This is a genomic window from Paenarthrobacter sp. E2MeOHC11 (assembly GCF_058744955.1).
The window spans coordinates 3,073,760-3,996,505 of sequence record NZ_CP196673.1 but is presented as its reverse complement, the minus strand read 5'-3'; the positions used below and the strand labels follow the sequence as shown (position 1 = coordinate 3,996,505).

Sequence of the window (922,746 nt, the reverse complement as noted above, 5' to 3'; positions counted from 1 at the left end):
GGTCAGGATGGAGGACTTGTGCGTGAGGTGCTCCAGGAACTCGGACTCGAAGCGGCTGATGTCCTCAACCGGAACGTCGTCCAAGTAACCGTTGGTGCCGGCCCAGATGGACACAACCTGGTTCTCAACCGGGAACGGTGAGTACTGGCCCTGCTTCAGCAGTTCCATCAGGCGTGCGCCACGGGTCAGCTGCTGGCGGGAAGCAGCGTCAAGGTCAGAGGCGAACATGGCGAATGCCTGCATGTCGCGGTACTGGGCCAGGTCCAGCTTCAAAGTACCGGAGACCTTCTTCATGGACTTGACCTGTGCAGCGCCACCAACGCGGGACACGGACACACCAACGTCAACAGCAGGACGCTGGTTGGCGTTGAAGAGGTCCGACTGGAGGAAGATCTGGCCATCGGTAATGGAGATCACGTTGGTCGGGATGTAGGCAGAGACGTCGTTTGCCTTGGTTTCGACGATCGGAAGACCGGTCATCGAACCTGCACCGAGCTCGTCGGAGAGCTTGGCACAACGCTCCAGCAAGCGGGAGTGCAAGTAGAAGACATCGCCCGGGTAAGCTTCGCGTCCCGGCGGACGGCGAAGGAGCAGGGACACGGCGCGGTAAGCTTCGGCCTGCTTGGACAGGTCGTCGAAGATCACCAGAACGTGCTTGCCGCCGTACATCCAGTGCTGGCCAATGGCCGAGCCTGCGTACGGTGCCAGGTACTTGAAGCCAGCGGGGTCGGATGCCGGGGACGCCACAATGGTGGTGTACTCCAGTGCGCCGTGGTCCTCAAGGGTCTGACGGACGGCCGCGATGGTGGAAGCCTTCTGGCCAACACCGACGTAGACGCAGCGAACCTGCTTCTTGACATCGCCCGAAGCCCAGTTGGCCTTCTGGTTGATGATGGTGTCCACGGCAATTGCGGTCTTACCGGTCTGGCGGTCACCAATGATCAGCTGACGCTGGCCACGGCCGATCGGGATCATGGCGTCGATAGCCTTGAGGCCGGTCTGCATCGGTTCGTGAACTGACTTGCGTTCGGTAACGCCCGGAGCCTGGAGTTCCAGTGCGCGGGTGCCCTCGGCCTTGATTTCGCCGAGGTCGTCGATCGGCTGGCCCAGCGGGTCAACAACGCGACCCAGGAAGGCGTCGCCAACCGGAACGGACAGGATCTCACCGGTACGGTGAACTTCCTGGCCTTCTTCGATGCCGGTGAAGTCACCGAGGATAATGACACCGATCTCGCGGACGTCAAGGTTCTGGGCCAGGCCCAGCGTGCCATCTTCGAAGCGAAGCAGCTCGTTCGCCATGACCGAGGGAAGACCCTCAACACGGGCGATGCCGTCACTTGCGGTGGTCACACGACCAACCTCTACGCGCTCTGCGTTACCGGGTTCGTAGGACGCCGCGAACTCGTTCAACGCATTACGGACGTCGTCGGCGTTGATGGTCAATTCGGCCATCTGCAGTCCCTGCTCTCCTGTTTTCGTGATCATCGTTGCTCACGATGACCGGGTTTTATATCAGTTAAGTTGTGCTTTGTCTTCGCTAGCCAGCGAGCTGACGGCGGAGTTCGCTCAAGCGGGCGACAACCGAAGCGTCAAGCACTTCGTCACCCACCTGGACACGGATTCCACCGATCAGGGCGGGGTCAACGTTGAGGTTGACCTTCAGTTCGCGGCCATACAGGGCATCAAGCCCGGCCTGCAGACGGCTGGCCTGCGTTTCCGTCAACGGACGGGTAACGCTGACAGTTGCAATCCAGCGCTGCTGACGCTTGGCTGCAAGCTTGGCGAAGGACTCGACGAGCTTGCTCGGCTTGACACCGCGCGGCTGTGTAACTGCCTGGCTGATGAGAACCTTTGCTTCCTCGCTGCTGCCAGGAACAAGCTTCTCGGCCAGTGCAATCTTTGCCGCAGGGGATCCCTGCGGCTCAGACAGAGCACGTTGTACTTCGTGGCTGGAGGCGACGACCTGGTTGAAGGCAAACAGATCGTTTTCCAGCTCTTCCAGCCCCGTGATACCGGAGGCAGAAACGGCCGACTTGTTTTCAGCTACGGCAATGACAACCGTGGCGGCAAGCGTCTCGAGTGCATCGCCGATATCGCGTGCCGATGCCCAGCGTGAGCTGGCCAGTCCGCCCGCAATTTCAGCAGCATCAGCGGAGACTTTTCCGCCAACGAGCTGCTTGACCAGCGCCGACTTTTCGTCTCCACTACGGGACGGGTCAGTCAGGGCGCGGCGCAAGCCAGCCGAGCTGTCCACCGTTCCCAGGATTCCGAAGAGGTCCTTAGCCAACTGCAGCGAGGCGAAAGGAAGCTTGGCTTCCAACTGCGCCAGTGCTGTGGTCAGCGATTCGCTCGATATACCTGCCATTACTTAGCTGCACCTGCGCTCTGGGTCTCCAGATCTGCAAGGAAGCGGTCCACAACGCGTGCGGCGCGCTGATCGTCAGTGAGTGCTTCACCAACGATGCGGCCGGCCAGCGTGGTGGCCAGGGTGCCTACCTCGGAACGAAGCGAGACAACAGCTGCCTGGCGCTCCGATTCGATGGCAGCGTGCGCCTGCTCGGTGATCCGAGCGGACTCTGCAGCTGCCTTGGCCTTCAGGTCCGCGAGGATCTGGGCGCCTTCGGCGCGTGCTTCTTCGCGGATGCGGTTGGCTTCGGCGCGGGCGTCGGTGAGCTGCTGCTTGTACTCTTCAAGAGCTGCAGAAGCTTCCGCCTGGGCCGCTTCGGCCTTTGCAATGCCACCTTCAATTGCTTCGGCGCGCTCTGCGAAGGTCTTCTCGAACATCGGGACAATGAACTTGACCACGATGTACAGGAGGACCGCAAAGCCGACGAGGACGACGCCCATTTCCCAGACATTGGGAACGAGAGGGTTGGCGGCCTCGCCTTCAGTGGCGGCTGAGATGATCAGCTGATTCATATTTCACCCGTCCTATCTACTCGGTTGCGGAATTCGCTTCGTTCTAAATCCGAAGACTAGAGAACGAACGCGAAGACGAGTCCGAGGATGGCGAGAGCTTCGGTCAGTGCCAGACCAAGGAACGCGATCGGCTGCAGCACGCGCTGAGCTTCCGGCTGACGAGCAACACCGTTGATGTAAGCCGCGAATACGAGACCCACACCGATACCACCGCCGATTGCGGACAGACCGTAACCTACGAGGTTGAGATTGCCTTCCATTTTTTTCCTTTCAAGATGCCACCCATGTGGCAGGTTGTTTGGTTTACTTCAATCCCCATCAGGGGAAGATTTTGTGCCTAGTGGCTGTCGGCGTGCAGGGCGCCTTCGATGTAGATCGCGGTCAGCAAGGTGAACACGTAGGCCTGCAGGGCCATGATCAGCGCCTCGAGCATGTACATGGCGATAGCGCCGACGAGGACCAGAACCGAGGTGCCCTTCAAGAGGACGTTTTCCTGCATGACCAAGTACTCGATGCCGGAACCGGCGAGCATGACGATCAAGTGGCCGGCCAACATGGTCGCGAACAGACGGAGGCTGTGCGTGACGGGGCGGACCAGGAAGTTGGAGATGATTTCGATCGGTACCACGATCGGGAGGATGTACCACGGAACACCTGAAGGAACGGTGGCAAGCTTGAAGTACTTCAGGCCGTTCTTCTTGATGCCGATGATGATCCAGGTGAAGTACACGATGCCGGCCAGCACATAAGCTCCACCGACGTGCGAGAAGCTCGGGAGCTGAATAACGGGAATCGCGCCGTAGATGTTGTTCACCAGAATAAAGAAGAACAAGCTGAACAGCAGCGGGACGTACTTGATGAAGTCCTTGCCGCCGATGATGTCCTTGGCGATGCTGTTGCGGACGAAGCCGTAGGCCATCTCGCCTGCGAACTGCAGCTTGCCGGGAACCAGCTGCTGCTTACGTGCAGCGAGGATGAAGAATGTAGCGATAATGACGACCGAAAGGATTACCAGCAGCATCTGCTTGGAGAATCCGTCGTGCGCACCCCAAGGCAGGATTGCCGGCAGGTGCATTTCGTCGATTCCGGGTGGGGTGAATGACCCCGAATCCTGGGCGGGGAGCGCAAGCGCGATCAACGCGTTTCCTCTCTGCTGTGTCCATCATTGGGCATTGGTTGGAATCCGGTCGCGTTGGACGCATCCGTGTTCCATGTGAAATTATTTGGCATTACTGTCCCCGTCCGTGGACGGACCGCTGTCTGCGTTGCTCTCGCCAGAAGAGGAGCTTTGCCTGGTGAGGCCGTGCATATGGGAAAGATAGAACCCTCCTGCGGCTCCCAGCAGAGCGCCAAGGAGCACAATCCAGCGGGTCCCCCACAGATTATCCAGACCCCAGCCTATCAAACTCCAGACAATGATCCCGCCAACGATGTAGCTGAAGACGGCGATGCCGGCGTTGTATCCGCCGTCGTTTCCGGCTTCCGCGGTCTCACTGGCTTTTCCAGGTTGCTGGGCTTGTGCGGCCGGGCGTGAATATCGCTTACGCGGAGACATCCGGGCCACCCTTCTGATCTTCAGGATCGTTATAGATCTGGAGGCGGGCCTTGCTGAAACCATAGATTTCTGCTGCCTGCCAGAAGACAACGGTGACCACGGCGCCAATCAGGAACCAGCGGTGGTGGAGCCAATCCGGCGCACCGAGCACAAACAGTACTACGGCGAAGCCGACCACTTTGATGAAATATGTAGCAACAAAGAGGCCAACAGCACCGGAAGGGTTGTTGCGGCCCACATAGTGGCCTATCAAAAGGCTGATGCCAAAGAAGAGCATGACCAGCGCGGCACCGAACGCTGCTGAGAGCGCGCCCTGACCGCCGTTCAACACGGCCGCGATCACGCAGGTGACTGCAGTGGCCGCGGCTGCAGCCGAGGCGCTCAGAAGAAGCAACCGCAGCCAGAGGTTCGACGTCTCTCCGGAGACTCCAACACCACGTTTACCGGACGGGCGTCCGGTTTCGGCGTTGGATGTCATGGGGATACCAATCCTCGTGGCACAGGTGCCATATTCTCAAAGTGGGGTTACGGGCGAGTGACTGTCCGCAGAAAGAATTCTACATGAGATAGAACTGTGACGATAACCAGCCGTCACATCTACTCCCCCTGCCGAGTCGAGTTCCGGGTGAAGTAGGGCCACGCCGTCACGGCGGCCATGATGAGCGCTGCGGCGATGATCACGATGAGCACAATTTGCCACGGGAAAACAGCGAAGGCGACACCGCCGAAAGCCAGGATGCACGTCCAGACGTACAGCATGACGACGGCGGTGCGGTGCGAGTAGCCAAGGTCCACCAGCTTGTGGTGGAGGTGCCCGCGGTCAGCGGACCACGGTGATTGGCCCCTGGCTGTCCGTCTGACAACTGCCATCCCCAGATCGAGAAGGGGCAGGGACAGGACGGCGAACGGCAGCAAAATCGGAACGATCGTAGGAATACCGTTGGCGCGGTCGTAGAGGCCGGAACCAATTTGCCCCGTAGCCACCACACCGGCGGAAGCCATGAGCAAGCCAATAAGCATGGCCCCGGAGTCGCCCATGAAGATTTTGGCGGGGAACCAGTTGTGCGGCAGGAACCCGATGCAGCTTCCCACCAGGATGGCCATGAGGAGTGTTGCGAGGTCTGAGTTGTCGGTGGACGGGTTGTTCCGGTGAACCCAGTACGCCGTAAGGAAGAAGGCCCCGCCACCAATGATGGCGACTCCCGCTGCCAGCCCATCCAGGCCGTCAATGAAGTTGACTGCGTTCATGGTGGTGACAATCAGACCAGCCGTGAGCACAATCTGAAGGACTTCAGACTCAAGGAATATCGGTTCCGGGATGAACGGGACCACCGACATCCGCACGCCCCAAATTGCGACGATGAAAGCAGCCGCGCCTTGTCCCAACAGCTTGATCCACCATCGGATGTCCAGGATGTCGTCGGCCACTCCAACGGCGACAATCACTACTGCGCCGGCCAGGATCCCCCACGGAGCATCGTTGTGCCTGAAGATGTCCTTGACGAAGAAAGAGTTGCTGGCAACCACCAAAGCCACGAAGAAGCCGGTAAAGATGCCCAATCCCCCGAGTTTGGAAATCAGTGCCGAATGCATGTCCCTGCTGCGGATCGGACGGTACAGGCGCAGTTTGTTTCCGGCGACGCGGGCACCCCACGTTCCCGCGTAGGACACCACGGCAGCCGTGAGTGCCATCAGCAGATACATGATCATGATGCGGCTCCCGGGAGCGGCCCGCCCGCTGTTCCGGAAACGGTGACCAGCGGACGCAGCCGGCGCGTCGCGTGTAAGCCGGTGGTTTCCGGGCACCTTGAGGGGTGGAATTCTGTCTTTGGATAAATGGAACTACTCCGTCGCCATGCCTGCACCGGCTGTGCCGAATGTTGCGGGATTTCTGTGGACTCTAGTCACGATACTAATGCCAACGGCCGTGACCACCCTGTGACGCAGCCGCAAAGCCCCCGCCTGTTGAGCAGGGCCTAAGCTGCGAAGTTGTCAGCTCACCGGCTCTTTGACGTTCCGCAATGGGTAGATTCCCTCAAGCACCTTCTCGTTGGAACGCGGCGCCTTCAAACTGTGGCGCAGGCCCTTGAAGAGCCCGTCAATCAGCACTTTGCGGTTGGACGATGCCGCGATGGTGCGGGTCCAGTTACGCAATGAGGCGCCGGTAAAGAGTATCTTCTCCCACGGTGCAAGTGCGCTGGAACGGGTGTACACCCAGAGCTTGTTCCGCACTTCGTAGTAAAAGCGCGGTCCGGGATCCGCGCCCGCGTCACCAAATACTTTGGTGTGATGGTTCGCCACCGATGCGTCGGTACTCAGGGCCGTCCCCCGGCGCGAGACCCGGGCGGTGTACTCGAGGTCGTCATTCCAAATGAAGTAGTCCGCAATGGGCAGGCCGTACTTCCGGATCTCTTCGGCACGGATCAGAACCGACACGAACGAAGCACTGCGGATCTGCGTGGCACCAACCCGCGCTGCAGCGTTGCGTGCTTCTTCGGTGGCACCCATCCGGGGCCGCATGCGGTTCATGGGGTGGTCCCGGCCATCGGTCCACACGACGCGGCTCGCGATGAACGCCGGAACATCTCCGGTTTCCTGCAGGTAGGCGTTGGAAACGTCCAACGCTTCGCCCAGCGCCCCCGATTGGGGTTCCGTGTCATCGTCCATGATCCAGACGTGGTCCGCACCGTGGTCCAGTAGGGCCCGCTCCATGCCAACCACAAATCCACCGGCGCCGCCCACGTTGGTATTCAGCGTCACCACGTCGGTGGTCAGCGGCCCTTGGTAGCCCTGCAGGAATTCTGCGGTTCCGTCCGTGGAAGCGTTGTCCACGACGACGACGGCGTCCGGCACCCGGGTGCCGGAGGCGATGCCCGCCAATGTGGTTTGGAGGAGCTCATGCCGGTTATAGGTCACCACGACAGCGACCACGACAGCTTGGGATGTCATTTACTTGCCTTTGGTCTTGGGTGATTGAAAACGGCGCCGAATCAGCAGGCCGGCCAGCTTCCAAGGTTCAACGAAAACTCTGTACGCAACCCGGCCCGGATGAAGGACCAAGCGCCACGCCCATTCAAGCCCTAAACGTCCAAGCCAGCGCGGAGCCAGCTTCTGGATACCCGCGACTTGCTCGATGGCCCCGCCAACGGCGCAATAAGTAGCAGGCGGCAGTTGCCCAAGACGGCGGTTCAAGACGTGTTCCTGAAGCGGCATGCCCAGCCCAAGCAACACCAGCTGGGGCCGGAACGTGCTGAGCCAGCCAACCACGGCATCTTCAAGCGCATCGTCCCAGCCTTCGCCGGGCATGCCGTCTACTGTGGCTCCGGGAAGGATGGAGCGCAGGCGGACGACCGCTTCGGTATTGGCCTCACGTCCGGCACCGATGACAGCAACCCGGTGCAGCCCGGGAACCTTGCCGAGTTCCGGGATCCAGTCCATGGAACCCAAACGGTAGGCCATGGCTCCTTCGCCCAGGGGCGGAAGCTGCCGTTTGCGAGCAAGTCCCCATAACAGTGTCGCCGGGGCTCCGTCCAAGAGGACTATCGAGCTTTCCTCATAGAGTGCCCGAACGTCGGGACATGAATGAAACAACGTGATGCTGTGCAGGTTATGTCCGAGCACAGTGCTCGTGGTCCCGGCAGCAATGAGTCCGCCCATCGCATCAATAAGTTCGTCGACGCGCAACGGAGTAGCGTCGACGTCAAGGACGGGGACGCGCTGGCGGTCCGGAATCATTCGGGCTTGGCTTCTCGTGCAGCCTGCGGTTCCACATGGTCGTCAGGGGTCGACTCACCCTCCGGCGTCGATTCCTCGACGACGGCGGCTTCGGTCACTTCAGCCGTTTCTGCACCAGCATCCTCTTCGAGGGCGACCTCATCTGCTGGAGCCGGCGTCTCTACGGGCACGGTCTCGCCAAAGCCGAGGATTGTCGGAACGATGCTGCGGAGGCTCTCCAGCGAGATGGCTCCTTGGCGCACTACACGGAACGGGGCAGCAGTTGCGTCCACAATCGTGGACGGCAGAGCGGCGGTGCCCTCCACCGGCCGGAATCCACCCTCCAGGTAGACCTCAACGGACTCCGCCAGTTGCATGCGCGCTTCCGAAGCGGTCTGCGCTGCTTCCTGACCTGTGCGGTTGGCCGACGATACGGCCAGCGGCCCCGTGAGCCCGAGGAGCTCCAAAGCAATCTCGTCGTCCGGCATACGGAGTGCAACGGTGCCCTTGGTATCGCCCAGATCCCAATCCAGGGAAGGCTGGGCATGAAGGATCAGAGTCAACCCGCCGGGCCAAAATGCCTGCGCCAGCGCCCGGGCATCGGCCGGCACGTCGGTGGCCAGGCCGTCCAAGGCATTGATTCTGGGAATCAGGACCGGAGGAGGCATCTGCCGGCTGCGGCCCTTGGAGGCCAGCAACATGGTCACAGCCAAGGGAGAGAAGGCGTCGGCGGCAATGCCGTACACAGTGTCCGTCGGCAGCACGATGCACTTCTTTTCACTGATGGCACGCTGTGCGTGCTGAAGTCCTTCAGCCCGTTGGTCATCGGAAGTGCAGTTGTAGGTTGTGGTCACAGCGCTATTCTTTCACTCATCAAGGGCGGTGCTTGCCAGCATCGCGCTGGTGGCACGTTCCTTACCGTTCAGGTCGAAATGCGTGGTGACGTCGTTCCAACGTCCCGTGCGTCGCAGCATCCCGGCGATCCAGCCGGCTTGGACTTCTGCGTGTTCCATCACGAAGTAGCCGCCAGGCTTCAGAAGCCGGGCGGCGGAAGCAGCTGCCGCCGTCGGGAGTTCCATGCCGTCCGCTCCCCCACCGTACAGTGCTTCGGGAGGATCGTGGAGCGCGACTTCCGGTTCTGTGGGTATCGCTTCTGCCGGGATATATGGCGGGTTGGATACGACGACGTCGAAGGTTCCGTTGTGTTCGGGCAGCGCATCCCGGAGGTCGCCCTGAATGAGGACGACGCCGAGTGGCTCAAGGTTCTTCGCAGCCCAGGCATGCGCAAAAGTACTGAATTCCACAGCGTGGACTTCTGCCCCCGGCACCTCATGGGCGATCGAGCCGGCGATGGCACCTGATCCGGTGCCGAGGTCCACCACTTTGGGGTTCGTTATTCCTGCCACGTGGTCAATGACCAGTTGGACCACCGATTCGGTTTCCGGGCGGGGTATGAAGACGCCCGGACCCACGCGCAATTCCAAGTAGCGGAAATATGCGACGCCGGTGATGTGCTGGAGGGGGACGCGGCCCGCCCTCTCCTGGACGAGCTCTTCGTACCCTTCAGGTGCGGGAGCATCACCCAACAGCATGGCCCGCAGGCGTCCGAGCCCCACCCCCAGCAAGTGATCGGCGAGCAATTCCGCGTCCACGCGCGGTGTGGGGACGCCGGCGTCGGCGAGAACGGCAGCAGCCTCGCGAACAGCGTCCGCGAGGCTCTGGCCTTGGTAAAACGTCATGGATCTACTCTGCTGATGGTAGGAGGCAGGAGCTATTCGCCGATGGCGTCCAAGCGCGCCTGCTCGTCCGCCTCAATCGCCGATTGGATGACGGGCTCAAGGTCGCCGTTCATGACGGCGTCAAGGTTGTAGGCCTTATAACCGGTGCGGTGGTCCGCAATACGGTTTTCCGGGAAGTTGTACGTGCGGATACGCTCCGAACGGTCCATGGTTCGGATCTGCGACTTGCGCTGTTCCGAGTTGGCGGCGTCGATTTGTTCCTGCTGGTGGGCCAGGAGGCGGGCACGGAGCACGCGCATGCCGGCTTCGCGGTTCTGCAGCTGCGACTTTTCGTTCTGCATGGCCACCACGATGCCTGTAGGCAAGTGGGTGATACGGACTGCGGAGTCGGTGGTGTTCACGGACTGGCCACCCGGACCTGATGAACGGTAGACGTCGATCTTGAGGTCATTCTGGTTGATCTCAAGTTCTTCGGGCTCGTCCACTTCGGGAAGCACCAGCACGCCGGCAGCCGACGTGTGGATCCGTCCCTGGGATTCCGTCACGGGAACACGCTGCACACGGTGCACGCCACCTTCGAACTTCAACCGCGCGAAGACGCCCTGCGCGGGATCGTTGGAGTTGCCCTTAATAGCCACGGCAACGTCCTTGTAGCCACCAAGATCGGATTCGGTGGCCGAGATCATTTCCGTCTTCCAGCCACGCGATTCGGCGTAACGCATGTACATCCGAAGAAGGTCGCCAGCGAACAAAGCAGCTTCGTCGCCACCTTCGCCACCCTTGACTTCAAGGATGACGTTGCGGGCATCGTCCGGATCACGCGGGATCAGCAAACGGCGCAAGCGCTCCTGCGCCGCAGGAATCTGTTCCTCCAACTGAACAACTTCTGCGGCAAATTCGGGATCCTCATCAGCCATTTCCTTGGCAGCTTCCAGATCGTCATTGAGCCCGCGCCACTTGTTGTACGCCTCCACAATGCCCTGAAGCTGAGCAGACCGCCGCCCCAACTTCCGGGCCGCAGACTGATCGGCATAAACAGCAGGATCGCTCAACTGCGCCTGGATAGCAGCATGCTCATCAAGCAATCCCTGTACGGACTCAAACATTTTCAAACCTCTTTCGACTTCTACAAGTCTAATAACTGCATCGTGGGGTCACGCACAGCCCATCTGGGGCCCACTGGGCCGTTTCTGACCTCACGTGGTGTCGGGCCAAGGATTCCTTAAACAAAGACCGCTCAAAATATGCCGGCCAGGGAGTGGCTTCGGGCCTGCCGGAGCCGGGTAGCTTCCGATCGCAGATCGGAAGCTACCCGGCGTAGGGGCGGGGCCGGCATATTTTGAGCGGTTACAGCACAGCTATTTGTCGTTGTCCGACTTCGCTCCGAGCGTCGTCTTCTGTACCTGCATGAGGAACTCGACGTTGCTTTGCGTCTCCCGGATCTTGTTGGTCAGCAGCTCAAGGCTCTGCTGCTGCTCCAGGCCGGAAAGGACGCGGCGCAGCTTCCACATGATCTTGACTTCTTCAGGCGAGAGCAGGTTCTCTTCACGGCGCGTACCGGACGCGTTGACGTCCACGGCCGGGAAGATGCGCTTGTCTGCCAGCTGGCGGGACAGGCGGAGCTCCATGTTGCCGGTGCCCTTGAACTCTTCGAAAATGACTTCGTCCATCTTGGAGCCGGTCTCAACGAGAGCCGTTGCCAGGATGGTGAGCGAGCCACCGTTTTCGATGTTGCGGGCTGCACCAAAGAACCGCTTGGGCGGGTAAAGGGCCGCGGAGTCCACGCCACCGGACAGAATGCGGCCGGAAGCCGGTGCTGCCAGGTTGTAGGCGCGGCCCAGACGCGTCATGGAGTCCAGGAGGACCACCACGTCCATCCCCATTTCCACGAGGCGCTTGGCGCGTTCGATGGAAAGTTCGGCAACCGTGGTGTGGTCGTCGGCGGGACGGTCGAAGGTGGAGGCGATGACCTCACCCTTGACGGTGCGCTGCATGTCCGTGACTTCTTCGGGACGTTCGTCAACCAGCACCATCATGAGGTGGACCTCAGGGTTGTTGGTGGTGATTGCGTTCGCGATGGACTGCAGGATGAGCGTCTTACCGGCCTTCGGCGGCGAGACGATCAGGCCACGCTGGCCCTTGCCGATCGGAGCCACGAGGTCGATGACACGCGGACCGATCTTCTTGGGGTCCGTCTCGAGGCGCAGGCGCTCGGACGGGTACAGCGGCACAAGCTTGGCGAACTCGACGCGGTCCTTGAGTTCCTCCGGCGTCTTGCCGTTGACGGAAGTGACACGGACCAGTGCGTTGAACTTCTGGCGTGCGGACTGCTGGCTGCGGTCTTCGCCATCACGCGGTGCACGGATGGCACCGACCACGGCGTCGCCCTTGCGGAGGTTGTACTTCTTGACCTGAGCCAGGGAAACGTAAACGTCGTTCGCACCGGGAAGGTAGCCGGACGTACGGATGAACGCGTAGTTCTCCAGGACGTCCAGAATGCCGGCTACGGGAAGCAGGACGTCGTCCTCGGTAACCTCGACGTCGTCGACGTCCGGTCCCTGCGCACGGCCACGACGACGCTCGTTACGGTCACGGAAGCGGTCGCTGCGGGTGTTTCCGTCCCGGCTGTCCTGCCCCCCACGACGGTCGTTCCGGTCGTTCTGGTCGTTGCGGTCGCGACGGTTGCGTCGGTTACGGCGGTTGCCGGTGTCCTCGCCGTCGTTGTTGTCTTCACGGCGTCCGCGGGTGTTGTCGCGGCGTTCGCGCTGGTCGCCCGAATCGGCCTGTTCACGCTGTTCGGTGCGCTCAGCACGCTGCTCACGCTGTTCGGTGCGCTCAGCACGCTGCTCACGCTGTTCGGTGCGCTCAGCACGCTGCTCACGCTGTTCGGTGCGCTCAGCACGCTGCTCACGCTGTTCGGTGCGCTCAGCCCGCTGCTCACGCTGTTCGGTGCGCTCAGCCCGCTGCTCCGCGGCCGGTGCTTCTGCTGCCTCAGCAGGAGCTGCGGCAGCTTCGCCGCGACGGCGGTTGCGGGTGCGCGGCTGGCGGCGCTCGGTGCCGGACTCGCCGGCTTCGGCCGATGCAGGAGCTTCAGCAACCGGGGCAGTCGCGGTTTCAACAGGTGCTGCGGCTGTTTCCGGAGCAGCTACGACACCATCGCTGGTAGCGCGGCGGCTGCGGCCACGACCACGGCCGCGGGGAGCTTCCTGGGCCGGGGCCTCGGACGCTGAATCAGCAACGGAACCGTTGTCGGCGGCTTTTGCTTTCGGCTCCACAGCTGCCTTGGGCTCCGCTGCCGGGGCTTCCTTGGCCGCGGTTGTGGCGCCCTTGGCCGAGGCGGTGGCCTTGGCCGGTGCCTTGGTAGTGGACGTGCCGGCACGGTGGGCGGAAATGGCGGTGACCAAATCCCCCTTGCGCATACGCGATCCCCCGGAGATGCCCAGCTGGCTCGCGAGAGCCTGAAGCTGGGCGAGCTTAAGGCCTGCAAGGCCGCTGCTCTTGGTGGTTGCTGCCGTTGACGGCTCAGCAGCAGAAGATGATGTGTCCACAGCTGAAGCCAGCTCAGTGGTTTCTGTCACGAAGGATCCTTCCCCCTCGACGGCGTCCAGAGCGAGAGCTGGACGCGATGATTTGTTCTGGGCTGCAGTTCAGATCTGCAGCCGGTGATTTCGGCCGTGCCTGATGGATTGTGGCCAACAGGGCCGGTTACTGATCGTCATCACTAAATCCGGTGACCCGGACAGCCGGCTGAAAGTTCAGGGAACAGAGAGAATTCTCGGCACCTGAGACAGGCCGGAAAGAGACGACACCACCAACGTTGGCACAGTTGACGAAAGGTACGGCGAAACCACCGAGATCCAAAATCAGGGAACTGCCCGCGGCTTTACCGGCGGTGCACTTCCACTCTAGCACCTTGAACGTCCACAGCCAGCGTCATCACGCGCCAACCAATGTCGGGTGTGTTGGCCGCCGTGTAGGACCCAATGAAGTCAGCAACCGCCGCGGCTTCGGTTTCCCCGTTGGCGAGCACCATCACGGTGGGACCGGCACCGGAAACAACGGCCGCATGGCCCGCGGACCGAAGCGCTGCGATGAGGTCGGCGCTCGGTCGCATGGCCTGGGCACGGTAGCTCTGGTGCAGGTAGTCCTCGGTGGCAGGCAACAGGAAAGCTGGTTGCGCTGTGAGTGCGTGAATCAGTAGGGCCGCGCGTCCAGAGTTCATTGCTGCCGCGTGATGGCCAACGGAGGCCGGCAATAAACCGCGTGCTGTTTCCGTTGACAACTCGAAGTCCGGCACCGCTACTACCGGGATGACCGAAGGAACGACGTCGGCGTGCGTGCTGCTGTACTGCTCGCTGTCCTGCCAGGACAGCGCCAGTCCGCCGAAAATCGCGGGTGCGACGTTGTCTGGATGGCCTTCGAGCTCGCTGGTCAGCTGCAGTATCCAGTCACGGTCCTGCCGTGACTCCTCCGGCACCAACGCATTGGCGGCAGTGACGGCAGCAACCACGGCCGACGCTGAAGAGCCGAGGCCCCGACCGTGCGGGTTGACGTTGTCTGCGGAGATTTTCAGGCCTGAACGCTGGTAGCCGAGGCGGTCCAGTGCGAGGTCGATGGCACGCACCACCAGATGGCTGGCATCGCGTGGGAGGGTATCGGCGCCCTCACCGGAGAGCTCAAACTCCAGCTCTCCGGTGCTGAGCGTTTCCACAGTCAAGGTGTCGTAAATGGACAGGGCCAAGCCGAGGCTGTCGTAGCCGGGGCCCAGGTTGGCACTCGTACCGGGGACCTTGACTGTCAGCCGCTGGCCTGCCGCGACGAGTGCACGATCGGTCGCGGTGGGCTGCGTTGATTCCACTCTTAGTTTTCTTCCAGTCCCAGTTCTGCGGCGACGGTTACGACGTCGTTTGGCACCTTGACAGGCTGGACATCGCTGCCGTCCTCGGTACGGAGGGCCCACTGCGGGTCCTTAAGTCCGTGCCCGGTAACGGTGATCACGATGGTCTTGCCTGCCGGCACCTCGCCTGCGGCATGTTTCTTGATCAAACCCGCGACGCCGGCAGCTGAGCCGGGCTCGACGAAAACGCCTTCCTTCGCAGACAGCCAGCGGTGGGCGGCCAGGATCTCGTCATCCGTGACTGCTTCGATGAGTCCGCCTGATTCGTCACGCGCTGCAACGGCGGTGTCCCAGGACGCCGGGTTGCCGATGCGGATGGCGGTGGCGATGGTATCGGGCTCCGTGATGGGGTGTCCGGCGACGAACGGCGCAGCACCTGCAGCCTGGAATCCCCACATGATGGGGGTCTTCGTTGAAACGGCAGGAAGCGTTCCGTTAGCGGTCTCGAAGGGCGCGGAGTACTCCTTGTAGCCCTTCCAGTACGCACTGATGTTACCGGCGTTGCCAACGGGCAGCACGTGGATGTCCGGGGCATCGCCCAGCGAGTCCACGACTTCGAAGGCACCGGTCTTCTGCCCCTGGATGCGCGCGGGGTTGACCGAGTTGACCAGGAAGACCGGGTAGGCTTCGCCGAGCTTGCGTGCGATGTCCAGGCAGTTGTCGAAGTTGCCGTCCACCTGGAGCAACGTCGCGCCGTGCGCAATTGCCTGGCTCAGCTTGCCCATGGAGATCTTGCCCTCGGGAACCAGCACAGCGCACTTGAGGCCAGCGGCCGTGGCATAGGCTGCAGCGGAAGCGGACGTGTTGCCCGTGGAGGCGCACACTACGGCCTTTGCACCGGCTTCCACAGCCGCCGTCATGGCCATGGTCATGCCACGGTCCTTGAAGGAACCCGTGGGATTCATGCCTTCAACCTTGAGGTAGACCTCTGAGCCGGTCAACTCGGAGAGCTTCTGCGCGTGGACGAGCGGGGTGCCGCCCTCGCCGAGGGTAATGACCTTCGTGGCTTCCGTTACAGGCAAACGATCAGCGTATTCGCGGATTACTCCGCGCCATTGGTGAGCCACTTAGACCCCTTCTACCCGCAGTACGGATGTCACAGAATTGATGACGTCCAGGCCCTTGACGGCCTCGACGGTTGCTGCGAGTGCAGCTTCGGACGCACGGTGGGTCACGATCTTCAGCTCAGCCGATTCAACGTTCGACTCAGAGTCGCGGTGGATCGTTTGACGCATGATCTCGATCGAGACACCGTTTTCCGCAAAGATGTGTGCGATCCTCGCCAGAACGCCGGCCTGGTCAGCTACGTCCAAACCGATGTAGTAGCTGGTATCGGAGGCGTCGATGGTCAGTGCCGGGACATGCCCCGTGGTGGTTTCCGTTCGACCCGGACCTCCCAGGACCAGGCGCCGTGCCGCGGAGACGAGGTCGCCCATGACGGCAGAGGCCGTCGGTGTTCCGCCTGCGCCCTGGCCGTAGAACATCAGCTCGCCGGCGTTCTCCGCTTCAATGAATACGGCGTTGAACGCACCACGAACTGCGGCCAGCGGGTGTTCGCGCGGCAGGAGCGTGGGGTGGACGCGCACCGAAATGCCGCTTCCGTTCTCTGATGAGTCGATCTTCTCGGCAATCGCGAGCAGCTTGATGACAAAGCCGGCTTCCTTGGCGGACGCGATATCCGCAGCGGAGACCTTGGTGATGCCTTCGCAGTAGACATCGTCCAGGGAGAAGCGGGTGTGGAAGGACAGTGACGCGAGGATGGCGGCCTTCGCCGCGGCGTCATGTCCTTCAACGTCGGCCGTGGGGTCCGCTTCGGCGTATCCAAGGCGCTGGGCTTCGGCAAGGGCGTCGGAGAACTGTGCACCGGTGGTGTCCATCTGGTCAAGGATGAAGTTGGTGGTGCCGTTGACGATTCCCAGGACGCGTGTGATGCGGTCGCCGGACAGGCTGTCGCGGATGGGGCGCAGGATGGGGATGGCACCGGCTACCGCGGCCTCATAGGACAATTGGACACCGGCCTTGTCAGCCTCTTCATAGAGGGTGGGGCCGTCCTGCGCGAGCAGTGCCTTATTGCCCGTGACAACGCACGCGCCGTTCTGGATGGCCGTCAGGATCAGCGACCGGGCGGGCTCTATGCCACCCATAAGCTCGATGACCAGGTCTGCATCCTTGACGAGGGTATCGGCATCCGTGGTGAAAAGTTCACGGGGCAATTCGACATCACGCGGGGTGTCGATGGTGCGGACGGCGATGCCGGACAGCTCAAGGCGGGCGCCGCTGCGGGCAGCAAGGGTCCCGGCGTCGTCAATCAAGATCCGCGCGACCTGGGCCCCCACGTTGCCACAGCCCAGCAGGGCCACCTTCAAGGTTCGCACTTCAGACATTCGCCACTCCCATGTCGCGGTTCAAGAGATCTTCTTCGGTTTCCCCGCGGACAATGAGCCGGGCAGCTCCGTCGCGTACAGCGACAACGCCAGGCCGGGCCAGGTAGTTGTAGTTGCTGGAGAGGGCCCAGCAGTAGGCGCCGGTACCCGGTACTGCGAGCAAATCACCGGCTGCCACGTCCGCGGGCAGATATACATCTCTAACAACTATGTCGCCGCTCTCGCAATGTTTGCCCACTACGCGGGACAGCTGCGGAGCCGCCGAGGAGTCACGGGAAGCCAAAATCGCCGAATAATCCGCGTCGTACAGCACCGGACGGGCGTTGTCGCTCATACCGCCGTCCACCGACACATAGCGGCGCGGATACGTAACGTTCTTCAGTCCTTCTTCACCCTCAGGGGCGTCGACCCGGACGGTTTTGAGGGTGCCGACTTCGTACAGTGTGAACGTGGTGCTGCCTACGATGGCGCGTCCGGGCTCGATGGAGATGCGCGGCGGCGTGATGTCCAGCTCAGCGCACTTGGAACGCACGACGGCGGCCATCGCCTGCGCAATCTCGGCTGGCGGGCGGGGGGTGTCCACCGGGGTGTAGGCGATGCCGTAGCCACCACCCAGGTCCAGTTCCGGCAGGAGAATCGAGTACTTGGCCTGCATGGCGGCAAGGAAGCCCAGGAGCTTCTCTGCTGCCACGGCGAATCCGTCCGGCTCAAAGATCTGCGAACCGATGTGGCAGTGCAGGCCGAGCAACTCGATGCTGGCGTACGAGGTGGCAACTGCCACAGCTTCTTCTGCTGCCGAGAGACCGGCTTCCTCTGTGGAGTCACCTGCCATGGAAAGACCAAACTTCTGGTCCTCGTGGGCAGTGGCAATGAACTCGTGGGTGTGCGCATGCACGCCCGGGGTCAGGCGCAGCATGACCTTGGCAACTTCGCCGCGGCTGGAAGCTATCTTGGCAACACGTTCGAGCTCATCGAGGCTGTCCACCACGATCCTGCCAAGCTTCATGTCCAGGGCGCGGTTGATCTCGGCGTCCGACTTGTTGTTGCCGTGCAACCCAAGGTTGGAGCCTTCGATTCCTGCTCGTGCAGCAACAGCGAGTTCGCCGCCGGAACACGTATCCAGGCGGAGGCCCTCTTCGGCCACCCAGCTGGCCACAGCGGTGCAGAGGAAGGACTTTCCTGCATAGTAGACATCCACTCCCCCGCAGATGTCCGCAAAGGCGGCGTCGAAGGCGTCCTTGAATGCGCGGGCACGGGAGCGGAAGTCTGATTCGCTCATGACGAACAGTGGAGTGCCGAATTGTTCCTTGAGCTCACTGACGGTAATTCCGTCAATGGTGACCTCGCCGGCGTCGTTCTTCCCAACCCCGGCCGCCCACAGGGGCGCCTGCAGGGCATTGAGGTCTTCGGGGACAGCCAACCACCCGGGAGCCAGCGGAGAAGCGTGCGCAGCGTCTGTGTTCATAGCCCTACATCCGTTCCGGCGCCGAGACGCCAAGCAGTTCGAGTCCGTTGGCAAGGACTTGGCTCGTGGCGTCGTTGAGCCAGAGGCGTGTGCGGTTGACGTCCAGGACGGGATCGTCGCCCTGCGGGGACACGCGGCAGGCGTCGTACCAGCGGTGGTACGCGCCGGCGATGACCTCGAGGTGCCGGGCTACGCGGTGCGGCTCGCGCAGTTCGGCCGCCTTCGCCACGATGGACGGGTAGCTGCCCAGGTAGGAGAGCAGCTCGTTTTCCGTGGCGTGGTCAAGAAGTGACGCGTCGAAGGCATCCTGCCCGTCAACCTGGCGCTCGACGCCGGCCTCGGCAGCGTTACGTGCCGTGCCGCGGGACCGTGCATGGGCGTACTGCACATAGAACACCGGGTTCTCATTGCTGTGCTTCTTCAGCAGTTCCGGATCCAGCGTCAACGGCGAGTCGGCCGGGAAACGGGCCAGCGAGTAGCGGACCGCGTCCTTGCCGAGCCAGGAAATAAGGTCCTTGAGCTCGATGATGTTGCCCGCTCGCTTGGACAGTTTTGCGCCATTCACAGACACGAGCTGGCCGATGAGGACCTCGATGTTGACTTCAGGGTCATCGCCCGCGCAAGCCGCAATGGCTTTCAGGCGGTTGATATACCCGTGGTGGTCGGCACCGAGCAGGTAGATCTTTTCGGTGAATCCGCGATCCTTCTTGGAGAGGTAGTAGGCGGCGTCGGCAGCGAAGTAGGTAGGTTCACCGTTGGCGCGGATCATCACACGGTCTTTGTCGTCGCCGAAGTCGGTGGTGCGCAGCCAGACGGCACCACCGTCGTCAAAGACATGACCCTGCTCCCGGAGCCTGGCAACGGCGGATTCGATCGCACCGGCGTCGTGCAGTTCCTTCTCCGAGAAGAAGACGTCAAACTCAACACCGAAGTCTGCCAGCGTGGTCTTGATATCGGCCATCTGTGCCTCGTAGGCAGCGGCGCGGATCACCGGAAGGGCTGCCTCGTCCGTCAGTTCGCGGATGTCAGGGTGGGCCTTCAGGACTTCGTCGCCCAACTCCCGGATGTATTCGCCCGGGTAGCCGCCCTCCGGAACTCCCCGGCCGTGCAGGCGGGAAAGCACGGAGTTGGCAAAGACGTTCATCTGCGAGCCGGCGTCATTGATGTAGTACTCGGCGGTGACGTCAGCTCCCGAGGCACGCAACACCCGGGCGATGGCGTCGCCCAGGGCGGCCCAGCGGGTGTGCCCGATGTGCAGCGGACCAGTGGGGTTGGCGGAAACGAATTCCATGTTGACCACGCGGCCCGCGAGCGCCTGGTTGGTGCCGTAGCCCGCGCCGGCCTCAACAATGGCCTTGGCCAGGGCACCGGCCGTGGCGGCGTCCACGGTGATGTTCAGGAAGCCTGGACCGGCGATTTCCACCCCGGTAACACCGGGAATGCCCTGCAGGTGGTTGCTGAGGATACCGGCGAAGTCGCGGGGATTCATACCGGCTTGCTTGGAGAGTTGCAGGGCGATGTTGGTGGCCCAGTCTCCATGATCCCGGTTCTTGGGTCGCTCCACTCGCACGGCGTCAGGCACGGCAGATTCCGTCAAGGCGATTTCGCCGGTAGAGACGGCGTCCTTAAGGCAAGCGGATATGGCAGCAGAGAGTTCTTCGGGAGTCACGCATCTAGCCTACCGGGGGCCTGCAAAGTCGCGGAATTGAGGGTCGCTTATGTGGATAGTTTGGTCACAGCCAGCGCACAGGAACGGCTGGCGGGTGGCACAGACTGAACCATTACGCTGAATTCAACGTTGTGAACACGTAGGAGGTGGCCGCGTTGGTCATCCCGGGAGAACCAGTCCATTGATCATTTCTTGTCCAGTTGAAACGAGCAGACCCATGACTACGCCACTCCGCAAGAGCCTCTACACCGGCATGGCCGGCCTGTCACTCATCGGTGCCGTGGCCGCCTGCGCACCATCTGCGCAGTCGCAGCCCGCGGAGTCCTCGCCGGCCGGCGAGAACGGTGGCCAGGCGAGCACATCCAGCCCCACCACTTCATCCACCACGTCCGGCTCCACCACCTCGACCACCGCATATAAGGACGGAACCTACAGCGCCGACGGCACCTATACCTCTCCCAATGGTCAGGAGACTGTGGGCGTGGAACTCACCCTCGCGGGTGACACTGTGTCCGCTGTGAACATCACGGTCCATCCCTCCAACCCGAACACCAAGAAGTTCCAGGGCGAGTTCGCCAGCGGTATTTCGGCGCAAATCGTCGGCAAGAGCATCGATGAGCTCAACGTCTCCAAGGTGGCTGGTTCTTCCCTCACCTCGGGCGGATTCAACGACGCCGTGGAGCAGATCAAGTCCCAGGCCAAGTAGCACCATGCCGCATCCGGACTGGAGCAACTTCAGTTTCGAAGGCATAGGCACGCACTGGGAGATTTCGACGCCGGAGCCGCTGGCACCCGCGGTGCGCAACCAGCTGTTGGAAACAGTGGGTGATTATGACCTGACGTACTCGCGGTTCAGGGCAGGTTCCTTGGTGTCCAGCCTGTCCCGGGCACCGGGCAGGATCACGTTGCCAGAGCATGCCAAAGACCTTCATAAGGTCTATGCCGCCTTGTATCGGCTCAGCGATGGCGCCATGACCCCGCTCATCGGCAGCAGCCTCGAACGGCTTGGCTACGATCCCGGATACACGTTGGCTCCGTCCGGAAGCCCCCAGCCTCCGCCCCGGTGGGAAGACGTCCTTGAGTGGACGGATGCGGCCTTGACCGCCACGGAGCCGGTGGTCCTGGATATTGGAGCCGCCGGAAAGGGGCAGCTGGTGGACCTCCTGGGCGAGGTCCTTCGCGCCGCGGACCATGCTGAGTTCCTGGTGGATGGCAGCGGCGACATGGTGCATGCGGGGACGCATCCGGTGATGGTCGCTTTGGAACACCCCTACAACCCTGGCCAGGCCATTGGCACCGTTGAACTCCACAATTCCGCGCTCTGCGCCTCGGCTTCGAACCGTCGGGCCTGGGGTGATGGATTGCACCATGTCCTGGATGGGACCACCGGCAAGCCCGTTAACACCACGGTGGCCACGTGGACCATGGCTTCGAGCGCGTTGTTGGCCGATGCGTTGGCAACGGCATTGTTCATCCTGGAACCGACCCGGTTGCGGGATGAGTTCGATTTCTCCTGGCTCAAGGTTTCCTCCAGTGGTGCCGCCGCGTTTTCGAACCGTTTCGAGGGGAGACTGTTCACATGATTGCCGCTAAGTCCTGGGTGGACACCTGGTTGGGTCGCTTGACGATGTACCGCTTGATTCTGTGGGTGCTGGGTGTGCTGGTGGCCTACAGCATGCTGCTCAACATCCTGGGATGGCTGACATTCGGCCTCCCGGAAATGCTGGTACACCTTGCGCTCTGCCTGGCGGTGACATACGCATCCAACCGATTGCTCGCGTTGGTCTTCCGGGTTAAGCCGCACACGGAGTCCTCCCTGATTACTGGGTTGCTGCTGTATTTCCTGTTCTGGCCGACGTTCGGGCTCACCGACATGACGGGTGTCGCACTGGCCTGCGTGTTGGCTAGCGTGTCCAAGTACGCGCTGGCTTTCCGCGGGCGGCACATCTTCAACCCAGCGGCCGCCGGGGCGTTCATCACCGGCCTGACCGGTTTGAACATCGCGACATGGTGGGCTGCCACCCCGGCAATGCTCTGGCTCTTGGTCCCCGGCGTGCTGGTTGTCCTCTACCGCACGCGAAAGCTGCTGATGGGCACGGTTTTCCTGGCGGCGGCCACCACCATCATTACGGTGGAGCTCCTGAGCCGCAGCATGACGTTCGGGCAGGCCTTGTGGCAATCGCTGGCGCAGCGCCCGTTGCTGTTCTTCGTGGGTTTCATGCTCTCGGAGCCGCTCACCCTGCCTCCCCGCCGCTGGCAGCAGGTGGCGCTTGCCGGCGTCGTGGGTGTTGTCTTCGCGGTTCCCTACAACTTCGGATTCGTCGCCAACTCCCCCGAACTTGCCCTGTTGCTGGGCAACCTCCTGGCTTTCTTCCTGGGCCAGCGGGGCGGCGTTGAGCTGACGTTCAAGGGTTCGCGTGCCCTCACTCCGGGCAGTACGGAGTTCAGGTTCGAGCCGCAGCGGCCTGTGCGGTTTGTGGCCGGTCAGTTCATGGAGCTCAACTTGCCGCATTCCGGTTCCGACGGCAAAGGCCGCCGTCGTGTCTTCAGCATTACCAGCCCGCCCGGTTCGCCGGAGGTGACTTTCGGAGTTGGCACGGCCGAGCCGCTGTCTACGGCAAAAAAGGCGTTGATGGCTTTGAAGCCCGGCGACAAGCTCTCTGCAACTGCCGTAGGTGGAGACTTTCTCTTGCCGAACGACGCCGGGAAGCCGGTCCTGCTGATCGCTGCAGGAATCGGGATCACACCTTTCCTGTCGCAGCTGGCTGCCGACGCCCCGGCGCGCGACAGCGTGGTGGTGTATCTCGCCAAGGGCCGCAATGAGTTGGCCTGCGTAGAGCAGTTGCAAGCGTCAGGGGCGAAGGTCATTGCCCGCCTCGCGGACGGATCAACTCCCCCGGATTTCATGCTCGACGCCGGCGCCTCCAGGATCGATGCCGCACGCCTGGCGGAGTTGGTTCCGGACATCGCGGACCGGGAAGTGTTTGTCTCGGGCTCCCCGCGGAGCGTCGACTCCCTCCGCGCTGCCGCCCGAAGCGCAGGAGCACACCGGGTCCACGTCGACTCGTTCGCCGGGTACTAACCGGGTACTGATTGGCGGGCCCCTGAGCTGGGCCCGCCGCTGCGGTGCCGGGTTTTCATTTGCGGCATAGTGGCTGCTAAGCTCTAGGACGTCCCACCGGCAACGGAGGGAACCCTGGATGCCCTCGTAGCTCAGGGGATAGAGCGTCTGCCTCCGGAGCAGAAGGCCGTAGGTTCGAATCCTATCGAGGGCACATCAAATACCCCGCCAGTCCTGCTGGCGGGGTATTTTTGTCTGCCGGTGCCGCGCTATCAGTTCGGGGCTTGCCGGGCGTACACCGCAATATTGTCTGCGGCTGCTTTTAGGCTGAATCCAGTTGGACTTACCGATAGCCAAAGGGGTTTGCCGTGATGTGCTCGATCGTCCCGCCGTACATGCTTCGCAAGATAGCCGCCCAGCACGAGCCCCGGCTGCGGGCCGTCGCCAGGGCAGCCAAAGAGTCGCTGCTGCATATTAAGGACCTGCAGGCCACCCGCACAGCCCCCGTTCCGGCGGCACCGCCCAGTGCCCGCCAGACCAAGCCGGGACCTCCGAAGCGGACCATATTCGATGCCGAATCCTCGGAAACCCTGCCGGGGCGGGTCGTCCGGAAGGAGGGCGCGGGACCCGTCGGGGACGTAGCTGCAGACGAGGCCTACGAAGGCCTCGGGAGCACGCACCGCCTCTACAGCGATATTTTCGGCAGGGACTCCATCGACGACGCCGGTCTCGCCTTGGACGCGACCGTCCATTACGGGAAGCTCTACGACAACGCCTTCTGGGATGGATCCCAGATGGTCTTTGGCGATGGTGACGGCCAGATTTTTCAGCGCTTCACCAAATCCGTCAGCGTCATAGGGCATGAACTGGCTCATGGTGTCACGCAGTACACAGCCAATCTGGCATACCGCAACCAGGCCGGCGCGCTCAATGAGTCCATGTCGGATGTGTTCGGCGTCCTGGTGGAGCAGTACCTGAAACAGGAGCCGGCAGGGCAGGCCAGCTGGCTGATCGGCGAGGGCCTCTTCACTGACCAGGTGCAAGGTGCTGCCCTGCGCTCCATGAAGGCACCCGGGACCGCTTATGACGACGACGTGCTGGGCAAGGATCCCCAACCGGACTCCATGGATACGTACGTGCGGACAAGTGCTGACAACGGTGGAGTGCATATCAACTCCGGCATCCCGAACAAGGCTTTCTACGTGGTTGCCTCGGAACTCGGTGGCAATGCGTGGGAGGCGCCGGGCCAGATTTGGTACGGCACCCTGACCAGCGGTTCACTCCCCGCGACGTGCACGTTTGGAAAGTTCGCCAAGACCACTGTGGCCACCGCTGGGGAACTCTTCGGTTCCGGTTCAGCTGAACATGACGCCGTCCTCAAGGCGTGGGAGACTGTGAAGGTCAAGGTTTAGTCACAGGGCGGGACCGGACAGTGCTTGTTTGTGGTCCCGCCGGCTGGCTGGCCATGGAATGTCGAACGAGAAGCAGCCGGTCATGAAGATCACCGTCCAACGCAGTGGGGGAATCGCCGCGATGACACGCGTCTGGAGCGTGGAGGCTGTCTCCCCCGATGAGAAGGAACGATGGGTTCCGATTGTTGAGGCCTGCCCGTGGGACGAAGCGAAAAGCCAGCCCCGTTCAGCTAACGAACCGGACCGGTTCATGTACTCCATCAGGGCGGGCCAACGCCGCGCCACCCTCCCCGACCGTGCCGTCACAGGCCCGTGGCAGGAACTGGTGGAGTGCGCCAAGGCTGAGGGCTCGGAGTCCCGTGGTCGCCTCGGGAGCCGGCGCTAACGGTCCCGGTTCCCCTAGACGGCCTCAGCCAGCTGCCCCCGGAAGGCACGCCGGTAACTCTGCGGGCTGGTATCCAGCACCTTGGTGAAATGATGGCGGAGCAGCACCGAATGCCCGAACCCTGCTTCCCTGGCGATCTCGTCAATGTTCAGTTCTGTGGTCTCCAGTAGCTCCTGTGCCCTCAAGACCCGTTGCGAATTGAGCCACGCGGCAGGAGTCGTGCCGGTTTCGGCCCTGAAGCGGCGCGCGAAGGTTCTGGGAGACATGTGGAGACGTGCGGCGAGTTCATTCACGCTGTGTTCCTCGTCCAGGTGTTCCACCATCCAACGCAGGAGCTCCTCCATGGGCGCTGAACCACAGCGCGGCATGGGGCGGTCGATGAACTGGGCCTGGCCGCCGTCGCGATGGGGCGGAACCACCATGTCGCGCGCGATGGCAGCGGCGACGTTTGCTCCCAACTCGACGCGGACGAGGTGGAGGCAGGCATCGATTCCGGCTGCGGTGCCGGCGCTGGTGATGATGGTTCCGTCCTGCACATAGAGGACGTTCTCATCCACGATGATGTCCGGATAGCGGCTGGCCAGGTCTTGCGAATAGTGCCAGTGCGTGGTGCAACGGCGCCCGTCCAGCAGACCGGCACGGGCCAGTGCATAGGCTCCGGAACAGATGGACATCACCCATGCGCCGCGCGCGTGGGCGGCCCGCAAGGCATCCATGACCGACTCGGGGACCTCTTGGTCCCGGCCGAAAGGCGCCATGATGACCAGGTCCGCATCGGCTGCTGCCTCAAGGCCCAGATTCACATGCAGTGAGAGGCCGGACTTCATGCGGATGTCCCCAGGCTCGGGGGCGACCACCCGGAAATCGAAGGCCGGAACTCCGGCGTTTCGGTCCGATCTGTCGATGCCGAAGACCTCGAAGGCCGTCCCGAATTCGAAGATCGAGAAGTTGGGTACAACGATCACCGCCACTGATTTCAACATAACTCCAGTGTGGCAGAAAATTGTCTAAATGGGGCATTTCTGCCACTGTTTCTTGGTCTGCCACAGGAGCAGGCTTGAGGCATGGAAATCTTCGGAATCATCCTCTTCATCGTCCTCATCACCGCCGTCGCAGCTACCATCTCCGCCCTGTTGAAGGATGGTCGCGGACATAACCCGCCCGTCAGCTCCAAGGAACCGTGGAGCGCCTTCGACGCTCCGAGCAGCCCGTACTGGAACCCCCGCATCTACTAGGGGCATGCCAGTCCACTGCAAGGTCCACCACGCCATAACCAACCGACGCCCGTCCGTTCAAGGAATTCTGCAGGATTCCCCCAACGGCGGGCGTCCCTATTTAAGGGCTGCATGTTTCCTGGCTCTCACGCCTCGGACACATGGACTAGATTCACTTGCATGATCCAAACCTCTGCCCGGTTGCTCCAGCTGTTGTCGCTGTTGCAGGTTCGTCGGGAATGGACAGGCCCCGCCCTCGCTGACCGCATGGGCGTTACCGAGCGGACGGTCCGACGCGACATCGATAAGCTTCGGAACCTGGGATACCCCATCCATGCCTCACCCGGCATCGCCGGGGGCTACCAGCTTGGAGCCGGCGCGCAGCTGCCACCCCTCCTCCTGGACGACAACGAAGCATTGGCGGTCGCCTTGGGCTTGAACTCGGTGGCCGCAGGTCCGGTAGCCGGAATCGGCGAAGCTTCGGTCCGCGCCCTGGCAAAGCTGGAACAAGTCCTGCCATCCCGGCTTCGTCCCAAGTTCGCCATGCTGAAAGCCGCTGTCACCACGCTTCCCAGCAACGCGGCGACAGTTGATCCCCAACAGCTGACCGTTGTCTCAGCCGCCATATCAGACCGGCGCCAGATTTCCTTTGACTACGTCAAGTCCGACGGCGAATCTGCTCGGCGGCTTGTGGAACCCTACAGGTTGGTGGACACCGGCCGCCGCTGGTATCTGGTGGCCTGGGATGTGGACCGCGAGGATTGGCGGACCTTCAGGGCTGACAGGTTCGCTACCCTGCCGTCCGAACGCAAGAAATACTTACCACGTCCGCTGCCCGCGGAAGACTTGGCTGCCTACGTGCAGCAGTCGATCACCCGCTCGCCGTACAGGTTCGATGTCGTGGTGCGACTCCGCGCGCCGCTGGCCGAGGTAGCCGCCGTCGTGAATTCCCAATACGCGACGCTGACAGCAGACGGCCAGAGCGCCACCATCCTGAGCTCCGGATGGGACAACCTGGCCGCACCGGCCGCGTATCTGGCCGCGCTGGACATGGACTTCGAGATCCTCGAGCCCGAAGAATTCAGGTCCTTCGCCCGGCACCTGTCCCGCCGGCTCACCGCAGCAGCCGGGACTGTGACGGAAGCAGCGGACGCAGGACCCCGGCCACAGTAGACTGGCAGCAGCCATGACACTTCATATTTCCTACCCCGCAGAGCTGCCCGTCTCCGAGCGCCGCGAGGATCTGATGGCGGCCATCGCCGCAAACCAGGTGACCATCATTGCCGGCGAGACCGGCTCGGGCAAGACCACCCAGATCCCCAAAATGTGCCTCGAGCTTGGCCTTGGAGACAAGCGCCTGATCGGGCACACCCAGCCGCGCCGCCTGGCTGCCCGCACGGTGGCCGAACGCATCGCGTCGGAGCTCGGCGTCGAGATCGGCCAGGAGGTCGGCTTCCAGGTCCGCTTCACCGGCGAGGTGAGCGCGTCCACCAGGATCAAACTGATGACCGACGGCATCCTCCTTGCCGAGATCCAGCGGGACAAACTGCTCCGGAAGTACAGCACCATCATCATCGATGAGGCCCATGAACGCAGCCTCAACATCGACTTCATCCTGGGCTACCTCAAGCGCATCCTCCCCCAGCGCCCGGACCTCAAGGTCATCATCACCTCGGCCACCATCGATCCCCAACGCTTTGCCAAGCACTTCGGAAACGACGAAGAGCCCGCGCCCATCATTGAAGTTTCCGGACGCACTTACCCGGTGGAGATCCGTTACCGTCCGCTGTCCCAGCCAGCCGGCGCGGACGAAGAAAGTTCGGACGACGAACTCGAAGAAGACCGTGATCCCCTGGATGCTGTCTGCGACGCCGTAGACGAACTCGCCAAGGAAGCTCCGGGCGACATCCTCATTTTCTTCTCCGGCGAACGCGAAATCCGTGACGCGGCGGAGGCCATCAATGGCCGCATCCAGACCAACCGCCGCCTAGCCGGGACCGAAGTGCTGCCACTGTTTGCCCGCCTAAGCCTCCAGGAGCAGCACAGGGTCTTCAACCCTGGTGGCAAGCGACGCATCATCCTCGCTACCAACGTGGCGGAGACATCCCTGACCGTCCCGGGCATCAAGTACGTGATCGACACCGGAACGGCCCGCATCTCCCGCTACTCGCACCGGACCAAGGTCCAGCGCCTTCCCATAGAGCGCGTGTCCCAGGCCTCGGCCAACCAGCGCTCCGGTCGTTGCGGCCGTGTGTCCGAAGGCATCGCGATCCGCCTGTACTCCGAGGAAGACTTCGAGTCGCGTCCCCAGTTCACCGACCCGGAAATCCTCCGAACCAACCTTGCTGCCGTCATCCTGCAAATGACGGCCATGGGCGTCGCCCGCGGACCCAAGGATGTGGAGAACTTTCCCTTTGTGGAACCCCCGGATTCCAGGGCCATTAACGACGGCGTCACTCTCCTGCGCGAACTCGGTGCCTTGAGTTCGCCCACGGCGGCAGACGCCGGCAGTAACGGTCGCAGCGGCAGCGGGCTGACCGCCGTCGGGCAGAAGCTTGCCCAGCTGCCTGTGGATCCGCGGCTTGGCCGGATGATCGTGGAAGCCGGCAAGCGCGGCTGCGTCCGGGAAGTCATGATCCTCGCGGCAGCCCTCACCATTCAGGATCCGCGCGAACGGCCAACTGACAAGCAGCAGCTCGCTTCGGAGAAGCACGCGCGGTTCCGCGATGAGATCTCGGACTTTACGGGCTTCCTCAACCTGTGGAACTACATCCAGGAAAAGCAGCGCGAACTGTCTTCCACGCAGTTCCGCAAGCTGTGCCGCAATGAGTTCATCAATTACTTGAGGGTCCGCGAGTGGCAGGACCTGTTCACGCAGCTCAGGCAACTGGCCAAGCCCTTGGGCATCGCGTTGGACAACAAGCGCGAGGCCGATCCCGTAGGGAACTATGAGGGCATCCACATCAGCCTGCTGTCCGGGTTATTGAGCCACATTGGCCTCCTCGATGAGCGCAAGCGTGAATATGCGGGGGCCCGCGGCAGCCGCTTCGCCATCTTCCCCGGCTCAGCCCTGTTCAAGAAGTCTCCTGCGTTTGTCATGGCTGCGGAGTTGGTGGAGACGAGCCGCCTTTGGGCGCGTGTCGCCGCGAAGTTCGATCCCCTGTGGGCCGAGCAGGTAGCCCCGGACCTGGTGAAGCGTTCCTACAGCGAACCCCATTGGTCTTCCCGGCAGGGCGCCGTCATGGCCCATGAGAAAGTCACGCTGTACGGCGTGCCGATCATTCCCAACCGCCGGGTCAATTACGGGCGCGTCGATCCCGAGCTCTCCCGTGAGCTGTTCATCCGCCACGCCCTGGTGGAAGGCGAATGGAAGACGCACCACAAGTTCTTCCACCGCAACCGTGCCTTGCTCCAGGAGATCGAGGAACTCGAGACCCGCATGCGCCGGCGCGACATCCTTGTGGACGACCAGACGCTGTTCGAGTTCTACGATGCACGCGTTGGCCCGGACGTTGTCTCCGAGAGGCACTTCGACAAGTGGTGGAAGGATGCCCGCCACGCGGATCCCAACCTCCTGGACTTCGACCAATCGCTGTTGATGAGCGAAGACGCCGAGGCACTGGACGACTCCGCGTATCCGAAGACCTGGCTGCACAAGGGCTTCGAACTCCCCCTGAGTTACGAGTTCCATCCCGTGGCGCCGGGATCGGCACCCAACCCATCCGATGGTGTCACCGCCGAGGTTCCTGTGTTGTTCCTCAACCAACTCGATGATGCCCCCTTCCGTTGGCAGATTCCGGGGCAACGTGCAGAGCTGGTGACGGCCCTCATCAAATCGTTGCCTAAGCAGGTACGGAAGAACTTCGTCCCTGCCCCTGATGTGGCCCGGCAGGCCACGGCCGCCCTGGAGGCAGACTTCGACCCCGCCGCAGACGACCTCGAAGCGTCATTGGAACTCGTACTCCGCCGGCTCCGTGGGCACGTCATTCCGCCCGGATCATGGAATTGGGATGCAGTACCGTCCCACCTGCGCGTGAGTTTCAAAGTGGTCGACAGCAAAGGCAAGGTGCTGGACGAAGGCAAGGACCTCGCCGAACTCCAGGAGAAGCTGGCTCCTGCCACACGCCGCGCCATAGCGGAGTCGCTCGGCGCCACTCCCGCAACGACGTCGCGCGCCAAGGGTGGCAAGGGAACCGGCAGCGCCAACAGCCAACCGTCGACGGCGGCCGTTACCAACGCAACAGCTGGCAACGGAGCGGTGGCGGAACGCAGCGGAATCACCGAATGGGACTTCGGCACCGTGGAGCGTCAGGTCACACGCACCGTGAAGGGCCATGACGTCACTGGCTTCCCTGCTGTCGTTGATGAAGGCAAGTCGGTCGCCCTTCGGGTATTCCAGACCAGGGCTGAACAGGAAGCCGCCATGCGCGGTGGTGTCATCCGGCTCCTGGCGCTGCGAATTCCGCCCCCGGACCGATACGTGCTGGAGCACCTGAGCAACATGGAAAAACTGACCTTCAGCCAGAACCCGCACGGCTCCGTCAGCGCGCTGATCGCGGATTGCGCCCTTGCTGCCATCGATAAGTTGACGCCGCAGGACTTGCCGTGGGACAGGCCGTCTTTCGATGCGCTGTATGAAGTAGTCCGGGCAGAACTGATCGATACTGTCTTCACGGTGACTGCCGTCGTCGAGCGCATTTTGGCTAGTACGCGCCGCATCCAGAAAGAGCTCAAGTCCAACGCCAGCCTGCCGCTGATCACTGCCCTTAATGACATGAAGAGCCAGCTGGAACAACTGGTCTTCCCCGGCTTCGTGGCACAGACGGGCTACGCACAACTCAGCCAGCTGCCCCGGTACTTGCAGGCTATCGAGAAGCGGCTGGAAAAACTGCCGGGAAACGTCCAGCGTGATGGCCTGAATATGGCGATCGTACAGGCCCTGGAGGACGACTACGACGACGCTGTTTCTGCGCTGCTTCCCGGACGCAGGGCAGGGACGGAGTTAACCCGCGTGCGCTGGATGATTGAGGAACTGCGGGTGAGCCTGTTCGCCGTGGAGCTGGGCACCGCCTATTCGGTGTCGGAAAAGCGCATCCGCACGGTGCTCAACCAGGCCCTGGCCCCCGCCTAGCGGCAGACAAAGGAAAACCCGGCGGAGCTGATTAAGCACCGCCGGGTTAACTAGTCCCGGAGCTCAGTCTTCGGGGACAGCATCTCCGTGTCCGGCCGTCCGGAGTGCGGCACGAAGCTTTACTGCCGTGGCATCCATCACTGCGGGGTCCGGGTTATGGTCTACGTTGTGGACTTCAAAGTCCGCGGTGGAGTAGGCCGGCCACACATGCACATGCAGGTGCTCCACCTCAAACCCCTCCATGAGGACGCCCACGCGCTTGGCGTCGAAGATCTTCTCCTGGACCTTGCCGATGCTCTGGGCGACGTCCATGACTTTGGCCAGGAGTTCCGGGCTGGCATGTGTCCACGAGTCCACTTCTTCGCGCGGCACCACCAAGGTGTGTCCGTGCGTGAGCGGAGCGATGGTGAGGAAGGCGACCACATCCTCGTCCTTCCACACGAAGCGGCCGGGGATCTCGCCATTGATGATCTTGGTGAACAGCGTGCTCATGCGTCTGCCCTTTCCGATGGTTTCTGAAGTGTTGCTGTGTCCAGCACGAAACGGTACTTTACGTCACCGGCAACCATGCGGTCGTAGGCCTCGTTCAGCTGTTCGGCCCCCACGATTTCCACGTCGCTGGTGACTCCGTGTTCCGCGCAGAAGTCCAGCATTTCCTGAGTTTCCGCAATGCCGCCGATCAACGAACCCGCGTAGGCGAGTCGGCGGCGGATGAGCAGGCCCGGGCTGACCGGCGGCATGTCGTCGGCAGGAAGGCCCAGCTGGAACAGCGCCCCATCCAGGCGAAGCGTCCGGAAGTAGGGGTTGAGGTCGTGCGGCGCGGCGACAGTATCAATGATGACGTCGATGCTGCGGTTGGCGGCCTCCATGGCGTCGGCGTCCTTGGAGAGAACCACGTGGTCGGCACCAAGTTCCCTAGCGGCGTCGAACTTGGATTCGGAGGTAGTAAACACAGTGACTTCCGCCCCCATGGCCTTGGCGATCTTGACGGCCATGTGCCCCAGTCCGCCCAACCCCACAACGCCTACGGAGTCGCCTTCTTCGACGTCGAAGTACCGCAGCGGGGAGTAGGTGGTGATTCCTGCGCACAACAACGGCGCTGCCGCAGCGGGGTCGAGGGCTTCTGGAACGCGCAGCACGAAGCGCCTGTCAACCACCACCGACGTCGAATAGCCGCCTTGGGTGACCGCGTCACCGTGACGGGGGTCGGCAGCGCCGTACGTGCCGATGTTGCCCCGCTCGCAGTACTGCTCCAGGCCATCGAGGCAGCTCCCGCATTCGCGGCAGGAGTCCACCATGCAGCCGACACCCACCCGGTCACCCGGCGCAAAGTCCTCCACTGCGGTGCCCACGCGGGTTACCCGGCCAACTATCTCGTGGCCAGGGACCAGCGGGTAGGGGGGAATTCGCCACTCCCCCCGCGTCGCGTGCACGTCGGAGTGGCACAGGCCGCAGAATTCAACCGCGATCTCTACGTCGTCCTCAGCAGGTGCACGGCGGGAGACAGTCAAGGGAACCAGGCCACTATCGGGGGACGTAGCGCCATAGGCTGCAGCAAGGGTTTCCTTACCGGTTACGCTGGTGTCCAGGGTGATGGGTTTGGCAAGGGGCGGGGGCACAGGGCGTCCGGGGGTCATGATCCGACGCTACTCCCGGCAGCTGTGCTTGTGCCACTTGCGCCAGCGTGATCAGGGGCACCCTCAGGGCCCTCGTCAAAAGGATCGCTTCCAACGGCTACGGGATTCGCGGCGTTGTTGGACCATTGCGAGAAGGATCCCGGGAACAATTCCGCCCGGTAACCAGCAATCTCCAGAGCCGCGATCTCGTGGGAAGCCGTCACCCCGGAGCCGCAATACACGGCAATGCGGGCTGACCCATCCACGCCCAGCTCCTCGAAGCGTCGTTTCAGTTCCTCCGCCGGCAAGAAGGTCCCCTCGCCCGTGACGTTTGCCGTGGTCGGTGCGCTCACAGCGCCCGGAATGTGTCCCGCCCGGGGGTCGATCGGCTCCACTTCGCCGCGGTAGCGCTCTCCCGCCCGGGCGTCCAACAGCACGCCGTGGCTGTGCCACTGAGCCGCTTCCTGCTCGGTAATCGCTGGCATGTTGCCCGCGCCCAAGAGGACATCTCCGACGGCGGGAGTCACCTCACCGGATTCCACCGGGTAACCCTCCGCACGCCAGGCCGCCAAACCGCCGTCGAGCAGGTAGACCGAGGAAGCCCCGGCGTTGCGCAGCATCCACCAAACGCGTGCTGCAGCCATGCTGCCGCTGTTGTCGTACGCAACCACGGTGTCGCCGTCGTTGATTCCCCACTTTCGCGCGGTCTCCTGGAAGTGTTCGCGCGACGGCAACGGGTGCCGGCCACGGCCGGGCTGCGCGTGGTCTGCGAGCTCAGTGGGGAGGTCCACGTACACTGCGCCGGGCAGGTGCCCGGCCAGGTATTCACTATGCCCGTCAGTCCGTCCCAACACCCAGCGGACATCCAGGAGCACAGTGCGCTCCCCGGATTGGAGGCGCTCGTGCAGTTGTGACGAACTGATCAGCGTGGACATAAGTTCTCCTTCGTTCCGGCGGCCGGTCTTCCCGCGCAGCTGCTGGTGCTGCCGCCGCCCGGAATCCAGCCTAGGCTTATCCAGTGAGCAATTCGTGCATTCAGGACAGGGCATGGGCCAGCGAGGCCATCCGCAAGATCGAGGCTGAGAACAACCGCTCGGCGGACACGCACCTTTACGCGGTTCCCCTCCCGGAACATTGGGGGGTCCAGCTGTATCTGAAGGATGAGTCGACCCACCGCTCGGGCAGCCTCAAGCACCGCTTGGCGCGATCGTTGTTCCTGTACGGCCTGGTCAACGGATGGATCACGGAGGGCACCACCATCGTGGAAGCCTCCAGCGGCAGTACTGCCGTGTCCGAGGCTTACTTTGCGCGGCTGATTGGCTTGCCCTTCATCGCCGTCATGACCAAAACCACCAGCCCCGAGAAGATCGCCCTGATCGAGGACTTTGGCGGCGCGTGCCTGTTGGTGGACCATGCGTCGGAGGTCTATGCCGTGGCCGAGGAAACCGCCCAAACGTCCGGCGGCTACTACATGGATCAGTTCACATATGCAGAACGCGCCACAGATTGGCGGGGCAACAACAACATCGCGGAGTCGATTTTCGACCAGCTCGCCCTTGAGGAACACCCGATTCCCGACTGGATCGTGGTGGGCGCGGGCACCGGTGGCACCAGCGCGACCATTGGCCGCTACCTGAGGTACAACCGCTACCCCACGCGCCTGGCCGTAGTGGACCCGGAAAACTCCGCCTTCTACCCCGCTTGGCGCGACGGCGACACCGCCGCAGCCACGGGCCTGCCATCACGAATCGAGGGCATCGGCCGTCCAAGGTCTGAACCCAGTTTCGTCCCTGCGGTGATCGACCACATGATCCAGGTGCCCGACGCCGCGTCCGTTGCCGCCATGCGCCATCTCCGCAAGCTCACGGGCCTGCACGCAGGGCCCTCCACCGGGACCAACCTGTGGGGCGTCTGGCAGTTGGTGGCCGGGATGGTGGCTGAGGGGCGTCAAGGCAGCATCGTTTCACTCATGTGCGACAGCGGCGACCGCTATGCAGGCAGTTATAACGACGCCGGCTGGCTGGCGGCCAAGGGCCTGGATCCTTTACCGCACGAAGCAGTCCTGGAGCGGTTCCACAACACGGGGGCTTGGACAGGCTAGACCTCTACTGAGTCGCGCGGCGCAAGGCGTTGGTAGCTGGTCCCGTAGCGGGCGCCGATTCGGGTCACGTGGCCCTCCACGATGCCACGTCCCAGCTCATTGAGCAGTGCGTCATGGACCGGAAACGCCCTGGGAGCGCGGACTGAGATGACGAAGTCCACCACCTCGCCCACCTTGGACCACGGGGCATGGATGGGCACCAGGAGGGTTTTGACGTCAATCCCGTCCGGGACGACGAAGGAGTCCCCCGGGTGGAACACATTTTCGTCCACCAGGTAGCCGATGTTCGCCACCACCGGGATTTGCGCGTGGATTACCGCGTGCTGGCCGCCGAACGTCCGCACGCTGAATCCTGCGGCTTCGAAATCAGAGCCGGGCTCCACGGCGTGCACCCGTTCGGCCACGTCGCCATCTTCCCGCAATGCCGTGGCAATACCTGCAGGAGCATGGACTTCCAACGATGGATTGCTCCGCATGGCTGCCAGAACGGCCGGACGGTCTATGTGGTCATTGTGCTCGTGAGTGACAAGTACGGCGTGGGCCCCGCTCAATGCTTCCTCCGATTCGGAAAACGTTCCAGGATCAATGACCAGGACGTTTCCCTCCTTCTCCAACCGGACACAGGCGTGGGTGTACTTGGTGAGCAGCATGTCCTCAGCCTAGGACCACCGGCTGACAGTTTCCAACCCTGCCCTGCTGGTAAAATTGGGGTTTGCCAGCATCCCCACGGAAGTGAGTCTTTCCATGCCACACGGCACCAATTCCGCCACGACCGGCCCTGCGGCGCCGGCCACCAGCGGTGTCAAGGAGCAGCGTGTCACCAAGCAACGCTTGGCCGTCAGCGCCGCACTGGACGAATTGGATGACTTCGTCAGCACCCAGGAGCTATACCGGTTGCTGCAGAACAAGGGCATTTCCGTGTCGCTGGCCACTGCGTACCGCATCCTTCAGTCGTTGGCCGATGACGGACTTATTGATGTCCTCCGCAATGGCGAAGGAGAAGCGGTCTACAGACGTTGCGCTGTCACGGGACACCACCACCACTTGCTGTGCCGCAACTGTGGGAAGGCAGTGGAAGTGGAAGCACCCGCCGTCGAAACCTGGGCTGCACGAACTGCCGCCGAACACGGTTTCACTGAGGTGGCCCACACCGTCGAAATCTTCGGACTCTGCCCGGAGTGCACCGCGAAAAAGGCTGCCGGCAAGCTCTAGAGTGCGCCCGCGGGCTGGTCCCGTGACACTCGGCCGTTAAGCCCCCTGTTGGTCCGGACCCGTCCAATGACCCGGCACACCACGTAGATCAGGAATGACAAGGTGGTGACGTAGGGGCTGATGGGGATCCGGCTGCCGAGGGCCAGGAGGATGCCTCCCACAGTGGCAGTCATCGCGAATACCACGCTCAGCAGCACCACCAGGCGAGGCGAAGTAGTCACGCGCAGCGCCGCAGCCGCGGGGGTGATAAGCAATGCAAGCACCAGCAGCGCACCGACAATCTGGATGGACAGCGCCACGCTGATGCCCAGCAGCACCATGAACCCGATGGCCAGTCCCCTGACCGGAACGCCCCGGGCTTCAGCCATTTCGGGGTCCACGCTGGCGAAGCTCAGCGGCCGCCAGATAGCAGCCAACGCTGCCATCACCACCACCGCTGTCCCGGCAAGAACCTGTAACTGGACGGTGTCCACGGAAACAATCTGACCGGTCAGCAGGCCGAATTTGTTAGCCGCACGGCCCTCATACAGCGCCAGGAACAAGATGCCCAGGCCCAGGCCGAACGGCATGATCACGCCAATGATCGAGTTCTTGTCCCGCGCCCTCACGCCCATGAAACCAAGCAGTACTGCTGCAGCCACCGAGCCAATCAACGAACCAAAAATGATGTCGGCACCAATCAGCAAAGCGAACGCCGCACCGGCAAAGGACAACTCGGAGATGCCATGGACCGCGAAGGCAAGGTCCCGCTTCATGACGAAAGTGCCAACCAAGCCACCCAGCAACCCCAGTACCGCACCGGCCCAGATGGAGTTCTGGACAAGCACCAGCAACTCGCCATAGTTCTCGAAGTTGAAAATGGTTTGCAGGATGTTGTCGGGATCCACTTAGAATTCCTCCCCGGCATTAGCGTGGGCTTCGTCGTGGAAGTGAGTGGTTGCGTCGGGAAGACCGACGACGACGATCCTTCCGTTGGTGTGGATGACCTCCACATGGCTGTCGTAAAGCTCCGAAAGGACTTCCGTGGTCATGACTTCCTGCGGCGTCCCGACACGGAACTGGCCGCCGGCCAGATAGAGGACGCGGTCAACATAATCCATCACCGGGTTGATCTCATGGGTCACGAAAACCACAGCGCTGTTGCGCTCATGGCACTGCTTGTTGATCAGCGAGCTCACGCCCTGCTGGTGGTGAAGGTCCAGAGAAAGGAGCGGTTCGTCGCACAGGAGAACTTGCGGCTCCGTGGCCAGCGCTTGCGCCACCCTGAGCCGTTGCTGCTCGCCACCGGACAGTTGCCCCACCGGAACCTTTGCGTAGTCCGATGCCCCCACCAACTCCAGCAATTCGTCGACACGCTGGTTGACCTTTCCTGCAGAAAGCCGCATGCCCCAGCGATGCCCATCAATGCCAAGTCCCACCAGGTCCCGGGCGCGCAAAGGCGTATCCGGAGCGAACGACTTTTGCTGCGGGATGTAGCCGATGCGCTTACTGCCGCGCTCCACGGGGTGACCACCGAGAGTCACTGATCCGGAGTGCAGCTCCTGAAGTCCGAGGAGGACTTTCAGGAAGCTTGTCTTGCCACTGCCGTTCGGGCCAAGGACTGCGAAGAACTCTCCCGGATTAATGTCCAGATCAAGATCCCGCCAAAGCGTCCTCTTGCCGAACTGCAGGCTCGCTCCGCGGAGGCTCACTACCGGTGTCAAAAGTTGTCCTCGATCCACGCGCTCCGGGGAACGCATTCTGATGCCGCTCGTGTTCGCGACTGGGTGGTGGCAGCAAAAGGCCCCGCAGCCATCCCTGAATATCTTAGGACGCGGGCGGGGCCCTTCACCGCAATTTGATGCTGGTAACGCTACTTCTTCAATGCTGCAGTGACGGCTTCCACGTTGTCCGTCATCCACTGGACGTAGTCCTTGCCGTCAGGCAGCGTCTCAGTGAAGTTCACCACCGGCACACCCGCAGCCTCGGCGGCCCGCTTGACGGCTTCGGTCTGGGGTCCTTCGGTCTGTTCGTTGTATGCCAGGAACCGCACGGAGTTGGCACTGACCAAGTCCGTGGTTTCCTTCAATACAGCGGCCGGGACATCGGTTTCCTCTTCAATGGCGGCGCTGTAGGCCTCGGGAGTCTTATTCTCCAGGCCCGCCGCTTCCAGCAGATACAGCGGCACGGGCTCAGTGACCGCTACCGGCGCGTGCTCGTTGGCCGCCTTGACGGCGTCGAGTTTTCCAGTGAGGTCAGTGAGCTTGGCTTTGAACGCGTCGGCATTGGCCGTGAACGTCGCGGCCGATCCCGCATCCAGGCTGCCAAGCTTGGCGGCAACTGCGTCGGCCACCTTGCCCATGGTGGCCAGGCTGTACCAGACGTGTTCGTTGAACTCACCGTGATTGTGCGCGTGGTCCGCTTCGCTGTGGGCTTCCTCGCTGTGTCCCTCTCCTTCCGGAGCAAGCCCGGAAATTTCGACTGCGCTGATCATGTTCTCGTGGCCGACCTTGGTTTCATCAGCAATCTTGTGGAGGAACTCGTCATAGCCTCCGCCGTTCTCCACTACGAGCTTTGCCTTGGAGATGACCAACTTGTCCTGGGCAGATGCCTCATAGGAGTGCGGGTCCTGGCTGGTCTTGGTGATGATGGCGCTGACGTTGACTTTATCCCCACCGATTGCTTTCACTACGTCGCCGTAAACATTCGTGGAGGTGACCACCTCGATGGCGCCGGACGATGACGGATTGGTGGCCCCAGCCGTACCGGCACAAGAAGAAAGCAGGAGGGCGGCAATACCTGCGGAAGCGGCCATGGACAGGCGGGCGGCGGAACGACGCACGAGGACCTCGGATCTACTCAAAATGAGAATCAAACACAATTACTGGCAGGTTCCAGTGTAGCCCTAAATAGGAATGATTCCTATTTAGACGAGACTGGCGCCGATCGGTTTCGATCGGCGCCAGTTTGTTCTGTCGTTCCACTACGTTCGTTTATTTCGTTTGCTGGTCTCCGTAGCGGCGGATGCCGGTCGCCTGCGTGGCGTCGCGAATCTCGCCAACCAACTGTTCAATGACGTCCTCGAGGAAGAGGACACCCTGTGTTTCTCCGCCAGTGCCGATAACACGGGCAAGGTGGGAGCCGGTGCGTTGCATGACGGACATTGCCTGCTCGATCTCGTCATCCGGCGCCAGGTTGGCCAGAGAGCGGATGCGCCCTTCGGCGATGGGATGCCTTCTGCCCTCATCCGGGATGGACAGGATGTCCTTCACGTGCAGGTATCCGGCGAGTTCGCCGTCGTCGTCCACCATCGGGAACCGGGAGAAGCCCGTACGGCTGACCGCCTTTTCCAGGTCCACCGGGGTGGAAGCCGTCTTCAGCACCACCAGCTTGTCCAGAGGAACCATGATGTGCGAGGCCGTGTGCTCCGAGAACTCAAGGGCACCACTCAACAAGCCTGCTTCGTCGTCCACCAGGCCATGGCGTGTGGACTCCTGCACGATCGACTGCACTTCCTCCAGCGTGAACGACGAGGACACTTCGTCCTTGGGCTCGATCTTCATCAGCCGCAGGATGTGGTTGGCCAGCCAGTTCAGCGACCAGATGATCGGGTTCACCACGCGTGCAATGAACATCAACGGGGGTGCCAACACAAGCGCAGCTTTGTCCGCCACGGAAACCGAAATGTTCTTGGGAACCATCTCGCCAAAGGTGACATGCAGGAACGTGACGAACAGCAGGGCAATCGCAAACGCGATGACGTCCGCGAGTTCCACCGGAACGCCAACCAGCTCAAGAGGCTCAGCCAACAAATGGTGGATGGCTGGCTCGGCAACCTGAAGGATCAACAGGGAGCAAACAGTGATACCCAACTGGGCACAGGCGAGCATCAGCGAAACGTTTTCCATGGCACGCAGTGTTGTCTGCGCCCGCTTGGACCCGGCTTCAGCCAAGGGCTCGATCTGGCTGCGGCGTGCCGACATGACGGCAAACTCCGCGCCCACGAAGAACGCGTTGCCGATCAGGAGAACGACGAGCCATACGATTCCTACCCAGTCGCTCATACGGCACCCGCTTCATGGCGCGGCTTATCCGCATGCTCTGCTGTGGACTCGTCCAGCGCCACATGATGGAAACAGATCCTGTCAATCCTCCGGCCATCCATCCTGGTCACAGTGAGCGTCCCGCCCACTGTGTCCACGACGTCGCCCGTCTTCGCAATGCGGCCAAGCTGGCTCATGACATACCCGCCCACGGTTTCATAGGCAGACTCGTCAGGAACGATGAGATTGGGGATCTGCTCCGACACTTCGTCCGGCCTCAGCAGCCCCGGGAAGTACCAGTCACCGGACGCGCTCTGCAGCACTCCCGGACGGACCTTGTCGTGCTCGTCAGCGACTTCGCCGACGATCTCCTCCACCAGGTCTTCCAAGGTGGCGATGCCCGCTGTTCCGCCGTATTCGTCCAGCACTACGGCAAGCTGCAGGTTGCCTTCGCGCAGTTCGGACAGCAACGCATCCAGGTGGATCGTCTCAGGAACCTGGAGGACGTCGGTCATGATCGCTCCGGCCTCCAGTTTGGCCCGGCGCTCGGCCGGGACAGCCACGGCCTTCTTGACGTGCACCACACCGCGAATGTCGTCCGTGGAATCACCAATGACAGGGAACCGTGAATATCCGGTTCGCCGCGCGGCGTCGAGGATGTCGGCCACCGGCTGGTCGGCGTCGATCGTTTCCATGCGGATGCGTGGCGTCATGACGTCAGCGGCCGTGCGCCCGGAAAAGTTCAGGGTCCTAGCCACAAAGTTGGCCGTACCGGCATCCAAAGTCCCAAGCTCAGCTGAACGCCTCACCAGGGAAGCGAGTTCAGCGGGGGTCCTTGCCCCGGAGATCTCTTCCTTGGCTTCCAGGCCAAACAGGTTCAGCACCTTGTTCGAGAAACCATTCAGGACAACGATGGCCGGCTTGAAGACGGCCGTAAACATCAACTGAGGGCGGGCCAGCCGTTTCCCCAAGGGAAACGCCAGGGCAATGGCCATGTTCTTGGGAACCAGCTCACCCAATAGCATCGACAGGAGCGTGGCGAACGCCATCGCCACAATCAATGCCACGGAATGAACCACTTCAGCCGGGAGGCCCAGCAGGCCGAGGGGCCCCAGGAGCAACTGCCCAACGGAGGGTTCCATCACGAAACCCGTCAACAGCGTTGTCAGGGTAATGCCAAGCTGGCAACTGGAGAGCTGGGTGGAGAGCGACTTGAGGCACTTCAGCAGCGGGGCGGCAGCGTGGTCGCCGTTGTCAACCGCACGCTGAACGCTCGCCTGATCCAACGCAACCAGGGAAAACTCAACTGCTACAAAGAAGCCGGTGCCCAGAATCAAGGCGAAGCCGGCCAGAAGAAGAATCCATTCCACTTAGCGCATCACTCCATGAGTGGGCGCGTGCAATGGGGGGAACACCTGCGGCGCGGGGAGTCGCCCCGGCGGAGGCTGGTCGGGTCCCGCGGACGCGTGGTCCGTGGAACCACCGGCTGTGAGCGCCGGCGCGTGATGGGCATGTGAACGGGTATTGCCGGCTCGACGGGCACGCTGTGCGGAGTTGCCAGATTGGCTCCCCCGACAGTTCCCAGGCCGGCACCTAGATTTACTGTCCATAAGGGTTTCAGTCTACAGTCCAGCGGCCGGGCGCCTCCAACGGCGGGCTTAACTCCGCGACAAAAAAGAAGAGCTTCTCCACTAAGTCAGCCGCAACATGATTTAGGTCACCACTATTGGCAGTTAACCAACGATCCTAACTAGACTGTCAGGGGTCTGAGTTCGCGGGACCCGGACCCTGTCCCATCGTTGCGGAAAAGCAACTTTGGCCAGCGGGAAAACAACACTCATGGAAGAGGCGTATTTCAAGTGCCAGAGCAGCCCAGCCACCGTCTACCAGAGGAATTTGGCGGAAACGAGTGGCTCGTTGACGAACTGTACGAGCGGTACCAACAGGACAAGAATTCGGTCGACACCAAGTGGTGGCCACTCTTTGAATCCTTTGCTTCTGCTGACGGCACTTCTTCCAACGGAACCTCCGCAGCTGCAACAGCTGCCAATCCCCCTACCCAAGTACTTCCCGTGGTAGCTCCGGCTGCAGCGGCTCCGGCACCGGCGCCGGCCGCTCCTGCAGCGGCGCCCGCCGCGGAACCTGCCGCACCGGCGGCTCCCGCCCCGGCAAAAAAGGCACCGGCAACGGTTGCCCGGGACGGAGCAAAGAAGCCCGCTGCCGGCACCACTGCCCAGCCCATTCCTGCCCAACTGCCCAAGAGCACCAAGGCGCCTACCGCACCCGAGGAAGACGTCGTTTCCGTTCTCCGGGGTCCGGCCAAGGCCATCGCCACCAACATGGTGACCAGCTTGGAAGTACCTACCGCCACAAGCGTCCGGGCAGTTCCCGCCAAGCTGCTCATCGACAACCGGGTGGTCATCAACTCCAACCTTGCCCGGGCCCGCGGCGGCAAGGTCTCCTTTACGCACCTCATCGGATACGCCGTTGTTCGCGCACTTTCCCAGTTCCCGTCGATGAACGTCTACTACGACGAAATCGATGGCAAGCCCAGCGCCGTGCAGCCGGCACACGTCAACTTTGGCATCGCCATTGACATGCCCAAGCCCGACGGCACCCGCCTCCTGATGGTTCCCAACATCAAGAAGGCCGAGACCATGGACTTCGCAGAGTTCTGGCACACCTACGAGGACCTCATCAAGCGTGCCCGCAACGGCAAGCTGACGGCTGATGACCACGCAGGCACCACGGTTTCGCTGACCAACCCCGGCGGCATCGGCACCGTTCACTCGGTGCCGCGCCTCTCCAAGGGGCAGGCTGCCATCATCGGCGTCGGCGCCCTTGACTACCCGGCAGAGTTCCAGGGTGCCAGCGAGAAGATCATCGCGCAGAACGCCATCAGCAAGATCCTCACCTTGACCTCCACCTACGATCACCGCGTGATCCAGGGTGCCGGCAGTGGAGAGTTCCTCAAGCTTGTCCACCAGCTCCTGCTCGGTGCGCAGAACTTCTACGATGAGATCTTCGAAGCCCTGCGTATCCCGTACGAGCCCGTCCGCTGGAGCCCGGACCTCCAAGTGGATCCCGCCGACGAGATCAACAAGGTTGCCCGCATCCAGCAGCTGATCCACTCCTACCGCGTGCGCGGCCACCTGATGGCCGACACCGATCCCCTGGAGTACGTGCAGCGCAAGCACCCCGACCTGGACGTGCTGACCTATGGCCTGACTTTGTGGGACCTGGACCGTGAGTGGCCCACCGGCGGATTCGGCGGCAAGCCGCAGCTCAAGTTCCGCGACATCCTCGGTGTTCTCCGTGACGCTTACTGCCGCACCACGGGCATCGAGTACATGCACATCCAGGAGCCGGCGGAACGCAAATGGTTCCAGGACCAGCTGGAGCACCCTTACTCCAAGCCAAGCCGTGAAGAACAGCTGCGCATCGTCTCCAAGCTCAACGCCGCTGAGGCATTCGAGACGTTCCTGCAGACCAAGTTCGTCGGCCAGAAGCGGTTCTCCCTCGAGGGTGGCGAGTCACTGATTCCGCTGCTCGATGCCGTGATCTCGGACGCAGCAGACGACGGACTGGACGAGGTTGCCATTGGCATGGCACACCGCGGCCGCCTCAACGTGCTCACCAACATCGCCGGCAAGACCTATGCACAGGTCTTCCGCGAGTTCGAGGGCACCCAGGACCCACGCTCCGTCCAGGGCTCGGGCGACGTCAAGTACCACCTCGGTACCGAAGGCACCTTCACCTCGGACAACGGCAAGCAGACCAAGGTCTACCTCGCCGCCAACCCGTCGCACCTGGAAGCCGTGGACTCCGTCCTTGAGGGCATCGTCCGCGCCAAGCAGGACCGGTTGGACCAAGGCGAGTCGTTCCCCGTGCTGCCCATCATGGTCCACGGTGACGCCGCGTTTGCCGGCCAGGGTGTTGTGGCTGAAACCCTCAACCTCTCCCAGCTGCGTGGCTACCGCACCGGCGGTACCATCCACGTGATCGTCAACAACCAGGTTGGCTTCACCACAGCGCCGTCGTCATCGCGTTCGTCCACGTACTCCACGGACGTTGCCAAGATGATCCAGGCTCCGGTGTTCCACGTGAACGGCGACGATCCCGAAGCAGTGGTGCGTGTTGCGCAGCTCGCCTACGAGTTCCGTCAGCGTTTCCACAAGGATGTCGTCATCGACATGGTCTGCTACCGCCGTCGCGGCCACAACGAAGGCGACGACCCCTCGATGACCCAGCCGCTCATGTACAACCTGATCGAAGCCAAGCGCTCCGTCCGGAAGTTGTACACCGAGTCGCTCATCGGCCGTGGCGACATCACCGAGGAAGAAGCAGAGCAGTTGCTCCGCGACTACCAGGAGCGCCTCGAGCGTGTCTTCGCTGAGACGCACGCAGCGCAGACCTCGCCGATCCCGATCATCACTGCGGATTCCGCTGCGGTCTCGGACATCGAGCGTCCCATCGCCCAGCAGGCCGACTTCGGTACCAACTCCCCTGCGTCCACCGCCATTTCCGCTGACACCCTTGCCCGGATCGGCAAGGCGCATCTGGAAATTCCCGATGGCTTCACGGTCCACTCCAAGCTCAAGCAGCTCCTGGAAAAGCGTGAACAGATGTCCCGCGAAGGCGGCATCGACTGGGGCTTCGGCGAAATCGCAGCCTTCGGCTCGCTGATCATGGAGGGCGTGCCTGTTCGTTTGGCCGGCCAGGACTCCCGCCGTGGCACGTTCGTGCAGCGTCACGCAGTCTTCCACGACCGCGCCAACGGCAACGAGTGGCTGCCCCTGGGCAACCTTTCCGATGACCAGGCCAAGCTGTGGATCTACGACTCCTTGCTGTCCGAATACGCAGCCATGGGCTTCGAATACGGCTACTCAGTGGAGCGTCCGGATGCCCTGGTCCTGTGGGAAGCCCAGTTTGGTGACTTCGTCAATGGCGCCCAGACCATCATTGATGAGTTCATTTCCTCGGCAGAACAGAAATGGGGCCAGCGCTCCTCGCTGGTGCTCATGCTCCCGCACGGCTACGAAGGCCAAGGTCCGGACCACTCGTCGGCACGTATCGAGCGCTTCCTGCAGATGTGCGCCGAGGACAACATGATCGTGGCCAACCCCACCACCGCGGCATCGCATTTCCACCTGTTGCGCCGCCAGGCCTACAGCCGTCCGCGCAAGCCGCTGATCATCTTCACGCCGAAGCAGCTGCTCCGGCTCAAGGGCGCCGCGTCCGCCGTCGAAGACTTCACCACGGGCGGCTTCCGGCCGGTCATTGCCGATCCGGAAGTACAGCCGGCTAACGTGGACCGGGTCATCCTGGTCTCGGGTCGCTTGTACTACGACCTTCTGTCCAACCGACAGAAGTCCGGCGACACCTCCACCGCGATTATCCGCGTCGAGCAGCTGTACCCGCTGCCCAAGGCTGAGATTGACGCCGAGCTGGCCAAGTACCCGAACGCTGACATCGTTTGGGCACAGGATGAGCCTGCCAACCAGGGTCCGTGGCCGTTCATGGGCTTGAACCTGGCACCGGAGCTTGACCGCAAGCTGCGCTTGGTCTCGCGCCCGGCTTCAGCCTCCACGGCTGCCGGTTCCATGAAGCGCCACGCCGCTGAGCAGGATGCCCTGATCAAGCAGGCGTTCGAACGCAAGTAAGCGAAACTGCCCGGCCTGAGGAGCGAATGCGCGCCTCAGGCCGGGCAGTTCTGTTTAATGGGACAGGTACCCGGTTCCAGAACCGGCCGATGATCCGGCAAACTGTGCAAGGACCGTAACGAGTGTGAAGAGGTAACCGTGGAAGACAGGAAGCTGCGCATCGCGGCTGTAGGAGATGAACTGCTGGCGGGCCTGGGGGATCCCCGCGCATTGGGTTGGCTCGGACGAGTGCTGGCCCGCACGCCCCAGGACTCCGTCGTGGTGGAAAGTTTCCCGCTCCCCTGCCCCATGGAAGGCACAGAGGGCTTGGCCGCCCGCTGGCAGGATGAAGCCGGTCGACGTTTCAGTGATACCCACGAGAACCGCCTGGTCATCGGGCTCTCCGGGCGGGACCTGGAGTTTGGCCTGTCCACGGCACGAAGCCGCCTGAACCTGGCCAACATCCTCGACGGCGCCTCCCACAGCAGCGTGGAGGTCTTTGTGGTGGGCCCGCCTCCCACACTGGACCCGGCACGGAACAAGCGCCTCGCTGAACTCAACACGGCCTTTGCCGATGTCACTACCAGGCGGAACCACCATTACGTTGACACGTTCTCCCCCTTGCTCAATCATGAGCAGTGGAGGACGGACCTCGCAGCCAATGGGGGAACACCGGGCCAGGCCGGCTACGGATTGATTGCGTGGCTGGTCCTGCACCGCGGCTGGTTCCAATGGCTTAATATCGCCCAACCGGAGTAGCCATGACGCGGAACATGCAGGTTTCTGTCAGAGCAACAGTCGCAGCGGCCGTCGTCGCCGCCGTAGCAGCCACAGTTTCCTGCAGTTCCGGTCCTCCCGCTCCCGCAACGTCCTCCACGGCGCCCGCATCGTCCACACCGCCGTCCGCCGCCACATCTGCCGCAGCATTACTGCCCTTCGACGCGGGAACGTTGCGTGCCGAATTCGAACGCACGGCCAAAGAACTCCTGGTCCCCGGTGCAGTGGTGCTGCTGCAGACTCCCGAGGGATCGCTGACGGCGTCCTACGGCACGGGGACCCGCGGCGCTGACCGTCCAGTTTCTGCCCAGGACCACATCCGGGTAGGTTCCGTCACCAAGACCTGGACCACCACAGTCATTCTGCAACTCGTACAGGACGGCAAGCTTTCTCTGGGCGACCCTGTGTCGAAGTACCGCCCCGACGTCCCCAACGGCGAGTCGATCACCCTCGAACAGATGCTGACCATGCGCAGCGGCCTGTTCAACTACACAGAGACCCTTGAACTCAACACGGCGATGGACCAGGATCCACAAAGAGTCTGGCAGCCGGAAGAGCTCCTTGCCCTGGCATTCGCCCATCCGCCGTATTTCGGGCCGGGCCAAGGCTTTCATTACTCCAACACGAACACGGTTCTTCTGGGCCTGATCGCCGAGAAATTGGAAGGAAAGCCGCTCGGAACCCTGTTCAAGGAGCGGATTTTCGAACCGCTCGGGCTAAAGGGTACGGTCTTTCCCGAGATTTCTTCCAATGCGATTCCGGAGCCCCATCCCCAAGGCTATTTCTACGGCGACAACGTCCTGACCATGACCAATCCGGCCCTTCCCGAGGACATGCAGAAGGAGGCCACGGCCGGCGCTCTGGCGCCGAACGATGTCACCGACGTCAATCCGTCGTGGGCTTGGGCCGCGGGGTCGGGCATATCCACGGCTGAGGACCTCAAGATTTTGGGCGAAGCCCTGGTCAACGGCAAGCTCCTCAAACCGGAACTCCAGCAAAAACGGCTTGAGAGCGTCACCCCCACCAATCCCGACAATACCGGTGGCGCATCCTATGGTTTGGGAATCGCAAAGTTCGGTAACTTGTATGGGCACACCGGCGAGTTGCCGGGCTTCAACACCTTTATGGGTCATGACCCCGCCAATTCAGTCTCGTTGGTGGTGTGGACCAACCTGGCGCCCGCTGCCGACGGGCGGGACCCCGCGACCACCATTGCCCGCACGCTGATTGGCAAGTTGTACCGCCCGGCTGCTTGATTGTCCCCAGGCCCTTGCCCCCAAGGGACTCGCGATATATCGTGAATTGAACAACGCGATATATCGCAACCTGGAGGAATCATGTCTGAGGAACTATGGACCGTGACGGGTCCGCAAACCATCGATGTGGACGACGTCCGCTCCCTCAAGCTGGGAATCGTGAAGGGCCGCTTTGACGTCATGACCCATGACGAACCATACGTCCGCATCGAAATCAGCGAGATCACGGGCGACCCCCTGACGGTGACACTGGTGGACGGACGCTTGGAGGTCCGTCATCAGCTGCAAGGGCCGCAGGGTTGGTTCCGGAACCTGATGGGGACCGTCAATAACACCAGCACCAACTCGGTGGTAGTGGGGATCGCCCTTCCGCCCGGCGTCGACGTCGAAGCTGGAACGGTGAGCGGCGACGGCATGGTCTCCGGGATCAGTGGACGGACGCGCCTGAACACCGTCTCCGGTTCCGTCATGGCCGACGGCACCAGCGGCGAACTGCACGTGAACACCGTCAGCGGGGAGGTCATCGCCAGGAACCACGACGGCGTCCTGACCGCCAAGAGCGTGTCAGGCGAAGTTACCGCTTCGGGAAAGTTCAAGAACGTCCGGGCCAGCACCATTAGTGGCGACCTCAGTTTCGATCTTCAGGACTATACCAACGACTTCGGCGCCAATTCCGTTTCCGGTGACCTGACCATCCGGCTGCCCCATGATGTCGGTCTGGACATCGTGGCAAAATCCGCCAGCGGGACCGTGGTCATCGACGATCAGTTGTACGCCCAGCCCGGCAGCAACGTGCACACGATCGTCGGCCCGGACGAACGGCTCATGCTGGTGCGCACCAATACAGTCTCCGGCAAGACGTACATCATGCACGGGTCGGCGCCGGCCACGGATAATAACCACCACTTCCCCGGCGAAGCGGGCCTCTGATGCCGCCGGTCTTCGCCCACGGAGCGTTGCGCCTCTATCTTCTGGCGTTGCTCGAAACGGGTCCTAAACACGGATATGAACTGATCAAGGCGCTGTGTGACCGCTTCGGCGGCACATATTCCCCCAGCGCGGGAACCATCTATCCACGGCTGGGGAAGCTGGAAGAAGAGGGCCTCGTCGCAACTGAGACTGAGGGCCGCCGTACAAAATACTTCATCACTGATGCGGGCCGCGCCGAGCTTGATGGGCGGCGCGAGGAATTGGCGGACGTGGAAGACACCATCTCGGCCTCGGTCAGGAGGCTCGCGGACAACCTGCGGGACGACATCCGGACCAACATGCGTGGACTGCGGGCGGACCTGGCGGCTACCGCGGAAGCGGCGCGCACCAGCGCGACCTCTGCGACTTTCCGAAGCCGTACCGCGGGCTATACACCCGATGGCCAGCGCATGCTGAAGGAGGCGGAGTTGATGGTCCAGGCATTCAGGGACGATATCCGCATCGAGTTGCGCCAACACGGCGCCTCGCACCCGTTGACGCCAGTGGCACTTGAAACCGTGCGCACAGTGTTGGACCAAGCCCGTATTTCGATCCGGAATTCGTTGGGGAAATGACCTCCTTCCGAACCGGGCCACTGCAACACCAGGCCCGGTTCGCGACGCGGCACCCGGATGTGCGAAACTGGAGGGCAGCTCTATTGAGTATCAATCATTGAAGGAGGCCAGCTATGAGCAAGCGTGCACGTAAGCGTCGTGACCGTAAGCGCGGCGGCGCGAACCACGGCAAGCGTCCCAACACCTAAGCCAGCGGCTTAGTGTCACAGGCTTAAGAGCGAGGGCCCCGGAAACCATGCGGTTTCCGGGGCCCTTGGCGTTGTGGCCGGCTCTGATCAGGCCTCTACCGGCTTGATGGAGTGGATCCTGTCAAGAATCGAGTTCTTCAGGTTCTCCGGTGCCGATTCCGTACACGAGCGCTTGACCATGGTGCGGATAAGGCACTCGAGGTCATACTGCTCAGAGCATTCCTCACAGGTGTCCAAGTGCTGCTTGATCTCAGTGAGGTCCTCGCGGGTCAAAGCGCCGTCGAGGTACTCGTAGATCCGCTGCATTCGCGTATCGTCGCAATCGCCCAATCCCTGGCAGTCGCTCATTTCTCTTTCTCCTGATTGTTGCTTCCGGCCGCGGCCTGATCTTCGGTATGGGCCCTGAAGCCCCGTTCGGTGGCGTAGTCCGCCAGCATGTCCCTCAGCATCTTCCTGCCTCGGTGCAACCGTGACATGACCGTGCCGATCGGGGTGTTCATGATTTCTGAGATTTGCTTGTAGGCATAGCCTTCGACGTCTGCAAAGTAGACGGCCAGACGGAATTCTTCCGGGATCGACTGCAGCGCGTTCTTGACATCGGAGTCCGGCAAGTGATCCAGTGCCTCAGTTTCGGCGGACCTCAGGCCTGCCGACGTGTGCGATTCTGCCTTGGCCAACTGCCAATCCTCGATCGTGTCCGAGTTGGACTGCAAAGGCTCCCGCTGACGCTTACGGTAAAGGTTGATATAGGTGTTGGTCAGGATGCGGTAAAGCCACGCCTTAAGGTTTGTTCCCGGCTTGTACTGGTGGAAAGCCGAGAATGCCTTGGTGTAGGCCTCCTGAACCAGGTCCTCGGCATCCGAGGGGTTGCGGGCCATCCTCATGGCCGCCGAATACAACTGGTCCACGTACTGCATGGCGTCGCGTTCGAAGCGCTCCCGCCGCTGTTCGGTAGTCTCCGTGGCAAGGTCGACGTCGGTCGCGGCCACTGCGTCGTCATTCGCGCCGGCTGCCTGGTCCGTGGCCGCTGCGGCCGGTTCCGTGGTGCTCATCGTTGCCAAGTCTACTGTCAGCTGCCGGGATTCCGGCTGCATGCCGTACCCGGGCTCCGGTAGAACCACCCGGTCCTTAACCAAAGTCAAAAAACCAACTCCGTTCACCAAGGCGGCAACACCTGCCGCAGTCCGGTCTCCACCGCACCACTAGTTCACAACGGCCGCGGCTGGGTAAATATTCCGCAAAGGTGCAAGACTAGAGCAGACTGCACCCCTTGAACACAACACTCATTGACATCGTGTGGCAAGCCACCCAGGAGGCAAGACATGTCTGTTATCCGTTTTCTCGCCCGTCCCATGCTCGCGTCCAGCTTCGTCGTCGCAGGTCTGGACAAGCTCAGGAACGCGGACGACACCGCCAAGCAGCTCTCCCCCGTCCTACGACGCGCCTCCGAATCCCTCCCTTTCAAGGCCGATGAGAAGACCCTCGCGCGCCTCATCGGTGGAGCACAGCTGGGCGCCGGAGCATTGCTTGGACTGGGAAAGCTTTCCCGTTTCGCCGCCACTGTGCTGGCTGTGACGTCGGCTTTGAACTCCTACGTCGAATGGCGTTCGGCCGATATCAGCACCAAGGAGGGCCGGAGCGCCCGTAAGGCACAGCTGTTGAAGAACATTTCCCTGACGGGCGGAGTCCTTCTTGCCTCTGTCGATACCGACGGACGTCCGAGCATCGCCTGGCGCGCAGAGCACTTGGCTGCCGATGCCAAAAAGGTGACGGGCAAGCAGATCAAGCGGGCAGACAAAGCAGTACGCAAGGCCGTAGACAACGCAGTTGGAGCATAAGGAAGCATGACAGGTACCACCGCCGCAAACACAGGATCGACCGAAGCCGCCGCGCTGCCACTCTGGCCGGCCCCGTACGCCAAGGGGCCAGTGGACGCCACGGTGACGGTGCCTGGTTCAAAGTCGCTGACCAACCGGTTCCTGGTGTTGGCGGCTTTGGCGGATGGCCCCTCGAGGTTACGCGCTCCCCTGCATTCCCGTGACTCCGCACTCATGATCCAGGCCCTGCGGCACTTGGGCGCCACCGTCACGGAGGTCCCCGGTGACGGCGACTACGGTCCGGACCTTGAGATAACGCCCATGGATCCCGCAGCCTCGGGCTCGGAAACTGCCATCGACTGCGGCCTGGCTGGAACCGTCATGCGTTTCGTGCCTCCCCTCGCGGCATTGCGCAACGGGCCCACCGTCTTCGATGGAGATCCACATGCCCGCAACCGGCCCATGGGCACCATCATCGAGGCGTTGATCGCCCTCGGCGTTCCCGTGGCAGCGGAAGGCGGCAGGACGCCGTCGGCCCTTCCGTTCACAGTGGAAGGCACCGGCGAGGTCCGCGGCGGCCACTTGGTGATCGACGCCAGCGCCTCGTCCCAGTTCGTCTCCGCCTTGCTGCTGGTGGGCGCACGGTTTACCGAGGGGCTTCACTTGGAGCACGTCGGAAAGCCGGTACCCAGCCTCGACCACATCACCATGACCGTGGAGGTCCTGCGAAGTGTCGGAGTCTCCGTGGACGACTCCGTGCCCAACCATTGGCGGGTCTCCCCCGGCTCCATCAAGGCCTTTGACCAACGGATCGAACAGGATCTTTCAAATGCGGGGCCGTTCCTGGCCGCAGCGTTGGCCACGCAGGGAACCGTCCGCATCCCCAACTGGCCGGCCAGCACCACCCAGGTCGGCGATATGTGGAGGACGATCCTCGCCACTATGGGGGCCGAGGTCACCTTGGCGGACGGGACCCTTACCGTGACCGGCGGGCCGGCGATCCTCGGAGCCGACTTCGACGAAACCAGCGAACTCGCTCCCACTGTTGCGGCCTTGTGCGCTCTTGCCGCAAGCCCCTCGCGGCTGACGGGCATTGCCCATCTCCGTGGTCACGAAACGGACCGGCTTGCTGCGCTTGTCGCTGAGATCAACGCTCTGGGTGGAGACTCCGAAGAAACTGCCGATGGCTTGATTATCCGCCCCGCGGCCTTGCACGGCGGTGTGGTGCACAGCTACGCCGACCACCGCATGGCCACTGCGGGTGCCATCCTCGGACTCGCGGTCGAAGGCGTCCACGTGGAAGATATCGCCACGACGTCAAAGACCATGCCGGAGTTCCCTGAAATCTGGGCAAGTATGCTCGAATCCGCCGGCACGGACGAGGCCAGCAACTGACCATGGGCCGCGATGCACGCTCCTGGGACGAATCCGACGTCCGGATCCGCCCCAACAAAAAAGGATCAAGGCCCCGGACCAAGGACCGGCCAAGCCATGATGACGCCATTATTGGCCGGATCATCACCGTGGACCGCGGGCGCTACAGGGCCATTGTGGACGAAGATTCCGCGGATGAACGCGTCATTATCGCCGCCCGCGCCCGTGAACTGCGGCGGAACCCCGTGGTCCCCGGCGATTTCGTCGCCTTGGTTGGTGATGTCTCCGGCGCCCCGGACACGCTTGCAAGGCTGGTCCGTGTTGAAGAACGCCGCACCCTGCTGCGTCGCAGCGCCGACGACACTGACCCCATCGAACGGGTGGTTGTGGCCAACGCCGATCAGCTGGTGGTGGTTGTTGCTGCCGCCAACCCCGAACCGCGCACCGGGTTCATCGACCGCGCCTTGGTGGCAGCGTACGACGCCGGCATAGAGCCGCTGCTGCTCATCACCAAAGCGGACGTCAAGGATCCGGCGGAATTGCTCGCCAACTACCTCAGCCTGGACTTCCCCGTGATCATCAGCCGCACAGCGGACACTGAAGCCAGCGGTATTGACGCGCGTTCGGATGACGGATTATCAGCACGTTTGGACAGGGACGCCGTGGCCCAGCTGCGCTCCCACCTCGGCGGCAAGGTGACCGTCATGCTCGGCCACTCAGGCGTCGGCAAATCCACCATGGTCAATGCTTTGACAGGGGCGGAACGAGCCACGGGCGGCGTCAATGCCGTGACGGGCCGTGGACGGCATACCTCGTCGTCTGCCTTGGCCCTGAAACTTGCCGATGCCCCGTCCGGCAGCTGGATCATCGACACCCCCGGCATCCGCTCCTTTGGTCTTGCGCACGTGGATCCGGACCGGATCCTGCATTCGTTCCCTGACCTTGAGCCCGGCACGGAAGCCTGCGAGCGTGGCTGCAAGCATGACGCCACAGCCATCAATTGCGGGCTGGATCCCTGGGTGAACGAAGGCCATGCAGGGCCCTCCGGTGTGGCCCGGCTGGCTTCCTTGCGCCGCCTGCTGGGTGCGGACCCCCGGCTTGAAGCCAAAGAGGCCAAGGAACTGGGCACCGTCAACTGATCCTTACGGCGCCACGTCCCCACCGCAGCTAATGATTCAGGATAGTTTGGTGGCATGACCCATCCCGTTTCCACCTACAACGATGACCTGCGCCTTGCCCACGTCCTCGCTGATTCAGTCGACGCCCAGACCATGGACCGCTTCAAGGCACTGGACCTGCAGATCGAAACCAAGCCAGACCTCACACCAGTCACCGATGCCGACAAGGCCGCTGAGGAAGCAATCAGGGGTCAGCTGTCCCGCTCCCGGCCGAGGGACGCCGTCCTGGGCGAGGAGTTTGGCAGCAGCGGCCATGGCTCACGGCGTTGGATCATAGATCCCATTGACGGGACCAAGAACTTCGTCCGCGGCGTGCCGGTCTGGGCAACGTTGATCGCCCTCGTTGACGAGGGAGAACCTGTTGTCGGCGTCGTCAGCGCACCGGCATTGGGCAAGCGCTGGTGGGCGGCCAAGGACATGGGCGCCTACATGGGCCGCTCCCTCGCGTCCGCTACGCGCCTGAAGGTCTCGAACGTTTCCCGGTTGGCCGACGCTTCGATGTCGTATTCAAGCCTGTCCGGGTGGAAGCAGCGAGGAAACCTCGACGAGTTCATGGGGCTCACCGAAGACATCTGGCGAACCCGAGCCTACGGTGACTTCTGGTCCTACTGCCTGGTGGCCGAAGGCGCCGTGGACATCGCCTGCGAGCCGGAGTTGAACCTCTACGACATGGCAGCACTCGTCCCGATCGTTACCGAGGCCGGTGGCCGTTTTACTTCCTTGGAAGGCGAAGACGGCCCCTTCGGCGGCAACGCCCTGGCCACCAACTCGATCCTGCACTCCGAGGTCCTCAAACGGCTCAACCCGGGGCTGGACGACCTCCTCTGAGGCACAGTTGCGGGCGGTCGCGGTCGCGCGCGTTTTCCGAATTTTCGACGGCGGATTCCCCCTTTTGGGGGTGTCCGTCGTTTTTTCTTCGCCGGATGCCCTGATTCTGCCACCGACGTAACAAAGCGCTTAACAATGCGAATCAGCTTTGGAGCGGTCCCGGGCAGTGCCCTAACCTTTTTACAGGTCACGAGTGCCAGCGCTAAACCCCGGTTTGCTGGCCGGCAACCCTCCATTCGCGGTGGGGTGCCCCGGGTGACGACCCGGCCGGTCCGGAACGGATGCGGCAAGCGCGGATCCCCCTATGGGGGTCCCTCTTGAGTGAGGTCCCATGAGCACTGTCACGTTCGACTCAAACATCATTCCTTCTCTTGCCGAAGAAACCCCGGCGCAGGCTGCCGCCGCTTCAAGGCCGCTCTCCGCAGTCACGGGTGCAGAGTTACAGGCTCCGCTGATCCAGGGCGGGCACGTTCGGTACGCCAACCTCGATTACGGAGCATCGGCGCCTGCCCTGACCATCGTTTCTGCATACCTCAACGAAGTCCTGCCGTACTATGCGAGCGTTCACCGCGGTGCGGGTTATGCGTCCCAAATCAGCACGTCTGTCTACGAAAATTCGCGGAACATCGTCCGTGAATTCGTCGGAGGACGCCCCGACGACTCCGTGATCTTCACCCGTAACACCACCGACTCCTTGAATCTTCTCGCGGGATGCCTCCCGCAGGTTGACAGCCTACCGACGGGCGAAGTCCTGTATTTGGACATCGAACACCACGCCAACCTCCTTCCATGGCAGGGTGTCCCGCACCGCAGCGTCGTCGCAGCGTCTACCTTGACAGCAACATTGGACAGGCTCCGCACGGAGTTGGCCCAGGGCGGAGTAAGCCTGCTTGCCGTGACAGGTGCCTCGAACGTCACCGGCGAAATCCTTCCCATCGCGCAACTAGCTTCCCTGGCCCACGAATACGGCGCCCGTATCGTGGTGGACGCGGCCCAGCTCGCACCGCACCGCCGGATCAACATCACCGAGGCGGACGTCGACTACATCGTCTTCTCCGGACACAAGCTGTACGCACCGTTCGGCGCTGGTGTCGTGGTTGGTCGCCCGGATTGGCTCGACGCCGGAACGCCGCACCTGGCCGGCGGCGGGGCCGTCCGTGAAGCCCGCCTGGACTCCGTCAGCTGGGCAACCGGTCCCGCCCGCCACGAGGGTGGCTCGCCCAACGTCCTGGGTGCGGCAACCCTCGCCCGCGCCACGCAGGTCCTCGCCGGACTGGACCAAGAGGCGTGGCACGCCCATGAAGCAGCCATCCGCTCCTACCTGGTGGACGGCCTGGAGGCCATCGATGGCGTGACCGTCCACCGGATCTTCAGCGACTCCGAAGACACCATTGGCGTCGTCAATTTCTCCGTGGAAGGATTCGACGCCGGGTTGGTCGCCGCGTATCTGGCGGCGGAGCACGGCGTTGGTCTCCGGGACGGACGCTTCTGCGCCCACCCCCTGCTCAAGCGGCTCGGCCTGCCCTCAGGCTCCTTGCGTGCCAGCTTTGGCGTCGGCTCCCGGTTGGAGGACGCCACGAGGCTGCTGGCAGGCATCGATGAACTCAAGCGCAACGGGCTGGGTTGGGACTACGTGGTGGACGAGGGCCGCTGGGTACCTGCCAATGACCACCGAACCTACCCGGAATGGGCTCCCAACACACCCGGCACTGCCGGCGCTGCTCCCTGCACCGTGGACTAGAACCCCACCGTGGACCAGGGACGCGGCTAACCCCGAGATCCAAGCTCTCCCGCTGCTGCGGTAAATTCGTAGGGTATATTTTTGGCGACCCTGTGAAGGAGTCTTTGCGTGGCATTGCGTTCTCCGGCTCCATCAAACGGACAGCCCGGCATTCCCGGACCGGCTGGACCGCGCGGTCCGAAACTCCATGCCAAACGTCGGCAAGAACTCGGCCAGAGCTTTCAAGACGGCGGTGAGCACTATGATCGCGTGCGGCCCGGCTACCCCGCAGACTCCCTGACGTGGCTCCTTCCCGATAGAGCAGAGACAGCTGCGGACATTGGAGCAGGTACCGGAAAGTTCACTGCCCTCCTCCTCGAACGCGGACTTGAGGTGGCCGCCGTCGATCCTTCCACTGACATGTTGGAACAACTGCGGAAGAGCTATCCGCAGGTCAGCGCAGTGGAGGGTACGGCCGAGGCAACTGGGCTGGCGGACTCAGCATTCGACGTCGTCAGCGTTGCCCAGGCCTGGCACTGGTGCGACTCCCTCCCCGCCAGCACCGAAATCTCCCGGATCCTGCGCCCGCAGGGAATCCTGGGACTGATCTGGAACCAGTTGGATACGTCGGTTCCGTGGGTCCACAGGCTTTCGCGCATCATGCACGCCGGAGATGTCCACAAACCTGGCTTCCGGCCTGCCATCGGTCCGGAGTTCGCCGGGTTGCAGAGCCACCTCACGGCGTGGGCGGACCCCACCACGCCCGAAGAGATCATGGAGCTGACCAAGTCGCGCAGCTACTACCTCCGGGCCGACGAAGCAACGCGGGCGAAAGTCATGGGAAACCTCGAGTGGTATCTGTACCACCACCTTGCGCACGCGCCAGGGGGGACCGTCCAGTTGCCCTACGTGACGCAAACCTGGCGGGCGGTCAAGGTTCACCGCGCCCTGCCACGGTAGGCTTGGGTTGTGAAGACCAGTACGCCCTCCTCCTCGATCGAGGACTACGTCAAGGTCATCTACTCCTACACGGAGTGGCAAGACAAGCCGATTACGTCCTCCCAGCTTGCCCAGCGCCTGGGTGTGGCCAACTCGTCAGTGTCTGAGATGGTCCGCAAGCTAAAGGACCAAGGCTTGGTGGACCACCAGCCCTACAGCGCCATCAGGTTGACTCCCGAAGGCATGCGCCTTGCCCTCTCCATGGTCCGACGACACCGCCTTATTGAGAGTTACTTGGTGGAAGAACTCGGGTACAGCTGGGACGAGGTCCACGATGAAGCCGAGATGCTGGAGCACGCGGTGTCAGACACCTTCATCGAGCGGATGTCTGCCAAACTTGGCCATCCCACCAGGGACCCGCACGGGGACCCCATTCCTTCGGCAGATGGCTCCGTTGAATTGCCGCACGCCTACCGCATGATCGAACTGGACCAGGGCCACTCCGGCCGTATCACCCGGATCAGCGATGAAAACCCCGATCTCCTCAGGTACCTGGCAGCCGAAGAAATTTCCTTGGACGCTCCGGTTGAAGTCGTCGGACGCAAACCGTTCGGTGGTGCACTCGTAGTCAGGATCGGAACCGGAGCCCAAGGCCGCGAGTTCGATCTCGCCGATGAAGTAGCGTCTGCCCTTTGGGTTCAGAGCGCTGAAGTCCATGAAGGTTGCGTCCTGCCCGCCCTGTGACCGAAGCCCCGCATGAGGTCAGTTGGGTAGCCCGACCGCCCCGCCGTCGTCGGACGCTGCATCCGGTTCGCTGCCAGCGGCCGGCGCCGCCTCCTTTGGAGGGTTCCGGATTCCGACGGCGGATGCCACTGCCCCCAGCACGAACAGTCCCGCCGTTACCACCAGTGCGTTGAAAAGCCCTTGCCGGGTAAAGACCGGGCCCACGATCAGCCCTGCAAAGGCAATGGTGATCAACCCGGCGATGCGCGCCACTGCGTTGTTCACCGCAGACCCGATCCCGGCTTCGTCGGTTGGGACAGCACCAAGAATGGCGGCCGTGAGAGGCGCCACGAGAGTGGCCAAACCCAAGCCGAAGACGATCTGTCCCGGGAGCACCTGGGTCCAATAGTTCAGTGGCTCCTGAACTGAGAGTGACAGCAGGAAGCCCACCGCGCACAGCAGCGGACCCACGGTCATGAACCAGCGGGGGCCGTATTTTCCGGCCAGGCCGCCAAAATACGATGCACTGAGCATGAGGATGACGGTACCCGGGAGCAGGGCGATGCCCGCCATCGTGGCTGCCATGCCGCCAACTTGCTGCAGATAGATTCCCAGTACGAAGAATCCGAGGGAAATTCCACCGTAAATGGCAAGGGTGGCAAGGTTCCCCCAAGCAAAATTGCGGATGGCGAAAAGCCTGAGGGGCAGCATGGGCTCCGCCGTCCGGGCCTCATGGACCAGGAAGAGCGCCATGGCCACAATGCCCACCGCCAGGGGCACCCACACCTGGATGCTTCCCCAGCCCATGCGGCCTTGCTCGATGAAGGCATATACGGGGCCGCCGAGGCCCACCATGGCCAGAAATGCCCCGAGGTAGTCAATGCGCTTGCTCTTGTCCCTCGCTGCGTCGGACGCCCGGAGGCCGGCCAGCATCGGCCAGATGGCGACAGCCGGAACGACGTTGATGAAGAAGATGACACGCCAGGAGAGAAGGTCCACGGCCATCCCGCCGATCAGGGGCCCGACGATGGCTGCAGCACTGGTCCAACCGGACCACTGGCCGATGGCCTTGGATTGCGCAGGTCCGGAGAAGGACGTGATGATCATGGCGAGCGAACTCGGAACCAACAAGGCACCGGCAATTCCCTGAAGCGCCCTCGACACCACCAGAACTTCGCCGGTCCAGGCCAGCCCGCACAACACCGATGTCGCTGCGAAGCCCGCGAGGCCCCATTCGAGGATCCGTGCCCTGCCGAAATGGTCGGACAGCGAACCGGCCACCAGTATCAGTGCACCCAACGTCAGCAGATACGCATCCACCACCCACTGCTGGATGACCAAGCCTCCACCCAGCTCGCGCCCTATGGCGGGGAGTGCGAGATTCACCACAAATCCATCAAGTATGGCGATGAACGAAGCCACAATTGCCACCACCAGCACGCGCCTTTGGAGCGGAGTACTGGGTAGCAGGGCCGCTGCGTCAGTCATGAGCACAGCCTACGCCCGGGAAGTCCCGTATCGTTGAATGGTGATTAGCAGACGTGATGCCGCATTGGCCCTTGATATTTCGATGGAAATGGCCCAACGCCACGGTATTCCGTCCCGGCTTTCAGAGGCCGAACTCCGCGAAATGCAGGACAACCCCCCGGCGTGGCTGGTTCAGTCGCGTGCCAACCGAACCGGCAAACGACCAGTCTGGGTCCATCTGACCTGTGCCGTGTGTGGCTACTCCGAGGCCGTCCGCCCCAAGAAATGGTGGCCTGACTTTTCATTCGTCTACTGCGGCACCCATCGGAACAGCGACCTTCCCAAGCTCTTCCTGGGTGAAGTGCGCAGCGAATACGAAGGTGTGGGCAGCCGCTTCGTCGGCGTCGTCGACGTTCCGGAGAACCAGGCCTAGCCAGGCTTCATTGCTGTTGGCTCATTTCTGAGGGCACTGCGATGATCTGCAGGGCCTTTCCTTCCCTGAGCACTGTCAGCGGAAAGGGTTCGCCGATGGCGTCCTCGAACAATAGCTTCTGAAGGCTCTCGGCGCTCGACACTGCCCGCCCCTGGGCGCGCAACACCAAGTCCCCTGCTCGGAGTCCGGACCACTCCGCTGGGGAGTTGGGAATCACCTCCACCACCCGCAGGCCCTCTTTCTGCCCCGTCCTCACTACGGCACTGGCATCAAGCGGAATCGGAGTGCTCACCAAACCCAGGTAGGCGCGTCGAACACGGCCGTCCCGCAGGAGGGAGGCGACGATGCGCTGCGTTGTCGTGTTGATCGGTACTGCCAGCCCGAGGCCCAGCCCCGCCACAGCGGTGTTGATGCCGACGATACGCCCCTTGGTGTCGGCCAAAGCACCACCGGAGTTCCCGGGATTCAGGGCGGCGTCCGTTTGTATGACATCCTCAATGACACGCCTGTGTTCCCCCGCACGGACAGGGATGGACCGTCCAAGACCGCTGACCACACCCGCGGTCACCGAACCGGCCAAGCCCAAGGGATTGCCCACGGCGATGACCAACTGCCCAACCCGCAGCGTGTCGGCATTGCCCAACAACGCTGGCGGTGGAGTGGACTTCACGCCCCGGACCACGGCGAGGTCTGACAACGGATCTGCCCCAACCAGCTCCACATCGGTGTGCTTGCCATCGGCGAACACGGCCCGCCCGGACCGGATTCCTGCCACTACGTGGACGTTCGTGAGCATGTACCCATCGCCGGTGAAGACAACGGCCGAGCCGCTGCCCATGCGGATTTGTCCCCGTCGTCCGGTGCTGGTCATCTCGATGGCGGCAACATGCGGCGTCACTGACTCGGCCACGCGAATCACGATCCTCGAGTAGGCATCCAGTGCCTGCCCGTCATCAGGGTCGTCCAGTTCGAACTCCGGCTCAGTACTCATCACAAGCCTCCTGCCACCGCTCCACCGTGTTTCGGCGCCTATCCTGTTCAACCGCTGAGCCGGTTCCGGTAGTCCTGGGGTCGGTACGCCCTGGGTGAACGCCTAAGCGCCCCTGGCATTCATCAAGCACCCGGGCAAAAGAAAACCCCCGGATCACGAGGATCCGAGGGCTTTCCGGGGTGGAGATGGGGGGAATTGAACCCCCGTCCGATGTCGTTTTGTCAGGGCTTCTCCGGGCGCAGTTCGCGTCGGATTTTCTCGGCCCCAGCCATCCTGCGAACAGGTGGCTGATCCGGGCCCAGTCATCTAAGAGTCCCGTTTACCTCAATGACGAAGGCAAACAGCAGTGGCTATCTAAATGACGCCAGGAACCGGGGCGATAGCAACCCCGGGCTGACGGACTGTCTTACTGCTTAGGCAGCGAGAGCGAAGTCAGTGCGCTTAGATTCGGCACTTATTGGTTTGCAGACAGCGTTTACGAGATAATTCTGCATCCTCGGCCCGCTTCACCTGTCGCGACTAACATCGTCGAAACCGATCATCCCCGTATTTTGTTACCAAACCCGACCGGCACATCGATCATGTCGAGTTCCCGTCGGACTACCCATCATAACGCATTCATCCGTTGGAACATTCCCCGGACGCGATTGGCGTGGCGCCTACCGGCGGTTGCGTTCCCGCAGCTCACGCAGTGATTCACGCTTGTCCTGTTGCTCACGCAACGTTTGGCGCTTGTCGTAGTCCTTCTTACCCCGGGCGATGGCGATTTCCACCTTGGCCCTGCCGTCAAGGAAGTACAGCTGCAGCGGCACCACAGTGAATCCGGACTCGCGGATCTTTTGCGAGATCTTGTCCAGCTCTTCGCGGTGCAGCAAAAGCTTACGACGCCGGCGTGCTGCATGGTTGGTCCAGCTCCCTTGGTGATACTCAGGGATGTGGATACCCTCCATCCACAACTCGTCGTTGTAGAAGGTGCAGAAGCCGTCCACCATGGAGGCGTGGCCCTCACGGAGGGACTTCACTTCTGTCCCCATGAGCGCGATGCCAGCCTCATAGGTGTCCAGGACATGGTAGTTATGCCGGGCCTTCCGATTGGTGGCCACTACCTTACGGCCACTTTCCTTGGGCACGGTAGAACTCCTTGTTAGTTGCGGATTTCAACTAGTGTACGCCAGCACGACGAGGCCCCCGCGCTGGCCCCACGCTAGAGAAGGTTCATGGGATCCACTGCGGAGCCGTTCAGCCACGTTTCGAAGTGCGCGTGGCAGCCGGTCGAGTTACCGGTGCTTCCCGAGTATGCGATGAGCTGGCCTGCAGAGACCCGCTGGCCATTCGCCACCACGATGCTGCTGTTGTGGTAGTAAATCGTGGTCAGTGAGTTCCCTTGGACAACACCGTGAGACAGCTTTACTCGCCAGCCCCCTCCGTCGGCCGAGTTCCAGCCTGAGTTGAAGACTTCGCCTGCAGCTGCCGCATAGACGGGTGTGCCGCATGCCGCACCGAAGTCGATGCCGGTGTGCATGTAGCCACCAGTACCGTAGAAGTCGATGGTGCCCGGCGGGGTTGCGCGCCAGCCGAATCCAGAGGTGATAGGCACATAGCTTGCGAACGGGTGACGCAATCCAAAGGCAGAGGGCGAACCCGCAGCCGGAGGAACATAGGGCTGCTCCGGAGGCGCAGGCCGCCCCTGTGCTGCCGCTGCGGCCGCAGCGGCAGCAGCAGCTTCTTCGGCAAGACGCCGTTGCTCTGCTTCCCAGGCTTCCCTGAGTTTCCTGTCCCGTTCCACGATCTCGGCAGCAACGGTGTCCTGTTCGGCCTTCACCCTGGCAAGGTTCGCTTCAATGCCGGGCTTGGCCGCCTGAAGTTGCCCGTTGAGGCGGGTGGTGTCTTCGATCAGCTTGTCGACTTCGGCTTTCTTGCTCGCAGCCTCGTCCCTTGCCGATTTTTCGCGTTCCAGCGCAGCATCCGCTTTCGCCTTGAGGTCCTGGATCTCCTCTTCGACAGCTACCAGCCTCGCCTGCGAGTTCACGTTGGTGGCGTTCTGCTGGGTCAGCTTGGTCATCGCTGCGTTCTGGCTCCGCATGGCCTGGTCTGCCAAATCCATGGATTCCGTCAGGTTGCCGGACTCGCTGGACCCGAACAGAAGGGCAATATTGGTCGGGACGCCACCGGATTTATAAGCCTGTGACGCGATCTGGCCGATCAGCTTCTTGGTGTCGGTGATTTTCTGCTTATCACTTTCCAGCTGCTCGGTGATCTTGGCCTTGTTCTGCTGGGCAAGTTCAACCCTCGCCGCCAATGCCTCGACTTCCTTGACCGCACTGGCCACCCTGCCTTGGGCCTCAAGCAGGGCCTGCTGCGCCCCTGGAAGGCGGCCTTGGTAGATCACGAGGTCGCCGGCGGCCTTGGCGATGTTGGCGTCCACAAATTCGAGGGACGCCTGGACGCGGGCAGCTTCTGCTTCGAGTGCAGCCTGTTGGTCTTCAAGGTTGTCGGCCTGCGCCGCGGGAGCGCCCGACAAGAGACTGACAGCCAGACCCACAGCAAGGACTGCACCTAAAATCCGAGCATTGCCCGACGCAAGGCGCCGACGCAGGGATGTCGGGTCCAACGTGGTCATCAGGAGTCCTTTTCCGTCGTGATCATGATTGTCAATCGAGTCAGAGTTTTCATTGCGTTAGACCTTCAGGTAACGCCGGAGCGTCAAAAGCGAGGATATCCCGGCAAGGCCAGCGCCAAGGGCGATCAGCACCGGTGCAATCACCAGCACTTGGGTGGAGGAAATGAACGGTGTGTTGAGGAACTGCGTGGACAAGTCGCCGTTGAGCCAGAAGTGCGCCATCAGCCATAGCGTGACCGAAGCCAACACCGCCCCCACAACAGCTGCGATGACACCTTCCAGGATGAAGGGCAGTTGGATAACCGTCTTGGAGGCGCCCACCAACCGCATGATTCCGGTTTCCCGCCGTCGGCTGAAGGCCGAGAGACGGATGGTGGTGGTGATGAGCAATACCGCGCAGAAGATCATCACCACGGCCACACCCATCGCCGCAACGGACGCCCCGTTCATCCAGGAGAAGATGCGTTCCAGAACCTGCCTCTGGTCGCTGACCGTCTCGACTCCCGGCTGGGAAGAGAACGTCTCGCTGATGATCTGGTATTTCTCAGGGTTCTTCATGTTGATCCGGAAGGATGCCGGCAGTTGGTCCTCAGAGACCGAATCCACAATCGGTGAATTGGAGAACTGTTCCTTGAAGTGGGTGTATGCCTCGGCCTGGGATTCGAACTGGAAATCGTTGATGTATTGCTTGACCGCCGGCGACTCCAGCATCGCCTGAAGGTTGGCTTGCTGTTCCTTGGTGGCCGGACCCGAAGCGCAACCAACCGCCGTCGAACCGTCGTTGCAGAGGAAGACGGCCACCTGGACTTTGTCGTACCAGTAGCCCTTCATCTGGTTGATCTGCATTTGCAGCATTCCGGCGGCACCCACGAAGGTCAGGGAAACGAACGTCACCAGCACCACGGAAATCACCATGGAGAGATTCCTGCGCAGACCGCTGCCGATTTCCCCCAGGATAAACAAAAGCCTCACAGCTGTGCCCCCTGTGCACGGTCGAGTTCCTCACCGCTGGCGTCCCGCAGCCGACGCGATTCGCCAACCACCGGAATCATCGACGTGTATAGGGCCTTGGCTTCGTCTCGAATGACCTTGCCATTCTTGAGCTCCACCACGCGGCGGCGCATTTCATTGACGATGTCGTCGTCGTGGGTTGCCATGACTACCGTGGTGCCGTTCTGGTTGATCTTGTCCAGGACTCCCATGATTCCCATCGACGTAATGGGGTCCAGGTTTCCCGTCGGCTCGTCCGCCAGCAGGATGCCGGGACGGTTTACGACGGCGCGGGCGATCGCCACGCGTTGCTGCTCGCCGCCGGAGAGTTCGTGGGGCATGCGGCGTTCCTTGCCCTCCAAGCCCACAGTTTTCAGGACCTCAGGAACTGTTTCGCGAATGATTGAGCGGCTCTTGCCGATGACCTGCATGGCGAAGGCAACGTTGGCGAACACGTTCTTTTGCGGAAGGAGGCGGAAGTCCTGGAAAACAACCCCGATGCCGCGCCGGAGCTTGGGGACGCGCCAGCTCGAAATGTTGGCAACATTCTGGCCGGCAACATACACGGATCCGGAATAGGCTTTGTCTTCCTTCAGGATCAGTCGCAGAAAGGTTGACTTTCCTGAGCCCGAAGCGCCCACCAGGAAGGTGAATTCGCCGCGGTTGATCTCAAGGCTGACAGAGTCGAGCGCCGGTCGGGCATTCTGCTCGTAGACCTTGGTGACATTCTCAAATCTGATCATGGCCCTTTAGAACCCCGCCGGACATGACATAGTCGCCCAGTCCAACAGCCGGAGCACGGGCTTTCGATGGGGGAAGTGAGAGCACCGGCCACTCGACTATACGCACGGACGGACCGGGTTTCCGGGCCTTTGGGGGGCGTGTCGCAGAATCCCGAGGGTCAGTCCGAACCGGACCCCGCCTTTCGGGGTCTTAGTTGGCAGCAGCGTTACGATTGCCCGTGCGCCAACGGATGCCGGCGTCAATGAAGTCATCGATATCGCCGTCCAGCACTGCCGAGGTGTTGCCCACTTCGTGTTCTGTACGCAGGTCCTTGACCATCTGGTACGGATTAAGAACGTACGACCGCATCTGGTCACCCCAGGACGCCTTGACGTCTCCGGCCAGTGCCTTCTTTTCAGCGTCCTGTTGTTCCTTCTTAACCAGCAGCAACCGGGACTGAAGCACACGCATGGCAGCGGCCCGGTTCTGAAGCTGTGACTTTTCATTCTGCATCGAGACCACGATGCCCGTGGGAATGTGAGTCAACCGCACAGCTGAGTCAGTGGTGTTGACCGACTGGCCGCCGGGGCCCGACGAGCGGAAGACGTCAACGCGGATTTCGTTGTCGGGAATCTCAATTGAATCGGTCTGTTCGATCAGCGGGATAACCTCGACGGCAGCGAAGGATGTCTGCCGGCGTCCTTGGTTGTCGAACGGGCTGATACGGACCAGCCGGTGGGTACCTGCCTCAACACTCAACGTACCGAAGGCATAAGGTGCCTTGACTTCGAAAGTAGCGGACTTCAGGCCTGCTTCTTCCGCATAGGAGGTGTCCATCACGGTGGTGGGGTAGCCATGGCGTTCGGCCCAACGCAGGTACATCCTCATGAGCATCTCGGCGAAATCGGCAGCGTCAACGCCGCCGGCCCCGGCTCGGATGGTAACTACGGCTTCGCGTTCGTCGTACTCACCTGACAACAGTGTGGTGATTTCGAGTTCCGCCAGGGCTTTGCGTATTGACGACAGTTCCTTCGCAGCTTCCGCCATGGAGTCTTCGTCGCCCTCGTCCTGGCCGAGTTCCACCAGGACTTCGAGGTCGTCAATCCTGGAGGCAAGCTTGGAAAGGCGCTCAACTTCCGACTGTCTGTGGGACAGCCGCGACGTGACCACCTGGGCCGAAGCGGGGTCGTCCCAGAGGTCCGGAGCGCCGGCTTGCTCGCTCAGTTCAGCGATCTCCGCCTTGAGGGCATCAACATCAGTGACGTTCTCGATGGAGCTGTAAGTTGCGCGAAGTGCGCGGATTTCTGCGGGAAAATCTATCTCAGCCATGGTCATCCCAGCGTACGCTATTCACCGCGCTCCCCCGACGGCACCCATGTTGCCATGCCGGACCATTACTGGGTCAAGGAAGACCGGGCGACGGACCTGGCCTCAACGAGGATCCCATCGGGCAACAGGAAGCTGACCACCGGAGGATGTGCGACTGCTGCCAGAACAACCACCGCCGTACCGCCGGGTTCGCTTCCTGTACCGGCCGTGAGAACCAGCTGATCATGACGCCCGAAGGCACCGTTGGCTGTGAGGTAGGAGCCTGCTGTCGCCTTGACGCGCTCTTCCATCAGCGAAGTTGCGGGCAAGCTCCCTGCCCCAATATCCCCCACCAGAAAAGAGTCAGCGGCCGCCAGGGCTGCTCCGTCCGCCAATGACAGCAGCTTCTTATGTTCCAAGTAGACCGCCGAAGCAGCCATAACCACGGTGGCCAGAAGAAGCGCCAACACAACGTAGCCAATGACGAGAACACCGATCTGGCCATCTTCGCGTGGTTCACCGACGGGAGGACTGGACCCGCGACGCCGGAGCGATGTCATTGGTAACGCCCCACGACCTGGGTCGACGACGCACTCAGTCGGGCGGCGTTCAAGTGCAGAGAGTCTGCGAACGGCAGCATGGGCAGAGGTACATCCAGGCCCACGGTCACTGTGACGCTTGCTCCTGCCGACAAGCAGTCCGCTCGATCGCATGCGATATCGACGCTGGCTTGGTTCGCTGTATGACCGTAGTCCCGAACGGCCAGGAGGACGGCGCCCTCAGCTGCAGCCCTTGCACCCGTGGCATCCGTGCGGGTCACAAAGACCTTGGCGGCCTGGTCGGCAGCCCCGACCACCGCGAACGACCCGCCTTGGATCTGGCCTACTGTCACTACGAAGTAGACCAGCGGAACCATGAGCAGCACCGCCAGGAAAGTAAACTCCACGACGGCGCTGCCCTTTTGCGCCTGGCAAGTCCGGTTGCGGTCCCCGAACCCGTCGACCACCTCGACAGGCAGGCACAGAGCCTCACTCAGCCTCCGCAGGAAGGCGTCCAGCACTCTCTTGGTTGGCTTATCCGGAGAGTGCTGCATGCCCCTTCACCTCCAGCAATCCACCGGGACCTACGAGCCCGACCACCGGCAGTGGTGCCTTCACCGTCACCTCCAAGGCACGAACGCCGTCTACTGTGACCTCGGAACAGGAAATGTCCTTGGAATAATCGCTGTTCAACGCCGCGTGGATAAGCTGCGCAGTCCGCGCTTGGGCATCCGCCTGGGTGCGGTCCGCCAGCGCTCCGTAGCGCGCGCCGGAAGCTGCGGCATCAATGAGCGTGTTGTTGATATGCAGCACCAGCGTGAGCTGGACGATCGCCATAAAGAAAACGGTCAATAACGCCCCTACCAGGACGAAGTCCACAATGGCTGACCCGCGCTCCTCGGCAGCTCCCTGCCGCTCACCCATGGCGGGCGACGCAACCGCGGTGCTGGTACACCGCATTCCCTACTTGCCTACCTTGCTCATTGCCTGCTCGAACATGCCCCTCAGTGCCGGCGTGGCAAGGGCAAGAAGCCCGGCTACCAGCACGGCCGACATCAGTGTGATCATGACCCAACCTGGGACGTCGCCGCGATCACGGTCTTCGCGACGGGGCATCCCTCTCATATTGATCGTCATGAGCCACGAGCCGCAGCCAAGGATCATGATCGATGAGGTGGACAGTAATCTTGCAATTTGCTTCATGGTTTTCCAATTCGAGTAGTGCGGTCAGCGGATTCATCGTGAGTTGGTCAGATTCTGTTGTGGACGCCCTAAAGACTCATTTCCAAAGCTGCAACGGCCGGGAACGCGGCAAAAACGACCGTGAGTGGCAGCACTCCAAAAACCAGGGGCACCATCATGGCAATCTCTTTTCTGCCGGCGGACTCCATGAGGTCACGCTTTGCGGCATCGCGGACATCTGCAGCCTGTGCCCGGAGGACATCTGCCAGCGGTGTCCCCCGTTCGACGGCGACCACAAGACCGTCAAAGAACCTGACCAAGGGAGGCAACTCCGACCTTGAAGAGAAGGCTTGGAGTGCCTCTGAGAGGGGCTTCCCGGACCGGGTGTCGGCAAGGACGATGTCAAATTCCGCCGAAAGTTCACCGTGGGAACTGCGGCTGACTCTGTCCATGGCGCCCATCGCGCTCTCCCCTGCCGCGACTGCGAGCGCCATCAACTCCGCGAGACTGGGAAACTCGGCCAGCATTGCTGATTCACGCCGTTTGATCCGCTGGCCCAGTAGGTAGTCGCGGAGCAAGTAGCCACCCACGGAACCTGCGACGACTGAAACCAACGCGAATGCAGGGCTGAATTGGCCAGCCGCGGCGCTGACCGCGACGACGAGCACCATGAGCACAAAACCAACACCGGCGCACATCAGCTGCTCGGCCCTGAAATCCAGCGTGGACTTTGTTGAACCGGCGCGGGCCATTCTCTTTACCAGCGCAGCCGACCCCGGATTGAAGCGGGACAAGTACGTGACAGCGTCACCGATGATCGGGCGGAGAATCCGCTCCAGCGGCCCGAACGGCGTGAGATTGGAAGTTGGTTTCCGCAGGAGGCGTGACTCAAGATTGCGGGACTTCAACTGGGGCTCGATACGTTCCGAAAATGTGGTCGCACGCATGAAAGGCAGCCGCACCAGGACGAGCCAACAACCCGACCCCAGAAGCAATCCGCAGAGCACGGCGAAGGCCAACGACGTGCTCATCGAAGAACACGCTCGTCTTCGGGCAATGCACCCACGCGCAGCATCACGGAATAGCAGAAGACCGAGACCAGGAGCCCTCCCAGCAACACCATTGCTCCCACACCAGAGTTATAGGCAAGCATTGCTTCGGGACGGCTGGCCATGACAACCAGCACTATCCAAGGTGCGGCAACAGCCAGTCGCGCGGCGTTAATGGTCCATGACTGCCGCGCCTCAAGCTCACTACGGGTGCGGGCACTGTCCCTGAGGAACTCAGAGAGGATGCCCAACATCCGTCCGAGGTCTGAGCCACCCACTTCGCGGGTCATTCTCAATGCCTCGATAATGCGGTCTGCCACGGGATCAGCCAGTCGATCCTTGAGCCGATTCAGCGCGGCTTCAAAGTGGCCACCAGACCTGTAATCGGCCCCGAAATCCAAGAATAATACCCGAAGCTCTTCGGGCCCCTTATGCCCCAATTGAATGAGCGCCTCCGGCAGTGCCAGACCGGCCCGTATGGCTGAGCGCAGGTGGTCTACGACATCCGGCCACAGCAGCCGAAGTGCTGCCCGGCGCTTTCTTGCACGCCAACGGACTGCAGCAAAGGGAATCCATGAACCGAATATCGCAAAGCACACGGCCACCGGGGGCGATCCAGTGACAACGAAGAACACGAGCAGTGTCAAAAGGCCGAAGCCCGCGCAGGTGAGAAGAAGTCCCCCACCCGTTACCTTCTCAATTCCAGCCGACATGAGCAGCAGGTCCAAGCGTCGGGGCCTTGGCTCTTTGGCTTCCACCGGCGGCTGCACCCATGCGGACCACCACACCAGAAAGACACCAAGACCGAAAAGAATACCGAGAAGTGGCGCCATCAGTTCAACTCCAGAAGCGCGGCGACATCGAAGCCCGCGCGGGAAAACTTCTCCGCGGCAGGCATGGAGTTGGCCCGCGGCTGCAATTGACCGGCGACCATCCCGAACACGCCTGAGGACTCGATGACGCCGTTCTCCACCCTTCGCCCGAGGGAGAGGATTTCGGTCACCTGTCTACGCCCCGTGGAATGGCGGCTGCAGTGCACTACCAGGTCAATGCAGGACGCCACCGTGGGCACCACGAAAGCACTGGAAATATTGGCCCCCGCCAGTAGCGGGAGCGTGCAGATCTTGGTGACCGCGTCATGTGCGGAATTGGCGTGGACAGTGCACATGCCTGGCAAGCCCGAGTTAAGGGCAATGAGCATGTCAAGGCTTTCCGCCTCCCGCACCTCGCCCACTACCAGACGGTCCGGCCGCATTCGAAGGGCCTCCTTGACCAACCGCCTAAGCGGTATTTCACCTTCCCCTTCCAAGTTGGGTTGGCGGCACTGCAACCCGACCACGTCGCGCAGGGGTAGTTGCAGTTCGAAGATTTCCTCCACAGTAATGACTCGTTCACGGGAACCAATGTGGGCGGCAAGGCAGTTCAACATAGTGGTCTTCCCCGCTTGGGTAGCACCCGAGACCAATATGTTGAGCCCGCTGGCCACTGAAGCTCCCAGAAACCGCGCGGCTTGTGGCGTCAAGCTTCCAAGCTCCACCAAGTGCTCAAGTCGGCTCGCCCGTGCGATGAACTTCCTGATGTTGACAGCCCAATGCTTCCGGGTGATGTCAGGTATGGCTACGTGCAGTCTGGAACCGTCCGGAAGCGCGGCGTCAACGAATGGTGAAGACAGGTCAAGCCGGCGCCCGGAGCTCTTGAGCATCCGTTCCACGAGGTCACGAACCTGCTGCTCGTTGAGGCTGATGGCGGTCAGTTCGGATTCACCATTGCGGGCAACGTAGACCTCGTGGGGCGCGTTGATCCACACCTCTTCCACCGCGGCATCATCCAGGAGTGGCTGCAGCGGCCCGAACCCGGCAACGGCATCGAAGATGTGCCTTCTGGCTGCATCAAGGTGCCCCAGGGGAGGAAGCGGTCCCAGGAGCGCCCGTTCGTCGTAGTCGTTGACTGCTGCTTCCACAAGCCGTCTGACATCCGCGGCCTGCTCGAGGGGATCCAGCCCGCGACGTCGAATGAGCTCGCGGACTTCACCTTCGACGATCCTTACAGCATCCACATCTTCCCCAAACGATCCCGAGCCCGTAAACGAGAGGCATATCTCGAGTCATTCACGCTAAGGGAGCCATCACCCGCCCTCAAGTCACCTGGCATGGCATGTGGATAACTTAGGAACACCAGCCACGTGAGCAACCTGGATCCCACTAGTCACTCCAGTTTCAGGATGTTATGGTAAAGCCCGTTAGGAGCTGGCCTTTGGTCTCATGCGCAAGCGCCCGCCCCGGAGCTTGTCCGCAAGCCACCCCATGCGCCGCTGAGCCGCGGTACAGGGCCGGATATGAAGATGAAAAGACGTGCAAGTGCCCCGTTCGGCCGCAGCCTACTGGCCCGGGCAGGCCTGGCGCTAACGACCGCCCTCGTAGCGGGCAGCTGCCTTGGTTCGCCGTCATGGGCAGAGTCCTCCGGACCACGACCGGCCCCATCGCCTGAGGCGCAGGAAACAATTCCAGCGCAGGGACCGCAGCCCGCAGGTGCCGGGCAGCAACAGCCGCTGCCCGCCGTCGAGCCTTCACCCGACATTGCGCCGTTGCCCGCCGATCCCGGTAACGGCTCCGAGGGACAGCTCCCCAAAGCGCAAGCAATGCCCGGCAACGCACCGGACGCGGAAACGATGAAGGCAGCCATGCGGGCAGCCATCCCGGCAGGCGGCGCGGAAATGGGACAACGATCCCCCAGGGTCCTGGCAGCGCAACAAAGCAATGGCACCCCGGCAGCTTCAGGCTCACGGGCCATAGGCAGCGCAGTCAGCTCCGCGGTTTCCATGGCAGCAGATCCGGGCCACTGGCGTCCCACCATCGGCGTCGCCGGACAGGACGTCAGCGCCCACCAACCCAACATCAACTGGCAGAGCCAATGGAACCAAGGATCCCGCTGGGCTTACGTCAAGGCATCCGAGGGCAACTACTACCTCAACGAGCAATACACCCAGCAGTACAACGGCTCCCGCAACGTGGGCATGGTGCGGGGCGCCTATCACTTCGCCATCCCCAATTGGTCATCAGGCGCTGACCAAGCACGGTATTTCGTGGCGAACGGTGGAGGCTGGACGGCCGACGGATACACCCTCCCGCCCGTTCTGGACATCGAGTACAACCCGTACGCCGGACGAACCATCAACGGTTTCTACTTCGGCAACACGTGCTACGACATGTCCAAAGCCCAGTTGGGGCAATGGGCAGCCGACTTTGGCAACACCGTCAAGGCCCTGACCGGCCGCTTCCCTGTCATTTACAGCACCACCGATTGGTGGAACACCTGCGTCGGCAATTCCACCTTCGGAAGCTACCCCTTGTGGATCGCTTCCTACTGGAACAACCCCACAAATTCGCCGGGCTCCATGCCGGCCAGCTGGGGCGACTACACGATGTGGCAGTACAGCAGCACAGGTCCGTTTGAGGGTGATTCAAACATTTTCAATGGCAGTTATGACCAGCTGCGCACGTTTGCCCGCGGGGTCTCCTACCCTTCGAATCCGTCCATCAAGTCTGCTGCCGATGTCCTTGCTACGAGCCCGGGCGGACGATTGGACGCCTTCCCTGCAAACGGTTCGGGTCGAATCACCGGACCTGTCGCCATCGGGTCAGGGTGGTCCGGCGCAAAGTCGCTCTACGTTGTGGACTGGAACCAGGACGGAGTGCAGGACATCCTGTCCCAATGGTCCGATGGGACGCTAAAGGTATTCCGGGGCGCCCCTGGGGGGTCTTTCTACGCACCCATCCAAGTCGGTTCCGGGTGGCAGGAAATGTCCCTGACAGTAGGGTGGTGGAACGCGAAGGATGCCTATCCGGGTGTGATCGGACAGGACTACCTGGGCAATCTGTACCGGTACCCGAACAGCGGCGGTGGAGGACTTGGAAACGGTGTCTTGATTGGCACCGGATTCAGCGGCCACCAACTCAACCAAATCGACTTCGACGGCGACGGCAACCAGGACATTGTCACACGCACTTCGGACGGAACCCTCCGTCTTTTCCGTTCCAATGGCGTCGGCAGCTTCATCAGCGAGCCCGGCAGGGTGATCGGCTCGGGCTGGGGTGGCATGACGGCAGTAAGCTCGGCAATCAACTTCAATGGAGCAGACTCCCAAGGTCTCCACGCCCGTGCAGCGAACGGCGATCTTTACTACTATCCTGCAGGTTCCGGGTCATGGGGCAACCGCAGCCTCATAGGGTTGGGGTGGAACGACGCAAGCCTCATCAGTGGTGCCTCACTGGATGTGGAGACAACCCTTGGCATCGACCAGGAAGATGTCCTGGCGGTCCGTCCGGATGCCAACCTCTACCGTTATCCGGGGACCGGCACCACGGCCCTTTTGCCGGAAGACCTCATCGGAACGGGCTGGGCGGGCTTCAAAGCAGGGTTTGTCACCGACTGGAACGGCGACGGCGCACTGGACATTGTCGCCCAATGGTCTGACGGCCGGTTAAACGTCTACCCGGGCAGGAACGGCAGCGGCTTTGGGACGGCGATAGCGTTGGGCAGCAACTGGAAGGGCTGGACCCTGAGCGTAGGCACCTGGAAAAAGGCAGACGCGCACCCCGGAATTGTCGGCTATGACTCCGCCGGCCGGCTGTACTACTTCAATAACCCCAGCGGCAAGACCCTTTCCGCGGGGGTCTACATCGGCGTCGGATGGGCCGGCCTGGACATTGCCCAAATGGACTTCGACAAGGATTCCAATGCTGATCTCCTCGTCAAAACGGGCACCGGGGACCTAAAGCTGTACCGCACTAACGGTACCGGCAACTTCATTCAGGAAGCTCCAAGCGTTGTGGGTACCGGCTGGAACGTGATTTCCGGATTCGGTGCCGTTCGTGGATTTGCGGGTGCGGGCTCACTCGGCGTCGTTGCACGAACCACCATCGGTGAACTGCGCTACTACCCTGTAGGTTCGAACAAGACCTGGGGAACGCCAACCAGGATCGGCACAGGCTGGAGCAACCTCACAATCCTGGCACCGGCCGCCGGTTAGCAGGACCCCCAAGCTCAGACCACGTCATGAATGAGGGGCCCATCCGCGGAAATCCGTGGGCGGGCCCCTCATTCATCATTGCCCTTAGCCGGGCCAACTCTATGCAAGCAAAGCATTCATGGCATTTACCAGTGTGGTCTCCACGCCATTAGTGCCGGCTTTGAAGTGCGCCAAGTGGCCGTAGACAGTCATCGAACCCCCCGCGATTCCAGGGAAGTCGGGCTCCCATCCACCTTCATAACTGCCCAGAGGCATGAAAGGTGGAAAGAACTCATTGCTTGGTATATAGCAGCAGGATTCATTTGCATATCCACCGACAATAATACCGTTGGTCCCACCATTTCGGCCGCGAAAATAAGCCGCATAGCCGCTGACGAGTTCGCCACCGATCATGGCTATCTTCAGCTCCGGGCTGCCATTGAATTTCCACACCTGGAACGGGGACGGTACAGCCGTTTCAAAACTGTTGCTGTCAATGCGTCCGATCATTACCTGCGCGTGCCGTTGGTACCACTGGGGCTGGCCGTTGGGATTGGCCAGCCTGGCAACGTAGGAAGCACGCACCGCGGCCAGATTTCCGGCTGTCGGAGTGATATCCAACGGCAGTTGGACTTCCTGGTAGCGCGTCACCATGGGACCGCTGAGGGCACGCCCCGCAGATTGCATGTTCGAATGGACCGTGGCACCAAGGGCGTCTCCATGCTGGTCCCGGAGTTCCCAGCTGCGGACTCCCCCGGGGTCTTGATCTCCAGCCGGACCCTGCACGAACATCGCGAAACAATTCGGATTCCGGTTTTCGATGTAATTGCAGGCGCCTGCAGCAAAATCTCCATCAAAGAGCGTGCGCAGACCTGCACTGATGGGATGGCACCCATAGCTAAATATCACGGCAGCCGGCGTACCATTGCCTCGCCTGGCGACGAGAATTAGGACTGCCGTTTCCGTGTATGGCAGTCCCACGCGGTTGGCGGAGAAATTCTGGGTTGAAACTTTGTAGTCGAAAGTCACTGCCGTTTCATCCGCGTCCAAGGCTTCCCGGGCGAGGTCAACGATGGTGTCTTCAAGATCGGCACTGTAAGAACGCACCAAGCCCAAATCCGCCAGCCCGTAAGCCATGAAGGGATGGAGAGTGTCAATCAAGGCGGGCCCATTGTGCGTATGCGTCGCCTGGATCAGGATGTCGCTGCTCGACCAATCCGCGAGCTCGATGATCCTGTCCCGGATCCGCTGGTGCATGGATCGCGGCAATGCCAGGACATCCAGGCTGATGATGATGTGGGGATGGGCGTCTTCCCAGATGAGGATGGCCCGAGCGTACAAGGGCTCGAACGGTGAACTGCTGGTGGCCTCGCGTCCGCCGTCGGTAGAACCATATCCAGCCATATACGGATTGGTGCTCAGCGACGGCGTTATGTCAGCGCTTGCAGTTCCTACTCTAAACGCCATAAAAGATCACTCCTTGATTGTGCGCAACGGGTGATCTTCGTTTGCCCCCAAACAAAGTCAGTTTCCCAAATACGCTGAACAGCCAATACGTGAGACCACCTTCATTAGACCATGTGATCCCGCAGATTTGTGTGGTTGGTAGCGATGAATATCGCCCTGAAATGCGCCGCCCCGGCTTGAAAAATCAGGGCGGAATCTGCGCCTTCTCCGTGTCTAGCCAGGCACTGCAGTCTTGAGCCACCTGGTCAGCAGCGCAGCCTGCGGAGCCAACGGGGCCAACGTCAGTGCGCCCTTCACTACGGGTATCCCGTAGGCCGCGAGTGAGGCTGCCAGTGTCCTGTGATCGGTACGCGTGCACGCCCTGATGATGAGCAGGCACAGAGCCGACGCTTGGCCGGGAGCCGCACCGGCGGCCACGGCCGCGTTGACGGCAGCCGTTTCTTCGGGAGTCAGGATGTGCGGTCCACTTCCGACGTAGGCCACCTGGCAGTCCGTGACGTGCATGTACCGCGTGGATGCCCAGACTTCCTCGAGGCTCGAAAATTTGCCAATCAGGCTGCCGTCTGCCGCAGTACATGTGAATTGGTACCGGATGAGAGGCTCCGGACGCTCAATGGGGACTTTGTCATCATTTGCGATAACAGGCGCCAAATCGAGTGCGGCTGGTTGGGAAGTATCTACTTTGGTTCCTGAACAACCGGCCAAGGCAAGAGTTGCCACACCGAGTTGAAGAACACTGCGCCTGCGCATGTCCACCGAGGGATCCCCACTTCATTCGGATGCTCCCCAGCTCCGCATGCATTGGTTATTCGCCCCAAGCCGTTTCCGGCTGCGTCTTAGTACATCTTCCCCCAAATTCCGCATTTGTCACTAGTAAAGTTTTGGCCGGCCTCAAGCTCGACGTTTTTGCCGGCCTCAGGGACTCCTCCGCTGGCGACGACGGAACCGTCCTGCGCAGCGACGGACCACGTACATTCGCTGGCCAAAGCGCCGGGCTTGACGAGCTGGACTCCGCCGGCTTCCACGGTTTCGCCCACTACATGGCTGCCGTCGCCAACCCTCGTACCTTGAGCCCAGCCAGCGATGATTTTCCCCTGCGGCGCGTCCGGACAAAATGCAGCCGCAGCGAGCAACGTCCCGTGACTTGCCTCCTCGAATCCGCCGGGGCCTGTTTCATCGCTGATGCGCGTGCACAACCGGAGGACATCCTGCATGGCTGCCAGACCATCCTCGGCTACTGCACCCTGCGGCGCGGCCGTGGAAATAGCTTCAGCTTCGCGGGGCGTTGGAACGAATGGTTCTTCACCTGCGTAGGTGACTTCGCAGGAGTCCATACGGGTGTAGTTATTGGCAGCCCAGACCTCCGCGAGGCTCGACAACTGGACTTCCGGCGATGCGTCAAGGCTGGTGCAACGGTAGGAGAAACGACCCGGGTCGTCGTCGCCTGCTGACGGACCGGGGTCGCCAGTTTCGCGGCTTCCGGGAGCGGACGACGACTGGCTGGGCCCTGCGGTAGCAGTGTCACTACTGGGTGCCGGCGTACTGTTCCCAGGAGTTGGCTGTGATGAAGGGGCCGTGCAGGCGACCAACAGCATCACCATCGGCATTGCCATCAGCAACATTCTGCGCATTGTGACCTCCACCTCAATCGTGCGGTGCGGCGGTTGTGTGGTCAAGACGGACTGCTTGACGCCCCTGAATCCGAGGCCATTCAGGAATGCACTAGTGACAAATGTGAAAATTGGTGGAAGATGTACGTAGACGCAGCCGGAAACGGCGTGGGGCGAATAACCAATGCATGCGGAGCTGGGGAGCATCCGAATGAAGTGGGGATCCCTCGGTGGACACGCGCAATCGCAGTGTTCTTCAGCTTGGTTTGGCATGTCTTGCCTTCGCCGGTCGCTCAAGAACCTCTCATAAGACTCCCCGCCGCATTGCACTCAGCAAGGCGGGCGAAGGACGGCAACGCCACAAACTGACGGCAGTTCTGGCCACTGCCAGCCTTGCGACGGCGGCACTCACCGGCGTCCTGACAGCGGGCCCGGCCTTCGCGGACCAAGCACGCCAGACAGTGGCCACAGGTCTGACCAAAGCCGCAGGAACATTGGTGGACCCGGACGGACGCCTGTGGGTTTCCGACGCTCGGGCAGGGTTCTGCCGCGTGACGGAGGCTTCGGGCGCAACCGCGGGGGGCCTCGAAACGGACACCTGCCTCGGTGGAACCCTGACTGGTCACGACAACGGCCCGGCCTTGGCCGGAACGCCCGCCATGATCGATCCGTCCCCTGCCAACCACGGCGATGGTGACGAAGTGGCCTTCATTCCGGATGCCGCCGTCGGAAGTTCCGACGTCGTACGGGCCCTGTGGAATCCTGACAATGGCGTATTCGAGTACAACGGCGCGCTAACCATCTTCGATGGCGACCTGAGGCCAAATGCCGTCAGCGACGGCCCCGACGGCAACATCTACCTGTCGTTTGCCAACGCCCGGTCAATCGTCAAAATCGTGGATCCCACGGCCCTCCATCCGAGCATCGAATCCATCGCTTCGGTCAACTCCAGCTCCCTCAGCCTGGCTGCCACGCACCGCAACAGTGCGGGCAACGTAGTGGTGTATGTCGCAGAAACCACAGGGTTGACGGTGTTTACGGCACCCGAAGACGGTGTACTGACCAACTTCGTCCCAGCGCCGCTCTATAACGTCGGCAAGCCGACAGCCATCTACTACGACTGGCAGTCGCCCCTCGTCCTCTACACAGGAACCGGGGTCGGAACCACCACAGCCGATGCCGGGAAGGACACCATCTCCCGCATCGACCTGAGTACGGACACCGTGGACAACCAGTGGGCCCTGGGCTTCAGCAAGGTCGGCGGCCTGACCATGCGGGACGGCAAACTCCTGGTCATGGAAGACCCGGGACAACTGGATCCTGCCAAGCCCGCTGAGCGCGGAAGGATGCTCACCCTGGGTGGCGTTGTACCTTCCATCGTCAGCGGTCCGACGGCGGCAAATGGAACCCAAGCGGCCAACCCGGCGTTCACCAACGACTCCACGCCAACGTTCACTGTTGCTTCAACGCCGCCGGGCGGCGCCCTTGAGTGCAGCCTCCAGTTGAGCACGGCGACGCCGGTCTGGCAGGTATGCTCCGGCGGCACCTTCACGCCGTCAACGGCTTTGGCCAGCGGCGCTTACACGTTCTCGGTGAGGGCAGCTCCATCAGGCCTTCCCGTATCGCGGACTTTCACAGTCGACCTGGCCGCACCCAGCGCACCGGTGATCACCTCACCCGCGGCGGGAGCAACCGTCAACGGCGCGCCGGTCCTCGGCGTCACCTCCGATCCCGATTCGACGTTGTCCTGCTCAGTCGATTCCACGACAGCGTTTACCGCCTGCGCCAACGGGCACGTTTTCAATCTCACTACCGCGGGGCAACACGTCCTGCGGGTCCGAGCCACGGACATGGCCGGCAACGTCAGCACACTTGCGTCGGTAACCGTGACCGTCGACCTGACCGCGCCCCAGGTATCCATCAGTTCACCCGCGGAAGGCGCAACTGTCGGCATCTCGCCATCCTTCACCTTCACCTCCACCTCCACGGACATTGCAGGATTCAGGTGCAAGCTCGGCTCCAACGCCTACACGGCCTGCACATCTCCCAAGGCCTACACGAACGTTCCAAGTGGTCCTGTCACCTTCACGGTGGAAGCCAGGGACAACGCAGGCAACACTTCCACGGCTGCAAGGAACGTGACTGTCTTCGCTCCTGACACAGCCCCTCCCGTCGTATCCGTGGATCCGGCCGGAGGAACGTACGGTGCCGGCAAGACCATTGCCTTGTCAGTCAATGAAGCGGCCACCATTTACGTCACAACCAATGGCACGACGCCGACTACATCGAGTCCGGTTTATTCGGGCCCGATCCCCTTGACGTCGATGACCCTGAAGTACTTCGCGCGGGACACCGCAGGAAATTCATCGGCAGTGGTCACGCAGACGTACGTGCTGGACAACACGGCTCCGACCCTGACCGTCACTCCCGGGGCAGGGGGCTATGCCTCAGGACAACTGGTCACGATGTCTTCCAGTGAACCGGGAAGCATCTTCTACACAACAGACGGGACAAACCCCGCAACTACCGTTTCGGGAACCACCAAGGCCTACACTGCGGCGTTTGCGTTGACTGCCAACACCACCGTAAAGGCCTTGGCCGTGGACGCTTCCGGAAACGTCTCGGCCGTCACCACGCGCGCCTACACGGTTCTGGATACCACTCCTCCGGTGGTAACTGTGACACCACCCGCTGGCAGCTACCCCGCCAATCAGCAGATCACCCTCACCGCCAACGAGGCTGGATCCAGCATCTACTTCACCACCAACGGAACGAACCCCACCGCCACAGCGGCCAACAAGTACTCCTCAGCGATCACGCTGACGGCAGCCATGACGCTGAAGTATTTCGCGGTGGACACCTCCAACAACAGTTCGGTCATCGTCAGCCAGGCCTACACCGTGACAGCCCCACCGGCGAATACCTGGAAGGACTACACCGGTGATGCAAAGAACGACGTCGTGGCACGCGACAACGGCGGCACGCTGTGGCTGTATCCGGGCAACGGATCCGGGGGTTGGTTGACCCAACGCTCCCTGGGAACCGGCTGGAACTCGCTGAATGCCATCGTTCCCACGAAGGACTTCAACGGGGACGGACGCAGCGACGTCCTGGCCCGGGATGCGAATGGTGTTCTCTGGCTTTACCCGGGCAATGGATCCGGTGGCCTCCAGACACGCGTCCAGGCGGGGACCGGCTGGGCCGGAATGACGCTCATCCTGGCGCCAGGCGACTTCAGCGGTGACGGCAAGGCCGATGTCCTCGCAAGAAACTCGGCAGGCGTCCTGTGGCTCTACCGCGGCAATGGCACAGGCGGCTTCACCTCAAGCGCCCAAGTTGGTACGGGTTGGAATGCCATGAATGCGATCCTGAGTACCGGCGACTTCAACGGCGACAGCAAGACCGATGTCCTGGCCAGGGACACCTCAGGAATCCTCTGGCTGTATCCAGGCAACGGCACGGGTGGTTGGCTTAGCCGGGTCCAGGTTGGGAGCGGCTGGAGCGGGATGACGGCCATCCTCGGACCGGGCGACTTCAACGGTGACGGCAAGAACGATGTCCTCGCCCGTGACGCCGGTGGCAACTTGTTCCTGTACCCCGGCAACGGAACATCCGGATGGCTCTCCCGAAGCCAGGTCGGCTGGGGTTGGGGAGGATTCACTTCCCTTCCATAGGAACATGAAAAAGGGAGGGTCCGGACGCTTGGCGTCCGGACCCTCCCTGTTTTAACTTTCAGGAGATCCTAAGTGCGTTCCTTCATGGGATGCATGGTGGGCCTGTTCGGACTCGCCTGGATATCCAACTGCAGGGATACCAGGAGCATCTGCACGCCCAGGACAAAGGGCACCACAGCCAACATCACCGACCCGGCCGTCGGAGATCCCACGCTTGCCGCGAGGACCCAGATTCCAGCCACAAGGCCCATGACGATGAGGGCAATGCCGGCGATCAGCAAGAGGGCAACAGCGGAGAAGGACCACACCATGTACTTCCACCACACACGGCGCCAGAAACCGCCAAAGAGCATGGCAAGGAGTTCGGGAATGACCTTCCGCAACTTGATGCTGGAGACCTCGTTGCCATAGACCGCAGGAATCGGCACATCCACGATCGGAACATCAAGAATATTGAGGTGGATCAGGAGGTCGTTTTCGAAACTGTAGCGCGCTGCCACTTTATTCATGGGAAGGCGGCGGAGGACCTCGGTGCGGATGGCGGTGTAGCCGTTCTGCGGATCGAAGATGTGCCAGTAGCCGGAGGCAAGCTTGGTCATGAAGGACAACACGATGTTGCCGAAAATGCGGTAGCCGGGCATTCCTGCAAACGACTCTCCCGAGAAGAACCGGTTGGCCTTGGCGAAGCCATAGCCATCTACCACGGGATCAAGAAGTTGGGGAAGGTAGTCGGGATCCATCTGGGCATCGCCTGCCATGACCACGTTGATGTCGGCACCCAGTTCCATGGCTGCTTTGTGGGCCGTCAGGACGGCACCTCCCACGCCCTGGTTGACTTCGTGCCGAATCAAGGTGACGCGACCGTCGTCGGCGCGGCGTGCGGCTCCCGACGTGTCGTCCGGGCTGCAGTCATCAACAATGACGATGTCATCAACAAAATCAGGCATCGTTTCGATGACCTGGGCGATGTGGTTTTCTTCTTTGTAGGCCGGTACTACCGCGGCAATTCGAACGCCTCGATACATCGATTATCCTTCGCTGCTGTTTGGTGTGAGTTTCTGTGTTGGCGTGTCGGTGCCCGACTGGCCATCTAACTGTTCGCTGCCGCTGTTCGGTTGCTTCTTCTGCGGAAAGACCCAGTGCTTGTAAATGAAGTAGTTCCACCCCATGGTCACGATCGTCGCAACCACTTTACCCACTACGTAGCCGGCACCGATGAACTCGAAAAGCTCAACAATGCCCATCACAGCCAGCGTATTGAAAACCAGGAGGCCTGAATACCGAAGCACTCCCCCGAGGGCCGTTCCGCCACCGTTGAAGGCAAAATGGCGCTGCAGGAAGTAGTTGAAGAAGAAGCTGCCCCAGAAGCCTGCACCGGTGGCCAGCCACAGCGGCCAGCCAAAGACCTGGAAGCACAGGGCCAGGAGACCAAGGTCCAGCAGGAAGCTCAAGCCTCCGATGAGCAGGAACTTGAACAAGCTGGATGCCAGGAACTTGGAGATAAATGCCTTCATGATCAGCAGATCCTTCCTAGCGGTGCAATGCCGTCCGGATTCCGGTTTTCAAGAATCCCTGATACGCCGTCAAGCTGCAGACGGTCCTTCGCCGCGGCATCGAATGCCTCCTTGCCACCAGGCAACTGGGACCAGTCGATCCTGTACAGGGCAGCGTTTCCTTCACGCACCACGAGCTGGAGGTATGGAATGGAATCAGGCTGCGTGAGCCCCGCCTTGGGCTCATCCCATGCCCTGATCCTGCCGTCGGCAATGTAGACCCATTCGATGCCCAATTCAGCGGCCGCGTCGCGTACCTGCGGATCCGTTGCAAGTTCAGGGAGCTTTTGGAGGACGAGCAACTGACGGTTTGTCGGAAGAATCTCGAAATGGCGGATCATCGGCATGCGGTTGCCCAGTGCGTACATCCATACCGAACCATCGCATGAGTCGTTCAGCACGGTGGCGTCCGCCGGCACGTACTGGTCGATCTTGCTGAGAAGCCCAACTTCTGATGCACTCAGCGTTGCGCCATCAACCTTGGTATTGATGTTGATCCGCTCGGCGTTCTGCTTGAAGTAGGGGATGGCGGCAATACCACTCACCAAGAGCACGGCCGCAGCTGCCGCAGCAGTCACTACATGGCTGGGCCTGTGGCCGGCGTGAGATCCCTCCGGGGCGGATTTCCCCGACCTGCTGCGTATCTTTGCGACCAACCACGCGATGGCTTCGGCCAACTGCGCCACTCCCAAGCCTGCGAGCGGTACCAGGAGCATTACGAGGATGCCGAAGATACGCCACTGGTCGTCGTAGAACGGAGCCGTCAACGTCATGAATCTAGGGTTGTCGGTACCCATTGTGTAGACCGACAGGAATGCGAAGGCCAACACAGGACCGAAATACCACCACATGCGGATCCTGAGGATCACGGCCAAACAGCCCAGTGCCACGAGGGCGGTCAGGATCGGCATAGCCATCGAACCATGGTTCAGGAACATGATGTTTTGGATGGCTCCGTTGCGATCGGTGTCCGCTGCCCACACCTGCTTGGAAACGCGCTCGGATTCCTTCAGCATCTGGGCGATGATCGGCCAGCCGAGGACCACCGCGAGGACACCTGAGACGGCGAGGTATACCGTAATGCCGAGAATCCTGCCCTTTCGGCGGATCAACGCCGAAAGCAACCAGAAGAGAAGTACGGGAAGTACAACGAAGGCCAGCGAGGGATGGACGGCGATAAGTCCTACTGCCCCGAACGCGATGCCGGGGACCCAGAACTTCTGCCGTTCCACCGCTCCCTTCACTGCCAGCAGAGCGAATGGACCTACCAGCAGCATGCCGGCAAAGAACGGAATCAGCGGGCCACGCCACAGGAGGTCATAAGGGTAGACCGTAAACCAGCCAGCAACGGCCGCAGCCGCAGCCACGGCGATCGGGCGGCGAGTGACCAGCATCGTCAGTGCCATGGTGCTCAAGGGCAGTTGAACTGCCATCATCACCAGGACAAAGACGTTAAGGAACACGGGGATGCTGACACCGCTCATCGGCCAGAACAGCGACAGCACGGCGTGGAAGGCAATCGGGTAGCTCCGGATGGGAGCTTCAGGAATATTGGTGTCGTAGTAGGCGAAGTTGCCCGCGATACTCGGATCCCACTCGTGGTTCACCGAGATCAACCGGATCATGTTGGCGTGCCACGGGATATCCCAGTCCTGATTGATCCCCTGGAGGCCTTCAGTTCCAACAATCCATGAGACAGCGGCTACCGCACCGCCTGCGATCAGTCCTGCAAGGAGTATCCACCAGGAGCCTGCAAACCGATGCTTGCCAAATATCGCCGGTTTGGCCGCGGACCCGAACTTATCCGGGAAATAGCGGCACAATGTGATGCGCAGGGCGAACAGGAGTGCAGAGAGAACCAGCAGGACAGCCGTCACTGGAAGCAGCTGCCAGCTGAGTCCCAGCGCATTTCCCATCACGCCGATCACGGTCAATACGCCCATTCCGAGCAATGGTGCCACCACGGGCAGCAGAACCCGGCGAACGCCCAAGGCTTCCCCCAAGATCCAGCCCGGGCCCCACCACAACACAACGATCAGGAGTACACACAACAGCAGCGGGCCGATACCCATTCCTACGATCGCCTTTCTTAGATGCTTCCACTAGCCATCCGTTGACAGACGACTCTTTGCAATTGACTGCGGTTAGTTGCGTTCCCGCAGCCACGCCACAGCTTGGTCCGCCGGACCCTCGAACTGGACCGTGCCGGAGGACAACACCACTCCCCTGTCGCAAATCCGCGAAATCATGTCAAGGTCGTGGCTGACAACCACCAGGGTGCGGCCTTCGTCGGAGAGTTGCTTGATTTTGGCAAGGCACTTCCTCTGGAAGGGCTCGTCACCCACCGCCAGGATCTCGTCCACGAGGAAAATATCGGGTTGGGTATGGACGGCCACCGCAAAAGCAAGCCGGAGGAACATTCCCGAAGAGTAGAACTTCACCTCAGTATCAATGAACTGTTCGATCTCGGAGAAGGCAACGATGTCGTCGAACTTGTCCTGGATCTCCTGCTCAGTCATCCCAAGGATGGCTGCGTTGAGGTAGACGTTTTCACGCCCGGACAGATCCGGGTGGAACCCGGCTCCCACCTCGATCAAACCTGCAACCCTGCCCTTGGTACGCACGGTGCCTTCGTCGGGCAGGATGACACCCGAGATCAGCTTCAGCAAGGTGGACTTGCCGGAGCCGTTGAAGCCCAGCAATGCCACTGTCTCCCCCGGCTGGATCTCAAAGCTCACGTCATGGAGCGCATCGAACTTCTTGGTGAGGTCCCCTTTTCGCCCTTTGGCGAGCCAAACGAGGGTTTCCTTCATGGAGTGCGAGTGACGGAGGTTGAATGTTTTCTTCAGGCCCTTGACGATTACTGCGGCGCCCATTTAGACCTCCTGCGCAAAGTGGCCCTCGAGCCGTCGGAAGACGATCTGGCCAATAACAAGGAACAGTGCTGCCATGCCGAGGCCTATGAAGCCCGTCACCAAGAGATGCGGAGGCAATTCGACGGGCTGGTCGACCGTCGGATACCAGAAGGCCCAATGGAATAGCTCCACGGCAACGGTGATGGGGTTGAGCTGGTAGATCGTGAGAACCCAGGGCGCTGCCAACCGGCGGATCATCGTCCAGTCATAGAGGACCGGCGAAGTCCACGTCACGATCATCATCAACATATCGACGATGTTCTCGGCGTCCCGGAAGAACACATTGACGGCACCGGCCAACAGGCCGAGGCCGGTTGCCGTGACGGCCACAATGACAAAGCCAAGAAGGGCGCCAAATAACTGCATGACATCCGGATGCCACCCACTCAGCAGGGCCGCGGCCAGCAGAACAATCAATTGCGGAAGGAAGTGGACCGCAGCGACCCAGACGGAGGCTACGGGGAACAGTTCACGCGGAAGATAGATCTTTTTGACCAGTGCCGCGTTCGACACGATCGACCTTGTGGCATTCGAAAATGCTTCGGAGAAGAAGTTGATGACAATGACGCCGGAGAACATGTACAGGGCGTAGTTGGGAATTTGGTCCCCGACGCGCAGAACGATGCCCAAGGCGAAAAACAACACGACGTACTGGACGAGCGGCTTGACGTACGACCATGCCAGACCCAGTACCGAACCGCGGTAGCGGACACGAAGTTCTTTGCGGACAATCAGTTTGAGGAGGTACCGCCGCCGGTACACGTCCAGCAGTCCGGCGCCCACCCCCGGAACAGCATAAGTATCAGTGGAGTTCGACATCGCTACTTGCTGGGCTCCGACGCTTCAAAAGTTTCCCGCCAGGATTCCATGGAAGTGATCTCTGGAAGGGCTTCGCGATACTGGGCCCGCAAGGTCTCCCAGTTGGAGAAGAGCTGGGCGTGCAGTTTTGCCGATTCCACCACGAGCTGGCGGGCCAGCTTGGGGTCACGCAAGTGCCACGACGCTCCCGTTCCATCCGCATTGGAGACGACCGCACTGTCCAGGTGCGCAAGGCTCCACCATTTGCCGTCCTGGTGCGCCACCTGTGCCTCGGGGTTCTCCTTGGCGGAGTCACGCACGGGGGCTAGCGTTTGCTTCAGGACAGTCTTTACGGCCCACGGCAGCAAGCCCAAAGCTCCGGGCTGCTTGTAGGACTGCGGCTTCTTGGGGGGACGCTTCCGGAAGACCTCCGGGAAGGCCCCGGGATCCGTCTTGACCTGTGAGTCCTGGAATTCTTCGCGCATTGCACGGAGTTTAGGCATCGTGGTGGGCAACTGTTGGTGCAGGTTGCCCGGACCCTCAAGGACATCCCGCAGGGCCATGATCCGCGCCTGCTCCGGGTAGTACTGCATGGACACCAAGTGCTTGACGTCCGTGTTCAGGCTTTCGCGCAGGATGCGTCCGCCCTTGGGGAACGGCGAGTGCAGGAGAGTCGCGATAAGCCTGTTGCGCTCGTGGTAGTAGGCCTGCCAGTCAACAGAGTCGTCCTTGTCGGCCCAGGAGACGTGCCAGACTGCCGCCCCGGGAAGAGTGACCGTCGGGAACCCGGCTGCACGGGCGCGCAGTGAATACTCTGCGTCATCCCACTTGATGAAGACGGGCAGGGAAAGGCCGATGGTTTCCACCACGGTCTTGGGGATGAGGCACATCCACCAACCGTTATAGTCGGCATCCCAACGCCTGTGCAGCTGAGGGGTGGACCGCAACCCTGCAGCAGAGAAGTCGTGGTTGCCAAGGCCTTCGACCGGTCCCCACAGGAAGCGGTAGAAGTTGACGACTTCCGAGTAGGCGTGGAGGACAGACTTGTTGTACATGTCAAACATATGTCCGCCGACGATGGTTGGCTTGCGGCAGAGATCAGCGAACGCCACTGCACGCATGACGCCCTCTGTCTCAAGCTCAATATCGTCATCCAACAGCATGACGTAATCGCTCTTGTCGGAAACGACCATCTCGTACATGTTGCGGGCGAAGCCGCCCGAGCCGCCCAGGTTGCCCTGGTTGATAACGCGCAGCTGGTCACCCATCGACTCAGCGACTGCATCAAACCCGGCCTCGTCGGCAACCTTTTTGTTGCCTTGGTCGACGATGATCAACTCCGCGAGGATCTCCCTCAGCCCAGCGTCAGCGTCAATCGACTTGATGGTTTCGAGGCAGTAGTCCGCGCGGTTGAATGTCGTTACCCCGAGCGTGACCCGGCCCTGTGGGCGGCCTTCGTCCGGAACTGCCCAGTGTGCGCCCTTGAGGGTCATGCCATCGCCGCCGGCGATCAGATCGAACCAGTACCAGCCGCCGTCGCCAAACGGCGCAAGGGTCAACTCGAAGTCGTTGCTGGCTGCGCCTTCGACGAGGATGGAATCCACACGCTGTGAGGCGCCACGGGCGTTGGAGCGGTAAACAATGACCGTCCCCTCGCCTTCGGTGTCAAGGTGCAGGACTGTCTTCGTGGCGACGGTCCATTTCCGCCAATAGCTTGCCGGGAAAGCGTTGAAGTACGATCCAAAGGAAAGTCGTTCTCCACGACGAACCTGCACGGAACCCCGGTCCAGGATGTCTTCCGGATGGAGTTTCCGCGCCATGCCAACTGCCTGGACTACGGTGCTGCTTTCGCCATCTTCCTTCTTCACCTTGCTGGTGTCAGGGTCGACGTACAGCGGAAGGGTGTCAAGGTCGCGGTTGGCAGGGAACACCACACGCTGAACGATGCGGAGGTTTTCTTTGGCCGGTGCGTCCGTGGTTGTCATCGCCGTCTTCTGACTTTCGTTTGTAGTAGCCGTCATGCGTCCACTCCCCCGCTTTCAAGCTTGGCGCCGCCAGTGAAGTGCGGCTTGATCTTGTTGTCGTACATGGACAAGGCGGAGCCAATGGCCATGTGCATGTCGAGGTACTTGTACGTGCCCAGGCGACCGCCGAACAGGACAGACTTCTCGTCGCGTGCGAGGTCGCGATAGGCCAGCAGCTTCTGGCGGTCATCAGAGGTATTGACCGGGTAGTACGGCTCGTCGCCTTTTTCGGCAAAGCGTGAGAACTCCCGCATGATAACCGTCGCGTCCTTGGTGTAGTCCCGCTCGGGGTGGAAGTGGCGGAATTCATGGATTCGCGTGTAGGCCGCGTCTTCGTCCGGGTAGTTCATGACGGAACAACCCTGGAAGTCCTCAATGGGGAGGACTTCTTCTTCAAGGTCGATGGTTCGCCACGACAGGTCACCCTCGGCATAGTCGAAGTAACGATCCACCGGGCCTGTGTAGATGACTGGCACCTGACCGAGGACTGATGACCTGCCGAACTCGCCGTCGTCGAAGAAATCCGTGTTCAGGACGACTTCAATGTTCGGGTGATCGGCCATACGCTCAATCCAGGCGGTGTAGCCGTCAACCGGGAGCCCTTCGTAGGTGTCGTTGAAGTACCGGTTGTCATAGTTGTAACGCACGGGAAGCCGCGAAATAATTTCAGCCGGCAGGTCCTTGGGATCCGTCTGCCACTGCTTGCCCGTGTAGTGCTTGATGAAGGCTTCGTACAAGGGGCGGCCAATCAGCTGGATGCCCTTGTCATTGAGGTTCTGCGGATCAGTTCCAGCCAACTCGCCGGCCTGTTCGGCAATAAGTGCCTTCGCCTCCGTTGGGCTCATGGCCGAGCGGAAGAACTGGTTGATGGTGCCCAGGTTGATGGGCATGGGGTAAACCTCGCCCTTGTGGCTGGTGTAAACCTTGTGCTGGTAGTTGGTGAACTTGGTGAAGCGGTTCACATAATCCCAGACGCGTTCATTCGACGTGTGGAAGAGGTGCGCGCCGTAGCGGTGTACCTCGATTCCTGTCTGGGCCTCATTCTCGCTGTAGGCGTTTCCTCCAATATGGTGGCGGCGATCAAGCACCGCGACCTTCAGCCCCAACTCGGTAGCGGCGCGTTCTGCAATGGTCAGGCCAAAGAAACCCGAGCCGACGACGACGAGATCAGCGTTCACAAACTCTCCTGTGTATTGGCGTGCGGGCACAGAAATGCCCACGTCTACTGGTCAAGGCTACCCGACATGACGAGGGTTCCCCGTATCCGGGGCGGCACACGGTGGTGATGGGCGGCGTCGGGAAACGGCAAAGGGAGACTGGCCGGCGGCCAGCCTCCCCTCGGTGCCTTGCTTTATGTGGATGGCTCAGAGAGCGATGACTGAGCCGGATTTTGCCGAAGCCAAAACGGCCTCCGCAACCCGCAGAGTCTCAAGCCCCTCTGCCATGGTGACGATGTTCAGTGACTTTCCGAGAACTGCATCACGGAAGGCCTCATGCTCCATTTTGAGGGGTTCGCGCTTCGCCAGCGCGAAGCGGGTCGAGGATCCCTCGGAAACGCCCCGGAAGGCTGCAACCGAATCCCAGTCCGTCTGGAACGTCCCGTTCTCCACGAACGTAAGGTCGGCGGAAATGGTATCGGCGATGAACGCCCCGCGTTCGCCAAGAACCACCGTAGTGCGTTCCTTCATGGGCGAGAGCCAGTTGACGATGTGGTTTGTCACGACCCCACTCTTGAGATGGCCAATAGCCGTAACCATGTCTTCGTGCTCGCGTCCGCTGCGGGAGGTGGTGTGGGCAACGACGTTGATGAAGTTGCTCTGGGCCAGCCACGCCGTGAGGTCGATGTCATGGGTTGCCAGGTCCTTGACCACGCCTACGTCTGCGATGCGGGCCGGGAACGGTCCTTGCCTTCTCGTGCTGATTTGGTAGACCTCACCCAGGTCGCCGTTCTCCAAACGGTCCCGGAGGCTCTGCAGAGAAGGGTTGAACCGTTCAATGTGCCCGACAGCACCGATAAGTCCTTTGGATTCAAAGGCTTCGGCAATGCGACGGCCGGACTCGGAGTCGTTCGCGATCGGCTTTTCAACGAGGCAGTGCACACCGGCCTCGGCCAGCTGAAGTGCCACTTCTTCGTGCAGGATGGTAGGCACGGCCGCTACGGCCATGTCTATTCCCTGCGCAATGAGCTCCTCGACCGTGTTGAACACTGTCAGGCCGTCGGCAACGTTGTGGGGGTCCCCGAAAGAATCGGCGACGGCGACCAGGTCAACGCCCTCCAGTTCACGGATGACGCGGGCGTGGTGGCGACCCATCATGCCCAGTCCAATAAGGCCGGCGCGCAGATTCGCCACTAGCTGCCTGCCTTGGCAACGGCGTTGACAGCGGCAACAATCCGGTCAAGGTCGTCCTGGCTGAGGGACGGGTGCACCGGGAGCGACAGCACGCTTGCTGCTGCTTCTTCAGTGACGGGGAGGTCATCCGAGGTCTGGAAAGGCGCAAGCCGGTGGTTGGGGATGGGGTAGTAAACGCCGCACCCAACGTTGTACTCCTCGCGGAGGGCCTTCGCAAACCCGTCACGGTCCTCGGCAATGCGAATCGTGTACTGGTGGTAAACGTGCTCGTAGCCTTCGGCGACCTTGGGGGTCACGACACCTTCGATGTTTGCATCAAAGAATGCTGCGTTTTCCTGACGGGTCTTCGTCCAACCATTGACTTTGGTGAGCTGAACGCGGCCGATGGCAGCGTGGATGTTTGTCATGCGGCAGTTGAAACCGACCAGTTCATTTTCGTACTGGCGTTCCATGCCTTGGTTGCGGAGCAGCCTCAGTCGACGTTCAACATCCGCCAGACCAGTGCTGACCATGCCGCCTTCGCCTGACGTCATGTTCTTCGTGGGGTAAAGGCTGAACATAGCGAAGTCGCCGAATGTACCCACCTTGCGCCCGTTGACGGCTGCACCATGAGCTTGGGCCGCGTCTTCGAAAACCTTGACACCGTGCTTAGCGGCGAGTGCACCGATGGCGTCAACATTAAACGGGTGCCCATAAAGGTGGACGGGCATGATGGCAGCGGTGCGATCCGTGATTTTCGCCTCGACCGAGGCCGGGTCCAGCGTGTAGTGGTCCGGGTCCACATCGGCGAAAACAGGAGTGGCACCAGTCAGCGCTACCGAGTTTGCGGTCGCAGCAAACGTGAATGACGGGACGATGACCTCGTCCCCAGCCCCAATGCCCGCTGCCAAAAGGCCCAGGTGCAAACCGGAAGTGCCGGAGTTAACGGCAACGGCTGCCCTGCCATCGAGGAGGACCTGCGAAAACTCCTGCTCAAAGGACGCCACCTCCGAGCCCTGGGCGAGTTGGCCCGAGGCCAGCACGGCATCGACGGCCCTGCGCTCTTCATCGCCGATGATGGGTTTGGCCGGGGGAATGAATTCGGGGCTCATGCCTCTACCTCTCGAAGGGTCTCGTTCTGTTCAACATACGTTGCGCCGGTTTCCGGACATACCCAGTTCTCACCGCTGCGCTGCAGCGGGAAACCAGCTTTGCCGACCCAACCGTGGCGCTTGGCCGGAACTCCGACCATCAGGGCAAAATCAGGGACATCCTTGGCCACGACGGCTCCGGCGGCAACTGTGGCCCACCGACCAATGGTTACTGGAGCGACGCAGACGGCACGGGCACCGATTGATGCACCTTCACGAATAGTGACGCCTACCGGCTCCCAATCGTGAGCGCTCTTCAAGCTGCCATCCGGGCTGACCGCACGGGGGTAGGTGTCGTTTGTCAGCACTACGGCCGGGCCGATGAAAACTCCGGCTTCAAGTACCGCGGGCTCGTAGACAAGTGCATAGTTCTGGACCTTGCAGTTGTCCCCCATCTTGACCCCAGTGCCGATATAGGCACCCCGTCCTACGATGCAATTGACGCCCAATTCGGCCTGCTCGCGGACTTGGGCCAGATGCCAAATCTTTGATCCATCACCAATTACCGCCTTGTCTGAAACATCGGCGCTCTCCGCAACCACTATCACCGGTGAAGGTCCTTCCTCATTGAGCACACGCGACAACGAGATTCATCTTAGCCGAGACACCATGCCCCAGCGTCAAGCTCACCAGCGTTGTGGCCCAGCCCGGGTTGTCCACATACGCCGCACCGGGTGCTGCGGTCCCGGCTCCAAGCCCATAACGTCGGCCGTAGCGTTCAGGCCAGCGAGGGTCAAGACCACCCATTGATGAGGCGGGAGAGGGAAGCAATGACATTGGAGTGCACATTGGTACGCGGCCCCGTTGCCGCGGAGCCCCCCACTCCGGAGGAACTAACCATCGCGGTTCCTGCCGGCACGTCCGGCGCCCATCTTGAATCCATTCTCATGCGCGAACGTGGAACTGGCAGGTTGTTCGTCAAGGGACAGGATCTATCCACCCTTACGGTTGGCATACCGCCCCTGGTGTCAGGCGTTGTCATAGTGGATGGCACCGTGCCGAAGCGCGACTTTGGACCGGAGTGCATGTCTTTGATACTTCTTACCCACTCCGGCCCCAGCGCAGGTAAGGTCTTCCGGATTCAACGCGGCCGGTTCCGATTAGGGAGGGGTCCGGTCGATCTCCCGGTACCAGACCCGGGCATGTCCCGGGAGCACGCCGTCCTGGAGGTATCCAGCACCTCCCTCACTTTAACGGACGTCGAGGCTGCCAACCCGGTCCTCGTGGATGGACAGCCCATCCGCCACATGTCAGTTACCTCCGAATCAACGATCCGGTGCGGCAACTCCACGTTCACAGTCTCCGCCGAAAGCGGTCCACTTCCGGATATTTCAACCAATGCCGGCCGCTCCGTGGAAGAGGCCCTGGAGGTATCGCATGCGGGAAAATCCGGAAACCGTGCGGCCGTGATCCTGACGGCGGGGCTGCCCTTGATTGCCGGGATCGGACTGGCTGTTGCCACGGGGATGTGGATGTACTTGGGTTTCACAGCCATCTCGGCAGTAAGCCTCCTTGTCCCCTTCCTCACTGGCCGCAAAAGCCGACGGGAGTGCAGACTCGCTGTAGCGCGCGCGGCGCGGGAAGATGCTGACCGGCGCCGTCGGTGCTCGCCGTCTGCCGCAGAGCTGGTGCTTGCTGCGCATGGTAGGTCCGGGGCCTTAGGCAGGCAGATTGCTGAAACAGCCCAGGAGCCGGCTGTTTCAGCAGCACTGCTGGGTTCATCATCACAATCAGGAGGTGAGCCGTCAGGGGTATGGATCCGGCTCGGCACAGCGGAAGAGTCGGCGAACATCCGATTGGCTCCCGATGATCCCCTGTTCAGTCCGCCAACAATCGGCTTTGTGCCAGTGACGTTGGATCCACGGCATGCTGAGGTAACTCTGCGGGGGCCGAACAGTCACGTGGACGCCGTGCTCCGTTTCATGGTGATGCAGCTTGCCGCATACCCCTGCGCGGCAGAGTCCGCTGTCATTTTTCTTGGACGCCTCGGGAGGCTGCCCATGAGCGCCAGATTCCTGCCTGAAGTGATTCTTACGACCAATCCTGAGGCCGCTCTCGCTGCCCTTGACCACCTGAAAAACAGCCCGGACGGGCGGCTGATCGTGCTGGACCATCCGGGCTGTCAAGACGACGTCCTTACCGCCGTCGTCAATTCAGCTCGTCTGGCGGGGTGGCAAGTAGTGCGTTGCGGGACATCGGCCGAACGGGCTGGACCCCTCGTCGAAATTTCGCAGTCCGGGACAACGGGCTATTTGGAGTTTGGCGGCGAGCGCCGGACTTTCGTTCCGGATCTGGTCCCTGAGGGAGTCTTCGACGCATTCTGCCGAAATCTGGCGTCGATACCCCGCCCTGACAGTGCCGGCATCGGCCGTAATGTTCCTCTCCGATGCTCCCTGACCGATCTGCTTCCACTCGGACCACGAAGGATCCTCCTTCGTTGGGAACAGACCGCAATGCTGGACGGACTTTCGGCTGTGCTGGGCCAGGGCCCGGGAGGGTGGGTTGGATTTGATTTAAAAGTCGACGGTCCCCACCTATTGGTTGCCGGGACCACCGGATCCGGAAAGTCGGAACTTCTCAGGACGCTCGTCGCTTCAATAGCGCTGAGCTATTCTCCCGCCCATACAACGTTCCTGTTTTTTGATTTCAAAGGCGGTTCAGGGCTGCGGCCACTTTCCGGACTGCCACACTGCGTCGGCCTCCTGACGGACCTCGGCAGGCACCATCTGGATCGTGCGTTGGCTTCCCTTCGCGGAGAGGTCAGGCATCGCGAGGAACTGTTCGCAGCGGCAGGTGTCACGGATCTAACCCAATATCGCCATGCCGCTTCGGACGAGTTTCCTCCCATCCCGCATCTTGTCTTGGTGATCGACGAATTCCGCATGCTGATAGACCAGGCCCCCGGCGCTCTTAGTGAACTCATGAGAGTCGCTGCCATCGGCCGCTCCCTTGGCATTCATCTGGTGATGGCCACGCAAAGGCCCCAAGGAGCCCTGACCGCAGATATCCGGGCAAACGTCACCTCAAGTATCGCCCTTCGAGTGCAATCGGAGACTGAGTCCGTGGACATCATCAATTCCAAGGCCGCTGCCTCGATACGTGCGGACACGCCGGGGCGGGCATACCTGGCACGGGCCTCGGGCAGGCCGGAAGAATTCCAGACTGCGTCCCTGGCCATTTCCAGCGATTCCACGGCACCCGAGGGGCGGGGGGAAATCTCGCGGGATCTTGTCCGTTCGGCCGGGGATGCCCTGCACCGCCGCTCCGAGGCGCAATCGGTGTCAAACCGCCAAAGTGGCCTCTCCGATGCTGGTGTCCAACAGCTCACGGCTGCCGTCCTGGATGCATGGGGTCGGGTGGGCAGCCCCCTCCCGAGACATCCTGTAGCTGTGCCACTGCCCTCGCAGATCCGATGGCATGAGGAGCTTCCAGGCTCGGATGAATCCCCCCAACCAGCCACACTTTGGGCAGTAGGGCCGTTGGCCTTGATTGACAGACCGGCCCGCCAAATCGTGGAGCCTCTGCTGTGGCTGCCGGCCGAGCACGGCCATCTGGCAATGATCGGCAGTCCCTCAGGGGGAATGCACAACTGCTTCAGAGCCGTCTCTGCCATGTTGGCAATACACGGGCCTCAACCACACATGTACATCCTGGATGGGGCCGGGATACTGGGCGACTTCGATGGCTGGGAAGGAGTCGGCGCCAAGGCGGGGCTGCACGAGTTGCCTCTCGCGGTCAGTGTCCTGAGGCGCCTGTCAGAGGAAATGGACCATCGGCGAAGAGCCAATGAAGCCACCCGGACCAAACCACTGGCGTTAATGATCACGGGGTGGTGCTCGTGGGCAACCGCGTTCCGGTCCGGACCTTCAGCGTGGGCAGAGGGTGTCCTGCAGGATATCGTGAGGGACGGCTGCCCCTTGGGCATCACAGTGTTGATTTGTGGCGACCGGGAACTGGTCAGCTCACGGTTTTTTGCGGCGATACAGAGTCGTGCCTATTTCCCTCTCGGGTCCACGGAAGAATCGAGGTTCCACTGGCCGCGCCTTCCGGACGTGGAACCACTTCCGGGCCGCGCCATAACCACGGGCAGCTTCGTCGGAGGAGAGCTCACCGTCACACATTTTCGTGAGGCTCCGGACATAGGAAGTTGGCCGTTCGCGAACATCACGTCATCGGAACCTCCGTTCCGCCTAAGGCCCCTCCCGGGTCGCCTCAGCGAACACGAATTCCGCGACCGGCTGGCGACGTTCGAGGCTCAGCGGATGCGTGCAGGTCAGGGTTCCGCATCGTGGTCCGATCAACGGGGCGCCACAAGCGGGCCGGGCCATCCTGAAGGCAGCTCGGGGGCGCAACTCTGGGTCGGCGTTGGAGGTGACGAAGCCGTCCCTCTGTCGTTGCCCCTCCGTTTACACGCTGTCACCGTTATCCTCGGAAGCCCTCTCTCCGGGAAGAGCTCAACGCTGGCCTCTCTCCACAACCTAAATCCCTCTGTTCCATGGGTCTTCCCAACCGTTGGAACATCCCCTGCCCCGTTTTGGGCGTCAGTCGCACGAAAGGCAGCCGAAGGAGGCCTGAACCCCAACAGCATTCTGCTGGTAGACGACGCTGACTCTTTGGACAAGCAAGGCCGCCAGGCTCTCGCCAGCTTGGTGGAAGGCGTCCGCGGCGTCGTCCTGACGGCCACTCCAGGGCCTGCACTGGTCCAGCAAATTCCACTTGTCCGGGAAGTGCAAACCTCGCGCACGGGTTTGGTCCTGGCACCGCGAACACCCCACGATGGCGAACTCCTTGGTGTCCGTCTTGAAGTCGATCGGACAGCCCACGCTGGTCGCGGCTATCTCGTGAACGGAGCTGATGTGCAACCGTTTCAAGGAGTGCTGGCAACGGGCTTTCCCCCCCAGGTGCAAGCATGATTCGCCAGCGCAGTTGCCTTAGAGGACCCCGGGCGTACCGCCTGTGCGTGATGCGTAAGCAATAACGTCCTTGTGGAAGAGGAAGACGATCGCCGCAATTGCAGGGACGACCATCGCGAGGCCCTGCAGTACCAGCCCGGCGGTCATAGTGGGGAACCCAATGGTTAGGACAAACAGCTGGGCCACCAGCGCCGCCGCCCGCGTCCATCGATATCCGCGGAACAGGAAATGTCCCACTGCGAACAACCACGCCGAGAAAGCCAGGAGGAGCCCCAGAGTAAAGACAGCTCCCCAAAAAGTCAGCACCGGCGCCCCGGTGAGGAGTTCGAACGCGTACCAAGCGGCGGCACCTAGGAGAGCGAGGGCTTCCAACAGGACTACGGCGGAAATCACGAGGACGCCCCGGGGTCGGTGACTGCCGCCCGGGCTGCTGGTTTTGTGGTGCGCCTGCACATCTGAATCGTCCCGAGGCTCCGGTCCGGAGGCGGGTTGGGCAGGGTTTACGGGAGGTCTTGACACACTGGCACACTACCGGACATAGTCGTCTAGCAGTGAGGGCACTGGCGGCTGATGTGATGCATCGCTCACGGATTCCGGGCATTTCGACCACTAACACCCCTTGTTTACAAGGCGTTAACATGAAACGCTTGACTCAGACGACCAAGGGGGCCCATGCGGGCCCCTTTCCTTTGGAGCCTCTCGTGAATGTTTTCACAAAAGGCCTATCTAGTTCTCACGAATGGAGTGACTGATCAGCATGGATTGGCGTAATCGCGCAGCCTGCCTCGACAAGGACCCGGAGCTCTTCTTCCCAGTCGGCAACACCGGACCCGCACTTCTGCAGATCGAGGAAGCCAAAAGCGTCTGCCGCCGCTGCCCCGTCGTGGACACCTGCTTGCAGTGGGCTTTGGAGTCCGGACAAGACGCCGGTGTTTGGGGCGGCATGAGTGAAGACGAACGTCGGGCCCTCAAGCGTCGCGCCGCCCGCGCACGCCGCGCTTCCTAGACCTCAGGATCAAGGAAGGCCGCGGACCATTTCGGTCCGCGGCCTTTCTCTTTAAGCCAAGCGTCAGCTTTTAAGCCAAGCTTCAGTGGTGCGCTCTCCCGGGTAGTTGAGGGACCATCCGAAGTCCTACGCGCGCGCCAGGTTCAAGACGATTTCGACGGCGGTGCCCCCTCCGTCGCGTGGGCTCCACTGAATGGATCCACCGAGCTCGCTTGTCACCAACGTGCGGACGATCTGCAAGCCCAGGCCCTCCGTGTACTGTCCGTCCGGCAGCCCCACGCCGTCGTCGGCGATTGTCACGGTCAGAAATTCGTCGTTGCCGTCGCCATCTGCCCGATCTGCCAACAGCCACACCGTACCCGTACGGCCCTCAAGGCCATGCTCCACGGCGTTGGTAACAAGTTCGTTGATCACCAACGCCAGAGGGGTGGCAAAATCACTGGGCAACTCGCCGAACATCCCCGAGCGCTCGGTTCGCACCTGTTGGGACGGTGACGCGACTTCGGCAGACAGCCGGAACTGACGCCCAATCAGTTCGTCAAAATCGACACTCTGCGTTAGCCCCTGGGAAAGGGTCTCGTGCACCAGCGCGATGGTGGCCACGCGTCGCATCGCTTGTTCCAGACCCTGCTTAGCTTCGTCGCTGACCATGCGCCGCGATTGCATGCGCAGCAGGGCCGCCACAGTTTGAAGATTGTTCTTTACCCTGTGATGGATTTCCCGGATGGTGGCGTCCTTGGTGACGAGCTCCATTTCCCTTCGCCTCAATTCCGAGACGTCACGGCACAAGACAAGGGCACCGAATCGATGCTGCTCATCTCGCAAAGGAATGGCCCGCAGGGAAAGACTGACGCCCCTTGATTCAATCTCGCTGCGCCAAGGCATTCGGCCGGTGACAACCAACGGCAGTGTCTCGTCCACCATGCGGCGGTCCTTGAGGAGGCCAGCTGTCACTTCCGCCAGAGACCGGCCCTCGAGTGACTCAACTTCACCGAGTCGGCGGAAGGCAGAGACGCCATTCGGGCTGGCATACTGGACGATGCCTTCGGCATCGAGCCTGATAAGGCCGTCCCCTACACGCGGCGCTCCTCGCCGAGAACCCGTCGGAGAAGCGAAATCGGGCCACAGCCCGAGGGTTCCCATCCGCAAGAGGTCATACGCGCACTGGCGGTACGTCAGTTCCAGCCTTGAAGGCATGCGGGAGCTGGACAGGTCCATGTGGGACGTGACAACCGCGAGTGTCCTGCCGTTGCGCACCATGGGGACAGCTTCAACCCGAAGCGCCATCTCGCTGCTCCAGCTTGTCTCGCTGGAACGTTCGATGGAACGGCTGTTCCATGCCTTGTCCACCAAGGGGCGGAGGTCAGATCGGATGCCCTCCCCCACGAAGTCCGCGTGGAACACCGTATGGGATGTCGACGGACGAACGTGGGCGAGGGCGATGTACCCAAACTCCGGATGCGGGAACCACAGCGCGAGGTCCGCGAAAGCCAAGTCAGCGACCATCTGCCAGTCACCGACGAGGAGGTGCAGCCATTCGGCATCTCCAGGCCCGAAATCAGCGTGTTCCCTGATGGGGTCTGTAAAGATTGCCACTGCACCTCCATTTGCGACGCCGGGTGTTGCCCTAGCGTCGAACGATTGACCTCAAGAGCCTTAATGCTACCGACAGTGAAGCCATGTCGTCGGCTTCGAGAGCGTTGACCTCATCAAACATGGTCTTGGCACGCCCGAGTTGCTCGGCATTCTGGCCTTCCCAAGCCCTCAGCCGGTCTTCAGCCACGGTGCCGGACTCCGTCGACTCAAGGACCGACGTCGTCATATCCGCCACTGTCGAGTACAAGTCATCCCGAAGTGCTGCCCGAGCCAGCGCCTGCCAACGGTCATCCCGCGGCAATGAACTTATTCGTTCCAGCAGCGAGTCCACGTGGAAGCGGTTGAACACGGTGTAATAGACATGCGCAACATCCTCGACGCTGTCGCCGCCGCCTTGGGCAATCCTGGAGATGTCCAAAAGTGCGTAACTCTCGAAGAGCTCCACCCACCGGTGGGCAAGATGCTCAGGCAGCTCCCAGCCGCGGGCTTTCTCCAGCCAACTAGTAATGCGGACCTTGTCCTCGCCCCGAAGGTAGTCCAGGAGTTTGGCCCTCAAAGGCACCATCATCGGCTTGAATGATTCGACAACCTTGGAAATCGGCTGTGACGCCATCCCTTGTCCCAGCACCCATCGCACTGCCCGGTCGAGCAGTCGACGGATATCCAGGTGGACTTCACTCCAGTGTTCCGTCGGGAAAGATGCAGGGAGTGCGTTCAGCTCCGCCACCATGGGATCGAGGTCATAGATTTCACGCAGCGCCACGAATGCCTTGGCGACTGCTACCTCGTTCGCCGACGTCTCTTCGATCGCCCGGAAAGCAAACGTGATGCCGCCCAGGTTGATGATGTCATTGGCCACTACAGTTGCGATGATCTCGCGCCGCAGGGGGTGGGTGTCCAGCTCGGCGTCGAATTTCTCCCGCAATTGCTGGGGGAAGTAGTTGCGGATGGTGTCCGCAAACCAAGGATCGTCGGCAAGGTTGCTGTCCCGCAACGCAGCGCCGAGCTCGATCTTGGCGTAGGCGGCCAGGACCGCCAGTTCGGGCGACGTCAAACCCTGGCCCTGCTCCAACCTCGCACGAAGGGTATCCGTGGTGGGCAACGCTTCAAGATCACGCTTGAGGTCGGCAGACTTCTCCAGCCAGTCCATCAGGCGCTCGTAACTCGGGCTCCAGTCGGCAACCCGTGTCCGATCGTTCAGGAGCAGGATGTTTTGGTCGATATTGTCCTGCAGGACGAGGCGTCCCACTTCGTCCGTCATGGCCGCCAGGAAAGACGCGCGCTCTGCAGCATCCAGCTTTCCGGCCGCGACCATGCGATCAACGAAGATCTTGATGTTGACCTCGTGGTCGGAGCAGTCCACTCCGGCAGAGTTGTCGATCGCGTCTGTATTAAGGATGACCCCCTGCAAGGCCGCTTCGATACGTCCGCGCTGCGTCAAACCGAGGTTTCCGCCTTCGCCCACGACCTTGACCCGAAGGTCGCGGCCGTCCACACGAATGGCATCATTTGCTTTGTCGCCAACGGCCGCATGTGTTTCCGTGCTGGCCTTGACGTACGTGCCAATGCCGCCGTTGTAGAGAAGGTCTGCCGGAGCCAACAAAATCGCACGAAGAAGTTCGGGCGGACTCAGCTGCGTCGTGCCATCGGGCAAGCCCAGGGCCTTGCGGACTTGGTCGGAAACCGGGATGGTCTTGGCATGGCGCGGGTAAACGCCGCCACCTTCGCTGATGAGCGACCTGTCATAGTCGTCCCAGGACGACCGAGGCAATTCGAACAGTCTCTGCCGTTCCGCAAAGGACGTCGCGGCATCAGGTGCAGGATCAAGGAAGATGTGCCGGTGGTCGAAAGCCGCCAGAAGCCGGATGTGACGGGAAAGCAGCATCCCGTTACCGAAGACGTCACCGGACATGTCGCCAACACCAACTACGGTGAATTCTTCGGTCTGGGTGTCCAGGTCGAGCTCGCTGAAGTGCCTCTTGACTGACTCCCACGCACCACGTGCAGTGATACCCATGGCCTTGTGGTCGTAGCCGACGGATCCGCCGGAGGCAAAGGCATCGCCCAGCCAGAAGCCATAATCGGCAGCCAGCCCGTTGGCGGTGTCAGAGAACGTCGCCGTTCCTTTATCCGCTGCCACCACCAAATAGGAGTCGTCGCCGTCGTGTCGAACGACGTCCGACGGCGGTACAAGCCTCTCGCCATCAGCCGAAGTTACGAGGTTGTCGGTGATGTCGAGCAGACCCCGGATGAAGGTCTTGTAGCTCTCAATTCCTTCAGCCATCCAGGCTGCACGGTCGGTTGCCGGGTTGGGAAGTTTCTTGGCAAAGAACCCACCCTTGGCGCCAGTAGGCACGATGACTGCGTTCTTGACAGTCTGCGCCTTCACGAGGCCGAGGATCTCGGTCCGGAAATCTTCCCTGCGGTCCGACCAGCGAAGGCCGCCGCGGGCCACCTTTCCGAACCTCAGGTGAACGCCCTCTACCCGGGGAGAGTAGACCCAGATCTCGAACATGGGACGTGGGAAGGGCAGCCCGTCAATCGACGTAGGGTCCAGCTTGAAGCTGAGGTATTCCTTGTTCTGGAAATAGTTGGTCCGCAGGGTGGACTCAATCAGGTTCACGAAAGTGCGCAGTACACGGTCCGCATCCAAGGTGGCAACCTGCTCAATGGACTCCGAGAGGGCTGCCCGGGCGGCGGCTTGGCGTTCAGGCCGGAGATCCTCCGCTACCGCAGGATCGAAGCGGGCGGAGAAGAGGGCGTTAAGCCCCCGGGCGACATCGGGGTTGCCCAGAAGCGTGTCGGCTATGAAACCGAACGAGTTGGTGTTGCCCATTTGGCGCATGTACTTGGCGTACGCGCGGAGAACCACCACCTGCCGCCAGTGCATGCCTTCACGCAGCACCAGACGGTCAAAGTTATCCGATTCCACGGCCCCCGTGACGGCAGCTCCAAAGGAATCGGCGAGAAGGTCGCCGGTGGCGATGGGATCGACACCGGCGGGATACTTCAGCCCGAGGTCGTAAAGGAAGAAGTCGCGGTGGTCGGACGTTTCTATTTCGAAAGGCCGTTCGTCCAATACCTCAAGGCCAAGATTATGGAAGTACGGAAGGATCTGGCTCAAGCTCTTGGGCTCCATGAGGTAGAGCTTGACGCGGGCGTCCTCCTCCAAGGCTTCGCCGGCACCGTCGGGAAGGTACACGTGAACACCCGGCTTGACCTGCTTGGTTGCTTCCCCGGCACGCTCGGCCTGCGCTCCGTATTTCTCGAAGCGTTCGATGTCCTCCAGCGCATCCTCAACCTCGTAGTCGACGCGGTAGCCTGCCGGGAATGCCTCGGCCCACAGCGCAGACAGGACATCGGCATTCTCCGCGGGGCGGTGTTCGCGGAGGACCTCGGCAACACCTTCGCTCCAGGATCGGGATGCCCTCATCAGCCGGTGTTCGAGCTCCGCCACGTTGACTTCAGCGAGTTCAGCTGTACGTGGCAGCCTGATCCGGAAGAAGACACGAGCCAAGGCAGACTCGGTTATTCGAGCCTCGTAATCGATGCTCTCAGCTTGGAAGGTTTCCCGTAGTTCTTGCTCGATCCGAAGGCGAACGCTGGTGGTGTAGCGGTCGCGGGGCAGATATACGACTGCAGACATGAAGCGGCCATAGATGTCAGGGCGGAGGAAGAGCTTGGTCCGGCGGCGTTCCTGCAGGCGCTGAATGCCGGTAGCTGTGGCAGCCAGGTCCGCTATTTCGATCTGGAACAGTTCATCACGCGGGTACGTCTCCAGAATGCCGAGGAGATCCTTGCCGGAATGAGAGTCAATCGGGAACCCTGCGTTCCGCAGTACGGCGTCGACCTTGTCGCGAACGATGGGGATGTTCCGGACAGATCCTGTATACGCACTCGTTGCGAATAGCCCGATGAAGCGCCGCTCCCCATTAACGTTGCCCAAAGCGTCAAAGCTCTTGACTCCGATGTAGTCGAGATACGCGGGCCGGTGAACTGTGGACCGGGAGTTCGCCTTGGTGATCACCAGTGCGCGCTTTTCCCGGGCACGCTTACGACCGGCATCGGTCAGATGCTGGACCTGGCGTGTGGTGTCGCCCGCGCGGAGAAGCCCAAGACCGCTGTCATCACGCAGTTGAAGGACGTCCTCACCTTCTTCGTCAACGAGATCGTATTCGCGGTATCCCAAGAACGTGAAGTTACCGTTATCCAGCCACCGCAAGAGATCCTGGGCCTGCCGGAGTTCGGCGACTTGTTCAGGGTGGGATACGCTCCCAAGTGCTTCAGCCAGTTCAAGTGCTTTGCTACGCATCTTTGGCCAGTCCTCGACCGCCGCCTTGACATCACCGAGGACACGTTGCAGTCCTGCGATCAATTCTGCACGGGCTTCGTCGCTGACCCGGTCGATTTCCACAGCGATCCACGACTCCATATGGGAGGCGTTGTCGCCGTCACCGAGAAGATGGGCAATGCTGGGTAAGGCAGCGGTATCGCCGCTGGATATTCCGACGTTGGACGGAACTCTGGAAATATTGCGCAGTTCCCCGGACACCCGATCACGGGTGACCACGAACAAGGGGTGCATTACCAACCTGATGGCGCAGTTCTGGCGAACGAGTTCTGCGTTAACAGAGTCGACAAGGAACGGCATATCGTCCGTGACGATGTAGACGACGCTTCGGTCAGCCTCACTGGCGATCTCGACGACGGCGTTGCCCGGCAAACGGGACTGCGCGACACTTCTGTGATTGGTAGCCCGCGATATCAGAAGCTCAGGAGAGTATGCGCGGGAGTCCTCCTCTGCGAGGTGCTCATAGTAGTCACCAAAGAACCCCTCCCGGACAACTGCTGCATCGGACCGATCCTCTACGCTGGATCCTGACGACATCGACAAACGCCTCCATCACATGTTGATTGCTGCGACTCTGCAGCCCACATGGTGAGCCTAGCGCTTTAGGAAGCGGGAGGCTCTGGTAGTTAGTACAGAAGATTTTGGATTTTGCTGGGCAGGCGCACAGACCAAATTGGCAATGGCGACACGAAGCGCCGATTCTGGTGCAACTTCGAGTAGAACCGATCCGGAAAGCAATGCGGCGTCGCAGGCCACCGGATCAGCCGGCAGGTAGGCATGGATTCCCGTTCCCGGGCCGTAGCGGTCCCAGGCGTCCTCCAATTGCTGTTTTGGCGAATGGCCCACGGTGGAGCGCCTGACCTTGTTCAGCACGATACGTGGGGATGCTTGCGGAACTGCTGCTTCAAGTTCGGCCAGTCCACGAACCAAGCGTGGCACCCCGACCGCATCCGCTGCCCCCACGGCGAACACGACATCTGCTGTTTCCAGGCTGCGGAGGGTTGCAGCGTTTCTCCTCGGTGCCATGGTGTCAAAGCTCAGCTCTTCATCCGATTCGAGGCAGAACCCTGTGTCCACGACCACAACATCCGCCAAGTGCCTGGCTCGTTCGAGTACCAGTGAGAGTGCCGCCGACCTGAGCTCGGTCCAACGGTCAGCGCGTGTAGTACCCGTGAGTACGCGGAATGAGCCACCCTTGGTGAAGACAGGGATAGCCGTCGTCTTAAGGGAGCTGACGTCAAGCATGCCCTGATCTGCGAGCCTGCACGCTTGGGCCAGGCCGGCGGACTCGTCCAAGAGTCCCAGAACCGCAGAGACGCTGGCACCGTAGCTGTCAGCGTCCACAAGAAGGACAGATTGACCATTCAATGCCAATTCCGCTGCGATATTGACCGCGACGAGGGTTCGGCCTGGCGAACCTACAGGCCCCCAGACGGCAATGACCTGGCCTGCGCCCCTTGACACTTCGTCCGCAATTTCGGTTGCCGGCATTAAGACCAAGTCCTCCCCGGCATCTGCGAATCCCACGTCATGCCCCGACCCCAGACGGCCGCGGGTGTGCTCGCGGGCAACAGCCTCGGAGATTCTGGCTGCGAGTGCTGAAGGTTCTATTCCGGAAGCTGCTGCGACAACACCGATTGACCGCAAACGGTGGGTTTCGGCTGGATCGTCCGTCAAGGCTACGATGGAAACTCCAACCGCCCCAAGCCGATCGACCAAAGTTGTCGTCAGTTCCTCGGAGCCCTCAGCCACGACAGCAGCCATCGCAAGGCCGCTTTGGCAGGCAGCCATCAGCTCAGCCAGCTCAGAACAACGACGAACCACCGTCACCGGGCCATGAAGTCGTTCCAGCCCTCCGACTACGGCCTCTTGCGCACTGCCGACAGTAACAATGGGAATACTCATTGGCCTGAGCCTGCTGGGTTCCAGACTACGGAAATATTAGCTTTGTTCGCCTGGGCACCCAACAGTTTGGGTATCTGCTCATCAGTCACCAAGACCTGAACCACGGTGGTCTTCGAGGCGCCCAAGGTATCGGATCCCGAGGCCACATTGGCAATTTCTGCACCTGGCAGCAACAGCTGCGGCTTGTCATACGCATTGTTCGAACCCGGCATGGAAACCCATACGTCCACGCGCGCACCAGGCGTTGCTTGCTCGGGGAGTTCTTCATCCATTGAAATGGCGACTGGCTTCCTGTTCAAGGCGTCGGCCTTGCCCAGGCTCTGCTGGGGAATAAGCTGATTCTTCTCCACCCGCTGCAGAGCGACTTTGCCCGCTGCAAGGCCCTCCTCCACTGTCACGTAACTTGACTCGATGTCACCAAGCCGGACTTTGACGATAGACAAGTCCGCTGCCGTCACCGCCTGGCCCACGGAGATATCTTCCCGGGCCGCATAGACCTGCGTGGTCCTGTCAGCTGTGCCGACCAAGGCTATGACGCCCGCGATGGACGCCAACACCAGTAACACACCAATAAGAAGGCGGGGGTCCTTCCACGATGGCTTCTTCAGTCTCTGGCCGGCAACGATGGCTGCTGAACCCATTTCCCTGCTCCCCCGTCATGAGTAATGGCATGGACTACTGACCCGCCACACCATTCTTTACCGACGACTTCTCATGCACCAAAGCCAATGAGGGCAAATGGCCTGAAACTGTGGATAAGTGCACCAAACGGGGGCATCAGTGGCAAAATGGATCCATGCCCCGATTCCTGACTCTGGCGGACGTCGCCGAACAACTCCAAATCAACTCCCCACAGGCGTATGCCCTTGTCCGAAGCGGAGAATTGAAAGCCATCCAGGTAGGGGGCCGGGGGCAATGGCGTATCGAGGAAACGATGCTTGAGCAGTACATCCAGGAACGTTATGCAGAAGCCAGCCGCATGATCGAAGAGGCTAAGACCAAGTCACCCCAGACCTAGTAGTTGCCGCGGGGCAGATCCTGGCCGCCGGCCGATGACAGTGCTGCCAGCGAGCTGAAAGGGATGGTCAACACTGCCCTCACGTTGCCGACCCGACGCACCTCGCCGTCGGGGACAACCGCGAGATCGAAATGATCGCGACCGACCCTGTCGATGACGCCTTGTACTTTGTAGCCATCCCCCGTCCGAGCACTAAGGTAAACAATCAGTTCGGCACGGTCCCTGGCCAACGCCCTCAAGGCAGCGGAAATCCCCAGCGAACGCTGCATCGGGGACAGAGGCTTTCGGACCGATCTGCCCAGTCCCTCGTATGAGAGCACTGAAGCGCAGGGAACCAGCCATTCCCGAGATCCGTCCACCAGCCCCAACCACTCGCCGCCTACATGTCGCAGGCTTCCGCGGATGATGCTGCCATCAGCCAGGACAATTTTGATCCCGGAACCGGCGACGGCTCGAAGGCGGTCCCCCAGCTCAATCGCAGCAAGTTCGACCCTGGCCCGCTCCGATATCTCGGATTCCCTTTCCAGGGCGCGCTCTGCTGAAAATTGTGCTTCCAAGTCATCGAAGAGAGAGTCCCATCTCATGTGGTCAGACTAGGCTGCAACATGTAGGTACGGCGAATCCCGTTAAAGGCTCGTCAATCCGATTGGACAAGCACTAACAAATGTGCTCAAAATAGTCCAAGCGGTTCAAATGACATCAAAATCGATCAAACGGAGCCTGGGGGCCTGAATGGCACGAGCATTGCGCAATGACACTGCCCTGGCCGTATCGATTCTTGGACTAGGGCTGCTCCTTAGCTATGTGGGCCGCGTGCTCGTGAGTCAGTGGCAGTCCGCGGAGCGCCACGGGCACAGCATGTCGTTTGAACACCTCCTCGGTTTTGTTTCGAGCGCCGTCGGTGCGGGGATAGTAATGTGGTGGATCCTTTCCCTTCTGATCGCCTTCCTCACCTCGCTCTTGCACCGTGGCGGACAGCAGAGAAGAGCTGACTTCATCTCCAAGTTCAGCCCCGGATTCATGGTGCGACTGGCAGTGGCAGTGCTGAGCTTGAATCTGTTTGGTGCATCAGTGGCGCACGCCAGTATGGAAACGCCCGATCCGGGCTGGAAACCGCAAGCCGGTAAATCCGTGCAGGCTGCACCCGCAGTGTGGACGCCGATGTCCTTGGTCGGCTCCGCCTCTGTCCCACAAACGGCCGGCGTCGGAGAAACGGGAACCCCGGTCGATGATCCACGCTGGCAGCCCGGGCCCCTAGTGACTGATCCAGGGCTGCTGAGCCGTCAGTCCTCCCGGCAGGTTGCCACTGCCAACGAAACCGGCGTGGTAGTTGAAGCAGGAGATACCCTCTGGTCGATCGCCGCTTCGAGGCTGGGCCCTTTTGCCACGGACGTCGACATCGCCTTGGCCTGGCCCAAATGGTACGCCGCCAACAGGACCGTCATAGGCGGTGACCCCTCCGTGGTGCTTCCGGGCCAAGTGCTGCGGCCGCCCTTACCCGGCTAGCATCCAGGGTCTCCGCCGCCCTTTCAAATCTTGGACGACACCCGCTCAGGGGCCAGGTCCGCGCGTCAAAGTTAATTCCAGCGTCATCCCAGCAGAAGCCATTCGAGCAGGGCGTCCCCACGCCCGGGCTCAAGTAGTGAATGCCAGAGGGTATGACCATGACCGTTGCAACTGCAAGCCACCCGGCAGGGCGCCGGAGCGCCAAACGTCCTATCGCCGCGAAGGGCTCTAAGGCCCCTGATATCGATGTACGGCTGGTTGCGCGCAGCATCGCCCAGGCAGCGTTGGAGGTTCTGGCCGGCACCCGCCCGGTCAGCCAGCTTTCCAGGTCCTTGGATCCGGAATGCTACCTTTCCCTCCAGCATCGGGCCGCCCTCACGCGCAAGCACGCCGCCAGAATCCGGGCCAATTTGCGGCCACACCGGAGCCCCATGGTCCGTTCCGTCAGGGTTTGTTCCATATCCGCAATTATTTGCGAAGCAAGCATCGTTGTTGCAGAAGAACAAAGATGCCGGGCCATCGCCATGAGGTTGGAGCGCTTCGACGGCATCTGGCGGGTCACCGCTCTGGAAATCGGTTAGCACCACCGCTCCCGGCCACCATGACCACGTACGAAAAGGGTGGACCCCGGACAATGAGTCCGAGGTCCCCCCCTTTACATACCGCGCTTGTCCCGCCCCAGCGGAATGGCTCAGCGACGCTTCTTTTTTGCCGTCTTGCGCTGATCCTGGCTTGCTGCCTTGGCAGGGTTACCCGATCGACCTGAGGCACGGCCCTCGATGCGCGTTTGAGTGGCCCCATCCTCGCCGGGAGCAGTGTACTGCAGCTGTGCCGGCTTCTCTGGCGCCTGCAGGCCGGCCGCCCGGATTTGTGGCTCATGATGTTCGGTGTGCGCTCCAGCGGCAGTGTCGTCAGCCACTACAACATCCTCGGCGGGTGTTACCTCTACCTCAAGGTTGTAGAGGAACCCAATACTTTCTTCGCGAATGGCTTCCATCATGCTCTGGAACATGACAAAGCCTTCGCGCTGGTATTCCACCAAAGGATCGCGCTGGGCCATGGCCCGGAGACCGATTCCCTCCTTGAGATAGTCCATCTCGTAAAGGTGTTCCTGCCATTTGCGCCCCAGCACCGAAAGCACCACCCTGCGTTCAAGCTCACGCATGCTCTCAGACCCGATGGCCTCTTCGCGTGCCTGGTAAACGAGCCGGGCATCTGAGAGGATCTCATCCCTCAGGAAGTCGGCCGTGACCCTGGACCTGCCGCCCGCTTCCTCAATGATTTCCTCAGCGGTAACGGTTGCCGGGTAGAGCGTCTTCAGATTGGCCCAAAGCTGGTTGAAGTCCCAATCGTCCCCAGTTCCCTCGGCAGTGGCGGCATCAATGAGGGCGTTGATGGTGTCTTCCAGGAAGAACTGGACCTTCTCGTGGAGGTCGTCACCCTCGAGGATTCGACGACGGTCCCCATAGATGGCTTCACGCTGGCGGTTGAGGACGTCATCGTACTTGAGGACGTTCTTACGCTGTTCGGCGTTGCGCCCTTCCACCTGCCCTTGGGCGGATGCGATGGCTCTCGAAACAAGCTTGGATTCGAGCGCAACGTCATCCGGAACGGAGCTGTTCATGAGCCTTTCTGCCGCGCCAGAGTTGAACAACCTCATGAGGTCGTCCGTCAGCGAAAGGTAGAAGCGGGACTCACCAGGGTCGCCCTGGCGTCCTGAACGGCCGCGCAGCTGGTTGTCGATCCGGCGCGATTCGTGGCGCTCGGTACCCAGCACGTAAAGTCCACCAAGGTCGAGAACTTCTTCATGTTCGTCCTTGACCGCTTGCTTCGCTGCCGAAAGCGCCTCTGGCCATGCTGCCTCGTACTCTTCCGAGTTCTCTTCAGGGTCAAGCCCGCGCTTTGCAAGCTCTGCGATGGCAGTAAATTCGGCATTGCCGCCCAACATGATGTCAGTTCCGCGGCCCGCCATGTTCGTGGCGACGGTAACAGCCCCTTTTCGTCCGGCCTGGGCCACGATGGAGGCTTCGCGCGCGTGGTTCTTGGCGTTCAGGACTTCGTGCCTGATGCCTTCCTTGGCCAGCAGCTTGGAGAGGTACTCGCTCTTCTCGACACTGGTGGTGCCGACCAGCACCGGCTGTCCGTTCTCGTGCCTTTCGGCAATGTCCTGCACGACGGCGTCGAACTTCACGACTTCGTTCTTATAGACAAGGTCGGACTGGTCAATGCGCTGCATGTCGCGGTTGGTGGGGATGGGAACGACACCCAGCTTGTAGGTGCTCATGAACTCCGCGGCCTCCGTCTCGGCCGTGCCGGTCATGCCGGCAAGCTTCGAGTACATGCGGAAGTAGTTCTGCAAGGTCACTGTGGCGAGAGTCTGGTTCTCGGCCTTGATCTCGACGTTTTCCTTGGCCTCGATGGCTTGGTGCATGCCTTCGTTGTAGCGTCGTCCAGCCAGGATACGCCCGGTGTGTTCGTCAACAATCAGGACCTCGCCGTCGAGGATGACGTAGTCCTTATCCCTCTTGAACAGTTCCTTGGCCTTGATGGCGTTGTTGAGGAAGCCGATCAAAGGCGTGTTGGCCGATTCGTAAAGGTTTTGGATTCCGAGGTAATCCTCCACCTTTTCAATACCGGCTTCGAGCACGCCTACGGTTCGCTTCTTTTCGTCAACCTCGTAGTCGACCTCTGGCTGCAGCCGGAGCACGACCTTGGCGAATTCGCTGTACCACCGGTTGGTGTCGCCCTGCGCCGGCCCGGAAATGATGAGCGGAGTACGTGCTTCATCAATCAGGATGGAGTCGACCTCATCCACGATCGCGAAATTGTGGCCACGCTGGACCAGTTCGCTTGCATCCCACGCCATGTTGTCGCGCAGGTAGTCGAAGCCGAACTCGTTGTTGGTTCCATAGGTGATGTCTGCGGCGTATTGCTGCCGGCGCACTGAGGGGTCCTGGTTGGAAAGGATGCAGCCGCTGGTGAGGCCCAGGAACCTGTAGACGCGGCCCATGAGTTCTGACTGGTACTCAGCGAGGTAGTCGTTGACCGTGACGACGTGGACGCCTTTGCCCGCGAGGGCGTTGAGGTAGGCCGGCGCCGTGGCCACGAGGGTCTTGCCTTCACCGGTTTTCATTTCTGCGATGTTGCCCAGATGAAGTGCGGCACCACCCATAAGCTGTACGTCGAAGTGCCTCATGCCCAAAGTCCGGGAGGAAGCTTCACGAACAGCAGCGAACGCTTCCGGGAGGAGGGCTTCCAGAGTTTCGCCATCTTGGTGGCGGGAACGCAGATGGTCCGTTTCCTCGCGTAGTTCGGCATCCGTGAAGGACTTGAAGGAGTCTTCCAGGGCATTGATGGAATCGGCATAGTTCCGCAGTTGCTTGAGTGTCTTTTTGTCACCCGTGCGGAGAAGTTTTTCGATTAGTGATGCCACGTGAAATTGCTCCCAGTCTCATGCTGCCGAATTCTGGCTGTTTCAGTCTACGGGAGAGACCAGCGCCACGTTGCCGGGTTCCCCTGTGAGCGGACTGCCCGGTTGCCCGTGCTCTTTCGTGCGATCACGGCGGCGTGCCACGGCCTCGGCGAGCACGCCGGCGAGATCTCCAACGGGCCACACCACCACTTCCTGCAACCCAAGCCAGGAGGCCATGAGGTCAAGTTCGGCAGCAAGTTCGACGGCGGTATCCGCCGGTGCACCAACCTCACCGAATGCCGAGCGTACCAAGAGCTGGCCGGACGCCCGATCCGCTTTCAGGTCCACGCGCGCGACGATCCCGTCGCGAAGCAGGAACGGCAAGACGTAGTAGCCGAATCGGCGCTTGGCGGCAGGGGTGTAGATCTCAATCCTGTAATGGAAGCCAAACAGTTCTTCAAGCCGCCGGCGCTCAAAAACCAGGGAATCGAATGGACTCAGCAGCGCCCGCCCTTTGGCTATGCGTGGTGTTCCGGCGCTGACATGCTGATAGATTTCCCTGTCCCAACCACTGACTGACACTCGTTGAAGGCGACCAGCCCTGACCAGCCGCTGAACCGAATCAGCTCCCGCCTTGAGGGGCGTCCGGAAGTAGTCGGAAAAGCAGCGCACAGTACCAATGCCGTGGGCTTGGGCGGCTGCATCCATCAACCGGTCAAGTGACTCCTCAGGGTCGCCTCCGGACAAGGCCAAGTTTGGTACGACCCTTGATGTCAGGGTGTACTTTCGCTCGAATTGAGGGGTCCGGGAAGCAGCCGACACTCTTCCCTCTTCAAACAGATGTTCCAGGACCCGCTTGACGATGTTCCAATTCCACCCCCAGTTGTCACGTTCGGCTGCCTGGGCATGTCCGAGTTCTGCGGTGAGTTCGGACGCGGTCATGGGACGTCCTGCCGTGAGGGCTGCGAGGATGCGATCCTCCATCTCCTGACGGACACCGGGATCCAGGTGGTGGGCTCCCACCCACGCCCGCTTTTGCCACACCAACAGGTCCTGAAAGTGCTCCGGGCGGATAAAGCTGGCCTCGTGTGCCCAGTACTCCATCATCCTGCGTGGCTTCCGGCCAGCCATGGTTTGGAGGATGAGTGGGTCGTAGTTGCCCAGCCGGGAAAAGAACGGAAGGTAGTGGCTTCGGGCCACGACGTTTACGGAATCGATCTGGACAAGCTGGAGTTGGGCAAAGGTCCGGCCCACCACCCGTGCAGTCACGGGGCCGGTGGGCCGGACCTTTGCCAATCCTTGAGCTGCCAATGCGATCCGCCGTGCCTGTGACAGGCTCAGCGAAGCGGTCATGGAAGTCCCTTCATTCAGGAAATATTGCCTTACTTGGCTGTCGAAGCCTGGTCGTCAGAGCGGTAGGCGTGAATCTTCTCTTCCACGGCCTCCTCGCCAGGCTCGCACGTGGAGTCAAGGGTAATCACACCGTACGTCCAACCACTGCGCCGGTACACGACAGACGGCGCATTGGTTTCCTTGTCCAGGAAAAGGTAGAAGTTGTGCCCAACGAGTTCCATGCTGTCCACTGCATCATCCAGGGTCAGTGACGCGGCGGGGAACACCTTCCGGCGGATCAGGACGGGTGAATCGCCAGCCGGAATGTCGTTCTCGATGTCGTAGGGCGAACGCTCTTCTGCCTGCGGCACAGACTCTTGGTGATTGCTGGCTTCAACGTAGAGCGGTTCGCTCGCACTGGCGGGCTCAAGTGTTGCTGTGGCTTCCCGCACTGCCTTAGGCGTGTGGCGGCCGTGGTGCACCTTTTTCCGGTCCTTCGCACGGCGAAGCCTCTCAAGAAGCTTGTTGTACGCGAGATCGAAAGCAGCGAATTTGTCAGCGGCTGTGGCCTCGGCACGGATGACGGGGCCGCGGCCCAGGACTGTCACTTCGACGGTGAGCTGGCCCGGCGTCTGCCGGGGATTGGTTTCCTTGGAAACCTTGGCGTCGACTCGCTGGACCTTATCCCCCAGCGATTCAATCTTTGAGATTTTCTCGCCGGCGTATTCGCGAAAGCGGTCAGAAACTGTGAGATTTCGTCCGCTGATCATGAACTCCATGGTGCCCTCCAAATAACTCAGGTGACACGACAACGACGCTGTTGGGGGCTAGTCTGACGGACAGTCGAGCCCCTTTCCGAGCCGCTATCGACAGGTACATCTGTTCTTGGTACCCACAACCGACGTTAGTTCATCGCCACGCGTTATTCATCCTTTAGCCACTTATTTTTTGATTGAGTCTTAAGGGCTTCACGCGGATAGTCTGCGGTGCTGTTTGAAGCGTAGGCTGGTGGCCTCGTGGCCGCGAGCACGACGGCGCCGCACACCACTCCGCCAGCAGCCCTGACGGCCCGCGCTGCCTCAGCGAGAGTGGCCCCGGTGGTGAGGACATCGTCCACAAGAATGCACCTCATGCCTCTGATCGTGTCCAAACGCCGTCTGCGTACCCTCATGGACCCCCGGACCTTGCTGGCCCGCGCACCCCTCCCCAAGCCCTTTTGGCCGGCTTCGCGGCCTGTCCCGTCCTTATCCGAAACGATCTGGAACATCCGGGCAGTGAGCCCCCGCAAGGAATCTCTGCTGACTGCGTGGACCGGTATTGCCGGCCTCTTCTCAAGTGCGTCAATGATGGGGCATTGCGGCAGGACGCGGCGCATCCGCAGACATCGAAGCAGGAGGTGCAGGGGGCTGAATCCGCGTTTGCGGTATGCCCGGCCGCTCGTGGGAACAGGGACGAGGCAATAGCCTGGCTGTCCTCCAATGGCGGTCTCCACCGCCTTGCCGAGGCAAGGAGCCAAAACACCTGCCAGACGCCACTGGCCAAAGTGCTTGAATGACAGCAGGCATCGTGCCAGTTCATCCCGGTACGGGCCCGCTGCGACCACTTCGAGTTTTGCCGTGCCATCGACGTCAACCAATGCGGGCGATTCCTGCTCCGCACGGTAAGGCTGCCTGCACAGTTGACGGACACGCTTCGCGCAGCCGCCGCACAAAACGGTGTCCTCCACTCCGCAGCAAACGCATTCAACCGGAACCAACAGAGCCATCAGGTCAGCCATGGCTCCCCGCAGTGCGGATATCAGCCGGTCAAAGCGACGCTGTTCCCCACCACGTCGGTGCGCCCTGACAGGATCTGAGGCGTGGAGGTCGGGGTCCCCGCTCACGACCCGCCAACCACGGTGCCCGTTCCTGATGCCTGGGGAAGTCATCCTGCAAGCCTGCCCAGTTACCGGCTCGGCCGGAAGTCGCTGTGAGCCCTATGTGGACAATCGACCCGGCACTTCTGGTGGCAGGTCAGCCCGGGAAGGCTGGCTCCGTAGGCCCCTTCAGCTGGAGCTCCCAGCCATTTCCGACACGTTGGAAAACGCCCGCCTCCGATTGGCCATAAATCTGCTCGGAGCCGTTTCCGGCGCTGAGGCTGGTCAGCCCGTCCCAAGGTGCCAGCTGTTGAGGCTCGCCCGTTGCCAAAGACAAGAGCTCGGGAACCACGGTTGCGGTGGCCGAACTGGACATCACTGCCACCGTCGAGCCGTTGACCCAGACACCTTGGTCAGCCGTGGCAGTGCTCAGCAGGGTGACAGGAGTGGTGAGGTCCTTGGGAACGCCGTCGGGATTCCGGACGATTCCGGTGATCTGCACCGTGGACTTTCCATTCGCCTCGGAAATGACCAGTGCCCTGGTCCCTTCCCTGGAGACCCTGAAGTCCTTGACGGTCCTTCCGGACAACCAGGAGGGAGTCAAGGTGACATTGGGTATGGCCATGCCGGGTGCAACACCGGTGGGCTTGAATGCCACGACCTCGGCGGCCCCGTTGGCACCCGGTCCTGCCGTCCATACCCAGTCGTGCGGACTGAAAGAGGGGCCGGTCAGGGTGCTCCGGGTGGTCAATTGACGTGCGGGTTGCCCGGGTTCGATCGCGTACAGAGTTGTCTTATCACCGTTAAGGAATGCGGCCGTTTGGGACACCGGAGACTCCGCCGGCGAGTGGGGCCCCAATCCAGCTACCGATTGTATGTCCGGCAGCGGAGTGATCCGGTTGTTCTCATAGCGCACCAGGTCACCGTTGTTCACCGCGATTTGGCGGGCGGGAACACTCTTGTCCAGTACTGGGGGCAGTACAGTGCCGTTGTCTTCAACCCGCACAAGGTCCTGGTCCGCACGCAACTGGACGTTGATGACGTCGGGCTGGTCCCGGAAGGTCAAAGCCAACTGGTTTTGCATCCTCTGGCGGTCTTCCGCAGAGGCCTCGAACAGTTCCTTGGCAGACAGGTCCACCTGCGCAGAGCCTGATACGACCGGCACGGATTCCCGTGCAAGCTTCATCCCGGAGGGGAACGCACTGACAACTGCACCTCGAAGGTAGGGAGCCGGACCTGCCAGGAGTGCGCTTGTCATGGATTTGACGGTGTTCTTCTTGATGAACCACCTGTAGTCAGGAACAGCGTAGGTAAACGTGGGGTCATAGAAGTAGATGGGATTTGCCCCATAAATGACCTTGAATGTTTCCTCCGGGATAGCCGTGCCATCCGGCACCTTGGAAATCCGCCACTCCCCTTCCACCTGTTCAAGTGTCAGCGGGATGGTCTCCTTGGTCCCCGGCGGAAATTGGGTAGCAACGCCGTCAGCATCCACCGAATAGGCGAGGTCGAGTTCGTAAAGGTACTCATTCTCAGCGGCGGACTTGACCACCTGCGCCTCACGGAAAACTATGGCGCGCTTGTCAGGCTTCCATGTAACCGACTGCGCTTGGGTCAGATACTGGCGCGCCACAGGATAGTCGTCCTCGTAGCCGCTGCCGGCCATGTAAAAGTCCTCAATGACAGTCTCGGGACTTGAACCGGCGCGTGGGGCCGCAGGAAAGAACACGGGCGCATTGGGATTGCCTGCACCCTCGTCCTTGCTCTTGCCAACTGGACCGGAACGGGGAATCTGCGCACAGGAGGCGAGCAACACCATCAGCACCGCCAGGACGGCCACAACCGCCTTGGAGTTCCGGAGATGCATCATGCTCCCTCCTCGGCGCCATCGTCGGCCACCATGGGCCGGCCGGTTCCAGCCTCGGACTTTTGCGGAGGACTTCCTAATTCTGTCCCAAGTATGAGCATTTGGCGCTCGGTCCCGGCCCCGGGAAACTTAATATCTGTGGGTTCAAGCTGCAGCGGCGATTTCACGATGGTGCCTCCTTGCCTGAGTGGCAATGTCAGCCGGAAATTGGAGCCGGCCCCCTTGCGGCCCCAGGCCTGAAGCCAGCCATTGTGCAACTTGGTATCCTCAGCCGCGATGGAGAGTCCCAGGCCGCTGCCCCCCGTGGTTCGCGCCCGCGCGGGGTCCGCCCGCCAGAAACGGTCGAAGACCCGTGCAGCTTCTGCTTGACTCATCCCAATGCCATGGTCCCGCACTGACACAGCTACGGCATCGTGGTTGGCGGCAACTGATATGTGGATTGGCTTGCCCTCGCCATGTTCCAGGGCGTTGAGCAGCAAGTTGCGGAGAATCCGGTCGATTCTCCTGGAGTCCATTTCCACCACAATGCTCTTTTGCCTGGCATTGAGCCTGACATCGGACCCATATTCCACCGCCACGGGTGCCGCACCCTCAGTGACGTGGGAGATCACTTGGAAGATGTCCTGGGGTTCTGCGTCCAGGACGGCAGCGCCGGCGTCGAAGCGCGAAATCTCCAACAGGTCCGAAAGCAACGACTGGAAGCGTTCCACCTGGTGGTAGAGCAGCTCGGCTGATCTTTTGTTCATGGGGTCGAAGTCCTCACGGGCTTCGAAGAGGACCTCGGCCGCCATGCGGACGGTGGTAAGCGGGGTACGCAGTTCGTGGGACACATCAGAGACAAAGCGCTGCTGCATTTGCGACAAAGTTGCCAACTGGGTGATCTGTTCCTGCAGGCTGGCAGCCATATGGTTGAAGGAGGCACCGAGCCTGGCGACCTCGTCTTCCCCTTTGACCACCATGCGTTCCTGGAGCTGGCCTGCCGCGAGCTTTTCCGAGACTACGGCGGCATGACTGACAGGACTGACCACATTGCGCGTCACGTACCACGCGATGGCCCCGATCATGAGGACAAGGGCTGCGCCGCCTGCCCAGAGGACGTTCTGGATTTCGTCCAGTGTTTGTTGGGCCGTGTTGAGGTCGTAAATCAGGTAGAGCTCGTAGGACGTGCCATTGAACGTCACCAAGTTGCCGACGGCAATGCCGGGGCGGTCCTCATTGCCTACAGGGAATTGGGTGGAAGCCCAGAACTGCTGCTTTCCGCCTTCCTGGACAGCCTTGCGCAACTCCGGCGGTATGACCCTCACCGTCAGTTGATCGGACGCGCGTGACTCGACCCAGCGGTTTCGCGGCTTTGTTTGCTCCGGTTTCGCTTCAAAGACGTATCTGCGCTGGATCACTGAACCCCGGCCCTCCACGGCAGTCAGTGTGTCGTAAACCAACGTGATGACACTGGACTGGTCGGTGACCTGCGCGCCGTCGAACGTGTCCTGGACCTGCTTGACGTTGTAGCGCGACTCGGACTCGGCCTGGGCCAGGCGTTCCTGGAAGAGGTTGTTCGCGATTTGGTTGGACAAGTACGCGCCGACAATCGCAAAGGACGTGACAGCGAGCAGCAACGTGGTGAGGACTGTTCGAAATTCCAGCGATCGCCGCCAACGCCGAAGCAAGGAACGCCAGAGGTATCGAAGTCCCGGCCTGATCTGGCGCACGCCGAAGGACACCAGCCGCGAAACCCGAAGAATCAGGATGAGTCCGCGTCGGGTCCAGATTCGTCCGCGCGACAGCAGCCACGACAGGTTCCGGGTCTTCGGTCCCGACCCCTCCGGGGACTGTTCGGGGTCGGTGGATGGTGCCGGCGTCAAAGGCTGGACACCGGCCGCTTCCGGACCCCTTGGTTCAAGGTCCTCGTCTGTCGTGCCGGCCTTGCCGACCGGGGACTCAGGAACCTGCTTTATATCCGACACCACGCACCGTCAAAACGACCTCGGGCGCCTCCGGATCACGCTCAATCTTGGACCGCAGGCGCTGGACGTGCACATTGACCAGACGCGTATCCGCGGCATGGCGGTAGCCCCAAACCTGTTCAAGGAGCAGCTCGCGGGTAAAGACCTGCCAAGGCTTGCGTGCCAGCGCCACCAGAAGATCGAACTCCAGGGGGGTCAGCGAAATCCGCTCACCGCCGCGCGTGACCAAGTGGCCCGCGACGTCGATGGTCACGTCCGCGATACGCAGCGTTTCGGGGGCCTTTTGGTCGCCCGGCCGGAGCCGCGCACGAACCCGCGCCACGAGTTCAGCCGGCTTGAAAGGCTTGGGCACGTAATCGTCGGCACCCGATTCAAGACCCCGGACGACATCGGACGTATCAGACTTTGCAGTGAGCATGACAATGGGGACGTCCGACTCACCACGGATCTGCCGGCACACTTCAATGCCGTCAGAGCCCGGCAACATAAGATCCAACAGCACCAGGTCCGGCTTGGAAGAGCGGAAGACCTCCAATGCCTGGCCGCCATCTGCGCAGAACACCGGCTCGAAGCCATCATTGCGCAAGACGATGCCAATCATCTCTGCGAGCGCTTCGTCGTCGTCAACTACCAGAATGCGTGCCTTCATAGTTATATATTCCCTTATCACCAAGTCTTTGTCCCGTTGGGCACGGCGCACGGCATGGCGCCCCATGGGCAGTTCCACCGTACTGCACAACAGCGCCACTCCGCCTTTGCCGGCTGGCCGGGCGGCGGGCTATGAGGGACGACGACGGGACTATAGGCTGGGTGCCAAGGTCCGTATGGGGGACGTCGGATGTCGACGGGCCGGGTCTTATGGGGAGGATATCGTGTCACAGCCAGAGCACGGCCAAAATCCATCGCCGGGCAGTCAGCCCGCGCCGGGCAACCAGCCACAGTGGGGCAACCAGCCACAGTGGGGCAACCAGCCACAATGGGGCGGTCAGCCACAATGGGGCGGTCAGCCACAGTGGGGTGGTCCCCCGGCCTGGGCGGCACCGCAAAGCGGTGGTCACCAAGCCCAACCCACCCCTGGATGGCCGCCGGGCCCATCTTATGGACAACCCTTCTATGTTGCTCCTCCCAAACCTGGCGTTATCCCCCTGCGTCCGCTCCAGTTCGGAGAGATTCTGGACGGGTCCTTCCAGACGATTCGCCGCAACGCGGCATCGATGTTCGGTTCGGCCCTGATTGTGCAAGCCCTTGGGGCGGTGTTCGTCGGCATCGTCACGGTGGGGATGTTCCAACTGTCGATGTCTTTTGAATCCGTGACCTCCGAAGCGGAATTCAACGACGCCATGGGCCCCTTCCTCGCCATCATGGCAAGCACCCTGGGCGTCTCGGTGCTGATCGGTTTTCTGGGCTCGGTCCTTCAGGGCGTTCTGGTCGTGCCGGTAGCCCGCTCGGTCCTCAACCGACGGACCGGCTTCAAACAGATGTGGAAGCTCGCTGGCCGACGGATCTGGCCGCTGCTGGGCGTTGCGGCCTTACTGACTTTCGGCGGGATACTCGCAGTCGCGGCCATTGTGGGCGTTTCGGTCCTGTTGTTCACGGCCATGGGACCCGGCGCCTTGCTCGTTGTCCTGCCATTGGGCCTCGGTTCGATAGTGGCCTTTGTCTGGGTCGGACTGAAGCTGATGCTGGCCCCTGCCGCCATTGTGGTTGAGCGGACCGGCGTCTACGACGGACTCCTCAGGTCCTGGCAACTGACAAGGAACAACTGGTGGCGCATCTTCGGGATCACTCTTGTTGTCGCCATCATGGTGGGCATCATCGCCCAGATAGTGCAGATCCCTGCTTCCTTGGCGGCGGCAGCCATTGGTGGTGTGGTTGCCCCCCACCCCGATGCCGAAACCGTTGCTTCCACGCTGGTGGTCACCACAGTGATTTCCTCGGCAATCGGCGCGCTGGTCGGGTCCGTCACTTTCGCCTTCCAGGCCTCCGTCTTCGCCTTGATCTATATGGACCTCCGCATGCGTCGGGATGGTTTGGACGTTGAGCTAATGCGGCTGATGGAAACCGGCGACGATCCGGAAGGCATACCGGGCGGTCCTTCGAGTCGGCCCGCAAGCACATTCCAGCCCCCGAACGGCGGGCAGTTTCCGTCCGTTCCTCCCGGGCCGCGTCCACCGGCATGAGGGTTCCGCCGTGGGATGCGCCCGTCGCCCTGGCAGCCATGGAACCACCCGTGACGCCCGACCGCGACGAGGCGCGTCGTTGGGCCGCCGAAGAACTGTCCAAACCCCAGTACCCTGACGCCCAACCCAGCTGGTTGGACCAACTGTGGCGTGATTTCCTGGACTGGCTGACGTCCTTGGAGGGGGACGGAACAGGCTCCGGACCGGACTTTGCTGCTCCCTTGATAGTCGCGTTGGCCGTTGCGCTCATCATCGTTGCCGTCATTGTGGTCCGCCCCCGTCTGAACGCCCGGCGAAAGGCCGCCCACGCTGACATCTATGGGGACGACAACACCATGGATTCAGAGGGGTACAGGAAACGCGCGGCAACCGCGGCCGACGACGGCGACTGGCCGGCCGCCGTCGTCGACCAATTCCGTGCGCTTGTCCGCTCAGCTGAAGAGCGTGACGTCATTGAAGTCCGAGCCGGAAGAACGGCCGATGAAGCGGCAAGGCAACTAGGGCAGGTCTTCGGTTTCGCACAGGCCCGGCTTGACGCGGCCGCCCGCCTCTTCGACGCTGTGCGCTACGGCGAACAGGGCGCCACTGCATCCGGCTACGAGGCCGTCCGCCAGCTGGATGGTGACCTTCTTGGGGTGAAGCCCGACTTCGCAGGGCAGGCGCACGCCGGATTTGCGGTGCCCCGATGACCACGCACGTGAGGGATGAAGCCCGGGCCCGGGGCCATGCGGCCGACGTCGGACTTCCCCCGGGCCAGGGGTTCGCAACCTGGTTCCGGAAGCACTTGGCGTGGATTGGGATCGGCGGATTGCTGGCTGGCCTTGTTGCTTTTCTTGCCATCTCCAGCGTGTCCGCCTCGAAGGATCCACGGCCGCTGTCCGCACACAATCCAGCGCCCGATGGTGCCATGGCCGTGGCCGAAATACTGGGGCGCCAAGGCGTATCCGTCACGCCGACAAACACCTTTGAAGACACCATGGCGGCCTTGACCAACCAAAACGGCGCCACTGTCCTCGTCCATGATCCGCGGGGGTTCCTTGATCAAACCCAACTGGCAGACCTCATGGCCGGGGCTGATCGGGTAGTCCTGGTCAAGCCACGGCTCAAAACAATAACGGCGGTAAATCAAGGCTTCCGTCCCGGTGGCGTGGTTCCTGAAGCAACAAAGGTCATCGATCCCGGATGTGATCAGGACGACGCCAGGGCGGCAGGCAGGATCTCGGCACAAGGCTCCATCTATTCGGGGCCGGTAGTCTGCTATGCCTTGCCGGGCAATCAGTCAGGCCTCTATGCCGCGTCGGCGGACAGCCGGGTAATAGTCCTTGGCAGCACGGATCTGGTTGACAATCAACACCTCGCATTGGAAGGCAACGCCGCCGTTGCGCTCCGTACCCTTGGCGCCAACGCCAACCTCGTCTGGTACCTACCGGGAATCGAGGACCTCTCGGCGGCTGGATCGGCCCCCACGCTGAACGAGTTGGCGCCGCGTTGGCTGGCTTTCGCCGGACCTTGGCTGGGACTCGTGGTGGTCCTGGCCATCGCTTGGCGTGGCCGACGCCTGGGCCCGCTGGTGTTCGAGCCACTTCCCGTGGTGGTCAAGGCCGCGGAAACTGCAGAAGGCAGGGCACGCCTTTACCAGGACTCGCGGGCTGTGGGGCTTGCCGCGGGCAATCTACGGGCAGGGGCATTGACCCGCTTGGCCAAGCACTTCAGCCTCGGCGCAGACGCAACCAAGGACGCCATTGTGGACGCCTGTGCCCAACACCTGGAGCGGCCTGCAGCGGACATACGGTCCGTCCTGATCGACTTTTTACCGGAAAACGAAGGACAACTGGTGCAGTGGGCACAACAGATCGAACGAATCGAACAGGAGGCGACCGCCCGATGAGCAGCCAGCCGAACAGCTACACGGACAGCAACAGCCAATACACGGGCGGTGCCCCGCAGCAGCAGGGCCTCCCGCAGCAGAGCGTGGCGCCAGGCAATGACGCCCTGGGAAGTAGTCACCGCACTGCAGCTGGGGAGCCGCGGACAACTGATGACCCTGCCCGCCAATCCCTGCTGAATGTCCGGGCCGAAGTGGCGAAGGCGGTTGTCGGGCAGGACCCTACGGTCACTGGCATGCTTATTGCGCTGCTTTGTGGCGGCCACGTGCTCCTGGAGGGCGTCCCCGGCGTAGCAAAAACCCTGCTGGTGAGGGCCTTGTCCACCGCGTTGAGCCTGGACACCAAGCGTGTTCAGTTCACCCCGGACCTCATGCCCGGCGACGTTACGGGCTCCCTCGTCTACGACTCCCATTCTTCCGAATTCACGTTCCGCGAAGGTCCCGTCTTCACCAACATCATGCTCGCGGACGAGATCAACCGTACGCCGCCGAAGACCCAGGCGTCCCTCTTGGAGGCCATGGAAGAGCGTCAAGTATCCGTGGATGGAGTTTCGCGCCGGCTTCCGAATCCGTTCATCGTGGCCGCCACCCAAAACCCGGTGGAGTACGAAGGTACTTATCCCTTGCCTGAAGCCCAGCTGGACCGGTTCCTCCTCAAGCTCACCATGCCGCTGCCTGGAAGGGCCGAGGAGATCGAGGTGATCCGGCGCCATGCCGCCGGTTTCGATCCGCGAAACCTCGCCGCTGCAGGTGTGCGGGCGGTGGCGGGCGCCGTCGAGCTTTCCGCTGCCCAGGCAGCAGTAGCGCATGTAGTTGTCGCTCCCGAGATCCTCGGTTACATCGTTGACGTTGTACGCGCCACGAGGTCCGCGCCTTCCTTCCAGCTGGGAGTCTCGCCCCGTGGTGCGACGGCACTGCTCAATACCTCCAAAGCATGGGCGTGGCTGTCCGGGAGGTCCTTCGTCACTCCGGACGACGTCAAGGCGTTGTCGTTGCCGTGCCTTCGGCACCGGGTTGCCCTCCGTCCGGAAGCACAGATGGATGGAATCCAGGTGGACGATGTCCTGGGCAGCATCCTCGCTTCGGTTCCGGTGCCGAGGTGAGCTCCGGCCGGATCCTGCCCGGGGCGGCCTGAATGGCCATCACGGGTCGTTTCGTGCTGCTTGCCCTGGCCGGATTAGTGCCGTTGGTGTTGTTTCCCGCAGGAAGCACGGTTCTGTTCACTGGCGTCGGGTTACTGATGGTGCTGGTACTTGACGTGCTCCTGGCGGCGTCGCCTGCAAAGCTCGGACTGGACCGCCAACAGCCCGGAAACGTGACCCTGCAGGGCAGGGCGGACTCTGTTGTGACGCTCACCAACCCCACCCGTCGGAAATTGCGGGCCGAGGTAAGGGACGCGTGGCAGCCCTCTGCCGGTGCCGTGCATCCTGTCCAACCGTTGGTGGTCCCCCCGGGCGAGCGGCGTCGCATGAGAGTGGAGCTGGTTCCCAGCCGCCGCGGTGACCTGGAAAGCCCCCACGTCACCATTCGTTCCTTCGGACCACTCGGCATGGCGGCCAGGCAACGGACGCGCATCCTTCCCGGTCAGCTGAGGGTCCTGCCGCCTTTCCACTCGAAGCGCCATCTGCCCTCCAAGCTCCGCAAGCTCCGGGAGCTGGATGGCAGGGCAGCCGTGCAGATTCGCGGGGCCGGAACAGAATTCGATTCCCTCCGCGATTATGTCCGCGGTGATGACGTCCGGTCCATCGATTGGCGCGCCACAGCACGCCGGACATCAGTGGTTGTCCGGACGTGGCGCCCGGAACGCGACCGACGGGTGGTCATTGTCCTGGATACCTCTAGAACAGCCGCCGCCAGGATCGTGGACGAGCCCCGCCTCGATACGGGAATCGAAGCGGCCTTGCTGCTCTCGGTACTTGCCGAACGCGGTGGGGACCGGGTTGACTTCCTTGCTTACGACCGCCGGCTCCGGGCCCGGGTCGAATCGGCGTCCAAAGGCAACCTCCTGGGCCAACTTGTCCAGGCCATGGCTCCTTTGGGAGCGGAACTGATCGAACTGGACTGGCAGCAAATCCCGGCGCAAGTGCGGGCGGTCTCGGCGCACCGCTCGCTGGTGGTGCTGTTGACGGCGCTCGACGGCGGCGCCCCCGAAGAAGGGCTCCTCCCCACTGTGGCGCAATTGTCCCGCCAACACGTGGTGGTGGTTGCTTCGGTACGGGACCCCCTGCTGGCGGCCATGAAGGAAGAACGGACCACAGCAAGCCAAGTGTTTCGTGCCGCCGCCGCCGAACGGGCTTTGTTGGAAAGGGCAGCAGTGACAGCCCAGCTCCGGCAACTGGGGGCCGAGGTGGTCGATGCAGAGCCGCTGGAGGTTCCACCCCTGCTCGCCGACACGTATATCCGGCTCAAAGCCGCCGGAAGGCTCTAGTTCCCATTGTCCGGAAAGGACTGCCATGAACGCCCCGATCTACCAGCTCGCACTTGGCGATGACTTCACCAAGCTGACCCCGGAGCTCCAGGACTACTTCTCGCTGGCCGCCGGTTCCGGTTCCTACGGAATAGGGGAAGGCACCTTTGACGTGGTGGGTTGCCGGCAGAAGTGGCTGCGTCCCCTGCTCGCCCTCACGGGGAGCGAGCAAGCATTCTTCCCGGAGTACGGCGAGGGCATCCGGTTCCGCATCGAGAACCACGCACACATTGATCCTTTTGGACGCCCTGCCCTGACTGCCCGGCGTGAGATCTATTTTCCCTCCGGGACAAGGCTGTTCCACGATACAACGAGCGCGGTCATGCCGGACCACGGCCGGCAGAGCGGACCGGAGCGGGCCCATCTGGTGGACCACGTGGGACGGTATCGGCGGCTGGTGACGGATCTGGATGTCAGTGTCACCACCGAGGGCAGGCTCCGTGGTGTTTCCAAGGCGAGCAGGCTGTTCCTGGGCCCCCTTCGACTTCCTTTGCCGGCAGCGCTGGACGCGCGCGCCTATGCGGAGCAGTGGTGGGACAGTGCCGAGGGCAAACACCGGATCCAGGTCAAGGTGATCCAGCCACAGATCGGATTGGTCCTCGTGTATGCCGGACGCTTCGACTACCGGTTGGCGCCGTACCTGCCCGGAGCAGCACCGGGCACAGCCCTGCCGCGCTACGCAGAACCAGACCGTTGGGAAAAGAGGATCTAGCGCGGCCGCCTACGGCCCTGCGTCACCGTCACCCCTGTGCCAACTTCACCCTTGTGCCAACTGGTCCAGCCCATCGGCTGTCTGGGTCAGTTTCTTCAGCACATCCATGGCCGCTGAAGGCTTGAAGTCCGCGAGGCCCGAGGAGGGTGTGACGCGGATTCCGGCCAGGCCCGAGGCCGGCAGGCCAAGCTGACGCCACGGCTTCCAGATACTCTCAACAACGTCTGAAGTCCGGGGCAGCCGCCCTTGCGGGTCGCTGATGTGCAGCGCCCCGGCCCACACGCGTTTGCCGCTCTCCACAGCGCCCGCGAGCTGTTCCCACTGGCGGGTGGTCAGTGCCCTCAGGGGAACGGCGACGCCGTCGGCTCCTGCAGCAAGAATCCGTTCGATCGGCGCCTCTATCTCTGGAACGGAGACCACAGTCTCGACGACGCCTGCAGCCTTGAGTGCCTCGATCACCAGACGCCATCCCGCCGTGACTTCTTCGCCGGCCACGGACCGGAGCGTGCGGTAGCCACTCGCCGTCGGGATCGTCCCAGCCATAACCGAGGCGATATCCGGTTCGTCCACCTGGACCACGATGCCGGCGCCTGGAACTGCCGCCGAGATCCGACGGACATGATCGGCGACGCCAGCGGCCAGGGACTCCGCGATGTCCCGGCGGGCTCCGTAGTCCAGTAGCGCCCGTTCGCCGTTGTGCAGGTGGAGGTTCGCCGCGAGGCTCAGGGGACCCAACAACTGGATCTTGAGTTCCGCCGCAGAAACGTCTTCGGCGCCCGCAACGTCGGCAAGGATATTGATGTCCGTCGACAAAGCCGAGCGTGCGCGCCGGGCGTCCTTTCCTGGCCTGTCAACCAGGCGCCACCCGTGCGGTTGGACGTCAAGGGCCAGGTCAACAAGCAGGGAGCCGGTCCGCCCAACCGGATCCGAGCCCACTCCGCGGTCCGGCAGCTCGGGCAGGAACGGAAGGTGGGGATCCCCCAATTCGCCCCGGATTATCCGGATTGCCTCCGCAGGATCGCTGCCTGGCCAAGGGCCCAGTGCAGTGGCGCTGGCGCGCTGGTCATTCTCGGACGACATCAACTATGCCTGCAGGCGTGAAATCTGGTGATCCTCTGCTATGGCTTCGTGGTGGCGGATCACTTCGCTGATGATGAAGTTCAGGAATTTCTCCGCGAAGGCGGGATCAAGGTGTGCATCCTCGGCAAGCCGGCGCAGGCGGGCAATCTGGGCAGACTCGCGGCCCGGGTCTCCGGCAGGAAGCTTATGAGTGGCCTTGAGCACCCCTACCTTTTGGGTTGCTTTGAAACGCTCCGCGAGCAGGAATACGAGTGTTGCGTCGATGTTGTCGATGCTTGACCGAATGGACAGCAGCTCATCCATGACGGCACGGTCCACCTGGCCGGCCAAGGAACTCGCTGCCGGATTGAAGGAATCGGCATCATCGGAAAGGGCGTTGTTGTGCTCGGTCATGCATCCCAGTCTATGGTGCCGGGCGGCACCGCCGCGGGTGTTACCTTCGCACGTCGGACCCAACAGGCCAATGCGGCAAAGTCGGTTTCCCCGCGACCGGGATCGGAGCACAATGGCAGCATCACTGCTGGTTTGGCAAAGGAGCTTCCATGAAAATCGCGGTTCTGGGCACGGGTATGGTGGGGCACGCCCTGGCGGGCAAGCTGGTGTCCTTGGGACATGAAGTAACCATGGGATCCCGGGAACCCGGCAATCCGAAGGGAGAGGAATGGGCCCGGCAGGCCGGCACACAGGCCCATGCCGGCTCCTTCGCCGATGCAGCAGGGCAATCCGAGCTGATTGTGAACGCCACGCCGGGCACTGTGAGCCTGGCAGCCCTCGCCGAGGCAGGCGAAGCCAACCTCAAGGGCAAGATCCTGCTGGACGTGTCCAATGCCCTGGACTCTTCGAGTGGCTTTCCCCCATCACTGGCCGTATGCAATACGGACAGCATCGCTGAGACCATCCAGCGGACATATCCGGACGTTCGGGTGGTCAAATCTCTGAATACGGTCAGCGCGCCGGTCATGGTGGAGCCGGCCAGGCTCCCCGGTCCCCATGACATTTTCATGGCTGGCAATGACCAAGGGGCCAAGTCCACTGTCTCCGGGTTGCTGCAGGAATTCGGCTGGGCACCTGAGCACATCAGGGACCTTGGCGGCCTCGACGCTGCCCGCGGATTGGAGATGTGGCTGCCGCTATGGCTCCGGATCTTCATGCAGCAGCCGCAGGGAAAAATGTTCAACATCGGTATCGTTTCCGAATAGCCCGAGCACCTCCAGCACAGGAAAGGCACGCCCCTCGCCATGGGGCGTGCCTTTCATTTACCAGGGCCGGGTCTAGCCGCCCAGCAGCGCGCGGTGGGCTTCCCGCCGTCGTGCCTGTTCGTCAGGGTCCGGTACCGGCAGGGACGCAATGAGCCGCTTGGTGTAGTCGTGCTGAGGCGAGCCCATCACATGGTTCCCGATCCCCTGCTCCACCAGTTGGCCCTTGTAGAGAACCCCCACCCAGTGGGACAACATGTCCACCACAGCGAGGTCGTGGCTGATGAACAGCGCCGCAAAACCGAACTGCTCCTGGATGTCCTTGAACAGGTCCAGGACCTTCGCCTGAACGGAAACGTCCAAGGCGGAGGTGGGTTCGTCGGCGATCAGGAGGCGTGGGTTCAGCGCCAGCGACCTCGCCAAGGAGGCGCGCTGCCGCTGCCCGCCGGACAGCTCGTGCGGGTAGCGTTGCGCGTACGACGCCGGCAGCTGGACTGACTCGAGCAGCTCACCTACCTTTTTCCTCGCCTCAGCCGCGCTCGGCTTGGTGTGGATCATGAGCGGTTCAGCGACGCACTCACCGATGGTGAGGTGCGGATTGAACGAGGCCGCCGGATCCTGGAAGACGAAGCCGATCTCCTTGCGGAGCGGACGGAAAGTACGCTCCTTGAAATCCAGCATTTCGTAGCCCAGCACCTTCAGGCTGCCGCCGGTTGTCCGGTTCAGCCCCGCAATGGCCCGTCCGATGGTCGACTTGCCCGAGCCGGACTCCCCCACCAGGCCAAAGACCTCGTTCTCCGAGACCGTGAAGCTGACGTTGTCCACGGCTTTGAACCCGTGCCTGCCGAACCTGCCCGGGTATTCGATGGTGAGGTTCTTCGCTTCCACCAGGATTTTGCCGTCCTGGTGGAGGCGCCCCCGGGCGCCTTCCGAAGCCGAATGGCGTCCCAGATGCGGCACGGCCGCCAGCAGCTTCTTGGTGTAGTCCTCTTGTGGATCAGCGAAGAGGACCCGGGAAGGAGCTTCCTCCACCACGTCGCCCTGGTACATGACCACTACCCTGTCCGCGAGATCGGCAACCACACCCATGTTGTGGGTGATGAGCACAATCGAGGTCCCGTAGTTGTCCCTCAAATCACGCAGGAGCTGCAGGATTTCTGCTTGAACCGTGACATCTAACGCGGTGGTCGGCTCATCGGCCACGATCAGCCCCGGGTTCAGGGCCAGCGCCGCCGCAATAACCACGCGCTGTTTCTGGCCGCCGGAGAACTGGTGCGGGTAGTAGTTGACCCGGGTTTCAGGGTCGGGGATACCCACCTTGCGCAGTGCCTCGGTTGCCCGTTGCTTTGCCTCCTTGGCGGAGACGCGCTTGCCGTCGGTTGCGTGCGCCCGGATGCCTTCGGCAATTTGCCAGCCAACGGTAAAGACGGGATTCAAAGCCGTGGAAGGTTCCTGGAACACCATGGCCACATCGCGTCCGCGGATCTTGCGGAGCGTGGATTTGCTGACGCTGATCACGTTGTTGCCGTTGATCACCACCGCGCCCGAACTAATGGCTGTTTCCGGGAGCAGGCCAAGGATGGTCTTGGCGGTCACGGTCTTGCCGGATCCCGACTCGCCCACGATCGCAACGACTTCACCAGCCTTCACGTCAAGGCTTACGTCCTTGACGGCGTGCACATCGCCGCCATCGGTGGCGAAGGTGACCTGGAGACGGTCGATGGTGAGAACCGGCTGGCCACTGCCCGCCCGGTCCGACACATTTCCAAGGTTGGTGGTCATGGCTTACCTGCCTCTGCCGGGGTTGACGGCGTTGTTGGTGCTGCCGGAGTCCCTGGCGCGGGTGTTCTGCCCGCGCGCTTGCGTCCACGGATCCGGGGGTCGTTGAGGTCATTGATGCTTTCGCCCACCAATGTCAGGCCCAGGACTGTGAGCACGATCGCAATACCAGGGAAGACTCCCGTCCACCAGATACCGGATGAGGTGTCAGCCAAGGCCTTGTTGAGGTCGAACCCCCATTCAGCAGCGGAAGTGGGCTCGATGCCGAAGCCAAGGAAGCCCAGGCCGGCGAGCGTCAGGATTGCTTCCGAGGCGTTAAGGGTGAACATCAGCGGCAGGGTCCGGGTGGCATTCTTGAAAATGTGGCGTCCGATGATGCGCATGCTGGACGCGCCCAGGACCTTGGCCGACTCGACGAACGGCTCAGCCTTCAGCCGGATGGTCTCGGCGCGGATAACCCGGAAGTACTGCGGGACGAAAACCACGGTTATGGAGAACGCACAGGAGAAGATGCCGCCCCAGAAGCTGGACTGGCCACGGCTGATCACGATGGAGATGACAATGGCCAGGAGGAGGGTGGGGAACGCGTAGATGGCATCCGCGACAACCACCAGGATCCTGTCCAGCCAGCCGCCGAAATAGCCACTCAGCAGGCCGAGGGCCACACCGAGGAACAGGGACATCGCCACTGACACGATGATCACCGTCACAGCGGTCTGCGAGCCCCAAATGACACGCGACAAAACGTCGTAGCCACCCACTGTTGTTCCCAGCAGGTGTTCACCGCTGGGGGCTTGTTGGGTGGGGAACGAACCCGACTCATCGCTGAGCTGGGAGTAGCCGTACGGTGCCAGGAGTGGTGCGAAGATGCTGGTCAGGATGAAAAGCCCGCTGAGGACGACGCCGACGATGAGCATGCCGCGCTGGAGGCCCACGCTCTTCTTAAGGTGCGAAATCACGGGAAGCCGGGAGAACAACGGCTGCTTGGGTGCGGTCAATGCAGGAGTACTCATGGTCAGTACCTCACTCGGGGGTCGATGAGCGCGGCGATGATATCCACGATGAAGTTGGTGACTGCAACGATGATGGCCAGGAGCACCACGATTCCCTGGACGGCGACAAAGTCGCGGGCATTCAGGTATTGCACCAACTGGTAGCCCAGTCCCTTCCATTCAAAGGTGGTTTCGGTCAGGATGGCACCGCCGAGCATGAGGGCAATCTGCAACCCCATGACGGTGATGATGGGAATGAGAGCCGGCTTGTAAGCGTGTTTGGTCACCAGCCGGAACTCACTGACGCCCCTGGAGCGACCGGCCTCGATGTAGTCCTTTCCCAACGTGCCGATGACGTTGGTACGCACCAGCCGCAGGAAAACGCCAGCAGTCAGCAGGCCGAGTGCTATGGCGGGAAGGACGGCATGGGAAGCGATGTCCCCCAATGCCGTGAAGTTTCCGCTCCGTAGTGCGTCCAGCCAGTAGATACCGGATGGCGCCGCCAAGCCGCTCATGGTCAGTTCAGTCCGGGTGGAGGCGCGCCCCGCCACCGGGAACCATCCAAGCCACACGGAAAAGGTCAGCTTGAGCAGCAGGCCGGAGAAGAACACCGGAGTGGCGTAGCAGAGGATCGCGAAGAACCTCAGCAGAGCATCCGGAGTCTTGTCGCGGTGCTGGGCTGCGATGAGCCCGAACGGAATGCCGACTGCCAGCGCCACGATCAGTGCGTTGATGGAAAGCTCAAGCGTGGCTGCACCAAAGGTGGTCAGCACCTCCACCACTGGTCGCCGATCGGTGATGGTGGTTCCGAAATTGCCGGTGATGAGCTGGCCAAGGTACTCGAAGTACTGGACCAGGACCGGCCGGTCATACCCGGCGTCGTGGATGCGCTGGGCCAGGACATCCGGGGGGAGGCGTCCGCCTTGGGATGCGGTGATGGGGTCTCCGATGACCCGCATCAGGAAGAAGACCAGCGTTACCAGGATGAAGACGGTGGGAATGATCAGGAAGAACCTGATCACGATATATCTGCCCAGCCCTCCCCCGCCTTTGGACTTGCTCTTGGGAGCTACGATGCCGGGCTCAGCCTCGGGTACATCTATAAGTGTTGTCATTTGCTACCTGCATTTCCTGCCCGTGGATTACGCGGGGTTGTCTCATGCGTGCCGGCCATGTTGGTGGTCAGCAAAGGAGGCGGGACACCGGATCAGTGTCCCGCCTCCCTTCTCATCACAAAGGTGCGGCTACTTGGAAATTACTCCGAGACGGAACTTGAAGGACGGATCCAGGGTCTTGTCGACGCCGTTCACGCCACTTCCGACCACCGCCACCTGAGCACCCTGGAGCAGGGGCAGGGTGGAGATGTCCTTGGCCAGCGCGTTCTGGACTTCCTTGATGTCCGCTTCGCGCTTGGTCTTGTCTGCTTCAGTGAGCTGCTTGCCGATGAGCTCGTTCACCGTGGCGTTGTTGTAGTGGTTCTTCAGGAAGCCGCCCTCGGGGAAGAACGGAGTGAGGTAGTTATCGGCATCGCTGAAGTCGGGGAACCACCCAAACTGGAACAACGGGTACTCGTCGGCACGGCTGGCCTTGCTGTACGTGACCCATTCGGTGGACTGCAGGTTCACCGTGAAGAGGCCGGACTTCTCCAGCTGCTCCTTGACCATGGCGTATTCGTCTCCGGAGGATCCGCCGTAGTGGTCCGGGTTGTACTGCAGGTTCAGTGCGACGGGTTCCGTAATGCCGGCGTCGGCCAGGACCTTCTTGGCCTTGTCCAGGCTTGGCTTTCCCGCATCGCCGTAAGCATCCTTGAAGGACTCGTTGGCGCCGAGGAAGCCGCTCGGAACGTTGGAGTACAGGGGCAGGTAGGTGCCCTTGTAGACCTGATCGGCAATGGCCTGGCGGTCAACGAGGTTGGCCACGGCCTGGCGAACGGCGAGTGCCTTGGCCGGGTCTGCGCCTGCAGCCTTCGTTCCGTACGGCATGGTGTCGAAGTTGAACGTGATGTAGCGGATTTCGCCACCCGGTCCGGTAAGGACCTTGACCTTCGAGTCCTTGCGGAGGTCGTCGATGTCCGTAGCGCTCAAGCTGCGGAAGGCAACGTCAATTGCTCCTTGCTGGATTTCCAGCTTCAGGTTGGTGGGGCTGGCGTAGTACTTGATGGTGGCTGCCTCGTTCGCGGGCTTGCCAAGAACGCCTTGATAGTCGGCGAAGGCCTTGAAGCTGACAAGTTCGTTCTTCTTGTAGCTGTCAATGGTGTACTGGCCGTAGAACGCGTTCGCCTTGATGATCTCGTCGTCCGAGAGGACCTTGTCGGCCGGGAAGACTTCATCGTCCACGATTGGCGCGGCGGGGCTGCTGAGGATCTGGCTGAACGTTTGGTCGTTTGCGTTCTTCAACTTGAAGACCACAGTGGTGGCGTCGGGGGTGCTCACGCTCTCGATGTTGGTCAGCAACGATGCCGGACCAGCGGGGTCGTTGATGGCCACTTGCCGATCAAACGAGAACTTGACGTCCTTGGAATCCAACGTGTGGCCGTTGGCCCATTTCAGCCCGGACTTGAGCTTGACAGTGTATTCCGAGGGTGCTGTGAACGACGACGATTCCGCGAGGTCCGGTACTGGCTCCGCACCGCCGGGCTTGGAGTTCAAAAGGAAGGAGTAGATCTGGTTCATCACCATGAATGAACCGTTGTCGTAAGATCCGGCCGGGTCCAGGGACGTGACCTTGTCTGTGGTGCCGTAGGCGATGGGGCCCGCGGCAGCCGGGGCAGATGATGAGCCGCCGCCGGAGGGTCCCGTGCATGCCGTCAAAGCGAGCGCGGAGATGCCCGCCAGCGCGATAACGCCGTGCAGGGCCTTCTTGTTCAGTGCCATCTGGTGAACCTTCTGTTCGATGGATTCGGCGCGCCGCCGTGGGATATTTGTGACGGCGCACACTCTTAGTGCCTCGATTCAACCAGACTTCGAAGGATACGAACCCTTGAAATAGTGATTTGAGACACAAAATTTACTTTCCAGTAGCTTCATTCGCCTGTCCAGGGCCATTGTCCCGGTAGGGGTGCGGGAATATCGTTGTCGAAGGGTCTCCACTCACTGAACGACAGCCCAAAGGACAGGCACATGAGCAAGGCAGCACTCTGTGTAGGGATCAACAAGTTCAAGTTCCTACCGCAATCGAGTTGGCTCAACGGCTGCGTCAACGATGCCGAAGACCTCGCCGAAATGTTGGAGAAACACTACGGCTTTGAAAGTTCCGCCATCACGGTGCTGCGCGATGCCAAGGCAGTGAAGAAAACGGTGATGGCCGAACTCAACAAGTTGGTGGACACGGCGGTGGCGGGCACAGCCAACCACATCGTCTTCACTTTCTCCAGCCATGGAACGCAAGTGCCGGACACCAACGGAGACGAGGGCGACCGCCTGGATGAGGCCTTCGCATGCTACGACATCAACAATTCCGGTGATGCCTGGGATCCGGACACCGTGATCTCGGACGACGAGCTGGCAGTGCTGTTCGCCCGGCTCCCCAAAGGTGTGCTCATGGATGTTGTGCTGGACACCTGCCACAGTGGGACCGGGCTCAAGTCTTTGGACCTGATTCCCGGTCGCCGCCCCCGCTTCCTGCCGGCCCCTACGCCCCGCGCAGTCATCGCCAACGAATCCAAGGACACCCGCAGCCTGAGGGACATGGTCAGGACCGCGAAACTCTCGACGCCGGTCTTGATGGCCGCTTGCCGTTCTGACCAGACAGCCGCAGATGCCTTGATCGATGGGCGGTATAACGGTGCGTTCACCTACAACTTCGTGAAGTCCCTGCTGGGCGACAGCACGGTGGGACGGGCTGAGATCCTGAAGCAGGTCAGCAAAGGACTCAAGTCCGGCGGCTTCGACCAAGTCGCCCAATTGGAAGCTTCGACGGCGGCAGGCAAGGCTGCTTGGGGCGCCTGACCCGCGCTGCCCGCTTCATCCCCTCATCAGCTAGTCGCCCGTGCCATGGAACTTGTCCCGGACTCCGGACGAGGCAGCTTCTTCGGCATCATGACGTTGGTCGGAGCCAAATAGCTGTCCTTGGCGCTCCCTGTCCATGACTGGTTTCAGGGCGGCATACACAAGGCGGCCGCCGGCGTCGAAGCGCAGCAGCCCTCCCCCACGGATGTCCACGAAGTCCCTCCGCGTCCTCAGGCCAAGGCGGACGTACGCCTCCCGTCGGCTCATACGGACCGTCTGGATGAACGAGGCCCCTATCTCGGAAATGATGAAACCGTCCGGGGAGACACGCTCAGAGGTGCGTACACGCGTGGAACTCAGGGGCGTCCGCCGTTCAAGCCGCGCCGCCTCCAGGAGCCGGGGATTCTCCCAGACGAAACGTTGCACCTCCTGGGGGTCGGAGCCGAGGGCAGAAAGCCTGATGGGATAACGGAGTCCCTGGTAATTGTCCACGCCGCTGATGTTGTTCATTGACACTCGACGGATACCGATCGCGGAGAACTCGGTTTGGAGTGCCTCGCGATACCCGTAGTTGTCTTCGGGAACCATGTCCACGTCAGCGGCAATGATGCCGCGCAGGAGATCCCGCCACGAGACGTCAACCGGAGGCATATACGAGAGTCCGCGAATCACCATCCGCAAGACCCTGATAGCCACGATCGAACCCGATTCGGCCTTCTGTTGGAGGCTTTGACTGTCCCCGAAGCGGGCGTTCCGTTCCGACCACAGTCGTTGGACGGACCGTAGCACCGCACCCACCACGACGGCGCCGCGCGCATGGGGCTCCGGCATTGCCTGCCAGTCTTCCGGCACGGCGCCGACGAAAGGTTCACGCAAGGGACCGCGGGCAAAAAGGTCGCGTGCGAAGTCGAAGAGGGAACGCATCAGGACGGCATCATCCACAACCTGCCCGGCCTCAAAACCACCGCCTGCCGCTTCGAGTTGCCGGTAGACCACTTCACGGGATGAGAAGACGGAAAGAATGGCTACGATATCGGCCAAGGCTTCGTGCATGGCCAGTTGCTCCATGGTGGCCATCTGGTCGGCCCAGGCCGGCCGGAAACCATCCAGAATCGCGTGCGTCACTTCGTGGGCAACTATGTCGCGATAGAGGGCAGTCGGCACTTTGTAGCCCATTCGGTCCACGGACCCGAAGCGAATGACGTTGGTTCCGCGCTCATAGCCTGTGTCAGTGGCGGTGATCATGTCCCGCGCCTTGAGAACCACCCGGCCCTCAGGATTCCATGGCATGCGCCTGCCGAGCGTGCTTTCAAAAATGTCCAAGGTGCTCATCGCCACGCCATAGACGTGCTGGGCCAGGAAACGGGTGTCATCCAAAAGTTCACGTAAGCCCGTTGGCGGAGGTTCCGAGACCAGCTGCCAAGGATCTCCCTGTTGGGTCAGGGTCACCGGGGACACCGTAGTGCCGCGCCACTTCCGGATGTGGATGGCGTAGCGGTGACCCGTGGGACCACGCCTTAGGCGTTCCACCGGAATGCGAACCTGGGCTGTCAGCGGGGGCGCCCCCGAGGCGCCAATCGGCCCCTCGGCCAGAACGGTCACGGAGACCATCTGCCCGGCTTTGATGTCTCCCGGACTCTTCTTTGGAAATGCCACAGTCATCGCCATCCCGAATGCGGACCCCAAACACCGCAGCGGAAGCGCTGCTTAGCCCAGTATGGAGTCGGTGGAATCCGGTGGCAATAACTACTAGAGCGCTGGAACCTAAAGCGCTACGCGCTGAAGAGAGCGGGCGGCGTCGATGGTCGCCTGGCCCAAGACCCGGCTGCCCTGATAAAGGACCACGGTCTGGCCCGGAGCCACACCGCGGAGCGGATCGGTCAGTGTGACAACGAGCTCGGCCCGCTGAACACCCGATTCGTCGTCGACCAATTCAACGTGTGCCACCGCTGGAACGGGGTCACCGTGGGCCCGCACTTGGGCATGGCAGCCAAAGTCGGCGCCAGTAGCAACCTCGGAGATGGGCAACCCTGCCCACGAAACCTTGATGCCCCTGATTTCGTCGATGGCCAGCAATGCTTCCGGTCCCACAACTACCTTGTTTTCCTTGGGACGGATCTCAAGGACGAAGCGTGGTTTGCCGTCAGCCGCGGGGGTTCCCAGCTTGAGGCCGCGACGCTGTCCCACCGTGAAGGCGTTGGCGCCGGGGTGTTCTCCCACCTTGGCCCCGGTCTCGTCAACGATGTCGCCGGTGGTCATGTCGATCTTTTCGGCGAGCCACCCACGGGTGTCGCCGTCGGAAATGAAGCAGATATCGTGGCTGTCGGGCTTATTGGCCACGGACAGGCCCCGACGTTCCGCTTCGGCGCGCACTTCTGCCTTGGACGGGGTCTCCGCCAGCGGGAACATGGAGTGCTTGAGCTGCTCATGGGTCAGGACGCCGAGGACGTAGCTCTGGTCCTTGGCCCAATCTGCAGCCCGGTGGAGTTCTCGGTTGCCGTCGGCATCTTCGATCACCTTGGCATAGTGCCCGGTGCATACGGCGTCGAAGCCCAGGGCTATGGCTTTCTCCAAGAGGGCAGCGAATTTGATGCGCTCGTTGCACCGCATGCAGGGGTTGGGGGTGCGGCCAGCGGCGTATTCGTCAATGAAGTCCTGGACGACGTCTTCCTTGAAGCGTTCCGAGAAGTCCCACACGTAGTAGGGGATGCCCAGGACGTCGCAAGCACGCCAGGCGTCACGGGAGTCCTCGATGGTGCAGCAGCCCCGGCTTCCGGTGCGCAGGGTGCCGGGCATCCGCGACAACGCGAGGTGGACTCCGACGACGTCGTGTCCGGCCTCTACGGCGCGGGCGGCGGCCACGGCGGAGTCCACTCCGCCGCTCATTGCTGCAAGTACTCGCATGCTGGCTTTCTGTATTTGGGGCTATGGCATCGATTCCGGCTCAGGATAGCCGGGGTGCCCATCTATTCTAGCTTGCCGTGCAAGGGCTGCGCTAAATCCCTTGACCGGTCCGGCATGCGCTTCTAAAGTCAAAACTACTGGTTTTAGAATCGAGCTGACATGGCACACGAACGAATCGTCATCGCCGGCGGTGGGCTTGCCGGCGCCACCGCAGCCCGGACATTGCGGTCCGAAGGCTATTCGGGTCCCATCACACTGATTGGCGCCGAGAACCGGATTCCCTACATCCGTCCGCCGTTGTCCAAGGAATTCCTCGTGGAAAAGGTGGGAGACGATGCCGTTGAGGTGATGCCGGCCGGTTGGTACCAGGACAATGACGTCGAGGTCCTCCTCGCCAGCCCCGTGAGCGGGATCAACCTGGGAGACCATGAGGTCGCCCTGTCCAATGGCCGGGGCCTGGGATACTCCAAGCTGCTTCTGGCAACCGGCGCACAACCGCGGACAGTCCCGATCCCCGGCGCAGACCTGGACGGCGTGATGACGTTCCGGACCTTTGACGACAGTCTGCGGCTCAGATCCCTCCTCAGGGAAGGGGGCCGAAGCGTCGTCATGATCGGGTCAGGCTGGATCGGAATGGAACTGTCAGCGGCCGCGCGCACCTACGGCAACGAGGTCACCCTGCTAGGTCTCGAAGACATTCCCCTGAGCGCGGCAATCGGGCCCAGGCTTGGCAGGTATTTCCAACAAATCCATACCGAACATGGCGTCCACTTCCGGCTTCCCGCCAGCGCCGCAGGGATTGAAGGGAAGCACGGCAAGCCCACAGCGGTCCGGACGAATACCGGGGAAACGCTGGCAGCCGACGTCGTCATCATTGCAGTTGGCGTTCTGCCGAATACAGCACTTGCCGAAGCAGCCGGGCTCGCACTCCGCAACGGAATCCTGGTGGACGCGGGACTCCACACCAGCGCGCCCGACGTCTTCGCAGCTGGAGACGTGGCAAATGCCTTCCACCCCTTCACCGGGGAACATCACCGCAGCGAACACTGGGCCAATGCGCTCAACGGCGGGAAGGTGGCCGCAAAGTCCATGCTTGGCCAGGAAGCCGTTTTGGATGTAGTGCCCTACTTCTATACGGACCAGTTCGATCTCAGCATGGAGTACTCGGGGTTTCCGTCCCTGGCGTCCGGCGTTGAGCCTGTCATCCGCGGCTCACTGGATGACGGCAGCTTCATTGCCTTCTGGTTGCGGGAACAGCAGGTAGTTGCCGGCATGAGCGTCAACCAGCGCCGCGTGCAAAAACCCATCAAAGCGTTGATTTCGACTCGCGTCCGCGCGGACGTCGCTCTGCTTACGGATCCCGGGGTGCCACTGGAGGAACTCTTGCCCAGCGGGCATCGAAGCTAGTTCGGTTCGGCCGCACCCTGCCGGGCTACCGTGGCAGCCGTTTGGATGCTGGATTCGTGACCTGCCATACCGGCCTGCCGCGCCCGGGAGCAAGCCTCGGGGAGTGCCTTGAGGAGCGCGTCCACATCCGCTTCCGTGGAGCTGTGGCCCAACGTGAAGCGCTGGGCTCCGCGTGCGGTGTCCTCATCAAGGCCCATGGCCAACAAGACGTGCGAGGGCCGCGGGACTCCGGCCGTGCATGCAGAACCGGTGGATGATTCAACACCCGCGAGGTCCAGGAGGAACAGCAGCGAATCTCCTTCACACCCCGGAAAAGTGAAGTGGGCATTTCCTGGCAGGCGGCCTGCACCAGCGGCACCACGCAGCACTGCATCCGGAACAGAAGCGCGAACGCCATCGATGAGATGGTCGCGCAGTGCGCTGAGTCGCTCCCCCTCTTGCGCCAGATTCACAGTGACTGCCTCAGCAGCGGCGGCAAAAGCGGCAATCGCCGGCGTGTCCAGTGTTCCCGAGCGAACGTCGCGTTCCTGCCCACCGCCGTGCTGCACAGGCGTCAACTTCACGGACCGTCCCAGGAAGAGCGCACCAACACCTACAGGGCCACCAAGCTTGTGGCCCGACACAGACATGGCAGCGAGGCCGGAGCCGCGGAAATCCAGGGGGACAGAGCCGAAAGCCTGGACGGCATCCGAATGGACCGGGATTCCGTGGGGCTTTGCAAGCTCCACGATGTCCGCCACCGGCTGGATGGTCCCGACCTCGTTGTTGGCCCACATAACTGTCACCAGGGCCACGGATTCGGGGTCCCGCTCAATTTCCCGCTTGACGTCCCCAAGCTGCACCGTGCCGGTCCCATCGACAGGAAGCCACACAACATCCGCGCCCTCCTGCCGCTCCAGCCACTCCACGGTGTCCAGGACCGCATGATGCTCGACGGCGGAGCACAGGATCCGCTTCCGGCGGGAATCCTCGCCGTGGCGGGCCCAGAACAGGCCCTTGACTGCCAGGTTGTCTGCCTCCGTCCCACCCGAGGTGAAGATAACCTCCGAGGGGTGCGCCCCGGCAGCTGCGGCCAATGTTTCGCGGGCGTCCTCAACCGCGCGCCGGGCGCGGCGACCCGCACCATGCAGCGAGGACGGGTTGCCCGTTCGCCCCAACTCACGAGTCATGACGGCGAGCGCCTCGGCCGACAGGGGCGTGGTGGCAGCGTGGTCAAGGTATACAGGCACCTTGCCATTCTACCGACGGGGCTTAGGACACGTTCGTTTCGGCCGCGATGCGGGCGCAACAGTGGCCTGCACCGGAGTCCTGCACCACTGCGCCGGTATCGCGGCCGGAGGCCACTGCGACTCCGGCGAGAAATGATCCGTTCATTGAGCAAACCACCGCATGGTGATCCTGCGACAACCGGTGAAAAGGACAGTTAAGCAGGCGGTATCCGCCTGTGGCATCTTGTGCCGGCTCGTATCCAAGGTCGGCCAAGACTCCAAGGAAGTCACCCGGACGTCCTGCTTTGCGCCCCTTCGCGTCCGCCACGGCCATCAGCACCTCCGCAGCCGGCGTACCTTGATCCGATGAGCCCTCGATGGCCGCGGCCATGAGATCGGCAGCGAGGTCGTACTGGCGTGCCGGGACTGATGCGCCCACCTCGTCCAGCACTGGAGTGTAGAGCTTGGCAGGGCGCCCGGAACCTGGCCCGGCTTTGTCCGGTGTCTTCCTGAACTCCGGCCGCAACAAACCGTCCCGCACCAGCCTGTCCAAATGGAACGACGCCGTGCTGCGCGGAAGTGCCATGGCCCGAGCAGCTTCGTCGCGCCCCACGGCGTGGCCCGCGTTCCTGACATAGGCGTACAACGCCCTTCGGCAGGCATCGTTCAGTGAGGCGATAGCCGAAAGCCGTTGGAGCCACGTGAGGCCTGACACGCTCATGGAGCAACAGTAGCTCTAAAAACAAGACACGTTGCTTTATAGCCCTGACCACACATTGCGGATCAGAGCCAGGGCTATCCCGGCGGCACCACTACGAGCCGGGCCGCCGCTTCTGCGCGTGCCGTGGACAAGGCACCATCATCCGGGCAAGCCAACGACACATACACAGAGGACGCCGGGACGCTGAACAAACGGGCCATCACAACAGCGGCCTTGCCGCCCGACGCCGCAGACGATTCCAACGCGAGGAATTCGACATTGTGAGGCGGTTTGTCCGAATCCTCTCCCCACCGCAGTGTCACCGGCTTCAGGTTGTCCACCGCAATGCCGGGGTCAAGATAGTGGAAGAGCTCCTTCGTTGACGCCGCATCGTCTCCTTGGGCGACCAACGGCCCCTGATTGACACTGACGCGGACAGCCAGCGTGCAGCCGTCATTCTTCCGGTACCGGACTTCGCCCTGGAGTCCGGAATGAACAACAACCCATCCCGGAACCTCTTCCAACCGGGTGGAGACCGTCACGGGATCTCCCGGGGCCAACGTGTTCCCCTCAGTCAAGGGCAAATCCTTCGCCGCCACGGCGGCAGCATCGTGCCCGGGCGTGATGGTGGGCGTCGCCAGGACCGACTCCGAGGGCGACGGCTTTGGTGCCGCTGGATCCGGAATGTTCACGGTGCAGGCTGCCAGCGCGACACCAACGGTTCCCAAGGCAGCAATCCCAGCCACCCGTCGTCGAACCTTACGCGCCACCATCGCTCCTTAGTCACCATGCCAAGCCATCTGCCGCGATCGAGTCTAGCCGCCGGGCTTGCCTAGGCAAGCACGCGCAGACCCCCCGGAACAATGTCGACATCCACAGGCAGGGGGGCGACGCGCTCGCCGTCGGCATATGCCACCACGGCTTCTGCCTCCAGCCGTACCTTCCGCACACGCTTGATCTCCACGGCAGGGTGTCCGGTGTGCTTGCCGGCGAAGACCTTCGGGAAGACAGCAAGGAAGCGGAGCCGGGACAGGGGTCGGACCACAAACAGATCCAGCATGCCGTCCTCGGGCGAAGCATCAGGGGTAATCCGCATGCCGCCGCCAATGAACTGCCCGTTTGCCACCGAAATGAGCAGCGCAGGCTGGTTCCAGGTCACGTCGTCGGCAGTGACCTTGTATTCGATCCGCCGGAAGGAGCCCAGTTCCCTGAGCATGGCAAGGTTGTAGCGGCTTTTTCCACGTGGCCAGCGCCAGGAATTGGCCCTCTCATTGACCGCAGCGTCAAACCCGGCCGAGAGAACGCCGGCAAAGTAGGTTGCCCGCCCCTTCGCTGTGACGCGTCCGACGTCGATCTTCCGGCCGCCTGATGGCATCGCGGCCAGGATCCTCCGGCAGGCGGCCGAGGTGTCATGAAGGGGCAAATCCAACAGTCGGGCAACATCGTTTCCCGTTCCGCTCGGGACGATGCCAAGGGCAATGTCCGTTCCGGCGAGCGCGTTGACCCCCAGATGGACCATGCCGTCACCGCCCACCACCACCAAGGCGTCCACCCTGGTGCCGGCCAGGGTCTGGTCAACAAGCCGCCTCAGGGCGTCGTAACTGTCAGCCGTGAGTACGACGAGGTCCCCGCCGGCGGCACGGAACTTGGCTGCGGCCAGGTCCCCGGCGTTGCGGGTCCGGCCAAAAGAGGCCGCAGGGTTTATTGCCAGTGCGATCGTCCCCGGCACACTGGACGGGATTTCAGTTGCCGGTGGAGTCACAGGCTGAATTATGCCAGCCGGGAACCACCAGCCCCGATGCCGACGTTCACATAGTGGCTGGATAAACTGCCAGTACCGCGTCTCATCGGAGCGCACCGACATTTAGAGAAGGGCCCGTGCTTGGCCGAGGGCAGCAATTCGCACTATCAGGTTCTCCGTGTTTCCGTCACAGCCACGGACAAGGAGATCAAAGTGGCCTACCGGAAGGCTGCCCGGAAGGCACACCCCGATCACGGTGGAGAAGCGGAGACTTTCAGGCGCGTGACGCTCGCCTACGAAACCCTGATCGATCCGCAGCGCAGGGCTGAGTACGACCGGAGGTACGCCAGCGGCGCCTCAGGCCCCAGCCAGCCAAGGCCCGGCGACTACACGGGCACCGCTGCTCCGGGCCCCTTTGCCACAAGCAACGTCAGGCGGCCCCAGGCCCAGCGCAACACTGCCGGTGATCCCGCGGTCTATGTTCCCCCTTTTGACGATCCCAACGAGGTTCCGCTCATTTCTGCGGCGGAAGCAGCCCAACAAGTCCACGGACTCCCCCGCAAACGTGGAATCTTTGGCGCCGAAGCGCGTATCCAGAGGGAGATGCGCACGGTCCAGCTCATCAGCCGCCAGGTACTGCCTGCCATTCCCGCCGCGAGGCTCATCAACGGCCTGCGCTCACCGTCGGACAATAACCACATCGACCACGCTGTCCTCTCCGGCTACCGGCTGGCGTTGGTCGGATCCATGTTGCTGCCCAAAGGCGCCTATGCCTGGGACGGCAATTCCCTGCGCCACGGCGGCCGTTCCGTGGCTCCCCCGCACCTTGCCCACATTGTCCGCCATATGCAGGACATCTTCCCCGAACTCAACGTCACGGGCTGGGTGGTCCTTCACAGTCCCGACGGCAACCTCCATGAACCGGTCATCGACCAGTACGGCAAGGGCCAATCCAGCCACAATGCCGTGGAGGTAGTCAATGGCGCCGGGCTCGTCAGGGGGCTCAAGCAGTTCCTCAGCTCGGGGCCGGCTCCGAATACTGTGGTGGTGCCGGTCCTGGCCCGGCTGCTTCGCGGGATGCACTAGGCCACCGGAACCTCCGAAGACCGGGATGCGGCCGCTCCGGACAGCCTGACTAAGATGGGACGGTGTTCCGCATCCTCTTCCACACCCCAGAAATCCCGGGCAATACGGGCAACGCCATCCGCTTGGCCGCCATCACGGGAGCTGAGCTCCACTTGGTGGAGCCCCTTGGCTTCGACTTTTCCGATGCCAAGCTGCGACGTGCCGGCCTTGACTACCACGATCTTGCAGTAGTCACAGTTCATAAGGATATCGACGCCGCCTGGGCAGCACTGAAGCCCGAGCGCGTCTTCGCCTACACTTCCGACGGCGAGACGTCCTATACCGATATCAGCTATCGCGAAGGCGACGTCCTGATGTTTGGGCCGGAGTCGGTTGGCCTGCCGGACTGGCTGAAGCAGGACCCCCACGTCACCGCACGCGTTCGCCTTCCCATGAAGCCGTCGCTCCGCTCACTCAATCTGGCCAATGCTGCCTCTATCGCCGTGTTCGAAGCCTGGCGGCAGAACGGATTTGCCGGCGCCAAGGTCTAGCCCATCCAACGGCGCCACAGCACCGAATACCTTATGCAGGGACAAGTCCTGCCTTGGACATTCGTTGAGGAGCCTACGTGAGCGCGCTGCAGACCAGGGTGATGACGGTAAAGCACCGCACTGCCGCGTCCGCAACACAACATGGACGTGCTGCCACATTCAAACGGGACGACATATGCTGGACGGTGATGGACATCCCCAACAACCCCGGCCCCCCGGTCTTTGAGGCTACTGGCACTGCAGCAGATTTGAATGCGCAGTTGACTGGTTTGCTCGAGCTCGTGGCCACCGGCGACCAGCAGGCTTTTGCCGAGTTCTACCGCCTGACCTCCAGACGGGTCTTCGGTATGGCCAGGCGCGTCCTGATAGACCCTGACTTGAGCGAGGACGCCACCCAGGAGGTTTTCATCCAGGTGTGGCAAGGAGCGGCGAAGTTTGATCGCGCGGCCGGAACCCCACTGGCCTGGCTCATGACCATTGCGCATCGACGGGCCATAGACCGTGTTCGCACTGTCCAGGCCGCAACGGACCGTGAAGCCAAATACGGTGCAGCGAGCCTGGACCCGGACCGCGACCTGGTCGTCGAAGAGGCTGACACGAACTTGGAAGCCGAAGCCGTCAGCCGATGCCTCGGCACGCTCACGGACACCCAGCGCGAGTCCGTCCGCCTCGCATACTACGGCGGTTTGACGTATCGGGAGGTCGCCGAGCAACTCGGCGCTGCCGTCCCGACCATCAAGTCCCGCATCCGGGATGGACTGCTGCGCCTGAAGACCTGCCTGGGGGTGGGTTGATATGAGTGAGAACACCAGTGGAGGCTTTATCCGCAGAATGTTTGCCAACGACATCGCTACCGACCTCGCCGAGGGCCGCGTCCTTGAACTGGCTGAAATCTATGCTTTGAACGCTGTCAGTGACGAAGAACGGGCCTTGATAGACGACTACATCAAGGATGCTCCAGAAGGTCCGGAGTTCCACGAACGGGTTCGTGAAGCCCGGGAGACTCTGGCGGTCAGCTTCGCGCCGGAGGAAGCGCCCCCTGCAGGCCTGTTCGACAACATCATGGAGCGTATTGCCAACGATCCCTCCGTGAAGCCCGCCGCAGAGCCGGTAAGTCCCGGACCTGAGATCCCTGTCGTCGATGAACTTGCCGCAGCGAGAATGAAGCGCGAGGAGCGCAGCCGGACTGGTGGCGCGCGCCGATGGATCGTTGGGGCAGCCGCTGCAGCCGTCATTGCTCTCGGCGGCATCGGAGTCGGCACCTACGTCTCGGCGCAGAATGACCCAGTCAACCAGGTGCTGCAAGCACAGGATGTCCAGAAGAAGTCCGCGCCGGTTCCCGGCGGCGGTACAGCCACCATCTCCGCGTCATCGGCCAAAGACTCGTTCGTGGTCCTGATGGATGGAGTTGCCCCGGCGCCGGAAGGCAAGGTCTACCAGTTGTGGACCCTTCCCAAGGACGGGTCGGCCCCCGTACCCCAAGGCACCATGGACGCCCAGACGCTCTCCAAGCCCGCCGTTGTGAAGGGCCTGGCATCCGCATCGTCCGTAGCCATCACGGTGGAACCCACAGGCGGATCGAGCGCACCCACCACTGAGCCGGTCCTGGTGGTCGCGCTCAGCGCCTGACCCTCGGGAAGTTAATGCACGACGGCGGCCGTCCCACCTTGGGGACGGCCGCCGTCGTGCGTGTCGGTACCTTCAGCAGCTATAAGACGAGCGATAGAAGCATCACGAACCCGAAACCCACCACGGAGATCAGGGTTTCCATGACCGACCAGGTCTTGAATGTCTGTCCAACGGTGAGCCCGAAGAGTTCTTTGACCAACCAGAATCCGGCGTCGTTCACGTGGGACAGGAACAGCGAGCCTGCGCCAATTGCCAAGGCCAGCAAGGCAGCGTGCGTCGGGCTCAAGCTGCTCGCCAGTGGCGCCACAATTCCCGCGGCCGTTACCGTGGCAACCGTAGCTGAGCCAGTGGCAAGGCGGAGAGCCACAGCCACGATGAAGCCGAGCACCAGGACCGACATGTTGGCACCTTCGGCCCATTTCTTGACGGCATCCCCTACCCCGGCGCCGATCAGCGTCTGCTTGAAACCGCCGCCCGCTCCCACAATGAGGAGGATCGCGGCGATCGGCCCAAGGCTTTCACCCACCTTCGAGGTGATCTTGCTGCCGGTGAAGCCCACGGCGTAACCGAAGGTCACGATTGCAAGGAGCACAGCCAGCGTCATGGCCACCAAAGGCTGGCCCACGAAGTCGAAGAAGATCCGGATGGCTGGTGCCGTTTCGGGGTTTGGCCAGATGATGCCGCCCAGCGCCTTGAGCAGCATCAGGACCACGGGGAAGATGATGGTCAACAGAGTGACCAGGAACGAGGGCTGGCGCTTGACTTCGCTCATGTCTGCCGCGTGCTGGGTGTCGATACCTCCGGCCACGGCGGGCGCGTCAACAGGGACCCACCGGGCCGCCAACCGCGAAAAGAGCGGACCACAGATGATGACCGTGGGAACCGCCACGAGGATGCCCAGACCGAGGGTTGTTCCCAGTTCGGCTTTGACTGCGCTGATCGCAATGAGTGGTCCCGGATGCGGCGGCACGAGCCCGTGAAGCACAGATAGGCCAGCCAACGCCGGAATGGCGATGCGCATCAGCTTCATCTTGGACCGCTGCGTCACCAGGACAATCACCGGAAGCAGCAGGACGAGCCCGATTTCGAAGAACATGGGCAGCCCGATGATGACCGCCACGAGCGTGATCATCCAGACCAACTTGTTGCCGCTGGCTTTTGCCAGCAAAGTGTCCACTACCCGGTTGGCGCCACCGGAATCGGCCAGCAACTTCCCGAGCATGGCTCCCAGGGCAATGAGCAGCCCGACTTCCTTGAGGACACCACCAACCCCGTCTTCGAAGTTGGTGATAACCTTGCCCAGTTCCACGCCGGAGGCCAGGCCAACGAAGGCCGAGCCCAGCACCAGCGCAAGGAACGGATGAAGCTTGAGCTTGGCAATCAACACGACAATCAGGGCAATGCCCAGCGCGGCCACCACAAGAAGTTGGGTGTCGTGCCCGGTCCATTCCTGTACTTGCCTCGCGGTTTCCAGGACCCTCACGAGGCTGTCGCTTCGGGGCCGGCGCCTGCGGGCCGGAGACCGAGCCGTTCAATGACTTCGTCGGCTTCTTCTGCCGGCGAAGCCGAAACGCACAGCGAGATGTGGTTCTCGTCTTCCGTGGGCTCCTCCAAGGCGTCGAACTGCGATTCCAGGAGTGATGGCGGCATGAAGTGGCCGTGCCTGGATGCCAGACGATCGGAGATCTTGTCCTTGCTCCCCTGCAGGAAGACGAACACCACTCCCTCGCCGCGAAGCACGTCGCGGTACTTCTTTTTCAGAGCCGAGCACGTAATGATCGCCGGGGTTCCTGCATCCGCCCGCTCGCGGATCCAGTCCGAAATGATGCCCAGCCAGGGCCAGCGGTCCTCATCGCTGAGGGCCAGCCCCGACTGCATCTTGGCTACATTCGCCTCCGGGTGCAGGTCGTCGCCTTCGGCGAGATCCCACCCCAGCTTGCCGGCAAGAACACCGGCTACAGTCGATTTGCCGGAACCGGAGACTCCCATAATCACCAGTACGGGTTGTTGCGCAGTCTTCGCCATCAAAGTCTGCCTTCCTCGAATAAATATGATTTAACCGAGATCAAGCATATGACACGGGTTACACCACGGCAACGTCAGAAACCTGCGATGGTGCTTGAACCGTTGACGGACACCACGTGGAAGGCCTCAGCACTGGTACCCGCAGTCAGGCCGGCCCGCTCGCCGTTCGCCAACAGCATGCTCCTGACAACGCGCTCCATGCCTTCAATATCGGGATGCTGGCTTGCATGGACACGGATGGCCTCGAGCTTGGCCTCGACGTGTCCTGAGACATCCACAAAGTGGTTCTCCCTGGCTTCGGGGCTGGAGATAAACCACAACCACGGCAGCTTGTAGGCACCCAGACCGGCCTCGGCCAGTTCTGGATAGGCAAAGGGATTCTCCACCGCCGGATAAACCGCCCGGGTTACGGCTTCCCCGGCCGCCAGGTGGTCCGGGTGGCTCTTTTGAAGTCGGTCCCAGTTCCGTTCCGGGTGCATGGTCAGCACGATGTCCGGCCGGATTTCGCGGATCAGCTTCACAACCTGCTTGATGACGCCATGTGTCGGTTCAAGGTAGCCATCGAGCTCGTGGAGGTAATGGATGTCGGTGACACCTACCAGGGCGGCCGCCCGCCTTTGCTCCTCTGCGCGGAGTTCAGTGATCCGATCCCTGTAGGCCGGATCGAAACCGCCGGCGTCACCGTCGGTCATGATGCAGTAGCTGACCTCGACGCCGGCCGCAGTCCACGCTGCAATGGTGCCAGCAGCGCCGAAGTCGATGTCGTCAGGGTGGGCAGTAAAACAAAGCACCCGCTCGACGCGCTCCGTGGAGGCGTCGAACGGGCTCTTTGCTGACATAGCGCCAGGAGGCAAAGGGATCAGCCTTTCCGCTTCTTGATCTCGGCCGTGGCCTGTGGGAGAACCTTGAACAGGTCACCGATGATGCCGTAGTCGGCAATCTCGAACACCGGCGATTCTGCATCCTTGTTGATGGCCACAATGACTTTGGAGGTCTGCATTCCGGCCTTCTGCTGGATTGCGCCTGAGATGCCGGCCGAGATGTACAACTGGGGCGAAACCGTGACACCGGTTTGGCCCACCTGGGCGTCGTGACCGATCCAGCCTGCGTCGGTGGCGGCACGGGAGGCGCCCACCGCAGCGCCCAAGGCATCTGCGAGCTCTTCAACCGGAGCGAAGTCGCCGTCAACGCCGCGGCCGCCGGCTACGACGATCCTCGCTTCGCTGAGGTCCGGGCGGCCGCTGACCGGCTTCTCGGTCCGGGCAGCGATGCGGGCAGAGTTGGCGATCGCGCCCGCCGGTACTTCAATCGTTGCAGTGGCCGGGGCAGCCGCGGCACCAACCGGCGAAGGCTCTACGTTGTTCGCCTTGACCGAAAGAACTGTGACCGGAGTAGTTGCCTTCGCCGTGGTGTTGTACGAGCCGGCAAGAACAGACTTGTGCGCGGTGCCATCGGCTTCAACGCCCACGACGTCAGTGATCACGCCGGCGTTGAGCTTGATACCGAGCCTGCCCGCGATTTCCTTGCCCTCCGGAGAGTTGTCCAGGAGGACTGCCGTGGCTCCCGAGGAGGCCACTGCAGCGGCGAGGTAGGCAGCCTTCGGGCCAACCAGGTAGTTGTCGAGGTCCTCCTCCGACGGCAGGTAGACCGTAGTGGCGCCGTAGGCACCCAAGGTGGCTGCGACGTCGTCGTTCAGCTCACCGGTGAACGCGACGGCGGTCTCCCCCAGCGAGCGGGCGATGGTCAGGAGTTCCAGGCTGCTCTTCTTGAGAGCCGCTCCGGGGTTGTCAATGAAAACAAGTGCATTTGCCATGGTTGGAATCCCCTTTAGAGCAGCTTCTGGGCGGCGAGGAAGTCGACCAGCTTGATGCCGGCGTCGCCGTCGTCGGTGATGATGGTGCCTGCCGTCCGTGGCGGACGCGCCTCTGCGGATTCCACCACTGTCCAAGAACCGGCGAGACCCACCTGCGAGGCATCCACGCCAATGTCCGAGAGCGACAGGGACGCGATCTTCTTCTTCTTGGCGGCCAGGATGCCCTTGAAATTGGGGTAGCGCGGCTCGTTGATCTGGTCGGTGACCGAAACCACGGCAGGGAGCTGCGCTTCCACCGTTTCAGAGAAGGCGCCGGCGTCACGGCGGGCGGTGACCTGATTGCCCGCAACCTCAAGGCTGGACGCGAACGTCACCTGCGGATAGGACAAGCGTTCGGCCAACTGGGCCGGGATCAGCGACGTCTCACCGTCGGTGGACGCCATGCCTGTGAGGACCAGGTCCACCGGGCGGCCATCAGCCGAGATGTGGCGGATAGCGGCGGCGAGGGCCAGCGAGGTGGCAGCTGCATCAGAACCGGCCAAAGCGTCATCGCTGAGGTGAACGCCCGAATAAGCGCCGATCTGCAATGACTTCTTCACCGCGTTGACGGCACCGGAGGGACCCATGCTCAAGGCAATGACCTCGTTGCCGGCCTTCGGGCCGCCGCGTTCCTCGGCCAGCTGCAGCGCTGCCTCAAGGGCGTACTCGTCCAGCTCGGACAAGATGCTCTCATCACGGTCGGTGGTGTTTCCGGGTCCGGTAATGTGCCGGTCGAACTGCGCGTCCGGGACGTGCTTGACCAGAACGACAATCTTCAATGTCTCTTCCACTGTCTTCGAAGCAGCCTTCCATGCTTGTGGACGGCCAACCGCAGCAGCGTGGCCGTGAATTGCCCAGCGCGTGGGCTCGTCCTAGCTAAGCATATTGCCCGCAGAAAGCCACTCCCAGCGTTAACCCCTGTTTCAGCTGCCCGCGTGACTTTCGTTGGGCTGATGCCGTGCCGGGTACGGCAAAACGGCGGGCGACACCCAAAGGTGCCGGCCCGCCGTCGTGCGCTGTTCCCGCTGCCTACTGCTGGGCGGCGTCGAGGGTTACCTCAACCTCCTGGGCCTGGCCGCCGCGTTCAATGGTGACCTTGACCTTGGCACCGGCCGGCTGTTCCCGTACCGCAGCCGTCAGCTGGTTCGGGTCGCTCACCGCGTAGTCGCCGAACTTGGTGACAACGTCGCCTACCTTGAGTCCTGCTTTGGCTGCCGCCGAACCGGTGGTCACTGAGGCAACTTCGGCGCCGACAGAGAAGCCGGAATCACTCCCTGTGGACGACTTCGAACGGACCGACACACCGAACTGGCCGTGGCTGGCTTTGCCGGTGTCGATGATTTCCTGTGCCACGCGCTTGGCATGGTTGATCGGGACACTGAAGCCAACACCGATGTTGCCACTGGACGACTCGGACGTTCCGCTGCCGGCAGACGCGATGGCGACGTTGACGCCGATGACCTCACCCTTGCTGTTCACCAACGCACCACCGGAGTTACCGGGGTTGATGGCGGCGTCTGTCTGGATGACGTTGATGGCAATGGAGCCTTCGTTGGCTGTGGACTGGCTCTGGCCACCGTTTGGAGGCGCGAACTGGAAGCCTTCGTCGCCGCCCTGGCTCTCGTCGGGTGTGCCTTCCGGCACGGCAGACGAGGCAACGCTGATGGTGCGGTTGAGCGTGGAGACGATACCGTCCGTCACCGTACCCGTCAGGCCCAGAGGCGAACCGATGGCGACGGCGGTGTCCCCCACATTGATCTTGGAGGAGTCACCGAGCGTTGCCGGAACCAACCCGGACGCGTCGCTGACTTTGATCACCGCGAGGTCCGAGAGTGGGTCCGTGCCTACAACTGTGGCCTTGAGGACCTTGCCGTCGCTTGTACGTACCTCGATGGCGGCATTGGCCGTGGCACCGTCCAGGGTCACGACATGCGTGTTGGTGAGAATATGGCCCTGGTCATCGAGGATGATGCCTGAACCGGTTCCGCCCTCGTTGCCGCTGGTTGCTTTGATCGTTACAACACTCGGCGATGCCTTGGCGGCTGCCGCAGTGATCACGTTGACGTCATCCTTGTTGTTGACGATGACCGTGCTGGACTGTCCGCTCGTCGATGCTGCCGGAGCCGGCTGGTCCCAGAGCACGTTGCTTCCGGCCACTACACCGCCGCCGATGAGGCCCGCCGCGAGCATGCTGGCTACGAGGGTTCCGACGCCGAACGCGGGCTTGCGCTTGGTGGCGACCGTTGAGTTACCGGGTGCGTGCTGCATTCCAGGGCCGTGCTGTCCCTGGGGGTTTGCGCCCGTGCCGTAGAACGGCTGGTGCTGGGGGTAGTTCGGGCGGTTCGCCGGATCCTGGTGCTGCGGAGCGCCGTAGTACTGCGGCTGCTGCTGGGTGGCATTGGGCTGGCCGGACGGCTGGGCGGGTGCTGCGTGGTGCCCTGGGTGCTGTGCTGTGTATTGCTGGGGCGCCTGCTGGGCAGGGGCTGCGTGCTGACTGGCATGCTGTGCCGGCGCGTTCTCCTGATCCGGCCGGCCAGCCGGGCTTGCAGGCGGCTGGAACGCTGGCAGTGGCGTGGTGGGCTGTGCACCGTTTCCGGCACCTGCCTCCTGCCCTGAAGGCTCGTGCCCTGAAGTCCAGGCAGGCTGCTGCTGGGTGGCGGTGGCATCGGTGTTGTCGCTGGTGGTGTCCCGCGGCTCGGATGGCTCGCGGTCCTCCGGTGCGGTGCCCTGCGCTGGGTTCTCCGTCATGGGTCTTCCTTTCGTCCTCGTCTTCAACAACTATGGACCCAATAACTGGAACAAAAGCGGACGTTCGCTGGGAGCTTCCTGAAAGGCTCAGTAAGACCCTTTCAGCCCCTCCGCAATTGCCCTTAACGCCTGGACAATCCTGCTCTCTCCTATATTTCGCTGGTGGCATATTCACCCCTGTGGACGGGTTAGGGGGTGCACCATAGAATCAAGAGGAATTGCCACAGCGACCTGCGGCTTTACACCATGCGTGGGGGCGCTGAGCATTCTGTGACGATTGGTACGCCTTGTTCCAGTCGCAGACGTGCTGAAGGGTTGCACATGCGGTCAATATTTAAACGCGTACTCGCCGGGATTGGCGTGGCTGGACTGTTGGCCTTCCCGGCCACAGCGGCTTGGGCTGTCGATCCGGTGACCATTCCGTCCGGACAGAACATCGTGGACGACGCCAACGTCCTGGGCAGCCGAAAAGGCGAGGTCCAGGAAGCCATCCAAAAGACTCTCAAGGACCACAAGTACAACCTGTACGTTGTCACCGTGGATTCCTTCACCAACCCCTCGGACCCCAAGGAGTGGACCAAGGCCGTTGCCGATAAGAAGCTCATGGGCAAGCCGGACGCCATTCTGGCAATTTCCACGGCTGGCCAGTACAACTTTGCCCTGAACTCGGGCAGCTCCATCTACTCCAAGCAGTCGGCAATCGCTCAGAACGCCGTTGTTGCCAATCTGGCAGGCGGCAAGAAGGACTACGCCCAAGCAGCCATAGATACGGCTGCTGCCATCGGCGACGCCGCAGGCGGTGGAAGCGGGACAGTGCCCAGCGGCAACGCCGGTGTTGGCGTCCTCGTTGGAGTCGGTGTAGTAGCCGCCGGTGGCGCAGGGACGTACCTGTACTTGCGTAACCGCCGCAAGAAGGGCAGCAGCCAGGCCACCAGCGCTAGCTATGGACCGCAAGGTGAGCAGCTGGACCCTCTCGCGGGGCTGAGCATCCCGGAGCTACGTCAGAAGAGCGGCTCACTGCTGATCGAAGCCGACGACGCCATCAAGTCCAGCGAACAGGAACTCGGCTTCGCACAGGCCCAGTATGGTGATTCCGCGATCGGCAACTTCACCAAAGCCCTTGAAGAAGCAAAGGGCCACATGACGGAGTCCTTCAAGTTGCAGCAGCAGCTTGATGACCACATCCCGGACACCGAAGAACAACAGCGGAGCTGGCTCGGCGAAATCATCCGCAGGTCAGAGGCAGCACTTGCTTCGCTGCGAGACCAGAAGGCCGACTTTGACTCGTTGCGTGAGCTTGAAAAGAACGCCCCGCAGGCCTTGGCGGCAGTGTCCGCCGGAGCCAGGGACGCGGATTCCAAGATCGCCAACACAGAACAGTCGCTGGAGGGCTTGCGCGCAAAGTACGCCGACTCTGCCTTGACGCAGGTCTCCGATAACATCCTGCAGGCAAAAGAGCGCCTCGCATTCGTGCAGAACGCCGTCACCGCAGCCCAGGAGAAGTTGGCGGCCGGCGAGAACAGCCTGGCCGCAGTGGCCGTTCGTGCCGCCGAGGAAAGCCTGCACCAAACCAACGTATTGATCGATGCCATCTCCAAGACGGCCGGCAGCCTGGATGAGGCACGTGCCTCCCTGGAAGGCGCAGTTGCGGAGACCAGCCAGGACCTCGCCCAGGCCAGGGCCATGATCCAATCGGGTGAGCACCCCGAACTTGCTGGCCCCGTAGCCGGTGTGGAAGCCGCCTTGGCACAGGTGAAAACCGAGATCCAGGGCGGAAAGATTGATCCCATCGCTACGCTCAGCCGGGTGGAATCAGCCCATCAAGCCCTGGACCAGTCACTGTCCGGTATTCGCGACCAGCAGGAGCAGGCCCGCCGGGCGCAAGCATCACTGCAGCAGACCATCATGGCTGCCCAGGCCCAGATCAGCGCCACCTCGGACTACATCACTGCCCGACGCGGCGGCGTAGGTACGGAAGCCCGGACCAGGTTGGCCGAGGCTCAGCGCAATCTGGATTACGCGCTGTCCATCTCACGCAATGATCCTGTGACGGCACTGACCTACGCCCAGCAGGCGCACTCACTTGCTGCCCAGGCGGCCCAACTTGCACAGTCCGACGTCGACCAGTTCGGCTACGCAGACCAGGGCCAAGGCTACGGACGCGGTGGCATGTTCGGCGGTGGCGGCGGAGGCGGCGGCCTTGGCGGCGCCATCCTCGGCGGTATCCTCATCAATTCCATCCTGAACGGCGGCGGAGGCGGCTGGGGCGGCAACAACGACGGCGGAGGCGGCGGTGGCTTCTTCGGTGGCGATTCCGGTGGCGGCGGAGACTGGGGCGGCGGCGGAGGCGACTTCGGCGGCGGAGACTCCGGCAGTTTCTAGCCCGACAGACTAGGTGGGGTCCATGCCCCGCATAGAAGCGGTACAACAACTGATCACTGACTTCAGTGGCACCACTGAGCAGGACGAAAGGCAACACCATGGTTAAGCAGTCCATTTTCGGTCGGATCTCGCAGCTCGCCAAGGCAAACATCAATGCCTTGCTGGACCAGGCTGAGGACCCGCAGAAGATGCTGGACCAGATGGTCCGCGACTACACGAACAACATTGCCGAGGCCGAGTCAGCCGTGGCCCAGACCATCGGCAATCTTCGGATGTTGCAGGCGGACTACAACGAGGACATCAAGAACGCCCAGGACTGGGGCAACAAGGCCCTCGCCGCATCCCGCAAGGCCGACGAGTACCGCTCCGCCGGCGATTCCGTCGATGCCCAGAAGTTCGACAACCTTGCCAAGGTGGCCATCCAGCGCCAGATGACTGCGGAGTCAGAGGCAAAGTCGGCTGAGCCGAGCATTGCGTCCCAGACAGAGGTCGTCGACAAGCTCAAGACCGGGCTTGACCAGATGAAGAACAAGCTCAACCAGCTGACCGCCAAGCGCAACGAGCTCGTTGCCCGCTCCAAGACCGCAGCGGCCCAGTCCCAGGTACACGACGCCCTCAAGAGCATCGACATCATGGATCCCACCAGCGAGGTTGGCCGCTTCGAAGAGAAGATCCGCCGCGAAGAAGCCAAGGTCCTGGGCCAGCAGGAGCTTGCCAGCTCCAGCCTCGACGCCCAGTTCAACCAGCTCGAGGACCTCGGTGAGCAGACGGAGATTGAAGCCCGCCTTGCAGCCCTGAAGTCCGGTGGTTCCAAGCCGGCCATCGGCGCCGGAGCTCCTGCTTCAACCGGCGCTACCGTCGACGAAGCCGACTTCGACAAGCTCTAGTAACCATCAGGCGGAGCGCCTGTGACGTACAACTGAACCAAGGCAATGGGCCGGATCCTGCAAGGATCCGGCCCATTGTTGTCTGATGTCTATTTACCCCGCAGGTGATTGCACAACTGAATCCTGCCCGGGACTGACATCCGTTGCCACTTCAGCGCGGATCTCGAAACCCCTGGGATGGAAGTACGTCACCGTACATTCCAGGACCTCCCCGTGAGGGCCCAGCGTCGTCCGCTCCAGTCGCGGCACCATGGCAAAGCCACGGACGTTGAGAGCGTCTGCAAGGTGTTCCGGGGGCTCATGCATCGTGACGGTGATTTCCGCCCGCTGGAGCGGCTTCAGCGTCCTGTCCTGGATGACCTGGTAAATGGAGTTCCGCTCGGCATCCGCCAGGCTGATATGGCGTCCGATCTGCGACGGGATGAAGATCTCTGCAATGGCATAAGGCCAGCCGGCGCTTGAGTACGAACGGCGGATCACCAGGACGAGGTTGTCATCAGAGACCAGCTTGGCCGGTACTGACTTGTCTTTTTCCATCCATTTGTATTCGATGAGGCCCTTGACGGTCTTCATGCCTGCCGCCGTGAACGTCTCCATGAATGGCGCCAGACGGTTCAGCATCTTGACGGGACGCTGGGCCATCACGAATGTCCCCTTGCCCTGCCTGCGGACCAGCAAACCCTTCACCACGAGCGTTTCGATGGCTTTGCGGACGGTAGTACGACTAATGCCGTACTCGTCCATCAAGGACTCTTCGGTCGGTATCCGTGACCCGGGCTCCAAACGGCTGACCTGGTCCGTGAGAACTTCAGCCACCTGCTGATAGACCGCGACAGGGCTGTCCCTCTGAAGGACTTCACGATTGAGGCCGGGGTTGAAGTCTTCGTTGACCATAGCGCCATCCCATCCGTTGTCTAGCCTCAGCAAATCCGGATCCGATGCTAGCACCGGCATTCCGGCTCCCTGCTCAACAGCCAACTGCCTGCTCACCAAAGGAGGACGGCGTTAAACAAGAGATCCGGATCAGTATTTACTGATCCGGACCTCTTCTCCAGTTGCGGGGACAGGATTTGAACCTGTGACCTCTGGGTTATGAGCCCAGCGAGCTACCGAACTGCTCCACCCCGCGTCGCAAGAACAACTCTACCGCACCCCTCAGGGTACTTCTGACCATATGAGGGCAATGGTGCCGCAGATCACTTCCAGCATGCGCGGCTTCCACTGGATCCTCACGGGAAAGGTGATCAGGTTCGTGGCTCCGGGCAATTTCGGGCAAAACAAAAGGTCCGGATCAGTAATTACTGATCCGGACCTTTTCTCCAGTTGCGGGGACAGGATTTGAACCTGTGACCTCTGGGTTATGAGCCCAGCGAGCTACCGAACTGCTCCACCCCGCGTCGCAAGAACAACATTACCGCCCGGTGAATGGGAGACCAAATCCTGGCTACGTGATGTACATCTCCCCCATCGCGAAAGGGCCCGTGCCCGCTCCCGAAGGAAGCGGGCACAGGCCCTCTGCAGTCACTGTCGCCGCTTAGCTGCTCGGCGAAGCCGACGGTGTGGCGCTGGGAGTAGCCTCCGGCGTCGCCGTCGGAGTCGTCGTGGCGCCCAGACGTGTTTCCGCGTCCAGAGCCTTCTTCAAGGCGTCTGAAAGCTTGGTCTGCTGGGCCCCGTAGGCGGCAAAGTCACCCTTGGCCAGGGCAGCCTGGCCATCCTGGATCGCCTTGTTGGCCTCGTCCAATGCTGCCTTGAGGTCAGCCTTGGCATCGGTCGGGCCAGTGGGCGGCGTGGTGGTGCCAGGAGGTGCAGTGGGCGTCTGGCCGTTGTTGTCCGCGTCGCCGGCCGTAGCACCGGAGTTGCCACCGAAAAGTTGATCGAGTGCCTCGTCCAGGGTCGGGGCAAAGCCGATCTTGTCACCGAAGGCCACCAGCACGCGCTGCAACGTCGGGTAGGACGTCTCACCGGTGGACTTCAAGTAGACGGGCTGCACGTAGAGAAGGCCGCCACCTACAGGAAGGGTCAACAGGTTGCCGTTCAAGACGTCCGACGCTCCCTGTCGCAGGAGGTTCAATGCCTGGGACACGGTTGGATCAGAGTTGAACTTGTTCTGCGCTTGTCCAGGACCTGGAACCTGCGTATCGGTGGGAAGCTCCAGGAGCCGCAGCTTTCCGTAGCTCTCCCCCTTGACGCCCTTCACGTTGCCGGCATCAGAGTCAGCAGCGAGGAAGCCGTAGAGGATATTCCTCGCGCTGCCGTTTACCGTCTGCGGGATGAAGGACGACGTCAGCTGGAAGGCCGGCTTTTCCTGGTCAGGCATTTGCAGGGACATGTAGAACGGCGGCTGCTTCACGGCCTCCGATACGGTGGGATCGTTCGGAACGCTCCAAGCATCGTTGTTCTGGTAGAAGCTGTCCGGGTCCGTCACATGGTAGCGGCCGAGCAGTTCACGCTGGACCTTGAAGAGGTCCTCCGGGTACCGGACGTGGCTCATGAGATCCCCGGACATCTCCGAGTAAGGCTTGATGACGGTCGGGAAGACCTTCTGCCAAGCCTTCAGGATGGGGTCCTGATCGTCCCAGGCGTAGAGGTTCACGGAGCCGTCGTAGGCATCCACTGTGGCCTTGACGGAGTTCCGGATGTAGTTGACTGAGCTGTTCGGAAGGGCAACAGTCCGGCCGGCACTTGTCTGCGAGTCAGCAGTCGCGTTCTGCAACTGCTGCGGCTGCGAGTACGGGAAATACTGGCTGGTGGTGTAGCCGTCAACGATCCACTTCACGCGGCCGTCAACGACAGCCGGATAGGCGTTACCGTCAACAGTCAGGTACGGAGCCAGCTTCTCGACGCGTTCGCGGGGGTTGCGTTCATACAGAATCTGGGACTCAGCATTGACGCCATCGGACAGCAAAAGGTCCGAAGACTGGAACTTAATGGAGTACAAAATCCGGTTGAGCCAGTTTCCAACGTTGGGTCCACCGTTGCCACTGAATGTGTACTGGGTCTCTCCACCGCCTTCCCTGCCTGCTGGCCGGTCCTGCTCACGGTTCGGAGCCCCGTCCGGTGCACCCACGATGGAGTACTCGGGCGAGTTCTCACCGAAGTAGATGCGGGGCTCATACGTGGTGTCGTTGCCGAGGACACCATTGGACGGGATGCCCGACTGCAGGAACTCCGGCTTGCCGTCGGCCGTAAACTTGTTGCCCTTGGCTGCGACCACACCATAACCGTGGGTGTACACAATGTGGCGGTTAACCCATGTCTGCTGGTTGGCGCTCAGGCCATCCGGGTTGAGCTCGCGGACAGCAATCACCGTGTCCTGGACCTTGCCATCAACCATGTAACGGTCAACATTCAGGGTCTGCGGGAACTGGTAATACGGGCGGTATTGCTCCAACTGGGCGAACGCGGAAGAAATCAGGTTCGGGTCCAGAAGGCGAATGTTTGCAGTGGTCTGGGCATCTGCAGCGAGTGCACCGGTTGTGGCAGTGGTGGTGGCATTGTAGGCCGATACATCAATCTGGTCCAGGCCATAGGCGGCCCGTGTCATCTTGATGTTGCGGTCTATAAACTCCTTTTCCAAGGTGTTTTCCGAGGGGCGTACCTGGAATTGCTGGATAACCCACGGATAGACGCCACCGGCCAGGATGGCCGTGATGACAAGCATTGCAGTACCGATGACCGGCAGGCGCCAGCGCCCGATGATCGCGGCAATGATGAACAGGATGGCAACGAGGCCGGCAGCAACGGCGAGGATTGCCTTGGTGGGCACCACGGCATTGACGTCTGTGTACAGGGCACCGGCCCAGCGGCCGGAGTTGCTCTGCACCGTGGTGTACCTGTCGAGCCAGAAATTAATACCGAGCAGGATCAGGAAAAGCGCACCTGTCACTGCGATATGGATCTGGGCAGCACGGCTGGTGAAGATGCCGCGTTCCATCAGGCGGATGCTGCCGTAAAGGTAGTGGGTCAGGATGCCCGCGATACCGGCCACAACGGCGATGCTGATGAGGAACCCGGTGACGAAGCCGAGGAACGGCAGCGACATCAGGTAGAAGCTGATGTCGAGGTTGAACAGCGGGTCCGTCTGACCGAAGGGCTCCTGGTTGAAGAACAACAAGGCTTTCTGCCACTGGCTGGCTGCGGCACTGCCGGCAAATAGACCGAACAGGATGGGCAGGCCGATCATGACGACCCTGCGAACAGGCTCAAGCTGGGCCTGGTAGCGATTCAGGTTGTCCCGTGACTCGGCATCCGGAGCATAGACGGGGCGGGAACGGTACGCGATCCTGATGGCAAAGAAAACAGCAGCGAACATCATGGCGAAACCGATCAGGAACGTGATGATCCTGGCCAGGTTTTCGCGTATATAGACTTCGAAGAAACCAAGCTGCTGGTACCAGAGGACGTCAGTCCACACATTGGCGAAGAAAATGAACCCGACGACGGCCACAGCCACGACAATTAGCGTCGGAGTAAGGGCACCTCGTCTCAGCGGTGATCTTCCGGGCGGGTTGGAGCTGGCGGGACGGGACAAACTCTGTACCTCATTGGTGTCAGTGAACAGTCGGTATGCGAGTGGTTGACTTTCTCTGCCGCTGGGATATGGCGGAGGCCGTCATATATGCCACGAGTGGCGGTGAAGCTAAGTTCCACCGCCAGTCTAGTTGTTTGTGCAGGTGGGAAGGCCCGTCGTGTCTTCTCCGGACCCGAGTCGCTCCACGGCGGAGGTAGCGTCTGCCAGCGTTTCCACTTTGACTACCTGCAGTCCGTCCGGCACATGGCCCACCACGTCGGCGCAATTGGCGGCCGGCGCGAGGAACATAGTGGCCCCCTGCTGCCGGGCTCCGATCATCTTCTGGGCAATGCCACCGATGGGTCCCACGGCGCCATCGGCAGTGATGGTGCCCGTACCTGCCACGTGTTTGCCGCCCGTCAGGTCCCCCGGTGTGAGGTTATCGATAATGCCCAGGGCGAACATCATTCCGGCGCTGGGCCCTCCCACGTTCTCCAAGGAAATACTGACGTCGAATGGAAAGATGAAATCACTGGCCAGGAGCACACCCAGAACATAGCGGTCAGCCGCATTCCTGGTGGGAGTGATTGTTGCCGTCACTGGAGTACCGTTCCTTTCCACGACGACGGCGACCGGCGCGCCGGCTCCCGCGGCCAGCTCAGCCTGGATCACGCTCATGGAGGTAATGGCCTTGCCGTTAATGGACTTCAGGAGATCGCCTTGCTGAATTTTCCCAGCCGAAGGTGATGCTTCCGAGAGACCAGCGACGTTCAGCTTTTGCTCGAACGGGATGTCCAGCTCGCGCAATGCGGCAGCAAAGGCGTTCTCCTGGGACGTCTCCATGGCAATCTCGCCCTCTTGCACAGTCTGCTCAGCAGTAGTGCCTTTGGGGTAGATGAGCTCCTCCGGATAAATGGCCTTTGAGCTGTCCAGCCAGGCCCGGAAGACATCGAAAATGGTCGCCGGGCTCTTCGGGCCGCCGGTCATGACGACGGTGGTCAGATCCAGGTTGCCATTGGCAGGGAAGGACTCACGGCCCGAAATGCTGATGACCGGTTTATCGCCGTCCTTGCCCAAGGTATTGAAGGTGGGCCCGGCCGACTCGATAACGTATGGAACCGGCAACGCTGCAGCACCAATGCCGAGGCCCAGGGCCAGCAAGCCTGAGATCACCATGATCATGTACCTGGTGTCGCGGGGAGGTGCCGGAGGCACTGAGGAGGAATCGGCGTCGGGTGTTTGACGCGGGTCCAATGAGCCCTCGGGGCTGGGCGAAGTAAGCATTGAGGCCTCTCTATGCCGGCACTGCTTGACCGGTTCCATGGCTTCTGCCACCGAAGACAACGGCGGCACATACCAAGCATCAACACTACGCGGTCCAACGTTGCGGCACTGCTTTGCCTACAGCGAACGGCGCCGTATCCGGGCAGACAGCATACCGGCTGCGGGGTACGGTGAAAGAGATCACCAGCCAGTTCGACGATCGGCGGCACCATGACATCCAACCCCAACAACCCGTCCAACGAAGACGACGACACCCCCAAGGATCCCCTGGCAGAAATGCTGCAGAACCTGATGGGTGGCCAGGGCATGGGCAGCATCGATCCCGCCGAGCTGGCCAAGGCCGCAGGCCTGCCCAACGATCCCCAGCTGCTCCAGCAAATGTTCGCGCAGGTCCAGGCCATGATGAGCTCGACCTCCGAAGGCCCTGTGAACTGGCAGCTCGCCCACGAAAATGCGCGGCGCGTTGCAGCGACCGGCAGCGATCCCTCCGTCAACGCCATGCAGGCCAAAGAGATCGACGAAGCTCTCAGGCTCGCCGAACTTTGGCTTGACCCCGTGACTGATCTCGCGGCAACAGGCCTCATCGGCCGCGCATGGTCCCGGGCCGAGTGGGTTGAAGCGACACTTGGCACCTGGAAGCGACTCACCGAACCCGTGGCGAACAGCGTCGCCAATGCCTTGTCCAACGCGCTCACCCAGCAGCTGCCCGAGGAAATGAAGTCCATGATGGGCGGCGCCTCGTCCATGCTGCAAAACATGGGCGGCGCCATCTTTGGTATGCAACTGGGTCAGGCAATCGGCGCGCTCTCGGCAGAGGTTGTCAGCTCCACCGACATCGGCGTCCCGTTGGCAGATCTTGAAATGGCACTGCTGCCGGCCAATGTGGCCAAGTTCGGCGAAGGCCTCAGCCTCCCCGAGAACGACGTCCGGCTCTTCCTCGCCGTTCGTGAAGCAGCCCATGCCCGCCTGTTCGTCCAAGTACCGTGGTTGCGCGGACACCTGCTGGGTGCCATTGAGGCTTACGCCCGCGGCATCCACATCGACATGTCCCGCATAGAAGACCTGGCCAGGGATCTTGATCCCAGCAACCCCGAGGGAATCCAGGAAGCACTCTCGCAGGGCGTCTTCACCCCGGAACGCACCCCGGTTCAGACAGCTGCACTGGAGAAGCTCGAAACAGCACTGGCGCTTGTTGAAGGCTGGGTGGACGAACTCACAGCTGAGGCTACCGACAAGGTCCTGCCCTCTGCGACCGCCCTCCGCGAAACCGTACGGCGTCGTCGGGCCACTGGCGGACCTGCCGAGCACGCTTTCTCGTCCCTTGTCGGTCTGGAACTGCGTCCGCGCAGGCTCCGGGAGGCTGCCACGCTGTGGGCAACCCTGAAGGAAGAACGCGGCATCGCCGGTCGCGATGCGATCTGGCACCACCCGGACCTGCTGCCAACCGGTGAAGACCTTGACGATCCCAAGGGGTTCTCCGAACGCCGGAGGCTTGCCGAGGCCAGTGACAGCGAAGTTGATGATGCCCTGCAGAAGCTGTTGAGCGGCGGTTACGATGCTGAAGAAGCCCAGGACAGCACTTCAGAAAAGTCCGATACACAAGGCGATCCCGCCGGGAACGGCCCCGGCAACGAAACTGAAACGGACGACACCGATCCGGAATCCCCAGCCAAATAAGTCCTCGTAAGCAACGGCCGCCATTCCATTGGCGGCCGTTGCTTCGTTAAGCTGCGTTAAGTCGTCGAGTCCGAATCTGCCGGGAGGCCCCTGGCCGTAGCAAAGGCAACGCCCTCCAGGAAGGCCTTCGCACGCTGGGTCTCTGGGTAGGCCTCAACGAGCCGCCAGAAGTCGGCGTTGTGCCCAGCCACCAGTAAGTGCGCGAGCTCGTGCACCAGGACGTAGTCGATGACCCACTGGGGCATGGCCTGAAGCTTGTTCGAGAGCCTGATCGTGCCATCCGCCGGAGTAGCCGAACCCCAGCGCGAGTTCTGGTTGCTGACCCAACGTACCGACGTCGGAACTGCCCGGCCGCCCAAGTACGTCCGGGAGAGGTGGGCGGCGTGCTCAGCCAGTACTTCATCGGTGGCCGGACGGCGCTTGCCCCGGCCGGATCTTTGCTCGCCCTGTTTCTTCAACTTGGCCAGCATCCGGTGGACCCATTCCCGTTCCTGGGATGTGGTGAAGGAGGCCGGGATGGCCACAACGGCCTTGCCGTCTTCCCAAAAGGCTGCAACAGTCCTGCGCCGTCTGACCGAACGACGCACCACTACCGGAGCACCGTCGTCGGTGACCAGTGGAATTTCTGCCGACCCGGCCGGTGGGCGGGGCATCAGAGTTCGCTGCTCTCAGTCAGGACGGCCAGGACTGCTTCGCCATAGCGTTCAAGCTTGGACGGTCCAATTCCGGCAAGGCCGGCCAGTTCTTCAAGGGAGGACGGTTTGGCCTCTGCGATCGCCGTGAGGGTGGCGTCCGTGAAGACGACGTACGCCGGGACATCGGCGGACTTCGCTTCATCCTTGCGCCACTGCCTCAACGCATCGAAAGTTTGTTCCTCGTATGAAGGCGGGCACTGGTTACAGCGCCCGACCTTGCGTTCGGCTCCGCTGGCGAGCATACTCCCGCACACCCTGCATGACGCCGGAGCAGCCGCCTTACGGCGCGTGGGACCTGTCTTGCTGCGGGCGCTGGCCGACGCCACCGAATTAGGGCGAAGTCCGTCAAGGAACCGTGAGGGTTTGCGGTTGGCGCGGCCACCCGGCGTCCGGGCCGTGGACCAAGACAAAGTGAGGTGCTCCCGTGCCCGGGTAATCCCGACGTAGAGCAACCGGCGTTCCTCATCCACGTCCTCAGGAGTGTCCGCAAAGGAAATGGGCATAAGGCCTTCGCTGAGGCCCACGAGGAACACCGCATCCCATTCCAGGCCCTTGGCAGCGTGGAGGGACGCCAAGGTCACGCCCTGGACCGTGGGTGCATGCTGCGCCACCGAGCGTTCCTGGAGTTCATTGACGAATTCGGCCAACGTGAAGGACTCGCCACGGCTGATGGCAAGTTCGTCCGCCAACGCGACCAAGGCAGCCAATGATTCCCAACGCTCCCGGAGGGCTCCCCCGCTGTGCGGTGCGGCATCCGTGTAGCCAAGCGACGCAACGATGTCACGAACAATCTGTCCCAGTGCTTCCTGGGGCCCCTCGGCCACTGCCCGCGTTGCGGCCCTCAGTTGGAGGATGGCGTCGCGGACTTCCTTGCGGGCGAAGAACCGCTCGCCTCCCCGCAACTGGTAGCCGATGCCCGTTGAAGCAAGGGCTTGCTCGTAGGCCTCCGACTGGCCATTCGTGCGGAAAAGGATTGCGATCTCACTGGCTTTGACTCCGGTGTTGAGCAGTTCCTGGATCCGGCCTGCCACCACGGCGGCCTCGGCTTCGTCATCCGGGCATTCCATGAACCGCGGTTCCGGACCGGCTGGCCGCTGCGCGACGAGCTTGAGCGGCGGCGCCCATGCGGCATCCGCCACCGGTCCACCGCTTCGACGGGAACCGAGGAGGTCATTGGCCAACTTCACCACTTGCGGTGTGGACCGGTAGTCGCGAATGAGCTTGACGACGGTTGCCCCAGGGAATTGTGCCTTGAAGCCGAGCAGGTGCTTGGGTGAGGCGCCGGTGAAGGAGTAGATCGTTTGGCTGGCATCGCCCACCACACACAGCTCGTCCCTGCCGCCGAGCCATAAATCCAGGAGCCGCTGTTGCAGCGGCGATACGTCTTGGTACTCGTCCACCACAAAGTGACGGTACTGTTCACGGACGGTTGCAGCGACTTTCGGATCCTCCTGGAGAATACCCACCGTGATCAGGAGGACGTCTTCGAAGTCGATGACGTTGCGATCTGTCTTGATGTCCTCATATGCCTGGAAGACCCTGGACACAGCCGTCAGGTCAAAGCCGCCAGGCGTTCCCCGGTCCTGGGCGTTCTCGAGGTAGTTGGCCGGCGTGAGCATGGACACCTTGGCCCATTCAATTTCGGCAGCCAGGTCCCTGATGGTCGCCCGATCAGTACTGAGCCGGAGCCTGCGGGATGCTTCTGCGATCATGTTGGCTTTATGGTCCAACAGATTCGGCAAGGTACCGCCGATGGCCTGCGGCCAGAAGAACTGCAGCTGCCTCAGGGCAGCGGCATGGAAGGTACGGGCCTGCACGTTGGCCACCCCGAGGTCGCGAAGCCGACTGCGCATCTCGGCCGCCGCCCGCGCCGTAAATGTCACCGCCAGCAGGCGCTGCGGGCTGTAAACGCCGGAATGGACTCCGTAGGCAATGCGGTGGGTAATGGCACGCGTCTTTCCAGTGCCGGCCCCGGCGAGTACGCACATCGGCCCCGTCAGGGTACTTGCTACTTCCCGCTGTTCTTCATCCAAGCCGCCGAGGATGCGTTCCTCAAGTGAACCGCCGGCGTCGAAAATGTCTTCGGTCACGGCTGTAGGTCTTCGATGACGCCGCCGTACCAATGTTCAATCAGTGAACGAGCGATGGACAGGCGAGTCGAGATGGTGATCTCGCCGTTGGAGACGGCGTCCTGGAGCTCTTCGCGGCTGAACCAGCGCGCCCTGGTGACTTCAACGCCATCCGGCCTGGCAACAGTGTCTTCCGTGACGGCGGTGAAGCCCAACATCAGTGAGGCAGGGAACGGCCAGGATTGCGAACCGAGATACTGGCAAGCCGTTACACGGACGCCTACTTCTTCCCCGATTTCACGCACAACGGCCTGCTCCAGCGATTCACCGGGCTCAACAAAGCCGGCGAGCGTGGAATAGTTCCTGGCGTCTGTAGGACCACCGCCACCAAGAAGGATGCGGCCGTCAGGTCCAACAACCGTGACGATAATTGCAGGGTCGGTTCGCGGATAGTGCTCCGAATTGTCCCGGGGACAACGGCGCACCCAGCCCCCGGCCTCGACGTCGGTGGGATTTCCGCACTGAGGGCAGTGAGTGTGCGTGGCGTGCCAGTTGGAGATTGCGCTGGCCTCGATGAACAAGGCGGTGTCATTGGCGTCCAAACGCGCAGCGACGTCCCGGAAGCCGGCCCATTGGGCGTCCGCAGGTACCGTGGCAGTGCCCGGCGCGGGAGGTTCAGCAACCGTGAAAAGCAGAACGGACGTGCCTTCCGCCAAGGAGGAAGGTCCCAGAGTGGTGCCCAGATAAATGGCCGCGGCAGCACCGCCGTCGGCTCCGTTGAGGACGTTCCACAGCGGTGTGGCATCCCCGAACCAGAGCCCATCGGCAGTCACCAGCGCCTTGCGCTGGGAGATCACCATGGCCTTTGCCGTGCCGGACGCGATGAGATCTTCAACCATGCCGGGCTTCATCCGCACCCCGGAGCCGCGATCCACCATGGCAGGGCGCACTGGAAGAACAGTGTCCATCAGGTGGTTGGCCAGCGCCCGCGACTCAATATAACTCATGTATCTACCGTACTGACTCGTACCGACAAAAAACATTTGGAAGGTCCCCGCCCTGTGGATGCGTCCATACCGGACTGCCGGGGAGGCACAATTGCCCTGTTTTGCTGCGGATCTGAAGACTCGCCGCACTGCATCATGGCCACAGGCCACACTCAATCTACCGTGGAGAACGTGAGAAGAACACCGCTCGAACTGGCCGCCATAGCAACCGCGGCGGTGCCTGGCCTGGCGCCGACGGCTACAGCCTTTTCCCCCGACGACGACGCCGATTTCGACTCGGCGCTGCTGCTCGACTCGGAAGGCAAACGCTGGCGCGTCCGTTGCCCACGCCATCCGGAAGCCAGCACGCGGCTGGAGACCGAGTTCATGGTGCTGCGTGCTTTTGCACCGGCCATCCGTGCCGAGCTGCCCTTCCACGTGCCAACCATCGCCGGCACCGTGCGTCAAGGCGCCCTCACCACGTTCGTATACGCCCATCTGCAGGGCTCGACGCTGTCCATAGATGAACTCTCCGCAGGCAGCCTCGCCCTGGCCCAGGAGATCGGGGCAGCCCTGGCAGCCATTCACGACCTCCCGCTGACCCTCGTGACCAACGCGGACCTGCCGAGTTACTCTGCCAATGAGTTCCGGCAGCGCAAGCTCAATGAACTGGACCAAGCGGCAACCACCGGGAAGATTCCGGCCACTCTCCTTCGCCGTTGGGAACACGCCCTCGAAGACGTTGCCCTCTGGCGGTTCAATACATCAGTGGTCCACGGAGACCTCCATGAAGACAACCTCATGGTGCAGGACGACTCCGTAACTGCCTTGACGGGGTGGACCGACCTCAGGATTGGTGACCCTGCCGACGACTTCGCGTGGCTGGTTGCGTCCAATGAAGCCACGTTCGTTGATGCCGTCCTGACCCATTACACCCAGGCACGCCGGGAGACCCCGGATGGCCACCTGCTCCGTCGTGCAGCGCTGCTGGCAGAATTCGCCCTCGCCCAGTACCTGGTCAAGGCCATGGCGGCCGGACACCAGAGCATGACCGCCGAAGCTGAGTCCATGCTCCAAACACTGGCCGATGACATCGAGGAGCAGGCCCGACGCGAAGAAGAAGCAGCGCAAGCGGCTGAGGAAGAGGTCGCTGAGTTGCAGGCACCTGAAACTCCAGCCGGCCAGCAGCCTCCCGTCAGCGTCGCGGCAATTCCCGACGCCGGTCCAACCGTTACGGTAGCGGCCATACCGGCCGCTTCGGCGACTGTTGCAGGGCCTCCCGGGCAGTCTCATCCGCCCGTCCCAGAGGGAAGCGGTGAACCGGTATCAGCCGTAGACACCGGGGAGGATGAAAGGTCTGTGCCCTCGAAGGACAGCGATTCCGCTGACTCGGCAGACCCGGATGACACGTCAACGGCTGCGATCAGCGTGGTCAATGTGACACCGCTCCACCCGGCCGAGAGGTCCTAGCACTACCAGCGGTCCAGCCCCTAGCCGGCGCTTTCCAAAGCCCTCGCCACGATCTGCTCCAGTTCCTCGGCACTGCCCAGATCGTGTGGGCGCACCACTGAGTCCTCCGCCACGTAGTAAAACGCAGCGCTGACGTCGTCAAGTGGCACGCCCTTGAGCCGGGCCCAAGCGAGCCGGTAAACAGCCAGCTGCACCGCCCGGGTCGCCAACTGCTGACCCGCGGGGCGTCGTCCGGTCTTCCAGTCGATGAGCTGCCAACGTCCATCGGCGTCACGGAACACTGCATCTATGCGTCCACGGACTACGACATCCCCGATCCGGGTTTCAACGGGCACTTCGACAAATGCGGGCGCGCGCTGTGCCCACTCGGACTGCTTGAAGGCCGCCACCATGTCATCCAAGCCGTATGCCTCGTCGATGTGGGAGTCCGAGCCTGGCGCCTCATCGAGGTCGAGCATGCCGGTGGTCCCGAAGTACTCCTCAACCCACGCATGGAAGGCCGTACCTTTGCGGGCTGAAATGCCAGGTTCGCGGGGAACAGGCCTGCGGAGTTGGGTGAGGACGGCAGCCGGGTCAGCACCGAGGTCCACGAAAAGCGAGGCCGAAATATGGCTCGGCAGGTGAACATCCTGCACTGACTTACGTTGCTGTTGGCGGTCCAGCAGTAGTTCTGCCTCCTGGGACCATTTACGGGCAGGGCCACCGGGCTCCGGGGAGGGTGCCTGGCCGACGGCATCATCGATGTATGCACGGACCCTTGCCGCCGCCTGGTCCATGGCCAGCCTGCGCCCGGGGACCAACCTGAGGCGGGCGCCGCTCCGGGGATCGGAAGGGCCTTCGAGGGGATCATACGGGAAGCCGGCGACCTCAAGCACTGCGGTCAGCGGGCTCTCTTCCGGGAGTGCATCCTCGGCTACGGATTCCGGGTGGACCACTGCGCAGCCGGGCGTGAGGGGGCGGCTTGAACCGGCCTCGGGGTCGACTCCGGCAAGCGGGGCCAACTCGGAGAGGAAGGCAGAGATACCGGCCATCCCCGAGCGGGAGCCGTTCCAGGCGGCGCTGGAGGCCCACAAGACGAATTTCGCCCGAGTGTAGGCGACATAGGCGAGCCTCCGTTCCTCGGCCTCGCCATGATGTTGGACTTCGGACTTGAATTCCTTCTCCGCGTCCAGCCACCCCTTTTGGTCAGGCTGGTCGAGGTCCCACTGGGGGAGGTCTGCGCGGTCACCCCGCAAAGGCCAAGGCAACGCAGCAGCTCCGCTGCTCCATCGCGAATCCCTGCTGCTGGGGAACGAACCTTCGTTGAGGCCGGGGACGAAGACAACATCCCATTCCAAGCCCTTGGAGGCGTGCACCGTGAGCAACTGCACGGCCTCCCGGTTGGTTTCGACGGGGGCAACGTCCAGGCCGCCCTCCTCGGAGGCCGCAGCCTCAAGCCATGACAAGAATGCCAAGAGATCGATGCGCTGGGACGTCTGAAGGAATCCGGCCGCGGCATCTTGGAAGGCGTCAAGGTTCCGGCGCGCCTGGTGGATGCTGAGTCCAGGCTTGGCCGCTACTTCAATGTCCAGGAGCATGGCACGTTCGACCTCCCCAAGGAGCGTCGTGAGGTCGTCTCCGATGTAGCTCCTCAGGGAACGAAGTTCCGACGCAAGTCTGCTCAGCCGCTCCATGGCGGCGGCACTCAGGCTCCTCCCGTGCCCGGACGTCCAGCCCGGCCGAGGGAGGAAGTCCAAGGCTTCCACGAGGCTGGCGGTATCCGTGATGTCGCTCTCGACCACTACCGCGGCCGGTTGCTCGTTGTCATCTGTGGTTTCGGAGTAGCCGTCCGGAGCTGAACGCCGACGGGCAAGGAAGCGGGACCAGTCGCTGAACGCCATCAAGTCTGCCGGGCCAATCCGCCAACGGGCTCCGGCCAGCAGCCTCATCAAGGCATCGGACCGCCCGGGATCGGCGAGGACACGCAGGGTGGCCACCAGGTCCACAATCTCCGGCGTGTCCAGCAAACCACCAAGTCCCACGATCTCATAGGCAATTCCCTGCAGCTCAAACTCCCGGCGAAGGCACTCCATCTGTGCGCGCCTGCGGCACAGGACCGCCATGGTTGGCTTGACCGGCGTCCCGTCCTTCTCTTGCTCGAAGACGGTGCGCTGATAGCGGCGGACATCGCGGGCTACGACAGCGGCCTCATTCTCATCCGTACCAAAACGGCCGATCACGACGCTTCCGTCGACCGCCGCCGGGCTCGGAACCAACGGAGGCACAGAAACGCTGCCGGCTGTCCCCCTCTCGCCCGCAGGGCCATCCGATGCTGCGGCTTTGTTCAAGGGCGCTGCGATGGTGTTGGCAGCTTCAAGAATGTCCCGACCGTTCCGCCAGGCTGTAGTCAGGTACGACGTTGGAGCCACGGAATAGGCCTCATCATCCCCTGTCGCGTCCATGTTCCTGACGGGGAACTCCTGGACAAAATGGAAGAGCTGTCCGGCCGAAGCACCGCGGAACCCATAAATCGACTGGTTGGGATCTCCCACCGCGGTGACGGCGTGTCCTCGGCCGAAGAGCCGCGAAAAGAGAACCAGCTGGGCATGGGATGTGTCCTGGAATTCGTCCAGGAGCACCACTTTGTAGCGGGCCCTCTCCGTTGACGCCGCGAGGGGAATGTCACTTGCAATCCGGGCAGCGAGAGCCACGAGGTCGCCGAAATCGAGGACTCCGCGTTGCCGCTTTGCCTCTTGGTAGCGAACCACCATGTCTGCCACGCTGGCGCGGGTTCGGAGCATGGCTGCCAGGTCTGCAGCAGCCTGGGTCGGGTTCTTCTTTGCACCGGCCGCGTAGGGAAGCTGGCCAAAGGTCTCGACGCGTTCAAGGACCCAGTCCCGCACGGAAGCAGGATCCTGCAGGTGTTCGGCGCACTCCCCGGCAAGTTGAATGACGGCATTGACGAGGGTGGACTTGGCCGCGGTGAAGTGCTCATAGTCGCCGTCGTACGCCTCGACTACTTCGCTGGCCAGCTGCCAGGATTGTGCCCCACCCAACAGGACGACGTCGCGCTCGATGCCCAACCGCAGACCATAATCAGACACTATGCCGCTGGCGTAGGAGTGGTAGGTGGAGACCTTGGGTTCAAGGTCGTCAGCACCCACGAGTCCGTCGGGGAACCCGATGCTGCCGTCATCCTGCGCTGCAATTCGCTGGAGAGTGGCCAGCTTGTTCCGGATCCGGCTGGCCAGTTCTCCTGCAGCCTTGCGCGTGAAGGTCACACCAAGTACTTCCTCCGGACGTACCCAGCCATTGGCTACGAGCCACACCACCCGGTCTGCCATGGTGGCGGTCTTCCCCGAACCGGCACCGGCAATCACCAAACGCGGTGACAGCGAGGAAGCGATAATGTCCGACTGTTCGGGGGTGGGATGGTTCTTTTCGCCAAGGATGTCAGCAAGGTCGGAGGGTGAAAAGCGGGGCTCCGGAACATCTGCCTCGCCCTGAGTGCCGGATGGAGCGGGGGCAAGGCCGTCCAGGAGCTCAGTTGTCATTCGGTGACCTGCTTTCCTCTGGCGCACAGTGGACAAATATCCGGGAGACGGCAGCCATGGCCGCCATGCCCCCCTTTGCTGGGATCGTGCCGGGCTTCGAACGTTGCTCCGGCCATCAGCGCAGCAGCCTCGTTGACCAGGTTCTCCGCCCAATTGTCGGAAGGGTCCAACGGATCCTGCTGCTGCACTCCCGGACTCTTGGTCTTGGTCCCTAGTTGGGCCAGTACGGCACCCCCGGGGACAACGCCGTTCGGGGTCCCGGCGAGGGGACCGGCGTCGGCCGTTGGTTTACCGGTTCCCGCATCCTGGAAGCCGCCCTTGAGCACGGCCGCCTGATAGGCGCCCAGTTGCGGGTGCTTGGCAACCTCGGCCTTCCCAGGTTGGCGCTTGCCGGTCTTGAGGTCCACGATGACGAGCCTGCCCTCGGGATCGATCTCAAGGCGGTCCACCTGGCCACGGAGGACCGCTCGCCGGGTGGACTCCCCGTCACTTCCATCCGGAGTGGCCGCCTCCACACGGACATCAGGAAGCTGGACTTCAAAGTCGTGCTCTACCGCCAGCAGGCTTCTTCCGTCACCGCGCATGATGAGAACGTACTGGGCCAACTTGCGGACCATCTGCTCCGCGCGTTGGAAGTCAAGCCTCCCTTCCCAGTTGTCCTTCATACCCAATGTGGGCCATCGGCGGACAAGTTCCGCGACGTACTCCGACCCCGAAGCGTCGGGAAATTCCTGGGCAATACTGTGGACCAGCGTTCCCAGGCTCCGTGCAAAATCTGTGGCAGCCTCACCTCCAGCGGCCTGGACAAACCAGTCCAGCGGCGACTTATGGACGGCTTCAACCTTGGAAGGTGAGACCGGGACCGTTCCGCCAGGAGGAACAACTGGCTCCACGGAACTCAAGGGCGCCAAGCCCCACCAAGTGTCCGGGTGGGCGCCGGGAACAGGCGGTTCCGTACTTGCGAGCCGGGCCAGCAACCGCGCCGCCTCGTGCCCGGCGCCCGTGCCGGAATCTTCGGACTGGGCATGTTGCCTCAGTTCCGCGACAAGTGCCCGAAGGGTCATAGGGCGGTCCACGGGCGTGTACTCGCGCCTGTACTCGCCGGAATCCAGTGGTGCCACATAATCCAGGAAGGCGGAGGGTTGCTCATCGTCGGACGAAACGGCCGTACAAATCAGGACCTCACGGGCACGCGACACGGCGGTCGAAAAACTCCTGAGTTCGTCATACCGGATATCCCGGAGCCTGCTCAGAGGTCCACGACGAACGGCATAATCCACTCCATGCTCCACGGCGTCGGCATACAGCGTGCTCCCCAAAAGCTCACCACGTAGACGGGTGTTGGGCCACACACCCTCTTGGAGGCCGGCAACGATCACCACCGGCCATTCCCGGCCCGCTGCACTGGCCGGAGTCATGATCTCCACGCAGGCCTCGAGCTGGGCCCGTGCGGCGAGGGTGTCCATGGGGAGTTCCTGGTTCAACAGATACTCCAGGAACTGTTCAGGACCGGATCCGGGCAACTGGTCGACGAAGCGTTCGGCTGTATGGAACAGGGCCATCATGGCGTCGAGGTCACGATCCGCCCTTGCGCCGGCGTTGCCTCCCTCAAGTGCCATTTCAGCCCACCGGGACGACAATCCGGTGGCTTGCCATAAGGCCCACAGAACAGACTCGGCATTTGCCCCGGGCTCAGCCGCAGCCCCGGATCCAGCCGCTATCATGCGGGCCAGCCGGCGGGCCGAGCTCCCCTCTATTCCCAGCGACGCCAGGGCTCCGGGTTGAAGCAGGGCCTCCACCAGGAGGGCGTCGCTGGATCGGCCACCTCCGCCCAGAAGTTCCTCGCGGCGGAGCGATTGCCTGAGCCTGCGCAATTCGATGGCAGTAGCCCCGCCGACACGCGATGTAAGGAGGGAAACTGCCGTTTCGGGAGTCAACTTAGCTGGGTCCAGGACTATCGCAAAGGTCTCCAACAGGGGACGTACGGCTACTTCGTCGCGGACGGCTGAGTCTGCCACCGGAACGCGTACCGGGATTCCCTGGCCGCTCAGGTACCGCTGCAGCTGCGAGATCTGTCCGCCGTTGCGAACTATCACCGCGATATCGCTGAAGTCCCGGTGTTCCCGTAACTGCGCTTCCAGAATCCTCTGGGCAACGTACCGCATCTCGTGGACGGCGGACGGAAGCACATGCCCCTCCACGCGGCCTTCGCCGGCCGACGCGGGCTCCGCCATTGGTGGTTGCTCCAGCCTCCGGGCCAATTGACCACCGGAACGCTGCGAAATTCGAGCTGCGACACGCGTCCATGCTTCGGCTACCTCGGGCAGGTGACGGTGCGTAACCCACAGCGGACATTCTTGAACTGCCTGCTGCAGGCCTCCCAACAGGGCAGGCAGCTCAGCAACAAGGTCCGGACGTGCACCACGGAAACCCTGCACGACAGTATCCGGGGAGTACGTCACCACAACGTCCTTGGCCTCCGATATGTCGGCGAGCAGCTCAAACACGGCAGGATTGGACTCCTGGGCATCGTCCACCAAAATGAGCTGGAGGCGTTCGCGTTCGGCGGCCAGGAAGGCCGGCGAATCCTGGAAGATCTGCCGCGCCGTGGTGATGATTCCCGCGGGGTCGAAGGCCTCTGGCATGCGCAGGTCCAACACATCCCTGTATTCGCTGTAAAGCTCGGCCGCGGCGATCCAATCGGGACGTCCGCATTCATGGGCAAGACCGAGCAGGTCCTCCGCCGTACGGCCCGATTCAATGATGCGGTCGAACAGCTGACGGATCTCGTGGCGGAAGCCGCGGGTGGGAAGTGCCGCCGCGAGGTCCTCCGCCCAAGGCAACTGGAAACCGGGCCGCGAGTGCCCCTCGAGCAACTCCTTGATGATCAGGTCCTGCTCCGGTCCGGACAGAAGCTTCGGGGGCCTGGCAAGGGGCAGGACGCCTTCGGCTTTCGCCCGCCGGATGACATCGAAAGCGTACGACGCCCAGGTGCGTGCCGGCGTCGTACTAAGGCTGCGGTCAAGCCGCCCCGTAAAAGTATCCCGCAAGGCTGCGGCAGCATGCCGTCCGGGCGCGAGGATCAGTATCCGTTCGGCGTCCAGTCCATCCTCACGAACGCGTCGGACCGCGGATTCGACGAGCACTGTGGACTTACCGGTTCCCGGGCCCCCGGGCACCAGGACCGGACCGCTCCCCTGTCGGAGGGAAACGACTGCTTCTTGGTCCGGGGACAAACCGGGCGACGCGTAGTGGGTTTCGCGCGGAGGCAGCAGACGAAGAGCTGCCGGTACTTGGCGGGTTTTGGTTGGAGTCGCGGTCACACAGTCATTTCATCATCGGGCACCGACAATTTATGGAGTTGACGCTCCAACTGGTCGGAGATCACATCCAGTTGATCGAAGTCGGCGTCCGTAGGCGCCCAACGCGCCGCTGTCAGGTCCACCCGCCAGCGACCTTCGCCCGTTCTCTGGAATGCTTCGTAAGCACCGTGGAGGGGTGTCGATTCATCCAAGTAGTGCCGAAGGGCGTCAGCTTCGTGGCCCGGGGGCGCCTCCCCGCTTGCCCGAAGCACCCTCCACCAAGCCACCGAACTGCCATAGTGGCTCATGACCGCGCCAACTTGCCTGGGTCCACCGGCTCCCAGGAGCTCCGCGACGTCACCATAGGAGACCGCAGAACCCGACGGAACGAGGTCCACAACGGCCAGGACCGCCGTTACATACTCCATCCGCATGTGTTCAGCGTAACGGCAGGAGTGTCGTGCCCAATAGTGTCGGAGCCAGCCGGTAACTTGAAAACATGAGCTCCTGGAACACCCTCTCCCGTGCCGCATTCGACCTCGAGACCACCGGGAAGAACTCGCGGTCGGCGCGGATCGTCACCGCCTCCATCACTGTCGTGGACGCCCGCGGGGAACTGGTGGCGGAGCATGAATGGCTGGCCGATCCCGGCGTCGAAATCCCCCTCGAAGCCAGTGAAGTGCATGGTGTCACCACGGAAAAAGCCCGTGCTGAAGGCCGCCCGGCGGCGGAGGTCACGCGGGAAGTCGCCGCGGCTCTCCAGGAACTTTTCGACGCCGGCACTCCAGTCATCGCTTTCAACGCCAGTTACGACTTCACAGTCCTGGCCGCCGAGTCCGCCCGCTACGGCGTCCCGCAATTGAGCCGTTTCCCGGTTCTGGACCCGTACGTCATGAACAAGCAGGTCGACCGCTACCGCAAAGGCAAGCGCACCCTGACCGCCCTGTGCGAGGAATACGGAGTGGACCTGACCAACGCCCATACGTCTGCTGCGGATGCGCTTGCCACTCTCCGCGTGTTGGATGCCATGGCCGGCAAATTCCCCAAGCTGCAGATGCCTGCGTCCACGCTCCATCAACTGCAAGTAGACTGGGCTGCATCCCAGGCCGCCGATTTTCAGCAGTACTTGCGGCGCAGCAAACCCACGGCAGTCATCGAAGGTGAATGGCCGGTACTTCCGCCCGAGGACGCAAGCCGGGGCGGCTTCTAGGCCGGGAACATTCCCGCGTACGTTACTTTCTGCGACGCAAGTCACAGCAAATTCGGGAACCCCCAACCCGGGCTTGGTCATGCGTGGATTCCATGCGGAGAGCTACTCCCGAAATAGTCCGGAGTCCCGCCGCCGTTCCAAGGGAATTCTGTTCGGCGTAATCGAGTGCTGGCAACCGTTTGTTCGATTCACTATGCGTTGGCGGGCTGGTGACATAATTAAGTTTGGCGGGTTGAAGTCTGCTAGGGCAGCCAACCTTCTTTCGGTTGCCACATTCCCCGCCCACCGCGAAACGTCTCCGTGACCCGATGAAAGTGATTTCTTTATGAAATTCAAAGCCCCTAAGTGGCTGTCTGTTGCCCCCGTGGCCGCAGCCCTGGTGATTTCCCTGGCAGCATGCGGTGGAGGCTCCTCCGAGCCCAGCGGCTCCCCCACCGACGCCCTCGCCGGCAGTGACCAGCAAACGCTGGACAAGTACACCACCGCCGATGTCACTCCCTTGGACAAGATCGATAAGTCCAAGCTCGGCCTCGCGACCGAAGGCACCCTGCGCGTCGGCACGCTCTCGGATGCCCCTCCGAACATCTTCATTGATCCTTCCGGCAAGTTCACCGGCTACGACAATGAGCTGCTCCGCGCCATTGGCGACAAGCTTGGCCTCAAGGTCGAATTCGCATCCACCGATTTCTCGGCGCTGCTCTCCCAGGTCGCCAACAAGCAGTTCGACGTCGGATCGTCCTCGATCTCCACCACGGACGCCCGCCGCAACACCGTAGCGTTCACCAACGGCTACGACTTCGGCTACATGGCTGTCGTGACCAAGAACGACTCGAAGATCAAGGGCTTCGCCGACCTCAAGGAAGGCCTCCGCGTCGGAGTAGTCCAGGGCACCGTCCAGGATGACTACATGACGAACACCCTCAAGATCGAGCCGGTCCGTTTCCCCGACTACAACACGGTCTACGGCAACGTGAAGAACGGCCAGATCGACGCTTGGGTGGCTCCCTCCCAGCAGGCTGAGGGCCAGGTCAAGGAAGGCGATAACACCACCATCGCCGAAAAGGTCGTCAACACCCAGAACTTCACCGCTTACGCCGTGAACAAGGACAACCAGCCGCTGATCGACGCCCTGAACTCCGGTTTGGACGCTGTCATTGCTGACGGCACCTGGACCAAGCTCACTGCCGAGTGGTACAAAGACCGTCCCACTGCCGCAGAGCAGACTCCCCAGGGCTGGACGCCGGGCAGCAAGGCCGTCCAAGTTCCCGCCAAGTAACCCGGACGTTCCATGGATATCCTCAATCAATTAGCTGACGCCTTCCTGGACTGGGAGGCGATGGGCGAAGTCATCCCCAAGATGTTCGCCGTCGGTCTTCCCAATACGCTGATCCTGGCTGTTACGTCGGGCATCATCGGGACAGCCATCGGTATGCTGCTGGCACTGATGGGGATCTCCCGGAACGCCGCAGCCCGGTGGATTGCCCGCATTTACACGGACATCCTCCGCGGCCTGCCGCCAGTGCTGACCATCCTGGTCATCGGATTCGGGTTTGGCCCGATCGTTCGTGAGCTCACGGGTTCCAGCAACCCGTATCCCATGGCCATCACGGCTTTGTCCATGATGTCCGGCGCGTACATCGGTGAAATCTTCCGCTCGGGTATCCAGAGCGTGGACAAGGGCCAACTCGAAGCAACCCGTGCGTTGGGGTTCAGCTACGGCTCTTCGATGCGCCTCGTGGTGGTACCCCAGGGAATCCGCAGGGTCCTTCCGGCCCTGGTCAACCAGTTCATTGCGTTGATCAAGGAATCATCGCTTGTGTTCATGCTCGGCCTGCTGGCCACGGAACGTGAGATCTTCCAGATCGGCAAGGACGCCGCTGCCAACAGCGGAAACCTGTCCCCGTATGTGGCTGCAGCCATCTTCTACCTCGCGCTTACCATCCCGCTCACGCACTTTGTGAACTGGATCGATGCCCGGATGCGCTCCGGCCGCCCGGAAAAGAAGGAACCTGACGAGGCGGCAGCCGTCGTTGGAAAGGGGGCCCAAGCATGAGCGAATTCGCTTCAGGCACATTGACGGCGAAGAACATCCATTTGTCCTTCGGCAGCAACCACGTGTTGCGGGGCATTGACCTGCACGTAGAGAAGGGCACCACGGCTTCCGTGATCGGTCCTTCCGGCTCAGGCAAGTCGACGCTCCTGCGCGTGATGAACCGGCTCATTGAGCCTGACCAGGGCGACATCCTGCTGGATGGGCGTTCAGTGCTCAAAGACAATCCGGACGAACTGCGCCGCCGCATCGGCATGGTCTTTCAGCAGTTCAACCTCTTTCCGCACAAGACGGTGGCTGAGAACATTTCGTTGGCACTCCGCAAGCTCCGTGGCATGTCCAAGGAGCAGGCCCGGGAGGAGGCTTTGGCCCAACTGGACCTGGTGGGCTTGAAGCACAAGGCTGACTCGCGTCCGGCCAACCTTTCAGGTGGCCAACAGCAGCGTGTAGCCATTGCCCGTGCCCTGGCCATGAAGCCCGAGGTGATGTTCTTCGACGAAGCCACCTCGGCTCTGGACCCGGAACTCGTCAAGGGTGTCCTTGCCCTTATGACAGACCTGGCCCAAGGCGGCATGACCATGGTGGTAGTGACCCACGAAATGGGTTTCTCCCGCAACGTCTCAGACGTGGTGACCTTCATGGACGCCGGTGTTGTGGTGGAATCCGGCCCTCCGGAGCAACTGTTCACCAATCCCCAAACGGAACGCCTTCAAGGATTCCTTTCGGACGTCCTCTAGCCAGGGCCAGCAGCAACTGCTCAGAACCCCGCCTTCGCTGCGAAGGCGGGGTTCTTTGCTGTTCTCATTGCCCGGACTTGACCCGAAGAACCGTCAAAGCCGCGGCATCCACTTTTGCCCGGAACGCGGTATCGCTTTGCGCCTTCTTCACCACGGCCTGATGCATTGCTGGAATACTCGCGGGATCAGCGCACACCAGCATGGTTCCGCCTGCGCCAAAGAAGTTCAGGGCTCGATCCGCATCGGACCAGGCTTCCAGCTGCGCGGCACTGCAAAGGTCATCCGAGAGAACGATGCCTTTGAAGCCCGCATCCGCACGCAGCATGGTGTCCATGACCGTCGGTGAGAACGGTGCAATGTTGGCAGGATCGATCCGGTCATAGAACGCATTCGATACCATGACCCATTGCGTGCCCGACTTGATGGCTGCGTGGAACGGCTCCAAGGCAGGATCATCCCGCGTGGTGACGGTGTCCCGGACATCGCTGGTGACGTCCGTGTTGGGAACAACCCTGCCCAAACCGGGGAAGTGCTTCACTACAGGCGCCACTCCGGCGTCCTTCATGCCATCCGCAAAGGCGTTGCCCAGGACGGAAACAGTGCCGGGTTCGTAGCCGTACTCACGTTGAAAGTGGCCGATGGGAGCGTTGGACGGCGCGAACTCCGGGCTCGTGACCGTGTCCAGGACCGGCGCGAGATTGACGTTGACGCCAGCGCTGCGCAGCTCCCTGCCCCATGTTGCAGCATCAGTGCGGAGCTTGGCAGGACCGGAGGATGCCTGCACCAAGGCCGTGGGAATCGTGGAGAATCCAGGGCCCGAAAGAACCTGGACGTACCCGCCCTCCTGGTCGGTGGCCACGTAGAGGGGTATGCCGCCGGTGGTGGCGGCCGAGACCGTTCCCGTCAACGCAGACACAACGCCGGCAGTAGCGGCAGAGCCTGCTTTGCTGCGCCCACTTAGGTAGACGTTGCCCGCGTGATACTGCTTCAACGCTTGCATGGTTCCTGGCTCGGCGCCGGTGGCCTTGGCCGCCACCATAAACAACTGGCCCACGCGCTGCTCAAGGCTTAACGCAGCCAGCTGTTGCTCGGCCACAGTGGGAGAGGTGGTGGCCGGCGCGGCAGAGGGCGAAGGAACCTTTGTCGGCTTCGTTGGCACCGCTGACGCGGTGCTGGGCTTCGGGGTGCCTGACGGCGTGGAAGGGGAGGCCGACGGCGTCCCTTCAGTTGTGGTTTGGGCGGTGCTTCCGCTGCCGGTTGAGCAACCCGACGCCATGGCGAGGATAGCTCCAGCCGCCGCGATGCTCACACCGAGGGATGCAATTCTCTGGATCTTGCGCATGGTAAACCGTTAGTTCGTTGGGGTTGGGTTTCCATCTACGAGCCTACCCCGTAGGGACACCACCATGCCCCGGGCAGCTGCTGCGCGCAGTCGCCCGGGGCATCAGCATGATCAGGCGGACGCGGCAGCCGCAGCTTTTGCAGCCGCCGGCAAGGCATCCACGATGCGGTTCATCGCGGCGTCGTCGTGGGCCGCTGACAGGAACCAGGCCTCGAAGACGGACGGCGGAAGGTAGACCCCGGAGTCCAACATGGAGTGGAAGAACGGCGCATAACGGAACGTCTCCTGGCCCTGCGCATCGGCGTAGTTGTGGACGCCGTGGGCCGAAGTGCCGAACGCAACGGAGAATAGGTTTCCGGCCCTCTGGATGGAGTGGTCCACTCCTGCAGCGTCCAGGGCTGACGACAGCGCCGCCGAGAGTTCCAGGGAACGGGCATCCACAAACGCATAGACCTCGGGGGTGGCGTTTGTCAGCGTTGCTACGCCGGCGGCCATGGCAACAGGATTCCCGGACAGTGTGCCTGCCTGGTAGACCGGGCCTACAGGAGCGAGGTAATCCATGACGTCGGCACGGCCGCCAAGTGCCGCCGTCGGCATTCCGCCGCCGATGACCTTGCCGAAGGTCAGCAGATCCGGCGCCCAGCCTTCCTGGCGGCCCGTCAGCCCCCAATAGCCGGCGTAGCCTGTGCGGAATCCCGTGAGGACTTCGTCAAGGATGAGAAGCGCACCGTGTTCCTTGGTGATGCGGGACAGCCCTGCGTTGAAGCCCTCCCCCGGGGTGACAACGCCCATGTTGGCCGGAGCCGCCTCGGTAATCACAGCGGCGATGTTGCTCCCGTGCGTCGCGAAGGCGGCCTCGACGGCGTCGAGGTCGTTGTAGGGCAGCACCAAAGTTTCAGCTGCCGTAGCTTCCGTGACGCCGGCCGAGCCCGGCAATGCCAGCGTGGCGACGCCGGAGCCTGCGGCGGCAAGCAGCCCATCCAGGTGGCCGTGGTAGCAGCCAGCGAACTTGATGATCAGGTTGCGTCCGGTAAAGCCGCGGGCAAGGCGGACCGCAGTCATGGTCGCTTCTGTGCCAGTGGACACCATCCGCAGGCGCTCGACGGCCGAGACACGCTCTTTGACGATCGCCGCAAGATTGGCTTCATCCGGCGTGGAAGCACCGAAGGACAGCCCACGGTCCACTGCTGCGTGGACGGCGTCGAGTACTGCCGGGTGAGCGTGGCCCAGCAGCGCCGGACCCCAGGAGCACACGAGGTCCACGTATTCCTTGCCATCGGCATCCGTGAGGTAGGCCCCCTTGGCCGAGACCATGAACTTCGGGTTTCCGCCGACGGATCCGAAGGCGCGGACCGGGGAGTTGACCCCGCCGGGCATAAGGGACCGCGCGCGGTCGAAGAGCTGGTCGGAGACAGGGGTGTTTGAAGTCATGGTTCCTATTCTTTCAGTGATTCATCGGCGGCAAGGCCGCAAGCTACGAAGCGCCAGCCAACAGTTCAGCGACGCGAGGGGCCACCTCTGTGCCGTAGAGCTCGATGCAGCGCATCATGGACTGGTGCGGCAACGTTCCGTTGCTGTACTTGAGGTCGAAGCGATCCACTCCAAGGTTGCGCTTCAGGAGGACGATCTTTCGCGCGACGGTCTCCGGAGAGCCTACGTAGAGCGCACCCTCGGGGCCACACATGGCATCGAACTCGCCCCGGTTGCCCGGACCCCAGCCCCGCTCGGCGCCGATCCTGTTGCGCTGCTCAAGCCAATGCGGGAAGAGCTCCTCCCGGGCGGCCTCATCGGTATCGGCGATGAATCCGGGTGAATGGGTTGCGATCTGGCGCATCGGGTGGCCGTACTTGCCCATGGCCTCGCGGTACAGGTTCACCAGAGGGGCAAAGCGGCGGGGCTCTCCCCCAATGATGGCGAAGATGATCGGATACCCGTATTCAGCACAGCGCAGAACGGACTCAGGCGTGCCGCCCACACCGATCCAGGCCGGCAGAAGGTGGTGCTGCAACCGCGGGTAGACCTGGAGTCCACCGACGTTGGGCCGTGTGCGCCCCTCCCAGTGGATGGGTTTCTGGGCGCGCACCTTGTCGAACAGCTCAAGCTTTTCCTCGAAGAGGACCTCGTAGTCCGCCAGGTCCAGGCCAAACAGCGGGAAGGACTCCACGAAAGAGCCTCGCCCCAGCATGACCTCAGCCCTGCCGTTGGCGATGGCATCCACGGTTGCGAACCTTTGGAAGACCCGGATCGGATCATCGGAGCTGAGGACCGTGACGGCCGATCCCAGGCGAATCCTGGACGTCACAGCGGCTGCGGCTGCAAGGAAGACTTCCGGTGCGGAGACAGCAAAGTCCCGCCGGTGGTGTTCGCCCACGCCAAAAGCATGGATCCCGACGGCGTCAGCCAGTTTTGCTTCCTCCAGCAGCTCGCGAAGCACGCTGGCATGCTCCTTGGGGTTGCCTTCGGCGTCCAGCCCCGCGTCGCCGAAGGTGTTCAGGCCCAGCAGGATGCGGTTGGCCGCTACCGGCGCTGTGGGGTCGGAGGGAACGGACGTCATCAGGACTCCTTCAGCCAGCCTGCAAGTTCGGAGGCCCAGTAGGTCAGCACGGTATCGGCCCCGGCACGCTTGATCCCCAGGACGGATTCGGTGATGGCACCGCGCCTGTCGATCCAGCCGTTTGCCGCAGCCGCTTCGATCATGGCGTACTCACCTGAAATTTGGTAGGCCGAGACCGGCACGGGACTCATGGCTGCGACATCGGCCAGGATGTCCAAGTAGCTCATGGCCGGCTTGACCATCACCATGTCGGCGCCCTCTTCGAGGTCCAGTTCAACTTCCAGGATGGCTTCACGGCGGTTGGCCGCGTCCATCTGGTAGGTCCGCCGGTCACCCTTGAGCTGGGAATCGACGGCTTCCCGGAAGGGGCCATAGAAAGCAGAGGCGTATTTGGCGGCGTAAGCCAAGACCGCAGTGTTCTTGTTCCCGGATTCCTCCAGCGCCTGGCGGATCACGGCGATCTGGCCGTCCATCATTCCCGACGGCCCCAGCACATGGGCGCCTGCCTCGGCCTGCGCCACCGCCATCCGGCCGTAGATCTCCAGGGTGGCGTCGTTATCCACATATCCGTCAGCATCCAGCACACCGCAGTGGCCGTGGTCGGTGAATTCGTCCAGGCAAACGTCGCCCATGATCACCAGGTCATCGCCGACTTCCGCTTTGACATCGCGGATGGCCTTGTTCAGGACACCTTCAGGGTCGAGGGACGCAGTACCCTGCGCGTCACGTACCGCCGGCACACCGAACAGCATGATGCCGCCCACGCCCAGCTCCACGGCTTCGGCTGCCGCACGCTTCAAGGAATCGGTGGTGTGCTGGACGACTCCCGGCATGGAGCTGATGGGGCTGGGTTCAGTGAGTCCTTCACGGATGAAAGCCGGCAGGATCAGGTCTGCGGGTGCCAGTCGATTCTCAGCGGTGAGCCTGCGCATGGCGGGAGTTGTGCGCAAGCGGCGGGGACGATGGTTTGGAAAGCTCATTGCGGGTTCCCTTCGTTGGCGAAAACAGATTCCAAGGCGGCCACGATGCCGTCCGGGGTTGGTTCTTTGGCTGTGGCAGCGACGGTGAGGCCGAGGCGGGAAACCTCTGCCGCCGTCGGACGTCCTATCGCGATCAGGCGGCAGGCGCCCAACGATGGGAACATCTCGGCGATGCGCCGTGCGGCACTGGGTGAAGCAGCAACTACAGCGTCCAGCGTCCCGGCCTCGAGCGCTGCCAAGGCGTCTTCCGGGGTGAGGATCGGCACCTGTCCAGTTTCGGAATCAACGACGGCGGCGGGCAGCTGCGCTTCCAGCTTCCGTCCTGTCCGGGCGGGGTAGTCTACGGTCTGGTAGGCAACAACCGTGGCCACTACCGCACCCTTCGTCGCCAAGCCTTCCCGCAGGCCGGGTGCTGCAATATCAGCCTGCGGCAGCAGTACCCGTACGGGGCCCGGTTTCCACGCAGCAAGCAATCCTTCTGCGGATTGGACCTCCGCAGGAGCCAAAGCGACGGTGAGGCCAACGGACTCAAGGACATCCCGGGATGATGGGCCGATGGTCGCCACCTTGGTTTCGGCAGGGACCAGGTCCGCGAGGGACTTTCCATGCCTTGCAGCCTTCTCCAAGAGAACCCGCACGGTGGTGACGCTGCTGAGCACCAGCCAGTCAAAGTCGCCTGCGGCCAGCCGGTCAAGGGCGTCATCGAGGGAGGCCTGGTCCTCAGCCCGTTCAAAATCGATGAGGGGCAGGACCAAAGGTGTGGCGCCCAGGCTTCCAAGGAGTGACGCCAGCGGCCTGGCACGATCGGCGCTCCTGGTAATCAGGACGCGCCGACCGCTCAGCCCTTGTGATGCATGCAGCTCAGGACGCGGCAAGGTCCGCGATCTCCGCGGCGCCGGCAGCAAGCAAGAGCTCCGCCACTTCGATGCCGAGCAACGTGGCTCCAACGTCGGTCAGGCCGTCCGTGGCCTTTTTCTCGCGCACAGTTTTGGTGCCATCCACGGCGCAGACAACGGCTTCCAAATAGAGCATGCTGCCCTTCCGGAAAGCATAGGCGCCGACGGGCGCGGCACAACCGGCTTCAAGCCTGGCCAGTACGGCACGTTCGGCCGTTACGGCCAGGCGGGTGTCGTCGTCGTTCAAGGCTGCCAGTGCCTGCGCCAGCACACCGTTGGAGCCCTCAGTGGTTCCTGCCTGACGTGGAGCCTCCTCCGTGCGGCACTCAATGGCCAGCGCGCCTTGTCCTGGTGCGGGAAGCATGACGTCCGTGGCGAAGAACTCGCTGACAGTATCCAGTCGGTCTATACGTTCCAAGCCGGCAGCAGCCAGCACCACAGCGTCAAGATCGCAGGACTTGCCCGGAACAACCTCCTCAGTGGCATTTCCGGGAAGCCCCGGGACGCGTCCAAGGCGGGTGTCCACGTTTCCGCGGATGTCCAGCACTTCGATGTCAGGCCGGGCGGCCCGGAGTTGTGCTGCCCGACGGGGTGAGCCTGTGCCCACTCTTGCCCCGCACGGAAGCTCCGCAAGGGTCAGCCCATCGCGGGCGCATAGTACGTCCCTGACATCAACGCGCTGGGGTGTCGCAGCAATGCTGAGGCCCACGGCGGCCCCGGTGGGCAGATCCTTGAGGGAGTGCACGGCGACATCGCAGCTGTCAGCCAGCAACGCGTCACGCAACGCTGCAACGAACACGCCTGTTCCGCCCATTTGGGAAAGGGAACCGGTCTTGACGTCGCCTTCGGTCTTGATGTGAACGAGCTCCACCGGGAAGCCGCCAACCGCAGCCAATTTGTCTGCCGTCTGCTGCGTCTGCGTCAGAGCCAGTTTGCTGGCCCTTGTGCCGATGCGAACGGTCACTTTGCTGCCTCCGAAGCCGGGTAGGCATCATGGCCGGTACCGGTGGTAGTGCCAACCTCTGCAATGACGGGCTTGGCGCCTCGGAAGTTCTCGCAGCAATTGGGCCGGCACACGTCGTACCAAGGTCCAAGGTCCGTGACATGGGGACGGTCGGCGATGTTGTTCTCCACTGTCCGTTCGCAGATCAGGTCCACCAGGCCGGATACGAAAGCCGCATGCGTCCCCGGGGTAGGAACGCGAGTGGCTTCGATGTCCAGGTTCTTGCAGGTTTCCAGGGCCTCGGTGTCGAGGTCCCAGGCAACTTCCATGTGATCGCTGACGAAGCCAAGGGGAACAATGACCACACCGCGGACGCCCTGGGGCGCTATTTCCTCAAGGTGGTCGTTGATGTCCGGTTCCAGCCACGGGATGTGCGGCGCACCGGAGCGGGACTGGTACACAAGATCCCAGGCGACGTTCGGCGCCACAACGTCCATGATGGCCTTGGCATTTGCCAGGTGCTGGGCTGCGTATGCGGAGCCTTCTGCGAATTCGCGCGGCTCGTCGTCGGAGCTTCCGGCGGCCTCGGCGTCCCTGGTGGGAATCGAGTGCGTTGCGAACAACACGCGGATCCCGGCGTCAGGGTCGGTTTCGCCAGCTGCGGCCAACTTGCCACGGATCTCTTCAAGACCCGCTGCCGTACCCTCAAGGAAGGGCTGGACTACGCCGGGGTGGTCGAAGTACTGGCGGATCTTGTCCACCTGAAGCTTGCCGTCCAGACCGGTTTCCGTCAGGGCAATGCCGATGTCTTCGCGGTACTGGCGGCAGCTGGAGTAACAGGAGTAGATGCTGGTGGTGAGCATCAGGATCCGGCGGTGTCCGGCGTCGTACGCGTCCTGCAGGACCGGCGCGATGTAGGGATCCCAGTTACGGTTGCCCCACAGAACCGGCAGCTCAATTTCCCGCTTGGCCAGTTCAGCCTCAATGGCGGCCTTCAGCTCACGGTTCTGCTGGTTGATGGGGCTGATCCCGCCAAACGCGCGGTAGTGGTGCGAGACCTCTTCGAGGCGCTCGTCCGGGATGCCCCGGCCACGGGTGACGTTGCGCAGGAAGGGGATGACGTCGTCCTGGCCTTCGGGACCACCAAAGGACGCAAGAAGCACGGCGTCGTAGCGTTTGGCTTCCTGGCGGCCGCGCTCAGTGATGGCGTTGGGTGCTGTGGAAACTACGGGGCCGGTCATGCGAGAACCTCGGCAATCTCGGCCGCCGTGACGCGGCGGCCGGTGTAGAAGGGGATTTCTTCGCGCACGTGGTGGCGTGCCTCGGTGGAGCGCAAGTGGCGCATCAGGTCCACCAGATCCACCAGCTCAGGTGCCTCGAGACCGAGGATCCATTCCCAGTCGCCCAGAGCGAACGAGGAGACGGTGTTGGAAATGACCTGCGGGAATTCGCGGCCCAGCATGCCGTGGTCGCGGAGCATCTTGCCGCGTTCTTCCGTCGGAAGCAGGTACCACTCATAGGAGCGCACGAACGGGTAGACGCAAAGCCAGGTGCTGGGCTCCACGCCGCGGGCGTAGGCGGGCACATGGCTCTTGGAGAACTCGGCTTCGCGGTGCACGCCCATGGCGGACCAAACGATGTCGGTTCCTGCAAAAAGCTTGCTGCGGCGGATGGAGCGGACTGCGGACTGAAGGTCCTCCGGCTTGGGGCCGTGGAGCCACACCATGATGTCAGCATCCGAGCGCATTGCCGAGACGTCGTAGCTACCGCGCAGGATCACGCCGCCGTCGGCGAGCTTCTCCGCAAGGGCTTCGAATTCCTGGGCAGCATCGCCGCTGCGCAGAACGTCGGCCGAGCGCTTGAAGACCGTCCACAGTGTGTAGAACTGTTCTTCGGTTTCAGCAGTTTTAGTGACAGATTCGGCAGAAGTGTGGCTCATGGTTCAAGTTTGCCCCGTGCCAGCCCCTAAGTCGAAACGGATCAGTTCTACAGCGCGTAGAAGTGACACAAATCACAGACGGGAGTGCTTTTGGCCCCATCCCGTCGCCAGCTGCCCCCGGGTGTCCGCCACCACGGCCGCCAAGCCATTTCCGGCCAGCCAGCCGCCCACGACAGTCAAGCCATCCACTTCGGCACACGCTTTGCGCACCTGCGCAACCCGCTGTTTATGACCAACGGCAGCAAAGGGCAGGGCGCCGGACCAGCGCACCACATCCCAATCAACAATGTCCGCACGGGACACCGGAACCGTCAACAATGCTGACGCGTCCTCCAGGGCCGCAGCCAAGAGGGAACCGTCGTCGGTGGCGGATTCCGCTCCCCCACCAGTCTCTTCGCGCCGCCCATAGGAAAGTCGCAGGACATGCGTACCCGGACCGGCTTCTGCTGCCAACCAATCCCACTTGGCAGTCGCGTGCGTCAGTGCCTTGGCTTTGATTCCGGGGGTCTGCGGCGCAACCAGGATGCCTGTGCCCCTGGGCCTTCGATCCAACTCCGGCAAGTCCACCACCATCGTCACCAGGCTGACCAACGGCCCCGGAGCGGGACGCAGGCCGGACAACCCGGGCAGGGACGGCTCCAGCAGCCCGACGGCGGCAGGACCGTCGAGCGCGACGACCAGCCGGCCGGCGTCGTACGCGGAATCGCCCGCGGTAACCAGCCAGCCATCGCGGGTCCTCACGACGGCATCGGCATGTTTGCCGGTCAGCAAATCGACTCCGCGCTTCCGTAGGTCGCCGACCAACGCAGCCACCAGCGTGTTCATGCCACCCTTCAAACCGGCGACGGCGGACCCTGGCTTTGCTGGACTGGAGGCGGAGCCGGTGGCGTGCTTGCGCTGGGCCGCGACAGCGGCAGCAAGCGAACCGTGCTTGCGGATACCTGCCCTGAGCCCGGGTGCAACCATGTCAATGTCCAGGAGGCCGGGATCGGCGGAGTGAACGCCACCCACTACCGGGGACACCAAACGTTCCAGGACCTTCTTGCCCATACGGACACGTACCAATGATGAGACGCTGGTGACCTCGGCAGAGGTTCCGATCGATGCAGGCAGCCAGCGGTCCATGGATGCCCTGATGGCGCCGATCAGCCCCAGGGAACGGCGGACTTCCCGGTCCCAGGGATTGGCGGGAATGCCCAGGACGCCGGTCTTGGGCAGTTCCTGCGGGCCATCCGGCAATTGCACCCAGGCACCTCCAGGGTGTGGGGAAACGATGTTGTCCGCCAAGCCGAGTTCGCGCGCGAGGTCGGCTACGGCCGGAGACCGTGTGGCGAAGGACTCGGCGCCGCTGTCAAGGCGCAGTCCCGCCACGACGTGGCTCCCAACGCAACCTCCCCACTCCTGGCGTGCCTCCAGGACCGTGACAGACATGCCCGCCAAAGCGAGTTCCCGCGCAGCGAGAAGGCCCGAGATCCCTCCACCCACCACCACGGCGGTTTCCTTGGGTGGGTGCGTCTTTGGAGTTGAGTGTCCCCCGCGCATTGGCCCTACTCTGCGGCGATCGAGTGGATGAGCTCCACGACGCGCGTCAGTACCGTGGGGTCCGTCTCCGGAGGAACGCCGTGGCCGAGGTTCAGGACATGGCCCGGCGCGTGCGCGCCCGCCGCGATGACCTCGCGGACGTGTGCTTCAAGGACCTCCCACGGTGCCGAAAGCAGCGCGGGATCGATGTTCCCCTGCAACGGCACTGTTCCACCCAAGCGACGATTGGCCTCGTCGAGGGGCAGGCGGTAGTCAACGCCCACCACGTCCACACCGACATCGCGCATGGCGACCAGGAGCTCGGACGTGCCGGTGCCGAAGTGAATCAGCGGAGCCCCCAAACCGCGGACGTGGTCGAGGGCCCGCGTCGAGGCAGGTGCCACGTACTTGGTGTAGTCGGCCAGACCCAGGGATCCTGCCCAGGAGTCAAAGAGCTGTGCGGCCGAAGCGCCGGCCTCAAGTTGCGCCTGCAGGAACATGCCGGAGGTATCGGCTGCCCAGTTCGCCAAGGCTTCCCACGTTTCAGGATCAGCGTGCATCATGGTCCGCGGGCCGAGGTGGTCACGCGACGGCTTTCCCTCAACCATGTAGGCAGCAAGGGTGAACGGTGCACCGGCGAACCCGATCAGCGGCGTCTTGCCAAGTTCGGCAACGGTCAGGCGGACGGCTTCGCGGATGGGTTCAAGGGCTTCCCAGGTCAGAGTGGGAAGTGCCGCCACGTCCTCAGCCGTGCGCACGGGCTTGTCCAAAACCGGACCCACACCGGGGACGATGTCCACGCCCACCCCGGCAAGCTTCAAGGGGATGACGATGTCGGAGAAGAAGATAGCGGCATCGACGTCGTGGCGGCGGACCGGCTGAAGCGTGATCTCAGCGGCCAGCTCGGGCCTCAGGCATGAGTCAAGCATCGCAACGCCCTCGCGCACCTTCAGGTACTCGGGCAGGGAGCGACCGGCCTGGCGCATGAACCACACGGGCCTGCGGGAGGGCGTGCCACCGCGGTAGGCCGTGATCAACGGGGAGTCCGAGGTGCGGCCGTCCTTCAGCGGGTGGTTGGCGCCGAGGGTTCCCGCCGGGGCGGTGGAGGCCGTACTGTTGGATGCTGCCGCGCTAGAAGTCATGCCTTCGATTGTGCCGAAAATCCGGGGCAAAAGATAACGACAAGCTGTCACGTCGCGCCCCGCCCGGGCCGTTGTGGCCGGGATCACTCGCCTGCGTGTGGATCACCACGGCGCCACATTGTTCTACCGGGCTACGAAAAAGCTATGATTGGGGTGCTGTGGTTCTTTTCTCATTGGTGGCTACACACGCCGACATCGACCTCGAAACTGTCGCTCAGTTGAGCAACGGTTCCTCTGGGCTTGCCTCCGCTGCCCTCATCGATTCCCCTGTGGTTTCCGGAACGGTGGTGTTGGCCACCTGCAACCGCTACGAGGTTTACGGGGAAACAGCCAATGGGGCCGACCTTGAAGCAGCCCGCTCCGCCCTCGTTTCGCAGATCAGTGAGCTGAGCGGCCTCAACGAGCAACTCGTATCCCGCTCCTTCGCCACCCACACTGGAGCCGATGTCACCAGGCACCTCTTCGCCGTGAGCGCGGGCCTGGACTCCGCGGTTGTGGGCGAACGTGAAATCGCCGGCCAGGTACGCCGGGCACTGATTACCGCCCAGCAGGAAGGCACGGCTAGCTCCGGGCTCGTCCGGCTTTTCCAGGCGGCTTCCAAGACCGCCAAGGATGTCGGTGCGCAGACTGCCCTCGGCTCCCGCGGCCTCTCCATCGTCTCCGTTGCATTGGACCTCGCCACTGACCTCGCTGAAAACGATGATTGGTCGACCAAACAGGTAGTCGTCTTCGGTACCGGAGCGTACGCCGGCGCCACAATGTCGCTGCTCAGGGAACGCGGCTGCACTGAGGTCTCCGTCTATTCTTCCTCCGGCCGCGCCGAAGGCTTCGTCGCCACCCGCGGTGGGACCGCGCTCGACGCCGACACGCTCCCCGCTGCTGTTGCCGCAGCTGACGTCATGATTGGCTGCAGCGGTTCCGACAACCGGGTTGAGGCCGCTGAACTTGCCCGCGTCCGGGAAAACTCGGGCAAGCCGTTGATCGCGATCGACCTTGCCCTTACCCATGACTTCGACCCCGCTGTGGGAGAACTCGACGGCGTTGAGCTCCTGACGCTTGAGTCCGTTCGTCTCGCCGCACCCCAGGAACAAGCAGAATCGCTGTCCCAGGCCAGCGCAATCGTCACCGGGGCTGCCGCGTCCTTCGAGTCAGAGCGCGAGGCCCGGTCTGTGGACACGGCCATTGTGGCGCTGCGACGCCACACCATGAATGTCCTGGACGCCGAGATGGAAAAGGTGCGCGCCCGCCACGGTTGCACTGCTGCCGCCGAAGAGGTTGAGTTCGCGCTGCGCCGCATGGTCAAGCAACTCCTCCACATCCCGACGGTCCGTGCGCGCGAACTCGCTTCCAACGGCCAACAAGATGACTATGTAGCCGCCCTTGAGGCCCTCTACGGCATCCAGGTGGAACAGCCGCAGTCAGCAACCCCGGCCGCGGAGTGCCCCGTGGACCACCAGCAACTCCGCTCCGAAAGCGCCTGACGCAACCGCTAGGCGAAAGCGTTCACGCCCGTCATCCCAGCGGAAAGCTCCCACAGTTTCCTTGCCGCGTCCTTGTCGACGGCGTGGGGGTCTACTCCCTGATAACGCGCCAGCGGTGACTCCTTCTCCGTGGGATGCGCTATATCGCAGTCCTCGCAGTAGACACCGCCCTTGCCAGCCAGCGCTTTGGACGTAGCAGCCCACAGCGACGTCGCTGCACCTTGTTCCGGCGTCTTGAAACCCTCACGAAGATTGCCCTCGGCGTCCATCCAGCCTGCGGCCACCATCTCTTCCTTGGGCAAGTGACGTTGCAGCTCGGTCATGATGCCCCCAGGGTGCACCGCGAAGGCACGCACGCCGAAGTCCCGGCCCAGCCGGTCCAACTCGACGGCAAAAAGCGCATTTGCGGTCTTGGCCTGGCCATAGGCTCGCCATTTGTCGTAGCCGGCAGTGAAATTGATGTCGTCGAACCGGATGGAGGACAGCTTGTGGCCGGTGGAGGACAAGGAAACAACGCGGGCGTCACCGGAAGCAGCCAAGGCCGGCCAGAGAACGTTGACCAGCGTGTAGTGCCCCAGATGATTGGTGGCGAACTGCGCTTCCCACCCCGGCCCCACACGCTGCTCTGGACTTGCCATGATGGCGGCGTTGTTGATCAGGATGTCCAGGGTGCTCTGCCCTTCCAGGAAGCGTGCCGCAAAATCCTTCACGCTGCCTTGGTCTGCCAGATCCAGTTGGTCAATCTGTACGTCGTTGGCCAGGCCGGCTTCCGCAAGGACGACTCGGGCGTGCTCCAGCCTGCGGGCCGGAACCGTTACCCGCGCTCCGGCCGAAACCAGGGCACGCACCGTTTCCAGTCCGAGGCCTGAGTATCCGCCGGTCACAATAGCCGTCCTGCCTGAGAGGTCGACTCCCGACACAACGTCCATGGCCGTGGAACCGTGTCCGAATTCCGAACCAAGCGGCTGCTGGGGTGTATCCGTGATTTCGCTCATGGTTGAGCTTCCCAGACGCACCGGCCCGGCAGCAACGAACTAGTAGCTCGGCTTCCCGGGCTCCACGTCGCGGACCCAGGCGAGAATGCCGCCGTCGAGATGCCGGACGCGGCTGTAGCCCGCCTTCTGCGCAGCTTCCAGGACAGCAGCGGAGCGCGTACCGGCCTTGCAATGGAAGATGATGTCCTTGTCCAGCGGCAAGTCCACCCACGCCTCACCGGAGAGGATCCTGCCCTGCGGTATGAGGACGGAACCGTCGATGCTCACGATGCTGTGCTCGCCCGATTCGCGGACATCCACCAGCTCGAAGTCCCTCTCCCCAGACTCCCGCTCAGCCAGCAGTCCGGCGAGTTCCTTGGCGGACACGGTGTGGTCCCGGTCAGTCGGAGCCAAGGGCGTCACACCACAAAAGGCCTCGTAGTCGGTGAGTTCGGTGATGGGGTCGGCTTCCGGATCCTTCGAAACCCTGATCTCGCGCCAGCTGCCGCCCAAGGCGTCAAAGAGCGCGACACGGCCCAGCAATGAACGCCCGACGCCGGTAATCAGCTTCACCGCTTCGGTCACCATGAGCGAGCCAACCGCTGCGCACAACATGCCGAAAACCCCGCCCTCACCACAGGACGGCACGGAGCCGGCGGGTGGCGCTTCGGGATACAGGTCCCGGTAGGTAGGTCCGTGGTCAGCCCAGAAAACACTTACCTGGCCGTCAAAACGGAAGATGGAACCCCATACGTATGGTTTGCCGAGAATGGCTGCGGCGTCGTTCACGAGGTATCGGGTGGCGAAGTTGTCGGCGCCATCCAGTACGAGGTCATACTGCGCAAACAAGTCCAGGGCGTTCGAGGAGTCGAGGCGAACGTTGTGCAGCACCACGCTCACCAACGGATTGAGTTCGGTGATGGCATTGCGTGCGGACTCGATCTTTGGAATGCCCACGTCCTTGACGCCGTGGATGACCTGGCGCTGCAGGTTGCTGAGGTCAACCACGTCATCGTCCACTATGCCGAGCGTGCCAACACCGGCAGCCGCCAAATACAACAGGGCCGGGGAACCAAGTCCCCCTGCGCCTATGACGAGGACTTTCGCATTCTTAAGCCTGCGTTGGCCCACGGCGCCGATTTCCGGAATGATGAGATGCCGGGAGTATCGCTCCACCTCGGCCGGCGTGAGTTCGGCAGCAGGTTCAACGAGGGGCGGCAGGACAGCGGGCGCAGCAGAGTGGGCAGCAACAATTGAGGCCATACCCCAATGTATGCCTGCCGATGCCGCCCGGTCATATTACCCACGAGTAGAGTGGTCATAACTGCAAAGGAAAGGCGGCAGACTGTGGCTGACGGCACACGGGCAAGCGATGGGGCACCAGCCAAGCAGGAACGGGCTGGTTCAACGCGTTCACCAAGGTTGCCGCGGGACGAGCGCCGCGCACAGTTACTGAACGCGGCGTTGGAAGTTTTCGTCTCCAACGGTTTCCATGGCGCTGCCATGGACGAAATCGCAGAGGCTGCCCACGTGAGCAAGCCTGTGCTGTACCAGCACTTCCCCTCCAAGCGAGAGCTCTACATGGCCCTCCTGGACAGCCACTTGGCAACGCTGACGGAACTGATGCTCAGTGCCTTGAACTCCACCACGGACAACAAGGAACGCGTTAAGGCTGTGATGCGCGCCTATTACAGGTTTATCGCTGATGACGACCAAGCCCACCGCCTGGTGTTCGAGTCCGACCTTATTAATGATCCCGATGTCAGCTCCCGTTTGGAGACTTTCAACAAGACGTTCGCCGACGCAGTCGCCCACGTCATTGCGGAAGACACCAAGCTGCCGCCCCTGGAGGCACAACTTCTTGGCCGTGGTCTGGCTGGAATGGCGCAGGTCAGCGCGCGGTACTGGCTTGAAACGGATGGAAACCTGGACCTCGATGTGGCCAGTGATCTGATCTATCGTTTAGCTTGGCGCGGAATCAGTCGATTCCCCAAAGAGTCCTAGGCTACAAATAGAGGACTGACTTAACACTTGATTGGCTTGGAGGCCTTGCTGTGGAAGTAAAGATCGGCATTCAGAACGTTGGCCGTGAAATCGTGCTCGAATCCGCTTTGGATGCCGATGCCGTTGCCAAGATCGTGGCCGAAGCCGTGTCCAAGGGCTCGGAACTGCGCCTGACCGATGAGAAGGGCCGCCAGATCATCGTCCCCGGCAGTGTCCTGGGTTACGTGGAGATTGGCGCCGAGGAAGTCCGCCGCGTCGGTTTCGGCGCCCTCTAGGGCATTGCCCACCTAACGTCGTCCGCTAAGGAGTCTTAATGCTTTCACTCGTGGTGGTGGTTCTGGCCACCGTTGCCACCGGCTTCATCGTGTGGGCCAACGACAAGAGGCACGGCAAGTACGGCATCGCCTTGCCGGCCGGCGTCTCTGCAGCCGTGGGCACCCTGAGCTGGATCGCTTTCATTAGTGCCGGTCTGGGCTACCAGCCAGGCGCAACGTGGATCCCTTGGGTCCTGCCGATCGTTCTGGGGACAGCTGCCGCCGCCGGCGTAGTGGTCTTCCTGGGCCGAACACGCACCCAGCACGATACTGCCGCCCTGACCAAAGCACTGAGGCTCTAACAGCGACAACCAAGCAACAGTGACCATCGCCCCTCGGGTGATGGTCACTGTTGCTTTAACGCTCCGCCAGTCCTGTTCAGGCGCCCCGATAGCGCTCCGGCTGGGCGGCGGCACCAATCCCGGCTGCGGCCTCACTCACGGAAGCCGCGGCGGCGACGTCGCGTTGGGTCACCTGCCCACCCGCATCGTGGGAGACGTAGCGCACGAACACCCGGTTGTAACGCCAGTCAAGATCCGGATGATGGTTTTGTTCTTCGGCGATCCGGCCGATCGCGGCGATAAGAGCCAGGGCAAGGGCCGCCGTCGGGGTTTTATAGACGGTGACGAGGCCATCCTGATATCTCCAGTCCGGAAGGTCCCGAAGAGCGCCTTCGACATCCGCCTGAGTCAGGTGGTCATCGTTGCCCGCCACGACTACTCCTTCCACACAGGAGAACCCTGCATCTAGAGGAACTCCGCCCGGCCCTCCATGGCTGAGGACGCCAAGGCGTGCTCTCGCCGCGGAATCCGGCCTGCTTGCTTGGCCAGCCTACCGGCGATGACGGCGTGTTTGAAGGCTTCGCCCATCTGTACCGGGTTCTGCGCCCTGGTCACTGCGGTGGCCAACAGGACGGCGTCGCAGCCCAACTCCATGGCGAGGGCGGCGTCGGATGCCGTCCCGATTCCAGCATCGAGCACCACCGGAACTGAGGCCCGGGACACGATGAGCTCGATGTTGTGCGGGTTCAGGATGCCGAGGCCCGTCCCAATGGGTGAGCCCAACGGCATGACGGCAGTGGCTCCCAGGTTCTCGAGCCTGAGTGCCAGTACGGGATCATCATTGGTATAGGCGAAAACCTTGAAGCCCCGGTTCACCAGTTGTTCCGTTGCATCCACCAGCTCCACGGCGTCCGGAAGCAGTGTGTGTTCGTCCGCGATGACTTCCAGCTTCACCCAGTCGGTCTCCAGGGCCTCGCGCGCCAGTTCAGCGGTCATCACGGCGTCCTTGGCAGTGAAGCAACCCGCCGTGTTGGGCAGCACGCGGATGCCATGGTCCACAAGGAGTTGGAAGAGCGATCCGGTTTCGGCCGGCGAGTAGCGCCGCATGGCCACAGTGGTGAGCTCGGTCCCGGAGGCCAGGAGTGCGGCGCCCAGACCGTCCAGGCTCGGGGCACCTCCTGTCCCCATGATCAGGCGGGAGCCGAATTCGACGCCCTCGATCACCAGCGCGTCGGTAGGTACGTCCGTGGTGCGGACCTCAGTGTTTGCTGTTGTCATGCTTCAGCCTCCTTGGACTGCGGTAACGAGTTCGAGTTCGTCTCCGGCGGCGAGCGCTGTCGCAGACCATTGGCTGCGCGGCACCACCTCGGAATTGCGCGCGACGGCGACACCCAGCTTGCCGCCGTCGGCTGCCTGTCCGCGGTGGTCCAGGACGCGGCCGGTGACAGCGGTGACGAGTGTGCTGACGGAAGCGTCCTCCGGCACTGCGTGGTCGGATCCGTTGAGTTTGATGTTCATGCTGTTTCCTTACTCGGAACGTGTGCCGGCGTAAGAGCCCGCGATAGGGATGTGTTGGTGGCGAAACGGTCCGGACGGAAGTGCGCCCATCGGGGGTCTGCCGAACCGTTGATCAGGTCGCACACGATCCTGGCGGCCACGGGTGTCAGGAGAACACCGTGACGGAAGAATCCTGTGGCGATCACCAGCCCGTCAACGTCTCCGCTGGTAGTGGCGACGCGGCCAAGAAGCGGTGCATTATCCGGAGTCCCGGGGCGGGCCCGGGCTGTTGCTTCAAGGAGTTCCAATTCCGCCACGGCAGGGACCAGGGTTTGGGCATCCCGCAGAAGTTGATATACGCCGCCGGCTGAGACAGCGTTGGACGACGCAGACAAGCCGTCCTCGCGTTGGGTGGCCCCGATGACCACGGTGCCATCATCCCGGGGAACGATGTACACCGGTACGCCGCGCACCATGCCGCGGACTGTGGAAGTCACCAACGGCCGCAGGTGGTCGGGGACGCGAAGCCTGAGGATGTCGCCGTATACCGGCCTCACAGGAAGGCTGAGACCGTCAGGGAGTCCGGACAACTCCGCGGCCCCCAGACCGTTGGCCACCACGGTTTCACTGGCGTGGACAGTGGCGCCGGAGTCGAGCTCCACTCCTGAGACGCGCCCACCGTCCCACAACAACCGGCGGGCGCCGGCACGGACCCCGTACCCGTCATCCGTTCCGTGCACCCACGTAGCGTCCCGGTGCGAGTGGTTCTCCAGTTCAGTCACCAGGCAGGCCGCCAGCTTCCGGGGATCCACTTGGTGATCGGCCGGGATGTCGAAGGCGCAGGAGATTTGCGGGCTGAGGAGCGGCTCGCGCACCCTCGCGTCGCGAAGGGCCAGCGGTTCAACGGCCAGGCCGGCTCCAAGCTGTACGGCGCGGAGATCGGCGAGCGCCCTGCGGTCGGCGGCGTCGGCACCCACGGCGAGTGTCGGCGTCGCGCGGTATCCAGTGTCAGTACCTTCACGGGAAAGTGCGTCCGCGAAGGACGGCCACAGGTGCGAAGACTCCAGCATCAGTTCCAGGAGGTCTTCCTCCTGGTAGTGCAGTTCGCTGACAGGGGCAAGCATCCCTGCCGCAGCGTAAGTGGCTCCGGTTGCCGGTGCGGGATCGATCAGTGCCACCGAGCGGCCCAGCCGCCGGGCTCCGTGGGCGATGCCAAGGCCAATAATGCCGCCCCCAATGACCGCCACGTCTGCGTGGAGGGGGGTATGGCGGGATTCTGCCATTCGTTTCCTTCCCTACGCCGGTACTAGCCGGATCAGGTCAAGCGGTCGGCGCTGAAGCCCTCTCAGCCGGACGGTCATATAACGAACGTCGCGGCTCCCGCAGTACGTGCCCAGTTTAGAGGAACTACTCTGGTTTCCATGACCCAGCCTGATGCCCTCTCCGCCGCCCGCCTGTACTTGTGCACCGATGCCCGCAAACAGCAAGGCGATTTCGAAGACTTTGTGGACGCCGCTTTCGAGGGCGGCGTGGACATCATCCAACTCCGCGACAAGGCGCTGGAAGCGGCCGAAGAATTGGAAATGCTGGCTGTCCTGCGCAGCGTGGCCCAACGTCATGGAAAGCTTTGGGCAGTGAACGACCGCGCCGATGTTGCCGGTATTTCCGGGGCTCCGGTGTTCCATGTCGGCCAAAAGGACCTCCCTTTGACGGCCGCCCGGACCCTCCTGCCGAACGTCACGGGAATAGGCCTGTCCACGCACACCACTACGCAGATCGATGCCGCAATCGCCGCGTCGTCGAGCCCCACCGGACTGGACTATTTCTGTGTCGGCCCCGTCTGGGCAACACCGACCAAACCCGGTCGGCAAGCCGTCGGTCTGGACCTGGTCACATTTGCCGCGAAAGCGGTCAAACACGCAGAAGTGGATCTCCCCTGGTTCGCCATCGGCGGCATCGACCACAGCAACGTGGAGCAGGTGGTTGCCGCTGGCGCCAGCCGCATCGTCGTCGTCCGGGCCATCACTGAGGCCACGGATCCGACAGCGGCCGCCAAGTCGCTGTTGCAGGCACTGGACACCGTATAGCGGAAGCAAGCGGCCAGGAGGTTACGCAGTCAGGCCGAGGCCTGTCATCCGTCGTGCGTGCTTCTCGGCGAGCTCGCCGGTCAGCCTCTTGACTGCTGCACGGGCGTCGCCACCGCTCCTCAGCGTGGGCCCCAGCTGCGGGTGTTCCGTGCCGACGCGTTGGGCCTGCGTCAGTGCTTCGCCCACCAGGCGTCGGCCCCAGAGGGCCAGACGCGAGGCCAAGCGGGGGTCATCGGCCAGTGCCCGCCTGAGCAGGACACGCAGGACCTCCGTTGCCTGATCGGGAGAAGCCACGCGATCAACGAACTGTTGGGTCGTGGCATCAAGGAATACCGCGACGGCCCTGTAAAAGTCCGATGACACGGTATCGATGACGTAGGCCTTCATGACGGATTCGAACCAGTCCCCTGGCTTGGTGCGTTCATGGAAGTGGTCGAAGGAGCGCTGGAACGGCAGCATGGCCTCTTCGGGATCGATGCCCATCTCGGCCAGCCGATCGTTGAGGAGTGCAAAGTTTCCGTAGGCGCCCACGGCGATTTTTGCCAAGACTGAGCGGTCATGAAGCGTGGGGGCGTAGCGGGAATCGACGGAGAGCCGCCCAAACGCTGACAACTCGCCATATGCCATTGCTCCAAGCAGCTCCGCGGCGAGTTGCCCGGTTGAAGCTGCAGCGTCCGGGGAAGTGCCCATGATCCAAGACTATCCGCCGGATTCGGGCTAACCTGATTTTCGTGTCACATCATCGGATTGCACCCAACGTCGACGATTCGTCGGACCAGCTTGCCGCCGCACTGGCTGCCCTGAGGACCGAGCTGGACCTTCCTGGTGCATATCCGGCAGCGGCCGTAGCAGAAGCACGCCAAGCCGTGGAAACCCTGAAGTTGCCGGACCGGGACATGCGCGAAATCCCCTTCCTGACCATCGACCCTGCCACGTCGACAGACCTGGACCAGGCGTTGTTCATGGACCGCTCCGGTGACGGATACAAGGTTCTCTACGCCATCGCCGACGTGCCGGCCTTCGTGGTCCCCGGCGGCGCCCTGGATGCCGAGACACGGCAGCGCGGGCAGACGTTCTACGCTCCTGACGGGCGGATCCCCCTGCACCCGGAGGTCATCAGCGAGAACGCCGGAAGCCTGCTGGCCGGCCAGGTCTGCAGTGCGTTCGTCTGGGAATTCGAGCTGGATGCGCAAGCGGATGTGGTGGCAGTGTCGATGGCGCGCGCTGTTGTTCGCAGCACTTCCAAGCTGAGCTACACGGGCGCCCAGCAGCAGATCGACGACGGAACAGCCCCACCCGTCCTGCAACTCCTGAAAGAAGTTGGCCTCAAGCGCGTTGAACTCGAACGGCTGCGCGGGGGCGCAAGCCTCAACATGCCGGAACAGGAAATAGTACAAGCGACCGACGGCGGCGGGTACAGGATCGCTGCCGCCCCGTCCTTGCCTGTGGAGGACTGGAATGCCCAGATCTCCCTCATGACCGGCATGGCCGCCGCCCAACTGATGCTTGACGGGAAGGTTGGCATCCTGCGGACCATGCCCGCGCCGGACGACCGTTCGCTGCTCCATTTCAAACGGCAGACCGTCGCACTGGGAAAGCCTTGGGACGGCAAGACCTCCTACGGCGAATACCTCCGGACGCTGGACGCATCCGATCCCAAGCAACTGGCCATCCTGCACTCGGCCGGCACCTTGTTCCGCGGCGCCGGCTACACTCCGTTTGACGGGGAGGTGCCCGCCAATGTGGTTCAGGCAGCCATTGGAGCTCCCTACGCCCACACCACCGCACCGTTGCGGCGGCTCATTGACCGTTTTGTCCTGGTGATCTGCGAAGCCCTGAGCAATAACCACCCGATACCGGCCTGGGCGCGTGATGCCCTGCCCTCCCTGCCCGACATCATGGCGTCCTCGGATCAGCTGGCCGGACGCCTCGAGCGCGCCGCCTTGGACACTGTGGAAGCGGCGCTGGTGGCCAACCACGTCGGGCAGGAGTTTGACGCCGTGGTCATATCCGGGTCCAAGCCTTCAAACGGCAATGCCAACGGAAAAGGCACGGGCAACGGTAACGGCAATGGAAACGGGAGCGGTCCTTACGGCGTCGTCCAGATTGCCGAACCTGCCGTGACTGCCCGCTGCGACGGCGAGTTGGAGTCCGGGACCAACGTTCGGGTACGGCTGGTGAAGGCCGATATTGCCAGCAGGGAGATCCGGTTCCAACTGCTTCCCTGACGGCCTTCCCGGCGGCGATCCGGGCTTTGCCGGCGCCAGAGGATAGACTAAGCCTGTAGTAATGGATGCCCGGTCGTTGATTCAGTGAATTTTTGAACTCAACAAGCCCGCCCCTACGCGATCTTGAGATGTACCAACTGGTCACCAGTGCCAGTACTTAGATAGCCCGCGATCGGCTTCCACTGGATTTGCTTGCGCGCCCGTTCGTGCTCCGGTACGGCTCCGCCGCCCCCGTTGAGCATGCAGCGCCAATGCCCAAATGAATAAGGAAACTCCCTGTGAGTGAATTGCATACCCATGAAGTCCTGACGGACTCCACCGGAACTGAAACCATCGAGCCCGAGGAAACGATCACCTCGGATGAGACGCCCCACGAGATCGAAGAAAAGTCGTTCGCTGACTACAACGTCCGCGCGGACATTGTTGAGTCCTTGGCCGACGCCGGGATCACCCATCCCTTCCCCATCCAGGCAATGACCCTGCCCGTAGCCCTGAGCGGCCACGACATCATCGGCCAGGCCAAGACCGGTACAGGCAAGACACTGGGCTTCGGCATTCCCGCGCTCCAGCGTGTGGTCGGCCGCGACGACGCCGGCTACGAAAAGCTTGCTGTCCCGGGCGCACCCCAGGCCCTGGTGATCGTCCCCACGCGTGAACTCGCGGTGCAGGTTGCCAACGACCTCCAGACTGCTTCACGCAAGCGCAACGCCCGCATCGCGACCATCTACGGCGGCCGTGCCTACGAGCCCCAGATCGATGCCCTGCAGAAGGGCGTCGAAATCGTTGTCGGTACCCCGGGCCGCCTGATCGACCTCTACAAGCAGAAGCACCTGAGCTTGAAGAACGTCAAGATGGTGATTCTTGATGAGGCGGACGAAATGTTGGACCTTGGCTTCCTCCCGGACGTTGAGACCCTGATCGCCGGCACCCCTGCCGTTCGGCAGACGCTGCTCTTCTCGGCCACGATGCCCGGCCCCGTGATCGCGATGGCACGCCGCTACATGACGCAGCCAACCCACATCCGCGCTGCTGATCCGAACGATGAAGGCCTCACCAAGCGCGATATCCGCCAGCTCATCTACCGTGCCCACAGCATGGACAAGACCGAAGTCGTGGCACGTATCCTGCAGTCACGCGGGCGCGGCCGGACCATCATCTTCACCAAGACCAAGCGCACCGCAGCGAAAGTTGCCGAGGAACTCGTCGACCGCGGATTCGCCGCTGCGGCCATCCACGGCGACCTTGGCCAGGGTGCCCGCGAGCAGGCCCTCCGGGCCTTCCGCAACAACAAGGTGGACGTCCTGGTAGCAACCGACGTTGCCGCCCGCGGCATCGACGTCGACGACGTCACGCACGTCATCAACTACCAGTGCGTTGAAGACGAGAAGATTTACTTGCACCGTGTTGGCCGCACCGGCCGCGCAGGCAACAAGGGCACTGCCGTCACGTTCGTGGACTGGGACGACATGCCCCGCTGGGGCCTGATCAACAAGGCCCTGGGACTCAGCGTTCCCGAGCCTGTTGAGACGTACTCCTCCTCACCGCACCTCTACACCGATCTGGACATCCCCGAGGGCACCAAGGGCAGGCTGCCGCGCAACAAGCGCGTCCTCGCCGGCGTAGACGCCGAGGTACTTGAAGACCTTGGCGAGACCGGCAAGAAGAACGCACGCTCCGGCAGTTCCGGCCGGGACGGCGGACGCGATGGCGGCCGTGGCCGCGACGGGGGACGTGGCCGTTCCGGCAAGTCCGGCGACTCCGACTCCAGCGAATCCAAGGGCGATGGTGGACGCAACCGTACGCGCCGCCGTCGTACGTCAGAAGGCGAAGCAGCCCCAGCGGCCGGCGCCTCAGACGCCCGCACGGCCGCATCGGACAGCGCTGAAAAGCCTGCCAGGACGCGTCGTACCCGCACGCGCCGCCGCAACGGCGAAGTGGTCTCCGGTGAGACTGCAGCTGCCCAGTCCGGCAGCGCCGAGGCCTAAAAACCTCAATGACTGAAACTGTTTGGGCGCCGGACGGCGGCAATTTGGTGGTGCACGCGGACAACGCGGAATTCCTCCCTTCGCTGCCGGACGGCGCCTTCACACTCATTTACGTGGACCCGCCCTTCAATACCGGCCGGGTCCAGCGTCGCCAGGAAACCCGCATGGTCCGCAACGCGGACGGCGACGGCGACCGCGTCGGCTTCAAAGGCCGGTCCTACGACACCATCAAGGGCGCCCTCCACAGCTACGACGACGCCTTCAGCGACTACTGGTCCTTCCTGGAACCCAAGCTCGTAGAGGCCTGGCGGCTGTTGGCTGACGACGGCACCTTGTACCTTCACCTCGATTACCGTGAGGTGCACTATGCCAAGGTGATGCTCGACGCCATCTTTGGCCGGGAATGCTTCCTCAACGAGATCATCTGGGCCTACGACTACGGCGCCCGCGCCAAGAACCGTTGGCCAACCAAGCACGACAACATCCTGGTGTACGTCAAGAACCCCACCAAGTACCATTTCGACAACGCCGAAGTGGACAGGGAACCGTACATGGCACCGGGCCTCGTCACGCCCGCAAAGCGAGAGCTCGGAAAATTGCCCACGGATGTCTGGTGGCACACCATTGTTTCGCCCACCGGCCGCGAAAAGACCGGGTATCCCACCCAGAAGCCCGAAGGACTGGTCCGCCGGATCGTCTCAGCATCAAGCCGTGAGGGCGACTGGTGCCTGGATTTCTTTGCAGGCTCCGGAACCCTCGGTGCCGTGGCAGCCAAACTGGGCCGCAGCTTTGTGTGCGTAGACCAGAATGAACAGGCCATCGAGGTCATGCGCAAACGACTGGGCACCAAGGCCGTCTTCCACGAGATCCAGCCCACCAGCCTCTAGAGCGTTCAAACCGGGCTTCAGGCGACGCCTTTGACGAAGGCCGTCACGGAGTCTGCGATCATCTGCACCGCAATCGCGGAGAGCAGCAGGCCGGCGATCCTGGTAACAAGCTCCACGCCGTTCTCGCCCAGCACGCGCTGCACCACACCCGCGAACCGCATCGCCAGGTACAGCGAGGCCAGCACTGCCGCGATGCCAAGTCCCACGGCCAAATATTCGGACAATTCGGTGGACTGCTGGACAAAGACCATGACCGCCACGATCGCGCCGGGACCGGCCATCAAGGGAGTACCCAGAGGCACGAACGCGACGTTCTTGTACTTGGCGGCATTCTCCTCGCCGCTGGTGGAACCAGTCAGGAGCTGCAATGCGATCAGCACCAGCAGCAGGCCACCGGCACCCTGCAAGGCCGCCAGCGAAATATGCATGTAGTTCAGGATGGACTGACCGAAGATCGCGAACACCACGATCACGCCAGTGGCCACCAAGAGCGCCTGGAACGCAGAGCGGTTTCTGTCTTTCGCGGACATCTGGGCCGTCAATGACATGAAAATGGGCACCGTACCGGGTGGATCCATGATCACGAACAACGTAACGATCACCGATGCGAGCAGCTGCAAATCCATCAGCGGACCCCCTTCACCGAATCACCGTGGATCCTGTTGCCAACTCCTCGATCCGTGCCAGGACCTCCGGCGATGTCATGTTCTCGCCCAAGAGGTTGGGTTTGCCCGCTCCGTGATAGTCGGAGGAGCCCGTCATGAGCAGGCCGTGTTCCGCCGCCAACCCCCGCAGGAACCCGCGTCCATCCTCCGGGTTGTCCCGATGCTCGACTTCAAGTCCCAGCAGTCCGGCGTCGATCATCTCCCTGTACGTCCGCTCCCCCACGATGCGTCCCCGCGATGACGCCACCGGGTGGGCGAAGACCGGAACGCCGCCCGCGGCACGGACAAGCTCGACGGCGAACGCCGGGTTGGGCGCGTAGTGCTGCACGAAGTACCGCGAATGTGAGGTGAGGATGGAGGTGAAGGCTTCGGTCCGATCGGCGACGACGCCAGCGGCGACCAAAGCATCGGCAATGTGGGGGCGCCCGACAGTTGCACCTGGGGCGACGTGGTGGATGACGTCGTCCCAGGTCAAGGGATAGTCCTCGGACAACAAGGTGACCATGTGCTCGGCACGGGTGAGCCGGGCATCCTTGGACTTGGTGATCTCCTCCAACAATCCCGGGTGGGCGGGGTCGTGCAGGTAGCTGAGCAAGTGGACGCTGATGCCCTGTTCCGTTCGGCACGAGATCTCCATGCCCGGGACAAAGGAGATGCCATGTTCCAGGGCAGCTGCAGCCGCTGGCTCCCAGCCATCCGTGGAATCGTGGTCAGTCAGAGCGACCGCGTCCAAGCCTGCCGCCACAGCGGAAATAATCACCCCCGCGGGTGTCTCGGTTCCGTCGGAAACGTTGGAGTGCGCATGCAGGTCTATCCTCACTTTCACAGCCTATTGGATGCAGCCCGGCTTGGAGCGCTGCGCCGTTGGCCTCCTCACGGAACTGGTGGGACGATGTAACGGTGAACGATGCCGAAAACACCCAAAACATGGACTCCTCAAATTCCCAGCCGCTGCAAGAGCGCGTCAACAACCGCTCACAGAGGCCCACGTCCGATGCCTTCAAGGCATTCATGGCCAGCAATTGGGCGCCTGCCGCGCAGGTGACCCCTGCGCGTGACGCCGTCGCGGACCATGCCGCCCGCCGCCGTCGTACCCTCTCCGAACTGTTCAAGGGCGAGCGGCTTGTTGTCCCGGCCGGACCGTTGAAGGTCCGCTCCAACGACTGCGACTACCGCTTCCGCCCCCACTCGGGGTTCGCCCACCTCACAGGGTTGGGCCTGGACCACGAGCCCGACGCCGTCCTGATCCTGGAGCCGGCTGCGGAAGGAAAGGGCGACGACGGCGGTCACCACACCGCGACGCTCTACTTCCGTCCGCTGGCAGGCCGCGATACCGAACAGTTCTACGCGGACTCCCGCGCCGGCGAGTTCTGGATCGGCGCCCGTCCCACCCTGGCCGAATTCGAAGCACGGCTGGGCCTGCCCACCGCGCACATCGCCGAACTCGAGATGGCCATCACCAAGAACGTGGGCGCCCCGGAAATCGGTGGCATTTCCATCCGGCTGGTCCGCAAGGTGGATGAGAACATCGATGCCCTGGTGGACACAGCACGCTATAACACCGCCAAGGACCCCGAGACCTTGGACCTCGGCGAACTCGATGCCCTGGACGAAAAGCTCAGCGAAGCACTTTCTGAACTGCGCCTCCTCAAGGACGAGTGGGAAATCGAGCAGATGAAGATCGCCGTCGCGGCTACCGTTGAGGGCTTCGCCGACGTGGTTCGCGCACTCCCCCGTGCCTTGACCCACAAGCGCGGCGAGCGTGTTGTTGAGGGTGCCTTCTTTGCCCGCGCCCGTGAGGAAGGCAACGAACTCGGCTACGACACCATTGCCGCCTCCGGAAACAACGCCACGGTGCTGCACTGGAACCGCAACTCAGGAACCGTGAATGCCGGCGAACTCCTGCTCCTGGACGCCGGAGTGGAAGCCGATTCCTTGTACACGGCCGATGTAACCCGCACCCTTCCTGCCACCGGCACCTTCACCGACGTCCAGCGCAAGGTGTACGAAGCCGTCCTCGACGCCGCCGACGCCGGCTTCGCGGCGGCCCAGCCTGGCGTGAAGTTCCGCGACATCCACACAGCGGCAACAACGGTCCTGGCCGAACGCCTCTCAGAATGGGGGCTCCTCCCTGTCTCCGTCGAGGAAGCGATCAGCCCCGAAGGCCAACAGCACCGCCGTTGGATGCCGCACGGCACCAGCCACCACCTCGGCTTGGACGTCCACGACTGTGCCCAGGCAAAGCGCGAACTCTACCTTGATGGGATCCTCACCGAGGGCATGGTGTTCACCATTGAACCCGGCCTCTACTTCAAGGACGAGGACCTCGCCATTCCGGAGGAATACCGCGGAATCGGTGTCCGGATCGAGGACGACATCCTGATGACCGCCGACGGTCCCGTCAACCTCAGCGCCGCATTGCCGCGGAAGGCCGACGACGTTGAATCCTGGATGGCCGGCATCTACCAGGAGGCGCAGGGCTAAGCCTGACCGCATTTCTTTGCAAAAAGGGAAGGCCACCGGAGATCCGGTGGCCTTCCCTTATTCAGAACTTATTCTTGTCCAGCACTTATCTGCTTCTACTGCTTGGACGAATCTTCGGAGCCGGACTCCCGCCCATCCCCCTGCTGTGCGTTCTGGCCTTCCGTGACGCGCACACCGTACTGCGGTCGGCCGTCGGGCAGGTCCGGGTAACGGACGGCTGCCGGCGCCGGGGTCTGCACAGGCTCCTGGGCGACAGGGGCCGTTGTCCCGGCGGGTGCGTTCTGGCCCTCAGGGACGCCGGCGGTGGGCTCGGGGCCGCGCTGGCCGTAGGGGTCGTTCCACGTGGAAGGACGCTCCGGCGCTTGGCCCGGCTGATGCAGCGGAGGATTCTGGGGGCTGTAGTTTGGCGCCTGGGCCGTGGCTGCCTGCGATGGGTTCATGGGCAGCTGCTGGAGCAACCGCCGGGCTTCGTGCGCTGCCTCCACGGCAACGATGACATCGTAATTGGTGGCCACCACCTGGCTGGTGGAGGTGAAGTCACGCTTCCCGCGTTGCGTGGCGTACGTGACGATTCCGAAGAGCATGAAGAACGCCGCGCCCATCAGCACCGAGGTGATGATGGAGAACGGACCACCCGCAGGTGTGAAGAAGGAGAGCATGACACCGACGAAAAGGCCGAACCACATGCCACTCAAAGCGCCTGACAATGCCACCCTCGGGTAGCTCAGGCGGCCGGTCACGCGCTCCACCATTTTGAGGTCGTTGCCCACGATCGACACCAGCTGAACCGGGAACTGCTGGTCCGCGAGGTAGTCCACCGCCTTCTGGGCATCCAAATACGAGGTGTATGAGCCCACAGTGTCGCCTTGGGGGACGCTGCGGGATTCCTCTACGGCTTTGGGAGCACCAAAAATGTTAGACATAGCCCCATTGTGTCTCATGGACATGTGTAACAGCTGGAATTCAGCTAAAAGAGAGCAGACTCGGTAGCCTGTAAACATGAGCACACATCCTTCACGCGTCTTTGTCGCGCGCCTGCTCGGCTTGGACGTCTTCGACCCCTTGGGCGACCGTCTAGGCCGCCTGCGCGACGTCGTGGTGCTCTCCCGCGGGACCCGTGGAGCCCCCCACGTGGTGGGCATCGTGGTGGAGGTGCCGGGCAAGAAGCGCGTCTTCGTTCCCATGACGCGCATTACGTCCATCGACCAGACGCAGATCATCTGCACCGGTTTGGTCAACCTGCGCCGCTTCGAGCAGCGCGGCGCCGAAACGCTGGTGGTGGCCGAGATGTTCGATCGCCGTGTGACGCTGGCCGACGGCAGTGGAGACGCCACGATCGAGGACATCGCCATGGACCAGCACCGGTCCAAAGACTGGTTTGTCAGCAAGCTCTTCGTCCGCCGCGGACATTCTTTGTCGCCGTTTGGCAGGCTCCGCCGCAACGAGACCCTCATCATCGATTGGGCCGATGCCCAGACCGGTGCCCACAACGAGCCCCAGGCCGCAACCCAGTTCGTTGCCACCCACGAGGACCTCAAGCCCGCGGACTTTGCCGAGGCCCTGCAGGAAATGAGCGACAAAAGGCGTTTTGAGGTGGCCAGCGAGCTTCAGGACGAACGCCTCGCCGATGTCCTCCAAGAGCTACCGGAGGATGACCAGGTGGAGATCCTTTCCGCGCTGGACGTTGAACGCGCCGCAGACGTGCTTGAAGAAATGGATCCTGACGACGCCGCCGACCTCCTCGCCGAGCTTCCGTCCGCGCAAGCAGAAGAGCTGCTTCAACTCATGGAGCCCCAGGAAGCCGAGGATGTCCGCCGCCTCCTGGAGTACGACGAAGACACCGCAGGTGGCTTGATGACCCCTGTCCCGGTCATCCTCCCGCCGGAGGCGACCGTAGCTGAGGCACTGGCCCACGTCCGCCGCGAGGAGCTCTCACCCGCGCTGGCCTCATCCATCTTCATTGCCCGCCCGCCTTTGGAGACACCCACCGGCCGTTTCCTTGGTGTGGTGCACATACAGCAGCTTCTGCGTTTCCCGCCACCGGAACCTCTGGGCAACCTCGTGGACAAAAACCTGGAACCGCTTTCGGACCAGGCCCACATCAGCGAAGTTGCCCGGACCTTGGCCACGTACAACCTGAATTCCCTTCCAGTCGTGGACGACGACGGCCGCCTTGTGGGGGCGGTGACTGTTGATGACGTGCTGGATCACCTGTTGCCGGATGACTGGCGCGCCCACGAGGACGATGCCCCTATAAGGAAACTTGGAGGCCGCATTGGCTGATAACAACGCCACCCGATCCACCAAGTCCACAGGACGCTCCGGCAGCAGCCTGGATACGCCCCTGAGCGGCCGGCAGCGGATACTGCCCAAGTTCTCCCCCAACCCGGACGCCTTCGGCAACGCGACGGAGGGTTTCGCCCGTTTCATGGGTACGCCCACGTTCCTTGTCTATATGACGGTGTTCTGCGTGTTCTGGCTTGCGTGGAACTCCTTCGCGCCCACGGACTGGCAGTTCGACCGGATGGAGTTGGGTTTCACCCTTCTGACCCTGATGCTGTCGCTGCAGGCCTCTTACGCCGCTCCCCTCCTGCTGCTGGCCCAGAACCGGCAGGACGACCGGGACCGTGTCTCCCTTCAGCAGGACCGCCAACGCGCCGAACGCAACCTCTCCGACACCGAGTACCTGACCCGGGAGTTGGCTTCCCTCCGCATCGCCCTGCGCGAAGTGGCCACCCGTGACTATGTCCGGACCGAGCTCAGGAGTCTGCTCGAAGACATCATCGATGCCCAGGAGGAACTCCGCGAGAACGAAGGCTCCGCTGATGGCTCGGAGTCGCCGGGCGAGAAGGTCAAGGAGAAGCTCAAGGAGAAGCGCGATAAGTCGCGTGGTCCCCGCACCCAGCAGATTCCGAAGGTCCGCCCGCCCCGTGCCAGCGGCCCGCAGCACTCCACCGCCAAACCAACTCCCGAAGACCCTGAAAGCCGGACCTGACCGTATGAGCACCACATCCGCCGAGGCTCTTCATGCTGCCCTGGCAACCGTTATTGATCCCGAGCTCCGCCGGCCCATCACGGAACTCGGGATGGTGGAATCGGTGTCTGCCGACGATGCAGGCGCCGTGCACGTAGCTGTCCTGCTGACCATTGCCGGGTGCCCGCTGCGCGAGACCATTACGGAGGACGCCACAGCGGCGTTGTCCAATGTCCCCGGCGTGACAGGCGTGGACGTGGAACTGAAGGTCATGACCCCGGCCCAACGCGAAGCCCTCAAAGAGCAACTCCGCGGACCCGGCGGACAGCGCGGCATACCTTTCACCAAGCCTGGTTCGCTGACCAAGGTCTACGCCGTTGCCAGTGGAAAGGGTGGTGTCGGCAAGTCCTCGGTCACCGTCAACCTCGCCTGTGCACTGGCCGCCCAGGGCTTGCGCGTGGGCATTGTGGACGCCGACGTCCATGGCTTCTCAGTGCCGGCCCTGATGGGGATCACCCAAAAGCCCACCCAAGTGGACGACATGATCCTGCCCCCGGTGGCGTACGGCGTGAAAGTCATCTCGATCGGCATGTTCGTTGCAGGCAACCAGCCGGTCGCCTGGCGTGGACCCATGCTCCACCGCGCCCTTGAACAATTCCTGACGGACGTCTATTTCGGCGACCTCGATGCCCTTTTCCTGGACCTGCCTCCGGGCACGGGCGACATCGCCATATCCGTAGCCCAGTTGTTGCCCAACGCCGAGATCCTGGTAGTGACCACGCCGCAGGCAGCTGCAGCAGACGTCGCTGAACGCGCCGGAACCATCGCCACCCAGACAGGGCAGAAGGTGGCGGGCGTCATCGAGAACATGTCGTTCCTGGAGATGCCCGACGGCGGCCGGATGGAATTGTTCGGAAGTGGTGGAGGTGCCATCCTGGCTGAGCGGTTGAGCGCTGCCGTAGGCAGCGAAGTTCCGCTACTGGGCCAGATTCCGTTGGACATCCGATTGCGTGAGGGCGGCGACGCCGGGAAGCCCGTGGTCCTGGCAGCACCCGAAACGGCCGCTGCCAAGGCGATGCTGGAAGTCGCCGCCGCTTTGGCCTCACGGCCCCGCGGATTGTCGGGGCTGTCACTGGGGATCGAACCCCGCTGACCCTTACCGCTCGCGAGGGCGGCAACATCAGTCGGGTCAGGTTGCCTCGGAATCGAAGGGTGCAGCTTCGCCCTCAGCCAGCCGCTCGATGACCCGGGTGGGGGTCTTGGGCTTGGTCTCCGACGCAGCCGCGCCCGCAGCAGCAGTAGCTGCAACAGCAGGCGCACCGGCGCTGACGGGCTTGGTGTCATCATCAAGGAGTGCATCCTTGATGATGCGCCGGGGATCGTACTGGCGGGGATCGTACTTCTTCCAGTCGACTTCATCGATATCGATGCCGACTTCTTCCTTGATCTGCTCACGCGCACCCGAAGCCATCCGCCGGACTTCCTTGACCAGGTTTGCGAGCTTTTGAGTGTATTCGGGCAAACGGCTGGGACCGATGACGAGTACGCCGATAATCAGAAGGAGTATGAACTCCGGGCCGTTGATTCCAAACACGCTACGAAGATTACCTTGTCTGTGGTGTCGCTCATAAACCGGCGGGCCGGAGAAGGGTCTGGAGCCCGCGCAGCAGTCTCGCATGCCATGCCTCCGACCCTTCGTTGGAAGGCAGAACGGCCATTGACTCCCCAGCCCGGACGATCTCGGGGACGGCGTCATCCGCCGTATCTGCCGGGAGGTCGGACGCATAGCTGATCACGGCCGCAGGCATGGTGTAGACAGCCTTCCACGGGCTACCCTGCGTGACGGAAAGCTGCGCCGAGGTGGATCGTCCGGTGCCGGGCTGACCCGCCGGCAGGTGTTCCTCCACAATGGTGGCGTAGTGCCCATTGCTTTCAAGACGGAGCTCCACAACTGGATGGCCATTGCGCTCGGTTGCCTGGGCGGACACGATGTGGAAGCCCATCGCCGACAGTTCGGGGCATGCCCATCCGTCTTCGCGCAGGCTATCCAACTGTGCATCACTCAAGCTGATGGTGCTGCCGGCGCGGAAAGCGGGTCCCAGTGTGGTTTCTGCCGGGGTTCCCGTCCACGCGCCCGCGAGTGCACCAACCTCGCTGGTTCCCGTAAGCACCTGGGCCTCATTATCGCCTGCTACGACATACGCCGAGACTGCCAGGGCGCCAGCGCTGACCGCCAGGGTGCCCGCGGCGACGCCCGCAATACGTAGGCCACGACGCAGCCCTCCCCTGGATGCCTGGGCTGGGATCAAGTAATCCGGCTCGTTGGCAAGCCGTTCGGTGTGCTGGATGAGCCGGGCAGCGAGATCCTGGCTGGCCTCAGGCACGGAGGCACTCTGAAGACGTTCAAGGTACTGCCGCTCCCGGCGCAGCGCCGTACTGCAGGCAACGCATTCCTGCACGTGTTCCGGGCTTCGCGTATGGCGCAGCGCAGCCAATTTGCGCCGGGACGACCGTCCCGGACGAAGAGGATGTCGGGGCATCGACGTCCTAAAGAATGCTGGCGATGCGCGGCATCTTCAGGCGCGGCTTGCGTGCCTCCGCGGGTCGGGGGTCACGGTGGGCAAGCTTCTCGCGCAGCATGGTCCGGCCGCGGTGAATACGGGACCTGACGGTGCCCAGCTTCACACCCAGCGCCTCTGCAACCTCGTCATAGGAGAGGCCTTCAAGATCGCACAGCACGACGGCGGCGCGGAAGTCCGGCGGCAACTCCTCCAACGCGCGCTGGACGTCCAAATCAAGGTTGTTGTGCTCGAAGCTCTGCTCCGGACCTGGTTCGCGGCCGGGCAAGCGGGACTCGGCGTCCTCTGCAAGGGCATCGAAACGGATACGGCTCTTGCGACGGGCCTGGTCCAGGAACAGGTTGGTGGTGATACGGTGCAGCCAACCATCCAGGGTTCCCGGTTTGAAGTTCTCCAGCGACCGGAACACGCGGACAAACACCTCTTGGGTGAGGTCCTCGGCGTCGAACTTGTTGCCGGTCAGGCGATAGGCGAGGCGGTATACCTTGGCGGAGTGGTTCGCAACCACTTCCTCCCAGCTGGGCATGACCCAGTCGCTTACGGCCTCAAGGCTTTCCGATGTTTGGACTGGCGCAGCATGCGATGCCGGCATCGTCCACTCCCCTCAAACTGTGGTTCACCGAGTCTTCGGCGCCGCCCACCTCATGGATGACCGGAGCAATATCATCCCAAGGTTGTCTGGGAATTTCCTGACTGGCGGGCGTTTTTCCCGCAGGGCTGAATACACTCGCGGACACAGCTTCAGGGCGGCTGCCCAACAGCGGGTATACGGGGGCAGACACAGTAGTCTGGTACAAACACCCCTACCCGCGGAAAGCGAAACCCTTCATGAGTGCCGACAAGTCAAGCAGCTGGTCCTATGCAGAAGATCTGCCTGCTGAGGATGACGTCTTGTTGCGCGCCCGGGAGCGGTCCTTCGAGCTGGGAGTCACGCCCATCAGCCCGGGCGTCGGGGCGGTCCTGACGGTCCTGGCTGCCGCTTCCAAGGCCCAGACCGTGGTTGAAGTGGGTTCCGGCGCCGGAGTTTCCGGCGTCTGCCTGCTGCGGGGCCTGAGCCCCCAGGCAGTCCTGACCACCATCGACGTCGATGTCGAACACCTCAAGGCCGCCAGGGAAGCGTTCCTGGAATCCGGCAGCCCAGCCAACCGCACGCGCACCATATCGGGCCGCGCCGCCGACGTGCTGCCACGCCTGACCGATTCCGCCTACGACCTCGTTTTCATCGACGCCGACAAGCCGAACCTTCCCAAGTACGTGGAACAGGCGATCCGCCTGCTCAAGTCCGGCGGAACGCTGGTGATCAACGACGCCCTGGACAAGGACCGTGTAGCCAACCCGGCAGCGCGCGACTCCACCACCGTGGTCCTGCGCCAGATTGGCAAGGCAATCCGCGACGACGAGCGGCTGGCTTCAGCCATGCTGCCCACCGGCGATGGCCTGCTTGTGGCGGTCAAGAAGTAGCGTGTGCCTGGTCCGAGCGGGCCTAGACAAGAGCCTTAAACAAAAGCAGGGCCCGGCTCCCGCCAGGCCCTGCTTCTAAATCTATTCGGTCACACCTACGAGGCATTCCTTGAGGTTTTCCGCTTCGGCGGCATTGAGTTCGACTACAAGTCGTCCTCCGCCTTCGAGTGGCACACGCATGATCAGGCTGCGTCCCTCTTTGGTAACTTCCATAGGGCCGTCGCCAGTACGTGGTTTCATAGCCGCCATTAGGAAAATCCCCTCCATTTGTCCCAAGTCACGCCCAACCCGGCCGGGCTGGATCCGCGTCGCAATTGCAGCCGGCGGCACCGCTTGGGAGGCCGCCTTGGCCGGGCACTTTTAGGTGCTTTGTCCTTGCTCGTAGTCCATTATCCCGTACTTACCCGTCCGTAGCGAATCAGCGGGCTATTTGTCCGGGCTTTGTACATATTGTGTTTCCCGGGCAAAGCTCCACGTCAGGGCGGATAGTCGCCACCGCCGGGTAACGGAGCCCACGCCCAAAGCCATACCACCCACACGATTTGGAGGAGAACGAACAGGACCACCACAGTCCCCCGATAGGCCCTGGACTTGGACAGCAGCGCCGCACCCAAGGCCAGCGGGAAAAGAGGTAGCAACATCCGGAAGGTACTGGTCTGCGGATGCAGGAATACCAGCAGATAACCCATATAGCAGGCGCACCACAGGCGGAGTTCAGCCCCTAGGGCCCGGACGGGCTTGGAGATCATCACCAACACAAAAAGGGCGGTGAAGACAAAGGGCGCCAGCACACCCAGAACTGGCCCGAACAACATCCGGCCAGTATCAAACCACGGTTTAAAGGGGACAAGATCGTGTCCGCGCCATGCCGTTTCCGTACGGGTGTAGGCCGCAGGGTCCCCAGTCACGGCCCAGGCGATGGCTGGCCATGCCAAGGCTCCCAGGCCAGTCGCGAACACCAGGACGGCCAGTGACACCAAGCTGCGCGTCGACGTCGGATCTGTTGTGGTGCCACCTGTTGCAGTGCTGCCTACTGTTTCCAGCGCTGCTGCCGGCGGCCGCAGCCGGCCCCATAACCGCCACAGGAACAGGAGCCCCAGCATGGCGGCAAACGGGACTCCGGTTGGCCTGGACAAACACATCAGGAGCACAACCGGGATGGCGGCAAGGTAGTGGCGCCGGACGACCAGCAGCAGGGAGGCCGCCAGCAGCAGCAGGTTCAAGGACTCGGCATACGGGACTTGCAGGATCGGGGACACCGGAAAGGTGGAAACGAAGACTACGCCCCACATCGCCGTGCGCCTGCCGGCGAACTCCCGGAAGAGCTTGTAAATGACAAGTGCCGCACCCAGGCCGGCCAGCATCGCAATGGCCGTGAGGGCAGGCAATGCACCCATCCCGGTGATCGCGGACACGCCGCGGGCCAGGAAGGGAAACAGCGCATAGAAGGCCCAGGCATTTTCATTGACCACGCCGTTCGCATCCACGGGCAGTTCCGAGGGATAGCCCTTGTCTGCGGCTTCCTGGTACCAGCGTCCGTCCCAGATGGTAATGAAGTTCCAGTAATCCGGCGCTGGCGGGAACCACGGGTTAGTTCCCTGGTGAATGGCGGCGGCCATGAAGATACAGGCGCTGACCACTCTGGCCGCCACAAAGACCAGGGAAACCTGCAGCCACCACGGCCACGCGCCCATCCGGGCCACCGTGGCCGAGACCGCATGCGAAACCCGGGCCGTAGCGCCTTCGGTCTGGATCGGAGCCGTCCGGCTCACGGTTGTATCCGCTTGGTTTCGCCGTCCTCCAGCCGCGGCTGTGCCAGTGCATTGAGTCTTTCGATCTCACGGTCTTTGGCCAGCAGCTGGTCCCGCAGGTCATCCAGGACCTGGTCTACCTGGTCCATCCGGTACCCTCTCAGCCCCAATGCGAAACGCAGGGAATCGACGTCGGAGGGCTTTGCTTGCGACGGCAGCACCACGGGGGGCAGGTTTGGTACGGGGTCGTCGAGGCCCGCTCCAATCGAGCGCCCCCGGACCATCCCGGCTCCGAGGTACAGCGCAGCGCCGAGAAGGACAATCGCGAGGAACACCAGGAAAAAGCTCACAGGTCCATCGTGCCAGAAAGGAGTGCCTATTCCGGGCGCTGGTTTCCGTTGGGCGTGGGAGGAAGCGGCGCCCCGTGCAAAACGCGGTGCACCGCATCTGCAGGGTCATCAACCAACTGGATCAGGTCAAGGTCCTTTTCGGACACCATGCCCTCCGCAACCAATGTTTCCCTGATCCACTCGATCATCGGACCCCAGAACCGCACGCCCAGGAGGACGATGGGGAACGACGTCACCTTGCGGGTTTGAACCAGCACCATTGCCTCAAAGAGTTCGTCCAGCGTTCCCAGCCCACCAGGAAGGACCACAAAGCCCTGGGCGTACTTGACGAACATCGTCTTGCGGGCGAAGAAGTACCGGAAATTGATGCCCAGATCCACCCACTGGTTGAGGCCCTGTTCGAACGGCAATTCAATGCCGAGACCCACGGAGACTCCATTGCCTTCCACGGCACCTTTGTTTGCCGCTTCCATGGAACCAGGCCCGCCGCCGGTGATCACCGCGACGCCCGCTTCGGCAAGTTTGCGACCAACATCCACGGCCATCTCGTAGTACTCGGTGCCCGGCTTTGTACGTGCGGAACCGAACACGCTGACAGCCGGGCCCAGGTCAGCAAGGGCCCCGAAGCCCTCCACAAATTCGCTCTGAATCCTCAGGACACGCCACGGATCGGTGTGAATGAACTGTCCGGCCCCACTCGTATCCAGCAAATGCTGGTCCGACATGCCCGTATCCGCTTGTTTGCGCCGAAGCTCCAGGGAGCCTTTGTGCTTCGCCGGGGCAATCTCCGAAGGCAGGGGCACATGGGCCGCCTTGACGTGGCCGTTGGCATCGGAGTGGGGTACTGGGTGCTGGCTGATGCTCATTGCCCAAGGCTAGCGCCTATGAGTGCCTGCTCTGTCGCCGCGACCCGCTTCTTGCATTGCAGTCTGGTATATCGCTGTGGGGCAGGTTTCTGTTCAGTCACGATCTTCAGGAAGTTGCCGTGACCGTGGTCATATTTGCTTCTTTGTTCGCTAGATTCGTCGTATGACTACTCAAGCGTCCGGCGATGCCCTCGTCTCCCTGAATGGCGTCAACAAGCACTACGGTCAATTGCACGTCCTCAAGGACATTAACCTTCAGGTCAAGAAGGGTGAAGTGGTGGTGGTCATCGGGCCCTCCGGTTCCGGTAAGTCCACGCTGTGCCGTGCGATCAACCGTTTGGAAACGATCGATGACGGCGATATCGCCATCGACGGGAAGAAGCTTCCCGAAGAAGGCAAGGATCTCGCGCACCTGCGTGCCGACGTCGGAATGGTCTTCCAGTCCTTCAACCTGTTCGCCCACAAGACGATTCTTGAGAACGTCACCCTGGGCCCGATCAAGGTAAAGAAGGTGGCCAAGGGAACCGCTGACAAGGAAGCCATGGCCCTCCTGGAGCGCGTAGGTGTCGGGCACCAGGCTCCCAAGCTTCCCGCCCAGCTCTCCGGTGGCCAGCAGCAGCGTGTGGCTATCGCACGAGCACTGGCCATGAAGCCCAAAGTGATGTTGTTCGACGAGCCCACGTCGGCGTTGGACCCCGAGATGATCAACGAAGTACTGGACGTCATGATCCAGCTGGCCAAGGAGGGCATGACCATGATCGTGGTCACCCACGAGATGGGCTTTGCCCGCAAGGCTGCTGACCGTGTGGTGTTCATGGCTGACGGCCAGATCGTGGAAGACGCAACTCCGGAGGAATTCTTCACCAACCCGAAGAGCACCCGTGCCAAGGACTTCCTGTCCAAGCTTTTGACCCACTAGCTCCTTATCGCCCGCACCCCAGGCCGTAAAGACCTCACCCAGGCCGAACGACGGCCAACCTAAGAAAGGAATGTCATGAAGGCTTTCATTACCCGGAGGAAGTCGCTGCTGGTGGCCGCTTCTGCCGTGCTCGCCCTCTCGCTGAGCGCATGTGGCGGCAGCGGCACCACCTCTACCCCTGTGGCCTCGGCGAGCTTCGAAGCCGGCACCACGATGGAGAAGCTGAACAAAGCCCAGAAGATCACCATCGGCACCAAGTTTGACCAGCCCCTGTTCGGCCAGAAGGGCCTTGACGGCAAGCCTGTCGGTTTCGACGTCGAAATGGGCAAGGCAATCGCCGCCAAGCTGGGTATTCCTGCCGACAAGATCGAATGGGTAGAGACCGTCTCCCAGAACCGTGAATCGTTCATTGAGCAGGGTCGCGTTGATCTGGTCATCGCCACCTACACCATCAACGACGCCCGCAAGGAGAAGGTTGCCTTCGCCGGACCTTACTACGAAGCCGGCCAGGCCCTGCTGGTGAACAAGGACGACAACTCCATCACCAAGCCTGAAGACGTCTCCGGCAAGAAGGTCTGCTCCGTGACGGGCTCCACCCCGGCAAAGACCATCGCAGAGAAGTACGGCGCAGAGGTTGTTCCGGCCGCCACCTACACCGCTTGCCTGGAGCCGCTGCGCAACAAGCAGGTAGTTGCAGTAACCACGGATAACGTGATCCTCGCCGGCTACGTGGACAAGGAACCGGACGCCTTCAAGCTCGCCTCGGACGAGACCTTCACCAAGGAGCCTTACGGCATCGGCCTGAAGAAGGACGACACCGTCTTCCGCAACTGGATCAACGATCAGCTCGAAGCATTCCAGAAGGACGGCGAATACAAGAAGGCTTGGGAAGCCACCGCAGGCAAGGTCATCAAGACCACTCCTGAACTTCCTGCGATCAACCGCTACTAGTCGGGATCCGTTAGCTGCCGCCGCCCCTTCCGGACGGCGGCAGTTGACCACTCCAGGACCCTGTTCCCTGATTAGCTGCAGTCAAAGGAAGCCATGGACGCCGTCATAGCAAGCCTCCCCGAATACTGGGACGGATTTCTCCGAACCCTTTATCTCTCCGTAATTTCAGGAATCATTGCCCTCCTTGTCGGCACACTCCTGGCGGCCATGAGGGTTTCCCCCGTGGCTGCACTCCGCGGTTTCAGCATGTTCTATGTTGAAGTCGCCCGTAACACCCCGTTGACCATCATTTTCTTCTTCGCAGCCATCGTTCTCCCCCGGCTGGGCGTCAAATTCGAGCAATTCGAAGTCGCCGCCATCATCGCGCTGAGCAGCTACACGGCAGCCTTCATCGCCGAAGCAGTCCGTTCCGGTGTCAACAGCGTGCCGGTGGGCCAAGCAGAAGCTGCCCGCAGTATCGGCATGACATTCACCCAGGTCCTGGGCTTCATTGTGCTTCCCCAGGCCGTCCGAACCGTCATACCTCCTTTGATCAATATCCTGATCGCCTTGGTCAAGAACTCTTCGGTAGCCGGCGCGTTCTTCGTCCTCGAGCTGTTCGGCTACGGCCGCCAGCTCTCCAACGACTACGGAGACCAAGTCCTCTGGATCCTGCTCGGGGTGGCCTTCTTCTACCTCCTGATCACGGTGCCCCTGGGTCTTCTGGCGCACTTTGTTGAACGAAAGGTGGCGATTGCCCGATGACTTCGGTCCTGTACGACGTCCCCGGGCCCAAAGCCCGCCTTTACTCGCTCCTGGGATCCGCAGCCGGAATCCTGATCATCCTCGGTGTCCTTGCCATTGCCGTCACAACTCTGGCTCAGCAGGGCATCTTCGACGCAGACCGCTGGGAGATCTTCTACGGCCCCATGGCCCCGGATGTCTGGAGCCTGATCGGCCAAGGCATTCTCTCCACGCTGGCCGCAGCTGCAGTCGCAGCAATCATTGCCTTCCCGTTGGGCATAGCCCTCTGCCTGCTGAGAATCTCCCTGATCGCCTGGATCCGCATTCCAACCCAGGTGGTCCTCGAGTTCCTCCGCGGCATGCCCGTGGTCCTCATGATGTTGTTCGTCCTGCTGGTTTTCGCAACCGGTCAGTTCCAAGCTGTAGTGGTGGGTCTAACGCTCTACAACGCCGCCATCTTCGCCGAAATCCTCCGTGCAGGCATCCAGTCCCTGCCGAAGGGACAACGTGAAGCCGGCCTGGCCATTGGCCTGCGGAGCTTCCAGTCGCGGATGTCCATCGAATTCCCGCAGGCAGTCCGCCGGATGCTGCCGTCGTTGATCGCCCAGCTGGTGGTCCTGCTCAAGGACACTTCCCTCGGGTACATCGTTGGCTACGAGGAACTTCTGAGGAAAATCCAGATCATGGCCGACTTCCTGGGCCCGGACTTCCTGTTCCCGGCCTTCTTCGTCGGTGCTGCGATCTACATCCTGATCAACCTGACCGTTTCACGGATCGCCATCCTGATCGAACGCCGCGGCTCCAAGAAGGCCGCTGGTGGCGTGGCTCCCCCCAGCCTCCGGACAGGGCTCGTGGTGGGCGGTAACGACCCCATCGCCAAGGACTCCGTCGAAGGCCCGAACAAGGCGTAGTCCTGCACCAAGCCAGAAGGTCCGCAGCCACCAGGCTGCGGACCTTCTTCTTTGTCTGCGTACGTCTTAGCCAGCCAGCCAGGTCCGCAGTGCGCGGAGGCACTCACGGATGGCATCGGCGTCGACGTGTTCGTTGTCCTTGTGCGCCAGCAGCGGGTCGCCTGGTCCGAAGTTCACCGCCGGAATGCCAAGTTCACTGAAACGCGCGACGTCGGTCCAACCGTATTTGGGCTTGGGCTCAGCGCCCACTGCGGCAACGAAGGACGCGGCGGCGGGGTGGTTGAGGCCCGGGCGCGCGCCCGCGGCAGCGTCTGTGCGGACGACGTCGAAGCCTTCCAGCAGCTCGCGGACGTGCGCTTCGGCTTGGTCCGGTGTCTTGTCCGGAGCGAAGCGGTAGTTGATCTCCACCACACAGCGGTCCGGGATGACGTTCCCGGCCGTGCCCCCCTTGATTTTCACAGCGTTGAGGCTTTCGCGGTAGTCGAGGCCGTCAACGTTGATGGTCCGGGGTTCGTAGGCGGCCAGCCGGGCAAGGATCGGTGCGGCGGCGTGGATCGCGTTGACGCCCATCCATGCTCGCGCAGAGTGGGCTGTTTCGCCGATGGTGGTGGCTTCGAAACGGCTGGTTCCGTTGCACCCGCCTTCCACCGTGCCGTGCGTAGGTTCCAGGAGGATGGCAAAATCGCCATCCAGCAAGTCGCCGTGATTGCGCACCAACCTGCCAAGGCCGCTCTTCACCGCCTCCACTTCCTCATGGTCGTAGAAGACAAAGGTGACGTCCTTGTCCGGCTCCCGACCGTCGTCGAACAACGTTGCCGCGAGGGCGAGCTGCACCGCGACGCCGCCTTTCATGTCGGTGGTCCCGCGGCCGTAGAGCACACCTTCGCCGGGAACGCCGGACTCCCAGGTGGCCGGTACTGTGCCCAACGATCCGTCAACCGTGGGCAGGGGAACAGTGTCCAAGTGCCCTGCGAGGATGACGCGTTCAGCGCGGCCGAGTTCGGTTCGGGCGATGATGGCGTCACCATCCCGGACCACCGTGTAGGCGGGGATGGCACGCAATGCGGTCTCAACGGCGTCTGCCAGTTCGGTCTCGTTGCCGGAGACACTATTGAAGTCAATGATCGCGGCCGTCAGCAAGGCAACGTCCTGGCGCAGGTCAAGGAGGGCGGGAGCAGGGTTCAGGGTCACCCGTCCAGCCTAATCCCCGGAAACAACCACAAATGCGACTTCTACGGCATGAGACGGGTTTTAACCGACCTCTGCCTGCTGGATAGACTTGGCCCATGACTGAAACTGCTTCCTCTGCTGTGCCCGCAACCGCGCCCGCCAACCCCCGATCGGCTTATGGCTTCGGCCTCGCCACCATCGCCACCTCGGCTTCCGGGGAAGCAACCGTGCTGGACGTCTGGTACCCCGCACCCGCACTTGGTGTGGCGGCAGATACCCTGCGCGATGTTGAGAACGCCGATCCCGCGCTCACTGCACTGGCCAACGACGGCAAGGATGCCGATCGTGGCACGGAGCAGAAAGTGGTCTTCGCGCAGATTGACCTCGACGCCGCACCGGCAGACACTGCCGATGCCTACCTGCGCCTGCACCTGCTGTCCCACCGCCTGGTCACGCCGAACAGCATCAACTTGGATGGCGTCTTCGGCAAGCTTCCCAACGTCGTGTGGACCAACTTTGGCCCGGCCGCCGTTGATGGTTTCGAACTGACCCGCGCCCGCTTGCGTAAGCGCGGCAACGTGGTGGTCTATGGAGTGGACAAGTTCCCGCGCATGGTCGACTACGTTGTCCCCACCGGCGTGCGGATTGCCGACGCCGACCGCGTCCGTTTGGGTGCGCACCTCGCCGAGGGCACCACCGTCATGCACGAAGGCTTCGTGAACTTCAACGCAGGCACCCTGGGCACCTCCATGGTGGAGGGCCGCATCTCGGCCGGCGTCGTTGCCGGCGATGGCACCGACGTTGGCGGTGGAGCCTCCATCATGGGCACGCTCTCCGGCGGCGGCAAGGAAAAGATCGCACTGGGCGAACGTGTACTGCTGGGCGCGAACTCCGGTGTGGGCATCAGCATCGGCGACGACTCAGTAGTAGAGGCCGGCCTCTACGTCACCGCCGGTACCCGCGTGCGCGTCCCCGGACCCAAGGACGAAAATGGCGAGGACACCAGCAAGATCATCAAGGCCGTGGAACTCTCCGGCGTGCCCAACCTGCTCTTCCGCCGTAACTCCACCACAGGCGGCGTGGAAGTCCTTCCCCGCAAGGGCCAGACGGTAGAGCTCAACGAGGCTCTTCACGCCAACTAGCAGGAGGACCTCCGTGCGCCGGTTCCGCCGCGCCATCGTTGCGGTGCTGGCCTTGGCCCTCGTAGCAGGTGCCATCTACGCGATCGTTGCTGTGCTGCAGCGCTCCGAGACCTTGGTCACGGAGCGCTGCGTCGCCGTCGTGGGTTCAGACAGTCATGAGCTGGCCACGGATCAAACAGCGAACGCTTCGCTGATCTCCGCGATCTCCGTCCAACGCGGGCTGCCGCCCCGGGCGGCGAGCATAGCCCTTGCGACCGCCATGCAGGAATCGCGGCTCCGGAACATTAATTATGGCGATGAGGCGGGCCCCGACTCCCGTGGCCTGTTCCAGCAGAGGCCATCACAAGGCTGGGGCACCGAGGCCCAAGTCATGGACCCGGTCTATGCAACGAATGCTTTCTACGACGGCCTGGTCAAAGTTCCCGGTTTCGAGACCATGGAAATCACCCAGGCGGCCCAAGCTGTCCAACGGTCGGCCTTCCCCCGCGCCTACGCCCAGCACGAGGGCATGGGCCGCGCTTTCGCGTCGGCCCTTACAGGGCACTCTGAATCATCGCTGGACTGCGAATTGCGCATGCCCGACGCAGCTGGTGACCCTGCCGCCGTCGTGGATGAAATCACGACGGCGTTCGGCACCCAAGCGGCTACGGTACAGGGCCGTACGGTCCAGCTGGACGTCACGGGCACGCAGGCGTGGGCAGTGGCCCACTGGGCCGTGGCGAATGCCAAGTCGTTGTCCATCACGCAGGTGGACGTAGGCGGACAGACGTGGAACCGCGAGAAGCGGAATGGGTGGCAGGCCGCGGCCGCGCCTTCTGAAACGGTCACCGTTACGGTGTCGGCGCCCACCACCTAAGCACTGCTTCCCCAACGTCCTTCAGGCGAGGATCTCCACCACCGGCTGGACGTAGCTACGGAACACATCGGGCTCTGACAGCAGCCTGTGGCTCATGATCATGGTGCTGGGCTCCAAGTACCACGCACGGGGTTCATTGAGGGGAAGTTCAATGATCGTGAGGTCGAAGTCGCGGGAGCTGCGGCCGACTTCCAGGAGCCGGTCCTCCACCATTTCGTTCAACACCTGCGTCACGCCGTTGGCTTCCCTGGCGGCCTCAAGATCGGCGTACTCGTCAATCCTGTCTGTGGCCCAGCCCAAGGCCGAGCCAAAGTGGGCCTGCAAGACCCGTTGAAGTGCAGGGGAATTGCCGAACGCCTTGAAGCTTGGCGGTGAAAGCTCATGAGCCGGTTGGGGATACGACCTCACCAATTTCTCCCACCAGGCCTCCCATTCAGTCTTGAGGGCCTGGACGCCGCCTACGTCAGAGGTGAGGTGGGTGTGGTCCGCATGCCGGACTTTGGGGGCTGCGTGGGACAGGCTCGGTTTTCCGGCACCGTCCAGTCCAGCTACATCGCGCAAGTACAGGGCGATGAGCATCGGCCCGGACGTGTCCATGGTGATGCGCCATCCCGGGCCGCCTGACTCATGCATCCGAATTCCTCCCTTGGCAGGTTCCCGACAAGTCCCAGTCTATTCCCGTTGAGTCTGGACGGTAGTGGCGGGGCGGCACTGGTTGACGGAAGCACCCGTCCTAGTGCGCCGGCACTGCACCCAGGGATCGCAGGTGCGCGGTGAGGACGTCGCTGCACATTTCCGCCGTCATCCATTCCGGCTGCAGCAGCGCATGCATGCACAGCCCATCCATCGTGGCCAACAGCCGCTCGGCTTCGATGACGAGGGTTTCCTGGACGTCCGCACCCCCAGGGCTCAGGAGCATGATCAAACGCCCGACGACGGCCGCTACGGTGCGGTGGCTGCGCTCGGCTTCGGCCGCCAGGACGGGCTTGATCCGGGCAGCGTGCCTGAACGCCATCCACACGCAGGCATCCACTGCGAGTTCCTCGTCCAACGGCAGGAACTGTCCCAGCAGGTTGAGGACAGCGGCATGCTGTTCCGGGCTGCCACCCGCCTGTTGCTCGACTACTGTCAGCGCTAATTCAAGCCGTCCGGCAATGCGGTCGATCACTGCGCCAAACGAGAAGACCAGGAGGTCGTCGCTGCTGGCAAAGTAGTGCCGGACGGAACCCACGGCCAGTCCTGCCTCGTCCGCTACTTCCCTAAGGGATGCCCGCTCCAGGCCATCGCTGGCAATGATCCGGAATACAGCGTGGACAACATCAAGGCGCCGGGCTTCGGCATCAACTATTTTGGGCACTAATAGTTTTTAGCACGAACGTGCTTCAACACCGCTCAACACAGAGCGGCGTGGCTCCGATTTCCGCTAGCGTAGGAACCATGAAAATTCTTGTCACGGGTGGCACCGGCTACATCGGTTCCCACACCGTTTTGTCCCTTCAGGAAGCCGGCCACGACGTCGTCGTGCTTGATAACCTCGTGAACTCCAGCGAGGAATCCCTCCGCCGGGTTTCGGAGCTCACCGGCAAAACCGCCGCGTTCCACAAGGTGGACCTGGTGGACGAGCCCGCAGTTGAGGCCGTGTTCGACCAGCACCAGATCGACGCCGTCATCCACTTCGCCGGGCTGAAGGCCGTGGGAGAGTCCGTTCAGGAACCCCTGGCTTACTACTACAACAACATCGTGGGCACCTTGAACCTGCTCCGGGCCATGGACAAGCACAATGTGCGCTCCATCGTTTTTAGTTCTTCTGCAACGGTGTATGGCGAGCACAACCCGATCCCCTACATCGAGAAGATGGAAATCGGCGCGAACAACCCGTACGGCCGCACCAAGGAACAGATCGAGGACATCCTCTCGGACCTGGGCAACGCGGACGACCGCTGGCATATCGCACTGCTGCGCTACTTCAACCCGGTGGGCGCGCACCCGTCCGGCCGCATCGGCGAGGACCCCCAAGGCATCCCGAACAACCTCGTTCCATTCATTGCGCAGGTAGCCGTCGGACGCCGCGAAAAGCTGATGGTCTTCGGTGGGGACTACGACACCCCCGATGGCACCGCGCAGCGGGACTACATCCACGTGGTGGACCTGGCGGATGGACACGTAGCAGCCCTGAACTACATCGCAGAGCGCGCCGGCGTGCGCCGCTGGAACCTCGGCTCCGGCCGCGGCTCCTCTGTCCTGGAGGTCCTGCGCTCCTTCGAGAAGGCCGTCGGTCAGCCGATTCCTTATGAGATCACCGGCCGCCGGGCGGGCGATCTTCCCGCCTTCTGGGCCGACGCTTCCTCAGCCCTGGCCGACCTCGGTTGGTCGACCACCAAGACCGTGGACCAGATGTGCGAGGACCACTGGCGCTGGCAGAAGAACAACCCCTTCGGATACAACGCTGCTGCTGCGACTTCCGCAACAAACAACGCCTAGGCGACCAACGCCTCAGTAATTAACGACGGCGGCCGCCCACCTCGCGCGAGGTGGGCGGCCGCCGTCGTTATAAGGCCTGGTACTAGTTGGCCGGGTAGTTGCGCTCCGGCTCCCCTGTGTAGAGCTGCCGCGGGCGGCCGATCTTGGTCTGGGGGTCGTTGATCATTTCGCGCCACTGGGCAATCCAGCCCGGGAGGCGCCCGATGGCGAACAACACGGTGAACATCTTCTCCGGGAAGCCCATGGCCTTGTAGATGAGGCCGGTGTAGAAGTCGACGTTCGGGTAGAGCTTGCGCTGGATGAAGTAGTCGTCAGCCAGGGCCTTCTCTTCGAGGCGCATGGCGATGTCCAGCAGTTCGTCGTTGCCGCCGAGCTTGCCGAGAACTTCGTGGGCCGTTGCCTTGATGATCTTGGCGCGGGGATCGTAGTTCTTGTACACGCGGTGTCCGAAGCCCATGAGGCGGACGCCGTCTTCCTTGTTCTTGACCTTCTCCATGTAATCCTCGGGCTTGATGCCGTCGGCCTGGATCTGGCGGAGCATTTTCAGCACGGCCTCGTTGGCTCCACCGTGGGCGGGTCCGAAGAGTGCGTTGATGCCGGCGGACACCGACGCGAAGAGGTTCGCGTTGGACGAACCCACCAAACGCACGGTGGACGTGGAACAGTTCTGCTCGTGGTCAGCGTGCAGGATGAGCAGCAGGTCCAGCGCCTTGACGACTACCGGATCCATTTCGTACTGCTCAGCCGGGAGGCCGAAGCTCAGACGCAGGAAGTTCTCCACCAGGTTCATGGAGTTGTCCGGGTAGAGCATCGGCTGGCCGATGGACTTCTTGTGGGCGTAAGCGGCAATGACGGGCAGCTTGGCCATGAGGCGGATGGTGGAAACTTCCACGTGCTCCGCGTTGAACGGATCCAGCGAGTCCTGGTAGAACGTGGACAATGCCGAAACAGCCGAGGACAGTACCGGCATGGGGTGTGCGTCGCGCGGGAACCCGCCGAAGAAGCCCTTGAGCTCTTCATGCAGGAGCGTGTGGCGGCGGATGCGCTGATCGAACTCTTCCAGCTCCGTGGGGGTGGGAAGGTTGCCGTAGATCAGCAGGTAGGAAACTTCGAGGAAGCTCGAGTGCTGCGCGAGCTGCTCGATCGGGTAGCCGCGGTAGCGCAGGATGCCTGCGTCGCCGTCGATGTAGGTAATGGCCGAGGTGGTGGCCGCTGTGTTCATGAAGCCGGGGTCATAGGCAACGGCGCCCGTCTGCTTCAGCAGCTTGGAAACGTCGTAGCCTTCGTTTCCTTCTACAACCTGGATGCGCGGCAGTTCGAGTTCGCCGCCGGCATGGCGCAGTGTTGCGCTGGTGGTCTCAGTCATGGAGTCCCCTTCATGAGGCCTTTGGGCCTCTATCGAACGCTTGTCCAACCAACTTCTGGTGCCGCCGCCTTCGGCCCTACTGTTGCAGGGCTCCAACGGCCGAAGTGCTTTCTTAGTGAAGGCCACCATTGATAGTCAGTTAAAAAGCTACCGCCAGTAACCCTACGGAACTAATCCGTGCCGTCCGGTTACTGGCGGAATGACGCTGTTAGTGGTGCAAGTCACAGCATTGTTATGCGCTGGACCCAAGTCGGTCCACAGCGGTGTCGATTCGTTCGTCGCTTCCCGTGAGGGCGACACGGATGAAGCCATTGCCGGCGTCGCCATAGAAAACTCCGGGACCGACCACGATGCCAAGCTCGGCGAAACGAGCCACCGTGTCCCAGGTTGCCTCACCGGCAGTCGACCACAGGTAAAGGCCGGCCTTGGATTCGTGGATCTGCAATCCGAACTTTTCCAGCGCGGGCACGATTCTCTCGCGGCGCCCACGGTACAGATCCTTTTGGGCCAGAACATGGCTCGCATCACCCAAAGCAACGCGCATCGCTTCCTGCACGGGGAAGGGAACAATCATGCCGGCATGCTTGCGGCTGTTGACCAGATTGGCCATGATCGTCGAGTCGCCGGCCACGAAGGCGGCACGGTAGCCGGCCAGGTTGGACTGCTTGCTCAACGAGTACACGCACAACAGGCCGTCGGTGGACCCACCTGTGACGCGGGGATCCAGGATGCTGGGCACAGCTTCTCCCCCGCGCTGGGCGTCCCATTCGCCCCAGCCGAGCTCTGCGTAGCATTCGTCCGAGGCCACCACGGCACCGAGTTCGCGGGCCTGGCTCACGATCCTGCGGAGCGATTCCACGTCCCGGACACTGCCGGTGGGATTGCCCGGCGAGTTGATCCACACCAAGCGGACCTTCGCGCGGGTGGCAGCATCCAGTTCATCCAGGTCGTCGGCAGCCACGGCCGTGGCGCCTGCCAGTGAAGCGCCAATGTCGTACGTCGGGTAAGCAACCGTAGGACGCACAACAACATCCCCGGCGCTGAGGCCGAGCAAGAACGGCAGCCAGGCCACCAGCTCCTTGGAACCCACCGTCGGCATGACGTCCTTGGGGTCCAAGCCCGGGACGCCGCGGCGGCTGGCGAACCAATCCACCACGGCCTGCCGCAGTGCTTCTGTGCCATGAACTGTGGGATAGCCATGGGCGTCCGCAGCGGCGGCAAGGGCATCACGGATCAGCCCCGGGGTGGGGTCCACAGGCGTACCAATGGAAAGATTCACTGCACCGCCCGGGTGCTTGGCGGCCGTGGCGACATACGGCGCCATGGCCTCCCACGGGTAGTCAGGCAGGTTCAGGCCGAAAGCCGGTGCCGCAGAAATCAAAGCAGGTACCGCCCTTAGTGGTCTTGGTTCTGCGGGGGCAGTGCCGAAATGAACGGGTGGTCCTTGCCTGTGTTGCCAATTTTGGCAGCTCCGCCCGGAGAGCCAAGGTCGTCAAAGAACTCGACGTTGGCCTTGTAGTAGTCAGCCCACTCTTCCGGGGTGTCATCCTCGTAGTAAATGGCCTCAACCGGGCACACGGGTTCACAGGCACCACAGTCGACACATTCATCGGGGTGGATGTAGAGGGAACGCTCACCTTCGTAAATGCAGTCGACAGGGCACTCTTCAATACATGCCTTGTCCTTGACATCCACACACGGCTGCGCGATTACGTACGTCACGTCCCAGACCTCTCCACGGTTTGTCCCGGCGATGGCCGGGTAATACTGCCGGCATCATGCCGGACACTCAACTTCCGAGCCTATTATCCAACAGTCCGCTAACGCCAACCTAGCCCGCGTCTTAGTATGAAACGGTGACTCCCCCGCATTTGCCGCCCAGACAGTTCCTCCTCACTGCAGAGCCAGGTATCCGGGTGGTGGTCCGTTACAGGGTCGACGACGGCCTGACGGACGCATTGGGCTACCTTCTGGACACCAGCGAGAACAGTTGCACGGTACGGACCCGCACGTCCGACGTCGAAATTCCCCTGGCGATGGTCATCGCGGCAAAAGAGGTTCCACCGCCACCGCCGCGGCGGCAGGCTGTCCGGCGCGAAGGCGGCTCGCCACCACCAGCATGACCAGTGTCACTGCTGCGATGCCGAAGACCCATACATTGCCCACGGCGTCGCCGAGGACCAACTGTTTGGCCGGTCCCGCGGATGACAGGACGCCGACCGCGGCGTAGCTCACCACGCCGGATACCGCCGTCGGCAGTATCGAGCGCGACCAGGCGGCCAACCACAACTGCACGGAGGCCAACAGCACCAGTGCCGCCACAACGCCCCACGGAACCTCGACGCCGGCCATTGACGCTGCTTGGCGGTGCAGGGCCGTACCTGCCGTGGCAACGAAAAGAGCCGCCAGTACGGCCGCGGCAATGCCACGAACCGTACCGGCGGCTCCTCTCTTCATTCAGCTGTTCCTGACTGTGTCAGTCAGTGCAGGCTAGGACTTGGCGCGGGCGCGGTTGGCCTTGGCGCGCTCGTTGGAGTCCAGGATGACCTTACGGATACGGATGGCATCCGGGGTTACCTCGACGCACTCGTCTTCGCGGGCGAATTCGAGGGACTCTTCGAGGGTGAGATCACGCGGCGGCGTCAGGTTTTCGAAGGTGTCGGAGGAAGCGGCACGCATGTTGGTGAGCTTCTTTTCCTTGGTGATGTTGACGTCCATGTCATCAGCGCGGGAGTTCTCGCCGACAATCATGCCTTCGTAAACCTCGGAGGTGGGCTTCACGAAGAAGGAACCGCGCTCCTGGAGGTTGATCATGGCGAACGGCGTCACAACGCCGGCACGGTCTGCAATCATCGAACCGTTGGTACGGTATTCGATCGGTCCGGCCCACGGCTCGTAGCCCTCGGAGATGGAAGCAGCGATACCGGCGCCACGGGTGTCCGTCAGGAACCGGGTACGGAAACCAATCAGGCCACGCGCAGGGACGATGAACTCCATGCGGCACCAGCCGGTGCCGTGGTTGGCCATGTTGGTCATGCGGCCCTTGCGGGCAGCCATGAGCTGCGTGACGGCGCCCAGGTATTCCTCAGGCACATCGATGGTCATGTGTTCCATCGGCTCGTGCAGCTTGCCGTCGATGGTCTTGGTGACCACCTGCGGCTTGCCGACGGTCAGCTCGAAGCCTTCGCGACGCATCTGCTCAACCAGGATGGCCAGCGCGAGCTCGCCACGGCCCTGGACTTCCCAGGCGTCGGGACGCTCGGTGGGGAGGACCTTGATGGAGACGTTACCGATCAGTTCCTTGTCCAGGCGATCCTTCACCTGGCGGGCCGTGACCTTGGCGCCCTTGACCTTGCCGGCCAGCGGCGAGGTGTTGATACCGATCGTCATGGAGATCGCGGGATCGTCCACGGTGATGAGCGGCAGCGGCTGCGGGTTCTCGGCGTCGGTCAGGGTTTCACCAATGGTGATTTCCTCGATGCCGGCCACAGCGACGATTTCGCCCGGGCCTGCGGATTCGGCAGGAACACGGGTGAGAGCCTTGGTGGCGAGCAGTTCGGTGATCTTGACGTTCTTGAGCTCACCGTTTGCACGAGCCCAAGCAACGGTCTGGCCCTTGCGGAGGGTTCCGTTGTAGATGCGGAGCAGGGCGAGGCGGCCAAGGAACGGCGAAGCGTCCAGGTTGGTCACGTGTGCCTGCAGCACGCCGTCCGGGTTGTAGGTCGGGGCCGGGATGTGCTCAATGATGGTCTTGAAGAGGGGCTCGAGGTCCTCGTTCTCCGGGGCCGAGCCGTTAGCCGGCTGGTCCAGGGACGCACGGCCAACCTTGGCGGCAGCGTAGACGACGGGAACTTCGAGGACCTTATCCAGGTCCAGGTCGGGAACTTCGTCCGCGAGGTCCGAAGCGAGGCCGAGGAGCAGGTCCATGGATTCGTGGACAACCTCATCGATGCGGGCGTCCGGACGGTCGGTCTTGTTGACCAGGAGGATGACCGGGAGGTGCGCGGCAAGTGCCTTGCGAAGCACGAAGCGGGTCTGCGGGAGGGGGCCCTCGGAGGAGTCGACCAGCAGGACGACGCCGTCAACCATGGACAGACCGCGCTCTACCTCGCCACCGAAGTCGGCGTGGCCGGGGGTGTCGATGACGTTGATGGTGATGGTCTCGCCGTTGGACGACGGGCCGTTGTAGGCAACCGTGGTGTTCTTCGCGAGGATGGTGATGCCCTTTTCGCGCTCCAGGTCACCGGAGTCCATGACACGGTCCTCAACCTCACCATGGGAAGCGAAGGAGTTGGTCTGCTTGAGCATGGCGTCGACCAGGGTGGTCTTACCGTGGTCAACGTGTGCGACGATCGCGACGTTGCGCAGATCGCTCCGCGACGCAGTGTTGGTGATGGTTTCAGACATGCGTTAATGACTCGTTTCAGTGGTGAAGTCAGCTGTTTGTATCCGCGCGCATACCTGATCGACTTGATCGGAACACACAGCGAAAAGACCCCGGGACACAGGGCACCTGCATCCAGTCTAAACGCAGTTGCATTTCCCAGCCTAAAAAGCAAGCCATTCGATGCTGCAATGTGGCACTGCTCACATATCGTCACGCTTTAGTAACCGCTACTCCAGATGCTGGATTTTCCCGCCGTCGTGCCCCATGATTGCTGCAGAACCAGTGCCACACGGAGACCAATCGATGCGACAATCTTCGGCCGCGTTCCGCCTGCTCGCACCATTGATCGCCATCGGCGTTCTGTCGGTAGGCTGCGGACCAAGCCCAACCACCCCAGTTCCTGCCCCTTCGCGTTCCGTCGCGCCCGGCCCTGCCCAGACGGCCGCCGCCGCTTCGCCCTTAAGGACGGCCCCGTCACCGAGTGCCCTGGACTTGCCCGTTGGCTCGCTCTACAAAAACCCGGCCAACAACCGCAGCGAGCTGGTGCTGGCTGATGTTCGCCACACTGCCGTGCTGATCGGCGATTCACAGTCGATGCCGAAGGACTCGTGGCCTCAGCAGGGCATCGCGGCCCTCGGATACAAGTTGCACGTGGTGGGCATGGGCGGCACCGGTTTCGTGGCCGCCAACGGTAAAACAGGCAACTACATCGATGCATTGCAGCGCGGCGACTGGATACTGCCGTACGGCGACCCCCCTCTGATTGTGGTGCAAGGGGGCGGCAACGACGCCTCGCAGAAGGCCACCGACGCACAGATCGCCAGTAACGCCGAGCGATTGTTGGCCGCCCTGAAGAAGCGCTACCCCGGCGCTGCCTTGGCGGTGATCGGAACCTTGGCACGCGGCGCAAGCAACGGAGGGGGCCGTCGCACTGAAGTGGACGCCTTATTAGGGCGGATTGCTGCCAAGCACGGAATCCCGTTCGTCAGTACTGGTGATTGGCTCACCCGTTACGACGCAATTGAGGATCTCCAGGACGGCGTGCACATGAAGCCCTCCGGGCACGCCAAGCTTGGCGCGGTCTTGGCCCGTGAGCTCACTGCATTGGGTCTCAAGCCCCGCCCCGACAACGAGGCCCCGGCGAAGACTCCCGCTCCGTAGCGGGCCCCTCAACGGGCAGATAAGACAGCAAGAGCCGGTGGTTTCCTTTCGGGAACCACCGGCTCTGCCGCTATCCAGCGATCAAACGTTCGACGCCGGTCAGGCCACTGCGGGCGGCAGCAGAAGTGAACCACCAGGAATAGCGTCCAGGAGAGCCTGGGTGTAAGCCTCACGGGGGTTGTCGAAGACATCGTCCGTGCTGCCCGTCTCCACCAGCTTGCCTTTTTCCATGACGCAAACGTGGTCCGCGATCTGGCGGACCACCGCGAGGTCGTGCGTAATGAACAAGTACGTCAAGCCCAGGTTGTCCTGGAGGTCAGCCAGCAGGTTCAGCACCTGCGCCTGCACCAGGACGTCCAGCGCCGAGACGGCCTCATCGCAAATGATGACTTCGGGGTCCAGTGCCAGAGCGCGCGCAATGGCAATACGCTGACGTTGGCCACCCGAGAGTTCGTTGGGGTAACGCTGCATCATGGACTGGGGCAAAGCCACCTGGTCCAACAACTCACGGACCTTCTTCTCGCGGCTGGCCGCATTCCCGATCTTGTGCACACGCAGCGGCTCTTCGATGGTCCTGAAGATGTTGTACATCGGGTCCAAGGAACCGTACGGATCCTGGAAGATGGGCTGCACGCGGCGACGGAACTTGAACAGCTCCTTGCCCTTCAACCCCGCGGTATCCACGCCGTCGAAGACGATCTGGCCCTCAGTGGGCTTCTCAAGCTGGAGAACCATCTTGGCAACAGTGGATTTGCCCGAGCCGGACTCGCCCACGATCGCCGTCGTGGTCCCGCGCTTGACGCTGAAGCTGACATCGTCAACAGCAGCGAAATCGGACGTCTGCCCCAGTCCCTGGCGCAGTTTGTAGATCTTGCGCAGGTTCTTGATCTGGAGGACCTCGTCCTGGGCACGGTCCTTCGCAGCCGCCACAGGTGCCAGGAGATCTTCTGCTTCGACACCCTGCTCCTTGGCCACCTGGATACGGCGCGAAGCCAAGGAAGGAGCCGACTCAACCAGGCGACGGGTGTACGGGTGCTGGGGGTTGCGCAGCAGATCCAACGAAGGACCTGCCTCAACAACATTGCCCTGGTACATGACGATGACTTTGTCGGCCCTCTCGGCAGCCAGTCCGAGGTCGTGGGTAATGAGCAGCACGGACGTACCGAGCTCAGTGGTCATCTTGTCCAAGTGGTCCAGGATCCTACGCTGCACCGTGACATCCAGTGCCGACGTCGGCTCATCCGCAATCAGGAGCTTGGGCTGGCAACTCAGGCCGATGGCGATGAGTGCACGCTGGCGCATACCACCGGAGAACTCATGCGGATACTGCTTTGCGCGCCGTGCAGCATCGGGAAGGCCGGCTTCAGCGAGGACACGGGCAACGTCTTCCGGGCCGTCAGGTCGACCGTTCGCCTTCAGGGTTTCCCGAACCTGGTAGCCGATCTTCCATACCGGGTTCAGGTTGGACATCGGATCCTGGGGAACCATGCCAATGTGGCTGCCACGCAGCTCGATCATGCGCTTTTCAGACGCATGGGCAATGTCTTCGCCGTCGAGCAGGATCTGTCCGCCCGAGACGCGACCGTTGTTGGGCAAAAGGCCGATGGCGGCCAGCGCCGTCGTCGACTTTCCTGAACCCGACTCCCCCACAATGGCGACCGTTTCGCCCGGCATGATGGACAAGTGCGCGTTCTTGACCGCTTTGACCTCACCGGATCCGGTCTTGAAGGTAATGGCCAGGTCCTTGATCTCCAGGATGGGCCGTACGGGTGCAGTGGCTTCATCAATTCTGATGTTGGCAGAAGTCATGGTCGCCTCCTTAGCGCTGACGGCTCTTGGGATCAAGAGCATCGCGGACGGCGTCGCCAAGCATGATGAAGCTCAGGACGGTGATGGACAGGGCGGCTGCCGGATAGAGCAGGATTCCGGGGTTGGTGCGGATGGACGCGTTCGCCGCGGAAATGTCGTTACCCCACGACATCACGCTGCCAGGCAGCCCGACACCGAGGAAGGACAACGTGGCCTCCAGGACGATGAAAACGCCCAATTCCAACGTGGCAAGCACAATCACGGGCGCCAGGGCGTTCGGCAAAGCGTGCTTCACCAGTGCGCCAAACTTGGAAACACCCAAGGACCGGGCCGCGGTGACGAAATCCGCGTTGCGCACCTCGATGACGGCACCTCTGGTGATACGCGCCATTTGCGGCCAGGCGAGCAAGGATATGGTCAGGACCACGGTCCAAACGCTCCTGTTCTCCCGGAACAACGGCAACTGGGTGATAACAAGGGCGCCGAGGATGATCGGCAGCGCGAAGAAAATGTCGCCGAGACGTGCAAGGACAGAGTCCAGCCAGCCACCGTAGTAACCAGCCAACGCACCCAGGGTGACACCAATCAGTACGACGGCCAGCACGGACAGGACTCCGACAGACAAGGAAGCCTGCGTACCGTGGATCACGCGGGAATAGACGTCGCAACCCTGGAGGGTGAAGCCCAGAGGGTGGCCGGCAGTGGGCGCACCTTCGGAGTTGGCCAGCTGGCAGTCGTTATTGGGTTCCACGCTGGTGAAGAGTCCCGGGAAGACTGCAACGATCACCAGGAGCAGGATCAACAGCGAGGAGACGATGAACATGGGACGGCGGCGAAGCTTCCGCCAAGCATCGGCCCAAAGGCTCAGAGGCGCCTGATCTGTCTTGACAGCGTCAGTGGCCAGAAGCGGCGTTTCCTCGACGGGGGCCACAAAGTGTTCAGTATTACTGGTCATAGCGGATCCTCGGGTCAAGCCAGGCGTACAGGAGGTCAACCAAGAGGTTGGTGATGACGAAAACAAGGACCAGGACGCTCACGATCGCAACGATGGTGGGGCCCTCGCTTCGCTGGATGGCCTGGAAGAGTTTGTTACCGACACCGGGCACGTTGAAGATGCCCTCGGTGACAATGGCGCCGCCCATGAGCCCGCCGAGGTTGGCACCCAGATAAGTCACCACGGGGATCAACGAGTTCCTGAGAATGTGGGCCATCACGACGCGGGGCCGGGAGAGACCCTTCGCGGTTGCCGTACGAACGTAGTCCGCGTTCATGTTCTCGCTGACGGAGGCGCGTGTCAGTCGGAGGACGTAGGCAAACGACACCAGCCCCAGCACGACCGCCGGGAGGATCAGGTTGCCCCAGTCGGCATTGGCACCCACCGTAGGTTTGGCCCAACCTAGTTGGACGCCGAACACGAGCTGGAAGACGAAGCCCAACACGAAGGTCGGGACGGCGATCACCAGGAGCGACACGACGAGGACGGTGGAGTCGAAGAGCTTGCCCTTCTTGAGGCCAGCGAAGACACCGAAGGCGATGCCGAACACGGCCTGGATAATGAGCGCTTCGATGGCGAGCATTGCCGTGACGGGGAAGGCCCTGGCCAGGGAATCGGCGATGGGCTGCTGGGTAAAGTCAACACCAAGGTTGAAGGTAAACAAGTTCTTGATGAAGAGGCCATATTGAACCCAGAATGGCTGGTCCAGGTTGTACTGGGCCCGGAGGGCGTCGATGACGCTCTGCGGTGGCTGGCGATCCCCGAAGAGGGCAGCAATCGGGTCGCCGGGTAGTGCGAAGACCATGTAGTAGACGAGGAGCGTGGTCCCCAGGAATACCGGGATGACCTGGAGGAGCCTACGGAAAATGAAGCGAACCACGGGTCACCCCTCTCCGGTGGTGGGGCATTGGTGTGTCATGTGTGCCTTCCTGCCAAGCAAGCAAGGGGGGCCCGGCGCTTTGGCCGGACCCCCTTTGCCCTAAGGCAAGTTCAGATCCTGGAGACTACTTGGCCTCGATGTCGAAGTAGCGGACGCCGCCGTTCCAGCCGGTTTCAGCTGAGACAACGTTGTTGCTCCACACGATCGGGGTTGCCCGGTACCACAACGGCAGGCCGGGGAGGTCCTTGAACAGGATCTCCTGCGCCTGGTTGAACTTCTTGTTGGCGTCTTCCGGAGTCTTGGCTGCAAGGCCTTCCTTGAGGAGCTTGTCGAACTCGGGGTTCGAGTACTTCTCGTAGTTGGACGATGCGTTGGTTTGCCACACAGGTCCGAGGAAGTTATAGAGCGACGGGTAGTCACCCTGCCAGCCGGCGCGGGTCAGGCCCGGGAGGGACTGCGACTTGCGGAGGTCCAGAACTTCAGCGAACTTTGCGAACGGCTGGATTTCGGCCTCGATGCCGAGGTTGTTCTTGAAAGCGTTGGCTACGGCGTCGATCCATTCCTTGTTGCCACCGTCAGTGTTGGAGGCGATCAGGAGCGGCTTGGAACCGTCGTACGGCTTGATCTTCTCGGCTTCGGCCCAGAGATCCTTTGCCTTCTGGGCGTCGAACTTCAGCACGTCGCTGCCGGGGATGGCGTCGTTGTAGCCGTCGAGCACGGGAGCTGTGAACTCGGTGGCCGGGGTACGCGTGCCGTTGAAGATGACCTTGGTGATCTCTTCGCGGTTGATGGCGTGAGACAGTGCCTGGCGACGCAGGAGGCCGGCTTCACCCTGGAAGTTCGGGTTGTAGCCCGGGATGTTCAGGGTGGCGTTGTTGGCGTTCGGGCGCGTGGAGTTACGGTCAGGGAAGTCCGTGGTGTAGGTCTTCAACGCGTTCGACGGAACAACGTCCGTGATGTCGAGGTTGTCGGCCTGGAGATCCGTGTACGCGGGGCCCGGATCGGTGTAGAACTTGAAGGTCACGCCACCGTTCTTGGCAGCACGCGGGCCGGTGTAGTCGGCGTTCTTGACCAGGGAGATGGACTGGTCGTGGACCCAGGCACCTTCCTTCTCGAACTTGTAGGGGCCGTTGCCGATCGGGTTCTCGCCGAACTTCTTGGAATCCTTCAGGGCCTCTGACGGAAGCGGGTAGAAGGCGGAGTATCCAAGTCGCAAGGACCAGTCAGCTTCAGGCTGGGTCAGCTTGACCGTAATGGTCTGGTCGTCCGTGGCAGCCAGGCCGGACATGGTCTGTGCCGTGGGGGCCGGCGTCGAGGTCTTCTTGCCGTCGGCGGAGGTGGTCTCGGTGACTGCGCTGACATCGGCGTAGCCTTCGATGGACTCGAAGAAGAAGCCGTTGTTCTGGAGGTTGGTGCTCAGTGCGGCAAAGTTCCAGGAGTCAACGAACGTCTTTGCCGTGACGGGCTCGCCGTTGGTGAACTTGGATCCGGATTTGACCTTGATGGTCCAGTTCTGCGAGTCCGTGGTTTCAATCGACTCCGCAAGTGCGTTAACGGGCTTGCCGTCCGAGTCGTAGGCGCGAAGGCCCTCGAACAGCAGCTCGACGACGCGGCCACCGTACACCTCGTTGGTGTTGGCCGGAAGCAGCGGGTTCTGCGGTTCGTTGCTGTATGCGGAAATGACCTTGTTCGGGTCAGCTGCGGCAGAGCTGTTTGTGCTGGTGCCGCCACCGCCGCCGCAACCGGTCACTGCGAGGGCGATGATCGCCGCTACGCCTAGAGCTTTGGAAGTGCGCGAGAAACGCATTCCGCCTCCTATGAGTCGTGGAGTTGAGCAGGGAAAATTCGTGATTTCCCCCAGGCACAGGCACAGTTTCCTACTGTGACGTTGCCTACATGTGAGTGTAAGCCTACCCACATTGTGTCCGGATGATGGGACATGCTGGCCAAACTGTAACCGTTCCGCAACCTACACATGCCTAAATTGACGCGGATTTCAAGTCAAACGCTACTCGGTGGTAATATTCGCTGTCTGACAGCAGGACAGGACGATTTCTAGGCAAAGAAGGGCCCCGATTCCATGGAACCAGGGCCCTGTCCCACACCTGGGAAAGTCTTTGCCGTAGCGGCTACTGCCGCTCGGCCAAAGTTGCCAATTGTCCTGTCACCAAGCTCCAGCCCTCCTGCAAGCCAAGCTGCTCATGCTGTGCGCGCGACTCCGGATCCCCGTGACGCGCGACGATCCGGTACAAGGTTCCCTCTGTGTGGTCTGTGAAGGTGACCTCTCCCGTGACCGCGACGGGCATGGGTCGGGCGGGCCTAAGGCTGCTGTCTACGGCATTGGTAAACACCAGTCGCTCCCCCTGATCAACAACGAGGAAAGCTGCGTCCATGTGTGGAACGAACGCAGAACCGTCCTCGCTCATGGAAGTTACGAAGCCCCCGCCAGCATGCGGTGCGAACGACTCCAACCTGCACGTGTAAGGCTCGGGAATCCACCACCGCTCGAAAAGTTCAGGCGTTGTCCAAGCGCTCCAAACGGTGGCCCGCGACGCACGAATGACCCTCTCGATAACGAGGTCAAGATCACGATTCATGGTTCTCCTTGAAGTTGCTGGTACTGGAGGCCGCGACGTCCTGACCTATTATGCTGGGCGGATGTCTACTGATGAAGAAAAGGATCCGCCCATCCCGGCTGATGTTGAGGGCAAGATCCCCAAAAAGACACACGACAATCCAGACACTGAACAAGAGCAAAAAGGCACGAAGCCGGTCGATTCTTAACAGGCTCGTTGCTGGACAGCGTTGTAATCCATGCTGGACATCGCTGATCCGGGCAACGGAGAAGGCCGCGGGCGATGAAGTATAGAACTTCATCGCCCGCGGCCTTCTGAGGCGCCACAGATTACTTGGGCCCCGACCGGATCACACGTTGAAGCGGAACTCCACGACATCGCCGTCGGCCATCACGTACTCTTTGCCTTCAATACGGACCTTGCCGCGGGACTTCGCCTCTGACATGGAACCGGCGTCGATCAGGTCGTCGAAGGACACAACTTCGGCCTTGATGAAGCCACGCTGGAAGTCGGAGTGGATCACGCCGGCGGCCTGCGGCGCAGTGTCACCCTGGCGGATGGTCCAGGCCCGGGTTTCTTTGGGGCCGGCCGTCAGGTAGGTCTGCAGGCCAAGAGTGTGGAAACCGACGCGCGCCAACTGGTCCAGGCCGGATTCGGTCTGCCCGTTCATTTCCAGCATCTCGCGGGCTTCTTCCTCGTCCAGTTCAACGAGGTCTGATTCCAGCTTTGCGTCAAGGAAAATGGCGTCAGCAGGGGCAACCAGAGCCCGCAGTTCGTCCTGCTTCGCCGGGTCTCCAAGAATGCCCTCGTCCGCATTGAAGACGTAGATGAAGGGTTTGGCGGTCAGGAGTCCGAGTTCCTTGAGGTGTCCCATCTCCAGCTTGTCGCTCTTGATCGACGAGAAGATCGTGTCACCGCGTTCCAGGACCGCTTGGGCGGCCTTGATGGCTGCAAGCTCGGCAGCTTCGCGCTTCTTGATCTTGACTTCTTTTTCGATACGCGGGATGGCGTTTTCGATGGTCTGAAGATCGGCCAGGATCAGTTCGGTGTTGATGGTCTCCATGTCGGAGCCCGGGTCAACCTTGCCATCCACATGGATCACATCGGGGTCATCGAACACGCGGACGACCTGTGCGATGGCCTCTGCTTCGCGGATGTTGGCGAGGAACTTATTGCCGAGCCCTTCGCCCTCCGAGGCGCCCTTCACGATCCCGGCGATGTCCACAAAGGACACCGGAGCCGGCAGCAACTTCTGCGAACCGAAGATTTCGGCCAGCTTCGCCAGACGCGGATCCGGCAGGTTGACCACACCGACGTTCGGCTCGATCGTCGCGAACGGATAGTTCGCGGCGAGCACCTGATTACGGGTCAGTGCGTTGAAAAGGGTTGATTTGCCGACGTTGGGCAGTCCGACGATGCCAATAGTAAGAGCCACGAGCATAGATTCTACCTGCTGGAACCTTGTCAGTGCTTGTTCGTGCTTGCGGCGGGCGCCCCGGACGGTCCCTTCACTAAAACTGTCGTACCCCTGTGACAGGGTTGCCTCATGGATGGATTTGGATTGGTTTTGGCCCTGCTCATGCTGCTGATCGGCGCCGCCGTGGGTCTGGGGGCTGGCTATGTCGTCTTTCGGCGCCGGGGTGCTGGCCTGGAGGAAGATTTCGACGCCGTTTCGTCGCGCCTCTCGGAGGTGACCGCGCAGCTGGCAGCGGCCGACGCCGAACGCCGGCTTTTGTTCACCCAGAACCGGGAGTTGACTGCTTCGAGGAACGGGGATGGCAGCGTCCTGCGTGCGCTCGCTCCTGTGGCTGAGAAATTGACGGCAGTCCAGCAGCAGGTTTCCCTACTGGAACGCGATCGGGTGGAACAGTACGGACAGCTTGCGCAGCAACTGCAGGACGCCCGTCTGTCAGATGAACAACTCCTGCGGTCGACGCACGCCCTGGCATCCGCCCTTCGCTCCAACAGCGCTCGTGGGCAGTGGGGCGAAGTTCAGCTCCGCCGGGTAGTGGAAGCCTCGGGAATGCTGCGGCACGTGGACTTCCATGAGCAGGTTCATTCCGGCCGAACCGAGAACACGCTGCGCCCTGACCTTGTGGTCCAGCTGCCCGGCGGCAAACAACTGGTAGTGGACGCCAAGGTGCCGCTGGGATCCTACCTCGCAGCCCAGGAACAGCTGCACGGCGACGGGTCCTTTGGTGAATCCGTAGCACCCGCCAGCAACCATGACTCAAAGACGTTGCTGGCGCACCACGCCAAAGCCCTGAAAGCCCATATCGATGCTTTGGCGGGCAAAAAGTACTGGGACATCCCGGGGAACTCACCCGAATTGGTGATCTGCTTCCTTCCGGCAGAATCCATCCTGGCGTCAGCCCTCGAGGCAGACCCGGCCCTGCTGGAATATGCCCTCTCCCGGAATGTCGTATTGGCGTCGCCTGGAACCTTGTTGGCCGTCCTCAAGTCGGTGGCGTTCACCTGGCGCCAGGATGTGCTCACGGACAGCGCCCACGAGCTGTTCGAGCTCGCCAAGCAGCTCTACGAGCGCATGGGGACACTTGGTGAAAATGTCGGCAAGCTGGGTAGCTCGCTGAAGACGTCCGTAGATCGTTACAACGCGATGGTAGGAACCCTTGAAGCCCGTGTCCTCCCGACGGCACGAAAGCTCAACACCATGGACGATGCCGGCCTTGCCGCGCCCATGTCAGTAGAGGCAGTCCCACGGGCCTTGGCAGCCCCTGAACTGCTGGCCGAGGACGCCGAAGAGTCTGCGGCTTAACGCACTGGCCCGCAGTGGGCCGTTTCCCCGGAGGGCAGCGACCACTGCGGGCCAGATTCTTTTTGTCTGTTGTGTGGCGAAGACGTTATGACGTCGAGCGGTTTCCCCGGCCGCCGAGCGCGCGTGTCACGTCGCCGGCTTTCTTCAGGGTGGCCCGCAGCTCCTTGGGAAGGGAGAACAGGAGGTCTTCTTCGGCAGTCACCACTTCCTGCACGTCGCCGTAGCCGTAGTCGGCCAACAGGCGCAGCACATCTTTGACGAGCACTTCCGGAACAGAGGCCCCGGACGTCACACCAACGGTGGCCACTCCTTCGAACCATGCTTCGTCCACTTCATTGGCAAAGTCGACTCGATATGAGCTCTTGGCGCCATATTCGAGGGCAACTTCAACCAGTCGGACCGAGTTGGAAGAGTTGGCTGAACCCACAACGATGACAAGGTCAGCTTGGGGGGCAATCTTTTTGATGGCCACCTGCCGATTGGTGGTGGCGTAGCAAATGTCGTCGCTGGGCGGATCCTGCAGGGTCGGGAACCGATCCTTCAGGAGGCGGACAGTCTCCATTGTTTCGTCCACACTCAGCGTCGTCTGTGACAGCCAGATGGTCTTCTCGGGATCCCGGACCGTGACCTTGTCTACCTCGTGCGGACCGTTGATGATCTGGATGTGCTCCGGGGCCTCACCGGCTGTTCCTTCGACTTCCTCATGACCCTCGTGGCCGATGAGCAGGATGTCGTAGTCTTCCTTGGCGAAGCGGACAGCTTCTTTGTGGACTTTCGTCACCAAAGGGCAAGTGGCGTCGATGGTGCGGAGACCTCGGTCCTCTGCGGACTGGACCACGGCAGGGGAAACTCCGTGCGCAGAGAAGATGACAAGAGCGCCCTCGGGGACCTCGTCTGTTTCCTCGACGAAGATGGCTCCTTGTTCTTCCAGGGAGCTGACCACGTGGACGTTGTGGACGATCTGTTTGCGGACGTAAACCGGGGGCCCATAGTGCTCAAGGGCTTTTTCGACGGCGATGACGGCCCTGTCCACTCCAGCGCAGTACCCGCGCGGGGCGGCTAGCAGAACCTTCTTGGGACCCGTGACGGGGGCCGCTGCCTGTACCTCTTCGGGAGAACGCCGTCTGCGCGGCACCGTGGGCATAGGAATGGAAACTGCTGTGCTGGTCATCCCTCCATGCTACCGGCCCGGCCTTTAGCTCCGGGCCGAACGTGACCCTTGTCGCCCTGACACCACGGAAGCTATGACGCCAACCACCAAGACAGCCCCGGACGTGACAGCGGCGATCAGGACCCACTGGCCAAAACCTGTCCGCGCCGCAGTGAGGAACTCCTGCTTGAACAGCTCTGCCACACCATTGGCGCTGGCAAGGTTTCCGATCATCCCGCCAGCCAGATCCGCCCCTGCCGTCCATAGTGCCGCAAGTGCGAGTCCGCCGAGCCCCAGGAACACCAGGACCAGCGAGCGTCGGCGGGCGGCGACGAAGGCCAGGAGTGCCGCCACTAAGGCGCCGGCAGCGGCTACCCACCACAGGGGTGCGAAGGCAGAAACGCGCTCAACGAGTTGCCGGTGCGAAGGCTCCCCCAGAGAGACAAGGCTCTCAGCGGGAACATCAAGCCTGATCCGCGTAGCCTCGGCAAAATGATCGCGAATCAGCCTCACCAGTGGCCCTATATCCAGGACCAGGGCCGTGGAAGAAGCCGATTCCTCCGCTTGCGTGGCTGCTCCGAAGTTCAGCCTGTGGCTGTTCCGAACCGTTTCCTCCCAGGCTTGGGGGTAGTCGCTCCACGATTGCATGCCCGTGGCCGCATTCCGGAGCGCATCGGCCGCCAGGGACTGGATCGGCCCGGGAAGGTCCACCGAGGATTCGAAGGTGCCTACGGCGGCGGTTGCAAGGCGGCTCTGGAAGTCGGGATCGTTGCCCAACGCTCCCGCGATGCGAACGAAGCCCTCTTCCTTGACGATGTTCTGGTCTACCCACGCTGCTGGCACGGCGACGGCCGTCAGCAGAACGGCGAGGACCACTCCCAATGCTGAAACAAAAGTACGCAAGGTCATCCTCGGGGCTCGGGGGCTGTGCCACCATCCTAGGTCTGTCCACATGATAGGAAAAATGTCGGGGCCCGGCACTAAAGCTATGGATAGAGTTGGAAAGCGGCCGGCACCCAAGGCCGCATCCCTGAGCGAGGACAAAACCATGCTGCAACAATCACGGACACCGGAACAGGCACGGACCGCCAATGTCCGCTGAAGCGACGCCCGAATCCACCTTGCCGGGGACAGCTGCCGAAACCAGCCCTGATAATCCCTGGCCGCTGCAACTCCTGTCCAGGAAGCTCAAGGCGCACATCGAACGGGCGCCTGCGGCATGGATCGAGGGACAGGTCATTGAGCTGAACCGTCGGGGTGGAAACGCATTCCTGACGCTGCGTGACGTTGACGCCGAGATTTCCCTGCCGGCATCCGTGTGGTCCACGGTGCTGGACCGCCAAAAGGTTCCCTTGGAACGCGGGTCCCGCGTGGTCGCCTTGGTCAAGGCGGACTTCTGGGTCAAAACAGGTCGGCTGAACATGTCAGTGAAGGACATCCGTCCAGTTGGCCTGGGTGACCTGCTGGCGCGGATCGAACGGCTGAGGCAGGCGTTGGCTGCCGAGGGACTCTTCGCTGATTCCCGGAAGCGCAAGTTGCCTCTCCTCCCCCACCGCATCGGACTCATCACCGGCCGGGACTCGGACGCCAAGAAGGATGTCCTGCGCAATGCAGCCTTGCGTTGGCCGGCAGTTGAGTTCGACGTCCGCGAAGTTGCCGTCCAAGGCAACACCGCTGTTTCCCAGATCATCGCAGCGCTGAAGAAGCTGGATGCGGATCCCCATGTGGATGTCATTGTCATCGCCCGAGGTGGCGGGGCGCTGGAAGATCTCCTCCCCTTCAGCAACGAGGACCTCATCCGCGCTGTTTCAGCGGCAACAACGCCAATTGTCAGCGCTATCGGCCATGAGGCTGACCGTCCCATCCTGGACGACGTCGCGGACCTCCGCGCTTCCACCCCCACCGATGCCGCCAAACGGATCGTTCCTGATGTCGCAGAAGAATTGGCCATGGTGCGCCAGGCCCGCGATCACCTCCGCCGCAGCATTGGCCGGATGGTGGACAGGGAGACAGACCGGCTCCATGCCTTAAGGTCCCGACCGGTTTTGGCTACCCCGGCTTCGATGGTCGACGCCCGCGCAGACGACATCCACCGGCTGCAACGGCGTTCCCATTCAGCTGTGAGCACTGCGGTCGTCCGCGCCCTGGATCAGGTGCAACACCTGAGGGCACAAGTGCGGGCATTGTCTCCGCAGAAAACACTGGACCGCGGTTATGCCGTGGTCCAAATCGTCGGCGAGGACCAAGCAGGGCACACGGTGGTCAGCAGCCCTGAGGAGGCGCCAGAGGGCACCGCACTTGCCATCCGCGTAGCTGACGGTCGATTCCGCGCAGTATCCAGCGGCCAAGGACAAGTCGCCGAACGCTGACACGGCAGAACCCAACGTCACTCCCAACCACAAAGGACATCATGACTGAAAACACTCCAGCGGACCTTTCACCGGAGTCCCTCGACTCTCTGAGTTACGAAGAAGCCCGTGAGCAACTTGTCAGCGTAGTGGGCCGCTTGGAAGCGGGCGGTGCCAGCTTGGAAGAGTCCTTGGCGCTCTGGGAACGGGGCGAAGCCTTGGCCAAGCGGTGTGAGGACTGGCTTGAGGGCGCACGCAAGCGCCTGGCGACCGCAAGAGATGCTGGCAACGACGCCGGGGCTGCCGCCAGCTCCGGCTAACAGCTGCGGGACGCTACCAGTCGCGGGAGCGAATGGCTTAGGACTCCATGACGAGGGCGCGCTCCTCGGCGACGTCGAAATTTGCCTTGGGCCAGTCCAGCTGCAGCCCCCCGAGGGCATCCAACAGCAGTTGCTGCACTGCGATGCGCGCGTACCACTTCTTGTTGGCAGGTACCACGTGCCACGGAGCAGTTTCCGTTGAGGTCTTCTCGAAGGCCACGCTATAGGCGTCCATATAGTCATCCCAGAAGGCCCGCTCGGCGAGGTCCGTCCGACTGTATTTCCAGTGCTTGGTGGGATCGTCAAGCCTGGCAATGAGTCGCCTCTTTTGCTCGTCCTTGCTGATATTGAGCATGACTTTGACCACGGTGGTTCCCTGCTCGGCAAGACGGGCTTCGAAGTCATTAATCGCGGCATACCGGCGCTCCAACTCGGAAACGTCGGCCCATTCGTGGACGCGATGAATCAGGACGTCCTCGTACTGTGAACGGTCAAAGACTCCCACCATTCCGGCAGCAGGGACTTGCTTCTCGATCCTCCACAGGAAGTCGTGCGACTTTTCCTCGTCAGTTGGGGCCTTGAACGCGGATACTTGAACGCCTTGCACGTCCATGGCGCCCACTACGTGGCTGACAATGCCACCTTTCCCGGCGGTGTCCATGGCTTGGAGTATCAACAGGAGCCGTTTCCCGCTGCCCGCCCTGCCCTCGGCAAAGAGCTTTTCCTGCAGCTCCGCCAGCCGCGCATCCTGTGCCTCCAGCAGCGCTTTGCCATCCGTTTTCCCACCGGTGTAGCCGGGGGTGGATTCAGGATCAACGCCTGCCAGCGAAAACCCAGGCCCCACTCTCAGTACCTCGGCCGGACTTTTGGCGAACTCAACTGCTGCAGCCATTGACGTGCCTTTCTGCCAGGCCGCGCCCCCGTGGCGCGGCCATGGACCTCAGGCTAATTGCCCGGGTACCTCGACAGGAAGTCCGCCATGCGGCCAATTGCCTCTTCGATGTCCTTCACGTTGGGCAATGTCACCATTCGGAAGTGGTCCGGGCGCACCCAGTTGAACGCCCTCCCGTGTGACACCAGGATTTTCTGTTCCTTCAACAGGTCAAGGACAAACTTCTCGTCGTCGCGGATGTGATAGACCTCGGGGTCCAGTTTGGGGAACAGGTACAGTGCTCCCCTGGCCTGCTGGGTGCTGACTCCGGGGATGGCATTCAACAGATCGTAGGCCTTGTTGCGTTGTTCCAGCAGCCTGCCGCCGGGCAGGATGAGGTCGTTGATGCTCTGGTAGCCACCAAGCGCCGTTTGGATGGCGTGCTGGGCAGGAACATTGGCACACAAACGCATGTTGGCCAGCAGGTTGATGCCTTCAAGGTAATCGGCGGCATCCTTCTTGGGCCCCGAGATGGCCATCCAGCCAGCGCGGTAGCCACAGACCCGGTAGGCCTTGGACAGGCCACTGAACGTCAGGCACAGGACATCGTCACCGGTGAGCCCGGCGAGGTTGATGTGAACAGCGTCCTCGTACAGGATTTTCTCGTAGATTTCATCGGCGAAAAGCACCAGGCCGTGTTTTTCGGCGAGGGCGACAATCTTCTTGAGCGTCTCTTCCGGGTACACCGCGCCCGTGGGATTGTTGGGGTTGATCACCACAATTCCCTTGGTCCGGGGCGTGATCTTGGCTTCCATGTCCTCAAGGTCAGGCTGCCAGCCGGAGTCTTCATCACAGAGGTAGTGCACTGGGCGCCCGCCGGCCAAGGCGACCGAAGCCGTCCACAGCGGATAGTCCGGTGTGGGAATCAGGACCTCGTCGCCATCTTCAAGGAGGGCCATGAGGGACATGGTGATGAGCTCGCTGACACCATTGCCAAGGTAAATGTCATCAACGTGGATGTTCTGGATGCCGCGGGTCTGGTAGTACTGCGACACGGCCGTCCGGGCAGAGAAAATACCGCGGGAATCGCTGTAACCCTGGGCATTTGGCAGGTGGCGGATCATGTCCACCAAGATGGCGTCAGGCGCTTCAAAACCAAAAGGGGCCGGGTTTCCGATGTTCAGTTTGAGGATCCGGTGACCCTCCGCCTCCATCTGCTGGGCGGCCTGAAGAATCGGTCCACGGATGTCGTAAAGGACATTATGAAGCTTGGTGGACTGCTTGAATTTCGCCATCCCTCAAATATGCCACACGGGTGATGGACTTCAGCTGAGACTTAACTCACATATACGACGACGGCGGTGACGGTCCCACGCGGGTCCGTCACCGCCGTCGTACGCGGTTTTAGTCAGGCGTTACTTGACGATGCCCTTGTCCTTCAGCCATGCGGCTGCTGCATCCTTGGGTGCCTGCTTCTGGTCGCCGCTGACCGCACGGTTCAGGTTGATCAGGTCATCGGTGGTCAGGATCTTGGAGACGTTGTTGAGCGCTTCCTTGGCCTTGTCCGTCATCTTGGCCTCCTTGACCAGCGGCAGGACCTGCTGGGCCTTGAAGTTGTTCTTCGGGTCTTCAAGGACCACGAGGTCGTTATCTGCGATGGAAGGCGTGGTGGTGTAGATGTCGGCCACCTGGACTTTGTCCTCCAGGAGGGCCTGGAGGGTCAGGTTGCCGCCGCCGTCGCTGAAGGGCTGGAGGCCCTTGAGCTCGCAACCATAGTTGGCCTTCAGCCCCGGGAAGCCGTAGGCACGCGTTTCAAACGTTGCCGGAGCCGCCATGGTGAAGTCCTTGCAGACCTTGGCCAAGTCCTCGATGGACTTGAGCTGGTACTTCTCAGCCGTTGCCTTGGTAACCACCATGGCGTCCTTGGACTCGGCCTTCGCCGGCTCCAGGACGGCGAGTCCCTCCGGAAGCTTGCCTGGGAGGGCTTTATAAACATCCTCCGCGGAAACTTCCTTTGCTTCGGTGTCCACAAAGGAGAGCAGGTTGCCGGAGTAGTCCGGGACGAGGTCGACGGAGCCATCCTGGACGGCCTTGAAGTAGATTTCGCGCGAACCGATATTCGGCTTGGACGTGGCCGTCAGACCTGCGGCGTTGAGAGCGCCGACGTAGATCTCGGCGATGACCTGGCTCTCCGGGAAGTCGGCCGAACCGACAACCAGGGAGCCACCGGCAGCGGAGCCGCTCGGCGCAGAGGTGGAGGGCGTGGCCAACGGGCTGCCGCCACACGCGCTCAATGCGAGGGCTACACCCAGTCCAGCTGCGAGGCCGCCGAGACCACGGCGCGTAAGGGTCATGGGAACGGGGTTTTTCATGGTGTACCTCCTTGAACGGCAGCCCCTGCGGGAGCTGTGGCTGTGAGATCATCGGCCGCCTTCTGGCGGCCGCTTGAGTCGAGGGTCAGGCCGGGCGAGAGGATAAGCCTCTGCACGCCGGCAAGGATAAGGTCCACGGCGATGGCCAGCCCTGCAATGAGCAACGAACCGCCGAGCATTCGGGGGAAATCCTGCAGGACAAGTCCGTCAAACAGGTAACGCCCCAGCCCACCCAGCGGCAGGTAAGCCACCACTGAAACAGTCGCGATGACCTGCAGAACCGCCGTGCGGATGCCGCCGAACATGACTTGGAGGCCATTGGGCAATTCCACCCGGAACAGGATCTGGAGTTCGGTCATGCCCATGGCCCGGGCGGCGTCCACCACGGTGGCATCGACGCTGGAGATGCCGGCGTACGTGCCTGCCAACAGCGGCGGAACCGTAAGAATGACAAGGGCCCACACAGGCGGCATCAAGCCGGTGCCGGCGAGCAAGGCGAAAAGGACCAGCAAACCCAGTGTTGGGAGGGCGCGAAGTGCCCCGGCAACTGCAACAGCGACTACCCGGCCGCGGCCCGTGTGCCCGATGTAGAGACCGATAGGCATTGCGATGGCGGCTGCGATGAGGAGCACCAGCGCGCTGTACTGGAGGTGTTCCAGTATCCGGGTGGGAATTCCGCCGCTCCCTGTCCAGTGGGTGGGATCGGTCAGCCAGGCAATGGTCTCGGCGAAGATGTTCATGCGGATGCCCCCGGATCGGGGCGAAGGGCTGCGTGCTGGGTGGCAGGTCCTGCTTTGGGCTCGGTAACGAGGGTATTGGCATCCGGCCGGTTCGGCTTACCGCCGGCCGCCCGCGTCCAAGGAGTCAGAAGGCGCTCCAGAACCACCAGGACAGCATCCATCAGCAGTGCAAGCACCAGAATCGCGATAATACCCACCACCACTTCGGTGATAAACGTGCGCTGGAGCCCGTCGGTGAACAGGAACCCGAGATTGCCCACCCCGAGCAGCGCAGCGACGCTGACCAGAGAGATGTTGCTGACAGAGACGACCCGCAGGCCTGCAAACATCACGGGCAGCGACAACGGGAGATCCACTTGGAAGAAGCGGGCCAGGGGTTTGAAGCCCATGGCGACGGCAGCGTTGCGGAGATCGTCGTCCACGGAGTCGAAGGCGTCCATGGCCGCACGGACCAGCAAGGCGACAGCATAGATGGTCAACGCCACCACAACGTTCAGCGGATCCAGGATCCGGGTGCCCAGGACGGTGGGGAGAATGATGAACAGTGCCAGGGAGGGAATGGTGTAGAGCAACGACGTGGCCGTGGCCACGACGGACCTGAGCGTGCTGTTGCGCCTGGCCAGCTGGGCCAACGGGATGGAAATCAACAAGCCAAGGATCATGGGAATGAGGGCAAGCACCATGTGCTGGCCCGCCAGGCCCAGGACCATGCCACTGTTATTGAGGAACCACTCCATCAGGTGGCGTCCTCCCTTTGGTGGCGGACTTCTTCAATGAGCGACAGGACTTCCGGCGCCTTCAAGACCCCGGCCACCCGGCCGTCGTCGTCCACTGCAACGCCCAGCCCCGACGGCGACGACAATGCGGCATCCAAAGCACGCCTCAGGGTGTCGCCCTTGCGGAAGAGCGATCCGCCAGGGATCAACCCGGCACCATCACGGGGCGAGGACCACCCGAGCGGACGCGAATCCTCATCCACGACCAAGGCCCACTCGCCCGTTTCCCGGCCCGCGTGACGGCCATCGGAAGGACCGACCATGGTCACCGGGTGCAACGTCACAGCGTCCGCGGGGTTGAAGGCAAGGTGCCTGAAGCCGCGGTCGCGTCCCACGAAAGAGGCAACAAAGTCGTTCGCCGGTGCCCGCAGGATCTCCTCCGGCGCCGCATATTGCGCCAGCTTTCCGCCAACGGCAAAGACGGCAACTTTGTCGCCAAGAACCGTAGCTTCATCGATGTCGTGCGTGACGAAAACGATGGTCTTGGCCAGTTCCCTCTGTAGGCGCAGGAGTTCCTGCTGCAGTTCGTCCCGGACCACGGGATCCACAGCACTGAAGGGTTCATCCATGAGCAGGACAGGCGGATCAGCAGCGAGCGCCCGGGCAACCCCGACGCGCTGCTGCTGACCACCCGAGAGTTGGGACGGGTACCGCTTGCCAAGAACGGAAGCCAGTCCGACGACGTCGAGCAGTTCCGCGGCACGTTTCCGCGCCGCTGCCTTGGGAACGCCGTTAAGCCGCGGGACGGTGGCGATGTTATCCAGCACCGAACGATGCGGCAGCAGGCCCGATGACTGCATGACGTAGCCCATTGAACGGCGGAGCTGCGCTGCAGGCACGTGCGAGACGTCCTCGCCTGCCACTGTGATGGTTCCGCTGGAGGGCTCCACCATCCGGTTGATCATGCGCAGGGATGTGGTCTTGCCACAGCCTGAAGGCCCAACGAACACCGTGATCGAGCCTTTGTCGATGGACATGCTCAGGGCGTCCACCGCCGGCTGCCCGCCCTGGTATTGCTTGGTTACGCTCTGGAACTCAATCATGGCTTCGGCCATACCCGGGCTTACCTATCTGTGGTCGAAAACATCGGTGGTCGAGAACATCGGTAGAGCCACACGATCATATGCACTCTTATTACTTGGCTGCAAAGCAATCTTCACCCAGCGTAGCCAGCCCCACCGGCGATGTCAGCGCCGCCACGTTTTCCGTAATGAATCGGCAATGTTCAGCGTTTCCTTCGTTTGCCGCCTTTCCCGGCCCGTTCCTCAGCTTGATCGTGCCTGTATCGTTCCGCCGCGCGCTGGCCCCTGCTCGCTGAGACGACCTTCTGGTGCCATTCGCGCTGGTAGGCCCGCCGCGCCGCTGCGTCATGTTTCCTGGCAAGGGCTGCCAACTCACGTTGCAATTTCTGGTAGCTTGCCCAGCGCCGGGGATCGAGGGCTTCTTCAGCCAGTGCTTCCTGAACTGCGCACCCGGGTTCGGCTTGGTGGACGCAATCCGCGAAGCGGCAACGGGTGAAGAGTTCCTCCAGGTCCCCGAAGATCTCCTCCATGCCATCGTCTGCATCAAAGAGTCCAAATCCGCGGACGCCTGGGGTGTCCATCAGGACCGCGCCGCCGGACAGGGGCACCAACTCGCGTGATGTTGTGGTGTGCTTGCCTTTGCCGTCGCCAGCGCGGACCGCGCCGGTTTGTTGGACGTCCCGGCCCGCGAGGGCATTGATGAGCGTTGATTTCCCTGCGCCGGAAGGGCCAAGCAGGACCAAAGTAGCGCCAGCGGGAATGTGCTGCATCAGTTCGTCGAGCCCGTCGCCCTGCTCCGCCGACGTGGTGACGACATCCACGCCGGCAGCTTGCAGGATGACTTCACCCACGACGTCGTCTGCCAAGTCGGCAAGGTCCGCTTTGGTAATGACAACAAGAGGCGTGGCACCGGAATCCCATGCCGCCACGAGCGTCCGCTCAAGGCGGTTATGGGTGAGGGGACGGTCCACTGGGACGACCACCGCGACGATATCGATGTTGCTGCCCAGGATTTGTTCCTCCGAGGAAGCTTCGAAGGCGCGTTTGCGGCTGAGTGCGGAATGCCGCGGCAGGACCTCGACGACGGCAGGCTCACCTGCGTTGTTGTGGCCGAGCCATACCCAGTCTCCGGTGGCTGGCACAAGCCCGTGCAGTGGATAGGGCAGGTGCAGGAAACCCTCTGCGGATGCTACTAGCACCCGATTCCGGTCCAGGCGCACTACGCGGCCCGGGCTGGAAGTTTCCTGGGCGGCCGGCGCCGGGTGGGCAGCGAAAAGTCCCACGGTCTTGTCCGTGAAGCCGTACTCCACCGGTCCGTGAAACAGATTTTTGGGAAGTTGCTTGGTGGAGCTGAAGGAAGGGTCGCTTGAAGAAGCGTAAGTATTCAATGAAATGCCTCTGGTGAGGCCCGGCCGCCTAGTTTCGGCAGGCTGATGCCGGGACAGGATTGGTGGGCTGATGACGGCACGCCGCAACTGAGTGCGGGGCGCGCAAGATCTTGGCAATCATCAAAATCCACCTCCTCGGCATCCGGCCGGCAGATGAAGTGCCGGCAACGTTGTTTAGCGTAGCCAAGCGGTGACGCTTTGGCTAGTCTTTCGCGGCGCTTTCTAGCTCAGCTTCCCGTCTGCCGGGCGCTCCCGGTGCATGCGCAGTGCCGTGTCCACCAAGGACACCCGGTTGAGTTTCCCGATGTCCAGCAACGGAATCCACGCGGCGTGGGTGGTGCTGCCATCCACCTCGTGGGTTAGTTCGCCGCCCACCACCGTGGCCTCATAGACCAGGCGGAGGGCTTGGAAGTCCTTCACGGAACCGTCAGGTCTGGCCTCGCCCGGCCAGTGGCCTACATCGATGCCCAGCATGCGTTCGATGCGCGCTTCGTAGCCGGTTTCCTCGAACACCTCTCGCCTGCACCCATCCACCGGGTGTTCGGCCAGATCAAGGCCTCCGCCCGGAAGCGTCCACCCTTCTTTGCCGTCCTGCTTCCAATAGGCCAGCAGGATCTTCTCCTCCTGGACAATCACGGCGTACGCGGCTGGGCGGGTATCGAACTGCAGGCTCATGCAGCCAGCATAAATCCTTGAATCACATCGTTAGGGAAGCTCAGCGGCGGTGATGGGACCTGCTTCTTCGGGACCAAGGTCAGGCGCCTCGCGAAGCTCGACGACGGTGCCCGGCTTACCAAGCTCCAGCACCTTAATGCTGTTGCGGCCGGATTTCAGCAACGGGGCTGGCGCATAGAGGGTGACTTGTGGGCCCTTCTCCCAATACCTGCCCAGGAGGAAACCGTTGAGCCAGATGAAGCCCTTACCGGAATCGGGCAAGGCAATGTAGGTGTCGGCCGGCTCATCTACCTCGAAGTCGGTTCCTGCCAGGGACTCCAGGTCCTCTTGCTTCCAGTCGGCGAGCGCAACGGGAGTCTGTGTCCAATGGAAGGTGTACCGCTGGTTGATGAGGACACCGCCCAGGATGCCCTTGCCCTGGCCTGTCAGGGGTCCGTAGTTGATGCGCCCCAGGTTCTCGACCAGGATGTCCAGCTTGGCTGGAATACCTGTGCCGGTAACCGTCAGGCCTTCCGCTCCAGTGACGTCGTCCAGGACGCCGGCGAAGACGCCATCCACCCAAACATAGGCACGGTCGTTCAGGCCGGTGATCTTTAGCCGGCTCTCCGTAGGAGTATCAGCCCGTCCTGGCAGGATGGCTTCGGAGCTGTACAGCACCAGGCCGGCGTCGAGTCCCAATTCTTCGAAGCTGAGTGGCTTGACGCTGCTGACCACCCCGCCTGCGTTTCCAACGAGCTCCAACAGATCCTGCCCCTCCGTCAATGGCAAGGTCTGCGCCGGAAGCACCGGGGCCCCGGCCAGCAACTCAACAGGGAGTTCGGGCAGCTCTTCAATGCCCTGCGCGCGGAAGAACTCCCGGCGGAAGGCGTGGAACTTCGGCGTGAGTGCACCGTTCTCAGCGATGGGCGCGTCGGAGTCGTAGCTGGTGACGGTCGGCTGAAGCATGGTGCCGTCATGGTTGCTGCCGGAGCTGAGGCCAAAGTTGGTTCCGCCGTGAGCCATGTAGGCGCAGATCGAACCGCCGAGATCGAGCATTTTCCGGGCTTCGAGTGCTGCGTCATCGGCGTCGCGGCGGTGGTGCAGTTCGCCCCAGTGGTCAAACCAACCGCCCCAGAACTCAACGTTGAAGAACGGCTCACCGGGCCGTCGTCGCTGCCAGGTGGCTACGGCCTCGTCGCCGCGGCTTCCCAACGTTGCCGTCGCCCAGGTGCCTTCGATGGAACCGCCGTCGAGGAAGTAGTCGTTGCCACCGTCAGCCGTAAAGAGCATCTCCGTGATACCGCGTTCTTCAAGCACCTGCCGGTTCCAGCGGATGTAATCATGGTCGTCGCCGTAGCTGCCGTACTCATTCTCGATTTGAACCGCCACCACAGGACCACCTGCAGAGCTCTGCCGCGAGGCAATGATGGGAAGGAGGTGATCGAACCACTCCTCGATGGCTGCGGTGAACACTGGGTCCATGCAGCGCAGGCCAAGGCCCGGGATGCCTGTCAGCCAGGCGGGAAAGCCGCCGTTGTCCCATTCAGCACAGATGTACGGCCCGGGACGGACGATGACGTCCAATCCTTCACCAGCTGCGACGTCAATGAACCGTCCCAGGTCGCGCCATCCGCTGAAGTCCGGAGCCTGATCGCGCTTAGGCTGGTGGAAGTTCCAGGCAACGTATGTGTCAACAGTGTTGGCGCCCATTGCCTTGAGCCGGCGCAGCCGGTCCTGCCACAGGTCCGGATGCACGCGGAAGTAGTGGATGGCTCCGGCGAGGATGCGATACGGTTCACCCGAACGGTAAAGGACGGCGTCGTGGTAGCTCAAGAGGGCGTTGTTCACACGGAACAGATTAGCTCAATTTCCAACATTTATGCACAGGTGATGAACACATGACCAATCTTGATACTTCTCCGGCACAAGAAGTGTGCCCGGCAGCTACGGAAGATCAGGGTCCGTGCGTTCAGCTGTGGCCCGAACGTGAGGTTCCCTTGGGTGGGGTTCGTGCCATGAATGTCATGAGGACGCTGCCCCAGCGCGGGCTGCCGACTGTTGGCGCATGGTGCTTCCTGGACAGCTTCGGCCCCGACAGGGTGGCCATGAGCGTCCTTCCCCATCCGCACTGTGGGCTCCAAACGGTCACCTGGCCTTTGGAAGGCGCAGTGCGGCACCGCGACAGCGTGGGCAGCGATGTCGTGGTACGGCCGGGCGAGCTGAACATCATGACAGCAGGCCATGGCATCTCACACTCGGAGTTCTCAGTCCTCCCCTCCACCACCGCGACAGGATCAAGCCCCGAGGCGCAAGGGATTCCCGTTTCGCGTGGGCTCCAACTGTGGGTAGCCCTTCCTGACGAGCACCGCCACCGTCCGCCGTCCTTCGAGCAGGTGAAGGACCTGCCGGTAGCAGTCGGCGAAGGCTTTACGGCCACCGTGATGGTGGGCGAATTCGCCGGCCAACGCTCCCCCGCCACCATGTTCAGCCCCATCGTTGGAGCCGATATCACGGGCTCCGGCCCACTGGAGCTGCCCTTGCGTCCGGACTTTGAACACGCAGTATTGGTGCTGGACGGCCATGTGGTCATCGACGGTCAGGACATAGAGGCCGGCCCGCTGGCCTACCTGGGGGCGGGCCGGACCAACCTTGATGTCGTAGCCGGGCCGGACACGCGGTTCATGCTCCTCGGCGGCGAACCGTTCGGCGAGGATCTGCTCATGTGGTGGAACTTCGTTGGGCGGACCCACGAGGAAGTCGAACAGGCGCGTGAGGAATGGGAAGCAGAGGGACTCCTCGACGACGACGCTGCCACCGCCTCACGCTTCGGCTTCGTCCCCGGCCATGGTCCCGATGCCGGACCGGAGGCCGGCCGCATTCCCGCTCCTCCGCTTCCCGGCGTTAGACTGCGGCCACGAACCCGCGGTTAGGCCGCTGCTAACGGCGCTGCTCGGCCACCAACCGCGGGACGCCGAACACGGGATCCTGCTGAAGTATGCGTACATCAACAATGCCGTCTTCGGCCAGCTTCGCCTTGAATGCTTCCTGCAGCCGGGGAACATTCATGCCAAGTCCGCTTCCCAGGATCACCGGCCCGTCCAGTCGCAACTGCCGAACGGCTTGCCCGGCGAGCTCGGCGAGGTCGCGGCCTGCCTGTTCCACCAAAGCCTTGCTGGTTTCGTCGCCGGCGTCGGCTGCTTCCACCACGAGGCGTGCTTGCTGCGCCCAGTACCGGCGACCCGTGTCCGGTGAGTGGAAAAGGGCGATCAGCTTACCGGGTTCGTCCACGCCGCACGAGTCCAACAGCGCACGGCTAAGCCGGTCCGGCTCCAGGCCTTGGTTCATCCGGCGCAGGCTGTGCCGGACGGCTTCCCGCCCCAGCCAGTAGCCGCTGCCTTCGTCACCCAGAAGGTATCCCCAGCCGCCTGCGCGGGCTTCCTCTCCGGCGTCGTTTTTTCCCCACGCCGCTGAGCCGGTCCCCGCAATGACCGCTACTCCCGTGCTGGCTCCGCCGGCTGCCAGAAGCAAACGTGAGTCGTGAACCACCGTGATGCGGGCGCCGGGGGCATGGGGCGCGATCAGCTCGGCGAGCGCCTGGGCGTCCTGGTCCGTATCGATCCCCCCTGCACCGGCGTACACCTCGTCAACGTGTCCGCCACCGACCTTCGCGAACAATTCAGCGAGGTTGGCCGCGGCCTGCTCCCGGCTGACATTTTGCACGTTGGAACTGCCAGCACTTTCGTCTACGACCGGCAAACCATTTTCAAAGCGCACGCCGCGTGTTTTCGTACCGCCGATGTCGAGCCCGATGACGGTTCCGGGCACGGCTTCCGTATCGGCGGGGGAATGCTGGGCAGAGTCAGGATTGTTCACCGTGACAGACTAGCTTGGAGCGTCCGGAGGAGAAACCGCACATGCCCGATTCCCTGTTTGGTACAGCGTTTATTGCAGCCCCCATGGCCGGGGGAACGTCCACGCCCGCGTTGGTGCAGGCAGTTCATGAGGGCGGCGGTCTGGGTTTCCTCGCCGCAGGCTACAAAAGCCCGGAGGCGATGGTTGCCGAGATCACGGCGACGCGGGCCCTCAACGCCCCCTTTGGCATGAACGTCTTTGTGCCTGATGCCCGCCAACTCGCGCCCAGCCAGGCTGAGCAGGCGCGGCTTCAGGCCTACCGGGCAGAGCTGGAACCCGATGCGGCGCGCTACGGGGTGGCCCTGCCGCCCCTCCGCCTTGACGACGACGATGCCTGGCAGGACAAGATCGATGTTTTGCTGGCCAATCCCGTGGAGTTCGTCAGTTTCGCTTTCGGCCTGCCTGGGAAGCCGGTGGTGGCCGCGCTCCGGAAGGCCGGAACCGCCGTCATTTGCAGCGTCACCAGTGTCCGGGAAGCCCTGGCCGCTGCCGAGGAGGGACCGGACGCCCTCGCCGTCCAGCACAGCTCAGCGGGCGCACACTCAGCGGCCTTCCTGCCGGGCGGTAAGGAATCAGCCGGAACCCCGGCAGCCCGGACGACGGCGGAACTGGTCACCCAAGTGCGTGCCGCCGTCGGGCTTCCGCTGATCGCGGCAGGTGCCATCATGGACGGCCCGGGGTTGCGTGATGTGCTGGACGCCGGCGCGTCAGCCGCGCAAATCGGGACTGCCCTGGTTCGGACCCACGAAAGCGGCGCCCGGCAGCTGCACAAGGATGCTTTGGGTGATCCCGCGTTTACTGAAACGGCCATGACCCGCGCCTTCACCGGACGTTTGGCCCGATCGCTGGTCAACGACTTCGTCCGCGACCATCAGGATGCTCCGGAAGGCTACCCGGCAATCCATCATCTCACGGCACCGGTGCGGGCAGCCTCGTCCGCAGCCGGTGATCCACAGCGCCTGAATCTGTGGGCGGGCACCGGCTGGCGGTTGGCCCGTGAAGGATCGGCGAAAGACGTCGTCAGGGAGTACCTGAGCGGGCTCTGACAAGTTCGGCCAGCAACTCTCCGCCCTCCGAGATGACGAGTTCGCGGAAGAGCCGAACGGCGTCGGGTTCGAAACTTCTCTCCCGCCAGGCGATGCCAATTTGCCGGAACGCCAACTCGGACTCAATCGCCACTTCGACGAGCCCGAGTTCGGCCTTCGGAAGAAATTGGCCGGTACCTGAGCCGGGACCCGCAGGCGGAAGGATGCTGAACCCGAGGCCGGCCGAAACCAGGCCCCTGGCGGAGGTGGACTCCTGGACTTCGAAGGCAATCCTTGGGCGGAAGCCTGCTTCACGCAGGAGTGCTTCCCCCAAGGCCCGCAGCCCAACACCGGCTGGAAGTGTCACGTAGGGATCGTGCCGCAATTCTGAGAGATGCAGGCTGGACCGCCCTGCCAGGGGATGCCGGTAGTGCAGGACCACCCTGAGCGGCTCGCGGTAGAGCGGCAGGGAGTGGATGCCCCTGCCTTCGGGTGCGATCGGCGCAATCAAGGCAAAATCGCTGTCCCCGCTGGCCAATTGTTGCAGGCAGTCGTCGCGGGGACCCTGCCAGAGTTCGAACACCGCATGGGGGTGGCGGCCGCGAAATGCGCTGATGAGCAGGGGAAGAGTCGCCTCACCAAAAGTGTGTTGGAAGGACACTCCGATTCGTCCACGGACTACGTCCGACTCGTGCCTGACCCGGTCAAGGCCGGCTTGGAAGTCCTCCAGCGCGGCTTCTATGTAGGGCAGCAGGGTCCTGGCGGCGGAAGTAAGACGGATCCCCCTGCCCTCGCGCACCAGCAGGTCCATCCCCACAATGGCACTGGCCCGTGCCACCGCCCGGCTGACCGTGGACTGGGGAACTCCAAGGATCTCCGCGGTTTCCGTCATATGTTCCGTGCGGCCAAGTTCAGCCAGAACGGGAAGGAGCGGAAGGAGTTGGATGAGTTGGTGGTGGTCCGGTTCCACGGTCGTCTCCCTTCAGCAGTGATCCCTGCCTGCATATCTCCCACTATTCATGCTCTATTGCATCAATTCTAGACGACTCATGCATTGGAATGTGGTGTCCGGCGAGGCCTAATCTTGCCGGGTGAGTAAAGCAATCGCCTTGGGCAGCGCAGAAACATGGGACGGGCACGCCAAGGGGTCGCGCGGCTACAGCCGGGTGCTCGCCGCTTTGGCGCTTGCCGGCGTTGCCACCTTTGCACAGCTGTATTCCACCCAGGCTGTCCTGCCCCTCATGGCCAGCGACCTCAACATCACAGCAGCCGAAGCCGCCCTCAGTATCTCCCTCGCCACCGTGGGCCTTGCCATCACTGTCCTGCCATGGTCTTTCGTGGCCGACAGGATTGGGCGGGTCCGTGCCATGGCCATAGGCATCGCGGCCGCGACGCTCCTGGGGCTGTTGGTTCCGCTGGCCCCCACTGTGCCGCTGCTGCTGGGCCTCCGAACCTTGGAAGGCATGGCCCTGGGTGGAATTCCTGCCATAGCCATCGCCTACCTCAACGAGGAAGTCACGAAAATACACACCGCGTTGGCGGCTGGAACCTACGTTGCCGGCACCACCTTGGGAGGGCTGGCGGGACGCCTTGTGGCCGGACCCGTGGGCGAGCTCTGGGGCTGGCGGGCCGCGGCCCTGGCAGTGTCCCTGCTGGCCACTGTGTCCGCAGTCCTGTTCCTGGTCCTCATTCCCAAGCAACGCCGCTTCAGCCCGGCCCCGGCACTGGGATTCCGCGGCGCCCTCCGGACCCTGAAGGGACACTCCAGCAACCCCAAGCTGGTGTCGTTGTACTTACAGGCTTTCCTCCTCATGGGCGGCTTCGTGGCCGTGTACAACTACCTGGGCTTTCGCTTGCATGCCGAACCCTTCGGACTTCCCGCCACGGTTGTCAGCCTCATCTTCCTTGCCTACTTGTCCGGAACCGTCAGCTCACGCTGGGCTGCGGCGCTGACCACGAGATTTGGCAGGCGCAACGTCCTGGTGGCCGGGATCGCCGTCATGTCGGCAGGCCTGGCGTTGACGTTGGTGGAGAACCTGGCAGCCACCCTGGCCGGGCTTGTCATCTTCACAGGTGGCTTCTTTGCAGCCCACAGCGTGGGATCTGGCTGGACCGGAGCAATCGCTACTACTGGCCGCGCACAGGCAGCGTCCCTGTACAACCTGTCCTACTACCTGGGTTCGAGCCTTATTGGATGGGCCGGCGGTTTGGCCTTCCAGGCGTTTGGCTGGCCTGCGTTGGCTTTGAGCGTCATCGCCCTCTCATGCACGACGGCGGCCGTCACCTTGATAGTGCACCGGAGGCCCTAACACCCCGGCTGATATCAACGGTCCTGCCCCTACAATCAGAGGCATGACACAGGTCACGAAACCCCGCGAACTGTCGTCACCGGAGCGTTTGCAGGCGTTTACGGATGCCGTGGTGGCGATTGCTTTGACGTTGTTGATCCTTCCGCTGATGGATAGCGTGGGTGAGTTGGCGGACCACGATGGCACTACGGCCCAATGGTTGGCCGAGGAGCAGTACGCCTTACTGGGCTTCGTCCTGAGCTTTGTCCTCATTGCCGTGTTCTGGGTGCACCACCACCGACTGTTCCACAAAGTCCGGCGCATCGACTCCGGACTGTTGTGGTTGACGGTTGCTTGGATGTTCACGATCGTGCTGATGCCCGTCGCTACCTCGCTGTCCACCCAACTGCAATCCGACTGGGCCCAGCCCCTTGTCTACATCGGAACGCTTTTCGCTACCAGCCTTATGCTCCTTCTGGCGCGCGTCCACCTGCGGTCCCACCCGGATCTGCACGACATGGATGCCGCTGAAACGACGTCAGGGATCCGGGCAGGCGGCATAGTGTCCGGGCTATTCCTTGCGGCTCTTGTTGTGGCCTTGGCCGTTCCGACCGCCGGCAACTTCCCCCTGTTGCTGATGCTTCTCAGCGAGCCGCTCCAACGCCTGGCCAACCGGGGAGACCGGCGGGCCCGCCCCAAACGATAGTCACCTGAAGAATTCACCGATTAGGATGGATGAAAGGCAATTTCAGGAGGATCCGTGAGCAACCCCACGAAGAATGTTCGGTCAAGCACCGGCAGCGCAGAGCCGCTGGACGCGATCGACGAACGAATCCTCGCAGCGTTGGTGGACGACGCCCGTATCTCCAACAAGCAGTTGGCGGAGCTGGTCGGTATCGCCCCTTCCACGGCCCTGATGCGGACCAGGGCGCTCTCCGAACGGGGAATCATCGAAGGCTTTGAAGCCGTCTTGAGCCTGCCGGCCATCGGCCGTTCGGTACAGGCCCTCATCGCCGTTCGCCTTCGGGCCCACGACCGCGACCAAATCGACCGCTTTACTGCCCGCGTCCCTAAACTCCCGGCGGTCATCTCCACCTTCCACACCACCGGTTCCGTGGACTACCTGCTCCATATCGCCGTCGCCAACACTGACGACCTCCGAAACTGGCTCCTCGACAACCTCGCCACTGACCCCGTGGTGGGTCACACGGAAACCACCATGGTTTTCCAGCACATACCCGGCAACCGTGGACCGCTGCCCGAATAGGGCCGGGAATCAGGAACGCACTACGCGTCGAAACGAGACGGCCGCAAGGACCATCGCCGCCACGCCGCACAGAACCGTGAAACCCACGACGGCGGCCTGCAGACCGAGCGCCGAGACAGCCAGTCCCAGCCCGATCACCGGAACGGCGCTTCCCAAGTAAGTGATGACATAGACGGTGCTGATGACCTGCGCGTGGCGCGCAGCCTCAACCTTGCCGGCAACTTCATTGAAGACCTGCCGGAACGCAATGCCCTGTCCCACGCCTGCGGTGATGCTGGCTGCCACCAGCAGCCATGGGCTTGACCATGCGGCCGCTGCTCCGATGAGAACCACGGAGGAGCCCAGAACCACCAAGGCCAGGGGAACAACAAAGCGTCCGCGCGTACCCAGCAGCTGGCTCAGCGCGGAAGCACCCAAAGTGACCCCTGCAAGCAAGCCAATGAGGGGCCTCGAATCAGCCTGCACCACGCTGGCGAAGTAGCCCGGCGCCAAGGAAAGGCAGAAGCCGAAGACGGCGAAGCTGAGGAATCCCGTGGCCGCTGCCATCCAGAATGCTCCGCGGGCGTCACGCGAGATGGACGGCCTCCGCGGAGCGAGGACTTTCAGGGGCTTCGGTCCTCCCGCGGGTGCAATGGCTGGCCGCGCCTTCAAAAGCCACAAGGGAACCAGCGCTGCAAGCAACACTGCCGAGTGAACGTAGTAGGGAGTTCGCGTCGAGTCCGGCAGGAGTGATAAGAGGCCGCCGATTGCGGGACCGGCGGCCACGCCTCCGGCAGAGGACAGAAGGGTAAAGCGGGAGGCCCAGTCGGGCCGCTGGGGCAGCAATTCACGCAGGGCTGCGGCGCTGGCTCCTGTCGCAAGTCCAACTGCTGCTCCTTGGAAAGCCCGGCCCAAGGACAATGACACCAAGGTGTCCGCGTTGGCGAAAATCACTCCGCCCACCAAGCCAACCAAGACAGCCAGCACCAGCGCCGCACGGCGTCCGATGTGGTCCGACCAGTGGCCCGCCACCATGAGGACGCCTACCAAGGCAAGGACGTAGCTTGAGAAGGCCACCGTCACGTCAAGCGAGGACAGGCCAAGCCTGGCCTGGAGCAGGGGGTACAAGGGTGTGGCCAGGTTGGCGCCAACCAGGAGCGTAAAGATCACAACCCCCGTCAGGACCAGCCGGGCAGTGGTGGAGGCATCCCATCCCCAGCGTTCGGCGGTGGCCGGACGCATGCGGAGTTCGCTCAAGACAGTCATTTCCATGCCTTCGGGCTCGGTCGCCGGTTTCGGTTTTCCTTGTGGGAAGCGCAGTCCGGCTAAGTAGTGATGGCAATAGAATGCAATAGTGCTGAGCTCAAAGAGCTGCAAAAGTGCAAGGATTGAGCAAAATACTCAAAGTAGTAAGCGACAAATGAGCTGGAGTGACCATTTGAACACCCTCGACCCCATGGACCTGAAGATCCTGCTGGAACTCATTAGGGAACCCCGCATCCAGATCGCTGAGTTGAGCGACGCCCTGGGCATAGCCCGCAATACCGCCCAGAGCCGCGTGAAGCGCCTTCTTCGGACCGGAGTGCTGCAGGCGGCCGGCCGTGAAGTGGACCTCGAAAAGGTGGGGTACGACGTCGTTGCCTTCGTCACGATTGAAGTCACCCACCGGGAACTCGACGGCGTCATTGGCGCCTTACGCCTGATCCCCCAAGTGCTGGAGGTCCACGAGATATCAGGGCGCGGCGATCTGTGGTGCCGGGTGGTGGCAACGGACACGCACAACCTGCAGTCGGCGTTACGCTCGGTCCTGCGCACCAAGGGTGTCATCCGGACAGAAACAGTCCTGGCCCTGCATACGCATATCCCGTACCGCACTGAGCCGCTCATCGAAAGGATGTCCGCAGCCCCAACACGCCCCAGGCAGGAGAGCCAGAGCACCGGCCCGCAGGCCCGAACGGACTAGGATTTCAGGCATGGATTGGCTCTCACACATCTCCCAGATCAACTGGTTCGCTGTACTTCTGGCTTTCGTTTCAAGCATGGTCATCGGCTTCGTCTGGTACATGCCGGCCGTCCTTGGACGCAGGTGGATGCAGGCGATCGGCAAGACCGAAGACGACCTCAAAAACATCGAAGGTGGCGCCGGCATCTGGGTTCCCATGATGGTGGCCGCGGCCCTGACCAGCATTCTCCTGGCTGTCCTCATCAGCGCGCTGGAGCTCAACACTTTCTGGGCCGGCGGTTTCTTCGCGCTGATCGCGGCCTTGGTATTCCGCGCCGGCGGCCATGTCATTCACAACGGCTTCGCCGGGCGCCCCGCCGCTGTGACAGTGATCGATTCCGGCCACGACCTCGTGGCCATGACCGTTGCGGGCGCCATCATCGGAGCCATGCAGTAGCGTTCACCCAGTGACCATCATCGATAACGCCGTATATGTAGACGGCGTCCGCACCGCCACCCCGCACAGCCTCGAGCAAACGTTCGAAACACTGGCCGAACATGGTGGCATGGCCTGGATCGGCCTGTATCGGCCCACGAAGGACGAGATGGCCGCCGTCGCCCAGGAATTCGACCTCCACGAGCTTGCCGTTGAGGACGCTGTTTCTGCACACCAGCGGCCCAAGCTCGAACGGTACGACCACAACCTGTTCACTGTTCTCCGCCCAGCCAGATACCTCGATGAAACCGAGACTGTGGAGTTCGGCGAGTTGCACGTCTTCACCGGACCAAATTTTGTGGTGACCATCCGGCACGCTGAAACCGGTGGAGTCGCCCGGGTCCGCCACCGGCTGGAGACGCGTCCGGATCTGCTCTGCCATGGACCTGAAGCCGTGCTCTACGCCCTCCTGGACCAGGTAGTGGACGACTATGCGCCAGTGGTGGCGGGCCTTGAGAACGACATCGACGAAATCGAAGACCAACTCTTCAGCGGCGACAGCACCGTGTCGCGTCGGATCTACGAGCTCGCCCGTGAAGTGATCCAGTTCCAGCGGGCCATCCAGCCGCTTCCGGACATGATGGCGCTGCTGGAAAAGGGCTTCGAAAAGTATGGCGTGGATATCGAGTTGCAGCGTTCCCTTCGCGACGTCGAGGATCACGTTCAGCGCGTCATCTCACGGGTGAACTCGTTCAGGGATCTGTTGCAGAACGCCCTCACTTTGGATGGCACGCTGACCGCGAACCGGCAGAACGAGGCCAGTGCTGCGCAGAACGAACAGGTCAAGAAGATCTCCTCCTGGGCTGCCATCCTCTTTGCGCCGTCGTTTGTGGCAGGCGTGTACGGCATGAACTTCGACCATATGCCCGAGCTGCATTGGGACTTCGGCTATCCCTTGGCGGTGGGACTCATGGTCGGCGCCGCACTGCTGATGTACGCCATCTTCAAACGCAAAGGGTGGCTGTGACGCCTCTCTTGAGGCCTGCCCCGCGTACGGCGCGGGACATTGCCGGGACTTTGGTGGCCGGCATGGAGCACGACGCCGGGCGGTCGGGTTTCGAACTTGAGCCCAGCCAGCGGAAAGCAGCTGAGCGCTTGGCGGCTTTCGCCGCCCAAGTGACCGGCCGGCGTCGTGCGCTCTCAAGGAGGACGCCGCGAAGCCTCTACCTCCACGGGCCGGTGGGCCGCGGAAAGACCTGGCTGATGGATAGCTTCTACGGACGGCTGGAGGCACGGAAGAGGCGTGTCCATTTCCACGACTTCTTCCGCAAGCTCCACTCCGGGACACACGGCTTCGAGCCCGGCAACGGAACGGCCATCCAGCAGTCGGTGGACTCCCTGCTGGATGACATCGATGTGCTCTTTTTCGATGAGTTCCACGTCCATGACGTCGGCGATGGCATGTTCATTGCCCGGTTGTTACGGTCCGCAGCCCAGCGCCGGATCCCCTTGGTGGTGACCTCGAACTACGCCCCGGACGACCTCCTGCCCAATCCCCTCTGGCATGACCACTTCGTACCCACCATTGAAGCCATCAAGGAGATGATGGACGTCGTGGAGATCAATGGTGCCTCGGATTTCCGCCGCTTTCCTACTCCCGGAACCGGTCCGGCCACAGGATTTGAGGCTTTTCGCGCCGGACGCATCATCTCCCCCGGCACACCAACGCAGTTGGGGCGCCTTGGCCTCTTCCGGCCCCAGCCCTCACAGAGCCGGATCGTCAGCCCCACCACGCAGCCATTGCTTGTCAAAAACTCAGACGCCGACTTGCTCTGGGTCGGTTTTGAGGAGCTTTGCGGCGGGCTGACGTCAACATCGGACTTCCTGGTTTTGGCCGATACCTATAGGACGTGGGTCATTGACGACGTTCCTTCGCCGGAAGATGGTGATTCGGCATCCGCACCGGCATGGCAGCGGTTCAGCAATGTGGTGGATGTGCTCCACGACCAGGACATCACGCTGTTTCTGGTCGGGGCGGGGCCTTTGAACTGGGATATCGATGTCCCGGGCAGTGTCCTGCCCGTTGACTTGGCGCGTATTGCCAGCCGTTTGTCCCTTCTGGGACGTTCAGACCCGGACGATGCTGTGTCAATGGAAGAAGCCCCCGGAAGCTGAGCTTCCGGCGGCCTCCTTGAAAACGTGGGCTGGGTGGATGGCTAGATAACGCCGCCGGCCGCAGACGGGGCACTGGCATCGTTTCCGCCATCGCCTACAGTCTCCCGGGCGACATAGTTCTCGATGTCGAAGAGGTTCTCGGCACGCTCGGTGATGTTCAGCAGCGTGGTCATGGAGGCGACCTCTTCCACCTGTTCCTTCAGGAACCAGAGCATGAACTGCTCGCCCAGGGCATCCCCCTCGGCGCGGGCAACACGGAACATCTCCTCGATGTTCCTGGTGACTTCCTTTTCCTGTTCCAAGGCCAGCGCGATGGGTTCCTTGGCGTTGGTGAAGTTGTTGCGAACCGGGGCAATACCGGGGATCTCCACGTGCACGTTACGGTCCAGCATGTACTGAACCATCATCATGGCGTGGTTCCGCTCCTCAAGGGATTGACGGTAGAAGTGCCGGGCCAACTGCGGCAAGTCCTCGCCGTCAAAGTACACAGCTACTGCGATGTATTGCTGGGAGGCCGCAAACTCATTGGCGACCTGGGCGGACAACAACTCATTGAATGTCTTCTTAGCCATGGCTCGATCCTACAGGCGGGCCATGACACTTTTGAGGGTGAGGTTCACCACTGCTCAAGGCACCAGCAGGCTGATACTTACTCCAGCCGCAGCGGCAAGGACGCTAAGCGCCATTGTGCCCAACCCATTGATGATGGCCAGGGCCGTGCGACCACTTTGAACAAGCCGGATAGTCTCCAGGCTTGCGGTGCTGAAGGTGGTGTAGCCGCCCAGGAATCCGGTACCGAACACCAGCAGGAGGGATTCCGGCGCTTGGCCACGCATCACGAACCCTGCCAGTAGGCCCAGCAGCAGGGAGCCCGAAATGTTGATGGCAACGGTCCCCCAGGGAAAAGCGGTCTTGAGGCGTGCCCGGATAAGCCCGTCCACCACAAACCGCACGGCGGCACCTACCCCGCCCGCCAAGGCAAGAAGGATGACCGTCACGATTGGCGTCCAGTTGCGCGCTGGTGATGGCGGGCCCCCAGCCAGATACCCGCAAGGGTGGCAACAGCGCCGCCCACCAGGCTCGCTGCCAGATAACCCGCAGCTGCAGGAGCCGCTCCAGCGCTGAACAGGTGCACCGCATCCAATGCCAGCGTGCTGTAGGTGGTATACGCGCCAAGGAACCCCGTACCCAGCCCGAGCCGCAGGACCCGGCGATTGCCGGCGTCGGGACCCCTGCGGGAGAGGCCCTCAAGCAAAGCGCCCAGCGCCAAGGCGCCGGAAAGATTGATGACCAAGGTGGGAAGTGGCCATGCACCTGGCGCCGGGATGGCAAGTCCCAGACCATACCGTGCCAGAGCGCCCAGCACACCACCGGCCGCAACAATACCGATAAATCCCCAGTGAAGGTGGACGGGGCGTTTGTCCTCAGTCGTCATCGTCGGTGTGGACCCGGGGATTGACGGGAACAACGAGTACCGGCAGTCCTTGGCAATGGGACAGGTGGCGGGCGACGGAACCGGCCGTCAGTTCCTTCAGGGCGGCTGTCAGTTTGTGCTCCCGCGTGCCCACCACGATCATTGATGCGCCTTCAGCTTCGGCTTCCCGGGCCAAGGCACGGGCCGGTTCCCCTGCCAATGGGACCATCGACCATTCGACGCCGGTGCCGTCCAGTTGCGCGGCGATGGCCTGTCTCAGCGATTCGGGGATTTCGTAAGAATCGTCGTCAACGCCGTCCGGATCGATCGGCGCCGCGGGACCTCCTGTACTGCCGTCCACGGGGTACACCGTAACGTCGGCATACGCGCACACCAGTGGCAGCCCGGCACTGGCGGCCACCTGGACTGCTTGCGCAAGAACCACGGGGTGCTGCCCCGGCATGACACCTACCAGGATGGGGCCGGACATGCCGTTGGAGGCCTCAGAACGCGGAGCGGGGGTCTCTGTCACAGGGCAAGTCTACGACGCGGGCAGGTGGCGCAAGCTTGTTCTCACACGCGACGGCTTCCCGACCACAAGGCGAACAGCAGCGGCACCACGGAAACGATCATCAGCACATTGCCGAGCACCATGTCATCGGCACGGACCACGGCCCCTGAGATAAGCACCGCTCCGAAGATCACTGCGCCGACTGCTCGCCGGACCAACAGGATGAGCCGGGCCATCTGCCGTTCGAGCCTGCGATTTGATACCTGCAGGGAACCGTCCTCCAGTTGAGAGACCAATCCATCCAGCCGTTTTGGCAGGCGCAGGGCTATGGCAGCGGCATCGAACGCCTGGGATGCGACGTCGTTGATGAGGTTTCCACGCTCGTCGCGCAGCAGTTGCGCCGCGTACGGCTCCACGGAGTCCCACAGATTGAAGCGGGCATCCAGTGAGCTGCACACACCCGAGGTCAAGGACATGGCCCTGATGATGAGCAGGAAATTCTCCGGCAACTGGAAGGGCAGGGAGCGAATCACGCTGCCGAACTCAGCCCCGAATTCGCGGAACTCCCGCGGATCAACGTCGCGAAGCTCCGCGAAACCCATCCCGCCGAAGCGCGCGAAGAGCTGTGTCATGGCCCGCTCAAGCTCAGCTGTGTCGGCCGACTGCATCAGCACCCCCACGTCGCTGATCGCGGTCACCAGTCCTTTGCCGTCCCGTGAAGCAGCAGCGATCAGAAGCTTGCGCAGCCCGCTGCGCGTCTTCACGGGAACTTCGCCCATCATGCCGAAGTCAATGAACGTGAGTTTCCAGGGATGTTCACTCGACGGATCGTTGGCCGGCGTGACGAAGATATTGCCGGGGTGGGGATCGGCATGGAAGAAACCGTTGGTGAACAACTGGTCAAACATCACCGAGGCGAAGACTGGAGCCACAGTGGCCGGGTCTATGCCGGCCAGGCGAAGCGACTCCGCGTCCGTGATCTTGATGGCCGTGACATCTTCGAGTGTGAGCACACGGCGGGTGGTTCGCTCCCAGACCACAGCTGGGACAGTTACCCGTGGGTCGTTGGCGAAGTCAGCGGCAAAACGCTCTGAGTTGGCCGCCTCATTCAAGTAATCGATTTCCTCCAAGCTGGTCTGCGCGAACTCCTTGATCAGGGCCGGCACGTCTGCGCGGCTGGAAACGATGCGGATGCGGCTGAGCCAACCTCCCACTTTCCGCAAGGCGGCCAGGTCGACGTCGACGATTTCGGCGATGCCGGGCCGCTGCACCTTGAAGACCACGCTGCTGAGCCCGGTATCCTCGGCATTGCCGGCCAGGAGTTTTGCCCGGTGTGCTTGCCCGAGAGATGCTGCCGCAATGGGCGTCTGCTCGACTGAGGCGAACACCGCCTCCAAGGGGGCACCGAGTTCGGCTTCGGCCAGCGTCCGGATGGCAGGAAAGGGAACGGGCGGCACTTCGTCCTGAAGCCCCTCCAGCTCCGCGGTGATCTCCGGTGGGAGCACGTCCAGCCGGGACGACATGAACTGGCCCACCTTGATCATCAGTCCGCCGAGCTCCACCGCAAGGCCGTGAAACCGCCGGGCAAACTGCCGCATTCTGTTGGCTCGGTTGCGTTCCGTCAGCCGACGAAGGCCTACCTTGGGCAAGAACAGCTCAAACCACCACGTCACCGCCAGATGCCATGCGGCGAATCGCAGGATTCGGCGGTAGCGGGCGCGGGGATCCCCGCTTCCCGGCGTGGGATCTGCCCGATCGCGTCGAACCGACGTCACCCCTTCAGTCCTGGGCGAGGATCGAGTACAGGCGGCGGCGCGCCTCCTCGAGCACCGTCACAGCCTCCTGCACTTGCTTGGGCGTTCCGGTGCGGCCAACCTGCGCGGCGGCCTGAGCCAGTTCCACGCCGGCCTTGGGCAGGGCTGCGAATCCCGGGCTCGACGACGTGCCCAAGGAGTCCCACGGTGCAGACGTTTCAGAACCGGCAACATCCTCCCGGCCGGCTTCAGTCAGGGAGTAGATTTTGCGTCCGCTGGATTCTTCCGCACTGACGAAACCCTCGTCTGCCAGCAATTGCAGGGTGGGATAGACGGAACCGGCGCTCGGCTTCCAGCTGCCCCCACTGCGCTCTTCGATTTCATGGATGATCTGGTAGCCGTGCATGGGGCGCTCGGCAAGCAGGGCGAGGATAGCCGTCCGTAGCTCGCCCCGGCCGGCACGGGTTCCGGAGCGCTTTTCGAACCGGGAGCGAAACTCCTCAACGGCCTGCCACATGCCGTCCAGGTTGTTGCCCATGAATCCGTTTGCAGGGAATGAATTGTGCATCAAGCTCACCTCAGTCAATCGCGAACGATACTAAACGATAGTTAACGATATACCCGAGCGCAGCGCCGTGGAAGCCTCATAGCGCAGGACCGGACAGCACTTCTGGGTGATGCCGTCCGGCCCCGGCCGCGGAACCTTCGGGCAGCTTCGGCAAACGAGGGGGGTCATTGGCCGACGCGTGGGATCCGCTGGCTTCAGTAAAGGCGAACCGGCCACCTAGGCACACGAGTAGTTGGTACTCGTCTTTTCCTGGCGCTGGAAGGGGCGACTACTTGCGGGGCTGGGAACCCTGATGCCAAATGTGGAGCTAAGGAGATTCGAACTCCTGACCTCTTCGATGCGAACGAAGCGCTCTACCAACTGAGCTATAGCCCCTGGGCCAAGCTGTACGGCCTGGCCAGTGTCCCTAGGCTACAAAGTTTCGTCGTGCTTTTCCAACCACGACACGAACGTCTCCGCGCCATCCTTCCGCCCGGGGATCAGGTTGTTGCCGGCACGAAGGAACGACCCCATGGCCCCGGCCAGGGGCAGCTCCACGATCTTGCCTCGCCTCCCTGTGACCGTCTTCCACGACTCCGCCATCTGACGCATGGTGAGGACCTCCGGACCGCCCACAGTTCGTATGCAGTGCCGCTCACTACCCGGGGCTCCGAGACAATCAATGACGACGTCGGCACCTACCAAAGCGGCTGCCAGCCCCTCTCCTGTGGTGACATCGCCCGTAAAGTAAGTTGCGCCGTCGTGACGCTTCGCCGAGCCGGCAGCCGGTACGTGGCGGGAAAAGGCCGTCACCGTAGGCCCCGCAGACAGCGCGAGCCGGACGACGTCCCGACCGACCTACCCGATGCTACCCGCGACGCAGATGCTGTTCATGGAGGTTCTAGGCGCGACGGCGCTGCAGAACGTCGTCCAGGTTGCTGAGCGCGCTCTGCCCCTTGGCAGAAACAGTGGCCGCTGCCTCCGCTTGCTCAGCGCCCTGCTTCAGAACGGGCTTGCCCACAGGCTTGGGAGCCTCAGGGAGGTCCAGGGGCTCGGGAGCCGGCCTTGGAACCTTGGCGGCCTCGACGTACGTGGGCTTGGGAACTGCGACCGGCTCCCAGCTGGAGCCCTTGGAGTCCCCGGCCGTATGGGCGGATTCGTCTCCCGCGGCGACTGCAACGGCCAACGCGGCCTGGCGAAGCTCAACGGCGGACAGGCGCGCAGCTTCACGATTGGTGGCTTCGGCGTCGAAAACGGTGGTTTCCTTCGCTTCCACTGCCGGTTCCTTCGGCAAGTAGCGCGCCGGCGTCGGAATGGGCGCAGCTTGCGCAGCACGGCGCGCCCGGCGTTCGCGAAGATCCCGGAGGGCGAGCTTCCGCAGGGTCACGACGGCGAGCACAGCCCCAATGAAGGAAACCAACGGCAACCAGACGGATGCGGCGCCAAAGGCGAGGAGAACGCCGGACACCACTGACGTCACCAGCAGGGCAAGGCCCGCCAATGCCAGCGTGAGCCGGGCGTAGCGGATGGTGAAGGGAGTGGTGGGGGCTTTTCCAGGGAACGACTCAGCCGCACGGGATTCCTGGGGCGACGCCTGTGCTTTGCTGTGCATGGTCTCCATCGGTTTCTCCTGCTGAGGTGCCAAAGTCAGTACCACCCCTGCCTGCGTTTCGTCTGGTTCGTCGTCGATCGCCCCTGCCGGGACAGTGGCTGTTTGGACTTGTTGGCGTCTGTTCCGCAAAACGTAGGGCGCCACCCAGACCATCCACAGGGCAACAGTGACCACGAGTATCACTGAGCTGCTGAGAGGGAAGTCCACATTCAAAACCGTAGAAGCAAATCGCCGGGCGCGGCGGCATTGCGGCCGGTGTGTCGTCGGCGAGTCCGCAAATGACTGGATATACGGCCAAAAAGGCCTATGACCTGCCCGTTTATCCCCTGAGCCACCGACGTAACAGACCCTCCGGAACTTCCTCGGAGGTCAGCGCGAAGGAGCGGTGGTCAGCCCATTCGCCGTTGATATGCAAGTAGCGTTCGCGATAGCCCTCATCGCGGAATCCGAGCTTTTCGACCACCCGCAGGCTGGGTGCGTTTTCAGGCCTGATATTGATCTCCATGCGATGGAGGCCCAACACCCTGAAACAGTGATCAGTTGCCATGGCGACCGCCGTCGGAGCGATACCAAGCCCGGCACGCTCCTTGTCAACCCAATAACCCAGCGTTGCCATCATGGCCGATCCCCAGACAATGGAGGAAACGGTCAATTGCCCCACGATTCGCGGTTCCCGGAATCCGGGGGTCCGCTCAACGATGAGGAAGGGCAGGGCCGTGGAGTGGCGGGCTTGGTCGTTCAGCGAGCCCACCATCTGCCGATAGCTGGGCAGGCGCCCACCCGGTGCGGGGTTGGACGCCTCCCATGGAGCGAGCCATTCGCTGTTCCGCGAACGGACTTCAGACCACTCCCGCTTGTCGCGGTAACGGATGGGGCGAAGAAGCAGGTTTCCGCTCTCCAGCGTCACCGGCCAGATCGCAGAGCCGTACATCCGGTGTTACTTGGGAAGCGAGGCAGTAAAGGTCGGCAACCACTCACGCAGTTCGGGGCCGAGGTCTTCGCGTTCGCACGCCAGCTCAATGCATGCCTTGAGGTAGCTGAGCTTGTCACCGGTATCGTAGCGGCGGCCGCGGAAAACGACGCCGTATACGCCGTAGCCCTCACCTTCGCCGGCGGCAAGGACTTCAAGGGCATCGGTCAGCTGGATTTCGCCGCCCCGGCCCGGAGCGGTTTTCTCCAGAACATCAAACACTGCCGGGTGCAGCACGTAGCGGCCGATGACGGCGAGGTTGGACGGCGCTTCTTCCGGAGAAGGCTTTTCCACGAGCTGCTTGATGCGGACGTAGCCGTCTTCGCCGATCTCTTCGACGTCGGCGCAACCGTAGGCGCTGATCTTGGAGGGTTCCACTTCGATCAGGGCAACCACGGAACCGCCGGTCTTCTGCTGGACGGCGATCATGTCGCTCAGCAGGTTATCGCGGGCGTCGATCAGGTCATCGCCCAGGAGAACGGCGAAAGGCTCGTGGCCAACGTGCTGCTTTGCACGAAGGACGGCATGGCCCAGGCCGTTCGGGTCGCCTTGGCGGACATAGTGGATGTCGCCGAGGTTGGTGGCGGACTGGATGGCCTCAAGCTTGGCGGTATCGCCCTTCTCAGCCAGGGTCGCTTCCAACGCCGGCACGCGGTCAAAATGATCCTCAAGGGCGCGCTTGCTGCGCCCCGTGATCATCAGGACGTCGTGCAGGCCAACCTTGACGGCTTCTTCGACGACGTACTGGATGGCTGGCTTGTCAACCACAGGCAGCATTTCCTTCGGCATCGCCTTTGTTGCAGGCAGGAACCTGGTGCCAAGACCCGCTGCGGGGATGACGGCCTTACGGACAGCATTGTTATCGAGAGTCACCGGACTAATGTAACGGAAGGAATACATCATCGGCTAAACCCTCGCCGTGCCGGGAACACATTTCGGTGTGCCGCATGGCGGCCTTGGTTGCTGGACCGGCATCAGGCTCACCTCACGATCGGATACGCATGGCATCGAAAGAAGACATCCGCAGCAGCCGCCGCCTGCACAGGCGAGCCCTCTCTCCGGAACAGATCGCGGCGGCCGGCGAGGGGATCGCACATCATGGATCGGCGTGGGCGGCAGCTGCCTCCCCTGCCACCGTCTCCACGTTTGCCGTCTACTTGGGGGTTGCCTTCGAGCCGCCCACCATGCCGCTTATCGAGGCGCTGCACGGGGCCGGCCACCGCGTTCTGCTTCCCGTCTGCGAGCCCGGACGGCAGTTGAGCTGGGTGTATTGGACGCCCTCGACGGCGTTTGTCCGCTCCGCCTACGCCCCCATCGACGAGCCCGAAGGCGAACGACTGGAAAGCCAGGTTGTCGCCGGAAGTGCGGGTATCTTCATGCCTGCCACTGCGGTGGACATGGATGGCAACCGGATCGGCCAGGGGGGCGGCTACTACGATCGACTCCTCCATGGCCTCGACGCTTCCGGCCGGCGGCCGCCCACCATTGCTGTGGTGTACGACGACGACCTGTTGCCAACAGGTTCGATCCCCGCCGAAGCTTTTGACCGCCCCGTGCGGGAGATCCTGACGCCATCCGGCGTCGTCCGTCTCGAAGGCACGGCGGGTATGGCCTGACTGCCGCACCTCCTTGTTGACTCCGGCACTTGGAGATATCCAACACATCCGCTGGCGCACGCCAAGGAGACGGATGATAGAATTGGCACTCAGGCCCTGCGACTGCTAATGCGGAGAGTTATTCCGCCGCCGCTGCACAGGACCTGAACTTTGTCCTGAAGGAGGAATTCAGTGCCCACATACGCATACGCCTGCAAAGACTGTGACCATGCCTTTGACATCGTCCAGTCCTTCTCTGACAGCTCCCTGACGGAGTGCCCCGAGTGCAAGGGCGCCCTTCGCAAGAAGTTCAACAGCGTCGGCGTAGTCTTCAAGGGTTCAGGCTTCTATCGGACTGATTCCCGCGACGCCAAGGGCAGCACCGTTTCGGCCGCAGCACCGGCCCCTGCCGCGGCGTCGCCGGCCCCCGCTGCAGCACCGGCAGCGGCCGCAGCCAGCTAGGTCTCCACCTTTTCCACATAGCGCACCAGAGGGCTGTTTCGCGGCGCTGGCAGCTGGCTAACGTGGCGGCATGCCACATCAGTCACGCAGTGCCTTCCTTGCCCGCGCCGAGCGTTCGGCATCAACCGACGCCACTTGGCCCCCGGTCCCGCGTGCAGGAACGAGGCGATCCAGTGTCTTAAGCGGCATTCCCGCAAGGTTCAATCCGCCACGCTCCCGGGATCGCACTGACCACCGGGGCCACAAGCGAAAATTCGGCTCCTGGATCGGACGAAACCGCAGGCTCACCGTTGCCCTCCTGCTCTGCCTTGCCACCGGTATGGCAGTCCAACAACTGACGCCGGCATCAGAAGCACGCATCAGCGTCCTTGTCGCAGCCCACGATCTTCCAACAGGCACCAGCCTTGCGGAGTCCGACTTCACCAGCCAGGGTGTGCCGCCTGACCTCGCCATCACCGGCGCCCTGACAGATGTTCAGGCCCTGGTTGGCCGCCAACTTGCCTCACCCCTGGGCAGGGGGCAGATCCCTACGGAGTCCAATCTTCTTGGTCCAGGCCTGCTCACCGGCGCACCGACAGGGGCGGCTGCGGTGCCGCTGCGAATGGCAGACCCGTCATCCATCCAGCTTCTCTCCCCCGGCCAGTTGGTGACGGTGGTCCTGACGGCGGCCGGCTCCTATGACGAATCCAGGCAAAGCCAGGTGTTGGCCGGCCCTGTCCCAGTGCTCTGGACTTCAGCTTTGGGCGGCAAGACCGGCGAATGGCTCGGTACCAGCGACACCGAGGGTTTGGTGGTGGTCGCCGCGGATCCCCAACAAGCAGAAAAGCTTGCCGGCGCTTCAACGCAAGGCAAGCTTTTCTTCGTTTTGGTAAGTCCGTGATGCGGGACCCCTCTACGGGCGGCCGATCAGCCCCAATGCGGAGGCCTTTGCTCTTTGAGCCACTGCTCGTGGTCATAGCCGGACTCATCGCCCCAGCGGCGGGGATCGTCTTCCGCAGCTTTAGTAGGAAGTATCCCGCCGGCGCCGGGCCTGGCCGCGGTCGTCGTGGAGACCGAAGCTTCTTCGGCACCGTCGGCCCCCGTTGCGTCGGGTTCGGCCTTGGCCCCGTTTTCCGGACCGGATGCTTGTTCCATCAGTGGTGCTTCTTTCCCATTCTCTGCAAAGCCATGTGCTTCTCCGGCAGCGTCCTCGGGCCCCCCGGCTCCCTGCAGTGCCGCACTCGGCGCAAACGTTGGCTGCCCCTTTTCCACGTTCAATTGTTCAACATCCATGTCCAGGAAGCCATGCTCAGGCGACGTCGACCGTGGGATGTGATTCTCCAGCCCAAGGTAGGACCCAATGCGGTCCGCGCAGGACGAAGGATCAGTAAACACTTCAATGGTCCACAGGGACATGTAGCGCCATCCCATGCGTTCCAGCAACTGCGGACGCAGCCGGCTGCGTTCGCGGACGCTCATCCTCTTGTAGCGTTCTGTGCCATCGGATTCGATTGCGACGGGGGTAGGGATCTCTGCACCCTCACGGCCGATGGTGTGGACTGGATCCGCGGCGGCCGCGATGTCCAGCACGCCATCGTAGAGATGCCAGACACGGGCTCCCCGGGCACGCAGACGCTCGCCAAGGTCGGCCACCAGCGGGTCCTCGCCGAGCGCTTGCTCACTGGCAACAGCGCGGGACGCGGGCGTACCGAGGTTGCTGTTTCCCGAGAGTTCCCGGTCCAACAGTTCGTAGAAGTCCACCGCACCGTGAGCCAAGCGATCAAGGTCGAGGTCCTCGGGTCGGAAACAACTCAGGACGTGCATGGAACGCCGGGCACGGGTCATCGCCAAGGCGAACCGGTTCCTGCCACCTTCCGTGGACAGTGGGCCAAACGAGTGCAGCGCCCGGCCATGAGGTGTGCGGCCATAGCCAAGGGAGAAGATCACGTGGTCCCTCACCAGCCCCTGCGCACGCTCAAGGTCCACCACGCGGAAGGACTCGGCGCCAGCCCCGAAGAACGTGGCCAGCAAGGGATGGTTGGGCAGTTGCAACCTGATGGCCTCGCCGATTCGGGCGGCATGGCGCAGGCTGGCCGTCACTACGGCCAACGACGTGCGGGGCCGGAGCCTGGCATGTTCGAACACCAGGTCCACAACACGGTTGACCTCAGCGGTGACGGACTCGACACCTTCGTGGTCTGCCCCCGGAAGCCCGGTGCCGTCAGGAATGTACTCGACGAGGATGGAACGGTCCAGGCCCGTGACCGAGTTGCCATCAGGCAGGCGCCGCAGGCCACCGTCGTAGTAGTTCTTGCTCAACTGCAGGATCAGGTCTTCGTCCACGGCGCGGTAAACCCAATTCAGCTGCCATGTGGGCAGAACCCTGGCCAAAGCCTTGAACGCACTGTCGACGTTCTCGTGGCTGGCAACACCGGCAACCGGCGGTTCCACGGCCACGCTGAACGTGCGCGCGTTCGCGATCTTCGCATCGCCGAAGGCCACAACCTGCTGCGCCCGGGCAATGGCAGGAAGAACGGCCTGCAGCGACGTGGATTCGGCGTCAATAATCACAACCGCGTCAAACTTCTGCTCAGCTGGAAGAACACCAGTGAGAAGGTAGGGACTGACCGACCAAACAGGGACCAGCAGCGGCACAAGTTCCGGAGCTTGGGCGCTGAGCGCCGGCAGCGTCACCCGGCCGTCCTTCAGCAGTGCGCGAAGCAATTCCGCCTGTCTCGGGTGCTCGAGGAGGCCCTGGCGCCACTTCCCGGCCAACTGCCACCGAAGGCGTGCGGCTCCACTGGCAATGTGCGCCTGGTCGGCAAGACGGTATTCAGCTTCGAGCCGGCGCAACGAATCACCGTCGGACATGGCAAGGTAGTCGTCGCCACTGATCATGGCTTCCAAAGCGGACTGCCACCAGGCCAAGTCCAGTTCGGCGGCCACGGAGGCTGCCGGGACTTCCCTGGCAGCCAAGTCGGAAAGCAACTCGCCGAGACCATGCTCGCGCATTTCCTCGATCAGGAGGGTGCGCTCGGGAAGGGTTTCCAACGTGGCTGTGTCTGCAACAAGCCGTTCCAGCCGCTCCATCAGTTCCAGATACGGCGTACCGTGCAGCGACCCTCCGGCGCTGGTGTGCTTGAGCGCTTCACCGAGGCGACGCAGTTCGCCGTCGAGTTCACGGTAGAGCGCACCAAGATCGGCAAGCCCGGAAGGGACAGCCGGGTGGCGCTGGGTAGTGGCGTAGCCAGCCCAGAGAGCGCGTTGCTCCTGCACCAGAACCAGGGAGCTGTGGAGATCGGCGATGTGGACACCGGGCCGCACGTATTCCTTGGCAACGCGGCGGAGGCGCGAGCGCTGCATGGAGGGCATCTCCAAGTTACGCTCACGGCGCCAAGCGGAGCTGGCGGTAGCGGAAATAAGGTCGTGCACCGGACGGTCGAAGATGTCCGGAGTGAATTTATCCAGGCTTTCGCGGACGGCAATCAGGAGTTCGAGCTGGGCACCCCACTCCGTGAACGTCTCTCCCAACCTGATCTCGGCGTGGTCCGAAAGCTGTTTCATCCGCTCCCGCAGGACGGGCAGCTTCTCCTCTGCCAGGCGGGCGAGCTGCTGCGCTTCCTCGGTCTCCTTGCGGGTGACCAATCGGGCTCCATACCAAGGGCTTGTGGTGGAAGCCCGGCTGAAGCTGCCCAGCTCGGCAGCCCGACGCAAACGGCCAGCGAGTTCCTCACGGTCCTTGATGTTGTCCAGGACACTGCGCTTCAGACGGACCGTCGTGGACGGCGCAGGGTGGATGGACGTCAGCTCAGCGAGCGATTGCATTGCTTGGTACGGCGAGCAACCCCAGCGCTCACGGACGTTGTGCAGTGAGGCAACGTGGTCCATCAGGGCGTGGCGGTGTCCGGTCAGAGTCTGGTGAAGGTTGCCCAGTTGTGGTTCAAGTGCTTTTTCATTGCGCATGATGGCCCGGACCAACTGGCCCTTGAGCTGCTGCGGGGTGGTCCCGTTGCCGGGGCGGAAGAGCATCGAATCCAAGCCAAGGGATTCCAAGTGCGATGAAAGGCCGGCGAGGCTGGACTGCCTGTCCCCCACCACGAGCACCGACTTGCCTTCGCTGACCAGCGCACCGATTGCGTTGATGGCTGTTTGTGTCTGTCCGCTTCCCGGCGGCGTGCTGACGACCAGCGAATCTCCTGCACGAACGGCATCCACCACATACTGCTGATCAGTATCAGCGTCGAGCAAGAGGAGCTCATCCGCCGGATCGCGGAGGTCAAGGCTGGGGAAACGGCCTGCCTTGATTGGTTCGGCCTCAATGTCACCGCCGTTGGCGGCAATGGAGAGCGCCGCAACAGTGGCGTTGTTTGTATTGATCCAAGGATCATCCAGGTTGCCGGAAAGGTCCGCCAGCGTCGTGACCAGTAAGTTGAACTCCACGTCGGCACCGTGAATCGGCTGGACGAGAGTGGACAGGCGATCCAGCACCGGTTGAGGATCAAACCTCGCAGTGTTGTAGGCCATCCTCGCGACGGCGTTGACGTCAAAGACAATCCCGTGGACTGATTTGAGGTGACGCACCAAGGCCGGGTTCATGCGGGCCTGCTCGGTGAGCTGGAGTTCGAAGTCGTCTTCGCCCGGCCTCACCGTCAGAATGATGGACGTGAGCATCACGGGGGCCGATACTCGCTGTGGCTTGCCGCCTACAGCAGAGGTCCAGACCACAGTGCCGGCAGAGAGGTAGCCGGCCTCAATACCGCGATCGTTGCTTAGCTCGAAGATCTTGGACCTGATGTTTCGTGCTGCCCGCGCCGCCACCAAATATTGTTGGCGGTCCCGGATCAGGGTGGACAGGCGCGTCCTGCGGCCTGCCAGCAACTGCGCCAGTCCCGAGGGGTGGGCGTTGCTGAGATCAATGGCGCCTTCGGGCGTCTTGACGAAACGCAGCATCGTGTCTGCCCCGGTGACGGGCTTAAGACCAGACAGCCATTTACGGAGCTCTTCGGAGCCCTCTTCCTGGCCTTGACCTACTGACACAACTTCTGCCTTCTTTTCTGTACTAGCTTTAGACGCCTTGGACCATACCGGCATACCTTCGAGGGTAGCGGGAATACCCTGCCAGCCCGCTCCGCAACGCTGTTCCGACGCGAAATTCGCCGTCATTTCACAGGTGCCCGCCGGTTTCGAAGCGGTGAAGTGCTTACGGATACAAGCAAAGAGGCCGGCCTCCCAGAGGAAGCCGGCCGCTCACATTGCTATTCCCACTCGATGGTTCCCGGTGGCTTGCTGGTCACATCCAGCACCACCCGGTTTACTCCATCCACCTCATTGGTGATGCGGTTGGAAATCCGGGCCAGGAGGTCATAGGGCAAACGCGACCAGTCCGCCGTCATGGCGTCTTCGGAAGTCACCGGGCGCAGCACAATGGGGTGGCCGTAGGTACGGCCGTCGCCCTGGACACCAACGCTGCGAACGTCCGCCAGGAGGACCACGGGCATCTGCCATACGTCGTTGTCCAAGCCTGCGGCCGTCAGTTCTGCGCGGGCAATGGCGTCAGCCTTGCGCAGCAGGTCCAGGCGCTCCTTGGTTACTTCACCCACGATGCGGATTCCCAGGCCGGGACCCGGGAAGGGCTGGCGACCGACGATTTCCTGCGGCAGGCCGAGCTGTGCACCGACGGCACGTACTTCGTCCTTGAACAAGGCCCGCAGGGGCTCGACGAGTTCGAACTGCAGATCCTCAGGAAGCCCCCCCACGTTGTGGTGGCTCTTGATGTTTGCAGCACCCTCGCCGCCACCGGACTCAACGACGTCCGGGTACAGCGTTCCCTGGACCAGGAACTTGATCTTCTCGCCCTCGGCAGCGGCCTGGGCGATGATGGCCCGCTCCGCTTCCTCGAAGGCCCGGATAAATTCGCGGCCGATGATCTTGCGCTTGGTCTCCGGATCGCTGACGCCGGCAAGAGCCGACTGGAAGCGTTCCTGCTCGTTGGCTACGTAGAGGTTGACGCCCGTGGCTGCCACGAAGTCGCGTTCAACCTGCTCGGCTTCACCTTCACGCAGGAGGCCGTGATCCACGAAGACACAGGTCAGCTGGTCACCAACGGCGCGCTGGACCAAAGCGGCAGCTACTGCGGAGTCGACACCACCGGAGAGGCCACAAATGACCTTGGAGTCCCCGATTTGCTGGCGGATACGATCCACCTGCTCTTCGAGGATGTTGCCCGTGGTCCAGTTGGGGCTCAAGCCCGCACCCTTGAAGAGGAAGTTTTCCAGGACGTGCTGGCCGTGGACGGAGTGCTTGACCTCGGGGTGCCACTGCACGCCGTAGAGGCGCTTCTCCTCGTTGGCGAAAGCAGCAACCGGCGCACCGGCCGTCGAGGCGAGCACTTCGAAGCCTTCAGGGGCCTCGTGGACGGAATCGCCGTGGCTCATCCACGTGTTCTGGGAAGAGGGGACGCCGTCCAGGATGGAGCGGGCATCGCCTACAACAAGCGCTTCAGTGGCGCCGTACTCCCGGAGACCCGTCTGGGCCACCTTGCCGCCCAGTGCGTTGGCCATGGCCTGGAAGCCGTAGCAGATGCCAAACACGGGCACCCCGGCTTCGAAGAGGTCCGCGCCGACGCTCGGAGCTCCCTCTGCGTACACGCTGGAGGGCCCTCCGGAGAGAATGATGGCTGCCGGGTTCTTGGCCAGAAGCTGCTCGGTGGTGAAGGTATGCGGAACAATTTCCGAATACACATTCGCTTCGCGGACGCGGCGGGCAATCAGCTGCGCGTACTGGGCACCGTAGTCAACAACCAGCACCGGCTTCTGGGAAGTTTGGGGTGCGGTGGGAGTAGTCACCAGACAAGACTACTTTGCCGGGCCGCCCCGGTGCACGTTGGCGAGGGCGGCCGGGGGCCAAAAACGGCCCTACCGTTAGGCATCTCACATCTGGATGCCGGTACAGCCTAGTAGCGTTTGGTTGCCTGCGGGTTGGCGGCGAGTTCGGCCTCGACCTGGGCGTGGAATTTCTTCTCCACAATGAAGGACAGCAACGGGACAACTCCGCCAAGTGCCAGCAGGACCATTTTGGAGAACGGCCAGCGCATGAGGGACCACAGTCGGAAGTTGGAGACGAGGTAGACCACGTACATCCAACCGTGCACGATCAGCACCGACGTGGAGATATTGAAGCCGCCGATCACACCCTTGGGCTCGGATTCCGCGAAACCGAAGCCAAAGGGCTGGCCTGTGACAGCGCTCGTACCGCCGGCGAAGAGCGAAACGCCAAAGCCGTACCGGGCGATCAGTTCCGCACACAGCAGGAGCAGCATGGCGCCCGTGAGGTATGCCATGACTTTGTAGAACTTCAACGCCGAACGGATCTGGGCTTCCGTTCCGCCGAACCGGCGCTTCTTGGGCTTGGATCCGGATTGTTCGGGCTGGATGGCCGGTTTTGGCTCAATCATTGCTGCACCTTTTGTTCTGGCTCTGGGCTTGTAGGTTCTGTCGTGGCCTCGGCATTGGACGGCTGCTCGGGGTCCACATCATCGAAGTCGTCATCTTCGTACTCGTCCTCTTCGAGGTCGCGACGGTAGTCGTCCTTCACAAGCCGCCACCAGATAAAGATCGAGAATCCCGCAAAGACAACCCATTCGACCGCATAGAAGAGGTTCAGCCAATTGACCTGCTCTGCAGGGGGTTGCGGCGGAATATTGAGGGCCTTGACGTCATCGCCGAGGGGAATCGTCACGCCGCCTGAGACTTCCGATGTCGCAGCGACAAACCCCGGGTAGCTGGATACTTCCCACTGATTGATGAGTTCGGCAACGGACACCGCGGACGCACGGCCTGGACCGGCGTCGACGTTTGGAACGGGTGCTTCAGAAGGAATGAGGCGACCGGTCAAGGTGATGGTTCCCGACGGCGGCGGGCCGGCCTGGGCGGCATCGGCCACCCAGCCGCGCGCAACAGGGATCCACGTTTGGGGCGACGCGGCGACACCGTTCAGCGTCGGCGCGTTGTTGACGGCAAAGGCGGAGACGATCCAGAAACCTTTTTGGTTGTTGTACAGGCGGCCCTCAACGAGGACCTGCTTGCTGGGATCGTACGTTCCCGTGGCAGTCACCATCTGGTCCGAGACCGAACCGGGGAAGAATTGGCCGGGCTGGAGGACGTCCACCAGCGGTTTCACTTCCTCAATGCTGGACGGCGCGGGAGGCTCGTGCTGGGCGGACCGGCTGAGCTGCCACTGGCTGAGCAGCACAAACACCCCGGACAACAGAAGCGCAAAGACCAGTCCTGCGATCCAGCGGGGTTTCAACGCGGTTTTCAACACCCCTTAACCGTACTTCGTCCGGCTGTAGAACAACGAAACGAGGCAAAGCGGATAGCCAGCCCCTCTGCCCTGGAGTGGGGCAGCAGGGTCCCTACGTGGCGACGGAGTCGACACGACAAGCCCTGCCCTAGAGTGGGGCAGCAGGGTCCCTACGTGGCGACGGAGTCGACACCAAAAGCCCTGCCCTAGAGTGGGGCAGCAGGGTCCCTACGTGGCGACGGAGTCGACACGAAAGGGCCTGCCCCAATCTCTAGTGGTCGAAGAACACCAGGCTGGAGTTGATGAGTTCGGAGATGACTTCAGGATCGTGGGCCCGCCGGAGGGACTCGCGGAACGACTCCTTGGACAGGGACCGGGCCAGCGTGGCCAAAACCTCGAGGTGGTCGGAAAAGGAGCTGGCGGGCGTGGCGATCAGAAGAACCAGGGTGGCTGGGCCGTCCGTTGCTCCGAAGTCCAGGGCATGGCCGAACTTGGTCACACCGACGGCAATGGAAATCCTGTCCACGAATTCACTGCGTGCATGGGGAAGGCCAATGCCGCCGGGGAGTCCTGTTGCGAGCTGATGCTCCCGTGAGTGCACTTGCTCCAGGAAGCCCTCGAGGTTGGTGATCCTGCCGGCTGCGTGAAGCTTGTGGGCCAGTTGGGCCGCGGCGTCAATCTTGTCCTCTGCGACAAGTTCAAGGATGACGGTGTCCGGGGTGGTCAGTTCCGCGTCATACCGGTCAAGTGGTTCTGCCAAGTCGTGTTCCCTCCAGTGTGGCCGTCCGGCCGCATTACCTTGGGCTGTTCAGCGAAGGGGAACGATGTCATCCACTCCCATGCGCGCGGCGTCGGCCGATTCGTCGTCGGGCTGCTGCTGACTGAGCCGTTCAGCCTCCACGCGCGCGAGGTAGTGCTTGATTTCGCTTTCGCGCTGAGTCTCGCTCCAGCCAAGGATTTCTCCCATCAGCTTAGCCACTACGGGGAGGGCAGACACACCCCGGTCCCACGATTCGATCGAGATCCGGGTTCGACGCGTCAAAACGTCGTGAACATGCCGGGCTCCTTCATGGGTAGTTGCGTAGACAACTTCCGCCGCGAGGTAGTCATCGGCACCGGGCAAGGGTTCGCCCAACTCCGGACGGTTGGAGATCAGTTCCAGCACTTCGGACGTCATCGATCCGTAGCGGTTCAAGAGGTGCTCAACCCGGGCGACGTGCACCCCGGCCTCCTCCGCCGACCGGGCCCGTCGGTTCCAGGCGGCCTTGAAGCCTTCTGCGCCCAGCAACGGGATGGTTTCGGTGCAACTGGACGGGACGCGTTCATCCATGGCCCTGGTGGCCTCATCCACGGCATCCTTGGCCATGACCCGGTAGGTGGTGTACTTGCCGCCGGCAACCACCACGAGTCCGGGAACGGGATGGGCGACGACATGCTCGCGGGAGAGCTTGGCCGTGGAGTCATTCTCTCCGGCCAGCAGGGGCCGAAGACCGGCGTAGACCCCTTCGACGTCCTCGCGGGTCAGGGGGCGCTTGAGAACCTTGTTGACGTGCTCCAGGACGTAGTCAATGTCCTTGCTGGACGCCGCCGGATGGGCCTTGTCCAGCTTCCAGTCCGTGTCTGTGGTTCCGATGATCCAGTGCCGGCCCCACGGGATCACGAAGAGCACGGACTTCTCCGTGCGCAGGATGAGGCCCACCGTGGACTGGAAGCGGTCGCGTGGCACCACGAGGTGGATGCCCTTGGATGCGCGGACCTTCAGCTGGCCCCTATCAGTGACCATGGCCTGTGTTTCGTCGGTCCATACGCCGGTTGCGTTGACCACTTGCTTGGCCCGGACTTCGAAGACGCTGCCGTCTTCCTGGTTTTCGAGCTTCGCTCCAACCACGCGCTCACCTTCGCGCAGGAAGTCCACCACACGAAGCCGGTTGGCGGCGTGGGCGCCGTAATGGGCCGCCGTCCTGACGACATTCACCACAAGCCGGGCGTCATCCACCTGGGCATCGTAGTAGCGAATGGACCCCACGAAGGCGTCGTCCTTCAAGCTGGGAGCCGCGCGCAGTGTTCCACGCCTGAACAGGTGCTTATGCATGGGAACGCCGCGGCTGTGCCCTGATGTCAGGCCCAAGGTGTCGTAGAGCATGATGCCCGCGCCCACGTATGGCCGCTCCCAGAACCTGCGGGTCAGTGGGTAAAGGAAGGGAACAGGCCGCACCAGGTGGGGTGCGATCTGTTGGATCAGCAGTCCCCGTTCCTGGAGTGCTTCCTGGACCAACCCGAAATCCAGCATCTCCAGGTACCTGAGGCCTCCGTGGATAAGCTTGGAAGACCGCGACGACGTGCCGGACGCCCAGTCCCTGGCCTCCACGATGCTCACCGTGAGGCCACGGGTCACGGCGTCCAGGGCCGCTCCAGCACCCACCACTCCGCCGCCGACAATCAGGATGTCGAGCTCCTTGCCGGCTTCCGCAGTGGCTTTCAGGACTTCGATCGACGCGGCACGCGATTCCGGGCTAAGTGCTCCCGGGGCATTCACTTGCGGACCGCCTGCGACATTGCTCATCGGACCCCTCCTCAAACGCAACAGCTGGTAGTCCCCTACCCTACTTGTTGGCTGCCGCCTTGGGCAGGGCACAGGTCAGAGTGGCCCGAACTGCTTGTTTCCCTGTGGATCGTGCCAGGAGAGGGACAGTGCTTCGAGCTCACGACGAAGTTCCGGATCCGAAGCTATGCGACGCCGAAAATGCTCGCGGGCGTGCTCCGAAAAGTAGGCGGGCGCAGCAAACAGGCAACCCGTTGCCAGCAGCAGGAGGGCGTAGGCCGCAACGAATCCCAGCGCTTGACCGGCCCCCTCGTGAAGCAGTGGATTTACCACGGGGAAGAGGCCCACCCCCAAGATGGCCGAGAGGAATACCGCCAGCCCCACGCCGGAGGAGAACTTGCCAGGCGCGCGGGACGCCATCACTGGACGAACTTTGGGAACTCCCCGAAGCCTGGCACGAAGTCCGGCAGCGACGCAGAATAGGGCCACACCCACACCAGCGAAGGAAATCACCACGCCGGGGCTGCCCCCCAGCACCAGAACCAGGAGCGCGGCGCCCAGCAGGCTGACGGCTGTACCGAGGCACGCCACAGAGAGTCCCAGAAATTGGCCCCTGTTCCACGCCATGTCCCTCAAAACGGAGGGTACGGTGTCCGGGACCATGCGGCCGGAAGAGATCCAATAGTCCAAGGGGAACTGCTGTGGCCATTGTCCGGATGAGGGGAAGTGCTGGCTCATGCGAAGGTCAGGGCCGCCGCGAATTCGCCGAAGGCCTCGCCAGGCGGGACTGGACGGTGCGGCGGGTTGTCTTCGTCCCCAGTGGCAAGAGTCCAGCTACCGTCGGCACCCGCTTTGAGATGGGCTGTGAGCGGGGACCCCTCAGCCCGGTGGTGCTTGATCATGGCCGCGGCGGGAAGCCCGTCCGGACCATCCACCAGGTAGTGGCGGGCAATCTCAATACCGAGGGGCAGCATTCCGGAGCGGGAATCAATCGGTTGAACCTCGTGTACGCCGTAACGGCTGAGGTTGAGGAGAACGGACCCTTGGTCCGAGCCGGCGGTGAACAGCACATGGTCGCTGTTGGGCGTAACCAAGGCCATTTCCAACCATTCATCTGCACTGGAAACAACTGCGGCCACTATGGCGCCCCTGTCAACGGGGACAATGTCCTCACCATCGACTTCTGCCAGGCCGCGCACCAGCAAAGTGGTGATCCCGGCCTGCTCCAGCACCTCTTTGTCCGCGACCCCGGAAAGCCGGAACAGTTCACGGGTCTTCTCGGCTCCGCTGGTTGGGCGCATGGCCAGCAACGCCAAAAGCTCGTGGTCCGTCAGCCGCAGGGTTTCCAGGTTTGCTGTTTCTGTCATGCCGTCCTCATGTTGGTTTGCTGGTTCCACGCTATCTTAGGAAATCCGGTCAACCGCCCAGCCAACCCCACACCTTCTTCGCCCCATCGGCCACAACTTTGGCGCCATCCTCTACGGCACCGGCGACGGCTTTGGCGCCGTCGACCACCATTTCCGAAGTGGACCCGTAGCCGAGCCCTTTCGCAAGGAAGCCCATTCCGGCCCATGCGAGGCTGGCACCGGCAAAGAAGGGTCCCACGACAGGTACGAAGCTTCCGGCCGCCAGAACAGTGGTAATACCTCCGTCGGCCATGGCGTAGCCGTCGCCGCGCATGTAGCCATCCGCAAACTGCGCCACACCCCCGATGACGCTCAGGACACCCGCTGCACGGCCCACCATGGAGAGACCGTTCAGGAGCTGTGTGCCTTTGAGGTACCCAACGCCGGGCATCTGCCCGAATTGGGCACCCAGAAGGCTCCACGGCTGGCGTACCAGGAGATTCGCCTTGGCCATCTTGTTGAGGAGGAGGTCGGCAATGAAGCCCCCACCGGAAGCGGCAAAGTTCAACCCTTGGTAGCCCGTGTTGCCGTTGGCTTCCACCACCGGCGAAAACGGGGTGGTCCCTGGCCCGGACCCCGTCCCGGAACCGGAACCTGAACCCTGCGACGTTCCGCCGGAACCTTGGCTGGCCTGTTCCTGCTCATCTGCCTGGACAAGCAGCGACTTCGCCTGGGTGCGAAGCGATTCGCTGGCCTTGTGCAGCATGGGCCGCATCTTCCCGGACCATTCCGAGCGGAACCGCTCGCCGTCGGCGCCCTTCCAGGCAGTGGACGCGACGATGCCGTTGATGTTGAGCTCCAGGCTGGACAGGGAGTTTCCCGAGGCCCCCATCACTTTGGACAGTGACCTTAGCTGGGCAACATCTGCCCCAAAAATGCCCGGTGCCATTCCCTACCCCCACGTCTCTGCCAGCAAAAGTTCTTCGGCCGCCAGATTACTGGGATCGGTGGATGGCCGCGATGGGGAGAACTTCCCCGGGACACAGGAAGCCCCTATCCCTCCGACAAGTCGGAAGGATAGGGGCTTCCTCAGGGGCCGTGCTGTCAGTTGCCTGCGTACGGCGAGACGACGACGTCAACCCGCTGGAACTCCTTGAGGTCCGAGTAGCCGGTGGTTGCCATGGAACGGCGCAGAGCACCGATCAGGTTTGAGGTTCCGTCCGTGTGGTGGCCAGGTCCGAAGAGGACCTCTTCCAGCGGACCGACCGTGCCAACATTGACGCGGTCGCCACGGGGCGACTCGAGGTGGTGCGCTTCCGGACCCCAGTGCCAGCCGCGGCCAGGTGCCTCTTCCGCGCGTGCCAGCGCGCTGCCGAGCATCACGGCGTCAGCGCCCATGGCAATGGCCTTGACGATGTCGCCGGAGCTGCCCATGCCGCCATCGGCAATGACATGAACGTAACGGCCACCGGACTCATCCATGTAGTCGCGACGTGCCGCAGCGACGTCTGAGATGGCAGAAGCCATGGGCGAATGAATACCCAGGGCTCGTCGCGTCGTGGTGGTGGCACCGCCGCCGAAGCCCACCAGGACGCCGGCAGCACCGGTACGCATGAGGTGCAAGGCAGGCGTGTAGCCGGCCGCTCCGCCTACGATCACAGGGACGTCAAGTTCGTAGATGAACTGCTTGAGGTTCAGCGGTTCGTGGTTCTTGGAGACGTGCTCAGCAGAAACCGTTGTTCCGCGGATGACAAAGATGTCGACGCCGGCAGCCACCACTGTCTTGTAGTGTTCCTGCGTGCGCTGCGGGGTCAGAGAGCCTGCAACGGTGACGCCTGCGGCACGGATCTCTGCAAGGCGGGAGCTGATGAGTTCGGGCTGGACGGGCGCCTGATAGAGGTCCTGCATGCGGCGGGTAACGGCCGGGCTGCTGGTCTCATCGGCCAGGGCGGCGATCTCGTCAAGGACCTTCTGGGGGTCCTCGTAGCGGGTCCAGAGACCTTCAAGGTCCAGAACACCAAGGCCTCCGAGCCGGCCAAAGGCGATTGCAGTGTCCGGAGACATCACCGAGTCCATGGGTGCCGCGATCACGGGGGTGTCGAACTTGTAGGCGTCGATCTGCCAGGAGACAGAGACGTCCTTCGGGTCACGCGTCCGGCGGTTCGGGACGATCGCGATGTCATCCAGGGAGTAGGCACGACGCCCACGCTTGCCACGGCCAATCTCAATCTCATAAGTCACGGCTCTTACTTTACTGGACCCCTCCCAGAACCCCGATTCGGCAAATAAACACTTCACAAAGTGTGCCAATGGACTCCGGGATGGCTTACCTGATCACGCCACTTCCTAAACTGGACTCAGAACCGCTGAGGAGAAGGCAGTAATGACCACCCAGAACGAAGAAGGCCAGGCGTCGGCCATCACCAACCATGAGCTCATTGCTCCCCTAGCCCTGGAGGAAAACCCCTGGTGAGCTACCAGACCGGCCCCACTCCACTTTCCCGCTCTGCCCTCCCCCTGGACTACTGGCTTTCCACGGAGCTCTCCGCCATTACTCCGGCCGGTGCGCGCTCCCGTCTTCGCGAGATCGCTGATGCGAGAGGTTCCTACATGGGCGCTTGGGCCGCCGGCGTTGGCATGGGGGCAGTCCTCATCCTCCTGGGTGTCATCCTCACCATCCGGTTGGGCACGCTGGTGCCGGTTCCCTCCCTCAGCCTTCCCGGCGCGGCACTCGCCGTGCTCTCCTGCGTCTTCTACCTACGGGTACGGGACCGGTTGCCGCGAACCAGCCGGGCGATCGTCAATCGTGGGCCCGGGAGCCTACGGGGCGCGCTTTCATTCGTGGGGTTCATCCTGATCGCCTTCATAGGGCTGTTCGCCCTCATGGCCAAGCCATCGACGTGGCAGGATCCTGCCGCGCTGCTGACGCTGGCTACGGTTCTTGCCTTCATGGTGTGCCTCCTCGTGGTGGGGATCATCGTCCCGGCCACCATCGCGGGCCGTTCGAGGGAGTCCCTTCGCCGCAAGGCTGCAACAGATCCCCATTTCCGGGCGATGCTGGAACAGGACCTCGCCACGTGGCGTGATCCCTACGGCAACGCAGGATACGGCCCGCTCTAATTCTCAGGGGGTGTTCTGGCTGGTTTCGTCCACAGAGAGTTGGGACTCGAACATCCGGAAGTAGCGGCCCCTCAACGCCACCAGCTCCTTGTGAGTCCCCTGCTCCGCAATCCGGCCATCTTCGAGCATGTACACGATGTCGGCCTTCTCGATGGTGGCCAAGCGGTGGCTGATGGCGATGATGGTACTGCTTCGGTCGGCGAAGAGCCTGGTGAAGATACGGTGCTCTGCCAAGGCATCTATGGCTGATGTGGGCTCGTCCATGACCATGAATGAGGCATCCCGGTAGAAGTTGCGCGCCATGGCCAGCCGCTGCCACTGCCCGCCGGACAGCCCACTGCCCTTGCGACCACGCGGGTCCTCCATCCAGTTGCTGACATGGTTTTCCAAGCCGTTGGGCAGTTTGTTGATGAACTCCATGGCTTCGGCGTCAGAGGCCGCCCGCCTGATGCGGTCATCGTTCCGGGGTTGGTCCACGTCGCCGAGGTAGATGTTTTCCGCGGCGGTGGCGAACTCGTACTTCAGGAACTCCTGGCTCAGCACAGCGAGGTGCCTGTGCCAGCTGGTGACGTCGATCCCGGCAAGATCCACGCCGTCGAGCAGTACGTGGCCGGAGTCAGGCCGGTACAGTCCCGCAAGGATACGGATCAGTGTGGACTTTCCCGCGCCGTTTTCGCCGACAATCGCAATGTGCTGGCCCGCCGTGATGGTCATCGAAATGCCCTTGATGACCTCGATGTCGCTTCCGGTATAGCTGAAGCGGATGTCGCGGAGCTCCACGGTGGTGGGCGAAATGGTCAGGGGTTTTTCGTTGCCGCTGGGAACAGGCAGGGCCATGAACAGCTCATAATCCTTGAGGTTGGCGAGGTCCTCGTCGATGGAACTCAGGGAAGAGACAAGACTGTTGGCCGTGGAAAGTGCCCGGCTCACAATCTGCTGTACGTAGAGGAACTGACCCACCGGCTGGGCCCTGGCGATGATCTGCCCGACCACCCAGATCAGGGAAACCACCTCGGCGCCATACTGCAGGGAGTCCGCAGCCAGCTGTTTGGGAATATACCGCTTCTGGAAATCCAAGCGTCGCTTCTCGTCTGCGTCCCGCAGCCGTGATCGCAGGTCCATCAGGTATCCAACAATGCCGTAGAGCCGCATCTCCGCGATGTGCTGCGGACGAAGCAGGTTCTGTTCGATCATCCGGCGTTGCCGGCGCGAATCCACTTGGGTGTTCCAGTGCGCGATCTGCTCACGCGACAGTTTGAACTGCAGATACACACTGGGCACGATGGCCACCAGAACGATGACGGCGATCCACCAACTGACCAGGACCAGCGCACCGATGGCGAGGATCACGGAGACCAGTTGGGTGAAGATTGCGGCAATCCTGTCCAGCACGCGGGCGTAGGAGTCCGAGAACCGCTTCGCGCGGTCGTAAAGGTCCACCGTTTCCTTGTCGTCGTAACGCCAAAACTCCAGCGCCAGGAAACGCTGGTACATCATGTCCCCTACGATCGCGCCCACCTTGAAGCTCATGAGCTGTTGGATGTAGCGGTCAACACTGCTGAAGGCACCCCAAAACAACCCCAGCGCAGCAGTGATGACGACGTACAGGATGGCTTGGGGACCGGCGTTGGGATCCCCCGCATAACCGGCTGCCAAGGCTGTGGTGGTCAGGGCGGCGAAGTAGGTGGTGACCAACGGAAGCGTGGCGGAGATCAACGAGCCAAGCACCTTCATGATCACCGCGACGGGTGAGGCCTTGAAGCTCACCTTCAGGACCTGCCCGACGGCGCGTGCATAGGGACGCAGCGCCAGCTTGCGGGGCGGCGTGTTGTTCAGCCGGATGGACTCCGGGTGCCGCGGTTGTGCGGGCTTTTCAGACATGCCCCCAGCCTATTCTCCCGGGCCGACAATTCCGCTTGCCCGTCAACAGCCGGTCCGTTAAAGAACTGTTCCCCGCGGAGGTCTCCGCGGGGAACAGGCGATTCTTAGCGTGAGCCGTAATTGGGGGCTTCCACTGTCATTTGGATGTCGTGCGGGTGCGATTCCTTGAGCCCGGCAGGGGTGATGCGGACGAACTTGCCGCGGGCCTTGAGCTCGGAGATGGTGGGTGCGCCCGTGTAGAACATGGTCTGGCGGAGGCCGCCAACCAACTGGTAGGCAACGGAAGCCAACGGGCCGCGGAAGGCTACGCGGCCTTCGATGCCCTCGGGGATCAGCTTGTCATCGCCAGAGACGTCGGCCTGGAAGTAACGGTCCTTGGAGTAGGACGTGTTCTTGCCGCGGGACTGCATGGCACCGAGGGAGCCCATTCCGCGGTAGCTCTTGAATTGCTTGCCGTTGACGAAGATGAGTTCGCCCGGCGATTCCTCGCAGCCAGCCAGCAGGGAGCCGAGCATCACGGTGTCGGCACCGGCGACCAGTGCCTTGCCGATGTCGCCGGAGTACTGCAGGCCGCCGTCGGCGATCAGCGGAACTCCGGCCGGGATGGCTGCCTTGGCGGATTCGTAGATAGCGGTGATCTGCGGAACGCCGACACCGGCAACAACGCGGGTGGTGCAGATGGATCCGGGGCCAACGCCTACCTTGATGCCGTCGGCGCCGGCGTCGATCAGCGCCTGGGCGCCTTCACGGGTTGCGGCCTGCCCACCGATGATGTCCACGTGGGCAGCAATCGGATCCGACTTCAGGCGGCGGATCATGTCAAGCACGCCCTGGGAGTGACCGTTGGCGGTGTCCACGAACAAAGCATCCACGCCGGCGTCGATGAGCTTCATGGCGCGCTCCCAGCCGTCGCCGAAGAAGCCGATGGCAGCACCGACGCGCAGGCGGCCTTCGTCGTCCTTGGTGGCCAGCGGGTACTGCTCAGCCTTGGTGAAGTCCTTGGTGGTGATCAGGCCCTTGAGGCGGCCCTGCTCGTCAACGAGCGGGAGCTTCTCGATCTTGTTGGTGGCCAGCTTGTGCGAGGCTTCCTCGCGGCTGATACCCACGTGCCCGGTGATGAGCGGCATCTTGGTCATGGCGTCGCTGACGCTGCGCAGCGGGAATTCCGACTCCGGAATGAAGCGGGTGTCGCGGTTGGTGACGATGCCCAGCAGGCGTCCGTCAGCATCCACGACGGGAAGGCCGGAGACGCGGTAGCGGGAACACAGTTCGTCCAGTTCCTGCAGCGTGGCCTGGGGGCCAATGGTCAGTGGGTTGGTGATCATGCCGGACTCGCTGCGCTTGACGCGGTCAACGTGCTCGGCCTGGTCATCGATGGACAGGTTGCGGTGCACCACGCCCAAACCACCCTGACGGGCCATGGCGATGGCCATGCGGGATTCGGTCACCGTGTCCATGGCAGCGGAGAGCAGCGGGGTCTGCACGGAGATGCGCTTGGAGATGCGGGACGACGTGTCCGCGTCGGACGGAATGACATCGGTGTGGCCCGGGAGCAACAGGACGTCGTCGTACGTCAGGCCGACAAAGCCAAAGGGATTGTGTTCGGGCTGGGTCATGAGTGTGCGCCTCTTACCTGGGTTCTTGGGGGCTTAACTGGTAGGGGTTGCAACTGATGACCAGCCCGTCATTACGGGACTGGCCTGTGCATCGGTACTTCGGCATGGGTACTGCGTGGGAGAAAGTGCTGCCGGGTATTGAATAAATAGTAGAACCTTCGCGCCTATCGCCATATTCCGCGACGCCCCAGTGTGAGCAACAGCACTGGCGGCAGGCCGGCGTCGCGCGTGTCGAAGCCCGGCCGCAGGCCGAACCCAACCGAAGGACGAAACTAGCCGCCGGACCATCCCGTGGCGGCCAGGAGGCGCTCTTCAAACATGGGAATCATGCTCTGCACGTACGTTTTGGTGAGGTGGTTGTCGTCCTTGTAGACATAGACGTTGCCCACCACGGCCGGACATGTCCCCTGCTCGCAGATGAAATCGCTCATGTCCATCAGGTAAAGCCGCTCCACCTTGCCCAGGTAATCGTCCAAGGGCGACGACGCCGCCAAGGACTCCTCGAGCGGGGCATTGCAGTCCGGCGAATCGGGTCCCTTCTTCTGCACGCATTCAGGCATGTTGATGCTGAACCGCGGATTGTCACGGACACCCACAACATCGATGCCGGCATCCGTGAACGGCTGGATTCCCTCGAGGTAACCGGGGACTTCCGTCTCGAAAGGCGCCGTGACGTGCGTCAGGGAAGCAACGGTGAACACGGCATCCGGCTTATGTTCCATGACATAGGCGGCACTGGCCTGGTTGAACTCGTTGCACTCCTGAGTCCGTTCAGGGGACTCTGCCCCGAACCGGCAGCTGCCCTTCAGGAGCGTGACCACTTCCCATCCATGCTGCTTGGCAATCGGGCCCAGGGCAGCCATGTACTGCTGGGCATGCGAATCGCCGAGCACCACGATTTCCTTGGTGACTTCCTCGGGCTCCTCGTTCTGCAGGCACCCTTCCAACAGAGGGTCCGACGGCACATTGTCGCCCGTGCAGAGTCCGTCGATGTCTGCCCACTCGTCCTTCATGGCAGCCGGTGCCGGGATGATCATGGCTTCCTGCGTGGGCGCGCCGACGTACTCCGGGGACAGGGCTGCGGCTCCCGGGGTCAGCTCCTTGGGCTGGTCCGCGATCGCTGCGCCTTCCGCCGCAATGGCGCCCTGCCACGCGGTGACAGGCAGCGCCAGCAGCGCACCGCAGCAGGCAATCACGACGGCGGCACGCCAGGACCGTACGTCGGGCCACTCCCAGCGGCGCATTGGTACTTCCACGTACTTGGTGGTGGCCACGGCCAGCAGCATGGAGGCGGCCATGATGCCCAGGCCCTGGAGGAGGTTGGGTGAAGTTGCCCCGGAAACCAACAGGAAGAAGACAAGGACAGGCCAATGCCAGAGATAGAGGGCATAGGAGTTATCGCCCACCAGGACCAGAGGCCGCGAGCTGAGGAGGCGATCCACGCCGAAACGGCTGCCGCTCTGTCCTGCCACGATGACCGCCGCGGCGGCGAGGGTAGGCCACAGCGCCACGAACCCCGGGAAAGAGCGATCCACGGTCAGGACCAGACCGCAGGCGAGCATGGCGGTGATCCCGGTCCACCCAAGGAAGACGCGGAGCCGGCGTCCAGGCTTCAGGTAAGGCAGGGCCAGCGCCAGCAAAGAGCCCAGGGCGAATTCCCACAGACGTGCGCGGGTATCGAAGTAGGCGTACTCCTGGTTGTTGGCGGTCTGCTCGATGGAGAAAGCAAGCGAGGCCACGAACACTGCCCCGAACGCCAAGAACAGCAATGCCCGGTGGGCAACAGCCTTCCGGCCCGGGAAAAGCCTGGCCAACTGCGGCTGCAACAAAGCAACGGCGGCGAAGACCAGCGGCCACAGAATGAACACCTGGCCTTGGACGGACAGGGACCAGAAATGCTGGAGCGGGCTGGCACCCGAATGATCCTGGGCGTAGTAGTCCACGGCCGTGTCAGCCAACTGCCAGTTCTGCCGGTACAACAGCGACGCCCACGCCTCAGCGAGGACATCCGGCCAGCGGCTCTGGGGGATGAAGGCCCAGGTGGCCGTCAGGACACCCAACAGGACCACGACGACGGCGGGCAGCAGCCGCTTGAAGACGTGGAGCCAGTGCCGCAGGAGCCGTAAGGGCTTATGGCTTTCCAGTTTGCGCGTGAACGACAACGTCAGCAGGAATGCCGAGATCAGCAGAAAGACGTCCACACCGCCGGAGACCCGGCCAAGCCAAATATGGTAGGTCGCCACCATCAGAACAGCCAGTGCGCGCAGTCCTTGGACCTCCGGACGGAAGCCGGCTTTCGACGTCGTGCGTTTCTGTCCGACGGCGGGTGCCGTTTCGGTAGCTTGAGTGTTCATCATCGCTGCCACCCGGTCGCGGCAAACCACCTTTCTTCAAACATCTCGGCCATGCTGGTCACATATGTCCTGGACAGGTGGTTGTCATCCAAGTACACGAACATGTTGCCCACCACGCTCGGACACGTGATGCCATCGCACAGCAGGTCGGTCATGTCCAGGAACGCGGCGCTGCCAAAGCTCCCCTGCACGGCAGCGAACGGGCTTTCCGTGGCGAGGACGTCGGGCTGGTCAGACTTGCAGTCAGCGCTGTCCACGCCCTTGGACAAGGCACATTCGGTGACGTTGTAGTCGTACCGCGGGTTGTCACGGATAGCCACAACCTCAATGCCGAGGTCGTTGAAGTTGGTGACCGTCTGCTCAAAGCCGTACACCAACTGCTCATCGGGCGATGACGGCGATGCCATGGTTCCCACCATGAAAACAGCGTCCGGCGCTTGGGCCGCGGCGTACTTGAAGGCGGCGGCGTTGAAGTCGTTGCAGCCGTCCTCGGCGTCGGGGTTGTCCGGCATGAAATGGCATCCGCCCAGCAAGAGGGCGGTTACCTTCCAGTGTTCGGCCTCGGCAAGGGGGCCAAGTGCGGCCAACCATTGCTGCGAGTGCGAGTCGCCCAGCACCAGGATGTCCTTGACGGCGTCGTCGTCCGCCACGGCGTTCTGCTGGCATTTATCCTGCAGCATCTTTTCGTCCGGTTTCGACCCGCCCTCGCACGGTCCTGCGAGAGTTGCCCAGTCCTCCGGCAATTGCTCAGCCGTGGGAAGGGTCTTCGCACCGTCGCTGACCAGGTCAACGTATCCGGGGACGAGTGCGTGGGCGCCAGGGTTGTCATTGAAAGCCTGCGCCTGGGCCGCTTTGAGGTCCAGGTCCTGCTTGTACTGGAACCCCAAGAGCGGCGCGCACGCCACGGCAAGGCAGGCGGCGATGGCGATGGCAGAGCGGCGGCGCTTGACCTCGGGCCATTTCCATTCACGGAACGGCTTCTCCACATACTTGGTGGTTAGGAAAGCCAACGTGAGCGCCAGCGCGATGATGGCGGTTCCCGACAACCAGCCTGCGTGGTCCTTGCCGCTCCAGGCCAGGGCGATCACCAAAATGGGCCAGTGCCACAGATAGAGGGCATAGGAGTTGTCGCCCAACCGAACCAGGAACTTTGAACTCAGGATCCTGTCCACGCCGAAGCGGCTCCCGGTCTGGCCGGCGGCAATGACGGCGACTGCCGCGAGCGTGGGCCACAGCGCAACGAATCCGGGGAACGCCGTCTGCACCTGGAGCAGGATCCCACACGTGAGCATCGCAACCACACCGATCCACCCCATGACCACTCGCACGGGCTTCGCGAAGTTCAAGCCCGGGATGATCAGTGCAAGCAAGGTACCGAGGGCGAACTCCCAGAGCCGCGCAAAGGTGTCGAAGTAGGCCACAGCCTGGTTGCTGGCAGTAAAGATCACTGAGTACGTGAGGGATATGACGAAAATGATCGCGAAAACGTAAGCGAGAGTGGCCCGGTACCGCAGGCTGAACCTGCGGCAAATAAGCGCAACGGTGGCGAAAATGACGGGCCATAAGATGAAAACCTGGCCTTGGATGGACAGGGACCAGAAGTGCTGCAGAGGACTGGCGAGGCTGTGGTCGGTTGCGTAGTAATTGACCGCCAGGCCTTGGAGGAGCCAGTTTTCGAAGTAGAACAGTGCGGCCCACGCCTGGTGGACCACCTCCACCCAGCGTGTTGGTGGGAGGAAGGCGAAGGTCGCCGCGAGCGTACTCAAGAGGACCACGACGACGGCGGGAAGCAGCCGCCGGAACAGGTGCAGCCAGTGCCGCAAGAGGTCCATGGGGCGGCCCTGCTTGTAGCGTCCGGTGAACTGCAGCGTCATGAGGAACGCTGAGATAAGGAGGAAGACGTCCACGCCTCCGGAAACCCGGCCAATCCAGATGTGGTAGCTCACCACCATGAGGACGGCGAGGGACCGAAGGCCCTGGATTTCGGGGCGGAACTTCGACTTTGCAACGGGTCCGGAAGGCCGCCTGCCGGCACGGGCAGGGGCTGGGATCGTTGGCATAGTCACGTTAGGCAGTTCCTCAAAGCTGTGGCACAAAGCATCAATCATACGCGGATTGGCGGCCCCAACCCAGTCGGGACAGCCTTCTGGACCGGCTTCCGAGGCTTAATTAGCTCAGGTCAGCCTATGGATTTTCCCAGCCCTGCCTGTGCGTGGCCTGTGCCCGGATCACCGCAAACCACACCATGCGGAACTACGCTGGAGCCGGGTCGAAGGAAGGACATCCATGATCGTGCAACTGCGCCTCTGCGTGCCTGCGGACTTGTCCGAGGCCGTGCTTGAATGCTGCTCAGGTCAAACCGGCGCCGCGGAGGTGGCACTTCACAAAGGCGCGTCCGTGGTACCGCCCGGCGACGTGATCACCGTCCAGATCGCCCGGGAATCCGCGGAAGGGCTGATCGGGCGGCTTCATGCCCTCAAGGTTCCGGACCTGGGCTCAATCTCCGTCTCGTCACCCGACTTGGTCTTGTCCAAGCGCGCCGACGACGCCGAGAAGGCAGCGCCCGGCGAATCGGCAGACGCCGTCATTTGGGACGAGGTTTCCAGGCAAACGGGCGAGGACTCAAAACTGACGTGGAGCTTCCTGGCATTCCTGGTGATTGCTACACAGTTGGCAGCGATCGGAATTGTGACCGATTCAACGATCGCAATTGTGGGTGCCATGGTGGTTGGGCCGGAGTTTGGACCCCTTGCCGCGTTGGCGGTGGGACTGGTGGAACGGAAGTGGCGATTGGTACGGGCCTCGCTGCTCGCCCTTGCTGTTGGCTTTCCCCTGTCCATGGTGGTCACCGCAATTGCCGCATGGTTGTCCGTACCCCTTGGGTTGTTTCCGGACGACACGCTCGAGCGCGGATCCGCCGTCGAGTTCATTTACCATCCGGGCCCATACTCGCTGATAGTGGCTGCACTCGCGGGCGGGGCGGGAATGCTCTCCATGATCACGCATCGATCCTCAGCGCTGGTGGGTGTCTTCATTTCCGTCACTACTGTTCCGGCTGCCGGCTATGTTGCCGTCGCCCTGGTGCTGGGTGAATACAGCAAAGCGGCAGGATCAGCCATGCAGCTGGCACTCAACCTGGTAGGAATCGTGTCAGCTGCAGCTGCTGTGTTGCTGTTCTACCGGCTCGTCGGCAAGCGGGTCTCCCTGGCCCGGCGACCATCCGCCTCAGGACGACGCGCTGACATGGGCCGACGCTCCTTCGCCAACCGGCGGGCCAGGTAGCGGGCATCGCGGGCAACTCCGGGAAGTGTTGCCGACGCGGCAGCGAACAGGAACTCCTGGCCGATGAAGTACACGCCTGGAACGTCGTTGGCCACTCCCCTGGTCTGCCTCGGCTCACCTCGATCGTCGAACACCGGCAGCTTCACCCACGAGTAATCCTCGTGATAGCCCGTGCACCAGATAACGTTTGCGGCCTCGACCCGTGTCCCATCATCCAAGACCGGCAAACCGTGTGAAACCCCCTCCAATCTGGGGCCAAGCTGGACTCCGGCGGCCGCCAGGTCCTTGGTCTTTGTCCTGATCAGCGGGGCAGCCATGCTCTTAAAACCCGGAGCTGCCTTTCGTCCGATGGGCGTGTTGAGCGTGAGGACATGGACACCAAGGAATTTGACGACCGGCAAGGCAAAACGCGCCGCTGTCCGGCCGTGGCGCATCGGCATCTCGCCACTGGGCTTGCCGGCAAGCACAGTGTGATGGGATCGCCCGAGCTCAAACGCGATCTCCGCCCCGGAGTTTCCCAGGCCGACCACCAGCACAGTTCCAGCCTGCAGTTGACCCGGGTTCTTGTAGTCCTGTGAATGCAGCTGGACAATCGCTTGATCCAGCTCTCCCGCGAAGGGTGGCTGCTTCGGAATACGGTGTCCGCCCGTGGCAATCACCACGTTGCGGGCGTGCCAGGTGCGGTCCCCTGCCCGGACTGCGAAAACATCGCCGTCGGCTACGATTTCGTCCACACGGGTGCTTGGAACGAAGGGTAGGTCGAAGCGGCGTACATAGTCCTCCAAGTAATCGGCCAACTGATCCTTGGTTGGGAAAGCCAGGCGGTCGCCGGGGAATGGACTGCCCGGAAGGCCGTCATACTTGGCGGGTGTGAAGAGTTTGAGGGAGTCCCACCGCTGCCGCCAGGCCTCCCCCGGCCTCTTGTATTGATCCAGGATCAGGAAGTCCCGCCCTTCCCGGGCCAGCCAGAACCCGAGCGCGAGCCCGGCCTGGCCACCTCCCACGATCACGGTGTCCATTTCTGTGTCCTGATGCGCTTCCATGGCTGTTCCCCTTCCATCTGTGGTGCTGCCTGGGTGCTGATACAGCCAAGATATTGCTGCGGACTCCGCCACCGCGTCGGCCGAATTGCGCATACCAGGAGCCGGGGCATGGGTATTCCTACCCACCAACTGAGGGAAATTCAGCGAATCAGGCCGTGCTCAAAGGCGTAGCTGGTGGCAGCCGCCCTGGACGGCACAGCGAGCTTGGAAAAGATATTGCTCAGGTGCCGGGCCACGGTTTTCTCGCTGAGATACAGCTCGCGTGCAATCGCTTTGTTCGCCAGGCCACCGGCGACGAGCCGCAGGACTTCCACTTCCCGCACCGTCAGTGAGGACGGGTCCTTGGGTTTGTGACCGGCAAGTTCCAAGACTTCGGCCGCTGCCGGGGTTGCCCCCAGATCAGCGAATTCAGCTGTGGCCGCCTCGTACTCCATGGCCGCGGAGTCCACATCGCCCAATGCTGCGCACGCCCGGCCGGCAAGGACCCGGCATCGTGCAGCCTGATAGGGGGCTTCCAAGCTGTACCAAATCCGCCAAGCCCTCCTCGATGCTTGAAGCGAGCCCGCGGGATCGCCCTCGGCAAGCAGCACATGGGCTGAGGCCAGGGAAGCAAACGCCAACTCCAAGGGCCGGCTTTCACTGTGCAACGGTGCAGACAACTCATCTGAGGCGGCCCTTGCGGCGGCCACGTCTCCTGCGGCAAGCTCGATGTCCACGACGGCGGGGAGCAGCCGGCGACGGTTGGCCGGATCCGCGCCGGACAACGCCCGGCGCATGGTGTTTTTCGCCTGTGCCGTTTTGTGCTGGACCAGGTGGAGGTACGCGATTCCCGGGACGGGTTCGAAGCCTGTCTCTGCAGCCTTTGCATAGGCACGACCTGCGTCGTCCAACCACCCCGTCAGACGAAGAACTTCGCCCTGCTGGTACCAGCTGCCGAAGGTGGCATCCGGGTCACCCTTCCTGATCCGCCCCTCGGCCGCCCGTGCAACGGACAGGGCTTCGTCCCAGGCACCATGGAGGATGAGCAACTCTGCACGGTTTGCCTGGCACTGGCCACTGAACATCACCATGTCCGGACGTTCGCCGCACCACCGTTCCAGTGCGGCCGTCCACTCCTGGGCCCTGTGGACGTCCTGGGCCAGGCGGCAACTTCCCAGAACGGCGCAGTAGATGATTCCCGCAGGTATGGGAGAGACTTCTCCGGAAGTCACCGACACCATGACCTCGTCAAGGAGTTCCAGCCCCTCATCCATGCGTCCAAGTGAAACCCGTGAGGTGCCCACTCCGAGCATTCCCATCGCTTGGAGATCGCGGTCATGGAGGAGGGTGCCAATCTCCAATGCCCTGCCGAACACACCGTGCCCGGCTTCAGGGTCGCCCGCCCTCAGCAAACCCAGTCCGGCAGGAATGAGGAGGTAGCCTTCCGCGGAACTGGGGCCGGCCAGGCCCTCAAGCAAATGCTTCGCGCGGGCCAACCATCCTTGTCCGAGTGCCTGCTCGCCCATGTCCATGAGGAACATGACCAACCAAGCGGCGCATCGCGCTGCACTGTTCGCGTCACCCATGGTCAGGTATTCGTCGTGCGCCCGGGTCAGATACTGCACACTCTCCGTGTTCAGTCCGAGCAGCATGGCCACCGAAGCAACCAGCTCAATGTCCTGGGGAGGCAGTCCGCCTTCGGCGTCCGCGCGGACAAGGCAATCAAGGGCATCACTCCAGCGGCGTTCGGAGTATGCCGAGCGTCCCAGGTCCAAGTCTGTATCCGGAGCTGTCATGGCTCACCCTGCGGGTGGTGGCGGCCCGGTTGGTACCCAAGCCGCAGCGTTTAGCGTCAGGTTACCGCCGCCGTCGAACGCCGACAATAGCGTCGCCGCGCCGCAGGTGACGACAAAAAACCCCGGTCACCAACGTGACCGGGGTTCCTTGGACAGGCTGCTAGTGGCTGTGGCCTGCGTGTGCGTCTTCTTCCTCAGCCGGCTTCTCGACAACCAGGGTCTCGGTGGTGAGAACCAAGGCAGCGATGGAAGCGGCGTTGCGGAGAGCGGAACGTGTGACCTTGACGGGGTCGATCACGCCAGCGGCGATCAGGTCCTCGTACTCGCCGGACTTGGCGTTGAAACCGTGGTTGGCTTCCAGCTCGGAAACCTTGGCAACAACCACGAAGCCGTCGAAGCCGGCGTTCTGGGCGATCCAACGCAGCGGCTGGATCAGGGCGCGGCGGACGATGCCCACAGCTGCTGCTGCGTCACCTTCCAGTGCCTTGACGGCCGGGGACTCGTCCAGTGCCTTGAGGGCGTGGATGAGGGCGGAACCGCCGCCGGAGACGATGCCTTCTTCGAGGGCTGCGCGCGTGGAGGAAACAGCGTCCTCGATGCGGTGCTTCTTTTCCTTCAGCTCAACCTCGGTGGCTGCGCCTACCTTGATCACGCCGATGCCGCCGGCCAGCTTGGCCAGGCGTTCCTGCAGCTTTTCCTTGTCCCAGTCGGAGTCCGTCCGGGTGAGCTCAGCACGCAGCTGTGCTACGCGGTCGGCGACGTCCTGGGCCGTACCGGCTCCGTCCACGATGGTGGTGTTGTCCTTGGTTACCGTGATGCGGCGCGCGGTACCGAGTACTTCGAGGCCAACGGTGTCCAGTGTCAGGCCGAGGTCCGGGGAAACAACCTGGGCGCCCGTAAGCGTGGCGATGTCCTGGAGCATGGCCTTGCGGCGGTCGCCGAAGCCCGGAGCCTTGACGGCAACAACATTGAGCGTGCCGCGGATGCGGTTGACGATCAGCGTGGAAAGGGCTTCGCCTTCGATGTCTTCAGCAATGATGAAGAGCGGCTTGTTGGCCTGCAGGGCCTTCTCCAGAAGCGGCAGGAAGTCCTGCAGCGAGGAGATTTTGCCCTGGTTGATCAGGATGAGGGCGTCTTCGAGGACGGCTTCCTGGCGCTCTGCGTCGGTGACGAAGTACGGGGACAGGTAGCCCTTGTCGAACTGCATGCCTTCGGTCAGAACCAGCTCGGTCTGCGTGGTGGAGGACTCTTCAATGGTGATGACACCGTCCTTGCCAACCTTGCCGAACGCTTCGGCGAGGAGCTCGCCGACCTCGTCGCTCTGCGCGGAGATGGCTGCAACGCTGGCAACCTGGGTGCCTTCGACTTCGCGGGCGTTCTCCAGGAGGCGGGCGGCGATGGCTTCAACGGAAACCTCGATGCCGCGCTTGATCTCGCCCGGAGCGGCGCCGGCAGCAACGTTGCGCAGGCCTTCCTTGACCAGGGCCTGGGCAAGCACGGTGGCTGTGGTGGTGCCGTCGCCGGCGACATCGTTGGTCTTGGTGGCTACTTCCTTGGCCAGCTGGGCGCCAAGGTTCTCGTAGGGGTCGTCAAGCTCAACTTCGCGGGCGATGGTGACGCCGTCGTTGGTGATCGTGGGAGCGCCCCACTTCTTGTCCAGCACGACGTTGCGGCCGCGCGGGCCAAGCGTCACCTTGACAGTGTTGGCGAGCTTGTCGATACCGGCCTCAAGAGACCGGCGGGCAGCATCGTTAAAAGCAAGCTGCTTTGCCATGGTTGTGTCCTTTCAAGACAGAAAACCCGCACCGCTGACGGTCGGAATGATTCCAACTCGGCGGCGGTGCGGGGCTCCGGGAAGTTACTTTACGACGATCGCAAGGACGTCGCGGGCGGACAGAACGAGGTACTCGTTGCCGCCGGTCTTGACTTCGGTTCCGCCGTACTTGGAGTAGATGACGACGTCGCCAACAGCTACGTCAACCGGTACGCGGTTGCCGTTGTCATCGAAACGGCCGGGGCCGATTGCAACAACTTCGCCTTCCTGCGGCTTCTCCTGTGCGGAGTCCGGAATTACCAGGCCGGAAGCCGTGGTCTGCTCTGCTTCGAGCGGGCGAACAACAATACGATCCTCAAGAGGCTTAATCGAGACCGACACTCGGACTCTCCTTTTCATGAGCTGATTCATGGACTAAGAACTAGGGTGCCGGAGCGTACAACCGTCGTCGCGGTGCCGGAAGACGCTTGGCGTGATTAGCACCCTCCGGGGGAGAGTGCTAACAAGACTCTATGTAAGTGGTTAGCACTCGGTCAAGGTGAGTGCCAGCATTTCGTCATGGGTGAACGTCCATCAACGGCCGGTGAGGTCGTCCAGATCGTAGTCTTCGCCGTCATCGTCCTCATCAAGCGGTGCATTGCCGCGGTTCAGGTACAGCAGCACGGCAGAAGCAACAGCGACGACGCCGGCAATCACCAGGGTGATAATGCCACCGGTCCGGGCGCCGCTGTAGAGCTCGCGGATGTCGCGTGCCTCGTCGGTGGCGTCGTTGACGCTTTTCCCGGCCACCGAATACGTGGCCGCATTAAACGAATCCAGCGCGAAGATAATGATCAGCAGGCCGATGCAAACCACCGCGATCACGGCCCCCGCGATGAGGGCGGGTCGGGCAAACTTTGTGATGGTGGAGGGTTGCGGGGCTGCGTTGTCGTCCATGAAAACAACCCTATCTGGCTGATTCGCAAGTCACGTTGTCAAGTGCCGCGCCGTTAGGCTTGATCCCATGCCGCACGCACCGCAGGAACAGATCGCACCCTTGCTGACCACCGAAGGATGGGAACTTCTTGCCTCCTTGGGGCCTTACCGGGAGTCCGAGGCATTCAGCGTCAACGCCGATCTCCGGAAGGCAGGCCACTCCCCTGAACTCGTGGCGGCGGTCCTGACCCAATCACGGTTGAGGACCCGTGCGGAAGCCAAGTTTGGCGAGTTCGCGCGCCAGATGCTGTTCACCCAGGCCGGCTTGGAACAGGCCACCCGGTTGAACGTCGCTGCCCGGCACGCCGAACGTTTCGCCAAGGCCGGCATCACCCACGTGGCAGACCTTGGATGCGGGCTCGGTGCCGACTCGATGGCGATGGCCTCCATGGACATTGCAGTCACGGCCGTGGAAATGGATGAAACCACAGCTGCGTGCGCCACCATCAACCTCATGCCTTTCCCACACGCCACCGTGGTGCACTCCGATGCCACGTCCGTGGAACTGGACGGGATCGACGGCGTGTGGCTGGATCCAGCCCGGCGCACCACCTCCACATCGGGGACAAAGCGGATCTGGGACCCGGAGGCGTTCTCCCCGCCGCTGTCGTTCGTGGAGCGCCTGGCGGCCACCGGCCGCGCCATCGGCGTCAAAATGGGTCCGGGCATCCCCCACGACTCCGTGCCATCGGGCTGCGAAGCCCAGTGGGTCTCGGTGGGCGGCGACGTCACCGAAGTCACCTTGTGGTTCAACGCAGTGGCCCGCCCAGGCGTGCGTCGGGCCGCCCTGGTCATTGGCAGCCAGGGCGCAGCCGAAATCACCAGCGGCGAGGATTTCGACGGCGGTCCGGTAGCCGCCGTCGGGCCCGTTGAAGGCTTCTTGTACGAGCCCGATGGTGCGGTGATCCGCGCAGGCCTGGTGGCCGACGTCGCTGAGCGGCTCGGCGGGCACCTGGTGGATGAGCACATCGCCTACATCTGCGCACCCGAACTGCATGACACTCCATTTGCCCGCGCCTACAAGGTGCTCGAAGTGATGCCCTACAACGTCAAGGCCCTCAAAGCCTGGGTGAAAAACAATGGCATCACCGTGCTGGACATCAAGAAGCGCGGCACGGCAGTGACCCCGGAGGAGCTACGGAAGCAGTTGCTCCCCGCCAAGCCATCCAAGGGCAAGGACGCGAAAACAGCCACCCTGGTCCTCACCAGGATCGGCGAGGAGAGAGTGGCTGTTGTGGTGGAGCCGGTCTCGGTCTAGCCCGGGTCAGCGGCGCGAGAACTCCGAAGCTTCGCGGACCTGGGCAGCACTGGGGCGCACGCCTGTGTACAACACGAACTGTTCTTCTGCCTGGATGGCGATGACCTCGGCCCCGGTGATCACCTTCTTGCCGGCGTTCCGGGCCGCAGTGATGAGCGGAGTCTCCGAGGGCAGCGCAACGACGTCGAACACTGCCTGGGCAGCGGCAATCGCAGCGTCGTCGAAGGACTGTGCGGTCTCACCTTCACCTGCCATTCCGAGCGGTGTGACGTTGATGATGAGGTCCGCAGTTGAACCATTGACGTCGTCCTGCCACCCAAATCCGTACAGGTCCGCAAGGGCACGGCCAGTGGTTTCGTTGCGGGCAACGATGGTGACGGCGGTGAATCCCGCGTCACGGAGGGCTGCGGCCATGGCTTTGGCCATGCCGCCGGCACCGCGTAGCAGAACAGTGTGGCTCTGGGGAACCTGGTGGTCCTTCAAAAGCCTTGCGATAGCGATGTAGTCCGTGTTGTAGGCCGTGAGCACGCCGTCATTGTTCACGATGGTGTTCACCGAATCAATGGCCTTGGCCGATGGGTCCATCACGTCAACCAGGGGGATGACGGCCTCCTTGTAGGGCATGGACACCGCGGCGCCCCGAATCGGGAGGCCGCGGATGCCAGCCACTGCGAGCGTGATGTCCGCCGGGGCGAACGCCTTGTAGACAAAGTTCAAGCCGAGCAGATCGTACAAATAGTTGTGGAACCGGGTACCGATGTTGCTCGGCCGGGCCGCGAGCGAAATGCACAGGGACATGTCTTTGTTCAGGATTGGCATTCCCCCATTAAACAACGCCCATTAACCCTGCCGCTTAGCCTTGCCGCGCCTTCATCCGCGGGTTGTTCTTGTTGATCACGAATGTGCGTCCACGACGCCGGACGATCTGTGCCCCGGGAATCTTCTTGAGGGCTCGCAGCGAGTTCCTGACCTTCATGGTGTTTCTCCTTCTATTGGGGTGGGTTGGCGTGTTGGGTTGGCATGGGCTTAGAGGGCGTCGCTGAGCTCCAGGGGGTCGTCCCAGACCTCGAAGCCCAGTTCCATCTCCGCCTCGGTGAGTTGGCAGCCGTCCAGGAGCCCGCGGATCTCCCCCGCGTCGATGTCCTCGCAGCGCCCGGTGATGGCCAGGACCGTGCCGCGGTCGCCATGATGCGGATGCCAGTCCAGGAAAGCGTCGACGTCGGCGCCCGGCTTTCCGGCGTGGGCCTGTCCAGGTGCGGCAGCAGCCGAGTCGGCCAGCCACCTCCCCGTACTTTCGAGCCAGACCCTCGGCCCGATTCCCTGGACCGCGATGCGGGTGGCGGGAGCAGACGCAATCCACAGGCGGCCACGCATCCAATGGGTGCCTACGGCCAGTTGGGGCAGCGCATCACGGAAGCGCCCCGGATGCAACGGACGGCCTGCTTTGTGGAGCACCGTCCGGAAGGAACCTGACGTTTCGCTAACGGGAACACGTACGACGCCGGGCCGGTTACGGGCCGCTGCTTCGGCGTCGTCGAAGCATCCCGGCCGGAAGTCCCCTGCGGAACCAACCACGTTTGCATGGGGGGCCAACTGGCCAAGAAGTTCCAGTCCCAGCAGCCATGCCGCCGACCCCTCGCGCGGTTCCCCGGTCAATACTGCGCCCAAGCCGGGTCGAACCATCACGGTGTCCACCTGCCCAAACTCCCCGATCAGGAATTCGCCGCTGGTGCGCTCATCCTGTGGCATGGAGGTGAACCCGGATTCGAACAGGGTGTGACGGTCCCAGATGTGGTCGTCCAGGTCCACGGGGTCCAAGGCGAGCACGGCGTTGTCTATGACGGCGGGCCGGCTGAGGCCGCGGCGAAGCTCTGCTACGGCCATTCCGGCCGCGACTCCGGGTGGCAAGCCGAGGACCACGTGGTCGAAACCGCACGCGGCGAGGCGTTCCGCCGTCGGGACTACATCCAACCTGACCGTGCAACTGAGGCAGCCATGTTCCAGGACTGTGGTTTCGCGTTCAAACAACTGGCCGCCACGGTAGACCCGCCGCAGGACCAACGAGCCATCCAGGAGGTCATGGAGGACCACGACGGAATTGGCGTGGGTCCGGCCGAGCCGTTCAGTGGTGGCCTCACGGCATTGGCTGTCCAGGGAACTGACGACTGTGAGGTGCATGCGTCGATTCTAATGAGAATCATTATTATTAGCAAATGACGGCTCCTTTGCCCCACCAATCTGCCGATATCACCGGTGTTCCGGCTGCATTAGACTTGATCCGACCGCTGGCGGCCCCGCAGCGGGGAACCGCGCCCGGGTGGGAGAACACAATGAGGGGACTACGTGCAGATTGATTTTGCGCCATCCAGGCAATCGACACTGGGTGTGGAATGGGAGTTGGCGCTCGTCAATGCACGCACCGGGGAACTGGTATCCGTCGCGAACGATGTCCTCAAAGGCGTTTCCGCCAACCACCCCGACCTCAACGAGGACGACGAACACCCCCACATCAAGCGCGAGCTGCTCCTCAACACCGTTGAACTCGTCACGGGGATCTGCGAAACGGTCAAGGACGCCAAGGAAGACCTCAGCCGCTCCCTCGCCGCTGTCCGCGAAGTCACTGACCCCATGGGTGTTGAAGTGTTTTGCGCTGGAAGCCACCCCTTCAGCCCGCCCTTGCTCCAGCCCGTGACGGACAAAGAGCGCTACGCCAAACTGATTGAGCGGACCCAATGGTGGGGCCGCCAAATGGTGATCTACGGCGTTCACGTGCACGTGGGCATCGACCGCCGCGACAAAGTGCTCCCCATTCTGGACGGCCTGGTCAACTACTTCCCCCATTTCCAGGCGTTGTCCGCCTCCAGCCCCTACTGGGCCGGGGAAGAAACCGGCTACGCGTCCCAGCGAGCCCTCATGTTCCAGCAGCTACCCACTGCAGGGCTGCCCTTCCAGTTCGACACGTGGGAGGCATACGAGTCCTACGTCCAGGACATGTTCACCACTGGCGTCATCGACTCCACGTCCGAAATCCGCTGGGACATCCGGCCCGTTTCCAACCTGGGCACCATTGAGATGCGCATCTGCGATGGCCTTGCCACGCTTGAAGAAGTGGGTGCCATTGCTGCGCTGACCCAGTGCCTGGTGGACGAGTTCTCCTCCATCCTGGACGCCGGCGGCACCATCCCCACCATGCCTCCGTGGCATGTGCAGGAGAACAAGTGGCGTGCCGCACGGTACGGCCTGGAAGCCATCATCATCCTCGACGCCGAGGGCAACGAGCAGCTTGTCACGGAGCACCTTGCGGAAACCGTCGAGCGGCTGGGTCCGGTGGCAGCAAAGCTCGGCTGCTCCGAAGAACTGGCCGACGTCTTGAAGATCGTCGAACGCGGAGCCAGCTACCAGCGCCAGCGGCGGGTTGCCGCTGAGCACAACGGAGACCTGCAGGCAGTGGTCATGGACCTCGTCCAGCAAATGCGCAAGGGTCCCGACGCCTAAGTCGCCGGTTGGGTGCCTTCCCGGGCAGGAAAAGCCTGGGCGGGCACCGACACTGTAGTCACCGGCATCGAGGAATCGGGCGCGAAAGAGACACCGCTCGGGCCGATGCCTGCCATGATCAGCTGGGCACCGAGGGCCGCCACCATGGCCCCGTTGTCCGTACAGAGGTCCAGCGGCGGCACATGCAGCGTGATTCCAGCTGAAGTACAGCGCTGCCCGGTCAGTTCCCGGAGCCGCGAGTTGGCTGCCACTCCCCCGCCAAGGAGGACGTCGGTGATGCCGTTTTCCTTGCAGGCCAGGACGGCCTTTGAACTGATGACGTCAACCACGGCTTCCTGGAAAGCCGCTGCGATGTCGGCCACCGGCACTTCCTCGCCACGGGCCTCGAACTGTTCCACGCACCGGGCCACAGCTGTCTTCAAGCCGCTGAACGACCAGTCGTAGCGGTGCGGGCCCTTGTCCTCGGCGGTCCCCATGTACTTGGGCTGGGTAAGGCCGCGCGGGAACCGGATGGATTTGGGATTGCCCTGACGCGCCAGTTTGTCGATGGCGGGCCCACCCGGGTAACCGAGGCCAAGGATGCGGGCAACTTTGTCATAGGCCTCACCGGCGGCATCGTCGATGGTTGAGCCAAGCAGCTCAACGTCGTCAGTGATGCTCCTGATGCGCAGGATTTCGGTATGCCCACCTGATACCAGCAGTGCTCCGAGGTTCCCGGGCAGCTTTCCGGCTCCCAGGCCGGCGGCAGCACCGGCGTCGTGCTGTCCGTCAGTCCTGCGACGCCCGTCCAGCAGCCCCACACCGACATGCGCCACCAAGTGATTAATCGCGTACAACGGTTTGCCCGTAGCCACGGCCAACGCCTTTGCAGCACAAACACCCACCATCAGGGCTCCGGCCAGGCCCGGACCGGAAGTGACGGCAATGGCGTCGATGTCGTCCAAGGTCACTCCCGCTTCGTGGAGCGATTCCTGGAGTGTCGGAACGAAAGCGTCCAGGTGCGCACGCGACGCGATCTCAGGGATGACACCGCCGAATCGCACGTGCTCGTCCATGGATGAGGACACCGTGTTGGTGAGCAGGGTGGTACCCCGCACGATGCCGACGCCGGTCTCGTCGCAGGAAGACTCGATACCGAGCACCAATGGCTGTCGGGGCTGTTCCGGATAAGGCCCGCTCACGCTGTGGCTCCTTCGTGGGGTTTGTTCAATTCAAGCCGCATGATCAGGGCGTCAGTGCCGTCGCGGTAGTAGCGGGGACGGACGTGGATCTGCTCGAACCCGAAGCGCAAGTACAGTTGCTGCGCGCGGGGATTGTCCGCGCGGACTTCCAACAGCACGTCCGCCGCACGGCGGCGCCGCGCTTCATCGATCAATTCGGTCAGGACAGCGGAGCCGATTCCCCTGCCTTCGAATTCAGGCACGACGGCGATCGTCTGGACGTCCGCGATCGGCTCGATGCACATCAACCCGGCGTAGGCCACGATCTCCCCCGCAACCTCGGCCACCACATAGCGACGGGTCCCGGGCTGGGCCAATTCGTCGAAGAACATCTGCAGTGGCCAGGCGTCCACGGGGAACAGCCGACGCTCCAAGGCCTCCACCGCCGGGATGTCGGCCTCCGTCATGTCCCGCAGGGATACCCCGGCGAGCTCAAGCTTGGGTGAGAGTTTCACAGGTTCCGTCCCATCACAGAGCACGCTTCCGGGGCCCGGGAACCTGGGCATCCGATTCCCGCAAGTACAGGGGTGTGGAGTCGAGCAACGCCTGCCCGGCCGTGAGCTTGGCCAAGGCGAACTGGCCCAGCGACGCTGCATCGGGCTGGGTCCGGGCGAAGTCGCCATCCGCCCTGAGGACGTCGGCGTACAAGCCTGCGCCGGCGCCGAATACCGGCAGGTCCGGAAGTCCGGAGGCGAAGCCCACATGCGGGCCGTCCACGAGCACGGGAAGTTGGCTGTCGGCCAGTGTGTATCGCGCCCAGTAAACCTCTTTGCGCCGGGCATCTGTGGCCACCAGGAACTCAGGCGCGGCCGAGGTGGACCCGGCCACCTCAAGGGCGATCGCGTCCAGGCTCATCAGGCCGTACAGCGGCTTGTTCCACACGAAGGCCAACGTTCGCGCCGTTGCAATGCCGGAACGCAGGCCCGTGAAGGGGCCCGGCCCTACCCCCGTGACGATCGCATCAATGTCCGCGCCCGTGACGCCTGCTCCTGCCAGGAGCTTTTCGATGCCGGGGGCCAGGACTTCAGCGTGGCTGCGGGTGTCCTCTGTAGCGAAGGAATCCACCACGCTTTCCATGGCATCGTCCGAGATCAAGGCGGCGCTTGCCACCGCGGAGGTGTCTATGGCCAGGATCAGCATCAGTTGCCTTCCTCTGGTGACATGGTTTCAAGAAGTCGCGGAGCCTCGGCCCAGCGGGGACCATACCCCCGGACAACAAGGGTGCGGGGTTCGTCGTCGTCATCGATATCGAAGTCCAGGACATCGTCCTCTGGCGATGGCATGCCAACTGCCCGGTACAGGTCAATCTCAAGGCGGCTTTCCGAGAGATGCTCCACGCGGTCCCGGCCCCATTCCACAACGGTGACTGAAGTGTCCATCGTGTTCTCCAGATCGATGTCGTCGATCTCTGCCGCCGATTCCAGCCGGTACGCATCCACATGAACCAGGTCCGGGCCGCCGGGCCGCGGACCATCGGCAAGATTGGGGTGGATACGGACCAACACAAAGGTGGGTGAAATGATGCCGGCACGGACTCCCAGACCCTCGCCGAGCCCCTGGGTGAACGTCGTCTTGCCCGCACCCAGCTCCCCGGTCAGGACCAGGAGGTCCCCGGCTTCAAGCACCTCACCCAAAGCGGCTGCGAGCGCGTGGGTCTGTTCCGCCGTCGTGACCTTCAGCGTGCGCTCCCATTGGGGATCGCTCACAGCGCCGCCGCTTCCGGTGCCTGGCGTGCAGCCGTGTGGGCTTCCGGCTGGCCGGGCATCTCGTTGATATAGCTGCGTGGTACGCGGGGACTGATCCGGGTGACGATTTCGTAGTTGTTGGTTCCCGCGGCTGCCGCCCAATCGTCTGCGGTGGGGCCGCCGTCGGCACCGTTGCCGAGCATGACGGCTTCAGCGCCCTTGAAGGCAGCCGCCGCTTCAGTCGTCAGTGGTCCGAGGTCGATGACCATTTGGTCCATCGCGATCCGGCCCACCACCGGGTAATTGACGCCGTTAACGCGGACCGGCCCGCCAGTTGCGATACGGGGAACGCCGTCGGCATATCCCAGTGGAACCAGGCCGAGTGTGCTCTCCTCACTGGTGCGGTAGTTCAGACCGTAGGAGACGCCCTGCCCCTGCGGCACCTTCTTGCAGTTGGACAGAAGTGTTCGGACAGTCATTGCCGGATGCAGGCCAAGCTCGGCGGACGTGGCGCCTTCGAATGGTGAGAGGCCGTAGATGCCGAGTCCGACGCGGACAAGGTCGAAGTGTGAGTCCGGGCGGGACAAGGCGGCGGGCGTGTTGGCAATGTGGCGGACTTCCGTGTCCACGCCGGCGTCCTCAGCCATGGCGATTGCCTCGCGGAAGATTGCGAGCTGCTCATCGGTTTCCGGGCGGTGGGGTTCATCGGCAACAGCGAGGTGCGAGAAAATACCAACCACCCGCAACAGGCCCTGGTCCTGGTATTCCATAGCCTGGCCCAACAGCTGGTCCAGGTCCGCAATGGTGCAACCGTTACGGCCCAGGCCTGTATCCACCTTCAGGTGGACCCGCGCGGGCCGTTCCTGTTCGCGGGCTGCCGCGACCACGGCATCCAGCTCCCAGCCTGAAATTCCGACGTCGATTCCGGCGGCCACCGCCGCTTGGAAGTTGCTTTCACGGGTGTGCAACCAAGCAAGCAAGGGGGCATCCACGCCGGCTGCGCGCAAGGCAAGTGCCTCCGAAATGTGCGCGACGCCGAGCCAGGCGGCTCCGGCGTCGAGGGCTGCCCGGGCCACCTGGACGGCTCCGTGGCCATAGGCGTCCGCCTTCACCACCGCCATGACCGCGGCGGGCGATGCGATGGCGACGAACTGTCGAACATTGTGCCGCACGGCTTCAAGGTCAATCACGGCGGAGCGTTCCAGCACCGCCGACTTTGCTATGGAGGCTTTCGACCCGATACCGATTTCTGCAGCTGCTTCGTAAGTCACCCTAGAGATTCTAGTAGTGCCGGTGAATTCGGGTTAACTGCGGCGCCGGCGCTCCGCTACTGTGCATCCGACAAATGCGCGATCGTTGCCCGGGCGCGTCGTTGGGCCTCCGCAGGGATGTCCTTCACGATCGGTTCCAGGAACGCGAAGCGCCGCAGCCACTGGCTGGACTGGCGTTCCTTTCTCGCGTTCGCCCGTTGCCACCAGTCGGCGATGTCGCCCCACCCGGGCGCAGCCAGGGAGCCACCCACTTCCTGGACTGCAAGCGAGGCGCACAGGTTGGCGAACCGGAGCCGGTCCCCCAGCCTCCATCCCGCCAGGCTCCCCACAATGAACGCTGCCCCGAAGCAGTCGCCCGCACCAGTGGGGTCGTAGGCGGATACAGGCAGGGAAGGCACCCATTCTTCCTCGCCGGTCTCGGAGTCCACGGCCACGGCCCCCTGTGGCCCGAGCGTCACGACGGCTACGGGAACGCGGTCAGCCAAGGAATAGAGTGCAGCCCAGGGGTCCGCCTTACCAGTGAAGGCCATGGCTTCGGGCGCGTTGGGCAGGAAAGCGTGGAAGTTCTCCAGCAAGTCAAGCCGGCGCTCGGACCACTCCCCGGTGGGGTCCCACCCCACCACGCCGAACAGTTTGGTACCGGACTCCTTAGCTGCCAGCATCCACGGCTCCAACTCCTCGCCCAGGTCAGCGACGGCGGCGAGCGCCTTGGGCGGCTGCCCTATCAGCTCGGAGGAACTGATAGGAGCGGGATGACCGTGGGTGACCATGGATCTGTCCTGGTTGACGCACATGGAAACAGTGACCGGCGAGTGCCAGCCCGGAACCGTCCGCGACAACGAGAGATCAACGTGCTCCTGGGTTTCGAGGATCTGCCAGTTGTAGTCCCCGTAGCCATCGTCTCCGAAGGTCGCGGCGAGGTTGGTCCGCAGGCCCAACCGGGCAGCAGCGATGGCTTGGTTGGCCACGCCGCCAGGGCAACTTCCCATGCCCTCGCTCCAGACCTCCGTGCCGGGTTCGGGCGCGTGAGGGAGTCCCGTGAAGATGATGTCCTGGAAAACTGTTCCCGTCAGGAGAAGATCGCAGTGGTTGTCCCCATCAGGGCGCACGGCAGCAAGGGGGTCAAAACGTCGCTGGGGCATAGCGTCCATGCACCGCAGACTACGCTGCACCTGCAGGGCTGCATAGACTTGCGGCGCTGCATAGACTCGGACCATGCGGCTCATGATCGCCGGTGGCGGCGGCTTCCGGGTTCCCCTTGTCTACCGGGCTTTAGGCGCGGGTCCCTTCGCCGGGCTGGTGGACGAACTGGTGCTCTACGACGTGGACGCCTCGCGGCTCTCAGCCATCGAAGCAGTTGTCCGGGACATGCCCGCCACTGATGGTTCCGCTCCCGCCATCGTGGTCTCCACTGACCTTGGGGCGGCCCTCACCGGGACAGACATGGTTTTTGCCGCCATGCGCCCAGGCGGCACTGCCGGGAGGATCGCCGACGAACGCGTGGCACTTGAGCTCGGCCTGCTGGGCCAGGAAACCACGGGCGCCGGCGGGATCGCCTATGCGCTACGAACCATTCCCCGCATGCTTGAACTCGCCGAGGCGATGCGGCGTCACTGCCCCGATGCGTGGCTCATCAATTTCACCAATCCCGCCGGCATGGTGACGGAGGCGCTGGTACCTGTTTTGGGCCGCAAGGTCATCGGCATCTGCGATTCGGCCGGAGGCCTGGTCCAGCGGGCGGCCCGGGCTGTTGGCGCGCCGTTGAAAGAAGGAACTCTCGACGGCGTGGGCTACTTCGGGCTGAACCACCTCGGTTGGCTCTACCGTTTGGCACCGGGCGGCCGGGATCTGTTGCCGGGACTGTTGTCTGACCATGCGGCGCTGGAGTCCATGGAGGAGGGCAGGTTATTTGGGCAGCACACCCTGCTGCAGCTGGGCTGCCTGCCCAACGAATACCTTTACTACTACTACCAAACGGCGCACGCAACGGCTGCCATCCGCCGGCAACCTCAAACCCGTGGGGCGTCAATTCACCAGCAGCAGAGTTCCCTCTACCCGGCATTGGTCCATGCCGCCCACCCGTTTGAGCTGTGGGACGCCGCCCGACGGTCCCGCGAAGAAGGCTACTTGGCCGAGGCACGGACGCATGGAGAGCAACGGGACGAGGAAGACCTGGCCGGAGGCGGTTACGAACGCGTGGCGTTGTCCGTCATGCGTGCACTCTCAGGCGGCGGGGCTGCCCAGCTGATCTTGAATGTGCCCAACGCTCCGGTGTCGACTGCAGGCGGCAGGGCCCCGACGGAAGTGGCCGTACCCGGACTGCCGGGGGACGCCGTCGTCGAGGTTCCGTGCGAAGTGACTCCCGACGGCGCGTTGCCGCTTGCGCAGGAACGGCCGGGCGGGCAGTTCCTCACCCTGATGCAGCACGTCAAGGAGGTGGAGCGGCTGACGATCCGCGCAGTCGCTTCCGGCGAGCGCAACGCCGCCATTGGCGCATTCGCGGCGCACCCGCTGATTGGCTCGGCGGAGTTGGGTGACCAGCTCCTTGCAGGCTATGAGGCGGCTTTTCCGGAACTGGCGCAGTTGTGGGGCCCTACAGCTTCCGGTACATGACGTGCAGGCCGACGTAACCAATCTCCGGGTGGTCAAATGCCTCAGGCACGGTGGCGAGGATCCGGAAGCCCATGGACTGCCATAACCACACCGCGCGGACGTTGCTCTCCACCACCGCGTTGTACTGCATCGCGTAGAACCCGGCGGCTTTGGCCTCGCTGAGGGAGTAGGCGCACAAAGCCCGGGCGATTCCCTGGCCCGAGTTGTTGGCCCCTACCATGTACCCGGCGTTGGCTACGTGGCTCCCTCCACCTGCTTGGTTGGCGTGGAACTCCCCCGTGCCCAGTACCTCGCCCGTGTCCTTGTGGACAGCCACGAATGTCTGACCCGGAGCATCTTTGATCCATTTGCTGCGGGCGACTTCCTCAGTGGTGTCGCGGTCCCAGGTGAAGGTTTCGCCGTCGCGGATTACCGGTTCAAGGATGGACCAGATACCGGGCCAGTCCATACGGGTTGCTGTGCGGATGTCGAAAGTCTGTTCTTGGCTCACAGCGGCCACGCTAGCAGCCTTGGACACTGCGGGGTTGTCCCCAAATGCAGTTGGAGGGCAGGAGTAGTGTTTTCTGCAGGGCAAACATGGTTTTGCTGTTTGCTGTGAATGTCAGGAGGAATGCGGTGCCGTTGATCCGTCGGGTGGCGTTCCTGTCGTTGCATACCTCCCCCATGGAGCAGCCCGGGGCCGGGGATGCCGGCGGGATGAATGTCTACGTTCGGGCATTGGCGATGGCGCTGGCGGAGTCCGGTGTGGAGGTGGAGATCTTCACCCGTTCCACCAAGGCGGGCCAACCCGCCGTCGAGCATCCCGGGCCCGGCGTCTGCGTCCACAACGTCATGGCCGGACCGCGCCGGAAACTGCCCAAGGAAGAACTGCCGGCGCTCCTGCATCAGATGGTGGAGGAAATCGACAGGATCCGCGGCAGCCAGCTGCACGGCCGCTACGATGCCATCCATTCGCACTACTGGGTTTCCGGGGTGGCCGGGCTTGAGTTGTCCGAGCTGTGGGGTGTTCCACTGGTGCACACCATGCACACCATGGCCAAGGTCAAGAACCTCGTCCTCGAATCCGGGGAGCGTCCTGAGCCGCGCCGCCGCGAAGAAGGCGAACAACGGATCGTCGATGGTGCTGCCCGGCTGGTGGCCAACACTCCCGCCGAAGCTGAAGAACTGGTTTCGCACTACGGTGCCGACCTTGACAGGATCGATGTCGCGCCGCCCGGGGTGGACCTCAAAGTATTCACGCCGTCCTTCCGGCGGAAATCGCGTTCCTTGCGGGATGTCAGGCCGGACAGTTTCCATATCCTCTTCGCCGGTCGCATCCAACGACTCAAGGGCCCCCAGGTGTTCGTCAAGGCGGCCGGTATCCTGCGCAAGCGCCGGCCGGACATCGATCTTGAGATGACCATCCTGGGATCACTCAGCGGGGCCAAGGACTTCAACCTCCAGCACATCATCGAAGACGCCGGGCTTGCCGACGTCGTCACGCACCGCCCGCCGGTGGTGGCTCCTGAACTGGCCAGTTGGTTCCGTTCGGCAGACGTCGTGGTGATGCCCTCGTTCAGCGAATCCTTCGGTTTGGTCGCCTTGGAAGCACAGGCGTGCGGCACACCCGTGGTGGCTACAAATGTAGGCGGCCTGTCCCGCGCCATCTCGGACGGAAGGACCGGAATGCTGGTGGACGGTCACGACCCCTCCGACTGGGCAGACGCCCTCGAAGACCTGTATGACGATGCCCAGACGCGGGAAGACATGGGCCGGCTGGCCGCCACCCACGCCGAGTCCTTCGGATGGCAACGGACGGCAGCCATCACTTTGGAGAGCTACCGCGAAGCTGTAGGAGGCTTGCTGGTCCCGCGGCGCTGAGTCTTCGCCCGGATCCCGCTCCTGGGCTGGTAGATTGTCGCGCACAGCGTATGAAAGCCTGCAGCACCATCCACGCTGCAGGGACACTCAGCCGAAGGACAACGATGTCTGAAAAGGTCATGACTGATCTTGAAATTGCCCACAACGCCACCATGCTGCCCATCGAGGACATCGCCGAACGCTCGGGCATCAACGTGGATGCCCTGGAGCTGTACGGGCCATACAAGGCCAAAATCAATCCGGCCAAACTGGTCCTCCCGGCCGGGAAACCGAACGGCAAGGTGGTGCTCGTATCGGCCATGTCGCCCACTCCTGCCGGTGAAGGCAAATCCACCACCACAGTGGGACTTGCGGACTCCCTGGCCCGTGCAGGACACAAGGTGATGATCGCTCTGCGCGAGCCCTCCCTGGGTCCCATCCTGGGAATGAAGGGCGGCGCCACGGGTGGCGGCTACTCCCAGGTGTTGCCCATGGACGACATCAACCTGCATTTCACCGGCGACTTCCACGCCATCACATCTGCGAACAACGCGCTCATGGCGCTGGTGGACAACCACATCTTCCAAGGAAACGAACTTGGAATCGATCCTCGCCGCATGACCTTCAAACGCGTGCTGGACATGAACGACCGCTCACTGCGCGAAGTCGTCATCGGGCTCGGTGGGCCCATGCAGGGAGTACCCCGGCAGGACGGCTTCGACATCACGGTCGCTTCCGAGATCATGGCAGTCTTCTGTCTCGCCACGGACCTCTACGACCTTCGGGCACGTCTTGGACGGATCACTTTCGGGTACACCTATGACCGTGTGCCGGTCACTGTGGCTGACCTTGGTGTCGAGGGTGCCCTGACCATGCTCTTGAAGGACGCCATCAAACCCAACCTCGTCCAGACCATCGCCGGAACGCCGGCGTTGGTGCATGGTGGACCGTTCGCCAATATTGCCCACGGCTGCAATTCCTTGATCGCCACCACCACCGCAATGCAACTGGCCGACATCGTGGTCACCGAGGCCGGGTTCGGAGCCGACCTCGGTGCCGAAAAGTATATGGACATCAAGGCGCGCATCGCCGAGGTGACGCCATCCGCCGTCGTGGTCGTAGCAACCATCCGTGCCCTCAAGATGCAGGGCGGGGTTCCCAAGGACCAACTCAGCCAACCCAACGTCGAGGCCGTGGCCGCGGGGGTGGAGAACCTGAAGAGGCACGTCGGGAACGTCGCCAAGTTCGGCATCACCCCTGTTGTCGCCATCAATAAGTTCGGCACCGACACCCCCGAGGAACTTCAGTGGCTCCTGGCTTGGTGCGCCGCGGAAGGCGTGGAGGCCGCCGTCGCTGATGTTTGGGGCCACGGAGGTGGGGGCGACGGCGGTGACGAGTTGGCCTCCAAGGTCGCAGCGGCCCTGGACTCACCGTCCACCTTCCATCACCTCTACCCCCTGGAACTCAGCATCGAGGACAAGATCCGAACGATTGTGCAGGAGATCTACGGTGCCGAGGGCGTCGAATTCTCGGTTCCGGCCTTGAAACGCCTCGCCGAGATCGACAAGAACGGGTGGTCCAGTCTCCCCGTCTGCATGGCCAAGACACAGTATTCGTTTACGGACGATGCCTCCAGGCTCGGCGCACCCAAGGGATTCAGGGTCCATGTCCGCGAACTGATCCCCAAGACCGGGGCAGGGTTCATTGTCGCGTTGACCGGGGCCGTCATGACGATGCCAGGCCTGCCAAAGGAACCGGCGGCGATGCGCATGGACGTGGACGCTGAAGGACAGCCCACCGGACTCTTCTGACGCTCTCTCACCTTTCAAGCCATTCCACCCGTTCCTCTCTCACTCTCTTGAAGAAAGTGAGAGAGGATGCGCCGACAGGCGAGAGGACGTGAGGGAGCGTCGGGAAACGACAAACGCCCCCGTATCGGATACGGGGGCGTTTGATGTAACAGGGGTTTAGCGCTCGATGTCACCGCGGATGAAGGCCTCAACCTTGTCGCGGGCGAGGTCGTCGTTGAACTGCTCCGGCGGCGACTTCATGAAGTAGCTGGAAGCGGAGAGCAGCGGGCCGCCGATACCGCGGTCCAGGCCGATCTTGGCGGCGCGGATGGCGTCGATGATGACGCCGGCGGAGTTCGGGGAGTCCCACACCTCGAGCTTGTACTCAAGTGACACCGGGGCGTCACCGAAGTTGCGGCCTTCAAGGCGGACGAAAGCCCACTTACGGTCATCGAGCCAGGCAACGTAGTCCGACGGGCCGATGTGGACGTCGTCGGCGTGCAGTTCAGCCTCGACGTTGGAGGTGACGGCCTGGGTCTTGGAGATCTTCTTGGACTCAAGCCGGTCGCGCTCAAGCATGTTCTTGAAGTCCATGTTGCCGCCAACATTAAGCTGGTACGTGCGGTCAAGCGTGACACCGCGGTCTTCGAACAGCTTGGCCATGACACGGTGCGTGATGGTGGCACCGATCTGGCTCTTGATGTCGTCGCCCACGATCGGGACACCGGCTTCGGTGAACTTGTCAGCCCATTCCTTGGTACCGGCAATGAAGACAGGCAGGGCGTTGACGAAAGCCACGCCGGCATCAATGGCGCACTGCGCGTAGAACTTGGCAGCCTTGTCCGAACCGACAGGCAGGTAGCAGACCATGACATCGGCCTTGGCTTCGCGGAGCGCTGCGACGATGTCGACAGCTTCTTCCGGTGCCTCAACGATGGTCTCGCGGTAGTACTTGCCAAGGCCATCCAGCGTGTGGCCACGCTGGACTGTAACGCCCGTTGCGGGAACGTCGGCGATCTTGATGGTGTTGTTTTCGCTGGCGCCGATGGCATCTGCCAGGTCCAGGCCAACCTTCTTGCCGTCAACGTCGAAGGCAGCAACGAACTGTACGTCGTTGACGTGGTACTGGCCGAACTCCACGTGCATCAGACCCGGGATCGTGGCCTTGGGGTCAGCGTCGCGATAGTACTGAACACCTTGGACCAGCGATGCGGCGCAGTTACCTACACCGACAATGGCAACACGAATCGGATGTGAAGACACGGAACTCCTTTTGAGAAAATAACCTCATGCGCCAGGCGCAGCCCTGACTGAGTCCAGGGCACGACTGATTGGCACGGCGCCATTCGGCGCACTCTTGCATTGTAACCAACACAGCAGGGGCCTGCTTTGTTCCCGGCAGGCCCCTGCTGTTTTATCCCGTAACTCCGGAGGCTACTTCTGCGCCCACCGGTTGATGTCAGATTCCACTGCGAACTCGTCAATGGCAGTGAGCTCATCGGTTGTAAACGCCAGGTTGTTGATCGCGCTGAGGGTGTCCTCCAGCTGGGCCACGCTGGACGCACCGACCAGTGCGGACGTCACCGGCGAGCCCTTCGGTTGGTCGCGCAGGATCCAGGCAATGGCCATCTGGGCCAGGGTCTGGCCCCGGCCCTCCGCGATCGCGTTCAGTCCCCGCACACGGTCCAGCTTGTCCTCGGTCAGCTGGGATTCCGACAGGAACCGCTCCTTGGCAGCACGGGAGTCCGCCGGCACCCCGTTGAGGTAGCGGTTGGTGAGCATGCCTTGGGCGAGCGGGGAGAAGGCGATCGAACCGGCGCCCACCTGGTCCAGTGCCTCGTACAGGTTGGGCGAGCCGTCCTCGGTCCACCGGTTCAGCATCGAGTAACTGGGTTGGTGGATGAGCAGTGGGGTGCCGAGTTCTTTCAGGATCCGGGCAGCCTCCAGTGTCTGTTCCGGCGTGTAGGAGGAGATGCCGGCATACAGGGCCTTGCCGGAGCGGACGGCGTAGTCCAGCGCGCCCATGGTCTCTTCAAGCGGCGTCTCCGGGTCCGGGCGGTGGCTGTAGAAAATGTCCACATAGTCCAGGCCCATGCGCTCCAAGGACTGGTCGAGGCTGGAGATCAGGTTCTTCCGGGATCCCCACTCGCCGTACGGGCCGGGCCACATGTAGTAGCCGGCTTTTGTGGAGATCACCAGTTCGTCACGGTACGGCTTGAAGTCGTCCTTCAGGTGGCGGCCGAAGTTCGTTTCGGCTGATCCGTCCGGCGGGCCGTAGTTGTTGGCGAGATCGAAGTGGGTAACGCCCAGGTCAAACGCCCGGCGCAGGATGGCACGCTGTTCATCGAACCGCTTGTCATCGCCAAAGTTGTGCCAGAGGCCCAGCGAGATGGCCGGCAGCTTGAGTCCGCTGCGTCCGACGCGGCGGTAGGGCATGGTTTCGTAGCGGTTTTCCGCAGCCGAATAAGTCATACGTACCATCCTGCCACTGCACAAACCGGGGCGACGGCGCTGTCCGCCATGTGGGCGCCGTCACCCTCGGCGTGGGTCGGGTTTAGTGGAGACGAACGACGGCGGCGCTGGCCCCGGGAAGCGTCAGAGTTCCTTCGTCCAGGGCTGCTTCACGGTCAGTGGCCAGCAGGATGGAGCCGCTCAGGGGTGTTCCGAGTGCTTCGTCGCCAAAGTTGCACACCACACGGACGGTGCCGCGGGACATCTGCAGCCATTGTTCGTCGTCGTCATACTCCACCACCGTGCTGCCGAAGCCGCCCTCCACCAACTCCGGAGTGTTCCGGCGCAGCTGTGCTAAATCCTTGTACAGCTGAAGCAGGCGCGCATGGTCCCCTTCGCTGGCTTCTTCCCACGTGAGTTTGGACCGCAGGAAGGTTTGCGGGTCCTGGGGATCAGGAACAACCGCAGGATCCCATCCCATGCGTTCGAATTCCTTGATCCTTCCCTCGGCCGTAGCTTTGCCGAGCTCGGGCTCCGGGTGGGAGGTGAAGAACTGCCACGGCGTGGACGCACCGAACTCCTCACCCATGAACAGCATGGGCGTGAAGGGGGATGTCATAGTCAGCACGGCGCCAACTGCCAACTTCCCGTAGCCCAGCGAGGCGGTGAGTCGATCTCCGATGGCGCGGTTGCCGATTTGGTCGTGGTTCTGAAGGCAGACCACCAGCGCCGACGGGTGGGCCAGATCCCGCCGAATGGGCCTGCCGTGGTGCCGGCCGCGGAAGCTGGAGTAGCTTCCGTCGTGGAGGAATCCGTGTTCCAGAACCTTCGCCAGGACGGCCAACGAATCGAAGTCCGCGTAGTAGCCGGTGGTTTCCCCGCTGAGGTTGACGTGCACGGCGTGGTGGAAGTCGTCACTCCACTGGCCTTCGAGTCCGTAGCCGTTGTCCTTGCGGGGATAGATAAGCCGCGGATTGTTCAGATCCGACTCCGCGATCAGGGTCTTGGGAATTCCTGTCTCGGCCTCGATCTGATCGCCCAAGGCTCCAAAGTCTTCCAGGATGTGCACTGCCCGTTCGTCGCGCAGGGCATGGACGGCATCGAGGCGGAGTCCGTCCACGTGGTAGTCCCGGAGCCACATCGCCGCGTTTTCCAGGATGTAGCGCCGAACGTCGTCCGAGCCCGGGCCATCCAGGTTTACGGAGTCCCCCCAGGTATTCCCTTCCCCCGATTTCAGGTACGGCCCGAACTTGGGAAGATAGTTTCCACTTGGCCCAAGGTGGTTGTAAACGACATCCTGGATGACACCCAAGCCGGCAGCATGGGCAGCATCGACAAACCGCTGGTAGGCCGCCGGTCCACCGTAGGGCTCGTGGACTGCATACCAAAGGACGCCGTCGTAGCCCCAGTTGTGCACACCGTTGAAACCGTTGACCGGCAGCAACTCGATGAAATCCACGCCAAGGTCCACCAGGTAGTCCAGTTTCTCCGCGGCAGCATCCAAGGTCCCCTCCGGGGTGAACGTACCGAGGTGGAGCTCGTAGATGACCGAACCCTGGAGGGTCCGCCCTTGCCAACCGGAGTCCTGCCATTCATGGGCGGAGGGATCAAAGGTGACGGACAACCCGTGCACACCCTCAGGCTGCCTCCGCGAACGCGGATCCGGGAACGGTCCCTCGCCGTCCACGACGTACCCGTACGGCACATTGTCACCTGACTGGGCCACCGCATCAGCCGGCGCCCGCCACCACCCAGTGGCGGCGCCGTCGTGATGATGTTCCATGGCGTACTCATGCCCGCCGGCAAGCAGCCGGACCGAATCAGCATTCGGCGCCCAGACGTCGTAACGGTTCTTTCCAGCGGCGTGCTCCAGCATCATGCTCCCCTGTACATATTCAAGCGTGCGTTGCAGTGACGGTGAGGGTGGTTCGAAATCAGTCGGTGGGCACCAAAAGGGCCACCGGGTACTGCCCCAGGAGAGTGGCCACCGGGACGGCACCGGCACTGTACGTAGCTCCGGTGAGTTCGTCCCGGACGTTCGTTGCCAGTTCGATGGCCGTACCGCGCCAGCCGCCATCGGCTGCCAGGCGTTTGGGCAGGCGAGTGCCAACGGCCACAGCACCCGGGGCATCCGATCCCCGGTCGAAGGCAACCACGTGGGCCGCCGCTTCGCCATGAACATCCACGGCGCGGTAGCCCCCAAACAATTCGGGGCGGTCGCGGCGTAGCCTCAAGGCCCGGGAGACAACAAGGAGCTTGGCGGCTTCCTCGGTGTAAGCGGGCTTCGCCCCCTTGTCCACATCTGCCAATGCTGCGATGCGGGCCTGGAAATCCACGGGGCGCCGGTTGTCAGGATCGGTCAGCGAACCATCCCTGAATTCAGTGCCTTGGTAAACATCCGGGACACCGGGCATGGTCAGCTGAATGAGCTTGGCGGACAGCGAGTTGGAGGTGCCGTACGGTTCGAGCTCAGCTACGAAGTTCGCGATGGCTGCGGCAACTTCCGGCGCATCAAACGCGGCGTCGACGGCGGCAGCCAGGTGGCGTTCGAACTCCTGGTTGGGGTCGGTCCAGTTGGTGGAATTGCCGGCCTCACGGGCCGCTTTCAACGCGTACGACTGGAGCCGGCTACGATCAGCCGGCCACGCGCCAACGATCGACTGCCACACGAGTGCAGCCAAGGGTCCATCCGGGATAGGGGCCAGCTCCTGGACCGTCCCGAGGAACAATTCCCATTCCGGGACAGCCTCGGAAATGACGGAGATCCGTGCCCGGGCGTCCTCGCTGCGCTTGGTATCGTGCGTGCTCAAGGTAGTCATGGACAGCGGCAGTTCAGCTTGGCGACGCGCCATGCGTTCGTGGAAGTCCTGGGTGGACAAAGCAAACTCGGTGGGGTCTGCACCCACCTCGGTGAGTGTCCCCAGCCGTGTGTAGCGGAAGAACGCCGTGTCCTCCACGCCCTTGGCCATCACCATACCGGACGTCTGCTGGAAACGCCGGGCGAGCTCGCCCTCAGTGTCCAAGAGGTACGGCGTCAGGTCTTCCAGCACCGCCTTCAGGTCTTCGCGGCTCTCCGCCGCACGGTTGATGGACTCCAGAAGGATCTCCTGCCCATACGGGAGATACGTTCGGTAGATGGGGAAGCAGCAGATGACTTCCGCGATGGCGTCAGCTGCCATCTCCGGAGACAATTGGGCGGCCTCCGGCACAAGACGCGCGAGCCGAAGGATTTCCGAGCGCAGGATGCCGTCCGCAATACGGCGCTTGGTCCCATGGATCATGGCTTCGTAGTCCGCCGGAGCCTCCGCATCCCGCAATCTGGCATCCAAGGAGTCGAGGTATTCCTCCGCAGCCGGGTCCACAAACAGGCGGTCCACGTCAGCGAGTGCGTCATAGCCGGTGGTGCCTTCACAGTCGAAGGTATCCGGCAGCGCCTCCCCCGGTTCCAGGATCTTCTCGACAAGAAGGTAGGCCCCACCCGTTGCCTCGCGGAGCCTGGTGAGGTAACCCTCAGGATCCGCCAGGCCGTCCGGGTGGTCGATCCTGAGGCCGTCCACCAGCCCCTCACGGAACCAGCGGACGATCTCTTCATGGGACTCGTCAAAGACCCAGGGGATCTCCACGCGTACGCCGGCCAAGGTGTTCACTGCGAAGAACCGGCGGTAGTTCAGTTCCGCATCGGCCCGGCGCCAACCCACCAACTCGTAGTGCTGCCGCGCATGGACATCCCGTGGGCTCTCCCCGTCGCTGTAAGTGCCCTCGGCCAGCGGGAGCCGGTGATCATAATAGTGCAGCTCACCGTCCACGATTGTGAGCTGGTCAAGGTCGTCGTCGCTGCCCAGGATGGGGATGCGGATTTTCCCGCCCCCGAAGTCCCAGTCGACGTCAAAGGCCTCGGCGTACTTGGACGCGCGCCCCTCCTTCAACAAGTCCCACCACCAGGCGTTCTGCCCGGGAGAGGCAACGCCCATGTGGTTGGGCACTATGTCGGCAAGAATGCCCAGACCCTGCTCACGGGCGGCCTGGGACAGGGCAGCGAGCCCCTCCGGACCGCCGCGTGCGGGATCCACGGTGGAGGGATCGGTGACGTCGTAGCCATGGTCCGAGCCCTCCTCCGCCGTAAGGATCGGCGAGACATAGACCCAGTCAGCTCCAAGGGACCGAAGGTAGCCAGTGACCTCGGCAGCGTCCTGGAGCGTGAAGCTTGGCCGGATCTGGAGCCGGTACGTCGAGACGGGAGTCCTCATGAGTCCGCTTTCTTCGTTGTTCCGGACTCCTCGTCGGCAGGGGCGTCTCCCTTGTAGTCGAAGGGCAGCGACGTCACAGCAGGAGCCGTGATGGACGCCGTTTCCGGAGTGCTCGTCTGGGTCAGCGCAGCCAGCGACGCTGCCACAGAGTGGTCGGGCTCCACTTCGGGTGTGCTGTGCGCACGCAGCACTACCAGGGACTTGGCGCCGACCATGAGGATCTGGTCCGGCTTGACGACACCTGCCTCGGCTCCTTCTCCGGCGGTGTCGATCATGACATCCCATGCGGGTGCGTACTCGTCCGAAGGAATCCGGAAGCCTACCTCGTCCTGATCCGCGTTGAAGTAGAGGAGGAAGTTGACGTCGGTAATGCGCCGGCCCTGGTTATCCCGGCCGTGGATACCGTCGCCGTTGAGGAACACGCCCACCGAACGGCCCAACGCCTCATCCCAGTCGGAAGGACTCATGGTGCTCGCGTCAGCGTCCAACCAAACGATGTCCGGGAGGCGTTCCCCTTCACCACGCAACACCGGACGTCCGTCAAAGAACCGGCTGCGGCGCAAGCTGGGGTGCTTGGCACGCAGGGCGCACACGGCAGCGGTGAACTCGATGAGCGGCTGGTCCACGTTCTCCCAGTTGATCCACGTCAGTTCAGAGTCCTGGCAGTAGCCGTTGTTGTTGCCGCGCTGTGTCCTGCCGAGCTCGTCGCCGTGGAGCAGCATGGGGACGCCTTGCGAGAGGAAAAGCGTGGCGATGAAGTTGCGCTGTTGGCGCGCCCTCAGGCCCAGGACTGTGGGGTCCTCGGTGGGTCCTTCGGTGCCGCAGTTCCAAGAGCGGTTGTGGGATTCGCCGTCGTTGTTGTCTTCGCCGTTGGCCTCATTATGTTTCTCGTTGTAGGAAACGAGGTCAGCCAGGGTGAAGCCATCATGGGCAGTGACGAAGTTGATCGATGCCACCGGTCGGCGGCCCGAGTGCTCATAAAGATCTGCGGAGCCGGTCAACCGTGACGCGAATTCACCCAAGGTGGACGGTTCCCCGCGCCAGAAGTCGCGGACAGTATCGCGGTACTGGCCGTTCCATTCAGTCCACTGCGGCGGGAAGTTCCCCACCTGGTAGCCGCCGGGACCAACGTCCCACGGCTCGGCTATGAGCTTCACCTGGGAAACCACCGGATCCTGCTGGATGAGTTCGAAGAAGGTGGAGAGTTTGTCGACGTCGTAGAACTCGCGGGCCAGCGTGGAAGCGAGGTCAAAGCGGAAACCATCCACGTGCATCTCGGTCACCCAGTAGCGCAGGGAGTCCATGAGCAGTTGAAGGGAGTGCGGGCTCCGGACATTCAGCGAGTTTCCCGTGCCGGTGTAGTCCATGTAGTACTTCTGGTCGTCTTCCACCAGGCGGTAGTACGCAGAGTTGTCGATGCCCTTGAAGGACAACGTGGGTCCCAGGTGGTTGCCCTCTGCCGTGTGGTTGTACACCACGTCCAGGATGACTTCGATGCCCGCGGTGTGCAGCGCGCGCACCATGGCCTTGAAGTCCTGGACCTGCTGGCCGGTATCGCCCTTGGAGCTGTAACTGTTGTGGGGCGCAAAGAAACCAATGGTGTTGTAACCCCAGTAGTTATTCAGGCCCTTGTCCTGCAGGATGCCGTCGTTGACGAATTGGTGGACCGGCATCAGCTCAATGGCAGTAATGCCAAGCTTCTGCAGGTGGGAAATCACCGCAGGATGCGCGACTCCGGCATATGTGCCGCGCTGCTCCTCGGGAACCTCAGGATGCATCTGGGTCAGTCCCTTGACGTGGGCCTCGTAGATAACCGATTTGTGGTACGGAATCCGCAGGAGCTTGTCGCCGTCCCAGTCGAAGAACGGGTTGATGACTACGCCCAGCATCATGTGCGGCGCTGAATCCTCATCATTCCGGGATTCAGGATCGCCCATGTTGTACGAGAACAGGGACGGGTCCCAGTCAATCTGCCGGTGGATGGCCTTGGCGTAAGGATCCAGCAGCAGCTTGTTGGGGTTGAAGCGCTGACCCGCATCGGGGTCGTAGGGGCCATGGACCCTGTAGCCGTACTTCTGCCCCGGCTGGGCTTGCGGGAGGTAGCAATGCCACACGTAACCATCCACCTCGGTGACGTCAACGCGGACTTCCCCGCCGTCGTCGTCGAAGAGGCACAGTTCCACTTTCTCGGCCTTCTCGCTAAACAGCGCAAAGTTGGTGCCGGTGCCGTCAAAGGTGGCACCCAGCGGATAAGCCGATCCAGGCCAGACTTCCATGCGTTCTCCTCTTGATGATGCGAACAACTGCTGCAAGCCTACTCATGACCCATGACACGGACAGTAACCTTACGGTCTTGTACGGTCGCATTCCGCGTTGAGCGAACCAATGACGCGCGGTACCGCGGCCATGATCGCCGACGCTGTAATGGGGCCGCCATCCAATTCTGCGGACGCTGCCGATCCTGCCCGGCCGTGGACGCTCGCGGCAACGGCAGCCAAGGCAGCCCAGCGGTCGGCAACGTCCAAGCCCAAGCGGGCGTACGCGCCGTCGTCGTCCGTGATCGATTCTGCACACTGCGCCAGCAAGGCGCCCACCACGCCGCCCAGAACATCGCCGCTGCCTGCAGTCGCCATCCACGCGGTGCCCTCGGACTGGCTGAAAACAACGCCCGACGGCGAGGCCACCAGGGTGGTTGCGCCCTTCAGGAGCACGGTTGCGCCGGTCTGTTCAGCGGCCTGCCGTACGAAGTGCAACGGCCGGGATTCGACGTCGTCCCGCGTCACGGCCACCTCGCCCGTGGAAGGAAGGGATGCCAGCAAGGTGGCGAGTTCGCCTGCATGTGGGGTCAGGATCCAGTGGGGCGGGCAGCGTTCCGGCAGAAGGCTCAGTGCGCCGGCATCTACCACCACAGGCAAATCAGCCGCGAAAGCCGCCGCAGCGGTGTCCTTGGCGCGTTCCAATTGTTCCTCGCCGTCAACACCGGAGCCCAGCAACCACGCTTGGACGCGGCCAGCCTCAGCGGATTCCCACAACGCTTCCGGGGTTTGGGCCAGCACTAGCTGCGCGACGGTTTGGGGGCCGAGGTACCGCACCATCCCCGCGCCAGCAAGGGCCGCTGCATGGACTCCCAGGACAGCGGCACCGGCGAAACGCACAGAACCTGCCACAACGCCAAGGACACCGCGGGAATACTTGTGGGCACGCCGGCCAGGCATGGGCAGCAGCGCGCCCAACTCCGAGGAAGTGAGGCGGCGCAACTCAGCGTCTTCGGGTGGCAGCGACTCCTCAATACCGATTCGTACGAGTTCGATACGTCCGCAACATCCTTCGCCCGGATCCGTCATCAGCCCGGCCTTGATGCCACCGAAAGTCACCGTGACGTCGGCGTCCAGCACCGGCCAGTGCACTTCTCCGGTGTTGGCATCGAGCCCGCTGGGGACATCGCACGCCACTACCAACCGCGGACGCAGTTCCTGCAGGGACGCAACCAGTTCCGCAGAGGCGCCGCGTAAGCCCCCACGGCCCCCTGTGCCCAGCAACGCATCAATGATCACGTCGTCGCCGGCGCATAGGACGGCGAGCTCTTCAGCGTTCCCGGGTTCCAAGCGCAGTGCCCGACCACCGGACGAAACAAAAGCAGCCAGCGCCTCAGGATGGACCTCGGCAGCGGCGAGTACCGCCGTCGCGCGCATTCCCCGGCCCGCAAGAAAGGCCGCGGCAAAGAGGCCATCCCCACCGTTATTGCCTTTGCCCACAAGGACCGTGACGCCGGCACCGGTGAGCCTGCGCCGGCGCTTGACCTCGCGAACCACGGCTTGGGCAAGGCCATAAGCAGCCCGTTGCATAAGAACAGCGCCCTCACCGGAGTCCAGGAGCGGTTGTTCCGCATCCCTGATCTGTTGTCCGGTGAAGGCGCTGATCATTGCTGTTGAGGGTCCGTTCAGCCCTCGGCGAGGACAGTCGCCGTAGCGATGCCGCCGTCGTGGCTTATGGACAGGTGCCAGCGCTTGACGCCCTTGGCCTCGGCCACGGCAAGCACGGTTCCTTTGACCTGGACCGTAGGGCCATTCTGGTCGAGGCCGATCCAGCAGTCCTGCCAGTTCATGCCCGCTGGAGCGCCCAAAACCTTGGCCACGGCTTCCTTGGCTGCGAATCGGGCGGCCAAGGACCGGGTGTTGAGCTCCCGTTCGGCAGGAACAAACAGGCGGTCCCGGAGTCCGGGCGTCCGTTCCAACTGCCGGCCGAACCGCTCGATGTCTACGACGTCTACGCCAATGCCAACAATCATGGCGTTATTCTACGGTCACGCTCTTGGCGAGGTTACGCGGCTGGTCTACGTCGTAGCCCTTGGCGCCGGCCAGTTCAGCAGCGAAGATCTGCAGCGGAACGGTGGTGAGCAGCGGCATCAGCAGCGTGGGCGTCTCGGGAACGTAGAACACGTGCTCTGCGTAGTCCTTGACCGACTCGTCGCCTTCTTCAGCGATCACCAAGGTACGGGCACCACGTGCACGCACTTCCTGGATGTTGCTGACCACCTTGGAGTGCAGGGAGTCGCGGCCACGCGGGGACGGCACCACGACGAAGACCGGCTGGCCGTCGTCGATCAAGGCGATCGGACCGTGCTTGAGCTCACCGGCGGCGAAGCCTTCAGCGTGGATGTACGCGATTTCCTTGAGCTTCAAGGCGCCTTCGAGGGCAACCGGGTAGCCAACGTGGCGGCCCAGGAACAGCACGGACTTCTCGTCCTTCATGCTGCGGGCGAGCTCACGCAGGGGTCCTGCGTTGTCCAGGATGTGCTGGATCTTGGCCGGGATCTTGTTGAGGTCCGCGAGGACGTCCTTGATCTGGCCGGAGAAGATGTTGCCGCGCAGCTGCGCCAGGTACAGGCCCAGGAGGTAGGCAGCGGTGATCTGCGCCAGGAACGCCTTGGTTGAAGCAACTGCGATTTCCGGGCCGGCGTGCGTGTAGAGCACGGCGTCGGATTCACGCGGGATGGTCGAACCATTGGTGTTGCAGATGGAGATCGTCTTGGCGCCCTGTTCGCGGGCGTAACGGACGGCCATCAGCGTATCCATGGTCTCGCCGGACTGGCTGATGGAAACCACCAGCGTGTTGGAGTCGACGATCGGATCGCGGTAGCGGAACTCGTGCGCGAGTTCCACCTCAGTGGGGATACGGCACCAGTTCTCGATGGCGTACTTGGCAACCAGGCCGGCGTAGGCCGCGGTACCGCAAGCCAGCACGATGATCTTGTCTACCTGCTTGAGGAGCTCCGGGTCGATACGGAGCTCGTCCAGGGTCAGCTTGCCGTCAAGATCCGAGCGGCCCAGGAGGGTCTGCGCAACGGCGTCCGGCTGGTCGTGGATTTCCTTCTCCATGAAGGAGTTGAAGCCACCCTTTTCGGCAGATGCCGGGTCCCAGTCGACGTGGTATTCCTTGCCTTCGGCAGGAGCGCCGAAGAAGTCGGTGATTTCCACGGAGTCCGCGGTGATGGTGACGATCTGGTCCTGGCCCAGTTCCACGGCACGACGGGTGTAGTCAATGAAGCCGGAGACGTCGGAGCCGAGGAAGTTTTCGCCATCGCCCAGGCCCACTACCAGCGGAGAGTTACGGCGGGCAGCAACGACGACGTCGGGCTGGTCTGCGTGCACTGCAAGAAGGGTGAAAGCGCCCTCGAGTCGCTGGCAAGCCAGGCGCATTGCCTCGGTGAGGTTGCCGCCGTCGCCATTGAGCTCGGTGCGGAAGATGTCGCCAACCAGGGCGGCTGCAACTTCGGTGTCGGTTTCGGACTCGAAGGTAACGCCCTTGGCGAGCAGTTCCTGCTTGAGTTCGGCGAAGTTTTCGATGATGCCGTTGTGAATAAGTGCAAGGCGGCCGCCGTCGGAGAGGTGCGGGTGCGCGTTGCGGTCGGTGGGGCCGCCGTGGGTAGCCCAACGGGTATGGCCGATGCCGGTCAGGGATTCAGGGACTGGGTTTGCTTCCAGTTCACTGATCAGGTTGCTCAGCTTGCCGGACTTTTTACGGGACGAGATTGCCCCGTCAGCCACCACTGCGACGCCTGCGGAGTCATAGCCGCGGTACTCAAGACGGCGCAGCCCTTCCACGACGACGTCAAGGGCGCTGTGACCAGCTGCCTTGCGAGACGAATTGCCAACATAGCCTACGATTCCACACATGGGTACAAGCCTAACGGCTAGCGCAAACAACTGACGTGGGACATCCCAGCTCCTCCTCTTGCCAGTATGATGTCCAACCCTCACAATTCACCCTCCCGTCGTCGCGCATTTCCTGATCCGCCGCGTGGAGGGCAGAATCATGAGCGTGACTTTGCAACGCACCGAAGCTAATGGCGACGGCGCTTCCCCGTTTGTAGAGCTGGACCGCCAAACGTGGTCCAGGCTTGCAGCGCAGATGGAGCAGCCCCTCAACGAAGAGGACATCTTCCGTCTCCGCGGCCTCGGCGATCCCCTGGACATGAAGGAAGTCCGGGAGGTCTACCTTCCGCTTTCACGGCTCCTGCACCTGTATGTCCAGGCATCGCACCAGCTCCACGCGGCAACAACCACCTTCCTGGGCGAACAAACCCAACGCACGCCGTTCGTCATCGGCGTCGCAGGCTCCGTCGCTGTCGGCAAATCCACCATCGCCCGCGTGCTCCGGGAAATGCTCCGACGCTGGCCCGGGACCCCCAACGTGGAACTCATCACCACGGATGGCTTCCTCTACCCTTTGGCCGAGCTCAAACGCCGGCACCTGCTCGAACGCAAGGGATTTCCCGAGTCATATGACCGCCGCGGGCTCCTTCGCTTCGTCTCGGAAGTCAAAGGTGGCGCCGAAGAGGTTCGGGCACCTTGGTATTCCCACGTAACGTACGACATTGTTCCGGGCAAGGAAGTGGTGGTTCGGCGTCCCGATGTCCTGATCGTGGAGGGCCTGAACGTCCTCGCCCCCGCCCGCCCCCGCATGGACGGCAAGCAAGGACTGGCTGTCAGCGACTTCTTCGACTTCTCCATTTATGTGGACGCCAAGACCTCCTACATCGAGGAGTGGTACGTGGACCGCTTCCGGAAGCTGCGGACCACAGCCTTCGCGCAGCCGGAGTCCTACTTCCACCGTTATGCCACGCTGTCCGATGACGACGCCGAATCGACCGCCCGCGGCATTTGGAAGCGCATCAACGAACCCAACCTCGAGGAAAACGTGCTGCCTACCCGCGGCCGGGCGCAACTGGTGCTCACCAAGGACGCCGACCACTCCATCCGCCGCATGCTGCTGAGGAAGGTCTAGCGTGGCCGATCCGACGCCGCTGCCCAGCCGACGTACCTTCGCGGCCATGCTGACGGCCGGCGCGGGAATGGCCGCCCTGGCTGCGTGCACGCCCGAGAACGCTGTCCCCTCCCCCGTCGCCGCCAATGCCGCAAGCGGGGCTGCTTCAACCCCGGCTGTGCCCTCTGGGATCGCTTCCAGCGCCTCTACTACGGCTCCGGCGACGGTACCCCCGGACGCTGTTACGCCATCACCCAGTGCCGTGCCATCCAGTTCTGCCCCCTCCAGCGCCGTCGCTCCGCAGCATTCGCTGACGGACCCCACCAGCCCCTGGGTCATTGTCAACAAACACCGCCCCCTCAACCCCCAGGACTTCGTCCCGGCAGATTTGGTCCAGCCAAACATCCGCCTCGCGGTCAGCGGCGAAGCTGCGTTGCTGAACAGCACGACGGCGGCTGCCGCAGAAAAGCTCTTCGCGGCCGCTGCGGCGGGGGGCGTCATCATGACGTTGGCTTCGGGCTACCGCTCCTACTCCACCCAAGTGGCCACTTATGGCGGGTACGTGGCCAGCACGGGTCAAGCGGCAGCAGACCGCGCCTCAGCCCGCCCGGGGCATTCCGAACACCAGACGGGCTGGTCCTTCGACATCGGAGACGGCGGAGGGGCATGCAGCTTCCAGCCATGCTTTGCCGAACAGCCCGCAGCAGTGTGGGCGAAAGCCAACGCGCACAAGTTTGGCTTCGTGGTCCGCTATCCGTGGATGTTCCATGACACCACGGGCTATTTCTATGAGTCCTGGCACCTGCGCTACATCGGTGCGGAGGCTGCCACCGATATGTCGGCGCGCGGCATCGCGACGCTGGAAGAGTACTTCGGGCTCGAAGCGGCACCCGACTACCTTTAGCCCTTAAACGGCTTCGGCCCGCTCCCCGCCTGTAGAGGGGAGCGGGCCGAAGCCATTCTCAGACTTCTTAGACAGCCATCTCGCTGGAAGCGCCCAAACGCTCCTTGACCACTGCAGCAAGACCACTGCAGATTCGCTCAGCCGTCTCCATGTCAGCGGCTTCCACCATGACGCGGACCAATGCCTCGGTACCGGAGGGGCGGAGGAGCACGCGGCCGGTCTCGCCCAATTCGAGTTCCGCTGCAGCCACAGCAGCGGCAACGCCTTCATCAGTACCGGCACGGGCCTTGTCCACGCCCTTGACGTTGATCATCAGCTGCGGGAGTTTAGTCATCGCCGTCGCAAGATCCTTGAGGCTGCGGCCGGTCAGGGCTACCTGGGCTGCGAGCTGCAAACCGGTCAGGACGCCATCGCCTGTGGTTGCGTAGTCGGAGAAGATCACGTGGCCCGACTGTTCGCCGCCGAGGTTGTAGCCGCCGTCGCGCATTTCTTCGAGCACGTAGCGGTCACCCACTCCGGTTTCGCGGATGGTGATACCGGCACCCTTAAGGGCGATCTTGAGCCCGAGGTTGCTCATGACGGTCGCAACAAGGACGCTGTCCTTGAGCTTTCCGGCGTCGTTGAGAGCCAATGCCAGGATGGCCATGATCTGGTCGCCATCCACTTCGTTGCCCTCGTGGTCCACGGCAAGGCAGCGGTCGGCGTCGCCGTCGTGGGCCACGCCAAGGTCTGCGCCGTGCTGAAGCACAGCTTCCTTCAACGGGCCCAAGTGGGTGGAGCCCACGCCCTCGTTGATGTTCAGGCCGTCCGGTTCGGCGCCGATAACGACGACGTCCGCGCCGGCATCCTTGAATACCTGGGGTGAACAACCGCTCGCTGCGCCGTGGGCGCAGTCGAGGACTACCTTCAGGCCATCCAGGCGCTTGGGAAGCGTGCCCAGCAGGTGCACGATGTAGCGGTCTTCAGCGTCGGAGAACCGCTGGATGCGTCCAACGTCCGCTCCAATCGGGCGCTGCGGCTCTTTGCCAAGCTGCGCCTCGATGGCGTCCTCGACGTGGTCCGGGAGCTTCTGGCCGCCCCGGGCGAAGAACTTGATGCCGTTGTCCGGAGCGGGGTTGTGCGAGGCCGACAACATAACGCCGAAATCGGCGTCGAGATCTGCCACCAGGTAGGCGGCCGCAGGCGTGGGAAGAACACCGGCGTCATAGACGTCGATGCCGGAGCTGGAAAGCCCCGCTTCCACGGCGGCGGCAAGGAACTCACCACTCGCCCGGGGGTCCCTGGCGACGACGGCGCGCGGCCGCTTGCCGTTGGTTGTGCGGTCATGGCCGAGTACGACGGCGGCGGCCTGGGCGAGCTGCATAGCCAGCTCTGCGGTGAGCAATCCATTCGCGAGACCGCGCACGCCATCTGTTCCAAATAATCTAGACATCGGCTCAAGTTTAGACGACGACGGGACACCGGCCGTCCAGGGGGCGTGTCGGAGCGTCACATGCGAGCCATTCCCGGCGCTGTTAACCCTCGGCGTTAACGACGAAAGCCCGCCCCGCCGAAACGGCGGAACGGGCTTTCGATACCCCAGCGATCCGGGGTGAAGCGAATTAACGCTTGGAGTACTGCTGAGCCTTGCGAGCCTTCTTGAGACCGGCCTTCTTACGCTCGATGACGCGGGCGTCACGGCTGAGGTAGCCGGCCTTCTTGAGGGTGGCGCGGTTGTTGTCGACGTCGATCTCGTTCAGCGAGCGAGCAACGCCGAGGCGCAGTGCACCGGCCTGGCCGGAGATGCCACCGCCGTGGATACGGGCGATGACGTCGTAGGCGCCTTCAAGATCAAGGATCTTGAAGGGCTCGTTGACATCCTGCTGGTGCAGCTTGTTCGGGAAGTAGTTGTCCAGCGTGCGGCCGTTGATGGTCCACTTGCCGGAACCCGGAACAACGCGAACGCGCGCAACGGCTTCCTTGCGGCGGCCAACAGCTGCGCCTGCAACGGTCAGCGCCGGGCGCTCCTTCTTCGGCGCGTCTTCAGCAGACGTGCTTTCCGAGGTGTAGCTGGTGAGGGTTTCCTCAGCCTCGACGGCTTCGGCGGTCAGTTCTTCGTTCTGAGCCACGGTTCTCCTTGTAATGAAAAGTTGGTTGGTGGCCAGGACTACTGGGCGACCTGGGTGATTTCGAAAGTCTTCGGCTGCTGTGCAGCGTGGGGGTGCTCGGGGCCTGCGTAGACCTTGAGCTTGCCCAGCTGCTGAGCGGCGAGGGAGTTCTTGGGGAGCATGCCCTTGATGGCCTTCTCAACAGCGCGAACCGGGTTGGATTCCAACAGCTCGGCGTAGTTGACGGAGGTCAGGCCGCCCGGGTAACCGGAGTGGCGGTATGCGCGCTTCTGCTCCAGCTTGGCGCCGGTGAGGGCAACCTTTTCAGCGTTGATGATGATGACGAAGTCGCCCATGTCCATGTGGGACGCAAAGGTCGGCTTGTGCTTTCCGCGCAGCAGTGTTGCGGTCTGGCTGGCAAGACGACCAAGGACAACGTCGGTGGCGTCAATGACGTGCCACTGGCGGTTGATATCGCCGGGCTTCGGGGTGTACGTACGCACGGTTTTGCCTCGTTCTTGTTCTGGCGTTCATGTTTTAGGCGACACGCAATAAGGCGTGTACCTACTATGTATGCGCTACCGGAGCAGAGGTGAGGGCTCTATGTACCAGTCATCCCAAGATCTCGAAATGCCTCAGGAGTTAGCGATCCTGCAACTGGATCCCCCGTAAGGCATGTGTCATCGAGATAGGACACGCACAACGACTCTAAACAATACCGTCAACGGGGCGTCCGGGTCAAAATGGGGTATCCGCCCCCGGGGGTCGCGCACTGATTGAGGGAGAGTACATGTCCGACGGGCCCGCCTTTCCGCTCATCGTCGCCCTGGCCGGCCTCCTGCTGAGTCCGGCCGCAGAATGGCTCATCTCGTGGCGGCTGCCGCTATTTGGCGGGCTCCCCTCCCCCAAGGTCCGCATCACGACGGCGGCAGTCACCGCGCTGCTGTTTGGCTTGCTCGCGTGGCGGTTCGGCATCTCTTTGGAACTGCCGGCATTTCTTTTACTGGCACTAATTGGCGTACAGCTTTCGCGGATCGATTTCACGCTGCATCTACTGCCTAATGCCCTTATTGCCGTACTGCTTGGCGGCGGCTTGCTGCTCCTGGCGCTGCCCGCCGTCCTCGCCCCCGGGTGGCCCGAGCTCTTCCGGGCCCTCGCCGCAGGGGCAATCCTCTTCCTTGGCTACCTGATTCTCGGACTTTTTTCGCCTGGCAGCATCGGAATGGGCGACGTGAAGCTCGCAGCACCCGTTGGCATGTACTTGGGGTACTTGGGTTGGCAGCAAGTACTCTTCGGGGGACTACTGGGATTTGTGGTGGGCGGGGTGCTCACGGTAGTGATGTTGCGCCTGCGACGCGCGGAAAAGCCTGCGGAAACGGCCCATGGCCCGGCAATGGTCATCGCCGCCCTTGGCGTCGTCCTGGTCATGAGCTAGTCCGGCTTAGTACGCACTTACCTCCCCCGGCACACGTTCCCCAATTAATAAGGCAGCTTTCGAAACCAAGTAGTTTCGACCCCTTTTTCATCGGAAACCGAGTACTTCCTGCCCTCCGCTCGCGCCGGCGAGTAGCACCCCCCTCCCCAAGTCGAGTACGGCTACGCATTGTCGCAGCCGCTTTCCAGGGTGAATTCTTATCTCATCGAATTCCGGACCGCTAAAGGCACCATGGGGGTAGTTCGGGAGTCGAAGCAAATTCCGATAATTTGCTGGACCTATAACCCAATTCGCAAATGCTTTTTCTGGGAAGGAAATTCCAATGTCTGCACTTATGCTTTCTGTCACTTCGTTCATCGCCGGCGTCAAGACCCGCTTGGTCAAGGAGGAGAAGGGCGCGACGATGGTTGAATACGGCCTCATGGTCTCGTTGATCGCAATTGTCGTGATCGCGGGCCTTCTGATTTTGGGCCCCGCCATCCGCGACCTGTTCATCGGCGTTGCTGGCCAGCTCTAAACCGAAAATTGCGGTTGGCTGCGCTGGCGATCCAGTCGCCGGCGCAGCCAATCCTCCTCTTAACGCCACATTTGCTTCCGCGATTCTGGGCCTGGGAGATGCTCGTGAAAACGAAAGAGAAAGAACGCGGCGCAGTAGCCGTGGAAATGGCAATCATCTTGCCGCTCCTCCTGCTGATTCTGGTAGGGGTCATTGAGTTCGGAAGAGCCCTGAACGTTCAAGTTTCACTGACGCAAGCAGCCCGCGAGGGTGCCCGCTTCGCAGCTGTTCATTACCAGGACGGCGCAGTGGACGTAGCTGGGACTGCGCTCTCGTCCGCACCTTCGCTCGATGGCTTGGGCGTTTCGGTTAGCGACAACGCGTCGAGCTGCGCTCCAGGCGGCAATGTCACCGTGACAACCAGCGTGTCTCTGCCTTCAATGTCCGGATTTCTCGACTCGGGCCTGTTTGGCGCGCCGGGTCTCTTTCCAATGAACATGACCGGAGTAGGGGTAATGAGATGCGGTGGTTAGCTCGCATCCGCCGACGGGCTCGGTTAGGCACTGATCCGCAAGAGTCCGAGAGAGGCGCCGCCACAATCATCGTTGCCGGAATGATGGTTGTCCTTCTCGGCTTCGCAGCACTGGCCGTGGATGTCGGCGCACTCTACGCGGAAAAGGCACAGTTGCAGAATGGCGCTGACGCAGCCGCTCTCGCCATCGCCACGGACTGCGCCGGCGGAAGCTGCGGCAACAGTGCGGCCACGGGGAATCAATTCGCCAACAGCAATGCGAACGACAATGCCAGCGGCGCAACTGTCACCTTCCCGGCTGCAACTACCGTACGAGTGGTCGCCAATGCCAGAGACACGGCCGGACAAAACAGTTTCTCGTTGTTCTTTGCGCGCGCCCTCGGAATCGAATCGGCGACGGTGGATGCAGCAGCTGAGGCGTCCTGGGGTGCTCCATCTTCGGCAACGACTCTCCCCTGGACGGTCAGTGAGTGTGTATTCAAGAAATACCTCTCACCAACGCAACTGGCATCGCTGAACTCAACCGGAAACTTCTCGGGTGATCCGGTACCGACGCACATCTTGCTCAGGTATGACACGAATGCACCGACTGTCCCGGGGTGCGCCGCGCAGAATGGCTACCAGCCGGGGGGATTCGGATGGCTCGTCACCAACGCTGGCTGCTCGACTGACATTAACCTGAACTCAACCGTCAATGGTCAGACCGGCAATCACTTCCCGAATGCGACTGGCTGCAATGCAGCCTTGGCCACCATCATGGATGAGCCCGCGCTCATCCCCCTTTTCAAGACGGCGACTGGTAATGGCAGCAATGCGAAGTACACGCTTATTGGCTTCGCCGCCTTCCAGGTAACCGGCTACAAGTTCAGCGGCTCTGGGGCCGTTGTAGATCCCCTCGCTCCGAGCTGCAACGGAAATTGCCGCGGACTCCAGGGGTATTTCTCCCGCTTCGTTTCGCTCGAAGAGGGCATGCAGGCTACCGAGGGAACCCCCAATTACGGGGCCTCAGTGGTCATGCTCACTGAATAGTCGACTGAAACGCCGCTGTTCTGGAATCCGAAAGAATCAAAGGAGTAGAAAGTGAAAACACGCCTACTGGGAGGCATTGCAGCACTGCTTTTGGCAGTCATAGGCACCGTTTTGCTGGTTACCTATGTACAGGGAGCCGACAAGCGGGCGCAGCAAGGGCTTGATCCCGTCACCGTGCTTGTTGTTAAGGAACGCATTCCTGCCGGTACCAAGGCGGAGGAACTTCAGGCCAAGGTCAAAACCGAAACATTGCCGCAATCGGCAGTCGCGCCGGGAACCATCAGCGCCCTCAGTGACCAGAAGGGCAAAGTAACCTCTGCAGACCTACAACCTGGAGAACAACTGCTGGGTGTCAAGCTGGTGGACCCCAAAGAGCTCGCACCGGGTACTGTGCCCGTTCCCGAGGGGTTGCAGGAAGCAACATTCGTTCTTGCACCTGAGCGAATCCTGGGTGGTCGGATTGAGGCGGGCGACACCGTGACAGTGTTTGCTTCTTTTAAATTGGACGAAGCGGTTCCGGCAGGTGCGAACCTTCCGGCTGGTTTGACCGGATGGAAAGACTTCACAGAACTGCTCTATCACGACATTTTGGTCACCGCAGTCCAGCAAGCGGCACCTGACGCAGAGAAATCAGCAGGAACTGACAAAGGGGTGGCACTTCCCAACGGATCCGCGTACGTCACGGTGGCACTCAGCGACGCCAGCGCTACAAAGATGGTTTTTGGCGCCGAGTTTGGCACCCTTTGGCTATCAAAGCAGACTGACAAGACCGTCAAGAGCGATCCTCCGACGACGACCTTTGGAGGGCTGGTCCAATGAGCCGCTTCGTAGCCATCACCGCCGTACGTGACTTTGAAGGACGCGTACGCCAAGCCATCAGTGGCGCACTGCACGGCGACCTGCAAACGCTGTCTCCGACGGTCCTCCAAGCCGGCACCGACGAAATCTTCAAGCAGCTTACCGGTGCTCCACCCGAGGTCATGATCCTCGGCCCAGGTGTCAATCCTGACGATGCGTTCAAGTTGGCCACAGTGATTGACCTTCAGTACCCGGAGATCAGCCTGCTGATGGTGGCCGAACCCAGTGCCGAGATTGTCCTCAAGGCCATGCACGCGGGCGTCAGGGATGTGGTGGCACCTGAAGCAGAGATCAACGAGCTTCGCGTCCTTTTGGAACGCGCATGCCTGGCCGCAGCGAGCCGGCGGCGAGGAATGCAGCCTGCCGTCGAATCCGGACAGGAGCGCGGACGAGTCATAGCCGTCATGTCACCGAAAGGTGGCGTAGGAAAGACTACTGTTGCCACCAACCTCGCCATTGGTCTGGGGACGCTTGCACCGATGAGTGTGGTGATTGTGGACCTGGACCTGCAGTTCGGCGACGTTGCTTCCGGCCTGTTACTCGAACCGGAGCACTCCATCACCGAGGCGGTCCACGGAGCTGCGGCCCAAGACTCCATGGTCCTCAAGGCGTTTCTTACCGTCCACCCGGCCGGAATCTACGCACTCTGCGCACCGCAGAAGCCATCTGATTCGGACTACATCACAGCTGAACACGTCACTCGGCTCCTGAACCAGTTGGCCACAGAGTTCAAGTACGTTGTGGTGGACACTGCACCAGGTCTCGGCGAACACTGCCTGGCGACCTTGGAGTTGGCCACGGACGGCGTCTGGGTGTGTGGCATGGATGTGCCGAGTATCCGGGGACTCCGGAAGTGCTTCAGTGTCCTTAAGGAACTTCAGCTTTTGCCGCAAGGCCGGCATACCGTCTTGAATTTCGCGGACAGGAAGAGTGGTCTTTCCGTCCAGGATGTCGAAGCTACCATCGGGGTTCCCATCGACACGGTGATTCCCCGGTCCCGCACGCTCCCCTATTCCACGAACCGCGGAATTCCTGTACTTCAGGGGACTGCTCGGGATTCCGCCACCAAGGGACTAAGGAAGCTGGTCCAGCGTTTTGACCCGCGTCTGGAATCCACACCTCAGAACAAACTGCACCGGAGGGTGGTGGTGTCGTGAAACTCTCAGAGAGGCTCTCGAAGAACAATCCCTTTGCTGCCAGCGGGATCATCGAAGCATCGTCCGGATTAGCGGTCGCAGGTGACTCTGCTGTCTCATCGGGTCCTCCCGTATCAGGGCCCTCCGTTCCCATGCTGGGCGGCGCTCCGTCTGTTCCGGTTGTCGACGCCCTCTCAGGGCTGAAGCAACGCGCCGCTTCGGCACTTTTTACTCGAATGGGCTCAAGGATCGGGGATACGTCATCCTCCGAAGAGGACCTTCGGTCTTTCGCGGTGGATGAACTATCAGCGGTTATTGATGAAGAACAAGTCCCGCTTTCTCCCGAAGAACGCCGTAGGTTGATCCGTGAGATTTCCGACGAAGTGATGGGCTACGGGCCGCTTCAGCGCTTGCTGGAAGACCCCTCCGTCACTGAAGTCATGGTGAATCGCTTTGATCAAATCTATGTCGAACGTCACGGCCATCTGGCCCTGACGGAGCTGCAGTTCAGCTCAGATGATCATCTCCGGAAGGTCATTGAACGGATCGTTTCCAAGGTGGGACGTCGCATCGATGAGTCTTCTCCCCTGGTGGATGCCCGTCTGGAAGACGGCTCCCGCGTCAATGCCATTATTCCTCCGCTGGCGGTCAACGGCCCCTCGCTGACGATCAGGAAATTCAGCCATGTTCCTCTCACGGTGGCAAACCTGATCGAGTGGGGATCCATGACCCAGGAAATGGCAGAGTTGCTGAGCGCCTGCGTCCGGGCACGGCTCAACGTCATCGTGTCGGGCGGAACCGGGACAGGCAAAACGACCCTCCTCAACGTATTGTCGTCGTTCATCCCGGCCTCTGACCGCATCGTGACAATTGAAGACGCGGTCGAACTGCAGCTGCAGCAGCACCATGTGGTGCGTTTGGAAAGTCGTCCCCCCAATATCGAGGGCAAGGGTGCAATTACCATCCGAGATCTCGTTCGAAACTCGCTCCGCATGCGGCCTGACCGGATCATCGTGGGTGAGGTACGCGGAGGTGAATCATTGGACATGTTGCAGGCCATGAACACCGGCCATGACGGATCACTTTCCACCGTGCATGCCAATTCTCCCCGAGATGCGATCGCTCGTCTGGAGACCCTGGTGCTCATGGCTGGTATGGACCTTCCCCTCAGGGCCATTCGCGAACAGGTTTCATCAGCTGTGGATCTGATCGTCCAAATCACCCGGTTGCGCGACGGCACACGGCGCGTCACCCACGTAACTGAGGTTCAAGGAATGGAGGGCGACGTCGTGACGCTTCAGGATGCTTTTTTGTTCGACTATTCTGCCGGATTCGATGCTCAAGGCCGCTTTCTGGGGCGTGCCCTTCCGACGGGCATTCGTCCACGCTTCCTGGACCGCTTCACTGAGCTGGGAATCGCCGTTTCCCCGTCAGTTTTCGGCGTAGCTCCTGCTCCCCTCGGAAGGCGGTAGCCGTGGATTCCCCCGTGCTCTTCGTGGTCGCTATCGGGCTGTGCTTTGCCGCTATTGCAGTCTTGGTAGTGATTGTCCTGAAACCGAACAATGGAGCCATTCCGATTGAACGCCGCAGGCTCGGTGCCCCAAGCGATGACTCGGCAGTCGGAAAGGTCTCGCAGTCCGCCGTCCAATTCGTCGACTCGGCAATAGGTCGCTCCGGAGGACCATTCAACCGAGAAATCCTCTACCAAGCAGGCGTGAAGAATGCGCCCGCTGACTTTACGGTCATGGTAGCCATCGCAACAATCGCAGTTGGTGTCCTGGGATCACTGCTTGTCTCGGTGATCATCGGAATCCTGATGGCATTGGCTACTCCGTTCGTGGCCAAACTGGTTTTGGTAGTCAAGACCGACAAGCGCCGGTCCAAGTTTGATTCACAACTGACAGATACTATTCAGATGCTCATCGGTGGCCTCCGGGTGGGACATAGCATCATGCGCTCCCTCGAGGCGGCCGCACAAGAAGCACAAACACCCACGTCCGAGGAGCTGTCCCGAATCGTCAACGAGGTGAGGATCGGTAAGGATCCCCGCCAAGCGCTGGAAGAATGTGCCACCCGGATGGACAGTGAGGACTTTCGATGGATTGGGCAGGCTATTCAGATCAATCGTGAGGTTGGTGGTGACCTGGCAGAGGTCCTGGAGCAAGTTGCAGGAACCATCCGGGAACGCAGCGAGATCAAGGCCCACGTCAAAGCCCTGAGCGCCGAGGGCAAAATGTCTGCTTATATCCTCATGGCACTGCCGGTGGGTGTCGGTCTACTCCTGACGTTGATGAACCCCAAGTACATGTCTGTCTTCGTCAACCACCCTGTTGGGATCGCCATGCTGGTCGCCAGCGCAGTCCTCTTCGTCATTGGCGGCTTCTGGATGAGCCGAACCGTAAAGATCACGTTCTAGGAGGACTGTCATGACGCTCATCCCGTGGTTGATCATTGCAGCGATCATCCTTCCCGTCGCTTACTTCACATGGTCTCTGGCAACGATCGACCGGAAAGGCACCGTAGCCATCCAAAGCAACTTGGGTTCCGGCTTTGCGCATGGAACCGGCGTCGACGTCCGACGTCCACCGCTACTTCTGGGAGTCGCCCGGAAACTCACTCCAGGAAGCTACGAAGCCAAGCTTGACCACTGGCTCGCTTTGGCCGGCCGCCCCAAATCAATGCCACTGACCAAACTCATCGCACTAAAGCCGATCCTTGCGGTGTCAGGAGCCGTTGCAGGTCTGCTGCTTATTCTTGCGAACCCCAGCCCGCTAAGCATCGGGTTGTGTGTCTTCCTCGCAGTCTTTCTCTATTTCATTTCCGACCTTCTCGTGTACAACACAGGGCTCAAACGTCAGGAAGCCATACAAGTAGAGTTCCCCAACACCTTGGACCAGATGCTGATCTCGGTTGAGGCTGGACTTGGCTTCGAATCGGCCATGGAGCGTGCTTCTGCATATGGGGACGGTCCGCTGGCGCATGAACTCATGAGAACTCTTCAGGACATCCAGGTCGGCCGTCCTCGGCAGGAGGCCTACGAAGCACTCGCAGAGCGCTCCACGGTCCCCGACGTTCGCAGCTTTGTCCTTGCGGTGATCCAAGCCGATAAGTACGGAATCGGCATAGCCAATGTGCTCAGGGCGCAGGCCAGGCAAGCACGAGTCAAACGTCGTCAAAACGCTGAAGAGAAGGCGATGAAGTTGCCTGTCAAGGTACTTTTTCCCTTGCTGTTCTCAATCTTCCCTGTGCTGTTCATAGTCCTTCTGGGTCCTGCAGTGATCAAGATATTCGAAGCCTTCTCCTGATCCTGCAGGCGCTCAATAGACCGGCACTTCGCGGATCCCAGACCACGGAGTGCCACAACGGCCCCCTTCCGGTACCCAGAGCCGGGAGGGGGTCCTCCCACGTCCGCACAAGTCGGCGAGACTAAGCCCGCCGCGCCCGCGTCAGCTCAGCGCGGGCCAGCAGCTCGGCATCCGACGGATACGCGACTTCCTCCAGCACCAGCGGGTGCGGTGCAGCGAGCACGGATTTGGCATCCCGCTTCCGCTCCAGGAGGCGCGAGTGGAGCCAGCCCGGAGACTCCAGGCCCTCCCCCACACGCAGTGCAGATCCCACCAAGGACCGCACCATGTTGTGGCAGAAAGCATCAGCCTGCACGATGGCAACAATGACCCCGTCGCTACCTCGTTCAAACGAGAACTTCTGCAGCTCACGGATGGTGGTGGCACCTTCCCGGGGCTTGCAGTAGGAGCGGAAGTCCTGGAGTCCCAGCAAGGAAGACGCACCCTTGTTCATCAAGGAGACATCCAGCGGCGCCTTATGCCACAACGTGATACCCCGCAGCACGGGATCCCACCGTTCGGGACCGTCGGCAATCCGGTAACTGTACCTGCGCCACAACGCTGAAAAGCGGGCGTCGAATCCTTCCGGCGCCAGACCGGCGTCGTGCACTTCCACCGACCCGGTGAGGTCACCGAGTATCCGGCTCAAAGCGCCACGGAGACGCCGCAAGAGCGCGACGCCGGGGTCGAGTTCGTGCCCGCGCGGCAATGAGAGCCACTCAGCTTCCGTCAGGTCCAGGTGAACTACCTGCCCGCGGGCGTGGACGCCGGCATCAGTCCGGCCGGCAACCGTCACGCGGACCGGCCGTTGCAACAGGAGCGCCAGCGCTTCTTCCAATGAACCCTGGACGGTTCGGAGACCAGGCTGAAGAGCCCACCCACTGAACGGGCCGCCGTCGTACGAAAGATCAAGCCGGACACGCAAAAACCCGCCGCCCCCCAAAACGGGGGCAGCGGGTTTTCGTTCGTTCATAGACCTAAGTCTACTGCGAAGAATTCAGTGAATTACTTCTTGTCCTCAGCGGCCGGAGCCTCTTCGGTTTCAGCAGCTTCAGCTTCAGCAGCGTCGGCTTCAGCGGCCGGAGCCTCTTCCGTCTCAGCAGCTTCTGCTTCTACGGCTTCGGTCTCAACGACCTCTTCCTCGGCAGCCGGAGCAGCCTTGGCAGCGGCAGCAGTTGCTTCAGCAACAACGGCCTGCTTTGCCGAAACCGGCTCGAGAACGAGCTCGATGACAGCCATGGGAGCGTTGTCGCCCTTGCGGTTGCCGATCTTGGTGATACGGGTGTAGCCACCATCGCGGTTGGCAACGGCGCCGGCGATGTCGGTGAACAGCTCGTGGACAACGCCCTTGTCGCTGATCAGGCCGAGAACGCGGCGGCGGGAAGCGAGGTCGCCACGCTTGGCGAAGGTGACCAGACGCTCTGCGTACGGCTTAAGGCGCTTGGCCTTGGTGACCGTGGTGGTGATGCGCTTGTGCTCAAACAGAGCAGCTGCCAGGTTCGCGAGCATCAGGCGCTCGTGAGCCGGGCCGCCTCCGAGGCGCGGACCCTTAGTGGGGGTAGGCATAGTTATTTCTCCTGTTATGTAAGCCGGTCAGGTCCATCGCTGGACCCGGCGGCCAAGATCTGCTGTTTAGAGCTCGTCGTCGCTGAACGCGGCGTCGTCCTCTTCGATGGCTGCGGCGCGGGCTGCGAGATCGAAACCGGGAGGGGAGTCCTTGAGGGACAGACCCAGTTCCACGAGCTTTGCCTTGACCTCGTCAATGGACTTCGCACCGAAGTTACGAATGTCCATCAGGTCAGCCTCGGAGCGGGCAACGAGTTCACCCACGGTGTGGATGCCCTCACGCTTGAGGCAGTTGTAGGAACGGACGGTGAGGTCCAGATCCTCGATCGGCAGAGCCATGTCAGCTGCCAGGGCAGCGTCCGTCGGCGACGGGCCAATCTCGATACCTTCAGCTGCGGTGTTCAGCTCACGAGCCAGACCGAACAGTTCCACCAAGGTGGTGCCTGCGGAAGCAACAGCATCGCGCGGGGCGATTGCCTGCTTGGTCTCGACGTCGACAATGAGCTTGTCGAAGTCGGTGCGCTGCTCAACACGGGTAGCTTCCACGCGGAAAGTTACCTTCATGACCGGCGAGTAGATCGAGTCAACCGGAATACGGCCGATCTCGGAGTCGCCGGACTTGTTCTGAGCTGCCGAAACGTAGCCACGGCCGCGCTCGATGGTCAGTTCGAGTTCGAACTTGCCCTTCGAGTTCAGAGTGGCAATGTGCAGATCCGGGTTGTGGAATTCGACGCCGGCCGGCGGAGCGATGTCCGCGGCGGTGACGACTCCGGGGCCCTGCTTGCGCAGGTACGCAACAACCGGCTCATCGTGCTCGGAGGAAACCGAAAGGTTCTTGATGTTCAGGATGATCTCGGTGACATCTTCCTTGACACCCGGAACCGTGGTGAACTCGTGCAGCACGCCATCGATCCGGATGCTGGTTACAGCGGCACCGGGGATGGAGGAGAGCAGGGTACGGCGGAGGGAGTTTCCGAGGGTGTAACCGAAGCCCGGCTCCAGCGGTTCAATGATGAAACGGGAGCGGTTCTCGGATACAACTTCTTCGGACAGGGTGGGGCGCTGTGCAATGAGCACTTAGGTTTCCTTTCGGCGAGCATCCGCTATATGACGCAACACAGGTGGTGGAAATCGGCTTCGGTTTCCAGCCTGACCAGCCGGGCCATGCTGATGGAGGGCAGAACCATCCATAGCAGGCCCGGCCGGTCAGGCAGGGAAGACCTAATTAGACGCGGCGGCGCTTCGGCGGGCGGCAACCGTTGTGGGCGCTGGGGGTGACGTCCTGGATGGAGCCAACCTCGAGGCCAGCGGCCTGAAGCGAACGGATTGCGGTTTCGCGTCCGGATCCCGGGCCCTTGACGAATACGTCAACCTTGCGCAGACCGTGCTCCTGAGCGCGCTTTGCAGCGGCTTCAGCAGCCATCTGGGCGGCGAAGGGAGTGGACTTACGGGAGCCCTTGAAGCCAACCTCACCGGCGGAAGCCCATGAGATGACAGCACCGTTCGGGTCCGTGATGGACACGATGGTGTTGTTAAAGGTGCTCTTGATGTGCGCCTGGCCAAGCGCGATATTCTTCTTATCCTTGCGACGCGGCTTACGAACCGCTCCACGAGTCTTCGGGGGCATTGTTTCTCCTACAGAAAGTTATCGGGGGAAAACCGGATCAATCCCGAGGGATTAACGTCCGGCCTTCTTCTTGCCGGCGACGGTGCGCTTCGGGCCCTTGCGGGTACGAGCGTTGGTCTTCGTACGCTGTCCGCGTACGGGCAGGCCCTTGCGGTGGCGCAGGCCTTCGTAGCTGCCGATTTCTACCTTGCGGCGGATGTCGGCGGCTACCTCGCGGCGAAGGTCACCCTCAACCTTGTAGTTGCCTTCAATGTAGTCACGCAGCTGGACCAGCTCGGCGTCAGTCAGGTCCTTGACGCGAACGTCAGCGCTGATGCCGGTGGCAGCCAGGGTTTCGTGTGCACGGGTCTTGCCCACGCCGTAGATGTAAGTAAGCGCAATTTCCAACCGCTTTTCGCGGGGAATGTCTACGCCAGCGAGACGAGCCATAGTGGCAGTACTCCTTGAATAAACCGGAGGTCGTAGGCAGTACACCCACACGTTCAGTGTGGCCCCAGCCTCCGACCGGGGGTTCGCTGACCAGGCTCTGTAGTGCAGTCCTGGCACAGCTTGTGCTGCCTTTATTTACTTGCGTGGGCTAGCAGCCCAGGTTTGCCCTTGCGGGCGCTGATTCCCTATAGGGGAATTAGCCCTGGCGCTGCTTGTGGCGCGGGTTCTCGCAGATCACCATGACCCGGCCGTTACGGCGGATCACTTTGCACTTGTCGCAGATCTGCTTGACGCTCGGCTTGACCTTCATGGCGTTCCTTTGCGTGTTTTGCAGTTGATCTGCTGGAGCGGCTTAGGCACTATTGCCTTGCCGCCCAGCAATTTACTTGTAGCGGTAGACGATACGACCACGTGTGAGGTCGTATGGGCTCAGCTCCACCACTACCCGGTCCTCGGGGAGGATTCGAATGTAGTGCTGTCGCATCTTCCCAGAGATGTGTGCGAGAACGACGTGCTTATTGGTGAGCTCAACACGAAACATCGCATTGGGCAGCGCCTCAGTCACAACGCCCTCGATCTCAATGACCCCGTCCTTCTTGGCCATATCCTCCGCTAACTGTTGTTTGCCACCGTCCTTCAGTTAGGCACCGAAGATCCAGCGGACGTTTTTTGTTTGCTTGGCTCTCTTGAACCACGACACCAAAAAGGGCGTGGCTGCACAGACAACCAACAAATAACTCTACGCCAATGAGGCCGGAAAGTTAAATCCGTCCATGGTAGCGCAAGCGTCCGCCGCCGTCACTCCCCCGCCGGCCGGAAGGCAGGGAATTCACCGGCCGTTGTGGTGACGCTTTCAGCAGATGTCACACCGTCCAGAATCGCCAGGCGGACCGCTTCCGCCGCGGCGCTTTGCAGCGTGATCAGAGAGACTTGCCGCGCTTGTTCAGTACTGCGGTCAAGCACGACGGCGCCCGTCGCCAACGCGAACACGGTATCGCCGTCGGCCAAAGTATGGGACGGGTCCAAAGCGCGGGCCAATCCGGCATGTCCGGCAGAAGCAGTCCGCTTGCACTCGGCCACATCCAGCACGGCATTCGTCGCAATCACTACGAGCGTTGTATTGAGCCCCTGCGGAGGAACGACCGAACGCGCAGCGGGCCTCAGGTCTACCTGGCCAAACACCGGCGCCCCGAGTGCGTTCACTACCGCCAGCGCACCAACAACCACCCCGCCCTCGAGAGTGATCGACGAGGTACCGATCCCGCCCTTGAACTGCCCGCGCGCTATGACGGCACCAGCGCCGGCCCCGACATTTCCACGCTCGACGGCGGCATGGTCGCCTGAGGCGAACGCTGCGACGGCTGCCTGGTAACCCATGTCGGCGCCGGGCCGAGCTTTGACGTCGCCACCCCGCCCGAGGTCGAAGATGGCCGCAGCGGGAACAATCGGCACCACGGTCCCCGGAACAGCGAACCCCCTGCCCTGCTCCTCACACCACAGTTGGGCCCCGCCAGCCGAGGCCAAGCCAAACGCACTTCCACCCGTCAGCACCACAGCATCAACGGTGGATACGAGCGTGGTTGGATCCAGCGCATCAGTTTCATGGGTCCCGGGGCCTCCCCCGCGTACATCCACAGACCCCACGGTTCCCACCGGAGGAAGGACGACAGTCACCCCGGACAGCCACCCCTCCCCTACCCTCTGCACATGCCCAACCCGGATGCCGGCAACATCGGTGATCGAATTCATGGCTCCATTCTCCACCCGCCGGGAGCCGAACGAACTGGAGGTGCGCCGGGACCCGGCAGCGCGCGTCTAAGGGAGGCACGACCGAGCGCGCCGAGGGTCGCGGCGTGCCGGCAGGCCCGCCGGTGCGCAGACCGAGGCAAAGTGGGAGCCGAGCCTCAAATACGAACAAGCGAGTAACGCCGAGTAAACGGGTTCGGAAGTGTAAGACAACTATCGCTACGGGGCACTGTTTTGGCCCGAACAGGGACATTGGGTGTGGTGAGCTAGGCCTGTCTTTGCCGCCCCGGTCCGGGAGCTGGCACCCCACGTTCGCCCGAAACCGTAAGTGACCCATGACTACCCGACAGATTCACAGCAGCACCGCCCCTGCAGGCATGCCGGACCCCGCGCCGCCGGTCCCGCCAGCCGCGGCAGAACAGCCCCAGCCGGAGAGACGGCGCTGGTCCGGCCGCAGCCGGAAGGACTTCCTGGTCTTCCTTGCCATGGCTTTGCCCAACCTGGTGCTGATCGGCACCTTTACGTATTGGCCGTTGATCAACAACATCTATTACTCCACGTTGGATTGGACGCTGGGTTCGGCCTCGGCCACAGTTGTCGGGCTCCAGAATTACGTCATCTTCTTCACCGGCGAGGATGCGCCAAAGGTTCTGGGGACCACTGCCATCTTCACGCTGGTGACCGTTGGCGGTTCCATGGTGCTCGGCCTGCTGGTTGCCCTGGCGCTGAACTCCAAGGTTCGCGGCACCACGTTCGCGAGGTCTGCAGTGTTCGCGCCATATGTGCTGTCGGGAGTAGGAGTCGGACTGGTGTGGCTCTTCATTTTCGATCCCGGATACGGAGTCCTTGCCTGGATCCTGCGTGGGTTGGGCCAGCAGAGCCCGCAGTGGATCAACGATCCACAGCTCTCCTTGGTGATGGTGATCATTGTGTACATCTGGAAGAACCTCGGCTATTGCGCGGTGGTCTACTTGGCCGGCCTGCAGTCCCTTCCCCGCGACGTCATGGAGGCTGCGGCGCTGGACGGGGCAAACGGAGTACGCCGGTTCCTCAACATCTCCCTGCCGCTGCTATCCCCCACCACGTTCTTCCTGTTGATCACCACCATGCTCAGTTCGCTGCAGGCCTTCGACCTCATCAGGATCATGACTCCGCTGGGCAACGGCACCAGCACGCTGATTTACGAGGCGTATCTTCAAGCCTTCGGCGCCTATAACCGGGCAGGCTACTCGGCTGCGATCTCGGTGATCCTTTTCGCCATCCTGCTGATCATGACGGTTATCCAACTGCGGTTCGTTGAGCGAAAGGTCCACTATTCATGAGCGCACCGTCACCAGCCGCCGTCGTGGTTTCTTCGCAGGAGAGCGAACAGCACGAGCCTCCGCGCCCTTTCTCCAGTGCCAACCTGCTCCAGACCGTGGCCACCAACTACGTCCCGTTGATCATCGCCACGCTGGTGGTGTTCCTGCCCCTGCTCTGGATGTTGCTGAGTTCCTTCAAGCAGCCTGGGGAAATCGTCACCATGGATCTGAAGATTCTGCCGGAGTCCCTGAACCTGGAGAATTACGCAACGGCGATGACCACCGTCCCGTTTGCGCAGTTCTTCGCCAACAGCCTGATCGTCACCGTGGTGGGTTCTTCCATCAAGGTCATCCTGGCCATCCTGACGGCATACGCGTTGGTGTTCGTGCGCTTCCCGTTCAAGAACGTGATCTTCGTGCTGATCCTGGTGGCGCTCATGGTTCCGGCGCAGGTTTCCATCCTTCCCAACTACATCCTCATCGCTGGAATGGGCGGGAAAAACACGTTGTGGGGCATCATCCTCCCGGGCCTCGGCACGGCGTTTGGGACCTTCCTGCTGCGGCAGCACTTCCTTACACTGCCGCCGGCCATCCTTGAAGCGGCCGAAATCGATGGCGCCGGCCATTGGCGGCGCCTGTGGCAGATCATCGTGCCGGTGTCTGTTCCGTCGATTGCCACGGTCGCTTTGGTAACGGTGGTCAGCGAGTGGAACGACTACATTTGGCCGCTCATCATCACGGACCGCCCTGAAACCATGACGCTCCCCGTGGGCCTGACGTTGCTGCAGAACTCCGAGGGCAACGGGGCAGGCTGGGGAATCCTCATGGCCGGAGCCGTTCTGGTGATCGTCCCCATCCTGCTGGTGTTCGCCGCACTCCAGCGTTACATCGTTGCCGGGCTGACCCAGGGCAGCGTCACCGGCTGATTTTCTCCACCCGCACTATTCGCATCGAAGTAACTTATTGAGAGGAAGCACCATGCGTACCAACCTTGACCGCCGCCATTTCCTGGGGCTGGCAGGCCTTGGAGCCGGAGCAGCGGCCATGGCCGCCTGCGGCGGGCCCTCGACGGCGGGCACGGCAGACGCCGTCGACACTGCAACCATCGACTTCACCGGAGTGAAACCCGCTGCGTCCATCGATTTCTGGACGAACCACCCGGGCAAGTCCCAGGACGTTGAGAAGGCGATCATTGAGAAGTTCCACGCCAAGTTCCCGGACATCAAGGTCAACCTCGTCACGGCCGGCGCCAACTACGAGGAAATCGCCCAGAAGTTCCAGACATCCCAGGCAGCCAAGACCGGCCTGCCGGGCCTGGTGGTCCTCTCGGACGTGTGGTGGTTCCGCTACTTCTCCAACGGCAGTATCATCCCCATCGATGGCTTGGTAAAGCAGTTGGACATCAAGATCGACGATTTCCAGAAGTCACTGGTTGACGACTACAAGTACGACGACAAGCAGTGGGCACTCCCCTATGGCCGCTCCACACCGTTGTTCTATTACAACAAGGATCACTTCAAGGCAGCCGGCCTTCCGGATCGTGCGCCCGCAACCTGGCAGGAATTCGCCGACTGGGCCCCGAAGCTGAAGGCCACGTCCGGCGCCCAGTACGCGTACATCTACCCTGCACTTGCGGGCTACGCGGGCTGGACCCTGCAGAACAATCTGTGGGGCTGGGGCGGTGGCTGGTCCAAGGACTGGGACATCACGTGCGATTCCAAAGAGTCCGTTGCGGCCCTCCAATGGGCACAGGATTCCATTTACAAGGATGCCTGGGCAGGTGTTTCCTCCAAGGAAGCAGCCGATGACTTTGCCGCCGGCATCACCTCGTCCACCATCTCCTCAACCGGCTCGCTGCTCGGTGTCCTGAAGGCGGCCACGTTCAATGTGGGCGTTGGCTTCCTTCCGGGCGGTCCCGAGGCGCCCAGCGGAGTCTGCCCCACCGGCGGCGCCGGCCTCGGCATCCCCAGCGGCATCACCAAGGAGGAACAGCTGGCAGCGGCAACGTTCCTGAAATTCATGACGGAGCCGGAGAACACGGCCGCGTTCTCCGCCGCAACTGGATACATGCCAACACGGCTGTCAGCCGATATGTCGGCCGTTCTCGCCGCCACACCGCAGATCAAGACCGCCATGGACCAACTCTCAGTCACCAAGGTCCAGGACAACGCACGCGTGTTCCTGCCGGGCGCCGACCAGGAAATGGCCAAGGCCGCAGCCAAGATCCTGACGCAGCAGGGCGACGTCCAAGCAACCATGACCGAGTTGAAGAAGACCCTCGAGGGCATCTACACCAAGGACGTGAAGCCGAAGCTGAAGGCCTGATTCCTTCGGCAGGTATGGGAAGAGCCGGGCTGCTTCAGCAGCCCGGCTCTTCCCATGCAGGTGTTACGGGACGGGAACAGGCACGACGCCGAGCGGCGCCAACTGCTCGGCGCCTCCATCCGGGGCGGACAGGACCCAGATGCCCTTCTCGTGCACAGCTACCGAGTGTTCCCACTGGCAGGAGCGCTTGCCGTCGGTGGTGACCACTGTCCAGTCGTCGTCGAGTGTCGCTGTCTCGATGCCGCCACGTACCAGCATGGGTTCGATGGCCAGGCACAGGCCGGGGCGGATCTTGGGACCACGGTGGCCGGTCCGGTAGTTCAGGACATCCGGTGCCATGTGCATTTCGGACCCAATACCGTGGCCCACGTAGTCTTCCAGGATGCCCAACGGCTTGCCCTGGACGGAGGACACATAGTCATCGATCGCGTTGCCGATGTCTCCGACGAATTTTCCCTTAGCCAACGCTGCGATTCCGCGCCACATGGCAGCCTCAGTCACATCGGAGAGGCGCTGGTCTTCGGGATCGGCAGTGCCGACGATGACGGTCCGGGCGGAGTCTGAATGCCAACCGTCAACGATGCAGCCTCCATCAATGGAAATAATGTCGCCATCGTTAAGGACTTTGCCCCCGGGGATCCCGTGGACAACTTCCTCGTTGACCGAGGTGCAGATGGTGGCGGGAAAGCCGTGATAGCCCAGGAAGTTCGACTTGGCTCCTGCATCGTTCAGGACTGCGGAGAAGACATCGTCCAAGTCTTTGGTGGTGACGCCCGGCTTGGCCGCCGCAACTGCAGCGTCGAGTGCACGGCTCAGGACAAGCCCGGCCTCCTGCATCTTGCGCATCTGCTCGTTGGTCTTGTATTCAATGCGGGGCTGACCGAACGCCATGTTCTCCTCTGGAAGTTTGCTGTTGGGACCCATCAGGTCCCGTGCTTGAACCATTTTCCCGCATCCGTGACTGTGGTCGAAATTGGCTCGATTCCCAACTCGTGGCGGAGGCGTTCCAAGCTGTAGGTTCTCTGCCGCCCGAGCTGGCTTACGGCATAGCGCGTGAGCCTCGGCGGCCGGCCCGTGGCTGCGGAAAGGGCCTCCGCAACGCCCGCCAACGCCATGGCTACCGGTTCGGGAAGGTAGGTAATCGGAACACCTGAATGACCGGACAGGTCGAGGACTTGGCGAAGTACTCCGCCGAGTTCAACAGGCTCGGCGTCCCCGACGTTCACGGCGCCCCGCACCCCTGACCGGCAGGCGGCCAGCACGGCCCGCGTCAGGTTATCCACGTGCGTCAATTGGTGCTTCACCTGGGGGTGTCCCACGCTCAGCAACCGGCCATGCCGAACATTGCCGATCAGGCGTGGCAACAGCGTCCGATCCCCTGGACCGTAGACACCGTGGGGGCGAAGTGCCACGGCGTTGCCATGTTTCCGGGCTTCGACGTCGGCGAGCGCCTTGCTGCGTCCATAAGCATTCAGGTGTCGCGTGGCTACCTCGTCCTCGCCCCTGTTCACGCATGACTCCCACCATGGATAGACGCTGGAACTTGAGATGTGAACCAACCGGGTTCCTGCGTAGGCCTCGGCCACGGCCCGTGTGCCCAGGACGTTGGCCCGGTGGAAGACGGCAGGGTCTCCCCAATCGGCAACGTGTGCTGCAGCGTGGACGATCGCGTCAACGCCGGGAACCGTCGCCGGCGGAAGTCCGGTCAGGTCCCAGTAGGTCAGCCCTTGCCCTTCGTGCCGCGCGAAACGGACGACTTCCCAGCCTTTGGCCTCGGCGGCCTTGGCCACGGCTCCACCGATGAATCCGGTGGCACCTGTGACCGCGATCCTCACGTCGCCGCCTCTTTTAGCAGGGGGCGGGAGGTGAACTCTTGCCGCAGCGCAGCCCTGTCCGGCTTCCTGTGGCGGCCACTTGACGGTATGGCATCGAGGACTTCAATGCGGTCAGGCAGTGCGGACTCGTCGATGAGCCTCGGGAGTTCCCTCGCAAGCCGGGCCTTCACGGCCGCTGCAGACGTACCTGCATCGGCCACCACCGCCAACCAGACTGCTTCGTCTCCGACCCCGTCCGGGACGCCCACCAGCACGGCTTGCCGTACTCCGGCAACTCCTGCGATGACAGGCTCATACAACGCAGGGTAGATATTCGTTTTACCCCGGATGATCATGTCCTTCTTGCGGCCAATCATCACCAGCCTCGCAGCTCCATCGCGGTGGTCCAACCGCACCAGGTCTCCGGTGGCGTGTTCCACCATCGGATCTTCGCCCAGATAGCCGTGGCACATGTTGGGTCCCCGCACCATGAGTTCGTGGTCTTCCGCTACTCGGATTTCGACGCCGGGCAGCGGCTCCCCGAGGAAGTCGCCTTGGCCGCTGCCATCCGGTGCGGTCACGTGGGCCTCAGCTCCCGAGGCGAAAGCCAGCTTCTCCTGGCCATCTGCAATGGCGACCGGCAGCACTTCCGTCATCCCGTAGATCAGCTTGAAGTCGACGCCAGGCAACAGGTGCATGGCCCGCTTCAGGAAAGGTGCCAGGACCGGCGCGGCGCCAAGCATGACTGTCCTCAGGGTGCGCGGCAGCCTAACGGTACCGTCTTCCACTGCGTCCAGGATCGGCGCCAGCTGCGACGGTACCAGGAAGAGGTGAGTGGCGCCGTCGTACGATGCCTGTTTGCCGGAGACCTGCCCCAACTCGCTTGCCAGCCGAAGCGGATCAATGTGGGCGGAGAGTCCGTACGAGGGCATGGTCCAGTGCGCACCGGCGATGAGGGCCGGCAGGCCCATCATGAGTTGCTCCGAATGGACCCTGTCCCCCTCGCCGAACGTGCAGCGCCGGGTCAGTTGTTCAAAACCGGCTGCAAGGGATCCCCGGGTGTGGACTACGCCCTTTGGCGCGCCCGTAGTACCCGATGTGAAGATGATGACAGCTTCCTGCCCCGCTGCGTTCCCTTCATGGGGGCAAAACTCTCCTCCGGTGGACTTCGCCGCCAACGCCTTCACCGGCCTTGCTCCCCAGGGCACACCCGGGAGCCACGGGCCCGAGTAGTAGTGGCGGACGTCCATGGCCCCGTAGTCCGGGAGCAACAATCCCCGCTTGCGTGCGAGGGGCCGCAACGGGCCCTTGGTGCTCAGTGCGTACAGCAGCGACTCGGATGCTGCCCACCGTGGTGACGCAAGCTCAGTCCGGTCCCGAAAGAGCGACGGTCCGATTCCGGGATCGATGAACACCACCGAACCGCCCGCGCGCACGGCCCCCAGAGCAAGGATGAAGGCAGCCGGACTGGGCCGGACAGAGAACAGCATTCGCTCACCGGAGCCGAACCCGTCTTCCTGGAGAGCCAGCGCTGTGGCTTCTATCCCTTCCACCAGCCCGCGGTAGGTGATGGTCTGCCCAGGCTTTAGCGCTTCGCTGCCGCCGCGTCGTCTGAACCGGCTGGCTTTGCCCGGCGCGGTGATGGCAGGGTTGCCTGGAACCCGCTCCGCCACTGCATACACGGCCGCGATCAGGTCCGTTGTGAACGCACTTTGTTCCGTAGGGTGATCAAACATTGGCAAGCTCCAATTTCCTGTAGGCCGGAATTAGCACGCCCCTGCTGACACGACGCGCCGATATGGCCCAGGGTTGCTGGAGATACCTGTTCAGCAGTAGCTCAAGCGTCGCGTTGATCTCGGCCATCGCCAGCGGCATGCCGATACAGAAGTGCGGGCCTGCCCCGAACCACAGCTGGCGTGCCTGCGACGGCATGGCCTGGCCGGGGTCGAACCCGCCGATACTTTTGGCTGCATGGACGGTGGACAACAGCACACGGTCTCCAGCCCGGACGGCCATCCCGCCGATGGTTCCCGCTTCCACGGCATCCCTCAGCATCATGGGCGATGGCACAGTGAAGCGGAGGGCCTCGTTGATGGCGGCAGGAACGGTTGAGCGGTCGTTTGCCAGCTCCCCAATGTGCCCGCTGTCCGCAAGCAACGCAACCAAGCGCGGAACGAACGAGACCAACGTTTCAGTGCCCACCATCACGAACGCGCTGATGATCCCCATCGCTTCGTCTTCGGACATTCCCAGTTCCCGGAGCCTGCCGGGAAACGTTCCGGGGTCACTTTCGCGATAGGCCGTCCTTGCCGGCCCGGACAGGATCCCGACGGCGGAGCGCCCCTTCGCGATCTGGCGCATAGTCAGTGTGGGACGTCCCAGACGCACCAGGGAAGAGATGGAGGACGCAAGATTGAAAAGTTCTTTGTCGGGAAGCCTTCCCGGTGCATGCTCAGGAACCCCCAGCAGCCGGGAGATCACTCCTCCGGCCAGTCCCTTGACGCAGTCCACCAAGTCCACAGCACGCCCGGCATCCAGTTCCTGGGTGATTCGTGCGTCGAGGGCGGACGCGGCCGGTTCCACGATCCCTGTTACTGATCGCGGAGTGAACAGGTCGCCAAGCCGCTGCCGCAACTCCCTGTGCTCTTCGCCGTCCATGTTGACCAACGCTTTGGGCCCCACTACTGGTGTCCAGAGGGCACCCGAACCCGAAGGGCCGTTCTTAACAAATCTCCGCTGGTCCATGAGCACCTCGCGTACCAGGCCGGCTTCGCTGACCAGCACCCCGAGCCCGGGCAAACGAAGCACCGGGCGCACACTGCCCAAGCCCCGAATGACGGGGTAAAGCACCGGGTGGGCGCCCAGGTGGATACGACGCTCCCATCGCTCAGCAGTGGTCGTGTCCTTGGTCACCGGATGTCCACGTGCTCGGGGCGGTAGCGATGGTCCGCGTACCATGCCAAGGTGTTCTTCAAACCCCAGGCCTTGACGCGGCGGGAGGACCCGTACACCACAACATCGCGGCGCAGGGCGTAGCTCCGCGTTAGTTTTCGGACCTGGTTGGACAGTGCACGGTCCTCATGGAGGTCTTCAATCCTTGACCGGGGGAACCCACCGGAGCGGTGGTACATGTCCGCAGTGATGGCCATGTTGCATCCCGGGAGCATCTGGTAAGGGCCCAGATAGCCCTCGCCCTTGTTGCCGGGACGAATGCGGCCGAAGAATGAGGCAACTTCCACGGCAACCAACATCAGCCGCCGCTCTCCGGCCGTGATCCCCTCATCCAGCCGGGGATTGAGCTGCCCCGCGATCAATTCCAGCCCGTCGGCAAACGCCGCCATGATTCTGGCAGTCCAGTCCGGTGCAGCCAGGCAATCGGAGTCGGTGCGCGCCAGCCAGTGCGCGCCGTGCTCCACTCCAAAGCGCATGCCCGTATCCGCCGCGGCGCCAGTGCCCTTCTGCGCTTCGTGCCGCAGCCGGACGTCCATCCCGGGATGTTCCTGGGCAAACTCCTCCACGATCGCGCAGCTGCCGTCACTGGAACCGTTGTCCACCACCACTACCGTGAAATCACTTAGCTCCTGCGCTGCCAAGGAATCCAGGGTCTGCCGGACCAGCTTCTCCTCATTCAGCATCGGGACGGCGATACACAATGGCCGGGTGGGAGCGATGCTTGCCAATCGTGTCACCGCGGGAAGGGGTTCTGGCATCCCGGCCGTCACAGCCGCACCACTGCCATACCCAGGCTCACGCCACCAGCCAGGCCGACCAACGCCACGAGGTCGCCAGGCCCACCCCGTCCGCTGTCCATGGCCAGTTTCAGTTGCAGCGGCAGGCTGACCGAAGCCAGATTGCCAAAATCTTCTACGGAAGGGACCAGCAGCTCGTTCGGGACCCCCGCACGTGCTGCGAAGATCTCCCTGTAGGGAGCACTGACTTGGTGCACGCAGACCACGGCGAAGTCGGTCCATTTCAGGTCAAGCCGGGCCAGGGTCTGGTCAAGGACATCGCACCCAAGATCCAGGAAGGCGTCTTTGAGCTTTTCACCGTCCATGCTGAAGTAACTGGCTTCCGGATCGCGTGGAAACGCAGAGCCACCGGCCGCGAGCGTCCCCACAGACCAATGGCTGCTCCGGGCCGTGAATGCCATGGACAGGATTCCGGCCGCTGCATCGACCCCAGACTTCGGCGGGTCTGCCGCCTCAAGCAATACTGCAGCGCCGCCGTCGCTCATGGTGTACCCGGGAAAGCTCGACGCAAAAGTCTCGAAGTCCGGAACCCGCCACCGCACGGCCCTGGACGGCGATTCACCCGTGGCCACCAGTACCCGGGCGTAGCGCCCTGTGCCGATCAACGAGTCCGCCACTTCAACGCCGTTCAGGAAGCTGTTGCAAGCATTCTTGACGTCCATGACGGGGCACGAGAGGCCCAGCTTCGCCGCAACCATATGACCGGTGGCGGGCTCCACCATGTCTTGGCTGGCCGAGGCGAAGATCAGGAGGTCCACATCCGGCGCCTGCAGGCCACACTCGGCGAGGACCTTCGCGGCGGCATTGGCAGCAAGGTCGGACGCTTGTTCTGTATCCGCCATGACACTCCGGGACCGGATACCCGTCACGCGGCCGATGAGTCCCTTGGGAACGCGGAAGCCAGGACTACTTTCGGCAATGCGGTGCTCGACGGCGGCAGTGTCCAGTCGCGCGGGCGGCAGGTAGACCTCAAGCCCGGCAATCCGGCTGTGTCCGTTCAAAGCTGTTTTCATGCGGTTCCCCCAACAGTCTGCCGCGAAACGAAAAAGGGTGTGTCCCGCACCAATGGTACGGGACACACCCCTTGGCTCCAGCGCCGGCGAACCGGCTATGTGGAGAACAGGCTAGACAGCCTTGGCCGACTCAATCGCCGTGAGGACACGATCGGTAACTTCATCGATACCGCCGATGCCATCAACCTGGGTGAGGATGCCACGCTCGGCGTACTTGGCAACAACCGCTTCGGTCTGCTCGTGGTAGAGGTCAAGACGGTGACGGATCACGGTCTCGTTGTCGTCCGAGCGGCCGGTCTCCTTGGCACGGCCAAGGAGACGGGTTACCAGTTCTTCGTCGTCGGCGGTCAACTGGAGCACGACGTCGAGCTCCTGCTGGCCTTCGGCGAGGATCTGGTCCAGGTAATCAACCTGCGCCGTGGTGCGCGGGTAGCCATCCAGGAGGAAGCCGTTCTCCACGTCGCTCTGGCTCAGACGGTCCCGAACCATGTCGTTCGTGACGCTGTCCGGAACGAAGTCGCCCGCGTCCATGTACTTCTTGGCTTCAATGCCCAAGGGGGTTTCACCCTTGACGTTGGCACGGAAGATGTCGCCGGTGGAGATGGCGACTACGCCGAGGCGCTCGGAAATCCGCTCAGCCTGCGTACCCTTGCCCGAACCGGGAGGTCCAATGATCAGCATTCTCGTCATCGCAAAAGCCCTTCGTAGTGACGTTGTTGTAGCTGCGCATCAATCTGCTTGACGGTTTCCAGGCCGACACCCACCATGATCAGGATTGACGTGCCACCGAACGGGAAGTTCTGGTTGGCGTTGATCAGGACGAGTGCAACCAGCGGAATCAACGCCACGAAGCCCAGGTAAAGGGCTCCAGGCAGGGTGATCCTGGAAAGCACGTACTGCAGGTAGTCCGCGGTCGGTTTACCCGCCCGGATGCCCGGAATGAACCCGCCGTACTTCTTCATGTTGTCCGACACTTCTTCAGGGTTGAAGGTGATGGCCACGTAGAAGTACGTAAAGAACACGATCATGGCGAAGTAGAGCGCCATGTAGATGGGGTGGTCGCCACGGGTGAGGTTGTTGTTGATCCACTCAACCCATGGGGCCATGGCCTCCCCTGCGGCCGGCTGGTTGAACTGCGCAATCAGACCAGGCAGGTAGAGCATGGAGGATGCGAAGATGACGGGCACGACGCCGGCCATGTTCACCTTGATGGGGATGTAGGTGCTGGTTCCGCCTACCGTGCGGCGCCCGATCATACGCTTGGCGTATTGAACCGGAACGCGGCGCTGGGACTGCTCCACGAAAACCACAAGGGCCACGGTCAGCAAGCCGACAGCCAACACAGTGAAGAAGGTTCCGGGGCCCTTGGTTTCCCAAATGGAACCCAGGGAACCGGGGAAGCTGGCAGCAATGGAAGTGAAGATGAGGAGCGACATGCCGTTGCCAACACCCTTTTCCGTCACCAGCTCGCCCATCCACATGATGAGGCCGGTACCGGCCGTCAACGTGATGATGATGAGGATGGTGGCGATGATGCTCTCATCAGGAATGATGGGCAGGTTGCAGCCCGGAAGCAACTGGCCGGACCGGGCAAGCGACACCAGCGTGGTGGCGTTCAACAGGCCCAGGGCGATAGTGAGGTAACGGGTGTACTGCGTCAACTTTGACTGTCCCGAAGAACCCTCTTCGTAGAGCTGCTGGAACCGGGGAATGACCACCCGAAGCAACTGAACGATGATGCTCGCCGTGATGTAGGGCATGATGCCCAAGGCAAAGACTGATACCTGCAGCAACGCGCCGCCGCTGAACAAGTTCACCAGCTGGTAGATGCCCTGCGAGGTGTCACCGTTGTTCAAGCATTGCTGGACATTCTGGTAGTTCACACCAGGCGAGGGGATGAAAGCTCCCAAGCGGAAGATTGTGATGATTCCCAGCGTGAACAACAACTTGCGTCGCAAATCAGGCGTCCGAAACGCCCGGCCGAATGCGCTTAGCAAGCGTCCTCCTGAGTAGAAAGTACAAGGATGTGGATGGGCTCAATGAAACCCAACAACCGAGTCTAACTGCTTGTGACGCCGTCGTAATAATCGAGAGTCCACAATCACGCAAAAAATCCCGGTACACAGGGCCGAAGCCCCGCGTACCGGGATCTTTTCACAACGGGCATATGCCCCACTGGCTCTTAGAGAGCAGTGGTGCTTCCGCCTGCTGCAGCAATCTTCTCCGTAGCGCTGGCGGAGAATGCGTGGACCGTGACGTCAACCTTGACGGTGATGTCGCCGGTGCCCAGCACCTTGACGGGCTGGTTCTTGCGAACGGCACCCTTCTCAACCAGAGATTCAACGGTGACAGTGCCACCTTCCGGGAACAGCTCGTTGAGCTTCTCCAGGTTTACAACCTGGAACTCAACCCGGAACGGGTTCTTGAAGCCGCGCAGCTTCGGCAGGCGCATGTGCAGCGGCAGCTGGCCGCCGGCAAAGCCAGCCTTTACCTGGTAGCGGGCCTTCGTACCCTTGGTACCGCGACCAGCGGTCTTACCCTTGGAGCCTTCACCACGACCAACACGGGTCTTGGCGGTCTTGGCACCCGGGGCGGGACGCAGGTGGTGGACCTTCAGAGTGTTCTGCTTCTCAGCAGTCTCTGCGGCGGTCTTGTTCTCTGCCATTACTTCGCCTCCTCTACATTCACGAGGTGCGGAACCGTGTTCAGCATGCCAACGGTCACGGCGTCGGCGGTACGGACAACAGTGTGTCCGATGCGCTTCAGGCCGAGGGACCGAAGGGTGGCGATCTGGTTCTGCTTGGCGCCAATGACGCCCTTGATCTGGGTGATCTCCAACTTGGCGTCGGAGGGAGTCAGGTTCTTAGCCATGACTAAACACCTGCCTTCTGGTTCTGGAGCGCGCGCACCAGAGCAGCAGGAGCAACCTCGTCCAGCGGCAGGCCACGGCGGGCAGCCACGGAAGCGGGCTCTTCGAGCTGCTTCAGAGCGGCAACGGTCGCGTGAACGATGTTGATCGCGTTGGAAGAACCGAGCGACTTGGAGAGGATGTCGTGGATACCCACGCACTCCAATACCGCGCGGACCGGACCACCGGCGATAACACCGGTACCGGCGGAAGCCGGACGCAGCAGGACAACGCCTGCAGCAGCCTCACCCTGCACACGGTGCGGGATGGTGTTGCCAACGCGGGGAACGCGGAAGAAGGACTTCTTGGCCTCTTCAACGCCCTTTGCGATAGCAGCGGGAACTTCCTTGGCCTTGCCGTAGCCAACGCCGACCATACCGTTGCCGTCACCGACGACGACGAGAGCGGTGAAGCTGAAGCGACGACCACCCTTGACGACCTTGGCAACGCGGTTGATGGTGACAACGCGCTCTACGAACTGGCTCTTCTCGGCTTCACGACCGCCGTCGCGGCCACCACGGCCACCACGGTCGCCGCGGCCCTGGCCACGATCGCCGCGCTCGCCACGACGTCCGCCGCGGCGGTCATCGGTAGCGGGTGCGGTCTCAGTTGCTTCAGCAGCTACAGCTTCAGTCACCTGAACGTCCTTTTCGTTATTTTCAGCGGTCACAGAGCCAGCCCACCTTCGCGAGCACCGTCAGCGACGGCGGCGATGCGGCCGTGGTACTTGTTACCGCCACGGTCGAAGACAACAGCCTCGACGCCTGCAGCCTTGGCACGCTCGGCAACGAGCTCGCCAACGCGCTTGGCCTTGGCAGTCTTGTCTCCGTCGAATGCACGAAGGTCCGCTTCCAAAGTGGAAGCGAAAGCCACGGTTACACCCTTGCTGTCATCGACAACCTGGACGAACATGTGACGTGCAGAGCGGTTGACGACCATACGAGGACGTACAGCCGTACCAGTGATGCGCTTGCGGATACGAAGCTGGCGACGGCTGCGTGCAGCCGACTTGCTCTTGTTCGTACGCTTCTTGTTAATTGCGATGGCCATGGTTTACTTACCAGCCTTTCCGACCTTGCGGCGGATGACTTCGCCGGCGTAACGGACACCCTTGCCCTTGTAGGGGTCAGGCTTGCGCAGCTTGCGAATGTTGGCAGCAACCTCGCCGACCTGCTGCTTGTTGATACCCGCAACAGAGAGCTTGGTCGGACCCTCTACTACGAAGGTGATGCCTTCGGGTGCAGAGACGTTGACCGGGTGGCTGTAGCCCAGAGCGAACTCCAGGTCAGAACCCTTGGCCTGAACGCGGTAACCAGTACCAACGATTTCAAGCTTCTTCTCGTAGCCCTCGGTAACGCCCTGGATCATGTTGGCGATCAGGGTGCGGGTCAGGCCGTGCAGCGAACGCGAGTTGCGCTCGTCGTTCGGGCGGGTGACCGTGAGAGTGTTTTCTTCCTGGGTAACCTCGATCGGGCTGGCCACAGTGTGGCTCAGCTCGCCCTTGGCACCTTTGACGCTGATGACGGAGCCATCGAGCTTGACCTCAACTCCGGCAGGAACGGTGATGGGGAGACGTCCAATACGTGACATTATTCTCTTCCTTTCCCGTTACCAGACGTACGCGAGGACTTCGCCGCCCACGCCCTTCTTGCCGGCCTGCTTGTCAGTCAGGAGGCCGGAAGAGGTGGACAGGATTGCGATACCCAGGCCACCCAGCACGTGCGGCAGGTTGGTGGACTTCGCGTAAACGCGGAGGCCCGGCTTGGAGATGCGGCGGACGCCAGCGATGGAACGCTCGCGGTTCGGACCGAACTTCAGGTCGATGGTCAGCTTCTTGCCAACCTCGGCGTCTTCTTCCTTCCAGCCGGCAATGTAGCCTTCTGCCTTCAGGATGTCAGCAACGCGTGCCTTCAGTTTGCTGTACGGCATGGACACGGTGTCGTGGTATGCCGAGTTTGCATTGCGCAGACGCGTGAGCATGTCTGCGACAGGATCTGTCATAGTCATTTGGGCTATAGCCCTTCCTCGTACCGGTTTCCGCTGCGCCTGCTCTTAGGAGCCTGCGCGGACGGACCTGTCACGTAGTTAGTTTTCGGTCTTGAACGGGAAACCAAGCGCCTTGAGCAGCGCGCGGCCTTCGTCATCGGTCTTGGCGGTGGTGACGACCGTGATGTCCATACCGCGAACGCGGTCGATGGAATCCTGGTCGATTTCGTGGAACATAACCTGCTCGGTCAGACCGAAGGTGTAGTTACCGTTGCCGTCGAACTGCTTGCCGTTGAGGCCGCGGAAGTCGCGGATACGCGGCAGTGCCAGCGAAACCAAACGGTCCACGAATTCCCACATGCGGTCTCCACGCAGAGTTGCGTGTGCACCGATGGGCATGCCTTCGCGCAGTTTGAACTGTGCGATCGACTTGCGGGCCTTGGTTACCTGCGGCTTCTGGCCGGTGATCAGGGTGAGGTCGCGGACAGCGCCGTCGATCAGCTTGGAGTCCTTGGCGGCATCTCCAACACCCATGTTCACAACAACCTTCACCAGGCGGGGAACCTGGTTCACGTTCGCGTAGCTGAATTCGTCCTGCAGGGACTTCTTGATGGTCTCTGCATACTTGGTCTTCAGACGCGGAACGATCTTTACTGGAGTCTCGAGAGTCTCAGTCATTAGATGTCCTTCCCGGTGGCCTTGGACACGCGGATACGGACGGTCTTGGTAGCGCCATCCTTCTCAACGGTGTCGAGACGGAAACCAACACGGGTCGGCTTCTTGGTGGACGGGTCAACCAGAGCAACGTTGGATACGTGGATCGGGGCCTCAACGACCTCGATGCCACCGGTCTTGGTGCCGCGCTGCGACTGACCGACCTTGCTGTGCTTGGTGACGCGGTTGATTCCCTCTACCAGCACGCGGTTGGTGTCGGTGAATACGCGCAGGACCTTGCCCTGCTTGCCGCGGTCGCCGCCACGTTCCTGCTTGGCGCCGGTGATGACCTGAACGAGGTCACCCTTCTTGATTTTCTTAGCCATGGACTAAAGCACCTCCGGGGCCAGCGAAACGATCTTCATGAACTTCTTGTCGCGAAGTTCACGACCAACCGGGCCGAAGATACGGGTACCGCGGGGGTCACCGTCGTTCTTCAGGATCACAGCTGCGTTTTCGTCAAACTTGATATAGGAACCGTCCGCACGGCGGCGTTCCTTCTTGGTACGAACGATGACAGCCTTGACGACGTCACCCTTCTTTACGTTTCCGCCGGGAATAGCGTCCTTGACGGTAGCGACGATCACGTCGCCAATGCCTGCGTAGCGACGACCAGATCCACCGAGAACGCGAATGGTAAGGATTTCCTTAGCACCCGTGTTGTCGGCGACCTTGAGTCGCGACTCCTGCTGAATCAATTTTTACTCCTTGCGTCGCGCCGGTTCTCAGACCGAAATCATGCATACGGAATGAGCCTTGCGGAACGGTTGATCGGGGTGTCTCTTGACCTGCCTGGATTTTGCCAGAACAGGCCTAAACGCCCGTGCCACAAGCATCAGCTTCCCTTGCAGAAAACTCTGCGCGGGGCAGTATGCAGCGGCACGATTGTTTACGAGGTAGTTGATGACGCACAAGTGGCGCCATACAAACTCAATATCCTAGCACGATTACGGCCTGAAACCGAACCGGCCGGAGAAGCGGAAAGGCCCGCGTTCCGTGAGGAACGCGGGCCTTTCCAGTGAACCCTGCCAGGCGTGCCCGGCGTCGGATTTACTTGGCCTTTTCGAGGATCTCCACCAGACGCCACCGCTTGGTAGCGGAGAGCGGGCGGGTCTCAGAGATGAGAACGAGGTCGCCAATGCCGGCGGTGTTCTCTTCGTCGTGAGCCTTGATCTTCGAGGTGCGGCGAATAACCTTGCCGTACAGAGCGTGCTTCACGCGGTCTTCAACCTGAACAACGATGGTCTTTTCCATCTTGTCAGAGACAACGTAGCCGCGACGCGTCTTACGGTAACCGCGCTGTTCAGCGCTGGCTGCTGCTTCCGTCACAGTTTCCTTCTCGCTCACTTGGCGTCCTCTCCAGCTTCAACCTCGGCCTTTTCAGCCTTGGCAGCCTTCTTGGACTTCTTTTCTTCCTTGGCTTCCACAACCGGTGCGGCAACCTCGGCACGAATGCCCAGCTCGCGCTCACGGAGAACGGTGTAGATGCGTGCGATGTCCTTCTTTACCGCGCGCAGGCGACCGTGGTTCTCCAGCTGTCCGGTGGCGGACTGGAAACGCAGGTTGAACAGCTCTTCCTTGGACTTGCGGAGTTCTTCAACGAGACGCTCGTTGTCGAAACCGTCCAGCTGTGCGGGTGCGAGATCCTTCGACCCTACTGCCATTTCTATTCACCACCTTCGCGACGCACAATGCGTGCCTTCAACGGGAGCTTGTGGATTGCCAGGCGCAGGGCCTCGCGAGCTACCTCTTCATTGACACCGGAGAGTTCGAAGAGAACCCGGCCCGGCTTGACGTTTGCGACCCACCATTCCGGAGAACCCTTACCGGAACCCATGCGGGTTTCAGCAGGCTTCTTCGTCAGCGGACGGTCCGGGTAGATGTTGATCCAGACCTTGCCGCCACGCTTGATGTGGCGGGTCATCGCGATACGAGCGGACTCGATCTGACGGTTGGTTACGTATGCCGGGCTGAGAGCCTGGATACCGTACTCACCGAAGCTGACCTTGGTGCCGCCCGTAGCAGCGCCGGAACGACCCGGGTGGTGCTGCTTACGGTGCTTGACTCGACGTGGGATAAGCATTTAAGCCTGTCCTCCTTCTGCTGCCGGAGCAGCAGCTTCAGCGGCCGGTGCTTCAACGGCAGCGGGTGCTGCCTCAGCTGCCGGACGGTCGTTACGACGACGGCGGTCGCCACCCGGGCGGCCCGGACGGTCTCCTGCGCGGCCACGGGACGGAGCAGCAGCTGCCTGCTGAGCCAGTTCCTTGGCAGTTACGTCACCCTTGTAGATCCAAACCTTCACGCCGATACGGCCGAAGGTGGTCTTGGCTTCGTAGAAGCCGTAGTCGATGTTCGCGCGGAGGGTGTGCAGGGGCACACGGCCTTCGCGGTAGAACTCCGAGCGGGACATTTCTGCGCCACCCAGACGGCCCGAGCAAGCAACACGGATGCCTTTGGCACCCGCACGCTGTGCGGACTGCATTGCCTTCTTCATCGCACGGCGGAAAGCCACGCGGGAAGTCAGCTGCTCAGCGATGCCCTGGGCAACAAGCTGTGCTTCCATCTCGGGGTTCTTGACCTCGAGGATGTTCAGCTGAACCTGCTTGCCCGTGAGCTTTTCGAGCTCGCCGCGGATGCGGTCTGCTTCAGCGCCACGGCGGCCGATAACGATACCCGGGCGTGCCGTGTGGATATCCACGCGGACACGGTCGCGGGTGCGCTCGATCTCGACCTTGGCGATGCCGGCGCGCTCCATGCCGGTGGACATGAGCTGACGGATCTTGATGTCCTCGCGGACGAAGTCCTTGTAGCGCTGTCCGGGCTTGGTGCTGTCAGCGAACCAGTGCGAAACGTGGTCGGTGGTGATGCCGAGTCGGAACCCGTGCGGGTTTACTTTCTGTCCCACTTAGCGAGCCTCCTCTTTCTCCGGGGTTGCGACAACCAGCGTGATGTGGCTGGTCCGCTTCCTAATGCGGTAGGCGCGGCCCTGGGCACGCGGCTGGAACCGCTTCATGGTCGGGCCTTCATCAACAAATGCTTCGGTGATGAAGAGGTCGCTGTCGTCGAATGCAACGCCGTCACGGTCCGCGAGGACACGTGCGTTGGCCATTGCCGACTGAAGTACCTTGAATACCGGCTCCGAAGCTGCCTGGGGGGCAAACTTCAGAATTGCCAGAGCCTCATTCGCTTGCTTACCACGAACAAGGTTGACGACGCGCCGGGCCTTCATAGGCGTTACGCGGATGTGACGCGCAATAGCCTTGGCTTCCATTGCTTTCCTTCTCTCGTCTAAGACGTAAAGTCAGGCGCCTAGCGGCGCTTGCCCTTACGGTCGTCCTTAACATGGCCGCGGAATGTCCGCGTGGGAGCGAATTCGCCGAGCTTGTGCCCGACCATCGACTCAGTGACAAACACCGGGATGTGCTTGCGTCCGTCGTGTACGGCGATCGTGTGCCCGAGCATGTCGGGGATGATCATCGAACGGCGGGACCAGGTCTTGATGACGTTCTTGGTGCCCTTATCGTTTTCCCGTGCGACCTTCACAAAGAGGTGCTGGTCAACGAAAGGACCTTTTTTCAGGCTGCGTGGCATGTGTCCAGGCTCCTATCGCTTGTTCTTGCCAGTACGGCGGCGACGAACAATAAGCTTGTCGCTCTCTTTGTTCGGACGGCGGGTACGGCCCTCGGGCTTGCCGTTCGGGTTAACCGGGTGACGTCCACCGGAAGTCTTACCTTCACCACCACCGTGCGGGTGGTCAACCGGGTTCATGGCTACACCACGGACAGTCGGGCGAACGCCCTTCCAGCGCATACGGCCGGCCTTGCCCCAGTTGATGTTCGACTGCTCGGCGTTGCCGACCTCGCCGACGGTTGCGCGGCAGCGCACGTCAACGTTGCGGATTTCGCCGGAGGGCAGACGCAGCTGTGCGAAGCGGCCTTCCTTGGCAACGAGCTGTACCGAAGCACCTGCGGAACGAGCCATCTTGGCGCCGCCACCCGGACGCAGTTCAACTGCGTGGATTACGGTACCAACCGGGATGTTGCGCAGCGGCAGGTTGTTGCCCGGCTTGATGTCAGCGTCGGGACCAGCCTCGACGAAGTCACCCTGGGACAGCTTGTTAGGAGCGATGATGTAACGCTTGGTGCCATCAACGTAGTGCAGGAGTGCGATACGAGCCGTACGGTTCGGGTCGTACTCGATTTCGGCAACGCGGGCGTTGATGCCGTCCTTGTCGTGACGACGGAAGTCGATCAGACGGTACTGGCGCTTGTGCCCACCACCCTTGTGACGGGTGGTGATCTTACCGGAGTTGTTGCGGCCGCCAGTCTTGTGCAGCGGACGCAGCAACGACTTTTCCGGAGTCGATCGCGTGATTTCAGCAAAGTCGGCTACGCTCGAGCCACGACGGCCCGGGGTAGTCGGCTTGTATTTACGGATTCCCATAATTTATTTCCTCGTTAAAGTGGTCTCCGCTACGCGAGCGGACCGCCGAAGATGTCGATTGTGCCTTCTTTGAGGGTGACAATTGCACGCTTGGTGCTCTTGCGCTGTCCCCAGCCGAATTTGGTGCGCTTGCGCTTACCGGCACGGTTGATGGTGTTGATCGAGTCAACTTTGACCGAGAAGATCTTCTCTACGGCCAGCTTGATCTCGGTCTTGTTCGAGCGAGGGTCCACCAGGAAGGTGTACTTGCCTTCGTCGATCAGACCGTAGCTCTTTTCCGATACGACGGGTGCAAGCACGACGTCGCGCGGGTCCTTGATGGTGGTTACGCTCACTTGGAGGCCTCCTCGTTCTTTGCCTTGTCAGCGACGAACGCCTCGAAAGCAGCCTTGGTGAAGACCACGTCGTCGGAGATAAGCACGTCGTAGGTGTTCAGCTGATCTGCGTACAGAACGTGAACATCCTGGAGGTTGCGCACGGAAAGTGCAGCAACATCGTTGGCGCGCTCGATAACGACGAGCAGGTTCTTGCGCTCTGTGACGGAGCGCAGCGAAGCCAGTGCGTCCTTGGCGGACGGCTTGGTGCCGGCTACCAGTTCAGCGATGACGTGGATGCGGCCGTTGCGGGCGCGGTCAGACAGGGCGCCGCGGAGTGCAGCAGCCTTCATCTTCTTGGGGGTGCGCTGGCTGTAGTCACGAGGGGTCGGACCATGGACAACGCCACCGCCGGTCATGTGAGGAGCACGGATTGAACCCTGACGGGCGCGGCCGGTGCCCTTCTGCTTGAACGGCTTGCGACCTGCACCGGAAACCTCGGCGCGGGTCTTCGTCTTGTGAGTACCCTGGCGTGCAGCAGCGAGCTGTGCGACGACGACCTGGTGCAGCAGCGGCACGTTGGTCTGGACGTCGAAGATCTCTGCAGGCAGGTCTACCTTGACAGTGCTAGTCATTGAACTAGGCTCCCTTCACGGCGGTGCGTACGAGTACGACCTGGCCGCGGGCACCGGGAACGGCACCCTTGATAAGGAGCAGCGACTTCTCAACGTCAACAGCGTGAACCGTGAGGTTCAGCGTGGTGTGACGCTCGGCGCCCATGCGGCCGGCCATTTTCAGGCCCTTGAAGACGCGGCTCGGGGTGGATGCGCCACCGATGGAGCCAGGCTTACGGTGGTTCTTGTGGGCACCGTGGGAAGCGCCAACGCCGTGGAAGCCGTGACGCTTCATAACACCGGCAAAGCCCTTACCCTTGGAAGTGCCGACGACGTCGATCTTCTGGCCGGCTTCGAAGATCTCAACAGAGAGCTCCTGGCCCAGCTCGTAGGATGCGGCGTCTGCGGTACGCAGTTCGACGACGTGGCGGCGAGGAGTTACGCCAGCCTTTTCAAAGTGACCAGCCAGCGGCTTGGTGACCTTGCGGGGGTCGATCTGGCCGTAGCCGATCTGGACGGCGACGTAGCCATCTACCTCTGCGTTGCGCAGCTGCGTGATGACGTTGGAGTCAGCCTGGACGACAGTTACCGGGATGAGCTTGTTGTTCTCGTCCCAGACCTGGGTCATGCCGAGCTTCGTGCCCAGCAGGCCCTTTACGTTACGGGTTGCGGTCATAGTCTCTCAGCACCTCCCTAGAGCTTGATTTCGATGTTCACGTCTGCGGGCAGGTCGAGACGCATAAGCGAGTCAACAGCCTTCGGCGTGGGGTCGATGATGTCGATCAGACGCTTGTGAGTACGCATTTCGAAGTGCTCACGGCTGTCCTTGTACTTGTGAGGAGAGCGAATAACGCAGTAAACGTTCTTCTCCGTGGGCAGCGGCACCGGGCCGACTACCGTTGCGCCTGCGCGCGTGACCGTCTCAACGATCTTCCGCGCTGAAACATCAATGACCTCGTGGTCATATGACTTCAGCCGGATGCGGATTTTTTGTCCCGCCATGTCGCCTGACTCTCTTTCAGCTAGTGCTGCTCTAGTTAGGGCTGCTCTGTTTACTTACCTGTTGTTGTGGCCGCCGAAGCGTTTGAGGTATTACCACCACACGCCGCACAAGCTGAATCCGGATATTCCGGGTTCCTCAACCTGCCGGCGCACCGACCCCCGCGGTCGGGCGTGTCGCGATTTCCACGCAGACTCGACCGCATTCCATGGGGTTCAGGGTTATGTTTGGGCTTCCACCTGGACCCTGACACCCGGCATTATCCGGATCGGGACACGAAGAAGCGCTTGAACAACTCATCCAGTATGGCGGAAATATGAGGCAAAGGCCAATCGGCGCTATAAGGGCCCCGCAGAACCATTGCCCGGTGGCCTGCGCCTGAGGAAGATTGGGACATGACCGTCCAGGATTCAGGCTCCGTGGAAGATCTTGCCGCGCGCCTGCGTCCGGGTTTCACGCTGGGCGTGGCCTCGGCAGCTTTCCAGATTGAAGGGTCGCTGACCTCTGATGGCCGCGGCCCCTCAGGGTGGGATGCCTTCGCGGAAAAGCCAGGAGCAATAGTCGACGGCGGCTCTCCCACTGTAGCGTGCGACCATTACAACCGCTCCGATGAAGACATCGCCTTGATGCAGGAGCTTGGCGTGGACTCATACCGCTTCTCGTTGTCCTGGCCGCGGATCCAACCCGGCGGCAAGGGCTCCATCAATCAACGCGGCCTGGACTTCTACGATCGCCTCATAGACAAACTCCTGGCCGCCGGCATCTCCCCCATGGCCACCCTGTTCCACTGGGACACGCCATTGGAACTGGAGCATGCGGGAGGATGGATGAACCGGGACACGGCCGAGCGCTTCGCCGTTTACTGCGCGGCCGCAGCAGACCGCTTCGGTGACCGCGTTGATCACTGGGTCACGATGAACGAGCCCGTGTCAGTCACCGTGCAGGGGTACTCGTTGGGTGTGCATGCCCCGGGCCGGCAGCTGCTGTTTGATTCGCTGCCTGCCGCACATCATCAATTACTGGGACACGGGATGGCCGTTCGGGTCCTCCGGGACGCCGGCGTCAAAGGACAGATCGGGGTGTCCAACATGCACTGCCCCGTCGAGTCCGCCAGCAACAGTCTTGGCGACCGGCTGATGACGCAGGCGCTGGACCTGATCCTCAACCGCATCTATGCCGACGCGATACTGCTTGGCCGATACCCCAAGCCGCCCTGGCCCATGAAGCCGTGGTTCCGCTCACTTGGCACCATCCACGACGGCGATCTTGAACTGATCGGCCAACCTTTGGACTTCTACGGGCTCAACTACTACTACCCCGTGAAGGTGGCAGCGGGCCCCGGGCCGGCGGAGATCCCCACCGGGAGGTCAACGGAGATGAGCGAAGTTCCTTTCCACTTGGCCGCCTACCAGGAGTATGAAACCACAGGGTTCGGCTGGCCCGTCGCGCCGGATTACCTGGCGTTGCTGCTGCGGCAAATGAAGGACCGGTACGGGGACGCCCTTCCCCCGGTATACATCACCGAAGGCGGGGCAAGTTTTCCGGAACCTGCCCATGTTGACGGGCCCATCCAGGACACCAACCGCATTTCCTACCTGGCTGAGCACCTGGGCCACGCCCTGACAGCAACGGGGCCGGGCGGCATTGCCGAGGACGTGGACCTACGCGGCTACTACGTCTGGACGTTGCTGGACAATTTCGAATGGGCGGCAGGCTATTCCCAGCGCTTCGGGCTGGTCCACGTGGACTTCCATACTTTGGAACGGACCCCCAAGGAATCCTTTTACTGGTTGCGTGCACTGGAACGGGCCCGCACCCACGAGCCTTAGCCCAAGCTTGCTAAAACGACGTTACTTGTTCTTGTTGGCACGCCTGATGCGCTTGGCGCGTTCAATTTCATTCCGAAAGTTCTTGCGGCCCCACAGCACGCCGCCACCGATGGCGGCAATGACTGCCAGGAAAATCAGGAATTCCATGCTGCGCTCCTCTTTGTAGACTGCCAGATTATCGGATTCCGTCCCGGCTGCTGTCCGGACTGACGTCGCTTTCCGGTGCTGGCACCGACCCAGGCAGTTCCGGTTTCCGGTTCAAACGCCACACCGCGAGAATAATCAGCGCCAAGGCGACAAGCGCCAGCATAGCGAAGGCGTACGAGCGCAAGGCCCACATGACGCTCAGCGCGACACCGGCGGCGCCCCACCAGACCAAGACCCTTTCGGCCAGGAACAGCCCTGCGACCAGGAGTACCGCGTGACCCACCAGAACATACAGCTGCTGGGATGTGGTGCCGCCAAAAATGGTCCCCAAGGACGTCAACGACAAGGCGCCTGCGGCGATGCAGAGCCGAAGCAGGCCGTCGCTCCGTTGGCCCCTGATGTAGCGCAGTCCTGCTAAAACAGCGACCGCCAGGACGTACCACTGAGCAACCCAGAACCACTGCGGCCCGGCATCACCGACGAACAGCACTGCACGTTGGAATGCCGCCACGGAGGCCAGCGCCGCAATCTCTCCAGCCAGCCACTTGCTGGACGGCAGCTCCACAACTATCAGCACGCCGGCCGCCACCACCAGGACGAAGCCGACCCACGAGGTCTCATCGCGGACCATTCCAACGGCAGCCGAGGAGACCAGCGCCACCGCCGCGGTACAAACAACTGCATTCCGCCGAAGGGGTTGCCCCACGATGGCCATCCCGCCAAACAGCTTCACCGCATACAGGGCCACTGCTGCACCAACACCGCCCACCAGCCAGGGAGCGTAGTCGCCCCACACTCCCGGGGGCATCCCCCTCAGCAAACCCTCGACGGCGGGCACGGCACCTACCAGCAAGGACGGGGCCGCACCGAGATAGAGGACGGGCAGCTCCTCTACGTGCGAGGCAGCAAACAGGACGCCGGCAAACACCACGACGGCAAGCCCTGTCATGGCAGAGGACACGTCCAGCGACATCAGACCACCAGTCACCACGAAGGCAAGCGCCGCGACGAACCAGAACCAGCGCTCCGTGGAGTGCGGCCCAGTAATCTGCCCGGGACGGACCACATGGCGAACTACCCGTACAACCACGAACAAGGCGGCGAGCCCGAGGAGCAGCGCGGGCACCTGAGCCCTGTCAAGCAGCGGTTGGTGGAGCCACGTGCCGGACGGGAACAGCAAGGACGGGCCCGCTGCGATCACTGCACCGCCCAGGCCAGCGACACCAAAGTACTCGGATCCACGTGCACGCAGGAAACGCCGGACGATCCCAGCGGATGCCACGGCAAGCGCTAACTGGACGATGACCACCCAACGGCCGCCGCCGTCGAAATCGCGCCCCAGCAGGTAGGCCGCTGGCAACAGGAGTTGGGCAGCCAGAGTGCCCCATACCGTGGCCTGTTGGAAGGCGATGTCCAATCCCCGGCTTCGCTGGAGCAAGGTCACCACATGCTGCAGCACGAGGACCACCGTCACGGCCATGGACACGATGGTGCCCGACCCTGAAAGATCCTCGACAAGCACCCCGATGAAAGCCAGCGACAGGACGCGAACTCCCAGCATGTAGCCGCCCCGGACCATCCGGTCCCGTTCCACAGCAACCATGAAAGCGCTGTAGGTCGCGAAGATCCCCAGCAGGATCTCCAGGTCCCGCACATTCCCCAGCCGAAGCGCCAGGAGCAGCACAAAGGCTGCCGGAGCAAAGATCCAAGCTCCTTGGTGGCGGCGCAGGACGACACCGCAGAGAACAGCCGCCAGGGCCGCTCCAATGGCCACCGCCCCCGGCTGCCACCCCTCACGCTGGAACCGCTCTCCCCATGCAGCGGAAACAGTCAGGACCGTGGCTGCCCCTGCCATGAGGATAACTACCGCTCCGGCGTCGACCATGGAGGCGCGGGGGAAACGCCGCTGGCTTTGCACCCGCAGGGGTAGAACCAATTGCAGGCCCGCCGCCAGCGCTACGACCAGCGGAACGGCGGGAAGCTCACCGGCAACGCTGAAGCTCCAGCCATGCCGTATTGCGTCGAAGTAGGCCGATCCGGCCAGCAAGGTACCGACCGCACGCGCCATCCACCAGTAGCTCTGGCGGTGGTATGAAACCGGGATCCGAAGCGCGGTTGCCACAAGGTACGCGACGGCCACCAGGAGGACAACGTTTGCCAGAGCCAACGAGACAACTGCCGCGGCAACCACGCCGGCAACAAGGGCCGTGGCTGGAGCAAGCGATTCCCCCAGGGTTGGCCGCCAGGACACGGAGCCAGCGTTGCGCTGGCGGGCCGACGGGAACAACAGCAGCCCCGACGCCACCCCGGCTGACAGGACCAGGAGCACTCCCGCCAGGACAAACGGGTGTCCCACCGCGTGGTCGACGATGGGCAGGACAAGGAGGCTGGCCATGGCGAGCCCGGCGAATCCAGCAAGGGACGCCTGCGGGGCAAGCAGGCGGATACCCGTGCGATCAAGCCCGGCACTGATGATTAGTTGCACCACGGCCGCTGCGAGGAGGGCCGCCAAGGACAGAGCAATCCGGTCCGGGTTCTCCTCAAAGATGCCGGCCACCATGGCGGGGACGGCCGCCGTTAAGGCAATCCGACCGGCAAGGATCAGCTGTAGACGGAACGATGCCGGGCGGACCGCCGCCAGCAGGAACCAGAACAACCCGGCAGAAGCCAGCAGCGCAGAAACCGGCCATGCTCCCAGAAGACCCATGAACGGGAGACACACTGCGAGAACGACGCCCGCTGCGAACTCCGTGCCGTGGCCCAGCTTCCAGCCCACTACCATGGCCGTGAGCATGGTGACGGAGAGAGGAAGATACGCGGGCAGCTCGTAAGTCCCGAGACCCAACACCACAGTCAGAATGGCTGCCGTGGCCAGCTGCAGGCCCAGGCAGGACACAGCATCGTTCCACCATGTGCGCAGCTTCAGCGCCGCTCCCCCGAAGGCAACTCCCAAAGAATGGACGGCACAGCAAATGACTGCGGCAAACATCACGGTGCTGATGTCCGAGCTAACGTCCCAGACCAACCCCAGCAACGCCAGTGTCAAGGCTGCACGGGCACCATAGAAGTGCTGCAGCCTGTACCGGGCCTGTGGCACGAAGGCCATCACGGCAAAGTAGATGCCACACATCAGCATTACCAGGGGGTACTCGCCCTTGGATAACAGATACGGCGTGAACGTCACCGCAAGCGCCACCAACGGCACCACAAAAGGATGGAGCACCATCAGCGGACGGACATAGAGTGGCGGCAACCATCGCGGACGAATCAACGCCCCCAGCGTGAGGATGATGGCGACCCCGATGAGCGCAGTGAAGTACCAAACCAAAGCACCGCCCAAAACGGAGACCCCTGACCACGCAGTGGAGACAACGAAGCTCAGGGAAAGGAAGGCCAGCACTTTGTTGTCGAGCCGCACCGCAGTGTAGGCGTACACAGCCGTCCCCAGCAGCGAGGTCACCAGCCAGGCCGCAGGACCGTTGGGCAGCACGAAGTTGTACATGGCAAGCCCCGTGACGGGGACGAGCGCCAAGCCCGTACCAACAAAAGCCACAGCGGCCGGACGCAAACGGGGCATTTTGGCGTGAATTACCAAACCTGCCACATAGAACACGGTGGTGATGAAGCATATGCCCGCGAAGCGGAAGAGTTCCGGGAGGCTTGTCCCCACAAACAGGGCTCCGGCCGCTACCAGAAGAAGGCTGGCAACGTAGAGGGTGACGTTGATGTTCTGCTGGTCGCGCTTCGATTTACGGGCTGCAGCGGCCTCTGGCGACTCCCGGACGACCGGGGTGTGCTGGCCCTCGGCCCAACGCTGCTGTGCTACGAGCGGGCGCTGCGGAACTGCGGGAGGTTGGACTCGCGACGGCGGCAAGGGCATGGACGCTGGAAACGGGGTGCCCACGTGTGTTGGAGGATGCACTGGCGGGGAGGCCGGCATCACGGGGCGGCCTGCAGCCGCAGGGGCATATGGGGCAGGCGGGGCAAATGACGCAGGCGGAGCAGATGCAGCAGGCGAAGCAAACGGATGGGGCGCAGGCACCTCCACCGCCCCCTTCTTTGCCTCGGCATCGCGCCAACCCGCCAGGTGCCCCGCCATGTATCCAGCTTGATAGGAATGCTGTTCGGCCATCTCCGTGGAGGCAGCAACCCCCGCAGTATCCCTTCGACCCCGATTCCGACCAATGGAATGGCTGACGGCTCCTGTCACAACAAGGAGTATCAGTACTAGCAGGATTTCCATGGCTACTCCTTGACGTCACAGGGCATGGGACACCCCGCGTTAATCCATTCGATAGATAAATAGTAGCAAAGAAGAACCCCATCGCCGAAGCGACGGGGCCCTTCTTTACGTGACTACCGGCTGGGCCGGAAAGTCAGTGATCTACAAGTAGTGACTACTTGATGATGCTGGTGACACGTCCCGAACCAACGGTGCGGCCGCCTTCGCGGATAGCGAAGCCGAGGCCCTCTTCCATAGCGATCGGCTGGATGAGCGCAACGGTCATCTCAGTGTTGTCGCCGGGCATAACCATTTCCGTGCCTTCCGGCAGGGTGATAACGCCGGTTACGTCCGTGGTACGGAAGTAGAACTGCGGGCGGTAGTTGGAGTAGAACGGGTTGTGACGTCCGCCTTCGTCCTTGGAAAGGATGTAGACGTTAGCCTCGAAGTCGGTGTGCGGGGTGATGGAACCCGGCTTGACGACAACCTGGCCACGCTCGACATCGTCGCGCTTCAGACCGCGGAGCAGGAGGCCACAGTTCTCGCCGGCCCATGCTTCGTCGAGCTGCTTGTGGAACATCTCGATACCGGTAACCGTGGTCTTCTGGATCGGGCGGATGCCAACGATCTCAACCTCGGAGTTGATGGCGAGGGTTCCACGCTCGGCGCGGCCCGTAACAACGGTGCCACGACCGGTGATCGTGAAGACGTCTTCGATCGGCATCAGGAACGGCTTGTCGCGGTCACGTACGGGGTCCGGAACGGACTCGTCGACAGCTGCCATCAGGTCCTGGACGGACTTGACCCAAACCGGGTCGCCTTCCAGAGCCTTGAGGCCGGAAACGCGAACAACCGGAGCCTCATCGCCATCGAAGCCCTGCGAGCTCAGGAGCTCACGAACTTCCATTTCGACGAGGTCGAGGAGTTCTTCGTCATCAACCATGTCGGACTTGTTCAGTGCGACCAGCAGGTAGGGAACACCAACCTGGCGGGCGAGCAGAACGTGCTCACGGGTCTGAGCCATCGGACCATCGGTTGCAGCAACCACGAGGATTGCGCCGTCCATCTGGGCAGCACCGGTGATCATGTTCTTGATGTAGTCAGCGTGACCCGGGGCGTCTACGTGTGCGTAGTGGCGCTTCTCGGTCTGGTACTCCACGTGGGAGATGTTGATGGTAATACCGCGCTGGCGCTCTTCCGGAGCAGAGTCAATCGACGCGAAGTCGCGCTGCTCGTTGAGATCCGGGTACTGGTCGTACAGCACCTTGGAAATGGCGGCAGTCAGCGTCGTCTTACCGTGGTCAACGTGACCAATGGTGCCGATGTTGACGTGCGGCTTAGTCCGCTCGAACTTTGCCTTTGCCACAGGTTCCTCCTAGAACGATTTCAAGTGAAGTGCTCCTCGGCCGCGCTTTTCGCGGCAGAAACTTTAGCAAGTCTACTTGGGGGCTTGGTTTTGGTGAAATTGCAGATTCAGGAACCAATGGTAGTTCCTCGAGCCTGTTTGCGCAGGGGCCGGGCCACGGCTGTCGCCGCAGCCCCGCCTCACACGCTTAGATGCCTTCCCGATACCGGAATTGCATCCGTTACCGGGAGATTACTCGCCGCGGGTTTTCTGGATGATCTCGTCGGCAACTGCCTTCGGGACCTCCGCGTAGCTGTTGAACGTCATGGAGTACACAGCGCGACCCTGGGTCTTGGACCGGAGGTCACCGATGTAGCCGAACATGCCGGACAGCGGAACGTGTGCACGGATAACCTTCACACCTGCTGCGTCTTCCATGGACTGCATCTGGCCACGGCGGGCGTTCAGGTCACCAATAACATCACCCATGTATTCCTCAGGTGTGCGGACCTCAACATCCATCAGCGGTTCAAGCAGAACAGGGTTCGCCTTGCGTGCAGCTTCCTTGAAAGCCATACGGCCGGCGATCTTGAACGCCATTTCCGAGGAGTCAACATCGTGGGACGCGCCGTCAATCAGCGTGGCCTTGATGCCGACTACCGGGTAACCGGCCAGGACGCCGTCGTTCAGTGCATCCTGGATACCAGCGTCAACGGACGGAATGTATTCACGCGGAACGCGGCCACCAGTGACCTTGTTCTCGAATGCGTACAGCTCGCCGGAGGCGGTGTCCATGGGCTCGATCGCGATCTGGATCTTTGCGAACTGACCCGAACCACCGGTCTGCTTCTTGTGCGTGTAGTCATGACGCTCGACTGCGCGCTTGATGGTTTCGCGGTAAGCAACCTGCGGCTTGCCGACGTTTGCCTCGACCTTGAATTCGCGGCGCATGCGGTCCACCAGGATGTCCAGGTGGAGCTCGCCCATGCCGGCGATGATGGTCTGGCCAGTGTCTTCGTTGAGGGAAACCTGGAAGGTCGGGTCCTCAGCGGAGAGCTTCTGGATGGCCGTGGAGAGCTTCTCCTGGTCACCCTTGGTGTTCGGCTCGATGGCAACCGAGATCACGGGCTCCGGGAAGCTCATGGACTCGAGGACGATCTGGTTGTTGGCATCACACAGGGTGTCACCCGTGGTGGTGTCCTTCAGACCGATGGCTGCGTAGATGTGGCCGGCGGTAGCGCCCTCAACGGGCATTTCCTTGTTGGCGTGCATCTGGAACAGCTTGCCGATACGTTCCTTCTTGCCCTTGGTGGAGTTAACCACCTGGGCGCCGGCCTCAACGTGACCGGAGTACACGCGGACGAAGGTCAGCTGACCGAAGAACGGGTGCGCAGCAATCTTGAAGGCGAGGGCCGAGAACGGCTCGTCAGCAGAGGGCTTGCGGGTGAGTTCCTTCTCTTCGTCGCGGGGATCGTGACCGATCATCGGCGGGACGTCGAGCGGGTTCGGCAGGAAGTCAACAACAGCGTCAAGCATCGGCTGGACACCGCGGTTCTTGAAGGCAGAACCACAGAACACCGGGTAGAGCTCGGAGTTGATGGTCATCTTGCGGATGCCGGCCTTCAGTTCCTCAAGGGTGAGTTCTTCACCTTCGAGGTACTTCTCCATGAGTTCTTCGGAAGCCTCGGCCACAGTCTCTACGAGCTGTGCACGGTACTCTTCAGCCTTGGCCTGGAGGTCCGCCGGGATTTCCTGCACTTCGTAGGAAGCGCCCATGGTGACGTCACCCTTTGCGTCGCCAGGCCAAACCAGGGCGCGCATTTCGAGGAGGTCAACAACACCAATGAAGTCGTTCTCAGCGCCGATGGGCAGCTGCATGACCAGCGGCTTGGCACCAAGGCGGGAGATGATGGTGTCTACGGTGAAGTAGAAGTCAGCGCCCAGCTTGTCCATCTTGTTGACGAAGCAGATACGCGGAACGTTGTACTTGTCAGCCTGGCGCCAAACAGTCTCGGACTGCGGCTCCACGCCTTCCTTGCCGTCGAACACTGCGACTGCGCCGTCGAGGACGCGCAAGGAGCGCTCAACCTCAACGGTGAAGTCAACGTGGCCCGGGGTGTCGATGATGTTGATCTGGTTCTTGTCCCAGAAGCAAGTCACGGCGGCAGACGTGATGGTGATGCCGCGTTCCTTTTCCTGTTCCATCCAGTCAGTCGTCGAAGCGCCGTCGTGCGTCTCGCCGATCTTGTGGTTCACACCCGTGTAGAACAGGATGCGCTCGGTAGTGGTGGTCTTGCCGGCATCGATGTGGGCCATGATGCCGATGTTGCGGACCTTATTAAGGTCGGTAAGCACGTCCTGTGCCACGGGGTCTCCCTTTCGGATGGACTACACGTTCGCCGCCGGCTCAGTGAGCCGGCGGCGTCCGGAAAGTTTTTACCAGCGGTAGTGTGCGAAGGCCTTGTTGGACTCGGCCATCTTGTGGGTGTCTTCGCGACGCTTCACAGCGGCACCAAGACCATTGGAGGCATCCAGGATTTCGTTCTGGAGGCGCTCGGTCATGGTCTTCTCGCGGCGGGCCTTGGAGTAGCCCACGAGCCAACGCAGAGCGAGGGCGGTGGAGCGACCCGGCTTGACCTCAACCGGAACCTGGTAGGTGGCGCCACCAACACGGCGTGAACGCACCTCGAGGGAAGGCTTGACGTTGTCCATGGCCTTCTTGAGAGCGGCAACGGGGTCGCCGCCGGACTTGGCACGTGCACCTTCGAGTGCACCGTAAACGATGCGCTCTGCGGTGGACTTCTTGCCGTCAACAAGAACCTTGTTGATCAACTGAGTGACCAACGGGGAGCCGTAAACGGGATCGGAAACTAGCGGCCGCTTCGGGGCCGGACCCTTGCGAGGCATATTACTTCTTCTCCATCTTTGCGCCGTAACGGCTGCGGGCCTGCTTGCGGTTCTTGACACCCTGGGTGTCGAGTGCGCCGCGGACGATCTTGTAGCGGACACCCGGAAGGTCCTTCACGCGACCACCACGGACGAGCACGATGGAGTGCTCCTGGAGGTTGTGGCCAACACCGGGGATGTAGGCGGTAACTTCCACGCCACCGTTGAGGCGCACACGTGCCACCTTACGGAGAGCCGAGTTCGGCTTCTTGGGGGTGGTGGTGTAAACGCGGGTGCAAACACCGCGGCGCATCGGGCTGCCCTTCAGCGCGGGAGCCTTGGTCTTGGAGACCTTCGGCGTGCGGCCCTTACGGACCAGCTGGTTAATCGTAGGCACTTTCGTGTTCTCCGTTGTTTGATCTCTGCCCCCACACACTGGCACCAGCCGGTGTAAACGTGGGAACTTTGGCGTTGCTCGTGCAGCCGGCCGAAACTCCGGTAGGCGTGCAAAAGTGCGGCATTCGTTGCGCATGTTGCCCGCAACCCGGAAACAGGCTCCACCCAGCACCATGAGAACAAAACCAAAATGATGCTGCGGCGGCCTTCATCCACTGCCACACAGAACAATTACCAAAAGTCTAGCACGGCTTGATCTGGCGCCTTAATCGGGTGTATGGAGGCCGACGGCGGCAGCCAGGTGCCGCCGTCGGCCTCCACTCCCCCGGGTCGCCGCGCAAAAGTGCGTTAACGCGGGTCAGGCCCCGCACTCTAGAGTGCGGGGCCTGACCGTCAAAGCGCTGACAACCGTTTTTTAGCGGAAGTCGTTGCCGAGATCGTAGTCATCCAAAGGGATGGCGTGGAACTCGGGAGCGCCGTCGCCACCCAGGGCGTCATAGGAGAAGTCGGTGAAAGCGCTGGGGCCGGTGAACAGGCTTGCCTTTGCTTCCTCCGTCGGCTCCACAGTGACCTCTGTGTAGCGGGGCAGACCCGTACCAGCCGGGATGAGCTTACCGATGATGACATTTTCCTTCAGGCCGAGCAGAGGATCGCTCTTGCCTTCCATGGCCGCCTGCGTCAGGACGCGGGTGGTCTCCTGGAAGGAAGCTGCCGACAGCCAGGACTCGGTAGCCAAGGAAGCCTTGGTGATACCCATGAGTTCCGGACGGCCCGAAGCCGGGGACTTGCCCTCGGATACGACGCGGCGGTTCTCGTCTTCGAAGCGGGCACGCTCTGCAAGCTCACCGGGGAGCAGGTCGGAGTCGCCGGATTCGATGACGGTCACGCGGCGCAGCATCTGGCGGACGATAACCTCGACGTGCTTGTCGTGGATACCAATACCCTGGCTGCGGTAGACGCCCTGAACTTCGTCCACGAGGAACTTCTGTGCAGCACGCGGACCCATGATGCGCAGAACCTGCTTCGGGTCCACGGGACCGTTGATCAGCTTCTGGCCGACGCTGACGTGCTCGCCATCCTCAATGAGGAGACGTGAACGGCGCAGCACCGGGTAGGCAATCTCTTCGGAACCATCGTCCGGAGTGATCACCAGGCGCATCTGGCGCTCGGACTCTTCGATGGTGATACGGCCGGCTGCTTCAGCAATCGGTGCGACACCCTTCGGAGTACGGGCTTCGAAGAGCTCCTGGATACGGGGCAGACCCTGGGTGATGTCGTCGCCACCACCGGCGGATACAGCACCACCGGTGTGGAACGTACGCATGGTCAGCTGGGTACCGGGCTCACCGATGGACTGTGCGGCAATGATGCCCACGGCCTCGCCGATGTCAACGGTCTTGCCAGTGGCCAACGAACGGCCGTAGCACAGTGCACAGGTACCGACCTTGGACTCACAGGTGAGGACCGAGCGGACCTTGACCTCAGTGATGCCTGCAGCCAGCAACTGGTCGATAACGACGTCGCCGCAGTCGGTGCCGCCGGCAGCCAGGACATTGCCCTTGGCGTCAACGACGTCGACAGCCAGCGTACGAGCGTAGGCGCTGTTCTCGACGTTCTCGTCCAGGACGAGCTCACCGTTGGAATCCGGCACGGCGATCGGCGTGAGCAGACCGCGCTCGGTACCACAGTCCTCTTCGCGGACGATGACGTCCTGCGAAACGTCCACCAGACGACGGGTCAGGTAACCCGAGTTGGCGGTACGGAGAGCGGTATCGGCCAGACCCTTACGGGCACCGTGCGTGGCGATGAAGTATTCCAGCACCGACAGGCCCTCGCGGTAGGAGGACTTGATCGGGCGAGGGATAATCTCACCCTTCGGGTTGGCCACAAGACCACGGATACCCGCGATCTGGCGGACCTGCATCCAGTTACCACGTGCACCGGAGGACACCATGCGGTTGATGGTGTTCATCGGAGACAGGCTGTCACGCATCGCCTGGGCGATTTCGTTGGTTGCCTTGTTCCAGATTTCGATCAGTTCCTGGCGACGCTCGTCGTCGTCGATCAGGCCCTTGTCGTACTGGCCCTGGATCTTTGCGGCCATGTTCTCGTAACCGGCCAGGATGGCAGGCTTGGAAGTCGGCACCTCGATGTCGGAGATGGCAACCGTGACACCCGAACGGGTGGCCCAGTAGAAGCCGGCGTCCTTGAGGTTATCCAGCGTTGCCGCCGTAACAACCTTCGGGTAGCGCTCTGCGAGGTCGTTGACGATCCGGGACAGTTCGCCCTTGTCTGCAACAGCCTCAACCCAGGGGTAATCCTCAGGCAGCGTCTGGTTGAAGATGACCTGGCCCAGGGAGGTCTGGACGAGAGCCTGCTGACCGGGCTCCCAACCTTCCGGAGCTTCCCAACCTGCGTAAGGCACGAAGTTGTCCAAACGGATCTTGACCTGAGAGTTCAGGTGCAGATCACGGGCGTCGTAAGCCATGATGGCTTCCGAAACCGAGGAGAAGATGCGGCCTTCGCCGGCAGAACCGACGCGCTTGGTGGTCAGGTGGTACAGGCCGATGATCATATCCTGCGAAGGCAGGGTCACCGGACGGCCATCGGACGGCTTCAGGATGTTGTTCGAGGACAGCATCAGGATGCGTGCTTCGGCCTGGGCTTCCGGGCTCAGCGGCAGGTGGACTGCCATCTGGTCGCCGTCGAAGTCAGCGTTGAAGGCGCCACAAACCAGCGGGTGAAGCTGGATTGCCTTACCTTCCACAAGCTGCGGTTCGAAGGCCTGGATGCCGAGGCGGTGCAGGGTAGGTGCACGGTTGAGCAGCACCGGGTGTTCGGTGATGATCTCTTCCAGCACGTCCCAAACCTGCGGACGGTAACGCTCGACCATGCGCTTTGCCGACTTGATGTTCTGGGCGTGGTTGAGGTCAACCAGGCGCTTCATCACGAACGGCTTGAAGAGCTCCAGGGCCATCTGCTTGGGCAGACCACACTGGTGCAGCTTCAGCTGCGGGCCGACGACGATGACCGAACGGCCGGAGTAGTCAACACGCTTGCCGAGGAGGTTCTGGCGGAAACGACCCTGCTTGCCCTTGAGCATGTCGCTCAGGGACTTCAGCGGACGGTTGCCCGGACCCGTGACCGGACGGCCACGACGACCGTTGTCGAAGAGGCTGTCAACAGCTTCCTGAAGCATGCGCTTCTCGTTGTTGACGATAATCTCCGGAGCACCGAGGTCAAGCAGGCGCTTGAGTCGGTTGTTGCGGTTGATCACACGGCGGTAGAGGTCGTTGAGGTCGGAGGTCGCGAAGCGGCCACCATCCAGCTGGACCATCGGGCGCAGTTCCGGCGGGATCACCGGGACGGCGTCAAGGACCATGCCGAGCGGGCTGTTGTTGGTGGTCAGGAACGCGTTGACAACCTTCAGGCGCTTCAGGGCACGCGTCTTGCGCTGGCCCTTGCCATTCTGGATGGTGTCGCGCAGGGACTCAGCCTCAGCCTGCATGTCGAAGGTCTCAAGACGCTTCTTGATGGCTTCGGCACCCATGGAGCCTTCGAAGTACAGGCCGTAGCGGTCACGCAGTTCGCGGTAAAGGCCCTCGTCGCCTTCAAGGTCGGCGACCTTGAGGTTCTTGAAGCGGTCCCAGACCTGCTCAAGGCGCTCGATGTCGGCGTCGGCGCGCTTGCGGACGTTCGCCATCTGGCGGTCAGCGGAGTCGCGGGCCTTCTTCTTGTCGGCAGCCTTGGCACCCTCGCCTTCAAGACGGGCAAGCTCGTCTTCAAGGTCGCGGGCGATCGTGGCGATGTCGCTGTCGCGGTTGTCCACCATCTGCTTCTTCTCGAGGTCATGCTCAACCTGGAGGTTCGGCAGTTCGGCGTGACGGCTTTCGGTGTCAACGCTGGTGATCATGTAGGCAGCGAAGTAGATGACCTTCTCAAGGTCCTTCGGTGCCAGGTCCAACAGGTAGCCCAAGCGCGAGGGAACGCCCTTGAAGTACCAGATGTGGGTTACAGGCGCAGCCAGTTCGATGTGGCCCATGCGCTCACGGCGCACCTTGGCGCGGGTGACTTCAACGCCACAACGCTCGCAAATGATGCCCTTGAAGCGGACGCGCTTGTACTTGCCGCAGTAGCATTCCCAGTCGCGGGACGGGCCGAAGATCTTCTCGCAGAAGAGGCCGTCCTTCTCGGGCTTGAGCGTGCGGTAGTTGATGGTTTCCGGCTTCTTGACCTCACCGTAAGACCATCCGCGGATGTCTTCCGCGGTGGCGAGGCCGATCTGCATGAGGCCGAAGGAGGATTCGCTGGACATATGGTCCCTGTTCTCTCTTGTTCTCTAAATTCTGAAGTCTTGGTTACGGGAAGAGGGAGTTGTTCCGACGGACAGCTGTTCAGGCGGTCCGTCGGAACAGCTGCTAGACCTCTTCTACGGAACTGGGCTCTGCACGAGACAGATCGATGCCCAGTTCTTCCGCAGCCGTGAAGACTGCGTCATCAGAGTCACGCATTTCGATCGTGGTTCCGTCGGTGGAAAGGACTTCCACGTTCAGGCACAACGACTGCATTTCCTTGATCAAGACCTTGAAGGACTCGGGAACGCCAGGCTCAGGGATGTTCTCGCCCTTGACGATGGCTTCGTAGACCTTCACACGACCATGGATGTCATCCGACTTGATCGTGAGGAGTTCCTGAAGGGTGTAAGCGGCACCGTAAGCTTCGAGCGCCCACACTTCCATTTCACCGAAGCGCTGGCCACCGAACTGAGCCTTACCACCCAGCGGCTGCTGCGTGATCATGGAGTACGGGCCGGTGGAGCGCGCGTGGATCTTGTCGTCCACCAAGTGGTGGAGCTTCAGGATGTACATGTAGCCGACGGAGATCGGGTCCGGGAACGGCTCGCCGGAGCGGCCGTCGAACAGACGGGTCTTGCCGGAGGAATCGATCAGGCGGTCGCCGTCACGGGTCACATTGGTGGAGTCGAGCAGGCCCGTGATTTCCTCTTCGCGGGCGCCATCGAACACCGGGGTGGCAACGGTGGTCTGTCCGGTTTCACGGGGCAGGTTCGGGAGGTTCTTGACCCACTCCGGCTCGCCTTCGATCTTCCAACCGGTCTTGGCAACCCAACCGAGGTGGGTTTCCAGGACCTGGCCAACGTTCATTCGACCCGGAACACCAAGCGGGTTCAGGACGATGTCCACCGGGGTACCGTCTGCAAGGAAGGGCATGTCCTCGATCGGGAGGATCTTGGAGATAACACCCTTGTTGCCGTGACGGCCGGCGAGCTTGTCGCCGTCGGTGATCTTACGCTTGGCTGCTACGTAGACGCGGACCAGCTGGTTCACGCCCGGGGGCAGTTCGTCGTCGTTGTCGCGATCGAAGACGCGCACGCCGATGACCGTACCGGACTCGCCGTGGGGCACCTTCAGGGAGGTGTCGCGGACTTCGCGGGACTTCTCGCCGAAGATAGCGCGGAGAAGGCGCTCTTCCGGGGTCAGTTCGGTTTCACCCTTCGGGGTGACCTTTCCGACCAGGATGTCGCCGGCTTCAACCTCGGCACCAATGTGGATGATGCCGCGCTCGTCCAGGCCTGCAAGGACTTCCTCGGACACGTTGGGGATGTCACGCGTGATTTCCTCGGCACCAAGCTTGGTGTCGCGGGCATCAATTTCGTGCTCCTCGATGTGGATGGAGGAAAGAACATCCTCAGCAACAATGCGCTGCGACAGGATGATGGCGTCCTCGAAGTTGTGGCCTTCCCATGACATGAATGCCACGAGCAGGTTCTTACCGAGGGCGAGCTCACCCTGGTCCGTTGCGGGACCGTCAGCGATGATGCCGCCAACTTCCAGGCGCTGGCCTTCGTTGACCAGGACACGGTGGTTGTAGCAGTTGCCCTGGTTGGAGCGGGCGAACTTGTTGATGCGGTAGTTCGTCTCGGTGCCGTCGTCGTTGATCATGACAACCAGCTCGGCGGAAACCTCGGTGACCACACCTGCCTTCTTCGCGATGACAACGTCACCGGCGTCGACGGCTGCTGCGCGCTCCATGCCGGTGCCCACGAAAGGAGCCTCGGAACGGACCAGCGGCACGGCCTGGCGCTGCATGTTGGCACCCATGAGTGCGCGGTTTGCATCGTCATGCTCAAGGAACGGGATCAGGGCAGTTGCCACGGACACCATCTGGCGCGGGGAAACGTCCATGAACTGGACTTCGCCGGCGGGAACCAGAACGGGCTCGCCTCCACCACCACGGGCACGGACAAGGACGGTCTCTTCGGAGAACTTCTTGTCAGCATCCAGCGGAGCGTTGGCCTGTGCGATCAGGACCTCGGCTTCGTCGTCGGCCGTAAGGTACTGGACCTCGTCGGAAACGACACCTTCGGACACCAGGCGGTACGGCGTCTCGATGAAGCCGAACGGGTTGATGCGGCCGTAGGAAGCCAGCGAACCGATCAGACCAATGTTCGGGCCTTCAGGAGTTTCGATGGGGCACATACGTCCGTAGTGGGACGGGTGAACGTCTCGAACTTCCATGCCTGCACGGTCACGGGACAGACCACCCGGGCCAAGTGCCGACAGGCGGCGCTTGTGGGTCAGACCCGAAAGCGGGTTGTTCTGGTCCATGAACTGCGACAGCTGGGACGTTCCGAAGAACTCCTTGATGGCTGCGACAACGGGACGGATGTTGATCAGCGTCTGCGGCGTGATGGCCTCGACGTCCTGCGTGGTCATGCGTTCGCGGACGACGCGTTCCATGCGGGAAAGACCGGTGCGGACCTGGTTCTCGATCAGTTCGCCCACGGCGCGGATGCGACGGTTGCCGAAGTGGTCGATGTCGTCGACGTCGACGCGAAGTTCGTGGTCTTCGCCGTCGCGCTTGCCCATGAGGGTCTTCTCGCCGGCGTGGAGCGCAACGAGGAACTTGATCATGGCAACGATGTCTTCAACGTGCAGGACCGAAGCTTCCTTGTCGCCAAGGGAGCGGTCGATGCCGAGCTTGCGGTTGATCTTGTAACGGCCAACCTTGGCAAGATCGTAACGCTTGGCGTTGAAGTACAGGTTGTCCAGCAGGGACTGGGCAGCCTCGACTGTGGGCGGCTCGCCCGGACGCAGCTTGCGGTAGATATCCAGAAGCGCGTCTTCGCGGGTCTCGGTGGCGTCCTTCTCCAGCGTCGCACGCATGGAGTCGTACTGGCCGAACTCTTCCAGGATCTGGCCTTCGGTCCAGCCGAGAGCCTTCAGGAGAACCGTTACCGACTGCTTGCGCTTGCGGTCGAGGCGGACGCCGACCTGGTCGCGCTTGTCGATTTCGAGTTCGAACCATGCACCACGGGACGGGATGATCTTCGCAGTGAAGATGTCCTTGTCACTGGTCTTGTCAGCGGTGCGCTCGAAGTAAGCGCCCGGCGAACGGACCAGCTGGGAGACAACGACACGCTCGGTGCCGTTGACGACGAACGTTCCCTTTTCAGTCATGAGGGGGAAGTCGCCCATGAACACGGTCTGCTGCTTGATTTCGCCCGTGTTGTTGTTCATGAACTCGGCCTTGACATACAGCGGTGCCGAGTAAGTGGCGTCACGGTCTTTGCATTCGGCCATGGTGTACTTCGGGTCAGCGAACTCCGGCTCGGAGAAGCTCAGGGACATGGTGCCCTGGAAGTCCTCGATAGGGGAGATCTCTTCGAAGATGTCGGCAAGTCCGGAGGTAGTGGCGACGCTGAGGTCGCCCTCCTCGACAGCCTTCGCTACCCGCGCCTGCCAGCGTTCGTTTCCGACCAGCCAGTCAAAGCTGTCCGTCTGCAGGGCGAGAAGATTCGGAACATCCAAGGGTTCGTGAATCTTTGCGAATGAGAGGCGGCGGGTGGCACCATCGGTGCTTGCCGTGTTAGCGGTTTCGTTATTAGAGGTGCTCGAGGCGACCAAGAGGGATCCTTCCACAGACCTTCAGGCGTTTTCAGATCTCCCCCGTTTGCATCCCGCAGAGTGCTCCGCAGGATACTTATTCCGGTTCCGCTATATGACCCGGACCCAGCTTGCGCATGGTTGTGCACGTTGAGGAACGGCACGTCAATGTCGCAGCTGAGAGGTAAAGCCCACCGCTATATGAAGGCTGAAGGTTAACAGGGAAGACGCAAATATCTACGATACGGCAAAGCAGCCTTCCTGTCTACCCCAGATCGTCCGTGATTGCAAGCACCGTTGCTGCAGGCACCTAAGCGGGTACCCAGGCACGGCTCCGGCGTGGAACCACCCGATGGAATGCGCGGACCGGCACAACCGTTGAATGGGTAGGCTGGCGCATGCCCCGCGATAGCCTTGCAACACCACTCCCGGATCGGAAGAGAGATCATGACCAACTCCGCTGACGACAATGACGTTGTCATCCTTGCCGCTTCCCGTACCCCACAGGGTCGGCTCAACGGTCAATTGGCGGGGTTCACCGCCGTCGACCTCGGCGCGCATGCCATCACCGCAGCCCTGTCAGCCAGCGGCGTCAAAGCAGAACAGGTGGACGCCGTCATCATGGGCCAGGTCCTCCAGGCAGGCGCTGGCCAAAACCCTGCCCGCCAGAGTGCGATTGCAGCGGGCGTTGGCTGGAACATCCCGGCGGTGACCATCAACAAGGTCTGCCTGTCCGGGCTGACGGCCGTCATTGACGCCGCGCGGATGATCCGCAGCGGGGATGCCACCGTGGTTGTTGCCGGCGGCCAGGAATCCATGACCAGGGCTCCCCACATACTGCCGGGCTCCCGTCAGGGTTGGACCTACGGTGCAATCCAGGCCCTGGATGTCGCCGCCCACGACGGCCTCACGGATGCCTTCGATGGACAATCCATGGGCCTGTCCACGGAAACCAAGAACGTCACCCTCGGTATTGACCGCAAGGCCCAGGATGAGGTGGCGGCTGCATCACACCAGCGCGCCGCGGCCGCCATCGCAGACGGAACGTTCGACGTCGAAATCGCTCCGGTGCGCGTCAAACAGCGCAAGGGCGATCCGCTGGTCCTCACCACGGACGAAGGCGTTCGACCCAACACCACAGTGGAAACCCTGGCCCCGCTGAAGGCAGCTTTCGCCACGGACGGCACCATTACCGCCGGAAACTCCTCTCCCCTGTCCGACGGCGCCTCCGCACTGGTGCTGACCAGTCGCCGCTTCGCCAAAGACAATGGGCTGGATTACCTGGCAGTCGTGGGAAAGCCCGGCCAGGTTGCCGGGCCTGATAACTCCCTGCACTCCCAGCCCTCCAACGCGATAGCCCAAGCATTGAAGCGGGCCGGCTGGACCGCAGAGGACTTGGACTTCATCGAGATCAACGAGGCCTTCGGTTCGGTCGCCGTCCAGTCCCTCAAGGACCTGCGCTATCCCTTGGAGAAGTGCAACATCCATGGTGGAGCCATTGCCTTGGGCCACCCCATCGGGGCGTCCGGCGCACGGCTAGCACTGCACGCAGCCCACGAACTCAAGCGCAGGGGAACGGGTAAGGCCGCAGTTTCGCTGTGCGGCGGTGGCGGCCAGGGCGAAGCCCTCCTCCTGTACCGGGACTGACGGGGAACTACCGCGACTGATGGGAAACGACGTGGATGAACCTGTAATGGACGGCGCCGAACGGTTCCTGGCCGACGCCGCCGCCCGCGGACTGGCCGTAGACGTCGTCGAACGTCCTGCAGCCCGCAGCCTGGAAGAGGCTGCGGGCATCCTGGGCATCAGCCCTGCCGACATTGTGAAGTCACTGGTGGTCAAGCACCGCGACGGCAGCTTCCTGTTCGCGCTCATCCCCGGGGACCGCCAGATCTCGTGGCCAAAGCTGCGCGGGTTGGTGGGCGTCAACAAACTCTCGCTCCCCCACGCCGATGTTGCTTTGGCTGCCACCGGCTACGAACGCGGCACCATCACGCCCTTGGGCAGCACCACCCCTTGGCCGGTCTACGCTGACGCCAGCATCACGGGGCGACGCATCTCCATGGGTGCCGGCGCCCACGGCCGCAGTGCCTTCGTGGACGCCGATGCACTCACCGCCGCACTGGGCGCCGTGGTAGCTGACATCAGCGAACCCAACTAAGTAGCGGTTGAGTGCGTAGTGAGCCCTCAAAACGCACTCAACTGCGATCTACTTGGGGGCCGTTAAAGGCAGGAAGCCCCGCCCCGTTCCTTTGCCGGAACGGGGCGGGGCTTCCACAAGCAAGACGAGTTACTTGAGGGTAACCGTTGCGCCAGCTTCTTCAAGCTGAGCCTTTGCCTTCTCTGCGGCTTCCTTGGTGGCGCCTTCGAGAACAGCCTTCGGTGCACCGTCAACCAGGTCCTTGGCTTCCTTGAGGCCGAGGGAGGTGATGGCGCGAACTTCCTTGATCACTGCGATCTTCTTGTCGCCAGCAGCTTCGAGAACGACGTCGAATTCGGTCTTCTCTTCAGCAGCTTCAGCAGCACCGCCGGCAGCGGGGCCAGCAACTGCAACAGCAGCAGCCGTAACTTCGAAGGTCTCTTCGAAGAGCTTGACGAACTCGGAGAGCTCGATGATGGTCAGTTCCTTGAAAGCTTCAATGAGCTCTTCGTTGCTGAGCTTCGCCATGGTGGCGTCCTTCCATTAGTTGGTGCAGATGCGGACCATGCCGCTCCATGCACCAGAGTTTGATTGGGGGGAGAACTTAGTTCTCTTCGGTTGCAGCTTCAGCGGCTTCGGCCGGAGCCGCAACCTCTTCGGCAGCAGCCTCAACAGCAGCTTCTTCGGCCGGAGCTTCTTCAGCGGCCGGTGCAGGTGCGCCGCCCTCTTCTTCAAGCTTGAGGCGCAGAGCGTCGATGATGCGTGCAGCAGCGGATGCGGGAGCCTTGAGGACACCAGCAACACGTGCGAGCTGCAGCTCGCGGGACTCGAGGGCTGCCAGTGCGGCAACTCCTGCTGCGTCCAATGCCTTGCCTTCGAAGACGCCGGTCTTGATAACCAGCTGCTTGTTGGCCTTGGCAAAGTCCGTCAGGCTCTTGGCAGCAGCAACAGCGTCACCCTTGATGAAGGCGATTGCAGTGGGGCCGGCAAGCTGATCGTTGAATGCTTCAACACCAGCTTCCTTGGCTGCAATTGCACTCAGGGTGTTCTTGACGACCGAGAACTTGGTGTCCTGGCCGAGCGCAACACGCAGTTCCTTGAGCTGTGCAACAGTGAGCCCGCGGTATTCGGTCAGGACAGCCGCGTTCGATTCCTTGAAATCGTTGGTGATCTCTGCAACTGCGGAGATCTTGCTAGGCGTTGTCATAACCCTCCTTCCGGGGAATAAAGCCGGTCTTCCGGGTCCCCGCTCACGAGAGCTAAAACTAAAAAACGCCCCGCGCAGATGCACGGGGCTTGGCTCAACACAGTGTGATCCGTGGAGACTTGCTTCGTTCACCTGCGCCGGCCGCCCTACGTTCAGGGTCCTTCGTCAAGGAATTCACTGTGGCCTCAGGGGCGTAGCTGCAGAATTGAGCTGTGCTCGAAAGAGTGGATTCCCATCAACCGACGGTCTTTGGTACTTCAAGGTTACGGGACAGTGTTCCCCAAACCAAATCGAGGGCCGGGCTAGCCAGATGACGTCGTGCCCGTGCTCCGGCCCGGAAGTTCCTTCTGCCACAGTCCCGTGACGCCCGCGGTGGTGAAACCGAGCTGCTTGTTCACAGTCAGGAGGTAGCGGTTTTCAGGAGCGTTCCACGTGTAGATCACCCGGGCATCAGGAAACTGCTCGCTGAGCCGTTCCATGTTCGAGACCTTGATCAGCAGACCGAGCTTGTTGCCACGGTGTTCCTGCAGGACCAGTGTGTCGTCCTGGAAAACCACGTCCTGGCGGTGGGCCAGGACGCTGATGGTGGTCAGGCCCACGAGCCTTCCGCTCTCAACATGCTCGACGGCGGTGACCACCGTGCGTCGGCCCTGCGCCAAGGCCGCGTCTTCCGTTTCGCGAAGGACAGCGGGGTCAAAGACCATTCCGCTGGCCTCCACTTCAGGGGCCTCGTCCTCCCCCTCGTCCCGGACAACTTCACCAGCAGCGTTCTCCAACGCCGCCACGGCCTCGAGCCAGGGTTCCGGGCAGCGGTCAGTCCAGTGGTGCAGTGCGTATCGGCCGCCGTTGGCTTCCTCGGCCTCAAGCTGCAAGTCACCCACGAGCTTGGAATCCAGCGGCAACGCGCAGGAACTGAACTGTTCAATGTGCTGGAGGGTATAGCCGGCGCGCTTGGCGAAGTCCACCTCCCTGCTGCTGACGGGAACAAAGCCCGCGCCGCTGCCGGGAATCAGCTGGTCCTCGGGTACCTCGGTCAGCGATGTTGCCGGATGGTTCGTGTCCACCAGGATCATGGTGCGCCCTTCTGCCCGGGCCAATTGTTCGGCCGCTTCAAGCAATTGGCGCCCCACCCCTTGGCTTTGGAACTCGGGCAGGATGTCCAACGTGAACTCGGCCAGGTCCATGTTGTCTGCCAAAGGCAAGGCAATGTCCACGGTGCCCACAATCGCGCCGTCCACCTTGGCCACCAGGATGATCTGGCGTTCATAGGGGTCTGAGAACTCAAGCAGCTTTTCCAGTGGCGTGTAGGCGAGGTCGTCGCTCCCCCACGTTTCCATACGTACCCGGCGGCCTACTTCCACAGCATCCAGGAAGTCAGTGGCGTCGGGGCTGTCCAGGGTGTCAGGCACCCACAGCTGCTCGACTTGAACGGTCTTCGCCTCGTCTACAGTCATTCCAGCCGTTTCTGCCATTCGCCTTCAAAGCCGGAAGGCTTGAATCCAAGGGCGATATTTATGGCCAGCATATGCCGGTTTTCATTGGCGTTCCACGTCATCACCGACGTGGCGTCAGGCCACAGCTCCTTCGCACGACGAAGATTGGCGATCTTGACCACCATCCCCAGGCGGTGGCCCCGGTGTCCTGGCGCCACCAACGTGTCCTCCTGGTAGATCACGGCAGGCAACGCCCCCCGGTGCGTGAGGACCGTGTAGGCCGCCAGTTCACCCGTGGCATCGTGACGCGCAACCGCCACCACCGAGTCAACACCGCCCGCCGCCCAGGTGGACTCCTCCTGACGGACGCGCACGGCATCCCATTCCTCGCCTTCCCAGCCAAGGCCTGCAATGGGAACCTCGGTGCTCATGAGGCTCTTGAGGCGTGCGAACACGTCGACAAGTTCCTCTGGGCACTTGTCCTGCCAGGCAATGACGCTGTACCCGCCAGCCCGCCGTGTTGCCTCAACATCGAGCACCCGCAGGACTTCCTCCTCGACGGGGAAGGGCAGCGTGCTGTTGGTTTCGACTTGTTCAAGGGAATACCCATGATGAAGGGCGAACTGTGTGGATGCCGAATCCACGGGGACACCGCCTGTTCCTGACTTCGCATCCAATAACGCGGCGCCTTCCAACACCGGCGCGATTGGCTCCTCGCAATACGCGTCAAAGGAGATACGGCCCCGCCCGCGCGCCAACTGTTCCAGCACCCCCAGTATCCTGGACCCGAAGCCGCGCCGCCGAAAAGGTGAGTCGACAAGGACGTCCACGCCCGCCGTCGTCGTGTTTTCGCTCAGTGGCAGGGTCAGCGTTCCGCTGCCCACCACGGCGCCGTCACGATACGCCAGAAAAACCTGCCGCTCTTCGTACGCGTTGCCCTGCCAGAAGTGGACAGCCTCGGCCACGGTGGGGCTGCGGTCCTGATTTCCCCAGAGCTCACGTTGGTGGGCCACGAGCAGCCCGTGAAATACCCGGAAGTCGGATGCATTACCTGCGTCAGGACTTTCGGGGACGGCAATCCGCTTTACCGACAACCCGCCATTGACGGAAGAGTTCGACGACGACACGCACCACAGCCTACGGCGCTCCTTCTCCTGCGAACAGGTCAGGACAAGAAAACCAGGCAAGAAAAAAGGACCGCCCGGCAATGCCGGACGGTCCTTCCCTCAGAGCCAGTGCTCGCGAAGCTTACGCGTCGGTGAGAACCTTGGTGACGTTCGGGTCCACGGTGATGCCCGGGCCGAACGTGGTGGCAACAGTTGCCTTCTGGATGTAGCGGCCCTTGGAAGCGGAAGGCTTCAAACGAAGCACCTCTTCCAGTGCAGCTGCGTAGTTCTCGGCCAGCTTGTTGGCGTCGAAGGAAACCTTGCCGATGATGAAGTGCAGGTTCGAGTGCTTGTCGACGCGGAAGTCGATCTTGCCGCCCTTGATGTCGTTGACAGCCTTGGTGACATCCGGGGTAACCGTACCGGTCTTCGGGTTCGGCATCAGGTTACGCGGGCCGAGGACCTTACCGAGGCGGCCAACCTTGCCCATGAGGTCAGGGGTTGCCACTGCGGCGTCGAAGTCGGTCCAGCCGGCTGCGATCTTTTCGATCAGGTCATCGGAACCAACGAAGTCGGCGCCGGCAGCGATTGCTGCTTCAGCCTTGTCGCCGGTTGCGAAGACGAGGACGCGGGCGGTCTTACCGGTGCCGTGCGGCAGGTTGACGGTGCCACGAACCATCTGGTCGGCCTTACGCGGGTCGACGCCCAGGCGGAAAGCGACCTCAACGGTTGCGTCGAACTTGGAAGGGTTGGTGTCCTTCGCGAGGGTGATGGCTTCGATCGGGGCGTAGACCTTGTCTGCCTCGATCTTGGCTACGGCTGCCTCATATGCTTTGCTGCGCTTTGCCATGCTGCTGTTTCTCCTTGTGCAGTTGTGGTCTGCGGACCGCGCTGGGCCCTGCCACAGTCGTGGATCCGGCAAGGATCCTGCGACATTTCAATGTTTCAGATGCCGGTTGCCCGGCGGGTGAAGGCTGGAATTAGCCTTCTACGGTGATGCCCATGGAGCGGGCGGTGCCTGCGATGATCAGGGCGGCTGCCTTGATGTCGTTGGCGTTAAGGTCTTCCATCTTGGTGGAAGCAATTTCCTCGACCTGTGCCTGGGTCAGCTTGGCAACCTTGACGGTGTGCGGGGTAGCCGAACCCTTGGCAACGCCTGCAGCCTTCTTGATGAGCTCTGCAGCCGGCGGGGTCTTGGTGATGAAGGTGAAGGAACGGTCTTCGTAGACCGTGATTTCGACCGGGATAACGTTTCCGCGCTGGGATTCCGTTGCGGCGTTGTACGCCTTGCAGAATTCCATGATGTTGACACCGTGCTGGCCAAGTGCAGGACCGATCGGCGGAGCCGGGTTAGCGGCACCTGCCTGGATCTGCAGCTTGATGAGGCCGGTGACCTTCTTCTTGGGAGCCAATGTAGGGTCCTTCTCTCAATAGCTTCCTGGGACACAGGAGCGCGTCCCAGGTTTTTGGCCGCCATGGCGAGGCGGCCGGCCGCTCCCGAACTGCTAAGCAGGCAGGACTGGAGCGAAATCTTGGAATCAGCTAGATCTTGGTGACCTGGTTGAATGCGAGCGTCACCGGGGTTTCGCGCTCGAAGATCGAGACCAGGACCACCAGGGTCTGGGACTCGGGCTTGATCTCGGAGATCGTTGCCGGAAGGGTCTCGAACGGACCTTCCTTGACGATGACCGACTCGCCGACCTCGAAGTCGACGGCCACGGGAGCCTGGTTCTGCTTGTTGACCGGCTTGCCCTGCTCTGCCTGCTCTTCTTCGAAGACCGGGGCGAGCATGGAGAAGACCTCGTCAAGGCGCAGCGGGACGGGGTTGTGGGCGTTGCCCACGAAGCCGGTGACGCCCGGGGTGTGGCGGACGGCGCCCCAGGAGGCGTCGGTCAGGTCCATACGGACCAGGACGTAACCGGGAATGCGAACGCGGTTGATCACCTTGCGCTGCGCATTCTTGATCTCGACGACTTCTTCCATGGGGACCTGGATTTCGAAGATGTAATCTTCCATGTCCAAGGTCTGGATACGGGTCTCGAGGTTGGCCTTAACGCGGTTTTCGTAACCGGCGTAGGAGTGGATGACGTACCAGTCACCTTCCTGGCGGCGCAGCTTGGCCTTGAATTCTTCAGCCGGATCAGCCGGCGCTGCAGCAGCAGCGGCTGCCAGGTCGTCGCCGTCGGACTCTTCCGAAGCGTCGTCTTCGTCTGCAACATCGCCGGACGCGTCATCAGACTCATCGTCAACGTCAGCTTCGAAGTCCTCTTCGGAATCGTCGGCGTCGGCAGATTCGGGCGCAGCAGAATCAACCTCGGACTCTTCCGCAGCCTCAACTGCAGCGCCCTCAGTTTCTTCCAGCTCAGTCTCGTTTACCTCGAGCTCCTGCTCAGACACTTGGTCTCCTGCTTCCTCATTGCCTAACATGCCTATTTAAATGGCTCAATTCCGCAAACCCCGCAAAATTCCTGAACTACCGAGGAATTTCGCACAGTTTGCGGACAGATCCGCTTAGCGGTCCGTAGCGCCTGACCCACCGAAGACCCAGCTGACTCCCGTGCCGAAGGCCAGGTCCAGAAGGGTGACGATGAGCATCATGATGGCCACGAACACCAGCACCACGAGCGTGTAATTGATCAGTTCCTTGCGGGTGGGAGCAACGACCTTCTTGAGTTCACCAATGACCTGGCGGACGAAGAGAGCAATACGGGCGAAGAAGCCACGATCGGCTTTCTTGGCGGGACGGCCCTTCGAGCTGCTGGCAGCTGTTTCGGTCACCTGGTCCTCACTCACCTTGCAAAGTCGTTGACCCGACTCTGATCAGAGCCATGGTTGCTGCGCTTGTCCCGGCGTTTCCGCCGGGACAGCTTGCGCAGGGCAGACAGGACTCGAACCTGCAACCTGCGGTTTTGGAGACCGCTGCGCTACCAATTGCGCCACTACCCTATGGATCAAATCCATGTTTCAGGCCGCACTTCAGCCTGTGGTGCTTTTCAACACCGGTGAACCAGTCTACGCAAGAATTTCGCGATAGTCGAACCGGCTCAATTCCGGCCCTCCCAGCGCCAAAAACCTGTGACCAGCATTATCAGTCACAAAGTCCGGCAGTCGCCCGGGAGGTCCGCAGAACAGCATAAGGTAGTTTACGTCGAATCCCATCATCCAGCCCACGAGCTGCCTGCGAAGAACGGTACATAGATGTCTGCCGGAACAACTACCGCCCGCATTTCACAGCGAATCTCCGCCATTGCCGAGTCCGCCACCCTTGCCGTTGACGCCAAGGCCAAGGCACTGAAGGCCGCGGGACGTCCCGTGATCGGTTTCGGTGCCGGGGAACCCGATTTCCCCACCCCGGATTACATCGTCCAGGCTGCCATTGAAGCTGCGGGCCAGCCGAAGTACCACCGCTACTCCCCCGCCGGTGGCCTCCCTGAGCTGAAGAAGGCCATCGCGGAGAAGACCCTGCGGGACTCGGGCTACCAGGTTGACCCCTCCCAGGTCCTGGTGACCAACGGTGGCAAGCAGGCTGTCTACAACACCTTCGCTACTTTGGTGGATCCGGGCGACGAGGTCATCATTCCCACCCCGTTCTGGACCACCTACCCGGAAGCCATCCGCCTCGCCGGCGGCGTGCCCGTTGAGGTCTTCGCCGGCCCGGAACAGGGATACCTGGTGACCGTCGAGCAGCTGGAAGCAGCCGTGACCGACCGGACCAAGATCCTGCTGTTCGTTTCCCCGTCCAACCCCACCGGTGCCGTGTACAGCCCGGAACAGGTAGCTGAGATCGGCAAGTGGGCCGCGTCCAAGGGCCTGTGGGTCGTCACGGACGAAATCTACGAGCACCTGACCTATGACGGCGTGAAGTTCACCTCCATCGCCACCGCCGCACCGGAACTCGGCGACAAGGTTGTCATCCTCAACGGTGTGGCCAAGACCTATGCCATGACCGGTTGGCGTGTGGGCTGGATGATCGGCCCGGCTGACGTCATCAAGGCTGCCACCAACCTGCAGTCCCATGCGACGTCCAACGTCTCCAACATCATGCAGGTCGCCGCCGCCGCTGCCCTCACGGGTCCGCTGACCGCCGTCGACGAGATGAAGGTGGCCTTCGACCGTCGCCGCAAGGCGATCGTTGCCGGCCTCAACGCGATTGAAGGCGTTGAATGCCCGACGCCGACCGGCGCCTTCTACGTGTACGCGGACGTCCGCGGGCTGCTGGGCAAGGAATTTGAGACCTCCAACGGTCCTGTCCGTCCTTCCACCTCTGCTGAACTCGCCACCCTGATCCTCGACGAGGTTGAGGTGGCCGTGGTTCCGGGCGAAGCGTTCGGTCCCTCTGGCTACGTCCGTCTGTCCTACGCATTGGGCGACGAGGACCTCGCCGAAGGTGTCCGCCGCATCCAGGAATTCCTGGGCAAGGCCAAGTAGCAACAAGCGAACGAAAACGCTCTTCCACCGTGACAGGTGGAAGAGCGTTTTCGTTTAAGGCGCGGGAGGTGGGAGAGCGATCGGGAAAACGCGACGGGAGGTGGGAGAGCGTCAGAGGAGGCGGCGCTCGGCCGCCCATTTGGTGAGTTCGTGGCGGCTGGAGAGCTGGAGTTTCCTGAGGACTGCGGAGACGTGCGTTTCCACAGTCTTGATGGAGATGAACAACTCCTTGGCGACTTCCTTGTAGCTGTATCCCCGCGCAATGAGCCGCATGACTTCGAGCTCACGGGCAGAGAGTTTATCCAGCTCATCGTCCGCAATATCTGCCGGAGCGGTGCCAAAGGCGTCCAGCACGAAACCGGCCAACCGGGGCGAGAACACAGCGTCGCCGTCGGCCACCCTGATGACGGCGTCGGAGATCTCCTTGCCGGAAATGGTCTTGGTGACGTAGCCACGTGCACCGGCACGGATCACGGAGACGACGTCCTCGGCCGCGTCAGAGACACTAAGCGCCAGGAAGCTGGTGGTGCCCAGCAGCGCGGCCGAGCCGGCAATGACCTCCCGGCCGCCGCCGCCCAGTCCACCTGGAAGGTGGACATCCAGGAGCACCACCTCCGGACGCGCCTCCGCAATGACGGCAATGGCCTGTTCCACCGTCCCGGCTTCGCCGACCACATTCATGCGGGCATCGAGGTCGGCCTTAAGCCCGGACCGGAAGATCGTATGGTCATCCACGATCACCACACGCACGCTGCGTCCTGGATCACCGTCGGGGTTGGTGTTCATTGCTTCGCTTCTCCATTCCGCGATTCGTTGTTCCGCTGTTCACCGGCGTCGCCATTGGCCGACGGCAGTGCCAGGCGTACTTCAGTGCCGTCGTCGCTGCTGTTGATGGTTGCAGTGCCGCCATGCCGCTTCATACGGCCAATAATCGATTCCTTGACGCCCAGCCTGTCGTCCGGGACAGCTTCGGGATCGAATCCGGGCCCCCGGTCCTTGATGAAGATCTCCGTGCTGCCGGCCGTACTTTCCAAATACACCGACACCGTTCCGCCGCCATGCCGTGCGGCGTTGAGCATCGCTTCCCGCGCCGCCTGCACCATGGCCTCATGCCGGTCCGTCATCTCGGTATCGCCGACAGTCACCACCTCCACAGCATGGCCGTGCAAATCTTCCACCTCTGCTGCGACGGCCTTGATCCGATCGGCCAAGAGGCCCGATTCCTTGGCGGCATCGCTGAAGAGCCAGGCCCGAAGTTCGCGTTCCTGCGCCCTGGCCAGGCGGACCACGTCCTGCTCGGAACCGGCCCTGCGCTGGATCAGTGCCAGGGTCTGGAGAACGGAGTCATGCAAATGCGCCGCGATTTCAGCGCGTTCAGTCTCGCGGATGCGGCCTGCCCGCTCGGTTTCCAGGTCCTTCCAAAACTTGAGGCCCCACGGCAGCAGGACCAGGGCAACGCCGCCAAGGACGGCCACGGACGCCAGCAGTGCCAGCCAGGTCTGCTCCCAGGATCCCGAACCGGACACCATCACCAGAACCCCTGCCACCACCAACGCCAGGCCGGCCGCCAGGCGGACCCATCCGCCGGCTTGGTCGGCTTTGGTCTTGTCCACCAGGCCGGCCCTGCGGGTTTCGTCGAGCTGCATCCAGGCAATCGCGGCACCCCCCAGGATGGCCGCCGCCGGAATGAGGGTACCCAAAGGAACCTCGACGCCGAACTGGCGGGCGATCAGTATGGCCGCCACCAGGAGCAATGCCGCGCCCAGCAGTATTTCCTTGCCGTACTGGATCCGCCGGAAAGAGAACCACGACGCCAACGAATTCTCACCGCCACTGGCGGCCCAGTTCCAGGAGGAGGAAGCGTTGCCAAAAGCTGCAGGCCCAGCGGGAGGAACCGAACCAGGGCCCGGGACGGAACCGCCGCCTTGGACCGGCGCACGGGGAGGGACAAAGCCGCCGCCCGCAACAGAACCACGGACCGGCGGTGGGCCGGCCACCGACGGCGACGTTCCGGCGTCGTACGCTTGCGGCGCCCGACCGCCTCCAACGCTGGGAACCGACACACCAGCGGGCCCACCAATGGGCGCCGATACGGGCGGCAGGCTCACCGCAGGAGCAATGGGCGACGCCGGCCGGCGGGCGTTGCGCTTGGCGTTCTCATCCGCCGTGGGAACCATGGTCCAAAGCCATGCATAAAAGGCCACGCCTGCCCCGCCGGCGAAACAGGCGAGGATCATGCCGAGCCGGACGAACTTGACCGGCCAGCCCAAATGATCGGCCAGACCGCTGCAGACGCCCGCAATCATGCGGTCGCTGCTGCGGACCAGCACTGGGCGTTGTACGGCGGTTGTCATGTACCAATCCAAACACGGATCAGGGTGACCCGGACCGGAAACCAGCGTTGTTCGGGGGTCGCTCAGGGATCATTCAGGGTATCCCCCAGTAGAGGGAAGGGGCGGCCGGGCGGCAGGATCGAAGTATGAACGCGAACAGCATGAATCCAGAGGAACCTGGAACGCCAGGCACGGCCGGCAGCTCCGGCTCCGGCGCCACCACAGGCGCTCCCACCGGCGCCGCCGGTTCCGCTTCCGGGGCACCGGGAGAGCCTACTGCCGGCGCTTCTGCGGGGACTGGTCCCGCGGCCGGCAGCTACCCGCCGGCCGGCGACGAACCGGCCGCCTCCCAGCAGAACTTCTTCGACTGGATCCGCAACCAAGGCATCCGCCGTGGACCGGACCGCTGGATCGGCGGCGTGGCAAGCGGTGTAGCCCACCGCTTCGGCATCGACCCCCTGATCGTCAGGGGCATCTTCGTCGTCCTGGCACTCTTTGCCGGTGTGGGCGTACTGCTCTACGGCATTGCCTGGGCGCTCCTGCCCGAACCGGACGGCCGAATCCACGTCCAGGAAGCTGCCGCGGGCCGCTGGTCCGGAGGCATGACGGGTGCGTTGATCACGTCGATCATCGGACTGCCGAGCCTGGGCCGCGGATTCTGGGGCTGGGGTTGGGATGGTCTTCCCGGCCTGTTCTGGACCCTTTTCTGGATGGGCGGCGTCTTCTACCTCATCTACTTCCTGGTCCAACGCAGCAAAGCCTCGAAGGGAACTCCGCCCGTGAGCCAGCAGAACTATTCCGCGACACCCGGCCAAGCGGCTTACGGGACGCCAACCGCCTACGGGACGCCGACTTCCTACGGGACGCCTACCGCCTACGGCACGCCTACCGCCTACGGGTCTACGGCGACGGCCAACACTGGCGTGCCTGCCTACGGTGCAGCGGCACCCGGCACCAAGCACCAGGGACGGCCCAACCCCACTGGCGGCTACGGTGCCCGGCCGGTTCCGTCGTCGGGACCCTTCAGCCCCTCAGGACCCTCCGGTCCCCGTCCGCCGTACGGCCCCACTCCCCCGCAAGGCTGGCAGCCAAAGCCTGCCGTTCCCAAGCGCAAGGGCCCGGGACCCGCAATCGTGGCAGTCTCTGCCGGCGCAGCATTGCTGGCCGGCGGTACCTTGAAAGCGCTCGACGCCGGCAATGTCATTGACCTGGGTAACTCCGCCAACGCCGTTGTCTGGGCTACCGGTGCGGCCGTCCTGGGCCTGGGCATCCTCGTCGCGGGGTTGCGGGGCCGGACGTCAGGGTTCCTTGGCTTCCTGGCAGTGGTTGCCCTGATCATTGGCGGAATCTTCAACGTCATCCCCAGGGACGGAGACCGGTTCACCTTCCACGACGTGAATTGGGCGCCAACGAGTCTGGAACAAGCACGCCTGGGCATTAACGTCACCGGGGCCAAGGGCTTGGTGGACTTGAGCGAAATGACCATGACGCCCCCCTTGGTTTCCGAAGTCACGATTCCCGTTGATGCCACCGCCAGCAACGTCACGGTCATCATTCCCGACGACGTCCCGGTGGAAGTCAGGGCGGACATGACATTCGGCAACCTCAATGAACGCGGCGCCGACCGCGGCGGCCGGCTACAGGATGAGACCACCCTCTACAACACCGAAAAGCCCGGAGCCAACCTTGTGGTGGAGATCGACGGCACGTTCAGCAACGTGACCATCCAGGAAGGAAACTGACCATGAGCACGAACGAGCCAGGCAAAACGCACGAAACCCAGCCGACAACGCCACTGCCCAGGGAATCGCATCCAACGGAAGCGCTGCCCAGGGAAACCCGTCCCACCGAGGCCTTGCCCAAGCCCAGCCTCCAGCAGATCCCGCTGACGCCGCCCTTGGAGCGCACCTTCCAGGCGGAACATACGGACGACGACGAGCCCCGGCAGGCACGTATCGGCACCGTAGTGTGGGGTCTGATCGTGATTGCACTCGCAGCCTTGATCGTCATCTCGACTCTCGGGTGGGTGACGCTGAACGGCACCTATGTGCTGATTGGCCTCATGATCGGAGCCGGAGCGGCCCTGGTGGTCGGAGGACTCCTGTCGGCCCGCAAAGGTTCCAAGAAAGTGACCACCACGAAGTGACAAAGCAACCACAACAGGGAAGTCTGTAGCCATGGACAAGTTCTTCAGCATCGTCAGGGGCTTCGGCCTGAAGCGTGGACCACAGCGCTGGTTGGGCGGTATCTGCGGAGGAATCGCGGCAAAGCTCCGGGTGGACGTTGCCTACGTCCGCGTGGCCTTCCTGCTCTTCTGCTTGCTGCCAGGGCCGGCGTTCGTGGTCTACATCCTGGGCTGGCTTCTTCTGCCGGACCAGAACAACAAGATCGCGCTCGAGTCGTTCATCAGCCAGCGTTCCCGGTAGTTCCCGGTCATAAAGAGACGTGAAGCGCCCCGCCTGCTGGCGGGGCGTTTCCTTTGTTTTCAGCCACGTTTCCAATACCGCACGCCACGGGTCAAAAGTAACCGTTTGTGTCCCACCCCACATGCCCGTCTACAATCATGGGGAGCTCAGCGTGGCGCTCTGCACGTATTCCTCCAAGCCATGAGTGAGCAAACATGAAAATTGGCATTCTTACCAGCGGTGGCGACTGCCCCGGCCTCAACGCAGTGATCCGGGGAGCAGTCCTCAAAGGCATCGCCATCCACGGCCAGGAGTTTGTTGGCTTCCGTGACGGTTGGCGTGGTGTGGTTGAAGGCGACGTCATCGACATCCCCCGCACCATGGTCCGCGGTATTGCCAAGCAGGGTGGCACCATTCTGGGCACCTCCCGCACCAACCCGTTCGAAAACGGCGGTGGTCCGGATGTCATCAAGGCCCACATGGAACGGCTGGGCATTGACGCCATCATCGCCATCGGCGGCGAGGGAACCCTCGCCGCAGCCAAGCGGCTCACCGACGCGGGCCTGAAAATCGTCGGCGTCCCCAAGACCGTGGACAACGACCTCGACGCCACGGACTACACCTTCGGCTTCGACACGGCGGTCCAGATTGCCACGGAAGCCATCGACCGGCTCCGCACCACCGGCGAGTCCCACCACCGTTGCATGATCGCCGAAGTCATGGGCCGCCACGTCGGCTGGATCGCGCTCCACGCGGGCATGGCGGCGGGCGCGCACGCCATCCTTATCCCCGAGCAGAAGGTCAGCATCGAGGAAATCACCGAATGGGTCCAGGAAGCCCACGACCGTGGCCGTGCTCCGCTGGTGGTGGTTGCTGAAGGCTTCGTTCCCGAACACATGGAATCCCCGCACTCCGAACGCGGCCTGGACACCTTCGGCCGACCCCGCCTGGGTGGCATTGCCGACCAGTTGGCCCCGGAAATCGAGGCACGAACAGGCATCGAAACCCGCGCCACGATTCTCGGCCACATCCAGCGCGGCGGCGTCCCCACCGCCTACGACCGCGTCCTGGCAACCCGCCTGGGCATGGCCGCCATCGACTCCGTAGTGGATGGCCGCTGGGGCACCATGGTGGCCCTGAAAGGCACTGATATCTCCCACGTGGGCTTCGAGGAAGCCCTCGGCAAGCTCAAGACCGTGCCCCAGCACCGCTACGACGAAGCGTCGGTGCTCTTCGGCTAGTCGGCTAGGCTGAATCCATGACTCTCGAGCCCACGTCCGCTGCCATCATCCAGCTGGCGTGGGCTCGCCATTTGGGGCTCGACGACGACGCTTTCGCCACCGCCGCGGCACGGGTCACCGCCTCACCGGCGGACCCGGGCGACCCCGCGCACCGCATCACGCTCGTGGACGACTCTGCGCGGGCCGTGGTCTTCCTGAGGCTCTTCGGGGTTTCGGCATTGGTGGGCCCACAGTGGGCACTGGACGCGGCCGCCGGACTGCCCGACACCGAGCTCGCCCAGCACGTCACGCTGCTGACGTTGACCCGCTCACACGGTGGGCACGGACTTGGATCAACCGCGTTGTTCTTCGCTGACGATTTACCCCTGCAGCAACCTTCGGAAGACCTCACCGTCTCGCGGGGAAACCCCGAGGCGATCAGCCTGGAAGCGCTGTGTCCTCCTGACGACGTCAATGAGGTGGGGCTGCAAGGGCTCGAACACCGTTTCACCATCATGCACCCGGACGAGGAACTGCCCACCCCCGTGGCCTGCGGTGCGTACTCCGAATGGGAAGGCATCCTGGGCAACATGGGCGTCTTGGTGGCACCGCCGTGGCGTCGGCGCGGTCTGGGCACCTTGGCCGCGTCCATTGCAGCGCATGAAGCGTTGGCAGCCGGGCTGACACTCCAGTGGAAGGCCGACGTCAGCAACACCGGAGCGCTCGCGATGGCCCGCAGCCTTGGCTTTGCCACGGGCGGGCTCCACGCGAGCGTGCTCCTCGGCTGACCCCCCCGGAGTTTTTGTACAGATAATGCCCTTTAGGAGCCTTCTTAGGGGCATTAGGTGTACAAAAACCCTAGGTGTTGAGATCAGCTTTGGCGGTTTCCGCAGCGGAGCCGGCATTACCGCCCCACCCGCTGACGGCCTTCGGCTTGCCGAAGAACAGCGCCACAACCGCGCCCAGCAGAATCGCACAGGCGGGCAACAGGATGGCTTGGCTCATCGCCGTCGAGAATCCTGCATGAAGCGCTTCCGGCAGCACGCCGCCCATGGACGCCTCGCCGACAGGAGCGCCGGCGGGAGCTGCGGGCAGTTCCGCTGCCAGCCGCGACTGGATCAGGGCAGCAATGGCCGCCGAACCCAGGACAGCACCGATCTGGCGCGTGGTGTTGAAGACTCCCGAACCTGCCCCGGCTTGGCGCGGTTCCAGGTTGCGGGTGGTCGCATTGGACACCGGTCCCCAGATGAAGGCGTTGGCTACGCCCTGCAGTGCGCTGGGCAGCAGGAACATCCAAATAGGGGTGTCCGGTCCCAGCAACGCCGCCGTCCAGAACAGGGCTCCGGCCATGCACACGAGGCCGAAGGCGGCAAAATACCGCGGGTTGGCTCGATCAATGAGCTTGCCCACGAACGGCGCCAGCGCACCCGAAATAACGGCCATGGGGATCATGAGCAGCGCCGACTGGGTGGGCGTCAGGCCGCGCACGGTCTGGTAATAGAAGATGGTGGGCAGCGGGAAGGCCGTCACCGTGAAGCCGACAGCCATGATGGTGCTGTTTCCCAGGGAGAAGTTGCGGTCCTTGAACAGGCCAAGGGGCAGCAACGGTTCCCCGCCACGGCGTTCGAGCAGCCACTGCCAGACGACAAAGAGCACCAGGACCACAAGCCCGGTGACGATCAGGCCCCAGACCGAAATGAAGCCGGTGACAGTCCCCCACTTGTACGTTTGGCCCTCCTGGATGCCAAAGACCAGCAGGAACATGCCGACGGCGGATAGCACCACGCCAACGACGTCGAACGTGTGGCTGTGCGTGGTCAGTTTCGGCACGAACCGGGTCACCAGAATGAACGCCACAATGCCGATGGGCACGTTGACGAAGAAGATCCACTCCCAGCCCAGGCTGTCCACCAGCACACCGCCGAGGATCGGGCCCACCAGGACAGCCATGCCGGCGGTAGCGCCCCATAGGCCCATGGCAGCACCGCGGCGGTCCGGCGGGAAGATGCGCGTGATGACGGCCATGGTCTGCGGGGTCATCATGGCCGCTCCCAGGCCTTGAACGGCGCGGGCGGCAATGAGCATGGTGACGTCACCGGAGAGGCCGCACCACAACGATGCCAGAGTGAAGACCACAAGGCCGATCAGGTAGAGGTTCTTGGGACCGAACCGGTCCCCCAGCCTGCCGGTGATGAGCAGGGGCACGGCATAGGCCAGCAAGTAGGCACTGGTGACCCAGATGACGGCGTTGATGTCCGTATTGAGGCCCTCCATGATCCGCGGATTCGCGACGGACACGATGGTGGTGTCGATGAGGATCATGAAGAAGCCCACCACGAGTGACCACAGCGCGGGCCACGGCTTAGCTACGTTTTCCAAGGGATTCCTTTGGCTTGTTTGAAAGTTCGGAGGGAGTTGTCAGGGGTTCGTCCCAGGGCAGCTGCCCGTTGCCCAACTCCTCAAGGAGGCCGCGGATCCACGCGATCTCCGTTCGGCGCATTGCTTGTTGGTACGTGATGTCTATCCAGTACTTGCGGTCCAGTCCCTTGGCCGTCACAGCAGCCTCAGCACGGACCAGGAAGTCCAGATCAGCGCCCAGGGCCACCACCCGTTCCGCCAGGAGTTCCATCACCACGTCAGCACGAAGGTGATGCGCCTCGGCAATGGCATGCGGAAAGAGGGGGTATTCGTTGACGGGGGTAGAGAGCATGGCTTGGAGCCGGGCATCGAGCGCTTGGTGCCCGGCGGAGGTGATCCGATACGTGGTCCGTTCCGGGCGGTTTCCTTCCCGTTCGGTTCCGGTTGCCTCAACGAATCCGCTCTCCTCCAGCCGGCCGACGGCGTGGTACAGCGTGCCGGGGCGTACTTTGACCAGCCTGTCTTCGTGGCGGGCCATCAGCACCTGGTACATCTCGTACGGGTGCATGGGTTCTTCTGCCAGGAGCGCAAGGGATGCGACACCGAGGGGCGTCAGGTCGGAAGCTTTGGGCACCGCTCACCCCTTTCCACGTCATATATTCCACCTCAACTATTCCATGTGGAATATATGGGCGCAAGTAAGCCCGGCCGCCTCAGCGGCCGGGCTTACCCGGCGAATGGTGTGCTTAGCCCAGGAGTGCCAGAATCTCTGACCGGGCAAACATGGCCGCGGCATCGCGCGCCGAGGGCGTTCCGGCGTCGGGGTCCGCTCCTGCGTCCAGCAGCACCCGGGCCACGCCCGTGTACCCCTTGAAAACAGCCCCTGCGAGGGGCGTCTGGCCGCGGTCGTTGGCGGCATTGGCATCAGCCCCGTGGTGGAGGATCAGCTGCACGACTTCCTCGTGCCCGTGGTAGGCAGCGAGCATCAGCAGGGAATCACCCGCGGCATTGGTCAGCGTGGCGGGTGCCCCGGCAGCCAAATAGCCGCGCAGCAACTCGGTATTGCCTTCACGGGCGGCATCGAAAAGGGCGTGGGCAAGCGCCAACGTTTCCTCATCGGCGCCTGCATCGGGGCTTGTGGGCTCGGAACCTACAGGCTGGTTCAGTTGGCTCATCGGTGGGGTCCCTTCAGGAATCCGGTCTGGCGCCCGACGACCTGGCCGGCGTCGGGGGCGACGATCACTTCCTGGGCAGCGACGTAAGGCTCCTCGCCGTCCATCACCGTCAGGGTTTCCTCCGCTGAAACGGAACGCTTAACCACGGCCAGAGCCACAGGTCCCATTTCGAAGTGCTGCGCCACCGATGTCAGAGTACCCACCTTGCGTTCCCCGGCAAATACAACACTGCCAACGGCGGGAAGCGTGTGTTGGGAACCGTCCAACTGCAGGAAGACGAGACGGCGCGGCGGGTGCCCGAGGTTGTGCACCCGGGCGATGGTCTCCTGGCCCTTGTAGCACCCCTTGTTCAGGTGCACCGAGGTCCGAAGGAGATCCAGCTCGTGGGGGATGGTCTTCTCGTCCGTCTCGGCACCAAGCCGGGGTCGCCACGCCGCAATCCGCAGGGCATCCGCCGCCAGGGAACCGGCCAACGGAAGACCGTCCACGGCGCTTTCCAGTTCGGCCGTCGGGACCAGGTATTCGAACCACGGACGTTCAAGTCCCGGGTGCGACTCCTCCGCGACGATGCTGTAGGCATAGCCGCCCGGGCTGACATGGGGCCACGGATCCTCCCAGACCAGGCGGGACGTCAGTTGCTCCACCGGCTTGGTCGAGCCGAGCACGGCCCACTGCTCCGAGACATCGGCGATCTCGACACGGAGCATGAACTTCATCCTGTTCAGCCACTCGGCCAAGGGCGCCGCTTCCGCGGTCTCCACGATCAGCCAGGTGGTATCGCCGTCGTCAATCACCCGGGCATCAAACTCAATGCGCCCCTGGACACTCAACAACAACAGCTCGCTGGCTACCCCGGGCTGCAGGTTGGTGAGCTGCTGCGAGGACAAGGTGTTGAGCCAGCTCAGCCGGTCCGGTCCGGACACTGTCACCACACCGCGGTGCGAAAGGTCGACGACGGCGGTGCCGGTCGCCAGGGCGCGCTGCTCACGCAGTGGCTCGCCGTAGTGGGCAGCGACGCCGGCGTCCAAGCCGGTATCCTCGACGGCGCCAGGGCGCGACAACAGAGGGCTCTTGTAAGTCATATGTAGTAGAAGTCCTTGGGGCTCAGCGGTATTCCGCGGGTGGCAATATTTCAGTTCAGCGGTATTCCGGGTTCTCGAAATCAAACCGGGTGCCCGCTTTCCATTCCTCAGGCAGGTTGCCGTAGGACGGAATGCCCCCTGCGTCGCGAAGGAGCTTGGCCATGTGGAGCAGGTTCCACGTCATGAAGGTGGTGTTTCTGTTAGTAAAATCACTCTCCGGGCCGCCGGATCCTTCGTCCAGATAGCTGGGCCCGGGACCTACTGGACCAATCCATCCGGCGTCGGCCTGCGGGGGGATAGTGAATCCAATGTGCTGGAGGCTGTACAGCACATTCATGGAGCAGTGCTTGATGCCGTCCTCGTTGCCCGTGATGAGGCAACCGCCCACCTTTGGGTAAAACGCCCATTGGCCCTTGCTGTTCAGCTCGCCCGAATGGGCATACAGGCGCTCGACGAGTTTCTTGGTCTGGGACGAGTTGTCGCCCAACCAGATCGGTCCCGCGATCACCACGATGTCGGCGTCGCGGACATCCGGATAGATCTCCGGCCATTCGTCGCTCTTCCAGCCGTGCTCGCGCATATCCGGATATACACCACTGGCGATGTCGTGATCGACGGTCCGCACCAGCTTGGTAGTGACACCCTGCTTCTCCATGATGTCACGGCTGATCCTGATCAGGCCATCAGTGTTGCTCAGCTGCGGCGACGGTTTCAGCGTGCCATTGAAGAAGACGGCCTTAAGGCCCTCGTAGCCCTCAGGCTTGAGGTGGTTGTTCACTATCTGCTCCTTTGCTGGTTGCGTACGGAACGAAAAGTGAGGCCTCGAGGTCAGGACACCTTATGGAGGAATGCCGAGGCGTGGGCTTCGAGTGCCTTGCCGCTGGCTGCAACGTCCCAGCGCCACAGGAGGTTGCCGTCCACCAATCCGAAAATCCGGGTGGCAGCGGTGTACTCCTTGGAGTGGCTGCCGCGCATCACCATGTCGGTGCTCAGTTGGATCTGCGGGCCCTTGATCTGGCCGTAGTAGAGCTCGGTGATGCCGCCGGGGTGGGCGATCGACACAGAGATATCGAAGCCGCCGTCCTTGTTGCGGCGCTCCTCAACGTCATCGGCCGTCTTGAGCACCGGAACGATATCGGCCGGGATCAGCCCTGGGCCGCCGTCGCCCTCCTGGAGCTTCCGCTCCAAAGCCCAGAACCCGGTCTCAACCGTCAGCGGTCGCAGCTTTGTACCGGCGTCGTCAGCGAGCCAGGTTTCGGCCCGGTACTGCAGGTACGGAAGACCGTTATGGGTGAAGGAGGCATGCTGGACAAAATGCTCCGAATCCTCGTCACCGCTGCCGAGCCGGCCGCGGCCCTCCCACTCACCAATGAGCCAGGAAAGCGGGACGAGTTCAGGCGTCAGGTCTGTTGGGATCTCAATAGGCACAACGACTACCTTGCGTGGACTGCAGGATCAGAAGGTTTACTTCTGGCCCTGGAAAAGGCGGTAAACGACAAATCCTGCAAACCAGGCCATGGCAACGCTGGCCAGGCCAAGGAGAACGAGGAAGAAGATTTCAAATGCGAGTACAGACATGATGCAATCCTAACCGCTAGTAGATGAGTAGTTTGTCTATGAAGTACGCCAAGGCGCCCACGGCCCAGACAGGGGCCACGCCCATGCCCACGGCTGCAGGAATGTTAAGCCGTCCCCGCCGGAGAGTGGTCATCCGCCGGAAGCACACCAGGACCGAGCCGACCACGACGCCCACCAACGCTGCGGGAAGTACCGCGATATCCGAAAATACCAAGCCAGCCAGCGGACCCATGAGACCAGCCATCACCACGCCCAGGGGAGCAACGATACGGTCCGGCCAACGGATGATCCCCACCAGCAGTGCCACAGCTGCGCTCAGGCCGGCCACCAGGACCATCTCCTTGACTCCGTTGAACCGGGCGCTGGCAATCCAGCCGGCGCCAAGGCAGTTCAGCAGAACGCCTGCACTGCATCCGAGCGTTGATTCCAGTCGTTGGGCCTGGCCCGTGCCCCGCACGAGTTGGACCACGAACACCGCCATCACGCCCAAGGCAACAAAAGCAGGTGTTCCGTCCAGGAATCCGGGAGCAGGCAGGTAGGCGGCTGTGATAGCCGATCCCGCGCCGGCCAGTCCAATGACGGACGCCAACGTCTTTTTGGCCGGGACGCCAAGGAAATGTGGCCAGCCAATGCCTACGGCCGCGGACGCCGCGATGCCAACGCCCACCATGGCCTCCCGGGAAACGAAGGTGCTGGACACGATGGCTGCGAGCGCCACGAGTCCAAATACCCCGATACTCCAAGACTTCACTGTGTGCCGACCTCAATCCGATGTGCCTTACGACCTCTCGACAATCCTGCCTTAAGCCGGCCCAATATGTCGTAATTCCAGCGCCTGCCTGTCACGAATCCATGTGTCGTAAGGCACTGATGGGTATACTCAGACTTCAACAGCGCACTGTGTTCGCCGCGATCCCCGTTACAACGGTAGAGACGGACCATGCGCTGTGACCGACCGGTGAGACTCCGGTTTCGACGCCCGATGATGCGCGTACAGCCCATTGGAGGAACTATGTCGCACATCCTGCTCCTAACGAACAGCACCGGCTCTTCGGTGGACATTTTGCCTGCCTTGGAGTTGTTGAACCACCGTGTGCACATCCTCCCGGCAGAACCCACTGCATTGCTCGAAACCGATCCCACGGACATCGTCTTCCTCGATGCCCGCAAGGATCTGGTGGGCGCCCGCTCACTGACGCAATTGCTGAAGGCCACCGGTCTGAGCGCGCCCCTCATGCTGATCCTCACTGAAGGCGGCATGGCTGCCGTCTCCTCCGCGTGGGCCGTGGATGACATTGTCCTGGACTCCGCCGGTCCTGCAGAGGTGGAAGCGCGCATCCGCCTCGCCATGGCGCGAGCTGTCACCGGGGAAGAAGAGACCCAGACCGAAATCCGGGCCGCCGGCGTCGTGATTGACGAGGCCAGCTACACCGCACGCGTCAACGGCCAGCCACTGAACCTGACGTTCAAGGAATTCGAACTCCTGAAGTACCTGGCACAGCACCCCGGCCGGGTCTTCACCCGCCAGCAGTTGCTGACCGAGGTCTGGGGCTATGACTACTACGGTGGCACCCGGACCGTGGACGTCCACATCCGACGCCTTCGCGCCAAGCTTGGCGTGGACCACGAAAACTTGATCAGCACGGTCCGTAACGTGGGCTACCGGCTCACCCTTGTCCGGCTCCCGGACGATGAACTCTCTGAAGCCTGAGCCCGCGGCTTACGGAAAACAAAGTAGAGGAGGCCGGAATCCACATGGATTCCGGCCTCTTCATTTCTTGGTGGAGGACATACGGGTCGAACGTATCGAGGCCACCCCACTGGTGGATCCCCCCAATGCCCGGCCACGTGGACAAACCATAAGCCGAACGAGATAACGAGACTACCTCCCTTCCGCGGGGACATCAAATCACGGGGCTTGCCTCGGACGTATAGCCTTGCATCATGAGTCACGCGCATCCGGAAAACTGGCCCGTCCTGATCATTGCCGGCGCCTTGGACCCCGAAATCCTCAAAGACGTCAGGACCCTCGCCGCTGCTGCGGAGGAGTCCGACGGGAACCCTCCCTTTTCGGAGCAAACGCTGGTGATGCTGCGCGGCGCCGATGCCGGCGATCACTCCGTCTTGTCTTTCGTCCTCTACGCTCCCGATGAGGACTCGGATCCCGCCACCGGTGAAGACCTGGCCGGAACCGCCGTCGTTATTGAAGACGGGGATGGAAGCGGCGTGCTGGAGCTGGCTGTGCACCCGAGCTACCGCAACCAGGGCGTGGCAGGGAGGCTGCTGGACTCGTTGCGGGGCAAACGCAGCCTGGACGGACTCAGTGCATGGTCGCACGGCAACCACGAAGCCGCTGCCGAACTTGCGAAGCGCTTTGAATACCGGCCTGTACGGGAACTGTGGAAGATGCGGCTGATGTCGTCTGCGTCCTCGCTGCCCGACGCCGGGCTCCCGGACGGCGTCTCGCTCCGCGCCTTCGTGCCGGGCCAGGATGAGCAAGCCTGGCTTGCCGCAAACCGGGCAGCTTTCTCGCACCACCCGGAGCAGGGTTCGATGACCCTTGCGGACCTTGAGGCGCGGAAGACCGAAGAGTGGTTCGATCCCGAGGGCTTCCTGCTGGCCGTCAACGCCGATGGGGAACTGCTGGGGTTCCACTGGACCAAAGTCCATCCCCGCCAGGGGCAGCACCCTGCCATCGGCGAGGTGTACGTGGTAGGCGTCACGCCCGCCGCGCAAGGCCTGGGCCTGGGCAAAGCGCTGACGGTCTCGGGAATCCAGCACCTCCAGGACAAAGGCCTGCATGCTGTGATGCTCTACGTGGACGCCGATAACCATGCCGCAGTAGCCCTTTACCAGAAACTCGGCTTCGTTCGCTGGGACACCGACGTGATGTATGGCCCGATGACCAAAAAATAACCATGTGGGATCACTTGGCCCAAAGCCGGTGACATCTTGGATTCGAGCACTGGAATTGCTTGTAATGTGGGAGGAAACCCCCGTCCTGAGCTTAGGAGAACCCCATGCAGCCGGACCCCGTCGGCACCGCCGGATCCACCTCTAAGGGCGCAACACTGCCCCCGCGCTTCGGGTCCTCGGAAGTGCCGGCCTCGCGGGCCACCCAGGACCGCATCGACATTCCGGAGTTCGCCCCGAGCCTTGTGCCAGAAGGGGATATCTCCCCGGACCGCTTCCTGGACCGCGAACTCAGCTGGCTGGCGTTCAACTCACGTGTGCTGGAGCTCGCTGAAGATCCGGACCTTTTCCTGCTGGAACGCGTCAGCTTCCTGTCGATCTTCGCTTCCAACCTGGACGAGTTCTTCATGGTTCGGGTGGCTGGCCTCAAGCGGCGCATCGCCACGGGTTTGGCCGTACCCTCCCCCGCAGGCCTGAGCCCCATTGAGGTGCTGGAGCAGATCAGCGAGGAAGCCCACAGGCTTCAGGAGCGCCATGCACGGGTCTTCGCCGAGCAGATCCGTCCGGCCCTGGCCTACGAGCACATCCACCTCATGCACTGGCATGAGCTCGATGAGGATGCCCGCCACCGGATCAGCATCATGTTCCAGGAGAAGGTCTTCCCCATCCTGACACCGCTGGCCGTGGACCCTGCGCACCCCTTCCCCTACATCTCGGGGCTGTCCCTGAACCTTGCAGTGATCGTGAGCAACCCGATCAGCGACAAGGAACTCTTCGCCCGTGTAAAGGTTCCGGACCAGCTCCCGCGCCTCATTTCCGTGGATGGACCCCGCGCGGGTGCCATCCCGGGCCGGGTTGCCAGGTTCATTGCGCTGGAAGAAGTCATCGCCGTCCACCTGGACAAGCTCTTCCCCGGGATGGAAGTCCTGGAACACCACACCTTCCGCGTCACCCGCAACGAGGACCTGGAAGTTGAAGAGGACGACGCCGAGAACCTCCTGCAGGCTTTGGAAAAGGAACTGCTGCGCCGGCGCTTCGGTCCTCCCGTGCGGCTTGAAGTCACCACGGACATCAACCCGAACATCAAGGCCCTGCTGATTCGGGAACTTGGCGTCGAGGAGTCCGAGGTCTATTCCGTTCCGGCACCTCTTGACCTCCGTGGGCTGTCGGCGATCAGCGGAATCGACCGCGCCGATCTCCACTACCCCAAGCACGTACCCCACACCTCCCGGTACCTCAACGAGTCTGAGACCTCCAAGGCAGCGAACGTCTTTGCCGCCATGCGCCGCAGGGACATCCTGCTCCACCACCCATACGACTCCTTCTCCACCTCCGTTCAGGCATTCCTGGAACAGGCGGCCGCGGATCCCAAGGTGCAGGCCATCAAGCAGACCCTGTACCGGACCTCCGGCGACTCCCCCATCGTGGATGCCCTGATCGATGCCGCCGAGGCAGGCAAGCAGGTCCTGGCCCTTGTGGAGATCAAGGCGCGCTTTGATGAGCAGGCCAACATTTCCTGGGCCCGCAAACTGGAACAGGCCGGCGTTCACGTGGTGTACGGCATCGTCGGCCTGAAGACCCACTGCAAGTTGTCACTGGTGGTCCGGCAGGAAGTGGACGGCCTGCGCCGCTACTGCCACATCGGCACCGGCAACTACCACCCGCGTACGGCCCGCTACTACGAAGACCTCGGCTTGCTGACGGCGAATGAGCAGGTGGGCGAGGACCTGTCCAAGCTGTTCAACCAGCTCTCCGGCTATGCGCCGAAGTCAACGTTCAAGAGGCTGCTTGTAGCGCCCCGTTCCGTCCGTGCGGGTTTGGTGGACAGGATCGAAGCTGAGATCCGCAATGCACGCGCCGGCATCCCGGGCCTCGTGCAGATCAAGGTCAACTCGATGGTGGACGAAGCCATCATCGACGCCCTCTACCGCGCTTCGCAGGCCGGTGTGAAGGTTGACGTCGTGGTGCGCGGCATCTGCTCGCTGCGGCCGGGAGTCCCGGGACTCAGCGAGAACATCACCGTCCGCTCCATCCTCGGCCGCTTCCTGGAGCACTCACGTGTCTTTGCCTTTGGCAACGGCGGCGAGCCCGTGGTGTACATCGGTTCCGCCGACATGATGCACCGCAACCTGGACCGCCGCGTGGAAGCCCTGGTTCAGTTGGCCAGCAAGGAAGACACCGCAACGGTCATGGACCTCATGCGCCGCTACGTCGATGACGGGACCGCCAGCTGGCACCTGAACGATCACGGACACTGGACCAGGCATCACCAGGACGAGGACGGCAAGCCGTTGCTGGACATGCAGTCCTGGCTCCTGGAGTCGCGTTCACGCCAGCGTGCATCGGCCCGGCGGTAGAGGAAACACTTGAACAGCGATACACCCGTGGCGGATCAATCAGACCACCCCGGCGAGCCGGTGGCCGTGATCGCGGCCGGCGCCATTCCGTGGCGGATCAACAAGGGCACCCTTGAGGTCCTCCTCATCCACAGGCCCCGGTACGACGATTGGTCCTGGCCCAAAGGAAAGCTCGACGCCGGCGAAACAGTTCCGGAGTGCGCGGCACGTGAAGTGTGGGAGGAGATCGGCCTCCAGGCCCCGTTGGGCATACCACTCCCGCCGATTCACTACCACGTTGCGGCCGGCCTGAAAGTGGTGCGGTACTGGGCTGTCAAGGTCAATGGCGCGCAGCTGAGGCCCGACGGCAAAGAAGTGGACAGCGTTATGTGGTGCAGCCCTGACCGGGCTGCCTCATTCCTGAGCAACCCGACGGATGTGGAGCCACTGGAATACCTGGAGAAAGCCCACGTCCGCGGCGAGCTGGACACATGGCCCCTGGTACTGATCCGCCATGCCAAAGCCAAGCCCCGGTCCTCCTGGACCAAGGCCGAGGGCGACCGCCCATTGGCAGCGACGGGCCAGCGTCAGGCAGTTGCCGTCCAGCGCCTTCTGGAGGTCTGGAAACCGCAACGCGTGGTGACAAGCCCGTGGACCCGCTGCGTAGCGACCATTGCCCCCTATGCCAAGGCCAGCGGTGCCAAGGTGAAGTTGGTGGAGGCCCTCACGGAGCACCACCACCAGCGCTCTCCCAAAAAGACTGCTGCAGCCGTTGAGGCCCTGTTCGACAAGCAGGTGCCCATCGCGGTCTGCACACATCGTCCGGCCCTACCCACTGCCTTGAAGCAGTTGGGCCAGCACATGCCGCAGGGCCTGAAGGCGCTCCTTCCTGCCTCAGACCCGTATCTGACGCCCGGCGAAGTGATTGTCTGCCAGGTTGTCCGGGGATCCGAGCGGAAGATCGTCTCCGTGGAACAGGTCAAGCCCTTCGACGACTAGTCGTTTTTGGTGCGCCCCAGGTTTTTGTATCAAATGGTTGATACAATGATCGCACTGTTCGATACAAAGAACTGTTCGATACAAAGACTTGGGGGTCTTCGACGTGTTTATAAGCCTGCCACCGATGTTCTTCCTTGGCCCGGTTGTGGGCGCCGTCATCGTGTATCTGTTCCTTCGGATGCAGGTGTGGTCCACGCCGGACTCCCAATCCGTTGCGTCACACGGGCTATGGGTGGGCATCATTGGTTGGATGGCCAGCTCCTTGCAAGGGGCCATGAACACGGGGATCCTTCGCGTGAACCCCACGGGGGCCAGCGCCCCAACAACTCCCGAGCAAATCTCCGGCGCACTCGCCTGGCCCATTCTCGCCTGTCTCGCCGTCCATGCCTTGGGGCAGCTGAGCTACCCCGCGCCGAAAGCGCCACGCAGGTACGCCGAACTGACCGTCCGCAGGATCAGGGACTTCCTCCCCCGAAAACTCGCTTGGACGACCGCCGCCATTTTTGCATTCGCGGCCCTGGTCATTGCCTGGATCGCCACGCTCCCCGGCCACACCCCGGTGCTGCCTGCTCCACCTAGCCAGGCGACGCCAACCGACAACGGCTATATGGGACAAGGACAAGAAGGCCGGATACCCGGGTGGGAACTGGCCGCGTGGCTGGGCGGGGCGCTGCTGGTTCTCGCCGTCGGGACCCTCCTGGTGCTGGTGTTGATTGCCCGCCGCCGGCAGCTTGAAACACTCGACGGCGACGATAACCGGACGCTCCGGGTGATAGCCACCAACCGTTTGCTCCGGACAGTCGCTACAATCTCGGCCGGCTTGGCGAGCATCGCCGGGAACTTCGCCGCGCAGCCCGCCCCTGGCGCCCTGTGGCAGTCGTCCTGGTTCAATTACGTCGGCATGGTCAACATGGCGGTACTGCTGCTCATGTGGTGGTGGCAGGTTCCCGAGCTGCCATCGCTGCTCAATTCGGTCAAGACCACCAGCACTGCCGCACTCCGCGCCGATCCACGAACCCATGGGGCCGCCCGGCTCAGCATTTCCGTTGGAGCGGCGCTGGGCGTGCTGGGCGTTGTTGCGCTCATTGCCGGCTACGCGATAATCCTGGTGCCTGCCCGAACACCTGAGCCCTGGGCTTTTCCGTCGATGACCGGCGTGGTCGCCGTGATCCTCTTGGCAGCCATCGCCGCGGGCGATCTCATGATCGGCCGCAATTACGGTACAACCGATGCTCCCCTCCAATGGCCGCGGCAGCCCGTCTCCAAGGGCTTGCTCTCTTTTGCCATAGGCAGCGCCCTGGTACTGGCCGTCGCGCTCGTTTTCGCAGTGGCCGGCGAGGTGCAGCCGTTCGGTCCCGGGACGTGGACGGCCGCGGTTCCCGTCTCCTTGGTGGTCGCGTTGGCCGGCACCGCAGCCGTCCTGACGGTGCGCCGGCGTCGAGGTATCCCGGAGACAGACGGCAACGCAGGACTGGACGCCGCCCTTCGCGCCATCAGCATGTACCGGATTGTCAGGACCCTGGCAGCGTATTGCCTGGGGCAGGCCGCCGCGCTGCTGATCAGCGCGGGCAACGCCTGGTACGGAATGTTCCCTCCCGCCGGAAGCCTTGATCCGATCGGCCCCAGCCCCCTCCCCGTGATCGGCATTGTCCTGGCAATCATCGCGGTCATCGTGGCCATCACACCTGTCCGCAGCCTGTTGCGCACCCTCCCCAGGGGGAACTCCACCAAGCCAGGGGAACCCGCACAATGACCGCCGGGATCACAGTCGACCTGGCGGATCCCGTCCCGCCGTACGAGCAGATCCGCCGCCAGCTCAGTTCCCTGATTGCCGTCGGAGTGCTGGAGCCTGGAAGCCGCCTGCCCACGGTCCGCAGCCTGGCAGCGGACCTGGGCATTGCTGCAGGCACCGTGGCCCGTGCCTACAAGGAACTCGAGCAGTCCGGGCTGATTGAATCACGACGGCGGAACGGGACTGTCGTTGTCGGGCCACCCCACGCGCCGGACGGCGCTGTTCGCGCGGACGCGGCGGTGATCTCCGCCGTCGACGGTTTGATCCGGACGGCGCGGGCCGCGGGCATTGGTGACGACACTCTCATTGATCTTCTCCGGGGACGGCTGGCAAGTAAGCTTGAGGAGTGAGCATCCCCACCCCTTATGAAGACCTTCTGCGCGACGTCATGGCCAACGGCACGCACAAGTCGGACCGCACCGGAACCGGAACGCGCAGCGTTTTTGGCCGCCAATTGAGGTTCGACCTTGCCGAAAGCTTCCCGCTCATCACTACCAAGCGGGTCCACTTCAAGTCCGTGGCAGTAGAGCTCCTGTGGTTCCTGCGAGGCGACTCGAACGTGAAGTGGATGCAGGACCAGGGCGTCTCCATCTGGGACGAATGGGCTGACGCCGATGGCGAACTCGGCCCCGTCTATGGGGTGCAGTGGCGCAGTTGGCCTACTCCCGACGGTGGCCACATCGACCAGATCTCCGAGCTCATGGGCAACCTGGCCGCCAACCCCGATTCACGTCGGCACATTGTCTCTGCCTGGAACGTTTCCGAGCTCAAGGACATGGCCCTGCCACCTTGCCATGCCTTCTTCCAGTTCTATGTGGCCGACGGCAAGCTGTCCTGCCAGCTGTACCAGCGCTCCGCGGACACCTTCCTGGGCGTACCGTTCAACATTGCTTCCTACGCGCTGCTGACGCGCATGGTCGCGCAGCAGCTTGGCCTCGAGCCCGGTGAATTCGTCTGGACCGGCGGCGACGTGCACGTCTACGACAACCACGTGGACCAGGTTGCCCAGCAGCTCAGCCGTGAGCCCTACGAATACCCGCAGCTGAAGATCCTTCGAAAGCCCGACTCGATCTTCGACTACACGCTGGACGACTTCGAAGTTGTGGACTACCGCCACCACCCCACCATCAAGGCGCCGATCGCCGTATGAGCACTCCTTCCTCCGGGACTCCTTCCCAGCTGCCCGCCGTCATCTTCACCCAGGAAACCGCTGGCCGCATGACGGGCATTGGGATGGTGTGGGCCCAGGCAAAGTCCGGCGTGATCGGCAAGGACGGCACCATGCCGTGGCACCTGCCCGAAGACCTGAAGCACTTCAGCCAGCTCACTACGGGTCACCCCGTCATCATGGGGCGCAAGACGTGGGAGTCCTTTCCCGAAAAGTACCGTCCGCTCCCGGGCCGTACCAATATCGTGGTGACGCGCAGCGCCGAGTGGGCGTCCACCCCCGAGGCGGAGGGCGCCGTCGTGGTTTCTTCGCTTGACGATGCGTTGCTGGAATCCCAATTTGCGCCCGGCGGCCAGAAGGTCTGGATCATCGGGGGCGGCGAGATCTTTGAGCAGTCCATGGGCATCGCCAACCTTGCGGTCATCACCATCATTGATACCGATGTGGAGGGTGACACCTACGCGCCCCGGCTGGGTGATGATTGGACCTTTGACACCGTGGCGCCGCCCGAGGGCTGGCTCACCGCCAAGAACGGCACAAACTACCGGTTCACAACGTGGCGCCGGACCGAAAGCTAGGAAAGTCCACATGCTGAAGAAACCTGAAACCCTGTTCGTGCTGGGCTATATGCTGCTGCCGCTCTTCGCCCTGATCTCCGCCATTGTGGGACTGACCATGATCCTGGGGGGCAACAAAATTGCCGGGATCATCGTGCTGGTCGTTCTCACGCAGGTGTTCACGTTTGGAGCCTTCTTCGCCCTGCGCAAGCGCAAGGCCCTTTTGCTGCAAGGGCACGACGCCGGCCACTAGCCATTGCGGGCGGCGAGCCAGGCCGCGTCGACGGGTGCCGGCGTCGTGCGTTGCCTGCGTGACGTAACCAACAGCGGCAGTTTGCTCCGAAAGTTTAGACTTGGGGAATGACTACAGCAGCTAATCCGTCCGTTGGACTGGTCGGTTGGCGTGGCATGGTCGGCTCCGTCCTGATGCACCGCATGCAGGAAGAGAACGACTTCGCCAACATCAACCCGGTATTTTTCTCCACCTCGAACGCAGGAGGTGCCGCCCCTTCCTTCGCTGATGGGGCAGGCAAGCTCGAGGACGCGTTCGATATTGAGACCCTGGCCAAGCTGCCGATTATTGTCACCGCCCAGGGCGGCGACTACACCAAGCGGGTCCACGGCGAACTGCGCAACCGCGGCTGGGACGGCCTCTGGATTGACGCTGCCTCCACCTTGCGCATGAACGACGACTCGATCATCGTGCTGGACCCCATCAACCGCGACGTCATCGATGCCGGCCTCTCCGGCGGGGTGAAGGACTTCATCGGCGGAAACTGTACGGTCTCCTGCATGCTCATGGGCCTCGGTGGCCTGTTCAAGAACAACCTCGTGGAGTGGGGCACCTCCATGACGTACCAGGCTGCCTCCGGTGGCGGCGCACGCCACATGCGCGAGCTCCTGAACCAGTTCGGCACCCTCAACAACGAGGTCAGCAGCGAACTGGAGGATCCCGCGTCGGCGATCCTGGAAATCGACCACAAGGTCCTCGCTGCCCAGCGCAACGGTGTTGACGCCACACAGTTCGGCGTTCCGCTGGCCGGGTCCCTGATTCCGTGGATCGATGCCGACCTCGGCAACGGCCAGTCCAAGGAAGAGTGGAAAGCCGGCGTCGAAACCAACAAGATCCTCGGTACCGGCAACGGCACCGCCAGCAAGGACCACATCGCCATGGACGGACTGTGTGTCCGCATTGGCGCCATGCGCTCCCACTCCCAGGCCCTCACGCTCAAGCTGCGCGAAGACCTGTCCGTGACGGAGATCGAGAACCTCCTGGCCAAGGACAACGAGTGGGCCAAGGTTGTTCCCAACACCAAGGAAGCCTCCATGGCCGACCTGACCCCCGTGGCTGCATCCGGCACGCTGGACATCCCCGTGGGACGTATCCGCAAGCTCGAAATGGGTCCGGAATACATCAGTGCCTTCACTGTTGGCGACCAGCTTCTGTGGGGTGCCGCCGAGCCACTGCGCCGCATGCTCAACATTGTCACTGGCAAGCTCTAGCCATTCTTGTTCGAAAACCCGCTGCTCCGTTGCCGCCCAGTCACGGAGCGGCGGGTTTTCCTCGTTTTGGTGGGCATTTCAGCGGGCCGGTTTTCAGCTGTTCATGAACTTCACGTACGCCCTGCCCTGAGCTTGGAACGAACGCTCAGCTGCCGTGCCCAGCTGACCGGCGAACGGTTCCGGAACCACACTCACCGTTTTCCCCGTGACCGGCCTGGCCCACGTTCCCACCACTTCACCCCCGGACACCATGATCCGTTTGAACACACCGTTCTTTCCCGGGACAACACGCTCCGCGAACTCAGGGGCCAGGACCAGGCTCCGGTCCTGGTAACCGAGCAGGAACTCGTCGAACCCGGGAAGTGCCAGCAACGAGCGTGAGCCGGGGACGCCGTCGTCGAGCATTGCTGCTGTCTCCGACGACAACCAATAATTGGTTCCGCCGAGAGGCAACTCGACCAATTGGTCCTGCAGCGTCTTGAGGGCTGCGCGTGCCTCGATGAGCGGCACTTGGCTCCACCACGAGAAATCCTTGATGGTCGCAGGACCGTGGCTCCGGAGGTAGCGGTACAGCAGCTCCGCAATGCCCTCCTCGCGCCCGAGGTCCCGCGACTCCGGAATCCAGTCCTCGAACGGCACGAACAGTTGCTGTACGCCCGCTTTACCGTTTGACGCAGCCATAGGTCCCTGCACCAGCCACGCCCGCTGGCAAAGACTCCCGAGCAAGTGGATTCCCCGCTGCGCCCTGGTGATCTGGCCGGCGTCCTCGAACGCCTGGAAGAGTTGCTCCCGGGTTGCGCCGTGGGCGCCCCCGGCTGACGTGAGGACCTCCATGGTTTTGAAGGCAATGTCGCGGCAATGGCTGATGTCGTCCGGCGTGATCGCCAGTTCACGGTGGCGGCCAGCCACCATATTCATGAGGCGGCCGCTGGTGATGCCCAGGATCCAGCGGAGATCTTCCGGTGCGAGTAGGTGGAGCGTCCCGCGCATGGGCCACGAACGGACCACAGACCCGGCATCGAGGGCTGCCCTGACGTCCGAGGCGCGGCTGCCGGGCACACGCTGGCCGACCGCCCAGAGGGCCGAGCCCAGGTCCTGGGCCTGCATGGCCGTCATCCAACGGACCGCGCCAGCAACCGTTGGAAAGCCGCCGCCCAACAGTCCTTGGCTGGACAGGCGCAATCGGCCCATAACTCGCGGAGTTGGATCGGTGTGGGCTGAAGGCATGCTTCATCCTAAAAGGGCCAACGTGCACAGGGAACCTTGCCGCCTCTCCCAGCCCTCACCCAGCAGCGGATCCTACGATGAATCCATGCTTTTTGGCGATCTTGCTCCGTTCGTGCGGCCGATGAGCCGGTGGTTGGCTACCGCCGGCTGGTTCTGCACGCTCGTCGGGCTTGGCGCCGGACTGATCGTGGCAGTGGGGACGGGCGTGAGCCTTTCCTCATCGATGCAAGCCATCCAGACCGTAAGTCTGGTGGCGACCGCCGCAGCAGCGCTCCTCATCGGTACGGCAGCAGCGACCCAGCCAGTAGCAGACCGCGACGACGATGCCCCCGAGCCATGGTTCTACCCGACCGCCGCCGCGCAGGTCCGCAGCTTCCTGCTGGGAGCCCTCGTCATGTTGCTGGGCTTGGTGGGGTTCGCAACTGCCGGGCTTTTCATGCCCAGCGGGCCATCGCCGCAGAGTATCGCCTTCAGCCAGATCTTCCTGTTGGGCTCGGTCAGCTGCGGGCTCACGTTCCTGCTGCTCAACAAGATCCTGCCGATCGCAGAACGTCGTGCCCGCTAGGAGAGGTCCCGGGCGGACACGCTAGAGACTGACACCGATCAATAACGGTTCCGGGTGCAACTCAATACCAAAACGTTCGACGACGCCGGCCTGCACCTCACGTGCGATGGCCACCATGTCCGCAGCCGACGCAGAACCCCGGTTGGTAATGGCCAGTGTGTGCTTGGTGGACAGGGAGGCCCTGCCACCCGAAACGCTGGACGTCTCGAGTCCGAAGCCCTTCCCGAATCCTGCCTGGTCGATCAGCCACGCAGCGGAGAGCTTCACCATTCCATCCGTTCCCGCGGGGAACTGTGGAGCGTTCTCCGGTAACTCCGCGGCATGCCCGGCGGCCACGATCGGGTTGGTGAAGAAGGAACCGGTCGAATAGGTGTCCCGATCCGCAGCGTCCAAGACCATGCCCTTGGATGCTCGAAGCCGCAGGACTTCCCTCCGGACATCGTTGGAGTAGGCGCGTTTTCCGGCCTCAACGCCCAGCACCCTGGCCAGTTCGGCGTAGCGGATGGGGGCGCTCATCCGTCCCAGCGGCAACTGGAACTCGACCGTCAGCACCACATAGCGGGGCGAGCCCTCCACCGTGGTCTGCTTCAGGATCGAATCGCGGTACCCGAACGTGAGCTCGGAGTTGGTGAAGGTCTGCACCGCATTGCGTTCGCGGTCCCAGGTGCGCACAGCGGCAATGGTTTGTGAAACGTCCGCACCGTAGGCGCCCACGTTCTGTACTGGAGTGGCTCCCGTGGCTCCCGGAATTCCGGATAATGCCTCCAACCCGGACCAAGCGTGCAGCACGGAGTGTTCCACCAGTGCATCCCAGTTGTGGCCCGCCTGCACCACCACCGAAACGCCGCCGCAGCTGTCCTCCGAGTTCACGGTGAAGCCTTCTGACGCGATCTTCAGGACGGTGCCGGGGTAGCCTTCGTCGGAAATCAGGAGGTTGGAGCCGCCTCCGATGATCAGGAGTTTCTCGTCGGCAGCGTCGGCGGACCTGACGGCGTCGATGATTTCAGCCTCGGTGCGGGCCTCAACATAGTTCCCTGCGGGGCCGCCGACGGCGGCTGTGGTCAAGTCGGAAAGCAGTGTTTGGGTCACCATTCAAGCCTAATGGGCTTCGTCCGGCTGGACGGACGTGGCCTTCTGCTGCCCGGACAGCGGAGCCAGGAAGAAACTGACCACCAGCAGCACCAACGGCGCCAGCAATGAATGCAGGATGCCGAAATGTTCGGCCAGCAGTCCCAGGAGTGGCGGACCGCAGAGGAAGGCTCCGTAGCCGATGGTGGAGACCACCGAAACCCGGGCAGCCGCGTGGACGGGGTCATCGGCAGCCGCGGACATCCCCACCGGGAAACCCAGCGAGGCGCCAAGGCCCCAAATCGCCAAGGCAACAAACGCGAGCCACGGAACCGGTGAGAAGACAAAGAGGGCAAGACCCACGACGGCGGTGGCCGAGCACCACCGCATCACCACCACGCGGCCAAAACGGTCCAGGATGGCGGTTCCGGCGAAGCGTCCGATGGTCATGAACGTGACGAACAATGCGTAGCCAACAGCGCCGGCGGCATCGGACTGCCCATGACCGTCGGCCAGTGCCAAAGCCACCCAATCCCCCGCGGCCCCCTCAGCCAAAGCCAAACCGAGGACCAGGACGCCGATCAGGAGGGTTCGGCGATCACGCCATGCAAGTGCCACCAGCCGTTTGTTGTCCAGCGGAGCGGCAGCCTTGCCTTGTTGGGGACCCTGCTCGGGAGAGGCGGCATCGATGATCGGCAGCGGACCGGTGGAGGGGTCCTGGAAAGTGTCCGTCTCATCCGGCCGGTATGTGTGCGTAGCTGCTGCTGTCCTTTCGGCGCGGAACCAGAATCCGGCGGTTACCACGGACGTGGTGACCACGATGCCCGAGATCAGGAAATGCCAGAACACCGGCATGTGCACGGCGGCGGCCCAGGCACCGAACCCGGCGGCGGCCACGGTACCAAGGCTGAACGCTCCATGGAGATGCGGCATGATGTGCCGGTCCATGGCGCGTTCCAGCGCGGCTCCCTCAACATTGGACGCGGTGTTCCAACTTGCCGTGCCGAGACCGAGCACCACCAGGCCTGCTGCCACCACCAGCGGACTCGCTACGATGGACGCGCCGAATCCCACCGTGACCAAGCCGGCGCCCACCATGCAACTGCCGATCCTTGTGGTGAGTTTCGGCCCCAGCCTGAGCACGATCAGCCCCGAGGCCGAGATGGAGATGAAGGAAGCCACTGTCATGCACATCAGCAGAAGGCCAATGCCGCCCGGCGTGAGATTGAGTCCGTCGCGGATGGCCGGCAGGCGGGAGACCCACGTTGCGAAGGCAATGCCGCTGGCCGCGTAGGAAGCAAGAACAGCGGCGCGCCACCGCGACATTTCAGTCGGTGTGGCGCGCCGTTGGAAGGTGTTCAGTTGGTTCAAGAGACCTTCACGACCGCCTGCGACTTCATGAGGACCTTCAGTCCAGCGGCCACTACGGTGAGGTCGATGCGCGCGGTGCGGGCATCGGCGTCGAGCGCTCCCACCACACCGGTGACGTCGATGACAGCGCCGGCCTCATCGGTTCCCGTGGTGTCGGTGACGAGGACGGGCTTGGTGAAACGGGTCTGGTAATCGACGACGGCGGCCGGGTCGCCTGCCCAGTCGCTCACCAACTGCACTGCCGCACCCATGGTGAACATGCCGTGGGCGATGACGCCCGGCAGTTCCACGGAAGTGGCGAAGGCTTCATTCCAGTGGATCGGGTTGAAGTCACCGGAGGCTCCTGCGTACTTGACCAGGTCCTGGCGGGTGACGTCAATGCTGCGGGTGCCGATTTCCTGGCCGACAGTCAGTTCTTCGAATGTGGGGCTCATGGTTACTGTCCCTCTCCGCGGACCAGGATGGATGAGGTGGTGGTGGCGACCTTTTCGCCGTCCACTGTGGAAATCTCGGAGCGGGTGGTGATCATGGCTCCCCCGCCCATGGCACGGACGCCGTCCACATGGAGTTCAGCTACGAGCTTGTCACCGGCGACGATGGCGCGGTGGTGCGTGAACCGCTGGTCAGCGTGGACTACGCGGGAAAAGTCGATCCCCGACTCCGGGTCCTCCACCAGCTGGGCATCGGCACGCTGGGCCACGATGATGGCGAACGTTGGCGGTGCGACGAGGTCGCTGTGGCCCAGGGCCTTGGCTGCCTCAACATCGAAATGTGCGGGGTTGTTGGCTTTCACAGCCTTGGCAAACTCGCGGATCTTTTCGCGCCCGACGTCGTATACCTCTGCGGCAGGGTAGCTTCGGCCCTGCAGGTCCGGATTGATACTCATGCTCCAACCCTATCGGGCTGCGGGAAGGTGGCGCCGCTTTCGCGTGGGCGTTACTTCTTGTAGCTCTTGCGGATCTTCTGTCCGCGGATGACCAGCCCAGTGACGTGCAGCACCAGCCCGACGCCAATGACGGGAAGCGACGCCATGGCCAGCCCTTGGTTGCCGGAGGTGTTCCCCACGATGGACAGGATGAGCCCGACGGCGATCAGCCCCATGGCACTGAAAACGAGCACTTTATAAGACGTAGAGGCCGTAGCCCAAAATTGTTCCAGCACCGTCCAAGTCTACGGGGGCTTGATGGAAGGTGTTGCCGAGGGGTTGGATCTCAACTGAAAGAGGGGCCCTTACTGCCGAGATGTCGCCCCTCGCCGCACAGCAAAAAGGGCGTTAGAAAAGGGAGTCCTGCAACGCCGGGATCTCCGTGGTGTGGGGGCCGAATTCGATCTTGCGGCCTTTCAGCGCGCCCAAGTCAGCCACGAAGCTGCCTTCCACTTCGATACCCGATGCGTCGGGAAGTCCGGCCAAGGCGATCGCCCCGGACAGCGCGCGGACCCGCAAACCGTGCCCGCCGGCGTCGAACGTTGCCGGGTATGGGTGGCGTCGGCCCGCTTCGCCACCAGCGACACAGAGAAGCTCAGACAAGTCCGGCCGGTCCCACTCTTCCTCCACCACGGAGTAGCCGGTCATTGCCAGGCCGTCCAGCAGCTCGCGCACCTGTGCGGCGTGCTGGCGGTTCAAGGCAGAAAGCTCGACGGCGGCACGCGGCTCTACCAGCCCCGCCACTTTGGAAGCGGAGCGGACTTGCTGGACGAGACCGAGTTCGCGGGTCACCAGATCCTCAAGCAATCGGACGATCCGACCGTCCTCGGCATGGGCCACGTACGAAGCATGTACGGCACCTTGCTCGGCAAGCCGGTTCCATTTGCGCTGCGCGGAGGCAGTGCCAACCTTCGTGGCACCGTTGGCGAAGGTAGCCACATAGAGCCAGTGCGGCTGCATCAGGTAAGCACGGAGTCCGGTGGGCACCGAACCGCCCCGGTGGAAATCGTGCATCAGCCGGGAGTGGTCGCGGGCAAAACATGTCCCACACTGTTTGCCCCGCTCGGCCATGGATCCGCTGCGGCACGGAACATGTGTGCGGTCTCCCGGCCCGTGGACCTTGGTATGACCAAGGCACCATAATCCGGGGATAACACGCAGGCCCAGGGCTGAGCCCTGGGCCAACGCAATATCAGTGAACTCCGCGTCCGGCGAGAACAACCTCAACGCCGGTGACGAAGAGTCCCAAACGACTCCGTGGACCAGCATGCCTACAGTGAAGGCTGGACTCCGAAAGCGACTGCGAGCTTCATGATCTTCTCGGCGCGGCCCAAACGCGGGAGGTCGGAACCATCGCGGATCACGCGGCCGTTGGCCTCGAAGTCGTTCATGAAGTCGGTGGCCCAGGCAACGTCAGACGGCGTGGGGCTGATGACCTCGTTGATCACGGTGGTCTGGTCGATGGCCAGGCAGAGCTTGCCGGTCATGCCCATGGTCACCGTGATGCCGGTCTGCTCGCGCAGGATCGGGTGGTTGGTGCCGACGGTGGGTCCATCGATGGGGCCCGGCAGGTTGCCCACGCGGCTGGCGACAACCAGCTTGGCACGCGGGTAGGCCATGGCCTCCGGAGTGGCGGCCATTCCGGTATCGCGGCGGAAGTCGCCGGAGCCGAAGGCAAGGCGGAAAGCTCCCTGCGCACGGGCGATGTGGTTGGCTTCCTCGATGCCGAGGGCGGACTCAACCAGTGCAATCACGGGAGTCTTGCCGTCCATGCGGTGGTAGGACTCGGTGACCTGGTCAGCGGATTCGGTCTTGGCGAGCATCACGCCGAGCAGGCCCGGGGTGCCACGCAGGCCTGCGAGGTCGTCGGCCCAGAACTTGCTGGTTGCGTCGTTGATACGTACCCAGGCCTGGCCACCGGCGGTCAGCCAGTTGACCACATTTTCGCGCGCTGCATCCTTCTGGGAAGGGTCCACGGCGTCTTCGATATCAAGGATGATGGCGTCTGCCCGTGAACCCGCGGATTCGTCAAAAAGCTCCGTTTTCATGGCATTCACAAGGAGCCAGGAACGGGCGATGTCGGCGGGAATGTTGCGGGTAGGCCGAATGGACTCGGCGGCGATGCTAGACGTCATGTATCTACCGTATCCGTCCTGCGGGCCGCAAGGCGAAGAAATGCGCCCGGTTGTGAGGATCAATACGAACTAAACCTCATATGACTGTGGGGTCCAACAGTATGAATGCCCGACGGCGGTACTCGCCAGTCACGGCGGGCCCACCAGTCGCTGTTGTTCATAAGGCTCAACGCGGCGACTTGTGTCCCCCGGTTGCCGGGAATTGCCCAGGATTTCCTCACGTGTCGGGCTGTTTCGCAGCGTTTCCAGGCGTTACCCCGGCGCTTCCCAGCCACCGCCGAAATGGGCTTTCATCGTTCCCAAGCCGTTGCGGAAGTTCCCAAGCCCTTACGTAGACCGGCCCACCCAACACATCACCACTCATCGAAAGTAGCTCCCATGAAACTGCACCTGCCCCTGCTGAGCGTCGCGGCCGCCGTCGTACTAGCGCTGACGGTGAGCGGCTGCGGCGGCGCTGCCGAAGCCGGACAAGCCAATCAGGCAGGCTCCGAAGTCACGGAACTCCGTTACCAGGGCTCGGCCAACAACGTGACTTTCCCGGAACTGGCTGCGGACCTTGGATACCTGGGCGACCTGAAGCTGAACTGGGTTGGCAACACCACCAGCGGGCCCCAGGACATCCAGTCGGCGGCGACCAACCAGACTGACTTCGGCGGCGCATTCTCCGGAGCGGTGGTCAAGCTCATTGAAGCCGGTGCACCCGTCAAGGCTGTGACCAACTACTACGGCTCGGACGAAAAGACGTTCAGCGGATACTACGTCAAAGCAGAGAGCACCATCAAGGAACCACGTGACCTGATCGGCAAGAAGATCGCCGTCAACACGCTGGGCGCCCACCATGAAGCTGTCATCAACACCTGGCTGACCAAGAACGGACTCAGCCAGGACGAGATCAAGCAGGTCCAACTGGTCCCGCTGGCACCGAACGACACCGAGGAAGCCATCCGCCGCGGACAGGTGGACGCCGGAACACTCGGCGGAGTGCTGCAGGACAGGGCCATCGAGGCCGGCGGACTGCGGTCGCTGTTCAGCGATGTGGAGCTGTTCGGAACTTTCGCTGGCGGCCAGATCGTGCTCCGGAACGACTTCATCGAAAAGAACCCGAACACCACCCGCACGTTCACCACGGGCGTGGCCAAGGCGATCAAATGGGCCGCTGAGACCCCCCGCGATGAAGTGATTGCCCGCTTCACCAAGATCATCGAGAGCCGCGGCCGGAATGAGAGCACGGCCAACCTGAAGTTCTGGAAGAGCCCCGGGGTCCCGGACTCGGGCGTGATCAAGGACGAGGACTTCACCCGTTGGGAGGCCTGGCTCAGCTCAGCGGGCATCGTCAAGGACAAGCTCACGCCCTCCAAGTACTACACCAACGAGTTCAACGAGCTCGCAACAGCGAAGGGATAGCCATGACAGCGAAAATCAGCCTCCGGAACGTCACCAAGGAATTCACTGTCCGGGCCGCCAAGACAACCAGCGCCACCCGGCTCACCGCCATCGATTCCCTCAGCCTGGACGTCCGTGACGGCGAGTTCCTCACTTTGGTGGGTCCCAGCGGATCTGGCAAGACCACGCTGCTGGACCTGCTGGCCGGACTCTCCACGCCGACGTCCGGTGAGGTCCTGGTGGATGGCAAAGCCGTCACAGGGCCCGGCAAGGACCGCGCCGTGGTGTTCCAGCAGTACGCGCTGTTCCCGTGGCGGACTGCCTCGGCCAACGTCTCCATCGGACTCGAAGGCGTGGGCCCGGACGGCAAGAAGCTCAACCGGCGCGAACGGGCAGCCAAAGCCAGCGAATACCTGGCGTTGGTGGGGCTCGCGGGTTTTGAGGACCGGTACCCCCATGAGCTCTCAGGCGGTATGAAGCAGCGCGTCGCCATCGCCCGGAGCCTGGCCTACGAGCCTGACGTACTGCTCATGGATGAACCATTCGCCGCCTTGGATGCCCAGACCCGCGAGCAGTTGCAGGATGAGCTCCTCCGGATTTGGAAGGCCACGGGCAAGACGATCGTCTTCATCACGCACGGCATTGACGAGGCCGTCTACCTCGGCGAGCGCGTTGCTGTGCTGAGTGCCCGCCCCGGCCGGCTCAAGGAAATCGTGGACATCACCATCCCGGACCGCGACGGCGACGAGGACATCCGTTCCCATCCGGCCTTCGTGGAGCACCGCCATCAAGTCTGGACGCTCCTGCACGACGAAGTACGCCGCGCCCAGAACGCCGGCCACCGCAAGATCCTCCCGGACGGAAGCGCCCCCGACGAGCCCGCCACCACCATCACTGAAAGGAGCGCGGCCTGATGACCACCACACTCACGCAAACTGAAGAGGCGCCCGCGGCGGGCAATACACCCGAAGCGAGTACCGCCGTCGAACCTTCCGCCGTAGGCCCTTCCGCGGCACGACAGGCAGTTGCAGAGACGACGACGGCGGCACCTGGCATAGTTCGACGCGTCGCCGGAGCCGTCGGGTCGGGTCTGTGGAAGTCCGCAGCGATCCTGGCGTTCCTCGCGCTGTGGGAGCTTGGACCGACGTACTTGGCCAGCCCGTCTACGCGGGTGTTCCTGCCGCCGCTTCACGAAGTGCTCCTCGCCTGGGGCAAGCTGTTCGAGGCTGGAACCATCCAGGGCGACATCGCGGCCAGCCTCACCCGATCCGTGGCAGGATTCGGCGCAGCGCTGGTGGCGGGTGTTTCACTTGGCTTGCTCATCGCTTGGTACGGACGGCTGAACTCGGTCCTGAACCCGCTGCTGGAGTTGTTCCGCAACACTGCTGCACTGGCCTTGCTGCCCGTGTTCACGTTGCTGCTGGGCATTGGCGAGGAGTCAAAGATCAGCATTGTTGCCTACGCTGCGTTCTTCCCGGTCCTCCTGAACACCATTGCCGGCGTGAAGACCGTGGACCCGCTCCTGATCCGGGCTGCGCGCTCGCTGGGCCTCAACAGCTTCCGGCTCTTCCAGAAGGTCATCCTGCCCTCCGCCGTGCCCACCATTTTCACGGGTATCCGTATGGCCGGCACCGCGTCCATCCTGGTGCTGATCGCCGCCGAAATGGTGGGAGCCAAGGCCGGCTTGGGATATCTGATCGTCAACGCGCAGAGCAGCTTCCTGATCCCGGACATGTACGCGGGCATCCTCACGGTGTCCTTGCTGGGGCTCGGCGTGAACTTCCTCCTGGTAGCCCTTGAACGGCACTTCTCCCGCTGGCGCACTGCCGTTGGCGCCGCCGCTTCCTGACCCACCCACGCGGCACCCGCCGCAATCACCATCACAACAAAGTAAGGAACAACGTCATGACCGTCATTACCGAAACCAAACTCGAGTTCGCCAAACTAGGTTCCCGCATCGGCGCCGAAATCCGCGGACTGGACATCAGCGGAGACCTCAGCGAAGACACCGTGGCCCAGATCCGGGCTGCGCTCAACGAGCACAAGGCCCTGGTGTTCCGCGAGGCCAACATCCTCAGCGACGAAGCCCAGGTGAAGTTCGCTTCGCACTTTGGACCACTGACCAAGGCCCACCCAACCGTGGCCTCGGTGGAGGGCGAAGAGAACGTCCTGCCCGTGGACAGCGAAAACGGCTCGGCCAACAATTGGCACACGGACGTCACCTTCGTGGTCAACCCGCCGCAGGCATCCACGCTGCGCAGTATCGATCTCCCGGCCTACGGCGGCGAGACCCTGATTGCGTCCTCGGCCGGCGCTTACCAGGACCTCCCGGAGGAACTGCGCAGCTTCGCGGACAACCTGTGGGCCATCCACACCAATGACTACGACTACTCCGTGCCGAAGAACCTTGAGCACCCGAACGCCGAGGAACGCCGCAAGGAGTTCACGCGCCTGAAGTTCGAGACCGCCCACCCGGTGGTGCGGGTCCACCCGTTGACCGGCGAGCGCGGATTGTTCATTGGGGGCTTCGCGCAGCGGCTCAGGATCGTGGGGCTGTCCAACACCGAATCCAAGGACATCATTCGCCTGCTGCAGGCCTACGTGACACGTCCGGAGAACGTGGTCCGGGTGAGCTGGGAGCCGAACCAGGTGGTCCTGTTCGACAACCGCATCACCCAGCACTACGCACCGGACAACTACGATGGCCAGCCGCGCAAACTCAACCGCGTGACCATCGCCGGCGACGTCCCGCTCAGCATCGACGGCAAGCCCAGCCAGGCAATCCAGGGCGATTCGAGCACGTATTCGGTGGTGGCCCCGATCAGCCACGCATCGTAGGCGCGCCTCATGTGTTGCTGTTGCCGCCCAGCTGAGTCGCAGTTCAGGCCGTATGGAGACGTCTTAACGGCCTCAACTGCGACTCAGTTGGGTTAAAACCAGTGTTAGGGAATGTTGCTGCCCCGTGCTGCCACCCACAGTCCGTACCACTCGGCACGGGACATGGTGCCAGCCACGGATGCGGCATCAGCGCACGCCTGAATGCGTGCGGGGTTCGTGGTTCCCACGACGGGCGAAATCCGTGCAGGGTGCTTCATCAGCCAGCCAAGCAGGATCGCTTCAGGTGTGGTGTCCTTCTCCCCCGCCAGCTGTTCCAACAACGAAGCCGTTGCCGACTCGGCTGGTGACAGATCCCCGGACTTCGCACCCGTGTAGCGTCCCTGGGCCAAAGAACCGTAGGCCTGAAGTTCAATCCCTTTGGCCATGCAATGTTCCAGCGTCCCCTGCGGGAAGCTGTATCCCAGCCCCTCCGCATGGTTGACCAACACTGTGCTCTCCAACCAGTCCCGGCGCAACAGGCTCATCTCCAACTGGTTCGCCACAACAGGCATCGCCAGCTCGTCCTGCAGGAACGCGATCTGCGTGCCGGACATGTTGGACACACCCAGCTGCCGCACTTTGCCTTCCGCCACCAATTGCCCGACGGCGTCCGCTACCTCGCGCGGGTCGACTAAGGGATCGGGACGGTGCAGGAGCAACAGGTCAACGTAGTCTGTTTGGAGCCTTTTCAGGCTCCCATTGACCCGTTCCAGGATGGCTTCTTTGCTGAGATCGTAGTGTGTGTCCAGCCCACGCTCCCCCAGCCTGATCCCGCATTTGGTTTGAAGCTGGATCTTTGCGCGCAAACCCTGCGAACGGGCGAGGACTTCACCGAAGACGGCCTCCGACTTTCCGCTGCGGTAGATATCCGCATGGTCGAAGAGCTCAATGCCGATGCCCCGCGCGGCATCTATCACAGCAGCAGCTTGATCAATCTCGGCCGCACCGTACGACGAGCCGTCCCACGGGCCGCCGAGTCCCATGCAGCCATAGATGAGGCGTCCCCGCCCGTTCGCAATAGTCATACTTACAGTCCTACCCGGCGCCTTAGGCGCTGCGGACAACCCACGCAGTGGTGTCGGAAGGCAGCTTGCCGCCTTCCAGCGGGCCGCTGGTTACCACGACGTCGCCCTCGGGAAGCCCAACAGGATCGCTCCCGAAGTTGGTCACTGTGTGCCAGCCGCCGGGGCGGCTGAAGTGCAGCACGTCCTGGTTGCCGGTTTCCACCCATTCGAGTTCCTCATCGGTCTGGAGTTCGCTGCGCAGGCCCAAGGCCTTGCGGTAGAGCTCAAGAGTGGAGCCCTCCACGCCGTCCTGCGTGGACACTGCGTAGTCCTTGAACCACCCCGGCTGCGGAAGGTGTGCTTCGCCCGCACCAAAGCCGAACGACGAGCCTTCCGCGGTCCATGGCAGCGGCACACGGCAACCATCACGGCCAATCTCCACACCCGGGTTGCGGAAGAAGGACGGATCCTGGCGTTCGGAGTCAGGGATTTCCGACACCTCACGCAAGCCAAGCTCCTCACCCTGGTAGAGATACGCCGAGCCGGGGAGCGCGAGCAGCAAGAGCGTCGCGGCGCGCGCACGACGCAAGCCAAGTTCGACGTCGAGCTCTTCAGCCGGACCGCCGGCCAGCAGCCAGCCCTTGCCGTCCTGGCCCTTGGGCTTGCCCCCGGTGACGTCCTGGGCCGCGTTGGTGCCCTGGGCTACCGAACCGCCCTTGGGCAGGCCGTAGCGGGTGGCGTGGCGGACGACGTCGTGGTTGGAGAAGACCCAGGTGGAAGAAGCACCTGATTCCTTCGCCGCCACCAGGTTGTCCGTGATGATCTTCCGGAACGATGCAGCATCGAAATCGGACTGCAGGAGATCGAAGTTGAACGCCTGGCCCAGTCCTTCGGGGCTGGCATACCGGGCACGGCGGGACTCGTGGACCCAAGCCTCGGCAACAGCGGTGCGGGGCGGGTTGTACTCGTTGAAGAGCTTGCGCCACTCGGCGTAGACCTCGTGGACTTCGTCGCGATCCCAGAACGGGTGGGACCCATCAGTGAAGCCATCGGTACCGTGGGCCTTGGCCTCCAGGTCGGCCTTCATGGGCAGTGGCTCGGAAAGATCCTTGGCCATGCCGTGGGCGACGTCGATGCGGAAACCGTCCACGCCACGATCCGACCAGAAACGGAGGGTCTTCAGGAAGTCCTCACGGATCTCCGGGTTCTCCCAGTTAAAGTCCGGCTGCTCCTTGGCGAAGATGTGCAGGTACCACTGGCCGGGCGTTCCGTCCGGTTCGGTGATGCGATCCCAGATGGGACCACCAAAAACCGAGTCCCAGTCGGACGGCGGCAATTCGCCGTTCTCGCCCTTCCCATCGCGGAAGATATAGCGCTCGCGGGCAGCAGTACCCTTGGGTGAAGCCAAAGCTTCCTTGAACCACTCATGGCGGTCGGAGGAATGGTTGGGGACGATGTCCGCCACAATCTTGATCCCTGCCGCGTGCAGCGCTGCGGCCATCTCGTCGAAGTCCTCAAGCGTCCCCAGCTTCGGGTCCACGTTGCGGTAGTCATCCACGTCGTAGCCGCCGTCTGCGAGGGCCGAGGGGTAGAACGGGCTCAGCCATACGGCATCGATGCCCAGTTCCTTGAGGTAGGGAACCTTCGCGGTGATGCCCCTGATGTCTCCGAGTCCGTCGCCGTTCGCGTCGTGGAAGCTGCGGGGGTAGATCTGGTAGACAGCCGCTTGGCGCCACCAGTTGGGGTCGGCCATGCGGTCTGCGTCGGTACGGTGGGCCTGAGCGGCGGAGGTGCTCACGAAACTCCTTTGATTTAGAATCTAAATTTATATCCCGGACCAGTATGAAACGCCCGGGTGTCGAAGGTCAACAAGGTCAGCCCTTGACGGCTCCCTGGGTCACGCCCGCCATGACCCACCGCTGCGTAAACAGGTAGGCAATGATCGCCGGCGCCATCGCCATCAGGTAGGACGCGAAGGACACATGGTAGTTGTTACTGAACTGAGTCTGGAACAGGTTCTGCCGCACTGGCAGAGTCTGCAGCGCCGGGTCGGAAATGATCAGCGAGGGCATCATGAAGTCGTTCCATGCATAAAGGAACGCGAAGATTCCCACGGTCGCGCTCATGGGCGCCAGCAAGGGGAAGATCAGCTGCCAGAAGGTCTGCCAGGTTGTAGCGCCGTCGATCCTGGCGCTTTCCTCCAGTTCCATGGGAATGGAGCGGAGGAACGCCGTGAACAGGAGAACGCTGAAGCTCAGCTGGAACATGGTGGCCAGCAGGATGACGCCGAATGGGTTGTCGAGGCCAAGGCGGCCTGTGAGCTGGATCTGCGGCAGCGCTACTACCGGGAACGGAATGAACATTGCCCCCAGCAGATAGAAGAACGAGTAGCGGAACAGGCGGCGCTCCCAGTTGCGCACAATCGCGTACGAAGCGAAGGCCGCCAGGATGATCGTGGCAACCACGGTCCCCGCGGTCACCAGCAACGACATTGCTGCGCCCACAGGGAAGTTCGTCAGCGTCCAGGCCTGCACGAACCCGTCGAGGCTGAACGGGGCCGGAAAGGAGAAGGCATTGCCATCCACCGCCTGCCCTTGGGTCTTGAACGCCATGGAAACCGTGACATACAGCGGTAGGAGCACGGTCACCGCGCACAGGACCAGGACGGTTGTCGCCGACCAGTTGACGCGCTCGACTTTGAAGCTGGATTTGTTGGTCATCGATCCGTTCGTCATTACAGTGCATTCCGTCCGCGAGTCAGCGAGAGCTGTACGAGAGAGATAACGATGGCCACCACGAAGAAGATCGTCGCATTGGCCATCTGATAGGCGTAGTCGCCGCCGTTGAAGCCCGAGATGACAGTCATCGCGATGCTACGGGTTGAGGTTCCCGGACCACCGTTGGTCAGGCCAACGATGATGTCGTACGCATTAAGGAAACCCTTGAAACCGAGAATGATGTTGATGACCACATAGCCCGACACCAGGGGAAGAGTAATCTTCAGCAGTTGCTGGAATTTGCTGGCGCCGTCGATTTCCGCTGCCTCATAGACATCCCCGGGCACTGCCACCAGGCCGGCGATGTAGATGAGCAGGGCGCCAGGTACAGCCTGCCAGGCCGTCACCAGCACAATGGCTACCCACGCGAAGTCGGGGTTCGCCAGCAGGCTGCTCTCCAACCAAGGAATACCGGCCGCAGCACCGAGCGACGGCAGCGAGTTCGAGAACAGGAAATTGAAGACGTAGGCGATGATGATTCCGGAAACCACCATTGGAATCACGAAGATGGTCCGCAATGCCGACTTCATCCGGATGCGCGACGTCAGGCCGACGGCGAGGAGGAAGGCGACTACGTTGACCGCGATCACCGTGACGATGGAAAACCCGAAGGTAAACAGATAGCTCTGCAGGATGGCGGGGTCGCTGAAGATCGCGATGTAGTTGGTCAGGCCGACGAACTCCCAGTCACCGATTCCGATGGAATCCGTGAAGCTGAAGAAGATGCCGACGATGCCGGGAATGGTGATCGCCAACGTGAACAGGACAAGGCTCGGCACAAGGAAGAGATAGAAGATCGGTTCGACCCGACGCCTGCTCCCCCGCCCTTGGGGACGCTGTTTCTGGGTTGCTTGCTTTGGGCCGCCGTGCTTTGGGCCGCCCTGCCCGGACGTGGTGGATGTGGTGACGATGGACATGATGTTGACTCCCTGGTTCGGCGCTACTGGCGGAACGCCAGGCGCGCCCAATCTGCGTCGAGCGTGCTGAGGGTGGATGCCGGGTTTGCGCCGAACACGAGCGCTTGGGTGTAGTTCATGATCGGAATGGTGCGCGGCACCAGCACCGACGGGCCCTGGTAGACCTGGGATTTGTCGTAGTACTGCACCATCCCTTCAATCCGGGGATCAGCAACAACGGCCGAATCCTTGGTGGGCGTGAAACCCAACTGCGATTTGTTGTAGGCCTCAATTACTTCCGGCTTGTAGAGGTGCTCGAGGAAATCACGGGCAGCCTCCTTGTGCTTGGACGCCTCCGGTATCCACGCCGCGAGGTCAACGTTGACGCGGACCCGCAAGTCCTGGGGATCCTCGGTCATGGGCAGCGGAAAGGTGCCCAGCTTGAGGTCAGGGGCGGTCTTGGCAATTTCGCTGAAGGCCCACGGGCCCTGCAAGTACATCGCAGCCTTGCCCTGTGAGAATGCCAGGTTGCCGTCACCGTATGCCCGGCTGGCAGCATCCTTGTTCACATAGTTGGTGGCGAGCTTCAGCATCTTGGCTACGGGCTGTTCGAAGTCCTTCTGGAACGAAACCGAGGACCCCGGCCCCACTTCCGTGCCTTCCACAGCCAGCTTGTCGAAGAAGTCGAGGGTGTCCACCTGGCCGCCTACCGAGTAGTCGAACCACCCTTGGGCGATGGTCCAGTCGTCCTTCCACGTGGCGTAGAAGGGCGTCACTCCCGCAGCCTTCAACTTCTCACACGCTGTGATCAGTTCACTCCAGGTGGTGGGCACCTTGATGTTGTTGGCAGCGAAGATCTCCTTGTTGTAGATCACCGATGACGCCATGACCGAATACGGAAGGGCGCTGGTGCGGTCCTGGTACGAACCGTACTGGTCCATCAACGGCTGCAGATCCTCACGGATCCGGGATGCGGCGTCCGTGCCGGACAAGTCGCTCAACACCCCACGCTGAACGAAGCGCGAGGTCTCCATGTTGTAGTTTGCCAGCGCGATGTCCGGCGGATTACCGCGAACGAAACTCGCGGACACCACATCCACACCCGAAGTGTCCAGCACAACCTCGGTGTCGTTCTGCGAAGCGTTGTACTCGGCAACGAGCTTGGTCATGAAGCCAATGGCTTCACGCTTGCTGAACGTAAACCGGATGGTCTCCTTGTCCGGCTCCCCGGTGCAGCCTGAGAGAAGCCCCGCCAACAAAGCCAGGCCCAACCCCATTGCTGCGAAGCGTTTCCTGCGTGTCAGTTTTACGGACACCGTAGACCTTTCGTCTTGCGGACCTCAGTGGCCGCATTCCCATCGCGCGGCGGGTCCTGCTCATCGCCACCCGAACTTTAGATAGGAGCTAAATTTACGACCTATCGCTAACCATGGTGAGTGATGCGCGCCACAGCGTCAAGCTTTGGGTGAAATGCGTCGTCATCTAAATTTATGTACTAAATTTAGAGAGATCGTTCTATCATTCCCGCCGAGCGGCCTGAAGAGTTTGGAGTACCCATTGCAGACCGGTACTGCGCCGTCAACACAGCTGGTCCGCCGCGTCAACGCCAGCGCAATGCTCAAGGCAATGCGCGGCGCCGGCGTCCTCACTGGTACGGAGCTGATGGATTCCACCGGACTCTCGCGTGCCACCGTCATCTCAATCTGCGATGAACTCGTCCGGCTCGGGTGGCTCCAGGAATTGGAAAACCAGCGGGGCACCGGAGACTACGTCAAGGGACGGCCGGCACGCCGCTTTGTTTTCGACGACGGCGCGGCCAGTGTGCTCGGAATAGACATCGGCGCCACCAAGATCACGGCGATCGTGGCCAACATGGCAGGAACGTCACTGTCCAAGGTCACCATGCCGTTCCGTACCTACAATGTCCCGGCCGACGAGCGTGCCGACGTTCTGGACCGCATCGCGGCTGACGCCTTGAAAAAGGCCGGCGTTTCCGCAGATTCCGTTCTGGCCGTGTCCGTGGGCGTGGCCGCTCCTGTCAGCCGTGACGGCGAAGTCCTCACTGCCCAGGAGTTCTGGAAATCCTTCGACGTCCGCCGGATTGTGTCCGAACGGCACGGCTGGCACGTCCTCCTGGAAAACGATGCCAACCTCGCAGCCCTCGCAGAACGCTGGCAGGGCACTGCACAGGGAGTCGACAACCTTGTGGTTATGCTGGCCGGCGACCGGTTGGGTTCGGGCATCCTCGAATCGGGGCGGCTGCTCCACGGGCAGCTTGGTGGCTTTGGGGAATTGGGGTACCTCGAGAACGTGGACGGTGTGGGTGACACCTACGGCATCGCCCATTATGCAGTCCTGTGGGGACGTGAAGCCCTTGACGCCAGCGCGACGACGACGCTGCATGAACTCTGTGGCGGCGACCCGGCAGCCCTGACGTCGGAGATGGTTTTCAACGCCGCGGCTGATGGCGACCGCGCGGCTATCAAGGCCATTGATCGGTTGGCCCACCGCATGGCCCGGGCCATCGGTTCGATCAGTACGCTGGTCAACCCTGAACTGGTGGTTATTGCCGGCGCCGTGGCAGCATCAGCACACGCCCTGATACCCGGAATGGAAAAGCAGATGCCCGAGTTCACCTTTACTCCCCCGCGGCTGGCGACCTCCACGCTGGGCGACGGCATCGTCTCGCTGGGCGCGGTCCGGCACGCACTGGACTATGTCGAAGACCATGCGCTGGACCTCTACCCCGCATCAGTGCCGAAGCCAGTGTCGACCTAGTCCGGCATCGACATCGTGCGCAGTTCCAACTGCCTCAGGACGCGATCGGCCACTTCCGGGTCCGTTCCGAGCTCGTTACGGGCAGCCACCACTTCCTGGCGCGCGGCGTCGAGGGCGATGGTCTGTACGGCGATGGACAGCTCCCGTCCGCGCTTCCGTTTTTCGGCAACGGACTCGTTCTGCAGGGTGCCATCCAGCAACTCCGCGTGAAGCCGGCGCATCTTTTCCTTGACCAGCGCCACCTTCTCTGCCGGAAGTTCCTTCATCAGGTCGTGGTCCTTCAACGCCGCAACTGCAGCAGACTGGGCGCGCTTGGCCAGGACTTTGGCGGCATCCTGTTCGTGCGAACCGTCCTCCGTTGCATTCAGTACGCGCATGAGCCAGGGCAAGGTGAGGCCGGGGAGCACCAACGTTGCCAGGAGGACAGCGCAGGCAATCACCAGGATCTCGTGCCGGGCAGGGAAATCGCTGCCATCAGGCAAGGTCAGCGGAAGTGCCAACGCCAGCGCCAAGGTTGCAAGGCCACGCATGCCGCACCACGTAAGGATCAGCACTTCCTTGGGCGAGGTGGGCTGCAGCAGGTTCCTGCGCTTCCGGGCTGTCAAGGCAAGCAGGCCAAGCCACAGGAACCGGACAACGAAGACCAGGATGCAGATGACCACGGCCATGCCGATCATCCCGAAAATCGCCGTCCCCTCATCCCGGATGACGTGGCGGATCTCCAGCCCTACCAGGCCGAACGCCAAGCCGGTCGCCAGTAGCTCCACCACATCCCAGAACGCGGTCCTGGTGACGCGTTCGGCGGCGTCCTGCGGCCGAGCATGGCGCTGCAATTCCAAGGCAGTCACGACGACGGCCACCACACCTGAGGCATGCAGCTCTTCGGCGAGGATGTAGGCCGCGAACGGGACCACCAGCGTGACAGCACTCCGGGCCACCATTGAGGTGACGAGCTTGGTGATGGCCTTGGTCAGCCAACCCATCGCGATGCCGATCACCACGGCCAAGCCGGCGCCAATAATGAACTGCGGGATGACTTCCGGTCCCACTTCGCTGCCCGAGACCGTGGCAGCAACGGCGGCCTGGAAGATCACGATGGCCGCCGCATCGTTGAAAAGTCCTTCGCTCTGAAGGACCGTAATGAGCCTGCGTGGCATGTGGACACGTCCCGCCACTGACTCAACGGCAACAGGGTCCGGCGGCGCAACCATGGCTCCCAAGGCAATGGCTGCCGGGATTCCGATACCCGGGATCATGAGCCACGCAGCGCCGGCCACCACGGCGGTGGACACCACCACCAACGCCACCGCCAACAGGAGGAGCGTCCGCCATCGCACTCTGAAGACCGCCCAGGAGCTCTTCTGCGCCGTGGCGAACAGCAGTGGTGGAAGGAAGATCGGCAGGATCAGTTCAGGCGAGATCTCAAACTCGGGGAAACCAGGAATGAAGGTGAGTGCAACGGCCAGGAGCAACATCAGGACCGGATACGGCAGCCGGAGCCGGTCTCCCAAACCCACGGCCACTACCGTCGCAAGCAGCAACCCGATGATGAGCGCCAACTGATCCATTTTCCTGCTTCCCCAGATGTTGTACGGCTCTTCCCCCGCCGAAGCCGAAAAAGTTCCCTACCAACATATCCCGGGCTGAAGTCAGTCCCTGGTCAGTCTTGCGTGAGGGCGTCCACGACGTCCTCTGCTCCATCCTTGAACGTGATGGTCCGGCGGATGGTGCCCGGCAGTTCCAGGACTGCCGCGGTGACCAGGGCAACGTTGGCCCGCGAGGTCTGCGTGCCGTCGCCGGGGTTTTCCGGGTCCGTCTGGATCAATCCCGTGGCCGGCTCATCCGTCAGGGTTCCCGGACCCAGGACGGTCCAGTCAAGGCCGGTGCTGCGCAAGTAATCGTCGGCGGCCGCCTTAGCCTCCGCATAGGCGAAGAACGGGTGGTCCGACGGGACGCCGTGGTCTTTGGCGGCGCCGATGTAGGACACCATCACATACCGCCGCACTCCGGCCTGGGCTGCGGCATCCATGGAGCGGATGGCGGCATCCCGATCCACCGCATAGGTCCTGTCCGGATTGCCACCGCCGGCCCCTGCAGACCAGACCACGGCGTTGTGTCCGTTGAGCGCCTGGGCGAGTTCCGCCGTCGTCGAGTTTTCGACATCCAGCACCTCGGCTGTGGCGCCGGTGTCCGTGACATCTGCCACATGATCGGGATTCCGGATGAAGGACGTGACATCGTGACCTTCGCCACTGAGGATGCGGGACAGATGCAGGGCCACTTTCCCGTGGCCGCCAATGATTGCGATTCGACTCATGAACCCATTCTGTCCCACGGAATGAAAAAAGACCCCGCAGGCGAAAGCTGCGGGGTCTTGCTCTGTAGCGGTGGGGAGGCTCGATCTCCCGACCTCACGATTATGAGTCGTGCGCTCTAACCAACTGAGCTACACCGCCACGAATGAGAAAAACCTGTGCCAAGCCGGTCAAAACCGCCTTGACACAGGCCCTCATTCAGAGCCCCCCACCGGAATCGATCCGGTGACCTCGTTCTTACCAAGAACGCGCTCTACCACTGAGCTAGGGGGGCAACGAGTAAATACTCTACCGGACGTTTTCAGAAGCTACAAATCGGCGAAAGACCGCGGAAAAACAGCGCCGACACAATTTGCGAAGACGCTGTTCTGCTGATCTATTTCCTGCTGTTTCGGCACCTGATTTCAGGGCAGCCGGAGCACCTGTCCAGGGTAGATCCGGTCCGGGTTGGGAACGGTATCTGCGTTGGTTGCGATCAGCGCGCCGAGGTCCACCCCGAACTGGGCAGCGATGCCACCCATGGTGTCGCCTTGTTCCACAACTACCTCGGTGACCCGCGGGGCCACAGGTCCTGGCTGGCCGGACCCTGCTGCGGCCTCAGAGGCCGCCTCCTGCGCCTGCGGCCGGACTTCCGGGGCCCCGGGTTCCAGGCCCTCCTGTTCGGCCTCCTGCGCCGCTGCGGCGTCAGCGGCCGCCTGTTGCTGGGCGGCCTGCGCTGCTGCAGCCTCGGCTGCCGTCTTATCCTCAGCTGAAACCTCGACGGCGGCCGCATCCTCCGCTGCCTGGCTTACGGCCGTTTGGTCGTCCGGGGCCGCTTCCGGAGCGGCATGGTCCCTGTGATCCTTTTCACCATGGTCTTTGTTGCCGAAGCCCAGGTTCTTCCTCACGTTGTCCAGCAATCCCATGGAGCACCCTCCTGTTTCCTGCGGCCAGTCAGCCAGCCCCTTGATGGTACGGCGGGGCACCGGCGCATGTAACCCCGTTAAACACGTCGGGGGGCCGGCTCGAAAGCCGACCCCCTGACGGGAACTACTTGGTGTTTACCACCAGGAAGTGTTTACCACTTGCCCTTGCGGTTGAAATCGCGGTGTCCGCCTTCGCCGCCACTGCGGGGCTTGCGGGCGCCGTCACCGTGACCGCCGAAGCGGGACCCGCTGGCCTGGCCGCGGTCGCGGTCGCCGAAGCTGCCTGCGGTGCGCTCGGAGCGGTCGCTGTAGGAGCGGCCACCACGGTCAGCGGAGGTACGCTCGCCACCTTCGGACTTACGGAAGTCCTTCTTGAAGCCACCGTTGCCCTTGAAGTTGCCGCCACCACGGTTCTCGCGGTCGCCATAGCCACCACGTCCACCGGCGCCACCACCGGAGTAACCGCCACGGTCGCCGCTGGGCTTGCGGCCGTTATCCAGTTCGAGGTGGATCAGCTCGCCACCGATGCGGGTGCGGGACAGTGCACGCAGCTGCTCGGGGCTCAGGTCTGCCGGGAGCTCCACCAAGGAGTGGTCCGAGCGGATGTCGATGCCGCCGATCTGTGCCGAGGAGATGCCACCTTCGTTGGCAATGGCGCCAACAATGGAACCCGGCATGACGCGCTGACGGCGTCCGACGGCGATCCGGTAAGTAGCGTTGCCCTCGGTGAGAGCACGGGTCGGGCCACGGGAACCGAAGCCGTCCTTGGAGCGCTCACGCTTCTGGTACTCAGGAGCTGCGGGCAGTTCCTTGACCAGCAGGGGCTGTCCACCCTGGGCCATGACGGCCAAGGCTGCAGCGATCTCCGAAGCCGGAACGTTGTGCTCTTCCTCGTAGGAGGAGATGAGGTCGCGGAATGCTGCAACATCCTCGGACGCGAGGGTCTCCGTGATGCGCTCGGCGAACTTGCCCAGGCGCAGCGTGTTCACGGTCTCAGCGGTGGGCAGGTGCATCTGCTCCACCGGCTGGCGGGTTGCCTTTTCGATGGAACGCAGCAAGTACTTCTCCCGCGGCGTCATGAACAGGATCGCGTCACCGCTGCGGCCTGCACGGCCCGTACGGCCGATGCGGTGCACGTAGGACTCGGTGTCATGCGGGATGTCGTAGTTGATGACGTGGCTGATGCGCTCCACGTCAAGGCCACGGGCAGCGACGTCGGTGGCCACGAGGATGTCGATGCGGCCTTCCTTCAGCGCGTCAACAGTGCGCTCGCGCTGCTGCTGCGGGATGTCGCCGTTGATGGCGGCAGCCTGGAAGCCGCGGGACTTCAGCTTGTCGGCGAGGTCCTCGGTAGCCATTTTGGTGCGCACGAAGGCGATAACGCCGTCGAACTCTTCAACCTCGAGGATGCGGGTCAGGGCGTCCAGCTTGTGCGGGCCCATAACCTGGAGGTAACGCTGCTTGGTGTTGGCACCGGTGGTGGTCTTGGACTTCACCGAGATTTCAGCAGGGTTGTTCAGGTACTGCTTGGACATGCGGCGGATCTGGCCCGGCATGGTGGCAGAGAACAACGCAACCTGACGGGTCTCGGGAGTCTGCTGGAAGATCTGCTCAACGTCATCGGCAAAGCCCATGCGCAGCATCTCGTCAGCTTCGTCCAGAACCAGGTACTGGAGCTCGGAAAGGTCCAGCGAACCCTTGGCGATGTGGTCGATCACACGGCCGGGGGTACCGACAACAACCTGTGCACCGCGGCGCAGGCCGGCCAGCTGCGGGCCGTAGGCCGAGCCACCGTAGACCGGGAGGACGGTGAAGTCGTCAATGTGCTTGGCGTAGGAGGTGAACGCCTCGGCAACCTGGAGGGCAAGTTCGCGCGTCGGGGCCAGGACCAAAGCCTGGGTCTTGCGGGACGGGCCATTGAGGTCGTGGAGCTCAGCCAGGCGGGACAGGGCCGGAACAGCGAATGCTGCGGTCTTGCCGGTACCGGTCTGGGCCAGGCCAACGACGTCGCGGCCTTCAAGCAGCAGCGGGATGGTGGCGGCCTGGATGGGAGACGGCTTTTCGTAGCCGACGTCCTGCAGGGCGGCCAGAACGCGACCGTCGATACCAAGATCGACGAAGCGGACGCCTTCTTCTTCCTCTTCTTCTGCCTTGGGGGCAGGAGCTTCGGTGAAGGCGGGAGCTGCAGACTCGGCTGCAGCATTCTCGACGGGGGCAGCGGCAGCAGCCGGTGCTTCAACTTCGGCGGGCGCGGTGGTCTCCACTGCATCAGCGGACTCTACGGTCTGGGCGTCGAAGTTTTCGTTGAGATTTTCGGTCATAGGGGGAAATTCCTCATCCATAGGGCAGTCGGCGCGGCCCGGTTGGGCTTGGCCGCAGTACTCGTCGCGAAGGCAGGCAAAGTGCCCTGCTCCCGCAAGAAGTCCGGCGCTATCGCAATCCCATGGCAGGACTTCCCGCTGCATCTCTTGGCTGCTATCCCAGCAGTCTGTACAGCGTTTTCTTTAGCCGGCTCTCCCTATGAAAATGCCCGCACACAATTGCGGGCCCCAACACTTACCAGTCCTGCCTCAAGAATTGGGCAGGATAAAGGGATTTCCGGAGTGGGGGATATTTCAAGTGTAGGGCAAGGTGCGGCGTCACCGCGACTTAAGGCCCCATGATGGCCGGTGAGCTTGTTCACACTCGGCTTCCACACCCGCCCCGAGGCCATGAAAAGGCCCTAGAGGCCGTGGCGGCGAAGGACCTTCTCGAACTTTGAGTGGTACTCGTCCTGGAGCCGGATTTCGCCGTCGGCTTCCGCGTCGAGCAGGACCTGGACGATGTCCGGCGTGGGCTCGTTGAACCACTGGCCCACCGTAATGCCGTGCTTGGGGACGAACGTGCGGTGAATGTGGTCTCCCGCCGAAATGGTCCCTGTCCTGATCACCCTCAGGTACGTCCCCACCCGGCCTTCCTGCGTGAAGCGCTTCACCCACTGCGGCTCCCCCAACGCCCTTTGGAACGTGGCGCACGGAACACGGGGAGACGTGACCTCCACTTCCACGTCCAGGCCAATCTTCCATCGTTCGCCGATCACTGCACCCGTGGTCTCGATTCCTGCAACGCGCAGGTTCTCGCCGAAAAGGCCAGCCGTTACCTCGCGCAGCAGCTCACCTGACCAGAAGTCCGCGTCCGCCTGCGAGTAGGCGTACAACGCTTGGTCTTCCCCGCCGTGATCGAGCCGGCTTGCCTGCACATCCCCGTGAAGTCCCAGTTTGTGGACCTTGACGGGACCTTCTACGGGGCGCTTGTCAATGGCCGTGACTCCCACGCTGCCGGAATCGGGCAGCAACTGGTGGACACGGCAGACGGCAACGAGGGAAGCGGTGTTCATGGGACCAGTCTACGGACGGCCCCAGGAAGGTTTAAGGATCAAAACGGTAGCCCATGCCTGCTTCCGTGTGCAGATGGCGCGGCTCCGCCGGATCCCGCTCCAGCTTCCGCCGCAGCTGGGCAATGTACACGCGAAGGTACTGGGTTTCCTTGGCATAGGCCTGTCCCCAGACCTGGGTGAGAATCTGCTGCTGGCTCACCAGTTTCCCCTTGTTCCGGACCAACAGTTCCAGGATGTTCCATTCCGTGGGCGTCAACCTGACTTCCGAGCCATCCTTGACAATCCTCTTGCCGGCCAGGTCCACCATGAAGTCGGCAGTGGCCAGGGTTGGTTCCTCATGTTCGGTGACGACACGGCGGGAGGCGACCCGAAGCCGGGCAAGCAGCTCATCCAACCCGAAAGGCTTGGTCACATAGTCGTCCGCACCGGCGTCGAGCGCTTCCACTTTGTCTTCCGACGCGTGCCGGGCGGACAGCACGATGATGGGCATGCTGCTCCAGCCACGGATGCGGCGGATGATCTCCACGCCGTCCATGTCCGGCAGCCCAAGGTCCAGGACCACGATCTCCACCGGCTGCTTGGCAGCGGCCTGGAGGGCCTCGGCCCCCGTGCCCACCGACAGCGCCTGGTAGCCGTGCGCCTGAAGGGTGATCTGCATGGCGCGGGCAATCCGGGCCTCGTCCTCGACGATCAGAACCAGCGTCATTGCGCGTCACCTGTCCACAGCGGCAGGGTGACCACCATGGTCAGGCCACCACCCGGCGTCGGCTCGGCGGCGAGCCTGCCGCCCATGGCCTCGCTGAACCCTTTAGCCACTGCCAGTCCAAGGCCGATGCCACCGCCGGAGCCGATTCCGCCCGCCGCGGTCTGCGACGGCGAATCACCAAAGCGTTGGAAAGGCTGGAACATGGTGAGGACTTCATCGTGGCCCATCCCCCTGCCGTGATCCACGATCCTCAATTCACTGGCGGGCCGGTCGCCCAACGTGATGCCGGCCCCGGCCCGGGCAGTCAGGACCACATCAGAGTCAGGCGCGTACTTCACGGCGTTCTCAACGATGTTGGCCACCACGCGCTCCAGCATGCCGGCATCAGCCTGCACCGGAGGCAGGTTGGCCGGAAGTTCATTGCGGAGGTGCTCCGGTGGAACACCCCGCAACGCTTGGGGCAGCACCTCGGCCCACACGATGCCGGTCAGCAACGGGTTGACCGCATCGGCCGTAATCCTGGACATGTCCAGAAGATTGTCCACCAAGTGATCCAGGCGGTCTGCGTACTCCTCAATGGTTTCCAGCAGTTCCCGCTCGACCTCCGGCGGAAAGCTCACGTCCTCCTGGCGCAGGCTGCTCACCGCGAGCTTGATGCCCGCCAACGGGGTCCGCAGGTCATGCGACACGGCGCGCAGGATGGACGTCCGCATTTTGTTGCCCTCGGACAGCCGCAGGTTGTCCCGGCGGCTCTTGACCAACTGCTGGCGTTCCCGCACGGCCACGACGAAGGCCCCGAAGGCGGCCAACAGACGCTGGCGTTGAGGCGATAACGGACCGCCGCGCAGCAGCAGCGTGTAATGCGGATCGACGACGGCGGCGTGGTCGGCGGCGGCATGGGTCACCGGCGGATTGTGGCCGGCGCTCGCCAGCACCTGCCACGAGGGAGCCGCACCTGGCATTGCCGGCCCACCCGGTCCCGCGGAGCCCAGCAAGGTCACCGCTTCCATGCCCAGATTGCTGCGGACCTTCTCAAGGAACGTTTCCAGGCTGCCGTCCGAACTCAGGATTCTCAGGGCCAACTCGCTCAGGGCCGTGGCCTCGGCTCCGGAGCGAGCTGCCTCCTGCGCGCGCCGGCTGGCCAGGCCGACTGCCAGTGCCACGCCGCAGGCCACAGCAAGGAAGACCACAAGTGTGAACAACGTGGTGGGGTCGGCGATGGAGAGCGAGCCGACAGGATCTGCCGAGAAATAGTTAAGGAGGAAGCTTCCCAGCACGGCGGCCACCACCGCCGGCCACAAACCACCGATCGCGGCGACGGCAACTGCCACCGCCAGTTGCAGCAGCATGGTGATCGCGAAGTTACGGAAATCGAGGACCGTCACCAGAAGTTCGACGGCGGGCGGCAGCAAAAGCGCCAGGACCAAACCGGTGACCACCCGGCCTTGGCCGATGCCGCGAACCGGCGGCAGCCGCAGCAGCACGCCGTCGTCGCCGTTGCCATGTGCCTCTGGTGCCGCCATGGCTACATCCTTACATGGTTGGCCCGCTGGGTAGTTCTCCCCATTTACGCCCGTCACCGGTGCCGACGCCGCCTGCAAGGACTAGGCTTGCTCTGAGCATTCTGGTCCGGCGTGGCGCCGGACACTTCAACGGTCTATCCAGGGGGATACACATGGGCCCGAAAGACAGCCCTGACGCAGCCGGCAACGACGGCGGCAGCAGGGACAACAACGCCGACTTCGGAGCGGGCAACAATCCGCCCAAGCCCCCACCTTGGCAGGTGCCAAAGCCCGAACTCCACCCCGAGCTGTTCACGCCTGTCGAGGGCGGCCAGGAGCCGGCGAAAAGTACGGGCAAGGGCAAGAAGCGTCCGGTGCCTGCCGGTGCTACCCAGGCCGGGAACGGCGCGCCGCAGCCCGGCCAACCCCTCCCCGTCGTGGACCCGTTCGCCAAGGAACGCGAGCGAGGAGCAGCTGAGGCAGCGAAAAAGAAGAAGCGTTCCCAGCGCCGCACCGTCGTCGTGGGCTTGGGCGTGACTGCCCTGCTGGCTGGAACCATTACCGCGATCGTTGCCAGCAATGAGCAGGAAGCGGACTACGCGCAGGTCTGTTTCAACGAGGAAACCGGCGAACGCGTTGACGACAACGAGTGCAACAACAGCAGTTCGGCCGGCCGCAGCTCCGCGGTCTATGCCTGGTACTTCTACTCCCGGGGAGCCAGTGTGCCCGCGGTGGGGCAAAACCGCAGCTCCTACCCGAGCTACACCAAGAACGTGCCTACGGGAGCAAAATCCTCTACCGGCTACAGCACCAAGGGCGGCACTGTCAGCCGCGGCGGCTTCGGCAGCAGCTCCAAAAGCGGCGGAAGCTCGGGAGGCTAGGCGTGCGTCGACTCTCCTCCGTGCCCAGGCCGGACTGGAAGCAAAAGATCGAAGAACAGGGCCTGGTATTTTCCACCACCACCATGCCCAATGGCCGCAAAATCGAATACTGGAACGAATCGGCCTATTACGAATTCACCATGGACGAGGTGGAAACCCTCGAGAAGACCGCCGAGGATATGCACATCATGTGCCTGGAGGCCGCGAAGTACCTGGCCACCGGAGCCATGGGCGATATCGGCATCGGGCAGCAGGCCCTTGAACTCGCTGGCGAGTCGCTGCTGGCTGCCGACATGGATATCTACGGCCGCTTCGATTTCATCTATGACGGCAAGGGCGGTCCGGCCAAGATGCTGGAGTACAACGCCGACACTCCCACCGGGCTCATCGAAGCCTCCGTTGCCCAGTGGTTCTGGCTCCAGGACGTTTTTCCGGACAAGGACCAGTGGAACGGGATCCATGAGGCCCTGATCCGGCAATGGAAGAAGCTGCAGTTCCGTACCGGCATGAGCACCCTGCACGTGGCCCACTCCGAAGCAGAGGAATCCGGCGAGGACTGGATGACAGCGGCCTACATGCGGGATGTCGCGAGCCAGGGTGGCTGGACCACCATCGGCATCAACATGTCCGACATCGGCTGGGACCCCAACCTGAACCGGTTCGTGGACCTGGACAACTTCATGATCAGCACCATGTTCAAGCTGTACCCGTGGGAACTGATGATGAAGGAGCCCTTCGGGCACCGCCTCCTGCAGCGCGCCCACAACCCGCGCTGGGTTGAACCGGCGTGGAAGATGCTCCTGTCCAACAAGGCACTGCTGGCCGCGCTGTGGCATCTCTACCCGGACCACCCGAACCTGTTGCCTGCCTATCTTGGCGACCCGGGACCCCTGAAGGAATGGGTGGCCAAGCCGCTGCATGGGCGCGAAGGCGACAACATCCGCATCCACGCCCCCGGCATCGAGATCCAGCAACCCGGCGGCTACGGCCGTGAAGGCTGGTGCTTCCAGCAGTACCACTCCCTCCCGGACTTCGACGGCAATCATCCCGTCCTGGGTCTCTGGGTGGTGGATGGCGAATCCGTCGGCTGTGGAATCCGCGAATCCGATGGCCCCATCACGGACTACTTCTGCCGCTTTGTTCCCAACACCATTGACTCCCCCGCGCCTGTCGCGCCCACTGCTACTTCCTACGGAGCCGCACTATGAGCACTGAAACCTCGACGCCGGGTGGCGGCCAAGCGGGCGGCGACCGTACCGCCGTCGTACCTCCCAAAGGCCTCCACGCCGGGATCCTGGACCTTGGCGACTCCGTCATGTTGGGCCTGGCATCCACCGCACCCGTCTATTCGTTGGCCGCGACCCTGGGGCTCATTGTTGCCGTCAACGGCAACTACACGCCGCTGATCCTGATCCTTGGCTTCATCCCGGTCCTGTTCATCGCCTACGCCTTCCGTGAACTCAACAGCGCAATGCCGGACTGTGGCACCACGTTCTTCTGGGCCCGCAAGGCCTTCGGCCCCTGGGCGGGCTGGCTGGGCGGCTGGGGTGTGGCATTGGCTGGCATCGTTGTCCTGGCCAACCTGGCACAGATTGCGGGCAAGTACCTTTGGCTGCTGATCGGCGATGGATCCCTGGCTGAGAACACATGGCTGGTGACGGCAACCGGAGTGCTGTTCATCGTGTTCATGACGTACGTGAACCACCGTGGCATCCGGCTGGGTGAGCACGTCCAGCGCACGCTGACATACATCCAGTACATTTCGCTGGGCATCTTTGCTGTGGCCATCATCGTCCGGATCGCCGGCGGAGCACCCGAAGGCCAGGCCTTCGACTTCGAATGGTTCAACCCTGCCGGCGCGTTTGCCGATCCCGGTGCTGTGGTCCACGGTGTCTTGCTGGCGCTGTTCATTTACTGGGGCTGGGACACGTGCCTGGCGCTCAACGAGGAAACAGAGAACCCGGCCAAGACTCCCGGCCGCGGCGCGGTCATCTCAGCCTCCGTCCTGGTGGCGATCTACGTTTCCGTTGCCCTGCTGGTGATGATGTACGCCACGATTGGTACCGACGGCATCGGCCTGGGCAACGAAGCCAACCAGGACGACGTCTTCCTGGCCATGAAGGACGTAGTGCTGGGCCCATGGGGCTGGCTGATCATTGTGGCTGTGCTGGCATCGGTCCTGTCATCGACGCAAACCACCATTCTTCCCACGGCACGCGGGACATTGTCCATGGGGGTGCACGGTGCGCTTCCGGCGCGGTTCGGTAAGGTCCACGAACGGTTCATGACCCCGGGCTTCTCCACGCAGGTCATGGGTGCGGTGGCCGTTGTGTACTACGTGGCCATGAGCTTCCTCAGCGAAAACCTGCTGTCCGACTCCATCAGCGCCATCAGCTTGTTCATTGCGTTCTACTACGCCCTGACCGGGTTCTCCTGCGTGTGGTTCTTCCGCTCCACGCTCCGGGACTCCGCCCGGAACCTGTGGTTCCGTGGCATCCTGCCGTTCCTGGGTGCGCTGTCCCTGACGGCTGCGTTCTTCATCTCGGCCGTCCAAATGTGGGACCCGGCCTACGGGGACACCCGGATCTTCGGCATCGGCGGGGCTTTTGTCAGTGGCGTGCTGCTGTTGGCCCTGGGCGTTGTGCTGGCTGTGGTGTGCCGCTTCGCGCCGTCAACCCGTGGCTACTTCACAGGTGAGCGTGCCCAGGTTGGCGTAGTAAGCGGCGAGTAGTCTGCGGTCCGCGGGCTTAGCGCTGCCTCAGGGCCCATCGATGGAGGCGGGCAGGCACGTCCACGTCCCGGATGGAATTACGCCTGAAGGCGGCGAACCAGCAAACCAGGATTGCCACAGCGCAGAACACACCCGCGCTGGACGCCATGATCCAAAGCCCGGGTGTCTGGACGTTGAGGTCAGCGGACCCCAGCGCCAGGCCGATGGTCTTGGGCGAAGAGAAGAACACCAGCGTCGATACCGCGAGGACTGCGCCCATCACCATCCGCTGGGTCCTGTAACGGGCAGGCGTTTCCTTGATGGTCCATGCGAATGCCGGCAGGACCACGGCCATCCAGACCCAGTGGTGGGACCATGAGACCGGGCTGATGAGCAACATGGCAAGTGCCGTCGTCGAAATTGCCGTCACGCGTGCGCCTTGGACGCTGGCGGCCCTGATGAGCAACGCAGCCAGGACAATGGTGGCAAGGCTCAAAGCGAGCCAAGGCACGGTCACAGCATCGTGTGGAACACCGAAGTGCAACAGGGCACCCTTGATGGAGAGGTTGTCGACGTACCCCGCGCCGCCAATACGTGATGTGTCGGGGAGGATTTCCAGCCAGAACTGCAGGGATTCTGCGGGTCGCAACAGCCAGCCGAGCAGCACCGTGCCAGCGAAACCGATGGACATGTTCACCAGTCCACGCCAGTCCTTGCGCATCAGGAAGTACAAGCCAAAGACCAGCGGCGTCAGTTTGATGCCGGCGGCGACACCCACCAGGAAGCCGCTGCTCCGGAAGCCGCGGCGTTTGGAGAAACCGCCCAGCAGGTCGATGACCATCAGGCCCATGAGCAGGATGTTGATCTGCCCGAACGCCAGGGTTTCGCGCCACGGCCCCAGGAGCAGGACCGCCAGGAACAAGCCAGCTGCTACCCAGCAGCTCTTGGTGGAGGCGAGCGCGCTGCGCAGGTCAGGCTTGGACGACCAGTACCTGACGATCGTGACAGCTACCCACGCAGCCAGGGCCACACCGGCAATGTTGAACAGCATGAGCGCGGCAGTTTGTGGCAATCGCGCCAGCAACCCGAAGACAAGGGCTGCGAAGGGCGGGTAGGTAAACGGGAGGTGCGGCCCGCCGGCAGAAGCGACGCTGGGACCGTAGAGGTCCGAAGGCGAACCGCCTGCCTGGTTCAGGATGCTCCCGCCGAACCAGTAGACGCTGAAGTCCAGGCCCTGCTTGGCCCAGTCCGCGAGCATCATCCAGACGGGAACCACTACCACGGCCAGTGGCAACAAACTCAGCAATACCGAGGATCGTGGTTCATCTTTGCGCGGCGTTGCGGCATCCGCCGTGGTCCGTAAATCGACGTCAGGCAGTGCCATGCAAATTCCCCCAAGATAACCGAACAGCAACGGGGGAAGTGTGCGACCCCCGCACCCATACTACTGAGGCACTCCCCCGGCCTGCCTGCCATGTGCGACAGCACACATGCCGGCGGCCATAGGATGCTGGCATGAGCGATTCAACGACGAACACCTCCGACGTCCTGGCCCTCGACTCACTGCTGACCGCGGACGAGCTTGAACTCCGCGAAAAGGTCCGCGACTTCACTGCCCACCGCATCCGGCCAAACATCGCCCGCTGGTACGAGGACGCAGTTTTCCCGCGTGATATCGCTCCCGAGTTGGGCGAGCTCGGCGTCCTGGGTATGCATTTGGAGGGTTATGGCTGTCCCGGCCGGACCGCCGTCGAATATGGTGTGGCAGCGATGGAACTGGAGGCCGGCGACTCCGGGATCCGCACCTTCGTTTCCGTGCAGGGCTCACTCGCCATGACAGCTATCCATAAGTGGGGCTCGGAGGCGCAGAAGCGGCAGTGGCTTCCACGCATGGCGGCCAGCGAGCTGATTGGATGCTTTGCCCTGACGGAACCGACAGCGGGTTCGGATCCTTCGTCCATGACGACCTTTGCCCGCGAAACGTCCGACGGTTGGGTCCTGGACGGTGCCAAGCGGTGGATCGGGCTCGCGTCGATTGCTGACGTCATAGTGGTGTGGGCCAACACTGAGGACGGTATCCGCGGCTTCCTGGTTGCCGCTGGAACCCCCGGGGTAGCGGCAACACCGATCGAGCCAAAGCTATCCATGCGCGCGTCCGTTCAGTGCGATGTGACGTTCGACGACGTGCGGCTTGGTCCAGATGCCATCCTCCCGGGTGCCATGGGACTTCGGGGACCATTCTCCTGCCTGAACGAGGCGCGCTACGGAATCGCGTGGGGTGCCATGGGAGCCGCACGCGACTCCTACGAGGCTGCGTTGGACTACGCAGGCAACCGACTCCAGTTCGGACGCCCGTTGGCGGGCTACCAACTGACGCAGGAGAAACTGGTGAACATGCTGGTGGAAATCCAGAAGGGCACCATGCTGGCCCTGCACCTGGGCCGCCTGAAGGATGCCGGACACCTTCAGCCACAGCAGATTTCCCTGGGCAAGCTGAACAACGTCCGCGAGGCCATCAAGATCGCCCGCGAAGCGCGGACCATCCTCGGCGGGAACGGCGTCACCCTCGACTACTCACCCCTGCGGCATGCCAGCAACCTGGAATCCGTGCGGACCTATGAAGGCACGGACGAGGTCCACACCCTGATCCTGGGCCAGCACATCACAGGCATCGGGGCTTTTCGCGGCTAACGCACCCAACCAAGTAGCAGCACATGTCGGTTTGGGCCCCCAACGGGACATGTGCTGTTACCTGGTTGGGTCAGGCCTCGGGGAGGACCAGGAGCTTGAAATAGCCGCGCAGGCCCTTGACCACATCCACGTCGTCGGGAGCCAGCAACCACTGGGTCTGGAGCCCGTCCCACAAGGCAACCAACGACATGGAAGCTTCATCAGGATCAACTCCGGGGCGGAGCCTGCCCTCGGCCGCCAGTTCAGCGAAGCGGCGGCCGTAGCTCCTCCGCAAGCGTTGGTAGCGCTCCGTGAAGTACTCCCGACCCGGGTGGCCATCAGTGACGGACTCGGCGCAGAGCACCGTGTACAGCTCGATGACGCCCGGAATGTCCTCGTTGAAGAGCGCTGTCCGGATCACGGAGTCCACCAGGCCTTCCTCCATGTCATCGGGGAATGAGCCGCCGGTGATTTCATCGCGGCGCTTCAGGACTGCCATGAGGAGGTCGCTCTTGGACGCGAAGTAGTGCAGCAGGCTTGTCTGGCTCAGGCCTACGCGATCGGCAACATCCTGCAGGGATCCCCCGCGGTAACCACGGGCAGCGAACACCGCATGGGCAGCGTCGAGGATGGTCCGACGCCGTTCCTCGGATTTCGCGTACGGGCCCCGCCTCGCTGCGCGGCCCACGTCCTTTGTGGTCATGGCTAGTCAGTGTACATGCGTGTTACATCCTCGAATATGAAATTCGAGTAAGTACTCGAATTTTCTGTTACCGTGGTCACACTTGCCGCTGCCGGGACCCACGAATCCGCGCGCCGGCATAGTCAACCTGACACGAAGAGGTGAAGGCTCATGACCCGTTTCACGCGAAGACAACTCCTGGGCGCAGGCCTGGGTACAGCAGCCATGGGCCTGCTGGCCGGGTGCGCTACTCCAGGAACCCAGTCCGTCAACGCTGCCCCAACCATCCCCGCTGCCGGCGGGCCTGTGCGGCTCACCTACTGGGCTTGGCTCAAGGATTTCCAGAACGTTGCCGACATCTGGAATGCCGCCAACCCGAACATCCAGGTGGACGTGGTGTGGATTCCAGGCGGCAATGCCGGCGGATACCAGAAGCTCTACTCGGCCCTCGCTGCAGGCGGCGGACCGGACCTCGCCCAGGTTGAACTACGCTCCATTCCCGAGTTCATGCTGGTCAACGGGCTGGTGGATCTCTCCCGCTACGGTGCCGACCAGCACGCGCACCTTTACGACCCCACGCTGTGGAAGCAAGTCAGCTACACGGGCGGAATCTACGGCATCCCCCAGGACTCCGGGCCAATGGGCATGTTCTACCAGCCCGCCATCATGGACAAAGTGGGCGCAAGCACCCCGGAAACCTGGGATGAATGGGCCAGCGTTGCCACGGAGCTAAGGGCGGTTGACACCTATCTGGACTGCTTCCCCATCAGCGATGCCTCGCCGTTCGCTTCGTTTGCCGCACAGGCCGGGGCCGCCTGGTTCCGTCCCGAAGAGGACGGCTGGGTCATCAACATGACCGACGACGCCACGCTGAACACCGCGCGTTTCTTCGACAAAGCGATCGACGACGACCTCGTCACCACCGCGTATGGCGCCTTTTCGCCGGGCTGGTTCGCTGCGGCAGGCAAGGGCGGCATTGCCTCGACCATTACCGGAAGCTGGGGCGATGCCCTGGTTCAGGGCGTCAGCGGCTCCGAGGGAAAATGGCGGGTTGCGCCCATGCCCACGTGGGGCGGTACCGGGTTCGGTTCCACCTACCTTGGCGGTTCCACGGCTGCTGTCCTCGCCAACAGCAAGCACCCCAAGGAAGCCCTCGAGTTTGCCGTGTGGCTGACCACATCCAAGGAGGGAATCGACGCCGAGATCAAGAACAGCGGCATCGGATGGTCCCCCAATCCCGACTTCATCGGATCGGACCGCCAACAACCGTCGGCGTTCTTCGGCGCTCAGCGCTACAACGAGGAAGTCTTCGTCCCTGCCACTCAGCAGCAGAACCCTGACTGGTCCTGGTGGCCGGTGACGCAGCAGTCCTTCAACATCCTCAGCGACGGTTTCCGCAAGAAGGCGTTTGGGACCTCGTTGGTGGATTCCATAGCCGCCTCGGAACAGCAGATCATCACCGTTTTCAAGAACAAGGGCCTCACCATCCGGAAGGAAACGGCATGACGACTACCCGCACTGCACCCACTGTGCAGCGTCCCGCTACAGCGGCCCGTAGTGGCAAACGTACGGGTGCTGCCGGACGCGCACCCTGGCTCCTGCTGGCACCGTTCCTGGGGCTCTTCATCCTCACGTTCCTGCTCCCAATTGTTGTGGCCATCATGTCCAGCTTCACCAAGGTGACGCGCAGCGGCCTGTTCGGCGAAGCCGGCGTGACCAGTGAGTTCGCCGGTTTCAGCAACTACGCCCAAGCATTGGCAGACGGCAGCTTCGTCGCCTCGATTGGCCGTATGCTGCTGTTCGGCATCGTCCAGGTGCCCGTCATGATTGTCCTATGCACCGCGTTGGCACTCATGCTGGAATCGGCCTCGGCAAAGTGGCCGGGTTTCTTCCGCGCCGCCTATTTCCTCCCGTACGGTGTGCCCGGCGTCATCGCCACCATCCTGTGGTCCTTCTTGTATGTGCCTGGACTCAGCCCACTGTTCGACGCAGCCAAGATCGTAGGCCTGACGCCCGATTTCCTGGGTGCCAACAGCGTGCTGTGGTCAATCGCCAACATCGTCACGTGGAGCTACACGGGCTACAACATGCTGATCATCGTGGCGCAGCTCAAAGCCATCCCGGTGGAACTCTACGAGGCCGCCAAGGTGGACGGGGCCTCCACGTGGCGCGTGGCCCGCAGCATCCAGCTCCCCCTGATCCGCCCGGCCCTCATGCTCACTACTGTCTTCTCCATCATTGGAACCCTCCAGCTCTTCGCCGAGGCCCAGGTCCTCAAGACTGTAGCCCCTGCCATCGACAGCCAATACACGCCGAACCTCAGCGCCTACACCACGGCCTTCGCCTATAACGACTACAACGTCGCAGCAGCCCAGTCGGTCATCATCGCCGTGGCCGCGTTCGCCCTGTCCTTCGCCTTCCTCGCACTGACGAACAGGAAGTCATCATGACCGTCACAGCCACGAAACCAACCACCGCACCGGTACGCAGCAAGCCTTCTTCCGGTCCGGACCGCTCAGCCGGACGACGACGGTCATCCACCATCATCGTCACCGCACTTTTGGTGGTGGTGGCCCTGTACTTCCTGATTCCCGTGTACTGGGTCTTCGTTGCCTCCACCAAGTCCACGGCGGATCTCTTCTCCACCAACGGCTTTTGGTTCGCGCCAACGTTCTCCTTGTGGGAAAACATCGGCCGGGTAGTCAGTTACGACAACGGCATCTTCGGCCGCTGGTTCCTGAACTCCGCGATCTATGCCGGCGTTGGTGCGCTCCTGGCCACGTATTTCGCTGCCGCTGGAGGCTACGCACTGGCCAAGTACGAATTCCGCGGCCGGAATCTGGTCTTCGGCACCATCCTGGGTGGCGTGCTGGTTCCCGGCACGGCCACGGCGTTGCCCCTCTTCCTGCTGTTCAGCCAGATGGGCCTGGCCAACACATACTGGAGCGTCCTGTTGCCATCGCTGGTCTCGCCGTTCGGCCTGTTCCTGTGCAGGATCTACGCGCAGGCCACCGTGGACACCTCGCTGATCGAGGCCGCCAGGATCGACGGCGCCGGCGAACTCCGCATCTTCCACACCATCGGGCTCAAAGTCCTGACCCCGGCACTGGTGACGGTTTTCCTGTTCCAACTGGTGGGCATCTGGAACAACTACTTCCTGCCGCTGGTCATGCTCTCCGACTCAGAGCTCTACCCCATCACCCTGGGCCTGAATAACTGGCTGAGCCAGGTTGACCGCTTGCCCGAATTCTATGAACTGACCACCGGTGGAGTGTTGCTCTCCATCATTCCGCTCAGCATCGCCATGGTTGTCCTGCAGCGCTTCTGGCGCGGCGGACTGACAGAAGGAGCCGTTAAATAATGTCCGACGCCAGCTACATCACAGACACCGGACCGGGATCCGGGAACCGCCTCCCTGCCCGCTCTTGGCTGCACACAGATGCTCCGACCCTCTCCCTGAATGGACAGTGGCGTTTCCGGCTCCTCCCGGGCGCACCGGGAACCCCGGGCGGCCGCGGTGTCCTCCCTGCGGGCGAGGCAATCGAAGGCATCGCTGAGGAGACCCTGGACGATTCCGCGTGGGACCGGATTCCCGTTCCGGCGCACTGGGTCCTGGAGGGCGACGGTAACTACGGGCGGCCCATCTACACCAACGTCCAATTCCCGTTCCCCACTGATGCTCCCCACGTCCCGGACGATAACCCCACAGGCGACTACCGCCGGAGCTTTGAGGTACCGGAACACTGGAGCGCCGCCGGGAAGACAATCCTGCGCTTTGACGGCGTCGAATCCCGGTACAAAGTGTGGGTCAACGGCCTTGAGATCGGCGTTGGCACGGGCAGCCGGCTGGCACAGGAATTTGATGTCACCGAAGCAATCCGTCCAGGACACAATGTGCTCGCGGTCCGCGTTCACCAGTGGTCAGCCTCCAGCTACGTCGAGGACCAGGACCAGTGGTGGATGCCGGGCATCTTTCGGGACGTCACGCTCCAAGCACGACCGAAAGAGGGCATCGACGACGTCTGGCTGAGGACATCCTTCGCCAATGGCGCGGGCACCATCGACCCCGAAATCACGGCTGATGCAGCCTCCTACCCCATCCGGTTGTCCGTCCCCGAGCTGGACGTCGACGTCGTATGGCCCTCCCCTGCCGACGTCGCCCCGGTGGCGATCACCGCCGTCGAACCCTGGTCCGCGGAGGTTCCGCGTCTGTACAACGCGACGGTGGCAAGCGAAGGCGAGACCATCTCCCTGCGCCTGGGATTCCGCACGGTGGAGATCAAGGGCGACCAGTTCCTGGTGAACGGCCGGCGCGTGGTGTTCCACGGCGTGAACCGCCATGAAACGCATCCGGACCGCGGCAGGGTCTTCGATGAGGACTTCGCCCGGGCCGACCTTGCCCTGATGAAGCAGTTCAACGTCAACGCCATCCGCACCAGCCACTACCCGCCGCACCCCCGCTTGCTGGACATCGCCGACGAGATGGGCTTCTGGGTGATCCTGGAATGCGACTTGGAAACGCATGGCTTCGAACGGCATGGCTGGGTGGGCAATCCCAGCGACGACCCCGCCTGGCGCGAAGCATATGTGGACCGGATGGAGCGCACGATGGAACGGGACAAGAACCACCCGTCCATCGTCATGTGGTCCCTCGGAAACGAGTCCGGCACAGGTTCCAACCTGGCTGCCATGTCCGCATGGGCCCACGCCCGTGACACTGGCCGGCCCGTCCATTACGAAGGCGATTACACCGGCGCTTACACGGATGTCTACTCGCGCATGTACTCCTCCGTTCCTGAGACTGAGGCGATTGGCCGCGACGATTCCGGCTCGCTTTTGCTGGGCTGCTCCGCGGCAGAGTCCGCACGGCAGCGCACCAAACCGTTCATCCTGTGCGAATACGTTCATGCCATGGGCAACGGTCCGGGCGCGATCGACCAATACGAGGACCTGGTGGACCGCTTCCCGCGGCTGCACGGCGGGTTTGTCTGGGAGTGGCGGGACCACGGTATCCGCACCACCACCGCCGATGGCACGGAGTTCTACGCCTACGGCGGCGACTTCGGCGAGGTTGTCCACGACGGCAACTTCGTGATGGACGGCATGGTCCTGTCGGACTCCACGCCGAGCCCGGGGCTCTTTGAGTACAAGCAGATCGTCGCTCCCCTGCGCCTGAACTTCAGTGCGGAGACGCACGACGGCGGCACTCGCCGCTTCGTCTCCGTCGCCAACCTGCGGCACACGGCCGATGCGTCCGACGTCGTGCTGCGCTGGCGCACCGAGGTGGACGGCCTTGTGCAGGTCTCCGGAGAGCTCGACGTCGTCACGTCAGCGGGCACGCCCCTGGCCGCCGGCGATACGACCCTGATCGAACTGCCGGAGTTCGCGGGCGCGGCATCCGGTGAGTACTGGCTCACGGTGGAGGCCGTCCTGGGTAAGGACACTGCGTGGGCCGAGGCCGGGCATGTGATCTCCGCGGCGCAGCTGGATCTGACCGAAACCCGTCCCGGCCTGAGGGGACCCCGCCCCTTGGCATCATCCGAACGTAAAGCCGACATTGCGGAAGGCACCGTCTCGCTGGGCCCCGCCGTCTTCGAGGACGGCCGGTTAGCCTCGCTTGCCGGGCTTTCGGTATCCGGACCGCGGCTGGAAGTGTGGCGGGCACCCACGGATAACGACGCCGGGGCTGGCCGCGGCAGCTACGACCTCGCCGATCCATGGCTCAACAACGGCAACGGAACGCCTGCCCCGTCCATGGAATCAGTGTGGCGTGCTGCCGGCCTGGACCGGATCACCGCCCGGGTCGAGAAGGTTTCCGCCCACGAAACCGGCGTGGTGGTCCACACCCGCTACGCCGCCGCCGACGCCGCCCGTTGGGTCTCTGTGGAGGAGAACTGGCAACTGTCCGGCGGCGAATTGTGGCTTCGTGTGGAGATTGTTCCCAGCACCGGCTGGGACATGATCTGGCCACGCATCGGCGTCCGATTCGACCTGCCGGGCTCCGTGGACGGAGCTTCATGGTTCGGCGCCGGGCCCCGTGAATCGTACCCGGACAGCATGCACGCGACGCTGGTGGGCAGGTATTCGGCAGGCATTGACGAGCTCACGGTGCCCTACGCCAAGCCACAGGAATCGGGTCACCGGAGTGCTGTGCGGTCGCTTGACCTGCAGCAGGCAGGTACTCCTTGGCTGAAACTCGACGCCGCCCCTGACTCCGGTGGCCGCCTGCCGGGCTTCACTCTCGCCCGGCACACGGCACAGGAAATCTCAGCAGCCGGCCACGCGCATGAGTTGGCGGCGAGCCAAGGCAGTTACCTGTACCTCGACGCCGCCCAGCACGGCCTCGGATCCAGGGCTTGCGGACCGGACGTGTGGCCGGACCATGCACTGCGCCCTGAGGCCCGTACCCTGACGTTCCGGATCACCGAAGCGGGCTAGGACTCCCGTTGTGGGGCCCGCTATGCGCGCTTTCAGGCACAAATAGCGCGCAGAGTGGGCCCCGCAACCGGCCCCAGGCAACGTCTCATCAGGCGACCGCGACCGGTTCCTTCTTCGCGGCATCCTTACGAATGGTGGCGCTGATGACTGCGGCCACTGTGCACATGGCTGCCGCTCCGAGCCAGGCGTAGTTGTAGTGCCCGGTGGCGTCGCGAATGAAGCCGGCGGCGAGTGCGGCTGCCGCGGCGCCGAGTTGGTGGGCAGCGAACACCCAGCCGAACACCACGGAACCGTCAGCGCCGAACACTGAGCGGCAGATCGCCGCAGTCGGAGGCACGGTGGCAACCCAGTCGAGCCCGTACACCACTACGAAGATGATCATGCTCGGCTCCACGGATGAGCCCAGCAGCAACGGCAGGACCAGCAGCCCGATCCCACGGAACTGGTAGTACACGGCCAACAGGATCTTGGGGTTGAAGCGGTCGGTCAGCCAACCGGATGCGATGGTCCCCACGATGTCGAAGATTCCGACGACGGCCAGCAAGCCTGCCGCCGTGGTTTCGGGCATTCCGTGATCGTGGGCGGAAGGTATGAAGTGTGTCCCGATAAGCCCGTTGGTGGTGGCTCCACAAATGGCGAAGCCTGCGGCCAATGCCCAGAACGTCCGGACCTTGGCCGCCCGCTTGAGGACCTGCAAGGCACGGATCGCGGCATTGGCGGAGTCCTTCGGAGCAGACGACGCAACCGCAGCGTCAGGCTTGCCTGCCGACGTCGCGGGTGATCCGGCGTCGGCGGCCTTCACCTCGGGTGCCTCGGCGCCGTACGGCAAAACCCCGACGTCGGCCGGTGAGTTCCGCAACCAGCGCAGCACCAGCGGGACAACCGCGAGCGCACCCGCGGCGATAAGCAAGGAGGCGCCCCGCCAGCCCGGGTTCTGGGCCAGGGCGGCAATGAAGGGAAGGAACACCAGCTGCCCGGCGGCACTGCCGGCAGTCAGGATCCCGATCACCAGCCCACGGCTCTTGGCGAACCAGGTGTTGGCGATGGTGGCCGCGAAGACCAGGGCCATGGAGCCCGTACCGAGTCCGATCAGGAGCCCCCAGGTAAGCAGGATCTGCCAGGACTGGTTCACGAAGACAGTGAGGGCCGAGCCCAGGCCGATGAGGCACAACGCGAGCGAGGTGACCTTGCGGATGCCGAAGCGCTCCATGAGGGCCGCCGCGAAGGGTGCGGTCAAGCCGAAGAGGACCAGGTTGATACTGACGGCCAGCGACAACACCGTGGTGGACCAGCCGAACTCCTGCTGCAGCGGGACCATGAGCACGCCGGGCGCTGCACGGAAACCGGCTGCTCCCACGAGGGCAAGGAACGCCACCGCGGCGACAATCCAGGCCGGATGCAGTCGCCGTCGTTTGCCGGTGGGAGCGCCGGTTGTTCCGGGCGGTGTCCCTGTGACGTCGGGAGCGGTCATGCGGAGATCTCCGTTTCGATGGTGCGGGTGTTCTGTGGCGCGACGGCCAACGGCAGCGGATGGTCGCTGCGTTTGAAGCTGTGCCAACTGGTGTTGGCGGCCGTCAGCCGCGTCCCGCAATGGGTGCAGGTGTCTGCCGAGGACGTGGCCTGCCCGCAGTCCGTGTGGATGACCCTCATGTGGGACACCTCGTTGGGTGCATCCAAGTGCTTTTCGGCCCAGATAATGATGGCGTTGAGGACAGGCAACGCGTCCTCGCCTTTGGGCGTGAGGATGTACTCCTGCCGTACGCGGCTGCCGTCCTGGTAGGGGCGCTGGGCCAGGAGGCCGGACTCGAGCAACCATCCCAGCCGCTTGCTGAGGACGTTGTCCGCAACCTCGAGGCGCTTTTTGATCGCGTCGTACCGGCCGTTGCCGAAGAAGATTTCCCGCAGGACCAGGCTCCCCCAGGGATCGCCAAGGACGTCGAGGCCGCGGGCAAGGCTGCACGTACGGGCGGACCAGTCGGAACGAAGAGGCATGCGGTCAACGTAGCTGACTTTTCTAAAGAAAGCTAGGTTGTTTCTGCTTCCCGGCCTTGTTTGACGCCGGGGGACGCTACATCCAAGTAGCGCCCCGGAAAAAGACGAGTATCCCCACAAGGTTCACATCGGCCGGGGAGTTCCTACAATCGAAAGTGTCTGGGGATTCTGAATATCCGTTCCGGCTTTCCTAGCGGATCCATTCCCGCTTGGAGTTCCCATGGCTCTGCAGGGCGATCCACAATTGCACATTCCCCCGGCGTCGGAATCACCCTCCCGCTTCAGGCGGGCAGTGCCGGGCGTCACCCTCAAGGCCCTTGTGGTGGCTGGAACCATGGTTGCGGCCATCGCCATGACCCTGCAGCTCCCGGGCATCGATTTGCCGCAACCTGCCGATCCGTCCGCTGCCAGCGACTCCATGCCCTTCGCGCGCCAGGCTTCACCCGCCGTCGTCAGCCCAACCGTGGAATCGGCCGCACCGGCCCAGCCACCTCCAGCCGCACCGGCCCCACCCGCCGAAGCACCTGAACCGCCACCGGCCGCACCGGCCCCACCCGCCGTCGTGGTTCCCCCCGCAGAGGCGGCCCCGCAACCCCCGGTCAACGAGCCCCAGCCAGGGCAGCCCGGATGGACCATCCATGTAGCCGGTGCCGGAGGACAGGACCTGGTGGATGCCTGCATCGGCCCGGTCCACTTCACGCCCACCGACGCCTACTCGCTTTTCATCACTGAGCACGACTACTGCGGCGGGTGGGCACGGTTCTCGGGCATCACCGTGGGCCAAACAGTCACCCTGGCCGGCTACGGAACGTACACCGTGGACGCGCTTGGGCAGGTCCCGTTGGGCGGCACCACAGATCACGTCTCGGCAGTTTTCGGCGGCTTTCCCAAAGCAGTGCTGCAGACCTGCATCCCTGGCACCAGCCGGATGCTGGTCATCGCGCTGAACTAGCAACGACAAACGGAAAGTGTGATCTACGCGACACACCCCACCGGTTTGCCCTGGTTTCATCGGAGGTTAACTCGGGGTGCCTAAGCTTGCCCGGTCTACTCTGACCACGAAAGGCTCCCTTGAATGTCCTCGAATACTCCTGAAATGGTTAATCGTTCAACCGAATCGACCGGACTCTCGCGCCGCGGTTTCCTCGGCACCGCCGCTGCAGCGACGGCGCTTGCAGCCACCGGGTCACTGCTCCCACCCTCCGTGCAGGCCGCGATGGCCAAGCCGGTGCCGCCGGGAAGCCTGAAGTCCATCAAGCACGTGATCATCCTGATGCAGGAAAACCGCTCGTTCGATCACTACTTCGGATCGCTGCGTGGCGTCCGGGGATACGGCGACAAGGCCGTCACCCGTTTGCCCAACGGCAAGTCCATGTTCGAGCAGCCCCGGGCCACCGGCGAGACCGTCCTGCCATTCTCGCTCCGCAAGGCCGCGGAACTTGCCGGCAGGCCCGGTTCCGATATCCAGTACCTGGGCGATTTGGACCACTCCTTCAACGGAACCACCACGGCCTGGAACAACGGCTGGTGCGACAAGTGGATTCCTGCCAAGAGCGCATCCACCATGACGTTCTACGAGCGCCAGGACATCCCGCTGCAGTACGAACTCGCGGACACCTTCACCATCTGCGATGCCTACCACTGCTCCGTCAACGGGTCCACGAACCCCAACCGCAACTACCTCTGGAGCGGAACCACGGGCACTGAGCCAGCCAGCACCAAGCGTGCCGTCACGAACGCCGCCTACGGCTACGACCACGGAGGCTACGACTGGACCACTTACCCTGAGCGCCTGGAACAGTCGGGGGTCTCGTGGAAGATCTACCAGGACTGGGACAACTTCACGGACAACGCCGTGGAGTACTTCCAGACCTTCAAGGCAATCGGCCGCAAGATGCTCGCATCGGTGGAGGGAAACCTGCGCACCACCGAGGAGTTCTACGACTCGATCAAGGGCAAGGCGCCCGCTGAGCAGGACCGCCTTCTTGCCCAATTGGAGCAGGGTCGCGCCGCCCTCACAGACGCGGAAAGGTCCCTGTTCGATAAAGCCATGTGGCGTGGCCGTCCCGAGACCCTCCTGCAACGCCTCAGCGCAGATATCGAGGATGGCACCTTGCCGCAGGTCAGCTGGCTGGTGCCGTCCGCAGCTGACTCCGAACACCCCGGCGCTTCTACACCGGTGGGCAGCGCGAACTTCGTCTACCGCCTGCTGGACACCGTCGCGAGCAACCCGGACACATGGGACAGCACCGCGATCTTCCTGAACTTCGACGAGAACGACGGCTACTTCGACCACGTCCCGCCGCCTGTCCAGCCGCGTCCGGCATCAGGCGAGTCCACTGACTGGACCACATCCCGGCCCATCGGCCTTGGCCCCCGCGTGCCCATGACGGTGGTCTCGCCCTGGACAGTGGGCGGCTACGTCAGTTCGGAAGTCTTCGACCACACCTCCGTGCTTCGCTTCCTGGAGCGCTGGACCGGCGTTGAGGAACCGAATATTTCTCCATGGCGCCGGGAAGTCTGCGGCGACCTGACCGGAGTGTTCAACTTCGCCTCCCCCGGCACGCCACCGGTTCTCGACCACCCCGCCGCGGTACCCGCCAAAATCAGCCGCTGGCGCCCGAACCCTCCGGCGGTCCAGGTGGCCCCGATCCAGGAAACCGGCAGCCGCCCGGCCCGGCCTCTCCCCTACCGTCCACAAGTCTCGGCTGCAGTAAAACCGGGCAGGATTGCCCTGGCGCTGACCAACAAAGGAACCAGTTCCACCCACTTCACCGTGTACGGCTACGCGGGCGAGGTCACCGAACCCAGGCACGCGGACGTCCTCGGCAGCCAGGAGATGGAACTTCCGCTGGCCTCCGGCGCCTTCGACGTCGTCGTCACCGGCCCCAACCGGTACCACTACGAACTGAAGGGCACGACGGCCGGCGCTGCGTCCGGCGTCGACGTCACCGTTACTGGACGCCGCGGCAAGAAGGCCGTGGAACTGGAGTTGAGCAACAACGGCGCTGCAACGGTCAACGTAAAGCTGGAGTCACTGCAGTACGCGGTCAACAACCAAACCGTGAAGCTCAAGGCGGGCCACACCAGGAAGATCGGCTGGGACACCGTGGAGGGTTGGTACGACCTTCAGCTCACCTCGGCCGATGACGCGTCGTTCAGGCGGCGTCTGACCGGGCGTGAGGAAGACGGCCGGGAGGGCATCTCAGGCTAGGCGCGGCAACAGATCCGGCCCTTGTCCGCACCATGCACCTTATAGCGGTTAGGTGGGCGGACAAGGGCCGGATTCGTTGGCATGATTCGATGCCTAGGGCTTATTTCCTGGTTCGCGAAGGATGATATGCCAGGGCCCAATAGACCAGCATGGCGATCCCGCACACCACGCCAAGGCTGGAAATCATGAGCTGCCACTGGGTCTGCGGATCCTTGCCCCACTCGGCAGCACCGGCCCACACGGCCAGGTTCTTGGGGGTCATGAAGAACGCGACGGTGGAGCACGCCACAATGGCCCAGCCGGCGGTGCGCATCCGACCGGAACGCGAAGGGACCCGATGCATGGCGAACGCCATGCTGGGCAGGGCAACAGCAACCCACACCCAGTGATGGGACCACGAGACAGGGCTGATCAGGAGCATCAGGATGGCGGTGGCTGATACTGCGATGAAGTTCTCGTCAGCGTCCACGGCCCACTTGATGATGAGCCCCGCAAGGATCACCAGCCCCAGGGACAGGACCATCCAGACAACGTTGGTGAGGGAGGAGTCAGGCATGCCAAAGTGCAGCAGCAGCCCCTTGACCGAGAGGTTGTCCACGTACGCGGGTCCACCGATGCGGCCGGTGTCGGGCAGTATCTTGGTCCAGAAATCCACGGAAGCCTGCGGCAGCACAGCCCAAGCCAAGGCAATGGAGCCAAAGAAGCCCACGGCCATCCAGCCCAAGGCCTTGAAGTCGCGGCGAACCAGGAAATACAGCCCAAAGGCCAGCGGAGTGAGTTTCACCCCGGCAGCCAAACCAATCAGGAGGCCTGCGGGCCACCGGATAGCACCTGCCCGAGCCTTACCGTACAGGGCGAAATCCGCCAGGATCACGCCCATCAGGATGATGTTGATCTGCCCAAAGACGAATGTGTCCCGCCAGGGCCCCAGGAGCAAAATCGCCCCGGTTCCCACCAAAGCCGTTGTCCGGAAGCGGTAGTCGGCAAACGCCTCCCGCCAGGTCTTCACACCGAAATAGTGCCTTGCCAGCCACGCGGCCACCACAGCGGCACCCACCAAGGCAACGACGATGAACACCAGGCTGCTGGCGAAGAAGCCCATGGCCGCAAGACCGGTAAAAAGCAGCGCAGCAAAGGGCGGGTAGGTGAACGGCAGGCCCTCCCGCACCGCGTAGAGATCCCCACCCTCCAGGACCTTGCCGCCGCCGTAGAAGTAGACCTCGAAGTCGTTCAAGGCCGGCTGGTAGTCGGTGTAGAGGAACCACACGGCCACAGCGAGGGTCAGTGCACCGGCGATCGTGAGGATCCAGCCCCGCTGCCTGGTGGGGGCCACCGTCTGTGAAGGAGAAGCCACAGTGTCAGCCGTTGCTGATCTTCGCGAAGGCCTGCTCAAGGTCGGCAATCAGGTCCTCGGCTTCCTCGATGCCGCAGGAGAGGCGCAGGAGGTTGACGGGGACGGCAAGCTCGGTGCCTTTGACAGAGGCGTGGGTCATTTCCGACGGGTAGTTCATGAGGGATTCAATGCCGCCCAGGGATTCCGCCAGGGTGAAGACCGAGGTGGACTCTGCAACCGTGCGCGCTGCTGCCTCGCCGCCCTTGAACTGAACGGACACCATCCCGCCGAACTTCTTCATTTGCTTGGCAGCGAGCTCGTGGCCCGGGTGGTCAGGGAGGCCCGGGTACAGCACTGCTTCCACCTCGGGACGCTGCAGCAGCCATTCAGCCACGGCCTGGCCGTTCTCGCTATGGCGATCCATGCGGACACCCAGGGTCTTGAGCCCGCGGGTGGTGAGGAACGCATCCATGGGACCGGAGACCGCACCCACGGCGAACTGGATGAAGCCGATCTTCTCCGCGAGCTCAGCGTCCTTCACCACAATGGCGCCACCCACAACGTCGGAGTGTCCGCCGATGTACTTGGTGGTGGAGTGGACCACCACGTCCGCGCCCAAAGCGAGCGGAGTCTGCAAGTAGGGCGAAGCGAAGGTGTTGTCGACCACCAGGAGGGCACCGGCATCGTGCGCTACGGCGGCGAGTGCCTCGATGTCGGTGATCTTCATCATCGGGTTGGACGGCGTCTCCACCCAGACGATGCGGGTGTTGTTCGCAGCGACTGCGGCAGCCACGGCGTCCAGGTCCGACATGTCCACGGAGGTGTTGCCGATGCCCCAGTCTCCCAGGACACGGTTGATGAGGCGGTAGGTGCCGCCATAGGCGTCGTTGCCCAGGACGATGTGGTCACCGGGACGCGCGATGGCGCGGATCAGCGAATCCTCGGCAGCGAGTCCCGAGCCGAAGGAGAACGCTGCAGTGCCGCCTTCAAGGGCCGCCAGCTGCTCCTGGAGGGCGTCGCGCGTCGGGTTGCCGCCACGGCCGTACTCGTATCCGGAGCGCAGGTTGCCGATGCCGTCCTGGGCGTACGTGGAGCTGAAGTGCAGCGGCGGCACCACAGCGCCGGTCCGCGGTTCGAAGGCCTGTCCGGCGTGGACGGCACGTGTGTTGAACCCGGCGTTGTTGGTGGCAGACATGGATGCTCCTCTTGGTTCATTCAAAGTGGGATCGGTCAACGGTTGGATCGGGCGCCGGCTGGATCGGGCGCCGGCTTGAATGGGGCGCAAGGCGCCTAGTTGCTCAGGTATGCCAGAAGGTCGTGGCGCGTCAGGATGCCCACGGGGGCGCCGGCGAAGGTCACCATGACGGTATCGACGTCGGACAGCAGCTCGCGCGCGGCGGAAATGGTTTCCAGTGAGCCGATTACGGGCAGTCGCTCGCCCATGTGTTCGGAGATTTTGTCCATCAGCTTCGCTTCGCCGCGGAACAGCTTGCTGGTGAGGCTACGCTCGTCCACGGCACCCACGACCTCGCCCATTACGACCGGCGGCTCCTGGGAGAGCACCGGGATGTGGGAGACGCCGAATTCGTTCATGATGTTGATGACGTCACGGACAGACTCGTTCGGGTGGATGTGGACCAGGTCCGGCATCTCCCCCGTCTTGGACTTGAGGACCTCGCCCACCGAAGACTCTTCGCCGCCGGAGAGGAAGCCGTAGGAGCGCATCCACTGGTCATTGAAGATCTTGGCCAGGTAGCCGCGACCGGAATCCGGGAGGATCACCACCATCACAGCGGACTCGTCCAAGTCCTTGGCCGCCTGCAGGGCCGCAACAACAGCCATGCCGGACGAGCCGCCCACCAGGAGGCCTTCCTCGCGGGCAAGCCGGCGCGTCATGGAGAAGGAGTCGGCATCGGACACGGCGATAACGTCGTCAGGCACGGAAGGATCGTAGTTGTCGGGCCACATGTCCTCACCCACGCCCTCAACGAAGTAGGGCCGGCCGCTTCCGCCTGAGTAGACCGAACCTTCCGGGTCCGCACCGATGATCTTGACCCGGCCGCCGTCGGACTCTGCACGGTCAGCCGAGACCTGCTTGAGGTAGCGGCCTGTGCCGGTAATCGTGCCGCCGGTTCCGGCGCCGATGACCACGTGCGTGACCTTGCCGTCGGTGTCCTGCCAGATTTCAGGGCCAGTGGACTCGAAGTGGCTGCCGGGGGCGGCGGGGTTTGAGAACTGGTCCGGCTTGAAGGCGCCCGGGATCTCGCTGACCAGGCGATCGGAAACGCCGTAGTAGCTTTGCGGGCTGTCCGGAGCCACGGACGTGGGTGTGACCACTACCTCGGCACCGTATGCCTGCAGGACGGCGCGCTTGTCCTCTCCCACTTTGTCCGGCACCACGAAAATGCACTTGTAGCCCTTTTGCTGGGCCACCAGCGCCAATCCCACTCCGGTGTTGCCCGACGTCGGCTCAACGATGGTTCCGCCCGGCTTGAGCCGTCCGTCCTTTTCCGCATCCTCGATCATCTTCACGGCGATCCGGTCCTTGATGGATCCGCCAGGATTGACGTATTCGAGCTTGACCAGGACGGTGGCTTTGATCCCGTCCGTTACGTGGTTGAGCTTGATGAGCGGCGTATTGCCGATGAGGTCCAACACGGACTGGGCGTACTTCATAGGTACAAAGTTACCGCCTGCCCGCAGTGGGGCTTGCTTCGTCCCCTACCAGGCGGGCCGGGTCCGGGTGCCCGCAGGGCCGGGCGCGGACTAGGTTCCGGCGGAGGTGTCGGTCTGCCACACCCCCAGGACGTTGCCCTCAGTGTCCTTGAAATAGGCATACCAGCCCATGGTGGGGACGGCGTCCTTGGCCTGGACAACGCTGCCGCCGGCGGACTCCACCTGCTCAAGGGCTGCGTCGATGTCCTCCACGTCGATGGTCAGGATGGGGGTCTTCAGGGCGTCCGTCCGTGGGAACAGGGCGCCGTTGATGGCTCCTGGTTCCTTGGGCGTCCCGGTTTGTTCGTCCGAGGGTGCGGTCAGGGCGATGGTGTAGTCCATCCCCTGCATGGGGCTCAGGTTCCAGCCGAACGTGCTCGCATAGAATGCGTTGGCCCTGTCCTTGTCGTCCGTCGGAATCTCGAAATGCACTATTGCGGCCACGATTCGCGCTCCTTGTACCTGGGATATGGCGCGGCCCACCCACGCCACATCAGGGAGTCTAGCCCTGGCCGGCTGCTGCCGTAAGGGGTTGATTGAGCTCATTGTCAGCCGGGCGTGGGACCATGAAAACATGACCATCGCAGACGCCCCGCCCGTTGTTGCGGCCGCGGCAGATGCAGCCGTCAGGTGGCATCCGGGCGGTTCCTTCCGTTTGGACCAGACCATGTTTCCGCTGATGCGCGGCAACGCGGATCCTTCCTTCGCGGCACACCACAATGGCTTCTGGATGGCTTTCACTGCTCCCTCGGGCCCCGTGACTCTCCGCCTCTCGGCAGGCGGTTTGGGCGCCGATTCCTTCGTGGACGCACAAGCCTGGGGACCCGGAGCAGCGGATGCCATTGCCGGAGTGCCGAGGCTCCTGGGCGCCGATGACGATTGGTCCGCGTTCGACGAGCCCACGTTCCATGCCACCCTCCCGCGCCGTGTCACTGAAGCACGACGCCGGAACCTCGCTCTGCGGCTGCCCTCCACCGGGCGGGTGGTTGATTCACTGGTGCCCACCATTTTGGAGCAAAAGGTCACCACGTTGGAGGCAAGGCGCGGCTACCGGTATCTGATGTACCGCTACGGAACGCCAGGGCCGGGCAGGGCTCCTGCTGGACTCCTCGTTCCTCCCACCGCCAGGCAGTGGCTGGCCATTCCGTCCTGGGAATGGCACAAGGCCGGGGTTGGACCACAGCGTTCGGCCACGGTGATGCGGGCGCTGCAGTCCGCCGTCGCTCTTGAACGGCTGGCCGGGGTGGACTCAGCCCAGGCCGGTGCCAAGCTGCAGACCATTCCTGGAATCGGCATCTGGACAGCTGCCGAAGTTGTCCAGCGGACCCACGGCTGCCCGGACTCGATTTCCGTGGGCGACTACCATTTGGCTTCGTACGTGGGCTATGCATTGACCGGTCAAAAGACCGACGACGCCGGCATGCTCCAACTCCTGGAGCCGTGGCGCGGGCAGAGGCAGCGGCTGGTCAGGATGCTGTATCTGAGCGGCTTCCGGAAACCCACGTTCGGCCCACGAATGACCGTTCAGGATCACCGCCAGCACTGACCTTTTAAAGCAACGCGGGGTCAGATACGGCCCATCCTGGCTCCATCTTTGGGCCGTAAGTGACCCCGGGTTGCTTAGGGCGCACGCAGCTTCGCTTTCTTGATTCTCCCGATCGCTCCAGCAAAGCCATCGGCCAGATCGTCGGCATTGAGCTTGAAGTAGCTCCACCCCGCGCTTAGAAATGCCTCATCCCGCCGATTATCGCGCGATTGTTGCTGCCTCGTCAGGTGGTGCGCTCCGTCGTACTGGACCGCAATCCGGAAACGTCGGTATCCAAGATCGGCCGCAGGTGACATGGGGTCCGTCGGGTTAAGCCGCAATTGCAGTTCCGGTTCGGGCAGTCCGGCGTCCCTCATGGCCAGTCTCAAGAATGTCTCGGGATACGAATCGGCACCCACCTGCATTTCTTCGAGTGCGAGCCTTGCCTTCTCCACCCCCTGAAGATTGGGGTGTTGTCGTATCAGCAGGTGCAGTCCGGAGAGGTGGGCGTAGGGCTCCGTACGAAACTCCAACGACGGGCGTGGCCGCCTGATCAACTGGTCCCCCATGGCAATCACATAATTGAGGGGAAGAACGCGGGCCAGGTCCAGCCACGTCCGGGGACGCACCGATACTGGAATTCCGTCCAAGTCTATAACTTCCCCGGGATGAACACGGACGCGGTGCCCGGTTACTCCGGAACGGCGGACCCTTGGAAGGGTGTGCGGTTTGCTGAGGTGAATGGACTTTCCGCCATCCATCCACGGAGGGAGCCCCAAACCCGTAAGGATTGCCGCAGTTTCGTGGGAAATCCATGCTCCCGGTGTTGCCTCCGTAAGCACCCGGGCGCGTTCAACCAAGTCGAGGGGTCTCCCCTTTGGCACGTGAATCAACCGGCCGCCGTCGGAGAGGTCTTTCGCCCTCAGCCTCTTGGCCGGGATGCCAAGCTCGCGTGATTCGTAGGTGGTGAACGCCCGGTACCGGAGTCCCTCGGGCAGCGGGTTGATACGGACCATGCCTTCAAGTCTGTCGGCGAAGCGCGGCCCTCAAGGCGTTATCCACAGGTTGAGTTCCCAAAGATGCGACGCGGGGTCACTTACGGCCCATTAGCGGCCCCAACATGGGCCGTAAATGACCCCGCGTTGGAGTTATAGGTGCAGGCGGGACACCGCTTCCTGCCTCATGTCCACCTTCCGAACCTTGCCCGAGACCGTCATGGGGAAGCTCTCGCGGACGTCCACATAGCGGGGAATCTTGTAGTGGGCCAGCTTCCCGCGGCAGTATTCGGCTACGTCCACGGCGGTCAGCGGCTCTGCACCTGGTTTGAGGATGATGCACGCCATCAGTTCCTCACCGTATTTTTCGTCCGGAACGCCAATCACCTGGACATCCTGGATGGACGGGTGCAGATACAGGAACTCCTCGATCTCCCGGGGGTAGACGTTCTCCCCACCCCGGATCACCATGTCCTTGATCCGGCCCTCGATCACCAAATAGCCGTCCTGGTCCATGCGGGCCAGGTCACCGGTGTGCATCCAACCCTCAGCGTCGATCGCTTCTGCCGTCTTGTCCGGCTGGCCCCAATAGCCTTGCATCACCGCGTAACCGCGCGTGCAGAGTTCACCGATCACGCCACGCTCCACCACCTCGCCCGAGCCCGGGTCCACGATCCTGCTCTCCAAATGCGGCATGGTCCGGCCCACCGTGGTGGTCCGCTGCTCCAGGGTATCCCCCGCCCGGTTCATGGTGGATACAGGCGAGGTTTCGGTCATGCCATAACAGATGGCCACATCCACCATGTGCATCTCGTCGATGACCCGGCGCATCACTTCGATGGGACACAATGACCCTGCCATGACGCCGGTCCGCAGGGTCGAGAGGTCGTAGGATGCGAATTCCTCCAGCGCCAACTCCGCAATGAACATGGTGGGGACGCCGTAGAGCGAGGTTCCGCCGAAGTCCTGCACCGCTTCCAACGCGGCCGACGGGTTGAAGCCGCGGCCGGGAATGATGGTTGCCGCGCCGAAGCTCAACGCGTTCAGATTGCCGATCACCATGCCGAAGCAGTGATAGAACGGCACCGGAATCACCACACGGTCTTGCTCGGTGTACCGCAGGAGACGCCCGATTGAGTTCCCGTTGTTCAGGATGTTGTGGTGGGTCAGGGTGGCACCCTTCGGGAAGCCTGTGGTTCCAGAGGTGTACTGCAAGTTGATGGGATCGTACGGGTCCAGTTCGGCCATGCGGTCCGCCACTGCTGAAGGCCCGACGCCGTCAGCCCGGGTCAGGAGCTCGGCATAGGTGAGTTCGTGGTTGGCTTCCGGTTCGCCCACGGTCAGCCCGAGGGCAGGGTCTCCCGGGAGGAAGACGATTTCCCGGAGTTCGGGACAGTTGGCGGCCGCGTTTCTGGCCATGCCCACATAGTCGCTGTTTTTGTCCGACGGAGCGGCAACCAGCATCCGCATGCCGTTCTGATTCACCACGAACTCCAGCTCATGGCTCCTATATGCGGGGTTCACATTGACCAGCACCGCGCCGATCTTTGCGGTGGCGTACTGGAGGATGGTCCATTCGGCGCAGTTGGGACTCCAGATGCCGATCCGCTCGCCCTTGGCCACCCCGATGGCGAGCAAGGCCCGGGCGAGGCGATTCACGTCGTCGTTCAGCTTTTGGTAGCTCCAGCGGCGGGCGTCACCGCCAGGCGTCGCGGCCGCTTCAATCAGGGCGTCCCGCAAAGGGAACTGGGCGGCGATGCGCTCAAAATTGGCGCCGATGGTCTCTTCGAGCAGCGGGACGTCAGTGTCTCCGGCAGTGTAGGACAACATGACGGAACGCTACCAAGGGACTGGGCGCAACAGAACCGTAACCACCTCCAGTGGGGCCGTGTCCTGCCGGTAGGGTTGGATCCATGAGTGCACCCATTGACCTGCAGGCCACGTTCATCCCCAACGAAGGCGAGTTCTTCCGTGTGAAGCTCGCTTTGGAAATCGCCATCGACGAGGTCGTGAACGAGCCCGGCTGCATCCGGTACGAGCTGACCGAGGCCACCGAAGAGAAGCTGGTCCTGACCGAGCGTTGGGAATCAGAGGACCTCCTCGAGAAGCACTCCAAGGGTATTGCCGTCCAGGACCTGAACGAGTCCCTCAGCGCGCTTCTTGCCGAGCCCGTCACGCTCGAACGGCTCTAGCCTCTTCCCGCTTCAGCCCGGCGACATCGCCGGAAAGCTGCGATGACGCTCTTAACGCAACGAGGTCGCCGGAATTCTCCGGCGACCTCGTTTGCTTCCGGCGGCTTCGGTGTTTCAAGCAGCCGGGCTGGTCTTTAGTTTTCCTGGGCCTCGGCGCGCGCCTTGGCAACGTGGGCGTGGACTTCTTCCATGTCCAGTCCCTTCACGGCCTCGATGACCTGCTCAAGCTGCGGGCCGTTGAGGGCGCCCGGCTGCGAGAAGACCAGGACCTTTTCACGGAAAGCCATCAGCGTGGGGATGGAGGTGATCCCGGCTTCGGCAGCGAGCTGCTGCTCGGCCTCGGTGTCCACCTTCGCGAACACGACGTCAGTGTGCTTCTCCGATGCAGCCCCGTACGTGGGGGCAAACTGGCGGCAGGGGCTGCACCAGGCAGCCCAAAAATCCACCAGGACAATGTCGTTGTCCTCGATAGTCGATGCGAACTGTTCTCCAGTGATGTCAACTGTAGCCATGCTTCCACGGTACGCGACCATGCCTGCTAAGTCCCGTGGAGCACCACCCTGTTCGCTTCCCGCGTTACAGGGAATAAACAGCTACTTGGCCAACACGTACTTCACTGCGGATGCGTAGAGCGGCGCCACCTTGTTGTGGCCCGTCTGGTTCATATGGGCGCCATCGAGGTAGTCGCCGGCTGCCCCGGCAATGGTTGCGGTGCCGGACATCGAGATGCGCGGCCAACCACGGAGGGCCGCTTCGCGGGTCACGAGCCCGTCCACCCAACGGCGTTGGGCGTGGCTGGCATCGTAGCGGGAAAGGACGCCGTTGATCAGGATGGTGCTGCGGGGATACTTGCGGCGCAGCTCGTCCCAGAGCCGGTTCGCCTGCGAGAGGATGGCCGCGTCCGTCGCGCCGATCCTGGCATCGTTGCCGCCCAGGGTCACCACCACCAGGCCCGGATTTCCTTGCGGCAGGAGGATACGGTCCTGCGCCAGCGCATCAGTCGCGGAGCCACCACCGACGGCGGGACTTCCGGAAACATAGCCGATCCCGCCGATGCTGCGAACTACTTGGCGCGGGTAGCCGGCCGCCCGGGCGCCTTGCTCGCCCCACGAGTCCATGTCCAGCTGTGAGTCGCCAAGGAAAACCGCTGTGGATGCGTCAACGGCCTCGGCCGAGTAGAGCTCCCCGGTGGCATCGCTCCAGATGGTTTCCAACTTCTGGAAGGCCACGTGGGCGCCCCTGCCATCCGTCCAGGTGTCTTTTACCGGCCAACCGAATTCACCCGGGGTGATGGACCAGACTTTGTAGGTGGGGTGGCCAACAATCCGTGCTCCCGTGGCCGGGCCCCACACCAGCCAGCCGTTGGCGAACTGCTGAACGAGTCCACCGGCCCGCGGAAGCTTGTCAGTGAGGGGAAGACCCAACTGACCGGCCGCTCCGCCCAGCGAGTTGTAGCGGTTATGAACATCCCCATGGGTGGTGGAGTGCGCACCCGTTGCCGCCGACCAGTAGACCGTACCGCCTTGGAAGAGCTGGTAGACGAAGTTGTTTTGCCTGACTTCCTCTCCCACTGGATACCCGAGGGCACCGTTTTGGCCCCCCGTGGATGACCAGTAGCTTCGGATGGCCCCGGTCAGGGCCTTGGCGCCAGTGGCCGGTGACCAGATGATGGTTCCGCGCTGGTATTTCTGGGACGAGCCTCCGCTCTTCAGGCCCAAAGCTTCGTCTGTGGCCGGGTATCCCAGCTCGCCTTCCTCCATTCCGGCCCGCCGCCAGCGTTCACGGATGGCACCCATGGATGGATGGGCACCAGTGGCCGGTGACCACACCACAAAGCCGCGTTCGAAGGCTTGCCACGCGCCGCCGTCGCGCAGTCCGGTGCTTTCCCCGGTGACCGGGTAGCCGAGGAAGCCACCTTCGAAGCCGCTGCGGCCCCAAGCCAGATGGATGGATCCGCCAGTACGCTGGGCACCTGTGGCCGGTGAGTATGTGATGGTCCCGCGCTCAAATGACTGCTTGGAACCGCCGTTGCGGAGCCCGCTTGCCGTATCGGTGGCGGGATAGCCGTGGAAGCCGGCCGGGCCGTCGGCGCCCCACCACGATGTGCGGACAGGTCCGTTGACCACCACGCGTGCTCCCGTGCGTGCCGACCAGGCGATGTCGCCACCCGCGAATCGTTGGACGCAGCCGGCGTTGCTTCCACTTCCTGAGCATTCCTCGGCCCCAGTGGGGCGGAGCAGCACGCTTCGTGCCCACGCGCTGGTGTTGTAGAGGTGTCCGATGGCGCCCGTGAGGGCCGGGGTTGAAGCCTGGACTGTGGTGGAAGCCGCATCCGGGACCGCGAACGTTTGGGTTGGCAACGCCGCCCCCAGGGTGCCCGGAACCAGGAGCGCCACCGCCATCGAGCCCAGGAGCCAACGCCGCACGGGCCCCATCGCCGTCTTGGTAAAACCCACTTCGCCAACCCCCAACCTGCTGCCACATCAAAACACTGAGGCAAGTATCTGCGACGCCGGCAGTCCCAACACCGGCGACGCAGCCAATGGTGCCACATCGTTATGTCGCTGCCTCTTGATCAGCATTGAACAACTGTTTAGTCTTTGAAACATGCGTTCAAACGCTGAGGATTTCACCACACGGGCCCGCATCCGCGACGCCGCCATCGGACTTTTCGGCCGGGACGGATTCTCCCGCGCCACAGTGCGCGCAGTCGCCTCGGCGGCCGGCGTCAGCCCAGGTTTGGTCATCCACCATTTCGGCAGCAAGGCAGGGCTCCGTGAGGCCTGCGACCAGCATGTCCTCGCGCAAACAGCCACACAGGGCCGCGAGAAGGCCGACCCCATGTCCACCCGTCTGCTGATCCAGGACTATCTGAACCACCCTGACCAATATGCCCACGAGATCGCCTACATCCGACGCTCCCTGGGCGACGAATCCGACGCCGGCGACGCCTTCTTCGACGCCGTTGTGAAACAGACCCAGGACATCATCCATGCCGGGATCGAAGCCGGCACCATACGGAATTTCCACGATACCCACTCCACTGCCGTCGTCATCGCGTCCAACAGTCTTTCGATGCTCATGCTGGGCAGGCACCTTTCGAGGACTTTGGGGGCCGTTGCTCCGGAGCCGAACGGCATCGGACCTGAGCTGCTGCGGCAACTGACATTGCCTGCCTTGGAGATTTACACCCACGGTTTCTACACGGACTCGCGGTTCCTGGATGCGGCCCGCGATGCCTTGGAGCAAGACACCACCAACCACGGAAGGGAGCATGCCCCGTGACCCAGGCAATCGTCGTCGAGGGGTTACACAAGAGGTTCGGTCCCCGCGAGGTCCTGCACGGCCTGGATTTTGCCGTGGAGCCCGGGACTGTGTTCGGCGTCATCGGACCGAACGGAGCCGGCAAGACCACCACTATGCGGTGCTTGCTGGACATCATCCGGCCGAGTTCGGGTTCCATCTCGGTCCTCGGACAGGATCCGCGTCGTGCCGGCACGGCACTCCGCCGCAGGATCGGCTACCTTCCCGGTGAACTGCATTTGGAGAACCGCACCACGGGACGCCGCATGCTGGAGCACTTCGCCGCCATCAGCGGCCCCGTGGACCCTCACCACGTCAACGACCTCGCTGACCGCCTGAACCTGGATCTGGACCGCCAAACCCGGAAACTCTCCAAAGGCAACAAACAGAAGCTGGGTTTGCTGCAGGCCTTCATGCACCAACCCGAACTCCTGGTCCTCGATGAACCAACCAGCGGCCTGGACCCCCTCGTCCAGCAGGTTTTTCATGCCATGGTCCGCGAGGCCGTGGATGGCGGCGCTACCGTCTTCCTCAGTTCGCATGTCCTGAGCGAAGTCCAGCAGGCAGCTGACGCAGTCGCCATCCTCCGCGACGGCGAAATCGTCACCGTCTCCACGGTGGAAGCCCTGAGGATGGCGGCCGTCCGGCAGCTCCGGTTCAACAGCACCGGCACCGCAGCGAACGACGTCGGAGCGCTGCTGGCCCGGGTGCCAGGCGTCGCCAATGTTGCGGTGCGGGAGCTCCCTGCCGACGGCCACGCCACCGGAACAGTGACGGCTACGGCAACCCTTTCCGGGGACGTCCAGCCCCTGGTCCAGGAGTTGGCACGGCTGAACCTGACGGACCTGGTCCTCGAAGAACCGGACCTGGAAGAAGCTGTGCTGACGCTGTACACAGGGTCTTCCCCGGATTCCGACAATGGCCACAGCAACAGCAGAGGAATTCGAACCGAAGGAGCACATCGTGCCTAGGTTCCTGCCCCTCTTTACCAAAGCGCTTACCGACTCGTGGCGCTCCACCCTTGCCTGGGCCTTGGGGTTGACGGCCGCGATCATGTTGTACTTGCCGTTGTATCCGTCCATCGGCGGAAATTCGCAAATGCAGGACTTGATCAATGCCCTCCCGCCGGAGATGACCAAGGCACTGAACTACGACCAAATCGCCACAGGTCCCGGTTACACCCAGGCAACACTGTTCGGACTGGTCGGGTTCCTGCTGATGTCCATGGCCTCTGTCGGCTGGGGTGCCTCAGCCGTAGGCGGGGACGAAGAATCCGGATTGCTGGAACTGACCCTCGCGCACAGCGTCACCCGCGTGCAGGTGGTGCTGGAGCGCGCCCTCGCAATCCTGGTGCGGATCGCGTTCCTGTCAGTCCTTGTCTTCCTGTTGGTCCTGGCCCTGAACCGGCCCTCCGAACTGAGTATCGACGTCGGACATCTCGCCGGAGCGGCGCTGCTGTTTGCCGCGCTTGCCCTCCTCAGCGGAACCGCAGCTCTCTGTGCCGGGGCTCTGACCGGACGGAAGATTTACGCGATTGCCGCAGGTGCAGCCGTCGCTGTCCTCGGTTACGTGTTCAACGCGGTAGGGAGGCAAAGTCCCGACGTCGAATGGCTGCTGAACCTCTCGCCCTACCACTGGGCGTACGGGAACTCCCCTGTGGCCAATGGTGCTGACTGGGGCGCCGTCGCCGGGCTGCTCGGCATCTCGGCGGCCCTCATCACGCTGGGTGCTGTGGCACTGCAGCGACGCGATGTGGGTGTCTAGCTCCAGACGTGCGGGGCGGGCCGGCGTGCTCCGGGCAGTGCATTGTTTTCACGCCATTCGTGGATCCATTCAGGCAGTTCCAGATCTGCGGGAGGTGCTCCGAACTCGGCGATGATTTCTTCCTGCGTGACCGGCCTGCCCTTGGTCACCAAGCGTGTGGCAATGTGAGCGCGGGCGTAGATTTCGCCTTTCACCACCATCCGCTGTTCAAAGTAGATGGCCTTGGTGTCCAGGCCGATGATGCGGGTTTCGATGGTGTAGCGCTGCCAGAGCTGGAGGGACTTGCGAAAAGCGATGGTTTCGCCGGCAGCAACCGGACTCCACCCTTTCTTACGCATCTTGGTCCAGATGCCGCTACGGACCATGAGATCGAAACGGCCAAGATCCATCAGCGAGAAATACATGCCGTTGTTGACATGCATTGCGATGTCGATATCCGTGGGGAGCACCTTCAGTGGCAGTGAGGATTCTTCCCAGACACCCAGCGGCGACCGCTTGGACGAAGTGAACAGCAGCATGAGGGTACGAAGAAGCAGGTGCATGCCAGACATGTTACCCGCCGGTAACTTTCAGGGAAAGATGGCGACCACGTTGCGGACTGGACCCACGGCACAGCTCCTGTTTATGTCCAACGATTGCACTAACGTTTACCGCTGGTTCATCAAAGCCGTGCACAATATCTGAAACTCATCTTCACGGAATACACAAGGGGGACCCCTTTGAGCACGCTTCAGACCACCAGGCCGCAAGGCGACGTTTGGCCGGAACTCTCCCGCCACCAGAACGTGGTCCTCCAGGACGCCCGCGGCAACCGCATCGAGGGAACCATCGATGGCATGACGAATGACCGCAGCACGCTGTGGATCCAGCTCAAAGGTGGCCTGGGCCGCCAACTGATCCACCACCTGGATGGGTACTGGCTGGAGACGCCCGCCGCCTGATGGGGTTCATCCCGGGCGCAGGAGTCCCAGGTGGCTAGTATTCCCGTATGACTCAAGCGCGATACCGGGACCTGGTGGAATGGCCCCTCATGGCCACGGCCCTGATTTTCCTCACTGCCTATGCGTGGCAGGTCATCGGCCGGGTGAACGGCGCCGATGCGGTGCCATTCGAGATTGTCCTCTGGATTACGTGGGGCATCTTCGCGCTGGACTACTTCGTCAACCTCTGGCTCGCCGAAGACAGGATGCGGTGGTTCCTCTGGAACCTGCACGAACTCCTGATCGTGATACTCCCCTTCTTCCGGCCCCTGCGGCTGCTGCGCCTCGTCACTTTGCTGTCCGTTCTTCAGCGCACCGTAGGCGAAACCCTGCGCGGGCGGGTTGCCACCTACGTGGCAGGTGCAGCCGCGATGCTCATCCTCATCGGCGCACTGGCCGTCCTGGATGTCGAACAGAATGACCCCGGCGCCAAGATCGTCAACTTCGGCGACGCCGCCTGGTGGGCCGTCACCACCATCACCACCGTTGGCTACGGAGACCTGTATCCCGTGACTCCCATCGGGAGGATCGTGGCCGCGGCCCTCATGATGAGCGGCATCGCGGTGCTCGGTATTGTCACAGCATCCATCGCTTCCTGGCTGGTTCAACGGATTGAAGAGAACGCTGAGGGTGTGGCAGCGGCAGCCGAAGTGAAAGCCGCCGCAGCCGAAGAACCCGTTCGGGCAGAAATGGCTGACTTGGTGACCGAAATCGCGGCCCTGAGGATGGAGATCGCCGAGCTCCGGGAAGCCACGACGGTCAGGCAAACCACGGAATTCGGGCGGGAGCGTGAAGTCTAGGCTCGGCGTCCCGCTCGATCCCGTACCGTCACCACCTACATTGAGAGCCCAGATGGCATGACACGCCCTGGATTGCGGCGAGTCGCCTGGAAAGTGCGATCAAAGTGGGTGGTGGCGGTACGGCTGGACCCACGCTCATTCGGTTCCCGCGCCGAGCACGGGCGAACAACTGCGGGATCCTCCGGCAGGACCCGGCGCCGGGAACTCGCTGGGCACACAAAAAATCCCCGGAACCATTGGTTCCGGGGATTTTCCTTGGGTGGCAGATGAGGGATTCGAACCCCCGTAGGCGTTGCCAGCTGATTTACAGTCAGCCCCCTTTGGCCGCTCGGGTAATCTGCCGAACTTCAAAAGAAGATCACTTCCGGAGACCGTTTCTTTTCGATCCGGTAACCGAAGGCAGAGACAACCTTACAGAAGTTTTTGCGAAGAATCTAATCGAGGGCAGACACCCGTGATTTCCGCGTATTTCAGGCTTCCCCGAGGATCCGGCCAGCCAGTTTCGCTTCGAACTTTTCGGCTTGCTCGGGAGTGATCTGGTTGAGCTGCACAGCCCGCAGCAGATCCGCATGCACTCCATCCATGCGGGAAGTGGCATCAGGGACCGGGCTCAGGACAATCGACGCTGCAACCGCCGCTGCTGCCACTGCACTCGCCGCAGCAACCGCGGCCGTACCGATGGAGCCTGCTGCTGCAGAAGCGGATTTGCTGATGGACTGGACGGCCTTGCTGCTCATGCTGATCCTCCGACGATGCGTTCTTCCAACTGGTACAACTCTCAACCCATACCCTCGGTTCCCACCCTGCATGTGCTGTGAGCGAACTGTGAAAGTGCTCCACGGCCCCAAGCCGCGGCTTCCGTACTAGGCTGGATGCCAGACCAACCCGCCCTCACAGGGCCCCCAACCTAAGGAGAGTCATGGCAGGCGAATCCACATTCGACGTCGTCAGCAAGGTAGACAAGCAAGAGGTCGCCAATGCGCTCAACCAGTCCCAGAAGGAAATCGCACAGCGATACGACTTCAAGGGCGTTGGCGCGGAGATCGACTTCAGCGGCGAAAAGATCCTCATGAAGGCCAACTCCGAGGACCGCGTCCTTGCTGTCCTGGATGTTTTCCAGTCCAAGCTGATCAAGCGCGGCATCTCGCTGAAGTCCCTGGATCAGGGCGAGCCCTTCCCCTCCGGCAAGGAATTCCGCCTGGAGTGCACCATCAAGGAAGGCATTGCCCAGGACATCGCCAAGAAGATCAACAAGATCATCCGCGATGAAGCCCCCAAGTCCGTCAAGTCCCAGATCCAGGGCGACGAACTCCGCGTGACCTCCAAGTCCCGTGACGACCTTCAGGAGACCATGAACATCCTCAAGAAGTTCGAAGAGGCCGATCTCCAGTTTGTGAACTTCCGCAGCTAGTCCCAGCACCGTCCGAAAGGCCGGGATGCGAGCCCGTTACAGGGCCTGCGTCCCGGCTTTTTGCTGCCCGAAACTACACCGACTGTCGTAATGGATGCGTGGATTAGCGCACGATTAGTTTGCGTAATAGGCAAGTCAACGTATCCTTCTTCCTTAGGTGAGCCTAAGTACGGCCCCCTTAGCGAAAGTAAATCCATGACCGCCAATTACCTGATCGGCCTGCGCGAAGGCCTTGAGGCATCACTGATCGTGGTCCTCCTGATGGCCTATCTCATTAAGACCGGCAGGCGTCACCTGATCCCCCGGGTATGGATGGGCGTTGCCCTCGCCATCGCTATTTCGCTTGGCTTCGGCGCACTTCTGACGTTCGGCCCCCGCGGCCTCACCTTCGAGGCGCAGGAAGCAATCGGCGGTGGTCTGTCCATTGTGGCCGTGGCCCTGGTGACCTGGATGGTCTTCTGGATGGCCCGCACCGCGCGCAGCCTCGGCGGCGAACTCCGCTCGCAAGTGGATAAAGCGGCCGACGGCGCCGCCTGGGGCCTTGTGGTGGTTGCGGCACTGGCCGTGGGCCGTGAGGGCCTCGAAACGGCCCTCTTCATCTGGGCCGCAGCCCAGGCCACGGGCGAAACCACGCTGCCCCTGCTCGGCGCCCTGCTTGGCCTGCTGACCGCGGCTGGTCTGGGGTACCTGCTGCACAGGGGCGTCCTCAAGGTGAACCTTGGCCGCTTCTTCACCTGGACCGGAGTTGGCCTCATTATCATCGCCGGGGGCGTGCTGGCCTACGGAATCCACGATCTCCAGGAAGCCGGCATACTGCCCGGCCTGAACAACCTGGCCTTCGACGTCTCAGCTGCCATCCCGCCGTCGTCCTGGTACGGCACTTTGCTGAAGGGCACGCTGAACTTCTCCCCCGCCACCACCTGGCTCGAAGCGGCAGCGTGGCTTCTGTATGTCATTCCGGTGCTGTTCCTCTACATGCGGGCCAACCGCTCCGCCCCACCCCAGGCTTCCCGCAAGACTTCCACCACCGCCGTCACGGCACACCCGTAATCCCCAGCCCTGACGCCCACTCCCAAGACAAAGGACACACCCATGTTCCTGCCCGCATCCTCTTCCCCGAAACTTCGGAGGACCCTCGCCGTCATTGGCGCGGCCGCAGCTGTGCCCTTGGTACTTGCCGGCTGCACCGACAACACGAAGACCACGGGCGCCACCGATGGGCCCATCCAGGTCAGCAGCACCGCCAACGAGTGCAAGGTGTCCACGGGAACCGCACCGAGCGGCAACCTCACCTTTGCCGTGAAGAACGAAGGCACTGAGGTGACCGAGTTCTATCTGCTGGCCGAGGACGGTCTGCGGATCCTGGGCGAGGTGGAGAATATCGGCCCCGGTATCACCCGCAACCTGGTGGTCACGGCTCCGGCCGGTAAATACAACACTGCGTGCAAGCCCGGAATGCAGGGCGAGGGTATCCGTGCCTCCTTTGAGGTCACCGAATCCGGCACCAAGCCCAGCGTGGATGCCGACTTCCAGAAGCTCCTGGACAACGGATCCCAGCAGTACGCCGCCTACGTCAAGGACCAGACGGAGCAGCTCATTGTGGGCACCAAGGCCTTCGCTGAAGCCTTCGCCGCCGGTGACGCCGGCAAGGCCCGCGACCTCTACGCCTCCACCCGCATGCACTGGGAGCGGATCGAACCCGTCGCTGAGTCCTTTGGCGACCTGGACCCCAAGTTGGATGCCCGCGAGGCAGACCTTGAACCCGGCCAGGAATGGACCGGCTGGCACCGCGCCGAGAAGGACCTCTTCCCGCCGGCAGAGTACACGGCTATGACCCCGGCGGAGCGCACCGCCATTTCCACGCAGCTGGTGGCCGACACAGAAGACCTGGTCACCCGCACCCGCACGGTGGAACTGACCCCGGACAAGCTGGGCAACGGCGCCAAGGAACTCCTGGATGAAGTTGCTACCGGCAAGGTCACCGGCGAAGAAGAGATCTGGTCCCACACCGATCTCTGGGACTTCCAGGCCAACGTTGACGGCGCCCGCATCGCTTTCGAGAACCTGAGGCCGGCCCTGGAGCAGAAGGACGCAGAGCTCGCCAAGTCCTTGGACGAGAAGTTCACGGCCCTGCAAACCGAGCTCAAGAAGCACGCCAAGGGCGATGGCTTCGTCTACTACAACGAGCTGAGCCAGGAGCAGGTCCAGCAGCTCGCGGCCTTGGTCGATTCGCTGGGTGAGCCCCTCTCCAAGCTCACCGCAGCCGTGGTGTTGTGAGCGGCTGTCCCTTCGGGCACACCGGCGAAAGCGCCGACGCCAACCGCGCAGGTGAGAGTAACGGCGTCGGGCACTCCGGCGAGTCGACCGCCGTCGTGACTCACCAGGAGGCGCACGACGGCGGTGTGGCGACGTCCGCTGCAGAAGGTACCTCCCGCATGTCCCGACGCGGCCTGCTCTCGCTCGCGGGGGTCGGGGGTGCCGGAGCAGTGGCTGGGCTGGCCGCTGGATTTCTCGGCCATGATGTCCTGACGGCGGCGACCGCTTCCGCTGCGGACACCACCGCAGGGGATGCAGCAGTCCCCTTCTTTGGCGATCACCAAGCCGGCATCACCACCCCGGCACAGGACCGCCTGCACATGGCGGCCTTCGATGTCACCACTGAGGACCGCAAGGAACTCATCAAGCTCCTCAAGGACTGGACGGCCGCGGCCGAGGCCATGACAACAGGCCTCCCCACGGGCAGGACCGGCGCCGTCGACGGGCCCTACGACGCCCCTCCGGAAGACACCGGCGAGGCGTTGGACCTGCCCGCGGCAAAGCTCACCCTGACGTTTGGTTTCGGCGCGGGGTTGTTCGAAAAGGACGGCAAGGCCCGCTTCGGACTGGACGGCCGGCGCCCGGAGGCCTTAATCGATCTCCCGCATTTCCCCGGTGACGATCTTCAACCTGCGCGAACCGGTGGCGACATCGTCATCCAAGCCTGCGCGGACGATCCCCAGGTTGCCGTGCATGCCATCCGCAACCTTGCGAGGATCGGGTTCGGCAAGGTGCGTGTCCGTTGGTCGCAGCTGGGGTTTGGACGCACCTCCTCCACGTCCAGGGCGCAGGTGACGCCGCGGAACCTCTTTGGCTTCAAGGACGGCACCAACAACCTCAAGGTCGAAGACAATGCTCTTCTTGAGGAGCACGTATGGGTTGGCGCGGGTGCCGGTCCAGGCGAGCAATGGATGAGGGGCGGCAGCTATCTGGTGGCCCGCAGGATCCAGATGCACATCGAAATCTGGGACCGAACTTCGCTGCGGGAACAGGAAGGGCTGATCGGCCGGACCAAGGGCGTGGGTGCTCCCCTGTCAGGCGGGGAGGAGTTCACTGCTCCAAACTTCGACCTCAAGGGCCGCGATGACGAGCCCCTGATCCCCCTCGATGCGCATGTCCGGCTGGCGCACCCGGACCAGAACGCCGGCGTCAGGATGCTGCGCCGCGGATACAACTTCACGGATGGCTCCGACGGGCTGGGCCACCTCGACGCAGGCCTGTTCTTTATTGCGTTCGTCAAGGACCCGCGGACGCACTACGTGCCCATGCAGCTGGCCTTGGCCAAGGGCGACACGTTGTCTGTGGAGTACCTGAAGCACACGGGCTCGGGGCTCTTTGCCGTGCCTCCGGGCGTCCAAGCCGGCGGCTTCATCGGCGAAGGGCTGTTCGCCTAAACCTGGTAACCCACTTTTTCGTTGTTGGCCAACAACGGAAAAGCGGGTTCACGACGGGTTTGGCGGGGTCCTAGGAAAGTGGCCGCCCGGCCATCCGTTCCAAGCGGCTGATCCGTTCCTTCATGGGCGGGTGCGTGGAGAACATACGCCGCATGCCGCCCCCGCGGAACGGGTTGGCGATCATCAGGTGCGAGGCATTGACGAGCTTCTGGTCCTGCGGCAGGGGCAGCTGGCTGACGCCGGAGTCAATCTTGCGCAGGGCTGAGGCGAGTGCCAGCGGATCGCCCGTGAGCTCGGCACCGTCTTCATCGGCGTCGTACTCGCGGGTTCGGGAAATGGCCATCTGAATGAGTGATGCCGCGAACGGCGCGAGCAGGGCCATGGCAATGGTGGCCAGCGGATTGGCGTTTCGCCGGTCCCCGCTGCCAAATATCAGCAGCATCTGGCCCACGGACGTAATGACACCGGCCACGGCAGCTGCAACGGAGGAGGTCAGGATGTCGCGGTTGTACACGTGCATCAGTTCATGCCCCAGCACGCCCCTGAGTTCGCGGGCATCAAGCAAATGCAGGATCCCCTCGGTGCAGCAAACGGCGGCATTCTTGGGGTTTCGACCCGTAGCGAAGGCGTTGGGCGTCATGGTGGGCGAGAGGTAGATCCGGGGCATGGGCTTGTTGGCACGCACGGACAACTCGCGAACGATCTGGTAGAGCTGCGGAGCCTGTGCCTCGGTGACGGGGTAGGCCGCCATGGAGCGAATGGCGATCTTGTCGCTGTTCCAATATCCGTAAGCAGTAGTACCAACGCCGATGAGGGCCATGATCCAGATAGGCGTCGTGCTGCGGGTCCCTGCCGCGATAATGGCGCCCAAACCCAACAACACCGCCCACAGCACACCGAAGAGCGCGGCAGTCTTGAGTCCATTGTTGTGTTTATGCACGGTTTCCCTGGTCACTTTCGTCAGCTCTTGCGGGGTTCTCTACGGATTAACGCCGACGCCGGTCGCCGTGTTCCGTTGTCAGCCTACGTTGCCGAAGTGGCGGGCCAGGCTAGGGCACAGGATGCTTCGCATCGTAGGCAACGAACCCGGGCTGCAAGCGTGAAGCCAGCCATGCCAGGACAATGCAGAGAACTCCCCCGATGAGCAGCACGCCGCCTTCACTGAGGAACTGCGTGACACCGCCTGCCAGCATGTCCCCCACCCGGGGACCACCGGCCACCACCACGATGAACACCCCTTGCAGCCGCCCACGCAAGTGATCCGGAGTAGCCGACTGGAGGATGGTGGTTCGGAACACGGCGCTGACGGAGTCGGAAATGCCGGCCAGGGCACAGCAGAGGGCGGCCGGTATCAACCAAGGCGTCACGCCATCGCGGCCCGCATCGCCCGCCAGCAACACCACCAGCCCGAAGCCCGCAATCGAGGCTCCCCAACCAACCACGGACCACACCACGGCGCTGCCCTGCATTCGCACACGGCCCAGCGGCCCGGAAAACAGGCCGGCGAGGAACGCTCCCACGGCCGTCGAAGCCAGCAGGACACCCACCGTTGTTTCGCCTCCGCCGATCATGACCGCCCCGATGGCAGGCATCAAAGCACGCGGCTGCGCGCAGATCATGGCGATGAGGTCGATGATGAAGGTCATCCGGACGTTGGGACGGGTGCCCAGGAAACGGAAGCCCTCCACTACGGAGCGGAGCCCTGGCCGCACAGCATCTTTCGACGGCGGCAACGGAGGCAGCTTGAAGAGGCCCCAGAGTGCGAACGTGAAGCTGATGACATCAATGGTGTAGGTCCAGCCGAAGCCTATGGTGGCCACGAGCACTCCGGCCAACAGCGGTCCCGCTGTCATGGACAGGCCAAACGTGAGCATGCTCAGGGCATTGGCAGCGGGAAGCAAATCCTTGCGGACCAGGAGTGGGATGATGGCGCTGCGGGCCGGACCGTTGATACCTTGGGCGCCACTTTGGATAGCCACCAGCGCGTAGAGGATCCAGATGTTGCCGATCTCCAGCCAGGCCTGCAACGCCAGTCCGGCCGTTGTTGCCCAGAGGACCAGCGAGGCGACGAGGGCCACTTTGCGTCGATCGTAGGCATCCGAAACGGATCCCCCGTAGAGCCCTGCGATGACCAAGGGGACCAGCGCGAAGATGCCGAGGAGGCCTACATAGAAGCTCTCTTGGGTGAGCCGATAGACCTCCAGGCTGACAGCCACCAGTGTCAGTTGGGTACCAATGGCGGCCACCGATGCCCCCATCCAGAGCCGCCGAAAAGCCGGACTCTCCTTCAGTGGGGTGATGTCTGCCAGTAGTTTCGCCACCGTCCTACCTTAACGACCATTGCGGTGGCCTCCCGCCGCACCCTTCCACCTCTGTTCTCCCCTCTGTGGTACTCCGCTTGGTAGGCTCACCCGGGGGAAGGAGTTGACAAGGTCATGTCACGACAATTGCTGTATCGTTCGGGCTTTTGGGAGATTGCCCGGCCGCGCCATCCCCTCACCGCCGGTCATGTCCTGATCAGGCTCTCAGATCCCTCCACGGAGTTCGCGCATTCCTCGGCTGCCGACTGGCTTTTCTGCCACACCCTTCTCCGCGCCGCCCTTCACGAGGTCCTTGGCGTGACGCGGTGCGTCGTCATGTTTGCCCACCAATGGCACCCGTTGGGCTCGGCCATTGGAGAGCCTGTGGCGGAGTCGTCAACGCCGACGTTCCACCTTTTCGGACGGTGGGACGGAGAAACCACGACGCCGGGACTCCAGTTATCGCTGCCGGCCCATCGTCGGGCGGGGGTGCCGGAACAGGAACTCGATGGCACCGACGCCGCCCTCCGTGACGCACTGCGGGGAGGCCGACCCGACGCAGCGGCGACGTCCGCCAGTGACCTAAGTGCCGCCGTCGAGCCTGTCAGTGAGTCCGGTCCGCTGGTGCGGACCGTGGACGCCGGACCCCGGCACGCGGTCATTGAGCCGGCCCGTCACCTCGATTCCATCCGGGATATCCAACCAGCGGAGCTCCTGGCGATGGGTGCGGCCTTGGGAGCGCTTCCTTTGCCTGGCGGCGTCAGCGGATTCAGTTGTGTCGCAGTGGAACCCGAAGACGCCGGCGTCCCCTTGCGTGTCCATGCGCTGGGACGATCCGTCGCCGAGGAAGTAAACCCGCTCGAGGCCCTGCTCCGTTCACCGGAAGTTAGCCTTGCCTTATTGTGAACTCCTCAAAATAAGTGTTTCAATGAATGCATGACAGATCACACAGCCGAGCAAGCAGAATGGGCCGCCGCCCTGCATGCCCACGGCCGTCGTGTGACCAAGCAGCGGTTGGCGGTGCTCGCCGCGGTCCAGCACCATCCACACTCCCCGGCAGAAGGCATCCTTGCCGCTGCACGCAAAGAGCTTCCTGAACTGACGGCGCAGTCCGTTTACGTAGTGCTCAGCGACCTCACGGACCTGCAGATGCTGCGCCGCTTCGAACCACCGCACTCCCCGGCACTTTATGAAACCCGGGTGGGCGACAACCACCATCACGCCGTGTGTATCAGCTGCGGCAAGGTGGAGGACGTGGATTGCGCTGTGGGGCACGCACCGTGCCTCACCCCGCACTGGGATGAGAATTCCAAGCCCATGACCATCCAGATCGCCGATGTCCTGTATCAAGGCGTCTGCCAGGACTGCCAGTCCAAACAACAGCTTCCCGTAACTTCCGTAACTCAGAAATAAGAAAAAAGGAGAACAATGACTGCTATTTCAACAACCCAGTCAGGTGCACCCGTTACCTCCGACGCGCACTCGAAGTCCGTCGGCGCTGACGGTGCCATCATCCTCACCGACCACTACCTGGTGGAGAAGCTCGCACAGTTCAACCGCGAGCGGGTCCCGGAGCGTGTAGTGCACGCCAAGGGTGGCGGCGCATTCGGTACGTTCAAGACCACCTCGGACGTCTCGGCCTACACCAAGGCAGCTTTCCTGCAGCCGGGTACCGAGACGGACATGCTGATCCGTTTCTCCTCCGTCGCTGGCGAGAACGGTTCTCCTGACACCTGGCGCGATCCCCGCGGTTTCGCCGTGAAGTTCTACACCTCCGAGGGCAACTACGACCTCGTGGGCAACAACACCCCCGTCTTCTTCATCCGCGACGGCATCAAGTTCCCGGACTTCATCCACTCCCAGAAGCGCCTCCCGGGTACCCACCTGCGTGACGCTGACATGCAGTGGGACTTCTGGACCCTCTCCCCCGAGTCCGCACACCAGGTCACCTGGCTCATGGGCGACCGCGGCCTCCCGGCTTCCTGGCGTGAAATGCAGGGCTACGGCTCGCACACCTACCAGTGGATCAACGCCGCTGGCGAGCGCTTCTGGGTCAAGTACCACTTCAAGTCCAACCAGGGCGTCAAGACCATCACCGGTGACCAGGCTGAAGAACTTGCCGGCTCGGACGCGGACTTCTACATCCGCGACCTGCAGGAAAACATTGCCGATGGCAACTTCCCCTCCTGGGAACTGCACGTCCAGGTCATGCCGTACGAAGACGCCAAGACGTACCGCTTCAACCCGTTCGACCTCACCAAGGTGTGGCCGCACTCTGACTACCCGCTGATCCACGTGGGCACCATGGAGCTGAACAAGAACCCGGAGAACTACTTCGCGCAGATCGAGCAGGCCACCTTCGCGCCGTCGAACTTCGTACCGGGCATCGCTGCTTCCCCGGACAAGATGCTGCAGGCCCGCATCTTCTCCTACGCCGACGCACACCGCTACCGCGTGGGTACCAACCACGCACAGATCCCGGTGAACCAGCCCAAGAACCAGGTCAACAACTACAGCCAGGATGGCCAGGGTCGTTTCCTGTTCAACTCCCCCTCCACCCCGGTGTACGCACCGAACTCTGTTGGTGGCCCGGCTGCTGTTGAGCCCACTTCGCCGGCCGGTGGCTGGGAGAACGACGGCGAGCTCACCCTCTCCGCGCACACCCTGCACGCTGAGGACAGCGACTTCGGCCAGGCCGGTACCCTGTACCGCGAGGTCTACGATGACGCTGCCAAGGCCCGCCTCCTGGACACCATCACCGGTGCCGTGGGCGGCGTGAAGAACGCCGACATCAAGGAACGCGCCATCCAGTACTGGACCAACGTTGACTCCGATCTCGGCGCCAAGCTCCGTGCCAACCTCGGTGCAGGCCAGACCGAGTCCGACGCCGAAGCAGCCAACAAGCTCTAAGCGTCTTCGCGTTACTGCATTTTCCAGGAACACCCCGTTGCGGATCTCCGCAGCGGGGTGTTCTTTTTGTTTTTCCACATAGCTCTTTTGACCTATGGCTGCGCCGGTGGTGGGGTCCATAGGATCCTTTCATGAGCACATTCGAAGGCATCCCTACAGCCGCATTCCGCTTCTATGCCGAACTCGAAGAGAACAACAACCGTGAATGGTGGCTGGAACATAAAACAACATACGACGCCGAGGTCAAGGAGCCGCTGACAGCTCTCCTTTCAGAGCTGGAGCCGCGGTTCGGGCCGGCCAAGATTTTTCGTCCCAACAGGGACATCCGGTTCTCCCAGGACAAGTCGCCATACAAAACTGCCCAAGGTGCCTTTGCCGCCACCCAGGAAGGCGTCGGCTTCTACGTCCAGATCAGTGCGGATGGACTGCTGATCGGTGGTGGTTACCATTCCCACACGCCTGCCCAGCTTGCGCGTTTCCGGGCCGCCGTGGATGCCCCTGACAGTGGATTGGAGCTACAGGAGATCGTTGATTCGATCGCTACGGCCGGGTTTGCCATCGAGGGCGAGAAGCTCAAGACCGTTCCGCGGGGTTTCGACAAAGACCATCCACGCGCTGAGCTGCTCAAGCACAAGTCGTTGTCGGCGGGCGTGGAGGTTGGGCAACCGGACTGGCTTTCAACTCCCGCTGCCAAAGATGAGATCGCTGCCCGTTGGGAGGTACTGAGGCCTTTGGTGGAGTGGGTCAGCGAGCATGCTGCGCCGTAACGCGAAGGCGCCCGGAAACCGATGTTTCCGGGCGCCTTGTAGGGCAAGAGGTGGCAGCTGTCTGACAAGCTGCCGTGATTGGTTTAGACCTTCGTGTAGCTGTCTTCGTCGCCGTCGGCCCGGCGGACTTCGGGAGCACCGTTGACGGAGGCCCTGGCTGCGGCGAACTTCTCGTTGAGCCTGGAGTGGCGCTGTCCGTAGGAGAAGTAGATGACCATGCCGATGACCAGCCAGATCGCGAAGAAGATCCAGGTTTCCACCGCCAGGTTGGTCATGAGGTAGAGGCAGAGCACCGCGGAGACCCACGGCAGGACCTTGCCGAACGGGACCCGGAAGGCGGGCTTGAGGTCAGGGCGCTTCTTGCGCAGCACCAGGATGCCCAGGCTGACCATCACGAAGGCGGACAACGTGCCAATGTTGATCATTTCCTCGAGGAGATCCACATTGGTCAGACCGGCAACCAGTGCCACAGCGGCGCCGCAGATGATCTGGAGCCGGGCAGGGGTGGAGCGTTTCTCGCTGGTCTTGGACAGCGAACGAGGCAACAAGCCATCGCGGCTCATGGCGAGGACCACTCGGGACAGGCCCATGAGGAGCACCATGATCACCGTGGTCAGACCCACCAAGGAACCGAACGCGATGATCTTGGCAGCGTCCGTGTTGCCCACGGCCTCGAAGGCGGTGGTCAGGGTGGGGTTCTTAACCTCGGCCAGCTGTGTGTAGGAGACCATACCAGTCAGCGCGAGGGAGACCAGGATGTAGAGCAGCGTAACCACTGCAAGGCCACCGAAGATGCCGCGGGGAAGTGTCTTCTGCGGGTTCTTGACCTCTTCTGCGGAGGTGGCCACTACGTCGAAGCCGATGAAGGCGAAGAAGACCAGGGCTGCACCGGCGAAGACGCCCAGCGTTCCGTACTGGGCCGGAGCGGCGCCTGTGAGGAAGCCGAAGAAGGACTGCTTCATGACGTCGGCGGCACCGGAATCGGTGGGCTCAGAGGCCGGGACGAAGGGGGTGTAGTTGGAGAACTTCACGTAGCTGAAGCCAACAACGATCACGAACAGCACCACGGCGATCTTGATCAGCGTAAAGACGTTGCCGACGCGGGCGGACAACTTTGTCCCCAACACCAGCAGCACGGTGAAGATCGCGACGATGAGGAAGGCACCCCAATAGAGGTCAACGCCGCCCACCTTGATTGACGGCGGCATGTCTACGCCCATCAGGCCAAAGACGGTACTGAGGTAGATGCCCCAGTACTTGGCGATCACCGCCGCAGCGGTGAAAAGTTCGAGGATGAGGTTCCAGCCAATAATCCACGCAAGGACCTCGCCCATGGTCGCGTAGGTGAAGACGTAGGCGGAGCCGGCTACGGGAATTGCCGTGGCGAATTCTGCGTAGCACATGATGGCCAGCGCGCACGTGACGGCGGCGATCGCAAAGGAGATGGTGACGGCGGGGCCGGCAAAGTTTGCTGCAGCCTTGGCGCCTACCGAGAAGATCCCGGCGCCGACAGCAACGGCGACGCCCATGATCATCAGGTCCCAGGTGCTGAGGCTGCGCTTCAGCTTGCGACCGGGCTCATCGGCATCGGCGATCGACTGCTCGATCGATTTGGTCCTGAAAATGTTCATAAAAATGCCACATTCTGGATGGGAGTGGTATAGGACTCATCAAGAATAGTGTCCGGTCAATGGACGGCCATATTTATCCCAGATAGTGAGACGGCCTGTGGGGCGCGGGGCAGGTGTGGCTGGTGTGACGAAGGCGGGTTGCCCTCATCACACCAGCTTTGGACCTAATTGCTTGGCACGTCCCAGTCCATGAGGGTGGAACGGATCAGGAATCGCTTACCCTCGGGAGACTCCACCGAGAACCCACTGCCGCGGCCGGGGACCACATCCACAGTGAGGTGGGTGTGCGACCAGTAATTGAACTGCTCCTTGGACATCCAGAACTCCAGCGGCTGTGGTTCACTGCCAGCTCCAATGTCGAACCTGCCCAGCAGGACATCGGAATCACCTGTCAGGAACTCCCCTGCCGGGTAGCACATGGGTGCCGAGCCGTCGCAGCAGCCGCCCGACTGATGGAACATGAGCGGTCCGTGCTGGTCCCACAGCTTGCGGAGGAGTTCCACGGACACTACGGTGAGCGCCACCCGGGAAAAGTCCTCCCCGGGCAGCGTCACCGCAGCTTCCAAGCTGGCGGAGTCCATCAGAACTTCAGAACCACTCGGCCATCGATCTTGGCGTGCTTCATCTCGTCAAAGACCGCGTTGACCTCCGAGAGCTCCCGGGTAGAGACCGTTGGCTTGATCTTTCCCTGCGCATAGAACTCCAGCGCCTCTTCAAGGTCCTGCCGCGTGCCCACGATCGACCCCCTGACCGTGAGGCCTTTGAGCACGATCTCGAAGATAGGCGCCGGGAAGTCTCCCGGAGGCAGCCCGTTGAAAACGATCGTTCCACCACGCCGTGCCATGCCGATCGCCTGGCCGAAGGCAGAGGGATGCACCGCCGTGACCAGGACGCCGTGGCAGCCACCGGTTTCACGTTGGATCACTTCCGCCGGGTCCTCATGCAGGGCATTCACTGTCAGTTCCGCGCCGTGCTCGCGGGCCAGGGCCAGCTTGTCATCAGCAATGTCCACCGCTGCCACGCGAAGACCCATGGCCACCGCGTACTGCACTGCGATGTGTCCCAGCCCGCCGATGCCGGAGATGGTGACCCACTGTCCCGGCCTGGCCTCCGTCATCTTCAAGCCCTTGTAGACGGTGACGCCGGCGCACAGCACAGGCGCAACTTCCACAGGGTCCGAGCCTGCAGGGATGCGTGCGGCGAATCTAGTGTCCACCAGCATGTACTCGCCGAACGAGCCGTCCACGCTGTAGCCACCGTTCTGCTGCGACTCACACAGGGTTTCCCAGCCGGTACGGCAGTACTGGCAGTCCCCGCAGGCAGACCAAAGCCAGGCGTTGCCCACCAACTGGCCAATGGCAACGTCCGTGACGCCTTCGCCCAGGGCCACCACTTCTCCCACACCTTCATGGCCGGGAATGAACGGTGGCGTTGGCTTGACCGGCCAGTCGCCTTCAGCGGCGTGCAGGTCCGTATGACATACGCCCGAGGTGATGAGGCGCACCAGCGCCTGGCCGGGACCCGGCGTCGGGCGTTCCACTTCCTTGATCTCGAGGTCGGTTCCAAATTTCGTGACGACTGCAGCGTGCATGGTGGTCATTGACGATCTCCTTTGATCTGTACGAATGATGGGAGTTTTTGTACAGCTGATGCCCCTAAAACCGCTCCATAAGGGCATCTGCTGTACAACAACTCTTAGAAGAAGCCGAGCTTGTTCTCGTTGTAGCTGACCAGGAGGTTCTTGGTCTGCTGGTAGTGGTCCAGCATCATGGCGTGGTTCTCACGGCCAATACCTGAGGACTTGTAGCCACCGAAGGCGGCACCTGCCGGGTAGGCGTGGTAGTTGTTGACCCACACGCGGCCGGCCTGGATTTCCCGGCCTGCGCGGTAGGCGACATTCCCGTTGCGCGACCAGACTCCGGCGCCCAGCCCGTACAGCGTGTCGTTGGCAAGGCCGATTGCGTCGTTGTAGTCGCTGAACTTGGTCACGGACACCACCGGTCCGAAGATCTCCTCCTGGAAGATGCGCATCCGGTTGTGGCCTTCGAAGATGGTGGGCTGCACATAATAGCCGCCGGCCAGGTCACCGGACATCTCGGCCCGAGCACCGCCGGTCAGCACCTTGGCGCCCTCCTGCTTTCCGATGTCTATGTAGGAGAGGATCTTCTCCAGCTGGTCATTAGATGCCTGCGCGCCGATCTGGGTGTCGGTGTCCAGCGGGTTGCCCTGGATGATCTTGTTGGTCCGGGCCACGACATCCGTCATGAAGGAGTCGTAGATCCCTTCCTGGACCAAAGCACGGGACGGGCACGTGCAGACTTCGCCCTGGTTGAAGGCGAAGAGCGTGAAGCCTTCCTGGGCTTTGTCGTAGAAGGCATCGTTCTCGGAGGCAACGTCGTCGAAGAAGATGTTGGGGCTTTTTCCGCCAAGTTCGAGCGTGACGGGAATGAGGTTGTTGGACGCGTACTGGCTGATCAGCCGGCCCGTGGTGGTCTCGCCGGTGAAGGCAATCTTCCGGATGCGGGAGCTCGAGGCGAGGGGCTTGCCGGCCTCCACGCCGAAGCCGTTGACAACGTTCACCACGCCTGCCGGCAGAAGGTCACCGATGAGTTCCATGAGCACAAGGATGGACGTCGGTGTCTGCTCTGCGGGCTTGAGCACCACGGCATTGCCGGCGGCCAGGGCCGGGGCCAGCTTCCAAACAGCCATGAGGATGGGAAAGTTCCACGGGATGATCTGGCCGACAACGCCCAGCGGCTCCTTGAAGTGGTAGGCCGTAGTGTCCTCATCCAGCTGGGAGAGGTGGCCTTCCTGCGCACGGACGGCAGAGGCAAAGTAGCGGAAGTGGTCGGCGGCCAACGGAATGTCGGCGTTGAGGGTCTCGCGGACGGGCTTGCCGTTGTCCCATGTCTCTGCGACCGCGAGGAGCTCAACGTTTTCGTCAATGCGATCGGCGATCTTGTTCAGGATGGCTGCGCGCTCGGTGGCAGAGGTCTTGCCCCAGGAGGGTGCAACCTTGTGCGCGGCGTCGAGGGCAAGCTCAATGTCCTCGGAGGTGCCGCGGGCAACTTCGCAGAAGGCCTTGCCCGTGACGGGGGTGATGTTCTCGAAGTAGGCGCCTTTGACCGGGGCAACCCACTCGCCGCCGATCCAGTTCTCGTAACGGTCCTTGAACGTGACCTTCGAACCCTCGGCACCCGGCTGTGCGTAAACAGTCATTGCTAGCTCCTTTGCTGCGAATCACGGTGGCTGTCGCCATTGATCCGAGCCTAGGAGCGGGGAGGTTGCAGCTACGTTGCAACCTTGTGATTCAGCTCACGCAGACAGTTCGGTGTCGATCCGTTCAAGGTCAGCCACGACGGCGGCCCGCTTGGGTGAGCGCGGCGGCAGCTGCTTGAGGAGTGCAAGGCGGAGGTCGACGTCGTACTTCGCCTCGGGCAGTTCCGCATACTTGAGCAGCGAATCGACGCTGCCATCACTGAGCAGCGCCTCGCGCAGCAGGTGCCCGACACGCTCACGCAACTGCACGACGCCGGGTGCCTCCGATCGCGGCAGGACCGCACCTTTGTAGATTTCCAGGGCAATGCGGTGGGCGCCACGTTGCAGGCAACTGAGAACCTGGCCGGAGTCGGGCAGCAACTCAACGGGGAGGCGGTAGGGCCGGGATTGGGGAACCGCGTCCGGGCTGAGTTCCTGGATCACCTTGCGGAGCCGCACCATCTCGGCCCGCAGCGTCACTGAGGATCCGTCGCCGGGGTACAGCTGCGTGCACAGGTCCTCAGCACTGAGACCGTCAGGGTGGTTGCCGAGGATGGCCAGGATTTCGCTGTGCCGCGCGGAAAGGGACACGGTCCGGCCGTCGATGCTGAGGAGGGCTTGGTCGCGGCCCAACAGCTGCAAGCTGTTGCGATACAGGGTATGGCTGGAAGTGGCAGCCGAGTTCCGGCGGCGTGGTTTGGCCCGCACGCCGGCGGCCAGCTGGAGCCGCTCGATCCGCAGTTGGGCCTGCGCTGCAGCGACCGTTGCCTCCACCAGCGAGAGGGTGTGCGGGGCCACGGCAGTTTCCGTGCCTGTAATGTCCACGACGCCCAGCACGGCGCCGGAATCGGGATCGTGGAAGGGAACGGCGGTACAGCTCCAGGGGTGGACGGATCGTTTGAAGTGCTCGGCGCCGGAGATCTGGATGCTGCGGTCAAGGGCCAGCGCGGTGCCTGGTGCACTGGTGCCCACGGAGGCTTCGGACCAGTCGGCTCCGGCCACGAACATCATGCCTTCGGCGCGGCGCTGCATCACGGGATCGCCGTCAACCCACAGGAGGCGGCCGACGTCGTCGCCCACTGCCACCAACAGGCCGCTGTCATGGCTGGGTTGGACCAGCAGCTTCTTGATCACGGGCATGATGGTGGCCAGCGGATGCTGCCTGCGGTACTCCTCAAGTTCGTCCTGGTCCATCGCGAGGGGCGCCTCGGCGACGTCGGGATTGGCCTGCAGGCTGGCGGAGCGTTGCCAGGATTCACGCACCAAGCGGCGGAGGCCAACGATATCCCCGGGCGCGCCCAGACGCAGGGAGTCCAGGCGTTCGTGGCCAACCAAGGCATGCTTCTGGACCAACTCCGCGGCATCGCTGCCTGGAACCGGCGGATGAATGGGTTTCCTCATCGAACTCCCTGGTAGTCCGCAATGACGGTGCGCTGCGTGTAACGGGCGGCACAGTACCGTGAAGTCTAGTTCGGGTGGAGGAGATTGTCAGCCGCGGGAGATCTGGATCATTTCCTCGCGCGGAACAACCTTGATGCGTTCACGGACCACACCGTTGCCGCTACCTTCGCCACCGGACCAGGAAGTACCCAGGGCGGCCTCGTGGGCATCAAGCCGGTTCCAGCCCTCCCAGGTGGTGTATTCGACGCCGCGTTCTTCGAGGAGGTCGATGATGGCTTGCGGATCCGGGTTCTCGGCCGGGGGCAGGGTGAGCCTGTCCTCGAGGAGGAAGCCTATGGTCTCCAGGGCATCGCCCTTGGTATGGCCAATCAGGCCGACCGGTCCGCGTTTGATCCAGCCCGTTGCGTAGATTCCCGGTACGGGCTTGCCGTCGGCGTCCAGGACGCGACCGCCGTCGTTCGGTATGACGCCTCGGCGGGCATCGTACTCAAGCTCCTCCAGCGGTGAACCGTGGTAGCCGATGGCGCGGTAGACGGACTGGACCGGGTACTCGACGAACTCGCCGGTGCCTTTGGCATTGCCCGTTCCGTCCAGCTGCATGCGCTCGAACTTGATCCCGGAGACCTTCCCCGGTGCCTCTGGCGAGTCCAGGACTTCCACCGGGCTGTGCAGGAAGTGCAAGTGCAGGCGGCGTGAAGAGGGCTGCTCGGATTCGGCGTGCTCTTCCACCAGCCAGTTGGTCATGGTGTTGACCATGGTCTTGATCTGGTTGTTCGTCTTGATGGCTTCATCGGAGGCTTCGTCGAACTCGAAGTCTTCCGGGTACAGGACAATGTCCACGTCCTTGCAGTGGGACAGTTCACGCAGTTCCAACGGCGTGAACTTCACCTGGGCGGGACCGCGTCGGCCGAAAACATGGACGTCGGTGACCGGCGACTTCTTCAGCCCTGCGTAGACGTTGTCCGGGATTTCGGTGACCAGCAATTCCTCGGGGTGCTTGACCAGCATCCGCGCGACATCCAAGGCCACATTGCCGTTGCCAATGACGGCGATCTCCTTGGCCTCCAAGGGCCACTCGCGGGGCACGTCCGGGTGTCCGTCGTACCAGGACACGAAGTCGGCGCCTCCGAAGGAACCCTCGAGTTCGATGCCGGGGATGTTCAGGTCCGCGTCCTTGATGGCACCGGTGGAGAAGATCACGGCGTCGTAGAAAGCGCGGAAATCGTGCAGCGTCAAGTCCCGGCCGTAGGTCACGTTGCCCAGGAAGCGGATGTCACCGCGATCCAACACCTTGTGCAGGGCGTTGACGATGCCCTTGATGCGTGGATGATCCGGGGCCACCCCGTAGCGGATCAGGCCGTACGGCGCCGGGTATGCCTCGAAGAGGTCGATGCTGACCTCCACGTCGCCGTCTTTGACCTCATTGGATTTCGTCAGGATGTCCGCGGCGTACACACCTGCGGGACCTGCGCCGACGATCGCAACGCGTAGCGGACGTTTGGGGGTGGTTGCGGCTGAGTTGGACACCGTAAGCCCTTCCGAAGCAGTGAGCCACGCCATTGTTGGGGCGCGCAGATTCCAATTCTAGATGTCGACCCTACGTCAGGCCGCTTATATGGCAGGAGTCACAGAAATTCCCAAACATTGCGGAATATTGCGTCAGGAGATGGTGTTGCCGACAATGTGTCGACACCGGAACAGATCATCTCAAGCTCTTCTTCAAACCAACCCACGACGGCGGCAGTCGGGGGCGGCGGCAAAGGCACCGGCGGCATCGACAAGCCGGTGAGGAGCGAGTCGACGGCGGGGGTCCTGTTCGGCATCGGCGCCTACGGCCTGTGGGGGCTGCTGCCGCTGTACTTCTTTGTTCTGATGCCGGCAAGTGCCATCGAGATCGTAGCCAACCGGATCGTCTGGTCCTTGCTCTTTTGTGCCTTGCTGATCACTATCACCCGGGCCTGGAAGACTTTCTGGGCTGCGGTGAAAGATCGTTCTGTGTTCGGTCCACTGGCCCTGGCAGCGGGCTTGATCGCCATCAACTGGCTCACCTACACGTTCGGCGTCACCACCGGCCACGCGGTGGAAACCTCCTTGGGCTACTTCATCAACCCTCTGGTATCTGTCCTCCTGGGCGTTTTCGTCCTCAAGGAGAAGCTGCGTCCCCTGCAGTGGGCAGCAGTGGGTATCGGATTCGTTGCAGTGGGCGTCCTGACGTTCTCCTACGGGCAGCTGCCGTGGATTGCGCTGATCCTTGCCTTCAGCTTCGGCCTCTACGGCTTCGTCAAAAAGCGCGTCGGACCCAAGGTTGACGCCCTCACCAGCCTCAGCGTGGAGACCGTGGTGTTGGCCCCCCTCGCCGCCATCACCATGGTGGTCCTTGGTGTCACGGGCGTGGAAACCCTCACCACTTTGGGTGCCGGCCACTTCTGGCTGCTGGTGGCCTCAGGTGTCATCACCGCCGTGCCGTTGCTCTTCTTCGGTGCCTCCGCCCGACGCTTGCCCATGACCACCATCGGCCTGCTGCAGTACTTTGCGCCGGTCCTTCAGTTCATCGTGGCCCTGACTGTGTTCAACGAGACCATGACCATGGCCCGCTGGATCGGCTTCTGCGTCGTGTGGCTGGCCCTGGTCCTGCTCACCATCGACATGCTGCGGACCACGCGGAAGAACTCCGTGTTGAAGAAAAAGGCCCGTCTGGCCGCAGCCCAGTAGTACTGCAACGCGGGGTCACTTACGGCCCATGTGAAGGGAAATTATGGGCCGTAAGTGACCCCGCGTTGCTTTAGTCCAGCACGTCAGGGTTGGGTTCCTTCTCGGACGAGGGCCGGGCCAATGCACTGGTTTCCAGGGCGAAAACAAGCGGCCTGGTACTCGCGTCACCCGCAATGACCATTTCGAACAGCGAGTCCGCGAGCCGCTTGAACGGATGCTCACCGGATCCCAGCAACCGCACGCCGGCGAGCGCCATTCCGGCCGGCAACTGCAGCCGGATCCGCCCCGATACCGGCGCCCGGGTCACTACGGCGTAGACGTCGCCCGTGGCAGAACGGGTGAAGTAGCCCCACCCCGGATAGTCCCAGCCCTCGGCGAAGCCGCACCCGTAGATGGCTTCCCCGTTGACGGAAAGCCACTCCCCCACTTTCGTGGCGATCTCCACCTCGGCCGGTGCCGTGGAACCGTCTCCACGGGGTCCGAAGTTCAGCAGGAAATTGCCGCCAAGGGACGTGCAGTGGGCGATCATGTCCACCACATCCCACGGGTGCTTCAGAGTTGCCTGGGCCCATGGTCCCTGGTGATACCCCCAACTGGCCTGCGGAATGGTCATGCACGCTTCCCAATCCCGCTCAGCCACGCCGTGGTCCCATGGCTCCGGTAATCTGCGTTCGTAGCCGCTTTCGTAATCACCCATGAGTGCTCCGTTGGAATCGACGTGCCGTGCGCCGAAGTCGTCTGCCCGGAGCCTGCTGTTGACCACCACGCCGGGAATCCGTTCCTTCAGCATCCGCTCGACTTCCCAGGTCCACCACCCGTTGGCTTTCACGGACTCGTCCCAGGTGCCGTCGAACCAGAATCCCTTGACCGACGGATACCGCTCGGCGAGTTCCTCCAACTGCTTCATCGCAAAGTCGAGGTAGCGGGCGAAAGCCAGGTTGTCGGCGTCGTCCTCCAGCGTGAAACGCCAGTCCGGGTGCCGCCAGTCCAGCACTGAGTAGTAGAAGTTGACGTCGATTCCCCGGGCCTCGTACGCCGCGACGAGTTCGCCCAGGACATCCCTGCCCGATGGCGTATTGCCCATGTGGAAGTCCGTGTGGGCGCTCGGCCACAAGCAAAAGCCGTCATGATGTTTGGTGGTGATGGTCATGTAGCGGGCACCGAGAGCCACCGCCGTGTCCGCCCACCGTTCGGCGTCGAAGTCAGCCAGGGTGAAGTCCTTCGCCAGCGCTTCCCAGCGCTGCTGCGGAATTTTCGCGACGCGCGGCAGGAACTCGGCCGCGAACTCCACGTCCTTGCCCTCCCATCGGCCAGCCGGCAGTGAGTAGAGGCCCCAGTGGATGAACTGCCCCACCCGGTGGCTCCGGAATCGCTGCATTGCAGCATCCTCACGGGGTTTTTCGCGGGAGGCGCCGTACTTGAGGTCCATCACTTTCCCACCTGCCCGTCCCACGGCACAAACGTCCGCAGGTCAAAAGTCTGCGAAGTGCCGCTCGCCCACGTGACTGACACTTCCGTGCCGGAAACCACGACGGCGGCAGCCGCCTTGAGCGTTTCGGGGGCCGGAGCCTCGTCCCGGGTCAGGGTGTGGAGCGCGATGTGGACCGTTTCCCCGCTGGTGCGCTGCGCGCCCAGAACCGGTACAGCTGAGTGCTCGCCCATGGCGTTGGCTCCCGCATAGCGGGTGGTGTCCGGATCCTGCCACCCGTGGATAGCTGTGACTGCCGCGAACACGTCGCCGTTGCTGACGCATGCCGTGTCTTCGGACCGGCCCGCTTGCACGGGTTGGGCTCCGGCGACGGCATGACCACCTTCCCGGACGGAATACTCCACCGGTCCGCGGACCAGGTGGCAACGAAGCTCATGAATCCCGTTCACTGCAGAGACGGTGGTCACGGCAGTGCCGGGCAAGGTCTTTCCATACAGCTGCGGAATGTGCACGGATCCGCTGACGAGTCCGTCCGTGCGGGTGGCGCGGAGGGCACACCGCCGGCTCGCCACGCCGTCGGACCTCAACAACGCAAGGTGGCCGTCCACATTGTCCTCCCACGCAGCACCCGTGCCCGGGGCCGTGTGCGTGGAATAGGAGAACTTGGCGTAATGCGGATCGTCGGGGTCCGTGCCGCCTCCCACTGGCAAGCCGCAGTGATCGCTGCCGTGATTGGTCAGACGCACCAAGCCGCCGTGGGTGGTCAACGTCCAGCCGGCATCGGGCAAGGACCGCAGCTGAGCCGGACCGTCCGTGGGCTGCGGCTCTTCCACGTCCTGCCACACCCGGTGCTCCGGCGGGAGGGCCAAGCCAAGGAAGCCGATGCCCGCCAAGTACGGCGAGCCGAAACCGCTGTACGCCTGGCAGGATGCCAGGTGTTCGCCGTACCAACCAAGGTTCGGCGGCCCATCCACCCCTACGCCCTTGGCGGTGAAGTTCGCCAGCACACCGGATGCCAAACGTCGGGTTGCGCCCGGTGTCAGCGGGTTCACGCCCCAGATTTCCGCACACCACAGCGCAGCCAGGACAGCCGTGCGGTACGCCAGGGATCGCCCGACGTGCAGCACCGCTCCATCCTTGGCGAACATGAGGCTCTGCGTGCCCACGAACTCACGCAAACGGTCCAGGTGACGGCGGCCCTCAGGGGTGTCCTCCCGGCCGGTCATCTTGTACCAAGCCCACAGATACGGGTGAATGGCCCACGCGTTGTAGTAGTCGATCGCGTGTTCCGGCCCATCCGTGTACCAGCCATCACCCACATACCAGGACTCCACCCGTGCCACGTTCCGCGCCCCAATGCAGCCCGATACGTCCTCACCCACCGAACGCAGGAAACCCTCAGCCATTGCGGGGAACAGCTGCCAGTTGTTGCCCCACACCTCGAGCCGGGCATGGTGCCGCAACCAATCCGCAACCTGCTTCTTCTCCCCCGCCGACAAGGGCTCCCACAGCCACTCTCGGGCAATGTAGAGCGAGAAGGCGATGTTCGCCGCTTCCACGATCGAGTTGGTCACCCCCAGCAAAGGAGACTTGCAGGTGACCCCCAACGGCCAGCGTTCCTCTCCCCCCGGATCAGTGCCGGCAAGCAGCGACTCCCGGTACCAGGCCGCCAAACCCAGCCGATCCTGGCCACATGCACCGGCAATCCGCGGCGCAGCCATCAACAGGCTCCGCCCGATGGTTTCCATGCCCTCCCGGCGCTCGCCGTCGCGGGTCACCGGGCCAGGGAGGCGTGGGCTCGCCTTCAACGGGCTGGAATATTGGCGGATGTGTTCCAGCCAGTGGTCCGCCGTGGCCTCCCAGTGGCTGCGGGTCCAGCCCGTGAATGGGGACTGGGCTTTGTTGGTTTCGGGTAGCCACGGCAAGTTGGGCAGGGACTGTGTCACGGTGTTGGGTCCTTGGGTTCAGGCAAACTGGGGTTGTGAGGACTGGCTACTTGGCCAAGGCCGATTCGTATTCGCCGCGGATGGTGTCTCCGCCGTTCTTCTTCCAGTCCGCCACGGCGCTCTTGAGTGCGTCCATGGTGCCACGTCCGGCGATGACTGCCGTGGCGGCGTCGGACACAGGCTGTCCGAGCTTGGCGCCCTTGCTGGCGTTCGTGGGGCTGAACAGCGTGCCACACGGATCTTCGACGCCCAGCGGAATGAGCTTTGAGTAGGCGTTGTGCATGACGTCCACAATGTCCTTGTTGCTGGGGTCGTAGACAACCTGCTGCGGCGCGGCGAGGTACTTCCACGGCACGGCGTTGTCCAGCAAAGCACGCTCGGTGACCACGGGATTGCCGTTGGCATCCAGGGTGTAGTCTGCTCCTTCCGCTCCGTAGTTGAGCAGCAGGTACTCTTCGCTGCCGAACGGGGCCGCCAGGAAGTTTGCAACCGCCAGGACTTCCTTGAGCTTGGCTTCGTCGGCCTTCTTCAGCATGACAGTGGCGAAGGTGATGTTATCCAACCAGGTCTGTGCCTTGCCGCCGTCGTGGCCTACTGGGATGAACGGCACGGCCTTGTTGGCCTTGTTGGCGGCGGGGATGCTGCGGCCGTAGCCGGTGGGGCCAATGTAAGCGGGGAGGCCGTCGTAGATCATGGCCACCTTGCCGGAGATGAAGGAGTTCACCATCTGCGACTTGGTCCAGCCCTCGGAGCCCGGCACGTAGAGGCCGTCTTTGTAGAGCTTGGCTGCGAACTCGATCGCGGCCATGTATTCGTCCGTTTCGAACGCCCTGGTGAGTTTGCCGCCGTCGTTCTTCCAGACGTTCGGCGTCCGGAACATGTGGTGCAGCATCGTCAGGCCGAACTTGGTACTGCCCAACGCCCACTGGTTCTTGGACGGGTTGGTGAGCTCCTTGGCCACCCGGTAGAAATCGTCCTTGTCCTTGATGTCCTCGGTGGACTTGATGCCCACGTTCTCCAACAGGGTCTGGTTCACGAAGCCGGAGCCACCGGTCAGGTTGCGCGGGATGGGCAGCGAGTAGAGCTTGCCGGCCTGGACTGTTTGCTTCCAGAACACCTCCGGGATGGCGGCCAGGTTGGGGTAATCCTTGATCTTGTCGCCGCCCAGCAACGGCGTCAGGTCCGCGCACTTGGCCTGGAGGAACTCCACGATGTTGGGCACGGCGGCGCCGTCGTTGAGCATGAGGTCGGGCAGCTCGCCGCCGGCAATGATCGTGTTGAACTTGGTGGCGTAGTCATCCGAGGACACCGAGGTGATCTCCACCTGACCGCCCAGGCGTGCTTCGATGGCCTGCCACGCGGGGTTGTCCGCCCGGGCGTTGGGGGCCGTGCCGAACAGGTTGGTGATGGCGGTGACCTTGCCACCCTTGAGCGGTGGGCTCTCCACGCTTCGGAACGGTGCGGGGTACTTGTAGAACGCCGCCGGCACGCCTTCTGCCGTGCCGGCGATGTCCGCCGCAGCCGCCTTGAGGGGCATGTGCGTGGGGAGCAACGCTTCGCTGGCATTCGAGGCGACGCTGGTGGTGCGCTGGCCGCAGCCTACCAAGGCCCCGCCGCTGAACAACGCCAGGGCGCCGATGCCCGTGACGGAAAGGAAGTTCCGGCGGCTGGGGCCGGAAGTCTGGATTGATTTCATGGGATGCCCTTTCACATATGGTTTGACTAGCCTTTGATGGCGCCGGTGAGGACGCCTTTGGTGAAGTACCGCTGAAGGAACGGGAACACGATCACGATGGGGATCAGCGAAATCACGACGACGGCCATCTGGATCGCTTGCGACGGCACCGCGATCTCGGCTACTGCGGAGTCGCCCATGGGCTGGCCCAGCAGGACGTATTGGCGCAGGATCATGGACAGCGGCCACTTGTCGTCGTTCAGGTAGAGCATGGCGTTGAAGAATGCGTTCCAGTACCCCACGGCGTAGAAGAGCCCGACGACCGCCAACACACCACGTGAGAGTGGCAACACCATCTGGACCAGGATGCGGAAGTCGCCGGCGCCGTCGATCTTCGCCGCCTCGAAGAGCTCCTGCGGCAGGTTCATGAAGAAGGACCTCACCACCACCAAGTTGAAGGCACTCATCAAGGTGGGCAGGACCAAGGCCGCGTAACTGTCCAGCAATCCGAGTTCCTTGACCATGAGGAAGCTGGGAATGATGCCCGGGCTGAAGAGCATGGTGAACAGGGCTGTCATGAGGAAGAAGCGGCCGCCCACGAGGTCCCGGCGGGTCAGTCCGTACGCCATCGCGACTGTGACCACCAGTGACAGGGCCGTGCCCACGGTGGTGATCACCAGGGACCGGATCAGCGCATCAGTGACAACGCCACCGGCGAAGATGGTCTGGTACGCGGCGAAAGTGGGCTCCTTGGGGAAGAGCACCAGGCCGTTGTTGTTGGCGATCTCGCTTTGGCTGGACAGGCTCGTGGCGAGGACCGCAAGCAGGGGGTACAGGGCCAGGAAGCAAATGACCACCAGCGCGATGGCCTTGGAGACTTGCACGGCCGGCTTGGGCTTTTCCATCCAGACGGGCCGGGTGTCCTTTGTTTTCGGCCTGTTTTTCGGGCGGCGGCCCAGGCCGGCCACCAGCGTGCTACTTGGATTTGCCATTGGAATAGACACCTTCCTGTCCAAAGAAATGCGCGAGCTTGTTGGCGCCGAGCACCAGGATCAGTCCGACGATCCCCTTGACGAGTCCGACGGCGGCGGCCGGTCCCCACTGCCCGTCCTGAATGCCATGGAAGTAGACGTAGGTATCCAACACTTCGCCTGCACCGGGTCCCACGTTGTCGCGCTGCAGGACGATCTGTTCGAACCCGACGGACAGGATGCTGCCGAGGTTGAGGATGAGCAGCAGGACGATCACCGGCATGATCCCCGGGAGCGTGATGTGCCAGAGCCGGTGACGGGCGTTTGCCCCATCCACGGCGGCGGCTTCGTAGAGCTCCTGGTCCACGTTCATGAGGGCGGCCAGGAAGATGATGGTTCCCCAGCCAGCGTCTTTCCAGATGGACTGGATGGTGACCAGGAAGGGGAAGAACTCCGGCGTGGTCATGGCATCAAAGCGCGGCAGGCCCAGGTTTTCCAGCAGGTGCGGAACGGCCCCGGTAGCGCCGAGGACCTCGGAGAAGACCGCCACGATGATGACCCAACCGATGAAGTGCGGCAGGTAGACAACGCTCTGCACGAACTTCCGGATCTTGTTGGAGACGATGCTGTTGAGCAGCAGGGCCAGGCAGATGGGAACAGGGAAGAAGAGGGCCAGCTGGAGGCCCGTGATCACCAGTGTGTTGCGGAGGGCTTCCCAGAATGCACCGTCCTGGAACATGGCCGCGAAGTTATCCAACCCCACCCAGACGCTGTCCATGAAGCCGAGATACGGCTTGTAGTCCAGGAACGCGATGATGTTGCCGGCAAGCGGGACGTAGTGGAACACCACGAAGTACAAGAAGCCCGGGGCGATCAGCAGCAACATCACTTTGTCGCGTCGGATCCTGGCCATGAGGCTCTTCTTGCGGGCCTGCCCTGGGGCCGCTTCCTTTGGTGGTCGACCCCGACGGCGACCTTCCGCCACCGCAGCCGGCCCACCGACGTCGGGCGTCACGTGGGGCGTGAGTGTCTGGCTGTTGCTGCTCATGTATTTCCTCTGTCTGCGCCGCAAGGACGGATGTGGAGTGGCCCGGCGCCTGGGGAGCGCTCAGTGGCTAGAAATAGTAAGCGTTTACTATGGAGAAGAAGCTACCCAGTTGCACGGTGTGATGTCAATAACATGCACAAAACCATACAAACGTTGATTCTGCGGGATTGACAGGATTTCAACTACCCGCCTAGGGTGACTGGAAATAGCAAGCGCTTTCTATAGTTTTCCATCGACGAACCGGACGGAACCGCAGTGACCACCAACCTCCACCAAGCCGGCACCATCAAGGCTGCGTTCGTGATGGGCCGCAACACCCTGCGCACCCTGTTCAGCCCCGAGGACCTGGCGCGACTCCACGGAATGGTCACCCTGGTGGACTCCGAGCCCATTGCGGACTTTTCCGCGCCGGGAGCTTTGGAGCTGCTGGCAGATGCGGAACTGCTCATCACAGGGTGGGGTGCACCCACCATTGACGCCTTCGTGGTGGACCAGCTGCCCAGGTTGCGGTGCATCGTCCATGCGGCGGGCACCGTCAAGACGTTCCTGTCCCCCGCGGTTTACGAGCGCGGGATAGAGGTGTCATCATCTGCTGCCGCCAACGCCGTGCCAGTGGCGGAGTTTACGTTTGCCGCGATCGTCATGGGCCTCAAGCGCGCCCGCAGGTTCAGCGAACAATTGCGCATCACAGGGGCCTCGCGCAACGCGTCCGGTTTCCCCACCATTGGAACCAACGGCGTGACCATCGGACTCGTGGGGGCCTCCCGCGTCGGCCGCCTGGTGATCGGGCTGCTCAAGAACCTCGATGCCCGGGTGCTGGTCTACGATCCTTACCTCACCGTCGTCGACGCCTCGGAACTTGGCGTTGAAACCGTCGGACTGGACCAGTTGTGCGCGATGTCCGATGTTGTGAGCGTCCACGCTCCGGACATCGCGGAAACGCGGGGCATCATCGGCGCGCAGCAACTTGCCCTCATGAAGGACGGAACGCTGGTCATCAATACGGCCCGCGGCGCCCTCATCGATGCCACCGCCCTGACCGCCGAGCTGGTTTCCGGACGGCTGGACGCGTATCTTGACGTCACAGATCCAGAGCCGCTCCCAGCCAGCTCCGTGCTGCACACACTGCCCAATGTGGTGCTGACACCCCACATTGCGGGGGCGATGGGCAACGAAATCCACCGTTTGGGCAGCCACGCCGTGATGGAAATCCGCCGATTGAGCGAGGGCTTGCCCTTGGCTTATCCGGTATTGGCCGCGGATCTTGCGAGAATCGCTTAGTGACTGAGAAAAGCTCCCCCACAGATCCGATCCACGCCCGCGGCGGCAGCGGCGCCACCATTGCCGACGTTGCGCAGGCGGCAGGCGTGTCGGTGGCCACCGTTTCGAGGGCCTTGAGCGGCAACTACCCGGTGGCAAAAGCCACGCGCGAGCGCATCTTCCGGTCCGTGGCTGATCTTGGCTACGTGGCCAATGCGCATGCCCGTGCCCTCGCCGGTGCCACGACGCGCACCGTCGGAATCATCATCAACGACGTCGCCGATCCCTTCTTCGCCTACATCGCCCGCGGAGTTGAGAGGCAGGCGAGCGCAGAGGGACGCATGTGCCTTATCACCGCGACCCACGGAGACAAGGAACGCGAACTCGCACTGGTGGACCTCATGCGCGAGCAACGTACCGATGCCGTGATCCTGGTGGGTGGGGCCTCGGACGACCCCAGATACAGGAAGCAAATGGCCGACCGTGCCCGTGCACTGGCTGCGGCCGGATCATCCCTGGTTCTCTGCGGACGCCCTTCGTTGGGAGCCGGTGTTCCTACCAAAATGGTCACCTACGACAACGAAGGTGGTGCCTTCGCGATCACCGACTACCTGATCTCCCAGGGACACCGCAGGATCCTTTACGTTGGCGGCCCCCGCGATTTCTCGACGACGGCCTCCCGGCTTGCCGGCTTCTACCGCGCCCTGGATGCCCGCGGCATTGAGCGGGATCCTTCGCTGGTCCACGAGGGCGCATTTGGCCGTGGTTTCGGATACAGCCGCATGCGCGAGCTGCTGGACCAGGAGATCGACTTCACTGCGGTCTTCGGTGCCAACGACCTCGTGGCCGCCGGCATCCTGGAGGCGCTCGAGGAACGCGGAATCCGGGTTCCCCAGGATGTCTCAGTGGTTGGCTACGACGACGTTCCGGTGGCAAGCGAGCTTCGACCGCGCCTCACCACGGTCCGCGTTCCGCTGGAAGAACTGGGTCGTGAAGCCGTGCGGTTGGCCCTGTCCCAGTCACCGCACGACGCCGGCGCCTCCTCTGACAGCACCCTCACGGTCGGCACCCACATAGTCATCCGGGACTCGGTTTCGCCTCCCAACAAGGCCTGAGCAGTTTTGTTCATTTCTGTTGAGGTGGCCGGGAACCGGACATAAAGTTGCGGAAACTTTCACCGCAATGTCCACCCCATCACGCCTGGAACAGTTTTGAACGGAGCAGTTTTGAACTTCAATGGACCCACAATGAGCCGCAGGACCCTATTCCGCGCAGGAGGTGCAGCAGCCCTCGCGGGTGCCCTGCTTTCCCAGGCCGGGCCTTCGTTTGCCGCTTCGGGGCTTCAGGAACTGATCGATCGACGCCGGTTGGTCCTCACCGGAGGCCGGAGCGCCGCAGACATCCCCGAGCTCGCAGCGCAACTTGAAGGCATGGGCGAGACCACCGGGAAATGGTGGACTTCCTTGGACAAGGCCCCGGCGCGGACCTCCCTGTGGAGCGATATACCTTTGACGGGCATCGGACAGTCCACTGCTGCTACAGGCAATATGGGCCTGCACTTCAACCGCCTGTACGACATGGCCTTGGGGTATGCAGTCCCCGGCAATCCTTATGCAGGAAACCCGGAACTGGCCGCCGACATTGTGGCGGGCCTGCAGCTCCTCAATGACACGGCGTACAAACCGTCCACCAAGGCAGCAGGCAACTGGTGGTTCTGGGAGATCGGCGTTCCCCGGAAGACCGTGGACATCCTCACCCTGCTTCATGCCGAAGTTCCCGAAGCCCTGCGGACATCCCTGTTGGCAGCCGTGCGTTGGTTTGCTCCCAACCCGAATTGGCGCGGCCGTGCCACATCCCTGGCGGAGACCGGCGCCAACCGCGTGGACAAGTCGCTGGCCTGCTGCATGCGGGGCATCCTGGACAACAAGCCGGACGAGATCGCCCTGGGCAGGGACGCTTTGAGCGACACCGTCCGCGGCGGGATCAACAGTGTCTTTACCTACGTCACTAGCGGCGACGGCTTTTACGCCGATGGTTCCTATGTCCAACACTCTTACCTGCCCTACGCGGGCACTTACGGCGTGGTGGCCCTGGCCGGCATCGCCGAGATCATCGCGATGCTGGGCGGAAGCACCTGGGCGGTGAACGACCCCAAGCGCTCCGTGCTCCTCGACGCCGTGGAGGAGACCTATGCCCCGTTCGTCTGGGACGGACGGATCATGGACACCATCCGTGGCCGTGCAGTCTCCCGCCAACGCGAACCCGATTACGTCAGCGGTTTTGGACTGATCTCCGCTGTCCTGCTGCTGGCACCGGGTTGCGATGAACCCTACCGTTCACGGTTCCTGGCCTTGGCCAAGGGCTGGTTGGAACGCTGCGCGGACCAGAAACTCGTGGGGCATCCAACGCAGAGCCTGGCAAAGTCCTTGCTCTCGCTCGGCGTCCTGTCAGATACCTCCGTGGTCGCTGTGCCGGCACCCGTCTACAGCCGTATGTTTGCCGACCAAGACCGTTTGGTCCATCACCGCCCGGACTGGGGCTGCACCGTGAACCTCTCCTCCAAGCGCATCGGCCGTTACGAGTGGGGCAACAGTGAGAACAACCTCGGCTGGTACCAGGGCGACGGGATGACCTTCCTGTACACACGGCAGGATCCTTCCCAGTTCAGCGCTGACTTCTGGCCGACAGTTGACCCCTACGCCCTTCCCGGCACCACCGTCAACGATCAAGTAAGGGCGAGCGGCGCTGGCGGGGCAGGGACCGGCATCCCCCGTGCCTTCCAGGCGTTCGCCGGTGGACTCACCGTGGACGGTCGCTGGGGCGTCATCGGCATGGACCACCTCAACCACAACAAAACCCTGTCCGGTCGGAAGTCATGGTTCTTCCTGGACGATGCTGTGGTCTGCCTCGGAGCGGGAATCACCGGTACGGGCGGCGCTGCGGTACAGACCACCATAGAGAACAGGTCGTTCGCGGTTGGGTCCGTACCGTCGGTGCGGACCGACTCCCGGAATCGTCGTATGGCGCCGGGCGACACACCCGTGGTCTTGAAGCGGTCCGCGCACGTTGAAGGGCACGGAGGCTACGTCTTCCTCGATGCGCCTGGCGTTTCCGGGTCTGCTGAAGTTGCGGTGGTTCGCCGGACGGGCAGCTGGTTCGACGTGAATTCAGGGGCGGACACTGGCGGCACCACCGATCCGGTCACCCGGGACTACGTCACCATTACGCATCGGCACGGTAGTGACCCGGCGGCATCCGGCTACGCCTATATGGTCTTGCCCGCTGCCGGCCACTCCACCACGTTCTCCCAGTCCGCCAACCCCGATGTGAAGGTCCTGGCCAACTCTGCCGAAGTCCAGATGGTGGAGGTTGGCAAGGACAAGTTGGTCATGGCCAACTTCTTCGCGGCAGGTTCAGCCGGCGGGTACACAGCGTCCGGGCCGTGCACCGTGTCCGCACACCAGACCGGGGACAAGCTCACCTTGGCCGTGGCGGATCCGTCCCGAACGCAGGCTGCTGTGAGGATCACGCTCGCCGGGTCCGACTGGAGCACGCTGGTGGATTCCGGGCCCGGTGTGGTCTTGGTCAGCGCCAACCCGGTGGTCATTGAGGTCCAGCTTGACGGTCATGGCCACCAGAAGAACCTGACGCTGGGCAGCTAGCGGAAAGCAACGCGGGGTCACTTACGGCCCATCCGAGTGGTAAACATGGGCTGTAAGTGACCCCGCGTTGCTGCTTGAAACGGTGTGAGTTACGCGTGTGCCTTGATGGCTGCGGCGAGGACCTCGAGGCCGTCGATCAGCAGTTCGTCGCTGATGACCAGCGGCGGGAGCAGGCGGATCACGTTGCCGTAGGTGCCGCAGGTCAGGATGATGACGCCTTCCTGGAGGCAAGCGGCGGCAACAGCCTTGGTCAGTTCAGCGTTCGGTTCCTTGGAGCCGGACTGAACGAGTTCGATAGCCAGCATGGCGCCGCGGCCACGGATGTCGCCAACCACGGAAACTTCTTCAGCCAGTTCGCGGAGCTTGCCCAGGGCGAGCTCTTCGATGTGGCGGGCGCGGCCGTTGAGGTCGTGCTGCTCCATGGTGTCGATGGCTGCCAGTGCCGCTGCGCAAGCGACCGGGTTACCACCGTAGGTGCCGCCGAGGCCGCCCGGGTGAACGGCGTCGAGCAGGTCGGCGCGGCCGGTGATCGCGGACAGCGGGAGGCCGCCGGCGATGCCCTTGGCCATGGTGATGATGTCCGGGACAACACCTTCGTGGTCAACGGCGAACCATTCGCCCGTACGGCAGAAGCCGGACTGGACCTCGTCAGCGATGAAGACGATGCCCTTTTCCTTGGCCCAAGCGGACAGTGCCGGGAGGAAACCTTCGGCCGGAACGATGAAGCCGCCCTCGCCCTGGATGGGTTCGATGATGATGGCGGCAACCTGGTCGCCACCGATCTGCTTCTCGATCATGGTGATGGCGCGCTTGGCGGCCTCGGCACCGGTGATCTCCGGGTTCTCTTCGCGGAACGGGTAGCTCATGGGCATGCGGTAGACCTCGGGCGCGAACGGGCCGAAGTTGGTCTTGTACGGCATGGCCTTGGCGGTGAGTGCCATGGTCAGGTTGGTGCGGCCGTGGTAGGCGTGGTCGAAAGCTACGACGGCGTCGCGGCCGGTGGCCAGGCGTGCAACCTTGACAGCGTTCTCAACGGCTTCAGCACCGGAGTTGAACAGCACGGTGCGCTTGGCGTGGTCGCCCGGGGTGAGGCGGTTCAGCTGCTCGGCAACTGCAACGTAGCCCTCGTACGGGGTGACCATGAAGCAGGTGTGCGTGAAGTGCGCAGCTGCTTCCTGGACGGCGGCGACGACGGCGGGGTCGGAAGCGCCGACGCTGGTCACGGCGATGCCGGAGCCGAGGTCGATGAAGGAGTTGCCATCAACGTCGCGGATGATGCCGCCGTCGGCGTCTTCAACGTAGACGGGGACACCCGAGGCGACGCCGGCAGCAACGACGGCGGAGCGGCGCTCAGCCAGGGCCTGCGACTTGGGGCCGGGGAAGGCGCCGTTGATGTTGCGCTTCTGCTCGATGCGGTAAGAGAGTTCGTTCGCGGTGGTAGTCATGGGGTGGTTGCCTTTCTGGGAAATTCGTACGGGTGGGGCGAAGCGCTACGCGTCGAGTGCACTCATCACGTGCTTGATGCGCGTGTAGTCTTCCACGCCGTACATGGAGAGGTCCTTGCCGTAGCCGGACTGCTTGAAGCCGCCATGCGGCATCTCTGCCGTCAGCAGGATGTGGGTGTTGATCCAGACCGCACCGAAGTCCAGGTCGCGGCTCATGCGCATGGCCGTGCCGTGGTCAGTGGTCCAGACGCTGGACGCCAGGGCGTACTCGACGTCGTTGGCCAGGTCGAGTGCTTCGGCTTCAGTGCTGAACTTCTGCACGGTAATGACCGGACCGAAGGTTTCCTTCTGCACGATGTCGTCGGTCTGCTTGGCCCCGGAGATGATGGTGGGCTCGAAGAAGAAGCCCTTCTCACCTGCGCGGTGGCCACCGGTTTCGATCTTGCAGTTGGCCGGGAGGTGCTCCACTACCGAGGTGACGGCGTTGAAGTGGTTCACGTTGTTGAGCGGGCCGAAGTAGTTGTCTTCGTCGTTCTGCGAACCGGTGTGCAGGGTCTTGGTGTGTTCCACCATGGCTGCCACGACGTCGTCGTGAACGGAGTCCTCCACCAACACGCGGGTGATGGCGGTGCAGTCCTGGCCGGCGTTGAAGAAGGCGAACTCGGCGATGGCCGCGGCGCTCTTCTTGATGTCGGCGTCCTTGAAGACAATGGCCGGAGCCTTGCCGCCAAGTTCCAGGTGTGCACGCTTGAGGCCCTTGGCTGCCCCGCTGGCGACTGCGATGCCCGCGCGGACGGAACCGGTGATGGAGACCAGCCCCGGGACCTTGTGGTCAACCATCATGGCGCCGGTCTCACCGGTGCCGAGGACAACGTTCAGGACACCGGCCGGGAAGATCTCGCCGGCGAGGCGTGCCAGGACCAGGGTGGATTCCGGGGTGGTGTCCGACGGCTTGAGGACAACGGTGTTGCCGGCAGCCAGGGCGGGGCCGATCTTCCAGATGGCCATGAGGAACGGGTAGTTCCACGGCGCAACCTGGGCTACGACGCCGATCGGTTCGCGACGTACGTAGGAGGTGTGGCCCTCGAAGTATTCCCCGGCAGACTTGCCTTCCATGATGCGTGCAGCACCGGCGAAGAAGCGGAGCTGGTCGGCGCCGGCGGCAACTTCCTCGGAAGCGATCAGGGAGCGTACCTGTCCGGTGTTGCGGTGCTGGGCGTCAACGAGTTCGTCGCTGTTGGCCTCCACGGCGTCGGCAAGCTTGAGCAACATGAGCTGGCGTTGGCCCGGCGTGACGTGCTTCCACGTCTTGAAGGCGTCGCTGGCAGCGGTCATGGCGGCGTCGACGTCGGCCTGCACCGAAATCGGCGACTTGGCAACGATCTCCCCATTGGTGGGGTTCACGATGTCAAGGAGACCCGTACCTACCGGCGTAACGAATTCGCCGTTGATGAAGTTCTGCAAGGTTTGAACCACGGTGTGCAACCCTCTTTCGGAGTCTGGGCATGGGTTTAGCTGATCAGAGCCTATGCCAGGGAGGGGGTCCAAGGAATAGCCAGCTGCACACACAACAACCCCCCACTTAGTGCGCTTGACCAGTGCAGGGTTACGCTTTAACCATGGCAATGTCCCTCGCTTCACTCGTCGCTGTCCCCTCCCTGAAACTCCGCCAGGCAGGACTTGCCGAAACCACGCTGAACCAAGACATCAGCTGGGTCGCGGTGACGGAGCTGGAGGACCCCCAACGCTTCCTGAGCGGCGGCGAATTGGTCCTCACCACGGGCCTGCGCCTCAAGAGTGCGGCGGATCAGCGGCGCTTCGTCCGTCAAGCCCAGCGCGCGGGAGCCGTGGGGATCGGTTTCGGCATTGGCCTGACCCACGAGTCGGTTCCCGATGCCCTGGTCGCTGAGGCCAACCGCTGGGGCCTGCCCTTGGTGGAGGTCCCTTACGAGATCCCCTTCATCGCCATCGGCAAGCTCGTGGCCGAGTCCCACTCAGCGGACCACTACTCCAACCTGGAACGGCTTCTGGCCGGGCACCAGATCCTTGCCCGCTCCCTGCTCACCGGCGGTGGCCTCAACGAACTCCTCAAGCAGTTGGGCAGCATGCTCCGCACCGATGTTGTGCTCACCCAGTTCAGCGCTCAGCTCTACAACAGCGTGGCCGGCAAGCCCGCGCCGACGGCGGATGGCTGGGCTTCGTATCCGATTCCCACCGGCCGCAGGGACGCCTGCACCTTGTGGTTGCGGCAGCCTTTCGTCGACTCCGGAATCGTCAGCTACGCGCAGAACCTCATCAGCGTGGAACTCAACAACATGGTCAAGCAGCGCCAGTCCCAGCGTGCCATGGCCGGGCAAGTGCTGGACGACGTCATCCACGGCACCCTGGAAACCATCGAGGCCGCCCGCCGCTTGGCCGGCGTCGGCATCAACAGCACGCGTAAGAACGTAGTACTCGTTGCCGAATCCGCGGCACACCACAAGCAACTGGTCAGCATTTCGCTGCCCCAGGCGCTGGAAGCCGGCGTCAGCGCCGTCGTCGGGAAGGACCTTGTCACCGTCATCAGCGATGACGGCAGTTCCGCTACCGCCTTGGCCAAGAGCCTCAGCGACCACCTGCAGGAGGCCGGTATCCACGCCGTGATCGGAATAGGCGGCGCCTACACGAAGCCCAACGGCCTGCGCTGGAGCTACTTTGAAGCGCGCGACGCCGTGGCGCACGGCTTGCCGGTTAACGAGCCGGAGCGCCTCAGCCTGACGTCCCTGCTCCTCGCCAGCGAGGACGTTCCCCTGGCCGATATGGCCAGCGAGTCGCTGACGCCTCTCCGGAAGTTCGACGCCGCTCATGGGGCCGAGTTGGTGGCCACCCTGGAAAGCTACTTGAACCACAACGGGTCTGTTGCCGCCGTCGCCGAAGCCCTGACGTTGCACCGGAATACCGTGCGATACCGTCTGGCGCAGATCACCGAACTGACGGGCTACGACCCTTCGCAGACGCAGGACCGGGTGCAGCTCTGGCTGGCGTTGGCGGTGCAGCGACTGGGTTCACGCAACCCCCGCTAAGGATCCCCGTCCGCGCACAGCCGGAGAGGTTCGCCACATAACTCTAGACATTAGACATCAAACGTCTAACCTTTAGATATGGCCGCGACGACTCCTCTTACCCCCAGCACCGGAAACATCCCTACGATTCCCACCGCCCAGGCTGCTCCTGCCCTTTCGGTCAACGCAGCCGTCCCGAAGACCCGCGTCGTCGCCGTCGTCGGCATTATTGCCGTGGTCCTTATCGGCCTGAACCTGCGGGCGGGCATCACCAGCGCCGCAGCGCTGTTCCATGAGCTGCAGCAGGTGCTGGGCTACGGCGCCCTGGTCGCGTCCATCCTGCCGTCCATCCCCCTGCTGTGCTTTGCTGTCGCAGGCATGGGAACGTCGTGGTTGACCCGTCGCGTGGGTGTCGAGAAAGCCATTGCCATAGCCCTGGCGCTGCTGGCCGGCGGCTTGTTGGTACGCGGTGTTCCAGTGACGGGCGCCCTCCTCGGCGGTACGGTCCTGGCGATGTCCGGACTGGCGGTGTGCAATGTGGCCATGCCGTCCTTCATCCGCGAGCACTACTCCGAGCGCACCTCCATGATGACCGGCCTTTACACCTTCACCATGTCCGGCGGCGCCACCTTCGCCGCAGTCGTCAGCGTTCCGTTGGCGCAGGAACTCGGCTCACCGTCCATGGGCCTGGCCGCCTGGGGCCTGCTGGGTGTCGCAGCCCTCCTCGGCTTCCTGCCGATCGTCCTGCACACGCACCGGAGCGCCACCAAGACTGATCGGCCCCGCGTGTCCATGTGGCCGTTGCTCCGCACCCGGCTGGGCATCCTGATTACAGCGATCTTTACGTTCCAGGCCTTCCTTGCCTACGCCGTGATGAGCTGGTTCGCCTACATCCTGACCTCCCAGGGCCTCAGCGCTTCAGAGAGCGGCCTGCAGTTCGGTGTCATGCAGCTGGTCTCCGTAGCTGCCGGCATGATCCTCCTTGCGTTCGGCTCCCGGCCCGGCATGCTCCGCCCCGCCCTGTACCTCGCCAGCAGCTCCACGTTGCTGGCCATCGCCGCCATGGTCTGGCTGCCGACGTCGCTGGCGGTTGTCCCGGCCGTCTTGTTCGGATTCGGCTTGGGCATCTTCCCGCTGGTTTTGGTGATCATCAGCCGCAGCGGACGGTCGACGGCGGAAACCACCGCGCTCTCCACCATCGCCCAATCGCTGGGATACTTGATTGCGGCCATTGGCCCCTTTGGCATGGGACTGCTCCACAGCGCCACCGGCGGCTGGGTACTGCCCCTGAGCCTGCTGTCCATCGTGGCCGTGGCGCTCATGGTCACCTGCCACCTGCTCACCAGCAAGCGCACTGCCACCAAGACCGGACCGAGGACTGCATGACCCTGACTCCATCGCATCGCCCGGCCCTGGCCGAGGAGGTCACTTCCAAGCTCCGGGACATGATCAAGTCCGGCGAATGGCCACTTCAGGAGCGCATCCCCGCGGAGCCCGAACTCATGTCCACGCTGGGCGTTTCGCGGGGAACCCTGCGCGAAGCCATCAAGGCACTGGCCCACTCCGGAATGCTTGAGGTACGACGCGGCGACGGCACGTATGTGCGGGCCAACAGTGAGATGTCCGGCGCGGCCCAGCGCATGTACCTGGAGCACACCCAGGAACATATCGTTGAAGTCCGGCTCGGCCTGGACACCCAGGCTGCCCGCCTGGCCACCAAGCACGCCACCGCCGAAGACCTGGCCGAAATGCGACGTCTCCTGGCGCTACGCCACGATGCTTGGCAGGCCGAGGACTATCCCACGTGGGCCAGCGCCGACTGGGAATTCCACGAGCGCGTTGCCTTGGCGTCAGGGAATCCCCTGCTGCACCAGTTGTACGTTTCGTTCGGTGGCGTGTTCCACAACGACCTCCTCAGGCAGCAGCGCAAGGGCGGCTTCAACGGCATCCCCCGCGAAGGGCACGACGAATTGGTGGATGCCCTCGAAGCCCACGATCCCGACGCCGCCGTGCGCAGCGTGTACCGGAACCTGGACTACTGTTCGGACCAGGGCCCGCGGTAACTAGGTTGTTTCGATGCCGGCCCCGGCGGCATCCTTGAACCTGGCATTGATGAGCACCACATCCCGCCCGGCCCGGTCCAGCAAGCTGGCGGCAACACTCGCCCTGTAGCCCGTGGCGCAGTGCACCCAAATTCTGTCATCCGGCAGCTCACTGATCCTTGCGAGGAGCTCGTAGACGGGCACGTTCAGCGCACCCTTGATATGGGAAGTCTTGAACTCGCCAGGACGCCGGACGTCCAACACCATGTCCTCCGGCTCCCGGCCCTTGAGGAGAGCTGTCCAGTCCCCATGCGGGTAGCTCGCACGTGGAGACTCCGGTGCCCACTCACCAGGTTGAGGCCCGACGGCGGCATCCGGGTTGTCGATGCCGATCCTCGCCAAGTCGCGGATCGCCTTATGCACCTCGCCGTGTGGGCCCAGCAACGTGAGCGGTTGGTTCCACGGGATGACCCAGCCCAGGTAGCTGGTGAAATTGTCGCCCTTCCCGTACTCGAAACTCACGCTTCCGTGCAGGTGGCTGTCCGCGAACGCGACGCGATGCCGCAGATCCACCACCCACTCCCCAGCTGTGAGACGCCGGTCAAGTTCCTCCGGATCAACGGAGTCCGGCACGTCCAAGTCCGCAGGGCCAACGCCGGCCGCATTGAGTGGGCTCATGTGGGCGTAATACGCGGGATAGGCCGTGATGTTCTCCAGAAGCTGCGCAACGAAGTGGTCCTCGTTGGAATCCGTCAGGGCGTGGTTGGACTCTGCTTGCTCGCCGATCGTCGATGATTCCTGGTGGCTCGCGGGGCCGATGGAGCAGAACGATCCGAAGCCGTGGGTCGGGTAGAGCGCAGCGTCAGGATGCGCCGAGTCCACCAATCGGCGGACCGACGAGTATTGGTCGTGGGCCAGCTTTGCGGTGTCGTGCGGCGATACCAGGTCCGTCCGTCCGACGGAACCGTAGAGCAAGCTGCCGCCGGAAAACACAGCCTCAGGGCCGCCGTCGTGCGTGTCATCCCGGACCACGTAGGAGAGGTGCGTGTGCGTGTGACCCGGGGTTGCCACCACCGAGACACGAAGGCGGCCAACGTGGAGGACCTGGCCGTCAGTGACGGGAACCCTCACAAACGAAACCTCATCGGCCGCGTTCACCAAGTACGCGGCACCGTGCTTCTCCGCCAGAACCAAACCACCAGTGACGTAGTCATTGTGCAGGTGCGTTTCGGCCACATGCGTGATCCGCACGCCGGCTTCACGGGCAGCCTTTTCAACCCGGTCAATGTCCCGTTGGGGGTCTATCACCACCGCCACAGTGCCGTCATGCACCAGGTAGCTGCGGTCCCCCAACTGGGGAGTTTCGATGACCACTACGTCCATGGTTCAGGGTACCGCGGGTGCACGGAACGGAAGCAGAGGAGCTTACTGTGGTGATTCCTGCACCAGGAATCACCACAGTAAGCTCCTCTTGAGTCAGCCCACCCCTTTGTCTCAGGTTATGGAATCATGATTCTCTTCATCGCTCGGGTCTCCTGAGGCCAGAAACCGGTTCCTCGAAATTGCGATGCTCCAAAAAATGAGAATACCGAGAACTGTTGCAGATGCAAGTGAAAACGCCCCCTCTACCAGCCACTGCAAGAAAATTGAATTAGTGCGCTGGCCCAGCTCCGTTTCTGGTTGACCAATAATGATGGCGATAATCATCGTCATGCCCAATGTGATGGTTGCTCCCCAAAGTGGGGCCACCGAGCCATTCGATTTCTGAGGCGAGAAACGGTTGCGGAAAACCCCCATTGTGACTGCACTGAGAATCACTGTTGCGAGATGGTATTCCCACGCGACCCTCGGAACGATGGCTTGAATAGGGTTGCCTGGAAAATCTGTAATAATCCCGTCATGGGCGTTTCGAGTTTGGATCAAAAGGAAACCAAGGGCAAGTATCCAAGCAACTGTAACCATCATCGACCCGAGCGTTCGAACAACACTGGTGCTGGGCACGTTGCCTAGTCCAACCGGTTAAGAACGAACGCACGCTTCGATGTGCTTCGCGGCAGTTCGACCGTGTGAGGCAAGTCTTCGAGGCCTTCAACCAGGAGCAGTCCGCTTGCCCGATTACTCTTAACCGAATCTGCCCGCAGGGACTTCGATGTCGGGTTGGCTTCCAGTTCGACATCAGCGGGCACCAGATAGGCGGTAACTCCCTTCGCGTTAGCGGCTGACTGATCGCCCCAGAGATGGAGTGAAAGACCACTCTCATTGAAGTGGGCCCGTGTCATGCAAGCCGTTCCGATGTTTCCTGCCGGCGCCTCGAGGGATACGACCATGCAGACTTCTGACCGATCAGAGCTCACAGCCGCATAGTAGGACGCGCTATCTGTCTTCTTTAGCAGGCGCATGGAATCTCTCGCCAGGTCAGACAAGGCATGGCTTGCGGTTACAGCTGAAGGGGGCAGGTCCATTGCCCGCTGCTCTTGGCCTAACGCAGGGACCAAAACGTCCGGATCCAGCGAACCCTCTTTAGTGGCGAGGGCCGGGGACGCGAAGATGGCCAACGCTACGCTGGAGATCGCGAGTGTGGCAGCGGCGGTCGAGCGTAAGTGCTTTGATGAAAAAGTCATTTGCTACTCCTGAAGGAAGAGGGAAGGAAAGCCAGGTCTCAAATGCAATACGGCTTATTGTCGTGACCTGGCACAATCAACCCCTGTTGTCCCTTGAATTTGAAGCCCGTAGCCCCACCAGCAGTCGCCGTGCGTCAAAGCGGCAGGCAAGTGCGTAAAACGGGTACGGGCATGATTGGGTACGTCAATACCTCCATAGACATAACCGCTGTTATCCCCGCGAGTTCGGACGTACAACTTGCCGCCAAAAGTGGAATTCATGAATCCCTCACCGCCGACATTCGTTCCACCGTATCCGCTCTCTGCGTGCTGCCCTTGCGCAATTGGTTTCTGCAATGCGTAGTAGATGTCCGAGGCACCATGTGCCGCGGCGGGAATTCCTAGCGGAATCACAACCATCATTGCCATGACAGCAGCGGATTTTAGATTTCCAACCTTCATTGCTCCCCCTGAGAAAGCGGCGACTACGATGTCGCCGTCGTGAGGGAATGTTTACATCTTTCTGATCATTGCACCAGTTAATCATTTTCTGGAGTGTCAATAATCCCGAATTCGAAGAAATATCTGGATTTCCGCGTCACGAAAGAGCAAAAGCCGTTTCGCGCATTGCGATCTGCGTGCTGCATGATGTGGCAGCTCTGGTCCTGGCAACCGACACTGATCCATGCAAAAAAGACCCACCCTAGTTGGTCCAAGCTGGGTCGTCGATTGATGCTGAACGGTTTGGTAGGTGTAGGGAACACATACTTGGGCGGCCTCTACGAACAACTCTTCGGATAACGAACTAGCTCCAGATATAGCTACTCCCCGAAAGGCAGAACTGATTTCTCAGCTCAACTTCCGGGGAGCAGCTAGATGGGGTGACCCCCTCGTAGTTTTAGACCTGTGCGGCTACGCCATCACGGGAGATGTTGACCATGTCCTCGCGCGGCACCACCTTGATGCGCTCGCGCTTGACCTCAACACCGTGGGAAGTACCGGCTTCGGTGGCTGCTGCGCCGAGGGCGAGTTCGTGGGCGTCCAGGGCCAGCCACCCTTCCCAGCTGGTGAACTTCACGCCGCGGGCGTCAAGGAGTTCCACCACTGCGTCAGCTGCGGGAACCTCGGCCAGCGGCAGGTTTTCGCGGTCTTCAAGGAGGTAGGTGACGGTTTCCAGGGCATCGCCCTTGGTGTGACCGATGAGGCCAACCGGACCACGCTTGATCCAGCCCGTTGCGTAGAGGCCCGGCACGTGCTGGCCGTCGGCGTCCAGGACGCGACCGCCGTCGTTGGTGACGACGCCCTTCTTGTGGTCGAACTCGACGTCCGGCAGGGCCGAACCGAAGTAGCCGATGGCGCGGTACACGGCCTGGACCGGGTAGTCGATGAACTCGCCGGTACCGCGGGCGTTGCCCGTGCCGTCCAGTTCGGTGCGCTCGAACTTGATGCCCGCAACCTTGCCCGGGGTTTCGGCGGAGTCCACGATCTCCACCGGGCTGTGCAGGAAGTGCAGGTGCAGGCGACGGGAAGCCTTGAGCTCGGAGAGGTCCTCAGGCTGCTCGGCGATCCAGTTGGTGAGCGTGCCAACCATGGTCTTGATCTGGTTGTTCGTCTGGACCTGGCGGTCGGACTCTTCGTCGAATTCGAAGTCCTCGGCGTAGAGGATGATGTCCACGTCCTTGGAGTGCGAGAGTTCGCGGAGTTCCAACGGGGTGAACTTCACCTGTGCCGGGCCGCGGCGGCCGAAGACGTGCACGTCCGTGACCGGCGAGCTCTTGAGGCCGGCGTAAACGTTGTCCGGGATTTCGGTGACCAGCAGGTCATCAGCGTGCTTGGAGAGTACGCGGGCCACGTCCAGGGCCACGTTGCCGTTGCCGAGAACAGCGATCTCGGTGGCTTCCAGCGGCCATTCACGGGAGACGTCCGGGTGTCCGTCGAACCAGGAGACGAAGTCGGCGCCGCCGAAGGAGCCTTCGAGTTCGATGCCCGGGATGTTCAGGTCCGCGTCCTTGATGGCGCCGGTGGCGAAGATGATGGCGTCGTAGTGCTTGCGGAGGTCCTCGATGGAGATGTCCGTGCCGTAGTCCACGTTGCCGAAGAAGCGGATGTCGCCGCGGTCCAGCACCTTGTGCAGCGCGTTCACGATGCCCTTGATGCGGGGGTGGTCCGGAGCAACACCGTAACGGATGAGGCCGTAGGGAGCCGGGTAACGATCGAAGAGGTCGATGCTGACGTTGAGCTCGCCGCTCTTGACGGCCTCGCTCTTTGTCAGGATGTCCGCTGCGTACACGCCTGCCGGGCCGGAGCCGATGACGGCGACGCGAAGCGGACGGTCCGCAGAACCTACGGGGGTGCTAATTGACACGGCTGTGTTCCTTCTTCTTCTCAGTTACTGCGGACGCGGGGACGATTGGGGGTGATAGTGCTGTAGTCAGCGGTCTTGAAATGCTGCGGTGCAAACGGGCTGACACGGACCACATCGCCGATCACAATGACCGCCGGGTTGGCCACGCCGACGGCTTCCGCCTGGTCCGCGATGGTACCCAGAGTGCCGATGGTGACGCGCTGGTCCGGCAAATACCCGTTCTCTACGATACCTACTGGTGTGTCCAAAGGCAGACCCGAGCCTGCCAGCTCAGCCGCGGAATCACGCAACTGCGCCACTCCCATGAGCAACACCACAGTGTGATCGGGGCGTGCGGGGACTTCGGACAACTCTTCGTGTCCGGTCACCACGCTGAAGCCCTTGGCCAGGCCACGGTGCGTCACCGGGATACCGGCAGCGGCCGGAACCGAGATTGCCGACGTCACGCCGGACACCACTTCAACCTCGACGCCGTTCTGGCGGCAGAACTCTGCTTCCTCGCCGCCGCGGCCCAGGACGTAGGGGTCGCCGCCTTTGAGGCGGACCACGCGGTTGCCCTTCAGTGCTTCGTCCACCAGGATGCGGTTGATCTCCAGCTGCGGAACCGGGTGGTGGCCGGGCGTCTTGCCGACCTCGATCACGCGGACATCCGGGGCAAGCTCTTTGAGCAGCTCCCGCGGGCCAAGTCGGTCGGCAACCACGACGTCGGCCTGGCCCAGCAGGCGCCTGCCGCGGACCGTGATAAGTCCCGAGTCGCCAGGACCACCACCGACGAGGGCGACGGAGCCGGCGGGCGTCTTACCGGCGGCGTCCGGCTTGCGGTGACGGCGGAGCGGAAGGTCACCGGTTTCCAGGGCGGTGGCAACGGCGTTGCGGAGGGCCATGGCTCGGCGCGGGTCTCCCCCGGCATTGATGGCGATCTTGACGTCGTCCACCACGGCCACGGCGGGTGTCCACGCGGCCGATGCTTCATGGTCCGAGGCGTTGACGCACCAGATGCGCTGCGCTTCGGCGTCGGCCGCTACCTGGGTGTCCACGGCGGATGCGCCAGTGGCGGTCTGAACGAACCAGACGCCGTCGAGGTCTGACGTTCGGTACTCCCGCGGCTCCCAGGTGAGGAGTCCGGATGCGGCGAGTTCGCGAAGGTTCGCGGTGGCAACGGGAGCGACGACGGTGACTTTAGCCCCGGCGTCGAGCAGCCCCTTGGCGCGGCGCTCCGCGACGGGTCCGCCGCCCACAACCAGCACCGGTCGGCCGAGCAGCCGCAGCGCGGTGGGGTAAATGTCCTGTATTGCCATGAAAAAACTGTAGGGCGGCTCCGTAACATGCTTCAAAGGCTTGGAAACACCCGGTAACGCTGGGTAATCCAACGTCACATACTGCCCCGCTAGTTCGGGGAAACCCTGTCTTTAAGCGTCAGGTAGTGGGCCCGCTGCTCCTTGCCAAGATGCTCGATGGCGTAACGAAGCGTGGTGCGCGGCATGGTGGCTGCGTGTTCGTCGAGGAACGCCAGGAGTCGTTCGCGGCTGCTCCGGCCAGCGTCGCGTACCCAGCCGCCCACGGCCTTGTGGATCAGATCCTCTTGGTCTGCGAGCAGGATCTGGGCGATGGCGAAAGTGTCATCCAATTGGCCCTCGCGGATAAACGCCGACGTGGCGACGATGGCTGTCCGGCGCTCCCACATGTCCTCCGAGCGCGCCAGTTCATACAGCGGGTCCCGTGGCTTGTCCATAAGCCACCCACCCACCACGCGCCCCGCCCCCAGGTCCACCAGGTCCCAGTTGTTGATGCGGTCGTGCCGTCGCAGGTACAGCTCGTAGAGGCTTTGGCGTACCGCTTCCGTGGTCTTCTTCTTCTGCGCTTGGAGCGACATGATCTTCACGGCTCCAGCCCGCGCCTCGTGGATGTCTTCCTCCAGCAGCTGCTCGATCTCGTCCAGCGGCATGACCGCGAACTCTTTGGCAAGCGTGAATACCTCACCCATGCGCACGCCCATGAAGAAGTCACCCTCGGCATAGTCACCTTGGCCGGTCTTGAAGTACCGCTGGTATTTGGCTTGCTCGACGTCGGACTGCCGCATCTTCAGGCGCTCCAGGAACCCGACGGCGGTGGGCTGGGTTCCCGGCGCCAGCGCGGCAGGCTTTCCGGAGTTTCCCGCCTTGGGCGCCTTCCCGGTTATAGGTGTCTTTCCAACCTTGGGGGTCATCCCTCAATAATGCGCCTAAAAGACGGACCAGCCAGTACGGGTAGTGAATTCGTCCAGCGCGGCCACGCCAGCCACGGAATTCCCGGAGCGCCCCAGGCCAGGACTCCACACGCTGATGGAGCACTTGTTGGGGACCACTGCGACGATGCCGCCGCCGACGCCGCTCTTGCCGGGAAGGCCCACCCTGTAGGCGAATTCACCCGCGGCGTCATACGTTCCACAGGTGAGCATCACGGCGTTGATCCTCTTGGTCTGCGCCGGAGACAACAGCAGGCTTCCTGCGGCTCCGAGGCCGTTGGACGCGAGGAACCGGGTTGCGAGCGCGAGGTCTTCGCAGGTCATGGCCAGGGCGCATTGCTTGGCATACGAGTCCAGGACCTCATCCACGGGGTTCTCCAAGTTGCCGCAGCTTGCCAGGAAGTGGGCCAACGACGCGTTGCGGTGGCCGTTCCCCAGTTCGGAGGACGCCACAACGTGGTCCGTGTCGACGTCTGCATTGCCGGTCTCTCGCCGCATCAGGTCCCTCACGGCGTGGGCAGCGTTGCCCGTCAGGCTCAGGAGCCGGTCGGTCACCACGATGGCACCGGCGTTGATGAACGGATTTCGGGGTATGCCTTCCTCACTCTCCAACTGGACCAGCGAGTTGAAGGGGTTGCCCGAGGGTTCCCGGAAAACGCGCTTCCAGATGCGGTCCCCGTCAGAAGCCAGCACCAAGGCGAGGGCGAAGACTTTGGAAATGCTCTGAATGGAGAACTCCACGTGAGCATCTCCGGCCGAGAAGACTTCGCCGTCCCGCGTGACTACGGAGATCCCGAACTGGTGCGGGTCCACTGCTCCGAGTTGCGGGATGTAGTCGGCCACTTTTCCTTGACCGACGTGCGGTTGAACTGCTCCCACGATGTCATCGAGGAGATTCTGGATATCCATATTTCTAGCCCCTGGTCCCTGTGTAGGTCCAAAGCCTGATCTGGAGGTGTGCCAGCAGGCGTTCATCCGCGGATTGCAGGTCCAGGCCAGCCACCTCGCAGGCGCGGCGGAGCCTGTAGTGAACGGTGTTGCGGTGGACAGCCAATTCCTCGGCGCATCTGTTCACGTCGCCAAAGAACTCCAGATAAGTCAGGAGTGTCAGCGCGAATTCCGGATAACGGCTGCACAGCCGAGTGATTCCTGCATGGCGCAGGGTGGTCCGCGATTCCATCAAATCCAACAATTCCCTGGTCAGGACTGTTGTTTCCACGTCGCTGTACGAGGCCACGCGCACGTCCGGTGTTGCTTCCATGACTTTGAGGACGCTGCGCACGTGGTCAAGGGTGGCGTGCAGGGCGTCAAGGCGCGGAACGATGGGACCAACTGCTGCCTGCACCTGGAAATGAAGGTGGGTGGTGGCATCACGAACAATGGTGTTGACCAGGCGATTGATGGCGGGGAGGGATTTCAGCGGGTCCACATCGGGCAGGATGATGGCCGTTTCCATCCCCAACGCCCCCACGACGGCGCCTGGTCGATAGGCTGCCGCGTGGATTGATGCCACTTTGGAGAGCTCTCCCCTGCGGAGCTGAAGCCCCGCCGCGCTCTGGCTAAGCCCGCCCGCCGAGATCAGTATCAAAGCCGCTGGCTTCGACGGGTCGATGCCTGCCGATTGGGCCTGCGAATGGACTTGTGCCGTTCCACTGAGCAGGCCGGACACACGGTCCTCGCGCATCGACTGGGACTGCTCATTGCGGTGGCGTACCAATTCGATGGCCGCATGCCGGGCTGCACCCACCATGATGCGGTCCGTGTTGGCCGCCAAGGGTTCAGCACCTTCCTGCAACCAGATGTATCCCATGACACGGCTGCCCGCGTGAATGCCGATTGCCACACGTTCACGAAGACCCGCATCAAGGTTGGCTTCCACATGGACAGGCGCTTCAGTGGCCTGCAGGTGCTTGTAGACTCCTGATTCCTTCAGGAGTTTTTGGTACTTTTCAGGGCCACGCCTCGCCAGGATGGATAGCCGGCGGAGCTCGTCAACGTCATTGGATGCCGGGGAGTAGGCAAGAACCCGGTTGCCCGGATCTTCGATCACCACGTGCCCGTTGGTCAGTGTGGCCGTGGTTTGGGCGATTGCGAACAAGTCCCGGTGAACTGACATGGGGGTTTCCCCTGGCACATCGTTCTCACGGACCCGGTCCAGCGCGATGCTCTCGAACTTATCCCAACGGAGTCCCGGGGCAACCGCCACCAGCCCAATGCCGGTCGGTTGGAGCAACTCGGCCGCGGATTCCAACTCGGGCTCGCTGCCCTTGACCGCAACTGCCGTGGGACGGCCCCCCATGATGCGGCGGAGTGCAGGGAGCGCCGCACGCCCGCGAACGCCGATCAACATGACCAGGGCGCCTGGGCGGATCTCGTCGTCGTCTTCAGCATCAACAATGACAGTTTCGCGGACGGTTCTGTTGTCCTCTGCCGGGGCCAGCAGCAACCGGGCGTTGCCGACACCCAGGTCTTCCAGGACATCGCTCAATAAGGTGACGACTCCGTCGTCGTCAATTTCCAGGGCTTTCAACGAAGCTATCGCTTCCTCTCCACATCAGTTTCTTCAGCAGTACGCTTCCTCGCCATTGAGGGCGCCGCCGGTACATGTGCGCAGGCACGCACAGCGAGAAACATTACCGGCCCTTCAGAACAGCAGTGTTGTCCTCCCGGCACAAGAGCCGGGCCCTGAATTTGGTTCGCCAGCCAATTTGTTGTCGACGGCAGCGACCTAGAGTTGGTGACTGTCCCACACACCACAAAGACTGCCTGCAGTGCGGCCAATTTCAGGCGCAATTGCCAAGCAGTCAGCCCCACGTTGTGGAGTATTGAGCCACCTGAGGTGGCAACGGAGTCAAAGGAGACCCCCGAAGTGATACCCACCCCTGCGTCCACACAAACCCTTCCCTCCCCAACAGACCTGGCCGCCAGTCCGCCGTCGAACGCTTTCGCCCAAGAGGAAACCGGCTACCGCAAGACCCTCAAGCCCCGGCAAATCCAGATGATCGCCATCGGCGGCGCAATCGGTACCGGGCTGTTCATGGGCGCCGGAGGACGTCTCAACGGATCCGGACCTGCGCTGGTCCTGGTCTATGCCGTCTGCGGATTCTTCGCGTTCCTGATCCTCCGGGCACTGGGCGAGTTGGTGCTGTACCGCCCCACGTCGGGCTCTTTTGTTTCTTATGCCCGCGAGTTTTACGGCGAGAAAATGGCCTACACCGCCGGCTGGCTGTACTTCCTGAACTGGGCCATGACCTCGATTGTGGACGTCACCGCCGTTGCCCTCTACGTGAAGTTCTGGGGCCAGTATTGGGCGCCCATCAATGACGTCCCGCAGTGGTTGATCGCGTTGATCGCTTTGGTAGTGGTGCTCTCCCTGAACCTGGTGTCCGTGAAGATCTTTGGCGAGATGGAGTTCTGGTTCGCCATGATCAAGGTGGGCGCCCTGGTGACGTTCCTCGTGGTGGGAATCTGCTTCATTGTTTTCGGCGGCCGGACGGACGTGGGCATTCCGGGCTTCAACGTCATCGCCGAGAACGGCGGCATGTTCCCCATGGGCTCCGTGGCGCCGCTCCTGGCGATCAGCGGTGTGGTGTTTGCCTACGCTGCGGTGGAACTCGTGGGCACCGCGGCCGGCGAAACGGCCGAACCCCACAAGGTAATGCCAAAAGCGGTAAATACCGTAGTGATCCGCATCGGAGTCTTCTACGTCGGCTCCGTCCTGCTGCTCTCGCTGCTGCTTCCCTTCACGTCCTACAAGGCCGGCGAATCCCCCTTTGTCACCTTCTTCTCGCACCTCGGCGATCCGCAGGCCGGTGCCATCTCCGCATCCGTGATGAACTTCGTGGTCCTCACGGCGGCGCTCTCCAGCCTCAACGCCGGGCTGTACTCCACCGGCCGCATCCTCCGCTCCATGGCAGTGAACGGCTCGGCTCCGCAGTTCACCGGACGGATCAGCGCGTCCGGAGTGCCTTACGGCGGCATCCTGCTCACGGCCGTCATCACCTTGGTGGGCGTTGCATTGAACGCCGTTGTCCCTTCGCAGGTCTTTGAGATCGTGCTGGAAATCTCAGCGGTGGGCATCATCGGCGGCTGGGCCACCATCATGCTCTGCCACATCAAGCTCCAGAGCTGGGTTCGCAGCGGCAAGGTTGCCCGGCCAGCGTTCCGGCTGTTCGGCGCCCCCTTCACCTCTTACCTCACGCTCGGTTTCCTGGCCTTTGTCCTGGTCACCATGGGGTTCTCGGAAACAGGTCGCTGGGTGCTGGCCTCGCTGCTGGTCCTGGTGCCGCTGCTGATCGCCGGCTGGTACGCGTATCGCGGCCGCATCCGCACCGCCCTGACGTCCTAGACCCCTTTTCAGTTTGAAAGTGAAACACATGAGCACCCCTTCCCCGTCCCCCAAAATCGGCACCCCCAGCAGGGCCTGGCGGTCCCGTGCCGACGCTTGGGAGTTTTTGGGATACGCCCTCAGGCAGCTCGCCTCGGCCCGGCACCAGGAGTCCGGTTTGCTGTCCCAGATCGATAGGACCTTTGCCCTCCTGGCAGCGGTGGAACCGTATTGGGCAGAGCCTGGAGTCAACGCTGTGGCCCAGTTGCGCCAGTTAATCGACGACGGCGAACCCCAGGCCGCGCTCCAGCTTCTGGGCGGTTTGTCCCACCTCCCGCTCGCCTCTGCCGGGGAAACAGCTGCGGTGCCGCGCGCTGAGCTCCCGGACGAGGAAGTTGTTGACCAGTCCGAGCCGGCTGACCGGCCACGCTTCGAGGTCCTGGTGGTGGATACCATTGAGCCCGAAGAATCCGAAGCGCTCAAGAACACCATGGCTGCGCAGCGCCGCCCTTCGGATGCGTTCACCTACACTGTCACCGTGGTTCCCAGCTATGAGGATGCCTTGGTGGCCATCATGCTGAACCCTGATATCCAGTCTGTTGTCCTTCGCCCGGGCTTCTCCCTCCGCAGCTCCCATCTCTTGGGCAGCGACCTCCAACGGTTCCTGGTCCGGCACACCTCCGCAGACTTGCAGGACTCACGGCCTATCGAGCGAATCCTTGCCCTGGCCGAGGCTGTCTCCGGGCTTCGGCCGGAGCTTGATGTCTACCTGGTGGCAGGGGTTTCCATCGAGTCGCTGGCTGGATCCCTGACGCGAAAGTTCCGGCGGATTTTCCGGCGACAGGACCATTTGGACCTGCATCTGTCACTGCTGTCCGGGGTGGCCGAACGCTACGAAACGCCGTTCTTCACGGCGTTGCAGGACTACAGCCGCCGCCCGGCCAGTGTCTTCCATGCCCTGCCAATTTCCCGGGGCGCGTCGGTAGGGACGTCACCGTGGATCCGGGACATGGCCGATTTTTACGGGACAAACCTGCTGTTGGCCGAAACGTCCGCCACCTCGGGCGGTCTGGACTCTTTGCTGGATCCCCACGGCTCCATCAAACGCGCGCAGGAACTCGCCGCCCGCGCCTTTGGGGCGCAACGAACCTACTTTGTCACCAACGGCACATCCACGGCCAACAAAATCGTGCACCAGTCACTGCTTGCCCCGGGCGATGTTGTGCTGGTGGACCGCAACTGCCACAAATCCCACCACTACGCCTTTGTGCTTGCCGGTGCCCGTGTGTCCTACTTGGATGCCTATCCCCTGGACAAGTACGCGTTTTATGGTGCTGTCCCTCTGGCCAGCCTGAAGCGCAGGCTCCTGGAGTACCGGCGGGCAGGCCGGCTCCACGAGGTGAAGATGGTGACCCTCACCAACTGCACGTTTGATGGAGTCGTCTACGACGTCGAAAGGGTCATGGAGGAATGCCTGGCCATCAAACCGGATCTGGTTTTCCTGTGGGACGAGGCGTGGTTTGCCTTCGCCCGCTCCCATCCGGTGTACCGCCGTCGAACCGGCATGGCGGCAGCAGCCGCTCTGGAAGCTTCCTTCAGCGATCCTGCCTACGCCGCCCGGTACGCGGAACAGGCCGCTGCCCTTCATGACCCGGCCACCGGCGAACCCCTTGATGACGACGCCTGGCTCACCACCAGGCTGATTCCGGATCCTGCCAAGGCACGCCTGCGGGTCTACGCAACGCAGTCAACCCACAAAACGTTGACCTCGCTGCGGCAGGGTTCCATGATCCACGTGTATGACCAGGACTTCGCCGGCTCCAACCGGGAGTCCTTCCGCGAGGCGTACATGACCCACACGTCCACCTCCCCCAACTACCAAATTCTGGCTTCCCTGGACATTGGCAGACGACAGGTGGAACTGGAAGGTTTCGGCCTGGTGCAACGGCAATCGGACCTTGCCGTGTCCGTGGCCCAAGCCGTGGCCCGGCATCCCCTGCTGAAGAAGTACTTCCGTGTGCTGACCTCGCGGGACCTCATCGGTCCGCGCTATAGGGAAACCGGCTCCAGCATGCCGCTGCGGGATGGGCTGGCCGAGCTGGAGGATGCCTGGCAGCGGGACGAGTTCGTCATCGATCCCAGCCGCCTGACGCTGGACATCAGCAAGACAGGGATCGACGGCGACACTTTCCGCCACAGCTACCTCATGGACGATCACGGCATCCAGGTGAACAAGACGTCACGGAACACGGTGCTGTTCATGACCAACATCGGCACGTCCCGAAGCTCCGTGGCGTACCTGATCGAGGTCCTGGTGAAACTCGCTGAGGGCTTTGAGAATCCACATCCATCGTCGCGGGCTCGGACGCTACCTGCCTCATCCGATGCTCCGCGTCCCACTCCCCCGCTCCCGGACTTCAGCACCTTTGCCGCGCGCTTCCGTACGGATGATTCCTGCGAGGACGGTGATATCCGGGCCGCCTACTTTGAGAGTTACAAGCCCGATTCCACGGTGTACCTGTCCGCGGCTGAGGTGGCTGCGGCGGTGGCCGCGGGACAGGAAGTGGTCTCGGCAGGGTTCGTTACGCCGTATCCGCCCGGGTTCCCCATCCTGGTCCCGGGGCAGGTGATTACCCGGCAAACCCTCGAATTCATGGCCGCCTTGGATACGCGTGAAATCCATGGGTTCGATCACGAACGGGGGTACCGGGTGTTCGTGGAGCCTGCTTCTTCTTCTGTTCTCGAGCTGGTGGCTGTGGCGTCCTAGGCTTTCGCGCTCCAACCGAAGGCAGGGGCGACGTGCTTGGCGGCGTTGCCCAGCAGCTTGGCGTTGTAGTCGACGCCAAGCTGGTTGGGCACCGTGAGAAGGACCGTGTCGGCTGCTTGCACGGCTGCGTCCTTCGCAAGTTCGTCCGCCACTTGATCCGGCTCGCCGATGTAGCTTTTCCCGAAGCGGGACAAGGCGCCGTCGAGAATTCCCACTTGGTCTTGGCTGTCCGCTTGGGCTCGGAGACCGAAGTAGTGGTTGTCGACGTCGTCCACGATGGGGATCACGCTGCGGCTGACGGAAATCCTTGGTTCAAAGTCGTGCCCTGCGGCGGCCCAGGCTTCGCGGAACATTCGGATCTGCTCGGCTTGCAGTTCATCGAAAGGCACTCCCGTGTCCTCAGTGAGGAGGGTTGAGCTCATGAGGTTCATGCCTTGCTCTGCTGCCCAGACTGCAGTCTTCCGGGTTCCGGCGCCCCACCAGATTCTCTGCGGGAGGCCGGGTGACTGGGGTTGGATGGGCAGCAGACCTGTGGCCCCGCCGGAGTAATGTGGGTCCGCTTCGGCCACCCCGTGCCCGGCGATGGCTTTGCGGAACAATGCAGTGTGGCGGCGGGCCATGTCGCCACCGTCCTCACCGTCCTCGGGGACGTAGCCGAAGTTGGATGCTCCGTTCCGTGCGGGTTCGGGTGAACCACGGCTCACTCCGAGCTGCAGCCGCCCATCACTGATGAGGTCCGTGGCTGCTGCTTCCTCGGCCATGTAGAGGCTGTTTTCGTACCTCATGTCGATGACGCCGGTCCCCATTTCGATCCGGCTGGTCCGTGCCGCAATAGCGCTCAGCAGTGGAAAGGGCGATGCTTGCTGCCGGGCGAAGTGGTGCACCCGGAAGAAGGCTCCGTCGATGCCCAGTTCCTCAGCAGCCACAGCGAGTTCGATCCCCTGTTTCAGGGCCTCCCCAGCCGTTGGCACGAGGGAACCGGGGACGCGGGCCCAGTGACCGAAGGAGAGGAAACCGATCCGTTTGTTGTGCATGTTCGGGACAACTCCGCGAGGGCCCGGAGAATTCCACGGAGCCCCTCGTCCGCCTCTCAGCGTCTTCCGAAAGTGATTCAGAATCCGTCGAGTGCATTAGGTATAGTGGAGCCGTCGGCGGTTTATCTATTTGATGGAGTAAAGTGAATTTCGACACGGGGGTTGCCGATCGTCTGATCGGTGCATGTCGAGACGCAGCCCGTACGCTGCAGGATCAACGCGGCGGACGGGAGTCGATCTCAACGGCTGCCCTTACGGAATTCCGGGGCGTGTTCGCTGACTGTTTCCGGGAGAACGTTGCCGCTGAACGGGCGGCCCGTTCGGAGCTGGTCCATATGTTGGAAGATGTTGCCCGTCAGGTCCAGGATGCGAAGAGCGCCGCGGAGGTTGAGCAGCGTCGCTTGGATGACGTGACGGAGTGGGTGCTTGCCTCCGGCTGGGTGCGTGCTGGCGGGGGTGTTGGAGTGAATGTGGGGCCGCGCCCGTCGATGGAGGAGACTGACCGTCCGGTGGTGAGCGTGAACACTGTGCGGCAGGGGTTGCGTGTCTGGGCGAGTGGAAGCACTGCTGGGGCGAGTTCCGCTGATCCGGACACCTTGGAATCCGCAGTGTCAACCTTCAGGATCCAGGACGGCTCAGACCGAGGCGCGGCCAACAGAGTCAGTGCAGCTATGTCCGAGTTCGAGGACAGGTGCTCCTGGGCGCACTCTGATCTCGACGCTGTCCGTGGCGGGCTGCGACGGTTCCTGGAAGACAACCATCAGGACGCGACCCGGCTTTCCGACATCGCGTCCACGTTCCGCGCTGCCGGTGGGAGCGGTGACCTCGGGCAGATAACGGTATCGAACGGCGTTCTTGTGCTTGCAACGGCGCCGATGACCTTATCGGGCTCGGCGCTGCTGGGCTACTTGTCCACTGCATCCGAGGCTGACGTGAAGGCATTGGCCACAATACCCGGATGGCAGCAGACCCTGCGAGGCTTGGACCCATCGAAGATCGGGACTTGGTGGGCGGGCATGAACGCGGGAGCCCACCCTGCAGCGAACGAGTCCGGGCTCACGCAGGTGCAGGAGCTCCTGCTGGCTGCGGCTCCGGCCATGTTCGGCGCTTTGGACGGGATGCCCGCACTGGCTAGGGTCCGGGCTAACCAGTTGAACGCGCCAAGCCTGCTCCGCGCGGCGGAGAAAGACCTGGAAACAGCCCGGAAGTTGTCGGGGATCGGGCAAGCACACCACGACCCGAACCGAACAAAGATGCTGGAAAATGAGGTGGCCTACCTGAAGCAGGTGGAAGCCGGGGACGTACGGCTTTACCTCTATGACCGGGACCAGTCCCGGATTGTGCAAATGATCGGCACCCCAGACCCCAACACACGGCATGTGATCACCTACGTCCCGGGAACGTTCACCGGACTGAACATCTTCTACGAAGGCGGCGTACAGCAGGTCTCGAAATACCTCAATAACAACGTGCCGGGGACGGTGGCTTTCGTCTATAAGGATGGGCGGTTCCCCGGAGAGGCGGACACCGCAGGAGGTCCCAACCTGGCGAGAATTGGTGAGGCGAACGACGAGAACCTTGCACGCACCTCGGGGCAGCAACTGGCAGGTTTCGAGACCGGGATGCGCACTGACCCCTACCTGAACGGTGCCGAGCAAACTGGCATCGGGCACAGCTGGGGCCTGGCGAACCTCACCAGTTCCGAGGTCGCCGGAGCCCGATATGACAAGGTGATTTCCCTCGCCGGGGCCGGAATGCTCCCGGACTGGAAACCACAGCCAACCACGGAATACTCGAACCTGTACTACTATGATCTGCTCGTCCATGGTCAGGGAGTTCCCAACCTCATCACGAAGAGAGGGGTGGTGTGGGATGGAAATAACCCCATTCATCGGGATGAGTTCGAACAGCACTATTACCGCGGCCCCCACGACGACCAACTTAGGGCGATTAACACCGTCGAAGAAGGGAACATCCTCATGGAAAACCACAACCTCATCGCCTCCGACAGCAAAGACAACAAGAAAGCGCTCAAAGACATGCTTGGAATTGTGACTCGATGATAGGGCGACGCGGCACCATGGCGTTGTTGCTGGCGGGCCTCATGGGGCTTACGGGTTGCGCCGGAACCCCAAATACGAGTTCGACAGAGTCAACTGTGCCAAGCGCCACCAAAACACAGGAGGAACCGGTGAAAGTTGAACTGACATGGCAGGATGCCAAAGCTCATACCCAAGCTCTGGAACTGGAGATCGCCGCCCAAGTCCCTGAAGACGCCGTTATCTCGATCGATCAGAAGACGAAGGGCATGCTTCTGTCCTGCAACCGAACCAAACACAGCTGGAATGGTTCAACGACAATCACGGTCACCGAAGGAACCAAAATCGAGCCGATCCTGAAAGAAATCAAAACCCACTATCAGAGTGGACAATACGTCGTCGAGGACAGGCTTGATATCAGAGGATCATACGAAGTCCAGATAAGCCCTCACAATACGAGCGATGAAAACTACATTGTCGCCGAAGGGTTAGCCCCAAACCAGATCCGCATTGATTCGGGCTCTGAGTGTTTCACGTTGCCAGAAGGTATTTACCCGGGCGGGAATTTTTAGATCCTCATGAAAAACCAGAACCTCCTCGCCTCGTACAGCGAGGACAACGTGCACGTGCCCAAGTGCATGCTGGGAAGTGCAATTCGGTGAGGATTCGGAGCGGCGCCGTGGCGTTGATGCTGGTCGTTTCAATCGGGCTTGCCGGCTGCGCCGGAAACCCAAGCGCGAGTTCGACGGAGTCAACCGTGCCAACTGCCAGTGATACACAGGAGGAACCGTTGATAGCCGAACTGACCTGGCAGGAAGCTAAAGCAAGCACGGCAAAGGAAGCGCTGGAGATCGCGGCCTTGATCCCAAAGGACAAGATTACTTCCATAGTCCAGAAAGAGACGGGCGTTCTCCTATCCTGCAGCAATACCGAACACAACTGGAACGGTTCGACTTCGATCACGCTGACTGAGGGAAGCGAAGCTGAATCTGTCGTGAAAGAACTTGAGACGGCTGCTCGGGCACACTACACGGATCATCGTTTTGAGGTCTCAAGCGACCGGACCATACAAGGCACCTTTCGTGTTGAGATAAGCGATCCGGCCACCTCGGAAATGTATCTCATCAGGGAGGACGATCCCGGCGTCATTCGCATTGCATCAGGTTCGCCTTGCTTCACTTTGCCCGAGGGCATCTACCCGGGTGGGGATTTCTAGATCCTCATGAGCAACCAGAACCTCATCGCCTCCACAAGCGAAGACAAGCAAGCAAGTACTCAAAGACAGGCTTGGCATTGTGGCTCGATGAGGGCGCGTCGCGGTGCCATGGCGTTGTTGCTCGCGGCAGGTTCGATCGGGCTTGCCGGTTGCGCCGGGCCACCCACCGGGAGTTCGACGGAGTCGACTGTGCCAACTGCGGCCAAAACACAGGAGGCAACGATGAATGCTGAGCTGACATGGCAGCAAGCGAAAGCTCATACACAAGCAATGGAACTGGAGATTGCCGCCCTGATCCCAAAAAATGCTGATTACTCCATTGATCAGAAAAAGAAGGGCATGCTTCTGTCCTGCAACAGCACCCAACACAAATGGAAAGGTTCCACTACCATCACGGTCGTTGGAGGAACCAACATCGAGCCGATCGTGAAGGACATCGAAGCCCACTACCGGGCGAAAGGAACGAAAGTATCCGCCGACAGGAATGTCGACGAAGACTATCGAATCCAAATCGATCTGGGAGGCGGGGAGAACTACATCGTCGCAGAAGGCTTGGCCCCAAATGAAATCCGTATCGCCTCGGGATCTGAGTGTTTCATTTTGCCCGAGGGCATCTACCCGGGCGGGGATTTTTAGGTCCTCATGAACAACCACAACCTCATCGACTCAAACAACGAAAACAACGAGCAAGTACTCAAAGACATGCTTGGAATTGTGGCTAGATGAGGGCGCGTCGCCGTGCCATGGCGTTGTGGCTGGTGGCAGGTTCGATCGGGCTCGCCGCTTGTGCTGGAAACCCCAACACGGGTTCAATCCAGTCGACCGTGCCAACGCCTGTTAAAACACAAGAGGAACCGATGAAAGCTGAACTGACCTGGCAGGAAGCAAAGACCCAGGCCCAAGCCATGGAAGTGAAGCTCGCCGCCCTAATCCCAAAAGACGCTGTTATCTCGATCGATCAGAAGAAGAAGGGCATGCTTCTGTCTTGCAACAAAACCCAACACAAATGGAAGAGTTCAACCACCATCACGATTGCCGCAGGAACGAACATTGAGCCGGTGGTGAAGGACATCGAAGCCCACTATCAGAGCAGCCTCTTTGGAGTCAGGAACAGGCTTGACATCAGGGGTTCCTATGAAGTTCAAATGATCGCTCTCAGCGGAAGCGGGGAGAGCTATATTGTTGCCGAAGGCCTGGCCCCAAATCAGATAGACATCGATTCAGGTTCGCCTTGCTTCACACTGCCCGAGGGCATCTACCCGGGTGGGGACTTCTGAAGCGCAGTTCCGCGTGGAGTGGTACAAACTTCACGTCGTCCGGTGCCTGCTCCTTCCTCATTCAGCCCGGCGATAATGCATCGCCACCGCTCCGTTACTGAGCGGCTCGGCCGAGATCAGTTCAAGGCGCCGGGTGCTGGGCAGTCCGCCTTGGTAAAGGGTGGGTCCGTGGCCTGTGATCATGGGGTGGATGAGGAATTTGTACTCGTCGATCAGGCCCAATCGGTCCAGCTCTGTTGCTAGTTTCCCGCTGCCGACAAGCACCCCCTTGGGAGTCCTGTCCTTGAGTTCCTGAACGGCCGTACCCAGTTCGCCGACCAGCCGGTGGCTGTTCGTCCAGGGGAAGTCGCTCCGCGTTGTGGAAACGACGTACTTGGGTTTTCCCTCCAAGGTGATCGCCCACTCGCGTAGGGCTGGCGGCGCTTCTACTTCGCCGCGAGCAACCAGGGGCCAGTAGACCTCCATCATTTCGTAGGTAGTCCGGCCCCAGAGCATTGCGCCGCTCTGATCCAGGAGACGCGTGAAGTGGGCGTGCGTCTCGTCGTCGGCGATGCCCTCCTGATGGTCCACGCAACCATCAAGCGTGACGTTGATGCTGAACGTTAGAAGGCCCATTCGACGATTCTAGGCCGCGAATCGCAACAGCGCACCGGACAACGGAGGAATGCATAGGGCCAGGAGTGCCAACAATAACGCATCCCTCTCAGATACCCTATGGGGGTATACTGTCACCACTGGAAGTGGACGAAGGTGGTGAAGCATCATGAGCAAGCAGCTGTCCCCTCAACCTCGTGCCGCCCTCCTCGGGCGGGCGTTGCTTCTACTTCTGGTAACGGCCGTCATTGCAGGCATATTCGGAATGCACATCATCAGCGGTTCCCATGGGGCAGGTGGATCGCATGGGACTCATGCGGCATCGCCTGTAGTGGGCACCCCATCGTCCCACCATGCGCACGGCTCTTCTCTTGAGGTGAGCGGTGCCCCGGCTGGCGACGATCACGGCACGGAATTTGGAACCTGCTCCTGCACTCAGGCTGCCAGTTGCATCCCATCCCTCACAACAGCTTCCCTGAGCGCTCCCCCACCCACGACAGGCGAAGTCACCCCTGCATCGTGGGAACTGCCCACCATTTTTCCGTCCTGGTCCTACCAACCCCACGGTCCTACACCCGGGCAACTCTGCATCAGCCGTACGTAAGCACTGGATGGCCCGATAACAACCGGGACCGCACATCCATTCACCATCTGCTGACTACCGGCCGGCTGACTATCCACGCCGCCCGAAATGCAAAGGACTTTTACTCATGAACAGAACTCACTTCACTGTGACCGGAGCGGCTCTCGCAGGTCTGCTTGCCCTGGCTGGTTGCGCTTCGAACCCTGGCTCCGGTTCCATGCCAGGCATGGACCATGGAAGTTCCGGCACCTCCATCAGCCCCTCTGCGAACAGCGGCGACGCCGGGCACAACGCAGCGGACACCATGTTCGCCCAGATGATGATCCCCCATCACTCCCAAGCGGTGGAGATGTCCGATGCCATGCTGGCGAAGGCTGACATCCCGGCCTCGATTACCAACTTGGCCGTGAAGATCAAAGACGCGCAGGCACCCGAAATAGAGAAGATGACGGGGTGGCTGAACAGCTGGAACGTGCCTGTCATGGGATCCTCGGGTCATGGCGGCCACGGCATGGACGGCATGCTGAGCGAGGCGGACCTGCAGAAGCTTAGAGATGCCCAGGGTGTGGACGCGACCAAGCTCTTCCTCACGCAGATGATCGCGCATCACGAAGGTGCTGTGACCATGGCCAAAACCGAGATAGCCCAGGGCAAGAACCCGGAGGCTGTCCAGCTAGGCAAGGACATCGTCACCGCGCAGGAAGCAGAGATTCGGGAAATGCGGGATCTGCTGACCGGACTCTAACCTCACCGTCTGGTGACGCAAGGGCTCGACGGCGGGAGGTCGCCGTCGAGCCTTTGCGCGCCGTCCGGAAGTCGACTGTTATGCAGCGGCCGACGCGAAGTGCCGAGCGCCTAAAGCGTGTCTGGATCAACAATTGTCGTCGGGTAAGGCTTGCCCGGATTTTCAGGGGCGATACTGCTGATCTTCCACGCGTCGCCGGTCCTCTCAAGCTCAACGGTTTGGTCGTATACGTACCCCTCGCCGGGGCCTTGCACGCCGTTCACCGGACCGTGTTCCAGCTGTGTCTGCTCCGAGATCTCAACCTTGGCGCCGGTGTTGGTGATGGTGAATTTCTTGATGGTGATCTCCGAGCCGGTGTCCGTCAAAAGGACGCCATAGGGAGCAAACGCGTCCCTGCGTTGGTGGAGTTTTCGGTACTCAAGCTCTACACGCTCAACTGCCGCCGGGACGAAATCCATACTGATCTCCTCCTTGGTGGAGGAGAACCCTGTGACAACTTGATGATTCCTACGGTCGATGGCCCGCTCGATAAGAGACTGAACAGTGGCCTTCGCTTCCGCGTCGGGCTGTGGGGCCGGCGCTGCACACGACGTCACGGAAAGCAGTGCAGCTACAGCAACCGACACCAGTGTTCTTTGCTGCATGATCATGAGCTGTCACCGTCCACACGATTCCCGGAATCGCCTCCCCCATATGCAAAGGCTCGTGGCAACGTAGCATGTGGTCCGGGTCGAAACCAGATCCGGCCGGTAAGGGCGAGTTTTTGTACACGTAATGCCCCTAAGAAGCGCTCTTAAGGGCATTAAGTGTACAAAAACTCCAATGGTTAGCGGCTGCTGCCCGCCAGCAAACCCCGGCGCTGCAGCAAACGCTTCTCGATCGGCCCGAACACCAGGAGCTCGATCAGGATGCCCACGAACAGGATCAGCAGGATCGCGGACATCACGATGGTCATATCGGAGAGCAGTCGACCCTGATCCAGCAGCGAGCCCAAGCCGAAGCCGATGGTCCCGCCCACTGCGATGATTTCGGCGGCCATGAGGGAGCGCCAAGAGAAAGCCCAGCCCTGCTTCAAACCACCGATGTAGCCCGGAAGCGCGGCCGGCAGGACGATCTGCAAGGCCATCTGGAGCCGGTTCGCGCCAAGCACGGTGCCCACACTGCGGTACTGCGGCGGGATCTGGTCCACACCCGAGATCAGCCCGTTGATGATGGACGGAATAGCGCCCATGAACACCACGAAGTAGACAGTTGCGTCGGTCAGTCCGAACCAGATGATCGCGGCAGGAACCCACGCCACGGAAGGGAGCACCTGCAGCCCGGAAATCAGCGGCCCGAACGCACGACGCAAGGGAGCCACCTGAGCCAGAATCAACCCCACGGGGGTGGCGATGACTACGGAGATCAGGAAGCCGATCACGCCACGCTGCAGCGAGGTCCACACAGCTTCCTGGACTTTTCCTTCGCCCCACATCGTCACGAACTGGGTGAGGACATCCAACGGCCCGGGAACCAGGTCACGGCGCTTGAACCCCAACGAAACGTAGAACTGCCACGCGAGGATAAGCACCACAAGCGCGGCAACGGGCAGCAGCACACGCTTCCATTCGATACCGCGCTTACGGGCTGTGTCGGACTGCAGGTTGTCCAGACCGGCTTCAAGGTCCCGGAGCTCCGAGGCGTTGCCCTTCAACGACGGCGAAGTGATGTGCTCTTTGGATTCTGTCACGGGAAGGGTCCGCTCTTCGGTGGTGATGGGGTTACTTGGCATGGCGGCGGATCTCCTCGCGAAGACGGCGGGTAATGACACCAGTCAGCTCCCCGGCACGGCCGGCATCGGTACGGTGTTCCTCAGTGACATCCCACTCGGCAACGACACGGCCGGGACGCGAGGACAACAGCAGCACGCGCTGACCCAGGCGGACGGCCTCGCGGACGTTGTGGGTGACGAACACGATGGTCCGGCCCGTTTCCTTCCAGATCCGTTCAAGCTCGTCGTGGAGAAGATCGCGGGTGATCGCATCCAGGGCAGCAAACGGCTCGTCCATCAGCAGCAACTGCCGGTCCTGCGCCAGCGAACGGGCCAACGCAACACGCTGCCTCATGCCGCCGGACAGTTCGTGCGGACGCTTATCCCCCGCGCCGCCCAGGTGCACCAGTTCCAACAGCTCGGTGGCACGGGCACGCCGGCTCGCCTTCGTGCTGGACTTGTCTGCCAGCTGCAACGCCAACTCAATGTTGCCGCGTGCCGTCAGCCACGGGAACAGGGCCGCGTCCTGGAACATGAAGGCCGCGCCGTCGCTGGGTACTTCAAGAGCGCCCGACGTCGGCGGTTCCAGTCCCGCCATGATGTTCAGCAAGGTGGACTTACCGCAGCCGGACGCACCGAGGAGGGCGACGAACTCGCCTTGAGCGATGGTGGCGTTGACGTCGTCCAGCACCGGGGCGCCGTCGCCGAAGCGTTTGCCCAGGTTCTCGAGTACGACTGGCATGGTCCCGTCCTTCATGTTGATTGGTAGAGCTGATGCGGCCAAAAGCCGGCCCGCTCCCCCATGATTCGGAGGGGAAGCGGACCAGCCCGTTACTGCTTAGTCCTGGCCAAGACCTGCGGCTGAGGTCTTCTTGCCTTCAACCTCGTTCAAGGTGCGGAGATCGAAGATGCCGTTGATGTCGGCCTGCTGGGTGGTCCCGGCCTTGACACCGTCCTCCAACAGCTTGTTGTACGTCCCGGCCAGCGGGTCGGTAGTGAACTTGATGTTCTGGAGCGCACGCTCAATCACGTTGGCCGGCAGCGGCTTGCCTGCCGTGTCCTTGAGGACCGCGTTGATGGTGGTCGCCTTCTCCGAAGCGGAAGCCGAATTGAGCCAGTTCACGGATTCCACGTGGCCCTTCAGGAGGGCCTTCACGGTTTCCGGGTGTTCGGCAGCGAACTTCTTGTTCACGATCAGGATGGTGGTGGTGAAGTCACCGTTTTCCCACAGGTCCTTCTCGTCAACCAGGACCTTCGCTCCTGCTTCGAGCACCAGGCGGGAGGCCCACGGCTCAGGCAACCACGCGCCGTCGAGCTTTCCGTCCTGGAAGAGCTTCAGCGACTGGGCGTTTTCGGTCGGGTTGATGTTGACGTCGCCGCTGCCATCAGTGTTGGTCTTGAAACCCTGGCCACCAAGCCAGGCGCGGAGCGCCACGTCCTGGGTTCCTCCGAGCTGCGGGGAGCTGAGGATCTTGCCCTTGAGATCGGCCGCGGAGTTGATCTCCGGCTTGACCACCAACTGCGCACCGCCGGACGCTGCACCGGCGATGATGCTGATGGACTCGCCCTTGCTCTTGACGAAGGAGTTGATGGCCGGGTTCGGGCCGATATACGTGGCGTCGATGGCGCCGGCGTTCAAGGCTTCGATCGCGGCCGGGCCGGCGTTGAAGACCTGGGTGCTGAGTTTGGTGTCGCCGAGTTCCTTGGCGATCAGGCCCTTGCTGGTACCTACCAGCGCCGGGCCGTGGGTGACGTTGCTGAAGTAACCGAGCTTCAGCTCAGCAGCCGGCGACGTGGTGGGGGCCGGGGCGGCCTGGTTGTTCTGCGAAACAGCGGAAGCAACGGCGGCGCCTGCACCGATCAGCAGCACCAGGCCGACGGCCAGGCCGATTTCCAGGGTGCGGCGGCGCTTCGGCTTGGATGCGGTCTCACCGGCGACGATGCGGGTGGTACCGGAATCGGGTTTCTGTGACTCGGGAGTGTTCGACATGAGGGTGGGTCCTTTGGAGATGTGGGATGCGAGCGGGGCGAAGATCAGGCCCCGTGACATCGCCCGTCGAGGGCAAGCAAGGACCATTCCGGAGAGGTCATGCCTTCACAGTAGGGACTGTCATATTTCGGCTTCAATCCCGTAGAAATCAAGGTTCACGCAGGTTCACGTGGCGTCATATTCGCCGCGATGCTTGCCGACCGATTCTGCTGGATCCGACCGGCTTTCCCCACAAGAGACATCCTCGGGGCCGGACCTCTTGCAAGACTCCCGAACGATCGAACTCAACGAGGTTTCACCACCGAGAATCCCCAGCGTCATGAAACTTCCAGTCCGCCACTTAAATGTCAGGGGCTCCGTGGAGGCTTTGGAAAACGACAACAGAGGAGAATTAGATGTTCGTATGTGACTGTGGGCGCACTCCACCTGAAGGTTATGAATATTGCGGTTGTGGACAGCGGGTACCTCAGATTGAAGGCGGCCGGGCCTCGACAAATGCGACGCGAATGGGGGACAACCACGATGGCATCCAGGCCGGGCGCGATGTCATTGCCGACCAAATCGTGTTTGGAAAAGATCCTTCAGACCCATTCGACATCCGGATGCCTATTGATCGAGCTTCGAAGAAGAAAAGTATCTTGCCTGACAATTGGGTAGGTGCAGCCGGGGCGGTTTGCACAATCCTCTCGTTTCTAACAACGGCAGTCTTACCTGCCTCCGTCCGGAGCGGCTGGATCCTTCCCCTGACCGTGCTCGGATTGCTGGGTGCTTTTGTACTCCTTGTTTGGTGCTATTTCCGCTTCCTTTTGGCCCCTGGGCAAATTGTGGTGACGGGCTTGGGGATCTATGAGAAAAGCCGCAGTGGGGTCGTTTACCAAACCCGAGTCGAGGGCGAGTGCCCATGGTGTGCTTCCAACGGCCGGCAATCCAGCATGCCGCTGCGATACGTCGACAAGAAACCACTCTGGGTGTGCACTGACTTTCCCGGTCATCACACCGCAGGCTTCGATCCGTCGTCCGTTGCACCAATCGAAACGTAACTCGCGAGGGCTTCAATGTCGCGCGGAGTTGTGCGGCAGCAGCCACCTATGAGATGGGCGCCCCGGTCCTGCCAAACAGCTGCGTTGCCGGCCAAGGTTCCGGTGCCTTGAACGCCCTTCGACGGACCCCACTTCTTGGTCACGGCATCGTACGTCTCCCCCGAATTCGGGTAGGCCACCAGCGGCTTGTCGGAGGACTGCTGCAGGGTGCCCAGCGCGTCCGTCACCAGTTCCAGCGGCACACAATTGACCCCGACGGCGGCCACCCGCGGTTCCGCGCGCAGCAGCGCAGCGACGTCCGCAAGGGGCGTTCCATCACTGATGTGGCTGCTGTCCCGCAGCGTAAACGTAAACCAGGATTCGACGTCGAACTCCGCCACGAGCGCCAACAGCGCCTCCGCTTCGGCGTACGACGGCAGGGTCTCGCACGCCAGGAAATCGGCCCCGGCCTCCACCAGCGCCGCAATACGGGGGCGGTGAAAATCCTGGAATTCTGCGGCGGAAAGCGTGTAGTCCCCACGGTATTCGGAGCCATCGGCGAGGTAAGCGCCGTAGGGTCCAACGGATCCGGCCACCAACAAAGGGCCGCTCGCAGACCCCTCCGCCAAGGCTTCCTGGCGGGCTTCGTCGGCCAGCCGGACGCTCAATGCCACCAACTCCAACGACTCGTCAACGGACAACCCGCGCCGCGCAAAGCCCTGCGGAGTGGCCTGGTAGCTGGCCGTGATGGCTACGGAGGCACCGGCGTCGAAGTAGTCGCGGTGGACTTGCTTGATCAGGTGCGGCTGCTCCAGCAGGACCTTGGCAGACCACAACGCGTCTTCCAGGTCGCAGCCGTGGGCCTCCAATTCCGTGGCTAACGCACCGTCCAGGACCAGGTCCTTGCCGGCGTTGAGGAGAGTGCTGAGCGAGGTGTTCTGTGGCATGGGTCCTTCCCCAAAAAAAGAAAACCGCAGCCTGTTCGAAATTCCCGCCGTACAACGTGAGGAGTCGCGAACAAGCTGCGGTTTTGTGACTACGTGTGACCCTAGATGACGTAACGTTCGTCTTCGTGGTCGCCTGGGTGGTCCTTGACCAAGCCGGCGGCAAGGGTGTTGCCGTCGATGGGGTCGATCACCAGGAAAGCGCCGGTGCGGCGGTGGTGCAGGTAGTTCTCCAGCGGCAGCGGAGCAGACAGTCGCAGCTGCGCGTGGCCGATGTCGTTGAGCTCCAGGTTGGACGCCGGCTCCACGTTGAATGTGGCCAGGTCCAGCTTGCCGGTGACGTTGCGGACCAGTGCCTGGACCGTGCGCGTACCGTGCTTCACCAGGACCTTTTGGCCTTCACGCAAAGGCTTCGGCGAGAGCCATGCCAGTGACGCGTACAGGTCAGCGGTGCTTTCGCGGACGGTGCCTGCAGCAGCGATGGTGTCGCCGCGGGCGATGTCGATCTCATCGGCCAAACGAACGGCCACCGATTGCGGAGCTGCAGCCTCGTCCAGCGATTGGCCGGCAAAGTCGATGCCAACCACCGTGGTGGTGCGAGGTTCGTGGCCCGGGCTGATGACGGAAACTTCGTCACCAACCTTCACCGAGCCCTCGGTGATCTGGCCTGCATAGGCACGGTAATCGCGGTACGCCTCCACATCGAGCCCGCCAGCAACAGCATCCGGAGCCAAAGCACCCTGCGGACGGATCACCAGCTGGACCGGGAAACGGAAGCTCTCCAGCTCAGCCTCAAGCTCGTCAGCAGCCGGGAGGGTTTCGAGGACCTCCAGGAGTGCCGGACCGGTGTACCAAGGGGTGCGCTCGGAGCGGTCCACCACGTTGTCGCCGTCCAGCGCCGAAACGGGAACCACCAGCAAGTCGGCCACACCATCAGACCCAAGGCCAAGCTCGCGGGCAACCTTCTGCACGTCCGCTTCGATGTCGCGGAACACCTGCTCGCTGAAGTCCACCAGGTCGATCTTGTTCACGGCCACAATCACGTGGGCAACGCGCAGCAGCTGCAGCACGGACAGGTGCCGGCGGGTCTGCTCCAGCACACCCTTACGGGCGTCAATAAGTACGACGACGGCATCCGCAGTGGACGCGCCGGTCACCGTGTTCTTGGTGTACTGAACGTGGCCGGGGCAGTCCGCCAGGATGAAGCTGCGGCGGTCCGTAGCGAAGTAGCGGTAGGCCACGTCGATGGTGATGCCCTGTTCGCGCTCGGCACGCAGGCCGTCGGTCAGGAGGGCGAGGTCGATCCCGCCCTTTTCGCCACCGAAGCCGCGGTCCGCAGAGGTACGGGCAACGGCGTCGAGCGTGTCAGCAAGAATCGCCTTCGAATCGTGAAGGAGGCGGCCCACCAAAGTGGACTTGCCGTCGTCCACCGATCCGGCAGTAGCGAAACGGAACAGGGTTGTGGGCAGGGCTGTTTCGAGCCCGGCAGCCAAAGTTTCGGTGCTCATTTAGAAGTAGCCGTCCTTCTTGCGGTCTTCCATGGCGGCCTCGGAGATGCGGTCATCTGCTCGGGTGGCGCCACGTTCGGTCAGGGTGGAGGCAGCGACTTCAACAACGACGTCGGCCACGGTGCGTGCATCGGACTCAACAGCACCGGTGCAGGACATGTCGCCTACCGTGCGGTACCGGACCAGCTTGGTGATGACGTCCTCGTGCGGCAGCGGCTGGGAAACCTCGCCCACTGCCCGCCACATGCCGTCGCGGGCGAAAACTTCGCGCTCGTGGGCGTAGTAGAGGCCCGGGAGCTCGATGTTCTCTCGCTCGATGTAGCGCCAAATGTCCAGCTCGGTCCAGTTGCTGATGGGGAACGCACGGACATGCTGGCCCACCGTGTGGCGGCCGTTGTACAGGTTCCACAGCTCGGGGCGCTGGTTGCGCGGATCCCACTGGCCGAATTCGTCACGGAGGCTCAAGATGCGCTCCTTGGCGCGGGCCTTGTCCTCATCACGGCGGCCGCCGCCAAAGACGGCGTCGAACTTGTTTTTCTGGATCGCATCAAGCAAGGGAACAGTCTGCAGCGGATTGCGGGTGCCATCGGCACGCTCGGCCAGCTCGCCGCTGTCAATGAACTCCTGGACCGAGCCGACAACCAGCTTCAGGCCCAGGCGCTCCACCGTACGGTCCCGGAAGTCAATGACCTCGGGGAAGTTATGCCCCGTGTCCACGTGCAGGACGGGGAACGGAACCTTGCCCGGCCAGAACGCCTTCGTGGCAAGGTGCAGCATGACCACGGAGTCCTTGCCGCCGGAGAACAGCAGCGCGGGCTTCTCGAACTCGGCGACAACCTCGCGGATGATATGAATCGCTTCGGACTCGAGGGTGTCCAGGCTGCTCAAACGCTCGGCTGAAGGGGCGTCGACTGCCGCTGCAACTTCCACCGTGGACTCCTCTGTTGTGTACGTGCTCATGTGTGTAGTCCGCATTCTGTCTTGTCGGATCCTGCCCAGCGGCCGGCACGGGGGTCTTCGCCCGGGGCCACTTTGCGGGTGCAGGGCTGGCAGCCGATGGACGGGTAGCCCTGGCTCAAGAGGGGGTTGACCGGAAGGATGTTGTCCTCGGAGTACTCGATCAGCTGATCGAAGGTCCAATCGACCATCGGGTTCACCTTGACCAGGCCGAAACCCTCATCCCAGGTGACCACCGGCGTGTTGGTTCGTGTAGGTCCCTCGTCGCGTCGGACCCCGGTGAACCACACTTCATAACCGGCCAGCGAACGGCGCAGGGGCTGGACTTTGCGCAGCGCACAGCACTGGGCGGGGTCGCGGGCGAACAGGTCCTTGCCAAGCAGGCGGTCCTGCTGCTCCACGGTGCTTTCCGGAAGAACGTCCACGACGTTGACGCGGAGGTTTGCTGCGACTTCGTCGCGTGTCTCGTACGTTTCCTTGAAGTGGTAGCCGGTCTCCAGGAACAAGACGTCGACGCCGGGAAGCTGGTCAGCGACCAGGGCCGGCAGGACGGCGTCGGCCATGGAGCAGGCCACCGTCACTGTGGGCAGTTCGAAGTTGCGGGCCACCCAGGCGATGACGTCCCGGGCAGGGGCGTTCCAGCCGAGTTCAGCGGCTCCGGCTTCAGCCAGGGCCTTGAGCTCTTCGTGGGAACGCAGCGCCGGCCGGGCTGCTGCACTGGCGAGGTTGGTAATAGTGACGGGATCTGTCATTGGAGATCTCCTTCGTCGGCGGAGTGTGCCCACTCAGCGAAGGTCTGGCCCTCGGCGCCAACGGCGACGAACTTACGGACCACGCGCTCCACGTAATCGGGCAGGTCTTCCACCGTGACCTTCAGGCCACGGACGGTACGTCCCAAACCGGCTTCCTCGCGCTCGTTGTTCGCCAGCCCGCCACCCAAGTGGACCTGGAAACCCGGGGTGGGGTCGCCGTCGGGCGTTGGCAGCATCATGCCCTTCAGGCCGATATCGGCCGTCTGGATACGAGCGCAGGAGTTCGGGCAGCCGTTGATGTGGAGGGACAGTGCCGAGGGCAGCTGCTTGGTCTCCACGAGGTCGGCCAGGCGGCGTTCGAGTTCAGCGATGGCCGTTGCGGCTGTGACCTTGGTTTCCACGATGGCCAGCTTGCAGAACTCGATGCCCGTGCAGGCAATGGTGCCGCGGCGGAACACGGACGGACGGGCGGAGAGGCCCAACGTGTCCAGTTCAGCGATCAGGGGCTCAACCTGTTCCTTCGCAACGTCAAGGATGACCAGCTTCTGGTGCGGCGTAGTGCGCAGGCGGTAGCTGCCATGCTTCTCCAAGGTGTCCGCCAGCGTGACAAGTGCCTCGCCGGAGGTCCGGCCCACAGTCGGGGTCACACCGATGAAGAACTTGCCGTCCTTCTGCTCGTGGACGCCGATGTGGTCTCCGGGAGCCGTGGGCTTCGGAGCGGCAGGGCCGTCCGGAAGCTTGAAGCCGAGGTATTCGTCTTCAAGGATCTGGCGGAACTTCGCCGGACCCCAGTCGTTCATGAGGAACTTCAGGCGGGCCTTGGTGCGCATGCGGCGGTAACCGTAATCGCGGAAGATGCTGGTGACGCCAAGCCATACTTCAGCTGCAACATCGGCGGAGACGAACACACCGAGGCGTTCGGCCAGGCGCGGGTTGGTGGACAGGCCGCCGCCAACCCAGAGGTCGTAACCGGCACCGTGCTCGGGGTGGACCACGCCTACCAGGGCGAAGTCGTTGATCTCGTGCACCACGTCCTGGGACGGGTGGCCCGTGATGGCGGTCTTGTATTTGCGGGGCAGGTTGGCCAGCTCCGGGTCACCGATGAACCGTTCGGCGAGCTCGTGGATGAGCGGCGTCGGATCAATGATCTCGTCCTTGGCAATGCCCGCAACCGGGGAACCGAGGATGACGCGCGGAACATCGCCGCAGGCCTCGGTGGTGGACAGACCGATGGACTCAAGGCGGCGCCAGATCTCCGGCACGTCCTCAACGCGGATCCAGTGCAGCTGGATGTTCTGGCGGTCCGTGAGGTCGGCCGAGCCGCGGGCGAAGTCCACGGAGATCTGGCCAATGACGCGCAACTGCTCAGTGGTGAGCGCACCGCCGTCGATACGCACGCGCAGCATGAAGTACTTGTCCTCGAGCTCGTGCGGTTCAAGGGTTGCCGTCTTGCCGCCGTCGATCCCGGGCTTGCGCTGGGTGTAGAGGCCCCACCAGCGGAAGCGGCCGTGAAGGTCCGTGCCGTCGATCGAGTCGAAGCCTTCTTTGGAGTAGACAGACTCAATCCGCTCACGGACGTTGAGTCCGCTGTCTTCCTGCTTCCAGGTTTCGTTGGCGTTCAGGGGCGCGGTGCCGTCAACCTTCCACTGGCCGTGTGGCTTGGCGGCAGGGCGGGTGCGTGCTGGGCGCGAGGGAACTGCGGTGTCCGCGGACGCACCGGCTACAGCTGTATCTGTCATATCTCGACTGTAGGTCTGGCCAGTTTTCGCCAGCAAAGGTCCGGAAACGCTAAGTCACCTAGGGAAACATTTCGTCACGAAGGGGTTCCGGACCTTGTTCAAGGACGCTACTTATGCAGGTTCCCGCCGGGTTTAGCCACCCCTTGCTTGCGCGTCAGGAAGGGTTGCCAACTACGGCGTCGTAGCGTTCCAAGGCGATCTCAGCGAGCACCTGCGACGGCAGCAGCGGTGCCGTAACAATGTCTGCTCCGGCCTTGGCCAGCTGGTCGTGGAAGTAACCGGTAGCCAGCAGGTAGGAGGAGATGAAGACCCTTCCTGTCCCACCATCAGAGGCGAGTTCCGCACGCAAGGAGGCGACGCCGTCGGGCACTGTTGGCTGGGCGCTGGCGCCATAGGCCACCCGCACCTTGTTCGGCAGCAGCTCGGCGAGCAACCGTGCTTGCTCTTCCGAGTCCACGGAGCCGTCAGGGAGGGACGATCCCGCGGCAGCCAGCAGCACGCCGTCGTCGTCATTCAGTCCAGCGGCGCGCAGGTGGGTGGCGAGCAGCTCGGCAAGCCGCGCATCGGGGCCGAGCGGCCGGGCAGCCACAACTTCGGGCCGGCTCTTGATCGCCTTGGGCACGTCCACCTTGACGTGGAAGCCAGTGGACAGCAAAAGCGGTACGACGACGGCGGCAGTCCCCCCGGGCATGTTTTCCACCACACCGGACAACTCGGGTTCCTGCACGTCAACGTATGCCTCCAGAACCTGCAATCCGGGACGGAGGGCTTCGATTTCAGCCATGACCCGGCGGATGGCTGCCTGGCCTTCGGCGTTGCGGGTTCCGTGGGCACACGCGATCAAAACGGGGCTGTTCATGGGAGCTAGCGTAACGTTGAGCCAGCATCTGTTGAGAGCCGTACCCAGAAAGAACCCGTCCACTTGATTTCCATCGACATCGTCCTTCTCTGGCTTGACCTGGTAGGCGTGTTCTTCTTCGCGGTCTCCGGGTCCCTGTTGGCCGCCCGCAAACAATTCGACATCGTAGGCTCAGTGCTCCTCGGCTCCATCGTCGCCCTGGGTGGCGGCGTGATCCGCGACATCGTCATCAACGCCGGTCCCCCGATCGCCTTCACAAACCCTGCGTATCTTGCTCCCCCGCTGCTGGCTGCGATGCTGGTCTACTTCCTGTTTTCTTCGGTCCAGCGCTTCACATCCCTGCTGACGCTGTTCGACGCCGGCGGGCTGGCTCTGTTCTGCATCACGGGGACGTTGAAGGCGCTGGGTGCCGGAATGAACCCGGTGGCCGCCATCCTGCTGGGTGTCACGACTGCTGTGGGCGGCGGGCTCCTCCGCGACATTACAGCCAATGAAATCCCTACCCTGTTCAATGCCCGCGACCTCTATGCCTTGCCGGCCTTTGTGGGGGCTGGACTCACCACGTTGTTGTGGCATCTGGGCATCTTCAGCGGTCTCTCTGCCTGCATCGTGGCAGCTGTTGTTTTCGCTTTCCGTGTCATCGCGTGGCGACGCAGCTGGCACGTGCCGTTGGCCGTCCGTGGATGGCACCGCCCAGGCAGTGGAACAGGCGCAATTTCAGGTGTCCGGGATTAGCTAGGATAAGAGCATGACTGACATGTTCCTCGAGAAGTTCCGTGCGCTGGTCCCAAAGTATCTCGAGGATGAATGGCAGGAAGAAGACGGCCTCACGCCTGACGAACTGGATGACGCCCTCGCCGATCACTCCTTCACCATCCCGCTGGTTCTGCGCGAGTTCTACCTGGCAATCGGCGGTTGTGAGGACCTCATGGAGGCATACCACTACTTCTGGGACCCCGAGGAACTCGAGGTCGATGACGAAGGTTTCCTCATGTTCCTCGAAGACGAAGAGGAACAGTTCACCTGGGGCTTCCGAACTGCCGATCTCGGCATCCCGGACCCCATCGTCTGGCGCCGCAACAACGCCCGCGGCCAGTGGAAGAGCGAAGAGGGCACCTTCTCCGAGTTCGCGTTCGACATGTTCGAGTGGGCATTCAACGACGAAGACTAAGTTTCCGCAAAAAACAGCCCCTTTCCTGACTTCCTGGTCGGGAAAGGGGCTATTTTGTTGTGACCCGTGTGCCTCCAGCACCCACTTTCATGTCGAAGCTGCCCTGGCACGCCGTTCAGGTGGTGTGTCGCCGGAGAATTGCCGTCAAAGTGGGTGATGGCGGTACATGGGAGACGCAAACTCACGACGACGGCGGAACCCACCCAGGTGCGTACCGTGCCGGTGCGTAGCGGCCAACTTCCCTGTTGCGCAGGACTGCCTTGACCTCGGCAACCATCCTCTCCGGGTGATGAACGACATCCGCGTAGTAGTAGCGAAGGCTCAATAGCCCCATCCGCATGGCTGCGTTGTTCCTGTATTGGTCCTTCTTGACCTGTTTTCCCTCAAGGTGTGTGCCGCCGTCGAGTTCAACGATCAGGCATTCGTTGACCAGACAGTCCACTTCACCTACTTCCGGGACGTCCGCGTGCATCTGGACCCCAAGTCCAGCCCTGGTGAAGTGGGTGTGCGCCAACACCTCCAACAGGGAGTCGGACCGGGGCAGAACCGCATCCAAGGTTGCGCGAACCCGGCCGTTCCTGTTGCCCGGAAGCCTTGACTTCAGGAAGTCCGTCGAGAGGAGCGCCAGGCTGACCGCACTCTGCACCAAGACGAGTGCATCCAATTCAGGCAAACATCGGAGCGCGTGGATCAGGACATCGGCCACCCCGGCAACCGGCAGGTACGGATGGTCGGGGTGCTGGCGGGCCCCGTGGTGCGCAACACGGCGCCTCGCCAGGCCGGTGCTGCAGCTCAAATGGAGTTCCTCTGCACTCTCAAGAGTCCACAGACCATAGAACCGGGCGGCCGAGATACAGGTAAGTACGCCATCGGCCCGGAAGGCGGCAACGACGTCGGGATCGGCGTCGCCCGAGGTATAGACGCCACGGTGTAAGCGAGCAGCTGTCCCATCACTGACAGCCTTCGCCAGTGCCCGCTGAGTAAAGCCGGCCTTCCTGAGGGTTTCCGTTCTGGCTGCTCCGCGCCGGCTGCGGAGGAATTCGTTGATATCCATGCAGCCATGCTGGGTTCGGCGAGGACCCCGCGGCTGGCGGGAAGTTCCCTATGTGGACAACTACGGGTACCTCCACCACCTGGTTTGCGGGCCTGCAATGTAGCGACACACCCCCTGTACGGCGAGTCCCCCCGCTCCGTGATCCAAAGTAGGTGATGGAGGTTCGGCGCTTCGCTGTAAATCGCACGGCATAGAGGAAAAAATCGTTGACCCAAAAAGTTGCATATGTGACAGGGTTGTCATAAACTTTTCACGGATCCACTAAATGCCTCCGGTGGTTCTGATGCGAACGGAGATTGTGGTCCCGGTTCGGTGCAGCGTATGACTCGTAACGTTGCAACGAGCCGGGGCCATTCCGTTTTTCCGGAACTTCAAGTTTGGCCGCGTACGGCCACCACCCACGTTGATTCCACCAGCAGCCCAACACGCCGTAACCACAGGCGAGTCGCCACGCTCGAACACTCAAAGTAGGTGGTGACGGTACAGGTTTCACGACGACGACGGGCCTGCATCCGAAATCCGGACAACAAAAAACAGGCGTCCGGCCTACATGAGACCGGACGCCTGCGAAAGCAAAGGAAAAAAATTAGCTGCTGCGGTCCACCACTGCATGCGCGAAGTTGGTCAGCGATGCCTTCACAACGCCCTCGGGCAGCGGGGCCAGGGCAGCGACGGCCTCGGCGGACCACTGGCGGGCGATCTTCCACGACTCGTTGGTGACGGGATGCTCGCGCAAGCCGGCTACGGCCTCGGCCAGGGCCGAGTCGGAGGACAGGTCACCGTCGATCAATTCCAGGAGCGCAGCAGCAGAGGCATCCCCGGCGGCAGCATCGCGGCGCAGCAGCAACACGGGCAGCGTGGGCACGCCTTCGCGAAGGTCGGTGCCCGGGGACTTGCCGGACTTGACCTTCACACCAGTGACATCAATGACGTCGTCGGCAAGCTGGAAGGCAACGCCCACCTTCTCGCCGTACTCAACCAGCAGGTCCTCGTAGGCTTCGTCTGCGCCTGCGAAGATCGCGCCGAGTTGCCCGGACGCCGCAACCAGGGAGCCGGTCTTGTCAGCGATGACGGACAGGTAGTGCTCCACGGGATCTTCGTCTTCGCGCGGTCCCACGGTTTCGTGGAGCTGGCCAAGGCACAGGCGTTCGAAGGTCCGGGCCTGGATGCCCAAGGCGCGGGAGCCGAGCTCGGAGACCAAGATGGATGCTCGGGCGAAGATGAGGTCACCGGTGAGGATGGCCACGGAGTTGCCCCACACTTCATGTGCCGTGGGTGCACCGCGGCGGAAGGGAGCAGAGTCCATCACGTCGTCGTGGTACAGCGTGGCGAGGTGCGTGAGTTCAACAACCACGGCCGCCTGGACAACCTCGGGGCGTGAAGCATCGCCGAGGTGCGCACATAGCAGAGTGAGGAGCGGACGGATGCGCTTGCCACCGGCTTCCACCAGGTGACGCGACGTCGCGTCAGCCAGGGGGTCCGAGTTGGAGATGGCTTCGCGGAGCTTCTTCTCAACCCGGGCAAGGTTGGTGGTGATAGCGGGGCCGAGCTCGGCGTCGCCGGCGATGGCGGCAAAACCGGCGGGCAACTGGAGTCCCGTGGCAATCGCGGTGGTGTTGGGAGCAGGCTCAACGGTGTCCGGCAGGCCGTGCCCGGCATGCGTCCAGCTGTGTTCGGCAGAGTTCGTCACGGAATAACCCTAACTAGTTGTTGCGGAAACCGCGGTGTCGGTGCCTGCCGGCGTAAGGGCGCGGGCAGCGGAAGTGTTGGACGTGGCCGGAACCAGCATCTCGAGGACGCGGATCACGCGGTCTTCGAAGCCCTTCGCGGCAGGGTCGGTGAGGTTGGCGAGCATGCGGACCACAAAACGCATCAGCACTGGAATGGGCATGCCTGTGCGCAACGCCAGTTTCATCACGGCAGGCTTGCCAATCAACGCAGCAAACGCACGTCCCAGCGTGAAATGCGATCCCCACTGGTCCCGCACGTAGTCCGCGTACCGCGAAAGGTGGGCATCGGCGTCGTCGGCGGTCCAGCCTGCTGAGCGCGAACGCGCGGCGCCGTCAATCAAGAACTCTGCGGCGAACCGGGCTGATTCCATCGCGTAGGAGATGCCCTCGCCGTTGAACGGGGACACCATTCCACCGGCGTCGCCCAGCAGGAGCAGGCCGGGTGAGTAGTGCGGCGTGCGGTTGAAGCCCATGGGCAGCGCGGCGCCACGGATCTCCCCCACCTGGTTCTCAGGGGTAAAGCCCCACTCAGGAGGCATGCCGGCCGTCCATTCGCGAAGGACCTGCTTGTAGTCGAGCTTGCCGAATTCCTTGGACGAATTCAGGATGCCGAGGCCAACGTTGGAGGTGCCATCGCCGACACCGAATACCCAGCCGTAGCCGGGAAGCGGTTTGCCTGACTTGCCGGGAAGTTCCAGCCAGCCTTCCATCCAGTCGTCCTCGTGCCGCGGCGAGGTGAAATAAGTGCGCACGGCGACACCCAGCGGTCGGTCGTCGCGCTTGTGCATACCTAGCGACACGGCGGTTCGCGTCGAGTTTCCATCGGCGGCTAGTACGACGTCGGCATGGAAGTCGCGCGTTTCGCCCGTCTTGCGTCCGGACTCGTCGAGAACTGACGCCCGCGCGCCGATGACGCGACCGTCGTCGGCGGTCAAAGCCGAGGTGACGCTGTGGCGTTCCAGCACGACGGCGCCGGCGGCCTGGGCGTGCCTGGCCAAGTCTTCGTCGAACCCGAGACGGGTGCGGATCAGGCCGTAGGTGGGAAAGTCGGAGACCTCGGGCCAGGCCAGCTCGATGGTGCGCCCACCGGCAATCAGGCGCAGCCCCTTGTTCCGGCGCCACCCTTCCTCAACAGCGTGCGGCAGTCCGAGCTTCTGGATTTCGCGGACAGCGCGGGGAGTCAGGCCGTCGCCGCACACCTTTTCACGCGGAAAGGAGGTCTTTTCCAGCACCGTGACGTCGATGCCCGCCTGGGCGAGGTAATACGCGGCGGTGGACCCTGCAGGGCCCGCGCCAACTATCAGTACTTTCACGTCGTCCTAAATCAGCAGGCAGTACGAAGTCAGCCGGCCTGGTGGCGCGGCTTGATCTGGCGGCGAAGCTTGGCTACGGGGACACTTTCGCGGTGCTCGGCGGGCTTCTGTGCACGGTGGACGGCGACGATGCCGCCGCTGAGGTTGCGGTAAGTGATGTCCGTCCAGCCAGCGTCACTGAGCCACTGGGCCAAGTGGTCCTGGTCCGGCCAGGCGCGGATGGACTCGGCGAGGTACACGTAGGCATCCGGGTTGGAGGACACCTTGGTGGCGATAGCCGGCAGCGCACGCATGAGGTACTCGGTGTAGAGGTTGCGCCAGAGCGGCACTACGGGGTGGGAGAACTCGGCGATGACCAGGCGACCACCGGGCTTGGTGACGCGGAGCATTTCCTCAAGGGCCTTGCGGGGCTCCACCACGTTGCGGAGTCCGAAGGAAATGGTGGAAGCGTCGAAGCTGTTGTCAGCAAACGGGAGGTTGGTGGCGTCACCGGCGATGAAGTCGATGTCCGGCCGGCGTCGCTTGCCAACTTTGAGCATGCCCAATGAGAAGTCGCAGGCCACGACGTCCACGCCAGCGTCTGCATAGGGTTCGCTGGAGGTTCCCGTTCCGGCTGCGAGGTCCAGGACCTTCTGGCCCACCTTCACGTCCATGGCATCAACCACGATCCGGCGCCAACGCCGGGTCTGCCCCATGGACAGGACATCATTGACGACGTCGTATTTTGGGGCGACATCATCAAACATCGTCGCAACTTCGTCCGGACGCTTTTCCAAGGATGCTCGGTTCACCCTGTAATTGTCTCAGACATTCAACCGACTTTGCTGCGCTGTAGAAGTCGGCTCAGATTCTGGTTACGCGCGGGAGTACTGTTGTTCCATCATGACGAGCACGCTCCGCACCTTGACAGTCCCCCTCGATGTTGACTCATCCTCCGGGGGGCTGCCGTCGTTTCTGGTGCGGGACGACGTCCTGTGCTGGTCCCGCCGCGAGGCCGGCCTGGTTGGCTACGGCGAACTGACCCGCTTCAATGCCACCGGCCCGGAGCGTTTCCTTGAGGCCGATATCTGGTGGCGGCACCTCATTCTTGAGGCCGAAATCACGGACCACGTAGACCTTCCGGGCACCGGTCCCGTCGCTTTTGGCTCGTTCGCTTTCTCCAAAACGTCCCCGCACGTCTCACGTTTGATCCTCCCCGAACTGGTGGTTGGCATCCGCGATGGCCGTGCCTGGGCTACCCAGCTAACGTTCGACGACGGTCCCCTCACCGAGGCCGGCGTCCTCGCCTCCGTGACTCGCTGGCTGACTGAGCCGGAACCGAACGGCGAGGATTCAGCGGCGGGAGGATCCGACGTCGCCCCCTCACCTGAGGCTGTTGCCGCGGACGGTTCGAGCGGTCACCTCAGCCACGGTTCCCTTAGCGAGTCCGCGTGGATGCAGGCCGTTTCCAATGGTGTCGACGAGATCCGCGCCGGGAAACTGGAGAAACTCGTGTTGGCGCGCGACGTCGTCGCGACCCTTCCGGACGGCGTCAACGCTGCGGAGGTACTTCGCCAGCTGGCCGCAAGGTACCGCGAATGCTGGACGTACGGCGTGGACGGACTGGTCGGTGCGACGCCCGAGATGCTGATCCAGGTGGAGGGCCGCACTGCACAAGCCCGCGTGCTGGCTGGTACCTTGGACCGCCGCGACGCCGATGGCTTGGACGGCTCCCCCATGGCGTACGCCGAACGCGTCCTGGCTGGATCCGAGAAGCAGCGGCACGAGCACGAGATCGCCATAGATTCACTGACCCGGCAGCTCGCTCCCTTCTCCGAGGCGATGAATTCCCACAGCGAGCCGTTCATTCTTGAGCTGCCCAACGTGTGGCATCTGGCCTCGGACGTGAAGGCGGAGTTGGCGGACATTGAGGGACACGTGCCCACCTGCCTGGCCCTCATCAACGCCCTGCATCCCACGGCTGCAGTGTGCGGAACCCCGACGCTGGTGGCCGGAGCGTTGATTCGCAAGCTCGAGCATTTGGACCGCGGACCGTACGCCGGACCGGTCGGTTGGCTCGACGCCGCCGGCAACGGCGAATGGGGTATCGCGCTCCGTGGCGCGGTCATCGAAGACGCCAACACGGTGCGCCTATTCGCGGGCTGCGGCATTGTGGAGGGCTCGCAGCCGGAGGCCGAACTGGCCGAGACGTGGGCCAAGTTCAGGCCGATGCTTGAGGCGCTGGGCATCCGCCGCTGAATCCGGGATCCCAGACAGACCTTCTGCTGGGGTGGTTGATAAGTGGGTAAACTTGTTATCCAATAGTGAAACTTCGTTTCCTGTGATGCACATCTCACGTTCGGCGCTACACTAAAACCGACTCAGTTCAGCATCCACCGCAACAAAAGGTAAACAACATGCAGATCTCCCGTTCGGTTCTGTCCGGCACCAAGATTGCCGCCGTGCTCGCAGCCGGCGCACTGGCCCTCACCGCTTGTGGCGGCTCGTCCACCCCTGCGGCTACGGATGCCTCGGGCCTCAAGCTCATCAATGCCGGCAAGCTCACGGTGTGCTCGGACGTTCCCTACGAGCCCTTCGAATTCCAGAAGGACGGCAAGATTGTCGGCTTCGACATGGACATCGCCGCTGAGATCGCCAAGGACGCCAAGGCAGAACTCAACGTGGTGGACAGCTCCTTCGAAGCCATCGAGACCGGCACCGCCCTGACCGGCTGCGACGTTTCCATCTCCTCGATCTCCATCACGGACGTCCGCAAGAGCGTCATGGACTTCTCCACCCCCTACTTGGATGACGACCTGACCCTCGTGGCCACCTCGTCCTCCGGCATCAGCAACCTTGATGGCGCCAAGGGCAAGAAGGTGGGCGTCCAGCAGGCCACCACCGGCGCCCAGTACGCCAAGGACAAGGGAATCGACGCCCAGCAGTTCGAGGACTCCGGCCTCCTGGTCCAGGCCCTCAAGGCCGGCACCATCGACGCCGCAGTCGGCAACCAGTCCGTCCTGGGCTACGCCATCAAGGACGACTCCAACCTGAAGCGTGTCGAAGACTACGCAACGGGCGAGAAGCTGGGCATCTCCATCAAGAAGGGCAACACCGCCATGGCGGATGCCGTGAACGCCACACTGAAGCGCATCACCGACGACGGTTCACTGAAGAAGTTCGAGACCACCTGGTTCGGCGAAGCCACCAAGTAGTCCGAGCCCCGGCTCCCGAGATCCACGCAGGCGGGCCCCGAAACGATACGTTGTTTCGGGGCCCCACCTGCGCAACATGAATGTGAGAACACCATGGCAATGACTGCACGTCAACGAGCCAAAGTCAGTTTGTACGTCCAGGCCGGAATCTTTGTTGTGGTCCTGGCCGCAGTGATCCTTGCCGTGGACTGGAAGACGATCGGCACCAGCGTCTTCAACTTCGCCAAGATCGGCCCGATGTTCCCGGACATCTTCCTGGTTGGCCTCAAGAACACCCTCATCTACACGGCGCTGGCCTTCGTGGTGGGCTTGTCCGGCGGCCTCCTGCTTGCCCTGATGAAGCTCTCCACCTTCCCTCTCTACCGGTGGCTGGCCACGGGCTACATCGAGTTCTTCCGCGGCGTTCCTGCACTGTTGGTCTTCATCGCCTTCGGCTACGGCGTTCCGCTCGCCTTCGGTGTCCAGTGGGACGTCAACATCGTGGTCATGGTTTCGCTGGGCATGGTGGCCTCGGCCTACATCGCTGAAACCCTCCGCGCGGGCCTCCAGGCTGTGCCCAAGGGCCAGATGGAAGCCGCCCGTTCACTGGGCATGCCGCAGTGGCGGGCCATGGTTTCCATCGTCATCCCCCAGGCTTTCAAGATCGTCCTTCCGCCGCTGACCAACGAGATCATCCTGCTCACCAAGGACTCCTCGCTGATCTACGTCCTGGGCCTCACCGCGTCCCAGTACGAGCTCACCAAGTTCGGCCGTGACGGCATCTCCAGCCTCGGAGCCGGCCTGACGCCGCTTCTCGTGGCCGGCGCTTTCTACCTGGTCATCACCATCCCCTTGAGCCTCCTGGCACGGAAGTTCGAAAGCCGCTCCGCGCGGACGAAGCGATAGGCAGGACAGTCATGAATAACTCCACTGGGAGCACGTCCAACGTTCGCGCTGCGGGCGTCGACATCAAGGATCTGCGCAAGTCCTACGGCAGCAACGAGGTCCTCAAAGGTATCTCGCTGACCGTTGAACCGGGCCAGGTAGTTTGCCTGATCGGGCCCTCGGGCTCCGGCAAGTCCACCCTCCTGCGCTGCGTCAATCTGCTGGAGCAGCCCAATGCGGGCACCATCAACGTGGGCAAGTTCGAGGCCACAGACCCTGACGTGGACCTCAACAAAATGCGCCAGAGCGTTGGAATGGTGTTCCAGCACTTCAACCTGTTCCCGCACCTGAGCGTGTTGGACAACTGCACCATCTCCCAGATGAAGGTCCTCAAGCGCTCCAAGTCCGAGGCAGCCGGCGTGGCCCGCCACAACCTGGAGCGCGTTGGCTTGGGACACCTCGCCGACCGATTCCCGGACCAGCTCTCCGGTGGCCAGCAGCAGCGCGTGGCTATTGCCCGTGCCCTGTCCATGGACCCGCAGCTCATGCTTTTCGATGAGCCCACGTCAGCTTTGGACCCTGAGACCGTGGGAGACGTCCTTGCCGTCATGCGCAAGCTGGCCCAGGAAGGCATGACCATGCTGGTGGTCACGCACGAGATGGGCTTCGCCCGTGAAGTCGCCGACCGCGTGGTCTTCATGGACGCCGGTGTCGTGGTGGAAGAAGGGCCGGCGGAGAACGTCATCAGTGCCCCCACCCAGCCACGAACCAAGGAATTCCTGCGCCGTGTCCTGGACCCGACGCACATCGGTGTCGAGGAAGCCTGACGCCACGCAGATTCGCTAGCGCCACGGAACCAGGAGGGCGACACCCATAGGTGGGTGTCGCCCTCCTGTTTCTGTGTCACCGGCGAGCCTGGGCTTAGCCCGCCGTGAGGACCTGGCCCACCGCAGCGTTGATGGCTTCCTTGATCCGAGCATGGAGCACCCGCAGGCCTGCCCGGTCGACGCGCACCTCCACGATGGTGCGCCCCTTGAGCGGCAGCTTGAGTGCGTCGGCGAGTTCCGCCGTCGTACTTACCGCTTGATGTCCGACGCCGTACGCGGCCGCGAGTGCCGCAATGTCCACTGAGTGCGGGGTACCAAAGAGGCGTTCGACGGCAGTGCCGTAGGCGCCTGAGTCCTCGACGGCGCCGTGCTCGAGCAGGCTGAAGATGGCACCGCCGGCGTCGTTGAGCACCACGATGCGCAGGTCCGGCACAGGTTCACCGTGGCCGAGAAGCAACCCCCCAGCGTCGTGGAGGAAGGTGACATCGCCCAGGAGAACCGTGGTTTCGCGTCCGCTGCCCAGGGCGATGCCGGTGGCTGTGGCGATGGTGCCGTCGATGCCGGCGAGGCCGCGGTTGGCGTGCACGGTAGCGATGGGTTCGGTGTGGGGTTGACCAGCGAGGTCGACGTCGCGGATGCCGTTGGAGGAGCCGAGGACCAGCTGACCGCGGGAGTGTTCCCAAACGGTTGCACCAACGGAGGGACCGTTGGCGAGGGTCTCCCCCGCGAGCACTCCGTCAAGGCTGTGTTGGGCTGCTGCGCCTGCGAGGAGCCAGGAATCCAGCCATTCCGCAGATCCCCGGCCAGCGAAATCGGCCAATTCGGGGAGGGTTTCGATGGGTGTTTCGCGGCGTCGGCCCGCCTCATACCAAGCGACTGGAACAGGCTGGTAGATGGCTGTGCCTACGGACTCGCGGGCCAGCAAGGATGCCACGGGACGGGACAGGGTTGCCCGGCCAAAAAGGACCACCCTTTCGATCGGAGCGGGCGACTCGGGGCCGAAGTGCTCCAACAACACCCGGTACGGCCCAACTGCGTTAGGCCCGAAACGTGCGTTGGAGGACGGTTCCGCGAGCAACGGAAGGCCGTGGGCCCGCGCGAATGCTTCAGCCACAGGGCCTGCATCGTGGCCTGCGAGGACCACGGTGCGTCGCTCGGCGAGTTCGCTGGATGCTGCCGGAAGATCCAAAACCTGGGGGCCGGCGTCGTAATGGAACACTCCGTGTCCGGTGGTTTCGGGCAGGGCGTCGCCGGCCGCGGGAACCAGCGGATCGCGGAACGCGAGGTTCACTTGGACAGGGCCGGGCGGGGTGTCTTCAAGTGCGCCGGTGGCGGCATACAACGCGGTGGCAACAGCCTTCTGCGGATGGTCACCGGCAGGGATGTCGACGGCGAATCGTACGTGGTCGCCGAAGAGGTCCAGCTGGATGGTTGTCTGGTTGGCCCCGGTTCCGTGGAGTTCCTCCGGCCGGTCCGCGGAAATGACCACCAAAGGCACTGCTGAGTGGTTGGCCTCCATGACGGACGGAAGAAGGTTGCCAACCGCCGTGCCTGAAGTGGTTACCACAGCCACCGGCGCCTCGGTGGAAAGTGCCAGGCCCAGGGCTGTGAACCCGGCATCGCGTTCGTCAATGCGGACGTGCAGCCGGACGCGGCCGGCAGCTTCTGCTTCCGCGAGGGCGTAGGCCAGGGGCGCCGACCGTGAACCAGGGGCCACCACCACGTGCCGCACCCCGCCGTCCAGCAGTGCCGTCACGGCGATCCGGGCGGCGGCGATGGATGTCAGAGAGTCCTGGGAAGTCACCCGTCCAGTCTATTGGCGCGTGTGGACGCTCATCACACCCCAATCAGGCGAGCGAGAGGAAGAGCTTTTCCAGTTCTTTTCGATCCATCGTTTCGTCTTTTTGGGTGATGCACTGCTCAAGGCCAGTGGCGATGATGGCGAACCCGGCGCGATCGAGAGCTTTCGACACCGCTGCAAGCTGGGTGACCACATCCTTGCAGTCCCGCCCTTCTTCAAGCATTCGCGTGACGGCCGCGAGCTGGCCTTGGGCGCGCTTGAGCCGGTTGATAACGGGTGTGAGTTCTGCCGGGTTGAGTTCCATGAGCTTCTCCAAGGTGTCGGGAATCTCCCACTACTATATACCCCCTGGGGTGTTTGACTACCCCCCGGGGTATCTGGAATACTCGGCGGGGTATCCGCTACCGCCTATTCGAGAGGCTCTCCATGACGTCGCCCACCAAGGCATCCGCCATCACCACGCTCGCCCCGGAAACACTGCACAACTGGATTGCCGAACACCGCGATCTGATGGTGATCGATGTGCGCTCAGCTGCCGAGTTCGAATCCATGCACATCCGCGGGTCCTATAACGTGCCCCTGCCTTTGCTTTCGGAACATACCGATGAACTGGCTGCCAGACTGGGCTCCCGCGTGGTTCTGGTGTGCCAGTCAGGCGCACGCGCCGAGCAGGCCCGTCAGCGGCTCGGCGCGTCTGGCATTGAAGGTGCGTACGTTCTGACCGGAGGGGTCCCCGGGTTCGTCGCCGCCGGTGGCGACGTTGTGAGGGGCAAGGACCGCTGGGACCTGGAGCGCCAGGTCCGCCTCGCTGCCGGCTCCTTGGTGGTGCTGGGCATGGTGGGCGGCAAGTTCATCTCACCCAAAATCCGCGTGCTAGCCGGGGCCATCGGCACAGGGCTGACCTTCTCGGCCGCCACCAACACCTGCGCAATGGGGAAAGTCCTCTCAGCCATGCCGTGGAACAAGGCCGCCAAGGAGCCCACCCGCGAAAGCGCCATCCTCCAGCTTCCGGCACCAGAAGCGGGCATTGCGGCATGATCCCGGCCCTGGCCCTGGGACTCATTGTCGGGATCGTCCTGGGAGTGGTGGGTGGCGGTGGGTCAATCATCGCCGTCCCCGCCCTTGTCTACGGCGTGGGCATGAGTCCTACCCAGGCCATCCCGACGTCCCTGTTGGTGGTAGGAGTATCGTCTTTGGCGGCACTACTTCCGAGGGTCCGGGACGGCCTGAACTGGCCGGTCGTCGCGTTGATCGGTCTTGCAGGCATCCCGGCAGCCTGGGGTGGTGCAGCCGTAGGCCGACTGCTGGATCCAAACATCCTGATGCTGGCATTTGCGGTGATCATGGTGGCCGCAGGGATCCGAATGCTCGCCAAGCCCCGCGAGTCCGATGGATCCTGCAGCACGGGCCCCAACAGGGCCTTCCGATCCTGCGCTCCAAAGGCAGTGGGGGTAGGGCTGCTGGTGGGATTTCTGACCGGACTGCTGGGGGTTGGCGGCGGCTTCCTCATCACCCCCGCCTTGACCATCCTTCTGGGCCTGCGCCTGAAGCAGGCTGTCGGAACGTCCTTGGCCATCATCGTGATCAACTCCGCCGCAGGGTTCAGCGCGCACGCTGCCGGGTACACCATCGACTGGGCAACCACACTGGCATTCGCCGTCCCGGCCATCCTGGGCTCGCTGGTCGCCGCCCGGGTGGCCCGCCGCCTGAAGGACAAATACGTCCGCATCTCGTTCGCAGTACTCATCTTCGCCGTCGCGGCGTGGGTGACCACCGGGGCCGTAACTGCCTAACCAAGGAAGAAGGAGAACACTATGGGACTCATGGATACCGTCAGAAAGGCCTTCGGTAAGCCCTATAAAACGATCGACGTCGCCAGGGCCAAGGAACTCCTGGACTCCGGCGCCACGCTGATCGATGTCCGATCAGCGCAGGAGTGGCGAACCGGCCGCGCCACGCAGGCCAAGCATATTCCTTTGGACCGACTGCAGACCAGCACCTCCGGCATCCAGAAATCCCGGCCCGTCATCGCCGTGTGCGCTTCAGGGGTACGGTCCGCTTCGGCGGCCCGGCTGCTAGCCACAAAAGGGTATGACGCCTACTCGCTACGCGGCGGCATGGCAGCCTGGCGTCGCGCCGGCGAACCTGTCCGTTAGCGACTGTCACTATCTTTCGAAGGAGAATCCAATGGCCGAAATCACTGTCACCGAAGCAGAGCAGCGGCGCTCCACCGTCTGCATCCTCGACGTCCGCGAGGACTTTGAGGTCGCCGAAGGCATGATTCCCGGAGCCCTCCACATTCCCATGGGTCAGTTGCAGGCACGCCTGTCCGAACTGGACCACAAAGTCCCGGTCATTGCCGTATGTCGAAGCGGCAACCGTTCAGCCCGCGTCGCTGACGCCCTCAATGGCGCCGGCTTTTCTGCGGACACGATGGCCGGGGGCATGATCGCCTGGATCCGGGCCGGTCTTGCCACCACCTGAACGAAAACGCGGCAGAGCGGCACCCTGACATCACTTTCACCAAAGTGGACACCGCACGTACGCACCAAAACTGCTGGCCGAACTCCCCTTGGAATATACCCCCATGGGTATTCGTTTCAATTACGTCATCTACTCCACGAAGGAGAGCACACCATGCTTATCGAGCGCATTTACGATGAAGACCTCGCCCATGCCAGCTACCTGATCGGCTGCCAAGCCAAGGGAGAAGCCATTGTTGTCGATGGCCGGCGTGACATCGCCGTCTATCAGGATCTCGCCGCGAAGAACGGCATGAAGATCGTGGCCGTAACCGAGACACATATCCATGCCGACTACCTTTCCGGCACTCGTGAACTTGCCGCCGTCACCGGAGCAAAAATATATGTTTCCGGCGAGGGCGGCCCCGAATGGCAGTACGAATTCGACGGCGAGCGGTTGCATGACGGTGACAGGATCGCCTTGGGCAACATCAGCATCCAAGCAGTGCATACCCCGGGCCACACTCCTGAACACCTTTCCTTCCTGGTCACCGACGGCGCGTTCAGCGACCAGCCAGGCTACTTGCTCTCCGGGGACTTCGTTTTCTCCGGCGACTTGGGTCGACCGGACTTGCTCGATGAGGCCGCGGGCGGAATCGACACCCGTTTCGAGGGCGCCAAGCAACTCTTTGCCAGCCTCCGGGACAAATTCCTGACCCTTCCCGACTACGTCCAGGTCCACCCGGCCCACGGTGCCGGCAGCGCCTGCGGCAAGGCCCTCGGGGCCATACCCTCGTCAACCGTGGGCTATGAGCGCCTGTACGCCTGGTGGGGACCCTACCTGGCAGCGAACGACGAGCAAGGATTCGTTGACGAACTCCTGGACGGGCAACCCGACGCCCATGCTTACTTCGGACGGATGAAGCGGGAAAACCGTGAAGGGCCCGCCGTCTTGGGCGCACGCCTGCCTCTTCAGGAGCTGGACGCCGCGGAGGTGTCCCAGGACCTGGCATTGGACAAGGTCACGTTCATCGACACCCGCCCGCACACTGAGGTCCACCACAGCACAGTAATCCGGTCGCTCAACGTTCCCGCGGGCAAGTCGGTAGCCAGTTACGGAGCCTGGGTGATCAACCCGGAAACGGACAAAAACCCGCTGGTTCTCTTGGCACCGGACCAGGGCGCAGCCCAGGACATGTGGGATCACTTGGTACGTGTCGGCATCGACAACATCGCCGGATTCCTCACCAGCATCGACGGCCTGCCAATGTTCACGCCTAAGCTCATCCAGCCGGAGGAACTCGACGGCTTCAACGCTGCCATGGTCCTGGATGTCCGTAACAAGACAGAGCACAATTCCGGCCATATCCCGGGTTCCCACCAGCTCAGCGGTGGCCGCGTCATGTGGCATCTTGACGAACTACCCGCCGAAGGCACCATCGTGAGCTATTGCCAGTCCGGCGTTCGGAACTCAGTTGCGGCCAGCGCCCTTCGCCGGGCCGGATACGACGTCGTCGAACTCGACGGCAGCTACGCAGCATGGTCCGCCCAGCAGAATTCACTGGCCACCGCCTAAAGCCTAGGGCCCTCCCGCCCGTCAGTTACCGCGGGTGAGAGGGCCTTCGTTCAACGATCAGGGGCAGGCGTTACTTGCGGAAGACCTGCACGATCGACGGACGCGGGGCGCGAACGGCACCGGCGGCAGGAGTGGCCCCGGCCGGCACGTAATCCGGGAAGAAGGAGTTCTGCGCTGCGAACGAGCCCTCTTCACCCGGGTGCTGGACGGCGACGAACACTGTTCGCTCTTCGTCGTGGATGATCGGACCACAGGTCTCGGCATCACGGGGCACTGCAAGGAACTGCTCCACCTTGCCGCGCTCACGACCCTCAAGGGTGACCTTGAAGAGGCCATCGGCGTACCCGATGCTGGACGGTGCACCATCGGTGGAGATCCAAAGATTGCCCACGGAGTCGAACGCCACGTTGTCCGGGCAGGAGATCGGCGAAACCTTGTCCGTGGGGAATCCGGAGAAGTAGGTGGAGGTGTTCTTGGCAGGGTCGCCGGCAACCAGCAGGAGGTTCCAGTTGAACTTGGTCCCCGTCTGCTCGCGCCCTTCGGTGATTTCCACGATGTGTCCATCGCGGTTCAACGTCCGCGGGTTGACCTCCGTGGCGCCTTCCTTGCCGGCCTTGCCGCGGTCGGAGTTGTTAGTGCAGGCTACGTAGACCTTGCCGGTGAGCGGGTTCGGCTGGACGTCTTCGCAGCGGTCCATCTTGGTGGGGCCAACCTTGTCGGCGGCGAGGCGGGTGTAGACCAGTACTTCGGGGACAGACATGCCCGGAACGGCGGACTTTCCGTCGACAACCAGCGGCAGCCACTCGCCGCTGCCATCGAAGGCACCGTCCGCAGGGAGCTTTCCTGAGCCATCGATCTCGGCAACCGGCGAATCACCCGTGAACTTGGCAACGTAGAGGTCGCCCTCGGAGAGCAGACCCATGTTGTTCCTGCGGGCTTCCTTGGAGACGCCGGCCTTGTACTTGCCCTTGGAGACGAACTTGTAGAGGTAGTCGAAGCGCTCGTCGTCGCCCATGTAAGCCACGACCTTGCCGGATGGGGCAACAATGACGTTGGCGCCTTCGTGCTTGAAGCGGCCCATGGCGGAGTGCTTCTTGGGCGTGGAGGTGGGGTCGAACGGGTCAACTTCCACGATCCAGCCGAAGCGGTTGGTCTCGTTGGCGTAGCCGGAGTTGCGGGTATCGAAGCGCGGCTCGTCGAGTTCCCACTTACGCGAGGTGGGGTTGGCCGTGATGCCGTACCGTTTGTCGCCATCGCTCGTGCCCGGTGCGGCGAAGTAGCCGTTGAAGTTCTCTTCGCCGGAGAGGATGGTGCCCCACGGGGTGGTGCCGCCGGAGCAGTTACCCAGCGTGCCCTTGATCCAGCGGCCTGCGGGGTCATCGATGGTCTTGACCAGGTTGGTGCCTGCTGCGGCGCCGGTCAGTTCGTAGACGGTGTCCGTGAGGAAGCGTCGGTTCAGGGGTGCGCCCTGGACGTAGTTCCACGGCTTGTTCTTGTTCTTGCGTTCGAGCTCAACCACTGCCAGGCCGTGCCCGGCCCGACCAATGGCACGTGCCTCGGCGGGGTCAAAGCCCACGGGCAGCATGATGTTCTCGTTGGTGTACTCGTGGTTGGTGAACAGTACCGCACGGCGATCCTTGGAACCGGGGATGGGCAGGATGTCCGTGTAGTCGTTGTTGTAGCCGAACTGTCGGGCCTGGGCTGCGGCGGTCTGCGCGTTGAGGTCGAAGGCCGGCGAATCGGCGAACAGGGGGTCGCCCCAGCGGATGATCGGCTTCCAGTCGAAGCCTTCGGGCACGGTGAAGGCGTCCACAGCGGCATCGACCGGCTTGATCGCGGAGAACTTGAGCTTGGACTTCTCGAAGCCCTTCTTCGCAGCCTCGGAGAGTCCGTTGCCGGAGTCGGCCACCGCGGTATCGGCACCGCTTACAGCACCACCGAGTACGACGGCGAGCGCACCGGCGGCGCCGAGGCCAAGAGCGGCGCGGCGGGACATTGCCGTTGAGGCGATGTCGCGGAAGTAGCCGTTGGCGCTGGTGTTGCAGACATCGCCCGAGCAGGCGTTATCGCACTTCAGGGCACACGTCACGGGGCTGCGCTTGCCCTTGGTGTGGCCGAGCATGGGGAGCAGCGCAAACGTGCGTCCGGTGGTTTCAGACATGGGGGAAGACCTTCCAGAGGATGTATCAGGTTCCCGTTGAGCCTTTCAGCGGAATCCGAATCTGAGAGGTCTCTCTGGTTAAGGATCGGTGAACAAGCCGTGCTGGTTTCCCTCCAGCACTGAGTGCACCCGCCGTAGACGGTCCAGCCACCAGTCCCGACGCTCCCCAGATGCTGCGTACTGCTCAAGCAGCCCCGGATCGGCGACGCTTTCGCGCAACGTGATGGCGCCGTCGTCGGACACCAGTGGGTCCAGGGTGATATCAGAGGCGAACAGCGAAACGGTTCCCAACCCACAGGCGTACGGAAGGGACGGTAGGGCCGCTGCCAGTGCGAGCCCGGCGCTGATGCCCACGGAGGTATCCAGCGCAGAACTGACGACGGCGGGCAGCCCGGCTTGGTGCACGATGTCCAAGGCCCGCCGGACTCCCCCGAGTGGGGCGACCTTGACCACAATGAGGTCCGCGGCACCGGCTCTGGCTACCCGAAGGGGATCGTCTTCCTTGCGAACGCTCTCGTCGGCGGCGATGAGGACAGGTGTCCCCGCAGCAGCGAGGCGACGGCGCACCTCGGCCAGACCCTCAATGGTGGGGACGGGCTGCTCGGCATACTCAAGGCCAACAGCGGACAGCTTGCCCAGGGCCTCCACTGCTTGCTCTACGTCCCAGCCTCCATTCGCATCCACCCGCAGGGCAGCGTCTGGAAGTGCCCTACGTACTGCATTCACCCGGGCGACGTCGTCTGCCAGGGCCTGACCACGTTCGGCAACCTTGATCTTGACCGCATCCACACGGCCGAAGCGAGCCAACACGTCAGGTACACGTTCGGCAGGGACAGCAGGAACTGTGGCGTTGACCGGGATGGTGTCCCTCAGCGCCGGGGGAAACCCAAGCCAGCCCGCTTCCAGGGCCGCGGCCAGCCAACGGGAGGCTTCGTCGTCGTCGTATTCAGGGAAAGGGCAGAACTCGCCCCAGCCCAGCGGCCCCCGTAGGAGGAGCGTCTCGCGCTCCATGATGCCGCGGAATTTCACGCGCATGGGCAGCGATACTACGTGGGCGGAGTCGCGGAGTTCTTCAAGGGAGGGCAGAGCAGGCATGGTGCCACTGTACCGGCGGCCCTCCGCCTCAATGGAAGGCGAATTGGGCTATGTGGAAATCTACGGCGACCAGTAGTTCCGCACCCGTCCCAGGGCGTCGTCGAACTGGTCACCGGCCAGGACAAGCGAACTTTCAGGCATTCCCAGCTCATCCCAGCGTGCCACCAGCTGCGCATCCCCTTCTACGGGCAGCGGCCACAACCAGTACCGCGCGGAGCCATCCACTTGCTCGTCACTTCCGCCGGTACCACCGCCGCCTTGATGAGTGAGCACGGGGCCCACCATGTCTTCGGAACCTTCAAACATGGACGGGGTGGGATGCGCGGCGACGGCCTTCCTGCCGTCGGGGAACGCCACGCCCATCATGATGCCGGGCAGGCCCGGCCGGCTGAAGCTCTGCTCCATGACGTCGCGCCATTCCTGGTCTGATTCGTTTTCGCGCCGGACACACCACACCGTGTCCAGCAGGCACCCTGTGGAGTAAACCTCCACCGACTTCAATGCCACCACCATCCTGGGGCTGCTGTAGAGAAACTCACCAACAGGCACGATGCCCGGCAGCTCGTCCGTCGGCGGACCGAACCATCCTGGCCGCACCGGCTGCGGTTGTCGTGGCCGCGCAGGGGGTTCGGGGAGGTCGTCGAAGAAGCTCATAATCCACTCATACACCACCACACAGACACTGGGGAGGGGTACCTGACAACCGAGAGACCTCAATCGCGATATTCTCGGAATACGACTCAATGTGGGGGAGATATGACGCAATCAATGCCCGGTTCCACGACGCCTCCCGGCTGGTACCCGGACCCTTCGGACCCGCGGTTCGTCCGCTGGTGGGACGGACATGCCTGGACAGCCCACCAGGCCCCTCAGCAGGTGCAGTATCAGCAGGCGTTCAAGGCTCCGCGAACCCGGCTCAGCGACCAGACACCGATCTACAACCCCTTCATCTGGGCCATCACCCTGCTGCCCTTGGTGTCTGTATTGTTCATGCTCACCTGGCAGCCGGAATTCCGCATCATCACCACACGGCAGGGCGTCACAACCGTTGACCCCCTCTCGATCTACACACCAGGCTATTTCCTGCTCATGGCATCGAGCTTCGTCATCTACGGACTCTCGGTGTTCTTTGCCTACCTGGACCAGCAGCGGTTGGCGAGGGCCGGCGTCGTACGTCCTTTCCACTGGGCCTGGGCGTTCCTGAACTCGGCGGTTTATGTCATTGGCCGTTCGGTGATCGTCAACAAGGTGGCGCCCAAACGCGGGCTGTTGCCGGTGTGGATCACCATCGCCGTGTTCGTGATCAGCATGGTGGTGGCCGGCATCTGGACGTCGAACATGATGCAGACCATGATGTCGTCCTTCGGATACTCCATCTCTACCTGACACGGAGGAAACCTCACACGCGTTAGGTAGACTGCTGACAGAAGACGGAAGGACTCTCCCGATGAACCGCAAGGCCACTGCACTGGACGTCGCCAAGAGGGCGGGTGTCTCCAGGAGCGCGGTCTCCTTGGTTCTGAACGGCCGCGGCGACGGGAATGTGGCCAAGGAGAGCCAGGACCGGATCCGCGCGGCGGCGTTGGAGCTGAACTACTCCCCCAATGCGATCGCGCTGAGCCTGCGCAACCAGCGTTCCAGGGTTATCGGGATCCTGTCGGACGAAGTGGTGGTCAGCCCGTTCGACGGCAACATCATCGGCGGCGCGGATGACATTGCGCGCAGCCGCGGCTTTGTCACGGTTGTCATGGACACCGAGCGGGATAGCGCCCGGGATGCCGGCGCCATTGAGACCCTCCTGGACCGGCAAGTCGATGGGCTCATGTACGTCACAGTGGGCTTGAAACCGATCGACGTTCCGCAGGGCATGCTCCGCGTTCCGTCCGTGTTGGCCAACTGCTACGACGCCCTCCCCGAACCGCAACTGCACCACGTGATTCCTGATGAGGTCACCGGCGGACGCGAAGCCACCGAGCACCTTTTGCAGCTGGGGCACCGGGACATCGCGCTGCTGGCAGGATATGAAGACTCGCCGGCCGCGCCACTCCGCGTTCAGGGGTACCGGGATGCGCATGCAGCGGCCAACGTTCCGCTACGGAGCGACCGGATTGTCATGGCCGGATGGGACATTGATGCCGGCTATCGCGGCGCCATGAAACTGCTCGACGACGTGTCCCCGGCTGATCGGCCCACGGCCATCATGTGCGCGAACGACCGTCTCGCCGTCGGAGTGACACTTGCGGCTGCCCGGCTTGGGCTCAGCGTCCCCGGGGACCTGTCCGTGATGGGCTACGACGATGAGACCCGGATCGCGGACACCATGGTCCCGGCGCTCACCACCATGGCATTGCCGCTGCGGGAGATCGGCCGCGCCGCGATGACCACGCTGCTGGACACCATCGAGGGAACCAACACCACAGGGAAGGGGACCACCGTGGAAACGATGGTCCCCTGCCGCCTTGTCATCCGGGAATCGACCGGCCCCGCGCCCACGCGCTAGGCCGTTGACGTCGCAAATACCAGAACAGCGCACGACGCCGGCCTGCCGCCTACGCGGGCAGCGTCAACTTCCACACGTCGGCAGTCGCGCCAGCGGGCAACGTAAGCTGCCATTCCTCTCCCGGAGCAGGGTAGGCCCGAAGGGTGGCGGCGACGGAACCGGAACGGTAGACCTCCACGAGGGATGCGTCGATGAAAATCCGCAACTCCTCCCCCTCGGCCACGGATCCCGAGTAAACCACCTGAGCGTCGGCCCCCGAACCAAGCACCAGCTCCACAGAGCCGGAACCAGAACCGGAAGAACCACCGCGAACCAGCACCTCGGCAAACGCAGGCACAGCAACGGCACCGGAGCCGACAGCGCCCTCAGCCACAGCAGCACCCCGGTACGCCTCAATCTCAGGCGCAGGAGTGACAGCCAGCGCCCCGTCAACCACGGACAAAACGCGCGGATGCGTCAGGACACCCGACCACCCGGCGTCGTCGATTTCTTCCTGGGTGCGGCCCCGGCGACCGTCGCGTCCGGGACCTTCGTTGGCCCACCCCCACAGCAACGCTGCAGGCGCGGAGTCAGCAGAGCCATAGGAGAGCTGCACAATCTGCGGCGCGTAGAAGTCGCGGCCAAGATCCGCCTTCCCACCCGAAACGGGAGCAAACACAGGCAAGCCCGTGGCAGGATCCGCGGACAGGGAGCCGGTCAGGTACCCCACCCCATTGGCGTGCTCGTGATCGTCCCCGGAGAGCCATAGCGAGAACATCACGACCCAGGTGGAGCCACCAGAAACGAGGGGTACCTCGACCAGTTGCGGGCACTCCCAGATCTCGGCCGGGGTGTGGACAGCAGCCACCGGATCAGCAGTGGTCAGCCAGATGCCTTGGTACTCCCAGACGTCAAGGGAGTCCACTGTGTACAGCAGCAAAGCGGCGCGCCCGTCGGAAAGCCCTGCACCCTGCATGGCGTAGCGGGCACCGTTGAAGTGGAAGATGAAGGGATCCCGCACAGCGGTTACCAATGGATCTTCGGGCATGGACGCAGCAACGTGCCCGTCCTGCTCCCAGGAAACAAGATCGGCGGAGCCACGGGCTATGACTACCTGTGAGTGCCCGCCGTGGTCCTGGATACCCGAATAACAAGCGGTGGGCACTCCATCATCCAACGTCACTACGCCGGTCCAGCATCCGGCGGAGTCGGGCCCGCCTGCCTGGGGCGAAAGCGCTACGGGGTGTTCTTCCCAACGCACTAGATCACCAGAGCTCACATGCCCCCAGTTGATCTGAGAGTGCCGCGCGGACGACGGGTTGTACTGGAAGAACACGTGGTACCGGCCATTGATGGAGCTGATGCCGTTGGGATCGTTGATCCAGCCTTGCGCCGGGCGCGGGTGGAAGCGCGGGAAGGCGGGATCCGGGTGCGTTGCCGCCATGGAAAGCGAGGAGGAGAGTGCAAGGTCCGTCAACGGAACCCCTTTCAGAAAGACGACGAGAGAATTACTTGCCCGTACCGGCGGTGAGCCCGTCCTGCAGCGCGCGCTGGCCGAACATGAACACCACCAGAGCGGGAATCATGGAGAGGACAACACCGGCCAGGACCACTGAGATGCTTCCGGTGCCGAGGTTGCCTTGAAGGGAGACCAAGCCCAGCGGGAGGGTGAAGTTCTGCTCGGAGATGGTCATGATGAGTGGCCTGAAGAACTCGTTCCAGTGGAAGTTGAACGCCAGGATGCCCACGATCGCCAGGCCCGGCATGGCCAGCGGCGCATACACGGAGCGGAACGTCCGCCACGGCGAGGCGCCGTCGATCGCGGCCGCTTCAGCGAGCTCACCCGGCAACCCCATGAAGTACTGGCGCATCAGGAAGGTGCCGAACGCCGTCGGGATGGCCGGAATGATCAGCGCCAGAAGCGTGTCCGAGAGGCCAACACCGCGGATCAGCATGAAGACAGGCACGATCGTGACCTGTGCGGGCACCATCATGGTGGCCAGCACGATCGAGAACAGCGCGCCCCGCCCCCGGAACTTGAGGTGCGCAAACGCGTAGCCGGCCAGCGCGGCGGTGAGCATCTGCCCCACCGCGATCAAACCGGTCACCAACGCACTGTTCACTACCAGGGCCACGATGTTGAGCTGCTTGAACACTTGCTCGTAGGAGGTCAGGTCCGGGTTCAGCGGTAGGAAGGCGGGCGGCAGCTGGAAGGATTCCGACGGCGGCCGCAGGGAGGTGGACAGCGTCCACAACACGGGCCCCAGGACAAAGACGGACGCGATCAGCAAGACGATGACGCGGACGGCCACTGACCAGTCGCGCTTCTTCCGCGTAACTACAGGCGCCGTGGTGGTGACACGTTCTTGAATGGTGGTCATGACGGGCCTTACTGGTAGAAGACGAATCGTTTGCTGAGCCGGAATTGCGCGGCGGTGATGGCCATGATGATGAGCGTCAGGATCACGCCGATCGCCGAAGCCTGACCGAATTCGAGGCGTTGGAACGCGGACTCGAAGATGACCATCACGGCCGTGCGTGTTGAGTCACCGGGCCCGCCGCGGGTCAGGACATAGGGCTGGTCGAACACTTGGAGGGCGTTGATGATCGCCATGACCGAGGCCACCAGCGTGGTGGGGCTCAGCAGCGGCAGGGTCACGAACCAATGCTTGCGCCAACCGGTGGCGCCGTCGATGGACGCGGCCTCGTAGGTCTCCACCGGAATGGAGGCCAGCCCGCCGATGAAGAGCAGGAACGAGAACCCGAAGTTCTGCCACGCATAGACAAGAATCACGACGGCGGCAGATCCACCTGGCGTCGTCAGCCACGGGACCGCTGGGATGCCGACGATGGACAGCATCCAGTTCACTACGCCGAACTGTTCGTTGAAGAGGTAGCGCATGAAGATGGACACCGAAGCCGCTGACAGGATCAACGGGAAGAAGAACGCGGAGCGGAAGAAGACCCTCAGCCACGCCGGAAGCTTCTCCTGCACCATGATCGCCAAGCCCAGTGCCAGTCCAAGCTGGAGTGCCACGGCCACCACAACAAACACGATGGTGTTCAGGAATGAGACCCGGACGGTGGGGTCCTGGACTACCTCGGCAAAGTTGTCGAAGCCCACGAACGTCGGCGCGGAGATAATGTCCCAGCGGAAGAACGCGAGCGCGATTGATGCCACGATCGGCAGCAGGGTGAAGATGCCCATGCCCGCGATGGTGGGCGCCAGGAAGGCCCACGGCAGCCAGCGTTGCTGCGCGCGGCCGCGTTTGGAGCCATGGCCGTTCTTGTGGGCGGCCTGGCGACGGCCCGGATCGCTCCCCGTGCCCGTAGGCGTACTGGTTGCGGTGCTCATGGTTGCCTCCTCAGGGCAAGTTCGAGGTCACGCTGCATGGAGTTCAGGGCGTCTTTGAGTTGACGCTCATCTCCGCTAACAGCCAGGCTCACGTTTTTCATGAGGGCAGTTTCGACGGCGGCCTGCTGGGGTGGCGCTGGAATGGGACCTGTGGTGGGGAACCTGTCCAGGGTGTCGTAGAAGACTTTCCAGTTCCGTGGACCGGTTCCTGCGTAGAGCTGCTCATTGACCATGGACCGCCGGGCCGGTGTGGTGTTCGGGGTAGGGAACACGATCTGCATGGCCTCAAGACTGGAGCTGAACTTCACCCATTCCCAGGCGGCGTCCTTGTCTTTGGCGGTCTTCATGATCGCGTACCCGGCCGTGCCGAACTGGTGGCGCTGGGTCCGCCATTTCGGGAAGAACTGGACGTCGAATCCGTCCTCAGTCATCCCCGCTTCATGGAGGCCTTGCACCCAATAGCCGCCCGCCGGCGTCGTACCTATCCTGTTGGAGGCGAAGAGGCCGATCAGCGCGCTGCCGCCGCCTTCCTCGGGCCGGACACCCAGCCCGTCCTTCACCAGACCGCGGAGGTAGTCGAAGGATTCGAAGACCCGGGGATCGTCAGCGTTGGGTTCCAGCCACTGGTAGCCGCCGGAGCGAAGGCTGCGGGAGGGGTCGTTGGCGTAGAAACTGTCCCAGAGCCATTCGCCGCCCGGGGACTTGGTCTCCTTGAGGAAGCTTGTCTCGTTGGCGTAGAGCCACGGCACCACTCCGCCGAAGAGACGGTTGGTCCAGTAGTACGGCGTGAAGTCCTTGGGGTTGGCCTTCTTCATTGCCGCGAGTGTGCTGCGGAAGTCTGTGTGCGTCCAGTCATCGGCGGGCCGCTCCAGGCCTGCCGAACGAAGTGACGCGGTGTTGTAGTACATATTGGCCGCGTTCCAGTCGATGGGGAGCTGGAAGAGGCTGCCTTTGTACATGAACGCTTCCACCAGGCTGGGGTGGACGTCCTCGAAGTACTCCTTCATGTCCGCTGCGTCGCGGCGCAGGTACTCGTCCAGCGGGTGGGCCAGTTTTTCGGCGAAGAGCTGGGCACCTTCCGTGGCTACGTACACGACGTCCGGAGGGGTGCCCGCGGCCACCATGGTGAGGATCTTGGTGAAGAAGTCCTTCCAGTCCACGGCCTGGATCGCCTGGACCTTGACCTTGATTTCGGGGTGGACTTTGGCAAAGGCGTCGATGACCTTTTGGCGGGCCGCTGCGTCCGCCGCGGTGCCCATGATGGCGATACTGAGGCTGTTGTCTCCCCGGCCTGGAATGTCCGTCCCGGTCAAGCGCGGCCACGACGCCGCGGTCACTCCAACAATCCCGGCGCCGAGGGCTGTGAGGGCACTTCTGCGTGTGAATTGACGCAAAGCCCCATTGGTTCCCGACATGTAGATTCCCTTCCCTAACACGTGTTAGGAAGCTTAAACCCGCCACCTAACACGTGTCAACCGTCACAGGAATGTTGCAGGCATCTCACTGAGCCCCGCCACGCGAAGGCAGTACTCACATGGGCCATCCAGAGAACTGTGGCACCCTAGACAGAATGAGTTCCCAGCAATTCCGCACCAGCGGGAGGTCGAGCAAACGGCCGCTTCAGCAGCGCAACGCAGGCGTTGGAACAGGATTCCTCTTCATCCTGGCCACGATCGCCAGCGTGGTGGGCCTTGCCGCGACCTACTACTTCTTTGTTCGCACCACCATGGGCCAGTTCATCGACGAGTCAGCACTGGTTGAAGCCACGGTGTTGGGCGGAACAGCCGGCAGGGCCTCCACGGAATTCCTGGACATGCTCCCCATGCTTTCACTGGCGATCGCCGCCATTATGGTGCTCTTCGTGACCATCGCACGCCGCCGCTGGAAGGCTGCCGGCATCGCTGTCGCAGCCTGCGTCGCAGCCAACGTGGCCACCCAGATCCTCAAGTTCCTCATTCCGGACAGGCCCGACCGCGGTGTGCAAACCCTGGAACTGAACTCACTCCCCTCCGGACACACCACGCTGGCCGCCTCCGCCGCTGCCGCAGTGTTCCTCATGGTTTCGCCGCGCTGGCGCCCCTTGGCTGGCTTCCTCGGAAGCTCCTTCGCCGTAGCCACCGGGGTCTCCACGCTCATCAACCAATGGCACCGCCCGGCCGACGTCGTGGCAGCCTTCCTGCTCGTTGGAGCTGTCATGCTCCCCGCAGGGTGGCTCATCCTGCGCACCGGCAGCAGCTGGAATGTCTGGAAGGGATACGGCGAGCACTGGGCAGCATCCCGACTATGGGTATGGCTCACAGTGATCGCCCTGGTGATCGCCGGCATTGTTGCCGCATACTCCCTGCTTCAGGTCATGCCCGGCCTCAGCACCGACAGCACCATCGACTACTTCTGGGCAGGCACGGCGTTCATCGTGATCGCCGGATACCTATCAGCCCTCGGCGGCACCTGGCTCTTCGGCCTGGCGGCACGCAAGAGCTAAACGCGCTCAACGCTCGACGGCGGCGTACCACTTCGGCGCCGATCGCACCCGAGCCTATGGTGCGATTCGCGCTACCCGGCGCGCCTGGCCTGATCCCGGATGAAATGCCGGTCCTCATCAGTGAGCTGCGTCCCACCGTGGGCGTCCACGGTGTCGCTCTCCCCCGTCTCGCCATTGATGATCGCCGTGACGGTTCGGGGCACAATCATGGTTCCCGGGTTGTCGATGAGCCACTGCTGTGTGTCCGATGAGAGCTGGTCCCAGAATTCTTTGATGTGCACAACAATCAGCACTGCCCTTCATTGGTGGGGTGTGGATTCATGGAATGCGCCATTTGCGCCAGAGTGGTTCTCGGGTGATCGGGGGTGCAGGCCCTTCTTAAGGCTACGCCCGGCGCTACCTATCTTGACCCGAATGCGTCCGGGTTTCTGCGTGTGACGTCGACGGGGTGCAATCCATGGGTTACAGTTAATCCACTCGATGGATAAACAACGGCTAATCCCAGGAGCCCCCATGTCTTCCACCCTCAGCCCCGGCTTGAGCCCCACTGCCGGTCGCACTGCTACCGTTCCGGCCTCCCGCGATCTCGTGGTGGACTTCATCCGCGTCGCTTGCATGTTTGCCGTAGTGGCCGTCCACCTGCTCATGATGGGCATCAGCGTGGACTCCTCCGGCGTCGGAGTAGGGAATCCCCTGACCTCCCTGAGCTGGTTTGCGCAGGGAACGTGGTTTGGCCAGGTCATGCCGCTCTTCTTCGTGGTGGGCGGGTTCGCGTCGCTCACCTCATGGCGCAGCCTGCAGCGGAAGGGCGGCGACGCAGGTGACTACCTCCGGAACAGGGTGCTCCGACTGGTCCGCCCCACGGTCGCCTTGTACGCGTTCCTCGCCATTGCGTTGTGGAGTGCGACGGCGGCTGGCGTCCCGGGCGAGCTGCTGGCGGTTATCGCTGCGGGCGCTGGAGTCCAGCTGTGGTTCCTCGCTGCGTACCTGATCTGCCAAGCCATGGTGCCAACGATGGCCAAGCTCCATGGCCTGGCACCGTACCGGACCCTCGCAGCGCTGGCCGCGGGCGCCGTCGTCGTCGATGTCCTTCGCCTGGGCCTGGAGCGCAACCCGTGGGGCTTCGACTCGAACCCGATCGGCCTGTTGAATATGGTGTTCGTGTGGGGCTTGCTGCAGCAGCTGGGCTTCTTCTATGCCGACGGATTCTTTGACAGGTTCTCCCGTTGGAAGCTCATCGTGGCTGCCGCTGCTTGCTACCTTGTTATGGTTCCACTCACTCATTCCGGCCCGTATCCCGTGGATATGCTGACCAGCCAGAACCCGCCGATGTTCCCGCTCATCCTGGTGGGCTTGGCACATGTGTTGCTGGTGAAGGCCGTGTACCCCGTTCTGCAGCGGTTCGTGCACGTTGGCTGGGTGCAGAAGGTGATGTTCGTTGTGGGCAGCCGGGCGATGACCATTTACCTGTGGCACCTGCCGTTGATCATCGCAATGTTCGGCCTCGCTTTGATCCTGAGGCTGCCGTTCCCGGAGCCGGCCAGCACCGAGTGGTGGCTCACCCGGCCTCTGTTCTACGTTGCGGCTTGGGCCTTGGTGCTGCTCGTCTCAACCCCACTGGTCCGCTTGGAGCTCGCCACCACGGCCCTGGCTTCGGGTGCTTTTAGGCCCGCGATGTGGCGCATCGCTGCAGGGACTGTCCTGGCCATCATCCCGCCGTTCGTAGTGATGAGGACGGCCTTGGATGCGGCAAATGCGACGTGGGGCTTGGTGCTGCTGGTGATCGCGGTGGCCCTTGTTACCGGCAAAGTCCCGGACCGGGCGTGGAAGACGCCGCGGTTGGTGGATCGCACCTAAACCTGAGCCACGCAAAAAAGCAAGGCTTCACCAGCGGACTCCTGCAGGGTAGATTCTGCGCTACCGCACCCGGCCACCCAACTACCGGGTCCCCACAGGGAGATGCATGAGATGCATACAAAGCACAAACCACGCATTGGAAACCGAACCTCGGCTCTCGCGGCAGGAGTGGCAACAGTCGCCATTCTTGCCGTTGCAATAACGCCACCCGCCCTGGCTGCGAAGGCGACGGACACTCAGGCCCTCCGCGATGCAGTGACCGCGGGCGCCATCATCGACCACCTCGAAGAACTCCAAGCGATCGCGGATGCCAACGGCGGCACCCGATCAGCCGGCACCACGGGCCACGTGGCATCCGCGGAGTATATCGAGAACCAGCTTGAAGCCGCAGGCTTCGTCACCCAACGCCAGTACTTCGAATACCTCAAGTTCAACCTGGCCAGTGAAGCCTTCGAGCGGCTCACGCCAACGCCGCGAACGTACACCGAAGACGATTTCGGCGCGATGTCCTACTCCGGTTTCGGTGACGTCTCGGCCACTGTGATGCCGGTGGATATCAACCTCACCGGTGACCGGGCCTCAACGAGTGGCTGTGAGGCTGCCGACTTCACCGGCTTCGTGGCCGGCAACATCGCGCTCATCCAGCGCGGCACCTGCCCCTTCAACACCAAGGCCGCGAACGCGCAGGCTGCCGGCGCAGCGGGTGTGATCATCTTCAACCAGGGCGACGCCGATGACAGGCTGGCCAGGGTGGACGGAACCCTCGGAGCCCCCACCGCCGACAACCCTGCAGTAACCGTACCGACCGTTGGCGCTAGCTTTGCCGTGGGCGAGGAGCTGGCCGGCCTCCCTGGAGCCACTGTTCGCATCGAGGTTGAGGGCGATACCCAACCGATTGAAACCTTCAACGTCCTGGCGGATACTGCGGGACGTGCAGACCGCACGGTGGTAGTGGGCGCGCATCTTGACTCCGTAGCCGAAGGCCCAGGCATCAACGACAACGGTTCCGGCTCCGCAGCCATCCTTGAAACCGCCCTGCAGTTCGCGGCGCTCGGTATTTCCCCGGAAAACCGCGTCCGGTTCGCGTGGTGGAGCGGCGAGGAGGACGGCCTGATCGGCTCGGACTACTACGTCTCCCAGCTGAGCAAGAATGACCTGAAGGACCATGCCCTCAATCTCAACTTCGACATGGTGGCCTCTCCCAACCCGGTCAGGTTCATCTACGACGGTGATGGCAAACCGCTCGGAACTGCTGGGCCCAATGGCTCGGCCGCGATCGAGAAGGTCTTCCTTGACTACTTTGCCTCGCAGGGCCTGGCCACAGAGCCCACAGAGTTCGATGGGCGCTCCGATTACTTCGGATTCATCGAAAACGGCATTCCCGCAGGAGGCCTGTTCACCGGCGCCGAAGAGATCAAGACGGCGGAGCAGGCGGCAGTCTACGGCGGCACGGCAGGCGTTGCCTACGATCCCTGCTACCACCAGGCCTGCGATGACATCGACAACATCGATGCAGCGGTCCTGGAACAGATGGCCGACGCGATCGCCCACTCCACGCTGGTCTTCGCGGAAACACTGTCCGCGGTGAACGGCACAGCGAAGGGCTCGGGCAACCTGAAGCTTGAGTTCAAGGGCAACCACGCAGTCCGCTAGCAGTACAGGTCGGTGAATGCACAACGGCCGCAGAACAACCTGATGGGGTTGCTCTGCGGCCGTTGTTGGTCCAAACAAGGTCAGGAAGCAGCAGCTCCCGAAGCCTTATGGCATGCGGTAGAGGAAGGCGGCCATCGCGTCACGGTTAATGGGTGACAAAGCCCGGTAGGTGTAGAAGCCGTCAGCCTCCAGCCAGCCCGAGGAGATCTTCTTGTCGGCCATCCACGCCATCTCTTTGTAGAACTGCTGATAGGTGTACACGTCCTGGAAAGGGGACGTCGCGGGAGCCTCGAAGTCCGGGCTGTTGGCCAGACGGTAGAGGAAGGCCGCCATGGCGTCGCGGTTGATGGGCGTCAGCGGCTTGTACGTGCGTGAACCGTCGCTTTCCGTCCAACCGGACGAAATGCCCGCGTCAGCAAGCCAGGACATCTCCTTGTAGAACTGCTGCGTGGTCAGTACGTCCTTGAACGGGGACGTCGCCGGAGGGGTGTAATCCGGCGATCCGGCCATGCGATAGAGGAAAGCGGCCATGGCATCACGGTTGATGGGCGTCACAGGCCGGTAAGTCACTGACCTGTCCGCTTCAACCCAACCCGTGGAGATCTTCCGGTCAGCCAACCAGGACATCTCCTTATAGAACTGCTGGGTCGTCAGCACATCCTTGAAAGGCGACGTGGTGGGTGCGGTGAAATCAGGTCCCTTCGCACTGAGGTACGCCGACCAGCCGGCAGTGGCGCCTGCCTTCAGGAGGTACCCGGACTTAGCTATGGCTGAAACCTTCACCTGCCCTCGGGCCGGGTAGGTACCCGCCGCGACGGTTTTTCCGCCCAGCTGATACTCCACGCCCGTGGACTCGGGAATGGTGTACGTGTCGTCACCCATGTAGGCCTGGTCCTTGAAGACCACCGGTGCGGGCGTCGCCGCCTTGTCGGCTCCAAGCACGTTAATGGTCGGGGCGCTCGTACTCGACGCCGGCGCGTAGGCCGTCTTGGTCCCTGACACGGTTACCCGCAGCGGCTTGCCCTCGTCTGCTTCCGTTACCTCGTAGTCGGCGGCGGTGGCACCTTCGATCGGGTTATCGGCACGGCTCCATTGGTAGGTCAACTCAACCGGAGCCGGCTCCCACGTCCCTGCCTGTGCTTTCAGCACGCTTCCCACGTATGCGGGACCATCGATGACGGGAACACTGGCACTTATGGTCCCCGGTCCCACTTTGGCCGTGGGCGCCGAGGTCGCAGATACTTCGTCAAAGTGGATTTTGTTTGCCGAGACTTTCACCGTCATGCCGGCGTTCAGGTCCTCCGGGACCAATGTGTAGGAAGCGCTCCAAGCATCTGGAATGGGTACGCCGTCCCGATACCACTGGTACCCCCAACGGACAACTTCAGAAGCGTCGGGTCCCCAGTTGCCTGGGAGCGCATACAAGGCCGAGCCCACCTTCAGATCACCGCTGATGATGGGAGGGACAGCAACCAAAGGGGTTGCATCCCACGCGGTTTCCCTCAGAGCCAATCTGGCGTCAACCACGTTCACCCGGCAGCTGAAGTAGGTGCATCCGAGGCCTTGGGCGGTCTTGATGAGTCGTCGTTCAATATCTGCGGGGGTGGAGGCCGGCATCCGCGCCAGCATGAGGGCAGCGACGCCCGACACATGGGGAGCCGCCATGGATGTGCCTTCTTTGAGGTAATAATCCTCGACGCCGGGCCGGTCCGTTCCGTTGTTAAGCGTGGACACGATGCCATCTACCGCTGCCTTGCTCATCTCGCCACCGGGAGCATAAATATCCACGGATCCGAAGTTCGAGTAATCGGCTTTGGCATGCGTCCGTGTGCTGGCGGCTACGGTAATCACGTTTTGGCAGTTAGCCGGGCTGACCTGGGCGGCGTCCACATTTTCGTTGCCGGCGGCGGCAACCACTACCGCTCCCTTGCTGCGGGCAAAGTTCACGGCGTTCTGGTAAGTAGCGGAGCACGTGGCCATTCCGCCCAGGCTCAAGTTGACCACCCGGGCCGGGTTGGCGTTCGCCGGCACCCCGGTCACGGTTCCACCGACGGCCCACCGGATGCCGTCCGCGATGTCGGAGGTGTATCCGCCGCATGTTCCAATAGCCCGGATGGGGACTACCTTCGATTTCGGGGCGACGCCGGCAACACCCTTCGCGTTGTCAGCAACAGCGGCGATGATGCCGGCGACGTGCGTTCCGTGCCATGAGGACTTTGTCCCAGGCTCCCCAGCAGCGCACTGGCCATCAAAGGTTGTGTCACCCTCGTCTTGGGGGTTGGAGTCCCGGCCATCGCCGTCACGGGAAGTGTCGAGGTCCGCGATCATGTCATAACCCGGAAGGATGTTGGCATCGAGATCGGTGTGCTTGAGGATGCCGCTATCAATGACAGCAACCACACTGCCTTCACCTTCGCTGTAGTCCCAGGCACCAAGGATGTCGATTCCAGCGGTCCCGTCGCCAAGCGCCCACTGCATGTCGTAGTACGTGTCGTCCGGTGCGCTGGCGAATGACCTCATGATGACGTCCGGTTCGGCGTACTCCACGCTTGGATCCGATTCCAGGGTTTCAATGACGTCACCGACTTCGTCAGCAGTCAGCTTCCGGTCAGCCTTGATGACCTGCTCGCCTGCAGCGGTGGTTCGAACACTTTCAACCTGTCCGCCCAGGTCATCGGCGATACGGTCCAGGGAATTGCGGCGATCAGCAGATTGAATTCCTGCCCGTTCGTTGAATTTCACGATGAACTGATCGGTCGGATCCGCCTCGGTGATCGTGGACTTCGACAGCGGTGCAGCACTGGGCACGGGCTCATCGTCTGCAGAAGCAGGGAGGGCCGGCAGCACGGCGCCGGCCATCGCGATTACGACCATCAGTAGTACTCGAGAGCGCGCGCTGGCTCTCCGTCGGTTCTGCATAAACAGCGCCCTCTGCTCAAACGCCCCCAAGAGCGCGAAAAAATTGGCCGCGAGTCTACGGCCAGCATGAGTTTAGCCAGAGAGTTGAGATTCCTGCGAATTACCTGTGAGTCGAGTCTCGGATGCTGGGCAACGCCGAGGGCCGGCTGCAGAAGAGTCTGCAACCGGCCCCGGTTGATTCGTACTTTGGTGTCGCTACGGCATCCGGTAAAGGAAGGCTGCCATGGCGTCGCGGTTGATAGGCGACAGCGGGCGGTATGTACGGCTACCGTTGGCATCGGTCCACCCCGAAGAAATTTTCATTTCTGAAAGCCACGCCATTTCCCCATAGAACTGCTGGTGGACACTCACATCCCCAAAGGGAGAATAATAAGGTGCCACATATTCGGGTGAACCAGCGAGCCGGTAGAGAAACGCCGCCATGGCATCTCGACTGATTGGTGTCAGCGGTCGGTACGTCTTTGACCCATCAGTTTCTGTCCATCCGGACGAGATGCCCGTTTGAGCCAACCAAGCCATTTCCTTATAGAACTGCTGGGTGGTTGTCACGTCCTTGAACGGTGACTTGGCTGGCGGCGTGTAGGCAGGCGAGCCCGCCATTCGGTACAGGAACGCAGCCATTGCATCACGGTTGATAGGTGTCACGGGACGGTAGGTCACGGAGTTGTCCGCTTCTACCCAACCCGTGGAGATCTTCCGGTCGGCCACCCACGCCAATTCCTTGTAGAACTGTTGGGTAGTCAGCACATCCTTGAACGGGGATTTGGCTGGGGCCGTGTAAGCGGGTCCCTTCGTGCTGAAAAAGGCGGACCACTCCGCTTTGGCCCCGGGTGCAATCAGATACTCCGCTTTAGCTATAGCTGTTATTTTGACCTGGCCTCGTGCGGCATAAGTTCCAGCTTTAACGGTTATGCCAGCAATTTGGTAGTCCACGCCGGTACTTACAGGGACGGTGTATTTGTCGTCGATCATATAAGGTGCCTCGACGAGGATTACCGGCGATGGGGTCACGACATGATCAGCAGGCATGACCTTGGGGGTTGCCCCGCTCTCAGCCGTGGTCTGCACATAAAGGGGCTTCGTAGCTGTCACTGAAAAGGAAATCGCCTTTCCAGCATCGGCCTCCACCAGTGTGTAGGTGAGGGCGGTCGCGCCCGGGATTCCTTGCCCATCCCTCAGCCACTGGTACGTCAGACTATCTGGCACGGGCCACCACTCTCCACCGGAACCAGTCAGAGTCATTCCCACAAAGGCCTCTCCCTGCAAAGACGCAGGCGTATAGTTCGACATGCTGCCGAGTTCCACCTGAGGCGTGGGCGCTGACGTGACTGTAACTGTCTCGAAGTGATTCTTCTTGGCTGTTACTTTGAGGGATATCCGTGTGCCCAAGTCGTCACCCTGCAGGACGTACACGGTATCGGTTGCACCTGAAATCGGAGTCCCGTTGCGAAGCCACTGGTAGCTCCAATCAATTCGAGGAACGTCTGCCCAAGAGCCACCGACATAAGACCTGAGTTCGGCGCCTACACCTGTCCCGCCCGTAATCGAAACCTCGCCTGTCCCGATGGGAGCGGCGTCGGCAGCTACATCCCGTAGGACCCGTTCAGCGTTAAGGAGGCCTCCGCCGCAGCCACCCGCACATAAATAGAGTGACTGCGCCGTGGCTTTAATTCTCGTCTCCACATCATCCGGGGTAAGGATCGGGAAGGCGGAGAACATCATGGCTAGCGTGGCCGCGACGTGAGGGGCTGCCATCGAGGTACCCTCCATGAATGCGTAGCCCTCAGTGCTGGGCGCGCTCGAACCCGCGTTGTACGTTGAAATGATTCCTTGATAGGGCTCCACCGTCATATCACCGCCTGGTGCAACGATGTCAACGCTGGTTCCGTAGTTCGAGTAGTAGGCCTTGGATTGCTTACTGTCACTCGCACCCACGGTAATGACGTTCTTGCAGTTGGCAGGGCTGAACTTTGATGCATCCGCGCTCTCGTTGCCGGCTGCTACAACCACCGCGGCGCCACGGCTTCGGGCGTAATCTACAGCGTTTTGATACGCAACAGAGCAGGTAGCCTTTCCACCGAGGCTAAGGTTTATGACCCGCGCGGGATTTGCGTTGGTTGGAATGTTGGAAACTGTGCCACCGGCAGCCCATACGATCGCGTCGACGATGTCTGATGTGTAGCCTCCGCACACTCCCAACGCTCTGACCGGGACTACCTTGGCCTTGGGTGCTACACCCGCCATCCCTTGGCTGTTATTCGGGATGGCGGCCACGATTCCAGCAACGTGTGTCCCATGCCACGACGAAGGGTAAGCCGGCTCAGCGGCGGCACATTGACCCGCAGAGCTGGCGTCTCCCTTGTCGTGAGGATCGGGATCGCGACCGTTCCCATCACGGGCAGCCGCAGCAGAGCTGATCATGTCGTATCCAGGCAAGATGTTGGCGTTCAAATCACTGTGGTCTGTGATCCCGGTGTCGATGACAGCTACATTGATTCCTTCTCCCTGGCTGACGTTCCAGGCGCCTACTGCGCCTATTCCTCCCCCTCCACCACCAATGGCCAAGTTCCACTGGTAGTACGTTAGGGGGTCATTCGGTGTAACGAATTCCAACGGCCGCATGATGGTGTCCGGTTCGGCATATTCCACAGTGGGATCCGCCGCCAGCGTGGCAGCGAGCTCACCTGCTTCTTCGGCCCCAAGCTTTCGGTCGGTCTTGACGACCTCCTCGCCCGTTGCGGTGCTGCGAACGGCTTGGACAGGGACGCCTGCTGCACCGGCAGCCTGGCGAAGAGAGGACTGCCGATCAGCCGATTGGATGCCCGCTCGTTCTTTGAACTTCACGATGAACTGATCGGTCGGTATCACCGACGATTGGGTGGCCGTCGACAGCGGTGCCGCGCTCGGCGCCGGCACGGGCACGTCATCCGCCACTGCCGGCAACGCTGGCAAACCAGCTCCGACCAACGCGATAACGCCTACAAGTAGTACTTGAGAGCGCACGCTGGCTCTCCGTCGGTTCTGCATAGACAGCGCCCTCTGCTCAAACGCCCCCAAGAGCGCGAAAAAATGGCCGCGAGTCTACGGCCAGCATGAGTTTAGCCACTATCTGGAGTTTCCTGCGAATTTCCTGTGAGTCTTCTCCGGCAGCCGCCCGGGGTTAATGACCGAGGTTCCCTCCGCAGAAACCGAATCCCAACCTATTGGGGTTTCAGAACGCCCTCGATGGAATGAAAAGGGTCAGGAATCCACGCAGAGAAAGCTCAATAGTTACGCCGGTGTTTTAGCCGCGGAATTGCGACGGCGAACACCGCTGCCGCCGCGAAGCCCAGTACGCCTGTGGCCCAAATGCCGGCGGACAGTGAAATGGCGGCCGTCAGCCCGGAAAGGAGCACCGGTCCCCCGGTGGCACCCGAATCGGCGATGAAGCGCCAAATGCCCAGGAAGTGACTCCTACCGTTGTCCGGTGAGAAGTCGGCGCCGAGCGTCATGATGAGTCCGGAGCTGATGCCGTTGCCGAAGCCGATCAGCAGGGCAACCAGCAGCAAGGGCACGAACCCGCCAGTGAACGGGATCAGGATCAGGGCGGACCCCATGATCACCGTGGACGGGATGGCCACCCACTGCCGCCCCTTCCTGTCCATGAGCTTTCCAGCAGGGTAGAACACCAGCATGTCGATCGCTCCGGAAAGGCCGAAGAGCAGGGAAGCATGGGTGGCGTCGAGGCCCAGGTGATCCGCCCACAACGGTATGACCACCTGTCGCGAGGCACGCAAAGCACTGAGCAGCAGGATCCCGAAACCGACGGACAGGAACACCCCGGCATGGGACACCGCAACGCTCCGCAACGTGGACGCCGGAGGGCGAGGACCGCCGTCGGACGCGTCTGGGGCCACCAGGTCCGGGATGGTCAGCGACAAAGCCGCAGCCGCCATCATGCCCGCAAAGCCCACCCAGTAGGCCCCGCTGATTCCGGCGAACTGCATGACGCCGGCACCAACGAACGGCCCAATGAAGATGCCGATCCTGGTCACGCCGCCCAGCGTGGACAGTGCCCGTGCGCGGTATAGAACGGGGACTGCTTCCGTCAGGAACTTTTGCCGGGCAAGGTTGAAGACGCTGGCTGACATGCCCACCAGAGTCATGGAGGCTGCCAGCAACCAGAGCCCGTGCTCCATTTGTGGTGCGAAGGCCGCGGCACCTAGCGCGATTGCGCCCAGGGCTCCGGCACCGACTATCGACCATCGTTCGCCGAACTTCTCCGTGATGATCGACGCCGGAATGTTGAAGATCCAGGATCCCAGTCCGATCAGGGTCACGATCAACGCCGAAACGGCCACAGAGGCCCCGAGGTCACGTGCCGAGAGCGCGATGACCGGAAGGACCGCCCCTTCGCCGATACAGAACAGCAGTGCGGGCCCGAAGGCCGGCAATGCCACGCTGCGAAGGCTGAACGCTTGATTCGTCTGGGTCCTTGTCATCCCTTTCATCCTAGGACTGCGGTAGCTGCGGTCGGGGCCAGCATTACGTTGTGCAATGCGCACCGGCGCACTAGTGGGGTTCGCAGTTGTTGCGGCTCCGGGATCCGGAGCCGCAACAACTACAACTACATGCGAAGCGGGTTTGCCTGCCGCGGACTACCGGCGGTTGGTTGCTGCCTTCCGGCGGCTACCTGCCGCCAGGAGCAGGCCCATCAAAAGCATGGCTCCTGCCCAGAGGACGAAGCTGCCGTTCAGTCCCGTGTTGGCCAGCTCGCTTGAACTCCCGACGGCGGTGGAGGCTGCCGCGGTCATCGCGCCCTTTGTGGAAGCAAGGGCTACAACGGTGCCGGCTTGAGTGCCGGCTCCCGCACTGATGCCAGCAGCGGGAGTGTTGCCGCCAGCAGGCGGGTTGATAGTCGGCGGGTTCACCACGGGAGGCGCAACGACCGGAGGCGTAACGACCGGCGGGTTCAGGACCGGAGGCGCAACAACCGGCGGGTTCACCACGGGAGGCACAACAACCGGCGGGTTAACCACCGGAGGCGCAACAACCGGCGGCGTGACAGTGCCAACCGAACCGCCGCCGACGCCCACTGACGTGGACCCAACGGTTACAGGAGCAGTAATTGGAATGACCAACTGCGTGCCTGAGAGCAGCCCGCCGTTGCCGGAAGTAGTGCTGCCGCCCGGGGTGCCAGCCGGAGCAGTCCCACCCGCAGTACCGGTGTTGGTAGCGGAGGAATCCCCCAGCACACCAGCCGAGGTAGCGTCGAGGTTCACCGGAGCCGTAATCGGAGCAACAACCTGCGTGCCCGAACCAATACCATCCGAACCACTCGTCGAAGCACCCGAAGCGCTGCCAGCCGGAGCAGTGCCACCCGCAGTACCGGCGGTACCGGACGTGGCCGAGGAATCCCCAGCCACACCCACGGCAGTGGCCCCGATGTTAACAGGGACCGATATCGGAGCCACTACCTGAGCGCCGGATGCGATTGACTCTCCCCCCGACGTTGTTGCCTGCGCCGGCGCTTGAGCCGGCGCAGGAGTTGATGTTGCTGGCGTTGAGGTGGCAGATGAGTCACCCAGAACGCCCGCCGACGTCGACCCCACCGTGATGGGAACCGTCACCGGCGCGACCACTTGGGTTCCCGAGGCGATGCCGCCGGAACCGCTGGTCCCGGCTGCCGGCGTCGAACTTGTTGCCGCTGCTGGTGCGGCAGGTGTGGCTGGGCTCGCCACAGTGGAGCCCCCCAGCAGACCCACTGACGACGAGCCCAGGTTTATGGGCACCGAAACCGGGGCGACTACTTGTGTCCCGGAAGCGATGCTGTCGGAGCCGCTGGTTGTGGCAGCAGGCGCTGTGCCCGAACCTCCAGCAGTTGTCGGCGCGGACGCCGTAGCTGCTGAATCCCCCAACAGTCCCAGTGATGTGGCGCCGGTGGTGATCGGCGCTGTAACAGGCGCTACTACTTGGGTTCCGGAAAGGAGCCCGTCCTTGCCGCTGGTGGTATCCGCGGCATGTGCCGCGGTTGCGCTGAGGACAATCATGCCCCCGGCAAAGCATGTGCCGATGAGGCACTTGCGTAGGGTCGTGTTCATTGTGATCTTCTCCTGAAGGTCTTGTTCCCAGAGACGTCCGTTGACGGATCGCCTGAAATACCGTCTGCTGCGGGCTGATACGCAGCTGGGCTGGGGAACTAGTCAGGAGAGGAGCCGGGATCAAAACAGACCGGCTTTGGATGTTGTTCATCGCTGACCATCACAAGGTCAGTAAGGGAATCTGCGGGAATGATCAGTCCGCCGTGCAGGTAGGCTGCCGCCGGGCTGGGAGGGCCATTTTGGGAGTTCCCGGATCCAGCGCCAGCCAGGCCAGCCGGCACAGCATTGCGGTCCGCAGGCGATTCTGATGGTCCCTTGGGAGTTCCGGTTGAAGCTGCTCCAGCGGCCGCCGCAGTGCCTGACGAGCCGAGCACGCGGGTTATGGGAAGCACTGGCGCAGCAGCCGCGAGTGCTGGCTGCTCGACTTGTCCGGGAGTTGATTCTTGCAGAACAGTTCCGGCAGAGCCCTCACCCTCCCGTGAACCCACGACGCCGGAACTTGGGATAGTGCCGAAGCTCGGGGCCTTGTCTCCAGGCACAACGGATGGAGTGCCGGAGGTGACCGGCGGTAGGACGCTATCAACTACATCGACGATCGGCTGAACAATGGGGTTGGTGACGTCGGTGACGGGTTCCAGGGCAACGGGCGCCAAGGCATCGTTGAGCGGGGGAACAACGGCTTCCAAGGTCTGGTCAACGCTTCCAGTTATGGGTGCCACCACTGTGTCCGCAACAGTTTCGACAGTGTCGCCCGGAACCACGTTGTTGACGACAGGAACGGTCCCCACAAGGGTGTCCACCGAACCGCCAATCTGCTCCACGATGGGCGTCACCACCGGAACGTGGACAGTTATCGGTTTCGCGGGCACTACAGCTTTGACGGGAGCAGGCAGCGGGACGTTCGGGACGGGGATGCTGATGGTAGGAGCCGTCGTCTGTGGCACAGCAGCTTTTGCGACGGACCCAACGGCGTCTGTTGACGAGGAGACAGCGGCGGAGACGTTAGCCGTTACTCCACCAAGAAGTGCGTGGTTATCCGAAGCTCCGGTGTCGGCACTCGCGGCAGTTGCGGAGAGTGCCATCCAGATTGCCGTTCCGGCTCCAGCGATCATGACAGAGCGGAGAATGTTGGTAGCACGCGGGAATACGCGTGTGCCCTTCATCTCGACACCCCCAGGTAGTCGCGAACCGAATGGTCGCCTTCATCCTAGGACTGGAGCTACCCATTAGTCCATGGCTGGGAGTAAATAGGATTTCACAACGTGATTCAGGGAGGGCATTCTTCTCGCGGAATCCCTGCAGCCTGCACCGCGTGGACAATTCATGGTTGGTCCCAGCCATGGGCGTCGAACCAAGGAACAAGAAAAGAACTCTTTACCCGATTCGGCAGATCTATTGTTTTAGCCTATTTCCGGACGGTACCGTGAGCACCACCGTAAGCACTCTTACGAGATCGTGTACGACATTCTGGGGAGAAATACATGAAACGTTCGCATGTTGCTTTAGTGGGGGCACTAACTCTTGCGCTTGCCGGGTCGGCTACACCGGCACTTGCTGCAACCACGCCAGCGCAGGTAACCACCGGATTCTCGGGTACCGCGTATGGTTCCTACATTTTCAATACGGATAAGACATTAACTTCTGGTCCTACGGCGAGTTCAAGCATCAGTTGCACCGGTGTCACCGGAAAGACTTCGACTAACACCGCAGCGGCACTGACAGTTCCTGCCGTCGGCAATGTCGGCGCAGCAACGACCAGTGTCAAAACCCTGCTGACCACCACGGGTAAACGGATCGAAAGCAAGTCAACGATCAACGGAACCAGCCTCTTGGGTGGGCTGATCACAGCCGGTGCCATCACCTCCGAAAGTTCTGCGGATAAAAACACGGCGGGCGCCTTTTCTGGCGCCAACAAGACGACCATTGCTGATTTGAAGGTTTTGGGTGTCTCGGTCGGGGCCAACCCGGGTGCCAACACGGTGCTCGATCTCGCCATACCGTTGGTGGGTTCGGTTGGCAAGATCACCTTGAACGGCCAGGAGAAGCGCCTGGTTAACGGGGCCTACCAGGTATCGACCACGGCGCTACGTGTCGAAGTTCTGAAGGCCGGTCTGCCTGGCCTCAAGATTGGTACCGATATCCGTTTGGGTGTCAGCACCGCCAATCTGCCAGCCCCACAGTCGGGCTACCTTTTGGGCACTGGTTTCAGCACCAGGGCTCTGCTGGCTTCGGGGCTGCTCAATTCCGGGCCGACAGCTGTCGCCTACCTCTGGTGCGGGGGTGGGACCACAACCGCAAACGTGGCCGGAACCACCATCCCGGGTCTTCTAACCGTCGGAGCATCCTCTACGAAGGCCAGCGGCGTCCTCGCACCGCAACCAAAGAGTATCGTTACCAATTCCCTGGCAGGACTCAATGTGCTCAACGGACTGATTCAAGCCGATGCCATCAAGGCTGAGACGAGCGCAACCCTAGCTGCTGGTGCCACCACGGCTACACTGACGGACACCTCCACCTTCACTAACCTCAGGATTGCGGGGCTGCCGGCAATCAACGCTTCTGTCGCTCCCAACACCGTGGTGCAAGTGGCGGGCCTCGGCCAAGTAACCCTGCACAAGGTCAGCAAGTCATCCACCGCGATCATCGTCACCATGATCGATGTCGTGCTGAATCAGCCACTCGGCGCGCTGCCCACGGGATCAAGAATCCAGATCGGTTACTCCAGCACAGGGGTCACACTCTAGCTGGCAGCTGTAGGCCAAGGTTCTCATTATTGGTCAAAACATGAACGGTCCGTCACCAACATATCGGTGACGGACCGTTCGTCTGCTTCGTTGGCTGGATTCAGCAGCTTGATTTAGGAAGGGTAGGTACCCGTTTTTCCTGCTCCGAAGTCTGGCGTGGCAAGCGAGGCACGGCCTTGGGCGTTGGTTTCCTGGAGTCGCTTGATGAACCAGCGGGACTGCTCCGGGCCATAGGGCAGCACCGGAATAGCCTTGGTTGCATCGGAAGGCATGTCCCGGATGCTCTGCGTTGCTTGGCGGACTGCCGTGCTCATGGTGTCGGCCATGGTTTTGACGAACTCGTCGCTGGCGGGCTTTCCATGACCGGGGACCAGGAACTCGTAACGGTGGCGGAGGGCCGAGATGTGCCGCAGAGCATCTGCCCACTCCTCGGGGTATGAATCCTCGAACGATGGATGTGCTCCCTGCTCTACCAAGTCGCCTACATACAGCGTGGAGCTGGTGCCTACCAGGAGGTCGCCGTCAGTGTGTGCACGTCCAAGATAGAAGAGCGTTGCTGTGATTCCGCCGAGATCCACAAGGACCGGCTGATCGTGGACCAGCGCGTTGGGAACAACGATGTCGACGGCGTCCCCCTCCCCTGCTGCCATCTCCGGTTCGTTGGTGGCCACGAAGCGGCGCTGGATGTCGGCGTCCTTTTCGACGGCCGCCGCACAGTTGGCGTGCGCCCAAAACTCCGTAACGCCGTCGTCGGCAAAAATTGCGTTGCCGAAGAAGTGGTCATAGTGCGCATGCGTGTTCACCACGACCAGCGGCAGCTGGGTCTTTTCGCGGACTGCAGCGAGGATCTCCCGGCCTTGGCGGGGGCCGCAGCCGGTGTCGATGACCATGGCAAGCTCAGAGCCCACCACGAGCCCGGTGTTCAGTAAAGATCCCTCGGTTTCCAAGACGTAGTTGTCCGGTCCGAGTTCGAGCCAAGCTGACAATGAGTTCTCCGTATCCAGTGCAATCCGGCGATGTTCAGGCCTCTACTCTACCCACCAAATCCGAGGGGAAGCTGGAAGACTGGCGGGTCAGACCCGGAGCAACTTCAGGCGTCGTGCCACACGTACAACAAGGGAGGTCTCGAGGGAGCGGAGCTGATTTTGGAGCTCATTGGATTCGGCCGCAGCTGCCGACAATTTCCCGGATGAGTCCTCCAGGGCAAGCCGCAGCTTCTCGTGCTCCGCTTCCACTGCGGCAAGAGTGCCCGTGGTGTCTTCCAGTGCATGGGTCAGCCGATACAACTCCACAGACTGGTGACCAATGTGCGACTCGTTGTTGGCCGTGAGTTTGGCGGCCGCAGGGTGCTCCCCAGAGTGCAGTTCAGGGAAGGCCGGTTCCGGAGTGCTGAGTACCGGCGCGGCCGGGGTGGCGCCTTTAAGGGTTTCGACGACGGCGTCCCACCACGCGCTTTGGAAGGAGCTTTGCGTGGGGCTCAACTTCTCCAAGTACGCCCGAATGTCGGTCCGGCGGTTCCAGAGGAGGTCCACATAATCGTCAAACCCGGGGGTTACAACATGCCGCAATGACCGCAAAGTGTGGCCGAGGCCCCAGTTGGCCAGGGCACCGCCCAGCCGGACTTCTCCGTAGTAGTCAACGGCGATGCCGAGGCACGGAACACCAGCCGCCAGAGCGAAGACAATGGGGTGGTACCGGCTGGCAACCACGAATTCGGCCCGCATCGTCAGGGAGGCAGCCTGTTCCGCAGTGAACTGACCGCAGACAGTGACGTTCTCGGAACGCATGCGGCGTCGGATATCCTCGTGCATCTCCATATCCATGTCACGGTTCCCCGGACGGGACATGTGCGGAACCATCACGACGTCCACCTGGCCGGCGTCGGCAATTCTGTCCAGCAGGTCAGCTACACCCTGGTTGAAGTCATCCCTGTCCATCGCCCCCGTGCCGGGTGCGAAGCTCGCCACAATGTATGGTCGTTCGGGGCTCGGCTGGTACGCAGGAACGGCCGATGAATAGATTGCGTCGGCAGGGCCCTCTTTGAGGAAGCTGGCGTCATCCAAGGTCAACCCGGCCGGGACGTCTGCCTCACGCATCAGCTCGAAGGACGTTTGCTCGCGAACACTGGAAAGCGCTGCCGAGCGGAAGAGCTCCACAGCGGCGTCGTAGTCGGGTCCTGTTAGTACTGGACCCACGGTCTGTCCGGAGATGACCAACGGCTTGTCGAGTGCGTTCGCAATGGCGCCCACGGCCGCCCGTTCATACAGCAGCCAGCCATACGGGGAGTTCATGTTGCCGCCGCCTGCAATGACCACGCCATCAGAAGACTTGATTGTCTCGATAAGCGCGTGGACCTGATCCGTGGCAGGAAGGGCATCCATGTCACCCGCGAGAATGGACTGAATTTCTTTCAGGTACGTCTCGCGGCGGTTGGGAGGCCAAGGGAACTTCAAGGTCTTTACTGCGGCCGTGCCATACAGTTTGCTGCTCTGTTCAGGGTTCCGGGACAGGAGCACGATGTCCGTGATTCCGCGGGCCTGGAGTTCGTCCACTACGGCATGGGTCATCGCTTCGTCACCCACGTGATAAATGGATTGACCAATGTCTCCAAGAACTACAACTCGCACGGTACCTCGGTTTTAGAACGTCAAAAAGCAGCTTCCAGCCTACCGGGTCGGGCTGTGAGGACCGGACAGCGGTTTCTTGGCTGTGGAAAAGTACGACGCCGATGGTCGGGTTAGGGCGACCCGGAACCCAGCACGAGATAGGGACCACGATCCGGAAATCGTGGTCCCTGCTGTATTTGAGTTACGAACGCCGACATTACATATCCGCGAGCGCTCCACCCGGGTTCTCGATTGCGTCAGCCACGTACCGCAGGAAGCCTGCGGCCGTCTCTCCGTCGCACACGCGGTGGTCGAAGGCGAGGGTGAGTTCGGTGACCTTGCGGACGGCCAGCTCGCCGTTGACCACCCAGGGCTTGTCGATGATGCGACCTACGCCGAGCATCGCAACCTCCGGGTAGTTGATGATCGCGGCCGAGCCGTCCACGCCGAACACACCGTAGTTGTTGAGCGTGAAGGTGCCCGAGCCCAGTTCGGTTGGAGTCGCTTTACCTTCACGGGCGACGGCGGTGAGCCGACGGATCTCCGCGTCCAACTCGCGGGCACTCAACTCGTGGGCGTTGCGGACCGATGGGACGACAAGCCCGCGATCGGTCTGGGCAGCGAATCCAAGGTTGATTCCGCCGAAGCCGACGATCTCCTGGGACCCATCGGAAGTTGTTTCAAAGCGTGTGTTCAAGGCTGGATACTTTTTTAACCCAGCCGTGACAAAACGAGCGATGAAGGCCAAAAGACCAGGGGTATCGTGCGGACTGCGCTTCTTGAGTTCTGCCCGCATGTCCAGCAAAGCCGTGGCGTCGACATCCACCCATACGGTCGCTTCGGGAATTTCCGAGCGGCTGCGGGTCATGTTCGCTGCAACAGCCTTGCGGACGCCACGGACGGGGGTCCGGGCCGATACGGCCAAGCCCGTCCGACTGTCAACGGAACCTTCGGCAGCGGCGGGCACCTCTGCCTTGGACGGAGCAACGGCAGGAGCTGCAGGAGCCTCCGGCGTAGAAATGGCTGCCTCCACATCCCTGCGCATGATCAGACCGCTGGCGCCCGACCCCTCGATGCCGTCGAGGGAAACACCGTGGTCGCGGGCCATCTTCCGGACCAGCGGCGAGATGACAGCACTCAACTTGCCGGGGATACGGGTCCCGGCAACCGCGGGTTCCATGACAGGTTCAGCAGCGGGCTCAGCAACGCGATCCACGACGGCGACACTCGCCTTGCGCGGCCGGGTTCTTCCACCGGTCGCTCCGCCAGGGGTGCCATAGCCGATCAGAACATTGCCGGAACCGGCCTTCTCCTCCGTGCGATACGTCTCCGCGGCAGCATCAACGGCGGGCGAAGCCTCGATTCCCGAGGAAACGGCGGTGGGAGCGGCAGACTCGGCGGCGACAGCGGGAGCAGCCGCCGCCGAACCAACGCGAGCGATCGAGATCAGCGGCTTGCCGACGTCGAGCGTTTCACCGGCCTGGCCGTGTAGCTCGGCGACGGTGCCGGCGTAGGGCGAGGGCACTTCCACCATGGACTTGGCGGTTTCGACCTCGGCGATGGGCTGGTCAACCCTGACCTCGTCGCCCACGGCGACAAGCCAGTTCACCAGTTCAGCCTCGGTGAGGCCCTCTCCCAGGTCGGGCAGTTTGAAGACCTGCATATCTGAACTCATGGTCAGTCCTCCCATTGAAGGTCGTCGACGGCGTCGAGGATTCGGTCGACGCTCGGCAGGTAGTAGTGCTCCAACTTGGGAGACGGGAAGGGGACGTCGAAGCCGGTCACCCGGAGAATCGGCGCGGCCAGGTAGTGGAACGCACGTTCCTGAACGCGGGCCACGATCTCGGAGGACACGGACGCGAAGCCATGTGCCTCGGCAATCACGACGGCGCGCCCCGTCTTGCGCACGGACGCGCAGACGGTCTCATCGTCGAAGGGGACGAGGGTGCGGACGTCGATGACCTCGAGCGAGCGGCCTTCTTCGGCAGCCGCCGCAGCCGCGGCGAGTGCGGTGGGGACGGACGGGCCGTAGGCGATGAGCGTCGCGTCGGTGCCGGGACGGGCAATAGCTGCGCGGCCCTCGGTGGAGGTGCCGGCGTCGTGCTCTGCTCGCAAGGCGCCCAAGTCCACCTGGTCCTTGGACCAGTAGAGCTTCTTGGGCTCCATGAACATGACGGGGTCATCGGAGTCGATGGCTTCGCGCAGCATGCGGTAGCCGTCGGCCACGGTGGCCGGCGTGTAAACCTTCAGGCCGGCAGTGTGGGCGTAGTAGGACTCGGACGAGTCGCAGTGGTGCTCCACTCCCCCGATGCCACCGGCGTAGGGAACGCGGATGACCATGGGCATTTTGAGCTTGCCCTTGGTGCGGTTGTGCATTTTGGCTACGTGGCTAACGATCTGTTCGAAGGCCGGGTAGGCGAAGGCGTCGAACTGCATTTCGATGACGGGACGCATGCCGTTGATGGCCATGCCCACTGCCATCCCGACGATGCCGGATTCCGCCAGCGGAGTGTCGAAGCAGCGCTGTTCGCCGAATTCGGCCATGAGTCCGTCGGTGATGCGGAAGACGCCGCCCAGCATGCCGACATCCTCACCAAAGACCAGGACCGACGGGTCATTACGCATGGCATCAGCCATGGCGGTGTTGAGCGCTTTGGCCATGGTGAGGCTCTGCGGGCCAGTTGCCTCTGCGGTGGCCGCGGCCGAAGCGGCGGCGCTGGCAGTGGCTGCGCTGACGTTGGCTGTGGTGGTGCCGCTGGCAGCGGTGGTGACGGTCATTTTGCGCTCTCCTCTCGTGCGAGTTCGCTGGCGAGCAGTTCGGACTGTTCCTTCAGCTGTGGGGTGGGCTTGGCGAAGACGTACTTGAAGAGGTCCAGCGGCTGAACCGGAACATCCTCGCCCAGGCCCTCACGAAGCTGGGTGGCGACGGCTTCGGCGTGCTCAGCGATCCTGTTGCCGGCCTCGTCATCGAGGAGACCCTTGTCCGTGAGGTACGACTTCATGCGCGCCAGCGGATCCTTGGCCTGCCATTCGGCGACTTCGCTGTCCGGACGGTAGCGGGTGGCGTCGTCGGCGTTGGTGTGGGCCTGCATACGGTAAGTGTGGGCCTCAATCAGCAGCGGCCCGGAGCCTTCGCGTGCCAGCTTCACGGCCCGGTCCATCACGGCGAGCAGTGCGACAAGGTCGTTGCCGTCAACGCGCTCACCGGCCATGCCGTAGCCAACAGCCTTATGGGCCAGCGACGGCGCCACGGACTGGTGACTGAGCGGTACTGAGATGGCGTACTTATTGTTCTGCACGAAGAAGATCACGGGCAGGTGGAAAACGGCAGCGAAGTTCAGGGCTTCATGGAAGTCACCTTCGCTGGTAGCACCGTCGCCGCACATGGCCATCACTACAGTGTCTTCGCCGCGCAGCTTGGCCGCGTGGGCAACGCCGACGGCGTGCAGCAGCTGCGTGGTCAGTGGGGTGCACTGGATGCCGACGTTGTGCTCTTTGGGGTCGTACCCGCCGTGCCAGTCGCCGCGGAAGATGGTCATCACCTCTACGGGGTCCACCCCACGGGTCATGACGGCGACGGCGTCGCGGTAGGTGGGGAACAGCCAGTCGCCTTCGCTGAGGCACATGGCGGCTGCAACCTGGCAGGCTTCCTGCCCGTGGCTTGAGGGGTAGACGGCCATGCGGCCCTGCCTGACCAGCGCAGAGTTCTGGTCGTTGACCCTCCGGCCCACTACCAGTTGCTCGTAGGCGGCCATCAGTTCGGCATTGCCGGGTGTGGGGTATTCGTGGCCGGGTTCGGTGCCTTGCTCGTCATGGGAGCGGAGGGAACCGTCCGGATTCACCATCTGGATCTGGTGCCGGGCGGGGAGCATGTAATCCTCAACGCTGATGCCGAATTTTGTCCGAACATCAGCAGCGTGGTCCTCTACAGCCGTTTCCGGCGCAGAGTGGTCTGCGTGGATCGTCATTGGTCCGTCCTTCTCTAGCCACTATGTGCTTCCAGTATGTTCCCCGGCGATGTTTCGTATCCAGCTTTCCGCAGAATCATGGAAGAGCTTGTGAGAAGTGGCTATCCTGAAAGACAAATTGCAATTGTGAGCTGGGTAACGCGCCCGTGCTGTAGACGATTTGGAGTGCCATGAGTGAGAGTGAGGCGGAACAGACCGCCGTTCCCCTGGACAGAGTGGACCGGGACATCATCCGCGAGCTGACCACCGACGGGCGCATGTCCATCACCCAGGTGGCTGAGAACGTGCATATCAGCCGCGCTCACGCCTACTCGCGGATTGCCCGGCTCACCGGAGAGGGGGTGCTGACGAAGTTCACTGCCCTGGTTGACCCCATCAAGGCAGGCCTACGGTCCTCCGCCTATGTGACGTTGAAGGTTCAGCAGCACTCCTGGCGCGAGCTCAAGGAACAACTCCGCGCGATTCCGGAGGTTCACCACATCGCACTGGTGGGCGGCGACTTCGACGTCATTCTCCTGGTCCGCGCCACAGACAACATCCACCTTCGCCGTGTGATCTTCGACCAATTGCAGTCCATGGATGGAGTGCTGGATACCCAGACTTTCCTTGTATTTGAGGACGTTGATACCCGCTAGGCGCTCCCGGCGGCTCCGGGCTGGGAGGGAGCACCCATTTCCGAACCTTAGACTGGCCCCGTGCCCCTCAAAATTGCCCCCGCCACGCGTGTCATTGGCGTTGTTGTAGGGGCATGTTTTTTGGCGGGACTGCTGTGGCTGATCGCAGCATTTCAATTCTTCTATGACCCCCCGCAAGCAACCCCTCACCGCACGGACGCGATCGTTGTCCTGGGCGGCATGAGCAAGGAGCGGCTGCCGGTGGCCCAAAACCTGCAGCAAGAGCTGGATATCCCCGTCCTGGTGGTCTCAACGACGGGCCTGGCCGGCAACGTGGAGGGCGATGCGCTCTGTCAGGAGGAGGCGGGCGAAGGCGATCCTGATCTTGTTTGCTTCCGTCCATCTCCGCTGAATACGAGGGGTGAAGCTGAAGCTCTTCGGGCCTTAATTGCGGAACATGGGTGGAAGTCTGTGACTGTGGTGACGTCCGAGTATCACGTGATGCGCGCAGGCACCCTGATTGGCCAATGCACTACCGCGGAGGTCCAAATGTTTGGGTCCCAGCCGGACCTTTCCGCGGGTGCATGGATGGACCGGTTTGTGATCGAAACCGGCGGATTAATCGACACTTGGGTGCGACCGGAGTGCTCTCCCACGTAATTGAGCGAAACGACTGCAGCGTCCCGTCGCGGTATGACAACTGCGGTAAAACCGTGTCGATTCAGCGAGAAGAATTGTCAAAGCGTTGGAAGTAGTTTGCAATCTTTTTGGGCCACTTGAAGATTCGCGTCAAGCTATTGAGTTTTGGGGACTCAGCAAGCCATTCTTTTCCCATAGGTCCAAGGTCTCACCCTACGAGCCCAAGGATCCATCGTGGAAAAATTCAGATCTGAGTCCTCCACCCCCAAAACTACTCGTGCAAGGCATTTCACAGCCAGCCTGCTCGCCGCCTTCGTCCTGGTTATTGGCTTCGTTCACGGACCCATGGCCCAAGCGGCACCAGCCCCGGTATATCCCATTAGCGGATACTTCATATTTGGCAGCACCAATGACGCTGCCAATCTTCAAAAACTAACGGACATGAAGTCCGTCGGAGCCGATACCGTCATCACCTTTGGCTCGACTCTTAAGCCTGCAACGGCGGCAGCGGTTCCCGCGGACTGCGTCATATCCGGCGTCAACTGTGTAACAGCAGCAACGTCGGGCGTTAAGGTAAATCGATACTTTACTTACTCGGATGGCAACACCTGGGGGACGCCCTCCCTTGCCTGCCCGCGAGACAAGACCGCCACAAGCGGCAGCACCGTTTACACGATCATGGTGATCCCCACCCAAGGCACGGGGTGCAATTCGTCCACCAACTCCTATGACGTAGTGGTCATTAGCAGCGGTGCTGCTTCCATCTCAGTCTCCGTCGCGAAGGCAGCAACAACTCTGGGAATGAAGTTCTATGCGGGGATGCCGGCACCGTCCAAGGACACGACTATTACCTACGTTCCCGACCTGACCTTTGCATCCACCTTCACGGCCTTCACAGCCCGGTTCCTCCAGTTTCAGGCCAAAGTGAACAACGTTTCTGGCTTGGCAGGGTTCTACCATCACACGGAGATGCCGGTAGGCGGTGGGACCGTTTGGGAAGCAACACGAAAGGTCTATTCAATTCAAAACTTGGCAATTAAGACGTACATGCCCACGCGGTCCGCAATGGTTAGTCCCTACATGGACACCCGAACCGCCTATTCCGCACACATCACCGTTGACATGGCGAGGGAGGGCATACGGAAGATTGCCGCGACAGCCAATGGCGTTAAATTGGCTATCGCAGTCCAAGACGGCATGGGTACCGGCAAGGCGGGATCATTCTTCAGCAGTGACAGCGGGACCATGGTCGACCCGTATGCCGCCTCGATCGTAGGCAGCGGCACTTGGGGTAACAGATATGTCGCTCCGAATCGCGACTATTTCTGGGCCATGGCAGAAGGAGTTGAAGGAACCGGCGCCGAACTCTGGGGCAACATGGAGGGCATGGCTCCTGCGACGAGCCAGAACCAGTGCGACGGCAACTACCGCGGACAGAGCACGAAGGCGAGGCACGACAAGCAGTTGCAGCAGATGGGAAACTCGCCCGTGAAAATCATTTCGTACATGTGGGATCCGTTCTACACATGCCGCGGAACCTGGGCCCCGATGCTGGACCAGATGAGGGCGGGCAACATGACACCTGTCATTACGGATTCCATTTTCTATTCAAGTGGAGATGTTTTGGTCACCGGACAGAATCTCAGTGGAGGCACCATACAGGTGAAGTGGACGGACAAATCAGGTCGCACTTTCGATAAGACCGTTACCGCGACAAACTTCAATGCGAACTACGGCAAACAGCTCGGTATCAATCCTCTGCTGGAATCAGTGACGGCCAAGCTAGGCAGTACCTCGCTTGGCTCAGGCAAATACGTCTACATCAACGTCATAAACGGCTCCGGAGTAAGAAACGACGCGACATACTCCGACCGCGGTTAGTTCATGGAGGAAGGGCGGTTTGCACCGGGAGGTGCGGACCGCCCTTCCCTTATGCCCTCCCTGAGATGCCCGAGGCCTGAGGGTGCATGCGGGCCCCGGACGAAGCCGGCACAGAGCTCGAAATATTGCCGGGAAGACTTCAGGTGCAAGAATTGGGCGTGGCCATGTTCCGTCTGGACGCACCTAAGGAGTGAAAAGTGACAGATACTGTCGGACAACCGGTGGTGCTCTCGCCCTCCCCACGACACATGCGCAAACGGCGATTCCTGGGTGACGTACCGCCGTCCCAAATGCCAGGACATCGCACAGTGCCGAAGCCCGCGCCTAAGTCAGGCCCCGTCGAGGAGGCTGCGGGCAGGCCGCGGCAACCAACCGCCACCCCAAAGGCGCCGACGCCGAAGCCGGCCAAGGAACCAGGTCTAAGACCCAAAAAAGCATCCCTGGGGCAAAAAAGGCTCATCGCACTAGTAGTTGTGATCCTCATCTCTATCAGCATCCCGCTACTGGTGCTGACCTTGGTGTTTGCTGGCTGATCGGCTTACTGCGTCATACACAATTGATCACCTCGATTGACTGTGCGATAGCATCGGCTGGTCAGCCACTGCCTTTCCCGGGGGAATCCATGCCCAGCGTCATGCCTATTTTCGGTACTCGTCCGGAAGCCATCAAAATGGCTCCGATTGTGACCGCCCTTCAGCAGTCAGCCGACTTCGACTGCGTCGTGACTGTCACGGGTCAGCACCGAGAGATGCTCGACCAAGTCAACGAACTGTTCGGCATCGTTCCCGATCACGACCTCAATATCCTGCAGCAGCGGCAGTCACTCTCCGCGATCATGACAAGGACCATCGACGGTCTGGACAAACTCTTCACGGAGAACAAACCTGACGCAGTGGTCGTTCAAGGTGACACCACCACGTCCACCGCCGGCGCAATCGCTGCCTTCTATCACGGCATCCCCGTCGTCCATGTGGAGGCCGGGCTTCGGAGTGGAAATCTACTCTCACCGTTCCCAGAAGAAGCAAACCGCAAGATCACCAGTCAAATTGCCAGCCTCCATCTCGCGCCGACAAGCACAAGCAAAGCTAACCTCTTGGCCGAAGGCATCGCGGAGAGCGACATTGTTATCACAGGCAACACGGTTATCGACGCCTTACTTACGACGGTTGATAAGAATGTTCCGTTCTCCGATCCCCAGCTTGAAGAGCTGGCCGCCAGTGGTCGCAGAATCCTCCTGGTAACCACCCACCGCCGTGAGAACCAAGGCGACGCAATGCGCGGTGTCGGACGAGCATTGGCCCGGATTGCTGACGCGGAACCCGATCTCGTCATTGTGCTCCCGGCACACAAGAATCCGGTTGTACGCGAAGCAGTGTTGCCTGCGATCGACGGAAAGCCGAATGTAATCGTCACTGAGCCGTTGGCGTACGGAGAATTCACGCGAATGCTCTCCATGGCCCACATTGTGCTCACCGACTCCGGAGGAGTTCAGGAAGAGGCTCCCAGCTTGGGCAAGCCCGTTCTCGTCATGCGAGAGAATACGGAACGCCCTGAGGCTGTACACGCCGGAACCGTGACGCTCATCGGCACCGATGAGGAAAAGATCGTCAAGGAAGTCGACCGCCTCCTGAACCAACAGGACGCCTTCGACGCCATGGCCAACGCTGTAAACCCTTATGGCGATGGCAAAGCGGCGGAACGCACGGTAGCCGCAGTGGCCGAACTTCTGGGAATTGGACTCCGGGTTCCCGAATTCATAAGTGAGATTCAACCAGCACGCTAAGAGCCCAGGTACCACGCCCCGTTACCTGCGCCACCAGTAAGGTCACTCCCCCTAACTCAGAAAATGGAGTCCAGCGTTGCTACGCAAACTCTTTGATCGCCCGGAACAAGTGCACAGTATTTGGACCGGCGAGGAGACAGCACAACCACGCACCGAGATCATGCTCGACTCGGCCAGCCCATCTTCAGCACATGTGATGCTACGCAAGAAGCCTCACGAAGTACGGCTACAGGTCGTCCCAGGCTCTGAGGTAACTATCGGTCTCCAAACGATCAGTAATCCTGATCAGCACGGCACAAAAGCTGGCATCGTTTGGGTCAAATTCCTCGACAAAAATGGGCTGGAAGTAGCAAGCAGGGGCCGAATAAGTAAGGGCCGCCAAGGCCACTACGTGTACATCACACCAGATGCCTTGGGTTCAACGGGCCTGACCCTCTATGTGCCGCATGAATGCACCGAGGTGGTTTTGGGTTTCGCCCTCTGGAAGGCTTATGCCGGAAGTTTGTCGCTGGGAAATGCGATGACCGTAGAACACGGCCTCCTGCCCCCCTTCGCCGCAGCTCCGATACAAGGCGACAAAGAGCCGAGGCGCCAACGTCTTTCAATTTCCCCCAACCACATTCCAGACTCAGAAGTTGACCTCCGAAAAGAGCCTCTTTGGCTGAATCTATCGACGCTCGACGCTAAGCACCTCTTATTCCAGGGTCTGTTCCGCGGTTCAGAAACGTCGGGGCTCCGGGACGCGGTGGCTATGTTCCGGTTCTTGGATCGGAACGGGGCAGAGGTGGGAAGTCTCACTGACATCCCGCGAGGGCCAGTTGGCGAATACATGTACTTAGTGCCCGACTCTTCCGGTGCTTTCTCCTTTGAGGTACATGCCCCTGCGGACTGCGCCAGCGTGAGCATCGGTATCGCAGCATGGCACGCCGCTCCAGGCAGGCTCAAGCTGATTAATGGTCTCGACATCAACGAACTGGCTCCTGACTCGGCCAATGAGCTGCGTCCGGGCTACGGGCCACCCCAACTTGCACCCAAGGCATTTCAATTCGATCGCCTACATGACGCTGGAAGCAACATCCCTGTCAGTGCAAGGGCCCGTTGGGCTCGTATCCCTCTCGCGCATATCAAGAGCTCCAAGCTGCAAGTTCGATTCTCCGTAACACCCCGCGCTGAGGGGATGTCAAAGAAGAGCGCTCTAGCCCTTATTGACTTCGCTGATAGCGATGGTGGTAGCATCCCGCCGTTCGAGCTTTCGACGTCTGAACACCACGGAGCCTACAAATATATAGATGGCCGCAGCCCGAATGAAGTGTCCCTCTCTCTGGCTATTCCTCGAAACGCCACAGAGATCCGCGTAGGCACAATGCTCTGGGCTGCCTCCGCAGACCAGCTTCTGGTCAGCAACCAGATCTGGGTGGAAGCGGTCGAGCAGTCAAAGCCCGCATTGGCAAAAAAGGATGCTGTTTCCAGACCCGGTGCGCCACAACGGATCATCGGCAATGGAGAAACTACTGAAGGCATTAGACGCGCCAAAGACCTTAGGGTAGCTCTAATAGCTGATGAGTTCACCTACAACTGCTTCAAATACGAGTTCACTCCAATCATCATTGAGCCTCAGAACTGGCGCGAACGGTTCGAAGAAACTCGCCCAGACATGTTCATCTGCGAATCTGCTTGGTCGGGCGTCGACAGTGATCGTCGACCCTGGAAAGGCCGCGTCTACACAAGTTCAAACTTTGCTCGCGAAAACCGTACAGAGTTGCTGGAAATTCTCCAGTGGTGCAATCGTGAGAACATCCCGACTGTGTTCTGGAACAAAGAAGATCCCACTCACTTTGACGACAAAGTCCATAACTTCATCGACACTGCGATTCGGTTCGATCATGTCTTTACCACCGATCTAACATGCGTGGCTGGGTACAAAGAGCAGTACGGGCACACCAGCGTCCATTGCCTTCCGTTTGCGACTCAGCCCAAACTGTTCAATCCTATCGAGACATCGCCGAGGGCCGAGGGTGTATCTTTCGCCGGAAGCTGGTATGCCAATCACCTTGAGCGGTCAAAAGAGATGGAAGTCATCTTCGATCAGATACTCGATGCTGAAATGGAACTTCGAATCTTCGATCGATTCTGGGGCTCCGACGATGAACTGCACCACTTCCCTGAGCAGTACCGGCATTTGACTGAACCGGCCATACCTCATTCGAAAATAGCCGACGCCTACAAGTCAACATCTCTTGGGCTCAACATAAATACCGTCACATCATCGCCAACAATGTTCGCGCGTCGTATTTTTGAGCTCATGTCATGCAACACGCTTGTCGTCTCCAATTATTCTCAAGGAGTCGAAGATTTCTTTGAAGGCCGTATCCTTTTTGCAGGCCAGGGCTACTCGGATATCAAGGATCTCAACGCGCAAACTACGGCCGAAATACGCCGGGCAGCACTTCATGACGTGCTGGCGAATCACACATATCAGCGCAGGTTCGAGCAGATCCTGGACGCAATTGGCTTCACGTACGTGAAATCAGATCACATGGTGACCTTGGTTTGCCCAGTGGAGAATGAGCTAGAGCTAAGGCAGGCGATTGCACGTCAGGCTGAGTTCGTAGACATTGCAGATCGCTTGGTCATCATTCTTGGCCGAACGTTCCAGAAGAGCGACGTTGCCCACCTTCAGGCAAAGTATGGTCGATTTGGTGTTGTCATTATCTCGTGGGCTTGGGCCAACGATGAGACCCTGGATCCGGAAACATATATCAAGGGTGAAATATTCGCGCTAATTGCACCTAATTCCGAGGCCAATGCAAGGCAGATTTACGAGGCTAGCTTGCATCGGACGTATGTCGACGGTCCGATCGCCATGGGATCCGGTGAGCTATACCAATTCACCACTGAAAATGTGGTTCAAGACGTTGTTGCCGGTCATCAATTCTTCCACAAAGCCGTCAAGAATTATGGTCAAAACGTTGCAGATAACTTCTACCTCGTCTAGCCGATGAACCAACCATTGCAAGAACATGAGGATTCTCCACTTATGAAACTCAGCATTGTCGTCCCTTGTTATAACGCCGAAACAAAAATCGGCCCATGCTTGGAGTCCTTGGAGAAGATCGACCTTCCGCAGGAATCCTTCGAAGTTCTCTTCGTCGACGACTCTTCAACAGACGGCACGCTTGCACTCCTCGAGCAACGAACCGCAAGCCACCCAAACTGGCGCGTCGTGGCGCTGACAGCAAACAGCGGCTCTCCCTCCCGGCCACGCAACGTCGGAACGTCAAAAGCAGTAGGAGAATACGTCTTCTTCCTGGACTGCGACGACGAGATACTCCCGGAGGCTCTTCGCCTGCAGCTTGAGCTTGCTGCCAACGAAGATGCCGACATCGTTCGCGCATCCCTCTACACCGTCGAACGCGGCAAGAAGCCACAATTGTTGAACCGTGTCTCAGACTTCAAGTCCTCGGACTCGCGGACCGATAAGATTGCAAAGATTATTCGCGATCAAAGCACGACAAACTCGTCTCTGATCCGCCGGAGCCTTCTCATAGAAAACGGAATCATCTGGCCGGAACACCTGCACATGGGCGAAGACACTGTGTTTCTGAACAACGTGTTGTCCGTTGCCCTGAATATCTCCTATCTTGACGAACCGGCCATCATCTATCACAAGTCGATAGGTTTCATCCGCTCCACTACACAACAGTACGGGGCACGAGAACTGGCCTCCCACCTAGAGGTTTGGGAGAGCGCGGAGCTGACACTATCGCAAGTAGGCCTTAGCTACATGGCCATTCGCGGTCATGTAGCCCTCCGAATGGCCCTCGAATCCATCTACCGGTTCAACCGCGGAGATATCGACGCTGGATTGTTCTCGAAGCTCTCGCGTCTCGTTCACAACAATTGGGATTCAGTAGGCGAACGAGTATTTCGTCCACGTATCCGCGAGACCCTCGAAATCATCAACTCTGGTGACTATGAGCAGTTCCAGCAAAACATCAAGCAGCGCCTCCTAATCGCTGGTATGGATCTGAAATTTATCGCTCCTGCCATACCATCCCTCCGCGAGCACTATGACGTGAGGCTCGACGAATGGACCGGTCACGACGCTCATGATGAAGGACGGAGCCGCGAGTTACTGGAGTGGGCCGACGTAATCTTCTGCGAATGGTTGTTAGGCAACGCCGTATGGTACGCCAACCATAAGAAAGCACACCAGCGACTGATTGTGCGGATGCATCGCTTTGAACTGAATGCCAGGTTTGGTCACGAGGTTGATCAGTCGAGAGTCGACTGCTTCATTTCCGTTTCACTACACACGAGCGAAGACATGATCCGAACATTCGGCATGGATCGCACAAAGGTGCGCATTGTGCCTAATTACCTCGATGTGAAGAACTACAAGACAAGCAGTGACCCCACTAAGACACAAAAACTAGCAATGGTGGGCATGCTGCCGAAGTTGAAAGGTTACCACCGGGCACTTGAACTGCTGCACTACCTGAATATTCACGGTGACTATTCATTGACAGTTTTCGGTAAGGGACCTCTGGACCTTCCTTGGGTCTACAAGAACCCTGTGGAGCGGGCCTACTACGAGTCCTGCGAGCAGTACATCCTGGATCACAACCTGTCTGAGAAGGTAACTTTCTCCGGCTGGGTCGACACGAAGGAAGCCTTGGCCGATTTTGGTTTCGTTCTTTCACTTTCGGATCTGGAAAGCTTCCACGTCGCACCCGCAGAGGGCTTTGCCTCAGGTAACCAAGGTGTTTTCCTGCCTTGGCACGGGGTCGACTACATCTACCCCGAAGAGTACATTTTCGAGGACATCTTCGGGATTCGTGACTACATCCTGGACAATCAAGATCTGGATGTGTTTGAAGAGAATGCAAGACTAGGTCAGGACTTTGTCCGGGAGAGGTACTCGCTCGAAACTTTCATATCCCTGGTTCAGGAAGCGCTCGAAGAAGTCTAGGGTATGAAGCTCTAAGGTCGAACATCCCTACAGGAGGATATCGGCCGACTTTGGGCAAGTCGGGCCGGTCGGGGAAATGTCGGCTTCGCTTAGCTCCGTGCCGTTGTGGCCGGCATGCCGGCACGTTGCCGAAACGGCACCGCGGCGGTCCCGAAGGCTCCAGTACTCTCTACTCCATTCGCGACTACGTACACTTGGGATCGAAACACTTCCCGATCAATAAAGGCGCGGCGACGTACACATGGCCAGGAACAAGCCATAATCGGCGCAGATGTTCGAGCTCCACCAAGGACGCTTGCCTGCCGATCTAGATACTGCACGCTGCATCAGCTCGCAATTGGGCGGCCCGCTCGGCTGTGCCGTGATCTTCGCAAGATGAACATCCAGATGGCCTCTCTGGAGGGGCCTGTGGGACGGACAAAGCGACCGTGGGACACACCAATGCCGCCACTTAGGCGGCATTGGAGTTGCCGAGCCTTAGTCAGCGAGCAAAATCCGCAACTGATCTGCAAGCCAAACGCTGAAAAGATCATGGCCGTCATCATTCAGATGGAGCTCGTCATAGAAGGTCGACGGCTTGTCCAGAAACTCAGTATCAGCGTCTATGAATTTGACCCCGCTGGTGGCAACAAACTGACGTACAGCGACGCGAATGTCCTCCCGCCGTTGGATCAGCGAATCGTGCTGGTCCTGCGATATCCGGCGCTCCAAATAGGCATCGCTTTGCCGGGAAGCATTCCGGTGGGGGGACGTTACAAGAACCAGGTCAATGTCGAACTCTTGGGCGGCCCAAACGGCCAGCCCCAGAATTGCCGTCAGTGCACCGGACCCCTTCGGGAGTTCTCTAGCAATTGGCTCGACGGGCGGCAGTAGCGGAGCGTACCGGTCTGTTGGATACCAGTAGCTATGAGGCCGGAAGTAGATCGGCAAATCGGATTGCGGCAGGAAGAAAACGACTCGACCTCCACGACCCACCAGAGGCACTACTTTGTTGAGGAAAACATTGAACAGCTGCAATGTTGTCGCCCCCGAATAACCGCCATTTAGGCAGCGAAAACTGAACCCACGAGTTGCAAGGTTCCGCTCCACCTGCGACACAAAGCGGACATGCTCCGGGGTAAAGGTCGCCTCAACAAATGAGTCTCCAAGAAAGACCAAAGGCTGGGCGTCAGAGGGCATTTCATTGCCGGTCATGATGAAGCCGTGCTCGTCTGTTCGGACCCGCCACGGCCCCTCACCGACTGTCCCGTCAGTTGCTTCAAAGTAACCGTTAGGACGCTCCCGCATCCCATCAAGGTTGGGGGTGGATTCCTTCAGCCGAATGAAACGGCGATCTGACACTGTGGACTCCCCAACGGTACGACGAACGGCAACCTATTGATCTTATCCTCTGTGCCCCGCAGCTTCGTAATCATGTTCAGGTTTCAGCCGCTGGATCATTCCATGCGGCCCATCACAGGCGTGAGTGGTGACATTAGTGGACCCTGCCCAACTTGCGAAGTGCACCCCAGGAGCTCCGCTTCACCTCTCGATGGCCTATGGACAGCCGTTCATCAAGCAGACTTCGATTCAACTGCATCAAGACGGGCCCTAAGCAGGCCAACTAACGACTCCAGTTCTTCGACTCGTTGTGACAGCCCTAGTAGGGCATCGGCAGCCGCCTGGCCCGCTTTGGTCGGGGCAGCAAGGGACTCCTGAACATCGCTGATTGATTTCAGGTCGCTGGTAACCAAGCCCACGCGGTAGTACAAATCTCGCGTCGCCCAGTGAGTACTTGTGATGACACCAGCAGCCCGACGCTCGATATTGGCGCGTTCCAAGGCAGTCCGGGAAGGAGCTAGGACGTAAGTCGGTGTCGCGTTGAACCGCGATATGAATGAATAGCCTATTTCAGAAACAAGATACTCAAGCTCAGCCTGCTGAAGAGCGGTAGCCGCCTCACAAGCAATGATCGGCCTGTCCCGCTCAATGAGGCGTACGGCACCCTTCAAGACAGAGATATCCATGCCTTCAGCGTCAACTTTGATCAGCGACACTCGTTTTTGGACGTCTTCCACGTCCAGAGTGGACACCTCAAAATCGCCATCTGGAGACAAGGCGAAAGCCGTCGCGCCCACGTTGGAGAGGTCAAGCTTTTCAAGTCGAGCCGTTGTAGGGTTCTCGCCCAGTGCTTTACGGCGGACTTCCACCTTATGTTGGAGTGAATTGCCCAGAACGTTGCGCTGGAGAATGTCTGCGGCTAAGGGCAGGGGCTCGAACGAGATGACATTTGCCCCGCACACGGCTGCGAAAAAGAGGCTGTGGTTGCCAATGTTGGCCCCTACGTCCACCACCAGATCTCCAGGCGCCAAGTACTCCGCCAAAGTTCCAAGGAACTGCCATTCATAGAACTTCTTCGTGGCCGCAATCGTGGCAGCGATGTGGTCACCCGCGACGGCTTCTATCACAACGTGCTTGTCGCCGTGATCAATAGCTACCGACGTTGTTGCGATCGATTCAGTCGAACTGTCCATGGCTTCTCTCGTCTATGAAAACGTGTCTCGCGTTCTTGCTGGATTCTCTCACAATCCATCGACTCTTCCAGATCCAGCGCAGGGGTGTGCTAACCCGAAAGCGGCTAGGACAGCGATGGTCTCACATCGAGAGTAACCCGGGGCACCACGACCCAAAAGGACTGCCGGCCCCGGGCCGTTCGCATGCTTCGATGCGTAGGAATCGAGTTTGACTGGCTATTTCGCGTTTGCGCTAAGGAGATCCTCGGAAGCGCGATCACGCCAGATACCCCGCGTATCGATGACAGTCTTGCCCACGAGGGATTCGCGCGCAACTGACTTGAATTCGTCATGATCCACGAGGACAACCACGATATCGGCTTCCGCGATTGCCTCCGACGTGGGGGTGAGCTGCACGTTGCTGTGACCCTTCAGCGCTGCCGGCAACGCTTCGACGTGCGGCTCAGCAACGAGAATGCTGGCATCAGGCAGCCTGTCCGCCAGTGCAGCTGCAATGCCAATGGCAGGTGACTCACGCAGGTCGTCGATGTTGGCCTTGAACGCCAATCCGAGAGCCGCGATCTTGGGTTCGTTTCCGATGGACTCCGCAGCTTCGCGAACCTTGTTGATTACCCATTCGGGCTTGGAGTCATTGACTTCTCGTGCCGTCCTGATCAACTTCGACTCGTCCGGGGAAGCAGCAACGATAAACCACGGATCGACTGCTATACAGTGCCCGCCAACACCAGGGCCGGGCTGAAGGATGTTTACTCGCGGGTGATGATTGGCCAAACGAATGAGTTCCCATACATCAATCCCGAGCTTGTCGCTGATGACCGAGAGCTCATTGGCGAAGGCGATATTTACATCTCGATAAGAATTCTCGACGAGCTTTGCCATTTCAGCAGTCACGTCATCTGTCACAAGGATTTCACCTTGGCAGAACACGCCGTAGAGGTCCTTGGCCAGAGCAGCCGCCTCAGCAGTGATGCCGCCTACGATGCGGTCGTTAGTCACCAATTCGATCATGACACGGCCGGGTAGTACTCGCTCGGGGCAATGAGCAAAGTGAATGACAGGTGCCCCGTTAGCGCCGTCAAGAGACAGATCCGGGCGTAGTGCCAAGATGTAGTCAGCCAAATGACGCGTCGCACGTGGAGGAGAAGTGGACTCAAGAATAACCAGCTCGTCGCCAGTCAGCTGAGGGGCGATGCCACGCGCCGCCGCCTCAATGTAGCTGAGGTCCGCGGAACGATCCGCCAGGAAGGGAGTAGGCACCGCGACAATGTACGCCTTGGCCGAAGGAGTCTCAGTAGTAGCGCTCAAGTTGCCCTGGCTAACGGCGCCTGCAACGTGGACACCGAGATCCGGTTCAACGAACGGAACTTCTCCGCGATTAACAGCATCCACGGTCTTCTGGTTGACATCCACACCGGTGACATTGATGCCATTAGTGGCCAGAATCGCAGCAGTTGGCAGTCCGATATAGCCTAGTCCGATGACAGCGACGGTATCTATGGTGTTCAATTTCTTCCCCTTTTATACGGTGATGTGTTCTTTGGGATCTCCAAAGAACTTAATTTCGCCGGACGCGGCCAGCTCTTCGTCCGTGGCGTTCCACGTGTGTCCGTCTGCCTGACGCATCTGGCAGAAGTTGAATCTGTCCGCTGCGTAGATAGAACCGCCGGCCATGGAAACTGCCTTTAAGAAGGCAGTATCTTCACCCCTGTTGAGTGCTTCAAACGGGTGGGCCTCAAAGACCTGCCTGCGGGCGGTGATAGTTGGACCCATGACGAAGCGGCTGAATCTATGTTCCTTGTGTGGCATTCTCAACACGGTCATTTGGCTGGAGCCAAAGTGCATATGATGCGCGTGCTTTCCAACAACGTCAGCTTTGGAGTAGTCAAGGGCATGCAGAAGGTCGGCAACGTAGTGTGGGCCGTAATAGTCGTCGTCGTCCATTTTGGTAAGCACTGCGCCCGACGAAGCCTCGACACACAAATTCAGACACTCCCCCAGAGATACGTCTCTAGGCTGCGACAAAAGCTTGAAATTCCGTACGCCGTACTGTTCAGCCCACGCTTGCGCCTGGGCTAAAGTGATCTCGAATCCGTGCGTCAGCAGCACGAGTTCGATATCCACGCCTTCCTGGCTCCCTACAGTCGCAAAAACATGCTCTAACTGAGATGGCCTCATCGAAGGGACCAGCGCACTTACCCCTGGCAACTCAACTGCGCGACTGCGATGCGGCAGGACGGAAGACACTACGGCTTCGGCCCGGTGGGCATAGGTGTTCTCAGACCAGATCCGACGTTGTCCCCGATGAACCACTCGATCATTAAGCTCAGCACTGCGCGCGAGCATTCGGATCTGGTATGCCCCCTGATCCCGCGACTCCGCAACGAAGACCTCATCGGGCGCAAAAAACTGTCCGATGGCAGCACTCGAAGTAGACACCACCGGGGTGCCGCAGGCCGTGATCTCAAAGATTCTTCGAGCACACATACTGGGAGAATCAACGACGGAGTTCACATTCAAGAACACCTTGTAGGCCCTATAGGCCGTGAGCATCCGCGGGTAGTCCAAGCTTCCCACGACGTTTTCGTTGAAAGGCACTGGAAACTGATAGTTGGAATCTCCACCGAGTTGACGAGAGAAGATTTCCAATCTCGGGCCTGACTGAGTCGCAGCGTCTCTAGCAGCATTGAGCAGCAGGTCCATCTGTTGACGGCGCTCCGGATATTTGTGCGCAAAGTACATCCCAGCGAAAGCTACTCCGCGGGCGTGCCTGTCACGTTCTACCCGGATGGGATTATGAATAGCTGGCTGAGCCGCGAACGGCAACGCTGCAATCCGGTCGTGACCGAGATCCTCACGGTAGGAAGGGATACGGTCTGAATCGCTTGTGAAGACCGTGTCGAATAGGCCTGCAGCCGGAAGAAAGTCTAGGTAGTGTGGAGGGTCTTCTTTGTTCCAAAAGACGGTGGGAATCGAACGTTCACGACACCACTCCATGAGCGCCAGGAATTCGGGCTTTGGACCGGATGCACCCATGAGCTGGTACTTCCAAGAGCCACCATTTCCGTTCCACGCAGATTCGACGAAAAGAAAATCAATGGGGCTTTCGGCCACCTGGCTCAGCCACTGATCCTTAAGGAGATGGACCAACTTCCACTCGAAGGAGAACGCAGCACTGGAGAAGTCGTCCAGAATGACTCCCACCGTAAGGTCCGAGCGCCGCGGCTCTCGGTCAGGAACCCGAAACGGCCCAAAAGTGGCCGGACCATACTCTTCCAAGCCATTTGACCTTGAAAGTGCAGTCCAATCACCAATGCCTTTCTCAATTTTCCGTCGCCGAAGCCACTCGCCGAGTTGTTTGAGTCCGCCACGGCGCAGGTGCCACGCTGCTCTGCGCGCGTCTGCAATGAACGCCATATCAGCGCCCTTCAATACGGCGACCACTGGCACGCTCTAGAACTTGAGTCGCAACAAGATTCGCTCTCGCTTGATCTTTGATCTTGGCAGCGCTGATGTTGTTTCCCTTCGACAGGTGCGACGAAAATTCGTGGTAGAGCTGGGTCGTTTCTTGAGTGTCGCCGTCCATAATCAATTCGCCCTTGTCGAGCCAAATTACGCGGCTGCACATGCTGCGGATGGTGTCCAAGCTGTGGCTCACGATGAAGACACAACCGGCTTGTGCCCTTAGCTCATCCATCCGAGCCTTGCTGCGATTGTTGAATTGTGCATCGCCAGTGTTCAAGGCTTCATCTACCAGAAGGATCTCCGGATTGACCGAAGCGGCAATCGCGAAGCGAAGACGTGAGGCCATACCTGATGAGTAGGACTTCATCGGCAAATATATGGCGGAATCCAGACCAGACACTTCGACAATACTGTCGAACCTCTCGTCGATCTGCTCCATGTCCATCCCCATGGCGAGACAACCAAGGACGACATTTTGGTCGCCCGACAGATCAGGCACGAGTGCCGCGTGGACCCCAAGAAGGACGGGCATGCTGGAGGCGAAAACCGCGCCATGAGTCGGAGCGACTTGACCACTTATCAGCTTCATCATGGTGCTCTTGCCGGACCCATTTCGGCCGATGATCCCAACCGACTCCCCCCGTTCTACGACGAGAGAGATCTCCTTCAGGGCACTTACAGTGACAAGGTTCGTCTGGCGAAGAACTTTTCGCAGCGTTCCTCTAACGCCCCGCCGGCTCGCGGTTGTGCGTCCGTCTGAGGATGGAACTTTGTAGCTCATCCGGACCTTATCGACGACTACACACGGTGGCCCATCGACAAATACGGTCTGATCAGTCTCGACCATAAGTTTCTTCACCCCTCCAGAAGAAGATGAACCCGATCAGCAACGCGGCAAACGCAACGACGGCTAGGCTCGCCCATGACTCCCACGCTGGAACGGTGTCATAGAGGACGCAGTTCCGGACTATGTCGATCACATTGAATAGCGGGTTGTACTTCATAACTGCCAACAGAGCGGGTTCGTGAATGAATCTCTCATACGAATAAAAGACGGCGGACGCGTACATCCAGGCACGTATGGCGAACGGAAGTAGGTGTGTGGCGTCATGGACTATGGAAATGATTCGCGCCAGGATCATGCCCACGCCAAGGTTGAAGACACCCTGAAGGACGACGGCTGGAACGATCAGCAACCACAGCCAGCTGATCTTTTCGGCGGGGGGTATCAATACGATCAAAAGCAGCATCCCGAGAATCAGGGGCACCGAGGAAAGAACCTCCCTGATGTTGGCGCCGATAGGCAAAGCTGCCCGTGGGAAATTGAAAGCCTGCACCACAGACTTGCCGTTACGTATGGAACGTGCACCCTCAGTGATCGCGCCAGCACTGAATTGGAACATGAAGATGCCCACAATCAGGTACCCGATGAAGTTTTCGATTCCGCCACTGGTGTTTAGAAGAAGTCCGAAAATGAAGTAGTAGGTGAGTCCGTTGAAAACCGGGTTGAGAAGTAGCCATGCGCTGCCCAACCGGTCCTTCCTCGTGCCTGTCTGCACCCGGGCACGGGCATCGTAGAAGATGAACTGCCGGTAGTCCCACAGCCGAACCAGATAATCAAGAAATCCGGGCCGAGAGCCGACTCGAGACAGCTTGCGCATATCCACAGACATCGGCTGGACGGCCGCGGGCGGCGGAAGCTTTGCCTTTTTCGCCGACATCAACTGACCCTCCTCGTATAGTTAGACGCCAATGTTTCATAAGCTTGGCCGTACGCACGGGCGTTGGCCTGCCACGTCCTCGTGGCTAATACATACTCCCTGCCGGCGGCGCCTAACCGTCGGCGCAACCCTTCATCCTGTAGCAGGTCCAGCAGGACTCTCGCCAGTCCCTCCGGGTCCTCGGCTTTTGCTACCCTGCCGGTTACGCCGTCGTGCACTATTTCCCGGAGGGCACCCAAGTCACTGGCCACAACAGGCCGACCCGAGGCGAGTGCCTCCACCGGCTTCAGCGGCGTCACTGCCTGAGTCACGGCCGAATCCTTACGGGGCACGACGAAAACGTCCAACGCCAAGTGATAAAGCCGTGCCTGCTCAGGGCGGACCCGTCCAGTGAAGATGGTTCGCTCTGACAGCCCTAAACGCTGCACTTGCTCCCGGAGTCCTGGAGCGGCGGTGCCATCCCCTACCAAGACCAGCTTCAACTTTGGCAGCCTTGGCGCAAGGAGCGCAAATGATGTGACGAGGTCGTCTAGGCCCTCATAGCCGACAAGGCTACTGACGGTTCCTACATACAGGTCGGTAGGATCAAGCCCAAGAGCCTGCCGCGCGGCTCGGTGATCCAGCGGCGTTTCCAGATAGGCACCCCCAACAGCATTAGGGCTGATCAGGATTCTTTGCTCCGGAACACCCATGGCGGTGATGTTCCGTTTCATGGACTCACCGAGGGTCACAACCAAGTCGGCTGTTCGCATGACGTCCGCTTCACGGGCAGTAAAGAGCCCGTACCGTTCGCTGCTGCGCGCGGCCTCGTCGCGGCTGGATGCCCACGTATCTGCCAACTGGCCGCGGACTTCGTAGACCCACGGAACATCCAAAGCATTGGCCACTTCCCGGGCCACAAGTCCATTCACGAAATGGGTTGTGGTGTGAATAATCGACGGTCGGAATTCACGGGCTATGGCTAGGAGCTCCGTCGTCTGCTGCTGTAGGCGGCCGTCCATGGTCGTAGCCATGTAGTCAGGAAGAATTCGCTCGTAACGGACGCCATCCACGACGTCCCGCTTTCTGGCAGTCAGCGCTCCTACCTGAACGGGGTATCCCAAACGGGTGACGGCCAGAGTCTCCCATCCCGCTTCCTGCTGTGCAGTCAGGATTGAGTGGGTGCGCCGCGCATATCCACTGCCTGTGTGAGGGACCGAGTTTGTCAGTAGGTGGAGCACACGGCGGGGTTCTCCAGCAAGCGGCATCGACTGCACTGCTGGGTTCCAGCCACTGAAGACTTTCAATTCCGATTCGAGTCTCAGCCGTTGCTTCGACATGCTGCCGGTTAGGCCTTGAAGAACGTTGATAGCTCCGCTCATGTCGCCGTCGTACCACTTGCGTCTTGCCATCGTGGCCGGTGTCCGCGAAGTGCTCCCAGCAAGCCCAAGGAGAGTGTCAGCCCATTGAGGCTGCCCTGCAGCAACAGCAACCTCGGCAGCTTTCCGTGCGGGCTCTCCTTCGACGCTTGCAGCCTGCAAGCTTTCAAAGCGTCGGATCAGCACTGCCTCCTGCCCCGAGGCAAGGCTGGCCAACAGGAAGATAGGTCGGCCAGACAAAGGCGCCATAGTCGAGACTAAGCGTGCAACTGGCCGTACGAGGCCAGGCGGCAGTTTCCTCAAGATTTGAAGCACCAAGACAAACGGAGCCTCGGTTACATGCTCAGAAATGGTTCCAGCGGTGAGCCTAATATTGCGAAGGAATTGGATCACGAGGTGTGCTCCCGGTTTGCTACGTGGTCCGGACGCACGAGCGCAGAGATTGTGTCCATGTACTTGACCGCCAGTTGGGCGTAATCAGCGTTATCTCGGACCCACTCACGTCCGCTGGCTCCAGACGCCAATCGGCGACGGTCAGCGGAGAGCTCACGCCACAGTTGCGCCACAGCCTCAGGGTTGGCCGCCACGACGTCGCCCCCTCGAGCCTCAAGAATGATCCGTTCAGCTTCGCCCCGCACGATGGCAGTGACGTGCCTGCCGATCGCAAGAACTTCGTACGTCTTGGACGGCACAGTCGTTTCAAAGGACTTCCAGTCGTCGCGGAGGGACACGATACACGTGTCAGCTTCGCGGTATTTGTCAACGACCTCTGGCCCCTGGAGTGAGGGAAAGAAGGTGACGGGGGCGTTCAGTTCACGAGCCAGCTTCACTAGCTGGGGGCGGGTGGTGCCGTGCCCCACAAGAGTCAGATGGAAGGCATCGCCTAAGAGTGCACTCGCGCGGATGAGAATGTCCAAGCGTTGGCTCTTGCCATGGTTGCCAAGGTAAAGGGCGCGGAAGACTTCACGTTTGAGATCCGGCGGTTGCAGGAAAGGAATCGAATTCAGGTCAAGCCCGTTGCTTACGGTGACGACATTTTTCAAGCCGCGTTGCCTCAAAGTATCCGCGAAGCCCTCCGTGACGGTCACCACCAGATCTGCGCGCTGCTGAACGAATTCCACAACCCGTTCCACCACGCTCTTTACACTGCCTTGGACAATTCGAGCATCCCTCGCGAGGTCGGGCCAGGCATCTCGCATCTCCACGATGAACGGCACTCTTCGAAGCCTGGAAAGAACGTATCCCGTTGCCAACGTCGGGAGGCTGGGCGCAGTCGCAAGAACTGCATCCGGTTTCTTGCCGCTCAGACCTATGGGAACCGACATGACCGCGGAAAAAAGCTGATCAACGAAACGTGCCAATGACGAAGTTCCAAGATGACGCAAGTACGGCACCCTGCGGATTGTCTCGCCGTGCGGGCCCGTCTGATGCGAAAAAGCGAAACCTGCCTCTTTGCGAGGAAGATTACGTCGGCCGTTGGGATAGTGCGCTACAGGGGAAACAACGTCGACATCCCAACCTGCCCGGCGGAATTCCCGGGTCAGGGACTGCCACCTGCGTTGCGGGGGGCTGTGCTCAGGCCAGTACGAGTGTGTGAGGAGCATGAGGCGCATCGGCGATGCAGGATTTTCGGCGGCCGTGCCCCCTTGGGGGGAGTTACCCATGGGCCTACTTGCCGTTGAGGCGGGGTCCGGGGACCCCCTTGGAACGCAGAGCCCGGAAGTAGGCGACACCCAACAGAATAAGAACTAGGACAGTGACGCCTTGGAGTATGGGGTTGTTGTCGGCTACCGGTGCCAGGGCTACCTTCAGGGGGCCCGCGATGTCCGCGCTGGCAACTGCTGGAGCAGCAGTCTTGGTGGCAACAGGAGTGGACGTAGGAGTCGGCGTGGGCTCGGCGGGGGCTGACGTCGTGATTTCCGTCGAAACCTCAGGTTCTACGACATATTCTTGGAAGCTTTCCTCCGAAGGCCCGACCGGCGCTGGAACCTGCTGAGCCGGAACCACCGGAGCTACGGGGTCGGCTGCCGGCGGAGCCACGGGTTCGGTGACAGGGGGAACAGCTGGTGGGGTCTCTGCTGGTGGCACAACGGGCGCTGGGGAAGGTACAGGATCCAGGGGTGTCAGGGGCGGTGCTGGCTCAAGAATCGGGGGGACCACCACTGGAGGAGTGACTGGTTCTGTTGGCGTTCCCGGATCGACCGGTACACCGGTTTCGGTCCCCGGTCCGGGGCCTGTTTCGGTGGCGATGGCAGGCTGGGTTCCTAGGAACCCGAGAATGACCAGCATCAAAACCACAAGTGCGGCTTGAACACGTTTGATTCCGGTGCCCAACTTTCCCCCCGTTGTATAAATTTCAGAACGCTGTCAGTGTCCTGTCGAACGCAACCGCCTGAGACTTGGCGGCGCACGGACGTCCACCATCGGAGGGCGACCCGCATTAGTTTATCGTATGGATTAGCGTTGGCCCGTCGGCAGGGTGTCCCAGCCCCCGCTCGCTGACGGCGGGACCAGCAGTTTCCAGGTTCGTGTCCGTCGGCTCCCTTGCTAGAGTCATAGCTGCCCACGCCGAGCCCAAGGAAGACATGCCGTTCCGGAAATTGCCCAAGCGTGAAGGGCCTCTCAAAAGGTCATTCATGAAGCGTTTCCCTATGGGATCCAAGCGCTTAACAGCAGGCCTCTTGGCGCTATTTGTCGTAGCTTCGGTAACGTCCGGACTCAGTTCGGTCCAGAGTATGGGCGCAGAGGTCAACACGACTGCAACTCCCGCCCTTGGGGCCACTAGCCAACCCAGCCCGAAAGCAAGCGCAGCGTCCTACCCCATAAGCGGATACTTCATCTCCGCCAGCGCTCGGGACACCACGAACTACAAGAAGTTGGCCGACATAAAGGCTTTCGGCGGCGACACCGTCATCACTTTCGGAACGTCGCTCCAACCTGCCACCCTGGAATCACTTCCCGGCGACTGCGCAATCGACGGGAAGTCTTGTGCCCGCGTTGCCGCCGGCCCTCTTAGCGTCGACCGCTACTTCACATTCTTGGACGGAAGCAAGTGGGGCAACTCAGCCCTCAAATGCCCGAATGACCGGAGCGTCACCAATAACGGTCAGTCCTACTCCGTGTTTGTTCTCCCGAAAGTGGGACAGGGTTGCACGTCCTCCGATGGGAAGTACGACGTCGTGGTGGTCGGAGGCGGCAGTTCGTCGGCAGTAGATCCTTCTCATTCTCTGGCCACCGCTGCCACAAAGCTAGGCATGAAATTCTATGCCGGATTGCCCGCCCCCGCGAAGAGGGCTGACGTTCCATATCTGCCCGACGTTTCGTACTTGGGAACGCTCGCCCAGTTCACTGAACGCTTTCTTTCCTACCAGCGCTCAGCCAACGATGTCCTTGGTTTGGCAGGGTTTTACCACCACACCGAGATGCCTCTCACGGATAGCGGTACGTTCGACTCAATCCTCGCCCTGTACACAAGCCAAAACCGTGCCATCCATCGCGTTTTGCCGACCCGCCAAGCGATTGTCAGCCCCTATATCGACGCTCGCGTCGCCAAAACAGGAATCAGTCTGCAGAAGGCGCAAAACGGAATCCGCAGAATCGCGCAGACGGCGGAAGGCCTGGTGTTAAACATTGCAATCCAGGACGGCATGGGAACGGGCAAGGGCGCGGCTTTCAGCGGTAGCGAAGCAAACTCCACCGTTGATCCGTTCGCCGCGTCCATCGTTGGGAAGGGAACATGGAGCAACAAATATCTAGCGCCCAACAAGGACTACTTCTCTGCGCAGCGGCTGGAATCGCGGGGACCGGCGCCGTGCTATGGGCCAATTTGGAAGGAATGGCACCGGCTACAGCCTCGAACTCCTGCGCGGACAGCCTTCGCGGACAGACCACAAAAGCGCGGTTGGACAGACAACTTCAACAGATGGCTAATGCCAAGAAAGTCATCTCCTTCATGTGGGATTCTTACTTCACGTGCAAAGGAAACGGCACTTCGCTAAAGAATCAGATACAAGCGGGGCTCTCAACGCCCATCATCACTGAGACGACCTTTCGCCCGGCATCCGGTCAGGTCCAGGTTGCTGGTTTCAACCTGAAAGGAAGTACGGCCACGGTGGAGTGGACAGACCATAAGGGACAGCAACTCAAGAAAACTGTGAGGGCAAGCGGCATCAACTCCGACTACGGAGAGCAGTATGGTTTGAACCCCCAACTCGAAATGATCACGCTCAACGTTGGTATGACAACGATCAAGAACCCCGGAAACTACTACGTAAAAGTGACCAATGTGTGGGGCAACAAATCCGCAGTATTTCATTCCGGACTCGGCTAGTGGCCCTCGGGTTCAACCGAAACTGACGGCTCTCTGTGCTCACGGCTTTTGCATCTTGATAGAATCATCACTGCTGACGCCAACACCAAGGAACACATGACGCTCCCGACAGATACTGAAACTCCCTCTGCAGAGTCCCGTCCTCGACGTCAGAAAAAGGGCAGGAAAACCGCCCGCAACGTGCTCCTGAGCTTCGCAGCCGCCGTGCTCGTTGCTGGCCTCATTGGGGGTGCCTACATCGTCAACTTGGCACAGACTTTTAACTCAGGCACAACCAAGATCGAAACGGCCTTCCCGGAAGAGTCGACCCGCCCACAGAAGACGGAGCCCGTCAACGGCACCGCGCCGATGAACATTCTGGTGATGGGCAGCGATACCCGCGGATCTGCTGAACTCGATGTCGACACCCCGGTGTCCACTGATCAACGGGCGGACACGTTGATGCTCGTTCATATTCCTGCGGACCGTAAGAACGTGTACGCAGTGTCTCTCATGCGTGACCTCTGGGTGAATATCCCCGGGAAGGGAGAGTCGAAGATTAACTCTGCGTTGGCTCTTGGCGGCGTGCCTCTGATGGTCCAGACTGTTGAATCCCTGTTCCAGCAGCGCATAGATCATGTCGCGATGGTCGACTTTGAGGGATTCAAGGGCCTCACCGATGCTCTGGGCGGCGTGGAAGTGGACGTGAAGATTCCGTTTGCGCCAGCCAAGGGCCCCATGAAGGGGCACTACTATGAGGCCGGTAAGCAGACGTTGAACGGCGACGAGGCTCTGGCTTTTGTTCGTGAACGCATGTCCTTCAGTGACGGGGACTACCAGCGAGTCCGCAACCAGCAGGCCTATATGAAAGCGATTATCAGCAAGACCATCGCCCGGGAAACGCTGACCAATCCAGTGACTGTCAACAGCATGGTCAGTGCAGTCTCACCTTTCATCAGCGTCGACAAGAGTTTCGATGCCGGGGCTATCGGTAGCCTCGCGCTGGGAATGAAGGACCTTCGAGCGAACGACACCGTCATGTTTACTCTGCCAACTCTCGGCACGGGCACTTCGACTGACGGTCAGTCGATCGTCGTCGCAGACACCACAGCCATCTCGGAGATTGCTGCTGCACTGTCAACGGACCAGTTGGGCGCATACATCACGGCGCATGCTCTCGAAAAGGGCAACTGACCGCTGGCGTTGCGTGACCTGACAACGGGTCGAGGAGCCGCAGGGGATTCGTTGATGTACGCTGAATCGGTGCCATCTGTCTTCATTTACGGGAGCTGCGTATCCCGAGATCCGTTTGAGAACCCCAGCGACTTCGAACTCGAAGGATACTTCGCTAGGTCATCCGTGGGTAGCGCATTCCGGCAACCGCCCGAATCTGGCACAGAGCTACCCGATGTCGATGCCCTGGAGAGCCGCTTCCAGAAAAGAATGGTCCAGGCCGACATCAATAAGTCCCTACCTGGAGCCCTAGCTAACGGCTCTTTCGATGTACTCGTTGTCGATTTTATCGATGAGCGCATGAGCACGATAGAAATCGGTGGAACCACCATCACCGAATCGGAGGAGCTCAAGGCAACCGGATATTCATATGACCCGTCCCTTTGCCAAGAACCGTGGAGCGATTCTGGCTTGGCACGCCGTGTTGAAGGGATCAGGGCGCTCACGAAATTGGTTGATCCCCTCAAAATAATTGTGAATCGTGTCTTCTGGGCGACGGTTGATACCGACGGAGTGCCTTTCCCTCGGTCGAGGTGGTTCGACCGCAATAATAGGCTGCTCTACGACCTTTACAAAGAGATTGAGAAGACGCCGGGCATCAGATTCATCGACTACCCGGGCGGCGCACCCTTGGCCGCAGTAGGACACAAGTGGGGACGGCAGCCTTTCCACTTCAGCGAAGGGGCAAACGCTCACTTCCTCAGTGAACTGTCGCGTCTTACCAATGGATAGCTGAGCCAAGAGCCTTCCAATAGTCGGGCTGCCCGTACTCACAGCTATTCCCTGACACGTAAGTCAACCGATTCTGCCTCTCCTATAGAATCCACACATCGAAGTGTTTCAGCGTGGCGGGTTTTGGGGGATTCTATGGGTGCTCTTCTGTATGCATCGCGCGTGATCGGGAGGATGAAAGTTCGACGCCGTCGCCGAGCTATTGCCCTTTCAGTCATTCTGGGAGTGACACTAGCGGCGCTGATGGGTAGCCCGGTTTCACCAGCGAATGCCGATACGGTGACGGACGATTTTCGTGTAGGACATGGGCCGACGAGCATTGCAGTGAACCCAAAGACGGATACGGTGTACGTCACCACTCAAGAGGGAGTGTATGTGCACGGCGGTCCTACTGGAGGCCGCCATCTTCTGGTTTTCTATACCACGGATGTCGCCGTTAACTCCGCGACAAATAAAGTCTATGTAAGCACCAACTATGACTACGTTGCTGTGGTGGACGGCGCTACCCACGGCGAGCCCGAGCGGATTCCCGCGAAAGGGAGAATTCTGGCCGTCAACGAAAAGAACAATAAGGTCTACCTCGGCAGCGACAGCGCCCTCACGATCATCGACGGCGCCACGCAGACCACCACGATTTTGCCAATCACTGGCGGCGTGGAGGACATCGTTGTGAATCCAACCACAAACAAGGTCTACGTTATGGGTGGCGGCACGATAACTGTCATCGACGCCGACACCGTCAGCTCATCGATCAATATCGGCGCCGGTGGCATCCTGGCCATAGCGCTCAACCCGCTCACCAATACGATCTACTTCACGACATCCAGCATGTACGGCGCCGGTATACGGGTCATTGACGGCAAAACTGACACAGTCACGAGCTCCATTCCGTCGGCCCATCCGGTAGGAAAGCTGGCGATAAACGCGACGTCCAAAAGGATCTATGTAGAACTGGAACGCAGCTCCACGGATAGATACATCCAAGTCGTGGACGCGGGAAATCAGATGCAGGTGGCTGAATTTAGAACCCCCGGGAAAATCACCGACTTGGTTGTCAATGAAAGCAACAACAAGGTATATGCCCCGACGTCGGGCAATGGAATCACTATCTTCAATGGTTCAAACAACAGCACATCATTCGTTGATACTCTAGGCCAGGGTGGCGACGCGGCAGTCAACGCCGTTACGAACCGGGTCTACGTCCTCGACGATGCGGGATGGAACATGGCAATCATTGATGGTTCCGTTTCTTCTCCAGTGAAAAACGACTTCAACGGCGACGGTAAGTCCGATGTCCTGGCCCGAGACTCTGCGGGTGCGCTCTGGCTTTACCCAGGCAACGGCTCCGGGGGATGGCTACCCCGCAGCCAGGTGGGGCAAGGCTGGAACGTCATGACGGCCTTGGTTTCCACCGGCGACTTCAATGGCGACGGTAAATCCGACGTCTTGGCTCGTGATGGCGGCGGAGCGCTTTGGCTTTACCCAGGCAACGGCGCCGGTGGATGGCTGCCACGCAGCCAAGTGGGGCAAGGCTGGAATGTCATGACTGCGATGGTGGGAGTGGGTGATCTCAACGGAGACGGCCCCCCGGATATCGCAGCTCGTGATAGTGGCGGCACCTTATGGTTGTACAGGGCCGATGGACGGGGCGGATGGCTGGCCCGTCATTGGTACACCTCTGGCTGGAACAACTATTCTCAGATTATCGGCGTAGGCGATTATGACGGTGATGGAGCGTCTGATGTGGCCGCCCGTGATGGCGCCGGGGCGCTGTGGTGGCTCTACCCGCGAGCGGGCGCTGGTACGCTGCCCAAGCACATAATCGGCCAGGGGTGGAATGTAGTGAACTCCTTGGCTTGGCCAGGCGACTTCAACAGCGACGGATGGCCCGACATCCTCGCCCGAAACTCGGCAGGCGAGCTTTGGATGTATTCGGGGCACGGAGGGTTCTCCTGGCCAACGGCGAGCAAAATCGGCGTCGGCTGGAACGGCATGACGGCCATTCTCTGAGCCATTCGCTCTGCGGAGGAAGCAATGCGGCTAGCCCTTGAACCATCAAGGGCTAGCCGCCCCGCACGTCACCCAAAAACCCCGTCACATCCCCCGCCACCCGCTCCGGGCACTCCCACAGCACCAAGTGCCCGGTCTCCTCGTAGACCTTGAGCCGGGACCCCGGTATGCGCCGCGACAGGGTCTCCTGATGGTGCCGAGGCACCAGATGGTCGTGGGCACCCCAGAGAACCAAAGTGGGGGCTGAAATGGTCCCGGCTTCCGTGGGTGGAACGGCTTCGTAATAGCCTCGCAGCGACGATTTCCAGACGGCAGCCGGCATGGCCATGCCGTCCTGCACGCGGTCCTGGATATACGAGGCGGGAACCGTATGCAGCAGCCGATACCAGGACAACGACCCGCGCACCCACTCCTCTGAAATCGGGTCAGTGAGGGAATCCACTTCGGCGGCGAACGCCGGCTTCCCACGGAGACTCAAAGGCGCACCCACCAGAATCAGAGATGCCACCAGATCGGGTCGTGTCACCGCCAGTTGCTGCGCCACATATCCCCCGCTGGATGAACCCAGCACGTGCGCACGGACAAGACCCAGGACATCAAACAAGGCCACGACGTCTTCGGCTACCTCCACCAGCGAATAACCGCCCGAAGGTTTGTCAGCAAGACCGTGCCCACGCAGATCCGGTGCCACCACAACCACATCCGGAAGTGCGGCAATCAGCCGCTCAAAGCTCCGCCAGGATTCACCCCAGGCGTGCAACAGGACCAACGGCGCGCCGCCGTCGTCGAGCGTTTGCTCAAGGTGACCTTGGACAAAGCAGGGAACGCTGATGCCGGTTCGCAGGGCGACAGTCCTGACCTCGGACTCCATGGACCCAGAGTACGCCCGCCACGCCGGAGTCACGAGGTGACAAGGCTCCTGACGGAACCCATCCCGCCTGTAGCATCCCATGATGTATGCGCTGCTCAGAGCGCTCTAATCGAATATGGGGAACCCAGATGCCCAAGGCTCTTTCGTGGTTGGCGATCCTATCGCTGACCGCGTCGGCGGCTGTCTTTTTGCCGCAAACCGCGACTGCTTCGGACAAAGCAAGCGTCGCTGCCCTTCTCTCATCCTTGACCGTCTCCGCGGAATCAAACACCGGCTACAACCGCGACCTGTTCCAGCATTGGGTGGACGCCGACAGCGACAGCTGCGACACCCGGTCCGAAGTCCTTCAACAGGAATCGCTGACACCCGTGACGTTCAGCTCCGGCTGCACAGTGGCCACAGGTAAGTGGACGTCCTGGTACGACGGCGGGACGTGGACAAACGCGTCCGACGTCGACATTGACCACTTGGTCCCCCTCGCCGAAGCATGGGGTTCCGGCGCAAGCGCCTGGACGGCCGAACAGCGCCGCGACTACGCCAACGACCTCACCTTGGACGTGGCCCTCGAAGCTGTGACCGACAACGTGAACCAGTCCAAGAGCGACCGCGACCCGGCCGAATGGATGCCGCCGCTGGCAGGAACCGCCTGCCGGTACGCAACGGACTGGGTACTGGTGAAATACCGTTGGCAACTGGCCATCGACCAAGCCGAGTCGGCGGCCATCTCGTCGGCCATCCAGGGCTCCTGTGCAACCACGCAGGTCGCTGTTCCAACGATCGCCGTGGACGCTCCGCCCACAGAACCGATCACGTTCAGCGACGTCAACAGCTCCACGCAGTTCAACGCAGAGATCTCCTGGCTCGCATCGCAAGGGATCTCAACAGGCTGGGTGGAAGCGAACGGGACGCGCACCTACCGTCCGCTCAGCCCCGTAAACCGTGACGCCATGGCAGCGTTCCTCTACCGCCTGGCCGGCAAACCTGCGTTCACACCGCCGGCGACGTCGCCGTTTACTGACGTGACGCCGTCGAGCCAGTTCTACAAGGAAATCACCTGGCTGGCCACGAGTGGCATCTCAACGGGTTGGACCGAAGCGAACGGTTCCAAGACCTTCCGCCCGCTCACACCCGTCAACCGTGACGCCATGGCAGCCTTCCTGTACCGCTTCGGCGGCAACCCGGACTTCGCCGAGCCCGGCACTTCCCCGTTCGAGGACGTCCCGGTGGGAACCCAGTTCTACAAACAGATCACCTGGCTTGCAGCGCAGGGCATCTCCACCGGTTGGGACATCGGCTACGGCTGCCGCGCGTACAACCCGCTCCAGCCCGTGGCACGTGACGCCATGGCAGCGTTCATGTACCGCTTCGTCAATGGCGGCACCGGAGGAATCACAGGCAACACGTGCTCTCCTCCCCCGCCGCCCGTGACGCCGACGCCGCAGCCACCTGTGACGCCGCCAGTTACGCCGCAGCCGCCGGCGAACCCGGGCAACAGCAAGAACTGCACGGACTTTGCCACATGGCGCCAGGCCCAGGACTGGTTCGACTACTACTTCCCGTGGTACGGCGATGTAGCCGGTCTTGACAGCGACGGCGACCGCATCGCCTGCGAGAGCCGCCCCGGTCACCCCTAGCGGAAAGCACGACGGCGGACCCTGCCTTTGGGGGCAGGGTCCGCCGTTGCAGGGGCCTGACACGAGCAAAAAGTATCGGCACCCGGTCAATTACCAGCTAGCACCATTAGAGTTGAAGTGTCCCGCCTGATCCCCCATCAGGCGGGACACTTTCGTTCCAGCTGTTCTCAGATGACCGGCCTGTCGGTCCCCCAGTCGCGGAACCCGCTGGCGATCTCTGCCGCATGGGTGTGATGGAGGTAGTGCTCCCCCGGAAGGGGCACCACGGTACCGTCCGCAACGCTCGCCGCCTGCCTTTGGTGCAACCCCAGCCATTCCGGATTCTTCGCATTCTCCGAAACGACGAAAAGCAGCAGCGGCAGGTCCTTGGGGAACCCGGTCCCGAGTGCGCGCTCGAAGTTGGTGCGAATGTGGGTCATCTCGTTGAGATAGGTCGGGCTGATGGAGTTCCGGTTGGTCAGCATCTTCATCTGCTCACGGGAGTGAGCGGAGTATGCGTCGCTGTAGCTTTCGCCGGCAGCGGCCGCGAGGCGGAGAAGGCCGAGGTTCTTCGCAGCGGACAGGAGTCCTGTGGGGAACTGTGCGTCCATGCCAGGTTGTCCGGGAACGCTGGAGTCGATGCCCACGAACGCCGTCACTTCTTCCCGATAGCGGGCGGCGTACTCAATCCCATAGATCCCCGCGATGGAGTGTCCCATCAGGATGTAGCGGTCAACGTCGAGTTTCGCGAGTGCCTGATGGACCTCCTGCACGATGTTCTCCGTGGTCCTCTCCCGATCCGTACCATCGCTCAAACCGTATCCAAACGGTTCCACCACAATCACGCGATGATCCGTGGCGAGGTCCCGGACCAGTGGCGCGAAATCTAGGACGGGGGAAGAGGTACCAAATCCCGGCAAGAGCACGATTGTCTCCCCGGCTCCGCTGACGAAGACGTTCATCTGGCCGCCGTCAATGTCCACCCGCTGGCCGTAGGATTCGATCCGATGACTCTCGGACTCACTCGCGACCACATCCACCACAGTGGTGGTAGCCAGTCCCACCGCGAGCACGGCTCCGACGGCAGTCACCGCCACGAGCAATTTCTTAACTGACCTCTTCAACCATGCCTCTCCAGAGCACACGGTGTGCTCTCCATCCAGCCTCGCCTTTTGCAGCGCCGGACGCGTCACCCCCAGGTGTTCACTTGCGTACTACTTTCGTGGTACGTGGGTATCGTGTCCTAGTCAGCGGGGAAGAAATTGGCGTGTTGAACTGTGGGAGCCAGCGCCGAGGACGCTGGAGCCCTTGGCACCAGAACCCTATCCACCCAAACTCGAGGAGCCCTGTGATCACTGACATTCCTTGGAACCGAGGCGAATGGACCAACCAGCCAGCCGCCGTCGTCGAGCAGGAAGGTGACCTTCTGGTGACTGCAGCCGAAAGCAGTGACGCCTGGCGCATCACGTCCTACGGCTTCATTCACGACACCGAACATGCGCTGCTTGCCCCGTTCCCACAGGACAGCGCCATGGAGGTTGAGTTCACTGCCGCGTTCTCCCAACAGTTCGACCAAGCAGGCATCTTCGTCCGCATCAGCGCCGAGCATTGGGTCAAGGCGGGCGTGGAATTTGCCGACGGCGCCGCTCAACTGGGCGCGGTGGTCACGGACGGCTTCTCGGACTGGTCCCTGGCGCCTGTCCCGGAATGGACCGGCGGACGGGTCCGAATCCGGATCAGTCGCCAAGGCGACGCCCTCACCATCCGGGCCGCTTCAGGCCGCAACGAACTCCAACTAGTGCGGGTCGTCCCGTTGGCGCCTGGGTTGGCCGCAGCCGCCGGACCGTTCACCTGCGCACCAACTCGCGGAGGGTTGACCGTCCCCTTTCACTCCTGGCGGGCTACGCCAGCGGACAGCCAACTGCACTGAGATGGGATGCGGGCAAAGCGCTCCGTCCTACCCCGCACAGTCCAGCCCCGGCGGTACTCATGTAATCTAGTAAGTAAGCTGACTACTTTGGGAAAGCTGGGGTGCCTCAATGCCTGACATGGACCGATGGCCAACCAGCCGGTTGCTGTCCACTGCGGCGCGGCTCGTGGAGCTGGCATGGAATGAGAAGCTGCGACCCCTGGGGCTGACGTACCCGGCAGTACTCACCCTTGATACGGTGGCAACCGCAGGGCCCATCACGCCGGGGAAGCTTGCGGAAAGCGTACGCGTCCAAGCCCAAACCATGGGACCACTGCTGTCCAGACTTGAATCCCGAGGCTACATTCTCCGCCAGCCCAACCGCTTCGACCGCCGCAGCCAACTGGTGTCGATTACCGAAGTGGGGCTGGCGCTGCTCGAACAGTCCCACCGTTTGGAGAGCATTGTGCTGTCAGCCATCAATCTGGACTCCGGCATTCTCCGCGAGGAGCTCCTGGCGATCGTGCGTCACTCACGGTAGGGTTGCTGGGTTTCGAGCCGTCCGGGCCGGGCCCCTTACGTGCCGCAGAAGGTCCGGTAGGGACCGAAGCTCTCCGGCGCTGGCTCAGCATATCTTTCCAATCCCGGGCGTTCGTTGAACGGATCGGACACCGCCGCCAGCAACCGCTCCGCCGGTGCGGTGTCCCCCTCTGTTGCGGCGGACAGGGCCTCCTCCACCAGATGGTTGCGCGGGATATAGATCGGGTTGACCCTGTCCATGGCATCGGCATCAGGCGCCAGGGCACGCCAACGTTCCAGCCAGGCATCGAACGCTGCCACGTCCAGAATCATGCCGCGGGAGGGTTCACCCTGCCCGCGGGCCGCCTCGCCGAGGCTGCGGAAGAACGAGGTGTAATCCGCGCGCGACTCCTGGACCAGCTCAAGAAGGTCATCCACCAGAGGTGAGGCAACGCCGTCGTCAATTCCCTCAGGCAGCCCAAGTTTGGCCAGCATGCCGCTGAACCATGTGGCGCTGTACTGCTGGCGGAACGCGTTCAGCGCCTCAACAGCAAGGGCCACCGCCTGCTCCTCGTCCTCGTGGATCAGCGGCGCGAGCGACTCGGCGAAACGGGCAAGGTTCCACTCCGCAACCAATGGCTGGTTGCGGTAGGCGTAGCGTCCCTGTTCATCAATGGAGCTGTAAACCGCCCCGGGATCAAAGCCATCCATGAAGGCGCACGGGCCGTAGTCGATGGTTTCGCCGGAAACTGTCATGTTGTCGGTGTTCATGACGCCGTGCACGAATCCGACCAGCATCCATTGGGCCACAAGTTTCGCTTGGACCGATATGACGCTCTTGAGAAGTCCAAGGTACCGGTTGCTTTCCCCGGCCGACGACGGGTGGTGTCGTTCGATTGCGTGATCAGCAAGGCGGCGGAGCAGATCCACGTCGTTAGTGGCCCTGGCATATTGGAAACTACCTACGCGCAGGTGGCTGCTGGCCACCCGGGTCAGAACAGCCCCCGGCAGGAGAGTTTCACGCTGAACCTGATGCCCCGTCCCGACGACGGCAAGGCTTCTGGTGGTGGGAATGTTCAGGGCATGCATCGATTCACTCACGATGTACTCGCGCAGCATCGGGCCGACCGCTGCCAGTCCATCACCATTCCGGGCAAACGGCGTGCGCCCCGAGCCCTTGAGATGGATATCGCGGAGCTTCCCGTCGTCGCCGGCGATTTCACCCAGCAGCAGGGCACGCCCATCCCCCAACCGGGGTGAGTACCAGCCGAACTGGTGACCCGAGTAGGCCTGGGCTACTGGGGTTGCTTCCTCCGGTAGGGCATTACCGATCAGCAGCCGAATGCCCTCGGGGCTCCGGAGAAAATCAGGATCAAAACCGAGTTCGACGGCGAGTGGCTGGTTAAGTGCCAGAAGCTGCGGGTCGGCTGCCTCCTCCGCCCGCCACGGAATGGCCAACTCCGGGAAGTCCCGGGCGAAAAACCCCTCGAAGGCGATGGTGGAACGTGCAACGTCACTCATCGCTTAATGATACCGATGCGTTTCAGGGTTGCCCGGTCGCAGCTTCGGGCATCACCGCAAAGAGATACGACGACGGCGGTCGGTTCCGCCGCGGAGGTCCCGGTTAAGCCTGCGGTCGCCGTGGTAGAGAATCGATTCCCAGTCCACTTCCTCCGCGGTCTTTGGCACTACGAGGGACTCCGGCTTGGCCTTGGACTTGGGAGTCACGTAAAGCCAGTTGATGGCACCGAGAAAGACGTCCACCGCAGAATTCCAGATGCCGATGTATGCCTGGATGCAGGTCATGGCCAGGACGGCATTCAACGACGCGAAGGCTACGTTTCCCCAATTACCCTGTTGGGCGTCCCTCCAGATTGTCAGGATTGAGAACGCGACGATTGCGTACGGAATCAACACATAGATGGCCGGCGCAGCGGTCCGGTTCTTCACCTTGGGTGTACGGACAAAGGGGATCTTGTCCCCCGTCAGCCCCTGTTGGAGAGACTTCAAAACTCCGGCCAGGTTGACCGGGAGCAGGATGAGGTTGAAGCCGTAGATCCGGAAAATGTCGCTGAACCGGTGCCCGCAGTCGCGAAGGTCCGAACCCATGCACAGGAAGTACGGGAGGGCGGCGATGAAGACGGCCGGACTGAGCAGCCTGCTGTCGTAGGGGTAGGCCAACAGGAAGAGGAGTCCAAAGCTGGCCCACGTTATGGACGCCATATAGTTCACCCGCAGCAGCACTTCGCGGATGAGTATCCGTTGCCGTTGGCTGCGCCTATGGGACAGCTGGTTCCACAGCTTGGGAAGGATCAGCAAGCCGCCGTTGGCCCATCGCCGCCGTTGCACCACAAGTGAGCCGAAGTCAGGTGGTGTGGCGCTGTAACTCAGGCGCTCCGGATAATTCACGAGTTTCCAGCCATGGGTTCCCAGATCGATGCTGGACTCGGTGTCCTCAATGACCGTGCGGTCCTGAATGTAGGTACGGATTTCGAACCCGCCCACTGTCTCCACTTCCACGATGTCTTCAAGCGCGCACTTGCGGATGATCGCGTTGGCTCCCACCCAGAACGTGGCACCGTAATAGGTCATGCCTTGGTGGAGAATGTGCTGGATGTCCGTTGTGGCGCCTGCGATTCTCTCGATCCTGGTGGGGGCGCCGCGGAACGATGAATACGGCGTTTGCGTCACCGCCACACGTTCATTGCCGGCAGACTCAAGGAAATAGACCAACCGCAGGCAATAGTCCCGCAGGAGCAGGGAGTCCGCGTCCAAAGTCAGCAAATATGTGCTGTCCGGAACCAGGAGGTCGTCCTCACGCGGAACCAGCGAAGGCCGCAGCACCACGCTTCCGGCAGTTTCTTCCCGGCGCCACCTTTTGCCCATGAGGGAGATGTAGGCATTGAGGTTCATGGCTTTGTTGGCCTCATGGGAGAGGCTGGCGTACTTCTTGCGCTCAAACGTCTCCGTGCGGACATTGAAAATCCAGGTGAGGCGAAGATAAAGCTGCTCCATGCGTTCCGGGCTGGGGGCAGCATTCTGGGCAGTGGCTGCTTTGAGCGCCAATAACACCAGGCGAAGTTCGCGCGCCAGTCCCATAATGACCAGGTCCACGAAGAATTCATCCACGTGGTCCTCAACCGTCTCGGCCTCAGCCATCGTCTCCAACCACTCAACGGCTGCCTCATACTCGCCGATCAGCAGCTGGAGTTCCCCGGTCTCATTGGCGCCTGAACCTTGCCTCTCCCTGAAGGCTGCAAGGGCTTTGTTGACCCGCCCTGCCGGAGCCGACATCGCGTCTTCGATGTGACCTGCCAACGCACGGGTTTGGTCAAGGCGTTGAATCTTCTCCGGCTCAGTGGGGTTGGGAGGGTCATCGAGCAACAACACCACTCGCAGATCCGGGAATTCCTGAAGAGCGGCCGACCACAGCGTTCCCCTCACAACCTGTGGTTCTTCGGCATAGGACGGCACCAAAACCGTCACGGCCTCGCTGTAATGGGCAAAATGGTTATCCAGCTCTCCGCGGGGTACCCGCCGGTGTTCCTTAAACCGATAGAGGGCTCCTTGCCGCGCCATGAGGTACATGAGGGCTGAGAAGGTCAGGAAAGTGACCACAATGAGGTAGGAAATCGATTCGAACCCAAACCGGAACCCGGAGTTTGGGTTGTCAACGAACTGCCGAATGATGGTGGAGACAACGTAATAAATCCACGCTCCCACCGTCACCAAAATAGCCAGCCTGCCGAGCACGATCTTTCGTGAAGAGGGCGTTGGATGAACAATTGCCAAGGGCTCGGAGCGACGCTCGGATCCCCACTGACGCTTACGTACGGCATTTTCCAGGCGCTCAGGGGGAAGCAAACCGGAATCCCGCGCAAGTTCAGGTGAAACAACCAACTGGTCCGTCATAGTTCCCCATCAGACTGTGACCGGGCCAAAAAGCCCGATGTCCGGTGAACGTCCGCCTTTTCGTAGCAAAAGCGTCGCCGATTGCCCTTATAGTAATCGATAACAGGTACCTTATGATTCGCGTGCAATCGACGGAAATCATTTGGACACTTTTAGGCTTTGTCAAGAGGCTAATAACATCCAGTCGCTCGCATTTCCAGTGTCAACGTTGGGGGATTTATGTCGAAACACTTTCCTGGGCGAAAGTTGTCCTGGATTCGGCTCTCCGTTCTTGTCGCTGTGATTGCGGCAGTGGTGGGCGCCGGCGTCGTTTCCTGGCGCACCTACACAGACACCCGGGCGGCCGCAGCCTCACCATCGGTCTTCACCGGATACGTTGATGTAACCGCGACCCCACGGTACGCATTCGAGCAACCAGCCACAGAAAACACCAAGTCAGTGGCGTTGGCTTTCATCGTCGCCGATGCGAAGGATGGGTGCACACCTTCCTGGGGATCCTTCTACAGCCTTGAAGCGGCCGCCACGGAACTGGACCTGGACCGGCGCATCGCCCGGCTCCGGCAAACCGGTGGAGACATCGCAGTCTCCTTCGGCGGGCTATCAAACCGGGAACTTTCCACCGCCTGCACTGATGACGCACGGCTGCAGCAGGCCTATTCGGCCGTGGTGGACCGCTACGACCTGTCCACCATCGACCTGGACATCGAAGGCACCGCCCTGGCTGACAAGGCTGCCATTGCGCGGCAGGCCAAAGCCATCACAGCTCTGCAGAAAGACCGGCAAGCGGAGGACAAGAACCTGTCCGTCTGGCTCACGCTCCCCGTGGCCCCAGCCGGGCTGACCGCTGACGGGACTGCCGCCGTCGCGCAAATGCTTGCCGCCGGAGTGGAACTTGCCGGCGTCAACATCATGACCATGGACTATGGCGAAAGCCGGGTTGCCGGGCAGTCCATGCTGCAGGCCTCCATCGCGGCGGCGGAAGCTACCCATGCCCAATTGGGTGATATCTACTCAGCCGCGCAACAGAACCTGGGTGCACAGACGCTGTGGCGCAGGATCGGCCTCACGCCCATGATCGGCCAGAACGACATTGTGGCCGACGTGTTCACCCTGGCCGACGCCCAAGGCCTTCACGACTTCGCGCAGGGCAAAGGCATCGGCAGGATGTCCATGTGGTCCTTGAACCGGGACGCCGAATGCGGGCCGAACTATCCCACCCTCACAGTAGTGTCCGACGCTTGCAGTGGTGTGGCGCAAGGCAGCACCCGGTTCTCCGACGTCCTGGGAGCCGACATCGACTCCAAGGTCACTGACGCCCCCAGCTCCGCGTTGCCCATCGGCACAACCACTGCCACGGCGGTAGTGGACGACCCCGCCACCAGTCCCTATCCGATCTGGTCCCCCGTGGCCACCTACGTGCAATCAGACAGGATCGTCTGGCAGGGCAACGTTTACGAGGCCAAGTGGTGGACAAAGGATGACGTGCCCAATGACCCGGTCCACGACGGCGCCGCGGCGCCGTGGAAGCTGATCGGTCCAGTTCTTCCCGGTGACCGCCCAGCACCCGAAGTCACCGTTCCCGCCGGAACCTACCCGGCTTGGTCGGCCACCACCGTTTACCACAAGGGTGACCGGGTGATGCTTGACCAGCACGTCTTCGAAGCCAAATGGTGGGTCCAAACGCAGAGCCCTGAGGCGGCCCTGCAGGGTTCCTCCGACTCAGCGTGGATGAAACTCTCCAACGAGGAGATGGCCAAGTTGCTGGCGGGAGGAACGGCTAAGTAGCCGTCGGCAGGCTGTATTCTCTACTTGAGCCACGCCCAGCTGGCCCTTTTTTGGTTTGGAACCACACCCTCCAGGTGCTGAACCTTTCCGTTCCTGGGGGAACCATGAATTCTTCAGCGCCTGCGCTGACAACCCGACTGAAGTCTGTGGGACTGGCCATCACGGCGGTAGGGGCAGCATTTCTGCTGTCCTCGTGCACTTTCCTCACGCCTCAAGCTGCGCCTGCCACAAGCACGCCAGCACCAACCGTGGCTCCGGTTGAGCGAAGCACGGAAACCGCGACGGCGGCATGGGAAGTTGCGCTCGATCCCATCGGTCAGCCTGTGGTGGCCGACGGTGTTGCGCTGGTTTACGCCAAGAGCGCGGCAGGCGTTGCGGCCCATGCCATCTCTGTTGCAGACGGCAAAGAGCTGTGGACGCAGCCCGTTCATCCCGGGTACGAAGCACCTGGTGTCCCGCTGGAACCGGTTGTGACCAGGACTTCCACTGGCAAGAGCGCCGCGATCTTCCTGCAGGCGGCAACACCACCAGCCAATGACGGCGGCGTGGCATGGTGGACAGCCCCCGTAGCCTTTGACCTTGGAACAGGAAAGGAAATCTATCGCGGCAGGGAAGAGCTGGTCAGCACTCGTCCCTTCGCCTGCGACGATATCCAAGACATGTGCTTCATCGCCTTCGATGAATCAGCCCACACTGTGGAACATTGGGTGGACTTGGAATCCGGCGAGGAATCGGGTGGTCCCGACATCAACCCCCTCATCGGGAACTTCCGACCAGTGGGCAAAGAACTTTACTCGGTGGTGACGGACGGCGTCGAAAAGCTGGCCCACATCTCCTACGGCGAGGTGCTCTGGGAAGTCGGGATAGAAGAAATCTTTGGCAAAGGGGCCAACACCGGCATGGGCTGGCACTTCATCTACTCCGAAAAGCTGGACCTCTACGTTGGCTCCGTTGGAATGAACCCCACGGATCTCGCACCCGAAAAATTCTCCGAGCAAACCTTCTCACTGAACCTGCGCGAATCCACTAAGACCGTAGGCTTCCGGGCTTCAAGCGCCCGGGTTCTCTGGACATCGGAAGGATCGCAAGTTGAGTGCGCCAAGACAATTGGAACCACAGCCACCAAGTTGGAAGGGGGCGAGGCATTCCCTGTTCGGTGCGAGTACACCGAGGGCCACATTGAATTCCCCTCTGGAAAATATCGTGGTGGTCTATCAAAGTTGGTCGGCTACGATCCCCTCACCGGCAACGCCGCTTGGGAAACCAAGGCGGTAGAAGTCCGGAGCTGGGGCGACTACGGCCTTTTGCCGTCATTGACCCCTGGAGACAGGGTTATTGCAGGCACCTTTTGGAGCGCAAACCTTTGGGACACCGCCGCCGGGAAATACCGTGGCACATCGTTCGAGGACGTGTTCGTCTGCCTCAAGGAGACGACGTACACCATGCCCCCTCGTGGCCCATACCAGGATGCTCCCGGCGCAGGCTCTTTCTCAGCGTTCCCGTGTATCAAGGGCGGCACGGCCGTCCCAGCATTCACTTACGGTGCCCTCACCGACGTGAATACAACGGCCAATGGCGTGGCCGTCATCTCCTTGGAAGGAAAAGTGGCCGGCTACAAGCTCCTGAACGGCTTTGTGTAGGGAATGCCCGGGCAGCCCCTCAGCTTGGGCGGGACCGGCCGCGCCTAGCCCTTGAAAACCGGCGCGCGCTTCTCCTGGAAAGCCCGGAAGCCCTCGGCGTAGTCGTCGGTCTTGCACAGCCGGGCCTGCTCGGCGTTCTCCTCGGCCATGGATGCCCACAGGCCCAGGCGCTGGTCACGGATGTGGGCCACGAGTTCCTTGGATGCATTGAATGCTTCGGTTGCCCCGACAGCTACCCGCGAAACGATCTCCCGGGTCTCGTCAAGCAGGACATCGGCAGGCATCGCCCTGCTGAACATCCCCTGGGCCACTGCTTCGGCCCCGGAGATGAGGTCGGCCGTGTAGATCAGGTCCAGGGTGCGGTGCATTCCGAGCCGCTCCGTAAAGTACCAGTGTCCGCCCGAGTCCAGCGTTGCCCCCAGCTTCGCAAAGGGAGAACCAAACTTGGCGTTCTCCGCCACGTACACAACGTCAGTGGCCAGCAACAACCCCAGCCCGACTCCCAGGCAAGCGCCGTGGGCGGCAGCGAATGTCGGTGTCGGGAAGGCGGCCATCTTCTTCAGCAGCGGCTCCACGAGGCCACCGAGGTAAGCCTGTGCGTCGTCGGTTTCCGGAGTCACAGCGGCAATGTCGCGGCCGGCACAGAAGGCGCGTCCCTCTCCGCGAAGGAGCAGCGCCCGCACCTCGCCACGTGAGGCGGCGGCAGCAGCGTCGTCGTACGCCTTATCCAGTTCGGCCAGCGCGTCCTCGTTGAGCGAGTTCAGCTTTTCGGGGGAATTGAGGACAATTTCGGCAATGCCGTTGGCAATGGAGAGCTCGATCATGGGACTCCTTAGACGTCGAAGTCGACGGTAACTTCTTCGCTGGTGGGGTGAGACTGGCAGGTGAGGACATAGCCTTTGTCCAGCTCGTCCTGTTCAAGGGCGTAGTTCTCGTCCATGGTCACCGTACCGGTGATCAACTTGGCGCGGCAGGTGCCGCAGACGCCACCGGCACACGCGAAGGGAACGTCCGGGCGAACACGAAGGGCCGCGTTGAGGATGGATTCGCGGGCATGGGTGGGGCTGGCGACGTCGCCGGTGAGGCCATCCAGTGTGAAGGTGATCTTGTACGTGTCCTGCGACTCGTCCGCCACAACAGGTCGGCCCGCGTTGCCCTCGGGACGATCCGGGCGGCCGGTGGTGAACAGCTCGAAGCGGACATGCTCAGGTTCCACGCCGCGGGCTGCGAGAGTGTCGCGGCACAGCTGGACCAGTTCGAACGGTCCGCACAGGAACCACTCGTCCACATCCTCGGCACGGATGGCACTGCTGAGCAGTGCCTGCAGCTTCTCGGAATCAATACGCCCGGTCATCAGCGGCGCAATGCGCTGTTCGCGGGACAGCACATGGTGCAGCGCCAGGCGCGACGGGTACTTGTCCTTCAGGTCCGCCAGCTCCTCGAGGAACATGACGTCCATGGCTGCTTTGTTGGCGTAAACGAGGTCGAACGTGGTTTCCGGGTTGGCGGCCAGCAGCGTCCGCGCAATCGCGATCACCGGCGTGATGCCCGAACCGGCAGCGATGGCCACGAAGCTGCCGGGCTCCCCTGCCAGCTCCTCCGGGTGGTTCATGGAATTCATGACGTTGTGCTGGACGGACGAGCCGTCCTTGCCGTGGCGCGAAATGAACGCACCCTGCGGGCTCATGACATCCAGGACGTCGCCGGCCTTCAGTTCGGCGTTGGCCCACGTGGAGAAGATGCCGCCAAGGTCCTTCTTGATGGCCACCCGGATCTCGCTGCTGCCGTCCGCGAAGCTGCGCGGCTCTGCGCAAATCGAGTAGCTGCGGCGGACCTCGTGCGGCTCCCCGGCTTCGTCGGGAAGCGTGGTGCGCAATGCCACGTACTGGCCCGGAAGGTAGTCGTACTGGCCGGCCAGCTCGGCGGGAACACCGAACGTGACCTCAATGGCATCGTCCGTGAGGCGCCGGACTTCCGCGACGGTCAGGTTGTGGAAAGACGCACGACGGCGGCTGGCCGTCTGTGTTTCGGTGGTCATGGCTGCTTCCTTAGAGGACTTTGAAGTAGTCGAACGGTTCCTTGCAGTCCTGGCAGACGAACAACGCCTTGCAGGATGTGGAACCAAAGCGGGTGAGTTCCTTAGTGTTCAATGACGAACACTGCGGGCATTTCACGGCAAGGCTCAAGCGGACAGGACCGGAGTGGCCACCGGCCGCAGCCATGCCGGTGGGCGGGGCAATCCCGTACTCCTCCAGCTTGGCTTTCCCGGAATCCGTCATCCAGTCCGTGGTCCACGCCGGCGACAACACCAGGTTGATGTGCACGCTCGCGTAGCCTTCCTTCTCGAAGGCTGTCCGCAGATCGTCGCCAATGGCGTCCATCGCGGGGCACCCGGAGTAGGTGGGCGTGATGGTGACCTCGACGGCGGTACGTGAGGTGCCGCCGTCGTGCTTGGCCGTTGCTTCAGCCGGGGCTACCCGCACACCGCGCAGGATCCCCAGGTCCTCGATGGTGAGGACCGGGATCTCCGGATCGCAGACCGTGGACGCAATGTCCCAGGCCCGCTGCTCAGCGGTACGTTCCTGCGTCCGTGACTGCGTCGTCATGCTGGTCACCAGCTCGCGCCGGGGTGTTCGCGGGCAAGGACCTGCATTTCGGCAAGGATGTAGCCCAGGAATTCGGAGTGCTTGCCACGGCGGCCACCGCCCAGGGACTGCGGGACGCCGGGGATTTCCAGCTCGGCCTCGGCCATGATTTCCCCGGTGAGGCGGTCGAAACCAGCGCGGAGGCTGGAAGGCTGCACCGCGACGCCGGCCTCAGCCAGGCGGGTGGTGAGCTCGTCGTCCTCGAAGAGTTCGTCCACGTATGGCCAGACGAGCTTGAAGCCCTGGATGATGCGTTCGCGGGACTCCTCCGTGCCGCCGGCCAGGCGAAGTACCCACTGGGCGCTGTGGTCGCGGTGGTAATCCACTTCCTTGACGGCCTTCGCCGAGATGGCAGCGAGGGTGGCGTCGGTGGACTCCATGAGCTTTGTGTAGAGCTCGTACTGGTAGAAGCTCACGATGAACTGGCGGGCAATGGTGACTGCGAAGTCGCCGTTGGGCTGCTCAAAGAGGTGAGCGGAGCGGAACTCGTGCTCGCGGCGGAAGTAGGCGAGGTCGTCCTCCGACTTGCCCCAAGCGGCGCCGGCGTAGGTCAGGAACGACCTCGCGTGGCCCAACTGGTCCAGGGCAATGTTGCCCAGCGCGATGTCTTCCTCCAGCTCGGGAGCACGGGAAATCCAGTGGCCCAGGCGCTGGGCGAGGATCAGGCCGTCGTCGCCGATGCGCAGCGCAAACTCTGCAACGTCCTCGCTGGGCTTGACCTGCCCGCGGCTGATTTCGAGGGCGATGTCTTCGGGACGCAGCGCATTGCCCGGTGTGATGCGGGTGGCGCTGGCGGAACCGTCGCCCGAAGCGCCGGCTCCGTGGACGCCCACGGAAATGTCCCCGTGGCCTTCGATGGCGAAGTCAGTGTCTTTGGTAGTCACAGGTGCTTCACGCCTTCGCTCATGGTGTAGTACGTTGCGTGGCGGTAGTCCTTGCCCTGCGGGGACTCGAAGAAGGAGCCCTTGGAATCAGGATCGCTGGAGGAAATCGCCTCGGCCGGGACAACCCAGATGGACACGCCCTCGTTGCGGCGGGTGTAGAGGTCGCGGGCGTTCCGGAGAGCCATGGCGGCGTCCGGAGCGTGCAGAGAACCGGCGTGTACGTGGGACAGGCCTCGGCTGGAACGCACGAAGACCTCCCACAGGGACCATGGGGATTCCTGGTGCTCTTCAGCGGTGGCCGCAACCTTTGGGGCTTCGCGGTTGATTTCGCTGGAGGCGCTGCCCGGTGCTTCCGGGTTACCGTGTGGGCTCATGCTGCGTGTTCCTTCTGTGCTTGCTTGCGGGCGTATGCCACTGCGGCTTCGCGAACCCAGGCACCGTTTTCGTGTGCCTCGCGGCGGCGCTCTACGCGCTGCGAGTTGCAGGGGCCGCGGCCGGCCAGGACTTCCTTGAACTCGTTCCAGTCCAAGGGTCCGTGCTCCCACTTCTTGGTTTCTTCGTTGAAACGGATGTCCTCGTCAGGCAGGGTCAGGCCGAGGACCCGGACCTGCTCCACCATCATTCCGACGAACCGGCTGCGCAGCTCGTCATTGCTGAAGCGCTTGATGTTCCAGGCCATGGACTGCTTGGAGTTGGGTGAATCGTCATCCGGCGGGCCGAACATCATCAGCGACGGCGCATACCAACGGTTCACTGCGTCCTGGGCCATCTGCTTCTGAGCAGGCGTGCCGTTGGCGAGTTCCAGCAGGATCTCGAAACCCTGGCGCTGGTGGAACGATTCTTCCTTGCAGATGCGCACCATCGCGCGACCGTAAGGACCGTACGAGGCACGGCACAGGGGCACCTGGTTGCAGATGGCGGCGCCATCAACGAGCCAGCCGATCGCCCCCATGTCTGCCCAGGAAATCGTGGGGTAGTTGAAGATGGACGAGTACCTGGCCTTGCCGGCAATCAGGTCTTCCATCATCTGGTCCCGGGACTGTCCCAGGGTCTCGGCGGCCGAGTAAAGGTAGAGACCGTGGCCGGCCTCGTCCTGGACCTTGGCCATGAGGATGGACTTGCGCTTCAAGCTCGGCGCCCTGGTGATCCAGTTGGCTTCCGGCTGCATGCCGATGATTTCCGAGTGTGCGTGCTGCGAGATCTGGCGCAGCAAAGTCTTGCGGTAAGCCGCCGGCATCCAGTCGCGCGGTTCGATGCGCGAGTCCTCCGAAATGATGCGATCAAAATACGCCTGACCGGCTGCCTCCCGCTCCTGCTCCTCCGGGGACAGCTCAGCGGGCACTGACTGCAGATTCTGCGATGCCATGGTTGCTCCTAATAAATTACCGACCGTTCGTTCAGAATATGCGGAGCGGGTGTTTTCAGTCAAGGTCCCGACGAGACTCATGAATAGTGCTCGCGAAACGGGGTGCATGCCTCATTTGAGAAACGCTCGCGAAATCATGGGCCGCTGCGGGCACGGCGGTGACGATGAGGGATGGACCTGTCGATGGCAACGCGTAGGGAAATCACGAAGAAGTACGCAGCCGGTTATGCGAAGTCGTCGAAGAATGCCAAGGGATTGGTTCTGGACGAGCTGGTCGCCGTCACGGGCTGGTCCAGGGCCAATGCCCGGCGGGCGCTTTCCACAGCGCGCAAGCGCAAGGGCCCTGCGAGGGTGGCGGTACGGAAGCCTCGGGGACGAACCTATGGCTATGACACGCTTAAAGTCCTGATCGGTGTGTGGCGGCTGGCGGGGATGCCCTCGGGCAAATATCTGGCCGCGACCATGGACCTGTGGCTACCGAAGCTCGAAGCGTTTGGTGAACTCGACACCAAGAGACTGACACCGGCTGTCAGAGTGCAGTTGATGCAGGTCTCCGGGGCCACGATCGACCGGCTCCTCAAACCCACCAAGGACGCGGACAAACCCAAAGGGCTCTCCGCGACGAAGGCCGGGCCACTGCTGCGTAATTCGATCACGGTCCGTAAGGCCGGCGACGAGCACGAACAGCTCCCGGGTTTCATCGAGGCGGACCTGGTCGTCCATTGCGGCCCCACCCTGACTGGGGAATTCGCACGAACCCTGACCGCCACGGACGTGTTCACCGGCTGGACCGAGAACGTGGCCGTCCGAAACGGGGCGCACGTCTGGGTCCTTGCGGCCATGGATGAGGTCGTGGCACGACTACCGTTTCCCTTGGTGGGGCTTGATACCGACAACGGCGGGGAATTCATCAACTACGCCATGATCGAGTGGGCCGGGAAGAAGGACATCTACTTCACCCGTGCACGGCCGTATAAGTCCAACGACAATGCTCACGTCGAGCAGAAAAACGGTGACGTCGTGCGCCGGCACGCCTTCCACTACCGGTACGACACGGCGGCCGAACTGAAGCTCCTCAACGCCCTCTACGCCTTGGTCCGGATCCGCCTCAACCTCTTTACCGCGACCACCAAAGCCATCGGCTGGCGCTCAAACAAACACGGCAAAAAGACCCGGATCTATGACAAACCACGGACCCCATACCACCGCGTCATCGACTCCGGGATCCTCACCGAGGCCAAAGCGACCGAACTTGCCGAACTAATGGAGACCACCAACCCGGCCGAACTCACCCGCGGCATCACCAGAATCCAAACCCAGCTCATCGCCCTCGCCGCCGCGAAAACACAGGCTCTAGAAGCCTCAATCACGCGAGCAGAAATAACTGAGGCACGCACAACACTTTCGCGAGCATCTTGACATGAGTCATCACGGGTCCGGGTTCCTTTACCTCAACCTCACTTTCCGTTCATGGGCGCTCACAACAGTGGACGGCATGACTGACCTCACGCGCCGCACCCTCGTCAAGACGTCCCTCGCCGGCCTGGCCCTGACCGGCCTCGCCACCAGCGCCGCCCCCGCCTCCGCCGCCCCTGGATCCGCGGCTTCTGGATCCGCGGCCCCCTCCGCCATTCCCTTGGTCCGCAAGCGGCTCACGCTTCCCACCGGGATCGCCACCGGCGACGTCACCGCCGACTCCGCCGTCCTGTGGTCCCGCGCTTCCGGGCCCGGCCGGCTCACTGCTCTGTTGCAGGCAGTGGACGAATCAGGCGAGATCCTTCGCGGCCGCTACGGCTTCAGCCGCACCATCCGCGGTCCTTTGGCCAACGAAGCCAGCGACTTCACCGCCAAGATCCATGCCAAAGGACTCCCCGCAGGCACCCGCTTCGCGTTGGAACTGAACTTCGAAGACGGCAACGGTCCTGGCGAAGCAATTCGCGGCACCTTCCGCACGGCACCTGGCACTTCCATGGGAAAGCACGACGGCGGTACTGACGTCGCGCGCGGAGGCGGCAGGTCGTCGTCGTACTCGCAGTCCTTCGTCTGGACCGGCGATACCGCCGGCCAGGGCTGGGGCATCAACGAGGACCTGGGCGGCATGCGCGGCTACAAGGCCATGCACGCCACCAAACCGGACTTCTTCATCCACTCCGGCGACACCATCTACGCCGACGGCCCCATCGCCGCCACTGTGACCGAAAAGGACGGCCAGGTGTGGCGGAACATCGTCACGGAGGAAGTCTCCAAAGTGGCAGAAACCCTCAAGGAGTACCGCGGACGCCACCGTTACAACTCACTGGACGCCAACATGCGCGCCATGTTCGCTGACGTCCCGGTGATCGCTCAGTGGGACGACCACGAGACCACCAACAACTGGTACCCCGGCGAAATCCTGGACGACCCCCGCTATACCGAACGGAACGTCAATGTCCTCGCTGCCCGGGGCCGCCAGGCGTGGCAGGAAAACATGCCGATCGCCGACGCCGCGGCGCTCTGGCGCCCGGGGTCGTACGACGCCGGCCAGTACCAGCCGGCGCGCATCTACCGGAAGATCCCACGCGGCCCGCAGCTGGACATCTTCTGCCTGGACATGAGGACGTTCAAATCCCCCAACACCGACGGCAAGGAACCCTACGCCACCAACATCCTGGGCCAGGAGCAAGTGGACTGGCTGATCAAGGAAGTCCGGAAGTCCAAAGCGACATGGAAGGTGATCGCCGCCGACCTGCCACTGGGCATCATCGTTCCTGACGGCGCCGTCAACCAGGAAAGCCTGGCCAACCGGGACCATGGAGCTCCTTTGGGCCGCGAGTTGGAGATCGCGGGAGTGCTGAGCGCGTTCAAGAAGCACGGGGTCAAGAACACCGTGTGGCTGACCGCGGATGTGCACTACTGCGCCGCGCACCACTACTCCCCCGAACGCGCAGCCTTCACCGACTTCGATCCCTTCTGGGAGTTCGTGGCCGGGCCCATCAATGCAGGTTCCTTCGGGCCCAGCGAGATGGATGGGACGTTCGGCCCGGAGGTTCTGTTCGCCAAGGCGGGGCGTTTCGCGGGCGAGTCACCGCGCGACGGTGAGAACCAGTACTTCGGGCACGTGGACCTCGCCTCCGACGGCGTGTTTACGGTGAGCCTGCGCAACGCCTTGGGCTCCGTGATCTACTCAAAGGCCCTCATCCCCGAGCTCTGACCCAAGTAAGTAGCAGATCAGGCCGTTCTGATTCAGCGTCATCAAAACGGCCTGATCTGCTACTCAGGAGGGGATTTCGGCGTATGCTCTCCTCAGCGCAGAGGCAAGACGCGTTGTTCGCTTTTGGTGGGGCCACTTTTGAAGGCAGGGGTTCAGTGGCAGGAGTGAAGCACGAGGTTCTTCCGGTGCGCTCGTCGGCACGACATGGTTGGCCGATCTTTTTAATACCGGTTGGGGTCTGTTTGGTATTGCTGGTTTTCGGGCTGGCAAGCGGAACAGGAACGACGACGGCGCAACTCGCCGGTGACCTGGCGATCCTTCTCGCTGCCCTCACCGCGCTGACCACCCACACCCTCGCTGCCCGGAAACGACAGGACAACACGGCCGGCCGATGGTTCATCGTGGCAGGCTTGGCCGTATGGTGCGCCGGGCAAATCGTGTGGACCATCAACGGCATCACGCTCGACCACCATTACCCCTTCCCTTCCTTCGCTGACATCGGTTTCGTCTGGTATGCGCTGCCCACGTCCATTGGACTTGTGCTGCTGTTGAGGGGCCAGGGGCTGCGCACTTCACTGCGCCGCACCATCCTGGACGCCGGCGTGGTGGCAAGCTCCATGTTCTTCATCGCATGGAGCTCCGTCCTCGGATCCTTGGCAGCAACCACCGACCAAGACGCTTTTGCCCAGGCAACGCAGATGGCCTATCCCATTGCTGATGTGTTCATGGTCTCTGTGGTGATCGTCCTGACGATGCGCGCGGCCCGCGGCCGCCGGCTTCCCTGGCTGAGCCTGGGAATTGGCTTCTGGATCCTTGCCATTACAGACCTGGCCTATATGAACTTCACGCTCCAGGGCATCACGGGTGTCACGGGCTCCCCCCTGGCGCTGGGGTGGGTGTTCGCCTTCCTGCTGGTGGGGCTCAGCCCGTTGCTCCCGGAAGCGGACAGCACGCGCAATGATGGACGGGCCTACGCTGCCGCCCTTGAACTGCTCCCCTACCTCCCTGTGTTCAGCGCCGTGTTCTTCTCGCGCAGCCGTCCCATCGGGGAGGACCGCATCCTGCTGGTCACCGGACTGGTGGTGATTGTCTTCGTCATCGTCCGGCAGGTTCTGATCGTCGTCGAGAATGTGACGCTGACCCGCGACCTCGAGTCCAAGGTGGCCGAACGCACTGCCGAGCTGGAGGGGCTCGGGGCAATCGTCAACTCCTCCGGCGACGCCATCATCGGCGAAACACCCGACGGCGTGATCACCAGTTGGAACCCAGGGGCGGAGCGCATCTTCGGGTACCCGGCGTCGGAGGCAATCGGCAGGAAGGGCGACTTCTTCGTCCCCGCCGAGTTGATGGAGAAGGAACGAGGGGCGTTGGAAGCCACTGCCCAAAGTGGTGATGTTCAGAATTACGAGACACTGCGTAAGCGCGGAGACGGTGACGTTATTCCGGTGTCAGTGACGCTGTCTCCCGTCCGGGGCGAATCCGGCATCCGCGGCGTCGCAACCATCTCCCGGGACATCACCGAACGCAGGGCGGCCGAGAAGGAACTCCTCGCCGCACGTGAAGCAGCACTGGAAGCTAGCCGGCTCAAATCCGAATTCCTGGCCACCATGAGCCACGAGATCCGGACTCCGCTCAACGCGGTAATCGGCCTGACGTCGCTCATGATGGACACGCCCCTGAGCGAGGGCCAGAGGCAGTACGCCCAGGGCGTCAAGGGCGCCGGTGAGGTCCTCCTGACCCTGATCAACGACATCCTGGACTTCTCCAAACTGGAAGCCGGGAAAGTGGACCTGGACGTCAACGCCTTCGACCCCAGGGCATTGGTGGATGAGGTGGCCGGGCTGGTTGCCGAAGCAGCGCAGGGCAAAAACCTGGAACTCATCTCCTACTGCCACCCCGACGTTCCGGAACGCCTGATGGGCGACGCCGGTCGGATCCGCCAAATCCTCCTGAACCTTTCCTCCAACGCAGTGAAGTTCACCCCGGCCGGCGAAGTCGAAATCCAGGTCTCTGTGGTCAGTCGGGACACAGAGAACGCCGCACTGCGATTTGAAGTCCGGGACACAGGCATCGGAATCAGCGCCGAAGACCATCACCGGTTGTTCGAATCCTTCGCCCAGGCCGATGCTTCCACCACGCGGCGGTATGGCGGCACTGGCCTGGGTTTGGCCATCTCACGTCGCCTCACCGAAGTCATGGGCGGCAGGATCGGACTTGAGAGCGAGCCGGGAACCGGCAGCAAATTCTGGTTCGTCCTGGAACTTCCCGTTGGCCCGGCCGCCTCGGACACGGGAACTTTGCCTGCCACGCTCGCCGGCCGCAGGGTGCTGGTGGTGGACGACAATGCAACCAACCGCCTGGTGCTGGAAAAGCAACTGGCCAGTTGGGGCATGCAGCCAGTGGCCGTTGCCGACGCCGCCTCAGCAATGGATGAATACCGCACAGCCGTGCTGACAAGCCACCCCTACGACATCGCCGTGGTGGACATGTGCATGCCCGATACCGACGGTCTTGAACTGGCACGCCAAATCAAGAGTGAAAACCAAGGTTCCGGAACGCCTGGGATCATCCTGCTGACCTCCACAATGCAGGTTGAAAGGGGCGACCTCGTCAGCGCGGGCATCCGGGAATACCTCACCAAACCCGTCCGAAGCTCAGAGTTCTACAACCGTCTCCTGCGCCTCATGGCCACCAGGACGGTGGGCTCCGCTGCCCCGACTGCTTCCTCCGAGATTTTTGCGACGGCCGAACCCGTACGGCGGCTGGGAAAACTGCTGGTTGCCGAAGACAACGAGGTCAACCAGTTGGTAGCCCGTGGCATGGCAAACAGGCTGGGCTACGACGTGGACATTGTGGATGACGGCGCCAAAGCCGTTACAGCAGCGCTGTCCGGGACATACGCAGCGGTGCTCATGGACTGCCACATGCCCGTCATGGACGGCTTCGACGCGACCCGGGCCATCCGGGCCCGCAACGGCCACTCGGCCCGGATTCCCATCATCGCCATGACGGCAGGGGCACTGAACGAGGACCGCGAGCGCTGCTTCGCTGCCGGCATGGACGACTACATCAGCAAGCCTGTGGACCTGGCCAAACTCGGGGAAGTTCTCATCCGTTGGGTCCCGGAGGTTGATGAAACGTCGACGGCGGTTGGCGGGTCGGCAGCGCAGGCTGCGGTGGGCGTCGCGCAAGAACCGCCGGAAGCACCGGCGTCGAGCGCTGTTATTCAGGATGCTGGTGTTCAGGACGCTGTTATTCAGGATGCTGGTGTCCAGGACGCTGCAGTCTTGGACGCCGCGAGGCTGCAGATCCTGCGCGAACTTGGACCCGCCGACGGCTTTGGCCTCCTGCCGGAGGCTATCCGGGCGTTCCGGGAGGATGCGCAGATGGCCGTTGAAACGCTGCGGTCTGCGCTGGCTGGCGAACAAGCCAGCGCTTTGGAAGCGGCCGCACACAAACTCGCCGGTGCTGCGTCCAACATCGGGGCCGCGGGCGCTGCAGCCCTGTGCAAGGATTTGGAACGGTTCGGTCGCGAAGCGGGGCCTGATCTGGCTACCCTCGGCACACCGGTATTGGGGCAGTTGCAGGCTGAACTCTCACGGGTGGACCTTGCCCTCGAACGCACTCTCCAAGGAGCTTCATGAAAGTCCTGATCGCCGACGACGACCAGATCTCCCGGATGATCACCAAGGCCGCCGTCGAGCAGTCCGGCCACGAGTGCATCGTGGCAGTGGACGGCGATTCGGCATGGCAGCTCTACCAGGATCACAGCCCCGAGGCCGTGGTGACCGATCTGATGATGCCCGGCCTCAATGGGCTGGACCTTTGCCGTGCTATCCGGGCAGCAGAGGAAGATACCTACACGTACATCATCCTGGTGACCTCCCATGGGTCGCGGAAAGACGTCCTGGCCGGCATGGAAGCCGGAGCCGACGACTATGTCACCAAGCCCCTGGACCCCTTCAGCCTGCACATCCGGCTCCTCGCTGCCCAGCGGATCACGTCGCTGCACGCGGACCTGGCCCGGTACCGCTCGGCGCTCACTGAGCAAGCCCGCACGGACCCCCTGACCAAGCTGAACAACCGGCTGAAACTCACGGAAGACCTTGGCCAGTTGCGCAGCCGCGAAGACCACGACTACTGCCTGGCCATGGTGGATGTGGACAACTTCAAGAGCTATAACGATATCTACGGCCACCAGGCCGGGGACGCCGCTCTGGTAGCGATCGCAACAACCCTCGCCCGCGAGGTGCGCAAGGCCGACGCCGTTTATCGCTTTGGCGGCGAAGAGTTCCTGCTGGTCCTCCGCGACGAATCGGTCTTGGGTGCCCGAACCGTCATGGAACGCGTTCGTTCCGCAGTGCACGACTTGCGCATCGAGCACTCCGGAGACCCCGATGGCGTCCTGACCATCAGCGCTGGCGTCTCCGCCTTCACGGATGGGCACCGCGCCGGTACCGAGCAACTCCTGCGGGAAGCCGACCTTGCCCTCTACGCAGCCAAGGCCTCTGGCAGGAACCGGGTGACCTTGGCCAGCGCCCTCCGCTCGGAGTGATCTGGACGAGCTGGTTCCAATGTGCCAGGAGCGCCCGACTCATGATACGAGCCCAGCTTGGGTCAGCATGCCGTGCTCAGAGTGTTACGCGCGTTGACATTCCCGGTACCGGCCGGAAGCCGGTAATCACCTGAGTTGCATGCCGTGTTGTCCGTCATGGTCACGTAAGTCACCGGTCGCTCGAAGTCGACTGCCCCGCCGGTTGTTTTGATGTCGTTGTTCTTAAAGGTGTTCCCTACAACCTGAATGTGATGGATTTGCTTTGTGCCGTCGTAGTAGGCGTCGTGCAGCCCCCGAGGTGAACCCCAGACAGTGTTACCGGTGAGATTAATGTTGTAAACAACCCCGGATCCCCCAGCAAGGTCTATCCCGGCACCGTGCCGGCCTCCGCGAACAGTGTTATCCGCAATTCTGATGTCGTGAACGTCCTCATTGCCGTACGTGTGAACAGCGATACCATCGTCGCCGTCCGTGCCCTTGCGCTGGTCCACGACGTTGCCCACAATGTCGCCGTTAGCCGTATTCATTGCATGGATGCCGTCCAGTTCCACGTACTTACCGTTCGTTGCGGACTGGGTGCTGCTGTCCCTAACACACCACTTCAATCCGCCGACGAACGCGATTGAGTACGTAAACGGATTTTTCGTATGTACGCCTTGGACCAGGGAATTGGACGACTCACGCACGTCAATCACGTACTCATTGAGGCGGCCCGTGACGTTGCCGTTCAATGTGTCACCTGACTGGTCCGCTGTGAAGTTCGACAGGGTGGTATTGTCGGCGCCCGCCGTCGTCACGATGGGATATCCCCCAGCAGGTCCGGTGTTACCCGTAAATGAAGGACCCGCTTTCAGAATCGTTGCCGGCCCCGCACCTTCCAGCTTCACATTGCCCGCCATGCGAAGCTTGCCATTGATGACGAACGTGCCTGCAGGTAGTTTTACGATTCCGCCGCCAGCATTCCCGGCCGCATTGATCCTGCCTTGAATACTTGCCGTGTCATCGATGGCGTCATTTGGCGTCGCCGTGACGCTGTAAACGCTCGTCGCGCTGCTACCAGTGGCAAGGCTAAGGGAACAGGCAGACCCTGTGACACTGAGAGGCACCGCATTCTGAGCGGCCACAGCAACGTTGGCATGGGCGGCGGTAGGGGTCACGGCGCACATGACCAGTAATGCTGCCCCTGTGGCCTTGAGGAGGCGAACGCCGCGTCCATGACGCCACCCAACGCGTGTCGGTAAAGATACTGGGGTTGGAATTGAACCTGTACCAACAGGTGAGAACGAATCGAATTCAGCAGGACCACTGTCTTTGGACACGCGCATAGTCTCCTATCAGATCTTCGGACTGGCCTCGTGGAGCCGTCCATTGAATGAGTACACGCAGTCTTGCGAACGTGACGTTACCGGTGAATGCCTTCAATAACTTCTTTATACTCTTCAAGAGCAAATCCGCTTCCCGCACGGTCGTCATCTTCAAAGAGGTTTTCTTCGAAGCCGAACAAGAACATCGCCATCCCGCATTCGACCGCATACCGCGGAGCAGTTCCCATCTGTTCAGCAAGGCTGTGCGACTCGGGCGAGCCGCCGGTGAACGGTGAATCGGGCGGTCCGGGGTTCTCCCCCACCAAACCGAGTCCTGCCCGCCGGGCCAGGGCGCTCGTATACCTGTGTGATGACCACGAGGAGACATCTCCCAGCAGCACAAAGTCATCGTCGCCCGGCTGACATTGGTCTTGCGGCGGAACAGCAGCCCGCGCCCGGACGTCCGACACATCGTCCAGTCCGGTGAAATCCACGTCCACCCCCGTCAACGTTGCCAGGACCGCGAACTGTGCAGCATAGTCCAACCCACGTTCCTGAGCGCCGTCAGGGTTGGCCCGCCCGTCCAAGCGACCTTTGACGGCTTCCGCTTTGTCAGCCGGCAGCACTCCACGGCCCGCGACCGGAACATGCACGCGCCCCTGAAATCCGAGCGTCCGCAACTCGCCCACCTGCCATGCCACCGCGTTAACAACAGATCCGGCGTACCAGTCCCACCACCTCTGCACCTGTTCGTCAGTGACGGATTTGCCGTGCCATGAACGGGAGCCCGGAACCCATCCCGGCATAGGAGACGGCGCCACCCCCTCAGCCAAACCAATACCGAACTGGGGAGCGTCACCAAACGCCCAGAATTCCTCGTCGCTGCCGCCGTCTTCGTTGCCACCGTCTTCGCTGCCACCGTCACCGTCACCGTGCCCCGGGTACCCCAGCTCACCGGTGGCGTTCGTACCGACACGGATGGCTGTGATGCCCTCGAAGCCCAGGTCCGATGCGACGCGGGCCAGGTACTTCCGTGCCGCGTCCCGCACCTCTGCACTGAAGACGAGCTCTGCCCCGGCATCCTTCGGCACGTCTCCGCCGCTGCCCTTCAGAACGCCCCCAGTAAGATCCCCTACCCAATCAGGAGGGTAGTGCAGCCCGGGAGACAGAATCACGCCCATGCCGGCTTGGCGGCAATCGTTCAGTCGCGCCCGCACCTCGTCAACATAGTCACGGTTCTCCTGTCCAGCTTCCGGCTGGTACCGATCCCAGGCCACCGGTAACTCCACCACAGAAACGCCGGCCTCATGGAGCGCTGCCAGCCGTTCTGGAGTACAGGTGCTCCCCAGGACTCCGAAAGTCATAGGCTCAGCTGCGTGATCGGGCTCCACGCTGCATCCCGCGATCACAGTGGTCAGGACGATGGAAAGCAAGAGAGTCGGAAGCAGGTGTCTCATGGATACCCACCCGTTACAGGAGGGAGTGTCAGGCCTCCGGCGACAGCGGCCTCCAGCCTTGCCCGGTCCAACATCCACACAACAGTGTCACCGGACGTTGGACCAGTGAATGTGAAAACTGGTTGGGCGTTGTCCTGCAGCCATCCCAAGAACTCCGGCGAAGCGAAACCGTACCCCTCACTCAGCGGTCTGCCCTGCGTCAAAACGTACTCGGCGCCTCCGTCCCGCAGGGATTGCAGCGAAGGCAGCACCTCCCAATTCTCATGTGGCTGTAAAGCGAACTCTCCGGTGACCGATGTCAGAGCCACCTTTGAGGAAAGGGGCAGCTCGGCATTCATCCAGTCACGTGCACGCATCAGGCCGTCATCCACTACGGACCTTGCTTGAATACCGAGAAGAAGACTAAGTACGGCAACGATCGCAGCGAAAGCAATGACTGCCCCTCGAAGGCGTGGCCGCCATTTCACCACCATCACAGCGGCTATGGGTGTTGAAACCAGGGCGGCCAGCACCACACAGTAACCAAACTGTTCCTCTGCCGCCCCGAAAAACACGGAGTAGACGCCAACCAAACCGGTAATGATCGAAAACAGACCCATGACCCGCCGTCCCACCGACGGAGAAGCGGCGGCCACAACACCAGCCACAACGGAGAGCCCCAGAAGCATGTAGCTGGTACCGAACCGGCCGGCCATATCCATAAGTCGATCGGTCAGGCTGACACCCGGGACTGAATTGAAGCCAGTCATCTGAACAGCCCCAACCATTCTGAGGATGCCCACCGATTTTTGGTCCATGAACTGCGGAAACAGACCGGTGACAGCGATCAAGCCCAGATAGACCAGATACGGAACGATTGAACACGCGAGGATACGCAAAGCTGTTTGCAGGGGAACTGTTCTGCGCCAGACCACCGCGGCCAGCAGAGGGACCACCGTGAACACTGCCGTCATGTCCTTCATGACGACGGCTAGTCCGAAGACCAACCCGGCACTGACTTCGATCCGCAGGCGCGCGCGTCCCCGCTCCCTGTTGAGTGCAATAAGGACCAGCAGCCACCCTGACAGCGCGGCCAAGCCCGCAGGGGTTTCCATCATCAGCCGCCCGTCCATGCGCAGGACAAATGGATCACTTGCCAGAATGACGCCAGCCAATGCTGCAGGTCCCACTCCCACCAGACGGCGCACCAACAGGAAGCAGACAACCGCAGTCATTGCTCCCAGGACGGAGTTGACCCAGCGCAACTGCAAAGCCAAATCCATGGCGTGACCTTCAAGGCCCAGCACTCGAATGACCAGGGCGTTGAGTGCATACGAACCGGGAGGGTGCAGGAAGAAGGGAGCGCCCGAGCTTGATGGCATGTGCCCATCAGCTACTTGTCGTGCGATGTCCGCGTAGGTTACCTCGTCAATAAACAGGTCGTTGGCCCGTTGAACACCGAACACCCGGAACACCAGGGCCAGTAGCCCCACCAGCAGCGCAACCCACCGGCTGCGCCGCAGGGCCCTCTGAGCCCTGCGGGCGGAACTCCGCGTGCGGCCCTCCGTCGGAAGTACTTCCAGCAGGTGAAGCGAGTTCATGACTCCCCGTATTTCGAGGCAGGCGCTGCACTTCCGGGCACATAATAGATTTCCGGCTGCAGCGGAATCTCTCCGGCGGGGAACAATGCGTCAGCCTGCGACGCATATTGCCTGATCCGACCGGGTTTGGCGTCGAGTCCTGAGTCCCAAGTCCACGGCACAAATCCCATCTTCGCCATGTGCGTTTCATCGGGCCCGGCCACAAGGTCATAAGGAAAATCCGAGTACATCACCAAGCTCTCCGGATGGCCTTTGCCAACCTCCCGGGTGATGAGGTGGTCCACATGCTTCCCCACTCCCGCAGGGCAGAAGAGAAGATCCGCTTTGGTCTGCGCCATGAGCACGGCAATGTTGCTCCGGAGTTGGCGGATAAGCCCCTGGTCACCCCGGGAAACCCTGCCCAACGCGATGTCGAACCGGTAAGTGGGGTAACGATGGGTGAGTTCCGGCAGGAGTCTTTCCCACGCGCTGCTGCCTAACATCGCCGGCTTGCGCCGGCGTCGGAAAAGCGCGTCCACTTCGCCGAGGTGAATTGACTGGACTCCCATGTCCTCCAGCACAGCCCGGTCCTCCGACTGCCTGGCCACGAAGAGTTCCCCTGCGTCCGGTATGGCGCATTGGCGCATGAAGGACCGTGCCGCGCGCGTGTGGGGTGACGGCATGGCCTCCGTGAACAGCGTGGCCACGATGATCTCGCGCCCCTGTGCTTGAGCTTCGATCAGCGCCCCGCAGGACAGCACTGCATCATCCAGATGGGGTGATAGGAAGAGCCACGGCGCGTCGCCTGCCATGGACCGCTCAACGCGTGATTCGAGCAGCATTTCAAGCCCTTTCCGGGCGGAGGGCCCATTGCCGTTTGGGTCGGGGTTCATTCAGTTCGCCGAGAGCTGTGTTGTAAGCCCCTGCCTGGAAGTCGGCGAGCGCATCCCAGTTGTAGTCCGCGGCAAACTCCCGTCCCCGTGCGGCGACGTGTTCCAGCCCCTCCTGCTGGTACCTTCGGACAATTTCCTCTTCCAAGGCTTTGACGTCGAAGGGCTCCACGAGCCACCCGGTTCCCCGTGGGACGACCTCCCGCAGGCAGGGAATGTCGAAGGCAATTACCGGTGTGCCTGCGGCCAGGGCGTCGATGGCTACCAACCCGAACGTCTCGTGCCGGGATGGCACCACCATCAGCCGGGCGTCACTGATGGCACCAAATTTCTTGTCCCCTGAAAGCCACCCAAGAAACTGCACGCGCTCAGAGAGGCCGGCATCCTGAATGGACGCACGCACCCTTTTTTCGTCTGGGCCCTTCCCCGCAATCAACAGGTTGCCATCTACTCGGCGGCACGCTTTGGCCCAGGCTTCCAGCAGAAGGTCCAAACCCTTGTATTCGTACTCCAGGCGCCCGACAAACAGCACATCATTCCCGTGCCGGGGTTGGGTGTTCCATATACCGGGATCCACTCCATTGCCGATGATGTCCACATGAAGGGCTGGGTTCAGTTCCTTCAATCGATCGCTGATTCCCTGCGAAACAGAAATGAGCCTGCGGTGCCTCCGGACGCCCAACCGCTCTATCCAGTGCAGCGGTAGTTTGTACTGCCGTGCTTTGTCCTTGGCATGGAGCCATTGGACCACTCCGATGGTTGGACGCTTGGTCCAGAGTGGTGCGGCCATGGTGGAAAACGGAGCGAAGAAATCCTCCACAACCAGCTCAGTAGCTGCCCGGCGCTTATGGACTTCAAAGGGCAGTCGGACAACATAGGCCACCAGCCTGGTCAGACGGTTGCCGCCTGTTCCGAAGCCAATCGGCACATAGTGCACACCGTCCTCCACGCGTTCCTTCCAGCCCGGGTATCGGGTGGTCAGCACGGTGATGTGGAAGTCTTTGGCAGCCAGGCGGCGGTTGATCTCGTGGGTCCGCACAGATCCTCCGCCCGCCCCAGGCATACGCGGATCTTCAAAGCCCAAATGTAAAACTCTCATCGTTGTCTTTCCGTCTCAAAATCTGTTGAGGGCGAACTGCTGCTGGTCACTGCACCCGTTTCCCCGCACCAGGCACGGCGGGGGCGGCCCCGGGGCGTTCAGGCAGGTGACGTGGGCGGTGCTGTCGACGGCCCGAACTCCTGCTTCGGTTGCGGGGCCGGCGTCGTCGGGAGATCCTGAAGTCGTTCCTGTACGGCAGCAGGCCGCGCTGGTGGGCAAGAACTGTGAAGCCGCTGATGGTGGCAAGGACCAACCAGGCCAGGGGCTGAACCAACGCAGCGACTGCGAGGACCACGATGAGGGCGAAAGCAAGATTCAGGAACCTCCCCGCTCCCCTTCCCGGGTGGGCTGCCATCAGTACAGGTCGCGCGAGGACTGTCAGGACCAACCCGGCCGTCACAGCCCCGACGGCGGAACCCACAGCCATTCCCGTGACCGCGTCCAGCTGCCAGCCCGCCCAAAGCCCGCCAACCACCAGAAGGCATGCACAGGCGAGACCGATTTGGCAGCGACGGTATGCGCGCAGGGCGAGAAGGACGGTGGAAAGCACCATCAGGACGGCATAGCCAAGGCCTGAGGCCCCCAGCCATGGCAGGAGGTTCAGGGAGCCGTGGTACTTCGGTGGAACAATCAGGCCGGACATCAGGGGCGGTGCGGTAGCGATAATGGCGAAAGCCACCACCACGAGTTGCCCGAACGAAGCAAAGGAGGCGCCAAGCACCTCGCCAACCTTTACGCCAGGGGTGCGAAGCAGGGGAAACGCCACCAACGCCGTTCCGGCTGCCACATACACGGGCCCTTTCGCGATCGTGGCCAGCGCCTGGAATCCTGCGGCGGCCGCCGAGCCGTTATCGAGGAAGCCGACCACCACGACGTCGATGCCCACCAGCACCGAAACCACGCACAGAACCGACGCGATATCGCTGGTCTCAGCCCATCGCCATTTCTCACGCAATACCCGCGGACGCCAGCGAAGATCCCGGTAAAAAGACCACGGGACAACCAACGGCGCCATGCACCCCGCGACGAAGCCAAGCACTGCTCCACCGGCTCCCCACGCCATCGCGATCACCAGCAGGCTGAAAATCAACCTGAGGACCACCTCACCGATCGTGGACAGTGCGTACCAGGTGAAGCGGAGCTCGCCCTGCAGCCATCCGGCGGGTGCATTGACGACGAAGATGACAAAGGCCGCCAACGCCACCACTGTTGCCAGGGCTGGAGTAGCCAGCGCGAGCGTGACGCTGCCGGTTATGACGGCCGCAGCAATTCCCGCCATGCACGATACGAAGACAGAGAAAGCCATACCGTTCCGGCGCTCTTCGGATCCTTCCGGGTGCACCGCAACAACGTGTGACAAGGGAAGCGGAACCAGCGCGTTGGCGACGATTCCCACAACCCCAAGAATCATCGCGGCGGCGGCGAATTGTGTGTAGTCCGCCGTCCCCAACATGTTGGCCATGAGCAGCGTGCAGGCGTAGCTGACCACGCCCACTACTCCCGCAGACACAGCGAGGAAACCACTGTTTTGGGCTATGTTGACGTCCTGGTCTGGAGTCCTTTCCCTGTATTCAGCTCTGGGCCTCAAGGTCACCTCTGTGGTCATGGTCTGTTCGGATACATCCACGGACCAACTGCCACTACTGACCGTCAAAGGCATCGGCCGGAGCGACGGCACTTCCGGGCCCAGCAAGGAGTGTGTCGCGTCCTGCGTGACGGAGTTCCGCTGCTGGCACGCCAATTTTCTGTACGGCCGCGAATGCCTCGAATTCGTCGCGGCCGTTCATCAGGACCGCGACATGTCCGTCGTTCATCAAGGCAACTTCGTCGGTGGGTCGCAGGATGGAGCGCAAATCGGCCCCTTCGGGCAGTTCGAAGCGCACCAGGGTGGACAGGTCCGAGTGGCGTGAGCGGGGGTCACCGCCCTCACGGCGCAACGCCTCCTCCTCCAAAAGCACGCCAGTGAGCAGCCTGGTACTGCGATCCCAGGTGAAGCAGCTGGCCCATTCCCGGCAGTCCGCCGAGACGTCCTTGGCTGCGTCCGGTTCACGCATTGCTGTCAGGGCCTCAACCATGGCGGTCCCAAATTTCCTGGGGGTCTCCACCAACCAACCTGTCCTGCCGTCCACAACGGAGTCCCGAATGCCTGGAACCCGCAATGCCAGGCAAGGCACGCCCCACGCCGCGGCCTCGATCACTGAGCAGCCCCAGCCCTCCGAAGCCGAGGTGGATGCCGTGAGCCAGGCCCGGCTCAGCAACTCGTCACGCACGTTGTTGGGCTGGTAGCCGTGGAACGTTACTGCGTGGTCAAGGCCCAGATCCATGGCCAGCTGCTGGAGTCTGGCCCGCTCCGGGCCGTCCCCAATGATGTCCATTCTTAGTTTGGGAACACGGCGCGCCGCCACGGCGAACTGGCCCAGGAGCAGATCCAATCGTTTATGGGGCACCAGCCGGCTGACGACGGCGATGGTTGGGTTAGGGGCTCGTGTCGCCACAGCCTGCGGAATGTCCATTGTGCCGTTCGGCACCACGTGGATAGGACCCGCAAAGCCGAGCTTTCGAAGTTCCAGGCGTGTCGAGGGTGACACCGCCACTATTGAGCGCTGCCCGTACACCGTTTTGGCTCCCGAGCTTTCCAGGAATCGGCCTACTGCGGCCATGGGCGGCGAGAACCTGGTACGGAACTGCTCCTGGTGGACGTGGTGGATCAGTTGGACGATCGGAATGTCCCCTGACAGGAACAAAGGCGAAAAGAACGGAATCCCGTTTTGGCAGTCCACAACGGCATCAAACCGGCCACTGCTCCGCAGAAGGCGAAGGGCAGCGTGTCCATAGATGGATAGAACCCCGCCTCCGCGCAGTATATGGATGCCGTCAATGACGTCCTCGGCAGCCTGGCCGACATCGCGCCCTGTGAACCACGTGACCTGAACCCCGTTGTGCACCCATCGCTTGGAAATTTCATGCATGTACTGCTCCGCGCCGCCGGCTTGTGAATGCCTGACGTCGCGCCAGTTGAGGACCAGCACGTGCTTTCCTGCGAGTCGGGATGGGGAGTTCAGGTCAGGAAGGGCATACGTCACGGGGTTGCCTTCTGAAGTTGGAACACCGAGGCGAAGCTGGCGATTCCGTCCTGGAAGGGGCGGAATGTTGATTCAGCTCCGTTAGTCCAGGCCACAGGCAGTTCGATAATGCTGGCGTCGTTGTCCTGAAGCCGAAGAAGAAGCTCCACGTCAAAGGCGAATCCGGTGCTTCGGCATTGCACCATCGCCGCGGTGAGGGCATCCCGTTCAAAGAACTTGAAGCCACACTGGGTATCCTGGATGCCTTTGACCTTGGACCTTGTCAGGACCCGGAAAGCCGTTCCGCCCACTCTTCGCCCCAGATGTTGGGGACGGACGAACGTGGAGCCAGGGGCATGGCGGGATGCGATGACCGCTGATGCGCCATCGGAGAGATACGACATGGCTGCGGAGAGGGTGTCCAAAGGGGTGGCAAGGTCAGCATCGAAGAAGCCCGTGAACCTCGACGTTCCACTAAGAAGACCGCGGCGCACTGCTGCGCCCTTTCCACGCTGGGAACACCCCACCACAGAGATGGGGACCACGCCCCCGTTTTCACGGGCTATCCCACGGACAACCGCCGCGGTCTCGTCCACGCTGCCGTTGTCCACCACCACGATGCGCGATGACCATGGTTGGCTGGCCAGGAAGTCGACAGTCTGCCTCAGCGTGCTGGGAATCCTCGCGGCCTCGTTATAGGCCGGGATGATGACCTCAAGATCCACTTGGGATCGGCGCAAGGAGTCTGAATGTCGGCGCGCCTGAAGTACCCCCCTCCTGCCAATGTGCACACTGTGGGATTGCAGCAGAACCATCTGAGCCTCCAAATATCCGGGAACGGGACGAAAAACGTGCCCGCAATATATGGAGTGGCGGCACCCGCCAAGACATGACGCGAATCCCACGTTGTGGCCCAAGTCATGGCTCCCTATCACTACCGCGGACAGGCGCCCGGCGCTCTGAGCGAAATCGCTGGTTCCATGTCGGAGCCCGTCTATAGAGTGGCCACATGAGCCACGTATCTTCGGTCCCTGCCAGCGCCCCGGAAACAGCGGTCGCGCCTCCTGTCGCCAAGCGCATCCCCACCCGCCGCGAACACCACGGCGACGTCTTCGTGGACAACTACGAGTGGCTCAGGGACAAGGAGTCCGCCGAAGTAGTGGACCATTTGAAGGCCGAGAACACGTACCAGGAAGCGGTCACGGCGCACCAGGAACCGTTGCGCGAGGCGATGTTCCAGGAGATCAAGGGCCGTACCCAAGAGACGGACCTGTCCGTGCCCAGCCGCAAGGACGGCTGGTGGTACTACAGCCGGTCGGTGGAGGGCAGGGAGTACAGCATCCAGTGCCGCGTCCTGGCCTCGAACACCGGGGATCCAGTAGCCGATTGGACTCCCCCGTCGGTGGAGCCCGGCGTCGACATCGACGGTGAGCAGGTGCTTCTGGACGGCAACGTTGAAGCCGAGGGCCAACCGTTCTTCAGCGTGGGCGGCGCCGCCGTCACGGTGGACGGAAATCTCTACGCCTACGCCGTGGACAACTCAGGCGACGAACGTTTCACCCTCCGGATCAAGGATCTCCGTACCGGCGAACTCCTCCCGGACGTCATCGAGGACATTTTCTATGGGGTGGCCTTTTCCCCCGATGGCACCCGACTTTTCTACACCGTTGTGGATGATTCGTGGCGGCCCTACCAGGTGAAGGCACACGTCCTGGGCACTCCGGTCACGGAGGATGAGGTTCTCTACCAGGAGGACGACGTCGCAATGTGGCTTGGGTTCGATCTTTCCTCGGACCGCCGCCACCTGGTGCTCAGCATCGGCTGTTCCGAGTTCAGCGAGACGCAACTCCTCCGCTTCGACCAGTACGCAGCCGGCCTGAGCACCGTTATCTCCCGCGACCACCACATTCTTTACGAGGCCGAGCCCTTCCTCCTGGAGGGCAAAGAGACCTTGCTCCTGACCCATAACAAGGACGCCATCAACTCGATGGTGAGCCTGGTGGACCCGGCAGAACTCGCCAAGCCGGTGGCAGAGCAGGACTGGCGTACCGTCGTCGCACATTCGGACGCCGTACGCGTCAACGGCGCCGGCGTCACGTCCACGCACCTGGTGTTGTCCGTCCGCAAGGACACCATCGAGCGCGTTCAGGTACTGCCCTTGGAAGGCCTGGGCACCACGGCGCAGGGTGCCCCTGTGGAGCCTGCCTTTGACGAAGAGCTCTACACCGCCGGGGTCTCCGGGTCCGACTACGAAGCTCCTGTCATCCGCATGGGCTACACCTCCTATTTCACTCCGTCGCGCGTCTACGACTTCGTCTTGCCCACCGCGGAACTTCCGGCCGGCCAGCTGCTGCTGCGCAAGGAGAGCCCGGTCCTTGGCGGCTACTCCGCGGCGGATTACGTCGCCACCCGTGAATGGGCAACGGCCGACGACGGCACACGCGTCCCGTTGTCCGTGCTGCGTCACGCTTCGGTTCAGCAGGATGGCACTGCCCCTGGACTGGTGTACGGCTACGGCTCGTACGAGATGAGCATGGATCCGGGCTTCGGCATAGCCCGGTTGTCGCTGCTGGATCGCGGAATCGTCATGGTGATTGCCCATATCCGGGGCGGCGGTGAACTCGGCCGGCAGTGGTACGAGGATGGCAAGAAGCTCACCAAGAAGAACACTTTCACGGACTTCATTGCGGCCACTGACTGGTTGGCAGGGTCACGCTGGGCGGACCACGCGCGAATCGCTGCCATGGGCGGGTCCGCCGGCGGCTTGCTCATGGGTGCCATAGCCAACATGGCCCCGGAAAAGTATGTTGCGGTGGTGGCACAGGTGCCGTTCGTCGACGCATTGACCACCATCCTGGATCCGGAGCTTCCCCTGTCCGCCCTGGAATGGGAGGAATGGGGCAACCCGATCACGGACCCCGAAGCCTACGCCTACATGAAGTCCTACACTCCGTACGAGAATGTGGGGGCCGTGGCCTACCCCAAAATCGCTGCGGTGACGTCCTTCAACGACACCCGGGTGCTGTACGTCGAACCAGCCAAATGGGTCCAGGCACTGCGCTCCGTTTCCACCGGTTCCGAGCCAATCGTCATGAAGATCGAGATGGACGGTGGGCACGGCGGCGCATCAGGCCGGTATGTCCAGTGGCGTGAACGCGCTTGGGACTACGCGTTTGTTGCCGACTCCGTAGGCGCAACCGAATTGCTGCCGGGAGCCGGCCTGAAATAAGTGTTCGTCAGTTTCGGCGCGCCCGCAGCAGTGCGAAGTAGCCCGGGATCACGTCCGGGGCCGACGGGTTGCTGAGCGGGCGCGTCTCGATGCTCGCCGAGCCTTCCTCCACCAGGGACCAGTCCGCCGTCGGGAAGGCCTTTGCGCGTTGCGCGGCCCCGAAACGGCCCGGCATTGGCAGTCCGCGAATGGCCCACTCAAGAGGCGCCGGAATGGAATCCCGGGTGGCCCCGAGGTGGCTGACGTAGTCCACCGGCGTTCCGGGAAAATTGGTTTCTGCCAGGAACACGCCTCCGCGCGTCCCGACGACAGGCAGCAGGTTCGCTGCCAACGCTGACCGGCCGTTCCGGTCCAGTACGTGCAGGACTCCGCGAATGAAGACATTCGCGTCCCCGGCCCAGCCTGCAGCTTCGAGTGCCGTTGCGACTGTTTGCCCAGCGTCAGGTGCCGTCATGTCGCACACGGCGAATGACGCCGTCGTAATCCCCGCCGACTCCAGCCGTGCGCGATCCACGGCGTTGGCGGAGTAGTCGAGTCCCAGCGCATGCGGGAAGCGCTGCGCCAACAGCCGGGTGAAGCTGCCGTTGCCACAGCCAACGTCCACCACGGGCAGGGCGGGGTCCAACCCGGCCAATGTGGGGAGGTAGCCCAGGAGTTCGTGGTCGCTGCCCGAGTCCCACAGGACATCGCCCGTGGCGCCGGTTGAGCGGATGTCGCCCCAGAACTGATCCCAGGCCGTACGGGCGTCCTTGGGCGCGGCGGAAGAGAGCCTGATGAGGCGTGGGATCAGCAGGTACTTCCTGAGGGCGGAGAACATTCTCCAAATATAGGTGGCACTAGGCCTCCACCAGCCACTCCAATGCCTCTGTTTCAGATGTGAAGAACTTGGTAGGGCACGGGGGTTTCATGATGCCCAGGAAAAAGTTGGCAATGACCCTGTCCACCGGTGACGAGCCCCAGAGTGCGATGCGGTTGGCCTGGCAAGGCTTGGCAAACACAGAGCGCGCACCGCGGGTGACGTCGTCGGTGGTTGCCATGTCCACAATCATCGGATGGCGGTCCGGGCCGCACAGCTCGTTGACCCGGTCCATGGCACGTTGGGCATCCGCTTCCTGGATCCTGGCCCCGCGCGGCCATGTCAAGCGAAGGATGCCCGGTTCCTCGAGCTCCAATTCAAACGACACCTGTTGATGATCCTGCGGTGTTGCTGGGTGGTCCACAGTGCTCCTTGCGCGATTGGTGGTGCTGCAGGGGAGGCGGGCGTGGCTCCCCTGCTGACACCCTCAAGGCTGACGAATCCGGAACACAAAGTAAAGGTGTGCCCTGCGACTCATCCCGGCCATTTGACGCACGGCCGCCTTTGTCCTCAAAGCCGCTGATAGGGTGTTGCCACATCAAGAAATACCGTGAATGGAACGTTGGAACGGAAGGGGCTCAGTGGGCGAGACCGTTGCCGACGTACAGCATGTCCGGTCGGCCGTAGTGGCGGATTCAGACAGTGGCAGGTTGGCCGCGACCTCGGCCGCGCTTTCCTCAGCGGGATTCGAGGTCTTCCCTGCCCCGGACGCTGACTCCCTGGCCTCGCAAATCCAGCAGCACAACCCCTCTGTAGTGGTGGCTCAGAGCGCCCTTGCGCACGGCTTGCGCAGCCCGGGAGTCCCGATGCTGCTGGTCCTCGCCGCAGAGGAAATGGTGGACCTTGAGGAAGTGGAGGCCTGGCGGGTAGCTGACTACGTCATCAGCCCGGTGCAGTCGGGGGAAATTGTCCACCGTGTTAAAACCCTGATCGGCCGGGCCGCCGAACGCGCGCGTTCCCGCGGCGAAATCGAAGCGCTCCGCGAAAGCCTCCGCAATGTCTCCTCGGCCATCCGGGAGACCAACGATCCCCAGTTGATCGCCGACCACGTGGTCCGCGGCTTCGGCGAGGCCCTGCGTGTTGACCACGTCTGGTTCGCTACGTTCCGGGACGAACGCGTCCCCAGTATCCGGGCTCAGTGGAACCGTCCCGGCCTTTCGCTGCTGCCCGCGCGCCTGGGCGAGAGCGAGAACGCCATTATCGAGACGACCAACAGGCTTTGGGCCGAGGCGGACGTCCTCGCCGTCACGGACCACCGGGAGGACCCCGACTCAAAGATCGCCAAGGCGCTGCGGGAATGGTCTTGTGACCTCAACCCCGTGTCCACTGTCCTTCTCCCCGTGGGTGAAGGCGCCTCGGCCATGGGCATCATCCTGCTGTCCACCGTGGAGGAACGGCACGACTGGACCCGACCCGAGATTGCCTTGATGCAGCATGTGGCTGGAAATGTGGCCCACGGCCTCATCCAGGGCCATCTCATCAGCGCCCAGCAGCGCGTCCTCCACCAACTCAGGCAGTTGGATAAGGCCAAGACAGATTTCCTGGCCACCGTAAACCACGAGCTCCGGACACCCTTGACCTCCATCACCGCATATCTGGACATGATCCAGGACGGCTCCGGCGGGCCCGTCCCCGAAGGCATCAGCAAGATGCTGGACGTCATTGCCCGGAACTCCACACGCCTCCGCAGGCTCATCGAGGACATGCTCACAGTGTCCATGCAGGATGGCAGCAACCTGGACCTCAAGCCGGTGGATATCGCCAAGCTCCTCCAAGTGGTGGTTGCAACGCTGCGGCCACTGGCAGAGTCCAGGCACGTCTCAGTGTCCTTTACCGAAGGGACTGAGGACATCGAAGTCACGGCCGACGAAGCAAAGCTGGAACAGGTATTCACCAACATCGTGGCCAACGCCATCAAGTTCACTCCCGAGGGTGGACGGGTGGGCATCACCAGCTCAGTCTCGGCCTCTGAGAACGGCGGACTCGCGCTGGTCCGGATCGCAGACAACGGTTTGGGCATCCCGGAACACGATCTCCCACACATCTTCACCCGCTTCTACCGGGCCTCCAACGCCACTTCCGCGGCAGTGCCGGGCAGCGGGCTCGGTTTGGCAATCGCCCACGACATCATCAGCCGCCATATGGGGCGCCTGCTCCTGGATTCCACGCTGGGCTCCGGGACCACGGTGTCCGTGGAGTTGCCGGTTGGCGGGCCGTAGCGGATCTTCCGTGTCGGATCGGCGCACTTGGTCAGGAACCGGTGCTGCTTGATTTCATGAGGCGCGCCCGGCCTCAGCAGTGCCCAGGAACCCTCTCTATCCGGCGCCCGGTGTGACAGCCGTGTCAACGTGGGCTCCGCACATGCGCGTGATGGTCACTAATGCTCGACATACTCCGAAACAAAATTGATGCCCCGGGCAGCAGCCCGGGGCATCAATTGACGTCATATGGCCTTGAGAGGCGCTCCCCCAATGTTTAGTTCGGCCACCAACCGATGCTGGTGGTGTTCGTCTTCGTGGTGGTGAAGCTGTTAGGCCACCAGCCGATTGCCGTGCTGTCCTGCGTAGGCTCGGCATTAGCCGGGGCAGCGAAACCCGTTACTGCCAGAACCGCCGCCATGAGCAGGGTTGCCGCAAATTTTTTCATCCGCTATGCCCTTTCGTACTGATGCGAATTTGTTGTCTGTGACTTGAATAAAGTCACGGTGCAAACTATACGAGCTTTTCTTCCGCAATGACATGGATAATGGGCACATGCAAAGTCCGCACCTCGCTTCCCACCTCGTCGCCGGTCTTTCGGCACGCGCCAAGTGGAAGGAACGGGACTTCGACGAGGCCTATCGGCTTGCAGGCGACGCTGCCGGACTGGCAACCGTCGCCGGCGATGACGAATCGTGGTGGAACATGCGGTACCTGCAGGCCGAGTGCCTTCGGGACCAGGGGCGCATTGAAGAGTTCCTCACCCTGGCCATGGAACTCAATGGCCACAACCTGACCTCCTCATCACCGGAACTCGGGGCCAAAGCAGGCACCATGGTTGCCGTGGCATTCCAAGGTTTGGGCCGGCTTCCCGAAGCAGCAACCATGGCGGCCGATGCGGCGAAACTAGCAGCCAGGGACGCCGAGTTGGTGTACGTCCAGATCCTTGCCCAGCGCGCCCTGATCGCTGCTCTGGCGGAGAGCCGCATGCTGGACGATGCCTGGCGGGAATGCTTGGTGCTGGAAACACTACTGACCGACGACGTGGATGAAGACACCGCCGGAAAAGGTTATTGGGTTATCGGCAATGTCGCTTTCCTTGCCGACCGCGTTGCTGACGGCGGGCGATATCACGATCTTGCTGCCGAACGGCTGTCACCGTCAAAGGACGTTGACTTGTGGGCTCGTTTCAACAGGGCTTCCGCGGAAATGCGGCTTCAAGCAAAGCTCAGCGACGCAGCAACCCTGCGTTGCATTGAAAGGGCTGAGCTGGCCACGGACATTGTTGGCGGCTCAGAACGGGACCATCTTGAAATGTCCCTGGTCCGCGCCCATTGGTATTTCCTCAGCGGCGATATGCAGCAGGCCACCGCAATCCTTGAGCCGCTCTGCACCCGATCCTCCATTCTGGCCACCCAAACCTCCGCCGAGGCACATTTCCTTTTGGCCCGGACTTTGCTGGAATCCGGTAGGCGTGGAGATGCTCTGACTACGTTCGATGAGGCCGCAGCACTGTTCGAACAGGCGGCGCTGCCCGAACGCAGCGCTGCAGTCAGGGAGTATCTTCGCCATAGCGATGAGCAACGAGGCGAGCCACACAGGGGGTGAGCATGTCCGAAGGAAAAATGTACTCCGGCAACGACCCTCGCTTGGGACTGCTCCTGGAAGGCATCGTCAGGCTTGCCGCCGGGGACCTCAACACCCGGATCGAAGTCTCGGATGCGCGCGATGAAATCGATGCCGTGATCATGGGTACCAACCTCCTTGCAGAAGACCTTCAGATCGTTTATGAAGAACTTGAGCAGAGGGTGCAGGCCCGGACGCAGCAGCTCAACGAGGCCCATCTTGCGATGCAGCATATGGCCATGACCGACGCCCTTACAGGGCTGAACAACCGCTCAGCGTTTGCCACCGCCCTCAGCGAAGCCCAGGTCAGCGGGGCCGAAAGCGGCCGACGGGCTGCGATCCTCCTGCTGGACATGGACGGATTCAAAGCGATCAATGACTCCCTGGGCCACACCATCGGGGACAAGGTCCTGGAAACGGTGGCCAACAGGATCTCAGGGGCTGTCCGCGACCAGGACATGGTCGCCCGCATGGGCGGCGACGAATTCGCCGTGCTGATTCCCGAAGTCACCCCTGCGATAGCCGCCTCCATCGGCAACCGGATTCTCGCTGCAGTTGTGAGCCTCATGGAGATTGAGGACCAGCACCTCCGTTGCGGTGCCAGCATGGGCCTTCGAATGGCTGACCCCGGCCATAGCGCGGAGGAACTGATGATGGAAGCGGACATTGCCATGTACGAGTCCAAGGCTGATGGGCGTGGCAAGCTCAAGGTCTTTGAGCCGGCAATGCTGCATGCCCGCCAGATGCGGAACCAATTGGTGGGTGAACTGAAAGAGGCGATCACCGGTTCGCAGTTGGTGCTCTTCTACCAGCCGATCATCAGGCTGGATACCCGCGAAATCGAAGGCGTGGAGGCCTTGGTCCGCTGGAACCATCCCAGCCGAGGCCTCATCATGCCGGACGAGTTCATTCCCATCGCCGAGGAAACCGGGATGATCTCGGACCTGGGCGGCTGGGTGCTCCGCACCGCCGTCGAACAGCTGAAGCAATGGCGCACCGACCCCCTCACGTCGAGCCACGACTTCAGCATGCGCATCAACGTTTCGGCGGCCGACCTGCAACGGCTCGAGTTCATCGAGGACGTCCGGGAGGCTTTAGCCTCCGCGGACCTGGACCCCTCGCTCCTGGTCCTGGAACTGACCGAGAGCGCGGTCATTCAAGGCAACGATCTGGACCGCTACACACTCAACAGCCTGCGCCGCTTGGGCGTGGGGCTGGAAATCGACGACTTCGGCACCGGTTATTCTTCCATCAGCTACCTCCGCCAGCTCCCTGTGGACACCGTCAAAGTGGACCGGACCCTGCTGTCAGCCCTGGGCAGCGACCCGGCGCAACCGGCCCTTCTTGCGGCCGTGCTGCAACTGATCCGGGCCTGTGGATTGGCCGCCGTGTGGGAGGGCGTGGAAACCGCCGATCAGGCCGAGTACCTCCTCAGCATCGGTTGCACCAGTGGCCAGGGTTACTACTTCAGCCGGCCCTTGCCTGAGGCGCAGTTGACCGAACAGTTGAAGCACAACAAGAGCTGGCCAGTCAGCTGATGGTCCGGGTCCACGGATGGTGCCGCGTGCGCCACTCAGAGTCCAGGATCGCGTAGATGTTTTCAGTGGCCCATTGGCCCTTGTAGTGCCAGTTGTCCACCAATGTTGCTTCGAGCCGCATGCCCAGGCGCTTGCAGATGCCCGCCGAGCCAGCGTTGAGCGCGTCCAACTTCGCATCGATCCGGTGGAACGCCAGTTTCTCGAAGGCCAGCTTCATGACAGCCTCTGCCGCCTCGGTTGCAATCCCGTGTCCTCGAGCTTCGGGGTGCAATATCCAGCCCAGCTCCCCCTGTCCGGTGCCCTCCAGCCATTTCAGGACCACTTCGCCCATCAAACCAGGCTGGTCCTTGCGCTCGATGGCAAGGCAGATCCAGTCTCCTTCCTGGTTGAATTCGAAGTTCGCGTACCGTCCCAGGACTTCCATTGACTTGGTCCTGGTCAGCTCGTTGCGCAGCAGGAACCGGGCGGTTTCAGGAAGTGATTGGTAACCGTGGAAGCGTTCGAGGTCCTCAGCTTCGAAGCGCCGCAGGATGAGTCGGTCAGTGATGATGGGAAGCTCAATTTCGGGCATGTGTTCGAGGCTACTAGGTGCAGGCGAATACTGGTCCAGTCTTGACACGTGACGCGATCTGGGATTACCTAATGAACATTCGGTAAATAAAGCTGGAGGCAATGACGCATGGTTGAAACAACCCTCTCCGGTGCATCGCACCACATCCTGACAAACGACTACGCGTCCGAATGGATGGGCATTGAGGTCCTCAAGCTCGACGACGGCCACGCCACCATCCGGATGCACCTCCGCCAGGAGATGCTCAACGGATTCGGCATGGCCCACGGCGGAATGATCTTCGCCTTCGGTGACACAGCCTTCGCGCTGGCCTGCAACCCGGCCAACCCGACGCCCAAGCAAGCCGCCAACATCACGGTGGCGTCCGGCGTCGACATTAACTTCATCAAGCCGGCGTTCCAGGGCCAGGTGATCACCGCCGTCGCAAACCGCCGCGCCAGCACCGGCCGAAGCGGCCTGTACGACATCCAGATCTACGCCGCTACCCCTGACGACAACGCCGCCCCTGACACCGAGCCCGGCGAACTCATTGCTGAGTTCCGTGGCCGTAGCCGCACCATCTCCAAGAAGTAGGAAACCGATGACCCAGAACACCGTGGCCGCACCAGCCGCTACCACCGCCAAGGCCAGTGCCCCTGTGCTGGACCGTGAAGAAACCATCTCCCGCGACGAACTTGAGGCACTGCAGCTCACCCGCCTCCAGCACACGGTCGCCTACGCCTACGATCGCGTCCCGCTGTACAAGCGCAAGTTCGACGAAACCGGAGTCCACCCTTCGGATCTGAAGGAACTCAGCGACCTCGGCAAGTTCCCCTACACCACCAAGGAAGACCTCCGACTGGAGTACCCCTTCGGCATGTTCGCTGTCCCCCAGGACCAGGTGGCGCGTATCCATGCAAGCTCCGGCACCACCGGCCGACCCACCGTGGTTGGCTACACCAAGAACGACCTCGCCAACTGGGCAACCCTCGTTGCGCGCTCCTTCCGCGCCTCGGGCGTCCGCCCCGGCATGAAGGTCCACAACGCCTACGGTTACGGCCTGTTTACCGGAGGACTCGGCGCACACGCCGGCGCTGAAGCGCTCGGCTGCACCGTCATCCCCATCTCCGGCGGCCAGACCGAACGCCAGATCCAGCTCATCCAGGACTTCAAGCCGGATGCCATCCTGGCAACGCCAACGTACCTGCTCACCATCGCCGATGCCATGCAACACCAAGGCATCGACCCCACGTCCACTTCCCTGAAGTACGCCGTTTTGGGTGCGGAACCGTGGACCGAAGAGATGCGCCACGAGCTCGAAGTCACCATGAACATCAAGGCCTCCGACATCTACGGACTCTCCGAAGTCATGGGGCCCGGCGTCGCGGGCGAGGCCGTGGAAACACAGGACGGTTGCCACATCTGGGAAGACCACTTCCGCCCGGAAATCATCGACCCCTTTGACCACTCCACGGTCCTGGGCGACGGCGAACCCGGCGAACTCGTCTTCACGTCCTTGACCAAAGAAGCATTGCCAATCATCCGGTACCGAACCAAAGACCTCACCCGCCTGCTTCCGGGCACCGCCCGCCCCGCGCACCGCCGCATGGGCCGCATCACCGGCCGCAGCGACGACATGATCATCCTCCGCGGCGTGAACCTGTTCCCGTCGCAGATTGAGGAAATCGCCCTGCGGATCCCGGAGCTCAGCCCGCACTTCCAGCTCGAGATCACCCGCCCCGAAGGCAAGCGAATGGATTCGCTGACGGTCAAGATTGAGCGCCGGGAAAACGTTCCATCCGAGGCCGGCACGACGGCGGCACACACCTTGCGTGAGCAGATCAAGATTCACGTCGGGTCATCTTGCGTGGTTGACGTTGTGGAGCCAGGTTCCCTGGAGCGTTCCAACGGGAAGCTTCGCCGGATCTACGACATGCGCCCGAAGGGCTGAACGCCCGCCCCGTAGAGATCGTGAGAAAATGCCAGCATGCCTACTGAGACCACCACCAAGCGCGGACGGCCCGGTTACGACCAGCAGTCGGTGCTCCGCATCGCCGTCGACGTCTTCAACCGCCACGGGTACGACGCTACGTCCATGGGCATCCTGGCCGAGAACCTCGGGATCTCAAAATCGGCCATCTACCACCACGTGCCGTCCAAGGGCGATCTCCTGAAGCTCGCCCTTGACCACGCGTTGGGCGGTTTGGAGGCCATCCTGGAGGAGCCGTCTGCCAGCACCGGCCCCGCCGACGCACGGCTTGAGTTCGTGCTCCGGCAGACCATCGCGGTGCTGGTGGACCGGCTGCCCTTCGTAACCCTGCTGCTGCGTCTACGCGGCAACACGGAGATCGAGCGGGACGCACTGGAACGCCGCCGCGCTTTCGACCACAAGGTAGCTGCCCTGATTTCCGCGGCCCGGGAAGATGGTTCGCTGCGCCAGGACATCGATCCCCGCACGGTCACGCGCCTGCTGTTCGGCACCATCAACTCGATCGTGGAGTGGTACAAGCCGGGCGGCTCGCTGTCCCCCGAGAAGCTCGCCGATGACGTCATCACCATGGCCTTCGACGGGCTCCACACAGCCGCCTGACCACCTCCGTGGCCAACGGTCGCCTAGGGAACTGTGGGTACGAAGTGCTTGACACCGACCGGGCGGCTGCTATTTTTGTGCCCATCGGGTTCGTGTTCCACCCTTGTCGGATTCCTCCCGCACGGCGCGCACCCTGAAAGCAGGACGCCGTGGAGATTGACCAATGACCGCGTCACTGGCGTTCAGCATCCTCACCTATCTTCTCGCTTTGGGACTGGGCGGCTTCGCAGTCATCCACTACGCCCGCAAACGTAAACCGGTGCTGCGCAGCATGGGGTTGACCCTCAATCGATGGCTGCCGATCGACATCGCCGTTGGGCTTGCGATCACGTTCGTTGCGATCGGGCTGGTCTTCGTCGTCGAACTCCTCCTGGGTGTAGTCGCGGTCCAGCCGGGAACGCTCACCTGGTCCTCGTTCGCCAGCGAAGTGCTGGTTCCGCTGATTCAGGCCGCGGCCCTGGAAGAGTTCCTCTTCCGCGTCCTTCTCCTCAGCGGCGTGGCCATCCTGCTCTCGCGACTGACACACGGTCGGTGGATCGCTGTGCTCCTGACTGCAGCGCTCTTCGGGGCCGGCCACTTGGGCAACGACGGTGCCACAGCGGTCTCTGCCTTCGGCACAGGCCTTGGCGGCGTGATCTACGCCGTTGCGTTCCTCGCAACCCGCAGCGTGTGGTTGCCGTTCGGCCTTCACCTCGGCTGGAACATGACCCAGGGGCTGTTCGGCTTCCCGATCAGCGGCAACATCGTTCCCGGATGGTTTTCAACAGCCTCTACCGGCCCCGAACTTCTCAACGGCGGCGCTTACGGCCCCGAAGGCGGCATCCCCGGAATGCTCGCCCGCGTGTTGATCATCGCCATGGTGTTCGCCTACGTGAAGACCCGCTGGCCGGACGGCAGTATCGCCACCCTGCGGTTCGCGCCAGCCCCGGAGAAACGCGGCGCCGTTCTCCAACCAACAACCTGAAAGGAATCGCCATGCGGATAGCACCCAAGGTTTGGATCGGCCTCGCTATTTGGATCGGCTACGTGGTGGTCGTGACCGCCATCCAACTACTCTCCGGCATCCCCTATCCAGAGCTCAGTGCCAGCGCCTCAAACGTATGGCGGGCCATCGTGGTCTCCCTCAGCATCGGGAGCATACTACTGGCCGCCACCGCGTGGTGGCTTGGCTGGTGGAAACCAGCCCTGCGCGATCGCCAACGCGCGCCCCACAAATGGCCAATCATTGCCCCTCTAGTGCTCCTGCTGGCCGCACTCGTGAATTTTGCCGGCACCGATTGGTCCAAGTTCGACGCCGGATTCCTCCTCGCGCTACTCACATTCGGTGTCCTGGTCGGCTTCGCCGAGGAATTCAGCACCCGTGGCCTGGTGCTCGTCGCCCTGCGCTCAAAGCTCGGCGAAGGATGGGTATGGTTCCTCTCCAGCCTGATGTTCGGGCTAATGCACGCCGTCAACTTCTTCGCCGGACAGGCACTGTCGCCAACATTGACCCAAGTCGTCCTGACGTTCGCGCTGGGAACCGGGTTCTACATCCTGCGACGCACCACCGGCACCCTGCTCTGGGCCATGGCCCTGCACGCAATCTGGGACATCTCCACCTTCACCGTCGCCTACGCACCCACCGAATTGGCTGGCCTGGCCGGCCCGATCCAATACCTCAGCGCAATCCTCGCCGTCGCGTTCGTTTACTGGGCGATCAAGGGAGCCAACGAACGGACCGCTGTCACCACCCCCGACCCAGCCCTCAGATAGGCGTCTTTTCAGCGGCTTATTCGAGCCTTTTTGGCGCGGATGCCCGATTCCTACGAAGAACGGTGAGAGAGGGAACCCCTCAAACCCGACAGGCGTGAGAGAGGGTTACTTCTCCACGAGCGTCAGGACGTCGTAGGTGGCTACGATTTCGTCGTTCTGGTTGGTCAGGACGGCGTCCCAGGCAACTTCGCCGTATTCATCAGTCTCGCGCGGGGTGATCTTCTTGGCCGTCAAGGTGACACGAATGGAGTCACCGGCTGCGACAGGGGTGATGAAGCGCAGGTTCTCCAGGCCGTAGTTGGCCAGGACGGGACCCGGTGCGGGCTCGACAAACAGTCCGGCAGCCCAGCTCAACAGCAGGTAGCCGTGGGCCACGATGCCGGGGAAGAAGGGGTTGGCTTCGGCGGCTTCCTGATTGGTGTGCGCATAGAAGGTGTCGCCCGTGGAGTTCGCAAAGGCAGTGATGTCCTCGAGCTTGACCTCACGGAGGTCAGAACGCACGGCATCGCCGATGCGCAAGGTTGAGAGGTGCTTACGGAACGGGTGCTCCCCCTCGGTTTCCACCGTGAAGTTGCGGTCGGCTCCGGTGTGCCACTGGCCGGTAACAGCAGTGAGCATGTTGGGGGAGCCCTGGATGGCGGTGCGCTGCATGTGGTGCAGGACGGAGCGGATGCCGCCCAGTTCCTCGCCGCCACCTGCGCGGCCGGGACCACCATGGACCAGGTGCGGGACAGGTGAGCCGTGACCGGTCGACGAGCGGGCGTCTTCCCGGTTGAGCATGTGGACGCGTCCGTGATGGGCTGCGATGCCGGTGACCAGCTCGCGGGCCACTGCGGGATCGTTGGTGCACACGGAGGCTACCAGGGAACCGGATCCGCGGGCAGCCAGGCGAATGGCGTCGGCAAGGTCCGTATAGCCAATGACTGACGATACGGGTCCGAATGCTTCCAGCGAGTGGACTTCTTCGGTCTCAGCATCGGCCCAGCTTAGGAGCACGGGAGACATGAACGCGCCGTCCTCCACGACGCCCACGGTGCCCCCAACCGAGGTGACCGACGGCGTATCGAGAGATCCGTACGCAAGCTCGCCACCGGCGTCGAGCATGGATTGCACAGCAGCGCGGACGTCGGCGAGCTGCTCCAGCGAAGCCAGGGCGCCCATGGTGACGCCCTCTGCGCGGGGGTCACCGACGACGACGCGCTCATTAATGCGCGCACCAACAGCGGCGGCGACCTCGGCAGTCAGCGCCTGCGGGACGATGATGCGGCGGATGGCAGTGCATTTCTGCCCCGCCTTGACAGTCATTTCGGTGACCACTGCCTTGACGAAGGCGTCGAACTCCGGCGTGCCCGGAACAGCGTCAGGGCCGAGGATGGCGGCGTTCAGGGAGTCGGTTTCAGAGGTAAAGCGGACGCCGCCCTGAACAACATTGCTGTGGCTCTTCAGCGAGTTGGCGGTTGATGCCGAGCCCGTGAAGGACACGAGGTCGCGGTAGTCGAGCTCGTCCAGGATGGTCCGGGCCGAACCGGAGATGAGCTGCAGGGACCCGGCCGGAAGGATACCGGACTCAACGATTGCCTTGACCGCAGCGGCGGCCACGTAACCAGTGGGCGTAGCTGGCTTCACGATGGTGGGAACGCCGGCAAGGAATGCGGGAGCAAACTTCTCCAACATGCCCCACACGGGGAAGTTGAAGGCGTTGATCTGCACCGCGACGCCGGGAATGCGGGTGTAGATGTGCTCGCCGGCGAAGGAGCCATCCTTGGACAGCACCTCCATGGGGCCGTCCACCACAACCTGCGAGTTGGGCAGTTCACGGCGTCCTTTGGAGCCGAAGGTGAACAGCACACCGATGCCGCCGTCGATGTCGATCATGTTGTCGATCTTGGTGGCACCGCTCTGCGACGAGGACTCATAGAGCTCCTGGCGCCGGCCGTTGAGGTACTGGGCAAGCTCCTTGAGCTTGAGGGCGCGCTGATGGAAAGTCAGTTTCCCGAGTTCGGCCTGGCCTGTGGTGCGGGCGTAATTTACGACGGCGGCAAGGTCCAGTCCGTCGGTGCTCACGTTGGCCAGGACTTCTCCGGTGCTGGCATCGCGAACCGGGACCTTCTTGGCGTCTGGCGCCGGGGTCCACCAGGCATCCTGAACGTAACTGGGGACGGTTGCAACGGCTGTGGTTTCCGGGGCGACTGCGGTAGTGGTCATCGTCGACGGGTCCTTCCAAGGCACGTGAAATCGGCACGGTCAATGCTGACTGGAGCCAACATTACTGACCGGCCGTTCGGTAATATATACAGGGTACATGAATGCCCGGAGGAGTACAGCAGTAATTTCCAGGGACGCCGAAGGGCCGGCCCCTTTGTGGGGAGCCGACCCTTCGTTTCGCTTGTTTGGACGCCGAGTCTAGTTGGCGCCGAATTTGGTGTTGTAGCGGAACATGAAAGCTGCCATCGCGTCACGGTTCACCGGCTGCAACGGACGGAACGACTTAGTGTTTCCCGCCTCGGCCCAGCCCGTGGAAATCCCCTGAGCCGCGAGCCAGGTGATCTCCTTGTAGAACTGCGCACCCACCGGAACATCAACAAACGGCGAAACCTTCGGTGCCGTGAACTCAGGCTCCCCCGCCAGCCGGTACATGAACGCCGCCATCGCATCACGGTTCACCGCCTGCAACGGACGATACGTCGTGGACTTGTCAGCCTCGACCCACCCCGTCGAGATCCCCTTATCGGCAAGCCAGGTGATCTCCTTATAGAACTGCGTACCAACAGGAAGATCCTTGAACGGAGTCACCGCAGGAGCCGTGAAAGCAGGCTTGTCAGCCAACCGGTACATGAACGCAGCCATCGCATCACGGTTCACCGGAGACAACGGTTGATACGTCCGGGACCCATTCGCCTCCCAACCCGTGGAAATACCCTTATCCGCCAACCACTGGATCTCATCCTGGAACTGCGCCCCCAACGGAACGTCATCAAAGCCACGAGTACCTTGAGTAGCCGTGGCATAACTCAACGTCCCAATATCCGTGTTCTTGCCCACCGCGGTCGCAACCGACCTGGCATTGGCCTCAGCAAGAACATCCCCCGAGAAAATCGGACCGGACTGGCCCTCAGCGTCAGCCGACACAAAGTACAAACCCGTGCTCAGACCCGTGACCTTGAACGTGCCATCCCCCGCGGTCCTTGCGTGGCGGGCAGTGAGCACGGCGTTCTTGGAGTAAATGCGAATGGGCACATCGCTCAACGGTGAACCGTTGGATCCCACGACCTTGCCCGTAAGGGTCCCACCCACACGGTTGGTCGCATTGATGTTCGAAGCTGACTGCCCCGGCGCCAAGGTGATATTCGTGGCGCTTCCTACCCCCGAGCTTTCAGGCACATTGTTATAGAACTGCCCTTCTTGAGCCGTTCGATAGGTGTCGTAGTCCTCTCGGTTGAACTGGACCTTGTATGCCCCCGGAAAGAGGCCACTGACCGTATATTCCTTGCCCGAGTAGTACTGGGCATGTTTTATCACGGAACCATCCACAGCAAGGACCTGCACGCTGTTGCCGGCGTCCAGGGTAGGAAAGGAGCCAGAGATGGCGGCGGCCCTCACGGGGGCGTCCGCAATGCCACTGACAGTCTGGGCTGCGGCCACAGTAACACTGGGCGATGAAGCCGAGGTTGGCACGCTGCCATGCCACATGGAGACGAGGTCGTAATTATCTGATTGGAACTCGAGCTTGTACGCCCCTGCTTCGAGCCCACCGATCGTGTACGCACCCGCCTTGACGGCGGTTTGGATTGTCACCTTCGTCAAGTCGTTGGCGGGTCGGGCTACTACCGACCCGTGGAAATTTCCTCCCGAAATGGAGCCCGAAATGACTGCGGATTTCTTCAAGACCTGATCGATTCCCGTGACTACAGACCCATCGGAAACCTTGATCTTTGTCGCTTGGGCGGGGTCGGAAACGCCGGGGTAATTGGTCTTGAGGAATGGAGATCTTCCCTCATGGGAGGAAAACGAAACGATGTAAGCGCCGGGCATCAGCGGCCCGAGATCGAACGACTTGTCCTCACTCCTGATCATCTGCCACGCAGTGTGGTCCCCGTCCGAAGCCGTGACAACGATGTCTCCCCATTCCGTGCCTTCGGGAGCAGTGACTTTACCCTTGATCCGTCCGCCGGGAGAAAGGATTTGATTGATCCCGGCGACGGCGGCTCCGGCAGCGACGTCGACACGGGTGGCCTCCGCTTGCGTATACCCGCCGTAATAGGTGGCGAGCACGTTGCGAGGTTCGGAACTTTCCCTGAAGTAGATTACGTACTGTCCGGGTTCGAGGCCGGTCAGGGAGAACTGTCCACTGGCATTCGGCTTAGCTTGTTCAAAGGCGGAGTTGGACCAGGCCTGAACAGAGATCGTGGTCGCATCCACACCAGCAGGGACCGTGACCTTGCCTGAAATACTCCCGGTGGGTGCTGCGATGGCCGGGGATGCGATCCCGGCTGGCAACGCGCCCAGGAAAAGTGCTGTCAATACTGCGAGAGCGACGCGAAAGCGGCCGCGCGAAAAACCCCTCACGGGTCCCCCATGTTCCATGCGAGCGAAAGGGCCGCTCCAATGGCGGCCCCACGCGATCTTAGTGCATGTACGGCGGTACTCGAAAACGCAGCAAAGCAGCGAACGGGTTCGGACAAAAAAGGGGTTGGCTCCACTGATCTGGAACCAACCCCTTCTGGTTGATAAGTCGAGCTAGGCGGCTAGTTGGCGCCGAATTTGGTGTTGTAGCGGAACATGAAAGCTGCCATCGCGTCACGGTTCACCGGCTGCAACGGACGGAACGACTTAGTGTTTCCCGCCTCGGCCCAGCCCGTGGAAATCCCCTGAGCCGCAAGCCAGGTGATCTCCTTGTAGAACTGCGCACCCACCGGAACATCAACAAACGGCGAAACCTTCGGCGCCGTGAACTCAGGCTCCCCCGCCAGCCGGTACATGAACGCCGCCATCGCATCACGGTTCACCGCCTGCAACGGACGATACGTCGTGGACTTGTCAGCCTCGACCCACCCCGTCGAGATCCCCTTATCGGCAAGCCAGGTGATCTCCTTATAGAACTGCGTACCAACAGGAAGATCCTTGAACGGAGTCACCGCAGGAGCCGTGAAAGCAGGCTTGTCAGCCAACCGGTACATGAACGCAGCCATCGCATCACGGTTCACCGGAGACAACGGCTGATACGTCCGGGACCCATTCGCCTCCCAACCCGTGGAAATACCCTTATCCGCCAACCACTGGATCTCATCCTGGAACTGCGCCCCCAACGGAACGTCATCAAAGCCACGAGTACCTTGAGTAGCCGTGGCATAACTCAACGTCCCAATATCCGTGTTCTTGCCCACCGCGGTCGCAACCGACCTGGCATTGGCCTCAGCAAGAACATCCCCCGAGAAAATCGGACCCAGGCCTTCAGGCTCAGCTACTACGAAGTAGAACCCCGTGGTCAGGCCGGTAACCTTAAAAGTTCCGTCAGCCGCTGTCCTTCCCGGACGAGTAGTGAAGGACCCATCCTTGGTGTAGACACGGATCGGCACCTCGCTCAAAGGAGCGCCGTTGGCGCCGAGGACCTTGCCCGTCAGCGTTCCGCCCACGCGAACGGTTGCATTGATGTTCTCAGCGGTCTGCCCGGCAGCAACCGTCACTGGCGTGGCATTGGCGGCACCCCCGGATTCCGGGAGGTCCTTGTACAGCTGGCCCTCGTAGGTGGTCCAGTACCCCTTGGTGCGGTTGAACCCGACCTTGTAGGAACCGGGCAGCAGGTTCTTGAGGGAGTAGGTGGTCTGCGACGTTTCCATGACTGTGGAAGAAGCCACCGTACCGTCCGCAGTCACCGCTGTGATGCCCATCCCCGGGCCACTCATCGACGGGCCCGGCGCGGGTGCCCCGGCGACGGAACCAGAGATAGTGGCAGCTGCAACAGCGGAGTCGTGGATTCCAGTGAGCTTTTGGCCGTCGGTCACGGTGATCCAGGGCGACTTGGCAGGGTCAGCAACCCCCTTGTGCCACATGTTGGCCCACGTGTCGTTAAAAGCGCGGTAATGGAGCTTGTACGTGCCAGCCTTGAGACCACCAATCGTGAAGTTACCCAAGTTATCCGAGCTGAGGAACGCTGATCCTGCGAAATCGTTCAGGGCAAAGTCCGGGCCGGCCTCCACCATGACCTGGCCGTTGTAGGCAGCAGCACCAGCCGGAACCGAGAGCTTTCCAGAGATCATTGCGGCCGGTTTCAGCGTTTGATCGATGCCGCTGGTGGTGGCACCCTCTGTAACGTTCACCGGTGTCGCTGCGCCGCCCGGAGACGTCGAATACGACGTGCGCAAAACGGGCGAGGGCTCAGGAGAGTAGCTGAAGCCCACTTCATGTGTGCCGGTAGGCAACCCGATGACTGTGTATGTGCCGTCTGCTGCTGGATTGGCGGGCAATCCGGCATTTGCGTTAACGCTGACCTTGGTCACGTCCACGCCGGCAGGTACGGTGACCTTTCCTGAGATCTTGCCGCCGATGGTCAGGGTCTGGTTGATCCCGGTCACCACTGCACCGGCCGCAACGGGAATGACGGTCGCTTGGCTTTCCTTACGACCTCCATACCAAGTGGAGGTGAGTTCGGGCGCGGCAAAGGTACTAAAGCTGACTTTGTACTGCCCGGCTTCGAGCCCGGTGAGAGTGAAGGTGCCGTTGGCTTGGACTTGGGCATAGCTGTACGACGGGCTAAGTGTTTGCACCGTAATTTTCGTTACGTCAAAGCCCTCGGGCACCGTGACCGTTCCGGAAATACTTCCCGTGGCCGCTGCAAACGCCGGGGACGCAAACCCAGCGGGCAATGCGCCCAGAATAAGTGCTGCTAACAGTGTGAGAGCGAGCCGAAAACGGCCGCGAGAAATACCCCTCATGGGTCCCCCGATTTTCATGCGAATGAAGGGGTCGCTGGGTTGGCGACCCGTCGCGATCCTAGTGCATGAAAACGGTTATTCGAAACGCCGGATATATGTGAAGTGAGAGAAGGCTTCGGGCTGCTTTAGCCCTTGCCCCCGAGCTTCTTCACCAACAGGAGCGGCTTTTTGAGGAACTCCCCTACGCTGGTCCGGACGACGATGGTCTGGTTCAGGGCGTCGAGCCGCTCCAGCACGTGGTCGAGCTTGGCGGCGGCTTCGTCGAGGCGACGCTGCTGGGCACGGATCAGCTCCTCCTGCTCGGCCAAGACTTGCGTCAGGTAGAGCATGGTGCCGAGCCCGCCCTGGGCAACACCCTCTCGAAGGTGCTCATCGCGGACCAACGCATCGTAGCGGGCGTGCTCGGCGGCTTTGGCGAAGATACTGTTCCCGTCATGCCCCTCGGACTCAGGCCGCTGGGACCAGAACGCGAGGGGTTCACCGTCGAGGAATCCAACGCGCGAGTGGCTGAGGACCCGCAGGTGGAACTCCCAGTCGCCCACCACAGGGAGGTCTTCGTTGTAGTACCCCACGGCGTCGTGGAGGCTGCGACGGTACAGGAAGGAAATGGGGACAGCCCGGTTGATCTTCAGCATGTCGGCAAGGGTGATTTGCTGCATGTCCGCCCAAAAGATCTCGCGGCGGATCGGCTCAATCCGGTCTGCCACGAGCTCTTCGATGACGATCTCGGTGCGGACCATGACGCCGCTCTCGGCTCCGTGGGCAGGATCATCCAGGTAGGCGACCGTGCTCTCCAGGAAGTTCGGCGCCCAAAAATCATCGTCGTCGTGGATCACGATGAAGTCTCCTGAGCCGGCTTTGATGCCCGCGTTGGAGGCGGCCTCCATCCCTACGGATTCGGCATGGTGGAGCGTGATGATGCGTTCCCGCTCGGCTTCAGGCCGCTGGGAGGTGAGGCGATCGACGTCGGCCGGGTCGCCGCCGTCGTTCACGATCACCACCTCGAAGTCCCGGAAAGTCTGGGCGAAAATGTCGTCCAGGGCCCGTGCCAGGAAGATTGGGCGGTTCTTGGTACGGGTCACGATGGTGACGCGGGCACCGGCATTCATGGCTGGTCCATTCCGTTCGGGAAGTGTGATCAATCCTGCATGTTAGCAGCGCCCGGAAGCCCGGAGCCCAGCTTTGCCCGAACCGCCGCGATCTGAACCTCAGTGACGCCGTTGGTCGTCAGGAAAGTCACCGCGTCGATCGAACCAAGGAAGTCCCGAAGGCTCGCCCGACGCTGCGCCAGCATTGCCTCAAGGTCGTCGCCGGAAAGGTACGGGTCGTGCGCGTGAGGCGCCCCATGTGTGCGGTGTCGCTCGTTGATCCCGCGGGCAGCGAGCTCGTAGCCGCGCACGATCTCCTCTTGGTCGATGTCCGCCAGCTGCTGGAGGAGCAGGGCGATCACACCACTGCGGTCCCTGCCCGCCGAGCAGTGAACAACCACCTTTCCCGGGGACGCGGCGATGGCTTTGAACACCGCGGCAATTTTCTCCCCGAAAAGCTGCAAATAGTCACCGTACTGGGCAGGGTCCTTCAGATAGGGGCCGAACAGTTCACTGAAGTCGCTATGGTCAGGATCCTCTGTTGGGCAATGGACGACGTCGATACGGGCCTTCACGTGGTCCGGCACCTTGGGATCGGTATCGCGTTGGCGACGTTCGCGGGAGGCACGGAGATCGATCACGGTGCGGACGCCGTCGTCGTACATCTGCTGCCAACCGGTCCCGGTGAGCCATTCGTGCCGACCCATCCGGTACACGTCTCCGGCAACGTGCCAGGCGTTGACGGCGCCATCCCACCGAACAGCGTGGTGAGCTGAGGTTGTCCCATCCATAGGAGCCAGCTAAGCACATTGGACGGCCTGGATGTGAGTGTTCGCTGAGGGGTTGGCTCTCGGGATTATCACGCGCGCTTAATGCCGAGAGCTCACCCCTCGGCGGCGTATTTCGACAGCCTGAACTCGAGGCCGTTGCGCACCGCGGGCCATTCGTGGTCAAGGATGGAGAACACCACAGTGTCGCGGAGCGCACCGTCGGCGCTGCGCGAGTGGTTCCGGAGCACGCCGTCCTGCTTCGCTCCGAGCCGGGCAATCGCGTCACGGGACTGTTGGTTCAACCAGTGTGTGCGGAATTCCACGGCCGGGCAACCCAGTGTTTCGAAGGCGTGCCGAAGGAGCAACAGCTTGGAATCCGGGTTGGTTCCCGTGCCATGCGCCGAAGCAGCATTCCACGTCGAACCGATCTCCACGCGCGGCGTTACGGCGTCGATATTCATGTACGTCGTCATGCCGATGAGCTTGCCCGTCGCCGTGGACCGCGTGGCAAACGGCAGCATGGAACCTTTGGCTTGCAGGTCCAGGCGCCGGTCGATCTCGGCGGCCATGCCCTCCGGCGTCGGGACTGAGGTGTACCAGAGCTTCCACAGTTCGCCGTCGCGGGCTGCGTCCACCAGCCCATCGTGGTGCTCCGGGCTCAGCGGTTCAAGCGTCACGAATTTTCCGGTCAGGGTGATGGGTTCGATTGAAGTCACCCGGTTAGCCTAACCGCCTGCGGGCGTCAGTCGTTCCAGTCGAAGAAGCCCTTCCCTGTCTTGCGTCCGAGCTCGCCACGGGCCACTTTGTCCCGGAGGATCTGCGGCGGAGCGAAACGGTCGCCGAGCGTGGAGTGCAGGTACTCCGCAATGCCAAGCCGGACGTCCAGGCCCACAATGTCGGTGGTCTTCAGCGGACCTGTGGGGTGCTTGTAGCCCAGGACCATGGCGGCATCAATGTCCTCCGCGGACGCGACGCCCTCTTCCACCATGCGCATGGCCTCCAAGGCAATCGCCACACCCAGGCGGGAGGATGCGAACCCGGGCGCGTCATTAACGACGACGGCGGTCTTGCCAAGTGCCTCGGTCCAGCTTTTCGCCGCAAGAGCGAGTTCGGGAGACGTTTCCTTGGCCAGCACCACCTCAATGAGGGTAGAGGCGGGCACCGGGTTGAAGAAGTGCAGGCCAACGAAGTTGGCGGGCCGGCGGAGTTCGTTGGCGAGTCCGGTGACTGACAAGGAAGAGGTGTTGGATGCCAGGAAAGCATCCGCTGAAAGGTGCTCTTCAACGGCTTTCAGAGCGGTGACTTTGAGTTGGTAGTCCTCAGGCACGGCTTCCACCACAAGGCCACAGTGGATGAACGACTCGTAATCCGTGGAGGTGCTGAAGCGGGCCATTGCTGCTTCGGGGGCCTCGCTCAAGGTTCCACGGGCTGCAGACTTGGCAACCGCCTCGGCCACGCGGCCTTGCGCTCCGGCAGCCGCCTCGTGATCACGCTCCACCACGATCACGGTGGCACCCTTGGTGAGGAAAGCGTGCGCGATGCCGGCACCCATCCGGCCACCGCCCAAGACTCCGACGACGTGCGGGATGGCGGGAACTGCTGTCATTTCTGGGTCCTGTCTTGCGTGGGCGCTTCAGTGTCTTGCTGGGCTTTTGCCGATTTCTTATCGAGGAAGGCCTGCATGCGATCAAACTTGGCCTGGGATTCAAAGAGGATTCCCTGGGCGAGGGTATCAATCAGCGGGTGGGCTTCAGCCGGGGCGTGGAACACCGACTTGGTAATGCGGACCGCCAAGGGGTCCTGACGTCCGATCCGGTCCGCCAGCTTGTGGGCGGCATCCATCAATTCCGGGGCCTCATGGATTTCCGTGATGAGGCTGATCCGCAGTGCTTCCTCAGCCCGCAGCACAGCGCCGGCCAAGAGAATCTCCTTGGCCTTCGGCTCGCCGACAAGCTCCTTCAGTCGCCAGCTGGCACCGGCCGCGGCCAGGATTCCCAGGCCGGTTTCCGGGTTTCCAATCCTGACGCTCGGAGTTCCGATGCGGAAGTCCGCCGCGTAGGCGAGTTCAGCGCCCCCACCCAGGCAATATCCGTCCAAGGCCGCGATGACGGGCATGGGAAGCCTGGCGATCCGGACAAAGATGGTGGAGTTGATCCCCTGTAAGGCGTCATCCCGACGGCGTTCCCGCAACTGGCCAATATCGGCACCGGAGGCAAACACGCCCTCGGTTCCGGCGATGATCAGTACCTTGGGGCTCCGCTCCAGTTCAGCGCAGGCCAGGTGGAGCTCGTCCACCATTTTCTGGTCAATCGCATTGCGGACCTCGGGGCGGTTCAGGAGAACGGTGAGGCGGTCTTCGCGTTCCTCGATGAGCAGCGTGCTGAAGTCTTTCGGGTTCAGTGCCATTACACGCCTTCCAGCAGCATCGCGGTGCCTTGTCCGACGCCGATGCACATCGTCGCCAACCCGAGCTTCGGTCCAGTCCCGGAGGCGAGTTCGCGCTCCATCCGGCCCAACAGCGTGATGGCGATACGTGAGCCGCTGGAACCGAGCGGGTGCCCCAAGCTGATGGCGCCGCCGTCGTTGTTCACGATGTCAGGGTTCAACCCGAGGCGACGCATACTCGCGAGTGACTGCGTGGCGAATGCTTCGTTCAGTTCCACGGCGCCGAGCTGATCCGCGCTGAGGCCCGTACGCGCAAGGATTTTCTGAGTAGCCGGAACAGGACCAATGCCCATGATTTCCGGCTCGCAACCGGCTGAAGCTCCGTCGACGATGCGGGCGCGTGGGATAAGGCCGAACTTCTTGATGGCTGCCTCTGACGCGACGATGATGGCCGATGCACCATCGTTCAGGGTGGAAGAGTTGCCTGCCGTGACCACGGATCCGCCAGGGACCACAGGCCGCAGCTTGGCCAGGACGTCCATGGTGGTGCCTTCACGGGGACCTTCATCGGTGTCCACCACTGTCTCGGACTTACGCGTCGTGACCGTGACCGGAACAATCTCGTCCTTAAAGCGGCCGCCGGCAATGGCGGCCAGCGCGCGCTCGTGCGAGCGGACGGCGAAGGCGTCAGCGTCCTCACGGGAGATGTTGTCCACCCGGCCCACTTCCTCGGCCGTCTCCGGCATGGAGTACGTCATCTTGCCGTCACGGGAGAGCTCACCCTTGGTGAAGAGCGGGTTGGCAAAGCGCCAGCCGATGGACGTGTCGAAGATCTGTCCCGGCTTGGCGAATGCTGTGGCCGGCTTCTCCTGGACCCATGGCGCTCGGCTCATGGACTCAACGCCGCCGGCTACCACGATGTCCGCAGCACCGGACTTGATCATGTGGCTGGCCATGATGATCGCGCTGAGACCGGAGGCGCACAGGCGGTTCACCGTGATGCCAGGGATGTGGAGGGGAAGTCCCGCCAGAATGGTGGCCATACGGGCCACGTTGCGGTTCTCCTCGCCTGCGCCGTTGGCGTTGCCGAGGATCACCTCGTCAATGGAGTCAGGGTCGACGCCGGCACGCGCCACCGCTTCCCGGACCACCAACGCTGCGAGATCGTCCGGACGGACGGAGGACAGCGCCCCACCGTAGCGACCTACAGGCGTACGTGCGCCGCCAACAAGAAAAGCCTCGACCATGAGAACATCCTTCGCGAAGTGAAAGGGACCGGTCCGGGAATAATATACCGACCGTTCGTTCTATAAAGATTACACGGCCCGGCGGGCCGGTCAACAGGAGAAGCTCTCCGTTAAGCCGGCCCGCCCGCCGCATCACACCACCCGGATCCCCAGATGGCCCGCCAACAAAGGTGCCATCAGGCTGAGTTGGTAGTCGTCGATAACAACCCCCGCCAACCCCGCCAATCCATTGATCCCCCGGAACTCGGACGTCCGCAGATCAACGTCCTTGAGCTTGGCCCCAGTAACGTCCAAGGTGCCAATGGTGCAGTTCTTCAAAGCGATCCTGGTCCCGGCGCAACCACCGAGATCGAGCTCGTTGATGATGCAGTCGGAGATCTGGAGGTCCATGAGCTTGGAGCCTCGCAGGTTCACATAGTCCAGCTTGCCGCCATCGATCCGGACGGAGCGCCAGTTTCCCTCATAAAGTTCAGCTGAGCCCCACCGGGGGTTGCTGATTTCCACGTCCTGCCAGGAACTTCGCGCGGCAGTGAAGACCGGCGCATACGGCTCGGCCAGAATGCACTCCCGGAACGTGGCGCCCCGCAACTGCGCCTCGTTGAAGGAGACACCGTTCAACTCGCATTCGATGAAGTCGGAGCCGCTCAGCTCCTCCCCGTCAGCGGAAACCTTGGTCCACCTGACGCCGTCGTACCGTTCGCCACGCTGGAAGTCCGGAGCGTCGTCGTCGCGCAGTTCTTCCAAACGGACCGGTGAAATCTTAGGGGCCGCAACCTTCGCAGCCGCCATCAGAGGGATTCCGCCTTTGCTGCGATCTCCGTCAAGTCCTTGGCGAGTGCCTTGCGCGTCATGCTCATGCCGATCTTCCCGAAGAGGGCCATACCCACCTTGCTGAGGAATGACGGCTTGAGGACCTCGGCGCCGAACGTCAGCGTAAGGTCCGTTCCGCCGTCGCGCTCGGACAGGGTGAAGCGCGAGGTGTAATCAGCGCCGCCCTGAAGCGCCTTCACAGTAGTGCTGCGCGGCGGGTCGGCCTGGGACACCCACATTTCGACGGTTTCCTGCTTGCCCATCATGGTCCGGGTTTCTTTCCATCGCGTGCCTTCGCCGTACGGGCCCTCGCTGAGCAACTGGACGGAGTCGATGCCGGAGAGTGTGCCGGCCGAGCCCGGGATATCCGAGATAACGGCCCAGACTTTCTCCGGGCCTGCCTTAATGTGCTGCGTCAGGGTGGTGGTGTGTTCCATACATCGAGCCTAGTGCCGACCCCTGACAGTCCCAATGAGGGCAGTCAGCCAAGTGACCACGGCGCAGACACCAACACCCCAGGCAATGTCGGTCACCGCCACCATCGGCGGGAAGTCCTTGAGCACGGCGAGCGCCGTCAACGCCCAGGTCGAGTACGTGAAGAAGCCAAACAACGCTCCTCCCGCGGCCCGCCGACCCAGCGTGAGGTCCGCCTTCCCTGGCCGCACGCCATAGTGAACAACCCCGGCAACAAAGACTACGTAGAACAGCACCGCCCCCACTGGCTGCGGACTGGACGCTATCAGGTGTCCGATCTGGCTTTCATACTGCCGCTGCGCCACGGTGAGGATCCATACGACGTCGATCACGGCAAAAATCACTGCTGCCAGCGCGTAGGACAGAAGCCAGCGCTTCATGCCGCGGCTCATCCCTGGCGCCGGGTGTCAGCGTAGAGGTTGTCCACGATGTGCCGTGCGCGTTCGGTGAAAGCCGCACGCTTGAGTTTCATGGTGGGTGTCACGATTCCATTGGCCTCCGTCAGGTCGGTCAGCAGCAAGACGAACCGGCGCACCTGCTCGGAGCGTGCGATTTTCGCGTTCGCAGCACTGACGGCCTTGCCAATGACGGCCAGAAGCCGGACGTCGTCGATTTGGACTGCGCCGCCGTCGTCGGGGATCCGGAGGCCCTTCAGATCTGCAATGCCCTCGCGCTCGGCCCACGCAGCCAAGGTTTCGGGGTCCAGCAGCACCAGCCCACCGAGATACGGCTTGCCCTCCCCCACCATCACGGCGTGGGCAACCAGGGGGTCGCCTTCAACGTAGCCTTCCCAAATGGCCGGGGAGATGGTCTTCCCGCCGGCGGTGACAATGACGTCCTTGATCCGCCCCTTCAAGGTGAGCCGGCCCAGATGGTCCAGCTCGCCGAGGTCCCCGGTCCGGAAATAGCCGTCGACGAACGCTTCGGCGTTGTCCGCCTGCCGGCGGTAGCCTGCAAAGACGCCCACACCGCGGGCCAGGACTTCACCTTGGTCCGAGAGACGCACGGTGGTGCCGGGCATGGGAACGCCCACGGACCCCGAGTTAATGGCCCCGGGCAGGTTCCCCGTCAACGGGGCGGTAGTTTCCGTGAGGCCGTAGCCTTCGATCACGGGAAGTCCCAGTCCTCGGAAGAACAGGGACAGTTCGGCGTCGAGGGCCCCGGCGCCGGACAGCAGGTAATCGAGGCGTCCGCCCACCAACTTCCGCAGCCGGGCGTAAAAAAGGCGGTCGAACAGGGCCCGCCGGATGCGGAGGCCGGCAGAGGCACGGACGGTCTGGTCGGCGTCGTGCGCTTCGGCAAACCGGCCCCACTCCACTGCCGTGCTTTGCGCCGAAGCCCACACGCGCCCCAGCCGCTTTTGCGTTGCGGCGGCAGCGGCCGATGCCTGGATTTTCTGCAGCACACGCGGAACCACCACCAGGAACGTTGGCTTCAAAGCGCCCAGTGCAGGAACCACGTCCCGTGGATCGGAGAGGTGGGCGATCCGCATGCCGTTGGCCAGGCAGATCAGCTGCAGCCCGCGTGCCAGGACATGGGCCATGGGCAGGAAGATGATGGTGTTGCCACCCTCTCGGACCACCTCCGTGTAGGCTCCGGCGACGTTCAGGACCTGCCCCACGAAGTTGCCGTGGGTGATGAGCGCACCTTTGGGCGCCGCCGTGGTGCCGGAGGTGTACACGATGGTGGCAACGGAGTCGAGATCGGCCAGCAAGCGGCGCTCCTCAACGGTGCTGTCCGGGATCCCGACACCGCGGGCCACCAAATCTGCCAGATCCGCCCCGGGCACGGCATCAATGGTCCAGATCCCCAGGGGCTGGATTTTTGCGGTGCTGAAACCCTGCTCCAGCAAAGCGGCGTGCTCCGCGGTGCCGCCCACGGCAAGCCTGACGTCGGCGTCGGCCAGGATCGCCGTCACCTGCGGCGCCGCTGAGGTTTCGTAAACCGGAACCACGACGGCGCCGGCGAACCAAGCCGCCATATCGGCCAGTGCCCACTCGTAACGGGTGGGGGACATGATGGCCAGGGACTCCCCCGGCTGGATGCCCGCCGCGATGAAACCCTTGGCCAGTGCCCGGACCTCGTCCACGAACTGCTCCGTGGTGACTTGCCGCCACGGATCGGTGATGGCCGCATCCGTCGCACGGACTTCGAAAGCGATATGCCCGGGGTTCGTCCGGACGCGTTCCATGAGCAACTCCGTGGCGTTGCGGTGGTTGGCCGTGTCAACCAGCGGCGGGGAGGTGAACTCTCTCAACGGGCACCCCCAGCTGACAGGGATTGCAGGTGCTCCTGCATCAGGCCCAGGACGGCGTCGAGAAAGTCCCCGACGACGGCTTGGTGTTCAGCAGGCAGCGCGTCCACGTGCGCAGTGGCAGCAGACAGGAGCGGCTGCAGCAGGTCCTTGACCTGGAGGGATGCCGAACTGGTGACGTTGACGTGCACTTGCCGCCGGTCTTCGATGCTGCGCAGGCGCTCAACGAACCCGTGCGACTCCAAACGGCTGACCAGCGCAGTTGTGGTGGCCGCTGTAGCACCCAAGTCCGAGGCGAGGGCACCCACAGTAACGGGTCCCGACTCAGCCAGTACGGTGAGCGCCCTGTAGTCAGTGAGGTTGAGTCCGAGGGCCCGGGCTACCTCGCGTTCAGTCTCATTGGCCAGGCCAAACAGACCCTGCAAGGTCCGGGAGGTCGGGTGGGCCGACTCTCCGGTAGCCTTTTCATGATTTTGCATGGTTATATAGTAATCAAATTAGTTTGAACATAAAACAGGCTAGGAAAAAGGCGTTGTGGGGAACCGCCGCTCGAGCCGCCGTGAAAGGAACGCTGTCGTGAAGGATTCAGAGAGGAAGGGCCTCATTGCCCTTCCTGTGGTGGTGCTGCTGGGCGGACTCGTCGCCGTGGCTGGAAGCCAGAACGGAGCAAGCCTGGCCGGGATTCCGGTCTTCGCCGCCGCAGTCGCCGCCGCGTTCATCATTCAGTGGCTTGTCTTCATCCCGTCCTTCAAAGCACAGACAGAGAAGTACTTCGATCTCACTGGCTCACTGACCTATGTAGCCATCACCGTCCTTTTGGTGCTTGCCACCCCCGGAATTGATGCCCGTTCGCTGCTCCTTGCGGCCATGGTTGCCGCGTGGGCCCTCCGCCTGGGAACCTTCCTGTCCCGGCGGATCCACAAGTCCGGCAAGGACGACCGCTTCGACGAGATCAAGCCATCATTCATCCGCTTCCTCAACGTCTGGACCATGCAAGGACTCTGGGTGGTCTTCACTGCCGCAGCAGCATGGGTGGCCATCACCAGCACCAACCGGGTGGCTTTGGACTGGCTGGCCGTCCTCGGATTCGTGGTGTGGGCGGCAGGATTCCTCATCGAGATCGTGGCCGACCTGCAGAAGAGCCGGTTCAAGGCCAACCCGGCCAACAAGGGAAAGTTCATCTCCACCGGACTGTGGTCAAAGTCCCGGCACCCCAACTACTTCGGCGAGATCCTCCTGTGGACGGGGGTGGCCATCATCGCCATCCCGGTACTCCAAGGCTGGCAGTGGATTGCACTGATCTCCCCGATCTTCGTTGCCCTCCTGCTCACCAAGGTCAGCGGCATCCCCTTGCTGGAAAAGAAGGCCGACAAGACCTGGGGCGGCGAGGCGGGGTACGAGGCCTACAAGAAGAGCACCCCAGTGTTGATCCCGAAGCTCAGCTAGGACCCACAACGCGACGCCCACCACGAAAACGGCGCGTGCCCCCGGAAGGAGGCACGCGCCGTCGTACGTTTGAAACGCAAGGACCAGACGGGTCTTAGCTGAACAGCTCGCTCTTGGGCTCGTTGTTCTTGACCTTCTGCCACCCAAGCCACAGGACCAGGGCGAAGAACGGGATGGTGGCCAACGTCCATAGACCCAGCAGGAAGACCTCGCCGGTTGCCTTGTCCGTCATCGTGTCGAATCCGATGAGCACGGTGATGGCCAGCAGCGCGATGAGGCCCAGCCAACTGGTCCACGGCGAACCGGGCATCGGCAGGCTGGAGACGTTGCCGCGCTTCTTCCGCAGGGCAATCTGGCTCGCGAAGATGGAACCCCACGTGAAGATGACGCCGATGGATGCGGTGTTCAGTGCGAGGTCGAAGGCGTGCGAGCCACCCAGCCAGATGTTCAGGAGGATGCCCACGAGGTAGACGCCACCAATCGCCAGGATGGCGGCGTACGGCACGTGACGGGTGGACATCTTGGTGAGCCACTGCGGAGCGTGGCCGTTGTTGGCCATGGTGCGGAAAATGCGGCCGATCGAGTACAGGCCCGAGTTGCAGGAGGACAGTGCGGCGGTGATGACGATCATGTTCATGACGTCGCCCATCCAGCCCAGGCCCATCTGGCCGAAAACGGTAACGAACGGCGAGGTGCCGGCCACGTACTGGTCGGACGGAAGCAGCATTGCCAGCAGCGTCACCGAACCAACGTAGAAGACCACAATACGGATGACGACGGCGCGGATCGCCTTGGGAACTTCGCGTTCGGGGTTCTCCATCTCACCAGCGGTAATGCCGACGAGTTCGATGGCGTTGTAGGCGAAGATCACGGCGTTGAGGACCAGGATCATCACCAGGCCGCCCTTGGGGAACATGCCCCCGTCTTCGTGGAAGAGGTTGGCAACGGACGCGTTGCCGTCGCCCACCTTGGCGTTGGTGACAACCATGAAAGTGCCAACAGCCAGGAAGATCACGATGGCCGCGACCTTGAGGCAGGAAGCCCAAAACTCGAATTCGCCGAAAGCCTTGACGCTGAACAGGTTCACGGCCACCAGCAGCACCAGCGCGGCGATGGCAGACAGTTCAATGGGCACGTTCGGGAAGAAGAACTGGAAGTACAGGCCGATCGCGATCAGTTCGGCGATACCTGTCATGGCCCAGTTGATGAAATACATCCAGCCGGAAAGGAAGGCGCCCTTCTTGCCGAACATTTCGCCGGCGTAGCTCACGAAGGAGCCGGACGTCTGGCGGTACATGATGAGTTCACCGAGCGCGCGCATCAGCAGGTAAGCGATGACGCCGGCAATGGCGTAGGAGAAGATCAGGGCCGGGCCGGTGGAGGCCAGGCGGCCGCCGGCACCCATGAAGAGGCCGACGCCGATGGCGCCGCCCATGGCGATCATGGTGACGTGGCGGCGACTCAGGGTCTTCTGGTATCCCTCAGCGCTGAGGGTTGAGCCCGCGGCTGCGGATGACGCCTTGGAGCTCTGGAGATCTGTGGGAGTACTTTGCGGCACAGCTGTTCCTTGTGGGTTGGGGTCTTGCTGTAGGTGTCACGCCCATGCCGGAACACAGGCGTCTTTGGCACACAAAATTCGAGCTTTTCCTCCTTTGAGGACCCGAAGTGTGACAAAGAACGCAGAACGCCGAAGCTTCGCGCAACCCGTCTATCTTACGGGATTAACCCGAATGCCCGTGACGCAGGCAACAAGGGGCTGTGGAAAAGGTCCCCCGCTGCACCTCAAACCATCGCCGCTCAGCCGGCCTCCAGAACAATATTCCCGGCCTCATCTGCGAAGACTTTGTAGGTTTGAAGGGGTTTGGCGCCCGTGGTGGAGCAGCCGGTTTGGAGTTCGAAGGCGTGCTGGTGCAATGGGCACATCACCACGTGCTGGTCGATGGTTCCGTCTGCAATGGGGCCGCCTTTGTGCGGGCAGACACCCGAAACGGCGCGCAGGCTTCCGTCCCTGAGCCGGAACACTGCCACCTGCTCGCCGTCGACGCCAAAGGCCCGGCCTTCACCGAAGGGAATTTGGTCAAGAGGTCCCAGGACCAGCGGAATCTTCATCGGACCGGCACCTGCGGCAGAACTGTCAAAGGCAGGGAGGTGCGGAACTGGCCGGGCGTCAGGGGATCATCGCGTTCGCTCCAAGGGTCCACGTAGCTGTCCACCGAGGCCTGCATCGCTGCATCCAGGCGGGCGGCGATCCCTTCGGAATCGTCAAGAATGACGCTGCGGATCCGCTCAATCCCCACCCGAGGCACAAAGGAGTACGTCCGTTCCAACCAATGGGCGTTCTCCCGGTAGTACTGCATGAAGCGGCCTGCAAGGAGAGTGACTTCCTCGGGCGTATCCACCGTGACCAGGAGGTCCCCCTTGCGGATGTGGGCACCCGCCGCTCCCCCGATGTAGATTTCCCAGCGGCCACCTTCCACCGCCACCACACCCACGTCCTTGACCAAGGACTCGGCACAGTTGCGTGGGCAGCCGGAGACCGCGAGCTTCAGCTTGGCCGGCGCTTCGATTCCTTGGAAACGCGACTCCAGACCAATGCCCAGTCCGGTTGAATCCCCCGTCCCGAACCGGCAGTAGTCCTTCCCCACACACGTCTTGACCGTGCGGAAACTCTTGCCATAGGCATACCCGGACGGCATGTCCAGATCCGCCCACACCTGTGGAAGCTCCTCCTTGGGCACTCCCAGCAGGTCGATCCGCTGCCCGCCGGTCAGCTTAATCATGGGAATGTTGTGCTTCTCTGCGACGTCGGCGATCCTTCGGAGTTGCTGGACCGAGGTCACCCCACCCTTCATCTGGGGCACCACGGAGAACGTGCCATCACGCTGGATGTTGGCGTGTACGCGGTCGTTGATAAACCGGGCGTCGCGTTCATCAACGTAGTCTCCTGCCAACATCATCTTCATCAGCGATGCCAGCCCCATCTTGGATTTGGCGTCCTCGGCGCTGCCCGGCGCCAGGGCGGCAAAGACTTCCGAAACTGAACGGAGGCCGCGCGAACGGATCTCGGCCATCAAGGAACCCTTGTCCAGCGGAATTCCGGGAACGTAGTAGCTAGCTGCCGGGTCTTCCTCCACGGCACCACCAGCCGCCCATTCCACCACTTGGGTGACCATGGGCTTGCACGACCCACAGCCCTTGCCTGCACGGGTTGCGTCCATGGCAGCGGACACCGAAGCGCACCCGCCACGAACGGCGGACACCAGTGCCCCTTTGGAAACGCCGTTGCAGTTGCAGACCTGGGCGTTGTCCGCCAGCTCAGCAACGCTCTCCTCCTCCCCCGGTGAGCCGAGGTCGAACATCAGCGAGAGCCGCTCCTCAGGAAGGGGCAAACCCTGGTCGAAAGCCTGGGTCAGGTAGGCCACCTTGCGGCTGTCGCCCAGCAGGGTGGCGCCCACCATCTTGTTGTCCCGGATCACGATCGACTTGAACACTCCGCGGCCGGGTTCCGAGAAAACGATGTGCTCATCGGTATCCCGTTCGGGGCCATGAAGTCCCATGGAAGCGACGTCGACACCGGCCACTTTCAGTTTGGTGGCAGTCCGGGAGCCCAGATACATCGAGTTGCGGTCCACTCCGGTGACGTGATCGGCCAGTACGGCGGCCTGCTCCCACAAGGGTGCCACCAGTCCGTACACCTGCCCGCGGTGCTGGACGCACTCCCCTACTGCGTAGATTTCCTCTTCGTCCATCACCCGGAGGTGGTCGTCGACCACGATGCCGCGTTCCACTGCCAAACCACTCACGACGGCGACACCCACGTTGGGCCGGATGCCTGCGGTGACCACCACCATGTCGCACTCGAGATCTGGTTGGTCGCGCAGGCCCACCCCGGTGATGCTGTCCGAACCCAGGATCGCCGTGGTCCGGCTTCCGGTGTGCACTTTGATGCCCAGCGCCTCCACGCTCCGCCGCAGTATTGCACCGCCGTCGGGCCCCATTTGGGCGCTCATCAGGTGCCCGCCCGAGTGGACCACATCAACGTCCAGGCCGTAGGCCTGCAACCCCCGGGCCGCCTCCAGCCCGAGCAATCCGCCGCCAATCACCACTGCCCGCCGGTGGTGCTCGTGCTGGGCGAACTCGATCATCTTCCGGGTATCGTCCATGGTCCTGAAGGTGAAGACGCCATGCCGGACCGTTCCGCTGGGCGTATGGAGCCCGTCCATAGGTGGCAGGAAGGAGCGGCTGCCGGTGGCGATAATCAGTTGGTCGTACTGGACCACGCGGCCGTCGGCGGCGAAAACGTGCCGGCTGAACTTATCGATGCGGTCCACCAGGACCCCGGCATGGAGAGTGATGTTGTTCGCCTGGTACCAGGGGAGGGCGTTGAGGAAGATGTCCGCATCGCTTTCCTCGCCCGAGAGGACATGGCTGAGCATGATCCGGTTGTAGTTTCCATAAGGTTCGTCGCCGAACATGGTGATGTCGAAGATGTCACCGCCACCCCTGGCCAGGACTTCCTCCACGGCACGGGCACCGGCCATGCCGTTGCCGATCACCACCAGCCGCTTCTTCATCAGTGCTCCACCATGCCGAGATCCACCACCACTGATCCCCGAACGCCCGCGGGCGCCACCAGGAACAGCTCGATCACCGACCCGCCATCGGTGTCCTCCACTACCCTCAGCGGGATGTGGACATCGCCCTTGGCGCCTATGGGGAAATAGCGCATGGGAATGCGGTCCCGCATGAGGACAACGGTGATCAGTTCCGGGCTCGAGTTGCCGCCGCGGAAGTACAGCGTCTGGTTGACGACGCCGTCCGGGACGAAGTGCGAGAGCTCGGCATGGATGGGAACCGGTTTATCCAGCCCGGTGCCCTCGAAGTGGTAAATGCCCTGCAGGAAGAGGTTCTGGATGATCACGGGACAAGTCCTTTCGGCCGGTTCCCTTCCCATGGTGCTCTGCCGTTGTTTCAGAACGCGCGACGCCGTATTTCCGCCCACAGCACGAGGCGTAACGATCACTTTGCGAACAGCTCACCGGCGTTGAAACCGCGTGAGGATTACAGCAATTTGCCGTCCTGCATCCCGTACCGGACCCACGTCCCCGTAGACGCCTCCCGGCCAGGACTGGAAGCACACCGATCGAACCACTCCCCCAAGGCACGGTCGTGGCTCACGATCACCAGCGTCCCGGCAAACGACGCCAGCGCGGCCTCCAACTGTTCCACCAGCACGGGTGCCAGATGGTTGGTGGGTTCGTCCACGATCATGGTTTCGCAGCCGCCCAACAGGAGCCGGGCCAGGGCGAGCCGGCGTTGCTGACCTGCGGAGAGGCCACCCACGGGGACGTGGAATTCAGCAGGCCGGAAGAGCCCCAGGTGGAGCAACCCCTCGGCATGGTCATCAATGTTTCCGCCCAATCCCGCAGCGAACGCGGGGAGCAGCCGGAGCCCCGGCCGCGCGGGCACGTCGAGTTCCTGCTGCAGGTAGCCCACTTTGCCCTTGATGGTCACGGATCCAGCCGCGGGTTCCAGGTTGCCCGTCAGCACAGACAACAGGGTGGATTTGCCGGCGCCATTGGGGCCCGTAATGAGCACCTTTTGTCCGGTTTCCACCTTGAGGTCGGTGGTGTGGAGCCGTCCCGGCACGCTGACTCCGTGGGCTTCCAGCGCGGGTTCGGAGTCCGTTTCAGCCACGGAACCCAGCGGCGCCGCCAGCTTCAGTGGCACGGGTGGCCGGTCAACGGGGTTTTCTTCGAGCCTGCGAAGCCGCTCCTGGGCGTTGCGGACTTTGCTGGATGCCGCACTCTGCCATGTTCCGGCCTTGAACCCGAAAGCCATCTTGTCGTTGTCGCGCTTGCGTCCGTAGCCCATGCGGTCGGCCACCGTGGCGGCCTGGAGGCGTTCGGCAGCCATGGCGTCGAGCCATTCGTCGTACTCCTGGACCCAACGGGCACGCTCGGCTGCTTTCTCGCGGAGGTAGCCTTCGTAGCCGTTCCCGTAGCGGTTCACGGACCGACGGTCGGCGTCCACTTCGATGATGGTGGCGGCTACCTTACGCAGCAGGACACGGTCGTGCGAGACCACCACTACCGTGCCGCGATGGGCAGCCAATCGGGACTCAAGCCAGGCGGTACCGTTCGCGTCAAGGTGGTTGGTGGGCTCGTCCAGGAGCAGCGCTTCGGCTGGATCGGCCAGCAGGCAGGCCAGCGCTACACGCTCCTGCTCGCCGCCGGACAAGGATCCAAGCGTTCGACGCCGGTCCAAGCCTCCCAGCCCCAATTTGTCCAGCGCCGCTTCCACCCGGGATTCGGCAGCGTAGCCCTCGCGGAGTTGGTACTCCGTTTGCAGGCTGCCGTAGAGCTCGAGTTCCTCGGTGTCGGCATCCGCCAGGCCTGATTCGAGGTCCAGGATTCGCGCTTCCAAGGAACGCAGGGATGCCAGGGAGGAGTCGATGGCGTCCCCCACTGTCAACGACTCGGAGAGCCCATGGGTTTGCGCCAGGTAACCGACGCGGTAGCCGGCGTTCCCGGACAGACCCGCAGTGCCGTCGTCGGGCGTTTCGACGCCAGCCATGAGCCGGAGCAGCGTGGATTTACCCGCGCCGTTTTCGCCGACGATTGCCACGTGTTCGCCATGGTGGATGACGAGGTCGACATTGTGCAGGAGTTCGCGGTCCCCGTAGCCGTGGGAAACGCCGGAAAGGTGAAGGTGGTCAGTCAAGAGGTGTCCTCGCAAGTCCGCAGTGGATGGCAGAAAGCCGTGTGGGTACTGGGGATGCAGCCGCAGACAGGGCTGCGCTCAAGACTTCATCGCTCCAGCCTGCCCGGCGGACATGGTCCCCGTCAAGCGGGAGTACCAAGGACGACACCATCAGAGTTCAATAAGCTCTTGAAATGACACCACTTTGGCGTCAGAATGATGTCATGCAGCTCAACCAGTACGTGACCGCAGTCCATCATCAGCTGAACACCGCCGCCGAGGCCGGTGGGCCCGAAGCGCGCGCACTCAGCGAACGCCTCACCGCCGCCGTCGAATCCACTGTGCGACTGGTCCTCCTGGAGGCCCTCTCGGATGCCGCAAGCGAGATCACGCTGGAACTCGCGCCGGGTTCCGTAGAGGTCAGGCTCCGCGGCCGCGACCCTGAATTCGTTGTCAGCAACCCGCAGAGCGGAGACTTTGAGACAGTCAACGAACGGCAGCCCATCGCACCCGAAGACCTCGACGGAGCCAGCACAACGCGGACGACGCTCCGACTACCCGATCACCTCAAGCAGCAGGTTGAGGACGCGGCGGGCAAAGACGGCCTGTCAGTAAACTCATGGCTGGTCCGGGCCGTCGCCGAGTCGCTGAACAGCGGTGGCCCTTCCCAACGGAAGGTGCGCCGCGAACCCGGCGAGCAGAACTTCACAGGATGGGCACGCTGATGGCAACGTTCCAGACTCCCCAGCCAATCGCCGTCGTTGTTGACGTTTCCGTCCGCGGCGATATTTGGATCGTAGCCCGCGACCACCCCGAGACTGAGGTGACGGTCCAACCCCGCAAGGCCAAGCGAAGCCTGGATGTCAGGATGGCTGAGCAAACCACTGTGGACTACGCGGACGGCCGCTTGCAGGTCAGGCTTCACCCCGCATTCCGCCACACCTGGTTCAGCGACGGCGGCGCCGTGGAAATCACCGTGGAGGTGCCCACGGGCAGCAGCCTGGAATTGAAGTCCGCCATGGGCGACCTCCGCTGCGAAGGCGGGTTCGGCACTGCCGAGCTGAGGACCGACTTGGGACATATCAGCATGGACCACTGCGGTGAGCTCCGGGCCCATACGGACATGGGCGACGTCACCGTGGAGCACGCCTCAGGTAGGTCCAGGATCAAAACCGGCTCCGGAAAGATCCGTATCAGGGATATTGAAGGCGTTGCCACAATAAAGAACGGCAACGGCAACACCTACATCGCACATGCCGCCGGCGAGCTCAGCGTCAGTGCGGCCAATGGTGACGTCTCCCTGGAAAGAGCCGGCCTGTCCACTACCGTCAAGTCGTCCAGCGGCGACATCACCGTGGGCGAAGTCGCCGCCGGGAACCTCACCGTGCAGACAGGCGCGGGCACTCTCGTCGTCGGTGTGCGTGAAGGCACCGCCGCCTGGCTTGACCTCAACACCAAGTACGGACGCGTGCGCAATGGACTCGAAGCAAGCGGCGGACCCGGCGAGAGCATGGACAAAGTGGAGATCCGCGCCCGTAACGCCTACGGGGACATCACGGTGAAGCGCTCGGCCGTCCGCTAGAACCGCTACACGGTGGCCACAGCCCGCTTCCGGCGCGCTTTGGCCAGTCGTGTGCCGATCAGTCCCTGCCGCGGACTGAACAGATAGACGCCGGCGAACACCACTCCTTGGGTGAGGACCACCATGGCTCCGGATGCGGTGTCCAGGTAGTAGCTGAGGTAGATCCCGGCCACCGAACACACTACGGAGATGACGGGCGCGATGACCAGCATCCGGGAGAACCTGTCGGTCAGCAGGTAGGCGGTGGCGCCCGGGATGATCAGCATGGCGACCACCAGCACCACGCCCACGGTCTGCAGCGCCACCACGGAGGTCAGTGCGAGCAGGCCCAGGAGCAGGGCGCCGAGCTTTTTGGGTGACAGGCCGATGGCGTGGGCGTGTGTGGGGTCGAAGGCGTAGAGGGTGAGGTCGCGGCGTTTGAGGATCAGGATCGCAAAGGCGACCACGCCCAGGACCACCACCTGGATGAGGTCCGGGATGCTGACGCCCAGCAGGTTGCCGAAGATGATGTGGTTCAGGTCGGTCTGGCTCGGGGTCACGGAGATCAGCACCAGGCCGAGCGCGAACAGCGAGGTGAACACGATGCCGATCGCCGCGTCTTCCTTCACCCGGCTGGTATTGCGGACCACCCCGATCAACGTCACCGCGATCAGGGCGAACACCAGCGCACCGAGCGCGAACGGGGCACCCACGATGTACGCGAGGACGACGCCGGGAAGCACCGCGTGCGAGACGGCGTCACCCATGAGGGACCAGCCGATGAGGACGAGCCAGCAGCTCAGGACGGCACAGACCACTGCGGCGATGGCAGTGGTGGCGAGGGCACGGACCATGAAGTCGTAGCTGAGGGGTTCCAGCAGGAATTCCACGGTTCAGCCCCTGTTCATGACGTCGAGGCCAAAGGCCATGGCAAGGTTCTCCGGTTGGAGCACGGTGTCCGGGCTTCCATGCATCAGCACTTTGCGCATCAGCAGCACCGCTTCATCGCAGAGTTGGGGAAGGGCATGAAGGTCGTGGGTGGAGATGAGGATGGTGGCGCCGTTGTCGGCCAGCTCGCGGAGGAGCCTGGTGATGGTGGCCTCGGACCTCTTGTCCACGCCCGCGAACGGCTCGTCCAGCAGCATCATGGTGGCGCCCTGCGCGATGCCGCGGGCTACGAAGGCGCGCTTTTTCTGCCCGCCGGACAGCTGACCGATCTGCCGGTCGGCGTACTCGCTCAGTTCCACCCGTTCCAAAGCATGCTCGACGGCGTCACGGTCGGCTTTGCGGGGCCGGCGCGTGAATCCGAGGTGCCCGTAGCGGCCCATCATCACCACATCCCGGACGGACAAGGGGAACGCCCAGTCCACGTCCTCGCTTTGGGGAACGTAGCCGATGCCCGCATCCTTGCGCATCTTCACCGGAGGTTCCCCATTGATGAGCACCCTGCCGGAATCGGGTTTCACCATGCCCATGATGACCTTGAACAGGGTGGACTTGCCCGAGCCGTTCATGCCCACCAGGCCACAGATCCTTGAATGGTCCAAGGTGAGGGACGCCTTGTCCAGGGCCAGGACCTCGCCGTAATGGACCGTGACGTCCTCGACAGCGATCGCGGGGGTGCTCATGGCGTTGCTCCTGTCAGTGCCGTGGTGATGACCTTGGCGTCATGGCGCATGAGGTCCAGGTACGTGGGAACGGGGCCGTCCGCTTCAGAGAGGGAATCGACGTACAAGGTCCCTCCGAACGTGGCATCAGTGGCACCCACCACCTGCTGCATAGGAGCGTCTGACACCGTGGATTCACAGAACACCGCCGGAACCTGGTTCTCCTTCACGAACTCGATGGCACGGGTGATCTGCTGCGGCGTTGCCTGTTGCTCAGCGTTCACGGCCCAGATGTAGACCTCCTTGAGGCCGGCATCGCGGGCCAGGTAGGAGAAGGCACCTTCGCAGGTGACCAACGCCCGCTGCTTCTCCGACAACACGGAGAGCTTGGAGACCATCTCGTCCTGCACGGTCTGGAGCTGGGCGTTGTAGGCCTTCGCGTTGGCTTCGAACTCGGCAGCATGGGACGGCGCCAGCTTCGCGAACGCCTTGGCCATGTTGTTGGCGTAGATCTGGACGTTCTTGGGCGACATCCACGCGTGCGGATTCGGCTTGCCCTGATACGAATCCTCCGCGATGGGCATGACCTCCACACCATCGCTGACCACCGCGTGCGGCACGTCCAGGTCTTCCACGAACTGGGCGAACCACGCTTCAAGGTTGAGTCCGTTGTCCAGGATCAGATCGGCTTGGGCGGCTTTCCGAATGTCACCCGGCGTTGGCTCATAGCCGTGGATCTCGGCGCCGGCCTTGGTGATGGACTCCACGCGCAGCTTATCGCCGGCAACGTTCTTGGCCACGTCCGCCAACACAGTGAACGTTGTTAGAACCACGGGCTTGTCATCACCTCCTGCGGAGGAATTCCCACCGCAAGCGGTGACGCCAAGGGCGAGGGTGATGGTGATCAGGGCAGCAGCGAAACGGCGGACATCTTTGGCGCGCCGAAACGAAAAGTTAGGCATACCGAAAAGTGTAGCCAAGCATGGGCCACCCAGCAAAGCTAGGCTGGTCACATGGGCACTCTTTCCACCAAGGCATCTCTGTACAGGTTCACTGCCCTCGACGCCATCGCCGTGGCCGTCTACCTCGGCTTCACCTTGTACTTCACCTTCGCGGGCGAGTCGGTGGAACGGCTCATGCTCCAGGTCTTTCCGCAGCCAGCCACCGCCTCCTATGCCGTCAACGCGATCTTTTATACCGGCGTCGGAATATTTGCGGTCGCTTCGGCCTGGCGCGTAATAGGCCGCGACCTAAAGATCCTGGGCACCCGGCCATGGTTCACCGTGGGCATGGTCCCCTTGGCGATCGTGGTGATGCTCATTCTCACGGCCCTCCTCGTGGCGGCATTCGGGACGGCTCAAAGCTCAGAGAACCAGCTGGGCATCCAAGGCCTGCTGCAGCAGGTACCCGCCTGGCTCATGGTGCCACTGTTGGTGATCCTTGGTCCGTTCGTGGAGGAGTATCTCTTCCGCCATCTCCTGATCGGCAAGTTGTCCCGGTACTTGAATATCTGGGTTTGCTGCGTGGTCTCCGTGGTGGTCTTCGCGTCCATCCATGTGGTGGGCCGCGAAGGGCTGGTGCTGTCCGCCTTGGCGCCGTATCTGGGCATGGCCGTGGTGCTGGTGGCGGTGTATGTGTGGACCGGAAAGAACCTGATGTTCTCCTACTTTGTCCACGCCGCGAAGAATCTCATGGCCGTAGTGCTCATCTACGCCATCCCGCCTGAGCTCCTCCCCAACTGAGTAGCAGCAAACGTTCCACTGGGCCCTCGCTGCGACGTTTGCTGTCACGCAGTTGGGTAACCCGGACGGAAGGTGACCGCATCGCTCTACCCAGCCCCCGCCGTCGGGAATAACTTGGGGGCATGACACTGAACATCCAGGTAGTAGTCGACTGCAAGAAGCCCCACGACCTCGCCGACTGGTGGGCCGAGACGCTGGAATGGAAGGTGGAACCGCAGGACGAAGCGTTCATCCGGTCCATGATCGAGCAGGGATTCGCCACTGAGGACCAGACCATCACCCACAACGGCAAGCTCGTGTGGGCCGAGGGCTGCGCGATAGTGCCGGCCGAGGACACCGAACCCAAGACCGGCCGGCGCATCCTGTTCCAGACCGACCCCAATGAAAAGACCGTCAAGAACCGAGTGCACTGGGACGTGCGCCTGGACGGCCGGGACAAGGACGAGGTGCGGCGACAGCTCGAGGCCAGGGGTGCCAAGCACCTCTGGACCGCCAGCCAGGGACCCCACGAGTGGCACACCATGGCCGACCCCGAGGGCAACGAGTTCTGCATCAGCTAAGGCCATTACTAGACTCGGACTGTGAACAACCATCTACCTGCCAAGGTTTCCGACGTCTTTGACCCCTCACGCTGGCGCACCGTTTCCGGCTTTGATGACTTCAAGGACATGACCTACCACCGGCAGGTTGAGCGTTCCACAGATGGCACTGCCAAAGACCTGCCGACGGTCCGGATCGCGTTCAACCGTCCCGAAGTCCGCAACGCTTTCCGCCCGGGCACCGTCGACGAGCTCTACCGCGCCATGGACCACGCCCGCATGACCCCGGACGTCGCCACCGTGCTGCTCACGGGCAACGGGCCTTCCGAAAAGGACGGCGGGCACTCGTTCTGCTCCGGCGGGGACCAACGGATCCGTGGCCGCGACGGTTACAGGTACGCAGAAGGTGACACCCAGGAGACCATCGACCCCGCCCGCGCCGGTCGCCTCCACATCCTGGAAGTCCAACGACTCATGCGGACCATGCCCAAGGTGGTCATCGCCGTCGTCAATGGTTGGGCGGCAGGCGGCGGCCACTCACTCCACGTGGTCAGCGACCTCACCATCGCCTCCCGCGAGCACGGCAAGTTCAAGCAGACCGACGCCACAGTAGGAAGTTTCGACGCCGGATACGGCTCTGCGCTGCTGGCCCGCCAGATCGGGCAGAAAGCCGCGCGGGAGATCTTCTTCCTTGCCCGCGAGTATTCCGCCGACGACATGGTCCGGATGGGTGCCGTGAACGAGGCCGTTGACCACGAACGCCTTGAGGAAGTCGCCCTGGAGTACGCGGCGGACATCGCCCGCCAGTCACCCCAGGCCATCCGCATGCTCAAGTTCGCCTTCAACCTCGCCGACGACGGCCTGGCCGGGCAGCAGGTTTTCGCCGGCGAAGCCACCCGCTTGGCGTACATGACGGACGAGGCCGTAGAGGGCAAGGAAGCGTTCCTCCAGAAACGCGACCCCGACTGGTCCAACTTCCCCTACTACTTCTAGGACCTCCGTGAACATCGATCCCGTACTGAAAGCCCTGATGGCAGCCCTCCACGGTGAGGGCCCCGCCGTCGAAATCGTCCAGGATGAAAACGGCGGGCCGCAGGCGGTTCCGGTGGAGACCGGCGTCGAAGATGCGGCCGTGGTGGTCCGCACGTCCGGTTCCACGGGGACGCCCAAGGCAACTGTCCTGACCATCGACGCCCTGGCGGCATCCTCCGTGTCCACCGCCATGGCCCTGCGCGGTGAGGGCCAGTGGTTGCTCGCGCTCCCGCTGCAGTATGTGGCAGGTGTGCAGGTCCTGGTCCGCTCGCTCTACGCCGGCACGCGTCCGTGGGTGATGGACCAGTCGAACGGCTTCACTCCGGAGGCCTTCACCGCTGCCGCTGAGGAACTGACGGACAAGATACGCTTCACGTCCCTGGTGCCCACGCAATTGCAACGGCTCCTGGACTCCCCCGCCCCGGAAACCCTGGCCGTGCTGCGCCGCTTCAACGCGATCCTGCTGGGCGGGGCGCCTGCCTCACCCGATCTTCTTGCGACCGCCTACGCAGAGGGACTCAAAGTGGTCACCACCTACGGCTCGGCCGAGACCTGCGGCGGGTGCGTGTACGACGGTGAGCCGCTGGACGGCGTCGAGGTCCGCATCGGTGAGGGCGAGCTGGAAGGCCGCATCCTGCTGGGCGGCGACACCGTGGCCGCGGGGTACCTGGACGCGGCCCGTGCCTCGAAAGCGGCGTTCTTCGAGGAGGACGACGTCCGCTGGTACGTGACCGGGGATCTGGGCCAGCTGTCCGACGACGGCAAACTCACCATCCTGGGCCGCGCCGACGACGTCATCATCACCGGCGGCGTGAAAGCCTCCGCCTCGTACATCCAAAGCAAGCTGGAAGAGCTCGACGGCGTCACTGCGGCTTTCGTGGCCGGCGTCCCCTCGCGCGAGTGGGGCCAAGCTGTGGCGGCATACGTCGCAGTGACGGATCCCACCCCTGAAGGCATCAAAGGCTTCACCTCCCGACGCGAGGCCGCACTGGGTGTTTTGGCCCCTAAGACGGTGCTCGCGGACAAGGAATTGCTGATGCTGCCGAACGGCAAACCGGACAGGCTGGCCATGATTGACCAGCTTTCCAAGCTGCATCAGGGACAATAGACACGTTCTTCCCCCGCTAAAGATCAACCGCGAAACACACGAGGTACTACACGTGGCGACAGCTGCACAATGGATTCAAGGAGCCCGGCTCCGCACACTGCCCGCGGCCATCGCGCCCGTCCTGATCGGTTCGGCAGCGGCGTACGAACTCCAGGCGTTCCGGTTGCCGAACGCGATCCTGGCGGCTCTCGTTGCGCTCCTGCTCCAAATCGGCGTGAACTACGCCAACGATTACTCGGACGGCATCCGCGGCACCGATGAAGACCGCGTGGGTCCCCTGCGCCTGGTCGGTTCCGGCGCTGCGCTGCCGGAGCAGGTGAAGTGGGCGGCGTTCGGGCTGTTCGGCGCCGCGATGATCTGCGGCCTGATCCTGGTGATCATCACCCAGACGTGGTGGCTGATCCTGGTCGGTATCGGTTGCGTCCTGGCAGCCTGGGGCTACACCGGCGGCAAGAATCCTTACGGCTACATGGGCCTCGGAGACGTCTTTGTCTTCGTGTTCTTCGGGCTCGTCGCCACTCTGGGCACCACCTACACACAGGCTGGCCAAGTAAGCCTGGCCGCGGTGATCGGCGCCATTGGCACGGGACTCATCGCCTGTGCACTGTTGATGGCCAACAACGTCAGGGATATCCCCACGGACACTGCTGCGGGCAAGCGGACGTTGGCAGTGCGTCTCGGCGACAGGCACGCGCGTGAAAGCTATGTGCTGATGTTGGCCGTCGCCATCCTGCTGGTGATCGTGCTGGCGCCCACCAAACCGTGGATGCTGATCGTGCTGCTGCTGATCCCCGCCTGCCTGATGCCGGCGTGGCTGATGGTCAACGGCAAGAAGCGCAAGAGCCTCATTCCGGTGCTCAAGCAGACCGGCCTGATCAACCTTGGGTACAGCCTGCTGTTCTCACTGGGCCTGGTCCTGAGCCACGGCTTCTAAGTTTTTGTACAGCTAACGCCCTCAAGAAGGCTTCTTGGGGGCGTTAGCTGTACAAAAACTCCTAGACGGAACCCGGGCGCTTGTCGTTATTGACTGCGATGTCCGGGTTCTGCTCCACCAAGCCGTCCTCCGCGGCGGCGTCTTCAACCTCGCCGGCGGTGCGGATGGGCTTGGCCCGCCCGGAGAAACGTTCGCGCATTGCGGCAGTGGCGGCGTCGCGCTGTTTCTGGAAGAAGAGGTAGCTGATGGCGAAAGCAATCAGCCCGGCGAAGATCACCGCCAGGATCCAACCGACCCCCAAAAAGGCGAAGAGCACGAACAACGGCACGAACAGCGCCAGACGGATGAGGGAATACTTCAGGAAAGCCACCATCCAAGTTTAGCCGCGATGGTTGCACTCTGATCACGGCAGGGATCGGGCGCCCAGCGGAGGGCTTCCGGCGACTAGACTTGGTGCATGCTCCGCGTTGTAGGCGTCGTCGTCGTCCTTGTCATCTTCGTCTATGCCCTGGTGGATGTCATCCGCACGGACGGCCACCAGACGCGCGGTATTTCCAAACCCGCCTGGATCATCGTCATGATCGTCCTGCCGCTGCTCGGCGCGGTGCTCTGGTTCATCTTCGGCCGGCCCTACGGCAAGCCGACCGCAAAGCCCGTCCGCCGTCAGCCCACCGCCCCGGATGATGACCCCGAATTCCTCCGGAACCTGGAAACCCGCCGCCGCAACCAGGCCGAAGATGATCGCCTGAAGAAGCTCAAGGCCGACCTCGAAGCCAAGGAACGCAAGCTCGGCGACAAGCCCTCCGATGGCTCCGGTGAGGCAACAGGCAACGGTTTCAAACCCGGCGATGCCAAGCGCAGCGAGCCGGATCCCCATGATACCGACGAGCTGAAGTAGGCAAACATGGCCCAGCAAGCTGATGGTTCACGGCAGTCACCTACCACCTCACCATCAGCCAGCGGGCCAACGGCATCCCCGGCGCCGCCGCCGCGTCCCGGCATTTCCTTGTCCACACCGCCGCCCATTGCCGCGGTCATCAAGCCTCCAGGCCCCGCACGCGCCTCCCGGTCCTTGTGGCTGGCAAGTTTCGTGGCCGGCATCGCCGTGGTGGTCACCGGCTTCCTCGGCCGTGACGCACAGTTTGACCGCCTGAAAAGCGTCATCGAGGGCATGGTTCCCGACGGCGACGCACAGGCTGTCGAGGGGGCCACCGCCGTCGTATTTCTCGGAAGCCTCGCCATGATCGCCCTGGTGGTGGCCATGGAAGCGGTCCTGCTTGCCGTTCTCTTCAGACGCCGTATCTGGGCCCGTTGGACGCTGGCGCCCCTGGTCCTCCTGCACGCCGTGGTCACGGTGATCACCGCCGACTTCGTGGTGGCTCCCGGAGCTGACGGTGCCTTGACCACAGCCCTGTTGGCGGCCCAATTCATCCTTGCCGCTGCAGGCCTGATCCTGCTGTTTTTCCCGTCAACCACCACGTGGCTTCTGAGCGAACGGGTCAGCGAACGGGTCAGCGAACGGCGGGCATAGAGGCCAGCATTCCCTCGCAGCTGCGCAGGACAACACGGCACGCGTCCAGCGCGCGGGGCTCGGTCAGCGGATTCTCCGCGATCAACCGCCAACGGTTCAATCCGTCACGGGCGGCCCCGCCGATGTGCTCGGGGTCCGTTCCCGGATCCAGGCCCAACCTCAGGGCGGGCATGCTCCCTCGTCCACCCACCAGGCGCTCGGCTTCGGCTTCCAGTTCCTTGTCCAATCCAACGCCATCGGTGCGCAAGGCTGCCAGGAGCTTCAACTCCCGGAACTCGTGGGCTCCCGTCATAAGCCTCTCCAACCCGGCTTCCAGCGGCGCTATACGGTCCTTGGGTGAGCAGCGCAGCAATGACTCCAAACCGACGACGGCGGCACGGGCCTTAAGTGCTTCGGCGCGCGTCTGGAAAAGATGGCCGATGGTGTCGAGCAATTGGCCAAGGCCGCTGCGGCGGGCAAGCTCGTGGGCCAACTCCGTAGGGTCCGTGGTTCCGCCCCGGATCAGGGCAACGCCCAAGCGGATTCCGAACAGGCCGAACCTGTGCACCAAGGAAGCTTTCATGGCCTGATCGAGTCCCTGCGGATCCTCCCTACGGATGAAACGGTCCGCGGACAGCATCATCCGTTCCCGTTGGCCTTTGTCCATCTGTGCCAACAGTTTCATGGCGTCAACATCCCCTTGCCGCATGGTCCGTGAACTTTGTGCCAGCAATCCGGCCACGGGAACAACACCCAGGGCGAGGGGTTTGAGACTTTGGTCCCGGCTGTATCTCTCCGCGATGACTGCTGCGGAGATCAGGGAGTCGATCCTCCCGGCGCCGATCTCATCGGCCCGGGACAGTACTGCCAAGGCATTGACGGTACCGGACTGCCCGGCGGCTGTGTCCTTGAAGGATTCGAGGAACCGGACGTCGGAGGCGTGCAGGTGCCGCATGAGGTAGATGACGGCATCGGCCGACGCTGGGGTGTCTTCCGGCAACAGGAATGCCGTGGACCTTCCGGAAACGTCCTGCGACAAGGAAGCTATGCCCGGTGTGTCTATCAGCGTGAGATGACGCAGGCTGGCTGATGGCCAGTCCACCACCAAACGCTCTATGTCTTCGGCCGGGACATCACCCAGGGAGAAGACCAGGCGGCCGTCCTCTCGGGCTACCGGAAGGGTTCGGGGTTGTCCCCTGAACGGGTAGAGCGTGATTTTCGGAGTGTGTCCGAACCGGTACCACGTGACCACCTTGGTGCACTCACCGGCGTCGGTCGGCGCTATTTCTTCGCCAATGATCGCGTTGAGCAGCGTTGACTTCCCGGCCTTGACCATCCCGGCAACTGCTATGCGCAACGGCCCTTCCAGCCTGTCTTCAAGCTCATCCACCACCGCGAGCGCAGCTGCGTCCTCGTGGAAGACTTCCCGTGCCAGCCGTAGCAGCTCCGCGGCTCCGGCGATGCCAGTTTCCATCATCCGGCCGGGACCGCCGATGTGGCGGGATTGGGTTGGTTCTCCGCGGATGGGACTTCCTGCAACAGTTGCGCGTCCTTCGCCAAGGTGTCCACGGCCTTGAGTTGGTTCCGTATCTCTTTGATTCTCAGGTCCCGCTCCACGGCATAGACAGCCGCCGCTTTCTGGGCGGCCGCCACAGATTCCGCCAGGGAACGGTGGTGCTCTTCGGCAATTTCCGTGAAGTGGTCCCGGGTGGCCCGCTGGACCAGCCGCAGCCTGTCCTTGAGTTGCTTTCCTACTTGGAACACCACATCGTCCACGTGCTTCCTGACGAGGATCTTGGCCTCCGACTGCCTTTGCTTGAGCCGGGCTGCCTTGTCCTCCCGGAAGGCTTTCCGTCCCAGCAGGAGACCGGCCCCAACGGAGAGAGGATTGATGAGGGCCATTCCAAAGATGCCTGTCAGGAGGCCAAACATGAGGACCCCGCCGTAGGATCCCCGCATGCCGATCAGCACTTTCTGCAGGGGTCCAAGCCGCCCGCTTTCCATCTCCTGGATGTCGGCTACAGGATCCAGCACGCCGCCGGTGTCGGCAACCTTCAGCGCCGGCAGTGCCACCTCCTCCTCGGAAAAGTGGTCCGCCACCTGTGTGGCCAGCCATTGGGCACGTTCACTGGTCCACACGAATGTGTCCGACACCGCAGCAGCGGTACTCTGTTCCAGCCATTGGATGAACTGCTCCCACGCAGGCCCGGGATCGCCGTTGTCAATAGCCAGTTCCGCTTCGCGTTGAATGCGGCGCAACCTGTCCTTCAGGTCATACTCCATGTCTGCGATGAGGTCCCCGATCCCATCGTTGAGCGTTATCTGCCAGCGGGCCGACCGTTTACGCAGTGCGTCGGCGTCCTCCTTGGCCGCGTTGAGGCCAGCGATCATTTGCGGAGTACCTTCAGGGTTCTCCAAGGCACCAAGTTCCGCCTGCAGCGCAATCCTCAGGTTCTCCGTAACGGTCAATAGGTCATGGCCAACTGACCTCCGCTGAATTCTGGCAGCCTCCCCCACAATGTTGTTCCGCAGGTGTGTGATCAGCGCGGGAAATCCCGATTCGGCGTTCAGTTCCGTGTCCTGGAGCCGCGCTGCCTGGAGGCGAAGCTCCGAGGAAACCGGAAACAGGGGAATGTCCGGCCCCACGTCCGCGAGGTGCCTCTGGTCCAGGTCCGCAATCTGCCGCCAACTCGGATAGAGGTCTGTCTTGGACAACACGCACACAACGTTTGGACTGATACGCATGGCTTGCCGCAGGAAGCGCATCTCTGGTTCGGTGTATTCCTGGGAAGCGTCGGAGACGAAAACCATGGCATGGGCCGAGGGCAAGGCAGTCAACGTGGTCAGAGTGTGCGTTGACCCCAGGCCACCGACGCCCGGCGAATCCACTACGGTCAGGCCGCCGGCCAGCAATTTCCTCGGCAGTGAAACTTCGGCCGCCACGATCTTCTTTGCATTGCCCGGGTTGCCCTTCTCCGAGACGTATTCAGCAAGGTGGTCCAGCTGAACGGGTTGCCGTTCCAGCCTGCTTTCAGAGCCGGCGTTCTCTCCTTCGGGGGTTCCGTTTGATGTGCCCGGCTCCGGGCCGGGAACCAGGACAACGGCCGACGCCGGATCCCCCTGCCGTATGACCGTTGGCACTGTGGTGGCAATGTCGTCGTCGACGGGGCACACGGGCGCATTGACCAACGCGTTGATGAGTTGACTCTTGCCTTGTTTGAACTCGCCAACCACAATGACGCGGACGCTCGGATCCTCCAGGCGGTTCCGGGTGTTCTCCAGGCGTCGACGCAGATCGTTCCGGTCCCCCACGAGCGCCATGCCCTGCTCCACCAACGTGGTCATGCGTGCTGTTTCCGCCACAGTCTGTCCTTTGCTCGGCTGGCCTCGTCGGGGCCACGAAGTGCCCGGCAGGCGACCATCCGCCTGCCGGGCACTGCTGGGGGGCACTTCACGTCGCAGCTATCGCTGCTCCGTTTGGAGCTCTTGGGTGCTAGTCGATTTCAACGTCGTTGTCTGCCACGACGATCGAGTCGTCGATGTCGTTGTACTCGACGTCCACGTCTTCGACGTCCAGGTTGGTGGAGTTGTCGTACTCGAATTCGTTGTCCGCCACGACGATCGAATCGTTGATGACGTTCACATCATCCACTTCGACATTGGTGGAGTTATCCGGCGAGTACTCCAGGTCCAACTCGTTGTCCTGGACCACGACGGAGTCCTTGATGAGCTGAACATCTTCGACGTCCACATCGGTGGAGCTGTCGTTGAACGAGTCGGCCACGTTGACGGAGTTGTCCGAGTTGTCGGAGTTGTCCGAGTTGTCGGAGTTATCGGAGTTGTCGTTGAACGAATCGGAGATCGTCGTGGTGTGCGTCGAGTTGTCCGTCTCCTCGTTGAAGGAGTCCTCGATGTCCACATCGACATCAACATCGGTGTTGTAGGAGTCTTTGGTCACCGAGTGGTCGGAATTGTCATTGAAGGAGTCCTTGACCTCGATGTCCGTGTTGCCCGCCTCCAGATCCCCGTCGCCCGACTCACTGAGGTTCACCGAGTTATCTGTTGAGTGGTCATCGGTCGTGGTGGTATTGCCGGAGTCCTTCACGTCGTCGCCAGCGGCAATGGCACCGTCGCCCGAGGCGACCACTGCGTCCTGGTTGAAGAGCTGCGTGACGTCGCCGTCTGCCCAGATATTCTGGTTTACCGACTGATCGGTGATCGTGTCACGGTCGTCGATGTTGGTGGTGTACGAGTAGTTGTTCACCACGTGGACCAGTTGCTGAACGGCGTGGGCGTGGTCATCGCCGCCATCCCAGCCGCCGCCACCCCCGTGACCATGGTCGTCATCGTCGTCGTGGCCACCCCAGCCGCCGCCACCGCCGCCGCCATGGCCGTGATCGTCGTCGTGATCGTGATCGTCGCGATCGGGGCGTCCGCCACCCCCGCCGCCGCCGTGACCGTGGTCGTCGTCGTCATCGGGGCGTCCGCCACCCCCACCGCCGCCGTTGGGACGATCGTCGTCGTCCTGCCCACCCCAGGTGGCGCCGCCGCCAGTGGATCCGTGGTTGCCGCCGGTGTTGTATTCACGGTCGAACGACGAACGGGCGTTGATCGGTGCGTAGTCCAGGACCACGGGGCGAACAGCATCGACGTCGGCCGAGGAGACGTCGCGGAGGCCCGCTGCGGCGAGGGCAGCCTCGGGATCGCGGACAAAATCTTCGGCTGCGTCAGGATCGTTGAACAGGCTCATCAGGAACTGCACGAGCTGTTGTGCGAGTGTAGGCATTGGAGTGCTCCCTCAAATTCTGCGGTGGGTGGTAATTGGCCCGGCGCCTTTGCCGGGCTCCCATTCAACGTATTGCCGGGGTGGGGGTCCGGGCATCGGGGGTGGTCCCCCTGCCGCTTGCCCCACCGTTAGGGGATCGCGGGTTTTTCCGTTAGGGGGCGGAGGGGATACCGCCTAGGGAGGCGGGTGCCCCTCCCCCAACGCCAGGCGCAGGCGGACAAGGAGCTCCGAGCGGCTTTCAGCCCCCAATCGCCGGCGAATCCGGGCCACATGGTGTTCTGCGGTGCGTGGCGATATGTAGATCGCATCGCCAATTTCGCGGTAGGTCTTCCCTTCTAGGAGGAGGCGGCCCACTTCACGTTCCCTGGCACTCAGCCCGGATGGGTCCGTTGCGCCTTGGCCGACGCTTTCCGGAACAGGAGGGCCCGCAACATCATGGTGCGGATCCGCCAGGCGCTCCGATGGCCCGCCGGACGTGGCACTGTGGGGATGAAGATCCCTGGCACACGCCAGAAGCCTCACCATGTCGCGTCGTTCCTCCGCATGCGCCGCAGCATGGCCCGCCAGGCGGGCTCCTTCCCAGGGCATCCCGACGGCGGCCAAGCCACGGGCAGCAGTTTCGACGTCGGACGCTTCAAACCGACTGGCCAGAACCGAAACCCAGGCCTTTCCGCCCGCGGCGAGGACCGCAGCCACATGGCTGTGTTCGGAGGCGCGCACCAGCGCGGCCGCATGCGGGGCAAGCTCCGCGGGGCTCTCGCTCAGCAAAGCAGCCTGTACCGCAGCCCAGTGCAGGGGCACGGCCCACAGCGACGGGCTTCCCAGCCTGCCCAACAGCTCCCAGGCACCGTCCAAGTAGTGCGACACCCGACGCGTCTCCCGCAGCCGTGCGGCGCAAATCATCAACTCGCCCCACGGCAAAAGACTGAACAGATCCACGGACACATGCATCATGGCTTCGCGTGCCCTGTCCCACGCTAAAACCAGCTCGTGCACTTCGCTGCCCCGACGGGCGAGCCCCACATCCAGTGCCGCCAGCAGGAGCTCGTCCCGCGGCGCCAGTGGCCAATGGTTCGCCTTGACAGCTTCATTGATGGCCAACCGTGCTTCGTCAGCGTTGTCCTGCTGCATGGCGGTCCACGCCCGCAGGAGGAACAACCTGGGCCTGGCAGCATCCCCACCCTGCCCTGCGGCCAATGCTGCCGTGAGTACGTGGTCAGCCACTGCCGGCTCCCCACTATGAAGGGCACATAGCGCGGCCAGGGCGGCGGGGGTCTCCGGCACTGGAATCGCCGCGCCGGATGCGTTCATCATGTCCGATGCCCTGATGAGTTCCGGCAGCGCCATGTGAGGTGCCGGTCCAAGAGTTCGCCCCAGTCCCTCCTGGGTGAGCGACAAAGCCACCGCCAGGAGAGTCGGCGAACCGGACGGGGGCGCTGCGGCCAGGAGTTCCTCGGCCCTCACTGCATCGCCCGAGCCGATCATGGCTACCGCCGCGAGTGGCGCAGACCCGTCCATCCTGTCCGGCCCCAGCCAGTTGTAAGTATCAGCACCGCGGGCAAGCATGCCCCGTTGAGCCCATACCGCAGCAGCCACGTCCACACCCAAGCGGAGGTCAGGAGGCTCGGGCAAAGCGAGGAGACGGTCCACGATCCTGCCCGCTGCATCCAAGTCTCCTATTGCGGCGGCCGCCTGGGCCCTCCGTGCTGCGTTGGCGAGTTCGCTGTTCCCGGCCATAAGCGCCTCGGCGTAAAGATCCGCGGCCAGCCGCGGATCCGTATCCAAGACCCTGTTTGCAGACTCCTCCAGCTCTGCGGCAACACGGGAATCCTGCAAACCGCTCCTGGCGAGGTCGCGGGCCAAGTCCCCCAAAACCCGGCCCTCCGCCAGGATCTTGCCCACGAGTTCCCGCTGCAGCGCGCCAATGCGGGCAGTAGGGGCACCCTTCAGCAAGGCATACCGGACAGTGCCCACCACGGATCCGTCGGACATCAGAAGGCCGGCGTCCCTGGCTGAAGCGATGATCGAATCCAGCCCCGCATTGCCTTCAAGGCCGCTCGGCAACGGCCCAGGAAGGGTGAACCCCACAGACAGGGCAAGGAGCAACTCGCGGACGGCCGCGGAATCGCCTGTCAGTTCCGGAATACCGGGGGAATCTGCCTCAGGGTGGGAAGCAGGTTCCGTGAGCGGGTGATCGATTGACCCGGGCCGAAGGTGCCCGGGCTTATGGTCATGTCCCGTCATGGGCTAGACCGCCGAGAGTAGCGCTGGATCCGGAATCGGGCCAGTTTCCGTGGGCAGGGGTGCGGGGTCAAGCGTGGCAGGCGGGGTTGTGGGCTCCGACTGCGGCACTGTTGGCTCGGGAGCGGGCGGCGGAGGGTCCTGCGTGACCGTCGGCTCAGGCTGCGGCGCTGTTGGTTCGGGCGAGGGAGGGGGTGTCACCGGATCCGATGGGGTGGTAGGCGGTGTTGTCGGTTCGATGACCGGTGGCGGGGTTGTGGGTGGTGTTGTCGTCGGAGGCGGGGTAGGCCCGGTGGCGGCGCCACCTGTGGGAGCCGGCGTGGGTATGGTGGTCGCAGTGCCGGGGGTCGTAGGACTTCCGCCTGGCACGGCGGGAGTGGCAGTGCTGCCCGTTGAGGTGCCGGACGCCGGGCCGGCAGCCGATCCCGCGGCGGTCCCCGAACCAGTGCCCGCATTTGCGGTTCCTGACCGGGCCGGACTCTTACCTGTCGCGCTCCCGGCCCTCGTGACCCCGGCCCTGGCGCTGGCTTCAAGTCCCGCCGCCGGGTTGCCCACGGCTGGAGCCTCTCCAGCCTTCCCACCACCAGCACCGCTGCCTTGGCCCGTGGAAGCCCGGGTACCGCCGTCGCGCATGACATCGGCGGCCTGGTTGCCGAACATGGTTGCCAGCAGTCCACTGCCTCCAGGGCTCTGTGCCGCCGTTGCTGTAGCGATTGTCAGAACGGTTGCGGCGACTGCCGCTGCTGCCGCCATTCGGACACGGGGCCGTGGGGCGTGCCGGCCAGGCTTCGCGGGGACAGTTTTGAGGGCGCCCAGGGCCGGAGCCCGGGTAGCGACATGCGGCCTTTCCAGAGACATGCCATCCGCTATGCTGACGGACGCCGAGGCCGCCGCCTCCGCGGCGTCCGCTCCGGTTGAACCCAGGCCAGCCACCGCTGCACCAAGGCAGATGGAGGACTTGGGATCGGCGTCGACGGCGATTGGCCGGCCAAGTTCCACCGAAATCATCTCGGCCACGAGCGGAATACGCGAGGAGCCCCCGATCAGCAGAACAGCCCTCAAGTCCTGCGCGTCGACTTTGATGGCCCGCAGGCTGCGTTCCAATGACTCCACGGTGTCCCGGACAGGTTCCTCGATCATCGCTTCGAATTCGGCCCGGACCAGCCGGACGGACTGCTGGGTGCCGGGCAGGGTAACGGCCACGCTGGATTCAGTGTCCATGGACAGCGCTTCCTTGGCTTCCCTGCATTCCCGCTTCAAGCGGGAAAGGGCCGCCATCGTGTCCGGCGCCGTCGGGTCCACGTCCGCTGCGGCGCTGACGTGACCCATCACGTGACGCAGCACGGCGGCGTCGAAATCGGCGCCGCCAAGGGTTTCAATGCCGTCCGGACGGCCTAGTAGCTCAAAGTTTCCGGCTCCGGCTTTGCGGAGGATGGCGGTGTCGAAAGTACCGCCACCGAGGTCGTACACCGCGATGATGCTGCCGTCTTCCACCCGGGTTTGGGAGGCGTAGTGCAGGGCTGCTGCTTCCGGCTCGCTGATCAGGGTGATGTCCTGCAGGCCGGCCACGTTGAGCGCTGCGAGGACCGACGAGGTACGGTGCTGGCCCCAGGCCGCGGGGTGCGTCATGATGATCGACGACGGCGCCGCCCCCTCACGCTCCTGCGCCCTGTCCAGCACCCAGCGGGCCATGGTGGCGTACACGTCCTCCGCAGCAAGCCACCGCTCGCCGACAGCCAGGGGGACGGAATCTCCGATCCGGCGTTTGAACTCACGCACCATGTGCTGGGGATCGTCCAGGCCCCGGCGTTCGGCCGCTTCACCTACCAGCACACGGCCGTCGTCGGCGTAGAACAACACAGAGGGCACGGCGCTGCCATGCAATCCCAACGGGAGGATTTCCGGTGTAGGGGTTGGACTCTGATCAGGCTTAACCAGGGCTGCTGCGGTAAAACTTGTCCCGACGTCAATGGCGAGAACATAGCTCATGGGTACCTCGAAAGAACACTGCGCGTCGCTAGCGGGCTGCATCACAAGCGGGTTCTGAACAAGGTAGCACCTGCCTTGGGCAGGCAACAGGCTTGTTTAGTGCACCGTTTTGTTGTTTTCCGAGACCCGGGCCCGAACCGGGGACAACGCCCCTGCTCAGGCCCGGAGTGGGACCCAACCCTCGGTTTAGAGCCCGGAGTAGGAATGCAGGCCGTTGAAGACCGTGTTCACCAGCGTGAAGTTGATGATGACGCAGGCGTAGCCAACAATCGACAACCACGCCGCACGGGTTCCAGTCCACCCACGGGTTGCCCGCGCGTGCAGGTAGCCCGCGTAGACCACCCAGATCACGAACGTCCATACTTCCTTGGGGTCCCAGCCCCAGAACCGTCCCCAGGCCTTCTCGGCCCAGATGGCGCCGAACATGAGGGTGAAGGTCCAGCCGATGAAGGCGATGGCGTTGATCCGGTAGGACAGGTTTTCCAGGCTCAGCGCGTTCGGAACGATGCGCATGAAGCCGAGCTTGTCTGCACGGCCCGCGGCCAGGTTCTTCTGCCGGTGCGACTGGACCAGCTGCAGTGCGGACATGGCGAACGTCAAGGTGAACAGGGCGGAAGAAAGTACTGCGATGGAAACGTGGATGATCAGCCAGTAGCTCTGCAGGGCCGGCACCAGGTGGCCCACGGGAGTCCAGAAAGCAGCCGAGGCCGCCACGAGCATGATGATGGCCAGCCCGATCACGAACGTGCCCAGGAAGCGCAGGTCACGGCGGATGAGGACGATCAGGAACACGGCTACAGCAACGAAGGCACCGGTGGTGAGGAACTCGTACATGTTGCCCCACGGCACACGACCCGCGCCGAAAGCACGGGTGACCACACCCGCGCCGTGGATCAGGACGCCCAGGACCGTCAGTGCAACGGCAACGCGGGCCGGGGCGCGCCGTTCGCCGGCGTACTTCATGTCGCCGGCGGCGGTGCCGCCCTCAACGGTGAGGCCCGACGTCGGACGCTCTGCACGGCCAGCCGGCCCACCGGCGTCGGGACCGCCCAAGCCTCCGCCAATGCGACCTGCGGAGACGGCAACCTTCTCGCTGGCGGAGCTGGCTGCGGCCTTCAGGTCCACTGCCCGGAGCATTTTGCTGCTTTTCGCCAGGTCCCAGGCAAACGCGATGAAGGCCACGGTGTACGTGCCGGCGGCCAACAGCATGAACAGCTCGCTGTACTGGCCCAGGGTTTCGTTGATGACGGGCATTACTGGTCCTTCGAGGTTGAGGAAGATCCTGCTGTAGTTGTTGCGGTGTCCTGCGTCTCCGGGACGTTCCATTCCCGGGCAAAGATCTCGCGAAGTGCCGCGGCTTCGCCGGCCAGACGGTGGTCTTCACCGCGGGCCAGCAGACCGTATTCCACCATGGTGCGGCCGTCCGCATGGGTTCCGGTGCGGACCCAGACACGTCGGCGGTTGATGTAGAGCGACATGACCAGGCCGGCAACCGCGAGGAAACCGAAGATCAACGCGTACAGCTGGCCGGGGTTGTGGTGGATGTCCACGCCGATGTACTTCTTGACGCCATCAAACGTGATGCTGCCCTTGCCTTCGGGCAGGTTGGCCGTTGCACCCGGAGTCAGGGTGATACCGCCGGCCGCTAGGTCGCGGCCGTTGAGCTGCTTGAGGTCCTTGACGTCCAGTTCAAACACGTTCTGGGGCACGCCCTTGTCAAGGCCAAGGTCACCGTAGAACGAGTTCAGGCTTAGCTGGGGGTTGATGAGTTCCGGGGCGCCACTGAAGGAAATGCCGTCCTCGGTGACGAACGCCGTGGGAAGGAAGAAGCCGACAAATCCGAGCTGCTCCGGCTTGGCGTCCGGGACCTTGATGACCACCGAAGAGTAGTAGTTGTCACCTTGGACCTTGGCCGTGACGGGCCCCTGGAAGGAGACGTTCCCCTCGCCGTCGCGGACGGTCACCATGGGAGCGTAGCCGTTACCGGTGAGGTAAAGGCTGGTACCGCCAAGTGAAACGGGATCGTTGACCTTCAGGGTCTCCTTCTTGGCCGGCGCATCCGGGTTTTCCTTGGTAGTGACTTCGGCCGTGTAGTCGATCGGCTGGCCGGCCTTGCCCGGCGATTCGCGGTCGAACCTGGCCTCGAACTTATCCAACTGCATCGAGTAGGGCTGGAGCGAACTGCTCTGGAAGTTGGTGCCAGGCGTGAATTGGTCGTAGCCCACCAACGTGTTGACGAACGTGTCGCCCTCCACCAGGATGCGCTGGCCGCTGTACCCGAAGAGACCGCCGATGGCCACTGACACCAGCACGCCGATCAGGGAGGTGTGGAACACCAGGTTGCCCACTTCCTTCAGGAAGCCGCGCTCGGCACCCAAGGACGGCAGGGCGCCGTCGACGTCCCTGACCTCAACACGGTAGCCGCGCTTCTTGAGCAGCCCGGCGGCATCGTTGATGGCCTTCGACGCCGGGACCCCGGCGTCGGCGGGCAGCTCCAGCGTGCCGTACTCCGGCAGGCGCGAAAGGCGCTTGGGGGTGCGCGGCGGCTGGGACTTCATGGCCTTGTAATGGGCGATCGCGCGCGGAGTGACGCAGCCAATCAGCGAGACAAACAGCAGGATGTAGATGGCCGAGAACCAGGCCGACGAATACACGTCGTACAGCTGCAAGGCATCGAGCAGCTCGCCGTAGGACGGGTTGTCCTTGATGTACTGCGTGACCACTGACGGATTCGCGGGCCGTTGCGGGAACAGGGAACCCGGTACGGCGCCAACGGCGAGCAGGAGAAGGAGGAACAGCGCCGTGCGCATGCTGGTCAGCTGGGTCCAGGCCCACCGCAGCATGCCCACGACACCGAGCGCGGGAAGCGCGGCCTCGGACTTGGCCTGCTGGAGTTTTCCTTCCGCTGTGTTTCCGGGCGTGCTTTCAGCGGACGGTGACTTCTTCTTGGCTTTCACGGACTCGCTCATCAGATCGGCAACTTCACATCGTTTTGGAACCAGTACTGCAATTCGGTCACCCAGGTTCCCCACACACCGGTGGCCATCAGGATGCCGAGCAAAATCAGGATGCCTCCGCCGATCCGCTGGATGGCCAGCCGGTGCTTGCGGAAGAAGGACATGACTCCCATGCCCCGGCGGACGGCCAGCGCGATCAGGAGGAACGGAATGCCCAGGCCAAGGCTATAGACGAACGCCAGGAGTGCGCCCTTGGCAGCAGAGGAACCACCGGACAGGCTCAGCAACTGTACCGCGGAGTACGTCGGACCAATACAAGGCGCCCAGCCCAATCCGAAAGTGAGTCCAAGCAGCGGCGCACCCCACAGTCCCGCCGGGGGTTTTGCATGGATCTTCGCGTCACGCTGCAACCAGCCGAAGCCGCCCATGAAGACCACGCCCATGATGATCACCAGGACGCCGAGCAGTTGCGTGATCCAGGCATTCTGCGGACCGGTCAGGAGCGTCCCAAGCTGGCCGAAAGCCCCGCCCAGGAGAACAAAAATCACCGAGAATCCAAGGACGAACAACCCGATGCCGGCCAGCATGCGGCCCCGCCGCTGCTTTTCAAGGTCGACGCCGGTCAGTCCAGTGACGTAGCCAAGGTAACCCGGGACGAGCGGCAGCACGCAGGGCGAAAGGAACGAGACCAGCCCGGCCAGCAATGCCACTGGCACGGCCAGCAGCAGTGATCCGTTGAGGATCGTCTCGGCGAAGGGACTGTTCATGGGTGCTACTCGGCCACTGCGGAGGTGATGAGGGCTTTCAGGGTGCTCTTCTCGATCTCGCCGAGCACGCGGGAGGCAACCTTGCCTTCCTTGTCCAGGACCAGGGTTGTGGGCACGGCGCCCGGGGGCACGATGCCGGACACGGACAGGAGCACAGCCCCGTCCTTGTCGTTGAAACTTGGGTAGGTGATGTTGAAGGTCTTGTCGAAGGCATCGGCTGTGGCTTGTTCATCCCGCAGGTTGACGCCGAAGAACTGGACGCCCTGGTCCTTGAAGTCCTGGTGCAGGGCTTCAAGCTGGGGCGCTTCGATGCGGCACGGGGCGCAGGCGGCGAACCAGAAATTCAGGACAGTGACTTTGCCCTGGAGGTCCTCGGGCTTCACTGTTTCGCCGTTAAAGAGGGTGCCTTTCAATGCCACGGGCGCTGCACGGTCAGCCTTGGCGAACTCCGTCACCGAACCATCGCCGGCCACATAATTCTTGTTGTCGCCTGCCTTGGCTTGCTTTGCCAGCGAGTCTTCCTGGGCGCAGGCGGACAGGCCCATGGTCAGTCCTGCGAGGAGGACGCCGCCGGCGGTCAGCACGCCGCGTCGTGAGAGATTGTTATCCATGCTTATGCTCCCGGTGTGCTCGCCGCGCCGGGGAGCAGGACAGCAGCAGGCTCACTGTACTCAACGCGGATGATCTTGCCGTCATCGTCCAACGTGAGGGAAGTAAGGGACGTCAGGGTGCACTCGCGCTTGCGGGGGTCATGCGCCAAGCGGCGTCCCTCCGCCGTCAACCGGGTGGACCAGATGGGCAGTTGGTGGCTGACCAGGATGGCTTCGGCGCCGTCGCCGCCCAGCTCGATTGCCTTGACGCGGGCGTCCTCAACTGCGGCGAGCACGCGGGCAGCCTGTTCCTTGTAGGGCTCTCCCCAGGAAGGCCGCAGTGGATTGCGGAAGTAGAACCAGTGCTTGGGCTTCAGGAACTCACTTTTGGTGGGATGGAGTCCTTGGAAATGGTTCTCGGCCTCGATGATTCGCGGCTCGGTGGTGATCTCCAGGTTCAGTGCCTCGGCTGTGGGCATCGCCGTTTCCTGGGCCCGTGTCAGAGGCGACGCGACCAGGTGCACGATCTTGGCGCCCTGGCTGGCGCGGGCCGCGAAGTGATCGGCCAGCATGCGGGCCATCTCCCGGCCGCGTTCGGAGAGGTGGAATTCCGGCAGCCGTCCGTACAGGACGCCGTCGGGATTATGGACCTCGCCATGGCGAAGCAGATGGACAGTTGCTTGGGGCATGTTTACCAGTTTCTCAAAGAAGCGGGGCGATCCGAAATCTTCTACCGCTAGTAGAACTCAAAGTTTTTCCGAAATGTTCCCCGGAGTTGGAATAAAAGATGCATATGCATGTTTATACTAGACACGAAGCTCGGTTGACGCTTCAAGCAATCGGCGTCAACCAGGCAAGCACGCAGTACCTTCCACTAGACATAGGAGCAACACCATGATGACTCTCCCCGCCACCGTCACCACCGGCACCTGGACCCTCGACGCTTCCCACAGCGAGATCGGCTTCACCGTCCGCCACGCAGGTATCAGCAAGGTCCGCGGCCAGTTCAAGGACGCTTCGGCCACCCTCGAGGTTGGCGAAGCCCTCACCGACTCCAAGGTCAGCGCCACCATCCAGACCGCCAGCTTCGACTCCGGCGACGTCAACCGTGACGGCCACGTCAAGGGCGAAGACTTCTTCGACGTGGAGAAGTTCCCGGAGATCACCTTCGTGTCCCGCCACGTCAAGGCCAACGGCAACAGCTTCGACCTCGTGGGCGATCTCACAATCAAGGGCGTGACCAAGGAAGTTTCCATCGAGACCGAATTCAACGGCGTTGCCGTGGATCCGTTCGGCAACACCCGCGCCGGCGTTTCCGGTGAAACCACCATCAGCCGCAAGGACTTCGGCCTCACCTGGAACGCCGTCCTCGAAGCCGGCGGCGTGCTGGTCAGCGACAAGGTAGTCATCAACCTGGAACTCGCTTTCATCGCTCCCGCTGCTGCATAGTCCCAGCCTTCGCCCGAAGGCAGCCAAACGGCGCCGTCCACAGTTTCCGGCTGTGGGCGGCGCCGTTTTGCTATACACGGAAGTCACCCCGCAATTGTTCGGCAAACAGCCTGTATTAACCTGCGAGTTGGCTGCGAAGTTCCTATGCAACCTTCAACCTGCGGTCTACAGTGATGCCATGAGTACCCCAGACGAAGCACCACAGCCACAGCAGCCCGGCTCCCAGCCTCCGCAGCCCGGCAATGTTCCTCCTGCGGGTTACCAGCCTCCGCAGGGCTACCAGCCACCCCAGGGTTACCAGCCGCCGTCGCAACCGGGCCAGTATTCACAGCCCGCGCCGCCGCCGCCCGGCCCCGGCCAGCCTGCCCCAGGGCAGCCCGGTTTCCACTTCGAAATGCCCACCGACGGGCCCCGCAACTTCAACGACGTCATGCCCCAGGGCGGATTCTCGGGAATGTTCAAAACCCAGGGCCTTCCAACGGAACTGAAGGTCTCCTACTTCATCTGGGTGATCTCCGGACTCCTGGGCCTGCTGTTCGGGCTTATTGGATTCTTCGCCGTCATCGCCGCCTTCGCGTTCGCTCCGGCCATCGCAGCCTTGGCACTGGTCCTGCTCCTGCTCGCTTTGGCCGTGGCCGCAGCCCAGGTGGTCCTGGCCATGAAGATGAAGGAGGGCAAGGAGTGGGCACGCCTGGCATTGACCATAGTGGCCGCTGTCTCCCTGCTGCTCGCCATCTTTGGAGCGGCAAACGGCAGTGGATCGGGCATGGGACTGGGTGGAAACTGGTTCGGCTTCCTCGTCAGCGCAGTAGCCGTTGTCCTCATGTGGCTCCCGAATTCCCAGCTCTGGTTCAAGGCAGTAAAAGGTCACGCTTAGCGCTGGCTGAACTGCCGCCGTCGTTCCCTGAACGGCGGGCATGTGAGCAGAAGGCCGCGGCGAATCCCTGGTGGATTCCCGCGGCCTTCATCATGAAGGCGTAAGCCAACATGATGATTTTTGCTGTGAGCCTCAAATACCTGCGTGTGATCGACTGCAGCGTCAGACCCGGGAGGTACGGTGGAAGCAGAACCACGCTGGGGGCAGGGTCATTTTGCTGATCCCGGCGGCCGCACCAGCAGTCGAACAAGCAAAGGAATGCCATGAGCACCCCTCCGTACCCGCCGTCAAACCCAGGCGATGCCAACCAGCCAGAGCAGCCAGGCGGCCAGCCCGCTGCGCCGCAGTACGGCCAGCAGTCACCCGCGGCACCGCAGTACGGCCAACAGTCGCCCGCCGCGCCGCAGTACGGCCAGCAGTCACCCACCGCACCGCAGTACGGCCAGCAGTCACCCGCCGCACCGCAGTACGGCCAGCAGTCACCCGCCGCACCGCAGTACGGCCAGCAGTCACCCGCCGCACCGCAGTACGGCCAGGCGCCCGGCGCCCCGCAGTACGGCCAGGACACCAACTGGCCAAGCCAGCAGCCCGGCCCCACCACTGTGCCGCAGATGGTCAACATCGCTTTCTGGCTGATCGTCGGAGCCGGAGCGATTTGGCTCATCTCCATCCTCATTGGCATGGCGGCCCTGAGCGATCCCACGATGCGCAGCATGGTGGAAGACCAGATGGCTGCCGGCGGTGCTGCGGACGTCAGGTTCGAAGACGTCCAGGGCTTCATTATCGGAGTCATGGTGGTAGTGGGGATCATCGGTGCGGGCCTCTACGCACTCGTGGCCATCAACGTCCGCAAGGGCCGGAACTGGGCCCGGATCCTTGGAACGATCCTCGCCGCGCTCTCCATTTTCGCCCTCTTCCCGTTGAGCCTCGCGACGCTCTCCGCACTCCTGGGAATCGCCGCAATCGTCCTGCTGTACCTGCCGGCGTCGGCTCCTTACTTCCGTAAGGCCCAGCCGTTCGGCAACGCATACCAGAACCCTTACGGCCGCTAAAGACGCGGGAATCCAAGCACTAAACTCGGGCGCGGACCCGGCGAAGGCTAAACAGCCTGGCCCGGTGTCTGCGCCCGTTGTGCGTGGTAGGCCAGAATCTGGAGCTCGGTGGCCATGTCCACCTTGCGGAGGTTCACATGCGGTGGAACCTGCAGCAGGACTGGAGCGAAGCTGAGGATGCTCCGAATTCCGGCGGCAATCACGCGGTCGCACACAGCCTGGGCCACCGTGGCAGGCAACGCCAGCACCACCATATTCGTGTGGGTACGCTCCAGGACCCGTTCGAGTTCGGCTGAGTCGCTGACTCGCAGCCAGCCCACTTCATTACCAATCACCATGGGATCGGCGTCGAAGATGGCTACGACGTCAAAGCCCCGGGATTCGAAGCCGCCGTACCGTGCCAGTGCCTTGCCGAGGTTACCGGCACCGACGATCGCGACCTTCCAGTCGTGCGTCAGGCCAAGCGCGGCCGCTATGTGGCGACTCAGGTACTGGACCTCGTAACCAACACCCCGGGTTCCATAGGAGCCCACGTAGGAGAGGTCCTTGCGGAGAGTGGATGAGCTGACGCCCGAGGCCTCAGCCAGCGCTTCGGAAGAAACCCGTTCCACGCCCTCGGCCAAAAGAGAGTTGAGCGCGCGCAAATAGAGGGTCATCCGGGCCACAGCCGCGGGCGGGATCTGCTTGGCGGCAGGTTCGTTGTCCCCGGTTGTTGCTTCCGGTGACGGTTCCAGCGCAGTCACGGTATTCTCCATTGCGTCGCTTTGTTGTTCCACTCTATGACCCCCGGCCGGACTCAACAAAAGCCGTTACTTACGGGTAACCGCACCCTCAGCCCTCCAGGACTTTCTTCAGGGTGCGGCTCAACCGCTGCTCATCGATCTTCCAAAAATCCCGTTGGACGCCATCCACCAGCACTACGGGAATCTCTTCGGCAAACCGTTCCTGCAGTTGGGGATCGTCGTCGATCCTTTGCTCCGTCCACTGCACACCCAGGCTTTTCGTTACACGTTCGACGGCGGCACGCGCCTCCGTGCAGAGGTGGCAGTCAGCTTTAGTGAGGAGGACGACGTCGGGAATAGCCATGGGATAACGGTAACCGCCCGGATCCCCTCCCGGGCGCCGTCAGCGCGAGGCGCCGGCGATTGACTAGACTCAAAGCATGCCCGAGGAGAAGAACGCCGCTGTGTTCGCGGATGCCAAAGTGCAGAAGCGTACTGGCGAAGCCGCATTCTTCGATGTCGACAACACGTTGATGAAGGGCGCGAGCCTCTTCCATGTGGCCCGCAAAATGTATGAGCGCAAGGCATTTACGCTCCCCCAAGCTGCTGGTTTCGCCTGGAAGCAGTTCAAATTCGTCATGCGCGGCGAAAACATGGAAGACGTCCACGCAGTGCGCGACTCCGCCCTTACCCTCGCCGCCGGCATCACCGTGGATGACATCAAGGCATTGGGCGAAGAGGTCTACGACGAAATGATCGAGTCGCGGATCTGGCCCGGAACCAAGGCCCTGGCGGAACAACACCTCAGGGTCGGCCGGAAGGTGTGGCTTGTGACGGCAACACCCATCGAGGTTGCCACGGTCATTTCCACACGGCTCGGCCTGACTGGCGCCCTTGGCACAGTGGGCGAAGTCGAAGACGGAATGTACACAGGGAAACTTGTGGGTGACATCCTGCACGGGCCCGCAAAAGCCGTCGCCGTTCAACTCGTCGCCGACCGGGAGGGCCTGGACCTGGAGCACTGCTGGGCCTACAGCGATTCAGCCAACGACATTCCGCTGCTGACCATGGTGGGGCACCCCGTAGTGATTAACCCGGATGCCAAGCTCCGCAGGCACGCCCGCGAGAACAACTGGCCCGTGTACGACTTCCGTTCCGGTCGCCGGGCAGCAACGCTGGGCCTCAAGGCCGCCACCGTCGGCGGAGCGATCTACGGTCTGTGGCGAGGATTCTCAAGGTTCCGCGGACCCCGCATCTGACCTCCTCTCACCAAACAGCCCCTCCCGGCCAACCCCCTCTCACCAAACAGCCCCTCCCGGCCAACCCCCTCTCACCAAACAGCCCCTCCCGGCCAACCCCCTCTCACCAAACAGCCCCTCCCGGCCAACCCCCTCTCACCGCATGAGTTCAGCCACAGCGCCTGTGGATAACTTCTGCACGTGCTGGGCTTCTTGGGCAACAATGCCCGTATGCAAAAACCGTCGCCCGTTCCTGCCTTGCTGGCTTCTGCCCCCTTCACCATTGACGAGGCCAAGGCTGCGGGCTTGGAGCATGCGCAGCTCCGGAATCGAAACTCATTCGAAAGTGTCAGCCAAGGAATCTACCGTCCCGCCAATTGGGACTTTGACCTGACGGAAGCTGCGCGATCCCTCTCAGCGGCGAGTCCTGGCGCATGGATCTCCCACGTGACCGCCGCCAGGATACACGGCCTTTTCCTCCCGCCGTGGCTGGCCGATTCACATGAACTGCACCTCAGTAAGCCAACGAAACTCCCCTCAGCGCGGCGACGAGGCATCATCGGACACACGGTGATCGTGGACGAATCCGAAATCGAGTTCAACCACGGCATGTGGATGAGCACCCGCTCCAGGACATGGCTGGACCTGGCACGCCGACTACCGTTGAAAGAGCTGGTCTGTGTAGGCGACCAAATCATTCGCACCCCTCGGCAAGAGTTCGAAGGACGCGAAACTCCGTTCAGTTCCATCGCGGCACTTCGGAAAATGCTTGACCGGCACAAGAACCTGCAAGGTGTGGTCCGGGCACGCGAAGCACTTGAACTGATGAGGGTCGGTGCTGACTCGGCGCCGGAGTCGATGCTTCGTCTGGCCATGCTCGACGCAGGCCTCGCAGAACCTGAGCTCCAGATACGGCTACGGGCGGACGACCCGTACTCTCCATCCGCGGACCTCGGCTTCCGCGTGCGGCGCCTGGCCATTCAGTACGACGGCGAACATCACCTTGAGGAGGAACAGTTCTTCAGCGATCGGCGCCGCGACAAAGCTTTCGCGGCGGCGGGCTGGACCGTTCTTGTCTTCGGAAAAGACGATCTGGCAGACGGATTCGCCAAGGCGATACTGCACATCAAGAGGGCCCTACGGAACGGCTGGATTGACCCGGCCGTGGAGTCGGGTTTCGCGCCGGGACGGTGAGAGAGGCTTCCGCCGAAAGGCCCGAAGGGTGAGAGAGCGCCAGCAGAAACCGTGCCGACGGTGAGAGGGGATCGGTGGTTGGGGGCGGGGTCCGGGATGCAAAAATGCCCGCCACCTCGAAAGGCAACGGGCATTCACGCTTGATGAAGTATCTCTACTTCTTATTGCGGCGCTGGTGGCGGGTCTTGCGAAGCAGCTTGCGGTGCTTCTTCTTGGCCATACGCTTGCGGCGCTTCTTAATAACTGAACCCACGAAAGTTCCTTACAAACTAGAAGTTCCTGTCTGTTGGAACAGATCCGCGGAAGCAGACAGTACAACTGACAGATTCTTACATTGACGTAAAACGTTCCTTAACAGAGTACCGCTTCAAAGGGGTACCCCATGACCACGGTCCGCTGGACGGACCCCGGCAGCCTCAGGCGGTCTCGGATTGTCCGTCAACCACAGCACCCTTGAGGTACTGGGCAACAGCCTCTTCAGGAACCCGGAAGGAACGGCCGAACCTTACGGCGGGCATTTCCCCTGAGTGGACCAGGCGATACACAGTCATTTTGGAAACACGCAGGACGTCGGCCACTTCAGCCACCGTCATGAAACGCGCATTCGAGAAGTTAGTCTCTGCGGACATTTCCCATATTCCTTTGCTCTCAGCCGGTAAGGACACCCCCAGTAGAACGGTGTGCCGATGCTGAGCCATCAAACAACCATGTGCTAGATACTCTAGAGGCTGATGGGGCCAATGTGAAAGTACTTTCGGAAAGTGGGACCCTACTCCTCCGTCGCTGCACGACGCTTCCGTGCCGACGCTGCGAGCTGTTCCAAGACCGACGCCGTGACGTCCCACTCCATGCAGGCGTCGGTGACGCTCTGGCCGTAAACGAGTTCCTGTTCGCCTGCCAATTGCTTGGCGGTGTCCAGGTTCTGCGCTCCTCCCACCAGGAAACTTTCCAGCATGACGCCGGCAATCGGCGAGGTCTCCCCCGTCTCGAGCTGCGCGCCGATTTCCAGCGCAACCTCGGCTTGGCGGTGGTGACTCTTGCCGCTGTTGGCGTGGCTGGCGTCCACGATCAAGCGCGGGTTCAGCCCCTTGGCAGCGAGCTTGGACGATGCAGCCGCGACGTCTTCCTGGGAGTAGTTGGGACCCTTGCGTCCGCCACGCAGGATCACGTGGGTGTCCGGGTTGCCGGACGTCGCCACGAGGGCCGCGCGGCCGTCGTCGTCGATTCCCAGGAAGGCCTGCTCAGCGGCGGACGCGCCACAAGCGTCGATGGCCACCTGCAGGTCTCCGTCGGTGCCGTTCTTGAAACCGATGGGCATGGACAGTCCGGAGGCGAGCTGGCGGTGGATCTGGCTTTCGGTGGTGCGCGCACCGATGGCACCCCAGGAGACCAGGTCAGCCATGTACTGAGGGCTGATCGGCTCAAGGAACTCGGTGGCCGTGGGCAGGCCCAGAGCGGTGACCTGCTTCAGGAAACCCCGGGCGGCGCGAAGACCAGCGGCGATGTCGTGGCTGCCGTCCAGGTGGGGATCGTTGATCAGGCCCTTCCAGCCGACGGTGGTGCGCGGCTTCTCGAAGTAGGTCCGCATAACGATCAGCAAGTCTTCCTTGTGCTTCTCCGCCTGGCTGACCAGTCGGCGGGCGTATTCCAGGCCGGCTTTGGGATCGTGGATGGAGCACGGGCCAACGATCACCAGAAGGCGGTCGTCCACGCCGTCCATGATGGCGCGGACCTGGTCACGGCCGCGGTCGACGACGGCCGCTGAGCGGGCGTCCAGCGGCAACTCTGCGATGAGGTCCTGGGGTGCCGGAAGCGGCTCGAAACGGGCAACCCGGAGGTTGGAGGTGCTGGGCTGGGCTGCTTGCCCGGAATCAGCGGAGTCGAGCGATTCGGTGGGTTCTGCGGCGATGCTGGTCATTTCTGGGTCCTGTTCCGGGATGCGGAGCGGGCCCCTTTTCAGAACCCGCCGGATATGGCGAAGGGCAGAGAATAATCTCTGCCCTGTTGGCTCTGAAGGAAAGTTGGATGCGTGTCAGTTAGACGCGGGCCCCTCCAGAGCCAACGAAAAATACGCATACCAACGGTTTGTCATAGCCACACCATAACCGCGGTTCTTCACAGCGGGCAAATCCTGTCCATCAAGATGACAACAGTTTGCGCAGGAACTGCAACTGCCGGATCCAGTGGTGCTCCTGGCCGCCTTCGTGGTTGTTGAAGCGGTACACCTCAATGTCCTTCTCGGGCGCGCTGCCCTTTTCGCGGGAGCCAATGCCGTAGTTGTTGTAGCTCGCGAACACGGTGGACGGAGGGCAGATGTCGTCCATCTGGGCAGCGGAGAACAGCGCGGGTACCGTTGCCGCACGGCCGAGGTGCACGCCGTCGAAGTAGTTCAGCACCGCCAGCATGGGCTGGTACTTGTCGCGATGCCGCCCCAGGAACCCGGCGATCTCCGGATACGGACCGCGCGGGGTGATGTCGATGGCGCGCGGGAAGTCCTGCAGGAACGGGACGTCGGGCAGCGCGGCGATGACGCCGTCGAGCCTTCCGGCCGTCAGCCCGGCGGCAGCAACTGTGATGCCGCCGCCCTGGCTCACGCCGGCCAGCACCACCTTGGCAGGGTCGACGGCGGGATGGCTCTGTGCCGCTTCCACCGCACGGAACGCGTCCACGTAGACGCGCCGGAAGTAGTAGTTGTCCTGGTGGTCGGCACCCCGGGTCATGAGCCCTGCATAGTTGACGCCACCTGCTGACGCATGCGGATCCGGCGTATCCCCCGAGACGCCGCCATAGCCCTGGCCCCGGGTGTCCATGATGAAGTGCGCGTAGCCCGCCTGGGCCCATCGGGTGTTCTGGTTCACCAGGCCCCGGCCGCCCGAGTAGCCAATGTACTCGACCACCACGGGAAGCCGCTGGCCTGCCTCCAGGTGTGCTGGCACGTGAAGCCAGCCCTTGATGCGGTCTCCGCCGAAGCCGGAGAAGGAGACGTCGAAGGTGTCGATCACTGAGAGGTAGTTATCCACGGGTTCGAACACGGCGTCCAGCGGAAGGGCCCTGGCCTCGGAGATGGTGCGGTCCCAAAAGGCGTCCAGATCTGCTGGTGGGACCGCGCTTGAGGTGTAGTCGCGGAGCTGCTCAAGGGGAAGGTCAAAGAGGGGCATGGGGACATCCTACGTCATGATTTCGTGTGCCCCGTCACAGGGCTCACATGGTCACAGGTTGCTGATGGACAGGTTGCGGTACGCGGCTTTCAGTGGAGCCATTTGGCGGATTCCGAAGTAGCCGCCGCCGAGTGGTTCTGCTGCGGGATCGGTCCATTCGAAGAGCCGCAAGTCATTGATGGCGAAGGCCACCCGAGGGCCGTCCTTGATCACTTCGATGCGATAGAAATCGTCGGCATCCCCGACGGGTGGAAGCGGGTCAGCTCCCTGCGCCACCAGCTCGAAGCCTGCGCTCTTGCGGAGATTGCAGGTTCGGAACGCGCGCTCGGAAGGGTGCTTGTGCCGGAAGTAGGAGATGTGCAGGGCGTCGATATCCCCCGAATGGTATTGCGGGTAGAAACCGGTGCGGGGAGCCAGGGACGCCGAGAACAGGTCCTCGCCTCCGTGACCGCGGGCTGCGAAGAACGCCATGGCCAGGCCGGGCTCCTCCAGCGGCAGGAACTCCCAGGTGATCCGCACATGATCGGGAAGTTCCTCCGGGCACCAGAGGGTCCAATGGGCCTGGTCGCCGTGCTCTTCCGCGTCGAGGGAACCCGACAACACCAGCGCTTTGGTTCCGTCATCCGCGAGCCCCAGCCCGCCGCCGTCGGCCGTTCCATGGTTGTACGTTCCGAAGTGAACCGGCCCTTCGGCCACCCAACCAGCCACATCCGAAGGACCCCGCAAGGCGTTGGAGTAGATCAATCGCGTACTCCCGCGCTGACCGTAGCCACCAGCCCGTAACCGAGGGATTCCAAATGCTCTGCCACGAACGCCGCGATCCGCCGGGCACCCTTTTCGTGGAAATGGGTGTTGTCCTCAAGCCCGCCGGCCCAGTGTGCGTGCTCGCCCGGAGCGAAGTGGAAGAAGAGCTCTTTGGAACCCTCCTCCCCCAGCTCCTGATAGAGGGAGCGCGTCCACTGGTTGAGGTCGATGACGTCCAGGCCGAGCTCCAAGCCAAGCTCCCGGACCACCACGGGGTAGTCCCCCAGCGTGACCTCAAGCTGCCCGTCCGCAAAGTGCCTGCGCTCAACCGAGGTACACAGGACGGGAATGCCGCCTTTGGCGCGAACCTCGGCGACCATCCGCCGGAGGTTGTCCGTGTAGCCCGTGCGCGCCGCGAGGTGCTCGCGTTTCTGATCGTTATGCCCAAACTGGATGAGGACCAGGTCCCCCTGAACCGTCTGGTTGATGAGCTGGTACCAAAGACCCTCCTCGCGGAACGACTCCGTGGTGGCGCCGCCTTTGGCAAAGTTGTGGACGGCAGCCCACCAGTAGGTCTCGGGCGCAAGATGGGCGCCCCAGCCGCTCATCGGATATTCGTAGCTGGGACAGGCGGCAACAGTGGAGTCGCCCGCAAGGAGGATTTTCATGGTTGTCCTTTCATCGGGAAGCGGCGCCTAGCCCTTCACGGAACCGATCAGCATTCCCTTGGCGAAGTGCTTCTGCAGGAAGGGGTAGAAGACCAGGATTGGCAGGGTTGCCACCACGATCACAGCAAATTTGATGCCCTGTTCCGGCGGGATATAGGAGGGGTCCACGTTGCCGGTACCCAGGAGATCCGAAGCGGCCGTGACCTGGCGCAGGTACATCTGCAGGGTCCACATGTTGTTATCGCTCAGGTAGAGCAGGGGCGACATGAAGTCGTTCCAGATGCCCACCGCGTAGAACAGCGCGAACGTGGCCAGTACCGGCTTGGACAACGGCAAGAGGATCCGCCAGAGGATCCCGATTTCCGTGGCACCGTCCATCTTGGCCGACTCTTCCAACTCGGCCGGGAGCTCCTGGAAGAAGTTCTTGATGATGATCAGGCTGAACGGGTTGATGGCCGCCGGCAGGATAAGGGCCCAATACGAGTTCAGCAGGCCCAGGTCCTTGACCAGCAGGAATGTGGGAATCATGCCGCCGGAGAACACCATGGCGAAGACCACCAGGGACATGATCAGCTTCCGGCCCCGCAGGTTCTTCTTCGCCAACGGGTAGGCCATGGTCACGGTCAGGATGAGCTGGATCAGGGTGCCCACCAGCGTGACCAGCACAGTGGTGATCAGTGCCCGGGTGAAAGCCGGCGTGGAGAAGATGTACTCGTAGGCGCCCAGGGTGAATTGCTCGGGCCAGACGAAGAACGCCCGCCGGGTGATCTCGGCTTCGTTGGCGAAGGACCCGGCGATCACATAAATGAACGGCAGCAGGGTGATGATGCCGATCAGACTCAGGAAGACGTAGTTTGCGGCATCAAAAACCCGTCCGCCGCGGGTGTTGTGAATCTTCATTAGAACAATCCGCTCTGGTTGAACCGCTTGGACAGCCAGTTGGTGCCGAAGATCAGCACGATGCCCACCAGGGACTTGAACAGCCCGACGGCGGTGCTGTAGCTGTAGGCGCCTTGGGTGATGCCCACGAAGTACACGTAGGTATCGAAGACGTCGGCCACGCTGCGGTTGAGTGCGTTGGTCATGAGGTAGATCTGCTCGAAGCCGGTATTGAGCATCTGTCCGATGGCCAGGATGAGCATCACGATGATGGTGGACCGGATGCCCGGCAGGGTGATGTGCCAGACGCGACGGAACCTGCCGGCGCCGTCGATAATTGCCGCCTCATACTGGTCCTGGTCCACGGTGGCAAGCGCGGCGAGGAAGATGATGGTTCCCCAGCCGGTGTTCTTCCAGATTTCCTGGAGCACGATCAGAGGCCGGAACCAGTTGGGATCGGACAGGATGTCCACATTGGTGCCGAAGAGTCCGTTGACGAACTGGAACAACGGCCCAATATCCAACGCGAAGAGCAGGAAGCTCAGCGAGGCCACGATGGTCCAGGACAGGAAGTGCGGAATGTACACCAGTGTCTGGACGGTGCGCTTGAGCACCGACAGGCGGACCTCGTTGAGCAGCAGCGCCAAAATAATGGTCAAGGGGAATGCGATCCCCAGGTTCAGGAAGGCCAGGATCAGCGTGTTGCCCAGCAACCGGGGAAAGTCCGGGTTTGCGAAGAAATCCGTGAAGTTGGTGACGCCCACCCAGGGGCTGCCATTGACGCCCAGGAACGGAACGTAGTCCTTGAAGGCGATGGACACGCCGTACATGGGTCCGTACCGGAAGATCGCGAAGTACAGGACTCCGGGCAGCAACAGCAGATACAGCCACTTGTAATGCGCGAAGTGGACGGCGAACCCGCGCCGCCGCGCCGGGGCGGGCGGCGTGGTGGCCGCCCGCTCCGAGGCTTTGGCTTCTACAACGGGGGCTGTCACTTCTTGTTGTCCTGCCAGAGCTTGTTGATTTCTTCCTTGACCTTGTCACCGCCGCTGGTGTTCCACAGCTTGATGGCGTCCTTCAAGCCCTGCTCGTCGATCTGCCCTGCCAGGTACTTGATGCGGGCATCGGCCACGATGTTGTCCAGCTGGGCACCCTTGGCAACATAGGTGGGCGAAACGAACGCAGCTGCCGGGTTGTACACGGCGCTCTTGAGGTCCTCGGCCATGACGGCGACGCGGTCGTCAAAGACCTTCTGCTCATACTCGGAGGCCTGCTTGACGGGGTAGAAGTTGTTGCCGGTGACGTTGGTTCCCAGCTGGGCGAAGCTCTTGATGTCCGTGCTGACCACCTTGCCCTCCGGGGTCTCGGGCTTGATGGTGGCGGCGAGGCCTTCCTCCACCGTGAAGTTCACGCCCTCGATGCCGTTGTTCATGAGCACGGCAACTTCCTTGCTGTTCAGCTTGTCCAGGAAGGTGAGGACGTTCTTCAGGTCTGCCTCGGTCTTGACGCTGGCTTTGGGAATGGCGAGGAAGCCGGAGTAGCCGTCGGTGGGGTGGGCGTGCAGCTCACCGTCCGGCCCCTTCAGGCTGCCGACAAAGCCCACCTTGTTCTCGAAGTCATTCGGGTTGGCTTGCTTGAACAGGTTAATCAGCACGCTCACGCGGGAGTCGACGTCCACAATGATGCCGCCCTTGCCGTTGAAGAACGGCTCGTTCCACTTGGTGCCGTCAAACGTGGCGAAATCGGGGTTGATGAGTTTCTCGTCCACCATCTTCTTGACGAACTTGTTGGCCTCCAGGAATTCTTCGGTTTCGAAGCTCGGGACCAGCTTGCCGTCACGCTCGGTCCAGCGGTTGCCGGCGCCGTACCAGGTCTCGATCAGGTCGTACGGGCTGTTGGTTCCCAGCGCGCCCCATTTGGGGATGGTGATGCCGTAGGTGTCGTTCTGGCCGTTGCCATCCGGGTCCTGCTCGGTGAAGGCCTTGGCCACGTTGTAGAGATCTTCGGTGGTCTCGGGCGCTTTCAGCCCCAGCTTGTCCAGCCAATCCTGACGGAACATGACCGCAGCGCGGATGGGGTTGCGGCCGCGGTACACACCGTAGACCTTGCCGTTGACGCTGGCGTTTTGCTGGACCTCGGGGAAGGTGGTGGTGAGGTTGGGGTAGTCCTTCAGCTTGTCCGTCAGGTCCCAGAAGGCGCCGGCCTCAGCGTTCTTGACGAAGCCGGGCGTCTTTCCCTGGACCACCAGGACGTGTGGGATCTCCGATGATGCCAGCGTGATGTTCATTTTGTCTTCGTACGACGCGTTGGGCGTCCACGTGATGTTGACGTCCTTGCCCGTCAGCTCTTCGAGCTTCTTCTGCACGGCGCCGTCGGCTGTTGGCGGCTGCGCCTCCAGGAACGGCGCCATGATCTTGACGGATGAGAGGTCCGACGCCGGCGCTTCGCCACCACAGGCGGTCAGCGCCAGGGCTGCGGAAACGACGACGGCGGCGGCCAGCGTGTGTTTTCTACGGATCATTTTCTTACCTGCTCCACTTCATCGGGGTTGGTGTCTTTCGACTCTTGGTTTGACGGCACACCCGGGAACCTTTTAAGGCTCCACATGTGCTGGCCACTTGCATCTTGATACGTTTCATTAGTACTCACGCCGGATGCGCTGGGAACGAGTTCACTGCTTCCTTGAACATCGAGGGAGCGGTGAAGGATCGGCGGCCCGCTCAAAGCGGGACTGGCGCGGTTGAGCTCAGACAAGGCTGGCCTCCGTACTGTGGGTCGTGGTGGAAACAGGGCCGGCGCCGGACTGCGCGCTGGCGGCAGCTGCGGCCGGCGGTGGGCTGGCCGCGGACGCGGGACCCGATGCTGCGCCGCGGGCGGCCGCATCGCCGACGGTGGCTGCCATCGCCTCATCGTTGGCTGTAAAGAAACGGTCGCAAAGCCATCCCGTGACATAAAGCCACGCACCAATACCGAAGAAAGGAATCAGCCCCGGAATCGACCGGCACACGAACAGGGCGGCCGCCGTGACGAACAGGAGGATCACAGTTCCCGCCAGGTGCCGCACCGCAAAGCGTGAGGACATCAGGAAGTACCGGGGAAGGGAAAGCTCATAGCGGGCGAACATCGGGAACAGGTAGCAGACCGTGCCGGCGGCAAAGAGGGCCGCCATCAGGATTCCGGCGGAAGCGATCTGCGAGCCAAAGTCCCAGCCCGCCGAGAAGTAGGCCCAGTTCAGGCTCAGGGCGACACCCACAGCAATGAGGGGCAACCCCAAGGCGTTGCCCTTGGCGAAGTTCTTGAAATACTCCCTTGCGAAGCGCCGCATCAAGGGCGCAGCATTTCCCCGCACCTTGTCGCGGACCAGGACGTGGGCGGCAGCGGTGCTGGGCCCGACACCCAGGACAACCCCACCGAGGACAGTGAAGGCAATCCACAACACGTTCAGGCAAGCAATCCACACGAGCGTGTCGAAGAGCGTGTAGGCACGGAAACCAAATCCACCAGAGGCCATGGCGCTCCCCCTTTCTCCATCGTTGCAGAACAGGCCCGCATGACCGTGAGTGGCGATTGTCAGGGAGTCTCACTACAGCCGCTGGAGCCGGTCAGTCGGGGTTGGCCCACGTGGGCCATGTCACTAAGTAAACGCTTTCCCGTCAACTTAGACGCTGGGCAAGGGTGGAGTCAAGATGATTCTTGAATCGTTACATTTGCTGGGATCCCGCGCTACACTGGGCGGAGCCGGAACTGGGAAAGCGCTTGCTGGGTATAGCCTGAACCCGCCGGACCACTTTCGTGAATACCTTGACGACGGCGTCACAGCCTTCGTTGCAGCGCCAGCAGAGGAGAGCCATGGACACCCCTTCCATCGAGTCCATCACCAGCCCGAACCCCCGCGGGGATTCGCCTGCACTCGGAGAAAAGGCGGCGACCGGAGCAACCCGGGCCAAGCGATCAGCCCCAACACCTCGGACCGGACCGGCCCGGATTGCCTTGGTAGGTGTCCACGGCTTCGGAACGCATCACCTCCACAATCTGGAACGGCTCAGCGCACAGGGAGCGGTGGAACTCGTCGCCGTGGCCGACCCCAATCCCCCGTCCGCAGGAGCCCTGCCCGAAACCACCGCTGTCCACGAAAACCTGGACTCCTTGTTGGCAGGTGACCACCGCCCGGACATCATCATCGTGGCGACCCCCATCCAGACCCACGCCCCCTTGGCCCTTTCCGTGCTCGCTTCCCAGGCCGACCTCTATCTGGAGAAGCCTCCAGTGGCCTCCATGAATGACTTCCTCCGCCTCCAGGACGCCGCAAACGCAGCCGGTCGCAGTGTCCAGATTGGATTCCAGAGCCTCGGTTCCCAGGCACTTGCGGCGTTGGCGGAGCTGGCAAACGGCGGCGCCACGGAAGAGCTTCCCGGTATCGGCACCCTCAAGGGCATCTCTGCCACCGGCCGTTGGGTGCGCGACCGGGCTTACTACAAGCGCTCACGCTGGGCGGGCAAGCGCAGCCTCGATGGCGTGGACGTGGTGGATGGAGTTGCAACCAATCCCTTGGCCCATGCGATCGCGACTGCGTTGCGCATTGCCGGAGCCCGCCAAGCGGAGGACCTCGCCTTCGTGGACACGGATCTCTATCGCGCCAACGACATTGAAGCGGACGACACCTCAGTGACTCGCATGAAGACCGTGGACGGACTGCCCATCACCTGCGCCCTCACTCTCTGCGCCACTGAATCGGTGGAACCGTACGTCACGCTGCACGGGACCGAGGGAACGGCCGTATTCCACTACACCGAAGACCGCGTCACAGTCAGCACGGAAGCTGGTGACACCACCCATGTCTTCGGGCGGGACGATCTCACCGAGAACCTGCTCCAGCACCTCACCGACGGCGTGCCCCTGCTCAGCCCGTTGGATCACAGCGGCGCCTTCATGCGCGTCGTGGAAGCCATCCGGACTGCCGAGGCACCGGCTTTGATTCCCACGGAATACGTGACGTGGGTTGGAACGGGCGATCAAGCCCATGCCGTGATCCCGCACATCGAAGACATCCTGAAACGGGCCACGCTCGCCCATGTCACGTTCTCCGAGCTCGGCCTCCCTTGGGCACGGCCAACCTCCGCTGGCACCGAGGCTCTCTTCACTCCGGGCGGTGCCGGAAGCGATGGTCCAGATGCAGTCCTCCGCAGTGGAAGCGGCCTTGATACTGCGTTGTCGCCGAGGCCTTACCTTCATCCGGTGGCCACTCCGGGCGGCGTTGTAGTGACGGATCACCTGGCGTCGGACCATGTCTGGCATCTCGGCGCGGGATTCGCGCTGCAGGATGTCAACGGCAGCAACTTTTGGGGCGGCCGTAGCTATCGACGGACCGCGGGAAAATACCTGGCCTTGAACGACCACGGCAGGATCGGGATCGCGGCAATCACTCGCGGGTCGGAACACACCAGGGCGGACCTGCACTGGCTCGGAGCAGATGGCGGCTTGCTCCTGGAGGAGCGCCGTACTTTCCGCCGTACGCTCATCAACCCGAGCACGTGGCGAATGGACATCACAACGGAGCTCACCGCCGTCGTGGATGCCGCGCTGGGGAGCCCAGGGTCCCACGGTGCGGCCGGGAGCGGCTACGGCGGCTTCTTCTGGAGGCTTCCTGTCAATGCGTCGACGCGTATCTTTTCCTCCACAGCCGAGGGCGAACCGGCCGTGCACGGCTCAGTGACCCCGTGGCTGGCATGGACTGGAGAGTTCGACGGCGGCCCTGCAACGTTGGTGTTTGGCGCACCGGCCGAGTCCTCCGACCCATGGTTCGTCAGGTGCAGCGGCTACCCGGCCGTCGGTTCGGCACTGGCCTGGGATACGGCCCAGATGCTTGCCGCGGGCGAGTCCCTCACCCGCTCCTTCACGGTGTGGATCAGCGACGGAACACTGGATATGGGGGAAATCGAAGGGTTGGTGGCCAGCCGATGAGCTCCGGTGCCACACGATCACCACTGGCCGCCACGAACCTCACGGTCGGGGGCCTGACACAGTGTTTGATGGCACCGGCCGTGCCAAGGTTCGGTTGGTTGCTTGATGCAGGCCACTCCGCGAGCGCGGGGCAATCATTCCAGGCCGCCTACCGCCTCCGGGTGATGGACCGCGCGGGAACAGAAGTGTGGGATTCGGTCACGGTTGTCACGGACCAGCAGCACCACCTTCCCTACACAGGCCCGGAGCTGACCCCGGACAGCGACTACCAATGGACGGTGCAGCTTACCGACTCCACCGGCGCTGTGGGTGAACCCTGCGCTCCTGCCGCTTTCAGCACGGGTCTCTTCGAGTCCACCGCCGACGGCTGGGCTGCGGAGTGGATTCACCGCGAACCCGGCGGACGTGCACCACTGGAACAGGTGAATGGACTGCTGCGGGTGAGCGGCTCGCCTTATCTTCCGTGGCCAGCCCTACCCAACGGCACCACCACTATTAGTGCCCGTTTCCGCCTGCGGCTGGGTACCGCGGGAATCCTCCTTCGCAGTGAAGGCCCTGGTTCAGGTCTGTTGCTGGAGATCAAGCCGAACCGCTCTGCCCTCCTGCGTCCCGCCCCCGATTGGGAGATCGGCGCAATGTCGGCCCCGATCACTCAACCATTGGCCGAAACGCCGACCTTTGAAGCAACAGCCTCTTCGCGCGCCGGCGCTCTGCCCGAGGACGGCTGGCAGGACCTGGTGGTCACCGACGACGGGCAGCGCATCACTGTCAGCATCGACGGTGACCTCGCCCTGGACACCGAAGTCCCCGGCAACACCTCCACGGGCATCGCATTCCATCAAGGGCCACGCAGCCAGGCGGAGTACTTGTCGGTTCGAGTCCAGGGTGGCGGGGCTACCCTCCTGGAAACTGACTTCACCACACCCGGCGCCCTCAACGGCTGGACCACCACCACTCCCCTCCGCCAGCCCGACGAGTGGACTCTCGTAAAAGCCACCTTCAACCTCAAGCGTCCCGTGGTCCGTGCCCGTCTCTACGCTGCCGCGAGCCACCACGCCGCGTTCACCATCAACGGCAGCCCGTGCCTGGAGACCACCAATTTCGGGTACCCGGGCGAGCAGTTCTACAACGCCGCCGACGTCACTGACACACTGCAGTCGAGCGGTACCGCCACCTTGACCGCCGTCGCCCATTGGTATGGTCCCGGCCAGGGCCGCGCCGCCAGCCGCCCCGGCCTGCTGGCCCAGATGACAGTGGAGTACGACGACGGCACCCGGGACGTGTTCGGATCAGGGCCCGGGTGGCTGGTGGCCGAAGGTCCGTATCGGCAGAGCGGATACCGAAACGACGAGGGCGATCCCATCGAGCATTTCGATGCGACGGCCTGGCTGGAACCACAGCAATGGCACCCGGCCATCTCCCTCGGAACCCACCCGGTCCCCGACTTCCCACACCTGCGACCCAACCATGCGGGCGTCGCACGTCACTCCACGGCCGCCGTCGACATTTTCACGGCCGACGACGGAACCCCTGTGGCGGACTTCGGCGCAGTGATTCCAGGGCGCCCCGTGGTGGACTTTCTCCGTGGGGAGCAGGGGCGGACCGTGATGCTCCGGGCAGGCTACAACCTCCGGGCCGACCGTCGCGTGGACACTGGAAAGACACCCAGCCAGAACACGGACATGTCGTTCCCCTTTACTCAGGGAGACGGTCCGCAACGCTACGAGGCGGCCGTGCACCTGGGCTTCCGCTACCTCGAAATGCCTGGCATGGAGCTCGCAGACCTCGGCGCGGTCGGCGCAACAGTGATCCATGCCGAACACCCGTCCGAAGGCACCTTCCACAGCTCCGACGACACCCTGAACAGGGTCTTCGCCCTCCTCCGGAACTCAGCGTTGTTCGGCGTGCAGGAGCAGTTCGTGGACACGCCCACCCGCGAGAAGGGCCAGTTCCTGGGCGACGCCGTGAACATCTCGTACGCCACCATGGCCCTGTTTGGTGAGCGTCACTTCACGGCCAAAGCGTTGCGCGAATTCGCGGGATCTGCCAAGCGCTACTGGCAGGATCCTGCTGAGCGTGGGCGTTACAACGCGGTCTACCCCAACGGCGACGGGAAGCGCGACATCCCGGATTTCTCGCTCATGATGCCCGAATGGGTGGAGGACTACCACCGGCTCAGCGGGGATGGTGCGCTGGTCCGGGAGCTCCTCCCCTGCCTTCAGGACACGGCGGAGTACGTGCTCCGGCACATCCCGTCGGATGGCCCCACCGCAGGGCTGGTCACCGATCTGGGCGGCGGCGGTGGCCCCTACCTCCATGGCATCGTGGACTGGCCGGCGCCGGGCCGCTTCGGCTACGACATGGACTGCGCGGCGCGCACCACAGTGAACGCCCAGTCGTGGTCAGTGCTCGACGCCGTCAGCCGGCTCTGCGCGTCCGCTGGCCTTGCGCCCGGGGCCGCCCGGTACAGGGAAGCGGCGGCATCGCTGGCTGGACGGATCAACTCGCGGCTCAGGGTGGACGGCGTGATGGTGGACGGCTTGTACGCCGACGGCCGCCCCAGCTTGAATGCTTCCCAGCACGCGACCTCTTTCCCGTTGTCGCTGGGGATCACTCCCGCTGAACACGTGGCGAAGGATGCCGAACGCATCGCCGGGATGGGGATGCGGCAGGGTCCCATGACCGTGCACCGGCTGCTGCGTGCGCTGCTCTCCCAAGGGCGGGTGGACGATGTCCTGGATCTCCTCACTGACCCCAGCCAACCCGGGTGGGCGCGCTTGCTCGAAGCCGGAGGGTCCTTTACCTGGGAGGCCTGGGAGCTTGATGAGGGCACGGATTACAGCCAATCCCACGCGTGGTCAGCCTCCGTGGTCCGGGAGATCCTTGAGTACCTCCTCGGTGTCCGCGTCACCGCACTGGGGGCGTCCGCCGTCGTGATTCAGCCGCCGGTATGCCGACTGGAAGCTGCCGGGGGAAGCGTGCCCACCCAGCGCGGATTCATTGCTGTCTCCTGGCGTCGAACGGCCGCTGGCATGGAGTTGGAGTGCACCATCCCCGCTGGCGTTACTGCCCAGGTGGTCCTCCCGGAGCGGACCATCGACGTCACCCCGGGAACGTGGCATTTCACGCCGCGAGGTGACACTTAATGCCAATGTTCCTTCTCGGAACTGTCATCAAGTGCCACCCCGCGTGCCCGATCAGGGACTAGCCCAGCGCGCTCTTCGCTTCGTCCATGGCCTTCTTGGCAGCTTCTGCGGGTGACATCCGGTTGAAGTGTACTTCCAGGCCGTAACGACCAAAGGCCTCGACGGCGGAACTGGAACCTGCCGGCGGCACGGGCACTGAGTCTCCCAGTTCGGAGGAGATTTCGTCGATGAACTTGGCAGTGGCGGCGTCCTCCGGCGTCAGCTTGGGAAGGACAGCGGCACGGACCTCCGAGTTGCCCGGAATACCCCGGTCTGCCAAGGCAATTTCGCCGGCCTCCACATTGTTGGCGAGGAAGTCGATGAACTTCTGCACCTCAACCGGGTGTTTGGTCCGGGAACTCGCGGACCAGAACTGGGATGACTTGTAGAACTGCTGTGCGCTGGCGGCATTGCCGTCCGTGCTCGGCGGGCGGTGGATCTCAAGCGGCTGGCCCGAGGCTTTGGTGAGGGCGCTCAGCTGGTTGGACCAGTACCAGGCAAGACCAAACCTGTTGGTGGCCAGGCCCTGCTGATCCACCGACGCTGTGGCGTCCTCGGTCATCACTGAAGCGGGAGGCACCGCCTTGGAGTCGCGGAGTTCAGCCTGGTATTCGTACCAGCCCGTGAGGTCGCCCTCGTCAAAACCGAACTTGCCGTCGGAGGTGAACAGCGATTTGCCGTGCTGGCGGAACCATAGGTTCATGGGAGCGTCGCCGCTGACGGCACCCGAGCCATAAACACCGCTCTTGCTGCCTTCGGTGATGGAGGCAGCCGTCTTGTTGTACTCATCCCAGGTCCACGTCTTGTCATCGGGCAAGGTGACACCGCTGGCTGTGAGGAGCGAAGGGTTCGCCAAGACTACCTGGGCGTTCACGCCTGCAGTAACGGCGTACTGCTTGCCTTCAACCTTGCCTGCATCTGCCACGGCAGGATCGAACTTGCCGAGGTCCACATCCTTCAGTTCGAGGAGTGCCCCGCGTTCGGCGTACTCACCCAGGTAAGCGGCGTCCATTTGGATGATGTCCGGGGCGTCCTGCGATGCGACCTGGGTGGCCAGCTTGTCCCAATAGCCGGACCAGTCGCCGTACTCACCTTTGACCTTGATGGTGGGATTTTCCGCTTCGAAAGCGTCAATGAGTTTTTGGGTCATCTTGTGGCGAACATCCGAACCCCACCAGCTGAAGCGAAGGGTGACGGTTCCATCGGAGGAGGCTTGCTGGGAGCCGCCTCCACAACCGGTCAACGTGATGGCGACGGCGGCTGCGGCCGCTGCTACTTTCGCGGCTAATTTTCTGCGTGCTCGAGGAGACATCAAACGTCCTTATCTGAGTCGTGCGCTACGGGGAGAAAACGCTTTCTCAGCCTAGGTGTGCGCTACATCACTCGTCAAGGGAGTTTTTGTTTGTTTGAGCTATCACTTTTAACAAAAGCGCTCAGACTGCCGTGCGGGTACGCCGGGCTGAATACCTCCACAGCAGGAGCCCAATCACCACTGCAGACGCCATGCCCAACGCCCCTGTGACCACCAGCCCGGTTCGTACGCCGAAGTCCTCCGTCAGCCAGCCGGCAAGCAGCCCACCCAAAGCGTGACCGCCCAAAAGCAACGGAAAGTAGAGGGCAAGAACCCGGCCGCGTACGCTTGCACCCGCTTCAAGCTGCACTGCGGTGGCTGCACTGGTGAGGAACACCAGCGTCATGAAGCCAACCACAATCAACATCACCACGAACCACTCCTGCGTGGGCATCAGGGCAGCGAGCAACTGCGTCAGCCCGAAGAGTCCAGCACTGGCAACGATCCCCTTACGGCCAAACTTCTTGATCCGTGTAGCCACCAGCGCACCAGCCAGGGCGCCCAACGCACTGACCGTATTGAAGAGACCGAATCCGGCAGGACCGCTATGCCACACACCGTCCGCAAAAGCGGCGAGGACCACGGGGCCGTTCATTCCAAATGCGCCCAGCAAGCCCGCCAGGAGCATCGTCAGCAGGAGGGGAGGTCGTGCCCGGACAAAGCGGAACCCGGCAAGGATCTGACCTTTGCGCGCCGTGGGATCAGGAGATTCGGGAGAATGGTGCAGCTCGTCGGGCCTGATGGATGCAATCATCACCAGGACCGCCACCCCAAGACAGGCGTTGGCAGCGAACGCCGCCGCCGGTCCTGCCTGGGCAATGACGACGCCGGCCAGGGCAGGTCCGGCCATGGCACCCAGTTGGCCAACGGCGCTGTTCAGGCCAATTGCTGCTGGCAGCCCGGCATCGCCCACCACCTCATTGACGAACACTTGGCGTGCCGGTCCATCAATGGCACTGGTGATCCCCAACGCGATGCAGGAGGCGTAAACCACCCAAACGTCGCTGCCGCCCATCGCGTTCCATACAGCCAGGCCGGCGGCCAGCAATGCGGCGACGGACTGGCAGACCAGGAGGATGCGGCGTTTTGGGAAAAGGTCCACCAGAACGCCACTGATGGGGCCCACTACCAGCATGGGAAGGAACTGGAGCGCGACGGCGAGGCCCACTGCGGCCGGGCTTCCTGTCAACTGCAGCACCAGCCAATCCTGCGCCAACCGCTGCATCCACACGCCACCGCTCCCCACCAAGGACAGCGCGACGAAGACCCGGTAATTGTGGTGCCGCAGCGGGTAGTGCCAGGACTCCATGGAGCGGGCACGCGCTGCCGGAGCTTTGGTGGATTTGGGGCGCAGTGGGAACGGGCGCGGCGACACGGGGCGGTCTGCTCGATTCAGCGGGTTGGGGGCGGATTCTTATGGAGTTTTTGTACAGCTAATGCCCTTAAGGAGGCTCCTAAAGGGCATTAGCTGTACAAAAACTCAGCGATGGGAGCGGATCTTGATGGCTGCCGCGGCCAGGACCAGGGTCCCGGGCACGATCACGAACAGGGCCTGCAGCATCCAGACGAAGACAACGGTCATGAAGACGGCCGCGAGCAGGAGGAGCGAACCACTCCAGTCGCGCAGCGAATCAGCTTTGGCGCTGGCGTAGGCGGCAGCCCAGCGTTGCTGGCCCGGTACCTCAACAGGCTGCTGGCCTGCATCGCCGTCCCAGTTCACCCCGCCGCTCCAGTTGGCGGCGATCCGCAGGAAGAGGACCGCCCCTGCCGCGGCGAGAATCAGGGTGGCGGGCAGGATGGCTGCCCGGCCGGGCAGTTGACCCACCAGAGCGAGCAACAGGTTCAAGACAATCACGACGGCGGCTGCCGCCGTCGTGATTCCCATCTTCCAACTGCCTGGAAGCGCGCGGCGGAAGTTCCCCCACAAGCTGCGGAGGGAATCGTCCCTGCCGCTGAGGTGCCTCTCCAGGTGCGCGACGCCGGCCGCATAGGCAGCCGGCGCCGTCACCAAGGGGACGGACAAGAGGAGCACGATGACCCCCGCAAGGATGGTCTCGGCGAAGAGGGCAAAGCGGTTGACCGGGATGCCGGGCTTCCCCGACGACTTGCCGGTGGCGTTCATGGTGCTCATCTTTCAGTACTCGTTTCCGTGTCCGTCAGCCTTTGAGGCCCTGTGTTGAAACGCCTTCGACGATGTAGCGCTGGAAGACGAGGAAGAAGACCAGGACCGGGAGGAGCGCCAGTACGGACATGGCGATCATGGCGCCGTAGTCCGAGGATTGGGTCTGGTCCACGAAGAGCCGCAAGGCCAGGGGCAGCGGGTATTTTTCCGGAGTGTTGAGGTAGAGCAGCGGGCCCAGGAAATCGTTCCAGCTCCAAATGAAGGAGAAGATCGAGGTGGAAATCAGGGCCGGTTTCATGAGCGGGAGCATGATGGACCCGAAGATCCTCACGTGCCCTGCGCCGTCGATGCGGGCTGCCTCGTCCAGTTCGGCCGGGAGGCCACGCATGAACTGGACCATGAGGAACACGAAGAACGCGTCCGCGGCGAGGAACTTGCCGATCAGCAACGGTACGTAGGTGTCCACGAGGCCGAGCTGTTGGAACACGATGTACTGCGGGATGATCACCACGTGGAAGGGCAGGAGCAAGGTGGCGATCATCATGCCGAAGAACAGTCCACGGCCGGGAAAGTTGATCCTCGCGAACGCGTAGGCCGAGATGGACGCCGAGAGGACCGTTCCCACCACGGCGCCGACGGCCAGGATCAACGAGTTGGTGAAGAACGTCAGGGTGGAGACCCCGCCGATGCCTTCCATGGCGGTGGCGAAGTTATCGAAGCTGAAGTTATCCGACCACAACGCATTGTTGGCGCCGCCGATCTCGGAGTTCGGCTTGAAGGATGAGGCGATCATCCATAGGGCCGGGTAGAGGACCATCGCCACCAGGGCCAGGGCAATGATGTGGAAGATGGTGCTCTTGATGCGTTTGACCGTGGTGGACTCGGACTTCGGGTTGTAGACCGGCGCCGGAGTCGCGGGCGTTGTGGGTTGGTTTTGGGTGGGTGTTGCCATGGTTGTCATTTCGAATCACCGCTGTAGTGGACCCAGGACTTGGAGGTCTTGAAGAAGATCAGCGTGATGATGCCGACCACGATCACCAGGAGCCAGGCCATGGCCGAGGCGTAACCCATCCGGAAATCGGAGAAACCGCGCAAGTACAGGTAGAGGGTGTAGAAGAGGGTGGAGCCTGCCGGGCCGCCCTCACCGTTGGAGATGATGTAGGCCGAGGCGAAAATCTGGAACGCATGGATGGTTTCCATCAGCAGGTTGAAGAAGATCACCGGGGAGAGCATGGGCCAGGTGATGTTGATGAACTTCCGGACCGGACCGGCGCCGTCCATCGACGCTGCCTCGTAAAGGTCGGCGGGGATCTGCTTCAGGCCGGCCAGGAAAATCACCATCGGGGCACCGAACTGCCACACGGTCAGCAGGATCATCATGCCCATGGTCATGTCCGGGTTGCCCACCCAGCCGCCAAGGTTGATCCCGAAGAAGGACAAGCCCTGGTCCACGGGACCGGAATCGCCAAACATGGCCTTCCACACGATCGCGATGGAGACCGACGCTCCGATCAGGGACGGTGCGTAGAACGCGGAGCGGTAGAAACCCTGGCCCTTGCGTTTGCTGTTGAGCAGCATCGCGATCGCCAACGCCGCCACGAGTTTGAGCGGGGTACCGAAGACCACATACTGCATGGTCACGCCCACGGACTGCAGGAACCGTTCGTCCTGGAACAGCGAGGTGTAATTGTCCAGGCCGATCCACTTGGGGGCATCGAAGAGGTTGTAGTTGGTGAAGGACAGGTACAGCGAGGAAATCATCGGGCCCACGGTCAGGGCGATGAATCCCAGTAGCCAGGGCAACAGGAACGTGTAGCCGGCGCGGGCGTCCGCCCCGCGCCGCCGCGATTTACGCGGCTGCGAGGGAACGGACGCGGTGCGCCTGCTCAGGGTTGGGCTTTGAGTCACAAGATCAGTCCGTCAGTTGGGAAGGCCGGTTCAGACACAGAAGGTCTGCTTAGGCGTTCTGCTTGATGAGGTCTTCGGCTTCCTTGAACCACGCATCCGCTGCGCCGTCCACGGTGAGCTTGCCGTAGTTCAGGTCCTGGGCGACCCGCTTGAACGTGGACTCCAGCGTGCCGAACCCAACAATGGGCGGCTCCGGGGCGTCCTTGAGGTACTTCTCGATGGACTTCTCGTAATCGACCACCAGTTTGTCGGTGCCTTCGAACGTGGTCCCGTCGCGCTGGGTCTTCGACGCCGGAACACCGCGGGAGGTCTTGAAGATCTGGCCCACCTCGGGATCGTTGACCATGAAGTCAATGAACCGGGCAGCAGCGTCCTTGTACTTGGTCTTCGCGCTGGCCACCATCAGCATGGACGGCTTCAGGAACAGGCCCAGGTTCTCCGGATCATCCGAGGGAACAGGGACCAGCTTGAGTTCCTTCGCACCGGAGTCCGCGAGGTAACCGGCCATGAAGTTATCCCATGTCACTTCCGTGGCCGTGACGTTGGAGCCGAACGGGGACTTGGGCAGCAACTGCGTGGCCTTGTCCTCCCCCACAATGGCCCCGGTGCCGCGCAGATCCGCGGTCAGGTTGAACCACTCCTTCAGATCATCCTTGGAGAACCCAAGCTTGCCTTCGTCCGTGAAGGCCTTGATGTTGTTCTGCCGCAGCCAGATGTTGAAGTTCCACCAGATGCCGGTGTAGTCGGTGCCGCCGAACAACGTCCCGTTGCCCTTGGCGCCAACCTCGGCCAGGAACGCGTTGAACTCCTTGTAGGTCCAGGACCCATCCGGCTCCGCGATACCCAAGGAAGCAAGCTTGGCAGGATCATAATAAACAGCAAAAGCATTCGTGCTGGTCGGGATGCCGTACGTCTTGCCACGGATCTGGCCCGACGGCAACAAAGACTTCTCGAAAGCGTCCGTGTTGACCTTCACCGTGCCCAGGTCAAGGAGCTGGTTCCGCTGGCCGTAGTCACGCAGGTAGGACAAATCCCACTGCATCACGTCCGGCAAGCCACCACCGGCAGCCTCGGTGGCGCGCTTCTGCCAATACCCCGCGAAGTCGGAGAAGTTGCCGTTGACCTTGATATCCGGGTTCTTGGACTCAAACAACGCAATAGCCTTGCGGGTACGCTCAGCGCGGTCGTCGTTGCCCCACCACGTGTACGTAATGGTCACGGGATTCTCCGCCGAACCAGCCTGTCCAGCGGTCGAGGACTGGCCACACGCGGCCAGGAATGCAGCAGATGCAGTGCCCAAAGCCACCGTGCCCAGGAACTTCCTTCTATCAATCATGAGAGCCTCCTTGCTCAGTTGGTGCAAGTTTGTCGAGTTATCTACAACGTGGCAGTGATCTCGCTTACACTCGTTCTGAATCGATACAATATCCCTAAACCGGGATCTGGGCAAGCGTTTTCCAAAGAGTACGTTTTCCCGGATACGCTGCACTCATACCTCCTGCACCACCCGCACCAGCCCGGCCAACTTGACGAAGGAGTCCCCCTTGACCTCCCCCGAAATCCCCCGCAGTCGATCTGTCTGGCACAGCGTTGACGGCCTCGCCTACGGCGGCGACTACAACCCGGAGCAGTGGCCTGAAGACATCCGGCTCGAGGACATCGAGCTCATGAAGGAAGCCGGCGTAAACTTCCTCAGCGTCGGTATCTTCTCCTGGGGACTCCTGGAACCCGCCGAAGGCACCTACGACTTTGGCTGGCTGGATGACGTGATGGACAACCTCCATGGCGCTGGCATCAAGGTGGCGCTGGCGACGGCCACCGCGTCACCGCCGGCATGGCTGGCCCGCAAGTACCCCGAAATCCTCCCCGTCACCGCGGAAGGAGTCACGCTGGAGCGTGGCTCGCGGCGCCACTACACGCCGTCGTCCTCTGTCTACCGCCGCTACGCCACCGCCATGACGCGCATGATCGCCGAACGGTACAAAGACCACCCGGCCCTGGCACTCTGGCACGTTGACAACGAACTCGGCTGCCACGTTGGCGAGTTCCACGGCGAAGAAGACGCCGCCGCATTCCGCGCCTGGCTGGAACGCCGATACGGTTCCATCGAGGCCCTCAACGAAGCCTGGGGAACGGCCTTCTGGTCCCAGCACTACGCCTCATTCGAGGAAATCATCCCACCCGGCGCGGCCCCCACCACCCTCAACCCAGGCCAGCAGTTGGACTTCGCACGGTTCAACTCCTGGGTGTTCATCGATTACTACCGTGAGCTGCTGGCCGTGATCCGCGAGGTCACACCGGAAATTCCGGCCACCACCAACTTCATGGTCTCCAGCGCCACCAAGACCCTGGACTACTTCGACTGGTCCAAGGACATGGACGTCATTGCCAACGACCATTACCTGGTGGCGGCGGACCCGGAGCGCGAAATCGAGTTGGCCTTCAGCGCCGATCTCACCCGCGGCGTAGCGGGCTGCCAGCCCTGGATCCTCATGGAACACTCGACGTCCGCGGTCAACTGGCAGCCGCACAACCAGCCCAAGATGCCCGGCGAAATGCTCCGCAACTCGCTGGCGCACGTGGCCCGCGGAGCCGATGCCGTGATGTTCTTCCAGTGGCGGCAGAGCAAGGCCGGCTCGGAGAAATTCCACTCAGCCATGGTTCCGCACGGCGGCCGCGACACGCAGGTGTGGCGCAATGTGGTGGACCTCGGAGGGGCTTTGGCCAAGCTGGAACCCGTCAGGGGCTCCCTGGTGGAATCACGGGTTGCGATCATCTTCGACTACGAGGCCTGGTGGGCTTCGGAACTGGATTCGCACCCGAACAATTCGCTGAAATACCTCGACACGATGCGCGCCTTCCACCGGGCTTTGTATCTGCGCGGGATCACCGCGGACTTCGTCCACCCCTCCGCCAACCTCGCCGGTTACGACCTCATCCTGGCCTGCACCCTCTACGCCGTGACGGATGCCGCGGCTGCTTCAATATCCGCCGCCGCCGAGGGTGGGGCCACGGTGCTGGTCAGCTACTTCAGCGGGATCGTCGACGAACGGGACCACGTCCGCTTGGGCGGATACCCCGGCGCCTTCCGCGAACTCCTGGGCATTCGCAGCGAGGAATTCCACCCGCTTTTCCCCGGAACCTCCGTCACGTTGAGCGACGGATCCACGGGCTCCGTATGGAGCGAACACGTGCACGCGGACGCCTCGACGGAGGTTGTTGCCACCTTCACCGACTACCCGCTCGACGGCGTCCCGGCACTGACGCGCCGCGTTGTCGGAACCGGTTCCGCCTGGTATCTCGCAACGCTTCCCGACGCCGGAAGCATCGACTCCTTGACCGCGCGACTGGTGGAGGAAGCCGGGGTGACGGCCGTGGCCGAGGCGGCTGCCGGCGTCGAACTTTCCCGCAGGCGCGCCGCAGACGGCCGCAGCTTCCTGTTCGCCATTAACCACAGCAGGGAGGACGCCACCGTGAAGTCCGACGGCGAGGAACTCCTCAGCGGTGGTCGCTTCGGTGGCGTTGTACCCGCTGGAGCCGTGGCCGTCATCGCGGAAGACTGACACAACACGCAAGAACCGCGCCCCGGGCTGATCACGAATGATCGCCCGGGACGCGGCTCCCGTTGCAGAAAAGCTAGCTGATGGCGGATTTCATCTCATCCACGGCTTTCTTCCCGGCTTCTTCCGGCGAGAGCCTGTTGAACATGACCTCCGACGTGTAGCGCTTGATGATTTCCTGGATGGCACCTGCACCCTTCGGCGGAGCGGCCGGGGCTTCGCCGAGCTCTTCCTTGATGGCGCCGATGAAGTCGACCACCTTGACGTCCGCCTTCGCGAGCTTCGGGGCGATTGCGTCGCGGACCTCGGAGTTGGGGTAAACGCCGCGGTCGGCCAGCAGGATCTCTCCGGCCTTGGCGTTGTTGGTCAGGAAGTTGATGAACTTCGCTGTTTCTTCAGGGTGCTTGGTCCGCGATGATGCCGACCAGAACTGCGACGCCTTGTACCAAAGGCCGGCGTCCTCAGCCTTGCCGGTCTTGGACGGGAACCGAAGGATCTGCAGTTCGCCGCCGGAAGCCTTCTCGAGGGCGGGAAGCTGGTTGGACCACCAGAATGCCATGCCGTTCTTACCGGTCGCCAGGCCGCTCTGGTCCAGCGGTGCGGCTTCGGCTTCGACAATCTCCGATGCCGTAGGCACTGCCTTGTTCTCGCTCATCTGCTTCAGGAATTCCCAGTAGCCCTTGATGTCCGAGGGCTCGAAGCCGAGCTTTCCGTCCTGGGTGTACAGCGACTTACCGTTCTGGCGCAGCCACACCCCGAGGGAGGCTTCGTCCGTCCCGTAGGCCGCAGCACCGTAGGTCCCCTTGGGAGACTTGGCTGTCACCTCGGCTGCAATGCGCTCGAAGTCTTCCCAGGTCCAGGTTTTGTCATCCGGAAGCGCTACGCCTGCAGCCTCGAAGACCGCCGGGTTGGCCAGGATGGTGGCGGCATTGATGCCCGCGGCAATACCCGTAAGGCCCTTCTCGCCCTTACCGGCGTTGAGTGCGGCTTCGTCGAGTTTGGACGTGTCAATGTCGTACTTGGAAAGGTCAAGCAGGGCACCGCGGGTGGAGTATTCGGTGATGTACTTTTCGTCCATCTGGATGATGTCAGGAGCATCGTTGGCCGCAACCTGCGTGGCCAGCTTGTCCCAGTAACCGCTCCAGTCGCCGTATTCAGCCTTGACCTTGATGTTGGGGTTCTCGGCCTCGAACGCCGCGATGGCTTCCTGTGTCAGCTGCGCACGCTTGTCGCCGCCCCACCACGAAAAGCGAAGCTCGACTTTTCCGTCAGCGCTTTTCGCCTCGGATCCCCCGCCGCAGGCGGTGAGGGCGAGTACCGCGGCGGCTGTTGCTGCGATGAGGGCAGAGGCGCGGAGCCTGCGCTTGGCCTTGGGTGCTTCAGCACGGGTTGCGGGGGCGATTGCTTCACCCTTTGGATTTACCGGCACTGTTGTCTCCGATCTTCATTGATCCTGATGCGATGTGAGAAAGCGTTTTCTTACTGCTGATTATGGTACAAGTCACAGTCTTGTATGACAAGACTGTGACTTGTACTACTTGTTGGTGGCGTCCGACGGCGGCACTCACCAAAAGGGGGCGGCATGCGCCCCCTTCTGGTGGAACGATCGGTCTACTTGATGCCTGTGGTGGCGATGCCCTTGATAAGGAATCGCTGGCCGAACAGGAAGACCAGGAATACGGGGAGCAAGGACACGATGGACATTGCGAAGAGTGATCCCCAGCTGGTGGCGGACTGCGAGTCAACGAAGGCCCGCAAAGCCACTGGCACGGTGAACATATCCGGGTCTGTCAGGTAGATGAGGGCGCCGAAGAAGTCGTTCCAGGTCCAGATGAACGTGAAAATGGTGGTGGTGGCCAGGGCCGGGACCATCAGGGGCAGGATGACGCGAAGGAAGATCCGGGGGTGGCCGGCGCCGTCGATGCGCGCTGCCTCATCGAGGTCCTTCGGGATGCCGCGGATGAATTGGACCATGAGGAACACGAAGAACGCATCCGTGGCCAGGAGCTTGGGCACAATCAGCGGCCAGAACGTATTCACCCAGCCGATCTGCGAGAACAGGATGTACTGGGGCACGATCACCACGTGGAAGGGCAGCATGATGGTCAGCAGCATGATGCCGAAGAAGATCTTCTTGCCACTGAACTGCAGGCGGGCGAAGGCGTAGGCGGCCATGGAGCAGGAGACCAAGTTGCCAACGATCGAGCCCAGGACCACGATCGCGGAGTTGATCATGTAGTGCCCGAACGGGCGCGTCAGCGCGGACCAGCCGTCGGTGTAGTTGCTCATCTCCAGGTTCTCCAGCCAGAGACCCGGCTCGCGGAAGATGAGGTCATTGGGGCGCAGGGAGGAAACCACCATCCACAACAGCGGGTAGATCATGACGCCGCCAACAAGGATCAGGATGGCGTGCTTGATCAGGCCCTTGATGCGGGCGCTGCGGCTATAGGCCAGGTTTCCCCGGGATTCACGGCGGCGCGGGCTCTTACCGGACGTGGCGTCAGAGGAGGAAGCGGCGGGGAGGGTCTGGAGTTTAGTCATCGTAGAACACCCAATACTTTGAAGCGATGAAGTTGATGGCAGTGAAGGCACCGATGATGACCAGCAGGAACCAGGCCATCGCTGAGGCGTAACCCATATCGAACTGGCCGAAGCCCTTTTGGTACAGGTACAGGGTGAAGAACATGGTGGAGTCGGACGGGCCGCCGTTGCCTCCGGAGACGATGAACGCCTGCGTGAACGACTGGAATGAACCGATGATCTGCAGCACCAGGTTGAAGAAGATGATGGGGCTCAGCATGGGGAGCGTGATCCGCCAGAACTGCTGCAGCGTGGTTGCGCCGTCCACCTTGGCTGCCTCGTAGTACATCACCGGGATCTGGCGCAGGCCGGCCAGGAAGATGATCATGGGGCTACCAAAGGTCCAGACGTGCAGCAGGATGATGGAGCCCAGTGCGGTGTTGGGGTCAGAGATCCACCCCGGCCCTTCAATGCCCACCATCGCAAGGACCTGGTTCACCAGGCCGGTGGTACCGAAGATCTGCTTCCACAGGATGGCAACAGCAACGGAACCGCCCAACAGGGAGGGCAAGTAGAAGATGGAGCGGTAGAACGGAAGGCCGCGAAGACCCTTGTCCAGGACCAAGGCAATCACCAGCGCAACAGCCAACTGAAGCGGAACACCCACCAGGACGTAGGTGAAGGTGACGCGCAGCGAGTTGTGCAGGCGGGCATCGCCGAACATTCGGACAAAGTTGTCCAGGCCGACCCATTCCGGTGGCTGCAGGAGGTTGTAGTCCGTGAAGGACAGGTACAAGGACATCAGCATGGGGCCCACGGTGATAGCGGCCAGGCCGAGCAGCCAGGGAAGAAGGAACACGTAGGCGGCCTTATTGTCGCGGCCGTTCGCTTTCTTCTCTTCTTTGGTCATGGGGCCCTTGCGACGGGTCATCGTGGAGAGTTCGCCAATGGCGCTCATTGTTTCCCCCTCGCCGGAGCGCGAACGCCTTGCGGCGTCCCCGTGTTTGTTACAGCGGCCATGTGGTCTCCTTTGGTCATCGTGGCCATCCACGGAGTTCGAGTCTGGGTGGTACTTGCCTTGCGGGGGCGCCGCCATACTTCCGGCGCTCCCCCATGGGAAGCCAGGATTCGGGTCCCGGCTTTCAGCGGCTCCGTACCAAAGTAAACGTTTTCTTGACCCATGTACAGCCTTTTGCTAATTTTTGAGAAAGCGTTTTCTTGCGAAGCCGCCCACATCGATTTCCCCACGCTGAAGAAGCCCGGCGTGCACTTCCGCACACCACCCCGCACCGATAAGGCTGGACACAATTGTTTCCCACCGACTCCGCCTGCCATGACCACCGCTGACATGGCAGAATCGCCCAACCGCCCCAGCGCGCTGGCCGGCTACGAAGATTGGCCCGGGTATGCGGCGCGCCATCAGCACGTGGCCGGCTCGCCTGAAGCGGGGCAACTGGCCGACACACTTGGGGTTCCTGCCGTAACACCGGACCTTGGGTACACGGTGCACTCGGAATCGGAGCACGACGGCGTCATCACATCGTCCCTTTCCTGGCAGTTGGGCTTCGGGCCAAGAACCTCCGCATGGTTCGTGCGGCCGGCCGGCGCCACCGGACCACTGCCCGGCCTGCTCGCCCTGCACTGCCATGGCGGCATCAAGGCTTACGGCGCCGAGCGGCTCGTGTCCCTTCCTGCAGGCGCCGAAGACCACGACGGCGGTACCTCCACCGCGGGCGGCTTCGGCCGCCTGCCTCGCGGATTGAGTCGAAAGCTTTACGGCGGGCGGGCACCCGCCACGTGGTTGGCACAACAGGGCTTTGCCGTTCTGGCGCACGACGCTTTCATGTGGGGCAGCCGTCGCTTTAAGCTGGATCCCCTGCCTTGGCGGACTGCCAAAGCGGTCGACGGCCAGCAGGCACTCTGGCGGGAGTCCGGCGTCGAACCCTCCGCGGCGGAACAGTACGACTCAGCGGCGGCCGCCCACGAGGAAACAGTGGCGAAAGCTGCCACGCTGCTCGGAAGCAGTGTTGCCGGAACCGTGGCGCATGACGACCTCGCGGCACTGGGTATCCTGGCATCGCTGCCGGGAGTGGACCGGGATCGGCTCGGTTGCCTGGGCTTCTCCGGCGGAGGTGGCCGGGCTTTGGTGCTGGCCGCCCTCACTCCCCGGATCCGTTGCTACGTGGTGACCTGCATGATGACCACTTTTGAGTCGCTCCTGCCTTCCTACCTCGACGCACATTCCTGGCTGCTGCATTCCCCTGGCCTGGCCAGGCTTGGAGACTGGCCGGACCTGGCTGTGCGTTCCAACGCCCACGTCCTGGTCCAATACGGACTGGCCGACCACCTCTTCCCCGAACAGGGAATGCGCGACGCCCATGCCCGTTTGTCGTCACGCATGCCCACCCGCTACACGGGCAGCTTCTGGCAGGAACCCCACGTTTTTACCCCGGCCATGCAGGACGAGGCCGCGGCCTTCCTCACCGCAGCCCTGCAGCCCACACACCCCGCCAGTTCCACCGCACCTGATCCCGCTAGGACGGACTCATGACCCAGCCTTTGACCACCTCAACTGCGGATGCCCAAGCCCGGCTCCCCCGCATCGCACTGGTGGGCGTGCACGGATTCGGCGAACGGCACTTGGACAACCTTGACCGCCTGAGCGCTGCCGGCCGCGTCGAACTGGTTGCCGTGGCCGATCCCCTACCCCCGGCGGAGGGGAAACTCAGCCACGGGGTTGACGTCTTCACGTCCCTTGATGAGCTCCTCGCTGCTGGAACCGCGCCGGACGTGGTGATCGTCTCCACGCCCATCCAGACCCACGCGCCGTTGGCCCTCGCTGCCCTCAAAGCCGGCGCCAATGTGTATCTGGAAAAGCCACCAGTAGCGTCCATGGAGCAATACGAGGAAGTCATGGCAGCGGCCGCGAGCGCCGGACGACTGGTTCAAGTGGGGTTCCAGAGCCTGGGTTCCGAGGCCCTGCCCGCGATCGAAGCACTCGTGGCATCCGGCGGCCTTGGTGAGGTCCGGGGCATCAGCGCCACTGGCCTGTGGCTGCGCACCAAGGGGTATTTCAAGCGCTCCCGGTGGGCCGGGAAGCGCAGCCTGAACGGAACCGACGTGGTGGACGGGGTGGCCACCAACGCCCTGGCGCACGCCGTTGCTACCGGGCTGCGGCTGGCTGGTGCCAGGACAGTAGCGGATGTCGAATCAGTGGACACCGATCTCTACCGGGCCAACGACACCGAGAGTGACGACACCTCAGTGGTGAGGGTACGGACCACGGACGGCACAGTCCTGACCTGCGCCCTGACGCTCTGCGCACCCGTGCAGTCCGCACCGGCGGTCACCATCTACGGGACGTTGGGACAGCTCGCCCTCTCATACACGGAGGACCGGGTGGAGATCACCACGCCCGAGGGTGTCCGGACGCAGAGTTTTGGGCGGAAGGATCTGCTGGAGAACCTGCTGGCCGCCCGCAGTGAGAAGGATCTACTCAGCCCGCTCAGTGGCGCCGGCGCCTACATCTCCGTGCTGGAGGCCATCCGCACGGCAGACTCACCCTTGCCGATCCATCCGGACTTCATCAGCTGGGAGGGCCGGGACGACGACGCCCACCCCGTGGTGCACGGCATCGAATCCTTGATCCGCCGGGCAGCCTTGGGCCAAGCCACTTTCGCGGAGCTCGGAGCACCGTGGACTGACTCCGCCGGGACCTCCCTCACCATCAACGGCACCCCGGTCGCGACCCTCCAGGACGGCACCCACATCCGTGGGACCTCCTCCCCGCGCCCCTATCTCCACCCCGTGCGGACCCTTGGCGGAACGGTGGTCACCGATCACGTCCCCGAAGACCACGTGTGGCACTTGGGTACAGGTGTGGCACTCCAGGATGTGGATGGCATCAACTTCTGGGGCGGCCGGACTTACACCCGCGACGCAGGGGCGTACGTCTGGCGCAAGGACCACGGCCGCATCGTCACCGAATCCGCGGAGCACAGTGATGGGCATCGGCGCGAACACCTGAGCTGGCTGGGGCCCGACGGCACACCGGTGCTGCGCGAGCAGCGCGAGTGGCGCTGGGCCGCCGTCGGGAATTCAGCGTGGAAACTGACCCTGGACTTCACGCTGGAATCCGCCACCGGTCGTACCGTACTGCTGGGCAGCCCTGGTTCCAACGGGCGGCCGCAGGGCGGTTACGGCGGCTTCTTCTGGCGGCTGCCCAACGTTGGCGACGCCACCATCTGGACTCCGGACGCGCGTGGCGAGGACGCTGTGCACGGCACCGTGGCGCCATGGCTGGCGTGGTCGGGAACGTTCGACGCCGGAACGTCCGACGCGGCGCACGTCACGGGCTACCCCGGGCTCGGCCACCCGGCAACGCTCGTATTCCTTGCTTCGCCTCAGGCCCCGGACCCTTGGTTCGTACGGCACTCCGGTTACCCCGGCGTCGGGCTATCGCTGGCCTGGGATGCCCCGGTATCCGCCGAGCCCGAACGCCCTGTCCACAGGTCGGTCACCGTGCTCGTCACGGATGGCTTCCTGGCAACACAAGACATTGAACTGCTCATCACTACCTTGGGGGAATCGGCATGACCACGCCCACTCAATCCACTCCAGCCCTGGCTGCACTCACGGCTCCCGGCAACGCAGCCGACCGCGCCGTGAAACGCCGCCGCGTGCTGGACATCCTGGACGCCGCAGGACGCGACTCGCTCCTGCTCACTTCCAACACGGCGCTCACCTGGTACCTGGACGGCAGCCGCGTCCACATCAGCCTGGCCGGCGACCCTATCGCGGCCCTCCTGGTGGACCGCTCCGGCGACCATCTGGTCACGTTCAACAACGAGGCCGGGAGGATCGCCGCCGAGGAATTGCCGGAAGGCGTCAGCCTGGACACGGTCCCATGGCACGGCCAGCTGCATGCTGCGGCCGCGGGCCTGGCGATCGACGGAGACCCACTGGTGGAGGCTGCAGTCACCTCGGAACTCCGGGCGGCCCGCCAGCAACTCCTGCCCGCCGAGGCAGCCCGGTACGCCTCACTGTCCGCCGACGCCGCGGCAGCCATGACCGATGTCCTCACAACTGCGACACCGGAAACCACTGAGTTCCAGCTGGTTTCAGAGCTGGCCGCCAGGATCGTTGCAGCAGGTGCCGAGCCGCTGGTCCTGCTCTGCAACGGCACGTCCCGCAGCGACTTTCGGCACCCGCTGGCCACGCACTCCCCCATCGGCAGGCGCGCCATGGCAGTTGTTTGTGCACGCAGGAACGGTTTGGTGGCCAACGTGACCCGTTGGGTGGCGTTCGACGCCGGGACTCCCCGGGAGCTGGACGCCGAGGCCCGCATCGCAGCTGTAGAGGCCGACATCTTCCGGGCCACGGTCCCCGGCGCCAGGCTCAACGAGGTCTTCACCCAGATCCAGCAGGCCTATGCCCGGCATGGATTCGGCGACGATCAGTGGACGCTGCACCACCAGGGCGGCCCAGCAGGATATGCAGGCCGCGATCCCCGGGTCACCGCAGACGTGACGGACACCATCGTCCTCAACCAGCCCTTCACGTGGAACCCGTCCGGTCCTGCCGTGAAGATCGAGGACACGGTGCTGCTCACGGATTCCGGCCTGCGGGTCCTGACCACGGACGATCGCTGGCCGACCACCGATGTGGACGGCCGCCGTCGTCCGCTGACGCTCCGCCCCTGACTCCTGCACCCAACACTCCCGCACCCAACCACGAAAAGGGGCGGGGTCACCATCACGGTGACCCCGCCCCTTTATCGTGTGCGCTTACCCAAGTAGGTCGCAGTTGGGTGGGTTAGCTGAGTGTCAGCACGCCGTCCACGCGCCGCGGGATTCCCAGCGGGTTGGCGTCGTGCAGCGCCGGGTGCAGGACAGACTCGGGGGCGTCCTGGTAGGCCACTGGACGCTGGAAGCGGCGGACCGCAGTGGCGCCAACTGAGGTGAACAGCGAGGTAGTGGCCGGGTACGGGCCGCCGTGCTGCTGGGCCCAGTTCACGGCAACACCCGTGGGCCAGCCGTCGAACAGGACCCTGCCAGCCAAACCGCTGAGCTGCTCCACGAGTGCGGAGACGTCTTCACCCGGTTCCGCGTGAACGGTGCCTGTGAGGCTGCCCGGAACCTTCGCCAGTGCCGCGGACAGTTCCTCCTGGTTGGCGTACTCGATGAGCAGCGTGGTGGGGCCGAAGCACTCCTCCAACAGCTCATCGGGGCGCTCCAGCACGTTGGCCGCACTGGTGGAGAACACCACGGGTGCGGCGCCGTCGGCCAGGCTGTCCTGCTGGACGGTGCCACTGACGACGGCGACACCCGGCTGGCCTGCGACGTTCCGGAGCCCGTCCGGGTACGCCTCGGCGATGCGCTCGGTGAGCATGGCGGCTGTCGGCTTGTCCTTGCTTGCCTCAGCAAGGCGTGACGCAAAGTCCGTGCCGGCCGGGATGAAGACCAAGCCGGGCTTGGTGCAGAACTGGCCCGCACCCATCGTGAAGGAGCCTGCGAGGCCAGCAGCCAGCTGTTGGCCTCGCTCGGCCAGCGCGTCCGCCGTGATGACTACAGGGTTCAGGCTGCCCAGCTCGCCGTAGAAGGGGATGGGCTCCGGGCGGGACGACGCGAGGTCGAACAACGCGCGGCCGCCGGGGATGGAACCCGTGAAGCCGACGGCCTTGATGGCGGGGTCCTGGACCAACGCTGTGCCGGCCTCGCGCCCGCTGACCAAGGCAAAAACCCCGGCGGGAGCTCCGGCCTTGGCCAGGGCGTCGCTGACAATCTCGGCGGTCCGCTCGGAGAGGCGGAGATGTCCCGAGTGCGCCTTGACGATCACCGGACAGCCAACAGCCAACGCGGAAGCCGTATCGCCGCCGGCCACGGAGAACGCGAACGGGAAGTTCGACGCCGAGAACACGGCCACCGGGCCAATCGGACGCAGGATGCGGCGCAAGTCGGGCTTGGGCGGAGTGGCCGTAGGGTCGGCGTGGTCAATGACGGCTTCCAGGTACGAGCCCTCGGTCATCACGTTCGCGAACAGCCGCAGCTGGCCACTGGTCCTGGCTACCTCGCCCGTGAGCCGGACAGAACCCAGGCTCGTCTCGGAATCGGCGATGGCCACCAGTTCGGTGACGTTGGCGTCCAAGGCGTCGGCGACGGCGGTCAGCCAGGCTGCACGCTCGGCGTCAGAGGCTGCTGCGGTCACCTTTGCGGCCTCGGTAGCTGCCGCCGTGATGGCGGTCAGGTCAAGAGTTGCTGTACTCAATGCGGTTTCCTTTACTCTCGGGGGCGGAGCTGTCAGGGGCAGCCACCTCAGTTGTGTGCGGCTTCCCGCCGAAGTCGAAGCCGAGCCCGTGCAGGCCTGAAGACGTGAGCCGGCTGTTGCGGATGCGAACCGGGGAAGGCCCGGACAGGATGCCAAGCTGACCGAATGAGGCGTCCTCCACGTCCTCCACGCTCACGGCCTCGGCCAAGGTGAGCGCCAGCTGCCCGGACAGCTCCGGGAGCAGGTGCGGCGCCACCCGGATGCTGTTGGCACGGGCAAGCTCAACGATCCTGCGGAAGGGCGTAATACCGCCCACCCGGACGATGTTGGGCTGGATGATGTCCACGGCTTCAGCTTCGATGAAATCGCGGAAACGGTAGATCGTGTGGACGTTCTCGCCCAGGGCAATGGGCACGGGCGAGTGCTTGCGCAAGCGGCGGTAGGCCCAGAGGTCGTCGGCGCGGATCGGTTCTTCCAGCCACTCCAGTCCGTGCTCCCCCAAAACATCCAAGGCACGTAAGGTGTGGGCGAGGTCCCAACGCTGGTTGGCGTCGATCATGAGCAGCCGGTCAGGGCCGATCACAGCCCGCACGGCGGCGACGCGTTCGGCGTCTTCGCGGAGTTCGGGCTTGCCCACTTTGATCTTTACGGCGTTGTGCCCCGCGGCAACCCACCGCTGGGCTTGCTCCACCAGCTGATCCAAGGTGTAGTGCAGGTTCACGCCGGAACCATAGACCTCCACGGATTCCTGGCGCTGGCCCAAAAGCCCGGTGACGGATGTGCCCGCCTGCTGTGCCTTCAGGTCCCACAGGGCAAGGTCCACACCTGCCATCGCGATGGTGGTGAGGCCTCCCCCGCCTGCTTCGTGCAGCCGCTTCCACAGTTGGTCCCACACGATCTCCGGGTTGGCTTCCAAACCCACGATGAACGGTGCGATGTCGTGATCCAGGAGAGCCTTCACCGCCTGGGGACCAATGGTAGGTGTCCACGAGAAACCGTGGCCCGTACCGCCGTCGTCCGTGGTCAGTTCGGTGACGATCACATGGTTCTCGGGCGCCTCAGCACCCCAGCTGCGCAGCAGCGGGACCGTGATCAGCCGGGTGGCGAGGCCCGTAATGCGGGCCGGCATCAGCTGCCGGCCAGCTCGTGGCCCTTGGCCAGGATGGACTTGAGCTCCAGCAGTTGCTCTTCGCTGGGGTCAACCAGCGGCGGACGGACCGGGCCAACGGGCAGCCCGGCGAGGCGCAGGCCTGCCTTGATGAGGGAAACGCCAAAGCCCGGAGTCTGGTCGCGGAGCCGGACCAGCGGCGCGTAGAAACCTTCCAGCAGGGCGTGGCGGCGCTCTTCGTCACCGGAGACGTAGGCGTCGTAATAGGCCTTGGCGATTTCCGGGGCCATGGCGAACGCCGCGGAGGAGTACAAGGGGATGCCGAGGCCACGGTAGGCACCCTGCGTCAGCTCAGCGGTCAGCAGGCCGTTGAACAGGGCGAAGTCGGTGCGGCCGCTGGCGTTGATCGCGGAGACGATTTCCTGGGCCAGTCCGACGTCGCCGATTCCGTCCTTGAAGCCAACAACCTTCGGGTTGGCAGTGAGGCGCGTGATCGCCTCCGCGGTGAACTTGGCCGTACCGCGGTGGTACACGATCACCGGCAGGCTACTCGCGGCGGCGATGGCTTCGACGTAGGCCACCACGCCGTCGGTGGGGCCGGTAACGAGGTACGGCGGGAGCACCAGGAGGGCGTCTGCGCCTGCTTCCTCAGCCACCTTGGCTGCGGCGATGGCGTGACCCAGGGGTCCACCGGCACCGGAGACCACGGGAACAGCTCCTGCAACGGCCTCGACGGCGGCAGTCACCACAGTGCGGATCTCATCGAGCGAGAGTGCGTGGAATTCGCCGGTGCCGCAGGCGGGGAAGACGCCGCCGGGGCCGAACGGAAGACGGGAGGTGATGTGCTCCTTCAGCAGGGCTACATCTACCGAGCCGTCCTCGGCAAAGGGCGTGACGGGGAAGAACAATACGCCGTCGAAGTTCATGGGGTCTCCTTGGTTGCTCCCGCCGGGACCAGGCCGGCGTGATTCTCGTCGTTGAGTTCTGCTTGTTCGGTTGCTGCTCTGTCTTCGCCCTCGAAAGCCGGCCTAAGCTCGGTGCGCCAGGTGCGCTTGGGCGCCCAGCCGAGGAGTTCGCGGGCTTTGTCGATGGAGAATGCCGGCCTGGTTCCGGTCAGCTGTTCAGTGAGTGGGCCGCTGCCGGGAAGGAAGCGCGGGAACAATTCCGCCAGGGGCGCTGTAGCCAGGGCATCCCTGGCGCCAACGAAGAAGACCTGGCCGTTGGGAATTGAGTCCATCTTGTCCAGGAGCACGTCCAGGAAGTCGGCCACGTCCCGGGCATCCACGTAGTTGAACAGTGCCGGTGCTGAAAGCGCCGGGTCCTGCAACCGCTCGCGGACCGTGTGTCCCTGCTGCGTCAACGCGCCTTCCCATTCTTCCGGGGAGATCACGTAGCAGGGGCGGAAAGCCGCGTACCGGATCTTGTCCCCCTGCGCGGCCGCGAACATTTGCACGGTCTGCTCGGCGATCAGCTTGGACAACGCATACGCGTTCCACGGCTTGGGCGGCGTCCGCTCGTCCAGCGGGAACGACGGCGGCAGCCAGCCGGCCGGTGAGCCATAGCCCAGGGCGGTGGGGCTGGACGCCGTCACGATCTTCGGGACACCCGCGTCGGTAGCCGCACTGACCACCGCGTAGGCGAGCCGGGTGTTCGTGCTGAAAATGACGTCCTCCGGTGCGCTGAAAGGTACGGCAATAGCAGCGAGGTGGATCACGGCGTCGGGCGCTGTTTCGCGGATGAGCCGCTCCGCTTCCCCCGGTGCCAAAAGATCCGCGGTGTACTGCTCGGCTCCGGCGGGCAGCTGCTCCGCGGGGATGGCGTCCCGGTCCACCGAGATGACCTTGTGGCCCGCATCGGCGAGACCGGCCACCACACTGCGTCCGAGCCGGCCGGAACCGCCGGTGACGAATATCCTGCTCATGGTCGTTTCCTTGCTTGGGTAGTGAACCGGTCAGGCCTGGCTGCGGCTGAGATCAACGCCGAGGCCAAGTTCGCTGATGCGGACGGGAAGGTCGGTCTCAAGGGATTGGTTGCCGGCGATGCCCACCGATACGGACCGGAGTCCGTCGATGTAGCCGGACGGGCGGCCCAGCGGGTCAGCGCCGGGACCGTTGAAGAGGTCCGAGAGCAGCAGGTTGTCGCCGCCCCCGTGGCCGCCTTCGCCGTTGATGATCGGGACTTCGTAGGCAGCTTCCCAGTGGCGCTGGACCACCAGGCGTTCACCGTTGCGGCGTACCGCGTCTTCCTCCTCGATGGGAGTAGCGCTCGGGTCCACCACGGTCTTCTTGTCCGTGCTGGACTCGACGGCGGCGCGCTCCACCACTTCGAGTTCCGCACGGCCTTCGGTGCCGTTGACGGTGACACGGTAGCCTTCCCACGGGCTGTGGGCGTTCAGCGAGTAGCTCAGCGTCGGCCCGCCCTGGTAATCCACCACGAGGGCCAGGTTGTCCTCGATGGTGATGCCCTCGGTGAACACGTCTTGGTCACGGATGTAGCCGTCAAACTTTTCGTTGTCGTAGTACAGGGCCTTCAAGCGCTCGTCGTCGCGCATGTCCAGGCGGAAGGGATCGTGCTCCAGGCCGTCAACGGTGCCGCGCTCGGGGCGGGCACCCAGGCCGCGCTCGGCGGCGTTCTTGTCGCCGTAGAAGCGCAGGCCACCGGAGGCAAACACGCGCTCCGGAACATCGTTGATCCACCAGTTCACCAGGTCGAAGTGGTGGGAAGCCTTGTGGATGAGCAGGCCACCGGAGTTCTTCTTTTCGCGGTGCCAGCGGCGGAAGTAGTCGGCGCCGTGCACAGTGTCCAGCACCCAGCTGAAATCGATGGACGTGACTTTTCCGATCACGCCGTTCTGGATGACTTCCTTGAGCGCGCTGTTGCGTGGCGAGTAGCGGTAGTTGAACGTCACCACTACGTTGCGGCCGGTCTTCGCCACGGCGTCGGTGATTCGGCGGCAGCCGTCAACGTCAATCGTCAGCGGCTTTTCAACCACGACGTCGGCACCCGCCTCGAGTGCCTCAACGATGTAGTCCGCGTGGGTGTAGTCGGGCGTCGTGACGATGACGCGCTCGATGCCGTTGGACTGGATGAAGCTTGTGAGCTCGCCGGGCTCGAAGGAAGCTACCGGCTCTGTTCCGCCGAGTTCCTTGATGAGCTCCTGGTAGAAGTCCACCCGGCCCTGGTTGACGTCGGAAAGCGCAATGAGTTCTGCGACGTCCGCGTGCTGCCCATAGATGGCCCGGATGTACATCTCCGAGCGGCCGCCCGTGCCGATGAGGGCAATGCGGGTCCGCTTGCGGCCACCGGCCTGGGTTGTCGTTGCGGCAGATGCGGTCTGGGTCTCGGCTGAGTCGACGTTGACCATGTGGATGCCCCTTTCGAAAGGCAGGAGTGAACCGCTTGACGGCCCGGCTTCAAGTGGGAAGAATCATGAGAAAGCGTTTTCTCAGAGCGTTATAAGCTTTGTATCAAGACTCTGGTGGTCACGTCAACCATTGCTCCAACGACGGAGCATGCGGGAGGCGACCAATGGGAAGGGGCCACATGGCACGCAGGAACACCAACAGGCGCGTTGGCATTGCCGATGTCGCGGAGAAGGCGGGCGTCTCGCACGCCACCGTGTCGCGCGTCATGAACGGTAATGCCGCCGTGGACCCTGGCATCGCTGCGCGCGTCCGGGCAGCCGCTGCGGAATTGAAGTACCAGCCCAACCCCGTGGGGCGCAGCCTCGCCCTGGGCAAGACAGACACCATCGGCATCGTCGTACCGGATCTTGCCAACCCCACCTTCCAGGCCATCCTCCGCGGACTCAGCATCGCGGCAGCCCAGGACGGGTACCGCGTCCTGATCGCCGACTCCTCCGAGGTCACCAGCGAAGAAGCCATCCTTGCAGGCGAGGCCAGGCGCCGCTGTGACGGCGTGGTGCTCTGCGCCCCCCGCATGGCTGATGCCGAGTTGGAAGAACTTGCGCCCACCCTGCACCCGCTGGTGCTCATCAATCGCACCACCATTGCCACCAACACGCCCAGCCTGAGCGTCGACTACGGGCAGGGCATCCAGGAGTTGGCGCAGCACTTGGTGACGTTGGGCCACCGCCGGCTGGCATTCCTCTCCGGACCCGAGCACAGTGCATCCAACCGCCAACGCCTGGTCGGGCTGGACCAGTTCCGCGCCGAACACCTGGAGATCGAACTGCAGATGCTCCATGGCGGCTCCAACTTCGACTCCGGCCATGAGTCCACCGAGGCCATCATTGCCAGCGGCGCCACCGGAATCCTGGCCTTCAACGACCTCGTTGCCATGGGGTTGCTCAGCGGCCTGCATGAGCGCGGAATACGCGTACCGGAAGACATCTCAGTGACGGGCTTCGACGACATCCCGTTCGCCAAATACACAACTCCCCCGCTGACCACCGCGGCCGTGCCCATCAACGAGCTCGGAAGCCTGGCTTGGCGGAGGATGCGGGAGCAGATCCAGCAGGCCGGCGAAGCCACCACCCAGGCGCAGGACGAATTCGCCCCCAGGGTGGAGATCCGCAAGAGCACGGCAGCCCCCGCACTCACTCCAGCCAGTTGACACTTAATGCCAATGTTCGGCGGGCAAAGTCAACTGGTGGGAGCAACGCTGGGGGTTAGGCCGCTTGTAGCAGCTGGTTTAGTCGGTTGGCTGGTGTTTCGAGGTTCAGGGTTGGTCTGGGTCGGCGGTTGAGTTTCGCTGCGACCAGGCGGAGGTCCTCGGGGGTGTGCGCTGAAAGGTCGGTGCCTTTCTCGAACCAGAACCTCAGGAGCCTGTTGGTGTTCTCGTTGGTGCCGCGTTGCCAGGGTGAGTGCGGGTCGCAGAAATACAGGGTCGTTTCGAGTGCGGTTTGGATCTTCGCGTAGTCGGCCAGTTCGGTTCCGCGGTCCCAAGTGATCGAGAGTCGCAGGTGATCCGGGAGGGAAGCCATCTCCCGGATCATCGCAGCGGCAACGGTCTCCGCGGTGTGGTCCCCGGGCAGGTGCAGCAGGATCGTGAACCGGGTCGAGCGTTCCACCAACGTGCCGATCGCGGTCCCGTCGGTCCCGATGATGAGGTCCCCTTCCCAGTGGCCAGGCACTGCCCGGTCTTGGACCTCGGGCGGGCGTTGGCTGATTTTGAATGCCTCACCGTAAGGGCTGTTCTTACGGCGGTCACTGGTGTGCGGAACGCGTTGCTTGCGTTTCAGGCTGAGCTTTTCGGCCAGGTCAGCCCGCAGGTTCCCGCGGGTTTGGACATACAGCGCTTGATAGATCGTCTCGTGGCTCACCTGCATAGTCTGATCGTCGACGAAGTAGTGCGCCAACATTGAGGAGATCAATTTCGGGCTCCACCCGTCATCCATCCACACACCGATCAGCCGGCAGAGGTCCTCGTCCTGGACGAGTTTGAACGGTTTGGGCCGGCGCCTGTCCTGGTGCGCTTTGGCGTGGGCGACCGAGGCGTAATACTTCCCGTCCGCGCTTCTGTGCCGTTTCACCTCCCGCCAGACCACGGACTTATCCCGGCCAATCAATTCACCGATCTTGGCGTAACTGAGCCCCAGCAGAACACCCATCTGGATCATCCCCCGCTCGCCCAGACCCAAGGCCCGGCCAGGTCCCTCTGCCGAAGGCGCAGGATCGGCAAGACCCCCGACAGCGCCACGGTTCAACGTCATCATCAGGCCAGACTGAGCCCACCAGTTTCCCCCGGTCGCGTGCACCGCCTCGACACGCCGGGAAGCCTCAAGAACCGAGACCCCCGCACACACCAAATCAACAAACTCGGCACGCGCACCCGAAGGAAACAACTTGACCATGAAACGCTCCATCAATCAGGGCGTTGCAACGACCCTATGACTTTGCCGCGAGAAGATTGGCATTAAGTGTCACTTCGGGGAGGGGTTTGCGCCCACTCCGGCCTCTTTATAGAAGCCTTGGATGTGGGCGGCCACCAGCTCAGCTGCCTTGCCGCCGTCGTTATTGTTCACAGCAGTGAGGATGGCGCGATGTTCGGCGCGCAGCCGGGTTGACGCAGTGTCCCAATCGGGCAGGTTTCCGGTGAGCTCACCGGCGTAGTTCTCGATCGCACCCCTCAGCGAGGCCATCATGGCACTGACCACCGAGTTGCCGGCAGCCTGCGCCAGTGCCACATGGAAGCGGGCATCAAGGGCCAGGAAAGTGTCGATGTCAGGCGCCGCATCCATCTGATCCAGGAGCGCAGCAGCTTCCTCCAGCTCCGGCACGCCCACCTTAGCCCGCTCCGCCGCCCAGGATTCAAGCAGGACGCGGGTCTCCACGATGTCCGCCACCGGAAGGTGCCGGGTGGCCACGTGCAGCCGAAGGGTTGAACCCAGCGCGGAGCCCGGCTCGGCGATGACCACTGTCCCGGCGTCCTTGCCCGAACCCACGCCGGCGCGGACCACGCCCATCGCTTCCAGAATCCGGACCGCCTCGCGCACGGAAGTCCGTGACACCTGCAATTGTTCGGCCATGGCGCGTTCACCCGGCAGCCGGCCGCCAAGGGCAAGGTCTCCGTCGGACAACTGCTTCTCGATCCATTGCAGGACCAACTCATGGGTACGCATATCGGAATACTAGTTGATGTGGTCCAACCACATGGATTACAGTGTGGTTAGACCACAGTGGTAGGACCACAGAATTCAAGGGAGAACCGTATGACCGAGACCCTCGATCCCAAGATCACCGCCGCCCCTGCCAATGCCGGCAGCGACGAAAACGTTACACGCCCCGCCCAGCCGCGCCCCGCCGTCGTGCAGCCGCCCGCGCTGAAGCGCCGCGTCCCCAAAGTCTCCGACCTGGCGCCACTGATGCAGTTCAAGAAGCCGGAATTCAGCAAGACCGCACGGCTCAAGCGCGCCAGCACCATCTGGGAACTGCGCGAGATCGCCAAGCGCCGTACCCCGCAGGCTCCCTTCGACTACACGGACGGTGCCGCCGAAGAAGAGATCACGCTGCGCCGCGCACGCCAGGCCTTCCAGGACATCGAGTTCCGTCCCGGCATTCTGCGCGATGTCTCCACGATCGATCTCCGCACGGACATCCTGGGCAAGGAATCACGACTGCCGTTCGGCATTGCACCCACAGGATTCACCCGGATGATGCAGTCCGAGGGCGAGTACGCCGGCTCCCAGGCAGCTGAGGCTGCAGGCATTCCGTACACCCTGTCCACCATGGGCACTGCATCCATCGAGGACGTGGCCACTGCTGCCCCGAACGGGCGCAACTGGTTCCAGCTCTACCTGTGGACGGACCGCGACCGCTCGCTGGAGCTGATCGAGCGGGCTGCCAAGGCCGGCAACGACACCCTTATGGTCACCGTGGACACAGCCGTAGCCGGCGCCCGCCTGCGCGATGTACGCAATGGCATGACCATCCCGCCGGCACTGACCCTGAAGACCGTGCTCGATGCCTCCTATCGCCCGGCCTGGTGGTTCAACTTCCTCACCCACGAACCCCTGACGTTCGCTTCCCTCTCGCGCTACACGGGCACCGTGGCTGACCTCATCAACTCGATGTTCGACCCCACGCTGACCTACGAAGACCTGGACTGGCTGCGTGAAACCTGGAAGGGCAAGCTGGTGGTCAAGGGCATCCAGACCGTGGAAGACGCCCGGCGCGTTGTTGACCACGGTGCGGACGGCATCATCCTCTCCAACCACGGCGGCCGCCAGCTGGACCGCGCACCCATCCCGTTCCACCTGCTTCCGGAGGTCACGACGGCACTGAAGGCGGACAACAGCAAGGCCGCGGTCATGCTGGACACGGGCATCATGAGCGGCGCGGACATCGTGGCAGCCCTGGCCTTGGGCGCCGACTTTGCCCTGATCGGCCGCGCTTACCTCTATGGCCTCATGGCCGGCGGACGTGAAGGCGTGGACCGGACCATCCAGATCCTTGAGAAGGACATGACCCGGACCATGGCGCTCCTCGGGGTCAGCAAGGTGGCGGACCTCAACCCGGACCACGTGCGGTTGCTCCAGCGCTAACCGCACCCAAGTAAGTCGCAGCAAACGCCCTTTTGAGCGCTCAGAAGGGCGTTTGCTGCGACTCAGTTGGGTAAAGGCGGGCTAGATCAGGCCCTGCGCCAGCATCGCGTCGGCAACCTTGACGAAGCCGCCGATGTTGGCGCCCACCACATAGTTTCCGGGCGCACCATATTCGTCCGCGGTGGCTGCGCAGCGATCGTGAATGCCCACCATGATCTCGGTGAGGCGCTGTTCCGTGTGCTCAAAGGACCATGAATCGCGGCTGGCGTTCTGCTGCATTTCCAGCGCAGAGGTAGCCACACCACCGGCGTTGGCAGCTTTACCCGGCCCGAACAGGATCCCGGCTTCCTGGAACACGGATACAGCGGACCGCGTGGACGGCATGTTGGCACCCTCGGCCACAGCGATCAGTCCGTTGCTGACCAGCTTGGCGGCAGCATCGCCGTCGAGCTCGTTCTGGGTGGCGCACGGCAGGGCCACTGTGCCGTTCACGTCCCACACGGACCCGCCGGCAACATGGCTGGCACCGGCGCGGCGCTCAGCATACTCGGTGAGGCGCCCGCGCTCAACTTCCTTGATCTGGCTCAGAAGTTCGACGTCGATTCCCGCCTCGTCCACGATGTAACCGGCCGAATCGGAACAGGCCACCACGGTGGCACCAAGGGCTTGCGCCTTGGCAATCGCATGGATGGCCACGTTGCCGGAACCTGAGACAACAACTCGCTGGCCGTCGAAGGACTGGCCCCGGGTCTTGAGCATCTCCTGGGCGAAGATCACGGTGCCGTAGCCGGTTGCCTCGGGGCGGACCAAGGACCCGCCCCACGAGATGCCCTTGCCGGTGAGGACTCCGGATTCGTAGCGGTTGGTGATGCGCTTGTACTGGCCAAAGAGGTAGCCGATTTCGCGGCCGCCCACGCCAATGTCGCCGGCGGGGACGTCAGTGTATTCGCCGATGTGGCGGTAGAGCTCAGTCATGAAGGACTGGCAGAAGCGCATGATTTCCGCGTCGGAACGGCCACGGGGGTCGAAGTCCGAGCCACCCTTGCCACCGCCGATGGGCATGCCTGTGAGGGCATTTTTGAAGATCTGCTCGAAGCCGAGGAACTTCACGATGCCCAGATACACCGAGGGGTGGAAGCGGAGCCCGCCCTTGTAGGGGCCGAGGGCAGAGTTGAACTCCACGCGGAAGCCTCGGTTAACGTGGACGCGGCCGGCGTCGTCGGTCCATGGCACGCGGAAGATGATCTGGCGCTCGGGTTCGCAGAGGCGTTCCAGGACCGCACCCTCAAGGAACTCGGGATGACGATCGTGCACGGGACCGAGGCTTTCGAAGACCTCAGTGACGGCCTGGTGGAATTCCTTCTCCCCCGGGTTCCGCGCCAACACCGTGTCGCGGACAGCTTCGAGCCTTGAATCCATGCGTGTTCCTATCCTCAGAGCGCCGACCCGCGGCGAGACGATTAGTCCCGCCCATGGTTGCACCGAGGGACATAGGATCTCCATCCAGAGCCAATGTGACCCTCATGCCGGAGTTAACACAACTGTAGAAAATCGTTGAAAACTCAAGGAAATGCAAGGTTAACAAAAACTCACAATGTGAGGAGGATCACGTTAGGTTGGTGCCCGCTACCGCTTACGCCCGAACTTGGGAAGGTTGGGCAGGTTCGGGAGGTTGGCCAGGAGATCAGCAGCCTTAGTGGCCGCCCGCCCCACTGTGCGGCCAATCTGTTGGGGAACGGTGTCATCGGAAGCCGGGTCCAGGGTCACCGGTGTTCCACTCGCATGGACCTTTACGGCCTGGCCGATGGCGTCGGTGCGGGTGGGGGCAGCTTCAGGCGCTGCCGCGGCGGCAGGCGCCTCAGGTGCTGCCGCGGAAGACTCAGCAGCTGACGGAACAGCTGCAGACGGTACAACAGCAGAAGGCACGACGGCGGCGGGAGCCGGGGTTCCGACGTCGAACGTTTCAAGCCAACTCGCGACGCCGGCGAGTGGCTTCGGATTCAGCGCATAGAAGCGCTTCTGGCCTTGCGCGCGCATGCTGACGAGATCCGCCTCGCGGAGCACCTTCAGATGCTTGGAGATCGTGGGCTGGCTCGCAGCCAGTTCTTCCACCAGTTCGCCTACTGCTTTATCCCCAGAGCGGAGGGAGACCAGGATGTCGCGCCTGGTTGCCTCAGCTATGACGGCAAATACGTCGTCAGTCACCATGCCTCCCACCCTAGCGACATATACGCCAATTGGCATCCCTGTTTCCTGCCGCGACAGGTATGGGCCGTTGACCCCCGCGGGGGCCGATGTTACAACGGAGGCACGGTCCGTCCGGGCTCCCAGGCCCCGGCCGCCAAAAGCACGGGGTGCATGGCAATGACTGAATTTTTCCGGCGGCGTATCTTTGACATCATTGCCGCCGTATTCCTCGCCCTTTTCGTCCTCGTATGGACCACCGTCCTGGTGCGTGTCGGTACGTGGGTCCCCTCGGGAACTGCGGAGGCACCCGAACTGAACGGCGCCTTGGTCACGGCAGCGGGAGTCATGGCAACGTCGCTGAGTTCGCTCACAGCGTCAGCGCTCGGCTTCACTATTTCAGAAGTAAAACGAGACAACGCCGACGCCGGGTCGCCCAGCCCCTTGGTCAGCCCGGCTGACGTGGCCACGAGGCTCTCCGGCCGCGTGATTTTCGCGATCATGGTCTACATGACCATGGGCATGCTGGTGCTGGTGCTCTGGCTGTTCAAAGGCCAGGCCTCCACGGATCTCATCGGAGCCTTCGCGCTGTCCCTGCTTGGTTGGCTCGTGGGGGCCGCCGGAGTGGTTTTCCAAACGGAAAGGACCGGGCCCTAGCTTCCCCGGGTCCAGGGTCAGTCGAACCAGGGTCAGTCGAACCAGGGATCCAGGCCATACAGCGGGAAGATCTCCTTGCGTGTGGCGATGACGGTCCTGTCCACCTCGTCCGCGGGGTCGTAGCCAACCTCCCACGAGCGCCACCAGACATCCACGTCGTCGCCCATCGACTCCGGGGCCAAGACGCCGTACGTTTCCTTGACGTATGTCCGCCAGGCTTCCGGCACGGGCGTGCTGAGGGGTACCGGGCGTTGCGTCACCATTCCGATCAGGTGGCTCCAGGCGCGTGGCACAACACCGGTGACGTCGTAGCCCCCTCCGCCTGTTGCGATCCAACGGTTGTCGCAGTAGCGCGCAGCAAGGCTGGCGACGGCGGACGCCGCCTCACGTTGTCCGTCGACGCTCAGGTTGAGGTGCGTCAGGGGGTCGTCCCGATGGGAGTCGCAACCGTGTTGGCTGACGATCACCTCGGGCTGGAAGGCGCCCACGAGCTGCGGGACCACCGCGTGGAAGGCCCGTAGCCAGGCCGCGTCACCGGTGAAGGTAGGCAGCGCAACGTTGACCGCGGTCCCGGGCGCATCAGGGCCTCCTGTTTCATTGGCAAAGCCGGTGCCCGGAAAAAGCGTGAGGCCCGTTTCGTGCAGGCTGATGGTCATGACCCGGGGATCGTTCCAGAAGATACTCTGCGTCCCGTCGCCGTGGTGGGCATCGACGTCGATACTGACGATCCGCTGCACACCGCCGTCGAGCAGTCTTTGAATCGCCAGTGCGACGTCGTTGTATACGCAAAAGCCGCTGGCCCGCTCACGAGCGGCGTGGTGCATCCCGCCGCCGAAGTTCACGGCACGTACTGCCCGGCCGGACAGGATGCTCTCAGCGGCCAGCAACGAACCACCGGCAAGGCGGGCACTGGCCTCATGCATGCCGGCAAACGCGGGATCATCCTCGGTGCCCAACCCGCGGGCTTCCTCGGGAGTGGAGGGGTCCTCGCTGACGCGGCGGACGGCCTCCACATAGCCGGCGCTGTGCACCGTGAGGAGTTCGACGTCGGTTGCCACCTTGGGTGCCTCCACCGCCACATGCTGGTGTCCGAACAGCCCCAGGGACTCGGCCAGCCGCGCCGTCAGTTCCAGCCGCTGCGGGGCCATGGGGTGACCCGGACCAAAGTTGTAGGCTGTCATGGCTGGATCCCACACCACCGTCGTTGGCAGTGCGGAGCGCGTAATGCTGGACGCTGTGGTTCCGGCCCTGGAGTTCATCCAGAACAGGCTACCCGAGGCAGGAGGGCGCTACCGCCCGGTTACGCCGCAGGAATAGTGGTTTACTACTCAGGAAAGCTTGTTTCAACCGAGGAAGAGCGCCATGTCTCAAAGCCAGTCGCGGTCCACCAGCCCGGCCAACTGGCAACCCAACCAGCAGGAGCGGGAAGGTCTCTGGATCTTCACCCGCGTGCGCGACTTCATCGACAACATTGCCAACACCTCACCTGCCCGTTTGGCGTTGACCGTCTTTGCGGTGGTGATCCTGGTGTTCACCGGTTTGCTGTCCCTCCCTGCCGCATCCTCGGATGGGACCGTCACACCATTGCACCAAGCAATGTTCACGGCCGTTTCCAGCGTCTGCGTTACCGGCCTGACCGTAGTTTCGACTGCCACGCACTGGACGTTTTTTGGCCAGCTGGTCATTCTGATTGGCATTTTCGTAGGTGGTCTTGGCACGTTGACCCTGGCCTCGTTGCTGGCCCTCATGGTGAGCAAGCGGCTGGGCGTGCGCGGCAAGCTCATCGCCCAGGAAGCAATGAACAACGCCGGCCGGCTCGGCGAAGTGGGTACTCTGCTCCGGATCGTCATCGTGACGTCCGTGGTCATCGAGGCCGCCCTTGCCCTGGCCCTGATTCCGCGCTTCATACTGCTCGGCGAGGACTTCTGGCAATCCGTGTGGCACGGTGTCTTCTACTCGATTTCCGCGTTCAACAACGCAGGCTTCACCCCGCATTCGGATGGAATCGTTCCCTACGAAACCGACCTCTGGATCCTCATCCCGCTGATGCTGGGGGTTTTCCTCGGCAGCCTCGGCTTCCCCGTTGTGATGGTGCTCCAGCAGAACGGGCTCAACTGGAAAAAGTGGAACCTCCACACCAAGCTCACCATCCAGGTCTCCTTCATCCTGCTCGCAGCTGGAACCATCCTGTGGGCCTTGATGGAGTGGGACAACGTGCGGACCATCGCCCACATGGACTTGGGCGACAAAATCACCCACTCGCTCTTTGCCTCAGTCATGACCCGATCCGGCGGCTTCAACCTCGTGGACCAGAACCACATGGAATCCACCACGATGCTCCTGACCGATGCCCTCATGTTCGCAGGCGGTGGCTCCGCTTCAACCGCCGGCGGCATCAAGGTGACCACCATCGCCGTCATGTTCCTGGCCATCATGGCCGAAGCCCGCGGTGACGCCGATGTGAAGGTCTACGGCCGCACCATTCCCCAGGGCACCATGCGCGTAGCTATCTCGGTGATCGTCGCCGGAGCCACCCTGGTGTCCGTGGCCGCGTTCCTGCTGCTCTCGATCAGCGGTGCCTCACTGGACCGGGTGCTCTTCGAATCAATTTCCGCCTTTGCCACCGTGGGACTGAGCACCAACCTCAGTGCCGAGCTGCCGCCGTCGGGCGTGTATGTCCTCACTGTTTTGATGTTCGCCGGCCGCGTCGGCACCGTCACCCTTGCTGCCGGACTGGCCCTGCGCCAACGCAGCCAGCTGTACCACTACCCGGAAGAGAGGCCAATCATTGGCTAGTACCACGGGGGCTGCCAACCGCCCCGCACACAACGCACCAGTACTGGTCATTGGGCTTGGCCGATTCGGGTCTGCGACCGCCGAGCAGCTGGTCAAGCAGGGCCGCGAAGTCCTCGCCATCGAACGCGACCGCACCCTCGTCCAGAAATGGGCGCCCGTTCTGACGCACGTAGTAGAGGCCGACGCCACCAATATCGATGCCCTGCGCCAGCTCGGTGCCCAGGAGTTCAGCTCGGCCGTGGTTGGTGTGGGCACGTCCATCGAATCCTCGGTGCTCATCACCGTGAACCTGGTGGACCTCGGCATCCAGCACTTGTGGGTCAAAGCCATCACGCCCTCGCACGGCAAGATCCTCACCCGGATCGGCGCCAACCACGTGATCTACCCCGAGGCTGACGCCGGCGTCCGTGCCGCCCACCTGGTGTCCGGGCGAATGCTGGACTTCATCGAGTTCGACGACGACTACGCAATCGTCAAGATGTACCCGCCCAAGGAAACCGTAGGCTTCACGCTGGAAGAATCCAAGGTCCGTTCCAAGTACGGCGTGACCATTGTGGGTGTGAAAACCCCGGGCGAGGACTTCACCTATGCCCGGCCGGAAACCAAAGTGTCCGGCCACGACATGTTGATCGTGTCCGGACACGTGGACCTGCTGGAGCGCTTCGCAGCGCGGCCGTAACCGGATGGAGTTTTTGTACAGCTAACGCCCTTTAGACGCGCTCTTAGGGGCGTTAGCTGTACAAAAACTCCGAGGTTAGCCGAGCTGCTTGGTGATCTCTGCAGCCCTGGCGGCAGCCGCGCGGGCGCCGTCCGCGATGATCCTGGGGATCCCGCCGTCGTCAAAGGCGGCAATTGCGCGTTCCGTGGTGCCCTTGGGGCTGGTGACGGCGATGCGAAGGGCGGTGGGATCCGCTCCCGGTTCGGCCAACATGAAGCCTGCGCCCGCCACGGTTTCCCGGGCCAACATGACGGACAACTCCTGGTCCAAGCCGAGTTCGACGCCGGCCGCAGCCATGGCCTCGGCCAGATAGAACGCGTAGGCCGGGCCGGAGCCGCTGATGGCGGACAGCGCGTCCACCTGCTCTTCAGGAATCTCGACCACCGTGCCGGCACCCGCCAGCGCCTTCTTTGCTTTATCGAGCTGCTCAGGCGTGCAGTGCGTGCCCGGGGAGACGGAAATGACGCCGCGGCCCAGCCTTGCCGGCGTATTGGGCATGGTGCGGATCACCGGCTGACCGTCCGGCAGCGCTGCTTCCAGCTGGGTGATGGAGACCGCTGCAGCAACGCTGACCACAAGGGTGTCCTTCGCCAGTGCCGGACTGATCTCCCGTGCCAGGTCCAGGATGCCCACCGGCTTGACGCCCAGGATGACCATGCTGGAGCCCTTGGTGGCCAGCTTGTTGTTGTCCGGCTCCTCCTCGCCCGCGATGGCCATGACGTGATGGCGCTGCGCCAGTTCGTCAGCGCGTTCTGCCCGGCGGACAGTGGCGACAATGTCGGACGGGTCCGTCCCGGCGGCAATCAGACCGCCCAGGATTGCCTCGTTCATGGATCCACAGCCAAGGAATGCGATTCGGTTGCTCATTGCTCCATCATTGCAGTTGGCCTTGGACGGGGTCTAACGGGTTCCGGATTCCCAGCTTGTTCCCAAGGTTATTGCAGGCAGCACTCATTCTTGGTCCGTAACTTAGTAGTTACCTCATTGAGGGTGCGAGTGATGAGGCGGGCATGGGGATGTCCGCCAGCAGCACCGGTGGCCGGGCGGGTTTTCCCCCATTTCCCGATTCGGCCGCCGGTGCTTTCGCTTTTAAGCCGCAGCCCCGCTAAATCCCGCAGTCGCCCGCCTGACGAGCCGCTGTAGGGCACGCCAGGCGAACAAGCACAGGAACAGCGCTCGACGCCGTTAGTTGTCCACGCTTCGAAGCAGCGGGACGCTGAGGTGCTGCTTCGCGAAACGCAGGGTTTCCGCAAGCATTTCCTCACGTTCCCCCGCCACTTTCGCCTTGCGGGTGGAAATCTCGGCCACCACAACACCGTCAAAACCACTGGATGCCAAATGCTGGAGGGCATCCGCACATTGCTGCGTTCCGGTACCGGGCACCAGGTGCTCGTCCTTACCGGAACCCGAGCCGTCGGTGAGGTGGACGTGCCGGAGCTTGCTCCCCAAGGCCTTGATGGCTTCCAAACTGTTGGCCCCCGCAGTGGCCGCGTGCGAGAAGTCCCACGTGACGTCGTCGTAATCCTGGCCCAGCGGATCCCAGTGCGGCAGGTAAGCCACAGCTTCCCTGCCGCGGACACGCCATGGGTACATGTTTTCCACGGCGATATGGACCTGGTACATCGCCGCTATCTCCCGGACGCCTTCCACGAAGTTCTCGGCGTAGTTGGACTGCCAGCGGAACGGCGGATGGACCACCACAGTGTCGCAACCGACGTCTGCGGCCATCTGGCAAGACTTCTCGATCTTGTTCCACGCCGTACCCCAAACTTGCTGGGTCAGCAGCAGGGTGGGCGCGTGGATGGACACGATTTCTTGGTGGTAGCGGTGGCTCAACTGGATCAGGGCATCAGGGTTCTGGCTCACCGCGTTATTGGTGACCATCACCTCCACGCCCTCGTAGCCCAGGTCCTGCGCCACGGCAAAGGCGTCATGGACGCTCAGGGGGTAGACGGACGCGCTGGACAGCGCTACAGGGATCTGGCGGTCATTCACTTCAGGTTCGACGTCGTTGCTCATCTCAGGAGGCCAGTCCGCCTGCCACGGGGGCTGGGATTGGTGCAGGGGCCGGGGTGTTTACAGGGACAGGAAAGTCATGGACATGGGGCTGGTTTTCGTCAGTGTCCGCCGCCTTGCCCGCTTTCTTCTTGGACTTGTCCTTCTTTCGTTTGCCCACATGCGGAGCGGGATCGAGGGCCTCTTCGAAAACCAACTGGTCAAGCCGGCGCAGGATAAGGCCCTCCCGCAGTGCCCAGGGACAAATTTCCATCTTGGGGAATTCAAAAAGCTCAAGGGCTGCTTCGGCAACCAGGGCACCTGCCAACAACTGGCGGGCACGGGCATCCGAAACGCCCGGAAGGTACAAACGGTCCTCCACCGTCATGGCGGAAATTCGCTGGGCCCAGAGTCCCAGGTCCGCCGCGTGGAGTTCACGCTTGACGTACGGGCCTGCACCGCTTGGGGCAGCGCCTGCAATCCGGGCCAGGGAGCGGAAGGTCTTGGAGGTGCCGGCCACCAGGTTGGCGCGGCCCAACTCGTGGAAGTTCCGCACCACCGGCTTCAGCGTCGAGCGGATGTAACGCCGCAATTCCTTGACGCTCTTGGCACTTGGGGGATCGTCATGGAGCCAGTCCCGCGTCAGACGGCTGGCACCAAGGGGCACGGAGGTGGCGAACTCAGGGAGCTCATCCGTTCCGTACGCCATCTCAAACGAGCCACCCCCGATGTCCAGGTCGAGGATGGGACCTGCGCCCCATCCGTACCAACGGCGGACGGCGAAGAAAGTCATGGATGCTTCTTCGCTGCCAGTGAGTTCCTGGAGGGTCACCGTGGTTTCGTGCTTGACGCGGGCCAGGACTTCCGGGCCGTTGGTTGCTTCGCGGATCGCCGACGTACAGAAAGCAAGGAGATCCTCGGCCTTGTGGCTGGCGGCGAACTCCCAGGCTTCCAGGACGAACTCAATGAGCTCGTGCTGGCCGGCGTCGTTGATGTTGCCGTCACCATCGAGGTATTGCACCAACGACAACGGACGTTTATGGGATGCGAAGGCCACCGGACGCGCGCCCGGGTGAGCATCCACAAGGAGCAGATGGACGGTGTTGGAACCGATGTCGAGAACGCCAAGACGCATTCTGCCATTATTCACCGATTCGAAGCCCCTGAAGCAACCTGGTGACGACGTTTCGCTGACGGGATGGTGTCCGGCAGCCTGGGCGACCGCTATTCCGCGGGCTCCCCTGCTTCGTCTGCGCGCTTGAAGTCGCGGCGGATGTTCGCGATGCCCTCGGGATCGATTTCGAAGCCGAACTCACTGCCCGGGTTGATGACCATACCCAGTTCATCCCCGATGTTGCCCAGGATCGCCGACCCCATGGTGCCCAGCACGTGAGGGGCAGCGTCGAGGAACCGCTCGTCCACTCGGCTCGGGTGGCTGAAGACCGCAAGTACGGGCTGGCCATCGGCGTTGGAAAGTACCAGCGGCTCAACGGAGGAATCCGGGCCATCCACGGCTTCTGAGCTGACGAGATAGACCTCGTTGTTCAGGAAGGCAAGGATGACGTCCACCGGGTTCGCGTCCGGCTGTTCGGCCGAGGCGAGCTTTGCCTCGAGGTCGTTCAAGGGTTCGTTATCCGGTGAAACCGTCTGTTCAGTCATGGTTCTACTCGACCACGATGAAGGCCGGGACGCAATTCGCCATTGCTGTCCCGGCCTTCAGTGAAGCTACTTCTTGGCTGTGGCCTTCCTGGCCGGCGCCTTGCGTGTAGTGGTCCTCTTGACCGGCCCCTTGGCCCGCTTTTCGGCCAAAAGCTCGACGGCGCGTTCCCGGGTCAGCTCCTCCAGCGAGGTTGAACGAGGGACAGTGATGTTAGTGATGCCATCTGTGATGTATGGGCCGAAGCGGCCCTCCTTCACCACGATGTTCTTTTCCGAGACCGGGTCCGGGCCGAACTCGGCCAACGGCGGTACGGCCGCACGGGCGCCGCGCTGCTTGGGCTGCGAGTAGATCTCAAGTGCCTGCTCAAGAGTGATCGTGAAGATTTCCTCTTCCGACCCGATGGAACGCGAATCCGTGCCCTTCTTCAGGTACGGACCGAAACGGCCGTTCTGCACAGTGATGGGGTTGCCCTCAGCGTCCTCACCCAGGACCCTGGGCAGGCTCATGAGCTGCAGTGCCTCATCCAAGGTCACCGTGTCCACGGTCATGGACTTGAACAGCGAACCGGTGCGCGGCTTGGCCTTGACGGGCTTCTTTGGCGGCTTCGGCTTGCCGTTCTTGTAATACTCAACCGGCTGGTTGGCCAGCTGTTCCTCGGTCATCTCCGGGATGATCTCGGTGACATAGGCTCCGTAGCGGCCGTTCTTGGCAACCACGGTATGGCCGGTGTGCGGATCCGTTCCCAGGACCCGTTCTTCCGGGGCAGCAGTCTCCATCAGCTCAATGGCCTTGGCGGCCGTGAGCTCATCCGGTGCGAGTTCCTCGGGGACGTTCGCCCGAGAGGACTCAACTACCTCACCGGTTTTTTCGTCGATCGTGGGGATAGAGCTTTCCAGATATGGGCCGAACTTGCCCACACGGAGGGTGATGCCTTCGGCGATGGGCACGGAGTTGATCTCGCGGGCATCGATTTCGCCCAGGTTGTTCACGATGCTCAGCAGGCCGGGGTCAGCGTCTTCACCGTAGTAGAAGTGCTTGAGCCAGGCAGCGCCTACGGCCTGGCCGTTGGCGATCTTATCCAGGTCGCCTTCCATGTCAGCCGTAAACTCGTAGTCCACGTAATCGGTGAAGTGCTGCTCCAGCAATCGGATAACGGAGAACGCGATCCAGCTCGGAACCAGGGCAGAACCCTGTTTCCGGACGTAGCCGCGGTCCTGGATGGTAGAGATCGTGGAGGCATAGGTGGACGGACGGCCAATGCCCCGTTTTTCCAGTTCCGCGGTCAGCGATGCTTCGGTGTACCGCGGCGGGGGTGACGTTTCGTGGCCTACAGCCAGGATCTCCGATGCCGTCAGGGAATCACCCTTGGCAACGTTGGGCAGGCGCCGGGCTTCATCCGATTCCTCGTCGCCACGGCTCTCGTCCTTGCCCTCTTCGTAGGCGGCAAGGAAGCCGGGGAAGGTGATGACCGTACCTGAAGCCGAGAACTCGGCGTCGCGTCCGTCGGAAGCAACCGCACCGAGGCGGATGGTGGCAGTGGAGCCCTTGGCATCGGCCATCTGCGAGGCGACTGTGCGCTTCCAGATGAGCTCATACAGCCGGAACTCGTCGCCGCTCAGCTGCTTGGCAACCTGCGCAGGCGTGCGGAAGGAGTCCCCAGCGGGACGGATGGCTTCGTGCGCTTCCTGCGCGTTGGCGGCCTTGTTGGCGTACACGCGGGGGCTTTGGGGCACATATTCGGGGCCGTAGAGCTCGGCGGCCTGGCGACGGGATGCCGTGAGGGCTTCATCGCTCAACGCCGATGAGTCGGTACGCATATAAGTGATGTAGCCGTTTTCATACAGGCGCTGGGCTACCTGCATGGTGCTCTTGGAGGAGAAGCGGAGCTTACGGCCGGCTTCCTGCTGCAGCGTCGACGTGGTGAATGGTGCGGCAGGCCGGCGGGTGTACGGCTTGGTGTCTACGGACCGGACACGGAAATCAGCGTTTTCCAGGCCGGCAGCCAAGGAGGTGGCGAGTTCTTCGTTGAGGTGCACCACGGTGGACGAGGTGAGCTGTCCGTTGTCGTTGAAGTCCCTGCCACTGGCAACCTTGGACCCATCCACAGCGGCGAGCTTGGCTTTGAACGAGCCCGAGTCTGAACCGAACTGGCCGGTGAGGTCCCAATAGGACGCTGCCCGGAAGGCCATGCGCTCACGTTCGCGGTCCACCACCATGCGGGTCACCACGGACTGCACGCGGCCTGCCGAGAGCCCGCGGGCAACCTTGCGCCACAGGACAGGAGAGATCTCGTAGCCGTACAGGCGGTCGAGGATGCGGCGGGTTTCCTGGGCATCCACCAAAGCGGTGTCCACATCGCGCAGGTTGCCCATGGCGCGGTGGATGGCTTCCTTGGTGATTTCACCAAAGGTCATGCGGTAAACGGGAACCTTGGGTTTCAGGACCTCCAGGAGGTGCCACGCGATGGCTTCACCTTCGCGGTCCCCATCGGTTGCGAGATAGAGCGCGTCGGCGTCTTTCAGCTGGGCCTTGAGCTCGGCAACCTTTTTCTTCTTGTCCGGGGAAACAACGTAGTACGGCTTGAAGTCGTTTTCGATGTCGACGGCGAACTTGCCCAGCGAGGTCTTCTTCAGTTCTGCAGGGAGATCGGACGGCTGCGGGAGGTCCCGGATGTGGCCGATGGAAGCCTCGACGATGAAGCCTTCCCCAAGGTACTTGGCGATGGTCTTACTCTTCGCGGGAGACTCCACGATCACGAGTTTCTTGCCGGTTTTTGCCTTGCTGGGCACGGTGCTCCTACAGAAAAAATGTGTAATTGGGCTGGTGCCCATATTGGCCTAGTTCACCATAGTTTGCAGAATCCTGCGTTTTGGTACGGAAACCAGGGCGGTCATTCGGTGGCTGTGTGGGCCCCTATTGCCCGGGTGCCACGCGGTCATCCGGGATCATTGACCATAAGGTTGCCACACGTTCAGCACCCTCCGGTATATGGGTTGGATCGTCGAGTTCGTATTCCCGCACAACCTCTCGGATCCTGTCCGCAAGTTCCTTGCGTTGAGGGTTGGTGAGGTACAGCAGGTTGCTTGAGAGGACCACCGATACCGGTTCTTCTCCCCCTTCACCTCGCTGCCGGCGTTCTCCCCGGGCTCTGGCGAAGGCCGACGCCCTCCGGCGGAAGGCATCGAGCTCCAGGTCAACCACGGCAATCTCGGGGCTGGCGACACTGCCGCCCGAGATGGTGAAGTCCGTTCCGGCCGCTTTCCAACGCCGTTCGCGGGCATCTCCGGCATTTTCGGCCGGGGCCACGATCCCCCACTTCTGGAGGGCCCGGAGGTGGTAGCTCATGGCGCTGGGGGTGAGGCCCGTACGGGCAGCGAGTTCCGTTGCTGTGTGGCTCACCTGAGTGGCATAGAGCTCGGAGATGACCTCGATGCGGGCAGCGTGCGCCAAGGCACGGATGGCCTTGGGATCGGTGATCTCAACCGTCTTCTCGGCCCGCTTCCGCCGCGGAACGTCGCCTGACGCCTGGGATGTCTCGTTGTTCGCAATCACTTCATCAGTGTAGTCAGGGTCACTTGCGGGCGGGCGGGCGTTGATTGCCGACGGCATCGCGTCGCTGCTCATTCGCTGCTCATTCGCTGATCCGCGCGGGATCCGGAAGCAGGAAGCCGTCCAATACCAGGTTGGTGACGTCCCGGATCAGTCCTTCCCGGAAAGCATCCTCGTCGAAGTCCTCTCCGCCACCCAGTAGAGACACCAGGGCCGAGGCGATCTGCCGGACCGACAACTGTCCATCGCAGGCCGAGATGAAGCCAGCGAGTTCGGTGCTGAGCAAATTGGTCCGGCGAAGACCCGCTCCCTGCCGCAGGAGGATGACCCCGGGGTGGGCGGCTCCGGGACGCTGATGCCGTTCCTCGGTGACGTCCTCCGCCACCAGCAGATGCGCTTCAGGTATCGGATTGGCCGCTACCCAATCGGCCAGTTCCACGGCAGCACCCAAATGCGGTCCGATGGGCTGCTGGACGGGATAAGTGATCTCCTCGAAGCGGCTGATGACGGGCTCGTGACCGGATGCGGGGCGGCGAAGCCAGATCATTCCGAAGCCCACGCCTTCCACGTTCCTGGACGCGAAGTCGTCAAGATAGGCGGCGTATGAGTCCTTGTACTGCTCGCGTTCGCGGTTCTGCGATGCGTCCTGCAGCCAGGTTTCAGCGTATTGCCCGGGATCAACCTGCTCCCGCTGAATGAACCAGACGTCCAGGCCTGAATCATGGAGCCACTCCCTGGGACGGTCTTTCCAGTCAGTTCCAGCAGCGACTTCCCAGTTTCCGAGCATCTGGGCCGTGCCCCCGGGTTCGAGTACGCCAGCTAGGGACTGCACCAAGGAAGCCACGATGCCATCACCCGGGAGTCCGCCGTCACGGTAAGTGAACTGGTCCGACGACGATTCCCCGCCAGTGCGGGGCGTAATCACGAAGGGAGGATTGGAGACCACGAGGCCAAACTCTTCGCCTGCCACCGGTTCCAGGAGCGATCCCAGGCGCAAGCTCACACGACTCTCCAAACTGCGCGGATCCAGGTCAAGCTCCGCCGCGTTCAACATCAGGTTGAAGCGGGTGAACGCCAGTGCCCGCTCAGAAATGTCAGTGGCCGTCACATGCTCGCAGTGGTGCAGGAGGTGGAACGTTTGGATGCCGCAACCAGTCCCCAGGTCCAAGGCGCGCTTGGTGTGCTGCCTGAACGTGGTTTGGACGAGCGTTGTGGACGCACGCCCGATGCCAAGGACGTGATCGTGTCGCAGCACTCCCGGCTGCTGGTGGGCTGCGAGGTCGCTGGCGACCCAGAGCTCCGCACCGCCGCTGCCATCGGCGTTGGCCTCCCAGCCGTAGGGACGCAAGTCCACTTTGCCCCGGACGACCCCCGATTCGATACTCACCAAGCCCAAGTCCACCAGCCCTTGCGCCCGGATCCCCGGCAAGGCCGAGTCCACCTCTGCGACAGGCTGCGGGACCGCGAGCAACCAGAGACGGACAACCACAGTCAGGGCCCGCACGGCAGGATCGTGGGAATCCGTCAACCGCTCAGTGGCCAGGAGCGCAGGGACCACTTGGTCCCTGCTGAGCGCCGCGGAGGCAGACTCCCCCAGAAGGCCAGCAACGCCGTCCACGGTGTAGGAGATGGCACGAAGGTCCCCGGCAAGCACCGGGAGCAGCTCGGGCTGGTCGCTTCGGGGGGCATCGTCAATGGTGCCGGCGGTAAACAAGAAAGCTGTGTCAGTCACCTTGCAAGTGTAGGTGCGGTCCAACAGGCAAGCCGGTCCCCCGTGGAACTATGTGGACAAACGCCCCGTCCGGAACCCGGTAGCGTGGAATCATGCTCAACTTCTCCTCCACAAGGCGCCGTGCGTGCCTTGTTGCCATTACCGCCGGGGCCCTGCTGGGAGTCAGTGCCTGCCAGGCCCCGGTCAATATCGCAGATGCAGACGTTCCGGCGTGGAAGGGCAAGGTCCTTCCGGCAGCGAACGGTGTGGTCCTGGAGGACTCCGGCAAGATCCTGAACCGGGATGAGCTGGTGAAGGAAGCACCCGGCGTGCCTGCCGGAACGTACACGCTCACCATGGCCTGCGATGGCGGCGGCAAGGCTTACTTCGCCGTCTCATCGGGCGGAAACAAGATCACGGACGCCGCCGCAGCCTGCAATGGCAACCTCGATGTGGTGAAGATCAAAGTACCCGGCACGGGCGCCCTCAGCATCTCGACGAGCAGCGTCGATGCACCGCTGATCTACGCCTACCACCTGGTTCCGGCAGCCAGCTAGACCCGCACCGGAACCTCCTGCTGACAGCCCTTCAGCCAGCGGCTGCACCGGCGTAAAGTCAGGGCATGGGCAGCAAGGCAGCTGGCTCGGTGATGCCACAGCGGCTGGCGAGGGCCGCCGTCGTACTTCTCGTTGTCCTGTGCGGCAGCGTGGCCGGCTGCGAATATACCTACGAGGACGGCGGCAGGCCAGAAGCCAGCCCCACTTCCACAGCCGGAAATGTTGCCCTCCCGCCCGATCCGGCGCTGGAAGAAACTGTCACAGGCGAAGCTCTGGAGGAGTGGGCCAAGGCTGCCCTGCCCGAATCGCAGGGGCAGTCGTTCTACTCAAGCAGCGGCTACCTCAACCCCGGTGAGTCCAAATCCGAGCAAACAGTTCAGTTGCCCGGAGGAACATATGCGGTGACGCTGGCATGCCGGGGCACCCGGCGCGTGACATTCGCTGTCCGGCTGAACGACGTGGCTCTCGTGGACCTGACTCTGGGGTGCGCGAATGCGCGGGTGAGCGTGGTTCAACTGGACAAGGATGCCATCTTGTCCATCACGGTCGGGTCCAGGTCGGACGCCAACTTCGCCTACAGGGTGAGCAGGCTCTGAGGCTGCTAAGCGGCCTCGCAGCCTCCGGGGCACCGCAGTGTTTCCGGGCTGGAAGCACATTCAGCACAGTAGAGGGTCAAGGTGCGGCAGCTGAGGTTGGAGCAGTTCTCGAACTTGTTGGTGGGAGCGGCGCAGCGGACGCACTCACCGATGGTCTTGGCGTCCTCGCTGAATTCCACGTGCATGCGCTTGTCGAAGACATAAAGGGAACCCTCCCACAGGCCCTTGTCCTTGAACGTTTCGCCGTAGCGGACAATCCCGCCGTCCAGCTGGTAGACCTCTTTGAAGCCTCGGTTGACCATCAGGCTGGACAACACTTCGCAGCGGATGCCACCGGTGCAGTACGTGACAACGGGCTTGTCCTTGAGGTCGTCGTACTTGCCCGAATCGAGTTCCTTGATGAAGTCATGGGTCGTGTCGACGTCCGGAACGATCGCATCCTTGAACTTGCCGATTTGGGCTTCGAACGCATTGCGGCCGTCGAAGAACACGACGTCTTCACCGCTGGATTTCCTGGCCTCCACCAGCGCGTGGAGTTCCTCTGGCTGTAGGTGCCTACCGCCGCCAACTACTCCGTTGGCATCGACCTTGAGTTCACCGGGAGCACCGAATGACACGATCTCATCGCGGACCTTGACACTGAGGCGCGGGAAGTCGGCGGCGTCACCGTCTGACCATTTGAAGTCGATTCCGTGGAAACCCTTGTATTCACGGGTGGTTTTCACGTACTGCTTCATGTTGTTCAGCTCGCCGCCCACCGTGGCGTTAATGCCGTCCTTCGAAATGAGGATCCGACCGGTGAGGCCAAGTTTTTCGCACAGGGCGCGCTGCCACAGACGCACGGCGTCGGGGTCGGCGATCGGGGTAAAGCCATAGAAGAGCACAATTCTGTTTAAAGCCACTATTCAAGGGTACTTGGTGCAGTAAAATCGCCCGCTGCCGTCGCTTCCGGGCTTCAGCACATGAGAAGAAGTCACAATTCCATAAGCAACGATTCCCGGGCTGATCCGGCTCTGTTGCTTCATAGTGCACTGGCATACTCTCTCTACATGAGTCCAGACGCCTTGGTTGAAGATATTGCGCACCTCTTGGAAGTCTGGGTAGCCGGCTGGTCCGGCTGCCGCGGCTATGAATCACGCCTGGAGGGCCGCTTCCCTGCTGCATTTCGCGCCGATAAAACCGGTGATTGGGAGTATTTTGCCCATGATCCCTCGGACGAAGAGTTCACCGCTCTGGCTGGCAAGACCACAGAAGCCCCCACCAGGATCCTGACAGTCCTCACCAACGACGTCCAAAGGTACAAGTACCTGGCTGAACAGCACGGGCTGACCGTGACGTCGGCGTCGCAAACCATGATGATCGTGGACATGGAAACCCAGGATTCCGAGGATCCGTGGCTGCCCGACGACGACCTTGAACTGGCCACCTCCGAATCCAACGGAGTCCACTACGCCGTGGTCCATTCCGGCGAGCAGGTGGCTGCCAGCGGCCGGGTTTTCGTGGTGGACCGTACCGCCGTCTTCGACAAGATCGTCACCGAACCGGACTTCCAACGCCGTGGGCTGGGAAGCTTCATCATGAAGGCCCTCGCCGCCCAAGCGTTCTCGCATGATGTGGAGAACGGGCTCTTGCTGGCATCCCTTGACGGCCAGAAGCTTTACTCCCACCTTGGCTGGGACGTCGTGGGCCACGTGCTCATGATGTCCGGCAGCGGTGCTGAAGGGTCCGACCTTTCCGGGGCGTGACTTCTCGGCTGACGGCTGATTGAGCCAGGTTCGACGGCGGCGCCCCCGGGTGCCGCCGTCGGCATGCCCGCACAGTGACAGAATGATTCGGTGGCTGCACCTCATTCATTGATCTCCCTGCTGGGCCGGACGCCGGACCCGGAGCAGCTGCGCCATGTCCACACCATCCCTGCCAGGAAAGCCGTCAACGAGCCGTGGCCGGGCTGGGTGCATCCCGACGTCGTGGCAGCCTACGGAACCTTGGGGATCCACGAACCGTACCGGCACCAGATCCAGGCCGCCGACCTCGCCCACTCGGGCCAGCACGTGGTCATCGCCACCGGGACAGCTTCGGGTAAGTCGCTCGCCTACCAGTTGCCTGCCTTGGACGCGATACACCGCTCCGAACTGCGGGTCCTGTCCGATCCCGGGAAGATCCACGACGACGGTGCCGTCACCCTCTATCTGTCGCCCACCAAGGCCCTGGCCGCTGACCAGCTTGCAGCGATCCGCGCGTTGAAGCTGCCCACAGTTCGTGCAGAAACATACGACGGCGACACCGACGTTGCGTCGCGCCGCTGGATCCGTGATCACGCGAACTTCATCCTGGCCAACCCGGACATGCTGCACTTCGGCATCCTGCCCAACCACACCTGGTGGGCAAAGTTCTTCCGGCGGCTGCGCTACGTCATCGTGGATGAAGCCCACAGCTACCGCGGTGTCTTCGGCTCCCACGTCGCCAATCTGATGCGCCGCCTCCGACGGATCTGCGCCTACTACGGAGCGGGAAACACCTTCCCCGAGCCTGTGTTCATTGCGGCATCCGCCACGGCCTCCGACCCCGGAGTTTCCTTCGGACGGCTCATCGGCGCTCCAGTGAGGGAAGTATCCGAAGACTGCTCTCCCCACGGCTCCACCACAGTGGCCTTCTGGGAGCCGGCGCTCACGGACCTCAAAGGCGAGAACGGAGCCAAACAGCGACGGACCGCCGTAGCCGAAACAGCGGACATCCTGGCCAACCTCGTTTCCTCCCGCGTGCGGACCATCGCGTTCATCAAGTCGCGTCGCGGCGCCGAGTCCATTGCTTCGATCACCAAGAGACTGTTGGACGAGGTGGACCCCAGCCTGCCGGGGCGGGTGGCCGCCTACAGATCCGGGTACTTGCCCGAAGAACGGCGTGCCTTGGAGCAAGCATTGCGGTCCGGGCAGTTGCTGGGGGTCGCCAGCACGTCTGCCCTGGAACTGGGCATCGACATTTCGGGGCTCGATGCAGTGCTGGTGGCTGGATGGCCGGGCACCCGCGCTTCCCTGTTCCAGCAGATTGGACGGGCAGGACGGGCCGGACAGGATGCCATTGCGGCCTTTGTGGCCAGCGACGACCCGTTGGACACGTATCTGGTCAACCATCCCGAGGCCATCTTTGATGTGTCCGTGGAAGCCACCGTGTTTGATCCCGGTAATCCCTACGTCCTCGGTCCGCACTTGTGTGCGGCCGCGGCGGAGTTGCCGATCGGTCCTGCCGAGCTTGAACTCTTCGGTCCAACAGCCGAAGGCCTTCTCGATCGGCTGGTGGTTCAGGGATACCTCCGAAAGCGGCCCGCCGGATGGTTTTGGACTCATCCGGAGAGCGCCGCAGGCATGGTAAACCTCCGGGCCGACGGAGGCGGGCCTGTCAGCATCGTCGATGCCGAGACCGGGTCCCTCCTGGGAACCATGGACTCGCCACAAACCCACTACCAGGCCCATACGGGTGCCATCTACGTGCACCAGGGCGAGAGCTACCTTGTGGAGGACCTGAACGAAACCGACCATTGCGTCATGGTGCGGCGTGTCAACCCCGATTTCTACACCACGGCCCGGGACGTGACCCAGATCGAGGTCCTCGAAACATCCCGTTCGGTGCAGTGGGGCGACATCACCGTGCATTTCGGCGACGTCAAAGTGACTACGCAAGTTGTCTCCTTTCAGCGGAAGGCACTGATCTCAAATGAGATCCTTGGCGAGGAGCCCCTCGAACTGGGGGCCCGCGATCTGTTTACCAAGGCCGTCTGGTTTGTGGTGGACAACCGCTCGCTTCACGGAGCCGGCCTGGTGGAAGCGGAATTTCCCGGGGCGCTGCATGCGGCCGAACATGCGGCCATCGGGCTCCTTCCTTTGGTGGCATCAAGCGACCGCTGGGACATCGGAGGAGTTTCCACCGCCCTGCACGCCGACACCGGTGTGCCCACGATCTTCGTGTACGACGGCCATCCAGGCGGCGCTGGATTCGCAGAGCGGGGCTTTGACAAGGCCAAGATCTGGCTGACCGCCACGAGGGAGGCCATCAAAGCATGTGAGTGTGAAAACGGCTGCCCGTCTTGTGTGCAATCCCCTAAGTGCGGCAACAAGAACAACCCGCTGGACAAGGCAGCCGCCATCACATTGCTGGGAGTCCTGTTGAAGGACGCCGTCTAAGGACGGCCCCGCCCAGGCAGAAGAGCCAGCGCCCGCAGCCTACGGGGGTGGTCCCGCCCGCGCCCGGCCGGTGGCAACTCCCCAGTCCAAGGGGTGGTCCAACTCGACACCGACTTCCACCACGTTCCCTCCGACCACGGTGCAGGAAGTCAGGGTTGCATCGTGGCGCCCGGCCACGTCCGACGCCACCGCACACGGATCTCCCGATGTGAGGCCCCGCGCGGCATCTGCGGCAGCAAGAGCCGCGAGGTCAGCCGCCGATGCGGCCCGGGACGCCAGCACCCCCGCCTGCGCCAGGAGGAGCACTCCAACGAGCAATGCCATCACGACTGCTCCCAAGGTCAGGGCAAGAACCGTTCCCGCCCCGCTCTCATGATGGGAACGTATCGGGGACGGCATCACGGGACACCTGACCCGATGGCGGGTTCGGCACCGGCGGATTCGGCACGGGCTGAAGCCGACGCTGACAGTGTCCACGGGATCAGTGGGCCCAGGGCACCACCAACGGGCGACGAGGCTGTCACTGTGAGCCAGACGCCGTCGTCGACCAGCGACGAACTAACGCCCTCCCCGGCAAGCCTCCGGACAATCCCATCTACCGAGGCCGCTGTTTCGCCCCGGGCCGATGCCCGCGCTCCCGCCCTGGCGGCCTCCTCCAGCCGCAGTTGAGTGATGCCCGCAGCGCCGCCTGCCAGCAGGAAGGCCAGAAGCAACATCACGGCAGGCAAAGCGACGGCAAATTCAGCAGTGACAGCGCCCCGATCCTGCTTGCTCCAGGACGCTCGCCGGCGGGCAGGCAGCGCGCACGTCATGGCAAGGACAGTGCGGTGCGGATCAGATTGAGAAGGAAGCCGCGAACCTCTTCACTGCGAAGAATGACCACCAGCAGGCCCGCAAGACCTACGGCGGCAAGGGTAGCAATGGCGTACTCAGCGGTAGCCATACCCACTTCCGAACCCATCAGCTGTGTCCTCGCCCAGAAACCATCGTCCTCACGTCGCCCCTCCTCGAATTCCTCAAATTCGTCGAATCCAAGTTCGAACTCCCCGATTTCTTCCTCAAGATCGAATCGCTCAAGGTCGTTAGGTTCCAGCTCGTACTCGGAGAGCTCGTACGGCTGGGTTGTCACCGGTTCCAGGGAAGGAGCCTCCGGGACTCCAAAGGGAGCGGGCCGATCCTCGAGCCTGTCGTCGAGAATGCCTGGAAGCGTGGTGGAATGTGTTTTCACGGTGGTTTTCCTTTCAGGAGTGCCAGCGGGTCCGCCGACTGATTTGACTCTTCCGTGGCTGGGTGTTGCCCGTAAGAAGGGGATTCCTTCAAGTGGATAACCCTGACGAACCGCTTGATGTGGAGGGGCAGTGGGGCCATATCCATGGCTCAACCGGAGGGAAGCATCGCGATCAGGACGGGAACGATGCCCAGGCAGATGAAGGCCGGCAAGGAGCATAGTCCCAGGGGTACAACAAGCTTTACGCCCAAGGCAGCGGCCCTCTTCTCCGCGGCCCGGAACTGTTCCCGACGATCCCGGGCAGCCTGTGCGTAGAGAATGGAGGCCGACGGCGCCCCGGTCAGCGCTGCAAAAGCCAAGGCCTCCTTCAATCGGACCACCTCTGGCGCGTGCTTGCTTGGGCTCCGCCAAGCAGTGTCCCAAGCGGCGCCCATTGCCAGCGCAGCCACCACGGGCCTCAAGGATTGGCTGATGGGCGGCGAGGCACACCTGGCAATGAGCTCCAGTGCCCGCCCGATGCCGGCACCGGCGTCGAGCATGGACGCCACCAGCTCCAACATCATCGCGGTGTCGCGAAGACCATCGATCGGTGCGGTGTCGTCGGCCAGGGCGCTGCGGCTTTCCGGGCCGGACGAATCCGCCGGAGCCGTTGCCCCGTCGGCTCCGGCCAACAACTTTGCCCTCACCGCCCGCACTCGCATCGGCGCTGCAAAACAAACGAATGCTGCCAGGGACACCAGCAAAATCATCAGTAAGACCGGAGCGCCGGGCATCACGTGCCTCCGGCTGCAGACGCCACCAGCCGTGAGGACCAGACGCGGCCAACCACTGTCAGGAGGAGCCCGGCAGCGAAGGTAGCCACTCCCAAAAAGTTGTCCAGCAAGATTCCCAAGGGATCCACGCCCAATGCCATCCCCAACACCAGCCCGAACACCGGGAGCCACGACAACAGCCGGACGGTCGCTTTTGGTCCGGCGAGCGCCGTCTGTCGTGCAGCTTCGGCGTCCTCTTCGGCTTCAAGCTGGGCAGCAAACCGGGTGAGAAGATCGGCGAGTGGACAGCCGCTTGTTTCTGACACTTCAAGGCACGCTGCCAGTTCCATCCACACACGTCGCTCAGAACTTCCCCGCCGGGGATACATCCTTGCGACCGCCTGGCGAATCGCATCTGCCGGCGGGTTTCCCACAGTGGACGCTGCCCGCGCTGCGGCCACGACCAGCAAGGATTCCGGGGTGAGTCCAGCGGTCACCTGCTCCGTTTCCGGTGCCGTGCTGCCGTGGTGGGTCAGCCTCGGAGCGTGCACCGCCCATAGCTCCTCCCACAGGCTGGAAGTTCCCCGCCCACCCCGAAGCAGCGCCGCGAGCTGTTGTACCAGCACCACAAGCGAGACGGCCTCTCGCCGCTTGCGCCGCCACAGGCGTCCAGACCACAATCCGGCAAGGGAGAGATAGCCGTCGTTCCCGCGCGCAGGCTCCCCCAGGCTCCTCCGAACACGCCGGCCATCGGCGCGGTGGCCCCTGAGCTGCAGCCAGGCCGCGAGCATTGCAACGAGGACAAAAGCACCCATTACGCGTCCTCCCCGAATATCGGTGAACCCATGCGCGGTGAGCCCCTGCGCGGTGTGCCGGGGTCCTGCAAGTCGATGCGGGGCGTTCCGTTCTGCTGGGGCCAGCCGTGGGCAGGCGACTCAGGGGAGAGCCGCGCGGCAAGTTCGGGCCAGGCTGGCCCCTGGGTCATTCCTGACGGATGCCAACTCAGGGCCGGCACCACCTTCTGGCCTTCGAGGGTGTCGGCCAGCACCCCGATGGAAGCAACTTTCCGTCCCGTTGGGGTTCGGTCGACATGGATGACGACGTCCAAGGCACTGGAAACCTGCAACCGGACAGCTTCTGCATTCAAGCCCGCGAGCGCACCGAGAGCTACCAACCTTGCGGGCACTGCCTCTGCCGTATTGGCGTGGATGGTCCCGCCGCCGCCGGTGTGCCCCGTGTTGAGTGCAGTCAGCAATTCACGGACTTCAGCGCCGCGGCACTCTCCTACGATCAACCGGTCCGGTCGCATGCGAAGGGCCTGGCGGACCAACTCACCAAGGTCCAGTGCACCTCCGCCCTCAAGGTTTCCATGCCGGGATTCCAGCGTCACCACATGGGGGTGGACGGGGTTGAGCTCGGCAGCGTCCTCTATCAGGACCAACCGCTCGTTCGGATGGCTCAGGCCAAGCATCGTGGACAGCAGGGTTGTCTTGCCGGAGCCAGTGGCCCCGCTGATCAGAAAACTTAGCTTTTGCCCCATGATGGCGCGCAGGACGTACTCTACGGTCTCGGAAAACATGCCGAGCTCCCTTAGCTCGGTCAGGGTGAACACATTCTCGCGGCGGATGCGGATCGACAGGAGCGTCCCCGTGGTGGATATGGGTGCCAGGACTGCATGAACCCGATAGCCGCCCTTGAGGCGGACGTCCACGCAGGGAGAACCATCATCCAGTCGACGGCCTCCTGCGGCAACCAGCCTGGCAGCCAAAGACCTGACCTGTTGTTCGGTCTCGAAGTGAACCGAAGATCGTTCCAAACCCTGCCCGCGGTCCAGCCATACGGATTCCGGACCGTTGACGAAGACGTCCGTCACGGCGGGATCCCGGGCAAGTTGCTGCAGCGGTCCCAGACCGTTCAGCTCTGCGTTGATCGATTCGGCTGCCTCCAAAGCTCCTGCGGTGCCCAGTAACCTGCCACTTGCCTGTACTGCTGCTGCGACGGTGGACGGCGTGACGGGTCCGTTGCCCGCCAGCACAGACTCCCGCACAGTCTCAAGGAGAAGGGAGTCGAGTTTTCGGCCCTGCCTGCGTCGCGTGCCCTCAGCGAAAGTGTTCACTGGATGGCCCCGTTCAGTTCCAGCACGGACATGGCAAAGCGGTTTACTGGCTTACGACGCCCGAGTTCAAGTAAGCGTCCCAATTCCGTGGCGGTTGCCACCCCCCTTATCTCAGGGACAACGCCCAACAATGGCAGTCCCAGTGACTCGGCAATCAGGCCAGCGTCCACTGACGAGGTGGTGTTCCCCCGGACCAGGAGCCCTGCGTCCACGGGCGGGAGCTCGTTGACGATGCGCCCTGCTGCTACGGCCGATGTGAGGTGGGCCTTGGCCAGTAGCAGGATCCTGTCGCAATCCCAGGCCAGGGTCTTCAGGCCCTCGCCGTTTCGCCCGATGTCCACCAGGATGAGTTCAAAGCTCCTGCGTGCAGCGTCCAGGACAGCGGCCACGGCACCGGCATCGGGCCCTTGGACCGGATCCCGCGCTCCAGGCCACGACAGATAGGCAAAACCGCCCGCCACGGGCAGGGAATCCCTGAACTTGGCGGGGTCGATGCTGCCCCGGGTTTCTGAGAAATCAGGCCAACGGAGGCCGGGAATGTCCTCAGCCGTGACGGCCAGCTCCAGGCCACCGCCCCATGGATCACCGTCGATGAGCATGGTGCTGACACCGTGGTCAGCCGCTGCTTGGGCGAGCCAGATTGCCGTGGTGGTGGCGCCGGCCCCACCACAGCCACCGATAATTCCGATGACCACGCCTCCAGGGTCCGGAGAGCCGGACATGCTGAGGTGTTCAGCCAACCAGGCCGCGGCCTCAGGAAGGACTGCCACCCGTTCAGCTCCAAGGGCAGCGGCCAGCCTCCATAGTCCGTCTCCTTCGGCGGCCCTGCCCAGCAGGACCGTTGGCCCTCGTCGTCGCGGGGGCAACTCGCGCACGTCGCTGCCCACCAAGACAACGTCGGCGCTGTCCCAACCGTGAACAGCTTCAGTGACATCCGCAGCCATTGAGAGGCTTCCGCCAGCGGCTGCAACTATCCGCTTGGCTTCTTCCTGAAGGTAGGGGTCTGCGGAGACGAGCAGTATCCCGGCAGCATCGCGTGGAACCCAGGATCCGTCTGTTTCCGCTTCTCCGGAGTGGTTGCTGGTGTGCCTGTGCCGACGATCTCTCTTACTCATGGGACCCACATTGGTGGACCCGGCGAACCACGGTAAGTGACCCGGCCCCCTATGTGCACAAGCTGGCAAACTTGGTGCCTGTGGAGGTGCAGTGACACCGGCACAGCTGCCCCGCCCACACAGGGCAGAATGGAGACCATGTACTTGCTGCTCGCCGCCCACCCGGAAGGGGCAGCCATACAGAGGATCTCCCCCACAGGAAAAGCGACAGCGGACGCACGCATCGTCGCACGGGGTGAGCTGCCCGCCGTCGTGCGTGAATACGAAGCCCAGCGGCCCCGCTGGGTCTGGCACCGCGCCATGGACTGGTACCCGGAACTGTTAACTCACGGCATCGAGCTGGAGCGGTGCCATGACCTCTCGCTGTGCGCGGCAATCCTGGCGCACTCTGAATTCACCGCGCACACGGACTATGCCCGGCATGCGGTCAAGCTCACCCAGGACGACGACTCAACACCTCCTCGCGCCCTCCAACCACCACCGCCTCCCGCGGACCAAGGCGCCCTGTTCGAGGACCCTTCGCCGTCAATCGCCAAAGCAGGGCTCCCCGAACTCAAGGAGGAATTCGGAGCGCAGCAGCATGCAATTGCCCAGGTCCCCACGGATGGGCAGCGAAAGCAACGCCTCCAACTACTGCTCGCCGCCGAATCAGCTTGCGCCATCATCGCCGTCGAGATGCAACACGCCGGTGTCCCATGGCGCGAAGAGCTTCATCAGCAGATACTCGCCGACGTTCTGGGCCCCCGGCCGCCTTTGGGACACAGACCTCCCGCCCTTGAAGCGCTCTGCACCGAGCTCAGGAGCATCCTCAATTCCCCGGGCCTGAACCCGGACTCACCGCAGGACCTCATGCGTGCCCTGCACAGGAACGGCATCGAGGTGAAAAGCACCCGCCAATGGGAGCTCCAGGAGTCCAAGCATCCTGCCATCCAGCCGCTGCTCGCCTACAAGAAGCTGTCCCGCCTTCACACAGCCAATGGTTGGGCGTGGCTGGACGCGTGGGTGCGTGACGGCAGGTTCCACCCGGAGTACGTCGTTGGCGGCGTGGTGTCCGGACGCTGGGCCTCGCGAGGTGGTGGAGCACTCCAGATCCCGCGCAACATCCGGGGTGCGGTCCATGCCAATCCCGGCCACAAGCTCATCGTCGCCGATGCCTCTCAATTGGAACCCCGCGTACTGGTTGCTCTGGCCCAGGACACCAAGATGGCCGAAGCCGCCCGCGATAAGGACCTATATGCAGGCATCGCCGCACAAGGTTTCGGCGGCGACCGGGCGAAGGCGAAAATAGCACTGCTCGGAGCTATTTACGGCGCCACCACAGGCGAATCGGGCAGGCTCATGCCCCAACTCACCCGCACGTATCCACGCGCCGTCGGATTCGTGGAGCAAGCCGCCCGGCAGGGCGAAGCGGGCAAGACGGTGACTACCCGGCTCGGCCGAAGCAGCCCACCGCCGTCGGCCGGCTGGTTGCGGAGCCAGCAATCCACCTCAGCGGAGGAACAGCGTCGTGCCGACAACCTGGCCAGGTCACGGGGCCGTTTCACCCGCAACTTCGTTGTCCAGGGCTCAGCCGCTGAGTGGGCGGCGTGCTGGCTGGCAGAACTACGACGGCGGTTGCGGACCATGCGGGCCGAAGGCTCACCTTCCGGTGAACTCGTCTTCTTCCTGCACGACGAAGTGATGGTTCACGCCCCCGACGACGCCGTGGACGCCTGCATCCAGGCCATCGAGGAAGCGGCTACAGCGGCGAAGGAACTCATGTTCGGACGGATTCCCGTGGAGTTCCCGGTCAGTGTCGCCGTCGTCGATTCCTATGACAAGGCAAAGTAGCCGCTGCACACTAACCGGAACCCCGTGGACTATCCAGTCACATCTCGCCATATGAGGCGGAATGACCTGCCTCATGACCGGTACCGCCAAGTAACTTTTGTTCTCCCCCGGTTCTGGATACTTTCGCTATGTGGATGGATGTGCCGGTCCACATGTGTATGCAAGGAAGCATCAAGGGGGAACAGCAATGGCTGGCAGGTTTGAAATTCTCAGAGACACCGACGAAAAGTACCGGTTCCGGCTGACAGCGGCCGACGGAACCGTCGTGGCCGAATCACCCACGTTCACGCACCTCTCAGGCGTCATTGCCGGCATCAATGCAGTGCGGGAGAACGCCGCAACCGGGCTGATCGTGGACCGTTCGACGGCGGCTCGCAAGGCTGCCTGAGAAGAACCGCCGGTGGTACCGGAGCGACGCTGGAGTCGACGGCTACTGGAGGTCGACGTCGCGCAGCTTGTCCGTTTCCCACGGAACGGTCCAGCCCAGTTCGTCGAAGAGCCCACTGAGGACCATCCCGGTAAAGCCCCAGACCAGGACGCCATTAACTGTGAAGCCGGGGCTGGTGTAGGTACGCCCGAAACGCGAAATGGTGGCCGTTACACGGTTGACGGGATCCAGGAGGTCACGCACCGGAACCCTGAATACCTGTGCTGATTCGGCGTAGTCCACCACTCCAACGGGCGACGGCGCATCCCACCACCCCAGCACTGGTGTCACGCGGAAGTTGCTGCGGATGAGTCCAAGCTCGGGTATGACGCCGAGCACGCGCACACCGCTTGCGTCCAGCCCCGTTTCCTCCACGGCTTCACGCAGCGCCGCAGCCACCACTGAGTCGTCTTCCGGATCCACGCTGCCGCCCGGGAAGGCCACCTGCCCGGGGTGGTCGTCAAGGGTATGTGCGCGCTCCAGCAACAAGACGTCCAGGTCCGCCGGGGCAAGAGGGCGCCCCGACGCGGCGGGGACATCATCCAGCACGCCGAAAAGCATCAGCACGGCAGCAGGCCGGTTGGTTTCCTGGGTGACTGGAAGCCTTTCCCACAGCGCCGAGTGCTGTTGCTCGCCCGCCTCGAAACGGGTGACCAGCGCCGATAACTCTTCAAGCGCGGTCACCCGGGCCTCCTTTGCGATTCCATCCGGATCTCCGCGGCACGGTGGGTCTCGGCCAGGAGCTTCTCCAACAACGCCTCACTGCCCGGAGCGAGCTCGTACTTCAGCAGCTTGGCCGCCTTGACCGGGTCAGTTTCGCCGTCGCCATAGCTGGGGCAGAGACTGGCAACAGGGCAGGCACCGCACGCTGGCTTCCTGGCATGGCACACCCGTCGGCCGTGGAACACCACCCGGTGCGACAACATGGTCCAGTCCTTGGGTTCAAACAGTTCGGCGACGTCGAACTCGATCTTCACTGGATCATCGGAGGCCGTCCACCCGAAACGGCGGGCCAACCGTCCGAAGTGCGTGTCCACCGTGATCCCGGGAACACCGAAGGCATTCCCCAAAACCACGTTTGCGGTCTTGCGCCCAACCCCTGGAAGCGTCACCAGGTCTTCCAGCCGTCCCGGGACCTCGCCGTCGTACTCATCCACCAGACGGTTGCTGAGCGCCAGGACGTTCCGGGCCTTGGCACGGAAGAAGCCCGTTGGCTGAAGAATTGTCTCCAGCTCAATGGGATCCGCTTCGGCCAAGGCCCGCGCATCCGGGTACCGGGCAAACAGGATCTTGGTGACCTGGTTGACCAGGACGTCGGTGGTCTGGGCTGAGAGGACCGTGGCCACCACCAGCTCAAACGGGTTCCGGAAATCAAGTTCCGCATGGGCGTAGGGATACTTTTCCGCCAGGACCCTGTTGATCTTGCGGGCACGGCGTTTGAGTGCGAGCAGCGAACCAGCTTCAGCGATGGCCACGGGATCCCTGCTTAGCCGCGTTCGATGTTGCTGAGCTCCCGAAGAACCCCAACCTTGCCGTCGGTGTCCTGCACCAGGAATTCATGACCTCGGTCCTCCAGTGCAAGCACCCAACCACCGGGCTCAATGGTGAAGGCAGGAGTTCCCGAGTGTTCGTCGTAGGCAGTCCGGGGTTGGGCCACAGCGAACCAGAACGCCTCATACTGCGGGGAATCGGAGTCGTCCGGCCGGCTGGCAGGGTCCACGGTGGCACCGATGGAGTCGCTGACCTTCCTGGTGTCCCCCGAGACAATGGGGGTTGCCATGGTGGCAGCCCACGGCTGCTGGGTGGCAGCCTGCTGCGGAGCCTGCTGCGTGACGTGCTGCGTAGTAGCGGGCTCAGCGACGGCCGGGGACTTTCCTGATTCGGTCTTTGCCTCAGCACCCTTCACGATCTCCTGCTCCCGTGACGGCGCGGAAGGAGGAGTGCCAGCACCGGACGGTGCCTGGGCAGCTACAGGACCAGCCGTTGAAGGGTCAGTCACTTCTGCTGGCCTGCCGTCCGCTGAAGGGGCGTCCGCTGCACGGCCGTCCGCTGAATGCACGACGGCGGGGGCTTCCGTCGCCGGCGACGGTGCAGCGGAATGGCTCGCTGGCGGAGCGAAGGGGCTGGAACCTGCGGCGGCACCGGCAGCACCGGCAGCACCGGCGCCGGCAGCACCGGCACCGGCAGCACCCGCGCCGGGCGCTCCCGTGGAGGCTGCAGCAGCCGATGCAGCGGGAGCCTGGAGCCCCGAAGCCTGCGTAGCCGACGACTGCGTACCCGGAGCCTGTGCCCCGGCGACTGAGGGGCCCGGAGCGGGATACCCGGACGTCGCACCTTGGAAGCCGGGAGTCGAAGCGCCAATGGAAGTGCCCTCAGCCGGCTTGGCAGCCTTGGGCTCCTTGGGCGCTTTAGGCGATGCGGGCTTACGGCTCGGCACTATGGCTTCGCGGGCAACAACATGGGCCGGGACTTCGGCACGGCCCTTGAAATCGGCGGAGAGCCACGGAAGATGCGGGGCCAGGACGGTTGCAGCCAGCAAACCTACGGAGCCGACCAAACCCAACAAAACGCCGCCGTTGAACGAGTTGGCGATAGTCAGGAAAAAGAGCGGGAAGGCGAAAGAGGCCGTGACGGACGCGAACTGGTCAACGGACAATGAGCCGACGCGGACGATGGTTCCCGGCTGCAATCTGCGGGCAACGAACAGTGCCACGACGACCAACGGAAGGATGATGCCGAGCAACAGGAAGAACAGGTTTCCAAGGTTCCATAGGTTGTAGCGTGCTCCGAACATCGGCAACAGGGACGCAACGAACATCAGCAGCGTGGAGCCGAAGACAGTCAGGTCCCGAATGGTGAACGGCCCCAGGACGGCGTCGTACTTGGCTACGTCCTTCGTGGCATCGTCGTTCTTAAGGGGCCCTCCGGACGTACCTGTTGCGGTGGCCGTTCCAGCCGTGGTGTCCGGTCCCGTCGGTTGTGAGTCGTGCGGGCCTGGGCTCAGCTGGTTCATCTATTTCTCCTTCGTACGGCGGTGTCCTGGGCAGTCCGGTCCGGTGATCCCGCAGGATTCCGCGGAAAACCGGACACACCTGACGATGCGTCCCAGGACTTCTTCAGCCTATGCCACCCCACTGACAGGGTTCTAGCTGAAAACGGCCATCCAGCTTCGCCCACAGCAAACTCCAAGGTTCCTTACAGAAAGTGCCCCGGCTTGGTGGCGTCGACAGCGGCGGGCAGGTGCCGCCGTCGTCGTCATGTAAGCGGTTCCCCACCGCCGGTGGCGCCATTCGTCGCTAAATCCGCGCCGCTCGCTGGCACGTTTGTGATGACGCACACGTAGGACCTTTCAAAGCGATAGTGTTGATGGCGGACAGCACTCTGCGGACCTTTCGGGGAGACGCTCGACGCCGACGACGGCCCGGGCGGGAACCTCGCGGCAGGTTCCGCGCAGCAAAGATCGATGAATGATGAGGTTCACCATGTCCCAGGACACCACCGGATCCACGGCCACCGCTGCAGCTTCAACAGCTCACAACGGTCAGGCCCCCCACGTTGAGGCGCTTGAAAACCTCCTCCACGAGAAGCGCAGGTTCGCGCCGTCGGCCGAATTCACCGCGAACGCAGTCACAAGCGCGGACGCCTACAAAGAGGCTGAAGCTGATCGCCCTGCGTTCTGGGCCAAGCAGGCCCGTGAACTGCTGACCTGGGACAAGGACTTCACCGAGGCCCTGGATTGGTCCAACCCGCCGTTCGCCAAGTGGTTCGTCGGCGGCGAGATCAACGCTGCGTACAACGCGCTGGACCGTCACGTGGAGAACGGCCTGGGCGACCGCGTGGCCATCTACTTCGAAGGCGAACCGGGCGACACCCGCAGCTACACGTATGCGGAGCTGACCGAGGAGGTCAAGAAAGCCGCCAACGCGTTCGAGTCCCTCGGTGTTGCCAAGGGCGACCGCGTGGCCGTATACCTGCCCATGATCCCCGAAGCCGTCATCACGCTCTTGGCCTGCGCCAGGATCGGGGCAGTGCACTCCGTGGTGTTCGGTGGCTTCTCCGCCGACGCGTTGCGTTCCCGGATCGAGGACGCCGAAGCCAAGCTCGTGGTCACCGCCGATGGCACCTACCGCCGCGGCAAGCCCAGCGCCCTGAAGCCGGCCGTGGACGAAGCCCTCTCCAAGGAAGGTCATACGGTCCAGAACGTTGTTGTGGTCAAGCGCAACGGCGAGGACGTCAACTGGGTGGAAGGCCGCGACCTCTGGTGGTCTGAAACCGTAGATAAGGCAGATACGGAGCACACCGCCGTCGGGCACGACTCCGAGCACCCGCTGTTCATCCTCTACACCTCAGGCACCACCGGAAAGCCCAAGGGCATCCTGCACACCACCGGCGGCTACCTCACCCAGGGCGCCTACACCCACAGGGCCGTGTTCGACCTCCACCCCGAAACGGACGTGTACTGGTGCACCGCCGACGTCGGCTGGGTCACGGGCCACTCGTACGTCACCTACGCGCCGCTCATCAACGGCGCCACCCAGGTCATGTACGAAGGCACTCCGGACTCCCCGCACCAGGGCCGCTGGTGGGAAATCGTGGAGAAGTACAAGGTCTCCATCCTGTACACCGCCCCTACCGCCATCCGGACGTTCATGAAGTGGGGCCGGGACATCCCGGACAAGTACGATCTCTCCTCCATCCGCGTCCTGGGCTCCGTGGGCGAATCCATCAACCCCGAAGCGTGGATGTGGTACCGGGACGTCATCGGCGCCAACGCCGGTAAGAACGGCGAAAAGAAGGAACACCCCGCCCCGATCGTGGACACCTGGTGGCAGACAGAAACCGGCGCACAGATGATCGCGCCGCTGCCTGGCGTCACGGCCACCAAGCCCGGCTCGGCCCAGGTTCCGCTGCCCGGCATCGCCGTGGACGTGGTGGACGAGGCCGGCCAGTCCGTGGCCAACGGTGAAGGCGGCTACCTGGTGGTCCGCGAGCCGTGGCCCTCCATGCTCCGAGGCATCTGGGGCGACCCGGAACGCTTCAAGGACACCTACTGGTCCCGGTTCGAGGCCATGTACTTCGCCGGCGATGGCGCCAAGAAGGACGAAGACGGCGACGTCTGGCTCCTGGGCCGCGTGGACGACGTCATGAACGTCTCCGGCCACCGCCTCTCCACCACGGAAATCGAATCCGCCCTCGTCAGCCACCCTTCCGTCGCTGAAGCAGCCGTCGTTGGCGCCGCTGACGAGACCACCGGACAGGCCGTCGTCGCGTTCGTCATCCTCCGCGGTGACGCCGTGAACAACGGCGACGAAACCGTCCTGGAGCTGCGCAACCACGTGGGCAAGGAAATCGGCCCGATCGCCAAACCCAAGCAGCTCCTGATCGTCCCGGAACTGCCCAAGACGCGCTCCGGCAAGATCGTCCGCCGCCTCCTGAAGGACATCGCAGAAGGCCGCGACAGCGGAGACGCCACCACCCTGGCCGACCCCGGCATCATGACCCAGATCGCGGAGTCGCTGCGTAAGTAGGCAATTCACGACGGCGCCGCTCGCCTCCCACGGTGAGCGGCGCCGTCGTGCATTCGGCCGGTTGCGTGACGACGCCGCGACTGGATTTGCCGCCGGGTTGCGAAACTGCGTCCTAGACTGGAGCCAGACTCAGCCTCACGTCTACGAGGCTCTCCAGAAAGGCCCTGATGCTTCAGGCAGCACGCCACTCCGCCATCATCGATGCCGTCCAGCGCGAACGCGTGGTGCGCGTCTCCGACCTCGCCCAACTGCTGGGCGTCTCCCCCATGACCGTCCGGCGGGACATCGAAGCCCTCGAGGAAACGGGCCGTGTGGAACGTATCCACGGCGGTGCGAAGCTTCCCGGTGATGCGAGCACCCATGAACCGGGCTTCGAGTTGAAGTCCACACAACTCACTGCAGAGAAGCACGCGATTGCCGTCGAAGCCGCCACCTTGGTCCAGGAAGGCATGGCCATCGGCCTCAGCGCCGGCACCACCACATGGGCCCTGGCTCAGGAACTGGTTCACGGGCCGCGTATCACCGTGGTCACCAACTCCGTGCGGATCGCGGATCTGTTCCACCACGGCGCATCATCGGGCCCCGGCCGTTTCGGCTCCACTGTGATCCTGATCGGCGGCGAGCGCACTCCGTCGGATGCCTTGGTGGGTCCGATTGCGACGGCTTCCCTGAAGCAGCTCCACTTGGATGTCCTGTTCCTGGGAGTCCACGGTATGGATGCGCAGGCCGGCTTCACCACGCCGAACCTGCTCGAAGCGGAAACGGACCGTGCCTTCATGTCGTCCGCCCGGAGCACCGTTGTCCTGGCCGATCACAGCAAGTGGGGCGTGGTGGGCATCGCCTCGATCGCCCAGTTGGAAGAGGCCGACGAGCTGATCACGGATTCGCTGCTGGGCGAGGACGCCCGACGTGTGCTGGCCGAGAATGTGGCCAAGCTGCGGATTGCGGAGGCTTAGCCCAAGTAGGTAGCAGTTGGGTCTCATACCGCGGGTGGAGGCAGGTCCGCAGAGTTCAACCGCGGGACTGACGCCGCGGAATGCAGTTCTTGTGGATGCTGGATATATGAACGCCATCCTCCACGCCCAGCAACTCACCAAGCACTATCCCGGCAGCATTGCCTTGGACCGCGTCGACTTCACAGCAAACGCCGGCGAGTCCATTGCGATCATCGGACCTTCCGGTTCGGGTAAGACGACACTTCTGCACTGCCTTGCCGGGATTTTGAGGCCCGACGCCGGATCGATCACCTTGAACACGCCATCGGCACCTTTGAGGCTGGACACCTTGGGTGACGCCGCGTTGTCGCGCCTCCGCCGTGAGGAGTTTGGTTTCGTCTTCCAACAGGGCATGCTCCTGCCGGAACTGACCGCCGTGGAGAACGTGGCCCTGGCGCTCATGTTGAACGGAACCGACCGGGCTACGTCAGAGTCCCGGGCGGCCGAGTGGCTTGGGGCTTTGGGCCTTGCGGGCATGGAGCAGCGCCGGTTGGGTGAGCTGTCCGGTGGGCAGGTCCAGCGCGTGGCCATTGCCCGCGCCCAGGTCACAGGTGCTCGGGTGGTCTTCGCGGACGAACCCACCGGCGCTCTGGATTCTGCGACGTCCAACGAAGTCCTGGACGTTTTGCTTCGTTCAGTGGCAGCCAACGGCCGCACGTTGCTGGTGGTGACGCATGATCCCAACGTGGCGGCCCGCTGCCAACGCGTGGTGGAATTGCGCGACGGCCGGATCGTGGCGGACAGTGGCAGCGCGGTTGCCGCTCCCGCCCAGGCCGCGCCCGCCACCAACTTCAAGGGTGCCTTCAATGTCTAGCCTCTCCATGGCCCTGCGCCTCACCCCGTACCTCGCGCGGAGCAGCGGCAGCAGCCTCAGGGAAACGGGCCTCCGTGACGCCGGGTTGCCCGTACTGGCCTTCGGTACGGTCACAGCACTTCTGCTCACAGTGGCCGGGGGCTCACAAGTCTTCTGGTCTTGGTCGGACGACATCGCGGGCACTTACCAAGCGCTGGCCGTCGTCGCCATGGTCCTGCTCATCATTCCGCTCCTGACGCTCGGTGCCTCAGCCGCCCGGCTCGCCGCCCGCCGTCGTGATGACCGCCTGGCATCGTTGCGCCTGCTAGGTGCCAATAGCGGGACGGTGGTGTGGATGACTGTTATTGAGTCCACTGTCCTGGCTGCTGTGGGGGCGCTGGCGGGCGCGGGGCTGTATGCCTGCATGGCTCCGTTCCTGGGGTTGATCCAGTTCCGCGGCCAGGCAATCGGAAGCCATGCATGGCTGTCCGTCCCATCCATCCTGGGCTGCATCCTCGCCGTCTGCGTCCTGGCTGCGGCGAGTGCGGCGCTTGGACTCCGGAAGGTCGTCGTGACGCCTTTGGGCGTCAGGACACGGCAAACGGCCGACGGCGCCCACTGGGTTCGCGGACTCATCGCGGCCGTGGTGGTGGTCATCGGCGTGGTGGCGATGGGGATGCTCAGCAGCTTTGGCGCGTTCATTGTGATCATCGCTGTCATGGGCGGCTGCTTTGGACTGGCGCTGTTGGCATTGAACCTTATGGGTCCTTGGATCCTGCGGCTGCGAGCCTCCTCACAGCTCAAGCGGGCCAAGCGACCCGAGCAACTGCTGGCCGCACGGACCGTGCTGGAGAGCCCCAAGGAATCGTGGCGGCAAGTTGGGGGCGTCGCGATGATCAGCTTTGTGGGGGTGTTCGTGGGCGTCGGCATGGCTGTGGCTGACACCATAGGTCCCGGCGCCACGGATGAAACGGCTTTGCTGGTCCGCGACATCAACACCGGTGTGATGATCACGCTGCTGGGCTCGTTCCTGATGGTGGCGTGCTCAGCGGGCGTGAACCAGGCCGCTGCGGTGCTGGACCGGGCGTCGACCCTGGTGGCCCTGGATCGAGTGGGGATGCCGCGCAAGCTCATGGTGGCGGCACGGGTCAAGGCTGTCATGTCGCCGCTCTTCCTGGTGGCCGGCATCTCGGCGGCCGCTGCTGCGGTGCTGGTCCTGCCGCTGACGGGCACCGTGTTGTTGACCCAGCCCGTGGTGTTCCTGACCATCGGCGGAGTGTTCGCGGCCGGGTTCCTGCTGGTCCGGTTGGCCGTAGCTGCAGGCACCGCGCAGATCGGCCAGGTCCTGGCCCGGCCGGAACGCTACGCGAGCATGGACTCCTAGCCCCTCCCGCCCGACCCTCTATCACCATTGGCCCCCTCCCGCCCGACCCTCTAGGAGGGCCCGTGAAAGGTGAGAGAGCATCGGGCCGAACAGGCGAATCGGTGAGAGAGGGTGCTATTTGCAGCCGCAGGACTGCCGGATGATCAGCTCGGTCGGCAGGATGTGGTGTTGCGGTTCTTCCGCTCGGTCCTTCCCCACCAAGGCCCGAACGGCGGCCTCCGCCATCAGCTGGACCGGTTGGGACACCGTGGTCAGTGCAGGCCAACTGTATTCGGAGTCCAAGGAACCGTCGAAGGACACCAATGCCATGTCTTCGGGCACCCGCACTCCGGCCTCGTGTAAGGCCCGGAGGATGCCGATGGCTTGCATGTCGTTGCTGGCGAAGATCGCAGTGGGCCGGTTGGACATGGACAGGAATCGCTTGCCGACTTCGTACCCACCAGGCCGGGTGAAGGGGCTGTGCAGCATGGGCCCGTCCGGCAGGCCCGCCTCACGCAGGGTGGCAAGCCAGCCCACTTCGCGCCCGTCCAACTGGTTTCCGGTATTGGTACCGATGGCCAGCCCGATGTTCTTGTGACCATGCCCTATCAGGTGCTCGACGGCGGCACGACCACCGGCTTCCAGATCCACGCCCACGCTGGCAAAACCCGGAGGAGATCCTGCGTTGTTCAACAGGACCGACGGGATTTCCGAGGCTTCCAACTCCGTGACATCGGGGTCGAAGACGCAGCTGGCCAGGAAGACGCCGTCCACCTGTCGTGCGGCCAAGGTACGGATGTTCTTGCGCTCACGGGTCAGGCTGCCATCGGAATTGGTTAGCACCATTCCGTAGCCCAGTTCCGATGCCGCCTCTTCCACGGCATGGGCCAGATGCGTGAAGAAGGGGTTGGTGTTGTCCGGCACCACAACGCCGATGGTCTCGCTGGACCCCAGCTTCAACGCCCGCGCCGCCGCGTTGGGACGGTACCCGAGGATACGGATGGCGTCGCGCACTTTGGCTTCCGTTGCCGGCGCAACGTTCTTAGGACCACCGTTCACCACATAACTCACGACGGCGGTACTCACCCCGGCGTACCGGGCCACGTCTTTGCGTGTTACCGGGCCGCGCGGGGTTTGTACTGCTGAAGTGGTCATGGGGTAAATGCTAGCTACTGGATGGGAGCATCACCGAAGTCGCGGATGGGAAGACGTTCACCGCCGCGGAGGGCGGACTCGTGGGCGATGATCCCGGGGAGGGTGAACCGGGCCGCCACCCAGGCGTTGACCGGTGGCAGTGTCCGGTTGTTCACCGCGGTCACAAAGTCATCCACGAGGAACTGGTGGCTTCCTTCGTGCCCGTTGGGTGCACCGAGGAACTCCTGGGGTAGGCGGGACTGGTCATGGACGGGCGCCAGGCCCGAGATGAAGGCATCGCGCAGTTCCGGTGCCACATCTGCCAAGGACGGATCATCGGCAGACATGGTCGGCTTGGTTTCCACCTGTTCGGAGACGTCCTCCACAGTGGACTTGTCCTGCCAGACCGTGGTGGTGGCTAGTTGTTCAAAACTGGCGTCCGTGCCGAAGAAGCGGAAGCGGGACTCACGGATATGCGAGGGATAGCCGACGCGGCGCATCTCGTTGGTGCGCATCGCACCGCCGTCGTTCATTTCGAACAAAGCCGTGGCGTTCGAAAAGTCGTTGGCGAACATGCTGACGTTTTTGTCGAAGACGCCGTCGCCGCGCTGGTCCTTCACGCCGATGCAGCTGACACTGACGGCGTGGCCCGGCACGGCGCCGAGGACACCGCCGATGGCGTGCGTCGGGTACAGCATGGGCGGGTAGCTGGCGGTTTCCTTCCACCGTTCTCCACCGCTGTACTGGTAGGCCTCGTAGAATCCCAGATCCATGTCGTGGACGTAGTCGCCCTCGGTATAGAAAATCCGGCCGAACTTGCCGGCTGCATGCTGCTGCCTGGCGTAGACCGTGGCGGGGTTGTAGTAGCTGGTCTCCCCCATCGCGTAGACCAGTTTCGTCTCTCGGACGGCCTCGATGATGCGAGCGATTTCCTCCTCCGAGATCGCCATCGGCACCGCCGAATAGACGTGCTTTCCGGCGCGCAGCGCACGCTCCACCAAAGGACCGTGGGTCCACCGCTGCGTGAAGATGGCGACAGCATCGACGTCGGACTCCAACAACTCATCAAAGCTGGCTTTGACACCATCCAAGCCCCAGCGTTCCTGGGCTGCGGCGGCGCGCTCCGGGAGCTCATCCACGGCGTAGACCGCGCTGACACCGGGGTGGAGCTTGAACAAATGTGCGAACTGGCTGCCGAACTGTCCGACACCCACTACACCGATCGAAAACGTCATTGTTTACCTTTCCTTGAAGCTGCCGCGCAGCCCATCGAAGCGTCCCCTTTTAGGTTTCACATGAGTCTTCCACCGCGATCTACACGAGTCAACAGATAGAACACATTCGAACATTTCTCACCAAAAATTGCCGTGAACCCTTGTGCTGATCAAATCTACTCGTGTAGATTCCAGTCCAGGTTGTTATTCACATCACAGTCAGGAAAGGGTCGACGATGACCACGCTAACCAAGCAACCGGGGAAAGCTTCGGGGCGTTCCGGAGCCAACCACGGACGCAAGCTTCAACCCGCCAAACGGAGCATGACCAGCCGTCTCGGCGACCTCAGAATCGCCCTCTTCTTTATCTTCCCGGCGCTCATTGGCTTCGTGGCGTTCTTCCTTATCCCCACCATCCGCGGTATCTACCTCAGCTTCACCGAATACAGCATCCTGGGCGAGCCCACCTGGATCGGGATCAAGAACTACACCGCCATCTTCGCCGACGAACTGTTCTGGAACGCCATGGGCGTCACGCTCCAGTACGTCGCACTCAACATCGGATTCCAGACCGTTATCGCCCTGGGCCTGGCCCTGCTGATGCACCGCGTCGCCAAATCCACCTTCATTCGTGGCGCGCTGCTGCTGCCATTCCTGGTGGCCAACGTGATCGTCGCCCTCCTCTGGTTCTGGATGCTCGACTATCAACTGGGCATCGTCAACGAAGTCATGAGCTGGGTGGGCCTCCCCCGCGTCGCCTTCTTCGGCAGCGAACAATGGGCTATCCCCACCATCGCCTTCGTGAACGTCTGGCGGCACATGGGGTACACCGCGCTCCTGATTTTCGCCGGCCTGCAATCCATCCCGAACCACCTCTACGAGGTAGCAAACCTCGACGGCGCGTCCCCGGCCCGTACGTTCCGGAGCATCACCATGCCGCTGCTCCGCCCCGTATTGGTACTGGTGCTGGTGGTCACCGTGATCGGTTCCTTCCAAGTGTTCGACACCGTGGCCGTCACCACCAACGGCGGACCCGTCAACGCCTCCCGCGTCATCCAGATGTACATCTACCAAAAAGCCTTCGGGGAATCCGACTTCGGCTACGCGTCCGCCCTCTCCGTGATCCTGTTCGTCATCCTCGCCCTGGTGGCCTTCGTGCAAATGAAGTTCCTCAAAGGCAACGAATCGGACCTGGACTAAGCCGGATGTGGACTAAGGAAACCGCCATGACTACCTCAACCCTTCCCCGCAATCGCCGCAAGAAGCCCCTCAATTGGCGCCGGATCAGCGCGTGGGTGCTTGTCGCCGTCGCCGTCGCCGTGACCGTTGCCCCGTTCCTCTGGATGCTGCGGACGGCACTGTCGAGCAACAGTGCACTGGCCTCCAACGCCGGGAACCTCCTGCCCCCCGACTTCAGCTGGGGCGCTTTCAAGCGCGTCCTGGGCCTGCAGACCACCGAAGAGGCAATCGCCGACGGCGGTTCCGGCGCGGCCATCAACTTCTGGCTCTACCTCCGGAACTCGGTCATCTTCGCCAGCATCACCACAGCCGGCCAAGTGTTCTTCAGCGCTATGGCCGCCTATGCCTTTTCACGGTTGCGCTGGCCGGGCCGGAACAAAGTGTTCGCCGTCTTCCTCACCACCATGATGGTCCCGCCGATCTTTACGGCGCTGCCGAACTTCCTCATGATCAAGAACCTTGGGCTGTTGAACACCATGGCCGGGATGTCCCTGCCGTTCCTGTTCATGACCCCGTTCGCCATCTTCTTCCTCCGCCAGTTCTTCCTCAGCATGTCCCGCGAGGTGGAGGAAGCGGCAATGCTCGACGGCGCCAAGCACCTGCGCATCTTCTTCCAGATTGTGCTTCCCAACGCCGCAGCCCCTATCGCCACGCTGGTGCTGCTGACCTTTATCGGTCAGTGGAACGAGTACTTCTGGCCACTGCTGGTGGGCCAGGACGAGAACGTCCGGGTGCTCACCGTTGGCCTCAGCGTCTTCAAGTCCCAGTCCCCCCAAGGCGCCCTGGACTGGTCCGGGCTCATGGCCGGGACCTTGGTCGCAGCGCTCCCGATCTTCCTGTTGTTCATCGCCTTCGGCAAGAAGGTAGTCAACTCCATCGGATTCTCCGGAATCAAGTAACCCGCATCCCCTCTTGAAAGGTTCGTCATGAAGAAAACCCTCGGCGTCGCCGCTGCTGCCGCCGCCATCGCCCTGACCCTGTCCGCCTGTGGCGGTTCCGCCCCCGCCTCCACCGAGGCCAAGGGTGAAATCAATTACTGGCTCTGGGACGCCAACCAACTCCCGGCGTACCAGCAATGTGCCAACGACTTCACCAAGGCCAACCCGGACATCAAGGTCAAGATCACCCAGCGCGGTTGGGACGATTATTGGACCACCCTGACCAACGGATTCGTTGCCGGAACAGCCCCGGACGTCTTCACCAACCACCTCTCCAAGTACCCGGAATATGCCGCCAAGAAGCAGCTGCTGTCCCTGGACGAGGCCGTGGAGAAGGACGGCATCAAGCTGGACGCCTACACCAAGGGACTCCCGGAACTTTGGGTAGGCCAGGACGGCAAGCGCTACGGCCTGCCGAAGGACTGGGACACCGTGGGACTCTTCTACAACAAGGCCATGACGGACGCCGCCGGAATCTCGGCAGAGCAGATGGCTTCGCTTGATTGGAACCCGAAGGACGGCGGCAGCTACGAGAAGGCCATCGCCCACCTGACTGTGGACAAGAACGGCAAGCGCGGCGACGAATCGGGTTTCGACAAGAACAACGTAGCCACCTACGGACTGGGCCTGACGGGCAGTGGTTCGGGACAGGGCCAGACCGAGTGGAGCTTCCTCACCGCCACCACGGGCTGGACCGCAACTGATAAGAACCCGTGGGGCACCAAGTTCAACTACGACGACCCCCGCTTCCAGGAAACCATCGCCTGGTGGGCCGGACTGGTGGACAAGGGCTACATGCCCAAGCTCGAAACCACGGTGGGCGCAAGCATGCCGGACAGCTTCGGTGCCGGTAAGGCTGCCATCAACACCAACGGTGACTGGCTGATCGGGCAATACCAAACCTACAAGGGCATCCAAACGGCCTTCGCCCCCACTCCCAAGGGCCCTGATGGCAAGCGCGCGTCCATGTTCAACGGCCTGGCCGACTCCATCTGGGCAGGCACCAAGAACCCCGGAGCCAGCGTCAAATGGGTTGAATATCTCGGCTCCACGGCCTGCCAGGACGTGGTGGCCAGCAAGGCCGTCGTGTTCCCAGCCATCGCCAGCTCCTCCGAGATCGCAGCCAAGGCCTTCGCTGACAAGGGCACCGACGTCTCGGCCTTCACTACACACGTGAAGGATGGCACCACGTTCCTCTTCCCGATCGCTGACAAGGCTGCCAAGGTGGATGGCATCATGAAGCCAGCAATGGACGCTGTCATCTCCGGCAAGAAACCTGCTTCCTCGCTGACTGAAGCCAACGACCAGGTCAACAACCTCTTCAAGTAACCCCACCCGTTGTGAGGCCCGCTCTGCGCGTTATTTCCTTCGCGAAGCGCGCAGAGCGGGCCCCGCAACTCCCCATATGACCCGATTTGAAAGTGACTCACATCCATGCAACCGCTCCATCTCCGTTCCGCAGGTACCAGCCTGGTGATCAGCACCCACCGCGGAGAGGCTGAGATAACCCACTGGGGAGCTGACCTGGGCGACGCCCTGCCTGACTTGGCGATCCTCAACGAGCCCATCCCGCCGTCCTCGATCGACGCGAACGTTCCTGCGGGACTCCTCCCGCAGGCTTCGTCGTCGTGGCAGGGCCGGCCCGGGCTTCGCGGTCACCGGATATCCGAAGGCGTACCCGGCTTTGATTTCTCAGTACGCCTTCGCCTGGTGAGTGCGACGACGGACGGCACCACCGCCGTCGTGATTCAGTCGGATCCCGACGCCGGTCTCACGGTGACCAGCAACCTCACCCTGCACCCGGGCGGGCTTCTCGAACTCAAGCACACGGCCAGCAACGACGGCACGTCGCCCTTCCAGCTGGACGAGTTGGCGACGATGCTCCCGGTGGCGCCGGACGCCGTCGAACTTTTGGACCTGACCGGACGCTGGTGCCGCGAACGCCACCCGCAGCGCCGGGCCATCCAGCAGGGAACGTGGGTCCGAACGGGCCGGCACGGCCGCACCGGGCACGACTCCTCGCTCCTGCTCGCCGCGGGAACGGCCGGCTTCGGCAACAGGCACGGCAAGGTCTGGGCAACGCACCTGGCGTGGAGCGGGAACCATGAGCAATTCGCGGACAACGTTGCGGACGGGCGAACCATGGTGGGCGGTTCGGAGCTCCTGGGACCCGCCGAAGTGGTGCTCCAGCCCGGCGAAAGCTACACCACCCCTGCACTGTTCGCGGCGTACTCAGACCGCGGCCTGGATGGCATCACCGAGGCGTTCTACAGCTGGTTCCGCGCGCGGCCGCATCACGTCGGTGCGCTTTCGGGCAAGCCGCGTCCAGTGGTCCTCAACACCTGGGAAGCGGTCTACTTCGACCACAATCTGGATACCCTGGTCGAGCTGGCCGAGTCGGCTGCAGACCTGGGCGTCGAACGGTTCGTGCTCGACGACGGCTGGTTCCGCGGGCGCCGCGACGACCACGCCGGGTTGGGCGACTGGTACGTGGACCAAACCGTGTGGCCCGACGGGCTGACACCGCTCATCGACGCCGTGACCTCGCGCGGCATGGAGTTCGGGCTGTGGGTGGAGCCGGAAATGGTCAACCTCGACTCCGACATTGCCCGGGCTCATCCCGAGTGGATCGTGGGTCCGTCCGCGGCTTCGCACAAGGACGGTGGCCGGCTGCCCCTGGAATGGCGGCAGCAGCACGTCATCGACCTGGTGAACCCGGAGGCCTGGAGCTACGTTTTCGACCGGATCGACGCGCTCCTGCGCGGCAACAACATCAGCTACCTCAAGTGGGACCAGAACCGCGACCTCCTGGAGCACGGTCATGCCGGCCGGGCCTCCGTCCATGAGCAAACCCTGGCGGCGTACCGGCTCTTCGATGCTCTCCGCGAGGCACACCCGGAGGTTGAGATCGAGAGCTGCTCCTCCGGTGGCGGACGCGTGGATCTGGGAATCCTCGAGCGGACGGACCGGGTGTGGGCATCCGACTGCAACGACGCCCTGGAGCGGCAGACCATCCAGCGCTGGACCGGCGTGGTGGTTCCGCCGGAGCTGGTGGGCGGGCATGTCGGGCCCACTACGTCTCACACCACCGCCCGCACGCACGATCTTTCGTTCCGGGCCATCACGGCCTTGTTCGGTCACTTCGGCATGGAGTGGGACGTCCGCTCGGTCACCGGAGCCGAGCGTGAGGAACTCAAGCGCTTCATTGCTTTGTACAAGGAACACCGCGGGCTTATCCACAGTGGACGAATGGTGCGCGCCGATGTGCCGGACGAGTCGCTGATGGTGCACGGCGTTGTCGCGGACACGCACGACGGCGGCACTCCCACAGGTGCCACGGCCGCACTTTTCGCTGTGGTCAAGACCCGCACAGGCTTCGCCGAGCAGGTGGGCCGGGTGGCGATTCCGGGGCTGGATCCCTCGCGTTCCTATCGTGTCGAGGCGATCTTCCCGTCTCCGGGAGACGCCGACTACGGGCACACGTTCATCGAAGCCAAGCCGGCCCCCTGGCTGGCAACCGGTGCCGAAGCATCGGGGCGTTTCCTGGGCGAAGTGGGGCTCCCTATGCCCGTCCTGCATCCGGAGCACGCCATCGTTCTGCGGCTCACAGCCCTCTGACGCTCGTTCACCTATCGACGGTCTCCCGGGAACCTTCTCTCACCTACCGACGGTCTCCCGGGAACCTTCTCTCACCTATCGCCTGCGTTAGACCGCGTCGGCCAGGTAATCGATGGCCAGCTTGTAGCCCAACACTCCAGCGCCGACGATGATCGCAGTACAGACACCCGACAGGTACGAGTGGTGGCGGAACTCTTCACGCTGGTGGACGTTGGTGATGTGAACTTCGACGGCGGGTAGCTGCACCGCTGCCAGGGCGTCCCGAAGAGCCACGGACGTATGGGTGTACGCCCCCGCATTGATGACAATCCCGACCGCTGTGCCACGCGCGGCATGGATGGCGTCCAGGAGATCGCCCTCGTGGTTCGACTGCACACAGTCAACGGTGAAGCCGTGGGCTGCAGCCGCTGTCATGGCGAGTTGCTCGACGTCGGCCAGAGTAGATGTGCCGTACTTTTCGGGCTCGCGGGTACCCAGCAGATTCAAGTTGGGGCCGTTGATCACAAGGATGGTGCCGCGACCGGCTTCGGTGGCGGGAGTGGCTTCAGTCATGGCTCCCAATCTATAGCGGCAGGAGGGTGCCGGGGAATCGTGCCCAAGAGGTGAGAGTGTCCCTATGTTTTTCGTCAAGCGGTTTTGGGTGTTGGGGGTTGGTAGAGGGTGCCGTCGCGGAGCATGGCGTAGAGGGTGTCGCAGCGTCGTCGTGCGAGGGCGATGAGTGCTTGGTTGTGGCGTTTTCCTTCGGCTCGTTTGCGTTCGTAGTATGCCCGGGACGGCGGGTCTTTGAGCGCAGCGAATGCGGAGAGGAACAGGGTTCGCTTGAGGACTTTGTTGCCTTTTCTTGAGGAATGGTCGCCGCGGATGGAGGACCCGGATCGCCAGGTGACGGGGGCCAGCCCGGCGTAAGAGGCCAGGTGCCCGGCGGTGGGGAACTCTTTCCCGGCGACTTCGGTGAGGATTCGTGCGGCGGTCCTGATGCCCACGGCCGGCAGAGACATCAGGACCGGGTGAAGAGGGTGGGCCTCCACGAGAGCTTCGACCTGGGTGAGGACCGTGGCGCGGCTTTCGTGGAGCCCGGCGAGCATGGCCGCGAGCTGGGGCAGCACGATGGTCGCGGCGTTCGTTCCCACGACAGTGACTGTTTGCCGGCCCAAGGCCTCGATGATGTCATCGGCAAGACGTTCACCCATCCGCGGCGCGAGTTTGCTCAGCCGGGTCCCGATCCGGCGCCGGCCCGCGTGACGGAGCGCTTTAGGGGTAGGCCAGGTCCGCAGCAGGTCATGCACCGCCGGGTGGTCCATGTAGGGTCCCAGCACCCTTTCCAGAGCTGGGTGGATCTGGGTGAGCAGCCCGCGGATCCGGTTCGAAGTCGCCGTGGCCTGCTTGGCCAGATCCTCGTCGAACCCGCAAAGCATGCTCAGCTCAGCGAGCTGCTCATCGACCAACTGAACCGAGCGCAGGGCATGCGGCATGGTCCTGGCGGCCTCGGCGATGATGAACGCGTCCCGGGCATCGGTCTTCGCCTCTCCGGGGTGAAGATCCGCGATCCGGCGCATCGCCAGCCCCGGCAGGTAGCCGACCAGCACCCCGGCGGCCTGGGCAACGGCTACCGGCAACGCGCCGATAGTCGCTGGCTGGTCAACGACCAGCAACACACGTCCGGCGTCCACAAGTTCGGCGATGATTTCCCGGATTTTGGCTTCATCGTTGGGCAGCGCCCGGTCCAGTAATTTCCTGCCGGCCCGATCCACGGCAACGGCATGATGGACGCCCTTGCCAACATCCAGCCCAATAAACACCTCGACACCGTCGTGGTTCGTGATCATCTGGCACCTCCAGTCGTAGTCAACTACCTCCACTGGCCCACCATCGGTGTCAGGACCCGGCACCCACGTTACGCACGACGTTCCCGAACTGTCCTGCCCCTATCAGCGGTCTCCCGGCACCTACCAACCCCGGTGACAACACTCTCAAGATCATCGACTGACAGAGCGTCACAATCATGCCGGGATCAGCAGGCCAGCACACCCATATCCTGCACCAGGAAACAGGCTACGAAAAAGGTAACGAGCGTTGGCTCAAAACGCTCACGATGTGAGAGGGGGCCCGCCGAAACGCCGCGGAAGGTGAGAGAGGGACCGCTACTTACGGGTGCATTGACCGGCCGAGACCGGGCTGCTGAGGCCGGGTGCCTGTGCCGCCACCGGCTCCAGGTCCGCCATCGTGAGTGCGAAGCCAAGGGCGGCATCAGTGGTGGTCTTGGCGAAGATCAATCCGGCCACTTGTCCCTGCATGGTCAGCAGGGGGCCACCGGAATTGCCCGGCTGGACGTCGCCGGCCAGCTTATAGACCAACTCCGGCGAGGGGTTGTTGCCGTAAATGTCAGGAACCAGGATGGTGGAAATCCCTTGCACGGTAGCCGGTTTCGACTGGAACGGCCCGCCGTGCGGGTACCCGGCAAACGCCGCGGGGCTGCCATCGGGCAGGTCGGTGCCCAGCGGCAACGGACTGGACTGCAAGCCATCCACGGCCAGGACCGCGATGTCCCGCTGGGAGTCGAAGTAAACCACCCGACCGGGCAACGCACCGCCGTCGGGAACTTCCACGACCGGCTGCGACACGCCCGCCACGACGTGGGCATTGGTGACGACGCGCCCGGGCGAAACGACGAATCCGGAACCGGTCTGGTTTTGGCCGCATTCGAAGGCGGTGCCTGCAATCTTGAGGACTGATTCGGCCGCTTGGTTCAAGGCCGGAGTGTCGGTTGACTCATTGGGAACGGGCACGGGAGTCACTGGTCCGATGCCCTCGATGAGCTGGGGAATTCCGCCACCAATCACCGTTGACCGCAGCTGGGCCATGGTGCTCTTGACGGGCGTCGGCGTGATGTTGTCGATGTAGCGGATAACCCTGGACTCGGCCAACTGCTGCGAAACGAACGGCACACCCAGCGAACTGATGCTGAACGCCAGCATGGACATCACCAGCGCAGCCACCACCACGCTGACCGCACCGCCGATCAGCCTGTCCACCGCGTGCAGGGGCTTGATCCGCACAGCGTGGCGGATTTTGCGTCCGATCATGGTTCCCAGCCCATGACCCAAGGCGATAAGCACGACGGCGGCGCCCACCGTGGCGGTCAATCTCCAGCCGCTGTCGGTCACCCAGCCGCTGACGAGTGGGACGGCGACGAAAGCCGCGATGGCTCCGACCACAAATCCTGCAATTCCACCCAGGGTGACCATAAAGCCGTTGCGCAGGCCATAGATCAGGTAGGACAGCAGCATCAAGATCAATGCCAAATCCAATATCGTCAAGCCAAACACCAATGCTCCTCATAGCCGGGTAGCGCCAATTCTAGATGTTGACCCTGACAGCCCACCGTTAGTCCGGTCACGATCCGGAGCCGCTTATTACCCGTTTGAGGGCCGCCAACAGGCCTTGGATCGCCCCAAACCCGCGTAGTTTCAGCGTTTCACGTGCCAAGTACGTCACAGAAGCCCAAAAATTCTGAAACAATGGCTGAAGCGCCACGACCGAAACTTATATTCAGGAGATTTCATGGACATCGAGGTATTGCGCCGCGCACCCCTCTTCGCCACCCTTGACGACGACGCATTCCGCTTGCTGACGGACGAACTCACAGAGGTGGACCTCTCACGCGGGGCATCGGTGTTCCGCGAAGGCGATCAGGGTGACCAGCTCTACTTCATCGTTTCCGGCAAGGTGAAGCTCGGCCGCACCTCCCCCGACGGACGCGAGTCCCTGCTGGCCATCCTCGGCCCGGGCGAGCTCTTCGGCGAGATGGCCCTGTTCGACCCCAGCCCGCGTACCGCCACGGCCACCGCCGTCTCGGAGACCCGCTTGGCCGGGCTTAAGAACGAAAGCCTCAACGCGCTGCTCCGCACCCGCCCCGAGGTTTCCGCTCAGCTGCTGCAGGCCTTGGCACGCCGCCTCCGCCGCACCAACGATTCCCTGTCCGACCTCGTCTTCTCGGACGTTCCGGGCCGTGTTGCCAAGGCTCTCCTGGACCTGGCCGACCGCTTCGGCCGTCCGGCTACCGACGGCGTCCTGGTTGCCCACGAGCTCACGCAGGAAGAACTGGCCCAGCTGGTTGGCGCTTCCCGCGAAACCGTGAATAAGGCACTGGCTGAGTTCGTTCAGCGCGGATGGCTCCGCTTGGAAGCCCGCGCCGTTGTCATCCTCGACATGCAGCGCCTCCGCCAGCGTTCGCGCTAGGCGATTCAGCCACAGAGCCGCCCCGGTTTCGTACCGGGGCGGCTCTTTTGTTTTGGTTTGCCTTGCGTTACCGCGCGCCGCGAACCAGCCCAAAGAATGTTCGAATGTCGCCGGCCAGGAGCGATGGCACTTCCAATGCGGCGAAGTGCCCACCTGCCTCAAATCGACTCCAGTGCACGATGTTTGAGTTGTCCCGCTCGGCGAAGACACGGATCGTCTGAAAGTCGTCTTTGAAAACTGCCACACCGGTGGGCGCACCGTTCACCTCTGGTTCGGCGTGGGTGCGTGCGTTGTCCAGGTAACTTCGGCTCATGCCTGCCGCGGCGTTCGCAAACCAGTTCACGGTCACTTCGGTAAGGATCCTCTCGAGCGGGACCAGTGAGGTACCGTTTCCGAACGAGTTGAACAACTCGCTGTAGGCCAGCAGCCCCACAGGCGAGTCACTCAGCCCCACAGCCACGGTCTGCGGACGGCTCGCGTTCATTGTGTTGTAGCCCCCGACAGACTGGAACCACTCCATATGGGCGAGCCCTGCGTAGTCTTGCGGTTCGAGCTTCTCGAACTCGGCCGGGTCACCGGATGGGAACGAGAAAAGCTGCAACACGTGGAGGCCAAGGAATCCGTCCGGGTTCAAGAGACCGAGCTCCCGGGCGACCATCGCGCCGTTGTCAGAACCGTGAATACCGTAGTGGGTGTAGCCAAGCCCGCGCATGAGAGCGTCATAGGCTCGGGCCACGCGTGCGGTGTTCCACCCGGACTCGGCCACAGGATTGGAGAATCCGTAGCCGGGGGCATCCGGGATCACTACGTCGAAGGCGTCCTCAGCCCGGCCACCGTGCGCCACGGGATCGGTAAGTTCATCGATCATGTCGAGGTAGTCGACGGATGAGCCAGGGTAGGTGTGCGCCAGGAGCAGCGGCGTAGCTCCAGCGTGTGGTGAGCGCACATGGATGAAGTGGAAGTGCTGTCCGTCGATCTCGGTGGTGAAGTGCGGAACGGCGTTGATGCGCGCTTCCTGGGTCCGCCAGTCAAAGCTGGTGGTCCACGCGTCCACGGCCTCGCGAAGGTAGGAGTTAGGCGTCCCGGCGTCCCAGTCATCAACAGGTGCCGTCCGGGGCAGCCGGGTCCGGGCGAGGCGCTCCATCAGATCATCAAGTTCGGCCTGGGGAACGTCCAGGCGGAAGTCGCGGATATCGATACTCGCTTCTGTGATATTCATCATGCTTAAGACGATACGGTCGATATAGGAACCCTTTCTTCCTAAAAGAATCAGGAATTTCCCACAATGTCTTCTACAGCTGAACGCCTCCTGGCTCTGCTTTCGCTCCTGCAGTCGCGGCCCGATTGGACGGGTACGGAGCTCGCTCACCGCCTCGGCATTTCAACACGCACGGTTCGCAAGGACATCGATCGATTACGCGAACTCGGGTACCCGGTGGATGCGACCCGCGGGACGACGGGAGGCTACCGCCTTGGTGCCGGCGGAAAGCTACCGCCGCTGCTCCTCGACGACGAGGAAGCCGTCGCCGTCGCTATTGGCCTCCGCACGGCAACCGGCATCGCCGGCATTGCGGAGTCGAGTGCCCGCGCCCTCGCAAAACTTGAGCAGGTGCTCCCGTCGCGGCTGCGGCCAACTGTTACGGCACTGTCGAATGTCGATCGCGCGCCCGAGAACAACGGGACAGATGCGGAAGATCCCGAAGTCAACCACGCAGTTCTCGCCACCATTGCCGCTGCCATCCGCGACGTCGAGTGGTTCCGGTTCGATGACCGTGGTACGCCCAGGCTTGTGGAGCCTTATCGGCTGCTGAGTTGGCAACGGCGCTGGTACTTGGTGGGGCGTGACCCTGCCTCTGATGAATGGGGCGTCTTCCGCGCAGACTGGATTGAACCGCGGATGCGTACCCGCCGTCGGTTCTCCCCGTTACCCCTGCCGGGCGGTGACTACACCGCGTTCGCGATGCAATCGATCGCCGCCAGCGGTTGGAAAGTGCATGCCCGCCTTCGCGTAGCTGCTCCTGCAGAGGCGGTCCTGGCTCGAATCAACCACGCTGTGGGGGTGGTGGAGTCGATCTCCGATACCGAGTCCGTCTTGGTCACTGGCGCCGACAGCCTCGAAACCATCGCCGCCTACATCGGCATGCTTGGCATGGATTTCACAGTCGAGTCGCCAGCTGCCCTGGTACCCCACTTGAGGCATCTCGCAGACGTCTACCTTCGAGCGATAAACGACGAACCGGCTACGGCAACCGACAGAAAGTGAGCGAGCGTTCGCCCAAACCCGACGGGAGGTGAGAGAGCGACCCACTCAAACAGGCGATCGGTGAGAGAGCGTCGGAATGGGGCTTTAACGCTCCCGCTGGGGCTCTCCAGCGATGGTCCGGGCTGCTTCGACCTCGAGCATCAGGATTCCGCCCTCGTCTACGAGTTTCGCCTGGTACACATGGGCTTTGCGCTTGTAGCTCAGGTAGGCGATGCAGCCGTTGGAGGCAGCCATCTTCTCGAGCATGATCTCCGAGCCGGGTACCAGGAGCTGGCCGAGGGTGAGGCCAACGGTGTTTTGCTGGCCTACTTCGTCTCCGAGCGCCGGGGTCTCGCGGAGGGCAACCGCTTCGGCCGCGGTGACCCAGCGCCCCCATACGCCCTTGCTGCCAAGGATGCTGGGCTGCTGGTTCACGGGGACGGTCGCGGCGAAGTAACGCGTGTTGAAACGGGTGTGCGCAAAGTCCGGGCTGAGCCAGTTCACCAAGGGCTTCAGAAGGTCAGTGCGAAGGGAGAGCCCACGTTTGGAGAGCATCTCCGTGAAGGACTTCTCCTGGGCTGCCACGGCTTCGCGGGCGCGCATCCAGTCCACAGTGGAGTTGGCCTCAACGGTGGATGATGCGTCGGGTCCCGCGAGCAGGACGCCGGTCTCTTCGAAGAGTTCGCGGATGGCGCCCACCACGTGGCGGCGGGCTAGTCCGACGTCGTCCGTTCCCATGTGCTCAGCCCACTGCTGGGGTGAGGGGCCAACCCACCCTACGGGGTCGTCGTCGGACGGATCCAAAGATCCACCCGGGAACGCGACAACGCCCAACGGCGAGGAGCCTGGCCTGTAACCAAGCCAGGTTTCCAAGCCGGTGGGCGAGTCGCGCAAAAGCACAACGGACGATGCAAAGCGGGCGGCCCTGGGGGTCCGCTCGCCGAGCTCAAGCCAGTTCCGTGCTGCCCCTTCGAGTTCGGGAGGCAGTACAAACAGGCGGCGGGCAAGCTGCGGCAATTGGGTGAACCGGTTCCTTAGCTGAATTCAGCAATGAGCTCGACTTCTACAGGAGAGTCGAGCGGCAGGACAGAAACGCCGACGGCGGAGCGTGCGTGCTTGCCGGCGTCGCCAAAGACCTGGCCGAGGAGTTCGGATGCGCCGTTGATGACGCCGGGCTGGCCGGTGAAGGTTGGTTCCGAAGAGACGAAACCGACAACCTTGACGATGCGGGTGATGCGGTCGAGGTCGCCGATGACGCTCTTGACTGCTGCCAGGGCGTTAATGGCGCAGACGGCGGCGTAGCGCTTGGCGTCGTCGGGATCAACGGTGGGCTCGTCGGAGGTGCCCAACTCACCGAGGGAGACCTTGCCCTTAGCTTCGAGTTTGCCGTTAATAAAGGGCAGCTGTCCGGAGGTGTAAACGTAGTTGCCGGAGACGATGGCCGGCACGTAGTCGGCAACAGGGGCGGCGACCTCGGGGAGGGTCAATCCGAGCTCGGCCAGTCGCTGCTCCACAGCGGACGTGGGGGCGCCGGATTCCGCGGGAGACGTGGTTTCTGCGGGGGTGGTCATGGTTACTGCTTCTCCCTCTTCAGGTATGCAACAAGGCCTTTGCCATCGGGGCCACCGACGACCTGGACAAGCTCCCAGCCGTCTTCGCCCCACTGGTCCAGGATCTGCTTCGTGGCGTGAATAATGAGCGGAATCGTGGCGTACTCCCATTTGGTCATGACAGAAAGCCTAGCCCTTGCCGGTAAAGTGGAAAACATGGTGACTCGCAAGAACCCACTATTCGACACTGCCACCACCCTCGGAAAGATTCTAGGCTTCCTTGGTGTGAGCGCGATTTGTGGCGTCCTCGTGGCGGGCCTCTTGGTCCCCGCAGCCGCCGTTTCGGGCAGTGCCGCCAGTGGTTCAATCCAGTTCTTTGACACTCTGCCGGCGGAACTCCAGGTGGATCCGCCCAGCCAGAACACAACGATCCTGGCGAAGGACGGTTCGCCGATCGCCTCGATCTATGCGGAGAACCGGACCAAGGTCCCGCTGGACTCGATGAGCCCGTATATCAAGGACGCTGTCATCGCCATCGAGGACAGCCGTTTCTATGAGCACGGCGGTATCGACACCACCGGCATCATGCGAGCCATCGTCAGCACCGCCCGCGGCAACAAGCAGGGCGCGTCCACCATCACGCAGCAGTACGTGAACAACGTCATCAACGAGTCCCTGGTGGCGTCCGACCGCGAAGAAGACGTCAAGCTCAATGGTGGCGGCAAAGGCGTGGGCGACAAACTCCGCGAAATGAAGCTCGCCATCGCCCTGGAGAAGAAGTTCTCCAAGGAGCAGATCCTTGAGGGCTACCTCAACATCGTGTTCTTCAACCGTGACGCCTACGGAATCGAAGCTGCCTCCAAGTTCTTCTTCAGCACCACCGCCAAGGACCTGACACTTCCGCAGGCGGCCCTCCTGGCCGGCCTCGTGAACAGCCCCTCAGCCTTCGATCCCATCGCGAACCCGGACAACGCGCAGAAGCGCCGCGACCTCGTGCTCGCTGCCATGGTGAACCAAGGCAAGATCACGCAGGCCGAGTATGACGAAGCCGTAGCCACCCCGGTCACCACCAAGGTCACCCCGGCCCGTCAGGGTTGCGCGTACGCCACCATGGCGCCGTACTTCTGTGACTACGTCCTTCACCTGCTCTTCAACAACCCCGCCTATGGCGACACCACGGAAGAGCGCATCAAGCGCGTCCAGCGCGGCGGTCTCACCATCCAGACCACCCTCGATCCGACCGCCCAGACGGTCGCCCAGCAACAGGTCGATGCCACGGCTGGCGCCAACCCGGACAAGTGGGGCGCGTCCATCACCTCTGTTCAGCCGGGAACGGGCCAAATTGTCAGCATGGCCCAGAACACCGTCTGGCTCCCTCAAGAGGGCAAGTTCGATCAAACCCAGAACTTCAACGTCGACGTCCTGGATTCCAATGGAAATGACCTCAACGGCATTGGTGGCTTCCAGCCCGGCTCCACGATGAAACCCTTCACGTTCGCCCAGTGGCTGAACGAGGGCAAGTCGATGAACACGAACATCAACGCAAGCGTCCGAAGGTACAAGCAGAACTTCCCGTGGAGGAACACCTGTCCTGCACCGACAGTGGGCTGGTACGACGCCACCAACGGTACCTTCGATCTTCAGAACTCCGACGAGGGTTATTACCGGAACATGACCGTCCTTTACGGCCTCATGAACTCCATCAACACCGCAACGTTTGCCTCTGCATCCCAGGTGGACCTCTGTGGCATTCAGGGCATCGTGGATGCCACCGGAATCCACGGCGGACTCCCCACCCGTGATGAAACCGGCAAGGTCACTGATCCGAACCCCCAGGTCCCGATGACCACACTGTCGAACCTGATTGGTGCAACCCAGACTGCGCCGCTGACCATGGCAGCCGCATTTGCAACCTTCGCTGCTGACGGCAAGTACTGCGAGCCGATCGCCATTACGTCGGTCAAGGACCAGTCCGGCGCGGAGCTGCCGGCCCAGTCCTCCAACTGCAAGGACGCCGTCAAGCCCGAGGTTGCCCGCGGCGTTGCCTACGCCATGCAGGAAGTGCTCAACGCGGGTTCGGGTTCCTTGATCCGCCCGGCTCTCTCCACGCGGAACAACTTCCCGGTAGCAGCCAAGACCGGTACCAACGACTCCAACGGCTCCACGTGGGTTGTTGGTTACACCACCGGGCTGGCAACGGCTTCCTGGTTCGGCGACCCGCTGGGTGACCAGCTCCGCCCGGGCCGAAACCTGACCGTCAACGGCAAGTTCTACCCTTCCATTGACGGTTACATGATTGCCGGTCCGCAGTTCACCAACTACATGTTGTCGGTGGCTCCCGCGTACGGAACCAACCCGTTCCAGGCTCCGCCTTCCAACTTGCTCGGCACGGCTGCCCCGCAGCGCAACACAACGCCGGCACCAACGACGCCGAACCCCGCACCGTCCTCAGGAAACAGCGGCAACGGGAACAATGGCAATAACGGCAACGGCAACAACGACAAGGACTAAGCGTGTCCTTCCGTGATTCACTGGCAAACCGCGTCCGCACCGTCGGGCGCGGTTTCGCCGTCACTACAGCCCTTGGTGCAACAGCCGGAGCGGCAGCAGCTGCCTATGGTTGGTGGGAGAAGGACCAGTTCGAGGTCCGCCAGGAAACACTTCCGGTCCTCCCCGAGGGTTCAGCGCCGTTCCAGGTCCTCCACCTGAGCGACATTCACTTCGTCCCGGGCCAGGACAAGAAGGCCCAGTGGCTCCAGTCGCTGGCCGATCTGAAACCCGATCTTGTGGTCAACACGGGCGATAACCTGAGCCACACCAAGGCCGTCGATCCCTTGATCCAGGCACTTCGCCCGCTGCTGGAGTTCCCGGGCGTTTTCGTGCCGGGGTCCAATGACTACTACGCGCCAAGAATCAAAAACCCGGCCGGATACTTCCGCGGGCCCTCAAAGCTCAAGACTGAACCCATCAAGCTCGACTGGCCCAAGCTCCGGTCAGCCTTCGGCATGGGCGGTTGGATCGATCTCACCAACCGCGCCCAGTCAGTGGTCCTCAACGGACTCCGCTTCGATTTCTCCGGAGTCGACGACCCCCACCTCAAGCGCGAGCGGTACGCCGGCTGGCCCCGCGGAACCGTGAACCAGGACGCCCGCCCGCACCTCAAGGTCGGTGTCATCCATGCTCCGTACCAGCGCGTGCTGGACCACTTCACCGAAGCTGGAGCGGACGTAATCTTTGCCGGGCACACCCACGGCGGCCAGATCTGCATCCCTGGCTATGGCGCCCTGGTCTCCAACTGCGACCTCCCCACGTGGCGCGCAAAGGGACTCCACGACTGGGAAAGCAAGGAATTCACGACGCCGGTAAACGTCTCAGGCGGTATCGGCACCTCACGCTTCGCGCCGGTCCGGATCGCCTGCCGCCCGGAAGCAGTGCTGCTGACGCTCACGGCACGCAGCTAAACACCGAGGGATCATTACGATCCCCAATAACTGGGTCAAACATTTCACCTGCGTTGCGTAGTCCTGTGAAACGAATCACGCCATGGCATAGGGTAGTTGCTACGGGAAACTACCTCCGCACCATCTGAAGATCCAGCTGTTGAGAAGCGGGCATGTCCAAGCAAACGTCATTTTTCACCTCCGTCGGCCGGCTGTACCCTCATGTGCGGCCAATCCTCCCCCGCCTGTTCATGGGCCTGATATGCGCCCTGCTGGCAAGCATCGTGGCGCTGACGATTCCGCAGGTACTGCGGGTCCTCGTCAACAACTCCTTGCAACCCGGCGGTTCCACGGACGCAGTCTGGATTGCCGCCGTCGTGATCCTTGCGTTGGGTATTGCTGAAGCGGGGCTGGTGGCGTTGCGCCGGCAGTTCGTCATCAACCCCGCCACCACCGTTGAGACCCGGATGCGCGTAACGCTTTACGGGCACCTGCAACAGCTCACCGTGGCGTTCCACGACCGCTGGGGTTCGGGCCAATTGCTCTCCCGCGCCATGACGGACCTGAGCTTCCTGCGGCGCTGGATGGCCTTCGGCGCGATCATGCTGGTGGTCACGACGTTGACGGTGATCATCGGCGTCGGCGTGATGTTCTCCATGAGCTGGCAGCTCGCCCTGATCTTCCTGGGCGCGGCGGTACCGATCATGATCAACTCCTTCCGCTTCCGCCGCCGGTTCAGCCTGGTCACCCGGCTCAGCCAGGACCAGGCCGGCGACCTCGCCACCACCGTGGAGGAATCCGTCCACGGCATACGCGTCCTGAAGGCCTTCGGGCGCAGCCGCGAAGCGTTGGAGAACTTCAACGGCCAGGCCGAGGAGCTTCGGCAGACCGAGATCGCGAAGGCCAAGCAGCAAGCCGGCTTCACCTTGGTTGTTACTTTGCTGCCGGAACTTGCGCTGGGCGTCGGGCTGGTGGTGGGCATTATGCTGGCCGCCAGCGGCCAGCTGAGCATTGGCTCGCTGGTTGCCTTCTTCGCAACCGCCGCCGTGGTGGCCACTCCGGTGGAATTCTCGGGCATGCTGCTGGCGATGGCCCTGACCGCGAAGACCGCGTTGGACCGCCACTTCGAGGTCATGGACACGGAAAACACCATTACTTCCCCGGATCACGCCACGGTGCCGGAGACCGTGAAGGGCGCCTTGCGCTTTGAGCACGCGGGTTTCGGGTTCGACGACGGCGGGTCGCTCCTGCACGATCTCACCCTTGATATCCGTCCTGGCGAAACGATGGCCCTGGTGGGCATCACCGGCAGCGGCAAGAGCGCCATGCTCCAACTCGTCCCCCGCCTCTACGACGTCACCGAGGGTGCTGTGACCATCGACGGGGTGGATGTCCGCGACTACGACATCGACGAGCTCCGGAGGATCGTGGCCGTTGCCTTCGAGGACACCACCTTGTTCTCCAGTTCAGTGCGCGACAACGTCCTCCTGGGCGCTCCGGATCCCAGCGATGCAGCCCTGGATGAAGCCTTGGACGTGGCGCAGGCCCAGTTCGCCTACTCATTGCCCGACGGCGTGGACACACTCATCGGTGAGGAAGGGCTGAGCCTGTCCGGCGGCCAACGCCAGCGCATCGCCCTGGCCCGTGCCATCGCGGCCAAGCCGAAGGTCCTGGTCCTGGACGATCCCCTGTCCGCCCTGGATGTGAACACCGAGGAACGAGTGGAGGCCCGCTTGCGCGAGGTCCTCCGCGAGACCACCACACTGATCGTTGCGCACCGGCCATCCACCGTGGCTTTGGCGGACCGGGTGGCGTTGCTCGAAAACGGCACCATCACCGCCGTCGGAACCCATACGGAACTGTTGGCCGACAACGATCACTACCGCTACGTCATCGCCAGCCTGGATACCGGTCCGAAGGACCTGGACACCGAACTGGACGAACTCGAAGAAGCTGAGGAGGCCCGCCGGTGAGTGCCACAACCTTTGGAACCGCCAACGAGGACAACACGCTCCTCACCAAGGCAGACAGCAAAGCCGTACGACGCCGGTCGCTCACCTTGCTTGCCTCGCTCATCCGCCCCGTGCGGTTGCGTTTCTGGCTGACGATCGCGATGGTGGTGGTCTCGCAGCTCACCCGGGTTGCCGGGCCGGCGCTGATCGCCTTCGGGATCGACAACGCCCTTCCCGCGCTGCAGGCAGGCGACAACGGCCCCTTGGTGCTGGCGGGTGCCCTGTATCTGGCAGCTGCCATCGCCACGGCCGGAATGACAGCACTGTATGTGACGTCCACGGCCCGCCTGAGCCAGGCCATGCTCCTGGATCTCCGGCTGCGCGTTTTCCGGCACACCCAACGGCTGAGCCTGGAATTCCACGAGAAATACACCTCCGGACGCATCATTGCCCGGCAGACGTCGGACCTTGAAGCGCTCCGCGAACTCCTGGACTCCGGCGTCAGCTCCTTGGCGTCCGGCATGCTGTTCATGCTCTTCACGGCCATCACGGTGTTCGCGCTGGATTGGCGCAGCGGTCTGATCATGCTCGCTGCCGGAGTGCCCATGTTCTTCCTTGCCCGCTGGTACCAAAAGCACTCGCAGATCGCCTTCCGTGAATCCCGCGTGGTTTCAGCCCGGTTGATCGTGCACTTCGTGGAGACCATGACAGGCATCCGCGCAGTGAAGGCTTTCCGCAAGGAACCCGAGAATGCATCGCAGTATGGCGAGTTGGCCGAGGATTACCGTAAGAACACTGTCCGCTCCATCAACCTGAACGGCATCTTCCAGCCGGGCCTGGTGCTGATCGGGAATGTCTGCGTTGCCGTGGTCCTGCTGTTTGGTGGCTTCCGTGTGCTCAGCGGCGACCTCGCCGTCGGCGTCCTGCTGGCCCTGATCCTGTCGACCAAGCGCTTCTTCCAGCCCGTGGACCAGATGGCGATGTTCTACAACTCGTTCCAGAGCGCGCAGGCAGCATTGGAAAAGGTGTCGGGCCTCCTTGAGGAAGTCCCCACGGTCCGTCCGCCGAAGACCCCGGTGCCGCTGAAGAGTTCGCGGGGCGAGATCGATTTCCAGTCTGTGGAGTTCGGGTACGGCGACGGCCAGGTAGTGGTTCCCACGATGGACCTGCATATCCCGGCCGGGCAGACCGTTGCGTTGGTGGGCCAAACCGGCGCCGGCAAATCGACGCTGGCCAAGCTCGTGGCACGCTTCTATGACGTCACGTCCGGTTCCATCACCCTGGATGGCATCGACCTCAGGGACTTGTCCACCACAGACCTGCGCCGCGCCGTGGTGATGGTGACCCAGGAAGCGTTCCTCTTCAGCGGATCAGTAGCTGACAACATCGCGCTGGGCCGGCCCGAAGCATCCCGGGCGGAAATCGAGGCCGCCGCGGTTGCTGTCGGGGCTCACGAGTTCATCACCAGCCTGCCCGAAGGCTACGACACTGACGTCAACAAGCGCGGCGGGCGCGTGTCTTCAGGCCAGCGACAGCTCATTGGTTTCGCCCGGGCCTTCCTGGCCGCACCGGCCGTGCTGATCCTCGACGAAGCAACGTCCTCTCTGGACATTCCGTCCGAGCGGATGGTCCAGCAGGGACTTGCGCAGCTTCTGGAAGGCGTGGCGGGCGGGAACTCTGCCCGGACGGCGATCATCATCGCCCACCGCCTCTCCACCGTGGAGACAGCCGACAGGGTCCTCGTGGTCCATGACGGCCGCATCGTGGAGGACGGGACGCCGGCCGAATTGATCAGCGGAGGCGGACGGTTCGCCCAGTTGCACGGGGCCTGGCGGGACTCGCTGGTGTAGCTTTCCTGTGGGTCCAGGCAGTGACGAGGGACACTCCCTCCTCGATTTCGCATCACGGGACGTTTCGGCTATTCTTGAACAGTTGCTTTCGCAGCGGATCGGGATGTAGCGCAGCTTGGTAGCGCGCTTCGTTCGGGACGAAGAGGTCGCAGGTTCAAATCCTGTCATCCCGACCAAACACGAAAATGGCGTCGAGAAATCGGCGCCATTTTTGTTTGCCGGGACCTGTTCTGACCTCCTCGTGCGGCCGCCGGCGAATAGTCCAGGCCATGCACACCCCTCAGGGCAAAGAAAACCCCGAGGCGTCGCTCGTAACGCCCCGGGGTTTCTTCACTGCAGTTGATTTACATAGGATCCGGCCAGTTGCCGATGGACAACGTCGTGTACGTCGGCGGCGTGGATGTTGTGGACTTCGTCGGCGCAGCGATGCGCATGGGATCAGGCCAGTTGCCAATGGCACTGATGGTGCTGCTGGAGTCCACTGCCGGAGCAGCAGACACGACTGCGGGAGCCGCAACCGCTAGTGTCAGTGCGCCCGCCACGGCCACTGAAGCGATGATTTTCTTGAACATGGTATTTCCCCAATGCGAGTCGGATTCGTTATGGAAATTGCGCGGTCCCTGTTGACATACATTGTAAAATGTTTTCCACAGAGACTGTCAAGGTTTAGGTCAAAAGACACCTGTAGGAGGGGACCCGTGGGAAACGGATTCGGCGAGAAGCTACGTGCCGAACGGCTCGAACGTGGGTTAACGCAGGCCGAGCTCGGCAAAAACCTGTATTCGCCCAGCTACATTTCGCTCCTTGAGACCGGCCGGCGTGAGCCCACAGCCGAGGTCATCGAAGAGCTGGCCCGCCGGTTGGAACTGGCGCCGAAGGCCTTGGAAGCGTGGAGCCAACCCGTTTCCGTAAGCGACGCCGAATACGTCCTCGCTGGACTCTATGCCCGGCAAGCCTGGGACCTTCGCGACTACCAACTCGCCGCCAGCCACGCTGCCACCGCCGCTCAGATCGCCCTTGAGGCAAAGAACAACAGCGCCTGGTGGAACATGACGTACATGCAGGCCGAGTGCGTGATGAAGCAGGGCCACCTCAAAGAATGCCAACAGATCGTTGAACATCTGCTGGAACATCCCATGGCCACCGAATCCGCAGGCCTCGGAGTGCGTGCGTGGCAGATGCTTGCCGCAGTGTGTCACGGACAAGGTCAGCTGGCCACCGCCGTCGAACATGCAAAGCAGGCAGTGAAGCTGTGCGAGCAGCTGCCCAAGGGATCCACCCTCATCATCGGAGCTCACCGCGCCCTGATCGGTGCCCTTGCCGAGAGCGGCAAGCTGGACGAAGCATGGACGTACTGCCTGGCCATGATCGATCACATGGACGAGCACTCCATGTCGCAGCTGGCCGGGGAAGTTGCCTGGGTGGTGGGCAACGTGGCCTTCATGCGCCACGACTACGTCGAAGGCATCAAGCACCACGAGCGTGCAGCCAAGCTGCTCTCCCCAGCCAACGACATCGAGCTGTGGGCCCGGTTCAACAAGGCCTCCGCAGCGGTCCGCTTGTCCTCGGGCATCGTGGAGCCGGAAACACTGTCCGCCATTGAGCGCGCCGAACTGGCGCTGTCCATCGTGGGCGGAAACAAGACGGACCAGCTGGAGGTCGCCTTCATTCGCGCCCGCTGGCTGTACCTGACCGGCGACATTCCTGCCGCCGTCGAGAAGCTCCGCGAAATCCATGCCGACCGAAAGGTCCTGGCCCGACACACCGCCGGCGAGGTTTCGCTGCTGCTGGGCAAGTCCCTGAAAGCAGCTGGGGAAGCCTCTGAGGCGCTGCAGTTCCTGGAAGAGGCCCAGCACGACTTCAGCGCTGCCGGGGCCTCTGACAGAGTCCAGCAGGCCATGGATGCCGTCCTCGAGATCCGCCTCGCCGAGCGCCGCGCCGCGAAGGAACACTCCGGAGCCTGAATTAACCCAATAAGTCGCAGTTAAGTACGTTTTGACCGCTCAAAACGTACTTAACTGCGACTCAGTTTGGTGCCTTAGGCGAAGGTGCGGCCTGTGAGCTTCTCGTAAGCCTCCACGTAGCGGGCACGGGTGCGCTCTACTACCTCGGCGGGCAATGCCGGCGGGGGTGTGTCGGAGGACTTGTCCCAGCCGGACTCGGCGGACGTCAGCCAGTCACGGACATACTGCTTGTCGTATGAGGGCTGCGATTTGCCCGGCGCGTACGTGGACGCATCCCAGAACCGCGAAGAGTCCGGGGTGAGGACCTCGTCGCCAAGAGTGATGATGCCCGTGGCAGCGTCAATGCCGAACTCCACCTTGGTGTCGGCCAGGATGATGCCGCGTTCGCGGGCGATCTCCTCGGCGCGGGTATAGATCTTCAAGGTCAGCTCGCTGAGGCGGGCTGCGATGTCGTCACCCACCATTGCCACGACGTCGTCATACGTGATGTTGACGTCGTGCTCGCCCACCTCGGCCTTGGCCGAGGGAGTGAACAACGCCTTGTCCAGACGGGAACCGTCCACGAGGCCTTCGGGCAACGGGATCTCGCACACCGTGCCGGATTCCTTGTACTCAACCAGGCCCGAGCCAGTGAGGTAGCCGCGGGCGATGCACTCCACCGGGAACATGTCCAGCTTCTTGCAGATCATGGCCCGGCCCTCGACAGCGGCAGGAACGCCACCCTCAACTGTGGAGGCAAGCACGTGGTGTTCAACGTCCAGCTGGTCGAACCACCAGAGGCTCAACTGGGTGAGGACGCGACCCTTGTCCGGGATCTCGCTGCTGAGCACATGGTCGTAGGCGCTGATGCGGTCGCTGGCAACCACCAGGACGCACTCCTGGCCGATCTTTTCCGTGATGGCTTCATCGGCCGGGACGTAAAGATCGCGGACCTTGCCGGAGTAGACGTGCGTCCAACCCGGCAGGTCCAACGTTTCAGTTTCGAAGCCGCCCGTGGGTATTCCTTCAGTCATGCTCACGCCTGCACTTTCGGGATGGTGCCGGTGGCGGTGTACGGCACGCGGATTTCGCCGCGTGCGGCCTTGCCTCCGATGTCCGTACGGAACTGCGAGCCTTCAAGCTGGACCAGCTCGACGCCGTCGTACGCCTTTTCGCGCGCCTCCACCAGATCCGAACCCAGCGCAACAACTGCAAGGACGCGGCCGCCTGCGGAGACGACCTTGCCTTCGTCGTCCAGCTTGGTGCCGGCGTGGACAACGTGCACGCCGTCCAACTCGTCAACCTTCTTCAGGCCGCGGATTCGGTCACCCGTGCGGGGCGCGTCCGGGTAGTTTTCGGCGGCAACGACAACGGCGACTGCCGTGTCCTTGGACCAGCGCAGCTCTTCTGCGGTGTCCAGTTCGCCCTTGGCAGCTGCCAGCAGCAGCGCACCGAGCGGGGTCTTGAGGCGGGCAAGGACAGCCTGCGTCTCGGGATCGCCGAAGCGGACGTTGAACTCGATGACGCGGGTGCCGCGCGAGGTCAGGGCCAAGCCACAGTAGAGCACGCCGACGAAGGGGGTTCCGCGGCGGGCCATCTCGTCCACGGTGGGCTGGGCCACGCGGTCGATGACTTCCTGGACCAGGCCCTCGGGAGCCCACTCGAGCGGGGTGTACGCACCCATGCCGCCGGTGTTGGGGCCTTCGTCGTTGTCGAAGATGCGCTTGAAGTCCTGGGCCGGTGAGAGAGGCACGGTGGTGCGGCCGTCGCACAGGACAAACAAGGAGACCTCGGGACCGTCGAGGAATTCCTCGATGACCACGGTTCCACCGGCGTCGAAGCATGCCTGGGCGTGTGCCAGGGCTTCCGTGCGGTCCTTGGTAACGACGACGCCCTTGCCGGCGGCCAGGCCATCGTCCTTAACTACGTGAGGCGCACCGAAGGTATCCAGCGCATCGGCAGCTTCCTCGGCGTTGGTGGCAACGCGGGCCATGGCCGTGGGGACGCTGGCTTCGGCCATGATCTGCTTGGCGAACGCCTTGGAAGCTTCCAACTGGGCTGCTTCCTTGCTGGGACCGAAGACCGGAATGCCGGCCTCACGGACAGCGTCGGAAACTCCGGCAGCCAGCGGCGCCTCGGGGCCGACGACAACCAGGTCCACGCCCAGCTTGGTGGCGAGGGCGGACACGGCTTCCGGGCTGTTCCCGTCGATCGCGTGGGTGGGAACGAGTTTGCTGATGCCCGCGTTGCCCGGGGCCGCGTGGACCTCGGAGACGTTGGGGTCTTCAAGCAGAGAGCGGACAATGGCGTGTTCGCGGCCGCCTGGGCCAATGACGAGTACCTTCACAGTCTTCAAGGGTACTTTGTGAAGGGCGCGGGGCCTAAGCTGTGTCATTCCCCGGACCGACAGCTTTGACCCGGTTACCCTGCAGCGCGCGGGTGCGCGGTTGAGAGCGCGCGGGCGCGCGGTTGAGCCGGGAACCGCCCGACTGCGCCCTAGACTTGGCTTATGCCCATGAGTTCGCATGAAACGTTCAACGTTGAGTCTGCGGTGGAACTGGCAGTGATCGAACGAAGTGGCTTTATTGAGTCCCGGCACATCGGCGCGGCCGTCGTTCTTGCCGGTGACGGCTCTGTGGTCACCCGTCTTGGTGACATCGACGCCCCCATCCTCGCCCGCTCCACCCTCAAACCCTTCCAGGCACTGGCCTCCATGCAATCCGGTGTGCCCCTGCGCGGGGCGCAAGTTGCTGTCGCCTGCGGGAGCCACACCGGGTCCTTGGACCACATGGACGTGGTGGAGGGAATGCTCAAGGCAGCCGGCGTCAAGGAAGAAAACCTGCAGTGCCCCACGGCCTGGCCGCAGGACGAGACGGCCCGCAACTGGCTGGTCCGGTCCGAACGCGGACAGTCCAAGCTCGCCTTCAACTGCTCCGGCAAGCACGCCGCCTTCTTGTGGGCCTGTACTGAAAACGGCTGGGACCTCCGCAGCTACCTTGAGCCCAACCATCCCCTCCAGCAGCGCGTACGGTCCGTGATCGAGGAGTACAGCGGCGAAACGACTTCACATCTGGGCATCGACGGCTGCGGAGCCCCCGTGGCAGCCATCTCGCTAACGGGCCTTGCCCGCGCCTACTCCCGGCTGGCCAAGTCGCCCGGGGACTCGTCGTCCAACGCACGCGCGGCCACCATCGCCACCTCCATGCTGGACTACCCCTGGGCCGTCCAAGGCAAGGGCGAGTCCAACACGGTGGTCATGGAAGAGCTTGAGGTCCTTGCCAAGATTGGCGCCGAGGGCATCCTGGTCCTGGCCACGCCAACCGGCGCGACGGTGGCCGTGAAAATGCTCGACGGCAACCTCCGCGCCACGTCCCTGGTGGGACTGACACTCCTGGCTGTCAGCGGCGCCGTGGACATCCCGGCCGTTTCCAGCGTCCTGGAACGAGTGGTTGAGCCCGTCCTCGGCGGCGGTCGCCCAGTGGGTAAGATCCGGTTGGGCCACGCCGTCTCGGCCCTGCTCGACTAGCACTTCTGAGGAGAGACACCCATGGCTGTTGCACGACGCCGCGTCAATATTGAGGAAGGCCGCGCCGCCCTGGCAGCTTGGCAGGCCGCCGTCGAACCTTCCGGCGGCGAAACCGCCGGTGAGCCGGGCCGCGATGCCGGGAACCCGCCGTCGCGCTCTCTCATTGCGACGGCGGTCCGCTACTCCCTCGAGGAAGTCACCGCACGCGCACCCGGCAACTCGGTGGAGGTCCGGGTGCCGCCGTTCGGCGTCACGCAATGCGTAGAAGGGCCCCGCCACACGCGCGGCACTCCCCCCAATGTGATCGAGTGCGACGCCGCCACCTGGCTGTCGTTGGTGACCGGCCGGATTTCATGGGCAGACGCGCTGTCGACCCACCGGGTGGCTGCCTCCGGCCTGCGTGCCGATCTTTCAGAGTTGCTCCCCCTCTAAGGAGTTTTTGTACAGCTAATGCCCTTAAGACGGCGTCTTAAGGGCATTAGCTGTACAAAAACTATCCGGTCAGTCCGGGCAAACCGGGGTTGTTGATTGCCCCTTCTTGCTCATCTCGAACTGCGGGATGTCGTCGGCTGCGGGTCCACCGCGGAACTTCGGGGAAGGGTTCTGGCCGCTGCTGATGCGCTCCAGTTCCTGCTGGGCATAGACGTCTTCCTTGCCGAGCATGATGGCTGTGTCCTCGTTGGTGATCTCACCGTTGAAGGCGCGGACCATGACGCTGCGGTCGAACTGGCCTTCCCACTTGGCCACCACGAACGTTGCCACACAGTTGCCGAGCAGGTTGACGACCACGCGCATGGAGTCCATGAGGCGGTCGGCTCCGAGAAGAAGCGCGACGCCGGCAACCGGGAAGATGCCGAGGGCTGCAGCGGTAGCGGACAGTGCCAGGAAGGACGACCCCGGTACGCCCGCCATGCCCTTGGAGGTCAGGAGCAGCACGCCAAGGGCTGCCAACTGCTGGCCGAGATCAAGGTTGTGGCCGAAGGCCTGGGCCAGGAACAGCAGCGAGATCGAAAGGTAGATCGCGGCGCCGTCGAGGTTGAAGGAGTAGCCGGTGGGAACCACCAGGCCGGTGGTGGCACGGGAGCAACCGGCGTTGGTCAACTTGGTCATGATGCGGGGCATCACAGCTTCCGTGGAAGCAGTACCCAGTGCCAGCAGGAATTCTTCGCGGGTGTACTTGAGGAACTGCCACAACGGAACGCGGGCGAAGCCCCAAGCCACCACGAACAGCAAGCCGATGAAGATGATGGCCGCGCCGTAGCAGGCAGCTATCAGGAGGGCATAGGTACTGAGCGTGCCGATGCCGTACTGGCCGATGATGAAGGCCATGGCACCGAAGGCGCCGATGGGGGCCACCTTCATGATCCAGGACATGATCTTGAAGATCAGCTCAAGGACGGTTTCCATGAGGCTGATGACCGGAAGGCAACGCTCGCGGCCGATGACCACAATGGCGGCGCCGAAAAAGACGGAGAAGAACAGCACCTGAAGCAGGCTGTTGTTGGCAAACGCACCGATCACGCTGACGGGGATGACATCCAGGATGAACGCCGCGGCGTCCTTGGGCGGAGCGTTGCCGGTCTTGGCGTTAAGGGCATCCTGGGACAGCGTGGAGGGATCGATGTTCAGGCCGGCACCTGGCTGAACGATGTTTCCCACGATGAGCCCGAAGACCAGGGCAAAGAGGGTGGCGCCGGTGAAGTATAGGAGCGCTTTGACCCCGACCCTTCCGACCGCCTTGACGTCGCCCACTGCCGAGATGCCCGTGACGATCACGAGGAAAATCAGCGGGGCGATGATCATCTTGATGAGTTGAATGAATCCATCACCCAGTGGCCGGAGGGCGGACCCAATGGTCGGCCAAAAATGACCGATGAGCACACCTGCGACGACGGCGATCAGGATTTGAAAAAAGAGCGACTGGTACAGCCGCTTTTTCTTCTGCGGGGCCGAACTCGCCTTCAGCGCCGCGGGGTCTGGGATCTTCATTGATCTGAACCAATCAGTTTGGGAACAGCCCCACATTTTGAGGGGGTTTTTCAAATGTAATCCCGCTCACACCATTCCGCAAGGGGAAAATGTTATTCCATATTGTGGAAGTCACATTTGGTTTTTTGTACAGCTACTGCCCTGATGGGCGGCTCATAAGGGCAGTACCTGTACAAAAACTCAGCCCGTCCACCCCTGTTTGCGGAGCCCCTGGGATACCCGGGCCACTACCCACTTCCTCCCGTGCTTCATGTCGATCTTGTTGATCTTGACCTGACGCCAGCCGGCCTCTGAGACGCGCTGATCCCGGTAAGCATCCAGCGCCTGCTGCTCTGGACAAAGGTGATGGAGACCCTCGTATTCAAGGCAGATCCGATACTCCGGGCACCCCAAGTCAGTCCACACCGGCTTGCCAAGCGCATCGTCTACCTGGCAGTTTGGAACGAATGAAGGAAGCCCGGCCTCTTCAAGCAAGAGCCGGAGCTTGGTTTCCGGCGGAGAATCAACACCCACGCGAATCGCATCCAACGCGATACGGGCCTTGCGGACACCATGGATACCGTTGGCCTTTTCAACGAAGAGTTGCAGCTTCGGCAACGAAACCAGGGGAACCCGCGGTGGACCGAACGAGCGTTCGTGTTCGCTGACAATGGCATCTCCCACGACCACCAGATCTTCCATGGGCAACATCGTGGCCAGATCCACCCACGTCCGCGCAACAGACGTGAGGACAGCGCCCTCCAGGTCTGTGAGATCGCCGTCCCTCAAAGTCAGGCGATGGCCGGCCACTCCCCTACGCCGAGGCAGCGATCCGTTCCTTGGCCGGGATAGATGGATGAATCGCCCCGGCTCCCGAAAGTGGGGCCCGCTTTTTGGCCCCCAGGGAATAGGTTCGACGACGGCGGTCACCGGGCCGCCGTCGTCGGGCTTGAATTGCGCCCAAGCAGGCAGCGGCAGGCCCAGAACCTCCGCGGCACTGATATGGCTAAGGAAATCGCCCCGGTGGAGGTCAAGATGTGGCCGGGCAACCTCCAGCAACGTCTGCACTCGCAGTGGCAGCCGGAGTCCCCTGCTGGGCACCAGTAGGTCCGACGCCCGCAGCCTCTTCGGGGCAACGCCGAATTCATCAGCCGCAGCCAAGGTAAAGGCTTGGTCAGAGAGCGCGGGAGGAAGTGAAGACAACGGACGCATGCCCCATTCAGTCATAACGACCGAGGCGACCGAGAGTTATCCACAGATCATTCGCGTCAGACCTGAGTTTTTGTACAGCTAATGCCCGGAAAGGGCGGATTTGAGGGCGTTATGTGTACAAAAACTCGCTAGCCGCGGCCCACGAATGGCATGCCTGCGGCGGTGACCACCAGGGATCCCACACTGGCCGACGCCGGCATATTGGCCATCATCAGCACAGCACGGGCGGCGTCGTCCACGGGGAACATCGGCTCCACCTTGCGGCTGCCGTCGGCCTGGAGGGCGCCGGAGCCCACGCCGATGGTGTCCATGATTTCCGTGCGGGTATTACCGATGTCGATCTGCCCGCACGTGATGCCGAACGCCCGGCCGTCGAGCTCGATGCTCTTGGTCAGGCCGGTCATCGCGTGCTTGGTGACGGTGTAGGCCACGGATCTGGGCCTCGGTGAGTGCGCCGAGATGGAGCCGTTGTTGATGATGCGGCCGCCTTGCGGTTCCTGGGCTTTCATGGCCCTCACGGCCTCGGCAGCGCACAACATTGAACCCGTGACATTGACGCGCAGGGTTGCTTCCCACTCGTCCACGCCGATCTCGCCCACGTCCCCGGCCGGACCAAAAATACCCGCATTATTGAACAGCACATCAACCCGGCCCCAGCGCTGGCGGACCTCGGCGAAAAGGCGCGCGACGTCGTCGGGCGCTGTGACATCGCACGGGACCACAAGCGCGTCCGGATGGTCGCCTGCCGTCTCCAGCAGTTGCGCCGCGCGGCGCCCGGCCAGTGCCACCCGGTAGCCATCGGCGAGCATCAGCCGGGCAACCGCCCGCCCAATGCCAGAACCAGCCCCGGTCACGACGGCGACCTTCGGGTCTGCGGGCACGCTTGAGTCAGTCATGTGGTTGCCTTTCGGGTGGCGCGTTCAGCGCATGGATCAGTGCGCGGCTTCGGCCGGCTGGTGTGCGACGGGCTGGGCTGCAGTTATCGGCCAGCCTATGACAGTCTTCGGGCGCGGAGTGGCGTAGGTTCGGACCTTGGACGTGGACAGGCCCAGACGGACCAGGGATTCGGCAATGGTGACAGCCGCGGCCACGCCATCAACCACCGGAACACCCGTTCGCTGGCGGATTTGGTCGTCGAGTCCCGCCATCCCACCGCAGCCCAGGACGATGACCTCGGCCTTGTCTGCGTTCACTGCTTCCTCGGCCTGGCCCACAATCGCCTCAACGGCACGTTCCGGGTATTCCTCGAGCTCCAGCACGGCCATGCCACTGGCACGGACGGAGGCGCAGCGCGCGTCCAGGCCTGCAAGCTTGAGCCGGTCCTCGATAAGGGGCACCGCGCGGTCAAGCGTAGTGACCACCGAGTACTTGTGGCCCAGGAACATCGCGGTGCTTGCTGCGGCCTCGGTGATGTCGACCACCGGGACGTCCAGGAGCTCCTGGAGCCCCTCGCGGCCGTGCTCGCCGTAGCCTGCCTGGATGACGGCGTCGAACGGTTCCGGGTAGTTGACCACGGCGTCCATGACGGCGATCGCGGCGAGGTAGCTTTCGAAGTTACCCTCGCAGGAATCGGCGCCGAACCGCGGAGTGATGCCGATAATCTCCGTGCCGGGCGCTGCTGCCGCGCGGGCCTGAGCGGCGATGGAGTCGGTCATGGACTGGGTGGTGTTCACGTTTGCGACAAGGATGCGCATGGGTTTCCTCTCAACGGCAATGCCCGTCCTCCGCTGGATCCGGTTGCTGGGATCTGCTTGGCTGGAGGACGGGCGACGCCTTGATATTGGTGTGTCAGTGAGTGCTGGCGACCGCGATCGCCTCGCCGGAGACGTCCTCATGGAGCTGCTTCTTGTCAGCCACCGCGAAGAACGTGAGCGCAGCTACGCCTGCTCCGATAAACCAAGCGAACGGTGCTGCGGGTGCCAGTGCCGGAATGAAGGCGATGGCGATGGCGATCGCTGCCGCCGGGATCATTGCGATGATCGCCTTTGGGTTCACGCCCCGCTTATAGAAGTACGCACCCTTCGGGTCCTCGGTGTAGAGCTCGGGCACGTTGACCTTGCCCCGACGGACCAGCCAGTAGTCGGCCATGATCACGCCGAACAGCGGTCCAAGCAACGCACCGAGCCCGCCCAGGAAGTACACAATCACGATCGGGTTGTTGTAGAGGTTCCACGGCAGGATCACCAAGCCAATGGTGCCGCTGACCCAGGCTGCCTTGCGGAAGTTCAAGTGCCGCGGGAAGAGGTTGGTCAGCGCGTACACCGGAGCGACGAAGTTGGCCATCAGGTTCACGGCCACTGTCAGGATCAGCAGGGCGAGGCACGCCAGGACCAGCAGCAAGGTGTTCGGGATGCTCTGGACAATGTCCGAGGGGCTCTCGATGACGGTGCCATTGATTTTGTACTGTCCGCCAGCCATGACGACGACGATGGCGCCAAAGACCAGCATGTTGATGGGGATGCCCCAGAAGTTGCCCTTGACGATGGACTTCTTGGACGTGGAGGACCGCGTGAAGTCGCAGAAGTTCAGCACGAAGGTTCCGTAGATGGACACCCACAGCGCACCTCCGGCGAAGATGGTGAGCCACATTTCCCCACCTTCAAGGCCCTTGATGCCGGACCACTGGATGGCGCCACCGGCTTCGATGAACACCCACACGGCAATCGCTGCCATTGTCACCAGGATGACCGGGCCTGCGAAAGCCTCGTACTTACGGATCATCTCCATGCCGAAGCTGACGATGACCAACTGCACGATCCAGAGAGCCACGAAGGAGAACCAGCCCAGGGTGGACAGGCCAAGAATGGAGTTGCTGTCCAGGTCCTTGAGGCCAGGTGCCATGGCAACCAGCATCACCCGGAGGACCACCGAGGCCAGGTATGTCTGGATGCCGAACCATGCCACGGCAACGGCGCCGCGGACGAGGCTGGCGATCTGCGCACCCCTGATACCAAAGCTGATGCGGCTCATGACCGGGAACGGGACGCCGGTCTTCTGGCCCATGAACCCCGAGAAATTCAGGAGGGCAAAGAGCAGGATGGCACCGATTCCCAGCGCCACCAGAATCTGCCAGCCGCCCAAGCCAAGGGAGAACAGGCCGATGGCAAAGGCGTAGTTACCCAGGCTGTGGACGTCGTTGGCCCAGAGGGTAAAGATGCTGTAGCTGGTCCACTTGCGGCCCTTGGCCTTAGTGGGAGCGAGGTCGATGTTGTAAAGACTGGGGCTGATGGTACGGCCTGATGCTTCGGAAGCAATAGCGCAGAGGTCCGTGTTGCCCACGGCCGGGTGGTTGGGGCCACCTGCTGGTGCGTCTCCCGGAGTACCAGTGACGCCGACTGATGAAGTCGTCTGCATCGTGGATCTCCACTTCGTACTGATTCCACATTGCGGAATCAAGTTATTGAATAGTGAAAACACTCTATGACGCAGGTCACTCGCCGTCAAGGTGTCACGAATGTAGGCAGGGTCACATTCGGTTGCTTGGCCGACGGTTTCCCAGTTGACTGTTTCGGTTACGCAATCCGTGTTGACGCTGCCGATCCGCAGACGTAATCTCGAATTGCAGAATTTTATTCTCACAATACGAAATTCCTTGAGCGCCCCCACAGAGCAAGCGCCCAGACATTCAATGAAGAGAGGTTGGACGTGGCTGCAGGAGAAGAGACCTCACACATCCTCAGCGGGTTGACTGCCCAGCTGCCTGATCGTGATCCGGAAGAGACCGCGGAGTGGATTGAGTCCCTTGATGCGTTGATCGCGGAGCAGGGTACCGAGCGTGCCCAGTACATTATGCGTTCGTTGTTGCAGCGTGCTGGTGCCCGGTCGGTGGGTGTGCCGATGGTGACGACCACTGATTATGTGAACACGATCCCGGTGGACCAGGAAGCGCCGTTCCCGGGGAACGAGGAGTTCGAGCGCCGGTATCGTGCGTACATGCGGTGGAACGCTGCGGTGATGGTGCATCGTGCGCAGCGTTCCGATATTGGGGTGGGCGGGCATATTTCCACGTATGCCGGTGCCGCGACCCTGTACGAGGTGGGCTTCAACCACTTCTTCCGCGGTAAGGACCACCCCTCGGGTGGGGACCAGGTGTTCTTCCAGGGCCATGCGTCCCCGGGTATGTACGCCAGGGCGTTCATGGAAGGCCGCCTGACGGAGGAGGATTTGGACGGGTTCCGTCAGGAGAAGTCCAAAGAGGGCCATGCCCTGTCCTCGTACCCGCACCCGCGCCTGATGCCGGACTTCTGGGAGTTCCCGACCGTGTCGATGGGTATCGGCCCGATGAACGCGATCTACCAGGCCCAGTCCAACCGGTATTTGCAGAACCGTGGCATCAAGGACACCTCCGACCAGCAGGTCTGGGCGTTCCTGGGTGACGGGGAAATGGACGAGCCCGAGTCCCGTGGCCTGCTCCAGCTCGCCGCGAACGAGAACCTGGACAACCTGAACTTCGTGATCAACTGCAACCTCCAGCGCCTGGACGGACCGGTCCGCGGCAACGGCAAGATCATGCAGGAACTCGAGGCGTTCTTCCGCGGTGCGGGCTGGAACGTGATCAAGGTCGTCTGGGGCCGGGAATGGGACACCCTCCTGGAGAACGACGCCGACGGGGCGTTGGTGAAGATCATGAACGAAACCCCCGATGGTGACTACCAGACCTACAAGGCCGAGTCCGGCGGGTTCGTCCGTGAACACTTCTTCGGTAAGTCCCCGCAGACCAAGGACATGGTCGCGGATTTGGACGACGAGCAGATCTGGGGCCTCAAACGCGGCGGGCACGACTACCGCAAGGTCTACGCCGCGTACAAGGCAGCGACCGAATTCAAGGGCAAACCCACGGTCATCCTGGCCAAAACGGTCAAGGGCTACGGCCTGGGCCCGCACTTCGAGGGCCGCAACGCGACCCACCAGATGAAGAAACTGACCATGGAAGACCTCAAAGCCTTCCGTGACCACCTGCGCATCCCCATCAGCGATGACCAACTCGACGCGGACCTCTACCGGCCCCCGTACTACCACCCCGGCATGGACGCCCCGGAAATCAAATACCTCATGGACCGCCGGGCAGAACTGGGCGGGTTCGTCCCCGAACGCCGCCGCAAACACACCGACGTGGTCCTCCCGGACGCGAAGTCCTACGACGTCGCCAAACGCGGGTCCGGGAAACAACAAGCCGCGACCACCATGGCCTTCGTCCGTTTGTTGAAGGACCTCATGCGGGACAAAAACTTCGGCGCCCGCTTCGTGCCCGTCGTCCCGGACGAATCCCGCACCTTCGGCATGGACGCGTTCTTCCCGACCGCGAAAATCTACAACCCCAAAGGCCAGAACTACCTCTCCGTGGACCGCGACCTCGTCCTGGCCTACAAAGAATCACCCGCAGGCCAACTGATCCACCCCGGCATCAACGAAGCCGGCGCCGTCGCAGCGTTCACCGCCGCCGGCACCGCCTACGCCACCCACGGCGAACCCCTGGTCCCGATCTACGTGTTCTACTCCATGTTCGGCTTCCAACGCACCGGGGACTCCTTCTGGGCCGCCGCGGACCAAATGACCCGCGGCTTCATCATCGGCGCCACCGCAGGACGGACCACCCTCACCGGCGAAGGACTCCAACACGCCGACGGACACTCCCCCATCCTGGCCTCCACCAACCCCGCCGTGAAAACCTACGACCCCGCCTACGGCTACGAAATCGGCCACATCATCCGCCACGGCCTCGAACAAATGTACGGACCCGACGCTGACGCGCAAGGAACCAGAACTGCGTCAGATAAAAACGTGATGTACTACCTCACCGTCTACAACGAACCCATCACCCAACCCGCCGAACCCGAAAACCTCGACATCAACGGACTCCTCAAAGGCATCTACCGCCTCGCCGAAGCCCCCACAGGAGACCCGAACCGCCCGACAGCGAACATCCTCGCCTCCGGCGTGTCCGTCCCCTGGGCCCTCGAAGCCGCCCGGATCCTCAACGACGACTGGAACGTCGCCGCCGATATCTGGTCCGTGACCTCCTGGAACGAACTCCGACGCGACGGACTCGCCGCCGAAGAACACGCCTTCCTCAACCCCGGCCAACCCGCCCGCACCCCGTTCATCACCGAACAACTCGCAGGCACCACCGGACCCGTCATCGCCGTGTCCGACTACATGAAAGCCGTCCCCGACCAAATCCGCCAATTCATCCCCAACGACTTCGCCTCCCTCGGAGCAGACGGCTTCGGCTTCTCCGACACCCGCCAAGCCGCCCGCCGCTACTTCAAAAACGACACCCACTCCATCGTCGCCAAAACCCTGCAGTTGCTGGCGGCGAGGGGCGAGGTAGAGGAGGGCGCGCCGTCGTACGCGATTGACCGCTACAAGCTGCTCGACGTGAACGCCGGCACCACAGGCGGCGCAGGCGGCGACGCCTAACAACCCGCACAAACAAACAGTTGGCGGCAGTGTTCGTGATGAACACTGCCGCCAACTGTCATTTTGCTGGGTTTCGCGGAACCGCGTGCACTAGGTGCCCAGGTTCCGCCTGTCGACGACAAAGCCTGTTGCCGCATTTTCGCGGACTGCGTTGATACCGGCCACAACGGCCTTCAAATTCGGAAACTGTGGCGACACTGCCACAACCGTGCCGTCTTCGGCAGTGAGCCGAAATCGGAATGAGTTGGTACCTGCTTTGAGAATTTCGAAACTGCCCGCCATTTTCCCCTGTTCCTTACGCGTCGCTGCGTACACGAGCTGACTTCATAACTCCCCACCGACCCTAACGGCCATTTCCGACCACCAAAAGCCCTACTGATGGGTAATTTACAACCGATATCGGTAGATCTCTTTGAAAGCAACCGAGGAGCTACAGACCGCATGGAACCCCGCGCGTATCGTGAGGATATGACTGACTCCGGCATGGCCCCTGTTACGGGCGTGCTGCTCGCTGCGGGCGCCGGCACGCGCCTGGGCCGTGGCCCCAAGGCGCTGCTCCCCTTCCGTGGGCGCACGCTGGTGGAAGTGTTGGCCGATACCCTGTTCGACGGCGGCTGCCGCGAAGTGGTGGTGGTGCTCGGGGCCGAGGCGGACCGTGTTCGAAGCGTCACGGATCTTGGTTCGCACGTGGTGGTTGAGAACGAAGCTTGGGGCAAAGGCATGGCTGGATCGTTCCGGGCGGGCATCGAAGCCGCCGCCCCCGGCAACAGCATCATGGTTGCACTGGTGGACCAACCCGGTTTGACCCCGACGGCGGTGAGCAGGCTGCTGGGCAGCCACCGTCCCGGCCGGGTCACCGCAGCTGCCTACCCTGACGAGTCAGGCCACCTGAAGCGTCGGCACCCGGTGATTTTCGACGTCGGGCTTCGCGAACAGGCCGCGGAAGCGGCCAATGGCGACACGGGCGCGCGTTCGTTCCTCAAGGCGCATCCGGGCCTGGTGGACCTGGTGGATTGCAGCGACCTCTGCTCGGGCGCGGACCTGGACACGAAGGATCAGCTGCATCTTCTGGACGGTTAGCAGCGCGGTAAATTAGGGTCCATGATCCGCATCGCACTCGACGATCCCGCACGCCCCGATGTCCACCAGCTCCTCAGCGAACACTTGGCCGACATGTTCGCCACATCGCCCGCGGAAAGCGTGCATGCCTTGGACCACTCGGCGTTGTCGCACGAGTCGATCACGTTTTGGACAGCCCGCGAGGACGGGGTTTTGTTGGGATGCGGTGCGTTGAAGACGCTCTCCAGCGGGCATGCAGAGATCAAGTCCATGCGCACCACGGCCAACGCCCGTGGACGCGGCGTGGCAACCCTGCTGCTTGAGCACATCGTGGCCGAAGCCCGGAGTCGCAGCTTGGAACGCCTCAGCCTGGAAACGGGGACCGAGGATTACTTCGCACCCGCCCGCCGACTGTATGCGCGGCACGGCTTCACCGAGTGCCCGCCGTTTGCCGACTACACCCTGGACCCGAACAGCGTGTTCATGGAGCTCCCCGTCTCACCCAAGTAGGTAGCAGACCAGGCCGTAATGAGGGCTCAAAACGGCCTGATCTGCGACTCGGTTGGGTTAGACGGGCGCCGTGGTGCGGTCGCGGAGGGCCAGGTAGATCTTGTCCCGCGCGATGGGCAGCTCTCCGAAACGGATGCCGGTTGCGTTGCGGATCGCGTTGGCCAACGCAGGGGCGACGGGGTTGAAGGGGCTCTCGCTCATGGACTTGGCGCCCAGCGGGCCAGTGGAGTCGTTGGTCTTGGCGAAATACACCTCGCTGCGGGGCACGTCCGCGAACGACGGAATATGGTACTGACGCAGGATGTCCGTGGTGACCCGTCCGGCGTCGTCCACTTTCACTTCCTCGTACAGCACCGCACCGAGCGCCTGCGCAATGCCACCCTCAATCTGTCCACGGCACTGTCGCGGGTTCACCACCACACCGGCGTCCGCCGCCTGCACACTCTGCAGGATCCGCAGCTCACCGGTACCCGTATTGACGGCAACGCGGAAGCCATGCACGTTGAATGCCACGGAACGCGGCGTTCCTCCCCAGTTGCCATCGGTGGCGAGCCGGACGCCTTGCAGCCTGGCGGCGTCGACAATTTCCGTCAGCGTCACCCTGCGATCTCCGCACTCAACGGCTCCGTCCACCAAACGGCAATCCGCCAAGGCCGCTCCCGTCAGCGAAGAGGCGACCGTTTGGATCCGGGTGGCGAGTTCCAGCGCTGCTCCGAGTGTCGCCTTGCCTGCCACCACGGTTCCAGCCGAGCCGAACGCGCCGGTGTCGTGCTCCAAGAGGTCGGTATCGGACTGGCGAACGGTCACCTTGGAAGCTGCTGTCGCCAGCGCAGTGGCAGCCAGCTGCGCATGCACAGTGGTGGTGCCGTTCCCGAATTCCGCAGTACCGACGTCGACGGCGAACCTTCCGTCCGCTTCCAGGCTCACCCGGGTGTGGGCGAAGTGGCCGCGGGGTGGGACGGTGTCGATCATGGAGAGCGCGGAACCTTCGCCAACGACCCATTCGGGGCCAAGGTCATCGAGCCCGGCAGCACGGTAGCGTTCCTTGCCACGATCCAGGGCATCGCGCACCAAGGCCACGCATTGGTCCAGTCCGTAGCTTCCGTAGTGAACGTCTTCCTCGGGCTCCGGCGTAGTGGACAGCATGTGGTCACCGGGCCGGACCATGTTCTTGAGCCGGAACTCCAAGGGATCCATGCCAATGCCAACGGCAAGCTCATCAATGGCCGACTCGATCGCGAAGATCATCTGGCTCAGCCCATAGCCGCGGAAGGCGCCGGCGGGAACGGTGTTGGTGTAGACGGCGTGGGCGTCAACTTTCTTGTTGACGCATTTGTAGACCGCCAGGGACTCGCCGCAGCCATGGAACATGACGCCGGGAGCATGGTTTCCGTAGGCGCCGGTGTTGGTGAGGACGTCCAGCTGCAGCGCAGTGAGGTAGCCGTCCCTGCTGGCACCCGCCTTGAGCTTGATAGTGAACGGGTGACGGGTCGTTGTGGCGGTGAACTGCTCGGTACGGGTGAACTCGAGCTGCACTGGCCGGCGGAGCTTCAGCGCGGCCAAGGCCACCAGGTCCTCGGTGAGGACTTCCTGCTTCCCACCAAAACCACCGCCAACCCTCCCGGCCACAACGCGGACGGTCTCCGGCGGCAGATTGAACAACCGGCTCAACGTCCGCTTCACCAGGAAGGGAACCTGTGTGGACGAACGGACAATCAGCCTGCCGTCCTCATCCAACCAAGCGATGGACGCGTGAGTTTCCATGGCCACGTGCTGCACCCGCTGAGTCTGGTAGGTGTGCTCGTGGATGAAGTCGGCGGCCGCGAAGCCATCTGCAACACTGCCTAGCTCGGCATGCACTTCCGCCACCACGTTGTGATGCGGCCTGGAGATCCGGGACGCTTCACCGTCCTTCTCACCGTGAATCGCGGGAGCGCCGGGAAGGATGGCTTCCTGGGGAGTGAACACCGGCGCCAGGAGTTCGTACTGAACAGCCAGCGCACGGGCACCGGCCTCGGCCGCACCCACCGAATCGGCCACGACGGCCGCAACCCGCTGCCCGATGAAACGGACCACGTTGTCCAGCACGCGGGTGTCGTCGGGGTCATCGGTGAAGTTCTCGTGCTGGGCTGTGGAGAACAACTGCTGCGGTGCGTCCTCGTGCGTGAACACAGCGACGACACCCGGCACGGCCAGTGCCGGAGCCTTGTCGATGGACACAATCCGGGCGTGCGCATGCGGCGAACGCAGGAGCTTCAAATGCAACAAACCAGGGAGCTGCTCCGCTGGAACATCCAGGGCGTACCTGGCAGTTCCGGTCACCACGGCGTTGCTGGCGAGGGCGGGGACGTTGTCGCCGAGCTGGCCGGGAGTGGCTTCCACGGCGGGGGTTCCCGCAGCGCCAGGGGACTGAGCCCCGGAAACATCGGCTCCGGCGTCGTGCTGGTGATCGCTTCCGTGACCACAAACCGCATCCGCGATGGAGCGGTAACCCGTGCAGCGGCAGAGATTGCCCTTGAGGTTTCGGGGCAGGTTGGCACGTTGCTCGTCGTCGAACGTGGCGGCCGTCATCATCATTCCGGCGGTGCAGAATCCGCACTGGAAGCCCTGTCCTTCGCTGAACTGTTCCTGCACAGGGTGGAGTTGCCCGTCCTTGGACAGGCCTTCGATGGTGGTGACGGCTTTGCCCTCGGCACGGACGGCCGGGTAGATGCAGCTGTGCACGGGCGTGCCGTCAACGTGGACGGTGCAGGCTCCACAGTCGCCGCCGTCGCAGCCTTTCTTGACGCCGAAGTTGCCCTCTTCGCGGAGGAACGTGCGGAGGCATTGTCCGGGGCGGGGTGTGGCCTGCGAGGCAGTTCCGTTGATCTCAATTGCCATTCGGGGCCTCCTTCTGCTGGGTGTTGGATGGTGCGGGCTGCGTGGATGGCTGGGGCGAGGTGTTGTGTGGCGGCCAGAAATCGCCGGACACGGTCATTGACTCGCCCAGCAGCTCTGCCCGGATCTCCTCGGCCAGCTTGAACGTCATGTCGCGACGCCACGCCGGGAGGCCGTGGATGTCGTCGTGGTACAGGGGCCAGGGAATGGAATCGCCGACGGCGTCAGCCAGCGTCCCGGCGTCGGGAACCTGCCCGGCGGGGAACCGCAGCTGCACTGGCCTTTTGGTGGAGGCGGTCACGGTGATGACCAAGCTGCCGTCGGGGTCGAGCCGGCCGATCAGCAGAACGCCGGAGCGGCCGAGGTTGCTCAACGACAGCCGCCGGAAGGCGACGCGGGCTGAAAGCGCGTGTGCCGGCAGGTGGATGCTGCGCAGCAACTCCCCCGGCACCAGGACGGTCTGCATATCTCCCGTCACAAAGTCGCTCACTGGGACGGTGCGGCTGGTGCCGTCCGGGCTGAGGATGGTCCCCACTCCGTCGAGTCCGGCGCACAACGATGTCATGGGCCCGGCCGGCAGGCCGGTGCATAGGTTGCCACCCACGGTGGACATGTTCCAGATCTTGAAGGATGCCACGAAGGAGTCACAACAAGGGCGGATCAGTGCAAGGCCAGGCCATTCGCGGCTTGCTGCCTCGGCGGTCTGCGGAAGGGCGTAGAGCTCGGCCACAGTACACGTAGCTGCAAGCTCGATGCCCGCGCCTGTCACGGTGATTGCGGGCCAGTTGGCTTCTCCGAGATCCAGGAGGCGCTTGAGAACCGTGCTTCCGTAGGAGAAGAGGACGGTACCTCCCGCCAACCAGGCATCGCCGTCCCGCCAAAGTGCCGGATCCGTGGTGGGCACCACGGCCTCGATGGTGTTCATGTCCATGGGTCCTCCTGAGTGAGGGATTGGGGTACTGGGTGAATCGGCGCCGGATGAATGGGGCCCGTGCTGTCCTTGAGGGAGGGGAACCCGCTGGACTTATCGCCGCCGCCGGCTGGGACGGCCGTTACGCGCTCCGCAATGATCTCCGCCGTGATGGAGACCGCTACTTCCGCGGGAGTCACAGCGCCGAGGTTCAACCCGATCGGTGAGTGCAGGCGTTCAAGTGCCTCCGGAGTTGTCCCGGCTTCAAGCAGCGCATCAACTCGTTGACGATGGCTGCGACGGGATCCCATCGCACCGACGTACGCCAGGTTGAAGCGCAAGGCCGTTTCCAGCAGCGGGATGTCGAACTTGGGGTCGTGGGTCAGGACGCACACCACTGTCCGGTTGTCGATGCGGCGTGCTGCTGCCTCGGTTTCCAGGTAGCGATGCGGCCAGTCGGTGACCACCTGATCGGCTCCGGCGAAGCGGCCCTGCTGCGCGAAGGCGGGCCGGGCATCGCAGAGGGTGACGTTGTAGCCGAGAAGTTGTCCGGCGGGGAGCAACGCTGCGCCGAAGTCGTTGGCACCAAAGATGAGCATCCGTGCGGCAGGCAAGCGGCTTTCGACGAACAAGGTGATGGGCTCTGGCTGGGTATCTTCTTCCTGGCTCTCGGCAGCCCACCTGTCGGTAGTGACCCAGCCATCGATGCAGCCCTCCGGCGGCGCGAGCCGGACCAACCCGGCACGTCCACCCTGGAGCAGCGGCTCCACTTGGGCGGCCGCTGCAAAGAGAGTGGCAGGGTGGTCGCCCACCAGCTTGGCCAGCTCCTCAGATTCCATGGCGCGGAACCGCACAGGATCGTTGACGACAACTACTCCTCCACCGGCACCGAGCCTGCGGATAAGTGCCATGGAGGCTGGGGCTTCCGCGTTGTGTGCTGTGGAGGATCGGCCTTGGAAGGATGAAAGCCCAGTGAAAACAGAAAGCTCCGCAGAGCCGGCTCCCAGTGGCTGGATGTGGACTTCCAGCTCTCCCCCGCAGGTGAGTCCGACGGCGAACGCGTCCTCGGCACTGTAGCCGAACGACTCCAGGCGCGGGCCGCCGTCGCGCATTGCTTCCAGCGCCGCCTCCACGACGGCGCCTTCGACGCAACCTCCGGACAAGCTACCCAGGATTTCGCCGTGTTCGGAAACCATCATGGAGGTTCCCATGGGCCGTGGCACGGAGCCACCAGTCCCTACGATCGTGGCCACGGCACACAGTTGGCCAGAGACCGCAGGCCGCCAGCTGCCCAAAGAAGGCATCAGATCCAGCATGGCAACACATCCTTATTCCAGGTGTCCCAACCGGGTGGCCCGGCCGGAGCAGTGCGCGATCTTGCCTCATATTCTCATTTCCAGAGGTTGTTGAGGGGAAGTCGCGGCTAAGTCAGTAAGAGTTCAATGGGTAAGAGTTCATAGGAACGGGGGCAAGGGCTTCATCTCCCTGCCCCCGTTCCCTGACGGAGCGTCGGTGCCCGTCCCTGAATCATCAGGGCCGCCGCCCGCCGTCGTGCCTGTTTGAAAGGGACGACGACGGCGGACGCCTATTCGTGCGGTGGGTTCCGACGGACCGTCGATCGGAGTGCCGGATGACCCGCCGGCACGGGGTGGGGCTCCGGGTCAGACACCCATCAGGGCGTTGATTGGGCCGCGGGCGAAGTAGATGATGAAGCCTGCCGTGACCACCCACATGAGCGGGTGGACCTTCCTGGCCTTGCCCGACGCCGCGCTGATCACCGCGAAGGAGATGAAGCCGACGCCGATGCCGTTGGCGATGGAGTAGGTCAACGGCATGGTCACGATGGTCAGGAACGCAGGGAGTGCGATGGAGAACTTGGTGAACTTGATCTCCCGGATCTGGGCCATCATCATTGCGCCCACCACCACCAGTGCTGCAGCAGCTACTTCCAGCGGCACCACCGAGGTGAGCGGGGTGAAGAACATCGAGCCCAGGAACAGGAGGCCGGTGACCACGGAGGCCAGGCCGGTGCGTGCGCCCTCACCTATGCCGGCTGCGGAGTCGATGTACACCGTGTTGGACGAACCGGAGGTTGCGCCACCCACCACTGCGCCCATGCCTTCAACGATGAAGGCCGACTTCAGCTTGGGGAACGTGCCGTCCTTGTGTGCCACGCCTGCGCTCTTGGCCAGGCCCGTCATGGTGCCCATGGCGTCGAAGAAGTTGGTGAACACCAGGGTGAAGACCAGCATCGTCGCGGCCAATCCGCCGATCCGGGCGAACGAACCGAAGAGATCGAACTGGCCCACCAGGCTCAGGTCCGGGACCGAAACGAGTTGGCTCGACAGGATGGGGACGTTGAGGTGCCAACCGCCGGGGTTGTCGGCGCTGCCGGGACCGATGTGGAACACTGCCTCGACAACTGCGGCGAGGACGGTGGTGGCGACGATGCCGATCAGCAGGCCGCCCTGGATCTTGCGTGCCACGAGGATGCCCATGGTCAGCAGTCCGACGATAAAGACGAGGGTGGGGATGGAGGTGATGGAGCCGTTGTCTCCGAGCTGGACCGGCGGGCCGCCCGTGGTGGCGCGAACAAAACCTGAGTCGACGAAGCCGATGAAGGCAATGAACAAGCCGATGCCCACGGTGATGGCAGCCTTAAGTTCCTTGGGGACTGCCTTGAAGATCGCCGTTCTGGCACCGGTGGCGCCGAAGAGGACAATCAGGATGCCGTTGATGACCACCAGGCCCATGGCTTCTGGCCACGTGACCTCCTGGATCACCGCGACGGCGAGGAAGGAGTTGATGCCCAGGCCGGCAGCAAGGCCGAAGGGCAGGTTGGCCACGAGGCCGAAAACGATGGTCATGACGCCGGCGGTGAGACCCGTAACGGCACCCACCTGCGCTGCGGAAAGCCAGCCGCCCGCGACATCAACCGGAGCGTTGTCCGCCGAGAAACCACCCAGGATGAGCGGGTTCAGGATGACGATGTACGCCATGGTGAAGAAGGTGACCAGGCCGCCGCGGAATTCACGGGCCAACGTGGAGCCACGCTTGGAGATCTGGAAGAACTTGTCCAGGAAGGAAGTTGACACCGGGGGCTTCTTGTTGCCATCTGCCAGGCCGGTTGCCGTGTGCTTTGCCGCTGTGGGCTCTGCGCCGTCTCCTTGGGGAAAGAGCGCAGCCTGCTTCTCAGCGGAATTATCCAGGATTGTCATGTCAGCCACCGGGCCCTAGTAGTCAATCCTGGAATCGAGCGTGTTCCATGTGTTGAACGGCTGGAGGGCCGCCGGAGCCTGGGGGTCGCCCAGTTCCAGCTTGGCTACCGGCATCAGCGCGTCCCGGTTGTCGTTCTCGAAGTACTCGTAGAAGACGGCGTCGTCGAAGCCGACGGATGCGGCGTCGTGACGGTCTGCGGCAAAGAACACGCGGTCAACGCGTGCCCAGAGTGCGGAGGCCAGGCACATGGGGCATGGCTCGCAGCTGGTGTAGAGGGTTGCACCGCTCAGATCGAAGGTTCCCAGTTCGCGGCAGGCGTTACGGATGGCCGTGACTTCTGCATGTGCGGTGGGATCGTTCGTGGCGGTAACGCGGTTGACGCCTTCGAAGGCTCGTCCGTCCGCGGTGACAATGACGGCGCCGAAGGGGCCACCACTGTTGAGGACATTGGCTGTTGCCAGCTCAATGGATGTGGCCAGGAATTGCTCGGCCGTGACGGTTGTACTCATGTTGCGACTTCCTTAGTGCTGAGGAAGCCAGGTGACCTGTTTGGGGGCGCTACAGAGAAGAGCTCCAGTTAGCTTGGTTACCAGGCTTCAGCATGTGCGATGAAGGTTAAGTTGCGCCTGGTAGATAGCTTCCCGAGGTCCGGGTGCCCGCCTTTGGCAGTTAGAGCGTAGCACCGGGTTTGTGAGCCGCGCCATAGTTTTTTGAAAATTTAATTTCGTCATGCGAAATTACATTTACCGGCTGGATGCTGGCCGAATGTGACTGTGGGCGCCCGGCGGGCGTTGACTGCCGCCGTCGAGCATTCTACGCTTTTCGGACTGGGCCGTGTTCTGACGGCCCGGCAACCTGGATCAGCAGACAGGGCCTAACTGAGCTGGAACGCGTACACGCCGACCAGACAAGGAACCTGTTATGACCCGTCTTTGGATCAAGAATCCGCTGGGAATTTTCACCGCAAACGACCTCGACGCCGGTGGCGGCCTGGTGGTTTTCGACGGGAAAATCGTAGAGCTGGTACCTTCGGGCGGGCAGCCCTCTTCTCCCGCCACCGTTTTTGACGCCTCCTCCCACGTGGTTCTCCCCGGGCTCATCAATACGCACCACCACTTCTACCAAACCCTCACCCGCGCGTGGGGACCCGTGGCCAATGCACCGTTGTTCCCGTGGCTCCAGAATCTCTACCCCGTGTGGGCACGGTTGACGCCCCGCAGCCTCGAGCTTGCCGTGCAGGTTGCGCTGGCCGAATTGCTGCTTTCCGGCTGCACCACCGCCGCCGACCACCACTACCTCTTCCCCGACGGCATGGAAGACGCCATCGATATCGAGGTGGCGGCCGTGCGCTCCATGGGAATGCGGGCCACCTTGACCCGCGGGTCCATGACGTTGGGAGAGGACGACGGCGGGCTGCCGCCCAGGACCACGGTCCAGTCGCCCGAGGCAATTCTGGCGGACAGCGAACGGCTCATCCGCAAGTACCACGAAACCGGTGATGGGGCTGTTGTTCAGATCGCGCTTGCCCCGTGCTCACCGTTCTCGGTGACCAAGGAAATCATGGCCGAGAGCGCCGCCATGGCCGAACGCTTCGACGTCCGGCTGCACACCCACCTTGCCGAAACCATCGACGAGGAAGACTTCTGCAAATCCATGTTCGGGCTGCGGACGGTGGACTACCTGGAGTCCGTGGGCTGGTTGGGAAACCGTACCTGGCTGGGTCACGGGATCCACTTCAACGACGAGGAGATCGCCAGGCTGGGAGCCGCGGGCACCGCCGTCGCGCATTGCCCCACCTCCAACATGCGCCTGGCCTCCGGGACCGCCCGCGTCCTGGAACTTGAAGCAGCGGGAGTTCCCGTGGGGCTGGGAGTGGACGGATCGGCGTCGAACGATGCTTCGAACATGATCCTCGAGGCACGGCAGGCACTGTATCTGCAGCGACTCCGCTACGGCGCCTCCGTTCCCGTGGAGCGTGCCCTGGGCTGGGCAACGCGTGGGTCGGCTGCGGTTTTGGGTCGCTCCGACATTGGGCAGCTGGCACCCGGGCTCCAGGCGGACCTGGCCCTGTTCAAGCCTGACGAGCTGCGCTTCTCCGGCAGCCACGACCCCGTCGCTGCGTTGTTGCTGTGCGGTGCGGACCGTGCCGACCGTGTCATGGTGGGCGGGCAGTGGCGCGTGGTTGACGGTGCGATTCCGGGCTTGGACGTGGCCGGACTCATCGCTGAGCACTCGGCGGCGGCGCGGAAGTTGGTGGCGGGGTAGCTTCCGCTTGCTCTGCGCGCGAAATCGCCGGAACGCTTCCATTTCGCAAGGAACGTTCCGGCGATTTCACGGCTTTCCAGCGACTTCGTTGCCGGCGGCCGAGACGCCCTCTAGATCATGATCTTGTAAATGTGATGCGTGTACTCGTTGGCGAACGAGTCCGTGAACTTTCCGTTTTGGACAGGGATACTGCGGTTCTCGCCCACCACTTCCACCTGCGAGCCAGTGATCCCGACAGGAAGGGTGAACGTCTTCGCACCGGTCGCGCCGTTCACACCGATGCCGGCAAAGAGGTACGCGCTGCCATCCTTGGCTTTGAGCATCGTGTCCGTACCCGTGGCGCCCGCGTTCCACACATAGCTTTGCGTATTGAGGACAGGAGCGAGGGCTTGGATACCAGCGAGTGCGGCCTTGATCTTCGCCTTGCGATCAGCCGGCGCCTGGACCAGTGAATACGTCCCGAACCCTGCCTGGCCGTTGTTGTTGTGCTGGAAAATGCTGATCCCGCGCGCCTCGTGGATGATGCCGGACCACATAGCTCCCTCCATCTGTTCGGGCGTGATGGTGCGGTCATTGGAGGCATTCAGGAACGGTTTAGCCGACTCAACGAAAATCCAGTTCGGATGGATGCCAGGCGCCGACTGGAACTTCCGCATCTGGTCAATCTGCCAACCATAGGCCGCCGATGTCGCCGTCTTTGCGCCCTGCGGCCACGCCGGGGTCCGGTTCAACTCGTCCTGCAGATCCGCCCGCGTGTACATGTAGTTATCCACGGATGCCGCGTCAACGGCGGCCATGAAGTCGTCCATCAGCCCCGGTGCCCAATAAGTGCCCAGGATGCCCTTGGAGTAGTTCGCGAAAGCAAACCTGCCGTCGTTGAATCCCCGGATCTGGGCCACTTTGTTCTGCATCTGCTGAAGGTTCTGCGCGTAGGTTGAGCCGTTGCAGCCCAGCCCGAGCATGTCGCACTCGTCGTACGTGTCCCAGCCGACCACACCCGGGTTACTGCCCACTTCGGTGCGGGACCATTCCGTGCCGGCGATGACCAGCATTCCCGTATTCGTAATGGACGCCATCGTGGAGCCATCATGTTCGGCGTTCTGATAAACGTTGACCCCAATGTCCTTCAACTGGGTGGCGTGCTCAGGTTTGCCGTAATACACGCTGACCGGGAACAGGTTGGGGTTGTTGAGCTTCGCTGTGCCAGGGAACTTTGCCCAGTAAGCAGGGCCTCCATCCCACGGAACCCGCGCCAGGTTGGCGAGGCTCCCCGTGCCCGGGGTGGGGGTTGGGGTTGCCGTGGGGGTGGGTGTTGGGGTTGCGGTGGTGGCACTCGGGGTCGGGGTGGGAGTCGGCGTCGGGGTTGCAGTGCGAGTAGAAGTGGGAGTCGGCGTCGCCGTCGCAGTTGCAGTACGGCTAGACGTCGGCGTCGGGGTGGGCGTCGCAGTTGCAGTACGGGTAGACGTCGGCGTCGGGGTTGCAGTGCGAGTAGAAGTGGGAGTCGCCGTCGGGGTTGCAGTGGTAGCAGTAGGCGACGACGTGGGTGCCGTGGCGGTTGTCGTCGGTGTCGGCGTCGGCGTCGTGCACCCAGCGAGAGCCAACGCGATCACCGCCCCAAGCATTGAGACCTTGAGTTTCATGACATGTTCCTTTGGGGTAGCAGCCACACATCGGCTGCTGCGGCGCCGGATCCCCACTCCCGGCTCTTTTGTCACCCGCCGAGGCAGGGATTTTAGCCAGGGTGAACGTCCTGGCATGGCTCGATGACGAGCGTCAGTTTTTACTCGACATGCTGCAGTGCGACGCGTGCGGGCCATATGTCCGGCGCCATCGAGCGAGCAAGCGCAACCCGTCAGTCAGGGCTGCAACGACCTTGAAGACCCAAAAGGGTGGCCGTCAGCCCAGCTTACGTGAAGCGCTCAGCACCCTGCCGATTGTTACGCAGATCACATTTTGCCGTTTCGATGCTTCGCTGCCAACCACGCCGTTCGCACGGCACAGCTTGCAGCGAGCCATCGAATCGGGCTTTTCCACATAGGGCAGCATGCTCCTGTTCGTGCCGCCACGTTCCTTCAAAGCTTGTTCCATGGCGAACAACAACAAAACAGGGCTCCCCCCAATGATGGATTTGTGGCGGACCAGCGAGCTCCATGAACTGGGGTTCAACGACAGAAGGATTGCAGCACTGGTGCAAGTCGGCGATCTGGTACGACTACGCCGGGGTTGCTACATCCGCGGCAGTACATGGGCCGCTCAAAAACCTTGGGTACGCAGCCGGCAGTTGATCGCCGCGCACGCTCACGGAACACTTACGACGTCGACTGGCGGCTTGGTCTACAGCCACACCTCGGCAGCACGCCTGCACGGACTGTTTCTCTGGGACGTGGATGACCGCGTGCACATCACAACCGATTCAAGCGCATCGCGATCGTCCCACGGCCACGACGCTGTTGCCCATGGTCGGGCCCTTGAAACCAACGAAATAATGCTTATCAACGGCATGCCTTGCACCTCCTTGGAACGAACCGTTGCTGACTGCGGCCTCTTACTGAACTACAAGCAATCCTTAGTGCTGATGGACCACGCCCTTCGAAGAGGTGCTGACGCCCACAAGCTGCAACTGATGTGCGAGTCCCTGGCCGGGCGCAACGGAGTCCTCGCCCTACGCCGGGCATTGGAGAGTGCGGACGCACGCTCCGAGTCACCAGGTGAAACCCTGACCCGCGAGTTGCTCCAGCGCTTACGGATCGATCTTCCTGAATTGCAAGTGGAGGTGTCATCACCTGAGGGTTCTCATCGACTGGATTTTGCTTGGCGGGACAAGAAGGTTGCCTTGGAGTTCGATGGGAAGGTGAAGTACTTCGACTACGCACCAACCTCCGAGGTCATCTTCAAGGAACGCCAGCGCGAAAAGGCCCTCATGGCACAGGGCTGGAAGTTCATTCGGATCAAGTGGCAGCACTTGTTTCGGGAGCAGGAGTTCAAATCAACCGTGCTTGGGGTCCTACGCAGCACCACCTAGGCAGTACCGAGGCCCCGTTTCGGGGGTTCGGTGCGTAGGACGCCGGGCGCACGGCACGTTCTGCAGCGAAGCATCGAAACGGGCAGCACACAGCGGGCCAGAAGGCACGCAAAAAGCGGGCGATACCTCCCCAGGTATCGCCCGCCTCGTTGGCTCTGTTGCGCAGAGTCCGCGCCCCCAAGTGCCTAGGGGCGCTGCCGGCCGAACACCGGGAGCGCGCGCAGCCAACGGGAGAACCCGCCGGCTTTGCGGTCACAGTCGGCCGGAATGTAGAAGTCGGGATCTGTTGCACCAAAGGGCAGGTACAGCTCCTGACCGGGCGCCGGGAATTCCACGACGTTGTTCGTATCCTTCGAGTCCATCTGTTCCTCCTCTTTCTCATGCACACAGTTTCCGCTCTTCGGAAAACTTTTATTGTTATGTGGAAAGTGTAGGCAGCTGCTAAACAACGCGTCAAGACCCCCTCCGGAGCAAAGTGAGTTGCCACGGTCACATTTGGATGGTTCATAACGATCCTCGAGAACCCATGTACATCTGCCGAAATCATGCGCTACTCTCGAATGAGTTCGTGGCGTAGGTCACGTAACCTGAGAGCAGCAGGCAGGGTCGTAATGAGCTGGCATCCATGGATGCTGGCTCTTTTTTGTTGGGTCGGCTCCACCAGAAACGCAGTGGAAACACGCGCTTAATTTCATTGATGGAACGTAGGTTCCACCTCACAGAAGTTGGGATATGACCATGAGCAACAACATCGTCCTCGGCGAAAACCAGTACGGCAAAGCAGAAGTCCGCGTCGTCAAGGTCACTCGGGATACGGACCGCCACCACATCGAAGACCTGAACGTCACCTCGCAGCTGCGCGGCGATTTCCAGGCCGCACACCTCGAAGGCGACAACGGCCACGTCGTTGCCACCGACACCCAGAAGAACACGGTCTACGCGTTCGCTCGTGAAGGCATCAACTCCCCCGAGTCCTTCCTCCTGCGCCTCGCAGACCACTTCACCGGCGGCTTCGACTGGGTCACCGGCGGCCGCTGGGAAGCCGAAGCCTACAGCTGGGATCGTATCCAGGCCCACGGCGAGGGACACGACCACAGCTTCGTCCGCAACGGGCAAGAGGTGCGTACCGCCGTCGTCGTCCGTGATGGCGCAACCACCCACCTTATTTCCGGCCTCAAGGACCTGACCGTCCTTAAGACCACGCAGTCCGGCTTCGTCGGCTACCCGCGCGACAAGTACACCACCCTGCCGGAGACCACGGACCGCATCCTGGCCACCGACGTATCCGCCCGCTGGCGCTACAACACCAACCTGGATTTCGCCGGCACGGACTTTAACAAGAGCTACGAGGACATCAAGGCACTCCTGCTTGAAGGCTTCACCGAGAACTACTCCCACGCCCTGCAGCAGACGCTGTTCGACATGGGCAAGAAGGTCCTGGAAGCACACAGCGAAGTGGACGAGATCAAGTTCTCCATGCCCAACAAGCACCACTTCCTGGTTGACCTGAGCCCGTTCGGCCTGGACAACCCCAACGAGGTCTTCTTCGCGGCCGACCGCCCGTACGGCCTCATCGAAGCCACGGTCCAGCGCGAGAACATCCCCGCTGCACCGGTTGCCTGGAGCGGCATCGCCGGCTTCTGCTAAGCCCACACCGAAACCGCACTAAACCGCACCACCAACGGGTTTGTGTGCAGGTCCCGAACAACGGCGCCCCGTCAACGCTGGATCTGCACACAAACCCGACCCCAAAAACCTAAAGATTTTGTTAGCCAGACACAGTTAGCCAGACGAAGACGTCTGCCATGAACCCAGAAAGTCTGCCATGAACATCAAAAAGAAGTCCCGCCCTGCGAATACCACCTCTTCGCAGAAGCATCAGCCGGAACGCCCCGAGGACAAGCGCCTCTCCATCGGAAGCACGTTCGCCTACGGCTTCCAGCACGTCCTCACCATGTACGGCGGAATCATTGCCCCGCCGCTGATCATTGGCGCAGCGGCCGGCATGAACTCCCAGGACATCGGCCTCCTCATCGCCGCCTGTTTGTTTGTGGGCGGGCTCGCTACCATCCTTCAGACGGTGGGCATCCCGTGGTTCGGCTCGCAACTGCCGCTGGTCCAGGGCGTCTCCTTCGCCGGCGTTTCCACCATGGTGGCGATCGTCCAGGGCGGCGGTGGAATCCAGGCGGTGTTCGGCTCCGTCATTGTGGCCTCGCTGATTGGCCTGGCGATCACTCCCCTGTTCTCCAAGATCATCAAGTTCTTCCCGCCGGTTGTTACCGGAACCGTGATCACCACCATCGGCCTGACGCTGATGCCGGTCGCTGCTAACTGGGCCATGGGCGGCAACGCCAAGGCCGACAACTACGGCAGCATGGCCAACATCGGACTCGCAGCTGCAACCATGGGCGTCGTCCTGCTCCTGAGCAAGGTGGGCAACGCCGCCATCTCCCGGCTCTCGATCCTGCTGGCCATGGTCATCGGCACCATCATCGCGTTGGTGGCCGGCATGGCCGACTTCTCCAAGGTTGGCCAGGGCGACATCGTCGCTTTCCCCACACCGTTCGCCTTCGGCGCTCCCACCTTCGAAATCGCAGCGATCATCTCCATGCTCATCGTCATCCTGGTGACCCTGACGGAGACCTCGGCGGACATCATCGCAGTGGGCGAAATCGTGGACACCAAGGTTGACTCCCGCCGCATCGGCGACGGCCTCCGCGCAGACATGCTCTCCAGCGCCATCTCCCCGCTGTTCAACTCCTTCACGCAGAGCGCCTTCGCCCAGAACGTGGGACTGGTGGCCATCACGGGCATCAAGAGCCGCTTCGTGGTCAGCGCCGGCGGTCTCATCCTGGTCATCCTCGGCCTCCTGCCGATCCTGGGCCGGGTTGTCGCAGCGGTTCCGACGCCCGTCCTGGGCGGCGCCGGCGTCGTGCTGTTCGGTACGGTTGCCGCCAGTGGTATCCGCACCCTGGCCAAGGTTGAGTACAAGAACAACATGAACCTGATCATCGTGGCTGCTTCGATCGGCTTCGGCATGATCCCCATCGCCGCCCCGAAGTTCTACGACCAGTTCCCGTCCTGGTTCGCCACGATCTTCCATTCAGGCATCAGCTCGGCAGCCGTCATGGCGATCCTGTTGAACATCCTCTTCAACCACTTCAAGGCCGGCAACTCGGACAACCAGTCCGTATTCGTCGCCGGTACTGACAGGATCGTCAGCGAAGAGGATATCAAGTGCCTGAGCGAAGGCGACCGCTTCGAGAACGGCAAGCTGATCGACGCCGACGGCAAGGAAGTCCCGCTCAAGACCTCCAGCGCGTCGGAGCACTAGCACCCTTCCGCAGATAACAGGCGGCAGTGTTTTCCTTGGGGGACACTGCCGCCTTTTGTCGCGTCGCGCGGTAGCCGCCCCGCACGGAATGTACGACGGCGGCACTCGGCTTTGAGGGCAGCCCACCTCGCGCAGGCCCACACTTGGTCTCCCGAGATAACAAAAGATGGCAATGTTCTTGGGGCAAAGTCAACTGGTGGGAGCAACGCTGGGGGTTAGGCCGCTTGTAGCAGCTGGTTTAGTCGGTTGGCTGGTGTTTCGAGGTTCAGGGTTGGTCTGGGTCGGCGGTTGAGTTTCGCTGCGACCAGGCGGAGGTCCTCGGGGGTGTGCACTGAAAGGTCGGTGCCTTTCTCGAACCAGAACCTCAGGAGCCTGTTGGTGTTCTCGTTGGTGCCGCGTTGCCAGGGTGAGTGCGGGTCGCAGAAATACAGGGTCGTTTCGAGTGCGGTTTGGATCTTCGCGTAGTCGGCCAGTTCGGTTCCGCGGTCCCAAGTGATCGAGAGTCGCAGGTGATCCGGGAGGGAAGCCATCTCCCGGATCATCGCAGCGGCAACGGTCTCCGCGGTGTGGTCCCCGGGCAGGTGCAGCAGGATCGTGAACCGGGTCGAGCGTTCCACCAACGTGCCGATCGCGGTCCCGTCGGTCCCGATGATGAGGTCCCCTTCCCAGTGGCCAGGCACTGCCCGGTCTTGGACCTCGGGCGGGCGTTGGCTGATCTTGAATGCCTCACCGTAAGGGCTGTTCTTACGGCGGTCACTGGTGTGCGGAACGCGTTGCTTGCGTTTCAGGCTGAGCTTTTCGGCCAGGTCCGCCCGCAGGTTCCCGCGGGTTTGGACATACAGCGCTTGATAGATCGTCTCGTGGCTCACCTGCATAGTCTGATCGTCGACGAAGTAGTGCGCCAACATTGAGGAGATCAATTTCGGGCTCCACCCGTCATCCATCCACACACCGATCAGCCGGCAGAGGTCCTCGTCCTGGACGAGTTTGAACGGTTTGGGCCGGCGCCTGTCCTGGTGCGCTTTGGCGTGGGCGACCGAGGCGTAATACTTCCCGTCCGCGCTTCTGTGCCGTTTCACCTCCCGCCAGACCACGGACTTATCCCGGCCAATCAATTCACCGATCTTGGCGTAACTGAGCCCCAGCAGAACACCCATCTGGATCATCCCCCGCTCGCCCAGACCCAAGGCCCGGCCAGGTCCCTCTGCCGAAGGCGCAGGATCGGCAAGACCCCCGACAGCGCCACGGTTCAACGTCATCATCAGGCCAGACTGAGCCCACCAGTTTCCCCCGGTCGCGTGCACCGCCCCGACACGCCGGGAAGCCTCAAGAACCGAGACCCCCGCACACACCAAATCAACAAACTCGGCACGCGCACCCGAAGGAAACAACTTGACCATGAAACGCTCCATCAATCAGAGCGTTGCAACGACCCTATGACTTTGCCTGGGAAACATTGCCATCAAATGCCAACTCGGCGGGACGTTAGTTCTGGTTGAGCTCCGCGGAGATCGCCCTGGCTGCTTCACGCAGCATGGGCACGGCGCGGTCGGCGAAGCTCTGGTCCACGCGGGTGATCGGCCCGGAGACAGAGATCGCGGTGGGCGTGGGAGCGTTGGGCACAGCCATCGCGAAGCAGCGGACGCCGAGCTCCTGCTCTTCCTCGTCGATGGAGTAGCCGCGTTCGCGGATGAGCTTGAGGTCCGCGAGCAGGGAGTCGATGTCACCGATGCTCTTGGCCGTGGGGGTCGGCATGCCGGTCCGGGCAACGATGCCGCGCACAACCTCGTCGTCCAGCTGGGCGAGGATGGCTTTGCCCACGCCGGTATCGTGCGTGTGGGCCCGGCGGCCCACCTCGGTGAACATGCGCATGGAGTGCATGGACGGGACCTGGGCGACATAGATGACCATGTCGGAGTCAAGGACGGCCATGTTGGAGGTCTCGCCGAGGCGTTCCACCAGGGTCTTCAACTGCGGACGGGCCACGGCACCGAGCTGCTTGCTGGCGCCTTCGCCGAGCCGGATCAGCCGGGGGCCCAGCGCGTAGCGGCGGTTGGGCAGCTGACGGATGTAGCCCAGCGATACCAACGTGCGGAGCAAGCGATGGATGGTGGGCAAGGGGAGGTCAGTGGACGACGAGAGCTCACTCAAAGTGACGTCGCCGCCTGCGTCCGTAATCAGTTCCAGCAGTTCAAAGACGCGCTCAACGGACTGCACGCCTCCGGAGGCTTTTTCAGCCATTCCCTTGTCTCCAATGACTCAGATTCCGACAACTCTTATCCGCATCGTGAAAAGAATTGCTTAGAACACCCAACATACAGCACGCCGGCAAGCTGCGCGATGACACGGAAGATGACCGGGCAGGGGGTTGTGTTTCCACTTTGTAGATAATAATATCCATAATACGAAAACATTCAGTTTGGAACGGCGGCCCGGGAACGGGCCTAACAGGAGGAATTTCAATGGCGAATCCGAGCCCCGGAAACTCGATCACCCTGCGCGTCGCCGCACCGTCGAGCTTCACCGCTACCAGCGAATTGGCAGCAGCCGTCGGCGCAGCCGGTGCAGCAATCACCGCGCTGGACGTCACGGAATCCCACCACGAGACGATCGTTGTTGACGTCACCTGCAACACGACCGACGACGACCACGCCGCCCGCGTCAAGGACGCCCTGAACGCCCTCGACGGCGTCACCGTCCAGCACGTCTCGGACCGTACCTTCCTCATGCACCTCGGCGGCAAGCTCGAGGTCGTCCCCAAGGTAGCCCTGCGCAACCGCGACGACCTCTCGCGTGCCTACACTCCCGGCGTCGCCCGTGTTTGCATGGCCATCGCAGAAGACCCGGCCGCTGCCCGCAACCTGACGGTCAAGCGCAACACCATCGCCGTCCTCACCGACGGTTCGGCCGTCCTGGGCCTGGGCAACATCGGCCCCGCCGCGGCACTGCCCGTCATGGAAGGCAAGGCTGCGCTGTTCAAGCAGTTCGCCAACGTTGACGCCTGGCCGGTCTGCCTGGACACCCAGGACACCGAAGAAATCATCATGATCGCCAAGGCCATGGCCCCCGTCTACGGCGGCATCAACCTCGAAGACATCGCTGCACCGCGCTGCTTCGAAATCGAGAACCGCCTCCGCGAAGAGCTCGACATCCCCGTCTTCCACGATGACCAGCACGGCACGGCAATCGTCACGCTCGCTGCCCTGGTCAACGCCCTCCGCGTTGTGGACAAGAAGCTCTCCGAGGTCAAGATCGTGGTTTCGGGCGTCGGCGCTGCCGGCTCCGCCATCATCCAGCTCCTCAAGGCCCAGGGCGCGCAGCACATCATCGCCGCCGGCCGCTCCGGCGCCATCCACTCCGGTGAGGAATACGGCGACGAGCACCGCAGCTGGATCGCCGCGAACACCAACGAAGAAGGCTTCTCCGGCACCCTGCACGACGCCCTCAAGGGAGCGGACGTCTTCATCGGTGTCTCCGCCCCGCACGTGATCGGCGAGGAGCAGGTCGCTTCGATGGCCGAGGACGCAATCGTGTTCGCCATGGCCAACCCGACACCGGAAATCGACCCGGTCATCGCTTCCAAGCACGCAGCCGTGGTTGCCACCGGACGCAGCGACTTCCCGAACCAGATCAACAATGTGCTGGCCTTCCCCGGCTTCTTCCGGGGCCTGCTGGACGCCGGAGCATCGGACATTACGCCGAACATGCTGGTGGCCGCCGCCGAGGCAATTGCCAACCGGGTGGCTGACGATGAGCTCAACGCGAGTTACATTATCCCCAGCGTCTTCGATCCCCATGTTGCCGCCGATGTAGCGACCGCCGTAGCCAATGCTGCGCACGCCAACGCCGCCAGCGCACTCTAGAAAAGGACACCGCCACATGGCTATCACAGTCACTGATCCCCGGCCGATCGATCGCGCCGAGGAAATCCTCACCCCCAAGGCACTGGCCTTCATCGAGGAACTGCACAAGCGCTTCGCCGGCACCCGCAACGAGCTGCTCGAGGCACGCGGCGTCAAGCGCCAGAAGGTTGCCGACACCAGCCGCCTGGACTTCCTCCCCGAGACCCAGGACATCCGCGACGGCGACTGGAAAGTCGCCGAGGCACCGGCAGCTTTGCAGGACCGCCGCGTCGAAATGACCGGCCCTGCCACCCCGGCCAAAATGGCGATCAACGCGCTGAACTCCGGCGCCAAGGTGTGGCTCGCGGACCTCGAAGACGCCAGCACGCCCACGTGGCCGAACGTCATCGACGCCATCCTCAACCTCCGCGACGCCGCCCAGGGCACCCTGAACTACACCTCGCCCGAGGGCAAGGAATACCGCCTCCGCACCGACGCTCCCCTGGCTGTCGTCGTGGCCCGCCCGCGTGGCTGGCACATGGAAGAACGCCACCTGCTGATCGACGGCGAACCCACCGTAGGTGCACTGGTGGACTTCGGCCTGCACTTCTTCCACATCGCCAAGCAGCTCCTCCTCAACGGTCACGGCCCGTACTACTACCTGCCCAAGATGGAGAGCCACCTCGAGGCACGCCTCTGGAACGACGTCTTCGTCTTCGCCCAGGACTTCCTCGGCATCCCGCAGGGCAGCGTCCGCGCCACCGTGCTCATCGAGACCATCCCGGCAGCGTTCGAGATGGACGAGATCCTCTACGAACTGCGCGACCACGCATCGGGCCTGAACGCCGGCCGCTGGGACTACCTCTTCAGCATCATCAAGTACTTCCGTGATGCCGGCGAAGAGTTCGTCCTCCCGGACCGCGCCACCGTGGCCATGACGGCACCGTTCATGCGCGCCTACACCGAACTCCTGGTCAAGACCTGCCACCACCGCGGCGCCTTCGCCATGGGTGGCATGGCCGCCGTCATCCCCAACCGCAAGCAGCCCGACGTCACCGCCGCAGCCTTCGACAAGGTCCGCGCCGACAAGACCCGCGAAGCGAACGATGGCTTCGACGGCTCCTGGGTGGCACACCCGGACCTGGTTTCCACCTGCCGCGAAGTCTTCGACTCCGTCCTCGGCGACCGTCCCAACCAGCTGGACAAGCAGCGCCCCGAGGTGAGCGTCACCGCTGAGCAGCTCATCGACGTCGCCTCCGCCGAAGGCCACGTCACCGAGGCAGGCCTGCGCCTGAACCTGTACGTCGCCGTCGCCTACACCGGCGTCTGGATCTCCGGCAGCGGCGCAGTTGCCATCCACAACCTCATGGAAGACGCCGCAACTGCTGAGATCTCCCGCTCGCAGGTCTGGCAGCAAATCCGCAACAAGTCCGTCCTCGCGGACACGGGCAACACCGTGACCCGCGAACTCGTCACCCGCATCCTCGGAGAAGAAACCGAGCGCCTGCGCATCGAATTCGGCGACGAGAACTTCAAGGCCTACTACGAGCCCGCATCCAAGCTGATCGAGGACATCTGTTTGTCCGACGACTACACGGACTTCCTCACCACTCCCGCGTACGAGCTGGTGGGCTGAGATGGGCTCATTCTCTTCCTCTGATCTGGCCCACATCGAGTCGCAGCTTGAGGCGACGGACCAGCTGCTGGACCGCAACTACCCCGGTGACGACGGCTCACGCCAGCCCATCCACACCGTCTACATCCCGGCCGACCGCTTCACGCCTTCGCTTGTGGCAGAGTGGGGCGCCCAGGCACTCGCGACGGCGGACGCTCACGGCGGCCTGGAGAAGCTGGGACGGTTGCTGGGCCAGGAGTCTCACCTGGCTGCCGCTGTCGCAGAGCGTGTGGCGGCGAAGCTTTCTGCTGAGCCGATCGAAGACCTCCGTCTGGACTTCGAAGACGGCTACGGCGACCGCGGCGACGAGGCAGAAGACGCCGACGCCGTTGCTGCCGCCAACGCTGTTGCTGCTGCCGTTGCGGCCGGGACAGCTCCGCCGTTCATCGGCATCCGCTTCAAGTGCTTCGAAGCCCCCACCCGGGCCCGCGGCCTGAAGACCCTGGACCTGTTCGTCTCCACGTTGGCCGCCGCCGGCGAACTCCCGGACGGGCTGATCCTCACCCTTCCCAAGGTCACCACGGTGGCCCAGGTCCAGGCCATGGACTTCGCGGTATCCCGGCTGGAGGAAGTCCACGGGCTTCCCGCTGGCCGGCTTCGCTTCGAGGTGCAGGTGGAAACTCCGCAGCTCATCATCGGCGCGGACGGAACCTCCCCTGTAGCCCAGCTCCCCCACGTCGTTCCGGGCCGTATCAGTGCCCTGCACTATGGGACGTACGATTACAGCGCCTCGCTGGGGATCTCCGCCGAATACCAGTCCATGGAGCACCCGGTGGCCGACTTCGCCAAGGAAGTCATGCAGCTCGCCGTCGCCGGAACGGGCATCCGCCTGTCCGACGGTTCCACCAACATCATCCCCGTCGGCGACGGCGTTGAGGATGCTTGGAAGCTGCACGGCCGCCTGGTCCGACGTTCCCTGGAAAACGGCTACTACCAGGGCTGGGATCTCCACGCCGCCCAGCTCCCCAGCCGCTTCTCGGCGTCGTACGCTTTCTACCGCGAAGGCCTGCCCGCAGCGGCCCTGCGCCTCCGCAATTACGTGGAGCGCACCGAAGGCGGCGTCATGGACGAGCCCGCCACGGCCCGCGCCCTCGCCGGCTTCGTCCTCCGCGGCGTCCAGTGCGGCGCAGTGGGGACCGACGAGGTCATGGCGCTTGCCGGCGTCGAACTTTCACAGCTGACCGCACTGGCGCACCCGCGGCTCGCACAACCAACTTCGCACTGATAGGAGCATCTCGCATGGGCAAGTACTACTACCCGCAGGGCGGCCTGCCGCCGCAGACCCAGCTGACCACCGAGCGGGCCATCGTCACCGAGGCTTACACGGTGATCCCCAAGGGCGTCATGACGGACATCGTCACCAGCAACCTTCCGGGCTTCTCCAACACGCGCTCGTGGATCATCGCGCGGCCGATCTCCGGCTTCGCCACCACGTTCTCCCAGCTGATCGTGGAGATCGCACCGGGCGGCGGGGCTCCGAAGGCCGAGTTCGAGGCCGGCGTTGAAGGCGTCATCTTCGTTACCAAGGGCCAGGTCAACCTGACCCTCGACGGCGAACTGCACCACCTCGAAGAGGGCGGCTACGCCTACCTTGCTGCAGGTTCGGAATGGGGCCTGGAGAACGTCTCCGACGACATCGTTTCCTTCCACTGGATCCGCAAGGCCTACGAGCGCCTGGAAGGTTTCGAGGCCAAGTCCTTCGTGACCAACGAGAAGGACGTGGAACCCACCTCCATGCCGGATACGGACGACGTCTGGAAGACCACGCGCTTCACGGACTCCAGCGACCTCGCCCACGACATGCAGGTCAACATCGTCACTTTCCAGCCCGGCGGCGTGATCCCCTTCCCGGAAACCCACGTCATGGAGCACGGCCTGTACGTCCTGGAAGGCAAGGCCATGTACTTGCTCAACAACGACTGGGTTGAGGTGGAGGCCGGCGACTTCATGTGGCTGCGCGCGTTCTGCCCGCAGGCTTGCTACGCCGGCGGTCCGGGCGAGTTCCGTTACCTGCTGTACAAGGACATGAACCGCCAGGTGAAGCTCACCTAGTCCGTTCCTCGCTTGCGCCGAGATCGCCGGAAAGCTGCCAGTTCGTCTGGAGTTTTCCGGCGATTTCGCGTTTGTCAGCGAACTCAGCGGCGGCGGCCCATGGCGAGCCCGGCCCAGAACGCGAGAAGAAGCAGGCCAATGCCCGCGATGCCCAGTCCGAGCTGCGTTTCCTTGCTGATGAATGAGCCGTTGTCTCCCACGAACACCTCATTGCTCAGCGGCGCATAGGCAAACCAGCCGACGTTCGTCTCCAGGTTGCTCCACGCGAGCACCACGCCCACGATGACCGCGATCAGCCCCAGCAACGGCACGACGACGGCAGAGACTCTGCGGCCAGGCTTCGGTGTGCTGTGTTCCCCAAGTTTGTGTTCCCCCATGCGGCCGAGTCTAGCCCGCGCGCCCGCCCAACTGAGTCGCAGTTAAGGCCGTTTTGAGGGCTCAGAACGGCCTTAACTGCGACTCAGTTGGGTTTGCCGGGGCCGCCGGCGATTCTGTAGGACTCCTGCAGCAGTTCGTCGAGCTCTTCGACGTCGATGTTCTCCAGCCGGATCAGCAGCAACTTCGGAGATCGATCGTGGTGCGGCGTCCAGAAGAAGGTATCCGGATTCATGGCTGCGAGCGCTTCGCGTTCATCGGTTTTCACTGTGCCCACCCCTTCTTCCCAGATGCGTGCCATGAGGCTCTTGGCGAACCATGCGGGCTGCCCCCAGCTTGGACGCTCACTCACACCGGGCATGCCCAGGCAGATGCGCCTGACATCGTCTTCTGTGGCCATGGTTCACTGTGGCACTTGCGCTCCGCCAAGGACAAGAGCCCGCGGTAGCACCGCCGTCGGGCGCTACTTGCCCATCCCGAGTGTCAGTCCCTCCGTCAGACGCCGGCCCAGCCATACGTAGATGATGAGCATCGGCAGGACCACGATCACCAGCCCGGCGAACAGTCCGCCCCAGTCAGCTCCCGAATACGTTTGTTGCTGCACGAAGGAAATCAGGGCGACGGGCAGCGTGTACTTCTCGGTGGATTGCAGGAGGGTCAGGGCCAGGAGGGTTTCGTTCCAGTGCGAGATGACCTGAAGGATAAAGGCGGTCAGGATGCCTCCCTTCGCCAAGGGCAACGTGATGCGCCAGAACGTGCCGAATGCCGTGGTGCCGTCCAGTGCCGCTGCCTCTTCCATTTCCAAGGGGAGGGATCGGAAGAATGCGGTCAGCAGGAAGACCGTGAAGGGCATGGAGACGCCGATGTACACGAGGTTCAGCCCGATGATGCTGTCCGTTAGATAGACCTTGTTCAGCATCACGAACAGCGGAATCAGGATGACCTGCGCGGGAATACCCAGACCCAGGATGAAATACAGGCTCAGGCCACGGGTCAGCCTGTTGTCCACGCGGCTCAGGTAGTACGCGCAGGGTGCGGCAATGGCTACGGTCAGGACCGAGGACACCACCGTGGTCAGCAGGCTGTTCCAGGTAGCCACCGCGAAGTCTCCCACGGTCCAGGCGCGGACGAAGTTGCCGAAGTCCAGGGACGATGGCACGCCCCAGGGGTCATCAAGAATGGCACGGGTATCCCGGAATGCCTGGGCAACCATCCACACCAGGGCTGCGATGCTGATCGCGACAACCAGCCACAGCAGCGCAACCCCGATCCCCCGGACGACGCTGCGCTCACCACGCAGTGCCGGGCTGACGCCGCGCCTTCCGCGTCTGCGTGGGGCGGTGATGGATCCCTGCAGTTTGTATTCGCTCATGACATTTCCTTTAGAACTCGACGGCGTCGCGACGCATGGCGCGGCGCAGCAGGACAACCAGGACGGAGATCAGGGCCAGGGACAACACAGCGGACGCTGTCGCGGCCCCATAGGCGGGCGTTGACTGTCCGGAGAAGGCATTGACGTAGGTGTACACGGCAGCGGTCCAGCTCTGCGTTGGCGGCACGCCGGCCCCTGAGCTGCCACCGAAGACCCAGACGATCTCGAAGATTTTCACCGACGAGATGGTCCACAACACGGCGCAGGTCCCGAAAACATCCCACGTCAGCGGCAGGATCACGTACCGCAGGCGCTGGAAGGCAGACGCTCCGGCCAAGGCACAGTCTTCGTAGTAGTAGGGCGGAATACGGTCGACGCCGGCCATCAGGATGGTGGTGAAGTAACCAGTGGTGGTGCAAACAAGCGTGACCATGATGAGCGGGAAAATGTTGTCCTGAGCCAGCCACTTGGGCGGGTCGGTCACTCCGAGGGGCGCCAGGAGGCTGTTGACCATTCCTCCGGGGTTGAAGATGAAGCCGGCGAGGACACCGAATACCAGCGCATTGATGAGGTGCGGGAAGAAGATGACGTTGCGGGCAATCTTCTTCCCGGCCATATCCCTGAGCACCAGCGTCAACGCGAATGCCAGGACGAAGATCGCGGTCCCCACCACGAAGAGCAGAAGCAGGGTATTGCCGAATGAGGAAAGGAAGAGTTGGTCCCGGAAGATCCTGCCGTAGTTGTCCAGCCCAACGAACTTCATGGGGCCCGAGCCCGCCCATTTGTGCAGGCTGATCCAGACGGCCCCCAGTGCCGGAACGATGAAGAGGACCGTGTACAGAACGAAAGCCGGACCGACGAACGGAATCAGCAGCTTCTTGCGCTGCACATCAATGGAGCTCCCTCCGGGACGGCTGCCGCGCCGCGGCTTACGGGGCGCCGGCTTCCGGGACTCCGGACTTTGGGCGGGCGCACCGCCTGTCCTTGGCTCCGTCAGGTGCAGGGTCATCAGCTGTTGTCCTTCCAGTACTGGATCTGGGCGGCCTTCATTTTCGAGATGAAGTCATCGGCGGAGGTCTTCCCGAGGAACAGCTCGTCATCCTTGGGGAAGAAGACCTTCTCCATGAAGCCGGGGAAAGTCACACCGTCGTTTTGCAGGTGCGTCGCCGGAGCCGCGTCAATGGCGGCTTTGACGCTTGCGACGGCGGGGTCCACGGGAGCGTCCGACCTCACCGGAAGCACTTTGGCTTCCGTTCCGAGGGCGTTCTGGTACTTGGCGCCCAGCATGAATGCTGCGAGGCGCTGTGCGGGGACCTGATTCTTGGACTTTGCCGGTACTGCGAAGCCGATGAAGTCCACACGGGCGCTGGCCGGCTTGTCGTCGATGGCCGGGAACTGGAAGGAAGAGTATTCGAATCCCGGGGCGGCGTAAGAACCGGTTTCGGTAGGCGTCCAGGAGCCGTTGAGGATCAGGGCCGCGTCGCCGTTTGCCCAAAGTTGCTGCTGCGCCGGGAACTTGCTCGCGTTGTAGCCACTGTTGAGGTACCCGCCGTTGACGAGGGTTTCAACCTTCCGGGCTGCTTCGAGCACTGAGGGGTCGTCCCAGCCTTCACCGGACTTGTCCTCAACAAGTGCCTTGAAACTGCCTGCACCCTTGAGCCGGAGCAGCGCCGTCACGAACCAGGTGGAGTTGTAGCCCGCAACGTCGCCGTCCGCCGCGATGGGAGCCGTTCCTCCAGCCTTCAGCTTGTCCAGGACCGCAATGAATTCATCCCAGGTAGCCGGCGGCTTGGCTTTGAGCTCCGGGTGCTTTGCGGCATCAAACCAGATGCCATCCGAGCTGACGCTGTAGGGAACCATCCACGGCTGTCCGGCTTCTCCCTTGAACACGCCATTGCTGGTGAACTTCTCCGGGATCACCGAACTGACCGTTTTGCCGTCCACCTCGTAGGAGTAGACCGACGTGAGCGGGCTCGCCTGGCCGGTTTCGCCAATCACGGGCGCTAGCTTTGCGAACGTTCCGTCCACCAGGTCCGGGACGTTGTTGGTGTTCAGCGCAGGGACGAGCTTCTCGGTGTTGCTGCGGCCCTGCCACTGGACACTGACTGTGGCTCCGGTTTCCTTTTCGAAATCGGCGATGGCGGCGGCGATGACCTTCTGCTGGGGCTCACCGTCTTTCCACATGGACCAGTAGTTGATGGTTTGGCCCGAAATGGAGCCGGAGATGTCCACGGCCTCGGCCGCGGTGGAGGCATCTGTGGCTCCACCGCATGCTGTGGTGGACAGGGCGAGTGCTGCACCCAACAGGGCGGCCAGCGGGCGAAGATGACGGGCTGTTTTGCCCATGGGAATCACCTTTCAAGTGAGGGGGAACCGGCCGGATGCGGTTCAGTGAGACGACTCTCACAGTCAGTGAAAGCAGGATTCAATGAGTACTTTTGAATGAGTCGGCACCGGTTACGGATCCCGGCGCGAACTGACCGAACCGGGGCCTGCAGTTCACTCCGATTAGGCATTTATTCCTCCTTTGGCGCTCCCCAACAATCAAGGTGATCAGCGCGGGCAGGCAGTGTCCGCGCTTCGGCTCCGAGCTAAAGAGGGAAATTGATACGACTGGGAATCATTGGCGCCGGTGCCGTGGCACACTTCCACGCCGAATCCGCTGGACGGATCAGCAACGTCCAACTGGCTGCAGTCTGCGACCTTCAAAGGGAACCGGCGGAAAGAGTTGCATCACCGTGGGGCGCCCAGGTCTATACCGACTATGTGGCGATGTTCGGCGAGGCTGGACTGGACGCAGTGATCATCAATACCCCGCATGCGCTGCATTTGGACATGGTGCTGGCCGCAGCCGAACACGGATTGCACGTCCTGGTGGAAAAACCCATGGCCACCACCGTGACCGACTGCGATCGCATGATCCAGGCCTGCCGCGACGCCGGAGTGTCCTTGGTCATCGGACAGATCCAGCATTTCCTGCCGGAGAAGCTGGCGGCCGAGGACGTGCTGGCCGGGGGCGAACTGGGCCAGGTCCGGATGATCCGCGACTACAGGACCACCGACTACCGCCCCGGCACCCGTCCGGAATGGTTCTTCAGCGAGGCCATGGCCGGCGGCGGGGCGCTGATGAACATCGGCGGCCATTGCCTTGACCGTTCCATCTGGTTCGGTGGGGCACCTGTCGAATCCCTCAATGCCTCCACTCTCAAACGCTTCGGTGTTCCGGTGGAAACGGACGGCGCCATCTCCCTGACGCTCCGCAATGGTGTCCATGTCAACGTCGTGGTTGTTTCCGACGCCACCCAGCGAATGGATGAGGTCCTCATCGTGTGCGAGCACGGCACAATTTCCTGCAGCCCGCACAGCGGAACGTTGGTCCGCAGCAACGGCACCACCCGCACCGTGTGGGAACCGCGGCCGCAGGATATCCAGGAGGGCTTCTTCCTGCAGTTGCAAGACTTCATCAGAGTGCTCGACGGCGGAACACCGAAAGTCAGCGTCGAACACGCCCGCCACATCGTGGAGGTGGTCCTGGCGTCCTACGCGGCCGCCGAGTCCGGTACCCCCTTGGTCATCAATGAGTCCGGCGACGCCACGAATGCCAAGAGGATCCTGAGCGAAGTTCCCTAGCCGGTGCTGCCGGCTGCGGCCGTGCCGTCCCAGTTAGGTGGCGTAAAGGCCCCCAAGGGATCCTCCAGCACGGACGCAGTCTGGCCTGCCCCGGCCACCGGAAGCCAGCTTCCATCCAGCCCGGGGCCCGCATGGCGCTGGAACCACTCCTGGAGTTGGGCCCTCATCCCGGCCACACGCCCGGCGTGCGCCGGTTCATCCACAAGGTTTTCCCGTTCATCCGGATCAGCCGCAAGGTCGTACAGTTCGTGGGGGCCATGCGGGTACCGGTGCACATACTTCCACTCCGCACTGCGGATCATCCGGACCGGGCCGTATTCGTCAAAGACCACGACGGCGCGGTCCCCGGCAGCGGCGGGCCGCCCGCCGCCGTCGGGGTTCTCATCGCGCCCAGCCACTGCAGGGTCCGTCAGCCCGCGCAACAGCTCCGCGAAAGACTGCCCGGGACCGCGTTCGAAAGGCCGGACGTCCAGTCCCGCGAGTTCCAGAACCGTGGCCGCTACGTCGTAGGCGGACAGCAGCTCCGGGAGGACAACTCCTTCCTGGATCCGCCCCGGAAGCGCGAAGATCGCGGGGACTTTAACGGAGGAGTCGTAGACGTTCTGCGGGAAGGTCCCGTTGCCCTTTCCCCAGATGCCATGGTGGCCGCAGTTGAAGCCGTTGTCGCTACTGAAGATGACAAGGGTGTTGTCCAGGACGCCCAGTCCTTCCAACCGGCGCAGGACCTCTCCGATCCCGGCGTCCATGGCGCTCACCGCCGCGAAGTAGCCCACCAAGGCGGTGCGGACGTCCGGCTCGCCGCCGATCGGTACCCCATCCACGGTGGGCGTCCACGGGTGGAGGGGTTCCTGGGGACAGCTGGTGAACCGGCAGTCGCTGTAGAGCTCCTCGAATTCGGGCGGGTGCTGGTCCTTCCAGGGTTTGTGGGGTGCGGTGTAGTTGAGGGCGAGGAAGAAGGGCCCGGGCTCCCTCGAGGCTTCGTCAAGGAAGTCCAGTGCGTCGCGGGTAATCGCGTCCGTCAAGTATTCGGTGACGGACTCCCGGTGGCTGGTGCCGCCGTCGAACCTGTACATCACTGACCGGTCATAAGGGCTGCCGCCACCCTCCAAAGCGAACCAGTGGCTGAAGCCTTTCCTCGGCATATCGTTGGCGCCCAGGTGCCATTTTCCGGAGAGCCCCAAGGTGTAGCCGGCGTCCGCCAGGGCATCCGTGAAAAGGGGCTGCCCCCGCAGGTAATCGACTGCTTCGGGACCCGTTTCGACGCCCGCCAAATAATCGTGGACGCCGTGGCGTGAAGGGATATCACCGGTCATGAGGCTGGCGCGGGCCGGAGAACAGACAGGCGAAACGCAGAAGAAGTTCTCCAAACGCGTCCCGCGGGCGGCGAGGGCATCCAGGTTGGGAGTGTGGATCTCGGAGTTTCCGGCGCAACCCAGCGCCCAGGCACCTTGGTCGTCGCTGAGGATGAAGATGATGTTCGGCTTTTCGTTGGACACCCTATATTGCTACGCAGCCTCGAGGCGAGGAATCAATGAGCATTCCCCAGTACCTTGCAGATCGCCAAAATTAGTATCTAAATACTCCCTAAACAGTGGGGCAAGATGGGAGGAATCGTCCGTTCACAGGTGGAGTTTGATCATGCCAAGGAAGAACCTCGAGCCCGTCCAGGCTGAACCCGCCTCCGCGACCGTCCGCGACACGGCAAAGCAGAACCTGAAGTTCCAGAACCTCAGCGACAACCTGCGGCGTGGCATCCTGGCAGGGACGTGGGCTGTCGGAACCAAGTTGCCCACCGAGCAGCAACTGTCACTGGACACCGGGCTGTCGCTGACTACTGTGCGCCGGGCGTTCGAGGACCTGGTGGACAAAGGGCTGGTGGTCCGGCGGCAGGGTGCCGGAAGTTTCGTCGCCGCACCGCAGCGCTCGCAAAAGCGTTCCCGATACGTGATTGGTGTCCTCCTGCCGGACACCCAGCTTTACTACCCGCAGGTGCTGCAAGGCATCGAGGAACACCTGTCCTCCCGCGGCGCGAGCCTGCAGCTTTCCACCTACCACTACGACTTCACCCGGGAGAACGCCAGCATCGACTTCCTCCTGGACGCCGGCGTAGATGGGCTCATCCTGGTGCCTACGCTGACCGGCCTGGACAATCCCCAACAGCGGGTGGCCGAGCTCATGGCCCTGCCGGTCCCGGTGGTATTGCTGGAGCGGAGCCTGGACGATTTGGGGCCGGGAGACCGGACCGAACACGTCTGCTCGGATCACCAGGGCGGAGCGTACGACGCCGTGATGCACCTCCATCGCTTGGGTCACCGAAAGATTGGGCTGCTCACGCGGGCGAACGAGGCCGCGCGCAGCAGCAACCCAACCCAGGCCGCGGTGATCGCAGGGTATGCGGCCGCCGTCGAAGCGTTGGGACTGGACACAACCGGGCACTACGACATGGCGTTCAGCGCCACCAAGCCGGAATGGGAGGCGGATCAGGCCGAGCACATGTTCCGGCTTCTTGCAGGCAGCGGTGCAACGGCGGCTTTGGTGTTCGGCGACCGGGAAGCTGCCCTGTTGGAAGGAGCCGCGGGGAGGCACGGGATCCGCGTACCGGAGGACCTTGCGTTGGTTTCCTATGACGATGAAATGGCTGATCTCGCGCAGATTCCCCTCACTGCGGTGTCCCCTGCCAAGCATCGGCTCGGCGTGATGGCGGCCGATGTCCTGTTGCGCCGGTTGACCGAGGGCGACGCTTGCCCGCTGTACCAGATCCGTTTGCGGCCAAGGATCGTGGTTCGTGATTCCTGCGGGGCCAAGCTCGTTAGTCATCTCTAGTTCGTTGCGGGGCCTGCTCTGCATCCTTTTCAGGGCCAAATAGCTCGCAGAACAGGCCCCGCAACAAGGTTTCTAGCGGCGGAGCTTCACTACCCGTGCCTGCCCGCTGAGCCCGGTGGTGTCCAGCGTCAGGGTCGTCTTGCCCGCAGTGTCCGTCCCCAGCGTGCCCGCGCCTTCCAGCACGCTTGACCACGTGCCTTCCGGCAGGGTGAGCGTGAGGCTGGCCGCCTTTTGCGTTGGCTCGCTGACAGCCAGGCTCAGGACGTTGCCGTGCCGGGAAAACACCACGCATGCCGGGCCGGAGGCGCCAAGGTCGCCTGCCGTTCCGGGCTTCCAGAACGTCGCTGCAGTGGTCTTCTCGGCTGTGAATTCCACCGACTGTGCCGTGGCGTCGTTGCGGATCACCACGTGCTTGTTCCCTTTCGCCAGCTTGCCGCACTCCTTCGCCGACGCCCCCGGGGCCACCAGGTAGGCGTAGCTCTTTGGTGCAGCACCCGCACCGTGATCGACGTAGATGGTTGCGTAATTCCGCTGCTGCACGGTGGTGCTGCCGTTGATGTTCACTCCCGACCAGCTTCCGGAACGGCCTTCCCGGAGCACGGTCAGCTGCGAGGAATCGAGCACGGCATAGCCGCCGAAACCTTCCAGGTGGACCCAGCGATCGTCACTCAGCACAGCAGCGTTGCCCGGCGTTGCCGCAATGGTGCCCGACGCCGTCGTGAGTGCATTGTTGCCTTGGTGGAGGTTGCGGTGGTCAACGATGCTTTCCACCCTGGCTCCGGAACCGGTGGTGATATCGGCGCCGAGGCAGACGGCGACGTCGCCGCTGACGAACCAGGACTTCCGGGCCGACAGGCCTGTGCGGCCGGGACCCACCAGGTGCTGTCCGACGGCGGCCACCTCACCAAGTGCGGCGGAACCGGTCCACTCATTGGCCGGGACGGCAGCACCCCATTCACCTTCCACCTTGTCCGGCAACGGGGTGGTGTCCACAGTGGTGCCGGGAAGGCGGTTGTAGTTGGCGGTGGCCCAGAAGGCGTCGTCGTACTGGCCCAGGTCCGCGGTGTGGAAGAAGGTCATGCCGGAACCGGTGTGATACCCGCGGTTGTTCTCCCCGTTGCCGCATTCGTACCAGGCGATGCGGTTACTGGCCATGGACAACGACAAAGCCCAGCCGGTCCCCCGGTGGATGGTGCGGTCCATGGCCGGGAAGAGCCGGTGTCCCGGGGATTCAGGCACAGGCGCGACGCCGGCCGCCAGCAGCTCTTTGACCAGGGCCGTCCGGGGCACGCTCGCCCCGGTCAGGATGGGGCGATAAGTGTTGCGCGTGATCCAGCCGGCGCAGAGCCCCCGCCACCTGCTTGCCGTCGCGCCGTCCATGGCACGGGCCAGGAGCAGGATGGCTTCGATGCTGGTCGCGGCAAGGTCGTATCCCGTGTTCGCTTCGCGGCTGATACTCCTGCCACGAACGGAATCGGCCATGGCTCCGTTGATGATGAGCGGCGCGAACGATCCCTCGACGGCGTCGAAGAAGATGCTGCGCGATGGGTCGGAGACCTCGAAGCCAGTGCCGCCAAGCAGTGCGAAGAGTTTGGACAGTCCGTTCAGCAGCACTACACCGTAGGAGCCCGTGTAAGGCGTAGTGCTGTGCTGGATGAAGGAGCCGTCCCGGAAGATTCCATCGCCGCTGGTGACGTACTGCCACACCTGGCTAAGGCCGGCGATGGCGTGCTGGAGCTTGGGCGTGTCCTCCCCGGCCAAGGACCGGATGATGATTCCCTGGCACAGGTCCACGCGGTTCGCTCCCACTGAGGTGATCTTGCCGCGCTTGGGCGGGAACTGCAGCCACGGGTCGGGGACAAAGTGGTCGATCGCGGCGGAGTAGGCCTGGATCTCCGCGGCGGAGAGCTCGGCGTGAAGCAGCACCATGGTGTCGGCCAAGGCCCGGGGCACACCGATCTCCCACGACCACCAGTTGCCAACTTCTTCCTTGGCGTCGTTGTAGCAGAGCGTATTGGCGTCAGCGAGTCCCACTTTGATGTCTGCCAGCACCGAGGCATCCCCAAACACCGCCGCGGTGGGTGTCGCCCAAGCCGTGGCGAGTTGGGAGAGGCGGGTGTACGTGGTGACCATTTCCGCGTCCTTGGCGAAGGACAGATCCGTGAAGACCGACGTCCGGCCGGGCGAACGGTTGAGCTTCGCCAAGGAGTCAGCTGCTTTGCTGTTCAGGGCCGTGATCGCTTTGGCGAAGTCCGGATCGCCGGCCTGGATGACATTTCGCCCGGTAATCTGGTCCACCCAGCGGGTTCGCAGCGCTGCGAATTGCGCGGCATCCGGTGCTGTTTCGGCCCATGCATTCCGGGCAAACATCGAGCTGACCACTGCTGCCAAAGACAGGGCACCGGCGCCCTGGAGAAGGGTCCTGCGAGGGAATTGAAGTGACAAGGAGTTGCTCCTAACACTCGTGGATGGGCATGGTCCGGCGTCTTTTGGCCGGTGCCCTCCACTGGCTTGCGTTGTAGTCAACGCGAGGTGGAAGGGAGGAATAAAGCAGTACCTTGCCCGCGCATCTGAACGTCGGGTCCCATTTCTGTCGGACCCCTTGGGTAGAGTGCTCCCCATGGATGACAAAGCGATGTTGCTCGGTTATTTGCGGCTCCGCAGGGCGGACCTGCTCGGAAAACTGGACGGCCTTGGCGAGTATGACGCCCGCAGGCCCATGACGCCCACGGGCACCAACCTGCTGGGCCTTGTGAAGCATGTGGCCAGCGTGGAGTTGGACTATTTCGGGGTGACCTTCGGGCGGCCAAGCGGCAGGGACATGCCCTGGCTGGCCGATGACGCCGAACCGGATTCCGATATGTGGGTACCCGTCACCGAGACGCGTGAGCAAATCCTGGAGCTGCACCATTTCTCGGCCAAGCACAGCGATGAGACCATCGAGTCCCTCCCCCTGGATGCGCCAGGTGTGGTGCCGTGGTGGTCGGAAGAGAAGAAGGACGTGACGCTCCACCAAATCCTGGTTCACATGTGCGTCGAGACAGCCCGCCATGCAGGACATGCAGACATCATCCGCGAGCTCATCGACGGCGGCATTGGGCAAAGGCCGGGGGATCCGAACATCCCGGGCCGTAACTCCGAAGAATGGGCAGCCCATCGCTACCGTATCGAGGAAGCAGCCCGGGAGGCTGACCGCCGCCACTACTGAACTTCCCGCCGCCCTGAACCTTTCACAGCCCACGCTTATGTTGGGCAAACCTCCGGCGTAGCCTTGCTCCGTACAAATGAGGAATGACTCCTCCACAGACTGAAAACCGTAAGGGCGGCCGGACCCGGCGCGTCGTCGTCTCCGCCGTCCTGGCGGTCACTCTCTCTGCCGGGGGTGCCGCAGCCTGGGCCCTCGACCGTTTTGTTATTCCGCACGCACAGATCACCAACGTCTCCGAATACGAAGCCAGCCAGGCCGGCACTACGACAAACAGCTCGACCGATGAGACGTCCCCTGACGCGTCCGCGAGCGCCGTTGTCACGGATACCTCCTACACCTCCGGCGATACGGGCGTCACCGTTTCCACGGTGACCACCGGCAGCGGCGACGACACCGTCACTTACTACGTTGCCGACGTCGTGCTTGATGACGCCACCACGCTGAAGTCGGCGTTCGCTGAGGATACCTACGGCGAAAACATCACGGAGAACACCTCTGCGATCGCCGAAGACCACAACGCTGTCTTCGCCATCAACGGCGACTACTACGGCTTCCGGGACACGGGCATCGTGATCCGCAACGGCGTGGTGTATCGGGACGAAGGTGCCCGACAGGGGCTCGCGTTCTACAAGGACGGCACCGTCAAGGTGTACGACGAAACCACCACCACTGCCGAGCAACTCATAGCCGACGGGGTCTGGAACACGCTCTCCTTCGGGCCGTCGCTGCTGGACAACGGCGAGATCTCTTCTGGCATCGAGGACGTGGAGGTGGATACCAACTTCGGCAACCACTCCATCCAGGGCGAGCAGCCACGCACCGCCGTGGGCGTCATCGACGACAACCACCTGGTGTTCGTGGTGGTCGATGGCCGCAGCCCGGGCTACTCCGCCGGTGTCACCATGACCGGCCTCGCACAGATCATGAAGGACCTGGGCGCCACCACCGCGTACAACATCGACGGCGGCGGCTCCTCCACCATGTACTTCAACGGCTCGCTGGTGAACAACCCGCTCGGTGAGAACAAAGAGCGCGGCACCTCCGACATCCTCTACATCGCCCAGTCATGATCATCCTGATACCGGCCTACGAACCGGACCACCAGCTCATCAACCTCGTCCAAAAGCTCCAGGAAGCGGACCCGTGGCTGACCATCGTGGTGGTGGACGATGGCTCCGGACAGGACTTCCAGGACACGTTCGACGCCGCCGCCCGGCTGGGGTGCCATGTGCTCAGTTACGCCGTGAACGGCGGCAAGGGCCATGCGCTCAAGAGCGGTTTCGCTTTCATCGCGGAGCGCTTCCCGGGCCACGACGTTGTATGTGCCGACAGCGACGGACAACACGGGGTGGCCGATATCCTGGCCGTTGCCGACCGTGTCCGCCACGTCACGGCATCGATGGTCCTTGGCTGCCGGAACTTCAGCGGTGATGTGCCGGCCCGCAGCAAGTTTGGCAACACAGTGACCCGGGGGCTGTTCAGGCTCGCGACGGGTCAACGGATCACAGATACGCAAACCGGGCTCCGGGGCTACCGGGCTGACATGCTCCCGTGGCTTGTCTCGGTCCGCGGCCAGCGGTACGAGTACGAACTCAATCTGCTGCTCGAGGCTCAACAGGCCGGCTACGGCATCGACAGCGTGGAAATAGCCACGGTCTATCTGGACCACAACTCGGGATCGCACTTCAGGCCTGTGGCTGACTCGATCAGGATCTATGCGCCGTTGCTGAAGTTCCTCGGCTCGTCGCTGTCTGCGTTCGCGGTGGACCTGGCAATGTTCGTCATCCTCAGTGCCTTCACGGATTCGCTCCTGGTGGCGGTGGTGGGAGCCCGACTGGTCAGTGCCTCGGTGAATTTCATGGTCAACCGCCGGGTGGTGTTTGAGCACGGCAAGGACACCTCGCTCCGCGCCGCGGCTACGGGCTATGTGGCCTTGGTGATTGTCCTGCTGGCCGCCAACTACACCGCCATCTGGGCCCTCACCTCCATCTCGGTTCCGGACCTGCCCGCCAAGATCCTCACGGAGGCCGCGCTGCTGGGTGTCAGTTATGCCGTGCAGCAGCGCTTCCTGTTCGTCCGCAAGTCCCGCGCCTCCGTAACGGCACCGGCTGTTCAGCCGGAACCAGCCGCCCCTGAAACACATATCCCAGCCTTGGTCCCGGCACAGTTTCAGCACAGCATGACCGGGAAAAGTGGAAACCAATCCCCCAAGAGATTCCGGAGTAACTGATGAACACCATCATCCTCATCGCGGCAGACCTGGCCGCCATCACTATTTTGACGCTCGCCCTCTACCTCCGCCGGCACAGGCGTCGTGACCTGGTAGTTTCCTACCTCGGCATGAACGTCGGCGTCCTGGCAGTGGCAACGGCGTTGTCGGGTTCGGCCGCAGGGGTTGGCTTGGGACTTGGCTTGTTCGGTGTTCTCTCCATCATCCGGCTCCGTTCCACGGAACTCGCCCAGCACGAGGTGGCCTACTACTTCTCGGCCTTGGCACTGGGCTTGATCGCCGGCATCGGGGTGGAGCCGCTCTGGCTGACCCTGGCCCTCATGGCGCTGGTCCTCTTGGTGATGTTCGTCGGCGATAACCCACGGGTCCTCCCTGCCTACCGCCACCAGACCGTGGTCCTGGACCGTGCCATCAACAACGAACCAGAGCTTTACGCCCGGCTGGAGGAAGTCCTCAACGGTACGGTCCACTCGGCCACCATCCAGGAGCTGGACATGGTCAACGACAAGACGATCGTGGACGTCCGGTACGCTGTCCGCGCGCAGCAGCAGCCGCGACACGCAGAGCTTGGCTTCAACCAGCCCGCAGGCGCACTCTCCCCTGCACCCCAGGAACTGCCGGCACAGTCCACGCAGGAGCAGGCAACGCACGCCCAGCCGTCCGTGCCCACCTCGGCAGGTGTAGCGTGAGCCGCGTCGACGCCCAACCGATCATGCCGCAGCTGGGCGACCTGCCCGCCGTCGGACTTGAAGAACTCACCACGGAAGCCGCGCTGCTGACCCGGGTCGACCGAAAGTATCTGGTTCCGTCGGCGACTGCCCGCAAGATCCTCAGCACGTTCAGCACTGAAGCCCGCGTCCTGGAAATGGACGGGAAGCGGACCTTCGACTACGACTCCGTGTACTTCGACACCCCCGGGTTGGACAGCTACATGCTGGCCGCCCATGGACGCCGCCGGCGGTTCAAGATCCGAACGCGGACCTATGTGGACAGCGCCGTCAGCTTCCTGGAGGTCAAGACCGAAGGCGCCAGGGAGGCAACGGTCAAGGAACGGATCCCCTATGAGTTGTCCGACCGGGACCGGTTGACCGAGGAAGGCCTGGCCTACGTCAATGAAACCTTGGCAGCCACGATTGGCAATGTCAGGTTCGGACCGCTGGAGCCAGTCCTGTCCACGCGATACGACCGCACCACCTTGTTCCTTCCCGAATCAGGAAGCCGCGCGACCATCGATACCGACGTCACCTGGCAAAGCCCCGACGGCCACCCATGGATGTTGGACGACGCCGTAGTGGTGGAGACGAAGTCCGGCTCCGCCCCTGGCCCTTTGGACCGGCACTTGTGGGCACACGGCGTCCGGCCGTGCCGCATCTCGAAGTTCGCCACCGGCATGGCTGCACTCCATCCCGAGCTGCCGGCCAACCGCTGGAACCAAACCCTCCGGCGCCGGATGCCCCTGCGCCCCCTCCACTGACTTTCCCTCCACAGACTTAGGAATCCCACTATGCGCTCCTTCCGCACGTCCCTTTCCGTTGCCGCAGTCGCCTTGGCCATATCGTTGGCCGGCTGCTCCACGGCCGCCACCAACTCGACGTCCACCGGCATCACAGGCACGTCCACCACGACAACCACCACCCAGCAGGCAGTCACCGCAGCCACCATCGAGGAGGACACCCACTACGACAGCGACGACCTCACGTGGGACGCCGCAACGGAAGTGGCCATCAGCCTGGCCGACGGCGGCAGCAAAGTGACGTCGTCGTCCTCCACCGGCGTGGCGGTGGAGGGCAACATCGTGACCATCAGCGCGGCCGGAACCTACCGCCTCAGCGGCTCGCTCAGCGACGGCCACATCGTGGTGGCCGCGGGAGAGGAAGATACGGTGCGGATCATTCTGGACGGCGTGGAACTGGGCAACTCCGCAGGTTCGCCTTTTGTGGTGCAGAGCGCGGACGAAGCAATCGTGTACTTGGAAGACGGCAGCACCAACACGTTGACCGATGCCACCACCTACGCCGACCAGGGCGAAGACGCCCCCAACGCGGCGCTCTATTCCACGGCCGACCTGACCATTGCTGGCACAGGATCCCTCACCGTCAACGGGCAGTCCAACGACGGCATCGTTTCCAAGGACGGCTTGGTGCTGGCCGCCGGGAAAGTCACTGTTGACGCCGTGGACGACGGAATCCGCGGCAAGGACTACACGGTCCTGCTTGACGGCGCCTATCAGGTGACCGCGGGCGGGGACGGGGTCAAGGCGGACAACGACACGGACGAAGGCCGCGGTTGGCTGCTGGTGAGCGGTGGTTCCTTGACCGTCAACGCAGGCGACGACGGTGTGAAGGCCTTCAACACCCTGACCGTTTCCGGCGGTACCGTCACCGTGGCCGAATCCGAGGAAGGCTTGGAGGCGCAGCACATTTCCATCACCGGCGGCGACGTCACCGTCACAGCGAACGACGACGGCGTGAACGCCTCGGGCGGTTCGTCCACCAGTACCGATGGCGGCGCCGCGGCTGGTGGCGGCGGTCCCATGGGCGGCGGCGAGATGGCGGCGGGTGACTACACAGTGGACGTGTCCGGTGGAACGCTGACCATCAATTCCGAGGGCGATGGTTTGGACTCCAACGGCAGTGCAACCATTTCGGGCGGAACGGTGGTGGTCAATGGCCCCACCAACGACGGCAACGGCGCCTTGGACGTGAACGGCGAGCTGGTAGTCAGCGGCGGAACCGTGGCCGCAGCAGGCAGCGCGGGCATGGCCGTCACTCCGGGGACCTCGTCCACGCAGTCGGGCGTGCAACTGACCTTCAACTCCTCGGTATCGGCAGGCACTCCGGTGCACATCGTTGATTCCTCCGGTGCCGTAGTCGCCACTTTCGTCACCACCAAGACCATCGCGTCACTGGTGTACTCCTCCTCTGCCATCACCGATGGCGAAACGTACACGGTATATACGGGTGGCAGTGCCGATGCGAAGGCCGGATTGACCACGGGATCCATCGACGGAGCCGAAGACCAGGGCACCGTAACGGCTGGTCAGTACACCCAGGCACAGGGCCCGGGCGGTGGCGGCGGCCGCTGGTAGGTCCGTTGGGCGGGGCGGACCGCGATCAGCGCCGCCGTCGGGCGCTGCTGTGTCCCCCCGCACGAAGGTGGCCGCCCCTGCAAGCCTCCCCCGCAAACTTGATGCGAACTTGAGCCAATCGAAAAGGTTCCTTGATATAGCGGCGCCACGCTGGAATCAGTCGAAGCACCAATACCGAGGGGTTTCGGCAACGAATCTCAAGTATGAAAGACATCGATGTGGGGGACGCAATGGAGCAGTCATCAGCACTAACCGAGGTGGTGTCCATCAAGGGCATCATCCAGGACCAGCACCCCGTGGACTTCTACGCATTGGGCGTCGCAGGATGCATCGACCGGCTCGCTGCACCGCTCCGCCTCAACGGAGTGAAGGTGCAATGGCACACCCCGCATCACGGCATCGAAATCTCATCCTCAGCCGCCGCACTTCTGTATCACGTGGCGCAGGAGACCTTCAGCAACACCCTCAACTACGCCAACGCGAGCGAGCTCACTGTGCGCCTCAACGCCGTCTACCACGGCATCCAGCTCACCATCACGGACGACGGCAGCGGTTTTGAAATCCACGCCGCGCCCAGTGGCCGGCGGCACGGGTTTGGGCTGTTGCTGATGTCCATCGCAGTGCACGACGCCGGCGGGACAGTCGACATCGACTCTGCAGTCGGGCGGGGCACCAGCGTGAGGGTGACACTACCGCTGGATTGAGTCCGATTTGGGACCTGATTTGGGCTCCCAAGCATGGCCCAACCGCGTTGCCGGACGTATTCTGTAGCTACTTTTCAGCCTGACATCCCGACGGAATGGCACGAAAATGGCGCAGAACAAGGGTCCCAAGCTCGGTCTCGGCAAGGTCCTCCTCAGGGTCTTCGGGTACTTCTTCATCAGCATTCTTTGCGGCGTGCTGATCTCCGGCCTGGTGGTGCCCGTTGTTGCTTTCACCAGCACCACTGTGGGCGGGTCGATCGGATTCTACGAGAGCCTGCCAAGCCAGCTGAACGTCGATTCGCCGTCGCTCTCCAGCACCGTGGTCACAGCGGACGGCCAGCACATCGCCACGTTTTACGCTGAGAACCGGGTAAAAGTTCCCCTTGATCAGATGTCTCCCTTCATCCGCGAGGCAATTGTCGCCATCGAAGACAACCGTTTCTATGACCATGCCGGTGTGGATGCGCAGGGCATTATCCGAGCGCTGAGCTCCAATCTGACCAAGGGAACCAGGCAAGGTGCCTCCACGCTGACGCAGCAATACGTCACCAACGTGCTCAACGAATCGCGTCTGTCCGAGGGACGCCCTGAGGATGTGGTGCTCAGCGGCCAGAAGACCATGGGAGACAAGCTGCGCGAGGTCAAACTCGCACTGGAACTGGAGAAGCGGTTCAGCAAGGACCAGATCCTTGAGGGGTACCTGAATATTGTTTTCTTCAACCGGGACGCCTACGGCATTGAAGCGGCCTCCCGTTACTTCTTCAGCACGTCCGCAAAGGACCTGACCCTGCCGCAGGCCGCGCTCCTTGCCGGGCTGGTCAACGGGCCAAGCATCTACGACCCCACCGTTGACCCGGATGCGGCGTTGAACCGGCGCAACCTCGTTCTGGACCGGATGCTGGAGCAAGGCAGGATCACAGCGGTGGACCACGGTGTTGCGGTGGCCAGTCCTGTGGAGCTCAACATCACGCCTTCCTTGCAGGGTTGCGCGGGCGCGTCGATTGCCACCTACTTCTGCGACTATGTCTCCCACCTCATCCTCAATGACGAGACTTACGGTTCAACGGTCAATGAACGCGAGCGGTTGCTGTATCGCGGCGGACTCACCATCACCACCACTTTGGACAGCAGGCTCCAAGCCGCCGCGCAAGCTCAAGTGGACGCCTCCGCGGGCGACAATCCGGACAAGTGGGGCGCCGCCATGACGACTGTGCAGCCCGGCACCGGAAAGATCCTGGCGATGGCCCAGAACACGGTCTTCGTTCCACAAGAAGGAAAATACGATACCCAGCTGAACTTCAACGTGGATGCTAAGGACGGGAACGGCTACGACCTCAACGGCGCCGGAGGCTTCCAGCCAGGATCCACCATGAAGCCGTTCATCTATGCCGAGTGGCTCAACGAAGGCAAGAACCCAACCGCTGTCGTTGACGCTTCCCGCAGGGTTTACCCGGTAGGTTTCCCCTGGCGTTCCAGCTGCGGCAGGGTTTTGGGCGGTTACAGCAGCGCCCAGAAGGCCCAGAATCTCGGCGCAGACGATGACCTGCAGAACAACGATGCTGGCTACTACCGCCCGATGCCCATCAACTACGGCCTCTACAACTCCATCAACACCGCCACGTTCGCCACGGCCGCCCAGTTGGACTTCTGCGGCATCCAGAAAATGGTGGACACTGTTGGCCTGCACAGCGGGCTCGACAATGCTCCCGTGAACATGCACCAGATCGGCAACCTGCTGGGTTCCATCGGCGTTGCGCCGCTCGTCCTCGCGAGCGCCTACGCAACGTTCGCCAACGACGGGACCTACTGCGCACCCATCGCCATTACCGGGATCAGCGATGCCCAGGGCCGCCAGTTCGAAGCCCAAACGCCCGAATGCCGTGAGGCCGTGAAACCGGCGGTGGCCAGGGGCGTCAATGCCGTTTTGCAGGACGTACTGAAGATGGGTTCCGGTGTCTGGATTGAGCCCAAGGTCCACACCAGGGTTCCCGTTGCCGCCAAGACCGGCACGTCCAACAACAACGGAGCCACGTGGGTGGCCGGCTACACCACCACCCTCGCAACGGCATCGTTCTTCGGGGATACGACGGCGGGGCAACAGCGTGCGGGACAAAACGTCACCATCAACGGCAGGTTCTACAAGTCCTTGGACGGTTACATGATCGCGGGCCCCCAGTGGGCCAACTACATGGTGGAAGCCACGGCCCTGTACCCGAGCGGGCCCTTCGCGGCGCCCGCTCCCCCGCCGGCGCCCGCGCCCGTCACCACGGTGCCCGCCGTCCCGCGCCTGACGGGACGGTAGCGCGAGCCCTGCGTTGCGCGGGGCCCACTCCACACGCAAATGGCTCAGGTAGACTTCGCGTGGGCCACGGCGGCCACATAATCCATGGGGGTAGACGGTGTATCGTTTCGCTACTTCTGTACGCGCTGGACTGTCTGTGACGATAGCTGTCAGTGCCGCACTTTTCGGATTCGCGGCACCAGCCTCAGCTGCCCTCCCGGTAACAGACGTAGCTACCGGCGATGGGCCCGAGCGTCTGGCAATCAATGAGGTGACCAACACGGTGTATGTTGCCAACCGCGGCGGCAACACCATCACGGTAATCGATGGAGCGAGCAACAACGCAAGCTCCATCACAGTAGGCGCCCATCCGTACGATGTTGCAGTCAACGAGGCCACCAACAAAATCTATGTTGCGAACTTCGGCGCAGACACTGTCTCAATAATTGATGGGATCACCGGTTCTGTCACGGCGGACATCGCTGTTGATGCGCCGTTGAGGCTAGCCGTCAACCCGAAGACCAACAAGATCTACGTATCGAACTACCAGAAGCCCTATGTCACAGTCATTGACGGCGGGACGGGGACCACCACCGTCATCCCAACGGCCGTGGGGCCGTCGAACATCGCGATCAACCAAGTGACCAACAAGATCTACGTAGCAAACTCCGGGGTTTCAAACGGCAAATCTGCCACCGTCATCGACGGAGCCACCAATATAGCTACTGATATCCCGATCCCCGGGAGCTACGCACCGGAGCTCATCGCAGTCAACCAGAAGACCAACAAGGTCTACGTGGCAGGTGGAGCCGGGCCCGTCGCCGTGATTGATGGGCAGACAAACGTTCCTTCCAACCTTGAGCAATACCGGATTGGCTTCGGCTTGGCGGTCAATGAGGTCACGAATAAGGCGTACGCCTCCATGGCCCATGTAGAGAGCCTCATGGTGGTTGGTGGCGAGGATGCCTTCTCGTACACAAAGCTTCCCACTTCCACCTATGCACTTGCCGTGGATGAGAAGCGGAACAAGATCTACGCGGCCGAGGCAAGCATGGGCGTGACCGTTGTGGACGGTGGAAGCGGCTACATCAGCCGTCTTGCCACCGGGGGATACTCGCCCACACAAATCGCGGTAAACGAAACTACCGGGCGGGTTTACGTCACCAACACGTACAGTGACAACGTCACGGTGATCGACGGCAACGACGCCGCGCCGTCCCTTACATCTGCACCTCCAGGCAAGGGCACGGTCGGCGTTCCGTACTCCCACACGTTCACAGCCACCGGCTCTCCTGAACCACGATTCACAGTTGCCGAAGGATCACTGCCCTTGGGCTTCAGACTGAACGATGAAACCGGCGAACTGACCGGCACACCTGAAGTTCCGGGGAACTACACTTTCCGCGTTTCTGCCGGCAACGGCATGACTCCGTCGGCAATATCGGACACGATTATGCTGCGCTTCGAGCGGGCAAAGAACGATTTCAACAGTGACCGGGCAGCGGACGTCCTGGTACGCAACGCCCGCGGTGAACTCAGCCTTTACACCGGTAACGGCAAGAGTGGATGGACCTGGGACTTCCGAACCGTTGGTTACGGCTGGAACGGCATGTCGGCCATGAACACCGGGGACTTCAATGCTGATGGCAATTCCGATGTCCTCGCAAGGGATACTTCGGGCACGCTGTGGATTTACCCGGGGGATGGAAAGGGCGGATGGGCGCCCCGGACCCAGGTTGGTCCCGGATGGAACGGCATGACAGCAGTTCTTGCCCCCGGTGACTTCAACCTGGACTCCAAGGAAGATCTCGTGGCCCGTGACTCGTCTGGAACCCTCTGGGAGTACAACCGCTCCTTTGACGGCACCTGGAGTGGCCCCTTCCAGATTGGTTCCGGTTGGAACAGCATGAATGCCATCGTGGCGCCAGGTGATTTCAACGGTGACAACTATCCCGACCTCTTGGGAAGGGACTCCTCCGGGAACCTCTGGCTCTACCCGAGGAAGGATGCCTACGGGTGGATGCCCCGGGTCCAGGTTGGCTCAGGATGGAACGGAATGACCACTATCCTCGGCGCCGGCGACTTCAACGGTGACGGCACCGCCGACGTTCACGCCATAGATGCTGCCGGCTCTCTATGGCTCTACCCAGGCAACGGGAAGGGTGGCTGGCTTCCGCGGGTACACCTCGGCACAGGCTGGAACTCGGTGACCGCTATCAGCTGACGTGCACGCCCACTCTTGAGTTGCTGGCCCGGGATCCGGGTGTAAGCCCCTCGGGGCTGGAGGCCACGGTGGCCCGGTTCAATTCCGACGCCGCCTTGGGCGTGGACACGGAGTTCGGCCGTGGCTCCACTCCTCAGGACCGTTTCCTCGGCGACGCCGGGAACACCCCCAATCCCTGCCTGGCACCTTTGCTGAGGGCACCGTTTTCGGCTGAAGTGGCCGCTCATCGGGAGGCGCTGAACGCCCGGCGGCGCGACGTTATTGCTGGCGGGCGTAGCGCTCCGTGAAGTTCCTGAGCACGCGCATGGGCTCCGTCACGGACGACTGGCGTGCCGATTCGATGAGTTCATCGGCGGTGTGCGGGGGAAAGTAGCCGGAGTTCTTGTAGATGTTGATGCGGGTGATGAGACCGTCGGCATCCAATTCGGGGTGGAATTGCGTGGCGTAGAGGTTGTTATTGATCCGGAACATATGCACGGGGCAGGCCGCCGAGCTGGCCAATAGCACGGCGTGTTCGGGCAGTTCGCTGCATGCTTCCTTGTGACCCACAAACGCCTCGAAACTGTGCGGAACACCGCGAAGCATGGGGTCCCGCTCTCCCTCAGCAGTGAGCTTGATCTCCGTGGGCCCCACAGGTTCGCCAAAGCGACGATCGATCACAGCCCCCTGATGCACGCCAAGGGTCCCAACGCCGTAGCAGGCGCCCAGGAACGGGAAGTCCTCGGCCACAATCCGGTCCAGCAACGCCGAGAGCTCCGCTTCAACCCTTATCTGGGCTGCGCTCTTCTCCTCCACAGGATCGCTGGAGGTGTAAGGGCTGCCACCAACTATCACGCCTGAGTAGTCCGACAGATCCAGGGGCGGCAGCGGCCCGGATTCCAACCGAAGACGAACAAGCTCTTCCGGTTCCAGGCCGCAGTACCGGAGATAGGCCTGGTACTCGTCATCGGCTGCGGCGTCTTCAGCGCGGGTGGCCAGCAAAAGGAAGGGCTTCACAGGCCCAGTCTGCGCGAGGAATGCCTGACTGACAAAGTGTGTTGGAGCGAAGGGGGTTTCTGACAGAGACTCCCTCGCATCGCCGTGGCTGCATAACGTTGTAGGAACCCCCATGAAAAAATGACTCATCCTTGAGGAGCCACCTTTGAAGCAGGACCCTTTGGTCGTCGGTACGCAATCGCCCGAGGCGGCACCTGCTGCACCGCAACTCCCCAAGAAGATCCCGTGGGGTGGCCTTCTGGTCCTGGCTGCGGCCGGTTTCACCGCTGTGACAACCGAACTCCTCCCATCGGGACTGCTCCCCCAAATCAGCCGGGACCTCGGAGTGGACGAATCGGCGGTCGGTTCCCTGACTGCGGTGTACGCAGCAATCATCGTCTTCACCGCGCTGCCGTTGTCGCGCTTCCTCGCCGGAAGAGTGCCCCGGAAGACCCTGCTCATCGCTACCGTTCTGGCGTTCGCCCTCAGCAATGTCCTGCTCGCCCTGAGCCCCACCTTGGGTTGGGCGATTGGAGCCAGGCTCTTGGGCGGCATCGCCCACGGCATGCTGTGGTCCAGCATGGCGCCGTATGTGGCGCGCATCGTTCCCGCACACTCCGTGGGCAAGGCCATGGCCGTAGTCTTCAGCGGTAACAGCATCGCCCTGGCCGTCGGTGCTCCCATCGGAACGTTGATGGGTTCGCTCATGACCTGGCGGGCCTCGTTCCTGGTGCTCGCCGGGGTGGGTGCGCTCCTGGCAGTATTGGCCTTCTGGCTCCTCCCCGCCGCACACGATCCTGGCAACCAGAAGACCCCGTCGCTCCGCGCAGCCATGAAGCTGCCGGGGGTCATCGCCGTCGCCATCGCGTGGCCGCTTTTGCTGCTGGCCCACTTCACGCTCTTCACCTACGTTGCCCCATTCCTCCTCGCCTCCGGGCTGCCGGAATCCGCTACGAGCCTTTCCCTGTCAGTGGTGGGCATCGCCAGCCTGGTGGGAATCTGGATTGCCGGCATGACCGCGGATTCACGCCCGCGCTCCTCAGTGATTGCCGCCGTCGGACTCTTAACGCTTGCTTTCGCACTGCTGCCCGCGTTGGGCGGCACCTGGGTGGGCGCGTTCGGACTGATGACGCTCTGGGGTATCGCATTCGGAGCGGTCGGCATCTACAACCAGGCGGCCATTCTCCGTGCCGGCGGTGAACATAAGGATGCCGCCAACGGCCTCACCGTGGTGACCATCCAACTGGGTATCGCCGTCGGGGCTGTGTACGGGGCCTTCGCCCTGACCACGGCGGGTGCCCAATGGGTGCCGTTGGCGGCCGCGATTCCCACTGCGATTGCCTTGGTGATCATCATCGCCAGCCGTCGCGGCGGCTATCCTGCCGGGGGTCGCGAGAAACGCCGTTAACATTCCCGAAACACGCTAGTGACGTGATCTTCACGAATCCGGGATTTCTGTAACTTACCTGCAACTTAGCTCTTCTGAGTCGGAAACATAGCTCACCGAATATTGATCGGGGGGCTAGCAAGGGCCGTGCAACAACGGCCCCGTTTCGGACACGCTTGAAGGGAACGCAGGTGGAGATCTCTGCGCAACACGTCTGGCTGATGTTGTCATCGGCAATGGTGCTATTCATGACCCCGGGCCTCGGCTTGTTCTACGGCGGCATGACCCGCGCCAAGGCAGCGCTCAACATGATCATGATGAGCTTCATCTCGGCGGGCATCGTGGGTGTCGTCTGGGTCCTGTGGGGCTACTCGATGACCACCGGCGACGGTTTCCTCGGCTTGTTCGGCAACCCGTTCGCGCACTTCGGGCTCCAGGACCTCATGGGCTCACCTGACCTCATCAAGGCAGGCTTCGCAGCAACGTTCGCCATCATCACCGTTGCCCTGATCAGCGGTGCGATCGCCGACCGCGCCAAGTTCGGCGCGTGGGCACTGTTCGTGCCGATCTGGGTCACGGTGGTCTACTGCCCGCTGGCGTACATGATCTGGGGCGGTGGCCTGATGAGTGCAGGCGGCGCCCTCACTGAAATCTTCGGCCAGGTCATCGACTTCGCCGGTGGCGCAGTGGTTGAGGTCAGCTCCGGAACCGCCGCTTTCGTCCTCGCTTTGATCGTGGGAAAGCGTCACGGATTCGCCAAAGACCCCAACCACCGCCCGCACAACGTCCCGTTCATCATGATCGGCGCAGCCATTCTCTGGTTCGGCTGGTTCGGCTTCAACGGCGGCGCTGCCACCACGGTGGAGCAGGCAGGCCTCATCTGGGTCAACACCCTGGTCACCCCGGCCGCGGCCATGCTGAGCTGGCTCGTCGTAGAGAAGATCCGGCACGGACACCCGACTTCCCTTGGTGCGGCGTCCGGCGTAGTGGCCGGCCTCGTGGCGATCACCCCGTCCTGCGCCAACATCAGCCCGCTTGCCGCCCTGGGCTTGGGCCTCGTGGCCGGCGCCGCTTGCGCAGTGTTCGTTGACCTGAAATACAAGTTCGGCTTCGACGATTCCCTGGATGTTGTGGGCGTGCACTTCGGGGCCGGTGTCATCGGTACGTTGTCCTTGGGCTTCATCGCCCTGCCCGTGGACGGCGTCGGCGGCGGCCTCCTTTACGGTGGCGGTCCCCAGCAGCTCATTGCACAGACCATGGCCGTCCTGATCACCATTGCCCTCTCCGGCTTGGGCACCCTGGTCATCGGCCGGGCCATCCACAAGACCATCGGATTCCGCGTGGCCCACGAGCACGAAGTCACCGGTGTGGATCTCACCCAGCATGCCGAGTCCGCCTACGAGTTCGGCCTCACCGCGCACGGCCACTTCCGCCAGCAGCAGGCGCACCTGTACTCGATGCTGAGGCGGAAGCCAGAGCCCGTGTCCGAAGATACCCAGCCGAACGCCAAGGAAGACAGCTTCGCCTAACGGCACCACAAACAAACAGCAGCCGACGGCGGAACGTCAGTCCCGCCGTCGGCTGCTGTTGTGCGCCCCCAACCCAACTGGGTTAGCCGGAGCCGTTCCAAAGTCGCTGCCACCATGTTCGCTTGGTGTCCGGCGCGGGTTCGGGCTCAAGAGGAGCCACGGCTGCCCGGCGCTCACGCCAACGTTCCAGTTCACCGTCCACATCGCGGAGCTTGGTGATCACCGGAGGGCCTCCCTGCAATTGCCGCCGTGCCTCGATGACGCGTTTGTTGAAATCCTCAAGAATGTCCCGGACCTGTTTGCCCGTGTACTGCTGGTCCAGCTTCGCGTCGAGTGCGGAGTCCTCGATCCGCAGCAAAATGGCCGGAGGGCCGATGCCGCTGAGCCGTTCGCGCTGGATGAGGCCTTTGACCCACCAGTCGGGATCGTAGTGCTCCCCCAGCCCTGGGATGGGTTTTCCCGCGTACTTGAGGTTGTCGAATTTGCCTTGCTGCATGGCGTCGCGGATCAGGTATTCAGCGCGGGCAGCGTCGTCCACCTTCCGGCGCTTGTCACGTTCCTCGGCATCCGCAGCTTCGAGCTCTGCGTCCTCCTGGGCGCTGCCACCCCATCCACGCACTGCCCTTAGTTCCGCGCCACGCTCAAGCTTTCGCCTGAAGGCGTTGTTCCCGGCATTCACGTTCAGCCACCTCCTCGCCCGACAGCCCTCGCCTGCCGGACATCATGGATCTGGGTACAGTATTCCGCACGTTGGTGCCCGTTAGCATAGGGCGATGGAGTCCTTCACATAGTCCAAAGCCACCAACGAGTCCACAGAGACCAAGGTAGCCGTGCTCCTGCCGGGATCGGGGTACCCGGTTGAGGGCCCGGTCCTTTTCTGGGTTGGCGAAATGCTCGCGGCGTTGGGTTGGCATGTCCAAGCGGTCAGGTGGACTGCCGATGACGAGCCCGGAGCTGCCCCGCATGCTTTCGTGGCGCGGGCGGCGGAGCAGGCTTTTGCCGGCGCCCCCGCAGCAAGCCAGCGGTTGGTGGTTGCAAAGTCCTTCGGGACCTTGGCGATTCCTTGGGCCGAGGAAGCACAGACGGCAGGTGTCTGGCTCACGCCGCTGCTGACAGACACGACCGTCCGGCAGACAATCAGCCACACGGACAAGGCCGACCTTTTCATCGGCGGATCCGAGGACAAACTCTGGGATGGTGGTCGAAAGTCGGAAACTACGGGGACGTTCGTGGAAATCCCGGGCGCAGACCATTCCCTCCAGATCCCGAATGACTGGCGGGCTTCGCAGGCGGCCCAAGCAAACGTGTTCGCGAGGATCGAGGAGTTTGTTAAGGGCCTACCGGACGCCGGCGCCTGAGCCCGTACCGCCACCACCCACTTTGAAGGCGAACCAGCCCCGACGCGCCGTCAGAGTGGCGTGTCGGGGCCTGTCCATAGCTCAAAGTTGGTGGTGGCGCACCGCAACCACAGGGTCTAACGGACAGCCATGCTCGGATCCAGCTGCTCGATTCCCTCAGGCGTCACCAGCACCACCCGGGCCGTGCAGATGTCATAGAACAACCCCGTGGCCTGCACGTGACCGGAAGCCAGGGCTGGACCGGTGACAGGGTGCTCCTCCAATTTGCGGAGCTGCAGAGCAATGTTCACCATGCTCAGTTGGTCGAGCCGGCTGTAGCCGTCGGCGTTGGCAGCGCGGGCAACAGGGTGGCCGGCGAGCAACGCCGAGTAGCTGGGACGCGCATGCTCCAGCCAGGAATCGAATCCCGCGCCCAGGGCAGGTGCAGAACCCTCAGCATCAGCAATGACGGCTTTCATCGCACCGCAATTGGAGTGCCCGCAGATCACGATCGAGTCCACGGACAACGCTTTGACTGCGAAGGACAGCGTTGAATCAATGGAGGCATCCCGGCCGTCGCTGCACACCACGTTGCCAATGTTGCGGAGCGTCAGGAGGTCACCCGGTCCGCTGCTGGTGATCAGGTTGGGGTTGACCCGTGAGTCGACGCAGGCAACAAACAGCGTGTCAGGGTTCTGTCCCTCGGTGAGGTCCTGAACCAGTGGCCTGACCTTGTCCGCGTGGCGACGGTGGTACTTGTCGATGCCCAGGAGGACTGACCGCAGCGGCAGCCGCCCGCCGTCGTCGTCCCCTGCCGGGGTGACCGCCTCAGCAGGCAGCCAGGACGTGCGCGGCGGCAGCGGGAATTCACGCGGGTCCTGCCGCTGGGGAGTGTTGTCCTCGGCATCGGTGAAGGCGGTGGTTCCGTGTTCCTCCAGCACCACCGAGGCGCCGGTGTTGCGGTGCTGCTTCTGCCAGGCCACCAGCGCTTCGCGGAAGGCGTGGTCCAGGTAGTCGGCGTTGAGTTCCACCACGGCGTCCTGGCCTTCGGGTATGGAATGGAGGACGCGGTTGAGCCGGGGCAGGGCGAAGAAGCTGCACGATCCGGCGATGGTGACGCGCCACGGCAGGGTCGAACCGGCGGGCGCGTGGGCATTGATCTGCGCCCGGAGAACGCGCCACAGCACACACAGCGCCGCGAGGGCCAGGCCGATCATGACGCCTTCGAGCAGGTTGAGGACCACGACGCACACCAGGGTGACGCTGTAAACCAGGAGCTCTCCGGTGCGGAGGCTGGTACGGATATCGGCGACCTTGATGAGCTTCGCGCCGATGACCAGCAGGAGGCCGGCCAGCACGGACAGCGGAATGAGTTGGATGAGCCCGGCGAACAGGGCGGAGAAGACGAGGACCCAGACGCCATGCAGGATGGCGGAGGTGCGGCTCGCGGCGCCGGCTTCAACATTGGTGGCGCTGCGGACAATCACGCCGGTCACCGGGAGGCCACCGAGCATGCCCGAGACAACGTTGGCGGAGCCTTGGCCCACCAGTTCGCGGTTGAGGTTGGTGCGCGAGCCGCCGTGCATTTTGTCGACGGCGACCGCTGACAGGAGCGATTCGATGCTCGCGATCAGGGCCACGGTAATGACGGCCATGCCCGCTGCGCGCCAGTTGCCGTCGGGCAGGCTTGGCAGTGCGATGGCGTCGAAGATGGAGCCGCTGAAACTGATGCGCTCAACGTTTGGAGCCACCGCCACGGACAGGGCAGTGACGGCGACGACGGCGGCCAGCGGGCCAGGCACTTTTCGCACCGCTGCCGGCAAGTACTTCCAGGCCATCAAGATGGCAACAACGGCAAGCCCCAGCAACGCCGAGTGCAGCTCCACGTTGGTGATGGCCGCTGGCAGGGCCGTCAGGTTTTCGACGGCGGACCCAGCAGCTTGGCCGCCGAGCAGCACGTGGAGTTGCTGCAGGATGATGGTGATGCCGATGCCGGCGAGCATCGCCTTGACCACCACGGGCGACACTGCCAGCGCGGCCCGGCCGATGCGGCTGACACCCATGAGTAACTGCACGACGCCGGCGCCGACCGTGATGGCGCATGTCACCGCCCAGCCGAATTCGTCCACGAGACCGGCAACGACGACGGTCAGGCCGGCTGCGGGGCCGCTCACCTGCAGTGGGGAACCACCAAGGCTGCCTGCGACGATGCCGCCGACCGCTGCGGCGATGAGCCCGGCCATGACGGGGGCTCCGGAGGCGGCGGCAATGCCCAGGGAAAGAGGGAGTGCGACGAGGAAGACTACGAGGGATGCGGGAAGGTCCGCTCCGAGGTTGCTGAGGAAGCTTGGCTTGGCTGCAACATTGCCCGGGTTCTTTCCCGGCGGGCTGTGGGAGTCAGTGGGGACGGTTGCGGAATCGTTGGGCTGCGGCATGGTGATCCTTGAGCTTGGGAATGCTGACCCTTCCAAGCTACGGAACTTGTCACCGTTAATGACAACAAGATGTGACAAGCGTGACAAAAGCTGTGAAGATGCGCTTCATGTTGGGACCCACGGGAACTTTCGTGGGGGTGGAGCGCGTTGGGGCGTTCCGGGTCGTGAGCCGAGCTGACGCCACAATGCGGCGCAGATCACAATCCGGGCCGTGCGGGCTGTAGGATTCGCTGGTTGAAGCGATAGTCGCGCATTGGATTTTGGGGGTTGAGCCATTGGCTGCTCTGGGTTTTTCTATGTTGTTTTCACGCTCGGCGGGGAAGCGTCTTTCGGCAGGGCTGCTGGCCACCACCATGGCATCAGCCCTATTGGTGGGGGTGGCGGCCACGACTGCCCGGGCAGATGTTGAAGTCACGCAAGTTCCTGTGGGCTCCAACCCAGAGACTATGTCCATCAATCGGGTGACCAACAAGGTCTACGTCCCCAACGAGGGCCACGGGACGGTCACCGTGATCGATGGTTCGACCAACCAGTCGGCAACTGTGACGACAGGAGGCTGGCCCGGGATCGCAGCCGTCAATTCGAAAACAAATAAGATCTATATCGGTCATCGCGGCGGCAATGTGGTTTCGGTCATCGACGGAAAATCCAATTCTGTGAAGTCGATCGATATCGGCACCACCAGTTGGGGAGTGGCTGTCAATGAAGTAACTAACAAGATATACATACCATCGGAAAAAGCACTCACCATCATCGACGGATTGACAAACACCGCAACTGTCGTGCCGCACAACATAGAGGGTTACGGTTATCGCTATCAAGTTGTCATTAATCCAACTACCAATAGAGTCTACTTTGGTGGCGATGCCGGCTTCCTAGCAGAATTCGATGGGGCGACCAAAGCTATAACTCTTATCGCCAAGGGAAAATATATAGATGATCTTGCAATAAACCTCAGTACAGATAGGGTCTATGCGACGAGCCAATCGATTCCAACAGGAAGCGATCTACTGGTCGTCAACGGCGCTACTCGAGCCGTGCACAGCATCCAAACGGGACGCGCACCCGCATTCCTTGGCATCAATGAAAAGACAAACACAATTTTTGCTCTTCATCCGAACGACCAAACGCTGATTCAGGTAGATGGGGACAGTGAGACACAGAAGAGCTTCCCAGCGGATGACGTTACTAGGGACATCGCGGTCAATGCGACCACCAACAAGGTGTACGTCTCATCTTCCAGCGGGATCAGCGTTTACAACGTAGCCGCTATGACGTCCGGTTTCGTGAGGACGTCGTCGACCAGCTTCCACGAACTGGCAATCAATGAAAAGACCAATAGGATCTACGCGACCAATGGATACACCGCCACCGTAATCGACGGAACCGACAAGGCACCGCAGCTCATTGGTTCGCCGACACCCGCGCAAGGGCGTGTCGGATCGTTCTACTCAGGGAGCTTTGGTTTCTCTGGATCCCTCACCCCGAAAATCCAGGTTGCCTCCGGATCGCTCCCCCCAGGCTTGACGCTTGTTAACGGTGCACTCAGCGGTATACCTACAACCGCGGGTGTCTACAGCTTTCGCGTCTCGGCTACGAACGGCATCAGCCCCGATGCGATAACCCCGACGGTCACCATCACGATCGCCCCAAAAGACATACGTGGCGACTACAACAGTGACGGAAAGCCCGATGTGCTAGCCCGCGACGCCAACGGAAACCTTTGGCTGTACCCCGGAAATGGCAGCGGAGGGTGGCTAAATCGAACGCAGGTTGGTCAAGGGTGGAACGTGATGACCGAGATCGCGGCGCCTGGTGATTTCAACGGCGACGGTAAAGATGACCTTCTGGCCCGCGATAACAGTGACACCTTATGGCTCTATCCCGGAGACGGCAGTGGCGGCTGGCGCGCACGGAGTCCAATCGGGTGGGGATGGGGCATCGTAAATACGATGTTTCCCATTGGAGACCTCGACCTTGATGGGAATGCGGACATCATCGGCCGCACTACCTATGGCTCCTTGATCCACTACCGGGGTAACGGCAGGGGTGGTTGGGCAGGACAAGTGCAAGTAGGTAGCGGCTTCGAGCCCCTGAGTTATCTCGGAGGAATCGGCGATATCAATGGAAACGGCACGCAGGACTTCGTTGGCCGGGACACCATGGGAACGCTCTGGCTCTATTGGGGCGGAAGCGGTACCTTCGGTAACGGACCTGCCATTGGCTGGGGTTGGAACGCCATGACAGCAATTGCCACCCCCGGCGACTTCAACGGCGACGGCAACGTCGACCTCCTGGCCCGCGACTCAGCCGGCACCCTCTGGCTCTACCCCGGCAACGGGAAAAGTGGTTGGCTCCCCCGAGTCCAGGTCGGTTCCGGCTGGAACGTCATGAACGCCATCATCTAGAGGCCTAGGACTCCACAAACAAAACACTCAAAGTACGACGGCGGGCACCTCCCGCCGTCGTTCATTTGCCTTCCGCACGCATAACCTAAGGTTACTTAGTTTAGGCTTGGCATCATGAGCAACACCGAATGCCAGTCCGTACGCATCAGTTCCGAGCCCGTTCAACTGCAGGCGCTCGAGCCCATGCTGGAAAAGGTGCGGGAAGCCGTGGGCGATGTCCCTGCACTGCTTGCCATCGCCGTGGAAATCGGGCTGACGGCCCCGAAGCCCGGCGAGGGAAACACCGCCAAGCTCTGGGAGCTCCTGGCCTCAGTCACAGGCGTGGACGTGGCGGCCGGGCGGGTGCTTGAGCCTCACTTGGACGCCGTTGCGATTCTGGAGCAGGCCGGAAATCACAACCATCCGGAAGGCGTCTGGGGAGTCTTCGCCGCCGAAGGCCCCGGCCTGAAGCTCGAGGCAAAACGCGACGACGCCGGGAATTACGTCCTCAACGGATCCAAACCGTGGTGCTCGCTCGCCGCCCAACTGGACGGTGCCGTGATCACCGCGCACACCGAGGACAACAACCGGGCCGCCTTCGCCGTGCACCTCAAAGACCCCGGGGTGTCCTGCGAAACACCGCCGTGGACCAGCCGCGGCCTCCAGGAAATTCCCAGCGGCACCGTCCACTTCGGCCAAGTCCCCGCAACCCCTGTTGGCGGAGAGAACTGGTACTTCAAGCGACCCGGCTTCGCGTGGGGCGGCATGGGCGTTGCCGCGTGCTGGCTTGGCGGAGCAGTTGCCGTTGCCCGGGATTTCAAGACCGCGCTGGCGAAGGGCGCGGACAACGGCAGGGAACCGGACCAAATCGCCCTCGCCTCCTTGGGTGAGGTGGACAGGATCATCACGTCCGCCACCGGGTACCTGGCCCAAGCGGCAGAGCGAATCGACGCCGGCGAACTGGACAGCGGCGCTGACACCGACGGCCCCAGCGCCTGGAGCGAAGCCCTGCGCATCCGCGGAACGGTGGCCGCCGCCGTCGAGCGTGTCCAAACAGTGGTGACGCAAAACCTCGGCCCCGCGCCGCTGGCGTTCAACGAAACGTACGGCAAGCGTATGGCAGACCTGTCCCTGTACATCCGGCAGCATCACGCCATGCGCGACGACGCCCAGCTGGGCGGGCTGACACTCAAGGGAGACCGGACATGGTGACGTTCTCGCACGCAGACACTGGTACGTCCGAGCAGCAATGGGCCGCGGCCGGGGTTGCTGCCCTCCCCGAATTACCGCTCGATACAGCCGAACTCGCGGCCCTGACCTTCGTGGTGTTGGCCGCGCATCCGGACGATGAAACGCTCGGCGCCGGCGGCTTTCTGGCCAGACTGCACGCGGCCGGGGCCGCGATCGAACTGGTCCTCTGCACCGCAGGCGAGGCATCGCATCCGGACTCGCAAACCACGACGCCGGAACAGCTTGCCGCTGTCAGGCTCACTGAATTCGACACGGCGGTGTCCGGGCTGGCACCCAGGGCGACCTGGCGGTTTCTGGAACTCCCGGATGGGCAATTGGCAGCAAACGCAGACCGCATAGAAGCGGCAGTTCGGGAGACCACCGCGGGGATACAGCCCGAAAACGTGGTCATCGTGGCCCCCTTTCGCGCCGACGGCCATACGGACCACGACACCCTTGGGACGGTCGCCGCGGACCTCGCCGCACAAGAAGGCTACGGACTTCTGGAATACCCCATTTGGTACTGGTTGTGGGCACGAACTGGGGACACCACCTGGAATGGTTGGGTACGCGTGCCCCTGAGCCAGGAAGAACAACAAGCCAAGGCCAAAGCGATGCGCGCCCACGCCTCGCAAACGGAACCGCTGTCAGGGCAACCGGGCGATGAGACGCTGCTTTCCGGGACGTTCCTGGAGCACTTCGAGCGGCCATGGGAAACGTTCGCCTGGCACCCCTCCCAGGCCGGCAACAACAGCGCCGCGGACGCCGAGCGGATCTTCGACGAGGTCCACCGCCGCGAAGAGGACCCTTGGAGCTACACCACCAGCTGGTACGAGCGCCGCAAACGGGCACTGACCCTGGCTGCCTTGCCCCGTGAAAGCTACGAGTCCGGATTGGAACTGGGCTGCTCCATCGGCACGCTGAGCGAGGAGCTGGCCCAGCGTTGCCGGACATTCCTGGGAGTGGACGCCAGCAGCGCAGCCTTGGCCCAGGCAGCCGAGCGCCTCGCGACGTACCCGACAGCGGAGGTCAAACACCTGGTTATGCCCCAGGAGTGGCCGGAGGGCTCGTTTGATCTGGTGGTCCTGTCCGAGACCGGCTACTACTTGTCACCGGAAGAACTCACCGAACTCCTGGCTCGGATCCAGGCCTCCACCACGCCCGGCGGAAAACTGCTTCTGTGCCATTGGCGGCATCCGATTTCCGGCTGGGAGTTGGACGCCGAGTCGGTGCATGCCATGGCCCGCACCCACCTCGGCTGGCCAACCCACGGGCTCTATCAGGAGAAGGACTTCATGCTGGAAGTCTTCACAGCACCGGACACGTCGCCATGACGGACCCTCAAACCATTGCCAGCGTCATTGTGGTGATCCCGGCCCACAACGAGGACCGGCATATCGGCAAGGCCCTCGCAGCGCTCAAGACAGCAGCGGACGCCTTGCAGCGGGAGCGGCCGGGAACCAGCGTTTCCATCGTCGTGGTCCTGGACTGCTGCACGGACCGCTCCGCTGACATTACGGCAGCGTACGTTTCCGCCGACCCCCGTTTCGGCGCCGTGGACGTGAAAATGCGGAGTACCGGTGCCAGCCGCGACGCCGGCATCCGGGCCGCCTTGGACCGCATGCCCGGAGACGGAACAGCGACCACCTGGTTGGCGACCACCGATGCCGACTCCGCGGTCCCGGAACACTGGCTGGTGCGGCAAGTGGAGCTGGCCAACGCAGGAGCCGACGCCATCCTCGGCTCGGTTGAACCAGACCCCGACGACGTGGATCCGGCAGTACTGAGGCGCTGGCTGGAGCTACACCCGTTCCGCGAGGACCACCCCCACATCTATGGAGCCAACCTGGGCATCAGGGCTTCGGCGTATCTCGCGGCGGGCGGGTTCCCGAAGGTGCGGGCCCACGAAGACCGGGTCCTTGTGGAACAGCTCCGCGGCCAAAGATTCGTGGTCACCGCGACGGACACTACCCGGGTGGTGACCTCCGGGCGGATGCAGGCCCGCGCGCCGGAGGGTTTCGCGGCCTACCTTCGCACCTTGGGCGCGGAACTTCCGGCTGCGACGGGCTAAGCGTCCAATCACTGAAGGGGTAATGACCCGCCCGCTCAACTGCGGTCAGTCGAGCAACGCTACGCCGAACTCAGCGACGACGGCCCGCAATTCCCTGAGGTAGTGCTGCGCTTGGTCGGTGAGCGGAATCGCTGCGTGCCCGATCCAGCCGATCTCGATGCGTTCGTCAACGTCGAGCGGGATGGCGACGATCTCCGGGTCGAGCTGCCCGCTGATGATGCCCGTCGAGATCGTGTAGCCGTGGAGCCCGATCATGAGGTTGAAGATCGTGGCACGGTCAGAGACCCGGATCTCCTGCTTACTGGACATGGTGGAGAGAATCTCCTCCGCGAAGTAAAAAGAGTTGTTCGCACCTTGATCGAAGGTTAGCCGAGGCAAGCCGGCGAGATCATCGAGGGTCGCACGCTCTTTTAAGGCGAGCGGGTTGTTTCGTGAAATGAAAATGTGCGGATCGGCGAGGAAAAGCGGAGTGAACGCGAGCCCGGATTCCCGGAGCAGCTTGTCGATGATCTTCCGGTTGAAATCGTTCCGGTAGAGGATGCCGATCTCGCTGCGCAGCGTCCGGACATCCTCGATGATGTCCCAGGTGCGGGACTCACGCAGCGAGAACTCGTATTCGGCCACATCAGAGGCCTTGACCATCCGGACGAAGGCGTCCACCGCGAACGAGTAGTGCTGCGTTGACACCCCGAGCAGGCGTCGCCTCGGTGGCCTGCCAAGGTAGCGCTGCTCGAGGAGAGCGAACTGCTCCACGACCTGCCTCGCGTAGCCGAGGAACTCTACCCCGTCGGCCGTGAGGGTTACCCCGCGGGCGGAGCGGACCAGGAGAGCACGTCCCACCCGGGCCTCAAGATCCTTCATCGCTGCGGACATTGTCGGCTGCGCAACGTAGAGAAGATCGGCAGCCGCGGAGATCGACCCCTCAGCTGCAACTTCAATAAAATAGCGGAGCTGCTGCAGGGTCAGTCCGCTCGAAAGCTGGGGCATAGGAAAAGTCTATATGAATGCATAGTAATGCCTAGTTACCCGATACCTTCGGGAAGGCTGCACCATGGATACATCACCTTCTGAAAGGCCGTCTCCGGCCCATCAACGGATTGGCAGCACATGGCAGACGACTTCACCTTCAGCATCAGCACGACCCGCTTCGACGAGGACTACTCCCCGTCGGAGGGCTCCCGGATCACGACGAATTTCGCCAACCTGGCGAGGGGCGAGCACCGCCAGGAGAACCTCCGCAACGCCTTGACCATGATTCGGCGCCGCTTCAACGATCTCGCAAGCTGGGACAACCCGGACCGGGACCGTTACACCCTCGAGCTTGAGATCGTTTCCGTGCAGATAGAGTTCACTGCGGAAGGTACGGATCAGCAGTTCCCGCTGTTCGAGGTTCTCGACATCCAGATCGTTGACCAGCTGAACGGGGTCCGCCACCAAGGGATCGTGGGGAACAACTTCTCCTCCTACGTCCGTGACTTCGACTTCAGCGTCGTGCTGCCAGCGGCAGCAGCGGAGTCAGGCAAACCCACCGTTCCCGGGGACTTCGGCGATCTTCACGGCAAACTGTTCCAGCAATTCCTCGATTCCCCGGCGTGCCAGGAACGCTTCCCGCAGCCGCCAGTGGTGTGCATCAGCGTCTCCACGAGCAAGACGTATCGGCGAACGGAGAACCGTCACCCAGTCCTGGGCGTCGAGTACCAGCAGGACGAGTTCTCGCTGACGGACGCGTACTTCGCAAAGATGGGGCTGCAGGTCCGCTACTTCATGCCACGCGGCAGCGTTGCACCGCTCGCCTTCTATTTCCGCGGCGACCTGCTCAACGACTACTCCAACCTCCAGCTCATCGGCACGATCAGCACCATGGAGACGTTCCAGAAGATCTACCGCCCGGAGGTCTACAACGCGAACTCCGCCGCCGCCGTCGTCTATCAGCCGAGCCTGGGAGAGCAGGATTACTCGCGGACCCAGATCGCCTACGACCGCGTCGAGCGCAGTCAGCTCGCGATCACTCAGGCGAAGTACACGGAGGAACACTTCATCACGCCCCACAAGGATCTATTGGACCAGTGGACCGCCAAATACCCCGCTCTCGTCAACTGACCCACGGAGAATCGTCAATCATGAACACACTTTTGCCCACCACCGTTGTCGGAAGCCTGCCGAAACCATCGTGGCTCGCACAGCCGGAGACCCTGTGGTCCCCGTGGAAGCTGGACGGAGATACGCTGATTGAGGGCAAGCAGGATGCGCTGCGTATCGCTATTCACGAGCAGAGCCGACGCGGCATCGACATCGTCAGCGACGGCGAGCAAACCCGCCAGCACTTCGTCACGACCTTCATCGAGCATCTCAGCGGGGTCGACTTTGAACAGCGCAAGACCGTGCGCATCCGCGACCGCTACGACGCAAGCGTGCCGACCGTCGTCGGAGCGGTGCGCCGCGAGCAGCCGGTATTCGTCGAAGACGCGAAGTTCCTCCGCGCAACCACAGACAAGCCGATCAAATGGACTCTTCCCGGTCCAATGACCATGGTGGACACGCTCTACGATGACCACTACAAGAGCCGCGAGAAGCTGGCCTGGGAGTTCGCTGCGATCCTGAACCAGGAGGCGAAAGAACTGGAAGCGGCCGGGGTGGACATCATCCAGTTCGACGAGCCCGCGTTCAATGTCTTCCTCGATGAGGTCAAGGACTGGGGCGTGGCTGCGCTGGAGAGAGCGGTAGAAGGGCTGCGTGTGGAGACAGCCGTGCATATCTGCTACGGCTACGGGATCAAGGCGAACACTGACTGGAAGGCGACGCTCGGCTCACAGTGGCGGCAGTACGAGGAAACGTTCCCGCTGCTGCAGAGCTCCAGCATCGACATCATCTCGCTGGAATCCCAGAACTCCCACGTGCCCATGGACCTCATCGAGCTCCTCCGCGGCAAGAAAGTCATGCTCGGGGCAATCGACGTCGCAAGCGAGACCATCGAGACCCCGGAGGAAGTCGCTGACACCCTTCGCAAGGCCCTGCAGTTCGTCGATGCGGACAAGCTCATCCCCAGCTCCAACTGCGGCATGGCACCGTTCCCCCGGGACGTGGCACTGGCCAAACTGAGTGCCCTCAGCGCAGGGACGAGAATCGTTCGCGAGGAACTCGAGCGCTCCGCGCACAAGGTGTCCTAACGATGTTTCATGCCTATCCCACCGACACTTGGCTCGGGGCTCCGAAGAAAACCTTCCCGCAGTCCCTCTCGGCCGACGACTTCAAAGCACTGTTCCGTGGCCACCCGGGAGGTGTCGCCGTCATCACGGCGGATGCCGGCGAAGGACCGGTGGCTCTGACGGTATCGTCGGTGGTTTCAGTGAGTGCGGAACCTCCGTTGCTGATTTTCTCGGTCTCGGCACTGTCCTCTGCCTCCGAGGTGCTTTCTCGCGCCGAAACCGTCGTCGTGCACCTGCTGGACGCGCACGACGTCGACTTGGCGAAGTTTGGAGCGACCCCCGGCGCCGACCGCTTTGACCAGACGCACCGCTGGTCGACCCTTGAAACCGGCGAAGCGGTGTATGACGACGTCCGTGCCTGGGTGCGCTGCGCCGTCATCAATCGCATGGAGGTGGGGACCTCCACAATCATCGCCGTTCACGCCCTGGAGTCCCGCGTGATGCGTGACATCGAAGCGGGCGAACCCGGCGACGCCTTGGTCTACCACAACCGTTCATGGCACCGTCTGGGCGAGCATTCCAAGCATGGCGGCTGAGCGCCGCGCCAACCATGCGATGCAGCAAGCCGAACGGGGCACGACGGCGGGAGGATACCTCCCGCCGTCGTCCTCGTTAACATTGGCGAGTCCATCGACTTCCCGAAGGGCCCGGATGCAACCCTGTTCTGCACGCATGCGACGCTTCGGTTCCCAACCCCGCACATTGGCCGCGGAACACAACCCTGCGACCGGCTAAGCCGCCAGAGCCCCTTCGACGGCGGCAATGGCGGCCTGCGTAATGGTTTCCCGCTCGCCGGATCCGTCCACGGTCAACAGAATCCCGCGCTTCGAATAAGCCGTCAGGACTGGCTGCGTCTCGTCCCGGTACAGCTCCAACCGACGCTGGATCACGGCTTCGGTGTCATCGCTGCGGCCTTGCTCTTGAGCACGGCGGAGCATACGGGCCAGCAGATCGCTGTCCGAGGCCGTGAGCGCCAGGACCACTTCCAAGGGCTGCCCCCGAACCGCCAGCATCTCGTC

Annotated in this window: 815 protein-coding genes, 9 tRNA genes, 1 other RNA gene, 1 pseudogene and 2 riboswitches (2 of these 828 only partly in view); of the genes and pseudogenes, 307 read left to right on the top strand and 519 right to left on the bottom strand. The window is 62.6% G+C overall.

What is annotated here, in order from left to right; genetic code table 11:
- From atpA to argS, 19 genes are all read right to left on the bottom strand, one after another.
- On the bottom strand, positions 1-1,452 hold the 5' portion of the coding sequence (gene atpA / locus ACSSVG_RS18575) for a F0F1 ATP synthase subunit alpha (protein WP_231343299.1). The gene continues 186 nt to the left of window position 1, outside the view; 1,452 of the gene's 1,638 nt are visible here — the first part of the coding sequence; it begins with the start codon at positions 1,450-1,452; its stop codon lies beyond the left edge, outside the window.
- An 85-nt stretch (positions 1,453-1,537) separates the two neighbouring features.
- Entirely contained in the window at positions 1,538-2,365 is an 828-nt protein-coding gene (locus tag ACSSVG_RS18570) for a F0F1 ATP synthase subunit delta (RefSeq protein WP_492415832.1), read from the bottom strand.
- On the bottom strand, positions 2,365-2,919 hold the full coding sequence (locus ACSSVG_RS18565) for a F0F1 ATP synthase subunit B (RefSeq protein WP_144649789.1): 555 nt from the start codon (positions 2,917-2,919) through the stop codon (positions 2,365-2,367). The genes ACSSVG_RS18570 and ACSSVG_RS18565 overlap by 1 nt, the downstream gene beginning before the upstream one ends.
- A gap of 56 nt (positions 2,920-2,975) precedes the next feature.
- Positions 2,976-3,179 carry an ATP synthase F0 subunit C gene (gene atpE, locus ACSSVG_RS18560; RefSeq protein ID WP_009356484.1) on the bottom strand — a complete coding sequence of 68 codons (204 nt, stop codon included), beginning with the start codon at positions 3,177-3,179 and terminating at the stop codon, positions 2,976-2,978.
- A gap of 77 nt (positions 3,180-3,256) precedes the next feature.
- On the bottom strand, positions 3,257-4,057 hold the full coding sequence (gene atpB, locus ACSSVG_RS18555) for a F0F1 ATP synthase subunit A (RefSeq protein ID WP_017199729.1): 801 nt from the start codon (positions 4,055-4,057) through the stop codon (positions 3,257-3,259).
- An 81-nt stretch (positions 4,058-4,138) separates the two neighbouring features.
- Positions 4,139-4,474, bottom strand: a complete 336-nt coding sequence (locus ACSSVG_RS18550) for a hypothetical protein (RefSeq protein WP_231343289.1) — start codon at positions 4,472-4,474, stop codon at positions 4,139-4,141.
- Positions 4,461-4,952 (bottom strand): Cg1360 family ATP-synthase-associated protein, encoded by a 492-nt coding sequence (locus ACSSVG_RS18545; RefSeq protein WP_492415831.1) that lies wholly within the window; start codon positions 4,950-4,952, stop codon positions 4,461-4,463. Before ACSSVG_RS18545 ends, ACSSVG_RS18550 begins: the two co-directional genes overlap by 14 nt.
- A gap of 119 nt (positions 4,953-5,071) precedes the next feature.
- Complete coding sequence (locus tag ACSSVG_RS18540; protein WP_231343291.1) at positions 5,072-6,184, bottom strand: MraY family glycosyltransferase; 1,113 nt, start codon at positions 6,182-6,184, stop codon at positions 5,072-5,074.
- A gap of 282 nt (positions 6,185-6,466) precedes the next feature.
- Positions 6,467-7,423, bottom strand: a complete 957-nt coding sequence (locus ACSSVG_RS18535) for a glycosyltransferase (protein ID WP_253468551.1) — start codon at positions 7,421-7,423, stop codon at positions 6,467-6,469.
- Positions 7,424-8,209, bottom strand: a complete 786-nt coding sequence (locus ACSSVG_RS18530; RefSeq protein ID WP_231343294.1) for a WecB/TagA/CpsF family glycosyltransferase — start codon at positions 8,207-8,209, stop codon at positions 7,424-7,426.
- Positions 8,206-9,042 (bottom strand): L-threonylcarbamoyladenylate synthase, encoded by an 837-nt coding sequence (locus tag ACSSVG_RS18525; protein WP_492415830.1) that lies wholly within the window; start codon positions 9,040-9,042, stop codon positions 8,206-8,208. Before ACSSVG_RS18525 ends, ACSSVG_RS18530 begins: the two co-directional genes overlap by 4 nt.
- 12 nt (positions 9,043-9,054) lie before the next feature.
- Positions 9,055-9,927: a peptide chain release factor N(5)-glutamine methyltransferase gene (gene prmC, locus ACSSVG_RS18520; RefSeq protein ID WP_231343298.1), complete on the bottom strand. Its 873-nt coding sequence runs from the start codon at positions 9,925-9,927 to the stop codon at positions 9,055-9,057.
- 32 nt (positions 9,928-9,959) lie between these two features.
- Entirely contained in the window at positions 9,960-11,033 is a 1,074-nt protein-coding gene (prfA, locus tag ACSSVG_RS18515) for a peptide chain release factor 1 (protein WP_014922181.1), read from the bottom strand.
- Positions 11,034-11,285: 252 nt separating this feature from the next.
- Positions 11,286-13,505, bottom strand: coding sequence for a transcription termination factor Rho (rho, locus tag ACSSVG_RS18510; RefSeq protein ID WP_492415829.1), 2,220 nt, complete (start codon positions 13,503-13,505; stop codon positions 11,286-11,288).
- 305 nt (positions 13,506-13,810) lie between these two features.
- Entirely contained in the window at positions 13,811-14,785 is a 975-nt protein-coding gene (thrB, locus tag ACSSVG_RS18505) for a homoserine kinase (protein ID WP_253468555.1), read from the bottom strand.
- Positions 14,786-14,787: 2 nt separating this feature from the next.
- Entirely contained in the window at positions 14,788-15,891 is a 1,104-nt protein-coding gene (gene thrC / locus ACSSVG_RS18500; RefSeq protein WP_159701940.1) for a threonine synthase, read from the bottom strand.
- On the bottom strand, positions 15,892-17,208 hold the full coding sequence (locus ACSSVG_RS18495; RefSeq protein ID WP_231341872.1) for a homoserine dehydrogenase: 1,317 nt from the start codon (positions 17,206-17,208) through the stop codon (positions 15,892-15,894).
- On the bottom strand, positions 17,201-18,673 hold the full coding sequence (gene lysA / locus ACSSVG_RS18490; protein WP_231341873.1) for a diaminopimelate decarboxylase: 1,473 nt from the start codon (positions 18,671-18,673) through the stop codon (positions 17,201-17,203). The genes ACSSVG_RS18495 and lysA overlap by 8 nt, the downstream gene beginning before the upstream one ends.
- A gap of 4 nt (positions 18,674-18,677) precedes the next feature.
- Entirely contained in the window at positions 18,678-20,342 is a 1,665-nt protein-coding gene (argS, locus tag ACSSVG_RS18485) for an arginine--tRNA ligase (protein ID WP_492415828.1), read from the bottom strand.
- Positions 20,343-20,559: 217 nt separating this feature from the next.
- On the opposite strand from argS, the gene ACSSVG_RS18480 reads away from it, so the two are divergent.
- The 6 genes from ACSSVG_RS18480 to ACSSVG_RS18455 all read left to right on the top strand — a co-directional run bounded on the left by ACSSVG_RS18480 (position 20,560) and on the right by ACSSVG_RS18455 (position 25,200).
- Positions 20,560-21,048, top strand: coding sequence for an FMN-binding protein (locus tag ACSSVG_RS18480; protein WP_492415827.1), 489 nt, complete (start codon positions 20,560-20,562; stop codon positions 21,046-21,048).
- A gap of 4 nt (positions 21,049-21,052) precedes the next feature.
- A complete protein-coding gene (locus tag ACSSVG_RS18475) occupies positions 21,053-21,925 on the top strand; it encodes an FAD:protein FMN transferase (protein WP_492415826.1) in 873 nt (290 codons plus the stop codon).
- Positions 21,922-23,424 carry an FAD-dependent oxidoreductase gene (locus ACSSVG_RS18470; protein ID WP_492415825.1) on the top strand — a complete coding sequence of 501 codons (1,503 nt, stop codon included), beginning with the start codon at positions 21,922-21,924 and terminating at the stop codon, positions 23,422-23,424. Before ACSSVG_RS18475 ends, ACSSVG_RS18470 begins: the two co-directional genes overlap by 4 nt.
- 120 nt (positions 23,425-23,544) lie before the next feature.
- Positions 23,545-23,617 (top strand) — tRNA-Arg (locus ACSSVG_RS18465).
- A 157-nt stretch (positions 23,618-23,774) separates the two neighbouring features.
- The gene (locus tag ACSSVG_RS18460; protein WP_492419247.1) at positions 23,775-24,815 is read left to right on the top strand and encodes a M4 family metallopeptidase; all 1,041 of its coding nucleotides are present in this window, start codon (positions 23,775-23,777) and stop codon (positions 24,813-24,815) included.
- An 82-nt stretch (positions 24,816-24,897) separates the two neighbouring features.
- The gene (locus ACSSVG_RS18455) at positions 24,898-25,200 is read left to right on the top strand and encodes a protealysin inhibitor emfourin (protein WP_231341878.1); all 303 of its coding nucleotides are present in this window, start codon (positions 24,898-24,900) and stop codon (positions 25,198-25,200) included.
- 14 nt (positions 25,201-25,214) lie between these two features.
- On the opposite strand, the gene ACSSVG_RS18450 is transcribed toward ACSSVG_RS18455, so the two are convergent.
- Entirely contained in the window at positions 25,215-26,183 is a 969-nt protein-coding gene (locus ACSSVG_RS18450; RefSeq protein ID WP_231341879.1) for a GlxA family transcriptional regulator, read from the bottom strand.
- Between the two features lie 81 nt (positions 26,184-26,264).
- Here ACSSVG_RS18450 and ACSSVG_RS18445 point away from each other — a divergent pair, with 81 nt between their 5' ends.
- The 3 genes from ACSSVG_RS18445 to hrpA all read left to right on the top strand — a co-directional run bounded on the left by ACSSVG_RS18445 (position 26,265) and on the right by hrpA (position 31,545).
- Entirely contained in the window at positions 26,265-26,435 is a 171-nt protein-coding gene (locus tag ACSSVG_RS18445) for a hypothetical protein (protein ID WP_200846779.1), read from the top strand.
- A gap of 159 nt (positions 26,436-26,594) precedes the next feature.
- Positions 26,595-27,587, top strand: coding sequence for a helix-turn-helix transcriptional regulator (locus ACSSVG_RS18440; RefSeq protein ID WP_492415824.1), 993 nt, complete (start codon positions 26,595-26,597; stop codon positions 27,585-27,587).
- 13 nt (positions 27,588-27,600) lie between these two features.
- Positions 27,601-31,545 carry an ATP-dependent RNA helicase HrpA gene (hrpA, locus tag ACSSVG_RS18435; RefSeq protein WP_492415823.1) on the top strand — a complete coding sequence of 1,315 codons (3,945 nt, stop codon included), beginning with the start codon at positions 27,601-27,603 and terminating at the stop codon, positions 31,543-31,545.
- A 63-nt stretch (positions 31,546-31,608) separates the two neighbouring features.
- Here the strand turns inward: hrpA and ACSSVG_RS18430 are convergent, their stop codons facing one another.
- From ACSSVG_RS18430 to ACSSVG_RS18420, 3 genes are read right to left on the bottom strand one after another with little or no spacing between them, the layout of a single operon-like run.
- Positions 31,609-32,037 carry an HIT family protein gene (locus ACSSVG_RS18430; RefSeq protein WP_231341882.1) on the bottom strand — a complete coding sequence of 143 codons (429 nt, stop codon included), beginning with the start codon at positions 32,035-32,037 and terminating at the stop codon, positions 31,609-31,611.
- On the bottom strand, positions 32,034-33,182 hold the full coding sequence (locus ACSSVG_RS18425) for an NAD(P)-dependent alcohol dehydrogenase (RefSeq protein WP_492415822.1): 1,149 nt from the start codon (positions 33,180-33,182) through the stop codon (positions 32,034-32,036). The genes ACSSVG_RS18430 and ACSSVG_RS18425 overlap by 4 nt, the downstream gene beginning before the upstream one ends.
- Positions 33,179-34,096, bottom strand: a complete 918-nt coding sequence (locus ACSSVG_RS18420; protein WP_231341884.1) for a sulfurtransferase — start codon at positions 34,094-34,096, stop codon at positions 33,179-33,181. The genes ACSSVG_RS18425 and ACSSVG_RS18420 overlap by 4 nt, the downstream gene beginning before the upstream one ends.
- An 83-nt stretch (positions 34,097-34,179) precedes the next feature.
- Here ACSSVG_RS18420 and cds1 point away from each other — a divergent pair, with 83 nt between their 5' ends.
- Entirely contained in the window at positions 34,180-35,262 is a 1,083-nt protein-coding gene (gene cds1, locus ACSSVG_RS18415; RefSeq protein ID WP_231341885.1) for an L-cysteine desulfhydrase Cds1, read from the top strand.
- On the opposite strand, the gene ACSSVG_RS18410 is transcribed toward cds1, so the two are convergent.
- Positions 35,259-35,912 (bottom strand): MBL fold metallo-hydrolase, encoded by a 654-nt coding sequence (locus ACSSVG_RS18410; RefSeq protein ID WP_492415821.1) that lies wholly within the window; start codon positions 35,910-35,912, stop codon positions 35,259-35,261. The two genes, cds1 and ACSSVG_RS18410, sit on opposite strands and share 4 nt — an antisense overlap.
- A 94-nt stretch (positions 35,913-36,006) precedes the next feature.
- Here ACSSVG_RS18410 and ACSSVG_RS18405 point away from each other — a divergent pair, with 94 nt between their 5' ends.
- Positions 36,007-36,474, top strand: coding sequence for a Fur family transcriptional regulator (locus ACSSVG_RS18405; protein WP_231341887.1), 468 nt, complete (start codon positions 36,007-36,009; stop codon positions 36,472-36,474).
- Here ACSSVG_RS18405 and ACSSVG_RS18400 read toward each other — a convergent pair.
- The 5 genes from ACSSVG_RS18400 to ACSSVG_RS18380 form a co-directional block, all read right to left on the bottom strand.
- Positions 36,471-37,361, bottom strand: a complete 891-nt coding sequence (locus ACSSVG_RS18400; protein ID WP_231341888.1) for a metal ABC transporter permease — start codon at positions 37,359-37,361, stop codon at positions 36,471-36,473. The two genes, ACSSVG_RS18405 and ACSSVG_RS18400, sit on opposite strands and share 4 nt — an antisense overlap.
- Positions 37,362-38,213, bottom strand: a complete 852-nt coding sequence (locus ACSSVG_RS18395; protein ID WP_492415820.1) for a metal ABC transporter ATP-binding protein — start codon at positions 38,211-38,213, stop codon at positions 37,362-37,364.
- 113 nt (positions 38,214-38,326) lie between these two features.
- Positions 38,327-39,328 carry a metal ABC transporter solute-binding protein, Zn/Mn family gene (locus ACSSVG_RS18390; protein ID WP_492415819.1) on the bottom strand — a complete coding sequence of 334 codons (1,002 nt, stop codon included), beginning with the start codon at positions 39,326-39,328 and terminating at the stop codon, positions 38,327-38,329.
- 118 nt (positions 39,329-39,446) lie between these two features.
- Entirely contained in the window at positions 39,447-40,517 is a 1,071-nt protein-coding gene (locus tag ACSSVG_RS18385) for a hemolysin family protein (RefSeq protein ID WP_492415818.1), read from the bottom strand.
- Positions 40,514-41,866 carry a hemolysin family protein gene (locus ACSSVG_RS18380; RefSeq protein WP_492415817.1) on the bottom strand — a complete coding sequence of 451 codons (1,353 nt, stop codon included), beginning with the start codon at positions 41,864-41,866 and terminating at the stop codon, positions 40,514-40,516. Before ACSSVG_RS18380 ends, ACSSVG_RS18385 begins: the two co-directional genes overlap by 4 nt.
- A gap of 489 nt (positions 41,867-42,355) precedes the next feature.
- Between ACSSVG_RS18380 and ACSSVG_RS18375 the strand changes: the two genes are divergently transcribed.
- From ACSSVG_RS18375 to ACSSVG_RS18350, 6 genes are all read left to right on the top strand, one after another.
- Complete coding sequence (locus tag ACSSVG_RS18375) at positions 42,356-46,159, top strand: multifunctional oxoglutarate decarboxylase/oxoglutarate dehydrogenase thiamine pyrophosphate-binding subunit/dihydrolipoyllysine-residue succinyltransferase subunit (RefSeq protein WP_492415816.1); 3,804 nt, start codon at positions 42,356-42,358, stop codon at positions 46,157-46,159.
- Between the two features lie 138 nt (positions 46,160-46,297).
- Positions 46,298-46,897, top strand: a complete 600-nt coding sequence (locus ACSSVG_RS18370) for a GDSL-type esterase/lipase family protein (RefSeq protein ID WP_014922202.1) — start codon at positions 46,298-46,300, stop codon at positions 46,895-46,897.
- A 2-nt stretch (positions 46,898-46,899) separates the two neighbouring features.
- Positions 46,900-48,171 carry a serine hydrolase domain-containing protein gene (locus tag ACSSVG_RS18365; RefSeq protein WP_492415815.1) on the top strand — a complete coding sequence of 424 codons (1,272 nt, stop codon included), beginning with the start codon at positions 46,900-46,902 and terminating at the stop codon, positions 48,169-48,171.
- An 81-nt stretch (positions 48,172-48,252) separates the two neighbouring features.
- Entirely contained in the window at positions 48,253-49,101 is an 849-nt protein-coding gene (locus tag ACSSVG_RS18360; RefSeq protein WP_231338294.1) for a DUF4097 family beta strand repeat-containing protein, read from the top strand.
- Positions 49,101-49,715: a PadR family transcriptional regulator gene (locus tag ACSSVG_RS18355; protein WP_492415814.1), complete on the top strand. Its 615-nt coding sequence runs from the start codon at positions 49,101-49,103 to the stop codon at positions 49,713-49,715. Before ACSSVG_RS18360 ends, ACSSVG_RS18355 begins: the two co-directional genes overlap by 1 nt.
- Before the next feature lie 113 nt (positions 49,716-49,828).
- On the top strand, positions 49,829-49,903 hold the full coding sequence (locus ACSSVG_RS18350) for a 50S ribosomal protein bL37 (protein ID WP_369299106.1): 75 nt from the start codon (positions 49,829-49,831) through the stop codon (positions 49,901-49,903).
- An 87-nt stretch (positions 49,904-49,990) separates the two neighbouring features.
- On the opposite strand, the gene rsrA is transcribed toward ACSSVG_RS18350, so the two are convergent.
- Both rsrA and ACSSVG_RS18340 read right to left on the bottom strand, forming a co-directional pair.
- A complete protein-coding gene (gene rsrA, locus ACSSVG_RS18345; RefSeq protein WP_159707456.1) occupies positions 49,991-50,251 on the bottom strand; it encodes a mycothiol system anti-sigma-R factor in 261 nt (86 codons plus the stop codon).
- Complete coding sequence (locus ACSSVG_RS18340; protein WP_231338292.1) at positions 50,248-51,045, bottom strand: sigma-70 family RNA polymerase sigma factor; 798 nt, start codon at positions 51,043-51,045, stop codon at positions 50,248-50,250. Before ACSSVG_RS18340 ends, rsrA begins: the two co-directional genes overlap by 4 nt.
- A 180-nt stretch (positions 51,046-51,225) precedes the next feature.
- On the opposite strand from ACSSVG_RS18340, the gene ACSSVG_RS18335 reads away from it, so the two are divergent.
- From ACSSVG_RS18335 to ACSSVG_RS18305, 7 genes are all read left to right on the top strand, one after another.
- Positions 51,226-51,741, top strand: coding sequence for a DoxX family membrane protein (locus ACSSVG_RS18335; RefSeq protein ID WP_231338291.1), 516 nt, complete (start codon positions 51,226-51,228; stop codon positions 51,739-51,741).
- 6 nt (positions 51,742-51,747) lie between these two features.
- A complete protein-coding gene (gene aroA, locus ACSSVG_RS18330; protein WP_492415813.1) occupies positions 51,748-53,115 on the top strand; it encodes a 3-phosphoshikimate 1-carboxyvinyltransferase in 1,368 nt (455 codons plus the stop codon).
- A 2-nt stretch (positions 53,116-53,117) separates the two neighbouring features.
- Positions 53,118-54,233: a ribosome small subunit-dependent GTPase A gene (rsgA, locus tag ACSSVG_RS18325; RefSeq protein ID WP_492415812.1), complete on the top strand. Its 1,116-nt coding sequence runs from the start codon at positions 53,118-53,120 to the stop codon at positions 54,231-54,233.
- 54 nt (positions 54,234-54,287) lie between these two features.
- The gene (gene hisN / locus ACSSVG_RS18320) at positions 54,288-55,100 is read left to right on the top strand and encodes a histidinol-phosphatase (RefSeq protein WP_231338288.1); all 813 of its coding nucleotides are present in this window, start codon (positions 54,288-54,290) and stop codon (positions 55,098-55,100) included.
- 185 nt (positions 55,101-55,285) lie between these two features.
- Positions 55,286-55,399: riboswitch (SAM riboswitch) on the top strand.
- A gap of 32 nt (positions 55,400-55,431) precedes the next feature.
- Complete coding sequence (locus tag ACSSVG_RS18315; RefSeq protein ID WP_231338287.1) at positions 55,432-56,841, top strand: aminotransferase class V-fold PLP-dependent enzyme; 1,410 nt, start codon at positions 55,432-55,434, stop codon at positions 56,839-56,841.
- A 114-nt stretch (positions 56,842-56,955) separates the two neighbouring features.
- Positions 56,956-57,780: a class I SAM-dependent methyltransferase gene (locus ACSSVG_RS18310; protein ID WP_492419245.1), complete on the top strand. Its 825-nt coding sequence runs from the start codon at positions 56,956-56,958 to the stop codon at positions 57,778-57,780.
- A gap of 9 nt (positions 57,781-57,789) precedes the next feature.
- The gene (locus tag ACSSVG_RS18305; protein WP_231338286.1) at positions 57,790-58,503 is read left to right on the top strand and encodes a metal-dependent transcriptional regulator; all 714 of its coding nucleotides are present in this window, start codon (positions 57,790-57,792) and stop codon (positions 58,501-58,503) included.
- A gap of 18 nt (positions 58,504-58,521) precedes the next feature.
- Here the strand turns inward: ACSSVG_RS18305 and ACSSVG_RS18300 are convergent, their stop codons facing one another.
- Complete coding sequence (locus tag ACSSVG_RS18300) at positions 58,522-59,970, bottom strand: MFS transporter (protein ID WP_231338285.1); 1,449 nt, start codon at positions 59,968-59,970, stop codon at positions 58,522-58,524.
- A 37-nt stretch (positions 59,971-60,007) separates the two neighbouring features.
- Here ACSSVG_RS18300 and ACSSVG_RS18295 point away from each other — a divergent pair, with 37 nt between their 5' ends.
- Positions 60,008-60,382, top strand: a complete 375-nt coding sequence (locus tag ACSSVG_RS18295; protein ID WP_231338284.1) for a hypothetical protein — start codon at positions 60,008-60,010, stop codon at positions 60,380-60,382.
- Positions 60,383-60,389: 7 nt separating this feature from the next.
- On the opposite strand, the gene ACSSVG_RS18290 is transcribed toward ACSSVG_RS18295, so the two are convergent.
- The 14 genes from ACSSVG_RS18290 to ACSSVG_RS18225 form a co-directional block, all read right to left on the bottom strand.
- Positions 60,390-61,373, bottom strand: a complete 984-nt coding sequence (locus ACSSVG_RS18290; protein WP_492415811.1) for a S1C family serine protease — start codon at positions 61,371-61,373, stop codon at positions 60,390-60,392.
- A gap of 177 nt (positions 61,374-61,550) precedes the next feature.
- Positions 61,551-61,919, bottom strand: a transfer-messenger RNA (tmRNA) gene (gene ssrA / locus ACSSVG_RS18285).
- Between the two features lie 113 nt (positions 61,920-62,032).
- Positions 62,033-62,503 (bottom strand): SsrA-binding protein SmpB, encoded by a 471-nt coding sequence (gene smpB, locus ACSSVG_RS18280; RefSeq protein WP_026540087.1) that lies wholly within the window; start codon positions 62,501-62,503, stop codon positions 62,033-62,035.
- Positions 62,504-62,577: 74 nt separating this feature from the next.
- Complete coding sequence (locus ACSSVG_RS18275; RefSeq protein ID WP_231338282.1) at positions 62,578-63,993, bottom strand: M23 family metallopeptidase; 1,416 nt, start codon at positions 63,991-63,993, stop codon at positions 62,578-62,580.
- Between the two features lie 57 nt (positions 63,994-64,050).
- Entirely contained in the window at positions 64,051-64,965 is a 915-nt protein-coding gene (gene ftsX / locus ACSSVG_RS18270; protein WP_159707478.1) for a permease-like cell division protein FtsX, read from the bottom strand.
- Positions 64,962-65,726: a cell division ATP-binding protein FtsE gene (gene ftsE / locus ACSSVG_RS18265; RefSeq protein ID WP_231338281.1), complete on the bottom strand. Its 765-nt coding sequence runs from the start codon at positions 65,724-65,726 to the stop codon at positions 64,962-64,964. Before ftsE ends, ftsX begins: the two co-directional genes overlap by 4 nt.
- Before the next feature lie 190 nt (positions 65,727-65,916).
- The gene (prfB, locus tag ACSSVG_RS18260; protein ID WP_231338280.1) at positions 65,917-67,035 is read right to left on the bottom strand and encodes a peptide chain release factor 2; all 1,119 of its coding nucleotides are present in this window, start codon (positions 67,033-67,035) and stop codon (positions 65,917-65,919) included.
- Positions 67,036-67,100: 65 nt separating this feature from the next.
- Positions 67,101-67,574 (bottom strand): pilus assembly protein TadG-related protein, encoded by a 474-nt coding sequence (locus tag ACSSVG_RS18255; protein WP_231338279.1) that lies wholly within the window; start codon positions 67,572-67,574, stop codon positions 67,101-67,103.
- Entirely contained in the window at positions 67,571-68,107 is a 537-nt protein-coding gene (locus ACSSVG_RS18250) for a hypothetical protein (RefSeq protein WP_231338278.1), read from the bottom strand. Before ACSSVG_RS18250 ends, ACSSVG_RS18255 begins: the two co-directional genes overlap by 4 nt.
- Positions 68,088-68,477: a TadE/TadG family type IV pilus assembly protein gene (locus ACSSVG_RS18245; protein WP_231338303.1), complete on the bottom strand. Its 390-nt coding sequence runs from the start codon at positions 68,475-68,477 to the stop codon at positions 68,088-68,090. The genes ACSSVG_RS18250 and ACSSVG_RS18245 overlap by 20 nt, the downstream gene beginning before the upstream one ends.
- Before the next feature lie 39 nt (positions 68,478-68,516).
- Positions 68,517-68,756 carry a hypothetical protein gene (locus tag ACSSVG_RS18240; RefSeq protein WP_231338305.1) on the bottom strand — a complete coding sequence of 80 codons (240 nt, stop codon included), beginning with the start codon at positions 68,754-68,756 and terminating at the stop codon, positions 68,517-68,519.
- 68 nt (positions 68,757-68,824) lie between these two features.
- On the bottom strand, positions 68,825-69,766 hold the full coding sequence (locus tag ACSSVG_RS18235; protein WP_231338263.1) for a type II secretion system F family protein: 942 nt from the start codon (positions 69,764-69,766) through the stop codon (positions 68,825-68,827).
- Entirely contained in the window at positions 69,763-70,617 is an 855-nt protein-coding gene (locus ACSSVG_RS18230; protein ID WP_231338244.1) for a type II secretion system F family protein, read from the bottom strand. Before ACSSVG_RS18230 ends, ACSSVG_RS18235 begins: the two co-directional genes overlap by 4 nt.
- Complete coding sequence (locus tag ACSSVG_RS18225) at positions 70,617-71,840, bottom strand: TadA family conjugal transfer-associated ATPase (protein WP_231338233.1); 1,224 nt, start codon at positions 71,838-71,840, stop codon at positions 70,617-70,619. Before ACSSVG_RS18225 ends, ACSSVG_RS18230 begins: the two co-directional genes overlap by 1 nt.
- Before the next feature lie 285 nt (positions 71,841-72,125).
- Between ACSSVG_RS18225 and ACSSVG_RS18220 the strand changes: the two genes are divergently transcribed.
- Positions 72,126-74,813: a GH25 family lysozyme gene (locus tag ACSSVG_RS18220; RefSeq protein ID WP_374110810.1), complete on the top strand. Its 2,688-nt coding sequence runs from the start codon at positions 72,126-72,128 to the stop codon at positions 74,811-74,813.
- 99 nt (positions 74,814-74,912) lie between these two features.
- On the opposite strand, the gene ACSSVG_RS18215 is transcribed toward ACSSVG_RS18220, so the two are convergent.
- The 3 genes from ACSSVG_RS18215 to ACSSVG_RS18205 form a co-directional block, all read right to left on the bottom strand.
- A complete protein-coding gene (locus ACSSVG_RS18215; RefSeq protein WP_492415810.1) occupies positions 74,913-76,259 on the bottom strand; it encodes a hypothetical protein in 1,347 nt (448 codons plus the stop codon).
- 213 nt (positions 76,260-76,472) lie between these two features.
- The gene (locus ACSSVG_RS18210; protein ID WP_231338211.1) at positions 76,473-77,009 is read right to left on the bottom strand and encodes a hypothetical protein; all 537 of its coding nucleotides are present in this window, start codon (positions 77,007-77,009) and stop codon (positions 76,473-76,475) included.
- 86 nt (positions 77,010-77,095) lie between these two features.
- Positions 77,096-77,872: a hypothetical protein gene (locus ACSSVG_RS18205; protein WP_231338201.1), complete on the bottom strand. Its 777-nt coding sequence runs from the start codon at positions 77,870-77,872 to the stop codon at positions 77,096-77,098.
- A gap of 227 nt (positions 77,873-78,099) precedes the next feature.
- Here ACSSVG_RS18205 and ACSSVG_RS18200 point away from each other — a divergent pair, with 227 nt between their 5' ends.
- Positions 78,100-81,543, top strand: coding sequence for a chitobiase/beta-hexosaminidase C-terminal domain-containing protein (locus tag ACSSVG_RS18200; RefSeq protein ID WP_492415809.1), 3,444 nt, complete (start codon positions 78,100-78,102; stop codon positions 81,541-81,543).
- A 68-nt stretch (positions 81,544-81,611) separates the two neighbouring features.
- Here the strand turns inward: ACSSVG_RS18200 and ACSSVG_RS18195 are convergent, their stop codons facing one another.
- From ACSSVG_RS18195 to ACSSVG_RS18150, 10 genes are all read right to left on the bottom strand, one after another.
- Positions 81,612-82,568, bottom strand: a complete 957-nt coding sequence (locus tag ACSSVG_RS18195) for a glycosyltransferase family 2 protein (RefSeq protein WP_089595595.1) — start codon at positions 82,566-82,568, stop codon at positions 81,612-81,614.
- 3 nt (positions 82,569-82,571) lie between these two features.
- On the bottom strand, positions 82,572-83,057 hold the full coding sequence (locus ACSSVG_RS18190) for a GtrA family protein (protein ID WP_159707499.1): 486 nt from the start codon (positions 83,055-83,057) through the stop codon (positions 82,572-82,574).
- Between the two features lie 2 nt (positions 83,058-83,059).
- Positions 83,060-85,168: a DUF6541 family protein gene (locus ACSSVG_RS18185; protein WP_492415808.1), complete on the bottom strand. Its 2,109-nt coding sequence runs from the start codon at positions 85,166-85,168 to the stop codon at positions 83,060-83,062.
- 72 nt (positions 85,169-85,240) lie between these two features.
- Positions 85,241-85,972 (bottom strand): ABC transporter ATP-binding protein, encoded by a 732-nt coding sequence (locus ACSSVG_RS18180; RefSeq protein WP_231338098.1) that lies wholly within the window; start codon positions 85,970-85,972, stop codon positions 85,241-85,243.
- Positions 85,973-86,830, bottom strand: a complete 858-nt coding sequence (locus ACSSVG_RS18175; RefSeq protein WP_231338022.1) for an ABC transporter permease — start codon at positions 86,828-86,830, stop codon at positions 85,973-85,975.
- 2 nt (positions 86,831-86,832) lie between these two features.
- Entirely contained in the window at positions 86,833-88,830 is a 1,998-nt protein-coding gene (locus ACSSVG_RS18170) for a glycosyltransferase (protein ID WP_492415807.1), read from the bottom strand.
- The gene (glf, locus tag ACSSVG_RS18165) at positions 88,827-90,011 is read right to left on the bottom strand and encodes a UDP-galactopyranose mutase (RefSeq protein ID WP_492415806.1); all 1,185 of its coding nucleotides are present in this window, start codon (positions 90,009-90,011) and stop codon (positions 88,827-88,829) included. Before glf ends, ACSSVG_RS18170 begins: the two co-directional genes overlap by 4 nt.
- A gap of 186 nt (positions 90,012-90,197) precedes the next feature.
- The gene (locus tag ACSSVG_RS18160) at positions 90,198-91,184 is read right to left on the bottom strand and encodes a Gfo/Idh/MocA family protein (RefSeq protein ID WP_231338016.1); all 987 of its coding nucleotides are present in this window, start codon (positions 91,182-91,184) and stop codon (positions 90,198-90,200) included.
- Positions 91,184-92,275 carry a DegT/DnrJ/EryC1/StrS family aminotransferase gene (locus ACSSVG_RS18155; RefSeq protein WP_231338014.1) on the bottom strand — a complete coding sequence of 364 codons (1,092 nt, stop codon included), beginning with the start codon at positions 92,273-92,275 and terminating at the stop codon, positions 91,184-91,186. The genes ACSSVG_RS18160 and ACSSVG_RS18155 overlap by 1 nt, the downstream gene beginning before the upstream one ends.
- Positions 92,272-92,889, bottom strand: coding sequence for an acyltransferase (locus tag ACSSVG_RS18150; RefSeq protein ID WP_374110844.1), 618 nt, complete (start codon positions 92,887-92,889; stop codon positions 92,272-92,274). Before ACSSVG_RS18150 ends, ACSSVG_RS18155 begins: the two co-directional genes overlap by 4 nt.
- 174 nt (positions 92,890-93,063) lie before the next feature.
- Here ACSSVG_RS18150 and ACSSVG_RS18145 point away from each other — a divergent pair.
- Positions 93,064-93,561 (top strand): annotated as a pseudogene (locus ACSSVG_RS18145) (FHA domain-containing protein); the annotation flags it as partial.
- A gap of 1,206 nt (positions 93,562-94,767) precedes the next feature.
- Positions 94,768-97,227: an FtsK/SpoIIIE domain-containing protein gene (locus ACSSVG_RS18140; RefSeq protein WP_492419243.1), complete on the top strand. Its 2,460-nt coding sequence runs from the start codon at positions 94,768-94,770 to the stop codon at positions 97,225-97,227.
- A gap of 18 nt (positions 97,228-97,245) precedes the next feature.
- On the opposite strand, the gene ACSSVG_RS18135 is transcribed toward ACSSVG_RS18140, so the two are convergent.
- Positions 97,246-97,746 (bottom strand): hypothetical protein, encoded by a 501-nt coding sequence (locus tag ACSSVG_RS18135; protein WP_492415805.1) that lies wholly within the window; start codon positions 97,744-97,746, stop codon positions 97,246-97,248.
- Positions 97,747-97,984: 238 nt separating this feature from the next.
- On the opposite strand from ACSSVG_RS18135, the gene ACSSVG_RS18130 reads away from it, so the two are divergent.
- Positions 97,985-98,233: a WhiB family transcriptional regulator gene (locus tag ACSSVG_RS18130; protein WP_003804966.1), complete on the top strand. Its 249-nt coding sequence runs from the start codon at positions 97,985-97,987 to the stop codon at positions 98,231-98,233.
- 126 nt (positions 98,234-98,359) lie between these two features.
- Here the strand turns inward: ACSSVG_RS18130 and ACSSVG_RS18125 are convergent, their stop codons facing one another.
- From ACSSVG_RS18125 to ACSSVG_RS18110, 4 genes are read right to left on the bottom strand one after another with little or no spacing between them, the layout of a single operon-like run.
- Positions 98,360-99,829, bottom strand: a complete 1,470-nt coding sequence (locus ACSSVG_RS18125) for a sensor histidine kinase (RefSeq protein WP_231338009.1) — start codon at positions 99,827-99,829, stop codon at positions 98,360-98,362.
- Positions 99,830-99,860: 31 nt separating this feature from the next.
- Positions 99,861-104,717: an NAD-glutamate dehydrogenase gene (locus ACSSVG_RS18120; protein WP_253468565.1), complete on the bottom strand. Its 4,857-nt coding sequence runs from the start codon at positions 104,715-104,717 to the stop codon at positions 99,861-99,863.
- 57 nt (positions 104,718-104,774) lie between these two features.
- On the bottom strand, positions 104,775-106,085 hold the full coding sequence (locus tag ACSSVG_RS18115) for a CpaE/TadZ family protein (protein WP_492415804.1): 1,311 nt from the start codon (positions 106,083-106,085) through the stop codon (positions 104,775-104,777).
- Positions 106,082-106,726, bottom strand: a complete 645-nt coding sequence (locus ACSSVG_RS18110) for a flagella basal body P-ring formation protein FlgA (protein ID WP_492415803.1) — start codon at positions 106,724-106,726, stop codon at positions 106,082-106,084. The genes ACSSVG_RS18115 and ACSSVG_RS18110 overlap by 4 nt, the downstream gene beginning before the upstream one ends.
- A 155-nt stretch (positions 106,727-106,881) precedes the next feature.
- On the opposite strand from ACSSVG_RS18110, the gene ACSSVG_RS18105 reads away from it, so the two are divergent.
- The gene (locus tag ACSSVG_RS18105) at positions 106,882-107,103 is read left to right on the top strand and encodes a helix-turn-helix domain-containing protein (RefSeq protein ID WP_231338003.1); all 222 of its coding nucleotides are present in this window, start codon (positions 106,882-106,884) and stop codon (positions 107,101-107,103) included.
- Here ACSSVG_RS18105 and ACSSVG_RS18100 read toward each other — a convergent pair.
- Positions 107,100-107,687, bottom strand: coding sequence for a calponin homology domain-containing protein (locus ACSSVG_RS18100; protein ID WP_231338002.1), 588 nt, complete (start codon positions 107,685-107,687; stop codon positions 107,100-107,102). The two genes, ACSSVG_RS18105 and ACSSVG_RS18100, sit on opposite strands and share 4 nt — an antisense overlap.
- A 148-nt stretch (positions 107,688-107,835) precedes the next feature.
- Between ACSSVG_RS18100 and ACSSVG_RS18095 the strand changes: the two genes are divergently transcribed.
- Complete coding sequence (locus tag ACSSVG_RS18095; protein WP_492415802.1) at positions 107,836-108,609, top strand: LysM peptidoglycan-binding domain-containing protein; 774 nt, start codon at positions 107,836-107,838, stop codon at positions 108,607-108,609.
- 158 nt (positions 108,610-108,767) lie between these two features.
- On the top strand, positions 108,768-109,190 hold the full coding sequence (locus ACSSVG_RS18090) for an Rv3235 family protein (RefSeq protein WP_231338000.1): 423 nt from the start codon (positions 108,768-108,770) through the stop codon (positions 109,188-109,190).
- 110 nt (positions 109,191-109,300) lie between these two features.
- Here the strand turns inward: ACSSVG_RS18090 and secA are convergent, their stop codons facing one another.
- The 7 genes from secA to mtrA all read right to left on the bottom strand — a co-directional run bounded on the left by secA (position 109,301) and on the right by mtrA (position 119,688).
- Positions 109,301-112,042 (bottom strand): preprotein translocase subunit SecA, encoded by a 2,742-nt coding sequence (gene secA / locus ACSSVG_RS18085; protein ID WP_492415801.1) that lies wholly within the window; start codon positions 112,040-112,042, stop codon positions 109,301-109,303.
- A 42-nt stretch (positions 112,043-112,084) separates the two neighbouring features.
- A complete protein-coding gene (locus ACSSVG_RS18080; protein WP_492415800.1) occupies positions 112,085-113,374 on the bottom strand; it encodes a winged helix-turn-helix domain-containing protein in 1,290 nt (429 codons plus the stop codon).
- Positions 113,375-113,403: 29 nt separating this feature from the next.
- Positions 113,404-114,132 carry a ribosome hibernation-promoting factor, HPF/YfiA family gene (hpf, locus tag ACSSVG_RS18075; RefSeq protein ID WP_231337997.1) on the bottom strand — a complete coding sequence of 243 codons (729 nt, stop codon included), beginning with the start codon at positions 114,130-114,132 and terminating at the stop codon, positions 113,404-113,406.
- 143 nt (positions 114,133-114,275) lie between these two features.
- Positions 114,276-115,280: a ComF family protein gene (locus ACSSVG_RS18070; RefSeq protein WP_492415799.1), complete on the bottom strand. Its 1,005-nt coding sequence runs from the start codon at positions 115,278-115,280 to the stop codon at positions 114,276-114,278.
- A gap of 85 nt (positions 115,281-115,365) precedes the next feature.
- The gene (locus tag ACSSVG_RS18065) at positions 115,366-117,078 is read right to left on the bottom strand and encodes an LpqB family beta-propeller domain-containing protein (RefSeq protein WP_253468568.1); all 1,713 of its coding nucleotides are present in this window, start codon (positions 117,076-117,078) and stop codon (positions 115,366-115,368) included.
- Entirely contained in the window at positions 117,075-119,042 is a 1,968-nt protein-coding gene (gene mtrB, locus ACSSVG_RS18060) for an MtrAB system histidine kinase MtrB (protein ID WP_492415798.1), read from the bottom strand. Before mtrB ends, ACSSVG_RS18065 begins: the two co-directional genes overlap by 4 nt.
- Positions 119,014-119,688 (bottom strand): MtrAB system response regulator MtrA, encoded by a 675-nt coding sequence (mtrA, locus tag ACSSVG_RS18055; protein ID WP_014922244.1) that lies wholly within the window; start codon positions 119,686-119,688, stop codon positions 119,014-119,016. Before mtrA ends, mtrB begins: the two co-directional genes overlap by 29 nt.
- A 223-nt stretch (positions 119,689-119,911) precedes the next feature.
- Between mtrA and ACSSVG_RS18050 the strand changes: the two genes are divergently transcribed.
- Genes ACSSVG_RS18050 through ACSSVG_RS18025 form a run of 6 tightly spaced genes read left to right on the top strand, consistent with a single transcriptional unit; the run spans position 119,912 to position 126,283 of the window.
- Positions 119,912-121,219 (top strand): DUF7847 domain-containing protein, encoded by a 1,308-nt coding sequence (locus ACSSVG_RS18050; RefSeq protein WP_492415797.1) that lies wholly within the window; start codon positions 119,912-119,914, stop codon positions 121,217-121,219.
- 50 nt (positions 121,220-121,269) lie between these two features.
- On the top strand, positions 121,270-121,908 hold the full coding sequence (locus tag ACSSVG_RS18045; protein ID WP_492415796.1) for a DUF4129 domain-containing protein: 639 nt from the start codon (positions 121,270-121,272) through the stop codon (positions 121,906-121,908).
- Positions 121,905-123,107, top strand: coding sequence for a DUF4350 domain-containing protein (locus tag ACSSVG_RS18040; RefSeq protein ID WP_492415795.1), 1,203 nt, complete (start codon positions 121,905-121,907; stop codon positions 123,105-123,107). The genes ACSSVG_RS18045 and ACSSVG_RS18040 overlap by 4 nt, the downstream gene beginning before the upstream one ends.
- Positions 123,104-124,207 (top strand): AAA family ATPase, encoded by a 1,104-nt coding sequence (locus tag ACSSVG_RS18035; RefSeq protein WP_492415794.1) that lies wholly within the window; start codon positions 123,104-123,106, stop codon positions 124,205-124,207. Before ACSSVG_RS18040 ends, ACSSVG_RS18035 begins: the two co-directional genes overlap by 4 nt.
- A gap of 32 nt (positions 124,208-124,239) precedes the next feature.
- On the top strand, positions 124,240-125,532 hold the full coding sequence (locus tag ACSSVG_RS18030; protein WP_492415793.1) for a DUF58 domain-containing protein: 1,293 nt from the start codon (positions 124,240-124,242) through the stop codon (positions 125,530-125,532).
- Positions 125,533-125,557: 25 nt separating this feature from the next.
- Complete coding sequence (locus ACSSVG_RS18025; protein ID WP_492415792.1) at positions 125,558-126,283, top strand: DUF4166 domain-containing protein; 726 nt, start codon at positions 125,558-125,560, stop codon at positions 126,281-126,283.
- Between the two features lie 45 nt (positions 126,284-126,328).
- Here the strand turns inward: ACSSVG_RS18025 and ACSSVG_RS18020 are convergent, their stop codons facing one another.
- A complete protein-coding gene (locus tag ACSSVG_RS18020; protein WP_492415791.1) occupies positions 126,329-127,363 on the bottom strand; it encodes a uroporphyrinogen decarboxylase/cobalamine-independent methonine synthase family protein in 1,035 nt (344 codons plus the stop codon).
- 3 nt (positions 127,364-127,366) lie between these two features.
- Positions 127,367-127,756, bottom strand: coding sequence for a chorismate mutase (locus tag ACSSVG_RS18015; protein ID WP_231337986.1), 390 nt, complete (start codon positions 127,754-127,756; stop codon positions 127,367-127,369).
- Between the two features lie 149 nt (positions 127,757-127,905).
- Between ACSSVG_RS18015 and ACSSVG_RS18010 the strand changes: the two genes are divergently transcribed.
- Positions 127,906-128,562, top strand: coding sequence for an NADPH-dependent F420 reductase (locus ACSSVG_RS18010; protein ID WP_492415790.1), 657 nt, complete (start codon positions 127,906-127,908; stop codon positions 128,560-128,562).
- 72 nt (positions 128,563-128,634) lie between these two features.
- On the opposite strand, the gene ACSSVG_RS18005 is transcribed toward ACSSVG_RS18010, so the two are convergent.
- The 4 genes from ACSSVG_RS18005 to ACSSVG_RS17990 form a co-directional block, all read right to left on the bottom strand.
- On the bottom strand, positions 128,635-130,341 hold the full coding sequence (locus tag ACSSVG_RS18005) for an ABC transporter ATP-binding protein (RefSeq protein WP_231337982.1): 1,707 nt from the start codon (positions 130,339-130,341) through the stop codon (positions 128,635-128,637).
- Complete coding sequence (locus ACSSVG_RS18000; protein WP_231337981.1) at positions 130,338-131,351, bottom strand: ABC transporter permease; 1,014 nt, start codon at positions 131,349-131,351, stop codon at positions 130,338-130,340. Before ACSSVG_RS18000 ends, ACSSVG_RS18005 begins: the two co-directional genes overlap by 4 nt.
- 2 nt (positions 131,352-131,353) lie before the next feature.
- A complete protein-coding gene (locus ACSSVG_RS17995; protein ID WP_253468574.1) occupies positions 131,354-132,445 on the bottom strand; it encodes an ABC transporter permease in 1,092 nt (363 codons plus the stop codon).
- A gap of 129 nt (positions 132,446-132,574) precedes the next feature.
- Positions 132,575-134,203 (bottom strand): ABC transporter substrate-binding protein, encoded by a 1,629-nt coding sequence (locus tag ACSSVG_RS17990; protein WP_231337979.1) that lies wholly within the window; start codon positions 134,201-134,203, stop codon positions 132,575-132,577.
- Between the two features lie 246 nt (positions 134,204-134,449).
- On the opposite strand from ACSSVG_RS17990, the gene ACSSVG_RS17985 reads away from it, so the two are divergent.
- A complete protein-coding gene (locus ACSSVG_RS17985; RefSeq protein ID WP_253468576.1) occupies positions 134,450-135,277 on the top strand; it encodes a caspase family protein in 828 nt (275 codons plus the stop codon).
- A 30-nt stretch (positions 135,278-135,307) separates the two neighbouring features.
- Here the strand turns inward: ACSSVG_RS17985 and ACSSVG_RS17980 are convergent, their stop codons facing one another.
- Together ACSSVG_RS17980 and mnmA are read right to left on the bottom strand one after the other, a co-directional pair.
- Positions 135,308-136,933, bottom strand: coding sequence for a gluzincin family metallopeptidase (locus tag ACSSVG_RS17980; RefSeq protein WP_492415789.1), 1,626 nt, complete (start codon positions 136,931-136,933; stop codon positions 135,308-135,310).
- A gap of 108 nt (positions 136,934-137,041) precedes the next feature.
- The gene (mnmA, locus tag ACSSVG_RS17975; protein WP_492419241.1) at positions 137,042-138,163 is read right to left on the bottom strand and encodes a tRNA 2-thiouridine(34) synthase MnmA; all 1,122 of its coding nucleotides are present in this window, start codon (positions 138,161-138,163) and stop codon (positions 137,042-137,044) included.
- A gap of 177 nt (positions 138,164-138,340) precedes the next feature.
- Here mnmA and ACSSVG_RS17970 point away from each other — a divergent pair, with 177 nt between their 5' ends.
- Positions 138,341-139,588, top strand: a complete 1,248-nt coding sequence (locus ACSSVG_RS17970; RefSeq protein ID WP_492415788.1) for an NAD(P)/FAD-dependent oxidoreductase — start codon at positions 138,341-138,343, stop codon at positions 139,586-139,588.
- Here ACSSVG_RS17970 and ACSSVG_RS17965 read toward each other — a convergent pair.
- The 4 genes from ACSSVG_RS17965 to ACSSVG_RS17950 form a co-directional block, all read right to left on the bottom strand.
- The gene (locus ACSSVG_RS17965; protein ID WP_492415787.1) at positions 139,585-140,817 is read right to left on the bottom strand and encodes a cysteine desulfurase family protein; all 1,233 of its coding nucleotides are present in this window, start codon (positions 140,815-140,817) and stop codon (positions 139,585-139,587) included. The genes ACSSVG_RS17970 and ACSSVG_RS17965 overlap by 4 nt on opposite strands.
- 22 nt (positions 140,818-140,839) lie before the next feature.
- The gene (locus ACSSVG_RS17960) at positions 140,840-141,517 is read right to left on the bottom strand and encodes a helix-turn-helix transcriptional regulator (protein ID WP_231337974.1); all 678 of its coding nucleotides are present in this window, start codon (positions 141,515-141,517) and stop codon (positions 140,840-140,842) included.
- A 74-nt stretch (positions 141,518-141,591) separates the two neighbouring features.
- Complete coding sequence (locus ACSSVG_RS17955) at positions 141,592-142,269, bottom strand: hypothetical protein (RefSeq protein ID WP_492415786.1); 678 nt, start codon at positions 142,267-142,269, stop codon at positions 141,592-141,594.
- A gap of 59 nt (positions 142,270-142,328) precedes the next feature.
- On the bottom strand, positions 142,329-143,258 hold the full coding sequence (locus ACSSVG_RS17950; RefSeq protein WP_492415785.1) for a diacylglycerol/lipid kinase family protein: 930 nt from the start codon (positions 143,256-143,258) through the stop codon (positions 142,329-142,331).
- A gap of 120 nt (positions 143,259-143,378) precedes the next feature.
- On the opposite strand from ACSSVG_RS17950, the gene ACSSVG_RS17945 reads away from it, so the two are divergent.
- From ACSSVG_RS17945 to ACSSVG_RS17930, 4 genes are all read left to right on the top strand, one after another.
- Positions 143,379-144,323 (top strand): J domain-containing protein, encoded by a 945-nt coding sequence (locus tag ACSSVG_RS17945; protein ID WP_492415784.1) that lies wholly within the window; start codon positions 143,379-143,381, stop codon positions 144,321-144,323.
- Between the two features lie 62 nt (positions 144,324-144,385).
- Positions 144,386-144,853 carry a tRNA (cytidine(34)-2'-O)-methyltransferase gene (locus tag ACSSVG_RS17940; RefSeq protein WP_178996968.1) on the top strand — a complete coding sequence of 156 codons (468 nt, stop codon included), beginning with the start codon at positions 144,386-144,388 and terminating at the stop codon, positions 144,851-144,853.
- A 188-nt stretch (positions 144,854-145,041) separates the two neighbouring features.
- Entirely contained in the window at positions 145,042-145,647 is a 606-nt protein-coding gene (gene sigK / locus ACSSVG_RS17935) for an ECF RNA polymerase sigma factor SigK (RefSeq protein WP_256492644.1), read from the top strand.
- Between the two features lies 1 nt (position 145,648).
- On the top strand, positions 145,649-146,482 hold the full coding sequence (locus ACSSVG_RS17930; protein ID WP_492415783.1) for an anti-sigma factor: 834 nt from the start codon (positions 145,649-145,651) through the stop codon (positions 146,480-146,482).
- Positions 146,483-146,561: 79 nt separating this feature from the next.
- Here ACSSVG_RS17930 and ACSSVG_RS17925 read toward each other — a convergent pair whose 3' ends face one another.
- The 6 genes from ACSSVG_RS17925 to ACSSVG_RS17900 all read right to left on the bottom strand — a co-directional run bounded on the left by ACSSVG_RS17925 (position 146,562) and on the right by ACSSVG_RS17900 (position 153,107).
- Positions 146,562-147,965 (bottom strand): GntT/GntP/DsdX family permease, encoded by a 1,404-nt coding sequence (locus tag ACSSVG_RS17925; protein ID WP_492415782.1) that lies wholly within the window; start codon positions 147,963-147,965, stop codon positions 146,562-146,564.
- Positions 147,962-148,507, bottom strand: coding sequence for a gluconokinase (locus ACSSVG_RS17920; protein WP_231337966.1), 546 nt, complete (start codon positions 148,505-148,507; stop codon positions 147,962-147,964). Before ACSSVG_RS17920 ends, ACSSVG_RS17925 begins: the two co-directional genes overlap by 4 nt.
- Before the next feature lie 74 nt (positions 148,508-148,581).
- Positions 148,582-149,346, bottom strand: a complete 765-nt coding sequence (locus tag ACSSVG_RS17915) for a PIG-L deacetylase family protein (protein WP_492415781.1) — start codon at positions 149,344-149,346, stop codon at positions 148,582-148,584.
- A 20-nt stretch (positions 149,347-149,366) separates the two neighbouring features.
- Complete coding sequence (locus tag ACSSVG_RS17910; RefSeq protein ID WP_231337964.1) at positions 149,367-150,320, bottom strand: electron transfer flavoprotein subunit alpha/FixB family protein; 954 nt, start codon at positions 150,318-150,320, stop codon at positions 149,367-149,369.
- A 14-nt stretch (positions 150,321-150,334) separates the two neighbouring features.
- The gene (locus ACSSVG_RS17905; RefSeq protein ID WP_231337963.1) at positions 150,335-151,138 is read right to left on the bottom strand and encodes an electron transfer flavoprotein subunit beta/FixA family protein; all 804 of its coding nucleotides are present in this window, start codon (positions 151,136-151,138) and stop codon (positions 150,335-150,337) included.
- A 250-nt stretch (positions 151,139-151,388) separates the two neighbouring features.
- A complete protein-coding gene (locus ACSSVG_RS17900; RefSeq protein WP_492415780.1) occupies positions 151,389-153,107 on the bottom strand; it encodes a trypsin-like peptidase domain-containing protein in 1,719 nt (572 codons plus the stop codon).
- Between the two features lie 321 nt (positions 153,108-153,428).
- Here ACSSVG_RS17900 and ACSSVG_RS17895 point away from each other — a divergent pair, with 321 nt between their 5' ends.
- Both ACSSVG_RS17895 and ACSSVG_RS17890 read left to right on the top strand, forming a co-directional pair.
- Positions 153,429-155,489, top strand: coding sequence for a TPM domain-containing protein (locus ACSSVG_RS17895; protein ID WP_492415779.1), 2,061 nt, complete (start codon positions 153,429-153,431; stop codon positions 155,487-155,489).
- A gap of 98 nt (positions 155,490-155,587) precedes the next feature.
- Entirely contained in the window at positions 155,588-156,376 is a 789-nt protein-coding gene (locus tag ACSSVG_RS17890; RefSeq protein WP_231337960.1) for a PspA/IM30 family protein, read from the top strand.
- A 93-nt stretch (positions 156,377-156,469) separates the two neighbouring features.
- Here the strand turns inward: ACSSVG_RS17890 and ACSSVG_RS17885 are convergent, their stop codons facing one another.
- The 5 genes from ACSSVG_RS17885 to ACSSVG_RS17865 all read right to left on the bottom strand — a co-directional run bounded on the left by ACSSVG_RS17885 (position 156,470) and on the right by ACSSVG_RS17865 (position 162,170).
- A complete protein-coding gene (locus tag ACSSVG_RS17885) occupies positions 156,470-157,270 on the bottom strand; it encodes a GntR family transcriptional regulator (protein WP_231337959.1) in 801 nt (266 codons plus the stop codon).
- Positions 157,271-157,431: 161 nt separating this feature from the next.
- Positions 157,432-157,505: transfer RNA gene (locus tag ACSSVG_RS17880), tRNA-Met, on the bottom strand.
- A 194-nt stretch (positions 157,506-157,699) separates the two neighbouring features.
- Positions 157,700-157,773: transfer RNA gene (locus tag ACSSVG_RS17875), tRNA-Met, on the bottom strand.
- Positions 157,774-157,910: 137 nt separating this feature from the next.
- The gene (locus tag ACSSVG_RS17870) at positions 157,911-160,907 is read right to left on the bottom strand and encodes a UPF0182 family membrane protein (protein WP_231337958.1); all 2,997 of its coding nucleotides are present in this window, start codon (positions 160,905-160,907) and stop codon (positions 157,911-157,913) included.
- A 126-nt stretch (positions 160,908-161,033) separates the two neighbouring features.
- On the bottom strand, positions 161,034-162,170 hold the full coding sequence (locus ACSSVG_RS17865; protein WP_231337957.1) for a YlbL family protein: 1,137 nt from the start codon (positions 162,168-162,170) through the stop codon (positions 161,034-161,036).
- 210 nt (positions 162,171-162,380) lie between these two features.
- Between ACSSVG_RS17865 and ACSSVG_RS17860 the strand changes: the two genes are divergently transcribed.
- A complete protein-coding gene (locus ACSSVG_RS17860; protein ID WP_492415778.1) occupies positions 162,381-163,847 on the top strand; it encodes a zinc-dependent metalloprotease in 1,467 nt (488 codons plus the stop codon).
- A gap of 56 nt (positions 163,848-163,903) precedes the next feature.
- On the opposite strand, the gene ACSSVG_RS17855 is transcribed toward ACSSVG_RS17860, so the two are convergent.
- The 3 genes from ACSSVG_RS17855 to nudC are packed head-to-tail and all read right to left on the bottom strand — an operon-like array spanning position 163,904 to position 167,618.
- Positions 163,904-164,500 (bottom strand): M48 metallopeptidase family protein, encoded by a 597-nt coding sequence (locus tag ACSSVG_RS17855; RefSeq protein ID WP_492415777.1) that lies wholly within the window; start codon positions 164,498-164,500, stop codon positions 163,904-163,906.
- Positions 164,500-166,632, bottom strand: coding sequence for an ATP-dependent DNA helicase UvrD2 (locus tag ACSSVG_RS17850; RefSeq protein WP_492415776.1), 2,133 nt, complete (start codon positions 166,630-166,632; stop codon positions 164,500-164,502). Before ACSSVG_RS17850 ends, ACSSVG_RS17855 begins: the two co-directional genes overlap by 1 nt.
- Positions 166,629-167,618 (bottom strand): NAD(+) diphosphatase, encoded by a 990-nt coding sequence (nudC, locus tag ACSSVG_RS17845; protein ID WP_492415775.1) that lies wholly within the window; start codon positions 167,616-167,618, stop codon positions 166,629-166,631. The genes ACSSVG_RS17850 and nudC overlap by 4 nt, the downstream gene beginning before the upstream one ends.
- A 171-nt stretch (positions 167,619-167,789) precedes the next feature.
- Between nudC and ACSSVG_RS17840 the strand changes: the two genes are divergently transcribed.
- Entirely contained in the window at positions 167,790-169,067 is a 1,278-nt protein-coding gene (locus ACSSVG_RS17840; RefSeq protein WP_492415774.1) for a macrolide 2'-phosphotransferase, read from the top strand.
- Positions 169,068-169,087: 20 nt separating this feature from the next.
- Here the strand turns inward: ACSSVG_RS17840 and ACSSVG_RS17835 are convergent, their stop codons facing one another.
- Genes ACSSVG_RS17835 through ACSSVG_RS17825 form a run of 3 tightly spaced genes read right to left on the bottom strand, consistent with a single transcriptional unit; the run spans position 169,088 to position 176,336 of the window.
- A complete protein-coding gene (locus tag ACSSVG_RS17835) occupies positions 169,088-172,600 on the bottom strand; it encodes an ATP-dependent helicase (protein WP_492415773.1) in 3,513 nt (1,170 codons plus the stop codon).
- Positions 172,597-175,923 (bottom strand): ATP-dependent helicase, encoded by a 3,327-nt coding sequence (locus tag ACSSVG_RS17830; RefSeq protein WP_492415772.1) that lies wholly within the window; start codon positions 175,921-175,923, stop codon positions 172,597-172,599. Before ACSSVG_RS17830 ends, ACSSVG_RS17835 begins: the two co-directional genes overlap by 4 nt.
- Positions 175,920-176,336 (bottom strand): MGMT family protein, encoded by a 417-nt coding sequence (locus ACSSVG_RS17825; protein ID WP_159703581.1) that lies wholly within the window; start codon positions 176,334-176,336, stop codon positions 175,920-175,922. Before ACSSVG_RS17825 ends, ACSSVG_RS17830 begins: the two co-directional genes overlap by 4 nt.
- A gap of 65 nt (positions 176,337-176,401) precedes the next feature.
- Here ACSSVG_RS17825 and ACSSVG_RS17820 point away from each other — a divergent pair, with 65 nt between their 5' ends.
- The 4 genes from ACSSVG_RS17820 (at position 176,402) to ACSSVG_RS17805 (ending at position 179,899) form a co-directional block, all read left to right on the top strand.
- Positions 176,402-177,112 carry a 3'-5' exonuclease gene (locus tag ACSSVG_RS17820; protein WP_231337948.1) on the top strand — a complete coding sequence of 237 codons (711 nt, stop codon included), beginning with the start codon at positions 176,402-176,404 and terminating at the stop codon, positions 177,110-177,112.
- A gap of 325 nt (positions 177,113-177,437) precedes the next feature.
- Positions 177,438-178,388 carry an ABC transporter substrate-binding protein gene (locus ACSSVG_RS17815; RefSeq protein WP_253468601.1) on the top strand — a complete coding sequence of 317 codons (951 nt, stop codon included), beginning with the start codon at positions 177,438-177,440 and terminating at the stop codon, positions 178,386-178,388.
- 12 nt (positions 178,389-178,400) lie between these two features.
- Positions 178,401-179,165: an amino acid ABC transporter permease gene (locus ACSSVG_RS17810; RefSeq protein ID WP_231337946.1), complete on the top strand. Its 765-nt coding sequence runs from the start codon at positions 178,401-178,403 to the stop codon at positions 179,163-179,165.
- Positions 179,162-179,899 carry an amino acid ABC transporter ATP-binding protein gene (locus tag ACSSVG_RS17805; RefSeq protein ID WP_231337945.1) on the top strand — a complete coding sequence of 246 codons (738 nt, stop codon included), beginning with the start codon at positions 179,162-179,164 and terminating at the stop codon, positions 179,897-179,899. Before ACSSVG_RS17810 ends, ACSSVG_RS17805 begins: the two co-directional genes overlap by 4 nt.
- A 64-nt stretch (positions 179,900-179,963) precedes the next feature.
- On the opposite strand, the gene ACSSVG_RS17800 is transcribed toward ACSSVG_RS17805, so the two are convergent.
- The 10 genes from ACSSVG_RS17800 to hemE all read right to left on the bottom strand — a co-directional run bounded on the left by ACSSVG_RS17800 (position 179,964) and on the right by hemE (position 191,216).
- Positions 179,964-181,241, bottom strand: a complete 1,278-nt coding sequence (locus ACSSVG_RS17800) for a glycoside hydrolase family 3 N-terminal domain-containing protein (RefSeq protein ID WP_492415771.1) — start codon at positions 181,239-181,241, stop codon at positions 179,964-179,966.
- Between the two features lie 111 nt (positions 181,242-181,352).
- On the bottom strand, positions 181,353-182,672 hold the full coding sequence (hemL, locus tag ACSSVG_RS17795) for a glutamate-1-semialdehyde 2,1-aminomutase (RefSeq protein WP_231337943.1): 1,320 nt from the start codon (positions 182,670-182,672) through the stop codon (positions 181,353-181,355).
- A gap of 43 nt (positions 182,673-182,715) precedes the next feature.
- Positions 182,716-183,795, bottom strand: a complete 1,080-nt coding sequence (locus ACSSVG_RS17790; RefSeq protein WP_492415770.1) for an LLM class flavin-dependent oxidoreductase — start codon at positions 183,793-183,795, stop codon at positions 182,716-182,718.
- Positions 183,795-184,775, bottom strand: coding sequence for a porphobilinogen synthase (gene hemB, locus ACSSVG_RS17785; RefSeq protein WP_231337941.1), 981 nt, complete (start codon positions 184,773-184,775; stop codon positions 183,795-183,797). Before hemB ends, ACSSVG_RS17790 begins: the two co-directional genes overlap by 1 nt.
- A complete protein-coding gene (locus tag ACSSVG_RS17780) occupies positions 184,772-185,650 on the bottom strand; it encodes a uroporphyrinogen-III synthase (protein WP_231337940.1) in 879 nt (292 codons plus the stop codon). The genes hemB and ACSSVG_RS17780 overlap by 4 nt, the downstream gene beginning before the upstream one ends.
- Positions 185,637-186,635 carry a hydroxymethylbilane synthase gene (gene hemC, locus ACSSVG_RS17775; RefSeq protein WP_492415769.1) on the bottom strand — a complete coding sequence of 333 codons (999 nt, stop codon included), beginning with the start codon at positions 186,633-186,635 and terminating at the stop codon, positions 185,637-185,639. The genes ACSSVG_RS17780 and hemC overlap by 14 nt, the downstream gene beginning before the upstream one ends.
- Positions 186,632-187,855 carry a ferrochelatase gene (locus ACSSVG_RS17770; RefSeq protein ID WP_492415768.1) on the bottom strand — a complete coding sequence of 408 codons (1,224 nt, stop codon included), beginning with the start codon at positions 187,853-187,855 and terminating at the stop codon, positions 186,632-186,634. Before ACSSVG_RS17770 ends, hemC begins: the two co-directional genes overlap by 4 nt.
- Positions 187,852-188,553, bottom strand: coding sequence for a hydrogen peroxide-dependent heme synthase (gene hemQ / locus ACSSVG_RS17765; RefSeq protein WP_253468611.1), 702 nt, complete (start codon positions 188,551-188,553; stop codon positions 187,852-187,854). The genes ACSSVG_RS17770 and hemQ overlap by 4 nt, the downstream gene beginning before the upstream one ends.
- A gap of 72 nt (positions 188,554-188,625) precedes the next feature.
- A complete protein-coding gene (hemG, locus tag ACSSVG_RS17760; RefSeq protein WP_231337936.1) occupies positions 188,626-190,095 on the bottom strand; it encodes a protoporphyrinogen oxidase in 1,470 nt (489 codons plus the stop codon).
- 5 nt (positions 190,096-190,100) lie between these two features.
- Positions 190,101-191,216, bottom strand: a complete 1,116-nt coding sequence (hemE, locus tag ACSSVG_RS17755; RefSeq protein ID WP_231337935.1) for a uroporphyrinogen decarboxylase — start codon at positions 191,214-191,216, stop codon at positions 190,101-190,103.
- A 158-nt stretch (positions 191,217-191,374) separates the two neighbouring features.
- Here hemE and ACSSVG_RS17750 point away from each other — a divergent pair, with 158 nt between their 5' ends.
- Positions 191,375-192,697 carry a glutamyl-tRNA reductase gene (locus tag ACSSVG_RS17750; RefSeq protein ID WP_492415767.1) on the top strand — a complete coding sequence of 441 codons (1,323 nt, stop codon included), beginning with the start codon at positions 191,375-191,377 and terminating at the stop codon, positions 192,695-192,697.
- An 8-nt stretch (positions 192,698-192,705) separates the two neighbouring features.
- Here the strand turns inward: ACSSVG_RS17750 and ACSSVG_RS17745 are convergent, their stop codons facing one another.
- Positions 192,706-193,692, bottom strand: a complete 987-nt coding sequence (locus ACSSVG_RS17745; RefSeq protein WP_492415766.1) for an SDR family NAD(P)-dependent oxidoreductase — start codon at positions 193,690-193,692, stop codon at positions 192,706-192,708.
- A 39-nt stretch (positions 193,693-193,731) separates the two neighbouring features.
- Positions 193,732-194,934, bottom strand: coding sequence for a molybdopterin-synthase adenylyltransferase MoeB (gene moeB, locus ACSSVG_RS17740; protein ID WP_492415765.1), 1,203 nt, complete (start codon positions 194,932-194,934; stop codon positions 193,732-193,734).
- Positions 194,935-194,940: 6 nt separating this feature from the next.
- Here moeB and ACSSVG_RS17735 point away from each other — a divergent pair, with 6 nt between their 5' ends.
- From ACSSVG_RS17735 to ACSSVG_RS17725, 3 genes are read left to right on the top strand one after another with little or no spacing between them, the layout of a single operon-like run.
- Complete coding sequence (locus ACSSVG_RS17735) at positions 194,941-195,675, top strand: TetR/AcrR family transcriptional regulator (RefSeq protein ID WP_253468618.1); 735 nt, start codon at positions 194,941-194,943, stop codon at positions 195,673-195,675.
- 50 nt (positions 195,676-195,725) lie between these two features.
- A complete protein-coding gene (locus ACSSVG_RS17730; protein WP_026539987.1) occupies positions 195,726-195,950 on the top strand; it encodes a DUF3107 domain-containing protein in 225 nt (74 codons plus the stop codon).
- A gap of 38 nt (positions 195,951-195,988) precedes the next feature.
- Entirely contained in the window at positions 195,989-196,291 is a 303-nt protein-coding gene (locus tag ACSSVG_RS17725) for a hypothetical protein (RefSeq protein WP_231337930.1), read from the top strand.
- 76 nt (positions 196,292-196,367) lie between these two features.
- Here ACSSVG_RS17725 and ACSSVG_RS17720 read toward each other — a convergent pair whose 3' ends face one another.
- From ACSSVG_RS17720 to thiO, 4 genes are all read right to left on the bottom strand, one after another.
- Positions 196,368-196,703, bottom strand: a complete 336-nt coding sequence (locus ACSSVG_RS17720; protein ID WP_253468620.1) for a 4a-hydroxytetrahydrobiopterin dehydratase — start codon at positions 196,701-196,703, stop codon at positions 196,368-196,370.
- Between the two features lie 32 nt (positions 196,704-196,735).
- Positions 196,736-197,548, bottom strand: a complete 813-nt coding sequence (locus ACSSVG_RS17715) for a thiazole synthase (protein WP_256491633.1) — start codon at positions 197,546-197,548, stop codon at positions 196,736-196,738.
- Positions 197,549-197,551: 3 nt separating this feature from the next.
- A complete protein-coding gene (gene thiS / locus ACSSVG_RS17710) occupies positions 197,552-197,788 on the bottom strand; it encodes a sulfur carrier protein ThiS (protein WP_159703647.1) in 237 nt (78 codons plus the stop codon).
- On the bottom strand, positions 197,785-199,050 hold the full coding sequence (gene thiO / locus ACSSVG_RS17705; protein WP_492415764.1) for a glycine oxidase ThiO: 1,266 nt from the start codon (positions 199,048-199,050) through the stop codon (positions 197,785-197,787). The genes thiS and thiO overlap by 4 nt, the downstream gene beginning before the upstream one ends.
- A riboswitch (TPP riboswitch) is annotated at positions 199,043-199,161 on the bottom strand. (Overlaps the previous gene by 8 nt.)
- A gap of 27 nt (positions 199,162-199,188) precedes the next feature.
- On the opposite strand from thiO, the gene thiE reads away from it, so the two are divergent.
- Positions 199,189-199,854: a thiamine phosphate synthase gene (gene thiE, locus ACSSVG_RS17700; protein WP_492415763.1), complete on the top strand. Its 666-nt coding sequence runs from the start codon at positions 199,189-199,191 to the stop codon at positions 199,852-199,854.
- 21 nt (positions 199,855-199,875) lie between these two features.
- Here thiE and ACSSVG_RS17695 read toward each other — a convergent pair whose 3' ends face one another.
- Positions 199,876-200,544, bottom strand: a complete 669-nt coding sequence (locus ACSSVG_RS17695) for a ferritin-like fold-containing protein (RefSeq protein WP_492415762.1) — start codon at positions 200,542-200,544, stop codon at positions 199,876-199,878.
- Between the two features lie 41 nt (positions 200,545-200,585).
- On the opposite strand from ACSSVG_RS17695, the gene ACSSVG_RS17690 reads away from it, so the two are divergent.
- The 3 genes from ACSSVG_RS17690 to ACSSVG_RS17680 all read left to right on the top strand — a co-directional run bounded on the left by ACSSVG_RS17690 (position 200,586) and on the right by ACSSVG_RS17680 (position 204,954).
- A complete protein-coding gene (locus tag ACSSVG_RS17690; RefSeq protein WP_231337925.1) occupies positions 200,586-202,082 on the top strand; it encodes an RNB domain-containing ribonuclease in 1,497 nt (498 codons plus the stop codon).
- A 278-nt stretch (positions 202,083-202,360) separates the two neighbouring features.
- Positions 202,361-204,067 (top strand): DEAD/DEAH box helicase, encoded by a 1,707-nt coding sequence (locus tag ACSSVG_RS17685; RefSeq protein WP_231337924.1) that lies wholly within the window; start codon positions 202,361-202,363, stop codon positions 204,065-204,067.
- 8 nt (positions 204,068-204,075) lie between these two features.
- Entirely contained in the window at positions 204,076-204,954 is an 879-nt protein-coding gene (locus ACSSVG_RS17680; RefSeq protein ID WP_231337923.1) for a DNA-methyltransferase, read from the top strand.
- A 17-nt stretch (positions 204,955-204,971) separates the two neighbouring features.
- Here the strand turns inward: ACSSVG_RS17680 and ACSSVG_RS17675 are convergent, their stop codons facing one another.
- Positions 204,972-205,580, bottom strand: a complete 609-nt coding sequence (locus ACSSVG_RS17675; RefSeq protein ID WP_231337922.1) for a MarC family protein — start codon at positions 205,578-205,580, stop codon at positions 204,972-204,974.
- A gap of 13 nt (positions 205,581-205,593) precedes the next feature.
- Positions 205,594-206,439, bottom strand: coding sequence for a PHP domain-containing protein (locus ACSSVG_RS17670; RefSeq protein WP_231337921.1), 846 nt, complete (start codon positions 206,437-206,439; stop codon positions 205,594-205,596).
- Positions 206,440-206,519: 80 nt separating this feature from the next.
- Here ACSSVG_RS17670 and ACSSVG_RS17665 point away from each other — a divergent pair, with 80 nt between their 5' ends.
- Positions 206,520-208,103, top strand: a complete 1,584-nt coding sequence (locus tag ACSSVG_RS17665; RefSeq protein WP_492415761.1) for an aminopeptidase P family protein — start codon at positions 206,520-206,522, stop codon at positions 208,101-208,103.
- A 95-nt stretch (positions 208,104-208,198) separates the two neighbouring features.
- Here ACSSVG_RS17665 and ACSSVG_RS17660 read toward each other — a convergent pair whose 3' ends face one another.
- Positions 208,199-209,026: a general stress protein gene (locus tag ACSSVG_RS17660; RefSeq protein ID WP_231337919.1), complete on the bottom strand. Its 828-nt coding sequence runs from the start codon at positions 209,024-209,026 to the stop codon at positions 208,199-208,201.
- Between the two features lie 76 nt (positions 209,027-209,102).
- Between ACSSVG_RS17660 and ACSSVG_RS17655 the strand changes: the two genes are divergently transcribed.
- Genes ACSSVG_RS17655 through ACSSVG_RS17645 form a run of 3 tightly spaced genes read left to right on the top strand, consistent with a single transcriptional unit; the run spans position 209,103 to position 212,230 of the window.
- Positions 209,103-210,386, top strand: coding sequence for a magnesium transporter MgtE N-terminal domain-containing protein (locus ACSSVG_RS17655; protein WP_011775428.1), 1,284 nt, complete (start codon positions 209,103-209,105; stop codon positions 210,384-210,386).
- Positions 210,367-211,098 carry a DUF1003 domain-containing protein gene (locus tag ACSSVG_RS17650; RefSeq protein ID WP_231337918.1) on the top strand — a complete coding sequence of 244 codons (732 nt, stop codon included), beginning with the start codon at positions 210,367-210,369 and terminating at the stop codon, positions 211,096-211,098. Before ACSSVG_RS17655 ends, ACSSVG_RS17650 begins: the two co-directional genes overlap by 20 nt.
- Positions 211,099-211,102: 4 nt before the next feature.
- Positions 211,103-212,230 (top strand): Mrp/NBP35 family ATP-binding protein, encoded by a 1,128-nt coding sequence (locus ACSSVG_RS17645; RefSeq protein ID WP_492415760.1) that lies wholly within the window; start codon positions 211,103-211,105, stop codon positions 212,228-212,230.
- Between the two features lie 36 nt (positions 212,231-212,266).
- Here the strand turns inward: ACSSVG_RS17645 and ACSSVG_RS17640 are convergent, their stop codons facing one another.
- The 3 genes from ACSSVG_RS17640 to sigE are packed head-to-tail and all read right to left on the bottom strand — an operon-like array spanning position 212,267 to position 214,248.
- Positions 212,267-212,671: a twin-arginine translocase TatA/TatE family subunit gene (locus tag ACSSVG_RS17640; RefSeq protein ID WP_231337916.1), complete on the bottom strand. Its 405-nt coding sequence runs from the start codon at positions 212,669-212,671 to the stop codon at positions 212,267-212,269.
- Between the two features lie 31 nt (positions 212,672-212,702).
- Complete coding sequence (locus ACSSVG_RS17635) at positions 212,703-213,617, bottom strand: hypothetical protein (RefSeq protein WP_492415759.1); 915 nt, start codon at positions 213,615-213,617, stop codon at positions 212,703-212,705.
- Between the two features lie 7 nt (positions 213,618-213,624).
- Positions 213,625-214,248 (bottom strand): RNA polymerase sigma factor SigE, encoded by a 624-nt coding sequence (gene sigE, locus ACSSVG_RS17630; RefSeq protein WP_492415758.1) that lies wholly within the window; start codon positions 214,246-214,248, stop codon positions 213,625-213,627.
- Positions 214,249-214,484: 236 nt separating this feature from the next.
- Between sigE and ACSSVG_RS17625 the strand changes: the two genes are divergently transcribed.
- Positions 214,485-215,117, top strand: a complete 633-nt coding sequence (locus ACSSVG_RS17625; protein ID WP_492415757.1) for an O-methyltransferase — start codon at positions 214,485-214,487, stop codon at positions 215,115-215,117.
- Between the two features lie 81 nt (positions 215,118-215,198).
- On the opposite strand, the gene ACSSVG_RS17620 is transcribed toward ACSSVG_RS17625, so the two are convergent.
- The 4 genes from ACSSVG_RS17620 to ACSSVG_RS17605 form a co-directional block, all read right to left on the bottom strand.
- Positions 215,199-215,366, bottom strand: a complete 168-nt coding sequence (locus tag ACSSVG_RS17620; protein ID WP_064721643.1) for a DUF3117 domain-containing protein — start codon at positions 215,364-215,366, stop codon at positions 215,199-215,201.
- A 227-nt stretch (positions 215,367-215,593) separates the two neighbouring features.
- Positions 215,594-216,811, bottom strand: a complete 1,218-nt coding sequence (locus ACSSVG_RS17615; RefSeq protein WP_492419240.1) for a hypothetical protein — start codon at positions 216,809-216,811, stop codon at positions 215,594-215,596.
- Between the two features lie 74 nt (positions 216,812-216,885).
- Positions 216,886-217,218, bottom strand: a complete 333-nt coding sequence (locus tag ACSSVG_RS17610; protein ID WP_231337913.1) for a DivIVA domain-containing protein — start codon at positions 217,216-217,218, stop codon at positions 216,886-216,888.
- A gap of 26 nt (positions 217,219-217,244) precedes the next feature.
- Positions 217,245-218,084: an LOG family protein gene (locus tag ACSSVG_RS17605; protein ID WP_231337912.1), complete on the bottom strand. Its 840-nt coding sequence runs from the start codon at positions 218,082-218,084 to the stop codon at positions 217,245-217,247.
- Between the two features lie 163 nt (positions 218,085-218,247).
- On the opposite strand from ACSSVG_RS17605, the gene ACSSVG_RS17600 reads away from it, so the two are divergent.
- The 4 genes from ACSSVG_RS17600 to ACSSVG_RS17585 all read left to right on the top strand — a co-directional run bounded on the left by ACSSVG_RS17600 (position 218,248) and on the right by ACSSVG_RS17585 (position 221,588).
- On the top strand, positions 218,248-219,003 hold the full coding sequence (locus ACSSVG_RS17600; protein WP_062072913.1) for an amino acid ABC transporter ATP-binding protein: 756 nt from the start codon (positions 218,248-218,250) through the stop codon (positions 219,001-219,003).
- Positions 219,004-219,078: 75 nt separating this feature from the next.
- Positions 219,079-219,954, top strand: a complete 876-nt coding sequence (locus ACSSVG_RS17595) for a glutamate ABC transporter substrate-binding protein (protein ID WP_231337911.1) — start codon at positions 219,079-219,081, stop codon at positions 219,952-219,954.
- A 93-nt stretch (positions 219,955-220,047) separates the two neighbouring features.
- The gene (locus ACSSVG_RS17590) at positions 220,048-220,698 is read left to right on the top strand and encodes an amino acid ABC transporter permease (protein WP_089595689.1); all 651 of its coding nucleotides are present in this window, start codon (positions 220,048-220,050) and stop codon (positions 220,696-220,698) included.
- Positions 220,695-221,588, top strand: coding sequence for an amino acid ABC transporter permease (locus ACSSVG_RS17585; RefSeq protein WP_231337910.1), 894 nt, complete (start codon positions 220,695-220,697; stop codon positions 221,586-221,588). The genes ACSSVG_RS17590 and ACSSVG_RS17585 overlap by 4 nt, the downstream gene beginning before the upstream one ends.
- Before the next feature lie 66 nt (positions 221,589-221,654).
- Here ACSSVG_RS17585 and dapE read toward each other — a convergent pair whose 3' ends face one another.
- Entirely contained in the window at positions 221,655-222,779 is a 1,125-nt protein-coding gene (dapE, locus tag ACSSVG_RS17580) for a succinyl-diaminopimelate desuccinylase (protein ID WP_231341910.1), read from the bottom strand.
- 95 nt (positions 222,780-222,874) lie between these two features.
- On the opposite strand from dapE, the gene dapD reads away from it, so the two are divergent.
- Both dapD and ACSSVG_RS17570 read left to right on the top strand, forming a co-directional pair.
- Complete coding sequence (gene dapD, locus ACSSVG_RS17575) at positions 222,875-223,900, top strand: 2,3,4,5-tetrahydropyridine-2,6-dicarboxylate N-succinyltransferase (protein WP_231341909.1); 1,026 nt, start codon at positions 222,875-222,877, stop codon at positions 223,898-223,900.
- A 13-nt stretch (positions 223,901-223,913) separates the two neighbouring features.
- Positions 223,914-224,756: a transglycosylase SLT domain-containing protein gene (locus ACSSVG_RS17570; RefSeq protein ID WP_231341908.1), complete on the top strand. Its 843-nt coding sequence runs from the start codon at positions 223,914-223,916 to the stop codon at positions 224,754-224,756.
- 21 nt (positions 224,757-224,777) lie between these two features.
- On the opposite strand, the gene ACSSVG_RS17565 is transcribed toward ACSSVG_RS17570, so the two are convergent.
- A complete protein-coding gene (locus ACSSVG_RS17565) occupies positions 224,778-225,389 on the bottom strand; it encodes a hypothetical protein (RefSeq protein ID WP_231341907.1) in 612 nt (203 codons plus the stop codon).
- 100 nt (positions 225,390-225,489) lie between these two features.
- Complete coding sequence (locus tag ACSSVG_RS17560) at positions 225,490-226,113, bottom strand: TetR/AcrR family transcriptional regulator (protein ID WP_231341906.1); 624 nt, start codon at positions 226,111-226,113, stop codon at positions 225,490-225,492.
- Between the two features lie 80 nt (positions 226,114-226,193).
- Here ACSSVG_RS17560 and galE point away from each other — a divergent pair, with 80 nt between their 5' ends.
- A complete protein-coding gene (galE, locus tag ACSSVG_RS17555) occupies positions 226,194-227,237 on the top strand; it encodes a UDP-glucose 4-epimerase GalE (protein ID WP_253468636.1) in 1,044 nt (347 codons plus the stop codon).
- 82 nt (positions 227,238-227,319) lie between these two features.
- Here the strand turns inward: galE and ACSSVG_RS17550 are convergent, their stop codons facing one another.
- The 3 genes from ACSSVG_RS17550 to fdxA all read right to left on the bottom strand — a co-directional run bounded on the left by ACSSVG_RS17550 (position 227,320) and on the right by fdxA (position 230,325).
- A complete protein-coding gene (locus ACSSVG_RS17550; RefSeq protein WP_144648484.1) occupies positions 227,320-228,603 on the bottom strand; it encodes a citrate synthase in 1,284 nt (427 codons plus the stop codon).
- A gap of 232 nt (positions 228,604-228,835) precedes the next feature.
- Positions 228,836-229,984, bottom strand: coding sequence for a succinyldiaminopimelate transaminase (dapC, locus tag ACSSVG_RS17545; RefSeq protein ID WP_269215830.1), 1,149 nt, complete (start codon positions 229,982-229,984; stop codon positions 228,836-228,838).
- Positions 229,985-229,998: 14 nt separating this feature from the next.
- Positions 229,999-230,325: a ferredoxin gene (fdxA, locus tag ACSSVG_RS17540; RefSeq protein WP_024817464.1), complete on the bottom strand. Its 327-nt coding sequence runs from the start codon at positions 230,323-230,325 to the stop codon at positions 229,999-230,001.
- Between the two features lie 134 nt (positions 230,326-230,459).
- Between fdxA and ACSSVG_RS17535 the strand changes: the two genes are divergently transcribed.
- Positions 230,460-230,726: a putative acetyltransferase gene (locus ACSSVG_RS17535; protein ID WP_492415756.1), complete on the top strand. Its 267-nt coding sequence runs from the start codon at positions 230,460-230,462 to the stop codon at positions 230,724-230,726.
- Here ACSSVG_RS17535 and ACSSVG_RS17530 read toward each other — a convergent pair.
- Positions 230,644-231,060, bottom strand: coding sequence for a hypothetical protein (locus tag ACSSVG_RS17530; RefSeq protein WP_231341904.1), 417 nt, complete (start codon positions 231,058-231,060; stop codon positions 230,644-230,646). The genes ACSSVG_RS17535 and ACSSVG_RS17530 overlap by 83 nt on opposite strands.
- A 33-nt stretch (positions 231,061-231,093) precedes the next feature.
- Positions 231,094-233,010, bottom strand: a complete 1,917-nt coding sequence (gene typA / locus ACSSVG_RS17525; RefSeq protein ID WP_089595701.1) for a translational GTPase TypA — start codon at positions 233,008-233,010, stop codon at positions 231,094-231,096.
- Between the two features lie 160 nt (positions 233,011-233,170).
- Between typA and ACSSVG_RS17520 the strand changes: the two genes are divergently transcribed.
- Positions 233,171-234,151 (top strand): SGNH/GDSL hydrolase family protein, encoded by a 981-nt coding sequence (locus ACSSVG_RS17520; protein ID WP_492415755.1) that lies wholly within the window; start codon positions 233,171-233,173, stop codon positions 234,149-234,151.
- 99 nt (positions 234,152-234,250) lie between these two features.
- Here the strand turns inward: ACSSVG_RS17520 and ACSSVG_RS17515 are convergent, their stop codons facing one another.
- The 5 genes from ACSSVG_RS17515 to ACSSVG_RS17495 all read right to left on the bottom strand — a co-directional run bounded on the left by ACSSVG_RS17515 (position 234,251) and on the right by ACSSVG_RS17495 (position 240,431).
- On the bottom strand, positions 234,251-235,960 hold the full coding sequence (locus ACSSVG_RS17515) for an ABC transporter ATP-binding protein (protein ID WP_231341902.1): 1,710 nt from the start codon (positions 235,958-235,960) through the stop codon (positions 234,251-234,253).
- A gap of 10 nt (positions 235,961-235,970) precedes the next feature.
- Positions 235,971-236,915: an ABC transporter permease gene (locus ACSSVG_RS17510; RefSeq protein WP_090818045.1), complete on the bottom strand. Its 945-nt coding sequence runs from the start codon at positions 236,913-236,915 to the stop codon at positions 235,971-235,973.
- On the bottom strand, positions 236,905-237,834 hold the full coding sequence (locus ACSSVG_RS17505; RefSeq protein ID WP_026539948.1) for an ABC transporter permease: 930 nt from the start codon (positions 237,832-237,834) through the stop codon (positions 236,905-236,907). The genes ACSSVG_RS17510 and ACSSVG_RS17505 overlap by 11 nt, the downstream gene beginning before the upstream one ends.
- Before the next feature lie 124 nt (positions 237,835-237,958).
- Positions 237,959-239,641: a peptide ABC transporter substrate-binding protein gene (locus tag ACSSVG_RS17500; RefSeq protein ID WP_231341901.1), complete on the bottom strand. Its 1,683-nt coding sequence runs from the start codon at positions 239,639-239,641 to the stop codon at positions 237,959-237,961.
- Between the two features lie 322 nt (positions 239,642-239,963).
- Positions 239,964-240,431, bottom strand: a complete 468-nt coding sequence (locus ACSSVG_RS17495) for an SRPBCC domain-containing protein (protein ID WP_492415754.1) — start codon at positions 240,429-240,431, stop codon at positions 239,964-239,966.
- Here ACSSVG_RS17495 and ACSSVG_RS17490 point away from each other — a divergent pair.
- Positions 240,430-240,618 (top strand): hypothetical protein, encoded by a 189-nt coding sequence (locus ACSSVG_RS17490; protein WP_492415753.1) that lies wholly within the window; start codon positions 240,430-240,432, stop codon positions 240,616-240,618. The two genes, ACSSVG_RS17495 and ACSSVG_RS17490, sit on opposite strands and share 2 nt — an antisense overlap.
- A gap of 141 nt (positions 240,619-240,759) precedes the next feature.
- Here ACSSVG_RS17490 and ychF read toward each other — a convergent pair whose 3' ends face one another.
- Complete coding sequence (ychF, locus tag ACSSVG_RS17485; protein ID WP_492415752.1) at positions 240,760-241,845, bottom strand: redox-regulated ATPase YchF; 1,086 nt, start codon at positions 241,843-241,845, stop codon at positions 240,760-240,762.
- Between the two features lie 111 nt (positions 241,846-241,956).
- Between ychF and ACSSVG_RS17480 the strand changes: the two genes are divergently transcribed.
- Entirely contained in the window at positions 241,957-243,186 is a 1,230-nt protein-coding gene (locus tag ACSSVG_RS17480) for a DNA recombination protein RmuC (RefSeq protein ID WP_231341897.1), read from the top strand.
- Positions 243,187-243,271: 85 nt separating this feature from the next.
- Here ACSSVG_RS17480 and ACSSVG_RS17475 read toward each other — a convergent pair whose 3' ends face one another.
- Positions 243,272-244,357, bottom strand: coding sequence for a 4-hydroxy-3-methylbut-2-enyl diphosphate reductase (locus tag ACSSVG_RS17475; protein ID WP_231341896.1), 1,086 nt, complete (start codon positions 244,355-244,357; stop codon positions 243,272-243,274).
- Between the two features lie 24 nt (positions 244,358-244,381).
- Complete coding sequence (locus ACSSVG_RS17470) at positions 244,382-245,245, bottom strand: hypothetical protein (RefSeq protein ID WP_492415751.1); 864 nt, start codon at positions 245,243-245,245, stop codon at positions 244,382-244,384.
- A 182-nt stretch (positions 245,246-245,427) separates the two neighbouring features.
- Here ACSSVG_RS17470 and xseA point away from each other — a divergent pair, with 182 nt between their 5' ends.
- Together xseA and ACSSVG_RS17460 are read left to right on the top strand one after the other, a co-directional pair.
- Positions 245,428-246,705, top strand: a complete 1,278-nt coding sequence (gene xseA / locus ACSSVG_RS17465) for an exodeoxyribonuclease VII large subunit (protein WP_492415750.1) — start codon at positions 245,428-245,430, stop codon at positions 246,703-246,705.
- A 41-nt stretch (positions 246,706-246,746) separates the two neighbouring features.
- Complete coding sequence (locus ACSSVG_RS17460) at positions 246,747-247,004, top strand: exodeoxyribonuclease VII small subunit (protein ID WP_492415749.1); 258 nt, start codon at positions 246,747-246,749, stop codon at positions 247,002-247,004.
- Positions 247,005-247,041: 37 nt separating this feature from the next.
- Here ACSSVG_RS17460 and ACSSVG_RS17455 read toward each other — a convergent pair whose 3' ends face one another.
- The 9 genes from ACSSVG_RS17455 to ACSSVG_RS17415 form a co-directional block, all read right to left on the bottom strand.
- Positions 247,042-247,896, bottom strand: coding sequence for a polyphosphate kinase 2 family protein (locus ACSSVG_RS17455; RefSeq protein WP_492415748.1), 855 nt, complete (start codon positions 247,894-247,896; stop codon positions 247,042-247,044).
- Between the two features lie 53 nt (positions 247,897-247,949).
- The gene (locus tag ACSSVG_RS17450; RefSeq protein WP_026546228.1) at positions 247,950-249,170 is read right to left on the bottom strand and encodes a pyridoxal phosphate-dependent aminotransferase; all 1,221 of its coding nucleotides are present in this window, start codon (positions 249,168-249,170) and stop codon (positions 247,950-247,952) included.
- Positions 249,171-249,290: 120 nt separating this feature from the next.
- Positions 249,291-250,247 (bottom strand): ABC transporter substrate-binding protein, encoded by a 957-nt coding sequence (locus ACSSVG_RS17445; RefSeq protein ID WP_231342639.1) that lies wholly within the window; start codon positions 250,245-250,247, stop codon positions 249,291-249,293.
- A complete protein-coding gene (locus ACSSVG_RS17440; RefSeq protein WP_492415747.1) occupies positions 250,244-250,987 on the bottom strand; it encodes an ABC transporter permease in 744 nt (247 codons plus the stop codon). Before ACSSVG_RS17440 ends, ACSSVG_RS17445 begins: the two co-directional genes overlap by 4 nt.
- The gene (locus ACSSVG_RS17435; protein ID WP_231342637.1) at positions 250,984-251,724 is read right to left on the bottom strand and encodes an ABC transporter permease; all 741 of its coding nucleotides are present in this window, start codon (positions 251,722-251,724) and stop codon (positions 250,984-250,986) included. The genes ACSSVG_RS17440 and ACSSVG_RS17435 overlap by 4 nt, the downstream gene beginning before the upstream one ends.
- Positions 251,724-252,818, bottom strand: a complete 1,095-nt coding sequence (locus ACSSVG_RS17430) for an ABC transporter ATP-binding protein (RefSeq protein ID WP_269215863.1) — start codon at positions 252,816-252,818, stop codon at positions 251,724-251,726. Before ACSSVG_RS17430 ends, ACSSVG_RS17435 begins: the two co-directional genes overlap by 1 nt.
- 170 nt (positions 252,819-252,988) lie before the next feature.
- A complete protein-coding gene (gene rsgA / locus ACSSVG_RS17425) occupies positions 252,989-254,173 on the bottom strand; it encodes a ribosome small subunit-dependent GTPase A (RefSeq protein WP_492415746.1) in 1,185 nt (394 codons plus the stop codon).
- Between the two features lie 222 nt (positions 254,174-254,395).
- Positions 254,396-254,848: an NUDIX hydrolase gene (locus ACSSVG_RS17420; RefSeq protein ID WP_492415745.1), complete on the bottom strand. Its 453-nt coding sequence runs from the start codon at positions 254,846-254,848 to the stop codon at positions 254,396-254,398.
- Positions 254,849-254,878: 30 nt separating this feature from the next.
- Positions 254,879-256,675: a glycoside hydrolase family 35 protein gene (locus ACSSVG_RS17415; RefSeq protein WP_231342626.1), complete on the bottom strand. Its 1,797-nt coding sequence runs from the start codon at positions 256,673-256,675 to the stop codon at positions 254,879-254,881.
- Between the two features lie 50 nt (positions 256,676-256,725).
- On the opposite strand from ACSSVG_RS17415, the gene ACSSVG_RS17410 reads away from it, so the two are divergent.
- Complete coding sequence (locus ACSSVG_RS17410; RefSeq protein WP_492415744.1) at positions 256,726-257,757, top strand: pirin family protein; 1,032 nt, start codon at positions 256,726-256,728, stop codon at positions 257,755-257,757.
- 7 nt (positions 257,758-257,764) lie between these two features.
- Here the strand turns inward: ACSSVG_RS17410 and ACSSVG_RS17405 are convergent, their stop codons facing one another.
- On the bottom strand, positions 257,765-258,700 hold the full coding sequence (locus ACSSVG_RS17405; protein ID WP_492415743.1) for an N-acetylglucosamine kinase: 936 nt from the start codon (positions 258,698-258,700) through the stop codon (positions 257,765-257,767).
- Between the two features lie 41 nt (positions 258,701-258,741).
- Between ACSSVG_RS17405 and ACSSVG_RS17400 the strand changes: the two genes are divergently transcribed.
- Positions 258,742-259,785, top strand: a complete 1,044-nt coding sequence (locus ACSSVG_RS17400; protein WP_492415742.1) for a nitronate monooxygenase — start codon at positions 258,742-258,744, stop codon at positions 259,783-259,785.
- On the opposite strand, the gene ACSSVG_RS17395 is transcribed toward ACSSVG_RS17400, so the two are convergent.
- Positions 259,760-260,734: a LysR family transcriptional regulator gene (locus ACSSVG_RS17395; protein ID WP_231342615.1), complete on the bottom strand. Its 975-nt coding sequence runs from the start codon at positions 260,732-260,734 to the stop codon at positions 259,760-259,762. The genes ACSSVG_RS17400 and ACSSVG_RS17395 overlap by 26 nt on opposite strands.
- 121 nt (positions 260,735-260,855) lie before the next feature.
- On the opposite strand from ACSSVG_RS17395, the gene ACSSVG_RS17390 reads away from it, so the two are divergent.
- The 3 genes from ACSSVG_RS17390 to ACSSVG_RS17380 are packed head-to-tail and all read left to right on the top strand — an operon-like array spanning position 260,856 to position 263,319.
- Entirely contained in the window at positions 260,856-262,073 is a 1,218-nt protein-coding gene (locus tag ACSSVG_RS17390; RefSeq protein ID WP_492415741.1) for an MFS transporter, read from the top strand.
- Between the two features lie 43 nt (positions 262,074-262,116).
- Complete coding sequence (locus ACSSVG_RS17385; protein ID WP_492415740.1) at positions 262,117-262,758, top strand: TMEM175 family protein; 642 nt, start codon at positions 262,117-262,119, stop codon at positions 262,756-262,758.
- Positions 262,759-262,812: 54 nt separating this feature from the next.
- On the top strand, positions 262,813-263,319 hold the full coding sequence (locus ACSSVG_RS17380; RefSeq protein ID WP_011775479.1) for an Lrp/AsnC family transcriptional regulator: 507 nt from the start codon (positions 262,813-262,815) through the stop codon (positions 263,317-263,319).
- 9 nt (positions 263,320-263,328) lie between these two features.
- Here the strand turns inward: ACSSVG_RS17380 and ACSSVG_RS17375 are convergent, their stop codons facing one another.
- Positions 263,329-264,564 carry an MFS transporter gene (locus ACSSVG_RS17375; protein ID WP_231342612.1) on the bottom strand — a complete coding sequence of 412 codons (1,236 nt, stop codon included), beginning with the start codon at positions 264,562-264,564 and terminating at the stop codon, positions 263,329-263,331.
- A gap of 154 nt (positions 264,565-264,718) precedes the next feature.
- Between ACSSVG_RS17375 and ACSSVG_RS17370 the strand changes: the two genes are divergently transcribed.
- From ACSSVG_RS17370 to zapE, 4 genes are read left to right on the top strand one after another with little or no spacing between them, the layout of a single operon-like run.
- A complete protein-coding gene (locus ACSSVG_RS17370; protein ID WP_231342611.1) occupies positions 264,719-265,261 on the top strand; it encodes an Lrp/AsnC family transcriptional regulator in 543 nt (180 codons plus the stop codon).
- Between the two features lie 10 nt (positions 265,262-265,271).
- Positions 265,272-265,697, top strand: a complete 426-nt coding sequence (locus ACSSVG_RS17365) for a DUF1761 domain-containing protein (protein WP_231342608.1) — start codon at positions 265,272-265,274, stop codon at positions 265,695-265,697.
- Positions 265,698-265,707: 10 nt separating this feature from the next.
- Positions 265,708-266,703 (top strand): magnesium/cobalt transporter CorA, encoded by a 996-nt coding sequence (gene corA / locus ACSSVG_RS17360; protein WP_231342607.1) that lies wholly within the window; start codon positions 265,708-265,710, stop codon positions 266,701-266,703.
- Entirely contained in the window at positions 266,700-267,851 is a 1,152-nt protein-coding gene (gene zapE / locus ACSSVG_RS17355) for a cell division protein ZapE (protein WP_492415739.1), read from the top strand. The genes corA and zapE overlap by 4 nt, the downstream gene beginning before the upstream one ends.
- Before the next feature lie 41 nt (positions 267,852-267,892).
- Here the strand turns inward: zapE and ACSSVG_RS17350 are convergent, their stop codons facing one another.
- The 11 genes from ACSSVG_RS17350 to galU all read right to left on the bottom strand — a co-directional run bounded on the left by ACSSVG_RS17350 (position 267,893) and on the right by galU (position 275,562).
- A complete protein-coding gene (locus ACSSVG_RS17350; protein ID WP_024817501.1) occupies positions 267,893-268,423 on the bottom strand; it encodes a ferritin in 531 nt (176 codons plus the stop codon).
- A gap of 54 nt (positions 268,424-268,477) precedes the next feature.
- On the bottom strand, positions 268,478-268,849 hold the full coding sequence (crcB, locus tag ACSSVG_RS17345) for a fluoride efflux transporter CrcB (RefSeq protein WP_231343346.1): 372 nt from the start codon (positions 268,847-268,849) through the stop codon (positions 268,478-268,480).
- A complete protein-coding gene (locus ACSSVG_RS17340) occupies positions 268,846-269,286 on the bottom strand; it encodes a fluoride efflux transporter FluC (protein WP_231343345.1) in 441 nt (146 codons plus the stop codon). The genes crcB and ACSSVG_RS17340 overlap by 4 nt, the downstream gene beginning before the upstream one ends.
- Positions 269,276-269,797, bottom strand: a complete 522-nt coding sequence (locus ACSSVG_RS17335; RefSeq protein WP_492415738.1) for a universal stress protein — start codon at positions 269,795-269,797, stop codon at positions 269,276-269,278. The genes ACSSVG_RS17340 and ACSSVG_RS17335 overlap by 11 nt, the downstream gene beginning before the upstream one ends.
- A gap of 41 nt (positions 269,798-269,838) precedes the next feature.
- Positions 269,839-271,551, bottom strand: coding sequence for an ABC1 kinase family protein (locus ACSSVG_RS17330; protein ID WP_492415737.1), 1,713 nt, complete (start codon positions 271,549-271,551; stop codon positions 269,839-269,841).
- A 4-nt stretch (positions 271,552-271,555) separates the two neighbouring features.
- A complete protein-coding gene (locus ACSSVG_RS17325; RefSeq protein WP_492415736.1) occupies positions 271,556-272,098 on the bottom strand; it encodes a PadR family transcriptional regulator in 543 nt (180 codons plus the stop codon).
- A 302-nt stretch (positions 272,099-272,400) separates the two neighbouring features.
- A tRNA-Ala gene (locus ACSSVG_RS17320) sits at positions 272,401-272,473 on the bottom strand.
- A 36-nt stretch (positions 272,474-272,509) separates the two neighbouring features.
- Complete coding sequence (locus tag ACSSVG_RS17315) at positions 272,510-272,890, bottom strand: hypothetical protein (protein ID WP_492415735.1); 381 nt, start codon at positions 272,888-272,890, stop codon at positions 272,510-272,512.
- Positions 272,891-272,978: 88 nt separating this feature from the next.
- Entirely contained in the window at positions 272,979-273,863 is an 885-nt protein-coding gene (locus ACSSVG_RS17310) for a hypothetical protein (protein ID WP_492419239.1), read from the bottom strand.
- A 145-nt stretch (positions 273,864-274,008) separates the two neighbouring features.
- Entirely contained in the window at positions 274,009-274,620 is a 612-nt protein-coding gene (locus tag ACSSVG_RS17305) for a GNAT family N-acetyltransferase (RefSeq protein WP_231339556.1), read from the bottom strand.
- 6 nt (positions 274,621-274,626) lie between these two features.
- Positions 274,627-275,562 (bottom strand): UTP--glucose-1-phosphate uridylyltransferase GalU, encoded by a 936-nt coding sequence (gene galU / locus ACSSVG_RS17300; RefSeq protein ID WP_256491663.1) that lies wholly within the window; start codon positions 275,560-275,562, stop codon positions 274,627-274,629.
- A gap of 98 nt (positions 275,563-275,660) precedes the next feature.
- On the opposite strand from galU, the gene ACSSVG_RS17295 reads away from it, so the two are divergent.
- The 3 genes from ACSSVG_RS17295 (at position 275,661) to cpaB (ACSSVG_RS17285) (ending at position 277,596) form a co-directional block, all read left to right on the top strand.
- Positions 275,661-276,275 carry a 5-formyltetrahydrofolate cyclo-ligase gene (locus ACSSVG_RS17295; RefSeq protein ID WP_492415734.1) on the top strand — a complete coding sequence of 205 codons (615 nt, stop codon included), beginning with the start codon at positions 275,661-275,663 and terminating at the stop codon, positions 276,273-276,275.
- 171 nt (positions 276,276-276,446) lie between these two features.
- Complete coding sequence (locus ACSSVG_RS17290; RefSeq protein WP_492415733.1) at positions 276,447-276,716, top strand: FmdB family zinc ribbon protein; 270 nt, start codon at positions 276,447-276,449, stop codon at positions 276,714-276,716.
- A gap of 70 nt (positions 276,717-276,786) precedes the next feature.
- Positions 276,787-277,596 carry a Flp pilus assembly protein CpaB gene (gene cpaB, locus ACSSVG_RS17285; RefSeq protein WP_492415732.1) on the top strand — a complete coding sequence of 270 codons (810 nt, stop codon included), beginning with the start codon at positions 276,787-276,789 and terminating at the stop codon, positions 277,594-277,596.
- Between the two features lie 26 nt (positions 277,597-277,622).
- Here the strand turns inward: cpaB (ACSSVG_RS17285) and ACSSVG_RS17280 are convergent, their stop codons facing one another.
- The 10 genes from ACSSVG_RS17280 to ACSSVG_RS17235 form a co-directional block, all read right to left on the bottom strand.
- On the bottom strand, positions 277,623-281,786 hold the full coding sequence (locus ACSSVG_RS17280; RefSeq protein ID WP_492419237.1) for an AAA family ATPase: 4,164 nt from the start codon (positions 281,784-281,786) through the stop codon (positions 277,623-277,625).
- Positions 281,787-281,950: 164 nt separating this feature from the next.
- Positions 281,951-283,540, bottom strand: coding sequence for a glutamine-hydrolyzing GMP synthase (gene guaA / locus ACSSVG_RS17275; RefSeq protein WP_492415731.1), 1,590 nt, complete (start codon positions 283,538-283,540; stop codon positions 281,951-281,953).
- A gap of 107 nt (positions 283,541-283,647) precedes the next feature.
- Positions 283,648-284,148, bottom strand: a complete 501-nt coding sequence (locus tag ACSSVG_RS17270) for a DUF3817 domain-containing protein (protein ID WP_231339551.1) — start codon at positions 284,146-284,148, stop codon at positions 283,648-283,650.
- A complete protein-coding gene (locus ACSSVG_RS17265) occupies positions 284,145-285,017 on the bottom strand; it encodes an SURF1 family protein (RefSeq protein WP_492415730.1) in 873 nt (290 codons plus the stop codon). The genes ACSSVG_RS17270 and ACSSVG_RS17265 overlap by 4 nt, the downstream gene beginning before the upstream one ends.
- Positions 285,018-285,267: 250 nt before the next feature.
- Complete coding sequence (locus ACSSVG_RS17260) at positions 285,268-285,756, bottom strand: PTS sugar transporter subunit IIA (protein WP_231339549.1); 489 nt, start codon at positions 285,754-285,756, stop codon at positions 285,268-285,270.
- A 48-nt stretch (positions 285,757-285,804) separates the two neighbouring features.
- Positions 285,805-287,559 (bottom strand): glycerol-3-phosphate dehydrogenase/oxidase, encoded by a 1,755-nt coding sequence (locus ACSSVG_RS17255; RefSeq protein ID WP_492415729.1) that lies wholly within the window; start codon positions 287,557-287,559, stop codon positions 285,805-285,807.
- A 75-nt stretch (positions 287,560-287,634) separates the two neighbouring features.
- Positions 287,635-288,165, bottom strand: coding sequence for a hypothetical protein (locus tag ACSSVG_RS17250; RefSeq protein ID WP_492415728.1), 531 nt, complete (start codon positions 288,163-288,165; stop codon positions 287,635-287,637).
- 107 nt (positions 288,166-288,272) lie between these two features.
- Complete coding sequence (locus tag ACSSVG_RS17245) at positions 288,273-288,905, bottom strand: hypothetical protein (RefSeq protein ID WP_492415727.1); 633 nt, start codon at positions 288,903-288,905, stop codon at positions 288,273-288,275.
- Positions 288,906-288,954: 49 nt separating this feature from the next.
- Positions 288,955-289,833 carry a WXG100 family type VII secretion target gene (locus ACSSVG_RS17240; RefSeq protein ID WP_492415726.1) on the bottom strand — a complete coding sequence of 293 codons (879 nt, stop codon included), beginning with the start codon at positions 289,831-289,833 and terminating at the stop codon, positions 288,955-288,957.
- Between the two features lie 155 nt (positions 289,834-289,988).
- Positions 289,989-291,125, bottom strand: a complete 1,137-nt coding sequence (locus ACSSVG_RS17235) for a GuaB3 family IMP dehydrogenase-related protein (RefSeq protein ID WP_159703872.1) — start codon at positions 291,123-291,125, stop codon at positions 289,989-289,991.
- 228 nt (positions 291,126-291,353) lie between these two features.
- On the opposite strand from ACSSVG_RS17235, the gene ACSSVG_RS17230 reads away from it, so the two are divergent.
- Positions 291,354-292,004 carry a hypothetical protein gene (locus tag ACSSVG_RS17230; RefSeq protein ID WP_492415725.1) on the top strand — a complete coding sequence of 217 codons (651 nt, stop codon included), beginning with the start codon at positions 291,354-291,356 and terminating at the stop codon, positions 292,002-292,004.
- 3 nt (positions 292,005-292,007) lie between these two features.
- Here the strand turns inward: ACSSVG_RS17230 and ACSSVG_RS17225 are convergent, their stop codons facing one another.
- From ACSSVG_RS17225 to ACSSVG_RS17210, 4 genes are all read right to left on the bottom strand, one after another.
- A complete protein-coding gene (locus ACSSVG_RS17225; protein WP_492415724.1) occupies positions 292,008-293,885 on the bottom strand; it encodes an ABC transporter ATP-binding protein in 1,878 nt (625 codons plus the stop codon).
- Positions 293,886-293,989: 104 nt separating this feature from the next.
- Positions 293,990-295,501, bottom strand: a complete 1,512-nt coding sequence (gene guaB, locus ACSSVG_RS17220) for an IMP dehydrogenase (protein WP_253468657.1) — start codon at positions 295,499-295,501, stop codon at positions 293,990-293,992.
- A gap of 272 nt (positions 295,502-295,773) precedes the next feature.
- The gene (locus ACSSVG_RS17215; protein ID WP_492415723.1) at positions 295,774-297,858 is read right to left on the bottom strand and encodes an acyltransferase family protein; all 2,085 of its coding nucleotides are present in this window, start codon (positions 297,856-297,858) and stop codon (positions 295,774-295,776) included.
- Entirely contained in the window at positions 297,855-299,915 is a 2,061-nt protein-coding gene (locus tag ACSSVG_RS17210) for an acyltransferase family protein (protein ID WP_492419235.1), read from the bottom strand. The genes ACSSVG_RS17215 and ACSSVG_RS17210 overlap by 4 nt, the downstream gene beginning before the upstream one ends.
- 226 nt (positions 299,916-300,141) lie before the next feature.
- On the opposite strand from ACSSVG_RS17210, the gene ACSSVG_RS17205 reads away from it, so the two are divergent.
- The gene (locus ACSSVG_RS17205; RefSeq protein ID WP_231339540.1) at positions 300,142-301,137 is read left to right on the top strand and encodes a DUF389 domain-containing protein; all 996 of its coding nucleotides are present in this window, start codon (positions 300,142-300,144) and stop codon (positions 301,135-301,137) included.
- On the opposite strand, the gene ACSSVG_RS17200 is transcribed toward ACSSVG_RS17205, so the two are convergent.
- From ACSSVG_RS17200 to ACSSVG_RS17180, 5 genes are all read right to left on the bottom strand, one after another.
- Complete coding sequence (locus ACSSVG_RS17200; RefSeq protein WP_492415722.1) at positions 301,032-302,180, bottom strand: flavin-containing monooxygenase; 1,149 nt, start codon at positions 302,178-302,180, stop codon at positions 301,032-301,034. The two genes, ACSSVG_RS17205 and ACSSVG_RS17200, sit on opposite strands and share 106 nt — an antisense overlap.
- A 140-nt stretch (positions 302,181-302,320) precedes the next feature.
- The gene (locus ACSSVG_RS17195; RefSeq protein ID WP_231339538.1) at positions 302,321-303,955 is read right to left on the bottom strand and encodes a response regulator transcription factor; all 1,635 of its coding nucleotides are present in this window, start codon (positions 303,953-303,955) and stop codon (positions 302,321-302,323) included.
- 160 nt (positions 303,956-304,115) lie between these two features.
- Positions 304,116-305,729 (bottom strand): chaperonin GroEL, encoded by a 1,614-nt coding sequence (gene groL / locus ACSSVG_RS17190; RefSeq protein WP_231339537.1) that lies wholly within the window; start codon positions 305,727-305,729, stop codon positions 304,116-304,118.
- An 84-nt stretch (positions 305,730-305,813) separates the two neighbouring features.
- Complete coding sequence (gene groES, locus ACSSVG_RS17185; RefSeq protein WP_011775524.1) at positions 305,814-306,110, bottom strand: co-chaperone GroES; 297 nt, start codon at positions 306,108-306,110, stop codon at positions 305,814-305,816.
- A 192-nt stretch (positions 306,111-306,302) separates the two neighbouring features.
- Positions 306,303-306,665: a hypothetical protein gene (locus ACSSVG_RS17180; RefSeq protein WP_231339536.1), complete on the bottom strand. Its 363-nt coding sequence runs from the start codon at positions 306,663-306,665 to the stop codon at positions 306,303-306,305.
- 67 nt (positions 306,666-306,732) lie between these two features.
- Here ACSSVG_RS17180 and ACSSVG_RS17175 point away from each other — a divergent pair, with 67 nt between their 5' ends.
- Complete coding sequence (locus ACSSVG_RS17175) at positions 306,733-307,962, top strand: THUMP-like domain-containing protein (protein WP_231339535.1); 1,230 nt, start codon at positions 306,733-306,735, stop codon at positions 307,960-307,962.
- Between the two features lie 6 nt (positions 307,963-307,968).
- On the opposite strand, the gene ACSSVG_RS17170 is transcribed toward ACSSVG_RS17175, so the two are convergent.
- Genes ACSSVG_RS17170 through ACSSVG_RS17160 form a run of 3 tightly spaced genes read right to left on the bottom strand, consistent with a single transcriptional unit; the run spans position 307,969 to position 310,140 of the window.
- Entirely contained in the window at positions 307,969-308,781 is an 813-nt protein-coding gene (locus ACSSVG_RS17170; protein WP_492415721.1) for a shikimate 5-dehydrogenase, read from the bottom strand.
- Between the two features lie 34 nt (positions 308,782-308,815).
- Positions 308,816-308,938 carry a type B 50S ribosomal protein L36 gene (gene ykgO, locus ACSSVG_RS17165; protein WP_011775528.1) on the bottom strand — a complete coding sequence of 41 codons (123 nt, stop codon included), beginning with the start codon at positions 308,936-308,938 and terminating at the stop codon, positions 308,816-308,818.
- A 50-nt stretch (positions 308,939-308,988) separates the two neighbouring features.
- Positions 308,989-310,140 carry a GTP-binding protein gene (locus ACSSVG_RS17160; RefSeq protein ID WP_231339533.1) on the bottom strand — a complete coding sequence of 384 codons (1,152 nt, stop codon included), beginning with the start codon at positions 310,138-310,140 and terminating at the stop codon, positions 308,989-308,991.
- A 165-nt stretch (positions 310,141-310,305) separates the two neighbouring features.
- Here ACSSVG_RS17160 and ACSSVG_RS17155 point away from each other — a divergent pair, with 165 nt between their 5' ends.
- Positions 310,306-311,457: a glutamate--cysteine ligase gene (locus ACSSVG_RS17155; protein ID WP_231339532.1), complete on the top strand. Its 1,152-nt coding sequence runs from the start codon at positions 310,306-310,308 to the stop codon at positions 311,455-311,457.
- Here the strand turns inward: ACSSVG_RS17155 and tsaD are convergent.
- Genes tsaD through ACSSVG_RS17125 form a run of 6 tightly spaced genes read right to left on the bottom strand, consistent with a single transcriptional unit; the run spans position 311,454 to position 316,784 of the window.
- Positions 311,454-312,638 (bottom strand): tRNA (adenosine(37)-N6)-threonylcarbamoyltransferase complex transferase subunit TsaD, encoded by a 1,185-nt coding sequence (gene tsaD / locus ACSSVG_RS17150; RefSeq protein ID WP_231339531.1) that lies wholly within the window; start codon positions 312,636-312,638, stop codon positions 311,454-311,456. The two genes, ACSSVG_RS17155 and tsaD, sit on opposite strands and share 4 nt — an antisense overlap.
- Positions 312,635-313,132 (bottom strand): ribosomal protein S18-alanine N-acetyltransferase, encoded by a 498-nt coding sequence (rimI, locus tag ACSSVG_RS17145; RefSeq protein WP_231339530.1) that lies wholly within the window; start codon positions 313,130-313,132, stop codon positions 312,635-312,637. The genes tsaD and rimI overlap by 4 nt, the downstream gene beginning before the upstream one ends.
- 13 nt (positions 313,133-313,145) lie before the next feature.
- Complete coding sequence (gene tsaB / locus ACSSVG_RS17140; RefSeq protein WP_253468663.1) at positions 313,146-313,817, bottom strand: tRNA (adenosine(37)-N6)-threonylcarbamoyltransferase complex dimerization subunit type 1 TsaB; 672 nt, start codon at positions 313,815-313,817, stop codon at positions 313,146-313,148.
- Positions 313,817-314,383: a tRNA (adenosine(37)-N6)-threonylcarbamoyltransferase complex ATPase subunit type 1 TsaE gene (tsaE, locus tag ACSSVG_RS17135; RefSeq protein WP_492415720.1), complete on the bottom strand. Its 567-nt coding sequence runs from the start codon at positions 314,381-314,383 to the stop codon at positions 313,817-313,819. The genes tsaB and tsaE overlap by 1 nt, the downstream gene beginning before the upstream one ends.
- Entirely contained in the window at positions 314,380-315,633 is a 1,254-nt protein-coding gene (gene alr, locus ACSSVG_RS17130; RefSeq protein WP_231339527.1) for an alanine racemase, read from the bottom strand. Before alr ends, tsaE begins: the two co-directional genes overlap by 4 nt.
- A 56-nt stretch (positions 315,634-315,689) precedes the next feature.
- On the bottom strand, positions 315,690-316,784 hold the full coding sequence (locus ACSSVG_RS17125) for a carbohydrate kinase family protein (RefSeq protein ID WP_231339526.1): 1,095 nt from the start codon (positions 316,782-316,784) through the stop codon (positions 315,690-315,692).
- Positions 316,785-316,848: 64 nt separating this feature from the next.
- On the opposite strand from ACSSVG_RS17125, the gene ACSSVG_RS17120 reads away from it, so the two are divergent.
- Entirely contained in the window at positions 316,849-318,246 is a 1,398-nt protein-coding gene (locus ACSSVG_RS17120) for a 6-phospho-beta-glucosidase (protein WP_492415719.1), read from the top strand.
- On the opposite strand, the gene ACSSVG_RS17115 is transcribed toward ACSSVG_RS17120, so the two are convergent.
- Entirely contained in the window at positions 318,227-318,745 is a 519-nt protein-coding gene (locus ACSSVG_RS17115) for a GNAT family N-acetyltransferase (protein WP_492415718.1), read from the bottom strand. The two genes, ACSSVG_RS17120 and ACSSVG_RS17115, sit on opposite strands and share 20 nt — an antisense overlap.
- A 116-nt stretch (positions 318,746-318,861) precedes the next feature.
- On the opposite strand from ACSSVG_RS17115, the gene mshA reads away from it, so the two are divergent.
- Both mshA and ACSSVG_RS17105 read left to right on the top strand, forming a co-directional pair.
- On the top strand, positions 318,862-320,106 hold the full coding sequence (mshA, locus tag ACSSVG_RS17110) for a D-inositol-3-phosphate glycosyltransferase (RefSeq protein WP_231339523.1): 1,245 nt from the start codon (positions 318,862-318,864) through the stop codon (positions 320,104-320,106).
- A gap of 104 nt (positions 320,107-320,210) precedes the next feature.
- Complete coding sequence (locus tag ACSSVG_RS17105) at positions 320,211-321,896, top strand: formate--tetrahydrofolate ligase (RefSeq protein ID WP_492415717.1); 1,686 nt, start codon at positions 320,211-320,213, stop codon at positions 321,894-321,896.
- Positions 321,897-322,052: 156 nt separating this feature from the next.
- Here ACSSVG_RS17105 and ACSSVG_RS17100 read toward each other — a convergent pair whose 3' ends face one another.
- The 8 genes from ACSSVG_RS17100 to glmS all read right to left on the bottom strand — a co-directional run bounded on the left by ACSSVG_RS17100 (position 322,053) and on the right by glmS (position 334,749).
- Entirely contained in the window at positions 322,053-323,138 is a 1,086-nt protein-coding gene (locus ACSSVG_RS17100; RefSeq protein WP_492415716.1) for an inositol-3-phosphate synthase, read from the bottom strand.
- Between the two features lie 171 nt (positions 323,139-323,309).
- The gene (mgrA, locus tag ACSSVG_RS17095) at positions 323,310-324,347 is read right to left on the bottom strand and encodes an L-glyceraldehyde 3-phosphate reductase (RefSeq protein WP_492415715.1); all 1,038 of its coding nucleotides are present in this window, start codon (positions 324,345-324,347) and stop codon (positions 323,310-323,312) included.
- 82 nt (positions 324,348-324,429) lie between these two features.
- Positions 324,430-326,202: a malto-oligosyltrehalose trehalohydrolase gene (gene treZ, locus ACSSVG_RS17090; RefSeq protein WP_253469270.1), complete on the bottom strand. Its 1,773-nt coding sequence runs from the start codon at positions 326,200-326,202 to the stop codon at positions 324,430-324,432.
- A 58-nt stretch (positions 326,203-326,260) separates the two neighbouring features.
- Complete coding sequence (gene treY, locus ACSSVG_RS17085; RefSeq protein WP_492415714.1) at positions 326,261-328,573, bottom strand: malto-oligosyltrehalose synthase; 2,313 nt, start codon at positions 328,571-328,573, stop codon at positions 326,261-326,263.
- Positions 328,570-330,849 carry a glycogen debranching protein GlgX gene (glgX, locus tag ACSSVG_RS17080; RefSeq protein ID WP_231339517.1) on the bottom strand — a complete coding sequence of 760 codons (2,280 nt, stop codon included), beginning with the start codon at positions 330,847-330,849 and terminating at the stop codon, positions 328,570-328,572. The genes treY and glgX overlap by 4 nt, the downstream gene beginning before the upstream one ends.
- 69 nt (positions 330,850-330,918) lie before the next feature.
- Positions 330,919-332,496, bottom strand: coding sequence for an NAD(P)H-hydrate epimerase (locus tag ACSSVG_RS17075; RefSeq protein ID WP_492415713.1), 1,578 nt, complete (start codon positions 332,494-332,496; stop codon positions 330,919-330,921).
- A gap of 17 nt (positions 332,497-332,513) precedes the next feature.
- Positions 332,514-332,861 (bottom strand): holo-ACP synthase, encoded by a 348-nt coding sequence (locus tag ACSSVG_RS17070; protein WP_018760400.1) that lies wholly within the window; start codon positions 332,859-332,861, stop codon positions 332,514-332,516.
- A gap of 4 nt (positions 332,862-332,865) precedes the next feature.
- Positions 332,866-334,749, bottom strand: coding sequence for a glutamine--fructose-6-phosphate transaminase (isomerizing) (gene glmS / locus ACSSVG_RS17065; RefSeq protein WP_231339515.1), 1,884 nt, complete (start codon positions 334,747-334,749; stop codon positions 332,866-332,868).
- A 139-nt stretch (positions 334,750-334,888) separates the two neighbouring features.
- Here glmS and coaA point away from each other — a divergent pair, with 139 nt between their 5' ends.
- Together coaA and ACSSVG_RS17055 are read left to right on the top strand one after the other, a co-directional pair.
- Positions 334,889-335,860 (top strand): type I pantothenate kinase, encoded by a 972-nt coding sequence (coaA, locus tag ACSSVG_RS17060; protein ID WP_026539842.1) that lies wholly within the window; start codon positions 334,889-334,891, stop codon positions 335,858-335,860.
- A 46-nt stretch (positions 335,861-335,906) separates the two neighbouring features.
- Positions 335,907-336,743 (top strand): M15 family metallopeptidase, encoded by an 837-nt coding sequence (locus ACSSVG_RS17055; protein WP_492419233.1) that lies wholly within the window; start codon positions 335,907-335,909, stop codon positions 336,741-336,743.
- Positions 336,744-336,810: 67 nt separating this feature from the next.
- Here the strand turns inward: ACSSVG_RS17055 and glmM are convergent, their stop codons facing one another.
- The 3 genes from glmM to rplM form a co-directional block, all read right to left on the bottom strand.
- On the bottom strand, positions 336,811-338,175 hold the full coding sequence (gene glmM, locus ACSSVG_RS17050; protein WP_492415712.1) for a phosphoglucosamine mutase: 1,365 nt from the start codon (positions 338,173-338,175) through the stop codon (positions 336,811-336,813).
- A gap of 169 nt (positions 338,176-338,344) precedes the next feature.
- Entirely contained in the window at positions 338,345-338,851 is a 507-nt protein-coding gene (rpsI, locus tag ACSSVG_RS17045; protein WP_011775553.1) for a 30S ribosomal protein S9, read from the bottom strand.
- Between the two features lie 38 nt (positions 338,852-338,889).
- Positions 338,890-339,333 (bottom strand): 50S ribosomal protein L13, encoded by a 444-nt coding sequence (rplM, locus tag ACSSVG_RS17040; RefSeq protein ID WP_011775554.1) that lies wholly within the window; start codon positions 339,331-339,333, stop codon positions 338,890-338,892.
- Positions 339,334-339,620: 287 nt separating this feature from the next.
- Here rplM and ACSSVG_RS17035 point away from each other — a divergent pair, with 287 nt between their 5' ends.
- The 9 genes from ACSSVG_RS17035 to ACSSVG_RS16995 all read left to right on the top strand — a co-directional run bounded on the left by ACSSVG_RS17035 (position 339,621) and on the right by ACSSVG_RS16995 (position 347,621).
- Positions 339,621-340,265 carry a prepilin peptidase gene (locus ACSSVG_RS17035; RefSeq protein ID WP_231339513.1) on the top strand — a complete coding sequence of 215 codons (645 nt, stop codon included), beginning with the start codon at positions 339,621-339,623 and terminating at the stop codon, positions 340,263-340,265.
- Between the two features lie 322 nt (positions 340,266-340,587).
- On the top strand, positions 340,588-340,782 hold the full coding sequence (locus tag ACSSVG_RS17030) for a Flp family type IVb pilin (RefSeq protein WP_492415711.1): 195 nt from the start codon (positions 340,588-340,590) through the stop codon (positions 340,780-340,782).
- Between the two features lie 104 nt (positions 340,783-340,886).
- Positions 340,887-341,294 (top strand): TadE/TadG family type IV pilus assembly protein, encoded by a 408-nt coding sequence (locus ACSSVG_RS17025; RefSeq protein ID WP_492415710.1) that lies wholly within the window; start codon positions 340,887-340,889, stop codon positions 341,292-341,294.
- 80 nt (positions 341,295-341,374) lie between these two features.
- The gene (locus tag ACSSVG_RS17020) at positions 341,375-342,322 is read left to right on the top strand and encodes a pilus assembly protein TadG-related protein (protein ID WP_492415709.1); all 948 of its coding nucleotides are present in this window, start codon (positions 341,375-341,377) and stop codon (positions 342,320-342,322) included.
- Between the two features lie 51 nt (positions 342,323-342,373).
- Positions 342,374-343,141 carry a Flp pilus assembly protein CpaB gene (gene cpaB / locus ACSSVG_RS17015; protein ID WP_492415708.1) on the top strand — a complete coding sequence of 256 codons (768 nt, stop codon included), beginning with the start codon at positions 342,374-342,376 and terminating at the stop codon, positions 343,139-343,141.
- Positions 343,138-344,337 carry a CpaE/TadZ family protein gene (locus ACSSVG_RS17010; RefSeq protein ID WP_492415707.1) on the top strand — a complete coding sequence of 400 codons (1,200 nt, stop codon included), beginning with the start codon at positions 343,138-343,140 and terminating at the stop codon, positions 344,335-344,337. The genes cpaB (ACSSVG_RS17015) and ACSSVG_RS17010 overlap by 4 nt, the downstream gene beginning before the upstream one ends.
- Positions 344,338-344,468: 131 nt before the next feature.
- Positions 344,469-345,788 carry a TadA family conjugal transfer-associated ATPase gene (locus ACSSVG_RS17005; protein WP_492415706.1) on the top strand — a complete coding sequence of 440 codons (1,320 nt, stop codon included), beginning with the start codon at positions 344,469-344,471 and terminating at the stop codon, positions 345,786-345,788.
- Between the two features lie 2 nt (positions 345,789-345,790).
- Positions 345,791-346,732, top strand: coding sequence for a type II secretion system F family protein (locus ACSSVG_RS17000; protein WP_492415705.1), 942 nt, complete (start codon positions 345,791-345,793; stop codon positions 346,730-346,732).
- A gap of 10 nt (positions 346,733-346,742) precedes the next feature.
- On the top strand, positions 346,743-347,621 hold the full coding sequence (locus ACSSVG_RS16995; protein ID WP_492415704.1) for a type II secretion system F family protein: 879 nt from the start codon (positions 346,743-346,745) through the stop codon (positions 347,619-347,621).
- A gap of 121 nt (positions 347,622-347,742) precedes the next feature.
- Here the strand turns inward: ACSSVG_RS16995 and ACSSVG_RS16990 are convergent, their stop codons facing one another.
- The 8 genes from ACSSVG_RS16990 to ACSSVG_RS16955 all read right to left on the bottom strand — a co-directional run bounded on the left by ACSSVG_RS16990 (position 347,743) and on the right by ACSSVG_RS16955 (position 353,031).
- The gene (locus tag ACSSVG_RS16990; protein ID WP_492415703.1) at positions 347,743-348,633 is read right to left on the bottom strand and encodes a tRNA pseudouridine synthase A; all 891 of its coding nucleotides are present in this window, start codon (positions 348,631-348,633) and stop codon (positions 347,743-347,745) included.
- A 32-nt stretch (positions 348,634-348,665) separates the two neighbouring features.
- On the bottom strand, positions 348,666-349,226 hold the full coding sequence (gene rplQ / locus ACSSVG_RS16985) for a 50S ribosomal protein L17 (protein WP_492415702.1): 561 nt from the start codon (positions 349,224-349,226) through the stop codon (positions 348,666-348,668).
- A gap of 66 nt (positions 349,227-349,292) precedes the next feature.
- Positions 349,293-350,303 (bottom strand): DNA-directed RNA polymerase subunit alpha, encoded by a 1,011-nt coding sequence (locus ACSSVG_RS16980; protein WP_011775567.1) that lies wholly within the window; start codon positions 350,301-350,303, stop codon positions 349,293-349,295.
- 148 nt (positions 350,304-350,451) lie between these two features.
- Positions 350,452-350,853 carry a 30S ribosomal protein S11 gene (gene rpsK / locus ACSSVG_RS16975; protein ID WP_014922380.1) on the bottom strand — a complete coding sequence of 134 codons (402 nt, stop codon included), beginning with the start codon at positions 350,851-350,853 and terminating at the stop codon, positions 350,452-350,454.
- A gap of 51 nt (positions 350,854-350,904) precedes the next feature.
- Complete coding sequence (gene rpsM, locus ACSSVG_RS16970) at positions 350,905-351,282, bottom strand: 30S ribosomal protein S13 (protein ID WP_011775569.1); 378 nt, start codon at positions 351,280-351,282, stop codon at positions 350,905-350,907.
- 196 nt (positions 351,283-351,478) lie between these two features.
- Positions 351,479-351,592, bottom strand: coding sequence for a 50S ribosomal protein L36 (gene rpmJ / locus ACSSVG_RS16965; RefSeq protein ID WP_011775570.1), 114 nt, complete (start codon positions 351,590-351,592; stop codon positions 351,479-351,481).
- A gap of 72 nt (positions 351,593-351,664) precedes the next feature.
- Positions 351,665-351,886, bottom strand: a complete 222-nt coding sequence (gene infA / locus ACSSVG_RS16960) for a translation initiation factor IF-1 (protein WP_011775571.1) — start codon at positions 351,884-351,886, stop codon at positions 351,665-351,667.
- Between the two features lie 194 nt (positions 351,887-352,080).
- Positions 352,081-353,031 (bottom strand): P1 family peptidase, encoded by a 951-nt coding sequence (locus tag ACSSVG_RS16955; protein ID WP_492415701.1) that lies wholly within the window; start codon positions 353,029-353,031, stop codon positions 352,081-352,083.
- A gap of 332 nt (positions 353,032-353,363) precedes the next feature.
- Here ACSSVG_RS16955 and ACSSVG_RS16950 point away from each other — a divergent pair, with 332 nt between their 5' ends.
- Genes ACSSVG_RS16950 through ACSSVG_RS16940 form a run of 3 tightly spaced genes read left to right on the top strand, consistent with a single transcriptional unit; the run spans position 353,364 to position 356,654 of the window.
- Positions 353,364-354,350 (top strand): carbohydrate ABC transporter permease, encoded by a 987-nt coding sequence (locus ACSSVG_RS16950; RefSeq protein WP_231339502.1) that lies wholly within the window; start codon positions 353,364-353,366, stop codon positions 354,348-354,350.
- Positions 354,347-355,255, top strand: coding sequence for a carbohydrate ABC transporter permease (locus tag ACSSVG_RS16945; RefSeq protein ID WP_253468679.1), 909 nt, complete (start codon positions 354,347-354,349; stop codon positions 355,253-355,255). Before ACSSVG_RS16950 ends, ACSSVG_RS16945 begins: the two co-directional genes overlap by 4 nt.
- 52 nt (positions 355,256-355,307) lie before the next feature.
- On the top strand, positions 355,308-356,654 hold the full coding sequence (locus ACSSVG_RS16940; RefSeq protein ID WP_492415700.1) for an ABC transporter substrate-binding protein: 1,347 nt from the start codon (positions 355,308-355,310) through the stop codon (positions 356,652-356,654).
- Positions 356,655-356,717: 63 nt separating this feature from the next.
- On the opposite strand, the gene map is transcribed toward ACSSVG_RS16940, so the two are convergent.
- The 28 genes from map to rpsJ all read right to left on the bottom strand — a co-directional run bounded on the left by map (position 356,718) and on the right by rpsJ (position 375,211).
- The gene (gene map, locus ACSSVG_RS16935; protein WP_492419231.1) at positions 356,718-357,545 is read right to left on the bottom strand and encodes a type I methionyl aminopeptidase; all 828 of its coding nucleotides are present in this window, start codon (positions 357,543-357,545) and stop codon (positions 356,718-356,720) included.
- Positions 357,546-357,577: 32 nt separating this feature from the next.
- The gene (locus ACSSVG_RS16930; protein WP_231343126.1) at positions 357,578-358,489 is read right to left on the bottom strand and encodes an NAD-dependent epimerase/dehydratase family protein; all 912 of its coding nucleotides are present in this window, start codon (positions 358,487-358,489) and stop codon (positions 357,578-357,580) included.
- Entirely contained in the window at positions 358,486-360,204 is a 1,719-nt protein-coding gene (locus tag ACSSVG_RS16925) for a class I adenylate-forming enzyme family protein (RefSeq protein ID WP_492415699.1), read from the bottom strand. The genes ACSSVG_RS16930 and ACSSVG_RS16925 overlap by 4 nt, the downstream gene beginning before the upstream one ends.
- Positions 360,197-361,381, bottom strand: a complete 1,185-nt coding sequence (locus tag ACSSVG_RS16920; protein WP_492415698.1) for a cytochrome P450 — start codon at positions 361,379-361,381, stop codon at positions 360,197-360,199. Before ACSSVG_RS16920 ends, ACSSVG_RS16925 begins: the two co-directional genes overlap by 8 nt.
- Positions 361,378-362,157: a glycosyltransferase family 2 protein gene (locus ACSSVG_RS16915; RefSeq protein WP_492415697.1), complete on the bottom strand. Its 780-nt coding sequence runs from the start codon at positions 362,155-362,157 to the stop codon at positions 361,378-361,380. Before ACSSVG_RS16915 ends, ACSSVG_RS16920 begins: the two co-directional genes overlap by 4 nt.
- A 29-nt stretch (positions 362,158-362,186) precedes the next feature.
- Positions 362,187-363,230 (bottom strand): 3-oxoacyl-ACP synthase III family protein, encoded by a 1,044-nt coding sequence (locus ACSSVG_RS16910; RefSeq protein ID WP_492415696.1) that lies wholly within the window; start codon positions 363,228-363,230, stop codon positions 362,187-362,189.
- Positions 363,231-363,341: 111 nt separating this feature from the next.
- Complete coding sequence (locus ACSSVG_RS16905) at positions 363,342-363,911, bottom strand: adenylate kinase (RefSeq protein ID WP_172324492.1); 570 nt, start codon at positions 363,909-363,911, stop codon at positions 363,342-363,344.
- A gap of 5 nt (positions 363,912-363,916) precedes the next feature.
- Positions 363,917-365,227 (bottom strand): preprotein translocase subunit SecY, encoded by a 1,311-nt coding sequence (secY, locus tag ACSSVG_RS16900; RefSeq protein ID WP_231343114.1) that lies wholly within the window; start codon positions 365,225-365,227, stop codon positions 363,917-363,919.
- 185 nt (positions 365,228-365,412) lie between these two features.
- On the bottom strand, positions 365,413-365,895 hold the full coding sequence (gene rplO, locus ACSSVG_RS16895; RefSeq protein ID WP_159706976.1) for a 50S ribosomal protein L15: 483 nt from the start codon (positions 365,893-365,895) through the stop codon (positions 365,413-365,415).
- Positions 365,895-366,101, bottom strand: a complete 207-nt coding sequence (gene rpmD, locus ACSSVG_RS16890; RefSeq protein ID WP_018776677.1) for a 50S ribosomal protein L30 — start codon at positions 366,099-366,101, stop codon at positions 365,895-365,897. The genes rplO and rpmD overlap by 1 nt, the downstream gene beginning before the upstream one ends.
- 2 nt (positions 366,102-366,103) lie before the next feature.
- A complete protein-coding gene (gene rpsE, locus ACSSVG_RS16885) occupies positions 366,104-366,775 on the bottom strand; it encodes a 30S ribosomal protein S5 (protein ID WP_179128297.1) in 672 nt (223 codons plus the stop codon).
- A gap of 29 nt (positions 366,776-366,804) precedes the next feature.
- Positions 366,805-367,188, bottom strand: coding sequence for a 50S ribosomal protein L18 (gene rplR, locus ACSSVG_RS16880; protein WP_024817584.1), 384 nt, complete (start codon positions 367,186-367,188; stop codon positions 366,805-366,807).
- Positions 367,189-367,191: 3 nt separating this feature from the next.
- Positions 367,192-367,728: a 50S ribosomal protein L6 gene (gene rplF, locus ACSSVG_RS16875; RefSeq protein WP_011775583.1), complete on the bottom strand. Its 537-nt coding sequence runs from the start codon at positions 367,726-367,728 to the stop codon at positions 367,192-367,194.
- Between the two features lie 18 nt (positions 367,729-367,746).
- A complete protein-coding gene (gene rpsH, locus ACSSVG_RS16870) occupies positions 367,747-368,145 on the bottom strand; it encodes a 30S ribosomal protein S8 (protein ID WP_011775584.1) in 399 nt (132 codons plus the stop codon).
- A gap of 78 nt (positions 368,146-368,223) precedes the next feature.
- Positions 368,224-368,802 (bottom strand): 50S ribosomal protein L5, encoded by a 579-nt coding sequence (gene rplE / locus ACSSVG_RS16865; protein WP_011775585.1) that lies wholly within the window; start codon positions 368,800-368,802, stop codon positions 368,224-368,226.
- The gene (rplX, locus tag ACSSVG_RS16860) at positions 368,802-369,164 is read right to left on the bottom strand and encodes a 50S ribosomal protein L24 (protein WP_024817586.1); all 363 of its coding nucleotides are present in this window, start codon (positions 369,162-369,164) and stop codon (positions 368,802-368,804) included. Before rplX ends, rplE begins: the two co-directional genes overlap by 1 nt.
- A gap of 3 nt (positions 369,165-369,167) precedes the next feature.
- Positions 369,168-369,536, bottom strand: coding sequence for a 50S ribosomal protein L14 (rplN, locus tag ACSSVG_RS16855; RefSeq protein WP_003803789.1), 369 nt, complete (start codon positions 369,534-369,536; stop codon positions 369,168-369,170).
- A 352-nt stretch (positions 369,537-369,888) separates the two neighbouring features.
- A complete protein-coding gene (rpsQ, locus tag ACSSVG_RS16850) occupies positions 369,889-370,185 on the bottom strand; it encodes a 30S ribosomal protein S17 (protein WP_011775587.1) in 297 nt (98 codons plus the stop codon).
- Positions 370,182-370,502 (bottom strand): 50S ribosomal protein L29, encoded by a 321-nt coding sequence (gene rpmC, locus ACSSVG_RS16845; protein ID WP_014922387.1) that lies wholly within the window; start codon positions 370,500-370,502, stop codon positions 370,182-370,184. Before rpmC ends, rpsQ begins: the two co-directional genes overlap by 4 nt.
- A gap of 2 nt (positions 370,503-370,504) precedes the next feature.
- Positions 370,505-370,921, bottom strand: a complete 417-nt coding sequence (gene rplP, locus ACSSVG_RS16840) for a 50S ribosomal protein L16 (protein WP_003803795.1) — start codon at positions 370,919-370,921, stop codon at positions 370,505-370,507.
- Entirely contained in the window at positions 370,922-371,743 is an 822-nt protein-coding gene (gene rpsC, locus ACSSVG_RS16835) for a 30S ribosomal protein S3 (protein WP_011775589.1), read from the bottom strand.
- Positions 371,744-372,109 carry a 50S ribosomal protein L22 gene (gene rplV / locus ACSSVG_RS16830; RefSeq protein ID WP_011775590.1) on the bottom strand — a complete coding sequence of 122 codons (366 nt, stop codon included), beginning with the start codon at positions 372,107-372,109 and terminating at the stop codon, positions 371,744-371,746. It lies immediately after the preceding gene.
- 38 nt (positions 372,110-372,147) lie between these two features.
- Positions 372,148-372,429 carry a 30S ribosomal protein S19 gene (gene rpsS / locus ACSSVG_RS16825; RefSeq protein ID WP_011775591.1) on the bottom strand — a complete coding sequence of 94 codons (282 nt, stop codon included), beginning with the start codon at positions 372,427-372,429 and terminating at the stop codon, positions 372,148-372,150.
- Between the two features lie 12 nt (positions 372,430-372,441).
- The gene (rplB, locus tag ACSSVG_RS16820; protein ID WP_011775592.1) at positions 372,442-373,281 is read right to left on the bottom strand and encodes a 50S ribosomal protein L2; all 840 of its coding nucleotides are present in this window, start codon (positions 373,279-373,281) and stop codon (positions 372,442-372,444) included.
- Between the two features lie 29 nt (positions 373,282-373,310).
- Positions 373,311-373,616 (bottom strand): 50S ribosomal protein L23, encoded by a 306-nt coding sequence (rplW, locus tag ACSSVG_RS16815; protein WP_011775593.1) that lies wholly within the window; start codon positions 373,614-373,616, stop codon positions 373,311-373,313.
- On the bottom strand, positions 373,613-374,230 hold the full coding sequence (gene rplD, locus ACSSVG_RS16810) for a 50S ribosomal protein L4 (protein ID WP_018776684.1): 618 nt from the start codon (positions 374,228-374,230) through the stop codon (positions 373,613-373,615). The genes rplW and rplD overlap by 4 nt, the downstream gene beginning before the upstream one ends.
- 4 nt (positions 374,231-374,234) lie before the next feature.
- A complete protein-coding gene (gene rplC, locus ACSSVG_RS16805) occupies positions 374,235-374,885 on the bottom strand; it encodes a 50S ribosomal protein L3 (protein ID WP_026539807.1) in 651 nt (216 codons plus the stop codon).
- 17 nt (positions 374,886-374,902) lie between these two features.
- Complete coding sequence (gene rpsJ / locus ACSSVG_RS16800; RefSeq protein ID WP_003803825.1) at positions 374,903-375,211, bottom strand: 30S ribosomal protein S10; 309 nt, start codon at positions 375,209-375,211, stop codon at positions 374,903-374,905.
- Between the two features lie 393 nt (positions 375,212-375,604).
- Between rpsJ and ACSSVG_RS16795 the strand changes: the two genes are divergently transcribed.
- Positions 375,605-377,038 (top strand): GH1 family beta-glucosidase, encoded by a 1,434-nt coding sequence (locus ACSSVG_RS16795; protein ID WP_253468687.1) that lies wholly within the window; start codon positions 375,605-375,607, stop codon positions 377,036-377,038.
- 21 nt (positions 377,039-377,059) lie between these two features.
- On the opposite strand, the gene ACSSVG_RS16790 is transcribed toward ACSSVG_RS16795, so the two are convergent.
- From ACSSVG_RS16790 to rpoB, 8 genes are all read right to left on the bottom strand, one after another.
- Positions 377,060-377,185, bottom strand: coding sequence for a hypothetical protein (locus ACSSVG_RS16790; RefSeq protein ID WP_256491713.1), 126 nt, complete (start codon positions 377,183-377,185; stop codon positions 377,060-377,062).
- Between the two features lie 28 nt (positions 377,186-377,213).
- On the bottom strand, positions 377,214-381,089 hold the full coding sequence (locus ACSSVG_RS16785) for a hypothetical protein (RefSeq protein ID WP_492415695.1): 3,876 nt from the start codon (positions 381,087-381,089) through the stop codon (positions 377,214-377,216).
- A gap of 493 nt (positions 381,090-381,582) precedes the next feature.
- Complete coding sequence (tuf, locus tag ACSSVG_RS16780; RefSeq protein WP_011775598.1) at positions 381,583-382,773, bottom strand: elongation factor Tu; 1,191 nt, start codon at positions 382,771-382,773, stop codon at positions 381,583-381,585.
- 231 nt (positions 382,774-383,004) lie between these two features.
- Entirely contained in the window at positions 383,005-385,119 is a 2,115-nt protein-coding gene (gene fusA / locus ACSSVG_RS16775) for an elongation factor G (RefSeq protein WP_026539805.1), read from the bottom strand.
- 69 nt (positions 385,120-385,188) lie between these two features.
- Entirely contained in the window at positions 385,189-385,659 is a 471-nt protein-coding gene (gene rpsG, locus ACSSVG_RS16770) for a 30S ribosomal protein S7 (RefSeq protein WP_003803829.1), read from the bottom strand.
- Position 385,660: 1 nt separating this feature from the next.
- A complete protein-coding gene (gene rpsL / locus ACSSVG_RS16765; protein ID WP_009358312.1) occupies positions 385,661-386,035 on the bottom strand; it encodes a 30S ribosomal protein S12 in 375 nt (124 codons plus the stop codon).
- A 414-nt stretch (positions 386,036-386,449) separates the two neighbouring features.
- Entirely contained in the window at positions 386,450-390,349 is a 3,900-nt protein-coding gene (locus tag ACSSVG_RS16760) for a DNA-directed RNA polymerase subunit beta' (protein ID WP_231339854.1), read from the bottom strand.
- Positions 390,350-390,452: 103 nt separating this feature from the next.
- Positions 390,453-393,959 carry a DNA-directed RNA polymerase subunit beta gene (rpoB, locus tag ACSSVG_RS16755; protein WP_231339853.1) on the bottom strand — a complete coding sequence of 1,169 codons (3,507 nt, stop codon included), beginning with the start codon at positions 393,957-393,959 and terminating at the stop codon, positions 390,453-390,455.
- Positions 393,960-394,385: 426 nt separating this feature from the next.
- Here rpoB and ACSSVG_RS16750 point away from each other — a divergent pair, with 426 nt between their 5' ends.
- Both ACSSVG_RS16750 and ACSSVG_RS16745 read left to right on the top strand, forming a co-directional pair.
- Positions 394,386-395,585 carry an acetyl-CoA C-acetyltransferase gene (locus ACSSVG_RS16750; protein WP_231339852.1) on the top strand — a complete coding sequence of 400 codons (1,200 nt, stop codon included), beginning with the start codon at positions 394,386-394,388 and terminating at the stop codon, positions 395,583-395,585.
- 19 nt (positions 395,586-395,604) lie between these two features.
- On the top strand, positions 395,605-396,099 hold the full coding sequence (locus tag ACSSVG_RS16745) for an aminoacyl-tRNA deacylase (RefSeq protein WP_374110815.1): 495 nt from the start codon (positions 395,605-395,607) through the stop codon (positions 396,097-396,099).
- 129 nt (positions 396,100-396,228) lie between these two features.
- Here the strand turns inward: ACSSVG_RS16745 and rplL are convergent, their stop codons facing one another.
- From rplL to ACSSVG_RS16700, 9 genes are all read right to left on the bottom strand, one after another.
- Entirely contained in the window at positions 396,229-396,606 is a 378-nt protein-coding gene (gene rplL / locus ACSSVG_RS16740) for a 50S ribosomal protein L7/L12 (RefSeq protein WP_090817745.1), read from the bottom strand.
- Between the two features lie 76 nt (positions 396,607-396,682).
- Positions 396,683-397,285 (bottom strand): 50S ribosomal protein L10, encoded by a 603-nt coding sequence (gene rplJ / locus ACSSVG_RS16735; RefSeq protein ID WP_253468691.1) that lies wholly within the window; start codon positions 397,283-397,285, stop codon positions 396,683-396,685.
- Positions 397,286-397,587: 302 nt separating this feature from the next.
- Positions 397,588-398,757: a GNAT family N-acetyltransferase gene (locus tag ACSSVG_RS16730; protein ID WP_492415694.1), complete on the bottom strand. Its 1,170-nt coding sequence runs from the start codon at positions 398,755-398,757 to the stop codon at positions 397,588-397,590.
- Positions 398,736-399,845, bottom strand: a complete 1,110-nt coding sequence (locus tag ACSSVG_RS16725; protein ID WP_492415693.1) for a GNAT family N-acetyltransferase — start codon at positions 399,843-399,845, stop codon at positions 398,736-398,738. Before ACSSVG_RS16725 ends, ACSSVG_RS16730 begins: the two co-directional genes overlap by 22 nt.
- 121 nt (positions 399,846-399,966) lie before the next feature.
- On the bottom strand, positions 399,967-400,674 hold the full coding sequence (gene rplA / locus ACSSVG_RS16720) for a 50S ribosomal protein L1 (protein WP_090817733.1): 708 nt from the start codon (positions 400,672-400,674) through the stop codon (positions 399,967-399,969).
- Positions 400,675-400,804: 130 nt separating this feature from the next.
- Complete coding sequence (gene rplK / locus ACSSVG_RS16715; protein WP_011775609.1) at positions 400,805-401,236, bottom strand: 50S ribosomal protein L11; 432 nt, start codon at positions 401,234-401,236, stop codon at positions 400,805-400,807.
- 130 nt (positions 401,237-401,366) lie between these two features.
- Positions 401,367-402,221, bottom strand: coding sequence for a transcription termination/antitermination protein NusG (nusG, locus tag ACSSVG_RS16710; RefSeq protein ID WP_231339848.1), 855 nt, complete (start codon positions 402,219-402,221; stop codon positions 401,367-401,369).
- A 114-nt stretch (positions 402,222-402,335) separates the two neighbouring features.
- On the bottom strand, positions 402,336-402,617 hold the full coding sequence (gene secE / locus ACSSVG_RS16705; protein WP_024817604.1) for a preprotein translocase subunit SecE: 282 nt from the start codon (positions 402,615-402,617) through the stop codon (positions 402,336-402,338).
- An 80-nt stretch (positions 402,618-402,697) separates the two neighbouring features.
- Positions 402,698-402,770 (bottom strand) — tRNA-Trp (locus ACSSVG_RS16700).
- Positions 402,771-403,022: 252 nt separating this feature from the next.
- Here ACSSVG_RS16700 and ACSSVG_RS16695 point away from each other — a divergent pair.
- Positions 403,023-404,252, top strand: coding sequence for a pyridoxal phosphate-dependent aminotransferase (locus ACSSVG_RS16695; RefSeq protein WP_492415692.1), 1,230 nt, complete (start codon positions 403,023-403,025; stop codon positions 404,250-404,252).
- 111 nt (positions 404,253-404,363) lie between these two features.
- On the opposite strand, the gene ACSSVG_RS16690 is transcribed toward ACSSVG_RS16695, so the two are convergent.
- Both ACSSVG_RS16690 and ACSSVG_RS16685 read right to left on the bottom strand, forming a co-directional pair.
- Complete coding sequence (locus ACSSVG_RS16690; protein WP_231339846.1) at positions 404,364-405,038, bottom strand: LuxR C-terminal-related transcriptional regulator; 675 nt, start codon at positions 405,036-405,038, stop codon at positions 404,364-404,366.
- Entirely contained in the window at positions 405,035-406,606 is a 1,572-nt protein-coding gene (locus tag ACSSVG_RS16685) for an ATP-binding protein (protein WP_492415691.1), read from the bottom strand. Before ACSSVG_RS16685 ends, ACSSVG_RS16690 begins: the two co-directional genes overlap by 4 nt.
- 125 nt (positions 406,607-406,731) lie before the next feature.
- Between ACSSVG_RS16685 and ACSSVG_RS16680 the strand changes: the two genes are divergently transcribed.
- The 5 genes from ACSSVG_RS16680 to ACSSVG_RS16660 all read left to right on the top strand — a co-directional run bounded on the left by ACSSVG_RS16680 (position 406,732) and on the right by ACSSVG_RS16660 (position 410,998).
- Positions 406,732-408,327, top strand: coding sequence for a PspC domain-containing protein (locus tag ACSSVG_RS16680; RefSeq protein ID WP_492415690.1), 1,596 nt, complete (start codon positions 406,732-406,734; stop codon positions 408,325-408,327).
- A 2-nt stretch (positions 408,328-408,329) separates the two neighbouring features.
- Positions 408,330-408,731, top strand: a complete 402-nt coding sequence (locus ACSSVG_RS16675; RefSeq protein WP_492415689.1) for a hypothetical protein — start codon at positions 408,330-408,332, stop codon at positions 408,729-408,731.
- Between the two features lie 31 nt (positions 408,732-408,762).
- On the top strand, positions 408,763-409,011 hold the full coding sequence (locus tag ACSSVG_RS16670) for a PspC domain-containing protein (RefSeq protein WP_026539791.1): 249 nt from the start codon (positions 408,763-408,765) through the stop codon (positions 409,009-409,011).
- Between the two features lie 194 nt (positions 409,012-409,205).
- Positions 409,206-410,231 (top strand): ATP-dependent 6-phosphofructokinase, encoded by a 1,026-nt coding sequence (locus ACSSVG_RS16665; protein ID WP_159706941.1) that lies wholly within the window; start codon positions 409,206-409,208, stop codon positions 410,229-410,231.
- Between the two features lie 17 nt (positions 410,232-410,248).
- Positions 410,249-410,998 (top strand): GNAT family N-acetyltransferase, encoded by a 750-nt coding sequence (locus ACSSVG_RS16660; RefSeq protein WP_231339842.1) that lies wholly within the window; start codon positions 410,249-410,251, stop codon positions 410,996-410,998.
- Positions 410,999-411,068: 70 nt separating this feature from the next.
- Here ACSSVG_RS16660 and ACSSVG_RS16655 read toward each other — a convergent pair whose 3' ends face one another.
- From ACSSVG_RS16655 to ACSSVG_RS16625, 7 genes are all read right to left on the bottom strand, one after another.
- Positions 411,069-412,589 (bottom strand): DHA2 family efflux MFS transporter permease subunit, encoded by a 1,521-nt coding sequence (locus ACSSVG_RS16655; RefSeq protein WP_492415688.1) that lies wholly within the window; start codon positions 412,587-412,589, stop codon positions 411,069-411,071.
- The gene (locus tag ACSSVG_RS16650) at positions 412,573-413,202 is read right to left on the bottom strand and encodes a PadR family transcriptional regulator (RefSeq protein WP_492415687.1); all 630 of its coding nucleotides are present in this window, start codon (positions 413,200-413,202) and stop codon (positions 412,573-412,575) included. The genes ACSSVG_RS16655 and ACSSVG_RS16650 overlap by 17 nt, the downstream gene beginning before the upstream one ends.
- A gap of 112 nt (positions 413,203-413,314) precedes the next feature.
- Complete coding sequence (locus ACSSVG_RS16645; RefSeq protein WP_492415686.1) at positions 413,315-413,743, bottom strand: ankyrin repeat domain-containing protein; 429 nt, start codon at positions 413,741-413,743, stop codon at positions 413,315-413,317.
- Positions 413,740-414,825, bottom strand: coding sequence for a CAF17-like 4Fe-4S cluster assembly/insertion protein YgfZ (gene ygfZ / locus ACSSVG_RS16640; protein ID WP_492415685.1), 1,086 nt, complete (start codon positions 414,823-414,825; stop codon positions 413,740-413,742). Before ygfZ ends, ACSSVG_RS16645 begins: the two co-directional genes overlap by 4 nt.
- Before the next feature lie 55 nt (positions 414,826-414,880).
- Positions 414,881-415,603, bottom strand: a complete 723-nt coding sequence (locus ACSSVG_RS16635; RefSeq protein WP_492415684.1) for a flavodoxin family protein — start codon at positions 415,601-415,603, stop codon at positions 414,881-414,883.
- A 50-nt stretch (positions 415,604-415,653) separates the two neighbouring features.
- Positions 415,654-416,253 carry a nitrobindin family protein gene (locus ACSSVG_RS16630; RefSeq protein WP_090817694.1) on the bottom strand — a complete coding sequence of 200 codons (600 nt, stop codon included), beginning with the start codon at positions 416,251-416,253 and terminating at the stop codon, positions 415,654-415,656.
- A 166-nt stretch (positions 416,254-416,419) separates the two neighbouring features.
- Positions 416,420-417,154, bottom strand: a complete 735-nt coding sequence (locus tag ACSSVG_RS16625; RefSeq protein WP_492415683.1) for a permease — start codon at positions 417,152-417,154, stop codon at positions 416,420-416,422.
- 261 nt (positions 417,155-417,415) lie between these two features.
- Between ACSSVG_RS16625 and ACSSVG_RS16620 the strand changes: the two genes are divergently transcribed.
- The 10 genes from ACSSVG_RS16620 (at position 417,416) to asd (ending at position 427,671) form a co-directional block, all read left to right on the top strand.
- Positions 417,416-418,114 (top strand): winged helix-turn-helix transcriptional regulator, encoded by a 699-nt coding sequence (locus ACSSVG_RS16620; protein ID WP_090817688.1) that lies wholly within the window; start codon positions 417,416-417,418, stop codon positions 418,112-418,114.
- Between the two features lie 233 nt (positions 418,115-418,347).
- Positions 418,348-419,319 (top strand): mycothiol synthase, encoded by a 972-nt coding sequence (gene mshD / locus ACSSVG_RS16615; RefSeq protein ID WP_492415682.1) that lies wholly within the window; start codon positions 418,348-418,350, stop codon positions 419,317-419,319.
- 104 nt (positions 419,320-419,423) lie between these two features.
- A complete protein-coding gene (locus ACSSVG_RS16610) occupies positions 419,424-421,673 on the top strand; it encodes an RNA degradosome polyphosphate kinase (protein WP_231339834.1) in 2,250 nt (749 codons plus the stop codon).
- A 9-nt stretch (positions 421,674-421,682) separates the two neighbouring features.
- Positions 421,683-422,651 carry an NUDIX hydrolase gene (locus ACSSVG_RS16605; protein ID WP_492415681.1) on the top strand — a complete coding sequence of 323 codons (969 nt, stop codon included), beginning with the start codon at positions 421,683-421,685 and terminating at the stop codon, positions 422,649-422,651.
- A gap of 124 nt (positions 422,652-422,775) precedes the next feature.
- Entirely contained in the window at positions 422,776-424,404 is a 1,629-nt protein-coding gene (locus ACSSVG_RS16600) for a hypothetical protein (protein ID WP_492415680.1), read from the top strand.
- The gene (locus ACSSVG_RS16595; RefSeq protein WP_231339831.1) at positions 424,401-424,793 is read left to right on the top strand and encodes a GntR family transcriptional regulator; all 393 of its coding nucleotides are present in this window, start codon (positions 424,401-424,403) and stop codon (positions 424,791-424,793) included. Before ACSSVG_RS16600 ends, ACSSVG_RS16595 begins: the two co-directional genes overlap by 4 nt.
- Positions 424,790-425,593, top strand: coding sequence for a thymidylate synthase (locus tag ACSSVG_RS16590; protein ID WP_492415679.1), 804 nt, complete (start codon positions 424,790-424,792; stop codon positions 425,591-425,593). Before ACSSVG_RS16595 ends, ACSSVG_RS16590 begins: the two co-directional genes overlap by 4 nt.
- Positions 425,590-426,189 (top strand): dihydrofolate reductase, encoded by a 600-nt coding sequence (locus ACSSVG_RS16585; protein ID WP_231339829.1) that lies wholly within the window; start codon positions 425,590-425,592, stop codon positions 426,187-426,189. Before ACSSVG_RS16590 ends, ACSSVG_RS16585 begins: the two co-directional genes overlap by 4 nt.
- Positions 426,190-426,199: 10 nt before the next feature.
- A complete protein-coding gene (locus tag ACSSVG_RS16580) occupies positions 426,200-426,421 on the top strand; it encodes an NF038396 family protein (protein ID WP_231339828.1) in 222 nt (73 codons plus the stop codon).
- Between the two features lie 107 nt (positions 426,422-426,528).
- Entirely contained in the window at positions 426,529-427,671 is a 1,143-nt protein-coding gene (gene asd, locus ACSSVG_RS16575; RefSeq protein ID WP_492415678.1) for an aspartate-semialdehyde dehydrogenase, read from the top strand.
- A 93-nt stretch (positions 427,672-427,764) separates the two neighbouring features.
- Here asd and ACSSVG_RS16570 read toward each other — a convergent pair whose 3' ends face one another.
- On the bottom strand, positions 427,765-428,898 hold the full coding sequence (locus ACSSVG_RS16570) for a winged helix DNA-binding domain-containing protein (protein WP_492415677.1): 1,134 nt from the start codon (positions 428,896-428,898) through the stop codon (positions 427,765-427,767).
- 85 nt (positions 428,899-428,983) lie between these two features.
- On the opposite strand from ACSSVG_RS16570, the gene ACSSVG_RS16565 reads away from it, so the two are divergent.
- On the top strand, positions 428,984-429,463 hold the full coding sequence (locus tag ACSSVG_RS16565; protein WP_492415676.1) for a hypothetical protein: 480 nt from the start codon (positions 428,984-428,986) through the stop codon (positions 429,461-429,463).
- A 21-nt stretch (positions 429,464-429,484) separates the two neighbouring features.
- On the opposite strand, the gene ACSSVG_RS16560 is transcribed toward ACSSVG_RS16565, so the two are convergent.
- From ACSSVG_RS16560 to ACSSVG_RS16530, 7 genes are all read right to left on the bottom strand, one after another.
- A complete protein-coding gene (locus ACSSVG_RS16560; protein WP_231339824.1) occupies positions 429,485-430,552 on the bottom strand; it encodes a UDP-N-acetylmuramate dehydrogenase in 1,068 nt (355 codons plus the stop codon).
- Positions 430,553-430,561: 9 nt separating this feature from the next.
- A complete protein-coding gene (locus ACSSVG_RS16555) occupies positions 430,562-431,857 on the bottom strand; it encodes an MFS transporter (RefSeq protein WP_492419229.1) in 1,296 nt (431 codons plus the stop codon).
- 41 nt (positions 431,858-431,898) lie between these two features.
- On the bottom strand, positions 431,899-432,336 hold the full coding sequence (locus ACSSVG_RS16550) for a MaoC family dehydratase (protein ID WP_159706876.1): 438 nt from the start codon (positions 432,334-432,336) through the stop codon (positions 431,899-431,901).
- A 2-nt stretch (positions 432,337-432,338) separates the two neighbouring features.
- Entirely contained in the window at positions 432,339-432,788 is a 450-nt protein-coding gene (locus ACSSVG_RS16545; RefSeq protein WP_231339823.1) for an FAS1-like dehydratase domain-containing protein, read from the bottom strand.
- Between the two features lie 50 nt (positions 432,789-432,838).
- Positions 432,839-433,063, bottom strand: a complete 225-nt coding sequence (locus ACSSVG_RS16540) for a DUF3188 domain-containing protein (RefSeq protein WP_231339822.1) — start codon at positions 433,061-433,063, stop codon at positions 432,839-432,841.
- A 112-nt stretch (positions 433,064-433,175) separates the two neighbouring features.
- The gene (locus ACSSVG_RS16535; RefSeq protein ID WP_492415675.1) at positions 433,176-434,096 is read right to left on the bottom strand and encodes a DUF2797 domain-containing protein; all 921 of its coding nucleotides are present in this window, start codon (positions 434,094-434,096) and stop codon (positions 433,176-433,178) included.
- Between the two features lie 2 nt (positions 434,097-434,098).
- Positions 434,099-434,962, bottom strand: coding sequence for an HpcH/HpaI aldolase/citrate lyase family protein (locus ACSSVG_RS16530; protein WP_144648636.1), 864 nt, complete (start codon positions 434,960-434,962; stop codon positions 434,099-434,101).
- 378 nt (positions 434,963-435,340) lie between these two features.
- Between ACSSVG_RS16530 and ACSSVG_RS16525 the strand changes: the two genes are divergently transcribed.
- From ACSSVG_RS16525 to ACSSVG_RS16510, 4 genes are read left to right on the top strand one after another with little or no spacing between them, the layout of a single operon-like run.
- On the top strand, positions 435,341-436,366 hold the full coding sequence (locus tag ACSSVG_RS16525) for an ABC transporter substrate-binding protein (protein WP_492415674.1): 1,026 nt from the start codon (positions 435,341-435,343) through the stop codon (positions 436,364-436,366).
- Positions 436,367-436,368: 2 nt separating this feature from the next.
- Positions 436,369-437,259 carry an ABC transporter ATP-binding protein gene (locus ACSSVG_RS16520; protein ID WP_492415673.1) on the top strand — a complete coding sequence of 297 codons (891 nt, stop codon included), beginning with the start codon at positions 436,369-436,371 and terminating at the stop codon, positions 437,257-437,259.
- A complete protein-coding gene (locus ACSSVG_RS16515) occupies positions 437,259-438,194 on the top strand; it encodes an ABC transporter permease (RefSeq protein ID WP_492415672.1) in 936 nt (311 codons plus the stop codon). Before ACSSVG_RS16520 ends, ACSSVG_RS16515 begins: the two co-directional genes overlap by 1 nt.
- Before the next feature lie 56 nt (positions 438,195-438,250).
- Positions 438,251-439,183, top strand: a complete 933-nt coding sequence (locus ACSSVG_RS16510) for a TauD/TfdA dioxygenase family protein (protein ID WP_492415671.1) — start codon at positions 438,251-438,253, stop codon at positions 439,181-439,183.
- Between the two features lie 104 nt (positions 439,184-439,287).
- Here ACSSVG_RS16510 and ACSSVG_RS16505 read toward each other — a convergent pair whose 3' ends face one another.
- From ACSSVG_RS16505 to ACSSVG_RS16485, 5 genes are all read right to left on the bottom strand, one after another.
- Positions 439,288-440,247: an aldo/keto reductase gene (locus ACSSVG_RS16505; protein WP_492415670.1), complete on the bottom strand. Its 960-nt coding sequence runs from the start codon at positions 440,245-440,247 to the stop codon at positions 439,288-439,290.
- Positions 440,248-440,269: 22 nt separating this feature from the next.
- Positions 440,270-442,024, bottom strand: a complete 1,755-nt coding sequence (locus tag ACSSVG_RS16500; protein WP_492415669.1) for a glycoside hydrolase family 13 protein — start codon at positions 442,022-442,024, stop codon at positions 440,270-440,272.
- Positions 442,025-442,100: 76 nt separating this feature from the next.
- Positions 442,101-442,946 (bottom strand): carbohydrate ABC transporter permease, encoded by an 846-nt coding sequence (locus ACSSVG_RS16495; RefSeq protein ID WP_253468721.1) that lies wholly within the window; start codon positions 442,944-442,946, stop codon positions 442,101-442,103.
- 14 nt (positions 442,947-442,960) lie between these two features.
- Positions 442,961-443,920, bottom strand: a complete 960-nt coding sequence (locus tag ACSSVG_RS16490; protein WP_492415668.1) for a carbohydrate ABC transporter permease — start codon at positions 443,918-443,920, stop codon at positions 442,961-442,963.
- A gap of 23 nt (positions 443,921-443,943) precedes the next feature.
- Complete coding sequence (locus tag ACSSVG_RS16485) at positions 443,944-445,215, bottom strand: ABC transporter substrate-binding protein (protein WP_253468725.1); 1,272 nt, start codon at positions 445,213-445,215, stop codon at positions 443,944-443,946.
- Between the two features lie 241 nt (positions 445,216-445,456).
- Here ACSSVG_RS16485 and ACSSVG_RS16480 point away from each other — a divergent pair, with 241 nt between their 5' ends.
- A complete protein-coding gene (locus tag ACSSVG_RS16480; RefSeq protein WP_231339811.1) occupies positions 445,457-446,677 on the top strand; it encodes an ROK family protein in 1,221 nt (406 codons plus the stop codon).
- Here the strand turns inward: ACSSVG_RS16480 and ACSSVG_RS16475 are convergent.
- The 9 genes from ACSSVG_RS16475 to ACSSVG_RS16435 all read right to left on the bottom strand — a co-directional run bounded on the left by ACSSVG_RS16475 (position 446,674) and on the right by ACSSVG_RS16435 (position 455,502).
- Positions 446,674-448,245 (bottom strand): Na+/H+ antiporter, encoded by a 1,572-nt coding sequence (locus tag ACSSVG_RS16475; protein ID WP_492415667.1) that lies wholly within the window; start codon positions 448,243-448,245, stop codon positions 446,674-446,676. The two genes, ACSSVG_RS16480 and ACSSVG_RS16475, sit on opposite strands and share 4 nt — an antisense overlap.
- Before the next feature lie 92 nt (positions 448,246-448,337).
- Positions 448,338-448,994 carry an NAD(P)-dependent oxidoreductase gene (locus ACSSVG_RS16470; protein WP_253468729.1) on the bottom strand — a complete coding sequence of 219 codons (657 nt, stop codon included), beginning with the start codon at positions 448,992-448,994 and terminating at the stop codon, positions 448,338-448,340.
- A 65-nt stretch (positions 448,995-449,059) separates the two neighbouring features.
- A tRNA-Met gene (locus tag ACSSVG_RS16465) sits at positions 449,060-449,133 on the bottom strand.
- A gap of 61 nt (positions 449,134-449,194) precedes the next feature.
- Positions 449,195-449,266: transfer RNA gene (locus ACSSVG_RS16460), tRNA-Thr, on the bottom strand.
- Between the two features lie 130 nt (positions 449,267-449,396).
- A complete protein-coding gene (locus ACSSVG_RS16455; protein ID WP_492415666.1) occupies positions 449,397-449,897 on the bottom strand; it encodes a LysM peptidoglycan-binding domain-containing protein in 501 nt (166 codons plus the stop codon).
- 152 nt (positions 449,898-450,049) lie between these two features.
- Positions 450,050-452,218, bottom strand: coding sequence for a DEAD/DEAH box helicase (locus ACSSVG_RS16450; protein ID WP_231339807.1), 2,169 nt, complete (start codon positions 452,216-452,218; stop codon positions 450,050-450,052).
- A gap of 401 nt (positions 452,219-452,619) precedes the next feature.
- Complete coding sequence (locus tag ACSSVG_RS16445) at positions 452,620-453,273, bottom strand: MOSC domain-containing protein (RefSeq protein ID WP_492415665.1); 654 nt, start codon at positions 453,271-453,273, stop codon at positions 452,620-452,622.
- A gap of 31 nt (positions 453,274-453,304) precedes the next feature.
- On the bottom strand, positions 453,305-453,979 hold the full coding sequence (locus ACSSVG_RS16440) for a response regulator (protein ID WP_231339805.1): 675 nt from the start codon (positions 453,977-453,979) through the stop codon (positions 453,305-453,307).
- On the bottom strand, positions 453,976-455,502 hold the full coding sequence (locus tag ACSSVG_RS16435) for a sensor histidine kinase (RefSeq protein ID WP_253468733.1): 1,527 nt from the start codon (positions 455,500-455,502) through the stop codon (positions 453,976-453,978). The genes ACSSVG_RS16440 and ACSSVG_RS16435 overlap by 4 nt, the downstream gene beginning before the upstream one ends.
- A 152-nt stretch (positions 455,503-455,654) precedes the next feature.
- Here ACSSVG_RS16435 and ACSSVG_RS16430 point away from each other — a divergent pair, with 152 nt between their 5' ends.
- The 3 genes from ACSSVG_RS16430 to ACSSVG_RS16420 are packed head-to-tail and all read left to right on the top strand — an operon-like array spanning position 455,655 to position 459,093.
- The gene (locus ACSSVG_RS16430) at positions 455,655-456,362 is read left to right on the top strand and encodes a Tat pathway signal protein (protein ID WP_492415664.1); all 708 of its coding nucleotides are present in this window, start codon (positions 455,655-455,657) and stop codon (positions 456,360-456,362) included.
- Positions 456,363-456,364: 2 nt separating this feature from the next.
- Complete coding sequence (locus ACSSVG_RS16425; RefSeq protein ID WP_231339802.1) at positions 456,365-457,570, top strand: glutathionylspermidine synthase family protein; 1,206 nt, start codon at positions 456,365-456,367, stop codon at positions 457,568-457,570.
- On the top strand, positions 457,567-459,093 hold the full coding sequence (locus tag ACSSVG_RS16420) for an APC family permease (protein ID WP_231339801.1): 1,527 nt from the start codon (positions 457,567-457,569) through the stop codon (positions 459,091-459,093). Before ACSSVG_RS16425 ends, ACSSVG_RS16420 begins: the two co-directional genes overlap by 4 nt.
- 16 nt (positions 459,094-459,109) lie before the next feature.
- On the opposite strand, the gene ACSSVG_RS16415 is transcribed toward ACSSVG_RS16420, so the two are convergent.
- Positions 459,110-460,456, bottom strand: a complete 1,347-nt coding sequence (locus ACSSVG_RS16415; protein WP_492415663.1) for a glycosyltransferase 87 family protein — start codon at positions 460,454-460,456, stop codon at positions 459,110-459,112.
- A 131-nt stretch (positions 460,457-460,587) separates the two neighbouring features.
- On the opposite strand from ACSSVG_RS16415, the gene ACSSVG_RS16410 reads away from it, so the two are divergent.
- The gene (locus tag ACSSVG_RS16410) at positions 460,588-461,763 is read left to right on the top strand and encodes an acyl-CoA dehydrogenase family protein (protein WP_492415662.1); all 1,176 of its coding nucleotides are present in this window, start codon (positions 460,588-460,590) and stop codon (positions 461,761-461,763) included.
- A gap of 70 nt (positions 461,764-461,833) precedes the next feature.
- On the opposite strand, the gene ACSSVG_RS16405 is transcribed toward ACSSVG_RS16410, so the two are convergent.
- Complete coding sequence (locus ACSSVG_RS16405; protein WP_492415661.1) at positions 461,834-462,445, bottom strand: TetR/AcrR family transcriptional regulator; 612 nt, start codon at positions 462,443-462,445, stop codon at positions 461,834-461,836.
- A 150-nt stretch (positions 462,446-462,595) separates the two neighbouring features.
- On the opposite strand from ACSSVG_RS16405, the gene ACSSVG_RS16400 reads away from it, so the two are divergent.
- Genes ACSSVG_RS16400 through ACSSVG_RS16385 form a run of 4 tightly spaced genes read left to right on the top strand, consistent with a single transcriptional unit; the run spans position 462,596 to position 468,862 of the window.
- Positions 462,596-463,930, top strand: a complete 1,335-nt coding sequence (locus ACSSVG_RS16400; protein ID WP_253468744.1) for an ABC transporter substrate-binding protein — start codon at positions 462,596-462,598, stop codon at positions 463,928-463,930.
- A complete protein-coding gene (locus tag ACSSVG_RS16395) occupies positions 463,927-464,874 on the top strand; it encodes a carbohydrate ABC transporter permease (RefSeq protein WP_231339796.1) in 948 nt (315 codons plus the stop codon). Before ACSSVG_RS16400 ends, ACSSVG_RS16395 begins: the two co-directional genes overlap by 4 nt.
- Positions 464,871-465,785, top strand: a complete 915-nt coding sequence (locus ACSSVG_RS16390; RefSeq protein WP_231339795.1) for a carbohydrate ABC transporter permease — start codon at positions 464,871-464,873, stop codon at positions 465,783-465,785. Before ACSSVG_RS16395 ends, ACSSVG_RS16390 begins: the two co-directional genes overlap by 4 nt.
- The gene (locus ACSSVG_RS16385; RefSeq protein WP_492415660.1) at positions 465,785-468,862 is read left to right on the top strand and encodes a glycoside hydrolase family 2 TIM barrel-domain containing protein; all 3,078 of its coding nucleotides are present in this window, start codon (positions 465,785-465,787) and stop codon (positions 468,860-468,862) included. The genes ACSSVG_RS16390 and ACSSVG_RS16385 overlap by 1 nt, the downstream gene beginning before the upstream one ends.
- An 88-nt stretch (positions 468,863-468,950) precedes the next feature.
- On the opposite strand, the gene ACSSVG_RS16380 is transcribed toward ACSSVG_RS16385, so the two are convergent.
- The gene (locus tag ACSSVG_RS16380; RefSeq protein WP_492415659.1) at positions 468,951-470,333 is read right to left on the bottom strand and encodes an MFS transporter; all 1,383 of its coding nucleotides are present in this window, start codon (positions 470,331-470,333) and stop codon (positions 468,951-468,953) included.
- Positions 470,330-470,854 (bottom strand): winged helix-turn-helix transcriptional regulator, encoded by a 525-nt coding sequence (locus ACSSVG_RS16375; RefSeq protein ID WP_492415658.1) that lies wholly within the window; start codon positions 470,852-470,854, stop codon positions 470,330-470,332. Before ACSSVG_RS16375 ends, ACSSVG_RS16380 begins: the two co-directional genes overlap by 4 nt.
- Positions 470,855-471,074: 220 nt before the next feature.
- Between ACSSVG_RS16375 and ACSSVG_RS16370 the strand changes: the two genes are divergently transcribed.
- Both ACSSVG_RS16370 and ACSSVG_RS16365 read left to right on the top strand, forming a co-directional pair.
- The gene (locus ACSSVG_RS16370) at positions 471,075-471,806 is read left to right on the top strand and encodes a hypothetical protein (RefSeq protein WP_492415657.1); all 732 of its coding nucleotides are present in this window, start codon (positions 471,075-471,077) and stop codon (positions 471,804-471,806) included.
- Positions 471,807-471,950: 144 nt separating this feature from the next.
- On the top strand, positions 471,951-474,068 hold the full coding sequence (locus ACSSVG_RS16365; protein WP_492415656.1) for a phosphocholine-specific phospholipase C: 2,118 nt from the start codon (positions 471,951-471,953) through the stop codon (positions 474,066-474,068).
- 100 nt (positions 474,069-474,168) lie between these two features.
- Here the strand turns inward: ACSSVG_RS16365 and ACSSVG_RS16360 are convergent, their stop codons facing one another.
- The 4 genes from ACSSVG_RS16360 to ACSSVG_RS16345 all read right to left on the bottom strand — a co-directional run bounded on the left by ACSSVG_RS16360 (position 474,169) and on the right by ACSSVG_RS16345 (position 478,560).
- Positions 474,169-475,422, bottom strand: a complete 1,254-nt coding sequence (locus tag ACSSVG_RS16360) for a glycosyltransferase 87 family protein (RefSeq protein ID WP_231340734.1) — start codon at positions 475,420-475,422, stop codon at positions 474,169-474,171.
- Between the two features lie 4 nt (positions 475,423-475,426).
- Positions 475,427-476,596 (bottom strand): cystathionine gamma-synthase, encoded by a 1,170-nt coding sequence (locus ACSSVG_RS16355; RefSeq protein WP_492415655.1) that lies wholly within the window; start codon positions 476,594-476,596, stop codon positions 475,427-475,429.
- Between the two features lie 95 nt (positions 476,597-476,691).
- Entirely contained in the window at positions 476,692-478,077 is a 1,386-nt protein-coding gene (locus tag ACSSVG_RS16350; RefSeq protein ID WP_231340732.1) for a cystathionine beta-synthase, read from the bottom strand.
- 90 nt (positions 478,078-478,167) lie between these two features.
- On the bottom strand, positions 478,168-478,560 hold the full coding sequence (locus ACSSVG_RS16345) for a VOC family protein (protein WP_253468758.1): 393 nt from the start codon (positions 478,558-478,560) through the stop codon (positions 478,168-478,170).
- A gap of 130 nt (positions 478,561-478,690) precedes the next feature.
- Between ACSSVG_RS16345 and ACSSVG_RS16340 the strand changes: the two genes are divergently transcribed.
- Entirely contained in the window at positions 478,691-479,662 is a 972-nt protein-coding gene (locus ACSSVG_RS16340) for a DNA-3-methyladenine glycosylase family protein (RefSeq protein ID WP_231340730.1), read from the top strand.
- 74 nt (positions 479,663-479,736) lie between these two features.
- Here the strand turns inward: ACSSVG_RS16340 and ACSSVG_RS16335 are convergent, their stop codons facing one another.
- Entirely contained in the window at positions 479,737-480,657 is a 921-nt protein-coding gene (locus tag ACSSVG_RS16335; protein ID WP_492415654.1) for a putative endonuclease domain-containing protein, read from the bottom strand.
- A gap of 132 nt (positions 480,658-480,789) precedes the next feature.
- Positions 480,790-482,466 carry an AMP-binding protein gene (locus ACSSVG_RS16330; RefSeq protein WP_492415653.1) on the bottom strand — a complete coding sequence of 559 codons (1,677 nt, stop codon included), beginning with the start codon at positions 482,464-482,466 and terminating at the stop codon, positions 480,790-480,792.
- Positions 482,467-482,549: 83 nt separating this feature from the next.
- Between ACSSVG_RS16330 and ACSSVG_RS16325 the strand changes: the two genes are divergently transcribed.
- Positions 482,550-482,828 carry a putative quinol monooxygenase gene (locus tag ACSSVG_RS16325; RefSeq protein ID WP_492415652.1) on the top strand — a complete coding sequence of 93 codons (279 nt, stop codon included), beginning with the start codon at positions 482,550-482,552 and terminating at the stop codon, positions 482,826-482,828.
- A 134-nt stretch (positions 482,829-482,962) separates the two neighbouring features.
- Here the strand turns inward: ACSSVG_RS16325 and ACSSVG_RS16320 are convergent, their stop codons facing one another.
- Together ACSSVG_RS16320 and ACSSVG_RS16315 are read right to left on the bottom strand one after the other, a co-directional pair.
- Positions 482,963-483,340, bottom strand: coding sequence for a thioredoxin family protein (locus tag ACSSVG_RS16320; RefSeq protein WP_011775683.1), 378 nt, complete (start codon positions 483,338-483,340; stop codon positions 482,963-482,965).
- Between the two features lie 81 nt (positions 483,341-483,421).
- Entirely contained in the window at positions 483,422-485,284 is a 1,863-nt protein-coding gene (locus ACSSVG_RS16315; RefSeq protein ID WP_492415651.1) for an SGNH/GDSL hydrolase family protein, read from the bottom strand.
- A gap of 151 nt (positions 485,285-485,435) precedes the next feature.
- On the opposite strand from ACSSVG_RS16315, the gene ACSSVG_RS16310 reads away from it, so the two are divergent.
- Genes ACSSVG_RS16310 through ACSSVG_RS16300 form a run of 3 tightly spaced genes read left to right on the top strand, consistent with a single transcriptional unit; the run spans position 485,436 to position 487,895 of the window.
- Positions 485,436-486,113, top strand: coding sequence for a TetR/AcrR family transcriptional regulator (locus tag ACSSVG_RS16310; RefSeq protein WP_231340725.1), 678 nt, complete (start codon positions 485,436-485,438; stop codon positions 486,111-486,113).
- Positions 486,110-487,102: an ABC transporter ATP-binding protein gene (locus tag ACSSVG_RS16305; RefSeq protein WP_492415650.1), complete on the top strand. Its 993-nt coding sequence runs from the start codon at positions 486,110-486,112 to the stop codon at positions 487,100-487,102. Before ACSSVG_RS16310 ends, ACSSVG_RS16305 begins: the two co-directional genes overlap by 4 nt.
- Complete coding sequence (locus ACSSVG_RS16300; protein ID WP_231340723.1) at positions 487,095-487,895, top strand: ABC transporter permease subunit; 801 nt, start codon at positions 487,095-487,097, stop codon at positions 487,893-487,895. The genes ACSSVG_RS16305 and ACSSVG_RS16300 overlap by 8 nt, the downstream gene beginning before the upstream one ends.
- On the opposite strand, the gene ACSSVG_RS16295 is transcribed toward ACSSVG_RS16300, so the two are convergent.
- Complete coding sequence (locus tag ACSSVG_RS16295) at positions 487,892-488,437, bottom strand: acyl-CoA thioesterase (protein WP_231340722.1); 546 nt, start codon at positions 488,435-488,437, stop codon at positions 487,892-487,894. The genes ACSSVG_RS16300 and ACSSVG_RS16295 overlap by 4 nt on opposite strands.
- Positions 488,438-488,614: 177 nt before the next feature.
- On the opposite strand from ACSSVG_RS16295, the gene ACSSVG_RS16290 reads away from it, so the two are divergent.
- Together ACSSVG_RS16290 and ACSSVG_RS16285 are read left to right on the top strand one after the other, a co-directional pair.
- Entirely contained in the window at positions 488,615-488,836 is a 222-nt protein-coding gene (locus ACSSVG_RS16290; RefSeq protein ID WP_253468770.1) for a hypothetical protein, read from the top strand.
- 47 nt (positions 488,837-488,883) lie between these two features.
- Positions 488,884-489,675 (top strand): potassium channel family protein, encoded by a 792-nt coding sequence (locus ACSSVG_RS16285; protein ID WP_231340720.1) that lies wholly within the window; start codon positions 488,884-488,886, stop codon positions 489,673-489,675.
- A gap of 260 nt (positions 489,676-489,935) precedes the next feature.
- Here the strand turns inward: ACSSVG_RS16285 and ACSSVG_RS16280 are convergent.
- Both ACSSVG_RS16280 and ACSSVG_RS16275 read right to left on the bottom strand, forming a co-directional pair.
- Positions 489,936-490,017: transfer RNA gene (locus ACSSVG_RS16280), tRNA-Tyr, on the bottom strand.
- A 128-nt stretch (positions 490,018-490,145) separates the two neighbouring features.
- Positions 490,146-490,412 carry a hypothetical protein gene (locus tag ACSSVG_RS16275; RefSeq protein ID WP_211712039.1) on the bottom strand — a complete coding sequence of 89 codons (267 nt, stop codon included), beginning with the start codon at positions 490,410-490,412 and terminating at the stop codon, positions 490,146-490,148.
- A gap of 182 nt (positions 490,413-490,594) precedes the next feature.
- Here ACSSVG_RS16275 and ACSSVG_RS16270 point away from each other — a divergent pair, with 182 nt between their 5' ends.
- The 4 genes from ACSSVG_RS16270 to efeB all read left to right on the top strand — a co-directional run bounded on the left by ACSSVG_RS16270 (position 490,595) and on the right by efeB (position 494,796).
- Entirely contained in the window at positions 490,595-491,086 is a 492-nt protein-coding gene (locus tag ACSSVG_RS16270; RefSeq protein WP_017200185.1) for a YajQ family cyclic di-GMP-binding protein, read from the top strand.
- A 195-nt stretch (positions 491,087-491,281) separates the two neighbouring features.
- A complete protein-coding gene (gene efeU / locus ACSSVG_RS16265) occupies positions 491,282-492,136 on the top strand; it encodes an iron uptake transporter permease EfeU (RefSeq protein WP_492415649.1) in 855 nt (284 codons plus the stop codon).
- A gap of 42 nt (positions 492,137-492,178) precedes the next feature.
- Positions 492,179-493,363, top strand: coding sequence for an iron uptake system protein EfeO (gene efeO / locus ACSSVG_RS16260; RefSeq protein WP_492415648.1), 1,185 nt, complete (start codon positions 492,179-492,181; stop codon positions 493,361-493,363).
- A gap of 158 nt (positions 493,364-493,521) precedes the next feature.
- Positions 493,522-494,796: an iron uptake transporter deferrochelatase/peroxidase subunit gene (gene efeB, locus ACSSVG_RS16255; protein ID WP_492419227.1), complete on the top strand. Its 1,275-nt coding sequence runs from the start codon at positions 493,522-493,524 to the stop codon at positions 494,794-494,796.
- Between the two features lie 70 nt (positions 494,797-494,866).
- Here efeB and htpX read toward each other — a convergent pair whose 3' ends face one another.
- Both htpX and ACSSVG_RS16245 read right to left on the bottom strand, forming a co-directional pair.
- Entirely contained in the window at positions 494,867-495,736 is an 870-nt protein-coding gene (htpX, locus tag ACSSVG_RS16250) for a zinc metalloprotease HtpX (protein WP_492415647.1), read from the bottom strand.
- A gap of 109 nt (positions 495,737-495,845) precedes the next feature.
- Positions 495,846-497,117, bottom strand: coding sequence for an MFS transporter (locus tag ACSSVG_RS16245; RefSeq protein ID WP_253468774.1), 1,272 nt, complete (start codon positions 497,115-497,117; stop codon positions 495,846-495,848).
- A gap of 114 nt (positions 497,118-497,231) precedes the next feature.
- Between ACSSVG_RS16245 and ACSSVG_RS16240 the strand changes: the two genes are divergently transcribed.
- The 4 genes from ACSSVG_RS16240 (at position 497,232) to ACSSVG_RS16225 (ending at position 500,773) form a co-directional block, all read left to right on the top strand.
- Complete coding sequence (locus ACSSVG_RS16240) at positions 497,232-498,002, top strand: hypothetical protein (protein ID WP_492415646.1); 771 nt, start codon at positions 497,232-497,234, stop codon at positions 498,000-498,002.
- A 30-nt stretch (positions 498,003-498,032) separates the two neighbouring features.
- Positions 498,033-498,509 (top strand): Fur family transcriptional regulator, encoded by a 477-nt coding sequence (locus ACSSVG_RS16235; protein ID WP_089595887.1) that lies wholly within the window; start codon positions 498,033-498,035, stop codon positions 498,507-498,509.
- A 15-nt stretch (positions 498,510-498,524) separates the two neighbouring features.
- Positions 498,525-500,006 (top strand): catalase, encoded by a 1,482-nt coding sequence (locus ACSSVG_RS16230; protein WP_253468778.1) that lies wholly within the window; start codon positions 498,525-498,527, stop codon positions 500,004-500,006.
- Between the two features lie 131 nt (positions 500,007-500,137).
- Positions 500,138-500,773: a DUF2461 domain-containing protein gene (locus ACSSVG_RS16225; protein ID WP_492415645.1), complete on the top strand. Its 636-nt coding sequence runs from the start codon at positions 500,138-500,140 to the stop codon at positions 500,771-500,773.
- Positions 500,774-500,856: 83 nt separating this feature from the next.
- Here the strand turns inward: ACSSVG_RS16225 and ACSSVG_RS16220 are convergent, their stop codons facing one another.
- From ACSSVG_RS16220 to ACSSVG_RS16195, 6 genes are all read right to left on the bottom strand, one after another.
- Positions 500,857-502,404 (bottom strand): amino acid permease, encoded by a 1,548-nt coding sequence (locus ACSSVG_RS16220; protein ID WP_231340712.1) that lies wholly within the window; start codon positions 502,402-502,404, stop codon positions 500,857-500,859.
- Positions 502,405-502,568: 164 nt separating this feature from the next.
- A complete protein-coding gene (locus tag ACSSVG_RS16215) occupies positions 502,569-502,985 on the bottom strand; it encodes a DUF779 domain-containing protein (RefSeq protein WP_231340711.1) in 417 nt (138 codons plus the stop codon).
- A complete protein-coding gene (gene adhP / locus ACSSVG_RS16210; protein WP_492419225.1) occupies positions 502,985-503,995 on the bottom strand; it encodes an alcohol dehydrogenase AdhP in 1,011 nt (336 codons plus the stop codon). The genes ACSSVG_RS16215 and adhP overlap by 1 nt, the downstream gene beginning before the upstream one ends.
- Positions 503,996-504,099: 104 nt before the next feature.
- Positions 504,100-505,623, bottom strand: a complete 1,524-nt coding sequence (exaC, locus tag ACSSVG_RS16205) for an acetaldehyde dehydrogenase ExaC (protein ID WP_231340710.1) — start codon at positions 505,621-505,623, stop codon at positions 504,100-504,102.
- A 96-nt stretch (positions 505,624-505,719) separates the two neighbouring features.
- Complete coding sequence (locus ACSSVG_RS16200) at positions 505,720-507,063, bottom strand: helix-turn-helix domain-containing protein (protein ID WP_492415644.1); 1,344 nt, start codon at positions 507,061-507,063, stop codon at positions 505,720-505,722.
- Positions 507,064-507,150: 87 nt separating this feature from the next.
- The gene (locus ACSSVG_RS16195) at positions 507,151-508,590 is read right to left on the bottom strand and encodes an FAD-dependent oxidoreductase (RefSeq protein WP_492415643.1); all 1,440 of its coding nucleotides are present in this window, start codon (positions 508,588-508,590) and stop codon (positions 507,151-507,153) included.
- Positions 508,591-508,707: 117 nt separating this feature from the next.
- Between ACSSVG_RS16195 and rarD the strand changes: the two genes are divergently transcribed.
- The gene (rarD, locus tag ACSSVG_RS16190; protein WP_492415642.1) at positions 508,708-509,775 is read left to right on the top strand and encodes an EamA family transporter RarD; all 1,068 of its coding nucleotides are present in this window, start codon (positions 508,708-508,710) and stop codon (positions 509,773-509,775) included.
- Positions 509,776-509,845: 70 nt separating this feature from the next.
- Here the strand turns inward: rarD and ACSSVG_RS16185 are convergent, their stop codons facing one another.
- From ACSSVG_RS16185 to ACSSVG_RS16165, 5 genes are read right to left on the bottom strand one after another with little or no spacing between them, the layout of a single operon-like run.
- The gene (locus tag ACSSVG_RS16185) at positions 509,846-511,204 is read right to left on the bottom strand and encodes an alpha-L-fucosidase (RefSeq protein WP_492419223.1); all 1,359 of its coding nucleotides are present in this window, start codon (positions 511,202-511,204) and stop codon (positions 509,846-509,848) included.
- Positions 511,204-513,150 (bottom strand): DUF2264 domain-containing protein, encoded by a 1,947-nt coding sequence (locus ACSSVG_RS16180; protein ID WP_492415641.1) that lies wholly within the window; start codon positions 513,148-513,150, stop codon positions 511,204-511,206. The genes ACSSVG_RS16185 and ACSSVG_RS16180 overlap by 1 nt, the downstream gene beginning before the upstream one ends.
- A gap of 46 nt (positions 513,151-513,196) precedes the next feature.
- Entirely contained in the window at positions 513,197-514,846 is a 1,650-nt protein-coding gene (locus ACSSVG_RS16175; RefSeq protein ID WP_492415640.1) for an extracellular solute-binding protein, read from the bottom strand.
- Positions 514,847-514,872: 26 nt separating this feature from the next.
- A complete protein-coding gene (locus tag ACSSVG_RS16170) occupies positions 514,873-515,817 on the bottom strand; it encodes a carbohydrate ABC transporter permease (RefSeq protein WP_253468788.1) in 945 nt (314 codons plus the stop codon).
- On the bottom strand, positions 515,801-516,844 hold the full coding sequence (locus tag ACSSVG_RS16165; RefSeq protein WP_492415639.1) for an ABC transporter permease: 1,044 nt from the start codon (positions 516,842-516,844) through the stop codon (positions 515,801-515,803). The genes ACSSVG_RS16170 and ACSSVG_RS16165 overlap by 17 nt, the downstream gene beginning before the upstream one ends.
- A 255-nt stretch (positions 516,845-517,099) precedes the next feature.
- Between ACSSVG_RS16165 and ACSSVG_RS16160 the strand changes: the two genes are divergently transcribed.
- From ACSSVG_RS16160 to ACSSVG_RS16150, 3 genes are all read left to right on the top strand, one after another.
- Entirely contained in the window at positions 517,100-518,125 is a 1,026-nt protein-coding gene (locus ACSSVG_RS16160; protein ID WP_231340702.1) for a hydroxyacid dehydrogenase, read from the top strand.
- Complete coding sequence (locus tag ACSSVG_RS16155; RefSeq protein ID WP_492415638.1) at positions 518,125-519,219, top strand: LacI family DNA-binding transcriptional regulator; 1,095 nt, start codon at positions 518,125-518,127, stop codon at positions 519,217-519,219. The genes ACSSVG_RS16160 and ACSSVG_RS16155 overlap by 1 nt, the downstream gene beginning before the upstream one ends.
- 132 nt (positions 519,220-519,351) lie before the next feature.
- Positions 519,352-521,766 carry a polysaccharide lyase 8 family protein gene (locus ACSSVG_RS16150; RefSeq protein ID WP_492415637.1) on the top strand — a complete coding sequence of 805 codons (2,415 nt, stop codon included), beginning with the start codon at positions 519,352-519,354 and terminating at the stop codon, positions 521,764-521,766.
- 89 nt (positions 521,767-521,855) lie between these two features.
- Here ACSSVG_RS16150 and gabT read toward each other — a convergent pair whose 3' ends face one another.
- Positions 521,856-523,211: a 4-aminobutyrate--2-oxoglutarate transaminase gene (gene gabT / locus ACSSVG_RS16145; RefSeq protein WP_492415636.1), complete on the bottom strand. Its 1,356-nt coding sequence runs from the start codon at positions 523,209-523,211 to the stop codon at positions 521,856-521,858.
- Positions 523,212-523,256: 45 nt separating this feature from the next.
- The gene (locus tag ACSSVG_RS16140) at positions 523,257-524,687 is read right to left on the bottom strand and encodes a gamma-aminobutyraldehyde dehydrogenase (protein WP_231340698.1); all 1,431 of its coding nucleotides are present in this window, start codon (positions 524,685-524,687) and stop codon (positions 523,257-523,259) included.
- Positions 524,688-524,830: 143 nt separating this feature from the next.
- Here ACSSVG_RS16140 and ACSSVG_RS16135 point away from each other — a divergent pair, with 143 nt between their 5' ends.
- The 3 genes from ACSSVG_RS16135 to ACSSVG_RS16125 all read left to right on the top strand — a co-directional run bounded on the left by ACSSVG_RS16135 (position 524,831) and on the right by ACSSVG_RS16125 (position 528,315).
- A complete protein-coding gene (locus tag ACSSVG_RS16135; protein WP_231340697.1) occupies positions 524,831-526,273 on the top strand; it encodes a PucR family transcriptional regulator in 1,443 nt (480 codons plus the stop codon).
- 78 nt (positions 526,274-526,351) lie between these two features.
- Positions 526,352-527,638 carry an MFS transporter gene (locus ACSSVG_RS16130; RefSeq protein ID WP_231340696.1) on the top strand — a complete coding sequence of 429 codons (1,287 nt, stop codon included), beginning with the start codon at positions 526,352-526,354 and terminating at the stop codon, positions 527,636-527,638.
- Positions 527,635-528,315: a FadR/GntR family transcriptional regulator gene (locus tag ACSSVG_RS16125; protein ID WP_253468797.1), complete on the top strand. Its 681-nt coding sequence runs from the start codon at positions 527,635-527,637 to the stop codon at positions 528,313-528,315. Before ACSSVG_RS16130 ends, ACSSVG_RS16125 begins: the two co-directional genes overlap by 4 nt.
- On the opposite strand, the gene ACSSVG_RS16120 is transcribed toward ACSSVG_RS16125, so the two are convergent.
- From ACSSVG_RS16120 to ACSSVG_RS16080, 9 genes are all read right to left on the bottom strand, one after another.
- On the bottom strand, positions 528,316-529,677 hold the full coding sequence (locus ACSSVG_RS16120; RefSeq protein ID WP_253468799.1) for an MBL fold metallo-hydrolase: 1,362 nt from the start codon (positions 529,675-529,677) through the stop codon (positions 528,316-528,318). It lies immediately after the preceding gene.
- Between the two features lie 111 nt (positions 529,678-529,788).
- Complete coding sequence (locus ACSSVG_RS16115) at positions 529,789-530,259, bottom strand: hypothetical protein (protein ID WP_231340049.1); 471 nt, start codon at positions 530,257-530,259, stop codon at positions 529,789-529,791.
- A 41-nt stretch (positions 530,260-530,300) separates the two neighbouring features.
- Positions 530,301-530,915 (bottom strand): hypothetical protein, encoded by a 615-nt coding sequence (locus tag ACSSVG_RS16110; protein ID WP_231340050.1) that lies wholly within the window; start codon positions 530,913-530,915, stop codon positions 530,301-530,303.
- 54 nt (positions 530,916-530,969) lie between these two features.
- Positions 530,970-531,356, bottom strand: coding sequence for a hypothetical protein (locus tag ACSSVG_RS16105; protein WP_253468801.1), 387 nt, complete (start codon positions 531,354-531,356; stop codon positions 530,970-530,972).
- A gap of 436 nt (positions 531,357-531,792) precedes the next feature.
- Positions 531,793-533,259 carry an FAD-dependent oxidoreductase gene (locus ACSSVG_RS16100; RefSeq protein WP_253468803.1) on the bottom strand — a complete coding sequence of 489 codons (1,467 nt, stop codon included), beginning with the start codon at positions 533,257-533,259 and terminating at the stop codon, positions 531,793-531,795.
- A gap of 20 nt (positions 533,260-533,279) precedes the next feature.
- A complete protein-coding gene (gene cobA / locus ACSSVG_RS16095; RefSeq protein ID WP_231340053.1) occupies positions 533,280-534,557 on the bottom strand; it encodes a uroporphyrinogen-III C-methyltransferase in 1,278 nt (425 codons plus the stop codon).
- A gap of 89 nt (positions 534,558-534,646) precedes the next feature.
- Positions 534,647-535,465: a DNA alkylation repair protein gene (locus ACSSVG_RS16090; protein ID WP_231340054.1), complete on the bottom strand. Its 819-nt coding sequence runs from the start codon at positions 535,463-535,465 to the stop codon at positions 534,647-534,649.
- Positions 535,466-535,480: 15 nt separating this feature from the next.
- A complete protein-coding gene (locus ACSSVG_RS16085; protein WP_231340055.1) occupies positions 535,481-536,392 on the bottom strand; it encodes a glutaminase in 912 nt (303 codons plus the stop codon).
- Positions 536,393-536,396: 4 nt separating this feature from the next.
- Positions 536,397-538,013 (bottom strand): PucR family transcriptional regulator, encoded by a 1,617-nt coding sequence (locus tag ACSSVG_RS16080; protein ID WP_231340056.1) that lies wholly within the window; start codon positions 538,011-538,013, stop codon positions 536,397-536,399.
- 339 nt (positions 538,014-538,352) lie between these two features.
- Between ACSSVG_RS16080 and ACSSVG_RS16075 the strand changes: the two genes are divergently transcribed.
- Both ACSSVG_RS16075 and ACSSVG_RS16070 read left to right on the top strand, forming a co-directional pair.
- The gene (locus tag ACSSVG_RS16075) at positions 538,353-539,831 is read left to right on the top strand and encodes an amino acid permease (RefSeq protein ID WP_374110819.1); all 1,479 of its coding nucleotides are present in this window, start codon (positions 538,353-538,355) and stop codon (positions 539,829-539,831) included.
- Between the two features lie 28 nt (positions 539,832-539,859).
- Entirely contained in the window at positions 539,860-542,577 is a 2,718-nt protein-coding gene (locus ACSSVG_RS16070) for an aminotransferase class I/II-fold pyridoxal phosphate-dependent enzyme (protein WP_231340057.1), read from the top strand.
- Here the strand turns inward: ACSSVG_RS16070 and ACSSVG_RS16065 are convergent.
- Positions 542,574-543,611, bottom strand: a complete 1,038-nt coding sequence (locus ACSSVG_RS16065; RefSeq protein ID WP_231340058.1) for an LLM class flavin-dependent oxidoreductase — start codon at positions 543,609-543,611, stop codon at positions 542,574-542,576. The genes ACSSVG_RS16070 and ACSSVG_RS16065 overlap by 4 nt on opposite strands.
- A gap of 143 nt (positions 543,612-543,754) precedes the next feature.
- Between ACSSVG_RS16065 and ACSSVG_RS16060 the strand changes: the two genes are divergently transcribed.
- From ACSSVG_RS16060 to ACSSVG_RS16040, 5 genes are all read left to right on the top strand, one after another.
- A complete protein-coding gene (locus ACSSVG_RS16060; RefSeq protein WP_231340059.1) occupies positions 543,755-545,674 on the top strand; it encodes a hypothetical protein in 1,920 nt (639 codons plus the stop codon).
- A 17-nt stretch (positions 545,675-545,691) separates the two neighbouring features.
- Positions 545,692-546,222 (top strand): hypothetical protein, encoded by a 531-nt coding sequence (locus tag ACSSVG_RS16055; protein ID WP_155854051.1) that lies wholly within the window; start codon positions 545,692-545,694, stop codon positions 546,220-546,222.
- Between the two features lie 107 nt (positions 546,223-546,329).
- Positions 546,330-546,866 carry a hypothetical protein gene (locus tag ACSSVG_RS16050; protein WP_231340060.1) on the top strand — a complete coding sequence of 179 codons (537 nt, stop codon included), beginning with the start codon at positions 546,330-546,332 and terminating at the stop codon, positions 546,864-546,866.
- Between the two features lie 6 nt (positions 546,867-546,872).
- Positions 546,873-547,502: a hypothetical protein gene (locus ACSSVG_RS16045; RefSeq protein WP_231340061.1), complete on the top strand. Its 630-nt coding sequence runs from the start codon at positions 546,873-546,875 to the stop codon at positions 547,500-547,502.
- Positions 547,503-547,588: 86 nt separating this feature from the next.
- Positions 547,589-548,143, top strand: a complete 555-nt coding sequence (locus ACSSVG_RS16040) for a hypothetical protein (RefSeq protein WP_231340062.1) — start codon at positions 547,589-547,591, stop codon at positions 548,141-548,143.
- 57 nt (positions 548,144-548,200) lie between these two features.
- Here ACSSVG_RS16040 and ACSSVG_RS16035 read toward each other — a convergent pair whose 3' ends face one another.
- Complete coding sequence (locus ACSSVG_RS16035; protein ID WP_231340063.1) at positions 548,201-548,758, bottom strand: dihydrofolate reductase family protein; 558 nt, start codon at positions 548,756-548,758, stop codon at positions 548,201-548,203.
- Between the two features lie 689 nt (positions 548,759-549,447).
- On the opposite strand from ACSSVG_RS16035, the gene ACSSVG_RS16030 reads away from it, so the two are divergent.
- A complete protein-coding gene (locus tag ACSSVG_RS16030) occupies positions 549,448-550,065 on the top strand; it encodes a DUF305 domain-containing protein (protein WP_231340064.1) in 618 nt (205 codons plus the stop codon).
- A gap of 110 nt (positions 550,066-550,175) precedes the next feature.
- On the opposite strand, the gene ACSSVG_RS16025 is transcribed toward ACSSVG_RS16030, so the two are convergent.
- The 10 genes from ACSSVG_RS16025 to ACSSVG_RS15980 form a co-directional block, all read right to left on the bottom strand.
- The gene (locus ACSSVG_RS16025; RefSeq protein WP_231340065.1) at positions 550,176-550,709 is read right to left on the bottom strand and encodes a hypothetical protein; all 534 of its coding nucleotides are present in this window, start codon (positions 550,707-550,709) and stop codon (positions 550,176-550,178) included.
- A 182-nt stretch (positions 550,710-550,891) separates the two neighbouring features.
- Positions 550,892-551,836, bottom strand: coding sequence for an ABC transporter permease (locus ACSSVG_RS16020; RefSeq protein ID WP_492415635.1), 945 nt, complete (start codon positions 551,834-551,836; stop codon positions 550,892-550,894).
- Positions 551,826-552,557, bottom strand: a complete 732-nt coding sequence (locus ACSSVG_RS16015; RefSeq protein WP_089595922.1) for an ABC transporter ATP-binding protein — start codon at positions 552,555-552,557, stop codon at positions 551,826-551,828. The genes ACSSVG_RS16020 and ACSSVG_RS16015 overlap by 11 nt, the downstream gene beginning before the upstream one ends.
- Positions 552,558-552,653: 96 nt before the next feature.
- A complete protein-coding gene (locus ACSSVG_RS16010) occupies positions 552,654-553,805 on the bottom strand; it encodes an ABC transporter substrate-binding protein (protein WP_231340067.1) in 1,152 nt (383 codons plus the stop codon).
- A 991-nt stretch (positions 553,806-554,796) separates the two neighbouring features.
- Positions 554,797-555,771 carry a homocysteine S-methyltransferase gene (mmuM, locus tag ACSSVG_RS16005; RefSeq protein WP_492415634.1) on the bottom strand — a complete coding sequence of 325 codons (975 nt, stop codon included), beginning with the start codon at positions 555,769-555,771 and terminating at the stop codon, positions 554,797-554,799.
- A gap of 101 nt (positions 555,772-555,872) precedes the next feature.
- Positions 555,873-557,276, bottom strand: a complete 1,404-nt coding sequence (locus ACSSVG_RS16000; RefSeq protein ID WP_492415633.1) for a sulfate adenylyltransferase subunit 1 — start codon at positions 557,274-557,276, stop codon at positions 555,873-555,875.
- Complete coding sequence (gene cysD, locus ACSSVG_RS15995) at positions 557,277-558,236, bottom strand: sulfate adenylyltransferase subunit CysD (protein WP_492415632.1); 960 nt, start codon at positions 558,234-558,236, stop codon at positions 557,277-557,279.
- Positions 558,233-558,985 (bottom strand): phosphoadenylyl-sulfate reductase, encoded by a 753-nt coding sequence (locus ACSSVG_RS15990; protein ID WP_231340071.1) that lies wholly within the window; start codon positions 558,983-558,985, stop codon positions 558,233-558,235. The genes cysD and ACSSVG_RS15990 overlap by 4 nt, the downstream gene beginning before the upstream one ends.
- Complete coding sequence (locus tag ACSSVG_RS15985; protein WP_253468807.1) at positions 558,982-560,724, bottom strand: nitrite/sulfite reductase; 1,743 nt, start codon at positions 560,722-560,724, stop codon at positions 558,982-558,984. Before ACSSVG_RS15985 ends, ACSSVG_RS15990 begins: the two co-directional genes overlap by 4 nt.
- Before the next feature lie 154 nt (positions 560,725-560,878).
- A complete protein-coding gene (locus ACSSVG_RS15980) occupies positions 560,879-561,646 on the bottom strand; it encodes a sirohydrochlorin chelatase (RefSeq protein ID WP_231340073.1) in 768 nt (255 codons plus the stop codon).
- Here ACSSVG_RS15980 and ACSSVG_RS15975 point away from each other — a divergent pair, their 5' ends adjacent.
- Together ACSSVG_RS15975 and ACSSVG_RS15970 are read left to right on the top strand one after the other, a co-directional pair.
- The gene (locus ACSSVG_RS15975; protein ID WP_159700895.1) at positions 561,647-562,318 is read left to right on the top strand and encodes a trimeric intracellular cation channel family protein; all 672 of its coding nucleotides are present in this window, start codon (positions 561,647-561,649) and stop codon (positions 562,316-562,318) included.
- Positions 562,319-562,331: 13 nt separating this feature from the next.
- Complete coding sequence (locus ACSSVG_RS15970; RefSeq protein ID WP_159700898.1) at positions 562,332-562,754, top strand: hypothetical protein; 423 nt, start codon at positions 562,332-562,334, stop codon at positions 562,752-562,754.
- 181 nt (positions 562,755-562,935) lie between these two features.
- Here ACSSVG_RS15970 and ACSSVG_RS15965 read toward each other — a convergent pair whose 3' ends face one another.
- The 4 genes from ACSSVG_RS15965 to ACSSVG_RS15950 form a co-directional block, all read right to left on the bottom strand.
- Entirely contained in the window at positions 562,936-563,808 is an 873-nt protein-coding gene (locus ACSSVG_RS15965; protein WP_492415631.1) for an endonuclease domain-containing protein, read from the bottom strand.
- Between the two features lie 586 nt (positions 563,809-564,394).
- Positions 564,395-565,498 carry a polyprenyl synthetase family protein gene (locus ACSSVG_RS15960; protein ID WP_231340075.1) on the bottom strand — a complete coding sequence of 368 codons (1,104 nt, stop codon included), beginning with the start codon at positions 565,496-565,498 and terminating at the stop codon, positions 564,395-564,397.
- Between the two features lie 9 nt (positions 565,499-565,507).
- Positions 565,508-566,851: a geranylgeranyl reductase family protein gene (locus ACSSVG_RS15955; RefSeq protein ID WP_492415630.1), complete on the bottom strand. Its 1,344-nt coding sequence runs from the start codon at positions 566,849-566,851 to the stop codon at positions 565,508-565,510.
- A 29-nt stretch (positions 566,852-566,880) separates the two neighbouring features.
- Positions 566,881-567,642: a demethylmenaquinone methyltransferase gene (locus tag ACSSVG_RS15950; protein WP_090817170.1), complete on the bottom strand. Its 762-nt coding sequence runs from the start codon at positions 567,640-567,642 to the stop codon at positions 566,881-566,883.
- 91 nt (positions 567,643-567,733) lie between these two features.
- On the opposite strand from ACSSVG_RS15950, the gene ACSSVG_RS15945 reads away from it, so the two are divergent.
- From ACSSVG_RS15945 to ACSSVG_RS15930, 4 genes are all read left to right on the top strand, one after another.
- Complete coding sequence (locus ACSSVG_RS15945) at positions 567,734-569,089, top strand: isochorismate synthase (protein ID WP_231340077.1); 1,356 nt, start codon at positions 567,734-567,736, stop codon at positions 569,087-569,089.
- A gap of 158 nt (positions 569,090-569,247) precedes the next feature.
- A complete protein-coding gene (locus tag ACSSVG_RS15940; RefSeq protein WP_231340078.1) occupies positions 569,248-570,045 on the top strand; it encodes an ABC transporter substrate-binding protein in 798 nt (265 codons plus the stop codon).
- A 93-nt stretch (positions 570,046-570,138) separates the two neighbouring features.
- Positions 570,139-570,930 (top strand): amino acid ABC transporter permease, encoded by a 792-nt coding sequence (locus tag ACSSVG_RS15935; RefSeq protein ID WP_253468815.1) that lies wholly within the window; start codon positions 570,139-570,141, stop codon positions 570,928-570,930.
- Between the two features lie 11 nt (positions 570,931-570,941).
- The gene (locus tag ACSSVG_RS15930; RefSeq protein ID WP_492415629.1) at positions 570,942-571,736 is read left to right on the top strand and encodes an amino acid ABC transporter ATP-binding protein; all 795 of its coding nucleotides are present in this window, start codon (positions 570,942-570,944) and stop codon (positions 571,734-571,736) included.
- A 94-nt stretch (positions 571,737-571,830) separates the two neighbouring features.
- On the opposite strand, the gene menD is transcribed toward ACSSVG_RS15930, so the two are convergent.
- Together menD and ACSSVG_RS15920 are read right to left on the bottom strand one after the other, a co-directional pair.
- On the bottom strand, positions 571,831-573,540 hold the full coding sequence (gene menD / locus ACSSVG_RS15925; protein ID WP_492415628.1) for a 2-succinyl-5-enolpyruvyl-6-hydroxy-3-cyclohexene-1-carboxylic-acid synthase: 1,710 nt from the start codon (positions 573,538-573,540) through the stop codon (positions 571,831-571,833).
- 43 nt (positions 573,541-573,583) lie between these two features.
- Positions 573,584-573,841 carry a metal-sensitive transcriptional regulator gene (locus ACSSVG_RS15920; RefSeq protein WP_231340082.1) on the bottom strand — a complete coding sequence of 86 codons (258 nt, stop codon included), beginning with the start codon at positions 573,839-573,841 and terminating at the stop codon, positions 573,584-573,586.
- Between the two features lie 122 nt (positions 573,842-573,963).
- Between ACSSVG_RS15920 and ACSSVG_RS15915 the strand changes: the two genes are divergently transcribed.
- From ACSSVG_RS15915 to ACSSVG_RS15895, 5 genes are all read left to right on the top strand, one after another.
- On the top strand, positions 573,964-574,575 hold the full coding sequence (locus ACSSVG_RS15915) for a rhodanese-like domain-containing protein (RefSeq protein ID WP_231340083.1): 612 nt from the start codon (positions 573,964-573,966) through the stop codon (positions 574,573-574,575).
- On the top strand, positions 574,572-575,330 hold the full coding sequence (locus tag ACSSVG_RS15910; RefSeq protein ID WP_231340084.1) for a sulfite exporter TauE/SafE family protein: 759 nt from the start codon (positions 574,572-574,574) through the stop codon (positions 575,328-575,330). Before ACSSVG_RS15915 ends, ACSSVG_RS15910 begins: the two co-directional genes overlap by 4 nt.
- Positions 575,331-575,351: 21 nt before the next feature.
- Positions 575,352-575,693, top strand: a complete 342-nt coding sequence (locus tag ACSSVG_RS15905; protein WP_231340085.1) for a rhodanese-like domain-containing protein — start codon at positions 575,352-575,354, stop codon at positions 575,691-575,693.
- Positions 575,694-575,724: 31 nt separating this feature from the next.
- Positions 575,725-576,021, top strand: coding sequence for a rhodanese-like domain-containing protein (locus ACSSVG_RS15900; RefSeq protein WP_231340086.1), 297 nt, complete (start codon positions 575,725-575,727; stop codon positions 576,019-576,021).
- 153 nt (positions 576,022-576,174) lie between these two features.
- The gene (locus ACSSVG_RS15895) at positions 576,175-577,575 is read left to right on the top strand and encodes an MBL fold metallo-hydrolase (protein ID WP_231340087.1); all 1,401 of its coding nucleotides are present in this window, start codon (positions 576,175-576,177) and stop codon (positions 577,573-577,575) included.
- Between the two features lie 70 nt (positions 577,576-577,645).
- Here ACSSVG_RS15895 and ACSSVG_RS15890 read toward each other — a convergent pair whose 3' ends face one another.
- The 3 genes from ACSSVG_RS15890 to ACSSVG_RS15880 form a co-directional block, all read right to left on the bottom strand.
- Positions 577,646-579,736 carry a PhoX family protein gene (locus tag ACSSVG_RS15890; protein ID WP_492415627.1) on the bottom strand — a complete coding sequence of 697 codons (2,091 nt, stop codon included), beginning with the start codon at positions 579,734-579,736 and terminating at the stop codon, positions 577,646-577,648.
- Between the two features lie 78 nt (positions 579,737-579,814).
- On the bottom strand, positions 579,815-580,831 hold the full coding sequence (locus ACSSVG_RS15885; protein ID WP_231340089.1) for an o-succinylbenzoate synthase: 1,017 nt from the start codon (positions 580,829-580,831) through the stop codon (positions 579,815-579,817).
- A 60-nt stretch (positions 580,832-580,891) separates the two neighbouring features.
- Positions 580,892-581,485, bottom strand: a complete 594-nt coding sequence (locus ACSSVG_RS15880) for a hypothetical protein (protein ID WP_231340090.1) — start codon at positions 581,483-581,485, stop codon at positions 580,892-580,894.
- A gap of 102 nt (positions 581,486-581,587) precedes the next feature.
- Here ACSSVG_RS15880 and ACSSVG_RS15875 point away from each other — a divergent pair, with 102 nt between their 5' ends.
- Positions 581,588-582,217, top strand: a complete 630-nt coding sequence (locus ACSSVG_RS15875) for a DUF2510 domain-containing protein (protein ID WP_492415626.1) — start codon at positions 581,588-581,590, stop codon at positions 582,215-582,217.
- A gap of 61 nt (positions 582,218-582,278) precedes the next feature.
- The gene (locus ACSSVG_RS15870) at positions 582,279-583,331 is read left to right on the top strand and encodes a LacI family DNA-binding transcriptional regulator (protein WP_231340093.1); all 1,053 of its coding nucleotides are present in this window, start codon (positions 582,279-582,281) and stop codon (positions 583,329-583,331) included.
- A gap of 49 nt (positions 583,332-583,380) precedes the next feature.
- Here ACSSVG_RS15870 and ACSSVG_RS15865 read toward each other — a convergent pair whose 3' ends face one another.
- The 4 genes from ACSSVG_RS15865 to ACSSVG_RS15850 are packed head-to-tail and all read right to left on the bottom strand — an operon-like array spanning position 583,381 to position 588,080.
- Positions 583,381-584,787 (bottom strand): glycoside hydrolase family 32 protein, encoded by a 1,407-nt coding sequence (locus tag ACSSVG_RS15865; RefSeq protein WP_492415625.1) that lies wholly within the window; start codon positions 584,785-584,787, stop codon positions 583,381-583,383.
- Between the two features lie 31 nt (positions 584,788-584,818).
- On the bottom strand, positions 584,819-585,691 hold the full coding sequence (locus tag ACSSVG_RS15860) for a carbohydrate ABC transporter permease (protein ID WP_159700934.1): 873 nt from the start codon (positions 585,689-585,691) through the stop codon (positions 584,819-584,821).
- Positions 585,692-585,699: 8 nt separating this feature from the next.
- Positions 585,700-586,665, bottom strand: a complete 966-nt coding sequence (locus ACSSVG_RS15855) for a carbohydrate ABC transporter permease (RefSeq protein ID WP_492415624.1) — start codon at positions 586,663-586,665, stop codon at positions 585,700-585,702.
- Entirely contained in the window at positions 586,662-588,080 is a 1,419-nt protein-coding gene (locus tag ACSSVG_RS15850) for an extracellular solute-binding protein (RefSeq protein ID WP_253468836.1), read from the bottom strand. Before ACSSVG_RS15850 ends, ACSSVG_RS15855 begins: the two co-directional genes overlap by 4 nt.
- 119 nt (positions 588,081-588,199) lie before the next feature.
- Between ACSSVG_RS15850 and ACSSVG_RS15845 the strand changes: the two genes are divergently transcribed.
- Entirely contained in the window at positions 588,200-589,147 is a 948-nt protein-coding gene (locus ACSSVG_RS15845) for a phosphatase PAP2 family protein (protein WP_492415623.1), read from the top strand.
- 71 nt (positions 589,148-589,218) lie between these two features.
- Here ACSSVG_RS15845 and ACSSVG_RS15840 read toward each other — a convergent pair whose 3' ends face one another.
- Positions 589,219-589,440 (bottom strand): hypothetical protein, encoded by a 222-nt coding sequence (locus tag ACSSVG_RS15840; RefSeq protein ID WP_159700946.1) that lies wholly within the window; start codon positions 589,438-589,440, stop codon positions 589,219-589,221.
- A 220-nt stretch (positions 589,441-589,660) separates the two neighbouring features.
- Here ACSSVG_RS15840 and ACSSVG_RS15835 point away from each other — a divergent pair, with 220 nt between their 5' ends.
- Positions 589,661-591,004: an acyltransferase family protein gene (locus tag ACSSVG_RS15835; protein WP_492415622.1), complete on the top strand. Its 1,344-nt coding sequence runs from the start codon at positions 589,661-589,663 to the stop codon at positions 591,002-591,004.
- Positions 591,005-591,115: 111 nt separating this feature from the next.
- A complete protein-coding gene (locus ACSSVG_RS15830; RefSeq protein ID WP_492415621.1) occupies positions 591,116-592,657 on the top strand; it encodes a M20/M25/M40 family metallo-hydrolase in 1,542 nt (513 codons plus the stop codon).
- Positions 592,658-592,762: 105 nt separating this feature from the next.
- Here ACSSVG_RS15830 and ACSSVG_RS15825 read toward each other — a convergent pair whose 3' ends face one another.
- The 5 genes from ACSSVG_RS15825 to ACSSVG_RS15805 form a co-directional block, all read right to left on the bottom strand.
- A complete protein-coding gene (locus ACSSVG_RS15825) occupies positions 592,763-595,531 on the bottom strand; it encodes a S8 family serine peptidase (RefSeq protein WP_492415620.1) in 2,769 nt (922 codons plus the stop codon).
- A 240-nt stretch (positions 595,532-595,771) separates the two neighbouring features.
- Positions 595,772-598,603 (bottom strand): S8 family serine peptidase, encoded by a 2,832-nt coding sequence (locus ACSSVG_RS15820; RefSeq protein ID WP_492415619.1) that lies wholly within the window; start codon positions 598,601-598,603, stop codon positions 595,772-595,774.
- Between the two features lie 236 nt (positions 598,604-598,839).
- Positions 598,840-600,057 carry an MFS transporter gene (locus ACSSVG_RS15815; RefSeq protein ID WP_231340102.1) on the bottom strand — a complete coding sequence of 406 codons (1,218 nt, stop codon included), beginning with the start codon at positions 600,055-600,057 and terminating at the stop codon, positions 598,840-598,842.
- Between the two features lie 156 nt (positions 600,058-600,213).
- On the bottom strand, positions 600,214-601,656 hold the full coding sequence (locus tag ACSSVG_RS15810) for a cell wall anchor protein (RefSeq protein WP_492415618.1): 1,443 nt from the start codon (positions 601,654-601,656) through the stop codon (positions 600,214-600,216).
- Between the two features lie 98 nt (positions 601,657-601,754).
- Positions 601,755-602,819 carry a hypothetical protein gene (locus ACSSVG_RS15805; RefSeq protein WP_492415616.1) on the bottom strand — a complete coding sequence of 355 codons (1,065 nt, stop codon included), beginning with the start codon at positions 602,817-602,819 and terminating at the stop codon, positions 601,755-601,757.
- A gap of 318 nt (positions 602,820-603,137) precedes the next feature.
- Between ACSSVG_RS15805 and ACSSVG_RS15800 the strand changes: the two genes are divergently transcribed.
- Complete coding sequence (locus ACSSVG_RS15800; RefSeq protein ID WP_492415614.1) at positions 603,138-604,400, top strand: choice-of-anchor P family protein; 1,263 nt, start codon at positions 603,138-603,140, stop codon at positions 604,398-604,400.
- A gap of 113 nt (positions 604,401-604,513) precedes the next feature.
- Here the strand turns inward: ACSSVG_RS15800 and ACSSVG_RS15795 are convergent, their stop codons facing one another.
- From ACSSVG_RS15795 to pdhA, 5 genes are all read right to left on the bottom strand, one after another.
- On the bottom strand, positions 604,514-605,386 hold the full coding sequence (locus ACSSVG_RS15795; protein ID WP_492415612.1) for an MBL fold metallo-hydrolase: 873 nt from the start codon (positions 605,384-605,386) through the stop codon (positions 604,514-604,516).
- 87 nt (positions 605,387-605,473) lie between these two features.
- Complete coding sequence (locus ACSSVG_RS15790) at positions 605,474-606,982, bottom strand: polysaccharide pyruvyl transferase family protein (RefSeq protein ID WP_492415610.1); 1,509 nt, start codon at positions 606,980-606,982, stop codon at positions 605,474-605,476.
- Positions 606,983-607,223: 241 nt separating this feature from the next.
- On the bottom strand, positions 607,224-608,681 hold the full coding sequence (locus tag ACSSVG_RS15785) for a dihydrolipoamide acetyltransferase family protein (RefSeq protein ID WP_492415608.1): 1,458 nt from the start codon (positions 608,679-608,681) through the stop codon (positions 607,224-607,226).
- 2 nt (positions 608,682-608,683) lie between these two features.
- A complete protein-coding gene (locus tag ACSSVG_RS15780) occupies positions 608,684-609,784 on the bottom strand; it encodes an alpha-ketoacid dehydrogenase subunit beta (protein WP_253468867.1) in 1,101 nt (366 codons plus the stop codon).
- Entirely contained in the window at positions 609,781-610,974 is a 1,194-nt protein-coding gene (gene pdhA, locus ACSSVG_RS15775) for a pyruvate dehydrogenase (acetyl-transferring) E1 component subunit alpha (protein ID WP_492415606.1), read from the bottom strand. The genes ACSSVG_RS15780 and pdhA overlap by 4 nt, the downstream gene beginning before the upstream one ends.
- Before the next feature lie 170 nt (positions 610,975-611,144).
- Here pdhA and ACSSVG_RS15770 point away from each other — a divergent pair, with 170 nt between their 5' ends.
- The 6 genes from ACSSVG_RS15770 (at position 611,145) to ACSSVG_RS15745 (ending at position 620,863) form a co-directional block, all read left to right on the top strand.
- The gene (locus tag ACSSVG_RS15770; RefSeq protein ID WP_253468871.1) at positions 611,145-611,609 is read left to right on the top strand and encodes an Lrp/AsnC family transcriptional regulator; all 465 of its coding nucleotides are present in this window, start codon (positions 611,145-611,147) and stop codon (positions 611,607-611,609) included.
- A 60-nt stretch (positions 611,610-611,669) separates the two neighbouring features.
- Positions 611,670-612,248, top strand: a complete 579-nt coding sequence (locus tag ACSSVG_RS15765; RefSeq protein ID WP_492415604.1) for a YdcF family protein — start codon at positions 611,670-611,672, stop codon at positions 612,246-612,248.
- Between the two features lie 213 nt (positions 612,249-612,461).
- Positions 612,462-614,108, top strand: coding sequence for a hypothetical protein (locus ACSSVG_RS15760; RefSeq protein WP_492415602.1), 1,647 nt, complete (start codon positions 612,462-612,464; stop codon positions 614,106-614,108).
- A 622-nt stretch (positions 614,109-614,730) separates the two neighbouring features.
- A complete protein-coding gene (gene wecB, locus ACSSVG_RS15755; protein ID WP_492415600.1) occupies positions 614,731-615,891 on the top strand; it encodes a non-hydrolyzing UDP-N-acetylglucosamine 2-epimerase in 1,161 nt (386 codons plus the stop codon).
- A 76-nt stretch (positions 615,892-615,967) separates the two neighbouring features.
- Entirely contained in the window at positions 615,968-618,886 is a 2,919-nt protein-coding gene (locus tag ACSSVG_RS15750) for a CgeB family protein (RefSeq protein ID WP_492415598.1), read from the top strand.
- A gap of 42 nt (positions 618,887-618,928) precedes the next feature.
- Positions 618,929-620,863, top strand: coding sequence for a glycosyltransferase (locus ACSSVG_RS15745; protein ID WP_492415596.1), 1,935 nt, complete (start codon positions 618,929-618,931; stop codon positions 620,861-620,863).
- Between the two features lie 477 nt (positions 620,864-621,340).
- Here ACSSVG_RS15745 and ACSSVG_RS15740 read toward each other — a convergent pair whose 3' ends face one another.
- From ACSSVG_RS15740 to ACSSVG_RS15700, 9 genes are all read right to left on the bottom strand, one after another.
- On the bottom strand, positions 621,341-622,204 hold the full coding sequence (locus tag ACSSVG_RS15740; RefSeq protein ID WP_492415594.1) for an SGNH/GDSL hydrolase family protein: 864 nt from the start codon (positions 622,202-622,204) through the stop codon (positions 621,341-621,343).
- A 212-nt stretch (positions 622,205-622,416) separates the two neighbouring features.
- Positions 622,417-623,376 (bottom strand): FkbM family methyltransferase, encoded by a 960-nt coding sequence (locus ACSSVG_RS15735; RefSeq protein ID WP_492415592.1) that lies wholly within the window; start codon positions 623,374-623,376, stop codon positions 622,417-622,419.
- 216 nt (positions 623,377-623,592) lie between these two features.
- Positions 623,593-624,882 (bottom strand): UDP-N-acetyl-D-mannosamine dehydrogenase, encoded by a 1,290-nt coding sequence (gene wecC, locus ACSSVG_RS15730; RefSeq protein WP_492415590.1) that lies wholly within the window; start codon positions 624,880-624,882, stop codon positions 623,593-623,595.
- 12 nt (positions 624,883-624,894) lie between these two features.
- Positions 624,895-626,790, bottom strand: coding sequence for a glycosyltransferase family protein (locus ACSSVG_RS15725; protein ID WP_492415588.1), 1,896 nt, complete (start codon positions 626,788-626,790; stop codon positions 624,895-624,897).
- A 1-nt stretch (position 626,791) separates the two neighbouring features.
- Positions 626,792-627,499 (bottom strand): ABC transporter ATP-binding protein, encoded by a 708-nt coding sequence (locus tag ACSSVG_RS15720; RefSeq protein WP_492419221.1) that lies wholly within the window; start codon positions 627,497-627,499, stop codon positions 626,792-626,794.
- 172 nt (positions 627,500-627,671) lie between these two features.
- Positions 627,672-628,559 (bottom strand): ABC transporter permease, encoded by an 888-nt coding sequence (locus tag ACSSVG_RS15715; protein WP_492415586.1) that lies wholly within the window; start codon positions 628,557-628,559, stop codon positions 627,672-627,674.
- Positions 628,559-630,166, bottom strand: coding sequence for a glycosyltransferase family 4 protein (locus ACSSVG_RS15710; RefSeq protein ID WP_492415584.1), 1,608 nt, complete (start codon positions 630,164-630,166; stop codon positions 628,559-628,561). The genes ACSSVG_RS15715 and ACSSVG_RS15710 overlap by 1 nt, the downstream gene beginning before the upstream one ends.
- A gap of 140 nt (positions 630,167-630,306) precedes the next feature.
- Positions 630,307-631,521 carry a glycosyltransferase family 4 protein gene (locus tag ACSSVG_RS15705; RefSeq protein WP_492419219.1) on the bottom strand — a complete coding sequence of 405 codons (1,215 nt, stop codon included), beginning with the start codon at positions 631,519-631,521 and terminating at the stop codon, positions 630,307-630,309.
- A gap of 64 nt (positions 631,522-631,585) precedes the next feature.
- Entirely contained in the window at positions 631,586-632,251 is a 666-nt protein-coding gene (locus ACSSVG_RS15700) for a hypothetical protein (RefSeq protein ID WP_492415582.1), read from the bottom strand.
- Between the two features lie 920 nt (positions 632,252-633,171).
- Here ACSSVG_RS15700 and ACSSVG_RS15695 point away from each other — a divergent pair.
- The 5 genes from ACSSVG_RS15695 to ACSSVG_RS15675 all read left to right on the top strand — a co-directional run bounded on the left by ACSSVG_RS15695 (position 633,172) and on the right by ACSSVG_RS15675 (position 638,201).
- Positions 633,172-633,915 (top strand): hypothetical protein, encoded by a 744-nt coding sequence (locus ACSSVG_RS15695; protein WP_492415580.1) that lies wholly within the window; start codon positions 633,172-633,174, stop codon positions 633,913-633,915.
- Between the two features lie 113 nt (positions 633,916-634,028).
- Positions 634,029-634,247, top strand: coding sequence for a hypothetical protein (locus ACSSVG_RS15690; RefSeq protein WP_492415578.1), 219 nt, complete (start codon positions 634,029-634,031; stop codon positions 634,245-634,247).
- Between the two features lie 96 nt (positions 634,248-634,343).
- Complete coding sequence (locus tag ACSSVG_RS15685; RefSeq protein ID WP_492415576.1) at positions 634,344-635,420, top strand: LCP family protein; 1,077 nt, start codon at positions 634,344-634,346, stop codon at positions 635,418-635,420.
- A 54-nt stretch (positions 635,421-635,474) separates the two neighbouring features.
- Positions 635,475-636,191 (top strand): DUF6270 domain-containing protein, encoded by a 717-nt coding sequence (locus tag ACSSVG_RS15680; protein ID WP_492415574.1) that lies wholly within the window; start codon positions 635,475-635,477, stop codon positions 636,189-636,191.
- Positions 636,192-636,326: 135 nt separating this feature from the next.
- Positions 636,327-638,201, top strand: coding sequence for an FG-GAP-like repeat-containing protein (locus ACSSVG_RS15675; protein ID WP_492415572.1), 1,875 nt, complete (start codon positions 636,327-636,329; stop codon positions 638,199-638,201).
- A gap of 52 nt (positions 638,202-638,253) precedes the next feature.
- Here ACSSVG_RS15675 and ACSSVG_RS15670 read toward each other — a convergent pair whose 3' ends face one another.
- On the bottom strand, positions 638,254-639,072 hold the full coding sequence (locus ACSSVG_RS15670) for an alpha/beta fold hydrolase (RefSeq protein WP_492415570.1): 819 nt from the start codon (positions 639,070-639,072) through the stop codon (positions 638,254-638,256).
- A gap of 128 nt (positions 639,073-639,200) precedes the next feature.
- Here ACSSVG_RS15670 and ACSSVG_RS15665 point away from each other — a divergent pair, with 128 nt between their 5' ends.
- On the top strand, positions 639,201-640,706 hold the full coding sequence (locus ACSSVG_RS15665) for an S-layer homology domain-containing protein (protein ID WP_492415568.1): 1,506 nt from the start codon (positions 639,201-639,203) through the stop codon (positions 640,704-640,706).
- A gap of 167 nt (positions 640,707-640,873) precedes the next feature.
- On the opposite strand, the gene ACSSVG_RS15660 is transcribed toward ACSSVG_RS15665, so the two are convergent.
- Entirely contained in the window at positions 640,874-641,782 is a 909-nt protein-coding gene (locus ACSSVG_RS15660) for an alpha/beta hydrolase (RefSeq protein ID WP_492415566.1), read from the bottom strand.
- A 251-nt stretch (positions 641,783-642,033) separates the two neighbouring features.
- On the opposite strand from ACSSVG_RS15660, the gene ACSSVG_RS15655 reads away from it, so the two are divergent.
- Positions 642,034-642,615 carry a DUF1349 domain-containing protein gene (locus ACSSVG_RS15655; protein ID WP_253468904.1) on the top strand — a complete coding sequence of 194 codons (582 nt, stop codon included), beginning with the start codon at positions 642,034-642,036 and terminating at the stop codon, positions 642,613-642,615.
- Positions 642,616-642,733: 118 nt separating this feature from the next.
- A complete protein-coding gene (locus ACSSVG_RS15650) occupies positions 642,734-643,135 on the top strand; it encodes a MarR family winged helix-turn-helix transcriptional regulator (protein ID WP_231341985.1) in 402 nt (133 codons plus the stop codon).
- A 35-nt stretch (positions 643,136-643,170) separates the two neighbouring features.
- Here the strand turns inward: ACSSVG_RS15650 and ACSSVG_RS15645 are convergent, their stop codons facing one another.
- Together ACSSVG_RS15645 and ACSSVG_RS15640 are read right to left on the bottom strand one after the other, a co-directional pair.
- Entirely contained in the window at positions 643,171-644,634 is a 1,464-nt protein-coding gene (locus tag ACSSVG_RS15645; RefSeq protein ID WP_492415564.1) for a protein adenylyltransferase SelO, read from the bottom strand.
- A gap of 51 nt (positions 644,635-644,685) precedes the next feature.
- Positions 644,686-647,025, bottom strand: coding sequence for a glycosyltransferase family 2 protein (locus tag ACSSVG_RS15640; protein WP_492415562.1), 2,340 nt, complete (start codon positions 647,023-647,025; stop codon positions 644,686-644,688).
- A gap of 219 nt (positions 647,026-647,244) precedes the next feature.
- On the opposite strand from ACSSVG_RS15640, the gene ACSSVG_RS15635 reads away from it, so the two are divergent.
- The gene (locus tag ACSSVG_RS15635; protein WP_492415560.1) at positions 647,245-648,810 is read left to right on the top strand and encodes a chitinase; all 1,566 of its coding nucleotides are present in this window, start codon (positions 647,245-647,247) and stop codon (positions 648,808-648,810) included.
- 104 nt (positions 648,811-648,914) lie between these two features.
- Positions 648,915-650,450 (top strand): hypothetical protein, encoded by a 1,536-nt coding sequence (locus tag ACSSVG_RS15630; RefSeq protein ID WP_492415558.1) that lies wholly within the window; start codon positions 648,915-648,917, stop codon positions 650,448-650,450.
- A 44-nt stretch (positions 650,451-650,494) separates the two neighbouring features.
- Here the strand turns inward: ACSSVG_RS15630 and ACSSVG_RS15625 are convergent, their stop codons facing one another.
- From ACSSVG_RS15625 to paaA, 6 genes are read right to left on the bottom strand one after another with little or no spacing between them, the layout of a single operon-like run.
- Positions 650,495-651,274, bottom strand: coding sequence for an enoyl-CoA hydratase/isomerase family protein (locus tag ACSSVG_RS15625; RefSeq protein WP_253468916.1), 780 nt, complete (start codon positions 651,272-651,274; stop codon positions 650,495-650,497).
- 8 nt (positions 651,275-651,282) lie between these two features.
- Positions 651,283-652,488 (bottom strand): 1,2-phenylacetyl-CoA epoxidase subunit PaaE, encoded by a 1,206-nt coding sequence (gene paaE, locus ACSSVG_RS15620; RefSeq protein WP_231342000.1) that lies wholly within the window; start codon positions 652,486-652,488, stop codon positions 651,283-651,285.
- A gap of 10 nt (positions 652,489-652,498) precedes the next feature.
- Entirely contained in the window at positions 652,499-653,056 is a 558-nt protein-coding gene (paaD, locus tag ACSSVG_RS15615) for a 1,2-phenylacetyl-CoA epoxidase subunit PaaD (protein WP_492415555.1), read from the bottom strand.
- 5 nt (positions 653,057-653,061) lie between these two features.
- The gene (gene paaC / locus ACSSVG_RS15610; protein WP_253468920.1) at positions 653,062-653,979 is read right to left on the bottom strand and encodes a 1,2-phenylacetyl-CoA epoxidase subunit PaaC; all 918 of its coding nucleotides are present in this window, start codon (positions 653,977-653,979) and stop codon (positions 653,062-653,064) included.
- On the bottom strand, positions 653,976-654,353 hold the full coding sequence (gene paaB, locus ACSSVG_RS15605; RefSeq protein ID WP_492415553.1) for a 1,2-phenylacetyl-CoA epoxidase subunit PaaB: 378 nt from the start codon (positions 654,351-654,353) through the stop codon (positions 653,976-653,978). Before paaB ends, paaC begins: the two co-directional genes overlap by 4 nt.
- Positions 654,350-655,345, bottom strand: a complete 996-nt coding sequence (paaA, locus tag ACSSVG_RS15600) for a 1,2-phenylacetyl-CoA epoxidase subunit PaaA (protein ID WP_231342014.1) — start codon at positions 655,343-655,345, stop codon at positions 654,350-654,352. The genes paaB and paaA overlap by 4 nt, the downstream gene beginning before the upstream one ends.
- A gap of 183 nt (positions 655,346-655,528) precedes the next feature.
- Between paaA and ACSSVG_RS15595 the strand changes: the two genes are divergently transcribed.
- The 4 genes from ACSSVG_RS15595 to ACSSVG_RS15580 all read left to right on the top strand — a co-directional run bounded on the left by ACSSVG_RS15595 (position 655,529) and on the right by ACSSVG_RS15580 (position 663,090).
- Positions 655,529-656,764: an integrase catalytic domain-containing protein gene (locus ACSSVG_RS15595; RefSeq protein WP_492415551.1), complete on the top strand. Its 1,236-nt coding sequence runs from the start codon at positions 655,529-655,531 to the stop codon at positions 656,762-656,764.
- A 76-nt stretch (positions 656,765-656,840) separates the two neighbouring features.
- Complete coding sequence (locus tag ACSSVG_RS15590) at positions 656,841-658,535, top strand: alkaline phosphatase D family protein (protein ID WP_492419217.1); 1,695 nt, start codon at positions 656,841-656,843, stop codon at positions 658,533-658,535.
- Positions 658,536-658,777: 242 nt separating this feature from the next.
- On the top strand, positions 658,778-662,179 hold the full coding sequence (locus tag ACSSVG_RS15585) for a PAS domain-containing hybrid sensor histidine kinase/response regulator (RefSeq protein WP_492415549.1): 3,402 nt from the start codon (positions 658,778-658,780) through the stop codon (positions 662,177-662,179).
- Complete coding sequence (locus ACSSVG_RS15580) at positions 662,176-663,090, top strand: GGDEF domain-containing response regulator (protein ID WP_492415547.1); 915 nt, start codon at positions 662,176-662,178, stop codon at positions 663,088-663,090. Before ACSSVG_RS15585 ends, ACSSVG_RS15580 begins: the two co-directional genes overlap by 4 nt.
- Positions 663,091-663,152: 62 nt before the next feature.
- On the opposite strand, the gene ACSSVG_RS15575 is transcribed toward ACSSVG_RS15580, so the two are convergent.
- From ACSSVG_RS15575 to ACSSVG_RS15540, 8 genes are all read right to left on the bottom strand, one after another.
- Positions 663,153-664,409: a right-handed parallel beta-helix repeat-containing protein gene (locus ACSSVG_RS15575; protein ID WP_492415545.1), complete on the bottom strand. Its 1,257-nt coding sequence runs from the start codon at positions 664,407-664,409 to the stop codon at positions 663,153-663,155.
- 83 nt (positions 664,410-664,492) lie between these two features.
- Entirely contained in the window at positions 664,493-665,851 is a 1,359-nt protein-coding gene (locus tag ACSSVG_RS15570) for a hypothetical protein (protein WP_492415543.1), read from the bottom strand.
- Positions 665,848-667,431, bottom strand: coding sequence for an ArnT family glycosyltransferase (locus ACSSVG_RS15565; protein ID WP_231340463.1), 1,584 nt, complete (start codon positions 667,429-667,431; stop codon positions 665,848-665,850). The genes ACSSVG_RS15570 and ACSSVG_RS15565 overlap by 4 nt, the downstream gene beginning before the upstream one ends.
- Positions 667,428-668,252, bottom strand: a complete 825-nt coding sequence (locus ACSSVG_RS15560) for a PIG-L deacetylase family protein (RefSeq protein WP_231340462.1) — start codon at positions 668,250-668,252, stop codon at positions 667,428-667,430. The genes ACSSVG_RS15565 and ACSSVG_RS15560 overlap by 4 nt, the downstream gene beginning before the upstream one ends.
- A gap of 1 nt (position 668,253) precedes the next feature.
- On the bottom strand, positions 668,254-669,339 hold the full coding sequence (locus ACSSVG_RS15555) for a glycosyltransferase family 4 protein (protein WP_492415540.1): 1,086 nt from the start codon (positions 669,337-669,339) through the stop codon (positions 668,254-668,256).
- Positions 669,340-669,445: 106 nt separating this feature from the next.
- Entirely contained in the window at positions 669,446-671,005 is a 1,560-nt protein-coding gene (locus ACSSVG_RS15550; protein WP_492415538.1) for a lipopolysaccharide biosynthesis protein, read from the bottom strand.
- A gap of 34 nt (positions 671,006-671,039) precedes the next feature.
- Complete coding sequence (locus tag ACSSVG_RS15545) at positions 671,040-672,482, bottom strand: glycosyltransferase family 4 protein (protein WP_492415536.1); 1,443 nt, start codon at positions 672,480-672,482, stop codon at positions 671,040-671,042.
- Positions 672,479-673,201, bottom strand: coding sequence for a glycosyltransferase (locus ACSSVG_RS15540; RefSeq protein ID WP_253468941.1), 723 nt, complete (start codon positions 673,199-673,201; stop codon positions 672,479-672,481). Before ACSSVG_RS15540 ends, ACSSVG_RS15545 begins: the two co-directional genes overlap by 4 nt.
- 269 nt (positions 673,202-673,470) lie before the next feature.
- On the opposite strand from ACSSVG_RS15540, the gene ACSSVG_RS15535 reads away from it, so the two are divergent.
- Positions 673,471-675,690 carry a S9 family peptidase gene (locus ACSSVG_RS15535; RefSeq protein WP_492415534.1) on the top strand — a complete coding sequence of 740 codons (2,220 nt, stop codon included), beginning with the start codon at positions 673,471-673,473 and terminating at the stop codon, positions 675,688-675,690.
- A 7-nt stretch (positions 675,691-675,697) separates the two neighbouring features.
- Here the strand turns inward: ACSSVG_RS15535 and ACSSVG_RS15530 are convergent, their stop codons facing one another.
- Positions 675,698-676,507 carry a class I SAM-dependent methyltransferase gene (locus tag ACSSVG_RS15530; protein ID WP_492415532.1) on the bottom strand — a complete coding sequence of 270 codons (810 nt, stop codon included), beginning with the start codon at positions 676,505-676,507 and terminating at the stop codon, positions 675,698-675,700.
- A gap of 19 nt (positions 676,508-676,526) precedes the next feature.
- Positions 676,527-676,910 carry a DUF7793 family protein gene (locus tag ACSSVG_RS15525; RefSeq protein WP_231340455.1) on the bottom strand — a complete coding sequence of 128 codons (384 nt, stop codon included), beginning with the start codon at positions 676,908-676,910 and terminating at the stop codon, positions 676,527-676,529.
- Between the two features lie 190 nt (positions 676,911-677,100).
- On the opposite strand from ACSSVG_RS15525, the gene ACSSVG_RS15520 reads away from it, so the two are divergent.
- Positions 677,101-678,765 (top strand): ATP-binding protein, encoded by a 1,665-nt coding sequence (locus tag ACSSVG_RS15520; protein ID WP_492415530.1) that lies wholly within the window; start codon positions 677,101-677,103, stop codon positions 678,763-678,765.
- A 256-nt stretch (positions 678,766-679,021) separates the two neighbouring features.
- On the opposite strand, the gene ACSSVG_RS15515 is transcribed toward ACSSVG_RS15520, so the two are convergent.
- Positions 679,022-679,192, bottom strand: coding sequence for a hypothetical protein (locus tag ACSSVG_RS15515; protein ID WP_207594441.1), 171 nt, complete (start codon positions 679,190-679,192; stop codon positions 679,022-679,024).
- Between the two features lie 107 nt (positions 679,193-679,299).
- Here ACSSVG_RS15515 and ACSSVG_RS15510 point away from each other — a divergent pair, with 107 nt between their 5' ends.
- Positions 679,300-680,352: a hypothetical protein gene (locus ACSSVG_RS15510; RefSeq protein WP_492415528.1), complete on the top strand. Its 1,053-nt coding sequence runs from the start codon at positions 679,300-679,302 to the stop codon at positions 680,350-680,352.
- A gap of 2 nt (positions 680,353-680,354) precedes the next feature.
- The gene (locus ACSSVG_RS15505) at positions 680,355-681,908 is read left to right on the top strand and encodes a putative bifunctional diguanylate cyclase/phosphodiesterase (protein ID WP_492415526.1); all 1,554 of its coding nucleotides are present in this window, start codon (positions 680,355-680,357) and stop codon (positions 681,906-681,908) included.
- Here the strand turns inward: ACSSVG_RS15505 and ACSSVG_RS15500 are convergent.
- Positions 681,901-682,479: a GNAT family N-acetyltransferase gene (locus ACSSVG_RS15500; protein ID WP_231340452.1), complete on the bottom strand. Its 579-nt coding sequence runs from the start codon at positions 682,477-682,479 to the stop codon at positions 681,901-681,903. The two genes, ACSSVG_RS15505 and ACSSVG_RS15500, sit on opposite strands and share 8 nt — an antisense overlap.
- Positions 682,480-682,587: 108 nt before the next feature.
- On the opposite strand from ACSSVG_RS15500, the gene ACSSVG_RS15495 reads away from it, so the two are divergent.
- From ACSSVG_RS15495 to ACSSVG_RS15475, 5 genes are all read left to right on the top strand, one after another.
- Positions 682,588-683,052, top strand: coding sequence for a hotdog fold thioesterase (locus ACSSVG_RS15495; protein WP_159701143.1), 465 nt, complete (start codon positions 682,588-682,590; stop codon positions 683,050-683,052).
- A gap of 7 nt (positions 683,053-683,059) precedes the next feature.
- Complete coding sequence (paaK, locus tag ACSSVG_RS15490) at positions 683,060-684,409, top strand: phenylacetate--CoA ligase PaaK (RefSeq protein ID WP_492415524.1); 1,350 nt, start codon at positions 683,060-683,062, stop codon at positions 684,407-684,409.
- 36 nt (positions 684,410-684,445) lie between these two features.
- A complete protein-coding gene (locus ACSSVG_RS15485; RefSeq protein ID WP_231340450.1) occupies positions 684,446-685,048 on the top strand; it encodes a TetR/AcrR family transcriptional regulator in 603 nt (200 codons plus the stop codon).
- Between the two features lie 163 nt (positions 685,049-685,211).
- Positions 685,212-686,012 (top strand): CPBP family intramembrane glutamic endopeptidase, encoded by an 801-nt coding sequence (locus tag ACSSVG_RS15480; protein WP_492415521.1) that lies wholly within the window; start codon positions 685,212-685,214, stop codon positions 686,010-686,012.
- Positions 686,013-686,023: 11 nt separating this feature from the next.
- Positions 686,024-686,800: a CPBP family glutamic-type intramembrane protease gene (locus tag ACSSVG_RS15475; protein ID WP_231340448.1), complete on the top strand. Its 777-nt coding sequence runs from the start codon at positions 686,024-686,026 to the stop codon at positions 686,798-686,800.
- 105 nt (positions 686,801-686,905) lie between these two features.
- Here ACSSVG_RS15475 and paaZ read toward each other — a convergent pair whose 3' ends face one another.
- The 14 genes from paaZ to ACSSVG_RS15405 all read right to left on the bottom strand — a co-directional run bounded on the left by paaZ (position 686,906) and on the right by ACSSVG_RS15405 (position 703,239).
- Positions 686,906-689,005, bottom strand: a complete 2,100-nt coding sequence (gene paaZ / locus ACSSVG_RS15470; protein ID WP_492415519.1) for a phenylacetic acid degradation bifunctional protein PaaZ — start codon at positions 689,003-689,005, stop codon at positions 686,906-686,908.
- A 198-nt stretch (positions 689,006-689,203) separates the two neighbouring features.
- The gene (locus ACSSVG_RS15465; protein WP_492415517.1) at positions 689,204-691,366 is read right to left on the bottom strand and encodes an MSCRAMM family protein; all 2,163 of its coding nucleotides are present in this window, start codon (positions 691,364-691,366) and stop codon (positions 689,204-689,206) included.
- Positions 691,367-691,545: 179 nt separating this feature from the next.
- A complete protein-coding gene (locus tag ACSSVG_RS15460; protein WP_492415515.1) occupies positions 691,546-693,732 on the bottom strand; it encodes a carboxypeptidase regulatory-like domain-containing protein in 2,187 nt (728 codons plus the stop codon).
- 125 nt (positions 693,733-693,857) lie between these two features.
- Complete coding sequence (locus ACSSVG_RS15455) at positions 693,858-694,874, bottom strand: glycosyltransferase family 2 protein (RefSeq protein ID WP_231340444.1); 1,017 nt, start codon at positions 694,872-694,874, stop codon at positions 693,858-693,860.
- Positions 694,871-695,611 carry a tyrosine-protein phosphatase gene (locus ACSSVG_RS15450; protein WP_231340443.1) on the bottom strand — a complete coding sequence of 247 codons (741 nt, stop codon included), beginning with the start codon at positions 695,609-695,611 and terminating at the stop codon, positions 694,871-694,873. Before ACSSVG_RS15450 ends, ACSSVG_RS15455 begins: the two co-directional genes overlap by 4 nt.
- 92 nt (positions 695,612-695,703) lie before the next feature.
- Positions 695,704-696,306 (bottom strand): GNAT family N-acetyltransferase, encoded by a 603-nt coding sequence (locus ACSSVG_RS15445; protein ID WP_253468967.1) that lies wholly within the window; start codon positions 696,304-696,306, stop codon positions 695,704-695,706.
- Positions 696,307-696,332: 26 nt separating this feature from the next.
- The gene (locus tag ACSSVG_RS15440; protein WP_492415512.1) at positions 696,333-697,196 is read right to left on the bottom strand and encodes a 3-hydroxyacyl-CoA dehydrogenase family protein; all 864 of its coding nucleotides are present in this window, start codon (positions 697,194-697,196) and stop codon (positions 696,333-696,335) included.
- Entirely contained in the window at positions 697,193-697,996 is an 804-nt protein-coding gene (locus tag ACSSVG_RS15435; protein ID WP_492415510.1) for an enoyl-CoA hydratase/isomerase family protein, read from the bottom strand. The genes ACSSVG_RS15440 and ACSSVG_RS15435 overlap by 4 nt, the downstream gene beginning before the upstream one ends.
- A complete protein-coding gene (locus ACSSVG_RS15430) occupies positions 697,996-699,222 on the bottom strand; it encodes a thiolase family protein (protein ID WP_492415508.1) in 1,227 nt (408 codons plus the stop codon). The genes ACSSVG_RS15435 and ACSSVG_RS15430 overlap by 1 nt, the downstream gene beginning before the upstream one ends.
- Positions 699,223-699,354: 132 nt before the next feature.
- A complete protein-coding gene (locus ACSSVG_RS15425) occupies positions 699,355-700,011 on the bottom strand; it encodes a pentapeptide repeat-containing protein (RefSeq protein ID WP_231340438.1) in 657 nt (218 codons plus the stop codon).
- Entirely contained in the window at positions 700,011-700,469 is a 459-nt protein-coding gene (locus tag ACSSVG_RS15420) for an SRPBCC family protein (RefSeq protein WP_231340437.1), read from the bottom strand. The genes ACSSVG_RS15425 and ACSSVG_RS15420 overlap by 1 nt, the downstream gene beginning before the upstream one ends.
- Before the next feature lie 9 nt (positions 700,470-700,478).
- Positions 700,479-700,886 carry a DUF2177 family protein gene (locus ACSSVG_RS15415; RefSeq protein WP_492415506.1) on the bottom strand — a complete coding sequence of 136 codons (408 nt, stop codon included), beginning with the start codon at positions 700,884-700,886 and terminating at the stop codon, positions 700,479-700,481.
- Between the two features lie 8 nt (positions 700,887-700,894).
- Positions 700,895-702,763: an AMP-dependent synthetase/ligase gene (locus ACSSVG_RS15410; protein ID WP_492415504.1), complete on the bottom strand. Its 1,869-nt coding sequence runs from the start codon at positions 702,761-702,763 to the stop codon at positions 700,895-700,897.
- Positions 702,760-703,239 (bottom strand): MarR family winged helix-turn-helix transcriptional regulator, encoded by a 480-nt coding sequence (locus tag ACSSVG_RS15405; protein ID WP_492415502.1) that lies wholly within the window; start codon positions 703,237-703,239, stop codon positions 702,760-702,762. The genes ACSSVG_RS15410 and ACSSVG_RS15405 overlap by 4 nt, the downstream gene beginning before the upstream one ends.
- Before the next feature lie 97 nt (positions 703,240-703,336).
- Between ACSSVG_RS15405 and ACSSVG_RS15400 the strand changes: the two genes are divergently transcribed.
- Positions 703,337-704,206, top strand: a complete 870-nt coding sequence (locus tag ACSSVG_RS15400; protein ID WP_492415500.1) for a DUF1295 domain-containing protein — start codon at positions 703,337-703,339, stop codon at positions 704,204-704,206.
- A 94-nt stretch (positions 704,207-704,300) separates the two neighbouring features.
- On the opposite strand, the gene ACSSVG_RS15395 is transcribed toward ACSSVG_RS15400, so the two are convergent.
- From ACSSVG_RS15395 to ACSSVG_RS15375, 5 genes are all read right to left on the bottom strand, one after another.
- Positions 704,301-705,764 carry an amino acid permease gene (locus ACSSVG_RS15395; RefSeq protein ID WP_231340432.1) on the bottom strand — a complete coding sequence of 488 codons (1,464 nt, stop codon included), beginning with the start codon at positions 705,762-705,764 and terminating at the stop codon, positions 704,301-704,303.
- 239 nt (positions 705,765-706,003) lie between these two features.
- Complete coding sequence (locus ACSSVG_RS15390) at positions 706,004-706,315, bottom strand: Rieske (2Fe-2S) protein (protein ID WP_253468977.1); 312 nt, start codon at positions 706,313-706,315, stop codon at positions 706,004-706,006.
- Positions 706,312-708,780, bottom strand: a complete 2,469-nt coding sequence (nirB, locus tag ACSSVG_RS15385; RefSeq protein ID WP_492415498.1) for a nitrite reductase large subunit NirB — start codon at positions 708,778-708,780, stop codon at positions 706,312-706,314. The genes ACSSVG_RS15390 and nirB overlap by 4 nt, the downstream gene beginning before the upstream one ends.
- On the bottom strand, positions 708,780-709,127 hold the full coding sequence (locus ACSSVG_RS15380; protein ID WP_159701185.1) for a molybdopterin oxidoreductase: 348 nt from the start codon (positions 709,125-709,127) through the stop codon (positions 708,780-708,782). Before ACSSVG_RS15380 ends, nirB begins: the two co-directional genes overlap by 1 nt.
- A gap of 140 nt (positions 709,128-709,267) precedes the next feature.
- Entirely contained in the window at positions 709,268-710,929 is a 1,662-nt protein-coding gene (locus ACSSVG_RS15375) for an ABC-F family ATP-binding cassette domain-containing protein (RefSeq protein ID WP_231340429.1), read from the bottom strand.
- 203 nt (positions 710,930-711,132) lie between these two features.
- Here ACSSVG_RS15375 and ACSSVG_RS15370 point away from each other — a divergent pair, with 203 nt between their 5' ends.
- Positions 711,133-711,633: an Arc family DNA-binding protein gene (locus ACSSVG_RS15370; RefSeq protein WP_231340428.1), complete on the top strand. Its 501-nt coding sequence runs from the start codon at positions 711,133-711,135 to the stop codon at positions 711,631-711,633.
- Positions 711,633-712,490, top strand: coding sequence for a DUF4097 family beta strand repeat-containing protein (locus ACSSVG_RS15365; RefSeq protein ID WP_253468985.1), 858 nt, complete (start codon positions 711,633-711,635; stop codon positions 712,488-712,490). Before ACSSVG_RS15370 ends, ACSSVG_RS15365 begins: the two co-directional genes overlap by 1 nt.
- Positions 712,491-712,495: 5 nt before the next feature.
- Here ACSSVG_RS15365 and ACSSVG_RS15360 read toward each other — a convergent pair whose 3' ends face one another.
- From ACSSVG_RS15360 to ACSSVG_RS15350, 3 genes are read right to left on the bottom strand one after another with little or no spacing between them, the layout of a single operon-like run.
- Positions 712,496-713,359 (bottom strand): metal ABC transporter permease, encoded by an 864-nt coding sequence (locus ACSSVG_RS15360; RefSeq protein ID WP_492415494.1) that lies wholly within the window; start codon positions 713,357-713,359, stop codon positions 712,496-712,498.
- Positions 713,360-713,362: 3 nt separating this feature from the next.
- On the bottom strand, positions 713,363-714,097 hold the full coding sequence (locus ACSSVG_RS15355; protein ID WP_492415492.1) for a metal ABC transporter ATP-binding protein: 735 nt from the start codon (positions 714,095-714,097) through the stop codon (positions 713,363-713,365).
- Positions 714,094-715,038: a metal ABC transporter substrate-binding protein gene (locus tag ACSSVG_RS15350; protein ID WP_492415490.1), complete on the bottom strand. Its 945-nt coding sequence runs from the start codon at positions 715,036-715,038 to the stop codon at positions 714,094-714,096. The genes ACSSVG_RS15355 and ACSSVG_RS15350 overlap by 4 nt, the downstream gene beginning before the upstream one ends.
- Positions 715,039-715,089: 51 nt before the next feature.
- Here ACSSVG_RS15350 and ACSSVG_RS15345 point away from each other — a divergent pair, with 51 nt between their 5' ends.
- The 5 genes from ACSSVG_RS15345 to ACSSVG_RS15325 all read left to right on the top strand — a co-directional run bounded on the left by ACSSVG_RS15345 (position 715,090) and on the right by ACSSVG_RS15325 (position 719,431).
- Positions 715,090-715,818 (top strand): CPBP family intramembrane glutamic endopeptidase, encoded by a 729-nt coding sequence (locus ACSSVG_RS15345; protein ID WP_492415488.1) that lies wholly within the window; start codon positions 715,090-715,092, stop codon positions 715,816-715,818.
- Positions 715,819-715,940: 122 nt separating this feature from the next.
- The gene (locus tag ACSSVG_RS15340) at positions 715,941-716,378 is read left to right on the top strand and encodes a VOC family protein (RefSeq protein WP_492415486.1); all 438 of its coding nucleotides are present in this window, start codon (positions 715,941-715,943) and stop codon (positions 716,376-716,378) included.
- 21 nt (positions 716,379-716,399) lie between these two features.
- Positions 716,400-717,350, top strand: coding sequence for a 1,4-dihydroxy-2-naphthoyl-CoA synthase (locus ACSSVG_RS15335; protein ID WP_231340421.1), 951 nt, complete (start codon positions 716,400-716,402; stop codon positions 717,348-717,350).
- A gap of 7 nt (positions 717,351-717,357) precedes the next feature.
- Positions 717,358-718,497 (top strand): AMP-binding protein, encoded by a 1,140-nt coding sequence (locus tag ACSSVG_RS15330; protein WP_492415484.1) that lies wholly within the window; start codon positions 717,358-717,360, stop codon positions 718,495-718,497.
- A gap of 52 nt (positions 718,498-718,549) precedes the next feature.
- On the top strand, positions 718,550-719,431 hold the full coding sequence (locus ACSSVG_RS15325; RefSeq protein WP_231340419.1) for a 1,4-dihydroxy-2-naphthoate polyprenyltransferase: 882 nt from the start codon (positions 718,550-718,552) through the stop codon (positions 719,429-719,431).
- A gap of 61 nt (positions 719,432-719,492) precedes the next feature.
- On the opposite strand, the gene ACSSVG_RS15320 is transcribed toward ACSSVG_RS15325, so the two are convergent.
- Entirely contained in the window at positions 719,493-719,804 is a 312-nt protein-coding gene (locus ACSSVG_RS15320; protein WP_231340418.1) for a DUF4229 domain-containing protein, read from the bottom strand.
- An 84-nt stretch (positions 719,805-719,888) separates the two neighbouring features.
- On the opposite strand from ACSSVG_RS15320, the gene ACSSVG_RS15315 reads away from it, so the two are divergent.
- Complete coding sequence (locus tag ACSSVG_RS15315; RefSeq protein ID WP_231340417.1) at positions 719,889-720,329, top strand: PLD nuclease N-terminal domain-containing protein; 441 nt, start codon at positions 719,889-719,891, stop codon at positions 720,327-720,329.
- 6 nt (positions 720,330-720,335) lie between these two features.
- The gene (locus ACSSVG_RS15310) at positions 720,336-720,962 is read left to right on the top strand and encodes a hypothetical protein (RefSeq protein ID WP_492415481.1); all 627 of its coding nucleotides are present in this window, start codon (positions 720,336-720,338) and stop codon (positions 720,960-720,962) included.
- On the opposite strand, the gene ACSSVG_RS15305 is transcribed toward ACSSVG_RS15310, so the two are convergent.
- The 10 genes from ACSSVG_RS15305 to ACSSVG_RS15260 form a co-directional block, all read right to left on the bottom strand.
- Positions 720,943-722,418 (bottom strand): dynamin family protein, encoded by a 1,476-nt coding sequence (locus tag ACSSVG_RS15305; protein ID WP_492415479.1) that lies wholly within the window; start codon positions 722,416-722,418, stop codon positions 720,943-720,945. The two genes, ACSSVG_RS15310 and ACSSVG_RS15305, sit on opposite strands and share 20 nt — an antisense overlap.
- On the bottom strand, positions 722,415-724,304 hold the full coding sequence (locus ACSSVG_RS15300; protein ID WP_492415477.1) for a dynamin family protein: 1,890 nt from the start codon (positions 724,302-724,304) through the stop codon (positions 722,415-722,417). Before ACSSVG_RS15300 ends, ACSSVG_RS15305 begins: the two co-directional genes overlap by 4 nt.
- A gap of 130 nt (positions 724,305-724,434) precedes the next feature.
- On the bottom strand, positions 724,435-725,727 hold the full coding sequence (locus tag ACSSVG_RS15295) for an IniB N-terminal domain-containing protein (protein WP_492415475.1): 1,293 nt from the start codon (positions 725,725-725,727) through the stop codon (positions 724,435-724,437).
- A 174-nt stretch (positions 725,728-725,901) separates the two neighbouring features.
- A complete protein-coding gene (locus ACSSVG_RS15290; protein ID WP_492415473.1) occupies positions 725,902-727,971 on the bottom strand; it encodes a LuxR C-terminal-related transcriptional regulator in 2,070 nt (689 codons plus the stop codon).
- 3 nt (positions 727,972-727,974) lie between these two features.
- Complete coding sequence (locus ACSSVG_RS15285) at positions 727,975-729,957, bottom strand: Hsp70 family protein (RefSeq protein ID WP_492415471.1); 1,983 nt, start codon at positions 729,955-729,957, stop codon at positions 727,975-727,977.
- Positions 729,958-730,143: 186 nt separating this feature from the next.
- Positions 730,144-731,211, bottom strand: coding sequence for a c-type cytochrome biogenesis protein CcsB (gene ccsB, locus ACSSVG_RS15280; protein ID WP_231340777.1), 1,068 nt, complete (start codon positions 731,209-731,211; stop codon positions 730,144-730,146).
- A complete protein-coding gene (gene resB, locus ACSSVG_RS15275; protein ID WP_492415469.1) occupies positions 731,211-732,926 on the bottom strand; it encodes a cytochrome c biogenesis protein ResB in 1,716 nt (571 codons plus the stop codon). Before resB ends, ccsB begins: the two co-directional genes overlap by 1 nt.
- On the bottom strand, positions 732,926-733,681 hold the full coding sequence (locus ACSSVG_RS15270; RefSeq protein WP_492415467.1) for a cytochrome c biogenesis CcdA family protein: 756 nt from the start codon (positions 733,679-733,681) through the stop codon (positions 732,926-732,928). The genes resB and ACSSVG_RS15270 overlap by 1 nt, the downstream gene beginning before the upstream one ends.
- A 5-nt stretch (positions 733,682-733,686) precedes the next feature.
- Positions 733,687-734,292, bottom strand: coding sequence for a TlpA family protein disulfide reductase (locus ACSSVG_RS15265; protein WP_231340774.1), 606 nt, complete (start codon positions 734,290-734,292; stop codon positions 733,687-733,689).
- Positions 734,293-734,294: 2 nt separating this feature from the next.
- Entirely contained in the window at positions 734,295-734,960 is a 666-nt protein-coding gene (locus ACSSVG_RS15260) for a histidine phosphatase family protein (RefSeq protein WP_231340773.1), read from the bottom strand.
- A gap of 208 nt (positions 734,961-735,168) precedes the next feature.
- On the opposite strand from ACSSVG_RS15260, the gene ACSSVG_RS15255 reads away from it, so the two are divergent.
- The 3 genes from ACSSVG_RS15255 (at position 735,169) to ACSSVG_RS15245 (ending at position 737,649) form a co-directional block, all read left to right on the top strand.
- Positions 735,169-735,720, top strand: coding sequence for a YceI family protein (locus tag ACSSVG_RS15255; RefSeq protein WP_231340783.1), 552 nt, complete (start codon positions 735,169-735,171; stop codon positions 735,718-735,720).
- A gap of 178 nt (positions 735,721-735,898) precedes the next feature.
- Positions 735,899-736,597, top strand: a complete 699-nt coding sequence (locus tag ACSSVG_RS15250) for a hypothetical protein (protein ID WP_492415465.1) — start codon at positions 735,899-735,901, stop codon at positions 736,595-736,597.
- A 263-nt stretch (positions 736,598-736,860) separates the two neighbouring features.
- Positions 736,861-737,649, top strand: a complete 789-nt coding sequence (locus ACSSVG_RS15245; RefSeq protein ID WP_492415463.1) for a hypothetical protein — start codon at positions 736,861-736,863, stop codon at positions 737,647-737,649.
- A gap of 47 nt (positions 737,650-737,696) precedes the next feature.
- Here the strand turns inward: ACSSVG_RS15245 and ACSSVG_RS15240 are convergent, their stop codons facing one another.
- Together ACSSVG_RS15240 and ACSSVG_RS15235 are read right to left on the bottom strand one after the other, a co-directional pair.
- Positions 737,697-738,404, bottom strand: a complete 708-nt coding sequence (locus tag ACSSVG_RS15240; protein ID WP_141281215.1) for a redox-sensing transcriptional repressor Rex — start codon at positions 738,402-738,404, stop codon at positions 737,697-737,699.
- 76 nt (positions 738,405-738,480) lie between these two features.
- Positions 738,481-738,735 (bottom strand): glutaredoxin family protein, encoded by a 255-nt coding sequence (locus ACSSVG_RS15235; protein ID WP_159707209.1) that lies wholly within the window; start codon positions 738,733-738,735, stop codon positions 738,481-738,483.
- Between the two features lie 76 nt (positions 738,736-738,811).
- Between ACSSVG_RS15235 and ACSSVG_RS15230 the strand changes: the two genes are divergently transcribed.
- Together ACSSVG_RS15230 and ACSSVG_RS15225 are read left to right on the top strand one after the other, a co-directional pair.
- Positions 738,812-739,630, top strand: coding sequence for an HAD family hydrolase (locus ACSSVG_RS15230; RefSeq protein ID WP_231340770.1), 819 nt, complete (start codon positions 738,812-738,814; stop codon positions 739,628-739,630).
- Positions 739,631-739,840: 210 nt separating this feature from the next.
- Complete coding sequence (locus tag ACSSVG_RS15225) at positions 739,841-740,803, top strand: DUF559 domain-containing protein (protein ID WP_492415460.1); 963 nt, start codon at positions 739,841-739,843, stop codon at positions 740,801-740,803.
- A gap of 154 nt (positions 740,804-740,957) precedes the next feature.
- Here ACSSVG_RS15225 and ACSSVG_RS15220 read toward each other — a convergent pair whose 3' ends face one another.
- The 10 genes from ACSSVG_RS15220 to ACSSVG_RS15175 all read right to left on the bottom strand — a co-directional run bounded on the left by ACSSVG_RS15220 (position 740,958) and on the right by ACSSVG_RS15175 (position 749,763).
- A complete protein-coding gene (locus ACSSVG_RS15220) occupies positions 740,958-741,056 on the bottom strand; it encodes a 30S ribosomal protein bS22 (protein WP_003792170.1) in 99 nt (32 codons plus the stop codon).
- Between the two features lie 163 nt (positions 741,057-741,219).
- A complete protein-coding gene (locus ACSSVG_RS15215) occupies positions 741,220-741,432 on the bottom strand; it encodes a helix-turn-helix domain-containing protein (protein WP_017199160.1) in 213 nt (70 codons plus the stop codon).
- A 140-nt stretch (positions 741,433-741,572) separates the two neighbouring features.
- Positions 741,573-742,721, bottom strand: a complete 1,149-nt coding sequence (locus tag ACSSVG_RS15210; RefSeq protein ID WP_492415456.1) for a 3-deoxy-7-phosphoheptulonate synthase — start codon at positions 742,719-742,721, stop codon at positions 741,573-741,575.
- Between the two features lie 220 nt (positions 742,722-742,941).
- Complete coding sequence (locus ACSSVG_RS15205) at positions 742,942-743,961, bottom strand: acetylxylan esterase (protein ID WP_231340767.1); 1,020 nt, start codon at positions 743,959-743,961, stop codon at positions 742,942-742,944.
- A gap of 51 nt (positions 743,962-744,012) precedes the next feature.
- Positions 744,013-744,705 (bottom strand): DUF1961 family protein, encoded by a 693-nt coding sequence (locus ACSSVG_RS15200; protein WP_231340766.1) that lies wholly within the window; start codon positions 744,703-744,705, stop codon positions 744,013-744,015.
- Positions 744,702-745,373 carry a rhamnogalacturonan acetylesterase gene (locus ACSSVG_RS15195; protein ID WP_492415454.1) on the bottom strand — a complete coding sequence of 224 codons (672 nt, stop codon included), beginning with the start codon at positions 745,371-745,373 and terminating at the stop codon, positions 744,702-744,704. Before ACSSVG_RS15195 ends, ACSSVG_RS15200 begins: the two co-directional genes overlap by 4 nt.
- A gap of 27 nt (positions 745,374-745,400) precedes the next feature.
- Positions 745,401-746,273 carry a carbohydrate ABC transporter permease gene (locus tag ACSSVG_RS15190; protein ID WP_231340764.1) on the bottom strand — a complete coding sequence of 291 codons (873 nt, stop codon included), beginning with the start codon at positions 746,271-746,273 and terminating at the stop codon, positions 745,401-745,403.
- Positions 746,273-747,247 (bottom strand): ABC transporter permease, encoded by a 975-nt coding sequence (locus ACSSVG_RS15185; RefSeq protein WP_231340763.1) that lies wholly within the window; start codon positions 747,245-747,247, stop codon positions 746,273-746,275. Before ACSSVG_RS15185 ends, ACSSVG_RS15190 begins: the two co-directional genes overlap by 1 nt.
- Entirely contained in the window at positions 747,244-748,773 is a 1,530-nt protein-coding gene (locus tag ACSSVG_RS15180) for an extracellular solute-binding protein (protein ID WP_492415451.1), read from the bottom strand. Before ACSSVG_RS15180 ends, ACSSVG_RS15185 begins: the two co-directional genes overlap by 4 nt.
- A gap of 225 nt (positions 748,774-748,998) precedes the next feature.
- Positions 748,999-749,763 carry a YesL family protein gene (locus ACSSVG_RS15175; protein WP_492415449.1) on the bottom strand — a complete coding sequence of 255 codons (765 nt, stop codon included), beginning with the start codon at positions 749,761-749,763 and terminating at the stop codon, positions 748,999-749,001.
- A gap of 338 nt (positions 749,764-750,101) precedes the next feature.
- On the opposite strand from ACSSVG_RS15175, the gene ACSSVG_RS15170 reads away from it, so the two are divergent.
- Complete coding sequence (locus ACSSVG_RS15170; protein WP_492415447.1) at positions 750,102-752,213, top strand: DUF6807 family protein; 2,112 nt, start codon at positions 750,102-750,104, stop codon at positions 752,211-752,213.
- 68 nt (positions 752,214-752,281) lie between these two features.
- Positions 752,282-755,359, top strand: a complete 3,078-nt coding sequence (locus ACSSVG_RS15165; RefSeq protein ID WP_492415445.1) for a family 78 glycoside hydrolase catalytic domain — start codon at positions 752,282-752,284, stop codon at positions 755,357-755,359.
- A gap of 58 nt (positions 755,360-755,417) precedes the next feature.
- On the opposite strand, the gene ACSSVG_RS15160 is transcribed toward ACSSVG_RS15165, so the two are convergent.
- The 6 genes from ACSSVG_RS15160 to ACSSVG_RS15135 form a co-directional block, all read right to left on the bottom strand.
- A complete protein-coding gene (locus tag ACSSVG_RS15160; RefSeq protein ID WP_492415443.1) occupies positions 755,418-756,710 on the bottom strand; it encodes an ABC transporter substrate-binding protein in 1,293 nt (430 codons plus the stop codon).
- Positions 756,711-756,831: 121 nt separating this feature from the next.
- A complete protein-coding gene (locus ACSSVG_RS15155) occupies positions 756,832-758,124 on the bottom strand; it encodes an MFS transporter (RefSeq protein WP_492415441.1) in 1,293 nt (430 codons plus the stop codon).
- Positions 758,125-758,229: 105 nt separating this feature from the next.
- Positions 758,230-758,871, bottom strand: coding sequence for a Poxvirus protein I5 (locus ACSSVG_RS15150; RefSeq protein WP_231340782.1), 642 nt, complete (start codon positions 758,869-758,871; stop codon positions 758,230-758,232).
- A 34-nt stretch (positions 758,872-758,905) separates the two neighbouring features.
- Positions 758,906-759,832 (bottom strand): carbohydrate ABC transporter permease, encoded by a 927-nt coding sequence (locus ACSSVG_RS15145; protein ID WP_492415439.1) that lies wholly within the window; start codon positions 759,830-759,832, stop codon positions 758,906-758,908.
- Positions 759,829-760,779 carry a carbohydrate ABC transporter permease gene (locus ACSSVG_RS15140; RefSeq protein WP_492415437.1) on the bottom strand — a complete coding sequence of 317 codons (951 nt, stop codon included), beginning with the start codon at positions 760,777-760,779 and terminating at the stop codon, positions 759,829-759,831. The genes ACSSVG_RS15145 and ACSSVG_RS15140 overlap by 4 nt, the downstream gene beginning before the upstream one ends.
- 49 nt (positions 760,780-760,828) lie before the next feature.
- Positions 760,829-762,115, bottom strand: a complete 1,287-nt coding sequence (locus tag ACSSVG_RS15135; protein ID WP_492415435.1) for an ABC transporter substrate-binding protein — start codon at positions 762,113-762,115, stop codon at positions 760,829-760,831.
- A gap of 208 nt (positions 762,116-762,323) precedes the next feature.
- Here ACSSVG_RS15135 and ACSSVG_RS15130 point away from each other — a divergent pair, with 208 nt between their 5' ends.
- A complete protein-coding gene (locus ACSSVG_RS15130; RefSeq protein ID WP_492415433.1) occupies positions 762,324-764,342 on the top strand; it encodes a beta-galactosidase in 2,019 nt (672 codons plus the stop codon).
- A 73-nt stretch (positions 764,343-764,415) separates the two neighbouring features.
- On the opposite strand, the gene ACSSVG_RS15125 is transcribed toward ACSSVG_RS15130, so the two are convergent.
- The 3 genes from ACSSVG_RS15125 to ACSSVG_RS15115 form a co-directional block, all read right to left on the bottom strand.
- The gene (locus tag ACSSVG_RS15125; protein ID WP_253469013.1) at positions 764,416-765,768 is read right to left on the bottom strand and encodes an ABC transporter substrate-binding protein; all 1,353 of its coding nucleotides are present in this window, start codon (positions 765,766-765,768) and stop codon (positions 764,416-764,418) included.
- Positions 765,769-765,950: 182 nt separating this feature from the next.
- The gene (locus ACSSVG_RS15120; RefSeq protein ID WP_492415431.1) at positions 765,951-766,880 is read right to left on the bottom strand and encodes a carbohydrate ABC transporter permease; all 930 of its coding nucleotides are present in this window, start codon (positions 766,878-766,880) and stop codon (positions 765,951-765,953) included.
- Positions 766,873-767,817 carry a carbohydrate ABC transporter permease gene (locus ACSSVG_RS15115; RefSeq protein WP_231340749.1) on the bottom strand — a complete coding sequence of 315 codons (945 nt, stop codon included), beginning with the start codon at positions 767,815-767,817 and terminating at the stop codon, positions 766,873-766,875. The genes ACSSVG_RS15120 and ACSSVG_RS15115 overlap by 8 nt, the downstream gene beginning before the upstream one ends.
- A 375-nt stretch (positions 767,818-768,192) precedes the next feature.
- On the opposite strand from ACSSVG_RS15115, the gene ACSSVG_RS15110 reads away from it, so the two are divergent.
- The 3 genes from ACSSVG_RS15110 to ACSSVG_RS15100 are packed head-to-tail and all read left to right on the top strand — an operon-like array spanning position 768,193 to position 772,561.
- Positions 768,193-769,410 (top strand): acetylxylan esterase, encoded by a 1,218-nt coding sequence (locus ACSSVG_RS15110; protein ID WP_492415428.1) that lies wholly within the window; start codon positions 768,193-768,195, stop codon positions 769,408-769,410.
- Positions 769,407-771,455, top strand: a complete 2,049-nt coding sequence (locus tag ACSSVG_RS15105) for a DUF6807 family protein (RefSeq protein WP_492415426.1) — start codon at positions 769,407-769,409, stop codon at positions 771,453-771,455. Before ACSSVG_RS15110 ends, ACSSVG_RS15105 begins: the two co-directional genes overlap by 4 nt.
- Positions 771,452-772,561, top strand: coding sequence for a M24 family metallopeptidase (locus ACSSVG_RS15100; protein WP_492415424.1), 1,110 nt, complete (start codon positions 771,452-771,454; stop codon positions 772,559-772,561). Before ACSSVG_RS15105 ends, ACSSVG_RS15100 begins: the two co-directional genes overlap by 4 nt.
- 112 nt (positions 772,562-772,673) lie before the next feature.
- On the opposite strand, the gene ACSSVG_RS15095 is transcribed toward ACSSVG_RS15100, so the two are convergent.
- Genes ACSSVG_RS15095 through ACSSVG_RS15075 form a run of 5 tightly spaced genes read right to left on the bottom strand, consistent with a single transcriptional unit; the run spans position 772,674 to position 778,597 of the window.
- Complete coding sequence (locus ACSSVG_RS15095; protein ID WP_253469020.1) at positions 772,674-774,125, bottom strand: aldehyde dehydrogenase (NADP(+)); 1,452 nt, start codon at positions 774,123-774,125, stop codon at positions 772,674-772,676.
- Positions 774,106-775,254, bottom strand: coding sequence for a mandelate racemase/muconate lactonizing enzyme family protein (locus tag ACSSVG_RS15090; RefSeq protein WP_492415422.1), 1,149 nt, complete (start codon positions 775,252-775,254; stop codon positions 774,106-774,108). Before ACSSVG_RS15090 ends, ACSSVG_RS15095 begins: the two co-directional genes overlap by 20 nt.
- Positions 775,254-776,159, bottom strand: a complete 906-nt coding sequence (locus tag ACSSVG_RS15085; RefSeq protein WP_231340743.1) for a 5-dehydro-4-deoxyglucarate dehydratase — start codon at positions 776,157-776,159, stop codon at positions 775,254-775,256. Before ACSSVG_RS15085 ends, ACSSVG_RS15090 begins: the two co-directional genes overlap by 1 nt.
- Positions 776,156-777,154 (bottom strand): NAD-dependent epimerase/dehydratase family protein, encoded by a 999-nt coding sequence (locus tag ACSSVG_RS15080; RefSeq protein WP_492415420.1) that lies wholly within the window; start codon positions 777,152-777,154, stop codon positions 776,156-776,158. Before ACSSVG_RS15080 ends, ACSSVG_RS15085 begins: the two co-directional genes overlap by 4 nt.
- A 30-nt stretch (positions 777,155-777,184) precedes the next feature.
- Positions 777,185-778,597, bottom strand: coding sequence for a Gfo/Idh/MocA family protein (locus ACSSVG_RS15075; RefSeq protein ID WP_492415418.1), 1,413 nt, complete (start codon positions 778,595-778,597; stop codon positions 777,185-777,187).
- Between the two features lie 179 nt (positions 778,598-778,776).
- On the opposite strand from ACSSVG_RS15075, the gene ACSSVG_RS15070 reads away from it, so the two are divergent.
- Positions 778,777-779,808 carry a LacI family DNA-binding transcriptional regulator gene (locus tag ACSSVG_RS15070; RefSeq protein ID WP_492415416.1) on the top strand — a complete coding sequence of 344 codons (1,032 nt, stop codon included), beginning with the start codon at positions 778,777-778,779 and terminating at the stop codon, positions 779,806-779,808.
- A gap of 55 nt (positions 779,809-779,863) precedes the next feature.
- Here ACSSVG_RS15070 and ACSSVG_RS15065 read toward each other — a convergent pair whose 3' ends face one another.
- Entirely contained in the window at positions 779,864-781,048 is a 1,185-nt protein-coding gene (locus ACSSVG_RS15065) for an IS30 family transposase (RefSeq protein ID WP_492415414.1), read from the bottom strand.
- A gap of 69 nt (positions 781,049-781,117) precedes the next feature.
- The gene (locus tag ACSSVG_RS15060) at positions 781,118-781,816 is read right to left on the bottom strand and encodes a FadR/GntR family transcriptional regulator (RefSeq protein ID WP_492415412.1); all 699 of its coding nucleotides are present in this window, start codon (positions 781,814-781,816) and stop codon (positions 781,118-781,120) included.
- Between the two features lie 90 nt (positions 781,817-781,906).
- On the opposite strand from ACSSVG_RS15060, the gene ACSSVG_RS15055 reads away from it, so the two are divergent.
- Entirely contained in the window at positions 781,907-783,238 is a 1,332-nt protein-coding gene (locus tag ACSSVG_RS15055) for an alpha-hydroxy acid oxidase (RefSeq protein ID WP_269215702.1), read from the top strand.
- Positions 783,239-783,319: 81 nt separating this feature from the next.
- Here the strand turns inward: ACSSVG_RS15055 and gdhA are convergent, their stop codons facing one another.
- On the bottom strand, positions 783,320-784,657 hold the full coding sequence (gene gdhA, locus ACSSVG_RS15050; protein WP_253469032.1) for an NADP-specific glutamate dehydrogenase: 1,338 nt from the start codon (positions 784,655-784,657) through the stop codon (positions 783,320-783,322).
- 207 nt (positions 784,658-784,864) lie between these two features.
- On the bottom strand, positions 784,865-785,446 hold the full coding sequence (locus ACSSVG_RS15045; protein ID WP_231341547.1) for an ArsR/SmtB family transcription factor: 582 nt from the start codon (positions 785,444-785,446) through the stop codon (positions 784,865-784,867).
- Between the two features lie 156 nt (positions 785,447-785,602).
- Between ACSSVG_RS15045 and ACSSVG_RS15040 the strand changes: the two genes are divergently transcribed.
- Entirely contained in the window at positions 785,603-786,079 is a 477-nt protein-coding gene (locus tag ACSSVG_RS15040; protein WP_231341546.1) for a hypothetical protein, read from the top strand.
- 32 nt (positions 786,080-786,111) lie between these two features.
- Here ACSSVG_RS15040 and ACSSVG_RS15035 read toward each other — a convergent pair whose 3' ends face one another.
- On the bottom strand, positions 786,112-787,260 hold the full coding sequence (locus ACSSVG_RS15035; protein ID WP_492415409.1) for an acetoin utilization protein AcuC: 1,149 nt from the start codon (positions 787,258-787,260) through the stop codon (positions 786,112-786,114).
- On the opposite strand from ACSSVG_RS15035, the gene ACSSVG_RS15030 reads away from it, so the two are divergent.
- From ACSSVG_RS15030 to ACSSVG_RS15020, 3 genes are read left to right on the top strand one after another with little or no spacing between them, the layout of a single operon-like run.
- Positions 787,259-787,396, top strand: coding sequence for a hypothetical protein (locus ACSSVG_RS15030; RefSeq protein WP_231341544.1), 138 nt, complete (start codon positions 787,259-787,261; stop codon positions 787,394-787,396). The two genes, ACSSVG_RS15035 and ACSSVG_RS15030, sit on opposite strands and share 2 nt — an antisense overlap.
- A gap of 45 nt (positions 787,397-787,441) precedes the next feature.
- A complete protein-coding gene (locus ACSSVG_RS15025) occupies positions 787,442-788,875 on the top strand; it encodes a TrkH family potassium uptake protein (protein ID WP_231341543.1) in 1,434 nt (477 codons plus the stop codon).
- Positions 788,868-789,554, top strand: coding sequence for a potassium channel family protein (locus tag ACSSVG_RS15020; RefSeq protein ID WP_026541351.1), 687 nt, complete (start codon positions 788,868-788,870; stop codon positions 789,552-789,554). The genes ACSSVG_RS15025 and ACSSVG_RS15020 overlap by 8 nt, the downstream gene beginning before the upstream one ends.
- Positions 789,555-789,629: 75 nt before the next feature.
- On the opposite strand, the gene proC is transcribed toward ACSSVG_RS15020, so the two are convergent.
- The 7 genes from proC to ACSSVG_RS14985 form a co-directional block, all read right to left on the bottom strand.
- Positions 789,630-790,460: a pyrroline-5-carboxylate reductase gene (gene proC / locus ACSSVG_RS15015; protein WP_231341542.1), complete on the bottom strand. Its 831-nt coding sequence runs from the start codon at positions 790,458-790,460 to the stop codon at positions 789,630-789,632.
- A 318-nt stretch (positions 790,461-790,778) separates the two neighbouring features.
- Positions 790,779-791,612, bottom strand: coding sequence for a sugar phosphate isomerase/epimerase family protein (locus tag ACSSVG_RS15010; protein ID WP_231341541.1), 834 nt, complete (start codon positions 791,610-791,612; stop codon positions 790,779-790,781).
- Position 791,613: 1 nt separating this feature from the next.
- Entirely contained in the window at positions 791,614-792,723 is a 1,110-nt protein-coding gene (locus ACSSVG_RS15005; RefSeq protein ID WP_492415405.1) for a Ppx/GppA phosphatase family protein, read from the bottom strand.
- A gap of 89 nt (positions 792,724-792,812) precedes the next feature.
- Positions 792,813-793,247, bottom strand: a complete 435-nt coding sequence (locus ACSSVG_RS15000; protein ID WP_231341539.1) for an SseB family protein — start codon at positions 793,245-793,247, stop codon at positions 792,813-792,815.
- A 66-nt stretch (positions 793,248-793,313) separates the two neighbouring features.
- Positions 793,314-796,037: a type I DNA topoisomerase gene (topA, locus tag ACSSVG_RS14995; RefSeq protein ID WP_492415403.1), complete on the bottom strand. Its 2,724-nt coding sequence runs from the start codon at positions 796,035-796,037 to the stop codon at positions 793,314-793,316.
- Between the two features lie 124 nt (positions 796,038-796,161).
- Positions 796,162-796,872, bottom strand: a complete 711-nt coding sequence (locus ACSSVG_RS14990) for an ArsR/SmtB family transcription factor (protein WP_231341537.1) — start codon at positions 796,870-796,872, stop codon at positions 796,162-796,164.
- Positions 796,873-796,879: 7 nt separating this feature from the next.
- On the bottom strand, positions 796,880-798,529 hold the full coding sequence (locus tag ACSSVG_RS14985) for a DUF7059 domain-containing protein (RefSeq protein WP_492415401.1): 1,650 nt from the start codon (positions 798,527-798,529) through the stop codon (positions 796,880-796,882).
- Positions 798,530-798,621: 92 nt separating this feature from the next.
- On the opposite strand from ACSSVG_RS14985, the gene ACSSVG_RS14980 reads away from it, so the two are divergent.
- Positions 798,622-799,065 carry a DUF6023 family protein gene (locus ACSSVG_RS14980; RefSeq protein ID WP_492415399.1) on the top strand — a complete coding sequence of 148 codons (444 nt, stop codon included), beginning with the start codon at positions 798,622-798,624 and terminating at the stop codon, positions 799,063-799,065.
- Positions 799,066-799,130: 65 nt separating this feature from the next.
- The gene (locus ACSSVG_RS14975; RefSeq protein ID WP_231341534.1) at positions 799,131-799,661 is read left to right on the top strand and encodes a DUF6023 family protein; all 531 of its coding nucleotides are present in this window, start codon (positions 799,131-799,133) and stop codon (positions 799,659-799,661) included.
- Positions 799,662-799,666: 5 nt separating this feature from the next.
- Here the strand turns inward: ACSSVG_RS14975 and trhO are convergent, their stop codons facing one another.
- Positions 799,667-800,563: an oxygen-dependent tRNA uridine(34) hydroxylase TrhO gene (gene trhO, locus ACSSVG_RS14970; protein WP_492415397.1), complete on the bottom strand. Its 897-nt coding sequence runs from the start codon at positions 800,561-800,563 to the stop codon at positions 799,667-799,669.
- 147 nt (positions 800,564-800,710) lie between these two features.
- On the opposite strand from trhO, the gene ACSSVG_RS14965 reads away from it, so the two are divergent.
- Together ACSSVG_RS14965 and ACSSVG_RS14960 are read left to right on the top strand one after the other, a co-directional pair.
- Positions 800,711-801,406 (top strand): GNAT family N-acetyltransferase, encoded by a 696-nt coding sequence (locus ACSSVG_RS14965; protein WP_231341532.1) that lies wholly within the window; start codon positions 800,711-800,713, stop codon positions 801,404-801,406.
- A gap of 90 nt (positions 801,407-801,496) precedes the next feature.
- On the top strand, positions 801,497-803,839 hold the full coding sequence (locus tag ACSSVG_RS14960) for a DEAD/DEAH box helicase (protein WP_231341531.1): 2,343 nt from the start codon (positions 801,497-801,499) through the stop codon (positions 803,837-803,839).
- Between the two features lie 39 nt (positions 803,840-803,878).
- On the opposite strand, the gene ACSSVG_RS14955 is transcribed toward ACSSVG_RS14960, so the two are convergent.
- From ACSSVG_RS14955 to ssd, 7 genes are all read right to left on the bottom strand, one after another.
- Positions 803,879-804,238: an Rv3654c family TadE-like protein gene (locus tag ACSSVG_RS14955; protein ID WP_231341530.1), complete on the bottom strand. Its 360-nt coding sequence runs from the start codon at positions 804,236-804,238 to the stop codon at positions 803,879-803,881.
- Positions 804,238-804,651 (bottom strand): TadE family type IV pilus minor pilin, encoded by a 414-nt coding sequence (locus ACSSVG_RS14950; protein WP_231341529.1) that lies wholly within the window; start codon positions 804,649-804,651, stop codon positions 804,238-804,240. Before ACSSVG_RS14950 ends, ACSSVG_RS14955 begins: the two co-directional genes overlap by 1 nt.
- Positions 804,648-805,067, bottom strand: a complete 420-nt coding sequence (locus tag ACSSVG_RS14945) for a DUF4244 domain-containing protein (RefSeq protein ID WP_231341528.1) — start codon at positions 805,065-805,067, stop codon at positions 804,648-804,650. The genes ACSSVG_RS14950 and ACSSVG_RS14945 overlap by 4 nt, the downstream gene beginning before the upstream one ends.
- A 149-nt stretch (positions 805,068-805,216) precedes the next feature.
- Positions 805,217-805,816 (bottom strand): type II secretion system F family protein, encoded by a 600-nt coding sequence (locus ACSSVG_RS14940; RefSeq protein WP_492415393.1) that lies wholly within the window; start codon positions 805,814-805,816, stop codon positions 805,217-805,219.
- 23 nt (positions 805,817-805,839) lie between these two features.
- The gene (locus tag ACSSVG_RS14935; protein ID WP_492415391.1) at positions 805,840-806,634 is read right to left on the bottom strand and encodes a type II secretion system F family protein; all 795 of its coding nucleotides are present in this window, start codon (positions 806,632-806,634) and stop codon (positions 805,840-805,842) included.
- On the bottom strand, positions 806,634-807,935 hold the full coding sequence (locus tag ACSSVG_RS14930; RefSeq protein WP_492415390.1) for a TadA family conjugal transfer-associated ATPase: 1,302 nt from the start codon (positions 807,933-807,935) through the stop codon (positions 806,634-806,636). Before ACSSVG_RS14930 ends, ACSSVG_RS14935 begins: the two co-directional genes overlap by 1 nt.
- On the bottom strand, positions 807,932-809,050 hold the full coding sequence (gene ssd, locus ACSSVG_RS14925) for a septum site-determining protein Ssd (protein WP_492415388.1): 1,119 nt from the start codon (positions 809,048-809,050) through the stop codon (positions 807,932-807,934). The genes ACSSVG_RS14930 and ssd overlap by 4 nt, the downstream gene beginning before the upstream one ends.
- A 138-nt stretch (positions 809,051-809,188) precedes the next feature.
- Here ssd and ACSSVG_RS14920 point away from each other — a divergent pair, with 138 nt between their 5' ends.
- Positions 809,189-810,880 carry a bifunctional 3'-5' exonuclease/DNA polymerase gene (locus ACSSVG_RS14920; RefSeq protein WP_492415386.1) on the top strand — a complete coding sequence of 564 codons (1,692 nt, stop codon included), beginning with the start codon at positions 809,189-809,191 and terminating at the stop codon, positions 810,878-810,880.
- A gap of 187 nt (positions 810,881-811,067) precedes the next feature.
- Positions 811,068-811,268, top strand: coding sequence for a YegP family protein (locus ACSSVG_RS14915; protein ID WP_231341523.1), 201 nt, complete (start codon positions 811,068-811,070; stop codon positions 811,266-811,268).
- A gap of 42 nt (positions 811,269-811,310) precedes the next feature.
- On the opposite strand, the gene ACSSVG_RS14910 is transcribed toward ACSSVG_RS14915, so the two are convergent.
- From ACSSVG_RS14910 to ACSSVG_RS14900, 3 genes are read right to left on the bottom strand one after another with little or no spacing between them, the layout of a single operon-like run.
- Positions 811,311-811,991 carry an NUDIX hydrolase gene (locus ACSSVG_RS14910; RefSeq protein WP_231341522.1) on the bottom strand — a complete coding sequence of 227 codons (681 nt, stop codon included), beginning with the start codon at positions 811,989-811,991 and terminating at the stop codon, positions 811,311-811,313.
- Positions 811,988-812,782 carry an endonuclease III gene (gene nth, locus ACSSVG_RS14905; protein WP_231341521.1) on the bottom strand — a complete coding sequence of 265 codons (795 nt, stop codon included), beginning with the start codon at positions 812,780-812,782 and terminating at the stop codon, positions 811,988-811,990. The genes ACSSVG_RS14910 and nth overlap by 4 nt, the downstream gene beginning before the upstream one ends.
- A gap of 11 nt (positions 812,783-812,793) precedes the next feature.
- Positions 812,794-814,320 (bottom strand): hypothetical protein, encoded by a 1,527-nt coding sequence (locus tag ACSSVG_RS14900; RefSeq protein WP_492415383.1) that lies wholly within the window; start codon positions 814,318-814,320, stop codon positions 812,794-812,796.
- A 469-nt stretch (positions 814,321-814,789) separates the two neighbouring features.
- On the opposite strand from ACSSVG_RS14900, the gene acs reads away from it, so the two are divergent.
- From acs to ACSSVG_RS14880, 4 genes are all read left to right on the top strand, one after another.
- Positions 814,790-816,835 (top strand): acetate--CoA ligase, encoded by a 2,046-nt coding sequence (gene acs, locus ACSSVG_RS14895; protein ID WP_492419215.1) that lies wholly within the window; start codon positions 814,790-814,792, stop codon positions 816,833-816,835.
- Positions 816,836-817,002: 167 nt separating this feature from the next.
- On the top strand, positions 817,003-817,791 hold the full coding sequence (locus tag ACSSVG_RS14890) for a DeoR/GlpR family DNA-binding transcription regulator (protein WP_253469036.1): 789 nt from the start codon (positions 817,003-817,005) through the stop codon (positions 817,789-817,791).
- Positions 817,792-817,897: 106 nt separating this feature from the next.
- Positions 817,898-818,644 (top strand): ABC transporter ATP-binding protein, encoded by a 747-nt coding sequence (locus ACSSVG_RS14885; RefSeq protein ID WP_231341518.1) that lies wholly within the window; start codon positions 817,898-817,900, stop codon positions 818,642-818,644.
- Between the two features lie 7 nt (positions 818,645-818,651).
- Entirely contained in the window at positions 818,652-820,007 is a 1,356-nt protein-coding gene (locus tag ACSSVG_RS14880) for an FtsX-like permease family protein (protein WP_492419213.1), read from the top strand.
- Positions 820,008-820,121: 114 nt separating this feature from the next.
- On the opposite strand, the gene ACSSVG_RS14875 is transcribed toward ACSSVG_RS14880, so the two are convergent.
- On the bottom strand, positions 820,122-821,141 hold the full coding sequence (locus tag ACSSVG_RS14875; RefSeq protein ID WP_492415380.1) for a LacI family DNA-binding transcriptional regulator: 1,020 nt from the start codon (positions 821,139-821,141) through the stop codon (positions 820,122-820,124).
- 14 nt (positions 821,142-821,155) lie between these two features.
- On the bottom strand, positions 821,156-822,355 hold the full coding sequence (locus tag ACSSVG_RS14870) for a Gfo/Idh/MocA family protein (protein WP_492415378.1): 1,200 nt from the start codon (positions 822,353-822,355) through the stop codon (positions 821,156-821,158).
- A gap of 215 nt (positions 822,356-822,570) precedes the next feature.
- On the opposite strand from ACSSVG_RS14870, the gene ACSSVG_RS14865 reads away from it, so the two are divergent.
- From ACSSVG_RS14865 to ACSSVG_RS14850, 4 genes are all read left to right on the top strand, one after another.
- Complete coding sequence (locus ACSSVG_RS14865) at positions 822,571-823,533, top strand: carbohydrate ABC transporter permease (protein ID WP_374110827.1); 963 nt, start codon at positions 822,571-822,573, stop codon at positions 823,531-823,533.
- Positions 823,534-823,559: 26 nt separating this feature from the next.
- Entirely contained in the window at positions 823,560-824,471 is a 912-nt protein-coding gene (locus ACSSVG_RS14860; protein ID WP_492415376.1) for a carbohydrate ABC transporter permease, read from the top strand.
- Positions 824,472-824,498: 27 nt separating this feature from the next.
- On the top strand, positions 824,499-825,839 hold the full coding sequence (locus ACSSVG_RS14855; protein ID WP_253469042.1) for an ABC transporter substrate-binding protein: 1,341 nt from the start codon (positions 824,499-824,501) through the stop codon (positions 825,837-825,839).
- Between the two features lie 105 nt (positions 825,840-825,944).
- Entirely contained in the window at positions 825,945-828,128 is a 2,184-nt protein-coding gene (locus ACSSVG_RS14850; protein ID WP_492415374.1) for an alpha-galactosidase, read from the top strand.
- An 87-nt stretch (positions 828,129-828,215) separates the two neighbouring features.
- Here ACSSVG_RS14850 and aroQ read toward each other — a convergent pair whose 3' ends face one another.
- The 3 genes from aroQ to ACSSVG_RS14835 all read right to left on the bottom strand — a co-directional run bounded on the left by aroQ (position 828,216) and on the right by ACSSVG_RS14835 (position 831,454).
- Positions 828,216-828,680: a type II 3-dehydroquinate dehydratase gene (gene aroQ / locus ACSSVG_RS14845; RefSeq protein WP_159707044.1), complete on the bottom strand. Its 465-nt coding sequence runs from the start codon at positions 828,678-828,680 to the stop codon at positions 828,216-828,218.
- A gap of 74 nt (positions 828,681-828,754) precedes the next feature.
- Positions 828,755-829,954, bottom strand: coding sequence for an IS110 family RNA-guided transposase (locus ACSSVG_RS14840; protein ID WP_492415046.1), 1,200 nt, complete (start codon positions 829,952-829,954; stop codon positions 828,755-828,757).
- Positions 829,955-830,269: 315 nt separating this feature from the next.
- Positions 830,270-831,454 carry a MarP family serine protease gene (locus ACSSVG_RS14835; RefSeq protein ID WP_492415371.1) on the bottom strand — a complete coding sequence of 395 codons (1,185 nt, stop codon included), beginning with the start codon at positions 831,452-831,454 and terminating at the stop codon, positions 830,270-830,272.
- A gap of 235 nt (positions 831,455-831,689) precedes the next feature.
- Here ACSSVG_RS14835 and ACSSVG_RS14830 point away from each other — a divergent pair, with 235 nt between their 5' ends.
- Complete coding sequence (locus tag ACSSVG_RS14830; RefSeq protein ID WP_011775987.1) at positions 831,690-832,367, top strand: Crp/Fnr family transcriptional regulator; 678 nt, start codon at positions 831,690-831,692, stop codon at positions 832,365-832,367.
- Between the two features lie 67 nt (positions 832,368-832,434).
- Here the strand turns inward: ACSSVG_RS14830 and ACSSVG_RS14825 are convergent, their stop codons facing one another.
- A complete protein-coding gene (locus ACSSVG_RS14825) occupies positions 832,435-833,589 on the bottom strand; it encodes an epoxide hydrolase family protein (RefSeq protein ID WP_492415369.1) in 1,155 nt (384 codons plus the stop codon).
- 63 nt (positions 833,590-833,652) lie between these two features.
- On the opposite strand from ACSSVG_RS14825, the gene ACSSVG_RS14820 reads away from it, so the two are divergent.
- The gene (locus tag ACSSVG_RS14820; RefSeq protein WP_492415367.1) at positions 833,653-834,630 is read left to right on the top strand and encodes a helix-turn-helix transcriptional regulator; all 978 of its coding nucleotides are present in this window, start codon (positions 833,653-833,655) and stop codon (positions 834,628-834,630) included.
- Between the two features lie 84 nt (positions 834,631-834,714).
- Here the strand turns inward: ACSSVG_RS14820 and ACSSVG_RS14815 are convergent, their stop codons facing one another.
- The 3 genes from ACSSVG_RS14815 to sp36 are packed head-to-tail and all read right to left on the bottom strand — an operon-like array spanning position 834,715 to position 836,338.
- The gene (locus tag ACSSVG_RS14815) at positions 834,715-835,626 is read right to left on the bottom strand and encodes an NUDIX hydrolase (protein ID WP_253469048.1); all 912 of its coding nucleotides are present in this window, start codon (positions 835,624-835,626) and stop codon (positions 834,715-834,717) included.
- A gap of 17 nt (positions 835,627-835,643) precedes the next feature.
- Positions 835,644-836,180 (bottom strand): RidA family protein, encoded by a 537-nt coding sequence (locus tag ACSSVG_RS14810; RefSeq protein WP_231341827.1) that lies wholly within the window; start codon positions 836,178-836,180, stop codon positions 835,644-835,646.
- 2 nt (positions 836,181-836,182) lie between these two features.
- Entirely contained in the window at positions 836,183-836,338 is a 156-nt protein-coding gene (sp36, locus tag ACSSVG_RS14805) for a Sp36 family protein (RefSeq protein WP_011775990.1), read from the bottom strand.
- Here sp36 and ACSSVG_RS14800 point away from each other — a divergent pair.
- The 5 genes from ACSSVG_RS14800 (at position 836,337) to ACSSVG_RS14780 (ending at position 843,577) form a co-directional block, all read left to right on the top strand.
- Positions 836,337-838,670: a transglycosylase domain-containing protein gene (locus tag ACSSVG_RS14800; RefSeq protein WP_231341828.1), complete on the top strand. Its 2,334-nt coding sequence runs from the start codon at positions 836,337-836,339 to the stop codon at positions 838,668-838,670. The two genes, sp36 and ACSSVG_RS14800, sit on opposite strands and share 2 nt — an antisense overlap.
- Positions 838,671-838,672: 2 nt before the next feature.
- Positions 838,673-839,620: a metallophosphoesterase gene (locus ACSSVG_RS14795; RefSeq protein WP_231341829.1), complete on the top strand. Its 948-nt coding sequence runs from the start codon at positions 838,673-838,675 to the stop codon at positions 839,618-839,620.
- Between the two features lie 152 nt (positions 839,621-839,772).
- Positions 839,773-841,572 carry an ABC transporter ATP-binding protein gene (locus ACSSVG_RS14790; protein WP_231341830.1) on the top strand — a complete coding sequence of 600 codons (1,800 nt, stop codon included), beginning with the start codon at positions 839,773-839,775 and terminating at the stop codon, positions 841,570-841,572.
- Entirely contained in the window at positions 841,569-843,401 is a 1,833-nt protein-coding gene (locus ACSSVG_RS14785; protein ID WP_492415365.1) for an ABC transporter ATP-binding protein, read from the top strand. The genes ACSSVG_RS14790 and ACSSVG_RS14785 overlap by 4 nt, the downstream gene beginning before the upstream one ends.
- A 99-nt stretch (positions 843,402-843,500) precedes the next feature.
- A tRNA-Pro gene (locus ACSSVG_RS14780) sits at positions 843,501-843,577 on the top strand.
- A 168-nt stretch (positions 843,578-843,745) separates the two neighbouring features.
- Here ACSSVG_RS14780 and ACSSVG_RS14775 read toward each other — a convergent pair.
- Positions 843,746-843,973 (bottom strand): hypothetical protein, encoded by a 228-nt coding sequence (locus ACSSVG_RS14775; RefSeq protein WP_231341832.1) that lies wholly within the window; start codon positions 843,971-843,973, stop codon positions 843,746-843,748.
- A 126-nt stretch (positions 843,974-844,099) separates the two neighbouring features.
- Here ACSSVG_RS14775 and ACSSVG_RS14770 point away from each other — a divergent pair, with 126 nt between their 5' ends.
- Positions 844,100-845,365, top strand: a complete 1,266-nt coding sequence (locus ACSSVG_RS14770) for a helix-turn-helix domain-containing protein (RefSeq protein ID WP_231341833.1) — start codon at positions 844,100-844,102, stop codon at positions 845,363-845,365.
- A gap of 74 nt (positions 845,366-845,439) precedes the next feature.
- Here the strand turns inward: ACSSVG_RS14770 and ACSSVG_RS14765 are convergent, their stop codons facing one another.
- Together ACSSVG_RS14765 and purD are read right to left on the bottom strand one after the other, a co-directional pair.
- Positions 845,440-846,378 carry a phosphoribosylaminoimidazolesuccinocarboxamide synthase gene (locus ACSSVG_RS14765; RefSeq protein ID WP_253469060.1) on the bottom strand — a complete coding sequence of 313 codons (939 nt, stop codon included), beginning with the start codon at positions 846,376-846,378 and terminating at the stop codon, positions 845,440-845,442.
- A 2-nt stretch (positions 846,379-846,380) separates the two neighbouring features.
- Positions 846,381-847,691 carry a phosphoribosylamine--glycine ligase gene (gene purD, locus ACSSVG_RS14760; protein WP_374110847.1) on the bottom strand — a complete coding sequence of 437 codons (1,311 nt, stop codon included), beginning with the start codon at positions 847,689-847,691 and terminating at the stop codon, positions 846,381-846,383.
- 162 nt (positions 847,692-847,853) lie between these two features.
- On the opposite strand from purD, the gene ACSSVG_RS14755 reads away from it, so the two are divergent.
- Positions 847,854-848,870: an asparaginase gene (locus tag ACSSVG_RS14755; protein WP_492415362.1), complete on the top strand. Its 1,017-nt coding sequence runs from the start codon at positions 847,854-847,856 to the stop codon at positions 848,868-848,870.
- 21 nt (positions 848,871-848,891) lie between these two features.
- Positions 848,892-849,302 carry a sterol carrier family protein gene (locus tag ACSSVG_RS14750; protein ID WP_492415361.1) on the top strand — a complete coding sequence of 137 codons (411 nt, stop codon included), beginning with the start codon at positions 848,892-848,894 and terminating at the stop codon, positions 849,300-849,302.
- Between the two features lie 69 nt (positions 849,303-849,371).
- Here ACSSVG_RS14750 and ACSSVG_RS14745 read toward each other — a convergent pair whose 3' ends face one another.
- The 5 genes from ACSSVG_RS14745 to ACSSVG_RS14725 form a co-directional block, all read right to left on the bottom strand.
- A complete protein-coding gene (locus tag ACSSVG_RS14745) occupies positions 849,372-850,859 on the bottom strand; it encodes a cation:dicarboxylate symporter family transporter (protein WP_231341838.1) in 1,488 nt (495 codons plus the stop codon).
- A gap of 180 nt (positions 850,860-851,039) precedes the next feature.
- Positions 851,040-852,041: an endonuclease domain-containing protein gene (locus tag ACSSVG_RS14740; RefSeq protein WP_492415359.1), complete on the bottom strand. Its 1,002-nt coding sequence runs from the start codon at positions 852,039-852,041 to the stop codon at positions 851,040-851,042.
- Positions 852,042-852,178: 137 nt separating this feature from the next.
- The gene (locus ACSSVG_RS14735; RefSeq protein WP_492415358.1) at positions 852,179-852,946 is read right to left on the bottom strand and encodes an SDR family oxidoreductase; all 768 of its coding nucleotides are present in this window, start codon (positions 852,944-852,946) and stop codon (positions 852,179-852,181) included.
- A gap of 36 nt (positions 852,947-852,982) precedes the next feature.
- The gene (locus ACSSVG_RS14730) at positions 852,983-853,744 is read right to left on the bottom strand and encodes an aspartate/glutamate racemase family protein (protein WP_492415356.1); all 762 of its coding nucleotides are present in this window, start codon (positions 853,742-853,744) and stop codon (positions 852,983-852,985) included.
- A 94-nt stretch (positions 853,745-853,838) separates the two neighbouring features.
- Positions 853,839-855,404, bottom strand: a complete 1,566-nt coding sequence (locus ACSSVG_RS14725) for an NCS1 family nucleobase:cation symporter-1 (protein ID WP_492415354.1) — start codon at positions 855,402-855,404, stop codon at positions 853,839-853,841.
- A 291-nt stretch (positions 855,405-855,695) separates the two neighbouring features.
- Between ACSSVG_RS14725 and aceE the strand changes: the two genes are divergently transcribed.
- A complete protein-coding gene (gene aceE / locus ACSSVG_RS14720; protein WP_492415352.1) occupies positions 855,696-858,470 on the top strand; it encodes a pyruvate dehydrogenase (acetyl-transferring), homodimeric type in 2,775 nt (924 codons plus the stop codon).
- A 90-nt stretch (positions 858,471-858,560) separates the two neighbouring features.
- Here the strand turns inward: aceE and ACSSVG_RS14715 are convergent, their stop codons facing one another.
- Positions 858,561-858,752, bottom strand: a complete 192-nt coding sequence (locus tag ACSSVG_RS14715; RefSeq protein ID WP_044569301.1) for a YegP family protein — start codon at positions 858,750-858,752, stop codon at positions 858,561-858,563.
- Positions 858,753-858,911: 159 nt separating this feature from the next.
- Between ACSSVG_RS14715 and nboR the strand changes: the two genes are divergently transcribed.
- The gene (nboR, locus tag ACSSVG_RS14710; protein WP_492415351.1) at positions 858,912-859,550 is read left to right on the top strand and encodes a nicotine blue oxidoreductase; all 639 of its coding nucleotides are present in this window, start codon (positions 858,912-858,914) and stop codon (positions 859,548-859,550) included.
- A gap of 21 nt (positions 859,551-859,571) precedes the next feature.
- On the top strand, positions 859,572-860,039 hold the full coding sequence (locus tag ACSSVG_RS14705) for a GNAT family N-acetyltransferase (protein ID WP_492415349.1): 468 nt from the start codon (positions 859,572-859,574) through the stop codon (positions 860,037-860,039).
- A 57-nt stretch (positions 860,040-860,096) separates the two neighbouring features.
- On the opposite strand, the gene ACSSVG_RS14700 is transcribed toward ACSSVG_RS14705, so the two are convergent.
- The 5 genes from ACSSVG_RS14700 to ACSSVG_RS14680 form a co-directional block, all read right to left on the bottom strand.
- Positions 860,097-862,919 carry a molybdopterin-dependent oxidoreductase gene (locus ACSSVG_RS14700; protein ID WP_492415347.1) on the bottom strand — a complete coding sequence of 941 codons (2,823 nt, stop codon included), beginning with the start codon at positions 862,917-862,919 and terminating at the stop codon, positions 860,097-860,099.
- Positions 862,909-863,847 carry an FAD binding domain-containing protein gene (locus ACSSVG_RS14695; RefSeq protein WP_492415345.1) on the bottom strand — a complete coding sequence of 313 codons (939 nt, stop codon included), beginning with the start codon at positions 863,845-863,847 and terminating at the stop codon, positions 862,909-862,911. Before ACSSVG_RS14695 ends, ACSSVG_RS14700 begins: the two co-directional genes overlap by 11 nt.
- Positions 863,838-865,142: an XdhC family protein gene (locus tag ACSSVG_RS14690; RefSeq protein WP_253469081.1), complete on the bottom strand. Its 1,305-nt coding sequence runs from the start codon at positions 865,140-865,142 to the stop codon at positions 863,838-863,840. Before ACSSVG_RS14690 ends, ACSSVG_RS14695 begins: the two co-directional genes overlap by 10 nt.
- A 345-nt stretch (positions 865,143-865,487) precedes the next feature.
- Positions 865,488-867,044 (bottom strand): NCS2 family permease, encoded by a 1,557-nt coding sequence (locus tag ACSSVG_RS14685; protein ID WP_492415342.1) that lies wholly within the window; start codon positions 867,042-867,044, stop codon positions 865,488-865,490.
- A 15-nt stretch (positions 867,045-867,059) separates the two neighbouring features.
- On the bottom strand, positions 867,060-867,554 hold the full coding sequence (locus ACSSVG_RS14680) for a nucleoside deaminase (RefSeq protein WP_017200639.1): 495 nt from the start codon (positions 867,552-867,554) through the stop codon (positions 867,060-867,062).
- A gap of 412 nt (positions 867,555-867,966) precedes the next feature.
- Between ACSSVG_RS14680 and ACSSVG_RS14675 the strand changes: the two genes are divergently transcribed.
- Positions 867,967-869,310 (top strand): 8-oxoguanine deaminase, encoded by a 1,344-nt coding sequence (locus ACSSVG_RS14675; RefSeq protein ID WP_492415340.1) that lies wholly within the window; start codon positions 867,967-867,969, stop codon positions 869,308-869,310.
- A gap of 110 nt (positions 869,311-869,420) precedes the next feature.
- Here ACSSVG_RS14675 and ACSSVG_RS14670 read toward each other — a convergent pair whose 3' ends face one another.
- Entirely contained in the window at positions 869,421-870,473 is a 1,053-nt protein-coding gene (locus ACSSVG_RS14670; RefSeq protein WP_492415339.1) for a hypothetical protein, read from the bottom strand.
- A gap of 253 nt (positions 870,474-870,726) precedes the next feature.
- Positions 870,727-870,897: a hypothetical protein gene (locus tag ACSSVG_RS14665; RefSeq protein WP_492415337.1), complete on the bottom strand. Its 171-nt coding sequence runs from the start codon at positions 870,895-870,897 to the stop codon at positions 870,727-870,729.
- 499 nt (positions 870,898-871,396) lie between these two features.
- Between ACSSVG_RS14665 and ACSSVG_RS14660 the strand changes: the two genes are divergently transcribed.
- On the top strand, positions 871,397-872,332 hold the full coding sequence (locus tag ACSSVG_RS14660) for a type IV toxin-antitoxin system AbiEi family antitoxin domain-containing protein (protein WP_492415335.1): 936 nt from the start codon (positions 871,397-871,399) through the stop codon (positions 872,330-872,332).
- Positions 872,333-872,517: 185 nt separating this feature from the next.
- Here ACSSVG_RS14660 and ACSSVG_RS14655 read toward each other — a convergent pair whose 3' ends face one another.
- On the bottom strand, positions 872,518-872,694 hold the full coding sequence (locus ACSSVG_RS14655; RefSeq protein WP_014922716.1) for a hypothetical protein: 177 nt from the start codon (positions 872,692-872,694) through the stop codon (positions 872,518-872,520).
- Positions 872,695-873,064: 370 nt separating this feature from the next.
- Between ACSSVG_RS14655 and pucL the strand changes: the two genes are divergently transcribed.
- Both pucL and ACSSVG_RS14645 read left to right on the top strand, forming a co-directional pair.
- Entirely contained in the window at positions 873,065-873,979 is a 915-nt protein-coding gene (pucL, locus tag ACSSVG_RS14650; RefSeq protein WP_253469093.1) for a factor-independent urate hydroxylase, read from the top strand.
- A gap of 178 nt (positions 873,980-874,157) precedes the next feature.
- Positions 874,158-875,666 (top strand): nucleobase:cation symporter-2 family protein, encoded by a 1,509-nt coding sequence (locus ACSSVG_RS14645; protein ID WP_231341605.1) that lies wholly within the window; start codon positions 874,158-874,160, stop codon positions 875,664-875,666.
- A 215-nt stretch (positions 875,667-875,881) separates the two neighbouring features.
- On the opposite strand, the gene ACSSVG_RS14640 is transcribed toward ACSSVG_RS14645, so the two are convergent.
- Together ACSSVG_RS14640 and ACSSVG_RS14635 are read right to left on the bottom strand one after the other, a co-directional pair.
- Complete coding sequence (locus ACSSVG_RS14640) at positions 875,882-877,066, bottom strand: IS30 family transposase (RefSeq protein WP_374110765.1); 1,185 nt, start codon at positions 877,064-877,066, stop codon at positions 875,882-875,884.
- Positions 877,067-877,151: 85 nt separating this feature from the next.
- Positions 877,152-877,907: an IclR family transcriptional regulator gene (locus tag ACSSVG_RS14635; RefSeq protein ID WP_159705757.1), complete on the bottom strand. Its 756-nt coding sequence runs from the start codon at positions 877,905-877,907 to the stop codon at positions 877,152-877,154.
- A 221-nt stretch (positions 877,908-878,128) separates the two neighbouring features.
- Between ACSSVG_RS14635 and ACSSVG_RS14630 the strand changes: the two genes are divergently transcribed.
- The 4 genes from ACSSVG_RS14630 to ACSSVG_RS14615 are packed head-to-tail and all read left to right on the top strand — an operon-like array spanning position 878,129 to position 883,235.
- On the top strand, positions 878,129-879,529 hold the full coding sequence (locus ACSSVG_RS14630) for an NAD-dependent malic enzyme (protein ID WP_159705759.1): 1,401 nt from the start codon (positions 878,129-878,131) through the stop codon (positions 879,527-879,529).
- Positions 879,530-879,545: 16 nt separating this feature from the next.
- On the top strand, positions 879,546-881,144 hold the full coding sequence (gene aceB, locus ACSSVG_RS14625; protein ID WP_492415334.1) for a malate synthase A: 1,599 nt from the start codon (positions 879,546-879,548) through the stop codon (positions 881,142-881,144).
- Between the two features lies 1 nt (position 881,145).
- Positions 881,146-882,408: a DUF6986 family protein gene (locus ACSSVG_RS14620; protein WP_492415333.1), complete on the top strand. Its 1,263-nt coding sequence runs from the start codon at positions 881,146-881,148 to the stop codon at positions 882,406-882,408.
- A gap of 14 nt (positions 882,409-882,422) precedes the next feature.
- Positions 882,423-883,235 (top strand): bifunctional allantoicase/(S)-ureidoglycine aminohydrolase, encoded by an 813-nt coding sequence (locus ACSSVG_RS14615; protein WP_159705765.1) that lies wholly within the window; start codon positions 882,423-882,425, stop codon positions 883,233-883,235.
- Positions 883,236-883,318: 83 nt separating this feature from the next.
- On the opposite strand, the gene ACSSVG_RS14610 is transcribed toward ACSSVG_RS14615, so the two are convergent.
- The 5 genes from ACSSVG_RS14610 to ACSSVG_RS14590 form a co-directional block, all read right to left on the bottom strand.
- Positions 883,319-883,612 (bottom strand): hypothetical protein, encoded by a 294-nt coding sequence (locus tag ACSSVG_RS14610; protein WP_231341601.1) that lies wholly within the window; start codon positions 883,610-883,612, stop codon positions 883,319-883,321.
- An 83-nt stretch (positions 883,613-883,695) separates the two neighbouring features.
- On the bottom strand, positions 883,696-884,010 hold the full coding sequence (locus ACSSVG_RS14605; protein ID WP_492415332.1) for an MmcQ/YjbR family DNA-binding protein: 315 nt from the start codon (positions 884,008-884,010) through the stop codon (positions 883,696-883,698).
- Positions 884,011-884,073: 63 nt separating this feature from the next.
- Entirely contained in the window at positions 884,074-884,982 is a 909-nt protein-coding gene (locus ACSSVG_RS14600) for a carbohydrate ABC transporter permease (RefSeq protein WP_231341599.1), read from the bottom strand.
- A 10-nt stretch (positions 884,983-884,992) separates the two neighbouring features.
- A complete protein-coding gene (locus tag ACSSVG_RS14595) occupies positions 884,993-885,991 on the bottom strand; it encodes a carbohydrate ABC transporter permease (protein WP_492415331.1) in 999 nt (332 codons plus the stop codon).
- A complete protein-coding gene (locus ACSSVG_RS14590; RefSeq protein ID WP_492415330.1) occupies positions 885,991-887,328 on the bottom strand; it encodes a sugar ABC transporter substrate-binding protein in 1,338 nt (445 codons plus the stop codon). Before ACSSVG_RS14590 ends, ACSSVG_RS14595 begins: the two co-directional genes overlap by 1 nt.
- A gap of 258 nt (positions 887,329-887,586) precedes the next feature.
- On the opposite strand from ACSSVG_RS14590, the gene ACSSVG_RS14585 reads away from it, so the two are divergent.
- Positions 887,587-888,612, top strand: a complete 1,026-nt coding sequence (locus ACSSVG_RS14585) for a Gfo/Idh/MocA family protein (protein ID WP_253464338.1) — start codon at positions 887,587-887,589, stop codon at positions 888,610-888,612.
- Here ACSSVG_RS14585 and ACSSVG_RS14580 read toward each other — a convergent pair.
- Positions 888,609-890,108 carry a sulfatase family protein gene (locus tag ACSSVG_RS14580; RefSeq protein ID WP_492415329.1) on the bottom strand — a complete coding sequence of 500 codons (1,500 nt, stop codon included), beginning with the start codon at positions 890,106-890,108 and terminating at the stop codon, positions 888,609-888,611. The two genes, ACSSVG_RS14585 and ACSSVG_RS14580, sit on opposite strands and share 4 nt — an antisense overlap.
- A gap of 142 nt (positions 890,109-890,250) precedes the next feature.
- Here ACSSVG_RS14580 and ACSSVG_RS14575 point away from each other — a divergent pair, with 142 nt between their 5' ends.
- A complete protein-coding gene (locus ACSSVG_RS14575) occupies positions 890,251-891,435 on the top strand; it encodes a GntR family transcriptional regulator (protein ID WP_253464346.1) in 1,185 nt (394 codons plus the stop codon).
- A 72-nt stretch (positions 891,436-891,507) separates the two neighbouring features.
- Here the strand turns inward: ACSSVG_RS14575 and ACSSVG_RS14570 are convergent, their stop codons facing one another.
- A complete protein-coding gene (locus ACSSVG_RS14570; RefSeq protein WP_492415328.1) occupies positions 891,508-893,880 on the bottom strand; it encodes a polysaccharide lyase 8 family protein in 2,373 nt (790 codons plus the stop codon).
- Positions 893,881-894,055: 175 nt separating this feature from the next.
- On the opposite strand from ACSSVG_RS14570, the gene ACSSVG_RS14565 reads away from it, so the two are divergent.
- From ACSSVG_RS14565 to ACSSVG_RS14525, 9 genes are all read left to right on the top strand, one after another.
- A complete protein-coding gene (locus ACSSVG_RS14565) occupies positions 894,056-894,643 on the top strand; it encodes a DinB family protein (RefSeq protein WP_231341592.1) in 588 nt (195 codons plus the stop codon).
- A gap of 83 nt (positions 894,644-894,726) precedes the next feature.
- A complete protein-coding gene (locus ACSSVG_RS14560; RefSeq protein ID WP_492415327.1) occupies positions 894,727-895,713 on the top strand; it encodes a phosphodiester glycosidase family protein in 987 nt (328 codons plus the stop codon).
- Entirely contained in the window at positions 895,710-896,873 is a 1,164-nt protein-coding gene (locus tag ACSSVG_RS14555; protein ID WP_492415326.1) for a GtrA family protein, read from the top strand. The genes ACSSVG_RS14560 and ACSSVG_RS14555 overlap by 4 nt, the downstream gene beginning before the upstream one ends.
- Positions 896,873-897,562 carry a DUF4956 domain-containing protein gene (locus ACSSVG_RS14550; RefSeq protein ID WP_231341589.1) on the top strand — a complete coding sequence of 230 codons (690 nt, stop codon included), beginning with the start codon at positions 896,873-896,875 and terminating at the stop codon, positions 897,560-897,562. Before ACSSVG_RS14555 ends, ACSSVG_RS14550 begins: the two co-directional genes overlap by 1 nt.
- 23 nt (positions 897,563-897,585) lie before the next feature.
- A complete protein-coding gene (locus ACSSVG_RS14545) occupies positions 897,586-898,347 on the top strand; it encodes a polyphosphate polymerase domain-containing protein (protein WP_492419211.1) in 762 nt (253 codons plus the stop codon).
- Between the two features lie 30 nt (positions 898,348-898,377).
- On the top strand, positions 898,378-899,961 hold the full coding sequence (locus tag ACSSVG_RS14540) for a carbohydrate-binding domain-containing protein (RefSeq protein WP_492415325.1): 1,584 nt from the start codon (positions 898,378-898,380) through the stop codon (positions 899,959-899,961).
- A 203-nt stretch (positions 899,962-900,164) separates the two neighbouring features.
- The gene (locus tag ACSSVG_RS14535; protein WP_253464356.1) at positions 900,165-900,665 is read left to right on the top strand and encodes a sensor histidine kinase; all 501 of its coding nucleotides are present in this window, start codon (positions 900,165-900,167) and stop codon (positions 900,663-900,665) included.
- A gap of 106 nt (positions 900,666-900,771) precedes the next feature.
- On the top strand, positions 900,772-902,967 hold the full coding sequence (locus ACSSVG_RS14530) for a transglycosylase domain-containing protein (RefSeq protein WP_492415324.1): 2,196 nt from the start codon (positions 900,772-900,774) through the stop codon (positions 902,965-902,967).
- 136 nt (positions 902,968-903,103) lie between these two features.
- Positions 903,104-905,170 carry an FG-GAP-like repeat-containing protein gene (locus ACSSVG_RS14525; RefSeq protein ID WP_253464362.1) on the top strand — a complete coding sequence of 689 codons (2,067 nt, stop codon included), beginning with the start codon at positions 903,104-903,106 and terminating at the stop codon, positions 905,168-905,170.
- 258 nt (positions 905,171-905,428) lie between these two features.
- Here the strand turns inward: ACSSVG_RS14525 and ACSSVG_RS14520 are convergent, their stop codons facing one another.
- Entirely contained in the window at positions 905,429-906,166 is a 738-nt protein-coding gene (locus ACSSVG_RS14520) for a glutamine amidotransferase (protein ID WP_492415323.1), read from the bottom strand.
- Between the two features lie 160 nt (positions 906,167-906,326).
- Here ACSSVG_RS14520 and ACSSVG_RS14515 point away from each other — a divergent pair, with 160 nt between their 5' ends.
- Together ACSSVG_RS14515 and ACSSVG_RS14510 are read left to right on the top strand one after the other, a co-directional pair.
- The gene (locus ACSSVG_RS14515; RefSeq protein WP_231341610.1) at positions 906,327-907,553 is read left to right on the top strand and encodes an MFS transporter; all 1,227 of its coding nucleotides are present in this window, start codon (positions 906,327-906,329) and stop codon (positions 907,551-907,553) included.
- A 170-nt stretch (positions 907,554-907,723) separates the two neighbouring features.
- Positions 907,724-909,061: an ammonium transporter gene (locus ACSSVG_RS14510; protein ID WP_253464372.1), complete on the top strand. Its 1,338-nt coding sequence runs from the start codon at positions 907,724-907,726 to the stop codon at positions 909,059-909,061.
- An 82-nt stretch (positions 909,062-909,143) separates the two neighbouring features.
- Here ACSSVG_RS14510 and ACSSVG_RS14505 read toward each other — a convergent pair whose 3' ends face one another.
- Positions 909,144-909,740 carry a DnaJ family domain-containing protein gene (locus tag ACSSVG_RS14505; RefSeq protein WP_492415322.1) on the bottom strand — a complete coding sequence of 199 codons (597 nt, stop codon included), beginning with the start codon at positions 909,738-909,740 and terminating at the stop codon, positions 909,144-909,146.
- Positions 909,741-909,891: 151 nt separating this feature from the next.
- Between ACSSVG_RS14505 and ACSSVG_RS14500 the strand changes: the two genes are divergently transcribed.
- The gene (locus ACSSVG_RS14500) at positions 909,892-910,419 is read left to right on the top strand and encodes a hypothetical protein (RefSeq protein ID WP_492415321.1); all 528 of its coding nucleotides are present in this window, start codon (positions 909,892-909,894) and stop codon (positions 910,417-910,419) included.
- A gap of 116 nt (positions 910,420-910,535) precedes the next feature.
- Here the strand turns inward: ACSSVG_RS14500 and ACSSVG_RS14495 are convergent, their stop codons facing one another.
- Positions 910,536-912,833, bottom strand: coding sequence for a SulP family inorganic anion transporter (locus tag ACSSVG_RS14495; RefSeq protein ID WP_492415320.1), 2,298 nt, complete (start codon positions 912,831-912,833; stop codon positions 910,536-910,538).
- Between the two features lie 296 nt (positions 912,834-913,129).
- Here ACSSVG_RS14495 and ACSSVG_RS14490 point away from each other — a divergent pair, with 296 nt between their 5' ends.
- The 4 genes from ACSSVG_RS14490 (at position 913,130) to ACSSVG_RS14475 (ending at position 918,521) form a co-directional block, all read left to right on the top strand.
- A complete protein-coding gene (locus ACSSVG_RS14490; RefSeq protein ID WP_492415319.1) occupies positions 913,130-915,241 on the top strand; it encodes an FG-GAP-like repeat-containing protein in 2,112 nt (703 codons plus the stop codon).
- Positions 915,242-915,355: 114 nt separating this feature from the next.
- Positions 915,356-916,432 carry an acyl-CoA dehydrogenase family protein gene (locus ACSSVG_RS14485; protein WP_492415318.1) on the top strand — a complete coding sequence of 359 codons (1,077 nt, stop codon included), beginning with the start codon at positions 915,356-915,358 and terminating at the stop codon, positions 916,430-916,432.
- Positions 916,426-917,784 (top strand): PIG-L family deacetylase, encoded by a 1,359-nt coding sequence (locus ACSSVG_RS14480; RefSeq protein ID WP_492415317.1) that lies wholly within the window; start codon positions 916,426-916,428, stop codon positions 917,782-917,784. The genes ACSSVG_RS14485 and ACSSVG_RS14480 overlap by 7 nt, the downstream gene beginning before the upstream one ends.
- Positions 917,781-918,521 (top strand): glycosyltransferase family 2 protein, encoded by a 741-nt coding sequence (locus tag ACSSVG_RS14475; RefSeq protein ID WP_492415316.1) that lies wholly within the window; start codon positions 917,781-917,783, stop codon positions 918,519-918,521. Before ACSSVG_RS14480 ends, ACSSVG_RS14475 begins: the two co-directional genes overlap by 4 nt.
- A gap of 45 nt (positions 918,522-918,566) precedes the next feature.
- Here ACSSVG_RS14475 and ACSSVG_RS14470 read toward each other — a convergent pair whose 3' ends face one another.
- Positions 918,567-919,508 (bottom strand): LysR family transcriptional regulator, encoded by a 942-nt coding sequence (locus ACSSVG_RS14470; RefSeq protein WP_231343272.1) that lies wholly within the window; start codon positions 919,506-919,508, stop codon positions 918,567-918,569.
- 120 nt (positions 919,509-919,628) lie between these two features.
- Here ACSSVG_RS14470 and ACSSVG_RS14465 point away from each other — a divergent pair, with 120 nt between their 5' ends.
- From ACSSVG_RS14465 to ACSSVG_RS14455, 3 genes are read left to right on the top strand one after another with little or no spacing between them, the layout of a single operon-like run.
- Positions 919,629-920,621: a DUF1852 domain-containing protein gene (locus ACSSVG_RS14465; protein WP_231343273.1), complete on the top strand. Its 993-nt coding sequence runs from the start codon at positions 919,629-919,631 to the stop codon at positions 920,619-920,621.
- A 20-nt stretch (positions 920,622-920,641) separates the two neighbouring features.
- Entirely contained in the window at positions 920,642-921,688 is a 1,047-nt protein-coding gene (locus tag ACSSVG_RS14460) for a methionine synthase (RefSeq protein ID WP_492415315.1), read from the top strand.
- 2 nt (positions 921,689-921,690) lie between these two features.
- The gene (locus ACSSVG_RS14455) at positions 921,691-922,263 is read left to right on the top strand and encodes a flavin reductase family protein (protein ID WP_253464394.1); all 573 of its coding nucleotides are present in this window, start codon (positions 921,691-921,693) and stop codon (positions 922,261-922,263) included.
- A 195-nt stretch (positions 922,264-922,458) separates the two neighbouring features.
- Here ACSSVG_RS14455 and ACSSVG_RS14450 read toward each other — a convergent pair whose 3' ends face one another.
- Positions 922,459-922,746: the 3' portion of an adenylate kinase gene (locus tag ACSSVG_RS14450; protein ID WP_492415314.1), read on the bottom strand. It continues 291 nt past the right edge of the window; only the last 288 of its 579 coding nucleotides appear in the window; its start codon lies off the right edge, out of view — the gene reads right to left on this strand; its stop codon occupies positions 922,459-922,461.

Bases quoted from the DNA above. Each gene is read 5' to 3' on its own strand.
- ACSSVG_RS16310 (WP_231340725.1), top strand. From the start codon at position 485,436: ATGCGTTCAAACGCTGAGGATTTCACCACACGGGCCCGCATCCGCGAC.
- ACSSVG_RS15165 (WP_492415445.1), top strand. From the start codon at position 752,282: ATGGCACCGGCCGTGCCAAGGTTCGGTTGGTTGCTTGATGCAGGCCAC.
- ACSSVG_RS16665 (WP_159706941.1), top strand. From the start codon at position 409,206: ATGAAAATTGGCATTCTTACCAGCGGTGGCGACTGCCCCGGCCTCAAC.
- ACSSVG_RS15415 (WP_492415506.1), bottom strand. From the start codon at position 700,886: ATGAAGCGCTGGCTTCTGTCCTACGCGCTGGCAGCAGTGATTTTTGCC.
- ACSSVG_RS15450 (WP_231340443.1), bottom strand. From the start codon at position 695,611: ATGGATGGGACAACCTCAGCTCACCACGCTGTTCGGTGGGATGGCGCC.
- ACSSVG_RS14980 (WP_492415399.1), top strand. From the start codon at position 798,622: ATGCTCAACTTCTCCTCCACAAGGCGCCGTGCGTGCCTTGTTGCCATT.
- ACSSVG_RS18455 (WP_231341878.1), top strand. From the start codon at position 24,898: ATGAAGATCACCGTCCAACGCAGTGGGGGAATCGCCGCGATGACACGC.
- ACSSVG_RS15835 (WP_492415622.1), top strand. From the start codon at position 589,661: ATGTCTTCCACCCTCAGCCCCGGCTTGAGCCCCACTGCCGGTCGCACT.
- mnmA (WP_492419241.1), bottom strand. From the start codon at position 138,163: ATGAGCGGCGGAGTGGACTCCGCCGTGGCCGCCGCCCGCGCCGTAGAG.
- ACSSVG_RS17910 (WP_231337964.1), bottom strand. From the start codon at position 150,320: ATGGCAAATGCACTTGTTTTCATTGACAACCCCGGAGCGGCTCTCAAG.
- infA (WP_011775571.1), bottom strand. From the start codon at position 351,886: ATGGCCAAGAAGGACGGGGTCATTGAGATCGAGGGCGTTGTGACTGAG.
- ACSSVG_RS16020 (WP_492415635.1), bottom strand. From the start codon at position 551,836: ATGCCAAGTAACCCCATCACCACCGAAGAGCGGACCCTTCCCGTGACA.
- ACSSVG_RS17075 (WP_492415713.1), bottom strand. From the start codon at position 332,496: ATGATCAGCGCCTTCACCGGACAACAGATCAGGGATGCGGAACAACCG.
- ACSSVG_RS17430 (WP_269215863.1), bottom strand. From the start codon at position 252,818: ATGGCCGAAGCCATGATTGAGTTCCAGAGCGTAACCAAGCAATACCAG.
- nudC (WP_492415775.1), bottom strand. From the start codon at position 167,618: ATGAGTTATATTGAGTCGCGGGCGCTGGCCAACCACCTGATGGACACT.
- ACSSVG_RS15370 (WP_231340428.1), top strand. From the start codon at position 711,133: ATGCAGCTCAACCAGTACGTGACCGCAGTCCATCATCAGCTGAACACC.
- ACSSVG_RS14595 (WP_492415331.1), bottom strand. From the start codon at position 885,991: ATGACCCTGCACCTGACGGAGCCAAGGACAGGCGGTGCGCCCGCCCAA.
- ACSSVG_RS15850 (WP_253468836.1), bottom strand. From the start codon at position 588,080: ATGTCGGGAACCAATGGGGCTTTGCGTCAATTCACACGCAGAAGTGCC.
- ACSSVG_RS16580 (WP_231339828.1), top strand. From the start codon at position 426,200: ATGCTGAAGAAACCTGAAACCCTGTTCGTGCTGGGCTATATGCTGCTG.
- ACSSVG_RS17180 (WP_231339536.1), bottom strand. From the start codon at position 306,665: ATGGACGACAACGCAGCCCCGCAACCCTCCACCATCACAAAGTTTGCC.
- ACSSVG_RS16275 (WP_211712039.1), bottom strand. From the start codon at position 490,412: ATGAGCAGCAAGGCCGTCCAGTCCATCAGCAAATCCGCTTCTGCAGCA.
- ACSSVG_RS16910 (WP_492415696.1), bottom strand. From the start codon at position 363,230: ATGAAAACAGCTTTGAACGGACACAGCCGGATTGCCGGGCTTGAGGTC.
- ACSSVG_RS17615 (WP_492419240.1), bottom strand. From the start codon at position 216,811: ATGGGCGCGTGGCCGTGGTGGCTGCAGGTTTCCCTGGTCTTTGTGGCG.
- ACSSVG_RS14590 (WP_492415330.1), bottom strand. From the start codon at position 887,328: ATGGGCAAAACAGCCCGTCATCTTCGCCCGCTGGCCGCCCTGTTGGGT.
- ACSSVG_RS16010 (WP_231340067.1), bottom strand. From the start codon at position 553,805: ATGTCGAACACTCCCGAGTCACAGAAACCCGATTCCGGTACCACCCGC.
- ACSSVG_RS14860 (WP_492415376.1), top strand. From the start codon at position 823,560: ATGACTACCTCAACCCTTCCCCGCAATCGCCGCAAGAAGCCCCTCAAT.
- ACSSVG_RS16745 (WP_374110815.1), top strand. From the start codon at position 395,605: ATGGGAAACGACGTGGATGAACCTGTAATGGACGGCGCCGAACGGTTC.
- ACSSVG_RS15885 (WP_231340089.1), bottom strand. From the start codon at position 580,831: ATGCCTGCTCTGCCCTCCCTTGAAGAACTCCGCGACTCCGCCCACGTA.
- ACSSVG_RS15180 (WP_492415451.1), bottom strand. From the start codon at position 748,773: ATGATCCGTAGAAAACACACGCTGGCCGCCGCCGTCGTCGTTTCCGCA.
- ACSSVG_RS16570 (WP_492415677.1), bottom strand. From the start codon at position 428,898: ATGCCTTCAGCCCACACCGATCCAACTCCGCGAGTTATGGGCCGATTG.
- wecB (WP_492415600.1), top strand. From the start codon at position 614,731: ATGCCCAGCGTCATGCCTATTTTCGGTACTCGTCCGGAAGCCATCAAA.
- ACSSVG_RS16390 (WP_231339795.1), top strand. From the start codon at position 464,871: ATGACCGTCACAGCCACGAAACCAACCACCGCACCGGTACGCAGCAAG.
- ACSSVG_RS17205 (WP_231339540.1), top strand. From the start codon at position 300,142: ATGATCGTGCAACTGCGCCTCTGCGTGCCTGCGGACTTGTCCGAGGCC.
- ACSSVG_RS15890 (WP_492415627.1), bottom strand. From the start codon at position 579,736: ATGTCTGAAACCACCGGACGCACGTTTGCGCTGCTCCCCATGCTCGGC.
- ACSSVG_RS15510 (WP_492415528.1), top strand. From the start codon at position 679,300: ATGCAAAGTCCGCACCTCGCTTCCCACCTCGTCGCCGGTCTTTCGGCA.
- ACSSVG_RS15080 (WP_492415420.1), bottom strand. From the start codon at position 777,154: ATGAGCAGGATATTCGTCACCGGCGGTTCCGGCCGGCTCGGACGCAGT.
- glmM (WP_492415712.1), bottom strand. From the start codon at position 338,175: ATGTCTAGATTATTTGGAACAGATGGCGTGCGCGGTCTCGCGAATGGA.
- ACSSVG_RS18565 (WP_144649789.1), bottom strand. From the start codon at position 2,919: ATGAATCAGCTGATCATCTCAGCCGCCACTGAAGGCGAGGCCGCCAAC.
- ACSSVG_RS15085 (WP_231340743.1), bottom strand. From the start codon at position 776,159: ATGAACTTCGACGGCGTATTGTTCTTCCCCGTCACGCCCTTTGCCGAG.
- ACSSVG_RS14940 (WP_492415393.1), bottom strand. From the start codon at position 805,816: ATGATTTTGCTGGTGTCCCTGGCAGCATTCGTTTGTTTTGCAGCGCCG.
- prfB (WP_231338280.1), bottom strand. From the start codon at position 67,035: ATGGCTGAGATAGATTTTCCCGCAGAAATCCGCGCACTTCGCGCAACT.
- ACSSVG_RS17625 (WP_492415757.1), top strand. From the start codon at position 214,485: ATGAGTGCCGACAAGTCAAGCAGCTGGTCCTATGCAGAAGATCTGCCT.
- ACSSVG_RS15255 (WP_231340783.1), top strand. From the start codon at position 735,169: ATGACTCTCCCCGCCACCGTCACCACCGGCACCTGGACCCTCGACGCT.
- ACSSVG_RS15670 (WP_492415570.1), bottom strand. From the start codon at position 639,072: ATGGAGTCCGAGGTCAGGACTGTCGCCCTGCGAACCGGCATCAGCGTT.
- ACSSVG_RS18230 (WP_231338244.1), bottom strand. From the start codon at position 70,617: ATGGCGCCACTTCTCGGTATTCTTTTCGGTCTTGGTGTCTTTCTGGTG.
- ACSSVG_RS18175 (WP_231338022.1), bottom strand. From the start codon at position 86,830: ATGTCGAACTCCACTGATACTTATGCTGTTCCGGGGGTGGGCGCCGGA.
- ACSSVG_RS17295 (WP_492415734.1), top strand. From the start codon at position 275,661: ATGGCATCGAAAGAAGACATCCGCAGCAGCCGCCGCCTGCACAGGCGA.
- ACSSVG_RS17455 (WP_492415748.1), bottom strand. From the start codon at position 247,896: ATGGCTGCAGCAGTTGAGTTCGCCAAAAGTCCGGCCGAGGTACTGAGA.
- ACSSVG_RS17370 (WP_231342611.1), top strand. From the start codon at position 264,719: ATGAGCTGGAGTGACCATTTGAACACCCTCGACCCCATGGACCTGAAG.
- ACSSVG_RS15580 (WP_492415547.1), top strand. From the start codon at position 662,176: ATGAAAGTCCTGATCGCCGACGACGACCAGATCTCCCGGATGATCACC.
- ACSSVG_RS14750 (WP_492415361.1), top strand. From the start codon at position 848,892: ATGGCTGTTGCACGACGCCGCGTCAATATTGAGGAAGGCCGCGCCGCC.
- ACSSVG_RS16170 (WP_253468788.1), bottom strand. From the start codon at position 515,817: ATGGCAAATCCAAGTAGCACGCTGGTGGCCGGCCTGGGCCGCCGCCCG.
- rplC (WP_026539807.1), bottom strand. From the start codon at position 374,885: ATGACCGCAACCCGTAACGTAAAGGGCCTGCTGGGCACGAAGCTCGGC.
- ACSSVG_RS15100 (WP_492415424.1), top strand. From the start codon at position 771,452: ATGACCACGCCCACTCAATCCACTCCAGCCCTGGCTGCACTCACGGCT.
- rsgA (WP_492415812.1), top strand. From the start codon at position 53,118: ATGGGCCGCGATGCACGCTCCTGGGACGAATCCGACGTCCGGATCCGC.
- pucL (WP_253469093.1), top strand. From the start codon at position 873,065: ATGACCATGAGCAACAACATCGTCCTCGGCGAAAACCAGTACGGCAAA.
- ACSSVG_RS16585 (WP_231339829.1), top strand. From the start codon at position 425,590: ATGAGCACTCCTTCCTCCGGGACTCCTTCCCAGCTGCCCGCCGTCATC.
- cpaB (WP_492415732.1), top strand. From the start codon at position 276,787: ATGCCACATCAGTCACGCAGTGCCTTCCTTGCCCGCGCCGAGCGTTCG.
- ACSSVG_RS14840 (WP_492415046.1), bottom strand. From the start codon at position 829,954: ATGATCACGAACCACGACGGTGTCGAGGTGTTTATTGGGCTGGATGTT.
- ACSSVG_RS15390 (WP_253468977.1), bottom strand. From the start codon at position 706,315: ATGAAGATTCCGCTGGTCCTGGGACCTCTTGACCAAATTCCCTTCGGT.
- ACSSVG_RS15010 (WP_231341541.1), bottom strand. From the start codon at position 791,612: ATGAGCAACGACGTCGAACCTGAAGTGAATGACCGCCAGATCCCTGTA.
- mtrA (WP_014922244.1), bottom strand. From the start codon at position 119,688: ATGAAGGCACGCATTCTGGTAGTTGACGACGACGAAGCGCTCGCAGAG.
- ACSSVG_RS16395 (WP_231339796.1), top strand. From the start codon at position 463,927: ATGACGACTACCCGCACTGCACCCACTGTGCAGCGTCCCGCTACAGCG.
- hemE (WP_231337935.1), bottom strand. From the start codon at position 191,216: ATGACTTCTAGCGCGGCAGCATCCAACAGTACGGCCTCCACCGCCCCG.
- rplJ (WP_253468691.1), bottom strand. From the start codon at position 397,285: ATGACAACGCCTAGCAAGATCTCCGCAGTTGCAGAGATCACCAACGAT.
- rplA (WP_090817733.1), bottom strand. From the start codon at position 400,674: ATGGCAAAGCGCAGCAAAGCATATGAGGCAGCCGTAGCCAAGATCGAG.
- ACSSVG_RS15315 (WP_231340417.1), top strand. From the start codon at position 719,889: ATGCTCCGCGTTGTAGGCGTCGTCGTCGTCCTTGTCATCTTCGTCTAT.
- ACSSVG_RS16565 (WP_492415676.1), top strand. From the start codon at position 428,984: ATGCTTTTTGGCGATCTTGCTCCGTTCGTGCGGCCGATGAGCCGGTGG.
- ACSSVG_RS17500 (WP_231341901.1), bottom strand. From the start codon at position 239,641: ATGCGTTTCTCGCGCACTTCCAAAGCTCTAGGCGTAGCGGCGATCATC.
- ACSSVG_RS17930 (WP_492415783.1), top strand. From the start codon at position 145,649: ATGAGTGAGAACACCAGTGGAGGCTTTATCCGCAGAATGTTTGCCAAC.
- ACSSVG_RS15715 (WP_492415586.1), bottom strand. From the start codon at position 628,559: ATGTCGGCGAAAAAGGCAAAGCTTCCGCCGCCCGCGGCCGTCCAGCCG.
- xseA (WP_492415750.1), top strand. From the start codon at position 245,428: ATGTCCGCTGAAGCGACGCCCGAATCCACCTTGCCGGGGACAGCTGCC.
- rpmJ (WP_011775570.1), bottom strand. From the start codon at position 351,592: ATGAAGGTCAAGCCGAGCGTCAAGCAGATCTGCGACAAGTGCAAAGTG.
- ACSSVG_RS14540 (WP_492415325.1), top strand. From the start codon at position 898,378: ATGCGCTCCTTCCGCACGTCCCTTTCCGTTGCCGCAGTCGCCTTGGCC.
- ACSSVG_RS15175 (WP_492415449.1), bottom strand. From the start codon at position 749,763: ATGGCCTCTGGTGGATTTGGTTTCCGTGCCTACACGCTCTTCGACACG.
- ACSSVG_RS16940 (WP_492415700.1), top strand. From the start codon at position 355,308: ATGCGTACCAACCTTGACCGCCGCCATTTCCTGGGGCTGGCAGGCCTT.
- ACSSVG_RS15230 (WP_231340770.1), top strand. From the start codon at position 738,812: ATGCCCGAGGAGAAGAACGCCGCTGTGTTCGCGGATGCCAAAGTGCAG.
- adhP (WP_492419225.1), bottom strand. From the start codon at position 503,995: ATGCACGCTGCAGTCGTCACGAAATTTGGAACCGACCTCGAGATCAAG.
- ACSSVG_RS17920 (WP_231337966.1), bottom strand. From the start codon at position 148,507: ATGGCGAAGACTGCGCAACAACCCGTACTGGTGATTATGGGAGTCTCC.
- ACSSVG_RS15420 (WP_231340437.1), bottom strand. From the start codon at position 700,469: ATGGAACACACCACCACCCTGACGCAGCACATTAAGGCAGGCCCGGAG.
- ACSSVG_RS16510 (WP_492415671.1), top strand. From the start codon at position 438,251: ATGACCGTCATTACCGAAACCAAACTCGAGTTCGCCAAACTAGGTTCC.
- ACSSVG_RS18405 (WP_231341887.1), top strand. From the start codon at position 36,007: ATGCCACACGGCACCAATTCCGCCACGACCGGCCCTGCGGCGCCGGCC.
- ACSSVG_RS17255 (WP_492415729.1), bottom strand. From the start codon at position 287,559: ATGAGCAATGTCGCAGGCGGTCCGCAAGTGAATGCCCCGGGAGCACTT.
- ACSSVG_RS17305 (WP_231339556.1), bottom strand. From the start codon at position 274,620: ATGTACGGCTCTGCGATCTGGCCGGTGACGCTGGAGAGCGGAAACCTG.
- ACSSVG_RS17825 (WP_159703581.1), bottom strand. From the start codon at position 176,336: ATGCGGATGGAGTATGTAACGGCGGTCCTGGCCGTTGTGGACCTCGTT.
- ACSSVG_RS16240 (WP_492415646.1), top strand. From the start codon at position 497,232: ATGTCACGACAATTGCTGTATCGTTCGGGCTTTTGGGAGATTGCCCGG.
- ACSSVG_RS15145 (WP_492415439.1), bottom strand. From the start codon at position 759,832: ATGACAACCATGGCAACACCCACCCAAAACCAACCCACAACGCCCGCG.
- ACSSVG_RS17805 (WP_231337945.1), top strand. From the start codon at position 179,162: ATGAGCGAATTCGCTTCAGGCACATTGACGGCGAAGAACATCCATTTG.
- rplX (WP_024817586.1), bottom strand. From the start codon at position 369,164: ATGGCTAAGAAAATCAAGAAGGGTGACCTCGTTCAGGTCATCACCGGC.
- ACSSVG_RS16055 (WP_155854051.1), top strand. From the start codon at position 545,692: ATGGCGTTGTTGCTGGCGGGCCTCATGGGGCTTACGGGTTGCGCCGGA.
- ACSSVG_RS18255 (WP_231338279.1), bottom strand. From the start codon at position 67,574: ATGACATCGCTCCGGCGTCGCGGGTCCAGTCCTCCCGTCGGTGAACCA.
- ACSSVG_RS16555 (WP_492419229.1), bottom strand. From the start codon at position 431,857: ATGTCGCGGTGGCGCGCCGCTGTTCTTGCTTCCTACGCGGCCAGCGGC.
- ACSSVG_RS16350 (WP_231340732.1), bottom strand. From the start codon at position 478,077: ATGAAGTACGCCCAGTCCGTGTTGGACCTCATCGGCAATACGCCGCTC.
- ACSSVG_RS14480 (WP_492415317.1), top strand. From the start codon at position 916,426: ATGGTGACGTTCTCGCACGCAGACACTGGTACGTCCGAGCAGCAATGG.
- ACSSVG_RS17810 (WP_231337946.1), top strand. From the start codon at position 178,401: ATGGATATCCTCAATCAATTAGCTGACGCCTTCCTGGACTGGGAGGCG.
- hemG (WP_231337936.1), bottom strand. From the start codon at position 190,095: ATGCGCGGGGGACACTCAACTCCAAAGACGCACCCACCCAAGGAAACC.
- ACSSVG_RS14920 (WP_492415386.1), top strand. From the start codon at position 809,189: ATGTACTTGCTGCTCGCCGCCCACCCGGAAGGGGCAGCCATACAGAGG.
- ACSSVG_RS14810 (WP_231341827.1), bottom strand. From the start codon at position 836,180: ATGACCACCCCCGCAGAAACCACGTCTCCCGCGGAATCCGGCGCCCCC.
- ACSSVG_RS16530 (WP_144648636.1), bottom strand. From the start codon at position 434,962: ATGACGTCTAGCATCGCCGCCGAGTCCATTCGGCCTACCCGCAACATT.
- ACSSVG_RS16295 (WP_231340722.1), bottom strand. From the start codon at position 488,437: ATGCACCTGCTTCTTCGTACCCTCATGCTGCTGTTCACTTCGTCCAAG.
- ACSSVG_RS18015 (WP_231337986.1), bottom strand. From the start codon at position 127,756: ATGACCGAGCACAACAACGCCCTTTCCGATGATGCCGATTCCTTCAAT.
- ACSSVG_RS17215 (WP_492415723.1), bottom strand. From the start codon at position 297,858: ATGATGAACACTCAAGCTACCGAAACGGCACCCGCCGTCGGACAGAAA.
- ACSSVG_RS15680 (WP_492415574.1), top strand. From the start codon at position 635,475: ATGTACGCTGAATCGGTGCCATCTGTCTTCATTTACGGGAGCTGCGTA.
- ACSSVG_RS16035 (WP_231340063.1), bottom strand. From the start codon at position 548,758: ATGGGCCTTCTAACGTTCAGCATCAACGTCACGCTTGATGGTTGCGTG.
- ACSSVG_RS16505 (WP_492415670.1), bottom strand. From the start codon at position 440,247: ATGACTATTGCGAACGGGCGGGGACGCCTCATCTATGGCTGCATGGGA.
- ACSSVG_RS18065 (WP_253468568.1), bottom strand. From the start codon at position 117,078: ATGATGCATCTCCGGAACTCCAAGGCGGTTGTGGCCGTCCTGGCGGTG.
- ACSSVG_RS15485 (WP_231340450.1), top strand. From the start codon at position 684,446: ATGCCTACTGAGACCACCACCAAGCGCGGACGGCCCGGTTACGACCAG.
- ACSSVG_RS14965 (WP_231341532.1), top strand. From the start codon at position 800,711: ATGAGTCCAGACGCCTTGGTTGAAGATATTGCGCACCTCTTGGAAGTC.
- ACSSVG_RS17020 (WP_492415709.1), top strand. From the start codon at position 341,375: ATGATGGTTGTCCTTCTCGGCTTCGCAGCACTGGCCGTGGATGTCGGC.
- ACSSVG_RS17225 (WP_492415724.1), bottom strand. From the start codon at position 293,885: ATGTCTGAAAAGCCCGCACAACCGCGGCACCCGGAGTCCATCCGGCTG.
- ykgO (WP_011775528.1), bottom strand. From the start codon at position 308,938: ATGAAGGTCAGGAACTCGCTGCGAGCCCTCAAGAAGATTCCCGGGGCA.
- ACSSVG_RS14555 (WP_492415326.1), top strand. From the start codon at position 895,710: ATGATCATCCTGATACCGGCCTACGAACCGGACCACCAGCTCATCAAC.
- rplF (WP_011775583.1), bottom strand. From the start codon at position 367,728: ATGTCACGTATTGGACGTCTCCCCATCACCGTTCCTGCCGGAGTTGAG.
- ACSSVG_RS16015 (WP_089595922.1), bottom strand. From the start codon at position 552,557: ATGCCAGTCGTACTCGAGAACCTGGGCAAACGCTTCGGCGACGGCGCC.
- ACSSVG_RS15800 (WP_492415614.1), top strand. From the start codon at position 603,138: ATGAAACGTTCGCATGTTGCTTTAGTGGGGGCACTAACTCTTGCGCTT.
- ACSSVG_RS15650 (WP_231341985.1), top strand. From the start codon at position 642,734: ATGGACCGATGGCCAACCAGCCGGTTGCTGTCCACTGCGGCGCGGCTC.
- ACSSVG_RS17210 (WP_492419235.1), bottom strand. From the start codon at position 299,915: ATGCCAACGATCCCAGCCCCTGCCCGTGCCGGCAGGCGGCCTTCCGGA.
- ACSSVG_RS18450 (WP_231341879.1), bottom strand. From the start codon at position 26,183: ATGTTGAAATCAGTGGCGGTGATCGTTGTACCCAACTTCTCGATCTTC.
- sp36 (WP_011775990.1), bottom strand. From the start codon at position 836,338: ATGACCAAATGGGAGTACGCCACGATTCCGCTCATTATTCACGCCACG.
- ACSSVG_RS15705 (WP_492419219.1), bottom strand. From the start codon at position 631,521: ATGCTCCTCACACACTCGTACTGGCCTGAGCACAGCCCCCCGCAACGC.
- ygfZ (WP_492415685.1), bottom strand. From the start codon at position 414,825: ATGACTTACAAGAGCCCTCTGTTGTCGCGCCCTGGCGCCGTCGAGGAT.
- ACSSVG_RS18385 (WP_492415818.1), bottom strand. From the start codon at position 40,517: ATGAGCGACTGGGTAGGAATCGTATGGCTCGTCGTTCTCCTGATCGGC.
- rpmD (WP_018776677.1), bottom strand. From the start codon at position 366,101: ATGGCTAAGAACCTGACTCCCTCCGACGCCAAGTTGGAGATCACCCAG.
- ACSSVG_RS15725 (WP_492415588.1), bottom strand. From the start codon at position 626,790: ATGGCGTTCATTGCAGACGCGCGCAGAGCAGCGTGGCACCTGCGCCGT.
- ACSSVG_RS15060 (WP_492415412.1), bottom strand. From the start codon at position 781,816: ATGCGTACCCATGAGTTGGTCCTGCAATGGATCGAGAAGCAGTTGTCC.
- ACSSVG_RS16490 (WP_492415668.1), bottom strand. From the start codon at position 443,920: ATGTCCATCGTCACCACATCCACCACGTCCGGGCAGGGCGGCCCAAAG.
- ACSSVG_RS17620 (WP_064721643.1), bottom strand. From the start codon at position 215,366: ATGGCGGCTATGAAACCACGTACTGGCGACGGCCCTATGGAAGTTACC.
- ACSSVG_RS15905 (WP_231340085.1), top strand. From the start codon at position 575,352: ATGGGACTCATGGATACCGTCAGAAAGGCCTTCGGTAAGCCCTATAAA.
- efeO (WP_492415648.1), top strand. From the start codon at position 492,179: ATGTTCCTGCCCGCATCCTCTTCCCCGAAACTTCGGAGGACCCTCGCC.
- ACSSVG_RS16520 (WP_492415673.1), top strand. From the start codon at position 436,369: ATGACAGCGAAAATCAGCCTCCGGAACGTCACCAAGGAATTCACTGTC.
- ACSSVG_RS18155 (WP_231338014.1), bottom strand. From the start codon at position 92,275: ATGAGCCCCGAATTCATTCCCCCGGCCAAACCCATCATCGGCGATGAA.
- ACSSVG_RS15105 (WP_492415426.1), top strand. From the start codon at position 769,407: ATGACCCAGCCTTTGACCACCTCAACTGCGGATGCCCAAGCCCGGCTC.
- ACSSVG_RS14685 (WP_492415342.1), bottom strand. From the start codon at position 867,044: ATGACAATCCTGGATAATTCCGCTGAGAAGCAGGCTGCGCTCTTTCCC.
- efeU (WP_492415649.1), top strand. From the start codon at position 491,282: ATGACCGCCAATTACCTGATCGGCCTGCGCGAAGGCCTTGAGGCATCA.
- ACSSVG_RS18020 (WP_492415791.1), bottom strand. From the start codon at position 127,363: ATGTCGTCCGAGAATGACCAGCGCGCCAGCGCCACTGCACTGGGCCCT.
- ACSSVG_RS17770 (WP_492415768.1), bottom strand. From the start codon at position 187,855: ATGACCGGCCCCGTAGTTTCCACAGCACCCAACGCCATCACTGAGCGC.
- ACSSVG_RS15965 (WP_492415631.1), bottom strand. From the start codon at position 563,808: ATGGATATCAACGAATTCCTCCGCAGCCGGCGCGGAGCAGCCAGAACG.
- ACSSVG_RS17680 (WP_231337923.1), top strand. From the start codon at position 204,076: ATGACTGAAACTGTTTGGGCGCCGGACGGCGGCAATTTGGTGGTGCAC.
- ACSSVG_RS14830 (WP_011775987.1), top strand. From the start codon at position 831,690: ATGGACATCGAGGTATTGCGCCGCGCACCCCTCTTCGCCACCCTTGAC.
- ACSSVG_RS17240 (WP_492415726.1), bottom strand. From the start codon at position 289,833: ATGGCACCGGGCATTTTTGGGGCAGATGTTGCCCAGCTAAGGTCACTG.
- ACSSVG_RS18220 (WP_374110810.1), top strand. From the start codon at position 72,126: ATGAAAAGACGTGCAAGTGCCCCGTTCGGCCGCAGCCTACTGGCCCGG.
- ACSSVG_RS17955 (WP_492415786.1), bottom strand. From the start codon at position 142,269: ATGGTGGCGCGTAAGGTTCGACGACGGGTGGCTGGGATTGCTGCCTTG.
- ACSSVG_RS18025 (WP_492415792.1), top strand. From the start codon at position 125,558: ATGAACGCCCCGATCTACCAGCTCGCACTTGGCGATGACTTCACCAAG.
- ACSSVG_RS16680 (WP_492415690.1), top strand. From the start codon at position 406,732: ATGAACGCGAACAGCATGAATCCAGAGGAACCTGGAACGCCAGGCACG.
- ACSSVG_RS16660 (WP_231339842.1), top strand. From the start codon at position 410,249: ATGACTCTCGAGCCCACGTCCGCTGCCATCATCCAGCTGGCGTGGGCT.
- hisN (WP_231338288.1), top strand. From the start codon at position 54,288: ATGACCCATCCCGTTTCCACCTACAACGATGACCTGCGCCTTGCCCAC.
- rplR (WP_024817584.1), bottom strand. From the start codon at position 367,188: ATGGCCATCGCAATTAACAAGAAGCGTACGAACAAGAGCAAGTCGGCT.
- ACSSVG_RS17745 (WP_492415766.1), bottom strand. From the start codon at position 193,692: ATGAGCGAAATCACGGATACACCCCAGCAGCCGCTTGGTTCGGAATTC.
- ACSSVG_RS15025 (WP_231341543.1), top strand. From the start codon at position 787,442: ATGTCTCAAAGCCAGTCGCGGTCCACCAGCCCGGCCAACTGGCAACCC.
- ACSSVG_RS17495 (WP_492415754.1), bottom strand. From the start codon at position 240,431: ATGAATCGTGATCTTGACCTCGTTATCGAGAGGGTCATTCGTGCGTCG.
- ACSSVG_RS15305 (WP_492415479.1), bottom strand. From the start codon at position 722,418: ATGATGGAAACTGGCATCGCCGGAGCCGCGGAGCTGCTACGGCTGGCA.
- ACSSVG_RS17600 (WP_062072913.1), top strand. From the start codon at position 218,248: ATGACTACTCAAGCGTCCGGCGATGCCCTCGTCTCCCTGAATGGCGTC.
- rplP (WP_003803795.1), bottom strand. From the start codon at position 370,921: ATGCTTATCCCACGTCGAGTCAAGCACCGTAAGCAGCACCACCCGGGT.
- ACSSVG_RS18180 (WP_231338098.1), bottom strand. From the start codon at position 85,972: ATGGGCGCCGCAGTAATCGTCAAGGGCCTGAAGAAAACATTCAACCTC.
- ACSSVG_RS16610 (WP_231339834.1), top strand. From the start codon at position 419,424: ATGCAGCCGGACCCCGTCGGCACCGCCGGATCCACCTCTAAGGGCGCA.
- ACSSVG_RS15110 (WP_492415428.1), top strand. From the start codon at position 768,193: ATGACCACCGCTGACATGGCAGAATCGCCCAACCGCCCCAGCGCGCTG.
- ACSSVG_RS18315 (WP_231338287.1), top strand. From the start codon at position 55,432: ATGAGCACTGTCACGTTCGACTCAAACATCATTCCTTCTCTTGCCGAA.
- ACSSVG_RS16455 (WP_492415666.1), bottom strand. From the start codon at position 449,897: ATGGGATTGCTGGACAACGTGAGGAAGAACCTGGGCTTCGGCAACAAA.
- ACSSVG_RS17695 (WP_492415762.1), bottom strand. From the start codon at position 200,544: ATGGGCACTTCCCCGGACGCTGCAGCTTCAACCGGGCAACTCGCCGCG.
- ACSSVG_RS16925 (WP_492415699.1), bottom strand. From the start codon at position 360,204: ATGTTTGATCACCCTACGGAACAAAGTGCGTTCACAACGGACCTGATC.
- rpsG (WP_003803829.1), bottom strand. From the start codon at position 385,659: ATGCCTCGCAAGGGTCCGGCCCCGAAGCGGCCGCTAGTTTCCGATCCC.
- ACSSVG_RS16405 (WP_492415661.1), bottom strand. From the start codon at position 462,445: ATGACCACAAAGGACGTGGGCCGCGCAGCGAGGCGGGGCCCGTACGCG.
- ACSSVG_RS14600 (WP_231341599.1), bottom strand. From the start codon at position 884,982: ATGAGCGAATACAAACTGCAGGGATCCATCACCGCCCCACGCAGACGC.
- ACSSVG_RS14865 (WP_374110827.1), top strand. From the start codon at position 822,571: ATGACCACGCTAACCAAGCAACCGGGGAAAGCTTCGGGGCGTTCCGGA.
- ACSSVG_RS15295 (WP_492415475.1), bottom strand. From the start codon at position 725,727: ATGCCTACACTCGCACAACAGCTCGTGCAGTTCCTGATGAGCCTGTTC.
- ACSSVG_RS14680 (WP_017200639.1), bottom strand. From the start codon at position 867,554: ATGAGTACAACCGTCACGGCCGAGCAATTCCTGGCCACATCCATTGAG.
- ACSSVG_RS15000 (WP_231341539.1), bottom strand. From the start codon at position 793,247: ATGACTGAACAGACGGTTTCACCGGATAACGAACCCTTGAACGACCTC.
- ACSSVG_RS16690 (WP_231339846.1), bottom strand. From the start codon at position 405,038: ATGAACACCAACCCCGACGGTGATCCAGGACGCAGCGTGCGTGTGGTG.
- ACSSVG_RS15265 (WP_231340774.1), bottom strand. From the start codon at position 734,292: ATGGATAACAATCTCTCACGACGCGGCGTGCTGACCGCCGGCGGCGTC.
- ACSSVG_RS15990 (WP_231340071.1), bottom strand. From the start codon at position 558,985: ATGACAGATCCCGTCACTATTACCAACCTCGCCAGTGCAGCAGCCCGG.
- ACSSVG_RS16115 (WP_231340049.1), bottom strand. From the start codon at position 530,259: ATGATGGTTACAGTTGCTTGGATACTTGCCCTTGGTTTCCTTTTGATC.
- ACSSVG_RS16065 (WP_231340058.1), bottom strand. From the start codon at position 543,611: ATGCACAACAAACGGATCGGTTTCCTCTCCTTCGGTCACTGGGCCCGC.
- ACSSVG_RS16400 (WP_253468744.1), top strand. From the start codon at position 462,596: ATGACCCGTTTCACGCGAAGACAACTCCTGGGCGCAGGCCTGGGTACA.
- ACSSVG_RS15920 (WP_231340082.1), bottom strand. From the start codon at position 573,841: ATGGAACTCAACCCGGCAGAACTCACACCCGTTATCAACCGGCTCAAG.
- ACSSVG_RS17855 (WP_492415777.1), bottom strand. From the start codon at position 164,500: ATGCCCCGCCCACCGGCCGGGTCGGCAGAAATTCCACTGGTCACCGAC.
- ACSSVG_RS15880 (WP_231340090.1), bottom strand. From the start codon at position 581,485: ATGAGCTTCTTCGACGACCTCCCCGAACCCCCTGCGCGGCCACGACAA.
- ACSSVG_RS15935 (WP_253468815.1), top strand. From the start codon at position 570,139: ATGGCAATGACTGCACGTCAACGAGCCAAAGTCAGTTTGTACGTCCAG.
- ACSSVG_RS16420 (WP_231339801.1), top strand. From the start codon at position 457,567: ATGAGCACTGAAACCTCGACGCCGGGTGGCGGCCAAGCGGGCGGCGAC.
- gabT (WP_492415636.1), bottom strand. From the start codon at position 523,211: ATGACTACCACCGCGAACGAACTCTCTTACCGCATCGAGCAGAAGCGC.
- ACSSVG_RS18140 (WP_492419243.1), top strand. From the start codon at position 94,768: ATGCTGGACGGACTTTCGGCTGTGCTGGGCCAGGGCCCGGGAGGGTGG.
- rpsK (WP_014922380.1), bottom strand. From the start codon at position 350,853: ATGCCCCCGAAGACTCGTGGAGCGGTTCGTAAGCCGCGTCGCAAGGAT.
- ACSSVG_RS18460 (WP_492419247.1), top strand. From the start codon at position 23,775: ATGTGCTCGATCGTCCCGCCGTACATGCTTCGCAAGATAGCCGCCCAG.
- paaB (WP_492415553.1), bottom strand. From the start codon at position 654,353: ATGAGCCCACACGGTAACCCGGAAGCACCGGGCAGCGCCTCCAGCGAA.
- ACSSVG_RS15530 (WP_492415532.1), bottom strand. From the start codon at position 676,507: ATGTTCTCCGCCCTCAGGAAGTACCTGCTGATCCCACGCCTCATCAGG.
- ACSSVG_RS15475 (WP_231340448.1), top strand. From the start codon at position 686,024: ATGCGGATAGCACCCAAGGTTTGGATCGGCCTCGCTATTTGGATCGGC.
- ACSSVG_RS15435 (WP_492415510.1), bottom strand. From the start codon at position 697,996: ATGGCACTGAACCCGAAAGACTTCAGCACGCTGCTCATCGAGGAACGC.
- ACSSVG_RS15860 (WP_159700934.1), bottom strand. From the start codon at position 585,691: ATGACCACCATTCAAGAACGTGTCACCACCACGGCGCCTGTAGTTACG.
- ACSSVG_RS14535 (WP_253464356.1), top strand. From the start codon at position 900,165: ATGAAAGACATCGATGTGGGGGACGCAATGGAGCAGTCATCAGCACTA.
- ACSSVG_RS16955 (WP_492415701.1), bottom strand. From the start codon at position 353,031: ATGAATTCGATCACCGATGTTGCCGGCATCCGGGTTGGGCATGTGCAG.
- ACSSVG_RS15055 (WP_269215702.1), top strand. From the start codon at position 781,907: ATGACCGAGACCCTCGATCCCAAGATCACCGCCGCCCCTGCCAATGCC.
- ACSSVG_RS17480 (WP_231341897.1), top strand. From the start codon at position 241,957: ATGGATGGATTTGGATTGGTTTTGGCCCTGCTCATGCTGCTGATCGGC.
- ACSSVG_RS18530 (WP_231343294.1), bottom strand. From the start codon at position 8,209: ATGATTCCGGACCGCCAGCGCGTCCCCGTCCTTGACGTCGACGCTACT.
- ACSSVG_RS16185 (WP_492419223.1), bottom strand. From the start codon at position 511,204: ATGGACCTCAAGTACGGCGCCTCCCGCGAAAAACCCCGTGAGGATGCT.
- ACSSVG_RS18185 (WP_492415808.1), bottom strand. From the start codon at position 85,168: ATGGGTATCGGCCCGCTGCTGTTGTGTGTACTCCTGATCGTTGTGTTG.
- ACSSVG_RS16380 (WP_492415659.1), bottom strand. From the start codon at position 470,333: ATGACCGCTCCCGACGTCACAGGGACACCGCCCGGAACAACCGGCGCT.
- ACSSVG_RS18300 (WP_231338285.1), bottom strand. From the start codon at position 59,970: ATGACTGACGCAGCGGCCCTGCTACCCAGTACTCCGCTCCAAAGGCGC.
- atpE (WP_009356484.1), bottom strand. From the start codon at position 3,179: ATGGAAGGCAATCTCAACCTCGTAGGTTACGGTCTGTCCGCAATCGGC.
- ACSSVG_RS14790 (WP_231341830.1), top strand. From the start codon at position 839,773: ATGTCCAAGCAAACGTCATTTTTCACCTCCGTCGGCCGGCTGTACCCT.
- ACSSVG_RS16415 (WP_492415663.1), bottom strand. From the start codon at position 460,456: ATGGCACTGCCTGACGTCGATTTACGGACCACGGCGGATGCCGCAACG.
- ACSSVG_RS16220 (WP_231340712.1), bottom strand. From the start codon at position 502,404: ATGAACATTTTCAGGACCAAATCGATCGAGCAGTCGATCGCCGATGCC.
- ACSSVG_RS14560 (WP_492415327.1), top strand. From the start codon at position 894,727: ATGACTCCTCCACAGACTGAAAACCGTAAGGGCGGCCGGACCCGGCGC.
- ACSSVG_RS17820 (WP_231337948.1), top strand. From the start codon at position 176,402: ATGAGCTCCTGGAACACCCTCTCCCGTGCCGCATTCGACCTCGAGACC.
- ACSSVG_RS14705 (WP_492415349.1), top strand. From the start codon at position 859,572: ATGATCCGCATCGCACTCGACGATCCCGCACGCCCCGATGTCCACCAG.
- rpsH (WP_011775584.1), bottom strand. From the start codon at position 368,145: ATGACTATGACAGATCCTGTCGCAGACATGCTCACGCGTCTGCGCAAT.
- ACSSVG_RS18190 (WP_159707499.1), bottom strand. From the start codon at position 83,057: ATGAAGGCATTTATCTCCAAGTTCCTGGCATCCAGCTTGTTCAAGTTC.
- ACSSVG_RS16790 (WP_256491713.1), bottom strand. From the start codon at position 377,185: ATGGAATTCCTGATTTTCCTGGCAGTCATTGCCGCCATCGGTGGCGGC.
- ACSSVG_RS17835 (WP_492415773.1), bottom strand. From the start codon at position 172,600: ATGACAACTGAGCTCCTGGACGGCCTTGCCCCCGCTCCATCCGGCACT.
- ACSSVG_RS15815 (WP_231340102.1), bottom strand. From the start codon at position 600,057: ATGACAAGGACCCAGACGAATCAAGCGTTCAGCCTTCGCAGCGTGGCA.
- ACSSVG_RS15495 (WP_159701143.1), top strand. From the start codon at position 682,588: ATGGTTGAAACAACCCTCTCCGGTGCATCGCACCACATCCTGACAAAC.
- ACSSVG_RS14610 (WP_231341601.1), bottom strand. From the start codon at position 883,612: ATGGGGGAACACAAACTTGGGGAACACAGCACACCGAAGCCTGGCCGC.
- paaD (WP_492415555.1), bottom strand. From the start codon at position 653,056: ATGACGACGCAGTCACGGACGCAGGAACGTACCGCTGAGCAGCGGGCC.
- ACSSVG_RS16620 (WP_090817688.1), top strand. From the start codon at position 417,416: ATGTCGCACATCCTGCTCCTAACGAACAGCACCGGCTCTTCGGTGGAC.
- ACSSVG_RS16995 (WP_492415704.1), top strand. From the start codon at position 346,743: ATGACGCTCATCCCGTGGTTGATCATTGCAGCGATCATCCTTCCCGTC.
- ACSSVG_RS18425 (WP_492415822.1), bottom strand. From the start codon at position 33,182: ATGACCCCCGGACGCCCTGTGCCCCCGCCCCTTGCCAAACCCATCACC.
- ACSSVG_RS14875 (WP_492415380.1), bottom strand. From the start codon at position 821,141: ATGACCACTTCAGCAGTACAAACCCCGCGCGGCCCGGTAACACGCAAA.
- ACSSVG_RS15565 (WP_231340463.1), bottom strand. From the start codon at position 667,431: ATGAACTCGCTTCACCTGCTGGAAGTACTTCCGACGGAGGGCCGCACG.
- resB (WP_492415469.1), bottom strand. From the start codon at position 732,926: ATGAGCGAGTCCGTGAAAGCCAAGAAGAAGTCACCGTCCGCTGAAAGC.
- map (WP_492419231.1), bottom strand. From the start codon at position 357,545: ATGGCGTTCGGTCAGCCCCGCATTGAATACAAGACCAACGAGCAGATG.
- ACSSVG_RS14880 (WP_492419213.1), top strand. From the start codon at position 818,652: ATGGCCCTGCGCCTCACCCCGTACCTCGCGCGGAGCAGCGGCAGCAGC.
- ACSSVG_RS18470 (WP_492415825.1), top strand. From the start codon at position 21,922: ATGATTGCCGCTAAGTCCTGGGTGGACACCTGGTTGGGTCGCTTGACG.
- ACSSVG_RS17790 (WP_492415770.1), bottom strand. From the start codon at position 183,795: ATGACGTCCGTTCCCTCCGACCCCACAGCGCCGGTAGCGGCCAACCGC.
- ACSSVG_RS14635 (WP_159705757.1), bottom strand. From the start codon at position 877,907: ATGGCTGAAAAAGCCTCCGGAGGCGTGCAGTCCGTTGAGCGCGTCTTT.
- ftsE (WP_231338281.1), bottom strand. From the start codon at position 65,726: ATGATCAGATTTGAGAATGTCACCAAGGTCTACGAGCAGAATGCCCGA.
- ACSSVG_RS17340 (WP_231343345.1), bottom strand. From the start codon at position 269,286: ATGACGACTGAGGACAAACGCCCCGTCCACCTTCACTGGGGATTTATC.
- ACSSVG_RS16990 (WP_492415703.1), bottom strand. From the start codon at position 348,633: ATGAACGAACGAAAACCCGCTGCCCCCGTTTTGGGGGGCGGCGGGTTT.
- ACSSVG_RS16090 (WP_231340054.1), bottom strand. From the start codon at position 535,465: ATGACCCCCAAGGTTGGAAAGACACCTATAACCGGGAAGGCGCCCAAG.
- ACSSVG_RS15340 (WP_492415486.1), top strand. From the start codon at position 715,941: ATGACACTGAACATCCAGGTAGTAGTCGACTGCAAGAAGCCCCACGAC.
- ACSSVG_RS14915 (WP_231341523.1), top strand. From the start codon at position 811,068: ATGGCTGGCAGGTTTGAAATTCTCAGAGACACCGACGAAAAGTACCGG.
- ACSSVG_RS14890 (WP_253469036.1), top strand. From the start codon at position 817,003: ATGCTTCAGGCAGCACGCCACTCCGCCATCATCGATGCCGTCCAGCGC.
- ACSSVG_RS14605 (WP_492415332.1), bottom strand. From the start codon at position 884,010: ATGGCCACAGAAGACGATGTCAGGCGCATCTGCCTGGGCATGCCCGGT.
- ACSSVG_RS14690 (WP_253469081.1), bottom strand. From the start codon at position 865,142: ATGCTGGATCTGATGCCTTCTTTGGGCAGCTGGCGGCCTGCGGTCTCT.
- ACSSVG_RS17450 (WP_026546228.1), bottom strand. From the start codon at position 249,170: ATGGCGAAATTCAAGCAGTCCACCAAGCTTCATAATGTCCTTTACGAC.
- ssd (WP_492415388.1), bottom strand. From the start codon at position 809,050: ATGAGTAAGAGAGATCGTCGGCACAGGCACACCAGCAACCACTCCGGA.
- ACSSVG_RS18115 (WP_492415804.1), bottom strand. From the start codon at position 106,085: ATGAGTATTCCCATTGTTACTGTCGGCAGTGCGCAAGAGGCCGTAGTC.
- ACSSVG_RS16545 (WP_231339823.1), bottom strand. From the start codon at position 432,788: ATGAGTATCAATCCGGACCTGCAGGGCCGAAGCTACCCTGCCGCAGAG.
- aroQ (WP_159707044.1), bottom strand. From the start codon at position 828,680: ATGACTGAAGCCACTCCCGCCACCGAAGCCGGTCGCGGCACCATCCTT.
- ACSSVG_RS15900 (WP_231340086.1), top strand. From the start codon at position 575,725: ATGGCCGAAATCACTGTCACCGAAGCAGAGCAGCGGCGCTCCACCGTC.
- ACSSVG_RS14850 (WP_492415374.1), top strand. From the start codon at position 825,945: ATGCAACCGCTCCATCTCCGTTCCGCAGGTACCAGCCTGGTGATCAGC.
- sigK (WP_256492644.1), top strand. From the start codon at position 145,042: ATGGACATCCCCAACAACCCCGGCCCCCCGGTCTTTGAGGCTACTGGC.
- ACSSVG_RS14825 (WP_492415369.1), bottom strand. From the start codon at position 833,589: ATGATGAATATCACAGAAGCGAGTATCGATATCCGCGACTTCCGCCTG.
- ACSSVG_RS15365 (WP_253468985.1), top strand. From the start codon at position 711,633: ATGGCAACGTTCCAGACTCCCCAGCCAATCGCCGTCGTTGTTGACGTT.
- ACSSVG_RS18010 (WP_492415790.1), top strand. From the start codon at position 127,906: ATGAAAATCGCGGTTCTGGGCACGGGTATGGTGGGGCACGCCCTGGCG.
- ACSSVG_RS17160 (WP_231339533.1), bottom strand. From the start codon at position 310,140: ATGCACCTCACAGTCGTCAGTTCCCTGGACAGCCAATGCCGTGAGGCC.
- ACSSVG_RS15910 (WP_231340084.1), top strand. From the start codon at position 574,572: ATGATCCCGGCCCTGGCCCTGGGACTCATTGTCGGGATCGTCCTGGGA.
- ACSSVG_RS17590 (WP_089595689.1), top strand. From the start codon at position 220,048: ATGGACGCCGTCATAGCAAGCCTCCCCGAATACTGGGACGGATTTCTC.
- ACSSVG_RS15250 (WP_492415465.1), top strand. From the start codon at position 735,899: ATGAGTACCCCAGACGAAGCACCACAGCCACAGCAGCCCGGCTCCCAG.
- ACSSVG_RS17125 (WP_231339526.1), bottom strand. From the start codon at position 316,784: ATGGACGCTATGCCCCAGCGACGTTTTGACCCCCTTGCTGCCGTGCGC.
- ACSSVG_RS15640 (WP_492415562.1), bottom strand. From the start codon at position 647,025: ATGACGGACCAGTTGGTTGTTTCACCTGAACTTGCGCGGGATTCCGGT.
- ACSSVG_RS16945 (WP_253468679.1), top strand. From the start codon at position 354,347: ATGAGCGCACCGTCACCAGCCGCCGTCGTGGTTTCTTCGCAGGAGAGC.
- ACSSVG_RS18430 (WP_231341882.1), bottom strand. From the start codon at position 32,037: ATGAGCACGCTGTTCACCAAGATCATCAATGGCGAGATCCCCGGCCGC.
- ACSSVG_RS15040 (WP_231341546.1), top strand. From the start codon at position 785,603: ATGACTGAATTTTTCCGGCGGCGTATCTTTGACATCATTGCCGCCGTA.
- ACSSVG_RS15645 (WP_492415564.1), bottom strand. From the start codon at position 644,634: ATGAGTGACGTTGCACGTTCCACCATCGCCTTCGAGGGGTTTTTCGCC.
- ACSSVG_RS17675 (WP_231337922.1), bottom strand. From the start codon at position 205,580: ATGGATTTGCAGCTGCTCGCATCGGTGATCGTTACGTTGTTCGTGATC.
- ACSSVG_RS17985 (WP_253468576.1), top strand. From the start codon at position 134,450: ATGAGCAAGGCAGCACTCTGTGTAGGGATCAACAAGTTCAAGTTCCTA.
- ACSSVG_RS16375 (WP_492415658.1), bottom strand. From the start codon at position 470,854: ATGCCTCTTCGTTCCGACTGGTCCGCCCGTACGTGCAGCCTTGCCCGC.
- ACSSVG_RS18245 (WP_231338303.1), bottom strand. From the start codon at position 68,477: ATGGGTGAGCGGCAGGGAGCTGCCGAGGAGCGCGGGTCAGCCATTGTG.
- thiO (WP_492415764.1), bottom strand. From the start codon at position 199,050: ATGGCAGAATCCCGCCATACCCCCCTCCACGCAGACGTGGCGGTCATT.
- ACSSVG_RS14955 (WP_231341530.1), bottom strand. From the start codon at position 804,238: ATGCCGTCCCCGATACGTTCCCATCATGAGAGCGGGGCGGGAACGGTT.
- mshD (WP_492415682.1), top strand. From the start codon at position 418,348: ATGAGTCACGCGCATCCGGAAAACTGGCCCGTCCTGATCATTGCCGGC.
- ACSSVG_RS14620 (WP_492415333.1), top strand. From the start codon at position 881,146: ATGGGCTCATTCTCTTCCTCTGATCTGGCCCACATCGAGTCGCAGCTT.
- ACSSVG_RS15005 (WP_492415405.1), bottom strand. From the start codon at position 792,723: ATGCGTCTTGGCGTTCTCGACATCGGTTCCAACACCGTCCATCTGCTC.
- exaC (WP_231340710.1), bottom strand. From the start codon at position 505,623: ATGACTGTTTACGCACAGCCGGGTGCCGAGGGTTCGAAGGTCACGTTC.
- ACSSVG_RS15535 (WP_492415534.1), top strand. From the start codon at position 673,471: ATGAGCCACGTATCTTCGGTCCCTGCCAGCGCCCCGGAAACAGCGGTC.
- ACSSVG_RS15160 (WP_492415443.1), bottom strand. From the start codon at position 756,710: ATGTCTCCTCGAGCACGCAGAAAATTAGCCGCGAAAGTAGCAGCGGCC.
- ACSSVG_RS15235 (WP_159707209.1), bottom strand. From the start codon at position 738,735: ATGGCTATTCCCGACGTCGTCCTCCTCACTAAAGCTGACTGCCACCTC.
- ACSSVG_RS16515 (WP_492415672.1), top strand. From the start codon at position 437,259: ATGACCACCACACTCACGCAAACTGAAGAGGCGCCCGCGGCGGGCAAT.
- ACSSVG_RS17990 (WP_231337979.1), bottom strand. From the start codon at position 134,203: ATGGCACTGAACAAGAAGGCCCTGCACGGCGTTATCGCGCTGGCGGGC.
- ACSSVG_RS15560 (WP_231340462.1), bottom strand. From the start codon at position 668,252: ATGCTGCTCGAATCACGCGTTGAGCGGTCCATGGCAGGCGACGCGCCG.
- ACSSVG_RS18100 (WP_231338002.1), bottom strand. From the start codon at position 107,687: ATGAGATGGGACTCTCTCTTCGATGACTTGGAAGCACAATTTTCAGCA.
- ACSSVG_RS15320 (WP_231340418.1), bottom strand. From the start codon at position 719,804: ATGGTGGCTTTCCTGAAGTATTCCCTCATCCGTCTGGCGCTGTTCGTG.
- mmuM (WP_492415634.1), bottom strand. From the start codon at position 555,771: ATGCCACAGAACACCTCGCTCAGCACTCTCCTCAACGCCGGCAAGGAC.
- ACSSVG_RS16200 (WP_492415644.1), bottom strand. From the start codon at position 507,063: ATGAGGAAACCCATTCATCCGCCGGTTCCAGGCAGCGATGCCGCGGAG.
- ACSSVG_RS15810 (WP_492415618.1), bottom strand. From the start codon at position 601,656: ATGAACACGACCCTACGCAAGTGCCTCATCGGCACATGCTTTGCCGGG.
- ACSSVG_RS15780 (WP_253468867.1), bottom strand. From the start codon at position 609,784: ATGACCGTCACCACCGCTGCCAGCGGCACCACCACAGCCAACGTCAGC.
- ACSSVG_RS15940 (WP_231340078.1), top strand. From the start codon at position 569,248: ATGCAGATCTCCCGTTCGGTTCTGTCCGGCACCAAGATTGCCGCCGTG.
- ACSSVG_RS14615 (WP_159705765.1), top strand. From the start codon at position 882,423: ATGGGCAAGTACTACTACCCGCAGGGCGGCCTGCCGCCGCAGACCCAG.
- sigE (WP_492415758.1), bottom strand. From the start codon at position 214,248: ATGCCGGCATCGCATGCTGCGCCAGTCCAAACATCGGAAAGCCTTGAG.
- ACSSVG_RS17605 (WP_231337912.1), bottom strand. From the start codon at position 218,084: ATGAGCATCAGCCAGCACCCAGTACCCCACTCCGATGCCAACGGCCAC.
- rpmC (WP_014922387.1), bottom strand. From the start codon at position 370,502: ATGGCAGTAGGGTCGAAGGATCTCGCACCCGCACAGCTGGACGGTTTC.
- ACSSVG_RS16110 (WP_231340050.1), bottom strand. From the start codon at position 530,915: ATGACTTTTTCATCAAAGCACTTACGCTCGACCGCCGCTGCCACACTC.
- ACSSVG_RS16045 (WP_231340061.1), top strand. From the start codon at position 546,873: ATGAGCAACCAGAACCTCATCGCCTCCACAAGCGAAGACAAGCAAGCA.
- ACSSVG_RS17365 (WP_231342608.1), top strand. From the start codon at position 265,272: ATGGATTGGCTCTCACACATCTCCCAGATCAACTGGTTCGCTGTACTT.
- ACSSVG_RS18410 (WP_492415821.1), bottom strand. From the start codon at position 35,912: ATGCTGCTCACCAAGTACACCCACGCCTGTGTCCGGTTGGAGAAGGAG.
- ACSSVG_RS15770 (WP_253468871.1), top strand. From the start codon at position 611,145: ATGAGTGAGAGTGAGGCGGAACAGACCGCCGTTCCCCTGGACAGAGTG.
- ACSSVG_RS18005 (WP_231337982.1), bottom strand. From the start codon at position 130,341: ATGACCACCAACCTTGGAAATGTGTCGGACCGGGCGGGCAGTGGCCAG.
- ACSSVG_RS16000 (WP_492415633.1), bottom strand. From the start codon at position 557,276: ATGAGCACCGAAACTTTGGCTGCCGGGCTCGAAACAGCCCTGCCCACA.
- asd (WP_492415678.1), top strand. From the start codon at position 426,529: ATGACTACAGCAGCTAATCCGTCCGTTGGACTGGTCGGTTGGCGTGGC.
- typA (WP_089595701.1), bottom strand. From the start codon at position 233,010: ATGTCTGAAACCATCACCAACACTGCGTCGCGGAGCGATCTGCGCAAC.
- ACSSVG_RS15035 (WP_492415409.1), bottom strand. From the start codon at position 787,260: ATGACAGCCTACAACTTTGGTCCGGGTCACCCCATGGCCCCGCAGCGG.
- ACSSVG_RS14455 (WP_253464394.1), top strand. From the start codon at position 921,691: ATGTTTCATGCCTATCCCACCGACACTTGGCTCGGGGCTCCGAAGAAA.
- ACSSVG_RS15190 (WP_231340764.1), bottom strand. From the start codon at position 746,273: ATGAAGATTCACAACACCCGCGGCGGACGGGTTTTTGATGCCGCAAAC.
- ACSSVG_RS14470 (WP_231343272.1), bottom strand. From the start codon at position 919,508: ATGCCCCAGCTTTCGAGCGGACTGACCCTGCAGCAGCTCCGCTATTTT.
- ACSSVG_RS17550 (WP_144648484.1), bottom strand. From the start codon at position 228,603: ATGACTGAGACCACCAGCGCAACACTGCGCCATGCCGGCGGCGAACTC.
- ACSSVG_RS17435 (WP_231342637.1), bottom strand. From the start codon at position 251,724: ATGGAGTGGTTCCTCAATAACAGTGGCATGGTCCTGGGCCTGGCGGGC.
- ACSSVG_RS18365 (WP_492415815.1), top strand. From the start codon at position 46,900: ATGACGCGGAACATGCAGGTTTCTGTCAGAGCAACAGTCGCAGCGGCC.
- cysD (WP_492415632.1), bottom strand. From the start codon at position 558,236: ATGAGCACGTACACAACAGAGGAGTCCACGGTGGAAGTTGCAGCGGCA.
- lysA (WP_231341873.1), bottom strand. From the start codon at position 18,673: ATGAACACAGACGCTGCGCACGCTTCTCCGCTGGCTCCCGGGTGGTTG.
- ACSSVG_RS16335 (WP_492415654.1), bottom strand. From the start codon at position 480,657: ATGGTCCGTATCAACCCGCTGCCCGAGGGACTCCGGTACCGGGCGTTC.
- ACSSVG_RS16030 (WP_231340064.1), top strand. From the start codon at position 549,448: ATGAACAGAACTCACTTCACTGTGACCGGAGCGGCTCTCGCAGGTCTG.
- ACSSVG_RS16950 (WP_231339502.1), top strand. From the start codon at position 353,364: ATGACTACCCGACAGATTCACAGCAGCACCGCCCCTGCAGGCATGCCG.
- ACSSVG_RS14775 (WP_231341832.1), bottom strand. From the start codon at position 843,973: ATGTTCAAGAAAATCATCGCTTCAGTGGCCGTGGCGGGCGCACTGACA.
- ACSSVG_RS16085 (WP_231340055.1), bottom strand. From the start codon at position 536,392: ATGGATATCCAGAATCTCCTCGATGACATCGTGGGAGCAGTTCAACCG.
- ACSSVG_RS16270 (WP_017200185.1), top strand. From the start codon at position 490,595: ATGGCAGGCGAATCCACATTCGACGTCGTCAGCAAGGTAGACAAGCAA.
- ACSSVG_RS14475 (WP_492415316.1), top strand. From the start codon at position 917,781: ATGACGGACCCTCAAACCATTGCCAGCGTCATTGTGGTGATCCCGGCC.
- ACSSVG_RS17970 (WP_492415788.1), top strand. From the start codon at position 138,341: ATGGCACACGAACGAATCGTCATCGCCGGCGGTGGGCTTGCCGGCGCC.
- ACSSVG_RS18480 (WP_492415827.1), top strand. From the start codon at position 20,560: ATGACTACGCCACTCCGCAAGAGCCTCTACACCGGCATGGCCGGCCTG.
- ACSSVG_RS18040 (WP_492415795.1), top strand. From the start codon at position 121,905: ATGACCACGCACGTGAGGGATGAAGCCCGGGCCCGGGGCCATGCGGCC.
- hpf (WP_231337997.1), bottom strand. From the start codon at position 114,132: ATGGAGTTCATGATCAGCGGACGAAATCTCACAGTTTCTGACCGCTTT.
- ACSSVG_RS17460 (WP_492415749.1), top strand. From the start codon at position 246,747: ATGACTGAAAACACTCCAGCGGACCTTTCACCGGAGTCCCTCGACTCT.
- ACSSVG_RS15945 (WP_231340077.1), top strand. From the start codon at position 567,734: ATGACGAGCACGCTCCGCACCTTGACAGTCCCCCTCGATGTTGACTCA.
- ACSSVG_RS17005 (WP_492415706.1), top strand. From the start codon at position 344,469: ATGCTGGGCGGCGCTCCGTCTGTTCCGGTTGTCGACGCCCTCTCAGGG.
- ACSSVG_RS16595 (WP_231339831.1), top strand. From the start codon at position 424,401: ATGACCGCCGGGATCACAGTCGACCTGGCGGATCCCGTCCCGCCGTAC.
- ACSSVG_RS18290 (WP_492415811.1), bottom strand. From the start codon at position 61,373: ATGAGTACTGAGCCGGAGTTCGAACTGGACGACCCTGATGACGGGCAG.
- hrpA (WP_492415823.1), top strand. From the start codon at position 27,601: ATGACACTTCATATTTCCTACCCCGCAGAGCTGCCCGTCTCCGAGCGC.
- ACSSVG_RS17860 (WP_492415778.1), top strand. From the start codon at position 162,381: ATGACATCCAACCCCAACAACCCGTCCAACGAAGACGACGACACCCCC.
- ACSSVG_RS18090 (WP_231338000.1), top strand. From the start codon at position 108,768: ATGACCGTTGCAACTGCAAGCCACCCGGCAGGGCGCCGGAGCGCCAAA.
- ACSSVG_RS17250 (WP_492415728.1), bottom strand. From the start codon at position 288,165: ATGGCGTGGAACAGGGGCCAATTTCTGGGACTCTCTGTGGCGTGCCTC.
- ACSSVG_RS16645 (WP_492415686.1), bottom strand. From the start codon at position 413,743: ATGAGCCAACTGAACCAGCCTGTAGGTTCCGAGCCCACAAGCCCCGAT.
- ACSSVG_RS17900 (WP_492415780.1), bottom strand. From the start codon at position 153,107: ATGACGGAGAACCCAGCGCAGGGCACCGCACCGGAGGACCGCGAGCCA.
- ACSSVG_RS15685 (WP_492415576.1), top strand. From the start codon at position 634,344: ATGACGCTCCCGACAGATACTGAAACTCCCTCTGCAGAGTCCCGTCCT.
- ACSSVG_RS15630 (WP_492415558.1), top strand. From the start codon at position 648,915: ATGAATTCTTCAGCGCCTGCGCTGACAACCCGACTGAAGTCTGTGGGA.
- ACSSVG_RS15460 (WP_492415515.1), bottom strand. From the start codon at position 693,732: ATGAGGGGTATTTCTCGCGGCCGTTTTCGGCTCGCTCTCACACTGTTA.
- ACSSVG_RS14495 (WP_492415320.1), bottom strand. From the start codon at position 912,833: ATGCCGCAGCCCAACGATTCCGCAACCGTCCCCACTGACTCCCACAGC.
- ACSSVG_RS18540 (WP_231343291.1), bottom strand. From the start codon at position 6,184: ATGATCATGTATCTGCTGATGGCACTCACGGCTGCCGTGGTGTCCTAC.
- guaB (WP_253468657.1), bottom strand. From the start codon at position 295,501: ATGACCCAGCCCGAACACAATCCCTTTGGCTTTGTCGGCCTGACGTAC.
- ACSSVG_RS17475 (WP_231341896.1), bottom strand. From the start codon at position 244,357: ATGACCAGCACAGCAGTTTCCATTCCTATGCCCACGGTGCCGCGCAGA.
- ACSSVG_RS15215 (WP_017199160.1), bottom strand. From the start codon at position 741,432: ATGTCCGCAGAGACTAACTTCTCGAATGCGCGTTTCATGACGGTGGCT.
- thiS (WP_159703647.1), bottom strand. From the start codon at position 197,788: ATGAACATCAAACTCAACGGATCCGACCACGCAGTGCCGGAGGACGCT.
- ACSSVG_RS14675 (WP_492415340.1), top strand. From the start codon at position 867,967: ATGACCCGTCTTTGGATCAAGAATCCGCTGGGAATTTTCACCGCAAAC.
- rplV (WP_011775590.1), bottom strand. From the start codon at position 372,109: ATGGAAGCCAAGGCTATTGCGCGTCACATCCGCGTAACGCCTATGAAG.
- ACSSVG_RS16450 (WP_231339807.1), bottom strand. From the start codon at position 452,218: ATGACCGAAAATCTCAACGAAAACTTCGACGCCCAGACCGTAGAGTCC.
- ACSSVG_RS15520 (WP_492415530.1), top strand. From the start codon at position 677,101: ATGGAACGTTGGAACGGAAGGGGCTCAGTGGGCGAGACCGTTGCCGAC.
- ACSSVG_RS14820 (WP_492415367.1), top strand. From the start codon at position 833,653: ATGTCTTCTACAGCTGAACGCCTCCTGGCTCTGCTTTCGCTCCTGCAG.
- ACSSVG_RS15090 (WP_492415422.1), bottom strand. From the start codon at position 775,254: ATGCCGGCCCGCATTACGGGCCTCGCCACCCGGCTGATCACGGTCCCG.
- ACSSVG_RS15075 (WP_492415418.1), bottom strand. From the start codon at position 778,597: ATGGTCAACGTCGACTCAGCCGAGACCCAGACCGCATCTGCCGCAACG.
- hemL (WP_231337943.1), bottom strand. From the start codon at position 182,672: ATGACTTCAAACACCCCTGTCTCCGACCAGCTCTTCGACCGCGCGCGG.
- ACSSVG_RS17915 (WP_492415781.1), bottom strand. From the start codon at position 149,346: ATGTCAGCAAAGAGCCCGTTCGACGCCTCCACGGAGCGCGTCGAGCGG.
- ACSSVG_RS17585 (WP_231337910.1), top strand. From the start codon at position 220,695: ATGACTTCGGTCCTGTACGACGTCCCCGGGCCCAAAGCCCGCCTTTAC.
- ACSSVG_RS16120 (WP_253468799.1), bottom strand. From the start codon at position 529,677: ATGGACGTAGTGGTCATCGAAACTCCCCAGTTGGGGGACCGCAGCTAC.
- groL (WP_231339537.1), bottom strand. From the start codon at position 305,729: ATGGCAAAGCAGCTTGCTTTTAACGATGCTGCCCGCCGGTCTCTTGAG.
- ACSSVG_RS15045 (WP_231341547.1), bottom strand. From the start codon at position 785,446: ATGGTGACTGACGACGTATTTGCCGTCATAGCTGAGGCAACCAGGCGC.
- ACSSVG_RS16105 (WP_253468801.1), bottom strand. From the start codon at position 531,356: ATGAAGGTTGGAAATCTAAAATCCGCTGCTGTCATGGCAATGATGGTT.
- paaE (WP_231342000.1), bottom strand. From the start codon at position 652,488: ATGACCACCGAAACACAGACGGCCAGCCGCCGTCGTGCGTCTTTCCAC.
- ACSSVG_RS14645 (WP_231341605.1), top strand. From the start codon at position 874,158: ATGAACATCAAAAAGAAGTCCCGCCCTGCGAATACCACCTCTTCGCAG.
- ACSSVG_RS17520 (WP_492415755.1), top strand. From the start codon at position 233,171: ATGCTGCAATGTGGCACTGCTCACATATCGTCACGCTTTAGTAACCGC.
- ACSSVG_RS15425 (WP_231340438.1), bottom strand. From the start codon at position 700,011: ATGGCGGCTGCGAAGGTTGCGGCCCCTAAGATTTCACCGGTCCGTTTG.
- ACSSVG_RS14990 (WP_231341537.1), bottom strand. From the start codon at position 796,872: ATGAGCAGCGACGCGATGCCGTCGGCAATCAACGCCCGCCCGCCCGCA.
- ACSSVG_RS16130 (WP_231340696.1), top strand. From the start codon at position 526,352: ATGGCCGCGACGACTCCTCTTACCCCCAGCACCGGAAACATCCCTACG.
- ACSSVG_RS16430 (WP_492415664.1), top strand. From the start codon at position 455,655: ATGGGCCCGAAAGACAGCCCTGACGCAGCCGGCAACGACGGCGGCAGC.
- ACSSVG_RS17895 (WP_492415779.1), top strand. From the start codon at position 153,429: ATGCGGTCAATATTTAAACGCGTACTCGCCGGGATTGGCGTGGCTGGA.
- ACSSVG_RS17510 (WP_090818045.1), bottom strand. From the start codon at position 236,915: ATGACCAGTAATACTGAACACTTTGTGGCCCCCGTCGAGGAAACGCCG.
- ACSSVG_RS18035 (WP_492415794.1), top strand. From the start codon at position 123,104: ATGAGCAGCCAGCCGAACAGCTACACGGACAGCAACAGCCAATACACG.
- ACSSVG_RS17170 (WP_492415721.1), bottom strand. From the start codon at position 308,781: ATGCCAATCCTGAACAAAGACATGTCCCTGTGCATTTCGCTCGCGGCC.
- ACSSVG_RS15625 (WP_253468916.1), bottom strand. From the start codon at position 651,274: ATGATCGAGCTCTCCATTGCCAACGGCATTGCCGAAATTGTCCTCAAT.
- ACSSVG_RS14695 (WP_492415345.1), bottom strand. From the start codon at position 863,847: ATGGACATGAACACCATCGAGGCCGTGGTGCCCACCACGGATCCGGCA.
- ACSSVG_RS15635 (WP_492415560.1), top strand. From the start codon at position 647,245: ATGTCGAAACACTTTCCTGGGCGAAAGTTGTCCTGGATTCGGCTCTCC.
- ACSSVG_RS16135 (WP_231340697.1), top strand. From the start codon at position 524,831: ATGGCAATGTCCCTCGCTTCACTCGTCGCTGTCCCCTCCCTGAAACTC.
- ACSSVG_RS18215 (WP_492415810.1), bottom strand. From the start codon at position 76,259: ATGGCGTTTAGAGTAGGAACTGCAAGCGCTGACATAACGCCGTCGCTG.
- ACSSVG_RS14715 (WP_044569301.1), bottom strand. From the start codon at position 858,752: ATGGCGGGCAGTTTCGAAATTCTCAAAGCAGGTACCAACTCATTCCGA.
- ACSSVG_RS17325 (WP_492415736.1), bottom strand. From the start codon at position 272,098: ATGCACAATTCATTCCCTGCAAACGGATTCATGGGCAACAACCTGGAC.
- ACSSVG_RS14575 (WP_253464346.1), top strand. From the start codon at position 890,251: ATGCCAAGGAAGAACCTCGAGCCCGTCCAGGCTGAACCCGCCTCCGCG.
- ACSSVG_RS14935 (WP_492415391.1), bottom strand. From the start codon at position 806,634: ATGGGTGCTTTTGTCCTCGTTGCAATGCTCGCGGCCTGGCTGCAGCTC.
- ACSSVG_RS18360 (WP_231338294.1), top strand. From the start codon at position 48,253: ATGTCTGAGGAACTATGGACCGTGACGGGTCCGCAAACCATCGATGTG.
- ACSSVG_RS15270 (WP_492415467.1), bottom strand. From the start codon at position 733,681: ATGAACAGTCCCTTCGCCGAGACGATCCTCAACGGATCACTGCTGCTG.
- ACSSVG_RS15120 (WP_492415431.1), bottom strand. From the start codon at position 766,880: ATGACTAAACTCCAGACCCTCCCCGCCGCTTCCTCCTCTGACGCCACG.
- proC (WP_231341542.1), bottom strand. From the start codon at position 790,460: ATGAGCAACCGAATCGCATTCCTTGGCTGTGGATCCATGAACGAGGCA.
- ACSSVG_RS16685 (WP_492415691.1), bottom strand. From the start codon at position 406,606: ATGACAACCGCCGTACAACGCCCAGTGCTGGTCCGCAGCAGCGACCGC.
- ACSSVG_RS17420 (WP_492415745.1), bottom strand. From the start codon at position 254,848: ATGAGCCTGCAGTTCGATACCCGCCCAGCCGCGTACGCCGTGATTGTC.
- ACSSVG_RS15820 (WP_492415619.1), bottom strand. From the start codon at position 598,603: ATGCAGAACCGACGGAGAGCCAGCGTGCGCTCTCAAGTACTACTTGTA.
- ACSSVG_RS17070 (WP_018760400.1), bottom strand. From the start codon at position 332,861: ATGATTGTTGGCATTGGCGTAGACGTCGTAGACATCGAGCGGTTCGGC.
- ACSSVG_RS18095 (WP_492415802.1), top strand. From the start codon at position 107,836: ATGGCACGAGCATTGCGCAATGACACTGCCCTGGCCGTATCGATTCTT.
- ACSSVG_RS17200 (WP_492415722.1), bottom strand. From the start codon at position 302,180: ATGGAAGCGCATCAGGACACAGAAATGGACACCGTGATCGTGGGAGGT.
- ACSSVG_RS17195 (WP_231339538.1), bottom strand. From the start codon at position 303,955: ATGACAGCTCCGGATACAGACTTGGACCTGGGACGCTCGGCATACTCC.
- ACSSVG_RS16600 (WP_492415680.1), top strand. From the start codon at position 422,776: ATGTTCTTCCTTGGCCCGGTTGTGGGCGCCGTCATCGTGTATCTGTTC.
- ACSSVG_RS15355 (WP_492415492.1), bottom strand. From the start codon at position 714,097: ATGAGCACCCCCGCGATCGCTGTCGAGGACGTCACGGTCCATTACGGC.
- ACSSVG_RS16475 (WP_492415667.1), bottom strand. From the start codon at position 448,245: ATGGATCAGTTGGCGCTCATCATCGGGTTGCTGCTTGCGACGGTAGTG.
- ACSSVG_RS17890 (WP_231337960.1), top strand. From the start codon at position 155,588: ATGGTTAAGCAGTCCATTTTCGGTCGGATCTCGCAGCTCGCCAAGGCA.
- ACSSVG_RS17445 (WP_231342639.1), bottom strand. From the start codon at position 250,247: ATGAAAAACCCCGTTCCCATGACCCTTACGCGCCGTGGTCTCGGCGGC.
- ACSSVG_RS18295 (WP_231338284.1), top strand. From the start codon at position 60,008: ATGGTGATTAGCAGACGTGATGCCGCATTGGCCCTTGATATTTCGATG.
- efeB (WP_492419227.1), top strand. From the start codon at position 493,522: ATGTCCCGACGCGGCCTGCTCTCGCTCGCGGGGGTCGGGGGTGCCGGA.
- ccsB (WP_231340777.1), bottom strand. From the start codon at position 731,211: ATGCCCGTCATCAACGAAACCCTGGGCCAGTACAGCGAGCTGTTCATG.
- nirB (WP_492415498.1), bottom strand. From the start codon at position 708,780: ATGAAGAAGCGGCTGGTGGTGATCGGCAACGGCATGGCCGGTGCCCGT.
- rpsS (WP_011775591.1), bottom strand. From the start codon at position 372,429: ATGCCACGCAGCCTGAAAAAAGGTCCTTTCGTTGACCAGCACCTCTTT.
- ACSSVG_RS18070 (WP_492415799.1), bottom strand. From the start codon at position 115,280: ATGACTTCCCCAGGCATCAGGAACGGGCACCGTGGTTGGCGGGTCGTG.
- ACSSVG_RS18195 (WP_089595595.1), bottom strand. From the start codon at position 82,568: ATGTATCGAGGCGTTCGAATTGCCGCGGTAGTACCGGCCTACAAAGAA.
- ACSSVG_RS16905 (WP_172324492.1), bottom strand. From the start codon at position 363,911: ATGCTGATCATTGGACCTCCCGGTTCGGGCAAGGGTACGCAGGCTGAG.
- ACSSVG_RS17565 (WP_231341907.1), bottom strand. From the start codon at position 225,389: ATGCATGAGTCAGGCGGCCCGGGATGGCGCATCACCATGGACACGTCC.
- ACSSVG_RS17995 (WP_253468574.1), bottom strand. From the start codon at position 132,445: ATGACAACACTTATAGATGTACCCGAGGCTGAGCCCGGCATCGTAGCT.
- ACSSVG_RS18420 (WP_231341884.1), bottom strand. From the start codon at position 34,096: ATGTCCACGCTGATCAGTTCGTCACAACTGCACGAGCGCCTCCAATCC.
- ACSSVG_RS17350 (WP_024817501.1), bottom strand. From the start codon at position 268,423: ATGGCTAAGAAGACATTCAATGAGTTGTTGTCCGCCCAGGTCGCCAAT.
- ACSSVG_RS17010 (WP_492415707.1), top strand. From the start codon at position 343,138: ATGAGCCGCTTCGTAGCCATCACCGCCGTACGTGACTTTGAAGGACGC.
- ACSSVG_RS16320 (WP_011775683.1), bottom strand. From the start codon at position 483,340: ATGGCTACAGTTGACATCACTGGAGAACAGTTCGCATCGACTATCGAG.
- ACSSVG_RS14755 (WP_492415362.1), top strand. From the start codon at position 847,854: ATGCCCATGAGTTCGCATGAAACGTTCAACGTTGAGTCTGCGGTGGAA.
- ACSSVG_RS16795 (WP_253468687.1), top strand. From the start codon at position 375,605: ATGACCGTCCAGGATTCAGGCTCCGTGGAAGATCTTGCCGCGCGCCTG.
- rplQ (WP_492415702.1), bottom strand. From the start codon at position 349,226: ATGCCTACCCCCACTAAGGGTCCGCGCCTCGGAGGCGGCCCGGCTCAC.
- ACSSVG_RS15240 (WP_141281215.1), bottom strand. From the start codon at position 738,404: ATGGAGAATACCGTGACTGCGCTGGAACCGTCACCGGAAGCAACAACC.
- hemB (WP_231337941.1), bottom strand. From the start codon at position 184,775: ATGAGCTTTCCAAACCATCGTCCCCGCCGCTTGCGCACAACTCCCGCC.
- ACSSVG_RS16230 (WP_253468778.1), top strand. From the start codon at position 498,525: ATGACTGCTATTTCAACAACCCAGTCAGGTGCACCCGTTACCTCCGAC.
- ACSSVG_RS18570 (WP_492415832.1), bottom strand. From the start codon at position 2,365: ATGGCAGGTATATCGAGCGAATCGCTGACCACAGCACTGGCGCAGTTG.
- ACSSVG_RS16675 (WP_492415689.1), top strand. From the start codon at position 408,330: ATGAGCACGAACGAGCCAGGCAAAACGCACGAAACCCAGCCGACAACG.
- rplE (WP_011775585.1), bottom strand. From the start codon at position 368,802: ATGACTGAGACTCTCGAGACTCCAGTAAAGATCGTTCCGCGTCTGAAG.
- ACSSVG_RS15225 (WP_492415460.1), top strand. From the start codon at position 739,841: ATGCAAAAACCGTCGCCCGTTCCTGCCTTGCTGGCTTCTGCCCCCTTC.
- ACSSVG_RS16070 (WP_231340057.1), top strand. From the start codon at position 539,860: ATGAGCACCCCTTCCCCGTCCCCCAAAATCGGCACCCCCAGCAGGGCC.
- ACSSVG_RS18000 (WP_231337981.1), bottom strand. From the start codon at position 131,351: ATGAGTACTCCTGCATTGACCGCACCCAAGCAGCCGTTGTTCTCCCGG.
- ACSSVG_RS14630 (WP_159705759.1), top strand. From the start codon at position 878,129: ATGGCGAATCCGAGCCCCGGAAACTCGATCACCCTGCGCGTCGCCGCA.
- ACSSVG_RS14465 (WP_231343273.1), top strand. From the start codon at position 919,629: ATGGCAGACGACTTCACCTTCAGCATCAGCACGACCCGCTTCGACGAG.
- ACSSVG_RS16235 (WP_089595887.1), top strand. From the start codon at position 498,033: ATGACAGATCACACAGCCGAGCAAGCAGAATGGGCCGCCGCCCTGCAT.
- ACSSVG_RS16385 (WP_492415660.1), top strand. From the start codon at position 465,785: ATGTCCGACGCCAGCTACATCACAGACACCGGACCGGGATCCGGGAAC.
- ACSSVG_RS15505 (WP_492415526.1), top strand. From the start codon at position 680,355: ATGTCCGAAGGAAAAATGTACTCCGGCAACGACCCTCGCTTGGGACTG.
- ACSSVG_RS17030 (WP_492415711.1), top strand. From the start codon at position 340,588: ATGTCTGCACTTATGCTTTCTGTCACTTCGTTCATCGCCGGCGTCAAG.
- ACSSVG_RS15115 (WP_231340749.1), bottom strand. From the start codon at position 767,817: ATGAGCGCCATTGGCGAACTCTCCACGATGACCCGTCGCAAGGGCCCC.
- aceB (WP_492415334.1), top strand. From the start codon at position 879,546: ATGGCTATCACAGTCACTGATCCCCGGCCGATCGATCGCGCCGAGGAA.
- ACSSVG_RS14900 (WP_492415383.1), bottom strand. From the start codon at position 814,320: ATGAACCAGCTGAGCCCAGGCCCGCACGACTCACAACCGACGGGACCG.
- ACSSVG_RS17865 (WP_231337957.1), bottom strand. From the start codon at position 162,170: ATGCTTACTTCGCCCAGCCCCGAGGGCTCATTGGACCCGCGTCAAACA.
- aroA (WP_492415813.1), top strand. From the start codon at position 51,748: ATGACAGGTACCACCGCCGCAAACACAGGATCGACCGAAGCCGCCGCG.
- galU (WP_256491663.1), bottom strand. From the start codon at position 275,562: ATGATGTATTCCTTCCGTTACATTAGTCCGGTGACTCTCGATAACAAT.
- rplO (WP_159706976.1), bottom strand. From the start codon at position 365,895: ATGGCAGAGAACAAGACCGCCGCAGAGACTGCTGAGAAGCAGAACACT.
- ACSSVG_RS18110 (WP_492415803.1), bottom strand. From the start codon at position 106,726: ATGGGTTCAGCAGCCATCGTTGCCGGCCAGAGACTGAAGAAGCCATCG.
- ACSSVG_RS14765 (WP_253469060.1), bottom strand. From the start codon at position 846,378: ATGACTGAAGGAATACCCACGGGCGGCTTCGAAACTGAAACGTTGGAC.
- ACSSVG_RS17120 (WP_492415719.1), top strand. From the start codon at position 316,849: ATGCGGCTCATGATCGCCGGTGGCGGCGGCTTCCGGGTTCCCCTTGTC.
- galE (WP_253468636.1), top strand. From the start codon at position 226,194: ATGAAAATTCTTGTCACGGGTGGCACCGGCTACATCGGTTCCCACACC.
- ACSSVG_RS15310 (WP_492415481.1), top strand. From the start codon at position 720,336: ATGGCCCAGCAAGCTGATGGTTCACGGCAGTCACCTACCACCTCACCA.
- ACSSVG_RS15875 (WP_492415626.1), top strand. From the start codon at position 581,588: ATGACGCAATCAATGCCCGGTTCCACGACGCCTCCCGGCTGGTACCCG.
- ACSSVG_RS16730 (WP_492415694.1), bottom strand. From the start codon at position 398,757: ATGGCAGAAACGGCTGGAATGACTGTAGACGAGGCGAAGACCGTTCAA.
- glmS (WP_231339515.1), bottom strand. From the start codon at position 334,749: ATGTGTGGAATCGTAGGCTATGTTGGCAATTCGTCTCGCAAGGCAGCT.
- ACSSVG_RS15515 (WP_207594441.1), bottom strand. From the start codon at position 679,192: ATGAAAAAATTTGCGGCAACCCTGCTCATGGCGGCGGTTCTGGCAGTA.
- ACSSVG_RS18495 (WP_231341872.1), bottom strand. From the start codon at position 17,208: ATGTCTGAAGTGCGAACCTTGAAGGTGGCCCTGCTGGGCTGTGGCAAC.
- ACSSVG_RS14745 (WP_231341838.1), bottom strand. From the start codon at position 850,859: ATGAAGATCCCAGACCCCGCGGCGCTGAAGGCGAGTTCGGCCCCGCAG.
- ACSSVG_RS14975 (WP_231341534.1), top strand. From the start codon at position 799,131: ATGGGCAGCAAGGCAGCTGGCTCGGTGATGCCACAGCGGCTGGCGAGG.
- ACSSVG_RS17715 (WP_256491633.1), bottom strand. From the start codon at position 197,548: ATGACAACAGCAAACACTGAGGTCCGCACCACGGACGTACCTACCGAC.
- ACSSVG_RS17400 (WP_492415742.1), top strand. From the start codon at position 258,742: ATGCCCGATTCCCTGTTTGGTACAGCGTTTATTGCAGCCCCCATGGCC.
- ACSSVG_RS15245 (WP_492415463.1), top strand. From the start codon at position 736,861: ATGAGCACCCCTCCGTACCCGCCGTCAAACCCAGGCGATGCCAACCAG.
- ACSSVG_RS14655 (WP_014922716.1), bottom strand. From the start codon at position 872,694: ATGGACTCGAAGGATACGAACAACGTCGTGGAATTCCCGGCGCCCGGT.
- tsaB (WP_253468663.1), bottom strand. From the start codon at position 313,817: ATGCTGATCCTGGCCATAGACACCTCCGCGGTGGCAAGCGCCGCCTTG.
- ACSSVG_RS16365 (WP_492415656.1), top strand. From the start codon at position 471,951: ATGGTTAATCGTTCAACCGAATCGACCGGACTCTCGCGCCGCGGTTTC.
- ACSSVG_RS16285 (WP_231340720.1), top strand. From the start codon at position 488,884: ATGACTCAAGCGCGATACCGGGACCTGGTGGAATGGCCCCTCATGGCC.
- ACSSVG_RS14735 (WP_492415358.1), bottom strand. From the start codon at position 852,946: ATGACTGACTCAAGCGTGCCCGCAGACCCGAAGGTCGCCGTCGTGACC.
- ACSSVG_RS15745 (WP_492415596.1), top strand. From the start codon at position 618,929: ATGAAACTCAGCATTGTCGTCCCTTGTTATAACGCCGAAACAAAAATC.
- ACSSVG_RS17490 (WP_492415753.1), top strand. From the start codon at position 240,430: ATGGTTCTCCTTGAAGTTGCTGGTACTGGAGGCCGCGACGTCCTGACC.
- ACSSVG_RS18205 (WP_231338201.1), bottom strand. From the start codon at position 77,872: ATGGCAATGCCGATGGTGATGCTGTTGGTCGCCTGCACGGCCCCTTCA.
- ACSSVG_RS18355 (WP_492415814.1), top strand. From the start codon at position 49,101: ATGCCGCCGGTCTTCGCCCACGGAGCGTTGCGCCTCTATCTTCTGGCG.
- ACSSVG_RS14640 (WP_374110765.1), bottom strand. From the start codon at position 877,066: ATGGTCAAGTTGTTTCCTTCGGGTGCGCGTGCCGAGTTTGTTGATTTG.
- treY (WP_492415714.1), bottom strand. From the start codon at position 328,573: ATGAGGACTCCCGTCTCGACGTACCGGCTCCAGATCCGGCCAAGCTTC.
- ACSSVG_RS16165 (WP_492415639.1), bottom strand. From the start codon at position 516,844: ATGAGCAGCAACAGCCAGACACTCACGCCCCACGTGACGCCCGACGTC.
- ACSSVG_RS17280 (WP_492419237.1), bottom strand. From the start codon at position 281,786: ATGCCGGTATGGTCCAAGGCGTCTAAAGCTAGTACAGAAAAGAAGGCA.
- ACSSVG_RS17595 (WP_231337911.1), top strand. From the start codon at position 219,079: ATGAAGGCTTTCATTACCCGGAGGAAGTCGCTGCTGGTGGCCGCTTCT.
- ACSSVG_RS18120 (WP_253468565.1), bottom strand. From the start codon at position 104,717: ATGTCGTCAGGATCCAGCGTAGAGGATCGGTCCGATGCAGCAGTTGTC.
- ACSSVG_RS17800 (WP_492415771.1), bottom strand. From the start codon at position 181,241: ATGCGCAAGATCCAGAGAATTGCATCCCTCGGTGTGAGCATCGCGGCG.
- ACSSVG_RS16445 (WP_492415665.1), bottom strand. From the start codon at position 453,273: ATGAACACCGCTTCCCTCGTTGCCGTCTGCCGTGTCCACCAGTTGCTG.
- ACSSVG_RS15870 (WP_231340093.1), top strand. From the start codon at position 582,279: ATGAACCGCAAGGCCACTGCACTGGACGTCGCCAAGAGGGCGGGTGTC.
- ACSSVG_RS16355 (WP_492415655.1), bottom strand. From the start codon at position 476,596: ATGTCTGCCACCAACAACGCCGGGTTCAACACACGTGCCGTCCACGCC.
- ACSSVG_RS15695 (WP_492415580.1), top strand. From the start codon at position 633,172: ATGAAATTCTATGCCGGATTGCCCGCCCCCGCGAAGAGGGCTGACGTT.
- ACSSVG_RS18235 (WP_231338263.1), bottom strand. From the start codon at position 69,766: ATGAGCACGTCGTTGGCCTTCGCCGTGCTCTGCGGATTGCTTCTGGGG.
- ACSSVG_RS18250 (WP_231338278.1), bottom strand. From the start codon at position 68,107: ATGCAGCACTCTCCGGATAAGCCAACCAAGAGAGTGCTGGACGCCTTC.
- ACSSVG_RS17960 (WP_231337974.1), bottom strand. From the start codon at position 141,517: ATGAGCGTGTCAGGCCTCACGTGGCTCCAACGGCTTTCGGCTATCGCC.
- treZ (WP_253469270.1), bottom strand. From the start codon at position 326,202: ATGCTGGAGCACGCCGCTGGAAAGAACCGTTACGACGTCTGGGCGCCG.
- ACSSVG_RS17635 (WP_492415759.1), bottom strand. From the start codon at position 213,617: ATGCCCCGACATCCTCTTCGTCCGGGACGGTCGTCCCGGCGCAAATTG.
- ACSSVG_RS14885 (WP_231341518.1), top strand. From the start codon at position 817,898: ATGAACGCCATCCTCCACGCCCAGCAACTCACCAAGCACTATCCCGGC.
- ACSSVG_RS14700 (WP_492415347.1), bottom strand. From the start codon at position 862,919: ATGGCAATTGAGATCAACGGAACTGCCTCGCAGGCCACACCCCGCCCC.
- ACSSVG_RS15855 (WP_492415624.1), bottom strand. From the start codon at position 586,665: ATGAGCACCGCAACCAGTACGCCTACGGGCACGGGGAGCGATCCGGGC.
- ACSSVG_RS15070 (WP_492415416.1), top strand. From the start codon at position 778,777: ATGGCACGCAGGAACACCAACAGGCGCGTTGGCATTGCCGATGTCGCG.
- ACSSVG_RS16410 (WP_492415662.1), top strand. From the start codon at position 460,588: ATGAGCGATTCAACGACGAACACCTCCGACGTCCTGGCCCTCGACTCA.
- ACSSVG_RS15150 (WP_231340782.1), bottom strand. From the start codon at position 758,871: ATGAACGCCACCGGCAAGTCGTCGGGGAAGCCCGGCATCCCGGTCAAC.
- ACSSVG_RS15260 (WP_231340773.1), bottom strand. From the start codon at position 734,960: ATGCCCCAAGCAACTGTCCATCTGCTTCGCCATGGCGAGGTCCATAAT.
- ACSSVG_RS16440 (WP_231339805.1), bottom strand. From the start codon at position 453,979: ATGACGCTGGTTCTGATCGTCGAGGACGAGGCCCGGATTGCCCGCGCC.
- ACSSVG_RS15350 (WP_492415490.1), bottom strand. From the start codon at position 715,038: ATGCCTAACTTTTCGTTTCGGCGCGCCAAAGATGTCCGCCGTTTCGCT.
- ACSSVG_RS17105 (WP_492415717.1), top strand. From the start codon at position 320,211: ATGTCTGAAAAGGTCATGACTGATCTTGAAATTGCCCACAACGCCACC.
- ACSSVG_RS15030 (WP_231341544.1), top strand. From the start codon at position 787,259: ATGGCTGGATCCCACACCACCGTCGTTGGCAGTGCGGAGCGCGTAATG.
- ACSSVG_RS15570 (WP_492415543.1), bottom strand. From the start codon at position 665,851: ATGAGACACCTGCTTCCGACTCTCTTGCTTTCCATCGTCCTGACCACT.
- ACSSVG_RS16435 (WP_253468733.1), bottom strand. From the start codon at position 455,502: ATGGCGGCACCAGAGGCACATGGCAACGGCGACGACGGCGTGCTGCTG.
- ACSSVG_RS17885 (WP_231337959.1), bottom strand. From the start codon at position 157,270: ATGGTCAACGAAGACTTCAACCCCGGCCTCAATCGTGAAGTCCTTCAG.
- ACSSVG_RS14460 (WP_492415315.1), top strand. From the start codon at position 920,642: ATGAACACACTTTTGCCCACCACCGTTGTCGGAAGCCTGCCGAAACCA.
- rplL (WP_090817745.1), bottom strand. From the start codon at position 396,606: ATGGCGAAGCTCAGCAACGAAGAGCTCATTGAAGCTTTCAAGGAACTG.
- ACSSVG_RS16175 (WP_492415640.1), bottom strand. From the start codon at position 514,846: ATGAAATCAATCCAGACTTCCGGCCCCAGCCGCCGGAACTTCCTTTCC.
- ACSSVG_RS15500 (WP_231340452.1), bottom strand. From the start codon at position 682,479: ATGCCCGAAATTGAGCTTCCCATCATCACTGACCGACTCATCCTGCGG.
- ACSSVG_RS16495 (WP_253468721.1), bottom strand. From the start codon at position 442,946: ATGACCAACAAATCCAGCTTCAAAGTCGAGCGCGTCAACTGGTCGGCG.
- ACSSVG_RS16525 (WP_492415674.1), top strand. From the start codon at position 435,341: ATGAAACTGCACCTGCCCCTGCTGAGCGTCGCGGCCGCCGTCGTACTA.
- ACSSVG_RS16325 (WP_492415652.1), top strand. From the start codon at position 482,550: ATGAGTGCACCCATTGACCTGCAGGCCACGTTCATCCCCAACGAAGGC.
- ACSSVG_RS18080 (WP_492415800.1), bottom strand. From the start codon at position 113,374: ATGACCGCTTCGCTGAGCCTGTCACAGGCACGGCGGATCGCATTGGCA.
- ACSSVG_RS17530 (WP_231341904.1), bottom strand. From the start codon at position 231,060: ATGAAGAGAGGAGCCGCCGGTACGGTTCGTGGCATTGCCGCGGCCGTA.
- ACSSVG_RS17735 (WP_253468618.1), top strand. From the start codon at position 194,941: ATGTATGCCTGCCGATGCCGCCCGGTCATATTACCCACGAGTAGAGTG.
- ACSSVG_RS17725 (WP_231337930.1), top strand. From the start codon at position 195,989: ATGCTTTCACTCGTGGTGGTGGTTCTGGCCACCGTTGCCACCGGCTTC.
- ACSSVG_RS18105 (WP_231338003.1), top strand. From the start codon at position 106,882: ATGCCCCGATTCCTGACTCTGGCGGACGTCGCCGAACAACTCCAAATC.
- ACSSVG_RS14565 (WP_231341592.1), top strand. From the start codon at position 894,056: ATGGATGACAAAGCGATGTTGCTCGGTTATTTGCGGCTCCGCAGGGCG.
- ACSSVG_RS14725 (WP_492415354.1), bottom strand. From the start codon at position 855,404: ATGCAGACGACTTCATCAGTCGGCGTCACTGGTACTCCGGGAGACGCA.
- ACSSVG_RS17655 (WP_011775428.1), top strand. From the start codon at position 209,103: ATGAGCACACATCCTTCACGCGTCTTTGTCGCGCGCCTGCTCGGCTTG.
- ACSSVG_RS15195 (WP_492415454.1), bottom strand. From the start codon at position 745,373: ATGAAAATCCTCCTTGCGGGCGACTCCACTGTTGCCGCCTGTCCCAGC.
- paaA (WP_231342014.1), bottom strand. From the start codon at position 655,345: ATGGCATCGCAGAATCTGCAGTCAGTGCCCGCTGAGCTGTCCCCGGAG.
- ACSSVG_RS15665 (WP_492415568.1), top strand. From the start codon at position 639,201: ATGCCCAAGGCTCTTTCGTGGTTGGCGATCCTATCGCTGACCGCGTCG.
- ACSSVG_RS15285 (WP_492415471.1), bottom strand. From the start codon at position 729,957: ATGAGCTATGTTCTCGCCATTGACGTCGGGACAAGTTTTACCGCAGCA.
- ACSSVG_RS18445 (WP_200846779.1), top strand. From the start codon at position 26,265: ATGGAAATCTTCGGAATCATCCTCTTCATCGTCCTCATCACCGCCGTC.
- ACSSVG_RS14530 (WP_492415324.1), top strand. From the start codon at position 900,772: ATGGCGCAGAACAAGGGTCCCAAGCTCGGTCTCGGCAAGGTCCTCCTC.
- ACSSVG_RS17410 (WP_492415744.1), top strand. From the start codon at position 256,726: ATGACCAATCTTGATACTTCTCCGGCACAAGAAGTGTGCCCGGCAGCT.
- rpsJ (WP_003803825.1), bottom strand. From the start codon at position 375,211: ATGGCGGGACAAAAAATCCGCATCCGGCTGAAGTCATATGACCACGAG.
- nboR (WP_492415351.1), top strand. From the start codon at position 858,912: ATGGAACCCCGCGCGTATCGTGAGGATATGACTGACTCCGGCATGGCC.
- ACSSVG_RS15210 (WP_492415456.1), bottom strand. From the start codon at position 742,721: ATGACCAGCATCGCCGCAGAACCCACCGAATCGCTCGACTCCGCTGAT.
- ACSSVG_RS16040 (WP_231340062.1), top strand. From the start codon at position 547,589: ATGAGGGCGCGTCGCCGTGCCATGGCGTTGTGGCTGGTGGCAGGTTCG.
- ACSSVG_RS14490 (WP_492415319.1), top strand. From the start codon at position 913,130: ATGTTGTTTTCACGCTCGGCGGGGAAGCGTCTTTCGGCAGGGCTGCTG.
- ACSSVG_RS15480 (WP_492415521.1), top strand. From the start codon at position 685,212: ATGACCGCGTCACTGGCGTTCAGCATCCTCACCTATCTTCTCGCTTTG.
- ACSSVG_RS18535 (WP_253468551.1), bottom strand. From the start codon at position 7,423: ATGACATCCCAAGCTGTCGTGGTCGCTGTCGTGGTGACCTATAACCGG.
- ACSSVG_RS17035 (WP_231339513.1), top strand. From the start codon at position 339,621: ATGTCCGACGGGCCCGCCTTTCCGCTCATCGTCGCCCTGGCCGGCCTC.
- ACSSVG_RS18395 (WP_492415820.1), bottom strand. From the start codon at position 38,213: ATGCGTTCCCCGGAGCGCGTGGATCGAGGACAACTTTTGACACCGGTA.
- rsrA (WP_159707456.1), bottom strand. From the start codon at position 50,251: ATGAGCGACTGCCAGGGATTGGGCGATTGCGACGATACGCGAATGCAG.
- ACSSVG_RS16470 (WP_253468729.1), bottom strand. From the start codon at position 448,994: ATGAGTCGAATCGCAATCATTGGCGGCCACGGGAAAGTGGCCCTGCAT.
- ACSSVG_RS17645 (WP_492415760.1), top strand. From the start codon at position 211,103: ATGAGCACCACATCCGCCGAGGCTCTTCATGCTGCCCTGGCAACCGTT.
- ACSSVG_RS18335 (WP_231338291.1), top strand. From the start codon at position 51,226: ATGTCTGTTATCCGTTTTCTCGCCCGTCCCATGCTCGCGTCCAGCTTC.
- ACSSVG_RS15065 (WP_492415414.1), bottom strand. From the start codon at position 781,048: ATGGTCAAGTTGTTTCCTTCGGGTGCGCGTGCCGAGTTTGTTGATTTG.
- paaK (WP_492415524.1), top strand. From the start codon at position 683,060: ATGACCCAGAACACCGTGGCCGCACCAGCCGCTACCACCGCCAAGGCC.
- prmC (WP_231343298.1), bottom strand. From the start codon at position 9,927: ATGACGTTTTACCAAGGCCAGAGCCTCGCGGACGCTGTTCGCGAGGCT.
- ACSSVG_RS16215 (WP_231340711.1), bottom strand. From the start codon at position 502,985: ATGGACTCCGCCAGCTTGGAAGCTGCGGTGACGCTGCCCGGGGAGGAC.
- ACSSVG_RS15985 (WP_253468807.1), bottom strand. From the start codon at position 560,724: ATGACAGATACAGCTGTAGCCGGTGCGTCCGCGGACACCGCAGTTCCC.
- ACSSVG_RS15825 (WP_492415620.1), bottom strand. From the start codon at position 595,531: ATGGTCGTAATCGCGATGGCCGGCGCCGTGCTGCCGGCCCTCCCTGCT.
- ACSSVG_RS18440 (WP_492415824.1), top strand. From the start codon at position 26,595: ATGATCCAAACCTCTGCCCGGTTGCTCCAGCTGTTGTCGCTGTTGCAG.
- rplB (WP_011775592.1), bottom strand. From the start codon at position 373,281: ATGGGAATCCGTAAATACAAGCCGACTACCCCGGGCCGTCGTGGCTCG.
- ACSSVG_RS15590 (WP_492419217.1), top strand. From the start codon at position 656,841: ATGACTGACCTCACGCGCCGCACCCTCGTCAAGACGTCCCTCGCCGGC.
- ACSSVG_RS17245 (WP_492415727.1), bottom strand. From the start codon at position 288,905: ATGACAGAAACAGCAAACCTGGAAACCCTGCGGCTGACGGACCACGAG.
- ACSSVG_RS15290 (WP_492415473.1), bottom strand. From the start codon at position 727,971: ATGACGGGACATGACCATAAGCCCGGGCACCTTCGGCCCGGGTCAATC.
- ACSSVG_RS15710 (WP_492415584.1), bottom strand. From the start codon at position 630,166: ATGGCGCCTTTGTCTGGCCGACCTATCTTCCTGTTGGCCAGCCTTGCC.
- ACSSVG_RS17815 (WP_253468601.1), top strand. From the start codon at position 177,438: ATGAAATTCAAAGCCCCTAAGTGGCTGTCTGTTGCCCCCGTGGCCGCA.
- ACSSVG_RS16150 (WP_492415637.1), top strand. From the start codon at position 519,352: ATGAGCCGCAGGACCCTATTCCGCGCAGGAGGTGCAGCAGCCCTCGCG.
- ACSSVG_RS14485 (WP_492415318.1), top strand. From the start codon at position 915,356: ATGAGCAACACCGAATGCCAGTCCGTACGCATCAGTTCCGAGCCCGTT.
- ACSSVG_RS15830 (WP_492415621.1), top strand. From the start codon at position 591,116: ATGCATACAAAGCACAAACCACGCATTGGAAACCGAACCTCGGCTCTC.
- ACSSVG_RS15675 (WP_492415572.1), top strand. From the start codon at position 636,327: ATGGGTGCTCTTCTGTATGCATCGCGCGTGATCGGGAGGATGAAAGTT.
- ACSSVG_RS17375 (WP_231342612.1), bottom strand. From the start codon at position 264,564: ATGACTGTCTTGAGCGAACTCCGCATGCGTCCGGCCACCGCCGAACGC.
- ACSSVG_RS17440 (WP_492415747.1), bottom strand. From the start codon at position 250,987: ATGAACATCTTCGCCGAGACCATTGCCTGGCTGACCGATCCCACCCAC.
- ACSSVG_RS18550 (WP_231343289.1), bottom strand. From the start codon at position 4,474: ATGTCTCCGCGTAAGCGATATTCACGCCCGGCCGCACAAGCCCAGCAA.
- coaA (WP_026539842.1), top strand. From the start codon at position 334,889: ATGAGCGTGACTTTGCAACGCACCGAAGCTAATGGCGACGGCGCTTCC.
- ACSSVG_RS16025 (WP_231340065.1), bottom strand. From the start codon at position 550,709: ATGCAGCAAAGAACACTGGTGTCGGTTGCTGTAGCTGCACTGCTTTCC.
- ACSSVG_RS16550 (WP_159706876.1), bottom strand. From the start codon at position 432,336: ATGAGCCCCACATTCGAAGAACTGACTGTCGGCCAGGAAATCGGCACC.
- ACSSVG_RS16370 (WP_492415657.1), top strand. From the start codon at position 471,075: ATGGCTCTGCAGGGCGATCCACAATTGCACATTCCCCCGGCGTCGGAA.
- ACSSVG_RS14730 (WP_492415356.1), bottom strand. From the start codon at position 853,744: ATGCGCATCCTTGTCGCAAACGTGAACACCACCCAGTCCATGACCGAC.
- ACSSVG_RS17660 (WP_231337919.1), bottom strand. From the start codon at position 209,026: ATGTCTAACATTTTTGGTGCTCCCAAAGCCGTAGAGGAATCCCGCAGC.
- ACSSVG_RS16670 (WP_026539791.1), top strand. From the start codon at position 408,763: ATGGACAAGTTCTTCAGCATCGTCAGGGGCTTCGGCCTGAAGCGTGGA.
- ACSSVG_RS17175 (WP_231339535.1), top strand. From the start codon at position 306,733: ATGCCGCACGCACCGCAGGAACAGATCGCACCCTTGCTGACCACCGAA.
- glgX (WP_231339517.1), bottom strand. From the start codon at position 330,849: ATGGAAGTCTGGCCTGGATCGGCTTATCCGCTGGGTGCCACCTTTGAC.
- ACSSVG_RS16695 (WP_492415692.1), top strand. From the start codon at position 403,023: ATGTCTGCCGGAACAACTACCGCCCGCATTTCACAGCGAATCTCCGCC.
- ACSSVG_RS17055 (WP_492419233.1), top strand. From the start codon at position 335,907: ATGCTGACGGCCGGCGCGGGAATGGCCGCCCTGGCTGCGTGCACGCCC.
- ACSSVG_RS14800 (WP_231341828.1), top strand. From the start codon at position 836,337: ATGACAGAAAGCCTAGCCCTTGCCGGTAAAGTGGAAAACATGGTGACT.
- ACSSVG_RS15845 (WP_492415623.1), top strand. From the start codon at position 588,200: ATGGGCCATCCAGAGAACTGTGGCACCCTAGACAGAATGAGTTCCCAG.
- ACSSVG_RS15895 (WP_231340087.1), top strand. From the start codon at position 576,175: ATGCTTATCGAGCGCATTTACGATGAAGACCTCGCCCATGCCAGCTAC.
- mgrA (WP_492415715.1), bottom strand. From the start codon at position 324,347: ATGACTTATTCGGCTGCGGAAAACCGCTACGAAACCATGCCCTACCGC.
- ACSSVG_RS16225 (WP_492415645.1), top strand. From the start codon at position 500,138: ATGAGCACATTCGAAGGCATCCCTACAGCCGCATTCCGCTTCTATGCC.
- ACSSVG_RS16535 (WP_492415675.1), bottom strand. From the start codon at position 434,096: ATGCTGGTCCACGGAGTCGTTTGGGACTCTTCGTCACCGGCGTTGAGG.
- ACSSVG_RS14950 (WP_231341529.1), bottom strand. From the start codon at position 804,651: ATGACGTGCGCGCTGCCTGCCCGCCGGCGAGCGTCCTGGAGCAAGCAG.
- ACSSVG_RS18475 (WP_492415826.1), top strand. From the start codon at position 21,053: ATGCCGCATCCGGACTGGAGCAACTTCAGTTTCGAAGGCATAGGCACG.
- ACSSVG_RS15170 (WP_492415447.1), top strand. From the start codon at position 750,102: ATGGACACCCCTTCCATCGAGTCCATCACCAGCCCGAACCCCCGCGGG.
- prfA (WP_014922181.1), bottom strand. From the start codon at position 11,033: ATGTTTGAGTCCGTACAGGGATTGCTTGATGAGCATGCTGCTATCCAG.
- pdhA (WP_492415606.1), bottom strand. From the start codon at position 610,974: ATGACGATCCACGCAGACCACTCTGCGCCGGAAACGGCTGTAGAGGAC.
- ACSSVG_RS17515 (WP_231341902.1), bottom strand. From the start codon at position 235,960: ATGACTTCTGCCAACATCAGAATTGATGAAGCCACTGCACCCGTACGG.
- cobA (WP_231340053.1), bottom strand. From the start codon at position 534,557: ATGGCAATACAGGACATTTACCCCACCGCGCTGCGGCTGCTCGGCCGA.
- ACSSVG_RS15595 (WP_492415551.1), top strand. From the start codon at position 655,529: ATGGCAACGCGTAGGGAAATCACGAAGAAGTACGCAGCCGGTTATGCG.
- rplD (WP_018776684.1), bottom strand. From the start codon at position 374,230: ATGACTAGCACTGTCAAGGTAGACCTGCCTGCAGAGATCTTCGACGTC.
- ACSSVG_RS15440 (WP_492415512.1), bottom strand. From the start codon at position 697,196: ATGACAGCAGTTCCCGCCATCCCGCACGTCGTCGGAGTCTTGGGCGGT.
- ACSSVG_RS17470 (WP_492415751.1), bottom strand. From the start codon at position 245,245: ATGACCTTGCGTACTTTTGTTTCAGCATTGGGAGTGGTCCTCGCCGTT.
- ACSSVG_RS15805 (WP_492415616.1), bottom strand. From the start codon at position 602,819: ATGAAGGGCACACGCGTATTCCCGCGTGCTACCAACATTCTCCGCTCT.
- rpsM (WP_011775569.1), bottom strand. From the start codon at position 351,282: ATGGCTCGTCTCGCTGGCGTAGACATTCCCCGCGAAAAGCGGTTGGAA.
- ACSSVG_RS15205 (WP_231340767.1), bottom strand. From the start codon at position 743,961: ATGCCCCTCTTTGACCTTCCCCTTGAGCAGCTCCGCGACTACACCTCA.
- ACSSVG_RS15405 (WP_492415502.1), bottom strand. From the start codon at position 703,239: ATGCAAAATCATGAAAAGGCTACCGGAGAGTCGGCCCACCCGACCTCC.
- paaZ (WP_492415519.1), bottom strand. From the start codon at position 689,005: ATGACCACTACCGCAGTCGCCCCGGAAACCACAGCCGTTGCAACCGTC.
- ACSSVG_RS14545 (WP_492419211.1), top strand. From the start codon at position 897,586: ATGCCGCAGCTGGGCGACCTGCCCGCCGTCGGACTTGAAGAACTCACC.
- ACSSVG_RS18030 (WP_492415793.1), top strand. From the start codon at position 124,240: ATGGCCATCACGGGTCGTTTCGTGCTGCTTGCCCTGGCCGGATTAGTG.
- ACSSVG_RS18545 (WP_492415831.1), bottom strand. From the start codon at position 4,952: ATGACATCCAACGCCGAAACCGGACGCCCGTCCGGTAAACGTGGTGTT.
- ACSSVG_RS16750 (WP_231339852.1), top strand. From the start codon at position 394,386: ATGACCAACTCCGCTGACGACAATGACGTTGTCATCCTTGCCGCTTCC.
- ACSSVG_RS18210 (WP_231338211.1), bottom strand. From the start codon at position 77,009: ATGCGCAGGCGCAGTGTTCTTCAACTCGGTGTGGCAACTCTTGCCTTG.
- ACSSVG_RS15970 (WP_159700898.1), top strand. From the start codon at position 562,332: ATGACTGACATGTTCCTCGAGAAGTTCCGTGCGCTGGTCCCAAAGTAT.
- ACSSVG_RS16330 (WP_492415653.1), bottom strand. From the start codon at position 482,466: ATGTTGTCCTACACTGCCGGAGACACTGACGTCCCGCTGCTCGAAGAG.
- ACSSVG_RS15430 (WP_492415508.1), bottom strand. From the start codon at position 699,222: ATGGTCGAGGCTTTTCTTGTTGGCGGCGCACGTACGCCTGTAGGTCGC.
- ACSSVG_RS15550 (WP_492415538.1), bottom strand. From the start codon at position 671,005: ATGACCACAGAGGTGACCTTGAGGCCCAGAGCTGAATACAGGGAAAGG.
- moeB (WP_492415765.1), bottom strand. From the start codon at position 194,934: ATGGCCTCAATTGTTGCTGCCCACTCTGCTGCGCCCGCTGTCCTGCCG.
- ACSSVG_RS14660 (WP_492415335.1), top strand. From the start codon at position 871,397: ATGGCGAACAACAACAAAACAGGGCTCCCCCCAATGATGGATTTGTGG.
- ACSSVG_RS16760 (WP_231339854.1), bottom strand. From the start codon at position 390,349: ATGTCCAGCGAATCCTCCTTCGGCCTCATGCAGATCGGCCTCGCCACC.
- ACSSVG_RS14870 (WP_492415378.1), bottom strand. From the start codon at position 822,355: ATGACGTTTTCGATCGGTGTAGTGGGTGTCGGACAGTTCGGCAGCCAG.
- ACSSVG_RS14550 (WP_231341589.1), top strand. From the start codon at position 896,873: ATGAACACCATCATCCTCATCGCGGCAGACCTGGCCGCCATCACTATT.
- ACSSVG_RS18130 (WP_003804966.1), top strand. From the start codon at position 97,985: ATGGATTGGCGTAATCGCGCAGCCTGCCTCGACAAGGACCCGGAGCTC.
- ACSSVG_RS15345 (WP_492415488.1), top strand. From the start codon at position 715,090: ATGGGCACTCTTTCCACCAAGGCATCTCTGTACAGGTTCACTGCCCTC.
- gdhA (WP_253469032.1), bottom strand. From the start codon at position 784,657: ATGGATTCAAGGCTCGAAGCTGTCCGCGACACGGTGTTGGCGCGGAAC.
- dapD (WP_231341909.1), top strand. From the start codon at position 222,875: ATGACTGAAACTGCTTCCTCTGCTGTGCCCGCAACCGCGCCCGCCAAC.
- ACSSVG_RS17270 (WP_231339551.1), bottom strand. From the start codon at position 284,148: ATGATTGAGCCAAAACCGGCCATCCAGCCCGAACAATCCGGATCCAAG.
- ACSSVG_RS16125 (WP_253468797.1), top strand. From the start codon at position 527,635: ATGACCCTGACTCCATCGCATCGCCCGGCCCTGGCCGAGGAGGTCACT.
- ACSSVG_RS16340 (WP_231340730.1), top strand. From the start codon at position 478,691: ATGACCATCGCAGACGCCCCGCCCGTTGTTGCGGCCGCGGCAGATGCA.
- ACSSVG_RS15930 (WP_492415629.1), top strand. From the start codon at position 570,942: ATGAATAACTCCACTGGGAGCACGTCCAACGTTCGCGCTGCGGGCGTC.
- ACSSVG_RS15135 (WP_492415435.1), bottom strand. From the start codon at position 762,115: ATGATTGATAGAAGGAAGTTCCTGGGCACGGTGGCTTTGGGCACTGCA.
- ACSSVG_RS18170 (WP_492415807.1), bottom strand. From the start codon at position 88,830: ATGACGGCTACTACAAACGAAAGTCAGAAGACGGCGATGACAACCACG.
- ACSSVG_RS18240 (WP_231338305.1), bottom strand. From the start codon at position 68,756: ATGAAGCAAATTGCAAGATTACTGTCCACCTCATCGATCATGATCCTT.
- ACSSVG_RS18275 (WP_231338282.1), bottom strand. From the start codon at position 63,993: ATGACCACGTTGGACCCGACATCCCTGCGTCGGCGCCTTGCGTCGGGC.
- ACSSVG_RS17385 (WP_492415740.1), top strand. From the start codon at position 262,117: ATGACACAGGTCACGAAACCCCGCGAACTGTCGTCACCGGAGCGTTTG.
- hemQ (WP_253468611.1), bottom strand. From the start codon at position 188,553: ATGAGCCACACTTCTGCCGAATCTGTCACTAAAACTGCTGAAACCGAA.
- ACSSVG_RS15915 (WP_231340083.1), top strand. From the start codon at position 573,964: ATGACGTCGCCCACCAAGGCATCCGCCATCACCACGCTCGCCCCGGAA.
- ACSSVG_RS14855 (WP_253469042.1), top strand. From the start codon at position 824,499: ATGAAGAAAACCCTCGGCGTCGCCGCTGCTGCCGCCGCCATCGCCCTG.
- ACSSVG_RS15785 (WP_492415608.1), bottom strand. From the start codon at position 608,681: ATGAGTTCAGATATGCAGGTCTTCAAACTGCCCGACCTGGGAGAGGGC.
- ACSSVG_RS15735 (WP_492415592.1), bottom strand. From the start codon at position 623,376: ATGGACAGTTCGACTGAATCGATCGCAACAACGTCGGTAGCTATTGAT.
- acs (WP_492419215.1), top strand. From the start codon at position 814,790: ATGTCCCAGGACACCACCGGATCCACGGCCACCGCTGCAGCTTCAACA.
- thiE (WP_492415763.1), top strand. From the start codon at position 199,189: ATGACCCAGCCTGATGCCCTCTCCGCCGCCCGCCTGTACTTGTGCACC.